The sequence below is a fragment of the Kitasatospora paranensis genome, from assembly GCF_039544005.1.
In the GTDB taxonomy this organism is placed as follows: Bacteria; Actinomycetota; Actinomycetes; order Streptomycetales; family Streptomycetaceae; genus Kitasatospora; species Kitasatospora paranensis.
The window spans coordinates 7,396,593-8,303,003 of record NZ_BAABKV010000001.1 but is presented as its reverse complement, the minus strand read 5'-3'; the positions used below and the strand labels follow the sequence as shown (position 1 = coordinate 8,303,003).

General features: G+C 73.6%; 773 protein-coding genes, 1 tRNA gene, 113 pseudogenes and 2 riboswitches (1 of these 889 cut by a window edge). Of the genes and pseudogenes, 457 read left to right on the top strand and 430 right to left on the bottom strand.

Translation table 11 applies throughout. From position 1 onward, the window contains the following. Window positions 1-327, top strand: partial view of a phosphatidylinositol-specific phospholipase C gene (locus tag ABEB13_RS39555; RefSeq protein WP_345709429.1) — the 3' portion only. It extends 549 nt beyond the left edge of the window; only the last 327 of its 876 coding nucleotides appear in the window; its start codon lies beyond the left edge, outside the window; the stop codon is at window positions 325-327. Window positions 328-801: 474 nt separating this feature from the next. Here the strand turns inward: ABEB13_RS39555 and ABEB13_RS39550 are convergent, their stop codons facing one another. Further along, window positions 802-2,529 carry an ABC transporter ATP-binding protein gene (locus tag ABEB13_RS39550; RefSeq protein ID WP_345709428.1) on the bottom strand — a complete coding sequence of 576 codons (1,728 nt, stop codon included), beginning with the start codon at window positions 2,527-2,529 and terminating at the stop codon, window positions 802-804. A gap of 7 nt (window positions 2,530-2,536) precedes the next feature. Further along, window positions 2,537-4,264: pseudogene (locus tag ABEB13_RS39545) on the bottom strand (ABC transporter transmembrane domain-containing protein); the annotation flags it as partial. 122 nt (window positions 4,265-4,386) lie between these two features. Between ABEB13_RS39545 and ABEB13_RS39540 the strand changes: the two are divergent. From ABEB13_RS39540 to ABEB13_RS39530, 3 genes are all read left to right on the top strand, one after another. Next, window positions 4,387-4,875 carry a MarR family winged helix-turn-helix transcriptional regulator gene (locus tag ABEB13_RS39540; RefSeq protein ID WP_345709427.1) on the top strand — a complete coding sequence of 163 codons (489 nt, stop codon included), beginning with the start codon at window positions 4,387-4,389 and terminating at the stop codon, window positions 4,873-4,875. Window positions 4,876-4,969: 94 nt separating this feature from the next. Then, window positions 4,970-5,791: an MFS transporter gene (locus tag ABEB13_RS39535; RefSeq protein ID WP_345709426.1), complete on the top strand. Its 822-nt coding sequence runs from the start codon at window positions 4,970-4,972 to the stop codon at window positions 5,789-5,791. Continuing rightward, window positions 5,731-6,237, top strand: coding sequence for an MFS transporter (locus tag ABEB13_RS39530; protein ID WP_345709984.1), 507 nt, complete (start codon window positions 5,731-5,733; stop codon window positions 6,235-6,237). The genes ABEB13_RS39535 and ABEB13_RS39530 overlap by 61 nt, the downstream gene beginning before the upstream one ends. 417 nt (window positions 6,238-6,654) lie before the next feature. On the opposite strand, the gene ABEB13_RS39525 is transcribed toward ABEB13_RS39530, so the two are convergent. The 5 genes from ABEB13_RS39525 to ABEB13_RS39505 all read right to left on the bottom strand — a co-directional run bounded on the left by ABEB13_RS39525 (window position 6,655) and on the right by ABEB13_RS39505 (window position 10,586). Then, window positions 6,655-7,575, bottom strand: coding sequence for a hypothetical protein (locus ABEB13_RS39525; RefSeq protein ID WP_345709425.1), 921 nt, complete (start codon window positions 7,573-7,575; stop codon window positions 6,655-6,657). Window positions 7,576-7,706: 131 nt separating this feature from the next. Beyond that, window positions 7,707-8,324, bottom strand: a complete 618-nt coding sequence (locus ABEB13_RS39520; RefSeq protein WP_345709983.1) for an ATP-binding cassette domain-containing protein — start codon at window positions 8,322-8,324, stop codon at window positions 7,707-7,709. A gap of 102 nt (window positions 8,325-8,426) precedes the next feature. Continuing rightward, the gene (locus ABEB13_RS39515; RefSeq protein WP_345709424.1) at window positions 8,427-8,831 is read right to left on the bottom strand and encodes a hypothetical protein; all 405 of its coding nucleotides are present in this window, start codon (window positions 8,829-8,831) and stop codon (window positions 8,427-8,429) included. Between the two features lie 153 nt (window positions 8,832-8,984). After that, window positions 8,985-9,320, bottom strand: a complete 336-nt coding sequence (locus ABEB13_RS39510) for a hypothetical protein (protein WP_345709423.1) — start codon at window positions 9,318-9,320, stop codon at window positions 8,985-8,987. Window positions 9,321-9,701: 381 nt separating this feature from the next. Next, a complete protein-coding gene (locus ABEB13_RS39505) occupies window positions 9,702-10,586 on the bottom strand; it encodes an SCO4651 family lipoprotein (protein ID WP_345709422.1) in 885 nt (294 codons plus the stop codon). A gap of 460 nt (window positions 10,587-11,046) precedes the next feature. Here ABEB13_RS39505 and ABEB13_RS39500 point away from each other — a divergent pair, with 460 nt between their 5' ends. The 7 genes and pseudogenes from ABEB13_RS39500 to ABEB13_RS39465 all read left to right on the top strand — a co-directional run bounded on the left by ABEB13_RS39500 (window position 11,047) and on the right by ABEB13_RS39465 (window position 17,801). After that, complete coding sequence (locus tag ABEB13_RS39500) at window positions 11,047-11,274, top strand: hypothetical protein (RefSeq protein WP_345709421.1); 228 nt, start codon at window positions 11,047-11,049, stop codon at window positions 11,272-11,274. A 370-nt stretch (window positions 11,275-11,644) separates the two neighbouring features. Next, a complete protein-coding gene (locus ABEB13_RS39495) occupies window positions 11,645-11,821 on the top strand; it encodes a hypothetical protein (RefSeq protein ID WP_345709420.1) in 177 nt (58 codons plus the stop codon). Between the two features lie 97 nt (window positions 11,822-11,918). Next, window positions 11,919-14,342 (top strand): annotated as a pseudogene (locus ABEB13_RS39490) (MGH1-like glycoside hydrolase domain-containing protein); the annotation flags it as partial. Further along, window positions 14,279-15,055, top strand: coding sequence for a LamG domain-containing protein (locus ABEB13_RS39485; RefSeq protein ID WP_345709419.1), 777 nt, complete (start codon window positions 14,279-14,281; stop codon window positions 15,053-15,055). The pseudogene ABEB13_RS39490 and the gene ABEB13_RS39485, both read left to right, overlap by 64 nt. 1,051 nt (window positions 15,056-16,106) lie before the next feature. Continuing rightward, on the top strand, window positions 16,107-16,745 hold the full coding sequence (locus ABEB13_RS39475) for a carbonic anhydrase (protein WP_345709418.1): 639 nt from the start codon (window positions 16,107-16,109) through the stop codon (window positions 16,743-16,745). A gap of 189 nt (window positions 16,746-16,934) precedes the next feature. Next, window positions 16,935-17,057 (top strand): hypothetical protein, encoded by a 123-nt coding sequence (locus ABEB13_RS39470; RefSeq protein WP_345709417.1) that lies wholly within the window; start codon window positions 16,935-16,937, stop codon window positions 17,055-17,057. A gap of 318 nt (window positions 17,058-17,375) precedes the next feature. Continuing rightward, complete coding sequence (locus ABEB13_RS39465; RefSeq protein WP_345709416.1) at window positions 17,376-17,801, top strand: BrxA/BrxB family bacilliredoxin; 426 nt, start codon at window positions 17,376-17,378, stop codon at window positions 17,799-17,801. Between the two features lie 124 nt (window positions 17,802-17,925). Here ABEB13_RS39465 and ABEB13_RS39460 read toward each other — a convergent pair whose 3' ends face one another. Continuing rightward, window positions 17,926-18,831, bottom strand: a complete 906-nt coding sequence (locus ABEB13_RS39460) for a hypothetical protein (protein WP_345709415.1) — start codon at window positions 18,829-18,831, stop codon at window positions 17,926-17,928. Between the two features lie 310 nt (window positions 18,832-19,141). Here ABEB13_RS39460 and ABEB13_RS39455 point away from each other — a divergent pair. Continuing rightward, a pseudogene (locus ABEB13_RS39455) lies at window positions 19,142-20,250 on the top strand (mechanosensitive ion channel family protein). A 106-nt stretch (window positions 20,251-20,356) separates the two neighbouring features. Here ABEB13_RS39455 and ABEB13_RS39450 read toward each other — a convergent pair. Then, window positions 20,357-21,247, bottom strand: coding sequence for a helix-turn-helix transcriptional regulator (locus tag ABEB13_RS39450; RefSeq protein ID WP_345709414.1), 891 nt, complete (start codon window positions 21,245-21,247; stop codon window positions 20,357-20,359). 160 nt (window positions 21,248-21,407) lie between these two features. Between ABEB13_RS39450 and ABEB13_RS39445 the strand changes: the two genes are divergently transcribed. The 5 genes from ABEB13_RS39445 to ABEB13_RS39425 all read left to right on the top strand — a co-directional run bounded on the left by ABEB13_RS39445 (window position 21,408) and on the right by ABEB13_RS39425 (window position 26,887). Further along, the gene (locus ABEB13_RS39445) at window positions 21,408-22,424 is read left to right on the top strand and encodes a zinc-dependent alcohol dehydrogenase family protein (RefSeq protein WP_345709413.1); all 1,017 of its coding nucleotides are present in this window, start codon (window positions 21,408-21,410) and stop codon (window positions 22,422-22,424) included. 22 nt (window positions 22,425-22,446) lie between these two features. Then, complete coding sequence (locus tag ABEB13_RS39440) at window positions 22,447-22,857, top strand: (R)-mandelonitrile lyase (protein ID WP_345709412.1); 411 nt, start codon at window positions 22,447-22,449, stop codon at window positions 22,855-22,857. A gap of 437 nt (window positions 22,858-23,294) precedes the next feature. Then, a complete protein-coding gene (locus ABEB13_RS39435; RefSeq protein WP_345709411.1) occupies window positions 23,295-23,930 on the top strand; it encodes a dihydrofolate reductase family protein in 636 nt (211 codons plus the stop codon). A gap of 513 nt (window positions 23,931-24,443) precedes the next feature. Further along, complete coding sequence (locus ABEB13_RS39430) at window positions 24,444-26,057, top strand: hypothetical protein (RefSeq protein ID WP_345709410.1); 1,614 nt, start codon at window positions 24,444-24,446, stop codon at window positions 26,055-26,057. Further along, entirely contained in the window at window positions 26,006-26,887 is an 882-nt protein-coding gene (locus ABEB13_RS39425) for an SCO7613 C-terminal domain-containing membrane protein (protein WP_345709409.1), read from the top strand. Before ABEB13_RS39430 ends, ABEB13_RS39425 begins: the two co-directional genes overlap by 52 nt. Window positions 26,888-26,988: 101 nt before the next feature. On the opposite strand, the gene ABEB13_RS39420 is transcribed toward ABEB13_RS39425, so the two are convergent. From ABEB13_RS39420 to ABEB13_RS39410, 3 genes are all read right to left on the bottom strand, one after another. Further along, window positions 26,989-27,429, bottom strand: coding sequence for a VOC family protein (locus ABEB13_RS39420; RefSeq protein ID WP_345709408.1), 441 nt, complete (start codon window positions 27,427-27,429; stop codon window positions 26,989-26,991). A 166-nt stretch (window positions 27,430-27,595) separates the two neighbouring features. Continuing rightward, window positions 27,596-27,931 carry a hypothetical protein gene (locus ABEB13_RS39415; protein ID WP_345709407.1) on the bottom strand — a complete coding sequence of 112 codons (336 nt, stop codon included), beginning with the start codon at window positions 27,929-27,931 and terminating at the stop codon, window positions 27,596-27,598. A 2-nt stretch (window positions 27,932-27,933) separates the two neighbouring features. Further along, window positions 27,934-29,841: a helix-turn-helix domain-containing protein gene (locus tag ABEB13_RS39410; RefSeq protein WP_345709406.1), complete on the bottom strand. Its 1,908-nt coding sequence runs from the start codon at window positions 29,839-29,841 to the stop codon at window positions 27,934-27,936. Between the two features lie 116 nt (window positions 29,842-29,957). On the opposite strand from ABEB13_RS39410, the gene ABEB13_RS39405 reads away from it, so the two are divergent. Together ABEB13_RS39405 and ABEB13_RS39400 are read left to right on the top strand one after the other, a co-directional pair. Beyond that, complete coding sequence (locus tag ABEB13_RS39405) at window positions 29,958-30,158, top strand: hypothetical protein (protein WP_345709405.1); 201 nt, start codon at window positions 29,958-29,960, stop codon at window positions 30,156-30,158. 185 nt (window positions 30,159-30,343) lie between these two features. Beyond that, window positions 30,344-31,156, top strand: coding sequence for a DUF817 domain-containing protein (locus ABEB13_RS39400; protein WP_345709404.1), 813 nt, complete (start codon window positions 30,344-30,346; stop codon window positions 31,154-31,156). Between the two features lie 86 nt (window positions 31,157-31,242). Here the strand turns inward: ABEB13_RS39400 and ABEB13_RS39395 are convergent, their stop codons facing one another. Continuing rightward, on the bottom strand, window positions 31,243-31,566 hold the full coding sequence (locus tag ABEB13_RS39395) for a hypothetical protein (protein ID WP_345709403.1): 324 nt from the start codon (window positions 31,564-31,566) through the stop codon (window positions 31,243-31,245). Between the two features lie 171 nt (window positions 31,567-31,737). Between ABEB13_RS39395 and ABEB13_RS39390 the strand changes: the two genes are divergently transcribed. Both ABEB13_RS39390 and ABEB13_RS39385 read left to right on the top strand, forming a co-directional pair. After that, window positions 31,738-32,268 carry a hypothetical protein gene (locus ABEB13_RS39390; protein ID WP_345709402.1) on the top strand — a complete coding sequence of 177 codons (531 nt, stop codon included), beginning with the start codon at window positions 31,738-31,740 and terminating at the stop codon, window positions 32,266-32,268. 662 nt (window positions 32,269-32,930) lie between these two features. Further along, the gene (locus ABEB13_RS39385) at window positions 32,931-33,326 is read left to right on the top strand and encodes an aggregation-promoting factor C-terminal-like domain-containing protein (RefSeq protein ID WP_380232472.1); all 396 of its coding nucleotides are present in this window, start codon (window positions 32,931-32,933) and stop codon (window positions 33,324-33,326) included. Window positions 33,327-33,586: 260 nt separating this feature from the next. Here ABEB13_RS39385 and ABEB13_RS39380 read toward each other — a convergent pair whose 3' ends face one another. After that, a complete protein-coding gene (locus ABEB13_RS39380) occupies window positions 33,587-34,708 on the bottom strand; it encodes a nuclear transport factor 2 family protein (protein ID WP_345709401.1) in 1,122 nt (373 codons plus the stop codon). Between the two features lie 155 nt (window positions 34,709-34,863). On the opposite strand from ABEB13_RS39380, the gene sigJ reads away from it, so the two are divergent. Together sigJ and ABEB13_RS39370 are read left to right on the top strand one after the other, a co-directional pair. Beyond that, window positions 34,864-35,847 (top strand): RNA polymerase sigma factor SigJ, encoded by a 984-nt coding sequence (gene sigJ / locus ABEB13_RS39375; RefSeq protein WP_345709400.1) that lies wholly within the window; start codon window positions 34,864-34,866, stop codon window positions 35,845-35,847. An 82-nt stretch (window positions 35,848-35,929) separates the two neighbouring features. Then, the gene (locus ABEB13_RS39370; RefSeq protein ID WP_345709399.1) at window positions 35,930-36,349 is read left to right on the top strand and encodes a nitroreductase family deazaflavin-dependent oxidoreductase; all 420 of its coding nucleotides are present in this window, start codon (window positions 35,930-35,932) and stop codon (window positions 36,347-36,349) included. Between the two features lie 95 nt (window positions 36,350-36,444). On the opposite strand, the gene ABEB13_RS39365 is transcribed toward ABEB13_RS39370, so the two are convergent. The 5 genes and pseudogenes from ABEB13_RS39365 to ABEB13_RS39345 all read right to left on the bottom strand — a co-directional run. Next, entirely contained in the window at window positions 36,445-37,968 is a 1,524-nt protein-coding gene (locus ABEB13_RS39365; protein WP_345709398.1) for a long-chain-fatty-acid--CoA ligase, read from the bottom strand. 52 nt (window positions 37,969-38,020) lie between these two features. Beyond that, window positions 38,021-38,482, bottom strand: a complete 462-nt coding sequence (locus ABEB13_RS39360) for a cupin domain-containing protein (protein ID WP_345709981.1) — start codon at window positions 38,480-38,482, stop codon at window positions 38,021-38,023. A 113-nt stretch (window positions 38,483-38,595) separates the two neighbouring features. After that, window positions 38,596-39,042, bottom strand: coding sequence for a DUF6069 family protein (locus ABEB13_RS39355; RefSeq protein WP_345709397.1), 447 nt, complete (start codon window positions 39,040-39,042; stop codon window positions 38,596-38,598). A 28-nt stretch (window positions 39,043-39,070) separates the two neighbouring features. Next, the gene (locus ABEB13_RS39350; RefSeq protein ID WP_345709396.1) at window positions 39,071-40,081 is read right to left on the bottom strand and encodes a CocE/NonD family hydrolase; all 1,011 of its coding nucleotides are present in this window, start codon (window positions 40,079-40,081) and stop codon (window positions 39,071-39,073) included. Window positions 40,082-40,148: 67 nt separating this feature from the next. Beyond that, window positions 40,149-40,663: pseudogene (locus ABEB13_RS39345) on the bottom strand (CocE/NonD family hydrolase); the annotation flags it as partial. Between the two features lie 104 nt (window positions 40,664-40,767). Here ABEB13_RS39345 and ABEB13_RS39340 point away from each other — a divergent pair. Together ABEB13_RS39340 and ABEB13_RS39335 are read left to right on the top strand one after the other, a co-directional pair. Then, window positions 40,768-41,502: a TetR/AcrR family transcriptional regulator gene (locus tag ABEB13_RS39340; RefSeq protein ID WP_345709394.1), complete on the top strand. Its 735-nt coding sequence runs from the start codon at window positions 40,768-40,770 to the stop codon at window positions 41,500-41,502. Between the two features lie 42 nt (window positions 41,503-41,544). After that, window positions 41,545-42,453: a phosphotransferase gene (locus tag ABEB13_RS39335; protein WP_345709393.1), complete on the top strand. Its 909-nt coding sequence runs from the start codon at window positions 41,545-41,547 to the stop codon at window positions 42,451-42,453. An 87-nt stretch (window positions 42,454-42,540) separates the two neighbouring features. Here ABEB13_RS39335 and ABEB13_RS39330 read toward each other — a convergent pair whose 3' ends face one another. Continuing rightward, window positions 42,541-43,260 (bottom strand): G1 family glutamic endopeptidase, encoded by a 720-nt coding sequence (locus tag ABEB13_RS39330; protein WP_345709392.1) that lies wholly within the window; start codon window positions 43,258-43,260, stop codon window positions 42,541-42,543. 430 nt (window positions 43,261-43,690) lie between these two features. Here ABEB13_RS39330 and ABEB13_RS39325 point away from each other — a divergent pair, with 430 nt between their 5' ends. From ABEB13_RS39325 to ABEB13_RS39310, 5 genes and pseudogenes are all read left to right on the top strand, one after another. Beyond that, window positions 43,691-44,401 (top strand): serine/threonine-protein kinase, encoded by a 711-nt coding sequence (locus ABEB13_RS39325; protein WP_345709391.1) that lies wholly within the window; start codon window positions 43,691-43,693, stop codon window positions 44,399-44,401. Between the two features lie 730 nt (window positions 44,402-45,131). Further along, window positions 45,132-45,635: a cupin domain-containing protein gene (locus ABEB13_RS39320; RefSeq protein WP_345709390.1), complete on the top strand. Its 504-nt coding sequence runs from the start codon at window positions 45,132-45,134 to the stop codon at window positions 45,633-45,635. Between the two features lie 145 nt (window positions 45,636-45,780). Then, window positions 45,781-46,220: pseudogene (locus ABEB13_RS39315) on the top strand (hypothetical protein). Between the two features lie 211 nt (window positions 46,221-46,431). Then, window positions 46,432-47,393, top strand: a pseudogene (locus tag ABEB13_RS41020) (LodA/GoxA family CTQ-dependent oxidase). After that, entirely contained in the window at window positions 47,390-47,785 is a 396-nt protein-coding gene (locus tag ABEB13_RS39310; protein WP_345709389.1) for a nuclear transport factor 2 family protein, read from the top strand. The pseudogene ABEB13_RS41020 and the gene ABEB13_RS39310 overlap by 4 nt, the downstream one beginning before the upstream one ends. 105 nt (window positions 47,786-47,890) lie before the next feature. On the opposite strand, the gene ABEB13_RS39305 is transcribed toward ABEB13_RS39310, so the two are convergent. Continuing rightward, complete coding sequence (locus ABEB13_RS39305; RefSeq protein WP_345709388.1) at window positions 47,891-48,268, bottom strand: carboxymuconolactone decarboxylase family protein; 378 nt, start codon at window positions 48,266-48,268, stop codon at window positions 47,891-47,893. Between the two features lie 133 nt (window positions 48,269-48,401). Between ABEB13_RS39305 and ABEB13_RS39300 the strand changes: the two genes are divergently transcribed. Beyond that, the gene (locus ABEB13_RS39300; protein ID WP_345709387.1) at window positions 48,402-49,283 is read left to right on the top strand and encodes a LysR family transcriptional regulator; all 882 of its coding nucleotides are present in this window, start codon (window positions 48,402-48,404) and stop codon (window positions 49,281-49,283) included. 67 nt (window positions 49,284-49,350) lie between these two features. Here ABEB13_RS39300 and ABEB13_RS39295 read toward each other — a convergent pair whose 3' ends face one another. From ABEB13_RS39295 to ABEB13_RS39275, 6 genes are all read right to left on the bottom strand, one after another. After that, window positions 49,351-49,734 (bottom strand): hypothetical protein, encoded by a 384-nt coding sequence (locus ABEB13_RS39295; RefSeq protein WP_345709386.1) that lies wholly within the window; start codon window positions 49,732-49,734, stop codon window positions 49,351-49,353. A gap of 137 nt (window positions 49,735-49,871) precedes the next feature. Then, window positions 49,872-54,593, bottom strand: a complete 4,722-nt coding sequence (locus ABEB13_RS39290) for a tetratricopeptide repeat protein (protein ID WP_345709385.1) — start codon at window positions 54,591-54,593, stop codon at window positions 49,872-49,874. A 51-nt stretch (window positions 54,594-54,644) separates the two neighbouring features. Next, window positions 54,645-55,010, bottom strand: coding sequence for a trypco2 family protein (locus ABEB13_RS39285; RefSeq protein WP_345709384.1), 366 nt, complete (start codon window positions 55,008-55,010; stop codon window positions 54,645-54,647). 195 nt (window positions 55,011-55,205) lie between these two features. Continuing rightward, window positions 55,206-55,691: a hypothetical protein gene (locus tag ABEB13_RS39280; RefSeq protein WP_345709383.1), complete on the bottom strand. Its 486-nt coding sequence runs from the start codon at window positions 55,689-55,691 to the stop codon at window positions 55,206-55,208. Between the two features lie 212 nt (window positions 55,692-55,903). Continuing rightward, the gene (locus tag ABEB13_RS41015; protein ID WP_425559984.1) at window positions 55,904-56,077 is read right to left on the bottom strand and encodes an Imm21 family immunity protein; all 174 of its coding nucleotides are present in this window, start codon (window positions 56,075-56,077) and stop codon (window positions 55,904-55,906) included. Between the two features lie 123 nt (window positions 56,078-56,200). After that, window positions 56,201-56,848 (bottom strand): glyoxalase, encoded by a 648-nt coding sequence (locus tag ABEB13_RS39275; RefSeq protein ID WP_345704952.1) that lies wholly within the window; start codon window positions 56,846-56,848, stop codon window positions 56,201-56,203. A gap of 178 nt (window positions 56,849-57,026) precedes the next feature. Between ABEB13_RS39275 and ABEB13_RS39270 the strand changes: the two genes are divergently transcribed. Beyond that, a complete protein-coding gene (locus tag ABEB13_RS39270; protein ID WP_345709382.1) occupies window positions 57,027-57,290 on the top strand; it encodes a hypothetical protein in 264 nt (87 codons plus the stop codon). Beyond that, on the top strand, window positions 57,287-57,652 hold the full coding sequence (locus ABEB13_RS39265; RefSeq protein WP_345709381.1) for a hypothetical protein: 366 nt from the start codon (window positions 57,287-57,289) through the stop codon (window positions 57,650-57,652). Before ABEB13_RS39270 ends, ABEB13_RS39265 begins: the two co-directional genes overlap by 4 nt. A 141-nt stretch (window positions 57,653-57,793) precedes the next feature. Here the strand turns inward: ABEB13_RS39265 and ABEB13_RS39260 are convergent. Then, window positions 57,794-59,022 (bottom strand): annotated as a pseudogene (locus tag ABEB13_RS39260) (serine hydrolase domain-containing protein). A gap of 294 nt (window positions 59,023-59,316) precedes the next feature. Between ABEB13_RS39260 and ABEB13_RS39255 the strand changes: the two are divergent. Then, the gene (locus ABEB13_RS39255; protein ID WP_345709380.1) at window positions 59,317-60,633 is read left to right on the top strand and encodes a LysR substrate-binding domain-containing protein; all 1,317 of its coding nucleotides are present in this window, start codon (window positions 59,317-59,319) and stop codon (window positions 60,631-60,633) included. 62 nt (window positions 60,634-60,695) lie between these two features. Here the strand turns inward: ABEB13_RS39255 and ABEB13_RS39250 are convergent, their stop codons facing one another. Continuing rightward, complete coding sequence (locus tag ABEB13_RS39250) at window positions 60,696-61,619, bottom strand: NADP-dependent oxidoreductase (protein WP_345709379.1); 924 nt, start codon at window positions 61,617-61,619, stop codon at window positions 60,696-60,698. Window positions 61,620-61,744: 125 nt separating this feature from the next. Between ABEB13_RS39250 and ABEB13_RS39245 the strand changes: the two genes are divergently transcribed. Next, complete coding sequence (locus ABEB13_RS39245; protein WP_345709378.1) at window positions 61,745-62,791, top strand: GlxA family transcriptional regulator; 1,047 nt, start codon at window positions 61,745-61,747, stop codon at window positions 62,789-62,791. Window positions 62,792-63,041: 250 nt separating this feature from the next. Here ABEB13_RS39245 and ABEB13_RS39240 read toward each other — a convergent pair whose 3' ends face one another. The 7 genes from ABEB13_RS39240 to ABEB13_RS39210 all read right to left on the bottom strand — a co-directional run bounded on the left by ABEB13_RS39240 (window position 63,042) and on the right by ABEB13_RS39210 (window position 69,686). After that, complete coding sequence (locus ABEB13_RS39240) at window positions 63,042-63,275, bottom strand: hypothetical protein (protein ID WP_345709377.1); 234 nt, start codon at window positions 63,273-63,275, stop codon at window positions 63,042-63,044. Then, window positions 63,272-63,694, bottom strand: a complete 423-nt coding sequence (locus ABEB13_RS39235) for a hypothetical protein (protein ID WP_345709376.1) — start codon at window positions 63,692-63,694, stop codon at window positions 63,272-63,274. The genes ABEB13_RS39240 and ABEB13_RS39235 overlap by 4 nt, the downstream gene beginning before the upstream one ends. A 36-nt stretch (window positions 63,695-63,730) precedes the next feature. After that, window positions 63,731-64,438 (bottom strand): sugar phosphate nucleotidyltransferase, encoded by a 708-nt coding sequence (locus ABEB13_RS39230; protein WP_345709980.1) that lies wholly within the window; start codon window positions 64,436-64,438, stop codon window positions 63,731-63,733. Further along, window positions 64,335-65,732, bottom strand: coding sequence for a DUF6365 family protein (locus ABEB13_RS39225; protein ID WP_345709375.1), 1,398 nt, complete (start codon window positions 65,730-65,732; stop codon window positions 64,335-64,337). Before ABEB13_RS39225 ends, ABEB13_RS39230 begins: the two co-directional genes overlap by 104 nt. A 14-nt stretch (window positions 65,733-65,746) precedes the next feature. Beyond that, complete coding sequence (locus tag ABEB13_RS39220; RefSeq protein WP_345709374.1) at window positions 65,747-65,995, bottom strand: hypothetical protein; 249 nt, start codon at window positions 65,993-65,995, stop codon at window positions 65,747-65,749. Further along, window positions 65,992-67,728: a S8 family serine peptidase gene (locus tag ABEB13_RS39215; protein WP_345709373.1), complete on the bottom strand. Its 1,737-nt coding sequence runs from the start codon at window positions 67,726-67,728 to the stop codon at window positions 65,992-65,994. Before ABEB13_RS39215 ends, ABEB13_RS39220 begins: the two co-directional genes overlap by 4 nt. Before the next feature lie 299 nt (window positions 67,729-68,027). Then, entirely contained in the window at window positions 68,028-69,686 is a 1,659-nt protein-coding gene (locus ABEB13_RS39210) for a ricin-type beta-trefoil lectin domain protein (protein ID WP_345709372.1), read from the bottom strand. 379 nt (window positions 69,687-70,065) lie between these two features. Here ABEB13_RS39210 and ABEB13_RS39205 point away from each other — a divergent pair, with 379 nt between their 5' ends. After that, complete coding sequence (locus tag ABEB13_RS39205) at window positions 70,066-70,431, top strand: hypothetical protein (protein WP_345709371.1); 366 nt, start codon at window positions 70,066-70,068, stop codon at window positions 70,429-70,431. Window positions 70,432-70,627: 196 nt separating this feature from the next. Continuing rightward, complete coding sequence (locus ABEB13_RS39200) at window positions 70,628-71,263, top strand: hypothetical protein (protein WP_345709370.1); 636 nt, start codon at window positions 70,628-70,630, stop codon at window positions 71,261-71,263. Between the two features lie 252 nt (window positions 71,264-71,515). Here ABEB13_RS39200 and ABEB13_RS39195 read toward each other — a convergent pair whose 3' ends face one another. Beyond that, a complete protein-coding gene (locus ABEB13_RS39195) occupies window positions 71,516-71,896 on the bottom strand; it encodes a hypothetical protein (RefSeq protein WP_345709369.1) in 381 nt (126 codons plus the stop codon). Window positions 71,897-71,979: 83 nt separating this feature from the next. Here ABEB13_RS39195 and ABEB13_RS39190 point away from each other — a divergent pair, with 83 nt between their 5' ends. Further along, window positions 71,980-72,231, top strand: coding sequence for a hypothetical protein (locus ABEB13_RS39190; protein WP_345709368.1), 252 nt, complete (start codon window positions 71,980-71,982; stop codon window positions 72,229-72,231). Between the two features lie 110 nt (window positions 72,232-72,341). Here the strand turns inward: ABEB13_RS39190 and ABEB13_RS39185 are convergent. Further along, a pseudogene (locus ABEB13_RS39185) lies at window positions 72,342-73,222 on the bottom strand (AraC family transcriptional regulator). Window positions 73,223-73,346: 124 nt separating this feature from the next. Between ABEB13_RS39185 and ABEB13_RS39180 the strand changes: the two are divergent. Continuing rightward, window positions 73,347-74,461 (top strand): annotated as a pseudogene (locus tag ABEB13_RS39180) (serine hydrolase domain-containing protein). 144 nt (window positions 74,462-74,605) lie between these two features. Here the strand turns inward: ABEB13_RS39180 and ABEB13_RS39175 are convergent. Continuing rightward, window positions 74,606-75,607: a winged helix-turn-helix domain-containing protein gene (locus ABEB13_RS39175; protein WP_345709367.1), complete on the bottom strand. Its 1,002-nt coding sequence runs from the start codon at window positions 75,605-75,607 to the stop codon at window positions 74,606-74,608. A 327-nt stretch (window positions 75,608-75,934) separates the two neighbouring features. Here ABEB13_RS39175 and ABEB13_RS39170 point away from each other — a divergent pair, with 327 nt between their 5' ends. After that, the gene (locus ABEB13_RS39170) at window positions 75,935-76,492 is read left to right on the top strand and encodes a hypothetical protein (RefSeq protein ID WP_345709366.1); all 558 of its coding nucleotides are present in this window, start codon (window positions 75,935-75,937) and stop codon (window positions 76,490-76,492) included. A 60-nt stretch (window positions 76,493-76,552) separates the two neighbouring features. Here the strand turns inward: ABEB13_RS39170 and thpR are convergent, their stop codons facing one another. Beyond that, window positions 76,553-77,134: an RNA 2',3'-cyclic phosphodiesterase gene (thpR, locus tag ABEB13_RS39165; RefSeq protein ID WP_345709365.1), complete on the bottom strand. Its 582-nt coding sequence runs from the start codon at window positions 77,132-77,134 to the stop codon at window positions 76,553-76,555. 248 nt (window positions 77,135-77,382) lie between these two features. On the opposite strand from thpR, the gene ABEB13_RS39160 reads away from it, so the two are divergent. Then, a complete protein-coding gene (locus ABEB13_RS39160) occupies window positions 77,383-77,967 on the top strand; it encodes an AMIN-like domain-containing (lipo)protein (protein WP_345709364.1) in 585 nt (194 codons plus the stop codon). A gap of 207 nt (window positions 77,968-78,174) precedes the next feature. On the opposite strand, the gene ABEB13_RS39155 is transcribed toward ABEB13_RS39160, so the two are convergent. From ABEB13_RS39155 to ABEB13_RS39135, 5 genes and pseudogenes are all read right to left on the bottom strand, one after another. Beyond that, window positions 78,175-79,023, bottom strand: coding sequence for a hypothetical protein (locus tag ABEB13_RS39155; RefSeq protein ID WP_345709363.1), 849 nt, complete (start codon window positions 79,021-79,023; stop codon window positions 78,175-78,177). Window positions 79,024-79,388: 365 nt separating this feature from the next. After that, on the bottom strand, window positions 79,389-81,698 hold the full coding sequence (locus ABEB13_RS39150) for a lamin tail domain-containing protein (RefSeq protein ID WP_345709362.1): 2,310 nt from the start codon (window positions 81,696-81,698) through the stop codon (window positions 79,389-79,391). Window positions 81,699-81,831: 133 nt separating this feature from the next. Beyond that, window positions 81,832-82,395: a GNAT family N-acetyltransferase gene (locus ABEB13_RS39145; protein ID WP_345709361.1), complete on the bottom strand. Its 564-nt coding sequence runs from the start codon at window positions 82,393-82,395 to the stop codon at window positions 81,832-81,834. A 156-nt stretch (window positions 82,396-82,551) separates the two neighbouring features. Continuing rightward, a complete protein-coding gene (locus tag ABEB13_RS39140; protein WP_345709979.1) occupies window positions 82,552-82,881 on the bottom strand; it encodes a carbohydrate-binding module family 20 domain-containing protein in 330 nt (109 codons plus the stop codon). A gap of 60 nt (window positions 82,882-82,941) precedes the next feature. After that, a pseudogene (locus tag ABEB13_RS39135) lies at window positions 82,942-83,111 on the bottom strand (carbohydrate-binding module family 20 domain-containing protein); the annotation flags it as partial. Window positions 83,112-83,118: 7 nt separating this feature from the next. Between ABEB13_RS39135 and ABEB13_RS39130 the strand changes: the two are divergent. From ABEB13_RS39130 to ABEB13_RS39085, 9 genes and pseudogenes are all read left to right on the top strand, one after another. Further along, on the top strand, window positions 83,119-83,259 hold the full coding sequence (locus ABEB13_RS39130) for a hypothetical protein (RefSeq protein ID WP_345710029.1): 141 nt from the start codon (window positions 83,119-83,121) through the stop codon (window positions 83,257-83,259). Between the two features lie 299 nt (window positions 83,260-83,558). Then, complete coding sequence (locus ABEB13_RS39125) at window positions 83,559-84,461, top strand: CAP domain-containing protein (protein WP_345709360.1); 903 nt, start codon at window positions 83,559-83,561, stop codon at window positions 84,459-84,461. A 169-nt stretch (window positions 84,462-84,630) separates the two neighbouring features. Further along, window positions 84,631-85,427 (top strand): annotated as a pseudogene (locus ABEB13_RS39120) (bestrophin-like domain). A gap of 122 nt (window positions 85,428-85,549) precedes the next feature. Beyond that, complete coding sequence (locus tag ABEB13_RS39110) at window positions 85,550-86,188, top strand: dihydrofolate reductase family protein (protein WP_345709357.1); 639 nt, start codon at window positions 85,550-85,552, stop codon at window positions 86,186-86,188. 211 nt (window positions 86,189-86,399) lie between these two features. Next, a complete protein-coding gene (locus tag ABEB13_RS39105) occupies window positions 86,400-86,786 on the top strand; it encodes a hypothetical protein (RefSeq protein ID WP_345709356.1) in 387 nt (128 codons plus the stop codon). 31 nt (window positions 86,787-86,817) lie between these two features. Beyond that, entirely contained in the window at window positions 86,818-87,465 is a 648-nt protein-coding gene (locus ABEB13_RS39100) for a class F sortase (RefSeq protein WP_345709355.1), read from the top strand. A gap of 157 nt (window positions 87,466-87,622) precedes the next feature. Beyond that, a complete protein-coding gene (locus tag ABEB13_RS39095; RefSeq protein WP_345709354.1) occupies window positions 87,623-88,387 on the top strand; it encodes a hypothetical protein in 765 nt (254 codons plus the stop codon). A gap of 49 nt (window positions 88,388-88,436) precedes the next feature. Beyond that, window positions 88,437-89,219, top strand: coding sequence for a response regulator (locus ABEB13_RS39090; RefSeq protein WP_345709353.1), 783 nt, complete (start codon window positions 88,437-88,439; stop codon window positions 89,217-89,219). Next, complete coding sequence (locus ABEB13_RS39085) at window positions 89,216-90,589, top strand: sensor histidine kinase (RefSeq protein WP_345709352.1); 1,374 nt, start codon at window positions 89,216-89,218, stop codon at window positions 90,587-90,589. The genes ABEB13_RS39090 and ABEB13_RS39085 overlap by 4 nt, the downstream gene beginning before the upstream one ends. On the opposite strand, the gene ABEB13_RS39080 is transcribed toward ABEB13_RS39085, so the two are convergent. Next, window positions 90,517-91,641, bottom strand: a complete 1,125-nt coding sequence (locus ABEB13_RS39080) for a hypothetical protein (protein WP_345709351.1) — start codon at window positions 91,639-91,641, stop codon at window positions 90,517-90,519. The two genes, ABEB13_RS39085 and ABEB13_RS39080, sit on opposite strands and share 73 nt — an antisense overlap. A 274-nt stretch (window positions 91,642-91,915) precedes the next feature. On the opposite strand from ABEB13_RS39080, the gene ABEB13_RS39075 reads away from it, so the two are divergent. Further along, complete coding sequence (locus ABEB13_RS39075; RefSeq protein ID WP_345709350.1) at window positions 91,916-92,632, top strand: TNT domain-containing protein; 717 nt, start codon at window positions 91,916-91,918, stop codon at window positions 92,630-92,632. Window positions 92,633-92,715: 83 nt separating this feature from the next. Here ABEB13_RS39075 and ABEB13_RS39070 read toward each other — a convergent pair whose 3' ends face one another. Further along, a complete protein-coding gene (locus ABEB13_RS39070; RefSeq protein WP_345709349.1) occupies window positions 92,716-93,804 on the bottom strand; it encodes a sensor histidine kinase in 1,089 nt (362 codons plus the stop codon). A 58-nt stretch (window positions 93,805-93,862) separates the two neighbouring features. Next, window positions 93,863-94,558 (bottom strand): response regulator transcription factor, encoded by a 696-nt coding sequence (locus ABEB13_RS39065; RefSeq protein ID WP_345709348.1) that lies wholly within the window; start codon window positions 94,556-94,558, stop codon window positions 93,863-93,865. A gap of 629 nt (window positions 94,559-95,187) precedes the next feature. Here ABEB13_RS39065 and ABEB13_RS41140 point away from each other — a divergent pair. Together ABEB13_RS41140 and ABEB13_RS39055 are read left to right on the top strand one after the other, a co-directional pair. Then, a complete protein-coding gene (locus tag ABEB13_RS41140; protein ID WP_486335368.1) occupies window positions 95,188-95,691 on the top strand; it encodes an endonuclease/exonuclease/phosphatase family protein in 504 nt (167 codons plus the stop codon). A 192-nt stretch (window positions 95,692-95,883) separates the two neighbouring features. Next, the gene (locus ABEB13_RS39055) at window positions 95,884-96,186 is read left to right on the top strand and encodes a hypothetical protein (RefSeq protein WP_345709347.1); all 303 of its coding nucleotides are present in this window, start codon (window positions 95,884-95,886) and stop codon (window positions 96,184-96,186) included. 99 nt (window positions 96,187-96,285) lie between these two features. On the opposite strand, the gene ABEB13_RS39050 is transcribed toward ABEB13_RS39055, so the two are convergent. Together ABEB13_RS39050 and ABEB13_RS39045 are read right to left on the bottom strand one after the other, a co-directional pair. After that, a complete protein-coding gene (locus ABEB13_RS39050; RefSeq protein WP_345709346.1) occupies window positions 96,286-96,765 on the bottom strand; it encodes a hypothetical protein in 480 nt (159 codons plus the stop codon). 59 nt (window positions 96,766-96,824) lie between these two features. Beyond that, window positions 96,825-97,442: a TetR/AcrR family transcriptional regulator gene (locus tag ABEB13_RS39045; RefSeq protein WP_345709345.1), complete on the bottom strand. Its 618-nt coding sequence runs from the start codon at window positions 97,440-97,442 to the stop codon at window positions 96,825-96,827. Between the two features lie 76 nt (window positions 97,443-97,518). On the opposite strand from ABEB13_RS39045, the gene ABEB13_RS39040 reads away from it, so the two are divergent. Further along, window positions 97,519-98,214, top strand: coding sequence for an alpha/beta hydrolase (locus ABEB13_RS39040; RefSeq protein ID WP_345709344.1), 696 nt, complete (start codon window positions 97,519-97,521; stop codon window positions 98,212-98,214). A gap of 66 nt (window positions 98,215-98,280) precedes the next feature. Here ABEB13_RS39040 and ABEB13_RS39035 read toward each other — a convergent pair whose 3' ends face one another. Beyond that, on the bottom strand, window positions 98,281-99,216 hold the full coding sequence (locus ABEB13_RS39035; RefSeq protein WP_345709343.1) for a LysR family transcriptional regulator: 936 nt from the start codon (window positions 99,214-99,216) through the stop codon (window positions 98,281-98,283). A 140-nt stretch (window positions 99,217-99,356) separates the two neighbouring features. Between ABEB13_RS39035 and ABEB13_RS39030 the strand changes: the two are divergent. The 8 genes and pseudogenes from ABEB13_RS39030 (at window position 99,357) to ABEB13_RS38995 (ending at window position 105,667) form a co-directional block, all read left to right on the top strand. Further along, window positions 99,357-100,642, top strand: a pseudogene (locus ABEB13_RS39030) (MFS transporter). Between the two features lie 183 nt (window positions 100,643-100,825). Further along, complete coding sequence (locus ABEB13_RS39025; RefSeq protein WP_345709342.1) at window positions 100,826-101,266, top strand: ester cyclase; 441 nt, start codon at window positions 100,826-100,828, stop codon at window positions 101,264-101,266. Further along, window positions 101,166-101,723: pseudogene (locus tag ABEB13_RS39020) on the top strand (hypothetical protein); the annotation flags it as partial. The gene ABEB13_RS39025 and the pseudogene ABEB13_RS39020, both read left to right, overlap by 101 nt. 30 nt (window positions 101,724-101,753) lie before the next feature. Continuing rightward, entirely contained in the window at window positions 101,754-102,320 is a 567-nt protein-coding gene (locus ABEB13_RS39015; RefSeq protein ID WP_345709978.1) for a helix-turn-helix transcriptional regulator, read from the top strand. Window positions 102,321-102,439: 119 nt separating this feature from the next. After that, window positions 102,440-103,084, top strand: a complete 645-nt coding sequence (locus tag ABEB13_RS39010; RefSeq protein ID WP_345709340.1) for an oxygenase MpaB family protein — start codon at window positions 102,440-102,442, stop codon at window positions 103,082-103,084. Window positions 103,085-103,095: 11 nt separating this feature from the next. After that, the gene (locus ABEB13_RS39005) at window positions 103,096-103,854 is read left to right on the top strand and encodes an EF-hand domain-containing protein (protein ID WP_345709339.1); all 759 of its coding nucleotides are present in this window, start codon (window positions 103,096-103,098) and stop codon (window positions 103,852-103,854) included. Window positions 103,855-104,103: 249 nt separating this feature from the next. Then, window positions 104,104-105,144 (top strand): cytochrome c oxidase assembly protein, encoded by a 1,041-nt coding sequence (locus ABEB13_RS39000; RefSeq protein WP_345709338.1) that lies wholly within the window; start codon window positions 104,104-104,106, stop codon window positions 105,142-105,144. Between the two features lie 148 nt (window positions 105,145-105,292). Next, window positions 105,293-105,667, top strand: coding sequence for a hypothetical protein (locus ABEB13_RS38995; protein ID WP_345709337.1), 375 nt, complete (start codon window positions 105,293-105,295; stop codon window positions 105,665-105,667). A 119-nt stretch (window positions 105,668-105,786) separates the two neighbouring features. On the opposite strand, the pseudogene ABEB13_RS38990 reads toward ABEB13_RS38995, so the two are convergent. Further along, a pseudogene (locus ABEB13_RS38990) lies at window positions 105,787-107,390 on the bottom strand (FAD-binding oxidoreductase). 68 nt (window positions 107,391-107,458) lie between these two features. Here ABEB13_RS38990 and ABEB13_RS38985 point away from each other — a divergent pair. The 3 genes and pseudogenes from ABEB13_RS38985 to ABEB13_RS38970 all read left to right on the top strand — a co-directional run bounded on the left by ABEB13_RS38985 (window position 107,459) and on the right by ABEB13_RS38970 (window position 110,652). Next, the gene (locus ABEB13_RS38985) at window positions 107,459-108,169 is read left to right on the top strand and encodes a TetR/AcrR family transcriptional regulator (protein WP_345709336.1); all 711 of its coding nucleotides are present in this window, start codon (window positions 107,459-107,461) and stop codon (window positions 108,167-108,169) included. 606 nt (window positions 108,170-108,775) lie between these two features. Beyond that, a complete protein-coding gene (locus tag ABEB13_RS38980) occupies window positions 108,776-109,648 on the top strand; it encodes a transglycosylase SLT domain-containing protein (RefSeq protein WP_345709335.1) in 873 nt (290 codons plus the stop codon). 138 nt (window positions 109,649-109,786) lie between these two features. Beyond that, a pseudogene (locus tag ABEB13_RS38970) lies at window positions 109,787-110,652 on the top strand (aminoglycoside phosphotransferase family protein). A 24-nt stretch (window positions 110,653-110,676) separates the two neighbouring features. Here ABEB13_RS38970 and ABEB13_RS38965 read toward each other — a convergent pair. From ABEB13_RS38965 to ABEB13_RS38950, 4 genes are all read right to left on the bottom strand, one after another. After that, the gene (locus ABEB13_RS38965; protein WP_425559983.1) at window positions 110,677-111,681 is read right to left on the bottom strand and encodes an endo alpha-1,4 polygalactosaminidase; all 1,005 of its coding nucleotides are present in this window, start codon (window positions 111,679-111,681) and stop codon (window positions 110,677-110,679) included. A gap of 175 nt (window positions 111,682-111,856) precedes the next feature. Next, complete coding sequence (locus ABEB13_RS38960; protein ID WP_345709333.1) at window positions 111,857-113,218, bottom strand: sensor histidine kinase; 1,362 nt, start codon at window positions 113,216-113,218, stop codon at window positions 111,857-111,859. Then, on the bottom strand, window positions 113,215-113,988 hold the full coding sequence (locus ABEB13_RS38955; protein WP_345709332.1) for a response regulator transcription factor: 774 nt from the start codon (window positions 113,986-113,988) through the stop codon (window positions 113,215-113,217). Before ABEB13_RS38955 ends, ABEB13_RS38960 begins: the two co-directional genes overlap by 4 nt. 167 nt (window positions 113,989-114,155) lie before the next feature. Further along, entirely contained in the window at window positions 114,156-114,788 is a 633-nt protein-coding gene (locus ABEB13_RS38950; protein ID WP_345709331.1) for a TetR/AcrR family transcriptional regulator, read from the bottom strand. A 112-nt stretch (window positions 114,789-114,900) separates the two neighbouring features. Between ABEB13_RS38950 and ABEB13_RS38945 the strand changes: the two genes are divergently transcribed. After that, window positions 114,901-115,635 (top strand): SDR family oxidoreductase, encoded by a 735-nt coding sequence (locus ABEB13_RS38945; RefSeq protein ID WP_345709330.1) that lies wholly within the window; start codon window positions 114,901-114,903, stop codon window positions 115,633-115,635. 60 nt (window positions 115,636-115,695) lie between these two features. Here the strand turns inward: ABEB13_RS38945 and ABEB13_RS38940 are convergent, their stop codons facing one another. The 3 genes from ABEB13_RS38940 to ABEB13_RS38930 form a co-directional block, all read right to left on the bottom strand. After that, entirely contained in the window at window positions 115,696-118,425 is a 2,730-nt protein-coding gene (locus ABEB13_RS38940) for a beta-L-arabinofuranosidase domain-containing protein (RefSeq protein WP_345709329.1), read from the bottom strand. A 312-nt stretch (window positions 118,426-118,737) separates the two neighbouring features. Further along, a complete protein-coding gene (locus ABEB13_RS38935) occupies window positions 118,738-120,009 on the bottom strand; it encodes an RNA polymerase sigma factor (RefSeq protein WP_345709328.1) in 1,272 nt (423 codons plus the stop codon). Between the two features lie 13 nt (window positions 120,010-120,022). Continuing rightward, window positions 120,023-120,373, bottom strand: a complete 351-nt coding sequence (locus tag ABEB13_RS38930; protein WP_345709327.1) for a YciI family protein — start codon at window positions 120,371-120,373, stop codon at window positions 120,023-120,025. A gap of 179 nt (window positions 120,374-120,552) precedes the next feature. On the opposite strand from ABEB13_RS38930, the pseudogene ABEB13_RS41010 reads away from it, so the two are divergent. Further along, window positions 120,553-122,141 (top strand): annotated as a pseudogene (locus ABEB13_RS41010) (MFS transporter). Window positions 122,142-122,272: 131 nt separating this feature from the next. Here the strand turns inward: ABEB13_RS41010 and ABEB13_RS38915 are convergent. Then, window positions 122,273-123,819 (bottom strand): annotated as a pseudogene (locus ABEB13_RS38915) (alpha-L-arabinofuranosidase B). A gap of 437 nt (window positions 123,820-124,256) precedes the next feature. Between ABEB13_RS38915 and ABEB13_RS38910 the strand changes: the two are divergent. The 3 genes from ABEB13_RS38910 to bla all read left to right on the top strand — a co-directional run bounded on the left by ABEB13_RS38910 (window position 124,257) and on the right by bla (window position 126,480). Then, on the top strand, window positions 124,257-124,682 hold the full coding sequence (locus tag ABEB13_RS38910; RefSeq protein WP_345709324.1) for an SRPBCC family protein: 426 nt from the start codon (window positions 124,257-124,259) through the stop codon (window positions 124,680-124,682). A gap of 190 nt (window positions 124,683-124,872) precedes the next feature. Further along, window positions 124,873-125,421, top strand: a complete 549-nt coding sequence (locus ABEB13_RS38905; protein WP_380230410.1) for a hypothetical protein — start codon at window positions 124,873-124,875, stop codon at window positions 125,419-125,421. 159 nt (window positions 125,422-125,580) lie between these two features. Beyond that, entirely contained in the window at window positions 125,581-126,480 is a 900-nt protein-coding gene (gene bla / locus ABEB13_RS38900; protein WP_345709976.1) for a class A beta-lactamase, read from the top strand. A 22-nt stretch (window positions 126,481-126,502) separates the two neighbouring features. On the opposite strand, the gene ABEB13_RS38895 is transcribed toward bla, so the two are convergent. The 4 genes from ABEB13_RS38895 to ABEB13_RS38880 form a co-directional block, all read right to left on the bottom strand. Continuing rightward, on the bottom strand, window positions 126,503-128,902 hold the full coding sequence (locus ABEB13_RS38895) for a glycoside hydrolase family 2 protein (protein ID WP_345709323.1): 2,400 nt from the start codon (window positions 128,900-128,902) through the stop codon (window positions 126,503-126,505). Between the two features lie 208 nt (window positions 128,903-129,110). After that, a complete protein-coding gene (locus tag ABEB13_RS38890; protein ID WP_345709322.1) occupies window positions 129,111-130,424 on the bottom strand; it encodes an ABC transporter substrate-binding protein in 1,314 nt (437 codons plus the stop codon). A gap of 129 nt (window positions 130,425-130,553) precedes the next feature. Continuing rightward, entirely contained in the window at window positions 130,554-131,285 is a 732-nt protein-coding gene (locus tag ABEB13_RS38885) for a carbohydrate-binding domain-containing protein (protein WP_345709321.1), read from the bottom strand. 94 nt (window positions 131,286-131,379) lie between these two features. Continuing rightward, complete coding sequence (locus tag ABEB13_RS38880) at window positions 131,380-133,053, bottom strand: cellulose binding domain-containing protein (protein WP_345709320.1); 1,674 nt, start codon at window positions 133,051-133,053, stop codon at window positions 131,380-131,382. Window positions 133,054-133,650: 597 nt separating this feature from the next. On the opposite strand from ABEB13_RS38880, the gene ABEB13_RS38875 reads away from it, so the two are divergent. Next, window positions 133,651-134,691 carry a LacI family DNA-binding transcriptional regulator gene (locus tag ABEB13_RS38875; protein ID WP_345709319.1) on the top strand — a complete coding sequence of 347 codons (1,041 nt, stop codon included), beginning with the start codon at window positions 133,651-133,653 and terminating at the stop codon, window positions 134,689-134,691. 17 nt (window positions 134,692-134,708) lie between these two features. Here ABEB13_RS38875 and ABEB13_RS38870 read toward each other — a convergent pair. From ABEB13_RS38870 to ABEB13_RS38830, 8 genes and pseudogenes are all read right to left on the bottom strand, one after another. Continuing rightward, window positions 134,709-135,739: pseudogene (locus ABEB13_RS38870) on the bottom strand (LacI family DNA-binding transcriptional regulator). Window positions 135,740-135,846: 107 nt separating this feature from the next. Beyond that, window positions 135,847-136,865, bottom strand: a pseudogene (locus ABEB13_RS38860) (LacI family DNA-binding transcriptional regulator). A 158-nt stretch (window positions 136,866-137,023) separates the two neighbouring features. Next, window positions 137,024-138,316 carry a glycoside hydrolase 5 family protein gene (locus ABEB13_RS38855; RefSeq protein WP_345709316.1) on the bottom strand — a complete coding sequence of 431 codons (1,293 nt, stop codon included), beginning with the start codon at window positions 138,314-138,316 and terminating at the stop codon, window positions 137,024-137,026. Window positions 138,317-138,421: 105 nt separating this feature from the next. After that, window positions 138,422-139,636, bottom strand: coding sequence for a mannose-6-phosphate isomerase, class I (gene manA, locus ABEB13_RS38850; protein ID WP_345709315.1), 1,215 nt, complete (start codon window positions 139,634-139,636; stop codon window positions 138,422-138,424). Between the two features lie 90 nt (window positions 139,637-139,726). Beyond that, entirely contained in the window at window positions 139,727-140,758 is a 1,032-nt protein-coding gene (locus tag ABEB13_RS38845; protein ID WP_345709314.1) for a LacI family DNA-binding transcriptional regulator, read from the bottom strand. Between the two features lie 67 nt (window positions 140,759-140,825). Next, window positions 140,826-141,701 (bottom strand): carbohydrate ABC transporter permease, encoded by an 876-nt coding sequence (locus tag ABEB13_RS38840; RefSeq protein ID WP_345709313.1) that lies wholly within the window; start codon window positions 141,699-141,701, stop codon window positions 140,826-140,828. Then, complete coding sequence (locus ABEB13_RS38835; RefSeq protein WP_345709312.1) at window positions 141,698-142,660, bottom strand: carbohydrate ABC transporter permease; 963 nt, start codon at window positions 142,658-142,660, stop codon at window positions 141,698-141,700. The genes ABEB13_RS38840 and ABEB13_RS38835 overlap by 4 nt, the downstream gene beginning before the upstream one ends. A gap of 101 nt (window positions 142,661-142,761) precedes the next feature. Continuing rightward, the gene (locus ABEB13_RS38830; RefSeq protein WP_345709311.1) at window positions 142,762-144,078 is read right to left on the bottom strand and encodes an ABC transporter substrate-binding protein; all 1,317 of its coding nucleotides are present in this window, start codon (window positions 144,076-144,078) and stop codon (window positions 142,762-142,764) included. 337 nt (window positions 144,079-144,415) lie between these two features. On the opposite strand from ABEB13_RS38830, the gene ABEB13_RS38825 reads away from it, so the two are divergent. Continuing rightward, complete coding sequence (locus ABEB13_RS38825; protein ID WP_345709310.1) at window positions 144,416-145,414, top strand: ROK family protein; 999 nt, start codon at window positions 144,416-144,418, stop codon at window positions 145,412-145,414. Between the two features lie 121 nt (window positions 145,415-145,535). On the opposite strand, the gene ABEB13_RS38820 is transcribed toward ABEB13_RS38825, so the two are convergent. The 6 genes and pseudogenes from ABEB13_RS38820 to ABEB13_RS38795 all read right to left on the bottom strand — a co-directional run bounded on the left by ABEB13_RS38820 (window position 145,536) and on the right by ABEB13_RS38795 (window position 149,696). After that, complete coding sequence (locus ABEB13_RS38820) at window positions 145,536-145,880, bottom strand: hypothetical protein (protein WP_345709309.1); 345 nt, start codon at window positions 145,878-145,880, stop codon at window positions 145,536-145,538. Window positions 145,881-145,885: 5 nt separating this feature from the next. Next, window positions 145,886-146,179, bottom strand: coding sequence for a TMEM175 family protein (locus tag ABEB13_RS38815; protein ID WP_345709308.1), 294 nt, complete (start codon window positions 146,177-146,179; stop codon window positions 145,886-145,888). A 128-nt stretch (window positions 146,180-146,307) separates the two neighbouring features. After that, window positions 146,308-148,013 (bottom strand): annotated as a pseudogene (locus ABEB13_RS38810) (dolichyl-phosphate-mannose--protein mannosyltransferase). Window positions 148,014-148,060: 47 nt separating this feature from the next. Beyond that, a complete protein-coding gene (locus ABEB13_RS38805) occupies window positions 148,061-148,450 on the bottom strand; it encodes a hypothetical protein (protein WP_345709307.1) in 390 nt (129 codons plus the stop codon). Next, window positions 148,417-149,007: a SigE family RNA polymerase sigma factor gene (locus tag ABEB13_RS38800; RefSeq protein ID WP_345709306.1), complete on the bottom strand. Its 591-nt coding sequence runs from the start codon at window positions 149,005-149,007 to the stop codon at window positions 148,417-148,419. Before ABEB13_RS38800 ends, ABEB13_RS38805 begins: the two co-directional genes overlap by 34 nt. Window positions 149,008-149,237: 230 nt before the next feature. Further along, a complete protein-coding gene (locus ABEB13_RS38795) occupies window positions 149,238-149,696 on the bottom strand; it encodes a DUF4345 domain-containing protein (RefSeq protein ID WP_345709305.1) in 459 nt (152 codons plus the stop codon). 140 nt (window positions 149,697-149,836) lie between these two features. Here ABEB13_RS38795 and ABEB13_RS38790 point away from each other — a divergent pair, with 140 nt between their 5' ends. Next, entirely contained in the window at window positions 149,837-150,454 is a 618-nt protein-coding gene (locus ABEB13_RS38790; protein ID WP_345709304.1) for a TetR/AcrR family transcriptional regulator, read from the top strand. A gap of 337 nt (window positions 150,455-150,791) precedes the next feature. On the opposite strand, the gene ABEB13_RS38780 is transcribed toward ABEB13_RS38790, so the two are convergent. Then, entirely contained in the window at window positions 150,792-151,205 is a 414-nt protein-coding gene (locus tag ABEB13_RS38780) for a hypothetical protein (protein ID WP_345709303.1), read from the bottom strand. A gap of 274 nt (window positions 151,206-151,479) precedes the next feature. On the opposite strand from ABEB13_RS38780, the pseudogene ABEB13_RS38775 reads away from it, so the two are divergent. From ABEB13_RS38775 to ABEB13_RS38765, 3 genes and pseudogenes are all read left to right on the top strand, one after another. Continuing rightward, window positions 151,480-152,180 (top strand): annotated as a pseudogene (locus tag ABEB13_RS38775) (2-phosphosulfolactate phosphatase). Between the two features lie 89 nt (window positions 152,181-152,269). Then, a complete protein-coding gene (locus tag ABEB13_RS38770) occupies window positions 152,270-153,076 on the top strand; it encodes a hypothetical protein (RefSeq protein ID WP_345709302.1) in 807 nt (268 codons plus the stop codon). Further along, a complete protein-coding gene (locus tag ABEB13_RS38765) occupies window positions 153,066-153,785 on the top strand; it encodes a Fic family protein (protein ID WP_345709301.1) in 720 nt (239 codons plus the stop codon). The genes ABEB13_RS38770 and ABEB13_RS38765 overlap by 11 nt, the downstream gene beginning before the upstream one ends. Here the strand turns inward: ABEB13_RS38765 and ABEB13_RS38760 are convergent. Together ABEB13_RS38760 and ABEB13_RS38755 are read right to left on the bottom strand one after the other, a co-directional pair. Further along, window positions 153,756-154,235 (bottom strand): hypothetical protein, encoded by a 480-nt coding sequence (locus ABEB13_RS38760; RefSeq protein ID WP_345709300.1) that lies wholly within the window; start codon window positions 154,233-154,235, stop codon window positions 153,756-153,758. The genes ABEB13_RS38765 and ABEB13_RS38760 overlap by 30 nt on opposite strands. 179 nt (window positions 154,236-154,414) lie before the next feature. After that, window positions 154,415-155,404 carry a helix-turn-helix transcriptional regulator gene (locus ABEB13_RS38755; RefSeq protein WP_345709299.1) on the bottom strand — a complete coding sequence of 330 codons (990 nt, stop codon included), beginning with the start codon at window positions 155,402-155,404 and terminating at the stop codon, window positions 154,415-154,417. 136 nt (window positions 155,405-155,540) lie between these two features. Between ABEB13_RS38755 and ABEB13_RS38750 the strand changes: the two genes are divergently transcribed. Both ABEB13_RS38750 and ABEB13_RS38745 read left to right on the top strand, forming a co-directional pair. Continuing rightward, window positions 155,541-156,128 carry a DinB family protein gene (locus ABEB13_RS38750; protein WP_345709298.1) on the top strand — a complete coding sequence of 196 codons (588 nt, stop codon included), beginning with the start codon at window positions 155,541-155,543 and terminating at the stop codon, window positions 156,126-156,128. 212 nt (window positions 156,129-156,340) lie between these two features. After that, on the top strand, window positions 156,341-156,652 hold the full coding sequence (locus ABEB13_RS38745) for a hypothetical protein (RefSeq protein WP_345709297.1): 312 nt from the start codon (window positions 156,341-156,343) through the stop codon (window positions 156,650-156,652). 87 nt (window positions 156,653-156,739) lie between these two features. Here the strand turns inward: ABEB13_RS38745 and ABEB13_RS38740 are convergent, their stop codons facing one another. From ABEB13_RS38740 to ABEB13_RS38670, 15 genes are all read right to left on the bottom strand, one after another. Next, the gene (locus ABEB13_RS38740; protein WP_345709296.1) at window positions 156,740-157,561 is read right to left on the bottom strand and encodes a DUF7617 domain-containing protein; all 822 of its coding nucleotides are present in this window, start codon (window positions 157,559-157,561) and stop codon (window positions 156,740-156,742) included. Then, window positions 157,489-159,264, bottom strand: coding sequence for a hypothetical protein (locus ABEB13_RS38735; RefSeq protein WP_345709295.1), 1,776 nt, complete (start codon window positions 159,262-159,264; stop codon window positions 157,489-157,491). Before ABEB13_RS38735 ends, ABEB13_RS38740 begins: the two co-directional genes overlap by 73 nt. 283 nt (window positions 159,265-159,547) lie before the next feature. After that, window positions 159,548-160,207, bottom strand: a complete 660-nt coding sequence (locus tag ABEB13_RS38730; RefSeq protein WP_345709294.1) for a cytochrome P450 — start codon at window positions 160,205-160,207, stop codon at window positions 159,548-159,550. Window positions 160,208-160,699: 492 nt separating this feature from the next. Further along, complete coding sequence (locus tag ABEB13_RS38725; RefSeq protein ID WP_345709293.1) at window positions 160,700-162,742, bottom strand: hypothetical protein; 2,043 nt, start codon at window positions 162,740-162,742, stop codon at window positions 160,700-160,702. Between the two features lie 90 nt (window positions 162,743-162,832). After that, window positions 162,833-162,988 (bottom strand): hypothetical protein, encoded by a 156-nt coding sequence (locus tag ABEB13_RS38720; protein ID WP_345709292.1) that lies wholly within the window; start codon window positions 162,986-162,988, stop codon window positions 162,833-162,835. Between the two features lie 327 nt (window positions 162,989-163,315). Then, window positions 163,316-163,654 carry an RNA polymerase-binding protein RbpA gene (locus ABEB13_RS38715; protein ID WP_345709291.1) on the bottom strand — a complete coding sequence of 113 codons (339 nt, stop codon included), beginning with the start codon at window positions 163,652-163,654 and terminating at the stop codon, window positions 163,316-163,318. A gap of 290 nt (window positions 163,655-163,944) precedes the next feature. After that, entirely contained in the window at window positions 163,945-164,685 is a 741-nt protein-coding gene (locus tag ABEB13_RS38710) for an SDR family oxidoreductase (protein ID WP_345709290.1), read from the bottom strand. Between the two features lie 73 nt (window positions 164,686-164,758). After that, window positions 164,759-165,196, bottom strand: coding sequence for a VOC family protein (locus ABEB13_RS38705; RefSeq protein ID WP_345709975.1), 438 nt, complete (start codon window positions 165,194-165,196; stop codon window positions 164,759-164,761). A 388-nt stretch (window positions 165,197-165,584) separates the two neighbouring features. Beyond that, window positions 165,585-165,890: a DUF3040 domain-containing protein gene (locus tag ABEB13_RS38700; protein WP_345709289.1), complete on the bottom strand. Its 306-nt coding sequence runs from the start codon at window positions 165,888-165,890 to the stop codon at window positions 165,585-165,587. A gap of 120 nt (window positions 165,891-166,010) precedes the next feature. After that, entirely contained in the window at window positions 166,011-168,887 is a 2,877-nt protein-coding gene (locus tag ABEB13_RS38695; RefSeq protein WP_345709288.1) for a bpX6 domain-containing protein, read from the bottom strand. Further along, on the bottom strand, window positions 168,884-170,581 hold the full coding sequence (locus tag ABEB13_RS38690; protein ID WP_345709287.1) for a hypothetical protein: 1,698 nt from the start codon (window positions 170,579-170,581) through the stop codon (window positions 168,884-168,886). The genes ABEB13_RS38695 and ABEB13_RS38690 overlap by 4 nt, the downstream gene beginning before the upstream one ends. Window positions 170,582-170,592: 11 nt before the next feature. After that, window positions 170,593-171,063, bottom strand: a complete 471-nt coding sequence (locus ABEB13_RS38685) for a bpX5 domain-containing protein (protein WP_345709286.1) — start codon at window positions 171,061-171,063, stop codon at window positions 170,593-170,595. A 53-nt stretch (window positions 171,064-171,116) separates the two neighbouring features. After that, window positions 171,117-172,295, bottom strand: coding sequence for an AAA family ATPase (locus ABEB13_RS38680; protein ID WP_345709285.1), 1,179 nt, complete (start codon window positions 172,293-172,295; stop codon window positions 171,117-171,119). Between the two features lie 443 nt (window positions 172,296-172,738). Then, entirely contained in the window at window positions 172,739-174,265 is a 1,527-nt protein-coding gene (locus tag ABEB13_RS38675) for a hypothetical protein (protein ID WP_345709284.1), read from the bottom strand. A 143-nt stretch (window positions 174,266-174,408) separates the two neighbouring features. Further along, window positions 174,409-174,804, bottom strand: a complete 396-nt coding sequence (locus ABEB13_RS38670; protein ID WP_345709283.1) for a hypothetical protein — start codon at window positions 174,802-174,804, stop codon at window positions 174,409-174,411. Window positions 174,805-174,863: 59 nt separating this feature from the next. On the opposite strand from ABEB13_RS38670, the pseudogene ABEB13_RS38665 reads away from it, so the two are divergent. Beyond that, a pseudogene (locus tag ABEB13_RS38665) lies at window positions 174,864-175,234 on the top strand (IS5/IS1182 family transposase); the annotation flags it as partial. A 250-nt stretch (window positions 175,235-175,484) separates the two neighbouring features. Here ABEB13_RS38665 and ABEB13_RS38660 read toward each other — a convergent pair. After that, window positions 175,485-175,721 carry a hypothetical protein gene (locus tag ABEB13_RS38660; protein WP_345709282.1) on the bottom strand — a complete coding sequence of 79 codons (237 nt, stop codon included), beginning with the start codon at window positions 175,719-175,721 and terminating at the stop codon, window positions 175,485-175,487. A 722-nt stretch (window positions 175,722-176,443) separates the two neighbouring features. On the opposite strand from ABEB13_RS38660, the gene ABEB13_RS38655 reads away from it, so the two are divergent. From ABEB13_RS38655 to ABEB13_RS38640, 4 genes and pseudogenes are all read left to right on the top strand, one after another. Continuing rightward, the gene (locus ABEB13_RS38655) at window positions 176,444-176,650 is read left to right on the top strand and encodes a cold-shock protein (protein WP_345709281.1); all 207 of its coding nucleotides are present in this window, start codon (window positions 176,444-176,446) and stop codon (window positions 176,648-176,650) included. 166 nt (window positions 176,651-176,816) lie between these two features. Then, window positions 176,817-177,485 (top strand): annotated as a pseudogene (locus tag ABEB13_RS38650) (TetR/AcrR family transcriptional regulator); the annotation flags it as partial. 78 nt (window positions 177,486-177,563) lie between these two features. Then, window positions 177,564-178,142, top strand: a complete 579-nt coding sequence (locus ABEB13_RS38645; protein ID WP_345709974.1) for a Rossmann-fold NAD(P)-binding domain-containing protein — start codon at window positions 177,564-177,566, stop codon at window positions 178,140-178,142. A gap of 352 nt (window positions 178,143-178,494) precedes the next feature. After that, on the top strand, window positions 178,495-179,400 hold the full coding sequence (locus ABEB13_RS38640) for a lytic polysaccharide monooxygenase auxiliary activity family 9 protein (RefSeq protein WP_345709280.1): 906 nt from the start codon (window positions 178,495-178,497) through the stop codon (window positions 179,398-179,400). A gap of 78 nt (window positions 179,401-179,478) precedes the next feature. Here the strand turns inward: ABEB13_RS38640 and ABEB13_RS38635 are convergent, their stop codons facing one another. Together ABEB13_RS38635 and ABEB13_RS38630 are read right to left on the bottom strand one after the other, a co-directional pair. Beyond that, complete coding sequence (locus ABEB13_RS38635) at window positions 179,479-180,009, bottom strand: ferritin-like domain-containing protein (RefSeq protein ID WP_345709279.1); 531 nt, start codon at window positions 180,007-180,009, stop codon at window positions 179,479-179,481. A 221-nt stretch (window positions 180,010-180,230) separates the two neighbouring features. Further along, window positions 180,231-182,591, bottom strand: coding sequence for a chitobiase/beta-hexosaminidase C-terminal domain-containing protein (locus ABEB13_RS38630; protein WP_380230426.1), 2,361 nt, complete (start codon window positions 182,589-182,591; stop codon window positions 180,231-180,233). A gap of 974 nt (window positions 182,592-183,565) precedes the next feature. Here ABEB13_RS38630 and ABEB13_RS38620 point away from each other — a divergent pair. The 6 genes and pseudogenes from ABEB13_RS38620 (at window position 183,566) to ABEB13_RS38595 (ending at window position 190,610) form a co-directional block, all read left to right on the top strand. After that, window positions 183,566-184,237 carry a hypothetical protein gene (locus tag ABEB13_RS38620; protein WP_345709278.1) on the top strand — a complete coding sequence of 224 codons (672 nt, stop codon included), beginning with the start codon at window positions 183,566-183,568 and terminating at the stop codon, window positions 184,235-184,237. 240 nt (window positions 184,238-184,477) lie between these two features. Then, a complete protein-coding gene (locus ABEB13_RS38615) occupies window positions 184,478-185,347 on the top strand; it encodes a hypothetical protein (protein WP_345709277.1) in 870 nt (289 codons plus the stop codon). A gap of 199 nt (window positions 185,348-185,546) precedes the next feature. Beyond that, window positions 185,547-186,311, top strand: a complete 765-nt coding sequence (locus ABEB13_RS38610) for a YcnI family copper-binding membrane protein (protein WP_345709276.1) — start codon at window positions 185,547-185,549, stop codon at window positions 186,309-186,311. Window positions 186,312-186,621: 310 nt separating this feature from the next. After that, entirely contained in the window at window positions 186,622-188,034 is a 1,413-nt protein-coding gene (locus tag ABEB13_RS38605; protein ID WP_345709275.1) for a family 2B encapsulin nanocompartment shell protein, read from the top strand. A 367-nt stretch (window positions 188,035-188,401) separates the two neighbouring features. Beyond that, window positions 188,402-189,714: pseudogene (locus ABEB13_RS38600) on the top strand (family 2 encapsulin nanocompartment cargo protein terpene cyclase). Between the two features lie 14 nt (window positions 189,715-189,728). Continuing rightward, the gene (locus ABEB13_RS38595; protein ID WP_345709274.1) at window positions 189,729-190,610 is read left to right on the top strand and encodes a geranyl diphosphate 2-C-methyltransferase; all 882 of its coding nucleotides are present in this window, start codon (window positions 189,729-189,731) and stop codon (window positions 190,608-190,610) included. A 94-nt stretch (window positions 190,611-190,704) separates the two neighbouring features. On the opposite strand, the gene ABEB13_RS38590 is transcribed toward ABEB13_RS38595, so the two are convergent. Continuing rightward, window positions 190,705-193,188, bottom strand: a complete 2,484-nt coding sequence (locus ABEB13_RS38590) for a polysaccharide lyase family 4 protein (RefSeq protein WP_345709273.1) — start codon at window positions 193,186-193,188, stop codon at window positions 190,705-190,707. Window positions 193,189-194,783: 1,595 nt separating this feature from the next. Between ABEB13_RS38590 and ABEB13_RS38585 the strand changes: the two genes are divergently transcribed. The 6 genes and pseudogenes from ABEB13_RS38585 to ABEB13_RS38560 all read left to right on the top strand — a co-directional run bounded on the left by ABEB13_RS38585 (window position 194,784) and on the right by ABEB13_RS38560 (window position 200,841). After that, window positions 194,784-196,103, top strand: a complete 1,320-nt coding sequence (locus ABEB13_RS38585) for an ABC transporter substrate-binding protein (protein ID WP_345709272.1) — start codon at window positions 194,784-194,786, stop codon at window positions 196,101-196,103. 40 nt (window positions 196,104-196,143) lie between these two features. Further along, window positions 196,144-197,115: a carbohydrate ABC transporter permease gene (locus ABEB13_RS38580; RefSeq protein ID WP_345709271.1), complete on the top strand. Its 972-nt coding sequence runs from the start codon at window positions 196,144-196,146 to the stop codon at window positions 197,113-197,115. Further along, a complete protein-coding gene (locus ABEB13_RS38575; protein WP_345709270.1) occupies window positions 197,112-198,008 on the top strand; it encodes a carbohydrate ABC transporter permease in 897 nt (298 codons plus the stop codon). Before ABEB13_RS38580 ends, ABEB13_RS38575 begins: the two co-directional genes overlap by 4 nt. Window positions 198,009-198,013: 5 nt before the next feature. Beyond that, on the top strand, window positions 198,014-198,661 hold the full coding sequence (locus ABEB13_RS38570) for a DUF624 domain-containing protein (RefSeq protein ID WP_345709269.1): 648 nt from the start codon (window positions 198,014-198,016) through the stop codon (window positions 198,659-198,661). A 118-nt stretch (window positions 198,662-198,779) separates the two neighbouring features. Beyond that, window positions 198,780-199,909, top strand: a pseudogene (locus ABEB13_RS38565) (Gfo/Idh/MocA family protein). A 2-nt stretch (window positions 199,910-199,911) separates the two neighbouring features. Beyond that, window positions 199,912-200,841 carry a DUF6807 domain-containing protein gene (locus ABEB13_RS38560; RefSeq protein ID WP_380230451.1) on the top strand — a complete coding sequence of 310 codons (930 nt, stop codon included), beginning with the start codon at window positions 199,912-199,914 and terminating at the stop codon, window positions 200,839-200,841. A 125-nt stretch (window positions 200,842-200,966) separates the two neighbouring features. Here ABEB13_RS38560 and ABEB13_RS38555 read toward each other — a convergent pair whose 3' ends face one another. The 3 genes and pseudogenes from ABEB13_RS38555 to ABEB13_RS38545 all read right to left on the bottom strand — a co-directional run bounded on the left by ABEB13_RS38555 (window position 200,967) and on the right by ABEB13_RS38545 (window position 202,876). After that, entirely contained in the window at window positions 200,967-201,383 is a 417-nt protein-coding gene (locus tag ABEB13_RS38555; RefSeq protein WP_345709267.1) for a hypothetical protein, read from the bottom strand. A 104-nt stretch (window positions 201,384-201,487) separates the two neighbouring features. Further along, a pseudogene (locus ABEB13_RS38550) lies at window positions 201,488-202,521 on the bottom strand (LacI family DNA-binding transcriptional regulator). A gap of 34 nt (window positions 202,522-202,555) precedes the next feature. Next, the gene (locus ABEB13_RS38545; protein WP_345709266.1) at window positions 202,556-202,876 is read right to left on the bottom strand and encodes an L-rhamnose mutarotase; all 321 of its coding nucleotides are present in this window, start codon (window positions 202,874-202,876) and stop codon (window positions 202,556-202,558) included. A gap of 399 nt (window positions 202,877-203,275) precedes the next feature. On the opposite strand from ABEB13_RS38545, the gene rhaI reads away from it, so the two are divergent. From rhaI to ABEB13_RS38515, 7 genes and pseudogenes are all read left to right on the top strand, one after another. Next, complete coding sequence (gene rhaI / locus ABEB13_RS38540) at window positions 203,276-204,442, top strand: L-rhamnose isomerase (protein WP_345709265.1); 1,167 nt, start codon at window positions 203,276-203,278, stop codon at window positions 204,440-204,442. A gap of 123 nt (window positions 204,443-204,565) precedes the next feature. Beyond that, complete coding sequence (locus tag ABEB13_RS38535) at window positions 204,566-206,605, top strand: bifunctional aldolase/short-chain dehydrogenase (protein ID WP_345709264.1); 2,040 nt, start codon at window positions 204,566-204,568, stop codon at window positions 206,603-206,605. A 158-nt stretch (window positions 206,606-206,763) separates the two neighbouring features. Beyond that, the gene (locus ABEB13_RS41005; RefSeq protein ID WP_425559941.1) at window positions 206,764-207,264 is read left to right on the top strand and encodes a hypothetical protein; all 501 of its coding nucleotides are present in this window, start codon (window positions 206,764-206,766) and stop codon (window positions 207,262-207,264) included. Further along, window positions 207,240-208,249 (top strand): annotated as a pseudogene (locus ABEB13_RS38530) (rhamnulokinase). The gene ABEB13_RS41005 and the pseudogene ABEB13_RS38530 overlap by 25 nt, the downstream one beginning before the upstream one ends. Before the next feature lie 44 nt (window positions 208,250-208,293). Further along, window positions 208,294-209,087, top strand: a pseudogene (locus tag ABEB13_RS38525) ((Fe-S)-binding protein). Beyond that, a pseudogene (locus tag ABEB13_RS38520) lies at window positions 209,084-210,517 on the top strand (lactate utilization protein B). Before ABEB13_RS38525 ends, ABEB13_RS38520 begins: the two co-directional pseudogenes overlap by 4 nt. Further along, window positions 210,514-211,155: a LutC/YkgG family protein gene (locus ABEB13_RS38515; protein ID WP_345709263.1), complete on the top strand. Its 642-nt coding sequence runs from the start codon at window positions 210,514-210,516 to the stop codon at window positions 211,153-211,155. Before ABEB13_RS38520 ends, ABEB13_RS38515 begins: the two are co-directional and overlap by 4 nt. Before the next feature lie 39 nt (window positions 211,156-211,194). Here ABEB13_RS38515 and ABEB13_RS38510 read toward each other — a convergent pair whose 3' ends face one another. Both ABEB13_RS38510 and ABEB13_RS38505 read right to left on the bottom strand, forming a co-directional pair. Further along, window positions 211,195-211,584, bottom strand: a complete 390-nt coding sequence (locus tag ABEB13_RS38510; protein ID WP_345709262.1) for a hypothetical protein — start codon at window positions 211,582-211,584, stop codon at window positions 211,195-211,197. Between the two features lie 281 nt (window positions 211,585-211,865). Further along, the gene (locus ABEB13_RS38505; protein WP_345709261.1) at window positions 211,866-212,363 is read right to left on the bottom strand and encodes a hypothetical protein; all 498 of its coding nucleotides are present in this window, start codon (window positions 212,361-212,363) and stop codon (window positions 211,866-211,868) included. A gap of 420 nt (window positions 212,364-212,783) precedes the next feature. Here ABEB13_RS38505 and ABEB13_RS38500 point away from each other — a divergent pair, with 420 nt between their 5' ends. Further along, window positions 212,784-214,613: a glycoside hydrolase family 15 protein gene (locus tag ABEB13_RS38500; RefSeq protein ID WP_345709260.1), complete on the top strand. Its 1,830-nt coding sequence runs from the start codon at window positions 212,784-212,786 to the stop codon at window positions 214,611-214,613. A 49-nt stretch (window positions 214,614-214,662) separates the two neighbouring features. Here ABEB13_RS38500 and ABEB13_RS38495 read toward each other — a convergent pair whose 3' ends face one another. The 4 genes from ABEB13_RS38495 to ABEB13_RS38480 are packed head-to-tail and all read right to left on the bottom strand — an operon-like array spanning window position 214,663 to window position 216,986. Continuing rightward, the gene (locus ABEB13_RS38495) at window positions 214,663-214,863 is read right to left on the bottom strand and encodes a hypothetical protein (protein WP_345709259.1); all 201 of its coding nucleotides are present in this window, start codon (window positions 214,861-214,863) and stop codon (window positions 214,663-214,665) included. Continuing rightward, entirely contained in the window at window positions 214,856-215,164 is a 309-nt protein-coding gene (locus ABEB13_RS38490) for a hypothetical protein (RefSeq protein WP_345709258.1), read from the bottom strand. Before ABEB13_RS38490 ends, ABEB13_RS38495 begins: the two co-directional genes overlap by 8 nt. Next, window positions 215,161-216,447 (bottom strand): RodZ family helix-turn-helix domain-containing protein, encoded by a 1,287-nt coding sequence (locus tag ABEB13_RS38485; protein ID WP_345709257.1) that lies wholly within the window; start codon window positions 216,445-216,447, stop codon window positions 215,161-215,163. Before ABEB13_RS38485 ends, ABEB13_RS38490 begins: the two co-directional genes overlap by 4 nt. Next, on the bottom strand, window positions 216,444-216,986 hold the full coding sequence (locus tag ABEB13_RS38480) for a hypothetical protein (protein WP_345709256.1): 543 nt from the start codon (window positions 216,984-216,986) through the stop codon (window positions 216,444-216,446). The genes ABEB13_RS38485 and ABEB13_RS38480 overlap by 4 nt, the downstream gene beginning before the upstream one ends. Window positions 216,987-217,158: 172 nt before the next feature. On the opposite strand from ABEB13_RS38480, the gene ABEB13_RS38475 reads away from it, so the two are divergent. Together ABEB13_RS38475 and ABEB13_RS38470 are read left to right on the top strand one after the other, a co-directional pair. Further along, on the top strand, window positions 217,159-217,506 hold the full coding sequence (locus ABEB13_RS38475; protein ID WP_345709255.1) for a PadR family transcriptional regulator: 348 nt from the start codon (window positions 217,159-217,161) through the stop codon (window positions 217,504-217,506). 127 nt (window positions 217,507-217,633) lie between these two features. Further along, the gene (locus ABEB13_RS38470) at window positions 217,634-218,455 is read left to right on the top strand and encodes a hypothetical protein (RefSeq protein WP_345709254.1); all 822 of its coding nucleotides are present in this window, start codon (window positions 217,634-217,636) and stop codon (window positions 218,453-218,455) included. A 71-nt stretch (window positions 218,456-218,526) separates the two neighbouring features. On the opposite strand, the gene ABEB13_RS38465 is transcribed toward ABEB13_RS38470, so the two are convergent. Then, complete coding sequence (locus tag ABEB13_RS38465) at window positions 218,527-219,006, bottom strand: GreA/GreB family elongation factor (RefSeq protein ID WP_345709253.1); 480 nt, start codon at window positions 219,004-219,006, stop codon at window positions 218,527-218,529. 271 nt (window positions 219,007-219,277) lie between these two features. Between ABEB13_RS38465 and ABEB13_RS38460 the strand changes: the two genes are divergently transcribed. Together ABEB13_RS38460 and ABEB13_RS38455 are read left to right on the top strand one after the other, a co-directional pair. Beyond that, window positions 219,278-219,472 carry a hypothetical protein gene (locus ABEB13_RS38460; RefSeq protein WP_345709252.1) on the top strand — a complete coding sequence of 65 codons (195 nt, stop codon included), beginning with the start codon at window positions 219,278-219,280 and terminating at the stop codon, window positions 219,470-219,472. 208 nt (window positions 219,473-219,680) lie between these two features. Then, window positions 219,681-220,076, top strand: coding sequence for a ribonuclease domain-containing protein (locus ABEB13_RS38455; RefSeq protein WP_345709251.1), 396 nt, complete (start codon window positions 219,681-219,683; stop codon window positions 220,074-220,076). 76 nt (window positions 220,077-220,152) lie between these two features. Here ABEB13_RS38455 and ABEB13_RS38450 read toward each other — a convergent pair whose 3' ends face one another. The 3 genes from ABEB13_RS38450 to ABEB13_RS38440 form a co-directional block, all read right to left on the bottom strand. Next, on the bottom strand, window positions 220,153-220,899 hold the full coding sequence (locus tag ABEB13_RS38450; RefSeq protein ID WP_345709250.1) for an SDR family NAD(P)-dependent oxidoreductase: 747 nt from the start codon (window positions 220,897-220,899) through the stop codon (window positions 220,153-220,155). A gap of 107 nt (window positions 220,900-221,006) precedes the next feature. Beyond that, window positions 221,007-221,684: a TMEM175 family protein gene (locus ABEB13_RS38445; protein ID WP_345709249.1), complete on the bottom strand. Its 678-nt coding sequence runs from the start codon at window positions 221,682-221,684 to the stop codon at window positions 221,007-221,009. Then, on the bottom strand, window positions 221,681-222,505 hold the full coding sequence (locus tag ABEB13_RS38440) for a MarR family transcriptional regulator (RefSeq protein WP_345709248.1): 825 nt from the start codon (window positions 222,503-222,505) through the stop codon (window positions 221,681-221,683). The genes ABEB13_RS38445 and ABEB13_RS38440 overlap by 4 nt, the downstream gene beginning before the upstream one ends. A gap of 93 nt (window positions 222,506-222,598) precedes the next feature. Here ABEB13_RS38440 and ABEB13_RS38435 point away from each other — a divergent pair, with 93 nt between their 5' ends. The 6 genes and pseudogenes from ABEB13_RS38435 to ABEB13_RS38410 all read left to right on the top strand — a co-directional run bounded on the left by ABEB13_RS38435 (window position 222,599) and on the right by ABEB13_RS38410 (window position 228,106). After that, window positions 222,599-223,381 (top strand): type 1 glutamine amidotransferase domain-containing protein, encoded by a 783-nt coding sequence (locus ABEB13_RS38435; RefSeq protein ID WP_345709247.1) that lies wholly within the window; start codon window positions 222,599-222,601, stop codon window positions 223,379-223,381. 29 nt (window positions 223,382-223,410) lie between these two features. Then, entirely contained in the window at window positions 223,411-224,001 is a 591-nt protein-coding gene (locus ABEB13_RS38430) for an NADPH-dependent F420 reductase (RefSeq protein ID WP_345709246.1), read from the top strand. Between the two features lie 140 nt (window positions 224,002-224,141). After that, a pseudogene (locus ABEB13_RS38425) lies at window positions 224,142-224,635 on the top strand (MarR family winged helix-turn-helix transcriptional regulator). Further along, on the top strand, window positions 224,632-225,117 hold the full coding sequence (locus tag ABEB13_RS38420; protein ID WP_345709245.1) for a MarR family transcriptional regulator: 486 nt from the start codon (window positions 224,632-224,634) through the stop codon (window positions 225,115-225,117). The pseudogene ABEB13_RS38425 and the gene ABEB13_RS38420 overlap by 4 nt, the downstream one beginning before the upstream one ends. 121 nt (window positions 225,118-225,238) lie before the next feature. Further along, window positions 225,239-227,370 (top strand): annotated as a pseudogene (locus tag ABEB13_RS38415) (HelD family protein). Window positions 227,371-227,680: 310 nt separating this feature from the next. Then, window positions 227,681-228,106, top strand: coding sequence for a hypothetical protein (locus ABEB13_RS38410; RefSeq protein ID WP_345709244.1), 426 nt, complete (start codon window positions 227,681-227,683; stop codon window positions 228,104-228,106). Window positions 228,107-228,148: 42 nt separating this feature from the next. Here ABEB13_RS38410 and ABEB13_RS38405 read toward each other — a convergent pair whose 3' ends face one another. Beyond that, a complete protein-coding gene (locus ABEB13_RS38405; RefSeq protein WP_345709243.1) occupies window positions 228,149-228,745 on the bottom strand; it encodes a GNAT family N-acetyltransferase in 597 nt (198 codons plus the stop codon). 306 nt (window positions 228,746-229,051) lie between these two features. On the opposite strand from ABEB13_RS38405, the gene ABEB13_RS38400 reads away from it, so the two are divergent. After that, window positions 229,052-229,822 (top strand): alpha/beta hydrolase family protein, encoded by a 771-nt coding sequence (locus ABEB13_RS38400; protein ID WP_345709242.1) that lies wholly within the window; start codon window positions 229,052-229,054, stop codon window positions 229,820-229,822. Window positions 229,823-229,859: 37 nt separating this feature from the next. On the opposite strand, the gene ABEB13_RS38395 is transcribed toward ABEB13_RS38400, so the two are convergent. Then, the gene (locus ABEB13_RS38395; protein WP_345709241.1) at window positions 229,860-230,915 is read right to left on the bottom strand and encodes a helix-turn-helix transcriptional regulator; all 1,056 of its coding nucleotides are present in this window, start codon (window positions 230,913-230,915) and stop codon (window positions 229,860-229,862) included. A 93-nt stretch (window positions 230,916-231,008) separates the two neighbouring features. Between ABEB13_RS38395 and ABEB13_RS38390 the strand changes: the two genes are divergently transcribed. Continuing rightward, on the top strand, window positions 231,009-231,407 hold the full coding sequence (locus ABEB13_RS38390) for a VOC family protein (protein ID WP_345709240.1): 399 nt from the start codon (window positions 231,009-231,011) through the stop codon (window positions 231,405-231,407). A 132-nt stretch (window positions 231,408-231,539) separates the two neighbouring features. Here the strand turns inward: ABEB13_RS38390 and ABEB13_RS38385 are convergent, their stop codons facing one another. The 6 genes and pseudogenes from ABEB13_RS38385 to ABEB13_RS38360 all read right to left on the bottom strand — a co-directional run bounded on the left by ABEB13_RS38385 (window position 231,540) and on the right by ABEB13_RS38360 (window position 235,940). Further along, a complete protein-coding gene (locus ABEB13_RS38385) occupies window positions 231,540-232,112 on the bottom strand; it encodes a dihydrofolate reductase family protein (RefSeq protein ID WP_345709239.1) in 573 nt (190 codons plus the stop codon). Between the two features lie 99 nt (window positions 232,113-232,211). Beyond that, a complete protein-coding gene (locus tag ABEB13_RS38380) occupies window positions 232,212-232,949 on the bottom strand; it encodes an SRPBCC family protein (RefSeq protein WP_345709238.1) in 738 nt (245 codons plus the stop codon). Beyond that, window positions 232,946-233,619 (bottom strand): annotated as a pseudogene (locus ABEB13_RS38375) (ArsR/SmtB family transcription factor). Before ABEB13_RS38375 ends, ABEB13_RS38380 begins: the two are co-directional and overlap by 4 nt. A 144-nt stretch (window positions 233,620-233,763) precedes the next feature. Next, entirely contained in the window at window positions 233,764-234,486 is a 723-nt protein-coding gene (locus ABEB13_RS38370; RefSeq protein WP_345709237.1) for an anti-sigma factor family protein, read from the bottom strand. Beyond that, complete coding sequence (locus ABEB13_RS38365) at window positions 234,483-235,043, bottom strand: sigma-70 family RNA polymerase sigma factor (protein WP_345709236.1); 561 nt, start codon at window positions 235,041-235,043, stop codon at window positions 234,483-234,485. The genes ABEB13_RS38370 and ABEB13_RS38365 overlap by 4 nt, the downstream gene beginning before the upstream one ends. Window positions 235,044-235,346: 303 nt before the next feature. Further along, window positions 235,347-235,940: a hypothetical protein gene (locus ABEB13_RS38360; protein WP_345709235.1), complete on the bottom strand. Its 594-nt coding sequence runs from the start codon at window positions 235,938-235,940 to the stop codon at window positions 235,347-235,349. Between the two features lie 255 nt (window positions 235,941-236,195). On the opposite strand from ABEB13_RS38360, the gene ABEB13_RS38355 reads away from it, so the two are divergent. Then, a complete protein-coding gene (locus ABEB13_RS38355; protein WP_345709234.1) occupies window positions 236,196-236,873 on the top strand; it encodes an SMI1/KNR4 family protein in 678 nt (225 codons plus the stop codon). 180 nt (window positions 236,874-237,053) lie between these two features. On the opposite strand, the gene ABEB13_RS38350 is transcribed toward ABEB13_RS38355, so the two are convergent. The 6 genes and pseudogenes from ABEB13_RS38350 to ABEB13_RS38330 all read right to left on the bottom strand — a co-directional run bounded on the left by ABEB13_RS38350 (window position 237,054) and on the right by ABEB13_RS38330 (window position 240,197). Continuing rightward, window positions 237,054-237,212, bottom strand: coding sequence for a DUF6193 family natural product biosynthesis protein (locus tag ABEB13_RS38350; protein WP_345709233.1), 159 nt, complete (start codon window positions 237,210-237,212; stop codon window positions 237,054-237,056). Window positions 237,213-237,226: 14 nt separating this feature from the next. Continuing rightward, window positions 237,227-237,334 (bottom strand): annotated as a pseudogene (locus tag ABEB13_RS41000) (DUF6193 family natural product biosynthesis protein); the annotation flags it as partial. 670 nt (window positions 237,335-238,004) lie between these two features. Next, complete coding sequence (locus ABEB13_RS38345; RefSeq protein ID WP_345709232.1) at window positions 238,005-238,727, bottom strand: VOC family protein; 723 nt, start codon at window positions 238,725-238,727, stop codon at window positions 238,005-238,007. 152 nt (window positions 238,728-238,879) lie between these two features. Continuing rightward, window positions 238,880-239,305 (bottom strand): hypothetical protein, encoded by a 426-nt coding sequence (locus ABEB13_RS38340; RefSeq protein WP_345709231.1) that lies wholly within the window; start codon window positions 239,303-239,305, stop codon window positions 238,880-238,882. A gap of 56 nt (window positions 239,306-239,361) precedes the next feature. Next, entirely contained in the window at window positions 239,362-239,601 is a 240-nt protein-coding gene (locus ABEB13_RS38335) for a hypothetical protein (RefSeq protein WP_345709230.1), read from the bottom strand. A 149-nt stretch (window positions 239,602-239,750) separates the two neighbouring features. Next, window positions 239,751-240,197 (bottom strand): Lrp/AsnC family transcriptional regulator, encoded by a 447-nt coding sequence (locus ABEB13_RS38330; protein ID WP_345709229.1) that lies wholly within the window; start codon window positions 240,195-240,197, stop codon window positions 239,751-239,753. A gap of 93 nt (window positions 240,198-240,290) precedes the next feature. Here ABEB13_RS38330 and ABEB13_RS38325 point away from each other — a divergent pair, with 93 nt between their 5' ends. Continuing rightward, window positions 240,291-241,109 carry an LLM class flavin-dependent oxidoreductase gene (locus ABEB13_RS38325; protein ID WP_345709228.1) on the top strand — a complete coding sequence of 273 codons (819 nt, stop codon included), beginning with the start codon at window positions 240,291-240,293 and terminating at the stop codon, window positions 241,107-241,109. Next, window positions 241,106-241,549, top strand: coding sequence for a nucleoside deaminase (locus ABEB13_RS38320; protein WP_345709227.1), 444 nt, complete (start codon window positions 241,106-241,108; stop codon window positions 241,547-241,549). The genes ABEB13_RS38325 and ABEB13_RS38320 overlap by 4 nt, the downstream gene beginning before the upstream one ends. A gap of 7 nt (window positions 241,550-241,556) precedes the next feature. On the opposite strand, the gene ABEB13_RS38315 is transcribed toward ABEB13_RS38320, so the two are convergent. Next, window positions 241,557-242,348 carry a maleylpyruvate isomerase family mycothiol-dependent enzyme gene (locus ABEB13_RS38315; RefSeq protein ID WP_345709226.1) on the bottom strand — a complete coding sequence of 264 codons (792 nt, stop codon included), beginning with the start codon at window positions 242,346-242,348 and terminating at the stop codon, window positions 241,557-241,559. Window positions 242,349-242,643: 295 nt separating this feature from the next. Here ABEB13_RS38315 and ABEB13_RS38310 point away from each other — a divergent pair, with 295 nt between their 5' ends. From ABEB13_RS38310 to ABEB13_RS38300, 3 genes are all read left to right on the top strand, one after another. Continuing rightward, a complete protein-coding gene (locus tag ABEB13_RS38310) occupies window positions 242,644-243,582 on the top strand; it encodes a cyclase family protein (RefSeq protein ID WP_345709225.1) in 939 nt (312 codons plus the stop codon). Window positions 243,583-243,697: 115 nt separating this feature from the next. Continuing rightward, window positions 243,698-244,300: a DUF4328 domain-containing protein gene (locus ABEB13_RS38305; RefSeq protein WP_345709224.1), complete on the top strand. Its 603-nt coding sequence runs from the start codon at window positions 243,698-243,700 to the stop codon at window positions 244,298-244,300. A 60-nt stretch (window positions 244,301-244,360) separates the two neighbouring features. Next, on the top strand, window positions 244,361-245,905 hold the full coding sequence (locus ABEB13_RS38300) for a hypothetical protein (protein WP_345709223.1): 1,545 nt from the start codon (window positions 244,361-244,363) through the stop codon (window positions 245,903-245,905). A gap of 357 nt (window positions 245,906-246,262) precedes the next feature. Here the strand turns inward: ABEB13_RS38300 and ABEB13_RS38295 are convergent, their stop codons facing one another. Beyond that, the gene (locus ABEB13_RS38295) at window positions 246,263-247,828 is read right to left on the bottom strand and encodes a hypothetical protein (RefSeq protein WP_345709222.1); all 1,566 of its coding nucleotides are present in this window, start codon (window positions 247,826-247,828) and stop codon (window positions 246,263-246,265) included. A gap of 103 nt (window positions 247,829-247,931) precedes the next feature. Further along, window positions 247,932-248,672, bottom strand: a complete 741-nt coding sequence (locus tag ABEB13_RS38290) for a hypothetical protein (protein ID WP_345709221.1) — start codon at window positions 248,670-248,672, stop codon at window positions 247,932-247,934. 309 nt (window positions 248,673-248,981) lie between these two features. Here ABEB13_RS38290 and ABEB13_RS38285 point away from each other — a divergent pair, with 309 nt between their 5' ends. Next, window positions 248,982-249,602, top strand: a complete 621-nt coding sequence (locus ABEB13_RS38285; RefSeq protein ID WP_345709220.1) for an L-threonylcarbamoyladenylate synthase — start codon at window positions 248,982-248,984, stop codon at window positions 249,600-249,602. A gap of 47 nt (window positions 249,603-249,649) precedes the next feature. Here the strand turns inward: ABEB13_RS38285 and ABEB13_RS38280 are convergent, their stop codons facing one another. Continuing rightward, window positions 249,650-250,960 carry a Rieske 2Fe-2S domain-containing protein gene (locus ABEB13_RS38280; RefSeq protein WP_345709219.1) on the bottom strand — a complete coding sequence of 437 codons (1,311 nt, stop codon included), beginning with the start codon at window positions 250,958-250,960 and terminating at the stop codon, window positions 249,650-249,652. A gap of 284 nt (window positions 250,961-251,244) precedes the next feature. Between ABEB13_RS38280 and ABEB13_RS38275 the strand changes: the two genes are divergently transcribed. The 3 genes from ABEB13_RS38275 (at window position 251,245) to ABEB13_RS38265 (ending at window position 252,719) form a co-directional block, all read left to right on the top strand. Beyond that, window positions 251,245-252,054, top strand: a complete 810-nt coding sequence (locus ABEB13_RS38275; RefSeq protein WP_345709218.1) for an alpha/beta fold hydrolase — start codon at window positions 251,245-251,247, stop codon at window positions 252,052-252,054. A 141-nt stretch (window positions 252,055-252,195) separates the two neighbouring features. Further along, window positions 252,196-252,486, top strand: a complete 291-nt coding sequence (locus ABEB13_RS38270) for a hypothetical protein (RefSeq protein ID WP_345709217.1) — start codon at window positions 252,196-252,198, stop codon at window positions 252,484-252,486. Further along, window positions 252,483-252,719, top strand: coding sequence for a hypothetical protein (locus ABEB13_RS38265; protein ID WP_345709216.1), 237 nt, complete (start codon window positions 252,483-252,485; stop codon window positions 252,717-252,719). Before ABEB13_RS38270 ends, ABEB13_RS38265 begins: the two co-directional genes overlap by 4 nt. Here the strand turns inward: ABEB13_RS38265 and ABEB13_RS38260 are convergent. Further along, complete coding sequence (locus ABEB13_RS38260) at window positions 252,705-253,280, bottom strand: hypothetical protein (RefSeq protein ID WP_345709215.1); 576 nt, start codon at window positions 253,278-253,280, stop codon at window positions 252,705-252,707. The genes ABEB13_RS38265 and ABEB13_RS38260 overlap by 15 nt on opposite strands. Between ABEB13_RS38260 and ABEB13_RS38255 the strand changes: the two genes are divergently transcribed. Next, window positions 253,279-253,740: an Lrp/AsnC family transcriptional regulator gene (locus ABEB13_RS38255; protein WP_345709214.1), complete on the top strand. Its 462-nt coding sequence runs from the start codon at window positions 253,279-253,281 to the stop codon at window positions 253,738-253,740. The genes ABEB13_RS38260 and ABEB13_RS38255 overlap by 2 nt on opposite strands. On the opposite strand, the gene ABEB13_RS38250 is transcribed toward ABEB13_RS38255, so the two are convergent. Beyond that, complete coding sequence (locus ABEB13_RS38250) at window positions 253,704-255,149, bottom strand: gamma-aminobutyraldehyde dehydrogenase (protein ID WP_345709213.1); 1,446 nt, start codon at window positions 255,147-255,149, stop codon at window positions 253,704-253,706. The genes ABEB13_RS38255 and ABEB13_RS38250 overlap by 37 nt on opposite strands. 70 nt (window positions 255,150-255,219) lie before the next feature. Beyond that, window positions 255,220-256,898: pseudogene (locus ABEB13_RS38245) on the bottom strand (thiamine pyrophosphate-binding protein). A gap of 306 nt (window positions 256,899-257,204) precedes the next feature. Here ABEB13_RS38245 and ABEB13_RS38240 point away from each other — a divergent pair. Together ABEB13_RS38240 and ABEB13_RS38235 are read left to right on the top strand one after the other, a co-directional pair. Next, on the top strand, window positions 257,205-258,572 hold the full coding sequence (locus tag ABEB13_RS38240) for a PucR family transcriptional regulator ligand-binding domain-containing protein (protein WP_345709212.1): 1,368 nt from the start codon (window positions 257,205-257,207) through the stop codon (window positions 258,570-258,572). Beyond that, window positions 258,545-258,883 carry a helix-turn-helix domain-containing protein gene (locus ABEB13_RS38235; RefSeq protein ID WP_345709211.1) on the top strand — a complete coding sequence of 113 codons (339 nt, stop codon included), beginning with the start codon at window positions 258,545-258,547 and terminating at the stop codon, window positions 258,881-258,883. Before ABEB13_RS38240 ends, ABEB13_RS38235 begins: the two co-directional genes overlap by 28 nt. Window positions 258,884-258,948: 65 nt before the next feature. On the opposite strand, the gene ABEB13_RS38230 is transcribed toward ABEB13_RS38235, so the two are convergent. From ABEB13_RS38230 to ABEB13_RS38220, 3 genes are all read right to left on the bottom strand, one after another. Then, window positions 258,949-260,781 carry a glycoside hydrolase family 15 protein gene (locus tag ABEB13_RS38230; protein ID WP_345709210.1) on the bottom strand — a complete coding sequence of 611 codons (1,833 nt, stop codon included), beginning with the start codon at window positions 260,779-260,781 and terminating at the stop codon, window positions 258,949-258,951. Between the two features lie 307 nt (window positions 260,782-261,088). Further along, window positions 261,089-261,616, bottom strand: a complete 528-nt coding sequence (locus tag ABEB13_RS38225) for a hypothetical protein (RefSeq protein WP_345709209.1) — start codon at window positions 261,614-261,616, stop codon at window positions 261,089-261,091. A 67-nt stretch (window positions 261,617-261,683) separates the two neighbouring features. Continuing rightward, window positions 261,684-262,046 carry a DoxX family protein gene (locus tag ABEB13_RS38220; protein ID WP_345709208.1) on the bottom strand — a complete coding sequence of 121 codons (363 nt, stop codon included), beginning with the start codon at window positions 262,044-262,046 and terminating at the stop codon, window positions 261,684-261,686. A 106-nt stretch (window positions 262,047-262,152) separates the two neighbouring features. Here ABEB13_RS38220 and ABEB13_RS38215 point away from each other — a divergent pair, with 106 nt between their 5' ends. The 3 genes and pseudogenes from ABEB13_RS38215 (at window position 262,153) to ABEB13_RS38205 (ending at window position 264,021) form a co-directional block, all read left to right on the top strand. Next, the gene (locus ABEB13_RS38215) at window positions 262,153-262,533 is read left to right on the top strand and encodes a winged helix-turn-helix transcriptional regulator (RefSeq protein WP_345709207.1); all 381 of its coding nucleotides are present in this window, start codon (window positions 262,153-262,155) and stop codon (window positions 262,531-262,533) included. A gap of 268 nt (window positions 262,534-262,801) precedes the next feature. Next, complete coding sequence (locus tag ABEB13_RS38210; RefSeq protein ID WP_345709206.1) at window positions 262,802-263,065, top strand: hypothetical protein; 264 nt, start codon at window positions 262,802-262,804, stop codon at window positions 263,063-263,065. Window positions 263,066-263,290: 225 nt separating this feature from the next. Further along, window positions 263,291-264,021 (top strand): annotated as a pseudogene (locus ABEB13_RS38205) (dienelactone hydrolase family protein). 137 nt (window positions 264,022-264,158) lie between these two features. Here ABEB13_RS38205 and ABEB13_RS38200 read toward each other — a convergent pair. From ABEB13_RS38200 to ABEB13_RS38175, 6 genes and pseudogenes are all read right to left on the bottom strand, one after another. Next, window positions 264,159-264,770, bottom strand: a complete 612-nt coding sequence (locus ABEB13_RS38200; protein WP_345709205.1) for a Type 1 glutamine amidotransferase-like domain-containing protein — start codon at window positions 264,768-264,770, stop codon at window positions 264,159-264,161. Window positions 264,771-264,864: 94 nt separating this feature from the next. Next, on the bottom strand, window positions 264,865-265,233 hold the full coding sequence (locus tag ABEB13_RS38195; RefSeq protein WP_345709204.1) for a hypothetical protein: 369 nt from the start codon (window positions 265,231-265,233) through the stop codon (window positions 264,865-264,867). Window positions 265,234-265,272: 39 nt separating this feature from the next. Then, a complete protein-coding gene (locus ABEB13_RS38190; protein WP_345710028.1) occupies window positions 265,273-265,572 on the bottom strand; it encodes a hypothetical protein in 300 nt (99 codons plus the stop codon). A gap of 6 nt (window positions 265,573-265,578) precedes the next feature. Then, window positions 265,579-266,112 (bottom strand): annotated as a pseudogene (locus ABEB13_RS38185) (DinB/UmuC family translesion DNA polymerase); the annotation flags it as partial. A gap of 62 nt (window positions 266,113-266,174) precedes the next feature. Further along, a pseudogene (locus ABEB13_RS38180) lies at window positions 266,175-266,387 on the bottom strand (hypothetical protein); the annotation flags it as partial. A gap of 57 nt (window positions 266,388-266,444) precedes the next feature. After that, window positions 266,445-269,915: pseudogene (locus ABEB13_RS38175) on the bottom strand (DNA polymerase III subunit alpha). A 158-nt stretch (window positions 269,916-270,073) separates the two neighbouring features. On the opposite strand from ABEB13_RS38175, the gene ABEB13_RS38170 reads away from it, so the two are divergent. Continuing rightward, window positions 270,074-270,808: a hypothetical protein gene (locus ABEB13_RS38170; protein ID WP_345709203.1), complete on the top strand. Its 735-nt coding sequence runs from the start codon at window positions 270,074-270,076 to the stop codon at window positions 270,806-270,808. Between the two features lie 16 nt (window positions 270,809-270,824). Here ABEB13_RS38170 and ABEB13_RS38165 read toward each other — a convergent pair whose 3' ends face one another. Then, window positions 270,825-271,880: a hypothetical protein gene (locus tag ABEB13_RS38165; protein WP_345709972.1), complete on the bottom strand. Its 1,056-nt coding sequence runs from the start codon at window positions 271,878-271,880 to the stop codon at window positions 270,825-270,827. Between the two features lie 134 nt (window positions 271,881-272,014). Here ABEB13_RS38165 and ABEB13_RS38160 point away from each other — a divergent pair, with 134 nt between their 5' ends. After that, the gene (locus tag ABEB13_RS38160) at window positions 272,015-272,902 is read left to right on the top strand and encodes a hypothetical protein (protein ID WP_345709202.1); all 888 of its coding nucleotides are present in this window, start codon (window positions 272,015-272,017) and stop codon (window positions 272,900-272,902) included. Between the two features lie 214 nt (window positions 272,903-273,116). Beyond that, entirely contained in the window at window positions 273,117-273,821 is a 705-nt protein-coding gene (lexA, locus tag ABEB13_RS38155) for a transcriptional repressor LexA (RefSeq protein ID WP_345709201.1), read from the top strand. A gap of 53 nt (window positions 273,822-273,874) precedes the next feature. On the opposite strand, the pseudogene ABEB13_RS38150 reads toward lexA, so the two are convergent. Beyond that, window positions 273,875-274,365, bottom strand: a pseudogene (locus ABEB13_RS38150) (FBP domain-containing protein). Window positions 274,366-274,435: 70 nt separating this feature from the next. On the opposite strand from ABEB13_RS38150, the gene ABEB13_RS38145 reads away from it, so the two are divergent. Then, entirely contained in the window at window positions 274,436-275,005 is a 570-nt protein-coding gene (locus tag ABEB13_RS38145; RefSeq protein ID WP_345709200.1) for a TetR/AcrR family transcriptional regulator, read from the top strand. A gap of 104 nt (window positions 275,006-275,109) precedes the next feature. Further along, complete coding sequence (locus tag ABEB13_RS38140) at window positions 275,110-275,628, top strand: DUF6584 family protein (RefSeq protein ID WP_345709199.1); 519 nt, start codon at window positions 275,110-275,112, stop codon at window positions 275,626-275,628. Window positions 275,629-275,632: 4 nt separating this feature from the next. On the opposite strand, the gene ABEB13_RS38135 is transcribed toward ABEB13_RS38140, so the two are convergent. From ABEB13_RS38135 to ABEB13_RS38120, 4 genes are all read right to left on the bottom strand, one after another. Beyond that, entirely contained in the window at window positions 275,633-276,169 is a 537-nt protein-coding gene (locus ABEB13_RS38135) for a P-loop nucleotide/nucleoside kinase family protein (protein ID WP_345709198.1), read from the bottom strand. Window positions 276,170-276,251: 82 nt separating this feature from the next. Beyond that, a complete protein-coding gene (locus ABEB13_RS38130; protein WP_345709197.1) occupies window positions 276,252-276,515 on the bottom strand; it encodes a hypothetical protein in 264 nt (87 codons plus the stop codon). Window positions 276,516-276,915: 400 nt separating this feature from the next. Next, on the bottom strand, window positions 276,916-277,791 hold the full coding sequence (locus ABEB13_RS38125) for a hypothetical protein (protein ID WP_345709196.1): 876 nt from the start codon (window positions 277,789-277,791) through the stop codon (window positions 276,916-276,918). Then, the gene (locus tag ABEB13_RS38120; RefSeq protein WP_345709195.1) at window positions 277,788-279,077 is read right to left on the bottom strand and encodes a 2-isopropylmalate synthase; all 1,290 of its coding nucleotides are present in this window, start codon (window positions 279,075-279,077) and stop codon (window positions 277,788-277,790) included. Before ABEB13_RS38120 ends, ABEB13_RS38125 begins: the two co-directional genes overlap by 4 nt. A gap of 410 nt (window positions 279,078-279,487) precedes the next feature. On the opposite strand from ABEB13_RS38120, the gene ABEB13_RS38115 reads away from it, so the two are divergent. Both ABEB13_RS38115 and ABEB13_RS38110 read left to right on the top strand, forming a co-directional pair. Further along, window positions 279,488-280,597, top strand: coding sequence for an ATP-binding cassette domain-containing protein (locus ABEB13_RS38115; protein WP_345709194.1), 1,110 nt, complete (start codon window positions 279,488-279,490; stop codon window positions 280,595-280,597). Beyond that, window positions 280,594-281,415, top strand: coding sequence for an ABC transporter permease (locus ABEB13_RS38110; RefSeq protein WP_345709193.1), 822 nt, complete (start codon window positions 280,594-280,596; stop codon window positions 281,413-281,415). The genes ABEB13_RS38115 and ABEB13_RS38110 overlap by 4 nt, the downstream gene beginning before the upstream one ends. A gap of 74 nt (window positions 281,416-281,489) precedes the next feature. Here the strand turns inward: ABEB13_RS38110 and ABEB13_RS38105 are convergent, their stop codons facing one another. After that, window positions 281,490-281,987 (bottom strand): ArsR/SmtB family transcription factor, encoded by a 498-nt coding sequence (locus ABEB13_RS38105; RefSeq protein ID WP_345709192.1) that lies wholly within the window; start codon window positions 281,985-281,987, stop codon window positions 281,490-281,492. A gap of 75 nt (window positions 281,988-282,062) precedes the next feature. Between ABEB13_RS38105 and ABEB13_RS38100 the strand changes: the two genes are divergently transcribed. Next, on the top strand, window positions 282,063-283,523 hold the full coding sequence (locus ABEB13_RS38100; protein ID WP_345709191.1) for an MFS transporter: 1,461 nt from the start codon (window positions 282,063-282,065) through the stop codon (window positions 283,521-283,523). A 46-nt stretch (window positions 283,524-283,569) separates the two neighbouring features. On the opposite strand, the gene ABEB13_RS38095 is transcribed toward ABEB13_RS38100, so the two are convergent. The 3 genes from ABEB13_RS38095 to ABEB13_RS38085 all read right to left on the bottom strand — a co-directional run bounded on the left by ABEB13_RS38095 (window position 283,570) and on the right by ABEB13_RS38085 (window position 284,502). Further along, complete coding sequence (locus tag ABEB13_RS38095; protein WP_345709190.1) at window positions 283,570-283,815, bottom strand: hypothetical protein; 246 nt, start codon at window positions 283,813-283,815, stop codon at window positions 283,570-283,572. A gap of 5 nt (window positions 283,816-283,820) precedes the next feature. After that, complete coding sequence (locus tag ABEB13_RS38090) at window positions 283,821-284,114, bottom strand: hypothetical protein (protein ID WP_345709189.1); 294 nt, start codon at window positions 284,112-284,114, stop codon at window positions 283,821-283,823. Between the two features lie 103 nt (window positions 284,115-284,217). Further along, window positions 284,218-284,502 (bottom strand): helix-turn-helix domain-containing protein, encoded by a 285-nt coding sequence (locus ABEB13_RS38085; RefSeq protein ID WP_345709188.1) that lies wholly within the window; start codon window positions 284,500-284,502, stop codon window positions 284,218-284,220. Between the two features lie 63 nt (window positions 284,503-284,565). Between ABEB13_RS38085 and map the strand changes: the two are divergent. Further along, window positions 284,566-285,332 (top strand): annotated as a pseudogene (map, locus tag ABEB13_RS38080) (type I methionyl aminopeptidase). Between the two features lie 87 nt (window positions 285,333-285,419). Then, on the top strand, window positions 285,420-286,358 hold the full coding sequence (locus ABEB13_RS38075) for an NAD-dependent protein deacetylase (RefSeq protein WP_380232021.1): 939 nt from the start codon (window positions 285,420-285,422) through the stop codon (window positions 286,356-286,358). Between the two features lie 19 nt (window positions 286,359-286,377). Here the strand turns inward: ABEB13_RS38075 and ABEB13_RS38070 are convergent, their stop codons facing one another. Both ABEB13_RS38070 and ABEB13_RS38065 read right to left on the bottom strand, forming a co-directional pair. Beyond that, the gene (locus ABEB13_RS38070) at window positions 286,378-287,055 is read right to left on the bottom strand and encodes a hypothetical protein (RefSeq protein ID WP_345709186.1); all 678 of its coding nucleotides are present in this window, start codon (window positions 287,053-287,055) and stop codon (window positions 286,378-286,380) included. Beyond that, the gene (locus tag ABEB13_RS38065) at window positions 287,045-287,431 is read right to left on the bottom strand and encodes a PadR family transcriptional regulator (protein ID WP_345709185.1); all 387 of its coding nucleotides are present in this window, start codon (window positions 287,429-287,431) and stop codon (window positions 287,045-287,047) included. Before ABEB13_RS38065 ends, ABEB13_RS38070 begins: the two co-directional genes overlap by 11 nt. Window positions 287,432-287,802: 371 nt before the next feature. On the opposite strand from ABEB13_RS38065, the gene ABEB13_RS38060 reads away from it, so the two are divergent. The 6 genes and pseudogenes from ABEB13_RS38060 (at window position 287,803) to ABEB13_RS38035 (ending at window position 292,112) form a co-directional block, all read left to right on the top strand. Continuing rightward, window positions 287,803-289,050, top strand: coding sequence for a S53 family peptidase (locus ABEB13_RS38060; RefSeq protein WP_345709184.1), 1,248 nt, complete (start codon window positions 287,803-287,805; stop codon window positions 289,048-289,050). Window positions 289,051-289,202: 152 nt separating this feature from the next. Then, on the top strand, window positions 289,203-289,583 hold the full coding sequence (locus ABEB13_RS38055; protein ID WP_345709183.1) for a VOC family protein: 381 nt from the start codon (window positions 289,203-289,205) through the stop codon (window positions 289,581-289,583). A gap of 286 nt (window positions 289,584-289,869) precedes the next feature. Then, entirely contained in the window at window positions 289,870-290,220 is a 351-nt protein-coding gene (locus ABEB13_RS38050) for a PadR family transcriptional regulator (RefSeq protein ID WP_345709182.1), read from the top strand. Continuing rightward, window positions 290,217-291,224 (top strand): hypothetical protein, encoded by a 1,008-nt coding sequence (locus tag ABEB13_RS38045; RefSeq protein ID WP_345709181.1) that lies wholly within the window; start codon window positions 290,217-290,219, stop codon window positions 291,222-291,224. Before ABEB13_RS38050 ends, ABEB13_RS38045 begins: the two co-directional genes overlap by 4 nt. Before the next feature lie 51 nt (window positions 291,225-291,275). Next, window positions 291,276-291,878 (top strand): annotated as a pseudogene (locus ABEB13_RS38040) (copper homeostasis protein CutC); the annotation flags it as partial. A gap of 57 nt (window positions 291,879-291,935) precedes the next feature. After that, window positions 291,936-292,112: a type IV toxin-antitoxin system AbiEi family antitoxin domain-containing protein gene (locus ABEB13_RS38035; protein ID WP_345709180.1), complete on the top strand. Its 177-nt coding sequence runs from the start codon at window positions 291,936-291,938 to the stop codon at window positions 292,110-292,112. Between the two features lie 57 nt (window positions 292,113-292,169). Here the strand turns inward: ABEB13_RS38035 and ABEB13_RS38030 are convergent, their stop codons facing one another. Continuing rightward, window positions 292,170-292,406, bottom strand: a complete 237-nt coding sequence (locus ABEB13_RS38030; protein ID WP_345709179.1) for a hypothetical protein — start codon at window positions 292,404-292,406, stop codon at window positions 292,170-292,172. 293 nt (window positions 292,407-292,699) lie between these two features. Here ABEB13_RS38030 and ABEB13_RS38025 point away from each other — a divergent pair, with 293 nt between their 5' ends. After that, on the top strand, window positions 292,700-293,248 hold the full coding sequence (locus ABEB13_RS38025) for a DUF6939 family protein (RefSeq protein WP_345709178.1): 549 nt from the start codon (window positions 292,700-292,702) through the stop codon (window positions 293,246-293,248). A gap of 33 nt (window positions 293,249-293,281) precedes the next feature. On the opposite strand, the gene ABEB13_RS38020 is transcribed toward ABEB13_RS38025, so the two are convergent. The 6 genes and pseudogenes from ABEB13_RS38020 to ABEB13_RS37995 form a co-directional block, all read right to left on the bottom strand. After that, window positions 293,282-294,217: an SCO4651 family lipoprotein gene (locus ABEB13_RS38020; protein ID WP_345709177.1), complete on the bottom strand. Its 936-nt coding sequence runs from the start codon at window positions 294,215-294,217 to the stop codon at window positions 293,282-293,284. Window positions 294,218-294,349: 132 nt separating this feature from the next. After that, a complete protein-coding gene (locus tag ABEB13_RS38015; protein WP_345709176.1) occupies window positions 294,350-295,042 on the bottom strand; it encodes a hypothetical protein in 693 nt (230 codons plus the stop codon). Window positions 295,043-295,203: 161 nt separating this feature from the next. Next, a complete protein-coding gene (locus ABEB13_RS38010) occupies window positions 295,204-296,064 on the bottom strand; it encodes a bifunctional 5,10-methylenetetrahydrofolate dehydrogenase/5,10-methenyltetrahydrofolate cyclohydrolase (RefSeq protein WP_345709971.1) in 861 nt (286 codons plus the stop codon). Between the two features lie 20 nt (window positions 296,065-296,084). Continuing rightward, window positions 296,085-296,170: riboswitch (ZMP/ZTP riboswitch) on the bottom strand. Between the two features lie 65 nt (window positions 296,171-296,235). Continuing rightward, on the bottom strand, window positions 296,236-297,021 hold the full coding sequence (locus ABEB13_RS38005) for an alpha/beta fold hydrolase (RefSeq protein WP_345709175.1): 786 nt from the start codon (window positions 297,019-297,021) through the stop codon (window positions 296,236-296,238). Between the two features lie 165 nt (window positions 297,022-297,186). Next, on the bottom strand, window positions 297,187-298,608 hold the full coding sequence (locus ABEB13_RS38000; protein ID WP_345709174.1) for an APC family permease: 1,422 nt from the start codon (window positions 298,606-298,608) through the stop codon (window positions 297,187-297,189). A gap of 309 nt (window positions 298,609-298,917) precedes the next feature. Then, window positions 298,918-299,819: pseudogene (locus tag ABEB13_RS37995) on the bottom strand (MBL fold metallo-hydrolase). Between the two features lie 99 nt (window positions 299,820-299,918). Between ABEB13_RS37995 and ABEB13_RS37990 the strand changes: the two are divergent. The 4 genes from ABEB13_RS37990 to ABEB13_RS37975 all read left to right on the top strand — a co-directional run bounded on the left by ABEB13_RS37990 (window position 299,919) and on the right by ABEB13_RS37975 (window position 304,899). Continuing rightward, window positions 299,919-300,926, top strand: coding sequence for an AraC family transcriptional regulator (locus tag ABEB13_RS37990; RefSeq protein ID WP_345709173.1), 1,008 nt, complete (start codon window positions 299,919-299,921; stop codon window positions 300,924-300,926). A gap of 277 nt (window positions 300,927-301,203) precedes the next feature. Then, entirely contained in the window at window positions 301,204-302,805 is a 1,602-nt protein-coding gene (locus ABEB13_RS37985) for a DUF4331 domain-containing protein (protein ID WP_380232017.1), read from the top strand. 65 nt (window positions 302,806-302,870) lie between these two features. Continuing rightward, window positions 302,871-303,500, top strand: coding sequence for a class F sortase (locus ABEB13_RS37980; RefSeq protein WP_345709172.1), 630 nt, complete (start codon window positions 302,871-302,873; stop codon window positions 303,498-303,500). A 52-nt stretch (window positions 303,501-303,552) separates the two neighbouring features. Next, window positions 303,553-304,899 carry a tetratricopeptide repeat protein gene (locus ABEB13_RS37975; RefSeq protein WP_345709171.1) on the top strand — a complete coding sequence of 449 codons (1,347 nt, stop codon included), beginning with the start codon at window positions 303,553-303,555 and terminating at the stop codon, window positions 304,897-304,899. Window positions 304,900-304,911: 12 nt separating this feature from the next. Here ABEB13_RS37975 and ABEB13_RS37970 read toward each other — a convergent pair whose 3' ends face one another. Together ABEB13_RS37970 and ABEB13_RS37965 are read right to left on the bottom strand one after the other, a co-directional pair. Beyond that, complete coding sequence (locus tag ABEB13_RS37970; protein ID WP_345709170.1) at window positions 304,912-305,280, bottom strand: hypothetical protein; 369 nt, start codon at window positions 305,278-305,280, stop codon at window positions 304,912-304,914. Beyond that, window positions 305,277-306,962 (bottom strand): high frequency lysogenization protein HflD, encoded by a 1,686-nt coding sequence (locus ABEB13_RS37965; RefSeq protein ID WP_345709169.1) that lies wholly within the window; start codon window positions 306,960-306,962, stop codon window positions 305,277-305,279. Before ABEB13_RS37965 ends, ABEB13_RS37970 begins: the two co-directional genes overlap by 4 nt. A 523-nt stretch (window positions 306,963-307,485) precedes the next feature. Here ABEB13_RS37965 and ABEB13_RS37960 point away from each other — a divergent pair. The 3 genes from ABEB13_RS37960 (at window position 307,486) to ABEB13_RS37950 (ending at window position 311,485) form a co-directional block, all read left to right on the top strand. Further along, a complete protein-coding gene (locus ABEB13_RS37960) occupies window positions 307,486-308,934 on the top strand; it encodes a DUF4331 domain-containing protein (RefSeq protein ID WP_345709168.1) in 1,449 nt (482 codons plus the stop codon). An 89-nt stretch (window positions 308,935-309,023) separates the two neighbouring features. Further along, on the top strand, window positions 309,024-310,340 hold the full coding sequence (locus tag ABEB13_RS37955) for a tetratricopeptide repeat protein (RefSeq protein ID WP_345709167.1): 1,317 nt from the start codon (window positions 309,024-309,026) through the stop codon (window positions 310,338-310,340). Window positions 310,341-310,459: 119 nt separating this feature from the next. Further along, window positions 310,460-311,485 carry a glutathione S-transferase family protein gene (locus ABEB13_RS37950; RefSeq protein WP_345709166.1) on the top strand — a complete coding sequence of 342 codons (1,026 nt, stop codon included), beginning with the start codon at window positions 310,460-310,462 and terminating at the stop codon, window positions 311,483-311,485. Between the two features lie 70 nt (window positions 311,486-311,555). Here ABEB13_RS37950 and ABEB13_RS37945 read toward each other — a convergent pair whose 3' ends face one another. From ABEB13_RS37945 to ABEB13_RS37930, 4 genes are all read right to left on the bottom strand, one after another. Next, window positions 311,556-312,776: a YncE family protein gene (locus ABEB13_RS37945; protein ID WP_345709165.1), complete on the bottom strand. Its 1,221-nt coding sequence runs from the start codon at window positions 312,774-312,776 to the stop codon at window positions 311,556-311,558. After that, window positions 312,776-313,582, bottom strand: coding sequence for a polysaccharide deacetylase family protein (locus tag ABEB13_RS37940; protein ID WP_345709164.1), 807 nt, complete (start codon window positions 313,580-313,582; stop codon window positions 312,776-312,778). Before ABEB13_RS37940 ends, ABEB13_RS37945 begins: the two co-directional genes overlap by 1 nt. Before the next feature lie 91 nt (window positions 313,583-313,673). Beyond that, window positions 313,674-315,047, bottom strand: a complete 1,374-nt coding sequence (locus tag ABEB13_RS37935) for a sensor histidine kinase (protein WP_345709969.1) — start codon at window positions 315,045-315,047, stop codon at window positions 313,674-313,676. Between the two features lie 118 nt (window positions 315,048-315,165). Then, a complete protein-coding gene (locus ABEB13_RS37930; RefSeq protein WP_100886725.1) occupies window positions 315,166-315,843 on the bottom strand; it encodes a response regulator transcription factor in 678 nt (225 codons plus the stop codon). Window positions 315,844-315,976: 133 nt separating this feature from the next. Here ABEB13_RS37930 and ABEB13_RS37925 point away from each other — a divergent pair, with 133 nt between their 5' ends. From ABEB13_RS37925 to ABEB13_RS37900, 6 genes and pseudogenes are all read left to right on the top strand, one after another. Further along, window positions 315,977-316,555 carry a hypothetical protein gene (locus ABEB13_RS37925; protein ID WP_345709163.1) on the top strand — a complete coding sequence of 193 codons (579 nt, stop codon included), beginning with the start codon at window positions 315,977-315,979 and terminating at the stop codon, window positions 316,553-316,555. A 170-nt stretch (window positions 316,556-316,725) separates the two neighbouring features. Continuing rightward, the gene (locus tag ABEB13_RS37920; protein WP_345709162.1) at window positions 316,726-317,907 is read left to right on the top strand and encodes a glycosyltransferase; all 1,182 of its coding nucleotides are present in this window, start codon (window positions 316,726-316,728) and stop codon (window positions 317,905-317,907) included. Continuing rightward, a pseudogene (locus ABEB13_RS37915) lies at window positions 317,904-318,733 on the top strand (polysaccharide deacetylase family protein). The gene ABEB13_RS37920 and the pseudogene ABEB13_RS37915 overlap by 4 nt, the downstream one beginning before the upstream one ends. Window positions 318,734-318,763: 30 nt before the next feature. Beyond that, window positions 318,764-319,546, top strand: a complete 783-nt coding sequence (locus ABEB13_RS37910) for a COG4705 family protein (protein WP_345709161.1) — start codon at window positions 318,764-318,766, stop codon at window positions 319,544-319,546. Window positions 319,547-319,723: 177 nt separating this feature from the next. Beyond that, the gene (locus ABEB13_RS37905) at window positions 319,724-320,917 is read left to right on the top strand and encodes a copper resistance D family protein (protein WP_345709160.1); all 1,194 of its coding nucleotides are present in this window, start codon (window positions 319,724-319,726) and stop codon (window positions 320,915-320,917) included. 136 nt (window positions 320,918-321,053) lie between these two features. Further along, window positions 321,054-322,304 (top strand): D-alanyl-D-alanine carboxypeptidase family protein, encoded by a 1,251-nt coding sequence (locus ABEB13_RS37900; RefSeq protein ID WP_345709159.1) that lies wholly within the window; start codon window positions 321,054-321,056, stop codon window positions 322,302-322,304. 167 nt (window positions 322,305-322,471) lie between these two features. Here the strand turns inward: ABEB13_RS37900 and ABEB13_RS37895 are convergent, their stop codons facing one another. Continuing rightward, window positions 322,472-323,047: a HutD/Ves family protein gene (locus tag ABEB13_RS37895; protein WP_345709158.1), complete on the bottom strand. Its 576-nt coding sequence runs from the start codon at window positions 323,045-323,047 to the stop codon at window positions 322,472-322,474. Window positions 323,048-323,215: 168 nt separating this feature from the next. After that, a complete protein-coding gene (locus ABEB13_RS37890) occupies window positions 323,216-323,650 on the bottom strand; it encodes a VOC family protein (protein ID WP_345709157.1) in 435 nt (144 codons plus the stop codon). 131 nt (window positions 323,651-323,781) lie between these two features. On the opposite strand from ABEB13_RS37890, the gene ABEB13_RS37885 reads away from it, so the two are divergent. Both ABEB13_RS37885 and ABEB13_RS37880 read left to right on the top strand, forming a co-directional pair. Next, complete coding sequence (locus ABEB13_RS37885) at window positions 323,782-324,366, top strand: TetR/AcrR family transcriptional regulator (RefSeq protein ID WP_345709156.1); 585 nt, start codon at window positions 323,782-323,784, stop codon at window positions 324,364-324,366. Window positions 324,367-324,512: 146 nt separating this feature from the next. Next, window positions 324,513-325,520 carry a zinc-dependent alcohol dehydrogenase family protein gene (locus ABEB13_RS37880; RefSeq protein ID WP_345709155.1) on the top strand — a complete coding sequence of 336 codons (1,008 nt, stop codon included), beginning with the start codon at window positions 324,513-324,515 and terminating at the stop codon, window positions 325,518-325,520. An 81-nt stretch (window positions 325,521-325,601) separates the two neighbouring features. On the opposite strand, the gene ABEB13_RS37875 is transcribed toward ABEB13_RS37880, so the two are convergent. The 3 genes and pseudogenes from ABEB13_RS37875 to ABEB13_RS37865 all read right to left on the bottom strand — a co-directional run. Continuing rightward, entirely contained in the window at window positions 325,602-326,822 is a 1,221-nt protein-coding gene (locus ABEB13_RS37875; RefSeq protein WP_345709154.1) for an esterase/lipase family protein, read from the bottom strand. Between the two features lie 291 nt (window positions 326,823-327,113). Then, window positions 327,114-327,839: pseudogene (locus tag ABEB13_RS37870) on the bottom strand (putative Ig domain-containing protein); the annotation flags it as partial. Window positions 327,840-328,040: 201 nt separating this feature from the next. Continuing rightward, a pseudogene (locus tag ABEB13_RS37865) lies at window positions 328,041-328,481 on the bottom strand (S1 family peptidase); the annotation flags it as partial. 722 nt (window positions 328,482-329,203) lie between these two features. Here ABEB13_RS37865 and ABEB13_RS37860 point away from each other — a divergent pair. Together ABEB13_RS37860 and ABEB13_RS37855 are read left to right on the top strand one after the other, a co-directional pair. Beyond that, the gene (locus ABEB13_RS37860) at window positions 329,204-329,791 is read left to right on the top strand and encodes an MFS transporter (protein WP_345709153.1); all 588 of its coding nucleotides are present in this window, start codon (window positions 329,204-329,206) and stop codon (window positions 329,789-329,791) included. A 95-nt stretch (window positions 329,792-329,886) separates the two neighbouring features. Next, a complete protein-coding gene (locus ABEB13_RS37855) occupies window positions 329,887-330,642 on the top strand; it encodes a class I SAM-dependent DNA methyltransferase (RefSeq protein ID WP_345709152.1) in 756 nt (251 codons plus the stop codon). 80 nt (window positions 330,643-330,722) lie between these two features. Here the strand turns inward: ABEB13_RS37855 and ABEB13_RS37850 are convergent. The 4 genes and pseudogenes from ABEB13_RS37850 to ABEB13_RS37835 all read right to left on the bottom strand — a co-directional run bounded on the left by ABEB13_RS37850 (window position 330,723) and on the right by ABEB13_RS37835 (window position 333,130). Beyond that, window positions 330,723-330,799: transfer RNA gene (locus ABEB13_RS37850), tRNA-Met, on the bottom strand. Between the two features lie 311 nt (window positions 330,800-331,110). Then, window positions 331,111-331,239 (bottom strand): annotated as a pseudogene (locus tag ABEB13_RS40995) (hotdog domain-containing protein); the annotation flags it as partial. A 443-nt stretch (window positions 331,240-331,682) separates the two neighbouring features. Further along, a riboswitch (cobalamin riboswitch) is annotated at window positions 331,683-331,833 on the bottom strand. 237 nt (window positions 331,834-332,070) lie between these two features. Then, window positions 332,071-332,619, bottom strand: coding sequence for an LURP-one-related/scramblase family protein (locus tag ABEB13_RS37840; RefSeq protein WP_345709968.1), 549 nt, complete (start codon window positions 332,617-332,619; stop codon window positions 332,071-332,073). A 259-nt stretch (window positions 332,620-332,878) separates the two neighbouring features. Next, window positions 332,879-333,130: a DUF6087 family protein gene (locus ABEB13_RS37835; RefSeq protein WP_345709150.1), complete on the bottom strand. Its 252-nt coding sequence runs from the start codon at window positions 333,128-333,130 to the stop codon at window positions 332,879-332,881. A 292-nt stretch (window positions 333,131-333,422) separates the two neighbouring features. Between ABEB13_RS37835 and ABEB13_RS37830 the strand changes: the two genes are divergently transcribed. Further along, window positions 333,423-335,234: a galactose-binding domain-containing protein gene (locus ABEB13_RS37830; RefSeq protein WP_345709149.1), complete on the top strand. Its 1,812-nt coding sequence runs from the start codon at window positions 333,423-333,425 to the stop codon at window positions 335,232-335,234. 131 nt (window positions 335,235-335,365) lie between these two features. Here ABEB13_RS37830 and ABEB13_RS37825 read toward each other — a convergent pair whose 3' ends face one another. From ABEB13_RS37825 to ABEB13_RS40990, 4 genes and pseudogenes are all read right to left on the bottom strand, one after another. Next, window positions 335,366-335,626 (bottom strand): hypothetical protein, encoded by a 261-nt coding sequence (locus tag ABEB13_RS37825; protein WP_345709148.1) that lies wholly within the window; start codon window positions 335,624-335,626, stop codon window positions 335,366-335,368. Continuing rightward, window positions 335,613-335,912: a DUF6400 family protein gene (locus tag ABEB13_RS37820; RefSeq protein WP_345709147.1), complete on the bottom strand. Its 300-nt coding sequence runs from the start codon at window positions 335,910-335,912 to the stop codon at window positions 335,613-335,615. Before ABEB13_RS37820 ends, ABEB13_RS37825 begins: the two co-directional genes overlap by 14 nt. Before the next feature lie 93 nt (window positions 335,913-336,005). Next, window positions 336,006-336,560, bottom strand: a complete 555-nt coding sequence (locus ABEB13_RS37815) for a nitroreductase family protein (RefSeq protein ID WP_345709146.1) — start codon at window positions 336,558-336,560, stop codon at window positions 336,006-336,008. Window positions 336,561-336,735: 175 nt separating this feature from the next. Then, window positions 336,736-337,008: pseudogene (locus ABEB13_RS40990) on the bottom strand (DUF6092 family protein); the annotation flags it as partial. Window positions 337,009-337,352: 344 nt separating this feature from the next. On the opposite strand from ABEB13_RS40990, the gene ABEB13_RS37810 reads away from it, so the two are divergent. Continuing rightward, complete coding sequence (locus ABEB13_RS37810) at window positions 337,353-338,003, top strand: MOSC domain-containing protein (RefSeq protein ID WP_345709145.1); 651 nt, start codon at window positions 337,353-337,355, stop codon at window positions 338,001-338,003. 274 nt (window positions 338,004-338,277) lie between these two features. After that, complete coding sequence (locus ABEB13_RS37805) at window positions 338,278-338,844, top strand: HPP family protein (protein WP_345709144.1); 567 nt, start codon at window positions 338,278-338,280, stop codon at window positions 338,842-338,844. Between the two features lie 100 nt (window positions 338,845-338,944). Here ABEB13_RS37805 and ABEB13_RS37800 read toward each other — a convergent pair whose 3' ends face one another. After that, complete coding sequence (locus tag ABEB13_RS37800; RefSeq protein WP_345709143.1) at window positions 338,945-339,715, bottom strand: MBL fold metallo-hydrolase; 771 nt, start codon at window positions 339,713-339,715, stop codon at window positions 338,945-338,947. A 53-nt stretch (window positions 339,716-339,768) separates the two neighbouring features. Between ABEB13_RS37800 and ABEB13_RS37795 the strand changes: the two genes are divergently transcribed. Both ABEB13_RS37795 and ABEB13_RS37790 read left to right on the top strand, forming a co-directional pair. Then, complete coding sequence (locus ABEB13_RS37795) at window positions 339,769-340,434, top strand: ABATE domain-containing protein (protein WP_425559982.1); 666 nt, start codon at window positions 339,769-339,771, stop codon at window positions 340,432-340,434. Between the two features lie 214 nt (window positions 340,435-340,648). After that, a complete protein-coding gene (locus tag ABEB13_RS37790) occupies window positions 340,649-340,969 on the top strand; it encodes a hypothetical protein (protein WP_345709142.1) in 321 nt (106 codons plus the stop codon). A 74-nt stretch (window positions 340,970-341,043) separates the two neighbouring features. On the opposite strand, the gene ABEB13_RS37785 is transcribed toward ABEB13_RS37790, so the two are convergent. Further along, on the bottom strand, window positions 341,044-341,349 hold the full coding sequence (locus ABEB13_RS37785) for a hypothetical protein (RefSeq protein ID WP_345710027.1): 306 nt from the start codon (window positions 341,347-341,349) through the stop codon (window positions 341,044-341,046). Here ABEB13_RS37785 and ABEB13_RS37780 point away from each other — a divergent pair. Together ABEB13_RS37780 and ABEB13_RS37775 are read left to right on the top strand one after the other, a co-directional pair. Beyond that, window positions 341,233-342,633, top strand: coding sequence for an alpha/beta hydrolase (locus tag ABEB13_RS37780; RefSeq protein ID WP_345709967.1), 1,401 nt, complete (start codon window positions 341,233-341,235; stop codon window positions 342,631-342,633). The two genes, ABEB13_RS37785 and ABEB13_RS37780, sit on opposite strands and share 117 nt — an antisense overlap. Before the next feature lie 9 nt (window positions 342,634-342,642). Beyond that, the gene (locus ABEB13_RS37775) at window positions 342,643-343,209 is read left to right on the top strand and encodes a hypothetical protein (RefSeq protein ID WP_345709141.1); all 567 of its coding nucleotides are present in this window, start codon (window positions 342,643-342,645) and stop codon (window positions 343,207-343,209) included. Window positions 343,210-343,285: 76 nt separating this feature from the next. On the opposite strand, the gene ABEB13_RS37770 is transcribed toward ABEB13_RS37775, so the two are convergent. Together ABEB13_RS37770 and ABEB13_RS37765 are read right to left on the bottom strand one after the other, a co-directional pair. Continuing rightward, on the bottom strand, window positions 343,286-344,359 hold the full coding sequence (locus tag ABEB13_RS37770) for a dipeptidase (RefSeq protein WP_345709140.1): 1,074 nt from the start codon (window positions 344,357-344,359) through the stop codon (window positions 343,286-343,288). Continuing rightward, the gene (locus ABEB13_RS37765) at window positions 344,356-345,651 is read right to left on the bottom strand and encodes an amidohydrolase family protein (protein ID WP_345709139.1); all 1,296 of its coding nucleotides are present in this window, start codon (window positions 345,649-345,651) and stop codon (window positions 344,356-344,358) included. Before ABEB13_RS37765 ends, ABEB13_RS37770 begins: the two co-directional genes overlap by 4 nt. A gap of 241 nt (window positions 345,652-345,892) precedes the next feature. On the opposite strand from ABEB13_RS37765, the gene ABEB13_RS37760 reads away from it, so the two are divergent. The 3 genes from ABEB13_RS37760 (at window position 345,893) to ABEB13_RS37750 (ending at window position 348,548) form a co-directional block, all read left to right on the top strand. Next, complete coding sequence (locus ABEB13_RS37760; RefSeq protein WP_345709138.1) at window positions 345,893-346,672, top strand: IclR family transcriptional regulator; 780 nt, start codon at window positions 345,893-345,895, stop codon at window positions 346,670-346,672. After that, window positions 346,665-347,660, top strand: a complete 996-nt coding sequence (locus tag ABEB13_RS37755) for an ornithine cyclodeaminase family protein (RefSeq protein ID WP_345709137.1) — start codon at window positions 346,665-346,667, stop codon at window positions 347,658-347,660. Before ABEB13_RS37760 ends, ABEB13_RS37755 begins: the two co-directional genes overlap by 8 nt. Before the next feature lie 129 nt (window positions 347,661-347,789). Further along, window positions 347,790-348,548, top strand: coding sequence for a hypothetical protein (locus ABEB13_RS37750; protein ID WP_345709136.1), 759 nt, complete (start codon window positions 347,790-347,792; stop codon window positions 348,546-348,548). A gap of 39 nt (window positions 348,549-348,587) precedes the next feature. On the opposite strand, the pseudogene ABEB13_RS37745 reads toward ABEB13_RS37750, so the two are convergent. Continuing rightward, window positions 348,588-349,552, bottom strand: a pseudogene (locus tag ABEB13_RS37745) (aldo/keto reductase). A 960-nt stretch (window positions 349,553-350,512) separates the two neighbouring features. On the opposite strand from ABEB13_RS37745, the gene ABEB13_RS37740 reads away from it, so the two are divergent. From ABEB13_RS37740 to ABEB13_RS37725, 4 genes are all read left to right on the top strand, one after another. Continuing rightward, window positions 350,513-351,217, top strand: coding sequence for a DUF4386 domain-containing protein (locus tag ABEB13_RS37740; protein WP_345709135.1), 705 nt, complete (start codon window positions 350,513-350,515; stop codon window positions 351,215-351,217). Window positions 351,218-351,289: 72 nt separating this feature from the next. After that, window positions 351,290-351,916: an alpha/beta hydrolase fold domain-containing protein gene (locus tag ABEB13_RS37735; RefSeq protein WP_345709134.1), complete on the top strand. Its 627-nt coding sequence runs from the start codon at window positions 351,290-351,292 to the stop codon at window positions 351,914-351,916. Then, window positions 351,913-352,149 carry an alpha/beta hydrolase family protein gene (locus ABEB13_RS37730; protein WP_345709133.1) on the top strand — a complete coding sequence of 79 codons (237 nt, stop codon included), beginning with the start codon at window positions 351,913-351,915 and terminating at the stop codon, window positions 352,147-352,149. The genes ABEB13_RS37735 and ABEB13_RS37730 overlap by 4 nt, the downstream gene beginning before the upstream one ends. 101 nt (window positions 352,150-352,250) lie before the next feature. Continuing rightward, window positions 352,251-353,660, top strand: a complete 1,410-nt coding sequence (locus tag ABEB13_RS37725; RefSeq protein ID WP_345709132.1) for an MFS transporter — start codon at window positions 352,251-352,253, stop codon at window positions 353,658-353,660. On the opposite strand, the gene ABEB13_RS37720 is transcribed toward ABEB13_RS37725, so the two are convergent. Next, window positions 353,609-354,217, bottom strand: a complete 609-nt coding sequence (locus tag ABEB13_RS37720; protein ID WP_345709131.1) for a hypothetical protein — start codon at window positions 354,215-354,217, stop codon at window positions 353,609-353,611. The two genes, ABEB13_RS37725 and ABEB13_RS37720, sit on opposite strands and share 52 nt — an antisense overlap. 91 nt (window positions 354,218-354,308) lie before the next feature. Here ABEB13_RS37720 and ABEB13_RS37715 point away from each other — a divergent pair, with 91 nt between their 5' ends. From ABEB13_RS37715 to ABEB13_RS37695, 6 genes and pseudogenes are all read left to right on the top strand, one after another. Beyond that, window positions 354,309-354,848 (top strand): aminoglycoside phosphotransferase family protein, encoded by a 540-nt coding sequence (locus ABEB13_RS37715; protein WP_425559940.1) that lies wholly within the window; start codon window positions 354,309-354,311, stop codon window positions 354,846-354,848. Further along, a pseudogene (locus ABEB13_RS40985) lies at window positions 354,787-354,966 on the top strand (hypothetical protein); the annotation flags it as partial. The gene ABEB13_RS37715 and the pseudogene ABEB13_RS40985, both read left to right, overlap by 62 nt. Window positions 354,967-355,168: 202 nt before the next feature. Further along, window positions 355,169-355,915 (top strand): hypothetical protein, encoded by a 747-nt coding sequence (locus ABEB13_RS37710; protein WP_345709130.1) that lies wholly within the window; start codon window positions 355,169-355,171, stop codon window positions 355,913-355,915. A gap of 269 nt (window positions 355,916-356,184) precedes the next feature. Then, window positions 356,185-356,829, top strand: coding sequence for a GAP family protein (locus ABEB13_RS37705; protein WP_345709966.1), 645 nt, complete (start codon window positions 356,185-356,187; stop codon window positions 356,827-356,829). A 12-nt stretch (window positions 356,830-356,841) separates the two neighbouring features. Then, on the top strand, window positions 356,842-358,611 hold the full coding sequence (locus tag ABEB13_RS37700; RefSeq protein ID WP_345709129.1) for a cation:proton antiporter: 1,770 nt from the start codon (window positions 356,842-356,844) through the stop codon (window positions 358,609-358,611). A gap of 92 nt (window positions 358,612-358,703) precedes the next feature. After that, the gene (locus ABEB13_RS37695) at window positions 358,704-359,129 is read left to right on the top strand and encodes a hypothetical protein (protein WP_345709128.1); all 426 of its coding nucleotides are present in this window, start codon (window positions 358,704-358,706) and stop codon (window positions 359,127-359,129) included. Window positions 359,130-359,190: 61 nt separating this feature from the next. Here ABEB13_RS37695 and ABEB13_RS37690 read toward each other — a convergent pair whose 3' ends face one another. Beyond that, window positions 359,191-359,361 carry an alpha/beta fold hydrolase gene (locus ABEB13_RS37690; protein ID WP_345709127.1) on the bottom strand — a complete coding sequence of 57 codons (171 nt, stop codon included), beginning with the start codon at window positions 359,359-359,361 and terminating at the stop codon, window positions 359,191-359,193. A 768-nt stretch (window positions 359,362-360,129) separates the two neighbouring features. Here ABEB13_RS37690 and ABEB13_RS37685 point away from each other — a divergent pair. Further along, entirely contained in the window at window positions 360,130-360,588 is a 459-nt protein-coding gene (locus ABEB13_RS37685; protein ID WP_345709126.1) for a MarR family winged helix-turn-helix transcriptional regulator, read from the top strand. A gap of 69 nt (window positions 360,589-360,657) precedes the next feature. Here ABEB13_RS37685 and ABEB13_RS37680 read toward each other — a convergent pair whose 3' ends face one another. The 6 genes from ABEB13_RS37680 to ABEB13_RS37655 all read right to left on the bottom strand — a co-directional run bounded on the left by ABEB13_RS37680 (window position 360,658) and on the right by ABEB13_RS37655 (window position 365,513). Continuing rightward, window positions 360,658-361,614 carry a hypothetical protein gene (locus tag ABEB13_RS37680; protein WP_345709125.1) on the bottom strand — a complete coding sequence of 319 codons (957 nt, stop codon included), beginning with the start codon at window positions 361,612-361,614 and terminating at the stop codon, window positions 360,658-360,660. A 172-nt stretch (window positions 361,615-361,786) separates the two neighbouring features. After that, a complete protein-coding gene (locus tag ABEB13_RS37675; RefSeq protein ID WP_345709124.1) occupies window positions 361,787-363,274 on the bottom strand; it encodes an APC family permease in 1,488 nt (495 codons plus the stop codon). Between the two features lie 642 nt (window positions 363,275-363,916). Continuing rightward, window positions 363,917-364,096 carry a hypothetical protein gene (locus ABEB13_RS37670; protein ID WP_345709123.1) on the bottom strand — a complete coding sequence of 60 codons (180 nt, stop codon included), beginning with the start codon at window positions 364,094-364,096 and terminating at the stop codon, window positions 363,917-363,919. Window positions 364,097-364,110: 14 nt separating this feature from the next. After that, the gene (locus tag ABEB13_RS37665; protein WP_345709122.1) at window positions 364,111-364,767 is read right to left on the bottom strand and encodes an EamA family transporter; all 657 of its coding nucleotides are present in this window, start codon (window positions 364,765-364,767) and stop codon (window positions 364,111-364,113) included. A 138-nt stretch (window positions 364,768-364,905) separates the two neighbouring features. Next, a complete protein-coding gene (locus tag ABEB13_RS37660; protein ID WP_345709121.1) occupies window positions 364,906-365,226 on the bottom strand; it encodes a GNAT family N-acetyltransferase in 321 nt (106 codons plus the stop codon). A 29-nt stretch (window positions 365,227-365,255) separates the two neighbouring features. Beyond that, window positions 365,256-365,513: a hypothetical protein gene (locus ABEB13_RS37655; RefSeq protein ID WP_345709120.1), complete on the bottom strand. Its 258-nt coding sequence runs from the start codon at window positions 365,511-365,513 to the stop codon at window positions 365,256-365,258. 170 nt (window positions 365,514-365,683) lie between these two features. Between ABEB13_RS37655 and ABEB13_RS37650 the strand changes: the two genes are divergently transcribed. Beyond that, the gene (locus tag ABEB13_RS37650; RefSeq protein WP_345709119.1) at window positions 365,684-366,097 is read left to right on the top strand and encodes a hypothetical protein; all 414 of its coding nucleotides are present in this window, start codon (window positions 365,684-365,686) and stop codon (window positions 366,095-366,097) included. Window positions 366,098-366,153: 56 nt separating this feature from the next. After that, entirely contained in the window at window positions 366,154-366,951 is a 798-nt protein-coding gene (locus ABEB13_RS37645) for a class I SAM-dependent methyltransferase (RefSeq protein ID WP_345709118.1), read from the top strand. Between the two features lie 21 nt (window positions 366,952-366,972). Here ABEB13_RS37645 and ABEB13_RS37640 read toward each other — a convergent pair whose 3' ends face one another. The 3 genes from ABEB13_RS37640 to fusA all read right to left on the bottom strand — a co-directional run bounded on the left by ABEB13_RS37640 (window position 366,973) and on the right by fusA (window position 371,096). Beyond that, entirely contained in the window at window positions 366,973-367,911 is a 939-nt protein-coding gene (locus ABEB13_RS37640) for an aminoglycoside phosphotransferase family protein (protein WP_345709117.1), read from the bottom strand. A gap of 72 nt (window positions 367,912-367,983) precedes the next feature. Beyond that, window positions 367,984-368,829 (bottom strand): LLM class F420-dependent oxidoreductase, encoded by an 846-nt coding sequence (locus ABEB13_RS37635; protein WP_345709116.1) that lies wholly within the window; start codon window positions 368,827-368,829, stop codon window positions 367,984-367,986. Between the two features lie 143 nt (window positions 368,830-368,972). Continuing rightward, window positions 368,973-371,096 (bottom strand): elongation factor G, encoded by a 2,124-nt coding sequence (gene fusA / locus ABEB13_RS37630; RefSeq protein WP_345709115.1) that lies wholly within the window; start codon window positions 371,094-371,096, stop codon window positions 368,973-368,975. Between the two features lie 605 nt (window positions 371,097-371,701). On the opposite strand from fusA, the gene ABEB13_RS37625 reads away from it, so the two are divergent. Together ABEB13_RS37625 and ABEB13_RS37620 are read left to right on the top strand one after the other, a co-directional pair. Next, window positions 371,702-371,983 carry a hypothetical protein gene (locus tag ABEB13_RS37625; protein WP_345709114.1) on the top strand — a complete coding sequence of 94 codons (282 nt, stop codon included), beginning with the start codon at window positions 371,702-371,704 and terminating at the stop codon, window positions 371,981-371,983. A gap of 436 nt (window positions 371,984-372,419) precedes the next feature. Then, a complete protein-coding gene (locus ABEB13_RS37620; protein WP_345709113.1) occupies window positions 372,420-376,034 on the top strand; it encodes a discoidin domain-containing protein in 3,615 nt (1,204 codons plus the stop codon). Window positions 376,035-376,158: 124 nt separating this feature from the next. On the opposite strand, the gene ABEB13_RS37615 is transcribed toward ABEB13_RS37620, so the two are convergent. Both ABEB13_RS37615 and ABEB13_RS37610 read right to left on the bottom strand, forming a co-directional pair. Continuing rightward, on the bottom strand, window positions 376,159-376,308 hold the full coding sequence (locus ABEB13_RS37615; RefSeq protein WP_345709112.1) for a hypothetical protein: 150 nt from the start codon (window positions 376,306-376,308) through the stop codon (window positions 376,159-376,161). Window positions 376,309-376,686: 378 nt separating this feature from the next. Further along, on the bottom strand, window positions 376,687-377,817 hold the full coding sequence (locus tag ABEB13_RS37610) for an ROK family transcriptional regulator (protein WP_345709111.1): 1,131 nt from the start codon (window positions 377,815-377,817) through the stop codon (window positions 376,687-376,689). A 56-nt stretch (window positions 377,818-377,873) separates the two neighbouring features. Here ABEB13_RS37610 and ABEB13_RS37605 point away from each other — a divergent pair, with 56 nt between their 5' ends. From ABEB13_RS37605 to ABEB13_RS37595, 3 genes are all read left to right on the top strand, one after another. Next, complete coding sequence (locus ABEB13_RS37605) at window positions 377,874-379,010, top strand: Gfo/Idh/MocA family oxidoreductase (protein WP_345709110.1); 1,137 nt, start codon at window positions 377,874-377,876, stop codon at window positions 379,008-379,010. Next, on the top strand, window positions 379,007-379,537 hold the full coding sequence (locus ABEB13_RS37600) for a heme-degrading domain-containing protein (RefSeq protein WP_345709109.1): 531 nt from the start codon (window positions 379,007-379,009) through the stop codon (window positions 379,535-379,537). The genes ABEB13_RS37605 and ABEB13_RS37600 overlap by 4 nt, the downstream gene beginning before the upstream one ends. Window positions 379,538-380,037: 500 nt before the next feature. Then, window positions 380,038-380,715, top strand: a complete 678-nt coding sequence (locus ABEB13_RS37595) for a prephenate dehydrogenase (RefSeq protein WP_345709108.1) — start codon at window positions 380,038-380,040, stop codon at window positions 380,713-380,715. Between the two features lie 68 nt (window positions 380,716-380,783). Here the strand turns inward: ABEB13_RS37595 and ABEB13_RS37590 are convergent, their stop codons facing one another. Further along, window positions 380,784-383,675 carry an ABC transporter substrate-binding protein gene (locus tag ABEB13_RS37590; protein ID WP_345709107.1) on the bottom strand — a complete coding sequence of 964 codons (2,892 nt, stop codon included), beginning with the start codon at window positions 383,673-383,675 and terminating at the stop codon, window positions 380,784-380,786. A gap of 198 nt (window positions 383,676-383,873) precedes the next feature. After that, complete coding sequence (locus tag ABEB13_RS37585; RefSeq protein WP_345709106.1) at window positions 383,874-385,154, bottom strand: aspartate aminotransferase type Ic; 1,281 nt, start codon at window positions 385,152-385,154, stop codon at window positions 383,874-383,876. A gap of 226 nt (window positions 385,155-385,380) precedes the next feature. Here ABEB13_RS37585 and ABEB13_RS37580 point away from each other — a divergent pair, with 226 nt between their 5' ends. The 3 genes from ABEB13_RS37580 (at window position 385,381) to ABEB13_RS37570 (ending at window position 387,893) form a co-directional block, all read left to right on the top strand. Next, window positions 385,381-386,613 (top strand): serpin family protein, encoded by a 1,233-nt coding sequence (locus tag ABEB13_RS37580; RefSeq protein WP_345709105.1) that lies wholly within the window; start codon window positions 385,381-385,383, stop codon window positions 386,611-386,613. Window positions 386,614-386,751: 138 nt separating this feature from the next. Continuing rightward, a complete protein-coding gene (locus ABEB13_RS37575) occupies window positions 386,752-387,492 on the top strand; it encodes a DedA family protein (protein WP_345709104.1) in 741 nt (246 codons plus the stop codon). Window positions 387,493-387,659: 167 nt separating this feature from the next. Next, a complete protein-coding gene (locus ABEB13_RS37570; RefSeq protein WP_345709103.1) occupies window positions 387,660-387,893 on the top strand; it encodes a hypothetical protein in 234 nt (77 codons plus the stop codon). 70 nt (window positions 387,894-387,963) lie between these two features. Here ABEB13_RS37570 and ABEB13_RS37565 read toward each other — a convergent pair whose 3' ends face one another. Next, window positions 387,964-388,428: a hypothetical protein gene (locus ABEB13_RS37565; RefSeq protein WP_345709102.1), complete on the bottom strand. Its 465-nt coding sequence runs from the start codon at window positions 388,426-388,428 to the stop codon at window positions 387,964-387,966. Window positions 388,429-389,478: 1,050 nt separating this feature from the next. Between ABEB13_RS37565 and ABEB13_RS37560 the strand changes: the two genes are divergently transcribed. Continuing rightward, window positions 389,479-391,173 (top strand): glycoside hydrolase family 43 protein, encoded by a 1,695-nt coding sequence (locus ABEB13_RS37560; protein ID WP_345709101.1) that lies wholly within the window; start codon window positions 389,479-389,481, stop codon window positions 391,171-391,173. A 32-nt stretch (window positions 391,174-391,205) separates the two neighbouring features. Here ABEB13_RS37560 and ABEB13_RS37555 read toward each other — a convergent pair whose 3' ends face one another. Together ABEB13_RS37555 and ABEB13_RS37550 are read right to left on the bottom strand one after the other, a co-directional pair. Beyond that, window positions 391,206-391,472 carry a hypothetical protein gene (locus ABEB13_RS37555; RefSeq protein ID WP_345709100.1) on the bottom strand — a complete coding sequence of 89 codons (267 nt, stop codon included), beginning with the start codon at window positions 391,470-391,472 and terminating at the stop codon, window positions 391,206-391,208. After that, window positions 391,472-391,717, bottom strand: coding sequence for a hypothetical protein (locus ABEB13_RS37550; protein ID WP_345709099.1), 246 nt, complete (start codon window positions 391,715-391,717; stop codon window positions 391,472-391,474). The genes ABEB13_RS37555 and ABEB13_RS37550 overlap by 1 nt, the downstream gene beginning before the upstream one ends. A 206-nt stretch (window positions 391,718-391,923) precedes the next feature. Here ABEB13_RS37550 and ABEB13_RS37545 point away from each other — a divergent pair, with 206 nt between their 5' ends. From ABEB13_RS37545 to ABEB13_RS37535, 3 genes are all read left to right on the top strand, one after another. Next, window positions 391,924-392,109 carry a hypothetical protein gene (locus ABEB13_RS37545; RefSeq protein WP_345709098.1) on the top strand — a complete coding sequence of 62 codons (186 nt, stop codon included), beginning with the start codon at window positions 391,924-391,926 and terminating at the stop codon, window positions 392,107-392,109. A 147-nt stretch (window positions 392,110-392,256) separates the two neighbouring features. Beyond that, window positions 392,257-392,652, top strand: coding sequence for a YciI family protein (locus ABEB13_RS37540; RefSeq protein ID WP_345709965.1), 396 nt, complete (start codon window positions 392,257-392,259; stop codon window positions 392,650-392,652). Window positions 392,653-392,655: 3 nt separating this feature from the next. After that, the gene (locus tag ABEB13_RS37535) at window positions 392,656-393,936 is read left to right on the top strand and encodes an RNA polymerase sigma factor (protein ID WP_345709964.1); all 1,281 of its coding nucleotides are present in this window, start codon (window positions 392,656-392,658) and stop codon (window positions 393,934-393,936) included. Window positions 393,937-393,991: 55 nt separating this feature from the next. On the opposite strand, the gene ABEB13_RS37530 is transcribed toward ABEB13_RS37535, so the two are convergent. The 3 genes from ABEB13_RS37530 to ABEB13_RS37520 all read right to left on the bottom strand — a co-directional run bounded on the left by ABEB13_RS37530 (window position 393,992) and on the right by ABEB13_RS37520 (window position 397,617). Next, window positions 393,992-394,660 (bottom strand): class I SAM-dependent methyltransferase, encoded by a 669-nt coding sequence (locus tag ABEB13_RS37530; RefSeq protein ID WP_345709097.1) that lies wholly within the window; start codon window positions 394,658-394,660, stop codon window positions 393,992-393,994. A 290-nt stretch (window positions 394,661-394,950) separates the two neighbouring features. After that, a complete protein-coding gene (locus ABEB13_RS37525; protein ID WP_345709096.1) occupies window positions 394,951-395,868 on the bottom strand; it encodes a DUF6891 domain-containing protein in 918 nt (305 codons plus the stop codon). Window positions 395,869-395,973: 105 nt separating this feature from the next. Continuing rightward, window positions 395,974-397,617, bottom strand: coding sequence for an alpha-amylase family glycosyl hydrolase (locus tag ABEB13_RS37520; RefSeq protein WP_345709095.1), 1,644 nt, complete (start codon window positions 397,615-397,617; stop codon window positions 395,974-395,976). A gap of 431 nt (window positions 397,618-398,048) precedes the next feature. On the opposite strand from ABEB13_RS37520, the gene ABEB13_RS37515 reads away from it, so the two are divergent. From ABEB13_RS37515 to ABEB13_RS37470, 11 genes and pseudogenes are all read left to right on the top strand, one after another. Beyond that, window positions 398,049-399,284, top strand: coding sequence for a radical SAM protein (locus ABEB13_RS37515; RefSeq protein WP_345709094.1), 1,236 nt, complete (start codon window positions 398,049-398,051; stop codon window positions 399,282-399,284). A gap of 56 nt (window positions 399,285-399,340) precedes the next feature. Next, complete coding sequence (locus ABEB13_RS37510; protein WP_345709093.1) at window positions 399,341-400,981, top strand: NAD(P)-binding domain-containing protein; 1,641 nt, start codon at window positions 399,341-399,343, stop codon at window positions 400,979-400,981. After that, window positions 400,978-402,273: a sugar efflux transporter gene (locus ABEB13_RS37505; protein ID WP_345709092.1), complete on the top strand. Its 1,296-nt coding sequence runs from the start codon at window positions 400,978-400,980 to the stop codon at window positions 402,271-402,273. Before ABEB13_RS37510 ends, ABEB13_RS37505 begins: the two co-directional genes overlap by 4 nt. Then, a complete protein-coding gene (locus ABEB13_RS37500) occupies window positions 402,167-403,783 on the top strand; it encodes a glycosyltransferase (protein ID WP_345709091.1) in 1,617 nt (538 codons plus the stop codon). Before ABEB13_RS37505 ends, ABEB13_RS37500 begins: the two co-directional genes overlap by 107 nt. An 86-nt stretch (window positions 403,784-403,869) precedes the next feature. Continuing rightward, window positions 403,870-404,280, top strand: a pseudogene (locus tag ABEB13_RS37495) (glycoside hydrolase family 3 N-terminal domain-containing protein); the annotation flags it as partial. Window positions 404,281-404,345: 65 nt separating this feature from the next. Further along, window positions 404,346-405,644, top strand: a pseudogene (locus ABEB13_RS40980) (glycoside hydrolase family 3 protein); the annotation flags it as partial. A 35-nt stretch (window positions 405,645-405,679) separates the two neighbouring features. Continuing rightward, window positions 405,680-405,988: a hypothetical protein gene (locus ABEB13_RS37490; RefSeq protein ID WP_345709089.1), complete on the top strand. Its 309-nt coding sequence runs from the start codon at window positions 405,680-405,682 to the stop codon at window positions 405,986-405,988. After that, the gene (locus tag ABEB13_RS37485) at window positions 405,928-406,410 is read left to right on the top strand and encodes a putative glycoside hydrolase (RefSeq protein WP_345709088.1); all 483 of its coding nucleotides are present in this window, start codon (window positions 405,928-405,930) and stop codon (window positions 406,408-406,410) included. Before ABEB13_RS37490 ends, ABEB13_RS37485 begins: the two co-directional genes overlap by 61 nt. Window positions 406,411-406,769: 359 nt before the next feature. Next, window positions 406,770-407,168, top strand: a complete 399-nt coding sequence (locus ABEB13_RS37480) for an STAS domain-containing protein (protein WP_345709087.1) — start codon at window positions 406,770-406,772, stop codon at window positions 407,166-407,168. A gap of 204 nt (window positions 407,169-407,372) precedes the next feature. Then, a complete protein-coding gene (locus tag ABEB13_RS37475) occupies window positions 407,373-409,871 on the top strand; it encodes a glycoside hydrolase family 9 protein (protein ID WP_345709086.1) in 2,499 nt (832 codons plus the stop codon). Between the two features lie 372 nt (window positions 409,872-410,243). Beyond that, window positions 410,244-411,293: an LCP family protein gene (locus tag ABEB13_RS37470; protein ID WP_345709085.1), complete on the top strand. Its 1,050-nt coding sequence runs from the start codon at window positions 410,244-410,246 to the stop codon at window positions 411,291-411,293. 79 nt (window positions 411,294-411,372) lie between these two features. Here the strand turns inward: ABEB13_RS37470 and ABEB13_RS37465 are convergent, their stop codons facing one another. Further along, window positions 411,373-411,681 carry a ribosomal maturation YjgA family protein gene (locus tag ABEB13_RS37465; protein WP_345709084.1) on the bottom strand — a complete coding sequence of 103 codons (309 nt, stop codon included), beginning with the start codon at window positions 411,679-411,681 and terminating at the stop codon, window positions 411,373-411,375. A gap of 401 nt (window positions 411,682-412,082) precedes the next feature. Here ABEB13_RS37465 and ABEB13_RS37460 point away from each other — a divergent pair, with 401 nt between their 5' ends. The 5 genes and pseudogenes from ABEB13_RS37460 (at window position 412,083) to ABEB13_RS37440 (ending at window position 416,169) form a co-directional block, all read left to right on the top strand. After that, a complete protein-coding gene (locus ABEB13_RS37460; RefSeq protein ID WP_345709963.1) occupies window positions 412,083-413,921 on the top strand; it encodes a M1 family aminopeptidase in 1,839 nt (612 codons plus the stop codon). Window positions 413,922-414,124: 203 nt separating this feature from the next. Further along, complete coding sequence (locus ABEB13_RS37455) at window positions 414,125-414,382, top strand: hypothetical protein (protein ID WP_345709083.1); 258 nt, start codon at window positions 414,125-414,127, stop codon at window positions 414,380-414,382. A 57-nt stretch (window positions 414,383-414,439) separates the two neighbouring features. Beyond that, window positions 414,440-414,628 (top strand): hypothetical protein, encoded by a 189-nt coding sequence (locus ABEB13_RS37450; protein WP_345709082.1) that lies wholly within the window; start codon window positions 414,440-414,442, stop codon window positions 414,626-414,628. Beyond that, a complete protein-coding gene (locus tag ABEB13_RS37445; protein ID WP_345709081.1) occupies window positions 414,625-415,494 on the top strand; it encodes an endonuclease/exonuclease/phosphatase family protein in 870 nt (289 codons plus the stop codon). Before ABEB13_RS37450 ends, ABEB13_RS37445 begins: the two co-directional genes overlap by 4 nt. A gap of 133 nt (window positions 415,495-415,627) precedes the next feature. Beyond that, window positions 415,628-416,169: pseudogene (locus ABEB13_RS37440) on the top strand (GNAT family N-acetyltransferase). Between the two features lie 24 nt (window positions 416,170-416,193). Here the strand turns inward: ABEB13_RS37440 and ABEB13_RS37435 are convergent. After that, window positions 416,194-416,367, bottom strand: a complete 174-nt coding sequence (locus ABEB13_RS37435; RefSeq protein WP_345709080.1) for a hypothetical protein — start codon at window positions 416,365-416,367, stop codon at window positions 416,194-416,196. After that, window positions 416,331-417,131: a phosphotransferase family protein gene (locus ABEB13_RS37430; protein ID WP_345709079.1), complete on the bottom strand. Its 801-nt coding sequence runs from the start codon at window positions 417,129-417,131 to the stop codon at window positions 416,331-416,333. The genes ABEB13_RS37435 and ABEB13_RS37430 overlap by 37 nt, the downstream gene beginning before the upstream one ends. 368 nt (window positions 417,132-417,499) lie before the next feature. Here ABEB13_RS37430 and ABEB13_RS37425 point away from each other — a divergent pair, with 368 nt between their 5' ends. After that, window positions 417,500-418,912, top strand: coding sequence for an FAD-dependent oxidoreductase (locus tag ABEB13_RS37425; protein WP_345709078.1), 1,413 nt, complete (start codon window positions 417,500-417,502; stop codon window positions 418,910-418,912). Window positions 418,913-419,086: 174 nt separating this feature from the next. Here the strand turns inward: ABEB13_RS37425 and ABEB13_RS37420 are convergent, their stop codons facing one another. Beyond that, window positions 419,087-419,611 carry a GNAT family N-acetyltransferase gene (locus tag ABEB13_RS37420; RefSeq protein WP_345709077.1) on the bottom strand — a complete coding sequence of 175 codons (525 nt, stop codon included), beginning with the start codon at window positions 419,609-419,611 and terminating at the stop codon, window positions 419,087-419,089. 340 nt (window positions 419,612-419,951) lie between these two features. Between ABEB13_RS37420 and ABEB13_RS37415 the strand changes: the two genes are divergently transcribed. Both ABEB13_RS37415 and ABEB13_RS37410 read left to right on the top strand, forming a co-directional pair. Continuing rightward, entirely contained in the window at window positions 419,952-420,152 is a 201-nt protein-coding gene (locus ABEB13_RS37415) for a hypothetical protein (protein ID WP_100886815.1), read from the top strand. 136 nt (window positions 420,153-420,288) lie between these two features. Further along, entirely contained in the window at window positions 420,289-420,918 is a 630-nt protein-coding gene (locus ABEB13_RS37410; RefSeq protein ID WP_345709076.1) for a hypothetical protein, read from the top strand. Window positions 420,919-421,011: 93 nt separating this feature from the next. On the opposite strand, the gene ABEB13_RS37405 is transcribed toward ABEB13_RS37410, so the two are convergent. From ABEB13_RS37405 to ABEB13_RS37395, 3 genes are read right to left on the bottom strand one after another with little or no spacing between them, the layout of a single operon-like run. Beyond that, entirely contained in the window at window positions 421,012-421,461 is a 450-nt protein-coding gene (locus ABEB13_RS37405) for a hypothetical protein (RefSeq protein ID WP_345709075.1), read from the bottom strand. A 29-nt stretch (window positions 421,462-421,490) separates the two neighbouring features. Continuing rightward, the gene (locus ABEB13_RS37400; RefSeq protein WP_345709074.1) at window positions 421,491-422,906 is read right to left on the bottom strand and encodes an NAD(P)/FAD-dependent oxidoreductase; all 1,416 of its coding nucleotides are present in this window, start codon (window positions 422,904-422,906) and stop codon (window positions 421,491-421,493) included. A 58-nt stretch (window positions 422,907-422,964) separates the two neighbouring features. Continuing rightward, window positions 422,965-423,618, bottom strand: coding sequence for a helix-turn-helix domain-containing protein (locus ABEB13_RS37395; RefSeq protein ID WP_345709073.1), 654 nt, complete (start codon window positions 423,616-423,618; stop codon window positions 422,965-422,967). A gap of 245 nt (window positions 423,619-423,863) precedes the next feature. On the opposite strand from ABEB13_RS37395, the gene ABEB13_RS37390 reads away from it, so the two are divergent. The 14 genes and pseudogenes from ABEB13_RS37390 (at window position 423,864) to hypE (ending at window position 436,884) form a co-directional block, all read left to right on the top strand. Next, a complete protein-coding gene (locus ABEB13_RS37390) occupies window positions 423,864-424,949 on the top strand; it encodes an NADH-quinone oxidoreductase subunit B family protein (RefSeq protein WP_345709072.1) in 1,086 nt (361 codons plus the stop codon). Between the two features lie 89 nt (window positions 424,950-425,038). Next, the gene (locus ABEB13_RS37385) at window positions 425,039-426,820 is read left to right on the top strand and encodes a nickel-dependent hydrogenase large subunit (RefSeq protein ID WP_345709071.1); all 1,782 of its coding nucleotides are present in this window, start codon (window positions 425,039-425,041) and stop codon (window positions 426,818-426,820) included. Beyond that, a complete protein-coding gene (locus ABEB13_RS37380) occupies window positions 426,820-427,329 on the top strand; it encodes a hypothetical protein (RefSeq protein ID WP_345709070.1) in 510 nt (169 codons plus the stop codon). The genes ABEB13_RS37385 and ABEB13_RS37380 overlap by 1 nt, the downstream gene beginning before the upstream one ends. Then, the gene (locus ABEB13_RS37375) at window positions 427,326-427,991 is read left to right on the top strand and encodes a DUF5947 family protein (RefSeq protein WP_345709069.1); all 666 of its coding nucleotides are present in this window, start codon (window positions 427,326-427,328) and stop codon (window positions 427,989-427,991) included. The genes ABEB13_RS37380 and ABEB13_RS37375 overlap by 4 nt, the downstream gene beginning before the upstream one ends. After that, entirely contained in the window at window positions 427,981-428,643 is a 663-nt protein-coding gene (locus ABEB13_RS37370; protein WP_345709068.1) for a DUF6084 family protein, read from the top strand. The genes ABEB13_RS37375 and ABEB13_RS37370 overlap by 11 nt, the downstream gene beginning before the upstream one ends. Continuing rightward, a pseudogene (locus ABEB13_RS37365) lies at window positions 428,640-430,039 on the top strand (hypothetical protein). Before ABEB13_RS37370 ends, ABEB13_RS37365 begins: the two are co-directional and overlap by 4 nt. After that, window positions 430,036-430,608: a hydrogenase maturation protease gene (locus ABEB13_RS37360; RefSeq protein ID WP_345709067.1), complete on the top strand. Its 573-nt coding sequence runs from the start codon at window positions 430,036-430,038 to the stop codon at window positions 430,606-430,608. The pseudogene ABEB13_RS37365 and the gene ABEB13_RS37360 overlap by 4 nt, the downstream one beginning before the upstream one ends. Next, window positions 430,593-430,694 (top strand): DUF6893 family small protein, encoded by a 102-nt coding sequence (locus ABEB13_RS40975; protein ID WP_380230858.1) that lies wholly within the window; start codon window positions 430,593-430,595, stop codon window positions 430,692-430,694. Before ABEB13_RS37360 ends, ABEB13_RS40975 begins: the two co-directional genes overlap by 16 nt. A 131-nt stretch (window positions 430,695-430,825) precedes the next feature. Continuing rightward, the gene (hypA, locus tag ABEB13_RS37355; protein ID WP_345709066.1) at window positions 430,826-431,197 is read left to right on the top strand and encodes a hydrogenase maturation nickel metallochaperone HypA; all 372 of its coding nucleotides are present in this window, start codon (window positions 430,826-430,828) and stop codon (window positions 431,195-431,197) included. Between the two features lie 4 nt (window positions 431,198-431,201). Then, the gene (gene hypB / locus ABEB13_RS37350; RefSeq protein WP_345709065.1) at window positions 431,202-432,032 is read left to right on the top strand and encodes a hydrogenase nickel incorporation protein HypB; all 831 of its coding nucleotides are present in this window, start codon (window positions 431,202-431,204) and stop codon (window positions 432,030-432,032) included. Next, a pseudogene (gene hypF / locus ABEB13_RS37345) lies at window positions 432,029-434,349 on the top strand (carbamoyltransferase HypF). The gene hypB and the pseudogene hypF overlap by 4 nt, the downstream one beginning before the upstream one ends. Before the next feature lie 52 nt (window positions 434,350-434,401). Next, window positions 434,402-434,689 carry a HypC/HybG/HupF family hydrogenase formation chaperone gene (locus ABEB13_RS37340; RefSeq protein ID WP_100886830.1) on the top strand — a complete coding sequence of 96 codons (288 nt, stop codon included), beginning with the start codon at window positions 434,402-434,404 and terminating at the stop codon, window positions 434,687-434,689. Continuing rightward, window positions 434,686-435,818 (top strand): annotated as a pseudogene (gene hypD, locus ABEB13_RS37335) (hydrogenase formation protein HypD). The gene ABEB13_RS37340 and the pseudogene hypD overlap by 4 nt, the downstream one beginning before the upstream one ends. 46 nt (window positions 435,819-435,864) lie before the next feature. After that, window positions 435,865-436,884, top strand: coding sequence for a hydrogenase expression/formation protein HypE (gene hypE, locus ABEB13_RS37330; protein ID WP_345709962.1), 1,020 nt, complete (start codon window positions 435,865-435,867; stop codon window positions 436,882-436,884). A gap of 25 nt (window positions 436,885-436,909) precedes the next feature. On the opposite strand, the gene ABEB13_RS37325 is transcribed toward hypE, so the two are convergent. After that, on the bottom strand, window positions 436,910-437,836 hold the full coding sequence (locus tag ABEB13_RS37325; RefSeq protein ID WP_345709063.1) for a LysR family transcriptional regulator: 927 nt from the start codon (window positions 437,834-437,836) through the stop codon (window positions 436,910-436,912). A gap of 97 nt (window positions 437,837-437,933) precedes the next feature. Between ABEB13_RS37325 and ABEB13_RS37320 the strand changes: the two genes are divergently transcribed. The 4 genes and pseudogenes from ABEB13_RS37320 to ABEB13_RS37305 all read left to right on the top strand — a co-directional run bounded on the left by ABEB13_RS37320 (window position 437,934) and on the right by ABEB13_RS37305 (window position 441,790). After that, window positions 437,934-438,638, top strand: coding sequence for a succinate dehydrogenase cytochrome b subunit (locus tag ABEB13_RS37320; protein ID WP_100886833.1), 705 nt, complete (start codon window positions 437,934-437,936; stop codon window positions 438,636-438,638). Next, window positions 438,635-440,580: pseudogene (locus ABEB13_RS37315) on the top strand (fumarate reductase/succinate dehydrogenase flavoprotein subunit). The gene ABEB13_RS37320 and the pseudogene ABEB13_RS37315 overlap by 4 nt, the downstream one beginning before the upstream one ends. After that, entirely contained in the window at window positions 440,577-441,314 is a 738-nt protein-coding gene (locus tag ABEB13_RS37310; RefSeq protein ID WP_345709062.1) for a succinate dehydrogenase/fumarate reductase iron-sulfur subunit, read from the top strand. Before ABEB13_RS37315 ends, ABEB13_RS37310 begins: the two are co-directional and overlap by 4 nt. Before the next feature lie 71 nt (window positions 441,315-441,385). Further along, a complete protein-coding gene (locus tag ABEB13_RS37305) occupies window positions 441,386-441,790 on the top strand; it encodes a hypothetical protein (protein WP_345709061.1) in 405 nt (134 codons plus the stop codon). A 67-nt stretch (window positions 441,791-441,857) separates the two neighbouring features. On the opposite strand, the gene ABEB13_RS37300 is transcribed toward ABEB13_RS37305, so the two are convergent. Beyond that, window positions 441,858-444,224, bottom strand: a complete 2,367-nt coding sequence (locus ABEB13_RS37300) for a SpoIIE family protein phosphatase (RefSeq protein WP_345709060.1) — start codon at window positions 444,222-444,224, stop codon at window positions 441,858-441,860. A 442-nt stretch (window positions 444,225-444,666) separates the two neighbouring features. Between ABEB13_RS37300 and ABEB13_RS37295 the strand changes: the two genes are divergently transcribed. Both ABEB13_RS37295 and ABEB13_RS37290 read left to right on the top strand, forming a co-directional pair. Continuing rightward, entirely contained in the window at window positions 444,667-446,091 is a 1,425-nt protein-coding gene (locus tag ABEB13_RS37295) for a ricin-type beta-trefoil lectin domain protein (RefSeq protein ID WP_345709059.1), read from the top strand. 179 nt (window positions 446,092-446,270) lie between these two features. Next, complete coding sequence (locus ABEB13_RS37290; protein ID WP_345709058.1) at window positions 446,271-448,481, top strand: RICIN domain-containing protein; 2,211 nt, start codon at window positions 446,271-446,273, stop codon at window positions 448,479-448,481. Between the two features lie 92 nt (window positions 448,482-448,573). On the opposite strand, the gene ABEB13_RS37285 is transcribed toward ABEB13_RS37290, so the two are convergent. Continuing rightward, window positions 448,574-449,155, bottom strand: a complete 582-nt coding sequence (locus ABEB13_RS37285) for an AMIN-like domain-containing (lipo)protein (protein WP_345709057.1) — start codon at window positions 449,153-449,155, stop codon at window positions 448,574-448,576. Window positions 449,156-449,307: 152 nt separating this feature from the next. On the opposite strand from ABEB13_RS37285, the pseudogene ABEB13_RS37280 reads away from it, so the two are divergent. Continuing rightward, window positions 449,308-449,719, top strand: a pseudogene (locus ABEB13_RS37280) (YchJ family protein). 16 nt (window positions 449,720-449,735) lie between these two features. Here ABEB13_RS37280 and ABEB13_RS37275 read toward each other — a convergent pair. Continuing rightward, a complete protein-coding gene (locus tag ABEB13_RS37275) occupies window positions 449,736-450,173 on the bottom strand; it encodes a hypothetical protein (protein ID WP_100886840.1) in 438 nt (145 codons plus the stop codon). Window positions 450,174-450,324: 151 nt separating this feature from the next. On the opposite strand from ABEB13_RS37275, the gene ABEB13_RS37270 reads away from it, so the two are divergent. After that, on the top strand, window positions 450,325-450,699 hold the full coding sequence (locus ABEB13_RS37270) for an RNA-binding S4 domain-containing protein (RefSeq protein WP_345709056.1): 375 nt from the start codon (window positions 450,325-450,327) through the stop codon (window positions 450,697-450,699). A gap of 184 nt (window positions 450,700-450,883) precedes the next feature. Here ABEB13_RS37270 and ABEB13_RS37265 read toward each other — a convergent pair whose 3' ends face one another. The 4 genes and pseudogenes from ABEB13_RS37265 to ABEB13_RS40965 form a co-directional block, all read right to left on the bottom strand. Continuing rightward, complete coding sequence (locus ABEB13_RS37265; protein ID WP_345709055.1) at window positions 450,884-451,942, bottom strand: LacI family DNA-binding transcriptional regulator; 1,059 nt, start codon at window positions 451,940-451,942, stop codon at window positions 450,884-450,886. A gap of 184 nt (window positions 451,943-452,126) precedes the next feature. After that, entirely contained in the window at window positions 452,127-453,521 is a 1,395-nt protein-coding gene (locus ABEB13_RS40970) for a DUF1996 domain-containing protein (protein ID WP_380230865.1), read from the bottom strand. A 78-nt stretch (window positions 453,522-453,599) separates the two neighbouring features. Then, entirely contained in the window at window positions 453,600-456,440 is a 2,841-nt protein-coding gene (locus ABEB13_RS37250; protein ID WP_425559939.1) for a galactose-binding domain-containing protein, read from the bottom strand. A 94-nt stretch (window positions 456,441-456,534) separates the two neighbouring features. Beyond that, window positions 456,535-457,068: pseudogene (locus ABEB13_RS40965) on the bottom strand (discoidin domain-containing protein); the annotation flags it as partial. Window positions 457,069-457,348: 280 nt separating this feature from the next. Between ABEB13_RS40965 and ABEB13_RS37245 the strand changes: the two are divergent. The 6 genes from ABEB13_RS37245 (at window position 457,349) to ABEB13_RS37220 (ending at window position 464,627) form a co-directional block, all read left to right on the top strand. Beyond that, entirely contained in the window at window positions 457,349-458,650 is a 1,302-nt protein-coding gene (locus tag ABEB13_RS37245) for an ABC transporter substrate-binding protein (protein WP_345709054.1), read from the top strand. Between the two features lie 110 nt (window positions 458,651-458,760). After that, window positions 458,761-459,726: a carbohydrate ABC transporter permease gene (locus ABEB13_RS37240; RefSeq protein ID WP_345709053.1), complete on the top strand. Its 966-nt coding sequence runs from the start codon at window positions 458,761-458,763 to the stop codon at window positions 459,724-459,726. Further along, entirely contained in the window at window positions 459,723-460,556 is an 834-nt protein-coding gene (locus ABEB13_RS37235) for a carbohydrate ABC transporter permease (RefSeq protein ID WP_345709052.1), read from the top strand. Before ABEB13_RS37240 ends, ABEB13_RS37235 begins: the two co-directional genes overlap by 4 nt. Next, window positions 460,553-463,027: a glycoside hydrolase family 3 C-terminal domain-containing protein gene (locus tag ABEB13_RS37230; RefSeq protein WP_345709051.1), complete on the top strand. Its 2,475-nt coding sequence runs from the start codon at window positions 460,553-460,555 to the stop codon at window positions 463,025-463,027. Before ABEB13_RS37235 ends, ABEB13_RS37230 begins: the two co-directional genes overlap by 4 nt. Window positions 463,028-463,107: 80 nt before the next feature. After that, the gene (locus ABEB13_RS37225; protein ID WP_345709050.1) at window positions 463,108-464,106 is read left to right on the top strand and encodes a Gfo/Idh/MocA family protein; all 999 of its coding nucleotides are present in this window, start codon (window positions 463,108-463,110) and stop codon (window positions 464,104-464,106) included. 14 nt (window positions 464,107-464,120) lie between these two features. After that, window positions 464,121-464,627 carry an NUDIX domain-containing protein gene (locus tag ABEB13_RS37220; RefSeq protein ID WP_345709049.1) on the top strand — a complete coding sequence of 169 codons (507 nt, stop codon included), beginning with the start codon at window positions 464,121-464,123 and terminating at the stop codon, window positions 464,625-464,627. A gap of 30 nt (window positions 464,628-464,657) precedes the next feature. Here the strand turns inward: ABEB13_RS37220 and ABEB13_RS37215 are convergent, their stop codons facing one another. Further along, complete coding sequence (locus ABEB13_RS37215; protein ID WP_345709048.1) at window positions 464,658-465,401, bottom strand: SDR family NAD(P)-dependent oxidoreductase; 744 nt, start codon at window positions 465,399-465,401, stop codon at window positions 464,658-464,660. A gap of 95 nt (window positions 465,402-465,496) precedes the next feature. On the opposite strand from ABEB13_RS37215, the gene ABEB13_RS37210 reads away from it, so the two are divergent. Together ABEB13_RS37210 and ABEB13_RS37200 are read left to right on the top strand one after the other, a co-directional pair. Further along, window positions 465,497-466,366 carry a helix-turn-helix domain-containing protein gene (locus ABEB13_RS37210; RefSeq protein WP_345709047.1) on the top strand — a complete coding sequence of 290 codons (870 nt, stop codon included), beginning with the start codon at window positions 465,497-465,499 and terminating at the stop codon, window positions 466,364-466,366. A gap of 184 nt (window positions 466,367-466,550) precedes the next feature. Further along, window positions 466,551-468,181, top strand: a pseudogene (locus ABEB13_RS37200) (M4 family metallopeptidase). A 69-nt stretch (window positions 468,182-468,250) separates the two neighbouring features. Here the strand turns inward: ABEB13_RS37200 and ABEB13_RS37195 are convergent. Next, complete coding sequence (locus ABEB13_RS37195; RefSeq protein ID WP_345709044.1) at window positions 468,251-468,652, bottom strand: pyridoxamine 5'-phosphate oxidase family protein; 402 nt, start codon at window positions 468,650-468,652, stop codon at window positions 468,251-468,253. 135 nt (window positions 468,653-468,787) lie between these two features. On the opposite strand from ABEB13_RS37195, the gene ABEB13_RS37190 reads away from it, so the two are divergent. The 4 genes from ABEB13_RS37190 to ABEB13_RS37175 all read left to right on the top strand — a co-directional run bounded on the left by ABEB13_RS37190 (window position 468,788) and on the right by ABEB13_RS37175 (window position 473,175). After that, window positions 468,788-470,224, top strand: a complete 1,437-nt coding sequence (locus ABEB13_RS37190; RefSeq protein WP_345709961.1) for a DUF2252 domain-containing protein — start codon at window positions 468,788-468,790, stop codon at window positions 470,222-470,224. A 153-nt stretch (window positions 470,225-470,377) separates the two neighbouring features. Continuing rightward, the gene (locus tag ABEB13_RS37185; RefSeq protein ID WP_345709043.1) at window positions 470,378-471,589 is read left to right on the top strand and encodes a cytochrome P450; all 1,212 of its coding nucleotides are present in this window, start codon (window positions 470,378-470,380) and stop codon (window positions 471,587-471,589) included. Then, a complete protein-coding gene (locus tag ABEB13_RS37180; RefSeq protein ID WP_345709042.1) occupies window positions 471,586-471,849 on the top strand; it encodes a ferredoxin in 264 nt (87 codons plus the stop codon). Before ABEB13_RS37185 ends, ABEB13_RS37180 begins: the two co-directional genes overlap by 4 nt. Window positions 471,850-471,954: 105 nt before the next feature. Beyond that, window positions 471,955-473,175, top strand: a complete 1,221-nt coding sequence (locus tag ABEB13_RS37175; RefSeq protein WP_345709041.1) for a serine hydrolase domain-containing protein — start codon at window positions 471,955-471,957, stop codon at window positions 473,173-473,175. Window positions 473,176-473,259: 84 nt separating this feature from the next. Here ABEB13_RS37175 and ABEB13_RS37170 read toward each other — a convergent pair whose 3' ends face one another. Continuing rightward, window positions 473,260-474,465 carry an MFS transporter gene (locus ABEB13_RS37170; RefSeq protein ID WP_345709040.1) on the bottom strand — a complete coding sequence of 402 codons (1,206 nt, stop codon included), beginning with the start codon at window positions 474,463-474,465 and terminating at the stop codon, window positions 473,260-473,262. Between the two features lie 189 nt (window positions 474,466-474,654). Beyond that, window positions 474,655-476,541: an FUSC family protein gene (locus ABEB13_RS37165; RefSeq protein WP_345709039.1), complete on the bottom strand. Its 1,887-nt coding sequence runs from the start codon at window positions 476,539-476,541 to the stop codon at window positions 474,655-474,657. 319 nt (window positions 476,542-476,860) lie between these two features. Here ABEB13_RS37165 and ABEB13_RS37160 point away from each other — a divergent pair, with 319 nt between their 5' ends. After that, window positions 476,861-477,139, top strand: coding sequence for an acylphosphatase (locus ABEB13_RS37160; RefSeq protein WP_345709038.1), 279 nt, complete (start codon window positions 476,861-476,863; stop codon window positions 477,137-477,139). Window positions 477,140-477,194: 55 nt separating this feature from the next. Here the strand turns inward: ABEB13_RS37160 and ABEB13_RS37155 are convergent, their stop codons facing one another. Together ABEB13_RS37155 and ABEB13_RS37150 are read right to left on the bottom strand one after the other, a co-directional pair. Then, window positions 477,195-478,043, bottom strand: coding sequence for an ATP-grasp domain-containing protein (locus ABEB13_RS37155; protein ID WP_345709037.1), 849 nt, complete (start codon window positions 478,041-478,043; stop codon window positions 477,195-477,197). Continuing rightward, the gene (locus tag ABEB13_RS37150; protein WP_345709036.1) at window positions 478,040-478,954 is read right to left on the bottom strand and encodes an ATP-grasp domain-containing protein; all 915 of its coding nucleotides are present in this window, start codon (window positions 478,952-478,954) and stop codon (window positions 478,040-478,042) included. Before ABEB13_RS37150 ends, ABEB13_RS37155 begins: the two co-directional genes overlap by 4 nt. Window positions 478,955-479,314: 360 nt before the next feature. Here ABEB13_RS37150 and ABEB13_RS37145 point away from each other — a divergent pair, with 360 nt between their 5' ends. The 3 genes from ABEB13_RS37145 (at window position 479,315) to ABEB13_RS37135 (ending at window position 481,296) form a co-directional block, all read left to right on the top strand. After that, window positions 479,315-480,079: an AAA family ATPase gene (locus ABEB13_RS37145; RefSeq protein ID WP_345709035.1), complete on the top strand. Its 765-nt coding sequence runs from the start codon at window positions 479,315-479,317 to the stop codon at window positions 480,077-480,079. A gap of 104 nt (window positions 480,080-480,183) precedes the next feature. Beyond that, window positions 480,184-481,029 (top strand): hypothetical protein, encoded by an 846-nt coding sequence (locus ABEB13_RS37140; protein ID WP_345709034.1) that lies wholly within the window; start codon window positions 480,184-480,186, stop codon window positions 481,027-481,029. A 135-nt stretch (window positions 481,030-481,164) separates the two neighbouring features. Continuing rightward, window positions 481,165-481,296: a hypothetical protein gene (locus ABEB13_RS37135; protein ID WP_345709033.1), complete on the top strand. Its 132-nt coding sequence runs from the start codon at window positions 481,165-481,167 to the stop codon at window positions 481,294-481,296. An 84-nt stretch (window positions 481,297-481,380) separates the two neighbouring features. Here ABEB13_RS37135 and ABEB13_RS37130 read toward each other — a convergent pair. From ABEB13_RS37130 to ABEB13_RS37090, 10 genes and pseudogenes are all read right to left on the bottom strand, one after another. After that, window positions 481,381-482,027, bottom strand: a pseudogene (locus tag ABEB13_RS37130) (response regulator). Between the two features lie 44 nt (window positions 482,028-482,071). Further along, complete coding sequence (locus tag ABEB13_RS37125; RefSeq protein ID WP_345709032.1) at window positions 482,072-483,727, bottom strand: sensor histidine kinase; 1,656 nt, start codon at window positions 483,725-483,727, stop codon at window positions 482,072-482,074. Between the two features lie 139 nt (window positions 483,728-483,866). Further along, window positions 483,867-484,958, bottom strand: a complete 1,092-nt coding sequence (locus tag ABEB13_RS37120; RefSeq protein ID WP_345709960.1) for a PP2C family protein-serine/threonine phosphatase — start codon at window positions 484,956-484,958, stop codon at window positions 483,867-483,869. Window positions 484,959-485,185: 227 nt separating this feature from the next. Further along, window positions 485,186-485,968 (bottom strand): annotated as a pseudogene (locus tag ABEB13_RS37115) (PAS domain-containing protein); the annotation flags it as partial. Window positions 485,969-486,403: 435 nt separating this feature from the next. Continuing rightward, window positions 486,404-487,822, bottom strand: coding sequence for a cellulose binding domain-containing protein (locus tag ABEB13_RS37110; RefSeq protein ID WP_345709031.1), 1,419 nt, complete (start codon window positions 487,820-487,822; stop codon window positions 486,404-486,406). A 113-nt stretch (window positions 487,823-487,935) separates the two neighbouring features. Next, window positions 487,936-489,045 carry a beta-N-acetylhexosaminidase gene (locus tag ABEB13_RS37105; protein WP_425559938.1) on the bottom strand — a complete coding sequence of 370 codons (1,110 nt, stop codon included), beginning with the start codon at window positions 489,043-489,045 and terminating at the stop codon, window positions 487,936-487,938. A gap of 38 nt (window positions 489,046-489,083) precedes the next feature. Further along, a complete protein-coding gene (locus tag ABEB13_RS40960) occupies window positions 489,084-489,425 on the bottom strand; it encodes a glycoside hydrolase family 20 zincin-like fold domain-containing protein (protein WP_425559937.1) in 342 nt (113 codons plus the stop codon). 52 nt (window positions 489,426-489,477) lie between these two features. Continuing rightward, on the bottom strand, window positions 489,478-490,350 hold the full coding sequence (locus ABEB13_RS37100; protein WP_345709030.1) for a carbohydrate ABC transporter permease: 873 nt from the start codon (window positions 490,348-490,350) through the stop codon (window positions 489,478-489,480). Continuing rightward, window positions 490,347-491,312, bottom strand: a complete 966-nt coding sequence (locus tag ABEB13_RS37095) for a carbohydrate ABC transporter permease (protein ID WP_380232315.1) — start codon at window positions 491,310-491,312, stop codon at window positions 490,347-490,349. Before ABEB13_RS37095 ends, ABEB13_RS37100 begins: the two co-directional genes overlap by 4 nt. 36 nt (window positions 491,313-491,348) lie before the next feature. Continuing rightward, window positions 491,349-492,619: pseudogene (locus tag ABEB13_RS37090) on the bottom strand (extracellular solute-binding protein). A 269-nt stretch (window positions 492,620-492,888) separates the two neighbouring features. Here ABEB13_RS37090 and ABEB13_RS37085 point away from each other — a divergent pair. The 4 genes from ABEB13_RS37085 to ABEB13_RS37070 all read left to right on the top strand — a co-directional run bounded on the left by ABEB13_RS37085 (window position 492,889) and on the right by ABEB13_RS37070 (window position 495,623). Continuing rightward, entirely contained in the window at window positions 492,889-493,743 is an 855-nt protein-coding gene (locus ABEB13_RS37085) for a GntR family transcriptional regulator (protein WP_345709029.1), read from the top strand. A gap of 135 nt (window positions 493,744-493,878) precedes the next feature. Further along, window positions 493,879-494,229 (top strand): avidin-fold protein, encoded by a 351-nt coding sequence (locus ABEB13_RS37080; protein ID WP_345709028.1) that lies wholly within the window; start codon window positions 493,879-493,881, stop codon window positions 494,227-494,229. A 28-nt stretch (window positions 494,230-494,257) separates the two neighbouring features. Then, window positions 494,258-494,803, top strand: a complete 546-nt coding sequence (locus ABEB13_RS37075) for an RBBP9/YdeN family alpha/beta hydrolase (RefSeq protein ID WP_345709027.1) — start codon at window positions 494,258-494,260, stop codon at window positions 494,801-494,803. Between the two features lie 148 nt (window positions 494,804-494,951). After that, complete coding sequence (locus tag ABEB13_RS37070; RefSeq protein ID WP_345709026.1) at window positions 494,952-495,623, top strand: class I SAM-dependent methyltransferase; 672 nt, start codon at window positions 494,952-494,954, stop codon at window positions 495,621-495,623. On the opposite strand, the gene ABEB13_RS37065 is transcribed toward ABEB13_RS37070, so the two are convergent. Further along, complete coding sequence (locus ABEB13_RS37065) at window positions 495,614-496,279, bottom strand: class I SAM-dependent methyltransferase (RefSeq protein WP_345709025.1); 666 nt, start codon at window positions 496,277-496,279, stop codon at window positions 495,614-495,616. The two genes, ABEB13_RS37070 and ABEB13_RS37065, sit on opposite strands and share 10 nt — an antisense overlap. A gap of 118 nt (window positions 496,280-496,397) precedes the next feature. Between ABEB13_RS37065 and ABEB13_RS37060 the strand changes: the two genes are divergently transcribed. Continuing rightward, window positions 496,398-497,267 carry an ATP-grasp domain-containing protein gene (locus ABEB13_RS37060; protein ID WP_345709024.1) on the top strand — a complete coding sequence of 290 codons (870 nt, stop codon included), beginning with the start codon at window positions 496,398-496,400 and terminating at the stop codon, window positions 497,265-497,267. 29 nt (window positions 497,268-497,296) lie between these two features. Here ABEB13_RS37060 and ABEB13_RS37055 read toward each other — a convergent pair whose 3' ends face one another. The 7 genes from ABEB13_RS37055 to ABEB13_RS37025 all read right to left on the bottom strand — a co-directional run bounded on the left by ABEB13_RS37055 (window position 497,297) and on the right by ABEB13_RS37025 (window position 502,795). Then, entirely contained in the window at window positions 497,297-497,644 is a 348-nt protein-coding gene (locus tag ABEB13_RS37055) for a hypothetical protein (protein ID WP_345709023.1), read from the bottom strand. An 11-nt stretch (window positions 497,645-497,655) separates the two neighbouring features. Continuing rightward, window positions 497,656-498,285 (bottom strand): hypothetical protein, encoded by a 630-nt coding sequence (locus ABEB13_RS37050; RefSeq protein WP_345709022.1) that lies wholly within the window; start codon window positions 498,283-498,285, stop codon window positions 497,656-497,658. Between the two features lie 405 nt (window positions 498,286-498,690). Then, entirely contained in the window at window positions 498,691-498,909 is a 219-nt protein-coding gene (locus ABEB13_RS37045; RefSeq protein WP_345709021.1) for a hypothetical protein, read from the bottom strand. Window positions 498,910-498,989: 80 nt separating this feature from the next. Then, window positions 498,990-500,168 (bottom strand): permease, encoded by a 1,179-nt coding sequence (locus ABEB13_RS37040; protein WP_345709020.1) that lies wholly within the window; start codon window positions 500,166-500,168, stop codon window positions 498,990-498,992. 133 nt (window positions 500,169-500,301) lie between these two features. Continuing rightward, window positions 500,302-501,918 carry an LCP family protein gene (locus tag ABEB13_RS37035; RefSeq protein ID WP_345709019.1) on the bottom strand — a complete coding sequence of 539 codons (1,617 nt, stop codon included), beginning with the start codon at window positions 501,916-501,918 and terminating at the stop codon, window positions 500,302-500,304. A gap of 334 nt (window positions 501,919-502,252) precedes the next feature. After that, entirely contained in the window at window positions 502,253-502,591 is a 339-nt protein-coding gene (locus ABEB13_RS37030) for an acyl-CoA thioester hydrolase/BAAT C-terminal domain-containing protein (protein WP_345709018.1), read from the bottom strand. A 3-nt stretch (window positions 502,592-502,594) separates the two neighbouring features. Next, on the bottom strand, window positions 502,595-502,795 hold the full coding sequence (locus ABEB13_RS37025) for a hypothetical protein (RefSeq protein ID WP_345709017.1): 201 nt from the start codon (window positions 502,793-502,795) through the stop codon (window positions 502,595-502,597). On the opposite strand from ABEB13_RS37025, the gene ABEB13_RS37020 reads away from it, so the two are divergent. Beyond that, window positions 502,716-503,399: a nucleotidyltransferase domain-containing protein gene (locus tag ABEB13_RS37020; protein WP_345709958.1), complete on the top strand. Its 684-nt coding sequence runs from the start codon at window positions 502,716-502,718 to the stop codon at window positions 503,397-503,399. The genes ABEB13_RS37025 and ABEB13_RS37020 overlap by 80 nt on opposite strands. 102 nt (window positions 503,400-503,501) lie before the next feature. On the opposite strand, the gene ABEB13_RS37015 is transcribed toward ABEB13_RS37020, so the two are convergent. After that, window positions 503,502-503,996: a hypothetical protein gene (locus ABEB13_RS37015; RefSeq protein ID WP_345709016.1), complete on the bottom strand. Its 495-nt coding sequence runs from the start codon at window positions 503,994-503,996 to the stop codon at window positions 503,502-503,504. A gap of 775 nt (window positions 503,997-504,771) precedes the next feature. Beyond that, the gene (locus ABEB13_RS37010; protein ID WP_345709015.1) at window positions 504,772-505,053 is read right to left on the bottom strand and encodes a hypothetical protein; all 282 of its coding nucleotides are present in this window, start codon (window positions 505,051-505,053) and stop codon (window positions 504,772-504,774) included. A gap of 163 nt (window positions 505,054-505,216) precedes the next feature. On the opposite strand from ABEB13_RS37010, the gene ABEB13_RS37005 reads away from it, so the two are divergent. Next, complete coding sequence (locus tag ABEB13_RS37005) at window positions 505,217-505,528, top strand: hypothetical protein (RefSeq protein ID WP_345709014.1); 312 nt, start codon at window positions 505,217-505,219, stop codon at window positions 505,526-505,528. A 62-nt stretch (window positions 505,529-505,590) separates the two neighbouring features. Here ABEB13_RS37005 and ABEB13_RS37000 read toward each other — a convergent pair whose 3' ends face one another. Then, window positions 505,591-506,442 (bottom strand): SDR family NAD(P)-dependent oxidoreductase, encoded by an 852-nt coding sequence (locus tag ABEB13_RS37000; protein ID WP_345709013.1) that lies wholly within the window; start codon window positions 506,440-506,442, stop codon window positions 505,591-505,593. Window positions 506,443-507,004: 562 nt separating this feature from the next. On the opposite strand from ABEB13_RS37000, the pseudogene ABEB13_RS36995 reads away from it, so the two are divergent. The 5 genes and pseudogenes from ABEB13_RS36995 to ABEB13_RS36980 form a co-directional block, all read left to right on the top strand. After that, window positions 507,005-507,289, top strand: a pseudogene (locus ABEB13_RS36995) (hypothetical protein); the annotation flags it as partial. 8 nt (window positions 507,290-507,297) lie between these two features. Beyond that, window positions 507,298-508,038 (top strand): annotated as a pseudogene (locus ABEB13_RS36990) (DUF5127 domain-containing protein); the annotation flags it as partial. Beyond that, window positions 507,990-509,597, top strand: coding sequence for a glutaminase domain-containing protein (locus ABEB13_RS36985; RefSeq protein ID WP_345709012.1), 1,608 nt, complete (start codon window positions 507,990-507,992; stop codon window positions 509,595-509,597). The pseudogene ABEB13_RS36990 and the gene ABEB13_RS36985, both read left to right, overlap by 49 nt. A gap of 196 nt (window positions 509,598-509,793) precedes the next feature. Continuing rightward, window positions 509,794-510,366 (top strand): annotated as a pseudogene (locus ABEB13_RS40955) (ferritin-like domain-containing protein); the annotation flags it as partial. Between the two features lie 125 nt (window positions 510,367-510,491). Then, window positions 510,492-510,947, top strand: a complete 456-nt coding sequence (locus ABEB13_RS36980; RefSeq protein ID WP_345709011.1) for a ferritin-like domain-containing protein — start codon at window positions 510,492-510,494, stop codon at window positions 510,945-510,947. 138 nt (window positions 510,948-511,085) lie between these two features. Here the strand turns inward: ABEB13_RS36980 and ABEB13_RS36975 are convergent, their stop codons facing one another. The 6 genes from ABEB13_RS36975 to ABEB13_RS36950 form a co-directional block, all read right to left on the bottom strand. After that, on the bottom strand, window positions 511,086-511,832 hold the full coding sequence (locus ABEB13_RS36975) for a class F sortase (protein ID WP_345709010.1): 747 nt from the start codon (window positions 511,830-511,832) through the stop codon (window positions 511,086-511,088). A 112-nt stretch (window positions 511,833-511,944) separates the two neighbouring features. Beyond that, window positions 511,945-512,598, bottom strand: coding sequence for a hypothetical protein (locus ABEB13_RS36970; RefSeq protein WP_345709009.1), 654 nt, complete (start codon window positions 512,596-512,598; stop codon window positions 511,945-511,947). Between the two features lie 407 nt (window positions 512,599-513,005). Continuing rightward, window positions 513,006-514,274 carry an RNA polymerase sigma factor gene (locus ABEB13_RS36965; RefSeq protein ID WP_345709008.1) on the bottom strand — a complete coding sequence of 423 codons (1,269 nt, stop codon included), beginning with the start codon at window positions 514,272-514,274 and terminating at the stop codon, window positions 513,006-513,008. Beyond that, window positions 514,271-514,630 carry a YciI family protein gene (locus tag ABEB13_RS36960; RefSeq protein WP_345709007.1) on the bottom strand — a complete coding sequence of 120 codons (360 nt, stop codon included), beginning with the start codon at window positions 514,628-514,630 and terminating at the stop codon, window positions 514,271-514,273. Before ABEB13_RS36960 ends, ABEB13_RS36965 begins: the two co-directional genes overlap by 4 nt. A gap of 113 nt (window positions 514,631-514,743) precedes the next feature. Beyond that, window positions 514,744-515,013 carry a hypothetical protein gene (locus ABEB13_RS36955; protein ID WP_345709006.1) on the bottom strand — a complete coding sequence of 90 codons (270 nt, stop codon included), beginning with the start codon at window positions 515,011-515,013 and terminating at the stop codon, window positions 514,744-514,746. A gap of 51 nt (window positions 515,014-515,064) precedes the next feature. Next, window positions 515,065-516,525, bottom strand: a complete 1,461-nt coding sequence (locus ABEB13_RS36950) for an MFS transporter (protein ID WP_345709005.1) — start codon at window positions 516,523-516,525, stop codon at window positions 515,065-515,067. Between the two features lie 97 nt (window positions 516,526-516,622). Between ABEB13_RS36950 and ABEB13_RS36945 the strand changes: the two genes are divergently transcribed. From ABEB13_RS36945 to ABEB13_RS36920, 6 genes are all read left to right on the top strand, one after another. Continuing rightward, entirely contained in the window at window positions 516,623-517,528 is a 906-nt protein-coding gene (locus ABEB13_RS36945) for a LysR family transcriptional regulator (RefSeq protein WP_345709004.1), read from the top strand. A gap of 93 nt (window positions 517,529-517,621) precedes the next feature. Beyond that, a complete protein-coding gene (locus tag ABEB13_RS36940) occupies window positions 517,622-518,161 on the top strand; it encodes an SRPBCC family protein (RefSeq protein ID WP_345709003.1) in 540 nt (179 codons plus the stop codon). After that, window positions 518,158-518,484, top strand: a complete 327-nt coding sequence (locus ABEB13_RS36935) for a YciI family protein (protein WP_345709002.1) — start codon at window positions 518,158-518,160, stop codon at window positions 518,482-518,484. Before ABEB13_RS36940 ends, ABEB13_RS36935 begins: the two co-directional genes overlap by 4 nt. Window positions 518,485-518,525: 41 nt before the next feature. Then, window positions 518,526-519,743, top strand: a complete 1,218-nt coding sequence (locus ABEB13_RS36930; protein ID WP_345709957.1) for an RNA polymerase sigma factor — start codon at window positions 518,526-518,528, stop codon at window positions 519,741-519,743. A gap of 113 nt (window positions 519,744-519,856) precedes the next feature. Further along, the gene (locus ABEB13_RS36925) at window positions 519,857-520,477 is read left to right on the top strand and encodes a LysE family translocator (RefSeq protein ID WP_345709001.1); all 621 of its coding nucleotides are present in this window, start codon (window positions 519,857-519,859) and stop codon (window positions 520,475-520,477) included. A gap of 495 nt (window positions 520,478-520,972) precedes the next feature. Continuing rightward, window positions 520,973-521,527 (top strand): hypothetical protein, encoded by a 555-nt coding sequence (locus tag ABEB13_RS36920; protein ID WP_345709000.1) that lies wholly within the window; start codon window positions 520,973-520,975, stop codon window positions 521,525-521,527. Between the two features lie 158 nt (window positions 521,528-521,685). Here the strand turns inward: ABEB13_RS36920 and ABEB13_RS36915 are convergent, their stop codons facing one another. After that, window positions 521,686-521,961, bottom strand: coding sequence for a hypothetical protein (locus ABEB13_RS36915; protein WP_345708999.1), 276 nt, complete (start codon window positions 521,959-521,961; stop codon window positions 521,686-521,688). A 545-nt stretch (window positions 521,962-522,506) separates the two neighbouring features. Beyond that, window positions 522,507-523,817 (bottom strand): hypothetical protein, encoded by a 1,311-nt coding sequence (locus tag ABEB13_RS36910; protein ID WP_345708998.1) that lies wholly within the window; start codon window positions 523,815-523,817, stop codon window positions 522,507-522,509. A gap of 624 nt (window positions 523,818-524,441) precedes the next feature. On the opposite strand from ABEB13_RS36910, the gene ABEB13_RS36905 reads away from it, so the two are divergent. The 6 genes from ABEB13_RS36905 (at window position 524,442) to ABEB13_RS36880 (ending at window position 530,631) form a co-directional block, all read left to right on the top strand. Next, entirely contained in the window at window positions 524,442-525,872 is a 1,431-nt protein-coding gene (locus ABEB13_RS36905; RefSeq protein WP_345708997.1) for a DUF2252 domain-containing protein, read from the top strand. An 80-nt stretch (window positions 525,873-525,952) separates the two neighbouring features. After that, window positions 525,953-527,296: a chloride channel protein gene (locus ABEB13_RS36900; RefSeq protein WP_345708996.1), complete on the top strand. Its 1,344-nt coding sequence runs from the start codon at window positions 525,953-525,955 to the stop codon at window positions 527,294-527,296. 333 nt (window positions 527,297-527,629) lie between these two features. After that, the gene (locus tag ABEB13_RS36895; protein WP_345708995.1) at window positions 527,630-528,172 is read left to right on the top strand and encodes a hypothetical protein; all 543 of its coding nucleotides are present in this window, start codon (window positions 527,630-527,632) and stop codon (window positions 528,170-528,172) included. Between the two features lie 62 nt (window positions 528,173-528,234). Beyond that, window positions 528,235-529,050, top strand: a complete 816-nt coding sequence (locus ABEB13_RS36890) for a maleylpyruvate isomerase family mycothiol-dependent enzyme (protein WP_345708994.1) — start codon at window positions 528,235-528,237, stop codon at window positions 529,048-529,050. A gap of 112 nt (window positions 529,051-529,162) precedes the next feature. Then, window positions 529,163-529,375: a PLD nuclease N-terminal domain-containing protein gene (locus tag ABEB13_RS36885; RefSeq protein ID WP_345708993.1), complete on the top strand. Its 213-nt coding sequence runs from the start codon at window positions 529,163-529,165 to the stop codon at window positions 529,373-529,375. Between the two features lie 83 nt (window positions 529,376-529,458). Beyond that, a complete protein-coding gene (locus ABEB13_RS36880) occupies window positions 529,459-530,631 on the top strand; it encodes a cytochrome P450 family protein (protein WP_345708992.1) in 1,173 nt (390 codons plus the stop codon). 34 nt (window positions 530,632-530,665) lie between these two features. Here the strand turns inward: ABEB13_RS36880 and ABEB13_RS36875 are convergent, their stop codons facing one another. Together ABEB13_RS36875 and ABEB13_RS40950 are read right to left on the bottom strand one after the other, a co-directional pair. Continuing rightward, the gene (locus ABEB13_RS36875) at window positions 530,666-531,118 is read right to left on the bottom strand and encodes a hypothetical protein (protein ID WP_345708991.1); all 453 of its coding nucleotides are present in this window, start codon (window positions 531,116-531,118) and stop codon (window positions 530,666-530,668) included. An 89-nt stretch (window positions 531,119-531,207) separates the two neighbouring features. After that, window positions 531,208-533,280 carry a SpoIIE family protein phosphatase gene (locus tag ABEB13_RS40950; RefSeq protein ID WP_425559936.1) on the bottom strand — a complete coding sequence of 691 codons (2,073 nt, stop codon included), beginning with the start codon at window positions 533,278-533,280 and terminating at the stop codon, window positions 531,208-531,210. A 474-nt stretch (window positions 533,281-533,754) separates the two neighbouring features. Between ABEB13_RS40950 and lanKC the strand changes: the two are divergent. The 5 genes and pseudogenes from lanKC to ABEB13_RS36840 all read left to right on the top strand — a co-directional run bounded on the left by lanKC (window position 533,755) and on the right by ABEB13_RS36840 (window position 540,311). After that, window positions 533,755-536,393 (top strand): annotated as a pseudogene (gene lanKC, locus ABEB13_RS36860) (class III lanthionine synthetase LanKC). Window positions 536,394-536,434: 41 nt separating this feature from the next. Next, complete coding sequence (locus ABEB13_RS36855; RefSeq protein ID WP_100886905.1) at window positions 536,435-536,560, top strand: SapB/AmfS family lanthipeptide; 126 nt, start codon at window positions 536,435-536,437, stop codon at window positions 536,558-536,560. Between the two features lie 134 nt (window positions 536,561-536,694). Beyond that, window positions 536,695-537,822: an ABC transporter transmembrane domain-containing protein gene (locus ABEB13_RS36850; protein ID WP_345708989.1), complete on the top strand. Its 1,128-nt coding sequence runs from the start codon at window positions 536,695-536,697 to the stop codon at window positions 537,820-537,822. Next, window positions 537,819-538,508, top strand: coding sequence for an ATP-binding cassette domain-containing protein (locus ABEB13_RS36845; RefSeq protein WP_345708988.1), 690 nt, complete (start codon window positions 537,819-537,821; stop codon window positions 538,506-538,508). Before ABEB13_RS36850 ends, ABEB13_RS36845 begins: the two co-directional genes overlap by 4 nt. A gap of 12 nt (window positions 538,509-538,520) precedes the next feature. Continuing rightward, window positions 538,521-540,311, top strand: coding sequence for an ATP-binding cassette domain-containing protein (locus tag ABEB13_RS36840; RefSeq protein ID WP_345708987.1), 1,791 nt, complete (start codon window positions 538,521-538,523; stop codon window positions 540,309-540,311). Window positions 540,312-540,333: 22 nt separating this feature from the next. On the opposite strand, the gene ABEB13_RS36835 is transcribed toward ABEB13_RS36840, so the two are convergent. Then, complete coding sequence (locus ABEB13_RS36835) at window positions 540,334-541,023, bottom strand: SDR family oxidoreductase (protein WP_345708986.1); 690 nt, start codon at window positions 541,021-541,023, stop codon at window positions 540,334-540,336. A 132-nt stretch (window positions 541,024-541,155) separates the two neighbouring features. Next, window positions 541,156-541,827, bottom strand: a complete 672-nt coding sequence (locus ABEB13_RS36830; RefSeq protein WP_345708985.1) for an enoyl-CoA hydratase-related protein — start codon at window positions 541,825-541,827, stop codon at window positions 541,156-541,158. A gap of 366 nt (window positions 541,828-542,193) precedes the next feature. Here ABEB13_RS36830 and ABEB13_RS36825 point away from each other — a divergent pair, with 366 nt between their 5' ends. The 4 genes and pseudogenes from ABEB13_RS36825 (at window position 542,194) to ABEB13_RS36810 (ending at window position 545,465) form a co-directional block, all read left to right on the top strand. Beyond that, window positions 542,194-542,619 (top strand): hypothetical protein, encoded by a 426-nt coding sequence (locus ABEB13_RS36825; protein ID WP_345708984.1) that lies wholly within the window; start codon window positions 542,194-542,196, stop codon window positions 542,617-542,619. A gap of 98 nt (window positions 542,620-542,717) precedes the next feature. After that, window positions 542,718-543,437, top strand: coding sequence for a TetR/AcrR family transcriptional regulator (locus ABEB13_RS36820; protein WP_345708983.1), 720 nt, complete (start codon window positions 542,718-542,720; stop codon window positions 543,435-543,437). Between the two features lie 98 nt (window positions 543,438-543,535). Beyond that, window positions 543,536-544,667 (top strand): annotated as a pseudogene (locus tag ABEB13_RS36815) (FAD-dependent oxidoreductase). Window positions 544,668-544,790: 123 nt separating this feature from the next. After that, window positions 544,791-545,465 carry a lysophospholipid acyltransferase family protein gene (locus ABEB13_RS36810; RefSeq protein WP_345708982.1) on the top strand — a complete coding sequence of 225 codons (675 nt, stop codon included), beginning with the start codon at window positions 544,791-544,793 and terminating at the stop codon, window positions 545,463-545,465. Window positions 545,466-545,508: 43 nt separating this feature from the next. Here ABEB13_RS36810 and ABEB13_RS36805 read toward each other — a convergent pair whose 3' ends face one another. After that, window positions 545,509-546,129, bottom strand: coding sequence for a TetR/AcrR family transcriptional regulator (locus ABEB13_RS36805; RefSeq protein ID WP_345708981.1), 621 nt, complete (start codon window positions 546,127-546,129; stop codon window positions 545,509-545,511). A 589-nt stretch (window positions 546,130-546,718) separates the two neighbouring features. On the opposite strand from ABEB13_RS36805, the gene ABEB13_RS36800 reads away from it, so the two are divergent. Both ABEB13_RS36800 and ABEB13_RS36795 read left to right on the top strand, forming a co-directional pair. Beyond that, a complete protein-coding gene (locus ABEB13_RS36800; RefSeq protein WP_345708980.1) occupies window positions 546,719-547,930 on the top strand; it encodes an FAD-dependent monooxygenase in 1,212 nt (403 codons plus the stop codon). A gap of 199 nt (window positions 547,931-548,129) precedes the next feature. After that, the gene (locus ABEB13_RS36795; RefSeq protein ID WP_345708979.1) at window positions 548,130-549,134 is read left to right on the top strand and encodes a YdcF family protein; all 1,005 of its coding nucleotides are present in this window, start codon (window positions 548,130-548,132) and stop codon (window positions 549,132-549,134) included. Between the two features lie 39 nt (window positions 549,135-549,173). On the opposite strand, the gene ABEB13_RS36790 is transcribed toward ABEB13_RS36795, so the two are convergent. Further along, window positions 549,174-549,620: a nitroreductase family deazaflavin-dependent oxidoreductase gene (locus ABEB13_RS36790; protein ID WP_345708978.1), complete on the bottom strand. Its 447-nt coding sequence runs from the start codon at window positions 549,618-549,620 to the stop codon at window positions 549,174-549,176. Window positions 549,621-549,790: 170 nt separating this feature from the next. On the opposite strand from ABEB13_RS36790, the gene ABEB13_RS36785 reads away from it, so the two are divergent. Beyond that, on the top strand, window positions 549,791-550,435 hold the full coding sequence (locus ABEB13_RS36785; protein WP_345708977.1) for a class I SAM-dependent methyltransferase: 645 nt from the start codon (window positions 549,791-549,793) through the stop codon (window positions 550,433-550,435). Between the two features lie 16 nt (window positions 550,436-550,451). Here ABEB13_RS36785 and ABEB13_RS36780 read toward each other — a convergent pair. Then, a pseudogene (locus tag ABEB13_RS36780) lies at window positions 550,452-551,310 on the bottom strand (IS5 family transposase). Between the two features lie 135 nt (window positions 551,311-551,445). After that, the gene (locus ABEB13_RS36775; protein ID WP_345708976.1) at window positions 551,446-551,757 is read right to left on the bottom strand and encodes a hypothetical protein; all 312 of its coding nucleotides are present in this window, start codon (window positions 551,755-551,757) and stop codon (window positions 551,446-551,448) included. 288 nt (window positions 551,758-552,045) lie between these two features. Between ABEB13_RS36775 and ABEB13_RS36770 the strand changes: the two genes are divergently transcribed. Together ABEB13_RS36770 and ABEB13_RS36765 are read left to right on the top strand one after the other, a co-directional pair. Beyond that, window positions 552,046-553,701: a hypothetical protein gene (locus tag ABEB13_RS36770; protein WP_345708975.1), complete on the top strand. Its 1,656-nt coding sequence runs from the start codon at window positions 552,046-552,048 to the stop codon at window positions 553,699-553,701. 113 nt (window positions 553,702-553,814) lie between these two features. Beyond that, window positions 553,815-554,407: pseudogene (locus tag ABEB13_RS36765) on the top strand (IS5 family transposase); the annotation flags it as partial. A gap of 276 nt (window positions 554,408-554,683) precedes the next feature. Here the strand turns inward: ABEB13_RS36765 and ABEB13_RS36760 are convergent. Further along, window positions 554,684-555,136 (bottom strand): MarR family winged helix-turn-helix transcriptional regulator, encoded by a 453-nt coding sequence (locus ABEB13_RS36760; protein ID WP_345708974.1) that lies wholly within the window; start codon window positions 555,134-555,136, stop codon window positions 554,684-554,686. A 59-nt stretch (window positions 555,137-555,195) separates the two neighbouring features. Between ABEB13_RS36760 and ABEB13_RS36755 the strand changes: the two genes are divergently transcribed. Next, the gene (locus tag ABEB13_RS36755) at window positions 555,196-556,668 is read left to right on the top strand and encodes an MFS transporter (RefSeq protein WP_345708973.1); all 1,473 of its coding nucleotides are present in this window, start codon (window positions 555,196-555,198) and stop codon (window positions 556,666-556,668) included. Window positions 556,669-556,708: 40 nt separating this feature from the next. Here ABEB13_RS36755 and ABEB13_RS36750 read toward each other — a convergent pair whose 3' ends face one another. Then, complete coding sequence (locus tag ABEB13_RS36750) at window positions 556,709-557,494, bottom strand: hypothetical protein (protein WP_345708972.1); 786 nt, start codon at window positions 557,492-557,494, stop codon at window positions 556,709-556,711. A 233-nt stretch (window positions 557,495-557,727) separates the two neighbouring features. On the opposite strand from ABEB13_RS36750, the gene ABEB13_RS36745 reads away from it, so the two are divergent. Together ABEB13_RS36745 and ABEB13_RS36740 are read left to right on the top strand one after the other, a co-directional pair. Continuing rightward, the gene (locus ABEB13_RS36745; RefSeq protein ID WP_345708971.1) at window positions 557,728-558,126 is read left to right on the top strand and encodes a hypothetical protein; all 399 of its coding nucleotides are present in this window, start codon (window positions 557,728-557,730) and stop codon (window positions 558,124-558,126) included. A gap of 156 nt (window positions 558,127-558,282) precedes the next feature. Further along, complete coding sequence (locus ABEB13_RS36740; RefSeq protein ID WP_345708970.1) at window positions 558,283-559,830, top strand: zinc-binding dehydrogenase; 1,548 nt, start codon at window positions 558,283-558,285, stop codon at window positions 559,828-559,830. A 7-nt stretch (window positions 559,831-559,837) separates the two neighbouring features. Here ABEB13_RS36740 and ABEB13_RS36735 read toward each other — a convergent pair whose 3' ends face one another. The 3 genes from ABEB13_RS36735 to ABEB13_RS36725 form a co-directional block, all read right to left on the bottom strand. Beyond that, window positions 559,838-560,335 carry a GNAT family N-acetyltransferase gene (locus ABEB13_RS36735; RefSeq protein WP_345709956.1) on the bottom strand — a complete coding sequence of 166 codons (498 nt, stop codon included), beginning with the start codon at window positions 560,333-560,335 and terminating at the stop codon, window positions 559,838-559,840. Between the two features lie 668 nt (window positions 560,336-561,003). After that, window positions 561,004-562,425: an RNA polymerase sigma factor gene (locus ABEB13_RS36730; RefSeq protein ID WP_425559981.1), complete on the bottom strand. Its 1,422-nt coding sequence runs from the start codon at window positions 562,423-562,425 to the stop codon at window positions 561,004-561,006. A gap of 73 nt (window positions 562,426-562,498) precedes the next feature. Further along, a complete protein-coding gene (locus tag ABEB13_RS36725) occupies window positions 562,499-562,822 on the bottom strand; it encodes a YciI family protein (RefSeq protein WP_345708967.1) in 324 nt (107 codons plus the stop codon). Window positions 562,823-563,023: 201 nt separating this feature from the next. Between ABEB13_RS36725 and ABEB13_RS40945 the strand changes: the two are divergent. Further along, window positions 563,024-563,659, top strand: a pseudogene (locus ABEB13_RS40945) (alpha/beta hydrolase); the annotation flags it as partial. 217 nt (window positions 563,660-563,876) lie between these two features. Here the strand turns inward: ABEB13_RS40945 and ABEB13_RS36710 are convergent. Further along, window positions 563,877-564,386, bottom strand: coding sequence for a polyprenyl synthetase family protein (locus ABEB13_RS36710; protein WP_345708965.1), 510 nt, complete (start codon window positions 564,384-564,386; stop codon window positions 563,877-563,879). 70 nt (window positions 564,387-564,456) lie between these two features. Further along, a pseudogene (locus tag ABEB13_RS40940) lies at window positions 564,457-564,795 on the bottom strand (polyprenyl synthetase family protein); the annotation flags it as partial. 341 nt (window positions 564,796-565,136) lie between these two features. Between ABEB13_RS40940 and ABEB13_RS36700 the strand changes: the two are divergent. Continuing rightward, window positions 565,137-565,418 carry a hypothetical protein gene (locus ABEB13_RS36700; protein ID WP_345708964.1) on the top strand — a complete coding sequence of 94 codons (282 nt, stop codon included), beginning with the start codon at window positions 565,137-565,139 and terminating at the stop codon, window positions 565,416-565,418. Between the two features lie 108 nt (window positions 565,419-565,526). Beyond that, window positions 565,527-565,892, top strand: a complete 366-nt coding sequence (locus ABEB13_RS36695; RefSeq protein WP_345708963.1) for a DUF2511 domain-containing protein — start codon at window positions 565,527-565,529, stop codon at window positions 565,890-565,892. A 63-nt stretch (window positions 565,893-565,955) separates the two neighbouring features. On the opposite strand, the gene ABEB13_RS36690 is transcribed toward ABEB13_RS36695, so the two are convergent. After that, complete coding sequence (locus tag ABEB13_RS36690) at window positions 565,956-566,390, bottom strand: hypothetical protein (protein ID WP_345708962.1); 435 nt, start codon at window positions 566,388-566,390, stop codon at window positions 565,956-565,958. A 115-nt stretch (window positions 566,391-566,505) separates the two neighbouring features. Continuing rightward, window positions 566,506-566,790, bottom strand: a complete 285-nt coding sequence (locus ABEB13_RS36685) for a hypothetical protein (protein ID WP_345708961.1) — start codon at window positions 566,788-566,790, stop codon at window positions 566,506-566,508. 455 nt (window positions 566,791-567,245) lie between these two features. On the opposite strand from ABEB13_RS36685, the gene ABEB13_RS36680 reads away from it, so the two are divergent. Together ABEB13_RS36680 and ABEB13_RS36675 are read left to right on the top strand one after the other, a co-directional pair. Further along, window positions 567,246-568,775, top strand: a complete 1,530-nt coding sequence (locus ABEB13_RS36680) for an amino acid permease (protein WP_345708960.1) — start codon at window positions 567,246-567,248, stop codon at window positions 568,773-568,775. Between the two features lie 102 nt (window positions 568,776-568,877). After that, window positions 568,878-569,660, top strand: coding sequence for a DUF4097 family beta strand repeat-containing protein (locus tag ABEB13_RS36675; RefSeq protein ID WP_345708959.1), 783 nt, complete (start codon window positions 568,878-568,880; stop codon window positions 569,658-569,660). Between the two features lie 306 nt (window positions 569,661-569,966). On the opposite strand, the gene ABEB13_RS36670 is transcribed toward ABEB13_RS36675, so the two are convergent. Beyond that, on the bottom strand, window positions 569,967-570,476 hold the full coding sequence (locus ABEB13_RS36670; RefSeq protein WP_345708958.1) for a MarR family winged helix-turn-helix transcriptional regulator: 510 nt from the start codon (window positions 570,474-570,476) through the stop codon (window positions 569,967-569,969). A 151-nt stretch (window positions 570,477-570,627) separates the two neighbouring features. Here ABEB13_RS36670 and ABEB13_RS36665 point away from each other — a divergent pair, with 151 nt between their 5' ends. From ABEB13_RS36665 to ABEB13_RS36640, 6 genes and pseudogenes are all read left to right on the top strand, one after another. Then, window positions 570,628-572,754 (top strand): MMPL family transporter, encoded by a 2,127-nt coding sequence (locus ABEB13_RS36665; RefSeq protein WP_345709955.1) that lies wholly within the window; start codon window positions 570,628-570,630, stop codon window positions 572,752-572,754. A 291-nt stretch (window positions 572,755-573,045) separates the two neighbouring features. Continuing rightward, window positions 573,046-573,474 carry a hypothetical protein gene (locus ABEB13_RS36660; RefSeq protein WP_345708957.1) on the top strand — a complete coding sequence of 143 codons (429 nt, stop codon included), beginning with the start codon at window positions 573,046-573,048 and terminating at the stop codon, window positions 573,472-573,474. Beyond that, a complete protein-coding gene (locus ABEB13_RS36655) occupies window positions 573,414-573,704 on the top strand; it encodes a double zinc ribbon domain-containing protein (RefSeq protein WP_345708956.1) in 291 nt (96 codons plus the stop codon). The genes ABEB13_RS36660 and ABEB13_RS36655 overlap by 61 nt, the downstream gene beginning before the upstream one ends. 105 nt (window positions 573,705-573,809) lie before the next feature. Further along, window positions 573,810-574,124, top strand: coding sequence for a hypothetical protein (locus ABEB13_RS36650; RefSeq protein WP_345708955.1), 315 nt, complete (start codon window positions 573,810-573,812; stop codon window positions 574,122-574,124). A 159-nt stretch (window positions 574,125-574,283) separates the two neighbouring features. Beyond that, window positions 574,284-574,760 carry a hypothetical protein gene (locus ABEB13_RS36645; protein WP_345708954.1) on the top strand — a complete coding sequence of 159 codons (477 nt, stop codon included), beginning with the start codon at window positions 574,284-574,286 and terminating at the stop codon, window positions 574,758-574,760. Between the two features lie 202 nt (window positions 574,761-574,962). Next, window positions 574,963-575,484, top strand: a pseudogene (locus ABEB13_RS36640) (uridine kinase family protein); the annotation flags it as partial. Window positions 575,485-575,705: 221 nt separating this feature from the next. Here the strand turns inward: ABEB13_RS36640 and ABEB13_RS36635 are convergent. Continuing rightward, the gene (locus tag ABEB13_RS36635; RefSeq protein WP_345708953.1) at window positions 575,706-576,464 is read right to left on the bottom strand and encodes a DeoR/GlpR family DNA-binding transcription regulator; all 759 of its coding nucleotides are present in this window, start codon (window positions 576,462-576,464) and stop codon (window positions 575,706-575,708) included. A 139-nt stretch (window positions 576,465-576,603) separates the two neighbouring features. Here ABEB13_RS36635 and ABEB13_RS36630 point away from each other — a divergent pair, with 139 nt between their 5' ends. Both ABEB13_RS36630 and ABEB13_RS36625 read left to right on the top strand, forming a co-directional pair. Continuing rightward, a complete protein-coding gene (locus tag ABEB13_RS36630; RefSeq protein WP_425559935.1) occupies window positions 576,604-577,740 on the top strand; it encodes an MFS transporter in 1,137 nt (378 codons plus the stop codon). Between the two features lie 164 nt (window positions 577,741-577,904). Then, complete coding sequence (locus ABEB13_RS36625; RefSeq protein WP_345708952.1) at window positions 577,905-578,432, top strand: VanZ family protein; 528 nt, start codon at window positions 577,905-577,907, stop codon at window positions 578,430-578,432. Window positions 578,433-578,534: 102 nt separating this feature from the next. Here the strand turns inward: ABEB13_RS36625 and ABEB13_RS36620 are convergent, their stop codons facing one another. The 3 genes from ABEB13_RS36620 to ABEB13_RS36610 form a co-directional block, all read right to left on the bottom strand. Further along, window positions 578,535-579,746 (bottom strand): beta-1,3-glucanase family protein, encoded by a 1,212-nt coding sequence (locus tag ABEB13_RS36620; protein ID WP_345708951.1) that lies wholly within the window; start codon window positions 579,744-579,746, stop codon window positions 578,535-578,537. A 415-nt stretch (window positions 579,747-580,161) separates the two neighbouring features. After that, window positions 580,162-581,412 carry a hypothetical protein gene (locus ABEB13_RS36615; RefSeq protein WP_345708950.1) on the bottom strand — a complete coding sequence of 417 codons (1,251 nt, stop codon included), beginning with the start codon at window positions 581,410-581,412 and terminating at the stop codon, window positions 580,162-580,164. A 61-nt stretch (window positions 581,413-581,473) separates the two neighbouring features. Further along, window positions 581,474-583,087: a glycoside hydrolase family 26 protein gene (locus ABEB13_RS36610; protein WP_345708949.1), complete on the bottom strand. Its 1,614-nt coding sequence runs from the start codon at window positions 583,085-583,087 to the stop codon at window positions 581,474-581,476. 303 nt (window positions 583,088-583,390) lie between these two features. Between ABEB13_RS36610 and ABEB13_RS36605 the strand changes: the two genes are divergently transcribed. The 6 genes and pseudogenes from ABEB13_RS36605 to ABEB13_RS36580 all read left to right on the top strand — a co-directional run bounded on the left by ABEB13_RS36605 (window position 583,391) and on the right by ABEB13_RS36580 (window position 589,657). Then, window positions 583,391-584,650 (top strand): extracellular solute-binding protein, encoded by a 1,260-nt coding sequence (locus ABEB13_RS36605; RefSeq protein WP_345709954.1) that lies wholly within the window; start codon window positions 583,391-583,393, stop codon window positions 584,648-584,650. Between the two features lie 143 nt (window positions 584,651-584,793). Continuing rightward, window positions 584,794-585,747, top strand: a complete 954-nt coding sequence (locus tag ABEB13_RS36600) for a carbohydrate ABC transporter permease (protein WP_345708948.1) — start codon at window positions 584,794-584,796, stop codon at window positions 585,745-585,747. A 20-nt stretch (window positions 585,748-585,767) separates the two neighbouring features. Beyond that, window positions 585,768-586,663 (top strand): annotated as a pseudogene (locus ABEB13_RS40935) (carbohydrate ABC transporter permease). Window positions 586,664-586,722: 59 nt separating this feature from the next. Further along, window positions 586,723-587,901 carry a glycoside hydrolase family 43 protein gene (locus ABEB13_RS40930; RefSeq protein ID WP_425559934.1) on the top strand — a complete coding sequence of 393 codons (1,179 nt, stop codon included), beginning with the start codon at window positions 586,723-586,725 and terminating at the stop codon, window positions 587,899-587,901. Then, window positions 587,898-588,524 (top strand): beta-xylosidase family glycoside hydrolase, encoded by a 627-nt coding sequence (locus tag ABEB13_RS40925; protein ID WP_425559933.1) that lies wholly within the window; start codon window positions 587,898-587,900, stop codon window positions 588,522-588,524. Before ABEB13_RS40930 ends, ABEB13_RS40925 begins: the two co-directional genes overlap by 4 nt. Before the next feature lie 101 nt (window positions 588,525-588,625). Beyond that, on the top strand, window positions 588,626-589,657 hold the full coding sequence (locus tag ABEB13_RS36580) for a LacI family DNA-binding transcriptional regulator (RefSeq protein ID WP_345708945.1): 1,032 nt from the start codon (window positions 588,626-588,628) through the stop codon (window positions 589,655-589,657). Window positions 589,658-589,729: 72 nt separating this feature from the next. On the opposite strand, the gene ABEB13_RS36575 is transcribed toward ABEB13_RS36580, so the two are convergent. Continuing rightward, entirely contained in the window at window positions 589,730-592,678 is a 2,949-nt protein-coding gene (locus ABEB13_RS36575; RefSeq protein ID WP_345708944.1) for a glycoside hydrolase family 3 C-terminal domain-containing protein, read from the bottom strand. Window positions 592,679-593,069: 391 nt separating this feature from the next. On the opposite strand from ABEB13_RS36575, the gene ABEB13_RS36570 reads away from it, so the two are divergent. After that, entirely contained in the window at window positions 593,070-594,356 is a 1,287-nt protein-coding gene (locus ABEB13_RS36570; RefSeq protein WP_345708943.1) for a DUF3533 domain-containing protein, read from the top strand. 85 nt (window positions 594,357-594,441) lie between these two features. On the opposite strand, the gene ABEB13_RS36565 is transcribed toward ABEB13_RS36570, so the two are convergent. The 3 genes from ABEB13_RS36565 to ABEB13_RS36555 form a co-directional block, all read right to left on the bottom strand. Next, window positions 594,442-595,200, bottom strand: a complete 759-nt coding sequence (locus tag ABEB13_RS36565) for a GNAT family N-acetyltransferase (protein ID WP_345708942.1) — start codon at window positions 595,198-595,200, stop codon at window positions 594,442-594,444. Between the two features lie 409 nt (window positions 595,201-595,609). Continuing rightward, complete coding sequence (locus ABEB13_RS36560; RefSeq protein WP_345708941.1) at window positions 595,610-596,323, bottom strand: alpha/beta fold hydrolase; 714 nt, start codon at window positions 596,321-596,323, stop codon at window positions 595,610-595,612. A gap of 179 nt (window positions 596,324-596,502) precedes the next feature. After that, a complete protein-coding gene (locus ABEB13_RS36555) occupies window positions 596,503-599,010 on the bottom strand; it encodes a beta-L-arabinofuranosidase domain-containing protein (RefSeq protein WP_425559980.1) in 2,508 nt (835 codons plus the stop codon). Window positions 599,011-599,792: 782 nt separating this feature from the next. Between ABEB13_RS36555 and ABEB13_RS36550 the strand changes: the two genes are divergently transcribed. Then, on the top strand, window positions 599,793-601,460 hold the full coding sequence (locus ABEB13_RS36550) for a sodium:solute symporter family protein (RefSeq protein ID WP_345708940.1): 1,668 nt from the start codon (window positions 599,793-599,795) through the stop codon (window positions 601,458-601,460). A 104-nt stretch (window positions 601,461-601,564) separates the two neighbouring features. Then, on the top strand, window positions 601,565-601,957 hold the full coding sequence (locus ABEB13_RS36545; protein ID WP_380230262.1) for a hypothetical protein: 393 nt from the start codon (window positions 601,565-601,567) through the stop codon (window positions 601,955-601,957). 65 nt (window positions 601,958-602,022) lie between these two features. Here the strand turns inward: ABEB13_RS36545 and ABEB13_RS36540 are convergent, their stop codons facing one another. Continuing rightward, window positions 602,023-603,033 carry a LacI family DNA-binding transcriptional regulator gene (locus ABEB13_RS36540; RefSeq protein ID WP_345708939.1) on the bottom strand — a complete coding sequence of 337 codons (1,011 nt, stop codon included), beginning with the start codon at window positions 603,031-603,033 and terminating at the stop codon, window positions 602,023-602,025. A 237-nt stretch (window positions 603,034-603,270) separates the two neighbouring features. Here ABEB13_RS36540 and ABEB13_RS36535 point away from each other — a divergent pair, with 237 nt between their 5' ends. Continuing rightward, window positions 603,271-603,903 (top strand): TetR/AcrR family transcriptional regulator, encoded by a 633-nt coding sequence (locus ABEB13_RS36535; protein WP_345708938.1) that lies wholly within the window; start codon window positions 603,271-603,273, stop codon window positions 603,901-603,903. Between the two features lie 60 nt (window positions 603,904-603,963). Here the strand turns inward: ABEB13_RS36535 and ABEB13_RS36530 are convergent, their stop codons facing one another. After that, a complete protein-coding gene (locus ABEB13_RS36530) occupies window positions 603,964-604,263 on the bottom strand; it encodes a TetR/AcrR family transcriptional regulator C-terminal domain-containing protein (RefSeq protein ID WP_345708937.1) in 300 nt (99 codons plus the stop codon). Between the two features lie 634 nt (window positions 604,264-604,897). Between ABEB13_RS36530 and ABEB13_RS36525 the strand changes: the two genes are divergently transcribed. Then, window positions 604,898-605,752, top strand: coding sequence for an alpha/beta fold hydrolase (locus ABEB13_RS36525; RefSeq protein ID WP_345709952.1), 855 nt, complete (start codon window positions 604,898-604,900; stop codon window positions 605,750-605,752). 4 nt (window positions 605,753-605,756) lie between these two features. Here ABEB13_RS36525 and ABEB13_RS36520 read toward each other — a convergent pair whose 3' ends face one another. Further along, the gene (locus tag ABEB13_RS36520; protein WP_345708936.1) at window positions 605,757-607,985 is read right to left on the bottom strand and encodes a CBM35 domain-containing protein; all 2,229 of its coding nucleotides are present in this window, start codon (window positions 607,983-607,985) and stop codon (window positions 605,757-605,759) included. Window positions 607,986-608,337: 352 nt separating this feature from the next. On the opposite strand from ABEB13_RS36520, the gene ABEB13_RS36515 reads away from it, so the two are divergent. From ABEB13_RS36515 to ABEB13_RS36495, 5 genes and pseudogenes are all read left to right on the top strand, one after another. Next, entirely contained in the window at window positions 608,338-609,549 is a 1,212-nt protein-coding gene (locus ABEB13_RS36515) for a GH12 family glycosyl hydrolase domain-containing protein (protein WP_345708935.1), read from the top strand. A gap of 109 nt (window positions 609,550-609,658) precedes the next feature. Then, a pseudogene (locus ABEB13_RS36510) lies at window positions 609,659-610,176 on the top strand (ATP-binding protein). Further along, complete coding sequence (locus tag ABEB13_RS36505) at window positions 610,173-610,439, top strand: hypothetical protein (protein ID WP_100886949.1); 267 nt, start codon at window positions 610,173-610,175, stop codon at window positions 610,437-610,439. The pseudogene ABEB13_RS36510 and the gene ABEB13_RS36505 overlap by 4 nt, the downstream one beginning before the upstream one ends. A gap of 92 nt (window positions 610,440-610,531) precedes the next feature. Continuing rightward, a complete protein-coding gene (locus ABEB13_RS36500; protein ID WP_345708934.1) occupies window positions 610,532-610,780 on the top strand; it encodes a hypothetical protein in 249 nt (82 codons plus the stop codon). 762 nt (window positions 610,781-611,542) lie between these two features. Beyond that, on the top strand, window positions 611,543-611,749 hold the full coding sequence (locus ABEB13_RS36495; RefSeq protein WP_345708933.1) for a peptidoglycan-binding domain-containing protein: 207 nt from the start codon (window positions 611,543-611,545) through the stop codon (window positions 611,747-611,749). A gap of 102 nt (window positions 611,750-611,851) precedes the next feature. Here ABEB13_RS36495 and ABEB13_RS36490 read toward each other — a convergent pair whose 3' ends face one another. From ABEB13_RS36490 to ABEB13_RS36470, 5 genes are all read right to left on the bottom strand, one after another. Continuing rightward, the gene (locus ABEB13_RS36490; protein WP_345708932.1) at window positions 611,852-612,481 is read right to left on the bottom strand and encodes an HAD-IA family hydrolase; all 630 of its coding nucleotides are present in this window, start codon (window positions 612,479-612,481) and stop codon (window positions 611,852-611,854) included. A 281-nt stretch (window positions 612,482-612,762) separates the two neighbouring features. Next, window positions 612,763-613,323 carry a GNAT family N-acetyltransferase gene (locus ABEB13_RS36485; RefSeq protein WP_345708931.1) on the bottom strand — a complete coding sequence of 187 codons (561 nt, stop codon included), beginning with the start codon at window positions 613,321-613,323 and terminating at the stop codon, window positions 612,763-612,765. A 90-nt stretch (window positions 613,324-613,413) separates the two neighbouring features. After that, the gene (locus tag ABEB13_RS36480; RefSeq protein WP_345709951.1) at window positions 613,414-616,260 is read right to left on the bottom strand and encodes a type 2 lanthipeptide synthetase LanM family protein; all 2,847 of its coding nucleotides are present in this window, start codon (window positions 616,258-616,260) and stop codon (window positions 613,414-613,416) included. Then, window positions 616,260-616,628, bottom strand: a complete 369-nt coding sequence (locus ABEB13_RS36475; protein ID WP_345710025.1) for a hypothetical protein — start codon at window positions 616,626-616,628, stop codon at window positions 616,260-616,262. Before ABEB13_RS36475 ends, ABEB13_RS36480 begins: the two co-directional genes overlap by 1 nt. A gap of 73 nt (window positions 616,629-616,701) precedes the next feature. Further along, on the bottom strand, window positions 616,702-616,881 hold the full coding sequence (locus ABEB13_RS36470; protein ID WP_157818634.1) for a hypothetical protein: 180 nt from the start codon (window positions 616,879-616,881) through the stop codon (window positions 616,702-616,704). Between the two features lie 233 nt (window positions 616,882-617,114). Here ABEB13_RS36470 and ABEB13_RS36465 point away from each other — a divergent pair. Next, window positions 617,115-619,042 (top strand): annotated as a pseudogene (locus ABEB13_RS36465) (glycoside hydrolase family 5 protein). Window positions 619,043-619,078: 36 nt separating this feature from the next. Here the strand turns inward: ABEB13_RS36465 and ABEB13_RS36460 are convergent. Then, window positions 619,079-620,299: a saccharopine dehydrogenase family protein gene (locus ABEB13_RS36460; protein WP_345708930.1), complete on the bottom strand. Its 1,221-nt coding sequence runs from the start codon at window positions 620,297-620,299 to the stop codon at window positions 619,079-619,081. Window positions 620,300-620,412: 113 nt separating this feature from the next. On the opposite strand from ABEB13_RS36460, the pseudogene ABEB13_RS36455 reads away from it, so the two are divergent. Then, window positions 620,413-621,113 (top strand): annotated as a pseudogene (locus ABEB13_RS36455) (TetR/AcrR family transcriptional regulator); the annotation flags it as partial. Between the two features lie 21 nt (window positions 621,114-621,134). Here ABEB13_RS36455 and ABEB13_RS36450 read toward each other — a convergent pair. Together ABEB13_RS36450 and ABEB13_RS36445 are read right to left on the bottom strand one after the other, a co-directional pair. Continuing rightward, a complete protein-coding gene (locus tag ABEB13_RS36450; protein ID WP_345708929.1) occupies window positions 621,135-621,935 on the bottom strand; it encodes a helical backbone metal receptor in 801 nt (266 codons plus the stop codon). Window positions 621,936-621,960: 25 nt separating this feature from the next. Beyond that, a complete protein-coding gene (locus ABEB13_RS36445) occupies window positions 621,961-623,139 on the bottom strand; it encodes an FUSC family protein (protein WP_345709950.1) in 1,179 nt (392 codons plus the stop codon). 298 nt (window positions 623,140-623,437) lie between these two features. Here ABEB13_RS36445 and ABEB13_RS36440 point away from each other — a divergent pair. Together ABEB13_RS36440 and ABEB13_RS36435 are read left to right on the top strand one after the other, a co-directional pair. Continuing rightward, window positions 623,438-624,792 (top strand): annotated as a pseudogene (locus tag ABEB13_RS36440) (diacylglycerol/lipid kinase family protein). Beyond that, window positions 624,785-625,393, top strand: a complete 609-nt coding sequence (locus ABEB13_RS36435; RefSeq protein ID WP_345708928.1) for a phosphatase PAP2 family protein — start codon at window positions 624,785-624,787, stop codon at window positions 625,391-625,393. The pseudogene ABEB13_RS36440 and the gene ABEB13_RS36435 overlap by 8 nt, the downstream one beginning before the upstream one ends. Here the strand turns inward: ABEB13_RS36435 and ABEB13_RS36430 are convergent. Together ABEB13_RS36430 and ABEB13_RS36425 are read right to left on the bottom strand one after the other, a co-directional pair. Then, window positions 625,390-626,199, bottom strand: coding sequence for a peptidoglycan recognition protein family protein (locus ABEB13_RS36430; RefSeq protein WP_345708927.1), 810 nt, complete (start codon window positions 626,197-626,199; stop codon window positions 625,390-625,392). The two genes, ABEB13_RS36435 and ABEB13_RS36430, sit on opposite strands and share 4 nt — an antisense overlap. A 251-nt stretch (window positions 626,200-626,450) precedes the next feature. Next, complete coding sequence (locus ABEB13_RS36425; RefSeq protein WP_345708926.1) at window positions 626,451-627,167, bottom strand: TetR/AcrR family transcriptional regulator; 717 nt, start codon at window positions 627,165-627,167, stop codon at window positions 626,451-626,453. Window positions 627,168-627,375: 208 nt separating this feature from the next. Between ABEB13_RS36425 and ABEB13_RS36420 the strand changes: the two genes are divergently transcribed. From ABEB13_RS36420 to ABEB13_RS40920, 3 genes and pseudogenes are all read left to right on the top strand, one after another. After that, window positions 627,376-628,926 (top strand): MFS transporter, encoded by a 1,551-nt coding sequence (locus ABEB13_RS36420; protein WP_345708925.1) that lies wholly within the window; start codon window positions 627,376-627,378, stop codon window positions 628,924-628,926. A gap of 51 nt (window positions 628,927-628,977) precedes the next feature. Beyond that, window positions 628,978-629,595 (top strand): NAD(P)-dependent oxidoreductase, encoded by a 618-nt coding sequence (locus tag ABEB13_RS36415; protein ID WP_345708924.1) that lies wholly within the window; start codon window positions 628,978-628,980, stop codon window positions 629,593-629,595. Further along, window positions 629,505-629,762 (top strand): annotated as a pseudogene (locus ABEB13_RS40920) (NAD-binding protein); the annotation flags it as partial. The gene ABEB13_RS36415 and the pseudogene ABEB13_RS40920, both read left to right, overlap by 91 nt. A 188-nt stretch (window positions 629,763-629,950) precedes the next feature. On the opposite strand, the gene ABEB13_RS36410 reads toward ABEB13_RS40920, so the two are convergent. From ABEB13_RS36410 to ABEB13_RS36400, 3 genes are all read right to left on the bottom strand, one after another. Further along, window positions 629,951-630,529, bottom strand: coding sequence for a 3'-5' exonuclease (locus ABEB13_RS36410; RefSeq protein WP_345708923.1), 579 nt, complete (start codon window positions 630,527-630,529; stop codon window positions 629,951-629,953). 105 nt (window positions 630,530-630,634) lie between these two features. After that, window positions 630,635-631,459, bottom strand: a complete 825-nt coding sequence (locus tag ABEB13_RS36405) for an SDR family oxidoreductase (protein WP_345708922.1) — start codon at window positions 631,457-631,459, stop codon at window positions 630,635-630,637. Between the two features lie 231 nt (window positions 631,460-631,690). Next, window positions 631,691-632,431 carry a GntR family transcriptional regulator gene (locus ABEB13_RS36400; protein ID WP_345708921.1) on the bottom strand — a complete coding sequence of 247 codons (741 nt, stop codon included), beginning with the start codon at window positions 632,429-632,431 and terminating at the stop codon, window positions 631,691-631,693. A 313-nt stretch (window positions 632,432-632,744) separates the two neighbouring features. On the opposite strand from ABEB13_RS36400, the pseudogene ABEB13_RS36395 reads away from it, so the two are divergent. The 4 genes and pseudogenes from ABEB13_RS36395 to ABEB13_RS36380 form a co-directional block, all read left to right on the top strand. Further along, a pseudogene (locus ABEB13_RS36395) lies at window positions 632,745-633,119 on the top strand (alkaline phosphatase family protein); the annotation flags it as partial. After that, window positions 633,038-634,273, top strand: coding sequence for an alkaline phosphatase family protein (locus ABEB13_RS36390; protein WP_345709949.1), 1,236 nt, complete (start codon window positions 633,038-633,040; stop codon window positions 634,271-634,273). The pseudogene ABEB13_RS36395 and the gene ABEB13_RS36390, both read left to right, overlap by 82 nt. A gap of 177 nt (window positions 634,274-634,450) precedes the next feature. Then, window positions 634,451-634,852 (top strand): SHOCT domain-containing protein, encoded by a 402-nt coding sequence (locus ABEB13_RS36385; RefSeq protein WP_100886969.1) that lies wholly within the window; start codon window positions 634,451-634,453, stop codon window positions 634,850-634,852. 181 nt (window positions 634,853-635,033) lie between these two features. Beyond that, entirely contained in the window at window positions 635,034-636,197 is a 1,164-nt protein-coding gene (locus ABEB13_RS36380) for a L,D-transpeptidase (protein ID WP_345708920.1), read from the top strand. A gap of 70 nt (window positions 636,198-636,267) precedes the next feature. Here ABEB13_RS36380 and ABEB13_RS36375 read toward each other — a convergent pair whose 3' ends face one another. The 10 genes from ABEB13_RS36375 to pnuC all read right to left on the bottom strand — a co-directional run bounded on the left by ABEB13_RS36375 (window position 636,268) and on the right by pnuC (window position 646,988). After that, window positions 636,268-636,657 (bottom strand): hypothetical protein, encoded by a 390-nt coding sequence (locus ABEB13_RS36375; RefSeq protein ID WP_345708919.1) that lies wholly within the window; start codon window positions 636,655-636,657, stop codon window positions 636,268-636,270. A gap of 47 nt (window positions 636,658-636,704) precedes the next feature. Continuing rightward, the gene (locus tag ABEB13_RS36370) at window positions 636,705-638,159 is read right to left on the bottom strand and encodes a serine/threonine-protein kinase (protein WP_345708918.1); all 1,455 of its coding nucleotides are present in this window, start codon (window positions 638,157-638,159) and stop codon (window positions 636,705-636,707) included. 159 nt (window positions 638,160-638,318) lie between these two features. Further along, the gene (locus ABEB13_RS36365; RefSeq protein WP_345708917.1) at window positions 638,319-638,927 is read right to left on the bottom strand and encodes a DUF305 domain-containing protein; all 609 of its coding nucleotides are present in this window, start codon (window positions 638,925-638,927) and stop codon (window positions 638,319-638,321) included. A 251-nt stretch (window positions 638,928-639,178) separates the two neighbouring features. Continuing rightward, complete coding sequence (locus ABEB13_RS36360; protein WP_345708916.1) at window positions 639,179-640,165, bottom strand: hypothetical protein; 987 nt, start codon at window positions 640,163-640,165, stop codon at window positions 639,179-639,181. 115 nt (window positions 640,166-640,280) lie between these two features. Beyond that, entirely contained in the window at window positions 640,281-640,703 is a 423-nt protein-coding gene (locus tag ABEB13_RS36355; protein ID WP_100886973.1) for a hypothetical protein, read from the bottom strand. A gap of 653 nt (window positions 640,704-641,356) precedes the next feature. Further along, on the bottom strand, window positions 641,357-643,012 hold the full coding sequence (locus ABEB13_RS36350) for an NlpC/P60 family protein (RefSeq protein ID WP_345708915.1): 1,656 nt from the start codon (window positions 643,010-643,012) through the stop codon (window positions 641,357-641,359). Window positions 643,013-643,204: 192 nt separating this feature from the next. After that, the gene (locus tag ABEB13_RS36345; protein ID WP_345709948.1) at window positions 643,205-644,149 is read right to left on the bottom strand and encodes an FAD-dependent monooxygenase; all 945 of its coding nucleotides are present in this window, start codon (window positions 644,147-644,149) and stop codon (window positions 643,205-643,207) included. Between the two features lie 180 nt (window positions 644,150-644,329). Then, a complete protein-coding gene (locus ABEB13_RS36340; RefSeq protein WP_345708914.1) occupies window positions 644,330-644,815 on the bottom strand; it encodes an ATP-binding protein in 486 nt (161 codons plus the stop codon). Between the two features lie 350 nt (window positions 644,816-645,165). Then, on the bottom strand, window positions 645,166-646,329 hold the full coding sequence (locus tag ABEB13_RS36335) for an AAA family ATPase (protein ID WP_345708913.1): 1,164 nt from the start codon (window positions 646,327-646,329) through the stop codon (window positions 645,166-645,168). Further along, entirely contained in the window at window positions 646,326-646,988 is a 663-nt protein-coding gene (pnuC, locus tag ABEB13_RS36330; protein WP_345708912.1) for a nicotinamide riboside transporter PnuC, read from the bottom strand. Before pnuC ends, ABEB13_RS36335 begins: the two co-directional genes overlap by 4 nt. A 158-nt stretch (window positions 646,989-647,146) precedes the next feature. Between pnuC and ABEB13_RS36325 the strand changes: the two genes are divergently transcribed. Further along, the gene (locus tag ABEB13_RS36325) at window positions 647,147-647,824 is read left to right on the top strand and encodes a DUF6445 family protein (protein ID WP_100886980.1); all 678 of its coding nucleotides are present in this window, start codon (window positions 647,147-647,149) and stop codon (window positions 647,822-647,824) included. 61 nt (window positions 647,825-647,885) lie between these two features. Here ABEB13_RS36325 and ABEB13_RS36320 read toward each other — a convergent pair whose 3' ends face one another. From ABEB13_RS36320 to ABEB13_RS36310, 3 genes are all read right to left on the bottom strand, one after another. Then, complete coding sequence (locus ABEB13_RS36320) at window positions 647,886-649,655, bottom strand: discoidin domain-containing protein (RefSeq protein ID WP_345708911.1); 1,770 nt, start codon at window positions 649,653-649,655, stop codon at window positions 647,886-647,888. A 155-nt stretch (window positions 649,656-649,810) separates the two neighbouring features. Next, complete coding sequence (locus ABEB13_RS36315) at window positions 649,811-650,833, bottom strand: LacI family DNA-binding transcriptional regulator (RefSeq protein ID WP_345708910.1); 1,023 nt, start codon at window positions 650,831-650,833, stop codon at window positions 649,811-649,813. 138 nt (window positions 650,834-650,971) lie between these two features. Continuing rightward, window positions 650,972-651,871, bottom strand: a complete 900-nt coding sequence (locus ABEB13_RS36310; protein ID WP_345708909.1) for an aminoglycoside phosphotransferase family protein — start codon at window positions 651,869-651,871, stop codon at window positions 650,972-650,974. Window positions 651,872-652,016: 145 nt separating this feature from the next. Between ABEB13_RS36310 and ABEB13_RS36305 the strand changes: the two genes are divergently transcribed. After that, on the top strand, window positions 652,017-652,490 hold the full coding sequence (locus tag ABEB13_RS36305) for a methylenetetrahydrofolate reductase (RefSeq protein ID WP_345710024.1): 474 nt from the start codon (window positions 652,017-652,019) through the stop codon (window positions 652,488-652,490). A 210-nt stretch (window positions 652,491-652,700) separates the two neighbouring features. Here the strand turns inward: ABEB13_RS36305 and ABEB13_RS36300 are convergent. After that, window positions 652,701-652,809 (bottom strand): annotated as a pseudogene (locus ABEB13_RS36300) (transposase); the annotation flags it as partial. 28 nt (window positions 652,810-652,837) lie between these two features. Further along, entirely contained in the window at window positions 652,838-653,398 is a 561-nt protein-coding gene (locus ABEB13_RS36295; protein ID WP_345708908.1) for a TetR family transcriptional regulator, read from the bottom strand. 82 nt (window positions 653,399-653,480) lie between these two features. Here ABEB13_RS36295 and ABEB13_RS36290 point away from each other — a divergent pair, with 82 nt between their 5' ends. Next, window positions 653,481-654,335 (top strand): patatin-like phospholipase family protein, encoded by an 855-nt coding sequence (locus ABEB13_RS36290; protein WP_345708907.1) that lies wholly within the window; start codon window positions 653,481-653,483, stop codon window positions 654,333-654,335. Between the two features lie 101 nt (window positions 654,336-654,436). Here the strand turns inward: ABEB13_RS36290 and ABEB13_RS36285 are convergent, their stop codons facing one another. From ABEB13_RS36285 to ABEB13_RS36240, 10 genes and pseudogenes are all read right to left on the bottom strand, one after another. Further along, a complete protein-coding gene (locus ABEB13_RS36285) occupies window positions 654,437-655,492 on the bottom strand; it encodes a LacI family DNA-binding transcriptional regulator (protein WP_345708906.1) in 1,056 nt (351 codons plus the stop codon). A gap of 208 nt (window positions 655,493-655,700) precedes the next feature. Continuing rightward, window positions 655,701-656,684, bottom strand: coding sequence for a hypothetical protein (locus ABEB13_RS36280; RefSeq protein ID WP_345708905.1), 984 nt, complete (start codon window positions 656,682-656,684; stop codon window positions 655,701-655,703). A gap of 1,082 nt (window positions 656,685-657,766) precedes the next feature. Next, window positions 657,767-657,988, bottom strand: a complete 222-nt coding sequence (locus tag ABEB13_RS36275; protein ID WP_345708904.1) for a hypothetical protein — start codon at window positions 657,986-657,988, stop codon at window positions 657,767-657,769. A gap of 100 nt (window positions 657,989-658,088) precedes the next feature. Beyond that, window positions 658,089-659,207, bottom strand: a complete 1,119-nt coding sequence (locus ABEB13_RS36270) for a M24 family metallopeptidase (RefSeq protein ID WP_345708903.1) — start codon at window positions 659,205-659,207, stop codon at window positions 658,089-658,091. A 26-nt stretch (window positions 659,208-659,233) separates the two neighbouring features. Beyond that, window positions 659,234-660,582, bottom strand: a pseudogene (locus tag ABEB13_RS36265) (M20/M25/M40 family metallo-hydrolase). Window positions 660,583-660,652: 70 nt separating this feature from the next. Then, on the bottom strand, window positions 660,653-661,093 hold the full coding sequence (locus tag ABEB13_RS36260) for a hypothetical protein (RefSeq protein WP_345708902.1): 441 nt from the start codon (window positions 661,091-661,093) through the stop codon (window positions 660,653-660,655). Then, complete coding sequence (gadC, locus tag ABEB13_RS36255; RefSeq protein ID WP_345708901.1) at window positions 661,090-662,571, bottom strand: glutamate/gamma-aminobutyrate antiporter GadC; 1,482 nt, start codon at window positions 662,569-662,571, stop codon at window positions 661,090-661,092. Before gadC ends, ABEB13_RS36260 begins: the two co-directional genes overlap by 4 nt. Before the next feature lie 180 nt (window positions 662,572-662,751). After that, window positions 662,752-663,606, bottom strand: coding sequence for a SpoIIE family protein phosphatase (locus tag ABEB13_RS36250; RefSeq protein ID WP_345708900.1), 855 nt, complete (start codon window positions 663,604-663,606; stop codon window positions 662,752-662,754). Window positions 663,607-664,015: 409 nt separating this feature from the next. Next, window positions 664,016-664,426 (bottom strand): hypothetical protein, encoded by a 411-nt coding sequence (locus ABEB13_RS36245; protein ID WP_345708899.1) that lies wholly within the window; start codon window positions 664,424-664,426, stop codon window positions 664,016-664,018. Further along, window positions 664,426-664,722, bottom strand: a complete 297-nt coding sequence (locus ABEB13_RS36240) for a PAS domain-containing protein (protein WP_345708898.1) — start codon at window positions 664,720-664,722, stop codon at window positions 664,426-664,428. Before ABEB13_RS36240 ends, ABEB13_RS36245 begins: the two co-directional genes overlap by 1 nt. A gap of 97 nt (window positions 664,723-664,819) precedes the next feature. On the opposite strand from ABEB13_RS36240, the pseudogene ABEB13_RS36235 reads away from it, so the two are divergent. After that, window positions 664,820-666,448 (top strand): annotated as a pseudogene (locus tag ABEB13_RS36235) (SpoIIE family protein phosphatase); the annotation flags it as partial. A gap of 148 nt (window positions 666,449-666,596) precedes the next feature. On the opposite strand, the pseudogene ABEB13_RS36230 reads toward ABEB13_RS36235, so the two are convergent. Further along, a pseudogene (locus ABEB13_RS36230) lies at window positions 666,597-668,678 on the bottom strand (MDR family MFS transporter). Window positions 668,679-668,841: 163 nt separating this feature from the next. On the opposite strand from ABEB13_RS36230, the gene ABEB13_RS36225 reads away from it, so the two are divergent. Beyond that, entirely contained in the window at window positions 668,842-670,380 is a 1,539-nt protein-coding gene (locus tag ABEB13_RS36225; RefSeq protein ID WP_345709947.1) for an ATP-dependent DNA ligase, read from the top strand. 4 nt (window positions 670,381-670,384) lie between these two features. On the opposite strand, the gene ABEB13_RS36220 is transcribed toward ABEB13_RS36225, so the two are convergent. Beyond that, on the bottom strand, window positions 670,385-671,338 hold the full coding sequence (locus ABEB13_RS36220) for a pseudouridine synthase (protein WP_345708897.1): 954 nt from the start codon (window positions 671,336-671,338) through the stop codon (window positions 670,385-670,387). A 183-nt stretch (window positions 671,339-671,521) separates the two neighbouring features. Here ABEB13_RS36220 and ABEB13_RS36215 point away from each other — a divergent pair, with 183 nt between their 5' ends. The 3 genes from ABEB13_RS36215 (at window position 671,522) to ABEB13_RS36205 (ending at window position 677,094) form a co-directional block, all read left to right on the top strand. Beyond that, complete coding sequence (locus ABEB13_RS36215) at window positions 671,522-675,142, top strand: SpoIIE family protein phosphatase (RefSeq protein WP_345708896.1); 3,621 nt, start codon at window positions 671,522-671,524, stop codon at window positions 675,140-675,142. 130 nt (window positions 675,143-675,272) lie between these two features. Continuing rightward, on the top strand, window positions 675,273-675,572 hold the full coding sequence (locus ABEB13_RS36210) for a hypothetical protein (RefSeq protein WP_345708895.1): 300 nt from the start codon (window positions 675,273-675,275) through the stop codon (window positions 675,570-675,572). A 121-nt stretch (window positions 675,573-675,693) separates the two neighbouring features. Beyond that, complete coding sequence (locus ABEB13_RS36205; protein WP_345708894.1) at window positions 675,694-677,094, top strand: MFS transporter; 1,401 nt, start codon at window positions 675,694-675,696, stop codon at window positions 677,092-677,094. Between the two features lie 17 nt (window positions 677,095-677,111). Here ABEB13_RS36205 and ABEB13_RS36200 read toward each other — a convergent pair whose 3' ends face one another. The 5 genes and pseudogenes from ABEB13_RS36200 to ABEB13_RS36180 form a co-directional block, all read right to left on the bottom strand. Next, window positions 677,112-677,879 carry a 3-oxoacyl-ACP reductase gene (locus ABEB13_RS36200; RefSeq protein WP_345708893.1) on the bottom strand — a complete coding sequence of 256 codons (768 nt, stop codon included), beginning with the start codon at window positions 677,877-677,879 and terminating at the stop codon, window positions 677,112-677,114. A gap of 5 nt (window positions 677,880-677,884) precedes the next feature. Beyond that, window positions 677,885-679,249 carry an aldehyde dehydrogenase family protein gene (locus ABEB13_RS36195; RefSeq protein ID WP_345708892.1) on the bottom strand — a complete coding sequence of 455 codons (1,365 nt, stop codon included), beginning with the start codon at window positions 679,247-679,249 and terminating at the stop codon, window positions 677,885-677,887. 61 nt (window positions 679,250-679,310) lie between these two features. Next, on the bottom strand, window positions 679,311-680,000 hold the full coding sequence (locus tag ABEB13_RS36190) for a gamma-glutamyl-gamma-aminobutyrate hydrolase family protein (RefSeq protein WP_345708891.1): 690 nt from the start codon (window positions 679,998-680,000) through the stop codon (window positions 679,311-679,313). Beyond that, window positions 679,997-681,357, bottom strand: a pseudogene (locus ABEB13_RS36185) (glutamine synthetase family protein). The gene ABEB13_RS36190 and the pseudogene ABEB13_RS36185 overlap by 4 nt, the downstream one beginning before the upstream one ends. Beyond that, window positions 681,354-682,795: pseudogene (locus tag ABEB13_RS36180) on the bottom strand (amino acid permease). The pseudogenes ABEB13_RS36185 and ABEB13_RS36180 overlap by 4 nt, the downstream one beginning before the upstream one ends. Before the next feature lie 360 nt (window positions 682,796-683,155). Here ABEB13_RS36180 and ABEB13_RS36175 point away from each other — a divergent pair. After that, window positions 683,156-683,887 (top strand): FadR/GntR family transcriptional regulator, encoded by a 732-nt coding sequence (locus tag ABEB13_RS36175; protein ID WP_345708890.1) that lies wholly within the window; start codon window positions 683,156-683,158, stop codon window positions 683,885-683,887. Window positions 683,888-683,903: 16 nt separating this feature from the next. Here ABEB13_RS36175 and ABEB13_RS36170 read toward each other — a convergent pair whose 3' ends face one another. The 4 genes and pseudogenes from ABEB13_RS36170 to ABEB13_RS36155 all read right to left on the bottom strand — a co-directional run bounded on the left by ABEB13_RS36170 (window position 683,904) and on the right by ABEB13_RS36155 (window position 688,486). Further along, window positions 683,904-685,064 carry an acyl-CoA dehydrogenase family protein gene (locus tag ABEB13_RS36170; protein WP_345709946.1) on the bottom strand — a complete coding sequence of 387 codons (1,161 nt, stop codon included), beginning with the start codon at window positions 685,062-685,064 and terminating at the stop codon, window positions 683,904-683,906. 8 nt (window positions 685,065-685,072) lie between these two features. Then, window positions 685,073-686,166: pseudogene (locus ABEB13_RS36165) on the bottom strand (CaiB/BaiF CoA transferase family protein). A 197-nt stretch (window positions 686,167-686,363) separates the two neighbouring features. Further along, the gene (locus tag ABEB13_RS36160; RefSeq protein WP_345708889.1) at window positions 686,364-687,914 is read right to left on the bottom strand and encodes a PucR family transcriptional regulator ligand-binding domain-containing protein; all 1,551 of its coding nucleotides are present in this window, start codon (window positions 687,912-687,914) and stop codon (window positions 686,364-686,366) included. A 29-nt stretch (window positions 687,915-687,943) separates the two neighbouring features. Continuing rightward, a complete protein-coding gene (locus tag ABEB13_RS36155) occupies window positions 687,944-688,486 on the bottom strand; it encodes a YbaK/EbsC family protein (RefSeq protein ID WP_345708888.1) in 543 nt (180 codons plus the stop codon). Window positions 688,487-688,643: 157 nt separating this feature from the next. On the opposite strand from ABEB13_RS36155, the gene ABEB13_RS36150 reads away from it, so the two are divergent. The 4 genes from ABEB13_RS36150 (at window position 688,644) to ABEB13_RS36135 (ending at window position 692,834) form a co-directional block, all read left to right on the top strand. Beyond that, window positions 688,644-689,612, top strand: coding sequence for an Lrp/AsnC family transcriptional regulator (locus ABEB13_RS36150; RefSeq protein ID WP_345708887.1), 969 nt, complete (start codon window positions 688,644-688,646; stop codon window positions 689,610-689,612). Between the two features lie 239 nt (window positions 689,613-689,851). After that, complete coding sequence (locus tag ABEB13_RS36145; RefSeq protein WP_345708886.1) at window positions 689,852-690,979, top strand: APC family permease; 1,128 nt, start codon at window positions 689,852-689,854, stop codon at window positions 690,977-690,979. Continuing rightward, the gene (locus ABEB13_RS36140) at window positions 690,976-691,191 is read left to right on the top strand and encodes a hypothetical protein (RefSeq protein ID WP_345708885.1); all 216 of its coding nucleotides are present in this window, start codon (window positions 690,976-690,978) and stop codon (window positions 691,189-691,191) included. Before ABEB13_RS36145 ends, ABEB13_RS36140 begins: the two co-directional genes overlap by 4 nt. Next, window positions 691,188-692,834 (top strand): amidohydrolase, encoded by a 1,647-nt coding sequence (locus ABEB13_RS36135; RefSeq protein WP_345708884.1) that lies wholly within the window; start codon window positions 691,188-691,190, stop codon window positions 692,832-692,834. Before ABEB13_RS36140 ends, ABEB13_RS36135 begins: the two co-directional genes overlap by 4 nt. 128 nt (window positions 692,835-692,962) lie before the next feature. Here ABEB13_RS36135 and ABEB13_RS36130 read toward each other — a convergent pair whose 3' ends face one another. The 3 genes from ABEB13_RS36130 to ABEB13_RS36120 form a co-directional block, all read right to left on the bottom strand. After that, window positions 692,963-693,358: a transglycosylase family protein gene (locus ABEB13_RS36130; protein WP_345708883.1), complete on the bottom strand. Its 396-nt coding sequence runs from the start codon at window positions 693,356-693,358 to the stop codon at window positions 692,963-692,965. Window positions 693,359-693,758: 400 nt separating this feature from the next. Next, window positions 693,759-693,929 (bottom strand): hypothetical protein, encoded by a 171-nt coding sequence (locus ABEB13_RS36125; protein ID WP_345708882.1) that lies wholly within the window; start codon window positions 693,927-693,929, stop codon window positions 693,759-693,761. A 283-nt stretch (window positions 693,930-694,212) separates the two neighbouring features. Continuing rightward, complete coding sequence (locus ABEB13_RS36120) at window positions 694,213-695,250, bottom strand: DUF6777 domain-containing protein (RefSeq protein ID WP_345708881.1); 1,038 nt, start codon at window positions 695,248-695,250, stop codon at window positions 694,213-694,215. Between the two features lie 520 nt (window positions 695,251-695,770). Between ABEB13_RS36120 and ABEB13_RS36115 the strand changes: the two genes are divergently transcribed. After that, entirely contained in the window at window positions 695,771-697,096 is a 1,326-nt protein-coding gene (locus ABEB13_RS36115) for a streptophobe family protein (protein ID WP_345708880.1), read from the top strand. Window positions 697,097-697,450: 354 nt separating this feature from the next. Here ABEB13_RS36115 and ABEB13_RS36110 read toward each other — a convergent pair. The 3 genes and pseudogenes from ABEB13_RS36110 to ABEB13_RS36100 form a co-directional block, all read right to left on the bottom strand. Then, window positions 697,451-698,119: pseudogene (locus tag ABEB13_RS36110) on the bottom strand (serine/threonine-protein kinase); the annotation flags it as partial. A gap of 77 nt (window positions 698,120-698,196) precedes the next feature. Next, the gene (locus ABEB13_RS36105) at window positions 698,197-698,721 is read right to left on the bottom strand and encodes a hypothetical protein (protein WP_345708879.1); all 525 of its coding nucleotides are present in this window, start codon (window positions 698,719-698,721) and stop codon (window positions 698,197-698,199) included. 4 nt (window positions 698,722-698,725) lie between these two features. Next, window positions 698,726-701,076 (bottom strand): annotated as a pseudogene (locus ABEB13_RS36100) (ABC transporter ATP-binding protein/permease). Between the two features lie 180 nt (window positions 701,077-701,256). On the opposite strand from ABEB13_RS36100, the gene ABEB13_RS36095 reads away from it, so the two are divergent. Together ABEB13_RS36095 and ABEB13_RS36090 are read left to right on the top strand one after the other, a co-directional pair. Beyond that, entirely contained in the window at window positions 701,257-701,532 is a 276-nt protein-coding gene (locus tag ABEB13_RS36095) for a hypothetical protein (RefSeq protein ID WP_345708878.1), read from the top strand. Beyond that, the gene (locus ABEB13_RS36090) at window positions 701,513-702,136 is read left to right on the top strand and encodes an outer membrane protein assembly factor BamB family protein (protein WP_345708877.1); all 624 of its coding nucleotides are present in this window, start codon (window positions 701,513-701,515) and stop codon (window positions 702,134-702,136) included. The genes ABEB13_RS36095 and ABEB13_RS36090 overlap by 20 nt, the downstream gene beginning before the upstream one ends. Window positions 702,137-702,170: 34 nt before the next feature. Here ABEB13_RS36090 and ABEB13_RS36085 read toward each other — a convergent pair whose 3' ends face one another. Beyond that, the gene (locus ABEB13_RS36085; protein ID WP_345708876.1) at window positions 702,171-702,314 is read right to left on the bottom strand and encodes a hypothetical protein; all 144 of its coding nucleotides are present in this window, start codon (window positions 702,312-702,314) and stop codon (window positions 702,171-702,173) included. Window positions 702,315-702,461: 147 nt separating this feature from the next. Here ABEB13_RS36085 and ABEB13_RS36080 point away from each other — a divergent pair, with 147 nt between their 5' ends. The 3 genes from ABEB13_RS36080 to ABEB13_RS36070 all read left to right on the top strand — a co-directional run bounded on the left by ABEB13_RS36080 (window position 702,462) and on the right by ABEB13_RS36070 (window position 706,023). Further along, complete coding sequence (locus tag ABEB13_RS36080; protein WP_345708875.1) at window positions 702,462-702,896, top strand: PQQ-binding-like beta-propeller repeat protein; 435 nt, start codon at window positions 702,462-702,464, stop codon at window positions 702,894-702,896. Between the two features lie 167 nt (window positions 702,897-703,063). Then, window positions 703,064-704,671 carry a D-alanyl-D-alanine carboxypeptidase/D-alanyl-D-alanine endopeptidase gene (dacB, locus tag ABEB13_RS36075; protein ID WP_345708874.1) on the top strand — a complete coding sequence of 536 codons (1,608 nt, stop codon included), beginning with the start codon at window positions 703,064-703,066 and terminating at the stop codon, window positions 704,669-704,671. Between the two features lie 167 nt (window positions 704,672-704,838). Beyond that, entirely contained in the window at window positions 704,839-706,023 is a 1,185-nt protein-coding gene (locus tag ABEB13_RS36070) for an SgcJ/EcaC family oxidoreductase (RefSeq protein ID WP_345708873.1), read from the top strand. A gap of 48 nt (window positions 706,024-706,071) precedes the next feature. Here ABEB13_RS36070 and ABEB13_RS36065 read toward each other — a convergent pair whose 3' ends face one another. The 6 genes from ABEB13_RS36065 to ABEB13_RS36040 form a co-directional block, all read right to left on the bottom strand. Then, entirely contained in the window at window positions 706,072-706,647 is a 576-nt protein-coding gene (locus ABEB13_RS36065; RefSeq protein WP_345708872.1) for a hypothetical protein, read from the bottom strand. Window positions 706,648-707,150: 503 nt separating this feature from the next. Then, a complete protein-coding gene (locus ABEB13_RS36060) occupies window positions 707,151-708,266 on the bottom strand; it encodes a hypothetical protein (RefSeq protein WP_345708871.1) in 1,116 nt (371 codons plus the stop codon). After that, window positions 708,197-708,820: a serine/threonine-protein kinase gene (locus ABEB13_RS36055; protein WP_345708870.1), complete on the bottom strand. Its 624-nt coding sequence runs from the start codon at window positions 708,818-708,820 to the stop codon at window positions 708,197-708,199. The genes ABEB13_RS36060 and ABEB13_RS36055 overlap by 70 nt, the downstream gene beginning before the upstream one ends. 179 nt (window positions 708,821-708,999) lie before the next feature. Continuing rightward, on the bottom strand, window positions 709,000-709,308 hold the full coding sequence (locus ABEB13_RS36050) for a dsRBD fold-containing protein (RefSeq protein WP_345708869.1): 309 nt from the start codon (window positions 709,306-709,308) through the stop codon (window positions 709,000-709,002). Beyond that, window positions 709,305-709,475 carry a hypothetical protein gene (locus ABEB13_RS36045; RefSeq protein ID WP_345708868.1) on the bottom strand — a complete coding sequence of 57 codons (171 nt, stop codon included), beginning with the start codon at window positions 709,473-709,475 and terminating at the stop codon, window positions 709,305-709,307. Before ABEB13_RS36045 ends, ABEB13_RS36050 begins: the two co-directional genes overlap by 4 nt. Then, window positions 709,451-710,161: a phosphohydrolase gene (locus ABEB13_RS36040; protein WP_345708867.1), complete on the bottom strand. Its 711-nt coding sequence runs from the start codon at window positions 710,159-710,161 to the stop codon at window positions 709,451-709,453. The genes ABEB13_RS36045 and ABEB13_RS36040 overlap by 25 nt, the downstream gene beginning before the upstream one ends. An 80-nt stretch (window positions 710,162-710,241) precedes the next feature. Between ABEB13_RS36040 and ABEB13_RS36035 the strand changes: the two are divergent. Beyond that, window positions 710,242-710,871 (top strand): annotated as a pseudogene (locus ABEB13_RS36035) (nucleoside/nucleotide kinase family protein); the annotation flags it as partial. On the opposite strand, the gene ABEB13_RS36030 reads toward ABEB13_RS36035, so the two are convergent. Further along, on the bottom strand, window positions 710,863-711,672 hold the full coding sequence (locus ABEB13_RS36030) for a DNA-formamidopyrimidine glycosylase family protein (protein ID WP_345708866.1): 810 nt from the start codon (window positions 711,670-711,672) through the stop codon (window positions 710,863-710,865). The pseudogene ABEB13_RS36035 and the gene ABEB13_RS36030 overlap by 9 nt on opposite strands. A gap of 56 nt (window positions 711,673-711,728) precedes the next feature. Then, on the bottom strand, window positions 711,729-711,923 hold the full coding sequence (locus ABEB13_RS36025) for a hypothetical protein (protein WP_345708865.1): 195 nt from the start codon (window positions 711,921-711,923) through the stop codon (window positions 711,729-711,731). 151 nt (window positions 711,924-712,074) lie between these two features. Here ABEB13_RS36025 and ABEB13_RS36020 point away from each other — a divergent pair. Next, window positions 712,075-713,129: pseudogene (locus tag ABEB13_RS36020) on the top strand (NAD-dependent epimerase/dehydratase family protein). 624 nt (window positions 713,130-713,753) lie between these two features. Here the strand turns inward: ABEB13_RS36020 and ABEB13_RS36015 are convergent. Beyond that, window positions 713,754-714,905, bottom strand: a pseudogene (locus ABEB13_RS36015) (sensor histidine kinase); the annotation flags it as partial. Then, the gene (locus ABEB13_RS36010) at window positions 714,902-715,594 is read right to left on the bottom strand and encodes a response regulator transcription factor (RefSeq protein WP_380232617.1); all 693 of its coding nucleotides are present in this window, start codon (window positions 715,592-715,594) and stop codon (window positions 714,902-714,904) included. The gene ABEB13_RS36010 and the pseudogene ABEB13_RS36015, both read right to left, overlap by 4 nt. A gap of 284 nt (window positions 715,595-715,878) precedes the next feature. Between ABEB13_RS36010 and ABEB13_RS36005 the strand changes: the two are divergent. The 3 genes and pseudogenes from ABEB13_RS36005 to ABEB13_RS35995 form a co-directional block, all read left to right on the top strand. Next, window positions 715,879-716,466 (top strand): annotated as a pseudogene (locus ABEB13_RS36005) (glycosyltransferase family 2 protein); the annotation flags it as partial. Then, entirely contained in the window at window positions 716,440-717,120 is a 681-nt protein-coding gene (locus ABEB13_RS36000) for a TIGR04282 family arsenosugar biosynthesis glycosyltransferase (RefSeq protein ID WP_345709945.1), read from the top strand. The pseudogene ABEB13_RS36005 and the gene ABEB13_RS36000, both read left to right, overlap by 27 nt. Next, window positions 717,117-717,770 carry a class I SAM-dependent methyltransferase gene (locus ABEB13_RS35995; RefSeq protein WP_345708863.1) on the top strand — a complete coding sequence of 218 codons (654 nt, stop codon included), beginning with the start codon at window positions 717,117-717,119 and terminating at the stop codon, window positions 717,768-717,770. The genes ABEB13_RS36000 and ABEB13_RS35995 overlap by 4 nt, the downstream gene beginning before the upstream one ends. Window positions 717,771-717,801: 31 nt before the next feature. Here the strand turns inward: ABEB13_RS35995 and ABEB13_RS35990 are convergent, their stop codons facing one another. Continuing rightward, window positions 717,802-718,545, bottom strand: a complete 744-nt coding sequence (locus tag ABEB13_RS35990) for an SMI1/KNR4 family protein (RefSeq protein WP_345708862.1) — start codon at window positions 718,543-718,545, stop codon at window positions 717,802-717,804. Here ABEB13_RS35990 and ABEB13_RS35985 point away from each other — a divergent pair. Continuing rightward, complete coding sequence (locus ABEB13_RS35985; protein WP_345708861.1) at window positions 718,544-718,762, top strand: hypothetical protein; 219 nt, start codon at window positions 718,544-718,546, stop codon at window positions 718,760-718,762. The genes ABEB13_RS35990 and ABEB13_RS35985 overlap by 2 nt on opposite strands. Window positions 718,763-718,911: 149 nt before the next feature. On the opposite strand, the gene ligD is transcribed toward ABEB13_RS35985, so the two are convergent. Further along, window positions 718,912-719,985, bottom strand: a complete 1,074-nt coding sequence (ligD, locus tag ABEB13_RS35980) for a non-homologous end-joining DNA ligase (RefSeq protein WP_345708860.1) — start codon at window positions 719,983-719,985, stop codon at window positions 718,912-718,914. Between the two features lie 32 nt (window positions 719,986-720,017). On the opposite strand from ligD, the gene ku reads away from it, so the two are divergent. Then, entirely contained in the window at window positions 720,018-721,013 is a 996-nt protein-coding gene (ku, locus tag ABEB13_RS35975; RefSeq protein ID WP_345708859.1) for a non-homologous end joining protein Ku, read from the top strand. A 104-nt stretch (window positions 721,014-721,117) separates the two neighbouring features. Here ku and ABEB13_RS35970 read toward each other — a convergent pair whose 3' ends face one another. From ABEB13_RS35970 to ABEB13_RS35960, 3 genes are all read right to left on the bottom strand, one after another. Continuing rightward, a complete protein-coding gene (locus ABEB13_RS35970; protein WP_345708858.1) occupies window positions 721,118-721,774 on the bottom strand; it encodes a hypothetical protein in 657 nt (218 codons plus the stop codon). Continuing rightward, on the bottom strand, window positions 721,771-722,469 hold the full coding sequence (locus ABEB13_RS35965; protein ID WP_345708857.1) for a hypothetical protein: 699 nt from the start codon (window positions 722,467-722,469) through the stop codon (window positions 721,771-721,773). The genes ABEB13_RS35970 and ABEB13_RS35965 overlap by 4 nt, the downstream gene beginning before the upstream one ends. Before the next feature lie 172 nt (window positions 722,470-722,641). Then, window positions 722,642-724,420, bottom strand: a complete 1,779-nt coding sequence (locus ABEB13_RS35960) for a serine/threonine protein kinase (RefSeq protein ID WP_345708856.1) — start codon at window positions 724,418-724,420, stop codon at window positions 722,642-722,644. Window positions 724,421-724,688: 268 nt separating this feature from the next. Between ABEB13_RS35960 and ABEB13_RS35955 the strand changes: the two genes are divergently transcribed. The 3 genes from ABEB13_RS35955 to ABEB13_RS35945 all read left to right on the top strand — a co-directional run bounded on the left by ABEB13_RS35955 (window position 724,689) and on the right by ABEB13_RS35945 (window position 729,236). After that, window positions 724,689-725,819 carry a molybdopterin-dependent oxidoreductase gene (locus ABEB13_RS35955; protein WP_380232930.1) on the top strand — a complete coding sequence of 377 codons (1,131 nt, stop codon included), beginning with the start codon at window positions 724,689-724,691 and terminating at the stop codon, window positions 725,817-725,819. Beyond that, window positions 725,819-726,235, top strand: a complete 417-nt coding sequence (locus ABEB13_RS35950) for a hypothetical protein (protein WP_345708855.1) — start codon at window positions 725,819-725,821, stop codon at window positions 726,233-726,235. Before ABEB13_RS35955 ends, ABEB13_RS35950 begins: the two co-directional genes overlap by 1 nt. Before the next feature lie 526 nt (window positions 726,236-726,761). Continuing rightward, a complete protein-coding gene (locus tag ABEB13_RS35945) occupies window positions 726,762-729,236 on the top strand; it encodes an RICIN domain-containing protein (protein ID WP_345708854.1) in 2,475 nt (824 codons plus the stop codon). Between the two features lie 103 nt (window positions 729,237-729,339). Here the strand turns inward: ABEB13_RS35945 and ABEB13_RS35940 are convergent, their stop codons facing one another. Beyond that, on the bottom strand, window positions 729,340-730,218 hold the full coding sequence (locus ABEB13_RS35940) for an S-methyl-5'-thioadenosine phosphorylase (RefSeq protein ID WP_345708853.1): 879 nt from the start codon (window positions 730,216-730,218) through the stop codon (window positions 729,340-729,342). A 166-nt stretch (window positions 730,219-730,384) separates the two neighbouring features. Here ABEB13_RS35940 and ABEB13_RS35935 point away from each other — a divergent pair, with 166 nt between their 5' ends. The 3 genes and pseudogenes from ABEB13_RS35935 (at window position 730,385) to ABEB13_RS35925 (ending at window position 731,757) form a co-directional block, all read left to right on the top strand. Further along, on the top strand, window positions 730,385-731,113 hold the full coding sequence (locus tag ABEB13_RS35935; RefSeq protein WP_345708852.1) for an alpha/beta hydrolase: 729 nt from the start codon (window positions 730,385-730,387) through the stop codon (window positions 731,111-731,113). An 18-nt stretch (window positions 731,114-731,131) separates the two neighbouring features. Further along, window positions 731,132-731,290, top strand: a pseudogene (locus tag ABEB13_RS35930) (hypothetical protein); the annotation flags it as partial. A 2-nt stretch (window positions 731,291-731,292) separates the two neighbouring features. Next, window positions 731,293-731,757 carry a hypothetical protein gene (locus tag ABEB13_RS35925; RefSeq protein ID WP_345708851.1) on the top strand — a complete coding sequence of 155 codons (465 nt, stop codon included), beginning with the start codon at window positions 731,293-731,295 and terminating at the stop codon, window positions 731,755-731,757. 76 nt (window positions 731,758-731,833) lie between these two features. Here ABEB13_RS35925 and ABEB13_RS35920 read toward each other — a convergent pair. From ABEB13_RS35920 to katG, 5 genes and pseudogenes are all read right to left on the bottom strand, one after another. Next, window positions 731,834-732,342: pseudogene (locus ABEB13_RS35920) on the bottom strand (mycothiol transferase). 104 nt (window positions 732,343-732,446) lie between these two features. Further along, window positions 732,447-733,229 (bottom strand): hypothetical protein, encoded by a 783-nt coding sequence (locus tag ABEB13_RS35915; protein WP_345708850.1) that lies wholly within the window; start codon window positions 733,227-733,229, stop codon window positions 732,447-732,449. Between the two features lie 162 nt (window positions 733,230-733,391). After that, a complete protein-coding gene (locus tag ABEB13_RS35910) occupies window positions 733,392-733,910 on the bottom strand; it encodes a SigE family RNA polymerase sigma factor (protein ID WP_345708849.1) in 519 nt (172 codons plus the stop codon). A 94-nt stretch (window positions 733,911-734,004) separates the two neighbouring features. Beyond that, window positions 734,005-734,664: pseudogene (locus tag ABEB13_RS35905) on the bottom strand (hypothetical protein); the annotation flags it as partial. A 190-nt stretch (window positions 734,665-734,854) separates the two neighbouring features. Continuing rightward, a pseudogene (katG, locus tag ABEB13_RS35900) lies at window positions 734,855-737,085 on the bottom strand (catalase/peroxidase HPI). Window positions 737,086-737,466: 381 nt separating this feature from the next. On the opposite strand from katG, the gene ABEB13_RS35895 reads away from it, so the two are divergent. Next, window positions 737,467-737,877, top strand: a complete 411-nt coding sequence (locus ABEB13_RS35895; protein ID WP_345708848.1) for a Fur family transcriptional regulator — start codon at window positions 737,467-737,469, stop codon at window positions 737,875-737,877. 132 nt (window positions 737,878-738,009) lie between these two features. On the opposite strand, the gene ABEB13_RS35890 is transcribed toward ABEB13_RS35895, so the two are convergent. Further along, a complete protein-coding gene (locus ABEB13_RS35890) occupies window positions 738,010-738,558 on the bottom strand; it encodes a hypothetical protein (RefSeq protein ID WP_345708847.1) in 549 nt (182 codons plus the stop codon). Window positions 738,559-738,913: 355 nt separating this feature from the next. Here ABEB13_RS35890 and ABEB13_RS35885 point away from each other — a divergent pair, with 355 nt between their 5' ends. From ABEB13_RS35885 to ABEB13_RS35875, 3 genes and pseudogenes are all read left to right on the top strand, one after another. Beyond that, the gene (locus ABEB13_RS35885; protein WP_345708846.1) at window positions 738,914-740,938 is read left to right on the top strand and encodes an N-6 DNA methylase; all 2,025 of its coding nucleotides are present in this window, start codon (window positions 738,914-738,916) and stop codon (window positions 740,936-740,938) included. An 81-nt stretch (window positions 740,939-741,019) separates the two neighbouring features. Then, on the top strand, window positions 741,020-741,472 hold the full coding sequence (locus tag ABEB13_RS35880; protein WP_345708845.1) for a hypothetical protein: 453 nt from the start codon (window positions 741,020-741,022) through the stop codon (window positions 741,470-741,472). Further along, window positions 741,469-743,075: pseudogene (locus ABEB13_RS35875) on the top strand (serine/threonine-protein kinase). Before ABEB13_RS35880 ends, ABEB13_RS35875 begins: the two are co-directional and overlap by 4 nt. A gap of 84 nt (window positions 743,076-743,159) precedes the next feature. On the opposite strand, the pseudogene ABEB13_RS35870 reads toward ABEB13_RS35875, so the two are convergent. Both ABEB13_RS35870 and ABEB13_RS35865 read right to left on the bottom strand, forming a co-directional pair. Beyond that, a pseudogene (locus tag ABEB13_RS35870) lies at window positions 743,160-744,796 on the bottom strand (amidohydrolase). A 120-nt stretch (window positions 744,797-744,916) separates the two neighbouring features. After that, window positions 744,917-746,407, bottom strand: a complete 1,491-nt coding sequence (locus tag ABEB13_RS35865) for an APC family permease (RefSeq protein WP_345709943.1) — start codon at window positions 746,405-746,407, stop codon at window positions 744,917-744,919. 185 nt (window positions 746,408-746,592) lie between these two features. Between ABEB13_RS35865 and ABEB13_RS35860 the strand changes: the two genes are divergently transcribed. Beyond that, window positions 746,593-747,303: a TetR/AcrR family transcriptional regulator gene (locus ABEB13_RS35860; protein WP_345708844.1), complete on the top strand. Its 711-nt coding sequence runs from the start codon at window positions 746,593-746,595 to the stop codon at window positions 747,301-747,303. Window positions 747,304-747,635: 332 nt separating this feature from the next. On the opposite strand, the pseudogene ABEB13_RS35855 reads toward ABEB13_RS35860, so the two are convergent. Further along, window positions 747,636-748,576 (bottom strand): annotated as a pseudogene (locus ABEB13_RS35855) (alpha/beta hydrolase). Window positions 748,577-749,016: 440 nt separating this feature from the next. Between ABEB13_RS35855 and ABEB13_RS35850 the strand changes: the two are divergent. Both ABEB13_RS35850 and ABEB13_RS35845 read left to right on the top strand, forming a co-directional pair. After that, the gene (locus ABEB13_RS35850; protein ID WP_345708843.1) at window positions 749,017-750,750 is read left to right on the top strand and encodes a SulP family inorganic anion transporter; all 1,734 of its coding nucleotides are present in this window, start codon (window positions 749,017-749,019) and stop codon (window positions 750,748-750,750) included. Between the two features lie 38 nt (window positions 750,751-750,788). After that, window positions 750,789-751,325, top strand: coding sequence for a hypothetical protein (locus ABEB13_RS35845; protein ID WP_345708842.1), 537 nt, complete (start codon window positions 750,789-750,791; stop codon window positions 751,323-751,325). On the opposite strand, the pseudogene pip reads toward ABEB13_RS35845, so the two are convergent. Then, window positions 751,312-752,270, bottom strand: a pseudogene (pip, locus tag ABEB13_RS35840) (prolyl aminopeptidase). The gene ABEB13_RS35845 and the pseudogene pip sit on opposite strands and share 14 nt — an antisense overlap. On the opposite strand from pip, the gene ABEB13_RS35835 reads away from it, so the two are divergent. Further along, entirely contained in the window at window positions 752,228-752,989 is a 762-nt protein-coding gene (locus ABEB13_RS35835) for a TetR/AcrR family transcriptional regulator (RefSeq protein ID WP_345709942.1), read from the top strand. The pseudogene pip and the gene ABEB13_RS35835 sit on opposite strands and share 43 nt — an antisense overlap. 90 nt (window positions 752,990-753,079) lie before the next feature. Here the strand turns inward: ABEB13_RS35835 and ABEB13_RS35830 are convergent, their stop codons facing one another. The 6 genes from ABEB13_RS35830 to ABEB13_RS35805 all read right to left on the bottom strand — a co-directional run bounded on the left by ABEB13_RS35830 (window position 753,080) and on the right by ABEB13_RS35805 (window position 759,543). Beyond that, complete coding sequence (locus ABEB13_RS35830) at window positions 753,080-753,877, bottom strand: ABC transporter ATP-binding protein (RefSeq protein ID WP_345708841.1); 798 nt, start codon at window positions 753,875-753,877, stop codon at window positions 753,080-753,082. Window positions 753,878-753,926: 49 nt separating this feature from the next. Beyond that, entirely contained in the window at window positions 753,927-754,904 is a 978-nt protein-coding gene (locus ABEB13_RS35825) for an ABC transporter ATP-binding protein (RefSeq protein ID WP_345708840.1), read from the bottom strand. Next, a complete protein-coding gene (locus ABEB13_RS35820) occupies window positions 754,901-755,755 on the bottom strand; it encodes an ABC transporter permease (RefSeq protein WP_345708839.1) in 855 nt (284 codons plus the stop codon). The genes ABEB13_RS35825 and ABEB13_RS35820 overlap by 4 nt, the downstream gene beginning before the upstream one ends. Beyond that, complete coding sequence (locus tag ABEB13_RS35815; protein WP_345708838.1) at window positions 755,752-756,711, bottom strand: ABC transporter permease; 960 nt, start codon at window positions 756,709-756,711, stop codon at window positions 755,752-755,754. The genes ABEB13_RS35820 and ABEB13_RS35815 overlap by 4 nt, the downstream gene beginning before the upstream one ends. Next, a complete protein-coding gene (locus ABEB13_RS35810) occupies window positions 756,708-758,363 on the bottom strand; it encodes an ABC transporter substrate-binding protein (protein ID WP_345708837.1) in 1,656 nt (551 codons plus the stop codon). The genes ABEB13_RS35815 and ABEB13_RS35810 overlap by 4 nt, the downstream gene beginning before the upstream one ends. Window positions 758,364-758,532: 169 nt before the next feature. Beyond that, window positions 758,533-759,543, bottom strand: coding sequence for an agmatine deiminase family protein (locus ABEB13_RS35805; protein WP_345708836.1), 1,011 nt, complete (start codon window positions 759,541-759,543; stop codon window positions 758,533-758,535). A 508-nt stretch (window positions 759,544-760,051) separates the two neighbouring features. Between ABEB13_RS35805 and ABEB13_RS35800 the strand changes: the two genes are divergently transcribed. Next, entirely contained in the window at window positions 760,052-760,624 is a 573-nt protein-coding gene (locus ABEB13_RS35800) for a TetR/AcrR family transcriptional regulator (RefSeq protein WP_345708835.1), read from the top strand. Window positions 760,625-760,802: 178 nt separating this feature from the next. Continuing rightward, window positions 760,803-761,192, top strand: a complete 390-nt coding sequence (locus tag ABEB13_RS35795) for an ATP-binding protein (protein ID WP_345708834.1) — start codon at window positions 760,803-760,805, stop codon at window positions 761,190-761,192. A gap of 77 nt (window positions 761,193-761,269) precedes the next feature. Here ABEB13_RS35795 and ABEB13_RS35790 read toward each other — a convergent pair. The 5 genes and pseudogenes from ABEB13_RS35790 to ABEB13_RS35770 all read right to left on the bottom strand — a co-directional run bounded on the left by ABEB13_RS35790 (window position 761,270) and on the right by ABEB13_RS35770 (window position 767,116). Next, window positions 761,270-762,960, bottom strand: a pseudogene (locus tag ABEB13_RS35790) (urease subunit alpha). Between the two features lie 80 nt (window positions 762,961-763,040). After that, window positions 763,041-763,742, bottom strand: a complete 702-nt coding sequence (locus tag ABEB13_RS35785) for an urease subunit gamma (RefSeq protein ID WP_345708833.1) — start codon at window positions 763,740-763,742, stop codon at window positions 763,041-763,043. A 160-nt stretch (window positions 763,743-763,902) separates the two neighbouring features. Continuing rightward, window positions 763,903-765,069, bottom strand: a complete 1,167-nt coding sequence (locus ABEB13_RS35780) for an agmatine deiminase family protein (RefSeq protein ID WP_345708832.1) — start codon at window positions 765,067-765,069, stop codon at window positions 763,903-763,905. Between the two features lie 84 nt (window positions 765,070-765,153). Beyond that, window positions 765,154-766,314 (bottom strand): agmatine deiminase family protein, encoded by a 1,161-nt coding sequence (locus ABEB13_RS35775; protein WP_345708831.1) that lies wholly within the window; start codon window positions 766,312-766,314, stop codon window positions 765,154-765,156. Window positions 766,315-766,562: 248 nt separating this feature from the next. Next, a pseudogene (locus tag ABEB13_RS35770) lies at window positions 766,563-767,116 on the bottom strand (TetR/AcrR family transcriptional regulator). 289 nt (window positions 767,117-767,405) lie between these two features. Here ABEB13_RS35770 and ABEB13_RS35765 point away from each other — a divergent pair. After that, complete coding sequence (locus ABEB13_RS35765; protein ID WP_345708830.1) at window positions 767,406-769,055, top strand: serine/threonine-protein kinase; 1,650 nt, start codon at window positions 767,406-767,408, stop codon at window positions 769,053-769,055. A gap of 131 nt (window positions 769,056-769,186) precedes the next feature. Here ABEB13_RS35765 and ABEB13_RS35760 read toward each other — a convergent pair whose 3' ends face one another. Then, window positions 769,187-770,428 carry an agmatine deiminase family protein gene (locus ABEB13_RS35760; RefSeq protein WP_345708829.1) on the bottom strand — a complete coding sequence of 414 codons (1,242 nt, stop codon included), beginning with the start codon at window positions 770,426-770,428 and terminating at the stop codon, window positions 769,187-769,189. 419 nt (window positions 770,429-770,847) lie between these two features. On the opposite strand from ABEB13_RS35760, the gene ABEB13_RS35755 reads away from it, so the two are divergent. Beyond that, a complete protein-coding gene (locus ABEB13_RS35755) occupies window positions 770,848-773,400 on the top strand; it encodes a pullulanase X25 domain-containing protein (RefSeq protein ID WP_345708828.1) in 2,553 nt (850 codons plus the stop codon). A gap of 60 nt (window positions 773,401-773,460) precedes the next feature. On the opposite strand, the gene ABEB13_RS35750 is transcribed toward ABEB13_RS35755, so the two are convergent. Continuing rightward, complete coding sequence (locus ABEB13_RS35750) at window positions 773,461-773,823, bottom strand: hypothetical protein (RefSeq protein ID WP_345708827.1); 363 nt, start codon at window positions 773,821-773,823, stop codon at window positions 773,461-773,463. Between the two features lie 187 nt (window positions 773,824-774,010). On the opposite strand from ABEB13_RS35750, the gene ABEB13_RS35745 reads away from it, so the two are divergent. The 3 genes from ABEB13_RS35745 (at window position 774,011) to pntB (ending at window position 778,137) form a co-directional block, all read left to right on the top strand. Continuing rightward, window positions 774,011-774,841: a class I SAM-dependent methyltransferase gene (locus ABEB13_RS35745; protein WP_345708826.1), complete on the top strand. Its 831-nt coding sequence runs from the start codon at window positions 774,011-774,013 to the stop codon at window positions 774,839-774,841. A 251-nt stretch (window positions 774,842-775,092) separates the two neighbouring features. Continuing rightward, on the top strand, window positions 775,093-776,667 hold the full coding sequence (locus tag ABEB13_RS35740; RefSeq protein WP_345708825.1) for a Re/Si-specific NAD(P)(+) transhydrogenase subunit alpha: 1,575 nt from the start codon (window positions 775,093-775,095) through the stop codon (window positions 776,665-776,667). A 6-nt stretch (window positions 776,668-776,673) separates the two neighbouring features. Further along, window positions 776,674-778,137: a Re/Si-specific NAD(P)(+) transhydrogenase subunit beta gene (gene pntB / locus ABEB13_RS35735; protein ID WP_345708824.1), complete on the top strand. Its 1,464-nt coding sequence runs from the start codon at window positions 776,674-776,676 to the stop codon at window positions 778,135-778,137. A 91-nt stretch (window positions 778,138-778,228) separates the two neighbouring features. On the opposite strand, the gene ABEB13_RS35730 is transcribed toward pntB, so the two are convergent. Continuing rightward, entirely contained in the window at window positions 778,229-779,587 is a 1,359-nt protein-coding gene (locus tag ABEB13_RS35730; RefSeq protein WP_345708823.1) for an aminotransferase-like domain-containing protein, read from the bottom strand. A gap of 77 nt (window positions 779,588-779,664) precedes the next feature. Between ABEB13_RS35730 and ABEB13_RS35725 the strand changes: the two genes are divergently transcribed. Then, the gene (locus ABEB13_RS35725; RefSeq protein ID WP_345708822.1) at window positions 779,665-780,327 is read left to right on the top strand and encodes a LysE family translocator; all 663 of its coding nucleotides are present in this window, start codon (window positions 779,665-779,667) and stop codon (window positions 780,325-780,327) included. Between the two features lie 57 nt (window positions 780,328-780,384). Here ABEB13_RS35725 and ABEB13_RS35720 read toward each other — a convergent pair whose 3' ends face one another. Then, a complete protein-coding gene (locus ABEB13_RS35720; protein ID WP_345708821.1) occupies window positions 780,385-781,101 on the bottom strand; it encodes a TetR/AcrR family transcriptional regulator in 717 nt (238 codons plus the stop codon). Between the two features lie 184 nt (window positions 781,102-781,285). Between ABEB13_RS35720 and ABEB13_RS35715 the strand changes: the two genes are divergently transcribed. Together ABEB13_RS35715 and ABEB13_RS35710 are read left to right on the top strand one after the other, a co-directional pair. Then, window positions 781,286-782,788 (top strand): APC family permease, encoded by a 1,503-nt coding sequence (locus ABEB13_RS35715; protein WP_345708820.1) that lies wholly within the window; start codon window positions 781,286-781,288, stop codon window positions 782,786-782,788. Window positions 782,789-782,858: 70 nt separating this feature from the next. After that, complete coding sequence (locus ABEB13_RS35710; protein ID WP_345708819.1) at window positions 782,859-783,422, top strand: MBL fold metallo-hydrolase; 564 nt, start codon at window positions 782,859-782,861, stop codon at window positions 783,420-783,422. A gap of 384 nt (window positions 783,423-783,806) precedes the next feature. Here the strand turns inward: ABEB13_RS35710 and ABEB13_RS35705 are convergent. Continuing rightward, window positions 783,807-783,920 (bottom strand): annotated as a pseudogene (locus ABEB13_RS35705) (hypothetical protein); the annotation flags it as partial. 469 nt (window positions 783,921-784,389) lie between these two features. Between ABEB13_RS35705 and ABEB13_RS35700 the strand changes: the two are divergent. The 3 genes from ABEB13_RS35700 to ABEB13_RS35690 all read left to right on the top strand — a co-directional run bounded on the left by ABEB13_RS35700 (window position 784,390) and on the right by ABEB13_RS35690 (window position 786,429). Continuing rightward, window positions 784,390-785,298, top strand: a complete 909-nt coding sequence (locus ABEB13_RS35700) for a hypothetical protein (RefSeq protein WP_345708818.1) — start codon at window positions 784,390-784,392, stop codon at window positions 785,296-785,298. After that, window positions 785,295-785,558, top strand: coding sequence for a hypothetical protein (locus ABEB13_RS35695; protein WP_345708817.1), 264 nt, complete (start codon window positions 785,295-785,297; stop codon window positions 785,556-785,558). Before ABEB13_RS35700 ends, ABEB13_RS35695 begins: the two co-directional genes overlap by 4 nt. A gap of 376 nt (window positions 785,559-785,934) precedes the next feature. Next, window positions 785,935-786,429, top strand: a complete 495-nt coding sequence (locus ABEB13_RS35690) for a universal stress protein (RefSeq protein WP_345708816.1) — start codon at window positions 785,935-785,937, stop codon at window positions 786,427-786,429. A gap of 40 nt (window positions 786,430-786,469) precedes the next feature. Here ABEB13_RS35690 and ABEB13_RS35685 read toward each other — a convergent pair. Further along, window positions 786,470-786,598 (bottom strand): annotated as a pseudogene (locus ABEB13_RS35685) (hypothetical protein); the annotation flags it as partial. Window positions 786,599-786,813: 215 nt separating this feature from the next. Here ABEB13_RS35685 and ABEB13_RS35680 point away from each other — a divergent pair. From ABEB13_RS35680 to ABEB13_RS35655, 6 genes are all read left to right on the top strand, one after another. Beyond that, window positions 786,814-788,031 (top strand): acetyl-CoA C-acetyltransferase, encoded by a 1,218-nt coding sequence (locus tag ABEB13_RS35680; protein ID WP_345708815.1) that lies wholly within the window; start codon window positions 786,814-786,816, stop codon window positions 788,029-788,031. Further along, entirely contained in the window at window positions 788,028-788,690 is a 663-nt protein-coding gene (locus ABEB13_RS35675; protein WP_345708814.1) for an HAD family hydrolase, read from the top strand. Before ABEB13_RS35680 ends, ABEB13_RS35675 begins: the two co-directional genes overlap by 4 nt. Before the next feature lie 38 nt (window positions 788,691-788,728). Beyond that, a complete protein-coding gene (gene fabG / locus ABEB13_RS35670) occupies window positions 788,729-789,484 on the top strand; it encodes a 3-oxoacyl-ACP reductase FabG (RefSeq protein WP_345708813.1) in 756 nt (251 codons plus the stop codon). Between the two features lie 29 nt (window positions 789,485-789,513). Continuing rightward, on the top strand, window positions 789,514-789,966 hold the full coding sequence (locus ABEB13_RS35665; RefSeq protein ID WP_345708812.1) for a MaoC family dehydratase: 453 nt from the start codon (window positions 789,514-789,516) through the stop codon (window positions 789,964-789,966). Between the two features lie 228 nt (window positions 789,967-790,194). Next, the gene (locus tag ABEB13_RS35660) at window positions 790,195-792,855 is read left to right on the top strand and encodes a SpoIIE family protein phosphatase (RefSeq protein ID WP_345708811.1); all 2,661 of its coding nucleotides are present in this window, start codon (window positions 790,195-790,197) and stop codon (window positions 792,853-792,855) included. Between the two features lie 96 nt (window positions 792,856-792,951). After that, window positions 792,952-794,889, top strand: coding sequence for a Xaa-Pro dipeptidyl-peptidase (locus tag ABEB13_RS35655; RefSeq protein ID WP_345708810.1), 1,938 nt, complete (start codon window positions 792,952-792,954; stop codon window positions 794,887-794,889). Window positions 794,890-795,046: 157 nt separating this feature from the next. Here ABEB13_RS35655 and ABEB13_RS35650 read toward each other — a convergent pair whose 3' ends face one another. Further along, entirely contained in the window at window positions 795,047-796,042 is a 996-nt protein-coding gene (locus ABEB13_RS35650; RefSeq protein ID WP_345708809.1) for an aldo/keto reductase, read from the bottom strand. Window positions 796,043-796,551: 509 nt separating this feature from the next. Between ABEB13_RS35650 and ABEB13_RS35645 the strand changes: the two genes are divergently transcribed. The 5 genes from ABEB13_RS35645 (at window position 796,552) to ABEB13_RS35625 (ending at window position 800,431) form a co-directional block, all read left to right on the top strand. Further along, window positions 796,552-796,974: a winged helix-turn-helix transcriptional regulator gene (locus tag ABEB13_RS35645; RefSeq protein ID WP_345708808.1), complete on the top strand. Its 423-nt coding sequence runs from the start codon at window positions 796,552-796,554 to the stop codon at window positions 796,972-796,974. 98 nt (window positions 796,975-797,072) lie between these two features. Next, entirely contained in the window at window positions 797,073-797,978 is a 906-nt protein-coding gene (locus tag ABEB13_RS35640) for an ABC transporter ATP-binding protein (protein WP_345708807.1), read from the top strand. A 5-nt stretch (window positions 797,979-797,983) separates the two neighbouring features. Next, window positions 797,984-798,721, top strand: a complete 738-nt coding sequence (locus tag ABEB13_RS35635) for an ABC transporter permease (RefSeq protein WP_345709941.1) — start codon at window positions 797,984-797,986, stop codon at window positions 798,719-798,721. Next, on the top strand, window positions 798,718-799,800 hold the full coding sequence (locus ABEB13_RS35630) for a sensor histidine kinase (RefSeq protein ID WP_345708806.1): 1,083 nt from the start codon (window positions 798,718-798,720) through the stop codon (window positions 799,798-799,800). The genes ABEB13_RS35635 and ABEB13_RS35630 overlap by 4 nt, the downstream gene beginning before the upstream one ends. Before the next feature lie 28 nt (window positions 799,801-799,828). Further along, on the top strand, window positions 799,829-800,431 hold the full coding sequence (locus ABEB13_RS35625; protein ID WP_345708805.1) for a response regulator transcription factor: 603 nt from the start codon (window positions 799,829-799,831) through the stop codon (window positions 800,429-800,431). Window positions 800,432-800,466: 35 nt separating this feature from the next. Here the strand turns inward: ABEB13_RS35625 and ABEB13_RS35620 are convergent, their stop codons facing one another. After that, the gene (locus ABEB13_RS35620) at window positions 800,467-802,509 is read right to left on the bottom strand and encodes a radical SAM protein (RefSeq protein WP_345708804.1); all 2,043 of its coding nucleotides are present in this window, start codon (window positions 802,507-802,509) and stop codon (window positions 800,467-800,469) included. Window positions 802,510-803,003: 494 nt separating this feature from the next. Here ABEB13_RS35620 and ABEB13_RS35615 point away from each other — a divergent pair, with 494 nt between their 5' ends. From ABEB13_RS35615 to ABEB13_RS35525, 19 genes are all read left to right on the top strand, one after another. Continuing rightward, window positions 803,004-803,477 carry an LLM class flavin-dependent oxidoreductase gene (locus ABEB13_RS35615; RefSeq protein ID WP_345708803.1) on the top strand — a complete coding sequence of 158 codons (474 nt, stop codon included), beginning with the start codon at window positions 803,004-803,006 and terminating at the stop codon, window positions 803,475-803,477. Continuing rightward, complete coding sequence (locus ABEB13_RS35610; RefSeq protein WP_345708802.1) at window positions 803,423-804,067, top strand: LLM class flavin-dependent oxidoreductase; 645 nt, start codon at window positions 803,423-803,425, stop codon at window positions 804,065-804,067. Before ABEB13_RS35615 ends, ABEB13_RS35610 begins: the two co-directional genes overlap by 55 nt. Window positions 804,068-804,123: 56 nt before the next feature. Continuing rightward, on the top strand, window positions 804,124-804,291 hold the full coding sequence (locus ABEB13_RS35605) for a thiomuracin/GE37468 family thiazolyl RiPP peptide (protein ID WP_345708801.1): 168 nt from the start codon (window positions 804,124-804,126) through the stop codon (window positions 804,289-804,291). A 120-nt stretch (window positions 804,292-804,411) separates the two neighbouring features. Further along, window positions 804,412-806,244, top strand: a complete 1,833-nt coding sequence (locus tag ABEB13_RS35600) for a hypothetical protein (RefSeq protein ID WP_345708800.1) — start codon at window positions 804,412-804,414, stop codon at window positions 806,242-806,244. Beyond that, window positions 806,241-806,372: a hypothetical protein gene (locus ABEB13_RS35595; RefSeq protein WP_345708799.1), complete on the top strand. Its 132-nt coding sequence runs from the start codon at window positions 806,241-806,243 to the stop codon at window positions 806,370-806,372. The genes ABEB13_RS35600 and ABEB13_RS35595 overlap by 4 nt, the downstream gene beginning before the upstream one ends. Then, window positions 806,365-808,014: a TOMM precursor leader peptide-binding protein gene (locus ABEB13_RS35590; protein WP_345708798.1), complete on the top strand. Its 1,650-nt coding sequence runs from the start codon at window positions 806,365-806,367 to the stop codon at window positions 808,012-808,014. The genes ABEB13_RS35595 and ABEB13_RS35590 overlap by 8 nt, the downstream gene beginning before the upstream one ends. Continuing rightward, a complete protein-coding gene (locus ABEB13_RS35585; protein WP_345708797.1) occupies window positions 808,011-809,111 on the top strand; it encodes a SagB/ThcOx family dehydrogenase in 1,101 nt (366 codons plus the stop codon). The genes ABEB13_RS35590 and ABEB13_RS35585 overlap by 4 nt, the downstream gene beginning before the upstream one ends. Further along, on the top strand, window positions 809,024-809,542 hold the full coding sequence (locus ABEB13_RS35580) for a nitroreductase family protein (protein ID WP_345709940.1): 519 nt from the start codon (window positions 809,024-809,026) through the stop codon (window positions 809,540-809,542). Before ABEB13_RS35585 ends, ABEB13_RS35580 begins: the two co-directional genes overlap by 88 nt. After that, the gene (locus ABEB13_RS35575) at window positions 809,542-812,199 is read left to right on the top strand and encodes a lantibiotic dehydratase (protein WP_345708796.1); all 2,658 of its coding nucleotides are present in this window, start codon (window positions 809,542-809,544) and stop codon (window positions 812,197-812,199) included. Before ABEB13_RS35580 ends, ABEB13_RS35575 begins: the two co-directional genes overlap by 1 nt. Further along, window positions 812,192-812,920, top strand: a complete 729-nt coding sequence (locus ABEB13_RS35570) for a thiopeptide-type bacteriocin biosynthesis protein (RefSeq protein WP_345708795.1) — start codon at window positions 812,192-812,194, stop codon at window positions 812,918-812,920. The genes ABEB13_RS35575 and ABEB13_RS35570 overlap by 8 nt, the downstream gene beginning before the upstream one ends. Continuing rightward, on the top strand, window positions 812,917-813,171 hold the full coding sequence (locus ABEB13_RS35565) for a hypothetical protein (protein ID WP_345708794.1): 255 nt from the start codon (window positions 812,917-812,919) through the stop codon (window positions 813,169-813,171). Before ABEB13_RS35570 ends, ABEB13_RS35565 begins: the two co-directional genes overlap by 4 nt. A 3-nt stretch (window positions 813,172-813,174) precedes the next feature. Continuing rightward, window positions 813,175-813,885 carry a SagB/ThcOx family dehydrogenase gene (locus tag ABEB13_RS35560; protein WP_345708793.1) on the top strand — a complete coding sequence of 237 codons (711 nt, stop codon included), beginning with the start codon at window positions 813,175-813,177 and terminating at the stop codon, window positions 813,883-813,885. Next, window positions 813,825-814,589 carry a nitroreductase family protein gene (locus tag ABEB13_RS35555; RefSeq protein WP_345708792.1) on the top strand — a complete coding sequence of 255 codons (765 nt, stop codon included), beginning with the start codon at window positions 813,825-813,827 and terminating at the stop codon, window positions 814,587-814,589. The genes ABEB13_RS35560 and ABEB13_RS35555 overlap by 61 nt, the downstream gene beginning before the upstream one ends. Before the next feature lie 66 nt (window positions 814,590-814,655). Continuing rightward, a complete protein-coding gene (locus ABEB13_RS35550; protein WP_345708791.1) occupies window positions 814,656-816,506 on the top strand; it encodes a TOMM precursor leader peptide-binding protein in 1,851 nt (616 codons plus the stop codon). Further along, the gene (locus tag ABEB13_RS35545; protein WP_345708790.1) at window positions 816,503-817,006 is read left to right on the top strand and encodes a hypothetical protein; all 504 of its coding nucleotides are present in this window, start codon (window positions 816,503-816,505) and stop codon (window positions 817,004-817,006) included. Before ABEB13_RS35550 ends, ABEB13_RS35545 begins: the two co-directional genes overlap by 4 nt. After that, window positions 816,892-818,904, top strand: coding sequence for a lantibiotic dehydratase (locus tag ABEB13_RS35540; protein WP_345709939.1), 2,013 nt, complete (start codon window positions 816,892-816,894; stop codon window positions 818,902-818,904). The genes ABEB13_RS35545 and ABEB13_RS35540 overlap by 115 nt, the downstream gene beginning before the upstream one ends. After that, the gene (locus tag ABEB13_RS35535) at window positions 818,901-820,022 is read left to right on the top strand and encodes a thiopeptide maturation pyridine synthase (RefSeq protein ID WP_345708789.1); all 1,122 of its coding nucleotides are present in this window, start codon (window positions 818,901-818,903) and stop codon (window positions 820,020-820,022) included. The genes ABEB13_RS35540 and ABEB13_RS35535 overlap by 4 nt, the downstream gene beginning before the upstream one ends. A 62-nt stretch (window positions 820,023-820,084) precedes the next feature. Next, window positions 820,085-821,074, top strand: coding sequence for an ABC transporter ATP-binding protein (locus ABEB13_RS35530; RefSeq protein ID WP_345708788.1), 990 nt, complete (start codon window positions 820,085-820,087; stop codon window positions 821,072-821,074). After that, complete coding sequence (locus ABEB13_RS35525) at window positions 821,071-821,769, top strand: ABC transporter permease (protein WP_345708787.1); 699 nt, start codon at window positions 821,071-821,073, stop codon at window positions 821,767-821,769. The genes ABEB13_RS35530 and ABEB13_RS35525 overlap by 4 nt, the downstream gene beginning before the upstream one ends. A 438-nt stretch (window positions 821,770-822,207) precedes the next feature. Here ABEB13_RS35525 and ABEB13_RS35520 read toward each other — a convergent pair whose 3' ends face one another. The 3 genes from ABEB13_RS35520 to ABEB13_RS35510 all read right to left on the bottom strand — a co-directional run bounded on the left by ABEB13_RS35520 (window position 822,208) and on the right by ABEB13_RS35510 (window position 825,917). Further along, a complete protein-coding gene (locus tag ABEB13_RS35520; protein WP_345708786.1) occupies window positions 822,208-822,978 on the bottom strand; it encodes an SDR family NAD(P)-dependent oxidoreductase in 771 nt (256 codons plus the stop codon). Continuing rightward, window positions 822,975-824,579 carry a flavin-containing monooxygenase gene (locus ABEB13_RS35515; protein ID WP_345708785.1) on the bottom strand — a complete coding sequence of 535 codons (1,605 nt, stop codon included), beginning with the start codon at window positions 824,577-824,579 and terminating at the stop codon, window positions 822,975-822,977. The genes ABEB13_RS35520 and ABEB13_RS35515 overlap by 4 nt, the downstream gene beginning before the upstream one ends. 393 nt (window positions 824,580-824,972) lie before the next feature. Beyond that, on the bottom strand, window positions 824,973-825,917 hold the full coding sequence (locus ABEB13_RS35510) for an alpha/beta hydrolase (RefSeq protein WP_345708784.1): 945 nt from the start codon (window positions 825,915-825,917) through the stop codon (window positions 824,973-824,975). A gap of 266 nt (window positions 825,918-826,183) precedes the next feature. On the opposite strand from ABEB13_RS35510, the gene ABEB13_RS35505 reads away from it, so the two are divergent. Both ABEB13_RS35505 and ABEB13_RS35500 read left to right on the top strand, forming a co-directional pair. Next, a complete protein-coding gene (locus ABEB13_RS35505; RefSeq protein WP_345708783.1) occupies window positions 826,184-827,269 on the top strand; it encodes an AraC family transcriptional regulator in 1,086 nt (361 codons plus the stop codon). Between the two features lie 273 nt (window positions 827,270-827,542). Then, the gene (locus ABEB13_RS35500; RefSeq protein WP_345708782.1) at window positions 827,543-828,496 is read left to right on the top strand and encodes an esterase/lipase family protein; all 954 of its coding nucleotides are present in this window, start codon (window positions 827,543-827,545) and stop codon (window positions 828,494-828,496) included. Between the two features lie 561 nt (window positions 828,497-829,057). Here the strand turns inward: ABEB13_RS35500 and ABEB13_RS35495 are convergent. Then, window positions 829,058-829,915 carry a LuxR C-terminal-related transcriptional regulator gene (locus ABEB13_RS35495; protein ID WP_345708781.1) on the bottom strand — a complete coding sequence of 286 codons (858 nt, stop codon included), beginning with the start codon at window positions 829,913-829,915 and terminating at the stop codon, window positions 829,058-829,060. Window positions 829,916-830,296: 381 nt separating this feature from the next. On the opposite strand from ABEB13_RS35495, the gene ABEB13_RS35490 reads away from it, so the two are divergent. From ABEB13_RS35490 to ABEB13_RS35430, 12 genes and pseudogenes are all read left to right on the top strand, one after another. Further along, window positions 830,297-830,728, top strand: a complete 432-nt coding sequence (locus ABEB13_RS35490) for a hypothetical protein (RefSeq protein WP_345708780.1) — start codon at window positions 830,297-830,299, stop codon at window positions 830,726-830,728. Between the two features lie 403 nt (window positions 830,729-831,131). Further along, entirely contained in the window at window positions 831,132-831,572 is a 441-nt protein-coding gene (locus ABEB13_RS35485) for a hypothetical protein (protein ID WP_345708779.1), read from the top strand. Between the two features lie 289 nt (window positions 831,573-831,861). Further along, window positions 831,862-832,752 carry a peptidoglycan-binding domain-containing protein gene (locus tag ABEB13_RS35480; protein WP_345708778.1) on the top strand — a complete coding sequence of 297 codons (891 nt, stop codon included), beginning with the start codon at window positions 831,862-831,864 and terminating at the stop codon, window positions 832,750-832,752. A gap of 138 nt (window positions 832,753-832,890) precedes the next feature. Then, window positions 832,891-833,712, top strand: coding sequence for a CHAP domain-containing protein (locus tag ABEB13_RS35475; protein ID WP_345708777.1), 822 nt, complete (start codon window positions 832,891-832,893; stop codon window positions 833,710-833,712). A 1,038-nt stretch (window positions 833,713-834,750) separates the two neighbouring features. Continuing rightward, window positions 834,751-835,573, top strand: a pseudogene (locus ABEB13_RS35470) (ABC transporter ATP-binding protein). Beyond that, the gene (locus ABEB13_RS35465; protein WP_345708776.1) at window positions 835,570-836,487 is read left to right on the top strand and encodes an ABC transporter ATP-binding protein; all 918 of its coding nucleotides are present in this window, start codon (window positions 835,570-835,572) and stop codon (window positions 836,485-836,487) included. Before ABEB13_RS35470 ends, ABEB13_RS35465 begins: the two are co-directional and overlap by 4 nt. Continuing rightward, window positions 836,484-837,369, top strand: a pseudogene (locus ABEB13_RS35460) (branched-chain amino acid ABC transporter permease). Before ABEB13_RS35465 ends, ABEB13_RS35460 begins: the two are co-directional and overlap by 4 nt. A gap of 106 nt (window positions 837,370-837,475) precedes the next feature. Next, window positions 837,476-838,616, top strand: a pseudogene (locus tag ABEB13_RS35455) (branched-chain amino acid ABC transporter permease). Continuing rightward, window positions 838,523-839,805 (top strand): annotated as a pseudogene (locus ABEB13_RS40915) (ABC transporter substrate-binding protein). The pseudogenes ABEB13_RS35455 and ABEB13_RS40915 overlap by 94 nt, the downstream one beginning before the upstream one ends. 189 nt (window positions 839,806-839,994) lie before the next feature. Next, on the top strand, window positions 839,995-840,366 hold the full coding sequence (locus tag ABEB13_RS35440; RefSeq protein WP_345708773.1) for a DUF485 domain-containing protein: 372 nt from the start codon (window positions 839,995-839,997) through the stop codon (window positions 840,364-840,366). A 46-nt stretch (window positions 840,367-840,412) separates the two neighbouring features. Continuing rightward, window positions 840,413-841,948 carry a sodium:solute symporter family transporter gene (locus ABEB13_RS35435; protein WP_345708772.1) on the top strand — a complete coding sequence of 512 codons (1,536 nt, stop codon included), beginning with the start codon at window positions 840,413-840,415 and terminating at the stop codon, window positions 841,946-841,948. A gap of 154 nt (window positions 841,949-842,102) precedes the next feature. After that, complete coding sequence (locus ABEB13_RS35430; RefSeq protein ID WP_345708771.1) at window positions 842,103-842,339, top strand: hypothetical protein; 237 nt, start codon at window positions 842,103-842,105, stop codon at window positions 842,337-842,339. A gap of 333 nt (window positions 842,340-842,672) precedes the next feature. Here ABEB13_RS35430 and ABEB13_RS35425 read toward each other — a convergent pair whose 3' ends face one another. The 3 genes from ABEB13_RS35425 to ABEB13_RS35415 all read right to left on the bottom strand — a co-directional run bounded on the left by ABEB13_RS35425 (window position 842,673) and on the right by ABEB13_RS35415 (window position 845,267). Further along, on the bottom strand, window positions 842,673-843,056 hold the full coding sequence (locus tag ABEB13_RS35425) for a PhlB family protein (RefSeq protein WP_345708770.1): 384 nt from the start codon (window positions 843,054-843,056) through the stop codon (window positions 842,673-842,675). A gap of 18 nt (window positions 843,057-843,074) precedes the next feature. Next, the gene (locus ABEB13_RS35420) at window positions 843,075-843,959 is read right to left on the bottom strand and encodes a 3-hydroxybutyryl-CoA dehydrogenase (RefSeq protein WP_345708769.1); all 885 of its coding nucleotides are present in this window, start codon (window positions 843,957-843,959) and stop codon (window positions 843,075-843,077) included. 144 nt (window positions 843,960-844,103) lie between these two features. Continuing rightward, the gene (locus ABEB13_RS35415; RefSeq protein WP_345708768.1) at window positions 844,104-845,267 is read right to left on the bottom strand and encodes a thiolase family protein; all 1,164 of its coding nucleotides are present in this window, start codon (window positions 845,265-845,267) and stop codon (window positions 844,104-844,106) included. A gap of 418 nt (window positions 845,268-845,685) precedes the next feature. Between ABEB13_RS35415 and ABEB13_RS35410 the strand changes: the two genes are divergently transcribed. Next, window positions 845,686-846,840 (top strand): acyl-CoA dehydrogenase family protein, encoded by a 1,155-nt coding sequence (locus tag ABEB13_RS35410; protein ID WP_345708767.1) that lies wholly within the window; start codon window positions 845,686-845,688, stop codon window positions 846,838-846,840. A gap of 57 nt (window positions 846,841-846,897) precedes the next feature. Beyond that, window positions 846,898-848,055, top strand: a complete 1,158-nt coding sequence (locus ABEB13_RS35405; RefSeq protein WP_345708766.1) for an acyl-CoA dehydrogenase family protein — start codon at window positions 846,898-846,900, stop codon at window positions 848,053-848,055. A 71-nt stretch (window positions 848,056-848,126) separates the two neighbouring features. Here the strand turns inward: ABEB13_RS35405 and ABEB13_RS35400 are convergent, their stop codons facing one another. From ABEB13_RS35400 to ABEB13_RS35375, 6 genes are all read right to left on the bottom strand, one after another. Further along, window positions 848,127-849,317 (bottom strand): PucR family transcriptional regulator, encoded by a 1,191-nt coding sequence (locus tag ABEB13_RS35400; RefSeq protein WP_345708765.1) that lies wholly within the window; start codon window positions 849,315-849,317, stop codon window positions 848,127-848,129. Between the two features lie 120 nt (window positions 849,318-849,437). Continuing rightward, entirely contained in the window at window positions 849,438-850,514 is a 1,077-nt protein-coding gene (locus ABEB13_RS35395; protein ID WP_345708764.1) for a zinc-binding dehydrogenase, read from the bottom strand. Window positions 850,515-850,547: 33 nt separating this feature from the next. After that, complete coding sequence (locus ABEB13_RS35390; protein ID WP_345708763.1) at window positions 850,548-852,002, bottom strand: aldehyde dehydrogenase; 1,455 nt, start codon at window positions 852,000-852,002, stop codon at window positions 850,548-850,550. A gap of 36 nt (window positions 852,003-852,038) precedes the next feature. Then, a complete protein-coding gene (locus tag ABEB13_RS35385) occupies window positions 852,039-853,901 on the bottom strand; it encodes an alkyl/aryl-sulfatase (protein WP_345708762.1) in 1,863 nt (620 codons plus the stop codon). A 32-nt stretch (window positions 853,902-853,933) separates the two neighbouring features. Continuing rightward, window positions 853,934-855,652, bottom strand: coding sequence for a class I adenylate-forming enzyme family protein (locus ABEB13_RS35380; RefSeq protein ID WP_345708761.1), 1,719 nt, complete (start codon window positions 855,650-855,652; stop codon window positions 853,934-853,936). A 79-nt stretch (window positions 855,653-855,731) separates the two neighbouring features. After that, window positions 855,732-856,532, bottom strand: a complete 801-nt coding sequence (locus ABEB13_RS35375; protein WP_345708760.1) for an acyl-CoA thioesterase — start codon at window positions 856,530-856,532, stop codon at window positions 855,732-855,734. Window positions 856,533-857,093: 561 nt separating this feature from the next. Here ABEB13_RS35375 and ABEB13_RS35370 point away from each other — a divergent pair. The 3 genes from ABEB13_RS35370 to ABEB13_RS35360 all read left to right on the top strand — a co-directional run bounded on the left by ABEB13_RS35370 (window position 857,094) and on the right by ABEB13_RS35360 (window position 859,702). After that, entirely contained in the window at window positions 857,094-857,549 is a 456-nt protein-coding gene (locus tag ABEB13_RS35370; RefSeq protein ID WP_345708759.1) for a MaoC family dehydratase N-terminal domain-containing protein, read from the top strand. Beyond that, window positions 857,546-857,935 (top strand): MaoC/PaaZ C-terminal domain-containing protein, encoded by a 390-nt coding sequence (locus ABEB13_RS35365; RefSeq protein WP_345708758.1) that lies wholly within the window; start codon window positions 857,546-857,548, stop codon window positions 857,933-857,935. The genes ABEB13_RS35370 and ABEB13_RS35365 overlap by 4 nt, the downstream gene beginning before the upstream one ends. 126 nt (window positions 857,936-858,061) lie before the next feature. Further along, the gene (locus tag ABEB13_RS35360) at window positions 858,062-859,702 is read left to right on the top strand and encodes an AMP-binding protein (RefSeq protein WP_345708757.1); all 1,641 of its coding nucleotides are present in this window, start codon (window positions 858,062-858,064) and stop codon (window positions 859,700-859,702) included. Window positions 859,703-859,720: 18 nt separating this feature from the next. On the opposite strand, the gene ABEB13_RS35355 is transcribed toward ABEB13_RS35360, so the two are convergent. Beyond that, a complete protein-coding gene (locus tag ABEB13_RS35355) occupies window positions 859,721-859,888 on the bottom strand; it encodes a hypothetical protein (RefSeq protein ID WP_345708756.1) in 168 nt (55 codons plus the stop codon). Between the two features lie 354 nt (window positions 859,889-860,242). Here ABEB13_RS35355 and ABEB13_RS35350 point away from each other — a divergent pair, with 354 nt between their 5' ends. Continuing rightward, window positions 860,243-860,539, top strand: a complete 297-nt coding sequence (locus ABEB13_RS35350) for a hypothetical protein (RefSeq protein ID WP_345708755.1) — start codon at window positions 860,243-860,245, stop codon at window positions 860,537-860,539. A gap of 341 nt (window positions 860,540-860,880) precedes the next feature. Here ABEB13_RS35350 and ABEB13_RS35345 read toward each other — a convergent pair whose 3' ends face one another. The 12 genes and pseudogenes from ABEB13_RS35345 to ABEB13_RS40905 all read right to left on the bottom strand — a co-directional run bounded on the left by ABEB13_RS35345 (window position 860,881) and on the right by ABEB13_RS40905 (window position 870,223). After that, window positions 860,881-861,765 (bottom strand): SDR family oxidoreductase, encoded by an 885-nt coding sequence (locus ABEB13_RS35345; RefSeq protein WP_380232733.1) that lies wholly within the window; start codon window positions 861,763-861,765, stop codon window positions 860,881-860,883. Between the two features lie 64 nt (window positions 861,766-861,829). Beyond that, on the bottom strand, window positions 861,830-862,333 hold the full coding sequence (locus ABEB13_RS35340; RefSeq protein WP_345708753.1) for a MaoC family dehydratase: 504 nt from the start codon (window positions 862,331-862,333) through the stop codon (window positions 861,830-861,832). A gap of 26 nt (window positions 862,334-862,359) precedes the next feature. Continuing rightward, entirely contained in the window at window positions 862,360-863,319 is a 960-nt protein-coding gene (locus tag ABEB13_RS35335; protein ID WP_345708752.1) for an HpcH/HpaI aldolase/citrate lyase family protein, read from the bottom strand. Between the two features lie 6 nt (window positions 863,320-863,325). Continuing rightward, on the bottom strand, window positions 863,326-864,099 hold the full coding sequence (locus ABEB13_RS35330) for a citryl-CoA lyase (RefSeq protein ID WP_345708751.1): 774 nt from the start codon (window positions 864,097-864,099) through the stop codon (window positions 863,326-863,328). A gap of 180 nt (window positions 864,100-864,279) precedes the next feature. Next, entirely contained in the window at window positions 864,280-865,440 is a 1,161-nt protein-coding gene (locus ABEB13_RS35325) for an acyl-CoA dehydrogenase family protein (protein WP_345708750.1), read from the bottom strand. After that, a complete protein-coding gene (locus tag ABEB13_RS35320) occupies window positions 865,440-865,883 on the bottom strand; it encodes a MaoC/PaaZ C-terminal domain-containing protein (protein WP_345709938.1) in 444 nt (147 codons plus the stop codon). The genes ABEB13_RS35325 and ABEB13_RS35320 overlap by 1 nt, the downstream gene beginning before the upstream one ends. 120 nt (window positions 865,884-866,003) lie before the next feature. Further along, window positions 866,004-866,906, bottom strand: a complete 903-nt coding sequence (locus tag ABEB13_RS35315; RefSeq protein ID WP_345708749.1) for an SDR family oxidoreductase — start codon at window positions 866,904-866,906, stop codon at window positions 866,004-866,006. A 56-nt stretch (window positions 866,907-866,962) separates the two neighbouring features. Further along, a pseudogene (locus ABEB13_RS35310) lies at window positions 866,963-867,754 on the bottom strand (CaiB/BaiF CoA transferase family protein); the annotation flags it as partial. Between the two features lie 35 nt (window positions 867,755-867,789). Then, window positions 867,790-868,209, bottom strand: a pseudogene (locus ABEB13_RS40910) (CoA transferase); the annotation flags it as partial. 2 nt (window positions 868,210-868,211) lie between these two features. Next, a complete protein-coding gene (locus ABEB13_RS35305; protein WP_345708748.1) occupies window positions 868,212-869,396 on the bottom strand; it encodes an acyl-CoA dehydrogenase family protein in 1,185 nt (394 codons plus the stop codon). Between the two features lie 102 nt (window positions 869,397-869,498). Continuing rightward, window positions 869,499-870,011 carry an IclR family transcriptional regulator gene (locus tag ABEB13_RS35300; protein WP_425559979.1) on the bottom strand — a complete coding sequence of 171 codons (513 nt, stop codon included), beginning with the start codon at window positions 870,009-870,011 and terminating at the stop codon, window positions 869,499-869,501. Then, a complete protein-coding gene (locus ABEB13_RS40905) occupies window positions 869,918-870,223 on the bottom strand; it encodes a helix-turn-helix domain-containing protein (protein WP_425559978.1) in 306 nt (101 codons plus the stop codon). Before ABEB13_RS40905 ends, ABEB13_RS35300 begins: the two co-directional genes overlap by 94 nt. 259 nt (window positions 870,224-870,482) lie before the next feature. Between ABEB13_RS40905 and ABEB13_RS35295 the strand changes: the two genes are divergently transcribed. The 8 genes from ABEB13_RS35295 to ABEB13_RS35260 all read left to right on the top strand — a co-directional run bounded on the left by ABEB13_RS35295 (window position 870,483) and on the right by ABEB13_RS35260 (window position 876,917). After that, complete coding sequence (locus ABEB13_RS35295; protein WP_345708746.1) at window positions 870,483-871,058, top strand: LysR family transcriptional regulator; 576 nt, start codon at window positions 870,483-870,485, stop codon at window positions 871,056-871,058. Between the two features lie 5 nt (window positions 871,059-871,063). Continuing rightward, a complete protein-coding gene (locus tag ABEB13_RS35290) occupies window positions 871,064-871,408 on the top strand; it encodes a LysR family transcriptional regulator substrate-binding protein (protein ID WP_345708745.1) in 345 nt (114 codons plus the stop codon). Window positions 871,409-871,424: 16 nt separating this feature from the next. After that, window positions 871,425-871,700 (top strand): hypothetical protein, encoded by a 276-nt coding sequence (locus tag ABEB13_RS35285; protein ID WP_345708744.1) that lies wholly within the window; start codon window positions 871,425-871,427, stop codon window positions 871,698-871,700. Beyond that, the gene (locus ABEB13_RS35280; RefSeq protein ID WP_345709936.1) at window positions 871,616-872,557 is read left to right on the top strand and encodes a TIGR03617 family F420-dependent LLM class oxidoreductase; all 942 of its coding nucleotides are present in this window, start codon (window positions 871,616-871,618) and stop codon (window positions 872,555-872,557) included. Before ABEB13_RS35285 ends, ABEB13_RS35280 begins: the two co-directional genes overlap by 85 nt. 742 nt (window positions 872,558-873,299) lie before the next feature. Next, entirely contained in the window at window positions 873,300-873,893 is a 594-nt protein-coding gene (locus ABEB13_RS35275; RefSeq protein WP_345708743.1) for an esterase/lipase family protein, read from the top strand. A 448-nt stretch (window positions 873,894-874,341) separates the two neighbouring features. Next, window positions 874,342-874,809 (top strand): VOC family protein, encoded by a 468-nt coding sequence (locus ABEB13_RS35270; protein WP_345708742.1) that lies wholly within the window; start codon window positions 874,342-874,344, stop codon window positions 874,807-874,809. Window positions 874,810-875,228: 419 nt separating this feature from the next. After that, window positions 875,229-876,416 (top strand): M23 family metallopeptidase, encoded by a 1,188-nt coding sequence (locus ABEB13_RS35265; RefSeq protein ID WP_345708741.1) that lies wholly within the window; start codon window positions 875,229-875,231, stop codon window positions 876,414-876,416. A 195-nt stretch (window positions 876,417-876,611) separates the two neighbouring features. Beyond that, window positions 876,612-876,917: a cupin domain-containing protein gene (locus tag ABEB13_RS35260; RefSeq protein WP_345708740.1), complete on the top strand. Its 306-nt coding sequence runs from the start codon at window positions 876,612-876,614 to the stop codon at window positions 876,915-876,917. A 78-nt stretch (window positions 876,918-876,995) separates the two neighbouring features. Here ABEB13_RS35260 and ABEB13_RS35255 read toward each other — a convergent pair whose 3' ends face one another. From ABEB13_RS35255 to ABEB13_RS35240, 4 genes are all read right to left on the bottom strand, one after another. Then, entirely contained in the window at window positions 876,996-877,868 is an 873-nt protein-coding gene (locus tag ABEB13_RS35255) for a cysteine/serine endopeptidase inhibitor (RefSeq protein WP_345708739.1), read from the bottom strand. A gap of 350 nt (window positions 877,869-878,218) precedes the next feature. Next, window positions 878,219-878,866 (bottom strand): DUF6461 domain-containing protein, encoded by a 648-nt coding sequence (locus ABEB13_RS35250; RefSeq protein ID WP_345708738.1) that lies wholly within the window; start codon window positions 878,864-878,866, stop codon window positions 878,219-878,221. 229 nt (window positions 878,867-879,095) lie between these two features. Next, entirely contained in the window at window positions 879,096-881,882 is a 2,787-nt protein-coding gene (locus ABEB13_RS35245) for an FAD-binding and (Fe-S)-binding domain-containing protein (protein WP_345708737.1), read from the bottom strand. Continuing rightward, window positions 881,879-883,069, bottom strand: coding sequence for an anhydro-N-acetylmuramic acid kinase (locus ABEB13_RS35240; RefSeq protein WP_345708736.1), 1,191 nt, complete (start codon window positions 883,067-883,069; stop codon window positions 881,879-881,881). The genes ABEB13_RS35245 and ABEB13_RS35240 overlap by 4 nt, the downstream gene beginning before the upstream one ends. Before the next feature lie 300 nt (window positions 883,070-883,369). Between ABEB13_RS35240 and ABEB13_RS35235 the strand changes: the two genes are divergently transcribed. From ABEB13_RS35235 to ABEB13_RS35225, 4 genes and pseudogenes are all read left to right on the top strand, one after another. Next, window positions 883,370-884,029 carry a hypothetical protein gene (locus ABEB13_RS35235; RefSeq protein ID WP_345708735.1) on the top strand — a complete coding sequence of 220 codons (660 nt, stop codon included), beginning with the start codon at window positions 883,370-883,372 and terminating at the stop codon, window positions 884,027-884,029. Continuing rightward, window positions 884,026-884,130, top strand: a pseudogene (locus tag ABEB13_RS40900) (glycoside hydrolase domain-containing protein); the annotation flags it as partial. The gene ABEB13_RS35235 and the pseudogene ABEB13_RS40900, both read left to right, overlap by 4 nt. A 52-nt stretch (window positions 884,131-884,182) precedes the next feature. Then, a complete protein-coding gene (locus ABEB13_RS35230; RefSeq protein WP_345709935.1) occupies window positions 884,183-885,124 on the top strand; it encodes a glycoside hydrolase domain-containing protein in 942 nt (313 codons plus the stop codon). Between the two features lie 56 nt (window positions 885,125-885,180). Next, window positions 885,181-886,266: a C40 family peptidase gene (locus ABEB13_RS35225; RefSeq protein WP_345708734.1), complete on the top strand. Its 1,086-nt coding sequence runs from the start codon at window positions 885,181-885,183 to the stop codon at window positions 886,264-886,266. A 69-nt stretch (window positions 886,267-886,335) separates the two neighbouring features. On the opposite strand, the gene ABEB13_RS35220 is transcribed toward ABEB13_RS35225, so the two are convergent. The 7 genes and pseudogenes from ABEB13_RS35220 to ABEB13_RS35190 all read right to left on the bottom strand — a co-directional run bounded on the left by ABEB13_RS35220 (window position 886,336) and on the right by ABEB13_RS35190 (window position 894,086). Then, on the bottom strand, window positions 886,336-886,926 hold the full coding sequence (locus ABEB13_RS35220; protein WP_345708733.1) for a helix-turn-helix domain-containing protein: 591 nt from the start codon (window positions 886,924-886,926) through the stop codon (window positions 886,336-886,338). 398 nt (window positions 886,927-887,324) lie between these two features. Further along, window positions 887,325-888,212: an N-acetylglucosamine kinase gene (locus ABEB13_RS35215; RefSeq protein ID WP_345708732.1), complete on the bottom strand. Its 888-nt coding sequence runs from the start codon at window positions 888,210-888,212 to the stop codon at window positions 887,325-887,327. A gap of 34 nt (window positions 888,213-888,246) precedes the next feature. Next, the gene (locus tag ABEB13_RS35210; RefSeq protein WP_345708731.1) at window positions 888,247-889,302 is read right to left on the bottom strand and encodes an ABC transporter ATP-binding protein; all 1,056 of its coding nucleotides are present in this window, start codon (window positions 889,300-889,302) and stop codon (window positions 888,247-888,249) included. After that, window positions 889,299-890,321 carry an ABC transporter ATP-binding protein gene (locus tag ABEB13_RS35205; RefSeq protein WP_345708730.1) on the bottom strand — a complete coding sequence of 341 codons (1,023 nt, stop codon included), beginning with the start codon at window positions 890,319-890,321 and terminating at the stop codon, window positions 889,299-889,301. The genes ABEB13_RS35210 and ABEB13_RS35205 overlap by 4 nt, the downstream gene beginning before the upstream one ends. Beyond that, window positions 890,318-891,219 (bottom strand): annotated as a pseudogene (locus ABEB13_RS35200) (ABC transporter permease). The gene ABEB13_RS35205 and the pseudogene ABEB13_RS35200 overlap by 4 nt, the downstream one beginning before the upstream one ends. A 3-nt stretch (window positions 891,220-891,222) precedes the next feature. Next, window positions 891,223-892,215: an ABC transporter permease gene (locus tag ABEB13_RS35195; protein ID WP_345708729.1), complete on the bottom strand. Its 993-nt coding sequence runs from the start codon at window positions 892,213-892,215 to the stop codon at window positions 891,223-891,225. A gap of 95 nt (window positions 892,216-892,310) precedes the next feature. Continuing rightward, the gene (locus ABEB13_RS35190) at window positions 892,311-894,086 is read right to left on the bottom strand and encodes an ABC transporter substrate-binding protein (protein WP_345708728.1); all 1,776 of its coding nucleotides are present in this window, start codon (window positions 894,084-894,086) and stop codon (window positions 892,311-892,313) included. A 302-nt stretch (window positions 894,087-894,388) separates the two neighbouring features. Here ABEB13_RS35190 and ABEB13_RS40895 point away from each other — a divergent pair. Continuing rightward, window positions 894,389-895,319: pseudogene (locus tag ABEB13_RS40895) on the top strand (N-acetylmuramic acid 6-phosphate etherase). A 63-nt stretch (window positions 895,320-895,382) separates the two neighbouring features. Here ABEB13_RS40895 and ABEB13_RS35175 read toward each other — a convergent pair. Beyond that, a complete protein-coding gene (locus ABEB13_RS35175) occupies window positions 895,383-896,228 on the bottom strand; it encodes a MurR/RpiR family transcriptional regulator (protein ID WP_345708727.1) in 846 nt (281 codons plus the stop codon). 70 nt (window positions 896,229-896,298) lie between these two features. Continuing rightward, window positions 896,299-897,456 carry a serine hydrolase domain-containing protein gene (locus ABEB13_RS35170; protein ID WP_345708726.1) on the bottom strand — a complete coding sequence of 386 codons (1,158 nt, stop codon included), beginning with the start codon at window positions 897,454-897,456 and terminating at the stop codon, window positions 896,299-896,301. Between the two features lie 214 nt (window positions 897,457-897,670). Between ABEB13_RS35170 and ABEB13_RS35165 the strand changes: the two genes are divergently transcribed. The 3 genes from ABEB13_RS35165 to ABEB13_RS35155 are packed head-to-tail and all read left to right on the top strand — an operon-like array spanning window position 897,671 to window position 901,228. After that, window positions 897,671-898,477: a GNAT family N-acetyltransferase gene (locus tag ABEB13_RS35165; protein WP_345709933.1), complete on the top strand. Its 807-nt coding sequence runs from the start codon at window positions 897,671-897,673 to the stop codon at window positions 898,475-898,477. Beyond that, on the top strand, window positions 898,474-899,622 hold the full coding sequence (locus ABEB13_RS35160) for an exo-beta-N-acetylmuramidase NamZ family protein (RefSeq protein ID WP_345708725.1): 1,149 nt from the start codon (window positions 898,474-898,476) through the stop codon (window positions 899,620-899,622). The genes ABEB13_RS35165 and ABEB13_RS35160 overlap by 4 nt, the downstream gene beginning before the upstream one ends. Window positions 899,623-899,647: 25 nt before the next feature. Beyond that, entirely contained in the window at window positions 899,648-901,228 is a 1,581-nt protein-coding gene (locus tag ABEB13_RS35155) for a glycoside hydrolase family 3 protein (RefSeq protein ID WP_345708724.1), read from the top strand. Here the strand turns inward: ABEB13_RS35155 and ABEB13_RS35150 are convergent. Genes ABEB13_RS35150 through ABEB13_RS35135 form a run of 4 tightly spaced genes read right to left on the bottom strand, consistent with a single transcriptional unit; the run spans window position 901,176 to window position 906,378 of the window. After that, window positions 901,176-902,009, bottom strand: coding sequence for a M55 family metallopeptidase (locus tag ABEB13_RS35150; protein ID WP_345708723.1), 834 nt, complete (start codon window positions 902,007-902,009; stop codon window positions 901,176-901,178). The two genes, ABEB13_RS35155 and ABEB13_RS35150, sit on opposite strands and share 53 nt — an antisense overlap. After that, window positions 902,006-902,962, bottom strand: a complete 957-nt coding sequence (locus ABEB13_RS35145; RefSeq protein ID WP_345708722.1) for a S66 peptidase family protein — start codon at window positions 902,960-902,962, stop codon at window positions 902,006-902,008. The genes ABEB13_RS35150 and ABEB13_RS35145 overlap by 4 nt, the downstream gene beginning before the upstream one ends. A 30-nt stretch (window positions 902,963-902,992) precedes the next feature. Next, a complete protein-coding gene (locus ABEB13_RS35140) occupies window positions 902,993-904,339 on the bottom strand; it encodes a M20/M25/M40 family metallo-hydrolase (RefSeq protein ID WP_345708721.1) in 1,347 nt (448 codons plus the stop codon). Window positions 904,340-904,386: 47 nt separating this feature from the next. Further along, complete coding sequence (locus tag ABEB13_RS35135) at window positions 904,387-906,378, bottom strand: alpha/beta hydrolase family protein (protein ID WP_345708720.1); 1,992 nt, start codon at window positions 906,376-906,378, stop codon at window positions 904,387-904,389. Window positions 906,379-906,411: the final 33 nt, after the last annotated feature.

Here is a 906,411-nt window from a genome sequence, read left to right as displayed (position 1 = left end):
CGCGGCAGGATCGTGCTGCTCGCCGACAACGGCGCGCTGCCGGGCATCCGCTGGGGCGGGTCCCGCACCGACATCGAGGACGACTACGACATCGGCACGATCTTCGACTTCTACAACCGCAAGTGGCCGGAGGCCTCCTCGCACCTGGACGCCGCCCGGCCTCCGGCGACCCGAACCGCCTGTTTCTCACTTTCACCTCCAGCTCCGGCTGGGGCCTGTGGCCGCGTCAGGCCGCCGACGCGGCAGCCTCGAAGATCCGCGGCTACCTCGGCGGACTCGACCACGCCTCCCGCCCGGTGCTCGGCACCGTCCCGATGGACTTCGTGACGGCCGACTCCGCGCGCAGCCTCTACGCGCTGAACTTCGGCGGCTGACGGCGAGGGCGTCCGCCCCGGCCGTCACGACACCGACGACGACGGCCACCGGGGCGGACGCCACCGCCTCCTCGCGGGTCCGGCGACGTGTCCTGCGGATCACGACTGCGGTGTACGTCCTGGACGGCACACGGATCCGTACATGGACGAGTTCTGGCAGGTCGTCATGGACGCCTCCGACAGTCCCGGGCGCCAGTACTTCGGCAGGAACGTCGATGCCTTGCCGACTGCCTCAGCGGCGGCCCCGGCCACCCCGGCGTCGACGAGTACGCCGTCGAGTCCCCGCAGGGAGCGTGAGTGGCGGGGAGCACTGCTCCCCGCAGGTTCCCTGTCGCGATCATGCACCGAACCCCTTCGTAGGGCTCGGGCCGGCACGGGTCGTCAGGGCTGACCGCAGCCGTCGGGCAGGTGGCAACCATGTTGCCCGTCAGCTCTGCCAGGTGCGCCAGAGGGTGGCGTAGGGGCCGTTGTTGGCGACCAGTTCGTGGTGGGGGCCGACCTCGGTGAGGCGGCCGTTCTCCATGACGGCGACCCGGTCCGCGTCGTGGGCGGTGTGCAGGCGGTGGGCGATCGCGATGACGGTGCGGCCGGCGAGGACGGCGGCCAGCGCCCGTTCGGTGTTGCGGGCGGCCGTGGGGTCGAGCAGTGCGGTGGCCTCGTCCAGGATCACCGTGTGCGGGTCAGCGAGGACGACCCGGGCGAGCGCGAGCTGCTGGGCCCGGGCACCGTCGAGCCGGTGGCCGCCGGCGCCGAGCTCGGTGTCCAGGCCGTCGGGCAACTCGTGGGTCCAGCCGACGGCGGTGAGGGCGGCTCGGAGGTCGGCATCGCCGGCGTCGGGGGCGACGATCGCCAGGTTGTCGCGCAGGGTGCCGATGAACACGTGGTGCTCCTGGGTGACCAGGACGACCTGGCGGCGCAGCCGCTCGGGGTCGAGCCCGGCGATCGGGACGCCGCCGACCGTGACAGTGCCGGTGCGCGGGTGCTCCATGCCGGCCAGTAGCCGGCTGAGGGTGGTCTTGCCCGAGCCGGACGGGCCGACCACGGCGAGTCGCTCGCCGGGCCGTACGGTGAGGTCGACGCCGTGCAGCACGTCCTCACCGCTGTCGTAGGCGTAGCGGACTCCGGTGATCTCGATCCGGTCGTCCGTCGGCTCGGCGGCGGCGAAATCGCCGTTCTGCGGGGCGTCGCCCAGGCCTTCGACCCGGGCGAACGACGCGGCGGCGCTCTGCAGTTGGTCGGTCCAGACGACGATGGTGTCGAGCGGGGCCTCCAGCTGGCGCACGTACAGGGCGGCGGAGACGGCGGCGCCGACGCTGACCACGCCGTGGGCGTGCAGCAGGGCGCCGGTCAGCAGGACCACCACGACGGGCACGGTGTAGGAGATGCTGACGGCCGGGAAGAAGACGTTGCGCAGGAAGAGGGTGCGTTCGCGGGTGCGGCGGCACTCCTCGACGGCCCTCTCGCCGACGGCGGTCCGGTGCCGTTGGAGCCCGAGCGCCTCGACGGTCCGGGCACCGGAGGCGGTGGCGGCGAGGACCTCGGCCAGCGCGGAGTTGGCGGCGCCCTCGTCGAGGTAGCCGGCGCGGGCCCGGCGCAGGTACCAGCGGGCGCCCGACCAGATGCCGGCCATGCCGAGCGCGCCGCAGGCGCCGAGCAGGGGCTGGACGGTGAGGATCGCTCCGACGATCAGGAGGATCTGCAGGACGGCGATGAAGACGTCCGGTGCGGCATCGCGCAGGGCGTTGCCGACGGCGGCGACGTCGGTGGTTCCACGGGCGGTCAGGTCGCCGGTGCCCGCGCGCTCCACCGTGTCGGCGGGCAGGGCCAGGGCGCGGGCGGTGTACTGCTCGCGGATCCGGGCCGAGGCCCGTTCGCCGAAGCGGTGGGCGAGGTAGCGGGCCTGGCGGGAGAGCAGCAGTTGGGCAACGGCGCCGGCCAGGATGGCGAGGGCGAGCCGGTCGACGGTGCGGGATCCGGTGCCCGTGGTGACCGCGTCGATGATCCGGCCGAGCAGCCAGGGCCCGGTCAGTCCGGCGATCGCGGCCAGGGCGTTGAGGGCGAGCATGGCGGTGAAGGCGCCGCGTTCCAGGCGGACCAGTGCGAGCGCGGCGCGGCGCACGGCGGCGGGGCCGGCGACGGGGAGCTGGGCGGTCATCGGACGGCCTCCTCGGCGCAGCGGGGGCGGGCGCCGTGGCCCCGGCCTCGTCACGGGTGACCAGGGCGCGGTAGCCGGGGTGGTCGTGGAGCAGGTCGCGGTGGCGGCCGGTGGCGGCGACCTTGCCGTCGACCAGGTGGATCACCGTGTCGGCCTGGTCGAGCAGGAGCGGGGAGACGCCGGTGACGAGGGTGGTCCGTCCGGCTCGGGCGCGGCGGAGCCCGGAGGCCATCGCGGCTTCGGTGTGGGCGTCGACGGCGGAGGTCGGTTCGACGGCGAGCAGCACCTCGGGGTCGGCGGCGAGCGCGCGGGCTAGCCGCAGGCGCTGGCGCTGACCTCCGGAGAGGTTGCGGCCCTCGGCCTCGATCGCGGAGTCCAGGCCGTCCGGGAGGCCGCGCAGGACGTCGAGGGCGGCAGCGGCCTCCAGGGCGCCGATCAGGCTCGCGTCCGTGCGGTGGTGACGGCCGGAGAGCAGGTCGCGCAGCGGGCCGGCGAAGAGGGCGGCCTCGTTGTCGGCGACCAGGATGTCGGCACGGACGGCGGCCAGGGCGACCGCCGAGATCCGCCGGTCGCCCCATTCGGCGGCGGAGTCGACGAAGCGGCCGAGGCGGTCGACCACCGCGGCACTGTCCTCCGGCCGGGAGGAGGCGAGGACGGTGAGCCGGCCGGGCTCCACCTCGACGCCCGAGTCGGGGTCGCGCAGGACGGCGGGGCCTGTCGGGGCGGCCGTGCCGTTGGTATCGGTGTCCGGGTCGAGGGCGAGGAAGCGCACCACCCGGGCGGAGGCGACAAGCCCGCGGCTGATGTCCTGTCCGCTCTCGATCAGGAACTGGACGGGAAAGACCAGCACCGCCACGTACCCGTAGACGGCGACGAGCTGGCCCACCGTGATGTCGCCGTCGGCGGCCATCCGGGCGGCCAGCCAGGTGACGGCGGCGAGGAAGAGCGTGGGCAGTCCGACGCCGAAGGACTGCAGCCAGCTGGTGACGGCGCCGACCCGGTAGCCGTCGGCCTGCAGCTCCTGCGAGTCCCGCCCGTAGCGCTCGGCATAGGTCTCCTTGCCGCCGAGGCCGTTGAGCACCCGCAGCCCGCCGACCATGTCCTCGAACCGGGCGGCCAGTCGCCCTTGCTTCTCGCGGTAGCGGGCCTCCACGTCGCGGAGTCTGCCGACCAGTGGGGCGACCACTCCGCTCACCAGCGGGACGCCGATCAGCACGACGGCGGCGAGCAGCGGGGAGACGGAAAGCAGCAGGACCGCCACGGTGCCGATCGCGACCAGCGAGCCGATGCCGGGGCCGACGAAGGTGAGGGTTCGGGCGATCTGGCCCACGTCGCCGATGCCGATGGTGACGACCTCGCCGGAGGTGACCAGCCGGGGCAGCGCCGAGCCGAGCCGGACGGACTGCCGGATCACGACCCGGACGGTGCGGAAGCTGGCATCCATCCGCAGCCTGGTCATGGTCCGGTGGCGCAGCATGCTGATTCCGGCGTTCAGCAGACCGGCCACCAGGATGAGCGCGGTCCAGCCGACCACGGTGCGCGGCCGTCCGGCCTTGAGACCGTCGTCGACGGCGCGTGAGAGCAGGTACGGCTGCAGGGTCAGCATGAGCATCCAGGTGCTGCTCAGCAGCGCCCCGATGGCGACCCGCCGCTTCTGGGTGGCGGTCAGCCACCAGAGGTAGCGGGAGGCACTGCGGATGTCCGGGGTCCCCGGGTCGGCGTTCAGGTCGTCCACCCGCCGACCCTAGCGGCGTTCCACCCGGACCGGCCTGTGATTTTCCCGTCACCGACCACGGAGGGTGATCGGAGGGGGCTTGTCGAGGGGCTCGATTGTCGCAGCGCTGTTATATTAGCGCTGTGACATCTTCAGATCCCACGGCGCTGCCCGATCCCTGGCACTCCCTGCACGAGCTGCTGGCAGCCATGGACGCCGAGATCGAGCAGGTCTACGTCGAGCGCGGCATCGAGGGGGTTCGGCCCCGGTTCGCCTATCCGCTGATCCGGCTCGCCCACACCGGGCCGCTGACCATTCGCGAGCTGGCGAAGTCCCTGGACCGCTCGCACTCCGCGATCAGCCAGACCATCGCCGCCATGCGCAAGGAGGATCTCGTCACCTCCGAACCGGGGCCCGACGCCCGCACCCGGCGCATCGACCTGACCGAGCGCGGCCGATCGCTGGTGCCGTTCCTGGAGGCGGAGTGGCGCGCCACCCACGCGACGGTCGCCGAGCTGGACAGTGAGGTCCCGTACGCGATGACCACCGTGGTCGAGGAGGTGCGGCGGGCTCTGGCACGCCGGTCGATGCGGGAGCGGGTCCTCCACCACCTCGTCGAACCACCGCGATGACGGGGCGTGCCCGGCCCCTGCCCGGGCCGGTGTCCGTGCCCGTGTCCGTGTCCGTGCCCGTGTCCGTGTCCGTGCCCGTGCCCGGCTCCTCGACATGCGCCCGCTGCGCAGCAGTCGGTCGTTCCGCACCCTGTGGATCGGCACCTCCGCCTCTCAACTCGGCGGGCAGATGGCCAACGTGGCGGTGCTGGCCCAGGTCTGGGACCTGACCAGGAGCCCGGTGGGCACCGGCGTCCTCGGGCTCGCCACCGGCCTGCCGATGGTGCTGTTCGGTCTGCTCGGCGGCACGTTGGCCGACACCTTCGACCGCCGGGCGGTGGTGCGGGCCAGCACCGCGGGCCAACTGCTGGCCGCGGCAGGACTGTGCGCCCAGGCCCTGGCGGACAACCGCAACGTGCTGCTGCTGCTCGCCCTCGTCGCCGCCGGGACAAGTTGCAGCGCTCTCGGAGCTCCCGCCCGGCGCACCTTCCCGGTCCGCCTGCTGGCGGGCGACCAGGTCGCGGCCGGTCTTGCGCTGACCAACGTCTCCTTCCAGGCGGCGATGCTGGCCGGGCCCGCACTGGCCGGCCTCATCATCGCCCGCTGGGACTTCCCTGCCGCCTACGCCGCCCAGGCCGTGGCCATGGCAGTCTCGGTGCTCACGGTGATCCGCCTGCCGGCCATGCGGCCCGAAGGCGCCGACACGGCAGGCGGCAAACGGCGGCCGGAGCGCGGCGGCTGGCGGATCGTCCTTCGCCGCCCGACGCTGTGGGGCTCGATGGCCACCGACCTGTCGGCAACACTGCTCGCCATGCCCATCGCGCTCTTCCCGCTGGTCAACGAGATCCGCTTCGAGGAGACCCGCAGACCCTCGGCCTGTTCCTCTCGGCCGTCGCGGTCGGGGGGATCACGGCCGGCCTGCTCTCCGGCACGGTGACGCGCCGGCGCCGTTCGGGCCTGGTGCAGCTGTCCGCAGCCTGCGTCTGGGGCCTGGCACTGGCCGGTTTCGGCCTGGCGGGGCCGTTGTGGCTCGCACTCGGCTGCCTGGCCGTGGCGGGCGCGGCCGACACCGTGTCCGTCGTCACCCGCAGCGCCCTGGTCCAACTGGAGACCCCGGACGCGTTCCGGGGGCGGGTCTCCTCGATGGAGCACGTCATCGGTGTCGCAGGCCCCGAACTCGGCAACTTCCGTGGCGGACTGCTGGCGTCGGCCACCTCCGCCTCCTTCTCCCTGTTCTTCGGCGGACTGTCCGCCGTCCTGGCGATCGCCGCCGTGGCAGCGATCAACGGGCCCCTCCGCGCCTACCGCACCCCGCCTGCCGCCGCGGAGCCGACCACCCCTGGAGTCGCCGACGCCACAGTGGTCGCCGGCCAAGGTCCATAGCGCCGCCTCCGCTCGGGGGCACCTGCCCGGGGCTGAGGGGCGTGTTCCGGCTGCTTCCCGGCCCGGTGTGTCGAGGCTCACCCCGGCATGGCGGCAGCGACGCGGCCCACACCCTCGCGTGCCTGTCCGACTTTGCGGACCGACAGGAGGAGGGTGGCTCGCGCTGGTACGAACCGGGGGTGACCGAGAACCCGGACACGCGGCCGCGAGGCGACCTGGTTGGAGCGTTCGTTGCCCCTCCTCCCCGAGGGCAGCACCGTGCGGCAGGCCGACGGCACACGGTGACCGGACCAGGGAACGTCGTACTCGCGCGTCCGAGCCGCCGGAAAGGGGCCGGTCGGCCGGCAGGCGGGCCCGGCCCGTCCCTGCCGTGGCCCCATGGACGGAGTCGGGCCCGAGTCCCTGCAGGGGGCCGGTTCACGTCGTGGTGCGAGCCCTGCACACGCACCACCAGGTGATCGCCAGGGACAGGACGAGGAGCGTGAGGTTGAGGCCGTTCTCGATCAGGTGGAAGGTCCCGAGTCGGCCTGCCGGCTGGAACCGCTGCTGGATGCCGACCAGGTCGTGCTGCTGGAGGCAGGACAGGAAGGCGCCGGGCTTGTCGTCCGGGATGGTCCCGCACCACTGGCCCATCACCTCGTGGAACGGGTGGATGTGCCCGGCCGAGTCGACGGACGCGCCCTGACCGTTGTCCAGACTCAGCGTGTTCGGCACTGCCGCCCCTGACGCCGGCTCGGCCCCGGTCTGGTCGCGCAGCGACGTGGTGGCCGTCAGCGGCGCCTGGAAGTACGGACGCCACTGCGCCATGAGCACGATCCCGCCGACGAAGGCGCCCAGCACGACCGCGAAGGCCGACACCATCCGGCGCAGCACAGCGCCCGCAGCGACGCCGAACATCAGCCAGGCCGGGGCGAGGGTCAGGGGAAGCCGGCCGCCCGCCTGGAAGACCGTGCCCTCGAAGAGGCTGCGCCGGTCCGCGAGGCGAACGAGGGCGGCGACGTGCTGGCTTTCGGCCGCCAGGGCGGCGGCGAGCAGGGTGACGGCTCCCCCGAGGACGAGGAGCTTGCCGGTGAGCCAGCGCAGCGGGCTGATGTCCTGCGACCAGGCGAGGACGAGGGTGCGCTGTTCGTACTCTCGGGCCAGGACGGGCACGCCGAGGAAGAGTCCGAGGAGGACGGGCAGGAACACGACGGTGTTCAGCTGGTAGTTGGCGATGGTCGAGCCGTGGCCGAGCCGACTGGTGCGGTCGAAGGCAGCCGCCCGGGTGCAGTTCGGGCCGGAGCACAGGTCGAGGGCCTGCTGGAGGGAGGCGGCGTTCACCGCCATCCAGATCGGCATCCCGGCAGTGACGGCGGTAGCGATCAGGAGCGGCCACCGGTGCTGGCGCCAGGTGAGCCAGAGCATGCCGCGCCACTCGAAGCCGCGGCGTTAGGCGGCCGGGCGGGCGGGGGCGGCGGTCGCGGTGGCGCTCACTGCCCGGTCTCCGCGATCGAGGTCCTGAGATGGGCGAGCACGATGTCCTCCGTGGCGAGTGGATGGCCGCTCCAGCCGGGCGCGTCCATGGCGGTCGCCGGGCCGAGCAGGGCACGGACGATGAAGGTGGACTGCCGGGCGGTGTGGGTGGCGTGGACGACCTGGCCTTCGACGGGCGGCCGGTCCGCGCGCGGGCCGGTGACGCGCACATGGTGGGCCAGGAGGTCATCGACGTTGCTGTCCAGCAGGGTGCGGCCGTGGGAGAGCAGCAACAAGTGGTCGCTCACGCAATCGAGTTCGGCCACGACGTGAGTGGAGAGCATCACCGTCATTCCGGTCTCGGCGACCTCGGCGAGCAGTTCGCCGGTCACCGCCCTGCGTGCGACCGGGTCCAGGTTGGCCAGCGGCTCGTCGAGCAGCAGCAGGGACGGGCACGCGCCGAGGGCGACGGCGAGCGCGACCTGCGCCTGCCGGCCACCGGAGAGCCGGTCGCACCGCCGGTCCAGCGGGACGGTGAACCGCTCCAGCCATCCCAGCGCCCGCCGCTGGTCCCACACGCGGTTGGTGTGGCGGCCGAAGGCGAGCATGTCGGCAACGGTGAAGCTGCGATACAGCGCCTTGTCCTGGAGTTCAGGCCGGGGCGCCGATGGAATCGGGCCGCAGTGCGGCGCCGGGCGGTCTCACGGTGAACGGACCATGGGCCGCCCGTTGCCCGGTCACACGCCGCGCAGGGCCTTGTGGGCGCCGTACGCCTCCAGGAATCCCTGGATCACCTGCACGTCGTCACCGAAGGACGCGGAGCGCCACTTCCCCTTTTCTCCGTTGCGGAGCCGCAGGTCCAGCCAGGCGGAGATGTTCACCCTGGTGCTGTCGGAGAAGCTCTGACCCCGGACCTGCAGCTCCACCCCGGCGAGGTCGTCGAACCTGACGATGTCCAGCGGCGTACGGTCGTCCCGGTATTCGACGGTGCCGTCGGGGGTGATGACCAGCAAGGGGTCGGGGTCGTGCGAGGAACCGCGCAGGAAGCCGGACACCTTCCCACGCCTCTTGGTGTAGACCCGCCAGCTCGCCGGCGCGACGCCTTGGCGGGCCTGTTCGAGGACGGTCTGCGGGTCGGTCATACCGCGGATTATTCCGTCCCCGAAGGAACGGCCGCCACCCCCAGGGCGCGGTAATGCGCCGGACGGATGGAACGACGCAGCCCGCGCAGGCGCGGCTCGGTGCGCCCGAGCGGCAGTGGCCTGTCCCGTCCCGCCCGGACGTGCACGGCGAGGTCACACCCATGCGCGCCGGGCGACCAGGAGATACAAGCCCTGAACGATCAGCTGGACGTACAACGGCGTGGGCGAGATCGCCAGCAGGAAGGGCATCGCCGTAACCGCGAGTCCGAGCGCCAGCCAGAGGCGCAACGGATCCCACGCGGCTCTCGGCGCCGACAGGTTGGCGAAGGCGATGACCAGCAGGGCGGGGCCGCCGAAGCAGAGCGACATCGAGAACAGCAGGTCGTAGACCGAGCCCTCGGTGAACGGCACGATGTCCATCCGGGACACCACCAGCCACACCGCCGCGTTGATCACCAGGTACTTCGCCGCTTCTCCGGAGAACCTCACCCCGCACACCTTCCCGTTGTGAACGCACCATCGTCCGCGGCAACCGGCACCGGAACGGCGCGCCTGCCGCAGGCGGGTCGGACGAACGCCATGCCGCAGCGCCGGCGGCCCGGTCGGGGTGACGGCGGGCCGTGGCGGTGCCGGTCGTCACCGGGCAGCCGGCTCTGCGGCCACCGTCCGGTTCGGCGCGGTTCACTGATGCCGCATTCGTCCCGCCACCGTCGACGAAACGTCACCCCCGCGATCGACACGCTCCTCGGTCGGCGCGACGAGCCTCGGTGGGTGCGACGAGGACCGCTGGGCGAGGAGCAGTGAAGGGCCTGGTTCCTGCCGGTGCGACCCGCCGAAGACGCAGCGGAGAACGGCTCCTTCGGGCTGGTGTCAGCTGGTGCCGCCGACGGAGCCGGAGGCGCCGTTCAGCATGCCGGCGAGGTCGTTGGTGTCACTGGCAGGGGGCGCGGTGACGGTGACGGGAGTGGTGCCGTAGTCGGAGTAGTCGACCGTCACGTCGAACTGCGTGGCGGCCGTCGACGGCGTGGACTCGTGCACGCGGACCGGGAGGCCCTGGCCGTTGACCCACAGGTCGACGTTCATCGTGGTGAGGCCGAGCTTGGTGGACTGCGCGAGCAGGGACTTGAGCGACGGGTCCTGCCCGGCCGCGAGCCTGGCAAAGTCCACGGTGCCGGAGTAGTGCGTCGTCTGGACACCGTCCACGGTCTCCTGGCCCGCGCGCTTGATGTCGGCCGAGGAGGTGAACAGCTTCAACTGCGTCGCCGGGTCGTTGCTGGAGTTGCTGTTCATCTGGTTGGCCATCGCCTGGCCGGAGGCGCCGAGCGAGGAGAGGTCCATCTTCAGCCAGTGCTTGCCACCGAAGTTGGTGGCCGCTGCATCGCCCATGTTCGTGTAGGTGGTGGTGCCGCTCATCAGCACGCGCATCGAGCCGTCGCCGCCGAGCTGCGCGGCCAGCTGCGGCATGGTCATCGTCATGTCCATCGCGATCGGCTTCCAGGACATGGCGCCGGAGCCGGTGGTGCTGACGTCCTGCCCCTTGACGTGGACGTGCTCGGACATCTTGATCTTGGCCGAGGTGTACTGCGAGGTGGCCTTGGTGCTCTGCGTCATGGCGTCGGCAACGGTGACCATCGGCACGGAGACGGCCTTCGTGGCGCCGGAGGCGTCAGGGGCGTTCTTGGGACCGTTGCATGCGGACAGTCCGGCCACGGCAAGGACGGTGGCGGCGGCGGTCAGAGTACGGGTGTGACGCATGGGATCCCCCTGTTTATGAGCTGTACGGACCGTGACGCTACACCTGTCCTACGACGGCGAACGAGCCGTTATCCGCTCAACCGTCGGAGCCGGCACCGGCCGCGGACCTGGGCGGACGGTCGGGGTCAGTGGTCGGGGCCGACGCGCCGGATCGGGTCGTATGCGGTCAGGAAGCCGCACATGCCCAGGGTGATGTCCGGCCGGCTGGCAATCCCGTGGACCGAGGCGCGGTCCAGCACCGGCACGGGCACGGGCACGGTCTTCGGTGACACATTCGACGCCCTGCCCCTCGGGGCTCTCGCCACCGGGACCGACGGTTGGACGGTGGCCTCGACCGGACACCAGGTCAACGTGGTCGCCAACCCCAGCACCGCCACCCAGACCTACGACCCGCTACATCGGCACCACCCACGCGCTGACCGCCGCACCCCTGCGGGTGAGCGCCCCGAGCATCGCCGGCATGGCGTTCTACGCCAACAGCACCGGCTACGGCAGCGCCTACGTCGACAACGTCCTGGTGCACCGACCGATCCTGATCGAGGTGTGGGGCCTGTGCGCGAGCACGGGCCCCACACCTGTGTCCCTTGGTCCAGGCGTTCGCAGCAGCGGGTCCGACGACCGGGGCCTCGGCGCCTTGCGGGTGAGGGCGGGACAGCAACGGCGCAGGATTGAATTTCTAACGATGTAGAAGACAGTGGACCATCGGCAGCGAGCGTGTCAAGACTCGCGTCGAGGCCTGACAGCAGACTTGAGTCGAGAACATTGCGCACGGGACGCCAGAAATGCTTGCTCCCGACCTGGTTCACGCGTGCGCAACGCTTCGGAAGCCGCACGGAGCGCATCGAAGCAGCAGATCAGGGCTCCCATACGGTCCCGCACGGAGCGGAGTTGGGGGCAAGGGGTGGACACGCCACCGACACCGTGCTGTCATTCTCCTGCCCGGATTTCCAACGTTGTGATCCATGAGGCCGAGTTCCGTCCCGCCCCTCCCGCAGGCGTCCACCCAGTCTCCCCTTCCCCTGCCACCACCACTCCCGCGAGCAGTCGTGGAGATATACATGATTGACCGTCAGCACGGCCGTCCCTGGCTGCAGTCCGACAATCTCGCCGGGACCTGGTCCTCGTTCCGGAGCGGACGGACCACCGCCATGACCTGCGTCGCGCAGGTCGGCGGTGTGCCCTTCCTGCTCCCGGTGGTCGGCGGCGTCTTCGCCCTGCTGAGCCCCGGCACGTAGTACACCCGCCGTCGTCGAGTGACCGGGGCGCACGGGAGGCGCCCGGGTCGCCACGACGACGGACTTCCTGTCCGCACCGACCGATGGAGGATGCCCGATGCCCGAACCCGTGGGCCGCGACCGAGCCACGTGGCACACCCTGCGCAGAGCCGCCCGCAGGATTCTCGTCGCCGCGGCCGCGATCACGACGGTCGCAACGACCGTTCCCGGCGCGGCCGTACCCGCCCGGGCAGCAGAGAGCACCGTGTCGGCGTCCGCGGCCGACACCTATCCCTCCGTGGGCGCCGGTACGCACTTCCTCGACGACTCCTCGTACCTGTCCGGCTTCAACGACCCCGCGTGGTACCAGGCGAACATCCCGTTCGTGGACCTGCCGGACCCGACGGTGCAGAGCGTCTACTACTACCGCTGGCGGACCTGGAAGGAGCACCTGCGCTACACCAACCCCCGTGACGGCTGGATCTCGACCGAGTTCCTCGACTGCTGCGGCTACGCCGCCCCCTACCAGGCGATCAACGCCGCCGCGGCCCACCAGGTCACCGAAGGGCGCTGGGTCCGCGACCAGAGCTACGTCGACGACTACGTCCGCTTCTGGCTCACCGGCCCGGGTGCCGGCGCCAAGCCGGCCACGGACGGCGTGAACGCCGACACCACCGACTGGGCGCACGAGTACAGCGTCTGGCTCGCCTCGGCCGCCTACGGCCAGGCCCAGGCGACCGGGGACTTCTCGCAGGTGCGCACCCTCCTCCCGGCACTGGTCCGCCAGTACCGCGGCTGGGACAAGCAGTTGAACCCGCAGCTGGGCCTGTACTGGTCCGTTCCGGTATGGGACGCCATGGAGCTGTCGGCATCGTCCTACGCCTCCGACGACCCGTATCACGGCGGAGCGGGATACCGGCCGACCCTCAACTCCTACCAGTACGGGGACGCCACCGCGATCAGCGCGATCGCGGACCTGGTCGGCGACCACGCGCTCGCCAGCGAGTACGCGGCTCGCGCCGCCGGCCTCAAGTCGGCCATGCAGAAGTGGCTGTGGGACTCCGGCCGGAAGTTCTACTACACCATGGCTCGCGACAACAACCCGGACCACAAGCTGTCCGACACCCGCGAGGAAATCGGCTACCTGCCGTGGATGTTCGGGGCGGCCGAATCGGACGACGCCTCGGCCTGGTCCCAACTGCTCGACCCCCAGGGCTTCGCCGCTGCCTACGGACCGACGACGGCGGAGCGCCGCAGCCCGTGGTTCATGCACGAGGCCGGCGGGTGCTGCCGCTGGGACGGTCCGAGCTGGCCGTTCTCGACGAGTCAGACGCTCACCGGGCTCGCCACCCTCCTCGACGACTACCCGTCGCAGACCGCGATCACCAAGGCCGACTACGCCCAGGCGCTGCAGACCTACGCCGCCACCCAGATGCGCAACGGGAAGCCGTACGTCGCCGAGGGCCACGACCCGGACCTCAACCAGTGGATCTACGACGGCAACAACCACAGCGAGGACTACAACCACTCCACCTTCAACGACCTCGTCCTGTCCGGTCTGCTGGGACTGCGCCCGCAGACGGGCGGCAACCTGCGCATCCAGCCGCTCGTCCCGGCCGGCTGGGACCACTTCGCCGCCGAGAACGTGCCCTACCACGGCCACAACGTCACCCTGCTCTGGGACCGCGACGGCACCCACTACGGACAGGGCGCCGGCATGCGCGTCTACGTCGACGGCCGCCTCAGCCGCACCTCGCCCACCCTCCGGGACCTGACGGTCGGCGTCGGAGCCGCCCGCGCCGGCGCGCAGAGCGACCTGGTCGACGACGCCACGAACCCGCTGCGCCAGGGCTACCCCAAGCCGATCACGTCCTACACCTGGCGCTCCGACGACGCGTGGAACGCCCTGGACGGCAAGGTGTGGTTCAACGAGGTTCCCGAGAACACCCGGTGGACCAACTACAGCTCGCCGCACGGGAACGACTACTACGGCGTCGACTTCGGCGCGCCGACCGCCGTCAGCGACATCCGCTGGTACGGATACGACGACGGGGGCGGCGTGCGTCCGGCGGCCGACTACCGCCTGCAGTACTGGGACGGGACCGCCTGGCAGGACGTTCCGGACCAGACCCGCAGCTCCGCGGCGCCGGTGGGCAACGGCCTCAACCGGATCACCTTCCCGGCGATCACGACCACGCAGGTACGACTGCTCTTCACCAACCCGGCGGGCGCCTATGTCGGCGTGTCCGAGTTCGAGTCGCTGGCACCCTCCAGCCGCGACGCAAGCGTCACCGTCGGTCCGGTCAACGCCAACGGCGTGGTCACGGTCGGCAGTTCCACCACGGTCGACGTCTCCGTGCACAACGACACCGGCCACCGGCTCGACGCCGCCTCCGTCGCCCTCGGGCTACCGGACGGCTGGACGGCCCGGCCGGCGGCGGCCGGCCCCAGGTCGATCGAGCCGCGCGGCTCGGCGGTGTGGCGGTTCACGATCAGCCCCGCGGCCGGGGAGGCGCCGGGCAGCTCGGCAGCCCTGACGGCGACCGCGTCGTACCGCTCGTCGAGCGGCGCCACGGGCACCACCCGCACCACGCACACGCTCCAGAACCTCGTCGTCTCCTTCCCCCGGGGCAGCGGGATCCGCTCGGCACCTGGTCGCTGGACGAGGGCGCCGGCACCGTGGCCCATGACAGCTCCGGCACCGACGACATCCAGCTCAGCGGCACCCCGTCCTGGGTGCCCGGCGCCTCGGGAACCGCCCTGCAGTTCAACGGCGGCGCCACCCAGTACGGGCAGTCCGCCGGACCGGTCCTCGACACGGTCGGGAACTTCACCGTCGCCGCGCGGGTCCGCATCGACCGCACCGGGTCGTGGGCCACGGCCGTGAGCCAGGACGGCACCACCACCAGTGGCTTCTTCCTGCAGTACTCGGCCGCGGACAACCGCCTTGCCTTCTCGACCGGCGAGGGCCGTGCACTGTCCGACCAGGCCCCGGCGGCCGGTCAGTGGTACCAGGTGGTCGGCGTGCACGACGCCGACGCCGGCACTTACACGCTGTACGTCGACGGCAAGGCGCAGGCGACGGTCTGGCACCAGCCGACGGGCGATCCCGCCCCCGGCCCGTTCGCCCTCGGCCGCGCCTACTCCGGCGGTCGCAACAGCGACTTCTGGCCGGGCAGCGTCGATCAGGTGCACGTCTGGAACCGCGCTCTGCCCGCCACCGACGTCGCCACGCTGTACAGCTCGGGCGGCTGACGACGCCACCGGAGCCCGAAGGTGCGCCCGGTGTGCCGCCGGACTGTGAAGGTCGGCGGGACACCGGGCGTTCGGGCTTCTCCGACCACGGGGCTTCGACGCCGAGGACGGTCCCGAAGGGGCCGCGGGACGCCGACCCGGCCCGACGGTCGGCGGGCCGCGGAAGCCCTGTCGCGCGGAGGACGCTCCCGGAGTCCCCCGGGCCAGTCCGGCATCGTCATGAGTCCTGGGCTGCAGCGCTCGGGGCACCCTGACCCGCTGGTGCCGCCACCGGCACGGCTGGGCGCCCCTCCAGCACCGCCGCCGCCCGCGCTGCCCCGGTCGAAGACGTCCGGGAACCTCGCTCGGGGACGACTTCGATCGACAGGCGTCGGGCCGCACGGTCCCGTGGCGGCCGGCGAGGGCACCCCGCGCCGCTCCGCCGAGCGCCCGGCATCTTCACAGCGTCGGCTTGACGGAGCCTGCCTCCCCGGGGCGAACGAGGTGCAGTTGCCGCCGAGACCCACGGCCACGGCCATGCCTGGTCGGGATGGCACTGCTCGGTGGCCCTCAGCCCTCCACACCGAGCAGCCGGACGAACCCGTCGATCTCACGGGCCGCAGGGTCGGTGTCCCTCCTCCCCGAGATCGCGATCTTCCAGATCGTGCCGTCCGAGGCCGGGCGACGCCCCCGTAGCCCCACAAGGACTTCGCGGCGGGCTTCAGCACCGTGGCACCGGCCTGTACGGCCGCGCCGACGGAGCCCTCGACGGTGGCCGGACCGGACACCGTGAGCGCCAGGGTGAACCCGCGGTATCCGACCGAGGGCGCCTCGGCCGCCCGCACCCGTACGTGCGCGTCCATGCCGACTTCTTCCCCGTCTTCGCCTTCGGTACCCGGAACGATGGCGAAGGCAGACCACTCGGAGCAGCCGGTGACCGCAGCCGGTCGATTCCGCTCTCCTCGGATTCCGTCCGCACTGCAGCCCGCGTTGTGGGCACCGACCGCTGCGATTCCGCCGACGAACCGATGCCGGTGACCCGTCCAGTCGGGACGCCCCGTAGGCTGCCGTCATGACCGGTGATCGAATGACTGTCCACGCCGCGCTGGAGACACTGCTGGCAGGCAACCGGCGTTTCATCGCCGGCAGCCCCGAGCACCCGAACCAGGACGCCGCACGCCGCGCCGCCATCGTGCCGTCCCAGAGCCCGTTCGCGGTCCTGTTCGGCTGCTCCGACTCCCGTCTGGCCGCGGAGATCATCTTCGACCGCGGCCTGGGCGACCTGTTCGTGGTCCGCACCGCCGGCCACGTCCTCGGCCCGGAGGTGCTCGGCAGCATCGAGTACGGCGTCAGCGTGCTCGGCAGCCCGCTGGTCGTCGTCCTCGGCCACGACTCCTGCGGTGCCGTCGCCGCCACCCGCGCCGCCGTCCAGGACGGCACGACCGCCACCGGCTACGTGCGCGACGTGATCGAACGCGTCACCCCGAGCGTCCTCGCAGCCCGCGCCGCCGGCCACACCGACGACAGCGACTTCATCGACACCCACATACAGCACACGGTGGACCTGCTGCTGGACCGCTCCCGCGTCCTCGCCGACGCCGTCGACGCCGGCACCGCCGCTGTGGTCGGCCTCTCCTACCGGCTCGTCGACGGAACCGCCCGGCTCGTCACCGTCCGCGGCACCGAGGCGCCCGTCGGTACCCCCTCCTGACCCGCCCGTCCGCCCCGGCCCCCGTCGGCCGGGGCGGACGCCACCGACCCCCCCCCCCCCCCCCCGCAGACCCTGCCGAGCGCGCAGCGGAGCGTCGCGCGCAGCACGGCGACGGGCCCTGGAGCCGCGGCGGCATGACCCGGACCGCGCAGCTTTGCGTTCTCCCGGGCGCCGACCTCGACCATGTCGGTGACGATCGAGTGGGGCTGCGCGGTCGACGGCCGGCACTCGACAGCCTGCGGGGTGAACCGGCCCGCCACCGGCACCACGGCCATCCGCGACGTCCACTCCTGGTCGCCCTGCCGCCTCTGACCCGCGAGGCCCGGCCCACCGACCGTTCGGAGCCCACCACACGGCAGAACCCGCCGCCTGCGGCAGCACGGCCGGCCCGGAGCTGCCGAGCGCCGAGGGGCGGCGGCACATCGCCACGGAGCGGTGGTTCGTGGCCGATCAGCGGAGCGGCACGGAGCGGGCGGGCCGGAGGGCGACCAACAGCACCGCAGCGGCAGCCCGACGCAGCGACCGGATCCGCGGCATCCACCGCCGCCGCGCCGGTCATGGCTGCGGCGTCTTCCGCACCACGGCGAATACGCTTTGCGTCCGAACCATTCCGTTCAGTGAGGAGCTCCGATGCCGTACTCGCCGCTGCTGGTCAAGCCCATGAAGGAAGAACTGACGTCGATCGGGTTCAAGGAACTGCTGACCGCGGCCGAGGTCGACGCCGCGATGGACGGTGCGACCACCGGCGTCACCCTGGTGGCCATCAACAGCGTCAGCGGCTGCGCGGCGGGCATGGCCCGCCCGGGCGTCCGCCTCGCCCTGGAAAGCGACGGCAAGCACCCCGACCGCCTCTACACGGTCTTCGCCGAGCAGGACTTGGAGGCCACCGCGAGGATGCGCAACCACTTCCCCGACATCCCGCCGTCCGACCCGTCCTTCGCCCTCTTCAAGGACGGCGAGCTCGTCCACTTCATCCCGCGCCACCGCATCGAGGGCCGCGACGCCCGGCAGGTGGCCGCCGACCTCACCAACGCGTTCGAGGAGTTCTGCCAGTAGTCGCGGGCGCTCCCCCGGTGCAGCAACCCGGGCGCTCCCGGCAGGTGCCGGGAGCGCCCGTCGGCACCGATCTCCACAGCGGGCGGCGCCGGAGCAGCAGGGAGCGGTGCACCGTGGGTCGGCCTCACCCGCCGCCGGTTGCCCGGCGCCGACGCAGTGCCACCGCCCCGCCGATCGACAGCGCGGCCGACGCCGCCAGCGCTCCCAGCCCCCACGGCAGCGCGGAGCCGCCGTTCGCGACGGGCGTGGCCGACAGCGGCACGGCGGCCGGCGAGTCCGACTCCGACTCCGACGGCGCCGGGCTCCCCGCCGGCGTCCCACTCACACCCGGCGACGGCACCCCCGACAGCGCCGACGGGCCGGACGACGCGTTCACCGACGTGACCGGCTGCGGCGTGCCGGTCGCAGCCGTCCGCGGGCTCGGCGTATCGCTCGCACCGGCGCGCGTAGGGGCGGCGGGTGTGGGCGTGTGCGCGGGGGCGCCGCCGGTGAACTCGTAGGTCACGGAACCCATCCTGGTGCCCGTGACCATCCCGCACGGCCCGTCCATGTAGGCGTACGCGCCCAGCTCGTACAGGTCGTCCGGGCTGCCCGGGGGCATCGACAGGGTCTCGTGCAGCACGTGGTCGCCGCGCGAGATGCTGCCGAACTGAACGCGGTTGGAGATCCAGGTGCCGAGGTTCCCGCCCTGGCCGCCCGGCCGCCAAGTGAACGAGAAGTGGTGCGAGGGGCCGCCGTCCACACTCAGCGACACCGACGGCGCCCGGCCCGGTGTGTAGCCGCCCGTCTGACGCACCGGGACGACCATCGTCTCGAACGCAGCGGCACTCTGATCCGGGGCATCGAGATGCATCCTGTTGTCGATCGTCAGCGAGCCGCCCATGCGCACCTTGGGCACCGTGCCGGTCACACCGTCGATCCGGTACGTCCCCGGCCCCGCCGCAGGACAGCCGTCCGCGTGCGCCGCACCGGCACCCACCACCGAACACAGGGATATCGCAAGAGCCAAGGTCAGGCTACGTCTCGTCATGGCCCGCATCCTAGAGAGGCCCGGTCACCGCCCCCACACCACCCGGCACCGACACGTCGGCCCGGGGCACCCGACCGGGCGAGAGTCCGACTGTCCCGGGAAATCGGCACAGGCGGTGGCCGGAGCGCCGGGGTCCGGTTGTGGTGGCGGCCGGGCCATGGGGCAGGATGGCAGTCCGTTCGGAGTGTGTACCCCCGCTCCAACACAAGTGCGGACAAGACGACCTGACAGGCGACACGGTGACGACACAGGACATACGGCGGCCCGCGGCGGGCCGTCCCCTCGCCCTCCACGCGGCGGGAGCGGGACGGTGACCCGGGATCTGGTCCTGCACGACTGGGTGGTGGCCGGCATCGCGCTGGCCTGCGGCTGTGTGGCCGGTCTGGTGCTGCGGGCCGTGATGAAGTGGCTGGGCAAGCACGCGCTCAGGACCCGGTGGAGCGGGGACGACATCATCGTCGACGCGCTGCGCACCGTCGTCCCCTGGGCGGCCGTGATCGCCGGGGTGGCGGTGGCCGCTTCGGCCCTGCCGCTCACCGCGCGGGTCGGGGGCTGGTCGACCGGTCGCTGACGGCCGTGCTCATCGTCATCGCGACGCTCAGCGCCGTCCGGGTGGTGGCCGGGCTGGTGCAGTCGATGGCCGCGTCACGCACGGGTGTCGCGGCGTCCGCGACCATCTTCGTCAACATCACCCGCATCGTGGTGCTGTCGATGGGGGTCCTGGTGGCCCTGGAGACCCTCGGGGTGTCGATCGCTCCGCTGGTCACCGCCTTCGGGGTGGGCGGTCTCGCGGTGGCGCTGGCATTGCAGGACACCCTCGCCAACCTCTTCGCGGGTGTGCACATCCTCGCCTCGAAGACCGTCCAGCCGGGCGACTACATCCGGCTCACCAGCGGGGAGGAGGGGTACGTCGTCGACATCAACTGGCGCAACAGCGTGGTGCGCAACCTGTCGAACAACCTGGTGATCATCCCCAACGGCCGCCTGGCGCGGACGAACATGACGAACTACTCCCAGCCCGAGCAGAAGCTGTCGATCCTGGTCCAGGTCGGGGTCGGCTACGACAGCGACCTGGAGCACGTGGAGCGGGTCACCCTCGACGTCGTCGACAGCGTGATGGCCGACATCAGCGGTGGCGTGCCCGACCACGAGGCGGCCGTCCGCTTCCACACCTTCGCCGACTCCCGGATCAACTTCACGGTGATCCTGGGCGTCGGCGAGTTCAGCGACCAGTACCGGATCAAGCACGAGTTCATCAAGCGCCTGCATCAGCGGTACCGGACGGAGGGCATCTCGATCCCCGCGCCCACCCGCACCGTCTCGCTCCAGCAGGACGGGGCGAGCACGCTGTCGTCCCTCCCGCCGGTGCCGCACCAGTGGGCCCCGGCGTCCGAGGTGCTGGCGGACCCGCGGCGCTGAGGCTGGCCGACCGAGCCGCGCCCGCGATCACCCGTCACCCGGCCGCGCCGCCGCATTCGCCGCACTCAGCGCCGCACTCGTATCGCCGGCCGGGTGATCGCGGGCTTCAGCCGGCCGGGTGCCGGACCGCCGGAGCGGCGTTCTCGGTGGCGGCCAGGGAGGCGAGCAGGCGCAGCCCCTCCTCGGAGGCGGAGCCGGGTTCGGCGGTGTAGACGGTCATGTGGAGTCCGGGCTCGGCGGCCAGGTCGAGGGACTCGTAGGCGAGGGTGAGGTCGCCGACGGCGGGGTGGTGGAACCGCTTGGTGCCGGTGCCGTGGCGGCGGACGTCGTGGGTGCCCCAGCGGGTGCGGAACGCGTAGCTGCGGGTGGACAGCTCGCCGATGAGGTCGTGCAGGTCCTTGTCGTGGGGGTCGCGGCCGGCCTCGCGGCGCAGCATGGCGACCGCCATGTCGGCGAACAGCTCCCAGTCGGGGTAGAACCGGCGGGAGGCCGGGTCGAGGAAGTTGAAGCGTGCCAGGTTGCGCCGGTTGTCCGGGTTGGCGGACAGGTCGGTGTAGAAGGCGCGGGCGAGCGGGTTGGCGGCCAGGACGTCGGTGCGGCCGTTGGTCACGACCGCGGGCCCGGCGGTGATCGCGTCGAGGGTCCATTGCAGGCTGCGGTGCGGGGTCCACGGCCGGGTGGTGGTGCGGCGGCGGGGCCGGGTGAGGGCGTCGGAGCCGTCGGCGGCCCGGGCCAGGTGCAGGAGGTGGGCGCGTTCGGCGTCGTCGAGCTGCAGGGCGCGGGCGACGGCTTCGAGGACGGCCGGGGAGGCGCCGGCGAGGCTGCCCCGTTCGAGTTTCGCGTAGTACTCGACGCTCATGTCGGCGAGTGCGGCGACTTCGCTCCGGCGCAGCCCGGGCACGCGCCGCCGGGGCCCGGCGGGCAGGCCGGCCCGCTCCGGGCTGATCTTCGCTCGCCGCGAGGTGAGGAACTCGCGGACCTCCTCGCGGTTGTCCATGTCCTCGACCGTACGGCCTGGCGGCCGCGGGAGGGATGTCCTGCCGGTACACCCCTCGCCGGTGCCTCGCTCGCCGCCGGGAGGTGCGGTTACCTGGAATGGAGGCGCCTCGGGCGACACCGCCCCGGCCCGGCCCCTCCCCCTGACGTGAGGACTTCCCATGCGCGGAGCAGTGATCCACGCCCCCGGCGACGTACGTTTCGAAACCCTGGACGACCCCAGGATCCTCAAGCCCACCGATGCGGTCATCCGGACGGCCGTCACCTGTGTGTGCGGCTCCGACCTGTGGCCCTGGCGGGGCCTGGACGCGACCGACGAGGCCCACCCGATGGGGCACGAGTACGTCGGCTTCGTCGAGGAGGTGGGAGCCGAGGTCACCGGCCTGCGGCCCGGCCAGTTCGTCGTCGGCTCGTTCGCGACCTCGGACAACACCTGTGCCAACTGCCGGAACGGGTGGCAGTCGAACTGCCTGGACCGCGAGTTCATGAGCACCTGCCAGGCCGAGTACGTGCGCATTCCCAACGCCCAGGGAACCCTGGTCGCCACCGACGGCACGCCCGGCGAGGAGTTCTGGCCCGGCTTGCTGGCCGTGTCCGACGTGCTGGGGACCGGCTGGTACGCCGCCGACGCCGCCGACGTCCGGCCCGGGTCCACCGCCGTGGTCGTCGGTGACGGCGCGGTCGGACTGTGTGCGGTGATCGCCGCGAAGGAGATGGGCGCGGAGCGGATCATCGCGATGAGCCGCCACCGGAGCCGCCAGCGGCTCGCCCTCGAATTCGGCGCCACCGACATCGTCACCGAGCGCGGCGAGGACGGCGTCGCCCGGATCAAGGAGCTGACCGGCGGGATCGGCGCCGACAGCGTCCTGGAGTGCGTCGGCACCGCCGAGTCCATGCAGCAGGCCCTGCGCTCGGCCCGGCCCGGTGGCAGCGTCGGATTCGTCGGCGTTCCCCACGAGGTCGCCGTCGACGGCCAGGAGCTCTTCTACTCCCACGTCGGCCTGCGCGGCGGCCCCGCACCCGTCCGCCGCTACCTGCCCGACCTGATCGATCGCGTCCTGTCCGGCCGGATCGACCCCGGCAAGGTCTTCGACCTCACCCTGCCGCTGGAGCAGGTCGCCGACGGCTACCGGGCGATGGACGAGCGCCGCGCGATCAAGACCCTGCTCAAGCCCTGACCCCCTCCCGGAAGGCACTCCCGTGCAGATCACCCGCAGCTCGATCGACACCGTCAAGGGCCCGGCCGACTGGTTCACCGGCGACGTCTACATCGACGCCGTCGCCGCAGCCCCGTCCCCGTCCCGGGTCACCGCCAACCTGGTGCACTTCATGCCCGGCGCCCGCACCCACTGGCACCGCCACCCGCTCGGCCAGACCGTCTTCGTCACCGAGGGCATCGGCCTGTGCCAGCGCCGCGGCGGACCTGTCGAGGTCATCCGCCCCGGCGACCGGGTCCTGTTCGAGGCCGGCGAGGAGCACTGGCACGGCGCCGCGCCGAACCGCCTGATGGTCCACCTGGCCATCAACGAGGGCGACGCCGACCACGACGTCGTCCACTGGCTCACCCCCGTCACCGACGAGGAGTACGCCGCCGCCCCGGCCCTCGGCTGACAGGGGTGACGGTCGCTGTGGCCGTGGCTATGGCCGTGGCCGTGGCTGTGCCTGTGGTGGCGGTGCTCCTCCTGCGACCGGTGTCGGCAGGAGGGCCAGGCGCGCGGCGGACGGACTGCCGTGGATCGCCTGGTAGATCACCAGTTGCTGGTCGGGGCGCTGTTGAGGCTGAGGGTCTCCCAGATGCGCGCGCTGCTTTCGACACCCGCAACGTCGACACCGTCCTGGTCGCCGGGCAGGTCCGCACATGGGCCGGCCGACCGACCGACGTGGACCTGCCCGCGCTGCGCGCCGCGGCGGCGGCCTCGCGCGACCGCATCCTGCGCGAAGCGGCCGCCGGCTGAGCGTTCCGTCCGGTCGAAGAGCGGACTGACGGGTCTGCACGTCCCGGTCGCTCTAGATTTCTGACAGGACATTCGACGCGTCGGGAGCACGCCATGGGCCTCATCCATATCGAGTTGTTCACCACTCTCGACCTCGTCGGGCAGGCGCCCGGCGGTCCCGACGAGGACCCGGTGGGGTTTCCCTTCGGCGGCTGGCAGGTCCCCCTGATGGACGAGGTCGCCGGGGCACAGGTCGACGCAGCGTACGAGGGGGCCGATGCCCTCCTGCTCGGGCGGCGGACGTACGACATCTTCGCCGCCTACTGGCCGCAGGCCGGGGACAGCCCCTTCGCCGCGCTGTTCAACAGCATCCCGAAGTACGTGGCCTCGCGCGGCAGGCCCGACCTCTCCTGGGCGGGCTCCAGCCACCTCGGGCCCGACCTGCCCGGCGCGGTGCGGGAGATCCGCGACCGGCACGAGCACGTGAAGGTCGTCGGCAGTCTGAACCTGGTGCAGACCCTCCTGCGCGAGAGGCTGTTCGACCGCCTCGACCTGTGGGTCCACCCGATCATCCTCGGCACCGGGAAGAAGGTGTTCGAGTCCGGCGCGGTCCCTGCCAATGTCACCCTGCTCGAACCGCCCGTCGCGGGCCCCCGGGGCGCCGTCTTCCTGCGCTACGGATCGGCCGACGGCATCCCCGCCACCGGCAGCATGAGTGCACCGGGCCGCGAAGCCCGGAACGAGGGCTGACACCGCCGTCGGTGGCCGCCGCATTCGGCGGGACCGCCCGGGTCGCGGCGGACGGGCAGGTACGGCAGGTGCGCCTGCGCCCCCGATACCTCCCGAAGTGAGTCGTCGTACTCATGCACACGGGACGAGCGGCCCGGCACACTCTGCGCATGACCAGCCCCCACACCGCGCCCTGCCCCGACTGCGGCGCCGACCTCGGCGCCGACCTCGGCACCGGCCGGCACGTCCGGTGCCCGCACTGTCGGCTGCCGCTCACCGGTGCCGACGCCGCCGCACTGTGGCAGGTCGTCATGGCGCTGCGGGGGCTGGACGAGCAGCGCGGGGCGATGGTGCGCCACCGGGACCACCTGCTCGCCGGACTCCGCGCCCGCCGCGACGCGCCCGACACCGCCCCGGCGTGGGCCGCACCGACCGGCGCTCCCCGGTCGTGCCCCGCCTCCCGGCCTGCGGCCGACGGCCGGCGCCGGCGGCCCGGCCGAGGTCTCCGGCCGCTCCGCGCAGACCGTGCTGCTGGTGCTCGGCGGTCTGCTGGTGAGCGTCGCCGCCCTGGTGTTCACCGTGGTCAGCTGGGGACGGTTGGGCCTCGCCGGGCGCAGCGCCGTCCTGTTCGCCGTCACGGCCGTCGCGCTGGCCCTCCCGTCCCCGCTGCGCCGCCGCCGACTCACCTCGACCGCGGAGGCGGCGGCCGCCGTCGGATTGGGCCTCCTGGTCCTGGACTGCTACGCGGCCCGGGCCGCCGGTCTCGCCGGGCTCGACGGCATCGGTGGGCTGGGCTACTGGGCCGGTGCCACCGCACTCCTGGCCGCCGGGTCCCTCGCCCACGGCCATGGGCAGCGGCTGCGGTTCCCGCTCGCGGCGGGCTTCCTGCTGATGCGGGTGCCTGCGCTGCTGGCCCTGGCGGCGGCCGGGGTGGAGCGGGTGGAGGCGTACGCGGCGGCGATGGTCGGGGCGACGGTCCTGGACGTGGTGCTGCTGGCGCGTGCGGAGCGGCGTGCGCGGGGTCGGCTCGCCCGCGCGGTGTCGCCGGGACGGCCCGGCGAGGTGACGTTCCGACGGGTCGGGGCGGGCTTCGCGACGGGGTGGGCGCTGCTCGGCGGCGTCGTCGCGGTATTCGGGTCGGTGCTGTCGGTCGGGTTCGGGGAAGCCCTTGCGGCCTGGGGGCCATTGGGTGTGCTGGCGGCCCTGGGGATGGGGTCGGCGCTCCGGCTGTCCGGTCTGCCGCACGGCGCCCGGCGGGCGCTTGCGGCCGGTGCGGCCGTGGCGGTCCTCGCCGCGGCCGGTGGCACGCTGCGCCGGCTGTTGCCGTGGGACTGGACGGCGGTGGCGTACGGACTGCCCGCGATGCTGCTCGTGGTGGGCGCGGGCGTGCTGCTGCGGCACCGGCCGGACGCGGGACAGGGCAGGGCGGCGGGACAGGGGACGGAGGCCGGGCAGGGGACGGCCGCGGGGGCCGGTGCGGCCCGGGTACCGGCTTCGGAACCCGTCGCTCGGACGGCCTGGGCCGGTGTCCTGTACGCGGCGTCCGGGGTGCTCGGGACGGCCTCGCTGGGGACGGTGCCGCAGGTGCTGGCCGCCGCCCTTGTACCGCTCGGTCACGCGCCCGCCGCCTGGGGATGGGGCGACGGGACGGCGTGGGACGGGCGGGCGCACTGGGAGGTGCCGGGCTCCGCGCTGATCGGGCTCGCACTGGCCGCAGTGGCGCTGGGCGCGGTGGCCGCGCTGAAGTCCGTCCGGCTGCCGGCCGGGGTCCTGGTGTCCGGGGCCGTGGCGGTGGGTCTTCCCGTGGTGGCCCTGGCGGTGCCGGCCGTCGGCCTGCCGTACGGGGTGTCGGTGGGCTGGGCCCTGCTGCTCGCGGCGGTGACGGACGCGGCGGTCCGGGTGCGGCCGCAGCGGAGGGCGGCGTGGGCCGCACTCGTGGTCGCGGGCGGGCTCGCGCTCGTCTGGGCGTCGGCGGACCGAACGGCCACCGTGATCGCTCTGGGCACCTGCGCGGCGCTCGCGGCCGAGACTGCCCGGCGGGCCGTGGCCCGGGGCGGCCCCTGGGGTCGGCCGCTGCCGTGGCGGCGGCCGGTGCCGTGCTCCTCCTCGGCCTGGAGACCGCGGCGATCGCCGACACGGTCGGCCTGACGCAACCGTCCCTTGCGCTGGCGGTCCTCGGCGCCGCCGCCGCCACCGCGCCGGTGGCCGCCCTGCTCGCCCGCAGGGCCGGGCGGGGCGAACCCGCCTCCGGCGCGGCGTCCGCCGCGGGCGCGCGGGAGGAGCCGTCCGGTGCCGCGAGGGGCGTCCCCGCGAGCCTCCGGCAGGTGGCCGGGGCGGTGGAGGGTACCGGATACGCGCTGGCAGCGGTGGCGCTCGGGCTGATGGCCGCGCACCCGGGGGTGCTGGGGTTCGGACTGGCGGCGGCCGGCGTGGGGGCCGCCACGGTCGCGCTGCGCGCCGACCGGCGGGTGCCGGCCGGGATCGCGGCGACCGTTCTGCTGCTGGCCTCGTCCTGGGTGCGTCTGGCGCTCCTCGGGGTGGTCACGCCCGAGGCGTACACCCTGAGCACGGCCGGTGCGGCGCTGGCGGTCGGCCACCTGCGGCACCGCCGTGACGCGGCGCTGTCCTCCTGGGCGGCGTACGGACCGGGGCTGGGCCTCGGGCTTGCGCCGAGTGTCCTCGCGCTGGGGTCGGACGGGAGCTGGCTCCGTCCGCTGCTGCTGGGCGCCGCCGCGCTCGGGGTGACCGTGCTCGGCGTGCGGTTCCGTCTGCAGGCGCCGGTGGTGCTGGGCGGGGGTGCCCTGCTGGTGACGGCGGGTCACGAGCTGGCGCCGACGGTGGTCCAGGTGGTGGGACTGCTGCCGCGCTGGGTTCCGCTGGCCGCGGCCGGGCTGCTCCTGCTGGTCCTCGGTGCGGGTTACGAGAAGCGTCTGCGGGACGCCCGGCGCCTGCGCGACGGTCTCCGGGGCCTGCGGTGACGGCTGCTCCGGCCCGTCCCCCGGGCCGGAAGGCCGGAGCCTTCTGCAGCTGGTGGCGGCGGCGAAGGCGGGTGCCCGCCCCGGGGTGACCGTTCCCCTGTTCAGTTCAGTTGCTCGGCCAGTCCGACGATGATGCCCTCCGGGCCGCGGAGGTAGCAGAGGAGATGGCTGTCCTCGAACCGGGCGATCTCCCCGACGAGTTCGGCGCCGTGCGGGCGCAGGCGGGCGACGGTGTCCTCGATGTCGTCGACGGCGAACATGACGCGGTGCGTGCCCAGGATGTTGTGCGGACGGTTGCGCGGCCCGGCGCCGATCACCGCGGGGCTGCGGTACTTCGCCAGCTCCAGCCGGCTGTGACCGTCCGGGGTCCGGACCATCGCGATGTCGCACCGGACGCCGTCGAGTCCGGTGCACCGGTCGGCGAAGGCGCCCTCGACCTCCGCCCTGCCCTCCAGCTCCATGCCGAGTTCCACGAAGAACGCGATGGCGGCCTCCATGTCCTCCACGACGATGCCCACGTTGTCCATCCGCTGAATCGCCATGCCGTTCTCCTGCTTCCTCGCCCGTCCGGTGGTGGCCGCCGATGTCCTGGGACGGATCCGGCGGCACGTCCTCCCCATCCTCCGACCACCGAGGCCCCGAGAACACCCGGACCGCGCCGCAGCACCGCTGCGCCGGCCCCGCGAGCCGGGTGCCACCGCCTCCTGTTCAGCTCCAGGCCGGGGTGGGCGAGCCGTCGGGGTCCAGGCCGTAGGGCAGTGTCCTCGCCAGGTAGCGGGAGCGCTGCCCGGCGTCGGCCGCTTCCCGGTAGAGGTCGCCGGCACTCGTCACGTCCCCGGCCTCCTCGCGCATCTCGGCCAGGCCGGCCAGCGCGAAGGCGTACCCGCCGTCGGCGGCCCGGCGAACCAGCGCCTCGGCGCCCGCCCCGTCCCCATCCCTTTCCCGCACCATCGCCAGGCCTGCCATGACGTGCGGGTCCCCCGCGTCGGCCAGCCGCTCGAGGTCGTCGATGGTCTCGTACCCGCCGGGCTTCTCCCGCATCATCGTCAGGGCGGTCTGGGCGTACAGGCGACCGCTCGCGGACTGTCGGCGGTCTGCAGGCTGCCGATAGGCCGCGAGTCTGCGATCAAATGCTTCGAGCTGCCTGCGGGTGTCCTCGCTGTGCAGGTGTGCCATGAGCGCAAGAATCTGCGGATCGGCGCCGCACTCGGCGGCCTGCCGGTACAGGGCTTCGGCACGTTGCGTGTCCCCGGCCGTCTGCCGCAGGGCTGCGAGATCCGCCAGCAGGTGGGCGTCACCGGTGTCGGCCGCCTGGCGGCACAGGCTGTCGACACCCGCACGGTCTCCGGCGTCCTCCCGCCTCCGCAGCAGGACGGCCAGCGCGCGGACGTCACCGAGATCGGCGGCCCGCAGGTAGAGGGCCTCGGCGCCGTCGTGGTCCCCATCCTGCTCCCGCCCGCGCGCCAGTCGGACCAGGGCACCCGGATGACCGGCATCGGCGGCACGGAGGCGGAGGTGGTGGGCCCACTGCAGACGGTGCCGGTCCTCGGCCGCGGTGGCGAGAGCGGCGAGGTCGTACGGGTGCACGAGGTGCGTGTGGGCGGAGTGCCAGAACGACGCGGGCGGGCACAGCCTGCGACGCGTCGTACTGCCGTGCTGTTCGAGGAAGTCGGCGAGGCGGAGAAGCGGCTCCGGGCCCGGGCGGAACATCGCCGCCGGCTCGGGCACGCCCGGGGGCCGGAGCGAGGGGCGCGGCCTGACGGAGACCAGGGGGCCTGCCTGCCGTGCACCGGACGGGCGAGGTCGGCGAGGGCGGCTTCGGCCCAGTCGTCGTCGAGCCGGCCGTGATCGTGATCGGTGAGGTAGTCGGAGGCGGCGTCGGCGAGGAACGCCGGCGAAAGCAGGGGACCGACGCCGAGGCGTCGGGCGTCCATCGCCGCCGCGACCAGGGCCCGCACGGCAGGGGTGCCGTGCTCATAGCGGCGCAGGAGTTCGGGGGCGCCGGCGAGGTCCTGGGTGACCCGTCCGTCGGTGCGGGAACGGGTGAGGGCGGCCGCGAGCGCCCTGTCCCCGGCGGCGGCGAGGGCGGCGGCGGTGCGCAGGGCCTCGCGGTCGAACGTGTCGGGGACCCCCAGGGTGCGGCCGGCCATGAGCTCCCGGACCCGGCTGTGCGCGGGCAGGCGACGGCTCCCCGGCAGGTCGGCGAACCGGTCGGCGAACTCGGGCCACAGGGTGCCCAGGACCAGGACCGGGCCGCGGGCGGAGTCGGTGAGGAGGGAGTGGAGGGCGGCCGCGACGCGTTCTCCGTGCTGCGGGTCACCGAGGTAGTGCTGGGTCTCGTTCAGCCACACCACCGTGCGCGGCCCGACGCACGGGAGCCCGGCGAGCGCGGCCTCGGCCCGCGTCGGGTCGTACGGGTGCCACAGGAGCCAGCCGCCGGCGGCGAGTGGTTGGACGGCTTCCCAGCACGCCCGGGTCTTCCCCGTCGACGAGGAGCCGACCAGCACCAGCATCCGGCTCCTGCCGTCCGCGGCTTCGCGTACGGCGTCGGCGAGGACCTGGTCGTGGCGGCGCGACACGTAGCCGGGCAGCACCCGCCGCGTCCCGGCGGTGTCGGCGGGGTGGACCTCCAGGTCGAGCGGGTCCCATGCAGCGATCGGCCTCCCCGGATCCGACCCCCGCACCGGCGCCGGGCCACCCGGGTGCGCCACCGCAGCCCGCCGCAGGTGCAGCAGCTCCGCATCCGGCAGGCCCAAGGCGCGGGCCAGCGCGCTGACCGTCGCGGCGCTGGGAGCGGCCCCGCCGGGCCTGAAGGCCGCCTGGACGGTGGCCCGGCTCAGCTCCGCCCGTCGGGCGATCATGGTCTTGGTGAGCCCCGTTCCGGCCAGGCCGTCGTCCAGCCGTTTGCGCAGCTCGACCAGTGCCGCCTCAGGCTCATGGCTCTCCGTGCTCACATGCTCCCCAGCCCTGCGTGTCCACCGGTGTCCAGCTTTGTCCAGATCGCCCCTGGCCGACACCGGTTCCGCGAAAGTCGAACGCGTCAACCTCCGTCCTCCCTGGGGAGATCGCCGTGAATCGCCTCGCCGTCGTCCTTCTGACCGCAGCCCTCGTCGTCGTGTTCGCACTTCTGGCGGCCGCCGCCGCCTGTGTACTGGCCCGTCTCGACGGAGCCACCCACCCGACCGCCCTGATGCGCGCCGCGACCGCCTTCGCCGGTGTCCTCACCCTGGCCACCGCCATCACGGCCGTCCTTGCCCAGGTCCTCGCCTGAACCCGACGCCAGCGGCTGTCGCGGAGCGCAGGGATTGCCGGAGGGTCGCAGTGCCACCGTGCCCGCGCGGTCCCACGGTGCAACCCGATCGCTGGAATCGACACGGCGTCGCGACGGCTCGTGCGCCGGGATCCGGGCCCGTCCGGAAGGGAACCCGACGCGTCCGACGATGCGTCCATCAGCACATGCGTCCGACACTCGTGCGCGGCAGCCTCCTCTTCGGCGGACAACTGCTGCGCCTCGGTTGGCTCCAGGCCCGGAGCTGCGCCTTCGCCGTCGCGCTGTTCGCCGGGATGGCGTCGGTGCGACTGCTGCCGGCCGGCCCGATCCCGCCCTATGACCTCCTGCTGGTCTACGGGGTGTCGCTCACGGCGCTGTCCTGGCTCGTCGGCTGGGAGTCCCGACGTGACGTCGCGGCCATCGCGGTGTGCCATCTGCTCGGCCTGGTGCTGGAGTTGGTGAAGGTCGGCGTCGGCTCCTGGAGCTACCCCGAGGCGGCGCTGACCAAGGTCGCCGGCGTGCCCCTCTACAGCGGCTTCATGTACGCCGCCGTCGGCAGCTACGTCTGCTCCGCCTGGCGGATCCTGGAGGTGCAGGTCAGCCGATACCGGCCCGGCGTGGTCACCGCCGTCTCCGCCGGCGCCTACCTGGACTTCCTCACCGACCACTGGCTGCCGGATCTGCGGTGGGTGCTCGCCCTGACCCTGTTCTGGGTGTCGGCGGGCAGCATGGTCCATTTCACCGTCGGCAGGATCCGGCACCGGATGCCGCTGGCGCTCGCCTTCGCCCTGATCGGCTTCCTCCTCTGGCTCGCCGAGAACATCGCCACCTGCCTGGGGGCATGGCGGTACCCCTACCAACTGCCGGTCTGGCATCCGGTCATGCTGGGCGTGTGGTCGTCGTGGGCACTGCTGGTCCCGGTGATGTTCGTCCTCATCCACCGCCTCGCGACCGACCGGGCCGCCCGACTCCGCCCGACCGTCGTCCTCGCTCCCTGAGCTCCCCACTGACCCCGTGGCCTTCCCCGTCGGCACTGGCGAGGCCATTGCGCGCGGGGCGCCTGCGCAGCCCGGCCACAGCCCGCCTACTGCGACGCACGGACAGCGGCCCCGGCGGAGGCCACGTTCAGGTCCACGACGACCTCTTCGCCGTCCGTGCGTCCGTGCCGCGTGATCGCAAGACCGATGAACGCGAGCTCGGCGGCGCAGTCCCGCAGGGCGTACTGCTCGTACGTCTCCTCACCCAGCCCACCCACCTCGTCACGGTCCCACGCCGCCACCGCGGCCTCGGCCAAAGCCTTCGGCAGGCGCACGGTGACCGGGCCGACCTGAGCGTCGACGCACACGCCGATGGCCGCCAGCACCTTCGAGTCCTCGCGATACCTGACGTACTGCTCCTGATCATTCACAGGGCGAGAGTACGCACAGCCTCTCCGGCCGTCGCTGCCTTCACCCGGCGAACGGACCTGTGGTGTCGCCGCACTGCGGGTTCCGGAGGGCGCGGCGATCAGACCCAGGCGTCGGGAGGCAGCGTCACGCCCGCCTTCCCGATGTCGTACCCCCGGGGCAGGATGGCGTACATGACGGAGCGACAGATCGACGGAGCAGCGCCGGCCGACGGCACCACCGCCTACCTGGAGGGGCTCGGTGAGCGGCTGAGGGCCGATGGCTGTGTGGTGACCACGACCACCTGGCGTGATCGCCGGGTGGTGATCGGCAGCCGGTCGGACCGCAAGGTGCAGTGGTTCGGCACCAAGGTCGAGCTGTTCGTCCTCGCCACCGCCGTTCCCGAGGTCGACCGGGCCTCGCTGCACGAGTTCACCGGATGGGCAATGGATTACAGCAAGCACCTGCGCAGCGGCGGCCTGCCCGGTGCCCGTAACGCGGCGATGATCCTGCCCGCCCTGGTCGGCGGCCGGGTCGAGCAGTCCGCGAGGGAGTGGGCCGCCGCGGACGCCCGGACGCTCGGCACCTCCCTGGTCGGCCGGCCGATCACGGTGGAGGCGCCGACTCCGGCCGCTGCCCGGATCACCATGTACCGGGGCCGGGTCGCCTGGGGCGGGATGTTCACGGGACACGTACTGGAGAAGGCCTCGCTGTACTTCACCTGAGGACATCGCCGGAAGGGGGACACCGGGCCGGTCGTGGCAGCGGCGCCGTTCCGTGCCGCGGCCTGGGCAGGGCTCGGCCGCAGGTCCACGCTCGATGCCGTCGAGGACCGCCAGGTCGGCCACTGTCGGGGGCGGTGCGGCGTGGTGCGGCGACAGCGCGTGACGGCCGGCGCCGGGGGCGGACCGCCGGCGGGCCGGTCGGATGTGACGCCGCTCGCACGGTGGCCGCCGCGGCCGCCACGGAGCGTGCGGCCCGTCCGGCTTCTCGGTGACGGGCGACCGGGTGCGGCCGGTGAGGGTCCTCACACGCCACAGGCCACTACGACGACACATAGGAGACCCGACCGGCCTGGGCCACGGGCAGTCCGGGCGGGCGCCGTGCCGTTGCGACACCGGCGCGGCGCCCGCCCACCGCGGGACGAACGCCGACGGTATTCCGGTCGGCGCATCCTCCCCTCGCTACGACGCCGGGTCGTAGCCGGGGGCCTTGGCAGCGCCGGGGGCACTCTGCCAACAATGGCTCTCGTCGCCAGCCGCATCCGGCACCTGTCCCGCCGGTCCGTGGCTCCTCGCCGAGTCCCGCACTCGAACCCGTGGCCCCTGTCCGGCCCGTGGTCGTCAGCGGGCGGGACCCGGCCAACCCGATTGAGGTCCTGTTCTTCATGCCCGCTTTTAAGCTTCGTATGCGCACCTCGGCCGTTCTTCTCACCGGCGCCGCCGCAGCCACCGCCCTGGGTGCCGGCCTCATGCCGGCCACGGCCTCCGCCGCCACCCTCTCCCCGCAGGCCATCGCCGCCCAGGTCGTGCCCGCGAACCAGCTGGCGTCCTTCAACCAGATCATCTCGCACGAGTCCGGTTGGAACACGCACGCCACCAACGCCTCCTCCGGCGCCTACGGCCTGGGCCAGGCCCTGCCGGGGTCCAAGATGGCCTCCGCCGGTGCGGACTGGAAGACCAACCCGAAGACCCAGATCAAGTGGGCCTACGACTACATGAACTCCCGCTACGGCAGCCCGAACGCCGCCTGGTCGTTCTGGCAGAACCACCACTGGTACTAAGAACCAGCCCCCACCGGCGGCACCGGCCGGCGCGGCAGCACCTGCCGCGCCCCGACCGCCCCCACCCGCACACGACCACCCCCGGCCCCGGGACGGTCGGACAGGGACCACCCGGGGCACCCCGCGACCCGGCACACCACACCCGGACCACCGCGGCACCCGAAGGGCCCGGCACACCGCCGGGCCCTTCGGCCTTTGCGCACGCGGGCCACGCAGGCCACGCGGCCCGCCCAACGAGACCCGGGGCTCACCCGGACCTGTCAATAGCCGATGGCCTCGCGGAGAAGCAGCACGGTGCCGCGCCCCGGACGGGGTTCCGCGTTCAGGACGAGCAGGCGGTTGACCGCGCTGGGCATACCGTACGCCGCCTGGGCGCGGACGTTCTCCAGCGGGAGGACGTGCTCCTCGACGCGGCGCAGCGCCGTGCTCAGGTCGGGCACCACCTTCTGGGCGCCGACGATCCAGACCGCGTGGCCGGCACCGCCCGCGTTGGCCGGCAGTTGGCTGCCGCTGCCCGAGGCGAGAACGAGCGAGCCGGTCTCGGTGGCGGCGGCGACGCTGTTGACGACGAAGTCGGGGCCGGCCATCAGCCTTCGGATCTCGTCGGCGCCGGTGGCACGGTCGATGGCCAGGACGCGCGGCTTGACGGCGTCGTACCGGCCGCCGGCGTTGATGTCCTCGTCGATCCCGGACAGGCGCAGGGTTTCGCTGGCCCCGGTGAGCACGCCGGCGCCCTCGGGGATCAGTTCCCCGATGCGGGCCCGCGCGGCCGCGGCGTCGTCGAGGATCTCGGCGGCGAAGCCGTTGGCGCGCAGCGCGGCGGCCGCTCGCTCCAGCCGTTCGGCCGATGCCGGATCGGTGAAGGACACGGCCGGAGCCGGGGCGGCCGTGGCGTCCACCGGGGTCGCTGTGGCGTCCGTCGCGTCGTCCTCGGCGCCCCGGGCCGCGCGGGGCGCCGTGCCCGCCAGCGGGGAGGTGTCGAGGTACCTGACCTCGTACACCCGCTCGGCGAACTTCCAGCCCTCCGCCGTGCGCCGGTAACGGTCGTGGTAGACGGCGTAGTTCAGGCCCTGGCGTCCGTCGAGGGTGCGCGCGAGTTCCTGGATGTAGGCGCGGCCGGTCGCGGTGTCGCCGTCGAGCAGGATGGTGCCCGGGTGCGTGGTCTGGACGAAGAAGTCCCACTGGCTCTGCAGCCGCTCGCCACCGGTCCGGATCTCTTCGCGGCCGACCTGCTCGGCGGGGATGTCGGGTATCCGCAGCACACCGTCCGGTGTGAACAGCGATGCCAGGCGGGGCCGGTCGCGCATCATTGCGGCATCGGTGAACTCGCCGCGCAGCGCTTCGATCTCGACACGGTCCGCGATGGCCTGGAAGTCGTTCATCACAGTCCCCTCTCCAGCGTGTTGTCGTCCTCACCGGTACGACAGCGCAGCGCCGCGGAATGTGAGGCGTGCGTCGGCCTCACATTCCGGGGGCTGCGCTGTCGTACGGGGTGACGGGTGGAGACACCGAGGCGATCCAGGGAGAGGGCCGGACCATGACGACCAGAGCGGAAGGGCCCGGTGACGATCGGGACGATCCGGGCCTCGGCGCGATCATGAGCGAGCGGCACCGGCTGATCAACCTCGCCTATCGGCTCCTCGGATCCGTCACCGATGCCGAGGACGTCGTGCAGGAGACCTACGCCCGCTGGTACGCCATGTCCTCGGAGCAGCAGCGCGCCATCGAGTCGCCCGGCGGTTGGCTGGTGACGGTCGCCGCCCGCATCTGCCTGAACCTGCTCGGCTCGGCGCGGGCCAGACGGGAGACGTACGTGGGCGACTGGATCCCGGAGCCGCTGCCCGAGCCCACGGAGTGGATCACCGGGCGCTCCGGCGTCGGCGGGACGGACCCGGCGGACCGGGTCACCCTCGACGAGTCGGTGACGATGGCCTTCCTGGTCGTCCTGGACGCGATGACACCGGCCGAGCGGGTCGCGTTCGTCCTGCACGACGTGTTCCGCTACCCGTTCGGCGAGGTCGCCGCGATCATGGGCCGCACCCCGGCGGCGTGCCGCCAACTGGCCTCGTCCGCCCGCCGCCGCATCCGCACGGCAGAGGTCCCGGCGGGCCCGAACGCCGGGCAGGCCGCCATCGTCAGGAGGTTCAGAACGGCATGGGAGGCCAAGGACATCGACGCCCTGATCGGTCTGCTCGCCCCCGATGCCACCGCGACCGCCGACGGCGGCGGGCTGGCCGTCACCCACCTGCGCCCGATCATGGGCGGTGGGCGGATCGCCCGTGCCTACGCCGAGATCGCGCGTGTCTCGGGCGACCGGACGACCTTCCTGGAGTGCACGGTCAACGGTCTGCCCGGCCTGGCGGCGCAGCAGGACGGCACCACCGTGACCGTGTTCGCGTTCGGGATCGCGGGGGACCGGATCAGGAACATCTGGGCCGTGCGCAACCCCGAGAAGCTCGGACCCTGGCGGATCGGCCCCGCCCCGGCCGCCACCGGTCGGGTCGGTCGCGGCCGGTCTTGACGAGCGGCGTTCCTCCGGCTGGACTTCGGCCACCCGGCCGTTCGGGCGAGGGACCCACGGTGCTCGGAAAGGACTGACATCCATGTCGGAACGTTTGCGGCGCAATCAGTTGGTGATCGACGAGTTCCGGTCCGCCGGCGGAGTCGTCGGCGGTGACTTCGCGGGGGTTCCCCTCCTGCTGTTGACGACCGTCGGGGCCCGCAGCGGGCAGTCACGGACGATGCCCATGACCTACCTGCGGGACGGGGAGCGGCTCGTGGTCTTCGCCGCCAACGGCGGCAGGGAGAGCCATCCCGGCTGGTACCACAACCTGTTGGCCGATCCGGCGGCCGGTGTCGAGGTGGGCACCGAGACGTACGAGGTGACGGCGACCGAGGTCGAGGGCGCGGAGCGTGCACGGCTCTGGGGCCGACAGCTGGAGCACACGCCCTACTTCGCCGGATTCCAGGAGAGCGCCGGGCGCCGGATCCCCGTGGTCGCGCTGACCCGCACGACCGGCTGACGCGAGCGTGCCGTGACCCCGGAGGCCGGCCCCGCCTCGGACGGCGTCCCGGCGTTCGGCGCGGGGTCGGGGGGCGCAGGCCCGGTCCGGTCCGGTCAGGACCCGGCTCGGGACTCGACCGGGGCCGGAGCCCGGGCGACGACGATCTCGCGCTTGAGGATCTTGCCGGTCGGCCCCTTGGGGAGGGCTTCGGCGAAGGTGACGACGCGCGGGTACTTGTAGGCGGCGACCTCCGCCTTCACATGGTCGCGGATCTCCGGCGCAGTCGCCCGGGCGTCGGCCCTGAGGACCACCACCGCGGCGACCTCCTCCCCGAGCAGCCGGTCCGGTATGCCGACGACGGCGGCCTCGGCGACCGCAGGATGCGCGTACAGGACCTCCTCGATCTCGCGCGGGTAGACGTTGCAGCCGCCGCGGATGATCAGGTCCTTGGTGCGGTCGACGATGAAGTGGTAGCCGTCCTCGTCGACGCGGGCGAGGTCACCGGTGTGGAACCACCCGTCGCGGATCGCTTCGGCGGTGGCCTGCGGACGGTTGTGGTAGCCGGCCATCACGTTCTCGCCCCGGATCGCGATCTCGCCGATCTCACCGGGACCGGCGGTCGTCCCGTCCGTCCTGACCAGCCGCAGTTCCACACCACGGACGGGAAGGCCGATGGAGCCGGGTTTGCGAGGGCGGTGCGGCGGATTGAAGGCGGCCACCGGCGACGTCTCGGACAGGCCGTAGCCTTCGAGCACGTCGACGCCGAAGCGCTTCTCGAAGCCGTGCAGCACCTCGACGGGGAGGGACGCACCACCGGAGACGGCGAGACGAAGACGAGGGGCGTCGAACCCGTCGGGGAGTTCGGCGTGCAGCAGTGCCGCGTACATGGTCGGGACGCCGAGCAGGACGGTGACGGCGTCCCGGCGGATCGTCTCCAGTGCGGCCGCCGGATCGAACCGGGTGAGCAGGGTCAGCGTGGCGCCCGCGGCCACGGCCGCGTTGAGGCCGCAGGTCTGGCCGAAGGCGTGGAACAGCGGCAGGCCGCCGAAGAGCACGTCGCCCGGGGTGACATGGAACAGGGTCTGCACGACGGTGGCGGTGTTGCCGAGAAGGTTGCGGTGCGTCAGTTCGGCGCCCTTCGGCGTACCGGTGGTGCCGGAGGTGTAGAGGATCACGGCGAGGTCGCTGCCCCGGGCGTCGGCGACGCCGGGCAGCGGTTCGGTGCGGTCGAGGAGTGCGTCGAAGCCGGCCGGTTCGACGACCAGGAAGTCGGTCCCGGTGGCGGCGGACGCTTCGGCCGCCTCGGTGGCCGCCATGGGTGAGGCCAGGAGCGTCCGGGCGCCGGAATCGCGCAGGGTGAAGGCGATCTCACCCGCCTTGAGCAGCGGGTTCATCGGCACGACCACGGCACCCAGCCGCAGGACGGCGTAGTAGACGACGGGGAAGTGCAGCACGTTCGGCATGATCACGGCGACCCGGTCACCGGGGCGGACGCCCCGGTCCCGCAGCAGCGCGGCGGCCCGTGCGCTCAGGTCGTCCAGGCGGGCGTACGTCAGCGCGGAGTTCCCGTCGCGGACGGCGGTCCGATCGCCGTGGACCCACGCGGAGTCCGTCAGCAGGGTGGCGAGGTTGGTCAAGGGGTTCCTTCTCGGTCGGGGGGCCGGGTGGGCGGTGCGGCGAGGGCGGGGATCATCGGGGCGGCCCGAGGATGACGTTGCCGCGCAGGGCGGCGGCTTCGGCCAGCAGGTCCTTGGTGATCTCGAATCCCTCGGGGCGCGGGGTGGTGACGTCGCGTCCGGCGTGCCGGAACATCTCCTCGATGCCGGCCGGGGTGGTCATGAGCAGGAGGTCGGCGCGGTCGGACGTGATGCGGTAGCCGTGGGGGATGTTGCGGGGCAGATAGACGACGCCGCCTTCGGAGAGTTCGTGACGCTCGTCCCCGACCCAGACCAGGGCCTCTCCCTTGAGGAGGAGGAACATCTCGTCCTCGCGGGTGTGGAGGTGGATGGGCGGCGCCTCGCCCTTCTGGAGGTCGAACCGTCCGACGGAGAGCTGGCCTTCGGTGGCCGCGCTGTCGAGGAGGACCGTGAAGTGTCCACCGCCGATCCATTCGAGGGTCTGCTGCTGATCGGGCTGGGCGAGGTAGGGCATGGTCACGGCGGTCTCCGGGGTGGGCGGCGTGCAGTGGTGTGAATGCGGGGTGTGCGGCGTGCAGGTGTGCGGGGCGTGTGGCGTGCGGTGGCCCGTGCGGACCGGGGGCTGCGTCAGGATCGGCGCAGGGAGGTGATGATGAAGGTGGGGATCACGGCCGCGCCGACGATCAGGTGCATCTGGGTCAGCAGGAGCTGGTCGGTGACGGTCACTCCGGCTCCGTTGTAGGGGAGGCTGCCGATGAGCGTGACGACCGCGAGCACCGTCCAGACGACGGTGGCCCGCCGTGGGACGAACCGTTCCAGCAGTGCGAGCAGGGCCCAGCCGAGCAGGGTCGGCACGACGGAGGAGGCGCTGACCAGGCCGACCAGGACGGAGTGGGTCGGTTGGCCGAACTCGGCGGGCGTCTTCAGGTCGTAACCGAAGGCCGCCTTGAGGACGAGCATGTACAGGAGGTTCGCCAGGAGGCCGATGCAGATGGCGGTCGGTCGCACCAGTCGGCTCGGGGCGGCGGTGGGGCGCAGGATGGAGGGGCTCGGTTCGGACGGCGTGGCGGCCATGGTGGGTGCTCCGATGCGATGTCGCGGGTCAGTGGACGACGGGCAGGACGAGGTGGGAGGGGTGTTCGGCGTCGTGGTGGATGAGGCCGTGGCCCACCTGGTGGCCGTAGTAGTGGTGGAACAGCCCGTCGGCGACCGCGGAGTCGCCGTTGGCGATCTCCAGGCGGATGCGGCTGCCCCGGCGGAACAGGTAGGAGGTCGGCCAGACCTCGATCTCGTAGCGGACGACGGCGCCCGGTTCGATCGGCCGGGGCGGGTGGACGCGGTGGGAGGCCTTCAGCCAGCCGCGGGTGACCATCGCCGAGGGCGGGGGTACGTGCTTGGCGAACCTGCGCATCAGGGCGTTCCTGAGCCTCGGGACGGCCTGCTGCTCGGAGAGCTTGACGTGGAAGTCCGTGTCGGCCTGGTCCGACTCGGCGTACAGCACCAGGGTGATCTTCCCGGTGACCTCGACGTCCTCGTTCAGGGGTGGGGTGGTGAAGGTGAGGATGCCGCGGGTGGGCTGGGGGATTCCCTCGGTAATGACGGTGGTGCCCACCGTCCACGCGGGGTCGGGGTAGGCGTAGCCGGTCGGCCGCCCGGCCGGCTCGGCGGGTGGGGTGGTGCGGAGGCTGCCGTCGTTGAGTGAGTGGACGGCGTGTGCGGGCTCCGGGGTCAGGTAGAGCCTGGTCGGCACGGCCCGCCGGGGCGGCCATTCCGCTTCTGCGCGTGGCCGGCGGCCGGAGTTGGCGACCTGGAGACGGACCGGCGGGCTCTCCATGACGCCGTTGTCGATGCCCTTGAGCCAGTGGTCGTACCAGGGGCGGATGTAGGTGTCGAGGAAGTCGGGGTCGTAGTAGCGCTCGTGGCTGTCGGTGCCGGCGAGGACGAGCAGCCGCTTGTCGGTGCCCTTGAGCCGCTCGTGGCCGTCGAGCTGGCCGCGCAGGTGCAGCCCGACGGCGGACCACCAGGCGACGTTGAGCACGGGGATGTCGATGTCCTCCACCCTCACCGCCCGCTGTTCCCACCAGTCGTCGGCGACGGGCCGGTCCAGGGTCATGCCGACGATGTCGGCGCCGACGCCGCCGGGGCGGGCGGGCGCCGCCGCCGATGGTGGCGGCGGCCCGGAGGTTGTCGGTCGACCAGAAGGTGAGGAACCCCATCGAGTAGATCCCGCCGTGGTAGACCGCGTCGCGGTAGAGGTCGGTGAAGCCGTTGTAGATCAGCGCGCAGGTGAGGTGCGGCGGGCGCTGCGCGGCGGCGAGCCACTGGTTCACGCCGTACGCGCTCTCGCCGAGCATCGACACCTTGCCGGTCGACCAGGGGCGGGCGGCGATCCATTCGACGGTGTCGTGGAAGTCGCGCTGCTCGGCCGGTCCGAACAGCTCGAACTCCCCTCGGACTTTCCGGTGCCGCGCTGGTCGCCGACCACGACCGCGTAGCCGTGGCCCGTCCAGTAGTCGATCGGGCCGGTCTCGATGAACCGGAACGCCGACACCGGCGGCAGGTGCAGCAGGTCCTTCTGGTACGGCGCCACGGCGTACAGCGACGGGAAGGGGCCGTCCCCGTCGGGCAGGTGGACATCGACGCAGATCCGGGCACCGTCGGATGCCGTGATCCATTCATCTTTGAGCGTGTGCATGGCGAACTCCTAATTTCCTCACTTGTGGAAACTAGTTTCAGCGTATGATGAAATTCGCGGGACGGGAAGTCCCCTCCTCGATCGGCTGTGGAAGGTGATGCGGTGTGACTGGGCGAGGCCCCCGGGGTGAACGCGGAGAGCAGGCGGACAGGATCCTCGCCACCGCCCGTCGTACCTTCGCCACCCGCGGCTACGCCGCGACCTCACTGCGATCGGTCGCCCAGGACGCCGGGGTCGATCCCGGCCTGGTGCTCTACTACTTCCGCAACAAGGCCGGGCTGCTGGAAGCGGTCATGCAGCCTCCCGAGAATTTCGGCGCGGCCGTGGCCGCCGCCGCCGAACACCCGCTGCCGGAGCGCGGACGCGCATTCGTACAGGCCACCATGGGCCTGTGGGAGGATCCGGCCTCCGCCGAGATCCTGCGCTCCATCATTCTGACGGCGTCTCAGGAACCCTCCGCCATGGAGCGGTTGCGGCAGCTGTTCACCGAGCTCGTCCTGTCGGTCGTCTCCCACAGCCTGCCCGACGCCGAACGCAGCCTGCGAGCCAGCCTCATCTCGACGCAGATGGTCGGCATGGTCATGAACCGCTACATCTGGCAGGTCGGCGACATCGCGGCCCTCTCCCCGACGCCGTCACCGACCTCCTCACCCCCACCATCCAGCACTACCTCGCCGATCCGCTCCCCAGCGGCACGTCGGCCTTCGACACCGGTCGAGGTGGGGGCGGGGCCGACCGGCTCGGACCGGGCTGAGCCACGCCGGCGCAGACGGACGAAGCGGATCACCAGGCCGGCGGCGACGAGCGGGACACCAGGCCGGCGAGACGGATCTCCCTGAGAGCCGGGCCGGCTCCGCCCGCCTCACGTACTGTGACTCCCCATGATCGAACCCGAGATCGAGATCAGCGAGGATCTGGTCCGCGACCTGCTGCGCGACCAGCATCCGGACCTGTCCGAGCTGCCCATCCGCGAGGTGGAGGGCGGCTGGGGCAATCAGATGTGGCGCCTCGGGGACGAGTTGGCCGTCCGGATGCAGCGGATGGACACCCTCCCCGATCTGCAGCTCAAGGAGCGCCGCTGGCTGCCGGTACTGGCCCCGCGCCTCCCGCTTCCGATCCCGACCCCGGTACGGAGCGGTGCACCGTCCGAGCGCTTCCCCAAGATCTGGACCGTCATGACCTGGGTCGAGGGCACGCCGCTGGACCACGGCTCGATCACCCGCGGCGACCACGCGGCCGACACGCTGGCGGCCTTCCTCACGGCGCTGCATGCGAAGGCGCCCGCCGACGCGCCGGACGCCTCGGACTTCGGCGCCCACCCGGACGAGGGCACGGACGGCTTCGAGCACTTCCTGCAGGCCGTGGACCTCGGGTGCTTCGCCGAGAACGACATTCGGACCGTGTGGCAGGACGCGGTCGCGGCTCCCGCGTGGGAGGGCCCGCGGGTGTGGGTCCACGGCGACCTGCATCCCGCGAACGTCGTGGTCGCGGACGGCACACTGGCGGGCGTCGTCGACTTCGGCGCAGTCTTCGCCGGCGACCCCGCGTGGGACCTTGCGGCCGCCTGGCTGCTGCTCCCCGCGGGCGGCGCCTCACGGTTCTTCAGCAGCTACGCAGGAGCGGACGAGGCGACGGTCCGACGGGCGCGCGGGCTGGCCGCGATGAAGTGCCTGTTCCTGATGCTGATGGGCCGTAACGGGGACCGCGGCCTGCCCGGCGGCAAGCCGCACTGGGGGCCCGCAGGCCGGTCGGCACTGGATCGGGTCCTGAGGGGCTTGCCCGAAGGGTGAGCGGCTGCGTCTCCGGGCGACACGGACCCGGCCCGGAGGGGACCGCGTGCGCCGGGGCGGTCGTAGGACGCCCCGGCGCACGTGCGGCTACGCGTGCAGGAACGTTTCTGTGAAGCTGGTACCGCCGGAGCCGAGCGCGCTGGTGCGGGCCTCGTAGGTGCCGTTCGCGCTCGGATCGAGCGCAACCGGGCCGAACGAGCTGAGGGACTTGCCGTTGATGGTGGCCGAGGTGAAGCTCAGCGTACCGAAGTTCGGGTAGGAACCGGTCGGCGACTCGATGATGACCTCGCCGCTGGTGCGGCTCGCGGAGAGGGTCTTGGTCGTCGTGAAGGTCCAGCCCCGCGTGGAGTCGGTCAGCTTCAGGGTGTACTTGTTGCTCCCGGCGTAGGTCACCGAGGCGTTGACGACGTCACCCGCCGACACGGGGTACGAGCTGAGGCTCAGGTAGACCGGGTTCGCCGGGTACATCTCGTACCAGGCCTGGTGCACGGGGCTGCCGCTGGAGCAGTCCGTCGCCACGCCGGTCTGCTCGACGGTGGACGAGCCGTACCCGTCGATGCCGACCCAGGGGGCGTAGAGGTCGTTGGTGGACTTGCAGGTCGCCTTCGCCTCGGTCCATGTCGCCGACACGGAGGTGAAACCGCTGCCCGTGGCGGCGTAGCCACCCCAGTTGTAGCCGTTGGTGTTGTACTGCAGGGGGCGGAACGAGAGTCCCGGGGCGGCCGTCGCGGCGGTCGGTGCGACGGGCACGGCGAGAGTGGTGGCTGCTGCCGCGAGGGTGGCGACGCGTATGAGGAATCGGCGCACGCTGGCTCCTTTGTGGGGGGCGATCAGGAGGCACACACATCAACCCCGGCCGCGTGTGGGGGCGGCGTACGGGGGTGGCAGTAAGAATGACGAACTGTCATGAGCCGGGCAAGAGCGATGGCCATCTCGACCGCTCAGTAGACCAACCTTTTACACAGCGGACATGACGGAGCCTCCGGGAGCCGGCCCGCACCGGGATTGTGTGCGCGGTCGCCACGGACGGGGAGGGGATCTTCACAGTCGCGGTCGCCGCCCGACCCCCGGTCGGTCCCTGCGGTGTCAGGGACCGACGACCCCCGTCGACGTCCGGAGCGTGTTCCGGGGGATCGCGGGGTAGGCGGCCGTTCGCCCGCGTTCCACCAGCGCGCAGACGGCCCGCAACCTCCGGCCTCGGGAGACCCGCATGACCGTGACCGCCGAAAACAGCCCAGTGACAGCACTGTTCGCGCAGCGGTACCGCGTGTGCGCGCTGCTGGGGCGGGGCGGCGGGGCCGACGTCCTGCACGCCGTGGACGAGCGGCTGGACCGCGAGGTGGCCCTCAAAGTCTTCCGGCCCGACGCGAGTGCGGACACCGCCCGGCGGTTCGGCACGGAGGCGCGGCTGCTGGCCCGGCTCCGCCACCCGGGTCTGATCGAGGTCTACGACTACGGCGTTGTCGCGGACCGGCCCTACCTCGCCCTGGAACTGGTGCGGGGCCTCACGCTGGCCGCAGTGCTGCGGTCCGAACCGCTGCAGGCCCACCAGGTCCGCCGGCTCGGATGCGACCTGGCGGCGGCCCTGGCGTTCGTCCACTCCCACGGGGTCGTCCACCGGGACGTCAAGCCTTCCAATGTCCTGATCGGTACCGACGGCCGCGCCAGGCTCGCCGATTTCGGCGCCGCTCGCCTCCTCGGCGAGTCCTCCGCGCCCGACGACGAAGCACTCACCGGCACCGGCCTGATCGTCGGCACCCCGGCCTACCTCGCCCCGGAACAGATCCGGGGCCAGGGTGCGCTGGCCCCGGCCGACGTGTACGCCCTGGGTCTCCTGCTGATCGAATGCCTGACGGGGCACCGCGAGTACACCGGAGCCCCCATAGAGGCAGCGGCGGCGCGCCTGCACCGCCCGCCGTTCGTCCCCCTTCCCTGCCCGGTGGCCTGACGACGACCCTGCGCCGGATGACCGACATGGACCCGGAACGCCGCCCGCCCGCGGACTCCTGTGCCCGGCTCCTGGGCTCCCCGGAACCGGCCGAAAACGGGGCGGCGGCCGCCGTCGGCCGGCCTCGGCGTCACACGCGGGCCGTTCTCCCACGACCGCGGCCCCGGAAACCGCTCCTGGCCGCGGCCTCACTCCTCGTCCTCACCGGTCTGGGCGGCAGCGCCGCCCTCGACGACGGCCCCGCAACAGGTCACCGTCCGGCCGCCCTGCCCACCACGACGCCGACCGCGGCGCCGTCGAACGCCACACCGACCCCGGGCCGTCAGCTGCCGGCCCTCGCGGTACCCGTCATCCCTCCGCCCACGCCCGCCGACGGGCCGCAGGCCCGCGGTCCTGCGGCCACTGCACCCGCCACGAAGCAGCCCGCCGGTGACGGGGAGCAGGGACAGATTCGAAAGGGCGGCCGGCACGGGAAGAAGCCGAAGTAGCGCACCGGAAGCAACCGCCGAGCGCCCACCGGGACGACGACCCGCCCCCGTCGTCGTCAGGCCATGCCGAACTCGGACGAGCCCGGCAGCCAGCCGCCGAGGTCGGCGAGGTCCGCTCCCCATCGGCCCGGTCATCGCCCCTGTCGAAGGTCTCGGCCTCCGCAGCGGGACCGGCCGCGCCGTCCCGTGTCGGCGCCGCCCGGCGCGCCACAATCGGAGCACCGACGACGAAGGAGGCGGACATGCCCACGGCGCAGCAGTGGATCGACCTGTTGGGTCTGGAACCGCACGTGGAAGGCGGCTACTTCCGGCGGACCTTCCAGGCGGACCACCGTCCCCGGGTCCGGACGCCGGTGGGGCAGCGCTACACACTGACGTCCATCCACTACCTGCTGACCCGGTGGTCGCCGATCGGGCACTGGCACCTCAACCGGTCCGACATCCTGCACTTCCACCACCACGGCGACCCGATCACCTACCACCTGATCCACCCGGACGGCCGGTACGAGGCCGCGGTCCTCGGCCAGGCGCCGGAGCGGGGTCAGGTGCTCGTGCTCGCCGTACCCGGAGGCGTCTGGAAGGCCTCACACCTGACGGCCGGTGACCACGGGCTCATCAGCGAGGCGGTCGCGCCCGGCTTCGACTACGCCGACATGACGCTCGGCCGGGTCGACGACCTGCTGGCGCGCTTCCCGGAGCACGGGGAGCTCGTCCGCCGCTACTGCCGTCCGGCCGAACCGTCCTGAGGGACCAGCCTCGCACCGTCGCCGTCCGGTCCGGCCGTTCCGCGGCAGCGTTGTCCCCCGATCCCGGAGGATCACGGACCACCGCTCACCCGGTTGCCGAGGACCTGGTGCGCACGGTGACGGCCGGGCAGGCTAGTTTGACCGGGTGAGTCTCCTCGATGATGTGGCTGAGCGCGACGGCTGGCGATGCTGGGTGTGCGACGAACCGGTCGACCCCGACAAGTCGGTGAACGACCCGCGGGGGCCGAGTGTCGACAGCCGGACGGCGGACCGGAAGGCCAAGGTCGCCGAGCGGCTCGCGCACCGTGCCTGCAACACCCGCAAGGGCGCGGTCAAGGTGGTCATCGCCTGGCCGGAGCGCCTGTACGTGGTCGAGCCCGCGCCGCTGATCACCGTGGCCGCGAGACTGGAGCGCAAGGGGGCCGCGAGATGGTGGGCCGTTGTCCGACCAGGCAGGACGCCCAGGAGACGGCGGATTGGCTGGTGGACCGGTTCTCCCGACTGGTGCCGGGGCTGCCGGTGACCGCCGACATCGAGGCGGGCGGCGGCCAGTTCCTCGTCATCCTGGCCACCGGCCGCCGCTGACCGCGGATCACCTGCGCACCTTGCCGTCGAGCCGCATCGACCGGGCCGGTGCCGGGGATCGTCGGCAGTCGGCAGCCGGAATTCAGGCGTGCCTCCGGGGGCGCTGCGGTCCACGTGACCGCGACCGCGGGCCGCACCGGCGGCCGTCCACGGCGGCGGGTTGCCGCGGGGACGGCTCCGACGTCCGGCGCGCCCGGCCGCACGCGGCCGGGTGGGCGCGCACGAAGCGTTCCGGGCCACTGCCCTGCCGGGGCCGCCACGGGCGGCCGTATGGGGTTGGAGGGTGCGGGCGGCGGTGAGGCAGCGCTGCCGGTCGGCAGCGCAGGGGCCCAGACCATCGGAGGGCGTCGAGTGGGACGCCCGGCGGGCGCGATCAAACGCGAGGCGGCGCGGTTTCGAAAGCCGTCCGCGCTGCGCAACGCGGATCACCGGGGAGGGCCGCCAGGATCTGGTCATCGATGCGGGCCCGATCGCGATCACCGGGCGCAGCACGGCCGGCCCGGACTACCAGTTCCGCAATGGCACGTTCATGAGCACGGAGGTCCATCTCGGCGAACTGCGCACCGACGAGGACGGGCGCCTGCTGGTCCTCGGCGGTTTCGGCGCGCCGCCTCCTGGGACTACCGGCCGATCAGCACCTTCGCCAACAATGACGGTTGGCACGACGACACCGGCGACGGTCCGGTCACCGCAACCGTCACCCTCGACGGTCGCGGGATTCCGGTCGACCCCGCTTGGGTGGTGGTCGCCCCGCCGTACTACGCACCGGCGATCAAGAGTCGGTCTGAACGACGGCGGCCCCACCCGGTCGTACCCGGTGGGGCCGCCCATGCATACGGAGCGTGGCGAGAGCGGCGGCGAGGTGGAGGTGGACGTCCACGACGTTGCCGTTCTTCCCCGTGCAGCGTCGGAGCCTGCCGTAGTCGTTCATCCACGAGTACATGCGCTCGGGACGGTGGAGCGCCGGGCAGGCTTGCGAAAGGACGTGCCGCAGACCCGCGGAGCCCTCTCCTTCGGATCGCCCTCCTCGGTCATCGGCCGGTCCGGGCCAGTACGCAGCCGCGCTCGGGGGCCACGACCGGCCCGGCCCCGGGCATCGCCGAGTCGTCGTGCCACCGAGGCAGTGACAGGCTGGAAGCATGGCGTCGAGGCCAGAGAGGTGATCCATCATGACCGAGCACCCACACATCGCGCTGGTACGCAAGGGATACGAAGCGTTCTCCCGCGGGGACATGACCACCCTGTCCGAGATCCTCGCCAAGGACGTGACCCATCACGTTCCCGGCGACCACCCCCTCTCCGGCGATTACAAGGGGCTGAACGAGGTCCTGGAGTACTACCGGAAGCTCGCCACCGAGAGTGCCGGCTCCTTCAGGGTCGAGCTGCAGAACCTCTTCGTCGACGGCCGGGGCCACGTCATGTCGGTGCACCGCGCCACCGCCGAACGAGGCGGCAAGCAGCTGGACGCCGACGGCGGGATCATGTTCAGGATCGTCGGCGAGAAGGTCACCGACCTGGACGAATGCGTCACGGACCTGGAGACCGGCAACGCATTCTGGAGCTGACGCACACCGGCTCCGGGTGGTAGCCCTGGCCGCGGAACTCGCCGTGGCCGCCGCCCGCACACCCCGGCATCCCTTCGCGGGGCCAGGGCCCGGGGCGGCGCCCGCTCAGCCGTGCAGGGGCGTCCCGGCGTGGTCGTGCGCGCCCGGCGCTTCGGCCCGGCCGTGCTGCTCGTAGAGGCGGTCGGCGAGCAGGGCGTGCGCGAGCGTGCCGCCCGCCCGGACCGAGGCGGCCACGAACGCGGTCTCGGCGAGTTCCTCGGCGCTCACCCCGTGTCGGCGGGCGGCCGCGGTGTGCACGTCCAGGCAGTACGAGCACTGGGTGACGAGGGCGACGGCCACCGAGATCAGTTCGCGGTAGTGCCGCGGCACCGCGCCGTCCTCCCGGTCGACCGCCTCCTGGAAGGCGAGCCAGGCGGCGAACTCCGCCGGGGCGGCGCGGCCCACCGAGCGGGCGCGGTGCAGGTCATCGGGGTGCTCGTACACGGTTGGACTCCTCGTTCGACGGTGGCCGCGGACGCTGCTGTCCGGCGCCCGACACCACCCCAGCGCACGCGGGCGGGGCCCGTCCAAGACCGGTTTCGAAGGTCCGGTTCCGTTCTCGGTATCGTGGCCGGTCATGGACCTGCGAGCGTTGCGCTGTTTCGTCGCGGTGGCCGAGGAGGGCCACTTCGGCCGTGCCGCGGCCCGGCTGCACCTCGCCCAGCCTCCGCTCAGCCGCCGGATCCGGGATCTGGAGGCGGATCTCGGCTGCCGGCTGTTCGACCGGATCCCGACCGGCGCGCGGCTCACCCCGGCCGGTGAAGTACTACTGGCGGAGGCCCACGACCTCCTGGAGCGGGCCGAACGCGCCCGGGAGCGGGTACGCGGCGTCGGGGCCGACCGGGTGCTCGTCATCGGCGTCGTCGCCGGTGCGGGCCTGGACGCCGGCCCGGCGGCCCTGGCCGCACTGCGGCGCAGCCACCCCGGTCTGCGGGTACGGCTGCGGGAGGCCCCGGTCACCGACCCGAGTGCCGGGCTGCGGGAGCGACGGGTGGACCTGGCCCTGACCCGACTCCCGTTCGACACCGCCGGTCTGACCGTCCGCCCGCTCGCGGCGGAGCCCGTCGTGGCAACCGTGCCGGCCGACGATCCGCTCGCGCGCCGCGACCGGATCCACCTGACGGAGCTGGCTGGCCGGCCGCGGTTCCGGCTGCCGGCCAGGACGGACGCCCAGTGGCGCGCCTACTGGCTCGCCGCCGAGGACGACGCACCCGGCCCGGTGGTGGCATCGGTCGAGGAATGCCTGCACAGCGTGCTGTGGGAGAACGCGGTGGGTCTGCTGCCGGCCGGAGCCGCCGTCCGGCACGTACGCGAAGGCATCGCCTTCGTCCCGGTCGACGGCCACCCGCCCAGCCGGATCGTCGCCGCCCGCCCCACGGAGTGCACCGACCCGCTGGTCGACGCCCTCGTCCAGGCCCTCACCACCGCTTTCCGGCCCACGACGGCACCACAGCACTGACAACGGCGCCCGACGGCCGATCCGGAGCCTCCACGAGGCCGTCGGCGGTGGCGGTGGGCCCTGGGCATCAGCGGTAGTGGGCGAACACCCGGTTCTTCTCCGTCTCCCAGGTCCAGCCCGGTTCGTCCCCGCGCCGGAACGGCGTCGTCCCGGCGAGTACCTCGAACTGGCCGGACGGCCGCTTGGTCCGCTTGTTCACCACGATGGCGGTCAGCATCACCGGGGCGCCTCGGTCGGCCTCGACCCGGCACACGGCCTCCAGGAGGTTGCTCATCAGCGTGCCCCGGGGCGGGACCGAGAAGCCTGCCTCCCTCAGCGCCTCGCTCAGCGTGCCGTAGTAGTCGGTCCTGCCGTCGGCCGCCCAGCCCTTGATGATCTCGACCATGCTGTCCCGGGCCGCGAGCCAGGCATCGGATCCGTGCTTCAGTCGGGGGAACTGAGTGTCCGTCATCTGAATATGGCAGCACAGGAGTGGCACGCGGGGGGAAGTGCGGCGGCCGGGCGGCGGGCGGCCCACGGGCGGGGAGCGCTGCACCGAGGGCCGGTCCTGAATTCGGCAGGCGCGCCCCGGTCACCGGTGCTCGGCGGTCAGCCGGGCAGGCGCTTGCGGATCGCGGCGATCCTGGCGGTGTACTGCTCCACCAAGCGGGGCTGTTCCTCCCGTACGAGTCCCAGGAGTTCGGTCAGATCGTCCAGTGCGGCCGCCGCAGCCGCCGGCTGCCCGCCCGCGCGCGCCCGGACATCCGCGGAGGCGCAGAGTGCCTCGGCGAGCCCGTACAGGTTGACGTGCCGGTCGGTACCGGCGGACTCCCGGGCCAGCAGCAGGGCCTCCTCGACGAGCGGGAGGCCCTGCTCGGCGCGGCCGGCCTCGGCGAGACGCATGCCGTGCTGAGCCGCCGCGCGGGACAGGCCGGACCGCCCGCGCACCGGGTCCGCCGTCCAGAGCCGCCGACAGATGGCCAGCGCTTCGGCGGTCGCCTCCAACGCCCGTTGCGGATCGGCCGGTTCGAGTGCCAGCGCTGCGCCCAGAGCGCCCAGGCAGCTGGCCATGAGGATCTCGTTCCGGGGCTCCGGAGCCTCCGCGTAGGGCCGGCACAGCGCGACCGCCCGCCGGAGGCAGGCCAGCGCCTCGTCGCGCTGCTCCTCGTCGACCAGCATGGACCCGGTCGTGAGCAGGACCCCTGTGAGGGCGGGTGTCTGGTCCGGAGCGGCCTCGGCGAGCTCTTCGGCGGCGAGCAGGGACTCCCGGGCGAACGAGAGTGCCTCGTCCCTGCGCCCGACGGCGTACAGGAGCTGGCCCCGCAGACGGTGGGCCTGAACGAGCGTCACCCGGTGGGCGGCCACCTCCTCGGCCGAGAGCTTCCGCTCCTCCTGCCGCACCAGGTCGAGGGTCGCCAGTGCCTCGGACGCCCTCGCGCGCGCCGTCAAGACCTCGGCCAGCCCGGCCAACTGCATGACGAGCCGGACCCGCTCGGCGGTTCCGTCCCGCTCGGCAAGCCTGCCCCGGACCTCGACCGCCCGGCGGGCCACTTCCTCGGCCTCTTCGAAGCGGTCCACCAAATAGAGCAGGGTCTGGGCGGTCCCGAGTTTGTCGGCGAGGGCACCGTCGTACCGCAGCGGATCGTCCACTGCGAGCCGCCCCAGGGTCTCGGCCTGCTCCACCAGCGCGTCGGCGGCATCGCCGGACCGGCCGGCCCTGAAGGCGACCGCGGCGAAGAACCCGAGCTGCTGGACCAGTTCGGCCGGCCCGGACCCGGAGGGCCGGGCGGCCTCCCGCCTCGCGACCTCCACCGCCCGCCGCACCGTCTCGACGGCCTCGTCCCAGCGCCCCGTCGCCTGGAGGCACATGGTGCGCCCGACCATCAGCTTCAGCGTGACCGGGCGCATGGCGTCCGCCCGGGGGCCGTCCGGGTCGGCATAGGTGCTGAGCGCCTCGTCGATGAGGTCCATGGCCTCGTCAATACGGTCCGCGGCCTGGAGGTGGAGGCGCAGATTGTGCAGGGCGGACGAAAAGTGCCTGGCGATCGGGGCCGGATTCGACTCGGCGAGCCGCCGGAAGATCGTCACAGCATCGAAGGAGCGCTCGATCGCCTCGTCCCTGCGTCCCAGCGCGGTGAGGCAGCCCGCCACGGTGGCCAGGCTCATGGCGCGGTCCGCCGCGAACACCCCGGGGAGCTCCTCGTCGAGGTCGGTGTAGATGCGGCAGGCCTCCTCGGCCGCGGCCAGCGCGCCGTCGTCGTCGATGTCACCCTGCTGGTTCGCCAGCGTGTTGAGCGCCATCGCCAGTTCGGCCCGGCTGCCGTCCGCACGCGACGCGGCCACCTCGCGGTACAGCATCACCGACCGCTCGGCCGTCGCGACCGCCTCGACGGCGTGACCCTCCGTTCCGAGGTCGCTCGCCAGTGAGTTGAGCGCCAGGGCCAGACTGTGCCGGTGGGCGTCGGGTCGTTCCCGGTAGAGGTCCTCGCGGAGCGCCACGCACCGACGCGCCAGCTCCAGACTCCTGTCGTGGTCCCCGAGGTCGCCGTAGCAGCTGGACAGGGTGCCCAGCACCAGGGCCAGGTCCGGCAAGTAGGCGTCCGGGTACTGTTCGGCGATCGGTTCGCACAGCGCCACCGCTTCGGCAGCCGCCTCGAACGCCGCCCGGTAGTCGCCCGCCTCGGTGTGACGGATGGAGAGGTTGTTGAGCTGCGAGACGAGTCCGATCGCCGCCTCGGGCCCGCCGTCCGGCAGCAGCTTCCGCTGGGCCTCGACCGCCTCGACCACGGTGCGGAGCGCATCCTCGTGGTGGCCGAGCTGGCTCTGCACGGCCGAGAGGCTGCTCAGCGCACGCACCAGGTGACCGTCGGCCTCCTCGGGGACGGGCTCGGTTCCGACGACAACGCGATACTGCTCCACCGCCCGCTCGGCCGGTTCGAGGGCCTCACTGCGCCTGCCCAGCGTGACCAGGCACACGGAGCGGTTGTTCAGCGCGGCGGCCAGGTGGAACCGGACGGCCGCCGGCTCGCTGTCCAGCAGGGGCCTCAGCAATTCCACCGCCTGTTCTGCGGCCGTGAGGGCGTCGGCCGGCCGGCCGACGTCCGAGAGCCGCTTGCCCAGGCGGCGGTACTCGACCCCGAGGTCGATCCGCCCCTGGACGGTGTCCGTTCCGCCGTCCCGTCGGAGTTCGACCAGCCGCTCCGTCAGCCGCAGCGCCCAGTCGGCCAGAACGCGCGACGCCCTCGGCAACCGCTCGGCCAGGTCCGACAGCTCGGCGAGCGTCGTCGCCGGGTCCTCGACACGTGTCCACAGTGCGTCGACCAACGGCTGCGGCCGCTCCACCTGGGTGGCGACCTCGATGGTGGCCGTCCCGAGCCGGCCGGCGTGACGGGTGCACAGATCGGTGATCAGGTCGTCGAGCGTGCCGAGCAGCGGCGGATGGGCGGCCGCCCGGGCAAGGACCGTGAGCGCCCGGACCGACATCCGCCCGGACTCCGCCTCGGCCAGCAGGCTGTCCACGAATTCGGGATCGGTCGTGACGTGCCGCCCGACGAAGCGCTCGGCCAGCCGGTCCGGCTGCAGCACCTCCCACGGCTCCGTGAACGCCACCGGGTAGACGGTGTTCACCCAGTCCCGGACGGGCCGCATCTCGTGGGCACGCAACTCTGCCAGGACCGGGGCCCGGCGCAGCAGCGCGTCCCGCGCCTGCCCGCCGAGCGGCGTCCCTCCGAGGAGGGCGACGGTGGCGAGCGCGTCGGCGGGCGCGCTGCTGGCACCGAGCTGGAACGGAAGGGGCCGCTCCTGTTCGACCTGGGACCAGTAGAGCCGTTCGTGGTCCAGGATGCGGTCCTCCGCGTCCTTCTCCTCCGCGTCCTTCTCCGCCGGGTCCTTCTCCGCCGGGTCGGCACCCGTCTCGGCGCGGTCCGAGGCGCCGGGGGCGGAGTCCAGGAGGTCGGCCAGTGCCGTCATGTGCAGTGTCAGCACGTTGCCGGACGTCAATGTCCGCGGTGAGGGCACGGGAAGGGCGTTCGCACGAGCCGACCAGGTCTCCTCAGCCGGCGTTCGCTCCGGGTCGACCAGGCGCCCGGCGAAGGCGGTCAGTGCCTGCCGGTAGAGGAGTTCGCGCGTCGCCCGGTCGGTTGCGAGCACCGGGAGTTCGTCGACCCGCGCCCGGCGCAGCGCGGCGCCGTCACGCGCGTCCTTCGCACTGCCCCACCAGCCGCCCGCCGTACGGGCGAGGAGCAGCACCTTGAGGGGCACGTGGCCGCGGTGGAGCCGCCCGGCCTCCAGCAGGCCCGACAGTTGGTCCCGCCTCGCTTCGGCGTAGTCGAGGACCACCAGCATGGGCTTCACCGCGTGCTGCAGCTCGGACGACAGCTCTTCCGAGCGGGCGGCCGGACTCGGCCACAGGACCCTCCAGTGCGGGTCGTCCTCCGGCAGGAGTTCCGCCAGGCGGGCCGCCAGGCGGGTCTTGCCCTGGCCGCCCGGCCCGTGGATCAGACGGACGCCGAAGCCCGGGGGTTCGCACCACCGACGGAGGTGTTCGAGGATCTCCGCACGGCCGTGGAAGCCCACGGCCTCCCGGCTGGTCCGCAGCAGGCCGGCGGGCGGCAGCGGCCCGATCGACGGTCCGGGGGTGTCGGTGCGCCGCAGCAGCCGGTCGAACTCGGCGTCGCCGAGGACGGAGGAGTCGGCCCCGTGGTCCTCCAGGGCCTGAAGGAAGGTCGTGTCCGCGTGCAGCACGTAGGCCGGGACGATCTCCAGCAGGCCGTGGCCGAACTCGGGGGCCTCCGCCTTGACGACGCCGACGAGCAGTCCGCCGCTCGTCACGGCCGCGCCGGACAGTCCGGCCCACGGCAGTTCGCCGTCGCCGCCGGGGAGCGGCGGATGATCGGAGAGGGCGAGGAAGTAGCGGTTCCCGACGTAGCCGGTACCCGGGTTGACGGTGCCCACCAGGTGCATGGTCTCGGCGGGGACGCGCCGTTGCTGCGGCCGTCCCGGGATCTGGATGGCGCGCGGGACACCCCAGGTCTCGCACCGTTGCCCGGGGCGCATCGTCGCCATCCGCCCCCACGACTCGGCCCGGCCTGCGGGCTCCTGCCACGCGGGGTCCTCGATGTGCAGCAGTGCCGCGTCGTCACGGCCCTCGGGCCTGCCGCGCCACACCACGCGCGCGTCGTGGTGCGGTTGCCGGCCGGGCCGCCAGACCCGCACGGTCTGTCCCACCGGGCCGACGCCGTGGGCGGAGGCCAGCACGAGGCGCGGACCGATCGCGTATCCGCTGCTCCTGCTGGTCCCGTTCTGCACGGCGACCAGACGCGACTCGTCCATCGGTTGCCCCTCGTGTGGTGGTCGTGCAACGGCGGACGCGCGAGGATCCGGTCAGTGCGGCAGGCGGTCGGTGACGTCCTCGACGTCGTCGCCGTCCACGTGGTCGTCGATGGTCCAGCTCGTCCGCGGTGCGACGCCGTCGGCAGCCGGGCCGGGGCCGGCGGGCCCACCGGCGCGCGGGGTCAGCGTGAACGCCACGCGGTGGGTGCGGCCGCGGGCGACGCCGGCCTCGGTCTCCGCGGAGACGACCCAGGCTTTGAACTTGCCGCCCGCCTTCGCCTCGGCGCGCAGCTCGATCTCGAATTCCATCTCGATCGGGCCGACCTCAAAGGAGAGCGACTGTCCTGCTCCCCGGGCGGCCGCCTCCAGCAGTTCCTTGCGCACGGCGTCGACGGCATCCGCCAGACCGATCTCCATACCCCACCCCCACAGGCCCGCGGGCGAACCCCACGCCCGTTCGACTGGCCGTCAGGCTAGCGGGCCCGCCGCGGATGCAGGTGGCACTTGGCGGAGTTGACGGCACCTGTGCCAGTCCGGCGCGATCCCCTCGCAGCGCCCACGTGGTGCTCCCCTGGTCCCACGGGGAGCACCACGGCGTGTCGAACCGGCCCGTCAGCAGTGGGTGCCCTGGGCGTTCCCGGCCATGCCGTACGTTCCGTCGGGGGCGAAGGCGAGGCCGTAGTAGCTGATGCAGTGCCCCTTGCCGTACACCCGCACCGGGCCGGCGTAGTACGTGTAGAGCGCCGTCGAGTTCACCGGCGGGTCCCACTGATCGTTGATGACGGTGCAGGTGCCGGGGACGTCCTGCGCGCACTCCTGGAGTTCGATCTCGGTGTCGGTCGGGACGCCGTAGCCACTCCCCGTCTTCACGTTGACGGCGCAGTTGTAGCCGGTTGACGCGTCGTAGTAGATGTGGATGTAGCCGTAGATCGGGCTGTTGACGTAGAAGTTGGTCTCCGGGAAGGGTGAGCCGCTGACCTCCGTGCCCGTGCAGCCCCAGCCGCCGGCCGAGGCCGACTGGGTGGTCGCCACGGTTGCCCCGCCGGAGAGGGCGAGGATGAAGGCGCCTGCTGCTGCGAGGCGGCGTGTTCCGCGCATGGGTGTCCCCCGTCTGTCGGCCCGGCATCGCGGTTCGGTGCCGGCCAGTCGATGCTGGCACCGGTCGTCCGATCGGGTGCCCGACGGGAAGCGGAGGGCGACAGTCGGTACGGAGCCCGGCGCGCGGCAGCCCGCTTGTCGGGCGACGCATCGGGCACTCGTCCAGATGTCCGGCTCCGCCGGCTCGGGCCGCCCCTTCCCGACCCGGCGGGTCATGACGACGATCCGGCGATCACGGAGTCGGCGGCGAGCCTGCGTGCGAAGGCTCGCCGTTCAGGGAGGTAGCAGGTGGTGGAGGGTCCCTCGCCCAGCACCAGTGCGGAAACGGTGCCGTGGCCGACCGGGTTGATCGCCTCGGCCGGGCCCTCGACCTCGCAGCCTTCGATGGCTGCGCCGCCGCTGCAGCACGCCCATACGGGCCCGGGAGGCCAATTTGCTCGTCGGACGGTCGGCGGTTCTGAAGGCAGTGGAAGCGTGCCCCGGCCTCGTCCCAGGTGGGCGGCAGGTCGTCAGGGCTGTGCCGGGGCGGGCTCCCAGGCGAAGCCGTCCGGGTCGGTGAAGGTGTCGGCGGTGCCGCCGAGGACGATGCGGTGCGCGCCGGTGCCGTCGGCGGGCACGCCGAGGTCCTTGGCCAGGGCCCGGCGCTTGTAGAGCGCCAGCTTGACGGAGCCGGCCCGCCCGGGGGCGAACTCGGTGTACTTGCTGCCGAAGCTCTTGGCCACGGCCAGGCCCCGGCCGACGTAGAACTGCTTGGTGGCCTTCATGTCCTCGACGCCGAGCAGCAGGACGACGTCGTCGATCTCGCGGGTGGCGGGGCCGGTGTCCTTCTTGGCCGAGGTCGCGATCTTCCAGATCGTGCCGTCCGGGGCCTGGACGACGCCGCCGTAGCCCCACAGCGACTTCGCGGCGGGCTTGAGCACCGTGGCGCCGGCCGCCACGGCCGCGCCGACGAAGCCGTCGACGGTGGCCGGACCGGACACCGTGAGCGCCAGGGTGAACCCGCGGAATCCGGCCGAGGGCGCCTCGGCCGCCCGCAGACGGATCCGGGTGTCCACGCCGAAAGCGCGGTAGAAACGGCCGGCGGCCTCGACATCGGCCACCTCGACGGTGACGGAACCGAGGGACAGGGCGACTGCGGTGGGAGTGGTGTTTGCCATGACCACCACGCTACGAGGCACCCGGCCGCCCACGCTTCTCCATTCCTGACCGGTCCCGAGACGCGCCCTCGAAGCGTGGCGGATCGCCCCCGTCCCGCCCGCACCCCGGGGCACCCGCCCCTGGAAGACGGTGCCGGACCCGGCGCTATCCACTGGTATCGACTGCTAGCATCGAGGTATGGCGAAGCAGACGAACATCCGGCTGGACGACGGGATCCGTGCGGCGGCCGAGGAGCGTGCCAAGCGGCGGGGGCTGAGCCTGCAGGGCTACCTCGCCGATCTGATCGAGCAGGACGTGAACGAGTCCCGGGCCGCGTTCATGGCCGGCGCCCAGGCGTTCATCGCCTCCTACGCCACCGCTTTCGAGGAGGAATTCGGGGAGGACCGCTACCCGGGCCTGCCCGCGGACACCACCCGCAGCGCGTCGCGGGACGCCGCGTGAACCTGAAGATCGACCTCGCGTGGATCCTCGCGGTCGCACAGCAGATCCCCGGGGACCCGCAGGTGGTGGACTACGGGGTGCCGATCGCGGCCGAGGCGCGGCACCGGGCCGAGCTCCTGGACCAGGAGGTGTATCCGCAGGCCCACCACAAGGCGGCGGCGCTGCTGTGCGAGCTCGCGCGCAACCCGAGCCTGGAGGCCCGCAACCTGCTGTACGCGGCTACGGTGACCGCCGCCTACCTGGCCGCCTGCGGGCTTCCCGTGAGTCCGGGCCTCGACGGCGTCCTGTCGCTGGCGCGCGCGGCCCGCGACGGGCTGCCGGTACGCGAGGTCGCCGTACAGCTCAAGGCCTGGACGGCCTGACGGCCCGATCCTGTCGACCTTCGGCATCGCCGTCCGACCGGTGGGAGGGACGGATCCGACGAACGACGGATCGGGCGCGCCGACCGGACACCGGGCCGGTGTCGGCCGGTGCCAGCCGGTGTCGGCCGGTGCCAGCCGGTGTCAGTCGTCGAGGGCCTGGTAGACGGTGGTCCAGAAGTCGTGGATGAGGCGGGCCGCGTCGGGGACGGACATGCCGACCTGGGTGAGCAGGATCCCGGTGACCCCGTGCTGCGGGTCGGCGTAGGTGGAGGTGCCGCTGCCGCCGTCCCAGCCGAACTGGCCGACGGGCGCATAGTCGCCGCGATAGGTGCGCACCGCCATCCCGAGCCCCCAACCGCCGTGCTGGCCCTGGCCGTACGAGACGTGGACGTTGTCGCGGGCCATGACGGTGCGGGCGGCGTTCTGTTCGGCGGTGAGGCGGTTGGTGGTCATCAGCTCGACGGCGGGCCGGGACAGGATCCGCCCGCCCTCGTGGCGGCCGCCGTTCAGCAGCATCCGGAAGTAGGCGTGGTAGTCGTCCACGGTGGAGACCAGCCCGCCACCGCCGCCGGGGAACGCCGGGGCTTGCTCCACCGCCCGTCCGCCGCCTCGTCCCACACGTGGAACTCTCCGGTCTGCGGGTCGGGGGCGTAGAGGGTCGGCATCCGATCGGCCTTGTCGGCGGGTATGTGGAAGCCGGTGTCCGCCATCCCCAGGGGTTCGAGGACGCGTTCCTGCAGGAAGGACTCGAAGGACCGGCCGGTGACCCTGGCGACGAGGACGCCGAGGAGGTCGCTGGCGATGTGGTACTGCCAGCGCTCACCGGGCTGGTGCATCAGCGGGAGCTCGCCGAGGCGGCGCATCCACTCGTCCGGCTCGGGCATCGGGGTCGGCAGGTCGGGTGTGAGCCCCCGTTCGAAGACCGCGCCCATGATCGGGGTCCCCAGCACGGTCATGTCCATACCCAGACCGAACGTCGACGTCAGCACGTCCCGCACGGTGACGGGCCGCCCGGCGGGCACGGTGTCGTCCAGCGGGCCGTCGATCTGCTTCAGCACCCGGCGGTCGGCGAGCTCCGGCAGCCAGGGCTCGACCAGGTCGTCCAGGCGCAGCCGGCACTCGTCCAGCAGGACCGCCGCCGCGGCCATGGTGACCGGCTTGGACGTGGAGGCCATCCGGAAGATGGTGTCCCGGCGCATGGGCGCGCCACCGCCGTGGTTCATCGTCCCGAGCGCCTCGACGTGCGTCTCGTCCCCGCGGCCGACCAGGGCGACGAGTCCGGGGATCCTCCCCGAGTCGACGTGCCGCTCCAGCACGTCGCGGATCCTGCGCAGCCCTGCCGCGGAGAAGCCGCCGTTGCGCTGTCCCATCATGGATCTCCTTGCCTTCGACGTTCGATCCGAGCGCCGCATCCTGGGACGTGCGGGTCGTGCGGGTCGTGCAGTGTGCACGCCACGCGGCCGCCTGCGCGGGACCGACGGGCTCCACGCCGCGATCGGGGCGGCGGGCCCGGTCGCCGCCCCTCGGGCGCCGATCTCCAGCCTGACGCGTCGTCATGGTGCGGACAACGGCGAAGTCGGCAAGGCCGCGTTGTCCGACAGGTCATCGATGCGCGTTGTGTCAACGCAGTACTGACCGCTAGGTTCATGATCCGGAGGGCGGGCATGGAACTGCGCGACATCGAGATCTTCCTGGCGCTGGCCGAGGAACTGCACTTCGGACGCACCGCCGAGCGGCTGCACATCACTCCGTCCCGGGTCAGCCACGCCATCAAGAAGCAGGAGCGGCGCATCGGAGCGCCGCTGTTCGAGCGCACCTCCCGCACGGTCCGCCTCACGGCGCTCGGCGCACAACTGCGCGAGGACCTGCTGCCCGCGCAGCTGCAGATCCAGCAGGCCCTCGACCGGGCGATCGCCGAGGCGCGCGGCATCACCGGTCCGCTGCGGATCGGCTACTCCACTCCTTGGTGCGCCGATCTGGTCCTCCGCGCGGCCGAGATCTTCCGCGGCCGGCACACCGGGTGCACCGTGCAGATCCACGAGATCCAGTTCGACGACCCGCTCGGCCCGCTGCGGCGCGGCGAGCTGGACGTGCAGGTGAGCGAAGTCCCCGTGGACGAGCCCGGCATCACCGGCGGACCGGTGCTGTTCCGCGAGCCACGGGCCCTGATGGTGCCGGCCGGCCACGCGCTGGCCGCCCGCCGGAGCGTGTCGCTGGAGGACCTGGCCGACGCCTCGCTGATCACCCCGCGCGGCACCGTCCCGAAAGCCCTGTTGGACTTCCACCTGCCCGTCCGCACCCCTTCCGGGCGCCCCGTCCCCCGCGGCCCCGCCTACACGTTCTGGACCGAGGTCCCCGCCCTGATCGCCGCGGGCCTCGGCGTCTCGATCGTGGCCACCCGCGCGGCCACGTACCACGGCCGGCCCGGCATCGCGTTCGTCCCCTTTGACGACGGACCGACCCTCGACTACGGCGTGCTGTGGCCGAGCACCGGGCCGTCACCCGCCGTCACGGCTCTCGTCGGCCTGCTGAGCGAGCTCGCCGACGCGAACGAGGGCACGCGGCAGCGGCCCGACGCGGACGGACCCGACATCGGCCCGGTTCCCCGGCCGGCGGCCCGGCTTTCTCCCACAATGGGCCGCATGGATGCCGTGCAGGAGTACGTCGACGCGATCGCCGCAGAACACCGCCCCCTGTTCGACCGGGTGAGCGGCCTGATCCTGGAGGCCTTCCCGGAGGCGAGCCCGTCGCTCTCCTACGGGATGCCGACCTTCCGGGTCGGCAAGCGAAGGCTCCATGTCGGCGTCTGGCAGCACGGCGTCTCGATCTACGGCTGGGGGACGGACCGTGACGGCGGATTCAGCTCCCGGCACCCCGCTCTCGTCAGCGGGCGGGCGACCATCCGGCTGCGGCCCCGGGACGCGGACGGCATCACCGACGACGAGCTGCGCGATCTCATCCGCGCGGCGCTGGAGGCCTGACCGAGCCCGCGGTGCCACGTACCGGGCCTCCGTCGGGAAGCGGCCCGCCGGGCGCCCGGCTCTCAGTCGACCGTGAGGACGATCTTGCCGGTGGTACGGCCCAGCTCACCGATCTCGTGCGCCTTCGCGGCCTCGGCCAGCGGCAGCACGGTCTCGACGACGGGCTTCAGCGCGCCGCGCTCCACCAGGGCGGCGATCTCGCGCAGGCCCAGATGGTCGGGCTCTACCAGGACCCAGGCCGCCCGCACGCCGTCCCGGGCGGCGGGGACATCGTCCGGGCCGGGCAGGGTGATCAGCCGGCCGCCGGAGCGGAGCACCTGCAGGGAGCGCTCGGCGGTCTCCCCACCGAGGCCGTCCAGCACCACGTCGATGTCGGACACCACGTCCTCGAACCGGACCGCCCGGTAGTCGACGACCTCGTCAGCGCCCAACTCCCGCACCAGGTCGTGCTTGCCGGCACTCGCGGTGCCGATGACGTAGGCGCCGCGGGCCTTGGCGATCTGCACGGCGAAGTGGCCGACGCCGCCCGCCGCCGCGTGCACCAGCACGCGCTCCCCGGGCCGGACGTCGGCCGCGTCGACCAGGGCCTGCCAGGCGGTGAGCGCGGCCAGCGGCAGCGCCGCCGCCTCCACGTGGGTCAGGCCGGCCGGCTTGGGCGCGAAGTGCCGGGCCGGGGCGACAACGTACTCGGCGTATCCGCCGGCCTGGCGCGGGAACAGCGGCATGCCGAAGACCTCGTCGCCGGGGCGGAAGACGCCGACGCCGGGGCCGACGGCCTCGACGGTGCCGGAGACGTCCCAGCCGACCGCGGGCACGGCGCCCCACTCGATGAGGGCGCCGCCGGCGCGGGTCTTCCAGTCCACCGGGTTCACTCCGGCCGCGTGCACCCGCACCAGGACTTCGTTCAGGCCGGGCTCGGGCCGCTCGATCTCGCGCTCGACCAGGTTCTCCGGCCCGCCCCACTGCTCCACGACCACTGCGCGCATGTTCTCCGCCTCGTCCTTCGCTTAGATCCCTGTGCGCCGGGATCCCCCGGCGACGCAGTCCACGATCCGACACGGCGGGGCGGCACGGTGTTGGCCGTTTGGCCACTATGTGACAGGATCTGGCCATGGACAGGACGCAGGCGGAGACGACGACGAGCGAGCAGGGCCGGACACCGGGTGCACCGGTCGGGCGGCACCGGATCGCCGTGCTCGCCCTGCCAGGGGTCCCGCCCTTCGAGCTCGGCATCCCGTCCCGGGTCTTCGGCAGCGCCGAGGACGCCGAGGGGCGCCCCCTCTACGAGGTCACGGTCTGCACCGCGGACGGCGCCCCCGTCCTCAGCGACGCCGGGTTCACCGTGCAGCCCGCGGCCGGCCCGAGCGCCCTGGCCGCCGCGGACACCGTGATCGTCCCGCCCACGCACGCCATGCCCGAGCTGGGCCGCGGCGGCCCCCTGCCGCCCGAGGTCGCCGCGGCCATCGCCGGGATCCGGCCCGGCACCCGGCTGGTGTCGATCTGCACCGGCTCCTACGTGCTCGCCGCGGCCGGACTGCTCGACGGCAGGCCGGCCACCACCCACTGGAACCTCGCCCCGGAGTTCCGCCGCGCCTACCCCCGGGTCAAGCTCGACGAGGACGTCCTGTTCGTCGACGACGGCGACGTGCTGACCTCCGCGGGCGTGGCCGCCGGGGTGGACCTGTGCCTGCACATCATCCGCCGTGACCACGGTGCGGCCGTCGCCAACCGGGCCGCCCGGATGTGCGTCGTCCCGCCCTGGCGGGACGGCGGGCAGGCGCAGTACATCGACCGCCCCGTCCCGGAGCCCACCGTGGCCAGCACCACCGCCACCCGTGCCTGGGCCCTGGAGCACCTCGGCGAACCACTGCCGCTGGACCGGCTCGCCGAGCATGCCCGCATGAGTCTGCGCTCCTTCACCCGGCGCTTCCGCGACGAGGTCGGCATGACCCCGGTGCAGTGGCTCACCGCCCAGCGCCTGGAGATGGCCAAGCACCTGCTGGAGACCACCGACCTGGCGATCGACCTGGTGGCCCACCGGGCCGGCCTCGGCTCAGGGAACTCCCTGCGCACCCACATGCGGACGGCCTTCGGCGTCTCACCCGCCGCCTACCGCCGCACCTTCAGTCCGCACGACGCCACCGCCCCCGTGGCGTAGCCACGGCGAAACCCTGCCGGCGCCTCTCGGCCGCCCTCGTCCGGCGCCGCGGACGACCGAGGGGCCGGGCCTCAGATCATGTCCGCCGTGGACCTGACGCCGCGGACCATGTCCTTGTAGAACAGGGCCGGCCCACCCGACGGATTGTCGAACGTGACGGTCACCTTCTCCCACAGCAGCCCGTGCGGCAGGTGCTTGACGATGCAGAACAGCGTCGGACGGTCGTCGCGGAACGTCGACCGCTGGATCGTCAGGCCGGCGGGGACGAAAACCCCCGCGCCGCCAGTTCCTCCGGATCGAGCAGGACGTCGACCACGAAGCCGGCGCGCCGCTCCGGGGCGACGGCCCACATCTCGCTCAGCACGGAACGGAATTCGGGCGAATTCGCGAAACGTGCGACATCCTGCATGGCAGCACGCACCGCCCGTTCGACCTCGACATCCGCGTCGGAGGTCGACGCCGCGAGCTCATCGGTCCCGGTCATTCTGCCGCCAGGGTCTGTCCGCCGACGGAGCCGCAGACGATGTAGCCGACCGACCCGCAGACCGTCAGCCCGGAGGCGAAGTCCTCGTCGTCCGCACCGGGAGGGCTCACGGTGTCGATCTTGGCACTGCTCACCAGGGCGTTCTGGGGATTCTCGAAGAATCGCGTCGTCAGGCGGAAGTCGTCGGGAATCGGCACCCCCTTGCTCCGCAGGTTGTCCACCGTGGCGAGCCGCTCCGCGGTCTTCAGCCGGTCGGCCTCCGGGGCCTGGCCGATCTCGTCCAGAATCGCGAGGAATCCGGGGTGCGAGGCCATCTTGCCCAACGTGATGGCTTGCTGGGCCAAGGTGTCCGGGTCGATCGGAGGTCCGGGCGTCGGGTCGCCGGCAGGTGACCGCCCGGCTTCGTCGTTTGTAGGCATACCACGACGGTAGCATTGCGGAGGGTTGCCGAACCGCTACGAAGCGTCAGTATCGTTTCGCGTCGAGCCCCCGACAGTGCCGGCATACGGCCCTACGAGGGTCCGTGCCGCGCGCAGGCCGTCCGGCGTGCCCGCATCGCGGTAGACGGCGTCGTCGAACAGTTCGGCCTTGACGCGCAGACCGGACCGGACCGCCGCGTTGAGGACGTCGCTCAGGGTCGGCTCCCCGCCGCGGGCGGCCTCCGCGTGCTCCGCGCACAGCCGCGTGAACGCGGCGCGCCACCACACGACGCCCCAGGTGTTGCGCACGGCACTGCTCACCGGCTTGTCACGGACGGCGAGGACGTTCGCCTCCCGATCGACCGTCACCGGGGCCAGTCGGGTGGGATCGTCGGTCGGGAACAGGCCGAGCACGACGTCGGCGCGCGCCGTCCCGGCCCGGACGAGGAGCCGGCCCACGACGTCGACCGGGGCGAACACCGTGTCCGGCAGGACCAGCACGACGTCGCGCCCGGCGAGGGCGGCGGCGGCCGCCCGCACGGCGTCGGGCAGACCGAGGGGACGCTCCTGGACGGCGTAGTGCACGGCCATGCCGAACTCGTTGCCGCAGCCCAGCCGGGCCCGCAGCAGGCGCTCCTTCTCAGGGGAGACCACCACGACCGATTCGCGCACGCCCGCGGCCGCCAGCGCGCCCAGGGCGAACCCGATCAGCGGCCGCCCGGCCCCGGGCCCGAGCTCGGCCAGTTCCTTCGGCCAGTGCGCTGCCAGGCGCGTACCGCGGCCGGCCGCCGGCAGCAGTCCGATCGCCGCGGTCACGGCTTCCCCGGTGGACGCATCCGGTGTCGACGGCGGCCGCGACAAGGGCCTCGCCGACCCGCGGCAGCCGCTGGACGCTCGCCCGGAATTGCTCCTGGGCGGCCAGCACTCCGCGCCGCGACGGCGAGTCGGTCAGCATGTCCCGGAGCCTGCCGGCAGTGGCCGCGCCACCGAACACCTCGAGCCGGGCGAAGGCGCTCGTCACCGGGTTGTCGTTCAGCACCGTGACGTTGCCGATCGCCTCGGGAGTCCAGTTCGGGAAGGCGATCCACGGCCGGGCCCGGCTCAGGTCCGGCATGAGAAGCCGCGCGACCGGTGCTGCCACCGGACTGCCGAACGTGGCCAGCACGTCGACGATTCCGAGCGTGTGCTGCCAGGCCACGGCAGGCGTGCCGAGGTCGATCGCCCGGCCGATGGTGGAGGCGAACGGGTTCTCGGTGAGCACGAGGTCGGCGTCCGCGAGCAGCCGGTCGAAGACCGCCGCCGGCTGCGGGGGAAGGTTGACCACGCGCAACCGTCCGCGGGGCGCGGCCGGGAGCAGCGCCCCGTTGTTGACGGAGAGCAGCTCCACGGGACGGCCGAGGTCGGCGAGGTAGGACTCCAGGATCGCCGGGAGGTGCTGGTGGAGCGGGTGCTTCACGGCGGCCGCGAGGGTGATCGCCCAGGGAGCGACGGTGTGCACGATCCGCAGCACGCCGGGGACGCGTGCGGGCAGCTCGTCGATCCCTGCCAGCCCGGTGACCGGACGGGTGACGGCCACCGGCAGGCCGGGCCTGCCGTCCATCAGGGGTGAGCCCAGCGGGCACGGTCGCAGGATCGCCGTGTCGGGCGGCCACGCCGCCGAGAGCGGGATCCCCAAGTGGTCGAACGTGGCCAATCGGCAGCCGGATCCGGTGATGACGTCGATCGCGTCGGCGACGTCGACGGGGAGGCTGCCGGTCGGCGTGTCGACCAGCGCGGCGTCGCAGAACACCACGATGTCGGGCGAGACCCCGTCGACGACCCGGCGCAGCGTGGCGGTGTTGCCCGCCCGGTCCGGCCCCAGCGCGTGCGTCCCGGCGAAGTCCGTGCCGGATGCGGTCGCGTGCCGGGGGGCGGCCAGCAGGTGCGCCGCGAAGCCCGTCGCCGCCAGGTCGCGCGCCGCGTGACGAGCCGTGCTCACCTCGCCGGACGCCCGGTGGTGCGGAGCGACGAAGAGCACCGTACGGGTGCGGGAAGCCATGACGCGTCCCGCCGTCACGTCCGGCCGGGGCCCGCGGAGGGCTCCGCCGGGATCGCGCCGCTGATAACGAGCGCGAAGCCTTGGCCGGGGTTGCCCACGTTGACCTGGGTCGCCACGACGGTGACGGTCCACGGTCCGACGGCGGGGGCATCGACGATCACGGTCTCCACCGGGTTCACCGCGTCGGGGCCGTCGCCACCGGGGACGGACCGGGCCGCGGACATGACGTTGCCCAGGTAGCGGGTCCCGTCGGGTCCGGTCACGACGAGATCGAGGTTGTTGACCGTCGCCGTCCCGACGCCCGGCACCGCGGGGGCGGCTCGGTCCAGACCAGGGTCGCCTTGAGCCGGTCGGCTCCGTCCAGCACCTCCACCGGGTGGGTGCTCTCCTGTCCGGTGGTCAGGCCCGCTGCGTTGCGCAGGTCCCGGACCTGCAGCCGGCGCGGGCTCGTGGGGTCGAGAGCGAGGCACTCGGCCAGGCGCACCGCGCCCCAGCCGGTGGAGTCGCTCGGGTAGGCGGCCGCCGGATCGACCGGGACGGCGGCGTGCAGGAGTACGGCCTTGAGCAGCGCGCCCGAGGGGACGAGCCGATCGCCGGGGGTCGCGCTGCCGGTGGGGTGGAATCCCTCGGTGAAGTACTGCCGCACGAGGGCCGCCGCAGCGGCGGCCAGCGGGGTGGCGTAGCTGCTCGCGCACGCCGCCCGGGGGCCCGTGCCGCAGTCGGTCCCGTTCAGCGCCGACTGGACCCCGCACCCGACGACCATGAGGTCCGGCTTGACCCGCCCGTCGGCCGTGGGGCCGGCCGCACCGTCGCCCAGGGCCGGCGCAGCCGGGTCGGACGTCGCCGCGCTCACGCAGACGGCGTTCTTCGCGGTGCCGGGAGGGCCCTGCTGCTCACCGGAGTTCCCGCTCGAACCGAGGACGAGGCAGTCCTCGTTCTGCCAGGTGAAGGAGTCGACGTCCGAGGCCGTCACGTCGTAGGTGGCGTGCCCGCCGCCCGGTGTCGTCGCGTGCCAGCTGTTGGAGTGGATGACCGCGCCCGCCGCGTGGGCTGCACTGAGCTCCGCGAACAGCGTGGACGCCATCGGCTCCGGCGCCTCGTCGAAGATCGTCAGGTCCATGCGGTTGCCCAGGACGAGCTTGGCACCGTAGGCCCCGCCCCGGCACGGCGAGCTGCCGGGTGCACCGACGTCGTCGCCCGCCGCGCATCCTGCGACGAACGTCGCGTGGGGCCCCGGGTCCTGCTTGTGCGCGTTGCGCACCTGGATGATCTTGCGGTGGCCGGGGCCGGGCGGCAGGCCCTCGCCGTCGACGAAGTAGCAGTGGTGGAGGTCCGCGGGCCCGTTGTCGAGGATCCCGATCACCTGCTCCTCGCCGTGCAGGCCGTGCTCCCAGATGCCCGCGAGCATTCCGGCGGTTCCCGGCTGCAGCGCCGCCCCACCCTCGGGGTGGTCGTCGACGATGGTCGGCACCGGTTCGACCCACAGCACGAACGGCAGCGCGCCGACCGCTTCGAGCCTGTCCACGGAGAGGTTGAGCCGAATCGACTTCGCGCCACCGCTCATGGTCGCGTCCAGCGCGGTGATCTGCTCGCCGCCCAGGTCGGCCAGGGCGCTGCGGGCGGCATCCAGGTCGGTGTCGGGGAAGGCGAGGATGGTGAAGCCGGCGATGTCGTCGTCGTCCCTGGGCGTCGTGTGCGCTTGCGGTGACACGCTCAGGCCGCCGTCGAAGGGGACGACCGCCCGGATCGCCGGGTCCTCGCGCAGCTCCGGCACCGTGTCCGGCGAGAGGCGCTCGATGTAGGCCAGGTTCGGAACGTATTCGGTGAGCCGGAGGTCGAACGTGCTGCGCAGACGGGTGACCTGGTCGGCCGTCAACGGCCGCGCGACCTGCACGATCCATGCCTTGGGCGGTCCGGCGTCGGGTTCGTCGTCGGACTGGGCCTGCAGCGGATCGAAGCTCCGATCACCGATCGAGACGACGAACTCAGGATTCATCGGGCCTCCGTGGACACGCCCAGCGGGCGTGCACGTGCGAAGCCGGGCGGTGCCATGAGCACGCCCGGGTGCGTCACCGGAAGCGTCCGCCCCCGGCGTACCAGGTTCACACCAGGACTGCTACCCCGGCCCGCGCACCTCGACCGCCATGCGCAAGTACCCACGGACGAGTGAACCGCTCCGCCCGGGTGCGTCATCCGCGCCGGGCCCTCGCACACCCACTCGCCGGACACGACGTCGAGGGGCCCCACCGCGGACGGTGGGACCCCTCGACGTTCACGGCAGAGTCCTGCTCGCGCTCAGGCCAGGGCGAACTTCTGGGCGCCGGAGCCGTTGCAGTCCCAGATCTGCAGCCGGGTGCCGTTCGCGGTGGCACCTGACGGCGAGTCGACGCACCGGCCCGTGGTCGGGTTCGACAGCGAGCCGTCGGTGTTGGCCACCCAGTTCTGGTAGCCGCCGCCGTTGCAGGTGGCCAACTGGAGCTTGGTACCGGCCGCGTTGACACCGCCGGCGATGTCCAGGCACTTGCCGAGGGTCTGCAGGGTCTGGCCGCTCCAGGTCCACTTCTGGTCGAGCGCGGTCGCCTGCTGGCAGTCCCAGAGCTGGACGGCGGTGCCATCGCCGCCGTTGTCGTCACCGGCCACGTCCACGCACTTGCCGCCCGGACCGTAGATCGGGGTGCCGATGGCGAACTTCTGGGCGCCGGAGCCGTTGCAGTCCCAGATCTGCAGCTGCGTGCCGTTCGCGGTGGCGCCCGACGGGGAGTCGATGCACCGGCCGCTGGTCGGGTTCCGCAGAGATCCGTCGGTCTGCCGCACCCAGTTCTGGTAGCCGCCGCTGTTGCACGTCGCGAGTTGCAGCTTGGTACCCGCGGCGCTGTTGCCGCCGGCGATGTCCAGGCACTTGCCGAGGGTCTGCAGGGTCTGGCCGCTCCAGGTCCAGTGCTGGTCCTTGGCACCCGACTGGCAGTCCCACAGCTGGACGGCGGTGCCGTCGCCGCCGGTGTCGTCACCTGCCACGTCCACGCACTTGCCACCGGGACCGGTGATCGTCTGGCCCGTCACCGAACCGCCGCCCCCGCCCCCGCCACCGGAGCCGGGGCCCTTGTTGTACACGGCCAACGAGTCGATGACCAGCTTGCCGCCGGAGACCGTGGCCGCGTTCGGGCCGCCGCCGAAGGCGTCCGGGAATCCGCCGCCCATCGCGAGGTCGTAGATGATGAAGAACGGGTGGTCGATCGCGTCCGACCAGGTCGTCGCGTCCACCTGGTTGGCGTTGACGGTGAAGAAGTTGTTCCCGTCGAGATAGAACCGGATCTGCTCCGGCGACACCGAGCGGTCGATCTCCGTGGCGTAGTCGTGGAAGCCGGTCTGACAGCCCGAACAGGCGCGCTCGCCCGAGCCGATGCCGGTCGACTCGTTGCACGGACCGCCCGGGTTCACGCCGCAGTGGATGGTGCTGAAGTCCGAGCTGCGGCCGTTGATGTCCTCCATGATGTCGATCTCGCCGGACTTCGGCCAGGTCACACCGGAGCGCAGCGGTGCCCCGAGCATCCAGAACGCCGGCCAGTAGCCCGCGCCGTTGGCGGTCGTGACATTGGGCTGCTGCAGGACGGACTCGATGCGGACGACGCCGCCCGCCGGGGCACCGAAGGACGCCGACTGGGTCTCCACGCGTCCGGAGGTCCAGCCGCCCCGCGGATCGGAACCGGAGTGCAGGGCCTGGAGCACCAGATGACCCTGGCCGTCGTAGTAGACGTTCGACGTGCTGCTGGTCATGGTCTCGATCTCACCGGTGCCGAAGTTGCTTCCCGGCCCGGTGTCGTACTTCCACAGACTCTGATCGATGCCCGTCCCGGACGCTCCGTTGAAGTCGTCGCTCCAGGTGAGCGAGAAGCCCGACGGCGTCGGGGGCACCGCCGCCTCGGCGTTCGATGTCGCAACGACGGTGGCCGCCACCGTGACCGCGACAACGGGAACCAGTGAGAGCGCTCTCTTCCACGCGCGGCGCACAGGCCGCGCCATGAGAAATGTCATGCATGCAGCATGTCGACCGACCCTCCGTTCGACAAGAGGGATGACACACATTGGTGGTCGAGACCACTGCGGACACGGTCGGTGCCGTTCCTCATCCCCGGCGCGTCCGGTGAACCACCGCCTCGGGACGGTCCGTTGGCCCTGGTTCCCGAGCGGCAAAGGTCGTGCACGGCGCCGTGCGAACTCCCCGGCCGCCCCGCCACGGCCGGACGGCCGTCCTGCGCCACGACGGGACAGCCGTCCTGCGCCGGGGCCGTATGGCCGTAAGCTGTGCACTCGGTCGAACAAGGGGGAATGCGACATGGGTGGCTGGTTGTGGGCGGTGATCCCGGCCGTCATGGTCGGTGGGGGCTGGGTCAGTGAGAACGCCCGGCGGGCCCTGAAGACACGTCATGAGCGGAAGCTCGAACTGCACCAGGCCGCCGAACGCCACCGGCTCGCACTGGAAGCGGCGAACCGGCCGCCGGAGCCGGTCTGCGGCTGCACCCACCACCTCGCCAAGCACGACCAGCAGGGCAAGTGCCACGAGGTCGTCGAGGCACCGACCGCCTGGGACGCCGACCGCAAGCCCGTCCAGTACGAGGCCCGGCCGTGCAACTGCCAGCAGTACATCGGCCCCGAACCGCTGAGCACCGTCTTCGCCGCGGAGATCGTCGACCCGCGCTGACGGCCGACCCCGCGGCAGTCGTGCTCCGCACGGCACGGAGAGCTTTCCCGGGCACCGAAAATGCGTTCGAGGCCACTGGCATGCGTGGTGCAATGGCCCCATGGCGAATGGCGACGGTCGGATGCGGTTGCGAGTGACGTCCCATCCCGGTGCCGCTCCCGGATCCGGGCCCAGCCGGATCCTGAGCGCCGGCCCCATGCTCCGCAACACCTCGGTCCACCCGCCCAAGTACCAAGTCGCGTACCTGAACGCATGCCGCGCAGACCTCCTTCGGATCGGCGCCCTGTTCCGCGTCGCCGCGACGAGCCCGCACAGCGCCGTCCACATCCCCGTCCCAGCGGACGCCCGTCCGATGGCCTCCGTCCACGGCAGCACCCCTCCCATGCCGATGCTCCTGGCCCGTGAGGACACGGGGCTGCGGCCCTCCGACTGGCCGGATCTGCGGCACGGGATGCGCCGCGCGTCGCTGCCCCTGACGGTGACCGCCCCTGCGGCGCGATCTCCCTGGCGGCCCGACGACGTCCGCCGCCGGGCCGATCGCCGCCCCGCGCGCTACGCGGAGCACGCCGAGACGATCGTGATCACCGCCCGCGCCGAACTCCTGTTCTGGATCGGTGACTGGCTCACGGCCGCCGGCGACACCGTCGCCCAGGACCGCCATGTCCATCAGCACGGGGAGAGCTTTCTCGGTGACATGGTCCGCTTCTTCGACCCCAGGAGCACGAACCGGCCCATGCACGCGTTCTGCGTCGTCGCCGTCGAGCCGATCTTCCACCGGGCCCGCTGGCGCAAGGAGCGAACGGCCGTCCGAGAGGGCGTCCTCAGCCGGTAGAACGTTCTTGTGGTCGCTTGATCGTGTGGGTTCGGGTGGTTCGGGCCGGTCGCGCGGCTCGGCCCTCCTGGGCTGCCCGGGTGGGCGACCGCAAGCCCCAGTGTCCCTCGATGTCCGCCCCGCACGACGTCAACGTCCTGGTCACGACGGCGTGCTCAATCTCGGGCATGCAGGACTCGCCCACGGCTGCACACCACCGGTCCGAGGTGGGTCGATACGGCGGACGCTGAACCTCGCCGGAGCGCGTGGTCGCTAATGGCCCGTCCTGCGAAGCCACCGCAGCGTTGCGGCGAGCTCTTCGCCGAAGTCCTCGCAGAGTGCGAGCAGCTCGCGACCCGTCGACGAGTCGAGCAGCCCTTCGGAGCCGGGGAAGGTCCGGAGGGCCCCAAGGCAGGCGGACTCGACAACCAAGTTGCGTGAGGCGAAGTAGCCCCAGCCACTCGTCCGGTCTCCCAGGTCGGCAAGGTACCGGTTGTGCGCTTCCTCCGAGGGGTGGGAGTAGAACGAGGCATCGACGAGAGCGTCGAGGCAATTCGCCAGGCCGGACGACACGTCGACCACTCGCTCGACGGTGTCCAGGGCCGGCTTGTCCAGCAACTCGCCGAAGGCCAACAGGCCCCCGATGGTTTCCAATTGAACGAGCTGGACGGTGTCCGGGTCGACCTCGGACTCGAAGAGGGGGCCGTGGACATCTCGGCGACTGCCTGACCGTATGCGTGATTCGACTGCTCCCCGGCGGGTTCTGCTGCCAGTCGGAACAGCAATGCCAGCACCGTCGGATCGACGCCCCATTCCGCATCCATGTCGAACGCGAGCACCGGCGCACGCCACCGCCACAGGGCCAGAGCGGCGGCCTGACGCTGGTGAACCGGATTCAGGTCGGCCAACCGCTCGATCTGCACCACGTCCATCGTCGACCCCATCTGATCGCCGTGCCCTTCCCGGCCCTTCGTCCCGGGACAGTCTAGAAACGGGACTCGCCTCCGGCCCGACCGGGAACGAGGATGCGCGGTCGTCGCGGAGTCGATGCGACCGCGGGTGCAGCCCGAGCCTGGACTCCGGGGACACGTGGCGGTGCTCACGCCCCGGCGGTCCACCTGCCTCGTTCGACCGGGATCCACAGCTGGGAGTCGGTCTCCGCGCCGATCTCCACCGGCCGCGTCCGCAGGAGTTCCGGACCCGGCCGGCTCGTGTACGGGTTCGAGGGGAACCACTGCGTGAACACGTCGCGCCACAGCTCCTGGAGGGCACTCGGGTAGGGCCCGTGGTTGTCGAAGACCGCCCACGTCCCGGCCGGCACGTCGAGGGCGTCGAGCTCCTCGGCGGTCGCCTCGGGACCGGTCACCGCACCGACCCAGTAGTCCGCCTCGGCGCCGTCCTCCCGACTGTCGGTCAGGTACACCACCGCCGACAGGATCCCCGCCGGCTCCTGACCCGCCAACGCCTTCATCCGTACGATCGCCCGCTCGTCCAGGCCCCGCACGTGTGCCGCGGCGGCCTCGTTCACCCCTTCGCGCACGAGCGGGAGCCGGGCCTTCCTGCCGACGACCCGAAAAGACTCCTTCTCCACGATCCGGTACCGCATGGTCGCACTCCCCTCGACGACCACCCGGAAGGACATGCGCGGCTGCGCCGTGAGCACCGCGCCCGTGCGCCGGGCCTCGCCCGGCCCGATGCCGTGCACCGACCGGAACGCCCGGGCGAACGCCTCGCCCGAGCCGTACCCGTACCGCACCGCGACATCGAGCAGCGTCAGCTCCCGGCCAGCACCTCGGCCCCGGCGAGCGTCATCCGCCGGCGCCGCACGTAGACCGGGAGCGGCATCCCGGCGAGCGCCGAGAACAACCGCCGGAAGTGGTACTCGGAGACCGCGGCGATCCGGGCCAACTCGGCCATGTCGACCTCCTGGTCGAGGCAGGCCTCCAAGTGGTCCAGCGCCTGATTCAGCCGCTCCAGCACGCGTATCCGTCCTTCCGTCGGGCCGCCTTGCACAAGTGGAGAAGAAATGACCGTGCTGCGCCCGACAGAACCGGCGCGGGAATTGTCGGGCAGGAATGCCCGGCAATGCCGGAGGCTTGCCGCCATGACCGATATTAAGGGAATCTGCGAGCCTCGGTTCGACGCCGTCCGTGAGGCTCTTGCCATGGTGCTCGGCAAGGACGACGTGGGTGCCTCGGCGGCCGTCTGCCTCGACGGCGAACAGGTGGTCGACCTCTGGGGCGGGTACGCCGATGCGGACCGCTCCGTCCGCTGGGAGCGCGACACCCTCGTCGGCGTGAACTCGACGACCAAGAACATGACCGCCCTGTGCGCCCTGATCCTGGCCGACCGGGGCGAGCTCGATCTGTCCGCGCCGGTCGCCGCCTACTGGCCCGAGTTCGCCGCGGCCGGCAAGGAGAACGTGCTGGTTCGGCACGTGCTGTCGCACACCGCGGGGCTCCCGGACCTGGCCGGGCTGACGGCGGTCGAGAAGCTGTACGACTGGGAGGGTGTGACGGCCGGGCTGGCGGCGCAGGCGCCCGCATGGGAGCCGGGAACGGCCGCCGGTTATCACGCGCTCACCTTCGGCTTCCTCGTGGGCGAGATCGTCCGCCGCCTCACCGGCCGCAGTCTCGGGGAATTCTTTGCCGAGGAGGTGGCCGAACCGCTCGGCGCCGACTTCCACATCGGGCTCTCCAGCGAGCACGACCACCGCGTCGCCCCGCTCATCCCGCCGCCGTCACTCACCGACGAGTACGCCGCCAGTGCTCCGCCGGGACCGGACGGCACGCGCCGGGAGAACACCGGAGCCGCGATCCGGGTCAGGGATGCGAACTCGACGGCGTGGCGCCGTGCGCAGATCCCGGCGGTGAGCGGTTTCGGCAACGCCCGCTCGGTCGCCCTGGTGCAGTCCGTCCTGGCGAACCGGGGTTCGGCCGGCGGGGTGCGGCTGCTGTCCCCCGGGGGTGCGAGCCCGCGTGGCAGGAGGTGTTCCGCGGGGACGACCGCGTGCTGGGGACGCCGATGTCCTGGACGGCGGGCTTCGGCAGGTTCGGCAGCACCTTCGGCTGGGGCGGCTGGGGCGGCTCGCTGGTCGTGAGCGATCCCGGTTCGCGCATGACGGTGGCCTACGTCATGAACCAGATGATCGACCGGGACCGGCAGGAGGACAACCGCGGCATGGAGATCGTGATGGCCGCCTACGACGGCCTGCGCTGAGGACGCGACGAGGGACCGCCGGGGCTCGCACAGGCTGTTCCCTCCCGCACCGCCACCCGCAGGTACGCGCCGACCCCGGCACGGGACACCCGGGTCCTGCGAGGAGCCGCCGGCGGACCCCGGCAGGCACCTCGTCCGGCGCGTTCAGCACGGATGCGCGGGGTCGGGCGGGGGCGTGGGCGCCTGGAGGAGGCGCCGGCCGAGATGGGTGACCCGGTGGCGGGCGGTGCCGTGCTCGCGCGTCGTGGTGATCAGGCCGCCCGCGCGCAGCGCGTTGAGGTGGTGGCTGGCCGTCGCGGCGGAGATGTCGACCCTGCTCGCCAGTTCGGTCGTGCTGCGGACGACCGTGAGAGCCGTGAGGACGGCGGCACGGGTGCGGCCCAGCAGGCGGGTCAGGCCGGGGTCGATGCGGGTCTCGTGCTGCGCGAGGACGGCCCGGTCGTGGTGCACCGGGAAGTAGACCTCGACGGGTGCCTGCTCGTCGTGGTTGTCGAGGCGGGCCGTGGGGGTGCGCAGGAAGAACACGGGCACCAGGAGGAGTCCCCGGCCGTCGAGGCGGAGGTCAACGTCGTGCGGGATGTGGCACGGAACGGTGAGGACGGGGAACTCCCAGCCGATGGAGGGGTGCAGGCGGCTCAGCACGACCCCGGGTCCGGCCGCCGAGGCGTCGGACGCGGCCCGGACGGCGCGTTCCACGTACGGCCAGGTCGGCGCGATCGCCAGGCGGTGGTACGCGTCGAGCAGCCGGACCAGCCGCTCGGTCGCCTCCGGCTGCCGGTGGTGGACGTCGACGACCCACTGCGGCAGCCCGGGGCGCATGCTGCGCGCCGAGGCGAGATCGGAGATGGCCCGGTCCTTGGGCAGGGACCGCACCGCCGCGAGCCCGTCGCGCAGGGTCGTGGCCCCCGTCGGGGCCATCAGGAGCTCCAGCACGGCGCCGTCCTCCGGTGCCGCGAGGTCGAACAGCGGCATGCCGCGCCGGCCGATACCGGCGCGGACCTGGGCGGACCAGCGGGTGAACGGTTCGCTGTACGCCTGCGGCTGCTGAAGGAACTGGAGACTCAGCACCGTCTCCATCAGCGGCTCCGGATGCGGTGCCCAGCGGATCCGCTGCAGGTCGGCAGCGGTGAAGTGAAGACGAAGCATCAACCCCCAGTCGATCGGTGCGATCAGCGCACGCTGCCGGACTCGGAGGGCCCGGGTTCCGAGAACTGGCATGTGCGCGTCAATACTGCGCGCCGGAAAGGGCCCGCGCAAGAAGGAGGGCATATGCGTCCGGACCGTGCCGGACGCCCGCCCGGACGTCGTTCCGTCCCGGTTTCGAGCGTGCTCGAAACCCGTGGCTCCCCTCTGCGGCGCCGAGCACGATGGGGCGAGCCGGTCACCGGAAGCACGACCCCTCCGGGCCCGGCCGACGTGCACGACTCCACGGGCTCGACCGCCCGCGGAGGACCACGAATGAGGGGTTCTCAGATGACTCGGTCCACCATCGCCTCCCGCCGGGCGCGCCGTGTGCGCGCCGGCCTCGCCGCGGCCGCCCTGGCCGGCGTGTGCCTCGCCGGGCTGCCCGCCGCCCCGGCCTCGGCCGCAAGCCCGAAGGTGATGATCCAGAGCGGCGCCTTCCGGGACTACAAGCTCTGCGCCGGCCCCACCGACCAGCTGGTGCGGCTCCGGCCCGTCAACGTCACCGACCCCTTCTGCGAGTGGAAGCAGTTCGGCGACAACTCCCGGTTCACGCTGTACAACGCCGCCAAGGACCAGGTCATGGCGTACACCGGCGGCAACGAAGGAGTCGTGGTGATGGAGGACTCCGACACCTCGCCGCTCGGCGCGAACGGCGAGCTCTGGTCGTGGGGCGGCGAGGAGAACTGGGGGTCCTTCGCCCTCCAGTCCTTCTGGGACAGCGGCCAGAACGTCGACGCGAAGTCCCCCGGTGACCAGGACGTCGCGCGCACCGACGCCGTCCACACCCGCGGCTGGCGCCACGGCTACCAGCGTGAACTGACCTGGAACGCCGTCCCCCTGCACTGACCGCGGACGGTGTCGGGCACCACCCGATCGCCCGACCGCGAGGCCGCGCGCTCCCGTCGGCTACGGCTCGGCGGGAGCGCCGTCGCCGCCGGGGGCCCCGACCGCCGCGCCGAACCGCCACGCCTCGATGTCGCGGTAGCGGATCGGCCCGGGCCCCCGGCTGATGTTGCTGCCGACCAGGTGGAGCCGCTCGGCGCGCCACGGCCGGCCGACGAACCCGGCGAGCCCGGCCGCGGCCTCCGGCACGCTGAGGGGATCGTCGCGACGGGACCTCGCCAGCGTCAGATGGGGACGCAGCGGGCGCTCCGTGAACTCGATCCCGCAGGACCTGACGAGTTCCCGGACGTCGGCGGCGAGCAGGTGCAGTCCCGCCAGGTCCCCGTCGATCCCGCTCCACAGCAGGCGCCCGTCGAAGGCGCCGCCCCCGCGCAGGCCGAGGTGCAGGGCGGGGTGCGAAGCCGCCCGGCCGGCCAGCACCGACCGGAGCAACGGCACTGCCGTGGAGGGAAGCTCCCCGAGGAAGGCCAGGGTGATGTGCCAGTCCTCGATCCGGTTCCACCGCAACTGCGGGTACCTGGCGTAGCTGGGCTGCAGGACGCGGGCCAGCTCGTCCTTGGCCTCGTCGGGCGGGGCCAGGGCCACGAAGACTCGCCGGGTCGAGGGCTCGGGGGAACGTCCACCAGGGATTTCTAGCACCTGACGTACGCTCCCGGACGGCGGGGGCGGGCCCGCGCGGCACCGACGGCGCCGGCCGACTCGGGACGGGCGGGTCGGCGGTCAGCGGCCGGCCGTCAGCGGTCGTCCGAAATCATCCGCGACCTTTCCACGTGCCGGAGCGTGAATCACTGTGGGGCCGGTCGAAGGGGCCGGCACAGATCAAGGGGAACGACATGCGACGGTGGACCACTGCGCTGGCTGCCGTGATACTCGCCGCGGGGGCGGCGGCGACCACCATTCCGACGGCCGCGGCCGCATCCGCCGCCACGGCCTGCCCGACCGGCTGGGGCAGCCTCGACCGGCAGGACCGGAAGGACCCGTACCAGCCGCAGGCACTCACCAACATCCGCACCGGCGCTCAGGAGTGCTTCGACCGGCTGGTGCTGGACGTCCCCGGCACGACACCCGCCAACCCGCTCGCCTACCAGGTGCACTACGTCACCGGCAATGCCGTCCAGCAGGCCGGCAGCGGCACACCGATCCCGGTGCGCGGCGGCGCCGTGCTGGAGATCGTCGTCGGCGCGACCACGTACGACCCCGCGACCTGGCAGGTGGTCTACCCGGGGCGGGCCGGCGAGCCGCTGCCCGGTGTCGACCTGAACGGCTACCGCACCTTCGCGGACACCCGCTTCGCCGGCAGTTTCGAGGGCGAGACCCAGATCGGACTCGGGGTCCGCGCCCGCCTCCCGTTCCGGGTCTTCCAGCTCGACAACCGCCTCGTCATCGACGTCGCCCACACCTGGGGTGCCACCGCCTGACCCCGCCCGCCCGCCCCCTCGCCGGGGGCGGCGGTCCGGCGCGGCGCGCGGGTGCAGGCGCTGCACCCGCGCGCCGGCGGCGCGGTGACGACGGGTCCGCACCGACCGGTGCCCGGTACCGGAGCGACCGTGTTCAGAATCGGTCGTCGAACGCTGACCTCACCGCCATCGGACGGGGGGCACCGGCGCGTCCCTCCCCCGTCGTCGTCAGGCCATGCCGAGCTCGTAGGAGCTCTGCACCCAGCCGCAGAGGTCGGTGAGGTCCGCCTCCACCTCGGCCCAGGTCTTCATCGCCCGGCCGAAGGTGCGGATCTCGAACGGGATCATCACCGCCTCCTCCTCGACGTGCGGCGCGATCTCCCGCATGCCGCCGAACACACGCTGCTGGGAGATCGAGCCCTGCCCGGTGAAGGCCGCCTTCGTATAGGCGAGCAGCTTCACGGGCTGGCCGGTCACGATCTCGCGCACGGCCTTCTCGTAGAAGGTCATGTCCTCGCCCTCGAAGCCCGTCTCGTGGTACTCGTCGGCGAGCAGCGTGACGAGGTCGTCCTGGTTGTTGCGGAGGTAGGTCTGCACCAGGGGGTCGAGCCGGCCGTACACGTCGGCGAGCCTCGACCGGCTCAGCACCACCGTCCGGTTCTTGATGCCCGTGTCCCTCCCGCCGTTCTCGACCTCGTCGGCGTGGTCGGCGAACGCGGTGACCTGCATGAACAACAGCTGGAGGTAGCCGACCACCTCCCGGCGGCGCTTCGCCTGCGCGCTGAACGCGTGGTCCCGCCGCCCTGCCGGGTCGGCGGTGTCACGGCGGACGAACCGTTCGGCGGCCTCCTCCGCGAAGGCGTGCGCCTGCTGCAGGCGGTGCCGCGCCTCGGGCAGGTAGACGCCCTCGCGCAGCGGGGCGGCCGAGCGCAGCCGGTCGAAGAAGGTCGCCATGCCGCCGAGCGGCACGCCGACCGAGTAGTGGACGAACAGGCCGTCGCCGTTGCCGGGCGTCCCGGCGTGCTCGGTGTACCCGTTGCCGGGGGCGAACCGGGCGCCGTTGCCGGCGGTCAGCACCGTCAGGAGGGCATGGGTCGAGCCGGCCAGCGTCCCGGCCCCGGCCTGGTAGAACGCGTCGCGGACCGTCCTGATCCGCCGGAGGGTGTCCAGGAGGGCCGCCGGCCCGCTCGTGTACCCGTCGCCGACGACGGACCAGGGCTTGGTGACGAACTCCAGGTTGGAGTACTTCCCCTGCCGCCCGGCAGGCTCCGGGAGTCCGAGACCACCCGGAAGAGGGGTTTCCCGGTGGGAACGGCCGGGTGTCGTGCCGTGGTCTCCGCCAGCTTGGCGTCTCCCGGGATCTTCGCCCCCGCCGCATCGGTGACGGGAAGGCTGATCTCGATCTCGTACCCGATCATGCATGGCTCCTTCGCCCGTGCCGCTCACGTCGGCGCTGCCGCCGGCCGCCGGAGACCGGATGTCCGCAGCCGTCTCCCCGCCCCGCCGGCTGTGGCAGCCGCCTCGGTCACCATGCTCGTCCGCCCGCATACACAGCGGATAAGCGAGCAGGTCAGCTCCACGGACCGCCGCCGCCGCACGCGCCGAACCCGCCGGGAAGCCGCCGAGAGGCCGTCAGGGGCGCTCACCCCGTCAAAGGCCGCTCCCGGCCGACGGGGTGGTCGTGGTCGTGACCACCCGGTCGGCCGGGAGCTTGGTCGTCGTGCTCTGCGCGGCGGCCTCACCGGCCTTGGTGCGCCGCCGCCTGCGGTCGGGCGATCAGCAGGGAAGGTGCCGCTGTAGAGGGCGTGGCCGTAGGAGGAGGTGCCGGTGCCGAAGCCGTAGATGCCGTCGTCGCTCCAGACCGCCTCGCGGAAGCCGTTGACGCAGGTCGAGGTCGGCGCGAGCGCGAAGCCCTCCAGGTTGTCGACCGGCATGACGGCCGGGTTCGCGTAGGTGGTGTCCGGAACGATCGCGCCGCTGGTGTTGACCTTCAGCAGGGTGTGCGTCTCACCGCAGGTGTTGTCGCAGGTCGCGACGATGCGCTGGGTTCCGGCATCGAACGTCACGTCCATCACGGAGACCTTGCCGGTCGCGATCGAACCGAACGTGGTGAAGGTGCCGTCGGAGTTCAGGCCGTAGACGTGCAGCGTGCCGTCCCACTCCAGGCCGGCGAAGTACAGGCCCGCACCGTGCAGCGGGTAGTTCGCCGGGTTGTAGGCCGCGCCGGTCAGCGGGTCGACCCAGCCGTTGGCGGTCAGCCAGCTGTCCGGCACGTACCCGACGCCCTCGAAGCCCAGGTTGGCGTCGTCCTTGCTGCCGGTGTTGAGCTGCGGGAACTGCGAGGTCATGTCCCACTGGTGGATCGGGGTGAGCGTCGATCCGGTCGCGGCCGGGTCGAACTCCATGATCGTGTCCTTGGGGACGGTGTTGTTGGTGTTGTCGCGCTCGGAGGTCACGTAGAGGTGGCCGTTGCCGCCGACCGTCAGGCCCTCGGAGTCCGGCTCGCCGGAGCCGCCCGCGAAGCGGATCTGCTTGCCGGTCGCGCTCCAGGACGCGTCCGGGATCCACTTGCCGCTGCTCTTGACCAGCTTGTACAGCCAGTTCTTGTTCTTGGCGGCCCACAGCACCGACGGGTTCGCCGGGTCGAACGCCAGACCGCTCACGTCACGCCCCTCGGGGCCGGTGGACGTGGTGAACGCGCAGACGTTGTCCGCGATCGTGACGTCCGCGCCGCCCGGCCACGCCAGGGTGCCTACCGGGTTGGAGCCCGTACCGCCGGGCGCCTCGGGGGTGCAGCCGCTGGTGAGCGCGCCGCCACCGCCCAGTAGCTGGCCGGTCTGCCCACCGCCGCCACCGCCGCCGCTGCCCGAGCAGGAGTTCGCGCTGCCGGGCGTCGCGGTCACGGCGGTCCGGAACCAGCCGGTGCCGTCGGCGCAGCGCTCGTCCGACGGCGAGGCGCCCGCGGCCGCCCAGGTCACCGAGTCGACGGTGCTGCCGTTGTTGTCGACGAGGAAGACCGAGTCGTTGGCACCCAGGCCGAGGGTGGAGTTGAACGTGACGTAGCCGCCGGCCGGGATGCTGGTCGCGCTCGGCGAGGAGGACGAGATCGAGACGGCGGAGTGGGTGGTGTCGTTGTCGACGTACTTCCACGACCCGATGCTGACCGCGCTCGTGCCGCCGTTGTACAGCTCCACGGTGTCCGCGCCGTCCGAGGTGACCTCGTTGATCCGCACCCGGCTCGCCGCCGGGATCGACGAGGGGCACCCGGAGGCGTTCGCGGCGCCGAACGTGGTCGCCGTGGTCGTGGTCACCCACGCGCCGGTGCCGTCGCCGCCGCAGCGCGCCATCGCCGGCTTCGCCGCGTTGGTGGCCCAGTCGACGCGGTCGACCACCGTGCCGTCGGCCGTGTAGATCACCACCTTGTCGGAGTCGCCCAACCCCTTGGGCGAGTTGAAGGTGACGAAGCCGCCGGCGGGGATCGTGCCGGCGGACGGGCTGAAAGACTGCGGGGAGAAGCTGTCGTCGGACATCTTCCAGCCGCTGATGCTCACCGCGGTCGAGCCGGTGTTGTACAGCTCCACGGTGTCGTTGTTCGACGAGGTGACCTCGTTGATCCGAACGTTCTGGTAGCCGGCCGGGTCCGCGGCGGCCGCGGGCTGCGCGGCGAGCAGTCCGGTGGCGACCAGTCCGGAGAACGTCAGAGCTGCGGCGCATACGGAGGCGACGCCGGTACGGGAGTGTGAGGTAGGCACGAGGCGGAACTCTCGTGGCCGAACCTTGAGCCAGTGTGTACGGCAGCTGAATGCCACCTGCTGGCCACCGGAACGCTCGGCGCGCTGCGCCACGAGGTGGCGGTGCGCGAGAGTTCCGCCGCCGGGCCTCCGGTCAGGCCCGGTCGGCCTGCCGTTCGCGGGCGAGCATCGCGTAGACGTACTCGCTGCCCCAGCGTTCACCGTCGAGGTCGTTCTCCACGAGATGCGCCTCCCGCCGCATGCCGAGGCGCTCGCACACGCGCACCGACCCGGTGTTCAGGACGTCGAGGCGGGCGAAGAGCCGGTGCGCACCCAGCTCGTCGAAGGCCAGCGCGGCGGCCGCGCGCGCCGCCTCGATCGCGTAACCACGGCCGCCGTGGGCGGGGTTGAACACCCAGCCGATCTCGGCCTGGCGGGCCCGCGCGCTCGCCAGCTTGAGGACGACCTCGCCGAGGACGCCTGCGTCGTCGGCCCGGCAGACCGCGAGCGCCAGGCTGTCACCGTCCTCGGCCCACGGCGTGCCGCCGACGCGCCGGGCCAGGCTCTCTGCGCACTGCTCGCGGGTGAGCGGCGGCCGGTAGAGGTACCGGGCCACGTCGGGGAGGCTCTGGTACGCGTACAGGTCATCGAGGTCGTCCTGCGTGAACAGGCGCACGACGAGTCGCTCGGTGGTGACGGGCAGCGAAACCGTGCTCATGGATCCGGTCTCTCCTCTTCGCGGGGCAGCCCGCCAGCGTAACCGACGGGCGGCCCGCGGCTCCTGCCCTTTCTGCTGTGCCGCCGTCAGCTCCGGGGGCGGCACCACGGGCCGGCCCCTGCCTCGCGGCGGCGGCCGGCCCGTGGTGCGGTGCTGCTACTTCCAGCTGTCGGTGATCGTCGAGGTGCCGGATGCACCGGTGGTGCAGGTACGGTTCGCCCCGCTCTCCCAGGTGACGTTCCCGGCGGCGTCCTTGACGATGTACTTGTACTCGAAGGCGGTCTTCGCCGGGAGCGTGAGGGAGATCGTCCAGTTCGGGTACGAGGCCGAGGACAGCTTCAGGGCGGAGCCGGTGTTCCAGCTGCCGAGTTGGGCGATGGAGCCGACGAGGTAGACGTTCTGGCCGAGGACGGTCGTCCTGTTCTCGGAGAAGTTGACGGTGACCTGGCCGGTGGTGCCGCCGGTGACGCCCCAGGTGTCGTTCAGGGTGCCCCCGGACGATCCGGTGTCGGCCGTGTGGTTGGCCCCGCTCTCCCAGGTGACGTTCCCGGCGGCGTCCTTGACGATGTACTTGTACTCGAAGGCGGTGTTCGCCGGGAGCTGCACGCCGGCGTTCCACACCGGGTAGCCGGCCGACGAGAGCGGGACAGCCGCGCCGGGGCCCAGTTGCCCAGCTGGGCGAGGGAGCCGACGACGAAGACGTTCTGGCCCAGCACGGTGGTCTTGTTCTCGTTGAACGTCTCGGTGACGGTGCCGCTGGACGGGCTGGAGGACGGGCTCGGGGAGGACGAAGGCGAGGAGGACGGGCCCGGGCTCGACGAGGCGGACCGGCTCGGGCCGGCGGTGCCGGTGGTCGCGGCGTAGAGCGCGACCGCGTCGCCGGCGTTGACGGTGGCCCTGCCGGTGCCGTCGCCGGTGACGGTCGGGCCGCTGCACGAAATGACAGCAATATCTTTCAGCAAGTTTCAGTCGCTGCACCGAGGAGCAGCAGCCAGGGGTCGGGCAACCGACCGTGGGCCTGTCACCGGTGCATCCGTACACGACCGGAATTCCCGGCGGTACGGTACCGTCGGCAGCTTCCGTGAACATTCGCGCGATTTTCGTTATCCGCCGCGCGCATGGGGGTCTCCTGTCTCGAAGGGCAGTCGACCGGAGGAGAAGAGATGACGGAGCACACGACCGACGTGCAGGCGGACCGCTACGGGCCGGACACGTCCACGCACCGGGCCGGCGGCGGATCGCACCGGCGGGCCGGCAACGGCAAGCACCGGGCCAGGTCCAGGTCCGCCGCCAAGCCGCTGCTGACCGTGGTCGCGGTGGCGGCGACGGCGGCCGGCGCGGTGGTCGGAAGCAAGGTCATGTTCACCTCCGGCCCGCAGGACGACAGAACGGCGGCCGCACCGGAACCGTCGCTGGCGAACGGCATCACGCCGGTGACGCCGAGCGGGTCAATCGCGGCGTCGACGACGCCGTCCCCGCAGAGCACCGGACCGACCCGGCTGCCCAGCGCTTCCACCAGCACCGTGCCGGTGCAGCGGCCCGCCACGTCCGCGGCGGCACCGACCAGCCCGCTCGCGGCCGTTCCGGCGCCCGCGCGGTCGACCCCGCGGGCCACCGCCACGGCCGGCTCGGGCACCGGCCTGGACGCGGCGGCGAGCCAGGTGCTCGCGGTGATCAACCAGGCGCGTGCCGCCCAGGGCGTCGCCCCGCTGCAGATGGTCGCCGGCCTGCAGACCAGCGCGAACGCGCACAACCACACCATGGCGGCCGGCTGCGGACTCTCGCACCAGTGCCCGGGCGAGGCCGCCTTCGGGGACCGCGAGCACGCCGCCGGCGTGCAGTGGGGAACGGCGGGCGAGAACATCGGCGAGGGCGGCCCGATGGCCAACACCACGGACGCGATAGCCGGTATGGCGGTGGGCCTCACCAACGACATGCTCGCCGAGCAGGCGCCCAACGACGGCCACCGCCGGAACATCCTCAACCCGGCCTTCCACCACATCGGGATCCAGCTGCTGCGCGACTCCTCGGGCACGGTGTGGATGACCCAGGACTTCTCGGACTGAGGGCCGGGCCGGGGCGGTGCTGCGGAGGGTGCCCGGCGAGGGAGTGACCACACCGGGGGTTCGACGGATCGGGCCGTCACCCGGTGGTGTGAACTTCTTCGCGGGGGCCCGTAGGGGCGCATGAAACCGGCGGTTCCGGGCTGTTGTGCCCGGCCTAGACTCCGCACACATGTCGCTCTCGCTCTGGCTGCTCAACCATTTCAGCACCTTCACCCTGGCCGTCGTCGCCGTCGGCGGGACGGTTCTCCTGGCTGTCGCCGGCAGCGTGCTGCTGCGCCGCCGGTATCCGTCGCTGGCCCGCGGGGAACACAACGACATGGTCGGCGTGACGCTGGGGATGTTCGGTGCGATCTACGGGATCATCCTCGCGTTCGTGATCGTCACCCTGTGGACGCAGCTGGAGGCCTCCCAGACCATCGTCGCCTCCGAGGCCTCCGACGCGGCGCTCATCACGCGTGACGCCACCGCGTTCCCGGCGTCCGTGCGCACCGATCTCGACGCGGCCATGAGCGGCTACGTCCACACGGTCGTCGAGGAGCAGTGGCCCCTGATGCGCGCGGGGAACCCCAGCTACGGGGCCACGGAGACCCACCTGCAGACGGCGTTCCAGGTGCTCCAGGCGTACGACCCGAAGGGCCAGGCGGAGCAGGTCTTCTACCAGCAGGCCGTCGACCACCTCGACGACGTCGCCTCCCAGCGCCGCGCCCGCATCACCATGGCACGCCAGGAACTCCCCCACTGCTGCAGGCGCTGGCCTTCGGCGGCGCACTCGTCCTGATCCCGCTCACGTTCCTCTACGGTCTGCGCAAACTGCGGGTCCAGATGCTGTTCGTCGGCTCGGTCGCCGGGCTCGTCGGCTTCAGCCTGCTGCTGGTCTTCGTCCTGGACCGCCCCTTCTCCGGTGACCTCAGCGTCAGCCCCGCCCCGTACCGGGAAGGAGCCCTCGCCCAGTACTGGACAGGGTGAAACCGGCGACACGGCCCGCCGGCCGGCCGGTCCGGACGCGGCGTCGACCTAGGGTGAGTGCCACGTGCCGGCGAAAGCCGTCCGCGTCCCGACCGGGACGACCGACTCACGGGGAGCAAGGCGTGGGCCTCATCCACATCGAACTGTTCGCCACCCTCGACCTCGTCGGGCAGGCACCCGGCGGCCCCGACGAGGACCCGGTGGGATTCCCGTTCGGCGGCTGGCAGGCGCCCCTCCTGGACGAGGTCGCCGGGGCGCAGATCGGTGCCGCGTACGAGGGCACGGACGCCCTCCTGCTCGGCCGACGGACGTACGACCTCTTCGCCGCCTACTGGCCCCACCAGGAGGGCGGCGAGGACAACGGCATCGCCACGCTCTTCAACGGCGTCCCGAAGTACGTGGCCTCCCGCGGCAGGCCCGACCTCTCGTGGGCCGGGTCCACCCGGCTCGGCCCGGATCTGGGCGCCGCGGTGCGCGAGATCCGTGACCGGCACGAGCACGTGAAGGTGGTCGGGAGCCTGAACCTCGTCCAGACGCTCCTGCGGGAGAAGCTCTTCGACCGCCTCGACCTCTGGGTGCACCCGATCGTGCTCGGCGTGGGGAAGAAGGTGTTCGACGGTGGCGCGGTGCCCACGAACCTCACCCTCCTCGAACCGCCGGCAGCCGGCCCGACGGGCACCGTGTACCTGCGCTACGGGCTCGCCGAGGGCACACCCCGGACGGGGGACATGAGCGCACCCGACCGCGGCGTCGGGCGCTGAGGACCGTTCGGCGGGACGTCCGCGGACCGGGCTCACGCCAGCCACTGCGCCCGCGGACCGGGCGCCGCCGCCTGCGTGCCCGGGTCTGTTACCGATCCGCGCGGTGGCCGTTACACGGTCGGCGGGAGTCCGTGAGGAGCGGTTCCTAGCGTGTGCGTCACCAACTCGCGTTCCTCCGAACGGGAGTGGTGAGCATGCAGAAGGAGTCCTCATGTCACGTCCCTCGACCGTTCGCCGCTCGGTGCGGTCCGCTCTGCTCTGTGCCGGGGCCGGGGCCGCCGTGCTGCTGTCCGCGGGCGCCGCGGCCGCCGACGCGGCCTCGCCGGCGCCGGCCCCGGTGCCGTCGGCCACGCCCAGCGCCCGGCCCACCGCCCCGGCCGCGCCGAGTGCGCGGCCCAGTGCCGTCCCCACCCTGCCGTCGGTCGGGCCGGACGGCCGCCGGGTCGGCACCACGCCGAGGGGCGGAGCCCAGACCGGGGAGGCGGACGCCGGCACCTCGCCGGCCGCCGTCGTCGTCGGTTCCGCGCTGGCGCTGGCCGGTGCGGCCGGGATCGGCACCGCCGTCGTCCGTCGGCGCCGTGCCGGCGCGCAGGCGTAGCCGCAACCGGCGCGGCCGGCACCCCTCGTGGGTGCCGGCCGCGTCGGCCGGCGCGCTCGTCCTCGCACTGGGGCTCGGCACGGTGGCGTACGGGCTCACGCCCGGCGGGAAGCCGGTGCGGATCGCGTACACCGGCCCCGACGCGGCGGCGCCGACGCACGGCCCGCCGGCCGCCGGCGCCGCCGTAGCGGGCTCCGCAGGATCTGCGCCGGCGGCCGGGCTGCCGGCCTCGCCACCGGTGCGGCTGCTGATCCCCCGGATCGGGGTGGACGCCCCGGTCGGCCCGGTCGGGCTGAACGGCGACGGGACGGTGGAGGTACCGCCGCTGGACCAGCCCGGCCGGGTGGGCTGGTACCGCGACGGTGCGGCACCGGGCCGGCCCGGACCGGCCGTCCTGCTCGGCCACTACCGGACCCGCAAGGGCGCCGCGGTCTTCCAGCGGCTGCCGACGCTGCGCCCGGGCGACACCGTCCAGGTGCGGCGGGAGGACGGCCGGACGGTGACGTACCGGGTGCGGGCGATCCACCAGTACCGGAAGTCCGGGTTCCCGACCGACCTGGTGTACGGCGACACCCCCGACGCGCAGCTGCGGCTGGTCACCTGCGGCGGCACCATCGGCCGCGACGGGCACTACAGCGACAACATCGTCGTCCTCGCCGACCTGGCCGACGGTCCGTGACCCCGGCACGCGGGCGGCACGGGCGGCACGGGCGGTCCGCCGGCCGGGCGGCCCGGCGGGCGGCGTGCAGGCGGCCGCGGGCCGTCGCCGGGCATGGGGCAGACTGGCTGGCCTCGTCATGATCCCTGCACGATCGTCGGGAAAGGCACCGCAGCACGTGAAGAAGTGGACAGGCGCACCTGCCCGCGCCGGGGCGGCCGTTCGTGCCGTGGCGGCGGTCGCGGTCGCCGTGGCGGCGGTCCTCGCGCTCACCGGCTGCGACAATCCGGACGCCCTGCACGACGCCGGGCCGGCCCGGCAGGTCGCGGAGCACCCCAGCCCGCAGCCGCTGTGGCCGGCCGCGGCGACCTCGGCACCGGCGCCATCGCGCGCCGAGTCGGACGCGCCGCCGCCCTCCCCGCTGCCCGGGCTGGCCGCACCGGCCGGCGGGCTGGCGCAGCTGGACGCCAGGTCCGTCCTGCTCCACGACCCGGCGCTGACCGACCTGGAGCACCGGGCGCTGTCCGGGGACTGCACCGGCTGCGCGGTGCAGCCCGCGCAGTACCGGGACCTCAGCGGGGACGGCCGGCCCGAGCTGATCACCGCCGTGCTGACGGCGCAGGCCGACGGGCGGGCGGTGCTGCACGTGTACGGCGAGCGGGACGGGAAGGTCGTGCCGGTGCTGGCGGTCGCCGCGAACGCGGCGTTCACGGCCGACACCGTCGGGCGGGACCTCGTCCTGCACGAGCCGGACGGGCCGACGGCGCGCACCAGCAGCACCTACCGCTGGAACGCGGTCCGGATGGCCTTCGTCGACCGGCAGACCGTCTACACGGGGCCCGCCGACGGCGCGGCCGGGTGCCCGACCCCGGAACCCAGCGTCCCGGCCCCCGGCCCACCCGGCCGGGCGGTGCCGTCATCGCCCCGGACGGCCGGTCGGTAGCCCGTTCGGCCACCCCCTCCCCCGCCCCGACCTCCCCGACGAGGCAGCGATGACCGTCCCCCTCCCGCCTCCGCCGCCCATGCCGCGGATCCTGCTCGTCGAGGACGACGAGGTCATCCGGGAGGCGACCCAGATGGCGCTCGAACGGTACGGCTTCCCGGTCGACACCGCCGCCGACGGCCTCCAGGGGCTGGAAGGGTTCCGGGCCCGGCGGCCGGACCTGATGCTGATCGACGTGATGCTGCCGCTGCTGGACGGGGTCGGCCTGTGCCGGCGCGTCCGCGAGGAGAGCAACCTGCCGATCCTGATGATGTCGGCCCGCGGCCAGACGGTCGACGTCGTCTCCGGGCTGGAGGCCGGGGCCGACGACTACGTGGTGAAGCCCTTCGAGATCGCCGTCCTGGTCGCCCGGATCCGCACCGTGCTGCGGCGCACCGGGCCGGTGTCCGCCCCCGCGCCCCACGGCCCGTCGGGCGCGGGCGGCCCATCGGGCGCAAGCGGTGCAGGCGGCCCGGCGGGGCCGGCGCAGGCCGGCCCGTCCGCGGTGCGGGTGATCGACGACCTGACGGTGGACACCGAGGCGATGGAGGTGACGGTGGCGGGCGAACCGGTACCGCTCACCCCGACGGAGCTGCGGCTGCTGCTGGAGTTCACGGCCGCGCCGGGTGTGGTGATGGAGCGCCAGACGCTGCTCTCCCGGGTGTGGGACTACTCCTGGGACGCCGACAGCCGGGTGGTGGACGTCCATGTGCAGCGGCTCCGCGCCAAGATCGGTGCGGGCCGGATCGAGACCGTCCGGGGTTTCGGCTACCGCCTGCGGCGCATCCGGTGACCCTCCGCGGGCAGATCGCCGCCGTCATCGCCCTGGTCTCCTGCCTGGTCGCGTGCACCGTCGCCGTGCTCGTCCACCGGGCGTCGGTGGGTCAGCACACGGACCAGGCCCGGGCCTCCGCGGAGGCCGCGCTGGACGCCGTGCTCGCCGGGTACGACCGCACCGGCGAGCTGGTCGGCGGCTGGCACGCGGCCGTGGACGACCCGGCGGTCCCGGCCGGGCTGCGCGCGCTGGCCGCACGCGGGCGGCAGGGCTCCGTCCTCGGCCACGGGCCGGACGGCACCGCGATGTGGGCGGCGGCCGGCACCGGGGGCAGGGTCGTCTCGGTGCGGCTCGACTTCGCGGGCGACGAGCAGGCGGTGGCGGACCTCGACCGGGCGGTGCAGATCGCCGCGGCGCTGTCCGTCGCCGTGACCGTCCTGGCCGGAGTGCTGGCCGCCGACCGGATCAGCCACCGGCTGCGGACGGCCGCCCGCACCGCCCGCACCATCGCGGCCGGCGACCTCGACGCGCGGATCGGGCCGCTCGGGCGCCGCCGCGACGAGGTGTCCGAACTGGCCACGGCCGTCGACTCGATGGCCGCCGCGCTGCGCAGCCGGCTGGAGAACGAGCAGCGGTTCACCGCCGATGTCGCGCACGAGTTGCGCACCCCGCTGACGGGTCTGCTGACCGCCTCCGAACTGCTGCCGGAGGGCCGGCCCACCGAACTGGTGCAGAACCGGGTGCGGGCGCTGCGCGACCTGACCGAGGACCTGCTGGAGGTCTCCCGGCTGGACGCCCGCGCCGAGCCGGCCGACCTGGCCGACCTGCCGCTGGCGCACCTGGTGGCCCGGACGGCGACCGCCGTCGGACGGCCGGTCGAGCTCGTGGTGTCGGCCGACGCGACGGTCAGCACCGATCCGCGGCGCTTCGACCGGGTGCTGGCCAACCTGGTGGCCAACGCCCACCGGCACGGCGCACCACCGGTGTCGGTCCGGGTCGACGGATCGGTGGTCACCGTCCGCGACCACGGCCCGGGTTATCCGGAGTCCGTCCTGCGCGACGGCCCGCAGCGCTTCCGCACCGGCGCGCGGGAACGCGGCCAAGGCCACGGCCTGGGCCTGACGATCGCCCAGGGCCACGCCGAGGCCATCGGCGTCACCGTGCATCTGCGGAACCATCCCGAGGGCGGCGCGGTCGCCGAACTCCGGATGCCCACCCCCGCACCGGCTGACGACGCGACCACCGGCCCCGCCGGACCGGGTCCGTCCACCCGGGCAGCGCCGGTCCCGCGGATCGACGGCGGCTTCGGGCCCGGTCAGCGGGCTGTGTCGCCGAGCAGGGGGCGGCCGGTGGGGGTGCCCGGGGCGGGAGCCGTGAACGCGGGGTAGGGCGGCAGCGGGGGCACGTCCCACCCGGCGGCAGTCTGCCTGAGCAGGCGTCGGAAGGTGTCCGCGAAGGCGGGGAACTCGGTGAGCCCAGCGGCCCTCTCCCAGCGGTGGAGCAGGACTTGACGCACGGTCGGCACGGGTCGCCGGGTACGGTGCATCGGGGTGTCCGCCTGCGTTGCCCGGGGCAGCAGCCGGACGGTGGCGTCCACCGTCCACACCGCCGCGGCCTGCCGCATCCCCGCCCGCCACACCGCGTCCTCGGCCAGCGCAGGGTAGGCGGCGACCGCCTCCTGCCGGTAGATCTCCTCCAGGGCCTCCCCCATGCCGGTGGGCAGCCGGAAGACGCACCAGCAGGTGGAGAACGGCATCGAGCAGTACGCCGCCGTCAGGAACACCGACTGGAAGCAGGCCGCCTCGAAGTCGATCAGCCGCAGTCCCTGCGGAGTGATCAGGTTGTTGTCCGGGCAGGTGTCGCCCGGGGTGAAGGCCGGGTACTGCCCGCCTCCGGCGGTGCCGATGCGGGCGAGGTCGGCCTCCAGTCCGGGTGGGACGGTGCTGCCCGCCGCCTCGATCACCCCGGGCAGGGCGGCCGCGTTCGCCGGAATCCACGGCTCGTCGTCCCAGCTGGGCATGCCCTTGTCGTACCTGGCCCACAGGGCCGCGAGGTCCGCGCGCCGGTGCACCGACCCGGCGCCCAGCCGGCCGAGCCCGCGTGCCCAGGCGGACAGCCCCCGCTCGGCGGCCGCGGCGTCCGGACCGAGCAGGACGTCAGCGAGCGTGGGCGCGCTGCCGAGATCGGCCATCACGAGGAGCGGCGGGTCGGCGGCCACGGCCAACAGCTCGGGTCCGGCCAGCGCGAGGGAGAGACCGGCGGCCTCGGCCGTGAAGGCGCGCAGCGCCGCCGGCTCGTCGGTGAACGCCTTGACGATCACGCTGCCCCCGTCCGCGGTGGCGCACCTGAGGACGGTGCTCCGTCTGCTGCCGCCGAGGTCGACGGGGTCGGACAGACGGGTCCCCAGGAGCGCACCGGCCGCACGCGTGATCGATTCCATCCGGGCATCGTCCCACCGCGGCGCGGCCGCCGGCCATCGACGGGGACCCACACGCGACTTCCGGTGCGACCGGGACCGCCACGACGTGACGGAGCGTGAGGCGGCGCAGTGTGATGGATCGTCATGCCGATTAGCCCAATGGCGTGCTGTCCCCTCCGCCATCGTCAGGGTTCGTCGCTTACGAACCGGCTTGCCTGTGCAATGGCGGTGACGCGCGACCACTGCGCCGTTCGCACGCGCGTCACCCCCGTCCCCGGTTCACTGGAGCCTGCCCATGCGTTCCCGCACCCTCGTCTCGATGTCCATGGTCGCCGCGCTTCCGCTGACGCTTCTCGCGGCAGCCGGCAGCGCGGCCGCCGCCGCGCCGGTCCGCGCGGCCTCGTCCCAGCGGAGCCTGCCCGCGGACTGTCCGGATCTCCTGCCGCCCGGCGACCCGGCCGTCTACTACTGCGGCCGTCAGGAGCTCGGCCCGGCCGTGCTGCCGACGACGGGGCCGGTCTCGACGCTGCTGCGGGGCTACCGCCGTCTCGGCGGTCTGCAGCCGACCCAGTTCCTCGACTGGTACCGCAGCGGCGACCTGTGGAAGTACCCCGACAACCGGGGCTTCGCGGAGGTGAACGGCATCCTCGACATGCACCTGCAGACGATGGAACCCGGCGGCCTCCTGGACCGCTTCGGAGCGGACACCGGCAAGTACCTGGCAACCGGCGGGACGCCGTACGCCAAGCGCGCCCTGCCGCCGGACTCGCTCAACGGCGACGGGTACGGCTACCACTGCTACGTGGTCAACCGTGACTTCCGCGTCGAGGCCGGACACATCGCCGCCGGCTTCGCCCAGCCGGGGTTCGGCACCCAGCAGTGGCTGGACCCCGCCCTCAAGCCCGCCGACTTCGCCGACGCCGAGACGTACAACGTCGCCAACCTGGTCAAGCACGAGTATCTGCAGGTCGCCGCACCCGAGCGGTGCACCGGCACCGGTCACGGATCCTGAACGACCGGACGACCGCACGGCCCGGGGCGCGGGCGACGCGCCCCGGTGGCCGCGCACACGCTGCGGCGAGGCCCGGTGGTGCGTCAGCAGTCGGCGTGCGTCTCCTGCGCCGGAAGCTCCACCGTGATCCGGAGCCCGCCCTCGGGCCGCGGGGTGAGCGTGAGCGTTCCCCCGTGGGCGCGGGTGATGGTCGTGACGATCGCCAGGCCGAGGCCGACGCCCGCGTGGTCGGTGCGGACGCGTTCGGTGCCGCGCATGAACGGTTCGGTGAACGTGGAGACCAGCTCCGGGGTGAGCCGCTCGCCGGAGTTCTCGACGGTGAGCACGGCAGTCCCGCGGTGGACGCCGGTGGTCACCCGCACGGTGCCCCTTCCCGGCAGGTTGTGGACGATCGCGTTGTGCACGAGGTTCGTGGTCAGTTGCAGCAGGAGTGCCGGCGACCCGTACACGGGGGTGATGTCGCCGCGGGTCTCGACGGTGACGCCCTGCCCTTCCGCGAGGGGCAGGAGGGTTTCGGTGGCTTCCTCCGCCAGGAGGGACAGGTCGACGGGTTCCCGGATGAAGGACCGCTGCTCGGCACGGCCGAGCAGAAGCAGTGCCTCGGTGAGGTCGATCGCCCGGGTGTTGACGGCGTGCAGGCGGTCGAGGGCCTGGCCGATGTCGTGGTCCGGATCGGTGCGGGCCACCTCGATCAGCGCCTTCGAGATCGCCAGCGGGGTGCGCAGCTCGTGCGAGGCGTTGGCTGCGAACCTCTGCTGTTCGGCGACGTGGTCCTCGAGCCGGGCCAGCATCGTGTCGAAGGCGTCGGCGAGTTCGCGGAACTCGTCCTTGCGGCCCGGCAGCCGGATCCGGTGGGAGAGCGATCCGGCGGACGCCAGGCGGGTGGCGTCGGTGATCCGGGAGAGCGGGGCGAGGATCCGCCCGGCGAGGATCCACCCTCCGACCAGGCCGAGCACCAGTAGGAATGCCAGCACGGCGGCTGCCCGCGGAGCGAAGACGTGCAGGAGGTTGGACCGGACGGGAAAGACACCGTCCGTCAGGGTGCCGCTGACGAGGAGCGCACTGTCGGGGACGTACCGCAGCAGGAAGACCCACACCGCCCCGAGCAGCAGGACGCCGGCCAGCAGCAGGAATCCGGTGTAGCTGAGGGTGAGCTTGAGGCGGACGCTCATCCCGGGCGCCCTGTCGACGCTCGTCCCGGGCGCCCTGTCGACGCTCGTCCTGGGCGCCCTATCCACGCGCACCTGCCTCCGGTCCGGCCTCCGGCTGAGCTTCGATGCGGTAGCCGACGCCCGGCACGGTGGCGATGATCCAGGGTTCGCCGAGCCGCTTGCGCAGGGCCGAGACGGTGATGCGCACGGCGTTGGTGAAGGGGTCGGCGTTCCCGTCCCACGCGCGTTCCAGGAGTTCTTCGGCGCTGACGACACCGCCCGCGGCGGCGACGAGGACCTCCAGCACGGCGAACTGCTTGCGGGTCAGCGCGACGTATCGGCCGTCGCGGTGGACCTCCCGGCGGAACGGATCCAGCCGCAGGCCTGCGATCTCCCGCATGGGCGGCCTGAGGTGAGCCCGCCTGCGGTCGAGGGCCCGGAGCCGCAGCACGAGCTCCCGCAGGTCGAACGGCTTGGTGAGGTAGTCGTCGGCGCCGAGTCCGAACCCGGAGACCTTGTCGTCGAGGCGGTCGGCGGCGGTGAGCATGAGGATCGGCGTGCCGCTGCCGGAGGCGACGATGCGCTCGGCGACCTCGTCACCGGACGGCCCGGGGATGTCGCGGTCGAGGACGGCGATGTCGTAGGCGTTGACGCCCAGCAGTTCCAGAGCGGTGTCCCCGTCACCTGCGATGTCGGCCGCGATCGCCTCCAGGCGCAGGCCGTCACGGATGGCGCCCGCCAGAAAGGGCTCGTCCTCGACGATCAGCACACGCATGCTCCAGATGCTACGAGCCGGGGCATATCGTCCGCGTATCCGAATTCCCATACACGCCGGCAACACGACGCCGCCTTGACTGGCGGCATGGACAACACCCCGCCATCGGTGCGGACGACGAGCCCCGGGAGTCGCCGACGCCGGGCGCTGGACGCCGCCTCCCGGCCGGACCTCTGGAAGCGCGGCCCGGTGCTCGCTGCCCTGGCCCTGCTGCTCGGGCTGCTCATGATGCTGCACGCACGGATTCCGAACCGGGGTCTCGGCAACCTCGGCAGCCTGGTGGAGACCTTCCTGCCGTGGTTCGGCCTGTTCGTCCCGGTGCTGCTGGCCGGGGCCCTGTGGCGCCGCTCCGCCTCTGCCGTGGTCGCGCTGCTGCTCCCGGTCGCGGTGTGGCTGAACCTCTTCGGCGGGCTGCTCGGCGACAAGTCCGACCGGGGCGGCGACCTCACCGTGGCCGGTGAGAACGTCAGCGCCGGCAACCCCGACCCGGCCCGCACCGCACGCAGCCTGGCCGCCTCCGCCCCGGACGTGCTGGCCCTGGTGGAGCTGACCCCGCAGACCACGGGCATCTTCGAGGAGGGGCTCGCGAAGGCGTACCGCTACCACACGGTGCAGGGCACGGTCGGGCTGTGGAGCACGCTCCCGCTGTCGGACACCCGGCCGATCGACGTCGTGGACTACGGCCCGCTGGCGCGGACCATGCCGCTCGACAGGAAGCTCGCCCCGAACCGGGCGCTGCGCACCACGGTGACCACGGACCACGGGCCGCTGACGGTGTACGTGGCCCACCTGGGGTCCGTCCGGGTGACGCCCGGGGAGGTTTCCGGACGGCCTCGCGGGACATCGGTTCGCAGGCGCTCGGCAAGGCCGTCGCCGCCGATCCGAGCCCGCGGGTGGTGCTGCTCGGCGACCTGAACGGCACCACGGACGACCGCGCGTTCGCCGCCGTCACCGCACGGATGCGCTCGGCCCAGGACGTGGCCGGAGACGGCTTCGGGTTCACCTGGCCGGCGGCCTTCCCGGTGGCCCGGATCGACCAGATCCTCGTCCGCGGCGTGCAGGCGGAGAGCTCCCGGGTGCTCCCGGCCAACGGCAGCGACCACCTGCCGGTGGCCGCCGCAATCGCCTGGTGACCCGGATGCCCTCCTGATCGCGGATGCGCGCGATCGCGGTGCCGGCACAGGCCACGGGTGGCGGGGCCGGGCGGTGGGGTTCGGATGGGGAGACCGGCGCGCCCCGGCGAGGCTCCTCGCCTTCCACCCGCGTCCGACCGAGGCTGGGGGGAGCAGCCGGCTGCCGTGCCGCTGAATCGAGGAGGCTGGACCGTGAGGTTCGTTCAGATCATCGAATACAGGACGAGTCGCATCGACGAGTTCAACGCCCTGCTGGACACCTGGGTCGAGAAGAACGCGGGCAGGAGCCTGGCGACACGGGCCCTGCAGACGCGCGACCGCGACAAGGAGAACGTGTACCTGAACATCGTGGAGTTCCCGGGCTACGAGCAGGCGATGGACAACTCCAACCGTCCGGAGACGGCCGAGTTTGCCGCGCAGATCGCGACGTTGTGCGACGGGCCGCCGGTGTTCCGCAACCTCGACGTGCTGGACGAACGGACGTTCCAGGACTGAACCCGGAACGCGCCCGGGGCCGGCCTCCGCACGCCCGGCCCCGGGCCCGCACCTCGCAGCCCGGGGCCGGGCCGGCCGGCCGGCGTGTCGGACGGCGTGTCAGGCGGTGACGGGCAGGCGGCTCAGCAGCTCGCGGCCGTCCGCGCGGACGGCGGTGGCGAAGGTCAGCTTCAGATCCCGCTCCTCGCCCGCGACCGAGAGGCGTGTGGTGAGCAGCAGCCCGAACGCGGCCTTCGCGGCGGGGGACGCGGTGACGGCCTCGCGCGGGAGCGCCATGAGCAGCTTGGTGGGCTTGCCGCCGAGCTGGTCGACGCCGAAGAAGAGCAGCCGCCGGTCGGTCAGGGCGAGATACACCGGGCGCGGGGTGGCGATCGCCGTCACCGTACCGGCCGTCAGCACGCCCACCACGGCGGTGGTGGCCAGCCGGCGGCCGGCGGAGACCGTGCCCACCTTGGTCAGCGTGGCGAACTCGACCTGCTCACCGGCGGTCAGCAGCGGTGCGGAGGCCTTGAGCAGTTGCTCCCGGCGGCGGTTGTTCATGATGCTCCTCGACGTGCGACCGTCCTGATGGCTGGTCATCGCCGGGAAGCCTATGAGTGCCTCGCACAAGCGGAGTCATGGGTTCCGCAAAATCTTGGTCAATCGGCCGTCACCCCGCCCGGTGCTTCGGTGGTGCCGGTGGCACCGGTGCCGGCCGGGAATCCGTCGGCCATGTGCTCGACCGCGGCGAGGAAGTCACGGAAGGCCCGGTCGGTGCGGGCGGTGTCGGCGGTGGCGTCGAGATCCATGAGGAGGCCGCGGATCACGGCGAGGACGAGCGTGGCCAGCTCGGGCCGGCCGATGCTGCGCAGGCCCTCCTCCAGCGGCCCGAGCCAGTCGGTCGTGGCGGCGCGCCGGAAGTCCGGCCACAGCCGCTGGTCCGCGCTCTCGCGCAGCCGACCGAACATCCGCAGGTAGGGCAGTCCGTCCGCGCCGGTGATCGCGGTCCAGGCGCGGTCCAGGGTGACGGTCCAGGGCTCGTCGGGTCGCACGCGCAGGAGCTCGCCGAAGGTGTCGATCTGGCGTTGGCGCGCGCGCCCGAGGACGGCCCGCAGGAGGGCGTCGCGGGTGCCGAAGTGGTAGATCAGCATGCGGGCCGAGGTGCCGGTGGCCGTGGCCAGCGGTTCGAGCCGGTCGGGGAGGCCGTGCGCGAGGGCGTGATCGGCGCAGGCGTCGAGCAACCTGTCCTTGATCTCCGGCTGCGGTCGTCTGCCCATGGCGACATCTTTTCGCGTAACAACCGCTACGTCTACCGTTGGCCACAGGGCAGGTCACAACGGCGTGGAGGCAGCGATGAGGGTCGTGTTCGTGCACGGGGCGTGCGTCCGGGACGGATCGTGGTGGTGGCACCGCACCGCCGACCTGCTGCGGGAGCGGGGTGTGCCGAGCGTGGCCCCGGCGCTGCCGAGCTGCGGCGAGGCGGGCCAAGCCGCGGCCAGCGACGGTCCGGGCCTGCCCGAGGACGTCGCGGCGGTGCGGCGGGCGCTGCTGGCCGGCGACGAGCCGACCGTGGTGGTCGCCCACAGCTACGGCGGCATCGTCACCGCGGAGGCCGCCGCGGGCGTCGACTCGGTGCGCCATCTGCTGCTGGTCTCCAGCTACCTGCCCGAGGTCGGGCAGAGCCTGTCGGACTTCGGCGACGGCAGCCCCGCCCCGTTCCTCGACGTCGACCCCGACGGCGGCACCTTCGGGGTCCGCCCCGAGCTGCTCGTGGACACCTTCCTGCAGGACTGCGACCCCGAGGTCCGGTCGCAGGCGCCGGGCCACCTCGCCCGCCAGAGCGTGCGGGTGACCGGGCAGCGCGTCCGGGCGGCCGCATGGCGGCAGGTGGCCTCGACGTATCTCGTCTGCGGCGAGGACCGGGGCACCCCGCGGCACCTGCAGCACGAGTTCGCCCGCCGGGCCGGCGCCGTCGTCGAACTCGACACCGGTCACCACCCGTTCCTGTCCCGGCCCGCCGCCGTCCGGGACCTGGTGCTGAGCCTGTGACGGCAGCGCCGGACGGGGTGGACGCGCCGCACCCGGCGGACCGCACGATCGCGGGTGCCCGGGCGGTCAGCGCGGAAGGACCCAGCCCGGCGCCCACGTCCCGGCGGCGCCGTGGCCGGCCGCCGTGGCGGCGAGGTGGGCGCGCAGGGTGACCAGCGCCGGGTGGGGGTTGTCGCGGTGCCACAGCAGCGAGTGCGGGTAGACGGGCATCGGGTCGGTCACCGGGATGCGGCGCAGGCCGTGGCCGGCGGGCCAGACCAGCCTGCTCCGCCCTCCCATGAAGGTGGCCAGGGCCGGGGTGTCGGCGATGGTGTCGAGGAGCGCGTCCGAGCCGAAGTTGGGGCCGGTCGCCTCGATGGTGAGGCCGAACTCGGCGACGAGGTCGTCGTAGTAGGCGGCCCACTCGGTACCGGGGACGATGCCGGGCATCCAGATCCGGTGCCCGACGAGCTGGGCGACGGTCACCGACCGGGCCCCCGCCAGCACGTGGGCGGGACCGGTGAGGAGTTCGAGCGGCTCGTCGAGCACCCGGACGGACTCGATGTCCTCGGGCAGCGGCCGGCCGGGGACCGCGACGGCGCGGAACGAGGCGTCGATCGCACCGGACCGGATGGCGGCCACGGCCGTCTCGATGTCGAACAGCATCACCACGTCGAGCTCGATCTCGGGGTGCGCCCGGTGGAAGCCGCGCATCAGGCCCGACTGCGCGCTGCGCGAGGCCAGCACGTCGATGCGCAGCGGTCGGCGGCCGGTGTGCACGGACGCGGCGGCGCGTTCGGCGACGCGCAGCAGTTCGCGCGCGTGGGGCAGGAACGCCTGGCCGTCGATGGTGAGCCCGGCACCACGCGCGGTACGGGTGAACAGCCGCACGCCGAGGCTGCGCTCCAGCGCGGCGATGCGCTTCGAGACCGCCTGCTGGGTGACCCCCAGCTCGGCGGCGGCTTCCTGGAACTGCCCCGCGTCGGCGGCGGCGACGAAGGTCCGGACGGCGTCGAGGTCCATGCCCGCACCCTACGTGCACAACCACTGGTTGTGGCGCGCGGGCCCGCGGTTGTTTGATCCCTGGACACGATGCCCGCTTTGATGCTCTCGATCGCGAATCGGTTGTGCGAGTGAGTGACGAGGGGCGAGGGGTGTCGGGCATGGGGAACGGGCACCGGTCGTGGCACGGGCCCGGACGGGGGCGGGCTCCTCGGCTGGGGCGCCGCTTCGGGTGGCTCTGGGGCGCGTACGGGACGAGTGCCCTCGGTACGTGGCTCGCCTTCGGCGCGTTCCCGCTGATCGCCATCCGGGTGCTGCACAGCGGACCGGCCGGGGTCGCCGCGCTCTCCTCGGTGGGGGCCGCGGTGGGCGCGGCGGTGGCGGTGCCGCTCGGACCGTGGGTGGAGTTCCGCCGCAAGCGGCCGGTGCTGGTCGCGATGGACCTGGTGCGCTGCGCGGCCCTCCTGACGATCCCCGCCGCGTTCGCGCTGGGCGTGCTCACCTTCCTCCAGCTCCTGCTGGTCCTGGTCGTCGTCGCGGCCGCCGACATCACCTTCCGGGCCGCCTCCGGGGCGTACCTGAAGACGCTGCTGCCGCCCGGGGACCTGCTCGTCGCCAACGCCCGGTTCGAGTCCACCGCCTGGACGACCACGATCGTCGGACCGCCGCTGGGCGGCGCCGCGATCGGGCTCCTCGGCCCGGTGGCCACGGTGACGGCCGACGCGGTCAGCTACCTGCTCTCGGCCCTGGGCATCCGCGCGTCGCGGGGGACGAGCCGCCACCCGCCCGCCCGGAGGCGGCGCGCATGCGGGCCGGAGACCTCCTCGACGGCTGGCGGTACATCCTCGCCGACGCGACGCTGCGTCCGCTGTTCTTCAACACCGCCGTGTTCAACGGCCTGGTGATGGCCACCGAGCCGCTGCTGGCCGTCCTGATGCTCGGCCGCCTGGGCTTCGCACCGTGGCAGTACGGCCTGGCCTTCGCCGTGCCCTCGATCGGCGGGCTGCTCGGTTCGCGGCTGGCCCGGCCGCTCGTCACCCGGTTCGGCCAGTACCGCGTCCTGGTCGTGGCCGGGGCGCTGCGCGCGCTCTGGCCCGTCGGCCTGGCCTTCCTGCGGCCGGGGACGGGAGGTCTGCTGCTGGTGATGGGAGCCGAACTCGGGCTCATCCTCTGCTGCGGGGTCTTCAACCCCGTCCAGGCCACCTACCGCCTCGAACGGACCGTGACCGGCCGGGTCACCCGCACGCTGTCCGCCTGGGCGGTGACGACCAAGGCCGGCACGGCGCTCCTGACCGCGGCCTGGGGCGTGCTGGGCGCCCTGATCGGCCCGCGCACGGCCATCGGCCTGGCCGGTGTCCTCCTGCTGGCGACCCCGCTGCTGCTCCCGCGCCGCGCGGCGGCCGCTCTCCCCGAGCCGGAACCGGAGCCCGCGCCGAGCCCTGCCTGACGCGTCACCTCGACTCCCGACCGCCCACGAGCCGTTCCGAGCCCGCCCGCGCCCGGGCGGGAGTCCGCTCCCGGCACGTTCGGCAGCCGGGCGACGAGCCGGCGCAACTCCGTGCGGGCCCCGGCGGGAAACCCCGGCTTTCTGGGGTAGCCGGGGCCCGGACGGTGTCGAAGACTTGAGGCCATGGACGCCATCGAGAAGACCCGGACCGCAGACAACCGAGAGATCGTGCGTGCCTTCATCGACGCACTGTTCACCAAGGGCGACCTCGCGGCGGTCGACACGTACCTCGCCGCGGACTTCCTCAACCACGACCCGCCCGTCGGCACCGACACCAGCCGTGAGGGCATGCGCACCGCCGCCGCCCTGTTCCGCGGTGCCTTCCCGGACTGGCACGCCACGCCCGATTTCCTCGTCGCCGAGGACGACATGGTCGTGGAACACTTCAGCGCCACCGGCACCCAGCGCGGCGAGATCTTCGGCGCGCCGGCCACCGGGCGCACCGTCACGCTGCGCGGGATCAATGTCTTCCGGCTTCGGGAGGGCCGCATCGTCGAGCGCTGGGGCCGGCTCGACGAGCTGGGGCTGCTGCGCCAGCTCGGGCTCGCCCAAGGCCCGGCGTAGTCGGGAGGAGGGTCGTGGCTGTGGCAGGTACGGCCGTGGAACGCCGGCTCGCCGACATCGAACGACGGTGCCGCAGCGGGCTGGACAGCACGGCGCTGGGCACGGAGATCCCCGGCCGACTGCGCCGGGTGGTACCGGCGGAGGCGGCCTTCTTCGCAACCGTCGATCCGGTGACCCTGCTGTTCACCTCGGCCACCGCCGAGGATCCGCTGGGGCCCGCGACGGCGCTGTTCCTCGACAACGAGTTCGGGCAAGCGGACGTCAACAAGTTCGCCGGCCTCGCCCGGGCGGCGGATCCGGTCGGCTCATTGGACCGGGCCACCGAAGGCAGTCGGACGGACAGCGCCCGCTACCGGGAGATCATGGCCCCCTCGGGCTCGGCGACGAGCTGCGCGCCGCGCTGGTCTCCGGGCACCGCTGCTGGGGCGTGCTCTGCCTGCACCGGGAGGCCTCCTCCCCGGGCTTCACCAGCGAGGAGATCGCGCTGGTGCGGCGCATCGCTCCGGTGCTGGCGACCGGTCTGCGCATGGCGGTGACCGCCGCACCGCCCGTAGACACCGCCGCCGGCCCGGACGGGGTGGGTCTCATCCTGCTCGACTCCACGCTCAGGACCGTGTCCATGAGCCCCGAGGCCGAGCAGTGGCTGACCGACTTCCCCGACGGCGACCGGCAGGGTGCGGGCCTGCTCCCGGTCAGCGTGCTCGCGGCCGCCGCCGGCCCGGTGCCCTCGACCGTCCGCGTCCGCGGGCGCTCGGGCCGGTGGCTCGCCCTGCACACCAGCCGCCTGGGCTCGCAGATCGGCGTGGTGGTGGAACCGGCCCGACCGGCGGAGCTCGGAGCCGTCCTGCTGAGCGCCCATGGACTCACCGACGCCCAGACCCGGGTCGCGGCCCTGGTCATCCGCGGGCACTCCACCCGCCAGCTGGTCGACGAGCTCCACATCTCCGCCAACACCGTGCAGGAGCACCTGACCGCCGTCTTCGACAAATTCGGTGTCCGGAGCCGCCGGGAGCTCGTCGCCGTGTTGCTGGCGGACCTGTCGGGGTTCGGGTAGGAAACCCGTGGGGTGCGTGCGGAGGTCCGGCGGTGGCTCGGAGGAGTGATCGACGGTGCCTTCCGGGCGTGCGGTCCGTTGTACGGGGTGCCGGCCCGCCCCGCCCTCCTGGAGCCCCCATGACCTCACTGCCCTCGTCGGACACCCGCAGCCCCCTGCGCGAGAGCCTCGGCGAATGGCGGATCGGGCTGGTGGCCTGGCGGTTGCTCGTCCTGCAGACGGCTCATCCCGTCGTTGCGGCAGGCATGGCCCGCTACTCCACCTACCGGGCGCACCCGTGGCGGCGTATCGAGCACACGGTGGACAGCGGCGCCCGGCTGTTCTCCGCCGGGCCGGAGGAACGCCGGCTCGAAGTGGCCCGGCTGGCCCGTACCCACCGCCGGATCCACGGCACCGACGACGCCGGGCGCCCGTACACCGCCGAGGATCCGGAGGTCCGGGCCTGGGTGATGGTGACGCTGTACGAGGCGATCACGGCGATGCACGAACTGTCCGGCGAGCGGCTCGAACCTGCCGAACTCGACGTGCTCTACTCCGAGTTCAGGGAGGTCTGCCAAGCACTCGACATCCCCGGCGAGGTCCTCCCGCCGACCGCCGCCGATGTGCCCGCCTACATGGAGCGGAACATCCGCGACGTCCTGGAGTACGGCGACCAGGTCCGCTACCTGCTGTTCGGGATTCTCCGCGAGGCACCGGCCCCCGCAGGCTCGGACGGCTCCGGCCCGCGTGGCCACTGCTGCGCGTCGTGGCGGCCCGGGCCCTGAGCGGCCTCACCATGACCGACCTGCCGCCGGCATGGCACGAGAGGTTCGGCACCCGCGGGAGCGGCTCGGCCGCCGTCTTGTCCTGGGTGCTGCACCGCGGCACCCGGCACGTCATGACCCGGCTCCCCGAGCACCTGCGCCACCGCCGCCGTTCCGCCGCCACCGCGGCAGACGGACGGCCGGGCCCCCGGCGGGCGTCGACCCGTCCGGCGGCCGTGCCCCGCAGCGTCGCCGACTCCCGCCGGGCCCGCCTGGAGAGCTTCTTCCACCAGGTGCTGGACCAGACCGGTGACGGGCGGGTCGACTCGGCCGATCTCCAGGCCATGGTCCACACCATCTGCTGGCAGCTCGAACTGCCCGTCGAGCGGGAGGACGTGCTCTACGCCGCGTTCGAGACCTGGTGGAGGCACCTCCGCTCGGCCATGGACGCCGACGGCGACGGCGCCGTGGACTGCGCCGAGTTCGTGTCCGCGATGCTCGGCGGCGTCGACCGGGACCCGACCTACCTGGACGAAGGCCTCAAGCCCGCCGTGCGTGCCCTCTTCCGGGCGGCCGACACCGACGGCGGCGGCCACCTCTGCGCGGACGAGTACCGCGTCCTGTTCGGCGGCTCGCGAGTCCACCCGGCCGAACTCAACGACGGCTTCCGGCAGCTGGACACCGACGGCGACGGCAGGATCAGCGAGGAGGAGTTCGTCACCGCGTTCGCCGACTTCTTCACCGCCCGCACGGACACCGTCGCGGGCACGGCACTCCTCGGCCGCCCCTGACAGCCGTTGCGGAGGGCACCGGGCCCCGGCCGTCGGCGCGCGGATCCTGCCGGCCCGGGCCGATCCTGCCGTACCCGGACCGCGGTGCGCGAGCCGCCTGTCACCGGGCTCCCCGGTCGCTAGATTCTACGGCGGCGTAGTAGTCGATGCCGATCCCCACCCGGGTCCGCACCGCGAGGACGCCCGGCCGCCGCCGGTGGGGTCCACCGGCCGGCGACCCCCACCGATCGCGGAAGGAAACCCACCGGCATGTCCCACCCTGCGGCCGTCCCGCCCTGGCACTGGTCGGCCCTCGCCGACACCTGGACCCTCGAACCGCTGGTCGCCGCCGTGTCGGTGGTGCTCGCGGCCGGTTACCTGGCCGCCGCCCGCCGGCGTCGGCGCACCGGGGGCGGCAGCTGGCCCTGGCACCGGACCGCGCCGTTCCTCGGCGGCCTGGCGGTCTGGGTCTGGGTGACCTGCTCGGGCCTCGGCGTGTACGAGCGGGTGCTGTTCACCGACCGCGCCGTGCAGGTGATCCTGCTGCTGATGTTCGTCCCGCTGCTGCTGGTCCTCGGCGCGCCGGTGACCCTGCTGGCGGAGGCCCTGGCCCCGGCGGCCCGCGACCGGCTGCTGGCCGCCCTGCGCAGCCGTCCGTCCCGGGTGCTGATGTTCCCGGCGGTGTCCACCGTGCTGCTGGTCGCGCCGCCCTGGCTGCTGTACTTCACGCCCTGGTACGAGCGGACGTTGACCAGCGGTGTCTGGAACGCCGGCTTCCACCTGGTGCCGGTGCTGCTGGGCCTGCTGTACTTCTGGCCGCGCCTGCAGCTCGACCCGGTGGCGCACGAGTACCCGCTGCTGCTCAGCGTGGTGATCACCTTCGTCGAGGTGGTGTTCGACGCCGCGCTCGCCCTGGTACTGCTGTACGGCGGCCACTTGATCGCCGGGCCCTACTACGCGAGCCTGGGCCGCACGTGGGGACCGAGCCCGGCGCGCGACCAGTTCTGGGGCGGCAACGTCATCTGGGTGCTGGGCGACCTCGTCGGCCTGCCCTTCCTGTGCGCGCTGATCCGCCGTCTGATCGTCACCGGCCGGGCCGAGTCCGCGGCGGTGGACGCCGCCCTGGACGCCGCCGAGGCCGCCGAGGCCGCCCGGGCCACCGCCGCTGCCGCTGCCCGATCCGCGGCCGGGGCCGGGGCCGAATCCGGCTCGGACTCCGGGTCGGATTCCGTGGGCCGCGAGCCGGAGCCCGCGGGTGCCCGCCCGTGGTGGCTGGACGACCCCAACCTCAAGCACCGCTACGGCGGCTGAACCGGGCCGGCCCGATCCCGAACCTCCGTGAGCCGGGCCCCACGCGGACCGGCCCGCGTCCCACTCCCCTGCCGCGCCCGGCGGATAATGGCCGGTGCCGCGGACGGCTTCGCCCGCGGCACCGATCGACTGGAGAGGCGGAGGGCGGATGACCCTGAAGGAAGGCCGGCGGGTCGGCCTGGCGGAGGACCTGGCGATCGGCGAGGCAGTTGCCGGGGAGCCCGGGGCCGTGGTCGGGTTCCTGTCGCTGGCCGCCGGGACCGAGGGCACCGTCGAGCGGGTGGACGGGGAGCTCCCGGAGAAGGAGGAAGTCCGCGAGTACCGGCGGCTCAAGGCGCTGTTCGAGGACTACGGGCACACCATGCCGGCCGCGAGCCGGGAGCGCCTGGAGGCGGAGATCGCCACACTGGAGCCGGAGTGGACCGCGCACCGCGAGCAGGGGGCCAGGGTGACCGTCCGGGTCCGGCTCGACAACGGCTTCGTCCTCGACGGGGCCCACCAGGACGTCCTCACCCTCCTCTGACTCCTCCGACTCCTCCGAGGACGGCCCACCCGCGACGGCGACCGAGCGGGCGGGCCCGCGGCCGAGGCGCCGTCGGGTGCCGACGACGGGCCCGGCGACCGCCCCTGTCCCCGCCCCTGTCAGTCGATCAGGACGCCCGGGTTGAGGATGCCCCGGGGGTCGAGGGCGTGCTTGGCGGCGCGCAGCGCCAGGGCGAAGGGCTCGGGGCGCTGGAGGTCGTAGCCGGGGCGGTGGTCGCGACCGACGGCGTGGTGGTGGGTGATGGTGGCGCCGTGCCGGTGCAGGATGTCCGTCACAACGGCCTTGATGTCGTCCCAGACCTCGAGTTCGTCGCCGGGGCGGCCGGCGACGGCCACCGTGAAGTAGGGCGCGGCGCCGTCCGGATACACATGGGTGAGGCGGCAGTTGATGGTGGCCGGGTGTCCGGTCGCCTTCAGCGCGGCGGCGCCGACCTCGGTGCGGACGGCGTCGATCAGCGCGGGGATCCCGCCCCAGGTGGCCGCGGTCTCGAAGGTCTCGACGACCGCGCCCATGCGGGCCAGACCGTCGCGCAGGTAGGGCATGCGGAGGAACGCCGAGCGCCAGGCGCCGACGGCGGCCTCGGACGGCCTGTCACCGCCCGCCTCGGGCACAGCGCGCCGGCCGCCGTGGGCGCAGGCCAGGTCCACCGCGGCCGCGAGGCGGCCGTCGACCGGGCCGGTGGCGGATTCGAAACCCAGGACGAGGACGGCGGAACCGTCGTGCGAGGCGCCCGACAGCAGCGCCTCCCCGGGTCGAGCAGACGGCAGTTGGCCGGGGCGAGATCGGACTGGGCGATCGCGCGCACCGCGTCCAGCGCGCGGTGGAAGTCGGCGAAGGCCACGGACGTCGCCGCCTTCCAGCGGGGCCGTTCCTGCAGCCGCATCCACGCCTCCGTGATGACGCCGAGGGTGCCCTCGGAGCCGAGGAAGAAACGGTCCGGCGAAGGTCCGGCGCCGGATGCCGGCAGGCGCCGGGAGGTACCGGCACCGGCCGGTGTGACCACGCGCAGGGACTGCACGAAGTCGTCGATGCGGGTGTGGACGGTGGCGTAGTGGCCGCCCGCACGGGTGGCCAGCCAGCCGCCCAGCGTGGAGAACTCGAAGCTCTGCGGGAAGTGACGCAGGGTGAGACCGTGGGGCCGCAACTGCTCCTCCAGCACGGGGCCGAGGGCCCCGGCCTGGATGCGGGCCGAGCGAGCGGCGGTGTCGATCTCCAGGACGCGGTCCATCGCGGTCAGGTCGAGGGACAGCACGGCGCGGTGGGCGTCGCCGCGGTACTCCACACCGCCGACCACCGAGGACCCGCCGCCGAACGGGACGACGGCCACGCCGTGCCCGCCCGCCCAGTCCAGCAGGTCGGCCACCTCCCGGTCGCAGGTCGGCCGGCCCACCAGGTCGGGGATCCGTCCGGGGCGGCCGCGCAGGGCCCGGATGACGTCCCGGTAGGCCTTGCCCATCGCATGGGCGGCACGCGCCCGCGGGTCCGCCGTGACCAGGTGCGCCAGAGCGGACGGGACGGTCACGCCGGGAGGGCCGATGGTCAGGTCGGCCACCCGCGGTATCGGCAGCGGGCGCGCCAGGGTGCCCGGCAGCAGGGCACCCAGCGCGGCGCACTCGGCGTCGTCGGGCTGGGCGTCGGCGTAGCCCCAGCCCCACCAGGAGCGGATGCGGGACGTGCCGGGATCGGTCGCAGTGGCAGGCATGGGCGCGCTCCGGCGAGGTCAAAGGAACTTACCGTTGGGTAAATTACCGTAGGGTAAGATCTGGTCGCATGGCAACGCTTCCGTCCAGAGCCGGCACCAAGGGCGTGCCGAGGATCACCCGCGAACGGCAGATCCTGGCCGCGGCCACCGAGGAGTTCGGCCGCCAGGGCTACGAGGCCACCACCATGGCCGCCGTCGCCGCCCGCGTGGGCGTGACCAAGCCACTGCTGCACCAGTACTTCGGCGGCAAGCAGGACCTCTACCTGGCCTGCCTGGGCCCGATCGGCGACCGGCTGCTGGACGCCGTCCGCACTGCGACGGCCGGACACGGCGCCGACACCCGGCCCGCGCCCCTGCGCGTGCTGCACGCCCTGTTCACCGCCCTCGACGGGCAGCGCGAGGCGTGGTTCGTCCTCTACGACGCCACGCTGCCGCCCGACAGCGACGCCGCCCGCCTCGCAGCGCGCTACCGCGACGCCATCGACGACCTCGCCGCGATCGGCACCGCCGACCTCCTGCACCCGGCCGGGTCCGCCGATCCGGCCGACGCCGACGCCCTCGACGCCGATCCGCTCGACGCCGACGCCCTCAAGCACGCGTGGCGCGGCCTGTGCACCGCCCTCGTCCGCTGGTGGATCAAGCACCCCGACCAGTCGCCCGATGCCATGACCCGGCGTTGCCAACGGCTCTTCGCCGCCGCCCCCGGCATGCTCGCCGGCACCGGCGACCGCACCGCAGCGGCCGGACGGGCACCCCTCGCCCCGCCGCAGAATCCCTGAGCAGCGATGCACCCGAAAAGTCCATATTGGTACGCATTCTCGGGGTGCTCGGCTCTTTTGTGACGTACACCGCCTTCACGGCCTTTTGCAGGAAAAGTCTGGACGTGGGCATCGCCGGAGGGATAGAAAATCCCAACCCCTTCGGTCAGTGCACCGACAAATCTCCGCAGGGACACGCCCGACACGGACCCGCAGCCGCGGCCGAACACGTCAGCACGGGTGTGCCCTGCACGCCCACCACCCCGCCCTTCCCGCCGAGGTGACACCGTGACGCCGAACAGCGACACCCCACCCGCCGGACGGCCCCGCCATCCGCCGCCGAACCCCGCGATACCTGCAACTCCCGCGACCTCCGCGACCGCCGGCCCATAGCGGGCGCCGGCCCCTAGCGACCGCCCGACCCGACGAGCGCCCGACGACCGGTGTCCACCCACCGGCGACGCCCGTCGGCCGGATCGTGCTGCCCGAACCGTGAGCCCCCGGCTCTCTCCCCGCGGTTCTCCCCCGGCCTCAGCGCCCAGCACGCCCACCTCCCGCTCGCGGCCCCGCGCCGCCGGCGCACCCCGTGCGTCCTCCTGCCCCCTCCCCCGAGTACCGGAGCCCGTCATGCCGAAGCACGCCCGTCCCCGCCGAGTACCTGCCGTTCTGCTGTCCGGACGGTGGATCACCACTGCGGCGCTGGCCACCGCCGCAGTGGCGGTCACCACGGCGAACGCAGCCCCCAGCCACAGCAGCAGCCCCGGTTCGGTCACGGCGGCCCCCAGCCAGAGCACGTCGCTCGAACCCACGGCGTGGACCACTCCCGCGTCCGCCCACCACGGGGCCTCGGAGGACCGCAGCACCGCCGCGATTCCGACGCAGCGCGCCGAATCCCGGGTGCACCACGCAGCCATCCCCAGGCAGCGCAGCACCGGTGCGACCCGCACCGCCGCGCCGTCCGCACACGCCACGCGTCCGTCCACCACGACGGCTCCGGCGACCCACCTGCGGACGGCCGAGCACGCGACCACGAGCGCTGCCCGCACCACCACCGCCGCCCGAACGGCGCCGGTGGCCGCCCAGACCAGCGCCGCCCCGACCGCCACCGGGGGCACCGCGCAGCCCGGCGCGGCGTCGACCACCGCGCCGTCGACCACCGCGGCGCCGACCACCCAGGCGACCGGCAATCTGGACACCTGGATCAAGGACTCACTGGCCGTCATGGCCGCGAACCACATCCCGGGCACCTACGACGGCATCTACCGCAACATCATGCGGGAGTCGTCCGGCAACCCGCAGGCCATCAACCTCACCGACTCCAACGCGGCGGCCGGCCACCCGTCGAAGGGGCTGCTCCAGGTGATCGACCCCACCTTCCAGGCCTACCACGTGCCGGGCACCTCCACGGACATCTACGACCCGGTGGCCAACATCACCGCCGCGTGCAACTACGCCGCCCACTTCTACGGTTCCATCGACAACGTCAACGGCCCGTACTGACCGGAGCACCGCAGACCGCCCGCACCCCTGCCGTTCCGTGGCCGGCCGACCGGCCGCGGAACGGCAAGGGTGGGCCTCTTCCGGCGTACCGGCCGGCGCCGGCGGGGTCGTAAGGTCCTGGCCGTGACCGTTCACCGGATGCCGCCCGCGGAGGTCCCGATCTCCGTCGGGCTGGTGCGCCGCCTGCTCCGCGAGCAGCACCCCGACCTCGCGGGCCTGGCCATCGCACCGCTGACCAACGGCTGGGACAACCTCGTCTGCCGACTGGGCGAGCACCTGCTCGTCCGGCTGCCCCGGCGCGCCCTCGCCGCGGAACTCGCCGCCCACGAGCACCGGTGGCTGCCGGAACTGGCCGGCCGCCTGCCGCTGCCGGTGCCCGCGCCGGTGCGTCTCGGGCGGCCGTGCGCGCAGTACCCCTGGCCGTGGAGCGTCGTGCCGTACTTCCCGGGCCGGGTCGCCGCGCGCTGCGGGCCGACGACCTCGGCCCGGCCGCGACCGCACTCGGCGGCTTCCTGGCCGCCCTGCACACCCCGGCCCCCTCGGGCGCGCCCGCCAACCCGTACCGCGGGATCCCGCTGCCCGGGCGCGCCGACGGCGTGCTGCGCGGGCTGGCGCACGTGGCCGACCCGGGCCGCCGTGCCGCCGCACTGCGCGTCTGGGAGAGGGCGTCGGCCGCGCCCGCCCGGGACGGGCCGCCGCTGTGGCTGCACGGGGACCTGCACCCGGCCAACATCCTGGTCGACCACGGCCGGATCAGCGCGGTGATCGACTTCGGCGACATCACCGCCGGCGATCCCGCCACCGACCTGTCCGTGGCCTGGATGCTGTTCCCGGCGGAAGGGCGGGCTGCCCTGCGGCAGGCGTACGGCCGCGCGGACGAGGCCACCTGGGAGCGGGCCCGCGGGTGGGCGCTCGCCCTGTCGGTCGCCTTCCTCACGCACTCGGCGGACAACCCGCTGATGGCCGCCATCGGCGAGCGTGGCTTCCACGCGGTGCTGGAGTAGGTGCGAGCACCGCCCGCAGGCGCGTCAGCAGCGCCGGTAGACGTATCCCGAGGTGCCGGCCGGGCGGACGTCGCGGTCGCGCAGGACGACCGACAGCCGGCCGCGCCACTCGTCGCACGCCTTGTCGAAGTCCGCCGCCCGGTACTCGATCACGAAGACCCGGTTCCCGTACGCGGACGCGAAGGCTCCGCACTCGCCGTAGCGGCCGCACTCCTCCGCGACCGCGAAGTCGAACCCCACGGCCGTCCGCTGGTCCAGCATGGCCGTGGTGTTCTTCTGACCGATCGCCAGCCCCGCTCCGTGCGCCCGGTCGGCGAGGAGCTCGGCGAAGGCGGCGTTGGAGGACTTGCTGAGGCGACCGCCGGACCGGTCGTAGGAGTCCAGGTTGTCGGGCTCGACCGCCTGGTAGCCCTTGGCGGCGCAGTCGTCGATCCACCCGCCGACGATCGCGGCCAGCCGGGTGCGCTTGTCCGCCGTGGAGACGTCCAGCAGTGCCTCGTGCCAGTCCTGGTCGACGACCGGGTCGCCGCCGGAGTCGCGCAGCAGCAGGTCGGGGTGGTTCTGCTGCCACCAGTCGGTGGCGTCCGGCTGGGCCTGGAAGGCGTTGACGTAGCAGATGTTGTACATCCCCGCCGCGGCCGGGGCGGTACGGTCGCGGGAGACCGCGGCGACGCCGGGCGGTGGGGTGTAGGGGCCGCCGATCTGGTAGTCGAACCCCGCGCCCGGGGCCGGCAGCGTGACCTGGTGGCCGGCCCCGGCCGCCGCGGCACCGGCCCGGGCGGACGCCGTGCCTGACGGTGCGCCGGACGGACCTGCGCTGCTCCCGAGGGCGCCCCGGGCCGTACCGGATGTCCCGGCCTCCGCGGACGGGCGTGCCGACGGGGTGGGCGCACCCGCTCTCGGCGGGGCGGACCGGTGTGCTCCCGCCTGCGGACGGTCGCCGGCCGCACGGTGCTGCGGGCCGACACCCGCCGAGGCACTGGTGAAGGCGAAACCGGCGCCCAGCGCGGCGACCACGCCGACGGCCAGGCCGGCGGCGGCCGCGCGCCGGCGGACGAGGGGGAGGCGTGCCTGCTCATGGGACTCCTGCGGGTGGTGGATCACGAGGACGGATGCCATCCTCGTCCGCGGACCATGAGGAATTCGTGAGGCGGCCGGACCGGTCCGGCGACACCCCACGAACGGGCCGCCCCGCTGCGTCGTCCTACCGGCCGTCCGAGGGGCGCACCGCCCGGGTGCCCGGCCGCCGCCACCGCCCGCGGCGGGCGTCGCGGGCCAGCCGCAGGGTGAACACGGCACCGCCACCGGGCCGGGCGGCGATCCGGATGCTCCCGCCGTGCGCCACGGCCACCCGGTCCACCAGCGACAGGCCGATCCCGGTGCCGCCGCCGGGTGAGTGGAACCGGGTGAGGACCAGCGGGATCTCCCGCGGGTCGAGGCCCGGCCCGCGGTCGGCCACCACCACCTCCGCCCCGCGCACGGTGACGGCCACCTCGGCCGTCCCGGCGTGGGGCCCCGCGGCAGAGGTGCCGTGCCGCAGGGCGTTGTCGAGCAGGTTCCGGACCGCGAGCCGCGCGAGCCCCGGGTCGACCGCTACCACGGTGGCGGCGGTGTCGAGCGTCAGCAGGCAGGCTTCCGGCGGGAGTTCCGCGCAGACGGCCTCCACCAGCTGGTCGAGTCGCACCGGTTCGCGGCGCAGCACGTCGACACCGGCCCGCAGCCGGCCGCGGGCCAGCAGGTTCTCGATGACGTCCGCCATCCGGTCGGAGGCGCGGCGCAGCCGTGGCAGGTGCTCGGCGAGGGCGCCCGGCGCGATCTCGGCGAGATCCACGGCGCCGCGCATCACCGCGACGGGGGTGCGCAGCTCGTGGGCGGCGTCGGCGAGCAGCCGCTCCTGCTGGTCGAGCGCCTGCCAGGCCGGGCGCAGGCTCCGACCGGAGAGGGCGTGGCCGGCCGCGGCGCCCAGCAGGGTGAACGCGGCGCAGGCGAGGGCCAGGGTCGCCGCCAGTCGGCGGTGTTCTGCCGAGCCGCGCAGGGGGTCGCCGACCACGACGACGGCGCCCGCGACCCGTTGGGTGCCGTCCTCGTAGAACGGGGCGGCCAGCAGGTGGACGGGGCGTCCGGTGTCGTCCGTCCCTTCCCGGGTGACCGTCCGGTCCTGTGCCATGGCGGTCGCCGCCACCGTGTGCAGGTGTGCCGCCGACATCGGGAAGCGCTGGTGCCGGCTCGCGAACGCGGGCCGGAACGGCGCCTCGGCGCCCCCGGCCGGGCCGAGCAGGACGGTGACCTGCGGACTCCCGGTGGTGGCTTCGTCGTCCTGGAGCCCGTCCAGCTGGATCCGGCCCCGCTCGTAGTAGATCAGCGAGGTGACGACGGCTGCCCGGCGGCCCATCTCGTCGTACTCGGCGGCCTGCCAGGAGCGGGCGTCGGTGCGCAGCACCAGCAGGGACAGGGCGGCGAGTCCGACGGCGACGATCCCGGTGTACGCGGCCGTCAGGCGCCGTCGCAGCAGGCTCAGGCTGCGGCGGGCCGGGGAGCGGGCGGCGCGCTTCTTCACGGTCGTCACCGGGTCGTCCCCGGGCGCCCGTTGCTGCCGGTTCTCGCCGAACCGTCGGCGCCGCGGGCGCGACCGCGCGTCGCGCGGGGCGGGTCCGCGACGGCGGGGCCGGTGGCCGCTGGATGCCCGAGGCGGAATCCGCGGCCCCAGACCGTGTGGACGAGCGGCGGCGGGCCGAGCTTGCGGCGCAGCCCGGCGACGACCGCCTCGACGACGTTCGAGGAGGGCTCGGCCATCTCGTCCCAGCACTGGTCGAACAGCTCGCCCTTGGTGACCACCTGGTCGGCGCGGGCCAGCAGGGCGTGCAGGACGGCCCGTTCCTTGGGGGTGAGCGAGAGCAGCACGCCGGCGCGCCGTACTTCGTGGCGTGCCAGGTCGAGTTCGAGGTCGGCGAAGCGGAGGAAGACGGGCAGCCGGTGGTCGGCGCGGCGGGCGAGGCTGCGGACGCGCAGCACGAGTTCCGGCAGGGCGAAGGGCTTCGGCAGGTAGTCGTCGGCGCCGCCCTCCAGCCCGGCGATCCGGTCGTCGAGCGAGTCCAGGGCGGTGAGGAAGAGCACGGGTGCGGCCCAGCCCCGGCGCCGGCGCTCCTGCAGTCGCTCCAGCGCGTCACCGTCGGGCAGGACGCGGTCCAGCACGACGCAGAGGTAGGTGTTGACGTCGCACAGTTCGTCCGCGGCGGCCCAGTCGGCCGCTTCGTCGACGGAGAATCCGGCGGCGCGCAGCCCGGCGACGACGACGGCCCGCAGGTCGGGTTCGTCCTCCACCACGAGTATCCGCACGGGGGTCTCCTCGGGTGGCGCGGGCGGGCAGGTCCGGCGTGGAGCCGACCACTGTAACCGGACCGGGCCGGCCGGCCGACCTCGGGACCGGACACGGTGCATCCCCCGGGCCGGCTCCACGCGCGCCCCGCACGTCAGCGGGTCGGCTGACGGCTCGACGGCTCCGCTCAGGGGGCGGGCCGGGTGCGCGGGGCCGCGCCGTGCAGCACGTTGGCGAGCAGGTTCGCCGTGAACTCCTCGGTGAGCGGGAGGTCGGAGAGCAGCAGCCGGTGGTAGCAGGCGCCCCAGAGCTGGTCGACCAGTGCCTCGCAGTCGGCGTCGGCGCGCAGTTGGCCGCGTTCCTGGGCGCGGCGCATCGCCTCCACGGCGAGTCGCCGGCGCGGGTCGGAGTAGCGCGTGCGCAGGGCGACGGCGAGATCGGGGTCGGTCTGCGCCTGGCCTATGAGCTCGGTGATGACCCGGCCGGCGGGGGTGCGGGTGAGGAGGTGGACGAACGCGCCGAGCTGGGCGGCCAGGTCGGCCTCGATGTCGCCGCTGTCGGGAAAGGTGAGGGCGGGTTCGACGGTGTGGAAGTAGCCGTCGAGGGCGAGGGCTCCGCGGGAGGGCCACCACTTGTAGATCGTCGTCTTGCTGATCCCGGCCTTCGCGGCGACCGCCTCGATGGTGAACGCGCCCATGCCCGAGTCGAAGAGCAGCGCGCCGGCTGCCCGCAGTGCGTCGGCGCGGACCTCGGCGGCCGGGCGCCGTCCTCGGCCGCGCCGGTTCGGCGCGGTGGTCTCCTGGTCCGTGTGCGCGGGCATGGTGCGCGTCCTTCCTGTCCGTTGCCGTGGGGGCTCCACCGTGACATATGGACGGCGCGTCCACCACATGATTATATGGACTCAGCGTTCATTAAATCTGGGAGGCAGCACCATGTCCGACACCCCGCGGGTCGCACTCGTCACCGGAGCCTCCGGCGGCATCGGCCGCGCCGTCGCCCTGCGGCTCGCCGCCGCCGGCCTGGCGGTGGGCGCTCACTACGCCGGCAACAGGGCCGCGGCCGACGACCTCGTCGCCGCCGTCGAGGCAGCAGGCGGCCGAGCCCTCGCGGTCGGCGGCGACGTGGCCGACGAGCAGGCGATGGCCGCCGCGTTCGACCAGGTCCAGGAGGCGTTCGGCGGGATCGACGTCCTCGTCCACACGGCCGGGGTGATGACCCTCGGCCCCGTCGCCGAGTTCGACCTCGACGCACTGGACCACCTGATGCGCACCAACGTCCGCGGCACCTTCGTCGTCGCCCAGCAGGCGGCCCGCCGCCTGCGAACCGGCGGAGCGGTGATCTTCTTCTCCAGTTCGGTGACCCGCCTGGCCTTCCCCGGTTACGCGCCGTACGCGGCCAGCAAGGGTGCGGTCGAGGCCATGACGCTCGTCCTGGCCCGCGAACTGCGCGGCCGCGACATCACCGTCAACACCGTGGCCCCCGGCCCCACCGCGACGCCCCTCTTCCTGCACGGCAAGGACGAGCAGACCATCGACCGCCTCGCCGCCCAGTCCCCGCAGGAGCGCCTCGGCACGCCGGACGACATCGCCGCGGCTGTCGCCTTCCTCGCCGGCGACGGCTGGTGGGTCAACGGCCAGGTCCTCTTCGCCAACGGCGCGGTCGCCTGACACCCCCACCCCCGCCGCCCACCACCGCGGCGCAGGGCCGGCGGTCGACGGCGCGCGGTGTCATCGCAGACGCCACAGCCGGTCTGCGGCACCGTTGTCGACGCTCTGCACGCAGGTGGCGCCCGCGCCGGTGGCTCCGTTCTGCACGCCGAGGACCAGGCCGCTGTTGACGTTGAGCAACCGGAACCGGTCGCCGTTGCCGGTCACGAGCATCCGCCACAGGTGGTCGCGGGTGCCGTTGTCCGTCCACTGGAGGACCGCCGCGCCGTCCGCGGTGGACATGCCGGTGACACCGAGGACCTTGCCGCTGTTCTGGTTGCGGATGCGGAAGGCCCCGTCGGTGTCGGGCACGAAGGTCCAACCGTGGTCGGCGGTACCGGAGTCGTGCCACTGGAGGGCGGCCGCGCCGTCGCCGCGGCCCGCGTTCTGCACGCCGAGGAGGAGGCCGCTGCCCACGTTCTGCAGGCGGACCCAGCCGTCCGGAAGAATCTCCCAGACGTGGTCGTCGGTGCCGGTGTCACCGCTCTGCACGAGGGCCGCGCCCTGGGTGGTCGCGCCGCCGGCGACGCCGAGCAGCTTGCCGCTGTTGCGGTTGACGAGCTTGACCCGGCCGCCGCCGGCGTCGACGAGCTGCCAGTCGTGGTCGGTGGTGCCGTTGTCGGTCCACTGGACGACGGCCGCCCCGTCCGCGGTGGACATGCCCGTGACGCCCAGGACCTTGCCGCTGTTGCGGTTGCGCAGCCGGACGTAGCCGGCCGACGGTGCGAGTTCCCACTGGTGGTCGGCCGTGCCGGTGTCGGCCCACTGCAGGGCGGCGGCGCCGTCCGCGGTCGACATGCCCGTGATCCCGAGGACGAGACCGCTGCCGCGGTTGCGCAGCCGCACGTAGGCGGAGCGGGTGGGATTCGTCCAGTAGACGGTGCCGTACTGGTTGTGGGTGTCGAAGTAGGGGCGGAGCGTCACCGCCGCGCCGTCCGCGCGGGCGGTGAAGGTCAGGGCCGTGCCGGTCGGGGCGAGGGAGGCCGGGTCGAGCTCCGGCAGGTGCTGCAGGACCTGCGGGCTGGGGGCCGGGGGCGACCCCGGGTTCGGGCCCTGGCTGAAGGCACCGTACTGCCCGGCGAGCAGGACCGGCCCGTAACTGACCGACTGGACCGCGGGATCGTCGGGGGCGGCGGTGAGCCTGAGGGCCATCGGCAGTGTCACGGTGACGGTGTCGCCGCCGGCCCAGGTGCGGTCGAGCGTCGCGTAGGTGCCCGGCGTGGCGGGCTGGGCCGCGCCGTTGACCGTCAGCGAGGCGCCGGTCGCCCACTTCGGGATGCGCACCCGGATGACGGCGGCGCCGGAGCCCCCGATGGTGAGGGTGCTGGTCGCGGCCGCAGGGTAGTTCGTGGTCTGGGTCACCGTCAGGCCCGTCGCGGACCAGGTGAGCACGGACGGGATGAAGAGGTTGACCCAGAGCGTACGGCCGTTCGAGAAGTAGATGGAGTCGTTGAGCTTGGCGTACGTCTCCAGGCTGGAGCCGGTGTCGCACCAGAAGGTGCCGTAGTCGTCGTCGTAGACCTTGGCGGCACCGGGGCGCAGGTCGAGGTAGTAGGTGACGCGGCCGTGCGCGCTCGTCGGGTCCTGCTGCGGCAGGATCTCGTTGTAGAGCGCCCACTCGTAGTAGTCCATGTAGTCGGCGCGGCCCGGGTCGAGGAAGAACAGCTCGCGGGTGATCTTGAGGAGGTTGTAGACGTTGCAGACCTCGCACGACGCCGAGGAGAGGCGGTTGGAGATCTGGTCGGGGCCGTGGTAGATCTCGCCGTCGCTGTTCCCGCCGGTGCAGTAGGTGTGGTGCTGGACGACGATGTCCCAGTAGTTGCGGGCGATGTCCCGGTACCGGGTCGTGCCGGTCGCCTCGTACTCCCTGACCGCCCCCATCACCTTGGCCATCTGGGTGTTGGCGTGGAAGCCGTCGAGCTGGTCCTGGCCCGCGGCGAGCGGGTCGAACACGCGGGCGTGGTCGAACCGCTGGGCGACGGTGAGCCAGCGGCTGTCCCCCGTGAGCTGGTACAGGTCGGCGAGGACCCCGTTCATGCCGCCGAACTCGATGTCGAGATCGGCCTGCATCCTGGTGTAGGAGCGCTGGGAGGTCCACCAGTCCGCCCAGTCGGCGAATCCGAGCAGGACGGTCAGTGCCTGGTCGATGCCGAGGAGGCGGTGGGCGTCGAGCAGACCGGCCATGATCTTGTGGGTGGTGTACCAGACGACGATGTACTCGCCGTTCTCCATCCGGGTGAAGTCGCCCTCCGGGAAGCCGCCGAGGTAGCCGGTGCGGTAGCCGGCGGCGGTGGCCGCGGCCTGGCACTTGGCGAGCTCGGCGACGAGACGGGTGACGTTGGCGCGCAGTTGGGAGTCGCCGGTGGCGGCCACCGCGAGCGAGGCCCCCGACAGGTAGTGCCCGACCATGTGACCGCGCCAGCCCCAGGTCGGGCTCTCCCAGCCGCCGCACGGCTCCGCTCCCTGGGTCGACAGGCGGGCGGTGGTACGGAAGTTGTAGAGGAGGCGGTCCATGTCCAGGAACCGCATGTAGGCCAGCCGGCGGTTCTGCGAGTCGAGGAACCGGCCGGCGGTGAGGCGGACGGCGTCGGCCGGGAAGGGCGTGAGCTGGACCCCGATGTCGGCACGCGCGTCGCCGACGGGGGCTGTCGCAGCCGTGGCGGTGCCGGGCGCAAGGCCTGCCGCGACCGCTCCGGCCACGGTGAGGCGGAGCAGGTTGCGGCGGTCGATGCCGCCGGATGTTCCGGTCATGACGGTCTCCACGGGCTGAGGGAGTGAGGCGCGCACCGGCAGCAGCCAGCCGGTGGCAGCCGGAGGCGGGCACACGGGCGGCAACGGCGGAACGGGACGGCCGGACGGCCGGGGCGGGCTGCGACGGCACGGCCTCGGAACAGGAGGTGGACATGCGGCGGCTGTCGTCGAACTGGCTTGACAGGATGGGATGTTGACGCAGCTGCGGCACCTCCGGGGAATTATTGTTAGCGCTCACAGAGATGTCGTCAAGGTCTTGCGCGGCAGCAATCGACCGCGCTGGTGCCGGTCTTGTCCACGCCGGCCGCCGACTCAGGCCGGCCCCTCCTGGTCCAGCTCGCGGAGGCGGTCGGCCAGGAAGTCGCGTTCCACGGCGTTCCCGGTGAGCAGCAGCGCCTCCTCGTACGCCAGTCTCGCCTCGGCCGTACGGTTCAGCCGCCGCAGGAAGTCGGCGCGGGCGGCGGCGAGGTAGCCGTAGCCCGCCAGCTGCGGCTCGGCGGCCAGTTCGTCGACGGCGGCGAGCCCCGCGGCCGGGCCGTCGGCGAAGCCCACCGCGACGGCCCGGTTGAGGGCCACCACCGGCGACGGCCAGATCTGGACCAGCAGGTCGTAGAGCGCGACCACCTCGCGCCAGTCGGTCTCCTGCCAGCTCGGCGCCTCGGCGTGCACGGCGGCGACGGCCGCCATGAGGGCGAAGCGTCCCGGGGGCCTCGGGCGCAGCGCCTCGCGGACGAGTGCGAGGCCCTCGTCGATCTCGGCGTGGTCCCATCGGCGGCGGTCCTGCTCGGCGAGGAGCAGCAGCCGACCGTCGTCGGCCGACCGGGTCGCCCGCCGGGCGTCGGTCAGCAGGACGAGGGCCAGCAGCCCGGCGACCCCGGCGTCGCCGGGAAGCAGGGTGCGCAGCATCCGGGCGAGGTCGAGGGCGCGTTCGACCAGGTCCCGGCGGACGAGGTCGTCGCCGACGGGTGCGGTGTGCCCAGTGGTGAAGAGCAGGTGGACGACGGTGAGGACGGCGTCGATGCGCTCGGGCAGCTCGTCGGCGGGCGGCACCCGGTAGGGGATGCGCGCGGTGGCGATCTTCTTCTTGGCCCGGGTGATGCGGGCGGCCATGGCCGACTCGCCGACGAGGAAGGCGCGCGCCACCTCCGCGGTGGTCAGGCCGCAGAGCAGCCGCAGCGTGAGGGCGACCTTCGCCTCCTCGGCGAGGGCCGGGTGGCAGCAGGTGAAGATCAGCCGGAGCCGGTCGTCGGGGAACTCCTCCCCCGCCGCGGCCGGTCCCGGCGCGGGGTCGCCGGAGAGGACGAGGAGCTGCGGCAGTGACCGGCGCAGGGTGGCGTGCCGCCGGAGTTCGTCCATGGCCCGGTTGCGGGCGGTGGTGGTGAGCCAGGCACCGGGGCGCTGCGGGATGCCGCGTTCGCCCCACACGGTCAGTGCCCTGGCGTACGCGTCCTGGACGCACTCCTCGGCCAGGTCGAGGTCGCGGGTGACGCGCGCCGTCGCGGCGAGCACGAAGGCCCACTCGCGCCGGTGCGCGTCCGCGACCGCGGCGGCGACCGCGGGGTCGGGGGCCACGCCGGGAGCCACGGGGCGACCGTCGTCAGTCGAACACCCGCACCGGGCGGACCTCGATGCCGCCGCCGAAGTCGTCCGGGAGGTCCTTGGCGAGGGCGATGGCCTCGTCCAGGTCCACGGCCTCGACGAGGTAGTAGCCGCCGAGCGCCTCCTTGGTCTCGGCGAAGGGCCCGTCGGTCACCGCGAATCCGCCGGAACCGTCCGCACGGACGGAGGTGGCCGTGTCGGTGTTGTGCAGAGCGTTGGCGCCGAGAACGGCCGCCGCGTGGCGGTCCTGGAAGGCCATGTGCTCCTTGAGGACCTGCTGGGTCTTCTCGGGCGTGGCGGCTGCCACGGCGGCGTCCTCGCGGTAGATGAGGAGCAGGTACTGCGCCATGACGCGATCCCTTCTCGATCGGGCCCGCCGGTCGGGCCCTCCCGTCATGCCGACGGTCGGCATCCCCCGGAATCGACAGCGTCCCCGGACGATTTTCCTCGGTTCGTGTCGATTCGCCCCGTTGTCATCCGTCGATCGAGTGACAGCGATGCCCGCACCCGATCCGAGGAGCGCATGCCATGCCTTCCGCAGACACCCTCCACGCCTCCGGTCCCCGCGCGCCCGCGGCGGGTCCCCCGCGCCGGACGTGGACCCTGATCCTGGCCTCCCTCGGCCTGTTCATGGTCGCGCTGGACACCCTGGTGGTGACGACCGCGCTCCCCGTGCTGCGCGTGGACCTGGGCGCGAAGCTCACCGATCTCGAATGGACGGTGAACGCCTACAACCTGTCCTTCGCCTGTCTGCTGCTGACCGGGGCCGCGCTCGGCGACCGGTTCGGCAGACGGCGGATGTTCGTCATCGGGCTGCTCGGCTTCTCCGTCGCCTCCGCGGCGGCGGCGCTCTCGTCGTCCGTCGGCGTCCTGGTGGCCGCCCGGGCCGTGCAGGGCGGCTTCGCGGCGATCGTGATGCCGCTGACGCTGACCCTGATCAGCCAGGCCTTCCCGGCCGAGAAACGCGGGATGGCCATCGGGCTCTGGGGCGGCATCGCCGGCCTCGCCGTCGCGGCCGGGCCGGTGGTCGGCGGAGCGATCACCAACGGCCTCGCCTGGCAGTGGATCTTCTGGCTGAACGTCCCGATCGGACTGGTGCTGGCCCCCTCGCGCTGCGGCGGCTGTCCGAGAGCTTCGGGCCCCGGCCGCGCCTCGACCTCGTCGGCCTCGCCCTGGCCGGGACGGGCTTCCTCGGCCTGACCTGGGGGCTGGTGCGGGGGAACATCGCGGGCTGGGCCAGCGCCGAGGTGATCCTCTCCGTCCTGGCCGGACTGGCGCTGGTGGTCTGCTTCCTCGCCTGGCAGCGACGGACCCGCTACCCCATGCTCCCCCTCGGCCTGTTCCGTCTGCGCGGCTTCTCGACGGCCAACGGCGTCAGCTTCTTCATGTACGCCTCGCTCTTCGGCGCGCTGTTCCTGATGTCGCAGTTCCTGCAGATCGGGCTGGGCAACTCGCCGCTCAGGGCGGGCCTGTGGATCCTCCCGTGGACGGCGACGCCGATGGTGGTCGCACCGATCGCCGGCGCCCTGTCGGAGCGCTGGGGCAACCGTCCGTTCATGGCCGCCGGCCTGGCGCTGCAGGCGATCGGCCTGGGCTGGGTCGCCGCGATCGCCGAACCCGGCATGGGGTACGCCCAGTTGAGCGTGGCCCTCACGGTGGCGGGCGTCGGGACGTCCATGTGCTTCCCGACGGTGGCCAACGCGGTGATGGGCTCCGTTCCGCCGCAGGAGGCCGGTGTCGCCTCGGGCGCGAACAGTGCGATACGCGAGCTCGGCGGAGTCTTCGGGGTGGCCGTCCTCGCCGCCGTGTTCACCGGCCCGGGCGTCTACGGCTCGTCCCAGGCCTTCGTCGACGCCTTCAAGCCGGCCCTCTGGGTCGGAGCGGCGCTGGCCGTGTTCGGCATCGTCTCGGCACTGCTCGCCCCCAGGCACGCGAGTGCCCCTGCCGAGCTGCCGACCGACGTCCCCTCGACCGCGCCCGCGGAGGTGTCCACGGTCGTGGGTGCGGGCGTGGGTGCGGACATGCGTGGGGACGTCCGTGCGAACGCGCCGGGCCGGGCCGCCGCGGCTCCCGCAGCGGCCGCGCACACCCCGCAGCCCGTCCGCACGGACGGGTGACCGTCACCGGCGGCCCTCCCCCGCACCGGGAGGCCGGCGCCGACCGTGTGGTCGGCGCCGGCCTCCCGCACCAGGCGTCCCTCATGAGGCCTCGGGAGGGGATCGGGACCGGGCTACGGGCCCGGCGGAGGTCAGGACCAGGGCTGGGTGACGAGCCAACTGGTGTCGTCACTCCAGGCGTTGGCGCTGTCCCACGTGTTGCCGCCGCCGTCGGCGGCGATGTAGGCGCTGTAGTTGTAGTGACGCAGGTACTTGCCCGGGAAGTTGGCCGACTGGAACGAGAGGCCCTGCCCGCTGTGTCCCGCCTGGGGGCAGAACGTGGCGTCCTGCGCGAACAGGGCACTGCCGTCACCGGCCGCGACGTGCAGTTGGAAGTTGTAGTGGCGCAGGTACTGACCCGGGAGGTTGGCGGACTCGAAGGACAGGCAGGTGCTGTCGGCCAGTCCGGCGCGGACGATCCAGGTGGCGTCGGCCTTGTCGGTGGCCGAACTGGAGCCGCTGATCGGCGAGATGACCACGTTGGTGTCGGCGTCGTCGTGCCGGACGTAGTCCGAGGTGCAGCAGGCGGTCGTGGCCTTCAGCGAGATCCGCGCACCGGGCGTGAACGAGCCCACCGAGGCGGTCCGGTAGGCGACCGCGTTGATGTTGGCCTGGACGGCGTTCTCGGTGGCGTCCGAGGGGTAGCCGGAGGTCATCACCCCCTCGTAGAACGTACCGATCGAGGCCTTGCTGTTGTCCCCGCCGATGCCGAGGATGATGGCGCCCTCCTTGTGCATCGGGTTGTAGCCCGAGGCGTTGGGACGCGCCCCGTTGTAGTACGTGGACAGGCCCCCGTCTGCGCGTCGCCGGCGCGGATGGCCCACTGGTTGGGGCCGCCCTTGACGGCGGCGGTCAGGAAGCGGTGGCTGACGCTCGGATCGTTGGCGTTGTAGCCGACGTTGGCGCCGGAGAAGAGGCCGTTCTCGAGGTCGGCCATCACCCAGGGCCCGCTGCCGGCCCCGCTCCCCCAGTCCTTGCTGTTGCCGAAGTAGATGGCCTCCATGTGGCCGTTGCCGGTGTCCAGGCTGTTCGTCTCGGCATTGCCGTAGTCGAAGCAGCATCCGCCGTCGAAGTGCGTGCCGTCGAAGATCGCGTACATGCCCTCGGGCTGGTCGCCCGTGGCGATTCCCGAGGTGTGGTTGTTGCGGTAGCCGGTACCGGCGGCCACATAGACACCGTAGGCGGCGTGGCCGCCGACCGTGACGGGCGCGGCCGTGGCGGGGGCCAGGTTGTCGGGGCCGGACGCGGCGCCGCCCGCGGGTGCCTGGGAGAGACTGTTGCCCCGGCCCGACTGGTCGTAGAGGACGGTGATCAGGCAGGTCGTGCCTGCGCAGAACGCGTCCTGGGCGGCGGCGTCGGCGTAGCCGCCGGCACTCAGGACACCGATGTCCCTGGTCGCGTTGTCCGACCCGCGCCGGACTTGGTACAGCGCCCCGCTGTACGCGCCGTACAGGGCGCGGGTGGTGCTGTGTGCCGCCACGCAGGGTGTGCCGCCGGCGGCGTAGATGTCGCACGGCCCCTGGGTGGCGGCCTGCGAGGTCGCCTCCGTGCCGACGAGGAGCGCTGCGGCGAGGACCACGGTGGTCCCGGTCGCGAGCGCGGTGCGCTGCGCGCGGCGCAGCCACGTTCGAACAGCCAAGGTGAGCTCCTTTGCTCGTGGTGGGGCGATCAAAGGGCGAGCGGTTGGATCAAGCCCGTGCCGGTTCCGGCCGAAACCGCAGGTGATGAGCGGTCGAGCTTTTCAGGACAGTATGTTAACGCTAACAATCTGCCCTGACGCATACTCATGTTCACTGCGGTGAAAGGTGGTTGCCGGCCCGGCGACGGCCGGGCATCACTATGTCCACCGCCACCGGGCCACGTCAAGGCTCCCCGCAGAACCGCTCACGGCCGACAGCGTCCCGGGCAGGTCGAGCCGGCCATGCGCTCGATGGGCGCACACAGCGCGGGTTGTTGACTGTCATGGCTCGGCGGCGGGTCCGCATGGAGCGTCGAGGGAAGGGCAGACGGGCCGGGAGTGGGCCGGTGCAGAACGGAGCGGGCCGGCAGGTGACGGGGTCGACGGAGGGAGAGACGATGTCCAGGATCGAGGAGTCGGTGGAGGTGGCGGTGCCGGTGGCCGAGGCCTACGAGCAGTGGTGCCGGGTGTCGGCGTTCCCGCGGTTCATGAGCGGGGTCGAGGAGGTGGCGCCGGGCCCGGACGGCACGGTGCACTGGGTGGCCAGGGTGGACGGTGTCCAGCGCGAGTTCGATGCCGAGATCACCGAGCGGATCCCCGGGGAGCGGATCGCCTGGCGCTCGGTGGACGGTGCGGAGCAGTCGGGCGTGGTCACCTTCCACGACCTGGGCGCCGGCCGGACGAGGATCATGCTCCAACTCGACCACACCCCGCACGGCGTGATCGACCTGATCGGTGACCGGCTCGGCTTCGTCGCCCACCAGGTGCACCGCTGCCTGCAGGACTTCCGCGTGCATGCCGAGAGCCGGTCCCGGGCGGCCTGAGCCCGGTCGTTGGCCCTTCACGGTGAAACGCTCGCCGGACGCGAGCCGACCGGCCCCACCCCGGCACCCGGCACGCCGTCAGGCTGACTGCCGGGACATGCCGGTGGCGATCGCCCCCGCTCCGGACGCGGGTGCACTACCGTGCGGTCCAGGACCGGACGGCGTCGGCCTCGCGGCAGGGAGGTGTCAGGTGGCGGTCGAGCACGGTGAGGGTCCACCACCCGAGGATTTGCCACCCGGGGAGTTGCCGCCCGAGGCGGAGGTGGGGGCGCTGGCGGAGCGCCTGAAGGAGCGCATCTACGCGACGATCACGATGATCGCGGTGCTGGTCGGCCTCTCGGCGGGTCATGCCGGGCTCGCCGGAGCACTCGCCACTGTCCTGACGACCGCTCTTGGGCTCTGGCTGGCGACGGTCGTCGCCGACCAGCAGGCACATCGTACGGTCCACCGCCGCCGCGCCACCGGCCGGGAACTGCGCCGCATGCTCTACGTCAGCAGTCCGCTGCTGTCCTGCGCGGTGGGCCCGGCAGTGATGATCGGCCTTGCCGCGTTGAACGTGTTCGCCCTGTCCACCGCGCTGCTGACGGCGGTGGGCCTGGCGATCGCGTCGCTCTTCGTGTGGGGCTGCGTGGGCGGGCTCCGCATGGGCGGCGGGGCACTCGCCGCGGTCGTGGCCGGCCTGCTGGACGCGGCGGTCGGCCTGGCGGTCGCACTGGTCAAGGCATCGGCCGGGCACTGACGGGAGGAACCCACCCTCATGACGCCCGAACCGGGCGAACTGACGGAGGCTCGGAGCCGTCCTTCCTCCGGCAGGGACGGACATCGGGATGAACATCGGGTGAGGGAGCCGAGCGTGACGACGACCGATGGGCAGGTGAGTCGGCGAGCGGTCCTGGGCATGGGTGCCGGGACGGCTCTGGTCGCCGCGCTTTCGGTGATCGGGCCCACCCGGGCGGCGAGCACGGCGCCGCAGCAGGGCGGCGACGTCACCCGGGCGCTGGCCGATCTCGAGCACGAGCACGGTGCACGGCTGGGTGTGTTCGCGCGGAACACTGTCACGGGCGCACAGGTGCTGCACCGCGCACACGAGCTCTTCCCGCTCTGTTCCGTGCACAAGATCGTGACGGCCGCGGCCGTGCTGCGCGACCTCGACCGGGACGGCACCTTCCTCGCCCGTCGCATCCACTACACCGACCAGGACGTCGCCGAGGCCGGCTACGCGCCGATCACGGGCACCCCCGACCACCTGGCTGCCGGCATGACGATCGCCGAGCTGTGCGCCGCGGCGCTCGACCACAGCGACAATGCCGCCGACAACCTCCTGCTCCGTGAGCTGGGCGGCCCTGCGGCCGTCACCCGCTTCTGCCGGTCGATCGGCGACGGGGTGACGCGCCTGGACCGCTGGGAGCCCGCGCTGAACTCCGCCGAACCGGAGCGCGTCACCGACACGACGACCCCGGCCGCCATCGCGCGGACACTCACCGACCTCGTCCTCGGCGCGGCGCTCGCCCCGTCCGACCGGCGGCAGCTGACCGCGTGGCTGCGCGCCAACACCACCGGCGCCGCCCGCCTGCGCGCCGGCCTGCCCCCGCCGTGGACCCTCGCGGACAAGACCGGCACCGGGGCGTACGGCACCACGAACGACGTGGGGATCGCCTGGACCGCGGACGGGACCCCGCTGGTCCTGTCCGTCCTGTCCACCAAACCGGACGCGGACGCCGCCGCCGACGAACCGCTCATCGCCCGCGCAGCCGCCCTCCTCGCCCCGGCCCTCGGCCGACGACCAGCCGTCGGCTGAGTACCGGGGCGCCGCTGGGCCGCTATGCGGGTGCCACGCTGAACAGGGCGGCGCGGACCTCGTCGGCGCCGACGGCGCCGCAGCCCTGGACGCGGATCGTCACCTGCTCACCCGGGAGCAGGGTCACCAGCCCGCGGTCGGCGGTGGCTCCCGGGGCCAGCCGGTCGGGCTGGAGGAGCAGGTCGCGGACGAGGGTGCCGGCCGTGACCACGACATCCACCGCATCCGGGTCGGGACCGGTCGGCCGCACCGCGACCTCGAACACGGGCTGCGGGTAGGCGAAGACGCGGTCGGTCACCGGGAAGTGCACGGCCCGGAGCCCGTCGGCGTCGACGACCAGGAACTCCTTGGCGGAGCCCTCGGCCGGGGTCAGCGACCCGGGGACGGGCAGGCGGACCACCGAGCGGGCGCCGACGACGGTCTCGACCTCGGTCTCGGCGGTCACGGCGCCGTCGGCGGTCGCACGGCGGACGCGGACCGTGGTGCGCCAGGGCTCGCCGGCCTGGTTGACCAGAGCGATCTCGGCCGTGCCGGCGCCGCCCGGCCGGACGGTGAGGAGCCGGTCAGCGTAGAGGCGCCGGAGTTCGTGGTACAGCGGCTTGAGGTGTCCGTCGCCGTCGATCGCCGCCCAGGAGGAGACCGGCCAGCAGTCGTTGAGCTGCCAGACGACGGTGCCGGCGCAGCGCGGCCAGTTGGAGCGCCAGTGCTCGATGCCGGTGGCGATGGCGCGGGCCTGGACGACCTGGGCGAGGTAGTGCCAGCGGTCGAAGTCCTCGGGGAGGGCGAAGTGGCGTGCGATGCCGCGGTTGAGCTTGCCGTTGCCGTCGTCGGCCTTCTGGTGGTGGAGCATGCCGGGCGAGTCGGGGGCGAGCTCCTCCCCGGGCAGGGCGCGGGTGAGGGTGGCGTGGGCGGGAGGTGCCTGCCAGCCGAACTCGGCGACGAAGCGGGGCACGCTGGCGCGGTACTCGGTGAAGTCCTGGCGGTTCCAGACCTCCCAGGAGTGGTGGGTGCCGTGGTCGGTGTCGTTGGGGTGGTGCTCCCACGAGCCGGACCAGGGGCTGCCGGCGGCGTACGGGCGGGTGGGGTCGAGCTCGGCGACGATGCGGGGCAGCAGGCCGAGGTAGTAGCCCTCGCCCCAGGAGTCGCCGGCCAGTTCGGGCTCCCAGCCCCAGTCGCGGAAGCCCCAGAGGTTCTCGTTGTTGCCGTTCCAGAGCACGAGGGAGGGGTGCGGCATGAGGCGGACGACATTCTCCCGCGCCTCGGCCTCGACCTCGCCGCGGAGCGGCTGCTCCTCGGGGTAGGCGGCGCAGGCGAACAGGAAGTCCTGCCAGACCATCAGGCCGAGCTCGTCGCAGGCGTCGTAGAAGGCCTCGTCCTCGTAGATGCCGCCGCCCCAGACGCGGACGAGGTCGATGTTGGCGTCGGCGGCCTGCTGCAGGCGGTGGCGGTAGCGCTCGGGGGTGACGCGGGTGACGAGGGTGTCGTCCGGGATCCAGTTGACGCCCCGTACGAACAGGCGCTCGCCGTTGACGACCAGGGTGAACCCGGTGCCGTCCGCGTCGGCGGAGCGGTCGAGTTCGAGAGTGCGGAAGCCGATCCGGCGCTGCCAGCTGTCGAGCGGGCCGGCGTCGCCGGCGAGGGCGACGTCGAGGTCGTACAGGGGCTGCTCGCCCCGGCCGCGGGGCCACCACAGGGCGGGGTCTGGGACATCCAGGGTGAGGGTGGCGGTGTCGCCGTCGACGCGGGTCTCGACGGTGCTGCCCGCCACGGTCGCGCGGGCGGTGAGGGGGTGTCCGGTGCCGGTGGCCGTCCGCTCCACGGTGAGGTGCACTTCGACGCGCCCGATGCCGTCGTGGACGGTGACGAGCGGGCGGACCCGGGCGAGCCGCGCGGTGGACCAGTGCTCCAGCCGGGCCGGCCGCCAGATGCCGGAGGTGGGGAGGGTGGGGCCCCAGTCCCAGCCGAAGCTGCTGGCCATCTTGCGGATGTACTGGAAGGGCTCGGGGTAGACGTTGGGGCGCGTGCCGGTGACGGCGCGGACGTCCGCGGCCGCCTGGTAGGGGTTGGTGAAGTGGACGGCGAGCTCGCCGGTGAGTCCGGTGACGTCGAAGCGGTGGCTGCGGTGCATGTTGTGGGTGCGGCCGAGTTCGGTGCCGCCCAGGGTGATCCGGGACTCGGTGTCCAGGCCGTCGAAGACCAGGTCGGTGCGCTCGTGCGGGCCGGACGCGGCGAGCCGGGTGGTGTAGGTCCAGTCGCGGTGGCCGATCCAGGCGACGTCGTTCTCGTTGGTCCGCAGGAACGGGTCGGGCACGAGCCCGGCGTTCAGGAGGTCGACGTGGACACAGCCCGGAACTGCGGCGGGCAGGAGTACTCCCTCGTGGTGCAGGCTCCAGCCCTGGTCGAGGAGGGTGACGTCCTTCATGGGAACTCCGTTCGAGTGGCCGGGCAGATCGGGGCGGGCGCGAGCAACGTTAACCCGCCCGGAGCAATCTGTCCATAAACCGGTTCAGTAGCCGAAATCCTCAGGGCCAGAGAGCACTACCTGGGCTCTGAACTGCTGATTCTTGAGCCTTCGGGGGTGGTCGCCGCGCTTCCATGTGAGCGCCTTTGATTTACCGGTTCAGCATCGGTCAGCCGACGACGGTCCGCTGCGCGTCGGACCACTTCCTGTTGAGGTCGGCGAAGTAGCCGCGCTGGTCGCCCGGGGCCGCGCCGCGGGCGATGTCGACGAGCTTCTGCCGGTAGTCGGGGGTGTCCAGGCCGATCTCCGCGCTCTTCTCGATCCTGCTGACCGTGGCGGCCCTGTCCTGGGTCTGCGACACCATCCGCACGCCCCGTTCCTCGAACGGCTGGAGGGCGGCGGGCAGCGGGGTGCCCCTGACCGTGGAGATGGCCTGCTCGGCCCGGGCGCTGCCGGACTTCGTCAGGTACCAGTCGATCCAGGCCCGCGCGGCGTCCTTGTGCCGGGAGTGCACGTTGACGGCGTACTTGTAGTCGGGCTGGACGACGGTGCAGTAGTGGCCGTCGCGCTGGGAGGGGAACGGCATGAAGCCGATGTCGTCGGGGCTGTGCCCGGCGGCCTTGGCCGCGCTCTGCATCTGGGCGACGGCCCAGGAGCCGAGGAACATCGCGCCGATCCTGCCCTCCCCCATGAGGGTCTTGGACTTCTCCCAGTTCGTGGTGGTCGGGTCGGCCTCGGTCAGCCTCTGGTGGACGGCGCTGTAGAGGAGGCCGTCGATCGCGTAGAGGTCCTGCCCCGGGCTCCAGGGCTCGGCGGTGGCGGCCAGGGCGTCCTTCGCCGTGTTGTCGCAGCTCGGTCCGCCGATGCCGTCGCTCCACTGCTGCAGGGGCCAGGCGTCCTTGTAATTGGTGTAGTACGGCGTGGCGCCGGTCCTGGCCTTGATGGCCTTCAGGTCGTCGATGAACTGCTGCGGATCCGTCGGCCAGTCGGTCACGCCGGCCTGCTTCCACACCGCCTTGTTGTACACGAAGCCGGTGGCGATGCCGATGTTCGCGAGGCCGTAGACCTGGCCGCCGACCGTGGCGTACTCGGTGAAGTCGAACTGCGCGGACAGGTCGGTGGCGTCCCCGAGGGGCGCGAAGTAGGCCGGGTACCGGCCGAGCGCGAGGTTGTCGGGGATCAGGAGCACGTCACCGTAGTTCTCGGTGTTCATGCGGATCCTGGTCTCGCCCTCGTAGTCGGTGATGCCCTCGAACGTCACCCTGACCCTCGGGTGGACCTTGTTGAACTGCGCGGCGTACTTCTTCAGCGTGCCGTCGGAGACCTGGTCGGTGCGGTTGGTCAGCACCGTGATGTCGCCCGAGACCTTGTCCGGGTCGCCTCCCGTCACCGCTGCCGAAGACAGGCCCGAGCCGCCCTGACCGGTGCAGGCGGTGGCCATCACCGCGGTCGCGGCCACGACGGCCGCCCATCCTCTTCGCATTGTTCCTCGTCCTTCGCGCTGATCGTCATGGGCTTCGGCGGACGCCGGGGTGACGGCCGGGCACCTGGCCGGCGGGTTCTGCCGGGGTCCGCGCCGACGTTCCGGGGCGCGGACCCCGGGGTGGACCGGTCAGATCGCGGGGACCTGGACCCAGTAGCGGGTGTCGTTGCCCAGGTTCGCGGAGTTCGCGTCGATCTGGGCCTTGATCCAGTGGACGGCGGTCTTGTAGTTGTTGATGTCGGTGGTGTTCGGGTTGCTCAGGCCGGAGGAGCCGTTGCGGTGGCCGGCGAACCAGGCGTCGATGCCGTAGTGGCTCTGGCTCTGGTGCAGGCAGGAGACGTCCTGGCCGAGGTTCCCGTTGAGGGCCGAACCGTTGTTGTACTGGCCGGCCGACTGGCCGGAGAACTGCTGGCAGCCGGCGCGGAGCATCATCCAGTTCTGCTTGAAGATGCCGAAGTTGGCCGCGTCCCCGGTCTTGTTGTCCCCGTAGGCGTAGTCGGCGGTCATCGTGTCGGTCTCCAGCATGGCCACCGCCAGGTCGAGGCTGGTGCCCCCGGCGGCGCGGACCTGGCTCTTGCGGCTGCCCAGACCGCTGACGCTGTAGGAGCCGCAGGTCATCCCGGACGGGCAGGACGACGTGCTGCTGCCGCCGCCCGAGGAGTCGGCGCCGGAGCCGCGGACGACGCAGGACTGGTTGTTCTCCCAGCCCCAGCCGTCCCCGTCCGGGTCGCTGGCGCTGCCGTTCACGCAGTACGGGTAGCCGTTCGGGGCGGTCTCGGCGCCGGCGGCCGGCGCGAAGGCGACGGCCAGGGCGGCGAAGGTGCCGATCGCGGTGGCCAGAGCTGTCGGGGTGCGCTTCATGTCCTTGGATCCTCTTCCGGTGCACGCGGGTGGTGGGCGTGGCGGCCCCGGCCTGCGGCGGAGCGGTACTGCCGCAGGCCGGGGCGGTCATGGGTCAGGAAGTGCTGCAGGCCTGGCCGTTGAGGGCGAAGGCCGACGGGGCCCCGTTGGTGCCGGGCACGGAGGTGGCGCTGAAGCCGAAGTTGACGGTGGCTCCGGGGGCGATGGTGGTGTTGTAGCCGGCGGGGTTGGTCGCGGTGACCTGCTTCCCGTTCTGGGTCCAGGTGGCGTTCCACATCTGGGTGATGCTCTGGCTGCCGGGGAACGCGAAGGCCAGCTGCCAGCCGTTGACGGGAGCGCTGCCGGTGTTCTTGACGGTCACGTCGCCGTTGAAGCTGGTGCCCCAGTCGGACAGGCCGTAGTGGACGGAGCACGCACCGGCCGTGGGCGAGGCACCGGCCGTGGGCGACGCGCTGCCGCTCGGCGAGGCGGACGCGGACCCAGAGGGAGACGCGGACGCAGAGGCGCCGGCCGAAGGGGAGGCGGTGGCGGACGGGCTGCTGCTGGGGGTGGCGGTCGTCAGCCCGCTCTTGGCGGCCATCCGGTCGGAGTGGGCCCGGAAGACCGCGAGTTCCGCGGCGCCGGCCATCACGCCGAAGGTCCCGTCGACGTTGTGGTCCTCGTACCACCAGAACGCGCTGCCGTCGCCGCCGGCGGCCTCGAAGTCGGGGTAGATCTGCCCCCACCAGGCCGACCGGTCGACGTTCTGGACGTTGAACTCGCCCATGAAGAAGGGCTTGCCGACCACGGTGTGGGAATCCCCGATCCACTTGCGGATCAGCGCCTTGGTCTGATCGATCGACAGGTTCGCCCAGGACTCGGTCGGGTACGGGTGGGCGGACGTGTAGTCGATGTACGGCGACTCCTGGACATAGGTGAACGGGTTGCCCTCGTCACCGCCGAAGCCGTAGGCACTGCCGTGGCCCTCCAGGCCGATGCCGAGCAGGTGCCTGGAGTCGATGCCCTTGACGTAGGCGCCCATCTCGTCGACCCACGCGCGCAGCGTGGTGCCGCTGACGTTCTCCGCCTGGCTCTGGTCCTGATAGCGGGGCTCGTTCATGAGGTCCCAGGCGAAGATGGTCGGATCGTCCTTGTAGGCGATGCCGCTGTAGTGGTTGACGCGGTTGAGCGCGTAACCGACGTAGTTCTTGTACGAGGTGAAGCAGCCCGGGCAGCGGGTCCTGTCGAAGAACGCCGCGCGGCCGGGCTGGCCTCCGGACAGGCCCTCCCACTGCAGCCGGGTGTCGATGCCGCCGTAGGCCTCCCAGTAGTTCTCGAAGACCGGGACGAGCCTGAGGTGGTGGGCCTTGGCGGACTGGATGATGTAGTCGAACTGGGCGAACTCCTGCTGGTCGTAGACACCCTTGCTGGTCTCGAAGCCGTGCCAGCTCTGGTGGTTGAACATCCAGAGCCGGACCACGTCCACCTTGTCGGCCTGCAGGTTCGCGAAGTGGGCGTCGATCCGCGCCTTGTCCATGAACTGCGACTCGGTGTCCCCGGAGGCCGACCCGTAGGTGAACATGTCGTAGGTGTTGGTGCCGGCGAAGTAGTACTCCTTGCCGCCGAGGCAGAAGTGGATGCCGCAGCGGGTGGCGAAGTCGCCGCTGGTGTCGGCTGCGGCGGCGGTACCGGGCCCGGTGGCGGCAAGGCCGGCCAGGGCGACGGCGGTCGCGAGCAGGACGGCCAGGGGCCTGAACCGCCGGGCGAGGAGGTGGAGTCTGCGGTGCACGCGCATCCCTTTCATTCCCCCGTGAAGGGGGTGGTGGGTGGGGTGGGGAACCCTGAGGGCCATCCGGTGCCAGGTCCGCGGACACGGGGGCCGCGGCGGGCGTGGTGGGCCGCCAGGGGCGGTGCAGGCCCTTGGCCGCGAGGGCGGCAGCCGGCGCGAGGGACGCCGGGTGGTGGGGGCAGGCGGTGCGGACGGAGGGTGTTGGGGCATCCGCCCGCACCGCGTCCGGGGGCCCGTCCCCGGCCTGGCGCGGCCGGAGCGGGCGGGTGGGGGCGCGGTGCCCGGGCGGTGTTCGCGCTCGCCCGTGGTGCACGGAGGTGCCCTCGGTCCCGGATGCCGGGGGTGCCGGATGCCGGGCGCCGGGTGGTGCGGGGTGCCGGGCGCGATGGCACCCGTCGACATCGGCTCGAATCGCGATTAACCGATTTATCTGATAGGACGGTAGGGTCGATTCGACAGCCGTGTCAACAGCAGGTTAACCGGTTATGCATTTTGGCTGATGACAGAGGATGATCCCGGAGGCAGCGGAGGCCCGCCGGCGCGTAGTAGCTTGAGGGCACCATCGGTACGTCGGTTCGGAAGGGTCCCGTGGATCAGGTGTCCCAGCAGCAGAGTCCCCCGTCCCGGCGGCCCACCATCACCGACATCGCCAAGATCGTCGGCGTGTCGAAGGTGTCGGTGTCGAACGCCCTGAACGGGCAGCCGGGGGTCTCGGAGGCGACCCGGGCCAGGATCCTCGCGGTGGCCGAGGACATCGGCTTTGTCCGCAACAGCGCCGCGCGGGCGCTCAGCGGGGCCAAGGCCTCCGCGGTGGGACTGGCCCTGTCCCGGCCCGCCCGGATGCTCGGCACGGAGCCGTTCTTCATGGAGCTCATCGGCGGCATCGAGAACGTCCTCTCCGACGCCTCGTACTCCCTGGCCCTGCAGGTGGTCTCCGACCACCGGCGCGGACTGGAGGCCTACCGGCGGTGGTGGGGCGAGCGGCACATCGACGGCGCGATCCTGGTGGACCTGCGGGAGGACGACGAGCGGGTGCCGGCCCTGGAGGAGATGGGCCTGCCGACCGTCGTCATCGGGCACCCCTCGGGCTCGGGCACCCTGACACCGGTGTGGTCCGACGACGCCACCGCCGTCCACGAGACCATGGAGTACCTGGCCGCCCTCGGCCACCGCAGGGTCGCCCGGGTGGCCGGGCTCCCCGGCCTGGTCCACACCACGATCCGCGACCGGGCCTTCGACGAGGCCTGCGCCGGGCTGGGCCTGGAGGGGCAGGCCCCCGTGCACACGGACTACTCCGGCGAGCAGGGCGCCCGCGCGACACGGCGTCTGCTGCTCGCACCGGCCCGGCCGACGGCGATCCTGTACGACAACGACATCACGGCCGTGGCCGGCCTGTCGGTCGCGCAGGAGATGGGGCTCCAGGTCCCGCGGGACCTGTCGATCGTCGCCTGGGACGACTCGCCGCTCGCGCAGGTGGTGCGGCCGTCGCTGACCGCGCTCAGCCGTGACATCCACGCCTACGGCGCCCACGCGGCCCGGACCCTGCTCGCCCTGATCGCCGGTCAGCGGACGGACGGCTACGAGGACCTGCCGCCGCAGCTGACGCCGCGGGGCAGCACCGCGGCGCCGCCCGCCTGAGGGCGGACGGCGCGCCCTCAGCCCCGCGGCGGGGGCGGCGGAGCGGTGCTGCCCCGCGGACGCAGCACCGGGGCCCCGCACAGCCGGGACGCGGCGCGGCCCCGGTCGAGCAGCTCCAGGAGGCAGTCGGCGACCTCGGCGCCGACGGCGAAGGGGTCGTGGCTGAGCGCCGACAGGGTCGGCCTGGTGATCGTGCACAGGTCGGAGTCGTCCCAGGCCACGATCGACAGGTCCCGCGGGACCTGCAGCCCCATCTCCTGCGCGACCGACAGGCCGGCCACGGCCGTGATGTCGTTGTCGTAGAGGATCGCCGTCGGCCGTTGCCCGGACGCCAGCAGGGTGCGGGTGGCGCGAGCGCCGTCGTGCGCGGACAGGTCGGTGTGCAGGCCGGGGGCGTCGTGCAGGGCGAGCTCGGCGGTGGCCGAGTCGAACGCCTGCGCGCGCAGGATGGTCCGGGCGAGGTTCTGCGGGCCGCGGACGTGGGCGATGCGGCGGTGGCCGAGTGCCGCGAGGTAGCGCACGGCCTCGGTGAGGGCCGCGGCGTCGTCGGTGGTGACGGCCGGGAAGGGGCCGCTGAGGTGGGGCGGCGAGACGGCGACGGCGGGCATGCCCAGGTGGTGGACGGCGGCGATCCGCGGGTCGTCGGCCGAGGTCCCGACGAGCACCGAGCCGTTGACGCGGCCGGACTGCCACCACTGCCGGTAGAGGGCGATCTCGGCGTCCGTGTCGGGTGCGATGTGCAGCAGCAGGGCACAGGCGCGTTCGGTCAGGACGCTCTCGATGCCGCCGATGAGCGCCATGTGGACGGAGTCCAGGCCGATGCCGACGGTGCCGCGGGAGACGACCAGGCCCACGGTGTGGATCCGGCGCCGCGGGCGAGCGAGCGGGCGGCGAGGCTGGGCGACCAGCCGAGTTCGCGGGCCGCCTCGATGATGCGCTCCCGGGTGCGGGCCGAGACGCCGGGCCGGTCGTTGAACGCGAGCGAGACCGCGCCTGCGGACACGCCTGCGCGGGCGGCGACATCGCGAATCGTCACCCGTTGTCCCATGGTGCGTCCTGCCCTCGGCCCGGTCCGAGCCGCCGGTGCGGCCCGCGGTCCATCCTTTCAGGTCGCGGGCGGTGCCCGGGCCGGCGGGGATGCGCACGGAAGGGAGGTCAGCGCGCGGGTGGTGGGAGTTCGCCGGAGCCGCGGGCGATCAGGCGGGTGGGGATCTCGATGCGCCGGGCCGGGGACGCGTCGCCGCCGAGGCGGTCGAACAGGGTCCGGGCCGCGGTGGCGCCGAGCGCGGCGGGGTCCTGGGCGACGACCGTGAGGCCGGGACGGAGCAGTTCGGCGAGTTCGAGGTCGTCGAAGCCGACGAGGGCGGGCCGGTCCCGGTGGTGTGCGAGTCGGTGGAGCGCGGCCAGGGTGATGCGGTTGTTGGCGGTGAAGAGGGCCGTGACGGGCTGCGGGGCCGAGGTGAGGCGGGTGAGGGCCGCCGTGACGTGCGCGGGGTCGGTCGGTCCGGTGGCGATCCACCGCTCGTCCACCGGCAGGCCCGCGTCCGCCATCGCCCGGCGGTAGCCGCGGAGCCGCTCGGCGCTGGTGTGGATGCGCGGCAGGTCGCCGATGAAGCCGATCCTGGTGTGGCCGTGCCGGATCAGGTGCGCCACGCCGTCGCGGGCCCCGCCGGCGTTGTCGCTGAGGATGGTGTCGGCGTCGATCCCCCGGCCGGCCGGTCCAGGAAGACGACCGGCGTGCCGGCCTCCGTCTCCGGCAGGAGGTAGCGGTGGTCGTCGCCGGCGGGCACGACGACGAGCCCGTCGACCCGGCGGGCGCAGAAGGCCAGGGCTAGGTCGCGCTCGCGGCGCGCGTCCTCCCCGCTGGAGCCGGTGAACAGCAGGCAGCCCCGCTCGGCGGCGATGTCCTCGACGGCGCGTGAGAGGGCGGACGAGAAGGGGTCGCCGATGTCCTCCAGCAGCAGGGCGATGCTGGAGGTACTGCCGGTGCGCAGCAGGCGGGCGCTGTCGTTGCGGCGGAAGCCGAGTTCGGTGATCGCGGCACGGACCCGCTCGGCGGTCCCGGCCGTGACTCCGGGCTCGTCGTTGACGACGCGCGAGACCGTCTTGAGGGCGACCCCGGCGGCAGCGGCGACGTCCTTCATGGTGGGCCGGGTGCCGTATCTGCTGGTCATGTGGCGAGCCTAGGTCCTGTCCGGTCCGGAGTGGTGGTAAGGGCGGGTCGTCCCGGTGGCGCCGGTCGTGGCTGCGGGCCGGGTCGCGGGAAGGGCGCCCCGGTGGCAGCCCGTCCGCAGTCACCGGGGCGGCTGCGGACGGGCGCGGGGCCGACAGGTCAGTGCTCGGCGGCCATGGCCCTGGCGTGGGCGGCGAAGAGCTGCGCCGTGGTGCGGCCGGGGTTGGCGGGGTCGTTGTTCCACATGATGCGGTGGCCGTCGTAGTCGGGGTAGAAGGAGCCGTCGTCGACCCGGGAGGTCAGCAGCCAGAACTGGTCCCCGGCGCCGCCGGCCGTGCGCACGGCATCCGTCCAGGCGGTGTAGGCGCGGTCCCGGGCGGCGGTGTCGGGGATGTCCCCGCCCGCGTCGATCCGGAGTCCGAACTCCTCGACGACGACGGGCTTGCCGAGGGCGCGGCCGTCGGTGATGTGGTCCCCGATCCAGCGGGTTCCCCAGTCGGTGGCGTCGGTGCCCGGCTTGGAGCCGCTGGTCTCGCCCCAGTTCTGCGGGTATACGTGCACGGTGCCGTAGTCGACGGCGGGCAGGGCGAGGAGCTCCTCCCAGCGGACGCCTTCGTAGTCGGAGTACGGGTAGTCGGCGTTGCCCGGCCGGCCGTAGAAGCCCTCGTCGCCGACGGCCACCAGCTGGCGCGGGGCGAGCGCCTTGACGTGGGCGCTCATCTCGCGGGCCCACGCGAGGAGGGTGGCACCGCTCTTGTCGCTGCGGCAGCGGGGCTCGTTGGCGAGTTCGAACGTCATGATCGTGGGGTCGTCGCAGTAGCGGCGGCCGGTGTAGCGGTTGCGGCGCTGGATGACGTGCTTGGCCCAGGCGCGGTAGCAGGCCTTGATGCCGGGGTCGGTGTAGAAGCGGTCGTGGTGGGTGCCGTCGCCGTAGGAGTCGTCGGACAGGCCGAGGAACCACGCGACGTACTGCTGCATGCCGCCGTAGTCGGGCCAGTTGTTGACGAGCGGCAGGACCAGGCGCAGGCCGAGCAGGCCGGCCTTGTGGACGGCGTAGTCGAGGGCGTCGAAGGCGCTCTCGTCGTAGGCGTTGGGCTTGGCCTGGAGGGGGCGGTAGGACTGGCCGGTGCCGTCGGCGAACGCCCAGGCCCGGACGACGGCCAGGCCCATGGCGGCGGCGTCGTCGAGGACGGCGTCGATCATGTAGTGGGACTGCTGGTGCAGGTAGTAGCAGTTGGTCCCGGCGAAGCGGAAGGGCCGGCCGTCCAGGCGCAGTTCGCCGCGGCGGGCGGTGACGAATCCCGCGGTGGCGGCGTGCTGCGGCCCGGTGTCCGCCGCCGCCGTTCCGGCGAGGGTCGGCACGGTGGCGGCGGCGAGGGTGGCGGCGGCGCCCAGCAGGGCGCGGCGGGTGGGGCGCGCGGTGGGTTCGGCGGTACCGGACAGGGCGAACACGGGTGAACCTCCTGGGGCGGGCGCACGGGGGCGCCGGCGGGCTGGGGGTGGTGCGGTGTGTCGGCGGTGCGGCGTGTCGGCCGTGCGGCAGGTGGACGCGCCCGGTCAGCGGGTGGCGGGGACGCGGGCGCGGTAGAGCGTGGCGGTGCCGGTGAGGTGGGCGGGGGTGGCCGCGGGGACGAAGGCGCTGTCGCCCTGCCGGAGGGTGAGGTCGGGCGCGGCCGGCTGGGTGAGGCGGGCGGCGCCCGCCGTGCAGAGCAGGATCTGCGGGCTGCCGCCGCCGAGGGCGGCGGCCCCGTCGAGGTCGAGCCGGGAGAGGCTGAACTCGGCGGCGGGGGCGGGGTAGTGGACCTCCCCCGCGTCGCCGCGGACGGGCCGGACGAGTGCGGGCCGGACGGGGTGGAAGTCGACGACGGCGGCCAGGGCGTCGACGTCGACGTGCTTGGGGGTCAGACCGCACCGCAGCACGTTGTCGGAGTTGGCCATGATCTCGACGCCGGTGCCGCGCAGGTAGGCGTGCGGCACGCGGGCGTCCAGGAAGATCGCCTGTCCGGGGCGCAGGCGGACGTGGTTGAGCAGCAGGGCCGCGATCAGGCCGGGGTCGCCGGGGTGGTCGCGCGCGACGGCGGCGTACGCGGCGTAGGTCGGGGCGTGCGGACCGCCGTCGCGGGCGGCCCGCGGCAGGACGTCGGCCAGGGCGGTCGCGGCGCGGGCGCCGAGGGCGCGGCGGGGGCCGAGCGCGTCGGTGAGCACGGTGCGCAGCGCGGTGGCGGGCTCCGTGGTGCGCAGCACGGCAAGCCACGGTTCGAGGGCCGCGACGTGCAGGGGCGTCAGGAGATCGCCGGTGGCGAGGGGGTCGCGGAAGCCGCAGAGCGCGTCGAAGTCGTCGAGTGCGCAGAGCAATTCGGGCTTGTGGTACGGGTCCGGGTAGAGGCGGTGGGGTGCGTCGAGGGGGATGCCGGCGCTCTGTTCGGCGCTGTGCCCGGCCCGCGCCTGTGCGGCGCTGGGGTGCACCTGGACGGAGAGGGCATGCTCGGCGGCGAGGATCTTGAGCAGGAAGGGCAGCCGGGGGCCGAAGCGCCGGGCGGTGTCCGCGCCGAGTTCGGCCTCGGGGTCGAGGGCGATGACGTCGGTCAGGGGTCGCGGACCGCCGCCGCGCTCCAGCCGGGACGGGGCCTGGGGGTGGGCGCCCATCCACAGTTCGGCCTCGGGTGCTCCGGTGGGGCGTCGCCCGGTGAGCCGGGCGATGGCGGTGGTGGATCCCCAGGCGTAGGGGCGGATCTCGTTCGTGAGCAGGCCCGCGGTCGGCGGCTGGGTCATGGTGTGCTCCGGGGTCGGTGGTCCGGCCCGCCCCCGTGTCTCCTCACCCTCAGGAGGAGTCGGGGGCGGACCGGGGTCGGTGCGCGGCGCTCAGGGCCCGGCGGGGGGCGCGCTGCTGCCGCGGGGGACGAGGACCGGGGTCGGTGCGGGCCCGGACGGGGCGGGCCTGCGGTCGATGAGGTCGAAGAGGCTGCGGGTGACCTGGGCACCGAAGCCGTGGACGTCGTGGCTCATCGCGGTGAGGGTGGGGTGGGTCAGGCGGCACAGCTGGGAGTCGTCCCAGGCGACGATGCTGAGGTCGCGCGGGACGTCCAGGCCGAACTCGGCGGCGACGGCGACGGCGGCGACCGCCATGATGTCGTTGTCGTAGATGATCGCGGTGGGTCGCCGGGCGGAGGCCAGCAGGACGCGGGTGGCACGGGCGCCGGCCTGCCCGGAGAAGTCGGTGGGCAGGCTGCGGGCGGCCTCGAGTCCGAGTTCGGCGGTGATGCGTGCCAGGGCACGGGTGCGGATGGCGGTGTGGCCGAGGGTGGGGTCGCCGCCGACGCGGGCGATGCGCCGGTGGCCGAGGAGGGCGAGGTAGCGGACGACCTCCTCGATGGCGGCGTCGTCGTCCGTCCACACGGCGTGGGTGCCGCTGCCGGCGAGGCCGGGGTGTCCGGCGACGACGGTGGGCAGGCCGAGGCGTGCGAGGGCGGGGATGCGGGGGTCGTTCTCGGTGAGGTCGACGAGGACGGATCCGGCGACGCGGCGGGCCTTCCACCAGGTGCGGTGGACGGCGGTCTCCTGGTCGCGGTCGCGGACGAGGCGCAGCAGCAGCGAGGCGGAGCGGTCCGCGAGGACGCTCTCGATGCCGGAGATGAACTCCATGTAGAAGGGTTCGAGGCCGAGTTGGCGGGCCGGGCGGGCGATGACCAGGCCGACGGCCCCGGTGTCGGGAGTGGCGCGGGCCAGGGTGCGGGCGGCGCGGCTCGGGCTCCAGCCGAGTTCGGCCGCGGCGGCGAGGATCCGTGCGCGGGTGGGCGGGGCGACGCCGGGCCGGTCGTTGAGGGCCAGCGAGACGGCGGCGGGGGAAACTCCGGCACGGGAGGCGACGTCGCGGACGGTGGTGCGGACGCTCACGCGCTGCTCCGTTCCGGGGTTCCGGGCGCGGCACCGCGGCGCAGGGTGCGGTGCCGCGCCGGGCGGGTCACTTCGTCGAGCCGGCGGCGAAGCCGCTGTAGATGAAGCGCTGCAGGGCGAGGAAGACCACCAGGGTCGGGAGGATGACCAGCACGGTGCCGGCGGAGATGGTCTCCCAGTGGGCGCCGAACGGCCCCTTGAAGCGGAACAGGGCGGTGGAGACGGTGCCGAGTTCCGAGTCGGGCATGTAGAGGAAGGGGATGTAGAAGTCGTTGTAGACGGTGATCCCCTTGATGATCACGACGGTGGCGATGGCGGGCTTGAGCATCGGCAGGATGATCCGCCAGTAGACGGTGAAGCTGTTCGCGCCGTCCAGCCGGGCCGCCTCGTCGAGGGAGATCGGGATGGAGCGGATGAACTGCAGGAAGACGTAGATGGAGACGATGTCGGTGCCGAGGTAGAGCAGGATCGCCGCCCAGCGGGTGTTGAACGCCCCGAGGTCGTTGACGATCTGGAAGGTGGCGACCTGGGTGGTGACGCCGGGCACCAGTGTGGCGACCAGGAACAGGCTCATGACGAGCTTCTTGAGCCGGAACTCGAACCGGTCGATGGCGTAGGCGGCCATCGAGCCGATGAGCACGGTGCCGGTCGTCGACACCCCGAGGATGATCGTGGTGTTGACGAAGGCCTGCACCATCTGGCCCTCCTGGAAGGCCGTCAGGTAGTTCGCGAAGTTGAACCAGTTGCCGGGCGGGGTGAGCGGCCCGGTGGTGGCGGCCTCCTGCTCGGTCTTGAGCGAGGTGAGGAGCACCACGAGGAGCGGGACGAGGACGATCGCGCTGGCGGCGACCAGCGAGACGTACTTGGCCGTCCCGCCGAAGGTGGGGCGCCGGCGGCGCGGGGCCCTGGGGCCGGCCGGGACGGCAAGGTCGGGAGTGGTCACGAGAGTTCCACCCTCTCCTCCGGCACCAGGCGGCGCTGGATCCAGGTGACGAGCAGGATGAGGGCCAGCAGCACCACGGCACTGGCGGAGGCGAGCCCGACCTTGTCGAACTTGAAGGCGAGGTTGACGGTCTGGATGACGAACGTCTGGCTGCCGTTGGCGCCGCCGGTCATGATGTACGGGATCTCGAAGACGGCGAGCGAGCCGGAGATCGCGAGGATCACGCTGAGGCTGATGATCGGCTTGATGCTGGGGGCGATGATGTGCCGGAACTGCTGCCAGCGGTTCGCGCCGTCCAGTGAGGCCGCCTCGTAGAGGTGGCCCGGGATGGACTGGATGGCGCCGAGGAAGAGCACCATGTTCAGCCCCATGTAGCGCCAGACCGAGACACCGGCGAGCGACTTGTTGACCAGGTCCGGGTCACCGAGCCACATGAGCCTGCCGTGGTAGCCGAGGAGGTTCAGCAGCGAGTCCAGCGTGCCGCCGGGCTGGAAGAAGTACAGGAACACGAAGCCGATCGCGACGCCGTTCACCAGGTAGGGAAAGAAGAGGATGCCCTTGAACAGGTTGCGGAAGCGGGTGTCGAAGCTCAGCACGGTCGCGAACCAGAGGGCCGCCGCGATCTGCACGAAGGACGCCACCAGGTAGACGCCGCTGACCAGGAAGACCTTGAACAGCTCGGGCCGGGTGAACAGTTCGGTGTAGTTGGCGGCGCCGACGTTCTCGCTGGTGGGGCTGACGCCGTCCCAGTCGGTGACGCTGTAGCCGAACATGTCGAGGATCGGCAGGTAGGTGAAGGCCACCAGCAGGGTGAGCGGGATCAGCAGGTAGAGCCAGGGGGTGAACCACCGGTGCCTGCGGGTGGTCCGCCGGCGGAGGGCCGGCTTCTTCGTCGGTGCAGCCGGGGCGGCGTGGGCCGGGGCGGGCCCCCGCTTCCTGTCCTTCTGCAGTGCAGTCATCATCGTTCCTTCGTTGGGCGTGGCGCCCGGAGAGCGGCGCGGCCGGGCCCGCCGGTCGGGGAGGTGGCGGGCGCGTCACCGCGCCGCTGGTCCGGGGTGCGTCAGCCGGCGACGGTCTTCTGTGCGGCGGACCACTTCTTGTCCAGGTCCGCGAAGTAGCTGTTCATGTCGCCCGTGGCGGCGCCGCGGGCGATGTCGACGAGCTTCTGCCGGTAGTCGGGGGTGTTCAGGCCGATCTCGGAGCCCTTGTCGATCCTGCTGATGGTGGCGGCGTTCTCCTGGGTCTGGCCGAGGAGCAGCGTGACGCCCTGGGTCTCGAACGGCTTCAGCGACTCCGGCAGGGCGGAGCCCTTGACCGAGGAGACGGCCTGCTCGGCCGCGGCGCTGCCGGACTTGTTCAGGTACCAGTCGATCCAGGCGCGTGCGGCCTCCTTGTTCTTGGAGTGCACGTTGACCGCGTACTTGTAGTCGGGCTGCAGGACCGTGCAGAGCTTGCCGCCGGTGGCCTGCGGGAACGGCATGAAGCCGATGTCGTCGGCGCTGCCTCCGGCGGCCTTGGCGGCGGCCTGCATCTGCGGGACGGCCCAGGAGCCGAGCAGCATGGTGCCGATCCTGCCGGTGCCCAGCAGGGTCTTGGACTTCTCCCAGTTGGTGGTGGTCGGGTCGTCCTCGCTGAGCTTCTCGTGGACGGTGGTGTAGAGCAGTCCGTCGATCGCGTTCAGGTCCTGGCCGGCGGCCCACGGCTCGGCGGTGGTGGCCAGCTTGTCCTTGCCGCTCTGGTTGCAGCTGGGGCCGCCGATGTTGTCGGTCCACTTCTGGAGCGGCCAGGCGTCCTTGTAGTTGGTGTAGTACGGGGTCGCCTGGGTCTTGGCCTTGATGGCCTTCAGGTCGTCGATGAACTCCTGCGGGCTCTTCGGCCACTCGGTGACGCCGGCCTGCTTCCAGACGGCCTTGTTGTAGACGAGTCCGGTGGCGGTGCCGAAGTTGGCGAGGCCGTAGACCTTGCCCTTGACGGTGCTGTAGTCCGTCCAGTTGTACGTCTTCGACAGCTCGCCGGAGTCTCCCAACGGCGCGAAGAAGGTCGGGTACTGAGTGATCGACACGTTGTCCGGGATCAGCAGGACGTCGCCGTAGTTCTCGGTGTTCATCCGGATCTTGGTCTCACCCTCGTAGTCGGTGAGGCCCTCGAACTTCACCTTGACGTTCGGGTAGACCGTGGCGAACTCGTCCGCGTACTTCTTCAGCGAGCCGTCCTTGATCTGGTCGGTGCGGTTGGTCAGCACGGTGATGCTGCCCGCGACCTTGGCCGGATCGGCGGCCGCGGTGGCCGCCGAGGACGAGCTTGCGCCGCCCTGACTGCTACAGGCTGTGAGCACAACCATGGTTGCGGCCGCGACGGCCACCCATCCTCTTCGCATCTTCGCTCGTCCTTCGCACTGATCGTCTTGGAGATCGGGAAGCGGCAACCGGGGCACCGCATTCGGCCTCCCGGGCTACTGGACGCTTAACGTAGACGTCATGTCCCGGCCTGTCCATAGACCGGTCAAGATTGATATCCAGGCATTCTGTTAACTCAAACGCCCTAATTTACTAAAGCATTACCTAACTTCATGTCGATTCAGTCTCGCCGCGATGCCACCCGCCGGAAGGCCTGGACAACGTTGTCCAAGCGCGTGAGAATCGGCGGGAACGGCCCGGCGGCGCCATGCCCGAAACGCGGCGGGGCTCCCAGCGGTCACCAGCGGAGACATCACAATGAGTTACGAAACGGCCATCGCGGTCGACGAGCTGCCCACCTCTGCCCGGCCTCTGCTCGCGGCCCTGGACATCGGCGGGACGAAGATCGCCGGCGGCCTCGTCGACGCCGACGGCACTCTGCTGCATCACGTCCAGCGGCCCACCCCCGCACGCGAGGACGCCCGCACGGTACTGGCCGCCGTCGAGGCCGTCCTCGACGAACTCGCGCTCCACCCGCTGTGGGCCACCGTCCGCGCCGTCGGCATCGGCAGCGCCGGGCCGGTCGACATCGAGGCCGGCACCGTCAGCCCCGTGAACATCCCTGTCTGGCGCGCCTTCCCGCTGCGCGCACGCGTCGGCGCGCACCCCGCCGTGCGGGAGCTTCCGGTGGTCCTCGGCGGCGACGCGATCGCCATGACCGCGGCCGAGCACTGGCGCGGAGCGGCCCGCCCCTACCGCAACGCGCTGTGCCTGGTCGTCTCCACCGGCGTCGGCGCCGGCCTGATCATCGACGGGCGCCTGCACACCGGCCGGACCGGCAACGCCGGCCACCTCGGCCACATCAGCGTCGACTTCACCGGCCGGCCGTGCCCCTGCGGCTCACGGGGCTGCCTGGAAGGCCTCGCCAGCGGCACCGCCATCGCCCGCACGGCCGCCGAAGCCGGCTGGCAGCCCGCGAACGGCGACGGCTCCGCCACGGCCGTGGCGGAATCGGCCCTGGCCGGAGACCCGCTCGCCCTGCACGCCTTCGACCGCGCCGCCCGGGCCCTCGCCGCCGGGATCGCCGCCACCGCCACCCTCGTCGAGATCGAGGCCGCGGTCATCGGCGGCGGCGTCGCCAAGGCGGGCGAGCTGCTGCTCGGCCCGCTGCGCCGACACCTCGACGCCTACGCGGCCCTCCCCTTCGCCGCCCACACCCTCGTCGTCCCCGCACAGCTCGGGACGGACGCCGGCCTCATCGGCGCCGCCGCCCTCGCCCGGCCCGCCCTCCGTGCGGCTGCCCCGGCGACCACCTGAACGAGCCGACCTCGTTGCGCGGCCGATCGGGCCTCCGGCGCGGGGCCGTCCCGTCACCGGAGCTGCGACGCGGGGCCATCCCGTCACCGGACCTCCGGCGCGGCCCCGTCCCGGTCGGCCGTCAGCCGTCAGCCGTCGTAGCCGAGCCGGCCCGGAACCGGGACAACTGCCCGGCCGCCACCGGGCACACGATCCAGAGGATCCAGCCGTACGTGGTGAGGAAGAAGACGGGGACGGACAGTCCGAAGCCGAGCATCATCCCGTACAGCACCGGGTCCCCCGCCGCGACCAGCCTGGCGGGGATGTCCGGGTCGCGCATGTGCCGCGAGGTCATCCGGCGCTCCATGGCGATCACCGACCCGTGCGCCAGGCACTGCAGCAGGGCGTAGAAGCCGAAACGCAGGCCCACGGTGTCCGTGTCGTCACCCTCGGTCGTGAGGAGCTTCGTGGCGAACGGGTTGAGCACGATGGTCAGCAGCCACCACGAGTTGAGCAGGCGCAGGACCGCGTCGGTGCGTTCGGTCCAGCGGAAGACCCGTTGTGCTGGCCCCAGGCGGCGCCGATCACGGCGAAGCTGATCAGGAAGGCCAGGTAGTGGTCGAGGTCGTCGCCGACCGCCGATCCGAACTCCGCGACCGTCCGCCCCTCGGGCACCGGCAGTTCGAGGGCGAGCAGGGTGATGGCGATCGCCACCACGGCGTCGGAGAAGAAGATCATCCGGTCGGTGGCACGTTCCTCGTATCTCCGCAGCTTCCTCGCCCGCACCGCAGCCTCCTCGCCCGTCCCACCCATCGTCACCGCAGGACCGGCCGCCACGGGCGCTGCGACACGCGCGCGGGTGGGGTCTCGTGCCGGGTGTCCGGGCGGAGGTCCGCAGGTGACGGCGGGCCGGCTCAGAACCACGTGGTCAACCACAGCCTGGCCCGCCAGGAGGCGTACGGGATCGTCTGCCCGGTGTAGATCGGCAGGAAATAGAGGAAGTTCCAGGCGATGAGCAGCACCACCAGGGCGGCGGCCGCCACTCCGCGCAGGCGGCGTCCCTCGGCCGAACCCGGCGGTCCCAGCAGCGCTGCCAGCGTCATCGTCACGGCCAGGCACAGGTAGGGCGCGAACACGACGGCGTAGAAGGAGAAGATCGTCCGGTCCTGGTACAGGAACCAGGGCAGGTACCCGGCACCCACCGCGCACAGGACGGCACCGGCGCGCCAGTCGCGGCGCAGCGCCCACCGGTGGAGCAGGTACACCAGGGCGCAGCATGCCGACCACCACAGGAGCGGCGTGCCCAGGGCGAGGACGGTCTGGGTGCACCCGGCCGCCGCACGGCAGCCGTCCGTCCCCACCTGCGGGAACGCGTAATGGAACAGCACGGGCCGGCCGAGGACGAGCCAGCTCCAGGGGTTCGACTCGTACGGGTGGGGGTGTGCAGCCCGACGTTGAACCGGTAGACCTCGGCCTCGTAGTGCCACAGGCTGCGGAGCGCGGCCGGGATCCAGGGCCAGGCGCTGTCGCGGCCGTCCGCCCAGTGGCGTCCGTAGCCACCGTCGGACAGGAACCAGCCGGTCCAGGTCGCCAGGTAGGTCAGGCCGGCGACCGGGACGAGGGCCAGCACCGATCGGCCGTCCCGGCGCAGGACGGCGAGGTACGGGCGGTGCGCTCCCGCCACCCGGCGGGCGCCGACGTCCCACAGCAGGGTGAGGACGATGAAGAAGGCGAGGAAGTAGAGGCCGTTCCACTTGGTCGAGGCCGACAGCCCGAGGAAGAGGCCGGCGGCGAGCCGCCAGGGGCGTGCCCCTGTCCCGGCGCGGTCGCCGGTCCGTCCGTCCGGTCGTGCCCGGCCCTCCTCGTCGACCGGAAGCGCTGCCGCGAGCCGGGCCCGCGCACGGTCCCGGTCGATGAGCAGGCAGCCGAACGCCGCCAGCGCGAAGACCATGACGACGAGGTCGAGCAGCGCGGTACGGCTCATCACCAGATGCAGGCCGTCCATGGCCAGCAGCGCCCCGGCCACGCAGCCCAGCAGTGTCGAACGGAACAGGCGGCGTCCCGTCCGGCACAGCATCAGCACCGAGAGCGTGCCCAGGGCCGCCGTCATGAAGCGCCAGCCGAACGGGTGGAGGCCGAACATCCACTCGCCGAGGGCGATCACCCACTTGCCCGTCGGCGGGTGCGCGACGAAGGCGCCGGTGTCGGAGAGCGGGATCCCCTGGGGGCGGGCGAGGATCTGCGGGTCGGAGACCAGGCGGTCCGGCCAGCCGGTCTCGTAGCCGTGCTGCAGCAGGGACCAGGCGTCCTTGGCGTAGTAGGTCTCGTCGAACACGACCGCCCGCGGGCTGCCCAGACGCCAGAAGCGGGGCAGTCCTGCGAGGAGCGCCACCAGCAGCGGCCCGCCCCATCCCGACCAGCGGGCCAGGCGGTACGCCGCTGCCGGCGGCAGCCCGAGTGCGCGCCACACCCGGGTGCCGGGTGCGGGGAACGGCACGACCAGGCGGTCGTGCACGGACGGGTGCGGGGGCCCGCCGTACCCGAAGTCGCGCAACTGCCGGGCCCAGGAGATCGCACGGCGGCCCGCCGCCTTCGGCGGCGCGTCGACGGGGGCGGGCATGTCGACGCGGGCGGGCGCGTCACCGACGGCGGGCGCGTCCTCACGGATCACGTGGCGGGCCTTCTGCTCGTGGCGGCGGGCTCCGGTGCGGCATGACGTCCCGGCATCGGCGCCCCCTCGGTGGTGGAGGCGGGACGGACCGTCGCCGGTGCCCGGTCGTCCATCGCCGTCGACGGTGCCGGGGCGGAGGCCGCCGAGGTGACCGGGCGCGGCCTTGGCCCGGTGGGCCCGCCCGCGGCAACGGCGCCGGCCAGGAAGGTCAGCCCGATTCCGAGCCCGGCGACGGTCAGCACCGACCCCGTCACCACCCAGGCCCGGCGGGCCCGTTGCCGGGAGCGGACCCCCGCCCGCAGCCGCTGCCGGTCCCCGGTCCCGTACGGTGTGTCCTCCTCGCCGGCACGCATCAGCCGTGCGAGCTCCCGCTCGAAGTGATCCATCGCTCCCCCTTTCCTTCCTGCGAGGCTCCCTGCTCCGCTCCCTGGGACGGCTCTGCCGGCTCGGCCAGGAGCTGCCGCAGCCGCGCGACGCCACGCGCCGTCAGCGAACGGGCCGTACCGACCGGGCATCCGAGCACCTCCGCGACCTGACGTTCGGGCAGATCCTGGTAGTAGCGCAGCACCACCGCGGCCCGCTGCCGCGCCGGCAGCAACGCCAACACGCCCTCCAGCCGCGTCCGTTCGTCCACGGCCGCGCTCTCGTCCGCCGCTCCGGGCGGGTCGGGCAGCCGCTCGACCGGGTGCTCGCCCCACCAACGGCGCCGCGCCGACCGGGCCGCCGCCCGCACCAGGACCTTGCGCACGTAGGCCTCCGGCGCCTGCCCGGCCACCCTCGGCCAGACGAACCAGAGCTTGACCAGCGCCTCCTGCAGCAGGTCCTCGGCCCGGTGCCGATCGCCACCGGTGAGCAAGCGGGCCAGGTGCAGCAACGCCGACCACCGGGCCGTCACGAACCCGTCGAACCCGTCGAACCTGTCGGCCCGCAACTGCCCTGGCACCCCGCTCCTTTGCCCTCTCGCCGAGGATCGCCCGCGACATCGGCCTCGTGATCGGCCGGCCATCGGGCGCGTCATCGGGCGCGCCATCGGCTGCGCACACCGCCGCAGGGCCGCGGATACGCCCCTGCACCCTCTACAAAGGCCTCGGGCCCCACTCCGCTATGCACCCCCGGCGTGTGGCGTGGATCACAGCATCCGGTTCGGCAGCCCCGGCCTGCCCACCGGCCGCGTCACCTCGGACCGTTGGGCACGGACCGCCCATCCGGCACCCCGGCCTCGTACGGCACGCCCGCCCCCGACTCCGCCGTGTCGAAGGCACGCCGGTCCGCGTCCGCGAGCCAGAAGTAGACCGGCGGCAGGCCCAGTTCGATCACCGCGAGCACAACCTGGAACCACTGCGGCCAGCCGTGCAACCCCAGCGAGAGCAGTCGCCCGAGGCCGCCCAGGAAGAAAACGCCGGCGAGCACGCGGACCGCTGCGGCCGGGACGGGCCGCTGCCGAGCCGCCCAGAGCCAGGCCAGGCCGTAGCCGGCGAAGCTCGCACCCATGAAGCGTCCCCAGCTGTCGATCGTCGTCCCGGCGTGCGCAGCACCGGGGATCGCCGCATTGCCCAGGGCGAAATGGAACAGCCCGATCGCCACGCAGGACCACCCCATGAGCCATAAGAGCACTCGGAGAGTTCTGGCCATGACCCACCACCACCCCGTCTTCTGTCGTCTGTCTTCCGTCTTCCGCCGTCCGGCGTCCACCGCACAAGTTGACAGACATCTACTAGCCCTGGCATCAGAGTAGGCGCCTCAAGTAGACGCGTGTCAAGTAAGCTGACCGCGTGCCACCACCTCGCAAGCGCCTCGGCCCGGCCGAACGTCGAGCCCAACTCCTCTCCGTCGGAGCGCAGTTCTTCGCCGAGTACCCCTACGAGTCCGTGCTGATGGAGGACGTCGCCCGGCGCGCCGGGGTCTCCCGAGCCCTGCTCTACCGTCACTTCCCCAGCAAGCACGCGCTCTTCGCCGCGGTGTACCAGGAGGCGGCGGACCGGCTGCTGGCGGAGACGCGCCTCGACCCGGCCGACTCCCTGCTCGACCAACTCGTCCAGGGCATGGACGTGCACCTGGACTACTTCATCGCCAACCGCAACGCCGTGATCACCGCGAACCGCGTCCTCGCCGGCGACCCGGTCATCCAGACAATCGTGACGGGCGAACTCGACGCCCTCCGCGGCCGTCTGCTCGCCGCCCTCCCACCCGTCGACGACGGCACCCGCAACGCGGTCTCCGCCGTACTGCGCAGCTGGCTGGTCTTCGTCCAGGTCCTCGTCGTCGACTGGCTCACCCAGGAGAGCTGCACCCGCACCGAACTTCGCGACGTCTGCGTCGGCGCCGTCCTCGGCGCCCTGCGCCCCCTGCTCCCGACCCCGATCGAGCCCGCACCGGAAGGCCCCGCCTGAGCAGGGGCTCCTGCCGGTGTCGGCAGGGGCACGGCGCTGGGCAGGGCGGCGGAGGTGTTCGGTGTGAACCCGAGCCGGGCCGGGACGGCGCCGCTCGCACGGTCGGCCGGGTCGGGGACAACCTCGACGCAGTCGATGCCGAGGGGACGGAAGGCCTGTTCACACAGGGCGCGGGTGGCCCGCGTGGCCACGCCGCACCCGCCAAGCGGGCTGCCCGCCGACTCTCGCGACGTCGACGGGCAGCCCCAGCACATCACCGCGTCACGGCCTGATGCACCTCAATCCCGAATTCCGCACCGGAGCCCAGGAGGCGGCGCGGCCCGGGAGTTGCGACCGCTCAGGCGCAGGCAAGCCGCCAGGAGCCGTAGGAGCCGGAGATGTAGGAGCCGCCCTTCTCCAGGCCCACCCGGAAGTAGAAGCAGGCACCCTCGGCGAAGTCCTTGTCGTAGACGTACGCGTTGCCCCAGTCGATGCCGGTGTACCCGCCGGTGTAGTCCTTCGTGGTCTTGGCGTCACTGGTGCTGGCGAGACCCTTGGTGGGGGCCGTGTACTGCAGGCGGACGCCACGGCCGTCCGAACAGGCGTCCAGGAAGCGGAAGGTGTCGCCGTTGGTCGTGAAACCCACATAGCCACAGGTGTCGGCCGACCCCACGAAGTCGTTGATCTCGAGCGCGGAGGCGGGGTTGGCTATGCCGAGAGTGAGGGCGGCGGCGGCCGCGGCGGTCACGGCGATGCGCTTGAACGTGGACATGTCTTCTCCAGTCGAACGCGAGGGAACGTCGTGAACACGACGAATGGCGGCCCCCGTGATCATGGGGCAGGATGATGCCCCATGGAAAGATCATTCAGCAACTTCGCTTCTCCGCACGGACCATGACTGGCAATGAGGTGAGACTCCTCCCCCGCCTCGGGCGAACGCCGCGCCACTTCGCACGACGTCCCACGGTGTGCCACGACTTGACTCGGCCACCTGTACCCGGAAGTCCGTGCACGCGGCCGGAGTAGACTGCGCCGGCATGATCGGAATGGACGCTCGTTTCGTCGGCATCGCCGAGCTGGTCGAGGCCCCGTCCGTGGCGGTCGTGGTCGACGTCATGCGGGCCTTCACCGTGGCTGCCTGGGCGTTCGCCCAGGGGGCGGAGAAGATCGTGCTTGCGGAGTCATCGGACGACGCTCTGGCGCTGAAGACCCGCCACCCGGATTGGGTGGCACTCAAGGACGGTCCGCCCGCGGCCGGGTTCGACCTGGTCAACTCTCCGGGCCTGCTGCGGGCTGCCGACGTTCGCGGACGGACCGTTGTCCAGAAGACCACCGCTGGGACGGTCGGCGCCCTTGCCGTCAAGGATGCACCCTCGTGCTGTGCGCCGGCTTCGTGGTGGCGGAGGCGACCGCTCGGCTCCTGCGCACGCGCAGGCCCGACAGTGTCACGTTCGTGGTCACTGGCGAAGACGGACGGGCCGATGAAGATCTGGCGTGCGCCGAATACATCGCCTGCAGGGCGACAGGCGCCGAGGCGGATGCTTCGGTGTTCCTCCGCCGGGCTGCCGATTCGCGCGCAGCTGCCGAGCTTGCGGAGGGGGTGCGTCAGGGAGTGCATCCTGACGACGTCGAACTCTGCCTGGAACTCGACCGGTTTCCCTTCGCCATGGTGGCGGCCCTGGCGGACTCTCTCATGGTCCTGCGTCCGTGCGCCGTACCTGCACAGGCCGACGACCCCGCGATGTGACGGGCGAGAGCCAACAGCATCCGCGGCGCGTCCCCGACCGGCGCGTCGACAGATGTCCGCGAACATCCGAGCCGGCACAACTCGCATCGGTGGTCGGCCAGGATCCAGGAAGTCGCCGTCCACGGCAAAATGGGGTGACAGATCACCGTCCGGTGGGCATGATCGGGCGGTTGTTCCGTCATGTCCGCCTCCGGAGGCTCGCCACGACCATTCACCGTGAACACGCTCGGGACCTGCCGTGGCCCGCCGCGGACCCCCGCCGGAATGCCTTCGACTGGGATGACGGCGAGGCTGCGCGGCTGACGGCCCTGATCGTCCCCATGGTGCCCTCCGAGGCCGATCGAGCGGCCGATCCGGGCGAGATGTCGGGGTGGCTCTTCACCGCCCGGGTCACCGCGCTGTTGGTGTCCCGGTTCGGAAGATGGGCCTGCGGCTGGGACCATTCGAACCACTTCGGCGGTCCCGTCGAAACCTGGTGCTGCCCCTCGCACTCGGTCGGAGGGGCGGAGGAGACGGCCGCGCGCGTCGTGACCTGCCTGCTCGAGTGGCGTGGCTGGCTGGAGGACATCGCCGAGCGGTTCGAGCAGCTCGCACCGCATCCCGACGCGGACGCCGAGGACCGCAGCTGGCACCTGGAACGCGCGGTGACCCGCCTGGTCACGGTGGTCGTCAACAGCACCCACGCCGACGGAGGGTGGCAGCGGCTCTGCGAGACGACGCTGACCTGGTTCCTCACCTCCACGGGCCTGGGTCCGGACGAGGCCCGGAAGGCGGTGGAGGCCGCCATCGGTGGGCGCTTCCGGAGCCACGTCGTCCCCGCGACGACCTTGGTCGACACGGTGGGCGAGGACCTGGCGATCGGTCTGACCGGCCGCGGGTTCTACCGTGAGCGATGACGCGCTGGCCACCTGGTGCCGCGTCAGGCAGCAGGTCGACTGGTCCGCGGCGGCCGGAGTGGGCCCGACCCCGATGCGCCCTGCCGTGGACGGACTCGCCGCGTGGTTCGACGGCCCGGTCCGTCTCCGCGACTCCGACCGGGCCGACCGACTGCTCGCGGCGATGGCCGAGTCGCGGAGCGCGGCCGCCCGGGGCGAACCGCTCACCCCGACCCTCCTGGCCGACTGGCAGAAGCTGGTCCTCGGGGTGGACGAGGTGCACCTGCGCCGGAGCGACGCCTACGCCAAGGGCGGCCGGGAACGGTACGGGCTCACGCCCCACACCTGGCAGGACTTCGCCGCGTACCTGCGCCAGAGCAACGATCCGTCGCTCCCCCTGCCGGCCCGCGCCGCCAGGGCGTACCTCGACACTGCCTTCTTCCACCCCTACCCGGACGGCAACGCCCGCCTGGCACTGCTGGTCCTCGCCCACGTCCTGGACCGGGAAGGGGTACGCCTGGACGAAGTGGGACCGCTGCAGACCACCCGTTACGCGGACGACCCGGACGGCGCCCTCGACCTGGCGGCTCTGGTCACCGTACTGATCCGCGCCGCGCACCGCCGGGCCACCGCCCAACGCGGGGTCGGCTCCAGGAACGACGCGGTAACCGTCTTCCGACCGGCTCCTTCTGGATACAGGTCAGGCGGCTGCCTCGGCGGACTCCGGTGACGGAGTGTGTCGCCCACGCGAAGAACGCCAGGTGCGCCAGAGGAACACCGGCCAGGCGATCGCCGCCGCCAGACCCCCGACGGCAAAGGCCGTCACCAGCAGGTAGGAGGAGCCGCCTCCCGTGGAGAAGACTCCGCCGGCGGCACCGGAGTCCCGTGCTGCGGCCGTCTCGCCGATTCGCAGGGAGTCCGGTCCGTCGTACAGGAGGACGTCCGTGCGCGCGGCAGTGCCGTCCGCCGCCTTCCAGTCACCGTAGAAGTCGCACGACCCGTGGCTGCAGACCTCCCGGGCGGCAGTGAATGTCCCGATGACTCCGCTGCCGCTCTGCGCCTTCCAGGCCGGCACGAGATCAGGCGCAGCCTTGGCAATTCCGACGAAGGCTATGAAGGGCAGGCCGACCCAGAGGAAGAGCGACATGCGCCAGTGACGCTTTGCGGGGGAATCGATCATGAGGGTGGAGCCTATGAGGTGGGCCCCGTTTCGTAAAACCCTTTCAGTTGCGAAAATCCCCACACAAGGCACATTTCACGGCCGGCATGCATGGCGATGAGACCGGCCTCACTCAGGTACTCCGCCAGAAGGCCGATGCGGCTCCGAAGAACCCTCGTGACCGTGCGCCTGAGAGGACCTCACCAACCGGCCGTACGGGGTCCCGGCTCATGACGGGCTGCCCGGGTGAAGCGGGTGCCCCAGTCGTCGAGCAGCTCGAGCAGCTCGGGCGGCTCGACGACGGAGAAGTCCGCCCCGAGCGCACCGAGGGCCATCGCCGGCCAGTCCAGCGAGTCGGCGGTCATGCGGACGCGGCAGCGCCCGGCCGTGACCTCCTCGACCACGCCCCACCGGCCGATCCGTTCCCGCACGGTCGCGGCCGGGGCGTCCACCACGACCTCGACCCGATGGGGGCGGGGCGCACCGGTCAGTCCGGCCCGGACGAATTCGGCGGCGTCGGCGGCCGGAAGGTCACGCGGCCTGAACCGAGCGCCGGTGCCCCGCGCCGCCGTGAGCCGGTCGAGGCGGAAGGTGCGCCAGTCGTGTCGGCCGAGGTCGTACGCGACCAGGTACCAGCGGCGGTCGAGACAGACGAGCCGATGCGGTTCGACGGTCCGCTCCGTCCCTCGGCCGTCGGCGGCGGTGTAGGCGAAGCCGAGCTGTTCGCTGTCGCGGCAGGCGAGGGCCACCAGGGTGAGCTCGTCCGGATCGACGCCCGCACCGGCCGGCGCGCCCCAGTCCGCGGGAACCGTCACCGCGCGCAGCGCCTCGACCCGTCGTCGCAGCCGGGCCGGCATCACCTGCGCCACCTTCGCCAGCACCCGGACCGAGGCCTCGGCGATGCCCTCCACCGGGCCCTGCGCCGCGGCCTGCAGACCCACGGCGAGGGCGACCGCCTCCTCGTCGTCGATCACCAACGGTGGCAGCGCCGCGCCCGCGGCGAGCTGGTAGCCGCCGTCGACGCCGCGCTGCGCCGCGACCGGATAGCCCAGTTCGCGCAGCCGGTCGATGTCACGCCGCAGGGTGCGGATCGAGATGCCCAGCCGCTCGGCCAGTTCGTCACCCGGCCAGTACCGGTGCGTCTGGAGCAGGGAGAGCAGTCGCAGCGTCCGGGTGCTGGTGTTCGCCATGACTCCGATCCTCCCGCAATTCAGGTCAGAAAGTGACCGCTGTGGCTCCTAGTGTGGAACGTGTCCGGCGGAGGCAGGAAGTCCGACGGAACACCCGGCGAAGCACCCACCGAAGCACCTACCGAAGGCGGAAACCATGAGCGAGTCCCTGACCGTCGACACGTCGACCTCCAACGAGTCGGCCGTCGACGAGGCGGCCACCGACGTGCCGGCCGCGACCGGCGAGCGGGCCGACCTGCTGGTGTCGCTGGCCAAGCAGCGGCACTTCCTGCGCTTCACCACCCGCGACCTCACGGACGAGCAGGCCGGACTGCGCACCACGGTCAGCGAGCTGTGCCTGGGCGGCCTGATCAAGCACGTCACCTCGGTCGAGCGGGCCTGGGCCGGCTTCATCGTCGACGGCCCGTCGGCCATGCCCGATTTCACCTCGTGGACCGAGGCCGACTTCGCCCGTCGGGCCGACGAGTTCCGGCTGCTGCCCGGCGAGACGCTGGCCGGTGTGCTGGCCGACTACGACGAGGTGGCCCGCCGCACGGACGAGTTGGTCGCCACCCTGCCCGACCTGGGTGCCACCCGGCCGCTGCCCAGGGCCCCGTGGTTCGAGGCCGGGGCGGAGTGGTCGGCCCGCCGCGTGCTGATGCACGTCATCGCGGAGACCGCCCAGCACGCCGGCCACGCCGACATCATCCGCGAGTCCATCGACGGCGCCAAGAGCATGGGGTAGCCGACGGGGCGAAAGGTGGCGATCCGCAGGGTGGGATTCGGGCGGCCGGATTGACCGTCACCTTGGGTCACGAAATCCGGGCCCGTGGCGCCGAATTGTCACTCAAACGAACCGGAATTTCGTTGCTTCGTTAACCAACTTGCTTCAGCTGCACGTCAGTTGCACGGAGCGTAGGTTGGAGGGGAACGTTTCGACGAAAGGGGAACGGCACCATGAGTACCCCCATGGACGTGCGCGGGGATTGGGATCTCACGCAGAGCAACGGATTCACCGTCCACATGCAGATCGACGGCGAGGACCCGGACGGGACCTTCAACGGACGGGGCAACATCGACGGCAAGGCCGGCTTCATCGACCTGGCCGACACGCGCGCCACGGACCACGAGATCACCTTCCAGATGGGCGCGGGCCGGTACACCGGGCAGTTCGACTTCCAGGGCCGGCTGACCGGCACCACGGTCGATACCAGCCACCCCACCAGCCAGGCCACCTGGCAGGCGAACAAGCTGTTCGGGAGCATCTAGCCCGTTGCCGGGCTGGCCGCCGCCCGACATCCGAGACCCCTCCGGCGGGGCGGTCCGACGGATCGGGCCGCCCCGCCGTGCCCGGTGTCAGGCCGGGTCGGGCGCTGCCAGGATGCACAGCAGCGAGCACGCCACCGCGGACGACGGTGCGCTGGTGCTGGACTCGGTGCCCGGGGGCGAGTTCTCCGGGACGAAGGTGGCCGAGGCGGTGTTGGTCACGGGCAGGGCGAGCAGGAAGGAGCTGCAGTAGACCTGCCGGGTGGCTCCGGCCGCCAGGTCGAAGGTGCCGGCCGCTGTCCGGCAGGCAGGGGTCACGGCATCGTTGACGGTCACACCGGCGGCGCCCACCGGTCCGGCGTCGGTCACGGTGATCCGCCAGTACGCCGTGCCGAGCAGCCGCAGCAGACCGACGGGACTGATCTTGGCCCAAGGTCCGGCGCCGCCGGGCCCGCAGTCGTGCGGATGGTCCGAGGCGCAGATCTCCTTGACGACCGTCACGTGCGGCCGGCACGCGCTGCCGGGGGCCACGGCGGCGGTGACGGTGTTGGAGGTGAGCGGGCCGGTCGCGTCCGTCCCGGTGGCGGTGTCGGTGAGCCGGGTGGTGGCGCAGTCCGGCGTGACGACCGTGCGGAAGCAGACCTGGGGCGCGTCGCCCTGGTAGGCGACCACCAGGGCGGGGTGGTGGTCGGTGGTGAAGTCGCCGGTGGAGGTCAGCACCAGTTGGACGGCGACGGTGACGGCCGGGTGGTCGACGGCGCTGACGGCGGAGAGGTCCACCGTGCCGGAGGCGGTCAGCGGCGGCTGGGCGAGGACCGTGCCGTCCGGGTCGGCGACGGTCACGTGCGAGGCCGCCAGGTCGACGTGGGCGAGGTCGATGTCGTCCAGGCGCGCCTGGGTGTACGCCTGCACATGACCGGCGGCGCCGTCGCAGTAGAAGGCGGACGGGCGGAGCGTGACGGTGGCCCCGCTGTGCACACAGGGCGAGGCGCCGGACGCGGGGTCGAGGAGAACAGCACCCCGGCGTCGCCGAGGCCGATCAGGCACCGGGTGGTGGCGTCGTAGCTGTAGCCGTAGTCACGGGTGGCACCGCCGTTGACGCCCGGATGGGCCGCGGGCAGCGGGAATCCCGCGCAGGGCGCGGCGTGCGTCCAGTCGTGGCAGACCGTCGCACCGGCGATGCCGCCGTTCCAGACCGGGAAGTAGCTGCGGGTGGTGCCCTCGGAGGTGACCGTCTCGGGGTTGAAGGTGTAGGCCCCGCCGTTGATGCCGGCAAGGCTGCCCGGCGGGGTCAGCGGCGCCCCGGCGACGGTGTAGCAGACCGTGGCGAGGTTCGCGCCGCCCACGGTGGTGGTGCAGACGCCGTCGGCCCGGCCCGCGGTGTCATAGGCGGTGTAGGCGTTGTAGGTGTTGTACGCGGCACCGGGGCCGGCGGGGTGCGGGGTGTCCCAGCCGGGGCAGACGCTCCCGCTCGCCGGGTCGAAGCAGCCAAGTGCGGGCGGTCCGGCGGCGCTGGACCCCGAGGTGAGCGGCGCGGAGGAGGCGAAGACCTTGCCGTCGGCCACGGTCAGCGCACCCTGGTAGAGGCCGCCGGGGTTGCCGGGCAGGTCGTGGTTGGGCGGCACGATCGCCGCGTACGGCTGGCCGGGGCACGGTGTGCGGGACGCCATGGCCAGGCAGAGGACCTGGCCGGTGCTCGCCACGCCGTACAGGTTGCCGCCGACGGCGACCAGGCCCGCCAGGTTGTTGGCGGAGGACGGCGAGGTGCCGGACGCCTCCAGGGCGACGAAGCCGCAGTTCGCCCGGGCGGCGAGATCCAGGCAGCCGACCCCCACGGCGCCCGCCGAGACGCCCGGGTAGTAGACGACCCCGTCCCGGTCCGGGTCCTGGACGTACTGGGGGGTGAGCGGGCTGGAGATGTCACCGGTGTCGCCGGAACCGAGCGGTCCGGGAGTGCTGTTGAGCGGCCGCGGCCACGGGCCGCCGGTGCACGGCTGACCGGTGGTCAGGCTGCTGCACACCACCTTCCGGGCGGCGGCGCCCGCGTGGTGGTAGATGTTCCAGGACTCCACCTCCCCGAGCGCCGTGCGGTGCAGGACGGGCGTGAACCCGTCCCCGCCGGTGGACTGCGCGGTGGGCCGCACCGGCGCGAGCAGCGGCGCCCCCAGGTCGGTGCCGCCCGGACGGGCCGAGGGGTTCTCCGCACGCACCGCGACGGCGGAGCTGCCGGGATCCGTCGCGGAGAAGGTCGATCCGTCGGTGGACCACGACGGCGTCCACCCGGGCGGGGTGCGCAGCGAACCGGGCACGTACGTCTGGGCGGTGCCGGCCCCGCTGATCGTGTCGGTGATCGCGGCGGGGGCGCCCGCCGGGGAGTCGGCCGCGTTGCGGTAGCCGATGGCCCAGTTCACCGTGTCGCCGTGGTCGACGGCGGCGGCACCGGGGTGCGTGATGTCCTGCACCGACTTCGTCAGGGCGGAGCCCGACGTTCCGTCGGGTGCGCCGGAGGCCCGGGCCGGTGTTCCGGCCCCGGTCAGCAGGGCGGCCGTCAGCGGGACGGCCGCGAAGGCTCGCAGGAGGATGGCGGTTCGGGGTGAGAGGAGGCGTGTCCGCATGGATTCCCCACCTTGCTCGTCGGGCGGCCGGCAGGATGCCGGCCTCTGCCCGCTCCCGACGGTAGGGATCGGGGAAATGCCCGGTCGGGAAATCCGAAGAAGTGACGTCCGGCGGGGAGCTCCTCGGTCCCGCCCGGATTCTTCCGGCCACTCCGGGGCCGAAATCGATCGCACGGACGGTCCGATGACGAACATCCTGCCGTACGGTCCGGTGGCGAACATCCTGCCGTGCTGCCGGAGTGGCCGCCGGCCGGGCCGTGCAGGGCGGGCCCGGATCTCGGCGTCAGGCCCAGTCCGGCACCAGCGACGGGCTGCGCAGCTCGACCAGCGCGAGCGTGCCGGGCCGGGGACACGGCGCGGGGCGGTGCAGCCGCAGAGCGGCCGAGACCTGCGCCCGGGCGAATCGCGCTGCCGGGCAGCGGCGTGGCCCGATCCCGAACGGGAGGAACCAGTACGGTCGGGCCGTACCGGCCCAGCGGCCCGGGTCGTAGGAGTCCGGCGACCGCCAGCCCCGGGGGTGACGGTGGATCAGCCAGGGGCTGACGAGCACCAGGTCGCCGACGGTGAAGGGCAGCACGGCGCGCTCCTCGACGACCGCCCGCGCGATCATGAAGCTCGGCGGGTACAGCCGGAGCGCCTCGTCGATCGCCACGGTCGGCGCGTCCGGGGGCACGCCGAGGGAGATCGCGCTGAGGACCGCCGCCGTGGTGCTCCCCCATCCGGCGAGGACCATCGCCCGTAGCTCCTCCGCGATCTGCGCCGAGCTCCAGCCGTCGGCCGCGAGGCGGCGCAGGAAGGCGGAGTCGCCTCCCACGACCAGCCCCGCCACGAACGCCAGCAGATCGTCACGGAGCTCCGCCCCGAGGTCGCCCGCCGCCCCGGCCGGGCGCTCCAGTGCCGCCCAGCTGCGCCGGACGAGAACGCGGAGCCGCGCGCCGTCCACAGCACCGGGGGCTGCCCGGTGACCTGGGCGAGCATCGCCGAGGCCACGGCCTCGGTCAGCCGCTCCCTGGGCGCGGGGAGCGCACCGCCGGGCAGGGTGGCCCGCAGGTGGTCGACGATCTCGTCCGGCCGGCCCGCTGCGGCGCCCATCGCCGCGACCAGCTGGCGTTTGACGCTCCGTACCCGCTCGCCGCGCATGGCTCCGACGCCGCCGAGCAGTCGTTGGGAGTGCGCGGGGCGAGACTTCTGCCCGACCGAGGTCGTGAGGAGGAGCCGGGCCCACGCCAGGTCGCGGACCAGCCATCCGGGCCGCTGCCCGAAGGTGCAGCGGGACAGCGGCTCCGCCGGGTCCGGGCCGTGGAGCCGGATCGCCTCGAACAGATCGGGGCGGTGCGCGAGGGACAGTTCCGGGTAGCCGGTCGGAGTCATGCCGGTGTCCCTTCCTCGGTCGGTCGGTCGGGCCGGTGCCCCGGTCGGTGGGCGCGGCGGCGGGTCAGCGCGGGGGTGCCTCGGGGACGCCGTCGACCTTGAACCGCAGCAGCGTGCGGGCGCTCGGCCGCGCGATGGCCGGGCCGCGATGCAGGGCCGCATGGTTGTCGAAGACCAGCACCCGGGTGGGGGCGACCACGGCCTCGTACCAGCGCGGCACGGCAGCCAGCCGCCGTTCGAGTTCACGTCCGGCCCCGGCGGCCGGGGTGTCACCGCCGAGGAACGCGTCGAGGGCCGGCCGGAACCACCGCGGCACCGTACCGCCGACCGGTGCGTGCAGGGGTTCGAGCCGGGGATAGCGCTCCCGCCAGGAGACGTGCTCCTCCCGCAGGGCCGCCGGGAGTGCGCCCGCGCCCTCCCAGTGCTCGTCGACCAGCGACCAGGGGAGCACTCCGGTGGCCGGCTCGTGCAGAGCCGGGTCCTCCCGGAGCAGGCCCAGCACGCTCCACCGGTTCGGCCGCAGCCAGGGCGTGCTGTCGGTGTGCCAGGCCTGCTCGTAGCGGTCGACGCCGCCGGTCGGCACTTCGGAGACGGGGCCGCCGAGCGTCGTGCCGGCCGGGAGGTCGTAACGGCCGAGGAGGTCCCCGACCATCGACACCACGGCAACGGTGAGCGCCGCCCGGGGAAAGCTGACGGTGGCACTGCGCGCAGGACCGGCCAGTGCCTCGCGCAGATCGGTGCGGAACACCTCGCCGTCGGCCCGCAACCGGGCGAGCAGACCGGTGTCGCGGGCGACGTGCAGGCCCTTGAGCAGCTCCGGGGACGCGGCCGCGGGCCATCCGGTCAGCAGCGGGACGAGGTCGGCCGGCACCGGCAGGTCGGGGACGGCGAGGGGTGTGAACGGCATCGCGGCCCCCGCCTCAGCCGAAGTGACGGGCGAGCAGCTGGCGCACCCGGTCGACGCTCTCCGGGCTCGCCTGGGGCGTGAGGAACACGTCGAGGTCCTCGTCGTGGGTGAGCTCCCCCACGCCCCGGCCAGGGTCTCGGACAGCCCGGTCAGCAGGCTCAGGCCGAGCGAGGGGTAGGCGGAGTCCATGGCGTGCGCGAGGAAGAAGGCGAGGCTGCGCTGGCGCGTCGTGTACGGGTCCCGCTCCCGGTAGTTCTCCAGGCTGAAGTTCGGATGGCAGGCGTCGAGCAGGAGCTTCGGCACCTTCCAGACCGGCATGATCACCCGGTGGGCGCCCAGCGGGCGAACGGGGTACTGCAGCGGCCGGTTGCCGTTCATCACCATGAAGAGCGCCTCGGCGAGCAGGTCCTCCCGGTTGTAGCCGAAGGCGAGGTCCGTCGCGCCGCGTCGGTCGGCCAGGGTCCGCGCCACCCGGAGGATCAGGAAGGTCCCGAAGAAGTGCAGCGCCTCGTGCGTGAAGGCCTCGCGGAAGTCCTCGTACAGCTCGTCGAGGGACGTGCGGATCCCCAGCAGCTCGGCGATGTCGGACGGCTTCAGGACGCGGTGCTCGATTCCCAGATCCTGGCAGAGCAGCCCGGCCCGTACGGCGGCCGCCGGCGAGAAGACCGCGCCGAAGACGAGGGTGAAGGCCATCAGTCTGTCCCGGGGAACGACATCGGCAAGACCGTGGGCGAGCGCATTGCTGTCGCCCCCGCCGGATATTCCGAAAATGCATCCGGACGATGCGATGCCGTACGTGCGGTCGAATTCGCGGACCTGGCCGACAACCAGCCCGCGCGCCTCATCCGCCCCGACCGCCGTGATCACTTCACGGGCCCTGCCGTCCGCACCGGTCCGTACCGAGCGGAATCCGACGCCTTCGGCGGTCCCGTGGGACGCAGCGGGGTCGGTCGGCAGGATCGTGGGGAAGAGCGTGTTGCGGATGGCGCGGACGACCAGTTCGTCGGCGTCCGGAGGCAGGTCGGCCAACCGGGTCGACAGCGGCACGGGCGTGACGTCGCCGCCGCGCAGCACGTACGGCTGGAACATCGTCTCCGGCAGCCGGTTGGCCGCCAGCAGCGCGCCGATCGTCAGGTCCGTCAGGTCCAGCGGACGGGTGCTGAGGACGTCCTCCAACTGGATGGGAAGCCGGTCGGGCACGGGCAGGCTCCTCGGGTCGGGTGTCTCCGCCGGTGGCGCCCCGCGCGGGGCAGTACCCGGCGGTTCGGTCGGGCCGCCGCTGCGCCGGGATCAGACCTGGGCGGTGAGCGCGGAGGCGCAGAGCACGAACTCGACACCCTCTGCCGTCATCCGGTCCATTCCCAGTTCCGGCAGCGTCGAAAAGACGATCTCCACCGCTTGCACGTCGCTCTGCATTTCCCTCGCAGGAGCGGAATCGATGGGCATGAATACCTCCCGAAAGCGCCGTCCGTGCATGACCCGGGAAACCTAGCACAGCGAATTCGACCGGGCCAGGCCCAATGTGACGGCTTTTTCCGGCGAGACGCCGGAGAAGAAATGGAAGGAACGCGGCGGACGGGATTTCGGAAACCGCTGGCGTTCATTCGGAAAGCAGATCGCGCAAGGGACGCGAGGGACGCACGGCCGACAGCGGGGCGGGAGCATCCGCGGCCGGAGCGGCGGGCAGTGCCGGCGCCCGGGCAGCCCGGGGCGGAGGCGGGTGGTCGGCGGTTCGCACCGCCTCCGACTCCGCCTCCCTGGCCGCCGGGTGGGTCAGAGAGTCCCGCGCAGCCGGGCCAGTGCCTCGTTGAGCAGGATCTCGCCGTCCTCCTGGCTCCGGCGCTGCCGGACGTAGCCCAGGTGCGTCATGTACCGGGCGCTGCCCGGGGCGACCGGCACGTCGTCCCGGTCCTGTCCGGCGGGCAGACCGCACCTGGGGCAGTCCCACGTCTCCGGGACCTCTGCCTCGATCGCGAAGCTGGGCTGGGTGTGGTGGCCGTTGCCGCACCAGAACGACACCGCCTTGCGCGGGGCGAGGTCGCCGCGCTCGGCCTCCCCCATCGGCCCCGACCCGATCCGCGAACCCCTGATGCCGCTGCGTCCCTGTGCCACGATCACTCTCCTCAGCCATGATGTCCACGCCTCGGATGTGCATGGGGACGCCCAGCCTACGGCCCCCCGGGGTGCCCGCCGCGCACGGCCTCCCGGGAGGCGCCGTCGTCGGCCTCCCCGCGGGCCTCACGCGCGGGCTCTCCGACCCCCGTGCGAGGCCGGGCCGGGCACCCGCGCCGGACCGGGAACGGCTGCGCTCACGGCTGTTGCCGCAGCCGCCCGATCGCGGTGCCGAGGCCGGGCCCGCTCCCGTCGGGCTGCTGCGGGCCGCTCGCCGGCCGGCGCATTCGTCAGGAGACGAACTGCTGCCCGCCGTCGATGTCGAACGTCGCGCCGGTCACCGCCGAATTGACCATGAGGTGGACGGCCAGGGCCGCCACGTCCGCAGGGCCGACGACACGTCCGATCGGCAGCGTCGCGCGCAACTCGGCGCGGCGTTCCTCGATCCGGTCGCCCAGCAGCGAGGCCGACAGCGGCGTGTCGACGAACCCGGCCGCGATGAGGTTGACGCGCACCGGCGCGAGTTCGAGGGCAAGGGCCGCCGTGAAGGGAGGCAGCGCGTTGGTGGCGGCAGAGGCGACCCCGAGGCCGCGGCCGACGCGCCGTGCGCCGGTGCCGCCCATGAACACCAGGCTGCCCCCGGGTCGGATCCGGCCGACGGCGTGGCGCGCGACCTCGAGCTCGAGCACCGCATGGTCACTGAGCGCGTCGCGCACCTCTTCGGCGCTCATCTCCAGCAGCGGCCCGTAGCTGGGGCCGCCGGCCGTCACCATGACGTGGTCGATCGGATCCGGCAGGTCCTGGAAGAAGGCCGAGAGGGCCGCGGGAACGGTCGCGTCGAAGGCCGCGGTGCGCAGCGCTCCGAGCTCATCGGCCGCGCGCTCCAGCCGACCGGGATCGCGCCCGACGAGGACGACCTCGGCACCCTCCGCCCGGGCACGTCTGGCCGTCTCGAAGCCGATGCCGGCGCTGCCGCCGATGACGACGACAGTCCGGCCGAGCAGTTCGGGGGTACGCACCGGAACGGTCACTGCCGAGCTCCTTCTGTTGTCGTGCCGACCGCCTGCAGGGCTCCCGCCCGCACGACGCGCAGGGCGGAGCCGGTCAGCGTCCGGGCAGGCGCGTCCTGATCTCCTGGAGCAGCCAGCCGTTGCCGTCCGGGTCGCTGAACGACACGAAGGAGCCGTAGTCCGCGTGCTCCGGAGCCGGTCCGTCCACGCGTCCGCGTGTGCCGGCATGGTGGAAGATACCTGTGACGTCGTGGAACACCCTGCTCACAGTCACTCCGCGCTCGACGAGATCGGCGCGGGCCGCGTCGATGTCGCGGACGGAGAGCTGCAGGCCCTGGGTCGAGCCGGGTGGTGCCGAGGTCACGCCCTCGCCGAAGATGATCGAGCACAGGGAGCCCGGCGGGGTGAACTGGACCACCTGATAGCCCTCTTCGACGGTCAGGTCGGCATCCAGCCGCCAGCCCAGCGATCCGTAGAACCGCTTGGCCCTGTCGACGTCGGAGACCGGCAGCACCACCACTTCGAGTCGCATCTCGCCGGCCTCCACCGGCGGCGTTCCACTCGTCCCGGCGGATCTCGCTTCCACGCTGCCCATCTCCGCCTCCAGCGGTCGGTGGCACGGGTTCAGGGCGACGGGGCGGACGGCCCGGAACCGGGAATCGCCCCATGCCATGGAATCCTCCCTCACCGGCACCCGCAAATCGGCGGGAGAGCCGGCGGTACGCCACGACGGAGCGGGCACCCGGATCGGCGTGCGCGCGACCCTCGGTTCCTGCCGATGCCGAAGCCGCGCACGCGGTGACATCCGACGTCATGTGCGGCGGCTCCGAGTGATGTTGACGCCCGGTCATCGGACGGTGCGCGGCTTCCTCAGGCGTGACCGAGCGGCGGACTGCTGCCCGCGCACGCGCCACTGATGATCAGCGGCCTCGTCCCGGCCGCATCAGTACGGCGATCCGCGCCACCAGGATCCCCGCCGCCACCCAGGCACTCCCCCACACGGACGCACCGGTGAGGACACCGGTCGCGGTGCCGGTCGCCCACCCGACGACCACCGCGGCGGCGCCGACGACCGCCAGCACCACCAGGAGCACGGCCAGTGCGCGCGGACTCCCCCACCAGCGGGGGCCGATCCGGTGCCGAACCAGCCTCCGGGCCAGGCGTCGGTCCCGGGCCAGGTCGTCCTCGGCTTCGGCAAGCAGACGCAGTTCACGCTGAGTGAGCACGGGGGCACCTCCCGAACCGGCACGACAGCACATCCGGTACTCCTGTCCGTACCCGCGGGCCAGCACCCGCATGCACGGCGGTCGTGTCCGAAGATGCTCCGAGGCCCGCGCCCAAAGGGGTCAGTCGGCCGTGACGCGCAGGTTGGCCAGGACGGTCGCGCCGTCGGGGGTGGTGGCGAGGACGCGGCCGGAGCGGTGCCAGTGGGTGACCGCGTCGCCGTGCCGGCGGATGCCCGGGGCGTGCAGGTCGGCCTGCGGGAGGAACACGGTGGTGGTGGGCGCGGAGGCCGCGCCGGCGCCGGTGTGGAGGAGGACCCCGGCGCCGTAGGGGCCGGGCACCGCGAGCGCCCAGTGGTCCCCGTCGGCGACCGGTCCGACCGGCGCGAAGCCTTCGACCGTCAGTTCCGCACCGGGCCGGCCGGACGGGTGCTCGGTGGTCCAGCGCAGGACGGTCGTGGTCGGCGGCCCGTCCGCGGGCTGCGGGTCGGCGGTGAGCAGGCCGGCGGAGGCGAGCGCGGCGAAGCGGTCGGGAAGGTGCGCGTCCAGCCGCAGCCGGGAGCGGAGTTCCCAGCCGGGCAGGTCCCATCGCCACAGTTCGACGAGCGACGAGCCGTCGGGCAGCGTCGAGACCACGGCACCCGCGCACCCGGTGGGCGTGCGGGACAGCCGGCCGGCCAACCGCTCGCCGCCCGTGAGTTCGCGCCAGACCACGGTGGGCCGGGGCGCGAGGGTGTCCAGCACCGCGATGCCGTCGTCGCCGGCCGTGATCAGGTGCCGGCCGTCGAAGGACGGGACGATCTGCCGCGCGCGCAGTGTCGTCCAGGGGCGCACCGAACGGGTGGCGAGGTCGAGGCGGGCGACCTCCCGGGCCCGGCCGTAGCCGGCCACCAGCAGCGCGACACCGCCGTGGTCGGCGAGCACCAGTCGGTCGGCGGGCACGTCCCACCGGGCCTTGGTGCGGCCGTCCGCAGCCAGCAGCCGGACGCCTGCCTGGCCGCAGGCGACCAGGACGGCGCCGGAGGCGAGCCGCGCCGCGTCGAGCACCGGCAGGGTGCCGGGCCGGTCGGCGGCGGAGTGCGCGGCGGCGGAGCGCTGCGAGGAAGTCGCGCGGCGCGGCCCGGCCAGGTCGGCGGCGACCAGCGGGTCGGCGCGCTTCAGCAGCCGCCGGTGGCGGGCCTGTGCGTCCCGGTCCGCGAGGGCGCTGCCGAAGCCGCCGTCCCGGACGACGGCGCGGGCCGCCGCGGTGGCGAGTTCGCGGTCCGCGGCGGGGTCGGCGGCCGGGAGGTCGGCCAGGGCGGCGGCCAGCGCGGACCGGCCGGTCGCGGCCGCGTCCTGGTCGCCGTCGAGGACGGCCAGGGCGAGGGCGCGGGTGGCCCCACCGGCGCCGAGGGCCAGCAGGTGGGGCAGCGCGCGGCCCCGGGTCGCCCCGCCGAGTGCGACGGCGTCCCGCAGGTCGGCGGCGGCCGACGGGCGCAGCGACTCGTCCGGCCAGAGGGCGTCGACGGCGCCCAGGTGATCGCCGGCCTCCCGGCAGTGGGCGGCCCAGGCGGCGCGCAGGTCGCGGGCGGACGCCGGGTCGGCGGCCGCGAGGCGCTCGACGGCGGTGGCGAAGGCGGCCCGGCGGTGGGCCGTCCGGACGGCGCGATCGCGCTCTCCGGCCTGCCACCAGAGCCGGACCACGAGGTCGGCGGCGAGGTCGCGCCCCTCGGCCAGCTCGGCCGCCTGCGCGGTGCGGCCGTGCCGGTGCAGCAGGGCCACCGCCTCGGCCGGGGCGTCCAGCAGATCGGCGAGGACGAACGCGGCCTCGTCGATCCGGCCCGTGCGTTCCAGCTCCTCGGCGGCCCGGCGGTACAGGGCGGCGAGGTGCTGGTGGACGGTGGGCCCGGAGATCGGGGAGGCGGCGGCGGAGCTGTCGGCGTGGGGTGTGGGGCGCAGGTCTCCCGCGTAGCGGCGGGGCAGGCCGAGGGCGAGCCAGGGCTCCTGCCCGGCCGGCCGGTCGCCGGCCAGCCGGACGGCGTCGCGCAGGGCGTCCTCCCAGCGGCGCTGCTCGAACGCCCTGGTCAGCTCGCTCAGGTAGCGGGCGTGCCGGCCCTGGAGCAGCGGGCCCGCGGTACGCATCGCCAGCCGTGCCAGGAGCGGTCCCAGCCGGGGGCGGCGGGTGCCCCGGCGTGCCCGGCCGCGCGCGGGGGCCGTACCGGCGGGGCCGGTACCGGTGCCGGCGCCGCCCTGGCCCGGTGCGGCGCCGCGGCCGCGTCCGGGCGCGAGCGCGACGGCGAGGCCGACGCCGAGCGAGAGGAGCAGCGGGCCGACGTGCAGGCCGCGCTCCGCGATCAGGTGGGCGAAGCCCGCGACGAGAACGAGCAGGGCCAGCAGCACCACGAGGACGGGGACGGCCAGGGCGAGCGCACCGGCCGCGGACGGCCGCCCGAACCGCCCCGCCCAGGGCGGGAACGGGCGACGGGTGCCGGCCGACGCGTTCTCGATGAGCCGCCGGGCCCGGTCCGACCGGGGTGCGAGCCCGGCGGCCGCGCGCAGATCGGGCGACGGTCGCGGCGGCAGCGCCTCCAGCACGGGCGCGGGTGCGGGCTCGGCGGCGCCGACCGGTCGCGGGCGGTGGAGGATGACCCCCGACAGGTCGAGCCACTCGGACGGGTCCACTCCGGGCAGTTCGAGCATCCGGTGGTGAAGCGTCAGCCCTTGGGCGTCGATGACAAGGTGTCCGCTCCCGGCGGCGGACGCGTCGGCTCCGACGGCGGCCAGTGCGCCGTCGGCCGTCCGCACCACGGGCAGCCCGGGAGCCCGGTCGGCCCGCACCTCGACGGGGTCGGCGAGAACGAAAAGCCAGCGCCCGTCGGGCAGTTGTCGCAGGTCGGCACCGTCCTGCCAGGAGGCGAGGACGCGATCGGCGGCCTCGGCGGTGCCGATCACCGGCACGTCGAGGAGGAAGCCGACTGCGGTGACGGCGGCGCTGAACGCCGCGCCCGGGGTGGCGCTCACTGGATGTCCCCGATCAGGAAGTGGATCCGGCCGGTGTTGGCGTCGCCGACCACGATCCGGCCCGGCCGGGTCTCGGCGGCGATCAGCGGCGCGGAGGGGTGCACGGCCGGCGGTCCGGACCCGCCGGAGAATCGGGTCAAGGTCCGGACACCGTCGGCACGGACCCTGCGCACCAGGTGGCCGCTGCCGCTGACCGTGATGAGCGCGGGCTGCCGCCCCTCCTGGACGAGGCCGATCACCTCGGCGTTCTCGCGGAACGAGATCCGGCTCTCGTCGCCCCACGCGGTGCGCAGCTGCCACGTCCGGCCGTCGTCCGACCAGGCGTGCGAGCCGCTGCCGTGCAGGAAGTGCCGGGCGTGTTCCGCCTCGGGCAGCGGCTTGCCGCCGAACAGCCGCGGCTCGCGGGAGCGGTTGAAGTGCTGCCGCTCGTGCGAGCCGCTGCCGAGCGGGCCGTCGTCGGTGACACCGCCGTCCGCTGCGAGCCGCCACCAGTGGTCGGCCAGCGGCAGCAGCAGGTCGTCGCCGTCGCGCAGCAACGGCACGACCGGCCGGCCGGTCAGCTCCGCCGAGAGGGTGTCGCCGTCGACCCCGAAGGCCGCGAGGTCGGCGGTGTGGCTGCCGGGCCCGCCGAAGGGGCGGCCGCTGACGTACGGCGCGAGCAGGCCGTCCCGGACGTACAGGGCGATCAGGCGCCGGCCGATCCGGCCGGCGGCGAGCACGGGCCCGGGCAGGTCGTGGCGGCGCGACCGGACGACCGTGGCGGGCCCGCCGTCGTGGTTCGGCAGGTTGACGGCGAGCAGGGTGGCGGGCCGCCCGCCGCGGGCGAGCAGGGTGCGGGCGTCGGTGGTGAAGGCGGGCAGCGCCCGTCCGGCCGCTCCGCCGGCGACCGCCGCCGGCCCTCCGACGGTGACCGGCTCGGCCCGGCGGAACCCGGCGCCGCGCAGCGCCCGGACGGCTGTTCCGCTCGCCGGCAGCGGGAGTTCGACCGTTGTCCGGTCGAGCCGGACGACGACGTGGCCGGCCCCGTCGGCGGACCAGCGGGCAGGCTCGCTCCTCAGGACTCCGGACTGCGCAGGGAGCCGGTCGGCGAGGCGGGGCGAGGTCAGTACCCAGGCGCGGTCGGCGGCGTCCAGGCCGGCCAGGGCCCGCTGCACGTCTGCGGCGGTCGGGTCGGCCGGGCGGCGTGCGGCCAGCCAGGCGGGCAGCAGTTCGGAGAGGTCGCCGGTGAGCCAGCGGCCGGACGGGTCGCCGAGGACGCCCACGATCAGTTCGGTGCCGCGCGCGGCCGCCCGCCGGTGCAGCACGAGGAGCGCGGCCAGCTGGACCAGGCGGCCCGCGCCGGCCTGGGTGGGGCCGGTGTCGACCAGCACGGCGATCCGGCCGCGAACTGCCGGGGTGCGGAACTCGGGCGCCAGGTGGAGCAGTTCGCCGTCGACGAGCCGGCGCAGGAACTCGTCCGGATACTCGTCGGCGAGCAGCCACTCGGACGGCAGGAGCTGATCCGGCCGGCCGGAGCGCGCGAGGCCGCCGAGGCCGTCCGGGTCACCGATGACGTCGGCGGCGGGATCGTGCTCACCGATCAGCACGTCGAGGCGGCGCAGCAACGGGCCGAGAGCGACGGCGAGTTCGGTGGTGAGCACGGAGAGGGTGCCGGCCCACGGGGCCAGGGCGGCAGGCAGGCGGGTGGGCGTCATCGGCGGGCGCGTCATTGGAGGCCGTCCCCGGCGCCGTCCGCGTCCGCATCCGTGCGGGCCGGTCGGGTGAAGGCGTCGAGCGCCTCCGGGGCGGTGATCGGCGCAGGGGTGTCGGCGACCAGCGCGTGACCGGGGACGAGCACGCCGAGGCGGTCCGCCGCACCGATGACCCGCCGCCAGAGCGCCGCGGCCGGGACGGGGCGGGCGGTGGTGGGGACGAGCAGGCCGGCGTCGCGGCCCAGGTAGCGGGCGCCGTCGGCCCACGGCAGGTCCGCCTCCGCGCCGAGGACGAGCAGCGCACGGTCGGCGGCCGGCAGGGCCGCCTCGTCGTCGGCGAGCACAGCGAGGCGGGCGCCGCCGCGGACGCGTTCCCGGGTCGCCGCTGCGAGGGCGGGCACCGCGTCGCCCACCGCAAGGACTGCGGCCGCCGGCAGGGGCGGTTCACGGCGCTCCCAGCGGAGCGGAACGGACGGCAAGGACACGGGCGGCACGGACTCGAACGGCTTGGACACGGGCGGGGCGGGCCGGGCGGTGGTCACGACGGTGCGACCGCCGCGACCAGTTCGGCCCGTACGCCGGCCAGTGCGGCCGGCAGGTCGGTCGGGTCGAAGCCGGCGTCGATCTCCCGCAGCGCCGCCTCCAGCCGCAGGCGCGAGTCCCGTCCCCCGGGGAGGGTCCGGTGTTCGGCGAGCAGCGCGGTGCCGGTGCGGGCCAGCCGCTCGGCGCGCGCTGCCGTGCTGCGGGACATCTCCTCGGCGGCGTGCACCAGACTGCGGTTCGCGGCCTTCTCCACCAGGTCGGCGAGGGTGTCGCGGGCCAGCGCCTGGGTGTCGGCGGTCGGGGCTGTCAGCGGCAGCACCCACAGGTCGCGCGCGGAGGCGGTGCTCCGGCCGTCCAGCACGGCGGCGGCCGCGACCAGCTTCTGCGAGCGCACCGCCCGGCGGTCGCTGATCGGTACACCGGCGCCGCGCAGGCGGCGCAGGGCGCCACCGATCAGCGGGGTGACCTCGTCGAGGTCGCAGGCCCGGGCAGCGGCGGCCAACCGGTCGACGGCGGCGACCAGGCCTCCCGGTCCGGCGTTCGGCGCGGCGGGGCGGCGGCCGGCCTCCAGCAGTTCCTCCAGCCGGGCGTCGGCCACCGGCTCCACGAACACCCTGGCGAGGAAGCGGTCGGCGAAGGCGGCCAGGGCGGGATCGTCGGGCAGGTGGTTGGCCGCGCCGACGCAGACCCGCAGTGGGCTGGCGAGGACGGTGCGGCCGCGGCGGAAGACCCGCTCGTTGAGCAGTCCGAGCAGGGTGTTGAGAACGGCGGTGGACCCGAGGAACACCTCGTCCAGGAAGGCGATCTCGGCCTCGGGCAGCATCCCGGTGGTCTCGAACTCGACCCTGCCCTCCCGCAGTCCGCGCAGGTCGACGGGGCCGAAGAGTTCGTTCGGCTCGGTGAAGCGGCCGAGCAGGTACTCGAAGTAGCGACCGCCGAGCTGGCCGGCGATCCGGCGCACGGCCTCGGACTTGGCCGTGCCCGGCGCACCGACGACCAGCAGGTGCTCACCGGCGACCGCACAGAGCGTGACCACCTCGGCCACCGTCTCGCGGTCGATCATGCCCCGGCCGGCGGCGGCCACGGCCGCACCGACGGCCTCGGCATCCGCGGGCAGGGTGGGCGCGGCCGTCATGGCGGGGATGCGGGTCGTTCCGGTGTTGATCTCGGTCACGAGCACGGGAGTCTACGGGGGCCGGATCCGCGCCCACCAGCGGGTTTCCGATCGGCCCGAGGGACGGGCCCGGCACTCCTGCCCGCCCTCGGCGACGCGTCGCACGGCGGAGGGGACCCGCTCGCGACCGCGCGGGGCGGGAGAGCCGTCCGAGCACGCGTGCGGGCTCGGGGTCGACGTAGGGCCGGCCGGCCACGACGGCGGCGGCCGCCCTCCGCCACGCGACGTCAGGTCGGGTCATCAGTGGCGACCGCAGGTGCGGTCCAGGTTCGGGCCGGGGACGCTGATCCGGTCCGACGTTGGGGCGGAGGCGGACCGAGGACAACGATGTGCAGCAAGCGGGGGCTGTCAGCCCGGCAATGGTACGAGCCGGTCGAAGCGCGGTTCCACGGGTTCTCCCGTGCCGCGTCGGGCAGCTCAGCCGGTGTCACCGACCAGCCCGGTCACCGGCTGCTCCGCCACCGTCGCGGCCAGCCTGCGGAGCGAGTCGGTCGGGCGCGGAAGCGTGCCCAGCAGCGCGATGCCGGCCGCGCAGGCTGCCCCGGACGTTGCGGACCGGCCCGCCGCCGCCGCGGCGCGGGCGACCAGGAAATGCTCCTCGGCCACCCGGTGGCCGAGCCCGAGGCCGCGCCAGGCGAGGGTGCGGGCGTCCTCCCGCACCTGCAGGTCGAGATCCAGGGCGAGTTGGTCGCTGGAGGGCGCCGGTGGAGGACCGTCCAGATCGGCGACGGCCCGCTGCAGCGATTGCCAGGCCGCATCGACGTCGCCCGCACGTCGTTGCAGCGACGCAAGGTCGAGCATGGACGAGCCGCGCTGCTGCGGGTCGTCCTGGAGGCAGGCGTGCAGCGTCCGGGCGCGTGCGGCCTGGGCGAAGTCCCCGAGCGCAGCGAAGTGCCCGGCCAGGCTCCCGAGCAGGGTGCGGCGTCACGCGGTCCCGCGTCGTCGAGCAGGCGCAGCAGGATGGTGCGGGCCAGCTCGGTCCGGCCTTGGCGGCGGGCCAACCCGGCCCAGGTGCGCTCGTCCTCGTCCGCCGGATCCGGACCGTGGTGGGACTCGTCGCATTCAGCCGCCCACGCGCCCAAGTCCGCTGCCGCCGCCGGGAAGTTCGCGAGCGCGTAGTGGACGTCCGGGTCGGCACTGCGGAGTGACTGCAGGAGTTCGTGGTCGTCCGCGTGCCCGTGCAGACCGACCAGGACGGCGGCCAGGCGCAGCTCCTCGGTGTCGCCGAGCCGGGCCTCGGCCCGGAGCAGCGTCCGCAGCAGCGGGAGGTCGGCGGCCCGGCGGTCGTACTGCGCCGCGCGCAGCACGGTTGCGCGGCGCACTGGGTCCTCCGCGACCTCGGTCCTGCGTGTGCCGCCCGAGCGCAGGGCTGCGAGGTCCGCGTGCCCGGGTGCGAGGACGGTCTGCCACCGGGGTGGGCGCGGGAGATCATCCAGCAGCGCGTAGGCGCAGCCCTCGTCCGCGTTGAGGAGCACGAAGTCGGGCTCCGTGCGGCGCAGTGACCGGTGCAGCCGCCGGATCAGGTCCGGGTGCGGGTGCCGACGCAGTCCCAGCCCGGCCAGGAGCGTGCGGCGATCGGCGTCGAGCTGCGGCGCGTAGGACCCACGGATGTCGTCCTCGGCCCGGGCCGCGGCAGCGGTCGGCCCGGCGGCGTCCGTCCGGAGGTCGAGGCCGGTGCAGTCCCGCCAGCCGGGCAGCCCGATCAACACTTCGAGGGCCTCGTCCACGCTCTCGCCGAGCAGCCCGGCCTCGCCTTCGGAACTGGCGTAGAGCACCTCACCGCTCTGGCACAGGAAGTAGGTCCCGCCGGTGTCGTCCCCGGCCACCGCCTGCAGGGACGCTCCGGACGCCAGCCGTACGGCTTCACCGTGCTCGGCACGATCGAGGTCGAAGTCGAACGGGAACGCCGCGAGATCGGCCAGCTCCCGGTGCCGGCGCAGCAGTTCCAGGGCGCGATCAAGGCGGGTCATGGCAGGACGGTAACAGTGAGGCTTGTCCCGTCGCGCCTGACCGCAGCTGCGATCTCGCCAGAACGCCTGCCGCCTCGGCCTGTTCCTCGAAGCTGAGGTACTGCAGGTAGTGGTGGGCGGACAGAGGCCGGATGCGGACCAGCTCAGGACTCGAATGAGTCCTTCGCGCTGTGCCGCCGAGGGCGCTCGACACCGCTGCACGCCAAGAGTTCGGTCCCGGTGGCGTCGAAGTACAGAGTGAAGGACCAGAGCCCGTCCGCTGAGTCGATGATCCCGGTGCGCAGTTGCTCACCGCGGTGCCGTGCAAGGATCTCCACGGCCTCGTCGAGGCCGATGATCTCTTGCCGGCCACGGGCCAAGGACCTCTTCAACCTTGCTGCGGCGATACCGGCGACCTGCCACTTGGGCACATCCCTGTCCAAGATCCTCACGTCGGCGCCGGCGGCGATGGCCTCGCGTGCCGGCTTGCAGGCGCTGGTCTGGTCGGTGAGCATCGCGGCGATGTCGAGCCGGTGCGGGGGCTCGTCTTCGGTGGCCATGCGGTGACTGTAGAGACCGAGCGGGGGCGTCGCCACAGGATTCGGAGCGGCCAGGGCTGCTCGCGCCGCTGTTCGGGGTGTCCAAGTCGACGGCTGACCGCATCATCGACCACCATCGGCCCGCTGCTCGCGCTCAAGCCGCGGCAACCTTCCGCAAGGGCACCGTTCTGATCGTCGACGGCACCCTTGTCCCTATCCGTGACCACACGATCGCCGAGCAGTCCAAGAACTATCGGCGCTCCACCAACCACCAGGTCGTCATCGACGCCCACACCCGCCTGCTGTCATCCCCCACCGCCGGCCACGCGGCGGCGAGCTCACAGAGTGGCAAGCCGCGCGCAACCGTGGGCACGAGCAGGTCCGCGCCCGCGTCGAACATGTCTTGCGACGGTGCGATCCCTGGCGTCGTCCACGCACATCCAGATGCCGGCCCAGCCGACGACCTCTCGTGCCTCCAGCATCGCGGTCAGACGAAGGCGCACTCCGCGGTACTCATCCGCTTTGATCGTCTGAACGAGCGAGGCGTACAGCGGCTCGGTACGTGGCCGAAGGGCCGGTCCTTCCCTGCGAAAGCTCGTGGAGGCCGTCGACCGTCTCTGCCTCAGGCGGAACGCAGTCGGTCGCCCGGGCCCGGGATGGCGGGGGAACGTAACCGTCGCCGTCCTTCGGGTCATCGGCGTTCAGCCCCGGGCGCAGTTGGTCGGGCAGGAGGACGACACGGGCCGTGTCGGACAGGCTGCGGGGAGGTCGGCCGGGCCGATCCAGGAGTCGCCGTCCTCGATCCGGGGATCGGCCTGTTGCGCGTGGATGACGCCGCACAGCAGCACGACGTCGGCCGCGTCCACTGCGCACACGGCAACTTGCACGTCGAGCTCGGGCAAGGCGCTCGTGGCGGTCTTGCGGTAGCTGAAGTGCACCGCGTTTCCCCGCTCCGGGACCTGCGGATGCAGCCCGATCCGCCAGTCCGTGATCCTGATCGTGAGGGGGTACACCCTGTCCCCGCGCACCACGGTGACCGCACCGGCTGCGGCACCGGGCGTACGCTTCCCGGGCTCCCTCGCCGCAGTGAAGCAGCCGGCGAGGGCGACGGCCGCGCACCCGGCCATCGCGGTCCGGACTGCCCGATCGACATGACGGCGAGTCTGCCGTTGCACTCTGATTCCCCTTCATCAGTACGCCTTCGTGACCTGATGATCAGGACACGATCCTTGACGTGTGCAGCTCCCGAGGCCAGGACGGGGTCTGCCGCGGCCGACCGGATCACGCCCTCACGTCAAGGCGATCAGTCGTGGGCGAATGGATCGACGCCGTGCGGATGGCCCTGCTCGATCAGGACTGGCAGCAACTCCGCGACTCCGCCAGGTGACCGCACACCGTTCCGGCGGGCGTGAACCGGGTGGGGCGGGTGACCCTCCTGCTCCGCTGCACGGGCGGCGCACGGGCGACTGCCGGAGACTCGATATCAGGCGAACGACCGCCGCTCCCGGGACGCCGCATCTGCCTGCATCACTCGCACGGTCCGGCTCCTGCGGGCGGCCGACGGGCGCCAGGGCCGGGCCCGGCCGCAGCAGCCGCCGAGCCGTCGGCCCGGAGCGGCATCCGATCGCGGTGCCGTGAACCCGACGAAGGATCTGTACTGATGGCAACCGGCACCGTGAAGTGGTTCAACGCCGAGAAGGGCTTCGGCTTCATCGAGCAGGAGGGCGGCGGCCCGGACGTGTTCGTCCACTTCTCCGCGATCCAGACCAGCGGCTTCAAGTCGCTGCCCGAAGGCGGACGCGTGGAGTTCGACCTCACCCAGGGCCCCAAGGGCCCGCAGGCCGAACGCGTCGTCGTGATCGACTGATCCCGGCCCGCCTCCCCACCCGCACGACCCGGCCCCCGACTCGCCGGGGGCCGTTGTCGGGCCTGCCGCAAATCCCCGGGCACGAGGGATTCCGCACGCCCCACGACCCGAAGACAAAAGACCACCGGTCCGATGACAAAAGACCGCAGGTCTGTAATATGGGGGCATGGCGAGTTTCCAGCGTGCGCGCAGCGAGGAGCAGCGGGAGCTCCGGCGGCGGTCGATCCTCGGCGTGACCGCCGCCATGCTCGACGAGATGCCCGTCGGCGCGGTCACTCTCAACGAGCTGAGCCGTCGCGTCGGCCTGGCCAAGTCGAACGTGCTCCGGTACTTCGAGTCCCGCGAGGCGATCCTGCTGGAGCTGTTGGACTGGGCCTGGAAGCAGTGGACGGCCGAGCTGCCGGTGGCACTGGCGGCCGCGGTCGATGCGGCGGCGGCGCCGGGCGAACGGGCCGAGCGCTTCGCCGCTGCCGTCACCGGCTCCCTGGTGGGGCACCGGGTGCTGTGCGACCTGTTCAGCGCACAGGCGGGCGTACTGGAGCACAACGTCTCCCCCGAGGTCGCCGCCCGCTACAAGCGGGCAGCCCTCGCCAACCTCGACGACCTGGCCGCCCTCGCCCGCGTCCACCTGCCCGAACTGGGCGCGCAGGCACCACAGCTGGCCGCATCCGTGATCATGGTGATCGGCGCCGTGTGGACCCATGCCCGGCCGTCCCCCGCGATGCTCGCCGCCTACGCGGCGGACCCCGAGCTCGCCGTATGGCGGCTGGACTTCGCCACCGCACTGCGAGAAGTGCTCGCCACGCTCACCGCGGGCACGCTCGCCCGCACCTCCCCTGAATTCCGTCCCCGGGATCACCCCCCAGCACCTCCAGGAGCAACCGTGCGCGTCATCGTCTTCGGAGCGTCCGGCATGGTCGGTCACGGCGCGCTGCGCGCCTGTCTCCTCGACGACACCGTGACCGAGGTCCTCGCCGTCGTCCGCCGCCCGCTCCCGCTGGAGGATCCCCGGCTGCGGCAGATCCTCCACAGCGACTTCACCGACTACAGCGCCGTCCAGGACCAGTTGGCGGGCCTGGACGCATGTTTCTTCTGCCTGGGCGTCTCCGCTGTCGGCCGCAGTGAAGAGGAGTACACCCGCGTCACCCACGACTACGCCCTCGCCGCCGCCCGCGCCCTGGCCGCCGTGAACCCCGCGCTGACCTTCGTCTACGTCTCCGGCGAGGGCACGGACAGCACCGGGACGAGCCGCCTGATGTGGGCGCGCATCAAGGGCCGCACCGAGAACGACCTGCTCGCCCTGCCGATGAACGCGTACATGTTCCGCCCCGGCTACATCCAGCCCGTCGGCGGCGCCGTCTCGCGCACTCCGCTGTACCGCACCCTGTACCGCGTCACCGCGGTGCTGTACCCCTCCTGCGGAGCGCCTTTCCCCGCCACATCACCACCACGGACGCCGTCGGACGCGCCATGCTCGCCGTCACCCGGCTGAAGGGGGCCGGCCCCGACGTGCTGCGCAACCCCGACATCAACCGTCTCGCCGCGGCGGGGCCCGGACAGGCACCCGCGCCGGCCTCCCCCTGACGACCGGGCCGCGGGCCGCTCCGCACAGTACGGCCGCCCCGCGGGGCCGGCCGTCGGGCAGCACCCGGCGGCGGCATCGCGGCGCCTGCGCATCCGACGGATCGTCATATGGGTTTCCTGGCAGACCTCTTGTCAATTGGTATAGGCCAATCTAGGCTCGCTTGCGGTTCGCGGCGTGTCGGGTCCACGCCGGTCCGCCCGCCGCTCCCCGGGCTTTGCGCCGCCCCCACGAACCGGCCCGAAGTCTCCCGAGGAGAACCATGTCCTGGACCCGCAGACTCCTGGCCGTCGGCGCGCTGACGGCCGGCGTCGTGGTCACGGCCGCAGGCACCGCCGGCGCCCACGGTTCGCTCTACGGCCCCACCAGCCGCATCGCCGCCTGCTACGCGGAGGGCCCCGAGCACCCCCAGTCCCAGGTGTGCAAGGACCTCGTCGCGATGAGCGGCACCCAGCCGCTCTACGACTGGAACGAGGTCAACATCGCGAACGCCAACGGGAACAGCCGGCAGCTGATCCCGGACGGCAAGCTGTGCTCGGCCGACCGCGACAAGTACAAGGCGCTCGACATGGCGCGCACCGACTGGCCGGCCACCGCGGTCAAGGCGGGCGCCAACACGTTCACCTTCCGCGTCACCGCGGCCCACCAGGGCGTCATGACGCTCTACGCCACCAACAGCGGCTACGACCCCACCCAGCCGCTCAAGTGGTCCGACCTCGACCTGGCGAACCCGGTGGCGGTGTACGCCACCGGGCGGAGCGCCACCGACGGCTACTACACCTTCAACGGCACCCTGCCCAGCCGCACCGGACGCCAGCTGATCTACCTGGTGTGGCAGCGGACGGACAGCCCCGAGGCGTTCTACGGCTGCTCGGACGTCGACTTCGGCGGGGCCGCCACGGCCGCGCTCGCAGCAAAGGCCCCCGGCACCCCCACCGAGCAGCAGCTCGCCGCCGACGCCGGCCTGTCCACGGTGACACAGCACGACCACGGCGCCGCTGCCGCGGGGGCACCGGCCCAGGCCCTGGCCCTCGCACCGGTCTCCTACGCCACCGACACGGCCTCGTCCACGGCCATGCTGGGCGTGGTGGGCACGGGCCTGATCGCTGCGGCCGCGTCCGGAGTCCTCCTGCACCGCCGGATGCGGACCACCGCCGGCCGGGTGTAGCCGCACGGTCCTTCGGCCGGTCCGGACGCCCGCCCTTCGGAGTGGCGTCCGGACCGGCCGCCCGGCAGGAGCAGGCGCTCAGCCCTCGCTCTCCAGGAAGGTGAGCATGTCCTCCGCGTGCTCCTCCTCACGGGCGAGGATCTCCTTCAGGACCTGCGTGGTGGTGGGGTCGCCCGTGCCCAGCCAGTCGATCATCTCGGTGTAGGAGGCGATGGCGACCCGCTCGGCGACCAGGTTCTCCTCGATCATCTGCTGCAGGCCGGTCGCCGGCACGTACTCGGAATGGGCGCGGCCGGCCACCCGCGCCGGGTCCATGTCCGGGGTGCCGCCGAGCTGGGCGATCCTGGCCGCCAGCCGGTCGGCATGCTGCTGCTCCTCGTCGGAGTGCTCCAGGAACTCCTGGGCGACCGGTTCGGAGTTCAGCCCCTTGGCGGCGAAATGGTGTTGCCGGTAGCGCAGCGTACAGACGATCTCGGTGGCCAGCGCGGTGTTCAGGAGCTCGATCACCCGGGCGAGGTCCGCCCCGTAGGCGGCGGTCACCGGACCGTTCATGATCTCCTGGCGGGCCTTGGCCCGCAGGGTGTGGACATCGGTCAGAAAGTCGGCCATGGCTCCTCCAGGGGCAGGCGCACTGCGGGCGCAGCGCGCTGGCGAGCAGCGCCTGCCCGGCTTTCCGCGGATCATCCCCGCCCGCCGACACTCCCGGCGACCCTGGCCCGGCCTCCGCAGGCACTGCGCCGACCCGGGCCCGGCCTCCGCGCGGCCGGCGCGGAGCCACCCCGCGCAGGAGCGCGGGGGCGGCAGCGTGACGTGCGGAGCGCCGGGTCAGGTCACGGGTACGAGACCACGTCGACCGGGCTGGTACCGGTGGGCGTCACCGCCCCCGTGTCGTTGATGACGTGCGTGATCGTGCCCTGGTAGTTCAGCGAGACCGTCAGCAGCGAGTGGAAGCGGACTCCGCTGTTGTTGGGCACCTCGAAGGCGTGGTAATTGGCCACCGCGGGATTGACGTTGAAGTAGCAGTAGCTGCCCAGACCCCACGCCTCGTGGCTGGTGACGTTGTTGCCGACCTTGTAGGCGGCATAGCCGTTGACCGAGGCGGAGCTCTTCCAGGAGGCCTGGTCGGGCACGTCGTACGGGTTCTCGTTCTGGAAGAAGATGGTGCGACCGCCCTGGCCGTTCCAGACGACCTCGTACTTCTGGTAGTGCTCGACGAACAGGCCGGTGGCGAGTACGTCGTTGCCGTTGACGATCAGTCCGGTGTCGGCGGTGTTGGTGGTCCAGCCGATCGTTCCGGCGTTGCCGTGGTCGGCGCGCCAGGCCCAGATGTGGTCGACGACGGTGTTGCTGCTGTTGACCACCAGGCTGTTCGTGGCCTTGCCGGCGAGCTGGCCGCCGATCCGGAAGAACACGTCCTGGACGGTGGTCGGGTTGGCGGCGTGGCCCGCTGCGGAGCCGGACGGGCCGACGGTCAGCAGCGCCTGCGAGTTGGTGGTGCCGGCGTCGAAGAGCAGACCCTTGAGCCGGACGCCGTCCACGTCGGCGACCTGCATGGCGTTGACGCCGTTGTCGGGCACGAACGTCGGGTAGCCGATGCCGAGCACGACGGTGTTGGCGCGGGTGACGTTGAGCGTCTGGTTGAGGTGGTAGACGCCCGGGGTGACGAACAGGTTGCAGCCCTGGGAGAGGGCGTTGTTGATGGTGGCGGCGGTGTCACCGGCCTTGACGACGTAGAACTGGCTCATCGGCAGTGAGCTGCCGGGGGTGCTGCCGCTCGCCCAGCTCGGGCCGGTCGCGTTGGTGCGCAGGCTCGGCAGGAAGACCCGGTAGCGGCTGGAGCTGTCGACGTACAGGTACGGCACGTCCCGGGAGACCGGGGTGGTGGCGAGCACGGTCTCCGGCGGGGTGGGGAAGGTGTTGGCCGGGGCGCCCTGAACGCCGGAGAAGACCATGTTCCACACGCCGCCGTCCCAGCTGCCGAGGCCGCTGTCCCGCGTGTACCACTGCTGCTGCGAGATCGACGCCATCTGGCCGCTGACCTTGGTGTCGGCGACGTAGCCGCCGCTGGCCCAGCCGTAACTGGCCGGGTACAGGGCAAGGTTGCCGTGCACGTCGATCCGACGGAACGGGGCGGCCTGCGCCACCGCCCAGCGGTCCGTGCCACCGCCGGGGTTGATGGCGAGGTTCTCGGCGCTCCGCCAGAAGTTCTGGGTGGCGTTGCCGGCGTCCGAGGCGTTGAAGGCGTCCACGGTGACGTTGCCGTTGATGGTCACGTCATCGGGGTTCTGGCCGAGGCCCGCCACGGACGTGTAGAAGCCGACGTTGTCGTTGACGTTGTACGTGCCCGGCTTGAACAGGTCGGCCACCCGGTTGGAGCTGAACTGCGCCGACTGGGTGTCCTTCATCTGGTTGAAGTGGGCGTCCAGCTGCGCCTGGATGGTGGCGGCGGACATGCTCGGGTCGTAGATGTGGACGTTGGGACCGAAGTCCGGGGTGTCCGACTGCACCGGGCAGCTGGTCTGGGTGCCGCCGATGGTGTAAGTCGCCGTGGCCACCGCGGAGTCGGTGAGGCCCGACGCCTGGGCGAAGGCCTTGATGGTGCTGCTGGCGGTGACGCTGATCGGCCCGGAGTACACCGTGGAGGAGGAGTTGGGCGTGGAGCCGTCACGGGTGTAGCGGATCGTCGCCCCGGCGGTGGCGTCGGAGATCGTCACCGTCTGCGCCGTGGCGTACTGCCCGCCCGCGGGGCTGAAGCCCGGCTGCGCCACCTGGCCGCCGGTGCCGCCGCCGCCCTGCGTGTAGCCGAAGTGCGGCGTGTCGTACTGCGGGCCGCTCTTCTCGTAGGTGAACCAGTAGTCCAGGACGTTGCCGGTGGCGAGTCCGCCCACCGTCCAGGTCCACGTCCCGGAGCCGTTGACCATGCGGATGTTCTGCTGGTTGGCCGAGTTCACCAGGTAGTGGACGTCGACGTAGAGCGCGGGAGTGGTCGGGGTGAAGGAGATCAGCGCCTGGGTGGCGCTGGTGGCGGTCACGCTCTGGGTGTAGTCGGGGGACGCGGCGGTGGCCGTACCCGCCACCGACGTCAGGCCGACCCCGCCGAACAGTAACGCCAGGACGGCGAGCAGCAGTCGGACGCGGCGAGCGCCCTGCCGCGGCCGCGCGGCGCGCGGGAGGCTTCTGCGGTGCGTCATGCGGTGGTGGTCCTTCCCTGTTCATCACGGTGTGGGGGTGTGCGACGACACGGGACGGCACCGACCGGCCCCGGCAGGGGTTCGGTCGGCGTCGGGACACGGGCGAGCGCTGCTCGATGGGTGCGGTCGCGGTTCGGCGGCAGCTGACGGCGGGAGGGCGCCCCCGGCAGGAGCCGTGCTCGGGGCGCGCCGACCAGGCCCGGTTGGGGCGGGTCAGGTACGGCGGGCCCGGTCGGTGGGAGGCCTGGGAGCAGGATGGGTGGGGTGGGTGGGAGGGGTGGAAGGCGCTCAGCAGCAGGCGATGCTGAGAGCGCTCTCAGCCCCAGGACGGTACCAGCCACCCCTGGGGCGGCCAAGAGGGAACACAAGAATGGGCGCTCCGGTGACACGTCTCCAAGTTGCCCGGCAGCCAAGGCATCTGACTCTCGAACCCGTCGACATCGATGCGGGTGCGCCCATGGGCGGTCCGGTCACCCCGCCCCGGCCGCAGACTTTGACGCCCCCACCCACGACGTCTCCCTGGCGAGGAGAGAGCGCTTTCACCTGCGGGGTCACGGCACCGGCCGCGGCTCCCGGCCGGCGTCGCGCGCCGTCCGCGTGGGCGACTTCTCGTCCCCGGTCGCCGATTTCCGTTATCCGCGCAGACCTCTCGGATCTCCTGAATATCGCGGTCCGAGCGGCCGGAGGACAGCACGGTGGGCGGGAAGCACATGCGCAGCGAGGACAGGAAGCCGACAGTGGGAGAACCGGAGACGGGCCCCCTCGGGGCGCGCCGGCTCTCCACGGGCCGCGGCGGACCGGGAGGCTGGGGCGGGCACCGCCTCCTCCGCCTCGGTTCCCTCGTCCTGGCGGCCGGCGCGACCTCTCTCCTCGTGCTGGCTTCGTGCGGCTCGCCCCCGCGCACGCCGCACTCCACGCATGCGGGCGCACCCGGCCCCGACCGCACGGTGGCGGCCATGCCCGGCATGGCAGGCATGGCAGGCATGGCAGGCATGGCAGGCGTGCCCGCGACGGCCGGGGCTTCGGCCACCTCACCCGGCGACGGCCTCGCCGCCGAACAGGACGGCTACCGCCTCGACTCGCCGACGGTCAGCCTGCCGGCCGGGCGAGCGGTGCGTTACCCGTTCACCATCACCGGGCCGGACGGCCGCCCGGTCACCGCCTTCGCCGCGGTCCAGACCGAGCGGCTGCACTTCTACGCGATCCGCTCGGACCTCACCGGGTACCAGCACCTGCACCCTGCGATGGCTGCCGACGGCTCCTGGACCGCCGACCTGGCCCCTCTCGATCCGGGCAGTTGGCGGCTGTACGCCTCGTTCACCCCGGAGACCGGCCCCCGCAAGGGCCGGGAGTTCGTCCTCAGCCGCACCGTCGCCGTGCCCGGCACGGCGACCACCGTGCCACTGCCCGCCGCGGCCGGCAGCACCACGGTCGACGGCTACACCGTCACCGTCCAGGGCGATGCCAGGGCCGGCACGGCCTTCCCCTCACCGCCACCGTCGGCAAGGACGGTCGGCCCGTCACCGATCTCCAGCCGTACCTGGCCAGTTACGCGCACCTCAGCGCCTTCCACGAGAACGACCAGGCGCTGGCCCACCTCCACCCGATCACCCCGGTCGACGGGGACCACGGCGGGCCGACGCTGACCTTCTACGCCCTGCTCGGCAGGCCCGGGAACTGGCGGGTCCACCTGCAGTTCCGGACCGACGGGCACCTGCACACCGCCGCCCTCACCCTGCATGTCACCTGACGGACCGCCAGCGGCCCGTCCCACCGCGCAGCACGGCGCCGGCGGTGGGACAGGCCGGACACCGGACGCCTCGACCTGCGTTGCGGCCGTGCGCTCTGGCGGAGCACGGGGGTGGGGATGCCATGATGGGCCCGCCATGTCCACCCCTGGATCCGAGTCCGCGCCCGTGCCGGCCCGCGCCGCCGCGCTCGACCTTCGCGTGCTCCGGGCTCTGCCGTTCGCGACGGTCTGCGTCCTGCTGGCCACGGCGGGCCACGTCCTGACCTCGGGCAGCCGGGTGCCGCTGGGCGCGATCGCGGTCGGCTGGCTGCTCACCGGCGCCGCTGCCACCGTGGGGGCCGGGCGCGAGCGCTCGCTGACGACGATCGCCGGCGGTCTCGCAGCCGCCCAACTGGGTCTGCACTCGCTCTTCCACGCCGCACAGTCCCTGAACCTGCCGCCCAGGGCGGGCACGGCCGACCGGCCCACCCTGGGCGGAACGGCCGATATGACGGGAATGCCCGGCATGGTCGACATGCCCGGCATGGCCGACATGCCCGGCATGGCCGGGGTCGGCAGCGGCCGGCCGGGGTCGGGCGCTACTCACCTCACCGCCCGCGCCGCGCTCGACCCGCACTCCGCCACGGCAGCCGCCGCGCACGCGGCGTTCTGGTGCCACGCGGCGTTCTGGTGTCACGCGGCCTTCCTGGGCCTGAGTCCCGCCATGCTCACCGGCCACCTGGTCGCCACCGTCGCGGCGGGCTGGTGGCTGCGCCGGGGCGAGGCCGCCGTGTGGCGGCTGGTCCGTGGCACCGCCGAGGCCGCCTCGGACACCGCGCGGGCCTGGGCAGCACCGCTGCGGACCTTTCTCGCCCTGTTCGCCGCCCTCATGGACGGCCTCCCGACCGCGGGAGCGGCCTCCACGGGGCGCGGTGCGCCAAGCATCCGACCGCGGTGCGGTCCCTCGTCGGCGCTGCTCCGGCACTGCGTGATCAGGCGCGGCCCGCCGGCCGTGGCCGCTGCCTGACCGGACGGCGGTGCGCACCCGCGACCGCGGTGCGCCCTGTTCCGGTCGGTGGCGGCCGTACGACGGTCCTGATCACCTTTCGGCCACCCGCCGTGCACCGGCGCCCGTGCCGACCCGTCCCCGCCGTCCGCGCCGGGGAGGCGGCGGCGTGCTCCGGTGCCCGCGCGAGCGTGCCCGCTCCCGTACGGAGACCACACCCTTGACGAACATCCGCCCGACCACCCGCGCGCGCCGCGTCGCCGCGACCACCGCCCTCGCAGCCGCGGCCCTGCTGACCCTCGCCGGGCCGGCCTCCGCGCACGTCACCGTCCAGCCGTCCAGCGTCGCCAAGGACGCCACCGACCAGACCTTCGCCTTCCGGGTGCCCGACGAGAACGAGAAGGCCGGCACGGTGAAGGTCGAGATCGACTTCCCGACCGACCACCCGATCGCCTCCGCCATGGTCGCGCCGGTTCCCGGCTGGACGGACCAGATCCGAACCACCAGGCTCGCCGCCCCGATCCACACCGACGACGGCGACATCACCGATGTGGTGTCGCAGATCGTGTGGACGGGCGGCCGGATCACCCCTGGTCACTTCCAGGACTTCACCGTCGACTTCGGCGCACTGCCGGACGGCACCGACAAGGTGGTCTTCAAGGCTCTGCAGACCTACGACGACGGGAGCGTCGTCCGCTGGATCGAGGAGCCCAAGGACGGCCAGCCCGAGCCCGAGCACCCTGCCCCGGTGCTCCGGCTGACCGCCGCGAACGCCTCCGACGACGCCGCGAGCGCCAAGCCGGCCCCCGCCGCGCCGAGCGCACCGGCCGGAGCGGGCGGCACGACGGCCGGGAGCGCGAGCAGCGACTCCACCGCGCGGGGCCTCGGCGTTGCGGGCATCGTGGTCGGCGTGGTCGGCGCAGCGGCGGCCTTCGCACTCGGCCGTCGCAGCCGGAACACCGGAGGGCCCGGCACTGCGGCCTGACGTCCGGGGCCGGTGCGGACACCTTTCGCACCGGCCCCACCGGGCCCACCGGGCCCACCGGCGAGCGGCCAGGTTCGGCGCGCCACCAGCCGATCACCGAGAAATCTGCCGTCAAACACTCGATCGGGCAAGATCACCGCATCGGGGTAAAACCAGCGGCTCAGCAGGCCATCCGGCGGTACCGACGACTAGCTTGCTTGCGGGGAAGAGCGGATGTCGCGCAGGACGCGGGCATCCCGTTGCCCAGCTCCCGGTCGCACAGGACGTGGACGTGGACCGGTTACCGCTCTTATGAAGGAGTGCCTGCCCGATGACGGTGGACACCAGTCAGCACATGCAGTCGGAGCCGACCGGGCAGAGCAGCCTGGGCACGGCGGCTGCGCGCAACCTTGCCACCACCACCAAGTCCGTACCGCAGATGCAGGAGATCACCTCCCGCTGGCTGCTGCGGATGCTCCCCTGGGTGGAGACCAAGGGCGGCACCTACCGGGTGAACCGGCGGCTGACCTACACCGTCGGGGACGGGCGCGTCGAGTTCGTCCAGGACGGCCCACACGTCCGGGTGATCCCCCGCGAACTCGGTGAACTCGCCGTCCTGCGCGGCTTCGAGGACGAGGCCGTGCTGACCGCGCTCGCCGGCCGCTGCGTCCAGCGCGACTTCCGGGCGGGCGAGGTGCTGGCCGAGCGCGGCGCTCCCGCCGAGCGGATCCACCTGATCGCCCACGGCCGGGTCAGCCAGTCCTCGGTGGGCCGCTACGGCGAAGCCGTCGCCGTCGCGGTGCTGGCCGACGGCGACCACTTCGGCGAGAGCGCTCTGCTGGACGCCGATGCGACGTGGGACTGCACCACCACGGCCGAGACCGCCGGCACCCTGCTCACCCTCGCCCGCGCCGACTTCGATGCCGTGCTGTCCTCGGCGCCGCAACTCCGCTCCCACGTCGAGCGGTTCACCGCGATTCCGCTCCAGCGGCAGAACAAGCACGGCGAGGCCGAGATCGCGATGTCGGCCGGCCACACCGGCGAAGCCCGGCTGCCCGGCGCGTTCGTCGACTACGAACTCAACCCGCGCGAGTACGAGCTGTCGATCGCCCAGACCGTCCTGCGGGTCCACACGAGGGTCGCCGACCTCTACAACGAGCCGATGAACCAGACCGAGGAGCAACTCCGGCTCACCATCGAGGCGCTGCGCGAACGCCAGGAGTACGAGCTCATCAACAACCGCGAGTTCGGCCTGCTCCACAACGCCTCCTTCAAGCAGCGGATCCAGACCCACTCCGGTGCGCCGACCCCGGACGACCTCGACGACCTGCTCTGCCGCCGGCGCGGCACCCGGTTCTTCCTCGCCCATCCCCGGGCGATCGCAGCCATCGGCCGCGAGTTCAACGCCTACGGGCTCTACCCGGACCACGTCGACCTCGGCGGACAGCAGGTCCCGGCCTGGCGCGGAGTCCCGATCCTGCCCTGCAGCAAGATCCCCATCACCAAGGAGAACACCACCTCGATCCTCGCCATGCGCACGGGCGAGGACAAGCAGGGCGTCATCGGTCTCCGCCAGACCGGCCTGGCGGAGGAGTACGAGCCGGGCCTGTCGGTGCGGTTCATGGGCATCGACGAACGCTCGATCATCTCCTACCTCGTCAGCACGTACTACTCCGCGGCGATCCTGGTCCCCGACGCGCTCGGCGTCCTGGAGAACGTCCAGATCGGCCACCGGCACAGCTAGCAGCGGAACAGCCAGCACCGGCGCAGCCAGGGCCTGTCGTACAGGTCCCGCCACCCCGCGCGACGCCCGGCCACGTGCCGGGCGCCCGGCGCCGCAGGTCGGCGCGACCCGAACGGCCCGGCGGACCCCGGCGCGGTCGGCACCCTCACCCGGTCCCTGCCGGCCGGGCCCACGGCGTGCGCTGCCCCGGACCGGCCGGGCGCGCCGGACGCAACCGTATGGCGCCCGACGCCCCCGGCCTGCCGCCATGCCGCCCGCGGTACGTCCATCGGGCCGACCTGACGGCAACCACCGCAGAACACTCCCCCGGCCCGACCCGGCATGCCCGGATCCGGGACGTCCCGACACTTTCAGCTAGGAGCCACGGATGCCCGTTCCTGCGCCTCCCCCCGTGCAGCCGAGCCTGCCGGCCGCCGCCGCCCACCCGGGGGCCCCCGCTCACGGGCGCGGCACCGGCACCGGGGGCGGCCGCCTGCCCGGACCGCCGTCCCTCCTCCCTCCCGCTCCGACCGCCCTGCAGGCCCCGGGCAGCACTCCGGCCGCGGAAGTCGCGCCGCAGGTACCGGAGATGCCGCACCGGCCGGAGATTCCGCACAGCCCGGAGATCCTGAAGCGGATCCTGCGCGGTCCCAGCGGCCTGGGCACGGCGGGGCTGTACTTCGCCCGTCAGGAGGAACCGTCAGCACCCGCCGAACCGGCGGCGGGCCGTCCCGTCCCGGGGCTCTACCACCACCCGGTTCCCGAGCCCGACCCCGTGCGGGTGGAGGAGGTCGGCCGGCGGATCAAGGCCTGGGCGGTGGACGAGGTCGAGCTGTTCCCCCGGACTGGGAGGACCAGTTCGACGGGTTCTCCCTGGGGCGTTACATGGTCGCCTGCCATCCCGATGCCCCCACGGTCGACCATCTGATGATCGCCACGCGGCTGATGGCGGCGGAGAACGCCCTCGACGACGTCTACTGCGAGGACCACGGCGGCTCGCCCGTCGGGCTCGGCGGCCGCCTGCTGCTGGCGCACACCGCTCTCGACCCGCTCCACACGACGACCGAGTACCAGCCGGACTGGGCGGCATCGCTCCAGGCCGACGCGCCACGGCGGGCCTACCGCTCGGCCATGCAGTACTTCGTCCAGGAGGCCAGCCCGTCGCAGGCCGACCGGTACCGGCACGACATGGCCCGGCTGCACCTGGGGTACCTCGCGGAGGCGGCCTGGGCCGAGACGGACCACGTCCCGGAGGTGTGGGAGTACCTGTCGATGCGTCAGTTCAACAACTTCCGCCCCTGCCCCACCATCACCGACACCGTCGGCGGCTACGAACTCCCGGCGGACATCCACGCGCAGCCCGCCATGCAGCGGGTCATCGCGCTCGCCGGGAACGCCACCACCATCGTCAACGACCTGTACTCGTACACCAAGGAACTCGCCAGTCCCGGCCGGCACCTGAACCTGCCGGTGGTGATCGCCGAACGCGAGGGCTGCTCCGTCCGCGACGCCTACCTGAAGGCCGTCGAGGTCCACAACGACCTGATGCGCGCCTTCGAGGCCGAAGCCGCCGAGCTTGCCGCCGGCTGCCCGGCCCCCGACGTGCTCCGCTTCCTGCGGGGCGTGGCCGTGTGGGTCGACGGCAACCACTACTGGCACCGGACCAACACCTATCGCTACACCCTGCCCGATTTCTGGTAAGAACGGATTCACCTGTGACCAACACCGACCTCACCGCCACCGTCGCCCCGGCGTTCATCCCTTCCCCGGCGACGCCCTACCAGGGCGACATCGCCCGCTACTGGGACCACGAGGCCCGGCCCGTGAACCTGCGCCTGGGCGACGTCGACGGCCTCTACCACCACCACTACGGCATCGGTGACATCGACCACGCCGCCCTCGGCGACACCGAGGACAGCACATACGAGAAGAAGCTGATCGCCGAGCTGCACCGCCTGGAGTCGGCGCAGGCCGAGGTCCTTCTCGACCACCTCGGGTCCATCGGGCGCGACAGCACGCTCGTGGACGCCGGCTGCGGCCGCGGCGGATCGATGGTGATGGCCCACCAGCGTTTCGGCTGCAAGGTCGAGGGTGTCACCCTGTCGGCCAAGCAGGCCGACTTCGCCAACCGGCGCGCCCACGAACTGGGCATCGACGACTCCGTTCGCGCCCGGGTCTGCAACATGCTCGCCATGCCCTTCGAGACCGGGCAGGCCGCGGCTTCGTGGAACAACGAGTCGAGCATGTACGTCGACCTGGACGACCTCTTCGCCGAACACTCGCGGGTCCTCGGCGTCGGCGGTCGCTACGTGACCATCACCGGCTGCTGGAACCCCCGTTACGGCCAGCCCTCGAAGTGGGTCTCCCAGATCAACGCGCACTTCGAGTGCAACATCCACTCCCGCCGGGAGTACATGCGGGCCATGGCCGACAACCGGCTCGTGCCGCAGGCCGTCATCGACCTGACCCCGGCGACCCTGCCGTACTGGGAGCTGCGGGCCACGTCCTCGCTGGTCACCGGTATCGAGGAGGCGTTCATCAACTCCTACAAGGACGGCTCGTTCCAGTACCTGCTGATCGCGGCCGACCGCGTCTGAACCCCGGCCGGGCACGGACCGCATCCGTGCCCGGCCGTCGGCACCGACGGCGGCTCCCGACGGGCGTGCCCGGCAACCGCCCGCAGGTTCCGCACTACCGCCCGGGCCGGCCCACCGCCGTCCCGCGGACCCGGCCGCCGTTGGCGTGGAAGCCCAGCTCGACCTGGTCGGAGCGACCGTGCGACCGGCCTCCGCCGATCCGGACCGTCGCCGTCGCGGTGCCGCCCGGCGGGATCGAGGCGGCGACGGGGACGGGGAAGGCGTTGGGGTCGGCACCGACCACGGTCGGGAGGTCGTCCCTGCCGTCCCTGCCGTCCCTGCCGTCCCTGCCGTCCCTGCCGTCCCTGCCGTCACTGCCGTCACTGCCGTCCGACCAGCGGACGGCATCCAGCCGCACGTCGTTGGCGGGGCCCGAGCCGTCGTTGCGGATCTCGACCTGCCAGGTGCTCGTGCCTCGGGACGTACCGAGGTGGGTCACCCGCCCGCTGAGGCCGGCGGGCCGGGCCGCCACCGCGCCGTCCACCTCCAGGACGATCGTGTCCCAGCCGAATCCGCCGGAGGACGGCACACCGGCGGCCGGCGGCGTACCGCCGCGGGTGAAGGCGATGGTGTTGTCCCCCGGGACGAGCAGCGAGGCCGGGAAGGTCAGCAGACCCAGCCGCGGGTATCCGCTGCGGTCCGCCTGGCGCCCGATGGTGGAGTCGTTGTTGTTGGGGAGCGAGCCGACGATCCCGGCCGACGTGCCGTTGACCGTCACGGTGGGCCGGCTGCCCGCCTGCATGGACGAGGACACCGTCAGGTACGCGGTGCCGTCCAGCGGCCGGTCGAGCGGGAAGTGGACCGTCCAGGTACCGGGGTTGACCTGCGCGTAGTACCAGGCCTCGGGCTCCCAGTCCTGGCCGACGGTGAAGGACAGGTCGGCGGGCACCAGGGTGGGCTTGAAGTAGTCGCGGGGGCTGGGCCGGGCGGGCGACCGGGTGGCCAGCGCGAACTCCCCGCCGGTGCGGTCGGCCCGGCCGATCTGCCACAGGAACGTGGAGCGCTGGACGGGCGTCCAGGTGAGGGTGCCGAGGTGGTGCCCGCGGCCCTCGACGGTGATGCCCGTCTTCTTGTACTGGTCGGTGACCGAGCCGTCCGCGGCGAAGACGTACAGCGTGTAGGTGCCCGGGTCGGTGGTGCCGGGCACCCGCGCCGGCGGGATCCCCGGGATCGAGAAGGACCCGTCCTCGCCGGTCCGCACGAAGTAGGTCGGCTCGTGGATGGTGTAGACGTCGTCGACGTCCTGGGTGCTGAGCAGGACCCAGAGGCCGCCGGCAGGGCGCCCGTCGGTGATGCGGACGCGGCCGGTGACGGTGGTGCGCTCGGCGCGCGTCGGGTACAGCGGGTCGCTGACCCAGCCGGCCCCCGCGCGGTTCTCCTCGATCTCCTGACGGGCCGTCCGGGCCGCGTCCGCGATCATCGCGTCCGGGTCCTGCGGGTCGCCGGCCGTGATGTGGTTGAACCAGGGCCCGTACAGGCGGCGGTAGCCCGCGGGCAGCGGGTAGGCCGGCAGCCCGTAGTGGTTGGGCGAGAAGTAGTTGAGGATCAGGGCGTCCTGGTGGATGGCCAGGTCCTGACGCTGCGGGCCCACACCGTAGAAGCCGGCCAGGGTCTGGTCCGAGACGCCCTCCAGCGGTGTGAACCACACGCCGAAGCCGTTGCCGTAGTGCCCGAACATCGGGTTCTCGTAGTGGTAGAGGCTCCAGTCGTACTTGGTGTAGACATCGCCGGGGCCGGTGCCGCCCGCGTTGCTCTCCGGCGACGGCAGGTTCGGGTTGTTGAGACCGTCCACCTTCCAGGTCTCGTCCCCGACGCTCTGCTGGGTGGCGAGGTAGGCGTAGGTGGGCTGCTGGCCCTTGCCGCGCTCCCAGTTGTAGCAGTGGTCGAGGATGCCGCGGTCCCAGCGGGTGTTCATCCGGACTTCGTTGATGGTGGTGGCCGCGGTGGCGCTGAGGATGTTGTAGCCGTACAGGCCGCGCTTGCCCGACCGCATGATCAGGTGGTGCTCGTGCCGCAGCGGCTCGCTGGTGACGTCGGCGAACGCCACCTCGACCAGGTCCGGCGTGACCCTCAGCACCCTGATCTCACCGCAGACGAGCCGGGACTTGCCGCCGGCCGCGTCCACGTAGAAGGAGTGGTGCCGGTCGGGGTCGCGCGGGTCGACGCCGTTGAGGTTGTGCGCCAGCTCGGTGCCGTCCACGACCACCGAGGTCGCGGTGATGGACACGTCGGCCCAGCCGGTGACGACGCCTCCGGCGGCGTCGTCACGGCCGAAGGTGAAACGCGCCAGGCCGTTGTCCAGCACCACTTCGTCCACCTCGGTGGGGAAGGCGTAGGTGCCGACCGCCGCGGGGCTGCCGTTCAGCAGCAACCGCACCCCGGGGTGGCCGGGTGCGGCGTGGCCTCCCGCCGCCCGTTCCGCGCCGGGGGCGCTCTCGGCAGCGGCGGTGGTCTCACCGCCCCACACGGCCGCTGCGGCTCCGGCGCCTATGAGGCCCAGGGCGGAACGACGGCTCAGCGGGCTTTCTTGGGAGTTCATCAGGGCTCCTCGTGCTGCGCGGCGATGGCCGGGTGAAAGCGGGGGAATCGGCCCCGGGTGGGCGCTCCGGCGAGCGCGGGGCATGCCCTTGCCACGATCGCCGAGCATGCGATTGAAACGTGGCAAGCGCTTTCCGGCGACCAAGCTAGCGAGTGGGTACGCGGTTGGGAAGGGGCGCGGCGCAAGAACGCCTCCACGGCCCGGATCGGTGCCGCAGACGGCGGCGCACGCCGCGGCGGGCCTCCGGCTCGGCTGGTGTACACCCAACATGGCAGGTCACACAGCCTGGCCGGGAGGTCGGCGGGCTCCGCGGCAGAGGCGCGAAGACACGAGGGCGGCACCTCCGGCGGACGAAGGACAGCCTCCGGCGGCCCGAGTCCGTGGCGGCGGCCATTCGGCGGACGGACTGAACGGAATTGAAACGGATCAAGTGAGCTCGGCCGCGGAGTGCCGCCGCCCGGCGTCGGCAAGCCGGTCGACACGGCCGGCCTCGCCGACGACGCGGCCCTGCGGCCTCCCCTCCGCGCCTGCCGGGCCGCACCGAGCCCGCATCGGGCGGCGGCCGGCCCGGCCGACATGAATGCGGCCGCCGGATGGCGGTCCCGGCCGTCGGTCCGTCGGAGCGACCGATCCTGCATCGATTCATGCGATGGTCTCGAGAGACGTTTCCGACGTGGCCCCGACAACGGTCCTCGACGGCCCGCGACGCCGTCCGGCAGCTCCGCTCCGCTCGGGTCCACCGGCCGGTCAGAGTGCAGGTCGGGCCGAGTCGGACGGGATACCGCGGGACGGACTGCAGTGTGTGCGTGGGCCGCCCTGAACCCTCAAAAAATCGTTTCAGCCAATCCCTTGACGCCCTCGACGGGGGCGCCGTAGCGTCCCATCCCATGGCGGCCGGGTCCACGAACGGCATTGATCTGAGAAGGAGGCCCGATGCTGGCCGATGTTGCCCAGCGGATCACCGCCGTTGCGGTGCCGGCCCGGGCCCTCCGTGCTGGTGCCACGCCGACTCGGACGCACCGCTGATGCTCGACGCGGACCGCCGGTACGGACTCGGCTGTGCCGAGGTGCCCCTGGCGGACCGCCCCGGCCGGACGCACCGTCGGATCGCGGAGCGGCCGCACCTGCCCGCCCTCGGAAGGAAGTCTGTCGCGGCCGAGCGGGCCGGGGTGCCCGCCGCGGGCAGGATCGGCCCCGCGGTCGAGGCGTTAGGCGTCCGCCGCCCGACGCAGCGCGGCGCTGCGGGGACGTAGGCCGCGCCGGGCTCCCCGGCCGACCGCCTCCGGCACGAACGTCGGACCGCTGCACCCCTCTCCCCCGACCGGACGACGCATCACCGCACCACGCCACGGGGCGCCCGAGCCCGTCGACGCGGAGCCGGTCCGCTCGCGCCGACCGCCCGCATCGTTCCCCCCGCTCCCCTTCTCCCCGGCTCTCCCCCGCCCCCTCTCCCGCTCGCAACCCCGGCGCGTCGTCGGCCGCTCGCCACGAAGGCCCGCACGGGCCCGGACCGCCCGCATCCGGGCGACGCGGGCCCGCCCGTCGGCCCGACCGCGCCCACCCCCTCGCCCTTCCCACCCAGAGGAGTTCCGTCCATGAGATCCCGTGCCCGCACCGCCGGCCCGCGCCGCAGCCGCACCTTCCGGGCCGCCGCCGTGGCCGTCACCGTCGCCGCGTCCCTCTCGCTCACCGCGTGCGGCAGCGGCTCCAGCGGGTCCGACGGGGCCGGCGGCGCCGTGAAGCTGTCGTTCTCCTGGTGGGGTGACGCCTCCCGGGCCAAGGCCACCCAGGACGCCATCGCCCTCTTCGAGAAGGCGAACCCGGGCATCACGGTGACCACCCAGTACGCCACCTTCGGCCCGTACAACCAGAAGCTGGCCACCCAGATCGCCGGTGGCGGCGCGCCCGACCTGATGCAGATCGACTGGGGCAACCAGAGCCAGTACGCCAAGAGCAGCACGCTGCTGGACCTCGCCACCGGGTCGGGCACGGTCGACATCTCCGGCCTGGACGCCAAGTTCGTCGGGAGCGGCAAGGACGGCTCCAAGCAGGTCGCGATCCCGTTCGGGCAGGCCACCCAGGGGTTCGTGGTGAACGAGGCCAAGCTGAAGTCCCTCGGCGTGGACGTGCCCAAGGCCGGCTGGACGTGGGACGACCTGGCGGCGTTCGCGAAGCAGGTGCACGACGCGTCGGCGGGCAAGGTCGCGGGCATCAGCGACCCGGGCAGCACCTGGCCGGCCTTCCAGTCCTGGCTCGTCCAGCACGGCAAGCCGCTGTATGCCCCCGACGGCAAGCTCGGCTTCACCGAGGCCGACCTCACCGACTTCTGGGCCTTCTGCACCGGACTGCGCAAGTCCGGCGCGGCGACCCCGGCGAACGTCACGGCGACCCTCACGGCCGGCCCGGCGGAGGACCCGCTGGCCAAGGGCACGGCGGCGGCCGAATGGGACTACGACAGCATCTTCGCCAGCCACGTGGCCGCCACCAAGGACACCCTGACGCTGGTGCCGCTGCCGACCGTCAACGGTCGGACCGGCATGTACGCCAAGCCGTCCATGCTGCTGTCGGTGTACGCCGGCTCCAAGCACCCCAAGGAGGCGGCGAAGCTGCTCTCCTTCCTGGTGAACGACCCGCAGGCGGCGGGCGCGCTGGGCAGCAGCCGGGGCATGTTCCCCAACGTGGAGGTGCGCAAGCAGCAGGCCGCCTCGGCCACCGGGAACAACAAGGTGGTGTCCGACTTCGAGGCGGCGAGCGCCACGCTGCTGAGCGCCACGCCCTCCGCGCCGCCGAAGGGCGACGGCCAGCTGCTGACGCTGATGCAGCGGATCTACGGAGCAGTCAGCTTCGACCAGCAGAGCCCCGCCCAGGGTGCGAAGTCGTTCATGCAGCAGGCCCAGCAGATCCTGGCCGGCTGACCGCCCGCCCCCACGACGCCCCGACAGAAGGAGGAAGCTGGTGAGTACGACCGCCGCACTCGGCCGGTCGGCATCGGCGACGCCGACCCCGGCCCAGAAGGAACAACGCACCACACCGAGGCGGGGCTTCGCCGATCGCACCGCCGGCTACGTCTTCCTGCTGCCCTGGTTCGCGGGGCTCGCGGTCTTCACCCTCGGACCGCTGGTGTATTCGCTCTACCTCTCGTTCACCGACTACAACCTGCTCCAGTCGCCGCGCTGGGTCGGCTTCGCGAACTTCCATCAGATGTTCACGGCCGACCCCCGCTTCTTCCACGCGGTGCGGGTCACCCTGACCTACGTGGTCGTGGTGACCCCGGTCAAGCTCGGGCTCGCCCTGGGCGTGGCGATGCTGCTCAACCGCCGCCGGCGGGGCATCGGCCTGTACCGCTCGCTGTTCTACCTGCCGTCGCTGCTGGGCAGCAGCGTGGCCGTGGCCCTGGTCTGGCGGTCGCTGTTCTCCCAGGGCGGCGCCGTCAGCAACGGACTCGGCTCGCTGGGCCTTCCGAATGCCGACTTCATCAACGACCCGACCTGGGCGCTGCCGGCCATCATCCTGCTGGCCTGCTGGCAGTTCGGTGCACCGATGGTGATCTTCATGGCGGGGCTCAAGCAGATCCCCTCGGAGCTGTACGACGCGGCGGACATCGACGGGGCCCGTCGGTGGGCTCGGTTCCGGCACATCACGCTGCCGCTCCTGTCGCCGGTCATCTTCTTCAACGTGCTGCTGGAGACCATCAACTCCTTCCAGGCGTTCACGCCCGCGTTCGTGATCAGCGGCGGCACCGGCGGCCCGGCGGACTCGACGCTGTTCTACACGCTGTACCTGTACCAGAAGGGCTTCACGGACTTCCAGTTCGGCTACGCCTCGGCCATGGCCTGGGTCCTGCTGGCGACGGTCGCGGTGCTCACCGCGCTGATGTTCCGGCTCTCCCGGGTGTGGGTCTTCTACGGGGATGGAGGGAACCGATGAGCGACCCGATCCTGGCGGCCGCACCGGGGCCGCTGACCGCCGCTCGCCGCCCGCGCCGGCGCGGCACCGGCCGGACACTGCTCTGGCACGCGACGGTCGTCGTCATCGTGCTGGTGGTGGTGTACCCCGTCATCTGGATGCTCGGCACCTCGTTCAAGCCGGCGACGGAGATCGTGACGTCCAATCGGCCGTGGCCGCTGCACTGGACGACGCAGAACTTCCCCGATGGCTGGCACGCCAACCCGAGTGTCACCTTCGGCCGGTTCTTCACGAACTCGCTGATCATCTCGGTCTGCGCGGTGGTCGGCACGCTGGCCTCCTGCTCGCTGGCCGCGTACGCGTTCAGCCGGCTGCAGTTCCGGGGCCGCTCCGTCCTGTTCGGCGCCATGGTGGTCACGATCCTGCTCCCGTACCACGTGCTGATCGTGCCGCAGTACGCGATCTTCAAGCAGTTCGGCTGGATCAACACCGACCTGCCGATCATCGCGCCGAAGTTCCTGGCCACCGAGGCGTTCTTCATCTTCCTGATGGTCCAGTTCATGCGCGGTGTGCCGCGGGAGATCGACGAGGCGGCCCGGATGGACGGCTGCGGGCCCTACCGGACGTTCTTCCACGTCCTGCTGCCGCTGACCCGCCCCGCGCTGATCACCAGTGCCATCTTCAGCTTCATCTGGACGTGGAACGACTTCTTCACCCAGCTCGTCTACCTCAACGACACCGCCAACTTCACGGTACCGATCGGGCTTTCGCTCTTCGTCGACCAGACGACCATGACGTCCTACGGTCCCATGATGGCGATGTCGATCCTCGCCCTCCTCCCGGTCTTCCTGTTCTTCCTCGCCTTCCAGCGGCTCCTGGTGGACGGCGCGACGTCGAGCGGACTGAAGGGATGAGGCCGGTGGCGCAGCACCGCCCGGGCACGCCCGGGGCCCGCCGGCGGGCCCAGGTGGCGCTCGGCCCCGAGCGGGCGGAGCAGGTGCGCACCGCGGCCGAGACCATGGCCGTGGGGGCGCTGTTCCTGCTCTTCGCCCTGCCCGTGGTCACGGCCGGCGCCTCCTGGTGCGCCGCATCCGAGATCGTCGCGGACTGGCACCGCAGGCGGGAGCCGCCGCTGCTGCGCACCTTCGCCCGGGTGGTCCGCCGCGACCTGGCGGCGGGGCTGGTGCTGGAGTGCGTGCTCCTGGCGGTCGTCGCCCTGGTCCGGTTCGAGACCGCGGTGGTGCTGGACGCGCGAATGCCCGGGTACCGGGCGGAGGCCGGCGCGCTGGTCCTGCTGGGTACCGCGGCCGTCGGGTTCGCCCTGCTGGCCGTCGGCTGCCGGGCGGCCTCCCGGGTCTCCTGGCGGGCCGCGGTCCGCATGGCGGCCGGGCAGGTCAGGGCGGTGCTGTCCACCCTGCCGCTGGCCGTCACGGCCCTGGCCTTCACCGGGGTGCTCATCGCGGTGGTGCCGGCGTTCGCCGCTTTCATGGCCGGTCCGCTGGCCTTCGCGGTCTCGGCGGTCGTCGCCCGCAACGGGCGGCTCCGGCCGGCCGGCGGCGACGCCTGAGCCGCCCGACCCGTCTGCCGGTGCTCCACAAACCCGCCCGCGAGGCCACCGCCCGTGGGCCCGCCCGCAACCCGCACCGGTCGTCCGACGGCGAGCGCGGCACCGTCATCGAGAGGAAGTGTTCACCCTGTCTCCGCGCACTCCACAGGGCAGGCGTATCCGGGCCGCGCTGGTCGGCACCGGGGCCATCGCCCGCCATTCGCACCTCCCGGCGTTCCGCACGCTGGCCGACGAGGTCGAGGTCGTCGCCGCCGTCGACATCGACGAGGATTCCGTGCGCACGTTCTGCGCCGACGGCGCCGTGCCGCACGCCTACACCGACCTCGACCGCATGCTCGCGGAGCAGCAGCCCGACCTGGTCGGCATCTGCTCGCCGCCGGCCTTCCACCGGGAGCAGACCGTGGCGGCGCTGCGGGCCGGCGCCTGGGTCTGGTGCGAGAAGCCGCCGTCCCGGTCGCTGGAGGAGTTCGCCGCCATGGAGGCGGCCGAGGGCACCGACGGCGGACCGTACGCGGCCATCGTCTTCCAACACCGCTTCGGCTCGGGGCGGAACACGTCCGCTCCCTGATCGAGCGGCAGGCCATGGGCCGCCCGCTGGTGGCGCACTGCCAGACCACCTGGTACCGCGGCGCCGAGTACTACGCCGCGCCCTGGCGCGGCACTTGGGCCGCGGAGGGCGGCGGCCCCGCGCTGGGCCACGGCATCCACCAGATGGACCTGCTGGTGGAACTGCTCGGGCCGTGGTCGGAGGTGCGGGCCATGGCCGGACGGCTGGTCCACGACGTGGAGACCGAGGACGTCTCCACCGCGCTGGTCCGCTTCGGCAGCGGCGCCCTGGCCACCGTCGTCAACAGCGTGGTCAGCCCAGACGAGACGAGCCGGATCCGGATCGACTGCGAGCGCGGCACCGTCGAGCTGACCCACCTGTACCAGCACGCGAACGAGAACTGGCGGATCACCCCGGCCCCCGGGGTCGCCCCGGAGGAGCTCGCCACCTGGCGCGACATGGGGGCCGACGTACCCAGCTCGCATCTGGCGCAGCTGCGTTCGCTGCTGCGCGACCTGCGGGCGGGGCGGCGGCCGCGGGCCAGCGGGGCCGACGGGCGCACCAGTCTCGAACTGGTCAGCGCCCTCTACAAGTCCGCCTTCACCGACGCCACGGTGAAGGCCGGCGAGATCGGCCCCGGCGATCCGTTCCACGCCGCCCTGCACGGTGGGACGCCCGACCGTCCGGGAGGCTGGACGTGAGCGTGGACGTCAGGACGGAGGCGGGGACGGAGGTCGGGACGACCGTGAGGACCGCCGTGCGGACCGAGGACGACGGTGCGGCCGTCACCTTCGAGGCGGCCGGGGTGCAGCTGCTGCGCTACGTGTACCCCGGCGACCCCGAGCCGGCCGAGTCGCCGAAGCCCTACATCCACCCGCTGCGCACGCTCGCCGGGGACGTGGTGACCGCCTACCGCCCGCACGACCACCGCTGGCACAAGGGGCTGCAGCTGACCGCCTCGTACCTGTCCGGGGAGAACTTCTGGGGCGGCGGCAGCTACGTCCGCGAGCTGGGCCGGTACGCGGACGTGGACAACCACGGCAGCATCCGCCACGACGCCTTCGAGGCGGTCGGCGACGGGCGGGTCGACGAGCGGCTCTCCTGGCTGAGCCGGGCCGGGGAGCCGTGGCTCACCGAGCGCCGCCGGATCACCGCCGCCGTGCTCGGGGACGACGTGTGGGAGCTGGTCTGGAGCACCGAGCTGACGGCACTGCGGGGCGAGCCGCTGCGCTTCGGCAGCCCCACCACGCAGGGCCGGCCGCTCGCCGGCTACAGCGGCCTGGTGTGGCGCGGCCCCCGCTCCTTCACCGACGGGGAGGTCATCGGCCCGGACGGCGGCGGCGAGGAACTGATGGGGAGGCCCGGCCCGTGGCTGGCGTTCTGCGGGGTCCACGACGAGGTCGACCGCTCCTCCACCGTCGTGATGGAGTCCCCCGAGGCCGGGAGCGGGCCACGGACGCACTGGTTCGTCCGGAGCAGTACCTACCCCGTCCTCAACCCCTCATGGGCCTTCCACGAGGAGTTCGCCCTCGCCCGCGGCGAACAGCTGACCCGCCGTTACCGGATCACCGTCGCCGACGGCGCCTGGGACGCGGCGCGCATCACGGACCATCTCGAACGGCACCCGTTCTGACGCCCGGAGCGACCCCGGACGCCGCGGCGGATCCCGCCCGGCTTCGCGCGGCGATCGCGCAGACCCGGCAGAAGCCGGGCGAGGCCTTCACGGTCGCACGGCCCGGTCGACTCGGCTGCCGTGCATCAATCCCCGGTGACGCCCCAGAAGCACAGGGCCTCCGGGCGGTTGCCGCCGTCGTACACGACAGTGCAGCAACCGGAGCCCCGGTCGAACGGGGGAAACCACTCGCGACGACGGCTCTTGACGGCCTGCTCGACCGTCTCGTGGGAGGGCGTCGCCGTGCCGAACAGTTCGACGACTTCCGGCCCTTCGACCACCCTGACGTCGCCGACCTCCTCCGCGTCGGGCTCGCAGCGGACCACGCGATCGACATCGAGAACCGAATGCGCTCCCTGCTCCTCCAGCCAACCGCCCGCCATCAGGGCAGCCGGCGACTCGACGCCCTCCTCCCGGTAGTAGTCGGCATCGCGCGCGAAAACCTCTTCACGGAGAGAGTCCAGCGCTGCCTGCTCGCTCCGCTGGAAAGGCACGAAGTACAACCACCCGCTCGCTCCCATGCAGGCCGACCCTACCGCCGACTCAGCGGCGCCACCGCTCCGACCCGGCGGGGAACATGAGCCCCGAACCCGGTGCCGGGGCCCCGTCAGTGTCCGGGGGGCGTCGGGCGTCGCATGGTGGAGGCCCGGACCACCAGCTCCGGCTGGAAGACGATGCGCTGGTGCTCGTGCGTGTCCGGTTCCTCGACCGTCTCGGCGATGAGCAGTTCGGCGGAGGTGCGGCCGATCTGGTAGGCGGGCTGGCGCACGGAGGTGATCGGGATGGCCGCGGCGCCGGCGAACTCGATGTCGTCGTAGCCGACGAGAGCGATGTCCTCCGGGACGCGGACGCCGACGGCGAACAGCGACTGGAGGACGCCGAGGGCGAGCAGGTCGTTGGCGCAGAAGACGGCGGTGGGCCGGTGTCCCAGGCCGAGCAGACGCTGCCCCGCGTCCCGGCCGGCGGCGATGTCCAGCCGCTCGGTCTCCACCACGGCGAGCGCCTCGGGGGCAGTCCCGCCTCCGCGACGGCCTGCCGCGCTCCGGCGAGGCGGTTCTGCACCTGTTGCAGCATCAGCGGGCCGCCGACGAAGACCATCCGCCGGTTGCCGGTCTCGATCAGGTGGCGCGTCGCGAGGGTGCCGCCGAGCACGTCGTCGACGGAGACCGAACAGCCCTCCTCCCGCTCCGCACCGCGGTCCACGAGCACGACCGGGATGCCACCGCGGCGCAGCGCGCTGAGATCGGTGCGGTTGCCGTCGATCGGGGACAGCAGCACCCCCAGGACCTGCTGCTGGGCGAACTGGGCGAGGTACTCCCGTTCCTCGGCCCGGTCCTGGCCGCTGTTGGAGAGCATCACCATCAGGCCGTTCTCGCGCGCGACCTTCTCGGCGCCGCGCGCGACCTCGACGAAGAAGGGGTTGCCCATGTCCAGGACGAGCAGTGCCATCACGCGGCTGCGCCCGGCCCGCAGCTGCCGGGCGGTCTCGCTGCGGACGTAGCCGAGCGCCGCGATGGCGGACTCCACCCGGATGCGGGTGTCCGCGGAGACCAGGTCCGGGCGGTTGATGACGTTGGAGACAGTGCCGACCGACACCCCGGCCTGTCGCGCGACGTCCTTGATGCCCACCGTGCGTGCCAAGTCGGCAGGTTTCCTCTCGATTCGGGCGGTTCGGTCAGGCGAGGTGGAAGACCTCGGCGAGCGGGTGTGCCGCGCCATGGGGCACGTCGCCCTCCTCACGCTCGAAGCAGTCTGCCATGTACTCCTGCCACCGGGTGTTCACCTCGGCGGTGTCCATCAGTTCCCTGGCCCGGTCGTAGTCCTCGGTCTCCAGGTAGCCGACGAGCAGGCCGTCCTCCCGCAGGAACAGGGAGTAGTTGTGCCAGCCGGCGGCGGTCAGCGCCTCCTGCATCTCGGCCCACACCTTCTCGTGGCGCAGCCGGTACTCCTCGAGCCGGTCCTTGCGGACCTTCAGCAGAAAGCAGACACGTTGCACAGGACTCTCCTCCTGGGTCGGTTCGCCGGCGCGGCTCCGGGGCCGCACCCGCGCCGGCCGTCGAACATGCCAGCCGGGGGCCTCGGAGCCATCTCAGAGCCACCATCGATATGAAATGATTCAATCGATCGCTCACACCCTAGTCCGTTCGCCGCATTGCCGTCAACGCCCGGCGGGGGACGTCGAGTTGTCGGCGAATTCCGCTGCGAGGAGCGGGTGCACGGCCGCGCGGATCACGCAGGGCCCTTGACCATGAACCGGCACGAGTCTACCGTCCCTTCTCAAGCCGGTTGAAACGTTTTGCTACGCCGCCTGCGCCTGATCGCGGACGCCCGGCAGGCCGCCGCCGCCCGGACTCCCGGCCCGTGTTCGCACCGCACCCACTTCGTAAGGATCGCCATGCCCGACCTGTCCGCGGTGAAGGCCGCACTGAAGGCCCAGGAGATCGAGACTCCCTCGTGGGGGTACGGGAACTCGGGGACACGGTTCAAGGTGTTCGCCCAGCCGGGCGTGCCACGCGACCCCTTCGAGAAGCTGGACGACGCGGCGCAGGTGCACGCGGCCACCGGAGTGGCGCCGCTGGTGTCCCTGCACATCCCGTGGGACCGGGTGGACGACTACGCGGCGCTGGCCGTGCACGCGAAGGAGCGCGGGCTGCGGCTGGGGGCGATCAACTCCAACACGTTCCAGGACGACGCCTACCGGCTCGGTTCGGTCGCCCACCCCGACCCGCGCGTGCGGCGGAAGGCGGTCGACCACCTGCTGGAGTGCGTCGACATCATGGACGAGACCGGGTCGCGGGATCTGAAGCTGTGGTTCGCCGACGGCACCAACTACCCGGGCCAGGACGACATGACGGCACGTCAGGAACGGCTCGCCGAGGGCCTGTCGGAGGTCTACGCCCGGCTCGGCGCGGATCAGCGGATGGTGCTGGAGTACAAGCTCTTCGAGCCGGCGTTCTACGCCACCGACGTGCCGGACTGGGGCACCAGCTACGCACACTGCCTGCGGCTGGGCCCGAAGGCGAAGGTCGTGGTCGACACCGGCCACCACGCGCCGGGCACCAACATCGAGTTCATCGTCGCGTTCCTGCTCCGTGAGGGGAAGTTGGGCGCCTTCGACTTCAACTCCCGCTTCTACGCCGACGACGACCTGATGGTGGGTGCGGCGGACCCTTTCCAGCTGTTCCGGATCCTGCACGAGGTGGCGAAGAACGGCGGCTTCGAGAAGGAGCGGCAGGTCGCGTTCATGCTCGACCAGTGCCACAACATCGAGGCGAAAATCCCCGCGGTGATCCGCTCGGTGATGAACGTCCAGGAGGCCACCGCCAAGGCCCTGCTGGTGGACCTGGACGCACTGCGGGCCGCCCAGCGGGCCGGCGACGTGCTCGGCGCGAACGCGGTGCTGATGGACGCCTACAACACCGATGTCCGCCCGCTGCTGCGCGAGGTCCGGGAGGAGCAGGGCCTGCACCCCGACCCGCTGGCCGCCTACGCCGCCACCGGGTGGCAGGACCACGTCGCCGCCACCCGGGTCGGCGGCACGCAGGCCGGCTGGGGCGCCTGAGCGCCCTGCCCTGCCCGGCCCTGCCCGGCCCGGCGCCCGAGACCGTGCCGGCCCGGCTCCGGGCAACCATCCCTGCGCGCTGCCCGGCCGACCGGTTCCCCCACTCCATCGAGGACTTCCACCATGACGTCGCACCCCACCGTCGAGGCGCTGCTGGCACGCTCCAACCGCCTGGGCTCCGATCCGCGGAACACCAACTACGCCGGCGGCAACACCTCCGCCAAGGGCACCGCCATCGACCCCGTCACCGGCCGGGACATCGAACTCGTCTGGGTCAAGGGCTCGGGCGGCGATCTCGGCACCCTCACCGGCGACGGCCTCGCCGCCCTGCGCCTGGACCGGCTGCGCGACCTCGCCGACGTGTACCCGGGCGTCGAGCGCGAGGACGAGATGGTCGCCGCGTTCGACCACTGCCTGCACGGCAGGGGCGGCGCCGCCCCGTCCATCGACACCGCCATGCACGGTCTCGTGGACGCCGCGCACGTCGACCACCTGCACCCCGACTCCGGGATCGCGCTGGCGACCGCCGCCGACGGCGAGAAGCTGACCGCCGAGTGCTTCGGCGACACCGTCGTGTGGGTGCCCTGGCGCCGCCCCGGCTTCCAGCTCGGCCTGGACATCGCGGCGATCAAGGAGGCCAACCCCCGGGCCCTCGGCTGCATCCTCGGCGGCCACGGCATCACCGCCTGGGGCGCGACCAGCGAGGAGGCCGAGGCGAACTCACTGCACATCATCCGCACCGCCGAGGCGTTCATCGCCGACCGCGGCAAGGCCGACCCGTTCGGCGCGGTCCTGCCCGGCCGCGAGGCGTTGCCGGAGGCCGAACGGCGCGTCCGCGCCGCCGCGCTCGCGCCGGTCATCCGCGGCCTGGCCTCCACCGACCTCCCGCAGGTCGGGCACTTCACCGACGCCGCACCGGTGCTGGACTTCCTCGCCCGCGCCGAGCACCCGCGGCTGGCCGCGCTCGGCACCTCCTGTCCGGATCACTTCCTGCGCACCAAGGTCGCCCCGCTGGTCCTGGACCTCCCTGCGGACGCGCCGCTGGACGAGGCCGTCGCCCGGCTGCGCGAACTGCACCGGCAGTACCGGGCCGACTACGCCGCCTACTACCGGCGCAACGCCGCCGCCGACTCGCCGGCGATGCGCGGCGCCGACCCCGCGATCGTCCTGGTGCCCGGCGTCGGCATGTTCTCCTACGGCAAGGACGGGCAGACCGCCCGGGTGGCCGGTGAGTTCTACCTCAACGCGATCCAGGTCATGCGCGGCGCGGAGGCCGTCTCCTCGTACGCGCCGATCGAGGAGCGCGAGAAGTTCCGCATCGAGTACTGGTCGCTGGAGGAGGCGAAGCTCCGGCGGATGCCCCAGCCCAGGCCGCTCGCCGCACGCGTCGCCCTGGTGACCGGGGCGGGCTCCGGCATCGGCAGGGCCATCGCCCGCCGCCTGGCCGCCGAGGGCGCCTGCGTGGTCGTCGCCGACCGCGACGGCACCGGCGCCGCCGCCGTCGCCGAGGAGCTCGGCGGCCCCGACCGGGCGGTCGCCGTCACCGTCGACGTCACGTCCGAGGAGCAGATCACCGAGGCCTTCGGGACCGCGGCCCTCGCCTTCGGCGGCGTGGACCTCGTGGTGAACAACGCCGGCATCTCGATCTCCAAGCCGCTGCTGGAGACCACCGCCGAGGACTGGGACCGCCAGCACGACATCATGGCCCGCGGCTCCTTCCTCGTCTCCCGCGAGGCCGCCCGGCTCATGATCGAGCAGGGCCTCGGCGGCGACATCGTCTACATCGCCTCCAAGAACGCCGTCTTTGCCGGCCCGAACAACATCGCCTACTCCGCCACCAAGGCCGACCAGGCCCACCAGGTGCGGCTGCTGGCCGCCGAACTCGGCGAGCACGGCATCCGGGTCAACGGCGTCAACCCCGACGGCGTCGTCCGCGGCTCGGGCATCTTCGCCGCGGGCTGGGGCGCCCAGCGCGCCGCCGTCTACGGGGTGGCGGAGGAGGAGCTCGGCGAGTTCTACGCCCGGCGCACCCTCCTCAAGCGCGAGGTGCTCCCCGAGCACGTCGCCAACGCCGTCCTCGCCCTGACCGGCGGCGACCTCTCCCACACCACCGGTCTGCACATCCCCGTCGACGCCGGTGTCGCCGCAGCCTTCCTGCGCTGACCCCGCCCGACCCCACCACCACTCCGAGCCGCGGCACCGGCCGGGCCGCTCCCCCTGCCGGGCCGGCCGGCGTCCGGACCGGAGTGCCGGTGGACCGGCGGCGCCACCGCCGGTCCACCCCCTCACCCCGCTTCCCGAGCCCCGCCGAGGTAACCACCGTGACGTCCAGTGCCCGCTCCGCCGCGTCCGCCTCCGCCTTCGCGGCCGTGGACCTCGGTGCCACCAGCGGACGGGTCGTCGTCGGCCGCGTCGGCCGCCGGACCCTCGACCTCACCGAGGTCCGCCGTTTCGCCAACACCCCGGTGCAGCTGCCCACCGGCCTGCACTGGGACATCCTCGGGCTCCACCAGGGCATGCTGGACGGGCTGCGCGAGGCCGCCCGCAGCGCGGACATCACGTCCGTGGGCATCGACAGCTGGGCCGTCGACTACGGGCTCCTCGACGCGACCGGGGCCCTGCTCGGCAACCCGTACCACTACCGGGACGGACGCACCGACGGCGTTGCCGATGACGTCCGGAGCAAGGTCGGCGCGGCCGAGCTGTACCGGATCACCGGCCTGCAGCATCTGCCGTTCAACACGATCTACCAGCTCGCCGCGGCCCGGGGCACCCCGTCCTCGACGCGGCCCGCACCCTGCTGCTCATCCCCGATCTGCTGACCCACTGGCTCACCGGCAGCATCGGCGCCGAGGCGACGAACGCCTCCACCACCGGGCTCCTCGACGCCGGCACCGGCATCTGGTCGGAGCCGCTGGTCGGCGCGCTCGGCCTCGATCCGCGGCTCCTGCCGCCCCTGCGGCGGCCCGGGGACCGGGCCGGGCTGCTGCGGGCGGCCGTCACCGCCCACACCGGCCTGCCGGGAGGCACTCCCGTCACCGCCGTCGCCTCGCACGACACCGCGTCCGCCGTCGTCGCCGTCCCGGCCACCACCACCGACTTCGCGTACATCTCGTGCGGCACCTGGTCCCTGGTCGGCCTGGAACTCGACCGGCCCGTCCTCGGCGACGCCTCCCGGGCCGCGAACTTCACCAACGAACTCGGCATCGACGACACCGTCCGGTATCTGCGCAACGTCATGGGGCTGTGGCTGCTGAGCGAGTGCCAGCGCGCCTGGGAGGCCCGCGGGGAGCTCTCGCATCTCCCCACGCTCCTCGCCCGGGCCGCCGCCGCCCGGCCGTTCGCCGCGGTCGTCGACCCGAACGCCCCCGAGTTCCTCTCCCCGGCGACATGCCCGCCCGCATCGCGGCCCACTGCCGCCGGACGGGCCAGACCCCGCCCGCCGACCAGGGCGCCGTCGTGCGGTGCATCCTGGAGAGCCTCGCCATCGGCCACCGCAACGCCGTCCGCGAGGCCGCCGCCCTCTCCGGGCGCGAGGTCGCGGTCGTCCACCTCGTCGGCGGCGGCAGCCGCAACGAGCTGCTGTGCCGGCTCACCGCCGACGCCACCGGACTCCCCGTCATCGCGGGCCCCGCCGAGGCCACCGCGCTGGGCAACGTCCTCGTCCAGGCCCGCGCCCACGGCATCGTCCCGGACCGAGAGGAGATGCGTAAGCTGGTCGCGGAAAGCCAGCACCTGCGCAGCTACCGGCCCCGCGGCGCGGAGAGCGCCTGGGCCTCCGCCGCGGCCCGGGTCGGCCTCGCATGACCGGTCGTCACCCGAGCACCACCGCACCGAAGAAGGAAGCTGCGATGCGTGTCGCACTCTTCGTCACCTGCGTCAACGACGCCGTCCACCCGCGCACCGGCCAGGCCGTCGTGGCGCTGCTGGAGCGTCTCGGCGTCGAGGTCGACTTCCCGGCCGGGCAGACCTGTTGCGGGCAGCCGCAGTACAACACCGGCTACCGGCGGGACGCCGAACCGCTCGTCCGCCGCACCGGCCGGGCGTTCGCCGGTCACGACTACGTGGTGACCCCGTCCGGCTCCTGCGCCGCGATGGTGCGCGAGGGCTATCCGCGCATCGGCGCGCGGGCGGCCGCCGAGGGCAGGGGCACGGAGCTCGCCGACGTCGCGGCCTCCCTCGCCCCCGGACGTACGAGCTGACCGAGTTCCTCGTCGACGTCCTCGGCGTCGAGGACGTCGGCGCGTACTTCCCGCACACCGTCACCTACCACCCGTCCTGCCACGGCCTGCGCACGCTCGGGCTCGGCGACCGGCCCCGCCGCCTGCTGCAGGCCGTGAAGGGCCTGGAACTGCGGGAGCTCCCGAGCGCCGAGGAATGCTGCGGGTTCGGCGGCACCTTCGCCGTCAAGAACCCGGACGTCTCCGCCGCCATGGGCAGCGACAAGGTCCGCAATGCGCTCTCCACCGGCGCGGACGTCCTCTGCGGAGCGGACAACTCCTGCCTCCTGCACATCGGGGGTACCCTGCGCCGCCAGGACGCACCACTGCGCACCCTGCACATCGCCGAGATCCTCGCCTGCACCGAGGACGACCCCACCGGCGCCGGCTGGGCCGGCCCCACCGCAAGGAGCCGGACCGCATGAGCGGCACCTACCTCGGCATGCCCGCCTTCCCCGAGGCCGCCAGGACCTCCACCAGGAACACTCAGCTGCGCGCCAACCTCACCCACGCCACCCGCACCATCCGCGACAAGCGCGCGGCGGCCGTCGCCGAACTCGACGACTGGGCCGAACTACGGTCAGCGGGAAGGGACATCAAGGACCGCACGCTCCGGCACCTGGACCGCTACCTGCTGCAGGCCGAGGAGGCGGTGACGGCCGCCGGCGGAGCGGTGCACTGGGCGGCGGACGCGGCGGAGGCGAACCGGATCGTCGCCGACCTGGTCAAGGCCAAGGGCGAGCGCGAGGTCGTCAAGGTCAAGTCGATGGCCACGCAGGAGATCGGCCTGAACGAGGCCCTTGCCGCCGAGGGCATCACCGCCTACGAGACCGACCTCGCCGAACTGATCGTGCAGCTCGGCGACGACCTGCCCTCGCACATCCTCGTCCCCGCGATCCACCGCAACCGCGGCGAGATCCGGGACATCTTCACCGAGGCGATGGGCCGCTGGGGCCGCCCCGCCCCCGACGGGCTCACCGACCGGCCCGCCGACCTCGCCGAGGCGGCGCGGCTCCACCTGCGGGAGAAGTTCCTGCGCGCGAAGGTCGCCGTCTCCGGCGCCAACTTCCTCGTCGCCGAGACCGGCACCCTGGTCGTCGTCGAGTCCGAGGGCAACGGCCGGATGTGCCTGACCCTGCCCGAGACCCTGATCTCGGTGGTCGGCATCGAGAAGGTCATCCCCACCTGGCGCGACCTGGAGGTCTTCCTCCAGCTCCTGCCCCGCTCCTCCACCGCGGAGCGGATGAACCCGTACACGTCGATGTGGACGGGCACCACCGACGGCGACGGACCGTCCGAGTTCCACCTCGTGCTGCTCGACAACGGCCGCACCGCCACCCTCGCCGACCAGGTCGGCCGGCAGGCCCTGCGCTGCATCCGCTGCTCCGCCTGCCTCAACGTCTGCCCCGTCTACGAACGGGCCGGCGGCCACGCCTACGGCTCCCCGTACCCCGGACCGATCGGCGCCATCCTCACCCCCAACTGCGCGGCCTGCAGAGCGAGGTGGACGCCTCCCTCCCGTACGCGTCCACGCTCTGCGGCGCCTGCTACGAGGTCTGCCCGGTCGCGATCGACATCCCGGAGGTCCTCGTCCACCTGCGGGAACAGGTGGCCGAGGGCGGCGAGGGCCACCGTGCGGAACGGGCCGCGATGAAGGCCGCGACCTGGCTGCTCGACCACCCCGCCGCCCTCGGCGCCGCCGAACGCGTCGCCGCCCGGACCCGCGGCCTGCACCCGAGGAGGCTCCCCTCCCGGGGCCGGCGAAGGCCTGGACGGACACCCGCGACCTGCCCGCCCTGCCCCCGAACCCTTCCGCGACTGGTGGAAGAAGAACCGCAAGGACGGCAGCCGATGACCACCGCCCGCGACACCGTCCTGGCCCGCATCCGGGCGGCGCTCACCGACGTCCCCGACCACGAGGAGCCCGGCACCCCCGAGCGCGCCTACCGGCCGGCGCACGTGAGCGACGAACCGGCCGCGTTGCTGGACCTCCTGGCCGACCACCTCACCGACTACCGCGCGCACGTCCACCGCACCACGCCCGACGGCCTGCCGGCCCTGCTGGCCCGTCTGCTCGCCGACCGCGGCAGCCGGACGGTGGCCGTCCCCGCGGGCCTGCCCGCCGGCTGGCTGGCGCAGGCAGCGGCCGCAGAGGTGCCCGACGACGCATCGCTGACCGCGCACAGGCTGGACGAGGTGGACAGCGTCGTCACCGGCTGCGCCCTCGCCGTCGCGGAGACCGGCACGATCGTCCTCGACAGCGGCCCCGGCCAGGGACGGCGGGTCCTCACCCTCGTGCCCGACCACCACGTCTGCGTCGTCCGCGCCGACCAGGTCGTCGCGTCCGTCGCGCAGGCACTGCCGCGGCTCGACCCGGCCCGGCCGCAGACCTGGATCTCCGGCCCCTCCGCCACCAGCGACATCGAGCTCGACCGCGTCGAGGGCGTCCACGGCCCCCGCACCCTGGAGGTCGTGCTGCTGCTCGTACCGTGACGGCCGCCGCGGGGCGCGGCGACGGACCTGGGCTCGTCCTCAGGCCTGGAGGGCGGTCGTGTCGAAGGTCAGGTGGACCGCCTCGTCGTGGAGGGCGGCGGCGCTGACGACCGCGACGGTCTCCTCCCCGACCACTGCGAGGGAGACCAGGTGGTCGCCGTAGGCGAGCCGCTGCGCCTCGACCCCGGTCCCGTCCACGACGAGGTGACCGGGCCCCGACGTCAGCACCCAGGGCGGGCACACCGGTCCGTCGGGCGAGGAGTGCTGGAAGAGGAACTCGCTCAGGAGGGCGTCGGGCTCCAGGGTCGAGAACACCCGGACGTGCTCGGGCAGCCGCCGCTGGGTGGTGACCTGCACCCCCACGGTGTGCTCCGCCCCGTAGGCGAGGTCGAGCCGCTGGAGGTGACCGTCGGCCGATCCCCGGCCCACCGTACGGCGCCACCCGGGCCTCGGCCGCGCCAGGACGGCCACCGGGCGACCGAACGCCCGCAGGGTCTCCCCCAGAGGCGATCGCCCGCCGGCCCCGGGTGCGCGGCACTCTGGAACATGGCCGTCCCTCCGGATTGCCGCGGACGTGCTGTCCTCCCATCGTGGCATCGCAGCGCGGTACGCGTGCCGGAATCCCGGCAGCCGTTCGGGCGGGCAGGAGCCCGGGCGGGTCCGGGCGGTCGAGGGTGGGCGGCTGCGGCGCAGTGGGCGGCGGCGGCGCGCTACGAGGTGGGGATCGCCAGGAGGAGCCCGCCGTCGAGGCGCTCCTGCATGTGCCGGCCGTGCACGGCGCAGACGACGACGGTGCCGCCCTGGGCGTCCATCGCGAGGTGGGTCGCCCGCTCCGTGCACGGGCCGTGGGAGCGGTCGTAGCCCCACCGGGTGCCGCACTCCCGGCACCACGAGCGGCCGTCCTCCGTCTGCAGCGTCGGCCCGCAGCGCGGACAGATGCCCCACCACGCCGTGCACGACCCCGACCACTCGGCGGCCCGTACCCGCGCCAGCTTGTCCGCGGCGTCGCCGATCCGCTGCGCCGCCCGGGTGAGCGCGTCGTCCACCGTTCCCGGCAGCACGCCGCGGGGCAGGCCGGGCTGCTGCCTCAGCCGTTCCCGCATCGCGACGACGTCCCTGGCCAGCGCATCCGCGCGCGCCTGGAGATCCCGCAGCTCCGCAGGCGTCGGCTCCCCGCCGCCCGCGGCCGAGTCGGCATTCTCGAACACGCCATTCACCCCCCGAACACACCACCGCACGTGCAACCGCCGGCACACCCCAGGTCCGGCGCCCGCCGCCGGCGGCCACCCACCAGAAGCATCGTGATGAAACCATGACAGCCTCGTCTCGACAAGCGACCGAGGTCACGGCGCCGGACCGGCCGAACACGGCGGGCAACACGACAGACGACGCCGCGGCCGACACGATCGCGTCGCCCGGGGTGCCCGCCGCGCCGGTCGGGGCCGTCCCGCTCCCGCTCCCGGCCCCGGGCCTCGGGGTGCGGGACAGCACCCGTCCGGCCGAGGATGGGGGCAGTACGGCGGCCAGGACGCCGGGGTCGGCACGACCGGCCCGGCAGGGCGGTGCCGCCCGTGAGCTCCCCGAGCGAGCGGTGGCCGCTCGACCGGCCCAGGTGGAAGCGAGGCGGCATGCTGGATCCCGATCCGCCGTTCCGGCCGGTGCGCCCGCAGGACGGCTACCTGCGGCTGGAGGATCTGGGCCTGATCGGCGACGGCCGGACCGCGGCCCTGGTGGGCCTGGACGGCTCCATCCCCTGGATGTGCCTGCCGGGGTTCGACGACGAGCCGCTCTTCTGCGGCCTGCTCGACCACGCCCGGGGCGGGCGCTTCACGATGGCGCCGCAGGGGCTCGTCGAGGCGCGACAGCGTTACGAGCCCGACACCGGCGTGCTGATCACGGACCTCCGGGGCCCCACCGGCCTCGTCCGGGTGACCGATGCCCTGGCGCTGCGCTCGGGCGCCGACCTCACCGACGACGCGCCGCTCGCCCGGCAGGAACTCGTCCGCTCGGCGATCGTCCTGGACGGCGCCGTCGACCTGCGGGTGGAGATCGAGCCGCGCGGCGGCGCCGAGGCCCGCCCGCTGCTCAGCGGCCTGGAGATCCAGGTGCACCGGCGGCCCGATCTGCGCCTGCACCTGCGCGCCGACCGGCCGCTCGACTCCCTGCACAGCACCCACCGGCTCCGCCGGGGCGACCGCCTGGACCTGGTGCTGTCCTGGGGACGGTTCCACCGCCACCACCGCTTCGACGCCGGGACGATGCTGCGCGACACCGCCGACGCCTGGCGCCGCTGGATGACGGGCTTCCGCTACGGCGGCCCGCAGGAGCCGCTGGTGCGGCGCGCCGCCATCACGCTGAAGCTCTGCGACGACTGGGCCAACGGCTCCCTGGTCGCGGCGCCCACCTCCTCGCTGCCCGCACCCGTAGGCGGCATCCGCAACTGGGACTACCGCTACACCTGGATCCGCGACGCCGCCTACGCGGTCTTCGCGATGCGCCGGATCGGCTTCACGGGCGAGGCGGACGCCTTCCTGGGCTGGGTCCTGGACGCCTTCGAGCGCAGCGGGCGGCCGCGCATCATGTACGGCCTCGACGGCCGCCCCGTCCCCGACGAGGTCGAGGACCCGGAACTGGAGGGCTACCGGCGCTCGGCCCCGGTGCGCTGGGGCAACGGCGCGGCCGACCAGCTCCAGCACGACGTGTACGGCGAGGTCCTGGACTGCGCCGACCAGTGGCTGCTGGCCGGCGGCCGGCTCGAACCCGCGCTCTGGTCCCGCCTCGCCGAGCTCGCCGACATCGCGGAGCAGGCCTGGCGCCGACCGGACCAGGGCATCTGGGAGGTGCGCAGCGAGGGCCGGGTGTTCACCTACTCGGCCGCGATGTGCCAGGTCGCCCTGGACCGGGCCGCGGCGATCGGCGAGCGTCTCGCACTGCCGGGGCGCACCGCGGCCTGGCGGAGGTCGGCGGCCGACCTGCGCGCACTGATCCTGGAGCGCTCCTGGGACGAGGCGACGCAGACCCTCGGCGAGCACCTCGACGGCGGCGGCGGCCTGGACGCGAGCCTGCTCGCGCTGCCGCTTCGGCGGGTGATCCCGGCGGACCATCCGCGCATGGTCGCGACGACGGCGGCCGTCGCCGACCGCCTGTCCGCCGGCGGCGGCCTGCTCTACCGGTACCTGCACGACCGGTCGCCCGACGGTCTGGCCGGCGACGAGGGCGCCTTCGTCCTGTGCAGCTTCTGGCTGGTCGACAACCTGGTCGGCCAGGGCCGGATCGAGGAGGCCGAGGAGCTGTACACGTCGCTGTGCGAGCGGGCCGGGCCGCTCGGGCTGATGTCGGAACAGATCGACCCCACGACAGGTGCGTTCACGGGCAACTTCCCGCAGGCCTTCAGCCACATCGGGATCATCGCCAGCGGCGTGAACCTGGCCCGGGCGCGGGCGGGCACGGCGGGCTGATCGACCGGCTCGCCGTCAACCCTCCCGCTGCTGTGCCCGGTCGGCGGGCTCAGTCGCCGCCGGAGAACATCAGACCGCCGTCGGCGAGCGGACGGCGCGCGGGGGCGGGGTCGACCGGCCCAGTGGCGGGCGGCGGCATGAACAGGGCCCGGTCGACCGGCGGAAGGGGACGGCGGGCGCCGGCTTCGGGCCGGTCGACGGCGGGCGCGGAGAACGCGGGCAGGCCCAGCGGGCGGCGATCATCACTCACGCCTGGCAGTATGACCGCCCGTCCGTCCTGCAAACACCGTGGTCCGCCGGTCGGACCGGGCGAGCATCTGCCGGGCGTCCTCCCGGAGTCGGGTCGGCGCCTCGTCGGCGACCCGCGTACGGCCGTCCTCCTCGAAGCCGCCCGACGGTTCGGGGCCGCCGCTTCCCCCGGCGCCGGCCAGGAACGCGAGCATGTCGGCACGGCCGTGGGTGGCGTGTACCGCGGCGTGCGCGACGAACGGCACGGCCTCCACCGCCGCCGGGTACACCGAGTCCTGGTGCAGGACGCCGCGATCGGTCACGGCCGAGGGGTCGACGACTCCTGGACCCGCCCCTGCAGCGCCCTGGACAGTTCCGCGACACAGGCGGCGAGCTGTCCCGTCGTCAGCTGCGCCGGATCACCGCCGCACCCGGCGGCCGGCGCGGGTGCCTGCCCGGTCGGCGTGGGCGCGGCCGTCGCGGAGGTGGTGGGCGTCGGCGCCGGGCTCGGCTGCCCGCCCGGCGCCGTGATGCTGCCGCTCAGCGCCACCAGGTTCGGCTTGACCGTGGCATCGCCCGACAGGTCGATGAAGTCCTGGGTCTGCCCGTTGAAGTCGACGAAGCCGCGCCACATGTCCCGGCCGAACGGGACGATCTCCTGCAGCGCGCCGCCCTGCCCGGCGCTGATGGTGATCGAGGTCTGCTGGGCCATGTAGGAGACCATCCGGCTGGCGAGGACGTCCAGGTTGACCGAGGGGCTGTCGTCGCCGCGCACGTACACGTGGAGGTCGTTGAGGCCACCGCCGGCCCGGTCCGCCTGCAGCACCGCGAACGCCACCACCAGCTGCGAGCTGCTCTCCCGCGGCACCAGCGGGGTCACGTAGTAGAGGTGGCCGTCCGTCTTCGAACGCAGCAGGAACTCCCCCGGGTTGCCGGCGTTCGTCGCTGCCGAGGTGTGCGCGTAGCCGAAGCCCCGGTCGTCCTTCGCGCCGCGCCCGCCCAGCCACTGCACCTCGTGGATCTGCGCCCGGACGACCGACGCCGGGTACACCGCGCCCGGCAGGTCGCCCGGAGCCACCTGCTCCCGGTACGTCAGGCCGGGCCGGCCGTCGGCCGAGCCGCGCAGCACCAGTACGCCGGCCGGCTCCAGCACGGTGCGCTGCATCCAGCCGATCTGCCGCGCCACCGAGACCACCACCACCGGCTGCGCGGTGCGCGGATCCGGGCCGTCGCAGTACCCCCAGATGTCCTGGTCGCTGTAGACCAGGCCGGGGAACCGCTCGGCGAGCAGGTTGCGCAGGCTGTTGGCGCCCGTCCCCGCGAAGGCCCTGCCGAAGGCGTGGTCGCCGCCGAACGCGCAGGTGGCCACGGTGTTCGCGCGACCGTCCCAGACCGCGATGCCCTCCATCGGCTGCTCGCCGGAGCCGTCCAGCACGGCCGTCCACACCCCGGCGCCCTGCGAGGCGTCGGGCAGGTAGTGCAGGCTGTGCCCCATCAGATGCACCCCCGAAGTGAGGCCGGCGCTGTTGGTGAGCGCGGTGGTCGCCGCCGCATAGGAGGCGGTGCGCGCCTCGAAGTCGAAGTCCGGCATCGGCTCGGTCTTCACACACGCCGGTACGTCCGCGGTGCCGACCAGGTCGCAGCGGCCGCCGTCCCCTTGCGGGCGTGCTCGGTCACCGGCAGCACCGACCGCGGCGTGCCGGTGCCGCCGGCCGGGACGTCCAGCACCGTCGCCGTCGCGTAGTACCGGCCGGCGTCCTTGTCGTCGTCCCACAGCCCGGTGCCCGCCCGCACCAGCGAACCGGCCACCGCCAGCAGCGCCACCGCCAGCGCCAGCCGCACCCGCAGGCCACCGGACCCGGCACCGGAGTCCTCCGCGACATACGCCACCGCCCACACCGTGCCGAGCAGCCCCACCGCGGCCCAGATCCAGAACAGCGGCGTCGCGTCCACCACACCGCCGTGCGGGAACAACTCCTGCCCGATCAGCAGGACATAGCTCTGGTCCTGCTGCCCGAACCCGCCGAACACCGCGTGCTTGACCACCCACACCAGCAGGGCACCCAACGGCATCCACAGCCACCAGACGGCCAACGCCGTCGCCCCGCGTCGTATCGCGCCCCGCCGGACATCACGCTTCGTCATCTCTCCCCCGGTTCATCCCCGTTGCCCGGCCGGGGACGATCCCCGCACAGGCACCCGGACCCGTCATTCCCGCCACAGCTGCCCCGCAAGCCAGCTGCGCCGGGAGGCCACGGACCCACGGCCACATAGGTAGTGGATCGACATATGGCGGCCATGGACCTATGCTGCTGCCATGACAGACCGTCAACTGCAGGAGCCGACCAGACTCGTGCTCACCGCACTCGCCGATGCCCCGCGGCACGGCTACGCGATCATCCAGGAGGTGCTCGCCATCTCCGAGGGCCGCACGCGGCTGCGCACCGGCACCCTCTACACCGCACTCGACCGGCTGCTCCAGCAGGAGCTGATCAGGGTGGAGAGCGAAGAGGTGGTGAGCGGGCGGCTGCGCCGCACCTACACCCTCACCGACCAGGGCCGGAATCTGCTCGCCGAGGAGACCCGGCGACTGCGGATCGCCGTGGCCGAGGCAGAACGCCGGCTGGGCAGGGCCCGACTGCTTCCGAACGGAGCGAGCGCATGAGCGAGCAGCACACCCCGGGGCCGACCCGTGGCCGATCAGGATCCACCCGGCCCGCTACCGGGCGGCCCACAGCGAGGACATCGCCGCGACCCTCGCCGAGGCCACCGAGGGGCTGAGCCGTACCGCGGTGCTCCGCGAACACCTCGACCTCGCCGCCCACGCACTGCGGCTGCGCCTGCGGATCGGCCCCACCGACCGGGCCGGGCGCGTGCTCGCCGGCGCGGCGCCGGTCGTCCTCGGCCTGCTGGCCGGGTTCTGCCTGTGGGGCCTGCAGTCCGAACTGCCCTGGGTCGTCCGCCAGATTCACGGCCCCCACCCCGTCCGCAGGATCGGGTACGTGCTCTACGTCGCGGCGGGGAGCGTGCCGTGGGTCCTCGCCCTCGCGGCCGCCGCGGTCGGACGCTGGTGGCTCACCCGTGCACTGGGCCTGGGCGGCACCGTCCTCGGGTTCGGCATCCTGCTGGCGTTCGGCCCGATGACGACAATGTTCCTCTTCGGCCAGCCGGTGTTCTGGACGATCCTCGGCGCGGTGGTGCTGCTCGCACCTCCGACCCTGCTCGACCGCTCCGCACGGGCCGGCCGGGAGGCCACGGCGGTGGCGGTCACCTTCGCCGCGGTGATGATCGCCTCGCAGTCGAGCGGCCTCTGGGTGTACTTCACCGGCAGCACCATCCTGCACATGTACGTGTCCTGGCCCCTGTTCGCCGCCGCCGCCGTGCTCCTCGGTCACCTCGCAGGCGAACACCGCGACCGGCACCGCGCCGTCGGCGCCGGACTGGCCGGGGCGCTCTGGCTGACCCCCGGCCTGCTGGACGAGCACATCACGCGCCACACGCTGACCACCTGGGTGGCGGGTTACGTGCTCCTCGTCGCACTCACGGTCGCGCTGGCCATGGGCATCCGGATGATCCGCCGCGCCCGCCCCGGCGAGTCCGCCGACCCCGCCTGACGCCGGCGCCGGGCACCGGACACCGGGCCCGCGCCGTGGCGGTAGGCCGCCGCGGCGCGGGCCCGATCCGCTCAGGTGCCGCCGGGTGCGGCGATGGACACCACCGTGGCGGTCGCCGGACCGGCGGGTGCCCGATAGCTCACCGAGTCGCCGGCCCGGTGGCCGAGCAGCGCGTGACCGAGCGGGCTGTCGGCGGTGACGAGTTCCTGGTCCCTGTCGTCGGCGAGCTCTCCGATCCGGACGGACTCCTTCGTGCCGTCGGCGAACCGCACGGTGACGCTGCTGCCCACCCCGATCACGTCGGGGCTCGGGGCGGGGGCCGTGGCGGCCCCGTCCAGCCGGTCCGTGATCTCGGCGATCCGCGCGTCCAGGCGTGCGGTGTCGTCGGCACGCTGCAGTTCGTCGGCCTGGTCGGCCCGGTCACCGACCGCATCGGCGTCGGTACCCTGCAGGGTCGCCCTGACCGCGTCGCGTTCGGCCCGCAGATCGGCGAGTTCCTGCTCGAATGCCCGGCGTGCGTCGGGGCTGATCGGCTCGGGGGTTCCAGTCATTGCTGCTCCCGTGGTGGTGGCGGGACTGCCTCGATCGCCCTGACCAGGACGGCACCTCGCACCGCAATTCTCGTCCAGCGGGACACCCGACGCCCGACGGGGCGCGGGGAAACCGGGCGGGACGGCCCCGGCCGGGACAGCGGGCGACACCGTACGGGGCCGTCCTTCCACGCGCTGCCACCGGTGTCCCGCAGCGTGCGTCCCGCCGCGGTTGCGGGCGTCCGGGCACCGAGCAAGGGTGGGACGGGGGTTCTCCTGGCACGGAGGAGCCATGTCGCACCACAAGTCGAACAAGGCCGTCGAGGGCGACGAAGGTACCGGCCACGGCCGCGGCATGCCGCGGCGCCCGGACGACGACCAGCTCCAGGAGCTCACCGAGCAGGACCGCGTGGCGGCGGGCCTGGCCCCGGATCCGGGCGTGTCCTTCGCGGAACAGAATCCCGAGGCGACCTACACGGACGAGTAGCACGGACTCGACCGCGGGCGCGCGGACGGCGAGGCCCGGGCCGGCACAGCCGAGGAGCCCGGCACCCGAAGGCGGATCCACCGCCGAACGCGGGAAAGCGATGCACCGCGGTACGGCGACCGTCGGACCGGTTCCCGGCCGGTGGAGCCTTCATGAACAGTTGTCATGGCCCTTTCGAGGCGTTCCGACACCCCGTCAGACTGCCGGTATGATGAACACTCTACGCGCGTGGAACCGCCGCGCCGCCTCCCTCGCCACCGCCGCCGTACTGGCGCTGGCCCCCACCGCCTTCGCCGCTGCGGACGCCCATGCCGCCGTCAGCGGCAGCGTCTGTCTCTCCGCGCTGCCCAGCCAGGCCGACCACACCCTCGACCTGATCGACAGCGACGGCCCCTTCCCCTACGCACAGGACGGCGTCGTCTTCCAGAACCGGGAGGGCGTCCTGCCCGCCGAGCCCTACGGCTACTACCACGAGTACACCGTCGTCACGCCCGGCTCGCCGACGAGAGGCGCCCGACGCATCATCACCGGCGAGGACTACCAGGAGGACTACTACACCTCCGACCACTACGCCACGTTCCGCCTGGTCGACTTCACCTGCTGACCGCCGGTGACCGGGGCCCGGCCTGCGGACAGCGGGCCGGGCCGTCGGACCAGCCCCGGGGCTTGTCCGACTATCCCTAGCGTCCCAGGACGGCGCCGCCGTTGAGGCCGATCACCTGGCCGGTCAGGTATCCGGCTGCCGGGGAGGCGATGTAGGCGACGGCCGCGGCGACGTCGTCCGGGGTGCCGGCGCGGCCGACCAGGGTGTCGGCGATCTTCTCGGCGTGGAACCGCTCGCTCCAGCGGTCGCCGAAGATCTCGGTGTCGGCGACGTAGCCGGGGGCGAGGACGTTGACGGTGATGCCCTCAGGGCCGAGCAGACGGGCCAGACCGAAGGCCCAGCCGTGCAGCGCGGCCTTCGCGGCGGCGTAGGAGCCGGCCGAGTGCGGACCGGCGCCGCCGCGCTGGGCGGCGGCGGAGCTGATCACGATCAGGCGCCCACCGGGGCGCCGCAGGTGCGGCTGGAGAGCCGTGGTCAGCAGGACGGCCGTCAGCAGGTTGGTGTCCAGGTCGCGCCGCCAGGACTCGGCGAGGGCCGCCAGGCCGTCGTCCGCAGGTGCGGTGATCACCGCACCTGCGTTGTTGACCAGGACGTCCACCGGCCCCAGCGCGGCGATCGCGGTCGCGACCCGTGCCACCTGCCCGGCGTCGGTCAGATCCGCACGCAGCGGCACCACCCGGCCCGCGCCGGTCTCGGCCTCGATCTCCGCCCGGGCCTGCTCCAGCACCTCGGCCCGCCGCCCCACGATCACCACCCGGTAGCCGTCGCCCGCGAGTCGACGGGCGATCGCCCTGCCGATCCCCGTCCCACCGCCGGACACCACCGCGACCCGCTCCTGCACAGTTCCCCCGCGAACGACGACCTTCGCCCGCCATCCTACGAAGCCCCGCGTCCGACCCGCGGCCTTCGCACGGCTGCCGTCCCAGCTCCTCAGGCGGGTGGCTGCGGGTCGCGCCTCGGGGGCCGGTTCCGCAGATGGGCGGGGAGAGCCACGAAGTACACGGCGACGCCCGCGTCGAGGGCCAGCGAGGCGGGCGGGCTGGCCAGGGCGAGCAGCGCGGCCGTGGTGTAGAGGACCGGGCCGGTGACGCTGCGGCGCAGCGCGGCCCGTACGCGGGGCCGGGCCTGCGGGGAGAGCAGCTCGCGGTGGCGGCCGAGGTGCAGCCAGAGGGCCACGAAGCACGAGGCTGCGGCGGCGAGGGTGAGCGCGTAGAGGATCGCGGCGGCGCTGTCGTTGTGGCCCGTCTGCAGGGCGTGGCCCAGGACGGACGTGGCGTAGGAGATGAAGGTGACGGTCAGCAGCAGGACACCGTTGAGGAACAGGGTGGTGCGGTCGGCGCGGTCCACGGCGTGGAAGAGGGCGTGGTGGTTGACCCAGAAGATCAGGATGGTGAGGAAGGAGGTCACGTAGGCGGCGAGGGTGGGGAGTTGGTGGCCGAGGAAGGGCCAGAGGGCATCGCTCCCCTCGGGGGTCTTGATGTCCAGGACGAGCAGGGTGGCGGCCACCGCGATGACGCCGTCGCTGAAGGCTTCGAGACGTCCGGTGGCCAGGGTGGTCGGGGCAGCCCCGGCCCGGTCGTCGACGGGGTGTTCCTCGTGCCCGCTCACGAGCGGGCCTCGGTCGCTGCCGACGGCGCGATGAGGGCGCGGATCCGTTCCTCGCCGCGCAGGAGCGTCAGTTCGACGGGTTCGCCGCTCTGCAGCGGCAGGTCCTGCGGGCTGCGGACGGCGCCGTGCACAGTGGCGACGACGAGGTCGCCGGCGGCGATGCCGGCGAGGGCGGCGGGGCCGGCGGGGGTGACGTCGGCAACCAGCAGCCCGGCGCGGTCGGACAGGCCCACGGCGGCACGGCGCGCGCGGGCGAGGTGGGCGGGTTCCACCCGCATGCCCCAGATGCGCACGGCCTGCGGCCCGGTCTGTTCGTAGGAGCCGAGGAGCTTGCGCAGCAGGTCGGCGAGGTGCAGCTGCTCGTCGGGGTGGAGTGCGGACAGCAGGCGGTCCTCGCCCTGCAGATGCACGGGAGCGATCCGGTCGAAGAGCTCCTCGCCGAGCGCGGTGAGACGGACGGTGAACGTGCGCTTGTCGTCGGGGTCGGCCTCCCGCAGCACGACGCCGCGTGCCTCCAGGCGGGACATCCGCACGCTGACGGTGCCCGAGGTCAGGCCGAGGGCAGCCATGAGCCGGGCCTGCCCGAGGCGGTAGGGGGCGCCGGCGCGGCGGAGGACGACGAGGACCTGGAAGTCGGCCGGGGTCAGGTCGAACCCGTCGAAGACTTCGGTGAGTGCGCCGTCCAGGTGTGCGCGGACCCGGGCCAGGCGGGTGATGACGCCGACGGGCGCGACCTGCAGGTCCGGGCGTTCCTTCCGCCACTGGTCGAGGATGGCGTCCACGCTGTCGCGGGCGGCGGGCTCCGGCGTCGGATCGTTCACGGATCCAGACTACGGGAATTCTTCCCATGGCACGATTGCTTGGACTCAAGCAAAGGGTCCAAGCAACCCTGTCACTCATGGAGGTTCCCCGTCATGTCCGAGACCAAGGCCGACGTCGCGGCCGCGGCGTCCGACCACCGCATGCGCGTCGACTCCCTCACCGACCGTGCCCGCGAGGTCCTCATCGTCGTCGCCAACCCCACGATCAGCAGCAATAACGGCTGGCCGGTCGGCTTCTGGGGCGCCGAGCTCACCCACCCCTACTACGAGCTGACGGAGGCGGGCTTCCGGGTCACCGTCGCCTCCCCGGCCGGCGGCAGCGTGGAGATGGACGCCCTGTCCGACCCGCGCGACGCGTCCCGGTGGTCCGCCGACGACCTGATCACGATGGGCTTCGTCCACACTCCGGAGCTCGCCGCTCTGCTCCGGGACACGCCCTCGCTGGACTCCCTGGACCTCTCCCGGTTCGAGGCGGTGCTGATCGCCGGCGGGCAGTCCCCGATGTTCACCTTCCGCGACAACGCCTCCCTCCACCGGACCGTCCGCACCTTCTGGGAGGCCGAGAAGGTCGTGGCCGCCTACTGTCACGGCGTCGCCGCCCTGGTGGACTGCGAGCTCGGCGACGGCACACCGCTGGTCGCCGGCCGCACCGTCACCGGCTTCTCCAACATCGAGGAGGAGTACAGCGACCGGGCCGCTGGGGTGCAGATCATGCCCTGGCGCGTGGAGGACGCCCTGCGCGGGCGCGGCGCGAACTTCGTCGGCGCCGGGCTGTTCAAGCCGTTCGCCGTACGTGACGGCCGGCTGATCACCGGCCAGCAGCAGTACTCCGGCCGCAAGGTCGCCCAGGCCGTCATCGCCGCCATCGGCGTCTGACCCACCCGTCGTCCCACCAGGAGACCAACATGATCACCGCAGTCATCGGCACCGGATTCATCGGGGGCACCCTCGGCCGGGCCTTCGCCCGGGCCGGCCACCCCACCGTCTTCGGCTCCCGCCACCCCGGCACCGACGGGGTCGCCGCGGACAGCGGCGCAACCACGGCGACCGTCGTTGACGCCGTGGCCAGCGCCGACACCGTCGTGCTCGCCGTCCCCGCCGGCGCGGTCGAAGACCTCCTCACCGTCCACGGCGCCGCACTGACCGGCAAGCTCGTCGTCGACGCGGCCAACACCGTCACAGGGCCCGTGGCCCACCACGCGGATCTCGTCCGGCGCCTCGCACCCGGGGCCCGCTACGCCCGGGCCTTCAACACCCTCGGCGGCGAGAACCTGGCCGATCCCGTCTTCGACGGCGTCCCCGCCGACCTGTTCTACTCCGCACCGGAAGGCGATCGGGCCGCCCTCGACGACCTGATCACCGCCGTGGGGCTGCGACCCGTGCATCTCGGCGACGGGCAGCAGGACACCGTCGACGGAGTGCTGCGCCTCTGGTTCGCTCTCGCCATGACACAGGGGCGCGGACGGCACCTCGCGTTCCGCACCCTCACCCGCTGAGCCCCGTGAGCCCGGAGTGCAGGCTCGCTCCGGGCTCACACCGCGTCGCCGCCCGGCACCGCCCGCGCCCTGCCCGGCCCCGCGAGCGCGGCATCGGGACATAGTAGCCATGGACATAGTAGCCATGTAATCTATCTGCCATGAGCAAGGGTTCACCGGGCCCGACCCCCGGATTCCTCGTGTGGCGGCTCGCCAACAAGTGGCGGGTCGCGGTCGATCGCGCGCTGGCCCCCTGGGCCTCACCCACGCGCAGTACTCACTGGTCGCGTCGCTGTACGGCATGCAGCGCGACGGCGAGCGGCCCAGCCAACGCCGGCTCGCCGACCACACCGGCCTGGAGGCGCTGTACGTCTCGAAGCTGGCGCGCGCCCTGGAGTCGGCCGGCCTGATCGGGCGCACCCGCGATCCCCGCGACCCCCGGGCCGTGCAACTCGCCCTCACCGAGCAGGGCGAGGCCGTCACGCAACAGGCCGTCGCGGCGGTCCAGGACTTGCTCCAGCAGTTGCTGGAGCCGCTCGGCGGTCTCGACGCCCCGCGGACCCGGGCGTTCACCGACGAGCTCATCACCCTGCTCGACGCACCTCTCGCTCCATCCGCACCGAACGACGAGAGCACCCGGAGGAGAACACCATGACCGCCACCGCATCCAGCACCGCGCCCGCCACCACCGCAGCCCCCATCACCGCACCAGCTGCCGACGCCCGCACCCTCGGGCTGGCCCACTACGCCGCCCGCGGCGTCCTGGAGCACGTCCTGGCCCGGCACGGCCTCACGTTCCAGCAGCAGATCGCCCTGCGCGCCGTCGTCACGGCCGACGCCCCGCAGACGCCGGAGGACCTCGTCGCCCAGATCCGTGGCTCCCTCAAGGCCGACCCGGCCGAGATCCGCGCCGCGCTCGACGAACTGCTGGCCGAACACCTGATCGTGGCGGACGGCGCACACCTCCGCCCCACGGAGGCGGGACGCGGCCTCCTCGCCGCGGTCGCCGCTGAGACCGCCCCCGTCAGCGCCCGCATCTGGGGCGGCATCCCCGCCGAGGACCTGGCCGCCGCCGGCCGCGTCCTCGCGCTCGTCACCGAACGCGCCAACGCGGAGCTCGCGGCGCCGACCGCCTGACCGGCCCGGGCCGGTGCAACGAGGCCACATTTCACCCGGCTTGGTCAATATGTACTTTTCCGGGATCCCTCTGCATAGTGGCGCCTCGACAGATGGTGGGTTGAGCCGAGGGGGCCCTTTCTTGTCTCAGATCGATGATGCTGCCGCGCGCGAGGTGGAGCGTGAGCGCGTGCAGGTCTCCGTCGTGGGTGAGCTGCTCGACGAGCGGCTGGCCGACGTGCGGGAGCAGCTGGCGGGTGTGCTCGCGTCGCCGTCCGACGGCGCGGGCGGGGTGTACGAGCGGGAGGTCGCGGCCGGGCGGCTGGCGGGAGAGGTCCGCCGGCTGGAGGGAGTCGGGGACGGGCTGGTCTTCGGCCGGATCGACCTGACGGACGGGACCGTCCTGCGGATCGGTCGCCTCGGGCTGCAGCGGGATTCGGACGAGCTGCCGGTGCTGGTGGACTGGCGGGCCGAGGCCGCGCGTCCGTTCTACGAGGCGACGACGGTTCACCCGATGGGGCTGCGGCGGCGGCGTCATCTGCGCCTGGCGGGCCGCACGGTGGTGGGGGTGAGCGACGAACTGCTCGACGGCTCCGCACCGAGCGGGCAGGACGTGGTCGGTGACGGTCCGTTGGCGGCGGCGCTCCGGGCGCGACGCACCGGGCGGATGGGCGCGGCGGTCGCCACGCTCCAGGTGGAGCAGGACGCGATCGTCCGGTCGCCGCACCGCGGGGTCACGGTGGTGCAGGGCGGTCCGGGCACCGGCAAGACGGTGGTGGCGCTGCACCGTGCCGCTTACGTGTTGTACGCGTTCCCGAAGGCGGCCGAGCGCGGCGTGCTCGTCCTCGGGCCGAACGCCCGGTTCCTCGACTACATCTGCCAGGTCCTGCCCTCGCTCGGGGAGAACGACGTCGTCCTGGCGACGTGCGAGGAACTGGCGGGCGTCGTACCGGGCGCCGTGGACGGCTTCGAGGTGGCACGGCTGAAGGGGAGTGCCGCATGGGCGGACGCGCTGGCCTCTGCGGTCCGCTCACGGCAGGCGCCGGGGGCGGGTTCGACATCCAGGTCGGACAGGAGTGGATCCGGCTGCCGGAGAGCGCGGTCGTCCGGGCGCGGGAGTCGGCACGGGCCGGTGGTCTCGCGCACAACCGGGCACGCCGGCTGTTCAAGGAGCTGCTCGTCGACGCCCTCGTCCGGGAGCTCGCCCGCAGCGGGGCCGAGGCGCTGGAACTGATCGACGCACAGGTCGCCCAGCTGACGGGCCTCGACCTCGACCGGGTTGCGGCGGCGGACCTGCGCCGCCTCGGTGTCGACGACGCACCGGCCACGGGTGCCGACGAGTTCGACGCCGACGCCGTACGCGCCGGCCTCCTGGACGATGCCACGCTCGAACGGGCCGTCGAGGAGCTGTGGCCGCGGCTCACGCCGGGCGAGGTGGTCCGTGGCCTGCTCACGGACGGGGACGCGGCCGCCGCTCACCTGCGGCAGCTCACCGACGACCAGCGCGCGCTGCTGCGGCGAGCGTCCGGGGCGTTCGGTGCGCCCGGCGCGCCCGGTCCGTCCTGGACGGACGCCGATGTGCCGCTGCTCGACGAGGCGGCGAGCCTGGTCGACGGCCCGCCCGAACGCGTCTACGGGCACGTCGTCGTCGACGAGGCACAGGAACTCACCTTCATGCAGTGGCGGATGATCCTGCGCCGCTGCCCGGGCCGGTCGATGACACTGGTCGGGGATTTCGCCCAGGCAGGCCCGGTGACGGCGGCCCGCGACTGGAAGGGGGCGCTCGGCCCGCACCTCGGCCGGCCCTTCGACCTGCGCACCCTGACCGTCGGCTACCGGACGACGCAGGAGATCCTCGCCACCACGGGGAACCTGCTCGCCCGGATCGCCCCGGGTCGGCCTCCGATCCGGTCGATCCGGCGCGGCGAGTCGCCTCGCACCCTCGCCTCCGCCCCCGGATCGCTCGTCACCACCCTCCTGCGGGAGCTGCGCGAGCAGGAGATCGCGCACCCGGGCGAGTTGGTCGGGGTGATCTGCGCCGACGGCCGGACGGAGCAGCTCGCGGCCGCCGGTGTCGAACAGCACGCCCGACTCGTGCCGGCCTCACAGGCGCGGGGCCTGGAGTTCGACGCCGTCCTCGTGGTCGACCCGGACGGCATCACCGCCGCCCGCCCCGGGGGTGAGCGCGACCTGTACGTCGCCCTCACCCGGGCCACCAAGCGCCTGTGCACCATCACCGTCCCGCCGGACGTGGAGATCACGACTCGGCGATGAGCCGGATCAGGCTGAGCAGCAGGACGGCCGCGTGCGCCTTCTCCCACCAGGTCCACGGAGCGGACACCGGTGATACGCTCCGCGGCCGGATGATCATCGGCACGCGGGAGGGTGACACATGAACGGGCGACGGTTCGGATCAGGACTGAGGGCAGCGGCACTGGCCGGGGCGGTGCTCGCCTTCGGTGCGGGGTGCTCGTCCGCGGGTGGAGGCTCCGCCGACCGACCGACCGCGCCGTCGGCCGCAACGGCGTCGGCCGCGGCGGCGCCCGCGGCCGACCGCCCCACCGGGAAGGGCGGATGCAGTGCCATGATCACGGCCGCGGACATTCCGGACGGCTTCGACCGCGGCGCGGCGCCCGACCAGTGCCTGGACGACAACGGGATGATCACCACCGGCTTCAAGGGCCTGAAGAGCGGCCTCGAACACGTCACCGAGCAGATCGAGCTCGGCGACAGCCCCGCGCAGGCAGGTGCCCGTCTCCCCGACGTGATCACCGAACTCAACGCCCTGGTCCCACAGGCGGTCGAGCAGCCGGCGGACGCCTTCCACGATCTCGGCGACCAGGCGCGGTACTTCACCGCGCACGCGGGCCAGACCACCTGGAACGTGCTCTATGTCCGGCGTGGCAAGGTGCTGTTGTACCTCAGTGTCGTCAAGGTCGGACCGTTCACCCCCGCGGAACTCCACCGGCTCGCCACCACCGCCGTCCAGCGGGCCGCACCCCTCGGCTGACCGCACCGCGTCGCTCCCCGGCGCGGCCCGGCCGGCGGGGTTTCAGGCACCGCCGCCGACGCGGGCCGCTCGGTGGCGCAGGTGCAGGTGACCGTCACGGGGGTAGGCGGGTGGCTCGGCAGAAAGGACCCTGTCCACGGCGTAGCCGCTCTTCTGCGCGACGCGGCAGGAGGCCACATTGTCCACCTGGTGGACGAGTTCGAGGCGCTCCAGCCCGTCGGCCCCGAACGTGTCGAAGGCCCAGCCGGTGAGTGCCTCCAGCGCTCGGGGCGCCACTCCCCTGCCGCGAGCGTGCGCCGCGGTCCAGTAGCCGACCTCCGCGGCGGGCTTGCCGGAGGTGGCACCCCTGAGGACCACATGGCCCGCCAACCGGTGTGCGGAGGTGCCGGGTTGCACCTCCATCACCGCGAAGCTGAGGCGGTCCCCCGTCACCCGGCCCAGCTGCTGGGCACGCACCCATCGCACACCGTCGGCCTCGTCGTCCACGACATGGCTCGTCCAGCGCCGCAGGGCGGGATCCCGGCACGCCTCGACCAGCGCACCGACATCCTCCACGGACCAGGGGCGAAGGACGAGAGCAGGAGCGGACGGCGTCGCGGCCGCCTGAAGGATGACGGGGGCATTGACGAGGGGATTCATCGACCGATCATATGAGCCATCCCTCCGCGCGATGCCCGCGGAGGGATGATGCGCACGGGCGGTCACCCGCACCCCTGACGTCGGATCAGAATCGTGTCCCGGAGCTCTGATCACGTGACAGGAAAAGGCGTTGGGCCGGTGACGGGCCAGCTGCTACCTTGTGGGCGACCGCGACACCGTCGAAGGAGGTGAGACCCATGACCGCTGTATCCCTGTGGGTGCTCCCCTTCCCGTCACGGTCGGGCGAATGGCGTAGCTGTCGCCGGGAGCGCCTCGACACCAAGGCACTCCCGAAAGGCCACACCTGTGCATTCCCACTCCCTGCAGTTCACCGCCGAGTCGTCCTCGAACGGCATCGTCGAGCGCGACTTCACCGTGGACGGAGTCCCCGGTGTGCTCTGGTCGCCGGCTTCCGGCACCGGGCGCGCACCTCTTGTCCTGATGGGCCACGGCGGCGGCAACCACAAGAAGCACCCGGCGATGTCCGGCCGCGCCCGCCTCCTCGTGGCCGGCTGCGGCTTCCACGTCGCCGTCATCGACGCGCCCGGTCACGGCGACCGGCCGCGCTCCGCGCACGACGAGGCGGAGATCGCAGAGCTGTTCCGGGCGCGGGCGGCCGGCGAGCCGGAAGGCCCGATCGTCGTCCGCTACAACGACCACCTGGCGGAACTCGCCGTACCGGAGTACCTGGCCCTCCTGGACGCCCTCCAAGAGCTCCCGGAAATCGGCACCGACGGGCCGGTCGGCTACTGGGGCATCAACATGGGCACCGCGATCGGCATCCCGTTCGTGGCGGTCGAACCCCGGATCACGGCCGCCGTCTTCGGCCAGCACTGGCCCGACGTCCTGGCCGACAAGGCGAAGCAGATCACCGTTCCGATCGAGTTCGATCTGCAGTGGGACGACGAGCACATCTCCCGCGAGGAGGGTCTCGCACTGTTCGACGCCTTCGCCTCGCCGGAGAAGTCGTTGCACGTGAACGCGGGCAGGCACAAGGAGCTGCCCCGGTTCGAGGCCGAGAGCGCGGTGCGGTTCTTCGCCCGGCACCTCGGCCGGGCGGGCACGTCACCGGCCTGACGGAGGCCCGCCCCCGCCCGCCGGCCGACCGACCCGGTCACCCACGGTCAGGTCCGGGCCGGGCCGGGCCGGATCGGGCCGGATCGGGCCGGATCGGGTCCGGTCGGGTCGAGCGGGCGCGGTCCGCCAGGCGGTTCGCGAACGCGACGACGAGATCGCGCAGTTCGCCGGGGCGCTCGATGACGAACGGGCGATCCAGCGAGGCCAGGAGCGGCGGCAGCCAGTCGAGTCGCTCAGCCCGCAGGTCGACGAGCAGCCAGCGCTCGGTCGCAGGATCCGCGTCCGTCGCCGGCGCGGCCTCCGCCACGCGCGCGACACCGGCGGGCAGCCGGGCACGGACCTGCTCGACCGTCCCGTGGATCCGCAAGGTCACCTCGTACCGGTACGCCGCCTCGGCGAAGCCGGACAGGACCCGCTCCGCCGGGTCCTGTCCGGCGACGGGCTCGAACGAGCCGGGCAGCGTCCTGGCGTCGGCGATGCGGTCGAGCCGGAAGGTCCGGTCCTCCGCGGCTCCCGGGTCCTCGCCGGTGACGTACCAGCGGCCCGCATGGGACACCACCCCGTACGGGTGCACCGTGCGGTCGCTGCGCCGCCCGTCGCGGTCCGTGTACCTGATCGCGACCGGTCGGCGGTGCCGCACGGCATCGGCGAGGGTGAGGAGGACCCCGGTGTCGGGGGTGGGGAACGTACCGGGCGGTTCGGTGAAGGAGAGGGACTCCAGGACCGTGTCGAGGCGGCGGACCAGATGCTGCGGCAGCACGCGCCTGATCTTGGCCGCTGCCGTCTCGCTCGCGGTGGCCGTGGTCGTCGTCAGCCCCGCCCGGCGGCCGGCGACCAGGCCGAGCAGCACGGCGATCGCCTCGTCGTCGCCGAGCATGAGGGGCGGCAGGCGGTGGCCGGGAGCGATGCGGTAGCCGCCGTACCGGCCGCGCACCGCCTCGACCGGGACGTCGAGGTCGAGCAGCTGATCGACGTACCGCCGCACGGTCCGTCCCTCGACGCCGAGCCGGTCGGCGAGTTCGGCCGTCGTCCGGGTACCGCCCGACTGCAGCAGCTCCAGGAGGGTGAGCACGCGGCCGGCGGGTCGGGACATGTTCCGAGCCTAACGCGAATACCGGACCGAATCCGTCCACTATTCGTCCTAGCGTACGAGGTGCAACGGCTCCACACCCCCAGGGAGAACACCATGGACTTCGTCTCGATCCGCATCATCACCGGCGACGTCGCACGCCTCGTCGGTTTCTACGAGAAGGCCACCGGGGTGCCGGCCGCCTGGTCCACCGAGGACTTCGCCGAACTCCGCACCGCCCACGCCACGCTCGCCATCGCGAGTACCCGCACCGTCCCGCTGTTCGCGCCGGGATCCTCCCGGCCCGCCGACAACCACAGCGTGATCCTCGAGTTCCTGGTCGACGACGTGGACGACGTCCACGCGAACCTGGCCGGCTTCGTCACCGATGTCGTCGCCGGACCCACCACGATGCCCTGGGGCAACCGGTCGCTGCTGTTCCGCGACCCCGACGGGAATCTCGTCAACTTCTTCACTCCGGTCACCCCGGCGGCGATCGAGAAGTTCGGCCGCTGACCCTCGCGCCGCGGCCGTCGGGAGCACCGGCATTCCACGGCTCCCGACGACCCGGTGCACCGGCCGGCCCGTACGACCGGAGTGGTCCGAGCGCCCGGGAGGCCCGGGAGGCCCGGGCCGCGCCCTGAGTCGTCAGTGGAGGACGTCGAGGACGTTCAGCTGCAGGCCGTTGGAGTAGACCGCGTGCTCGACGAGCTTCAGCTTCTGGGTGTCCTTGTCGGTGACGGGGAACAGGCGCTTGCCCGCGCCGAGCAACAGCGGGAAGACGAGCAGGTGGTAGCGGTCGATCAGGCCGGCGTCCGCCAGGCCGTGGTTGAGCGCGACGCTGCCGTGGACGATGATCGGGCCCCCGTCGGTCTCCTTGAGGGCGGCGACCTCGTCGAGCGAGCGCAGGATGGTGGTCTCGCCCCAGTTCTCGACGAGCCCGTCCTCGGTGAGGGTGGTGGAGACGACGTACTTCGGCAGCGTCCGGTAGTGCGTGAACTCGGCCATGTCCGGCCACACCGGGCTGAACGCCTCGTAGCTGACCCGGCCCATCAGGAACGCGGTGGACTCCTGCTGCTCGCGTCCCTTGATGTCGAACGCCTCGGGGACGAACTCGATGTCCTTGAAGGTCCATCCGGCGTTGCGGTAGCCGGGTTCGCCGCCGGGGGCCTCGACGACGCCGTCGAGCGAGATGAAGGCGGTGCTGATCAGAGTACGCATGCCCATGTCCTTGGATGTGGGGTGTGGTGTGTGGTCGATGTGGTGTGTGGGGCACGGGGTGTGAGCACGTGGGGCGGGGCGCCGGGGAGGGTCCCGGAGTCAGCCGACGAGACCGGTCAGCCAGCGCTGCCAGGCGGCCTCGGCACCGTCCGTGTCCGGCCCGAACAGGTGATGGAACATCAGCACCATGCCGGAACCGTGGTGGAAGCTGTGGATCCCGTCGGGGGTGCGGACCTCGATGCGCTCGTCGTCCGCCCAGACGACCTCGCCGTCCAGTGCCGGCAGGCCCGCCGGCTCCGCGTGGGCCCGTGCGCCCACGACGACCGGCTCCGGCAGCGACAGCCCACCCGCGAGCGCCGCCCGGACCTCGCCGGCGGACCGGGCCCCCGACGGCGCCACGGCGAAGACCGGGACCCCGGTGCGTCCCGCGAAGTGGGTCAGGTACTCGCGGAGGGTGTGCAGGTGGAAGGGCCAGCCGCGGCGCAGCGCGTCGTACTCGTCCTGCCAGTCGTCGCCGAGCAGGCCGCTGTGGACGACGCGGAGCACGGTGCTGCCGCCGTCCCGCGCCTCGATCAGGTACTCGAAGGCCATGAACCGGCCGTCCGCGGCGGTGGCCGTGCGGGTGGCGAGGCGCTTGCCGGGCTCGTAGGCAGTGATCACCGCCTCCGCCCGCCGGCCCCCGGTCTCCATGGCGCAGATCCCGCCCTCGCGTGGCTCGACCTCGTTGCGGCCCATGAACCAGGAGTCGATCCCCGGCCCTGTCGCGATCGCCTCCCAGACCTGTTCCGGTCCGGCCGGCAGGACGGCCTCCAGCTCGATCTCGAACGGGTGCGTCATCGTCGGTTCTCCTGTCCGGCTCCGGGGGCGCTCTCCTGCGTCCCTGCGATGGGCGGTTGCGGGTCGGCCGCATCCGCCCGGGGGTCGGGCTGGGCCGCGGGGATCTGGTGGAGCCCGACGACCACCCGGTGGCTCCGGCCCTGGGGGCGGCCTCGTCGTGATAGCGGGCGACGAGGGCTGCCACGGCCTGGGCGAGCTCGTCGGCGAAGGCCGCCCGGTCGGCCGCGGAGGCGAACCGCACCTGCGCGTCGATGCCGAAGGTGGCGACCCGCCGTCCGGCCCGGGAGGCTCCGGTCAGCAGCGCCCCGACCTCCTGCACCAGCCGCGACCCCAGCGCCAGCAGCCAGCGGGCGGACAGCTGGTCGGGCGAGCGGGCAGGGTCCGGACTCACGGCGGCCAGGGCGCTCGGGGAGATCACGTACGAAGCGGCGGTGGCGCGGTACACCCGCTCGGTGACGTTGCCCTTGCGGCGCTCCTCGGCGAGCTCGACCAGCTTGTGCCGCTCCAGCTCCTTCAGGTGGTAGTTGACCTTCTGCCGGGGCAGCCCCAGGCGGACGGCCAGCATGGCGGCCGAGCCGGGCTCGGCCAGGGCGGCGAGGATCCGGGACCGTATCGGGTCCAGGGACGCCTCGGCCGCAGCGGGTTCTTCGATCACGGCAACGTCCAGCACCACTCCAGGATCATTCCGATGATTTAAATTGTCAAGACAAAAAAATTTGTCGGTGAGCTCGGAAACGGCACACGGCGAGCGGCGGGGCACGGAACTCGCTCCGTGCCCCGCCGCTCGCCCCACTGGCCACGCCGACTGCCCCTGCTACACCGGCACCGTCACGAAGGTCTGCCCGGAGTCGTTCACCACCGACACCGACGCGACGTCCGCCGGAGCGACCAGTGCGGACCCGTCCAGCCTGGTGCCCGCCTTCGCACCGGCCGGGGAGACCAGCCAGCTGCCCGCCTCCACCGTCGCCCCGCTGCGGCCGTTGACCACCAGATGGCAGCGCTGACCTGCGGGAATACCGGCGACCACGGCGCTGACCCGGACCCAGCCGGCAGCCGGGGTCATGATGACCCTCATCTGAGCGCCCGTCGCGGGATCGATCTGCGAGGCCGTCCTGGTGCCCGCCGGGGGCGGCGACACACCGGCGGAAGGCCCCGGGCCGACCGCGATGACCTGGCCGGCGGGCGCCGTGGCCCTGCCCAGCGCGACTCCCCCGCCGAGCACGGCCGCCGCGACGACCGCGGCCGCCGCGCCCACTGCCGCCCAACGGCGCCGCCGGTGCGCTCCGCGCTCCGCGCGAGCCTGCCGCAGGGTGCGCTGGAGCAGCAGGTCACCTCCCTCGGGAGGCCCCTCCACGAACAGTTCGGGTGGCACCTCGCCCAGCATCCGTTCCAGATCCTGCATCTCGGCCACCTCCTTCCGGCAGGGCGGGCAGGTGAGCAGATGCTGCTCCACCGCGCCCGTCTCCTCCGGCTCCAGTGCGCCGAGGACGTAGGCGCCGAGCAGGTCGGCGCTCCGATCGTGCTGCCCGGTGGTCATGCGACCGCTCCCTTCAGCGTCCCCGGCCTGCCCGCGTACGACTGTTTCAGGGCCCGTAGCGCGTAGTGCGCACGGGACTTTACCGTTCCCGCCGGGACGCCCAGCTGCTCGGCCGCCTCGGCGACCGAACGGCCCTGGAAGTAGATGGAGTCCAGCACGGCGCGGTGATCGGGCGAGAGCTGTTCGAGCGCCTCCATCATCACCAGCGAATCCACCACGGTGTCCGCGTGGTCGTGCTGCACCGGGACGGTCGCCATCGCCTCGGACACCTCGGCGACCTCGGCCGGGCGGGCGGCCCTGGCGCGGAACCGGTCGGTGATGAGGTTCCGTTCCACCGTCAGCAGCCAGCCGCGCACGGACCCGCGGGTCTCGGTCAGCGCCTCGGGGTTCCGCCAGGCACGGATCAGGGTCTCCTGCACCAGGTCCTCGGCCGCCGCCCGGTCTCCGGTCAGCCGGATCGCGTAGGCGAGCAGCGCACCGCCGTGTTCCTCGTACAGGGTCCGGATCAGTGCCTCGTCGGCCGCGCCCTGCCGGGCGCTGGATCGTGTCCCTGCCATCCGCCCACTCCTCCGTCGGGATATGTCACCGCTTACACGCGCGATGCGGCCGATCGGTTCAACGGCGATTCCCGCTGGTGCGGGCCTGATTCGCGCCGGGCGGAGCCCGGGGCGGCCGGGTCGGGGCGGCCGCCTGGACGGCGCGTACGGACGACCGGGGCCGGGCAAGGGTCCACCGCGACAGGCACGTCGGCACTGTCGCGGTGGCGGGCCCGAACGAGCGCCCCGTGGCGGGACGGACGGTTCACGGACTGTCCGTGGACGGACAGTCCGTGAGCGGGTGCCCGTGCCCCGGGCAGGCCGTCAGTAGCCGCTCGGGTAGCCACTCTGGGCCTGGCTCGGCGCGGCCGGGGCGGCGGCCTTGCCGGTGCTCTGGGCCTTCTTGCCCTCCGGCGTGCTCGCGAACCAGGTGCCGCCGACACCCTGGCCGTTGGCCTGGCCCGCCGCCGTGTCCCCGGCGAAGCGGTACAGCGGCCAGCCGTTCAGCGTGACCTGCATCGTGCCGTCGGGGCGGGCCACACTGCCGACCAGGGCCGACCCGACGCCGTTGAGCTCCGGCGTCCCCTGGACCACGACCGGCGGCCACTTCGCGGCACAGGCATCGGTGCAGTTGGTGGCGGACGGCTTGCTGGTGTCCTTGTCGAACCGGTACAGGGTCCGGCCGGCGGAGTCGGTCACGATCTGCCCCAGCTGCGGGCTGGTGACCGCGACCAGCCCGGCCGTCGCGCCCGCTGCGCCGGCCGGCGCGGCGGCGGACGGGGCGGTGACGGGGGCGTCGGTCGCGGCGTTCGAACCGCTGCCGTAGCCGCCGGTGTCGGAGTCGCAGGCGCTGAGAACGAGGGCCGCGGCGGAGAGGCCGACGGCGACGAGCAGACGGCGACCGGTGAACTTGGACATGGCGAACTCCCCTGAAGGTGGCTGGTTTGAGGCGACTTGTGCGTCTTCGTGACGCTCGCACCCTCAGAACGGAGCCCGGCTCGGCAGGGTTCAACGTTCGGCAGAAATATTTTCGGAACGGCCCGACCCACCGCCGGATCGTGAACGTACTGGCTGCTCGGCATGTCCCCACCGCTGTTGATGACTCTCTCCGCGCCCTCGCCCTTCTCCCGATGCGTGGTCACGTCACCGGAGAGAGGCGGTAGCGTCTTCCGCATGGTGGACGGTCCCGACGTGTCGGTGGCGCTGCGCGGAGTACAGACTCCGTCCCAGGCCTTGGGGTTCGTGCGCTGGTTCGCCGACGCATGGCTCGGCCGCCCCCTGCAGCCTGCCGACGGCTGCACCGAGGACGAACTGGCCTCCGTGGAAACCGATCTCGGCTTCCGCTTGCCGACCGCCCTGCGTCAGGGCTACGCGCTGTTCGGCCGCAGGGACGACCTGACCCGACAACAGGGCCCCCTGATCCCGCCCGCCGGGCTCTGCATCGACAATGCCCTGAACGGCATCCTGGTCTTCCGCCGTGAGAATCAGGACTGTGCCTTCTGGGGCATCCCCGTGGACGAGATCGAGCGGGACGACCCGCCGGTACTGGTGGAGTCGCATCGAGGCTGGGTCCCCTTCCTCGATCGGATGTCGCTCGCCTGGGTGGAACTCGTGCTGAGCGAGTCACTCTTCGAGGCCGGCAGTCGGTACGACGCCTGCGAACTGCCACAAGCCCTCCTGCCGGGGCTCCGCACCCACTACACCCGGGTCGACCTGCCCGACCATCCCATGTGGGTGGGCGATGACGACTCCCCTGCGCTGGTACGCGGCACCCGGTCGCCTGGTGCGCCGGGACGGCATTCAGGACCTGTCCTGGATCCACGCGCACGGACGAACTGCTGCCGATCTTGAATCCGTGCGCACGGAACTCCCCGGGCCCTGGGTCTGCTGAAGCCTGTCGGCTGGTCGGGCCGCAGGCAGGTCCAACGGGCTGTCACCTCGGTAGCCTTCTGGCGGTCAAGAGCGCCGGCACCGGGCGCAACCGAACGTGACGACGCACACGATCTCTGCCAATACCGCCCGAACGACGCCTCAATGCGCCGACCCGATCCCCTCCGGCAGGTCGGCCAGCACGAGGGCGACGGCCTCCTCCGGCGTCTCGAAGCGCGCGAGCAACTCGCCTCGGTTGCGTACCCCGTAGAACCCCCATCGTGCGGCCGGATCATGTACCCGACCCGTGTCGTACTCCATCGCGCGGTGGTACTGGTGGAGAACCAGAGGTTGAAGTGGCTGGTCACCGGCATCAGTTGGCGGAGCGCCGGTTGGGCGTGCGCCGCCGCCAACAATGCATGCACACGCGGGAACCGGTTCATCGGCGGCATGTGGATGCCGTCGAGCTTGAGGCACCACGCCAACTCGACGGCACCGAGCGGCTCCCGCTCGTGCGCGAGGGCCCAAGGGCGGAACTCGATGCACGGGGCCTGCTCCTGGACCTCCTCGAGCCCCGCTCCGCCGGTCCAGGCCAGCGTGGCCCTGACCACCTCGGCCGGATCGGCGGTCCACCCGGAGGCCAGGCGCTGGCCCTTGCTCTGGAGGTACACCCGGAAGGCCCGACGCTGCTCGTCGGCCGGATGCACCGACACCCGCCGCCCGAGCCCCGCGTCGGCGTACACCGCCATGCCGCTCCACTGCCCGTCCGGCTCGGGCAGGACGACCCCGAGGCCCTCCGCCGCACGCCCCAACATCTCCCGGAGCACCCAGCCGCCCCCGTTGCCCTCGCCAGGCCACCCCACCCCGAAGCTCATCCCGCCAGTATGCCGCCGAGCCCATTGCGACCCGCTGTGACAAGCGCGCCTACGTCTACCTGGGCACCGTCACCACGGCCGCCCTCATCATCCGGCTGAGAGCATGAGGACGAGACCGGTCACCGTCCGGGATCGGCCGGACGCTGGTGCCCACATGGGACGATCGCGCCGTCCTTGTCCACGACCTCGGACGAGCGGCCGAGTTCATCCACGCCGTGATGCCCTGGGCATGGGTGCGCTACCGCGTCGTCAACAGGCTGAACTCGTTGCCGTCGGGGTCAGCCATCGTCACTCGGCCGTCGCCGCCCGGGCCGGTTCCGATGCGAGTCGCACCGAGGGCGAGCAGACGGTCGACCTCGGTCCGCCAATCGCCGTGGGCGGGCGGAAGGAGGTCGAAGCGCAGCCGGTCCCGGCCCGGCCTCGGCATCAGCGGCGGACCGCCCCAGGTGACCTTCGGACCGCCGTGCGGCGAGCGGATCGCGGTCTCCTCGTCCTGGTCCCAGACCAGGGGCCACCCCAGCGCCTCGCTCCAGAAGTACCCGACGGCCTGCGAGCCGTCGCAAGCCAGCGCGCCCAGGAACCCGCAGTCGGCGAGGAAGTTGTTGCCGGGCCCGATGACGCAGAACTCGTTGCCCTCGGGGTCGGCGAGCACGACGTGGCTCTCCTCCGGCCCCTGGCCGATGTCGATGTGACGTCCGCCCAGTTCCAGCGCCCGGGCCACCGTCTTCTGCTGGTCCTCCAGGGAGGTGCTCGTCAGATCGAAGTGCATCCGGTTCTGTCCGGCCTTCTGCTCCCGGGTCGCGACGAACCGGAGCCTGAAGCCCGTGTCGTCGCCGGGCAGGAGTGCGACGCCGTCGGCCGGATCGTGCGCCGTCTCCCAGCCGAGGATGCCGGACCAGAACCGCGCGAGTCCCTCCGGGTCGATCGCATCGAAGCAGACCGCAAACAGTTCACCCGTCATGCCCGCACATCTCCGCTCCACTGACTGACCAAGGCCGGCGGGGCGCGTCGGTCGTGGCCCCACGAACGGAAGCCTAGGGCGGGCAGGTGCGGCACGCAGCCGAGTTTCCTGCCGGCCCCCCAGCGGCCGCCGACCACCGACCGGGGCTGCGCTCACGCCTGCCGGTCTGATCCCGCCCCGCCGGTCGCAGAGCCGGGCGTGACCGACGGGTTCGAGAAGGTCGACGGTGCGGAGGGTACGACGGGAACAGGCAGGCCGAGCAGGCGGGCGAGTGCGGCGGTGACCGGGCCCGCATGGTCGGGCAGGTGCTCGGCGGCCCAATCGGCGGCCAGCGCAAGGAAGTCGGTCAGATCGCGCTCGGCGTCGCCGATCAGGCCCGCGAGCTCGGTGACGGACAGTTCGATCACCGGACTGTCGGCCTGCTGGGCGTCGACGGTCAGTCGGACGATGTGGCCGAACCGTTCGGCCACCGGCGACACGGGCTCGTGCCCGAACCAGACGGTGCTGCCGTGGTCGATGATCCGGTGCCAGGTGCGCCAGTCCTCCAGCCCGTCGCAGCAGCCGGGCAGGAACTCCACGCCTGTCGACCTGTCCGTGACCCCCAGGCCGCCGGAGGCGAAGAGGGGGTCGAGGGTCAGCAGTCCGTACAGGAAGGAGCCGAGCGGGTCGTCCGGCCGCGGGGGCGGTCGCTGTCGGCGTCGGCGTCGGCGTCGGCGTCATTCCAGCCGGCGATGGCCATCATCGCCGTGCCGACCTCGGCCGATGAGAGGTGCCTGCTCAAGGGAAGGACGCCGAAGGGCTCCGCCTCGGCGATCGGCCAGAGGCCGAAGCCGTCGCGAACCACGATCTCCACAACGGGCTGCATCACGATCACCGGGCGAGTGTCCCGCACTCCCGGCCCGAATCGCCTCCCGATTCTGCTTGGGCGATTCGCCCTCTCCCATTCGCATCGACCGGGGCCGGCCTGGACGGGTCGGCGCCCGTCAGCGCCCGTCAGGGTCGGTCCGGGTCGGTCCGGGTCGGTCAGGGTCGCTCCGGGCCTCGGTAGGGCAGGGTCTGGCTGTAGACGATGCTGGTGGTCGTGCTGCCGAAGCCGGCCAGCTCGTCCATGAGTGCCTCCAGGTGGGCCATGGAGGTCGCGGCCACCTTCAGGGTGTAGCAGTCGTCGCCCGTGGTGCGCAGGCACTCCAGGATCTCCCGCCGCTCGGCGAGCAGCCGGTGCAGCGGCTGATGGCGGTTGCCCGGGTACTTCAGCCGGACGACGGCGAGCACCTGGTAGCCGACCTTGGTCAGGTCGATGACGGCCCGGTAGCCGGTGATGATGCCCAGGGCCTCCAGTTGGCGCACCCGTTCCGTGGTGGCCGACGCGCTGAGGCTCACCCGCCTCCCCAACTCGCTGATCGAGATCCGGGCCTCCTGCTGGAGCTGATCGATGATCGCCCAGTCGACATCGTCAAGATTCACGGCCATATGGTGATCCTACCGGGAAATCACCATGAGAATGCTGCTCGCACCGGGAGAAATGTCTTCACCGGCCCGTGATCACCGGGATAGCCTGAGATCATGCAACTGGGTGTCAACGTACCGAACTTCGGGCCCGGAACGGATCCCGGCGTGCTCCGCGCATGGGCCCGGACGGTGGAAGGGCTCGGCTTCGACCTGCTGATGGTGTCGGATCACGTGGCCGTCACCCCGGACGTGGCCGAGCGCTACCCGGAGCCGTTCTACGAGCCGTTCACCGCACTGTCCTGGATGGCCGGGATCACCACCCGGCTGCGGCTCGGCACGACCGTGCTCGTCCTGCCGTACCGGCACCCGCTGCTGGTGGCGCGGATGGCCGACAACCTCCAGCAGCTCAGCGGCGGGCGGTTCGTGCTCGGGGTGGGGGCCGGCTGGGCGCGCCAGGAGTTCGACGCGCTCGGCGTCCCGTTCGCCGAGCGGGGCAGGCTGACCGACGAGTGCCTGGCCACCCTGCGGAGTTCCTGGTCCGCGAGGGCCGGGTCCACCACTCCCTCGGTCCCCGTCTGGGTCGGCGGCAACAGTGCGGCGGGGATCAGACGCGCCGTCAGGTTCGGTGACGCCTGGCACCCGCTGCGGCTCTCGGTGCCCCGGATGCGCTCCGCCCTGGCGGCCCACCCGGTGCCGGGGTTCGCGCCCCGCATCGCCCTGCGGCTGACCGGCACACCGGTCGACGACCCCGAACGGCCCGCCGGGGTCGGCACCCTCGACCAGATCCTCGACGACCTCGACCGGCTCCGCCTGCTCGGCGCCGGCACCGTCGTCCTCGACCCCTACCACGGGGACCCGGAGGAGACCCGCAGGCCCGAGGCGGCCCGGCAGGCACTCACCGCCATTGCCACTCAGAGGAGCGCATCATCGTGATCAGCACGGCCGACGAGATCCTTCTGCGGCGCGCGATCGGCCTCGCGGCCCGCGCCGTCACCCTGGGCGACGCCCCGTACGGCTCCCTGCTCGCCGGACCGGACGGGACGGTTCTCGCCGAAGCCCACAACACGGTGCGGCGCGACAACGACATCACCGCCCACCCCGAACTGAAGCTCGCCCGCTGGGCGGCCCGCGAACTGGACCCCCGCACGGCCGCGGGCACCACCCTGTACACCAGCTGCCAGCCGTGCGGCATGTGCGGCGGTGCCATCGTCCGCTCCGGGCTCGGCCGTGTCGTCTATGCGCTGTCCACCGAGCAACTCGTCGAAATCAACCCGGAGTCGGGTGCCTGGCCGACACCGCCGCAGGCCGGGCCCGCCCTGTTCGACGAGGCACGCGTCCCCATCGAGGACCACGGCCGACGCCGGGCGACCTGACGGTCCGTCAGAACTCGGAGTTGGCGAACCAGTGTGCCAGCAGCTGCTGGTCGCCCTCCCGCTCGAAGCTCGCATCGGCGTGGCGCCGACGGCCGTAGAGCAGGAGCAGCAGATCGGCCGCGGTGCCGCGAACTCCCGCATCGGCGGCGACCGTGGCAGCGTCGGCGGCGTCGATCCCGAAGCCGTCGGGGCGCAGCCGGACCAGCCAGTCGCGGTCGGCGTCGACGGCCACGAAGCGGATGGTCTCGCCGGTGCCGCGCAGATGGGCGACCTTGGGGGCGAAGATTCCGGCGTAGGGCAGGTTGACCAGGAATTCGTCGATCCCGTCGACTGCCGACGCGCGGTCGATCGCGGGGTCCAGACCGAGCGCGGCCTCGGCGTCCGTCCGGTGCACCAGCGTTTCGAAGAGCATCCGGCGCGCCCAGAACCCGGCGTGCTGGTCGGCACCCCACGCGTACATGGGGACGTCCGGAGCGGTGGCGGCGAAGGCGTCGGCGGCCTCGTCCGCACTCTCGGCCAGCCAGGCGGGGTAGTGGCCCTCGTCCGCGGGCAGCCGCAGATCCACCTCGCGGCTCCGGGGTGGCTCCTGCACCCGGGTGCGCAGCAGCACGGAGAACCAGCGCTGGACGCTGCCGGTGTGCTTCACGAGGTCGGCCAGCGTCCACCCCGGGCAGGCCGGCACCGGCAGCGCCAGGTCGGCACCCTCGATCACGGCGACGAAGCGGGCGGTCTCCTCGGCGACGGCGGCGCGGTGGTCGACGGCGGCCGACCCGGGTGCAGGGCGGTGCGAAGCATTCACCGTGGTCGTCTCCTTCGACGGGCAGCGGCGCCGACTCGGCGCACAACGGGGCCGAGAAGGCGGATGATCCAGTTCATTGACCGGTGGCATGAAGGTAATCGTCGATAGTTCACCATGTCAAACATTCACCCTTCGCCGTGCTCGTTGCCACCGATGGTGCCGGCCGGTGCGCCGTGGGCCGCCCGCGCGCCCGGCCGGCCGTGGACCTCCGCGCGCGACGGCGGGCGGACTGCGCGGCGACCGCTCCGCGGACTCCTGCTTGTCAACAGACGCCTCGTCACCCAGCATCGGGTCCATGACGGACGAGAACCAGCAGTGGCGGGCCGAGTTCGACGCCGAGGTGACCTTCGCCAACGGCGGAGCCCTCCAGGCGCAGGGGTTCCGGCTGGACGTGCCCGGCCCGGACACCGGCGAGGCCGAGCTGGCCGAGCTGTTCGTACGCCGGCTCGGCCTGCTGATGGTCGGCAGCGTGCGGATCAGCCGGACACGGCTCGTGCAGGAGCCGCACAAGGACCCGCACACCGGCTCGGCCCGGCCCCGCCGGGCCCAGCGGCAGGCCATCGACCTCAGCCACCCGGTCCGCCACGGGATGGTCACCTACCCCGGCCTGCCCGGCCCCGAGATCGGCCACCACCTCACCCGCCGGGCCTCCCGCGACCACTACACGCCCGGCACCGAGTTCGCCATCGGCCACATCTCCATGGTCTCCAACACCGGCACCTACCTCGACTCGCCCTTCCACCGCTACGAGGACGGGACCGACGTGGCCGGACTGCCGCTCGACCGGTTCACCGACCTCGACGGCGTCGTCGTGCGCACCCTGGGCACCCACGGCCGGGCGATCGACCGGGAGCTGCTGCTGCCGTACGACGTCACGGGCCGGGCCGTCCTGCTCCACACCGGCTGGGACCGGCACTGGGGCACCGAGCAGTACGGGAGCGGCCACCCGTACCTCACGGCTGCCGCCGCGGAGTGGCTGGTCGGGCAGCGAGCGGCTCTCGTCGGCATCGACTCCCTCAACGTCGACGACACCGAGGACGGCACCCGCCCTGCCCACACCGCGCTGCTGGCCGCGGGCATCCCCGTCGTCGAGCACCTGTGCGGACTGGAGCAGCTGCCCCTGCAGGGTTTCCGCTTCCACGCCGCGCCACCCGCGGTCGAGGGCATGGGCACCTTCCCGGTCCGCGCGCTCGCCGTCCTCGACCCCGCCGGGGACAGCGGGGGTGAGGGGTAGGCGGCGAGCACGGGAGGAGGGGTCGGGGGCCGCCCGTGGACAGCGCGAGGTGCGCCCCCTAGCCTTGGGCGATCTTCGCGGTGCCACGGCCGCGGACCGACCACCTGGGGAGCTCGTGCAGACGACGACCGCGCCGGCCGACCCGCAGCTGCGTCTGCGCGCCGCCGTTCATCGGGGGCGCTTCCGGGATCCGTCGGTGTTCGGCTGGACGGCACAGGTCCTGATCGCCGTCCAAGCGCTCGTGCAGGTGGTCCTGGGCTTCACGCCGCAGACCGGCGCCCAGGTCTTCTCCGTGACCGCGAACGTCACCGAGCCGGTGTTCCTGGCCTCGGCCGCCGCCTTCCTGGTGTGGTTCCACCGGTGCCGCGTCAACGCCGAGGCCCTCGCGCCGCTCGGGCACCGGTACACCACCGGCGCGGCCGTGGGCTCCTGGTTCGTTCCGGTCCTCATGTGGTGGGCACCCCGACGGGCCGTGCTCGACATCTGGCGGTCCGGCGGCGGCACGGCAGACACCCGACTGATCGACGCCTGGTGGACGGCCTGGCTCGCCAAGACGGTCGGGTTCCTGGTGTACCTCGCGGTCGACCCCGGCGGGGACCCGAACGCCCTCTGGACGGTCGTGGTGAACACCGTCGCCGCCGGGCTGGCCATCGCCGTCATCGGCCGCGTCGGCCGGAGCCAGCGGGCGCTGCTCGACGCGGGTCCGGCGCCGGCCTGATCAACGGGCGGCGCCCCGACGACCGACCGACACGGCCCGTACTCCCCACGGAGGATCCCGTTGGAGCCCGTCCCCGCCGACCCGCTCGGCCCGCTCGGCCCGGCGACGTTCGACCTCCATGCACTCCCGACCCACCTGTACCCCGCCCGCCCCTACGGCGGGCCGGCCCTTCCCGCCCGCAAGATCACCCCCGTCCGCACCAAGGACCGGCGCGGGCGCCTCACCGGGCCGGGTCGCCTCGGCCTGCCCCTGCGCCGCACCCCCGTCCAGGCCGTCCTGGGGCCCGCGGGGGCGGGCAAGACGCTCACGGCGCTCGGCAGCAGCTACACCGGCGGCCACAACTGGGATCCTTACCTGTGGAGTTACACGGACATCCACTGGGTGTCGGCACGGGACGAAGGCACGCTGGAGGCCGGCCTGCTGAACGTGCTGCGCACCCGGGGCGTCGGCCCGCAGGACCTGCGGGCCGCCCGGCGCGGCGGCACGCCGATCGAGGACCTCGTGCTGGCACGGCTGGTGCCCCGGGAACACCCCTGGATGCTGATCCTGGACGGGCTCGACGATCCCCGCCTCCTCGCCGATGCGCAGGCGCCCGGAGGCATCCTGCGTGCCGGCATCCCCCGCAGTCCCGGGATCGAGGGCGGCCGGATCGTCGTCACCTCCCGGATCACCGATCCGGCCGCCTGGGGGCGCTGGATCTCGCTGCGGCAGATCGAGCCCTGGCGATCCGAGCGCGCCGTCGAACTGCTTCAGCTGCACACCGGCGCCCAGGGTGCGCACGCCTCTGAACTCGGCGCCCTGGCAGGCCGCTTGCGCAACCTGCCGCTGGCCCTGCGCCTGGCCGGCCGCTACCTGCACGCCGTCGGCCCGGACAGCGGGACGGGGCACGCGCTCGGCATCCGGGACCTGCGCTCGGCGTTCGAGGAACGACACGTACAGCTCTTCGGCACGGACCACACAGCCGGCGCCGGGCTGCCTGCCGACGTCGCGGTGCTGTGCGACCTCTCCCTGGACCTCCTCGCCGACCGCGGCCTCCACCACGCCAGGGTGGTCCTGCACGTGCTCGGGCAGCTCGGGCCGCAGCCCGTCCCGATCGCATTCCTCGACCTTGCCTCCACCGTCGGCCTGCCCTCCGGTGACGGCCCGGCACCGGTCCGAAGTACCGCCCGTGATGCGGCCCGTGGGCGGCAGCCCGTCACCGGGGAGCAGCTCCACGCGGCCCTCGACGGGCTCGGCGACCTCGGTCTCGTCCACGTGCGCCGTACCCACGTGGAGACGGACCCGCTGGTCGTCGAGGCCGTCCGGGCGACGACGGCACGCGACCCCGGCGAGGACCGGGCCGTCCTCGGGGTGGTCGCCGACCTGCTCGACCTGGCGGTGCGTTCGATCGACGCCGACGCCGCGGACCAGGCGGCTTGGTGGCCCGCGCTCGCCCCGCACCTGAACGCCGTGGCCGACGCGGCCCGCCGCACCGATCCGGGGCAGACCCTCCGCCTGCACGCCCTCGCGGACGTCGTGTCCACCGCTCTGCACCGCGCCGGCCACCAGCGGTCCGCTCACCTGATCGCCAGCACCGCCGCACCCGAGGCGGGACCAGGCCGCTGACGGTCCTGGGACGAGCCCCCGCAGACCTCGGACGGCACACTCCGGGGGTGCCCCGGGAGTGCTCCGACGGCGGGCAGCCGCCGGCGGTCGCTCCGGAAGGCGCGGTGCATCCACACGTCGACGGCGAGCGGTACCGCGGCGACCCCGGGTGGTACGGACCAGGGCGATCGTCGAGGACGGGCAGGCGCGGTCCGGCCAGGACCGCTCGCCCGGCCGGCCCGTCCGGTGGGAGCACCGCGACGAGGAATCGGCGGAAGAGCTCTGCGGCGGGCCCGTCGGGGAACGTGACGGGCAACCCGCCCGAGGCCGGAACCACCGGGTTTGTGGCCGCACGGGCCGCTCGCTCGTGGGGCTCCGTCAGGTCCGTCCGATCGCTCGGCGGTGGCTGCCGGCGATGTCGAGCAGGTGGCGGCGGGTCCGGGCCGGGTCGGCCGCGGCCTCGACGGCCCGGCCGATGGGGAGGTAACGGACGCCGTCGATCTGGCAGACCAGCGGCCCCACGCCGGTGTCGTGCACGAGGGCCTCGCCCACCGGGGCGGGCCCGCCGACGGTGCGGCGCTTGCGTCCACCGGACCGGGCGATCTGCTGGACGTACAGCGGGGCCGCAACCTCGCCGTTCTCCGACCGGAACAGCACCAGCACCATCTCACCGGGGCTCCGGAACAGCCGGACGTAGCGCATGGGCCGCCACTCGCCACCGCTCGCGTCCCCGTTCTCCGGACTTCCCGCGCCGGCACGGGCGGCCCGCAGCACCGGGCCGCAGAGTCCGGAGCGGTCGGTGACGAACCAGCCGATCCGGGCGAGGGCCGCGACCCCGATCGTGCCGAGGACCGGGTAGCGCCAGTGGCCCAGGTGGAACCGGTCGTCAAGGATGCCAGCCGTGCAGGCGACGAGGGGCAACCAGGCCCCGGTGCCGAGGAGCGTGAACAGCGCCCAGCCGCTCGGTGGGACGGAGGTGCCGCTGCGGCGCGGCCGTGGCGGGGTCACCCCGAAGCCGGCCCGGTGGCGGTCCCCGTGCAGGGCCGCGGCAGCAAGGTTCGCGTAGCTCAGGTCGTGTTCCAGCGGGGGCCACTCGTCCTCGTGCACCGCGCCGCCGCGGAGCTCCGGGGGCAGGATCACCGGATCGGCCGCCCCGGGCCGGCGGGCCAGCCGGACGCGTCGGGCGCAGGCCAGCGGGTTGACCACCAGCGCCCCGCCGAGGCCGAGCAGGCCGAGCCCGCCGCCGAGCACGGCGGCCACCGTCGGGGTGGTCCGGGTGTCGACGGCCTCGCCCAGGAAGGGCCAGGGCACGGCGATGAGCGGTATCCGGCTTCCCGGGCGGGCGGTCGCCGTGTCGCAGTCCACGGTCGCCTGCTGCGCGCCGCCGTCCCAGCGCACGGCGCAGCTGTCGTCGTCCCGGTTCACCTGGACGATCTCGGCGTTGGTGTGCTGCCCGAGCAGCGCGACGTCCACGGCGGCCAGGCCCACGAACAGGGCACCGGTGAGGGCCAGGACGGCCCAGAGCGGGGCGCTCGGCACCGGCAGGCGCCGGGCGGCCCCGGTGGCCGGGCGGGGGTGTTCGGCCAGCCAGCTGCCGAGGGTGCGCGCGTCGTGGGTGCCCAGGCCCAGGCTCACCAGCCGGCCTTCGGGTGTCCGGTACCGCAGGCCGACCTTCTCGAAGGTCGCATGGGCGCGGGTGGCGACCGTCGCGTCCAGCGCCGTGCCGCCACGCGGCACGGCGGTGGCCCTCCCCGATCGGTCGAGGAAGACGGGCCCGTCCAGGCGCGGGTCGGCCAGCAGGCGGCCCCTGCGACCGTCGAGCCGGCAGCGGAAGTGCACCGCCCGGCCCGCGGTCAGGCCGCGGCGCCGTCGCGCCGCCGCCCACCTGATCATCACGGCCGTGACCAGGGGAAAGACCACCATGGCCAGAAAGCTGCTGATCATCGGTCCCGTCGTCTCCTCCGCGGTGGTCGGAGCAGCGTACGGGTGCGCAGGTGGACGACCTTCGGCGGGGGTGGTGCGGGTGCGGACGTGCGGCAGGGCGTGCTCAGGCCAGGCGGTAGAGCAGTGGCATCGCGCCGGTGCGGTTGACCAGGAGATTGCTCTGCACGTAGCTGCGGAAGCTGGGCCTGGCCATCTGCTGGAGGAGGAAGCGGGGGACGCCGACATCCCAGCGGGCGTGGTTGACGAAGGCGTAGTCGGCGTCGCCGATCGGCTGCAGGAGGGTCGAGTTGTCGAGGCCGGTCTCCCGCGCGTACCAGCCGGCGAGATGGTCCCAGAGTTCCAGTGCGACGGCGTGGTCCTCGGCCACGAAGTGGTTGAACAGGAACAGGCCGGGGCGGGTCTTGTCGACGTCCCCGGTGGACTTGACGCAGGAGGCCCGCATGACATGGGTGTCGGCGGCGGACGTGGTGATCGCAGCGGCGAGCGACCGGTAGGAGTCGGTCTGCTCCAGCCGGTCGAGCCCGTCGACCGAGGTGGTCTCGACGAGGACGGCGACGTCGTAGCGGGCCTGGTGGAAACGGGCCTGCCGGGCGTAGCCGGTGGCCGGCGGGACGACGATCGCGCGGTAGACGGTGGCCTTCTCCACCGTCTCGTGGCCCTCGACCTCGCCGGCCAGCGCCTTGAGGCGGTCGAGCAGCGCCGTCCGCTTCTCGTTCGCGCGCGGGAAGGGCGGCCCGGTGGGCGGCGCGACGGCGGCGGCCAGGTACAGGTAGCCGCGCCGGGGCGGATCGACCAGCCGGGCGGGCCCGTACCGGGGGCTCTGGTTGAGGAGTTCGAGCTGCATGACCACTCCCGTCCGCCGTGCGTGCCTGCCTGCCGTGCCGTGCCGTGCCGTGCGCGGGTCGCCTGCGGTGCCGCGGGCGGATCGCCCCGGCACTCCATTCCAGTGTCGACCCGGTGTGCGTCGCCCGCAGGGGCGGTCGATCCGACCCGGTCACCGGCGTCCGGCCGACGACCCCGTTCGACCCCGTTCTGCCCGCAAGCGGCCCACCCGCCGGTCGCGGAGCGACATTCATGCCGGATTCCTGCCGGATTCCTGCCGGAACGGCCCTGACGGCCCACCAGTCCGCGGAGGATCCCGTAGGGTCGGCCAATGGCGAAGTACTTCGACGTGCACCCGCAGACCCCCCAGTCCCGCACCATCGGCACCGTGACCGACAGCCTGCGGTCCGGCGCCCTCATCGCGTACCCGACCGACTCCTGCTTCGCGCTCGGCTGCCAGCTGGGCAATCAGGACGGCCTCGATCGGATCCGGTCGATCCGGCGCCTCGACGACCGCCACCACTTCACCCTGATGTGCGAGAACTTCGCGCAGCTGGGGCAGTTCGTCCACATCGACAACGACGTGTTCCGGGCGGTCAAGGCGGCGACGCCGGGCAGCTACACCTTCATCCTGCCCGCCACCAAGGAGGTGCCGCGGCGCCTCATGCATCCGAAGAAGAAGACGGTGGGCGTCAGGATCCCCGACCACGTCGTCACTCAGGCCCTGCTCGCCTCGCTCGGCGAACCCCTGGTCTCCAGCACGCTGCTCCTCCCCGGCGAGGACGAGCCGCTGACCCAGGGTTGGGAGATCAAGGAGCGGCTCGACCACGTCCTGGACGCGGTGGTGGACTCCGGCGACTGCGGAACGGAACCCACGACGGTCGTCGACTTCTCCAGCGGTCAGGCGGAGATCGTCCGGCGCGGGGCCGGCGACACGACACGCTTCGAGTAGACCGCGGCGGGGCAGCCGGTCCTGGTGACAGGCCGGACACCCCGTAGTCAGGGCTGTCGCGGCCCCGCACTGCCGTCGGCCGCCGGAGCGGTCGGGGGCTCCGGGGGCCCGACGCGGTCGGCGACGGCGACGTGCCCCGGCCGCGCGGCGTGCCCGGGCTGCGCGGCGTGCTCGGGCGGGGCGGCCAGCGTGCAGGGGCTGCAGCCGGCAGGCCGGTCCGCGGAGAGCGGCACACCGTTGCTGCGCAGCACGTCGCGGACGTCGAGGATGAGCGGGAACACCTCGTGGTTGTGGTCCTCGCCCTGCTCGTCCCACGCGCGCTGTTCCGCCTCGACGGCCATCCGGTCCTGGGCGAAGACGCGCTCGGTGAAGCGGCGGATGAGCGGCCAGGCAAGGTGGATGGCTCCGGGGACGGCCGGCTTCGCGATCGTCAGCAGGCCGTACGCGTGGTTGACGCGCTGCTCGGCGTCCTCCGGCACGTAGGCCGCCCAGAGCGAGAACGCCGGGAGGTCGGCGCCCTCGGGCACGTCCCGCAGGGTCTGGTACGGGTACTCGGTGCGGATGGTGACGACGTCGGGCCTGTCCCGGCCGCCGATCCCCTCCGCGGACATCAGTCCCGCGCCGCGGTCCTTCCGGCCGCCGGCCGGCACGAACAGGTACCGCGCCTCGACGTGCCGCGGGCCGCTGTCGTAGCCGAGCAGTTCGGGCCGGATCATGCCGAGCACGCTCCGGTGCAGGAACTGGTGGTTCATGTCGAGCAGGTTCTCGTGCATGAAGGAGTAGTGGCAGCGCACGGTGCGGGAGAAGGTCATCGTCCGGTGCCCGGCCGAGTGGTACTCGGGCAGGACGGGGAACGGTGCCGCGTCGGCCAGCTCCGGATCCCCGGGGAACACGAACACCAGCCCGTACGCCTCGCGGACCGGGTAGGAGCGCACGCCGCGCGGCGGCTGTTCGCATCCCTTGGGCAGATAGGGGATCTGCGAGATGCGGCCGTTCCCGCGGTAGGCCCAGGCGTGGTAGCAGCAGCGCAGCGTCTCGCCCTCCACCACGCCCATGCTCAGCGGTACCTGACGGTGCGCGCAGCGGTCCTCCAGGGCGTGCACGGTGCCGCTGCGCCCGCGGTACAGCGCGATCCGCTCGCCGGCGAAGACGGCTGCGAACGTGCGGTTGCGCCGTACCCTGCGGGAGGTCGCAACCGGGTACCAGTGGTCCGGCGAGATGCCGACCCGCCTGAGGTCCGGGGCCGGATCCGGGAGGGCCGTGCGGTGGCCGTCCAGCAGGTGCGGCTGCAGCTGCTGCGCGGCCGGGGCGGCGGAGCGGCGATCCGCTCCGGACGGGCCGGGTCGGGCCTCGGTCATGGGCTGTGCTCCCTTGCGCTCGGGGAGGTCGTACGGCTGCACCGCACACCGGTTCGCACGGCCTGCCGCACACCCGCGATGCCACGCCGGAACCACTGCACGGCCGCGCCGGGCTCCACCTCCCCACGGTCGCCGCAGCCACGCCGAACGGCAACCGCGGCGGCGCGTCGGCGTACCACCGCGGCCTTCCGACATGCCGCATTCGGCCCAGGGTCGCTCATCCGCGGGCAGTGACGCCGGAGACTGGAACACGGCACAGCGTCGGTCGAGAGGAAGTCCGAACCGTGAGCGGTACCGCGCAGTTCCACGCCTGGAACGTCCGGGAGTCGGGGCCCGTCGACGCCCCCCATCGGGTGCTGCTGCTGCCCGGCGGATTGTGCAGTACCGCCTTCTACGAGGACATGATGGCGGCCCCGGCCCTCGCCGGGGCGCCGATCCGGCTGGTCGCCGCGACCGTCCCGGGGCACGCCGGGACGGTCGCGCCCAAGGACGTGTCGATGGAGAACTACGCGGCGATCACCGGCGCCTTCGCGGCCGAGCACGGCTGCACGGCCGTGGTCGGTCACAGCATCGGCGCCAACATCGCCCTGGAGATGGTGGCCGGCGGGCACTTCTCCGGGCCGGTGGTGCTGCTCTCCCCCACCTTCTCGCGGCCGGACGAGTCCAAGGCCCTCGCGGTCGCCACGGCACTGGGCCGGGTGCCCGGCCTCGGCGCACTGGCCTGGCCCGCCATGCTGTGGCTGGCGCCGAAGGCACTGGCGGACAGTATCCCGGAGCGGCGGCGGGATGCCCTGCTCGCGGACCTGCGCAGGAACACGGCTCCCTTCTGCCGCCGGGCCATGGCCGAGTACTTCGCGTACCTGGACCGGCACGGCTCGCTGGTGCCGCGGCTGTGCGGCTCGGGTGCCCGGGCGCGGGTGGTGCGCGGCGACCGGGACGAGGTGGGTCTGACCGACGGTGAGCGCGCCGCACTGCAGGCCTGCCCCTCCGTCACCCTGGACACCGTCCCGGACAGCGGCCACCTCGTGATGGTGGAACAGCCCGAAACCGTGGCCCGCCTGATCGCCGACGCCGTCCTCGGCGTGCGCCGCTGACGGCACGCCGCTGACCGCACGCGGCTCCGACCGCGAGGGCCCACCTCGGCGCCGGCCCCCGGCACCGGCCCCCTTCCGGCACAACGACGACGACCGGTCGCTAGGATCGGGCCCCTGACACACACGTGGGGGGCGGGGTCCTTGGGACGTCCGGCATTCGTCAGCAGTCGCCGCTGGATCCTGCTGGGCGGGCTCGCCGCCCTGGCCGGCGGCGCCGGTGTGTACGCGGCCACGGCCGACGAGTTCGTCCCGGACCGCGAGAGGGTGCGGTCCGACGTCGAACCGCTCCAGCGCCGCTTCCTCGCGATCGGCCGGCTGTCCGGCCCGCACTGGCTGGGCTACAACCCGAACGACTCGGGCCGCGAACTCCTCCCCGACCAGGACCCGCAGACCCGGGTGGTCGGGTTCGCCCACCTGCCCCCGGCGCCGTGAAGGCGATCGTCCGCACACCCGGCTACGGCTTCGCCGGGGTCGCCGCACCCCTGCCACCGGCGCCGCTGGCGAAGTTCCTGCCGATGGACGCCGCATGGGTGGCCGGCACCGACTACAACGCGCACATCACCGGGTCGCACTACTCCGGCGAGTTCCGGTTCGCCGCGGAGGCGGACTGCGTGTACTTCGACACGATCAATCCCACGATCGTGGACGGTTCACAGCCGCTGTAGCCCGGCCGGGCGGGCGACGACCGTCAGCGGCGGGCCGGCTTGGCGGTCATCGCCGCGACCGCCGCCGCCGTTGCGACGAGGACCAGCGCCGCCGCCCCCAGCGCATGCTGCGCCGCGGTACCCGCACCCCCGGCCCCCGGTGGACGCCACCCACGGCCGCGACGCCGAGGGTGCCGCCGAGTTGCTGGACGGCGTTGAGCAGGCCCGCGGCCGAGCCGGTCTCCTGCGGGCCCACGCCGCGCAGCGCGGCATCGAAGAACGGCGGGGTGAACAGGCCCGTCCCCAGTCGGCCACGGCCGGCGCGGCAGGCAGCGCGGACGGGTAGCCGCCCGGCCCGGCGGCGCGGTAGGCGAGGACGGCGGCGCCCAGGCCGATGGCGAGGACGGCGATGCCGGTGTGCAGGACGCGGGTCCCGTACCGGGGGACCAGGTGGCTGCCGGCCGCCCATGAGCCGGCCGCCGGCCCGGCCGACCACGGCAGCAGGGTGAGTCCCGCGGTCAGCGGGCCGTCGTGGAGCCCGAGTTCGAGGTGCAGCACCACGGTGATCACGACGCCGTCCATGACGGCGAAGAACAGCGTCGAGGTGGCCAGTGCAGCGGGGAACGCCCGCCTCAGCTACGCGGACCTGGCCGCCGCGACCGGCACCACCCCGGCCACGGCGGCCCGCCGACTGGCCGAACTGCGGGCGCGCGACGCGCTGTTCTCCGATGTGGACGTCGATCCGGCGCTGCTCGGCATCACCGTCTCCGCGTTGCTGTGGATCCAGGTGGCTCCCGCGCACCCGGACGCGGTGGCGACGGCACCGGCCGGGCACGAGGAACTCGCGGTGGTCGCGGCGACGACCGGCCCGACCGACCTGGTCGCCCACGCGCTGTGCCGGGACGCGGCGGACCTCCACCACTACCTGACGCGCCGTCCGGTTCCTCGGCGCGTCCGTCCGTCCGGACGGGCTGCGCCGGTGCCGGGTCGGGGCCAGGGTCAGGGTCAGATCGCGGTCATCACGTGCTTGACCCGGGTGTAGTCCTCGAAGCCGTACGAGGACAGGTCCTTGCCGTAGCCGGACTTCTTGAAACCGCCGTGCGGCATCTCGGCGACCAGCGGGATGTGGGTGTTGATCCAGACGCAGCCGAAGTCCAGCCGGCGGGACATCCGCATCGCCCGGGCGTGGTCCTTCGTCCAGACCGAGGACGCCAGCGCGTACTCCACCCCGTTGGCGTAGGACACGGCCTGGTCCTCGTCGGTGAACCTCTGCACCGTGATCACCGGCCCGAAGACCTCGTTCTGGACGATCTCGTCGTCCTGGTTCAGCCCGGACACCACGGTCGGGGCGTAGAAGTAGCCCACCTCGCCGACCCGGTGGCCACCCGCCTCGACCTTGGCGTGCGCGGGCAGCCGCTCGATGAAACCGGCCACCTGCTTCAGCTGGTTCGCGTTGTTCAGCGGCCCGTACAGCACGTCCTCGTCGTCGACGCCACCCGTCCTGGTGTCCGCCGCCGCCTTGGCCAGCGCCGCCACGAACGCGTCGTGCACCGACTCGTGCACCAGCACCCGGGTCGCGGCCGTGCAGTCCTGGCCCGCGTTGAAGAAACCGGCCACCGAGATCCCCTCGACCGCCTCGTCGATGTCGGCGTCCTCGAACACCACCACCGGCGCCTTGCCACCCAGCTCCAGGTGCACCCGCTTGACGTCCTTCGCCGCCGACTCGGCGACCTGGATACCCGCCCGCACCGAACCGGTGATCGACGCCATCGCCGGCGTCCGGTGCTCGACCATCAGCCGACCCGTCTCCCGGTCACCGCAGATCACGTTGAAGACACCGGCCGGGAGGTCCATCGCGCGCAGCACGTCACCGACGATCTCGGCGAGCAGCACGGTGGAGGCCGGGGTGGTGTCGGAGGGCTTGAGGACGACGGTGTTGCCCGCGGCGATCGCCGGGGCGAACTTCCAGACCGCGGTCATCATCGGGTAGTTCCACGGCGCGACCTGGGCGCAGACGCCGACCGGCTCACGGCGGACGATCGAGGTCATGCCGTCCATGTACTCGCCCGCGGCCTTGCCCTCCAGCAGGCGGGCGGCACCGGCGAAGAACCGGATGTGATCGACCATCGGGCCGATCTCCTCGGTGGCGGTGATCCTCCGCGGCTTGCCGGTGTCGCGGCACTCGGCGTCGACCAGTTCCCGGGCCCGCGCCTCGACGGCGTCCGCGATCTTCAGCAGGGCCAGCTGGCGGCGGGCCGGGGTGGTGTCCCGCCAGGGGCCGAAGGCGGCCTCCGCGGCGGCCATCGCCCGGTCGACATCGGCGGCGGCGGACAGCGGCGCGGTGGCGTAGGCCTCGCCGGTGGACGGGTCGACGACCAGGGTGGTGCGCCCGTCGGCCGCGTCGGTGAACGCACCGTCGATGTAGTTGCGCAGCGGGCTGAGCGCGCTCATGCACTCTCCTCGGTTTGGGGTGGGGTGGGGTGATGGATCGGCAGGACCGCGGTGCGGGCGGTGCGGCGGGTCAGTCGAGGTGGGTGGGGGCGAACATCCGGAGCAGGGCGGGGAGCACGACGACGCCGGGGCCCGGGGTGGCGAGGGCGGCGGCGAGGTCGGCCCGGAGGGTGTCCGGGGTGGTTTCGACGGCCGGGACGCCGAAGGCCTCGGCGAGGCGGACGAAGTCGGGCCGGGCCAGTTCGGTGCCGGTGGCCGCACCGAAGGTGTCGGTCATGTACTCGCGCAGGATGCCGTAGCCGCCGTCGTCGACGATCAGCCAGGTGACGTCCAGGCCGTGCTGGCGGGCGGTGGCGAGTTCGGCGATCGAGTACATGGCTCCGCCGTCGCCGGAGACCGCGAGGACCGGCCGGCCGGGCCGGGCGGCGGCGGCGCCGAGGGCGGCCGGGTAGCCGTAGCCGAGGCCGCCGGCGCCCTGCGCGGAGTGCATCGCGCCGGGGCGGCGGGCGTCCCACGCGGACCAGGCCCAGTAGCCGAGGATGGTCATGTCGAAGAAGGCCGGGCTGTCGTCGGGCAGCGCGTCCCGGACGGCGGCCAGCACCTGCCGCTCCAGGTCCAGGCCCTGGCCGTCGATCCGCTCGCGGACGCGCTCGAGGAGCTCGGCGGCCACGGCCGCGCCGCGCCCGTCGCGCCTGGGGCGGCCGGAGAGGAGTCGGCCACGGCGTCGGCGAGGGCGTCGAGCGCGAGGCGGGCGTCGGCGTGGATGCCGAGCGCCGGGTGGTTGGACTCCAGCTTGCCGAGGTCGGCCTCGATCTGGATCACCCGGCCGCCCGGGCGCAGGGTGTGGTAGTTGCTGGAGAGTTCGCCGAGCCCGGAGCCGACGACGAGCAGCACGTCGGCGTCGGCCAGCAGGTCGGTGGTGTGCCGGTCCTCCAGCCAGGACTGCAGCGACAGCGGGTGCTCCCACGGAAAGGCGCCCTTCGCACCGAAGGTGCATGCCACCGGAGCGTCCAACAGCTCTGCCAGGCGCAGCAGTTCGCCGTCCGCACCGGCGCGGACGACACCGCCGCCGGCCAGGATCACCGGGCGCTCGGCCCCGGCCAGCAGGGCGGCGGCCCCGGCGACGAGTTCGGGGCGCGCCGGCAGCGGGCGGGGTTCGGCGCGCAGGCCCGTGACGGGCGGCACGGTGGTGGGGGCGAGCAGCACGTCCTGCGGGATCTCCACCCAGACCGGGCCGTACGGTGCGGTGAGGGCGGACTCCCAGGCGGCGGCCAGCGCGGAGGGGATCTGCGAGGCGGTGCGGGCGATGTGCACGGACTTCACCACGTCGCGGAAACTGGCCTGCTGGTCGACGAGTTCGTGCAGGTAGCCCCGGCGGCGGCCGCCGAGCCCGGCGGAGGGGATCTGCGAGGAGACCGCGAGGACCGGGGCGGAGGCGGCGGCGGCCTCCTGGAGCGCGGCGAGCGAGGTCAGCGCACCCGGGCCGGTGGAGAGGAACAGCGGCGCGACCGTACCGGTGGTGCGGGCGTAGCCGTCCGCGGCGAAGCCCGCGTTGTTCTCCACCCGCAGGCCCACGTAGCGCAGCCCGGAACGGCTCAGCGCGTCGAACAGGCCCAGCGCGTGCTGGCCGGGGATGCCGAACACCGCCTGGGCACCGAGGCCGACGAGGGACTCGACGACCAGATCGCCGCCGTTGCGGGGGGCGCGGGAGGTGTCGGCCGGCTCGGGTCGTTCGAAGGTGCTGTTCATCAGGGTCCTCAGGTGGCTCTCGGTCGGTGTGGTCGGGCGGCGGACGGTCCGTGCCGGTCGGGGGACGGCCCGGTGTACCGGTGCCCGGGCCCTGCAGGCGGTGCCGGCGTCCCGCCCGGGCGGCCCGGGCCGTGGGCGGCTGTTCCGGCCCGCACCACGAACCTAGGCCCGGCCGACGGCGGTCGGAAGTGTGCGTTCCGCCCTGTCGTCGGCATGGGAGTGGATGTCCTGCACACTGGGGAGCGAGGGCGGGCGGACTCGGACCGGTCGATGCCAGCGGGCCCTTCTCGACGACCAGGGAGTGCGATGCCGGATTCCGACCGGGCCGAGGGCGGCCGGACCACCAGAGCCCTGCCGCCTGCCGGCTCCGGACCGGCGCCGCAGGTCACCGTGCCGTTGAGCGCCGTGCTCGCGCACGCCGGACTGGGGCTGGAACGGGTGGCCGGGCCGGCCGCCGACCGGCCGGTCGCCATGGTCCACACCACCGAGTGGGAGGACCCGACGGAGTACCTGCTCGGCGGCGAGCTGCTGCTCACCGCGGGCCGGCACCTGAGCACCGCCCCGCAGGACGTCGACGCCTACGTGCGGCGGCTGGTGGCGGCCGATGTCGCCGCGCTCGGCTTCGGGGTCGCACCGGTGCACGCGGAGGTGCCCGCGGAGCTTGTGGCCGCGTGCGAGCGGCACGGACTGCGGCTGCTGCGCGTGCCGCCGCGGACACCGTTCGTCGCCGTCGGTCGGGCGGTGCACCTGGCCATGGCCGAGGCGCGCAGCCGGGACTCCCGGCGCATGTCGCAGGCGCAGGCCGCGCTGGCATCGGCGGCGGCCCGGCCCGACGCGGTGGAGGCGGTGCTGCGGCAGCTGGCGTCCCACCTCGGCGGCTGGGCGGTGCTCCTGGACGGCGCGGGCGAGGAGCTCTTCGGCGCCGGCCTGCGCCCCGACGAGCCGGTGCCGCAACGGCTGCGCGAGCTCGCGGGCCGGCTGAGCGCGCGGCGACGGCCGACCGCGGAGCACCCGGCGGCGGGCCGGACGCCGGGCTCGGCCACCGAGCACCACGAGGGACAGCAACTGCTCGCCCACTCGCTGCCGAGCGGGGACGCGAGCGGCCCGCTGGTGCTCGGCCTGGCCGCGGGTGCGGCCCTGTCCGCCGTCGACCGGTCGGTGACGGGTGTGGGCGTGGTGCTGCTGTCGCTGCTGACCGGCCCCCGGCACGCACTGGGCGGGGACACCCGCAGCGCGGCCGCCCTGGTCCGTCTCCTGTTCGGCGCCGACGGAGCGGAGGTCGCCGCGCTGCTGCACCCCGACACCTCGCCCGGCGGGCCGCCGCAGCGCTGGGTCGCGATCCACGGCCGCCGGGCCGCGACGGCCGGTCGCAGCCCCCGGGCGGCGCCGGACGCCGTCCGCACCGCGGCGCTGGGCACAGCCCTCGGCACCCCGTACCTGGAGATCGACGGCGACGCCCTGCGGGCCGCCGTGCCGCTGGCCGACGGCGGGCCCGGAGCGGCGGATCCGGGCGCCGGAACGGGGACGCGCCCGCCCGGCTGGGCTGGACACTGGGCATCAGCTCGCCGGCGACCGCCGCGGACCTGCCGCTCGCCGCGGCCCGCGCCGAGCGCGCCCTGCGCCGGGCCCTGGGCACCGGGAGCGCGGTGGAACGCGACCGCGCCGACGACCTGAGCCTGCACGCCCTGGTGGCACCGGACGGCGCACGGGCGCTGGCCCGGGCCCGGTTCGCGCCGCTCGCCGGCGCCGGGTCGCCGGGCGAGGCGGCGCTGGTGGAGACGCTGCGGACCTGGCTCTCGCTGAACTGCAGCTGGGACCGGACGGCCGTCGCGCTCGACCTGCACCGCAACACGGTGCGTCAGCGCATCACCCGGCTCGGCGTCCTGCTCGACGCCGACCTGCAGGACGCCGACGTGCGCATGGAGCTCTGGTTCGCGCTGCGCTGGCTGCCGGACGGGGAGGACGACATCGGGCGCCCGCGCTGACCTGGGCGGTGGCGTCTGCGGTGACGCGAGCCCGGCCGGTCCTCCGGGAGGGGCGGCCGGCCGGCTCAGTCGCGCCTCCGCAGCCTGTCGAGGGCCTCGTCCAGGGTGGATGCCGCCATGATCAGCGACAGGTGGGTGAACGCCTGCGGGAAGTTGCCGAGTTGCTCGCCACTGGGGCCGATCTCCTCGGCGAACAGACCGACGTGGTTGGCGTAGGTGTGCATCTTCTCGAAGGTGTACCGCGCGGGCCTGACGCGCCCGGCCCGGGCCAGGGCGTCGACGTACAGGTAGGTGCAGAGACTGAACGTGCCCTCGGAGCCGCGCAGCCCGTCCGGGGACGCGGCGGGGTCGTACCGGTACACCAGGCTGTCCGACACCAGCTTGCGCTCCATCGCGTCCAGCGTCGACAGCCAGCCCGGGCTCTTCGCGGCGAGGAACCCGACGCGCGGGATCAGCAGCAGCGAGGCGTCCAGGACGTCGCCGCCGTAGTGCTGGACCAGGGCCTCCTCGCTCCGGCTCCAGCCCTGCTCCATCACCTGTTCGAGGATGCTGTCGCGCGCCACGCGCCAGCGCGGGATGTCCGCGGGGCGGCTGAGGGCGATGGCCAGCCGCATGCCCCGGTCGAAGGCCACCCAGCACATCACCCGGCTGAAGGTGAAGTCCTTCCGGCCGCCGCGCGTCTCCCACACGCCCTCGTCGGGGCGGTCCCAGTTGTCGGCCAGCCAGTCGAGCGTCCGGGCGAGCCCCTTCCAGCCGTGGTAGCCCAGCTCCATGCCGACATCCATGCCCTCGGCCATCGCGTAGAGCGCCTCGCCGTAGATGTCGAGCTGCAGCTGGTCGGCGGCGGCGTTGCCGGCCCGCACCGGCCTCGACCCCCGGTAGCCCTCCCAGTGGTCGAGGATCTCCTCGGTCAGGTGCGGGTCGCCGTCGACCCGGTACATGATCTGCAGTCGCTCGCCCGGCAGGTCCGCCCGGTCGCGCATCCGGTCGCCCAGCCACTTGGTGAACGCCGACGCCTCCTCGGCGAAGCCGAGGTCGAGGAGCGCCCGGACGGACAGCGCGCCGTCCCGCACCCACGAGTACCGGTAGTCCCAGTTGCGCTCCCCGCCGACCTGCTCGGGCAGACCCATGGTGGCGGCGGCGACCGGCGCGCCCGTGGGGTGGTAGGTGAGGAGCTTGATGGTGATGGCGGAACGGTTGACCATCTCGGCCCATCGGCCGCGGTAGTGCGAGGTGGACAGCCACTTCTGCCAGAAGTCGACCTCCTGCCAGAGCTTCGACGTCACCTCGTCCACCGTCCACGGAGGCGGCGCCTCGCCGCCGGCGGCGCACGTGCTGAACACCGCGACGGCGGACTCCCCCACGCCGAGGGTCACCGTGCCCCGCACGTCGCGCCCGTCCCGTTCCAACGGGAAGCTGGCCTGCAGGTGGCCGGTGATCCCGGGACCGCGGAAGGCCGCCTGCCGCGGCTGCAGGTCGAGTTCGTGCTCGGCCCGGCCGTAGTCGAAGCGCGGCCGGCACTCCAGGACGAACCGCACCGTGCCGCGCACGGCCCGGATCACCCGCATCAGGCTGTGCCGGTCGGTCGGGGTGCGACTCGTGTTCGCCGGCATCCAGTCGACGACCTCGCCGACGCCGTCCGGCGACATGAACCTGGTGACCAGCACCCCGGTGTCCGGGTAGTACAGCTGCTTGCACGTGGCGTCCGCATGCACCGGAGCCAGCCGGAAGTAGCCGCCGTGATCGTGGTCGAGGAGCGCGCCGAAGACGCTCGGCGAGTCGAACCGCGGCGAACAGAACCAGTTCACGACACCCTGCGACGACACCAGTGCGGCAGTCTGCAGGTCGCCCACCAAGCCGTGATCGGCAATCGGGGGTAGCGGTCCATCGGCGTCCAATCCCAGAACGGCTCCAGCATGTCCACTATCCGACACGCTGCGTGAGCGACACCCTCAACGCGCCGAGGCCGCCACCGCGCCGTCCGCAGCCCACATCACGGACCGGACGAAGCCGTGGCACTGCCGGTGCCGGGCAGGCACTGCGGAACCTGAACTACCGCGGATCCGGATTCTGGGTCGGCGACCCTGCGGCCGAAGTGTGGCTCCACCTCCTGTCCCAGGAGGCCGCATCGGTTGCCGACGCACCGGCCTGGCTCTCCGACGCTCGCCTCGACCAGGCTCGCTGACGAGGCATCGGGATGGGCGCCTACTCGTAGACGCGGGCGGTCAGGAGCTGTTCCGCGACGCCGGCCCAGGTGACCGGTTCGACGGGGGTCAGGCCGGAGCGACGTGGGCGGCCGAGCACGGCCGCCAGCCAGGCGGCCCAGGAGTCGAGGACGCTGGGCAGGGTGCGGTGGGCCCACTCCCCGCTGTCCAACCATCCCCGGCCGTGCTCGGCGACCGCGGCCGCCACGCCTTCACTGTCCCGGACGAAGTCGGCGGCGAGTGCTTCCAGCAGGGCGCGGAGCGCGTCCGGGGTGTCCACCGCTGACTGGCCGAGCCCGCCGGCGGCGGCCGTGGCACCGCCGGTCGGCGGGGCGTCGAGTGCCGCACACACCTGTCCGGCGAGGCCGGACCAGCCCGGTGCGCCGAGGCCGTGGCCGGGCAGGAGCCCGGCCCGGCGCAGCAGGAAGTCGTCGACGGTCGGTGCCTGCGCGCCGAGCTCGCGGGAGAGTTCCTCCAACAGCGCGACGAACTCGGCGCCCGATGCCACGGTTTCCTGGGTCGGTCTCACGGCCAGAAGCCTAGGGAACGGCCGGCGCTGCGTCGACGGGCTTTCGGCCACAGCGCCCGCCGATGTGTCACCAGGTCGTGGCGAGCCAGGCCGCGACCCCGGCGAGCACTATCAGAACGGCGTTGAGACCGGTCTCCTTGACCTCTCCCCGGGACAGGTGCAGGGCCGCCGCCAGCACCTGGAGCACCGCGAAGCCGAGCGCTGCGGCCGGCGCGAGAGCGGGGGCGATGCCCGTGAGCGGCGGCAGCACGAGGCCCACGGCGCCGAGGATCTCGACCGCGCCGACGGCCCGGACCTGCCACATCGGAACCGTGTCCACCCAGCCCATCATGGGCGCCAGCTGCTCCTTGGACTGCGACACCTTCTTGCCACCGGCATAGAGGTAGAAGGCTGCCAGGAGCCCGGCGACGATCCAGTAGGCGATCTTCATTGTCGTCCTTCACCATGGTGACGATTTGTCGGTCGGCACATGATCGGTGACCATGGGGGCGCCTGCAAAAGGCACACCGGTGTGCGTGGCGAACAGGGGGCGGCCGATGTCGAAGTACCGGACGACGTGCCTCATCCGCGGCGACGACGGCCGCGCGATCCGCGGCATCCTGGATCGCATCGCCGACAAGTGGACCCTGCTGGTGGTGGCCGCCCTCGACGGCGAACGGATGCGCTTCACCGAACTCCAGCAGCGCATTCCGGGGATCTCCCAGCGGATGCTCACCCGCACCGTCCGGCACTTGGAGCGCGACGGCCTCGTGACCCGCACCGCGTTCCCCGAAGTCCCGCCCCGCGTCGAGTACGAGCTCACCGCGATGGGCCGCACCCTGATCGAACCCGCCGCAGCCCTCGCCGAGTGGGCCATCGACAACAACCCGGCGATCGAGCTGAGCCAGGCCGCCTACGACGCGCGGCATCCCCGGTAGCGCGCTGTCGGGCGGCCCTGCCGCGCCGGGTGTTCGGCATGTCGCGCGTGGTCGGGATGCCAGGCCATGCCGAGGAGCAGTGGCGGCAGGTCGAGGAGAATGTCGAGGAGGTGCAACCCGAGTAGGGTGGCCCGATGTTCGACCGGCTTGAGATCAGGGTGCTGCCGCCCGGGCACCGGTTCGCCGCCCAGGTGCGGTTCCGGGTCAACGGCGAGGACGTCGTGGAGTCCGCCGTCGATGTGGGGGCCGAGGCCCGTACGCGGCCGACGTGCTGCCTGCCGACGGCCTCGGCCCCCTGCGGGCGACCGGCGAGCCGGAACGCGTCGAGCTGGGAGAGCCCGAGTGCACCGGCGGCTGCTGCGGCTTCCTGTCCGTGCTGGTGCAGCGGTGCGGGGGTGTCGTGCAGTGGTCGGACTGGGAAATGCCGTACATCGGGACGACACGGCCGCCCGAGTTCCACTTCGACGCCGACGCGTACGACGCCGAACTGGCGCGCGCCGGGGCGGACGGATGGTGGCGGACGGACGCGTAGCCCGGCACCGGCACCGCATCCGGGCGGCATCCGGCCACGGGGCCCGCGCGGGAAACCGTTTGGCGGACCACGGCGACCACTGCTACGTTTCCGGGAGCCGTGCGAGAGAACAAGGAGGTGGTACCCGTGAACGCAGTATCGACATGGGTGCTCCCCTCCGGGGTCACGGTCGGGCGATAGGTCGTCCGGGAGCGCCGTTCAGCAGCACTCCCGAAAGGCACGACCGTGCACTTCACTTCCGAGCAGCGCCTCGACGACGGCGTCCTCGAACGCGAATTCACCCTCGGCGAGATCCCCGGCATCCTGTGGACGCCCGGATCCGCGTCCGAACCGGCGCCACTGATCCTTCTGGGCCACCCCGGCGGACTCCGGATGATGTACCCGCGACTGGCGGCCCGGGCCCGGCAGTCTGCGGCGGATGGCTTCGCCGCGGCCACCATCGAGCTCCCCGGAAGCGGTGACCGGCCCCGTTCCGCCGCCGCCGAGCAGGCCCGTGCCGACCTGCGACGAGCAATGCAGGCCGGCGAACCGGTCGGGGACGACATCATCGACCGGCTCGTTCTCCCGCTCGTCGACAAGGCCGTCCCGGAATGGCAGGCCGCCCTGACCGCCCTCCTTTCGCTGCCCGAGATCGGCGGCCCGGTGGGCTTTTCGGGGGAGTGATCGCCATCGGGACCCGGCTGGCGGTGGTCGAGCCCCGAATCGCGGCCGCCGTCCTGTTCGCCGGTAGCTTCGTGCCCGCCGCCACGTTCGAGGAGGCCCGCCGGGTCACCATCCCGCTGCATGTCCTGCTGCAGTGGGACGACAAGGGCAACGACCGGCAGGCGGCCCTGGACCTGTTCGACGCCTTCGGCTCCGAGGAGAAGACGCTGCACGCCAATCTCGGCGGGCACACCGGTGTCCCGCAGTTCGCGGGGGACGCCGCGGCCCAGTTCCTCGCACGGCACCTGACGTAGGGGCCGGGAGCTCTCCGCAGTGCGGGCCCCTGCCACTCGACAGGGGCCCGCACTGCCCGCGACCGTGCGAGAACTGACGTATCAGGCGGAGAACAGCTTCCAGTGCCCCTCGGAGACGACCTCGACGGTGCCGTCGGTCACCGTGATGGCGGTGTCGTCGTCGATCGCGTACGCCGGGTTCGGGAGGTCGGCCGCCCACCTCGTCGCGTCGGCCATGGTGTTCTCCGGCAGGTCCGGGTGGTCCAGGTGCGGGAAGATCGAGAAGTCGACGACCCCCAGGGTGCTGTCGCCCCCGGTGGGCGGCTGCCACTCGACGAAGTCCGCCCCGATCCGGGGGTCATCACCATGCTCCCGGCGCTCAGCCCCACCCACACCTTGTCGCGCAGCGAGGGCAGCAGATCCGCCAGTCCGGACTCCCGCATCCAGTGGCACAGGTACAGGGCGTCGCCGCCGTTCACCAACAGCACGTCGGCCTCCCGGACCCAGGGGACCCAGCGCTCCGCGCCGATGCTGGGCAGCGCGGTCAGCTCCAACACCCCCAGGGACTTCCAACCCAGCTCGCACATGGGTGTGGAGGACTGTCCGGTGATGAAGCGCCATGCCCCGCCCGGACTGCCCATGGGATGCCCGTACCCGGCGGTGGGGATGCAGAGCGCGTTGGAGTCGGCGATCGGCTTGCCCAGGAGGTCGACCAGCGCGTTGTGAATGGTCGGGTTCTTGATGCCCGCGGACGTGAGAAGAAGCTTCATGCTGCCTCCTGGTGTCGTCGGCCGGGCCGGACCACCCGCGACGGCGGGCGGCGCCGGTGTGCCGCAACCGGTACTGATGGAAGGTGACGTGCACTCATGGTCCGCAGGGCGGACGATTCGGGGCGGGCCTTGTCGGGTGCTCCGCGGTCGCGGCGAACGGCTCGTCGCTCCAGCGGAACCAGGCCCGGCCGTCCTGGATGTGCAGCAGGAACTCGGCGACGGGGCCGGACGGCGAGGCCAGGACGACGGCCTTCCCGACCTCCTCGTAGGCCGTGTCGAAGGCCTCCCACTCCTCGGAGTCGGCCAGGGCCCGGCACCGGGCGAACAGCGGCTCGACGGCCGCGAAGGCCGGGCCCGCGACGAAACGGCCGCGGAGCCACGGGAAGTCGGCCTCCTCGACGAGGATCTCGCCCGCCGGTGCGTCCCCGCACGTGAGCCGCCAGACCTGACCCTGCAGTCCCATCGCACCCGACCCCTGTCCATCGCCGACCTCGCCTGCTGCTCACAGCCTTGCAGGTACCTCTGACAACGGCGGGCGTCCCGGCCGCGCGTCCGCCGGGTCGACCCGGTCAGCCCGACCGGCCGGGCGATGGTTCGTGCCGCGGCCGGGCCCACCGGCGGAACCGGTGCGCACTGCGGCGGGCGCGGTGAGGACGGCCGGCCGGAGCGTGCCGGTGCCCCAGCGGAGATTGGCCCGGTCGATGACGGGCTCCAGGGTGCGGCGGTCCTCGGTGGTGCGGTCGAAGGTGAGCTGGGTGGACCCCGCCTGGGCGTCGGTGAGGTGGGCGACACGGGCGGTCACCGAGCGGATCCGGGCCCGCTGCAGGCCGAGTGCGGAGTGCAGGGCGTAGAGGGTGTCCGCAAGTGCGGGGGTGTGGGCGGTGGCCTCGCGCAGCGTCCGGGAGCGGGTGGTGGAGCTGCGGTCGGCATAGGTGATCTGCAGTTCGACGGCCCGGGCCGTCCGGTGGCCGCTGCGCAGCCGGGCACCGAGGTCGACCGCGAGGTCGAGAATCGTCCGGCGGACGTGGTCGGGGTCGAGGACGTCGGTGTCGAAGCGTCGGCCGGCGCTGATCCCGGCGGGCGGGCCGGAGGGGCGACGGTGCGCGGGTCCCGGCCGTTGGCGCGATCGTGCAGGAGGCGGCCGGTGCTCGCCCCGGCGATCCGCCGCACGGTCGCGGGCGGCAGGTCGGCGAGTTCGCCGACGGTGGTGACGCCGTAACGGATCAGCGAGCGGCTGAGCGCCGGGCCGACGCCGGGCAGGGCCTCGACGGGCCGGGAGCGCAGGAAGCGCTCGGTGTCCGGGCCGTCGGGTGCGAGGACGCGGATCCGGCCGGGTGCGCAACTGTCCGCGGCCAGGCCGGCCAGCAGGCGGTTCGGGCCCGCTCCGATGGCCGCGTCCAGCCCGAACCGGGCGAGGAGGCGGGTCGCGATCAGGTCGGCGAGGCCTTCGGGGGTGCGCCGGAAGTACGGGAGGGCGCCGGTGACGTCGAGCACGGCGGAGTCGGGCGGCAGGGCCTGCACGACCGGGGTGATGTCGCCGAGCACGCCGAACACCTCGCCGTAGACGGCGAACCCGGGCCGGTTCAGCCGGACGTGGAGGATCGAACGATCCGTCATGCCGCCCGGCCCTGTCGCGCGCATGCCGTCCTTCTCCTTTCGTGGGTCGGGCACCGCTCAGCCCGCGGAACCGGGGCTGGCGTGCCAGAGCCGGCCGGCGCCGGGGGTGCGGTGCTCGCGGTCGGGGCGGTCGCCGTCGGCGGTAGGTCCTGCCGGGTCCGCCGGGGTGGCGGTGGTGCGGGCGAGGTAGGCGCGGACGGCGGCGGTGCCGCCGGTGCGGTGGGCGTCGGCGACCTCCTGCAGGTTCCAGGCGCAGGTGCCGATGACCGTGATCGATGCGCCGCGGCGCGAGACCGTCCCGCGGGCGAGCAGCAGGAAGTGGTGGAAGAGCGGGTACGCGGCCTGCTCGTGGGTGTCGTCGAAGTAGGTGAGGTCGACCTGCCCGCCCTGGCTGCCGTCGTCGAGCGAGACGAAGACCGTCCGGCGGCCGGAGCGCATGGGCGGGGTCTGGATGGCGACCTTGGCCCCCGCGACCAGGACGGTCTCACCCGTCCGGTGGTCCGCCAGCCGGTGGGACGGGGTGACGCCGAGTTCGGCGAGCAGGGGGTGGAAGGGCTCCATCAGGTGCCGGCTCGCGTCCATGCCGAGCACGTCGAGTTCGGCCTGCATCTCCTCGGCGGGGCTCATCCCGGGCAGGCCCGTCGATCCGGGGCCGGCGCGGCGGCTGGGGCGAGGACGAGCTGGGCGGGGATCGCCGTGGTGCGCTGCCTGCGGTGGAGTTCGTCGACCTGGAGCAGGAGTTCACGACGGTGCGCGCCGGGGGCCAGCGCGTCGAGGGCGCCGATCCGGACGAGGCGTTCGGCGATGGGCAGGGAGGGGCGGGCGCGGGCCCAGAAGTCGGCGAGGTCGGTGTACGGGCGGCCGGCGGCGATGCGGTCGGCGATGTCCTCGGTGATGCCGCGGACGTCGGCGAGCGGGATCCGCAGGCCGAGGCGGCCGTCGGCGAGCTGCTCGGTGCGGTAGTCGGTGCCGGAGTGCTGGACGTCGACGGGCAGCACCGGGACGCCGCGGCGCCGCGCGTCCGCCAGCACGAGCCGCTTCGGGTACATGCCGGGGTCGTGCTCCAGCAGGCCCGCGTAGAACGGGGCCGGGTAGTGCGCCTTCAGCCAGGCGGACTGCAGCGTCGGCAGGGCGAACGCGACGCCGTGGCTGCGGGCGAACCCGTAGGCGCCCATGTTCTCGAGCATCGTCCACACCTGGTCGACGACCTCGGGCCGGTGTCCGGCCGCGGCCGCGCTGCGGCGGTACCAGGCCTCCAGCGCCGGGACGCGGTCGGGCCTGGCGAGGGCGCGGCGGGCCTCCTCGCCCATCGCGAGGTCGGTGCGGGTCATGACGGAGAACAGGCCGGCGACCTGCTCGTTGAAGATGACCACGCCGTAGGTCGAGCGGAGCCAGGGTTCGAGATCGGGGTGCGGGTAGGTGACGGGGCGTCGGCCGTGCCGGCCGAGCAGGAACGGCCTGATCATGTCGGCCTGGACGGGGCCGGGCCGGAACAGGCTGATCTCGGCGACCAGGTCGGCGAAGGTCTCCGGCTGGAGGCGGCCGAGCAGGTCCTTCTGGCCGGGCGACTCCAGCTGGAACACGCCCAGCGACTCCCCTCGCGCAGGAGTTCGTACGCCTTCGGGTCGGTCAGCGGCACCTGCGCGGTGTCGTCCAGGTCGATCCGCCGGCCGGTGGTGCGTTCGATCTCCTGGACGGCGTAGGCCATCGAGGACTGCATGCGCACCCCGAGGACGTCGAGCTTGAGCAGGCCGAGGTCCTCGACGTCCTCCTTGTCGAACTGGGTCGCGGGGAAGCCCTCGCCCGGGGTGGGGACGACCGGGGTTCGCCGCAGCAGGGTGTCGTCGGAGAGGATCACGCCGCAGGGGTGCATGGCCGTCCCGCGCGGCAGCGCGTCGAGGCCCTCGACCAGGTCCCACAGGCGTGCGTAGCGGTCGGCGTGCGCGGCCAGGCCCCGCAGTTCGGGGAGTTCGGCGAGGGCCGTCCGCGCGGAGCGGGCGGTGATGTGCGGGAAGGCCTTCGCGAGGCGGCCGACCTCGTCCGGCGGCAGGCCCAGCGCGAGGCCGGCGTCGCGGACGGCGTGCCGCACCCGGTAGGTCTCCGGCATGGACAGGGTGCAGACGCGGTCGGTGCCGAACCGCTCCATGATGCGGCGGTACACGTCCAGGCGGCGGGCGGACTCCACGTCGATGTCGATGTCCGGCAGGCTCCGGCGCCGCAGGTTGATGAAACGCTCCATGATCAGCTCGTGGTCGAGCGGGTTCGCGACGCCGATGCCCAGCAGGTGCACCACCAGCGAGCCCGCGCCGGAGCCGCGGGCCTGGACCCGGATGCCCATCTCCCTTACGTCGTCGACGACCTGCGCCACGGTCAGGAAGTACGTCGGCCAGCCGAGCGTCTGGATGACGCGCAGCTCCTCCTCCAGCCGGGTGCGCATCGCCTTCGACCGGTCGTAGCCGCGCCGGACCAGGGCGGCCTCGCAGCGCTCCCGCAGGATTCGGGCCGAGGTGCCCGGCGCCGCGCCGATGACGTGCTCCTCCGGGAAGGACACCCGGCCGATCCCGAGGTCCGCTGCGGGATCGAGGCGGCAGTCGCCCGCGGTGCGGGCGGTGGTCGCCAGCAGGTGGGCCGCTCCCCGTTCTCCTGGCCGGCCGCGCGGGCGACCTCCTCCGCCAGGGCGGCCATCTCGCGGTGGTCCTTCAGGGTGCGCTCCCCGTTGCACACCCGCCCGGCCCGGACGGGCACGCGCAGGCGCGCGGCGTCCAGGACGTCGGCGATCCGGGACTGGGCGGGCTCGGTGTAGCGGACCGCGTTGGTGATCACGGCCAGCAGGTCGAGGTCGGCGGCGAGGCCCACGGTGCGGGCCGCGAGCCGGAGGGAGCCGGGGGCGGTGCCGGAACGGCAGTGGTGCACGGCCTCCAGCCGCAGGTGCGGGCCGAACACCTCCCGCCAGGGTTCCAGCAGCTCGGCGGCCGTGTCGGGCCGGCCGGCCGCCAGGGCACGGACGGGCTCGGAGGCGGGCCCCAGCAGTACGGTCAGGCCCTCGGCGTGCCGGCCGATCGCCTCCCAGGGGACGACCGGCTGCCCGCCGCCGCGCTCGGCCCGGCCCGCCCAGCCCGCGGTGATCAGCGCGCACAGGTTCGCCCAACCGGTGCGGTCGCGGGCGAGCAGCACGATGCGGGGCGCGGACTCGTCCACGAAGGCACCGCCGCGCACCGGTGTCCGCGGCTGCCGCGCGCCCGCCGGCCCGCCGCCCGTCGCGGCGGGGACGGGGCGCAGCAGCGGCACGGCGAGGTCGGCGCCGAACAGCGGCCTGATGCCGGACACGGCGCAGGCCTTCGCGAAGCGGACGGCACCCGCGACGGTGTCCCGGTCGGTCAGCGCGAGCGCGCCCAGGTGCTGCTCGGCGGCCCGGGCCGCCAGCGCGTCGGGCAGCGAGGCGCCGTACCGGGCCGAGTACCCGGAGGCGACGTGCAGGTGGGTGAACAGGGTGGCCGCCTCCTTTGCTCCACGACCCCCGACGTGCACTTCCGGCTCCCCCGCCGCACCCTCCACACTAGAGCCTGTTCGAATATTTGTGCGAATGCATTCCGGAGTGGCACCATTCCCGTGTCGTCCGGCTCCTGCCCGTGACGGCCCGGCCCCGCCACACGGGCGCCGGACGGCGACGGACGGGGTGGGCGCACATGACGGACCGGTCGAATCTCGGCCCCGCACCCGGCCCGGCCGACGACGTCCCCGCCCTGCTGGACGGGATCGAGGCGGACCCGGACGACGCGAGCTGGAACCGGCTCTGGGAGGCCCTCTACCCCCAGGGCGGCACCCGCCCGGCGAGCTTCGCCGCGCTGCCCCGGCTGGCGGCCCTCGCGGCGACGGGCGACCCCGACTCGCGGGTGAACGCCCTCTTCCTGGCAGGCGCCGTGCTGGGCGGACAGGACCGCGACTCCGAGGTGCGGACGACCCACGCCGCCGCCGTCGCCACCCTGCTGCACACGGCACAGGAGCTGCGCCCGGCGCTCGCCGCCGCCAAGGACCCGGCCGAGTACGTCTACCTGCTGGAGTCGGTGCTGGCGTTCGAGGGTGTCCCGGTCTGGAGCACCGAGCTGGGCCGGGGCCTCGCCAACGGCGGCTACGAGCTCTACTGCCCGCACTGCAGCGCGGGCCAGTTCATCGCGATCGGCCCGTACGGCCACTTCTCCACCAGCGGCGACTGGACCCCGGCCGCGGACGCCACCACGCTCCCCCTGCGGCCCGCCGACCCGGCCGACCTCCACGGCATCGGCCGACGCCTCCACCGCACGGCGCTCGCCGACGGCCGGGAGGACGTCGCCACCGCCCTCACCCACCTGTTCGGAACCGCACGGTGCACCGGGTGCCGGGCGGAGTTCTCCGTGGCCGATCAGGCGGCCGTCCACGCCTGACGCCGCCTCACGCGGCCTACTGAATGCTCCAGCGGTGCGGATGGCCGGGACTCCCGGGGCAGGCGAAGACGTTGAGTTCGCCCCACCGGCCCACGCTGACCCCGGTCGGATCGGCGGACGGGCGCGGGAGCAGTCCCCGCTCCTCCAGCGGCATCCAGCTGCCGCTGCCGCCGTCCCACTCCGAGCTGTCGACGGTCAGCAGCAGCTCCATCGGCGTCGCACAGCTGGGACAGTCCATCGGAGCCGGGTCGGTGAGGTGCCAGGAGGCGAAGCCGCCGACGCGCCAGCCCGGCGGGATCGACAGGTCGTCCTGGTAGCGGACCGACGCCACGGCGTCGTCCCCGCCCGCCGACTCCTCGGCCTCGTCCCAGGCCTCGTCCATCGCCTCGTCCATCGCCTCGTCCCAGGCGTCGATCCGGGCGCACAGCTCCTCCGGGAGCAGGCCGGCGAACGGATAGGTGGTCACCTGCTCCGGATGCAGCACGCACGGCTCCGGCACATACCCCTCGAAGCCGACGACCTGAGGCTGCGGCGGGGCGGTCAGCACCTCGGTGACCTCCCGGGACCTGCGCCAGCGCAGGTCGAGCAGCATGCCGTGGCCGGTCGGGCCGTGCGCGTCGAAGGGGCACCAGAACACCTGGAGCAGATCGCAGTCGTCCGGCCCGGCCGGCAGGTCGGGCACGTCCCTCCGGTACAGCTGTGCGAGACCGATCAGCGGCAGCGGATCCGTCGCGTCGACCCCGTCGACGCGGTGCCGCCGGTCGAGCTCCCGGAGCTCCTCCCGTTCCCCGTCCGTGGGGCCGCGCTGCGGATCACGGAGCCACGCGGCCGCCAGGAGCTGCCGCCGGCGGTGGATGTCGGCCGGCCGCCGGCCACGTGCGTGACCGTGCGGCTCGGTGCAGACCGGCCACGGTTCGTCCACAGGCCAGAGCAGCGGGCCGCCCACCGAACTGACCGACGCGTCCGGCCGCCCGGGGCGCGGATGGAGCCGGGTGGTGGTGCCCCGGTGGGCCGCCAGCCCCGGAAAGAGCTCCTCGACATCGAGCGGGCGCGAAGGCGTTGTTCTCGGCATGCCCGCGACCGTACACAGCCGGCCCCGGCCGGCCGACGCGGTGGGGGTGGTCACGACCGGTGGCACCCCGCGCGGGTGTGTCGGAGGATCGGCTCCGGGGCACCCGTCGGCGCAGGCAGGAAGGTCCGGTGGAGATGGCGGACACCGGTGACGAGCTCGCAGCGGCGCTCTACGCGCTGCCGGTCGGCGAGTTCACAGCGGCACGCGACCGCGCCGCCGCCGGGGCGCGGCAGGACGGAGACCGGGCGCTGGCCGCGCGGATCCGCAAGCTGCGCAGGCCCACCGCGGCCGCGCACGCCGTGAACCTCCTTGCCAGGGCGCACGCCGCCGACCTGACCGGGCTGCTCGACCTGGGCCGGGCGCTGCGCACCGCGCAGCGGGACGGCGACGGGCCGGCCCTGCGCGAGCTGTCGGCGCGCCGCCACCGCACGATCACCGTGCTCACCGCCTTGGCCGTCCGGGACGCGGCCGCCCGCGGAGAGCAGCTGAGCGAGGCCCAGCAGCGCGAGGTGGAGCGGACGCTGCGGGCGGCCACCGCCGACGAGGGGGCCGCCCGGCTGGCAGCGGCGGGATGCCTCCCCGCCGCGCTCGACGAGATGCCGGCCGGCCTCCCTGCCGCGCCTGGGCCGACCCCGGGCGGGAACGGCGGCGGCAGGGCCACCCCGGTCGACGGGTCGGCGGCCGAGGCGGATCAGGAGCGGCGACGGACCGCGGACCGCGCGGCCCGGGTGGCCGCCCGCGCCGCACTCGGCCGGGCCGCGGCCGAGCTCGACGCCGCGCATGCCGCGCTCTCCGACCTCACCCGGAAGCAGGCCGAGCTCACCGGGCGGCGCGAGCGGGCGGAGCAGGCCGTGGCGGAGGCCGCGCAGGCCCTGCGGGCGGCCGAGGACGGGCTGCTCACCGCCCGGCAGTCCGAGGACCGGCTGCGCGCGGAGCACGGAGAGGCGGCCCGGCAGACCGAGGCGGCGAAGGCCCGCGCGGAGGCCGCGCAGCGGGCGCTGGAGGATCTCGACGGCGGTTAGTCGGCGTGCTGCGCTCGTTGCTGCGCCGACGGCCGATCGTGGCAGCCGGTCACGGCAGCCGGTCGCAGCGGTCCGTGCGAGCGGTCGACGGCGGCAGGCCTCCCGCACCCTGCGCCCGACGGGGGCCGAGTTCCGTTTCCGGTGAAAAGATGTTCCAATCCCGGGCGGGGCCGGTTACGGCCGAAGCCGACCGAAACCGAAGCGAGGGGGCGCCATGCCGGACACCACCACCCCGGAGCCGGGCCGCCCCGGCCGGCGCCCGGGCCTCGGCCGGGCCGGCAGCGACGGGCTGACCGAGCGCCAGCGCGCGATCATCACCGCGATCCGGGACACCGTCGCGAGCCGCGGATACCCGCCGTCCATGCGCGAGATCGGCGCCGCCGTCGGACTGAGCAGCACCTCCTCGGTGGCGCACCAGATCCGTCAACTGGAGGCCAAGGGCGTGCTGTACGCGGATCCGCGCCGCCCGCGCGCCTACCGGGTGTGGGACGACGACAGGTCGGCCGAGGACCGCCTGCTGGCCGGTGCCATGCAGCCGGGGCCGGGGAGCGTGCGGGTTCCGCTGGTCGGGCGGATCGCCGCCGGCGGGCCGATCCTCGCCGAGCAGGACATCGAGGACGTGTTCGCCCTGCCCCGCCAGATCGTCGGCGAGGGCGAGCTGTTCGCGTTGACCGTGCGCGGGGAGTCGATGCTCGGGGCGGCGATCTGCGACGGCGACTGGGTGACCGTCCGTCGCCAGTCGGTCGCCGAGAACGGTGACATCGTCGCCGCGATGATCGACGGCGAGGCCACCGTGAAGCGCCTGAGGCTCGACGGCGCCCGCAGCTGGCTCGTCCCCCACAACCCCGCCTACCAGCCCATCCCGGCGGAGGACGCGGTCATTCTCGGCAAGGTCGTCGCCGTCCTGCGCCGCCTCTGAGCCCCGACCGACGAGCCGAACGGACGGCCTAGCCGACGAGCCCGGCCGACGACTCAGGCGGTCACCTTGGCGACGAACGCGGCGATGTTCGCCACCGTCCGCTGGATCTTCTCCTCCGGCGTGATCGTCTCGTGGAGGCGCGCGCCGGCGCCCGCGTCCTTGATGCCCCGTACGTACAGCGAGCAGGAGAGGTCGCTGCAGAGGTAGAGGCCCACCGAGTTGCCCTGCTGTCCGGCCCGTCCGGCCTTCGGCGCCACCATCAGCGAGACGCCGCCGGTGTGGGTGGTCACGCAGATCGAGCACATGCTGCGCCGCATGTGCCCGCCGGCAGTGGTGGGGAGCGCAGCGCAACGGCGCGCGCGAGGCCGTCCAACTCCGCCACCAGGTAGGCGCGGCCGGGGGCCTGGGGATCGCGCCAGCCGAGGTAGTCGAGGTCCGCCCACGGCACGTCGGCCAGGTCGCGGGGGACGGCGAGGCGCTTGGCCTCGCCCTTGGTGCAGTTCACGAACGCGGTGCGGATCTCTTGCTCGGTCAGCGGCTTCATAAGGGTGAGGCTAATTTGCCTAAAGCTCTTAGGCAAATGCATAATCGACTCAGGCAATGAGAGGAGGGTCATGGGACGCGTAGGGCTGACCGGCGAGCGCCTGACCCAGGCCGGCGCGGAACTGGCCGACGAGGTCGGCTTCGAGCAGGTGACCGTCTCGGCGCTCGCCAGGCGGTTCGACGTCAAGGTCGCGAGCCTCTACTCGCACGTGAAGAGCTCCCACGACCTCAAGACCCGGATCGCCCTGCTCGCCCTGGAGGAGATGGCCGACCGCGGCGCCGACGCCCTGGCCGGACGTGCGGGCAAGGACGCCCTGACCGCGCTCGCCGACGTCTACCGCGACTACGCCCGCGCGCATCCCGGCCGCTACGCCGCGGCCCAGCTGAGACTGAGCCCGGAGGCGGCGGCCGCCAGCGCCGGCAGCCGGCACGCACAGATGACCCGGGCGGTCCTCCGCGGCTACGACCTCGCGGAACCGGAGCAGACCCACGCCGTCCGCCTGCTGGGCAGCTTCTTCCACGGCTACGTCACGCTGGAGATGAGCGGGGGCTTCAGCCACAGCGCCCCGGACTCCCAGGAGTCCTGGTCACGGATCCTGGACGGCCTCGACGCCCTGCTCCGGACCTGGCCCACGGCCTGACCGCGATCCCGTCCAGCGCCAGGGCCGGGCCGGCGATCCTCGACGAGGGCCCCGGGCCGGGCCCCGGTGGAGGCGGCACCGGCCCAATCGGCGATCATGTGGCGGTGACCGTGGAACAGACACTCGCCACCGCCGACGCGGACCTCCGTGCGGGCCGGGTGCCGATGGCGCGGCAGCGGCTGCGCGGCCTGGTCTGCTCCTACCCCACCGACCTCCGGGTGCGTCGCCGCCTCGGTGAGATCTACCGGCTGTACGGCGAGCCGACCGAGGCCGGGCGCTGGCTGTACCTGGACGACGACCGCGACCCGGAGGAGACCGCGGCCTTCGAAGCGCGTCACCACACGCCTGCGGCCTGCATGGTCGCCCTGGCATGGCGGGGGCCCGAGTCCGCCGCGGCCACCCCGTTCGCCCGGGCGCGTCTCGCCGAACTGCGCGAGGCGGCCACCGCCGATGCGGGCCACCCCGTCGACTGGGACGACCTCCGGCCCGACAGCCGGGAGCACGACGGCGGCGCCTCCTCCCCCGTCCTGCGCTTCCTCGGCTGCGGCACGGCGGTCGTGACCGTCCTCTTCCTGCTGCTGCTCGTCATCCTCGGTGCCATCAGCCTCGTCCGCATGCTCTGACGCGTCACCGCTGGGGAACGACGCGCTCGCCCTCGCCGACCGGCTCCTCGAAGCCCGCGAGGTAGCGGTTCAGGAGTTCCTCGGAGACGGTGACGCAGTTGGCGCCGTGCCGGCCGTTGCGGGCGGCCAGTCTGCGCAGCAGGGTGTCCGGGTCGGCCAGGAGGCGGACGAGTTCCCACCGGCAGCCGTGGCTCTCGACCAGGGCCTTGTACCGGTCCCGAGTGGCCCGGCTCCAGAAGCTGTAGTCGACGACGACGGGCTGCCGGGCGTCCATCAGCCGGATGAGTTCGTGCCCGAGCTCCTGCTCGGCGGCGGACTTGAGGCGCTCGTACACGTCGGGGTCGAGCTCCGCCGCGTCCCGCCCGATCCGGCGCCACACGACCTCGTCGATGGACAGCCGCGTGTAGCCCCGCCGTTCGAGCTCCTGCGCGAAGGTGGTCTTCCCCGAACCCGGCAGGCCGCACATCAGCACCACGGTGCCGGGCTCCGGCGCGAACACAGCGGCCGCGGCGGACAGGGCCGAACCGTCGACATCGTCCATGCGCGTGAGGCTACCGAGCCGGCCGCCCGCACCGCATCGCGGTTTTCCGCGACGGCGGTCACCGCAGCCGGTCGATCGCGGGTCACCAGAGCCGGTCGATCACGCCCGGGTGGAGTTCGATGCGCGCGGAGCGGAAGGTCGCCGGGGTCAGGCGGCCGTGCAGGGTGAAGTGGGCGGCCATCACGACCTTGTCGAATCCCGGCCGGTCGCTGGCGAAGGGGGCGTCGGCGGTGCCGCCGACCAGGACGGCGCCGGGGACGTGCTGCCGGCCGGCACTCTCGTAGAACGCCCGCAGGGCGCGGTCGCAGGTGAAGACACCGAGGTCGAGGCGGCTGGCCGCGCGCATGGCTTCGCGCGCTGCCGCCACCAGGTGCCGGCCGTGTCCGCGTCCGCGCGCCGGCCGGCGTGCACGATCGACGTCGACAGGATGTCGAGGGCGGCCAGCACCGTGTCCCCGTCCACGAGGAGCATCGAACGCGGGCGCAGCAGGGGGTCGTGGACCGGCGCATCGACAGCGGGCACCGGATCGCCGTCGCCCGGCGGCCATGCCTCGTTCTGCAGGTCGCGTACCTGGCGGCGCAGGTCGCGCGGTACGGACTTCTCGGGGAAGGACAGGATGCGAACGCGCCGATTGTCCCGGTCCGTCCCCGGGTCGCGCCGGTCGGGGTATCCGGCGGCGGGCACCCCGGGGCCGGGCGCAGCGGGGGCGGGCGCAGCGGGGGCGGGCGCAGCGGGGGCGGGCGGCCTCAGTCCGCGGTGCCGGCACGGCGCGCGTCCTGCACCGGAGCCTGCACCGAAGCCTCCGGGAGGACGGCACGGAGTCGGGCGAGGTAGGCGGCGGCGTCCGGGTACGGGTGGTCCTGGGCACCGTGGCGGTGCAGGGCGAGGCGGCCGTCGGGATGGAGTCTGAGGGTGGTCGTCGCCCGGCGCACCGGCGCGCTCCCGGTCGGGGCCGCGCGGTGCCCGGTGAGCCGGTCGGGCAGGTCGGCGGTGTCGGGCAGATCGGCGGTGTCGGGCAGGTCGGCGGTGTCGAGCACCGGTGTGGCCGGGGCGAACATCGCGACGGCCTCGGCCGGGGTGGCGGCGGGCGGCCGGCCGGTGCGGTTGGCGCTGCTGACGTACAGGACCGGGGTGCGGTCGAGGAGCTGCCGCAGCGGTGCCCAGCGGGCCCCGAACAGCAGGGCCCAGCCGTCCTTGCTCGCCGGGGCCAGCCACCCGGGGAGGCGGACGGCAGGCCGCAACGGGACGAGGAGGGTGAGGAGTTCGTCGGCCAGCAGCCGTCCGACCAGGGCGAGCCCGGCCGGGTCGAGGTCGAGGACCGGGCCGAGGGCGGTCAGGGTGTCGGGGTGGTGGGCCCAGAGGGCGACCGGCTGATCGGCGGGGCGGCCCTTCGCCATGTTCACCGCCTGCGGATCGGTGCCGGCCACGACGTGGGTCAGCGGGGCGGGGTTCGGCAGCACCACCGCGGCCCCGTGGTCCAGGGCCCGGCCGATCGAGGCCAGGTCGGTGGCCCCGGGAGTCCTGGCCGTACGTGTGGCCCGCAGGGCACCGGTGGCGGCACCATCGTGGGCGGACGGGCCGTCGTGGGCCGGGCCGTCGGCAGCGGGTTCGTCCGGCTTCACGGTGCGCCCCGTTCCGGGGCGCCGGCCGCTGCCGCGAGACCGTCCAGATAGGCGGCGAACGACTGCTCGTCGACCACCGCCCGGCCGGTGCGGTAGGCCTGGGACTTCACCCAGGCCATCGCCGTCCTCGCCTGCGCGCGGTCGAGGTCGCGGCCTAGGCGTGCGGCGACGGCGGTGACGACGCGGGCGCTGGCGAGGTGGGTCAGGACGACGGTCGGCGTGATGCCCAACCGGGCCTGGGGGTCGAAGGGCTGGAACAGCTCGGGGTGGACGAACGGGGTGCCGGTGGAGATCGTGCCCACCCCCGTACCGACGATCGGCGTGGTGACGGTGAGCGGGAGGCCGACCCCGGCGGAGACGGACCGCGCGATGCCGGGCAGCCGGGTCAGGTCGGGCTGCGTCCACCAGAGCCGGCCGCCGTCCTCGGCGCCGACCAGCGGGCCGGCCCGGTCGGGGTCGTGGGCGAGGAGGAAGAGCAGTTGCTCGGTGGCGGGCAGCCCGGAGCGCTCCGCGAGGCCCAGCCAGGCGGTCGAGGCCACCCGGACACCGCTCCTGAGCGCCTCCAGGGTATTGGCCAGACCAAGGCCGAGGTCATTGTGCAGGTGACAGCCGAGCACCACCTCCGGCCCCGTCCGGGCCCGGACCCGGGCGAACATCGCGGCGGTCTCGGCGGGCAGTTGGGCACCGACTGTGTCGGCGAGGATCACCGTGCCCGCCCCCGCCCCGGTCATGGCGTGCGCCCCGGCGGCCACCAGTCCGTGGTCCGCGCGGGCGGCGTCCGCCAGGCACAGGTCGACCGCGATCCGGTCGTCGAGGTCACGGGCCTGCTTGACCAGGGCGACAGCGTCCTCGAACGCCTCCCGGGCACCCCGGTGGACCATGACCTGCGCCATCGCCTCGGACGCCGGCACCACGACCATGATCCGGGCGTGCGCGGTGCCCCGCACCGAGGCCAGCGCCTGCCGGACGTCGCGCTCGGTGCCCCGGCAGACCGCGGCCACGCTCACCGCCCCCTCCGCCTCGACGGCGACCCGGCGCACGGCCTCGAACTCCTCACCGCAGACGGCCGGGAACCCGGCGGCGAAGACCACGTGGCGGGGCCCGTCGCCGCCGAACATCCGCCCCTGTTCGCACGCCACCCGCACCCGGAGCTCGGCAGGCATCAGGGTCTTGGCCTGGGCGCCGTCGCGCGCGGACTCCTCCCACACCACCAATCGCCCCGCCTGCGCCGACTCTCGCACCACGTCGCCGACCACGTCACCGACGACCGCCTCGCCACCGACCACGTCGGCCTCCCTTCCCCGGACCGGCCCCGGCCGCAGCGGATCGTCCGGAGGTGCTCGGACGGGCGGCGCGGCAGGGCCGGTCGTGAACGCCCACCGGCGAGGTGATCGTGGCAGGGCAGCGGGTGCGCCTGCCGGGGGCGGGGACGGTGGATCACCCTTTCGAGCGGATCACGTTGTCCCACGCACGACAGGGTGAGTCATCAGGGACAATCGCGCCCCGGAGTCCGTCCCTCCCCGCGGACCGGGCTTCGCTCGAACCCGGCGCTCGGACCCGGCGCTCGGACCCGGCACTCGGTGACCCCGCCCCCGCCGGACTGGCGGCGCGGCGCCCCGGACGGCGGCAGGCACCGGCCGGGGCGAGAATGGCTCGCAGGACGGCTCGACCCGCCACGTCGTGTGGAGGACGGTCCATGGAGCAGCCAGCGATCAGCGTCGTCGGTCTGAGCAAGCGGTTCGGGCCGGTGGTCGCGCTCGACCGGGTGGACTTCGAGGTGCCGCCGGGCTCGGTCTTCGGCCTCCTCGGGCCCAACGGTGCCGGCAAGAGCACCACCATCAGGATCCTCACCACCATTCTCCGCCCCAGCGGCGGGCACGCCGAGGTGCTCGGACGCGACGTGGTGCGCGAGCCGCAGGCCGTCCGGCGGCTGATCGGGCTGGCCGGGCAGTACGCCGCGGTGGACCAGAACCTCACCGGCCGGGAGAACCTGCGCCTCATCGGCAAGCTCACCCACCTCCACCGCCCCCGGATCCGGCCGCGCGCCGGCGAGCTCCTCGACCGTTTCGACCTGGCCGGGGCCGCCGACCGCCCGGTGCGCACCTACTCCGGCGGCATGCGCCGCCGCCTGGACGTCGCCGCAGCCCTCGTCCCCGACCCGCCGGTGCTGTTCCTGGACGAGCCGACCACCGGTCTCGACCCGCAGAGCCGCAACGCCCTGTGGGAACTGATCCGCGAACTCGTCCGGGACGGGACGACCGTCCTGCTCACCACCCAGTACCTGGAGGAGGCCGACCGGCTCGCCGAGCGGGTCGCCGTGGTCGACGAGGGCCGGATCATCGTGGACGACACCCCCGCCGCCCTCAAGGCGCGGCTCGGCAACACGGTCGTCGAGCTGGACATGGCCGCGGAGGCGCGGGCCGTGCAGGCGGCGTCCGTGCTCACCGGGCGCTTCCCCGAGGTGCCGGAGCGGGAGGGCACCCGGCTGAGGATGGCCTCCCGGGACGGTTCCGCGCTGCTGCTCGACGTGCTGCACGTCCTGGACGCCAACGGCCTCGTGCCGCGTTCGGTGGCGGTCCGGGAATCCAGCCTGGACGACGTCTTCCTGGCCCTCACCGGCCACCGCACTGCGGCCGCCCCTGCCACCGGAGCCGCCCCGACCTCCGGAGCCGGCCCGACCTCCGCGGCCGGTCCCCAGGACACGTCCGGAGGCACCGGGCCGGGCGCCTCGCCCGGCAGCGCGCCCGGCACCTCCGCGGACTCCGCCCGCCAGACCGCCCGCTCGGCCCCCGAGGACACGCCATGACCGCTCCCGCCGTCTCCGTCAGCCCGCTGAGCCCGGCCCGGCGGGGCCTGTCGATCGCCGCGATGGCGCGCGACGGCCTCGCCGTGGCGTGGCGCAACCTGATCGCCCTGCGGCGGGTGCCCCGGCTGCTGGTCTTCTCGACCATCCAGCCGCTGGTCTTCGTGCTGATGTTCCGCTACGTCTTCGGCGGCGTCGTCGCCCCGGCCCTGAACGGGGTGTCGTACGCCGACTTCCTGATCCCCGGCATCTTCGTCCAGACCGCGGTCTTCGGGGCCATGAACACGGCGATCGGCCTGGCGACGGACATGCAGACCGGGCTGATGGAGCGGTTCAGATCCCTGCCGATGGCCCGCTCGGCCGTGCTCGTCGGCAGGACGACGGCCGATCTGGCCCGGAACGTGTTCGTGGTGGCACTGATGACCGCGGTCGGCTTCGCCATCGGCTTCCGGATCCACGCAGGTGTCCCGGCCTTCCTGGGCGGGATCCTGCTCGTCCTCGCGTTCGGCCTCGCCATGTCGTGGATCTTCGCCGTGGTGGGGATGGCCGTCGGCGACCCGGAGACCGCCCAGGCGGCGGCCTTCCCGATCCTCGCCCCGCTCGTCTTCGCCTCGGCGGCGTTCGTCCCGGTCAGCACCATGCCCGGCTGGCTGCAGGCCTTCGCGGCCCACCAACCGGTCTCCAAGACGGCAGAGGCCGTCCGGGTGCTGGTGCTCGGCGGCCCGGCCACCAGCGCCGTCTGGCAGGCGCTCGCCTGGGACGCCGGGATCATCGCCGTGTTCGCCCCGCTCGGCGTGTGGCTCTACCGCAGGGCGGTCTGAGCCGGCAGCCGGCGCCGCGCCCCGCGGTCCGCGCGTCAGGGTCGCGGTCCGGGGGCGGGCTAGCGGTCCGGGGGTCAGGGCCGGTTCGGGTCGGGGTGCACCACCAGGAAGAGCGACCAGGCGGGCGCGGCCGGGTCGTCCGGGCGGGCGGCGAACTCCTCCAGCAGGGCGCCGAGCCGCCTCCGGAAGTCCTCCATCTCCGCCGGAGGCAGGCGCAGCCCGAGCCGGGTGCTGTCGACCTCGGCCGCGGGGGTCAGCGCCAGCTCCTGCAGGAACGCGTCGAGCACCGACCGGTCGTGTGCGGCCGAATCGAGCTGCCACGACTTCCGCGTCGCCAGGTAGGGGATCTCCCGTGCGCCGCGCGCGCCGCGTCGCTCCTCCTGGGCCGCCAGGAAGCCGGTGCGCACCAGTGTCCTGGTGTGGTGCAGCACGGTGGCCGGGGCGCAGCCGAGGATCGCCGCGATCTCCTGGTTGGTGTGCGCCTCGCCGAGGCAGATGCGCAGGATCCGGAGGCGGAGCGCGGAGGCCAGCGCCTTCGCCTCGGCGTCGGTCGCCGGCCGGCGTTCGGTCATGGCCTGCAGCCTACTGAAGACCGCCGGGAGACCAAGTGATTGACAAAACCCAATCACTTTCCCACGGTAGTCCCCATGACGATTCCCGAGCCCTCGCCCGAGCCCTCGCCCGAGCCCTCGCCCGCATGCCCACCCGAGTCCTCTGCCGCATGCCCGGACGACCGGCGGACCGGCCGAAGCGCACTCCGGCGGCACGCCGACTTCCGCCGGCTGTGGGCCGGCGAGACGATCAGCCAGTTCGGAACGACGGTCGGCCAGTTGGCGCTTCCGCTCGTCGCCGTCCTGGTGCTGCACGCCGACACCTGGCAGGTCGGGGTCCTGGCGGCGTGCGAGACCGCGGCGTTCGTCGCGGTGGGCCTGCCGGCCGGCGCGTGGGTGGAGCGGATGCGCTTCCGCCGGGTGCTGATCGTCAACGACCTGGTGCGGGCCGCCCTGCTGGCCTGGATCCCGGTGGCCCAGCTGCTCGGCGTGCTGACGATCGAGCAGTTGTACGTCGTCGCGCTGGCCACCGGGGCGAGCACGGTCTTCTTCGACGTGGCCTACCAGTCCTACCTGCCCCAGCTGATCGCCCGGGAGTTGCTGGTCGAGGGCAACGCCAAGCTCCAGGCCAGCGCTTCGGTCAGCCAGATCGCGGGCCCGAGCCTCGGCGGCGCACTGATCCAGGCACTCACCGCTCCGTACGCGCTGCTCGTCGACGCGGTGAGCTTCCTGTGGTCGGCCGCGTGGGTGATGCGGATCGAGTCCCGGCCGCCGCGTCCCGAGCGCGGCCCCGACCGCGGCCTGCGCCGGGAGATCCGCGACGGACTGCGGTTCGTCCTCGGCAACCCGATGCTCCGCGCCATCGCCGTGTGCACCAGCTCGGCCAACCTCTTCGGCTCGATCGTCTCGGCCGTCTTCTACGTCCTGCTCGCCCGCGAACTCCGGCTCTCACCGGGCGCCATCGGCCTCCTCACCTCCACCGCGGCGGCGGGCGGCCTGGTCGGTGCGCTGGTGGCCCGGCGGTTCGCGGCGAAGGTCGGCCAGGGGCCGGCCATCTGGATCGCGAGCACGGTCGCCGGCCCCTGCGCGCTGGTCTCCGCGTTCGTGCAGCGTGACTGGACGCTGGGGCTGCTCGCGGTCGCGCAGGTCGCGATGTGGATGGGCATCATGGTCTACAACATCAACCAGGTCAGTTTCCGGCAGGCGCTGTGCCCGCCCGGACTGCTCGGCCGGATGAACGCGACGATGCGGTTCCTGGTCTGGGGCACGCTGCCCTTCGGGTCGCTGCTCGGCGGCCTGCTCGGCTCGGCGATCGGCGTCCGCGCCACGCTGCTGGCCGGGGCGGTCGGCCAGTCGCTCACCTTCCTCCCCGTCTTCCTGTCGCCGCTGCGCCGGATGCGCGAACTGCCGTCCTACACCGAGCCCGCTGCGGTGCAGACAGCGGCGGAGGCAGAGGTGGAGGTGGAGGTGGAGGTGGAGGCAGAGGTGGAGGTGGAGGTGGAGGTGGAGGCGACGGGAGACCCGGCGGCCGGCCCCCTCGTACCGAACCGGCCCTGACGTCCCCATCCGCGGCTCCTCCGGTGTGCTCCCCGGGCAGCCCTTGTCAGGCGCGGTGCGGAAGGTCGCCGAGGCGGCGGTGTCGGTGGAGCAGTTCGTTCCGAACAGTCCGCCAGGCGTCCGCAACGGTGAAGCCGGTCGGTGGGCGTTCGTGGGTCACCTCCGCGCGGCCTCGGGGATCGGAGGACTCCAGGCGGGCCAGACCGCTCTCGTCGTAGGCGGCATCGATGACCGCAAAGGGCCTGAGCGGGCCCAGGAGTGCGGACTGGCGCTCCCCGTGGTGGGTCACCACGCGCGTCACCCGGTCGTCGGCGTAGTCGCACCCAGGAATCCGCTGTACTCGAGCTTGACCACCAGGCGGTCGTCCGCGGTGAACCCGAGCCGGACATGGTCTCGCGCCAGGTCCGGCCGCTCCGCGAGACGACGACCCGGACGGCTCAGGTTCCGCTCGTAGTGCAGCGGACGGAGATCGAACGCGTCGTCCTCGTAGCACTCCCGGCGAACGACCGTCCCGTGTGCGGCCGTCCGCCGGAGGCCGTACTCCGCCGCCAGGCGCCCGAAGCGGTCGTCGACGTCGGCCGGATCGATCATGGATGGATCATAGTCGCCCGGCCGACGCACGCCACGAACGTCCGCGGAGCAGCACTGGGCGGGCCGATCAGCCGTCCGTCCTGCAAGCCCACAGGTCCGGTATTCACGCCGAGACTGCCTGAACGCCGCGATCGGTGTCCTCGACGCCCTCGGCGCAGGCGGCGACCAGGTCGTCCAGCGACAGGCCCAGTGCGTAGGCCAGGGCCGCCACGGTGAAGAAGGCCGGGGTCGGGGCCCGGCCGGTCTCGATCTTGCGGAGGGTCTCCGCGGACACCCCGGCCGCCGCTGCCACGTCCACCATGCTGCGGTCACCGCGGGCCTGCCGGAGCAGCGCCCCGAAGCGCTCTCCGCGCTGCCGCTCTTCCGGGGTCAAGGGAACTCTCACCATGTCCGTGATACTAATACCGGTATAAGTATTGGACAACGCCGCACCGCAGGAGAGTCACGACCCATGGTGGAGATCAAGACCGACACGGCACTGGAGGCGATGCGAGAGGCCGGGCGCGTCGTGGCCCACGCGCTCGCAGCCGTCCGCGAGGCGGCAGGCGTGGGAGTCCGTCTGCGGGAGCTCGACGAAGCCGCCCGCACCGTCCTGGCCGAGGCCGGGGCGCACTCCCCGTTCCTGGGCTATCAGCCGTCCTTCGCCCCCGACCCCTTCCCCGCGGTGATCTGCGCCTCCGTGAACGACGCCGTCGTGCACGGCATCCCCGGCGACCAGCGCCTGCACGACGGAGACCTGGTCAGCATCGACTGCGGAGCCCGACTCGACGGCTGGACGGGCGACGCCGCGATCAGCTTCACCGTCGGCACCGCTCGCCCCGCCGACCTGGAACTCATCGCCGCCACCCAGCAGGCCCTGGACGCCGGCATCGCCGCCGCCACCGTCGGCCATCGCATCGGCGACATCGCCCACGCCGTCGGCACGGTCGCCCGCAGGGCCGGCTGCGGCATGCCGACCGACTTCGGTGGCCACGGCATCGGGCGCCGGATGCACGAGGACCCGCACGTCCCCAACCACGGACGGCCCGGCCGCGGCTTCCCCTGCGCCACGGCCTGACCCTCGCCATCGAACCCATGCTCATGGCGGGCGGACACAACGACTACCGCACCGACCCGGACGGATGGACCCTGCGCACCACCGACGGCAGCCGGGCCGCCCACATCGAGCACACCGTCGCCGTCACCGCGGACGGCCCCCGCATCCTCACCCTGCCCTGACCCCGGATGCGCTCACCGGCGGCAGCCGGCCTCGGCCGCTCTCCCCGAAGGCTTTCCGGTGCCGCCCCTTAGGCTTTCAGCATGGCCATGCACCGGATGCCCGACGACCCGGCGGCCGCCGGCGCCGTACCGCACAGCGCGACACCGACCCTGCCACCGGCCACGAACCCGCCACCGGCCACGCCCTCGATCGCGGCGCTGGACGAGATCGGACGGCTGCTCGCCGGACGGAACGTGGCGGTCCTGAGCGGCGCCGGGCTGTCCACCGAGTCCGGCATTCCCGACTACCGGGGCGCCACGGGGAGCCTGCGCCGCCACACGCCGATGACGTACCAGGAGTTCACGTCGAGCGAGGAGGGGCGCCGACGGTACTGGGCGCGCAGCCACGCGGGCTGGCGGGCGATCGCCCGGGCGGAGCCCAATGCGGGGCACCGGGCGGTCGAACGGCTGCGCCGGTCCGGCCACGTCTCCGCCGTGATCACCCAGAACGTGGACGGCCTGCACCGCGCCGCCGGCACGCTCGACGCGGTCGAACTGCACGGCGGACTCGACCGGGTGATCTGCCTGGACTGCCGGCGCACCAGTGCGCGCGAGGACCTCGCCGGGCGTCTGCACGCACTGAACAGCGCCTTCCGGGACGACGGCTCCCACGTCAATCCGGACGGCGACGTCGAGCTGCCGGCCGCGCTGGTGGACGACTTCCGCATCGCACCGTGCGAGGCCTGCGGCGGAGTCCTCAAGCCGGACGTGGTGTTCTTCGGCGAGAGCGTCCCCAAGCAGCGGGTCGAGCGGTGCTACGAGTTGGTCGACGGCGCCCGCGCCCTGCTCGTCCTCGGGTCGTCGCTCACGGTGATGTCGGGCCTGCGCTTCGTCCGGCACGCGGCGCGGACCGGCAAGCCGGTCGCGATCGTGAACCAGGGCGCGACCCGTGGCGACCCCTACGCAACGACCAGGGCGGCCCTGCCCCTCGGCGCGGCACTGTCGGCGCTCGCCGACCAGCTGAGGGACGAGCCGCCACTGCCCTGACCGTCCGCGGAGCGGCGGGTCACGGGAGCGGGACCGCCGTGCGCCCCGCCCCGGCGCGCAGCACCACTGCCGCGCGGACGGCCGCCGCACCGGCGGCCGTGACCAGCACCACCACCAGGCACACCGGCCGGAAGGCGGACAGCTGGAAGTCCAGGGCTCCGGCGAGACCGATGCCACCGGCGGCCGCCAGCGCACCCACGCCCGGCAGGGCCGCGGCCAGCGCCCGCACAGTCGGCCGCCGGCACGGGTCCGCACGGTGGCGCAGCACGGCGGAGACGGCGGCGAGCGAGCCCGCGTAGCCTGCCGCTGCCGAGGCCAGGTACAGGGCGACGGCCGCCCAGGCGGGCTGGGGCAGAGCCCCGGCCGCAGTGGGGTGCCCGAGCAGGAACGAAGGGAAGGCCGAGCCGGGGGCGAAGGCCCAGAAGAGCCCGGTGAACCCACCGGGCAGCGCGCCGAGCACGGCCGCGGCGGCGACCGGGAGAAGGGTCATCCTCGGACGGACGAGACCGCGCGCCGCGGCCCACGTCCGGGCCAGGGCGACGGCGTCGCCACCGACGTACTCGGCGGCGGAGCGACCGTCGGCCGCCGCGGCCGCGAGGTCCGCGGCCAGCTCCTCCGCCATCTCACCGGCGGCCTGCCTCGGCACTCCCAGCCGTCGCCACGTCCTGCGCGCCTGGGCCAGCACGTCACTGCTCACGGTCCGCTCCGCTCTGCCGGGTGTCCGGCTCTCCCGCCACCAATGTGCCGACCCCCTGCGCGAACCGGCGCCACTCCTGCCCCCAAGCGCCCAGTGCCTCCGTGCCGCGGGGGCTGAGTCGGTAGTAGGTGCGGTCGGGGCCGCCGTCGCCGGGGCGGCGGAACACCTCCACCAACTCCCTGCTCCGCAGCCGCCCGAGGGCCGGGTAGATGGATCCGCTCGCCACGGCGAGTCCGGCGTCGGCAAGGCGGACGGTCATCTCGTATCCGTAGACAGGCTGTTCGGCGATGACGGCGAGCAGGCACATGTCCAGCACGCCGCGCAGCCACTGTGCCCGGGGCGCACCGATGTCGTCGGGGGCCTCGGCGTCTTCCACCCGACTATCTTGCATGGCAAGAGTCTTGTACAGCAAGGGTCTTGTGCAGATCACAGCGGCAACCCAATGATCCGGCACCCCGATGTGACCGAACGTCACTGCGCAGGCGAAGGAGCCTTTGGACAGCGCTGCTTTACCGTCACCAACCGCAGGTAAAGGGGAAGTTCTGATTCCCCACGCCCTCTTGTTGGACATGAGCATGGCTCACTAGCCTCGAACGCCAGTACCCCGGATCCCCATCCACCCCTGGAGCGGCGGCCCCAACGCCCCGCAGCTCCGCCCTGCCCGGCCGCCGCTCTCGGCACCCACCCGTCCACGCGCGGCTCCGGCATGCACTGCCCCCGGTTTACCCAGCCACAGGAGGCATTTCCTTGCGTACCCCCACCGCATCCGCCCGCCGCGCCGCCCTCGCCGTCGCGGGCACCGCCGCCCTTGCGCTCTCCGGCCTCGTGTCCGCCGTCCCCGCCGGCGCCACGGCCGCGCCGCACGTCTACACCAAGGACGGCACGTCCTGGGTCAAGGCGTGCGACACCCTCGCCAAGGGCGACACCATGGCCTGCCACGCCCTGCGGGTGACCAGCACCGCCGAGCGTGTGCAGCCGCGCGGCGTCACCCCGAACGCCACCCCCTCCGGCTTCGGCCCGAGCGACCTGCTCAGCGCATACGCGCTGCCCGCCAACGGCGGTGCGGGCATGACCATCGCGATCGTGGACGCCTACAACGACCCGAACGCCGAGTCGGACATGGCCGTCTACCGCTCCCAGTACGGGCTGCCCGCCTGCACCAAGGCCAGCGGCTGCTTCAAGCAGGTCGGCCAGACGGGCTCCAGCACCCTGCCGGCCAACAACTCGGGCTGGGCCGGCGAGATATCGCTCGACCTCGACATGGTCTCGGCGATCGCCCCCAACGCGAAGATCATCCTGGTCGAGGCCAAGAGCGCCACCATGGCCAATCTCGGCACCTCGGTGAACACCGCGGTGAACCTCGGCGCCAAATTCGTCTCCAACAGCTACGGCGGCGGCGAATCGTCCGCCGACACCTCGTACGACTCCTCCTACTTCAACCACCCGGGCGTCGCCATCACGGTCTCGGCCGGCGACTCCGCGTACGGCGCGCAGTACCCGGCGGCCTCCCGCTACGTCACCTCGGTCGGCGGCACCGCGCTCAAGAAGACTTCCAGCGGCCGCGGTTGGAGCGAAAGCGTCTGGCTCACCAACTCCACCGAGGGCACCGGATCCGGCTGCTCGGCGTACGACGCCAAGCCCAGCTGGCAGAAGGACACCGGCTGCTCGAAGCGGACCATCTCGGACGTGTCCGCGGTCGCCGATCCGGCCACCGGCGTCGCGGTCTACCAGACGTACGGCGGCAGCGGCTGGGCGGTCTACGGCGGCACCAGCGCCTCGTCGCCGATCATCGCCGGTGTGTACGCCCTGGGCGGCACCCCGTCCAGCGGCTCCAGCCCGGCGTCCTTCCCCTACGCCCACACCGGCTCGCTCAACGACGTGACCACCGGCTCGAACGGCAGCTGCTCGCCGTCCTACCTGTGCACCGCCACCACCGGGTACGACGGCCCGACCGGCCTCGGCACCCCGAACGGCACCACCGCGTTCAAGGGCTGACCCCCGACCGTCCCGACTCCGAAGGGCTCGTTGCGACCGGGGCAACGGGCCCTTCGGCCGGTCCGGCCGGCGCCGGACCGGATCCGGGCCGCGCGGCCGCACGGCTGCCCGATCGCCGGGCCCGCGGGGCGTCGTCCTGGCAGGATGGCGGCATGGAACGAGTGCTTGGAATCGGTGGATACTTCCTGCGGGCCGCCGACCCGGAGTCCCTGGGCGCGTGGTACCGCGACTGCCTCGGCCTGGACGCCGACGCGAACGGCCTGTGGCGCCAGGAGGCCGGGCCGACGGTGTTCGCGACGTTCGAGTCCGGGACGGACTACTTCGGCTCCCGCGACCAGCAGACCATGCTCAACTTCCGAGTCCGCGACCTGGACGCGATGCTCGCGCAACTGCGTGCCAGGGGAGCGGCCGTGGCCGAGGAGACCCAGGACATGGAGGGGGTCGGCCGATTCGGCTGGGTCACCGATCCCGAGGGCAACCGGATCGAGCTGTGGCAGCCCGCCCGAGAGGACATCAAGTCCGTTTCTGGATGATCTGGTGTCGCCCGTTCGTGAGTACGGAGGCACTCGGACCGACATGCTTGTCGTGTGCATGATGTAGTCGGCGCATGGAACGCATGCCGTACTCAACAGACTTGTCCGACGGGCAGTGGGCCGTGATCGAGGCTCTCCGAGCGGTCCGGCTTGTGGACGGCGTCGTGGAACCAGGCGGCCAGCAGGTCATCTCAACGGTCCGGCAGGGCGGTGGCCATGACGCTCATTCTGCTCTCCTTCGCGATTCGCGGGACAGCATATGCCGGTAGCCGATATATATAGCCGCATGACAGATCGTTCAATGCAGGAGCCGACGCTGCTCCTGCTCACGGCGCTCGCCGATGCCCCAAGGCACGGCTATGCGCTCATCCAGGAGATCGCCGTGATCTCCGGCGGCCGGGTGAAGATGCGCACCGGCACCCTCTACGGAGCCCTGGACCGTCTGCTCGGGCAGGGGTTGATCCGGGTCGAGAGCGAGGAGATCGTGGATGGCCGGGCCCGCCGCACCTACGCGCTCAGCGACTCCGGGCGCGAGGTACTGAGCGCCGAGGCCGAGCGGCTGCGCGCCGTCGCGGCCGAGGCCGAACGGCGGCTGTCCGCCGTCCGCCCGCGCATGAAGGGAGCCTTCGCGTCATGAGCGAGCGTGTACTGAGGCTGGCGCTCCGCCTGCACCCGGTCGAGTACCGGCGGGAGCGGGGCGAGGAGATCGCGGCGGTGTTCGCGGATACCACGGCGGACGCGGGCCGTTGGGCCACCGCGCGCGAACTGTTCGACCTGGCGGGGCACGGCGTACGGGCCCGACTGGGGCTGCGCTCCAGCGGGACCCTCGCGCGGCTGGCGGCGATGGTCGCGCCCTTCGCGGCGGCCGCGGCGGCCGGCGTCTCGCTGATGGACCTCTACATGCTGGCCCGCGACTGGCTGCGCCACGGGGACATGGCCCTGTGGGTTCCGTCCGCCGCGCCGTACTACTACGCGTACTGGATCAATCGAGGCAGCGAGGCGCTGTTCCTGGCCGCGGCCGGCGCCGCCGTGCTCGGGCGGTGGACGGTTGCGCGACTGCTCGGGCCGTTCGCCGTGCCGCTCGCGCTCGTGGCCTGGTCCCTCCAGAACTACGGCTACCTGGCGCACCACCCCACCGTGTGGATCCGGGAGCTGGTCGGCTTGTTCGTCCAGGTCGGCCCCCAGGCGCTGTGGGTGCTGATCCTGCTCATCGCCCCGCCGGACCTGCTTGGTCCGGCCGTGCGGCGGCGAGGCCTGGCCGCGGTCGCGGGGGTGCTGTTCGGCGGCGTGTTCTGGGGTCAGGCGGTCATGTTCGAGCTCTTCCGATCCCTGCGGATGTTCGACCGCGTTCTTCTTCAGGGCTTCCCGGTCTGTGAGCTGCTGCTCCTCCTGGTGGCCGTTCCGATGCTGAGGCGTGGCCGGTACGCCCCTGCGGCGGCGGCGCTCGCCGGCGCCCCGATCGGCCTGGTGGTGCTGGTGGCGACGCTCCACGCGCTGTGGAGTCCGTACAACAGGGCCGAGGCCCTGGCCGTGCTCGGGGTGCTCGGGGTGGTTGCCGTGGTCGGGGTGATCGCTGTGGTCGCGATGGAGGCCCGCTGGCGTTCGAGTGCGCCCGATCGGAGGCCGCCGGCGGTCGGTTGATCGTTCTACGGCGTTGAGGGGTCGCCGAGCAGGGGTTCTCCGCGGCAAGGCAGGCTCGAACCGGTCGCGGACATGGCCGCTGACGGTCTGACGCCCTTCATCGCCGACTTCGCCGCCGTCCGAGCCGCCGTGGACATCCCGCTGCGGGTCATGCTCCGGTTCGCGGACGGCTTCGCGCCGGGGAGCCTGGACGATCTGGTGCGGCGGGCCGGTTAACTGCTCGCCGAGGGAGCCGAGGAGTTCGTCCTCGGCTTCCTCGATGCGGGCGGCTGGGTGGACCTCGCCGCCACCCGGACGGTCTCCGACGCCGTGTCCGGCTGCCAGTGGACGTTCCCGAGCGATCGACCACAGCGCGGACCGAGCCGCCGTAGGGGCCGCCGTCGGCGAACTGCCCGGGCTGGACACCTTCCTCACCTCTGGGGCGCCGGGGGGCGTCGACACGGGCGGGAGGTACTGGCAGGCGAGCCCGCCAAGGCCGGCGACCCCGGCTGCCGGCAGCAGATCCTGGTCGGCGGCGGGCTGCGCGCCGAACACGTACCGGCCCTGCGGGCGGCCGGCTTCGACGCCTTCCACGTCGCCGGGGTGGTCCGGACCGGCGGGTGGGCCGGTCAGGTCGACACCGCCGAGGTCGCCGAATGGCGGGCTCTCGGCTGAACGGCCGGTCGGCACGGGGGTTGCTGGTGCCGGTCCACCACCGTCTACCAGCGCATTGTGACGGCCTTCAACCAGCATCCCGGGCGGGTCTTCCGGGTTCGCGACCTACACGAACTCCTCGGCCTGCCCGCCGAAGAGCCCTCGATCAACGTCACCCGCTCCCGCCTGGGACGACTCGTTCGTCAGGGACTCCTCGGCCAGCCCGGACGCGGCCGCTACCAGAAGCGGACCTGACGTCCTCTGAGCGAGCCCTCGCCCCCGCGGTGACGTGCCGGTGGCCCACGGGCCGTCTCAGCCGTACCAGGAGACCTCGGTCAGCCGCGCCCGGCGGGGCACCTCGTGCTCCGGCATCGGCAGCCGCGCGCCGGCGTCGACCAGGACACTGCCCGGCTCGCCGCGCACATGGCCGGGCAGGCTCACCTCGACCTCGATGGGACGCGGCGGCTCGGTCGGCAGGACGGTGGTCAGCGCCCGCACCTGCGCCCCGTGGCCGTGGACGCGCTCGACCGCCACCGCCTTGCCGTCCACCAGGAGCTCCAGCTCCCGGGTACCCCCAGATGCACCCCGACCGTCACCGAACAGCCGGCATGCTCGCGGTGGAAGTGGTAATCGCGGCCCATGACCGCCTCCGATCGGGGAGAGTTCCCTCCCTCCATCGTGACACCCGGTGACAGCGAACGGCAGGTCGAGCGCGATCGCGGCACTGCGCACTGCGCACTGCGCACATCGCGGCAGGATCCGCGGGACGGACCTCCCGATCCGGCGGCCCCGAGCGGTACGGAAGACTGGGCGGCGGAAGCACCGGGAGAGGGAGCCCTCGCATGCAGATCCGAACCGCCGGACGGCGTCGCTCGGCGGCCGCGCTCGCTGCCGCCTTCCCAGGGGCCGAGATCATCGACGTGACCTCGAAGGCCTCCGAGCCCTGGGTCCGGCTGAGCCCGTTCTATCCGCACGGCGGCATCCCCGTCCCGTACGCGGAAGGCGTCACCAGCCAGTCGGTGGAAGGGATCTGGCAGGCGCTCAAGGTCTTCGAGTCCGTCGATGTCGACGCCGCAAAGCTCCGCATCACCACCATGAAGGGCCTGAAGCGCACCGTCCGGCGGTTCGGCCCCGTCCAGGGCCACCGCACCGGGCCGACCGGGGACGGCCTGCTCCCCTACGAGACGGCACGGCGGCGGATCTACCTGCCCGCGTACCGGTGGGTCCTGGAGAACCGCGTCGCCGATCTGGTCGAAGAGCTCCGCGGCAAACCGGACGTCGTCCTGCTGGACTACACCACCAACGGCGACATCACCGATCCCCGGACCCCGCTCTCCCACGCGGAGCTGATCCGGCTCCACCTGGAGGACCGCTGGCCGTCCGAGGACTGACCCCACCCCGTCGGTCCCCGCCCCGGGACACCGTCAGGGGCGGGCGCCGATGTTGGGAAGGGCCGCGAGCGCCTGAGCCGCCTCCGTGGTGTCGCGGGCGTCCGGGGCCTGCGGCGCCGGCACGGTGGTGCCGTACTGCGCGTACTCGACGGTCGTGTTGAAGGAACCGGTGGCCGCCGCGATCCCGTAGAGCGCCTTCACCGGCACCCCCTCCGGACCGATCCAGACGGTGATCGTCTCCGAGGTGAGGCGGCCCGCCCGGTACCGGTCACGGAGCTGCGCCGACGAACCGGCGTCGGCGCCGCGGGCGGCCAGGGCGGCGAGCTGCTCGGCACCGAGCATGCCCGAGTAGACGGTGACGCCGGGCCCGGCCCCGGCGTCCGGCCCCATGGCGTCGACCTCGACGGCGGCACGGAGCTCGGTCAGCACACTGACGGGATCGATCCGGCTGAGCTGGTAGGGCAGCAGGGCGAGCCCGGAATCGCGCGCGGTGGCGGCGAGACCCAGGGTGTCGAAGGCGATCCAGTGCCGACCCTGCAGCTTCGAGGTGACATCACTGCCGTAGCGTCCGTACACGCGCTGCCCGGCGTAGCGTGCGGTGAACGGGTCGGGCTCGGGCAGGAAGCCCTTTGCCGCGTCCGACGTCCTCGTGTCCGCGGCCATTTCGCCAGTCAGGCCGTTGCCGCCCCAGGCCAGTGCACCGTGCAGGTCGGCCTCGGTGTACATCGCCGCGAGGCGGCCGCGGATCGTCACGGAACCCGCCGAGGTCACCTTCTTGAGGGCCGCGTCCACCGCGGCCGCGGCCGCCCCCGGGCCGGTCGACGCGGAGGCCGACGCAGGCACCCCGGACGCCGTGACGGAGACCGACGGGCTCGGCCCGCTCCCGGCGGTGACGTGCTGCGCGCACCCGGTGGTCGCGGCGATGACGGCCATGACGGCGGCCCGCCACAGCGGCCGGTGTCCCTGCACAGGAGCCCCCAGTGGAATCGTTTCGCACACGGTAGCGATCATGGCTGCGGTGCGGCAAGACACCTCGGACCGGCTTCGCGAAGCCGGTTCCGTGCCGGGGTCGTACCACGCCGAGCGCCCCCGGCACGGCGGTCAGGACCGGCCGACCGGCGCCTCCGGACAGGCCGCCGGTGCAGGGGCGGTGAGCCCCAGGCGACGGGCGGCGGGCAGGACGGCGGCGCCGAGGACGAAGCCGTAGACCGTGACCAGCCCATGGGCGTTGCCCTGCCCGACCCACAGCACCAGCCCGACGACGGGGACGCTCACCGCCAGGAGCCGCTGGGTGCGGTCGGCCGTACCGAACAGGAGGGCCGCCGCCAGGGTCGCCGCGAGGAAGTACGTCGCGCCCGAGCTGCCCGCGAAGTTGCGCGGATCGGTGCTGCGGGCCGTCTCGCCGAACAGTGCGTCGATCTGCTGCGGGAGCAGGATGCCCGCCGTGAAGAGGAGCAGCATCAGCGGCCCCCGCCAGAACCACTGGGCCAGGGCGGCGATCACGGCGATGGTCGCGATGTTCCACACGGCGCCCAGGACACCGCCGTTCTGCATGAAGACCGAGGTGAACACCCGCCACCAGCCGGCCCTGCTCGGGTCCGCGTCGAACCTGGCCATCGCCCCGGACCAGGTCACCTGCAGCACGACGGCGCCCACGGCGAGGGCGGTGAGCCCCACCGCCGCCCACGGGACGGGCCGCCTGCGCAGCGTGTCCTCGCCCACCAGGGCGATCCCGCTCTTGAACATCAGCACCATCAGTGCCGCGGTGGTCAGATTGAACAGTACGGTGCTCACGTGTGTCGTCCCCCGTTGACGGTCCGCAGCTTCGCGGTCGGCCCACGATAGCGAGCCCGGCCGCGTGCACGACAACCGGTCCGATCATGCCGCGGCCCGCACGACGCGGAGAGGTGACGCCCCGTCGGAATCGCCCCCTCCACGCCGCGGGACCCGGCCGGTCAGGCGGGTCCGAGCCGGCGGCGGGCGGCCTCGACCGTCTGGGCCAGCAGGACGGCGATGGTCATCGGCCCGACGCCGCCGGGCACCGGGGTGATCAGGCTCGCCCGCTCGGCAGCCGCCCCGAATTCGACATCGCCCACGTTGCCGGGGCCGTAGCCCGCGTCGACCACCACGGCACCCGGCTTGATGTCCGCGCCGCGGATCAGCCCGGGCCGCCCGGTGGCGGCGACCAGGACGTCGGCCTCCCGGACGAGCGCCGGGAGGTCCGCGGTCCGCGAGTGGGCGTAGGTAACTGTGGCGTCCCGCCCCAGCAGGAGCATTCCGGCGGGCCTGCCCAGGATGGCACTGCGGCCCACCACGACGGCGTGCCTGCCGGCGAGGTCGACGCCGTACTCGTCCAGCAGCCGCAGGATCCCGCCGGGGGTGCAGGAGACGAAGCCGGGCAGGCCGAATCCCATCGCCGCGAACGAGTGCGTGGTGACGCCGTCGACGTCCTTGTCGGGAGCGATCGCCTCGAAGGCCGCGCGTTCGTCGATGTGCGGCCCGACCGGGTGCTGCAGCAGGATCCCGTGCACCTCGGGGTCGTGCGACAGCGCGGCGACGGCCTCGACCAGTTCGCCTGTGCCGACCGAAGCTGGAAGGGCGATGTGCCGCGAGCGGATGCCCGCCTTGGCGCACCGGGTCTGCTTCATCCGCACATAGGTCACGGACGCCGGGTCCTCGCCGACCAGCACGGTCGCCAGGCAGGGCGCCGTTCCGGTGCGCCGGCGGATCTCCTCCACCGCCGAGGCGGTCGCCGCGTTCACCCGGCGGGCGAGGCCGGCACCGTCCATCAATCGGGCCGTCGGTGTCCTGGTCACGTGCCACTCCTGGGCGTCGTGGGAGTCGCCCAGGCGCACGGCATCGACGGAGTGTCAGGCCGCTCCCCGGTGGTCGTCCACCTCAGCGCCAGTCACGGCCCGTCCGCACTCTAGCGCGACCTGCGCCTCCCAGCGGGCACCGGCACCCGGTGCCCGGTGGCGGTCGGTGCGTCAGTAGGCGAGGAACCGGACGAGTTCGGCGGTGAGTTCGGTGGGTGCGTCCAGCGCGATGAGGTGGGCCGCGGTGGCGAACTCGACCAGGTCGGCGCCGGGGATGGCGGACGTGTACCGGCGGGCGATGTCCTGGAAGTCGGCGATGTCGAGGCGGCCGATTCCGACCAGGGTGGGAACACCGATCGTGGCCAGGTCGCCCGCCGGGCCGCCCTGGGAGTGCTCACCGACGGCGTCCTGGTTCACCAGCGACGTCCGTACCGGGTCACGGAGTCGGTCGGCCAGGCCCGGGGCGACGTCCTGCCAGCTGCGGGCAGGTCCGCGCAGCCACATGTCCAGGTTCACGCCGACCGCCGTGTCCAGGTCGCCCGCGGCCAGGGCCGCCGTCTCGGCCTCGTCGTACGCGATCATGTCCGAGGACCAGTCATAGCCGGGCCACGGCGGGGCGAGCAGGGCCAGTGACCGCACCCGGCCCGGGTGGGCGAGCGTGAAGTTCACCGCCACGCGGCCGCCCCAGGACGCGCCGACCAGCCGGACACGATCGAGACCCAGGTGGTCCAGGAGGCGGCACAGGTCGTCGGTCTCGCGGAACGGGCCGGCCGGCGGTGCGGACTCGCCGAAGCCGCGCAGGTCGTAGCGGATGACCGTGTACTGCTCCGCGAGCACGGGCACGACCGCGTCCCACATCCGGTGGTCGGCGACACCGGCATGCACGAGCACGAGGGGCGGACCTTCACCGATCACGCTGTAGGAGAGGTGGCCGAGGTCGTCGGCAAGGATGAGCATGCCCGGATCCTTGCAGGCCGGCACCGCACCGGCCACCGCATTTGCCGCTCCGGAGGACAGCGGACGGTGCCTCCCGGCGGCACCCGGCATGCCGAACGCCCCGGAGCGGCTGCGGGCCGCTCCGGGGCGCGTGCGGAGGCGGTGCCTGGCGTGCGGAGGCGGTGCCTACGAGGGGTACGAGGAGGACTCGGACAGGTCGGCGGCCGTCCCGCCCGGGGCCTGCGCAGGCACCGCACCGTACCCGGGCTGCCGGCCGCGGGCGCGGCGGGCGAGCGGGACGTAGAGCAGGAAGGACACGGCGACCACCACGATCCCGTAGGTGACCGCCTGGGTGCCGCTCTCCACGTACTGCTGCCAGGCGGCCCAGGCGCAGACGGCCAGCAGGCTGACCACGATGCCGCCGATGCTCCACCAGCCGCCGGGGATCCGGTAGGGCCGGTCCAGCTCCGGCTCCTTGAAGCGGAGCGCGATGAGAGCGGCCACCTCCAGCAGGATGCCGATGTTGGTGAGGAAGACGTCGAAGATCACCAGGTTGGTGAAGCTGCTGAGGCAGAACACCGCGTAGATCACCGACGAGCCGACCACCGACGCGATCGGGACGCGGTAGCGCGGGCTCTCCTTCGCCACCCAGGCCGGGAAGTAGCCGTCCTGGGCGAGCACCAGCGGCAGGCGGGAGTTGGAGGCCAGCAGCGCCGAGAACATGGCCACCGCGGCGAACATGCCGCCGACCGTGACGGTGATCTGGAGCCACGGGCCGGCCAGTTGCTCGGCCACGGCGGAGAAGGACCCGGCCTCCCAGTTCCGCCAGCCGGCGTCGCCGTCCGCCCCGGTGGCGAGCGAGGCGATGGTGGGAAGCAGATAGGCCACCATGATCAGGACGACCGAGATCGCGAGCGCCTTGGGCAGGTGTCGGCGCGGGTTCTCCATCTCTCCGGCCACGTTGGACACGCTGTCCCAGCCGCAGTAGTTCCACATCACGATGAAGAGCCCCGCGCCGAACGCGTTCCAGGTCGACTGCCCCGCCTCGGCGGTCATCGAGGCGACCGGGTTGATGCCGTCGCCGACCAGGTGGGCGATGCCGATCCCGGAGAGGATCAGCATCGGCAGCAGGCAGACCACCGCGAAGACGACCGACGACTCGCCGACCCAGCCCGCGCCGAGCAGGTTGAGCAGGGTGAAGACCACGATCACGGCCAGACAGATGAACCAGTTCAGGTCGAACTGCAAGTGGCCCATCCGGAACAGCACGTGCTTGCCGGGCGCGACCGCACCCACCAGGCTCTGCAGGTAGCTGGTGAAGAGGACCGGGTAGACCGCCATGTCGACGAAGCTGCAAATCCACTGCAGCAGGCCCTGCTGGAAGCCCCAGAACTTGCCGAGCCCGCGCTTCACCCAGTGGTAGTAGCCGCCCTCGACCGGGATCGCGGTGCCGAGTTCCGCCACCACGAGCGCGTGCGGCACGCTGTAGATCAGCGGGGTGACCACGATCAGCAGGATCGCCATGCCCGGACCGGAGGTCGAGAACAGCTCCTCGATGCCGTACGCGCCACCGGACACACTGAAGAAGATCAGCGCGACCAGCGGCATCAGCCGCACCCGTCGGGGGCGGGCAGACGGGTCGGGACGGGGTCCACCGGAACGGCGGTCATGGTCACCTCTGAGTGGTCGGCGCGCGAGTCGTGTGCCCGGATCACCCGGGTGCGCGAAGCAACGCGGCGCCACCACGGCAGGTGGGCGCCCGTGACCGTACAGCCCCCGGGGACGCCGCAGGTCAAAGGACCCGACGACGTCCTTGGGAGTCTGTGGCCTGCGATCCGTCACCGCAATCGATCACCGTGACAAGGGTTGTGTGACGCCTTTGACACTGTGCAGACGCCGGCACGGGTCGGGTGGCCGCTACGGACGCCAGGGGTGGACCGCGAATCCGCCGCCGTCCCGCCGGACCTCGACCGCGCCGCTGCCGCCGAAGTGCGCCGGGACGACCAGCTCACGCTCCGCCGCGGCCCGGTCGAGGATCCGCCGGCGGCTGTCGGCCGCCTGCGCCGGGTCCAGACAGAAGCAGCTGCTGCACTCGGGGCGGAGGATCTGCACCGGGCTGTGCAGCACGTCCCCGACGAAGACCGCCCGGTCGCGGCCGGAGGCGAGGCGCAGCACCGACGAGCCGGGGTGTGGCCGGGTGCCGACTCGAGGACGAGGTTGTCGTCGATGCGGTGGGTGCCGTCCCACAGCTCGACCTGCCCGGCGCGGTGGACGGGTGCGATGCTGTCCTCGTAGATCAGCCGGTCGTCCTCGCGCAGGCCGCCGCCGTAGCCGTTGGCCGGCCCGAAGTGGAAGTCGTCGGCGGCCGGGACGAGGTACCGGGCGTTGGGGAAGGCCGGCACCCACTCGCCGTCGGCGTCGGCCGTGTTCCAGCCGACGTGGTCACCGTGCACGTGGGTGTTGACGACCACGTCCACGTCCTCCGGCCGCAGCCCGGCCCGTGCCAGGCGCTCCATGAAGTCGCCCTGCCAGTGGTGGAAGTTCGGCGAACCGGGCCGTTCGCGACCGTTGCCGACCGCCGTGTCGACCAGCACCGTCCGGCCGCCGCTGCGCAGCACCCAGGTCTGCAGGGCGACCGTCGCGCGGTCGCTGTCGGGCTCCCAGTGGTCGGGGGCGAGCCACTCCTCGTTGTCCTTCCACAGCGCTTCGGCCGAATCCGGGACCAGTGTTCGGGCGGGGGCGAACGCGCCCTGCCACTCGACGATCCGGAGGACCTCGACGTCGCCCAGGGTGAATCGGTCTGTGCTGTCGCTCGTCATACCGACGATCGTAGGCAGGCCGGTTGAGCGTTCCAATGCCTCCTCGCCTCAGCCGGATACGCGTGCGTCTCATGTCCGAGGCGGGGTTAGGCTGTGCCGGTGGACGTGGTCAGTGACGCCATCTCAGCCGTGCGCATCGGACAGCCGTCCTCGAACCGGCTCCGGGTCGGCGGGAGTTGGTGCACCCGTATCCCGGGGTACGACGGCGCGGGGTTCCATGTCGTACTGGCCGGCACCTGCTGGCTGCTGCCGGACGGCGGTGCCCCGGTCGCGCTCGGCACGGGCGACACCGTCCTGCTGCCGCACGGCACCGGCCATGTCATCGCCGACTCCCCCGTCGACGCGGCGACGGCCGCCCGGGCACTGCCGTTCGACCTCGACGGCGGCTTCGACCCCGGCCCCGACGGACGGCTCCCCCGCCGGCCGGCGGCCGACGGCCGCACGGCCCCGGCCACCGGGCCTCCGGCCACCGGGGCCCCGGTGGAGGTGGAGGTGCTGTGCGGCAAGTACCGGCTCGACCGCAGCCGCGTCCACCCGCTCATGGCGGAGCTGCCGCAGGTCGTCCACCTGCCCCACCGGGTCGGCGGCCATCCCGAACTCCGCGCCGCCATCGACCTCCTGGGCAGCGAGCTGGCCGGCCGGCGGCCCGGCGGCTGCGTCGCGGTGCCGAGCCTGCTGGACCTCCTGTTCGTCTACATGATCCGCTCCTGGATGGCCGAGGCCGCCACGGGCGCCTGGCCGGCCGCGCTGGGCGACCCGGTGGTCTCCGCCGCTCTGCGGGCGCTGCACTCGGACCCGGCCGCGCCCTGGACCAACGAGCGGCTCGCCGCCGATACGGGGGTGTCCCGCGCCACGCTGGCCCGCCGTTTCACCGCGCTGGTCGGCCGCGCCCCGATGGCGTACCTGACGTGGTGGCGCCTCACCCTCGCCGCCACCCAGCTCCGCGAAACCCCGCACGCCCTGGCCGCCGTCGCCCGCACCGTCGGCTACAGCAGCCCGTACGCCCTCTCGCACGCGTTCGCCCGGGAGTTCGGCACGACACCGGGCCGCTACCGGGCGAACGCCCGGCCGCTCCGCCCCTCCGCACCGCAGACCGGGGCGCCGTAGGCCGGACGGCCGACGGGGTCACCGCACCGCGCCCGGGGGCCGGGCCCGGACGGTGCGGGCGGCTTCTCCTAACGGGTGCCACCGGTCGCTCGCGAGCCGCGGCACGTGTTTACGTGAAGCTGATGGACCGGCACCGGGCGGCTCGCGTCCGGCGTCGTGCACGTGTGCCACCGCTCTGCGGGAGCGTCCCGCTTCGATTCCTCCGACGCCATCGGTGTGGGCACCGTTCGCTGGGGTGCACGGGCCGGAGGTGTCATCGCCACGGAAAGTTGCACCCATGACATCTCCGCGTTCCCCGCGCCTCCCGGCGTTCGCCCGCCGCGCCGAGCGTCCCATGGCGGGCCTCGGTGTGCTGGCCCTGGCCGCCGCCGGCGCGATGGCCGGGCTGGCCCCGGGCGTCGGTTCGGCCTCCAGTCACCGTGAGGCGCCGCTGATCGCGGGTGACCCGCGGGCGGACAACACCGACGTCTACGCCTTCGTCAGCCCCGACAAGCCGGACACCGTGACGCTGGTGGCGAACTGGATCCCCTTCGAGGAGCCGAACGGCGGGCCGAACTTCTACGCGTTCGCGGACGACGCCCGCTACAACATCAAGATCGACGCCGACGGGGACGGCAAGGCGGACACCACCTACACCTGGACGTTCACCGGTCACTACCGCGACGACGCCGACCAGTTCCTCTACAACACCGGTGTCGTGAAGAGCCTCGACGACCCGACGCTGAACTACCGCCAGACCTACACCCTCACCGAGACCGGCCCGGACGGGTCGACGAAGACCCTGCTGAAGGACGCCCCGGCCGCGCCGTCCAACGTCGGCAAGGCGTCGATGCCCGACTACGCCTCCCTGCGCAGCCAGGCCACGCTGAACCTGCCGGGCGGCGGCCAGACGTACGCCGGCCAGGCCGACGACCCGTTCTTCCTGGACCTGCGGGTCTTCGACCTGCTGTACGGCGGGAACCTCAAGGAGTCCGGCCACGACACGCTCACCGGGTACAACGTCAACACCATCGCGATCCAGGTGCCCAAGAAGGACCTGGCGCTGAAGGGCGACCCGACCCGCAACCCGGTGATCGGCGTATGGTCGACCACCGACCGCAAGGGTGCGGCGGTCGTCGACAAGGGCGGCGAGGGCAAGGGCGGCACCGACTGGCGGCAGGTCTCCCGTCTCGGCAACCCGCTGGTGAACGAGGTCGTCGTGCCGCTGAAGTACAAGGACGCGTTCAACGCCCTGACGCCGGACAAGGACCACACCGTCACCCCGGTCGTCGACAAGGTGAAGGACCCGATCGTGCCCAAGCTCGTCCAGGGCATCTACGGCATCCCGGCGCCCGCCGCACCGCGCAACGACCTGGTGGAGATCTTCCTCACCGGCCTCTGCAAGGCCTGCGGCCCCGTCCAGGCCGACCTCAACTCGCAGCTGCTCAACGCCGATGTGAAGAAGGACGCGTTCGTGCCCTCGGAGGAACTGCGCCTGAACCTCGGCGTCGCCCCCGCCACGACGGCGAACCGGCTCGGCGTCCTCGGCGGGGACCTCGCGGGCTTCCCGAACGGGCGGCGCCTGGCGGACGACGTCGTCGACATCACCCTGCAGGCCGCGGAGGGCGCAGCGCAGACGGGGAAGATCGTCCCCGCGCTGGCGGCCGGTGACGGCGTCAACACCAACGACCACGCCTTCGGCAAGCAGTTCCCCTACGTCGCGCTGCCGAACACGGCGGCCGTCAACCAGGCCGTGTCGGGCAATCCGGACGGCGGGGTCGCGGCGGGCCTCGGCGGGCTGTCGCTGAGCCGCTCCCCGATCGCCGGCTACGCCGCGATCGGCGGCGGCGCACTGCTGACGGCGGCCGCCGTGGTCGCCCTGCGTCGGCGCCGGGCCTGAGGCGTGGCGCACGGTCTGCGGCCCCGCCGCGCGTCCCTCCCCGGAGGGGCGCGCGGTCGGGCCGCGTGCGTCGGGCCGGTGCCGCGACCGCGCTGGTGCTCGGTGTCGGCCTGACGGGGGCGGGCGCCGCCTCTCTGGTGGACGCCGGCCGGGCGCCGGGGCCGGCGGCCGTCACCGACATCGGCGAGCTGCCCGGTGCACCGGTCGCGGGCGCCGCGCAGCCGTCCGCGGCACGGCCCGCCGCACCGCCCGTCCGCCTGCGGATAGCCCGGATCGGGGTGGACAGCCCGCTCAGCGACCTCCAGGTCCAGGAGGACGGCCACCTCGCCGCGCCGGAGGATCCGGGCATCGCCGGCTGGTGGAGCCAGGGGCCCGCCCCCGGTGGTCCCGGCGCCGCCGTCATCGTCGGCCACGTCGACTCGCTCACCGGGCCCGCCGTCTTCGCGGGTCTCTCGGCGCTGCGTCCCGGCGACGCCGTCGAGGTGGAGGGCGACGACGGCACCAGGACGGAGTTCACCGTTCAGGCGCTGCGCAGCTACCCCAAGGACGACTTCCCCGACGACCTCGTCTTCGGGGACACGCCGGGCCCGAGCCTTCGGCTGATCACCTGCGGCGGCAGCTACGACCGGGACGCCCGCGAGTACCTGTCGAACCTGGTGGTCTTCGCCGTCCCGGCCGACGCGCCCGCCACCTGACGACGCTCTCCTGCTCCACCCCGCCCACCCCGCCTGCCACCGGGAGTCCGCCGTGACCGCCGCCGAACCCGCACCGCCGCGCCGCCGGCGCACGGTCTCCGCCGCCGTGACCGCCGTGCTGGGGGTCGGGCTGTTCCTGGCGGGCGGGCTCGGCCTCGCCCCGCCCTCCGGGCCGTCCGGCCCCACCGACGGCGCCGCCGACCTCTCCGCCGGCCCCGCCGTCCCCGCGGACATCCGCGGCCTCCAGGAGCGGCTGCGGGCGACCCCGGACGACGCCGAGGCCTTGGGCTCACTCGGCCTGGCCTACGTCCAACAGGCCCGGACGACGGCGGATCCGTCCTTCTACCCGAAGGCGGAGGCCGCCCTCACCCGGTCACTGACCGCACAACCCGCCGACAACGCCACCGCGACGGCGGGCATGGCCGCGCTGGCCGCGGCCCGGCACGACTTCGCCGCCGCGCTGGACTGGGCGCAGAAGGCCGTCGCGCTGGCCCCCGACAACTCGACGGTCTACGGGATCCTCGCCGACGCCTGTACCCAACTCGGCCGGTATCCGGAGTCGTTCGAGGCGGTGCAGCACATGGTCGACCTCCGGCCGGGGACTCCGTCGCTGTCCCGTGCCTCGTACGCGTGGGAGCTGCGCGGGGACACGGCGGCGGCCACCGAGGACATGCAGCGTGCCCTCGACGACGCCAACACCCCGGCCGATCGGTCCTTCGCGCTCTACCACCTCAGCCAGTTGGCCCTCGACAACGGCGACCCGAGGACGGCGCTCACCCACGCCGAGGCGGGCCTGCGCACCGCCCCCGGCACCGCCTCGCTGCTGGAGGCCCGGGCCAGGGCGAAGGCCGCCCTCGGCGACCCGGCGTCCGCCGTCGCCGACCTCCGGCAGGCCGTCGCCCAGCTCCCGCAACCCGAGTACGTGCTCGAACTCGGTGAGCTGCTCGAGTCCTTGGGACGCACGGACGAGGCGGCGCAGCAGTACACCGTGTTCCGCGCCGAGCAGCAGCTGTTCGCCGACAACGGCGTGGCGCCGGACACCGACGCGGCGCTGTTCGAGGCCGATCACGGCGATGCCGGGAAGGCGCTGACCATCGCCGAACAGGGGCTGCGGACCAGGCCGTTCCTGGAGATGAACGATGCGTACGCCTGGGCCCTGCACGTCAACGGCCGCGACCAGGAGGCCCTCCGCCAATCCGACCAGGCGCTGGCGACCGGGATGCGCAACGCGCTCTTCCACTACCACCGCGGCATGATCCTCCAAGCGCTCGGGCGGAGCGCCGACGCGCGCTCCGAGCTGGTGACGGCGCTGGCGATCAACCCGTCGTTCCACCCCCTGTACGCTCCGGCGGCCCGCACCGCGCTCAGCGGACTCGCCGCACTCGCCGCCTCGTCCTGACCCGCTCGGGCGTCACTTCGCGGTGGCCACGTGCCGCGCGTCGCCGCCGAGCTGCGTGTACAGCTCCGTCCAGCGGCGGTCGGCGTCGGTGGGCGGCCTGCCGTCGCAGAACGCCTTGGTGCCGTTGGCGGTGTAGAAGCGCATCATCTGCAGCACCGCGGTGGGATCGGACTTCTCGCCGCCGGTGTAGCTCGTCCCCGGCAGGGCGCTCTGGTGCTGCAGGCAGGTCGGGGACGGCGTGCCGGGCTGGGCGTCGAAGCTGCCGTCCCGCCCGGTGGCGCAGGCCGCCAGCAGCGGAGCGGCGAGCAGGGCGAGGCACAGCAGGTGCGTCGGGCGGGTGGTCACGGTGATCGGCCTCCGGTCGGGGTAAGGGTTCGTCACAGGGTCGACGGCAGACTGCGGAACACCAGTCCCAGCCCCACCGTCACGATCAGCAGCGCGGTCAGCAGACCGCTGTACGGGGTGATCCGGCGCAGCCGGCCGAGGAGCCGGCCGTCGTTCGCGCCGGCCATCCGGTCGCCGACCCGGACGAGGAGCAGCCCGACGGCGGTGAGGGTGGCGGCCATGCCGAGGCCGTACGCGACCACCAGGGCCGCGCCGAAGAGTGTCCGGCCGAGCGCGACGGCGCCCAGCAGGACGACCAGGGCGGACGGGCTCGGCACCAGGCCGCCCGCGATGCCCAGCCCGACGAGGTTGCGCCGGCCCGAATCGGGCTCGTGATGGTGGTGGTGTCCTCCGCCGAACAGACCGTGCCGGTGGCCATGGTGCCCGTGCCCGTGCCCGTGGTCGTGGCCGTGGTCGTGGTCGTGGTCGGGCCCGTGGCCGTGGTCGTGCTGCTCGTCGCCGTGGTGGTGCCCGTGGCCGTGGTGGTGCCCGTGGTCATGGCCCTCCTCGTGGCGACCGGACGAGGCGGGTGCCGCTGCCGCGTGGGCGAGCTCCTTCGCCGGATGCGTGCCCAAGGCCGGGGCAGCGTTGTGGCGTGCGCGACGGCCCGTCCGGGTACGCCGGAGCGCATCCCGCAGCAGGCCGGCGCCGACCAGCGCGACCAGGGCGCCGCTCAGCACGCCCAGCCACCCGAGGAGGACGTCGCCGGCCAGTGAGGAGAAGGCGGTCAGGCCCAGTCCGAGGACAAGGACGCCGGCCGTGTGGGTCACGGTCACGGTGGCGCCGACGGTGACCGCGTCGCGGGTGCGGCCGCGCCGCCCGGCCAGGTAGGCAGCCATCACCGTTTTGCCGTGGCCGGGCAGCAGGGCGTGGCCGGCGCCGAGCACGACGGCGAGCAGCACGGCGAGCAGGCCCAGTGGCAGGGTGAGGCGTTGCGCGGCGCCGAGCCGGGTGAGCCGGGAGTCGAGGCCGGCCAGCCAGGCCGTGGGACCGGAGCCGTCCGCCCGGACGGTGACCCCGGCCGCCGTGGCGGCGCCGCCGCCGGGTCGGGCGTGGACCTCGGCCCGGGTCACTCCCTCCGGGCTGGCCAGCAGGTCGCGCGGGTAGTCGCGCAGCTCGTTCGAGACGGAGCGGGCCGGGACGTCCGTTCGGTCGAGGGTGGTGCCGTCGCCGCGGGCGGTGATCTCGTTCCAGCCGACCCTGCCGGGGTCGGTGCCGCCGGCGATGTGGAGGGTGGTGCCCGCGGCGGGGAGGTGCAGGGCGGCCCGCAGCGTGCATTCGAGTCTGCTGGTCCGCAGGCCTGCGGCGCCGTCCTGGTAGGCGAACCGCGCCGACTCGGTGCTCCAGGCCAGCGTCGTGGCGGGCTGGTCGGTCGTCACCTTCAGGCGCTGGGCGGTCCGGGTGCACTGGGCGCCGGCCCAGGCGGCCAGCTCGGCGTCGTCGACGGTGCCGTCGCCGTTGCGGTCGACGCTCGGCTGCTCCTGGAGGGTGGGGATCTCGGCGGTGTCGGTGACGGCGAGGACCTCGACGCTGTCGCGGTGCACCGTGAAGCCGAGGTAGTGGTTGAGCGAGAAGTTCCCCAGTGGGTGGGCCTGGGCGGCGGGTGCGGCGAGGGCGAGCAGGAAGAGCGCGCCCGACGCCGCCACGGCCGTCCGGACGGGAAAACGCGGAACCGCCACGCGGTGCCTCCGGGAGGGACGGACCGGCTGCCGCAGCGGCGAAGCGCGGGGGGTGGCCGGCCGGGGAGGGAAGGGGAAGGGTGGGGGCGGGCCTCAGCCGGCCCGACGCCCCACCTTGGGGGCTGTGGAGGCGCGCGCCGACGCAACCACTCCGGCCCTGCGTCCGCGTCACCCGGACGGGGCATCAGGATCCGGACAGGCATTCCCATTCGCTCGAACGGCCGTACGCAGGTCGGGTTCGCCGAGGCGCTCCGGAGCGACGCCCGTCCGCACCGCGAACGGTGCGGTGCGGTCCCGTGCTCCCTCCGGCCGCCTTCCTGCCCGCCGTTCGGCGTACGGCTGCCGCCGTGCGGGTGACACCGCTGGACCGTGCGGGTGAGCGGACCCGACCACCGGTCGCGCGTCGGCGAACCCATGTCGGGATCCGAGGCCACAGTGCCGACTGCGGCCGACCTGGGCCGGATCCGCCGCCCGGCGCAGCCGTGTGCGGTCACCTCGTCACGGAAGCGAGCACCCCACCCGAATGAACGTCACGCGCCGACCCGCACGGACCAGTTCCGCCGCCCGTTCCGCGGCCGTCCTCACCACCATGAGCCTGGCGCTCGCGAGCAGCGCGCTGCTCGGCGCCGGCGCCGGCGTCAGCACCGCCTCCAGCCACCGCGAGGCGCCGCTGATCGCCGCCGACCCGCAGGTCGACAACACCGACGTCTACGCCTTCACCAGCCCGGACAAGCAGGACACCGTGACCCTGGTCGCGAACTGGCTGCCGTTCCAGGAGCCCAACGGCGGACCGAACTTCTACCCGTGGGCCGACGGCGCGCACTACGACATCAACATCGACTCCCAGGGCACCGGCCGGCCCGACCTCACCTACCGCTGGACCTTCCACACCGAGGACCAGCGTGGCACCAACACCTTCCTCTACAACAACGGCGTGGTGAACAACCTCACCGACAAGACCCTGCTGTTCCGCCAGTACTACACGCTGCAGGAGATCCGCGAGGGCTGCGACCCGGTCACCCTGGTCGAGCACGGCACCGCCGCGCCGTCCGACACCGGCCGGGCGTCGATGCCGAACTACGCGGGCCTCCGTCAGCAGGCGACCGTGCAACTACCGGGCGGCGGGCAGACGGTGGCCACCCAGGCCGCCGACCCGTTCTTCCTGGACCTGCGGGTCTTCGACCTGCTGTACGGCGGCAACCTCTCCGAGGTCGGCCAGAACACCCTGGCCGGCTACAACGTCAACACCCTCTCCATCCAGGTGCCCAAGAGCCGGCTCGCGCTCAAGGGCGACCCGAAGCGCAACCCGGTGATCGGCGTCTGGTCCAGCACCGAGAAGCGGACCCTGAAGCTCAGCCCCGGCAAGGCGGACCCGGTCGGCAAGTACGTGCAGGTCTCCCGGCTCGGGAACCCGCTCGTCAACGAGGTCGTCGTGCCGGCCGGCCTCAAGGACGCCTTCAACGCGCTGCCCCCGTCCGAGGACCACAACCAGCCCGCCCTGGTGGCCAAGGTGCTCGACCCCGAGGTGCCCAAGCTCGTCCAGGCGATCTACGGCCTCCCGGCGCCCGCCACGCCGCGCACCGACCTCCAGGAGATCTTCCTGACCGGCATCGCCAAGGCGACCGGCGGCCCCTTCCAGGTGGACCTCAACTCGCAGCTGCTCAACAAGGACGTCAACCCCAAGCGGTTCGTCCCCGCCGAGGAGCTGCGGCTGAACATGTCGACCCCGGTCACCGCCGACCCCGACCGGCTCGGCGTCCTCGACGGGGACTTCCAGGGCTTCCCGAACGGCCGCCGGCTCGGCGACGACGTCGTCGACATCGCCCTGCAGGTGATGGAGGGCGCCACCCCCGGCCACTTCATCGCCGCGCTCGCCGCCGGCGACAAGGTGAACACGGCGGACAAGCCGTTCGGGGCCTCGTTCCCGTACGTGGCGACCCCGTACGCCAAGGCCGTCAACCAGCCCAACTGACCCACACCGACCGGTGGGTGGCCCCCAAGGCGCAACGGGGCCACCCACCTCCCTCCCCCAGCGACCCGACCACCGGGAGACCTCGGACGATGCGAAGCCTGCCCCTGCTACTCACCACCGTCCTGCTGTGCGGCCGCCTGGCGGCGTTCGGGGCCCTGGACCGCGGGCAGCCGCCCGGCGTCCCGACCTCGGCGGACGGCGCCCGCCACGCCGGCGGCGCCCCGCCCGCGGACGGCTCGCTGGCCCGCGCCGTCGCCGTGGACCAGCAGCGGCTGCGCGAGGTGCCCGGCGACGCCGCCGGGTGGGCCCGCCTCGGCGGCGAGTACGTGGAGCAGGCCCGGCTGACCGCGGACCCGTCGTACTACCCGAAGGCCGACGAGGCGCTGCACCGCTCCCTCACGCTGACGCCGGAGGACAACGTGGATGCGCTCACCGGCCTGGGAGCGCTCGCCAACGCCCGCCATCTGTTCGCCGAGGCCGGCGAGTTCGCCCGCCAGGCGCTCGCTGCCTCGCCCCTGCACTGGCCGGCCTACGCCGTTCTCGCCGACGCCCGGACCCAGCTCGGCGACGACGCCGGCGCCACCGACGCCGTCCAGCACCTGCTGGACCTGCGGCCCGGCACCGCCTCCTTCACCCGCGCGGCCTACGACCTGGAGCAGCACGGGCGGACCGACGACGCCCGGGCCGCGCTACGGCAGGCCCTCGACGGCGCCTACGACCCCGCCGACCAGGCCTTCTGCCGCTACCAGATCGCCGAACTCGACCGGAACGCGGGCCGCACCGCCGACGCGCTCACCGGCTACCGGAAGGCCCTGGCGACCGACCCCGGGTACACCGCGGCGCTCGCCGGGCAGGCCCGCGCGGAGGCGGCCCTGGGACGCACCGACGACGCCCTGCGGGACTACGCCGACGCCGTCGGCCGGGTGCCGCTGCCGCAGTACCTGCTCGAACTCGGCGAGCTCCAGGAGTCGCTGGGCCACCCCGACCGGGCGCGCGAGCAGTACCGGCTGCTGCGTGCCGAGCAGGACCTGGCCGCCGCGAACGGCGTTGTCGACGACCTGACTGCCGGTCAGTTCCAGGCGGACCACGGCGATCCGGCCGAGGCCGTCCGGCTGCTGCGGGCCGAGTGGGGGCGCCGCCGGAACGTGCTGGTGGCCGACGCGCTGGCCTGGGCACTGCACCGCAGCGGCGCGGACGGCGAGGCGATCGGCTTCGCCGAGCAGGCGGCCGCGCACGGCTGGGACGACAACGCCCTGTTCCTCTACCACCGCGGCGAGATCGAACGCGCGCTAGGCCGCAGCGGCGAGGCCCGGACCCACCTGGCGAAGGCCCTCGCCACCGACCCCGCGTTCAACCCCCTGCAGGCTCGGGCGGCCCGGGCGTCGCTCACCGCCCTCGGCGGCTGAGCGGGGCCCCGGCCGGCAGCGGGCCGGACGGGGGCACCGGGCCCGCGCACCGTGTGGACCGGCCGCAACACGGGTAGGCGCCCGGAGACCGATCCGGCCACGACGAAGGAACCGGCTCCATGACCACGATCACCACCGACGCGGACGGCGCGTTCGTCCGCTCCTCCTCGTTCGTCGACGACCGCATCACCGCCGACGGCTCCGACGGCTGGCCGGTGGAGCCGGGCCGCTACCGGCTGGTGGTGTCGCTCGCCTGCCCGTGGGCGCACCGCGCGCTGATCGTCCGCCGGCTGCTAGGCCTGGAGGAGGCGGTCTCCGTCGCCGTCGCCGACCCGATCCAGGACCACCGCAGCTGGCGGTTCACCCTGGACGAGGACGGCCGCGACCCGGTGCTCGGCATCCGCTACCTCGGCGAGGCGTACGAGCGGGCCCGCCCCGGGTACGACGCCGGGATCAGCGTGCCCGCCGTGGTCGACGTGCCCAGCGGGCGGCTGGTGACCAACGACTACCCGCAGATCACCCTGGACCTCTCCACCGAGTGGCGGGCCCACCAGCGGGCGGGCGCACCCGACCTGTACCCGGAGAAGCTGCGCCCCGCGATCGACGCCGTCGCCGAGGAGATCTTCCGGGACGTCAACAACGCGGTGTACCAGACCGGTTTCGCCCAGTCGCAGCAGGCGTACGAGAGCGCCTACCACCGGCTCTTCGACCGGCTGGACACGCTGTCGGAGCATCTCGCCACCCGCCGCTACCTGGTGGGCGACACGATCACCGAGGCGGACGTCCGGCTGTTCACCACCCTGGTGCGCTTCGACGCCGTGTACCACGGGCACTTCAAGTGCAACCGGGCCAAGCTCACCGAGATGCCGGTGCTGTGGGCGTACGCCCGCGACCTGTACGCGACGCCGGGCTTCGGCGACACCGTCGACTTCGACCACATCAAGCGCCACTACTACCTGGTGCACACCGGGATCAATCCGGCCGGTCTCGTACCCGTCGGCCCCGACCTGGCCGGGTGGTCGGCGCCGCACGGCCGGGATGCCCTCGGCGGCCGCCCGTTCGGCGACGGGACGGCTCCCGCGCCGCGGCCCGATCTGGTGGGCCGCGGCTACCGCGGGTTCGCGAGCCCCCGTCCGCTCGGGTGAGGGCGCACCACCCCCGCCGGGCACCCGGGGCGGATCACCGCCTCCCGGGTGCCCGACCCGGGTCACCGGGTCAGCGGAAGACGCCGGTGTGGCCCAGCGAGTACCGTCCGGGCTGCGGGTAGACGCACAGGCCGTGCGGGCCCTGGCCGACCGGGATCCTGGCCAGGAGGTGGCCGTCGTCGGTCGACAGCGCGTACACCTCGGCGTTGTAGCGGCCGCTGAGCCACAGCACCTTGCCGTCCGCCGACACGCCGCCCATGTCGGGGCTGCCGCCACCCGGGATCCACCACTTGGTCTTCAGGGCGCCGGTGGCGAAGTCGAGGACGGAGATGCTGCCCTCGCCGCGGTTGGAGATGTACAGGCTCTTGGAGTCCCGGCTGACGTACAGTCCGTGGGTGCCCTTGCCGGTGGGCAGCAGGGTCGGGGCGGCGAAGGTGTCGGCGTTCAGCACCCACACGCCGTTGGCCATCATGTCCGCGATGTACCAGGTGCGGCCGTCCGGCGAGACCTTCACGTCCTGCGGCATCGCATCCGCCATCGGCAGCTTCTGCTGGGCGACGACCGTCATCGAGGCGGTGTCGACCTTGAGCAGGTCGCCGGAGAACTCGCAGGAGACCACGAAGTACCGGCCGTCGGAGGAGAAGTCGGCGTGGTTGACGCCGGCACAGTTGACGGGGACGGCCTTGACCTGCTGCATGGTGTGCGCGTCGCGGAACACCAGCTGCCGGTCGTTGGAGGCCATCACGATCGCGTACTTGCCGTCCGGCGTGAAGTACAGGTTGTACGGGTCGTGGACGTCGACGGGCGTGCCCGCCGCGCCGGTCGCCGGGTCGATCGGGGTGAGGGTGTTGCCGAGGTCGTTGTTGACCCAGAGCGTCTTGAGGTCCCACGAGGGCACCACGTGCTGCGGCTGGCGGCCGACGTGCAGGGTCTCGATCACCTTGTACGTCGCCGGGTCGATCACGCTGACCGTGTCGGACTCGGTGTTGGGCACGTAGACGCGCGCCGGGAAGGACTGTACGGCCGGTGCCAGCATGCCCGGCCGGTCGGCCGCGTAGAGGTCGTGGGGATCGAGGACCGGCGGCATGCCGGGCAGGGCGACGCTCGTCGCGGACGGCTGCGGGGAGGCGCTCGCAGAACCGGTGGCTGCGTTGCCGGACACCCCGGCGGACGGCGCCGCGGACAGCCGGGGCGTGGCGGAGCCGCAGCCGGTCGCGACGAGGAGGAGGCCGGCGGCGAGCAGCAGAGCCTTCCGGCCGGGCCGGCGGCGGGGCGGGGTCGTGGTGGCCATCAGCTGAACAACTCCGTTGCGGTGACGGCCTGCAGGCTGCGGGCCTGGAGGCCTTCGAGGATGCCGGGAAGTGCCGCCACCGTGCCCTGGTGACCGAGGTGGAGGCTCACGATCGAGCCGGGGCCGACCCGGCCGAGGACGGTCTGCTGCACCGCGGCCGGGCCGGGGTCGGTGTAGTCGAGCGAGTCCAGGTTGTAGCCCAGGCAGTGCTGGTAGCCCGCGCGACGGGCCTGGTCCGCCACCCGCGCGGTGCAGTCCTGCGCCTGGGAGGGGCGGAACCAGCGGCCCGGCGAGCCGGTGAGCCGCTGCAGGCGCTCGGCGCAGCCCGCGATCTCCGCGTAGGCGGCGTCGGCGGACATCCCCGATATCGCACGGTGGTTGAGCGTGTGGTTGCCCAGTTCGTGGCCGCCGTCGAGGATCAGCCGGGCGACCTGCGGCTGCTCGTCCAGCCAGGTGCCGACGGCGAGCACGGTGATCCGGGCGCCCCCGGCGGCGGCCTCGTCGAGGACGGCGCGGGCGATCGCCGGGTCGCCCTGGCCGTGGAAGGTGAGGGCGACCCGGCCCCGGTCCGCGGGCCCGGCGGCGACCTCGAAGGGCAGGCCGGCGGGCAGTGCCGCCGTCGGGCCCGCCGCGCCGGCGGACCCGGAGCCGGCCGGGTGTCCGGGCACGGGGGTAGGGCGGGTGGGGGTGGCCGTGGGCGGCGTCGCGCGGTCCGCCGGGCCCTTCGCGCCGCAGGCAGCGGCCGCCGCCGCCGCGGCGCCGAGTGCGGCAGCGCGCAGCACGCTGCGTCGATCGACGGCTGTCACGCTTGCGACCCTACGGCGCCGCCGGGCGGCCGCAACGCGAGCGGCGGTTCACTCGTCCGGATGCGGTACTGCACCCGGCGGCACGGCGGGCTCAGTCGGTGGGGGCGGCGGGCTGCACCGGGAGCCGGGCGACCAGCCTGGCCCCCTGCGGGCTGTCCTCGGCCGTGAGGGTGCCGCCGTGGTGGGCGGTCAGGTCGCGGGCGATGGGCAGGCCCAGGCCGGCGCCGCCGTGGTCGCGGCTGCGGGCGTCGTCGAGCCGGGTGAACCGTTCGAAGACCCGTTCGCGGTCGGCGGCCACGATGCCCGGTCCGTCGTCGACGACCTCCAGCACGGCCGTCCGACCGTGCCGGCCGCCGTCCGCGCGCAGCACCACGTCCACTCGCCGGTCGGCGAAGCGCTGGGCGTTGTCGACCAGGTTGGTGACCACCCGGGCGAGCCAGAGGTGGCTGCCCGTCATCGCGATGCCCGGCTCCAGCCGTGTGTGCACCGGCACGCGGTCGCCGCGGCGCGACCGTACGGCGTCGCCGACCAGCTCGGAGAGGTCGAGCGGGACGGCCGCCACCGGCTGGGCCGCGTCGATGCGGGCGAGCAGCAGCAGGTCGGCGGCGAGCTGCTGCAGGCGCTCGACGTCCTCCAGGGCGCCGCCGATCAGCCCGGGCCACAGCTCGCGGTCCTGGACGGCCAGCGCCACCTCCAGCTGGGTGCGGAGCACCGTGATCGGGCTGCGCAGTTCGTGCGAGGCGTCGGCGATGAACCGGCGCTGGCGGACGCCGGAGGACTCCAGCCGGTCCAGGGTGGCGTTCATGGTGGCGGCGAGGCGGGCGATCTCGTCCCGGGTGTCGGGCACCGGGACCCGGCGGTGCAGGTCCCGGTCGGTGATCTCGGCGACCTCGGCGCGGATCGCCTCGACCGGGCGCAGGGCGCGGCCGGTGACCCGCCAGGTGACGAGCGCGACCATGGCGAGCAGCAGCGGGACGCCGAACGCGAGGGCGGTCGCGGTGGTGGTGTCGGCGGCGTCCACGTCGCGCAGCGAGGTGCCCGCGTAGACGGCGACCAGGCCGTCCGGGGTGTCGGTGGTGACCTGCACGACCCGCTGGCGGTGCTCGCCGCTGACGGGTTCGACGAACCAGGTGTGGTAGCTGGTGCCCGGTTCCGGCGGGGCGGGGGCCAACGGGGGCGCGCCGACGAGGTTGGCGCTGGACGACAGGACCCTGCCGTGGGCGTCCACGACCTGGATGAAGTCGGCGCCGTGGGTGGGCGGCCGGACGTGGTCGAGTTCGCCCGCGGCGGCGAGCTGGGCGACGGTGGCGGCCTGCCGCTCGGCGTCGCTCTCGGCGTTCTGCAACAGGTTGGCGTCGAGCAGCCCGAGCAGCGCGAAGGAGGCCAGCGCGAGCGCCACGGCCACCACCAGGGAGGCGCCGGCGGTGGCCCTGGCCCGGACGGTGGTGGGCCACAGCCGCCGCAGCACCGGCCACCTGTCCAGGAGCGGCGTCAGCAGTCTGCGGTGCAGGGCCGCCGGCAGCGGCAGGGCGCGCAGCCGCCGGACGAGGTCGGCCGCCCCCGCGGGCCGGGCCCCCGCGCGCTCAGCCACCGTCGGCCGCCAGTCGGTAGCCCGCGCCGCGGACGGTCTCCAGCGCGCTGCGGCCGAACGGCGCGTCGATCTTGCGCCGGACGGCGCTCACGTGCACCTCGACCACGTTGGGGTCGCCGTCGAAGGCGCTGTCCCAGACCTGTTCGAGGATCTCGCGTTTGGCGACCACCTCGCCGGGGCGCCGGGCCAGGTACTCCAGGACGGCGAACTCGCGGGCGGTCAGCCGGATCTCGGTGCCGCCGCGGGAGCAGGAGTGCGCGGCCGGGTCGACCCGCAGGTCGCCGAGCTCGACCACCTGCGGCCGGCGCCGGCCGGTGCGGCGTGCCAGGGCGCGCAGCCGGGCGACCAGGACGACGTACGAGAACGGCTTGGAGAGGAAGTCGTCGGCGCCGGTGTCGAGGGCCTCGGCCTCGTCGTACTCGCCGTCCTTGGCGGTGAGCATGAGGATGCCCGCCTCGTTGCCGGCGGCGCGCAGCCGGGCGCAGACCCGGTAGCCGTTCAGGCCGGGCAGCATGATGTCGAGCACGATGACGTCGTAGTCCTGCTCGGTGGCCTGCCACAGGCCCTGCGGCCCGTCGTGGGCAACGTCGACCGCGAATCCCTCCGCCTGAAGTCCCCGCTGCAGGGCCGCGGCCAGCCGCCGCTCGTCCTCCACCACCAGTACACGCATGCCGTCAAGGGTCGCAGGCCCGGGCCGGAGGTGGCTGAAGGGGTCTTCAGGTGGCTTCAGCAGGGCTTCAGCCTCACCTCAGCAGGCTCTGTTCCAGCCGGGTGCGGTGCCCGGTCGTCGCGAGGAGCCCAGCATGTCCGAGCAGTCCCCCCAGCAGGAGCAGTCCGCCGGCGTGCCGCAGGGCGCGGCCCGCAAGCGCACCGGCCCGGCCCGTCTGGTGCCGCGGCGCAAGGGTGCCCGCTGGGCCGCGCTCGGCGCGGCCGTGGTGATCGTGGGCGGCGGGGCCGCCGCGGTGGCCGTGGCCGAGCACCACCACGAGCAGGAGACCGCGTTCGGTCCCGAGCGGGCCGGCGCCGATCACGAGGGCGTCCGGATGGACGGCCGCGGCCGCGAGGACGACCCGGCGGCCGCCGCGAAGCGCGCGGCACTGGGCCCGGCGGGCGTCCCGGGCACCGCCGTCGCCCCGGCGCCGCTGCCGTCGCTCGGCGCCGACCAGGCCGTCGTCAAGGCGGCCGCGGCGGTGGCCGGCGGCCGGGTGGAGAGCCTGCGGGTGGTCGGCCAGCAGGGCGGCGGCAGTGCGTGGCTCGCGGTGGTGATCGGACCGGACGGGGTGCGCCACGACGTGACCCTGTCGGGTGCGGACGGCACCGTCACCGGCAACACCGTGGCCGCCGGCACGGGCGCCGCGACCGGCGGCGGCCTCCCCGGCTGACGACCGCGCCGGACCTCGAACCGGGCCGGCCCCGACAGGGATCTCGGGGCCGGCCCTCTCCTCTGCCCTCCCCCGGGACGGCGGACGCGGGCCCTGCACCACGGCGGCCCGCGACCCGCCGCGCCCGTGCCGAAAGGAATCCGATGTCCTCCCGCAGGACGCGCATAGCGGTGCTGTCGGCCAGTGTCGGCGCCGGCCACGACGGCGCCGCCCGCGAGCTGGCGCGCCGCCTCGAAGAGGCCGGGTACGGCGTGGACCGCCACGACTTCCTGGACCTGCTCCCGCCCGGCTGGGGCCGCCTGCTGCGCGGCGGCTACGCCCTGGAGCTGCGGGTGGCGCCGTGGGCGTGGGGCACCATGCTGCACGGGCTGGAGCGGCACCGGCTGCTCGGTTCGCTGGCCGGCCGGCTCTCCGGCCGGGCCGCCGCCCGCCGCACCCGGGCGGTGATCGGACCGGACACCGCCGCGGTGGTGTCGACCTACCCGCTGGCCAGCCACGTCCTGGGCCGGCTGCGCCGTGAGGGCGGGCTGGCCGTCCCGGCGGTCACCTTCCTCACGGACATGTCCGTGCACCCGCTCTGGGTCGCCGACGGCATCGACCTGCACCTCGCGCTGCACCCGGTGGCCGCCGCCCAGGCCGTCCGGCACGGCGCGGCGGACGTCCGGGCGTGCGGGCCGCTGGTCGGGCCGGGGTTCCGCCCGTCGTCCTCGGCGGCCGAGCGGCGCCAGGAGCGGATCCGGCTCGGGCTGCCCACCGATCGGCCGCTGGCCCTGATCACGGCCGGTTCCTGGGGCGTCGGCGAGGTGGAGCAGACCGCCCGGGAGATCGCCGCGTCGGGCCTCGCGGTGCCCGTCACCGTCTGCGGGCACAACACGGGCCTGCGGCAGCGGCTGCTCGACTCGGCCACCGGCATCCCGCTCGGCTGGGTCGACGACATGCCCGCGCTGCTGCGCACGGCGGACGTCGTCGTGCAGAACGCCGGGGGTCTGACCTCGCTGGAGGCGATGGCCAGCGGCGTCCCCGTGGTGAGCTACCGCTGTCTGCCGGGGCACGGTGTGACCAACGCCGCCGCGCTCGACGAGGCCGGGCTCGCGGTCTGGATCCGCGACCACGCCGCCCTGGCCCCGGCGCTCCGCGCCGCCCTGGCGTCCGGGTCGACGGCGGGTGCGCCCGCGCCGGTGTTCGACCGGGCTCCCGCACCCTGCCCGCCCGACCGGGTGGTCGCGGAGCTGGCCGGCCCGCTCCCCGCCGCAACCACCGAGGCCGTCCCCGCCGTCCCCCGTATCGGGCCTCCCCGGCAGCCGGGGCTGCCGAGCCGGCCGGAGCCCGCCGTCCTGGAAGTGGTGTCATGAGTCTCCCGACGACCGCACGTACGATGGCCGCCACCGCGGCGGCCGTTGCCGGCGGCCTCGCCGTCGCCAACAGCCTGCCCGCGCTGACCTCGCTCGGCCCGCTGCGGCCGCTGCTCGCGCCCGGCCTGTCCGGCCCGGGAGCGCCCGGCCACGTGGCGCTGACCTTCGACGACGGGCCGGATCCGCGCTCGACTCCGCTGTTCCTGGCGGCTCTGGAGCGGGCGGGCGTCCGGGCGACGTTCTTCGTGCTGGGCCGGATGCTGGTCCGGGCGCCGGAGCTCGGCCGTGAGATGGCCGCCGCCGGGCACGAGATCGCGGTGCACGGCTACCAGCACCGGCCCACGGTGCTCCGGTCGCCCTGGCCCTGCGGGACGACATCGCCCGCACCCGGGACCTGGTCGCGGACGTCACCGGCGTGCCCCCGCGCTGGTACCGGCCGCCGTACGGGGTGCTCAGCCTCGCCGCGCTGGCGGCTGCCCGGCGGCTCGACCTGACCCCGGTGCTGTGGACGCACTGGGGCCGGGACTGGACGGCGGCGGCGACGCCGGACTCCGTCCTGCGCACGCTCACCCGCGCGCCGCTCGGCGGCGGCACGGTGCTGCTGCACGACTCGGACGTCACCTCGGCGCCGGGCGCCTGGCGCTCCGCGCTGGGCGCGCTGCCGGGGCTGCTGGAGCAGTGCCGGAAGCAGGGGCTGACGGTCGGCCCGCTCGGCGAGCACCTGGCGGTGACCGGGCCGTCCGGAGGCGCTGTGGGACGGTCCCGGCGGCGGTCGCCGCGGCTCGCCGGGGTGGCCGGCACCAGCTCCCCGTCTACAAACTTGTAGACGCTCGCGGCCTGTGCCAAGCTGCCACCCATGACGACAGCTCAACTCCGGCACGGGGGCCCGGTCGCCCCCGTCGGACCGGCGATGACCAAGGTTCCGCAGGTCACAGCAGTGTTCTGGATCATCAAGGTGCTGACCACCGGGATGGGAGAGACCGCCTCGGACTTCCTCGCCCACGTGATGGACCCGATGATCGCGGTGGCCCTCGGCGCGGTGGGCCTGGCGGTCGCCCTGGCGGCGCAGTTCGCCGTCCGGCGCTACGTGGCCTGGATCTACTGGACGGCCGTCGTCATGGTGAGCGTGTTCGGCACGATGGCCGCGGACGTCCTGCACGTCGGCCTCGGCGTCCCGTACACCGTGGCCACCCCGTTCTTCCTGCTGGCCCTCGCCGCCGTCTTCGGTGCCTGGTACGCGACCGAGCGCACGCTGTCCGTGCACTCCATCAACACCCGGCGCCGCGAGCTGTTCTACTGGGCGACCGTGCTGGCGACCTTCGCCCTCGGCACCGCCGCCGGCGACCTGACCGCCACCACCTTCAAGCTGGGCTACCTCGCCTCGGGCATCGCGTTCGCGGTCGCCATCGCCGTCCCGGCACTCGCCCACGCGAAGCTCGGCCTGGGGGCGGTCACCGCGTTCTGGTCGGCGTACGTGCTCACCCGCCCGCTCGGCGCCTCCTTCGCCGACTGGATGGCCGTGTCGCACGCCCGCGGCGGCCTGAACCTCGGCCTCGGCCCGGTCACCCTCGGCTGGACGGTGGTCATCCTCGCCCTGGTCGGCTGGCTCGCCACCACCGGCCGGGACGTCGAAGCCTGACGCCCCGACCGTAGGACGGCGCCCCGCCACCTCGCCATCGCCCTCCCCCAACCCCTGCGCGGCCGCCGGTACCCCCGTATCCGGCGGCCGCGTCGTCATACCCGGAGCCGTACACAGCCGCCGGGAGCTGCCGGGGGCCTGGACAGACCCTGGGTGACTTAGGTTAGCCTTACCTTCATGAGCTTGGCGCACCTTGCTGCGGCCTCGGCCTACACCACCCCTCCCCTCTGGCGGATCCTCACCAAGACCGGCTACTTCGTCGGCCTGTCCGGCGCGATCGGCGCCACCGTCACGTACGCGGCCGCCGTCCGCCCCTCGCTCCGCGCAACGGAGAGCGCGGCCGCCGACGCCGACGTCCTGCGCGGGCGCTCGGCCCGCCACCTCGCATGGGCCGGCGTGGTGCTGCTGATCTCCGGGTACTTCCAGCTGGCCGGGCGGGTGGCTCGGGCCGGCAAGGGCATGCCGTTCGGCGACGCCCTCGCGCCGAGCCGGATCGCCGACTTCCTCAACGCCCCCGCCGCGAAGGGCGCCTGGGTCGCCCAGGGCACCCTCTACCTGCTGCAGAACCTCGTCCTGCTCGCGACCGCCGCGGTCCTGATCCCGCTCTTCGCCCCGGCCGCCCGCCGCCGCCTGGACGCCCTCGCCCTGACCGGCCTGCCCCTGTCGCTCGCGGTGACCCTCATCGCGGCGATACCGGCAACCGCCCCCGACGGGGCCGACCGCATCCTGGACCTCGTCCTCGACCAGGTGCACATCGTCAGCGGCACCGTCTGGATCGGCGGCCTCGCCCTGCTCGCCGTCCTCGCCGGTGCCCGTGGGCGGCTGGGCGCGGACGCCGGCACGCTCTGGGCCGACCTCTGGCGCCGCTTCAGCCTCGTCGCCCTGATCTGCGTCGGCGCCGTCCTCACCTCCGGACTCTGGATGAGCTGGCGGCACGTGGGCGCGATCAGCCAGCTCTGGAGCACGAGTTACGGCTTCTTCCTGCTGATCAAGATCCTCCTCGTGCTCGGCATGGTGGCCGCCGGAGGCGTCAACCAGTTCTGGCTGATGCCCCGCATCGCCCAGGCCCGCCGCACCGACCCCACCTCCTCCCTCGTCCACCTGACCCTGCATCACTTCCCCAGGGTGGTCTGGGCCGAAGTCGCCCTCGGTGCAGCCGTCCTGGCGGTCGTCCCGTTCCTCGCCGGCTCGGCCCGCTCCGAGGCCGGCAGCCCGCCCGCCGTCAGCAGCGGCAGCATCTTCGCGGCCGGCGCCGCCCTCGTGCTCGCCCTCGCCGCCTCGCTGTACGGCACCGCCCGCGCCGCCGAGGCCCTCGCCCGACGGCAGGACCCGACCGCAGCCACGACGGCCGCGGCCACCGCCGCAGCCTGACCCGGCACCATCCGCCCCCGGCACCGTTCGCCCTCGCACCGCCCTTGCACCGCCCTTGCACCGCCCCCGCACCGGGCCCGATCCCGGACGGACCAGTGCGACGGCGGTGCGGCCGCGCCGCCGGTACGGTCACAGTGTGCGTTTGTCATGCCACGTCATATGCCTCCTTTCGGCGGTCACGCTCGGCCTCGGGCCGACCGGACCGGCCCTCGCCACGAGCCGCAACCAGGCCCCGGCTCCGCCGGGCGGCGAGCGGCTCTCCCGCGCCGGGGCCCAGGCGGCCCTGCCGCCCGGCGCCCCGCAGCTTCCGGCCGAACTCACCGCCCGCTCCTGGCTGGTGGCCGACGCCGACACCGGCGAGGTGCTGGCCGCCCAGAATGCCCACCTGCCGCTGCCGCCCGCCAGCACCCTGAAGATGCTCTTCGCTGACACCGTGCTGCCGAGGTTCGACCGGTCACTGGTGCACCAGGTCACCCCGGCCGACCTCGACGGACTCGGCGAGGGCAGCAGCCTGGTCGGGGTCAAGGAAGGCCTCGGCTACCAGGTGCAGGACCTGTGGCGGGGCGTCTTCCTCAGCTCCGGCAACGACGCGGTGCACGTCCTCGCCCGGATGAACGGCGGCATCGCCGCCACCGTCGCCCAGATGCAGGCCCGCGCCGACGCCCTGCAGGCCCGCGACACCCACGTGGTCACCCCGGACGGCTACGACGAGGACGGCCAGGTCTCGTCCGCGTACGACCTGACCCTCTTCGCGCGCGCCGGGCTGCGCAACGCCGACTTCCGCTCATACTGCGCCACCAAGACCGCGGACTTCCCCGGTGACGTCGACCTGACGACCGGCCGGCGGGTCAGCTACGCCATCGCCAACACCGACCGCCTGCTGGGCAGTTACCCCGGTCTGATCGGGGTGAAGAACGGCTACACCACCAACGCCGGAGCGACCTTCACCGGCGCGGCGGTGCGCAACGGCCGGACACTGCTGGTCACGGTGATGCACCCGGAGTCGTCCGCGGAGGTCTACGACGAGGCCGCGGAACTGCTCGACTGGGGATTCGCGGCAGCCGGAAAGGCCCAACCGGTCGGCACGCTGGCACCGGACACGGCGTCGGCACCGACGGCCGTAGCCGTCGCCGCGGCAGCGGGGCAGGCCGCACCGCAACGCAGCTCGGTGGCCGGAGGCCGGCCGTCCGCCTGGACGATGGCCGAGGCCTGGGCGGCGGCGGTGCTCGCCGCAGTCGCAGCGGTCACGGCGCGCGTCCTGCTGCCCGGCCGGCGGCGCGGCGCCCGAGGTCCCGCCCTCGGCGGGCCGCCGCTGCCGGCCGCGGCAGGCACGGCAGGGGTGTGCCGGAACGCGCGACGGCCGGGGCGAGCCCGCTGCGCTCTCTGAGGACCGTCGGCCCGGCGCACCGGCAGCTGGGCCGGGCCGTCCGCCGGACGCTCCGGACGACGCTCGGCAGAACGCGGCCGCGCCGCTGACCCGAACGACCCGGGTCGGAGGCGGCGACGGGGGCCGCGGGACGGAACCGACTGGACCCCCGCCGGTCCGTCCGTCCGTCAGTCCGTTCGACCGACTGTCCGGCGGATCGTCACCAGCGCGGCGACGCCGTCGATCTCCAGGCGGTCGGTGCCCGCGGTGAGCAGCACCGCGTCGTAGCGGTCGAGGCGGACGCCGGCGGAGCCGAGCGCGGCCGAGCCGGCCAGGCAGACGGCCAGCAGCACGGCGTCATCCGGCACCTCGACCGCGCGCCCGTCGTCGGCGATCTCCACCTCGGCGGCGGTGCGGCCGCGCCGGGTCATCACGTTGAAGTCGACCACCGGACCGGCGGCGAGCCGGCAGTCGGTGGTCGAGTCCCCCGGGAAGGCGAACGGCCGGAAGGGCACCGTCACGGCCTGCTCGGCGCCGTCCACGGTCAGCACCATGCCCTCCCCTTCGACCAGGGTGATCACCCGGTCGACACCGGGGAAGAGGGAGAAGGGCCCGCCCCGGTCGACGTCCGCCAGGCTGACCCGCCAGTCGAAGTCGGCCATCCCGGAGCCCGCCGGGCCGCCCGCGACCTCGCGCGTCACGCCGCCGCCGTTCAGCCACGGCACGGCCGGCCGCTCGCTCGCCCGCAGTACCTTGGCCGTCATTGCCTGCTCCTCGTTCCGGTGGTCCGGGAGTCCCGGCGGGTCCCGCCGGCCTCCTGCGGCCGATCCTGCCACACGGCGTCCGGACCGCACCGACCCGCCGGACTGCAGGGACCCGCCGGACCGCTGCCCCGGACCGGCGGACGACGGGCGAAGGGAGCCGGGTGGCCCTCAGCCGGCCGCTGCGGCCACGCAGAACTCGTTGCCCTCCGGGTCGGCCATCACCACGTGGTGGCCGGTGAACTCGGCCAGGCACGTGCCGCCCGCCTCGACCAGCCGTGCCGCCTCGGCCGCGATCCGGGCCCACCGCTCCTCGGGGCTGCCGCGCCCCGGGACCCGGATGTCGAGGTGCAGCCGGTTCTTCGCCGTCTTGGGCTCGGGGACCTTGAGGATGGAGAGCCGCGGGCCGACACCGGCGGGGTCGCAGAGCCACGCCCCGTCCTCCGCGGAGTCGTCCGCGCCCGGGTCGACGTGGGCAAGCCACTCCTCCCTGCTGCGGAACGGCGCGGGCGGCGGCTCGTCCACGTACCCAAGCGCCGTCCTCCAGAAGGCGGCGAGGAGCGGGACGTTCGCGCCGTCGAGGGTGAGATCGATTCTGGCTGCCATGTCCGGACGGTAGCGGGCGGAGGCGGTGACCACCAGCAGCCGGGCTCCGCTTTGAATCGGACAGACCTGTCTGTATGATCTGGCAGTGCGACCCGGCACCGGGCCCCGCGCACCGGAGACGGAGGGTGATCATGGCAGTCGGCACCGGACGCGTCCCGGCGCGCGAGCGGATCCTGACCACGGCCGGCGAACTGTTCGCCGTCCACGGGTTGCGCGGCGTCGGCGTCGACCGGATCATCGCGGAGTCGGGCGTGGCGAAGTCGACGCTGTACGTTCACTTCCCCGCCAAGGACGAGCTGGCGGCCGCCTACCTCCGCCGCACCGACGACTCCTGGCGGGGCAGGCTGCGGACGGCCGCGCTGGCCGCCGGTAGTGATCCCCGGGATCAGCTGGTGGGCCTGTTCGACGCCGTCGAGGACGCCTTCGGGAGGCACGGCTTCCACGGCTGCCCGTTCATCAACGCGGCGGCCGAGTGCGAGCCGGGCAGCCTGCCGCACGCGGTCACGGTCGACCACAAACGGGCGGTGCGCGCCTGGGTTCGGGAGCTGGCCGAGGCGGCCGGCGCGGACGATCCGGACGGCCTGGCCCGCCAGCTCACCCTGCTCGTCGACGGCACGCTCGCGGCGGGCCGGCTCGAACAGGACCCGACGCTGCCCGCGGCGGCCAGGAACGCCGCGCGGGCGCTGGTCGACCGCGCCTGCCCGCCCACCGGCTGACCGACGGGCCCCTCCGCCAACCCCACGGGGATCGGAAAGGAGGGGTTTTCGCAGGGCTTCAAAAAACAGACCGGTCTGTTCGATTCGATGAGCCCGGACAGACGAAGACAGCGGCCCCGACTCTCACCCTGACCCTTAGCCTGACCTTGAACCCGACCCGGGAGAAGCAGATGCGCGCGTTGGTACTGGAGGACTTCGGCGGAGCCCTGCGGCTCGGCGAGATCGACACACCTGTGGCCGGGCCGGGACAGGTCCTGGTGAAGGTCGCGGCGAGCGGCGTCAATCCGCTGGACACCAAGATCCGAGCAGGGAAGGCCGCGCATGCCCGGAGCCGGCTGCCCGCCGTCCTCGGCCTCGACCTCGCCGGCTCGGTCGAACAGGTCGGCCCCGGCGTCGACGGCTTCGCGCCCGGCGACGAGGTGTACGGCCTGACCGGTGGCGTCGGCGACCTGCAGGGCTCGCTCGCCGAGTACGCCGCCGTGGACGCCCGGCTGCTCGCCCGCAAGCCCGCCTCGCTGAGCATGCGCGAGGCGGCGGCCCTTCCGCTCGTCACCATCACGGCCTGGGAGGGCCTGGTCGACCGCGCCGGCGTCCGGGCCGGACACCGGGTCCTGGTGCACGGCGGCGCCGGCGGCATCGGACATGTGGCCGTCCAGATCGCCCGGGCCCGCGGCGCGGAGGTGTGGGCGACGGGCTCGCCCGGGCGCCTGCGGACCATCGCCGACCTCGGCGCGGTCCCGATCGACTACACGGCCTCCACGGTCGAGGAGTACGTCGCCGCGCACACCGGCGGCGAGGGCTTCGACATCGTCTTCGACACCGTCGGAGGCCGGACACTCGACGACTCCTTCGCCGCGGCCCGCACCTACACCGGGCACGTGCTGAGCGCCCTCGGCTGGGGCTCCCACAGCCTCGCTCCCCTGTCCTTCCGGGGTGCCACCTACTCCGGCGTCTTCACCCTGCTGCCGATGCTCACCGGTCACGGCCGCGCCCACCACGGCGAGATCATGGCCGAGGCCGCCGCGCTCGCCGACGCCGGACAGCTCCGGCCGATCCTCGATCCGCGGCACTTCGGGCTCACCACCGTGGCCGAGGCGCACCGCCTGGTGGAAACCGGCGGCGCCGTCGGCAAGGTCGTGGTGGAGATCGACTGACCTCCCGTCGGCATCCGCTGCCCGCCCCGGACGTCGGCCGACGTCCGGGGCGGCCGAGGCTTCGGCACGCGCCGAGCGGTCCTACGGCAGGCGGTCCAGGATCCAGGAGCAGAGCTCCTCCGTCACGGCGGTGTGCGCGGTGGTGGTCGGCGAGCAGAAGAAGTCGTCGAGCTCACTCTCCTCGGCCGGCAGCGTGTCCACCTTCGCGTACAGGTCGGACGGCCGGTCGATGTCGCGGATGGCGACCGCGCTGACGGTGGGGACGAAGCAGATCGTCGGGTGGACGAGGTCCACCTGGCCGCCCTTGGCCACCAGGGCGTCCGCGACGATGCGGTAGGAGTCCAGCGTGCCACCGGGCGCCCCGTCGAGCTCCGGCAGATCGGGCGTGGTGACGGTCTTCTGCTTGAACGGGATCAGGCGCTTGAGTTCGGCGACCGTGGCGTCGGCGCCCTCGGCCTGGGTGTACCAGACGGACCCGGGGAAGCCGATCAGGCCGGTGCTCCGAAGGGCGACCTCGCCGGCCGGCACATCGACGCCGGTGCCGTCGCCGGTGCCGTTGGCCACACCGATCTTCCGCGGGATCGCCGGCCAATCGCCCATGCGCTCCAGCTCCTTCAGGAAGTCGGTGCGCATCGCGTCCTGACGGACCTCGCCGGTCTCGCTGTTGTAGTGCCGCCAGAGCATCTGCCGGGCGGCCGGGCTGTTCATCTGGGTGGCGAAGTCGTTCTCGGTCGGGATGAAGTGGGCGAAGGCCTGGAGTCCGATCGGGATCACCCCGCCGCGGTGCGGGGTGTCGTAGGAGAAGTACAGCGCGGTCTGGTGGTCCATCCGCTGGAGTTCCATCTTCGCCAGCGCGTACCGGGTGATCAGCCCGCCCATGCTGAATCCGCCGACCACCAGCCGGTCGTCCCCGCGGCGTTCGGCGATGGCCTGGTGGATGGCCGCCATCGCGGCCTGCGCGTTGTCCTGGATCCGCGCGGTGCGCTCGTCGAAGCCGAGCAGCACGACGGTGCGGCCGCGGCGGCGCAGTTCGGTGAGGAACTTGTACTCCCCGCCGTCCAGGCCCTGGGCGAGCCACTGGAGGTCGCTGCGGCCCAGGTTGAAGCCGTCGGCAATGATCACGGGCCGCTCGACCCCGGTGCTGCCCTCGCCGTAGTAGACCCAGGCGAAGCCGTTCGGCAGCTCCCACTCGGTGTCCCGCTGGTGGACCGGGACGGGAACGGTCGGCTCGGAGCTCAGCGGATCCGCAGCGATCCCCTTGCCGTCGATCCACTCCGCCTGCGCGTCCTGCTGTCCGGACATGACCCTCCTCAGGGTTGCGCGCACGGCACAACAGCCCGGCGTGGGGCCGGGCTTGACGCCGTGCGGGATGTCGTTGCGCTTGCGGGCTCATCATGGTCGGGTCAAAGCACGGCAGGCGACGACGCGCGGACGGGATCCACTCCTTCGAAGGAGATCGTAGACGAAGTGTTTGAGGCCGGGCACCGCAGCCACAGCGGAGCCGAGACCTCGCACCGGTCGGCCCGGACACGCCGGAGGGGCCCGGCGGATGCCGGGCCCCTCCTCCATGCCGGTGGCGCCGGGTGTGTGGTGTCAGCTGGTCTGGATGGCGGTGTCGTCGATCACGAAGCTCGTCTGGAGCGAGGAGTCCTCGACGCCGTTGAACTTCAGGGTGACCGACTGGCCCGCGTAGGCGGACAGGTCGACCGTCTTCTGCGCGTAGCCGGTCGCGGCGTTGACGTTCGAGTACGAGGCCACCGAGGTGCCGTTGACGGTCACGGTGAGCTTGTCGTACGCGGTCGAGCCGGTCTCCGCGGTGTCGATGTGCAGCCAGTAGCTCAGGGTCGCCTTGCAGCCGGCCGGGATGGTCACCGTCTGCGAGGCGCTGTCGGTGTGCGTGGAGCCGTAGCCGTTCAGCCAGGCCTTCCAGGAGCCCGCGTGCGCGGCCTCGGAGGAGCTGTTGTCCACCACGCCGCTGGTGGTCGTCCACGGCGCGGCGGTGCCGGTCTCGAAGCCCGCGTTGCCGAGCAGCTGCGCCGGGGTGCAGGTGCCGCCGCCGCCGGAGCTGACCGTCCAGGTGAAGCCGGTCGCCCCGGTCTTGCCGGCGGCGTCCTTGGCGGTGACGGTCACGTTGTACGTGCCGGCCGTGGTCGCGGTGCCGGTGATCTTGCCGCTGGAGCTGATCGACAGGCCGGTCGGCAGGCCGGTGGCCGTGAACGTCAGCGGCGCGGTGCCGCCGGTCGCCGCGATCTGCAGGTTCGCCGCCCCGTTCAGCGCGGTCGTCTGGTTGCCCGGGCTGGTCACGGACACGGCACTGCCGGCGGGCTTGGTGAGCAGGCAACCGGCGACGGTCAGGTCGATCGCGCGCCCGGCCCCGAGGCAGGTGGTGAACCAGTAGGTCTCCTCACCGTAGCTCTGACCCTTGGTGACGGTGGTGGTGCCGTCGGCCGCCACCTCGCAAGGGTTGTTGAGGGTGCACATCGCGCCGTCGTCGTTGCCGGTGTTGTTGATGCCGATGACCTTGTTGCTGGCGGAGTCGATGATCGGCGAACCGGACGTACCGTGCGTGGTGTTGCAGCCGGAGCTGTAGCGGAGCGAGTCGTGCCACGTCCACTGGTCCTCGCGCAGGGTGTCGACGAACCCGTTGACCGAGCAGTTCCACACCTGCTTCCAGTACGACGAGGGGATGAACATCGAGGCGCCGTTGGCCGGGTGGGTGTCACTGATCGTCAGCGCCGTGCTGCCGTACTTGCTGCTGATGGAGGCGTAGGTGTCGGTCAGTTCGTAGAGTGCGACGTCGGTGCCCGTCATCGTCGCATAGAGCACCTTGTCCGCCTGGACGGTGCCGAGGCTGGTACCGGCCCCGTTGAGCAGCGTGCCACTGCGGCTCGCCGTGGTGTTCTGGATCACCTGGCCCGCACTCGGCATGGTCGGCAGGCAGTGTCCGTTGGTGAGCATCATGGCCCGGTCGGTGTCGACCGACGCGGGGTAACGCACGAGCGAGGCCGAGCAGTTGCTCAGCGCGATGGTGGCCGTCAGATCGCCTGCCTGGACGGCGGATGCCGGGGCGGCGACGGAGATCAGCGCGCCCGCGACGAGCGCGGCCGTGCCGATTCCGGCGGCAAGTCCCTTGAACATGGGTCTCCTTGTGGGGGATCGCCGGGTGCGCGACCGGTTGCGCACACCCGGGCCGCCCGAACCTGCCATGCGCGCATCAATACGGTCAACTGCTGTGACGTAAATACTCGTTGGGATTCGGCCATGCTGCGGCATCGCCATCCCGGCCGGCGGCCCGCCCGGCTCCGGGCCCGCTCGCCCTCCCATCAGCCACGGGTCACCCGAGTCCGCTCCGGGGGCTCCGGGCCGGCCGCTCGGCCCGTCCGCGGCGACGGCAGCACGGCAGGTCCGGGGCCGGGGCGCCGCCCCGGCCGGCCCACCGCGGCGATGGCCGGATCGGTGCGGCGCCCGGCCGGCGGTGCCCACCGAGGGGCCGGGAACCCCGGCGGCGAGGAACCGGCCGGACCGCCCCGGGCCGGCGGAGTCCGTGCCCGGCCGGAACCAACGGCAGCCCGCACAGCGTCCGTTGGTTCGATCACTGTCACCGACCCCTGGAGGTCTCAGCCGTGTGGGCCGCTGTTCTCGGAGTTGCCTTCCTCGCCGTGCCGGCGTTGTGCTGGTCCCGCATGGCCCGGACGAGAGCGGTCGGCATCCCGGTCGCGGTCCTCCTGATCGGCGGCGCGGCGCTGGTGATCGCCATCGCGGCCGGGTGGCTCACGGTGCACGCCGGCGCCGAGCTCTGCGTGCTGCTCCTTCCGGCGCCCGCCCTCGTGGTCGGCGTCGGCGTGCTGTTCGAACACGTCCACCTCGGGCCGAGGCCGAAGCCGGGGCCGAACGAGTCGCACCACGCCGGCGTGGCCGCGGGCGTGCTGGCGGTCCAGACACTCCTGGCCGTGGCCGTCGGAGCCTTCTACTGCCTCGCCGCCTTCACCCAGGCGGAGGTCCCGGCGGTGGACGCCACACCCCGGATGCCGGCCGGCCTGGTGGCGGGGAAGACATCCGAAAGCTGCGGCTCCAGCAGCTGTGCACTGTTCGTCCCCGTCAGCAGCACCGACGGCGCGTCGGCGGAGGAGATCGTCCGCCGCCTCGGCCGCCCGCACGAGACCTGCCGCCCCAACGGCGTGCTCCTGGACCGGCGCCCGCGCTGCATCGGGGTGCGGCGCACCGGCGACACCGTCCAGCTGTACATCACCATCAGCGACCTGGTGGACTGACGCTCCGTCAGATCCGTTCACACGCGCGGCCACAGGGACGACCCCCGCCGTCGAAATCGGCTGCGTACGGCCGGGCGACGGGGTACGGTCCGTCGGTGATCTATGAAGACGGATTCTTCGGAGAACGCCTGGCCGCGACGTACGACCAATCGCCAAGTCCCGAGTTCGAGGCGGACGCAATCGAGCAGGCCGTGGCGGTGCTGGCCGAACTTGCCGCCGGCGGAAGGGCTCTGGAGTTCGGGATCGGCACCGGGCGGATCGCGCTGCCGCTCGCCGGGCGGGGTGTTCCCGTCCACGGCATCGACCTCTCGCGGGCCATGGTGGCCCGGATGCGCGCCAAGCGCGGCGGCAACGACATCGGCGTCTCGATCGGCGACTTCGCCACGACGGCCGTGGACACGACGGCGGACGGCCCGTTCTCGCTCGCCTACCTCGTCTTCAACACCATCATGAACCTCACCGAACAGGACGCACAGGTAGCGTGCTTCCGCAACGCCGCCAGGCACCTCGCACCCGGGGGCTGCTTCGTCATCGAGGTCATGGTGCCGGAGCTGCGCAGGCTCCCGCCCGGCCAGAACACCATCCAGTTCCGTTCCGGTCCGACCGACTGGGCCTGCACGGTCTACGACACCGTCACCCAGGACGCGACCTGTCACTACATCACCGTCTCGGCGGACGGCCGCGGCGAGGCCCGCTCGATCCCCTTCCGCTACATCTGGCCCGCCGAGCTGGACCTGATGGCCCGGCTCGCCGGCCTGCGCCTGCGCGACCGCTGGGACAACTGGACGCGCGAACCCTTCACCGAGCACAGCACCCGACACGTCTCGGTCTGGGAGAAGCCGATCGGCTGACAGCGCCCGCGGGGGACGCGACGGCCGAGGACGACGCAGGCCGGGCCCGGTGCACAGTGTGCACCGGGCCCGGCCTGTTGTGGTAGCGGGGACAGGATTTGAACCTGCGACCTCTGGGTTATGAGCCCAGCGAGCTACCGAGCTGCTCCACCCCGCGTCGGTGATCCCGACCCTACGGCACTCGCCTCCGGATGGGAAATCGATTCCGGTCGCCGCCCCCGCGGCAGACCGTTGTCCGGGTGGCCCGCGCTCGGACCGCCGGGCACGTGCCCGGCGCTCCCGCAGGCGGTCGGCGGGATCGGCGGGACGGAGCTCCGGCACCCGGTGGGGCTGACCCGCCGCGTCGACGGCGACGAAGACCAGGTGGGCCGTCGCGGCCCGGGTGACCGGGCCCGTGCGGTTCCAGCGCTCCGCGGTCACCACGACACCCACGTCCATGGAAGTCCGGCCCGCACGGTCGACCCGGGCCCTGACGGTGAGCAGGTCACCGGCCCGGACCGGCGCCAGGAACGTCATCTCCTCGACGGAGACGGTGACGGCGGTCATCCCCGCGTGGCGACCGGCTGCCGCGGCGGCTGCGTCGTCGATCAGCTTCATCACCACGCCGCCATGGACGGTGCCGTAGAGGTTGGTGTCGTGGTCGCTCATGATGTGGGCGAGCGTGACGGCCCAGTCGGCCGGGGTGCGCGAGGCGCCGACGGGCGCAGGAGCGGTCACCGGTGACCGCCCGCGGCGGCGGTCGCCCCACGGAGGCGCGTCCCGTCCACTCGTCGGAGGGCGGCGGAGCGGACGGCGGGAGGGCGGCACGGAACGGACCGACGGCGGGTCGGCGGCCCGTGGCAACGGCCCGGGCGGGGACGACCGGCAGGCAGATGGTGTGCGTCACGGAACTCTCCTTCGCGAGTTCGCGCGGACCACGCCGGCGGGATGCGCGAAGGGACGGGCCGTTGCGGAGAGTGCCGCGCCCTGCCCGTTCCGCCGCCGACCCGCCCACGAGGTCCCGGTGAGGCCGTACGCCGCTGCGGCGCACGGGCAGCGGCAGGTCTTCGGGTTCGCGGGCGCACCGGGCCTGTCGGCCGTCCGGCTCCTACCGGCCGTCGCTTCCCGGACACCGAGGTGTCCAGTGCTGGATGACGGCTTTCGTTCCCACTCACCACTGCGGGGCAGTTCCGGACTCGCACCGGATTCCCTCTGACGACGCATCCCGCCTGGCGGACGGGGCGAACCAGCTGCGCCGCCCACTCCAGTGCTCCGACCGGACGGGACCGGGCTCGGAGGCGGTGCGGCTGACGGTGGGTCACGGCTTCGAGCGGCTCGGACTGCACGGGATCCCGCTCACGTCTTCGGCCGCGATCTGCGCGGCCGCCGTGCTCACGAGAAGGTCGGCTTCGTGCCGGAGGCTACCCGGCGCGAGGGCTGCGGAAGAGATCAGTCGCCGGGATGGGCCATCGCGTCGATCGCGACCGTGGCGGCCAGCACGGTGGCGTGATCGGCGTCGGGGCCGATGTTCAGGCCGTAGGTGTCCCGCACCCTGAACCACCGCTTGGACACTTCGGCGATCTTGTAGCCGTCGCGCTCGATGGTGTACTCGTGGTCGACGACGTTCCCGTGGACGGTGAGGTCCTCACCATGTTCCTGCTTGATCCGCCAGCGGTCGCGGAGCGGACCGACGACGGCCTTCTTGACCAGCGCGATCCGGTGGCCGTCCGCGTCCTCGATCTCCATCGAGTCCTTGATCCGCAGCGGACGGCTCTGCACCTTGGCGACCCGGTGGCCGTCCCGGTCCTCGATCGACCAGGTCCGACGGGCGCGCAGAGCTTTGCCGTTCACCTTGAACAGGTGCTCACCGGCGTCGTCGTCGATCCAGTAGTCGTCACCGATGGAGACCATCTTCTGCTGCATCCGGTAGTGGGTGACGCCCTCACCGTGGTCGAAGGCGTCATTGGCGTGCCGGCGGTCCCTGCGCTCCTGGAACATCACCCGGCCCCCTTCCGGTGGCCCGGTGTCGGACGGCCCCGCCGAGGGCCCGCCCGACACGGTGGATCGTTCGCACTTCCGTGTCATCGTAGTCCGGCCCCGGCCGGCCCGCCGGTCACCGCCCGGCCCCTCGGCCTGCCTCCCGGCGGCGGACACCTGTCGGACCGCTGTCGGACCGGTGTCGGACCGGTGTCGGACCTGCGCCGGGCGTCCGGGTCGCTGGTCCGGTCTGCCCGGGCCGTCCGGGCATGACCGGGGCTCAGGCCTGCGGGAAGATCCGCAGCCCGCCCTGCGTGACCATCTGGTAGGCCGCCGCGTAGGTGTCGGCGACGGCGACCGGCTGCCAGACCCGGCCGTCCCACTCCACGACCAGCCGCGGCCCGTCCGCGAAGCGCGCATACCCGTCGTCCGACCCTTCGCCGAGCAGGACGGCGTCGCGGGTGCCGGCCGGTCGGCGCACCTCCGCGCGGTCGGTGTACCGGTCGAACGCCGGCTCGTCGGATCCGAACACGTCACACCTTCCTCTGCCCATGTGCTGCACGCACCTGAACCGAGGTTAACCGTCCGTGGCCGTGACGGCGCGCCGTGCAGCCGCGGAACCGCACCCACCGGTACGGCAGGAGCCGGGGCGGTCGACCGGCGCCGGGGAGCGTCGCAGCCCGCAGTCCGCGCCGCACCCGTCAATCCTTCGGCCCGTCCGAAGTCTTGACGCGCACACGGCCCGGCCCCACCGTAGAGAGCGCTCTCTCGCAGTCGCTGTCCCGCCACCCGCTGTCCCGCCACCCCGGTACAGGAGACACTCCATGCCAGGCACCGCTGTCCTGCCCACACCTCCGCGACCGCACCCGCGTCCGACCCCGGCCGGCCGTCGGCCCGCGCTGATCGTCGCGCTGGTCACCGCACTGCTCGCGGGTCTCGTCCTCACCGTCCTGCCGTCGCCCGCCCGCGCCGCCGGTGCACTGCTCTCCCAGGGCAGACCCGCGACGGCGTCGTCCACGGAGAACGCGACCGTGCCCGCCTCCGCCGCCTTCGACGGCGACGCGGGCACCCGCTGGTCCAGCGCCTTCACCGACCCGCAGTGGATCCAGGTCGACCTCGGCTCCTCCCAGTCGATCGGCCAGGTCGTCCTGCAGTGGGAGGCGGCCTACGCGACCGCCTTCCAGATCCAGGTCTCCGACTCCGCCACCGGCCCCTGGACCACCGCCTGGTCCACCACCACCGGCACCGGCGGCACCCAGACCATCGCCGTCAACGCCACCGGCCGCTACGTCCGCATGAACGGCACCGCCCGCGCCACCGCCTACGGCTACTCCCTCTGGGAGTTCAAGGTGTACGCACCCGACACGGCCCCGGGAACGTGCAACGGCACCAACGCGGCGCAGGGCCGCGCGTCCTCCGCGTCGTCCACGGAGAACGCGGCCACACCGGCCTCCGCCGCCTTCGACGGCGACGCGGGCACCCGCTGGTCCAGCGCCTTCACCGACCCTCAGTGGATCCAGGTCGACCTCGGCTCCTCGCAGCAGGTCTGCCAGGTCGTCCTGCAGTGGGAGGCGGCCTACGCCACCGCCTTCCAGATCCAGGTCTCCGACTCCGCCACCGGCCCCTGGACCACCGCCTGGTCCACCACCACCGGCACCGGCGGCACCCAGACCATCGCCGTCAACGCCACCGGCCGCTACGTCCGCATGAACGGCACCGCCCGCGCCACCGCCTACGGCTACTCCCTCTGGGAGTTCGCGGTGCACACCACCGGGAGCTCCTCCACCCCGCCCACCTCGCCGCCGCCCACCGACCCCGGCTCGTTCTGGGGTGACACGAGCAGCATCCCGGCCGCGCAGAACGTCGTGATGCTGAAGATCCTCAACCGCACCAACGGCAAGTACCCGGACAGCCAGGTCTACTGGAGCTACAACGGGCAGGCCCACTCGATCGCCGACCAGCCGTACTTCGACATGCCGGTCAACAGTGCCGGGCGGATGTACTTCTACCTGGGCTCACCCACCAGCCAGTACTACGACTTCATCGAGTTCACCGTCGGCGCCGACGTCTTCAACGGCAACACCACCCGGGTCGACGCCTTCGGTCTGAAGCTCGCCATGCGGCTGCACTCCCGCGACGGCTACGACGTCTCGGTCGGCGAGGACCAGCAGACCTTCGCCGAGGACCGCGCCGTCACCTTCCAGAAGTTCACGGACGCCGTCCCCTCCCCGTTCAAGGTGCTCGCCCAGACCCAGGCGCCCTACCGGATCATCGCGCCCGGGAGCGACCCGAGCTTCCGCACCGGCGGGGCGAACGCGGGCTACTTCACGCCGTACGCGACCTCGGTCGGCGTGAACGCCCCCACGTCGGACATCTTCGGGTGCGCCGGCACCCTGGCGCAGAACCCCGGGATGTGCGCCGCCCTGAACCGGCACGTGGCCACCCTGCCGCAGACCCAGTGGTCGGACCCGACGCAGTACTACCAGGCGGCCCCGGCCAACTACTACGCGAAGTTCTGGCACGACCACGCCATCAACCACCTGGCGTACGGCTTCCCGTACGACGACTACGCCGGCCAGTCCTCGTTCATCTCGCACGGCAGCCCGCAGTACCTGCTGATCGCCGTCGGCTGGTAGACCCGCGGACCCGTCACGCTCCTCCGGTCGGCCGGCCACCCGGCCACCCGGCCGCCGGACGGGAGCGTCGGGGGCAGTCGGGGCGGTGGGCCGGTCGGGACGGTGGGCCGGTCGGGTCGGTGGGTCCGGGGTCAGCGACGGCCGGGCAGGCCGCTGGTCACGCGGCTCCACAGCGAGCGGGTGGCGCCGAAGCCCGTCTCGTGGGCCCAGACGTGGGCGCACCCCGGGCACTGCAGGTGGAGCAGGCTGCCGCTGTTGGACAGCAGGTACCGCCAGTGCTCCGCACAGGCCCGCTGCTCCCGGCAGGGCGCACAGGCGACCGCGTCGTCGCACTTCGGGCAGGCCGCCCAGGCGCGGCGGCCGAGGTCGGCCTGCGGGTCAAGGGGCAGCATGGCCGCTCCCGGGCGCGGGCAGCACTCCGGCGGCGACCAGGTCGTCGAGCATCCGCTGCTGCTGCTCGTCGAGGCCGGAGTACAGCAGGGCGTGGGCCTCCTGCTCGTCGCGCAGGACGGCCACCGGATCCCAGTCGGGACCGAGCGCGGCCATCACCTGCGCCCGGCGGTGGACCTCGTGGGCGGTGAGGTCGATGTCGAAGTCGACCAGCCCGGAGGCGTCCGGATGGGAACCGGGCCGCCCGGCCGAGGGGTCGACGGGGCCGGAGTGGTGGTGCGTGGACATGCCCCAGAACTTAGGTAACCCTTCCTACCGGGTCAAGAGGGAGTGTCCGGGCTCACAGCCAGGGCCCGCGGTGCTCCGCGCCGACTGCCCGCCTCACATCCGGCCGGGCGGGGGTGCGGCGTCGCCGCGGTTCCACCGGACGAGCGTCTCCCACCGCGGGCCGCCGCGCCGGCGGACGGGCGGGGGCTGGTCGGGGGCCGGACGGCCGAGGCAGACGATCAGTTCCGGGCGGACGTCCGGAGGCAGGTCGAGCAGGGTCGCCACGGCCGCCCGGCTGAAGGAGGTGACGGGCCCCGCCCCCAGCCCGAGGCTGTGCGCGGCGAGCAGCATGGTGGCGGCCGCCGTGCCGACATCGATGTACGGACCGGGGTTGGACGGCGGGAAGCCGTAACTGCGGACTTCGGCCCAGTCGACGCAGACGACGACGGCGGCGGCCGGATGCTGGAGCATCCCCGGGGACACCATGCGGAGCGCCCGCAGGAGCGCGGGGTCCACGACGGCCACATAGCGGTGCAGGCGCCGGTTGCCGGCGTGCGGTGCGAAGCGGGCACTGTCCAGGACGGCGTCGAGCCGCTCGCGGTCGATCGGCTCCGCAGTCAGCGCACGCACCACCCGCCGGGTCCGGATGGCCTGCAGGACGGCGTTCACGGAGCCGCCGCCTCGTCCGGCCCCGGCGCGGCCACCAGGTGCTCGGCGATCGACCGGCACAGCGCGTCGACCCCTCCACGTACGCCTCCGGGCCGCCGGCCCGGACCGCCGTCTCCGCCACGCCCAGCCGCACCGCCCTGACCAGCGGGAGCAGCTCGGCGCTCGCGTGCGGTTCGACCATGCCGGCCAGCCGGCCCGCTGCCGTGAGCAGGCGCAGCGGCGCGTACTCGGCCGCCTCGTCGAGCTGGGTGCGAGCCGCGGTCACCAGATAGGCGAGGAGTTCGAGCGCGTCGCTCTCCGCAAGAACGAGTGGTGGCACCTGGTTCTCCTCCTCCGGGCAGCCCGCGCACTGCGTACCCCGCGGCCGCAGGGCCGCTCCGGACGGATCGTCAACCGTCCGGAGCGACGGGGCGGTGTTCCGCCGTCGTCCCCGGACACCAGCGATCATAGGACCGCCGCCGCCGACGGCGGCCGAGACTCTCCCGGCGTTCGGGTGCGACTGCGGGGTACTCGGCCGCCATCGTGACGCCGTACTCGAACCGGCAGGCCTGCGGGTACGCGGCGTTCGGGCCGACGGAGCCGACCGCCACCCCGGTGTCGAGGGCTTCGACCCCGCCGGAACGGCAGGTGACGTGGCGTCGGGCCGGCGGGGCGGTGTCGTGGCGCGGGCCCGTCCCGGGTGGAGCACCCCGGGACGGAGTGCCGACCGCCCTGGCCGTCGGCAGCGGGTGCGGCACCCCTCCTTTCGGAATAGCCCTGGCCCCGGCGCAGCCGGAGACGTAGCGTCGACCCATGAGGTTGCTCTCCGTCAACGTCGGCAGACCGCGCGCCAACCCGTGGAAGGGGCTGCCGTCGACGGGCATCGACAAACGGCCCGTGCTCGGCCCGGTCGGCGTCGTCGCCCCCGGCCCCAAGGGCACCGGCGAGGTCGGGCTCGCGGGCGACCGCGCGTACGACGTGAAGCACCACGGCGGCCGGGACCAGGCCGTCTACGCCTACGCCCGCGAGGACCTGGACGGCTGGGAGGCCGAGCTCGGCAGGCCGCTCGCCAACGGTGCGTTCGGGGAGAACCTGACCACCGTCGGCCTCGACGTCAACGGCGCCCTGATCGGCGAACGGTGGCGCATCGGGCCGGACGTGGTGCTGGAGGTGTCCTGCCCACGGGTGCCCTGCGCGACGTTCCAGGGATGGCTGGAGCAGGAGGGCTGGATCAAGCGGTTCACCCGGGCCGCGGTGCCGGGCCCCTACCTGCGCGTGATCGAGCCCGGGGAGATCCGCGCGTCCGACCCCGTCGCAATCGTGCACCGCCCCGACCACGACGTGACCGTCGCACTGGCCTTCCGCGCCCTGACCCTCGAACCGGACCTGCTGCCCCGGCTGCTGGTAGCCGACGCCCTCCCCGAGGAGGACCGGGAGCTCGTCCTCCGCCGCACCTCCCGCTAATGCCGCGTCCGGCACCGGCCCACCGCGCGCTGTGCGAAGCACCGGCCGGCGGCCGGCCGCACGAGGAGCATCATGGACGGACGCCCAGGACCGCCGGCCTGCGGCACGGGTTAAGGTGATCGTCGGACTGTGCGGCCCTGACCTGGGCGAACGCACAGGGTCGACCCTCATCGATCATGAGGGCGTGCTGATGGAGGCCTCCGCAGCCGGACCGCCCCGCTCCGGTTGCACGCCCCCGTCGGCCCCGCCGGCCCGTCCCACGAACGAGCAGCACGTGAACCCCGAGCTCACCATGAGCACCCCGTCGGCGCCGCCCGAACGACCCGGTGCCACCGCCCGCGCACTCCGCCGCCCCGTGACGAGCCGCGCCCCGGCCCGGCCCTCGCCGTCGGCAGCCGCCCACACCCTGGGCTCCACGGCCGCCGTCCTGCTGATGCTGGTGGCCGTCGGCACGGTCATCCACCAGCCGCTGCTCATCCCGCCGCTGGCGGCGAGCGCGGCCCTCGTCCACAGCGTGCCGCACCTGCCGCTCGCCCAGCCGCGGAGCGTCGTCGGCGGCCACCTGCTGTGCGGGCTCGTCGGTCTGGGCGTGCACGCGACGCTCGGCAGCTCGCCGTGGACCGCCGCGCTGGCGGGCGTGCTCGCCCTGGCCACCACCATGCTCGCCCGCACACCGCACTCCCCCGCGTGCGCCACCGCCGTCATCGCGACGCTCCAGGGACCGCCGCCCGTACGGTTCGTCGCCTCGGTGGCCGGTGCGGCGGTGCTGCTGGTGGCCGGCGGCTGGCTGACCGCCAAGGCGCGGCGGGCGGCGCCCGCCTACCCCGCCTACTGGTGGTAGGACCGGCTCTCGGTGTGCCACGGGCATCGGGGGCCGCCGAGCGCCGTGGGCAGCGGGGGGCCGCCGGGCCGTGGGCACCCGCCCCACCACCGACGGTCCGTCAGCCGAACTGCAGGCGATCGATCAGTCCGGTCGCGGTGAAGGCGTCCACCAGGTCGCTGCGGCCCTCGCTGAAGTGTGCCCAGCTGTCGAAGTGTGCCGGGACGACCCGGCGCGCGCCGAGGATCGCCGCCGCCTCGGCCGCCTGTGCGCTGTCGAGAGTGAGCAGCGCGCCGTCGAACAGCGCGGTGCGGGCGGCCCCTGCGAACAGGACGGCGGTGTCCACCGGGCCGAACCGCTCCGCGACCTCCTCGACCAGGGCGAGCGAGGCGTTGTCGCCGCTGACGTAGACCGTGGGCAGGTCGGACGCGGTGAGGACGAAGCCGACGACGTCCCCGGTGACCGGTTCGCAGCCCTCGGGACCGTGCTGCGCCGGTGCGGCGGTCACGGTCAGGGTGCCGCCGCCCGGGCGGGGCAGCTCGACGGCCTCCCAGGTGGCGAGGCCCCGGGCGGTGCCGCCGAGGCGGCCCGCGCCGCTGACGGTGGTGAGCACGAGCGGGACGTCGGCGAGCAGCGCCCGGCCGGAGTGGTCGAGGTTGTCCGGGTGCTGGTCGTGGGAGAGCAGGACCACGTCGACAGGGCCGAGTGCGGCGGGGGCGACGGCGGCGGGAGCCGTCTTGGTGAGGACATGGCCGTTGCCGCGGGGGTAGTCGCCGGGGGCGTCGAAGGCCGGGTCGGTGAGGAATCGGAGACCGCCGAACTCGATGAGCGCAGTGGGCCCGCCGAAGACGCGGACTGTGGGCTGCTGCTCGGTCGTACTGGTGTCGGCCATGGTGCACCTCACGTTTTTTGGCGGTATTTCCCGTGATGTGAAGCTAACTGATCATCACGGATAAACGCAACCCGTACCATGAGAGGCATGCACGAGACCGCGACCGGCACCGCTGCCCAGACCGCCTTCCCCCTGCCCCCGGGGCGGAGCAGCACCCGGCGCTCGACCTCGCCAACAGCGCCCTCGTCCTGCCCGGCGGCCACACGCTCGACCTGCTCGCCTCCCCGGCGGACGCGACGCAGTGGCTGGCCGCACGCGATCTCGCCCCCGCCGACGCCGGACTGCAGGAGGTGTGCGCGGGACGCCTGCGCACCCTCCGCGACCAGGTCACGGCCCTGCTCACGAGCCGGATCGACTCGGCGCCACCGCCCTTCGCCGCCCTGGACGCCGTCAACGACGCACTGACCGGCGCGCCCGCGGCGGCCGTCCTGCTCTGGGACGAGACCCACGGGCTGCACCGCGCGCCGTCCCACCCGGCCGACCGGATCGTCGACCACGCGCTGGCCGTCCTCGCCGCCGACGCCGCCGACCTGCTCACCGGCCCCGACGCGGAGCGCCTCGCCGCCTGCGGCTCGGCCCCCTGCCACCGACTGCTGCTGCGCACCCACGGCAGGCGCCAGTGGTGCTCGGTCCGCTGCGGCGACCGCGCCCGCGCCGCGCGCGCCTACGCCCGCCGCGCCCGCCCGGCACCCGCACGGACCCCGGACGAGGCAGCCTGACTCCCGGCGCGTCGCACCCCGGAGCCGGCCCGGGCGCACGCGGCGGAACCCGACCGAGGATCCCCTGACGGCACGTCCGGCCCGCAGACTCCCGGCAGGCCACAGGCCATCCGTCGGCAGAATATCACTCCTGGCAATGCACCGGACACGCAGTGTCACTGTCTCCGTATACGCTCTGCCCCGGACCTGACACAGCCGGACGGCAGGGGGAGCAGTGAGCGGACGGATCAGCGTCGACCCGCGTGGCCTCAGGGCATCGGCGGCCGCGGCGCGGGCCATCGGTGACGAGTTCACCGGGCCCTGCACCTCGGCCGTGACCGCCGGCCGGGCGGCCGCCGACCACCTGGCGGGCTGGGCGGTGGGCGCCGCCCTGGCACGGCACGCCGAGGCATGGGCACCGACCCTGGCCAGAGTCGCCGAACGGCTCGCGGACACCGCCGCCGACCTCGACGCCACCGCCGCGGGCCACGAGTGGAACGACGACGCCGTCGCCGAGACCTGGCAGCCGCGGGTGCCGCAGCAGGGCACCCGATGAGCAGCACATTCACTCTTTTGCGGCAATTCGATCCGGTGGGGGTCCACGCCGCCGCGCAGGCCTGGCGCGCGCTCTCACGCGAGGCCGAGGCGGCGGACACCCGGCATCGGCACCAGGTGAACGGCCCGCTGCGCCACGCGCAGTGGCAGGGCCGGGACGCGGACAGCGCCTTCCACACCATGGAGCGGACCGAACAGATCCTGGAGGTTGTACGGGTCGAGGCCGAGGCGGCGGCGCTCATCCTGGAAACCGTGGCCGACCGGATGGACCAGGCCAGGACGAACCTGCTCAACGCGCTCCGGCGGGCCGACGAATGGGGCCTGCCGGTCTCCCCCGACGGTGCCGTCGGGCTGCCGCCGCAGTCGGCGCCCCAGCACCACGACCCGGACCCGGGAGCCGACGCGCTCATGCTGCTCAGGAGCCAGCTGCAGGCCGCATCGACGCGGCCGTCGCCGGCGCCCGCGAGGCCGCTGAACAGGGTGCCCAGGCGCTCGGCCGCCTCGACGCCGACATCCTCACCGCCCCCGGACGTTCGGCGCCGCCGCCGAATCCGCCCGGGACGCCGCCGACGTGGCGAAGGACCTCGGCCTGGTGGCCCCCGCCGTGCCGGAGAACACGGACCCGCGGCAGGCAGCCGCGTGGTGGGCGGCGCTCACCCCCGACCAGCAGCAGAGCCTGTCGGCCCTCCACCCGGAGGAGATCGGCCGGCTCGACGGGCTGCCGTCCGCCGTGCGCGACCGGGCCAACCGCCTGCTCCTGGAGCAGCAGTCCGACGCACTCCACGTCGGCGCCCCCGACGGCGCCGGGCCGACCTACGGGGAGTACAGCAGGCGGGAGAACGCGCTGCGCGCGCTCAAGGACCGCCTGGACGGCGCGGACGGCGACCCGGAGGACCGGCAGCTCTACCTCCTGGCGCTGGACCCGCGGGGGACGGTCGGGCCGTGGTCGCCACCGGGGACCCGGACACGGCGGACCACACCGCCGTCCTGGTGCCCGGCACCGGCACGACGCTGGCGGGCATGCCCGGACAGATCGACCGTGCCGCCGCGCTCCGCACCGAGGCCGCCCGGGCCGCGGGGCCCGGCAGCCGGGTCTCGGTGATCTCCTGGCTGGGCTATGACGCACCGGAGCTCGACGCCAGCATGGCGACCACCGACCGGGCCGAGCAGGGCGCCGCCGACATGCGGCGCTTCACCGAGGGCGTGCGCACCGCCCAGGGCGACCGGCACGGTCACCTGACCGTCATCGGTCACAGTTACGGCACCACCGCCGTCGGCATCGCGGCCCGGGGCGGCGACGGCCTCCGTGCCGACGACATCATCGGGGTCGCCAGCCCCGGCATGGGAACGGACCGCGCGGAGAAGCTGCACATCGACCCGGCGCACGTCTGGCTCGGCACCGCCCCGGACGACATGATCAGCAACGCCGCGGGCCTCACCCTCGGGCCCGACCCGGCACGGGCCGAGTTCGGCGGCCGGACGTTCGGCGTCGACACCCACGGCCACAGCGGCTACTGGGACCCGGACAGCCAGAGCCTCGCCAACCAGGGGCGCATCATCGCCGGCCTGCAACCGGCACCGACGCCTGCACCGCCCACCGCACCCCTGGCGCCGCACGACGAATCGGCCGCACCCGACCACCGTCGGCCCCGAACGGCGGGGTGACGACCGACCATGCCGCCCACCGGCCGCACCTTCCCGACCCCGCTCACGTCCCTGGCGTCCGTCACCTTCCGCATTCCGCTCGCCCTCCTCGTCCCGCTCGCCCTCCTCGGCCTCGGAGGCTGTATGCCGACCACCACCGGACCGCACGACCAGCTCCCCGTCATGGCCCGCGCCGACGCACAGGCCTGGGCCCGGCACATGACGGCGTACATGGCCGAAGCCGCCGGCATCACCCTGACCGACTCCACCGCCGACCCGGCCTTCCGTCCCTGCACCGGACGGAACGGCGAAACCGCCCCCGACGACCGCTTCTCCCTCAGCTACGCCGTCGACAGCACCGTCCCGTTGCCGCAGCACCCGGAGGCCGTCCGCCGGATCCGGCAGATGCTCGAAGGACGCGGCTTCGAAGTGCGCAGCTACCGCGAGGAGTGGCAGGGAGAGCCGAGCGCCCTGCTCGACGCCTACGAGCCCACCGGCCACTACCTGGTCAGCGCCGAGACCGGCGGCGGCACCGACCGCCTGCTCCTCCGCATCAGCACCCCGTGCCTCCGCCCGCCACCCGCCCCGACCCGGTGAGCCGCGGGCCGCGGGCTGGAGCCCGCCGACCGGCGGGTGGGATCTCGCGGTGGCCCGCGCACGGCGACCGGGTGTCTCAGGCTCCCCAGATCCGCTCGGCGTAGGCGGCGAAGTTGCCGCCCATGATCTTCGCGATCCGCTCCGGGCCGAAGCCGCGCCGCTCCAGCAGCCGGATCAGTTCGCGGAACTGGTCCACCCCGCGCAGGTCGACGACGAAGGGGTAGGTGTCGCTGCGTTCGCCCGCCGCGCCGACACCGGCCGCCCGGCGGTGCTCGACGTGCTCGGCGAGCGTCGCCCGGTAGGCGTCCAGATCGTCGATGGCGGTGACGGGCCCGTCGGTGCCGATGCCGACGTGGTCCTCGCCGCAGACGTTCACGGCGTGCACGATGTGCTCGACGACGTCGGCGGCCCGCGCGTGGCCCGAGGTGTTGAGGAACGGCATGAAGTAGATGCCGACGAAGCCGCCGCGGGAGGCCACCAGGCGCAGCTCCTCGTCGGTCTTGTTGCGCGGCAGGTCGGCAAGCGCGCGGCAGCCGGTGTGGTTGATCGAGACGGGCCGGCGGGAGATCCTGGCCGCCTCCAGGCAGGTGCGCTCGCCGCTGTGCGAGAGGTCGACCATGATCCGGGCGTCGTTCAGGGCTTCGACGGCCTGCCGGCCGAACGGGGTGAGGCCGCGGTTCTCCGGGGCCATCGAGCCGTCGCCGAGATGGTTGGCCTGGTTGTACGTCAGCTGGACAACCCGGACGCCGAGGCGCTCGAAGGTGTCGATCCGGCCGAGGTCGTCGCCGATCGCCACCGCGTTCTGGAAGCCGTAGATGACACCGATCCGCCGCTCGGCGCGCGCCCGGTGGAGGTCGCCGGCCGTCCGGACGTGCAGCAGGTCGGCGGGGTGGCGGCGCAGGATCGCGTCCCACACCTCGATCTCGCGGAGCGTGTGCTCGAACGGGGCCATGTCGCCCAGGGTGTAGCCCAGGGTGATGTTCACCGCCGTCAGGCCCGAGGCGTGGGCGTCGGCCAGTGTCCGGGCGTCGATCACCAGGTCGTCGCTGTTCTGGACGAGTTTGCCCGCGGTGGCCGCGGAGTGCGCGGCGTTGGGGTTGTCGAGTGCCCCCAGGGCGTTGATGATCAGGTAGTCGGCTGCGGTGCTCATCGGTCGACCTGCCCCTTCGTGTCCTGCCCCTTTGTGTCCTGCCCCGTCCGGTAGTCGCTCCGCTCGTGGCGCCGCCCGCGCTTGACGACGCAGCCGACGCTGCGGAGGTTGTCGATGTCCGCCAGCGGATCCCGGTCCAGGACGACGAAGTTGGCGAGCTTGCCCGCCTCGACGGTGCCCATCTGCGCCTCCGCCCCCATGCTCCGTGCGCCGACGACGGTGGCGCAGCGGATGACCTGCTCCACCGGGATCCCGCAGCGCCGGACGAGGAAGGCCATCTCGTCGTACAGGGCCGGGTAGGGGTGCTCCGCGGCCGTCTCGTAGTCGGTGCCGGCGGAGATCTCGACGCCGGCCAGGTGGGCCTGGGCGGTCAGCGTGGCCGCGAGTTCGCTGTCGGCACGGGCCTTGGCGCGGGCCTCCGGGGTGTCCGCCTCGCCCTCCAGCCAGTGCCAGAGCCCCGCCGTGGCGTCCAGGACGGTGCCGCGTTCGCGCATCGCCGCGAACAGGGCCGTCAGCCGCGGGTGCTCCTCGCCGGCGAGGCGCTCGTAGTCGATCGGGGCCTTGTTCTTGTAGCTGGCGGACGGCGCGGTGGCGTCGACGGCCTCGTGGGCGAGCAGGGTGACGTGGGAGACGGCGTTCACCCCGGCGGCGACGACCTCGCCGGGGCAGGCCGGGAAGACCGCGGCGTGCGCCCAGACCTGGATGCCCTGCCGGTGGGCCTCGGCGGTGATCGCGGCGACCGTCGCGCCGTCGAGGTCCGCGTAGACCTTGATCGCCGTGGCATGGGTGCCGCGGGCGAGGGCGACCGCCAGCGGCAGGTCGGTCTCGTCCGTGATCGCCTGCATCCACGGCACGGTGCCCGGGGTCTCGCCCTGCGACACCTGCCAGGTGCGCGGGTCGTCGAAGAAGCCGGGGCCGGCCATCAGCGCGGCGTAGTGGATGTCGGGCCCGGGGATCTCGCCGACGCGGGTGCCGCGGGCGAGGTCGCCGACGTGGCGCAGGTCGTCGGCCATGTCGCGGATCGCGGTCACGCCGCCGTAGACCTGGCGGCGCAGCCAGGATTCGGCGAGCGGCCGGTCGGGCGGGGTCGCGAGGTGCTGGTGGGAGTCGATCAGGCCGGGGATGACGTGACGGCCGTCGAGGTCGACGGTGACCGCGTCCACCGGGAGGCCGTCGGGCAGTTCCCCGTCGGGGACGACCGCGGCGATGCGCTCGCCGTCGACGACGATCGTCGTCGCGGTGCGGGCGGGGGCGCCGGTGCCGTCGAGCAGGGTCGCTCCGCGGTAGAGCACGACCGTGCCCTCGGGCGGCGCGGCGTAGGGGTCGGCGCGCCGGGGGCCGGGTGATCCATGGGTTCCGCCTCTCCGTCGCGCGCGACGGCCTGTTCCGGTCGGGGGTCCGCCGGTCCGCCGGGGGCGTCGCCCCTGGTGTCCCACCCTCGACATCTGTTACGTTGTGCATAACAGCTGTTTCAAGGTTAGCAACGCGGGTCGTCGCAGATCAACCCCGCCCGCCGCCGAAGGAGTGCCGAAGGTGCCCAAGTCCCCCAGTTCGGCCGTGGACAAGGCGCTCGACCTGGTCGAGGCGGTCGCCCGCTGCGACCGGCCGCTGCGGCTGAGCGAACTGGCCGACGAGGCGGGGATGCACCGCGCCACCGCCTACCGCGTCCTGCTGGACCTTGTCCGGCGCGGGTGGATCCTGCGCGCGGGCGACCACTACCTGCCCGGGACGGTCGTGCTCCAGCTCTCCCAGGTCGCCGCCACCAACTCGCTGGCCGCAGTGGCCCGTCCGGTTCTCGAGGAGCTGTCGGAGCGGACCGGCATGATGGTGAACCTCCAGATCCCGGAGACCGACCACGCGCGGGTGATCGACGTCGTCCGGCCGGCCCGGCTGGAGATGATCAGCGACCTGCGCGACGAGCGGCTCCCGGTGCACCGGTTCGCCGGCCCGCTCGCCCTGGTCGCGATGCTCGATCCGGCCGCCCGCCGGCCCTACCTGCGCCAGGCCGAGGAGGCCGGAGTCGAACTGACCGGCGGTCAGGGGCTGCTGGCGGACATCGGGACGGTCGAACGCACCGGCCACGCCCTGGAGCGCGGCCGCAACCAGAAGCTCATCGCGTCGGTGAGCCGGGCCGTCGGCTCGGCGAAGGGCGCACCGATCTGCGCACTCACCGTGGTCGGCCCCGACGCCGAGTTCGAGGAACCCCGGCTGGCCGGCATCATCACCGCCCTGCACGACGCCACCGGGCGGCTCCGGGAAGCCCTCACCACCCTGTCCACCGCCCGCCCCAGCGCAGGAACCGACGATGCGTGACCTCCCCTCCTCCCCCACCCCTTCGTCCCCCGACCCGCAGGACCGCCCCGGCGTCCTCGTCCTCGACCGGGCCCAGACCCTGGCCGCGCTGGAGCCGATGGCCGTGATGGCCGCCACCCGCGCCGCGCTGGTGGCGATCGCCCGCGACGGGGTCTCCGCCCCCGCCCGCATCGCCGCCCGTACCCCCGCCGGCCTGCTCGGCGCCATGCCCGCCCATGTGCCCGGGCTGGGGCTGGCGGCCAAGCTGGTCTCGGTCTTCCCCGCTGCCGGCCCGGCCGGGCGCAGCGCCCACCGCGGTGTGGTGGCGCTCTTCGACGAGCACGACGGCCGCCTGCTCGCCCTCATGGACGCCGAGCCGGTCACCGCGATCCGCACCGCCGCCTCGGCGACGCACAGCATGCAGGCGCTGGCCGCGCCCCGTCCGCGGCGGATCGCGGTCGTCGGCACCGGCACCCAGGCCCGTGCCCAGCTCACGCTCCTCGCCGCGCTGCACCCCGGCGTCCCGGTGGTCGTCGGCGGCCGCGACCGCGCCCGCGCACAGGAGCTGGCGGAACGTCACCCCGGTGCCACGGCCGACGGCATCGAGAGCGCCGTGCGCGGCGCCGACGTGGTGTTCTGCTGCACGGACGCCCGCACGCCCGTCCTCGACCGCGGCTGGCTGTCGCCCGGTGCCCACGTCAGCTCGGTCGGCGGATCGCACGGGCCGGAGCTCGACGCGCCGACCGTCCACGACGCCGCCCTCTTCGTGGAGTGGGCGGGCGCCGCCGCCTCCGCCCCTCCGGCGGGCGCCCACGAACTCCAGGGCCTGGCACCCGATCGGGCCACCCTGCTCGGCGCCGTCCTCGACGCCGCCCACCCGGGCCGCACCCGGTCCGACGAGCTGACGGTGTTCAAGTCGACCGGCCACGCCGCGCTCGACGTCGCCGCGGCCTCGGTGGTGCACGCCCGGGCCCTCGCCCTCGCCGTGGGGACCTGGCTGGACCTCTGAGCCCCGGGGGGCCGCGCACCTGCCGCCCGCAGCCGTGTGGCGGCCCCGCCGGAGACGGGGCGGGCGGGCCGCAGTAGGCTGGCGAACTTCGGCTGCCCCGGCACCCGGAGTCCTCGAAGGTGCAGGCCCGTGACCGACCTCGACCCCACCTCCGCACGCCGACGCCTCGACGCCGCACTGGCGGGCCTGGCGACCGCGCTGCGCGGAGCGACCGCCCACCCCGACGAGGCCCAGTGCGAGTGCCACTGGGGCAGCGCCGAGGAACTCGCGCTCCTCAAGGTGCCCGACGTGCCGCTCGATCCCGACCTGCTGCGCCGCACCTGGCAGGCACCCGACTGGGACGACAAGGGCTCGGTGCTGCGCCGCATCCTGCCCCAGCTGGCGGTCTCGCTCACCGCCGGCCGGGAGCATCCGGAGTACTTCCTGGACGAGGTCGGTGTCGCCCTCGGCCGTGGCCGGTGGCCGGAGTGGCCCGCGCCGCAGGCCGCGGCGGTCGAGGAGTTCCTGCACGCCTGGTGGGCGTACAGCCTGCTAGCGGCCGCCCCTGAGGAGCCGCCCCACCTGCTCCTCGTCCTCTGCGTCGAGGCTTCCGGCGAGCTCACCCCCTGGCTGGCCGCCTGGGCGGCGCTGGAGCACCCGGCGGCCGACCGGCGCCTGGCCGCGGCCCTCGAGTACTGGGCGGACGAGCTGATCCGGGACGAACTCCCCTGGTTCACCTGGCACGACGCGCCCGCTCTGCGCGCGGAGTTGGCCGCCTGGCTGGTCGACCACGCACCCGCACGCCTGCGCGCCCAGGAGTCGCCCGCGGAGCTGCTCCACCTGGTGCGGCTGATCGGCCTGGACTCGGCGGCCCGGTGGGACGATCCGCACATCGACGTCTGGCTGTAGCGGCGCCGTCCGCGCGATCGGCGCCGCACAACGCGACGGTCAGGAGTAGAAGTTGCGCTCCCAGCGGTGCTTGGCGAGTGCGGCGAGCACCTCATCGGTGAGCGGGTGGCCGTCGCTGATCGCGGTGTTGCGCTCCACGTTCCGGACGCTGCGCATGCCGGGGATGACCGTCGAGACGGCCGGTGCGCTCAGCACGAAGCGCAGCGCGGTCTCCGCGATCTCGTCGGTGGAGATGCCCAGGTCGGCGGTGATCGCGTCGACGCGCTGCCCGACCTGGGCTGGCCGGTCGCCGCGGAAGTAGCGGCTGCGGAAGTCGCCCTCGGGGAAGGTCGTACCGGCCCGTACGGTGCCCGTCAGTCCCCCTCGTCCAGGGCCACCCGGACGATCACGCCGACGCCGTGTTCCCGGCAGGCCGGGAACAGGGCGTCGGCGGGGCTCTGGTCGAAGATGTTGTAGATCACCTGCACCGTGTCCACCACCCCGCTGCGGACGAGGTCGAGGGCGCTCTCGGGCCGGTGGTCGTTGACGGAGACGCCGAACAGCCGGATCTTTCCCTGCTGCTTCAGCTCGGCGACGGTCTCCAGCCAGTCGCCGCGGCCGACCCAGTCGTCGCTCCAGACGTGGAACTGCAGCACGTCGAAGTGGTCCAGGCCGCTCTCCCGCAGGCTGGTCTCCAGGCTCTCCCGGATGTGCGCGCCCGGGAAGGTCTCCGCGGGGTCGAGCCCGCCGGGAGCGGGCCAGATCCGGTTCTTCGGCGGCACCTTGGTCGCCACGAACACCTCGTCGCCGGCCCGTTCGCGGACCACCCGGCCCACGATCCGCTCGCTGTCGCCGTAGCCCCGTGCGGTGTCGACGAGGTTCACCCCGAGGTCGACGGCGCGGTGCAGCGCGCGCACCGACTCGTCCTCGGTGGCCCCCACCCAGCTGGAGGCGCCGATGCCCCAGGCCCCGTAGCCGATCTCGGACACCGACATCCCGCTGCGGCCCAGTTCGCGGTAGCGCACAGTCGTCCTCCACCTCGTGGTCGTCGTCCCGGCGGAGCGGAGCGCACCACCGCTCCGACCCTAGGCGATCACGCGGAGCGGGACACCCCCGCACGGACCTGACGGTCCGGGATCCGGCCGATCGGGCATCAGATCGCGGACACCGCAGGGGATCAGGGATCCGCGCACGCCGACGCGCGCGGGATCCCGCCCCGATCATGGATGCAGCGCGCTAGCGTCTGACCACAGGAGGTGGTCCATGGCGGAGCCGCACGTGTGTCCGGGGTGCAGCGGACTGAGGGGCACGGAGAAGGTCGAACACTCCGTGGAGCTGGACGGCGACGGCCGGCAGGTCGCGCGGGAACGGCGCTACTGGTCGCCGTGCGGCCGATGCGGCGGAGCCGGGGTGGTGCAGGGATGAGGTCGGTCTTCGTCTGCCGGGAGTGCGCACTCCACTACCTTCCGCCGGAGTCGCTGGAGTACAGCGACGGCCCGGCCAGCCCGGTCTGGTGCTCGGTCTGCCGGCAACGGGCCGCCACGCTGGGGGTGTCCGAGCCCGCGGCCGCCGGGCCCTGGCCCTGCTCGGAGCCGCGCGCACCGCCCGGCCGCCGGCCGAGGAGGAGCGGCGCAGGCCCGACGTCCGGCCGTCCCGGCCGGCCCGCACCCGCCGGTCGAGCCCCGGGCCCGGCACCCGCTCCCGGCTGGGCTGACTGCGCCCTTCCCGTCCCCGGTCGGGTCGCCCCCGGCCTCGGCGCCCCCGTCCCCGCGTCCCGGTCGGGCCGTCCCGCGGCCCGGCCCGGTCCGACTCCCCCGGACGGCGGAGGCCGCTCCGACCGAAAGGAGGAGGTGTCCCGCGCGCCCGAGCGGCAGTGTTGTCCCCGCCGGGGACGGCCGCACGACGGGTGCGGCGCACCGGTGCGGCCGGGCCGCGCGGGCCCTGTCGGCCGCGTTCGCCGGCATCACGGGACGGGAGTCGGAGAGTTGAGCACGCACAGGGGGACGGCGGTGGCCACCGGGGTGTTGTTCATCCTGGCGGCGGTCGCCTCGATCGCGGGACTGCTGCTGTACGGGCCGGTGCTCGGCGACCGGGAGTACGTCGTCGGGGGCCACGCCCACACCGCCGAGATGGCGTCGGGCGCGCTGCTGGAGGTGGTCCTCGCCTTCTCGGTGATCGGCATATCGGTGCTGATGTTCCCGGTCGTGCGGAGGTTCGCGGAGAGCGTCGCGCTGGGGTACGTCTGCTTCCGGCTGCTGGAGGCGGCCGTCATCGTGTTCGGCATCATCAGCCTGCTGTCGGTGGTGACGCTGGGCCGGGACCACGCGTCGGCCACCGCGCCCGAGGCGGCCGCCTATCTGACCGCGGGCCGGGCGCTGGTGGCGGAGCACGACTGGACGTTCCTGTTCGGACCCAACATCGCCCTGGGCCCGAGCACGACGCTGATGGCGTACTTCCTCCACCGGTCGAGGGTGGTCCCGAGGTTCATCGCCGTGCTGGGCCTGGTCGGCGGGCCGCTGATCCTCGGATCGGCCGTGCTCGTCCTCTTCGGCGCCTACCAGCAGATCTCCACCTGGGGCAGCCTCGCCGCCCTCCCGGTGTTCGCGTACGAGATGTCACTGGCCGTCTGGCTGATCGTCAAGGGCTTCGACCGGACGGCGATGGCACGGCTCGTGCCCGCGGTGCCCTGACGGAGGTCCGGGCGGCTCCGCGGGCCGAAAAGGCCTTGATGGCCCGGTGGGCCGGGCCTACCGTCCAGGATCATGGATCTTCATCTGGCACCGGTTCCGCCCCGACCGGCCCCCGACGGGGGCCGGGTCTTCGAGGGCCTCAGCTACGCACTCCGTGAGGGATTCCGGCCGCTCCTGCTGGACCTGCACGTCCCACCGGCGGGCGGTGGGCCTGCGCCGGTCGTGGTCTGGATCCACGGCGGCGCATTCCTGAGTGGGGACCGCCGCCACCTGCCGGAGACACTGACGCCCGGCTCCCTCTTCGAGGCATTCACGGCCGCCGGGATCGCGGTCGCGACGATCGACTACCGGCTGTCCGGCGAGGCGGTGTTCCCGGCCCAGCTCGACGACGTCCGTTCGGCGATCGCCTATCTGCGGTACTACGCCGACGTGTTGGGGATCGACACCGGGCGGCTGGGTGCGTCCGGCGAATCCGCGGGCGGCGCACTTGCGGCGCTCGCGGCACTCACGCCGCAGGTGGGCGGCGGCCCCGGGGAGGCGTCGCCCCCGGGGATCGCCGCGGCGGTCCTCTGGTACCCGGTGACGGATCTGGCCCTGCGCGATGCGACGGCAGTGGACTCGCCCGAGGCGAAGCTCCTCGGCGGTGCCCCCGCCGAGCTGCCCGAGCAGGCCGCGGCGGCGGGGCGGTCCACCAGGTGACGGCCGCGGCACCGCCGTTCCTGCTGCTGCACGGCACGGCGGACGACCGTCTGCCACCGGAGCACAGCGAACGGCTGCACGGGCGGCTGCTGGCCGCGGGTGTCCGCTCGACCTACATCCCCGTCCCGGGCGCCGGGCACGTGTTCGCCGGCCACGACGACATGCCGGGCGTGGTCGCCGCCACCGTCGACTTCTTCGTGCGGGAGCTGCTCGGCGATCGCGCCGGGGCCTGACCGGCGAAATTTAGCTCGACATCAAGTATCTTGATGTCGAGCTAATATACGAGGGCGGTGGGCGGAGCTGCGCGCGCCGGCACGTGGACGAAGGCGGGGACATGACCGGCAGGGACGGGACGGGGCTGATCGCGCAGCTGCGCAACCCACCGGGAGGCCGGGACGCGCGGGTGATGCTCGCGGCGCTGTTCGTCGACCGGTCGGGATCGGGGGTGTGGGGCGCAGCCGCCGTCCTGTACTTCGCGTTCGTCGCCCACCTGGACGCCCGGCAGATCGGGCTGCTGCTCGGCACGGCCGCCACGGCCGGAATCGCCGGATCGCCCCTGGCGGGACGGCTCGCCGCCCGGTACCCGCTGCGCCCGCTGCTGATCGGCTGCCACCTGCTGCGCGCCGCCGCGCTCTGCCTGATCCTGAGCTGCGACCGGTTCGCGGCCCTGCTGCCGATGGTGGCGGTGACCGCCCTCGGCGACCGGGGCGCGAGAACCCTGGAGATGATCTTCGCCACCCGGGTCGCGGGCAGCCGTCGCTCGACCTATCAGGCGCTGTCCCGCACCGCGTCGAACGCGGGCTACGCCGTGGGAGCCGCCGTCGCAGCCGCCAGCATCGCCCTCGGCACGCGGGACGCCTACCGCGCCCTCGTCCTGGTGGACGTCCTCTCGTTCCTGGTGGCCACCGTCCTCGTCCGGCGCGCCCGCGAACCGCAGGTCGAGCCCCGTGGCGCAACACCTGACGGCCCGGCAGCCGCGGCCGGCCGCGAGCAGGCCGCACCGGGCCCTTGGCGCAACGGCCGCTACCTGCGCTTCGTCCTGCTGGACATCGTGATGAGCCTGGACGACTCCGTCCTCAACGTCGGTCTGCCGCTCTGGCTGGCGACCCGCACGAGCGCGCCGCACGCCCTCGTGCCGGCCTTCCTGGTGATCAACACGGTGCTGGTCGTGGTCCTGCAGCTCCGGGTCTCGGCCCGGGCCGAGGGCCCGAGGCGCGCCGTCCGGGCGGTCTTCGGCTACGGCGTCCTGCTTGCCGCCTGCTGTGTCGCCATCGCCGTATCGACCCGCGGCGGCCCGGTGACCGCCTCGATCGCGCTCACCGCGGCCGCGGTGCTCGTCACCATGGCGGAGCTGATGCGGTCGGTGAGCTCCTGGGAGCTGGCGGTCTCGCTCGCACCGCCGCATTCCCAGGCGTCCTACCTCGGGGTCGCCGGGATGTCGCAGTCGGTGCAGAAGTCGGTCGGCCCGCTCGTCCTGACGGGCGCCGTGATGGTGGCCGGACCGCCCGGCTGGCTGCTGCTCGGGGGCGCGGTCGCCGTGCTGTCCGTCGTCCAGGGGCGGGGCTGCGAGCGGTTCCTGGACGACCTCCGCACGCCGACAGCCCAGGCATCCCCGACAGCCCCGACAGTCCTGGAGCCGGATGCCGGACGCGGGGCGCGAGGGTCGGGCCGGATCGGACGGCGCGCGTCCGGTCAGCCGCTGCCGGGCCGGGGGCCGGCGAACTCGCGCAATGTCTCCTCGTAGCGTCCGCCGAAGTCGACCCTGGTGATGTGCTTGCTCGGAAAGCGCGTGGGCTCCGCCTCCCACCGGGCCTCGGTGTCGACCTCCAGCAGCCGCACCGACTTCCGCCGCAGGCCGACCACCGCCCCGATCCAGCACACATCCGGCCTCTTGCCCTCGGCGTGCAGGGTGACCAGGCCGAAGTCGCGGCCGGCCGACTCCAGCAGCAGCGGCAGGGAGTCGAGCGCGAGCGCCTGCGCCGGCGCGGCGACCGGCCAGCGCCCCCGACGGCACAGCGCCCTGACGGCCAGGGAGGTCGGATCACCGTGCAGACGGACCTTGGTGATGTCGCCGGTGCGCACCGCCGTCCACCCGTCGAGATCGACCTCCGGGCAGTGCGCGAGCAGGGTCCAGGCGCCGGTGGCCGCCACGACGAAGCCATCGATGCGTTCCGCACCGGTGATCGAGCGGTGCAGGCGTACCGGTGCACCCGTCCGGATCGCCCGATCGAGCCGGTCCGCGACACGGGCGGGCGCTGCCGGGTCCGGACGGGCTGCCGTCGCGGGCTGATCAGGTGTCATCCGGCGATTCTGTCGGCCGGCAGGCGGCCGGGCATCCGAATATCGGCAGCCGGGAGGGCGGGAGTCCGACGACACGACGTAGGGTGCCGGTGTGATCGGGATACCCGAGGTCTTCGCGCGGGACACCGTCGCCCGGGAGGGGCAAGCCGGGCGCGAGTGGATCGCGGCCCTGCCCGGTCTGGTCGACGGGCTCTTGGAGCGCTGGGACTGCACACCGGAGGCGCCGGTGCGGCACGGGCAGGTCGGGATCGTCGTGCCCGTCCGGTCGGCGGGGCTGCCCCCGGCCGTGCTGAAAGTGTCGTTCCCCCACCCGGGGAACATCCACGAGCCGACGGCCTTCGCGGCCTGGGGCGGTCGCGGTGCGGTGCGGCTGCACCGCCGCGACGACGCGCGGTTCGCTCTGCTGCTGGAGCGGGCGTCGACCGTCACGCTCGCCGACCTGCCGGACGTCGACGAGGCGGTGGCAGCCGCGGGTGTCCTGGCGGCCCGCCTCGCCGTTCCGGCGCCGCCCGGCCCGACCGGACTCCCCGCCGGACCGGACTGCCCGGGCTGCGGGACCACGCGCTGCGGTGGGCCCGGGAGATCGGCCCGGCGAGCGCGGAGCTCGGCGGCCCGCTGCCGCGCCGGGTGACGGACTGTGCGGTCGCGGCCTTCGGGAGTTCGGCGCGGACCAGCCCGACACCCTCGTCCACGGCGACCTGCACTTCGCCGACGTCCTGCGGGCCGAACGCGAGCCGTGGCCGGCCATCGACCCGAAGGGCCTCGTCGGCGACCCGGCCTACGACGGGCTCGCACTGCTGCGTTCCCATCCGGATTTCCGCGCCCGACGGCCGATCGGGGGCGCCGCCGGACCACGGTCAAGCGGAATCTATGCTTCCGAATCGGTCCCGGTCTCCTTCCGGCGATCCGCTCCTCCCTCGGAGCACGCACTACTCGAAAGCCGATGCACCCATGCGCTCTGGGAAGTCCGCCCGCCTCCTGATCGCCGCCGGCCTGCTGCCGCTGGCCCTGTCCGCCTGCTCCTCCACGGGCTCCGCCGGCGGCACCGCGGCCTCCCAGGACACGGCCCCCGCCGCCGCGCCCACCGCGTCGGCCTCGCCCGCGACGACCCCGGACCCCAACGCCGGCCTGCTGACCGGGACCCGCCTCAAGCAGGCCCTCGCCCCGGCGACCGCGCTCCCGTCGGGCTTCGCCCTCGACACCGGCGGCAGCCGGGACACCGGCGACACCTTCCAGGAGCCGACCGCCGCCGACGTCCCGAAGCCGGACTGCAGCAAGCTGGGCGGCACCGCCTGGTCGGCCATCACCGGCATCGAAGGCGTCTCGTTCGCCCAGAACGACTACATCGACAAGGCCACCTCCGCCGAGGTGGCCCAGGAGGTCGACGTCTACCGCGGCACCACCGCACAGACCGTCATGCAGGCGCTCGGCATGGTCTCCAAGGCGTGCCCCTCGTACACGGACGACCAGACCCACGCCAAGGTGAGGATCACCGAGAAGGCGGCGACCGGCCTCGGCGACGGCGCCTGGACGATCACCCTCACCAGCAGCGGCTGGCAGGGCGGGACGACGCTGATCGCCGCCCGCAAGGGCACCGCCGTCGTCACCGTCCTGGCCAGCAGCAGCAAGGACGCCGGCGCGGGCAACGCCAAGAGCATCGCCGGCCGGATCCTGCAGGCGCTCCCGACCGGTTCCTGACCCGCCGGCCCGCGCCGTCGCCGGCCCCCACCGCCGCCGCCGAGCGGTCCGGGCCGCCGCCGCCGGCGCGGGTCGCTGCGCAGCCCGCCCCGATGGGCCGTCGGAGGGATCCGCCTCACCCCGACGGAGCAGCCGCACGGGCGGCGTCCGGCACCCCGGGCGGCCGCTGCGGAAGGCTGGCGCGGAGGCTCGGCGCGGGCGGGCGCCCGACGGCCCGGGTCCGCCTGTTCCGTCGGCGCGCGCCACACCAGAGGAGGCGAGGCTCAAGCATGGTGCTCGACCTCCTGCTGATCGGTCTGGCGATCACCCTGGAACCCATCCCGGTGACCGCCTTCATCCTGCTGCTGTCGGCCGACCGCGGTCTGCGCAAGGGTCTGGCCTTCGTGCTGGCCTGGCTCGCCTGCCTCGTCCTGGTGCTCGCCCTGACGGTCACGGCGACCGGCGGGAACCCGCCCAAGGCGCAGAGCACGCCGTCGACGGCGGTCCTGGCGGTCAAGATCGCCCTCGGCGTGGGCCTGATCGCGTACGGCGAGCACCGGCGGCGCCGGCTCGGCCGCCGGCCCCCGCGCGAGCCCGCCTGGGCCGCCCGGCTCGACCACGTCTCGGTCTGGACGGCGGCCGGCATCGCGGTGCTCGTCCAGCCGTGGGGCCTGGTCGCCGCGGGCTGCGCCACGGTGGTGAACGCCGATATGTCGCACGTCACCTCGTACCTCGTGCTGATGGGCTTCTGTCTGCTCGCCAGCGCCAGCCTGCTCGCCATGCAGCTGTACGCCACCTTCCGGCCGAGGACGGCGCAGCAGAGCCTCGCCAGGCTCCGTACCTGGATGAACAGTCACCAGGACCAGGCGATCGTGGTGATCTGCCTGCTGGTCGGCCTGTGGCTGGTCGGCAAGAGCATTTCCCAGCTGGTCTAGCGAGGAGGCGCCGTGACGTCCGAGCAGGTGATCACCGGTCTGGGGCTCATCGTGGTGCTGGCCGTCGGGTCGCAGCTGGTGGCGAGCCGGCTGCGGATCCCGGCGCTGCTCGTCCTGCTCCCGGTCGGGTTCACCGCCGGCGCGCTGACGGACGAGGTCGACCCCGAGCAGCTGCTCGGCCCGGCGTTCTCCCCGCTGGTTTCGCTGGCGGTCGCGGTGATCCTCTACGACGCCGGGCTGGAGCTGGACCTGCGCAGGCTCCGCGGGCACACCCGGCGGTCGGTGGTGCGGCTGATCTGGCTGGGGACGCTCATCACCTGGGTGGTCGCGACGGCGTTCGCGGTGCCGGTGCTGGGCATGTCCCAGCGGGCCGCGGTGATGCTGGGGGCGATCCTGGTGGTCTCCGGGCCGACCGTGGTCGGGCCGCTGCTGAACCACGTCCGCCCGACCGAGCGGCTGCAGCGGATCCTGATCTGGGAGGGCTCCCTGATCGACCCGGTCGGCGGCATCCTGGGTGCGCTGGTGTTCCACGCGGTCGTCGCGGCCGACCGGACGGGGCCGGGCACCCGGATCGGCCAGTTCTGCCTGAGCGCGGCGCTGGGGCTGGCGGGCGGCGCCTTCGGGGCGCTGGTGCTGTGGCTGCTGCTGCGTCACGTGCGGCTGAGCGAGGTGCTGGGCACCACCACGCAGCTCGCCGCCGTGGTCGGGGTGGCGGCCGGCTGCGACGCGCTGCGGGACGACACCGGGCTGATCTCGGCGGTGGTGATGGGGATGGCGCTGGCGAACCTGCCGAGCGTGGACCTGCCCGCCCGCCGGCCGTTCTTCGAGACGCTGGCTTCGCTGATCATCGGGCTGCTGTTCGTCTCGATCTCGGCGACCGTGACACCGAAGTCGCTGGAGCACCTGGTGCTGCCGACGCTCGCCCTGGTGGCCGTGCTGGTGCTGCTGGTACGGCCGCTGGTGGCGCTGCTGGCGACGGCGCGCACGGACGTGCCGCGCGGCGAGCGGTGCTTCATCGGCTGGATGGCGCCGCGCGGCATCGTGGCCGCCGCGACCGCCTCCACCTTCGCGGCCTCCCTGGTGCAGGACCACGTCGGGGGCGCCGAGAAGATCCTGCCCGCGACCTTCCTGGTGATCGTCGCCACGGTGATGCTGTACGGCCTGACGGCCCGCCCGGTGGCCCGGCTGCTCGGCGTGCTGCGGCCCGCGCGTTCGCGGCCGCTCCTGGTCGGCGGTGCCGCCTGGGCCGTCGACCTGGGGCGTGCGCTGCGGTCGCAGGGCCTGGACGTGCTGATGTGGGCCGGGTCCGGGCGGCAGCGCGCCCGGATCGCCGAGGCGGGCCTGGAACTGGTGCCGGGTGAGCTGCTCGCGGCGGCCACCGGCGCGGGCGCGGAACTGGAGGGCATCACCGGGGTCCTGCTGCTGACGGAGGAGGACGACTTCAACGCGCTGGCCTCGATGACGCTGCGGGAGAGCGTGGACGGCCCGGTGTACCGGCTGGGACCGCCGCCCGACAGCAGCGGGGTGATGGCGCCCTTCATGGGCGGTGAGGCGCTCTTCGGCGCCGGTCTGACCGGGCCCGAGCTGGCCCGCCGCTACGAGGAGGGCGCACGGATCGAGACCCGCCGGGTCGACGTCGGCCTCCCGTCAGGACATCAGGTGCTCTTCCTGGTACGGCCGGACGGGCAGCTGGTGCCGGTCACCGAGGCGCACACGCCCGTCCCGCGCCCGGGCGACGCCGCGGTGCTGCTGGCGCCGGCGGCCGGCCCGGACGGGCCGTGAGGAGGTCGACGGACGACCGGAGTCCGTGCGTGACGTCCCGGCACGGGTGACCGGGCGCGTCCGGCTGTCGGTCCCCGGCGACAGGGTGCGGCATGGGACTCGACGTCTACGCGGTGCGGCCGGGGGATGCCGCTGTCACCGGGCACGCCACGCTCACGAGGCCGGTGGCCTTCGGCTGGCTCGCGCCTTCGGGCACGGACGCCTTCCGCGCGGTCGACCGCGGGTACCCGGACGGTCTGATGTGGCCGTCCGACGGCGACCCGACGGGCTTCCGGGGCGCGGTCCACCAGCAGGGGGTCGAGGACGAGTTCGGGGTGAGCCCGTACGAGCTCGCCGACCCCGCCGAGGTCGCCGCGCTCGCCGGGCGGGTCGACGACTGGCTCGCCGCCGCCCGCCGCGAGGGCCGCACGGAGGTCGAACTCGGCGCGGGGGCCGTGCCGCTCGGCGGCATCGCCGCGCTGGGCCGCTTCCTGGGTGCGGCGGCCTCCCAGGGCCTCTGGCTGCTCCCGGACTTCTGAGCCCGGCACCTGCCTGGCGGGAGAGCCCCCTCCACCACCCCCGGCCCGGGCGGCCCTCCTGTCATCGCCCGCTGTCCCGGAGGAAGGCGTCGATCGCCTCGAAGGTGGCGCCGGGACGCTCGATCTGCGGCAGGTGCCCGGCCTCGGGGAGCAGTTCGAACCGGGCGTCCGGGATCGCGTCGGCGAGCCGGCGCCCGTAGGCCGGGGTGACGATGCCGTCGGCGGCCCCCACAGGACGAGGGTCGGGACGCGGAGCCCGCCGAGCCGGGCCAGCAGGCCGGGGTCGTGCATGTAGGGATCGCCGGCGAGGTCCTTGAGTGCGGCGGCGTTCGCCCGCTGGACGGCGGCCTGTGCGGGGGTGAGGCCCGCCGGGTCGACGGCGAAGCGGCCCGGGTCGTGGTACGCGTGCTCGGCCAGGCCGCGGGGGCCGAGGGCCGAGACGTCGCGGATGGGCTCGCCCTCGATCAGCACACCGACCGAGTTGACCAGCACGAGTGCGCCGATCCGCCCGTCGGTGTCCCGCAGGGCCGCCTCCATGCCGATCCAGCCGCCGATGGACGACCCGACGACGACGGCCCCGCGCGTGTCGTCGGCGGCGAGCAGGCCGAGGTAGGCGTCGGTGAGGTCCGCCACGGTGCGGACGGCCGCCGAGCGGTCGGTGCCGTTCCAGCCGGGGTGGGTCGGGGTGACGGCGCGCATGCTGCCGGCCAGGTGGCGGGCGAGGCCGTCGACCGTCCGGGGGCCGCCGCCGCCGTGCAGGACGAGCGCCGTGCGCCCGGCGCCCGCTTCGGCGAGGTCGACGTCGAGGCCGGGGCGGAGGCGGCGGGTCCCGGTGGTCGGGTCCTGAGTGCGGGTGGTCGGATCCGGTGTGCGGGTGGTCGGGGTCATGGGGCGGCCGCCTTTCGGTCGGAGGGCGCGGCCGGTGGGCCGCGGCTTCCCGAGTACCGTAACTACACATGCGTATATACGCAAGCGTAGAAAGCGGGAGTAGGATCGGCGCATGGCTGTAGACCTCGAAATCCTGGGCCGCGCCGTCAAGCAGGCGCAGTACCGCCACCACCGGGCACTGGACACCCGGCTGGCCGCCGTCGGCACCACGCTGGCCCAGTGGGACGCCCTGCGGGCGATCGCCCGCGCCCCGGGCGCCTCCGGACACGAACTCGCCGTGGCGACCTTCCAGGGCGACCAGGCCTTCGGCACCCTCGCCAACCGGCTCGCCGCCCAGCACCTGATCGAACGGCGCCCGGGGCACGGCCGCCGGATCGAGCACCACCTCACCCCGGCCGGCGAGCGCGTCCTGGCCGCCGGGCGGGCGGTCGCCACCGAGGTCCTCGACGCGTCCTTCGCGCCCCTCACCGACGACGAACGCGCCACCCTGCTCGGCCTGCTGGACCGCGTCGGGCGGCTGGACCCGGAGACCGGCCCGGCCCTCGCGACCGGCCTCCCGGGGCATCCCTGACGGGCAGCGGGCGGACCGGGCGGGCAGTGGGGCGAGCCCACGGCAGGGCGGGCGCGCGGTAGGGCCGCGTCAGCCGCCCAGACGGTCGTACCAGCGGCGGAAGAGCTCCTGCGGCTCGTCGGTGAAGGCCCACGGAACGCGGGTGGGACGGTTGCCGAGCAGTCCGAAGACCTGGCGGGCGCGGTCCAGCGAGCCGGCCATCACCAGTCCGTGCGCCAGGTGGTTGAGGTCCGCGACGTCCTGGGCGAACTCGTGGACCCGGTGGTCCACCCAGTGCAGGCAGGTCTGCTCCAGGTCGCGGAGGGCGGCGTCGCTCTTCCAGTGCTGGGACAGGGCGAGCGCGGTCGCGCCCCCGGTCTCCACCAGATGCCGGTAGTGCTCGGCCCTGGCGGCCTGGACGAGGGCGAGCAGCGGGGAGCCGGACGGTGCGAAGGAGGCGCTGTCCCACGCGAAGTCGTACATCTGGGCGTGCGAGCCGTGCCAGCGGGCGGAGATGTGCCGCAGCACCTGGTGGTGGCCCTCACGGGTCTCCCGGTCGCGGGCCTGGAGTTCGCGCCACCACTGGGAGGTCTGCGGGTGCCCGCCGGCGTACAGCCTGGCCGTCGTCATGAGCGAGACCCACGGGACCGGGTCGTCGGGGTGGCCGTGGGCCGCCTGGAGGCAGATCCGCACAACGCGGTCGAGGCGTTCGCGGTCGATCGCGTCGCGCCTGGGGTCGGGCGCGGGCCCGGCGGCCACCGCGTTGAACAGCCGCATCACGTCCGTCTCGGCACGCAGCACCATGGCGTCGACGCTGCTGGGCTCGGCGGCCTGCCAGGTCTCCACGGTGCGGTTGCCGGCGGCGGCGTCGGCGAGCAGGCGCATCCGGTGGGTGCGTCGGTCCCAGTCCCGTCCGGTGGCGTGCAGCAGGTCGCGGGCGCCCTGCCAGCGGCCCACCATGATGTCCTGGCGCGCCTCGGCGAGGGGCCGGTCGCCGAAGGTCGGATCGAAGACGGTCGTCTGGGGACGACTGCGGGCTCTGGCCACGGGGTGGACACTCCTGCCGGTACGGGCGCTGCGGTGCGGACGGGTTCTGCAGTGCGGGCGCCGCGGTGTGCGGGGCCTGGTTGCCGGGCAGCCTGCGAATGCCCGGCGCGGGAGGTGCGGACGGCCCGGAAACGGTGGCGGGCCGCCCCGGGTGGGGCGGCCCGCCGAGGGGTCACAGGTCGGTGGCGAGACCGGTCCGGTCGCTTCCGGCCAGAGTGGGTTCGCTGTCCCCGTACCGGGCTTCGACGTCGTCGGCGTCGGCGGCGTCGAGCCGGGCCGGCCGGTAGTACGAACTGCCCTTGGCCCAGTACCAGCCCATCGGGACCAGGCCGACGGCCAGCGTGCCGAGCCCCAGGGCGAGTTGGAGGGCAGTGAAGTCGAACAGCGCCTGGACGAAGACGAACGCCATGAACAGCGCGCCGATCAGCGGCCACAGGCCGATGAACACCGCGTTGGACACCGACTTGAACAGCAGCCTGCGGTAGGCCACGACCACCGCGAGCCCGGCGAGTGCGTAGTAGAAGGCGATCTGGAGGCCGATCGCGTTGACCGCGGCGGTGAGGATGGTGTTGACCGAGCCGAGGGCGTTGGAGCCGACGAACAGCAGCAGTGAGACCACGGTGACCACGGCCAGCGCCACCCAGGGGGTCTGCCAGCGCAGGTGGGACCGGCCGAAGACGGCCGGGACCGTCCGGTCGCGGCCCATCGCGAACAGCGAGCGGGAGACCTGGATCAAGGTGGTCTCCAGGGTGGCGATGGTCGACAGCACGACCGCGACGACCAGCACCTTGCCGCCCCAGCCCGGCCAGACCGCCTCGCCGAGGTCGGAGAGCAGCGTGCCGCTGTTGGCCCGGATGTCGTCCTGACTCATGATCAGGTTGACCGAGATGGTGACCGTCTCGAAGATCGCGAATGCGGTGATGACACCGAGCAGGCCGCCGAGACCAGCGTTGCGGCGGCTGTTGGAGGTCTCCTCGCTGAGGTTCGCCGTGACGTCCCAGCCCCAGAAGTAGAACGCGGCGATCAGGGCGGAGGCGGCGAACCCGCCGACGCCGCCGAAGTGGCCGAAGCCCCAGAGCCACGACCAGGAGAACACCGCGGCCGAGCCGCCGTGCAGGAGTGCCGCCACGCCGAACACGATCAGGATCGCGATCTCGATGCCCGTCATGACCCACTGGGCGTGCGCGGTGATCCGGGCGCCCATCAGCACCAGACCGGCCATCACCAGGAACCAGCCGGCGCCCACGGCGGTGGCCAGCGCGGTGTTGTCGGCCAGCCCCGGCGAGAAGAGCGACAGCGTGTACGCGCCGGCCGGCAGCGAGCCCGCGACCATGAAGAGCGTCGCCGAGACCACCAGCGCCCAGCCGCTCATGAAGCCGAGCGACGGGTGCAGCGCGCGGCCCACCCAGGAGTAGCTGGCACCGGCGTTGACGTCGATCCGGCCGAGGTAGTTGAACGCCCACGCGATGCCCAGCATCGGTATCGCACACCACAGCAGCGCGGCCGGCGAGTAGAGGCCCGCGGCCCCGGCGAGGGTGGCGGTGGTGGCGGCGAGCGAATAGGCCGGAGCGCTGCCGGCCACCGCCATCACGATCGTGTCGAAGGTGCCGAGAACGTTCGACCGCAGGCCTGATCTGCCGGCGGGAGGGGTAGTGCTCATCGGTGGCGCCTTTCTCGGCGTGCCGCCGGACCCGCCGGTTCGGCGCGTCCGTGCTGGGGAGGGATCCCGGACGACCGGCTCGTCCTCCGGCCGGCGCCGGGCCGTGCGACGAACGACCCGCGGGCCCGCTCGCGGGCGGTGGAGCCGATCGGTGCGGCGGTACGGTGCGGCGAGGCGCGGTGGGGGTCGTTCCGCGACCACCGCCCGTCCGCGGTGACGGGAGGCCGACGGGCGCGCGAAGGAGCCCCGCCGGCCGCGGGTCGGCGACTCTGCCGCCCTGGCCCCGGCGTGTCCCGCGACAGGTCCGCGCGGGATGGGCGTGAGTATTTCCGCTGGCTAAAAGCCTGTCAAGGCAATGGTGTTGAGCGCAGGTAAATTCCGTCGGCATGATCGTCGGGCGTCCCCGGGGCCGCCACGGCGCCCGCCGCGGGCCCACCGCGGGCCCACCGCGGCAGCAGCGGATCGGTCCTGTGCGCACCGTCCCGACGCGGCCGACGGGCCGGGACGGAGCGGGGAAAGAGGAGCGGGTGCGTTCGAGGCGAACCCTGCCGACGGCCGCCCCCACTGACGGCATGTCGGATCGGTCCGACCGTGCTCCGGGCCCGCCGTCGTGGACCCGCCCCCGGGGGGCGCCGTCCGGGGTCAGCTGTGGACGAGCTCCAGGACGGCGATGCCGGTGAGCACGGTGGCGCTGGCCGCCAGCCGGACGCGGCCGAGGCGTTCGCGCAGGAACAGCACACCGATGAGGGCGGCGATCACGATGCTGGTCTCGCGCAGCGCCGCGATCGTCGCCAGGTCGCCCGCGGTCTGCGCCCAGACCACCAGCCCGTACGCCGTCAGTGAGATGAGGCCGCCGGCCAGGCCGGTCCGGGTGCCCCGGCGCAGGGCGCCGGGAGGGCCCGGCCGCGCAGCAGCGCGGCCACCACGAGCATCGCCGCGCCCTGGGCGAGGAACATCCACGCGATGTACCCGCCGGCTGCACCGGCCCGCCGGACCCCGATGCCGTCGACCACGGTGTACCCCGCGATCAGCACGCCCGTGGTGACCGCCGCCCCCAGCGCGGGCAGCTGCTCACGACCGGGCAGCCCGCCGGCGAACGCGAGCCCGGCCAGCCCGAGCGAGATCACCAGGATGCCGAGCAGCCGCGCGCCGTGCAGCGGGTCGCCCAGCACGGTCGCGGCGAGCAGCGCCACCAGCATCGGTGAGGTGCCGCGGGCGAGCGGGTACATCTGCCCGAAGTCGCCCAGCCGGTAGGCCCGCACGAGCTGGAGCTGGTACCCGACCTGGAGGGCCGCCGAGGCGGCGAGGCACGGCCAGGACGCGCGGTCGGGCATCGGGGCCAGAGCCGCCATCACCCCGCCGACCACGAGGAAGACCGTGTTCATCAGCGCGAAGCCCGCCAGCTTGTCCGCCATCCCGTGGGCGAGGGCGTTCCACACGGCGTGCAGCAGAGCTGCGGCCAGGACCACCATCGGCACTGCTTCCGGACTCACCGGCACTCCCCCAGCAGGAAAAGTTGTACAGCCAACATCCAAGAGCACGGCGCCGGCACCGTCAACCGCCGGTCCCCCGTCGACCGCCGGTCCCCACCGCCGGGCAGCGGGCAGGGTTCGGCGGGCAGCGGGCGGGGTTCAGCGGGCGGCGCGCCACATGGTGGTCACCACATGCCCGGTGGCCGTCGTCACCCGCCCGTGGGCGGTGAACCCGGCCCGCTCGTACCGCGCGTTGTTCGCCGGATTGGACGACTCCAGGTAGGCGGCGGCCCCCAGCTCGTCGACCCGGGCCAGGCCCGCCGCCACCAGGCCCATGCCCAGCCCCTTGCCACGGTGGTCGCCGTGGGTCCCGAGGAGGGTCAGGTAGAAATGCGGGTCGGCGGGTCGGGCCTCCTCCAGCTGCTCGCCGATCCGCAGGATGTCCGCGGCCACCCGGGCGCCGGCCCGCTCCGTGAGCAAATCCTCCAGGCCCGCCTCCTCATCGGCCGTCAGCTCCGTACCGCCCGGGGGATCCAGATCGCCACCGACTCGGCGTGGTCGGTCACCTGACTCCACGGATAGCGAAGCGCCGAGGTCGCGTACAGCCGCCACATCGCGGCCGCCTGCTCGGCCCGGTGCTCCTCGTCCGGGAATGCCGGCCCCCAGAGCGGGTCGTGGAAGAAGGCCGTCGTCAGGGTCCCGACGATGGCATCGAGGTCTCCGGGGCCGGCCGCGCGGGCGGGCACCGGACGGTATCCGGAGGTCATCGCTCCACTCTATTCGGGCCCGGACGAGCGGCGGTGCCGCGTACGGCCGCCGCGCGGAGGTTTGCGCAGCGCCACGGCAGGTCATACGGCCGATCGGTCCATACGGAGGAGGCCGGCCCGCGCACCCGCGTGTCCGGCCCGAGCAGGAGAGGCAGGGGACGGACATGCCGGTGATCCGGGACGCAGGCCACACCATCGACCTGGCGGGGTACCGGGTCGACGCGACGGACGGCCACCTCGGCCGGGTGGACCGCCACTCGGACTACGTCGACGAACAGCACATCGTGGTGGACACCGGGGTCTGGGTCTTCGGCCGGGAGATCAGCCTGCCGATGACGGCCGTGGCCGCGGTCGACGAGCGCCACCGCATCGTCACCCTCGCCCTCTCCAAGGCCGAGGTCGCGAAGGTGTACCAGGAGCAGACGTCCCGGCTGTTCGGGGCCGACACCCGGAAGGCGTCCACCCCGGCCGACCCTGCCGCCGGACGCCCGGCGGACGAGGGGCATGACGAGAAGCCCGGGCAGGACGAGGGACAGCACAGCGGCGGCGGGCGGGCGGAGGGGACGGGCCGCCCCGACGCGTGAGCCCGCCGCCGGGCCCCGACACGGCCCGGCCGCGCACCCTGCGCGAGGATGGCGGCATGGCATCCGACGAGGGCTACCTGCTCGACAACCGGCAGCGCGAGGCCGGCCGGCGCTTCGACGCACTCGCGGAGCTCTTCGACCCGTGGACGCTCGCCCACCTCGACCGGCTCGGGCCGGCCGAGGGGTGGCGCTGCTGGGAGGTGGGCGCCGGCGGCCCGTCCCTGCCCGGCGCCCTGGCCGCCCGGGTCGGACCCACCGGCCATGTCCTGGCCACCGACATCGACACCTCCTGGCTGGACCGGGCGGGCGCACCGGGCGTCGAGGTACGGCGGCATGACGTCACCCGCGACGACCCGCCGGCCGGCGGCTTCGACCTGGTGCACGCCCGGCTGGTGCTCGTCCACCTGCCCGACCGGGCGGAGGCCCTGCGGCGCATGGCCGCGGCGCTGCGGCCCGGTGGCTTCCTCGTCCTGGAGGACGCCGACCCCGCGCTGCAGCCGCTCGCCTGCCCCGACGAACGCGGCCCGGCCGAGCAGCTCGCCAACCACGTCCGCCGCGGCTTCCGCGCCCTGCTCGCCGATCGCGGCGTCGACCTCTCCTTCGGCCGGACGCTGCCCGCCCTGCTGCGCGGGGCGGGGCTGACCGACGTACGGGCCGAGGGCTACTTCCCGGTCACCTCACCGGCCTGCCGCGAGCTGGAGGCCGCGACCGTGCGCCAGCTCCGCACGCAGCTGACCGGCGGCGGGCTCGCCACCGAGGAGGAGATCCAGCGCCACCTGGCCAACCTGGAGAGCGTGGAGCTCGATGTCACCACCGCACCGCTGGTGACCTGCTGGGGCCGCCGTCCGCCGTGATGTCCCCCGTCACCACCGGCGTCAGGCGTGGCGGTCGTGGTCGGCCAGCACCTCCCCGATCATCCGCCGCTGCTCGGCGGCCCTGTCCGGATCGGCACTGTCCGGATCGGCACCGGCCGACTCGGTCAGCACCAGCAGGGCCTTCCACAGCGCCCAGCCGCGGGCGCGCGCCCACGTCCCCGCGTCCTGGGCGACCGTGACCCGGAAGGCCTCCCGGCTGTCGCCGGAGAACATGCCCCAGGCGATGACGAGATCGCAGGCCGGATCGCCGACACCCGACGTGCCGAAGTCGATGACGGCCGCCAGCCGTCCGTCCCGGACGAGCAGGTTCCCGGCTGCGACGTCCCCGTGGAACCAGACCGGCGCACCCCGCCGTTCACCGACCAGCGCGGCCTCCCAGACGGCGGCGGACCTGCGGAGCTCGTCCTGCCCGAGGACGCCGTCCCGCTCCAGGACGGCCAGGCAGCACCGGGTCTCTTCGTCGTACGCGGCCGGTGGCGTCCCCCGGTACCAGCTGTGCGCGCCGGCGAGGGGCCCGTCGGTCGCGTCGCACCGCTGCAGGGCGCGCAGGAACTCCCCGACCGCGACGGCGAACCGGGCCGGGTCGTCGATCCGTCCCCGGGCGGCCGTCTCCCCGGTCAGCCAGCCGCGGACGGACCACGGGAAGGGGTACCCGCGGCCCGGCACACCCTCGGCAAGGATCTCCGGCACGACGACCGGCAGCGACGGCGCCAGCCGGGGCAGCCAACGGCTCTCCTTGGCGACCGCGGGGACGTACCCGGCGGCGGTCGGGAGCCGGACGGTCATCCCGGTGCCGAGGCGGTAGGTGCGGTTGTCCCACCCGTCGACCTCCACCGGAGTGACCGGCAGGCCGCGCCACTGCGGGAACTGATCGGCGATCAGGCGGCGGACCAGTGAGGCGTCGATGCCGGCCCGGCCGTCGGGGGAGGTGTCGGCCATCCTCGGATCATCGGGCCGGACGGCGCCGCGGGCAACGGAATATCGGGAGCCCGTGGCGGGCCGGCCCCGTCCCTACCGGCCGGGCAGCGCCGCGAGCGCCGCCGCCAGCGGCTCCAGCACGGCCGCGGTGTAGGGCGTGGGGAGCTGGATGATCGCGAGTTGGGCCCCGTGCGCGCCGAACTCCGCGGCGTCCGCGGCCGTCCGTGCCGGATCGCCGGTGAACCGCACCTGGGTGGAGAGCAGGATCTGCGCCGGGTCGCGGCCGACCTCCGCGCAGTGCCGGTGCAGCACCTCCCGGGCCCGCACGAACTGCCGAGGCGTCCCGCTGTCGAAGTTCCAGTGCTGGGCGTACCGGGCGGCGGTGCGCAGCGTGCGCCGCTCACCGCTGCCGCCGATGCAGAGCGGCGGGTGCGGCTGCTGCACGGGCTTGGGGTGGCAGCGGGCGTCGGTCAGTACGTAGTGGCTGCCGCGGAAGGTCGTGGTCGGCTCCGGCGAGAGGAGCCCGACGAGCACCTGGCAGGCCTCCTCGAACCGGTCGCTGCGCTCCCGCGGACTGCCGAGCCCGATGCCGTAGGCGGCCGACTCCTCGGTGTTCCAGCCCGTCCCGACGCCGAGTTCCAGTCGGCCGTCGGAAATGACGTCGAGGGTGGCGGCCATGTTGGCGAGTACCGCAGGATGCCGGTAGTGAATGCCGGTGACCAGGGTGCCCAGCCGCAGCCGCCGGGTCGCCCGGGCGAGCGCGGCGAGGGTGATCCAGCCCTCCAGGCGCGAGGTCGTGGGGTCGGTGCCGTGCATCGCGTGGAAGTGGTCGGACGTCCAGCCGGACTCGAACACCTCGATGTCGTCGGCGGCCTGCCACACGTCGAGCATCGCGGCCCACGTGGTGTTCTGCGGTGACGTCTTGAAGGCGAATCGCATGCCCCCACGGTAGGAGCGCGGCCTGGGCACGGACAGCCGGTCCCGGGAATCACCTGACGGTCCCGCGGCCCCGCGCACCGGCGGGTGGCCGGTGCGCGGGGCCCGAGGGGCGGGGCCCGGCAGAGGGGCGGTCAGCGGGACGGTCAGCGGGCGGGTGAGCCCGCCGGGGCCGGGGCGTAGCCGGCGGGCCGGGTCGTGAAGGTGCCACGGCCCTGCGTCCGGCTGCGCAGCCGGGTCGCGTAGCCGAACAGCTCGGCCAGCGGGACGGTCGCGGTGACCACGGCCGTACCCTCCCGGGTGACCTGCCCGGTCACCCGGCCGCGCCGGGCCGCCAGGTCGCCGAGCACCCCGCCGACGGCGTCCTCCGGCACCGTGGCCGTGACTTCGGCCAGCGGTTCCAGCAGGACGGTCGTGACGGTCCGCAGCGCCTCGCGGAGCGCGAGCCTGCCGGCGGTGCGGAACGCCATCTCCGACGAGTCCTTGGGATGGGTGGCCCCGTCCGTCAGCGTGACCCGCAGCCCGGTGACCGGGTGGCCGCCGAGCGGGCCGTCGGCGAGCGCGTCCCGGCAGCCCGCCTCGACCGCCCGGACGTACTCGGCCGGGACCCGGCCGCCGGTGACCGCGGAGGTGAAGGCGAACTCCGCCCGGTCACCGCGGCCGCCGCCACCCGCCGCCGCGAGGGCGGCCGCCGGATCGCCCGGCTCCAGCGGCCCGACATCCAGCACGACGTGGGCGAACTGCCCTGCTCCGCCGTCCTGTTTGACGTGCCGGTAGAGCAGGCCCGACACGGCTCCGGCCGGCGTCTCCCGGTAGGAGACCCGCGGACGGCCGACGCCGAGCTCCAGGCCGTGGGCGCGGCGGATCTTCTCCACCGCGACCTCCAGATGCAGCTCGCCCATGCCGGAGAGCAGGGTCTGCCCGGTCTCCCGGTCGGTCGCGACCAGCAGCGACGGGTCCTCCTCGACCAGCCGTGCGAGCGCGGACGCCAGGCGGCCCGTGTCGGTGCTCCGTCGGGCCTCGACCGCCACCGAGACGACCGGGTCCGCGACCGTCGGCGGTTCGAGCAGCAGCGGCGCCGCGGGCAGGCACAGGGTCGCGCCCGCCCGGGCGGCCTTCGGTCCGACGACCGCGACGATGTCGCCCGCCACCGCCCGCTCCACCTCGGCGTGGCGGTCGGCTCGGACGCGCAGGATGCGGCCGATGCGCTCGGTGCGGCCCGTGCCCGCGTCCACCACCGTGTCCCCCTTCCCGATCGTTCCCGAGTACACCCGGAGATAGGTCAGCCGGCCGGTCGGCGCCGCGGCCACCTTGAAGACCAGGGCCGCGAACGGCGCGTCCGGGTCGGCCGCCCGCTCCTCCACCGCGTCACCCGACGTGCCGCGTACCGGCGGTACGTCCAGTGGTGACGGCAGGTACGCCACGACGGCGTCCAGCAGGGGTTCGACGCCACGGTTCCGGTACGCCGATCCGCAGAGCACCACGACGCCCTCACCGCTGCGGGTGAGGTCGCGGAGGGCGGCGGACAGCGTCGCCCCGGAGAGCGCCGACCGTCGGCAGAACTCCTCCAGCGCGCCGGGGTGGAGCTCGGCCACGGTCTCCTCCAGCAGGCTCCGGCGGCGCTGCGCCTCCTCCCGCAGGTCGTCCGGGACGTCGCTCTCCTGCGCGGCGTCGGCCCCGTCCGCCCACACCAGCGCCCGCATCCGGACGAGGTCCACCACGCCGGTGAAGCGGTCGGACGTCCCGATCGGGAGCTGGACGACGAGCGGGACGACGTGCAGGCGCTCACGGATCGAGGCGACGGCGGTGTCGAGGTCGGCTCCCGCCCGGTCCAGCTTGTTGACGAACGCGATCCGCGGCACACCGTGCCGGTCCGCCTGGCGCCACACCGACTCGCTCTGCGGCTCGACGCCCGCGACGGCGTCGAACACGGCCACCGCGCCGTCCAGCACCCGCAGCGAGCGCTCGACCTCGTCGGCGAAGTCGACGTGGCCCGGCGTGTCGATCAGGTTGATGCGGTGGCCGTCCCAGTGGCAGGTCACCGCCGCGGCGAAGATCGTGATGCCGCGGTCGCGCTCCTGGGAGTCGAAGTCGGTGACGGTCGTACCGTCGTGGACCTCGCCGCGACGGTGGACGTCACCGGTCAGGTAGAGGATCCGCTCGGTCACGGTGGTCTTGCCGGCGTCGACGTGCGCGAGGATGCCGAGGTTGCGGACGGTGCTCGTCGCGGTGGTGACAGGAGTGGCAGGGGTGGTCAGGTCGGTGCGCATGGCCCGAGGCCTTTCGAGGTGGTGCGGAAGAGGGCGGCGCGATGACGGGTGACGCGGCGTCGGTCCGGGCCCGCAGGAAGGCCCCTCCCCGGTGCGACGGCACCGGGCATTCCACCCGGGCCGATTCGGCCGGCCCTGCGGGGGCCGCCGGGAGGGACGGCCCACGAGCGGGACGGCCCTCGGTGGGACGGCCCTCGGGTGGGGCGGGAGGGGCAGCGGTCAGACGTTCGCCGCGGACATCCGGTACCGGCCGCGCAGCCGGCACCGGGGGGACGAGGACACCAGGATCACCTCGTACCGGGACGGGGGATCACGACGGCGATGCGGTCACGCACGGCCCGGCCCCCTCACTCGTCGCGGCACACACCGCTCCTGTCGCGGCGGCGCACCTTCTGCCGCCGACTGTAGCCATCCGCGATACGACCGGGACACCGGTTTTCGGCGCGTCCTGACGATCCGTCGGTTCCGGTGCGGTGGCGCGGAGTACCGGTGCCGCCGACCGGGCAGGGTCATCCTGGGCCCGGCGGATCCGGTGGGCCGTGCGGTGTGGCAGGATCCGTCCGCTGCGGCACCGCGCCGAGGCGGAGCGGGTGGAGGAGATCGTCGTGAAGACTTTCGAGTGGGCGTGTGTGGCCGCGGTGTGGGCGACCGTCCTCCTTCAGGTCGCGCCGGTCGCCGCCCGCAACCGGATGCCCCGTTGGTGGGGCGATCGCATCTCGGCGCCGCGCCTGTGGGCGGCCGGTCTGGTCGTCCTGGCCGTGGGCGCCACCCTGGCGATCGCCGTCTCCGGCCGTCGGGGCAGCAGTCTGGCCACCGGCCTCGGCCTGCTCGCCGTGGTGGGCGGGCTGGGCATGACCGGCTGGGCACACCGGGCGAACCGGGGCTGAGCCGACCCTGTCGTACCGGGCGGCCGCGGCCGGTCCCGGCCCTGCCCGACGCCCCGACGCCCCGACGCCCCGACGGGACCGTATCGACCGGCCGTTGTATGCCCCTTGTCGCGCGAGATCGACGGCCGCGCGGTTCCGTGTTTCCCGACTGCCCACGTGACGGATCGTCAGCGATGGCCCCTGCGCAGCGCCATGCCCCCCTCGCCCCATCCCCCCGATGGCACGTCACCAAGTCTCACGTTGATGTCGAGTTCTTGCAAACATCGATCGAAATATTGTGGTCATCTGCGAGAAATGGTTAAGTGAGCCCCGCCACACGCGGCTTGTCCCGGGCGGCCGTTCCGCCGTCGACGCCGCGCGGTGTTCCGGGTGCCGAGGGGCACGGGCCCCGTGCGGCCGACCCCCACTGCTCCCCCACCAGCCATTGGAGCCCTGCGTGTTCCACCATCCGCTCCGCGCCGTCCGACGCTGGGCAGCGGGTCTCACCTGCGCCGCCCTGCTCGGCGCCGCGCCCGCGATCGCCCTGCCGGCCCAGTCGGCCGGCGCGGCCACCCCGCCCGGCGCAGCCGTCCCGTTCACCCAGTACCAGGCCGCCGACGCGGCCACCAACGGCACTGTCCTCGGGCCGAGTTACACCTACGGCACACTCGCCTCCGAGGCCACCGGCCGCAAGGCCGTGCAACTGGTCGGCCAGGGCAAGTACGTGCAGTTCACGCTCACCGCACCGGCCAACGCGGTCGACTTCCACTACGCCATTCCGGACTCCCTCGACGGCAAGGGCCTGACCGCGCCGCTGAGCGTCTACGTCAACGGCACGAAGTCCCAGTCGATCCAGCTCACCTCCAAGAACAGCTGGCTGTACGGCGCGTACACCTTCACCAACAACCCCGCCGACGTGGGCAATCCGCAGAGTGCCGTGCCGCACGACTTCTACGACGACGCGCGGATGATGTTCCCGTCCGTCCTGCCCGTCGGCACGGTGGTGAAGCTCCAGGTCGACGCGGGCGACACCGCTCCCTGGTACGTCATCAACACCGCCGACTTCGAGAACGTCGCCGCGCCGCTGGCCAAGCCCGCCGGGTACCTGGACGTCACGCAGGCGCCGTACGGCATCGACAACACGGGCGTCGCCGACGCCACCGGCAAGCTGCAGCAGGCGGTCAACGACGCCTCGGCCGCGGGCACCGGCGTCTACCTGCCGCAGGGCCTCTACACCATCACCGCGCCGATCGGCCTGAACAAGGTCGCGGTGGCGGGCGCCGGCCAGTGGTACACGAAGCTGACCGGCCACAACGTGGAGTTCCAGGGCAACGTCGGCCAGACCACCGGTGTCACCGTCCGCGACCTGGCGATCTTCGGGAACGTCAACACCCGTGACGACAGCGACGGTTCGGTCAACGGCTTCAACGGCGGCTTCAACAACACGGTGATCTCCGACGTCTGGATGCAGAACGTCAAGGTCGGCGCGTGGATCGTCGGCCCGACCACCAACCTGACGATCCAGAACGTCCGGATCCTCGACACGCTCGCCGACGGCATCAACTTCGACGGCGGCATCACCAACTCCGCCGTCCGCAACAGCTTCCTGCGCAACACCCAGGACGACGGCCTGGCCATGTGGTCGTCGACCAACGACAGCGGCAACACCTTCGACCACAACACGGTCGACTCCCCCGGACTGGCCAACAACATCGCCCTGTACGGCGGTTCGGACAACAGCGTGACCAACAACCTGGTCCGCGACACGGTCACCCGCGGCGGCGGCATCCACGTCGGCAACCGCTTCGGTGCCGTCGCCCTCGCCGGCACCACCACGATCAGCGGCAACCAGCTCGTCCGCACCGGCCAGTTCGACCCGGGTTGGGACTACGGCGTCGGAGCGATGTGGTTCTTCGCCCTCGACTCGGCGATGGCGGGCACGATCAACATCTCCGACAACCAGATCCTCTCCAGCCCCTACGAGGCCTACCAGTTCCAGGGCACGCTGGAGGGCGGCAAGCCGATCAGCAACGTGCACATCAGCAACGACACCGTCAACGGTGTCGGCACCTACGTCTTCCAGATCGGCACCACCGGCTCCGCGGACGTCTCCGGGGTGACGGCCACCAACGTCGGCGTCGCCGGGGCGCAGAACTGCGGCTCCGGCTTCGCGCTCACCGTCGGCCCCGGCAACTCCGGCTGGTCCGCGACACCCACCTGCGGATTCCCCGGCGCGGCGCCGGTCACCGCCTTCCCCGGCACGGTGACGTTCCAGAACGCGCAGGTCGGCCGGGCCACCCCCGTGCAGAAGGTGACCGTCTACAACACCGGCCGCTCGGCCACCGGCCTCGGCGGCATCACCGCCACCGGCGGCTTCACCGTCACGCCCGACCCCGCCACCCCGTGCGGCACCGGGCTGGCCGGTGCCAACCCCACCGACCCCGGCATGTGGTGCCAGGTCGACGTCTCCTACACCGCACCCGCCTCCGGCATCACCACCGGCACCCTGACCATCCCGAACGGGCAGCCCGGCGGCCCCGCCACCGTGCAGCTGATCGGCACCGACGGCGGCAGCACCGTCAACACCCCCGTCTCGGCGAGCCCCGGCTCGCTCGCCTTCGGCAGCATCGCCGTCGGAAGCACCACCTCGGCGCAGACGGTGACCGTCAGCAACCCCGGACCGGCCGCGGCCACGCTGTCGTCCATCACCGTCACCGGACCGTTCGCGCAGACCAACACCTGCGGCGCCACCCTGGCCGCGGGCGCGACCTGCACCGTCGCCGTGACCTTCAAGCCGACCACCGGCGGCCCGCAGAGCGGCACCCTGGCGATCGCCAACTCCACCACCACGACGCCGGTCGGCACCACGCTCACCGGCACCGGCGTCTCCGCCACGACCAACCTGGCGGCGGGCGCGACCATGACGGCGAGCAGCGCCAACGGCGGCTTCCCGGCCACCAACACCAACGACGGCAACACCTCCAGCTACTGGGAGAGCAGCAGCAACGCCTTCCCGCAGTGGCTCCAGGCCGACCTCGGCTCGGCCCAGCAGGTCGGCTCGCTGACCCTGGACCTCCCGCCGGCGACCGCCTGGGCGACCCGCACCGAGACCCTCTCGGTGCTCGGCTCCGCGGACGGCAGCACCTGGACGACACTGAAGGCGTCCGCCGGCTACACCTTCGATCCGGCCACGGGCAACACCGTCACGGTCGGCCTGCCGACCGGCACGGTGCGCTACCTGCGGATCAACGTCACCGGCAACACCGGGTGGCCAGCCGCCCAGTTCTCGGAGCTGCTGGTCTTCCCCGGCGGCGGCGGAGGCGGCGGGGGCGGCACCACGGCCCCGGCGCTGACCGCCGCACCGGCGAGCCTCTCCTTCCCCGGCCAGGCCATGGGCAGCACGAGCACGGCGCGGTCGACCACCGTCACCAACACCGGCACCGCGGCGGCCACCCTGGGCGCCGTCACCGCCACCGGTGACTTCGCCGCCACCAGCACCTGTGGGGCGACGCTGGCCGCGGGCGCCTCCTGCACCGTGAGTGCCACCTTCACGCCGACCGGCACCGGGGCGCGGACGGGCACCCTCACGGTCGCCTCCAACGACCCGGCGGGCCCGCTCACCGTCGCCCTGTCCGGCACCGGCAACGCGGCCGGCGGCGGCAACCTGGCGCTGGGCGCGACCATGACCGCCAGCAGCTCCACCCAGAACTACGGCCCCGGCAACACCAACGACGGCAACGCCGCCAGCTACTGGGAGAGCGCCAACAACGCCTTCCCGCAGTGGATCCAGGCCGACCTGGGCGGTGCCAGGAACGTCACCACGATCACCCTGGCCCTCCCGCCGTCCGCCGACTGGGCGACCCGCACGGAGACCCTGTCGGTGCTCGGCTCCACGGACGGCAGCACCTGGACGACGCTGAAGGCGTCCGCCGGCTACACGTTCAACCCGGCCACGGGCAACACCGTCAGCCTCACCGTGCCGACCAGCTCGGTCCGGTACGTGCGGCTGAACGTCACCGGCAACACCGGCTGGCCCGCCGGGCAGCTCTCGGAGTTCCAGATCTACTCCTGATCCGGCATCCGCAGGCCGACGGGCCGGTGGCCCACCCCCGAGGGTGGGCCACCGGCCCGTCGCGCTCCACCGGGCGCCGTGCGCAGCGCGCCGCGTACCCGCCGCCCGGTCGCCGCAGTGCCGTTCAGGCACCGCGGTGCCGGGCGGCCCCCGCGGAACGGGTCGGCCGCAGGTCGCGCCGCCCCCGGTGGCGGGGTGGACGACCGGGTGCGGTCGCGGTGAGCACACCCGCGAGCACCAGCGGGGCGACCAGCAGCACCATGACGAGATTCACCGCGCACCTCCGGATCCAGGGGCCTGTTGACGGTCCGCCTGCCCGCGACCGGAGCGACGTATACGCAAGATCGCGCGAACGGACCAGCCGGGTCGCCCGATCGGCCGTCGGCCCCGGTCACCGGGACGGCTGCCCGGTGGCGGCGACACAGGTCACCTCCCCTGGGCCCACTGGGCCCACTACTCGGTGGCCGCCTGCCGCTCGCAGTCCCATCGGAGCGGTTCAAGCCGCACTGGGCGCGACGGGTGTGACGATCGGGCTGCTGTCCTGACGGCCGGCGCGAATCCCTCTCGGGCCCCGGACCGGGCCCATGACCTCGTGGTCGGTGGCCGTGCAATGCCGGGCGGTCGCCGTGCGGCACCCTGCGGTGCGGCGGCTTCAGGTGCGGCGGCCGAAGAGCGGGCCGAGGACGAGTTCGGCCGCGCCGGCCGCGACCGCGAGCCGCCCAGTGGCACTGATCGCCACCGGCACGGGCTGCCACTCCGGGTCGGGGATGCGCTCCTTGAGCTGGGCCGCGATCCCGTCCAGGTACACGTCGGGCTCCGCCAGCACCGCGCGTCCGCCGAGGACCACCCGGTCGATGTCGAGCAGGCGCACCAGGTTGGCCACGCCGACGCCGATCACCCGGGCCGCCGCGGCCGGGTCGCCGCGGTCCAGCTCGGCCAGGCAGAGCGCCTCCAGGCAGCCCCGGTTGCCGCAGGCACAGGGCGGTCCGTCCAGGTCGACGGTCTGGTGGCCGAACTCGCCGGCGTTGGTGCGCGTGCCCCGGTGCAGCCGCCCGTTCAGCAGGAGTCCGGCACCGAGGCCGCCGGCGAGGTGGACGTAGGCGAGGCCGTCGCCGGTCCGCTCGGCCCGGGCGGCCTCCGCGAGGGCGCCGGCGTTGGTGTCCTTGTCGACGGTGACGGGCAGCCCGTCGAGCATGGCGGCGAGCGCGTCCCGCAGGGGGTAGCCGTCCCAGCCCGGGTCCCAGGCGTACGTCCCGTCGGCGCGCGGCGGCGTGAACCAGTGGAGGACGCCGGCGGCGTGGTCGAGCGGTCCGCGGCAGCCGAGCCCGACGCCGAGCAGCCGCGCACCGTCCGGCAGCCCGGCGGCGGCGCGGCGGACGTGCGCGGCGATCAGGGCGACGGCGTCCGCCGGGGCGATGGCGGCGTCCAGCGGTTCGGTGCACCGGTACCGCGCCTGTCCGGCGAGGTCGACCAGCAGCACGGTCAGCTCGTCCCGGTCGTGGTGGACGCCGATCGCGCAGGCGGCCTCGGCCCGCAGCCGCAGCAGGGTGCGGGGCTTGCCGCCGGTGGAGGGGGCCTGCCCGGCCTCGACGATCATGCCCTCGGCGAGCAGCCGTGCGGTGATCTTGCCGACGGCCTGCGGGGTGAGACCCGTCCTCGCGGCCAGCTCGACCCGGCTGCTCCCCTGCGGCGCGGCCCTGAGCAGTCCGAGGACGAGGGCGGCGTTGTGATCGCGCAGGCCGGACAGGTTGGCACCGGCCGGGGCGCCGTGGGGCGTGGTCATGGACTCCATTGTGCCTGCGGTTGCACTTAGGAAACGCTGTTGCTTAACTGGAGCACATGAGCCTCACGAGCATTCCGAACACCCCGGACGCCCTGAGCGGCGACCTCCGTGTGGGACTGGTCGGCTACGGCCTGGCCGGCTCCGCGTTCCACGCCCCGCTCATCGCCACCACCCCCGGCCTGCGCCTGGAGGCCGTCGTCACGGCCAGCGCCGCCCGTCGCGCCCAGCTGCACCGGGAACACCCGGAGGCCCGCGCCGTGGACACCGCGGAGGCGCTGCTCGCCGACCCGGGCGCGCTCGACCTGCTCGTCGTCGCCTCCCCCAACGACACCCACGTCCCGCTGGCGCGCGCCGCGCTGCAGGCCGGACTGCCCGTCGTGGTGGACAAGCCGCTGGCCGCCACCGCAGCCGAGGCGGCCGCCCTCGCCGACCTGGCCGACAGTCTCGGCCTGATGCTGACGGTCTTTCAGAACAGGCGCTGGGACGCCGACTTCCGGACCGCACAGCGCCTGATCGCGGACGGCTCGCTGGGCACCGTGCACCGCTACGAGTCGCGCTTCGAGCGCTGGCGCCCGGAGGTGAAGGCCGGCTGGCGGGAGTCCGCCGACCCGGCCGAGGCCGGCGGCATCCTCTACGACCTCGGCAGCCACCTGATCGACCAGGCCCTGCACCTGTTCGGCCCGGTCGAGCAGGTCTACGCGGAGGTCGACGTCCGCCGGAGCGGCGCCGTGGCGGACGACGACGCCTTCGTGGCTCTCACCCACACCTCCGGAGTCCGGTCCCACCTCTGGATGGGCGCGCTCAGCGCCCAGCTCGGCCCGCGCCTGCGCGTGCTGGGCGACCGCTCGGCCTACGTGACGCACGGCCTGGACCCGCAGGAGGACGCGCTGCGCGCCGGCCGCCGACCCGGGCTCGGCTGGGGCGAGGAGGCCCAGGCCGACCTGGGCGTGCTCGGCGTCCTCGACGATGCCGCACCCCACCCCTCGCTGCCGGGCGACTACCCAGCGTTCTACGCCGGAGTCGTTCACGCCCTGCGCGACGGCGGCCCCGCACCGGTCGACCCGCGCGACGCCGTCGCCGCTCTCGCGGTGCTCGAAGCCGCCCGCCGCTCGGCCGCCGAGGGCCGCACCGTAACCCTCGGCACCGGGGACACCGCCGGCTCCGACGACACCGAGGACGAGGTCGCCGCATGAGCACCGCCGCCACCGCCCCCACCGCTCCCACCGCCGCGCCCGACACAGCGGGCGATGACGGGATCGCCGCACTGATCCGCCAGATCGAGGACGAGGAGCGGCGCCTGGTGCTGCCCGGCTTCGACAACCACGACGCCTGGCGGCTGGGCAGCACGCTCGTCGAGCTGGCCCGCGCACGGTCCGCCGCCGTCACCGTCGACATCCGGCGCAACGGCCAGCAGCTCTTCCACTACGCCCTGCCCGGCACCTCCGCCGACAACGACGCCTGGATCGGCCGCAAGACCCGCACCGTCGACCGCTACGGCTGCTCCTCCTACCTGGTGGGGCTGCGGTTCACCGCCAAGGGCCGCACCTTCGAGGCGGACTCCCGGTTGGATCCGGACGTCTACGCCGCGCACGGCGGCGCGTTCCCGCTCACCGTCGCCGGGGTCGGTGTGGTCGGCACCGTTGCCGTCTCCGGGTTGCCGCAGGCCGAGGACCACCGATTGGTCGTCGCCGCACTGGAACACCACCTCGCCACGGGCTGACCGCAGGCTGCGGGCCGTCTCCCCTCGGGAGGCGGCCCGCAGCCGTGTTCCGGCCCGTGGCATCCCACCGGGCCGTGCGGCACGGCCGATTCACCGTCGTCATCGGGAGCGCGATCCCACAAAACCGGGTCAATCGCCCGTAAGAGGCCGTAGGGTCCTTGGGGAAAGCCGTGATTGACGACGAAACGAGGCTCCCGTGGCACATACCTTCGGTGAGGACAGCAGCGTAGGGTCGACGATCGCCCTGCTGGAAGTCGAACTCCCCGCATCCGGGATCGGCGCCGCCGACTGGAGGACGAACTCGCGACCGTGGTCGCCCAGGAGAACGCCATGCTCGGCGCGCTCGACGGCCTCCAGGCCCTCGCCCCCGCACCGCTCGACAAGCAGCAGGACGCCGCCGCCCCCGGATCTCGGCGGACCACGGCGCGGCCGAACCGACCGCGCCGGTCACGGACGTTTCCGCATCGGAGGCTCCCGCGCCGGCACCGGCCGCCGCAACGGTGACCGCCACCGGACCGGACGCCGAACTGCCGGACACGGCAACGCCGGAGGACGAGCCGGCAGCCCCCGCCGACAGCGCCCCCGACACTTCGCCCGCCACCGCACCGGCCGCGAAGTCCGCGCGCCGGACGGCCGCGCGCACGACCGGAAGCGCGAAGAAGCCGGCCGCGGCCGCAAAGGCCGCCGCCGATATGCCGGTGGCGAAGAAGCCGGTGGCGAAGAAGCCGGCTGCAAAGAAGTCCGCCGCGAAGAAGTCGGTGGCCGCAGCGAAGCCCGCCGCCGAGGAGCCTTCCGCCAAGAAGCCGGTGGCGAAGAAGCCGACCACCGAGAAGCCTGCCGCCGAGAAGCCCGCGCGCGGGAAGGCCCCGGCCCGGCGCACCGCAGCCGCAGCCGCAGCCACAAAGAAGGCTGCCGCGGCGCCCGCCGCCGAGACCACGGGCTCGGAGGCCGCGGCGGTGGCCCCGACCGGACCGCGCCGTCGCACGGACGCCGCCAGCGTCCTCGCGGCGCTCGCGGCCGCCACCGGCCCGCTGCGGGCCCGCGACGTCACTCTCGCGCTCGGCCTGGCGGATGCCACCGGCAACGTCAACGCGGTGCGCACCATGCTGGAACGGCTGGTCAAGGCCGACCGGGCGCAGCGGCCGGGCCGCGGCCTGTACGCCGCACTCGCAGGCTGACCCGCCCTCCCGTCGGGACCGCCCGACCCGGGTGCCGCCGGCCGCACATGTGGCCGGCGGCACCCGGCTCAGGGCGCGCAGCCGGTGAGCGGTCGGACGTCGCCGGCCGGCCGCCCGCAGATCAGGTCGATGAGCGGCATGCCCTCGGCGGCGCGCCGGACCCTGATGATGTGGAGGCCGTGCCCGGGCTGCGGCCCGGTCGCCAGCGGGCGGGTGTCGCGGAAGTCGACCGTGCCGGTGGCCCGGTTCTTCATCTCCACGGCGCGCAGCCCCGCCATCACGGAGCCGACGCCGCCCTTCTGCGAGGCGCCCGCCTTGGCCGCGCCGGCCTGGAGCGCGGCGGTCGCGTCGTAGGCGATGGCGAGGGCGCCGTCGGAGAACACGTCGTCCTCGTACGGGTTGTCCCCGCCGGGGGCGATCCTCAGGTCGGCCGCGGCCACCTCGGCGAGATCGGATGCGCGCGCGGTGGCGGCCGGGTCGGTAAGGGCCGTGTAGTACAGCGTCGCCTGCGGCGCCATCCAGGTGGCACCGGTGCGGAACTGAGCCTTCGTCAGATCGTCGCCGGTGAGCACGGTCAGCGGGCCGCTGCAGCCGGCATCGGCCGCCAGTCGCCGCATCAGCTGGTTGACGTCGTCGGCCCGCCCGGCGAGGTAGAGCACCGCCGGTGCGTGGTCGGAGTGGCAGCTGGTGCTGAGCGCCGCCTCGAAGTCGGGGTCGCCGTTGCTGGTCAGCCCGTACTCCAGCGGCCTGCCGCCGATGAGTTGGAATCCCGCGTCCTTCAGCATGGCCGAGCCGTACTCGGCCTGCTCGGGGCTGTAGCGGTCGTCCTGGCTGGGCCGCCGGGTGAGGACGGCCGCGAACTTCTGTGCGGGCTGCAGGTGGAGGCCGTCGACGACCAGGCGCAAAGCGGCGGCCTCCTCCTGGTCGGTGGCGGCGAGGCCGAAGTAGTTGACGTGGCCGCGGGCCAGGTAGGTGCCCGAGTTGGTGGTGCTGACCACGGCCAGGCCGGCCTGCTGGAGCAGGTCCAGGGCCGGTCCGCTGTCGGCGGTGTCGCGGCCGAGGCCGACCACCCCGACGACCGAGCGGTCGCGCTGGGCGAGGGCGACGATCCGGCGGACCATGTCCGTCTGGAAGTACATGTCCTGGCCACCGTTGGCCACCAGGATCTTGATCTTCAGGGGGTCGCCGGCGTTGTTGCGCAGCTGCGCGAGGTGGACTCCGGTGAGCTCCTTGAGGCTGTTGAGCGCGCGGGACTGCTGCCCCGCGGTGGTGGTGAGCGAGCCGGCGTACACGATGGTCACGTACCGGACGTCGGGGAGGGCCGCGACGCGGGCGTTCTCGTCGCGGATCGACTGCTCCAGGCTCTCCAGGCCGATGGCCGCGCCCGTCCGCTTGGCGTCGCCGCCGGGCAGTTCGCCGCTGAGCCGGATCCCGCCGCCGTCGCCCGCGAAGGAGATGCCGTCGGTCGCCACGCCGATGCACTCGCGGGTGCCGCCCGGGTCCTGCCGCCACACGGCGTCCGGGTCGGACCCGACGAGCCGGGGCCGGCAGTACAGGTCGGAGAGCTGCTGCGCGCGCAGCACGCCGCCGCAGGCGCCCAGCACGAGCACGGCGAGGACCGTCCAGCGCGACCACAGGACCCACCAGGAGCGCCGCACCGGTACCGCGACCAGCCGGGTGGTCTCGCCGGCGCCGAGCTGGAGCCGGGTGAGCCGCACCGGCAGCGTCCACGCCAGGGCCCGGCCGCGGCTCGGCGCCTGCCGCACCCGCAGGTCGCTCACCCAGTTCTCGTAGGGCCCGCGCCGGCGCGAGCCGACCGCGTGCACGGTGACCGGGGCGGTGCCGGCGTCCTCCAGCCAGCCGGCGACGTCGGCGTGGGCGACGCCGGCGAGCACCAGCAGCGGATCCTGCTCGCTGCGCCGGCTGCGGACGTCGCTGATCGCGCCGAGCACCCGCAGGGCGCCGTTGTCGGCGCCGGCGCGGGGCACGAAGACGACGGGCGGCACCCGGCGCTTGCGCCCCCGCAGGTCCGGCGCCCAGGAGCGGTGCGCCCAGCGGAGGTCCTCCAGCAGGGCGAGGGTGCGCAGTTGGAGGTGGAACTGCTGTGCTCGGTCGCGGTCCTCGGCCGGGGTGCCGGGCAGCTGGGCCTTGAGGATCTCGCCGGCGACCTCACGGGCCCGGGCCTGGGTGACGTCCCAGGACATCCGGGGCCGCCACAGCGACCAGGCGGCGGCCTGCCGGCCGGACGCGGCGAGGAAGGTGGTGGTGGCGAACCAGCGGCTGGCCTGGCCGAGCCAGGAGAGCGGGGCGGTGTTGCGCCGGATCCAGCCGGTCGTTCCGAGCACCAGCAGGGCGGCGAGCATGACCAGCACGACGACCTGCCAGTGCGCCTGGGTGAGCAGGCTGGTGACCCCGGCCAGGACGAACGCACCGATCAGCGTGGTGGAGTTGAGCACCGGCGACAGCAGCCGCTGGAACTCGCCTCCGGCGGTACGCGGTTCGGGCCGCCAGTGCAGGTCGCGCAGCCGCACCAGGACGTCGTCGACCAGGGCGTCGAGCGGCCGGGCGGCCTGGTCCGCCGCGCCGACCTCGCCGGGGCCGAGGACGTGCCGGGCGGCGGCCTCGATCGCCGCGACGAGACGCGACCGCGGGCACGCGTAGGCCCGGTACCAGGCGGGGCCGCGGCGGGCCCACGGACCCTTGGCGAGACCGTCGAGGATGCCGACGGCGTTGCGGTGCGGATCGCCCCCGTCGGGGCACTCGACCAGCTGGTGCGGCAACCCGCCGCTCTCCTGGGCCTCCTGGACGGCGCGCACCACGGACTCGACCTCGCGGTCCAGGCCCGGATCGTCGTCCTCGGCGTAGAGCACCACGACCGGCATCGGCAGCCGGGCGCCGCTGAACTGTTCGATGAGGTCCTTGACCAGCGCGTCGACCTCGTACTTCGCGGTCGTCCGCACCCCGCCCACCCGTGCACCGTCCCGTGCCGAACCCTGAACCACCAGCACCCCCGTCGACCGCCCCCGCAGGGCGCCGGAGCGCCCCGGTCTGACTCGGCGTCAGACCGCGAGTCTAGACCGTGGCACCGACACTGCACACGGTTCGGACACGGCGGGGACGGGGGCGAAGTCGGATGGGGCGGGCGCCCGGTGGCGGCGTCAGACCGCCGGGGACGCGGCGGCCTGCTCGGCGGCGGCGAGCTTCACGCAGACGGCCACCCCGCGCATCGCCGCACGGACCTCGCCGACCGACGGGAAGGACGGCGCGAGACGGATCTGGCTGTCCCGCGGGTCGCGGCCGCCGGGGAAGGCGGCCCCGGCGGGAGTGAGGGCGATCCCGGCGTCCTTGGCCAGCCGCACCACCTCGGACGCGCAGCCCTCCGGGACCTCCAGGCTGACGAAGTACCCGCCGCGTGGGCTGGTCCAGTTCGCGATGCCGAGCCCGCCGAGCTCCTCCTCCAGGGCCTCGTACACGGCGGCGAAGCGGGGCTCCAGCAGGGCGCGGTGGCGCTCCATGTGGGCGCCGACGGCGGCGGCGTCCGGGAAGAAGCGGGCGTGCCGCAGCTGGTTCACCTTGTCCGGCCCGATGGTCTGGGCGGCCGTCAGGCGGCTGTACCAGGCCATGTTGGTGGGCGAGGAGCCGAGGAAGGCGACGCCCGACCCGGCCGTGCTGATCTTGGAGGTCGAGCCGAACACGAAGGCCCGGTCGGGCTCCCCGGCCTCGGCGCACGCGGCGAGCACCGGCAGGACGGCGTCCGGCTCGTCGGTGAGGTGGTGCACCGCGTACGCGTTGTCCCAGAACAGCCTGAAGTCCGGGGCCGCCGTCGGCATCGCGGCCAGCCGGCGCACGGTCTCGTCGCTGTAGGTCTCGCCGGTCGGGTTGCTGTACTTGGGCACGCACCACATGCCCTTGATCCGCGGGTCGGCCGCGACGAGCTCCTCGACGACGTCCATGTCGGGGCCGTGGCCGGTCAGCGGGACGGGCACCATGGTGATGCCGAAGCGGTCGCAGAGCGAGAAGTGCCGGTCGTAGCCGGGCACCGGGCACAGGAATCGGATCTCGTCCTCGTCGGCCCAGCGGCGCTTCGCGCCGGGCAGGACGGACAGCATGGCGTGCGCGAGGACGTCGTGCATGACCGACAGGCTCGCGTTGCCGCACGCGAACAGCTGGTCCACCGGCACCTGGAAGAGCTCCGCGAAGACCGTGCGCAGCTCCGTCAGCCCCTGCAGGCCGCCGTAGTTGCGGCAGTCGGTGCCGTCCGCCGCACGGACGTCGCCGGGCTGCAGGATGGTGAGCAGCGCGTCGGAGAGGTCGAGCTGCTCGGGCGACGGCTTGCCCCGGGTGAGGTCGAGGCGCAGGTCCTGGGCGCGGAGTTCCTCGTAGGCGGTACGCGCGGCGGCGAGACCCGCCCCGGGCTCCTGGCCGGCTGCCTGTGACACGGTCTCCTGCGACACGACGTTCCCCTCGGGTGGATGTGCAGTGTGCGCGCCGGGGCGCTGCACCGGCCAATCTACCAACGGGCCGGCCCCGGACCGCGGGCGGTACCGCGGGACGGCCGGGCTCCGGTGACGCCCGGCGGGATGGTGACACCCGGCGGGAATATCGCTCGCCCGGACGGAGGCGCGATCCGTACGCTCTGCCGATCACCTGATCGGACGGGAGACCATGGTTGCCGACACTGCGATACGCGCAGTCCACCGACTGACGGCACGCTGGTGCGCGGATCTCGCACCGGACGGCGGCACGGTGTTCACCGCCGCCGGGCTCTGGCCGCTGCTCGCCGCGCTGGCCGACGGCGCCGACGGGACGGCGCGGCGGGAGTTGGCGGACGCGGTCGGTGTGCCGGCCGAGGGCGCCGCCGGACACGCACGCGAGCTGATCGCCGCCCTCCGGCGGCTGCCCGGCGTCGGCGCGGCCATCGGCCTGTGGACCAAGCCCGGCCTGCCGGTCTCCGCGTCCTGGACGGCCCGGCTGCCGGCCGACGTCCACGAGGTGCTGGCCACCGACGGCGCCCAGGCCCGTCTGGACGCCTGGGCCGCCCGGCACAGCAACGGCCTGGTCGAGTCCTTCCCGCTGGAGGTCACCGAGGACACCCAGCTGGTGCTGGCCTCGGCACTCGCGGTGCGGACCGAGTGGCTGCGGCCGTTCGTGCCGTCGGTGCTCTGCCCGGAGGCCGGCCCCTGGGCCGAACGCGCGATCGCCGCCCTGTACCGCAGGACGGCCCTGCTCGACCGGCTGGCGGTCGCCGACACCCCGGCCGGGCCGGTCTCCGAGCTGCGCGTCCTCGGCACCGGCGGAATCGACGTGCACCTGCTGCTCGGTGAGGAGACTGCCGCGCCGGGGCAGGTCCTGTCCGCCGGTCTCGGCCTCCTCGCCCGCCGCCATCCGCGGGTCACCGGTGACCTCCTGCCGTACGGCACGCCCGGCCCCGGCGTCACCGTGAGCCGCAGCCTCGCCTACCGGCCCGAGCAGTGGCTCGACGTCGTCACCCCGCGCTTCACCGTGGCGGCCGGTCACGACCTGCTGAGGTCTCCCCGCACGTTCGGCCTGGTGGCGGCGTCGTGCCCGGACCGCGGGCACTTCCCCGGGATCGCCGGTGACTTCCCGCTCGCCGTCGAGGCGGCGGCGCAGAACGCGACCGCCTCCTTCAGCGCCCGGGGCTTCCGGGCCGCGGCGATCTCGGCGATCGCCGTCGCCGCAGGCGGCATCCCGCCCAAGCCGCCCTACCGGGTCCGCGAGGTCGAGTTCCGGGTCGACCGCCCGTTCGGCTTCCTCGCCGTGCACCGCACGTCCCGCCTCGTCCTGGCGGCCGGCTGGGTCGAGCGGCCCGACGAGGAGCCGTCGGGGCTGTACGACTCCTTGGAGGACGGGGACGGGGACGACACGGACGCGTGGTAGCTCCGCCGCCCACGGCGCTCCGGGGTGGACGGCCGACCCACGGCCGCGGCCCGGGCAAGGGCGGGCCGCCGTGGGCGGCCCCGGTCTAGAGTGGGGAGGGATCATGCAGCATGCCGATCCGACCGGGCGGGGTGAGCGATGACCTCGGCGCTCGACTTCACCAGTGGATCCGCGCTGCTCGCCGCCTACGGCGCGCTCGCCGTCCTGCTGGTGACCTTCGTGGAGTCCGGCCTGCTGGTGGTGGGGTTCTTCGTGCCCGGGGACACCCTGCTCTTCCCGGCCGGCGTGCTCTGCGCGTCCGGGCGGACGGCCGCCGCCCACCAGGGCCCGTACCTCTCGCTCTGGCAGGTGCTGCTCGGCGCGGCGATCGGCTCGGTGGCCGGGACCCAGCTCGGCTATCTGATCGGACGGCACGGCGGGCAGGGCCTGCTGGCGCGCAGCCACAGCGTCCGGCTGAAGAACGCGGCGGCGCGTTCGGAAGAGCTCCTGGACCGCTACGGGCAGCGCCGCGCGATCGTGCTCGGCCGGTTCGTGCCCATGGTGCGGTCGGTGCTCGGGCCACTGGCGGGGGCACTGCGGGTGCCGACCCGCACGTTCCTGCTCTGGCAGGTGGTCGGCGGGCTGGCCTGGACGCAGGGGACGGTGCTGGCCGGCTACGCCCTGGGCTCGTCCTTCCCCGGCATCGACTCCTACCTGCTGCCGCTCGTCCTGGCGGTGGTGGCGCTGTCGGCGCTGCCGCTGCTGTTCGCCCGCCGCAAGAACGGCGCCGGCCCGGGCCCGGGGCAGGCGGCCGGGAAGGATTCCGTGAAGGACGCGGAGAGCAGCGCGCAGGAGGACCGCGAGCAGGACAGCAAGGAGGACAGCGAGGAGGCGCGTTGAGGGCAGCTGCCCAGGTCGGGGCAGGCGGCCACGGCGACCACTCTCGGGGGGCGTAACCGGTCGCCGTCCTGATCCGTTCATCCGGTATGACCATCCCATCCGGACCCACCCCGTCCGACCGGACCGGCGGAAGAGCACACCCCGGGGCCGCCCGCCTGACCCTGTCCGTGCGCCGCACCCTGGAGCGGGCCCGCCAGGAAGTGCGCCGGCTGATCGCCGCCAACGCGCCCGGCGCCCTGCACCGCGCCCTCGGCGACCGGGACGACGACTCCGAGCAGCACCACCGCCCGCCGTCCCCGCCGCCGAGCCTGCCCACGCTCCGGGCACCGGCACGGGCACCCGTACCGGCCCGGGACCGACGGGCGCAGCGGCCCGTGGGCGCGGACCGGCTGGCCGCCTGAGCGACCGGGCCGGTGCCCCGGGCAGCGGCCGGGCCGCGGGGCCGTCAGCGCTCCATCGCCCCGGCGAAGGTCAGGCCCAGGGCGGCGGCGAGGAGATCAGCAGGTCCTCGGCGAACGGATCGCCCTCGGCCGTCGACGCGGCGGCGACCGCCGACGGGTCGGGGCGGAGGCCGGCCTCCTCGGCCCAGCGGACGGCGTGTGCCGCCGACACCTCGGGATCCACCAGCAGGTGGTCCGGGCAGCCGTACTCGCCGGCCGTCTCCGGTGACAACACCGCCGACCAGCGGCCCGCGGACGGGCTCCGCCCCTCCACCACCGCGAAGTCGCCGTCCACCACCGAGGCGACGAGCGTCGGGGCTCCGGTCTCCGCGCCCAGGCGGCGGCCGTCGACGTCGTCGCCCCCGAGGATCTGCAGGATCCGCCACCCGCCGTCGCGGGCGGACCAGCACGGCTCGCCCCCGGCGGCCGCGACCGCCCCCGCCTCCACCAGCGGTCGGTCCGACCGCGGCACCACGAACGACCCCGCGGATCCCACGGCGGTCACCGTAGCGGCGGCCTCCGGCAACGGGCGCCCACCGCGGGCGGCGGACCGGCCGGCCCACGGCGCAACCCGCACGGTGGCGCGGCCGCCGGCGGGAGTTCGGACCCCGGCCTGCCGCCCGGCCCTCGGTGCGCGCACAATGAGCGTTCCTGCACATCCCGGGAGGTTCGGTGTTCCGCCGCTGGTGGTTCGTCAGGCTGCTGCGCGACAACGGGCCCGGGGCCGGTGCCGCACGGCGCCGGGCCACGAAGCACGACCGCGCGCTGCTGCTCCGCGAGTGGGAGGTGATCCGGGACCGGCTCGCGGTGTTCGCGGCCCAGCGGGTCACGGCGGCCGGCGAGGTGTTCCGGGCGGCCGAGCTGACCCTCCCCGCGGAGGAGTCCGCGGCCCGGGCCGACTACCTGTGGGCGCTGGAGGCCTTCGAGGCGGCCGGCCGGCTGTTGGAGGACCCGGCCGACCTGCCGGAACTGGCGGCCGCCGCGGTGCTGGCGGAACGCGCGGTGGAGCGGCTGGCGGCGGTGCACGCCGAGCACGCCGGGCGGCGTCCGGATCCGCCGGTGGTGCGGTGCTTCTACAACCCGCTGCACGCGGCGGCCGCCCAGCCGCCCGCCAGGAGCAAGGTCAAGGCCAGCCGGCGGCCGCGGACGGGCGCGCGGGAGGCGGCGGCCGACCGCAGGCCGTCGTGCCGGGACTGCCGGCGGGCGATCCTGGCCGGTGAGGTGCCGGACGTCCTGCCGGCCCTGCTGCCCGCCGGCGCCACCGGGCGCCGCTCCCCGCCGCGCTGGTGCCGTACTACGTGGTACCGCAGCAGTGGTCGGTGTGGGCCGTCACCGGCTGCGGTGCGTACGACGACGGCGTGCCGGCCCTCGTGCTGCGCGGCGAGCACCGGCGGCGCCGCCCTTGACGTGGGCGGAGCCACCGCCTTAGCGTCCTCGGGCACGATCGGAGAATATGTCGAAACATTTCGACAGCCCGACAGCCCGACGCCCGGACACGCCGACACGTCGACGCCCCGTAGCCCTGCCGAACGGACCGGTACGCCCCATGCCCGAGCCCGCCACCGAGCCCGACACCGAGCCCACCGTCGAGGCGGCGTCCTCCCGCGCGTCCGGCACGCAGTGGGCCCGCAACCCCGTCCTGCCCGGCTTCCACCCCGACCCCTCCGTCTGCCGGGTCGGCGAGGACTACTACCTGGTGAACTCCTCCTTCGAGTACCACCCGGGCCTGCCGCTGCACCACAGCCGCGACCTCGTCCACTGGCGGCCGATCGGCCACGCCGTGGACCGGCCCGGCCAGCTCTCGCTGGCCGGCGTCCGCCCGTCCGGCGGCCTGTACGCGCCCCACCTCAGCCACCACGACGGCGTCTTCCGGATCGTCTGCACCCTGGTGGACGGCCACGGCCCGGACGGCACCTTCCTGCTCACCGCCGACGACCCGGCCGGTCCCTGGTCCGACCCGCTCTGGCTGCCGGACGCCCCCGGCTTCGACCCGTCGCTGTTCTTCGACGAGGACGGCTCGGCACACCTGCTCGGCACCCGGCAGATCCACGCCGACGGGCGGACGGCGATCTGGCTGCGCGCCTACGACCTCACCACCGGGAAGCCGACCGGCCCGGAGCACGTCCTGTTCCACGGCGCCCTGGTCGCCGCCCGGTGGGCGGAGGGCCCCCACCTCTACCGCCACGACGGCTACTACCACCTCGTCCTCGCCGAGGGCGGCACCGAGCACGACCATGCCGTCACCACCGCCCGCAGCCGCCGGCTCGCCGGCCCCTACGAGAACAACCCGCGCAACCCGGTGCTGACCCACCGCCACCTCGGGCGCGACCATCCCGTCACCGGCGCGGGCCACGCCGACCTGATCCGGACCCCCGGCGGCGACTGGTACGCCCTGCTGCTCGCCTCCCGCCCCTACGGCGGCGGGCCGCACGCCAACCTCGGGCGCGAGACCTTCCTGGCCCGCGTCGTCTGGGAGGACGGCTGGCCCGTCGTGAACCCCGGCGCCGGACGGCTGACGGAGGAGACCGAGGTCGCCCTGCCGCCGCACCCCTGGCCCGCCGCCGACCCGGTCGACCACTTCGACGGGCCCGGCCTGGCGCCGCACTGGAACGTCCTGCGGACCCCGCCAACGCCCGTCCACTCCCTCACCGCCCGGCCCGGGCACCTGCGGCTGCCGCTGCTCCCGCAGACCCTCGCCGACCATGCCGCACCCGCCTTCGTCGGCCGTCGCCAGCAGCACATCGACGTCACCGCCGACACCGCGCTCGACTTCGCGCCCGCCGGCCCGCACGAGGCCGCCGGGCTGGCCGTCCTGTACGACGCGGAGCACCACGTGACGCTGCTGGTCACCGGGGACGGCCGGCCCGGCGGCCGGGTCGCCCGGGTCACCGTCCGGGACGCGGGGGTGCAGACCGTCCGCGGCGAGGCCCCGCTGCCGCCGGGCCCGGTACGGCTGTCCGTGCGCGCCCGCGGCCAGGAGTACACCTTCGGCTGGGCGCCGGTCGGCGCCGGACCGGGCGAGGCAGCGGCCGTGGTGGCGGTGGCGACCGTGGACGGGCGGCTGCTCAACAGCGCGCACGCGGGCGGCTTCACCGGTTGCTACCTCGGCCTGTACGCCACCGCGCGACGGGACGGCGGCAGCGGCGACGGCAGCCACAACGGCAGCGGCAGCGGCAACCACGCGGACTTCGACTGGTTCGGCTACCACCCCGAGCCCGGGCCGGGCGGGGCCGCCGGCTGACCGGCAGGCCCGCGGGCCGCCGGCGCGGACGCTCAGCCGACCTCGAGGTAGGCGACGACCACCACGGTGCGCAGCGCGGTGACGTAGTAGATCAGCCGGACGGCGTCCACGTCGTCGGTGTACTGGCGCAGCTCGGGAGCGGTGCCGGGGATCGGGTCGCCCATGGCCGGGTCGACGGAGAGCGCGGCGAGGGCGCGGTCCAGGGCGTGGATCTCGCCGGGGTCGGTGATCGCGTCGATCTGCTGTTCGGCGAGCGGGGTGAAGGCGATCTGGGCGCGGCGGCGGCGCTGGCGCGGCATCAGGCGGCGGTACCCCGGCGGCGGTCGGGCTGCGCGTCCGCGAGTTCGGCGAGCCGGCGGTCGCGGATCGCCTCCCACGGGACGCAGTCCTCGGGTCGGGGCAGCCCGTTGCGCACGATGTCGTCGAGGGCGGCCGCGAGCCGGTCGGCCCGGGCCCGCTGCTCGTCCGCGTAGGCCTGCAGGGCCGCGGCGGACCCCGGGTCGAGCGTCTGCCGGTCGGTCGTGGCGGCGGGTCGGTCGGTCATCTCGCGCTCCCGGGCGTGGCGTTGATCCCACGGTATCGCCCGCGCGGGCCCGCTGTCCCGGGCCCGGGTGACATTCCGGTGCCACCGCGCCGCCCGTCCGGCGTGCCCGTCGACGCGGCGCGGCTGTGTGGCAACCCGGTGAACCGTGGCAGCGGCGGTACCGTTCGGTGACAGCTCTGCGACACTCCGTGGGAAGGCAGACCGTCATGACACCGTGCCGCGACTCGCTCTCCTGCACCTGTTCCCAGCAGCGTCTGGCCGCGCAGGCCCGGGCCTGGTCGCTGCCCCGGCACCGCCGGCCGGTGACGGGCGGGACGGGACGGGCCTTCGACGCGTTCCTCTCGCGGTGGGGCCGCGCCCGCCGGGCGGATCTGCGGGCGGCGGGCCTGTGACCTGCGCCGTTGCGACGGACCGGGGTGGCGGGAAAATTTCTTCGACGCATCGGGTCGGAGGATGTCGAAATCGCGGCGCCGGCTTCTACCTACCCGTGAAAGCGCCCGGAGCGGGCGCGGACGAGTGAGGAGAGAGCCGTGAAGTACATGCTGCTGATGCAGTTCAGCGCGAGGACCGTCGACTTCCCCGGCATCGAGCAGTGGACGCCGGACGAGGTCCGGGCGCACATCGCGTTCATGCGGGAGACCAACACCAAGCTCGCCGCCGGCGGCGAGTTCGTCGACGCCCAGGGCCTGGCCGGCGTCGACACGGTGAAGATCGTCCGCTCGGCGGGCGAGGGCGCGGCGCCGCTGGTGACCGAGGGCCCCTTCCCGGAGACCAAGGAGTTCCTGGCCGGCTGGTGGATCGTCGACTGTGCGAGCCCGGAGCGCGCGGTGGAGATCGCCGCGGCCGTCTCCGCCGCCCCCGGGCCGGGCGGGGCGCCGCTGAACATGCCGATCGAGGTCCGCCAGGTGATGGCCGCACCCGACCCGGAGCTCTGAGCCCTGACCGCGAACAGCCCCGCCGTCGACGACCTGCTGCGTGAGCTCGCGCCGCGGGTCGTCGGCGTGCTCACCCGGCGGTACGGGGATTTCGACACCGCCGAGGACGCCGTCCAGGAGGCGCTGCTCGCGGCCTCCCTTCAGTGGCCCGGGGAGGGCCTGCCGGACAGTCCGCGGGCCTGGCTGATCCGCGTCGCGAGCCGGCGGATGACCGAGCAGGTGCGCGGCGAGCAGGCCCGGCGACGGCGGGAGGAGACGGTCGCGGCCCGGCAGCCCGCCGACCGCCGTTCCGCCCCGGCGGCCGACGAGGACGGCGCGGCGGACGAGGACGACTCGCTGACACTGCTCTTCCTGTGCTGCCATCCGGTGCTGCCCCCGGCGGCCGCGGTGGCACTGACGCTCCGTTCGGTGGGCGGCCTGACGACCGGTGAGATCGCGCGCGCGTTCATGGTCCCGGAGGCGACGATGGGCCAGCGGATCAGCCGGGCGAAGCAGCGGATCAGGGCCTCCGAGGTGCCCTTCCGGATGCCCGAACCGCAGGAGCTGCCGGGCCGGCTCACCCTGGTGCTGCACGTGCTGTACCTGATCTTCAACGAGGGGTACGCGAGCAGCGCGGGCCCGGCCCTGCAGCGGGTCGACCTCTCCCGGGAGGCCGTCCGGCTGGCCCGCGCGCTGCACGCGTCCGCGCCCGACAGCAGCGAGGCCGCGGGCCTGCTGGCGCTGATGTTGCTGACGCATGCCCGCAGCGCGGCCCGGACGGGCCCGGCGGGCGAGCTGATCCCGCTCGCCGAGCAGGACCGTGGGCGGTGGGACGCCGCGGCGATCGGCGAGGGCGTCGCCCTGATCACGGCGACGCTGCCGCGCGGCCCGGTGGGGCCCTTCCAGGTGCAGGCGGCGATCGCCGCGGTGCACGACGAGGCCGCCACGGCGGCGGAGACCGACTGGCCGCAGATCCTGGCCCTGTACGGGGTGCTGGAGGGCCTTTCCGACAACCCGGTGGTGACCCTCAACCGGGCGGTGGCCGCCGCGATGGTCGACGGGCCGGAGGCGGGCCTGGCCCTGGTGGCCGAGATCGAGGCGGACGGCCGGCTGGCCGGGAACCACCGGCTGCACGCGGCCCGGGCGCACCTGCGGGAGCTGGCCGGCGACCGGGACGGGGCGCTCGCGGACTACCGGACGGCCGCCGAGCGGACGGCGAGCCTGCCCGAGCAGCACTACCTCCGACTGCGCGCGGCCCGGCTCGCCGCCGGCAGCCGCCCGCCGGCCGACGGGACGCGAGGCTGACCCAACGGCCGGGGACGGGGCCGGCGGGCGACGCGGTCAGTGCCGGCGGCCCCGGTCAGTGCGGCGGCGCCTCCGGCGTCCTGCGGGCCAGCAGGAAGGCCCGCGGGGACGGCTCCCCGGCATCGGGCGCGCGGTGGAAGCGCGCGTGCACGGGCAGGCCGGCCCCGGCCAGCAGGTCGGCGACGGCCTCCGGGCGCCGCCGCCGGATGTCCAACGACACCGGTCCGCCGAACGCCGAGGTGCGGTGCACGGTCTCGTCGCCGACCTGGAAGATCAGCAGGAGCTCGCCGCCCGGCGCGAGCACGCGGTGGAACTCGGCGAAGAGCGCCGGCAGTGCCTCGTCGGGGATGTGGATGATCGAGTAGACCGCCGCGATGCCGCCCAGCGAGGCGTCCGGCAGGTCGAGAGCGGTCATCGACCCCTCGTCGAACCGCAGGCCCGGGTACGCCCGCCGGGCCAGCTCCACCATCCGGGGCGACAGGTCGACGCCGAACGCGGCCACCCCCAGGGTGTTCAGGTACGCCGTCACCCGGCCCGGCCCGCAGCCCAGATCGGCGACCGGGCCGCCACCCGCGGCGAGGACGAACTCGGCGAACGCCCGCAGCGCCGCCCGCTCCAGCGGCTTGGACTCCAGCTCCGCGCGGAACAGCTCGGCGTAGCCGGCGGCGACGGCGTCGTAGGACGCCCGAGTGGACGTCAGGAATGCCGGCTCGGTCTCGCTCATGGACGGGCACCCTACCGGGCCGCCGGCGCAGGGCCGTCGGTCTCGGCGAAGGACGCGGCGATACTCCGGGCCCGTGCGGCCGAACACGAGGTGGGTCCTCCGAGGTCCTGCCCGACCCGCCGGGCCGGCTCGCCGTGGTCACCGCGACAGCCGGGTCGGCCCAGGTGCCGGTGACCGACCGGCACACGGCTCCGAGTCGTCCGCACGAGGCCGGATTCCGCCGCCGCCCGCCCGGCGCGGGGCCGACCGCGCCCTGAGACCCGGCCTGCGGAGCGGCGGTCACGGCGCTCCTACCCGATCAGGCGGCGGCGCCAGTCCAGGGGCGTGACGGTGATCGCACGGGAGGGGTCGCCGTCCCACGCCGTCCGCAGGCCGGCCGCATCGAGGGCGGCCACGACCTCGCGGCCGACGGCGGCGGTCGTCCCGGCCGAGCCGTCGAAGCCGCCGTAGAGGAGCATCAGTCCGTGGCCGGCGGCGGCGGAGTCCGTGCACTGGGTGTGGAAGTACACGAATCCGCGGGCGTCGGACCCGCCTTCGCCGCCGATCTCGGACTCGCCGCAACTGCGGCAGCAGGTGAAGTTCTCGCGGGCGGTGATCCCGGACTCCTGCAGCGCGGTGAACGCACGGGTGAGCCGCTCGGGGTCGGTCTCGCCCCGCCATGCGCGCTGCTCCACGACGCGCTCCAGCCAGAGCCGGTCCGCCAGCGCCGCCGCCTGCTCGCGCGACACCGGCCGACGGTCGGCCGTGACCAGGTACTCCTCGGCGAGCTCGGCCAGTTCGGCGCGGGAGGCGTAGCCGCCGATCAGCACCTCGCGGACGCGCTGCTCCAACTCCTCCCGCTCGTCGTCGCCGAGGTCGAGCGGCGGCACCTGCGGGACGGGGCCCATGTCCAGCAGCGTCCACGGCAGCCCCGCGTCCCGGTCGTCCTCCTCGCGGGCCCAGCGGGTCATCGCCGCGATCACGGTTTCGGGGCCGTCCACCATGGCCTGAAAATGCCGGTCGGCGGCGCCGTCGCGGTGCTCCAGGGTGTAGTCGCCGCCGGCCTCGTGCCAGACCTGGGTGAAGACGTCCGGCAGGTCGGGCACCCGCCGGACCACCAGGAACCGGTCGCCGTCGTCGCCGATCCGCCGGACCAGCCCGGCCAGCTCCCGGGCGGACACGCGGACGTGCCGCTCCCGGTTCTCCGTCATCACCACGATCTCGAGCATGCGCAGACTCTGGCACACACCGGTGACGGCGTCCCCGGCCGGGCGTGCGCCCGGCCGGGACCGACCCGCCCGCGCCGGGTCGGCTCGTCGGCTGATCTCGCCGGCTCAGCTCACCGGGCCCGGGCCGCCGAGGTCGTGGACGGCCCAGCCGAACCCGGCCGCGGTGACGGAGGCCGGGCCGAGCGCGACGCCGTCGCCCTCCAGCAGCCGGGCCCGGCCCGCCCGCAGGGCGGCAGCCGTGCCGCCGTCGGCGGCGGCGAGGGCGACCGAGGCCTCCTCGCGCCCCGGATTGACGGTCACCAGGTAGCGTCCGCCGCGGAGATGGACCAGCGGGTAGCCGTCGTGCAGGATCTCCACGCTGCCCCGCGGACCGAGCTCCGGGAAGGCCCGGCGCAGGGCGATCAGGCGGCGGACGGTGTGCAGCAGGGACTGCTCGTCCGCGCGCTGCCCGGCGACGTCCGGACGGTCGGCGGCCGGGTCCAGCGGGAGGTAGTACCGCTCGGCGGACGCGGTCGAGAAGCCTGCGCCCGGGCCCGGCTCCCACTGCATGGGCGTGCGGCACCCCGCCCGGTTGTAGTGGGGGCCGAGCACACTGCCCTCGTGGTCGGGCAGCCCGGGCACGTACCGCATGCCGATCTCGTCGCCGTAGTAGATCGCCGGCAGGGTGGGCCAGGTGAGCTGGAAGGCGAAGGCGCACGGCAGTTGCTCCGCGGTGCGCGGACCGCAGGCGAGCCGCGAGAAGTCGTGGTTGGCGGTGGGGAGGGCGATCAGGCCGTTGCCGCCGAGATCGCGGGCGCCCTCCTGCCAGGCGTCGAGGAACGGCCGAGGGGATCCCTTGGCCTCGGCGTCGAAGTAACAGTCGGCCGGCGGCCAGGAACTCTGGTCGGTGCCGTGCCCGTTGTGCCACAGCGAACGCAGCGGCCGGCCGTCGGTCGGGCCGCCGAACTGCAGGAAGAAGTCCGCGTGGAAGCCCGCGGCCACCGAGGCGGCCGGGTCCCCCCACTCGGCGAGCAGGGCGGCGTCCGGGTGGGCCCGGTCCAGCCAGTGCCGCAGTTCGGTCCAGAGCCGGGCGGTCTCGCGGCGGCCCGGGTCGTCCTTGACCAGGGAATAGGCCATGTCGACGCGGAAGCCGGACAGTCCGAGGCCGAGCCAGTGGTCCATGATCCGGCGCAGTTCCGCACGGTTGGCCCGCGGGCCGTCGGCGTGCGGGCCCTGGCGCCAGGGTTCGGCCGGATCGGTGCGCCCGTAGCCGAAGTTGAGGGCCGGCTGGGCGTCGAAGAAGTTCGGCAGGTAGGCACCGGGACGACTGCCGGGCGACCGGACGAAGCGGGCGGGCGGTGCCACCTCGGTGCCGTCCGTCCAGATGTAGCGGTGGTCGTCGGGGTCGGCGGCGGCGGCGGTGAACCAGGGGTGGCGGTCGGAGGTGTGCCCGGCGACCAGGTCGAGCATGACGCGGATACCGCGGCGCCGGGCCTGGTCGACGAGGTTCGCCAGGTCCTCGGACGTACCGTAGCGCGGGGCGACGGTCAGGTAGTCGCTGACGTCGTAACCGGCGTCGAGGAACGGCGAGGCGAAGCACGGATTCAGCCACACGGCGTCCACGCCGAGCCAGGCCAGGTGGTCGAGGTGCGCGGTGATGCCGGCGAAGTCCCCGATGCCGTCGCCGTCGGAGTCGGCGTACGACTGCGGGTAGATCTGGTACAGCACGGCGTCGGTGAGCCAGGCGGGGGCTGGTCGGTGCAGGGTCATCGCTCGGGCTGCCTTCCTGGTCGCGCAGCGGTCCGCGCCCGGTCGCGGGCGGGCCGGCCGGGGCGTGCCCGGACGGGCACCCCAGGGTGGCCATGCCCCACCCGGTGCCGTGCCATGCCTCCGGCCGGGGGCGCCGGCGGGCGCGTCGCGCACGGGCGGCGGACGGGTCGCGCACGGGCGGCGCCTCGGCGTCCGCCGGAAGTCGTCCGGAATCCGCCCGCAGTCCCGAAAAGATTGATGACAGTGTGTCAAAAAACTCCTGGTGGGACGCACTTGACAGCCCGGCGTGCCCAGCCCCTACATTGTGGGAGCGCTCCCACCCTCCGCGGCGGCCCCAGGGACTGTCACACAGACCCTCCCGGTCGCGCCGCCGAACTCCCCGCCCCAGCAGCCTTCGACCCGTCGCGTGCGGACGGCACGAGGAGTGATTCATGCCTGCCCATCCGCAGGAACGGCCCGAGGCCGGTCCGGTGAGCAGCGGCCTGTCCGCTCGCGCCGCCTGGCTCGCCGGCCGGACCGCATCGGCTCCCGCACCCGCACCGGCCCCGCCGGGGCTGGGCACCGCGCATGTCGCCGACAACCTCGACCTGGTCGGCAAGATCTACCAGGAGTCGGTCTTCCCCGACGTCGCCGCGGTCGCCCGCGGCGAGCGGCTGGCCAGCCCGCTGGTGATCGACCTCGACCCCACCACGGTCTGCGACCTGGCCTGCCCGGAGTGCATCAGCTCCGACGTCCTGAACCACGGGCAGATCGCCAAGGACCGGATCGTCGAACTCGCCGAGGAGCTGGCCGGCAGCGGCGTCCGCGCGGTGATCCTGATCGGCGGCGGCGAACCGCTGATGCACCGCGCCGTCGGGACGGTGATCGAGACCCTGCACCGGGCCGGCATCCGGCTCGGCCTGGTCACGAACGGGACGCAGATCCACCGCTACCTGGACCAACTCGCCGGGATGCTCTCCTGGGTGCGGGTGTCGATGGACGCCGCGACCGAACCCACCTACGCGGAGTTCCGGCCCAGCCGGGGCACCCGCAGCGTCTTCCCGCAGGTGGTGGCCAACATGCGCAGCCTGGCCGCCCGCAAGGCGGGCCGGCTCGGCTACTCGTTCCTGCTGATGCAGCGCCGGGCGGCCGACGGCACGGTGACGGCCTCCAACTACGACGAGGTGTACGAGGCGGGGCGGCTCGCCAAGGACATCGGCTGCGACTACTTCGAGCTGAAGGCGATGCTCGACCAGGACCACTTCACGGTGAACCAGGACAGCGCCGACACCGACCGCGTCGAGGCGCAGTGGCAGCGCCTGGGCGAGCTGGCGGACGACGGCTTCCACCTACTGCGGTCCTCCAACTGGGAGGCCGTCCGGACAGCGTCCGACCCGCACCAGGAGAAGTCCTACGACCGCTGCGCGGTCGCCGAGTTGCGGACGACCGTGACGCCCACGGGCGTGTACGTCTGCCCCTACCACCGCGGCAACGAGCGGGCGAAGCTCGGCGACATCCGGGACGGGTCGTTCGCCGACCTGTGGCACAAGGCGGATGTCTCGGTGATCGATCCGCGGCGGGACTGCCGGTTCCACTGCGCCCGCCACGCCACCAACGTGGAGATCGGCGGGCTCCGTACGCGCACCGCATCTCCGCTGCTGGTCGCGGACTTCGACCCCTTCATCTGACCCCGTCGGCCGGCCCCGCCCGGCCGATGCCACGACGCCCGACGAGAGGGGTGGACATGCGGATCGCGGTGATCGGCGCCGGTCCGGCCGGACTGACCTGCGCCAAGCAGGCCCTGGAACGGGGCCACCAGGCGGTGGTGTACGAGCGGACCGCCGACGTGGGCGGCATCTGGAACCCGGCCTCGGCCGGGGCCTACGCCAGTGTCCGGATGCAGAGTTCGCGGATGAGCTTCCCCTACTCCGACCACCCGCCGGCGTTCGCCGCCGACTTCCCGACGCTGGCCGAGGTGCACGGGTACCTGCGGTCCTACGCGGGCGAGTTCGGTGTGCTGCCGGTCACCCGCTTCGGCGCCGAGGTGCGCTCGGTGGTGAAGCGGGACGGCCGCTGGCAGGTCACTGCCAGGTCCGGCGCCGGGCAAGCGACCGAGGCGTTCGACGCGGTGATGGTCGCCAGCGGCGAACTGTGGGAGCCCCGCATGCCCGAACACCTGCCGCCGACGGCCGCCGGGGTGCAGGTGATCACGGCGAAGGACTACCGCAGCCCGGAGCCCTTCGCCGGCCGCCGGGTACTGGTGGTGGGCGGCGGGGTCAGCGGTGCCGACATCGCGGCCGAACTCGCCGCGGGCGGGGCGACGGTGGAGTGGTCGGTGCGCCACCGCGCGCTGTTCCTGCCACGGACGGTCGGCGGCGCCTACAACGACGCGCTGTTCTCCTACATCGGGCGGGTCGCGATGGAGGAGCTCCCCTACCGCGACTTCCTGGCGCGGCTGGAGGAGTTGGAGCCGCGCTACTTCGCGATGTACCGGGAGAGCGGGCTGCTGCCGACCACCGGATTCCACGGCGCCGTGCACGTCAACGACCGGATCGTGCCCGCGGTGCACCGTGGCGACGTCCGGGTGCGGCCCGCGTTCGAACGGTTCGAGCCACAGGGCTCGGTGGTGTTCGCGGACGGCCTGCGGGCCCGCTACGACACCGTGGTGCTCTGCCTCGGCTACGGCCTGCCGGATTACTCGTTCCTGCCCGGGCTCGTCCGGGAGGAGTTGTACGAGCACTTCTTCCCGCTGGCCGACCCGACCCTCGCGATCGTCAACACCCCGGTCGACACCGAGGCCTTCGGCACCGCCTGCCCGTACTTCGAGGCGATCGCCGGATGGGCGCTGCGGGTCTTCGAGGGCACCGTCGCCCTGCCCGAACCGGCGGAGCGGGCCCGCTGGTGCGCCGAGCACATGGGGCGGCTCGGCGACCGCCGGTACTACGACTGCTGGTTGGAGACCGTCCGGATCGGCCTGCTGTCCGGCACGGTGGCCGACCCCGCGGTGGACTTCGCCGGGTTCTGGCGGACGGTCTCCGCCCAGGTGGGGCCGGCCGGCCTGCGCCCCGGCGGCCCGGCGCAGGACGCGGCGGTGCAGGACGGCCTGTTCGACCTGGCGGAGCTGCGGTTGCGCCTGCTGGCGGGGCTGGGTGAACCCGTCCTGGCGGGGCTGGTCGCGGCCGGGTCGGTGTCGACCGGCGACGCCCGGCGGGCGCGGCAGGTGCCGGCCGGACGGGCGATCGCGCCGTGGCTGCCCTACCGGCAGCGAGGCCACGCCCCGGTGGCGGCCCGCCCCGCCGGCACCGCGGCCGCGGCCGACCCGGTCGGCGTGGGCACGGTCGGCCTCGGCACGGTCGGCCTCGGCACGGCCGAGGTGGCGCGGTGAGCGGCGGGCGGGCGGGGCGGGCCGCCGTCGGCCTGCGCGGGCTGCTGGGCGACGGTGCGCTCGGCGGGCTGGTGGGCGCGACCGGGATGATCGGCGTCGCCGGGGCGATGGTGACGACGTCGGTCAGCCTGTTCCTTTCCGACAAGGTCGGCGCCACCCCGCTGATGATCGGCCTGTTCTTCGCCGGCCGGGCGGTGATGGAGATCGCGTCCGACCTGGTGGTCGGCGCGATGTCGGACCGGATCGGCAACCGCCGTTCGCTGCTCGCGCTCTGCTCGCTGCTGTCGGCGGTGGGCGCGCTCTGCTACTCGGCATTCCGGGACTACTACCTGCTCTTCGCCGCCGCCGCGGTGTTCTTCGGCATCGGCAGCGCCTGCTTCTCGCAGCTCTTCGCCTACACGCGGGAGTTCGCGGACAACCGGGCGATGGACGCGACGTTCTTCAACTCGGCGCTGCGGTCGGTGACCTCGCTCGCGTGGATCGTCGGGCCGCCGCTCGGCTTCCTGCTGATCGACGTCCGTGGCTTCGGCACGCTGTTCCTGACGGCGTCGGCGCTGTACCTGGCGGCGGGCGCGCTCTGCCTGTGGCGGCTGCCGAACCTCCGGGTGGAGCAGGGCGGCGCGGCCGCCGGCAGCCCGTACCGGGGCATCGGCCGCCGATCCGCGCTGCTGATGACGGCCGTGGTGCTGCTGCTCGCGGTGAACAGCATCTACCAGATCGACATCGCCCTGTTCGTCACCAAGGACCTGCACTTCGCGGCCGGGTTCACCGGCGTGCTGCTCGGCGTCGCCTCCGCACTGGAGATCCCGGTGATGATGTACCTCGGCTCGCGGGCCGAGCGGTTCGGCAAGTGGCGGCTCGTGCTGGTCGGGGCCTGCTGCGCGGTGCTGTTCTTCGCCGCACTGCCGAACGTGCACAGCGCCTGGCTCCTCGTGCTGCTCCAACTGCCCAACGCCGTGTGGACGTCGATCGTCCTGAGCATCCCGGTGACGATCCTCCAGGACGCGATGGCCGACCGGGTCGGCGCCGCGTCCGCGCTGTACTCCAGCTCGTTCAAGGCGGGGATCCTGCTCGGCGGTGCCACCGCGGGGACGGTCACGCAGTGGGCGGGGTTCACCGACGTCTTCTGGGCCTGCGCGCTGCTGTCGGCGGCGGCGGCCCTGCTACTCGCCCTCGGGAGGGGTCTTGGTCACCAGCGTTCCGCAGGTCAGCGTGGTCGTGCCGACGTACAACCGGCAACGGCTGCTGCGGCTCACCCTGGAGTCGCTGACGCGGCAGAGCCTGCCGGCTGACGCCTTCGAGGTGCTGGTCGTCGACGACGGTTCGACGGACGGCTCGGCCGACGTGGCCGCCGCGTTCGCCGACCGGCTGCGGCTGCGCTACCTCTACCAGGAGGACCGCGGCTACCGGGTGGCGGCCGCCCGCAACCTCGGGCTGGCGCACGCCGCGGGCGAGGTCACCGTCTTCGTGGACTCGGGGGTGTTGCTGCACTCCGGCGCGGTCGCCGCGCACCTGGCGAGCCACCGCGCCGCCGAGGCACCTGTCGCCGTCTGCGGCTACGTGTACTGCTTCAACGAGGACAACGAGGACGGCGCGCAGATCGAGCGGGCCATCGACTACGCGGACCCGGACGCCACCATGGCCGGGCTGCGCGCCGAGGGCCGCTGGCTCGACATCCGGGAGGAGTTCTACGCCAAGTACGGCGACGACTTCGCCGACCAGCCCGCGCCGTGGCTGGTGTACTGGACCTGCAACGTGTCGGCGCGGACGGAACGGCTGCGCGCCGTGGGCGGGTTCGACGAGGCGTACCGGGCCTGGGGCGCCGAGGACGTCGACCTGGCCTACCGGCTGCACCGGGCGGGCGACCGGTTCGTGCTCGACCGGGACGCGGCGGCGATCCATGTGCCGCACCCGAAGAGCTACGCCGACAACATGCGGTCGGCGGCCGCCAACTACCGCTACTTCGCCGAGAAGTTCGACACGCCGATCACCAGGCTGGTGCCGGACAACCACTTCTTCCTGATCAACGACCTGATCCGGGAGCGGGAGCTGCCGTCGTGCGCGGCCCACCTGACCGCGCCCCGGCCGGACGCCGGGAGGGTGCTGGTGTTCGCGCCGCACCCGGACGACGAGACGATCGCGTGCGGCGGCACCATCGCCCGGCTGACCGCGACCGGGCACCGGGTCGGCGTGGTGTTCGCCACCGACGGCTCGCGCTCGCACGCGGCCGTCCTCGGCATCCACGCGGACCCGACCCCCGAGGAGCTCACGGTCGTCCGGGCCGGCGAGGCCCGTGCCGCGGTCGGGGTGCTGGGCGTGGCCGCCGAGGACGTCCGGCTGCTGGGCTTCACCGACACCGCGCTGGCCGCCTCGGTGGCGGACTTCCGGGACGCCGTCCGCAAGCTGCTGGCCGAGCACCGGGACGTCACCGAGGTCTACCTGCCGCACGAGGTCCGGGAGTTGAACGCCGACCACCGGCTCACCGGGGAGATCGCCGTCGAGTGCCTGACCGAACTCGGCCTGACCCCAAAGGTGTTCCGGTACGTGGTGTGGGACGAGCGGACGGAGCGGGAGTTCGCCTTCGTCAACCGCAGTGAGCCGGCGGCGGGCGAGCGGCGGCCGGAGCGGCGGGTCGCCCGGGACATCGCCCCGCAGCTCGCCGTCAAACGCGCCGCCCTCGCCGAGCACCGCACCCAGGTGACGCTGTACGCGCCCGGACAGCAGCGCGCGGTCGTCCCGCCCGAGTTCCTGGCCCGGGTCAACGGGCGCACGGTCGAGGAGTTCTGGGTCGCGGACTCCTGACCGGCCCCACGCTCCCCCCGCCCGGCCGGCCGGGCGCCCGCCGGCCGCCGGGCCGTCCCCTACCCCGTCACGCCCCTGGAGCAGAGATGTCGGCACAGCCCCCGCTCGTCCACCACCCCGACTGGCCCGCTGTCCGCTCGGCGGTGGCACCGGACGAGCAGATCGAGCAACGCGTGGAGGAGATCCTCCGGCGGATGACGCCGGAGGAGAAGGTCGGCCAGATGATCCAGCCGGAGCTGGCCGAACTCACCCCGGAGGACGTCCGGGAGTACCGGATCGGCTCGGCGCTCAACGGAGCCGGGATCTGGCCGGGCGGGGACCGCCGGGCCACCCCCGGCGACTGGGTGAAGACCGTCGACCGGTTCTGGGAGGCGGCCGAGAGCGCCTACCGGGGGCGAGGCTTCCGGATCCCGTTCATGTGGGCGACCGACGCGGTGCACGGCCACAACAACGTGTTCGGCGCGACCGTCTTCCCGCACAACATCGGGCTGGGTGCCGCGCGCGACCCCGGCTGCTGGAGCGGATCGGCGCGGCGACCGCCCGGGAGATCGCCGCCACCGGCATGGACTGGACGTTCGCCCCGACCGTCACCACGCCGCGCGACCGCCGCTGGGGCCGCTACTACGAGGGGTACGCGGAGGACCCGGAGGTGGTGCACGGCTACGCCGCGGCGATGGTGCGCGGCGTGCAGGGCGCCGCCCTGGACACCGGCGTGACCGCCTGCATCAAGCACTGGGTCGCGGACGGCGGCACCGCGCAGGGCGGCGACCGGGGGACCGCGCGTTGCCCCGAGGACCTGGTGCGCAACATCCACGCGGCGGGCTTCCTGTCCGGTATCGCCGCCGGCGCGCAGTCGGTGATGGTCTCCTTCAGCAGTTGGGAGGACCCGGCCAACTACGACCACTCCCCCGACTGGGGCGAGGCCTACAACCACAAACTGCACGGCAGCCGCCACCTGGTCACGGACGTCCTCAAGGGCCGGATCGGCTTCGACGGCATCGTGATCAGCGACTGGGACGCGCACGCCGAGGTGGCGGGCTGCACGGTGGGCGACGCCGGGTACGCGATCGCGGCCGGCATCGACGTGCTGATGGTCGCCGGCCGCGAGGCCTGGCAGTCCGTGCACCGCACCACGCTGGAGCACCTCCGCACCGGGCGGATCGCCCCGGACCGGATCGACGACGCGGTGCGCCGGGTGCTGCGGGTGAAGATGCGCTTCGGCCTGTGGGAGGCCCCGCGCCCCGCCGATCGGGCCGCGGACCCGGCGGTGCTCGGCTGCCCCGAGCACCGCGCACTCGCCCGGGAGGCGGTGCGCAAGTCGCTGGTGCTGCTGAAGCACCGTCCGGGGACACTGCCGCTGCCGCGCACCTCCCGGGTGCTGGTGACGGGCAGCGGCGCCGACGACATCCGGAAGCAGACCGGCGGCTGGACGCTCACCTGGCAGGGCAACGACGTCACCCGGGACGACCTGCCGGGTGCGCAGACCGTCGCCGATGCCGTGCGGGAGACGGTCGGTGACGCGCACTGCACGGTGGATCCGTTCCTGGAGAGCGCCGACCCGGCCGCCCACGACGTGGCGGTCGTGGTGATCGGCGAGGACGCGTACGCGGAGATGCGGGGCACCATCAAGCCGTGGGGCACCCTGGCCTACGCCGGCCTCAAGCGCTCGTACGCCCGGGACCTGGAGACCCTGCGGCGGCTGCGGGCGGCCGGCAGCAGGGTGGTGACGGTCTTCCTGACGGGGCGGCCGCTGTACACCACGGAGGAGATCAACCTCTCGGACGCGTTCGTGGCGGCCTGGCTGCCGGGCACCGAGGGCGGCGGGGTGACCGACCTGCTGTTCGCAGCACCCGAGGGCGGGCCCGCGCACGACTTCCGGGGCCGGCTGGGCTTCTCGTGGCCGCGCACGGCCCGCTCGCACGCCGCGAACCGGATCCCCCGCACATCCCCGGCTACCGGGTGCCACCGGAGGAGCAGGCACCCGAGGGCGAGCACGAGCCGCTGTTCCCGTACGGCCACGGGCTGCGGCTGGCCGACCCGCCCACCGCGGACGACCCGCTGCCGGAGGACACCTGGCAGGACGACACGCCCGTCCCCCGGCCGCCGGACCGGTCGAAGTCCTCGGCACCCCGGACAGTCCGTTCGTGTGGCGGATCGGCGGGCACAACACCTGGTCGCGGCCGCACATCGCGTTCGACGGGGTGACCGACGTACTGGTGGTGCGGGCCGTGCCGATGGCGCGCGCCGGACGGCCCGGCGGGCCGGCCCTGGACCTGCGGTTCAAGGGCTACCCGGCGTTCGTCTACGCGCAGCAGCCCGAGGGCCGGCCGGCCGACCTGCGCGGGTACGCCGAAAGCGGCGTGGTGGAGTTCGACGTCCGGGTGCTGGAGGCGCCGACGGCGGCCTTCCAGCTCGCCTGCCACGACGACTACCCGGCGCAGCCCGGGCTGGACCTCACCGAGCGGCTGCGGGCGCTGCCGGCCGGCCGATGGGCCACCGTCGCGGTGCCGGTGGCGGAGCTCGGCCGGATCGGGTCGGACCTCCAGCACGTGGACGTGCCGTTCATGCTCTACACCGAGGGCACGGCGCGGATCGAACTCGCGGACGTGCGTTGGCGGACGGCCTGACGGTCGGCCCGACAGTCGGCCGTGGGCGGGCGTATCCCTGGGTCTCCCCGCGGTCTGCCTTGGGAGCGCTCCCGAAGTTCCCCGGTCAACCCCACCACCCCGTTCGACCGTGCGGCTTGGGCGGCCGATCCGGCGGCGCCTTCGCGAGGCCGCCGGATCGCTCCGAATCGGCCGCCGAACTGCGCTTTCGCGCGCCGTGCGATCCTTGCGGCCCACGCGCGCCGGTAACAATCCCCGGCACACCGCTTGACATCATCGGAGGCCCACCCGCCACCATGGATCTGCGGGAGCGCTCCCACGCTCTCGTGCAGCCCCCGCCACCCCACGGCCCGGCGGGCACCCGGAACCTGGAGCAGCCCATGTACGCCAATGGCTACGGCCGCGTCCTCCTGGACACCCCGTGCGACCCGTCCGATCGCGCCATCACGGTGTCCCGCAACGAGGGCCGGGTGGTCCTCGGCTACCACGGCACGCTGGACAGGTCCACCGCTCCCGCACTGCGCGAGGCACTGCTGACCGAGCTCGGCCGGCACCCCTCCACCGTCGTGGTCGACCTCTCCGGACTGGAGCACTGGAACTCCTGCGGGATGAACGCCCTGGTCACCGCCCACCGTTCGGCCCGCCGCCAGGGCGCATCGGTGGTCGTGGCCGGACTCCGGGGCCGGGCCGCCGCCTCGTACCGCGCCACCTGCCTGGCGACGCTGATCCCGACCTGCCCCGATGTCGCCGCCGCGATGGCGCACCGCTCCGCCGCCTGATCCGACATCGGCCGGCCCCGACCGCGGCGGCCGGACGGCCGGCGCACGCCGCACCTCCGGACGTCCCGGCGACCGGAGCGCGGGCCCCTGCACGCATCTTGACGTGTCCCGGTCGATCCGGATTCACTTGCTGGGAGCGCTCCCAAGCACCTGGGGTCGGCACACTGCCGACCCTGCCCCCACGACCCGAAGGACCTCCACCCGATGCCTCGCGTCATCCCGTCCCCCCGTCCGGCCCGCCGCCCGGCCCGCAGAACTGCCGCGGTGCTCGCCGGCCTCGCGCTGGCCGCCGCCGGGCTCGCCGCCTTCCCGACCGGCGCCCTCGCCGCCGGCACCACCACCGCGGCCGCCACCGGCTCCGGCACACCCGTCCGCGTCAACCAGCTCGGCTACCTGCCGGACGGCCCCAAGCGCGCCACCGTCGTCAGCTCCGCCACCGCTCCGCTCGCCTGGCAGCTGCGCAACGCCGCCGGCGCCACCGTGGCCTCGGGCACGACCACCGTGCACGGTGCGGACGCCGCCTCCGGGGACGCCACCCACCTGGTCGACTTCTCCGCGTACACCGGCACCGGGACGGGCTTCACCCTGGTCGTCGACGGGCAGGCCAGCTACCCGTTCGACATCTCCGCCGCGCTCTACGACGGCCTGCGCGCCGACAGCATGTCCTTCTTCTACCAGCAGCGCAGCGGCATCGCGATCGACGCGGCGCTCGCCGGCAGCGCGTACGCCCGCCCGGCCGGGCACCTCGGCGTGGCCCCCAACAAGGGCGACACCAGCGTGCCCTGCCAGGCGGGCGTCTGCGACTACAGCCTGGACGTACGCGGCGGCTGGTACGACGCGGGCGACCAGGGCAAGTACGTGGTCAACGGCGGCATCGCCACCTGGGAACTGGTCAACTCCTTCGAGCGCGCCCACCGGGCCGGCACCGACGCGGGCCAGGGCGACTCCACCCTGCGGGTGCCCGAGCGCGGCAACGGTACGCCCGACGTGCTGGACGAGGCCCGTTGGGAGCTGGACTTCCTGATGCGGATGCAGGTCCCGGACGGCAAGCCGATGGCCGGCATGGCCTTCCACAAGGTGCACGACGCCCAGTGGACGGGGCTGCCCACCCGCCCCGACCAGGACAGCCAGCAGCGCGAGCTGCACAAGCCCTCCACCGCGGCCACCCTCAACCTGGCCGCCACCGCCGCCCAGTGCGCCCGGGTCTACGCCCCGTACGACTCCGCCTTCGCGGCCCGCTGCCTGGACTCGGCACGCCGCGCCTGGACGGCCGCGAAGGCCAACCCGAACGTGCTCGCCCCGGCCACCGACAGCACCGGCGGCGGCGCCTACGACGACACCCAGGTGGGCGACGAGTTCTACTGGGCGGCCGCCGAGCTGTACGCGACCACCGGGGAGTCCCAGTACCGGGACGCGGTGACCTCCTCCCCGTACCATGCCGGGGCCGCCGGGGGCTTCTACTGGGGCGACACCGCGACGCTGGGCCGGATCACCCTGGCCACCGTCCCCGGCGTCGGCCTGGCCGCCGACGACCTGGCCCGGATCCGCGCCTCGCTGACCACCGCCGCCGACGGGTACCTGGCCACCATGTCCGGCCAGGGCTACGCCGTCCCGATCCCGGCCGACGGCTACGTCTGGGGCTCCAACAGCTCGGTGGCCGACAATGCGATGGTGATCGCCGTCGCCTACGAGCTCACCGGCCAGCAGCGCTACCGGGCCGGCGCGCTGGAGTCCCTCGACTACCTGCTCGGCCGCAACGCGCTCAACCAGTCGTACGTCACCGGATACGGCGAGCACGCCTCGGAGAACGAGCACCACCGCTTCTGGGCGCACGAGAACGACGCCTCCCTGCCGCACCCGCCGGCCGGATCGATCGCCGGCGGTCCCAACTCCGGTCTCCAGGACCCGGTGGCCGCAGCCCAGTTGACCGGATGCGCGCCGGCCAAGTGCTATGTCGACGACATCGGCTCGTACTCCACCAACGAGGTGGCGATCAACTGGAACGCGCCGCTCGCCTGGCTGGCCGCCTTCGCCGCCGACCGCCCGGCCGGCACGCAGCCGGTCACCCCGAAGGCCGTCGTCGCCCCGGCCGCCGTGACGGTGCCCGAGGGCTCCTCCGCCACGGTCGCGGTCCACCTGTCGGCGCAGCCCGCCCAGAACGTCACGGTCACCGTCGCCCGGGCCTCGGGCGACACGGACCTCACGGTGGCCGGCGGGTCGACGCTGGTCTTCACGCCCGCGAACTGGTCCACCGCGCAGCAGGTGACGGTCGCCGCCGCACAGGACGCGGACACCACGGCCGGGACGGCCTCCTTCGCCGTGACGGGGACGGGCGTGGACGGCACCTCGTTCACGGCCACCGAGGCCGACGACGACACCCCGCCGGCCGCCTCCTGCTCGGTCGGCTACCGGGTGGACAGCTCCTGGGCCAACGGCTTCACCGCGACGGTCACCGTGAAGAACACCGGGCCGGGCCCGGTCACGGGCTGGACGCTCGCCTGGGCCTTCGCCGGCGACCAGCGGATCGGCAACGCGTGGAACGCCACGGTCACCCAGACCGGGGCCGCGGTCACCGCCAGGGACGCCGGCTGGAACGGGACGCTGGCGCCCGGCGCCTCGGCGAGCTTCGGCTTCCAGGCCGCCTACTCCGGTGGCAACACCGCGCCCACCCAGTTCACGGTCAACGGCGCCGCCTGCGCCTGACCGGCCCACCACCGGCTCGCCACCGGACCCCTGACCGCACGGGCCCGACCGCCGATCTGTCCCGCCGCACGACACGGCCGTGGGCCGCCGTCCTCCCCCGGGCGGCGGCCCACGGCCCGTGTCGCGCGGACGGTCCCGGCAGCCCGCGCACACCCTTATCCAGGCCCGGTTGATTGCGCCGGAAATCCCATGTGACCGGTAGTTGAACAATGCATGAGAACATAGCCACGCCCGACCGGCAGATCGGGTCGAATTTCCCGCCGAGACGTGGGCAAATCAGACATTCGCGCCGGTCCGGCAGGCAATGGTGGCAGGCATGTTGTTCACAGGTGCCCAGACCGCTCCACGGGTGGGCACGAGAGGATCCGACTGATGGTTCGTCAAGAGAAGAAGCCCCGCAGTCGACGCCGGAAGATATTCCTGGCCGGTTGTGCGGGCCTTCTCGTCACAGCCCTTGCCGGTGGGGGGATCGCCCTGTTCGCCTACCATCACCTCCAGGCGAACATCGACACGGTCGACATCAACCAGGCACTCGGCGAGGACCGCCCCGCACCGCTCCCCACCGGCGCCCAGGACATCCTGGTCCTCGGCTCCGACTCCCGGTCCGGCGTCAACGGCGACCTGGCCGGCGGGAACGTCGGGGGCACGGCCCGTTCCGACACCGCGATGGTGGTCCACATCCCGCAGGGCCGGGCCCGGGCCACTGTGGTCAGCATCCCCCGCGACACCCTGGTCACCCGCCCGGCCTGCACCACCGCGAAGGGCAAGCAGCTGCACCAGGCCGAGCGCGTCATGTTCAACTCGATCTACACCGCGGGCGGCCCGACCTGCGTGGTGAAGACCGTGGAGACCATGACCGGCCTGCGGATGAACCACTACGTCGAGGTCGACTTCGCCGGGTTCAAGGACCTGGTGGACGCGATGGGCGGGGTCGACATCACCGTCGACCGCCCGATCGACGACTCGTACAGCGGGCTGAAGCTCGCCGCCGGCACCCACACCCTGGACGGGACGACGGCGCTGGCCTTCGTCCGCACCCGGCACGGCGTCGGCGACGGCAGCGACCTCGGGCGGATCGGCCTGCAGCAGCAGTTCGTGCTGGCCCTGGTCTCGCAGCTCCAGCGGCAGAACACCCTCAACGACCCGGTGCGGCTCTACCGGATCGCCGACGCCTCGACCAAGTCGCTCACCACCGACTCCGGTCTCGGCTCGCTCACCTCGCTGGCCTCCTTCGCCCAGAGCATGCGGGGTCTGGGCAGCAGCGCCACGGACACCCTGATGCTCCCGGTCGCCTACGACCGCATCGACCCCAACCGGGTCGTCCCGGCGGAGCCGCAGGACCAGCAGCTGTGGCAGGCGCTGCGCGAGGACAAGCCGATCCCGGCCGCGGCCCGGAAGTCGCCCGCGCACGGGACGGCCTGAGCCGCCCCGCCCCGCCCCCGGACGGACGGCGCGCCCTCCGTCCGTCCGGGGGCCCGCAGCCCCGATCACGGGGTCCTCGTCAGGCCGCCCGGCCCGCAGCGTCCGGGCTCCCGTGCCGCCGGGCCGCCGTCCGCAGCGCAACGGTGCGGAGCGCCACCGTGTGGACCGTCAGGGCGAGCGCGGCACCGACCACGTACAGGGCCAGGTCCGGCAGGTTGAACGTGGTGCCGAGGACGAGCCGGGCGAGGGTGCTCCGTGCGGAGAGCGCAGCCGGGACGCCCGTCAGTTGGAGGAGTTCGACGGCCCAGCTGACCGCGAGGGCCCGGCCGGCGGCGACGCGCGGACGCAGGGTCGGAGCAACGAGGACCACCAGTGCGTACACCAGCACGGTGTAGAGCGCATCCCCGGCGCCCTTGGCGAACCACCCCCGGGACCGGAGCGCACCGCAAGCCCCGCCGCCACCGTGAGCCCGGCCGCGGCAACCGCCGCGACCCGGATCCGTCCACTGCTGCCGCCCCACCGGAGATCCCCCACGGGCCCACCCTACGGTGCTCCCGGCAGGGTCGGGACGGCGGCGGCGCCACCGCACAGTGGCATGCCCCTTTCAATTATCGGAGTTTGCTGTCACGCTTCCATTCGGCCTCAGGGGTGGGGAGCGCCTCCCTGCGGTCGCCCGCACGGACGGTGACGGTCCATCGGTTCGCAGCGTCGCCAGGAACCGTCCGGCGGCTCCCCCACGGGCGCTCCGCCATCCGAAGAGGATCCGATGCGTAGCAGACTCCTCCCCTGCTGGCCGGGACCGCGCTCGTCGCGGCGGCCGGCACGGCGACCCTCACCGCCTCCGCACACGCCGCCGACTGCACACCGGCCCAGGTGGTCGGCAACGGCGGTTTCGAGTCCGGCAGTTCACCGTGGACGGCATCGAGCGGGGTGATCACCAGCGGCGGCGGCCAGAGCGCCCACGGTGGCAGCTCGTTCGCCTGGCTCAACGGCTACGGCTCGTCCCACACCGACACCCTCTCGCAGACCGTCACCCTCCCCTCGGGCTGCACCAAGGGGACGCTGAGCTTCTGGCTGCACATCGACACCGCCGAGACCGGCAGCACCGCCTACGACAAGCTCACCGCCAAGATCGGCAGCACCACGCTCGCGACCTACTCCAACGCCGACGCGGCCACCGGCTACGTCCAGAAGTCCTTCGACGTCTCGGCGTTCGCGGGCCAGACCGTGGCGATCTCGTTCAGCGGCGCGGAGGACGCGAGCCTGCAGACCAGCTTCGTCCTCGACGACGTCGCCCTGGACGTGTCGGGCGGCGGCAGCACGCCCCCGCCGACCAGCCCGCCGCCCACCACCACGCCGCCGCCCGCCGACACGACCCGCACCCCCGCCGCCCCCGCGTACACGGTCAGCCTCAGCAGCGACTCGACGGGCGCGGTCTGGACGGGCCACGAGAGCGCCACCTTCACCAACGCCTCCGCCTCGCCGCTGAACGAGGTGTACCTGCGGCTGTGGGACAACGCCCACGGCAGCTGCCCGACCACGCCGATCACCGTCACCAACGTGACCGGCGGCACCGCGTCCGCGCTGTCGGTGAGCTGCACCGCGCTCAAGGTCACCCTGCCCACGCCGCTCGCCCAGGGCAAGAGCGGCACGGTCGGCTTCGACCTCGGCATCACGGTGCCGAGCGGCGCCGACCGGTTCGGCCACGACGGGGCCTTCAGCTTCATCGGCAACGCGCTGCCGGTGCTGGCGATCCGCGACGGGTCCGGCTGGCATCTCGACCCGTACACCAACAACGGCGAGTCGTTCTACTCGCTGGCCTCCGACTTCGACGTGACCCTGGACCACCCGACCGGCCTGCTCGTCCCCGCGACCGGCACCTCGGTGGACAGCCCCGGCACCTCCGGTCGCACCGTCACCCGGGCGACCGCCGCCAAGGTCCGTGACTTCGCCTGGGCGGCCGGCCCGTTCAGCAAGGTCTCGGGCACCTCCCCGGCCGGGGTGAAGGTCAACGTGTACGCCGTCAGCGGCATCTCCACCGCCGACGCGCAGTCGATGCTCTCCACCTCCACCTCCGCGGTCGACGCCCACGCGGCACGCTTCGGCGCCTACCCGTACGGGGAGTTGGACGCCGTACTGGACAACAGCTTCTGGTTCGGCGGGATGGAGTACCCGGGCTTCGTGCTCGACCTGGTGAGCACCACCGCGCTCACCCACGAGATCGGCCACCAGTGGTTCTACGGGATCGTCGGCGACGACGAGTACAACAGCCCCTGGCTGGACGAGGCGTTCACCGACTACGCCACCGACCTCGCGCAGGGCAAGACCGGCTCGGGCTGCTGGAGCAGCGTCTCCTGGGCCTCCTCGGCCGAGAAGATCACCAACTCGATGGCGTACTGGGACGCCCACTCCTCCCGGTACTCGACCGTCATCTACACCTACGGCAAGTGCGCACTGCACGACCTGCGACGCCTGATCGGTGACACCGCGATGACCAAGCTGCTCCACGACTACGCGCAGGCGCACTGGTACGGCGTCTCCACCACGGCCGAGTTCAAGGCCGCGGCGCAGGCCGCCACCACCACCGACCTGACCTCGTTCTGGACCCAGCACCGCATCGACGGCTGACGCACCGTCCGCCCCTTCCCGGCCCGGTACCGCCGTTGCCCCGGCAGCGCCGGTCCGGGAAGGGGCACCGGCCCCGGGGAGGGGCACCGTGCGAATTCCGTTCCCGGCGGACGGCGGCACGCCCGGCCCACTACACTCCGACCAATCCCGCCGACGGTCCGCGGGGCCATGAACCCTCCCGGCACGGAAGGCGGTTCGATCGGGTGAACCCGGAACCTCTGCTCAGGGCAGTCGTCAGCGCCATGATGCTCCTTGAGGACTGCGGCCCGGGCGCGATCGATCCCGACACCGTCACCCGCGGCCTGGACCACCTGGGCCACGACCTGCTCGACCTCACCGGCACCGACCGCAACGACTTCCTCGCCCTGGTCGACCGGATGGCCGCGACCGAGAACGACCGGCGGACGGCCCAGGTCATCCGCGAACTGCCCCTCGCCATCGGGATGGTCGGGGCATCCTGACGGAGCGTCATGATCGGCGCATCGCCGTCGGTTTCCCAGGGTCGATACGATCGCCGCATGACCACGGACGCAACGGCTGACGCCACCAGGGACGCACGCCCACGGCAGGCCGAACTCCGCTCCGAGCGAGCCGTCTTCGAGGGCGACTGCAGCGCGTCGGCCATCGCCGACCGGGGGCCGGACGCGGTCGGGGCCGAGCGCAGGGACGACACTCCGGGCAGGCGCAGCGCGGTGAGCACCGGGTGACGATCGGGCCCGGAGGCATCACGCTGGCGTCGCTGAACGTGTGCTGCGGCATGTCGCACCCGCTGCGGCCGGTGCGGGAACGGGCCGCGGAGTTCTGCCGCCGCCTGGAGGCCGCCGACGTGGACATCGTGAACTTCCAGGAGGTCTGGGCACCGGGTCTGACCCGCTTCCTCCGGGCGCACCTGCCGTCCTTTCCGTTCGCGGCCGCCCGGAGGGGGCTCCTCGGCGGGCCGGCCGGGGGCCTGCTCTCCGTCTCCAGGTCCCCGCTCCGATCGGCCGTGTACTCCTCGTTCCGCGGCATCCGGCCCCCGGCCGGCGGTGTGGTCTCCCGGGTGGCGCCGTTGGCGGGCACCCTGCCGCAGGGGGTGCTGACCTTCGAGGTCGCCGGCGCCCGCACCGTGGTCGGCAACGTCCATCTCACCGCCAACCGGGACGGGGACTGGACGCCGGGGAACCGGCACGAGGCCTTCCAGCTGCAGCAGTTGGCCAGGGTGCACGCGGCGATGCGGCGGGCCCGCCGACCGGACACGGAACTGTCCCTCCTCGCCGGGGACTTCAACCTGCCCAGTGGTTCGCCGCGGTACCCGGCCGTCGTGGACGGCGGTGCCTGGCACGACCCGTTCGCCGAGGCGGACCTGCCGACGTTCCACGCCGAGCTGCTGCCGCCCGGCGCCTCGGCGCACCGGATCGACTACCTGCTCGTCCGGGCCGACCCCGACCGCCACCCGGTCGTGCGCGCCCACCGCCTCCTCACCGGGCCCGTGCACATGCCGTCCGGCGAAACCGCGTTCCTCTCCGACCACGTGGCACAGGTCGTCCGGGTGGGGCCGCCGAGGCCCGGCACTCGTCGCGGCACTGCTGAATAACACCCGGAGCTCAAGGACACCCGGAGCGACGCGGGCCGACCGCCCGGGTGGTCCGACGGCACGCCGCCCCACGGGGGCGACCTCGGGCGGCCCCGCTCGCCGGGCGGCCCCCGCGCACTGGGATGATCAGGCCATGAATTCCGACTTGACGGCACCCGCGAGGCGATCCGACCTCGTGGTGGACGGCCGGACCGCGTCCGGATCGGTGCAGCGCGACGGCTGGGCGCTGCGTCCTGCCGTGGCCGCGGACGTCGAGGTGATCGCCGAGTTGCGGGCCACCGTCATGCGGGCGGATCTGGAACGCCTGGGCCGCTACGACGAGCACCGGGTGCGGCAGCGGCTGCGCGACTCCTTCTCCCCGCAGTACACCTCGGCCGTCACCGTCGACGGCGCCCTCGTGGGCTGCCTCACCGTCCGGCCCGCCGACGGCAGGCTGTGGCTGGAGCACTTCTACCTGGCTCCGGACCGGCAGGGCCGGGGCTCGGTTCGGCCGTGCTGCGTGCGGTGCTGGAGCGGGCCGACGCGCAGGGACTGACCGTGGGCCTGAACGTCCTCCAGGGCAGTGCCGCCCGCCGCCTCTACGAGCGCCACGGATTCGTCATGGCGGCCCAGGACCCGGTCGACGTCTTCATGCTGCGCCCGCCGGGGGCTGCGGGCACGGCTGCGCACGCCTGACGCGCGCCTGCACCGGGGCAATCCTCAGTCGGCCGTCGCGGCCGCGGCCGCAGCGGTGTCGAGCAGGCGCAGCTGTGCGGTGACGCGCTCGCCGGACCAGGCGGTGAGCCAGTCCCGGTGCGGGCCTTCGTAGCCGCGCGGGGCCGCCTCCACCCGCATGATCAGCGCCAGGTGGATCCGGTAGAGCGCCAGGCGCACCCGGGCTGTGTCGTCGACGGCGAAGGCGGGGTCGACCGTGCGGTACCCGGCGAGGAGGTCCGGGTCGTCCTCGGCGGCGCCGAGCGGGTCGAGGCCGACGAGTTCGGCGAGCGGGTCGCCGAAGAACGCCCGTTCGCCGTCGATCTGCCCGACGATCCGCGGGCCCGTGCCCTCCGCGCCGCCTGCGCCGTCCACCGGCCCGTCGGCGGCCTCGCCGGCCTCGCCGTCGAGGGGGTGCCGTCGAGGAGGATGTTGCCCTCCCAGGCGTCGAAGTGGACGAGGGCGGGCCGGCGCACCTCGGCGAGTTCGGCGGCGAAGCGGGCCGGCAGGTCCGCCAGAACGGCCTCCGGTACGGGCAGCGCCACGCCGAAGCGCTCGGCGTCGGCGAGCACGGCGTGCAGCATCCCCGCGAAGGCCGTCGGCCAGTCCGCCGCGGCGAGGCCCCGGACGGGCTGCGGGTAGCCGAAGACCGGGCCGGTGACACCTGCCACGGTGGCGGCGAGCTCGCCCGGCCGGTGGCGCAGCGCGGCCCGGTCGGACGCCCCGATCCGGGCCTGCGCGGCCTCCCAGGTGGTGCCGTCGAGGTGGTCGAGGAGCAGCCATTCGGCCGGGGCCGTCGCACCCGCCGGCTCGTGGTGCCGCACCGTGGGTACGGGGAGTCCGGCGTCGGCGGCGAGCCGGTGGAAGAGCTGCTCGGTGCCGAGCAGGCCCTGCTCGTGGGTGAGCGCGGGGGTGTCGGCATCGGGGGCGGTCTTGAGTACCATGCGTCTGCCGTCGCCGAGTTCGAGGAGCTGGGGGTGTTGTACCAGCCGCCCTTGAGCTGCTCGCAGGCGGTGACGGTGGTCGGGCCGAGGAGGTCGCGGAGACGGCGTCGGACCTCGGCGAGGGCGGCCGCGCCGTCGGGGGCGTCGGCCGGGCCGGGAACAGTCCCGTCGTCGGTCGCTGGAGCGGACACGGTTCACCTCGGGGGCGGCGGGGCGGGCTTCGGCGCGACCCATAACCCAAACTTATGACCTCATAAAGCGGAGCTACGTACCGAGAGGCGGGTGTGACAGCGATCGTTGCAGTCACCACGGTCCCGTCGGCCCCGAGCTCCCGGGCCGGGGCCCACCTGCCGAAGGAAGGTCTCGCCATGTCTCGCCCCGTCCGGGTGGCGATCGTCGGATCCGGCCCCGCCGGCATCTACGCCGCCGACGCCCTGCTCAAGTCCGACGCCGCCACGGACCCGGGGGTGTCGATCGACGTCTTCGAGCGGCTGCCCGCACCGTTCGGCCTGATCCGGTACGGCGTCGCGCCGGACCACCCGCGGATCAAGGGCATCGTGACGGCGCTGCACCAGGTGCTCGACAAGCCCCAGGTGCGGTTCTTCGGCAACGTGGACTACCCGCGGGACCTCGCCCTGGAGGACCTGCACCGGTTCTACGACGCGGTGGTGTTCGCCACCGGCGCGGAGGCCGACCGCGACCTGGCGATCCCCGGCGCGGAGCTCGACGGGGCCTACGGCGCAGCCGAGTTCGTGTCCTGGTACGACGGCCACCCGGAGGTGCCGCGCAGCTGGCCGCTGGAGGCCCGGCAGGTCGCCGTCCTGGGCGTTGGCAATGTCGCGCTCGACGTGGCCCGGATCCTGGCGAAGTCCGCCGACGAGCTGCTGCCGACCGAGATCCCGGCGAACGTGTACGACGGACTGGCGGCGAACCGGGCGGTGGAGGTCCACGTCTTCGGCCGCCGCGGCCCCGCGCAGGCAAAGTTCAGCCCGATGGAGCTCCGCGAGCTCGACCACTCGCCGACCATCGAGGTGATCGTCGACCCCGAGGACATCGACTACGACGAGGGTTCGATCGCCACCCGGCGGGCCAACAAGCAGGCCGACATGGTCGCCGCGACCCTGGAGAACTGGGCGATACGCGACGCCGGTGACCGGCCGCACCGCATCCACCTGCACTTCTTCGAATCCCCGGTGGAGATCCTCGGTGCGGACGGCCGGGTGGTCGGCCTGCGCACGGAGCGGACGGAGCTCGACGGCACCGGCAACACCCGCGGCACCGGCGCCTTCCGCGAGTGGGACGTCCAGGCGGTCTACCGGGCCGTGGGCTACCGCTCGGACGAGCTGCCGAAGCTGCCCTTCGACTCGCTCTCGGCGACCGTGCCGCACGAGGCCGGCCGGGTGGTCGAGAACGGGGTCCACCTGCCGTCCACCTACGTCACCGGGTGGGTGAAGCGCGGTCCGATCGGCCTGATCGGGCACACCAAGGGCGATGCCAACGAGACGGTCGCCTGCCTGGTCGAGGACCACCGCGCGGGTCGGCTGCGGCTCGCCGAGGCCCCGGCCGAGGACGCCGTGGTGGCCTTCCTCGACGGGGCGGGCGTCGACTACACCACCTGGGAGGGCTGGCACCGGCTGGACGACCACGAGCGGGCACTCGGCCAGGAGCAGGGCCGCGACCGGGTCAAGGTCGTCGAGCGCGAGGCCATGCTCCGGGCCTCCGGCAGCGCACTGACCCCGCACGAGGACCGACCCCGCACGAGGGCCCCGCGCGAGGACTGACCCGCACGCGAACCGGCCCTCGTGCGGCCAGGCTCCGGGTGGTGGTGGCGGCGTCCGTCGATGCCCCTCGCGGCACCGTGCCACCGCCGCCCGGCTCACCCACCCACCAGGCGCTCCCGCGCATGGGCCGACCGGTCCGCGGCGGGGTCAGGTGGGGTCAGGTCAGGGCTCTGATCACCTGGGCGGTGACGTCGTCGCGCAGCACACTGAAGCGGACGACGTCCCGCCACCGCCCGTCCCGGAACACCGCGCTGCGCAGCACTCCTCCCGGGTGAACCCGGACTTCTCCAGGGCCCGCTGCTCGGCGGTGTTCGCCGTCTCGGTGTCCGCCTCGATCCGCACCACCGGGGTGTGCGCGAAGAGGTAGCGGACGAGCTCGCGCTGCGCCCGTGTGCCGATGCCACGACCGCGGGCCTTCGGCAGCAGTTGGATGCCCGTGTTCCACCAGTACGAGCTCCGGGTCGCGGCGACCTTCCGCCAGGCCACGAAGCCGTGCACGTCGGCGCCGGCCGTCACCATCAGCTGCCCGCCGTCGTCGCCCAGCAGGCCGTTCTCGGCCCAGCGACGACGCCAGCGGCCCGGGTCCGTCCAGCCGTGCCACTGGAACGGGCCGGTCGCCTCCGGATCCGTCAGGAAGCTCTCCAGCAGTGGCAGGTCGTCCTCGAACACCGGACGCAGTATCACGGGATCGTCGCTCACCGGAGTCACCCTAGACGAGCCGGTCCCGCCGTGCGGGCGGCCCCGGAAAGGTTGCCGCGTCCATGGCGGATCAGGGCTCGCGCCGGGCCCGGACGGGGCCGGCGGACACCGTCGGCTGCCGCGGCGGCGGGCGGACGGGCACCGGCACGGCGCAGCGGTCGTGCCCGGGCGGCGGAGCGGGGTGCCGCAGCGGGGCGCATCCGGGCCATTCCCAGCGCGCTCCTGCCACGCGGATCGTGGGACAAGCCCTAGACTGATCGCAGCGCGGTCCGACCGGCCGTTCGACCGGTCCGGGCTCCGCTCCTACGGTACGGGTGCACGGCACCCGGAGGAGGACACCGTGACCGGACAGGACAGCATGGACGCCACGAGCGAGGCGGTCGCCACCCTCCGCCACTCCGGCGACCCCGAGCAGGACCACCTCGTGGACGAGATCCAGCACCCCGAGACCACCAACGCCCTGTACGAGCTGGCGGCGCGCCTCGTGTCGCCGGTGGGCGAACCTCCCGCCGACACCGCGAAGCCGCAGCCCGCGCACTGACCGCAGCGCGCACCCGACCCGCACCCGCCCCGCCCTGGCCCGGGGTCCCCGTCGGGGTCGGCGGCACCCGCTGGCAGGATGGCCCGCACGGACCGGTGGAAGACGCCGGCCGGACGCGGGACGGGAGCGGGTCGCAGTGGACGACTGGAACTTCGGCGCATGGCGCGACGCCCTGCGGGACGCCGGCCCGTCGCGCGCCGTGCTGGTCGGGCTCGCGGCCGCCGAACGCGCCGCGGGCTGCCTGCAGGACGACCGGGCCGCCCGCTTCGGCGCGGAGGGTCCGGCACAGGCCCGCGAACTCCTCGAAGCCTGCTGGCGCGGAGCCGACCCGCAGCGCACCTCGGCCCGGGCCGAGGCGCTGGCCGACTGGGCGACCGCGTACCTGGAGCGGTCGCTCACCGAGGAGTTCCACGCCTGGGGGCCGGAGGACGACGACGAGGACGACGGCGGGCCACTGGAGCTGGCGGACTTCCTCGCCGACGCCGAGCCCGCCGGGGCGGTCGCTCTGCACCTGACGGCCGCGATAGCAGTGTCGGAGGCCGCGGCCGCCTGCGCCGGCGGGGCGTGGGACGGCGCACTGCGCTGCCTGCAGTCGCTGGCCGACCTGCCCGGGGAGCCGCAGCGGCAGCAGGCCGACCTGGCCCTGGTGCTGGCCGCGCCGGACGCCGGGCTGACGACCGCGGCCGAGGCCCTGCGCCGACGCGCGACCGGGGACGCCCGCGGCCACCGGGCACACTGCGAGGCACTGGCCCTCGACGCGGACTGACCCCGCGGCGGGGCTCGCAAGGTCCGCCGAGGTCCGCTGTCGAGATCCGCCGTCGAGGCCGCTCCCCCGCATCCGGACAGCCCCGCCGAGCCGTCAGCTTCCTTCCGAGGCTTCCGAGGCTTCCGAGGCCGCCCGCGCGGTCGCCTCGATGCCGGCCGCCCGCAGCTGCTCCGCCAGCAGTTCCACCTCGGCCAGGATTCCCGTCCACTCGCCGCGCCGGACGCGCTCCGCCGCCGCACGGGCGGACGGGAGGTCGCAGCCGGTGGCCGATCGCAGCACCTTCATCAACGCGACCGACGGCACGTCGGGCCCGGGCAGCAGCAACCGGGCCGGGCCGCACTCGGCGAGCAGCCTGGCCCGCAGTTCTGCCGGCAGCCACTCGGATCCGCTGCCGCACTCCGTCAGCCGGGGGCCGCAGGCCGGGCAGTCCATCTCGATGCTCCACTCGATCCGCCCTGCGTACACCCCGGCGCCGCCACTGTTCTCGGCCGTCCCGCCGCAGGCGTCGCAGGGCACCGCCCACCGCACCCCCTCGCCGATCACGATCTGCCCCGCTCCCGCGCCCGCACGCCTCAGCGCCCGCTCAGCAGGTCCGCCGCGCGGGCGATCAGGGAGGTGCGGCCGAGTCCGGCGTCCTCGCGCCGGTCGGCGGCCCGGTAGGCGACGTAGAGACCCCGGATGCCCAGCCAGCGCAACGGCTCCGGCTCCCAGCCGCGGACCTTGCGGCCGACCCAGGGCAGCCGCACGAGGTCGGTGTCGCGGCCGAGGACGAGATCGCACAGCGTGCGGCCGGCCAGGTTCGTGGTGGCCACGCCGTGGCCGACGTAGCCGCCGGCCCAGCCGAGGCCGGTGGACCGGTCCAACTCCACGGTGGCGCACCAGTCGCGGGGCACACCGAGCACCCCGGACCAGGCGTGGTCGATGCCCGCCGAGGACGCCGCCGGGAACAGCCGGTGCAGCAGGCCGGCGAGCTGACGCTGGGTCGCCTCGGCGGTCTCCCCGTGTGCGTCGACCCGGGAGCCGAAGCGGTACGGCACCCCGCGCCCGCCGATGGCGATCCGGTCGTCGGCGGTGCGCTGGATGTAGCAGTAGGCGTGCGCCTCGTCGCCGATCAACTCGGCCCCGCGCCAGCCGATCTCGTCCCAGACCCCGGGCCCGAGCGGTTCGGTGACGATCATGCTGCTGTTCATCGGCACCCACGTCCGGCGGTGGCCGGGCAGGGTGGCGGTGAACCCCTCCATGGCGCGGATCACGTACGGGGCGCGGACGGTGCCCTGCCGGCAGACCGCCGCCCCCGGCCGTATCGCGGTGACCTCGGTGCCCTCCAGGACGCGCACGCCCATCCGCTCGACCACCTCGGCGAGCCCGCGGACCAGCCTGGCCGGCTGGATGCGGGCGCAGTGCGGCGTCCACAGCGCGCCGCGGGCTCCCGACACCCGGACCCGGTCCCCGAGTTCGGCGGCGCCGAGGGTGACGAGATCGTCCTCGCCCCAGCCCGCGGCGCGCTGCTCCGGCAGGTGCGCGAGCATCCGTCGGTGCTGCACCTCGCCGACCGCGACGGTGAGTTCGCCGTCCTTGCGGATGTCGGCGTCGATGCCCTCGGCGGCCGCGACGGCGATCACCTCGTCGACGGTGTCGAACATCGCCTGCTGCATCGCGGTGGCGGCCTGCACCCCGTGCGCGGCGGCGTACCGCCGGAACTGGCCGGGCAGCGCCGCGGTGAGCCAGCCGCCGTTGCGGCCGGAGGCGCCGAACCCGGCGAACTCCTTCTCCAGCACGACGATCCGCAGCGAGGGGTCGGCCCGCTTCAGGTAGTACGCCGTCCACAGACCGGTGTAGCCGCCCCCGACGAGGACGACGTCGGCGTCGGTGTCACCGTCGAGGGCGGGGCGCCGCGCGGGCAGGCCGTCGGCGGCGTACCAGAAGGAGACGTCGCCGTTGGTGCGGGCGGGTGCGGAGGTCGGCCGGGTGGTCGGCGCGGTGCTCATGGATCTCTTCGTTTCGCCGGAGGGAGGGGGTGGGACGGGAGCCGGGCGGGGGCGACGCTCAGCCCGGCGTGGGCGGGCTGACGATCCAGAGCACCTCGGCGGGCGACTCGGAGGTGTTGGCGACGCGGTGGGGTGTGGCCGAGCGGTGCTCGATGCTGTCCCCGGGGCCCAGGGTGTAGGGGTGGCCGTCCAGTTCGACCCGTACGGTGCCCTTCAGGACGACCAGGATCTCCTGCGAGTCGCCGTGCGTGTAGGCCTCGTCGCCGGTGGACGCTCCGGGGTCGAACTCCCCTGCGTAGACCTCCAGATGGGAGAGCGGGCGTTGCGACACCAGGTACTTGCGGGTGCCCGGCGCGGTGTGCAGGACGGGCCGTTCGTCCCGGCGCAGCACCCGCGGTCCGGCCGGGGTGTCCTGGTCGAACAGGTCGGCCATGGTGAGGCCGAGGGCGTCGGCGACGCGGCGCAGCATGCCGATGCTGGCCCCGGCGAGGCCGCGTTCGACCTGGCTGAGGAAGCCGGGGCTGGCCTGGGCGGCCTCGCCGAGGGCGCGCAGCGAGAGGCCCCGCATCTCGCGGTAGCCGCGGATCCTGGCGCCGAGCGCGGCGGCGTCCTCGGAGGCGGCGGGGGCCGCGGGGGCCTGGGCCCGGGCCGGGGCGCTGCCGGGCGCGCGGGCGTCCGCGGCGGCAAGGGGTGCGGCACGGCCATGGAACACCTGATTCGGACTGAGCAAACGATGTGTTTGCTGGAGTGCAACACACCGTAAGCCGTTCGGGGGTCCGGCACAAGGGTCCGACCGGGGCGGGCACGGGGCCGGACGGCGGGGCCGGGTGCGGCCCGGGGCGGGTCCGTTCGGGGGACTGGTGCGGTCGTTCGGCCGGGCGCGCCGGACACCGGCCTGCTATGAAGGCGGATGAGCCTGTTTTGTCCGGCTCATCCCGATTTCTAGGAGGCATCCGCATGGGTGCTACGGCTTCCACCGCCACCAGCGCCGAGCGCGGCGGGCCGGCGGAGACCCCGTCGGGGCCCGTTCACATCCTCTGGATCAACGCCGGCCTGAGCTGCGACGGCGACTCCGTGTCGCTCACCGCGGCCATGCAGCCCAGCATCGAGGAGATCGTCACCGGTGCACTGCCCGGGCTGCCCGAGATCGCGGTGCACTGGCCGCTGATCGACTTCGAGTGCGGGCCCGTGCAGGGCGCCGACAACTTCGTCGAGTGGTTCTTCAAGGCCGACCGCGGCGAACTGGAGCCGTTCGTCCTGGTGGTGGAGGGATCCATCCCCAACGAGCGGATCAAGCCCGAGGGCTACTGGTGCGGCTTCGGCGACGACCCGGCCACCGGCCAGCCGATCACCACCAGCGAGTGGCTGGACCGCCTCGCGCCCAAGGCCACCGCGGTCGTCGCGATCGGCACCTGCGCCACCTACGGCGGCATCCACGCGATGGCCGGCAACCCGACCGGCGCCATGGGCGTGCCGGACTACCTCGGCTGGGAGTGGAAGTCGAAGGCGGGCCTGCCGATCGTCTGCGTGCCGGGCTGCCCGATCCAGCCGGACAACTTCTCGGAGACCCTGCTCTACCTGCTGTACCAGCTGGCCGGGTCGGCTCCGATGATCCCGCTCGACGACAAGCTGCGGCCGTCCTGGCTGTTCGGCGCCACCGTGCACGAGGGCTGCGACCGCGGCGGGTACTACGAGCAGGGCCAGTTCGCCGAGAACTACGGCGAGCCGGAGTGCCTGGTGCGGCTGGGCTGCTGGGGCCCGGTGGTCAAGTGCAACGTGCCCAAGCGCGGATGGATCAACGGCGTGGGCGGCTGTCCGAACGTCGGCGGCATCTGCATCGCCTGCACCATGCCCGGCTTCCCGGACAAGTTCATGCCGTTCATGGACGAGCCGCCGGGCGCCAAGGTCTCCGTCACCGCCAGCTCCGCGTACGGCGCGGCCATCCGCCGGCTGCGCTCCTTCACCGGGAAGACGGTGGACAAGGAGCCCAAGTGGCGGCAGACCGGCAAGAAGCTGACCACGGGCTACCAGCCGCCCTGGTGACCGCCGCGGGACGCCGCACGGCCACTCCGTGCGGCGTTCCCGCATGTTCCCCCTCCTCCCCCACCCCTCGACGGAAGGCACGCACCCCGATGGCTACGACGACGAGGTCCGCCGGCGACGGCAGCGGCCTGGTGGAGATGTCCTGGGACCCGATCACCCGGATCGTGGGCAGCCTGGGCATCCACACGAAGATCGACTTCAAGCAGAAGAAGGTCGCGGAGTGCTACAGCACCTCGTCGGTCTTCCGCGGCTACAGCGTCTTCATGCGCGGCAAGGACCCGCGCGACGCGCACTTCATCACCAGCCGGATCTGCGGCATCTGCGGCGACAACCACGCCACGTGTTCGGTGTACGCGCAGAACATGGCGTACGGCGTGAAGCCGCCGCACCTGGGTGAGTGGATCATCAACCTCGGCGAGGCCGCCGAGTACATGTTCGACCACAACATCTTCCAGGAGAACCTGGTCGGGGTCGACTACTGCGAGAAGATGGTCCGGGAGACCAACCCCGGGGTCCTGGAGAAGGCGGAGCGCACCGAGGCCCCGCACGCCGCCGAGCACGGGTACAGGACGATCGCGGACATCATGCGCTCGCTGAACCCGATCGAGGGCGAGTTCTACCGCGAGGCGCTGCAGGTCAGCCGGTACACCCGCGAGATGTTCTGCCTGATGGAGGGCCGCCACGTGCACCCCTCCACGCTCTACCCCGGCGGCGTCGGCACCGTGGCGACGATCCAGCTGTTCACCGACTACCTGACCCGGCTGACCCGCTACATCGAGTTCATGAAGCGCGTGGTCCCGCTGCACGACGACCTCTTCGACTTCTTCTACGAGGCCCTGCCGGGCTACGAGGAGGTCGGCCGGCGGCGGGTGCTGCTCGGCTGCTGGGGCAGCCTCAACGACCCGGACCACTGCGACTTCACCTACCGCAACATGACGGACTGGGGCCGGCGGATGTTCGTCACCCCGGGCGTGGTCGTCGACGGCAAGCTCGTCACCAACGACCTCACCGAGATCAACCTCGGCATCCGGATCCTGCTCGGCAGCTCCTACTACCAGGACTGGGAGGGCCAGGAGCAGTTCGTCACCCACGACCCGCTCGGCAACCCGGTCGACCCGCGGCACCCGTGGAACCAGCACACCATCCCGCAGCCGCAGAAGCGGAACTTCGACGACAAGTACAGCTGGGTGATGTCGCCGCGCTGGTTCGACGGCAAGGACCACCTCGCCCTGGACACCGGCGGCGGCCCGATCGCCCGGCTGTGGTCCACGGCGCTGTCCGGCCTGGTCGACATCGGCTACATCAAGGCCACCGGCCACAGCGTGGTCATCAACCTCCCGCGGACGATGACCAAGCCGGAGACCACCTTCGAGTGGAAGATCCCGCAGTGGTCGAACGCGCTGGAGCGCAACCGCGCGCGCACCTACTTCCAGGCCTACGCGGCCGCCGCCGCCCTGCACTTCGCCGAGAAGGCGCTGGAGGAGGTCCGCGCCGGACGCACCCAGACCTGGGAGAAGTTCGAGGTCCCGGACGAGTCGATCGGCTGCGGCTTCACCGAGGCCGTCCGCGGCGTGCTCTCCCACCACATGGTGATCCGCGACGGCAAGATCGCGAACTACCACCCGTACCCGCCGACGCCGTGGAACGCCAGCGTGCGCGACAGCTACGGCACGCCCGGCCCGTACGAGGACGCGGTGCAGAACACCCCGATCTTCGAGGAGAACTCCCCGGAGAACTTCAAGGGCATCGACATCATGCGCGCCGTCCGCAGCTTCGACCCCTGTCTGCCGTGCGGCGTGCACATGTACGTCGGGGACGGCCGCACCGTGCAGAAGATGCACGTGCCCACCGGCCTCAGCGGGTTGGCCTGATGGCCACCGCCGACGAGACCGGCCGCCGGGTCCAGGAGGCCCTGGACCGGCTGGCGGCCGACGGACGGGACACCGAGGTCGCGGAGGAGCTCGTCCGCGAGCTGATGGCCTTCTACGGCGAGGGACTGGCCCGCATGGTGACGCTGCTGTCCGGCGGCAGCGGCGCGCTGCCGCCCGTGCTGCTGGCCGACGAGGTCGTCGCCGGGCTGCTCGTCCTGCACGACCTGCACCCGGAGGACGTCGAACGGCGGATCGTGCGCGCGCTCGACGGCCTCCCGGGCCGGCCCGCCGCACTGGTGCACTACGCGGACGGCACCGCGACCGTCCGGCTGGAGCCCTCCTCCGGCGGCTGCGGCTGCGGGGGCGCCGACGCGGCCCGCGACCAGGTGGCGGCCGCGCTCGCCTGCCAGGCCCCGGAGGTCACCGACGTCCGCGTCGAGCAGGAGGCGGCCGCCCCCGTCCTGCTGCAGATCGGCCGCCGGCCGGCCGTGGGGGCCGAGGCCCGATGACCACCACGCCCCTCGCGCCACCCGTGGCAGGCACCGGCACGGCCCTGCTGCGCAGGCTCCGCGAACCGGCGCCGCCGCGCCCGGAGCGCTGCGCCTTCTGCGGGCTCGACCTGCCCTCCGAGCACCGCCACCTCGCCGACACCGAGGAGCGGGCGCTGGTCTGCGCCTGCGTCGCCTGCGCCCTGCTGCTGCAGCAGCCGGGGGCCGGCGCCGGCCGCTACCGCGGCGTGCCCCGCCGCTACCTGTCGGATCCTCGGCACGCCCTGGCGGACGCCGACTGGGAGGCCCTGCAGATCCCGGTCTCCCTGGTGTTCCTGCTGCACAATGCCGTCCTGGACCGCTGGGTGGCGCTCTACCCGAGCCCGGCCGGGCCCGCCGAGAGCGAACTCGACCCGGCCGCCTGGCAGTCCGTGCTCGACCGAACCGGGCTCGCCCGGATGCTGGAGCCGGATGTCGAGGCGCTGCTGCTGCGCCGTACCGAGGACGGCACCACCAGCTGCCACCTGGTGCCGATCGACGCCTGCTACGAGCTGGTCGGCCGGATGCGCCGGCACTGGCAGGGATTCGACGGCGGGGCCGAGGCCCGTGCCGAACTCGACGCCTTCTTCGAGCGGTTGGCCGCTCTCGCCACACCGCTCCGGGAGGGCTCCGATGAGCTGTGACCTGACCTTCAGCTGCACAGGAGTGCGCGGCGATCCGTACGCGGCCGGGCCGACGCTGGTCTTCCGGCTGCGGATCGACGCCGCCGACGCGGCCCGGGTGCACGCGATGGTGCTCCGCTGCCAGCTCCGGATCGAACCGGCCCGCCGGTCGTACGACGACGCGGAGGCCGAGGGGCTGAACGACCTGTTCGGTGACCGGGCCCGCTGGGGCACCAGTCTCAACCCGGTGCAGTTCGCCCAGGTCGCCCTGATGGTCCCGGGCTTCACCGGCAGCACCGAGGTGGACCTCCCGGTGCCGTGCACCTACGACCTGGACATCGCGGCGACCCGCTACCTGGCGGCGCTGGCCGACGGCGACGTGCCGCTGCGGATGCTGTTCTCCGGCACGGTGTTCACCGGCGACGGCGGCTTCCGGGTGGAGCCAGTGCCGTGGCACAAGGAGGCTGCCGTCGGGCTCCCCGTCCGGGTGTGGCGGGAGATGATGGCGCAGCACTTCCCCGGCTGCGGATGGCTGCGGCTGCCGCAGGAGACCATGGCGCAGCTGCTGAGCTACCGCTCGGACCGCGGCCTCACCTCGTGGGAGGCGACCGTGCACGCGCTGCTGGACGCGGCCCGGGCGCTGCCGGTCGCGGCGGACGGGGGTGTGCGGTGAGCGGTACCGACCTCGCGGCCGGGCGGTTCGCGGCGGCCCGGCAGATCGCCGACGCGGTGCTCTTCGAGGGGTACGTGCTGTACCCGTACCGGGCTTCGGCAGCCAAGAACCGGCTGCGCTGGCAGTTCGGCGTGCGGGTGCCCCCGGGTTCGGCACGGACAGCGGCGAGCATCCCGACCAGCGCACCGAGTGCCTGATCGAGCCCCGGCACGGCGCCACGCTGGCGGTGGAGCTGCGCTTCCTGCGCGTCCAGCGCCGGACGGTGCAGCGGTTGCGGGAGGACGGCGGGCACGAGGACGTCGAGGCGCTGGACCTCCCCGACCGGGTGCTCACCGCCTGGGACGAGGGCGTCGAGGAGTGCGTCGAACTCGACGTTCCGGTGGACGAGTTGGTGGCCGCCGCAGTGACGGTGCCGTTCCACCGCCCCGGTCGCACCGAGATCGAGGCCGTCCGGGACTCCGGGCGCACGCTCGGGCGGACGGTGCGGCGGTGCGCCCCGGTCGACGGCGCCGTCCACCTTGTGCTGCAGGAACTCCCCGTCCCCTACCGGGCGTTCCGGCTCTCGGCGATGGTGGAGAACACCACGCCGTGGCAGCCCGTACCGGGCGACGACCGGGAGGCGGCACTCGCGCACTCGCTGGTCTCCACACACCTGCTGCTCGGCCTGGACGCCGGCTCGTTCGTCTCGATGACCGACCCGCCGCAGTGGGCCGCCGAAGAGGTCGCCCGCTGCACCAACCTGCGCAGCTGGCCCGTGCTGGCCGGCGCCGACGGACGGGCGGACGTGGTGCTCGCCTCCCCGATCATCCTGGAGGACCATCCGCAGATCGCACCGGAGAGCCCCGGCACCCTCTACGACGGGACGGAGATCGACGAGATCCTCGCGCTGCGCACCTCGACGCTGACCGAGCAGGAGAAGCGCGAGGCCAGGGGCACCGACGAACGGGCCGGCGCGGCGGTCGACCTGGCCGACTCGCTGCCGCCGGAGGTGCTGGAACGCCTGCACGGTGCCGTGCGCGGCCTGCGCGAGGTCACCGCGCGCAGCGCCGCCGCCGCGGACCCGGACGCCGTCCCCGGGGCCGTCCCCGGCGTCCCGTGGTGGGATCCGGGCGGCGACACCGCGGTCGATCCGGCGACCGACCGGGTCCTGGTGGACGGCCGGTCGGTGGGCGCCGGCGACCGCGTGGTGCTGCGCCCCGGTCGGCGCCGCACCGACGCGCAGGACCTCTTCCTGCAGGGCCGCACCGCGCTGGTCGAGGCCGTCCTGCACGACGTGGACGGCGCGGTGCACCTGGCGGTCACCGTCGACGGCGACCCGGGGGCCGACCTCTGGCGCGCCCAGGGCCGCTTCCTGTACTTCCAGCCGGACGAGATCGCCCTGGCGGAGGAGTCGTGACCGGCCGGGTCCTGGTGGCCGGGGTCGGCAACATCTTCCTCGGCGACGACGGCTTCGGCGTCGAGGTCGTACGCCGGCTCACCGGGCGGCAGCTGCCGGACGGTGTCGAGGTGGTGGACATCGGCGTCCGCGGCGTCCACCTCGCGTACCAACTGCTCGACGGTTACGAGACGCTGGTACTGGTCGACGCCACCGCGCGCGGCGGGTCGCCGGGCACGGTGTACCTCCTGGAGGCGCCGGCGCCCGGCGCGATCGAACCGCAGGCGCCCGCGCTGGACGGCCACCGGATGGGCCCGGACGCGGTGCTGGCACTGCTCGCCACGCTCAGTGCGGGCACCGGTGGCGTCCCGCCCCGGCGGGTCCTCGTAGTGGGCTGCGAACCGGCTTCGCTGGCCGAGGAGATCGGGCTGAGCGAGCCGGTCGCCGCCGCCGTGGACGAGGCCGTGGAGCTGGTCCTGACGGTTCTGGCGGAGGACGGCGGCGGCGCGCTCCGCCCGGCCGGGGCGGACCGCGGCGAAGAGGGCAACGACAGAGACGACAGAAAGGCACCGACATGCGCAGGTTCCTGATCATCCTGGCCTCCGGGGCGGCCGCGGCCCTCCTAGTGGCGTCGATCCCCGACATCCGGCGCTACCTCAGGATCAGCCGGATGTGACCGCGGCGGCGTTGCTGCGAATGGCGTAGGTCCGGGCGGGCGCTCGGCGCGGCGCCCGCCCGGGCGGACCGGGACGGGTCTGTAATGGGCCGGTCCGGACGTTCGTCCAGCTGCGGCGGAACGAGGCGTTGATGCACGAGATGTCGATCGCCATGGCCGTGGTGGACCAGGTCGAACAGGCCACCGCGCCCGGCGCGGGCCGCGTCGAGTCGGTGCACCTGGAGGTCGGTCAACTGGCCGGCGTGGTGGCCGACTCGCTCCGTTTCTGCTTCGACCTCGTCTGCGCCGGCACCGTCCTGGAAGGGGCGGAACTGGTCACCGACACCGTGCCCGCCCGCGCCCGGTGCACCGACTGCGGCACCGGCTGGCAGGTCGGCTCACCGCCGGACCTCTGCTGCCCGGCGTGCGACGGCTCGCGGACCGAGCTGCTGAGCGGGCGTGAGCTGCGGATCCGCAGCGTCCGGTGGGCGGACGAGCCCGTCCTCGCCGATCAGGAAGGCTGACGCGATGTGCCGAGAAGTCGACCTCCAGCAGGCCGTGCTCGCCAGGAACGACGACGGCGCCCGGGAGCTGCGGGCCGCCCTGGCCGCCCGCGGCGTCGCCACGGTGAACCTGCTGTCCAGCCCCGGCAGTGGCAAGACCGCGCTGCTGGAGGCCGAGTTGCGGCTCGCGGTCGAGCGCGGCCTCGGCGTCGCCGCGCTCACCGCGGATCTCGCCACCGAGAACGACGCGCTGCGGCTGGGCCGCTCCGGCGCCCCCGTCAAGCAGATCCTCACCGACGGGCTCTGCCACCTGGACTCCGTCACGCTCCGCCGCTACCTGGCCGGTTGGCTGCCGAAGGACACCCGGCTGCTGTTCGTCGAGAACGTCGGCAACCTGGTCTGTCCGGCCTCCTACGACCTCGGTGAGAGCCTTCGGGTGGTCCTCGCCTCGGTGACCGAGGGCGAGGACAAGCCCCTCAAGTACCCGACGGCGTTCGGGCTCGCCCACCTGGTGGTGGTCACCAAGACCGACCTGGCAGCGGCGGTGGAGTTCGACGAGGCGGCGTTCCTCGGGAACGTGGCACGGGTCAACCCGGGCGTCGAGGTGATCCGCACCTCGGCCCGCACCGGGGAGGGTGTGGGTCTGCTGCTGGAGCGGGCCCGGGCGGTGCTCGACGGCGCGGCCGTCCACCGGCCGGTGATGGCGAGCGGCGGGTCCGGCCCGGCCGGGCACCACCACGGACACGGCGACCACGAACACGACCACCCGCACGACCACGATCACGATCACCCGCACGACCACGGGCAGGTCGGCGGCGGCCACCCGCACGCGGCGGCCGGCGCGGAACGGCCGTGACGGTCACCGGGCCCGGGGAGACCCTCCAGCGCCGCCGGGTGGCCGTCCGCGGGACGGTGCAGGGCGTGGGCTTCCGCCCGTTCGTGCACGGGCTCGCCACCGAGCTCGGGCTCGCCGGGTACGTCACCAACACCGGTGACGGTGTGCTCGCGGAGGTCGAGGGCGATCCCGCGGCGCTGGGCGCGTTCTGCCTGCGGATCGGCCGCGACGCTCCCCCGCTCGCCGCCGTGGACTCGGTCGAGGAGCACGGCGTCCCGGTGAGCGGGGCGAGCGGCTTCGCGATCCTGCCGTCCGCCGCCGGCGGTCGCGGCCGCACGCTGATCCCGCCGGACGTGGCGACCTGCGCCGACTGCCTCGTCGAGCTCGCCGACCGGGCCAACCGCCGGTATCGGCACCCGTTCATCACCTGCACCAACTGCGGCCCCCGCTTCACCATCGTCACCGGCCTGCCGTACGACCGGGCGGCCACCACCATGGCCGGGTTCCCGATGTGCCGGGACTGCGCACGCGAGTACGCCGACCCGGCCGACCGGCGCTTCCACGCCCAGCCGGTCTCCTGCCACGCCTGCGGACCACGGCTCGCCCTGGAGTCGCCCGGCACCGAGCCGCTGACCGGCACCGCCGCGCTGGAGCGGGCCCGGGCGATGCTGGCAGCGGGCGCCATCCTCGCCGTCAAGGGCATCGGGGGCTACCACCTCGCCTGCGACGCCGCCCGCGCGGACACGGTGGCCGAACTGCGCCGCCGCAAGCAGCGCGGCGACAAGCCGTTCGCCGTCATGGCCGCCGCCCCCGCCGAGCTGGACGCGCTGGTGCTCCTGGGCGCGGAGGAGCGGGCACTGCTCGCCGATCCGGCCCGGCCGATCGTGCTGCTGCGCCGCCGGCCGGGGGCCGCCGCCCTGGCCGACGCGGTCGCCCCACGCAGCCCCGACCTCGGCGTGATGCTGCCCTACACCCCGTTGCACCGGCTGCTGTTCGGGCTGCCCGGCGATCCACCGGGCCCGCAGGTGCTGGTGATGACCAGCGGAAACCTCGCCGGCGAACCCATCGTCACCGACGACGCGCAGGCCGTGGAGCGGCTCGGCCCGCTGGTCGACGGCATCCTCGCCCACGACCGCCCGATCCATGTGCCCTGCGACGACTCGGTGGTGCGGCTGGTGGACGGGGAGCCGCTGCCGCTGCGCCGCTCGCGCGGCTACGCGCCGCGGCCGCTCGCCCTGCCGGTCTCCGTCCGCCCGGTGCTCGCGGTCGGCGGCGACCTCAAGAACACCTTCGCCCTCGCCGAGGGCCGGACGGCCTGGCCGTCGGCGCACGTCGGCGACATGGACGACCTCGCGACGCAGAACGGGTTCGGCCGGGCCGTCGAGCACCTGTCGGCCGTCACGGGCGTGCGGCCCGAAGTCCTGGTCGTCGACCGGCACCCCCGGTACCGCTCGGCGGCCTGGGCCCGGCGGGAGGCCGGCGACCGCCGGGTGCGCACCGTCCAGCACCACCACGCCCACGTCGCGGCCGCGATGGCCGAGCACGGACTCGACGGCACGGCACCGGTGGTCGGGGTGGCGTTCGACGGCACCGGGTACGGGGACGACGGCGCGGTCTGGGGCGGCGAGGTGCTGATCGCCGACTACGCCGGGTTCCGGCGCTTCGCGCACCTCGCCTACGCGCCGCTGCCCGGGGGCGACGCCTCGGTACGGCGGCCGTACCGGATGGCCGTGGCCCACCTCGTCGCGGCCGGCCTGCCCCGCGATCTCGACCTGCCGTCCCTACGGGCCTGCCCGGACGACGAACTGCGTCTGCTGGAACAGCAACTGGCGCGCGACTTCAACTGCGTCCCGACGTCCAGCATGGGCCGGCTCTTCGACGCGGTCTCCTCGCTCGCCGGGGTCTGCCACCAGGTCGGCTACGAGGCCCAGGCCGCTGTGGAGTTGGAGGCCGCGGCGCTCGACTGCCCGGCGGACGACCGGCCCTACGCGTTCGCTCTGCGACCGGGCGCCGACGCCCTGCTCGCCGACCCGGGCCCCGTCCTGGCCGGCGTGGTGGCGGATGTCCGGGCCGGTGTCGCCCCGGGCGTCGTCGCGCGCCGCTTCCACGGCGCGGTGGCCGACCTGGTGGTCCGGGTGTGCGTCCGCGCCGCCGAACAGCACGGCCTGGACACGGCGGCGCTGACCGGCGGGGTGTTCGCCAACTCCCTGCTTGCCGAGGACTGCGCCGGCCGGCTGCGCGCCGCCGGACTGCGCGTCCTGCGACACCGCCGGGTGCCCCCAACGACGGCGGTCTGGCGCTCGGCCAGCTCGTGGTCGCCGGACGCACCGACGGCTGAACGCCCGGGGCCGCGGCCCCGCGGATCCGCTCACGAGGACGAGGAGATGCCCATGTGCCTGGCCGTGCCCGGCAGGGTGATGGAGATCGAGGACCGGGACGGCACCCGGATGGCGGTGGTCGACTTCGGCGGGGTGGTCAAGGAGGTGTGCCTGGAGTACCTGCCGGACCTGGCCGTCGGGGAGTACGCGATCGTCCACGTCGGGTTCGCGCTGCAGCGCCTGGACGAGGAGTCGGCCCTGCGCACCCTGGAGCTGTTCGCCGAGATCGGTCTGCTGCAGGAGGAGTTCGGCGACCCGTGGGAGGCCGCGGCCGGTATGCACGAGGAGGCGGAGAAGTGAAGTACCTGGAGGAGTTCCAGAACCCGGAGCTGGCCCGGCGGCTGCTGGAGGACATCCGCGCGACGGTCACCCGGCCGTGGGCGCTGATGGAGGTCTGCGGCGGTCAGACGCACACCATCATCCGACACGGGATCGACCAACTGCTGCCCGAGGGGCTGGAGTTGATCCACGGGCCGGGCTGCCCGGTGTGCGTGACCCCGCTGGAGGTCATCGACAAGGCGTTGGAGATCGCCTCCCGCCCGGACGTGATCTTCTGCTCCTTCGGCGACATGCTGCGGGTGCCCGGCAGCGACCGCGACCTGTTCCGGGTGCGCAGCGAGGGCGGCGACGTCCGGGTGGTCTACTCGCCCCTGGACGCGCTGAAGATCGCCCGCCAGAACCCCGAGCGCCAGGTGGTGTTCTTCGGGATCGGCTTCGAGACCACCGCGCCGCCCAACGCCATGACGGTGTACCAGGCCAGGAAGCACGGCATCCGCAACTTCAGCCTGCTGGTCTCGCACGTCCGGGTGCCGCCCGCGATCGAGGCGATCATGCAGTCGCCGGACTGCCGGGTGCAGGGCTTCCTGGCCGCCGGGCACGTCTGCAGCGTGATGGGCACCGGCGAGTACCCGGAGCTGGCCGAGCGCTTCCGGGTGCCGATCGTGGTGACCGGCTTCGAGCCGCTCGACATCCTGGAGGGCATCCGCCGCACCGTGCGCCAACTGGAGCGCGGCGAGCACATGGTGGACAACGCCTACCGGCGGGCCGTCCGCGACGAGGGGAACGCGGCGGCGCGGGCGATGCTCGACGACGTCTTCGAGACCACCGACCGCGCGTGGCGCGGCATCGGGGTGATCCCGCAGAGCGGCTGGCGGCTCTCCGAGCGCTACCGCGAGTTCGACGCGGAACACCGCTTCCAGGTCGGCTCGATCACCACGTGCGAGCCTGCGGCCTGCCGCAGCGGCGAGGTGCTGCAGGGGCTGCTGAAGCCGGACCAGTGCGAGGCGTTCGGCACGGTGTGCACGCCGCGCACCCGCTCGGCGCGACCATGGTGTCCAGTGAGGGCGCCTGCGCCGCGTACTACCTGTACCGCAGGCTGGGCGCGCCCGCCGCGCCCGCCGCAGCCATGGAGGCGAGCCCCGTTGCCTGAGACCCGGACCGTGACCCCGCCCGACTTCTCGGGCTGGACCTGCCCGATGCCGCTGCGCGACCACCCCCGGGTGGTGATGGGCCACGGCGGCGGCGGCGCGATGTCGGCCGAACTGGTCGAGCACATCTTCGCACCGGCCTTCGGCGGCCCCGTCCTGGCGGCGCTCGGCGACTCCGCGGCGGTCACCCTCGGCGGAGTGCGGCTGGCCTTCTCGACCGACTCCTACGTGGTGCGGCCGCTGTTCTTCCCCGGCGGCAGCATCGGCGACCTCGCGGTCAACGGCACGGTCAACGACCTCGCGATGAGCGGCGCGACGGCCGCCTACCTCTCGGTCGGCTTCATCCTGGAGGAGGGCGTGGAGACCTCGGTGGTCGGCCGCGTCGCCGAGGCGCTCGGGGCGGCCGCCCGTGCGGCCGGCGTCGAGGTCGCCACCGGCGACACCAAGGTGGTGGAGGCCGGGCACGGCGACGGGATCTACCTCAACACTGCGGGGATCGGCCTGATCCCGGCGGGGGTGGACCTGCGGCCGCAGCGCGCCCGGCCCGGCGACGTGGTGATCGTCAGCGGCCCGATCGGCCTGCACGGCGTCGCGGTGCTCAGCGTCCGCGAGGGCCTGGAGTTCGGGGTCGGCATCGAGAGCGACTGCGCGCCGCTGGGCGGGCTGGTGCAGGCGATACTGGCGGTGACACCCGACCTGCACGTGCTGCGCGACCCCACCCGGGGCGGCGTGGGCGCGGCGCTGAACGAGATCGCGGCCGCCGCGGGCGTCGGCGTGGTGGTCGAGGAACGCCGGGTGCCCGTCCCGCCGCAGGTCGCCGGCGCCTGCGCGATGCTCGGGCTGGATCCGCTGTACGTCGCCAACGAGGGCAAGCTGGTGGCCTTCGTGCCGCGGGTGCACGCCGAGGCGGTGCTGGACGCCATGCGGGCCCACCCGCTCGGCGCGGACGCGGCGATCATCGGCGCGTGCGTGGCGGAGCACCCGGGCATGGTGGTGGCCCGCACCGCCCTGGGCGGCACCCGGGTGGTGGACCTGCCGGTCGGCGAGCAGTTGCCGCGGATCTGCTGACCCGCCCGGGCCAGCGGCCCGGACGTCAGGTCGCGGCGAGCAGCCGGGTGCCCTCGGGCAGGGCGCCGCCCTCGGCCAGCGCCGCGACCTGTTCCAGGACGGTGCCGCGCATCCGCTCGGCCGCGCGGCCGAGCGGGATGTCGCGGCCGTGGCCGAGCAGGACGGTGCGGCCGAGCCCGGGGGCGGTGAAGCGGGCGGTCGGCAGGCCGGACCGGGCCGCGACCATGGCGGGGACGACGGCCGCGCCGAGGCCGGCCCGGACGAATCCGAGCACCGCGTCCATCTCACCGCCCTCGACGGCCAGCCGGGGTTCGAACCCGGCGGCCCGGCAGGCCGCGAGGGTGCTGTCGCGCAGCGCGTACCCCTCGCGGAACATCACCAGCGGCCGGTCGCGCAGGCCCTCCACCGGGATCCGCCGGACGGGCAGTGGGGCGGCGCTGACCAGCACCAGATCCTCGTGGAGCAGCGGGGTGACGGCCAGGCCCGGCGGGTGCCCGCCGCGCTCGGGGGCGATCAGCAGGGCGAGGTCGAGCTCGCCGGCGTCGAGGGCGGCGGTGAGGTCGCCCGAACCGCCCTCGCTGACCCGGAGGTCCACCGCCGGGTGGCGGGCCCGGAAGGCCGCGAGGACGTCGGGGACGAGGCTGGTGCAGAGGCTGGGCGGGGCGCCGAGCCGGACGCGGCCGCGGCGCAGCTGGACGGTCTCCTGGACGGCGAGGCGGGCGCTGTCCGCGTCGGCGAGGATGCGCCGGGCCAGCGGCAGCAGGGCCTCCCCGGCGTCGGTCAAGGCGATGCTGCCGCGGCCGCGGTGGAACAGCTCTCCGCCCAACTCCCTTTCCAGCGTGCGGATCTGCTGGGAGAGCGAGGGCTGGGCGACATGCAGCCGCTCGGCGGCGCGGGTGAAGTTGCGGAGGTCCGCGACGGCCGCGAAGTAGCGGAGCTGCTGGAGTTGCATGGCTGCCAGCGTAACGCCGCACGATAGGCACGGCCTATCGTGGTGAGCTTCAGCATGTCTTGGACGCCACCGGGACGGCGTTCCTACGCTCGTCCGTATGGCTGTGGCGAGTGGAACGGGTCGACGGCAGTCCGCAGTGGCGGCACTGTGGGGTTCGACGATCGGCAAGAAGGCGGTGATGGCCGCCAGCGGTGCGGTGATGCTGCTGTACCTGGTGGCCCACATGCTGGGCAATCTGAAGATCTTCTTCGGGCCGGACGACCTGAACGGCTACGCGGCCTGGCTGCGTACCGTCGGACAGCCCTTCCTCGGGCACGCGTGGTTCCTGTGGATCGCCCGCGTGGTGCTGCTGGCCTCGGTGGTGGCGCACGGCGTCGCCGCGTACCAGCTCAGCCGGCGGGACCGGGCCGCCCGGCCGCAGAAGTACGCACACAGGCGGCGCCGGGCCTCGTACGCGACCCGGACGATGCGCTGGGGCGGGGTGATCCTCGGGCTGTTCATCGTCTGGCACATCCTGGACCTGACCACGCTCACGGTGAACCCGCGGGCCGAGGAGGGCCACCCCTACCAGAACGTGGTGGCGTCCTTCTCCACCTGGTACGGCGGCGGGATCTACGTCGTGGCGATGCTCGCGCTCGGGCTGCACGTCCGGCACGGCTTCTGGAGCGCCGCCCAGACGCTCGGCCTCAACAACCCGCGGCGCGACCGGGTGTTGAAGATCTCGGCCAACGTGCTCGCGCTGGTGCTGACCGCCGGGTTCCTCGCCGTGCCGGTCGCTGTGATGATCGGAGCGGTGCAGTGACCCCGTACCTCGACTACACCGTCGGCGCGCCCGTCGCCGACACCCGGGCCCCGACGGCCCCATCGAACAGCGCTGGGACCAGCGGCGGTTCGAGGCGAAGCTGGTCAATCCGGCGAACCGGCGCAAGCACACCGTGATCGTGGTCGGCACCGGCCTGGCCGGGGCCTCCGCCGGCGCCACGCTCGCCGAACAGGGCTACCGGGTGGTGCAGTTCTGCTTCCAGGACTCACCCCGCCGGGCGCACTCCATCGCCGCGCAGGGCGGCATCAACGCGGCCAAGAACTACCGCAACGACGGCGACAGCGTCCGGCGGCTGTTCTACGACACCGTCAAGGGCGGCGACTTCCGGGCGCGCGAGTCGAACGTGCACCGGCTGGCCCAGATCTCGGTCGAGATCATCGACCAGTGCGTGGCGCAGGGCGTGCCGTTCGCCCGCGAGTACGGCGGGCTGCTGGACACCCGGTCGTTCGGCGGCGTCCAGGTGCAGCGGACGTTCTACGCCCGGGGGCAGACCGGGCAGCAGCTGCTGCTCGGCGCCTACCAGGCGCTGGAGCGGCAGATCGCCGCCGGCGCCGTGGAGATGCACCCGCGCACCGAGATGCTCGACCTGCTGGTGGTCGACGGCGCGGCCCGCGGGATCGTGGCCCGCGACCTGGTCACCGGCGAGGTCTCGACCTACCCGGCGGACGCCGTGGTGCTGGCCACCGGTGGCTACGGCAACGTCTTCCACCTGTCCACCAACGCCAAGAACTCCAATGCCACCGCGGTGTGGCGCGCCCACCGGCGCGGCGCGTACTTCGCCAATCCGTGCTTCACGCAGATCCATCCGACCTGCATCCCGCGCTCCGGCGACCACCAGTCGAAGCTGACGCTGATGAGCGAGTCACTGCGCAACGACGGCCGGATCTGGGTGCCGAAGGCCGCGGGCGACACCCGTCCGCCCGGTGACATCCCCGAGGACGAGCGGGACTACTACCTGGAGCGGATCTACCCGGCCTTCGGCAACCTCGTGCCGCGCGACATCGCCTCCCGGGCGGCCAAGGCGGTCTGCGACGAGGGCCGCGGCGTCGGCCCCGGCGGCCAGGGCGTCTACCTCGACTTCGCGGACGCGATCGCCCGGCTCGGCCGGGACACCGTCTCCGCCCGCTACGGCAACCTCTTCGAGATGTACGAGCGGATCACCGCGGAGGACCCGTACCGGGTGCCGATGCGGATCTACCCCGCCGTGCACTACACGATGGGCGGGCTCTGGGTCGACTACGACCTGCAGACCACGATCCCGGGCCTGTTCGCGGTCGGCGAGGCCAACTTCTCGGACCACGGCGCCAACCGGCTCGGCGCGAGCGCGCTCATGCAGGGCCTCGCGGACGGCTACTTCGTGCTGCCGCCGAGCATCAACGACTACCTGGCCCGGCAGCACCTGGCGCCCGTCCCGGCCGACCACCCGGCGATCGCCGAGGCCCGGACGGAGGTGACCGACCGGCTGGCCCGGCTGCTCGCCGTCCGCGGTGACCGGACACCCGAGTCCTTCCACCGCGAGCTCGGCGAACTGCTCTGGAACGACTGCGGGATGGCCCGCACCGATGCCGGACTGCGCCGCGCCCTGGCCCGCATCCCCGAACTGCGCGAGGAGTTCTGGCGGCGGGTGACGGTGCCCGGCAGCGGTGACGCGCTCAACCAGTCGCTGGAGAAGGCCAACCGGGTCGCCGACTACCTCGAACTCGCCGAACTGATGTGCCTGGACGCGTTGCACCGCACCGAGTCCTGCGGCGGCCACTTCCGCGAGGAGAGCCGCACCGACCAGGGCGAGGCGCTGCGCGACGACGAGGCCTTCTCGTACGCGGCCGCCTGGGAGTTCACCGGCGGCGGCACCGCCCCCGTCCTGCACCGCGAGGCCCTCGACTTCGCGTACGTCCACCCCACCCAGCGGAGCTACGCATGAACCTCACCCTGCGGGTCTGGCGCCAGGCCGGCCCGGACGAGCCCGGCGGCTTCATCACCTACGTCGTGCGCGACATCAGCCCCGACATGTCGTTCCTGGAGATGCTGGACACCCTCAACGAGGAGCTGATCCTGCGCGGCGAGGAGCCGGTCGCCTTCGACCACGACTGCCGCGAGGGCATCTGCGGCGCCTGCGGCATGGTGATCAACGGCCAGGCGCACGGTCCGCAGCCCACCACCACCTGCCAGCTCCACATGCGGCACTTCGCCGACGGGGACACCGTCGACGTCGAACCGTGGCGGGCCGCCGCGTTCCCGGTCGTCCGGGACCTGGTGGTCGACCGCTCCGCCCTCGACCGGGTGATCGGCGCGGGCGGCTACATCACGGCACCGACCGGCAGCGCCCCGGAGGCGCACGCCACCGCCGTCCCCAAGGAGGCCGCCGACGCGGCGTTCGAGCACGCGGCGTGCATCGGGTGCGGCGCCTGCGTGGCGGCCTGCCCGAACGGCTCGGCGATGCTGTTCACGGCGGCCAAGGTCGTCCACCTGAACCTGCTCCCGCAGGGCGCACCCGAGCGGGGCAGCCGGGTGCGCGGCATGGTCGGCGCCATGGACGCCGAGGACTTCGGCGGCTGCACCAACACCGGCGAATGCGCCACCGCCTGCCCCAAGGGCATCCCGCTGTCGGCCATCGCCTCGCTCAACCGGGAGTTCCTGCGCAGTACGCTGCGCTGACCGGGGACGGGCGCCGGGAACCGACGGCCGATCGCGTTCGTCCTGCCCGGTGGACGAACGGACGGCAGGAGGTGGCAGGGGTGGCGGGGCGGCGCAGGGCCGGGCGCACCGGGAGCGCCGGGAGCAGCAGGGGCGGCTTCCGGGTGCCCGTGCTGGTCAATCTCGCGCTCGGGATCCTCGCGATCATCCCGCTCGGGCTGGGCCGCTGGCTGGTGACCGAGTGGCTGCCGATGGGCTGCCACAGTGTCACGGACCTCGCCTCGGCGCCGGTCGACTGCGACTACACGACGCTCGACCACGCGCCGGTCGTGATGGGGCTGCTGGCCGTCACCGGGGTTCCGCTGGCGATCGCCGTGCTCCTGGCGGACGTCGTCCTGCCGCTGCGGCGCGGCCGGCGCCTGGGGCCGTGGCTCGGCACGGCCGCCGTGCTGCTCCCGGCCCCGTTCGTGGTGCTGCTGGCGCTGGCCGGGTGGTGAGCCGGCACCCCGCGGCGGGCCGGTGGGCGGTTCGGCCGGCGGTTCGGCGGGCGGGCCGGTTGTCGGTTCAGCTGCTGTTCGGCAGCTCCTGCTCCGTCCAGATGGTCTTGCCCCGCGCGGTGTAGCGGCTCCCCCAGCGGTTGGTCAGCTGGGCGACCAGGTAGAGGCCGCGGCCGCCCTCGTCGGTGAGCCTGGCCCGGCGCATCCTCGGCTGGGTGCTGCTGCCGTCGGAGACCTCGCAGGTCAGGCTGTCCGCACGGATCAGCCGGACGCCGACCGGGCCGCCGGCGTAGCGGATGGCGTTGGTGACCAGCTCGCTGAGGACCAGCTCGGTGGTGAAGACCAGGTCCTCCAGCCCCCACGCGGTGAGCTGGGCGGTGGCGTCCGCCCGGACCTGCCCCACCGCCGCGGGGTCGGGCTGGACGGACCAGGCCGCGGTGTCCCGGGCCGGCACGGCGCGGGTGCGGGCGAGCAGCAGGGTGACGTCGTCGCGCAGGCGGGTGGGCGGCAGCCCGGCGACGAGCTGCAGGGCCACGTCGCGCAGCGGCCGCTCCTCGTCGCCGACGGCGGCCAGCCGGCGCTGCAGCTCGGCCATGCCCTCGTCGATGTCGCCCTCTCCGCGTTCGATCAGCCCGTCGGTGTAGAGGGCGAGGACGCTGCCCGGCGCCAGGACGGCCTCACTGGCCTCGAACGGCAGCCCGCCCACCCCGAGCGGCGGGCCGGGTGTGACGGGGATGAAGTCGGCGGTGCCGTCGGGGCGGGCCACGGCCGGCGGCGGGTGCCCTGCGCTGGCGAGCGTGCAGCACCGGGTGACCGGGTCGTAGACGGCGTACAGGCAGGTCGCGCCGAGGGAGCCGGGCTCGTGCCGGCTGGGCACGTGCTCCGGGTCGGGCAGGTCGTCGCCGAGCTCGGCGTCGGCGACGTCGGCCTCGATGAGCAGCTGCGAGACCAGGTCGTCGAGGTGGACGAGCAGCTCGTCGGGTTCGAGGTCGAGATCGGCGAGGGTCCGCACGGCAGTGCGCAGCCGCCCCATGGTGGCGGTCGCCTGGAGGCCGTGGCCGGCGACGTCGCCGACGACCAGGGCGACCCTGGCCGAGGAGAGCGGGATGACGTCGAACCAGTCGCCGCCGACGCCGCCGGCACTGTCGGTGGGCAGGTAGACGCTGGCGGTGGAGACGGCGGCGACCGTCCGCACGGCGGGCGGCAGCAGGCTGCGCTGGAGGCTGACGGCGGCGCGGTGCTCGCGGGTGTAGCGGCGGGCGTTGTCGAGGGCGAGGCCGGTGCGGGAGGCGATCTCGGCCAGCAGCAGCCGGTCGCCCTCCTCGTACGGGTCGCGCCAGCGGTCGCGGCGGGTGGTGACCTGGCCGAGGAGGATCCCGCGGGCGGCGAGCGGTGCGGTGATCGTCCAGTCGTCGACGATGTCGCGGGGGTTGGTGCCGCCCTCGCCGGGGGTGCCCTCGGCGCCGACCATCACGGTGTCACCGGTGGCGGGGGCCGAGCCGGGCGGCCCGGCCACCGCGGTGCGGCGCAGCAGCAGGTTGCCGGCCCGGTCGGGGACGGGTTCGTCGCCGGTGAAGACGGCGGCGGCGACGTCGACCACGGCCACGTCGGCGAGCTCGGGGACGAGGACGCCGGCGAGATCCTCGGCCGTCCCGGTCACGGAGAGCGATCCGGCCGCGGCAGCGGTGGCGCGGTGGAGCAGGGCGAGGCGCTGCCGGGCGCGGTGCTGCTCGGTGATGTCGGTGAAGAGCACGGTCAGGCCGATGACGGCGGAGTCGGTGTCCTGCAGCCGGAAGGCGGAGATGGCCATCATGCGGCCACTGCGGGGGTCGACGACGGTGCGGGCGAGCTCCTCGGCGAGGACGAGCGGCTGCCCGCTCTCCAGGACCTGGCGCAGGTGCGCCTCGACGGCGACGGCGTCCTCCGGCTGGAGGAAGTCGGCGAGGCGCAGGCCGGAGAGGGTGGGCGGGACGCCGCTGTAGGGGAGCAGGTGGGTGTTGGTGCGGACGACGCGCAGTTCGGTGTCGAAGACGGCGAGGCCGAAGCGGTCCTGCAGAAAGAGTTCGCGGCTGAAGGCCTGGTCCTGCCGCCAGCGGTCGGCGGTGGCGGAGGGGGCGCCGAGGACGACCTGCCGGACGTCGCCCGGGCTGCCGGCGGAGCCGCCGTGCAGGGAGAGGACCCGGAGGTCGAGGCTGACCGGACGGCCGTCGCCGGTGCGCAGCACGGCCCGGCCGTCCCAGGTGCCGCGGTCGCTGTCGGGGTCGGGCCAGTGCTCGGGGTCGGCGAGGAGGTCGCGGATGCGGCGGCCGCAGAGGACCCGGGCGGGCAGGGCGAGGAGGTCCTCGGCCGCCGTGGTACAGCCGACGATCCTGCCGCTGCCGTCGATCAGCGCCCCGGCGACGCCGTCGAGGAACGGGAAGCGGTGGTCGTCCATCACGGATCACCTCGTCCGGTCGCCCTCTCCCCTCATCCTCCACCGGGGGCGCGGCCTCGGCGCCCCGGACGCACCGGCCGGCCGCGGGCTCGTGTTCGGGTTCTGTAGGCAAGAGGGTTGACGGGGCTGGGTCACGGGCCCTAACTTCACGTTCTGGAAAAAGGTTCAGACCAATCCACGGGCTCCCGCACGTCCCGCCCGAAGCCTGCTGCCATCTGGTGACACATCGCCAGAAAACCATATCTACATGCCTGATGATGATTACCCGCGGCACCGCCCGCTGCCAGCGGAGCGCTCCGTCCCGACGCGGCCGCACAGCCGCGACCGGAGCGCTCCGGCGGGCTGCCGCGTTCATCTTCTGAAGGCAAATCCCGCAGGCCACGGCATGCGCCTCACTCCCCCACCCCACGACGCCTGGCCCGCCAGGCAGGAGGAGACACCCGTGAACCGCACCATCGCCCGCCTCGCCACCGGCGCGGCGGCCCTGCCCGCCCTCCTCGCCGGCCTGATGATCGCCGGCGCCGCCCCCGCCTCGGCGGCCGCCAACGCCGGCCCCGGCTTCCCGGCCCACTTCGCCGCGCCCTACCTGGAGACCTGGAACTCGCCGTCGGTGATGACCGACGTGCGCAACGCGACCGGGCTGAAGTACTTCACCCTGGCCTTCGTGATCAGCAACGGCAGCTGCAACGCCACTTACAACGGCACCACCGACATCGCCGACGCCTCGTGGCAGAGCGCGATCAACAGCCTGCGGTCGGCCGGCGGTGACGTCATCGCCTCCTTCGGCGGCGCGTCCGGCACCGAGCTCGGCCAGGCGTGCACCAGCGTCTCGTCGCTCCAGGCCCAGTACAAGCGGGTGGTCGACACCCTCAACCTGACCCGGATCGACCTCGACATCGAAGGGTCCGCGCTCAACGACACCGCGGCCAACGACCGCCGCAACCAGGCGCTGGCCGCCCTCCAGCAGAGCTACGCGGCGGCCGGGCGCCACCTGGCCGTCAACTACACCCTGCCGGTCGACCCGACCGGTCTCGAGTCGAACTCGCTGAGCCTGCTCAACAACGCGAAGAGCCGCGGCCTGGACGTCAACGCGGTCAACATCATGACCATGGACTACGGGCCGGCGATGGACATGGGCCAGGCCGCGATCAACGCCGCCACCGGCCTGCACACCCAGCTGGGCCAGATCTGGACGTCGAAGACCTCCGACCAGCTGTGGGCCATGGAGGGCAACACCCCGATGATCGGGGTCAACGACAGCACCGCCGAGGTCTTCACCACCGCCAACGCCTCCGCCCTGGAGTCGTTCGCCGCCTCGAAGGGCATCCAGGAGCTGGCGTTCTGGGCGATCGGCCGGGACAAGGCGTGTGCGAGCAACGGCACGCTCTCCGACTCGTGCAGCGGCACCTCGCAGTCCGCCTACCAGTTCGCGCGGACCTTCAACGCGCTGACCGGCACCACCACGCCGCCGCCGTCCGGCGGGGCCACCGGCCGGATCACCGGCTACGGCGGCAAGTGCGTGGACATCGCCGCCGCCAACAGCGCCAACGGCACCGCCGTCCAGCTGTACGACTGCAACGGCACCGCCGCGCAGACCTGGACGGTCGGCACCGACGGCAGCCTGCAGGCGCTGGGCAAGTGCATGGACGTGACCGCCGCCGGCACCGCCAACGGCACCCAGGTCCAGCTGTACGACTGCAACGGCACCGGCGCCCAGAAGTGGCAGGTCGGCTCGGGCGGGATCCTGGTCAACCCGGCGTCCGGCCGCTGCCTGGACGCGACCGGACCAAGCTCCGCCAACGGCACCCGGCTGCAGATATGGGACTGCTTCGGCGGCGCCAACCAGCAGTGGGCGCTGCCCTCCTGACACCTCCCGGTGAAGCCCCGGGCCCCGGCGTCCCGCCGGTGGCCCGGCCCGGCGCCGGCCGCGCCGTTTCCCGCACCCGGCCGGCCGGCGCCACTCTTCACCACCCCCTCGGCCCCCACCGACCGGCCGCACCCACGGCCCCGCCCTCGTGCCCCACCCCCGAGGCGAAGGAGTTCCGCATGCCCCCGACCGTGCCCCGGCACCACCGTGCCCGCACCAGGACCACCACCCTGACCACCGTCGCCGGACTGCTCGCCGCCGGCGCGGCCGCGGTGGTCACCACCGGCCCGAGCGCGCAGGCCGCAGGCCTGCCCACCGCCTGGACCACCGTCGTCGCCCAGAACAGCGGCAAGTGCATCGACGCCGCGGCCGCCGCCACCGCCGACGGCACCGCCGTCCAGCAGTACACCTGCAACGGCACCGGCGCCCAGCAGTGGCAGTTCCAGGACGTCGGCAGCGGCTACGTCCGGATCAACGCCCAGGGCGACCCCACCAAGGTCCTCGACGTCAAGGACGTCTCCACCGCCGACGGCGCCAAGATCCAGCTGTGGACGTACGGCGGCGGCGCGAACCAGCAGTGGCAGCCGGTCGCCGAGGCGTCCGGCAGCTACCACTTCGTCAACCGCAACAGCGGCAAGTGCCTCGACGTACCCAGCGCCTCCACCGCGGACGCCGTGCAGTTCCAGCAGTACACCTGCAACGGGACGGCGGCACAGTCCTTCGCGTTCGGCTCCGGCACCACCAACCCGCCCGGTACCCCGGACTTCGGGCCGAACGTCTCGGTCTTCGACCCGTCCATGTCCGCCGCGACCATCCAGTCCAAGCTCAACTCGGTCTTCTCCCAGCAGGAGTCGAACCAGTTCGGCACGCAGCGCTACGCCCTGCTGTTCAAGCCGGGCAGCTACAGCGCCGACGCCAACGTCGGGTTCTACACCCAGGTCGCCGGCCTCGGGCTGTCGCCGGACGACGTGACGATCAACGGCGCGGTGCACGCCGAGGCGGACTGGTTCCAGGGCAACGCCACCCAGAACTTCTGGCGCTCCGCCGAGAACCTCTCGGTCAACCCGTCCTCCGGGACCGACCGCTGGGCGGTCTCCCAGGCCGCGCCCTACCGGCGCATGCACGTACGCGGCAACCTCCAGCTGGACGACGGAGGCTGGTCCAGCGGCGGCTTCATCGCCGACTCCAAGATCGACGGCCAGGTCAACTCCGGCTCGCAGCAGCAGTGGCTGTCGCGGAACGCGCAGTGGGGCAGCTGGACGGGCTCCAACTGGAACATGGTCTTCGTCGGCGACACCAACGCGCCCGCCAACTCCTTCCCCAGCCCGCCGTACACCACGGTCGCGCAGACCCCGGTCGTCCGCGAGAAGCCCTTCCTGTACGTGAACGCGGCCGGCGCGTACCAGGTGTTCGTGCCCGCGCTGCACAGCAACACCAGCGGCACCACCTGGGCCGGCGGCAACCAGGCCGGCAGCTCGCTGCCGATCGACCAGTTCTTCATCGTCAAGCCCGGTGCCACCGCGGCGGACATGAACGGCGCCCTCGCCCAGGGCAAGAACCTGCTGTTCACCCCCGGGGTCTACCACCTGAACCAGACCCTGAACATCACCCGCCCGGACACCGTGGTGCTCGGTCTCGGGCTCGCCACCCTCGTCCCGGACAACGGCATCACCGCGGTCAGCACCGGCGACGTGGACGGTGTGAAGATCGCCGGCCTGCTGATCGACGCCGGCAGCGTCAACTCGGCCGTGCTGATGCAGATAGGGCCGAACGGCTCGACCGTCGACCACACCGCCGACCCGACCTCGCTGCACGACGTCTTCTTCCGGATCGGCGGCGCGGGCGTCGGCAAGGCCACCCAGTCCCTGGTGGTGAACAGCAACAACGTGATCGGCGACCACATGTGGATCTGGCGCGCCGACCACGGCACCGGCGTCGGCTGGACGACCAACACCGCGGCCAACGGCCTGGTCGTCAACGGCAACAACGTCACCATGTACGGGCTCTTCGTCGAGCACTTCCAGCAGTCCCAGGTGATCTGGAACGGCAACGGCGGCCGGACGTACTTCTTCCAGAACGAGCTGCCCTACGACCCGCCCAACCAGGCCGCGTGGATGAACGGTTCGACCCGCGGCTACCCCGCCTACAAGGTCGGCGACAACGTCACCGCGCACGAGGCCTGGGGGCTCGGCAGCTACTGCTACTTCAACGTCAACCCGGCCGTGGTGGAGGAGCACTCCCTCGAGGTCCCCAACCGCAGCGGGGTGCGCTTCCATGACATGGTCACCGTGTCACTGGGCGGCACGGGCACCATCAACCACGTGATCGACTCGACCGGCGGTCCCTCGAACTCCGGCAGCAACGTGGCGAACCTGGTCGCCTTCCCGTAGGCCGCTTCGAACACGGCCCACTCCCCGGCGGGGTCCGCACCCCGCCGGGGAGTCTTCCTTCCCGTGCCCGGCCGTGCCGCCGGAGCCCTGCCTCAGAAGCTGGCGTTCCAGCTGTGCGCCACGTCGATCACCAGATGGTCGTCCACCTGGAAGGCGCGGAACGGCAGCCTGGCCCGGACACCGAGGCCGACCTGCGTCTGGCCCTCGAAGCTGCCGCCGAACTTGGTGTCCTTGAACGTGCGGTAGCCGCTGAGGTTCACGCCCGGCAGCGACTGGCCGGCCCTGGCCGGATAGGTGGGCGCGCCGGTCGTCGGGTCGAACGAGGGCGCGATCGCCACGATCTCCAGGATGGCGCCGCCCGCCACCGGGATCGTCCGCCCCGAGCCGTCCTGCACGAACGAGGGGACGTACCGGACGTGGTACCCGACCGGGCTCGCGGGGGAGGTGCCGGGGACGTCCAGCACCATCCGGTCGTAGCAGGGGTGCTGGCCGGTGCGGATGTTCACGAGCGAGTGCTGGACACCGGAGCCTGCGGTGTCCTTGGGCAGGCTGCCCCACCCGACCGGGCAGCCGGTCACCGTCGCCGTCGGCGTCGCCGCCGTGGCCGCCACCGGCACCACGAGGCCGGCGGCCGCCAGGGCCAGTGTCATCGGGAGAACCATCCAACGTCGCATGGTGCGCCTCCTCGGGGCCGCGTCTGGATCTCACCCGGGAAGACGAGCGCAGCGCCCGCTCAGTTGCAGCGACACGCCCACGGCCCTCGGGCGGTCTCCGCCCGGCACGGCGGCGACCCGGCCCGGAGCACCGCCTTGGCACAATGGTGCCCATGTCTCGCCGTCGCCACCAGCCTCGCCTGTCCCCCGCCGACCCGTGCCCGTGCGGGCTGCCCGCCCCCTACGGTGCCTGCTGCGGGCGGCTGCACCGGGGAGAGCGCCGCCACCAGCGCGGAACAGCTGATGCGCTCGCGCTACAGCGCGTTCGCGGTGCACGATGCCGCGTACCTGCTGCGCACCTGGCACCCCGACGGCAGGCCGCCCCGGATCGGCTTCGACCCGGGGCTGCGATGGGTGGGACTGGAGGTGCTGTCGGCATCCGACGGCGGCCCGTTCCACACCGAGGGGACGGTCCGCTTCCGTGCCCACTACACCGAGGACGGCGAGCCGGGCGTGCTGGAGGAGCACAGCCGGTTCGTCCGGCAGGACGGCGCCTGGGTGTACGTGGCAGCGCTGCCGGAGTGAGCCGCGGCGCGGCCGGTCAGTCCTGGTAGACCGAGACCAGGCCGTCCAGCGGATCCTCCTCCTCGACGGCCAGGAGCCGGTCGAGACCGCTGGTGAACGCGGACGCCGAGGCCACGTGGGCCCGGGCGAGCTCCAGCGTCTCGGCGGCCCGGGCCAACTCCTCGGTCACCCTGGCCTGTCGGGCGGCCGCGGTGTCGCGCTCGCCGTCCGGCAGGGCGACCCGGATGCGGTCCGGCGGTATCGCGGCCAGCCCGGCCGCGGCCTGCCCGAGCGCCTGCGGCAGGTGGAACAGGATCGCGTGCAGCGCCGTGATGACGTCGTGCACGCTCGTCGGATCGGGATAGGCGCAGCTGCCGTCGGCAGTGCGGTGGTTGAGGATGCGGATCTCCTCGCCGACGGCGTTGGCGATCTCGTACGGGGAACGGGCCTGGCCCGGTGCGCGGTCGGGGGTCATGCCGCCATGGTCACCGATCGCAGCCCGGCGCGCGCTCCGAGTGGCCCCCGGAGCCCCGGCCGACCACCCGTTCGACGCAAGGGCGGGCGTCGGCGCCGGGCGGTAGCGCCCGGTGGCGAACGGGCGAGCAGGACGGCGTTAGGCTCGGTCCATGGCGGAGGACGAGGGCCCGGTGCGGGTGGACAGCTGGATCTGGTCGGTCCGGCTGCTGAAGACGCGGTCGATGGCGGCGACGGCCTGCCGGGCGGGCCATGTGCGGGTCAACGACGAGCGGGCCAAGCCTGCCCAGACCGTCAAGCCGGGTGACGAGGTGCGGCTCCGGCACGACGGGCGCGAGCGGGTGGTGGTGGTCTCCCGGCTGATCCGCAAGCGGGTCGGCGCCGAGGTCGCGGTGCAGTGCTACGTCGACCACAGCCCGCCGCCGCCTCCGCGCGAGGAGATCCCCGTGGCAGCCGTCCGCGACCGGGGCGCCGGCCGGCCGACCAAGCGTGAGCGCCGCGACATCGAGCGGCTGCGCGGCCAGTGACCCGCCGGCCCGAAGGGCAGCGTGCTCAGCCGCTGCCCTTCGGGACCGGACCGAGGCCCGGGCAGCCACGGAGCCCGTCCCGGCAGGCCGGGGCGGCGCCGACGGCCGCGCGGTGGTGACATCGGCCGTCGGAGCCCGGGTGGTTCGAGGTCGCGTGCACACCGGCCGCCCCGCTCGCCTCCGGTCACGCCGACTGGCGTACCACCAGGGTGGGTTCGAAGATCGCCGAACTGACACCGCGGCCCGGGCGGGCGAGGTGGTCGAGCAGGATCCGGGCCATCTCGGCGGCCATCTCCTCCACCGGCTGGCGGACAGTGGTGAGCAGCGGGCGCCCGGCGGTGGCCGCGCTGCTGTCGTCGAAGCCGACCACCGCGATGTCCTCCGGCACCCGGAGCCCGTGGTCCTGCAGCACCGCCACCGCACCCTGCGCCATCAGGTCGTTGGCGGCGAAGACACCGTCCAGCTCCGGATGCTCCGCCAGCAGCCGGGCCATCGCCCGCTCGCCGCCGGCCTGGGTGAAGTCGGCCTCGGCGTGCGGCAGGTACGGCAGGCCGTGCCGGGCCATGGCCTCCTGGAAGCCGTCGAGCCGGTCACGGGCGGCCCGGACGGCGGACGGCCCGGAGATGGTGACCACCCGGCGGCAGCCGCGGCCGTGCAGGCGGTCCGCGGCGAGCCGGGCGCCGTCGCGGTTCGCCAGGTCGACGCAGCTGACCGGCAGCGGACTGTCCGGGCGGCCGAACAGCACGGTGGGCACGCCCGCGGCCAGCAGCAGCGCGGGCATCGGGTCGGACGCGTGGGTGGAGACGACCATGGCGCCGTCGGCGTTGCCCTGGCGCAGGTAGGCGACGGCCTGCTCGCGCGCCTCGGGGGTGTCGGCCAGCATCAGCACGGGGTGCAGGCCCTGCGGGCTCAGGGCGGTGAAGACGCCGCTGACCACCCTCCCGAAGAACGGGTCGGTGAACACGTGGGCGCGGGTGGACCGGTCGTCGGCCTCGTCCGCGTCGGTGCCGGAGACCACCAGGGCCAGGGCCCCGGCGCGGCGGGTGACCAGTGAGCGGGCGGCACCGTTCGGCACGTAGCCGGTGGTGGCGATGGCCTGCTTGACGGTCTCCTGGATGGCGGGATCGACGTTGCGGATGCCGTTGATGACCCGGGAGACGGTCGCGCGGGAGACGCCGGCGATCCGGGCCACGTCTTCCAGGGTCGCGGATCGGGCGGCGGCCGGCCGGAGGGCTTCGCTCATGAGCCTTTTATAGCACGCGGGAGAGCGCTCTATCAGGCTCTTCCGGCAGGTCAACGTGGCTCGCCCGCACCCCGACCCGCCCGCACCCCGGCCGGGCCCGCCCGGCCCCCGGCCCGGCGCGCGCAGGGCCGCGCCCGTGCCCGCCTCCTGGGCAGAGGCGGCGGGCACGGGCGCGGGTGGTGCGTCAGGGCAGCAGGTACTGCTCGTTCAGAGCGGCACCGCGCTGCGGGTTGGCTTCGTCGTAGCCGCGGGCGTTGCACTGGAGTCCGCCGACGATGCAGTGGTTCACCATCGCGGCGAGCGTGGGCGCGTCCCAGGCGTTGAAGAAGTCGTAGTGGAACGAGTAGCCGCGACCGCTCGCCAGCCGGAGCTGGGAGAGGTCCCCGGCGGGCGCCGGGAAGGCCATCTTGAACTCGATCATCGGCAGCGCGACCGGGTGGTCGGCCGGGCACACGCCGTTGACCGGGTAGGCCATGTGGCTCTTGTGGTCCGGGGTGTCCAGGTACAGGCCGTTCCAGCAGCTCGGCGCCTGCATCCGGATGTTGATCCCGCTACCGGCCGGGCAGCCGGTCGGCAGGTCGGTGTTGTGGTAGCTGTCACCGCACTCCCAACCCGCCACGTAGCCCGGCGCGTTGTTGAACTCGGTGGCGCTCGCCGCGGGGCTTCCGACGACGAACCGCAGACCCGGCGGGAACGGCCGCACCGAGGTGTAGTCGTTCACCCCCGTCTTGTAGTAGATGGTCTGCAGGCCGACCGGGTTGATGGCCGTGGTGCCGTTGTACATGGTCGGCATCCAGTAGCCGGACTTGTCCCCGGGCGCCAGGCAGGACGAGCCGCCCGCCTGGAGCGACGCCAGCGTGGAGTTGGCGTCGGTGACGGTGCTGCCCATGAACGTGTGCATGTGCGACGCGCCGGGCAGGCCCGGGAAGACGATCGGGTCGTCCGGCAGGTTGCGGGTGGGCGAGCAGTTCGCCTGGAACTCGTGGAAGTAGGTGTGCGGCGGGTTGGCCGTCGACGGGACGACGCCGGTCACCTGGGGGTTGGCCAGGATGTAGCCGGCCGGGCCGCTGGCCGGCGCGGTGCCGTACACCTTGAACTCGTACAGCGAGTAGCCGTACTGGGTGCCGCGGGCGGTCATCCAGAGCCGGATGTAGCGGCCGCTGCCGCTGACCGCCAGGCTCTGGTTGCCGCCCGTGGCGTTGGCGGTGGAGTAGATCGACGTCCAGGTGCTCGCGTCGTTCGACGTCTGCAGCTGGTAGGCCGACGCGTACGCGGCCTCCCAGCTCAGGTCGACCTTGCTGACGGTCGCGCCGGCGCCGAGGTCGATCTGGAGCCACTGCGGGTCGCTCCAGGTGCTCGCCCAGCGGGTGGTGGCGTCGCCGTCGACGACGGCACCCGCCGGGAAGCTGGCGCTCTCCAGGGAGGACGCGACGACGGGACGGGACTGCGAGATCAGCCCGTCGGCCGCCACGGCCTGCTGGGTGGTGCTGCCGATGCCCACGAGAGCGAGCACGGCGGCGAAGGCGACGGCCAACGCCGTCCGCTTCGGCCTGCCCCGGGACAGGAAACGGGGTCGCATCGGACCTCCATTCGAACGGATGGGTGGGGGTTGCCCCGGGGTGCGCCGCGTGGGGCCGGCACACCCCGGGAGTCTGGATCAGGCGTAGACGCCGAGTTCGTACAGCGAGTCCCCGTAGGTGGTGCCGCGCTGCGTGATGGTGACCCGGACGTAGCGCCCGCTCGCGGTCAGGTCGACGTCGTCGACCCCGCCGCTGCCGCTGCTCGTGGAGTAGGCGGTCGTCCAGTTGGTGCCGTCACCGGAGACCTGGATCTGGTAGGCCTTGCCGTAGGCGGACTCCCAGCCGAGCTGCACGTGCTTGATCGACGTGGTCTGGCCGAGGTCGACCTGGATCCACTGCGGATCGGCCCACTCGCTGGCCCACCGGGTGTTCCAGTTCCCGTCGGTGGCGTTGCTCGCCGGGTAGGGCGCGCCGTTGCCGGTGGCCTGGAAGGTGGAGGCGGTGGTGGGCTTGCCGCGTGCGACGTTGGTGCCGGACGGCGTCGGGGCGACCACCCGGAAGGACTTGGTCTCGATGCCCACGTTGCCGTGGCCGTCGTACGCGTAGACGTAGACCTTGTAGACGCCCAGGTTCTTCGGGGCGGTCGCGGTGAAGTGCCCGTCCGAGGTCTGGGTGAAGTTCACCTGGCTGAACCCGGTGCCGCCGCCCGCGTACTTGTCGCAGTAGAACAGCTGGTAGCGGATCAGGTCGCCGTCCGGGTCGGTGGTCGACGTGGTGATGTCGAAGGTGCCGCCGGCCGGCACGGTGGCCGTGTTGCTGAGCGTCATCGAGGAGATCACCGGCGGGGTGTTGGTGCCGGGGTTGCCGCCGTAGTCCTTGGCCACCGAGTAGAAGCTGAGCCGCCGCCAGCCGGAGGGCACGGTGTTGAACCACACGCCGCCGAAGTCGCTCTCGGTGCCGTAGTGGAAGACCGTCGCACCGAGGGAGACACCGGTGTGCCCGCTGATGCAGCCCCAGTTGGACAGGTAGGCGTCGCGCTTGGCGATGTCGGAGGGCTCGGTCGGCACGCCGTTGGCGTCGTTCGGGACCTCCCACTCACCGTCCTCGCCGGACTCGGTGATGATGTACGGCTTGGTGTAACCGCCGCTGATCCAGTCGTTCTTGACGTTGCAGACCGCGCCGTAGGAGTTGACCGCGAGCAGGTCCAGGCTCGGGGTGTTGTCCTTGTAGTACTTCCAGGCGCCGGTGTAGGCGTCGGTGGAGGTGACCGGGTGGTTCGGGTCGATCGCGTGGATCGCCTGGGTGACCCGCTCCACGTACTTGGCGTACGCGACCCGCTCCTGCTCGACGGTGGAGCCGGTGTAGGTGTGGTCCTGAGTGGTGAGGATGACCTCGTTGCCGACGTCCCACATCAGCACGCCGGGGTGGTCCTTGTAGGTGGTCACCCACTGCTTGATCTGGTCGAGCGTGGTGTTCATGTAGGCGGTGTCGTTGACGTAGTCCGCGCCCTGGTTCAGCCAGAAGCCGTTGACCACCTTGAGGCCGTGCGCGGCCGCGGTGTCCAGCAGCGGCTTGGAGCCGGCGTCGGTGCCCCAGGTGCGCAGGGTGTTGACGCCCATCGCCTTGAGCTCGCGGATGTGCGCCTCCGCGGTGGAGTTGGCCGGGCCCCAGGTGATGCCCTTGACCTGGTACGGCGCGCCGTTCACGGTCAGCGCCCAGTTGCCCTGGGAGCCGGTCACCTTGACGGTGGACGGGGTGGTCGGCACGGCCGGGTCGGTCAGCGGCGCGGGGGCGGTGCCGCTGGTGGTGGAGACCGTCACCTTGTCGATGCTCAGCGCGCCGCCGGAGCTGGTCGCGTCGGTCGGCGAGGTGCAGTTGCAGACCGCGTTCGGGAAGCCGCCGCCGATGCCGAGGTTGAAGATCAGGTAGAAGCCGTGGTGCACGGCGGTGTCCCAGGTGGAGACGCCCACCTGCGACTCGTTGACCTGCCACACCTGGCGGCCGTCGAGGTACCAGCGGATCTGCTCGTCCGAGGTCGTGCGGTCGAGGATCTGCGCGTACGTGTGGTAGCCGGTCTGGCAGCCGGTGCAGCTCGCCAGCCCGCTGGTCATGCCGTTGTACTCGTTGCAGTTGCCGCCGGGGGCGGTCCCGCAGTGCAGCGTGGTCGAGAGCTGGCTGCGTCCGTTGACGTTCTCCAGGATGTCGCTCTCACCGGCGGCCGGCCAGGCGGTGAAGTTGCCGCGGTTGGCGGCGCCCATCGCCCGGAAGGAGGGCCAGTAGCCTGCCCCGTTGGCCGGGTTGGGCTGCTTGACGGTCGCGGAGATCTGCAGCTGGCCGCCGGCCGGGACGGTGAAGTCCGAGCGCTTGGACTCGATCCGGCCGGAGGTCCAGGCCGTGCCGTTCTTCACCGCGGTCAGGTTGAGCGCGCCGTTGCCGTCCAGGCCCACGTTGGCCGCGGAGTTGGTGTCGGTCTGCACCTCGCCGGTGCCCCAGTTGGCCGGGCCGCCGGTGTAGCCGGTGCCGGTGTCCACGATCCAGTCGTTGGCGTTCGGCGCGGCGCCGGCGCCGCCGGTGAAGTCCTCGTTGAAGACCGTCGTCCAGTTGCCGGGCGGCGGGGTGGTGGGCGGCGGCGAGGTCGGCGGGGTGGTCGGGGTCGACGAGCCGCCCGTGCCGGTGCGCACCTGGAACTCCCAGAGGGAGTAGCCGTATCCGGTGCCGCGCTGGGTGCCGTTCATCCGCACGTAGCGGCCGGTGCCGGAGACGTTCAGGGTCTCGGTGCCGCCCGCGCCGGTGGTGGTGGAGTAGGCCGTCGTCCAGTTCGTGCCGTCCGAGGACAGCTGGATCTGGTAGGCCTTGCCGTAGGCGGACTCCCACTGGAGCACGACCTGGCAGACCGGCTGGTCCGAGCCGAGGTCGACCTGGATCCACTGCGGGTCGGTCGCGGCGGAGGACCAGCGGGTGGCGGTGTTGCCGTCCACCGCGTTGGTGGCCGGGGTGCCGTAGTTCTCCTCGCTGGACGCCGTGACCGACTTGCCCAGGGCAGCGTTCGCGGTGCCGCAGCTGCCCGAGGGTGCCGCCGCCGAGCGTGCCGAAGACCTGGAACTCCCAGAGCGAGTAGCCGTATCCGGTGCCGCGCTGGATGCCGTTCATCCGCACGTAGCGGGCGCTGCCCGCGACGTTGAGGGTCTCGGTGCCGCCCGCGCCGGTGGTGGTGGAGTACGCCGTCGTCCAGTTCGTGCCGTCCGAGGACAGCTGGATCTGGTAGGCCTTCCCGTACGCCGCCTCCCACTGGAGCACCACCTGGCTGACGGTGGCCACCGCGCCGAGGTCGACCTGGATCCACTGCGGGTCGGTGTTGGCTGAGGACCAGCGGGTGCCGGTGTTGCCGTCCACCGCGTTGGTGGCCGGCGTGCCGTAGTTCTCCTCGCTGGACGCCGTGACCGGCTTGCCCTGGGACAGCAGGGACGCCGCGGCCTGCGCCCGGCCGGCGGGCACGAGCAGCATCAGACCGGCGACGAGGGCGGCGGCCAGCGCCGCCGACAGCGCACGCCACAGGGGTGACGAGCGTTCGGATCGGACCGCCGCGGGGGCGGGTGGAGCGAGCATGGGGACTCTCCTGACGAGACGGTGGGGGAGGACCGGCGGCAGGGGTGGGCCGCCCATTCCTGGGAGAGCGCTCTCGCAGTCATGGAGATGGTTGCCGCCAGGTTTCCGCCGTGTCAAGACCCGTGCAGCATCGGGCGGACTGTCGATGGTCGGCCAAATAGGCTGGTGCACAGAGGTTTTGCACCAAAGTCTTGACTTGTGCGGGCACACGGGCCAAGCTCCAGGCCGATGGGAGAGCGCTCTCCAGATTGCGATCCCAGCCACCCTGCGAGGAGCCACCATGCCCACCACCCGCCCCGGCCGGAGAACCGCGTTCCCGGCCGCCGCCACCGCTGTCGCCCTGGCCGCGGCCCTGACCGTCGCCGGTTGTTCCAGCAGCGGCACGCCCGCTCAGGACGACGCGAACGCGAAGATCACGCTGACCGTGAACCTCTTCTCGGACTTCGGCTACGCGGATCTCTACAAGCAGTACGAGCAGCTGCACCCCAATGTCACGATCAAGGAGAACCGCGCCGACATGGGCGCGCACCACCAGAACCTCCAGGCGCACCTGCTCGCCGGCTCCGGCACCGCGGACGTCGAGGCCATCGAGATCGGCCAGGTCGCCGGCTTCCAGCCGCAGGCGTCCAAGTTCGTCAACTTCCTGGACAACGGCGTCGGCAAGGACCAGTGGGTGCCGTCGAAGACGGCCCCCGCCTCCAGCACCGACGGCAGCGTCCTGTTCGGCCTCGGCACCGACATGGGCGGCATGGCGCTCTGCTACCGCAGCGACCTGTTCAAGGCCGCCGGGCTGCCCACCGACCGCGACCAGGTCTCGGCACTGCTGACCGACTGGCAGGCGTACACGGCCGTCGGCAAGCAATTCCTGGCCAAGAGCCCGAACAAGGGCGCCAAGTGGTTCGACAGCGCGGGCAACCTGTTCAGCGCCATCGTCGCGCAGGCCCCCACCGGCTTCTACGACAGCTCCGGCAAGCCCGTGGTCACCGAGAACCCGGCCGTGAAGCAGTCGTTCGACCTGGTCGCCGGCGCCGTCAAGGACGGCGAGTCGGCCGGGATCCAGGCCTTCACCCCGGCCTGGGACACCGGCTTCCAGAAGAGCCAGTTCGCCACCGTCGCCTGCCCCGCCTGGATGAGCTACGAGTTCAAGGCCAACCCGCCGACCGACAAGGGCACCTGGGACATGGCCCGGATCCCGGGCGGCGGCGGCAACTGGGGCGGCTCGTACCTGACGGTGCCCAAGTCCGGCAAGCACACCAAGGCCGCCGTGGACCTCGCCAAGTGGCTCACCGCCCCCGAGCAGGAGGCGTGGCTGTTCAAGAACAAGGGCTACTTCCCGTCCGACCAGGCGCTGTGGAGCCAGCCGGACATCGCGACCCACACCGACCCGCTGTTCAACAACGCGCCCACCGGCAAGATCTTCTCGCAGTCCGCCAAGGACCTGAAGCCGCAGCCGCTCGGGGCCCACGGCGCCGAGATCGGCACCGCGCTCGGCAACGCGCTCACCTCGATCGAGCAGGGCAAGGCCGATGCCGCGACCGCCTGGACGAAGGCGCTCGCCGACGTCGCCAACATCACCGGCTGAGAACCGGGCGCCGTCGCAGTACCGCCCCACCTCCCCTCCCCGACACCGCCGGCCCGGCGCGGTCCTGACACCGCGCCGGGCCGGCGGGCCACCCCGCAAGGAGCCAAGCCATGGCCGCGACCGTGTCCGCCGACACGCCGCTGCGTCCGGCCCGCGCGCCGGCCGCCCGCTGGAGCCGCGCCGATCGCCGCGTGTCCCCGTACCTGTACACAGCGCCGTTCTTCGTCGTCTTCGCCCTCTTCGGGCTGTTCCCGATGCTCTACACGGGCTATGTCTCGATGACCGGTTGGCGGGCCGACCGCCCGGGCAGCGAGAGCACCTGGGTCGGCCTGGACAACTACCGGACGCTGCTGGCCGACCCGTTCTTCTGGAACGCGCTGAAGAACACCGTCGGCATCGGCGTGCTCGCCACGGTGCCGCAGCTGCTGCTCGCGCTCGGCCTCGCCCACCTGCTCAACTACCGCGTCCGCGGCCGGACGTTCTTCCGGCTCGGGGTGCTGCTGCCGAACGTCACCTCGGTCGCCGCAGTCACCCTGATCTTCGTCCAGCTGTTCGGCCGCGACTTCGGCCTGATCAACTGGCTGTTCGGACTCTTCGGCGTCGACCACATCGACTGGCAGGCCGGCACCCTCTCGTCCTGGACGGCGATCGCCACCATCGTCACCTGGCGCTGGACGGGCTACAACGCCCTGATCTACCTGGCCGCGATGCAGTCCGTGCCGTTCGAGCTGTACGAGGCCGCCGCCATCGACGGTGCCGGCCGCTGGCGGCAGTTCCGTTCGATCACCGTCCCGATGCTGCGTCCGACCATCCTGTTCACCGTGATCGTGTCGACCATCGGCGCGCTCCAGCTGTTCGGCGAGCCGATGCTCTTCAGCCAGCAGCAGGACCCGACCACCGGCGGCTCCCAGCACCAGTTCCAGACCCTGGCGCTGTACTCCTACAACCAGTTCTGGGGCCGCTTCAAGTACGGCTACGGAGCGGCGGTGTCCTGGGCGATGTTCCTGCTCATCGTCGTCATCGTGGCCGTCAACCTGCTGGCCGCCCGCCGAATGAAGGGCGTCGACGCCGCATGAGCCGCAACCGCCAACTCTCCGCCGGGAAGAGCGTCTACGCCACCCTGACGGTAGGCGTCCTGCTGTCCGTCTTCCCGCTGTACTGGACGGTCGTCGCCGCCTCCCGGAACAACACCGACATCCACCGGGTGCCGCCCGTCCTGCTGCCCGGCGGCAACCTGCTGCACAACATCGGCCAGGCCTTCGCCCAGTCCGACATGCAGCTCGCGCTGGTGAACTCCTTCATCGTGTCGGCCACCGTCACCGCCAGCGTGGTCGTCACCTCGTCGCTGGCCGGATTCGCCTTCGCCAAGCTGCCGTTCCGCGGCCGGAACCCGCTGCTGGCCACCGTGGTCGCCACCATGATGGTGCCGACCCAGCTCGGCATCATCCCGCTCTACATCATGATGGCGAACTGGTTCCACTGGGCCGACCACCTCCAGGCCCTCATCGTGCCGGCCGTCGCCAACGCCTTCGGCGTGTTCTTCATGCGCCAGTACCTGGTCACCGCCGTACCCGACGAACTCCTCGACGCGGCACGGATGGACGGCTGCACCACCCGCGGCCTCTACTGGCACGTGGCGCTGCCCGCCGCCCGCCCGGCGATGGCCGTGCTCGGCATGCTGACCTTCATGGCCACCTGGAACGACTTCTACTGGCCCAAAGTCGTGATGACCCAGCAGAACCCGACCATCCAGCTCACCCTCTCCGAACTGGCCAGCGGCTACATCAAGGACTACTCGCTCGTGCTCACCGGCGCCCTCGTCGCCAGCCTGCCGGTCATCGCTGTCTTCCTGGTGATGGGCCGTCAGATCATCGACGGGATCATGCAGGGAGCGATGAAGGGATGACCACCATCGACAGCGCCGACCCCGGCCCCGGACTCGACCTCGACGCCAGGGCGCGGCTCGTCTCCGGCGGCGGAGTGTTCCGCACCGGCGCCGAGCCCGCGCTCGGGATGCGGGCGATCGTCACCTCCGACGGCCCGATCGGGGTGCGCGGCGAACGCTGGGACGAGTCCGACACGGCCCTCGCCCTGCCCTCCCCCACCGCCATGGCGGCCAGCTGGGACGAGGACCTGGTCGCCGAACTCGGTGCGCTGCTGGCCGCCGAGGCCCGCCGCAAGGGCGTCGACATGCTGCTCGCGCCCACCCTCAACCTGCACCGCTCGCCGTTCGCCGGCCGGAACTTCGAGTGCTTCTCCGAGGACCCGCTGCTGACCGCGCGGATCGGGGCCGCCTACATCGCCGGCGTGCAGGGCGGTGGCGTCGCCGCCACCGCCAAGCACTTCGTCGGCAACGAGTCGGAGACCGAACGGCTCACGATGACCGCGCGGATCGACGAGCGCACCCTGCGCGAGGTGTACCTCGCGCCCTTCGAGGCGGCTGTCCGGGCCGGCGTCTGGGCCGTGATGTCCGCATACAACGGCGTCAACGGCGAGCCGATGAGCGAGAGCCGGCTGCTCGCCGAACCGCTCAAGGGCGAGTGGGGCTTCGACGGGCTGGTCGTCTCCGACTGGGGTGCCGTCCGCTCCACCGAGGCCACCGGCGGCGCCGCCGTCGACCTGGCCATGCCGGGCCCCAACGAGCACTGGGGCGAGCGGCTCGCCGCCGCCGTCCGGGACGGGCGCGTGCCCGCGGCCGCCCTCGACGACAAGGTGCGCCGGCTGCTGCGGCTGGCCGGCCGCGTCGGCGCCTTCGACCCGCCGCCGGCCCCCGACCCGGTCGACCCCGCCGAGGCGCGCGGCCTGCTGCGGCGGGCCGCGGCGGCCGGCGCCGTCCTGCTCCGCAACCGCGACGGGCTGCTGCCGCTGGCCGCCGAGGCGCTGCGCCGCGTCGCCGTGATCGGCCCCAACGCGGCGGTGGCGCGGGTGCAGGGCGGCGGCAGCGCCGGCGTCTACCCCGCGTCCGTCGTCTCGCCGCTGGACGGCATCCGGGCGGCGCTCCCGGCCGACGCCGTGGTCGAGTACCTGCCGGGGGTGCGCACCTCGGTGCGGCCCACCCCGCTCGAACCCGGGCTGTGCCGGCTCCCGGGCAGCGGCGAACCGGGCCTGCTGGTGCGGTTCCTGGCCGCCGACGGCAGCGAGATCCACCGTGAACACCGCCCCAGCGGGCGGTCGTTCGAAACTCCCGAGGACGTCGACCTGACCGACCTGCGGGAGATCGAGATCCACACCGTGCTGCGGGCGCCCTTCGCCGGGCGCTGGCGGCTCGGGGTGGTCGGGCTCGGCACCGTGCGGCTGTCGGCGGACGGCCGCACGGTGCTGGACGAGTACGTCCCCGCGGAGTCCGACGACCCCACCTACCTGCACGTCACGCCCTCCTACCGGCAGGTCGGCCTCGACCTGGCGGAGCACCAGGAGGTCGAGCTGCTGGCCCGTCGGCAGGTGGAGTACGGCCACGGGCGGGTCTTCGCCCTGGCCGCCGACCCGCCGCTGGACGAGGCCGTCCGCGAGGCCGCCGCGGCCGTCGAACTGGCCCGGTCCGCCGACGCGGTGGTGATCGTGGTCGGCACCTCCGAGGAGCACGAGAGCGAGGGGTTCGACCGGGCCACCCTGCGCCTGCCCGGGGAGCAGGACGCCCTGGTGGCCGCCGTCGCCGCCGCCAACCCGGCCACCGTGGTGGTCGTCAACAGCGGCGGCCCGGTCCTGATGCCCTGGCGCGACCGGGTGGCGGCCGTCCTGCTCGGCTGGTTCCCCGGCCAGGAGGGCGGCGACGCGCTCGCCGACGTGCTGTTCGGCGACACCGAACCGGGCGGACGGCTGCCGGCCAGCTGGCCCGCCGACGAGCACCTGCCCGCGGTCGCCCGCACCCGGCCGACCGGCGGCGAACTCGCCTACACCGAGGGCCTGCACCTGGGCCACCGGGGCTGGCTGCGCAGCGGCGCCTCGCCCGCCTACTGGTTCGGCCACGGCCTCGGCTACGGCCGGTGGGAGTACCTGGCGGTGGAGGTGCCGCAGCGGACGGCGCCCGGGGCCGGCCTGACGGTGCGCGCGGTGCTGCGCAACACCGGCACCCGGCGCTCCCGCGAGGTGGTGCAGGTGTACCTGGCCCGGCCGACGAGTGCGGTGGAGCGGCCGGTGCGCTGGCTGGCGGGTTTCGCCGCGGTGCACGCCGGGCCCGGTGAGCGGGTCGAGGTCGAGGTGCCGGTCGCCGCGCGGGCGCTGGAGCACTGGTCGGTGGCGGAGGGGCGGTGGGTGACCGAGTCCGGCGTCTTCGCGGTGCTGGTCGGGCCGTCCTGCGGCGACCTGCCGCTGGCGGCGGCGGTCGAGGTCGGCACCGTCGGTGCCGTCGGTGCCGTCGCTCAGGGCGGTACCGGCTGACCGGAGAGCGGACACGGGGGCCGGGTGGCGCGGCCGGGCGGTTACGCTGGCGCCGCCCGGCCCCGACCCCGAGGAGCAGCATGGAGCCCGTGACCGACCGCCCGATCCGCTGGGGAATCCTGGCGACCGGCGGCATCGCCGCCTCGTTCACCGAGGACCTGCTGGCGGTGGAGGGCGCCGAGGTGCTCGCCGTCGCCTCCCGGACGGACGCCTCCGCGCAGGCGTTCGCGGGGCGCTTCGGAGTGCCGCGCGCGTACGGCGACTGGCGGGCGCTGGCGGCGGACGCCGACGTGGACGTGGTGTACGTGGCCACGCCGCACGCCCAGCACCACGCCGCGACGGAGCTCCTGCTGGACGCGGGCAAGGCGGTGCTGTGCGAGAAGCCGTTCACGCTGAACACCGGGCAGACCGCGGAGCTGGTCGCGCTGGCCCGCAAGCGGGGGCTGTTCCTGATGGAGGCGATGTGGACGTACCTGGACCCCACGGTGCGCCGGATCACCGAGCTGGTGGCGGACGGGGCGATCGGCGAGGTCCGGGTCGTACAGGCGGACTTCGGCTTCCCCGCGGCCTTCGATCCGGCGCACCGGCTGTGGGATCCGGCGGCGGGCGGCGGCGCGCTGCTGGACCTGGGCGTGTACCCGGTGTCCTTCGCGCACCTGCTGCTCGGTGAGCCGGAGTCGGTGCAGGCGGTGGCCTCGCTGACCCCGCAGGGGGTGGACGCCAACACGGCGGTGGTGCTGGGGTACGCGAGCGGGGCGACGGCGCTGCTGGGCTGCTCGCTGGTGGCGCAGAGCGGCCAGCGGGCGAGCATCCAGGGCGCGGCCGGGCGGATCGAGCTGGACCGGGACTTCTTCCACCCGGACGGTTTCGTGCTGCACCGGGACGGCCGTGAGCCGGAGGTCTTCCGGGCGGCGCCGCGCGTCGGCCACGGGTACGGGCCGGAGGCGGCGGAGGTGGTGCGCTGCCTGCGCGCGGGGCTGACGGAGTCCCCGCTGGTGCCGCTGGACGGCTCGCTCGCGGTGATGCGTACGCTGGACGCGGTCCGGGAGAGGATCGGGGTGCGGTACCCCGGCGACTGACAGTCCCGGCCGGGATGGGGGCTGCCGTGGAGATGCTGCCGACCGCGGAGTTCGTCCGGACGCTCCCGCACGGCACGGTCTTCGCCGCGGCCCATCTCACCGACGGGGCCGGGCGGCCGCTGATGCTGCGCTCGGTGTACGACCCGGAGCTGTGGCAGCTGCCCGGCGGAAACCTCGACTTCGGTGAGGACCCGTGGGGGTGTGCGCGGCGCGAGACCTGGGAGGAGACCGGGCTGAGCCTCCCGGAGGAGCCGGGCCGGCTGCTCACGGTGATGTTCGCACCGCCGGTGGGCGAGCTGCCCTTCAAGATCGGCTTCGTGTTCGACGGCGGTTCGCTGGACGCCGAGGCGCTGGCCTCCGTCCGGGTCGACCCGGCGGAGCACACCGGTTTCAAGGTGCAGGGCCTGGCGGAGTGGGCCGCCGAGCTGACGCCGCGCCGGCTGCGGTTCGTCGAGTCGGTGGACGGCGCCCGCCGCTCGGGCCGCGCCGAGTACCTGTACCTGGGGCCGGTCGGCGGCTGAGCGGGGCGGGCGCGGCACGGTGGCGTCCGGTCAGGCGTCGCGCATGACGCGGCGGGCCGCGGCCGGGCTGAGGCGGTGGAGCGCGAGCAGGGTGCGGGCGGCGCCGACCGGGGTGACCGCGCGGCCCGTCCGCAGGGCCCGGACGATCGCGGCGGCGGCGTCCTCGGCCGGGATCTTGCGGGCCGGCCCCTCGCGTCCGGCCGTCATCGCGGTGTCCACCAGCGGCAGCACGATCTTCTGGACGCGCACCTGCGGCGTCGCGGCCTCGGCCTGGTAGCGGAGTGTGTCGAGGAGGGTGTGCAGGCCGGCCTTGGCCGCGCAGTAGACGGGGGCACTGCGCTTGGGGGCGTAGGCGAGGCCCGAGGTGACGGCGACGAACGCGGACCGCGGGCCGGCGGCCAGGTGCGGCCAGGCCGCGGCGGCGAGCTCGGCGACCGAGGTGAGGTTGACCGCGAACTCGTCCCGGATCACGTCGAGGAGGCCGGGCCCGGTGCCGTCGGTGAGCGGGATCGCGCGCTGCACACCGGCGTTGGCGACGACGGCGTCGAGCCCGCCGAGCCGCTCGGCGGCGCGTCCGACCAGCCGGGCGGCCTCGCCGGGGCGGGCGAGGTCCGCGGTGAACAGGACGGGCCCGCCGTGCCCGTCCGGGCCGGGCACGGCGGTGCGTCCGCAGGTGGCGACGGCGGCGCCGCGCTCGGTGAGGGCCGTGACGAGGGCCCGGCCGACACCGCTGGTGCCGCCGGTGACCAGGATGCGTGTGGTGCTGAGGTCCATGGGCCCATGCTGGCCCGGGCCCCGGGCCGGGCACTTGTACGATCGCGCCATGTTCCACCGCGACACCGGGCCGGGCCGGACGGTGCACCCCCGCAATGACCGCGGCGGTGCTCGCCTCGCTGTCCGCGGCGGTGAGCGGGCCGGCCGGTGCCCCGGCCGACCGGGCGGCCGCGCTGGTCACGGCCGGGGCCGGGGTGCCCGAGGAGCTGCACGCCCGACTGCTGGCCGCGCTCCGGGCGCGGGCCGGCTGGCCGGGGCTCCGGGACGCCGCCGGACGCCTGGTCGCACCGCTGCTGCCGAACGCCGGCCCGGACGATCCGGCGGCGCTGCTGGCCGCCGCCGGGCGGACGGAGCCGTGGCTGCACGTCGGGCACCGCACGGTTGCGGTGCCCGCGGGCGGCGGACTGGCCGTCCGTCACCTGCCGGAGCTGGCCGGCCGGCCGAGCCGCGCGGAGTCGCTCTTCGTGTGCGCGCTGCACGTCGAGGCGGCGGCAGCGACCGGCGCCCGGCTGCGGCTGCGCCTGGCGGGCCCGACCGCCCGGCCGGAGTTGCTCGGCCCGGGCGGCGGGCCGCTGCCGGGCTGGTGCCTGGAACCGGTCGGCGGTGCGCTGCGGCCGCGACCGGCCGGGGTGCGGGAGCGGCTGGACGCGGTCATCCGGACGGAGCCCGCCGCGGGCTGGCGGCTGGCCGGCGCGGCCGCCCGGCTGCACGCCTCACCGCGCAGCCTGCAGCGCGAACTGGCCGCCGCGGGGACGTCCTTCCAGGCCGAGCTGGGGCGGGCGCGGCTGGCCCGGGCCGCCCAGCTCGCGCGGCGGACGGCCCTGCCGTTCGGGGAGATCGCGGCCGCGGCGGGCTTCGCCGACCAGGCGCATCTGAGCAACCGGTTCCGGGCGCGGCTGGGGTGCACGCCGTCCGCGTACCGGGAGCGGCCGGAGTCCGCCGTGCCGGTGGCCGGGGAGTTCTGAGCGGTCATCGGGCGCGGTGGCTGCGCCGCCGGTGGTTCGCACTCTGGACGAATGCTGTCCTGCACATGTAAAACAACGTACTCCGGCGGGTCCTCGTCACCGCCGTGATCCCCCTTCAGGTTCAGCGCCATGCTCCAGGGCCCCGCGTCGCGCGGCGGTCCGTCCCCCTCACCCGAGGAGCACGATGCGCATTCCCCCTACCCTCGCCGCTGCCACCGCCGCCACCGTCGTCGCGGGTGCGCTGGTGTCCGCCGCCACCCCCGCCGGTGCGGCCGGGCGGACGGCTCCCCGGTCGCCGTCGCGATCGCGCAGGCCGAGGCCGCCCTCGGCGCGCACGCCGACCGGCTCGGCGTGACCGACCGGCAGACGCACGCCGTCCGCGACGTGGTGGTGGACGCCGACGGCGTCCGCCACGTCCGCTTCGACCGCAGTTACGCCGGGCTGCCGGTCCTCGGCGGCGACCTCGTCGTCCACCTCTCCGCGGACGGCTCCTACCGGGGCGCCGACCGCGCCTCGACGGCTCGACTCGCGGTGGACGGCACCACGCCGTCCGTCCCCGCCTCGGCGGCGGCCGCGCAGGCCGAGGCCGCACTGGCCGGCGCACTGCCCGGCCGCACCAGCGTCCGTCCCGGCGCACAGCCGCAGCTGGTGGTGGACGCGCTGCACGGCGCACCGCGCCTCGCCTGGCAGACCACCGTCGCCGGCACCGACTACCTCGGTAACCCGGTCGCCCGGACGGTGCTCGCCGACGCCCGCACCGGGGCCCGGATCGACACCTGGGATGCGCTGGAGACGGCCGCGGGCGACGGCGCCTCGCTGTACGGCGGAACCGTCCCGCTGGAGACGACCGCCTCCGGCGGTACCTACCAGCTGAAGGATCCGGGGCGGGGCAACACCTACACCGGGGACGCGGCCAACAAGACCGACCTGTGCCTCGGCTCGATCTGCTTCAGCCGGGCACCCGCCACGCTGTTCACCGACGCCGACAACCACTGGGGCACCGGGACCACCGCGGACCGGGCCAGCGCGGCCGTCGACGCCCAGTACGGCACCGACGTGACCTGGGACTACTACAAGAACGTGCACGGGCGTTCGGGCATCGCCGGGGACGGAAAGGGCTCGTACAACCGGGTCCACTACGGCAGCGCCTACAACAACGCCTTCTGGCAGGACAGCTGCTTCTGCATGACGTACGGGGACGGCGACGGCTCGACGTTCGGCCCGCTGGTGTCGCTGGACGTCGCCGGCCACGAGATGTCGCACGGCGTCACCTCACGCACCGCCAAGCTCACCTACTCGGGCGAGTCCGGCGGCCTGAACGAGGCCACCTCGGACATCATGGGCACCCTCGTGGAGTGGTACGCCGCGAACCCCGCCGACCCGGGCGACTACCTGATCGGCGAGCAGATCGTGAAGCCGGGCTTCGGCAAGGCGGCGCTGCGCTTCATGGACCAGCCGTCGAAGGACACCAAGTCGGCGGACTGCTGGAGCTCCGGGGTCGGCAGCCTCGACGTGCACTACTCGTCCGGCGTCGCCAACCACTTCGCGTACCTGCTCGCCGAGGGCAGCGGCGCCAAGGTGGTCAACGGGGTGTCGTACAACAGCCCGACCTGCAACGGGTCGACGGTCACCGGGATCGGCCGGGACGCGCTGGGCCGGATCTGGTACCGGGCCCTGACGGTCTACATGACCTCGTCGACGAACTACGCCGGAGCCCGGACGGCGACCCTCAAGGCCGCCGCCGACCTTTACGGCACCGGCTCGGCCGAGTACGCGGCGGTGGCGGCGGCCTGGTCGGCGGTGGCGGTGAGCTGACCGGCGGGGCACCCGGCACCCGGCACCCGGCCTCGACCGGTCGGCGGCCGGCTGCCGGGCGCTGCGCGGTCAGGCCCGGCCGAGCGCCCGGTCGACGGCGATCTCGATCACCACGCGGTCCGGGTTCTCGCGCGGCTGCCGATAGCGCTCGGCATAGCGCCGCACCGCGTCCGCCACCGCCGCCGGCTCGTCGCTGACCCGGGCCAGGCCCTCCAGCGTTGCCCAGCGGGCCCGGTCGACCTGGCAGAGCGCGACCCGGGCGCCGGCCTCCCCCGCCGCCAGCACGTTGCGCACCTTGCGGCTCGTCCGGCTGCTGATCACCCGCGCGGTCAGCGTGGCCGGGTCGAAGGTGGCGCCGACCGGGACGACGTGCGGGGTGCCGTCGGCACGCAGCGTGGTGAGCGTGCAGAGCTGGTACTCGCGCCAGAAGGCGAGGTAGGGGTCGTCCAGCGCGTGGAGGTCGTGAGCCATACCGCGAATGCTACGGGCCGCCCCCGACCGCGCTGTCCACCGGGATCGGGCTGCCGGTAGCGTTCGACGCTGCAACAGCCTCCGGAGCAGCGTCGGTGTCCGGAGCGGAGAGGAACGGGAGGGTCCGTGGTGGGGATGGCCGGGCAGGCGACGGGCGGGGCGGACGGGCAGGCGACGGGCGGGGCGGACGGACGGCACACGGTGGCGGGGTTCGCGCCCTGGCCGCCGCAGGGGGACGGCAAGCGGCGCGGCAAGGCGCTGCGGGAGAAGGCGCCGCGCGCCGCGCACGGCCGGTTCGAGCTGCCGGTGGATCGGCCCGAGGTGGCCGACGCGGTGGCGGAGGCGAACCTGGGGCGGCTCACGCACCTGGTGCCGATACGGGTGGGCAGAATGGCGGCGTCGCCGTTCGCCTTCCTGCGCGGGTCGGCCGGGCTGATGGCCTGCGACCTGGCGGTCACCCCGGCCTCCGGGGTGGCGGCGCAGCTGTGCGGTGACGCGCATGCGGCCAACTTCGGCCTCTACGGCGACGCCCGGGGCCGGCTGGTGATCGACATCAACGACTTCGACGAGACCGTGCCCGGGCCCTGGGAGTGGGATCTGAAGCGCCTGGTGGCGAGCCTGGTGCTGGCGGGCCGGCAGGCCGGTGCGGGCGAGGACGTGTGCCGGCAGGCCGCGTTCGACGCCGCGGCGTCCTACCGGCGGACGATGCGCCGGCTGGCGAAGCTGTCGGCGCTGGACGCCTGGAACGCGATCGCCGACGACCACCTGGTGGCCTTCGCGGATGCGCACGAACTGGCCGACGTGCTGGCGTCGGTGGGCGAGAAGGCGCTGCGCAACACCAGTGCGCGGTTCGCGGCGAAGTCCACCGTCCGTGACGAGGAGGGCGGGTGGCGGTTCACCGCGGCGCCCCCGGTGCTCAGCGAGGTGACGGAGCCGGAGGCGACCGCGGTGGCCGGCTCGCTCGCGGGATATCTGGACAGCGTGGCACCGGAGTTGCGGCCGCTGCTGGCCCGGTACAGCGTGCAGGACGTGGCGTTCCGGATCGTCGGGACGGGCAGCGTCGGCACCCGGGCGTACGTGGTGCTGCTGACGGACCGCCGGGAGCAGCCGCTGGTGCTGCAGGTGAAGGAGGCCCGGCCGTCCGTCCTGCTGCCGCACCTCGTCCGGGCGGGCTTCCCGGTGGGCGGCGCGCCGATGCACGAGGGGCAGCGCGTGGTGCTCGGGCAGCGCCGCATCCAGGTGGTCAGCGATGTCCTGATGGGCTGGACGACGGTGGACGGACTGCCCTACCAGGTACGGCAGTTCCGCAACCGCAAGGGCAGCGTGGACCCGGCGGCGCTGCGGCCCGAGCAGCTCGACGACTACGGCCGGCTCACCGGCGCGCTGCTGGCCCGGGCGCACTCGCACACCGCGGACGCCGCGGAGATCGCCGGGTACTGCGGGCGGAGCGAGGAGCTGGACGAGGCGATGGCGGCGTTCGCGGTCGCCTACGCGGACCGCAGCGAGGCCGACCACGCGGCGCTGCTGGCCGCCGTGCGGGCCGGCCGGCTGCCCGCCGAGACGGGGGTCTGACCGGTCGAACACGCCTGCCGGCCGCGCCGGTTGGCTGATTTCGCGTCCTTTCTGCGAGCCCGGAGCGCACGTACGGTCGGGTGCGGGCACCGTCGCGTACACGGCGGCGCCCGCCCCGGCCCGCACGCCGGACCACCGACGCCAGGAGGACGGATGACCACCGCACACCAGGCACCCGACGCAGCCGACGCACCCGGGCTCGTCCCGCTGCACTGCCTGCGCCACGCCGAACCGGGCCCGCCGCGCCTGGCCGCACTCCCCACCGGCACGCCCGTCTGGCTGGTGACCCGCCACCCGGACGTCCGGCAGGTGCTGACCGACCCGCGGATCAACCGGTCGGCGCTGTACGCGCCCGGGGCGCCCCCGGTGACGCTGGTGCCCAACCTGCTGGACGATCCCGACACCCTGCTCAACCTCGACGGCGAGGAGCACCAGCGGCTGCGCCGCACGGTGCAGCGGGCCTTCACCCCGCGCGCGATCGCCCGCTGGCGGCCGTGGGTCGCCTCGGTGGTGGACGGGCTGCTGGACGGGCTCGCGGCCGAGGGCTCGCCCACGGACGTGGTCGCCGCGTTCAGCCGCCCGCTGCCGGTGGCGGTGATCAGCAGGCTGATGGGCCTCGAAGGCCTCGACCTGGAGCGGCTCGGCCACTGGAGCGACCACGCGCTGTCGGCCACCGCGTACACCGCGGAGGAGATCGGCCTGGCCATGCAGGAGTTCGGGGAGTTCGGCCACCGCCTGGTGGTGGAACGGCGCAAGAACCCGGGCGAGGACCTGGTGAGCAGCCTGGTCGAGGCGGCCGACCGGACGGGCGGCGTCGACGAGCGGCAGCTCACCTCGCTGGTCTGCGGACTGGTCGTCGCCGGCCACGAGACCACGATGACCACCCTCGGCAACGCCTTGGTCTACCTGCTGGGGGCGGACGACGGCGCCGCCTGGGCGCGCATCGCCGAGGGCGAGGAGCAGGCGGCGGCCGCCGCCGAGCAGCTGCTGCGGGCGGTGCCGCTGGGCGACAACACGACGCTGCCGGGCCAGCTGCGCCGGGCCGTCGAGGACGTCGAGATCGGCGGGGTGCTGATCCCGGCCGGCAGCGTGGTCGCCGCCGACACCCGCTCCGCCAACCACGACCCGGCGGTGTACCCGGAACACCTGGAGCTGTTCGAGCCGCTGCCGACGCCGAGCCTGACCTTCGGCGCGGGGCCGCACCACTGCCTGGGCGCCTGGCTGGCCCGGATGGAGCTGGAGCTGGGCCTGCACCGGCTGGCGGCGCGGTTCCCGGGGCTGCGGCTGGTGGAGCCGGTCGAGGCGATCGCCTGGCGGCAGGGCCTGCTCACCCGCAGTCCGCTGCGGCTGGCGGTGGCCTGGTGACGGCCGGCGCCGCGGCGGGCGCGCAGGGTCTGGACGTCCGGGTGGACCGGCTGCGGTGCGTGGGTTCGGGGCAGTGCGCGGCCGCCGCGCCCGGCGCGCTGGAGCTCGGCGCGGACGGGCGGGCGCGTCCGCGCCACCCGGCGGGCGCCACTCCGGGCGAGGCGGCGCCGGCGCTGACACAGGCCGCCGAGCTGTGCCCGACCGAGGCGCTGTCGGTGTACGCGGCCGCCACCGGGCGGCTGATCGCACCGGCCGACTGACGGGTCCCCGACGGCCGGAGCAGGACGCGGTGCGGTGCTCCGAACGGAGGAGTCGGCGGAGTGTTGCGTGCCGTTTCCGACGGTTCGTCCGCTCATAGTGCGGGCATGACACGCACTCGGAGGGCGCTGCTGTGCGCCGCCACACTGATCACCGCCACCCTGCAGACCACGGCGACGGCCGCGGCCGCGGACACCCGCCCGGCCGCGGCCGTCCGCGGGCACGGTGAGCACGCCTGCACCAGCACGCCGCAGCCGCTGAGGGGCCAGGCCCGCCGCGTCCTGGAGACCGTCCGGCAGGCCCAGCGGGACCTCGACCTCAAGTCGGTCGAGTTCAAGGTCACGGTCGACGGCAAGGAGCTGATCACCGACGCGCTGGGCGAGTCCATGACCGACGTGCCCGCCGAACCCGACATGCAGTTCCGGGCCGGCTCGGTGGGGATCGCCTACATGGGCACCGTCCTGCTGCAGCTCGTCCAGGAGGGCCGGGTCGGCCTCGACGACAAGATCTCCCGGTGGCTGCCCGACGCCCCGCACGCCGACGAGATCACCCTGCGGATGCTCGGCAGCTCCACCTCGGGCCTGCACGACTACGTCACCGACCCGGTCTTCCTCGCCGAACTGGAGGCCCACCCCTTCAAGCAGTGGACGCCCGAGGAGGTCGTCGGGATCTCGGCGAGCCACCCGCTCTGGTACCGGCCGGGCACCAACTGGAGCTACTCGCACGCCAACTTCCAGCTCCTCGGTGCGGCGCTGGAGAAGATCACCGGCACCCGGCTGGACCGGCTGCTGCAGGAGCGCGTGATGGACCCGCTCGGGCTGCGCCACACCTCGAACTCGTTCACCCCCGAGATCCCCGATCCGGTGCTGCACGCCTTCACCTCCGAGCGGGCCTCTACGAGGAGTCGACCTTCTGGAACCCCTCCTGGACGACCGCCCCCGGCGCCGTCATCACCATGGACGTCTGCGACCTGGCCCGGTCCGCGCAGGCGATCGGCGACGGTGAACTGCTGTCGCGGCGCAGCTTCAAGGTGCAGCTCGACCCCGGCACGGTCGGGCTCGGCACCCCCACCGCCACCTGCCCGGCCGACGTCTGCCTGCACAACACCGAGGCCAAGCACTTCGGGTTGGGCATCATCGTCTCGAACAGCTGGGTGGTGCAGAACCCGTCGTTCTCCGGCTACGCGGCCATCCAGGCGTACCTGCCGCAGCAGAAGCTGGCGATCGCCGTCTCCAGCACCAAGAACCCGGGCACCCCGGAGGAGCGCAACACCGCCGAGACCGTCGCCCAGCGGATCTCCACGGTGCTCGCGCCGGACAACCCGCTGACCGACTGAGCCCGCTGACAGAACTCAACCCGCCGGCCGACCCGGCCGATCCACCGGCCGGCCGGCGCAACGGGGGCGCGGCGCGTCAGTGGACCTGCTGGCGCGGCGCCTCCCCGGCCGCGACCGCGGCTACCCGGGACGGCTCGCCGCCGCGCCGGTCCAGCGCCCAGGACGCCACCGCGATCGCACAGCCCGCCGTCGCCAGCACGGCGCCGACCAGGGTGGGCGAGGTCCAGCCGAATCCGGCGCTGAGGGCCAGCCCGCCGAGGAAGGCGCCCTGGGCGTTGGCCAGGTTGAAGGCGCCCTGCACGGTGGCCGACGCCAGCGTCGGCGCGTTCCGGGCCTTCTGCAGCACCAGGGTCTGCACGGTCGGCACCACCGCGAAGCCGAACACGCCGATCAGGACCACCGTCAGCGCCGCCGACCAGCGGGCGTGCGCGGTCACCGCGAACAGGCCGAGGGCGAGCGCCATCAGCAGGAACGCCGCGCAGATGCTCGGCCGCAGTGCCCGGTCCGCGGCGTACCCGCCGACCAGGTTGCCGATCGTCATCCCGACGCCGAACAGCGCCAGCACGACCGTCACCGAGCTCTCCGCGAAGCCCGCCACCTCGGTCAGGGTCGGGGTGATGTAGCTGTAGCAGGCGAACAGTCCCGCGCAGCCGACCACCACGGTCGCCAGCGCCAGCCACAGCTGACCGCTGCGGAAGGCGGAGAGCTCGTGCCGCAGGCCCGCCTGCGGATGGCTCGGCAGGTGCGGGACGAAGCGGGCGATCGCGAGGACGCCGAGGCCCCCGATCGCGACCACCACCAGCATCGCGGCGCGCCAGCCCAGCTGCTGGCCCAGCAGCGTCGCGGCGGGCACCCCCAGGATGTTGGCCACCGTCAGGCCGGAGAACATCACCGACACCGCACGGGCCCTCAGGTGCGGGGCGGCGAGCTCCGCCGCGGCCACCGCGCCGGCGCCGAAGAACGCCCCGTGCGGCAGACCGGTGATCAGCCGGGCCACCGCGAGGAAGGTGAAGTTCGGCGCGATCGCGCAGAGCAGGTTGCCGATGGTGAACAGCCCGGTGAGGCCGACCAGGACGGCCTTGCGCGGCAGCCGGGCGCAGGCCGCGGTGAGCAGCGGCGCGCCGATCACCACGCCCAGCGCGTACATCGAGATCAGCCAGCCCGCCCGGGGGATGGAGACGTGCAGACCGCCGGCGATCTCCGGCAGCAGCCCCATGGCGGCGAACTCGGTGGTGCCGATGGCGAAGGCGGTGACGGCGAGGGCGACAAGCGCCAGTGGCATGGGAAGGCTCCGTGGGACGGCCCGTCGGGTCGGACAGGGGGTCGGATCGACGGGCGGTCGCCGCTGACCGCCGGGGGCTGTACCGATGCATCCTATCCGCTGCCCGTGGGCACCTCCGCCGCAGGTCGCAGCGGTGGCGGCCGGTCGGCGGACCGCGGGCGGGAAGCGGGCTGGGGCGGGCAGGGCCGGTCAGGCCGCCGTGGTGAGATCCCGGATCCGGTGGAGTTCGGCGACGATGTCGTGCAGGGTGCGGCAGTCCTCCGGCGGCGCCCCGATCGCCGGGAGGCGGCGCGGGCCGGCCTCCGGAAGCTCCAGGGCGTCGGCGACGGCGTCCAGCGCGTCCGCCACCTGACGGGCCGCCGGCGCGGCCGGACGGGCCGCACCGTGCTCCAGACGGACGGCGCACGCGGTCGCCGCGTCCACGATCCGCTCGGCGCCGGCGGTGACCCGCAGCCAGTCCCGGCCGCCGCCGGTCCGGAACTCGGCCGCGGCGGTCTCGGCGGCGGCCCGCGCCTCGGCCAGCGACCCGTACGCGGCCCGGCGCAGCGCGGCCCGCTGCCCGGCCGCCGCGGGAGCATCCGCCGGGCCGTCCGCGCGATCGTCCGCGCGGCTGTCCGCGAGCACGTGGTCCAGGTAGCGGCGGGTGTGCCGCAGGGCGTGCGCGGACCGGTGCCCGACCCGGACCTGGCTGTCGGCCAGCCGGGGCAGGTGTCCGACGAGCAGCACCAGGGCGCAGGCGATCGCGGTGTCCACCAGGCGGGATCCGGCGGCCTCCCGGTCGCCGCCGGCCGAGACGAAGGCGAGCACGGTGACCGTGACGACGGCGGTCTGTGCGGCGAAGTGCCGCAGGGCGAGCGGAATCAGCGCACCGGCCGCGGTGACGGTCAGCGCGGGCAGCCAGGGCCCGGTGAGCAGCGGGGCGAGCGGCGCGAAGGCGAGCACGGCGAGGGCCGTCCCGGCGAAGCGGCTGACCGTGCGGGAGAACAGCGGGCCCAGCTCCGGCTTGACCAGGAACGCGGCGGTCGCCGGCAGCCAGTACCAGTGGTCGGCGTGCAGCAGCAGGGCCACGGCGGTGCTGACGGTCACGCAGGCGGACACCCGGAGCCCGTAGGCCCGGCCCGCGGGCCCGGCCGGTCGGACCGGCGGCCGCCGGACCGGCCGGGGCGCCGCCGGGGAGTCGGCGACGAAGGCGAGACCGGCGTCCAGCACCGCCCGGTCGAAGGCGCTGCGGGCCGCGGTGTCCGACACCGGTGCCGGCAGCCGGCCGGGCAGGGTGTCCCGGCGGGTGGCCTCGGCGAGCCGGCGCGGGCCGGCGCCGATCCGGGGCGGCAGGGGTGCGCCCTCCCAGAGCAGCGCGACCGCGGCCTCGCACAGTGCGGCGGCCGCATCCAGCCGGGCCGCCGGCCGCACGTCCGGCGGCCCGGCGGGGCGTCGGCTCCCACCGATCGGGCCCGGCCGGCGCAGCAGCGTGCGGAGGCGGAGGACGGCGGCGGGGCGGAGAACGACGGACAGGCGGAGGACGGCGGAGAGGCGGAGGGCCTCGTCGGCCCGGTCGAGGGTCGCGGTGAGCCGTCGGCGGGCCGGTTCCGCGCCGGCCGTGCCGACCGCGTCGAGGGCGTCGGCCAGCGCGTCGAACACGTCCGCGACGGCGGCCCGCTCGTCGCGGCCGCGGCCGCCCGACGGTCTCCGCAGGAGGACGCGCAGCAGCAGCGGCCAGGCCGCGCCCGCCAGGAACGCGCCCGCGCCCGGCCAGCCGGGTGCGGGCGGGGCCGTGCCGCTGCCGACCGCGGTGAGCACCAGCAGTTGCAGCCCGGCCAGCGACCAGACCGGTCCGGCCACACTGATCGCGCCCGACACCAGGCCGACCGCCGCGAGCACCGGGACGGCCCGCCATCCGGACTCCTGGCCGAGCAGCAGGCCGAGCGCACCGGCCAGGGCGGGCAGAACGATCGTCACGGCGCCGCTGCGCCAGGTGCCGGGGCGGTCGTTGATGGTGGCGAACATCGCGCCGAGTCCGCCGAGCACGGCCGTCCGGCCGTGGCCGCCGGCGAGACCCAGGGCGAAGACCGGTCCCATGCCGAGCGCTCCGCGGAGCACCGCCGGCCACGGCACCGGCCCGCGCTGCCATCGCAGTGGATGCGCCAGCCAGCCGGGTGCGTCCGTCGGTCGTCGCGGCACGGTCCTCCTCGGGTCAGGGGTCCTTCCGGCAGCCTAGGCGGAGCGTTTGTCGCGGCTGATGCGTGACGGTTACGCAGGGATGTCGTCCCGCGGGCGGGGGCTCCTGCGCTGCTGCCGCGGGGCGCACGCCGGCCCGTCGCCCGTCGGCTGCCGGGGTGGGAGGTGCCGGCGCGTCGGTCCGCCGGCGCGCGGGCGCGTCCGGGTAAAGCTGGCGGACGTGATCCGAAAGCGTGTGGTGGTGTCGGGGGTCGTGCAGGGCGTGTTCTTCCGCGACAGCTGTCGGCGCGAGGCGGCGGCCGCCGGTCTGGCCGGCTGGGTGCGGAATCTGCCGGACGGGCGGGTCGAAGCCGTCTTCGAGGGCGGGCCGGACGCGGTGGAGCGGCTGGTCGCCTGGTGCGGGCGCGGACCGAGCCGGGCGGTCGTGGAGCAGCGCCACGTCGTCGAGGAGCCGCCGGAGGGGCTGGACGGCTTCGAGGTGCGCGGCACCGACTGGTAGCACCGGCCCCGTACAGCGGCAGCGCGCCGCCGGACTCCCCCGCCCGGCCCGCGGGTCAGGCGCGGGCGGGTTCGCGCAGCCGTCCGCCGGTGGCGGTACTGACAGCGAGGTCGGCGAGGGCCCGCGGGGCGCCGTCCTGCCCGCGGATGCCGGGGAAGGCGTTGACGTCGACGATCAGCGGCGCACCCTCGACCTCGAGGATGTCGACGCCGTAGACGTCCAGGGCGAACAGCTCGCCGGTGGCCAGCACGAGTTCGCGCCAGTCGGCGGGCAGGTCGGCGGGCGGCAGCGGGCGGCGGGCCGATGCCCCGGTGCCCGGGGCTCCGCCGGGCAGGGTGTCCTGATCGGCGAGTTCGGAGCGGCGGCGTTCGGCGAAGACCGTGCCGTCCACCACCCAGAGCTTGCGGTCCCAGCCGTCGTTGGGCGCCAGCGGCTGGACGACGACCGGCTCGTCCGGCCACCGGGCGGCCAGTTCGCGGATCTGCGCGGTGGAGGTCGCGGCGGCCACCAGGTCGCCGCGCCGGCTGTGCCGGCTCTTCACCACGACCGGGTCGGTGACCGTCAGCGTGGCGAGGTCGGCCGGCCGGGTGGGGGCGAAGGGCAGGCCGACGGCCAGCGCGAAGTCGGCCATCTGCTGCCGGTCCTGGCAGAAGGCGGTGGCCGCGACGGAGTTGACCACCGGGACGCCCTGTTCGGCGAGCCGGCCGGCCAGGGCCAGCGCCTGTCGGGTGCGGGCCTTGAGCAGGCAGACGTCCGGCCGTGCGGCCGGCGGCGCGGGCGCGGCGGGGTGGAGCGGCTCCACCCGGTGGCCGGACGCGCGCAGCAGTCCGGTGGCGGCGGCGAGCAGCGGGTGCTCCGGGTCGGCGGTGAGCAGGGTGACCGTCAGCGGGCGGGTGCCGCTCACGCGCCACCGCCCACGGCGGCCGGCAGGCCCGGGGCCGACGCCTGGGCAGGGGCAGCGGCGGATGCCTGGGCTGGCACAGTGGCGACGGAGGGCCAGGACGACCCGGTGCGGGCCAGCCGCAGCACCGCGCGGGCCACCTTGGCGACGGCCTGCGGGACCTGGCGGAAGCTCGGGAAGTCGTTGACGTCGACGACCACCGGCCCGTCGGGGCCGACCAGGATGTCCACACCGTAGAGGTCCAGGCCGAAGACCTCGCCGACCTGGGCGGCGACCGCGGCGACCTCCGGCGCGAGGGTCACCGGGCGTTCGCGGTGCGGGTGGTGCGGGTGCAGCGGGGAGGTGCGCTCGGTGGCGAAGAGTTCGCCGCCCGCACTGTAGACCTTGAGGTCCAGCCCGCCGTTGGGCACGTACGGCTGGGCGATCAGGAGGCCCTCGCCGCCGAGTTCGGCGCCGAGCAGGGCGAGGCTCTCGGGGTGTTCGACCAGGTGGACGGCGCGGCCCGAGCTGCCGTCGGCGGGCTTGACGACCAACGGGTAGTGCACGTCGGGTATCCGGCCGAAGTCCTCCCAGCGGGCGGCCGCCCAGGTGGTCGGGACGGGGAGTCCGCGGTGGGCGGCGATGACGGCCGCCTGGGCCTTGTCACGGACGGGCCGGATCGCGCGGGCGTCGTTCACCGTGGTCAGGCCGACCGTGGCGGCGGCCTCCAGGAGGCCGAGCCCGGGCCCGCCGGAGACGGTCTTCAGCACCCAGGCGTCGTGGTCGCCCGCCTGGACCAGCCGGTTCAGGTCGAGCAGCGAGCCGCCCGGCCGTACGACATCGACGTGGTGGCCCCACTCCGACAGCTGACGCACCACATCGAGCGGCATGCCGTCGTTCCGATAGTGCTCCTCGACCAGGAAGCAGAACCTCATCCGCACGACTCCCGTCCCCCCGCCGTCTCCCTACGGCTCGTCCGTAGCGCTCCAGGATGCCACGAACCAACGGGGCAAGATCACCCAAGTCGTCCCCGAACGGCTACAACAGGGTCACGGAACGGACGGGTTCGCGTGCGGAGGGCCACCCCGTCCGCCCGGCGGGCGACACGGCCGACGGGATGTCAGCCGCCCTGCTCGCGGCCGATGTCACGGCACCGTCGCGAAGCCGTCCCGGCAGGCCACAGGCCGGTCACGGCCCCGCACACCCGGCCGCCGGTGCGGACCATCCGATTACCCTCTCTTGAAGAACCCTTGTCCGATCCGGGCGGGGGCAGCGGGTACCGGAAGGAGGGGACGGTGCACGAGACCGTCGGTACCGGGTCCGCCGTCGAGGACGGCAGGACCGAACCGGGCGCCGCGCGGGCCGCGCGGCCCCTACTCCGGGGCTGCCCGCCGCAGGCACGGGCCGCGGGTGCCGAGCCGTCGCACACCGCGGCCGCTCCGCACGGGGCGGCACCCGGCGCGGCCGTGCCGTTCCAGGGCGGGCTGCTGCGCCCCGACGGCCTGCACGACCTGCGGCGCCGCTCCGTCCCGACCGTGCTGCGGTACCCGGCGGACGACCTGGTCGCCGTCACCGGACTGCCCGGCAGCGGCAAGTCCACCCTGATGCGCCGGTGCGCCCGGGCCCCGCTGGTCGACTCGCAGCTCGTCCGGGAACGCTACGAGCAGCGGCTGCCGCTCCTGCCGTACGCGCTCTACCGACCCCTGGTGCGCCTGGAGCACTACCGCGGGTTGCGCCGGGCGGTGGAGGCCGGCGGGCCGCTGGTCGTGCACGACTGCGGCAGCCTGCCGTGGGTGCGCGACTGGCTCGCCAGGACGGCGGCCCGGCAGGGCCGGCGGCTGCACCTGATCCTGCTGGACGCCACCGCGGACCAGGCCGCCGACGGGCAGCGGGCCCGCGGCCGGGAGGTGTCCCGTTACGCCTTCCTGCGCCACCGCCGGGCGACCGCCCGGCTGCACGCGGAACTCGCGGCGGCGGGCGGCCCGGCCGGTGACTGTGCGTCGACCGTCCTTCTCGACCGATCCGGGGCCCGTCGGATCCGGGCCGTCGAATTCGGCTGAGCACGGCCAACGCAGTTGGCCTCCGCGGCAGTTCCCCGAGGTGACCGCGGGCTCCGGCATCCGGCCGCAGCGGCCGCGGCCGTCCGGCCGATCGGTTCACCCCCATGGCCGCCGCCGGGCGCGTCCACCGGGTGAGGCGGGCCGCGCGTCGCCTGCCGGGCGGCCCGGCGCTGGTTACTGTGCTGGCATGCCGACCCCTCCCCCACCGCGGGCCGCGGCTGCGCCGGCTGGCCGACCGGCTCGCCGCCCAGTACCGCACACCGTTCGAGCCGCAGTACGACCCGGCGCGGCGCAGCTGGACGCTCCGCTGGTACGACGGCCCCGCCCCGGACAGCGTCCGGTCCGTGCTGCGCCGGGCCGGATCGGACGCCACCGGCGTGCTCGTCCGGCGCGACCTGACCACCCGTGCGCTGGCCCTGGCGGCGCTGCGCGAGACCCGGGCGGGCGCCATGCGCCGCTGGGTGGGCAGCTGGGGCCAGCGCTACCACCTGGCCCAGCTGCTGGCCGACCGTCCGGATCCGGACCGGCCGGCCGATCCGCGCGAGGCGGCGATGCTGGACGCCCTGCTGCTGGCCGCCACTCCGGGCGACCGGCGGTCGGCCGTGCCCGACGAGTCCAAGGCGTTCGAACTGGTCGCGCGGCACGGCGTCGCCTGGCTGCTGCCGAGCGACCGGCTGGCCGGGCCTGGCGAGGACGGCGCCCTGGCGCTGTCCCCACTGGAGTACCTGACGGCGCACTACGCCACCGGCGTGCACCGCACGGCGTGGGAGACCGCGCTGGTGACCATGCCGTTGCGGGCCGCGGTGACCGCCGCCCAGGCCGATCCCGCTCCGACCGTGGACGCGGCACGCGCCGCGCTGGCCCTGCTCCCTGCCCTGCGGGCCGAGCTCACCGGGGAACTCGACCGGACCCAGGCCAGGCTCCATCTGGCTCTGCTGCCGCAGGGCTGACGGCGCGTGGCCGACCCGGCCGCCATCTTTTCGCCGTGTACACGTCGACTTTTCTGCGCAACTCCTTGACGGCACGTCCGCACTCCCCTGTGATGGGGGCGGAAGTCGGGCGGGTGCGGCGGGGAGGTGCGGCGGATGGGCCGACGCCGGGAAGAGCGGTGGGCCGGCTGGGGCTGCCTGGTGCTGGCGGTGATGCTGCTGCTCACCGCCTGGACGATCGCCCTGGCGCTGAGCAGCGGCGGCCCTGCGCATCCCCACGCGTACTGAGCGGCCGCCGGAGCCCGCCCCGCTCGCACACGGCTCGCGCACGGCCCGGCCCCGGCGGCCCGGCTCACAGCCCGGCGTCGCGGCTCACAGCCCGGCGTCGCGGGCCAGCAGGGCGGCCTGGACCCGGTTGTCGCAGCCGAGCTTGGACAGGATGCGGCTGACATAGGTCTTCACCGTGGCCTCGCTCATGTGCAGCCGGGCGCCCGCGTCGGCGTTGGACAGGCCCTCGCCGAGGAGGTCCACCACCTCGCGCTCACGCTCCGTCAGCACGGCCAGCCGGGTGCGGGCCGCCTCCCCGCGGGCCGTGGCCCGGCCGGCCGCCAGACTGTCGACGATGTGCCGGGTGGCGGCGGGCGACAGGAAGGCGTTGCCGCCGGCCGCCGCCCGTACCGCCTGGATGAGCTCGCCGGGCGCGGTGTCCTTCAGCAGGAAGCCGGCGCCGCCGGCGGCGACCGCGCGCAGGACGTTCTCCCGCTCGCCGAAGGTGGTGAGGATCAGGGCCCGCGCCCCGGGGCGGCCCGCGGCAGCTCGGCCAGGGCGGTGAGACCGTCCATCACCGGCATCTGGATGTCGAGCAGGACGACGTCCACGGCATGCACACGGGCGAGTTCGAGCGCCTCCCGGCCGTCCGCGGCCTCGGCGACCACGGCGATGTCGTCGGCCGAGGTGAGGATCATCCGGATGCCGGCCCGGATGAGGGGCTCGTCGTCGGCGACGAGGACCTTGATCACTGTGCGGTCTCCAGTCGGGCGGGGTGGCGGGCGGCGGGCGGGGATCACCCCCCGGCAGCGTAGTGCTGCTTGTCGACGAGCCGACCGCCTCGGAAGCACAGCCGCAGCACCGTCTCGGTCTGCAGCGGGGCGTTCTCGTCGCCGGAGATGAACCACTCGCAGGACGCGTCTGCAGGGGCGGGCGGCCCCGAGGCGCGGTAGTCGGCGGTCATCAGGTTGCTGCCGGGCGGCAGCTGCGGCCGTATCTCGGCCTCCGGGGCACCGAGCGGCATGGCGTCGAAGGCCGCACGCGACAGGGTGGCGTTGTGCACCGATCGGACGAAGGCGAACCCGCCCCAGGTCAGCGCGCCGATCGTGATCAGCAGCACCAGGCCCGCGCCCAGTGCGCACCCGATCGCCGGGCTGCGGCGCGCCCCCGGATCCGGCGGCATCGGCGGCAGGAGCAGATCCGTCTCGGCGGCCTGCTCCAGCACCCCGGGCGGACCGGCTCCGTCGTAGGGCAGGACACCGGCCAGCCGGAAGCCACCGTCGGAGGTCGGGGCGGCGTGCACGATGCCGCCGAGCAGCCGGGCCCGCTCGCGCAGGCCGGTGAGGCCCTGGCCGCTGCCGATCGCCGCCCCCTCCGGCAGGGGCGCCGGGCCGTTGACCACCTCGACCAGCAGGGCATCGGGCTCCCAGCGCAGCGCGACGGCGATCGGGGTGCCGGGCGCGTGCTTGTGGGCGTTGGTCAGGCCCTCCTGGACGATCCGGTACGCGGCGTGGCCGGCCGGGGCGGTGACCGGCCGCGGCTCGCCGCCGTGGTGGACAATGACGTCGACCCCGGCCGCGCGGGACTCCGCGGCCAGCCGGTCGACGCCCTCGACGCCGCCGGTCTCCGTCACCGCGTCGTCCCGGAGCAGCAGCACCACCTCGCGGAGCTCCCGCATCGCGCCGGCCGCGGCCTCGCGGAGCACGGCGACGGCCTCCCGCTGCCGGTCCGTCAGGGTGCGGTCGACCTCCAGGGCACCGGTGTGCACGGAGATCAGGGCGAGCCGGTGGCCGAGGCTGTCGTGCATGTCCTGGGCGATCCGCTGGCGCTCGCGCAGCCGGGCCTGGCGGGCGATCATCTCCCGCTCGCGCAGCAACTGGTCGTTGCGCTCGCGCAGGGCGGTGAGCAGCGCCCTGCGCTGGGCGCGGTACCGGCCGATGACGGCGGGCAGGACCGCCAGCAGCAGGAAGCCGACCGCCGACACGACGAGGTTGGTCGTCAGCGAGACGCCGCCCGGGTCGAGCCAGGCCGAGGCCGGCACGGTCACCGCCAGCGCGACCGTGAAGGCGGTGGTCAGCGTGGCCGGGCTGGCGATCCGCCGCCCGGCCGACCAGCCCGCGGCCACCAGCAGCGGCAGGAAGGCGCCGTCGGCGCCCGCCCCGGCGCCCGCGAACACCAGCACCACCGCGGGCAGCCCGCGGCGCAGCACGTACAGCAGCGCCGCGGCGAGGCCGGCGCCCGCGGCCGCCCACGGGCCGTGGTCGTCGACCCCCAGGACGCCGACGAGGCCACCGAGGAGCACCGCCGGGACGGTCTCGGACAGCACGGCGCGCACCCGCCACGGCCCGGGCAGGACGCGACGGAGCAGCGCGCGCGGCGTGGCGGCCTGCGCGGCCGGCCACCAGGCGGGGACGGGCCCGGCGCGGAGCGCGTCCTTCGGCTTCGATCTCACACAGCGAGGCTAGCGACCCCGCGCGGCGCGGCTCTGTCCTCTTCCGTCGCGATCCGCTGCGACGAAAGTCGCCCTCGGGGCGGACGCGCACCGCGCCCGCCGGCGGGCCGGGCCGTGGCGCTCAGCCCGGCCGTGGCGCTCAGCCGCGCCGCACCAGGAGCAGCGCGATGTCGTCGAGGCGTTGGGTGGAGCGGCGGGCCCGGGCGACCAGGCGCTCGGCCAGCCGGTCCAGGGTGGCCGGCACGACGTGGGCGAGCGCGGCCCGCAGGTGCTCGATCCCCTCGTCGATCGAGATGGCCGGCGACTCGACCAGACCGTCGGTGTAGAGCGCGAGGACGGCACCGGCCGGCAGCAGGAAGCGGGTGGTCGGGTACTGGGCGGAGCGGTCCACCCCGAGCAGCGGACCGCCCTCCAGGTCGACGACCTCGGCGGACCCGTCGGGCAGCCGCAGCAGCGGCGGCAGGTGGCCGGCCCTGACGCCATAGGCCCGGCCCTCGGCCGGGTCGAGGTGGATCAGGCAGCAGCTGGCGAGCAGCCCCGGGTCGAGGTCGACCAGCAGGTGGTTGGTCCGGACGAGGACCTCGGCCGGCGGGCTGCCGCCCGAGGCGAAGGCGCGGACGGCGCTGCGCAGCTGCCCCATGGTGGCGGCCGCCCCGACGTTGTGGCCCTCGACGTCGCCGATGACCAGGCAGAGCCCGTACGGGGTGGCGATGGCGTCGTACCAGTCGCCGCCGATCTCCATGCCGCGGGTGCCGGGCAGGTAGCGGGCGGCGATGCCGACACCGGTGACCTCCGGCAGCCGGTGCGGCAGCAGCGCCTGCTGGAGGCCGCGGGCGAGGGCGAACTCGGCGTCGTAGAGGCGGGCGCGTTCCAGCGCCTGGGCGATCAGGCCGCCCAGCGCCGTGAGCTGGACGCGGTCCTCGGCGGTGAAGGTGCGCGGCCGGTCGAAGCCGAGGATGCAGCTGCCGACGGCCTGGCCGGAGGCGATCAGCGGCAGGAACGCCCAGGCGCACATCTCGTCCTGCGGGATGCCGGGGTAGGCGGCCTGGAGCTGGCCGGGGTCTCGAAGAACAGCGGCGCGCCGGTGGAGAGCGTCTCGGTGCCCGGCAGCCGGGCGCGCAGCGGGGTGGCCTCGAACCGGTCGAGGAAGCCGTCCTGGTAGCCGGTCTGCCCGACCAGGTGCATCCGGCCGGCCTGGGCGAGGTAGATGGCGATCTCCTGGCCGCCGTATCCGGGCAGGATCTGCTCGGTCACGGTGTCGCAGACCTCGCGCACCGTGACCGCCTCGGTGAGGGCGCTGGCGAGCTGGAGGAGGTGGTAGGTCGCGCCGAGGCTCGCCCGGGTCGGCGGCGGTGCCTCGGGCAGCCCGGCGGGGGCCTCGCCCGGCTCGAAGGAGGCGACGACGCGGCCGGTGACGCCGTGCGCGTCGGGGTAGAGCGAGAAGGCCAGCCAGTGGTCGGGCGGGCGGCAGGCGAGGAAGGCGGTCGGCTGCCGGGAGAGCATGGCCGCCCGGTAGCGGTCCTCGTACGCGGGGTCGGCGAGCCAGGGCAGCACGCTCCAGGGGTGGCGGCCGATGAGTTCGTCGCGGCGGGCCTGGAGGAGCATCTCGGCGGTGCGGTTGGCGTAGACGATCCGGCCGTCGGTGTCGAGGGCGAAGACGCCGTCGCGCAGACGCTCGACCGCGGCGACGGCGGCGGATCCGGCCGAGTCGTCGAGGACGACGACCAGCAGGTGGGTGCCGTCGCCGACGGTGCGGCCGCGCAGCTCGACGGTGCGGTGGCCGCCCCGGACGTCGCGGACGCGGGCCCGGCGGGCGAACGGGACGCCGTCGCGGGCCGTCCGCCGGACGGCCTGGCGCAGCAGCGGGACGTCCTCGGGGGCGAGCCGGTCCAGCAGGGTGGACGGGCGGCCGTCGAAGGCCCCGGGCGGAATGTCGAGGATGTCGCACAGGTCCTCGTCGACGGTGAGGGTCCGGCCGGGGATGTCCCAGTCGAAGACGCCCACCCGGGTGGCCGGTCCGGACGGCGGCGGCAGCTGGACGGCGGTGGGCTGGTCGACCGCGGCGAGGGTCTCGCCGTACGGCGCGAGGCGGTCCGCGAGCCGGTGGGCCTCCGCCCGCAGCCGCCGGCGGGCGCCCGGCGGCGGCCCGGCGTCGTCGCTGGGCCAGAGCACGCACAGCACGCCGAGCACGAGGTCGGCGCTGGTGAGCGGCGCGCTGGCGAAGGCGAAGGCGTAGGGCATGCCGACCGAGAGCCGCGGGAAGCGCCGCATGGTCTCCTCGGCGCCGGAGAGCAGCACGGTGTGGTTGGAGCGGTAGCTCTCGGCGACGGGCAGCGGTGCGGCGACGGGCACCCGGCGGAAAGCGCTGAGCAGCGGCAGCGGCACGCCGACGACGGTGCTCAGGACGAGCGTGCGGTGGTCCTGCGACGGCAGGTACACCATGCCGCCGTACGCGGAGGTGGCGGAGACCGCGCGGCCGAGGGCGTCGGCGAGGATCTGCCCGACGGCGTCGTCCCGCTCGGCGGCTTCCGGCCCGCGGCCAGCCGCCGCGGGTCCACCGTCGGCCGGCACGCCCAGGCGCATTCTTTCTCTCTAGCCCGGAACGTCCACGGGTGTCAACCGGAGGTAAAGGTTCCGCCCGGGCGGCAGCGCCCGGGCGGAACCCTCCGGCCGGTCTCAGCCGGCCGGGACGGTGTCGGTGAACGCGGTGCCGGCCGTCCGGTAGCCGGCCACCTTGGCGGCGACCTGGGCGGGGGTGAGCACCTGGTCCTTCACGTAGTAGACGTAGTCGACCTGCTCGTCGTAGGAGCGCGGGGTGGAGCTCGTCTGGCCGTTGAGGTCGATCAGCCAGTGGTTGAAGTCGATCCACTGCTGGGTCTCGGGCAGGTAGGGCTCACCGTGCACGCCGAACACCTGGCCGTCGATGTAGTAGGTGATGGCGCTGTTGTCGATGGTGATCTGGAGGTCGTGCCAGCCGTCGTACGAGGCGCGGTTCTCGGTGTGGGTGTTGACGGCGTTCCACGGGTCCGGGTTGTAGGTCTCCCAGGACGTCGTGTACATGATGTTGCTCTGCTCGCCCCAGCCGCCGTTCGGCAGGTACTCGAAGTCCTGCTCGCTGTAGTCCGGGTCCATCGGCGCGTTGAGCGGGGTGAAGGTGAAGAAGGTCTGGTTGACGTGGTCGCCGTCGGGGCCGCCGGTCGGGGTGTCGTCGAACTTCACCCGGGCCGCGTAGGTGCCGTTCTTGAACTTGCGGGCGGTGGTCTGGAGCTCGGTCTCCTTGGTGCCGGCGGCGGTGCCGTCGGTGGTGAGCCGCATGTTCATCACCGAGTTGCTGAAGGTGATGTCGGCGGGCGACCAGGTGGCGCCGGCCACGCCGGGGCCGCCCTGGCCGGACTTCACCGTCCAGCCGTGCTGCTGGACGGCGGGGTCGCTGCTGGCGGTGTAGCTGAAGTCGTCGAACAACGCCGGCGCGTTCGGGTCGGTCGGCGGGGTGGAGGTGCTCGACGACGGCGACGGGGAGGGCGACGGCGAGGGGTCGTTGCCGGCCGGCGCGGTGCCCCAGACGACGGCGCCCGCCCGCTGGAGGGTGACCTTGCCCCAGTTCGCATACGTGGTCTGCGCACCGTTGAACGAGTAGTCGTCGGACTGGGTGAGGGTCTGCCAGTCGGCGCGGTAGAAGCGCAGCTGCATGTCGCCGGTGTTCTGGCCCGGGGCGAGGGAGCCCGCGCCGGAGGTGAACCCGATCTCCAGGTAGCGGTCGGCGGTGGCGGTCGGACTGGCCAGGGTGCCGAAGGTGCCGGTGATGTTGCCGCAGCCCTTCACCGCCCAGGAGCAGGCGAAACGGTAGGAGACGGCGGGGCCGTCGGACTTGAAGTAGTAGCGCAGCTTGAGGTCGCTGAGCGGCACGGTCGTGGAGCCGGTGTTGACCACCTCGAACCAGGGCTCGGACTGGTCGGCGGTGGCACCGGTGGCGCTGGTGCGGTACTGGACGCTGAGCGCGTCGGTGGCGGCCGAGGCCGGCGCGGTCGCCAGTGCGGCGCCGGCCAGGCCGGCGGCGGCGCAGACGGCGAGCGCGGCACGCAGCCGACGGGGCATGCGGGTCTTTCCTGACACGGTGATCCCTTTCCTGTGGGGGCGGTGCGGGACGTGGTGCGAGGTGGTGCGGGTTGGAGCGGGGTGGTGCGGGTTGGAGCGGGTGCGGGAGCGGTCTAGGGGTGGCGGCCGTCGAGGCCGAGGGCGGCCAGCCGGGGGCGGTGGCGGCGCAGCGCGGGCTCGAAGTCGGCGGCCAGGTCGGCGTCGGGGTTCCAGACCCGCTGGGCGAGCGCGCACAGCCGCGGGTAGAGCCGGCGGTCGGCGTCGTCCGGGCCGGTCACGAACTCGGTCCACAGCTGGGCCTGGGCCCCGAGCACCCGGGCCCGTTCGGCCGGCGTCCAGTGCGCGGGGCCGGGGTCGAGGTCGTACACGGCGGGGACGTCGACGACGGCGCCCGCCTGGCCGAGCGGCTCGTCGGGGGCGTCCGACTGCGGGTAGTCGAGGTAGGTGGAGCGGTAGGGGGTCAGGACGACGTCGTGTCCGCTGCGGGCCGCGGCCAGCGCGTGGTCGCCGTCCCGCCAGGGCATCACGGTGAACTCCGGCGGCAGCCCCGCCGAGCTGTCCTCGGCCCAGACCACCGGACGGCGGCCGGCGGCCAGGACGTGCGCGCCGACCTGCCCGAGGAACCAGCCGTGCAGCTCCTTGGGCGAGGCCAGTCCGAGGTCGGCGGCGCGCCGCTGCGCCGCGGGGCTCTCCTCCCACTCGCGGGTCGGGCACTCGTCGCCGCCGAGGTGCAGGTACGGGGAGTCGAACACGTCCATCACCTCGTCGAGGACGGTGCGGCAGAAGTCCATCACCTCGTCGTGGACGCCGAGCACGTTCTCGCACACGCCCCACTCCGTCCACACCCCGAGCTGCCGCCCGGGCACGTTGCCGAGCGCGGGGTGGGCGGCGAGGGCGGCCCGGGCGTGGCCGGGCATCTCGATCTCCGGCACGACGGTGACGCCGCGGTCCGCCGCGTACCGGACGAGGGCCCGCAGCTCCGCCGCCGTGTAGCTGCCGCCGTGCGGCTGCTCGTCGAAGCGGCCGCTGCCGGCCCGGCCGGCCATCGACCGCGGGCGGACCGCGCCGACCTCGGTGAGCCGCGGGTACGCCGCGACGGGCATCCGCCAGCCCTGGTCGTCGGTGAGGTGCAGGTGCAGCACGTTCATCCGGTGGAGGGCCAGCAGGTCGACGGTGCGCCGGAGGTAGCCGACCGGCAGGAAGTGCCGGGCGACGTCCAGCATCAGGCCGCGCCAGGGGAAGGCGGGGCGGTCGGTGACGGTCAGGCAGGGCAGGTCCCAGGCGGTGCCGGGTGCCGGACGCTCCCCCAGGGCCTCGGCAGGCAGCAGCTGGCGGATCGCCTGGACACCGGCCAGCAGGCCCTGCGCGGCGGCGGCGACCAGCCGGACCCCTCGGGGGTGACGCTCAGCCGGTAGCCCTCGGCGCCGAGCTCCCGGTCGGCCGGGTCGACGGCGAGCACCACGGTGCCGTCCGCGGCGGGCGGCAGCGGCAGGCCGGTGGCGGGCCGCAGCAGGGTGCGGAGCAGGTCGGCCGCGGGCGCGGCGGCGCCAGGGGCGTGCACGGCGGTGGTCGGTCGGAGGGTGAACCGTCCGGTGCTGCGCACGCTGTGACGGGGGTCGGGAGGATCACGGTCGCTTTCTCCAGGGTGGGGGCGGTCAGCCCTTGACGGCACCGGCGGTCAGGCCGGAGGTGACGCGGTTCTGCAGGACGAGGAAGACCAGCAGCACGGGGAGCATGAACAGCGAGGAGGCGGCCATGGTGGCGCCCCAGTCGGTGCCGAAGACGTTGGAGAACGAGGAGAGCCAGACGGGCAGGGTGCGGGCGTCCTGGTTCTTGATGATCAGCGTGTTGGCGAAGGCGAACTCGTTCCACGCGGTGATGAACCCGAACAGCGAGGTGGAGAGCAGGCCGGGCGCCAGCAGCGGGAAGGTGATCCGGCGGAAGGCGCCGGCCCGGGTGCAGCCGTCGACCCGGGCCGCCTCCTCCAGTTCGACCGGCACGGCGGCGAGGAAGCCGCGCAGGGTGACGACGGTGAACGGCAGGGTGGTCATGAAGTAGACCAGGGTGAGCATGGTCAGGCTGTCGAGCAGGTCGGCGTCCCGGGCGATGACGTACACCGGGATCAGCAGGGCCTCCCAGGGCGCCATCTGGGCGATGAACACCATCAGCAGGAAGGCCCGTCGGCCGCGCCAGCGCAGTCGGCCGACGGCGAACGCGGCGAGCAGGCCGACCAGCAGGGAGAGCAGGACGGCGCCCAGGGTCACCAGCAGGCTGTTGCGCCAGAACGTGCCGAATCCGGCGGCGTGCACGGCGGTGCGGAAGTGGTCGAGGGTGGGGTGCAGCGGCAGCAGAGTGGGGGTGCCGGCCTGGATGTCGCCGGTCGGCTTGAAGGCGGTCGAGGCCATCCAGTAGACCGGGAACGCGGCGGTGGCGAGGACGGCGAGGGCGGCGGCGTTGAGCGGCACGCGCCGCAGGGCGCGGGCGGCCCGGGCAGGGCGGAGGCCCGGAGCGGCAGGGGCGGTGGTCACAGGTCGGTCGCCTCCTCACGGTGCAGCCGGCGCAGGTTGAACAGCAGGACGCCGAGCAGGATCAGCACGGTCACCGTGGAGGCGGCCGAGCCGAGGTCGTACTTGTGCAGGGACTGGGCGATCTGGAAGGCGTACACGGGCAGGGTGGTGGTGGCGGAGTTCGGGCCGCCCTGGCTGATCACCCAGATCTGTGCGAAGCACTTGAAGCACCAGATCACCTCCAGCGAGGTGACCAGCGCGAACAGCGGGCGCAGCACCGGGAAGGTGACCAGCCGGAAGGTCTGCCAGGCGGTCGCGCCGTCCATCCGGGCGGACTCGTAGAGCTCGCCGGGCACGGTGGTGAGGCCGCCGTAGAGGGTGAGCGCCACGAACGGCACGGACTGCCAGACCACCAGGACGACCAGCACGGCGAAGGTGGCGTCGCCGTGCGCGAACCAGGCGTAGTCGTGGAACCGGTGCAGGCCGACGCGGTCCAGGGCCCAGTTGACGACGCCGAACCGGGACTGGAAGAGCCACTGGAAGACCGTGGTCGCGGCGATCACCGGGGTGGCCCAGGTGAGGACCAGGGCGACGGTGACGGCGAGCCGCATCCGGCGGCCGAGCCGGACGAGCAGCAGGGCGACGAGGGTGCCGAGGAGCATGATCAGCACGACATTGAGCGCCGTCCAGCGGGCGGTGCGGGCGGCGACCGTCCAGAACTCGGCGTCGCCCAGCAGGGTGGTGTAGTTGTCCAGGCCGACGAACGCCGGGCGGCCGCGGATGAGTTCGGCCATCCGGTAGTGCTGCACGGAGATCAGCAGGTTGCGCAGCAGCGGGTACAGCAGGAGGAACGCCGTGCCCACCAGCGTGGGGGCGATCAGCAGGTACGGCCAGAGGGCTGCGGGTGCGGGCCGTCGGGCGGCGGATCTGCTCGCGGTCGCGCCGGGGGCGCGGCGGGCGAGCGGGCGGGCGGCGGTGGGCACGGCGGGGGCGACCTTCCGTCAGTCGGTACCGGTGGCTCAGTCGGTGCTGTTGAGGGCCTTGGTGATCGCCTCGTCGGCGGTCTTCGCGGCGGTCGCCGGGTCGGCGCCGGTGAGCACCTGGGTCATGTACTGCTTGATCGGGTTGTTGGCCTCGACGGCGGCCCAGTTGGGCGAGTTGGGGGTGGCGTGGCCGTTGGCCGCTCCGACCGCCATGGCTGTCGCGCCCTCGTTGCCGGCGAGCGCCCCGGCGAGCGAGACCCGGTTGGGGACGTAGCTCATCTCCTTGGCCATGTCGCTCTGCCAGGCCGCGCCGGCCAGCGCCTTGACCACCTCGTACGCGGCCGCCCGGTGGCGGGAGGCCTCGGGCACGACCAGGTCGGAGCCGCCGGTGAAGACCGCGCCGGGCTTGTCCGCCGTCTTGCCGGGGATCGGGAAGAAGCCGAGCTTGTCCTTGAGGGCGGGGTTGGCCTTAGTGATCGCGGCGGCCCCGCCGGGGGTGGAGATGACCTGGGCGCTGTGGCCCTTGGCGAACACCTCGGCCTGCAGCGGCTTGGCCTCGTCGGAGTCCTTGGGCCCCTTGCCGAGTGCCTGGAGCTGCTGGTAGAAGGCCAGGCCGGCGAGCGCCTGGGGGTCTCCAGGGTGCCCTGCCACTTCCCGTCGGAGCCCTTGACGGCGAGGTCCCCGCCCTCGTCCCAGATGAAGCCGGCCAGCGCGTACCAGGTCTGGCCGCTGAGGTAGATGCCCTCGTTGCCACCGGTGTTGAGCTTGGCGGTGTCGGCCAGCCATTCGGCGCGGGTCTTCGGCGGGGCGGTGATGCCGGCCCGGGCGAAGAGGTCCTTGTTGTAGATGACGACGCGGTTGGCGGCGTACCACGGGATGCCGTACTGCTTGCCGTCGATCCGGCCGGGTTCGGCGAGGCCGGGCAGCCAGTCCGCGCCCTGGAGGTCGGCGACCTTGTCGGTGAGGTCGTGCACGCCGCCGCTGGCCGCGTACTGGGCGACCTGGGTGTTGCCGACCTCGATGACGTCGGGGGCGTCCTTGCTGGCGAGGGCACTGGTGACCTTCTGGCCGATGCCGTCCCACTCCTGGATCTGGATGTCCAGGGTGGTGCCCGGGTGGCCCTTCTCGAAGTCGGCCCTGAAGCGCTGGAGGTATCCGTCGGTGACGCTGTCGCGCATGATCCAGACGGTCAGCCGGGTGGGCGTGCCGGCGGTGTCGGACGAACTGCCGGACGAGCCGCAAGCGGTGAGCCCGGCGGCGGTGAGCAGGGCGAGCAGGGCGGCGCCGGAACGGCGGGAGGGGGTCATCGCAGGGGGTCTCACGGGGAGGTTCACCTCGGGGAGAGCGACTGGGAACTTACCACTTGCGAACTGGTGCAGCACTGGTAAGAGAAGGTGGCATAGACCACTCGCGGCGTCAACCCTTTGGAAAATCAAGACCTGACCCGATGTGCCAGGGCAGTCACGCTCCAACTGGTAAGTCACTGGTAATCTGTTCGGACAGGAAGGTGCTGGCGGGACGATCACCGGCTGGCTACCCTCGGTCCCGTCCACGGCCGCGGCACGAAGGGATCCCCATGGACGACGCGAGCGCCGGAACGGCCCGCAAGCGCACCCGGGTGCGCGACTACCTGCGGGACCTCGTCGAGTCGCTCGCCCCCGGCGACCCGATCCCCTCCGAACGGACCCTGTGCGAACGGCTCGGCGTCTCCCGCCCCACGCTGCGCGCGGCCGTGGACGAACTGGTGGCCACCGGGTCGATCGTCCGCGAGCACGGACGCGGCATGTTCGTCGCCCCGGCGAAGATCACCCAGGAGATGGCGATGTCCCCGGAGGACCACGCCTTCAGCGTCCCGCGCGCGGCCGGCAGCTGGGCCAGCCGCGTCCTGGAGTTCTCGACGGTGCCCGCCGGTGCCCGGATCGGGCGGCGGCTGCGGGTCGCCCCCAGCGCCGACCTCACCTACATCGCCCGGCTGCGGCTGGTCGACGGCGAGCCGATGGCCATCGAGTACCTGCACATCCCGGCCGTCCTCGTCCCCGGGCTGGCCCCGGCGGACATGGAGTCCGGTGACTTCTACGACCTGCTCCGGGAGCGCCACGGCATCCAGGTCCGCGAGGCCGTCCAGTCCATGGAGCCCACCGTCACCAGCGAGAACGAGGCCCGGCTGCTGGGCGTCCCGGCCCTCTCCCCCGCCCTGCTCTTCGAACGCCTCACCACCGACGCCACCGGCCGGGCGGTCGAGTACGTGCACTCCGTCTACCGCGGCGACCGCTACCGCATCGTCTCCCGCATCGCCTTCGGCGACGGCGACGCGCACGGCCCGGACGACGCCGACCGGGCCGCCCACCACCCCGGTATCCCGCCCGGCGACCTGCCGGGCCGGGGCAGCGGCCGGACGACCACCACCGGTGACGTCCAGCCCGTGCTCTGACGGCCGGACGGCAGGCCGGCCCCCGGCCGGCCACGTCCGGCCACGTCCGGCCACGTCTCGCCATCCGGAAGCGGATGGCAGCCGCCCGCACCGCCGTGATCGACTGGGCGCCCCGCACGGAAGGAGCGCACGCCCATGCTGCCATCCCTCGACGGTCTGGTCTTCGCTCCCACCGCCCGTGCGGAGCACGGCGAGGTCGGCACGGCGACGAGCTTCGCCTACCGCGAGGAGGACGGCCGGGTGTGGGCCTCCTACCGCGGCGGCGCCATCGTCCACGGCCACCTCGTCGGCACCCGGACGGGCGACACCCTCGACTTCCGCTACGTCCACCTCAACCACGACGGCGACACCAGCAGCGGACACTGCGTCAGCACGCTCTCCCGGCTCACCGACGGGCGCCTGCGGCTCGACGAGAGCTGGCGGTGGGAGTCCCGGCCCGGCGCCGGCACCAGCACCGTCGAGGAAGTCCTGCCGTCCGCCCACTGACCCGACCCGCCGACCTCCGGAGACTGCCGTGACCACCGAAGGCCCGCTCCACCTCGTCCTGCCCGGCTACCGGAACTCCGGCCCCGCGCACTGGCAGAGCCGCTGGGAGGACGCCGACCCGTCCTTCCGGCGGGTCGCGCAGGCCGACTGGGACGAGCCGCAGCGCGCCGACTGGGTGGAGGCCCTCGACCGGGCGGTCGCCGCCGCCGACCGGCCCGTCGTACTGGTGGCACACAGCCTCGGCTGCATCACCGTCGCGCACTGGGCGGCCGCCGGCGGCCGCCCAGGCGTCCTCGGCGCCCTGCTGGTCGCCCCCGCCGACATCGACACCGCGGATGTCCCCGAACTGGTGAACTTCCGGCCCGTACCACTGCGCCCGCTGCCCTTCCCCAGCACCGTGGTCTCCGGCAGCGACGACCCCTGGTGCAGCCCCGCGCGCGCCCGCCGGTTCGCGGCCGCCTGGGGGTCGCGCTTCGTCGACCTCGGCCCGTACGGGCACGTCAACGCGGACTCCGGCCTCGGCGACTGGGCGGCGGGCCGCCGGCTGCTCGCCGACCTCACCGCGGACCGGTAGCACGCCCCCGCGAGCGGCCCTGTTGCCGAACCGGCAACAATCCTTGCCGGTCCGCGGCCCGCCGACGCACGATCTCGACCAGGGCCGGCGCACCTCCGAGGTGCGCCGGGCACACCCCGACGAGACCACCGCAGGAGCGAGGAACCGCATGACGACCGACCAGCAGACCGACGTCACGGCCGAGGAGTTCTGGGACACCCGCTACGGCAGCGGCGACCGGATCTGGAGCGGCGACCCGAACGCCGTCCTGGTGCGCGAGGTCTCCGGCCTCGCCACCGGGCACGCGCTGGACCTCGGCTGCGGCGAGGGGGCCGACGCCGTCTGGCTCGCCGGGCGCGGCTGGCAGGTCACCGCCGTCGATGTCTCCCGGATCGCCCTCGCCCGCGGGGCCGAGCAGGCGGAGTCGGCCGGCGTCGCCGACCGGATCGACTGGCAGCAGCACGATCTCGCGGTGTCCTTCCCCGACGGGGTGTTCGACCTGGTCTCCGCGCACTTCCTGCACTCCGAGGTCGCGCTGCCGCGGGACGAGATCCTGCGCAGCGCCGCCGCCGCCGTCGCACCCGGCGGCGTCCTGCTCGTCGTCGGCCACGCCTCGCACGGCGGACACCGCCCCGGCGTCCACCTGGACCTGCCCACGCCCGACGAGGTGCTCGCCGGTCTGCGGCTGCCGCCGGGCGCGTGGGAGGTCCTGCGCAGCGAGGAGCACGAGCGCACGACGACCGGGCCCGACGGGCTGCCCGTCACCCGCACCGACAACACCCTGAAGCTGCGCCGGACGGCCGGCCGGCCCGGGACGGAAGACCGGCCGGCTCAGCCGTAGTACGAGGCGACGGCCGGCTGGCCGGTCCAGTTCGGGCCGGCCGCCGGATCGGCCCCCAGATAGTCGAACCCCTCGAAGGCGGGCGGCAGTTCACGCCCGCCCCGCAGGGTGAGCAGCCGCCGCGCCGAGGAGTACCGGAACCCGGCCGCCCGCAGCGCGGCCAGCACCGGACGCGCCGCCGAACGGCCGTCCGCGTGCCGGACGGACCCGGGGTCGAAGGTCACCGCCAGCAGCCCGTCGGGGGCGGGCCAGCAGGCCCAGCGCGCCAGCAGGCCCAACTTGTCGCCCAGGTACGGCAGACCGTGCACGCAGGTGACGAGCCCGAAACCGCTCCGGGCCGGCCGCCACCCGGCCACCGAGGCCGTCACCAGCTGCAGGCCCGGCACGGGCGACGGCGGCACGAGCGGCCCGACCAGGTCGACACCGGTCAGTGCGGTGCCCGGTGGCAGCACCGCCGCGGCGGCTCGCAGCGCCAGCCCCTCGCCGCTGCACAGGTCGAGCCAGCCGCCCGGGTGCCCCCGAAGCCGCTCCGCCGGGTCGAAGCCGAGCTCCCGGGCATAGCTGTTCACGCCGGCGAGCGTCCGCCCCCGGTTCATCGTCCGGTTCGCCACCACCTCGGAGAGCGCCAGCTCGCCGTCCCCCACCAGTTCCGCCATACCCGGAGCCTACGGCGCCGGACGCGGCCGGCCGGGGCGGAAAGCCGGTTGACAGCCGGCCGCCCCGCGGCAGAGGCTTCGGGGCGCCGTCCGTACGAGTACCAGCCCGGGAGCCCACGTGTCCGACCTGTCCAGCCCTCGCGCCACGGTGGCCTACGTGACCAGCCGGGACGCGCCGGACATGGAGATCGGGATCGCGCTGGAGGCCTTCGGACGGGTCGGCCTGGCCGCCGAGGCGGTGGTCTGGGACGACCCCGCCGCCGACTGGGCCGGGTACACCGCCGCCGTCGTCCGCAGCACCTGGGACTACACGACGCGGCGCTCGGAGTTCCTGGCCTGGGCGCACCGCACCGCCGCCCTCACCACGCTCTGCAACCCGGCGGCCGTCCTGGAGTGGAACACCGACAAGACGTACCTGCGGACGCTCGCCGGGGCGGGCGTGCCGGTGGTGCCGACCGCCTGGGTCGGGCCCGGCGATCCGCTCGGCGAGGAGACGGCGCACTGGCCGGAGCTGGTGGTGAAGCCGACGGTGTCCGTCGGCGCGCGGGACACCGTGCGGACCACCGACCGTGCCGTGGCCGCCGCGCACGCGGCCGCCCTCGGCGCGGCCGGGCGGACGGCCATGGTGCAGCCCTACCTGCCGATGGTGGAGAGCGAGGGCGAGACGTCGCTGCTCTTCATCGGCGGGGAGTTCAGCCACGCGATACGCCGCGGGCCGATGCTCGCCGGAGCGGGCGGCGGCTTCACCGACACGGCCCGGCAGCCGGACGCCGACCAGCTGGCGGCGGCCGAGCAGGTGCTGGCCGCCGTCCCGGAGCGCGCCGACCTGCTCTACGCCCGGGTCGACCTGGTCCGTGCCCCGGACGGCGCGCCCCTGCTGATCGAGCTCGAACTCGCCGAGCCCCGGCTGTTCCTGTCCCACCACCCGGACGCCGCCGGACGCCTCGCGGACGCGCTCCGCAGCCGCCTCGCGGCCGGCACCGCCTGACCCGGCCCCAAAGCGGGGAGGCGGCGCCCTCAGGCCTTGAGGGTGGTCTCGATGAGGTAGCCGACGGGGCAGAGGCCGGTGTCCGTCGCCGAGGCCTTCACCCGGCCGACGGACGCCTTGGAGTCGCCGTCCTGGATGCCGACGCCGACCCGGCCGCCGGCGGCCGGGACCTGGACGGTGGCGATCCGCCAGCCCCTGGAGGTGTCGTTCCACAGCGCCACCCGCAGCTGCGCGTCGCCGAAGTCGCTGCCGAAGGAGAGGTAGACCGGGCCCCACCCGACCGCGCCGCCGTTCTGCGGCGGGAGCGGGATGAGCGTGGCGTTCTCCGGGTGGCCGTCCAGGAAGCCCGGCCCGATGGTGCCGATCACGATGGCCATGCGGTGCTACCTCACTTCTTCGTCGAGCCGGCGGCGGTCGGCCGGCCGGCCCTTCGGCGGAACGCGGAACAGGTCGGGCATGGGCCCGGGATCGGTGTGGTCGTTCTCGGGCACCTGCGAGTGGCCGTAGTGGCCGCTGCGGGTGTCCCAGGTCGCGGCCGAACGGTTGGCCGACCAGGTGGGCGCGCCCATCGGCCAGACGTCCGGGACCCCCACGACCGCAGCCAGTCGACGATCCCGGCGAGGCCGGTGCACGGCGCGTCCGCGAGCGTCGGGTAGACCCGGCCGTCGACCCGGCAGTACGGGAAGAACAGGCTCTCGATCTGGATGCAGACGTTGCCCTTGCGGTTGGTCTCCACCCCGCCGGGGGCGTTGACCACGGACTTGCTGCGGGAGGTCGCGGCGAAGTACTGCACGGCGCGGCCGGTGAACGGGTCCCACAGCAGGTGGGGGGCGACGCCGGCGCCGTCACCGGCGAAGTAGCCGGCGAGGGTGTCGAAGGGCAGCAGGTCCGCCGGCGCATCGGCGGTGGCATTGCGGTCCCAGGTGATGTGCCAGATGGTGCGGCAACCGCCGTCTCCGGCCGTGGGGGCGTCGTCGAGTTGGCGCCGCTCGGCGCCGGGCAGGTAGAGGTCGGCCATCGGTACCCCTTCGTGGTGCGCCGGATCCGGGCACGGCGGCGAGGGCCTGTCGGACAGGCCTCGGCCGCGCGCCCGCGGCAAGGGTGTGGTGGTCGGGAGGGCAGGACGGAGGTCGCCGGCGGCGGGAGGTGCCGCGGATCTCGGTGGCCCTGAGTCGGTGGATCGGTCTTTCGGCGTTCGGTATCTCGGCGTTCGGTGGTTCGGTGTTCGGTTGCGGGTCGTTCCCGGCGCCGTCGTCCGCGGCCGGGCCCCGGCGGCCTGCGGCGATCCTGACGCCCTGTCAAGTGGTATGTGCCCGTCCGGATACGGATTGAACATGCTCATGGCCCGAGATTTCCGCCGCCCCCGGACCGGGGGCGGCGTTCCCGCTGCCGCGGTGCCGGTCGGGTCCGGTCGGACGCGGCACTAGTGACCGAGCAGCCCGGCGAAGTCGTAGCCGAGGAGGCTGACCTTGGTGAGGTCGCCGACGTCCGCGATGCCGCCGACCGGGATGGTGTACAGGTGCTCCTGCTTGGAGGGCGCCGGGTAGGCGGCGCCCCCGGCGGCCGAGGCCGTCGGGGTGGCCGCCAGGGCGGCTGCGCCCAGCAGTGCGCCGACGAGGACGGTTCGGACGGTGGTGCGCATCGCGGTCTCCTTGGTCACGGACGGGTCTGCACCGACTAACCGCCCGGCCGGCCCCCGGTCACCACCGCCACCCGGTCGGCTCAGCCCTGCTCGGCCTGTGCGTGCCGGTGCCCTTCGCCGCCCCCGGTGTCGGGCGAGCCGCCCATCATCCGGAGCATCCCGCGGCCCCCGGTACGGAAGAACCGGACGACCAGGGCGGCCGCGAGCAGCAGGAAGACGATGTTGAGGTAGGTGGTGTAGTTCCAGGACACGCCCTCCATGGGGATGGTGGCGTCCGCCGGATCGGGAATCAGTCCGAGTCCCCCGAAGAGGAGTTCGACCACGTAGCCGGCCACGACCATCGACGCGTAGAAGGTGCCGAGCAGGAACAGGGTCGTCCGGGCGCCGTAGTACTTCCGGTAGATGTTGAGGATCGGCAGGATCAGCAGGTCGGCGAAGATGAAGGCGACGACGCCGCCGAAGCTGATGCCGCCCTTCCAGAGCACGACCGCCAGCGGCACGTTGCCGATGGAGCAGACGAAGGACGCGATGGCCACCAGCGGTCCGATCAGCGGGCCCCAGATCTTCGCGGCCAGCGGGTGTCCTTCGAAGAAGAAGGTCTGCCAGAACGTGTCCGGGACCCAGGCCGCGACGGCCCCGGCGATGAGCAGGCCGAGCACCAGGTCGCGCAGGATCGCGGCCCACTCCATGACGAAGACGTGCGAGGTGGCCGTCCAGCCCTCGCCGGAGAGGAGCCGGCGGGCGAACGAGCCCTCCGTCCGGACGGACATGTCCATCGCGGCGTGCCCCTCCATGGAGCCCGCACGCCCTTCGTCCGCCTGCGCGCGGGCCTCCCGCAGCAGCGCGTCCCGCAGGAACAGCCGGAAGAGCACGGCCAGCAGCACGATCATGACCGGACCGCCGACGAACTCCGCCGCGGTGAACTGCCAGCCCATCAGCAGCGCCAGGATGACGCCGAGCTCGACCACCAGGTTCGTGGAGGCGATCTCGAACGCCATCGCCGCGGTGAAGTCCGCGCCCCGGCGGAACAGCGACCGGGCGAGCGCGACGGCGGCGTACGAGCAGGACGAGGAGGCCGCGCCCAGGCCGGCGGCGACGGCGAGGGTGCGCGGGCGGGCGTCCCCGAGCAGGCCGACGACGGTGGCCTTGCGGACGACCGCCTGGACGACGGCGGACAGGGCGAATCCGAGGATGAGCGCCCAGGTGATCTCCCAGGTCATGGAACCGGTGATCTTCAGGGCGTGCAGGACGGCGTTCATGACCGAAGCCTTCCCCGGCCGACCCCGCTCACGGCGCACGACACGCGACGACCGGCGCGGCCACGCCGTCCGGCACGACGCCGCCGCCCCGGGGCGTGGGCTCCGGGGCGGCGGCGTCGTGCCGGACGGACCGTCAGCCGTAGCTGAGGTTGGCGCAGGGGTCGTCGTCGGCCGAGCGGGCCGCCGAGCTGACGCTGGTCGGCAGCGGGCCGGAGGGCACCGAGTCCGAGGAGGACCCGCCGTCCCCGGCGGCGAAGTCCGCCCCGAGGACGAGCGAGACACCGGCCCGCGAGGAGGCCTCCAGGGTCGCGCCGGGGAAGAGCGCCGCGACCTTCTGGGCCGCGGCACGCTCACCGGGGCCGTACTGGACGAGGGTCGTCCGGTGGTCCCGCGTCGAGGCGTTGGCCTTGCCGGTGACGGTGAAGTCGGACGCCTCCAGCAGCGCCGAGGCCTTGAGGGTGAGGCCCGCGGTCGAGGTGCCGTTGTAGACGGCGACCCGGACGCCGGCGCCGTTGACGGCGGCGGGCGTCGCGGGGGCGGAGCTGCTCGCGGCCGGGGCGGGGCTCTGCGCGTCCGCACTGGCGCTCGCATCCTGGCCGTCCAGGGTGCGGTCGGCCTTCAGCGCCGCCCACAGCTGGTCGGCGTCGGGGTGCACGACCGCGACCCGCGCGCCCTCGTACCGCCACGGCATGGTCAGGAACTTCATGTCGTGGAGGTCGATGGCCTTGAGCGAGAGCGCGAATGACATCAGCTTCTGCGCCGAGCCCAGGCCCGGGTCCACGATGAGGGACTTGGTGGCGGCGTCCGCCAGCGGCAGCAGGGTGGTCGGGTCCATGCCCTTGCTCTTGACGTCCTTGATCAGCGAGGACATGAAGGCCTGCTGGCGCTTGGTCCGGCCGATGTCGGAACCGTCGCCGATGCCGTGGCGCAGCCGGACGTAGTCCAGTGCCTGCGCGCCCGAGACCTTCTGCTGGCCCTGGGCGAAGATCTGCTTGCCCTTGTGGCCGAGGTTGGGGTCGAGGTCGCCCTCGTAGATCGCCTTCGGGACGCAGACCTCGACGCCGCCCACGGCGCTGGTCATCGCCGCGAACCCCTGGAAGTTGACGACGACGGTGTGGTCGACCCGCAGTCCGGTCATCTTCTCGACGGTGTTCTGCGTGCAGGCCGGATTGCCCTGCACGGTGTTGCCGACCTCGAACGCGCTGTTGAACATCACGTGGGTCTGCGCCTTGGTCCACGTCTTGTTGGGCAGCATGCAGGACGGTATGTCGACCAGCGAGTCGCGGGGGATGGAGACGCCCACGGCGTGCTTGTGGTCGGCATAGACGTGCAGCAGGATCGTGGTGTCGGAGCGGGCACCGCCCTCGACGCCGCCGCCCAGGTCCTTGTTGGCCCCGTCGCGGGAGTCGGAGCCGATCAGCAGCACGTTCACCGGGGTACGGCCCTGCGCGTCGGGCGCGGCCGCGTCGGGGCGGTCCTTGCTCACGCCGTCGCCGTCGAAGGTGCTGATGTTGCCGTTCAGCCGGTAGTAGACGACGCCGCCGGCCAGCACGGTCAGCGCGAGGCTGCCGGCCAGCACCCAGAGGGCGATCTCCTTCTTGGAGCGCCGCCTGCGCCGGGCCCGCCCGCCGCCGGCGTCGGACGCCCGGTCGCCGTCGTCGTACCCACCACCGTCGTACCCGGCGCCGCCGTGCCCGGCACCGGGGCGTGCGGCCCGGTGCCCGGGAACCACGTCGGATTCCCGGGTCATAGCCCTGCGCCCAGCCATACGGACTTCCCTTCCCCAGACCCCCCAGCCACCACCCACACGCGGGAACCGGGCCGGTTGGTTCCCGGCTCCGAGCCCACGTGACGTATGACGCACCGGCTCACTTTCTACATCTCTGTAGAGATTCCCCGCAGCATACAAACTCTTCACCCGGCCGGGACGTACGGGCCCGGCCCCGGGCGGCGGTCGTCGCCCTCCCCGTCCGCCCGGGGCGGCCGGCGGCCGGGTCGCGGCGCCGCGCACGATCTTCGCACTGCACCCGGGCACCCCCGACCGCGGGGTCGATGCCCCGTGCGGTGGTGGGCCCGGGCGGGCGTCAGGACGGCAGGGCGTCGAGGAAGGCCAGCACCCGGGGCCAACCGGCGGCCTGGGCCGCGGCGTTGCCCGCCCGGGTACGGCCGAGCAGATCGATCCGGCCGCTGGTCGGGTTGACGAACTGCGTCGGGGCGGCGAGGTGGGGGAAGGTGCCGACACCGTGGCCGGCGCCCGGGTAGACCAGCGCCTGCCGGGGCGCGGCGCCGGGCCGGGCCGCGTCGATGGCCCGCGCCCAGCCCGCCGACGGCCAGAACAGGTCGTCCGCTCCGGCGACGGCGAGGATCGGGCCGCCGACGCGGTCCAGCGGGATCGGCTGCTGCGGGACGGCCCGGCCGCCCACCGTTCAGGCGTTGCCGCCACCGGGCAGACCGGGATTGACCTGCGCCGAGGGCGAGTAGACCACCGCACCCCGGACGAGGGCGGGGTAGGTCCGGGCGAGCTTCCCCGACGCGGCGGCGGCCGTCCTGGGCGGCTCCGCGGCGGCCGGCCGTGCGACGGCCGCCTCCGACCTCGACATCGCGGTGCTGACCGCGGACGGCAGCACCCACCGCGAGACGCTCCGCTCCGGGGGCCGCGTGGTCGAGCTCTTCGTGCACACCCCGGAAGGCCTGGCCGAGCTGTTCGCCGTCGACGCCGCGTCACGCCGGGCCCTGCTCCAGCACATCTGGGCGGAGGGCCTCGTCCTGACGGACCGGGACGGCAGGGCCGCGCAGGTGCAGGAACGGGCCGCCGCCGAACTGCTCGCGGGACCGCCGGCGCTCGGTCCCGAGGCGGTCGAGAGCAGGCGGTACACCCTCACCGACCTGCTGACGGACCTGTCGGACACCCGGGACCGCTTCGAGCGCCTCGCCGTCGCGGGCACCGTCCTCGGCTCGGCGGCCGACCTGCTCTGCGACGGCCGCCGCGCCTGGACCGGCACCGGGAAGTGGCTGCCGCGGCGGCTGCTCGCCGCCGACCCCGTCCTCGGCGGGGCCCTCCTCGAAGGGCACCGGCGGCTCTGCGAGGCCGACGATCCGGCCCTGCTGGCCGGGGCCGGCGGTGAGGTGCTGCACCTGGCCGGCGGACCCCTCTCGGAGGGCTACCGCCGGATCTGGCAGGGCACCGGACCTCCGCACCCGGGACCTCCGCACCCGCCGGCCGGCCGGTAGCGGCCTTCGAACGAGCCGCCGAGCCTGACCACTCGTAGGCTTGGTTCCCCGAGGGGCCCTCCCGGCGGGCTCCGGCTGAATCTCCGGGCCGCTGACCATGGGTCAGGCCCAGTAGCCGATCCACCCGTCGGGCTGGATGCCCGTCCTCTTCCCGTCGGCCAGCTCCACAGGCGCCATCAGGGCAGACGCCGCGGCGACGAACTGCCTCATGAAGAAGTCGGTGTTACTCGCACCGAAGCGGCCTGTCAGCTGACTGTAGCCGTCGACGTCCGACTCCGCACACACCGCCCGCTGCTCACGGATGTCCCCCCGCCGCCTCTGGTAGTCCCCAGCCAGGTTCACCTGCCTGAAGAACGAGCCGTCGGTGGCAACCGCCCAGCCGCTGAAAGCGCTGAACTCGCGGCTCGCCTCATTCCAATCGAGTGCGACCACACACTGCAGCCCTGTCCGTGTGTAGCTGTGCCACAACGTCTCTCCCCCATGCGTGATCTCCCAATAGAGCCGGAACAGGGGAACGCGGCGGCGGGCGGCGAGGTCGACGAGGTCGCGGACCCCTGCTCGCACCCTCTGCAGGTTGCGGGCCTCCTCCTCCCGCACCTTGTCCCGCGCAGACGCTCCGGCACGAGCACGCTCCGCCTGCAACCGCGCGTGTTCTGCTGCAGCCCGCTCAAGGTCCGACACACCAACCCCCGCTACTGATCCGTTCGGAACGGCAATCCTCGGCGTACCCGGGCCGTCGGGGTAAGAACCTTCTGCGCCAACAGAACGAATCGCACGCGTACGTCGACTTTGCATCGCGATCACGGATACTCGGCCGGTGATGGCCGCGCTTCAGCCGACTGCAGACGTGCTGGCTGACGGGTCGGAGACGAGGCCGGCGACCCGGCGGCGGCGAGGCAGCAGACCGGACGAGGGTCGCGGCAGTGGATCCGGCGCGCCGGGCCCTCCCAACGCTGGTGGTCGGCGCGGGCATGCGCCACGGGGGTGCGCCCGGACGCGTGTTCGTGGCGGGCCTGCTCTCGGGCTTCGTGGACTCCTGGTGCGGCGATCTTGTTCGGTCAGGTGTCCGCTGTCCGCCGGCCATCGGTCATCAGCCGGAAAACGCAGACCGTTCAGGGCCGCCGCGCTGTTGTCCTCCCAGGGCATGGGCCCGGCACGCCGAGGATCGCGCCGAGCCTCTCCACCGTCACACCCGCCCGTCCCTCCTGCTCTTCAAGCTGTCGCCACCCGGCGACCTCGCCCAACTGTGTCCCTCGGCCAGTCCGGGCAGAGGCGCCGCCCCAGCGGACGGGAACGGGCCCGAGGGGACCCCTGTCGCACCCGGACAGCCGAACACGATGGGGCCGTGACGGGACGGCCCTGAGGCGCGGTGTCAGTTCGACCTGCCGCGGGTCATGGCGTCGGCCACCTCGTCCATGCAGGACGGGCAGTACCGCTCGGGGCCGGGCGCCCGCCCGGGCGGTGGCTCGGGCACACAGCGCCCGCACAGCGCCACGGCCACGGTGCCACCGCCCGGAAGCACCGCGTGCCACAGGTACGCCTGGTCCGAGCCGTCGATCATCGTCTCGTGCTCCGCACGCATCTCGTACACGTCGACCTCCCCGGTGTTCGGGCCGCCACCGATCCGGCGGGGCCCGTGCCATCTGGTGTCCATGCCACTCCGCGGTACCCGTCCGGCGCCAGCGGTCCGCGGCCACCCGGATGACGGCGCGGCATCCGGGTGAACGGTTCGTGGCGCCCGATCCACGGGGTGTGACCGCCCGGACCCGGGGTAGCGGTGGGCGTGGACGGATGTGTGAGCGGAAGGAGACGATTCGATGGAGACCGAGACCGATCTGCCGCGCCCGGTCGCGGAGGAGCTGCGCGACCGGGCGGGCGCCTTCGTGAACAGCCACGTCGACCTGTGGGTCGCCGTGGAGGGCGAGGAAACCCTGGTGCTCGCGGGCGACGACGCGCGGGCGCTGTTCCAGGCCGCCGCCGACTGGCTGGGCGAGGGCTCCCGGCACGAGGTGGCGGACCTCCGGTGGACCCGTCAGCCCGCGACACCGACGCAGGCCCTGCGGCTGCGCCTCGTGCCGCCCGGCACCGCCGCGGCGGTGATCCCCGCACCCGGCGGGGCCGTCGGCTGACCGGCGGGGGACGGCGCGGCGCGGGCGACGGCGGCCGGGCCGCGCCGCGGCGCCCCCGCCGGTCAGGACACCCAACCCGCCGTCAGGCCGGTGACCTTGTCGCCGTCAAGGTCGGCGAGCTTCACGCCCACAAAGGCCCGGGCGCGCTCGGAGGTCTGGATCCGGAACGCCGGCCGGTCGGCGGTCAGCGCGGCGGCCACCGCCTCGGCCGCCTCCGCCGAGGACTGCGCGGCGGCGAACGCGTCGGCCGTACGCGCGAGGTAGTTCTGCAGGGCGACGGCGTACGGCCCGGCCGCGGCCACCCGGTCCGCCATCTCCCCCGCACCGGCGTTGCGGACGAACTCGCTGGCGACGGCGCCCGGTTCGACGACGGTGACCCGCACGCCGACGCCGGCCGCGACGGGGTGCAGGGACTCCATGAAGCCCTCCACGGCGAACTTGGCCGCGCAGTAGGCCTCGTTGAAGGGCTGGCCGACGACACCGCCGACGCTGGTCACCGTCAGCAGTCGTCCACCGGCGACGCGCAGGTGCGGCAGCGCGGCCTCGGTGACGGTCAGGACGCCGAAGAAGTTCACCTCCATCACCTCCCGGGCCTTGGCCACACCGTCGAGCTCCAGCGTGCCGACGTGCCCGGCGCCCGCGTTGTTGACCAGCGCGTCCAGCCGCCCGTGGTCGGCCACCACCGCAGCGACGCAGGCCAGGACGGAGGCGGGGTCGGTGACGTCGAGCCGGCGGACCTCGATCAGGTCGGCCACACCGGCCTCGCGGGCCGCCGTTCGGAGCGCCTCGTCCCGGCCGGGGTCGCGCATGGTCGCCACCACGTGCCGGTCGGTGCGCGCGACGGCCAGCGCGGTCTCCAGGCCGATGCCGCTAGAGGTGCCGGTGATCAGGACGACGGGGCGGGAGGTGCTCATGGCGGACGCTTCTTTCGTGACCGGGAGGCGGGCCTGCGGGAGCCCGTAACGGGGACGTTCCCATCGTCGGACTTCGAGTGCGCTCCAGGTCAAATCGACGGGCCGAACGGGACGGCGGGCCTCCGGCGGCACGGCCACCGGGCCCCGGCCCCGGCCGGGACCGGACGACCGCGGCCTGCCGGGCCCGTCCGTCACCGAACGGCTGACACGCGGTCAGCACCGCTTCGCACGGCGCCCGGAGAGTTCTGCCGCCGCTCTGGACAGGCGGCGCGGCCCGTGCTGTCATTCCGATTGCGAGGACTTTCCAACGTTGGAAGAAAGGTGCACGCGCCACCGGGGACCCTGGTCGGACGCCCCGCGCCACCCTCGCGACGCCCGCTGCCCGCCGCCCATCCGCGGCGTCCGCAGGGCGGCCTCGCCATGCCTGTCATGCCCCTGCCCGATCTGGTGCCTGCTGCCCGCTGCCCACCGCCGTGACGACTGCCCCGGACGTTCCCCGGACCGCCGCCCCGGACCGGGCCGAACGCCGCCGTCTCCACCCACCCCACAGGACGGAACCGACGTGAACCCCCACACCCCCGCGACCTCCGGAACCCCGGGCCGCCTGCCCGGCCGCCGCGACCTGCTGCGCTGGAGCGGTGCGCTGGTCGCGGCCGCCGCCGTGTCCGCGGCCCGACCGGCCGGTGCCGCGGCCGCCACCCCCGGGGCGGCCGCCGCGGCCGCCTCCACCTTCGGCCCGCTGCGCCCGCCCGCCGTCCCGCTCGCCGTCCGCTCCCCGTACCTGAGCACCTGGCTGCCCGGGGACAGCCTGGTCGGCACCTGGCCGGCGTTCTGGAACGGCCACATCACCGCGCTGTGCGGGATCGCCCGGATCGACGGCGCGGCCTACGTCTTCGCCGGTGCCCCGTCGGTACCCGGCGGCCCGGCGCTGACCCCGATGCAGCAGACCGACCTGACGCTGACCGCCACCCGCTCGATCTACACCCTCACCGGTGGTGGCGTCACCCTGACCGTCACCTTCTTCTCCCCGTCGACCTCGGCAACCTCCAGCGCCAGAGCGTGCCGCTCAGCTACATCACGGTGCAGGCCGCCGCCACCGACGGCCGCAGCCACACCGTGGACCTGCACGTCGACGTCTCCGGCGAGTGGGTGCACGGCGACGTCACCACCCAGGTCACCTGGGACCAGCAGCAGACCGGCCGGATGACCGCCCTCACCTGCCGCCCGGCCTCGCCGCAGGTGCTCGGGGAGCACGGCGACCAGGCGAGCTGGGGATCGCTGGTACTGGCCACCGCGACCGGCAGCGGCGTGACCTGGCAGATCGGGCAGGACACCGTCGTCCGCGCCGCCTCCGCGGGCCAGGGGCGGCTGGCCGGCACCGTGGACGGCGCCAAGCCCCGGGCGATCAACGACCGCTGGCCCGTCCTGGGCCTGAACCGGGACCTCGGCACGGTGGCGGCCGGTGCGGCATCGGCCCCGTTCACCGTCACCGTCGGCCATGTCCGCACCCCCGCGATCAGCTACCTCGGCACGAACCTCAACCCCTGGTGGACGCACTACTGGGGCTCCTGGACGGACATGCTCGACTGGTTCGACGCGGACTACCCGGCCGCGCTCTCCGCAGGCACCGCGCTCGACCAGCGGATCCACGCCGACGCGGCCGCGGCCGCCGGCGGCGGCACCACCGGCGAGCACTACGCGGCGGTCTGCGCCCTGGCGCTGCGTCAGGCCGTCGGCGGGAGCGAGCTCGTCGACCGTGGCGGCTCCCCTGGGCGTTCCTCAAGGAGATCTCCTCCGACGGCAACGTCTCCACCGTCGACGTCACCTACCCGGCCTTCCCGGGGTACCTGTACCTGTCGCCCGACTACCTCCGGCTGCTCCTGCTGCCGCTGCTCGACTACGCCGAGCACGGCGGCTGGCCCAAGCAGTTCGCCGAGCACGACCTCGGCTCCGGCTACCCGAACGCGACCGGGCACAACGACGGCAACGAGGAGGACATGCCGGTCGAGGAGTCCGCCGACATGCTGGTCATGGTCGCCGCCCTCGTCCAGCGGCTGGCCTCCGGCACCGCCTTCGCCCAGGCGCACTACCCGATCCTGCACCAGTGGGCCGAGTACCTGGTCGCCAACGCCCTCGACCCCGGCTTCCAGAACCAGACCGACGACTTCACCGGCTTCATCGGCCACAGCGCCAACCTGGCGCTCAAGGGCATCGTCGCGATCGGCGCGATGAGCGTCATCGCCACGGCCGCGGGCAACACCGCGGACGCCGCCCGCTACCTCACCACCGCGCGCAGCTACGCCAGCCGCTGGGTCAGCCTCGCCCAGGACTCCTCCGGCAGCCACCTCAAGCTGGCCTACGACCAGGACGGCACCTGGAGCCTGAAGTACAACGGCTTCCCCGACCGCCTGCTCGGCCTGGACCTCGTACCGACCGGCGTCGCCGCCCAGGAGGCCGCCTGGTACCAGGCGCGGGCCGGGGCGTACGGCGTCGTCCTCGACCCGCGCAACGCCTACACCAAGGGCGACTGGGAGGTGTGGACGGCCGCCTGGCTCGCCGACCGCCCGGCGGTGCGCAACCTGCTGGTCGAGGGCGTCTACGGCTTCGCGAACACCAGCCCGCAGCGGGTGCCGTTCTCCGACTGGTACGTCGTCGCCAGCGGCGCCCAGCAGGGCTTCGCCAACCGGCCGGTGGTCGGCGGGATGTTCGCCCTGATGCTGCCGCCCGCGGCGAGCGGCACCGCCTGGCACCGGATCCAGAACCGCAACAGCGGCAAGGTGCTCGCCGTCTCCGGGATGTCGCTGGCCGACAGCGCCGAGGTCACCCAGTGGGACGACAACGGGACACCGGACCACCTGTGGACGCTGCTCGACAACGGCGACGGGACGGTCCGCATCGTCAACCGCAACAGTGGCAAGGCGCTCGCCGTGAACGTCCAGAGCACCGCCGACGGCGCCCACGTCCAGCAGTACCAGGACAACGGGACGCCGGACCACCTGTGGCGGATCGTCGACAACGGCGACGGCTGGTCGAAGATCGTCAACGTGCGCAGCGGCAAACTGCTCGCCGTCGACGGGGCCTCGCAGAACAACGGCGCCCAGGTCACCCAGTGGAACGACAACGGCACCACGGACCACCTGTGGCGGCTCCTCTGAGCCCTCCCGACGCCCCTTCCCGCCGGCCGGGCCCGGCCGGCGGGAAGGGGCCGCTCGCCGTAGTCCGGGTCGCCCGGCCGGGTGGTCGCGGGCGCCGGGCGCACGGCACGGCACCGCTGCGACCTGACGTCCTGTTAGGTTCGGCCGCTCCGGTGCGCACGGCCCGCGGCCGGTACGCGCTCGAAAGGGAGACGGCATGACCGAGGCGACCGAGCCGATCCGTACGGAACGGCTGCTCGGCCGGCGGGGGTTTCTCGGCGCGGCCGCGGGGGCGGTGCCCGCCGTCCTCGGGCCGGCCGGTGCCGCCGGCGCGACCGGCGCGACCGGTGGGACCGCGGAGCCGACCGGAGCGGCACCTGCGCACGGGGCGGTCGCCCGGATGCTGGCCGTCCCCGGCGAGCAGCGGGACCTGCCGTGGATCCAGGACGCGCTCCAGATGGCACTGGCGCTCGAACTCGCCACCATCCCTCCCTACCTCTGTGGCTGGTGGTCCGTCAGGGACCGTTCCAGCGCGCCGGCCAGGCTGATCCAGGAGATCGTCCACGACGAGATGTTCCACATGGCACTCGTCTGCAACATGCTGGTCGCCGTGGGCGGCCGGCCCCGCGTCGTCGAGGCCGCGATGGCCTACCCCAGCAGGCTGCCCGGCGGCGTCCGCCAGGATCTGACCGTCTATCTCGGCGGCCTGAGCCGCGACTCCGTGCGCGACGTGATGATGGGCATCGAGCGTCCCGAGAAGCCGCTGACCCGCGCCGCCGGGGCGCCGAGCATCGGGGCCTTCTACACCGCGCTGACCGCGGCCTTCGAGGACGTGAACCCCCGCTCAGCACCGACGGGCAGCTCCGCCAGCGGATCGGCGCCGACCTGCTCGAACCGGTCGGCCGGCTCAGCGACGTGGCCAGGGCCGTCGAGACCATCAGGGAACAGGGCGAGGGCACCGCCGCGTCGCCGGACAGTGCGGTGGGCCGGTCGATGCTCGGGCACTACTACGCCTTCGGCGAGATCTACAACGAGCGCCTGCTCCGCCAGGTCGACGGGGCCTGGGAGTTCTCCGGCGACGCCCTGCCGTTCCCGGACGTCCGGCCGATGGCCGTCGTCCCGGCGGGCGGCTGGCCCTCGCCGGCCCGTGCCGTCCGCCGCCTGCTCGACCAGTGCGACGCCCACTACACCACGGTGCTCACCGAGTTGGAGGCCGCCTGGGACGGCGGCGGGCACCGCGCCCTCGGCCGGGCGATCGGCGCCATGCGGAGCCTGGAGCGGCCCGCGACCCGGCTGATGGACATCCCGGTGCCCGGTACCGAGCAGACCTACGGCCCGCAGTTCCGGCCCGTGCCGCCCGGCGGGTCCTGAGCGCGCCGCGGCCCGCAGGGCTCGGCGGCACGGCAGCGCCGCACACCGACCCGCCGGGCGGGAGGGTGTGCGGCGCGGGCGCTGCCACCGCCGGAAGGCGGCGGATCGGCGCGCGACGGGCAGTCCGTGCGACAGGGGTCAGTGCGCGACGGGCGTCGAGGACTGGAGGTGCGCGAAGACCACCACGTTGTCGGTGTAGTCCTTGCGGGTCTTGTCGTACGCGCCGCCGCAGGTGATCAGGCGCAGTTCGGGGTCGGCGGCCTGCCCGTACACCTGCTGGTCGGGGAAGGCGTCCTTGGCGAAGGCCTGGACGGAGTCGACGGCGAAGGTCGCGGTGCTGCCGTCGGCGCGGGCGACGTCGACGGTGCTGCCCGGCTTGAGGCTGCTGAGCAGCAGGAACACGGCCGGGCCGGTCGTGGTGTCGACGTGGCCGACGACCACGGCGGTGCCGTTCTCGCCGGGCGAGACGCCGTCCTGGTACCAGCCGACGAGGTTCTTGTTGTCGACCGGCGGCGGGTTGAGCGCGCCGGAGGCCGGGTCGAGGGTCAGGCCGGTGAACGGGGCGTCCACGCCGATGGCCTTGATCCGCAGGCGGGTGGGGGCGGAGGCGGCCATCGCCTGGGCCGTGGGCGCGGCCTTGGCGGGGGCCGGCGCCGGGCGGGCCGCGGACGCCGAGGGAGCGGCGGGGGACGCGACAGCGACGGAAGGGGCGGCGGCGGCCGCCACCGGGAGCGGGGCCCGGGCCGGGGCGCCGTCCGGGGCACCGACGAACAGCGCGACACCGGCGACCATCGCCCCGACGCCCAGGCAGAGCAGGCTCAGGACGCCCCTCTTCGGGGGCCGCTCGGCGTGCGCGGGGCCGGGGGCGGCGGGATCAGGGGACATCGGACGGGCCTTCCATGAGATTCCACACGCAGCGAACGGGTGGCCGGACCCCGGTGCGGCCGCCGTCGTGGACGGTGGCCGCACCGGGCATCGGCACGGGGATGCCGCGGGGTCAGACCGTGGCGGAGCGACCCGACGAGCGGCGGCGCAGCGCGAAGGTGGTCACGCCGGCGCCACCGAGGAGCAGGGCCACGGCGCCGAGGGCGTCGGTGCTGGACGAGGTGAGGCCGCCACCACCGGCGTGGACACCGCCGCGCGGGTCACTGCCGTGGTCGCCCTTGCCGTGCTCGTCCTTCTTGTCCTCGCCCTTCTTGTCCTCGTGGGCCTTGGGGTCGGCGTTCTTGTCGCCGCCCATCGAGGGCTTGTCCTCGGAGACGGCCGACAGGGCGAGGAAGCCGCCGCCGGCGTGCACGCCGCCGCGCGGGTCGGCGCCGTGCTCGCCCTTGCCGTGCTCGTCCTTCTTGTCCTCGCCCTTCTTGTCATCGGCCTTCTTGTCGTCGGCCTTCTTGTCGGCCGGGTCGTCGGCCGAGAGTGCGAGCGCGCCACCACCGGCGTGGACACCGCCGCGCGGGTCACTGCCGTGGTCGCCCTTGCCGTGCTCGTCCTTCTTGTCCTCGCCCTTCTTGTCATCGGTGTTCTTGTCCGCGGTGACGCCGGGCTTCGCGTCCGCCTTGTGGCCGTCCTCGGCGAAGGCGTTGGCGGGAGCGGCGAGCACGAGCGAGGCGGAGAGCGCGGCGCCGATGACGAGCACACGAGTAGAACGCATGAGTACGAATTCCTCTCAGTACCGACGTGATGGCCGACTGTTCGTCAGCGCGTTTCGTCACATCTGCACTTCACCAACCGTCAGACGGCATGCTCAGACCCGCCACTCGGGAGCGGCCTTCGGGCCACTCGATTGGTCCGTTCGTGGCGGGACGACTCCGTTCGAGGGCCCGGACGGGCCGTCCGGGAGGCCCGCCAGGCACCGGCCACGACGCCTCCGACCTGCATGATTGACAGTCAGATGTGCTTTGCGGAAGGCGGAGGTGGACCTGACACCCCGTTGGAGCAAGCCGTGGGCGTCCGGGCGCCGGAGGTGGGCGGCGGCCGGTTCGGCAAGCCGGCCGGCGGCCCCGCCCGCCCCCGTGCGCGGGCGGAGGCGTCCGGGCGGTGCGCGGGCGGGTGCGGCGGCTACGCCTGGTGCGGGCGGGCGAGGCGTCCGGTCAGGAATGCGCGCTCGGCCTCGTTGTCGGTCAGTTCCAGCGCCTGCCGGTAGGCGATCGAGGCCTCCTCCGGGCGGCCCAGGCGCTGCAGCAGGTCCGCCTTGATCGCCGGCAGGTACTGGTACCTGGCGAGCCGGCCGTCCTTCTCCAACTCCGCGACCTCCTCCAGTGCCCGCTCCGGCCCGGAGACCATCGACACCGCCACCGTGCGGTTCAGCGCCACCACCGGTGAGGGCCACACCACCAGCAGGGCGTCGTACAGGGCCACGATCTGCGGCCAGTCCGTCCGGTCGTGGGACGGCGCCCCGGCGTGGAGGGAGGCGATGGCCGCCTGCAGGAGGTAGCGGCCCGGTCGCCCGCCGCGCAGCCCGTCCACGATCAGGCCGTGCGCCTCGGCCAGGGCCGGACGGTCCCAGCGCGACCGATCCTGGTCCTCCAGTCGGAGCAGACGACCGTCGGCGTCGACCCGGGTGGCGCGCCGGGCGTCGGTGACCAGCAGTAGTGCGAGCAACCCCCGCACCTCCCGCTCGTCGGGCATCAACTCCCGCAGCATCCGGGCCAGTCGCAGCGCCTGATCGGCCAGGTCCGTACGCACCAGCGACGCGCCGGACGGCGCGGTGTGCCCGGCGGTGCACAGCAGATGGATCACGCCGAGCACCGCGCGCAGCCGATCGGGCAACTCGGCGGCCGGCGGCAGCCTGAAGGGGACCCGCGCGGCCGAGATCTTCTTCTTCGCCCGCGTCATCCGGGCCGCCATCGTCGGCTCCGCCACCAGGAACGCCCGGGCGATGTCGGCGGTCGTCACCCCGCACACCAGCCGCAGCGTGAGGGCGATCTGCGCCTCCTGCGTCAACGCCGGATGGCAGCACAGGAAGATCAGCCGCAGCCGCTCGTCGGGCACCACGCCCTCCGGCTCGACGGCGGCCGGTCGGTCGGCCGCCCTGTCGTCCTCCGTCGCCCCGGGCACGACGAGCAGCGGGAGCTTGGAGCGCAGCGTCCGCTCGCGGCGCACCGCGTCCATCGCGCGGCGCCTGGCCGCCGTGGTGAGCCAGGCCGCCGGGTTGTCCGGTATCCCGTCGCGGGCCCAGCCCGCCAGGGCCGCGGCGTACGCCTCCTGCACGCACTCCTCGGCCACGTCCAGGTCGCGGGCGACGCGCGCCGTCGCGGCGAGCACCAGGGCCCACTCGCGACGGTGCGCGTCGGCCACCGCCGTTGCGACATCGGGCGCGGGCGTCATGCCGTGCCGGGTCGGTCCGTGACGAAGCCGCCCTCGACGGGCCGCACCTCGACACCTCCGCCCTGCCAGGTGGCGGGATTGGCCCGGGCGATCTCCAGCGCGGCGTCCAGGTCGGGCGCCTCGATGACGGCGAGGCCGGCGATGACCTCCTTCGCGTCGAGGAACGGGCCGTCGGTCACCACGTCGCCGCGGATCGAGGTGGCCGTCCCGGCCGGCTGCAGCGCGAACGCCGCCACCAGGACACCGGACTGCACCAGGTCCTCGAAGTGCCGGTCGTGGGCCTCCCTCGCCCCGGGGACGGCCTCGGCCCCCTCGGCGTGGGTCCGCGCGTGGATGAGGATCGCGTACTGGGCCATGGCGGCCGTCCTTTCCAGGTGGTTGGTGCTGCCCGACACCCTTACGTCGAACGGCGGGCCCCGATTCGACAGCCCCCGTCGACAGGTCTCCGATCCCTGCGAGGTGCGGGAGGTCAGGGTGTGTCGCCCTGCCAGTCCCATCGGCGCGGGTCGCCCGGGCGCGGGCCGTAGCGGGCCCGGCCGCCCGGGCCGTGGGCGCCGATCTCGGTCGGCAGCCCGGCGCCCCGGGCCAGCTCGTCCTCCGTCCACCCCGTCACGTCCAGCAGGAGGCCGTCCAGCGGCCCGGCCACCAGCTCGCGGTAGACGCGGCCGGGCCGTGGCCCCGGATCCGGATCGTCGTGGTCCGCCCCGTAGACCCGGCCGCGCATCAGCTGCTCATCCATGCCGGCAGGATCCCAGCCACCACCGACAGCCGACTCCGGCCGGGCGACGGGTCAGGCTGCCGGTCCGACCCGGTGCCGGGGTTCCGGGGCCGGGGCGCCCGAGGTACGGCGCCCGCCCGGCCCGCCCGGGCGCAGGCCGACCGCGACGGCCGCGGCGGCCAGCAGGACGGGCACCGCGACGACGCGCAGCCCGAGCGCCATCGCCTCGGCGAACTCGGCTCCTGCGGGGGCGTGTCCGGCGCCGCCCGTGCGGCCGGCCAGCACGGTGCCCACCACGGCGACGCCGAGGGCGGCGCCGAGTTCCCGCGCGGCGGTGTTGAGGCCGGCGCCGAGTCCGGCCTGCCCGGGGGGCAGTTCGGAGACCACGGTGTGGGTCAGGCCCGGCGCCGACAGTCCCAGGCCCGCCGACAGGGCGAGCAGCCACAGGGCGTACAGCGGGTAGGGGGTGGCCGGTCCGCAGGTGGAGACGGCGAGCAGGCCCGCGCCGATCAGCGCCAGGCCGCCGGCCGCGGCCGGGCGGACGCCGTACCGGGCCTGGATCCGGCCCGCGAGCCGGGGCAGCAGCGCCATGCCGACCGTGAGCGGCACGATGGCGAAGCCCGTCCGGGCCGGCGAGTAGCCCTTGGCGTACTGCAGGAATTGCGCGTTGACGAAGAAGAGCGCGAACAGGCCGAAGAAGGATGCGGCCGTGCCGAGCACCGCGGCCCGCAGCCGCCGAGACCGGAGGACCCGGGGGTCGATCAGCGGCCTGCCCGCGGTCAGGCCGTGTGCGGTGAAGCCGGCGAGCAGCAGGGCCGCCGCCGCGAAGCCGGCCGTGACATGCGCCGAGGCCCAGCCGTGCGAGGGGCCTTCGATGATGCCGTACAGCAGGGCGGTCGTGCCGCCGACCAGCAGCACGGTGCCGAGCGGGTCGGACGCGGCGGGGTGGCGGGGCAGTTCGGGGACGGTGGCCCGCACGGCGACGGCGAGCAGCGCCGCCAGCGGGACCATCGCCCAGAACAGCGCCTCCCACGGCAGGTACTGGGCGGTCAGGCCGCCGCCGACATTGCCCGCGAGGCCGCCGAGGCCGATCGCCAGCGTCCACGCGGCGAGTGCCTGGACACGCCGCTGCGGCCCGGCCAGGTGGACCAGGACGGCCATGGTGGCGGGCATGACGAGCGCCGCTCCGGCGCCGGAGACAGCCCGGCCGGCGACCAGTGCCGGGACGGAGCCCAGCGTGCCGCCGGCAGCGCTCAGACCGGCGCCGGTGGCGAACAGGGCGAGCCCGGCGAGCAGCGCGCGCCGCCGCCCGTAGCGGTCGCCGAAGGCGCCGGCGGGGATCAGCAGGCCGGCGAAGACGATGACGTAGGCGTCGACCGTCCAGAGCAGCTCGCTGGGGGTGGGGTGCAGGGCGGAGGCGGCGAGTTGGGGGATCATCAGGTTGATCGCGGCCACCATGCTCTGGGCGACCAGCACGCAGGCGCACATCGCGAGCAGGGTGGACCGGCGCAGGACCGGACCGGTTTCGGGCATGGACAAGGGAGCTCCTCCGGGAGCGGACGGCAAGGGGTCGACGTCCACCGTAGGGCCGGTGTTGGATTGCATCCAGTGCAAGGTGTGCAAGGGAGGAATGCGCGAAATGCAATCCGGAATGGACCTGAACCTGCTGGTCGCCCTGGACGTCCTGGTGGAGGAGGCGAGCGTCTCGGGCGCCGCCGCGCGGCTGCACCTGTCCGAGCCCGCCATGAGCCGGACCCTCGGCCGGATCCGCCGGGCACTCGGCGACCCGGTGCTCGTCCGCGCGGGCCGGACGATGGTCCCGACCCCGCACGCCCTCGCCATCCATCCGGAGGTCCGCGCCGTCGTCGACCGCGCCCGCGGCCTGTTCTCCGCCGCCGGCCGGGTGGACCTCCGTACGCTCAGCCGCCGGTTCACCGTGCTCGCGCACGAGGCGTTCGCGGCGGCGCACGGCGCCGACCTGTTCGCCCGTGCCGCCGCCGAGGCACCCGGTGTGCGACTGCACTTCCTGGGCGAGAGCCACGTCGACGCGCCGTCCCTGCGCTCGGGCGCCGCCGACCTGGAGGTCGGCGTCATCGACACCACCGCCCCCGAGGTGCACGTCGAACACCTCTACGACGACCGGATGATGGCCGTCGTCCGGACCGGGCACCCGCTGCTGGACGGCCCGCTCACCCCGGCCCGCTTCGCCGCGGGCGAGCACCTCGGAGTGTCCCGGCGCGGCCGGCTGCACGGCCCGATCGACACCGCGCTCGCCGAACTCGGCCTCTCCCGTACGGTGGTGGGCAGTCTCGCGAGCTACCCGGCGGCGCTGTTCGTGCTGCGCAGCACCGATCTCGTCGGGCTGGCCACCCGGCGCAGCCAGGGCCTGGTGGACGCCCTCGGGCTGGTCGCCGTGGAGATCCCGCTGGACCTGCCGGCGCTGCCGTTCTGCCTCGCCTGGCATCCGCGGCACGACGCCGATCCGGCCCACGCCTGGCTGCGTGGCTGCGTCCGCGACCTGCTGACCGCGGTGTGACGCCGCCCCTGGGCACCTTGCGGAGGGCGGTAGAGATCGGGCGGTCCCGTTCGTCGTAGGGGCGGGACAGGGACGAACGGGTAGGGAGAACCCATGGACGACACGGTGACCGGCGCCCGGGTGGAGGTGACGGTGACGGTGGACCTCGCGCCGGAGCGGCTCTGGGACCTCGTCAGCGACGTGACGCGGATCGGCGAGTGGAGCCCCGAGTGCGTCGGGGCGGGCTGGTCGGCGGACGGACCGCCGGGGCCGCGGGCCGGGGCGCGCTTCGAGGGGCACAACCGCTACCCGGACGGCGGGACCGCCACGGTGGCCTGCGTGGTGACCGAGGCCGTCCGGCCGGCGGTCTTCGCCTGGATCTGCCTGGACGACAGCGGGGACGCGGCGCGACCCGCCTCGATCTGGCGGTACGACCTGGCACCGGCCGGCGAACCGGGCCGGACGGTGGTTCGGCACGCCTTCGTCCACGGCCCCGGCCGCTCCGGCGCCCGTACCGGGGCGCAGGCCGACCCCGCGTCACTGACCCGACGGCTGTCGGCCCTGCACGGCAGCATGGCTGCCACGGTGGCCGCGATGGTGGCCGCGGCCGAGCGCGGCATGGACGTCCGACCCACGACCGAGGAGAACCGGTGAAGTACCTGCTGCTGATCTGCACCGACGGGCCCGTCGACGCCGATGAGGCCGAACTCGACCCCACCGCATGGGTGGAGGAGAACGACAGCCGCGGGGTCCGGCTGCTCGGCGAACGGCTCCGCCCGGCCGCGGACGCCACCGCCGTCCGGGTCCGGGGCGGCGACGTGCTGGTCACCGACGGACCGTTCGCGGAGGCGAGGGAGCAGCTGGGCGGATTCGACATCATCGAGTGCGCCGACCTGGACGAGGCCGTCGGCGTCGCCGCCGGGCACCCGATGGCCCGGTTCGGGGTGGTCGAGGTGTGGCCGTTCTGGACGCCGTGACGGCAGCGGTCGCCACCGTGTACCGGCAGGAGTGGGACCACATGGTGGCCGCGCTGCTCCCGGTCACCGGCGGCCGGGAGCTGGCCGAGGAGTGCGTCCAGGACGCCTTCGCCCGGGCCCTGGAGCACTGGCCGCGGGACGGTGTGCCGCGCCGTCCCGCGGCCTGGGTCACCACCACGGCGCGGCACCGCGCCCTCGACGTGCTGCGCCGCAGGACGACCGAGGCCGCCAAGCTGCGGGAGCTGGCCCGCAGCACGCCCGCCGAGCAGGCCTGCGGACCGTCCGGGGAGGCCGCCTGCGGACCGTCCGGGGAGGCGGACGAGCGGCTGCGGCTGCTCTTCGGCTGCTGCCACCCGGCGCTCGCCATGCCCGCCCGGGTGGCGCTGGCGCTGCGCGCCCTGACCGGTCTCGGCACCGCGGAGATCGCCCGGGTGTTCCTCGTGTCGGAGCGCACCATGGGCCAGCGCCTGTTCCGGGCGCGGAGCGGCCTCCGCCGGGCGGCGATCCCGCTGGAGGTGCCGTCGGACGACCTGCCGCCCGAGCGCGTCCCGGCCGTCCTCGCCGTACTCCACCTGCTGTTCACCGAGGGGTACGCGGCGACCGCCGGCCCCGGTCTGCTGCGCCCCGACCTGACGGACGCGGCGCTGGGGACGGCCAGGCAGCTCGCCGTGCACCGGCCGGACGACCCCGAGGCGCAGGGGCTGCTCGCCCTGATGCTGCTCCACGACGCCCGGCGTGCCACCCGCACCGACGCGGCGGGCGACCCCGTCCTGCTGGCCGACCAGGACCGCTCCCGCTGGGACGGCGCCCGGATCGCCGAGGGTCTGGCACTGCTCGACCGGACGCTTCGGCTGCGGCGCCCCGGCCCGTACCAGATCCAGGCCGCCATCGCCGCCTGCCATGCCGAGGCCGGCATCGCGGCCGACACCGACTGGGCGCAGATCGCCCTGCTGTACCGCGAGTTGGCGCGGGTGGCGGGCGGCCCGGCGGTGGAGCTGAACCGGGCCGTCGCGGTGGCGATGGTCGACGGCCCGGCGGCGGGGCTGCGGCTGCTCGACGCACTCGCGGCCACCGGCTCCCTCGCCGGCCACCATCTGCTGCCCGCCGCCCGGGCCGACCTGCTGGGGCGCCTCGGCCGGCGCGGGGAGGCGGCGGCCGCCTACCGCGAGGCCCTGGCCCTGGCGGGCACGGACGCCGAACGGCGGTTCCTGGCCCGCCGCCTGGCCGGGACGGCGGACGGCGGGGAGGCGGCGGGCTGACGGCGAGCGGGCGGAGCGTGGACGGAGTACGGGCGGGGAGGCGGCGGCGGGCGGCGGGCCGTGCGCCGGAAAAGCCGCTGGACACCTTCGGCGGCCGCCCTCACCATGGGCGCATGCTCAGCACCCTGCTCCCCTTCCTCGGCGCCTGCACACTGATCGCGGCGTCGCCCGGCCCCAGCACGATGCTCATCATCCGGCAGTCCCTGCACAGCAGGCGGGCGGGTTTCCTGACCGTCCTCGGCAACGAGAGCGGCGTGTTCGTCTGGGGCGTCGTCGCCGCACTGGGGCTGACCGCCCTGCTGGCCGCCTCGCAGCTCGCCTACGACGGGCTGCGGATCGTCGGCGCCGTCACCCTGATCGTCTTCGGGGTCCGGACACTGCTGGCGGCCCGGCGCGGCGGGGCGGGCGAGGAGCAGGCGGAGCAGGTGCAGGCCCGCTCCGGCTGGGCGTCCTACCGGGCCGGACTGCTGCTGAACCTGGCCAACCCGAAGGCCGCGGTCTTCGCGATGTCCTTCCTCCCGCAGTTCGTCCCGGCCGGGTCGCCGCACCTGCCGACCATGGTCGCGCTGGCCGCCGTCTGGGCCGTGTTCGAGGTGGGCTACTACGCGCTGTACGTGTGGTTCGTCGGCAGGATGACGAGGATCATCTCCCGGGCCGGCGTGCGCAAGCGGCTCGAACAGGTCTCCGGCGGGGTGCTGCTGCTCCTGGGCGCCCGGATGGCCGTCGAGGGCTGATCCGGGCCGCCGCGGGGTGACGGGTCCGGGCCCCGACCGCTACGCGTAGTGCGTGCGGGGGACCCGCAGGGTGCACTCCCGTGCGGGACGCCGACCACCCGTTGTGCTCCCTGCCTTCGGTGCCGGAATCAGTTCAGAACTCCGGCCCGGAAGGACCACCGCCGTGGCGTCGCCGCCACGTTCGACCCCGCGTTCCACCGCCCTTTCCACCGCCCTTTCCACCGCCCTTTCCACCGCTCGTCCCGCGCCGCGGTCGATCCGTCCGCAGCGCGCGCTGCTCGCCGCCCTTGTCACGGCCGCCCCGGCCGTACCGATGTGCGGTGCCGCCGGCCCCGCGGCGGTCCCGGCCCCGGTGCGCGCGGCCTGGGGCGCCGTCACACCCACCGCGCTGCAGGCGCGTTCGCCCGGGTGGGCGGGGTAGGGTGCCCCGACGCCGGGGCCCGCCCCGCCGGACATCCCGCACCAGTCCGCACGAGTCCCGCAGGAGAGAGCACGGTGCGCACGCACGCCATACCCGCCCGGCGCCGGACAGCCCTCGGGGTCGTCGCCGTCCTCGGAGCCGCGAGCGGGGCCGGACTCGCCGGCTGCTCGGGGCCCTCGGACCGGGAGCTCGAGTACGCCGCCGACTACGCGGGCCACCCGCACCTGAAGGTGGTCGGCTACCCGGCCGCCGACACCCTCGCCGTCGCCCAGCAGGTGGTCTGGCGGCTGGGCGACGGCGAGGCCGGACGGCTGGCGTCGATGGCGACCTCCGACGGCACCGCCGACGAGCACCGGGCGACCGCAGCCAACTGGGTGAACGCCTTCGGCCTGGGCGCCCGCGGCGAGGTCACCGCGGACTTCTACGACGCGGGCGAGGACCGCCAGACGGTCGTGCTGTACTTCCACGCCACCGGCCAGGTCAAGGACATCACCATGCGCCTGGACGGGACGGCCGGGGAGGACGGCATGCGGCTGGCCATGCGCGAGCCCGATCCCGGCCGGGCCGCCGCCGCGCCGACCTGGGCACCGGCCGTCCCCGGCAGCGGCGGCTCCGGCCGGATCGGCTGACCGGCCGGGCCGCCGGGAGCTCACCGTCCGGCCCTGCCGAAACGGTTCGGCCACTTCGTCCGGCAGCCGGCCGCGGGCCCGCCACGCTCGGCTGCGACGCGCAAGCACGGACGCCGAGGGTCCCTGGCCGGCTGGAGGATCATGGCAGGGCGAAGAACTCATCCGGTGTGGGCGGCGGCGGTCCTGGTGTCCGTGGCCGCGAGCGGCTGCGGCAGCACGCCGCCACCGGACGGGACGGCGGCGGCCGCCGTGTCCGCGTCCCCGTCGGACTCCCCCACCGGGCCGTCCGACTCCCCCGCCCCGACGCCGACGGACCCGCCCTCCCCGACCGCGCCGCCCTCCCCCGACACCACCGGGGACGCGAGCCCCGAGGACACCGGGACCCCTGCCGACGACGACACCGCCGACGCGGCCGCGACGGGCGGCTCGGACACGGCCGGCTCCGAGCCGCCCGTCGCGGCACGTACGACGTCGCGATCAGCGGAACCGCCGGCGGGCAGTCCTTCCGGCGTACCGGGACGGTGCGGATCGTCGCGACCATCAGCCGGATCGGCACCACCATCGGCGTCAACCCGCTCGACGTGTGCCTGATCTCCGGCATGCCCGCCGCCGATCCGCAGCCCGGCGCGATCTGGTTCGGCAGCAACTCCGGCTGCAACCCGGGCGCCAATGCCGCGGACCTCGACCTGGGCTACGTCGAGGTCGTCGGCGCACGGGTGACGCTGCGGCCGGACGAACGCATCGCCGCCACCCTCGGCAACCACTACACCGTCAGCTCCGGCCTGGCGGCCTGCCCGTACTCCCCCATCTCCGGCAGCCTGCAGGTGGATGCGGGTCCGGACGGTTCGCTCAGCGGCAGCGTCGACATCGTCGGCTACGGCGGTGCCTTCTGCGGCCGCACGGCCCACCGGGCCGGCCTCACCGGCCGGGCCCGCCGACGGACCGCCGCACGTGGTGCGGTCCGTCAGCGGGGCGGCGGTCAGGCCGTCGCCGCCGGGGTGCCGCCGGATCCGGGCGGCCGACCCGGCCGGTCGGCGGCCGGTCCGTCCGCACCCGTGTCGAGGAACTCCCGGATGGCGAAGGCCACCGCCACGATCACGGTGATCCACACCACCACGGCCGAGGTCGGGTAGCTCCAGAAGGCCAGGACCAGCGCCGCGACCACGAGGATCGCGATACCGATCCACCGCTTGAAGCGGTGCACGAACGGGCCGACCGGCCCCAGCTTCATCCCCAGCGAGAACAGCGAGTCGCGGATGGCCGCGATCACCCGGCGGCAGGCCGTGCGGACGGCGACGGCGAATCTCGACGGGCCGATCAGGAAGGCCCCGAGGGCTGTCACCACGGCCACCGCGAAGATCGCGCGCACGCTCGCCCGCATGAAGCGGATCAGGGTGTCGTACACGGCCCCGGCCGCCGCCTGGTTCGCACCCGGCGGCAGGTGGTCCAGGTAGAACGCCCGGAACACGGTGAGGACGATGCCCAGCAGCAGCATCGCGAGGGCGATGCCGATGCCCGCGCCGATCAGCGCGCGGCGCCGGTGCACGGCGAGGAAGACGCCGACGGCGGCGATCAGCACGGTGATGATCGGCAGCCAGGCGCCCATCACCTCCAGCAGCCGGAAGTAGGTCTTGACCTTCCCGATGTCCTTGGAGGCGAACACGACGAAGTTGGTGTGCACCTCCGGGATCCGCGCGGCCACGCCGAGCCCGGCGTCCACCAGCTGGGTCTTGACCCGGTCCACGATCGGCGCGATGTCGATCGACACCTGGTTGTTGTTCAGCGACACCGCGCCGCCGCCCTTGCCGGTCAGCGCCTTGTCCAGTGACGTGTGGATCAGGCGGTTCGCCTCCACCCACACCGTCTCGAACTGACTGCTGGTGACCACCCGCTGGACGGTCGAGTGGACGAGGTCGGTGAGCCCGCTGGTGATCGGGCCGGTCAACCCGCCGATCAGCTTGGCGGCGTTCGGCGGCACGCCCTGCTGGGCCGCGGCGTCCGACAGCTGCTGGACCAGTGCCTTCACGTCGATCTGGTCCAGCACCACCTGGGTGACCCGGTTGGTGACGGCGTCCTGGACGTCGGGCTGGGTGGCCAGCGGTGCCATGGTGCTGACGTAGCGGTCGGTGTTGCCGACGATGTCACTCGTCCAGACCGCGATCACGGCGAGCATGGAGAGCAGCGACGCGATGACGATCAGCACCACCGAGCCGGAGGTCCGCAGCCGGTGGTGCTCCTTCCGCGGTGGCGGGGCGGCCGCTTCCAGCGCCGCGATCCGGGCATGCAGCATGTCGACCTCGCTGCGCCCGGCGGTCGTCGGGGCCTCGGACGCTGCCGGCCGCCCCGGTGGCGGCGGGGTCGGCGCGGCCGCTGCGGGCGGGACGGCCGGGGTCACCGGTGTCGGGGTCGGCGGGGTCGGGCTCGGCGGGGTCGGGCTCGGCGGGGTCGGGCTCGGCGGGGTCGGGCTCGGCTGGGTCGGCCGGTTCGGCGGAACCGGATGTCCGGCCACCGTGGGCTCGCCCTCTTCGGGCGGCCGCACGTGTTCGGGCCCGCCCTCGGCAGGCGTGCCGGACTCGGGGTCTGACTCGCTCGGCGGCATGGTGCACTCCCAGCTTCGGTCCTTCCGGCCCGGCCGCCCTGGGACGGCCGGGCCGGTCGTCCCTCCCAGGAGAAACGCACCGGTGACGCCCCACCACCGGGGATGCGCGTACGGGTGGTGCGGCCGCCGCCCGCGGGCCGCACCACGGCGGGCGCCGCACCCGACACGCGGGTCACAACAGGCCGGAACCCGCCGTGCCCGCGATGATCTGAGATGGGCGCGCACCCGTCCGGCGACCGCGTCCGCCCGCTCACGCCACCGCACGGTGACCCCGGGCGCCTCGACGGCCGCACGGCCAGGCAAGGAGGGCCTCCGATGCCCCAGGACTCGACCACGGCGATGCGCTCGGTGTCGCACGCCACGCCCGAGGAGCGGACGGCCCGCGGCAAAGAGGCCCGGCGCCGCTCGCCCCGGTCCGCCCACGCGGAGTTCGTGCCGCCGAAGCGCCGTCCGGACCCGCTGGCCATCCTGGAGGCCCAGTCGGCGACCCGCGTGCCCGAGCTGGTGCCGATCCGCTACGGCCGGATGACCGAGTCGCCGTTCCGGTTCTACCGGGGAGCCGCCGCCATCATGGCGTCCGACCTGGCCGGCTCGCCGGATTCGGGGATCAAGGCACAGCTCTGCGGCGACGCCCACATGCTGAACTTCCGGCTGCTGGCCTCGCCGGAGCGCCAACTGCTCTTCGACATCAACGACTTCGACGAGACACTGCCCGGGCCCTGGGAGTGGGACGTCAAGCGGCTGGCCGCCAGCCTGGTCATCGCGGGGCGCGCCAACGACTACGACGACAAGGAGCGCGCCGGCATCGTCCAGGCGACGGTGCGTTCGTACCGCGAGGCGATGATCCGCTTCGCGGGGATGCGCAACCTGGACGTCTGGTACGCGCGGATGGACGAGGACCGCCTCCGGGAGCTGGCCACCGAGCACCTGCACAAGCGCGCCCAGAAGAACCTCGACCGCGCGATGGCCAAGGCCCGCACCAAGGACAGCCTGCAGGTCTTCGAGAAGCTCTCCGAGGTGGTCGACGGCGAGGTACGGATCGCGCCGGACGCCCCGCTGCTCGTCCCCATCGCGGACCTGCTCCCGGACGTGGAGCGCACCGCCCTGGAGGAGGTGTTCCGCGGCCTGATCGAACGCTACGGCCGCACGCTGGCCTCGGACCGGCGCCACTTGCTGGAGGACTTCCGACTGGCGGACGTCGCCCGCAAGGTGGTCGGCGTGGGCAGCGTCGGCACCCGCTGCTGGATCTTCCTGCTGCTCGGCCGGGACGGGCAGGACCCGCTGTTCCTCCAGGCCAAGGAGGCCGGCGCCTCCGTTCTGGCGGCCCACGTCGGGGCGAGCCGGTACCGCAACCAGGGCGAGCGGGTGGTCTCCGGCCAGCGGCTGATGCAGGCCGCCAGCGACATCTTCCTGGGCTGGGAGCGGGTGGACGGCATCGACGGCAAGCGCCGCGACTTCTACATCCGCCAACTGCGCGACTGGAAGGGCATCGTGACGCCGGAGCTGATGGTGCCCACCGGCATGCGGGCGTTCGGCGAACTGTGCGGGGTCACCCTGGCCCGCGCCCACGCACGGTCCGGCGACCGGATCGCCATCGCCGCCTACCTGGGCGGCGGCGACGCGTTCGACCGCGCGCTCGTCGACTTCGCCGAGGCGTACGCCGACCAGAACGAGCGCGACCACCGGGCGCTCGTGGAGGCGGTGCGTACCGGGCAACTGCCCGCGGAGGACGTCCCCGCCGGCTGACCGGCTGCCAGGTGGTGCCCCCGGGCCCGGCCCGGGGCGGAGCGGTGCCGAGAGTCCCGACGGCCGAGGAGACGATGCACATGCCGGCCAAGCCGGTCGGAGAGCCCACCGCGGCGCCGCCGAACCCGTTCGCCATCGTGCGCAGCCGCGGCTACGTCGTGGTCCTGGTGATCACCGCCGTCATCGGCGTGCCGATCTCGGCCGCGGCGTTCGGCTTCCTGGCGCTCGTCTCCGAGCTCCAGTCGCTGACCTGGACGGACCTGCCGCGCTCGCTGGGGTTCCACGGCACGCCCGACTGGTGGGCCGTGCCGCTGCTCACGGTGGCCGGCCTGCTGGTCGGCGCGACCGTCCGCTACCTGCCCGGGGGCGGCGGCCACAAGCCGGCCGAGGGGCTCAATACCTCGGGCGCGCCGTCGGTGGCGGCGATTCCCGGTATCGCCCTCGCGGCGCTCGCCACGCTCGGCCTCGGCGCCGTGCTCGGACCGGAGGCACCGCTGATCGCCCTCGGCGGCGGGCTGGCGGTGGCCGCCGTCCGGCTGGTGCGGCGCAACCCTCCGCCGACCGTGGTCTCGGTGATCGGGGCGGCGGGGAGCTTCGCCGCGATCAGCGAGCTGCTGGGCTCGCCGCTGCTGGGTGCGTTCCTCCTCATGGAGGCGTCGGGCCTGAGCGGCCCGATGCTCGGCATCGTCCTGGTGCCGGGCCTGCTCGCAGCCGGTGTCGGGTCGCTCATCTTCACCGGCCTGGGCTCGTGGACGGGTCTCGGCACGTACTCGCTGGCGCTGCACCAGGTGCCGCACGCCCCGCGGCCGGACATCGCCGAGTTCGGGTGGGCGATCGTGGTGGGACTGGCGGCCGCCGTCGTCGGCGAAGGGATCCGGCGGCTCGCGCTGCGGCTCCAGGTGCACGCGGACCGGCGGCGGATTCCGGTCACCGTGCTGGTCGGCGCAGCCGTCGGCGCGGTCGCGCTCGGCTATGCCGAGGCCACCGGGAAGCCCGCGTCCGGCATCCTCTACTCGGGCCAGGACGCGCTCGGTCCCCTGCTGTCCGACAGCGCCACCTACTCGGCCGGCGCGCTGGTGATGCTGGTGCTCTGCAAGTCGGCGGCCTACTGCCTGTCCCTGGGCGCGTTCCGCGGCGGCCCGATCTTCCCGTCCATGTTCGTGGGGGCCGCCGGCGGACTGGCGCTCTCGCACCTGCCCGGGCTGAACATCACCGCGGGGTTCGCGATGGGCATCGGGGCCATGGCCGTGGCGATGCTCAAGCTGCCGATGACCGCGGTCCTGCTGGCCACCCTGCTGCTCGGCTCGGACGGGCTCACCGTGATGCCGCTGGTCATCGTCGCCGTGGTGGTGTCCTACGTGGTCTCGCTGCGGATCACCACCTGGACGCCGCCCCCGCCACCGGCCGAGCCCGCCGCCGGGTGATCGCCCGCGCCCGTCACGGCCGGTGATCACTTCGGCGGCGGGGCGGTCACGGTCCGGTGCGCGAACGGTCGCCGAACCGAGTTCTTCCCGTGGCGATGATGCGTGCAATCCGGGTGGGCGGGCACGGGCAGGCCGCGGACCGGCATGGCGGGCGCCCGGGGCAAGGGGCGGGTCTTGACCCCGTCTTGACCCGGGTGGGCGCCGCCCCCGCCCGGCCCGGCGGCCCCGGCCGTGTAGAACGGCCTCCTGCCCTGCGGCAGAGCGTTCATTCCCCACCCGATCCAGGTACGCGCCGGCCGTCCGGCGGACGGATCCGCCCGACGGAGGTACCGCATGCCGGCACGACGGCTGCCCCGACTCGCCCTGCTCGCCGTCCTGGTCGCCGTCCTGTCCGGCTGGGGCGCCGCCACCGCCCTGGACTGGAACGGGCCCTGCCAACCGCGCTTCCCCGGGGTGGACCGGCTGGTCTCGGCCCTGCCGACGTTCGCCTGCTTCTCGGTCGGGGGCGCGGCGGACGGCTACGTCGTCGACGTCTCCTACTCCGGGATGGAGCACGACCCGCAGGAGGCGCTCGCGCTCGCGTACGCCGAGGCCGGGGTCTTCTGGAGGCAGTTCCCGTACCGGCTGGACAGCGTGAACATCGACACCACCGCCGCGTTCGGGGAGTCGGCGATCAAGAACGTCACCCTGACCGGCGACCAGTTGGCGACGAAGTTCGGGAACCGGCCGGACACGGTCGCACCGTCGGGCCCGTTCCCGGAGCAGCCCGTCCAGCGGACACAGATCGCCCTGTGGGCCGTCAGCGTCCTCGCGCTCGTGGGTGCGGTCCTCCTGACCCGCCGCCACCGGGCCGCAGGACGGCGCCCCGCGCAGTGACCTGCGGGTGATCCGTCCGGGGCTCTGGACAGCGGCACCGGATTGGTTCAGCATTCACCACCATGATCCCTCCCTCCGCCGCTCGGGCCGCCGAGCACGCCGCGCTGTCGGCCGCCGTCACCGCCGTGGCCGAGGACATCGCGGCGCTGCTGCGCTCCTGCGGCGACACCTCCGTCCCGATCCCGGGCGCCGAGTGGACGGTCGGCGAGGCCGCGGCCCATCTCGCGCTGGCCAACGAGCTGATGGCCGACCTGGCCGCCGGCCGGGAGCGGGCCTACGGCGACGGCACGCCGCAGAGCCTCGCGGCGGCCAACGCCGAATCCCTGACGGCGTTCCCCGAACGCGGCGGGGCGGTGCTGGCCGAGGAGATCACCCGGCACGCCGAGGCGTTCAACGCGGCCTTCGCCCGCCGGTCGCCGGCCGACCCGGTGGTGACCCCGCTGGGCCCGATGGACCTGGCGACCCTTGCCTCGTACCTGATCACCCACATGCTCGGGCACGGCTACGACATCGCCGTCGCGCTCCGCAGACCGCACATGATCGACCGCCAGCGGGTCGAGTTGTGCCTCCCGTTCCTGATGACCGCCATGCCGCGGGTCGTCGACGACCGCTCGGCCGCCGGCCACACCGCCCGCTACGACCTGCGGATCGGCCGCGGACCGCGCATCGCGGTCACCTTCACCGACGGCGCGGCCGAAGTGGCGGCGGGGCCCGCCACCCGCCCCGACTGCACGATCCGTACCAGCCCGGACGCCTTTCTGCTGCTCGCCCTGGGGCGGTACACCCCCACCGCGGCGCTGGCCCGCGGCAAGGTGCTCGCCTGGGGCCGCCGCCCGTGGCTCGCCCCACGCTTCCCGCTGCTCTTCTCCGCGCCGTAGCGGGCGACGCGGCACCAAGGACGGTCCCGGTGCGCCGGGGCTTGACGCCGGGCCGGGTTGCGCCCACCCTTCGACCTGCACGCCCCGCCGAGCGGCGACAGGAGGCCCCACCGTGTTCGCGCATTCCCCCGCCGCGTCGCCCGGTCTGCCGGTCGCGCTGCTCCCGCTGCTCGCCCTCGTCCCGGCCATCGCCTGCATGGTCGACATCGTGCGGCACCCCGACACCCGGCTGTACCCGCCGCGCACCTGGATGGTGGTGTGCCTGCTCGGCAACGTGTTCGGCGCGGCCGCGTACCTGCTGTACGGGCGGAGCCTGCGCCGGTAGCGGCGGCGCGGCCCCGCTACGCTGCGCACTGCTCGGCGCGGCAACGGCGTTCGGGCCTGTGCCGGGAACGGGGAGGGGTCGGGATGCCGCACCGGGCCGAGGCCGTCCGACTCGACGGGGCGTTCCTCGCCGACCCGCACGCGGCCTGCGCGGCGCTGCGCCGACGCGGGCCGGTGCACCGGGCGGTGGCGCCCGACGGCGCGCCCGTCCGGCTGGTCACCGGGTATGCGGAGGTGCGCGCCGCCGCGGCGGATCCGCGGCTCTCGCTCGACAAGCGCCACGCCGCGAGCCGGGGTGGGAGCGGTGACTCGCTGCCGCCGGAGCTCGACGCCCATCTGCTGAACTCCGACCCGCCGCGGCACACCCGGCTGCGCGCGCTGGTCAACGGCGCCTTCGGCCCGCGGCAGGTCCGCGCGCTGCGGGCCCGGGTGCAGCGGTCCACGGACCGCCTGCTGGACGGGCTGGACGGCCACCGGAGCGCCGATGTCGTCGCCGACCTGGCGACACCGCTGTCGATGACGGTCATCTGCGAACTGCTCGGAGTCCCCGCGGCCGACCGGCCCGACTTCGCGGCCTGGACGGACACCCTGCTCTGCCCGGCCGCCGACGCCCCGGCCCGGTCGCGGGAGGCCATGCGCGGCATGCACGCCTACCTGACGGCGCTGGTGGCCCGGCGGCGGGCGGCGCCCGACGACGACCTGCTCTCCGGGCTGATCGGGGCCCTGCCCGAGGACGAGCTGATCGCGATGGCCTTCCTGCTGCTGTTCGCCGGGTACCACAACACCATCGGCCTGATCGCGACGACCGTCCTCGCGCTGCTCTCCCACCCGGACGAGCTCGCCGCGCTGCGGGCCGGCCGGCTGACGCTCCCCCAGGTCACGGAGGAGGTGCTGCGCTGGAACCCGCCCGCCCTGCTGGCCGTCCGCCGCTTCCCCCGCGAGGAGGTCGAGATCGGCGGGACGACGATCGGCCCCGGCGAGCGGGTGTGGCTCTCCTGGGCGTCCGCCAACCGCGACGAGGCCGTCTTCCCCGATCCGGACGCCTTCCGGCCGGGCCGGCCGCGGCCGCACCTGGCGTTCGGTCACGGCCCGCACCACTGCCCGGGGGCGGCCCTCGCCCGCTTGGAGAACGAGGTCGCCGTCGGCACCCTGCTGCGCCGCTTCCCCGGGATCGACCTGCTGCCCGACCCGGGCGGCCCGCACTGGCGGACCTCGCTGCGCAGCCGCGCGCTCGTCCGGCTGCCGGTGACCCTCTGACGGAGCACCGGCCGGCGGAGCGGCCCGCCGTCGGTCAGGACGCGCCGCTCTTGCGGTAGCGCTTGGCGAGCTGCGGGTCCGACTCCCACCACAGGCCGCCGGCACCGGCGCCCTGCTCCGCGTCCCGGGCGTCCTCCGGGCCCGGACCGCGCGGGACGACGTCGTCGCCCTCGGCGCGCAACCGCAGGACCACGCCGGGCGCCAGGCCCAGCAGGCCGAGCACCGGCACCACCGCGATCAGGATCTCGTACCCGGTGCCGAACGCGGTGACCACGAACTCGGCCCCCTCGCGCACGTCGACGGCGACGGAGTTGGAGCGCAGCCGGCCCCGGCCGGTGCGGACCTCGTGCCGGCCCGGTTCGACGGTGATCCGGGCCACCCCGCCCCGCACGACCTCGGCCACCCGGACGCCGTCGACGAAGACCCCGAGCGGGCGGGCCCGCCCCATCAGCGCCTGCTCCGCCCGCACCACGAGCGTTCCCGTCATCTGCACCCCTGTCCTTCACCGAGCGAAACGGGCACAGCATACGGGTCCGCCCGGCCGGCCGGGCGGGGCCCGGCGGATCCGGCGGAAGGTCAGGCGGCGGGGTGCGGGCGGGGAAGGTCCTGCTCGGACCAGATGACCTTGCCCGTGGACGTGTAGCGGGTGCCCCAGCGCGCGCTGAGCTGGGCGACCAGGAACAGCCCGCGGCCGCCCTCGTCGGTGACCGCGGCGTACCGCAGGTGCGGGGCGGTGCTGCTGGCGTCGGAGACCTCGCAGATCAGCCTGCGGTCGTAGAGCAGCCGTACGCCGATCGGCCCGGCGGCGTGCCGCACCGCGTTGGTGACCAACTCGCTCAGGATCAGCTCGGTCGCGAACACCAGCCCGTCCAGGCCCCAGCGTTCCAGCTGGCGGGTGGCGGTGGCGCGGGCCTCGGCCACGGCGGCAGGGTCGGAGCGCACCTCCCACGCGACGATCCTGTCCGGCGGCAGCGCCCGGGCGGTGGCGACGAGCAGGGCGACGTCGTCCTCGTGACGGGCCGGCAGCATCGCCTCCAGGACGGCCTGGCAGGTCTCCTCCGGGGTCCGGCCGGGCGGGGCGAGTGCCTCGCGCAGCATTCCCAGCCCGATGTCGATGTCGCGGGTGCGCGCCTCCACCAGGCCGTCGGTGTAGAGGACGAGCCGGCTGCCCGCGGGCAGTTCGACCTCGCTGGTGGTGAACGGCAGGCCGCGGAAGCCCAGCGGGGGGCCGACGGGCGTGTCGGGGATCTCGACCGTGCCGTCCTGGTGGACGAGGACGGCGGGCAGGTGCCCGGCCCGGGCGAGCTGGCACCGCTGGGAGGTGGGGTCGTAGATCGCGTACAGGCAGGTGGCGCCCACCACGACGTCGGTACCGCTGGCCGCCTCCTCCTCGTCGATGCGGCTGACGACGTCGTCGAGGTGGGTGAGGAGCTCGTCGGGCGGCAGGTCCAGCGCCGAGAAGTTGTGCACGGCGGTGCGCAGCCGGCCCATGGTGGCGGCGGCGTGCACGCCGTGGCCGACCACGTCGCCGACCACCAGGGCGACCCGGGCGCCGGACAGCGGGATGACGTCGAACCAGTCGCCGCCGACGCCCGCGTGGGCCGGCAGGTAGCGGTAGGCGGCGTCCACCGCGTTCTGCTCGGGCAGGCCCCGCGGCAGCAGGCTGCGCTGGAGGGTCATCGCCATGGCGTGGCTGCCGGTGATTGCCGCGGTCAGCTGTTCCTGGGTGGTGTAACGGGCCTCGAAGACACCGTTGTTGCGTCCGAGGCGGAGGACCGCGACGCGGTCGGAGACCGCCTGCACGTCGTCGAGGTTGTGGCTGACGAGGATGACGGCGTGGCCGTGGTCGCGCAGCCGGCGGATCAGTTCCAGCGTCTGGGCGGTCTGTTCGAGGCCGAGCGCGGCCGTCGGCTCGTCGAGGATCACCAGGTCGGGCCGGCCGATCAGGGAGCGGGCGATCGCCACGGCCTGCCGCTGGCCGCCGGAGAGGGAGGCGACCGGGATCCGCAGGCTGGGCAGGCGAACGGAGAGGCTGGCGAACACCTCCCGGGCCCGGCGCTCCATCTCGACCTCGCGCAGCAGCCCGAACCTGCGCAGTTCGCGGCCGAGGAAGAGGTTGGCGACGGCGTCCAGACCGTCGCAGAGGGCGAGATCCTGGTAGACCGTCGCGATGCCCAACTCCTGGGCGTCGAGGGGCCGGCGGATCTCGACCGGCCGGCCGCGCCACTCGATCAGCCCGCTGTCCGGCTGATGGACGCCGGAGACCGTCTTGATGAGGGTCGACTTGCCGGCACCGTTGTCGCCGACCAGGGCGACGATCTCACCCGGGCCGATGTCGAGGGAGACGGAGCTGAGTGCCTGCAGGGTGGCGAACCTCTTGGAGATCCCGCGCAGCGACAGCAGGGGACCCGGGCCACCTGACCACCACCTCTCCGCCGCGCTCCGCCGGTCTCCTGCCGTGAGTCTGCCCGCCGGGAGGGTCGAAGCGCAGCACAACGCGCCGCGCCGGGGCCGGTCGGCCCCTGTGCCGGACGCTGCGGCGCGCCGTCGTCGGCCGTGCGGAGTACTGCCCGGACCGGCCGGGGGCGCGGCTGCCTGCCCGGGCCCGGCCGCCGGTGCCGGGGCAGCGGGCCGCTCCGGGCGGCGCACCGGTGGGCGGGCCGTGCGCCGGACGCCGTCCGGAGGGGCCCGGGCGGCCCAGCCGGGCGGTCCGGGCAGGCCGACACGCCCGTGGGGCTGGACGACGCATGCGCCGTCCGGCCTGCCCCGGCGCACGGAGCGCGCCCTCCGACGATCGTCGTAGCCGGGCCCGGACGGCACCGGATTCCCGGGGCGTTCCGCCGGCCGGGAGCTCGCAGGCCTGCGCCCCGCGCGGGCCCCACCTGCGCCGACGCGCCCCGCGCCGGCTGTCCGGATGCGCCTTGTGCGCGCCCTGCCGGACCGGCCGCACGGAAATCTAGCTTTTTCAATGTCGGTCGCCGGCGGAGAAGTTGGCGAGCGACGGCGATCCGCCGGACGCCGGGGCGACCCGGGCGGCCGACGGAGCCGGGCCCTCGGTGGCGCCGGCACGGTCCGGCGGCGAACCCGTGCGCCGCCACGCTCCACGACCCCTGGAGAGCCAGCATGGACATGCGCTACGAGGCGTACTCCTACGCCGACAAGCTGTTCTACGACTCACCCGTCCGCTGGGCCGCCCTGGACGAGTTCGCCGCAGCCACCGCTCCGCTGCCGCCCGGCTGGGCACGCAGCACGAGGGAGGTGTGGACCGGCGCGCACCCGGTGGACGTCCGGCTGCCCGACCAGGGCTGGAAGATCCACGTGTCGGCGTGCCTGGACAACGCCGAGCAGATCCTGGAACTGGTCGCCGCCTACTGCTTCGAGAACCGGATCGCCTTCAAGTTCCTGCGCAGTCCGGCCCTGGTCCAGACGCAGAACGCCAAGTACGCGGCCCGCGGGTCGAGCGGGAAGTTCCTGACCCTCTATCCGGTGGACGACCGCGAGCTGGAGCGATGTCTGGAGGACCTCGGCGCCGCGCTGGAGGGCCGGCCCGGCCCGTACATCCTGAGCGACCTGCGGTGGCGGCAGGGGCCGCTGTACCTGCGCTACGGGGCTTCACCGAGCAGTTCTGCCGCTCGGAGACCGGCGAACTGGTGCTGGCGCTGCGCGAGCCGTCGGGCCGGCTGCGGCCGGACGTCCGGCGGGCGGTGTTCGAGGTGCCGGAGTGGGCGCCGGTGCCGGCCGTGCTGGCGGAGGCGCTGGCCCAGGCCCCGGCGGCCACCACGGACGCCTTCCCGTTCACCGTGGAGCGGGCGCTGCACTTCTCCAACGGCGGCGGCATCTACCTCGCCCGGCCTGTCGGCGGGGCGGACGGCCCGCCCGTGGTGCTGAAGGAGGCGCGGCCGCACGCCGGCCTCGACCAGCGCGGCGACGACGCCGTGCTGCGGCTGGCCCGCGAACGCGACATCCTGCAACGGCTGGCCGGCCTCCCGCAGGTGCCCGCCGTGCTCGGCCACCTGACAGCGTGGGAACACGACTTCCTGGTGCAGGAGTACGTCGAGGGCGAGCCGCTCAACCGGTGGTTCGGCCGGCACTACCCGCTGATCCACCCGGACCCGGACGAGGCCACGGCCGCCGCCTACCGCGAGGAGGCGCTGCGGATCCTGGACAGCGTGGCGGAGGGCCTGCGCGCCATCCACGGGCGGGGCATCGTCTTCGGCGACCTGCATCCGCGCAACCTGATCGTCCGCCCGGACGGCACGGTCGCCTTCATCGACTTCGAACTCGCCTCCCCAGTAGACGCGTTCGTCCGCCCGGCGCTGGGAGCCGCGGGGTTCGCCGCACCGCCCGAGCTGACCGGCTTCGCCGTCGACCTGCACGCCCTGGACGCCCTGCGGCTGTGGATCTTCCTGCCGCTGCTGCCGCTGACCGCGCTCGACCCGGGCAAGGCCGAGGCACTGACCGCGGCCGCCGGACGCCGGTTCGCGCTGCCGCCGTCGGCACTGCCCGCCGCCCCGGCGACGGGCGGCCCGGCCGCCGCCGCGGCCGGGCAGCTGGAACGGCTGCTCAGCGGCGACCCGGCCGACTGGCCGCAGCTGCGGGACTCGCTCGCGGCCGGCATCGCCGCGACCGCCACGCCGGACCGCACCGACCGGCTGTTCCCCGGCGATCCGGGCCAGTTCACCCACGACGGTCTCGGCCTCGCCTACGGCGCCGCCGGCGTGCTGTGGGCGCTGCAGACCGCCGGCACCCCGGTCGACCCGGAGCACGTCCGGTGGCTGCTGGACGCCGTCGCCCGCGAACCCTGCCGCCCCGGCCTGTACCTCGGGTCGCACGGTGTGGCGTACGCGCTGGAGCGACTCGGACGACCCGGCGAGGCGCTGAACCTGCTGGACCGCCTGCTCAAGACCGACCTGGACGGCCTCGCACCGGACCTCGCCGGCGGACTGGCGGGCGTCGGGCTGACGCTGCTGCACTTCGCCCACATCTGCGGGGACCGCGACCTGCACGCCGCCGCGGCGGACGTCGCCGACCGCCTCGCTGCGGGTCTCGGACCGACCGCCGGAGCACCTGCCGCCCCCGGGCGGGCCGGCCTGCTGCACGGCGGATCGGGTGCCGCCCTCTTCCTGCTGCGCCTGTACGAGAGCACCGCCGACCGGGACCTGCTGGACCTGGCCGGCCGGGCGCTGTCGGACGACCTCGCCCGCTGCCTCGTCGCCGAGGACGGCACGCTCCAGGTCGACGAGGGCACCCGGGTCCTGCCCTACCTGGAATCGGGCAGCGCCGGCATCGCGGCCGTGCTCCACGAGCACCTGCGACTGCAGCCCGACCCGGCCGGGGAGGTCCGCCTGGAGCAGATCCGCCGGGCCGCCGAACCCGAGTTCATCGTCCAGTCCGGGCTGTTCAACGGGCGCGCCGGGCTGATCGCCCTGCTGCACCGCCTCCAGGACGGCACCGACCAGCACCGGGACGTGATCCGCCGCCACATCCGGCGGCTGGCCTGGCACCTCGTCCCCTACCAGGGGCACGCAGCCTTCCCCGGGGAGCAGTTGCTGCGGCTGTCCACGGACCTGGCCACCGGGTCGGCGGGCGTCCTGCTCGGGCTGGGCGCCGCGCTCGCGGACACCCCGCCGCTCCCGTTCTGGACGCCGGGAGGGTTCGCGGCCACCGCGCCCGCCCCCGGCGCCGACCCGGGCCGACGGCTCCCGCCGCCCTCGGCCCCCACCCCCGCGACGGCACCGGCCGCCGCCCACGAGTTCCGGTGAACCGCCGGAAGACCGCACCACCGACCCGATGGGAGACCACCATGTCGATCCTGAGCCTCCAGGCCCTGGAGACCCCCGAGGAGACCACCGAGTACCAGTCGGTCCTCAGCTCGCTGAGCGCCGTCAACTGCACCAACAGCACGGTCAGCACCCTGCTCTGCCTCTGAGCGGACAGGCCCGGTCGGCCGGCGGCGATCCGCCGGCCGACCGGGTGGCACCGAGCCGGCCCGGGCGGTCCCGACCGCCCGGGCCGGCGCCGCGTCCGGGCGGCCTCGCCGCCCACGATCCGAAGGGACCGCCGATGCGCACCACTCCCCCGAACCCGGCGGCGCCCGCCCCCGGCGGGACGGCACGGCGGACGGCCGCCGCGGCCGGACGGACCGGGGCCGAGGCGGCGCAAGCGGTACACCCGGACGCCGCCGGGGAGCGGCACACCGCACCGGGCGCGTCCCGGCTGCTGCGCCGCGTCCTGGTGCGCACCCGGGGCTGGGCGGCGGTGCTGGCCGGCACGGTGGCGGTGAGCACGGCCGCGGCGCTGGCCCTGCCCGCCGTCCTGGCCGACGCCGTCGACCGGGTGCTGCGCGGCCAGGGCACCGGCTGGGTACCGCTGCTCGGCGTCCTCTGCGTGCTGACGGCCGCCGAGACGGTCGGCCAGTACGCGGGACCGCGGGCCGCCGCCGACGCCACCGTGCACCTGCGGCAGGAGACGATCCGCCGGGTGGTGGCCGCCGGGCCGTACCCGGCGGTCCGGTTCGCGCCCGGGGATCTCGTCGCACGGCTCACCGGCAGCGCCCCGGAGGCCGCGCTGGCCGCCCAGGCGGTGGTCTACTCGGCGGCCCAGCTCGCACTGGCGCTGGGCGCCGTCACCGCGCTGGCGGTGCTCGCCCTGCCGCTGGCCGCCGCCTTCCTGGCCACTGCCCCGGCCGGCTTCGTCCTGGTCCGCCGCTACCTGCGCCGCGCCGGCCGGCTCGGGGCGGGCTACCAGCGGGTGCAGGCCGACCTCGCGACCCGCCTGCTCGACGCGCTCGGCGGCAGCCGCAGCATCGCCGCCTCCGCCACCCTGGAACAGGAGATCGAACGGGTGCTCGCGCCGGTGCCGGAGCTCGCCCGGCACGGCCGCCGACTGTGGGACAGCCAGCGCCGGATCGCCTGGGCCACCGGCCTGCTGGCCCCCGCGACCCAGCTGACCGTGCTGGCCGTGGCCGGGTACGAGCTCTCCGCCGGTGCCCTGACCGTCGGTGGGCTGCTCGCGGCGCTCGGGTACACCGGCATCGGCCTGAGCGGCTTCGGAACGGCGCAGAGCCTGCTCGACCTCGCCCGGGCCAGGGCCGGCGCAGGCCGGGTGGCCGAGGTCCTCGACCTCCCGGTGCGTGCGCCCGGCACCGTCCCGCTGCCGCCGGGGGCCGGGCTGCTGGAGCTGCGGGGGTGACGCTCCGCCGCTCCGGCGCGGCCGTCCTGGACGGGCTGGACCTGCGGGTGCCCGCCGGGACCTGCGTCGCCGTGGTGGGCCGCTCGGGCTCCGGCGCGTCCCTGCTCGCCGCGGTGGCCGGCGGCCTGCTCGACCCCGACGAGGGCGAGGTGCTGCTCGACGGCGTCCGCATGGACGGGATCCGCCCCGGGGACCTCCGGGCGGCAGTCGCCCACGCCTTCGCCGACCCCGCACTGCCGGGGGCGACCCTGCTGGACGCCCTCGCCCTGGCAGCCGAGCCGGTGGCGCCCGACGCGGTGCACGCGGCGGCGCGCGCCGCCCGGGCGGACGGCTTCGTCCGGCGGCTGCCGGAGGGCTACCGCACTCCGACGGCGCTGACCCCGCTGTCCGGCGGCGAGCGCCAACGCCTGGGCCTCGCGCGGGCGTTCGCCCACGGCGGGCGGCTGCTCGTGCTGGACGAGGCGACGTCGAGCCTGGACGGCGCGACCGAGGCCGCGGTGCTGGCGGCGATGGACCGCGATCTTCCCGGCCGGACCCGCCTGGTGGTGACCCGCCGCGCGGCGACGGCCGCCCGCGCCGACGCCGTCGCCTGGCTGGACGCCGGGCGGATCCGCGGCCTCGCACCGCACGCCGCGCTGTGGCGGCTGCCCGAGTACCGCAGCGTCTTCCACGACCCGGCCGACTGAGAGGGACACCCGATGCCCGCACCCGATCCGTCCGCCGCACCCGCACCCGGGCCGTCCGCCGCACCCGACGACCGGGGAGCGGGGCTGCGGCTGCTGCGGACGGGGCTGCGCGGCAGCCGCGGGCCGCTGCTGCGGCTCACCCTCTGGACGCTGCTGTCCGCCGCGCCCGCGCTGGCCGCCGGCAAGACACTGGCGCTCGCGGTGGACCGCGGCTTCCTGGCGCACCGCCCCGGCCTGGCGGCGGGCTGGCTCGCCGCGTTCGCCGCCGTCACCCTCGCCGGCGCGTGGGCCGCCCGGCAGACGTACCCCTGGCTGGCCGAGATCGTGGAGCCGCTGCGCGACAGCCTGCTGCGCGAGGTGGTGACCGGCACCCTGCACCGGGCGGTCGGGCCCGGCGGGGCCCGGCGGGGCGGCGAGGCGGCGGTCGTGGTGGCCCGAATGACCCGACAGGTGGAGGCCGTCCGGGACGCCGTGGCCGGGCAGTTGCTGGTCGTCTGGCACTTCGCGCTGACTGCGGCGGCGGTCGTCGCGGGCACCGCCGCGCTCGCCCCGGCCGCCGTGCCCCCGGTCGCCCTGCCCCTGCTGCTGGCGCTGGGCGCGTTCGCCGCGCTGGCGCCGGCCACCGTGCGCCGGCAGCGCCGGGCGTTCCTCACCGAGGAGACGCTGGCCGGCGTCTGCGTCGACACCCTGCACGCCCTGCGCGACCTGGTCGCCTGCGGTGCCCAGGGGCATGCCGAACGGGAGGCCCTGGCGGCGGCGGCGGCCCAGGGCGCCGCCGCCCGCTCGCTGGCCCGGGTGGCGGCCCTGCGTCGGCTGCTGGTCGCGCTGGGCGCCCATCTGCCGCTGCTGCTCGTCGTGCTGGACGCGCCGTCGCTGGTGCGGGGCGGGATGACCGCGGGCGGTGTCGTCGGCGTCCTCGCCTACGTGGTGGGCACGATGGAGCCGGCCCTGAAGCTGCTCGTGCAGGGCGTCGGCGCGTCCTGGCTGCGACTGGCGGTGGCGGCGGAACGCCTCGCCGAGGCCGCGCACCGGCCGCCGCCTGCGGCGCGGCCCGGGCCGCCCGTCCGGCCGGCCGACGGCTCGGCGCGGTTCGCCGGCGTCACCTTCGCGTACGGCGCGTCGGCGGAGCGGGTGCTCGACCGGCTCGACCTGCGGATCGCCGACGGCGAGCACCTCGCGGTCGTCGGCCCGTCCGGCATCGGCAAGTCCACCCTGGCGGACGTGCTGTGCGGGATCACGGCGCCCGACGGCGGACAGGTGCTGCTCGGCGGCGTGCCCGTCGGACGCGTCGACGCCCGCGAACTGGCCCGCCTCCGGGTGCTGCTCCCCCAGGACGCGTACGTGTTCGGCGGGCCCCTGCGCGACAACCTGCGCTGGCTGGCGCCGGGGGCGACGGACGGCACGGTCGTCGACGCGGCGCACGCACTGGGCGCGGACGGGCTGCTGGCACGGCTCGGCGGCCTCGACGCGACCGTCGACCCGGCCGCGCTGTCGGCGGGCGAGCGGCAGCAGATCGCGCTCGTCCGCGCCTACCTGTCGCCGGCCGGACTGGTCGTGCTGGACGAGGCCACCCGGCACCTGGACGCGGCGGCGGAGCGCTGCGCCGAGGCCGCGTTCCGGCGGCGGCACGGCACGGTCGTCAGCATCACCCACCGGGCCGGGCCGGCCCGCCGGGCCGACCGGATCCTGCTGCTCGACGGGACCGGGCCCAGGCTCGGCACCCACGCCGAACTCCTCGCCACCGCACCGGAGTACGCCGACCTGGTCGGCGCCCGGGACACCGCCCCGGGCGCCGACGGCTGACCGGCGCCAGCCTGACGGTCCGTCAGCAGCCGGGGCGGACCATCAGGTCGCTCATCATCGCGTCGCGCGGCAGGTCGAGCGCGGTGAGCACGGCCGACGCCACGGAGCCGGGCGTGATGCAGGTGTCCGGGTCGTAGGCCAGCCCCAGCCGGGCGTGCAGCCTGACCTGCATGGGGGTGGCGGTCTCACCCGGGTAGACGGTGGTCACCCGGACGCCGTGCGGGTACTCCTCCGCGCGCAGCGACTCGGCCAGCGCCTTCAGCGCGAACTTCGAGCAGGCGTAGGCCCCGAGCCCCGGCGGGGCGTGCAGGCCGGCCCCGGAGTTGAGGAAGACGACGTGGCCGCGCGCGGACCGCAGCGCGGGCAGCACGAGCCGGGTGAGCTCGGCGGGTGCCACCAGGTTGACCGCGAGCGTCTCCTCCCAGCTGCCGACCGTGAACTCGCCGACCGCACCGGGTTCCAGCACCCCGGCCACGTGCAGCAGGGAGTCGAGGGCGTCCGGCAGTTCCTGCCGGGCCAGGGCACCGGCCAGCGCGCCGGGCACCGCGAGGTCGGCCACCAGCGTCCGGCTGCCGGGGAAGTCCGCCTGCAACTGTTCGGCCCGCGCGGCGTCCCGCGCCAGGAGCCACAACTGCTGGCCCCTGGCGGCGAGACGCCCGGCCACGGCTGCTCCGATACCCGATCCGGCTCCGGTGACGAGATGTGTGCCCATGACCGCTCCTTACCCGATCGGTGCAGGTCGGAAAGCCGGGATCCGGCCGACCCGGGGCGGCCTGCGGCCGGAAAGCGCCGGGGAGGTGACGAGGCGCCGGTGACGCCGGCCCCTCCGCCGTCGGGGGCCGCGTCAGCCCACCGGGATGTCCTTGTCCCGCAGCGCCGCCAGGGCGGGGGCGTACATCCGGGTCTTGATGGTGCCGAGAGTGGCCCCCGCCTTGGCCGCGTGGGAGCGGGCGATCTCGACGGCGCTCTGCCGCACCACCTCCTCGTCCACCGCCCGGTCGACGATCGCCGCGGCGAGCGCGTCCCGGCCGCCGTAGCGACGGGCGGTGACCATCGCCTCGTGCGCGGTCTGCGGGGCCAGCCGGGCCTGGATGAGGGCGGACATGCCGACCGTGAACGGAATGTCGATCTCGGCCTCGGGCAGGCACCAGAATCCGCGGTCCGCGCGCATCACCCGGAAGTCGTGCGCCAGCGAGAACATCGCCCCGGCCGCGAAGGTGTGCCCCTGGAGGGCCGCCACGGTGACCACCGGCAGGGTCAGCACCCGGGCCAGCAGGTCCTGGACACCGCCGACGTACTCGACCGCCCGGTCCGCGTGGGCGAAGAGCCAGTCCAGGTCGAGGCCGTTGGAGTAGAACTTGCCGGAGGCGGCGGTCACCAGCGCCCGCGGGCCATCGGCCTTCTCCACCTCGTCGAGCAGGGCGTTGACGGCGGCGAGCCAGTCCGGGTGGAAGCGGTTCTCACCGTCCCCGATGTCGAGCACGAAAACGTCGTCCTGACGGTCCAGACTGGGCATGGCTACTCCTCCGCGGGCGGGCCGTTCCTCGGGCATCGCGGCCGTACCGGACGCGGACCGGGCGCCGATGCTACCAGCCGGTAACTACGCGGGGCCACAGGATTCGCAGCCGATCCCACACCCCCTCGCGACTGCCGGGCCGGCCGGCCGCCGCCGCCGAAAACGGCCAGGTCCGGCCGCGGAGGGGTGCGGCCGGACCTGGCGTCACGGGGTGGAGCGCGCGCGGCGCCCCACCTGTCCGACGGTACGTCGGCCGGGCGGATTTCCGCGCAGGGCAGGCCGTGACTCGGCCGTCCGTGTCATCCGAACCGGCCGACCCCGGCCGTACACCCGGCGCGCGCCGCCCGCCCGCCCTACGCTCGGGGCATGGCCGCCTTCAGACTCGCCCACGGATTCACCGACCTGCCGGGAGCCGATCGCCCCAGGGCCGACCGGGCCTGCTCCCGGGGCTCCCTGCTGTCGCTCTGGTCCGAGGACTCGTTCCTCTCGATCGGCTCGTCCCGTTCGGTGCTGTCCGTCGGATCGATCGGCTCGGTCCTGTCCATCGGCTCGATCGGCAGTGCGGCGTCGGCGGGCTCGGTCGGCTCGGCGTTCTCGCTGCTGTCGGCCGGCTCCTGGCTGAGCACCGGCTCCCTGCTGTCCGCCCGGTCCTGCTGGTCCGTCCTGTCGTACCGGTCCTCGCGCGGCATCCTGGCCGCCGGCGCGGTCGTCGCCCTGACCGGCGCCGCAGCCCTCCACTCCCGGCGCGGCGCGCACGCTCCGCGCACCCGGCCCGCCCGCCGGACGCCGTAGCGGCGCAGCGGGCGCTTCGGAGGTACCTGCGCGCGGAGTTCTACGAACATGTTCGTTACGACCTTGTTCGGAGCGAACATGTTCGTTATCGTGAAGGCATGAGCGCACACCCCGATGCCCCGCGCAGCCGGCGCGAACGGCCCGCCAAGCCCGCCCTCACCCGGGCCGGGATCGTCACGACCGCCGTCGCACTGGTGCGTTCCGAGGGCCTGCAGCGCGTCACCATGCGACGCCTCGCCCAGGAGCTCGACACCGGGCCGGCCTCGCTGTACGTCTACGTCCGCAACACCGCCGAGCTGCACGCCGCCGTCCTCGACGAGCTGCTGGGCTCGGTGGACCTCGCCCCCGTACGAGCCACGGGCGACTGGACGGACCGGCTCGTCCAGATCCTCACCTCGTACACCGCGGTCCTGTTCGAACACCCCGGACTCGCCCAGTCCGCGCTGGTGGCCCGTCCGTCCGGCGAGCGCTACCTCGACCTGCTGGAGGCGCTGCTCGCCCTGCTCGCAGCGGGCGGGGTGCCGGCCGACCGGGCCGCCTGGGCGGTCGACCTGCTGCTCCAGTTCGCGACGGCGACCGCGGCCGAGCACGCCGGGCGGGGCGCCGACCGGCCCGCCGGGGAGGAGTGGGACGCGCTCGCCACCGCCCTGCGCGACGTCGCCGCCGACACCCGTCCGCACCTGGCCGCGCAGGGCACCGGTCTGCTCTCCGGTGCCGGCGGGGCCCGCCTCGTCTGGGGCTTCCGGGTGCTGATCAACGGCTTCCTGCACACGCCCCGGCCGGACGCCGTGGCGCCCGCCGCGGACGGCCCGGCCTGAGCGTCCGCGCTACCCGGGAACCGCGCCGCCCGGGATCCGTGCCGCGCGCACCCGGGCCCGAAACCCGCACCCGCACCCGCACCAAGGAGTGATCCGCCATGACCACGCACCACCCCGTCCTCGTCGTCGGCGCCGGACTCGGCGGCCTCACCCTCGCCCGCGTCCTGCACGTCCACGGCATCGCGGCCACCGTCCTCGACCTGGACGCCTCGGCCACCGCCCGGCACCAGGGCGGCATGCTCGACCTCCACGAGGACTCGGCGCAGGTCGCCCTCCGCGCGGCCGGTCTGTTCGAGGAGTTCCGGGCGATCGTCCACCCCGGCGGCGAGGCGACCCGCATCCTCGACCGGGACGCCGCCGTCCACCTCGCGGAGGACGGCCAGGAGAGCGGCCGGCCCGAGGTCAACCGCCACGACCTGCGCCGCATCCTGCTGGAGTCGCTGCCCGAAGGCACCGTCCGGTGGGGCACCAAGGTCACCGCCGCCCGCGCCCTCGGCGGCGGCCGCCACGAGGTCACGCTCGCCGGCGGCGGGCACCTCACCACCGACCTGCTGGTCGGCGCCGACGGCGCCTGGTCGCGGATCCGCCCGCTGGTCTCCGACGCGACGCCCGGCTACACCGGGATGTCCTTCGTCGAGGCCGACCTCCGCAACGCCGCCACGGACCACCCGGAGACGGCCGAACTCGTCGGCGGCGGAATGGCGTTCGCCCTCGCCGACGGCCGGGGTTCCTCACCCACCTGGAGAACGACGGCACCGTGCACACCTACGCCGCGCTCCAGGTGCCCGCCGACTGGACGTCGGGCATCGACTTCACCGACGGCGACCAGGCCAGGGCGACCGTCCTCGACCGCTTCGAGGGCTGGGACAAGCGCCTGCGTGCCCTGGTCGCGGACAGCGACGGCCCGCTGGTCGGCCGGCCGATCCACGCCCTGCCGATCGGCCACCGCTGGGAGCGGACCCCGGCGTGACCCTGCTCGGCGACGCCGCACACCTGATGTCGCCGTTCGCCGGCGAGGGCGCGAACCTCGCGATGCTGGACGGCGCCGAGCTCGCCGGGGCCGTCGCCGCCCACCCCGGGGACGTGGAAGGCGCACTGGCGGCCTACGAGGCGGCGCTCTTCCCGCGCAGCGAGGCCTCGGCCGAGGCGTCGGCCGGCGGTATGGAGCTGTGCTTCGGACCGGACGCCGCACGCGCCCTCGCCGCCATGATGACCGGACACACCGGCTGACCGGGCGGGCGGGGCCCGGCTCCCGCCGCTCGTCGACGGAGTTGAGTACGCCTACTCAGGTGGTGCCCGCCGGCGTTCCGCCACGATGGCGGTACCACCCGCCACCAGGCCGAAGGAACGCCCATGCTCAGCCGGACCGCCACCGCCCTGGTGCCCCTCCTCGGCCGGCTCGCCGTCAGCAGCGACACCGCCGGACCCGTCGCGCCGGGCAGTATCGTCGCCGCCAACCACACCTCGCTCGCGGACCCCGGGGTCGTCCTGGCGGCCCTGCACCGGCTCGGCACCGAACCGGTGGTGATGGCCACCGCCGGGCTCTGGCGAATCCCGGTGCTCGGCCGGGTGCTCCAAGGCGGCGGGCACATCCCCGTCCACCGCGGCACGGACCGCGCCGCCGACTCCCTCGCCGCCGCAGCCGCCGCGCTCGCCGACGGCCGGGTCGTACTGATCTACGGCGAGGGCGGCCTGCCCCGGCGCACCGACCCGCGGGACGCGGCTCCGGGCACGTTCCGCTCGGGGCTCGCCCGGCTCGCCGCGCGGAGCGGCGCACCGGTCGTCCCGCTCGGGCAGTGCGGCGCCCGGCGGTTGAGCTCCGGCAGCACCGCCAAGCAGGTCGCCGGGCTGGTCACGGCGCCGCTCCGGCGTCCCGCCCTGCACGTCCACGTCGGCGCGCCCGTCCGGCTGGACGGCGATGTCCCGGCGGCGACGGAGCAGGCGCACCGGGCGGTCACGGCCGCCTGGCAGGAGGCCGTCCGCCGCCTCGAAGGCCGCTCCACGGAGCCCGCCGCCCCGCGGGAGTGACGGCAGGGCCCGCCGCCCCGCATGGGTGACGGCGGCGCGCCGGTCACCGAGCGGCGTCCAGGAGGAGCCCGATCCCGTCGAGCAGGCGCTGCAGCCCGAACTCGAAGAGCCCGTCCAGGTCGAAGTCGTACCCGGTGGCGATGAGGCGTTCCAGGGCCGGGAAGCGGCCGGCGGCCAGGGCCAGCAGCGCGGGCTCCTGCGCGTCCATCCACTCCTCGTTGTCGACTCCGCTGAGCGCCTCCGCCTCGGCCTCCATCTCGACGTTGACGGCCGTCCCGCGGACGTAGTTGAAGAGGGTGAGGTAGGTGGTGAAGACGGTCTGCAGGTCGAGGCCGCGGCCCTCCAGGGCGGTGATCACCCACTCGGTGAACGGGAGCGCCCCGGCGACGGCCTGAGGCCGGGTCACGGAGAGCGCGGGCGCGAGCCACGGGTGGTGGCGGAACACCTCCCAGAGCATCCGGCCGGCCAGCGTGAGCCGCTCCCGCCAGCCGTCGGGCGGGTCGGCCGGGAACGTCCAGCGGGCGAAGACCGCGTCCATCATCCGCACCAGCAGGTCGTCCTTGTCGGCGACATGGCGGTAGAGCGACATGGTGGCGACGCCGAGTTCGGCGGCGACGCGGCGCATGGAGACCGCGGCGAGCCCTTCGGCGTCGGCGACGGCCACGGCGGTGGCGACGATCCGTTCGGCGGTGAGGGCCTGGTCGGCGGTGGAGCGCGGAAGGACGGCGGCCGCAGGGGCGCTCGGGGTTGCGGCCGACGCCGCGGCGGGCGGCTCCGCGACGGACGGCTCCGCACCTGGCGGCCCCGCGGCCGGCGACCGCCCCCGGCGTGCGGCGGTCGCGGGGCGCCCGCGACGACCGTGCCGACGCCCGGGACGGCACGGACCAGGCCCTGGTGGCGGAGTTCGGTGAGCACCTTGGTCGCGGTCGCCATGGCGACCCCCACTGCCGGGTGATCTCCCGGGTGGACGGCACCCGCTCCCCCGGGGCGAGCTCCCCCGTCTCGATGCGCTGCCTGAGCTCACCGACGATCCGGGTGTAGCGCGGCGCCTCCGACCAGTTCACCGACATCCCCTCCGCACTAGTGCACCTCTGTCCGCACCACCCTAGCCCTCACCGGCGCACCGGTGGCGCCGACCGCGCCCGGCGCGCGCAGATCGCCCGCGCACTAGTGCACATCGACCCGATCAGGCCTTCCCTGCAAGGCAGTTCACGGCTTGCAGAGCACCTAGCGTACGCCGTACATTCGGAGACATGAAGAACACGGACGTCCTGATCTCCGGCGGCGGCATCGCCGGACCGGCACTCGCGTACTGGCTCCACCGGGCGGGTTTCACCGTCACCGTCGTCGAACGCGCACCCGCTCCCCGCCCCGGCGGCCAGACCGTCGACCTGCGCGGGGCCGGACGCACGGTGGTCACCCGGATGGGGCTGATGGAACGGGCCCGCGAGCTGAGCGTCGACCAGCGCGGGATGGCCTTCGTCAACGGCTCGGGCCGGGTGACCGCCCGGATGCCGGCCGACGGCTTCGGCGGCGAGGGCATCGTCTCCGAGATCGAGATCCTCCGCGGCGACCTCGGCGCGCTGCTGTACGAGGCCTCGCTCCCGCACACGGAGTACCTCTTCGACAACACGATCACCGCCCTCGACGAGGACGAGGACGGCATCACCGTCGCCTTCAAGCGCGGCGCGCCGCGCCGGTTCGACCTGGTGGTCGGAGCCGACGGGCTGCACTCGGCGGTGCGCTCGGTCGCCTTCGGCCCGGAGGCGGCGCACGTGCGGCCGCTGGGCGTCCACACCGCCTGGTTCACCACCCACGGCGAACTGGACCTCGACGGCTGGTTCCTGATGCACAACGCGCCGGGCGGGCTCGTCGCCTCGGCCCGGCCCGGCCGGCTGCCCGGCGAGATCAAGGCCGGTTTCAGCTTCCGCTCCGGGCCGCTCGACCTCGATCGCCGCGACCTCATCGCCCAGCGCGCCGAGCTGGACCGGCGCTTCGCGGGCGTCGGCTGGGAGGCGCCCCGGCTGCTGCGGGCGATGCACGAGGCGCCCGACTTCTTCCTCGACTCCATGGGCCAGGTGCGGCTGGACAGTTGGTCGCGCGGCCGGGTGGTGCTGCTCGGCGACGCCGGGTACTGCCCGACACCGCTCACCGGCCTGGGCACCAGCCTGGCCCTGGTCGGCGCCTACGTCCTGGCCGGTGAACTCGCCGCCGCCGGGGGTGAGTTCGACCCGGCCTTCCGGGCCTACGACCGGGTGATGCGCCCGTACGTCGATCGCGCCCAGCAACTGCCTCCCGGCGGGGCGTCCGGCTACGCGCCGTCCAGCGCATTCGCCATCCGGATGCGGGACCTGTCGATGCGGTCGATGAACCGCTGGCCGATGCGGCAACTCCTCGCCGCCCAGTTCGCCAAGGCCGGCGACATCGCCCTCCCCGACTACGACTTCGCGACCGCCCACCACTGACCGATTCGGCACGGCCGCAGCCCCTGAGCCGGGCAGTCGGGACCCCGGAGTACTCCGCGCTCCTGACCAGTCAGCATGCAGATGTGGCCACTCCGCGATGCCGGTCGGGTCGATCGCGCCGACCGGACGGCTACGGCGCGAGCGGCGGAAGCGGTTCAACCCGCCCGCGGCGTGGCCCGGCCGTCCCTAGGATCGGCCCATGGTCGCCTACCTGCTCGCCGCCCTGTTCCTGGCCCTGTTCGCCGTCGGGGTCCGCCGCGATGTGCGTCGCTTCGGCAATGCCGTCCTGCTCGGGCTGGCGGTGGCCTTCGCGGTGGCCGGACTGCTCGGCGAGCTGGACCGACTGCCGGACGGCGTCCTGCGGGCGGCCTCCGACGTGCTGCCCGCCGCGGCCGCACTGGGTGCCGTGGTCGTGGCCGTGCTCCTGATCGGCAACGGCATGGTGATGGTGCGCCAGGAGGGCGGGCGCCCGGCCAACCTGCTGTCACTGGCCGCCGGGATCGGCGGGTTCGGACTGATCGCCCTGCTGTGGGCGGCTGCGCACGTGGAGTCGCGGACCCTGCACGCGGTGGCCGCGACGGCGCTGCTGGTCGCGGGCTACCTGTCGTTCCTGCTGCTGTGCTTCCTCGGCTACGCCGCGCTCTACGGCCGGATGCCGCCCCGGGACGACGCCGACTTCGTCGTGGTGCTGGGGGCCGGCCTGGTGGACGGCGACCAGGTGCCGCCGCTGCTCGCCGGGCGGCTCGACCTCGGGATCGCGCTGGCCCTGGCCGGGGGCGCGGAGGGCCGGTCGCCCGTCCTGGTGGTCTCCGGCGGGAAGGGCTCCGACGAGCAGGTGGCGGAGGCCGTCGCGATGGCCGGCTACGCCGTCGACCACGGGGTGCCCGCCGACCGGGTGCGGCGCGAGGACCGCTCCCGGAACACTGCCGAGAACCTGCGGTTCAGCGCCGAGATCATGCGGGCCGAGCGGCCGGAGTACCACTGCACAGTCGTCACCAGCAGCTTCCACGTCCTGCGCGCGGCCCTCGCGGCGCGCCGCGCCGGGGTGCCGGGCCAGGTCGTCGGCGCCCGGACCGCAGGCTACTACTGGCCGAGCGCGGTCCTCCGGGAGTTCGCCGCGGTGCTCCTGTCGTACCCCCGGATCAACGTGGCCGCCGTCCTGCTGCTCGTCATGGTCGGGGCCACCGCCGGCTGGCGGCCCTGACGGCGGGGCCCCGGCCGGCCGCCGCGGCCCCGCAGCGGGTCAGTGCCCGCCGGCCGCCAGCTCCAGCACGAACACCGGGATGACCCGGTCCGTCCCGGCCTGGTAGTCCGCATAGTCGGGGTAGGCCTCCACGGCCCGCTTCCACCACAGCTCCCGCTCGGCGCCGTCGAGCTCGCGGGCCGTCATGTCCTGCCTCACCGGGCCGTCCTGCAGCTCGGCCCGCGGGTCGGCGACCAGATTGTGATACCAGACGGGGTGACTGGGCGCGCCGCCCTTGGACGCCACCACGGCGTAGCGGCCGTCGTGCTCGACCCGCATCAGCGGCGTCTTGCGGATCTTCCCGCTGCGCGCGCCGAGCGTGGTGAGGATGATGACGGGCATGCCCCGCATGGTTGTGCCCTCGGTGCCGCCCGAGCCCTCGAACAGCTCGACCTGGTCACGCACCCACTTCTCCGGACTCGGCTCGTACTCGCCCTCAAGAGGCATCTGCGCCATCCCATCCGTGCTCGGAATCGTCGCGCGGCGTCCGCCGCCGGCAGGGGGCCGTGCCCCTGCCCTCCTGGACTACCATCCGTCACCGCCCGAGTCACGTCCCGGACTGTCGCAGGTGACGGTGTGTCGCCGCGGCTCGGAGCCCGTGGGCTAGGGTCGGCGCCATGACCGGATCCGCCGAGCTGGACGCCACCCGGGACGCGTACGACGGCGTCGCCGTCCGCTACGCCGAGCTCTTCGCCACGGAACTGGAGCGCAATCCGCTCGACCGGGCGCTGCTGGGTGCCTTCGCCGAGCTGGTGGCGGACGCGGGCGGCCGGCCGGTCGCCGACGCCGGCTGCGGGCCCGGGTCGGTGACGGCGCATCTGCACGGCCTCGGGGTGGACGTGTTCGGTGTCGACCTGTCCGCCGCGATGGTCGGGCTGGCCCGGCAGGCGTACCCGGGGCTGCGGTTCGCCGAGGGTTCGATGACGGCCCTGGAGGCGGCCGACGGCTCGCTGGGCGGGGTGGTGGCCCGCTACTCGGTCATCCACACCCCGCCCGAGCACGTCCCCGCGGTGCTCGCCGAGTTCCGCCGCGTGCTGGCCCCGGGCGGGCACCTGCTGCTCGCCTTCCAGGCCGACACGGCGCCCGGGGCGCACGCCTTCGACCACAGGGTCACCCTCGCCTACCGGTGGTGCCCGGACACCCTCGCCGGGCTGGTCGCCGCGGCCGGGCTGACGGAGACCGTCCGGCTGGTACGGGAGCCCGGCCCGGCCGAGCGGTTCCTCCAGGCCTGGCTGCTGGCCCGGCGCCCCGACGACGCCTAGGGTCCGTCTTCAAAGATCAAATCCAGAGCAGGAGCGATGCGATGGTGATGGTGGCCTGGTAGGACTCGCGGGTCTTGTCGTAGCGGGTGGCCAGGCCGCGGCATTGCTTGAGGCAGTTGAAGCAGCGTTCGACGACGTTGCCGGCGGTAGGCCTGTCGGTCGAAGCCGGTGGGCGGCCCCTCGTGAGCCGCGGTTCAGGCGGTTGAGGACCTGGTCGGTGCGTTCGGGGATGGTGTGGCGGATGCCGCGCCAGCGCAGGTGGGCGCGGATCTTTCGGGAGCTGTAGCCCTGTCCGCGATCACGTGGTCAGGCCGGGTACGGGGCCGGCCGGGCCCGACGCGCGGGACGCGGGATGGCCTGAATGACGTGTTCGAAGCGGGTGCAGTCGTTGGTGTTGCCGCCGGTGAGGACGAAGCCGAGCAGGCGGCCCCGGCCGTCGCAGGCCAGGTGGACCTTCGTACTCAGCCCACCACGGGATCGGCGGAGGGAGTGATTACCCGCTTCGTCCCGGTCGGCTGCCCCCTTTGCCGCCCGCGGCGTGCTAATGGGCTCGCACGACCGTGGAGTCGACCGACACCAGCCAGTCGATGTCCCCGGCCCCGTCCTTCTCCGCCTGAACCTGCTCCAGCATGCGGGAGAACGTGCCGTCCAGCGCCCACCTGCGAAAACGCGCGTAGAGGGTCTGCCAGGAGCCGTGACGCTCCGGGACGTCCCGCCAGGCGGACCCGGTCCGCAGCTTCCGCACGATCCCGTTCAGCACGCCCCGGTCGTTCGTCCGACCTCGGCCGCCCGGTCCCCGACCTCCGCAGGAACCGGGACAGCTCCTCCCACTCCACATCCGAGAGCTCATGACGACCTATCACGCCGAACGTGATCTCTCATCCCTTGATCTTCTTTGAAGACGATCCCTAGCCCCGGCTCCTCGGGCCGCCTCCGACGCCGGACCCATGCTCCTGCGCTACGCGGACGCCCGCGCCCAACCGCATGACCGCCCCGCGCCGGTTTCGGGGTCACCGCACGTTCCGCACTGCCTCGCCTGCACCTCGTAGCTGCTCGCCGAGCTTCGCGGCGGCGGCAGCCGCCTCTTCGATCAGCCGCCCGGCCGCCGGGGCGCCCCGATCGCTCGTCATCTCCGGCAGCGCTCCGGCCTGATACCCCAGCAGCTCGGACAGCCCGCCCACCAGCAGCCAGACCTGTTCCAGCGTGTTGGCCACGTCCGCCTGACGGTTGCACTCGGCTCGGCCGCTCGCGAGGTGCTCCGCGACCTCGCCGAGCGCCTTCGCGGTGCCCCTGAGCCGGTATGTGAGGTCGTACGGTCCCATCGCCCTCCCCTTCGTCAGCGGGTGCCCCACTACACGCCCCAGGGCGCGCGGACGCCTCGGCGGCCCAGTGCGGGGTTCCCACCCGAGCGCATCGCACCGAGCCGTAGACTTCGGCAGCCAACGCCGACCACGTCCGGCCGTTGCGCGCCCTGCGGAAGGAGATCGCATGCGGGACCGTTCGGACTCGATGGAGACCACCGAGTCTGAGGAGGGGGCGGCCGGACCCTGACCGCCATCTCACCGGTTACGGACGGTGCGGAGCCCGACTCGGAGGCCGACACCGAGCCGGTGTCGACGGTCCTGGCGGAGATCATTCCCGGGGTCGCGGTCGTCTTCGGCAAGGTCCCGGTGGAGCTCAGGCCCGGCCTGGTCGACTTCGGCCTGGTGTCGGCCGCCGACCGCACGCAGATCTCCACAGTCCTCGCCTCAATCGGCAGCACCGCCACCGCGGCCGGCCACCTCAAAGCCGCGTTCACCGGCGCGCAGGGGCTCTACCGCCTCAGCAGCGCGACCCAGTCCCTGCTCAATGCCGGGGCCACGCTCGCCGTCAAGGACGGCGCGAACCTCGGAACGCTGTTCCTCAACGGCAGGATCATCGCCGCGGCCCGCCTCGTCCCCGTGGGCGAGGTGGGCGCGGCGACGCAGGCGGCCAACCTCGGGCCGGCGCTGGCCATGGTCGCCCTGCAGATGCAGCTGACCGAGATCACGGGTCTGGTCAGGACCAACATCGCGCTGACCAGCCAGGTGCTCACCGCTATCCGCAACGAGCAGTGGGCCGAGTTGACCGGCCTCGTCGCCGTCGTCGATCGCGCGGTCGACCAGGCGCGGGAGCTCGAGTCGGTCCCGACCTCCCTGTGGGAGGACGTCGCGGGCAGTGGCGCGGCGCTGGAGAAGCAGCTCGACCTGTATCGGCGGAACGTGCGGGGCCATGTCGCGGAGATCGACCTGCCGGACGTCCGGCACCGCCGTGAGTATCTCCAGACCAACGCCGAGGCGATCGTCTTCGACACCAACGCGCTGCTGTCTTCCGTCAAGGCGTGGACCGGGTACCAGGCACTGCGCGCCGGACGGGCGAGCGCCGCCGGCCGCGAAGACGCCGCCGAGGCGCGGTACGCGGAGGTCATCGCGCGCGACACCCGCGCGGAGCTCGACTCGGCCCTCATCGAGACGACGCGGCTGCTCCACTCGCTTACCCGCGAGCTGCGGACCATCGCCGAGCTCCCCGGACGCGGCACCCTGTCACCTTCGCTGACCGGGAAGCGGCGGGACGCGAAGGCGGGACGCGACATCTCTACGCGGCTCCTGGAGGCGATCGTGCCGCTGGCCGACGCCCTCCACCCGCCGGCCGGACCGCTCAAGGTTCCGGACATCCACTGCGCACCCGAGTCGCTGGATCCCGCGCCGTACCTCCGCGTCCTGCGGTGGTTCCTCGAGAACGGTGAGACCCTTCGCGTCCTCGCCTTCCCCGAGCAGCTCGGTGCCCTCGGCCCGATCTCCGCGATCATCGGCGGCGCGAAGGAGAAGCTGGCGGCAGCGATCGACAAGTCCGGGGCGAGGACCCTGGTCGCCGTCACGGATCGCCGCATCATTACGGCCAGGACGAACGAGTTCCTCGGGCAAGGCGAGATCCGGCAGGACATCCCGGTCGACCGGGTGCGGTACGTCCGAGCGGCGAGCGCACAGGTCGGTGGGGACCGCTCGGCGATCGACCTGATCACCCGCGACGAGAGCATCCGGTGGCTGTTCCGCGCCGAGATCGACAGCGCTTACGTGGACGCACTCGCCGCCGTGCTCGCCGAGTCGATGGCGATCCCGGAGATCGAACGTGAGGCGCTTCAACGGTGCCGCCACACCCCGATCGACGCTGGCCAGCGGGACGAGATCACCGGACCGAGCTCCGCGGAACTCACGGAGGCCGAGGCCACGACCGGCGACACCGCGTAAGCCACCCGCGGATCACCCGGTCTACCGGCTCCACGTCAGGCGTCCGCCCGGCCCCGGCCCCGCTCACGCGGCGCTAAGGGTTGTCTTCAAAGCTGATCAAGTGATGAGAGATCATGTCGGTCATGGTGCGTCGTCATGAGCTCTCGGATGCCGAGTGGGCTGTGCTGTCACGGTTCCTGCCGACTTCGGGGACCGCGGGCCGGCCCCGCTCGGACGGTCGGCTGGTGCTGAACGGGATCGTCTGGAAGCTGCGGACCGGCACGGCTTGGAAGGACGTGCCCGAGCGGTACGGCTCCTGGCAGACGCTGTACACCCGGTTCCGCCGGTGGGCCCTGGACGGCACGTTTTCCCGGATGCTCCGGCAGGTCCAGGCGGAGAAGGACGCGGCCGGGGACATCGACTGGCTGGTCTCGGTCGACTCCACGGTCGTGCGGGCCCACCAGCACGCCACCGGCGGTAAAAAGGGGCACGAGACAGGGACGAAACGGGTGATCACGCCCTCGGCCGGTCCCCTGGCGGACTGAGCACCAAACTCCATCTGGCCTGCGACGGGCCGGGCCGCCCGCTCGGCTTCGTCCTCTCGGGCGGCAGTGCGAACCACTGCACCCGGTTCGAAGGCGTGCTGGAATCGATCGGCCTTCCCCGCAACGGGCCGGGCCGCCCGCGCACCCGACCCGACCACGTCATCGTCGACAAGGGCTACAGCCTGGACCACTTCGAAGGCCGCTCGTTCACCGGCTGGCACCGCCACGTCACCCTCGTCACCGGCGCCCACCTGTTCCTCACCGAACAGCGCACCCACCCAAAGTCCGGTCCAGGGCCTGACTCCCTACCAGGCCCTGGACCTCCTCCAACACCTCATCGCCACCTGGACCCGCACCTGCCCCACCTGCCGACAACCCACCCCATGGCAGACCTACGACGCCACCTGACAAGCACTACTAGTCCACCAACGACGCCTGCGTCCGCGGAGGCGCGGTCGTCAGGCGGGGGTCGCCGAGCCGGCGGTCACTGCCGCGCGGATCCGGCCGAGCAGGGTGCGCAGCTGCTCGCGGTCGGCCTCGGCGAGGCCGCCGGTGGCCTCGGCCAGCGCGGCCCGGTCGAGCTCCTCGGCCTCACGGTGGCACCGCACCCCGGCGGGGGTCAGCGCGAGCAGGAACGCGCGGCGGTCCTCGGGGTGCCGGACGCGTTCCACCAGGCCGTCCCGTTCCAGCGCGTCGACCAGCGTGGTCGTGGTGCGGGGCGCGTTGCCGAGCAGGTCGCTGAGGTCGCGCATGCGCAGCGGCTCGCCGGACCGGGCGAGGATCCGCAGGGCCCGGAGCCGGGCGACCGAGGCACCGTGGTCACGCAGCCGTCCGTCGACGAACTGACGCAGCTGGTGCGTGGTCGCGAAGAGTTCGTCGATCAGGGGGTCGCTACTGCCGAAGGCCGCCATGTCGCCGTATCCCGTCCCTCATCTTCATGAGCAGTCACATAGTGAGTATGCTCAGCATTATGCGCATCCGCCTCAGCCAGCGCCGTGTGGTGCCCATCATGACCGTCTCGACCACCTTCATCAGCATCGTCGACGGCGCGATCACCACCGTCGCGCTGCCGAGCATCGCCCGTCAGTTCCACATGGACCCGGCGGCCCTGACCGCCGTGGTCGTCGCCTATCCGGCCTGCCTCGGCCTGATGATCCCGGCCTCCGCCTGGCTGCTGGACCGCTTCGGCGTCCGCGCCGTGCTGCTGGCCGCGCTCGGCGCCTTCACCGCCGCCTCCGCCCTGTGCGGCGCGGCTCCCGGCCCCGACGCCCTGATCGCCGCCCGGGCCGTCCAGGGACTGGCCGCCGGTCTGCTCATGCCCGCCTCGCAGACCCTGCTGTTCCGCACCTTCAGCCACACCGAACAGGTGCGGCTGTCCCGGCTGCTGGTGATCCCGCAGCAGATCGCGCCCGCCCTCGCCCCGATCCTGGGCGGCGTGCTCGCCACCAGCCTGTCCTGGCGCTGGGTGTTCTACGTCAACGTCCCGTTCGGCCTGGCGGCGGCCCTGTTCGGCCTGCTCTTCCTCACCGGGACGGGCGACCGCACCGCGGGCCGGCTGGACCTGCCGGGCCTGCTGGCGTCCGCCGGCGCCATCGGTGCCCTGATGTACGGGGCGTGTGCCGGGCCGGATCTCGGCTGGACGCGGCCGCAGGTGCTGACCGCCCTCGTCGGCGGCGCCGTGCTGCTGGCCACGGCCGTCCGGTGGGAGCTGCGGACGGCCGAACCGGCACTGCGGCTGGGGCTGTTCCGCGACCGGCTGATGCGCGACACCAACGTGATCGCCCTGCTGGGGTACGTGCCGATCATGGGGGCGATGTTCCTGACCCCGCTGTTCATCCAGGACGTCCGCGGCGGCAGCGCGCTGGACAGCGGGACGAGCACCTTCACCGAGGCCTTCGGCGTGCTGCTGACCATGCAGGTGGTCAGCGCGGTCTACGGCCGGATCGGTCCGCGTCTGATCATCGCCGGCGGCCTGGCCGGTGTGACGGGCGTCCTGCTCCTGCTGGCCACCTCGGACGCCCACACCGGGCTGTGGACGTTCCGGCTGCAGATGTTCCTGCTGGGCCTGGCCATGGGCGCGTTCTTCATGCCGACCACCATCGCCTCGTTCACCACGATCGACCGGGCGGACATCTCCCAGGCCGCCATGCTCAACACGATCGTGCGGCAGAGCGCCAATGCGCTCGCCCCGGCCACCGTGGCCACCGCGCTCGTGCTCGGCAGCCCGTCCGGCGACCCGCACCACCCGCCGCTCGCCGCCTACCAGCACACCTATCTGGTGCTGGCGGCGGTCGCGGCGGCCGCCGTCCTGTTCACCCTCACCATGCCGCGCGGCCGTGTCATGGCGGACACCGCCACCGAGCCCCGCCCGGCCACCCGCCCGACGTCCCGCGCGGGCGGGCGCAGCACGGGCGGTGGGCAGGACGCGGCGACCGCCCAGTGACCCGGGGCGGGCACCGGCGCCGCATCCCCGGCTCGGGGCGCTAGCGGAATGCGTTGGCTCGCGACTGGGTCAGGATGCAGGTGAACCCGACACCCCAGTCGTCGCGGTCGTCGCAGCGCAACTCCCGGTCGCCGAAGGCGTCCACCAGGTCCTCCGGCGGGATGATGGTGGCCTCGGCTCCTGGCTCCGCGACGTGCAGCACCTCGATCGCGCCCTCCCGGACGAACCGGACCAGCGGGGCGAGGTCCGCCGTCACGTACGCCCGCAGCTCCTCGCCCTCCAGTTCGGACGGCAGGTCGGCGAGGATCCCGAACGGACCGGTCAGCCAGCCGCTCGCCTCCAAGGCACACACCCGGACCCGTTCCTCGTCCTCCGTCAGGTCCATCCGGTCCATGGCGACCTGGGCGTCCGGCGCGTACGCCCGGGCCTCCCAGCGGCGGCTCCCCTCGGCGGTGGCCCGCAGCGAGAGGGCGGGCATGCCGGACGTGCTGCCCGACGGCATCAGCCACGTCGCCGGGTCGGCGACCAGCCGCTCCAGCTCCGGGCCGGTGACCACCGGGCCGTCGTCCTGGACAAAGGGCGTGCTCAGGGCCCGGCACACCGTCAGCCACCCGTCCGCGACCAGCCGGAGCGTCGCCGCCGCCAGCTCCGGCACGCGCTCCCGCTGCTCCGCGGGCGACGCGTTGCGCCGCCTGGGCACCTCGGGCGAGCCCGCCCACCGCAGGACGGCCGTGATGTGCTGCGCGCTGCCGCGCGGGGTCGTACCGGCGACAGCGCGGCGGACCAGCACCTGCTCGGTGACGGTCAGTTCGTCCCAACTCTCCATGACGGACGATCCTGGCACATCCACCCGCTCCGACCTGCGGGGTTTTTCGGCCGCGGACCCGGGTCCGGCAGGACGGCCCGCCCGCGGGACCGGCCGCGGTGGCAGACGGGCGGGTCAGGGCTGGAGGGGCATCGTCCAGCAGTTGGAGAGGACCGGCTTGCCGGCCAGGCGGTCGGTGAGCCAGGAGATCGCGTCGCCCTGGTCGGTGATGAGGGGCCGCCCCGGGCATGCGGATGTCCATCACCACCACGTCCGGCCGCAGCTCCTCGGTCAGCCGGACGCCCCCGGGGGCCGCGTGGAACTCCCCGCACAGCAGCGCGACCCGCTCGCGCAGCCCAGCGGGGCCGAAGCCCGTCCCCGGGGTGGCGCCGTGGCCGCGGGCGCGATCGGTGACCGCGATCGCCACCTCGTCGCCCCGCCGGAAGTCGATCGACACCCGGCAGGAAGGGACCGCGGCATGGCGCACCACGTTGCTGAGGGACTCCTGGACGATCCGAATGGCCGGCGGCCCGGTCTCCGGCAGCAGCTCGCCGCACCACCGGACGGTCGGCGGAGCGCGGATCACCTTCGCGGCCTGGTCCGTCGCCTCGGTGGTGATCGCCGCGATCGTCGTCCACCGGCGGGACGTGTGACGCCCCGGTCGCGAGGTCAAGAATCTTTGACACGATGTCCGGTCTGCTTTACATTCACGGGCATGGCATTCGAAGAGAGACGCGCCTGGATCATGGTGGTCACCACCACCTGCGCGTACGGGGTCTACCTCGCCGTGGTGCTCGGCCACGCGGGCGGTGCACCGCTCGCCCGCGTCCCGTACGCGGCGGCACTGCTCTTGTCGGTCGGGGCCGCGATCGCCGCCTCCGTCGCGCTGCACATCGCGGCGGCGGCGATCTGGCCGGAGGGGCCGGCCGCAAGGACCAGCGGGACCGCGAGATCGACCGGTTCGGAGAGTACGTCGGACGGGCGTTCCTCGTGCTGGGCGGGGTGGCGGCGCTGGTGCTGTCGATGGCGGAGGTGGCCCCGTTCTGGGTGGCCAACGCCGTCTACCTCGCCTTCGTGCTCTCCGCGCTGCTCGGCTCCGCCGCCAGGATCGCCGCCCATCGGCGGGGCTCCGCCCCGTGGTGAAGCCGACCAGGGTCACCAACACGATCCGGGCGCTGAGGTTCACGCACGGGGAGATGACGCAGGCCGCGCTCGCGGACCGCATCGGCGTGACCCGACAGACCGTCATCGCCATCGAACAGGGCCGGTACTCGCCCTCCCTGGAGATGGCATTCCAGATCGCCCGGGTCTTCGGCGTCCCGCTCGACGACGTCTTCCAGTACCCGGACACCGAAGGGGAACATCGTGAAGGCCATCGTCCAGCACCGCTACGGCGCACCGGAGACCCTCGCCCCGGGGAGGCCGACCGGCCCGTCCCCGGCGACCACGAGGTACTGATCCGGGTGCACGCGGCCGGGGTCGACCCGGGTGTCTGGCACCTCACCGCGGGCATGCCCTACGCCGTCCGGCTGGGGTTCGGGCTGCGCGCACCCCGGCAGCGGATCCCCGGCGCGGACGTGGCCGGGCGGGTGGAGGCCGTCGGCCGGGAGGTCACCGGCCTCCGCCCCGGCGACGAGGTGTTCGGCACGGGCACGGGCGCGTTCGCCGAGTACGCCTGTGCCCGGCAGGACCGGCTCGCCGTCAAGCCGGCCGCGCTCACCTGGGAGAAGGCGGCGGCGCTGCCGACCTCCGGGGTGACCGCCCTCCAGGGCCTGCGGGACGCGGGCCGGCTGACGGCGGGCCAGCACGTCCTGGTGATCGGCGCCGCGGGCGGCGTCGGCAGCCTCGCGGTGCAGCTGGCCAAGGCGATGGGCGGCGAGGTGACCGGCGTCTGCAGCGGCGCCAAGACCGGAGTCGTCCGGTCCCTGGGCGCCGACCACACGATCGACTACACCCGCGAGGACGCGCTGGACGGCCGGCGGCGCTACGACCTCGTGCTCGACACCGCGGGCAACCGGCCCCTGCACCGGCTGCGCGGGGCGCTCACCCCGCGCGGGACTCTGGTCATCGTCGGCGGCGAACGCGGTGGCCGGCTGCTCCAGGGCTCAGACCGGCAGATGCGGGCCCTGCTGCTGTCGGCAGCCGTGCCGCAGCGGCTGCGCGGGCTGATGGCCGTTCCGCGGCAGCCGGATCTGCAGTACCTCGCGCAGGCCGCCGCGGACGGCCGACTCGACCCGCTCCTCGACCGGACGTACCCCCTGCGCGAGGCCGCCCTGGCGGTGCGCCACGTCCACGACGGTCACGCCACCGGCAAGACCGTGCTCACCGTGGCAGGCCAGGACGGGCCGACATCCTGACGCAGCGTCACGCAGGTGGCACGGCCTTGGCCATGACCCGTTCGCGCCGCACCCCGTCGGGCAGCAGATCGCCCGGCTCCCCGGTGTCCGCGAAGCCGTGGCGTGCGTAGAGCGCGACAGCGGCACCGTTGTCCGGCATCACCGCCAGCCGCAGCGTGCCGGCCTTCCGCTCCACGGCCCACCGCTCGACCTCCCCGATCAGGCGGTCCCCCACGCCCCGGCCCCGGGCGGCGGGGCTGACCCACAGGGAGATCAGCTCGACACTGCCCGGCTCGTCGGCCGGGACGCCGCTGACCATGCCCACCGGCCGGCCGTCGAGGACCGCGACGACGTCGTGCGCGCCGGGAATCTCCAGGCGGGCGCGCCAGCGTTCCTCCCGGTCCCCGGCGCCCTCCCACTGGGCCAGCGTCGATCCGAACGCAGCCGGGGCCTCGGCCAGTGCTGCCAGGCGCAGTTCACGCCAGACCGGCCAGTCGTCCGACTTCAGGGTCCGCAGTTCCAGCATGATCGAGACCTTGCCGCACTCGGAGGCCGACGGCAAGGGAGCGTCACCGCCGGACCCACGGGCGCCCCGGGCGGGCTGGGCGAGCGGCCGGAGCCGTCGGAGGGTGAAGCCGTGGCCGGCCGGGTCCAGGGGACTGCTCGCCTGCTTGAAGAGGTACTCGGCGCGCTCGTAGGAAAGCCGGCTCCGGCCGGTCTCCGGGCAGAGGTCGGCCGGTGGCGGGGTCCGCGCGGGCCCGGGCCGCCGGTCGGTGAGGAAGACCGGGCCCGCGGCCCGGCCGGCGAGCAGCTCCGCGAGGAGTCGGGCCGTGGCCTCGCCCCAGTGCAGGGCGGCGCCCCCGCTGCGGGGGCGGGCCGAGCGGTCGTCGAGGTCGAGGTCGGGCACGTCCAGGGCGAGCACGGTGGTGACCGGCGCCCCGGAATCGTGCAGCAGCCGCCAGAAGGTGCGTTCGCGCAGCGGCAGACCGGGCCGGGCCCAGAGCTCGGCCACCTCGGTTCCGGTGAGCGGCATCGCGCGGGTGCGCGCGACAGGGCGCCGGCGGAGGCCGTCGGCGAGGTGCGGCACGGACGCCCAGGCCCCGAAGGACCGGACGGCGGCGCGGTGCCGGTTCCAGGTGGTGGCGGCCGCCGATCCCCAGGCCGTCCCGAAGGCCGCAGCCACCTGATCGGCCGTCAGCGCCTCCAGCAAGGCCCCTCCCCCAGCGTCCGGCCGAGCCGTCGCAGGGTCTGGCCGTACGCGCGCACGGTCGGCGCGTCCAACTCGGGGCGGGTCAGGAACCGCCGCGCGGCGTCGCCGAGGGTGGTACCCGACGGTTCGGGGGCGGCGGCCTCGGCCGCCCGGCGGCGCAGGAAGGCCCGCTCGGCGACGTTGCGGGCGAGGTCCGCCGCGCGTTCGAACTCCCGCCGGGCCTCCGCGGAGCGGCCCAGCCGCAGCAGCAGATCGGCGCGGACCCCGGGGAGCAGGTGGTAGTCCTGCAGATGCGGGTCGGCGTGGAGCTCGTCGGCGAGGTCGAGGCCCGCCTGCGGGCCGCGTGCCATCCCGACGGCCACCGCCCGGTTGAGCCGGACGACCGGGGTGGGCAGCAGCCGCACCAGGGCGTCGTAGAGGGCGGCGATCCCGGCCCAGTCGGTCTCCTCGGCCGTCCTGGCCTGCGCGTGGCAGACCGCGATCGCCGCCTGGAGCACGTACGGGCCGGGTGGGCCGCCGGCCTCGCGGGCGCGCAGCATGGCGGCGAAGCCGCGGCGGATCAGCAACTGGTCCCAGCGGCCGCGGTTCTGTTCGTGCAGCAGGACGGGCTCGCCGGCCGGGCCGGTCCGTGCGGCGGAGCGTGAGGCCTGGATCTCCATCAGGGCCACCAGGCCGTGCACCTCGGCCTCGCCGGGCGCGAGGGTGGCCAGCAGCCGGCCCAGCCGCAGGGCCTCGTGACAGAGGGCGGGCCGCATCAGGTCGTCGCCGGAGGTCGCCGCGTACCCCTCGTTGAAGATCAGGTAGACGACTTCCAGCACCGAGGAGAGCCGGGCCGCCAGCTCCTCGGGCGCCGGCAGGTCGAACGCGACGTTTTCCTCGGCGAGGGTGCGCTTGGCTGCCGCGATACGGCGCACCACCGCCTGCTCCCCGGTGAGGAACGCGCGCGCGGTCTCCGCCGCGGTCAGGCCGCCGAGCAGACGGAGTGTCAGTGCCACCCTGGCCTCGGTCGGCAGCACCGGGTGGCAGGAGACGAACATGAGCCGCAGCAGGTCGTCCTGCCCGGCCCCCGGTGCCGGGTCGAGCTCCTCGTCGAGGCCGCGGTCCCGGTCCACGTCCAGGTCACGGCCCAGGTCATGGGCGATCTGCTGGTGCCGGGCCGCCAGCCGCCGCTCGCGTCGGATGCGGTCGACGGCGCGGCGTTTGGCGACCGCGGTGAGCCAGGCACCGGGGTTGTCGGGGACGCCGGCGGCCGGCCACTGCTCCAGTGCCGCGACGAGCGCGTCCTGGGCGAGCTCTTCGGCAAGGCCGACGTCGTGCACCATCCGGGTGAGGGCGGCGACGATCCGCGCGGACTCCAGCTTCCAGACCGCGTCGACGGTGCGATGGGCGTCCCTCACACGCGTGATCACAGCATCCGCCCCGGCCGAACCGCAAGCCGGGTCCGGCACGGGGCGGACGGGTCGCCGGTCAGGGCGCCGGTCAGGGGCCGAAGACCTGCTGGAGGACGCTCACGCCGTCGCCGACGATCGCCCGGAAGCGGCGGCCGAGCTCGACCGCCTCCTCCTTCGAGCGGACCTCGACCAGGGCGAAGCCGCCCACGGCCTCCCGGGCCTCGGCGAACGGCCCGTCGGTGACGGTGATCTCGCCGCCGGACGAGGTGAGGCGCACCCCGCCGGGCTCCAGGCCCCCGGTGGCGAGCAGCACCCCGGAGGCAGTGAGCTCTTCGATGAACCGGCCCATCTCGGCGAAGAGCTTGTCGTCGGGGGCCGTGTCCGAGGCCAGCGACGTCATCAGGTAGCGCATGGTGGATCTCCTTCGATCGGGTGGATGCCGGGTGCTTGTGCCCATCCGTCGATCGGGGCGATGTGACAGGGAACGCCGCCTTCGCCGATCCCCGGACGGCACGGGAACCGGCCGGGTGCAACCGGGGCACGGCAGGCCCGGCCGGGTGACCATGGGGAGTGGTCAACGCCTCCGGACCGTCCCGGCGGAAGGATCCCGATCATGGCAGGCAACGCGCGAGCGGTCGTCTTCATCCACGGACTCTGGCTGCACCCGTCCTCGTGGGCACCCTGGCTGGAGCTGTTCGAGCAGGCCGGCTACCGGCCGGTCGCCCCCGGGTGGCCCGGGGTCGCGGACACCGTCGAGGCGGCCAGGGCCGATCCCGGGGCCATCGCCGACCACGGGATCGACGACGTGGTCGCCCACTACGCGGGGATCATCGCGGAGTTGCCGGGGTCGCCGGTCGTGGTGGGTCACTCGTTCGGCGGCATGATTGCCGAGAAGCTGCTCGGTCAGGAGCGGGCCGCCGCCGCGGTGGCGATCGACGCCGCCCAGATCAAGGGTGCTGCCGCTGCCGCTGTCCGCGCTGCGCGCGACGTTCCCGGTGTTCTCCAACCCGGCCAACCGGCACCGGGCGGTGTCGCTGACCGAGAAGCAGTTCCGCTTCGCGTTCGGCAACGCGGTCTCCGAGGAGGAGTCCGACGCCCTCTACGAGAAGTGGACGATCCCGGCGCCCGGCAAGCCGCTGTTCGAGGCGGCCGCCGCGAACCTGTCCGCGAACTCGCCGGCGAAGGTGGACACCGGCAACGAGCAGCGGGGCCCGCTGCTCCTGATGACGGGCGGCCGGGACCACACCGTCCCGGAGTCGATCACCAGGGCGACCGCCAAGCAGTACCGGCACTCCTCCGCGGTGACCGACCTCCACGAGTTCCCCGACCGCGGGCACTCGCTGACGATCGACAGCGGCTGGCGGGAGGTCGCGGACACCGCACTCGACTGGCTGGCCAAGCAGGGCCTGTAGACGCCGTGGGCGTCGGCCGGGCGGCCCGCACCCGCCCGGCCGGTGCCCGCCCGGTCAGCCGCCGAGCTCGTTCTCGATGGCCGCCAGGAACGCCGCGAGCTCGGCGCGGGCGGCCGCGTCCGGCACCGCGTCCGGCAGCGCCTGCTCGGCCAGGCGGACGTGCTCCACGATCCGCAGCTCCAGCCAGGTGCGGCCGCCGCACTCCTCGATCAGTCCGGCGACCCGCCGCAGGACGTCCTCGGCGGGCTCGGCGGTGCCGTCGTAGAACGCGGCGAGTTCGTCGCGGGCCGCGCCCTTCGCCTGGAGGGCCACCGCGACGAAGGCCCGGGCCTTGCGCCGCCTCAGGTCGGCGAAGGAGTCCTCCAGCGCGTCGCGCGAGGTGCCCCAGACGCCCTCCCAGTCGTCGAAGAAGGCCATCGCCATCCCCGCGTGGTGGCCGAACCGCTCGGCGGCGGCGATCTCCTGCGGGCCGGCTCCGCGCACGATGGCCCCGACCACGGCCACCCCGGCGGTGGGGGCGGCGATCGTGCTGTCCAGCAGGTCGAGGGAGAACTGCGGGCTCATCGCCGAACTCCTCCGACCGCAGGTCCCGGATCTGCCCGGAGCAGCACTCCCGGATGGCGAACGCGGCGCGGCGGGCGAGCTCGGCGGCGACCGGGGCGGGTTCGCGGGTGAGCAGTTCGAAGGCGAGGCAGTGCATCGCGGTGCCGACCTGGATCGCGGCCGGCACGCCGAAGACGCTCCACAGCGTGGGCCGGCCCTTGCGCACCATCTCGCGGTCGATGATGTCGTCGTGGACGGTGCCGGCGGCGGACATCAGCGTCCCGGCGACGGCCGCGTTGCGGACGCCGTCCCAGACCCGCCGGTCGCTGCCCGCGCAGAGCAGGGCCACCAGGGCGGGCCTGCGCCGGAAGCCGACCGGGGTGGACGGGCTGCCGTCCGCGTCGACCCAGCCGAACTGGTACTCCGCCATCCGCCGGACCGGCTCGCTGAGCGCGGCCGTCGCCTCGCGCAGGGCCGGCTCCAGGTAGGCGCTCACGTCCTCGGTGATCTGCTGCGACGTCCGCTGTGTCGGCACCGTTCACTCCGTCGGTCTCGGGCGGGGCCGGTCGCGGTGCGCCGGCCCGCGGCATCAGGCGGGGGCTTTCCCTGCCATCTGGGCCCCTGCCCGGGAGGCCCGCAACCCGGCCGCCGCGCCCGGCAGGCCTCGCACGCCTGGTCGAGATTTGTTTTTTGCGTTTTTTCATAGACTTTTTGCGCATGACTCGTAGTCTTGATAGCAGCGGGAACGACCCGCCCGGACAGGAGGCAGCGATGACCCTCGGACTGGTGGTGGCGGCACCCGACCGCCTCGCGCCCGACCGCGTCGCGGCCGGCGGGCGGCGCTCCCCGGCCGACCTCCCGCTGTGGCTGGTCTCGGCCCCGACCGTCACCGCCGACGGACGCCCCGGCACGCAGTCCTTCGTGGTGCCCGGCGCGACCGCGCAGGAGGCCTTCACCGCCGCCGAACGCAGCGCCGCCCGGCCGACGGCCGTCCGGCGCCGGCGCGGCGCCCGGGTCGACCTCGACGGGGCCGTCGCCGTCCGGCACCGGTGAGGCCGGGTCTCCACCCTTTCACCACCCGCACCAACCGGGTTCTGCGCAAACACTGTTCACATGATCTCCCCACCCCTACGCTGTGCGGCCTACCGAGAGGAGACCGCGATGGCCAGAGTGGACAGGGCGGTCCGCAGACCGGCCCCGGCCTACCGCACGGCGGTGATCGGAGCGGCAGTTGTGGTGGTCCTGGGGGCCGGAGGCTGGTTCTTCCTGAGCGAGGACGGGCACAGCCGGTCGGTGTCCGCGTCGTCCGTGTCACCGTGGCCGTTCACCGTCGGATCCGGGACGCTGCGCTGCCGCAGCGGCTCGCTGCTCACGTTCGCGTCGGGCGGCACCGAGTACGGCCTGGACGCGACCGCGCAGGACGCCGGATATGCGGCACCACTGCCCGTCTGGGCCGCGGCCCCGGGCGGGGGCGGGCTGCACATGGACCTGCGGCCCGCCATCGACGCCGCACGGGCGCTGTGCTGACGGGCCGTCGGCCCCAGACCTGCCGTCCGGCCCGCCGTGGGGGCGGGCCGGACGGCCGGCACCTCAGCCCTTCGGCAGGCCGAGCCGTTTGCGGCTCGCCGAGCCCATGGTCGTCGGTACGGCGACCACCCAGGTCAGGCAGGCGGCAAGGATGAGCAGCCAGGCCACGAAGCCGAGTTGCGCATCACCGATGGCCAGGAGGACCAGCACGACGGGGCCCAGCGCGATCAGGGGGCCGACGATCCAGTAGACCAGCAGAGTGGTGAGCACCTCGCGGACGACCATCGTCCCCTCGTCCAGCACCTCGTAGCCGGTGACCGACTGCGAGGCGGTGCCGCGCATGGTGTGCAGGGTCGCGCCGACCCTCAGCCGGTGGCGGCTCAGCGGGATCACGGGCAGGTCGAAGAGCACGACCCATCGGGTCGCGTGGTGACTGCCGTCGGGCCGGCGGTGGCCGAACCCCAGGTACTTGGTGCCGATTCCGTTCCAGGTCGACATGGGCCCTCCCCCTCCGGAGGGCGCCCGGCGACGGCCCCCTCCTCCGACTGTAGCGGCGGACGGGGGCCCCGGACAGCGCGCGAACGGGGCCGGGGACGGACCGGGCACGGCCGGGTCAGCGCGCCACCGGGGCACCGCCGTGGTCGACTTGACGATCCATCAACTCCTGGCGCGCCTGCCGCAGGAGGCCGAGTGCCGTCCGCAGGTGGCGGACCACCTGCGGGAGGAAGCCGCCGAGGAAGCGGTCGGCCCGGGCACACTCCCGCGCCGCCCGGTCGAGCAGCCGTGCCGCTTCGCCGAGCACCGGGTCCCGCCGGTCGGCGGCGGCGCGTTCCGCGATGTCCGCGAGCAGGGTGGCGATCTCACCGGCCCCCGGATCGTCGAGGACGTCCTCCCCCACAGCAGGAGTTCGCGCGCCAGAGCCCCGAGGAGCGCGTCGCGGCGCCCCGTCCACCACCCACATGTCACGGACAAATCATCTCCGAACCGGCGGCCGCCCGTCCCGGGAACCGCCGGACCGGCTCCGGCCGGTGCGGCGGGAGGCGATCCGGCGGCCACACCCTCGGTGGTGTGAACGGCGGCCAAGGACGGTTCGGAGCCGAACACCGCCCGGACGGGTCCGCGACCGCCCGAATTCCGGCCGGCCCCGCCGGTGCCGGCCGGGCCCCCTCCGGCGGCCGGGGATGCCGTGCCCCGCTGACGCCGGCCGGACCTTCCACCGGGTGCGTCCCCGGCCGCCCGGGACGACCGCCCGTCAGGGCCGTCCGTGGGGTTTTCCACCCGGGCGGGGCCGCTGCGCAGCGTGCGGGCGGCCCGAGGGGGTACGCGTCACGCGGACTACCCCAGGAGGCCCGAATGACCAGCGCGCCCCAACCCGGACAGCGGCTGCTGCGCAGCCTCGTCCGGACCAAGCCCGTCGAGCAGTCGATCGCCGACACGGAGGAGCCGGAGCACGCGCTCCGCCGCTCGCTCTCCGCCCTCGACCTGACCGTGTTCGGCGTCGGCGTCATCATCGGCACCGGCATCTTCGTCCTGACCGGCACCGCCGCGAAGAACCACGCGGGCCCGGCGGTGGCGCTGTCCTTCGCCGCGGCGGGCGTGGTCTGCGCCCTCGCCGCACTCTGCTACGCCGAGCTGGCCTCGACGGTGCCGGTGGCCGGGTCGGCCTACACCTTCGCCTTCTCCACCATCGGCGAGCTGCCCGCCTGGATCATCGGCTGGGACCTGGTGCTGGAGCTCGCGCTCGGCGCCGCGGTGGTGGCGGTCGGCTGGTCGGGCTACGTGCAGTCACTGCTGGAGAGCGCCGGGGTGACGTTGCCGCACGCCATCTCCGGCGCGTCGACCGGGGGATGGAGTTTCAACCTGCCGGCGACCCTGCTGGTCGCGGTGCTGACCGCGGTGATCCTCGCCGGTATGCACCTGTCGGCCGAGGTCACCCGGGTCATCGTCGGCATCAAGGTGCTGGTGGTGCTGATCGTCATCGTGGCCGGGCTGTTCTTCGTCAAGGCCGACAACTACTCGCCGTTCATCCCCCGGCGAAGACCGTGGAGGAAGTCGGGCGGGGCCACGCCGCTGATCGAGGCCCTGTTCGGCTACACCCCGACGGACTTCGGGGTGATGGGCATCTTCACGGCGGCGGCCGTGGTCTTCTTCGCCTTCATCGGCTTCGACGTGGTGGCGACGGCCGCCGAGGAGACCCGCAACCCGCAGCGCGACGTGCCGCGCGGCATCCTGGGCTCGCTGGTCATCTGCACCGCGCTGTACATGGCCGTGGCGTTGGTCGTGACCGGCATGGAGAAGTACACCGAGCTGTCCGACGACGCGCCGCTGTCGGACGCGTTCAAGGCGGTCGGCCAGCATGCGTTCGCCGACATGATCAACGTCGGGGCGGTCGCGGGCCTCACCTCGGTCACCATGATCCTGCTGCTCGGCCAGAGCCGGGTGTTCTTCGCGATGAGCCGCGACGGCCTGCTGCCCCGGACCTTCTCCACCGTCCACCCGCGGTTCGGCACGCCCACGAAGGCGATCGTGATGCTGGGTGCGGTGGTCGCCGTGCTGGCCGGCCTGATCCCGCTGGAGGAGCTGTCCGAGCTGGTCAACATCGGCACGCTGTTCGCCTTCATCGTGGTGTCGATCGGCGTGGTGGTGCTCCGGCGGACCCGCCCCGACCTGCCGCGCGCGTTCCGCTGCCCCTGGGTGCCGGTGCTGCCCGTGCTGTCCGTGCTGGCGAGCCTCTGGCTGATGGTCAACCTGCCGGTCGCCACCTGGTGGCGCTTCCTGGTCTGGATGGTGATCGGCGTGGTCGTGTACGCCTTCTACGGGCGGTCGCACAGCCGGATGGGCGATCCCGGCCGCGCCCGCACCGGGACGTCCGGGCCGGGCTGACCGCGGACCGCGGCGGGCCGGCCGACTGCGGGCCGCCCGGGCTGCGCGTCCGGCTGCGGGACGGGGCCGTGTACCGGTCCCGGGGGCGGGGAGACGGGCGGCATGACGCCCACCGACCCGACTCCCGACCGCACCCCCACCCGTCCGACGGCGCCCGGTCCGGACCGGCGCTCGTGGCGCACCGCGGGCGCCGTCGTCGGCGCCGCCGTCCTGGCGGCCGCGGCCGCTTTCGTGCTGACGCCCGGCGATCCGCCCGGTACGCCCGGCCAGGCCCGCACCGCACCCGGGGTGCGGCCGCACGCCCTGCTGCTCGACGGGGTGGCCGGCCGGATCGAGGTCACCGGGACGGGCGGCACGACGGCGACCGCGGACTTCGTCCCCGAGGGCTCCACCCGCCCGGGCCCGGTCGCCTTCCACCCCACCGGCGCCGACGGCGGGCTGACGCTGGTGTGCGGCACCGCCGGCGGGGCGGTCGCCCCCTGCCGCGGCACCCTGCGGGTGGCTGTACCGGCGGGGACGGCCCTGACGCTGCACCAGTCGGCGGGCGAGACGGTGCTCTCGGGGCTGGACGGCGACCTGGACGTGGCCGTGACCTCCGCCCGGCTGACGGCCGTCGGTCTGCGCGCGCCCCGCGCCGGCATCACGGTCGACTCCGCGTCGGCCGACCTGGCGTTCGCGACGGCGCCCGGGGAGCTGGCGCTACGGGCCGCCTCGGCATCGGTCGCCCTGCGCCTGCCCGACACGGCCGAGGGCGAGGCGTACGCGGTCACCTCCGACGCCGTCTCGGCCGACGTGCGGGTCGCCGTGCCGCAGACCGCGGACCCGGCGCACGTGCTCAGGCTCTCCACGGTCTCGGCCTCCGTCGCCGTCCTCCCGACGGGCTGACGGCTGACGGCTGACGGCTGACGGCTGACGGCGGGCAGCGATCGGCGCGCACCGGACGGCGGCCGGGGCGGCGTCGGAGGCGACCGCGGCGGAAAACGGCCGGCCCCCGTGCCGGGCTTCCGGCAGGCTCCACCCCGATCGCCTCGGCTCCGGAGCATCCGGTCGTGCGGGCCCGGCCGGCGTACCTCCGGGACGACCCGATGGAGGAGCCCGAGGTCAGGGCGGCCGCGGCGGAGCGGCTCGCGGGCGGCAGCGTCTGAGCACGGCCCGCGGGATCCACGGCGGCGCGGCCGCCCCGGCGGTTGCTCAGGAGCGGCGGCGGTCGCGCTCGACGGCGAGTTCCTCGGTCATCCGGGCGAGGAAGCGCGCGACGGTGCGGAGTTCCTCCGGGTCGAAGTCCGCCCGAACGGTGTCGGTGGCCTCGGCGACGGGCGCGAACCAACGGGCGGCGAGGCTGCCGGCCTGCGGGTCGTAGTGGATCTGGACCTGGCGGCGATCGGCGCCGTCCCGGCTGCGGTGCACGTGGCCGGCGCGTTCGAGCCGGTCGAGGACGGCGGTGACCGCGCCCGAGGTGAGGGCGAGTTCGTCGCGCAGCCGCCCCGGGGTCATCGGCTCGCCCGTGGCGCCGGGCTCGGAGGCCCGCATGACCGCCAGCAGGGCGTTCACGTCCGTGGTGTGCAGGCCCTGGGAGGCGGCGAAGTCGTGGGCGAGCAGGTTCATCTCGGAGGCCAGCCCCTGGAGCAGTCGCCCGAAGTCCCGCCGGCCGGTCGCCGGCGTCGTCCCCTGGGGCTCGTCCGACTCGCTGCGCGTCGCCATGCCTCTCCACCTCGGCCCGGCCGGGGCCCGACCGCTCGGACACGACGCCCGCGTCGAACCGCTCCCGACCGGAGCCAATCTACCGAACAGAGAATATCTTCAGCATCAAGTCTCTCAATGCTTGAGATATCATCCGCATGTCCGGCTGCCGATCCCGTACGCCCGAAGGGCCTGCCATGCTCTCCACCCGCCGTCTCAGAATGCTCCTCCCCTGGCCCTCCTCGTGGTCTGGCTCGGCCTCGGCGGCGCCTTCGGCTCGTACGCCGGGAAGCTCGCCGAGGTGTCCACCAACGACAGCGCGGCCTTCCTGCCGCAGAGCGCCGAATCCACCGAGGTCGCCCGCCTCGACAAGGCCTTCCGCTCGGACTCCACGCTGCCCGTGATCGTCGTCTGGGTGAGCCGGACGGGCTCCGTCGGCCCGGCGCAGCGGGACGCCGCCGACCGGGCCCTGCGAGCTGCCACCGCCGCACCGGGCGCCACCGGCCAGGCCTCCCCTGCCATCCCCTCCGCCGACGGCAAGGCCCTGCAGGGCGTCGTCCAGCTCCGCTCCGACCTCGGCAAGGACACCGCGGACAGCATCACGGCGATCCGCCGCATCGCGGAGCAGGTCCCGCAGACCACGGTCGGGCTCGCCGGCCCGGCCGCGATCCTCGCCGACCTCTCCGGCGCCTTCGCCGGCATCGACGGCCTCCTGCTCGGCGTCGCCCTGGGCGTCGTCCTGGTGATCCTGCTCGCCGTCTACCGCAGCGTGCTGCTGCCGCTGCTGGTGATCCTGGGCGCGGTCTTCGCCCTCGGCGTGGCCTGCGCGATCGTGTACGTGCTGGCCGCCCACCACGTGGTGCGCGTCGACGGCCAGGTGCAGGGCCTGCTCTCGATCCTGGTCATCGGTGCCGCGACCGACTACGCGCTGCTGCTCTCCGCCCGGTTCCGGGAGGAGTTGCAGATCCACGGCGACCGCTTCACCGCGATGCGGATCGCCTGGCGGCAGTCGGTCGAGCCGATCGCCGCTTCCGGTCTGACGGTCGCCCTCGGTCTGCTGGTGCTGCTGCTCTCCGACCTGACCAACAACCGGGCGCTGGGCCCCGTCGGCGCGATCGGCATCGTCTGCGCGGTGCTCTCGGCGCTGACCTTCCTGCCCGCCGCGCTCGTCCTGCTCGGCCGGGCCGCCTACTGGCCGGCCCGGCCCGCCACCGACGGCTCGGCTCCGGTGCACGGCCTCTGGCGCCGGGTCGCCGCCCTGGTGGGCCGCCGACCCCGGGCCACCTGGGCGGCGAGCCTGGTGGTGCTGGCCGCGTGCGCTGCCTTCGCCCCCACCCTGGACTCCGGCGGTGTCCCGCAGACCGAGCTCTTCGTCAAGGCGCAGCCCTCGGTGGCCGCACAGCGGCTGCTCTCGGCGCACTTCCCGGGCGGCTCGGGCAACCCCGCGGTCGTGATCGCCTCCGCCGCGCAGGCCGACGCGGTCACCGCGGCCGCCCGCACCGTCCCCGGGGTGGCGGCGGTGCGGCCGTTCACCGGCGGCGCCCCGACCGGACCGGCGGCGGTCGTCGACGGCAGGATCCGGCTCGACGCCACCCTCGCCGACCCGGCGGACAGCGATGCCGCGGTGGACACCGTCCGGCGGCTGCGGACCGCCGTCCACGCCGTCCCCGGCGCGGACGCCCTGGTCGGCGGCTACACCGCCCAGCAGTACGACACCCGGACGACGGCCGAGCACGACCGCACGGTGATCATCCCGGTGGTGCTGCTGTGCATCCTCGTGGTCCTCGTCCTGCTGCTGCGCTCGCTCCTGGCGCCCGTCCTGCTGGCCGCCACCGTCGCGCTGTCGTACCTCGCCACGCTCGGTGTCTCGGCCGTGGTGTTCCCGCACGTGTTCGGTTTCAGCGCCACGGACCCGTCGGTGCCGCTGTACGGCTACGTGTTCCTCGTGGCGCTCGGCGTGGACTACAACATCTTCCTGATGACCCGGGTGCGGGAAGAGGCGCTGCGACACGGGACGCGGGAGGGCGTCCTGCGGGGTCTGACCGCCACCGGCGGCGTGATCACCTCGGCGGGCGTCGTGCTGGCCGCCACCTTCGCGGCGCTGGGCGTGATCCCGCTGGCCTTCCTGGCCCAGATCGCCTTCATCGTGGCGTTCGGCGTCCTGCTCGACACCCTGCTCGTCCGCTCCCTGCTGGTGCCCGCGCTGGTCCACGACCTGGGTGACCGGGTCTGGTGGCCCGTCCGCCTGCGCGCCGGCGCCGCCGCCGGGGCCGACGACCGGCCCTCCGTCCGGGTCTGAGCCGCGTCCGGCTCGGAGCCGCGTCCGGGTCCGAGCCGCCCCGTCACCACCCGCCCCGTCCCGGCCGTTGTTCGGCCGGGACGGGGCCGCCGTCGGCCGGGCCGACGGCGCGCGGAGAACCGACGCATACGCAAGACCCGGCGGCCGGAAGCGCTCCGCGGTCTGCCCCCGGGCCGCCTCCGGCCGGTGCACCGGGCTGTGCCAAGGTGTGCTCCGGCTCCGGGAACCGGAGCCGGCCTGGACGGCGTCCGACGGACGGACGCATCGTCGGCACGTACCGGGTGGGACGGCATGAGCGAGATCTACTTCAGCAACAACTACCGCGACCTGTGCGAGCAGCACGGGACGGGAGCCGGCTTCCAGTTCGAGTTCTCCTGCTCCCGCTGCCACGACACCTGGCGGTCGCCGTTCGAGGCGTTCACCACCGGCCAGGTGGCGGGCTGGCTGAGCAAGGGCGTCAGCACCGCCTGGAACCTGATCGGCGGGACGGCCACCAACGGCATCACCAACGCCGCGGACGGCCTGGCGGGCGCGGGCTGGGGCAGCTCCCGGGACGCCGCGTTCCAGCGGGCGATCGGCAACGCCCAGAGCCACTTCAACCGGTGCGGCCGCTGCACGCACTACGTCTGCGGGCGCTGCTGGAACACCGCCCAGGGCCTGTGCCTGACCTGCTCCCCGACACCGCCGCCGAGGCGGTCGCCGCGCAGCAGCGCGGCCTGAACGACATGGTCGCCCAGCAGGCGTACGCGCACGGCCAGCAGGCCGGGCAGTCCTTCGACGTCACCGCGCCCCGGCAGCTGGTCTGCCCGCAGTGCCGCGCGGAGACCCACGGCACGCCGTTCTGCCCGGGCTGCGGGCACCGCCTGGCCCAGGAGATCGCCTGCGGCGGCTGCCACAACCCGTTGCCGGACGGCGCCGCGTTCTGCCCGACCTGCGGCACCAGGCGCTGACCGCGCCGGGGACACCCGCCGGGATGCGCCGCCCGCCGTCCTGCGAACGGCCGATGCCTTCGCGGGCAGAGGTTTCACGGCGGCAGGCGCGGTGACAGGTAGAACATGGGCAGATTCGTGATCACCGTTCCCGGCACCGTGCTCCAGCCCGTCGACGACCGGGCGCGCGGCGTCCTGCTGGCGAGGCTCCAGGGCGCCGATCCGGACGAGGTCGGCGCCGAGGTGCCCGACCTGGATGTGCTGACGCTCGACTCCGACGGCGGTCCCTTCGTGCTGCGGCTGGAGGTCGACGCGGCGGACCGGACGGAGGCCGGCGAGGCCGCGCTGCAGCTGGCCCGGGAGGCGTTCGCCGCGGCGGGCTTCGAGGGCGACACCGTGGCCACCGGCACGCCCGTCATCACCGGCATCGACGTCGGCTGACGCGGGCCGGACGGACGCCGCGCGGGAGCACCGGCGCTCGCCGGCGGGGACGCGGGCGGCGCCGGTTTGGCGCCGGGGATCCGGGCAAGGCGCGCAGGGCAGGGGCGGCCGCACCGCCGCCCGCCGTCCGTTCCGGATCCGACCGAAGGGCAGCGACCGATGGATCCCCACTCCCGTCCCGATCAGCACACCTCCGACTCCCGGCGCAGCGGCCTGGACGACGTCAACGGCTCGGCGGCCCACGTCGGGCTCGGCGTCCCCCTGCCGGACGACCCGGAACTCCTGTTGGGCGACGCGACAGCCGCCCGCGACCTCCTGTTCGGCGCGCCGTCCGGCGGACCGGACCGCTCCCGCGGAGCGGACGACCGCACCGGCGGGGCCGCACACCCGGTGGGCGCAGCCGCCCGCGACGCGCTCACCCGGTCGGCCGTCGCCGTCCGGCGGGCCGGCCGCACCGGCCTGGCGGCCGCCCGGCGCAGGATCCGGCGGGCGCGGGCCACCGGCGCGGCGCGCAGCTTCGTCCCGGGCGGCGAGCCCTTCGAGGTCGACCGGCCCGTCCGCCGGGGGCCGGCCCTGATCGCCGCAGGTGCGGTGGGCGCCGTCCTGCTCTGGGCGGTCACGCGCCGGCGCCGCTGAGCAGGACACCACCGGGGGACGGCAGGCGGCGGGAAGGAGCTGCCGCCCGGTGTCCGGAAAGAGGGTGGCCGCCGGGGCTGCGCGGACCGTAGGTTGGCTCCTCAGTCGGCTCCGCCCGGCACACTGCCCCCGAGGAGTACCCGTGCCCCACCATGTGGAGGACGGGAGCCCCGGCGGCCTCGCGGAGGCCCCGGAGGCCCAAATGGCGCAGGAGATCGTGCTGTCGGGCGCCGCGCGGGCCGCCGAACGGCCGGCCGATCGGCACCACGAGGCCGTGACCGAGCAGGCGAAGGACGTGGTCGCAGGCCTCCTGCGCCAGGCCCACGCCGCCGGGACCACTCGGCTGCTCGCGATCGACGGCACCGGCGGATCGGGCAAGTCGACGCTGGCGGCCGCGGTGGCCGGACAGCTCGACGGCTCCGTGGTCGTCCACGTCGACGACTTCTACCGTCCGATGCCCGATGAGGAGCGGGAGCAGCTCGACGCGGAGCAGGGCTACCACCGCTCCTTCGACTGGGAACGCCTCCGCGCCCAGGTCCTGCTCCCGTTGCGGGAGGGCCGGGCGGCCCGCTGCCAGCTCTACGACTGGGCCACCGGGGAACTCGGCGCCCGGCAGGAGATCGCGCCCGGCACCGTGGTGATCGTCGAAGGGGTCTACGCCGCCCGCCCGGAGCTCGTGTCCCTCTATCACTTCACGGCCTACGTCGACACGCCACGGGACATCTGCCTGCAGCGGGTGCGGGCGCGCGGTGAGAACCCCGAGGAGTGGATCAAGCGGTGGCGCGCCGCCGAGGACCACTACCTGCGCACCGAGCGACCCCGCGGCCGGGTCGAACTCCTCGTCCGCGGCCACTGGGACGAGGAGTCCCGAGAAGGGACCTCCGGGCCGGAGGACGCGGAATCCCGTGCACCCCAGCCGGCTTCTGAGCTCGGACGCCGGCGAGCTCAGACCCGGTGCACCAGGACGCCCGCCGCGCCCAGGGCCGCGGTCTCCTCCGGCGGCGCCGCCTCGTCGGTGACCACCGCGTCCAGCGCCCCAGGGGCGGCGACGAAGGCCAGCGCGGTCCGGGAGAACTTCGCGGCGTCGGCGACCACGATCACCCGCCGGGCGGAGGCGATGGCCGCCCGCTTCACCGCGGCGTCCGCCAGGTCGTAGGCGGTGAGGCCGTCGGCCGCGGTCAGGCCGCAGCAGCCGATGACGGCCGTGTCGAAACGCAGCGCCGCCAGGGAGGCCTCCGCCAGCGGCCCGGTGAGCGCCAGCTCGCCCGGGCGGGGTTCGCCACCGGGGAGCAGCAGCCGGATCTCCGGGGCGGCGGTGAGCGCATTGGCGGCGTGCAGCGACAGCGGCATCACGGTCAGCCGTCGGCCCTGCACCGCCCGGGCGACCTCCAGGCAGGTGGTGCCGCTGTCCAGGACGACCGACTCGCCGTCCGCGAGGAGGTCCGCGACGGCGGCGGCGATCCGGGTCTTGGCCTCGACACCGTCCCCGGCCCGGAGCGCGAACGGCGGTTCCTCGCCGCGCAGCAGCAGGCTGCGGGCGCCGCCGCGGTAGCGCTCCAGCAGTCCCTGGGCGGCCAGGGTGTCGAGGTCGCGCCGGATCGTCATCTCCGAGGCGCCGGTGGAGCGGGCCAGCTCGGCGACGCCGACCTGGCCGGCTTCCTGCACCTGCTCGACGATCCTGCGGAGTCTGTCGCTGCTCACCATGGGGCCAATTGAACAATCATGGCGTTCGAAAAGCAAGCTTTCGAACACCAATCATGTTTGCTAGCGTCGACGGCATGCAGAGCCCCCGAAGGCCGCCCGTGCGGCCACCTTCGCCTACTTCGCGCTCAACGGCTTCGTCATGGGCATGTGGGTCGTCCACATCCCCGCCGTCGAACAGCGCGCCGGCATCGCCCACCCCGTCCTCGGCTGGCTCCTGCTCCTGCTCGGTGGCGGTGCCTTCGCCGGCATGCAGCTGGCCGGCCGGCTCACCGACCGCTACGGCGCCCGGCGGATCGTCCCCGTCGCCGGCGTCCTGTGCAGCGCCGCCCTCGTCCTGCCGGGGCTCGCGACCGACGGCCCTGCCCTCGGCGCCGCCCTGCTGCTCCTCGGCATCGGCAACGGCGTCCTCGACGTCGGCATGAACGCGCACGCCGTCGAGGTCGAGCGGCAGTACGGACGGCCCGTCATGGCCGCCTTCCACGCGGTGTTCTCCATCGGCGGCGTGCTGGCCGCGGTGCTGGGCGCGGCCGCACTCGCCCGTGGCTGGACCCCGGCCGGCACGCTCACCGCCGCCGCCCTGACCGCTGCCGCGGCCTCCGTGCTCTGCGGCCGGGCACTGCTCGACCGGCCGCCCACCACGGGCGGGCCCGCCCGTCCTGGCGACGGCACTGCCACGCCCGCCACGCGCCGCCGGACCCGCACGCCCGGCCGAATCCGGGCACTGGCGGGCCTCGCCTTCGTCCTCATGCTGTGCGAGGGCGTCGCCAACGACTGGAGCGTACTGGCCGTCCGCGAGGGGCTCGGTGCCGCACCGGCCACCGCGGCACTCGCCTACGGGGCGTTCGCCACCGCCATGACCACCGGCCGCTTCCTCGCCGACCGCGCCGCGCAGCGCTTCGGGTCGCTCGCCGTCGTCGGCCACGGTGCGCTGCTCGCCGCCGCCGGCCTGTCGGCGGCCGCGCTGGCCCCCACCGTCGCCGTCGCACTGACCGGCTGGGCGGTCTTCGGCGTCGGACTCTCCGGCTGTGTGCCGCAGCTCTTCAGCGCCGCCGGCCACGCCGACCCGGCCGCCTCCGGTACCAACGTCTCCCGGGTCGCCGGCCTCGGCTACCTCGGCATGCTCGCCGGCCCCGCCGTCATCGGCCCCCTCACCCGCGCCGCGCCCCTGCACCTGGTGCTGCTGCTCCCGGTCGCCCTCTGCCTCGTCGCCGCTGCCGCGGCCCGCCCGGCGCTGGCCGCACCGCGAGCCGGCACAGCCATCAACGCCCCCGCCTGAGGACGGGTGGAGCCGTCACCGACCGGACATCAGGCGCCCGGTGTGACCGTGCGGCGGCCGGGTACACGTCGCTCGGTCGGCAAGGCGACACCCACGGGAGGGGACGAACGATGGCGGTGACACGGACGCGGAGACGCACGGTCCGCAGCGGTGCGACCGAGGAGGTGGCCGAGCCCGCGAAGGCCCCGGCGGTCCGCCCGCCCCTGCTCCAGCGGACGGGCCTCCTGGCGGGGGCGGTACGGCTGCTGGTGCTGCTGGTCGCCCTGTCGCTGACGGTGCTGTTCGCCGTGGCGCTGGCGCGGGTGACCCTGGTGCCGGAGCCGGGTGCGCGCGGCCTGGTGCACGCCAACCTCAGCCCGGGATCCTCACTGAAGCTCTATCTCGACCGCCCCGCGGTCCGGGACGCCGTCAAGCAGGTCGGCGGGAACATCCTGCTCGGGGCGCCCTTCGGCGTGCTGCTGCCCCTGCTGACGCGCCGTGCGGCGGGGTTGGTGCGCGTCACCGTCCTCACCGTGCTGACGATGACGCTGGTGGAGGTCGCCCAGGCCACCCTGGTACCGGGCCGGGCCTTCGACGTCGACGACGTCATCCTCAACACCACCGGCGCCGTGCTGCTCTACCTGGCGCTCGGCCGCAGGATCGCCCGCGCCCTGCACCGGCCACGGCGTACCGCCGCACGCGAGGACGGCTGAAGGGACGGCCGGGAGGACGGCCGAGGGGTGGGGTCCGGACTGCCGACCGCCGACAGTCCCGGACCACACCCCCGAAGCGCACCAGGTAAGCCTGACGTCACATCAGCTGAACGGGTCGAGGGTCAGATAGGCCTGCTGGGGGTTGCCGTCGTTCACCAGCGACTCGTGGTGGCCGACGTCGTCGAAGGCGAACGCGTAGGCGTTGCCGTCCGCCATCTGGGCGTGGATCTTGCGGGCGTACTGGTTGGTCACGGCGTCCTGGTAGAAGCCCGCCGCGCTCGTGTCCGGCTGGTTCGCATGGGTGAGCAGGGTGGAGCGGTTGTAGGCCGCGCACAGGGTGCGCGAAATCGGGCCGCGTACCTGGTCGTTGGGGGCGTCCAGGAGCTTGTAGCAGCCGAAGATGCTGTCCGAGTCCGGCTTCTGGAAGCTGGTGACGACGGCGCCCGAGGAGTTGGTGAAGTTCATGGTGTTGCCGGACACCCGGCCGAAGTACTTGGTGGCGGGCTGGTCGGCGAACGGCGTCACCGTGAGCGTCGAGGTGGCGTACTTGGACCACACGCGGTTGACGTAGTCGCTCATCACGCCGGCGGACAGCGCGCCGTTCTCGATGCCGTGCCCGGGTGCGAGGGCGCGCAGCACGGTGCCGTCTGAGCGGGTCTGGACCAGGTTCGCCCAGCCGCCGGACTGTCCGCGGAGTGCGCTGTAGAAGCCTTGGTAGCCACCGGACTTGAGGTGGCCGGTGCTGCGGGTGGCGCCGTTGCCGGCCTTGACGCCGACCGCGTACGGCGCCGAGAACATGTCGACCTGGGTGCTGTTGATCCACAGCCCGGAGTCGTTGAGCGTGTACTCCGACCAGTTGAACAGGATGTCGTGGTTCGGGTCGCTCGGGTTCTGCACGGCCGGCTGGACGAGCCCGCCGGTCGCCAGCTTGAAGACCAGCTTCTTGCCGTACGAGAAGTAGATCCGGCCGGAGAACTTCGGAATGCGGATGGTCATCGAACTGCCCGGCGCGGGCCCGGCGATCGCCGCGTCCGGCGCGGGCGCGGGCGGGTTGGCGCCGCCCGGCCAGGCGTGGAAGGTCCCGGACGCATCGGCCCAGCCCTGCCGACCGGTCGCGAGCAGCGTTCCGAGGTCGTAGAGGTAGACCGGTTCGCTGCGGCCGGAGTTGTTGGTGACGGTGAGCTGGATGGTGGTCGGCACGGCGGCACCGGCGTGCTCCGCGGGCGCGGCAACGGTCACTCCGGCGGCCGCGACCAGCGCGAGGACCGCGGCCGGGGCGGTTCGGCGGACGGATGGCGCTCGTCTCGTTCCCATGGATGCTCCCTCGTGGGGGGTGGGGGCGGGGCAGCGGGGCCCCGCAACAGGAGGCGCAGGGCATGGGGGCGCCCTGCGGCGTACGGGTGCTCCAGGTCGTGCGGCTCGGAGCAGGCTCGGAGGAGGCTCGGCAGGGTGCGGCTCGACCGATACTGAGAGCGCTCTCAGATTGCGGCGCCTTGGTGAGCATGTCAATGCCCTGGACGGAACGCCATGCGGCCGATCGGCAAACCCTCGGCGCATCGCCATGGCGCGGAAAACCCGTACTACTGCCCCGACCTGCAGGAACACGGCCACCCTGGCTCGGCGGCGCCGAGCCCGGGCGCGATCGCTCTCCAGTCGGACGTGGAACTGCCCCGCGCGGGTGACCCACGCGGGGCAGAGAGCGCTTCCAGCGAATGGCCGCCCGAGCACCTCAGCGGCAGTGCGTCCCGAACCCTCCTGCGGCCAGCCCCTGGCAGAAGGACGTCCGTGCCGAGCCGTACCGGGACAGCCGGCCGTCGACGAACCAGGTGGTGTCCGGCGGGAAGTCGAAGGTGCCGTCCTGGACGGCGTCCCACCCGTAGCGGAAGTCGAGGTCGATGTAGGTCACCGCGGTGATCACCCGGGAGAGGTCGTACGTCCCGGACTGGTTGGGGATCGGCCCCGAGTAGTTGAGCAGACCGAACAGCCGCTGCACCCACTGCGCGCCGCGGGTCTGTTCCATGCCGTCGGTCGCGCCGTTGTCGGCGGTGAAGTTCATCATGCCGCCCTCGGAGACGATCATCGTCTTGCCGTGGTCCCTGGCGAACTTCATCATGCCGAGGACGTTGCCGTCGTAGTCCCAGTTCTTCCAGATCGCCGCCGGGTTGCCCCAACTGTCCGTCCCGATGTACGGGTTGCGGCACTGGAGGGCGTTGGTGTCGTAGTTGTCCGGCGGGGTGCCGTTGTAGAGGTAGCCGTGGTCGTAGATCGGCAGGCACAGCTCGTGGGCGAACACCGAGACACCGATCCGGTCCACCAGTCCGTCCCCGGGGTAGAGCTGGGCATACTCGCCGCGGACCGGGTGGTAGACGTACTGGACGTTGCCCTGGCGCTTGGCGCCGTCGATGAGCGAGCGGATCCGGGCGAACGCGCCCTTGTACGAGGAGCAACTCGCGTCGGTGCAGTGGTAGGCACTGCTGACCTCGTAGTCGATCCGCAGCAGGAAGGTGGCCGCCGGGTAGCGGTTGACGAAGTCGATCAGCGTGGCGAAGCGGTCGGCGTACTGCCCGTCGGCGAGTTCCTGGGTGACGGCACGCGAGCGGGCGGCCCGGTCGCCGCCGGTGTACCCGGGCGGGTTGTCCTTCCAGCTGATGCCGATCTGGACGGTCCTGCCCTGTGCGGCGAGGAAGGTCGCGTAGTCGCGGTGGGCGTCTGACACCCAAGTGCCGGACGCGAGTTCGTAGTAGACCGAACCGCCGGCCGGGGCATCCGTGAAGGTCGACAGGTCGTCCCAGGCTGCGCGGGTCGACTGTCCGGCGAGCAGGATCCGTGCGGGCGGGGACGCGGTGGCGGCCTGAGCGGCGGGGGCCGCCTGCGCGCCCTGGGCCGCGTGGGCCGCCCGGGGCAGGGCGCCGCAGAGCAGCGCGACGAGCAGCAGCGGCAGGAGCAGCAGGCGGGTGGACCGGTGCGGGGTGGGGGGCACGGGGTCTCCGAAGGGTGAGGGCCGGGCCCGGTACGCCGGCGCGTACCGGGCCCGGCGCGGGTCAGGCGGTCGCGGTGAACGTGGGGGTGGAGACCTGGTACGTCTGGCCGTTGGGCTGGTAGTCGAACCAGTAGCTGATCCGGTCCCCGGTGTGCGCGGTGAGGGGCTGCTCCCAGCGGCCGGCGGAGGCGTTCCAGGTGAGGAAGTAGTTGCCCTGGGCCCCGCCGTTGACCGTGCAGTGCACGGTCACGAAGGACGCGGTGAAGCCCTGCGGGCGGAACCACAGCACGGGTGAGGCACCGGTGGCGAGACCCTGCGTGTAGGGGGCCTGGCTGCCGGTCGGGGTGGGCGTCGGCGTGGGGGTCGGCGACGCGGTCGGCGTGGGTGTGGGTGTCGGCGTGGGGGTCGGGGTGCCGGTGCTCGTGCCGGTGCCGTTCACCCACTGCGACGTGCGCAGTTCGGTCAGGAAGTTCGCCAGCACGGTCGGGTCCGCCTGGACCCGCGAGTCGCCCCAGTACCCGTTGGAGCAGCCCGTCCCGCCGGCGGACGCACCGTCGGCGCACTGCCAGATGGTCTGGCTGTCCCAGTTCGTGTTGATGTAGGCGGCGGCACGGATGACGTCGCGGTTCTGCGCGATCCAGGCGAAGTACGGCGCGTACCACTCGTTCCAGATGTCCTCGCCGGTGGCGGCGGTCTTGTTCTTCTTGAAGATGCAGCTCTTGGTGTGGGCGCCGGTCTGGTAGCCCTGCGGCGAGGACTCGGCGACCATCACGGGCTTGCCGTGCGCGCGGGCGAAGTCCAGGACCCGGTTCTGCAGGGCGCCGGGCGGGGTGTCGTAACTGCTGCAGCCCCACTGGGTGGCGAGTGAGCCGGCCGTGTAGAACGCGGAGAGTGCGACCCAGTCGACGTACTGGTCACCGGGGTACCAGGCGTCGTAGTGGCCGGGGTCGGTGACGACGTAGTTCCACTCGGGGTGGTCGGTGTTGGTGTTGAGCGGCCAGGCGGCGCTCTGCCAGACGGTGGCGACGTTGGTCGCGCCGAGGGCGTCGATCCGGCCCTTGATGTAGGCGAAGGCCTGCTTGTAGAAGTCGGCGCTGTAGCAGTTCCACGGGCCGTCGAACTCGTAGCCGATCCGCAGGTAGACCGGCCGGTTGTAGCCCTTGAGACTGGTGACCATCTGGTCGACCTTGGCGCGGTACTGGCTGATCAGGCTGGGACTGCCCGACGTCACGTCGCTGTCGTTGCGGCCGATGATGGCGCGGAGCGGCTGGTTGTTGCATCCGCTGGTGGCGTCGGAGAGGTAGAGGCCGACGGCGAGTGCAGCGTTCGGGTAGGCCGCGAGGGTGTCGTCGAAGTCGACCCGGCCTGCTCCCCAGTCCGCGGGGCCGGTGATGCCGGCCAGCGGCGCGGGCGTGCCGCCGAGGACGAGATTGGTGTAGAGCGTGACGCCGCCCGGGGCGGGGGCGTCGACTCCCGGTTTGGTGAGGACGTCGGTCTTGTACTGGGCCAGGGTGTCGCTGTCCTGACCCATGATCGCCAGCACGCGGCCGTCCGCGGGCAGGTTGCGGGCGGCAACGGCCGCCTGGGCGGGCTGTTGGAATCCTGGCACGGCGAGGACGGCGGCAACGGCGAGGGCCAGTGCGGCCGCCGGTCCGGCTCTGCGGATCAGGCGCATGGATGTGCTCCCAGCTGGTCCGGGTGGGTGGGACTCGAATGCTGATGAGCTCCGAATCCCACGTCAACAGTCTCGGAAACATTCGTAGATTCTGGCAGGTCGCGGCCGGTTGCTACGAAACGGAATGCCGCTCACCATCCCTCTCCTCAAGGCTACTTCCCGATACGATGCTTCGAAACTTGGACCGAAACACTTGACGTGGAGTTTCGCTGAACGGCAGGTTTTGCACGGCGCCACCCACCCCACCCCTCGCCCCATACGGAGGCTCGCCATGGGCTCCCCCGTGCCCGCAGACCCCTCGCGATCGCCGCCACCGCGGCCGCTGCCGCCCTGCTGCTCACCGCCTGCTCCTCCGGGACGGGCGGCGGCGACGCGACCGGCGGGAAGATCACGCTGACCGTCGCCACGTTCAGCGACTTCGGCTACAAGCCGCTCATCGCCGAGTACGAGAAGTCCCACCCGAACATCACCGTCAAGGAGCGCGTCTCCCAGATGGACCAGCACCACAACAGCCTCTCCACCCAGCTGTCCTCGGGCAGCGGAGCGGCCGACGTGGTCGCGATCGAGGAGGGCTACCTGCCCAAGTTCCGGGAGGTGAAGGACAAGTTCGTGAACCTCGCCGACTACGGCGCGAACTCCCGCAAGGACGAGTACCTGCCGTACAAGTGGGCACAGGCGACCACCTCCGACGGGTTCGTGCTCGGCTACGGAACCGACGTCGGCGGCCTGGCGATCTGCTACCGCAAGGACCTCTTCCAGCAGGCCGGCCTGCCCACCGACCGCACCGAGGTCGGCAAGCTCTGGCCCACCTGGGACGCCTACTTCAAGACCGGCGGGACCTTCCGCAGCAAGGTGCCGGACCACGCCTGGTTCGACTCGGCCGGCAATGTGTTCACCGCGATGATGAACCAGGCCGAGTTCGGGTTCTTCGACGCCAAGGACTCCTACATCGCCGACACCAACCCGCTGGTCGCGGCGGACTTCGCCGCCACCGGCGGCGCCACCGAGCACGGCCTGTCGGCGAACCTCGCGCCGTTCAGCCAGCAGTGGAACGCCGGCATCAAGCAGGGCCGGATGGCGACCATGACCTGCCCGGCATGGATGACGGGCCTGATCCAGTCCGCCGCCGGCCCGGAGTCGGCCGGCAAGTGGGACATCGCGGCGGTGCCGGGCGGCGGCGGCAACTGGGGCGGCTCCTTCCTCACCGTCCCCAAGCAGACCAAGCACGCCAAGGAGGCCGCCGAGCTGGCCGCCTTCCTGACCTCCGCGGACTCGGAGAAGGCGATCTTCCAGGGGCCGACCGGCTCGCTGCCCTCGCTGCAGAACGTCCTCAAGGACCCGGCGGTGCAGGGCACCAAGCAGGCCTACTTCAACGACGCGCCGACCGGGCAGATCTTCGCCGCCTCCGCGAGCGGCCTCAAGCCGAGCTTCCGCGGCACCAAGGACCAGCAGGTCCGGGTGCCCTTCGGCAACGCACTCGGGCTGATCGAGCAGCACAAGTCCACCACCGCGGAGGCCTGGGAGAAGGCGCTCGCCGAGGCGAGGAAGAGCCTCTCCCACTGACCGGCCCTGCCACGTGGTCGATCTGAGACATCGTCAGTTCGGCACCAGACCCCGGGGCAGCGCCCGATCCCGCTTCCGGACGCTGCCCCGGCACCACCCCGCCCCGCCCGTCCAGCCCCGTCCCGTCCCGAAGGAGTAACGCCATGGCGGCCACCACCAGCCTGGGCACCACGGCCGGCACCGCCGCGGCCGAGCCCGTCCGGCGCCGGCCGAGCCGGCTGCGGCACTTGCCCGCCTACAGTTTCGTCGCCCCGTTCTTCCTGGTCTTCGGCGTCTTCGGCCTGTACCCCCTCGGGTACACCTTCTGGGTCTCGCTGCACCACTGGGACCGGCTGTCCGGCGACAGCGGCTTCGCCGGGCTGGAGAACTTCCGGGAGCTGTTCGCCGACCCCGACTTCTACACGGCGACGTTCAACACGTTCAGCATCTTCCTGCTGTCGACCGCCCCGCAGCTCGCCCTCGCGCTGGGCGTGGCCTGGCTGTTGGACCGCCGCCTGCGGGCCCGGACGACCTGGCGGGCACTGGTGCTCGTCCCCCAGTACGTCTCGGTGGTCGCCGTGGCGCTGGTCTTCTCGCAGCTGTTCGGCCGGGACTTCGGCGTCGTCAACTGGCTGCTGGAGCAGCTCGGCGTGATCGGCTCACCGATCGACTGGACGGCCGACAGCTGGAGTTCGCACCTGGCGATCGCCTTCATGGTGATGTGGCGCTGGACGGGCTACAACGCGCTGATCTACCTCGCCGCGATGCAGGCCGTCCCGCGGGAGCTGTACGAGTCCGCGATGGTGGACGGCGCGGGCCGCCTGCTGACGTTCCGCCGCATCACCCTGCCCGCCATCCGCCCGACCCTGCTGTTCACCGTCGTGATCTCGACCATCGGCGGGCTCCAGCTGTTCGCCGAGCCGATGCTCTTCGACCAGCAGGGCAACGCCGAGGGCGGCACCGAGCACCAGTTCCAGACGCTGACCCTGATGCTGTTCAAGTACGGGTTCATCAACAACGACGCCGGGTACGCCTCGGCGATCTCCTGGGTGCTCTTCCTGATCATCGCGGTCGTCGCCGCGGTCAACGCCCTCGCCGTCCGCCGCTCCGGCCGCTGACCCCACGCCCAGGAGATCCCATGGCCACCGCCACCGCTCCCCGCACGCCCTCGCGGCCCGCCCGTGCCGTCCGCCGCGACGCCACCGGCCCGCGCCACCACGACAGCGCCGGTCCGCTCGCCCACACCCTGCTGGCCGCCGTCGTGCTGGCGTCGGTCTTCCCGCTGTACTGGACGTTCGTGGTCGCCTCGCACGGCGACAACTCGGTGCTGTCCGGGGCCACCCCTCGCTCGTCCCCGGCGGGCACCTGCTCGCGAACATCCGACGGGTCTTCGACACCGTCGACTTCTGGAAGGCGCTCGGCAACTCGGTCACCGTCGCCGCCTGCACCGCCGCCAGCAACGTGCTGCTGTCCTCCCTCGCCGGCTTCGCCTTCGCCAAGCTCCGCTTCCCCGGCCGCGGTCCGCTGCTGGTCGCCGTGGTGGGGACGGTGATGGTGCCGACCCAGCTCGGCATCATCCCGCTCTACCTGCTGGTCACCGACATGGGCCTGTACGGGAAGCTGTCCGCGCTGATCGTGCCGGCCCTGGTCTCCGCGGTCGGGGTGTTCTGGATGCGCCAGGCGATGACCGAGAACATTCCGGACGAGCTGATCGAGGCCGCCCGGATGGACGGCGCCGGGGCCCTGCGCACCTTCCGGCACGTGGCCTGGCCCGGCGTCCGTTCCACGGCCGCGGTGCTCGGCATGTTCACCTTCATGTTCGCCTGGAACGACTATTTCTGGCCGCTGATCGCCCTGCCGCCGGAGAACGGCACCGTGCAGATCGCGCTCAACCAGCTCGCCGCGGGCTACTACACCGACTACACGCTGATGCTCGCCGGCGTGGTGATCTCGGTGGTGCCGGTGCTGCTGCTGTTCGCGCTGCTGGCCCGCCGGATCGTCGCGGGCGTGATGGCCGGCGCCGTCAAGGGCTGATCCGCGCCCGCCCCGCCCACCGGAGCCCCCGGACCGCCCGACCCGACCCGAGGAGTGCCATGACCGCCGCCGCACCGACCGCAGCAGCCGGCGCCGCCGACGCGGCGCCGGCCGACCCGCCGGTGATACGCAACCCCGTCCTGCCCGGGTTCCACCCGGACCCGTCGATCCTGCGGGTCGGCGGGGACTACTACCTCGCCACCTCCACCTTCGAGTGGCTGCCCGGGGTCGCCCTGCACCACTCCACCGACCTGGTGCACTGGCGGCCGCTCGGCGGCGCCCTGCGCGAGGCCCGGCTGCTCGACCTCACCGGGGCCCCCGACTCCGGCGGCGTCTGGGCGCCCTGCCTCTCCTACACCGACGGCCTGTTCCACCTGGTCTACTCCGACGTCAAGAGCCTCGCCGGCGCCTACAAGGACGTCCACAACCAGGTGGTCACCGCACCGTCCCCGCAGGGCCCCTGGTCGGACCCGGTGCCGCTGCCCGGGCACGGCTTCGACCCGTCGCTGTTCCACGACGACGGCCCGGACGGCGACGGGCGCAGCTGGCTGCTCTGGCTGGAGTGGGACCACCGGCCGGGCGGGAACCCGTTCGCCGGGATCCTGCTCCAGGAGTACGACCGCGCACGGCGCCGGGTCACCGGCCCCGTCCGCCGGATCTTCACCGGCACCGGACTCGGCTGCACCGAGGGCCCGCACCTGTACCGCAGGGACGGCTGGTACTACCTGCTGACCGCCGAGGGCGGCACCTCCTGGGGCCACGCGGTGACCGTGGCGCGCTCGCGCGCCCTCACCGGGCCGTACGAGGCGGACCCGGCCGGACCGCTGCTCACCTCGGCGGGCCGGCCGGAACTGGAACTGCAGAAGGCCGGCCACGGCAGCCTCGTGGAGACCCCGGACGGCGAGTGGTACCTCGCGCATCTGGCGGCCCGTCCGCTCACCGCGCTCGGTCCGTGCGTGCTGGGCCGCGAGACCGCCATCCAGCGGGTGCACTGGACGGCGGGGGCTGGCCCCGGCTGGCGGGCGGGGGCAGCGCGCCCGCGGTGGAGGTGCCCGCTCCGGTGGGCGCCGCGGCACCGCCCGCCGGAGCGCCGACGGCCGCCGCGGCGCACGGCGGGGACGGCGACCCGAACGCCGCCCCGAACGCCGCCCCGAACGGTGACGGGAACGGCTTCGCGAACGGCGGGGACGGCGACGGGAGCGGCTTCGGGGCGGGCCGACCCCATCCGGCGTGGATGACGCTGCGCCGGCACCCCGATCCGTCCTGGATCTCGCTCACCGCGGGGCGGCTGCTGCTCCGCGGCGACGAGTCGCTCTCCTCCCGGCACCGCCAGAGCCTGCTCGCCCGGCGCTGCCGGGACACCGGCTTCGCGTTCTCCGCGACGGTGGCGGCGGAGCCGGTCTCCCCGCGGCAGGCGGCCGGCCTGGTGCACATCTACAACACCCGGCTCTGGCACCACCTGCACCTGACCTGGGACGAGGAGCTCGGCCGGGTGCTGCGGCTCGGTGTCTGCGACCTCGGCCGGTACAGCGAGCCGATGCCGCCGGTGCCGGTCGCCCCCGGCCCCGTCCGGCTGCGGCTGGTGGTCGACGCCGCGGCGGCGCGGTTCGGCTGGGCGCAGGGCGCGGACGCGCCGTGGCAGGCGGCCGGGCCGGTGCTCGACGCCGCGCGGCTCTCCGACGACTACGCGACGGTCGGTGACGCGGCGACCGGGCACTACAGCAGTTGGGGATTCACCGGCGCCTTCGTCGGGGTGTGCGCACAGGACCTGACCGGTGCGCGGATGCCCGCCGAGTTCGGCGACCCCTGCTACCGCTCCCGGGCCGGCACCGGGGCCGTCGGCCCGGCCGCGGCCCGATGAGCGCCGGCGCCCCGCGCCCGGGTGCGCACTATCCTGCTGTGATCCAGGGGAGGGCCGCCGGTCCGGCTCCCGGGGCACGGACCACGAGGAGCGGACGGCAGATGACGGGCCAGCCACGGCGCAAGGTGACGATCGGCGAGATCGCCGTCGAGGCCGGCGTCTCCAACGCCACCGTGTCGAAGGTGCTCAACGGGCGCAGCGACGTGTCGGCGGCGACCCGCGAGCGGGTCCAGGCGATCATGGACCGGCACCACTACCAGCGCCGTCGGCCGCGCCGCCGCGGCGGGCTGGTCGACCTGGTGATGAACGAGCTGGACAGTCTCTGGTCGATCGAGATCATCCGCGGTGCGCAGGAGGCGCTGGCGGAGGCCGGGGTCGGCATGGTGCTGTCGGCGGTGCACGGCACGAGCGCGGGCACCGGCGAGTGGCTGGAGCAGATCGCGGGCCGCCGCTCGGACGGGGCGATCCTGGTGGTGTCCGACCTGACGCCTCGTCAGCGTGCTCGGCTGGCCGCTCTGAAGGTGCCGTTCGTCCTGGTGGACCCGGTCGGGAGCGTGGACGCCGGGGTGCCGACGATCGGCGCGACCAACTGGGCCGGGGCGATCTCCGCGGTGGAGCACCTGATCGGACTGGGACATCGCCGCATCGCCCATCTGGCGGGCCCGCGCCAGCTGTTGTGCAGTCGGGCGCGGGCGGACGGCTACCGCGCCGCCATGGAGCGTGCGGAACTCGCCGTCCCGGAGGGGTGGTTGCGCTTCGGCGAGTTCACCGACCGGTCGGGCCGCCAGGAGCTGGCGGCGCTGCTGGACGAGGCGGCGGCGCAGGGGCGCGAGGCCCCGACCGCGGTGTTCGCCGCGAGCGACCTGCAGGCCTTCGGCGCGTACACGGCCTTGCGCGAGCGGGGGTTGTGCATCCCGCAGGACGTCAGCATCGTGGGCTTCGACGACGTCCCGGTGACCCGGTGGAGCAATCCGACCCTCACCACCGTGCGGCAGCCGCTGCAGGACATGGCGGCGATGGCGGCGCGGACGCTGCTGCGACTGGTGGACGGTGAGCAGGTCGACCTGCCGCGCGTGGAGCTGGCCACCCGGCTGGTCGCCCGGGAGAGCACTGCCCCGCCGGCGGCCGGCTGAGGTCGGGCGATCCCGCCGCACCGGGTGCCACCGGCCGGGGCGGGGGCGGATGCCCCGGCCCCGACCGGCCGGTCAGCCGTAGGCGTTGAACTCCGCGATCGACCACCAGGAGGAGGCGCTTCCGGTCTGCACCACCCGGAGGTAGCGGGCAGTCTGCGCGGGGAAGCCGATCGTGACCAGCGGGGCCGTACCGCTGCCGGTGGCCACCGGCGAGCCCCAGGTCGTCCCGTCGGCGGACAGCAGCAGCTGGTAGCCGCGCGGGTAGTCGCCGGCGCTGCCGGCGGCGTCCAGGGTGACCTTGTCCACCCGGTGCGCGGCGCCCATGTCCACGGTGACGGTCTGGCCGGCCGCCATCGGTGTCCCGGTGCTCCAACGGGTGGTGGTCGCACCGTCCAGCATGTTCGCCGGGACGTCCGAGCCGCCGGTGGCGGAGGCGCTCGCCGTCCACCCGGTGCGGGGCAGCAGGGCGTCGCCGCCGGTGCCGCCGACGGTGGTCTGCCCGGTCAGCCGGATGTCCCGTGAGGAGGATCCGACGGACACGGTGGCGGTGCCGGGGGCGGTCGTCCAGCCGGTGCTCCAGTACTGGAAGCTGCGGGCGTCCAGCGTGACGCTCACGTGCCGGGTCTGCCCGGGGTCGAGGGCCACCCGCTGGAACCCGCGCAGGCTCTTCGGCGGTTCGCCGCTCGCCGCGGGCTGCCCGACGTAGACCTGGGCGACCTCGGCCCCGGCCCGGCTGCCGGTGTCGGTGACGTCGAAGCCGACCGCGACGTTGCCCGCCGCGTCGGGCGCCGACACCGTCAGGCCGCTGTAGGAGAAGGTGGTGTACGAGAGCCCGTGCCCGAACGGGAAGAGCGGGGCCTTGTTCTGCGCGTCGTACCAGCGGTAGCCGACCTGGACACCCTCTGAGTACTGGACGGAGCCGTTCTGGCCGGGCCACTGGGCGGCGCCGGCCGCCGGGACGTCGGCGAGCGAGCGGGGGAAGGTCACCGGCAGTTTGCCGGAGAAGTCGGTGTCACCGAAGAGCAGCGAGGCGATCGCCGTACCGTCCTCCTGCCCGGGGTACCAGTTCTCCACGATGCCCTGCACCGAGTCGGCCCACGGCATGGCCACCGCGGAGCCGCTGTTGACCACCACCACGGTGTGCGGGTTGACCGCGGCCACGTCCTGGACGAGCTGGTTCTGCTCCGTGGAGAGGTCGATGGTGCGCAGGTCGGAGCCCTCCGACTGGAAGTCGTCGACGAACACCAGGGCCAGGTCGGAGCCGCGGGCGGCCGCCACCGCCTGGTCGTGCGCGGACTGGCCGGGGATCTGCCAGCCGAGCGTCGCGTTGCTGCCACCGCCCGCCTGGTAGTAGTCCACTTCGATGGCGACCGGCTGCCCGGCCGTCAGGTTGATGCTGCCCGTCCGGGTGGTCGGCGCCTGGTTGTACCAGTTGTTGATCACCTGCTGGCCGTTGACGATCAGCCGGCTGCCGTCGTCGCTGTTCAGCGAGAACTGGTAGCTGCCGGTGGCGGGCGGGGTCAGGGTGCCCGTCCACTTCACCGACCAGTTGGTGGCGTTGACGCCGGCCGCCGGTGACCGGCCGCCCCACACCGCGTCGACCGCCGGATCCACCCGGCTCGCCACCACGGCCCCGGAGAGGTCGGTGCTGTTGTGGTACTGCCCGAACAGGCCCTGGCCGGAGCCCGAGGAGGGCGTGAGGTAGCTGCCCGGAACGGTCGGCAGCGATCCGTCCGCCGAGGGCACGCCCTGCGCGTAGGTGACGGTGGTGCCGTCGCCCGCACGGGACTTGATGCCCTGGTAGGGGGTGACGACATACGGGGCGTTGACCGTCGCGCTGCCGCCGCCCTGGGTCATCGCGCCGTTGCCCGCGTCGTCGCCCAGCACCGCGATCGAGTGCACCGAGGCGGCCACCGGCAGCACGCCGGAGCCGTTCTTCAGCAGGACGCTGCCCTCCTGCGCCACCTGCCGCGCGACGTCGGCGTGCGCCGCGGTGGTCACCTGGGCCCCGGTCGTCCCGGTCTGCGCGGTGTCGAACAGCCCGCGGCGGAACATCGACACCAGGATCCGGCGGACGTGGTCGTCGATCGTCGCCTGCGGCACCTGGCCGTTGGCCACGGCGTTCGTCAGCGCGGTGCCGTAGTAGTCGCTGCCGGGCATCTCCATGTCGAGGCCGTTGGTGGCCGAGGCCACCGTGGAGTGGGTCGCGCCCCAGTCGGAGGTGATGAAGCCGGTGAAGCCGAAGTCACCCTTCAGCGCACCGTTCTGCAGCGGGCCGTTCTCGCACGCGAACGGCCCGTTGACCGCCGAGTAGGAGCACATCACGGAGTCCGCGCCACCCTCCTTCACCGCGGCCTCGAAGGCGGGCAGGTAGATCTCCCGTTCGGCGCGGGTGGAGACCACCGCGTTGTCGGCGGTGGTGTTGCGGTTTGTCTCCTGGTTGTAGACGGCGAAGTGCTTGACCTGCGCCATCGGCCCCTGGCTCTGGATCCCGGCGATGTCCGCCGCGCCCATCTTGCCGGCCAGGTAAGGGTCTTCGCCGAGCGACTCGAAGGCCCGCCCCCAGCGCGGATCGCGCACGATGTTGATGGTCGGGGCCAGCACGACGTTGGTGCCCTTGCCCCACTGCTCGGAGCCCAGCACCTGCCCGTACCGGGTCATCAGCCCCAGGTCCCAGCTGGCCGCCCCGGCCACCGGGGCGGCCAGCTGAGTCACGCCGGTCATCCCGTCGCCGGCCCCGACCGGGCCGTCCTGGAGGTGCAGTGCCGGGATGCCGAGACGGGTGTTGGCCGGAACGCACCCCGCGTAGCCGCAGGACGGGCCGCCGTGCAGCATGGTCAGTTTCTCGGCCTGGGTCATCGCCGCCAGGAGTTCCCCGGCCCGCTGGTCGGGGGTCTGGCCGGCGTCCGTCCAGGGCTGGCCGGCCGCCTGGGCCTGGAAGCCGAACGTGGAGAGGGCGGCGGCCACCAGCAGGGTGGCCACACCTGCGGGGAGCACTCGGTTGCGGTACCAGCGGCGCACGGGGACTCCAGACGACGGACCGACACAGGGGTGGGGGTGTGTCCTGCGGGCGCAGCTCACCGACGTCGGAGAGAGCGCTCTCTCAGCACGATTCCGCCGACCGCGGTCAAAGTCAAGCGATCGGACCGACTGCGTGCACGTCAACTCCGGTGACCGATGCCGGGTTTGAGGGCAGGGCGGGTGGATCCGGGCCGCAGGGCCGGACTCCGACGGCGGCCGACGCACAACCGGCGGGCCGCCGCCGGGCGGCCGGCGGGGATCCGCCGCTGCCCGCCGACCGGGTGACCCCGGGGCGGCGCACCCCGCGCCCCGCCCTCGTCCGCTCGCATCCGGCGTACCGTCGACTGGCCGCCTCCGCCGGGGCGGGGAGCCCGACGACCCCGGGAGAGCCATGCCACCGCCCGACCGCTCCGGCGGTGCCACCGCGCGGCAGGTGCTGCGAAACCCGAAGATCTGGATCACCCCCACCGTCCTGGTCGGGGTGGTGTCGCTGCTGCTGTCGCTGCTCTACATGGGCGGCATCCTCAACCCCCGCACCGACCTGCACCGGCTGCCCGTCGGGCTGGTCAACGCCGACCGCGGAGGCGTGATCGGCGGCAAGCAGGAGAACCTCGGCGCCCGGATCACCGCCGGGATCGCGGCCGCCCCCGACCCCGGCGACCGGGTCGGCTGGCGGATCCTCTCCCCCGCCGCCGCCCGGGACGCACTCGCCTCGAACCAGATCTACGGCGCCCTGGAGATCCCGGCCGGGTTCACCGCCGCGATCGCCGCCCTCGGCACCCCCGCCGGCAGGTCACCGGACCGGCCGACCATGACCGTCCTCACCAACCCGGGATCGGGCAGCCTGGCCGCCTCGTTCGCCACCACCACCGCCCAACAGGCCGCCCGGCAGGCCTCGCTGGAGCTCGGCCGACAGCTGACCGCCGCCGTACCGCCCACCGCGGCACCGGTGAGCAGCGCCGCCGCACTGCTGCTCGCCGACCCGGCCACGGTCGTCACCGTGGTCGGCCATCCGATCGGCCCGCACAGCGGGCTGGGGCTCAGCGCGTTCTACTACACCCTGTTGCTCGTCCTCGCCGGCTTCCTCGGGGCCAACATCATCAACAACGGCGTGGACGTCGCCCTCGGCTACACCGACAACGAACTCGGCCCGTGGCACACCCGGCGGCAGACCGTCCCGATCAGCCGGCGGCGCACGCTGGTGGTGAAGTCGGTGATGAGCGTGGCCCTCGCGGTGCTCACCTCCGCCCTGATCATGGCCGCCACCGTGGGGCTGCTCGGCATGGACGCCTCGCACCTGCCACTGCTGTTCCTCTTCTCGTTCTGCGCCAGCGCCGCCGTCGGGCTGGGCGTGCAGGCGATCAACGCCACCTTCGGCGGGATCGGCCAGCTGGTGAGCATGTTCGTCTTCATCGTGCTGGCGCTGCCGTCCTCCGGGGCGACCATCCCCCTGCAGGCGCTGCCGACGTTCTACCGGTTCCTGGCCCACTTCGAGCCGATGCGGCAGCTCAGCGACGGCATCCGGGCCATCCTGTACTTCGACGCGCAGGCCGACGCGGGCCTCGGCCGGGCCTGGACGATGATCGCGGTGGGGACGGTGGCCGCCCTCGTGCTGGGCTTCTCGATGACGACCTACTACGACCGGAAGGGGCTGGGGCGGCTGCCCGGAAAGACCTGATCGTCCGTCACATTTCCTCCGAGGGAGGCTCGGTGGGGCCCGGCACGCACGTGCCTGACCCCACCGCCGCCGTGGCCCGGTCGGCTCAGTCCTCGACGGACATGTAGAGACGGGTGCCCCGGGGCCGGAAGCCGATCCGCTCGTACACCCGGCGGGAGCCCTCGCCCGAGTACTCCAGCCACACCGACTCCGCGCCCGCGGCGAACATCGCCCCGGTCAGGGACGCCGTGACCGCCCCCGCGATGCCGCGGCCGCGGAAGGCCGGCCGGGTGCCGACGCCCGCCAGCTCCGAGGTGCCGACGGCCGGCGCCGAGCAGGTCGCCCCACCGGCGCAGCCGCCGTCGGGCGCCCGGACGAAGCGCACACCGCCGCCGCTCTCCTGCGACCGCCGCAGCCGGGCCGCGCCCTCCGGCGAGGAGGCGAACTCGCCCGCGAAGGCCTCCGACAGGGCGGCGTCGATCGCGGCGTACTCCTCGTCGGTGGCCGGCGTCTCCACCACCGGTGCGCCGGCGGCGGACTCCGGCACCGCCAGGGTGGCCGGGGTGCAGACCAGGTACTCGTGCGCCTGCTCCAGGGTGAACCCGGCTGCCCGCAGCGCCGGTTCGACCGCGGGCGCGGCGTCGGGAGCGAACTCCAGCCGCGGCTTGAGCCCGCGCTCGCGGAAGGCGCGGATCAGCGCCTCGACGTCCCGGCAGGTCGGCTCGGCGCCGGGCAGCGGGGTCGCGTAGTTGATGTAGGGGCTGGTGGTGGCGGGGTCGAAACCCGCCGCGAAGCCGCCGGTCTCGACCACCAGGGGGCGGCGACGGAGGTTGGCGACGGCAAAGCTCTGGACATGGATGCCCACGATGATGATGACCTCACGTGAAAGACGGGGTGGAACGCGCTCCGCCGCCGACCGTCGGGGACGGTCGAACGAACCGCGCGTGCATGCCTGGTCCGGCCTGGAAGGCCGGTGCCGCTCCCGCGCAGGGCAGGAGGACGGCTGCGGTGCGTCAGGCACCGCCCGTGGGGCCGCCGTGAGGAGACGTGCGAGGTACCGGGAACCGATGCTCCACCGGAGCAGAACGGTCAGTACCGGCGGCGGCCGCTGAAGGACGCCGTGACCATGGACTTCGATCCTTTGTCGTGAAGTGTGTGCCGGAAGGCGCCGCCCACCATGCCATGAAGATCACGCCCGCGCAAGGGTCGCCGCACGGCGGGCCCCGGCAGTCGCGTGGGCGCCGCCGCGGGCGGGAGCCGAAGTGGACCGGCTGTCAGTGACCGGCGACCGGCGACCGCCCACCGCCGACGGGCGGGCGGCAGATGGCCTCGGCGAGCTCGGCGGGGTGGCCGAGCGCGCTGAGGTGCCCGCCGGTTGTCTCCTCCAGGGTGATGCCCAGCCGCTCCTGGACGATCCGGCGCTGGAACTCGACCGGGAAGAACCGGTCATCGCGGCCCTGCAGGAACCGGGTGGGGACGGCGGGCCACCCCCGCAGCGGCCACGGCTGGGCGAACAGCGTCGCCGAGGGGCTGCCGAGCTCCTGGGCGAGCGCCTGCTCGGTGACCTCGGGCGGGACGTCGTGGAAGAAGTCGACCCGCAGGTCGAACTCCGGGTCCGGCCCGCGGCCGTCGCGTACGGCCTTCGCCGAGCGCGCCGCGGCCTGGCCGGTGTTCGCCCACCACTGGCCGGCGCTCTCGCCGAAGACCGGGACCATGGCGTTGACCAGCACCAGTCCGTCCACCGTCAACCGCTCGCAGACCAGCGGCGCAGTGAACCCGGCGAGGGACTGCGCGACGAGCACCAGGCCGTCGCTCCGCCCGCCCACCGCCCGGACGACGGCGTCGGCGTACTCGGCGAGCCCCACGGAGTCGTCCTGCGGCAGGTCGACGGCCACCACCTGGTGTCCCCGCGCCTGCAGCTCGGGGACCACCCTGTGCCAGTACCAGGCCCGGCCGTCGGCGCCGGGAACGAGCACATAGGTTGCCACACGGACCTCCAGCGGCCTTCCGGCCCTCGCCCTTCCGCACTCCGCCGTCCGCACGACGGAATGCCGGCCTTCACGGCCTTCGGGCACCGTACGGCGGTACCGGTGTCCGGAGGGCCGCGGCGCGCCGACCCGGTGGACGCGCCGCGGCCCTCCCCTCCGCGACGGCGGACGGTCAACGATCAGCGGTCAGCGCAGTCGCCAGAGGTGGTCGGCGGTGCCGCTGTCCGCGAACTGCACCACCCGGGCCGAGTCCGCCGTCGACATGCCGTCCACGCCGAGCACCTTGCCGGAGTGGCCATTGCGGATCCGGAACCAGCCCGCACCGTCGTGGACGAGCGTCCAGAGGTGGTCGTCCGTCCCGTTGTCGGCGAACTGCACGACCCGGGCGGAGTCGGCGGTGGACATCTGATCCACCCCCAGCACCTTGCCCGAGTGGACGTTCCGGATCCGGAACCGGCCGTCGCCGTTGTCGACGAACGTCCAGAGGTGGTCGTCGGTGCCGCTGTCGGCGAACTGCACCACCTGCGCGGAATCGGCGGTGGACATCTGATCCACCCCCAGCACCTTGCCCGAGTTGCGGTTCTCGATCCGCAGCTGCCCGTCCGGCACGAGCAACCACAGGTGGTCGTCGGTGCCACTGTCGGCGAACTGCACCACCTGCGCGGAATCGGCGGTGGACATCTGATCCACCCCCAGCACCTTGCCGGAGTGCCGGTTGCGGATCCGGTACGAGCCGTCGCCGTTGTCCACCAGCGACCACAGGTGGTCGTCGGTGCCGTTGTCCGCGAACTGCACCACCCGGGCCGAGTCCGCGGTGGACATCTGGTCCACCCCCAGCACCTTGCCGGAGTGCCGGTTGCGGATCCGGTACGAGCCGTCGCCGTTGTCCACCAGCGACCACAGGTGGTCGTCCGTCCCGCTGTCCGCGAGCTGCACCACCCGGGCCGAGTCCGCGGTGGACATCTGGTCCACCCCCAGCACCTTGCCGGAGTGCCGGTTGCGGATCCGGAACGCGGCGCCGCCCACCGTCCAGGGGTGCCGTCCGGGGAGGCGGTCGGGAATGCGCTGATCCGCAGCCGGGCCGCGGCCATCGGGATCAGGGTGACCGTCTCGACGGCGGCGGCGCTGCGGGCCGGGCTGTCCTGGAGCGGGCTCACGACGTGCTGGCCGTCCACCTGCCACTCGGCGATCCGCCGGGCGGGGGCGGTGATCCGGAGCGGATTGCCGTCCTGGGTGAAGGGGTTGGCGGGCAGGGTGCCGCCGCGGGCGGAGAAGGCGAGGGCGGCGGTCGGTGCGGCCGGGTCGACGGCCAGGCCGTAGTTCCAGGGCGTGGTGGCGTGCACGTCGTACTCGGGGAAGACGTCGGTGCCGCCGGTGCGGACGTAGCTCTCGCCGATCTGCAGCGCGTAGTCCAGCGGGCCGCGCGAGACGCTGACCGCGCGGTGGTTCGCCGTCCAGGTGCGGACGGCGAGGCGCTGCGGCAGGCGCAGCACGACCCGGTCGCCGGCGTTCCAGGTGCGCCGGACGGTGGTGTACGCGGGACCCGCCGGGGCGGTCACCGCCTGTCCGTTGACCGTGAGTTGAGGGTCGGGGCACCAGCCGGGGATGCGCAGCACGAGCGGGAAGGCGACCGGGCGCGGCGTGGTCACGGTCAGGGTGACCGTGTCGCCGAACGGGTAGTCGGTCTCCTCCGTGACCGTGACGGTGGTGCCGTCGGCCACCTTGGCCGCGACCGTGCACGGCGCGTACATCGCGGCGCACAGGCCCGCGTCGGGCGTGGCCAGCCACAGCTCCTGGGTGAACCAGGGCCATCCCATGCCGTAGTTGTGCGGGCAGCAGCGGTACTGGTCGACGCCGGGGCGGTAGGACTGCATGGCGAAGCCGTTCTGGAACTGGCCCTGGCTCTTGGGCACGTTGTCCAGGTCGACGCTGTTCGGGCTGGTGATGTAGTGGACGGCCTTGCCCTGCGGGTCCAGCGCGGGCGGCAGCGCGTTGAACGCCAGTTCCTCGCAGCGGTCCGCCCACAGCGGGTCGCCGGTGAGCCGGTTGAGCAGTTCGTGGCTGGCCATGAACTCCACGACGCCGCAGGTCTCGAAGCCCTGCCGCGGATCGCCGAAACCGGGCCGGGCGCTCTCGTCCGCCGCGAATCCGCCGCCGGGGAACTGGCCGTACTGGCCGAGCACCGTGTCGTAGGTGCGGTAGGCGGCCGAGGTGTCGGAGGCGAGGCCGGAGCGCTGGGCGTACTGGGCGGGCTCGCGGAACCCCTGGGCGATGTTGACGTTGTGCCAGCTCGGTATCGAGCTCGTCCAGTTGGCGCCGTTGCGGTGGATGGTGTCCATCAGGTCGATCAGGAAGGCGTCCCGGGTGCGGTTGTAGAGCCAGACCACCGTGTCCAGGCCGTCGCCCCAACGGACCGACACCCAGCTCTGGTTGAAGGCACCGGGCCCCTGGGCGTTCATGAATCGCAGGAATGCGGTGAGGAACGGCAGGATCCGGCTGTCGGCGGTGTACTCGTACCACGAGCGGAGGGCCTGGAGCAGCGGCAGGAACGGCCAGAAGTCCGGGCCGCCGCCGAGCGAGGTGCGCAGGGCGCGCGGGCCGAACCAGCCGTCGGACTGCTGGGTGGCGAGGATCGCCTCGATCCAGCGGCGGGCGGTGGCGAGCGCGGTGGCGTCGCGGGTGACCACGGCGAGGTCGACGTACCCGCGCAGCCAGTAGGGCACCTCCTCCCAGCCGTCGCGCTCGGGGTGGGCCCATCCGGTGGTGGTGAGGTCGAGGAAGTGCGAGATCTCGGCGTAGCGTCCGCACAGCCCGGCGAGCTGGAGGGCGAGTTGGCCGGCCAGCCAGCCGGCGGGGCGGACCGCGTCCGGGGGCAGCCGAAGCAGCGCGGTGGGGTGCAGCGGAGCGGCGTTGGGGCTGTAGAGGCCGCCGGCCGCGGGGGCAGCCCGGCGGCGTAGGAGGGGCTGAGGCGCAGGCCGAGGGTGAGTGCGCCGAGGGTCGCTCCGGTCGCGGTGAGGAGTTGGCGTCGGGTCAGGGACATGGGGACTCCGGCGGGGTGGGCGCCGATCAGGGCGTCGGGCGGCGTCGTTCCGGACGGGGGTGCGCGGAACGGGGGTGCACGGAACAGGGGTGCGCGGAACGGGGACACGCGGGGCGGGCGTGCACGCAAGGGGCGGGGCCGGTGGGTCGGCGGGGCGAAGGCGAGCGGCGGGCCGACGATCTCTTCCAACGTTGGAAACCGGGCCGCAAGCGGAATGACAGCACGCCGTCGGACCGACTGTCCAGACCTCCCGCACCGATCCGACCGATCGGATCCGGCCATCCGGGAGCCCTCGTCCGAGCGGCGCCGACGGCCCGTCGATCACCACGTTTGGACCGGCGGAACGCGAACAGAAGGTGCTCTGTTCGTTTCTGTTCGATGATCGGCGCGGGTGTCCCCACGGGCCTGCGACGAAAGGGGTCACCTGGCATGACGACGCACCTCGCGGGCGCAATGCGCCTGGACGTCGACTGGCTCGACTACGCGATACTCGCCGTCTACTTCGTCGTCGTGCTGGGCATCGGGCTGGCCGCCCGGCGGTCCGTCCGCACCAGCCTCGACTTCTTCCTGTCCGGCCGCGCCCTGCCCGCCTGGGTCACCGGCCTCGCCTTCGTCGCGGCCAACCTCGGCGCCACGGAGATCCTCGGCATGGCCGCCAACGGCGCCCAGTACGGCCTGGCCACCGTGCACTGGTACTGGATCGGCGCCATCCCGGCCATGGTCTTCCTCGGCATCGTGATGATGCCCTTCTACTACGGCTCCAAGGTGCGCAGCGTCCCGGAGTTCCTGCTGCGCCGGTTCGGGCCGTCCTCGCACCTGCTCAGCTCCCTCATCTTCAGCGTCTCCTCCGTGCTGATCGCCGGCGTCAACCTGTACGCGCTGGCGATCGTGATGAAGGCGCTGCTCGGGTGGTCGCTGTGGCTGTCGATCGTGGTGGCGGCCGCGTTCGTGCTGGCGTACATCCTGCTGGGCGGCCTGTCCTCGGCGGTCTACAACGAGGTGCTGCAGTTCTTCGTGATCCTGGCCGCGCTGATCCCGCTCACCGTGGTGGGGCTGCGCCGGGTCGGTGGCTGGGACGGGCTGAGCGGCAGCCTGCAGAGCGCCCACGGCCACGACTTCACCACGGCCTGGGGCGGGACGGGCATCGGCAGCGCCAACCCGCTGGGCGCCAACTGGCTGACCATCGTGCTGGGCCTGGGCTTCGTGATGAGCTTCGGCTACTGGACGACCAACTTCGCCGAGGTGCAGCGGGCGCTGTCCGCCAAGGACCTGTCGGCGGCCCGCCGGACACCGCTGATCGCGGCCTTCCCGAAGATCCTGATCCCCGCCGTGGTGGTGATCCCCGGTCTGATCGCCGCGGTGGTGGAGCCGAAGCTCGGCACCGGCGACCTCCAGTACAACGACGCGATCCCGCTGCTGATGGGCGAGTTGCTGCCGAACGGCGTGCTGGGCATCGCGGTGACCGGCCTGCTGGCCGCCTTCATGGCCGGCATGGCGGCCAACATCTCCTCGTTCAACACCGTGTTCACCACGGACATCTGGCAGCCCTACATCAAGCCGCACATGCCCGACGCGCACTACCTGCGGGTGGGCCGGGCGGTGACGGTGGCGGGCGTCGCGGTGGGCATCGGGACGGCGTTCATCGCCTCGTCGTTCAGCAACATCATGGCGTACCTGCAGACGCTGTTCTCGTTCTTCAACGTGCCGCTCTTCGCGGTGTTCATCCTCGGCATGTTCTGGAAGCGGATGTCCCCGGCGGCGGGCTTCTGGGGGCTGCTCGCCGGCACGGCGGCAGCGATGCTCAACTACTTCTGGCTCTACAAGGGCGGGGTGGTCGCGATCCCGAGCGACCAGGGCGCCAACTTCGTCTCCTCCATCGTCGCCTTCGTCGCCGGTGTGGTGGTCAGTGTGGCGGTGACCCTGGTGACCCGGCCGAAGCCGGCCGCGGAGCTGCGGGGGCTGGTGCACGGCAGCACCGGAGACGGTCCGCAGCCCGCCCCGACGACGGACGAGCGCATCTGGTACCGCCGGCCGGCGGTGCTCGGCTGGACGGCCGTCCTGGCGGCGGCCGGCTGCTACCTGCCGTTCTGGGCCTGAGCCCGCGGCCGGTACGCCGACGGCCGACGCCTCGCCGACGTCACCGCGCGGCCACCACGGCCGCACCCACCACCGCAACGAGACGAGCGTGAAGGAGCCGTCCGATGACCGACCAGGTGCACGACCAGGAGTCCACCGCCGAACACGGCGCGGAGCGGCCGGAACCCGCGGGGGCGGGGGCGGAGCGTCCCTCGGCGACGGCGGCCCGGCTGTTCGACATCCGCCGGGTGATCGGGGGTCTGTTCGTCCTCTACGGCGCGGTCCTGACCGTGGTCGGGGCGTTCGACTCCCCCGCCGCAGTCGCCAAGGCCCAGGGGGTGCGGATCAACCTGTGGACAGGACTGGGGATGCTGGTGCTCGGCGCCGCCTTCCTGCTGTGGCTGCGGCTCAGCCCGTCGCCCGCCCCGGCGGCCGAGCCCGACGGGCCCGCAGCACCCGGCGAACCCGCCGTCACCGCTGCGGAAGGCGCTGAGAGCGCTCCGGCGGTGACGGACTGACCGACCGTCGACCTGTCCCGGTCGCTGCCCGCGCGGGCGGCGGCCGGGACTCCGTGCAGCCGGCGTCAGGCCCGGCCGGCCGTCGATTCCCGCACAACCAGCCGGTGCCCGGGCCGGGCCCGGCGCGGCTCGGTGGACGCGCCACCGGAGAGCCGCTCGACCAGGCAGTCGACGGCGAGCCGGGCGATGGCCTCCTTGTCCGGGGAGATGGTGGTCAGCGGGACTCCCGCGAACCGGCCCTCCTCGATGTCGTCGAAGCCGACCACGGCGATGTCCTCCGGGATCCGCAGCCCCCGGTCCGCGAGCGTGCGCATCGCACCGATCGCGACGGTGTCGTTGTAGGCGAACACCGCGTCCGGGCGGTCCGCGCCGTCCAGCAACGCCGCCATCGCACGGGCTCCGTCCTCCCGCCCGTAGCCGTCGGTGGCCACCACGAGGGCGTCGTCGGCGGGCAGCCCGGCCGCCGTGAGTTCCTCGCGCCAGCCACGCAGCCGCAGGTGGGCGGGCTCGCGCGCGCTCTCCCGCCGGGCGCCCAGGAAGGCGATCCGGCGGCGGCCCAGATCGATCAGGTGACGGACGGCCGACCGGGCCGCGGCGACGTTGTCGATGGCGATGTGGTCGAACGGGGCGTCGTACTCGCGTTCGCCGAGCAGGACGAGCGGGGAGCTCTCCGTCCGGGCGAGCAGATCCGCCGACTCCAGTTCGATCGGGCTGAGGATCAGGCCGTCCATGACGTGCGAACGGAAGCCCTGACAGACAAGCAGCTCCTTGTCGCGCCGGCCGCCGGTGTGGTCGAGCAGCACCGTGTAGTCGTGCTGGGCGGCGGCGTCGATCACCGCCCCGGCGAGCTCGGCGAAGTACGGGTTGCCCAGCTCCGGGACGGCGAGCGCGATGATGCCGGTGCGGCCCTTGCGCAGGTGGCGCGCAGTCAGGTTCGGGCGGTACCCGAGCTCGTCGATGGCCCGCTGGACGCGTTCGCGCATGGCCGGTGTGACGTGCTGGTAGCCGTTGACCACGTTGGAGACGGTCTTGATCGACACACCCGCGCGCTGGGCGACGTCCTTCAGGCTGACCACGGTGTTCCTCTCGGCGGGACGGATCGGCCGCGGGCGGTGGGTGGCCGCACGCGCCGCCGGGCAGCAGGGTACCGCCGATGGCCGCCAGGGCGGCCGCCTCCGCACCGTCCTCCGGTGCCGCCGGCCCGCTGGACTTCAGCGCCCGCCCGTGCTGTCATTCCCCGACCGGGGCGGAATCCCCCGGCCGCCTGCCGCGCCGCCACCCCATGAGGACGTCCGACCGTGAAAGCTGTGGTGGTGAGCACCTCTGCCGACGACGCCTCCCCGGAACGGACCGGCTACCGGCGGTCCGCGGGCTCGCCGCGCGGCGAGGCCAGGCGCCGGGACCTGCTCGAACGGGTCACCGACGACCTGGCTGCCAACGGCCTCGTGGACTTCTCGCTGCGCCGGGCGGCGCGGGCGGCCGGCACCACGCACAAGGTCCTGCTCTACCACTTCGACGGGGCCGACGACCTGCTCCGGCAGGCCGTCGTCCGGCTGCGCGAACGGCGGATCGGCCATGTGGAGGCCGCCGTCGCCGCACTGCCGGACGGCACGCTGGCTGCCAGGGTGCGGGCCGTCTGGCCCGTGCTGATGGACGCGGAGTCGGGTCTGCGCGTGCTCGACCAGGCGATCGGCCTGACCATGTACGACCCCGGCCGCTACGGCCCGCTGGGCCGGGACGCCTCCCAGCAGTACCGGCCGACCCTGCTCGCCCTCTGCCCGCCGGACTGGACCGACGAGCGCAAGGGCCAGGTCGCCGAGATGATCCTCGCCGTGCTCCGGGGCTTCCTGGTGGAGTGGCTCACCACCGGCGACACCTCGGGAGTCGACGCGGGCCTGGTCGCGCTGGTCCGCGCCCTGGAGCGCGAGGAGGCGGCGGGGGCGTAGTGGTTGCGCTCGTCGGTTCTTCGGCGCTCATGCGGCCCGGCCGAGTACGGCAGGCTGTTCTCACCCGTTCCCGATGATCAGGGACAGGCCCGCGTCGAAGACGTCGGTGGCGGTCAGCCCGACGCGGCGGCCCTCCTCCATGGTGCGGGCCACGGTCGGGTAGGCCAGCGCGAATTCCTCGGTGGGCTCGGCCTCGGCGGAGTCCTGCTCCTCGATGACGTGGCCGAAGGTGTAGTGGACGGCGGTGTAGACGACGGTGGCCGCCTGGGGCAGGGACAGCCCGCTGTCTTCCAGCGCGCGCAGCCCGTACTCGGGGATGCGGGCGAGCGTGGGTGTGTTCGGCAGTCGGGCGCCGGCCACGACCTACCTCGACGCCGGACTGGCCATGGACGTGGACGCGCTGGACCGGCTGTACGACCCCGAGTTCCAGAACGTACGGGTCGACCGGGCAGGGCAGACGATCACCCTGACCAAGGACAAGTTCATGGCCCGCTTCCGGGCGCTGCGCGGGCAGGGGCAGAGGGTGGGCGAGTCCGTCGACGATGTGACCTTCCCGACCACCACCGACCTCGGCGACCAGGCCGCGATCGTGATGCGGCGGGTCAAGGACGGCGAGCCGGTGCTCTACACCTTCATCTGGCGGATGGCGGACGGGCGGCCGACCACGATCCTGCGCGAGCTCACGTTCGACCGCGACATCAGCCACCTGCTGAGGCCGGCCGGCTGCCCGGCCCCATCGGAAACCCCTCGCGCTCTCGGCGGGATCCCCGTAGGAGGAGTCGGCGCAGAGCTCGTCGCGCCGGTCCCGCAGCCGGGCACGGTCGCGTCCGGCTCCGTGGACAGCCTGCGAACCGCGTGGTTCACTTTTGGGGAGGGACGATTTCCCCCGTGCCCCGCAGCGGCCGCACCCGCGGCTGCGCGGTCCACCGGGCAAGGGGGACGGACGGGCCGTCCGGCTCTCCGTCGTCCCCGCGCCGCAGGGAGGCTGACGACCGTGCCGCACATCGAGCTCTCCACCGGAACGATCGACTACGTGGACACCGGCGGCGACGGTCCGGTGATCGTCCTGCTGCACGGGCTGATGATGGACTCGTCGCTGTGGGACGGCCCGATCGCCCGGCTGTCGGACGGCCACCGCTGCGTGGCACCGACCCTGCCGCTGGGCGCGCACCGCCGGGCGATGCCCGCCGGCGCGGACCTCTCGCTGCCCGCGACGGCCCGCCTGGTCGCCGAGTTCCTCGACCGCCTCGACCTCCAGGACGTCACCCTGGTCGGCAACGACACCGGCGGCGCCCTCGTCCAGTTGCTGATGGCCGAGGGCGCGGCGCGGGTCGGGCGCGCCGTGCTGGTCTCGTGCGATGCCTTCGACAACTTCCCGCCCGGGCTGACCGGGAAGACGCTCGTTCTCGCCGGCCGACTGTCGCCGGCACTGTTCGGGCTGTTCATGCAGCAGATGCGGCTCCGGGCGCTGCGGCGGCTCCCGATCGCCTTCGGGTGGCTGACCAAGCGCGGCGACGCCGCCACCGCCCGCTGGCTCGCGCCGGTCCTCGAACGGCCGGAGATCCGCCGGGACACCGTCCGACTGCTGCGTGCCGCCGCGGCCGACCCGCGGTTCCTGATCGCCGCCGCCGAACGGCTGCCGCTGTTCGACCGGCCCGCCCTCGTGGTCTGGGCCGCGCAGGACCGGGTGATGCCGCCCGAGCACGGCCGCCGCCTGGCCGAGCTCCTCCCGCAGGGCCGACTGGTCGAGGTCGAGGACGGCTACACCCTGCTCCCCCTCGACCGACCGGACGAACTCGCCCGCATCATCGACGAGTTCGTCCCGGTCGAGGGCCTCCGGCAGGTCTGAGTCGTCAGGGCGCCGGGTTCACCGTCAGGAAATCCAACTCGGCATAGCCAGTGCCCTTCAGGAGCCGGACGCGGTTCAGGCCCTGGTGGAGGTGGAGGGTGACCTGGGCGAGGCGTTCCGGCCGATCCTGGTCCGGCGTGCCCAACCACGAGGCCGTCGGCGGGTAACTCACCTGCCCCTGGGCCACCGCGTCGACGGACACCTGGTGGGTCGCGGTGGCCCCGGTGCCGTTGGCGTAGCCGACGTCCAGCCGGTAGTCGCCGTCGGCCGGCGCATCGACGGCGAACTCCACCGCGCTGTCCGCCTTGTCGATCCCCCCGACGTACCCCGGGACGTAGTCGTAGGTGAAGACGCTGCGCCGGGCGTCGGTCACGAACGCCGACTCCGCCTCGTAGCGGTGGGTGTCCGGACGGACCTCGATGTCGTCGACCTCCGCATAGCCCGTGCCGTGCCCGAGGGTGACGGTGTTGTGCCCGGCGTTCAGCAGCACCTTCGCGGACGCGGTCCGCAACTCGGTCGGCGACCAGCCGGTGGTGGCCGGGTACGAGACCGGCTCCTGGGCGCGGCCGTTGACGGTCACGGTGTGGGTGGCCGCGCCCAGGGCCGCTGCGTAGTGCACGGCCATGGCGTAGATGCCGGCCTGCGGCACGTCCACCCCGAACGCCAGCGCGCTGTCCGGGTGGTCGATCCCGCCGACGTACGCACCGCCCGAGGCGAGCACGCCGTCGGCGCCGGTGTGCAGCACGGCGTCGGTGCGCTGGGCCGCCTCGGCCTCATGCACGGTCGGGTCGGGCACGGCCGGCGCCTGCGGCGAGACGGTGATCCGGTAGCCGTCGTAGCGGTCCATCCGGTGGATCGGGACGGTGAGCCCGCCGTCCGCGTCGAGGGTCGCCGTCCGGTCGACCAGCAGGTGCGGCCCGCTCTCCGGATCACCGCCGCTCTCCACGGTGGTGTCTGCCTCGGCGGGGTCCTTGGACCAGTGCGCGTACTCGACCCGGACCCGGACGGCGGGGCCGAGCCCGCGGGCGGCCAGGCCCTGGAGCTTCACGTCGACGTCGGCGTCCTCGCCCCCGGCCAGCACGGTGACCGAGCGGTCCGCCTGGTTCCAGGTCGCCACCGCGTCGGCGGCCTGGTAGTGCCGGGTGTCCCAGCGGCTGACGGCCAGCCCGTTGCCCTGCATCGCCTTGAACCAGCTCATGAACCAGAAGCCGCCGTCGGGCTTCGGCGGCGCACCGTAGCTGCGGCGCAGCGTGTTCCCGAGCAGGCCGGGGTTGGTGTAGACGCCCATGGTCGCGCAGTCGATCCCGTACCGGGCGAACTCCGCCCAGTGCTTGACCATGGTGCCGGGCACGCCCTCGAAGTCCCCGCTGCCCGGGCCGTACTCCTCGATCGCGATCGGCTTGGGCGCCCCGGGCAGGTGCAACTCCTGCTCCAGCGGCCGGTAGTACGAGGTGAGCGAGGCCGGCACGTCGCCCGGGCTGGGGCCGAGGCTGTGCCAGCCGATGACGTCGGGCACCGTCCCGGTGTTGATCGCGTTCACCAGGAAGGCCCGCATCCGGGGCTGCCGGTCGGCGGACTCCCAGGGGTTGTAGTGCTCGTAGTCGGGCCCCATCACGGGGACGCCCGGGTCGATCGAGCGGATCGTCCGGACGGTCTGCGTCCAGAGGTAGTTGACCTTGTCGTCGTAACTCCCGGCGGGCAGACCGGGATCGGTCATGAAGGCACCCTGCAGCTTGTTGTCCGGTTCGTTGAGCGGCGCGACCGCGTAGATCTGGCTCCGGTAGGCGGCCAGCGACCGCATGCCGCTTCGCACCTGGTCGAGCCACTGGTCCATGGACGTCCACTGATAGGGCCAGCCGCCCATCATGTCGTTGAACCGGGCGATCATCCGCACGCCGGTGCCCTGGAGCGTGCCGGTGACCGCCTCGGTGGAGGTCGGGTAGTGGGCGTCGCCGGCGAGGCTCTGGTGCTGGCTGAGGAAGACCTGGGACTGCGCGACCAGGTCGCGCGGGGTGGCCGGCGTCGCGGCCACCCCGAACAGCGTGCCCAGGCCCGCCTTTGTCAGCGGCCCGGACTGGCGGCCGGTGTCGACGGTGATGACCTCGGGGGCGGGCGCCGCGTCCGCGGCCGCCGCGCGGTGCGGGGCGAGCCCGGGTGCCGGGGCGACGACCGCGGCCGTCAGGGCCGTCAGGGTCACGGCGGTGTGGGTCAGTCGGGCCGTTCGGGTGTTCACAGGCCTCACCTCGGGCGTCGCGTGGGGGCGGAAGCGTGGGGGCGGGAAGAGGGCAGGCCGGTGGGGAGCGCGGACGGGTCGCGGTGCACCGACGCCACCCCGGAGCGTGCAGGCCCGACATGGCACTGTCAACGGCTTTGACGGCATTTTGGGAGCGCTCCCATAAGTTTCGAACGAACGGGGCACTTCACCTCGATAAATGGGAGCGCTCCCGAATCTTCGGTCGAACGTCTTCCCCATCCGCGATGGACCCTCCTACCGTTTCGGAGCACGGACGGGTCGCCTGCAGCCCGCAGCCGGTGCTGCCCCACGACCGTTCGCGCCCACTCGCACACCTCGACGGAGGACCCTGATGAAGTCGTTACCGATGCGCCTGCGCTCGGCCGTCACCGCCCTCGCCCTGCTGGTCGCGGCGGTCGCCCTCCCGGCCGTCATGGCCGCCCCCGCCGGGGCCGCCACCCAGCTCTGCGACACCTTCGGTTCCGTCCCGATCGCCGGCGGCCACTACATCGTGCAGAACAACAACTGGGGCGACAGCACCCAGCAGTGCCTGTCCGTCACCGACAGCGGCTTCACCATCTCCTCGGAGAGCCACAACAAGCCGACCAACGGCGCGCCGGCCTCCTACCCGTCGGTGTACGCCGGCTGTCACTACACCAACTGCAGCTCGGGCAGCGGCCTCCCGCTCCAGGTCAGCGCCTTCGCCAACCCGCAGACCAGCGTCGCCTACCGGACGGTCGGCACCGGCGCCTACGACGCCGCCTACGACATCTGGTTCGACTCCTCGCCGAACCCGTCGGGCCAGAACAACGGCGCCGAGCTGATGATCTGGGGCAGCCACCTCGGCGCCCCGCAGCCGGCCGGGCAGAAGATCGGCACCGCGAACCTGGCCGGCGCGGGCTGGGACGTGTGGGAGGGCCGGCTGTCCAACGGCGGCATCTCGTGGAACGTCGTCTCCTATGTCCGCCAGCAGACCACCACCTCGCTCCAGGTGAACATCAAGGACTTCACCGAGGACTCCGCAAACCGCGGCTACCTCGACCGGGCCTGGTACATGACGAGCGTGCAGTTCGGCTTCGAGCCGTGGGTGGGCGGCACCGGCCTCGGCGTCGACTCCTTCAACTTCACCGCCAACGGCACCGGCGGCGGGGGCGGGGGCGGCGGTACCGGCGGCAGCACGATCGTCGGGCAGGGCAGCGGCCGCTGCCTGGACGTCCAGGCGGCCGGCACCGCCGACGGCACGCCCGTCCAGCTCTACGACTGCAACGGCACCGTCGCGCAGAAGTGGCAGCGCACCGGCAACACCTTCGTGAACCCGAACTCCGGCAAGTGCCTCGACGTCGCAGGACAGGGCACCGCCAACGGCACCCAGGTCAGGCTCTGGACGTGCCTCAACAACGGTGCCCAGCAGTGGCAGGTCAACGGGAACGGCACCTTCGTGAACCCGAACTCGGGCAAGTGCCTGGACGCGGCCGGCCAGGGCACCGCCAACGGCACCCGGGTCCAGATCTGGGACTGCTACGGCAGCGGCACCCAGCCCAACCAGGTGTGGGCGCTGCGCTGAGCGGGCGCCCGGCACCGTCCCGTACACCGGCCGACCGGCCATGCGTACGGGACGGTGCCGGGGCAGCCGCAAGGGCGACTGTCCCCGAAGCAGAGAGAGGAGCCCCGACGTGCACGACAGGGAAGCCTCGATACGCGCCCTCGGCTGGGCCCGGACGCTGCCGCTGCCCAGCACCGTCTCGGCAGGCCGCGCCTGGGCCCGCCGGCACCTCGACGACCTCGGCTGGACGACCGGTGCGCCGGGCACGGCCGACGCGGTCGTCCTCACCGTCTCCGAGCTCGTCACCAACGCCCACGTCCACGCGCGCAGCGCCGCCCACCTCGTGATGACCTGGGACGGCAGCTGCCTGTACGTCAGCGTGGGCGACACCTCCCCGAGGCGCCGCTGGCGCGTCCGGAGAGCGCCACCGCGACCTCCGGGCGCGGCATGGCGATCGTGGACGCGCTGGCCGACACCTGGACCGCCCGGGTCGGGCCGGAGGGCAAGACCGTCACCGCGTGCTTCCACCCGCCGGGCCGCACCGCCTGCGCGGCGGCCGGCCCCGCGGAGGAGAAGGCTGCCGGAGAGCGGACCGATGACGGCCCGTCGGGTTTGCGCGGGCCGGAACGTGCAACACGCACGCCATGAGAGGTCTCGTCCAACTGCTGCGGACGGCCGCCGGTGCCGCCGTCCTCGTCCTGCTCCTCTGGATCGTGCTCGACCTGGCGGGTGCCGATTCGGGCAACCCGGTCGCGCACTGGTTCCACCAGGCCGCCGACTGGCTCTCCGGCTGGTCGCGCGGGCTCTTCAGCCCGTCCACCCAGGCGGCCCGCACACTGGTCGACTACGGTCTGCCAGCCGTCGTCTACGCGGCCATCGGGGTCGCCCTGGGCCGCCGCCAGTGGGAGTAGCGGCCGCCCCGCTCCCCGCCCGGGCCCTCGGTGGAGCTGCCGGTGCCCGGCCCCGGGCGCAGAATCCCCGGCCCGGTTCGTTGGACCGTCCGATGAACATCTCACAGCCGACGGCCGGTCAGGTCTACGAGTCCTGCCACCCGCGCGACGCCGGCCTGCGCATCCAGGTCCTGAGCACGGGCGGCGGGCGCGCCCGCGTCCAGGTCGTCGGCGGCTCTCCGCTGGTCCGCGCGATCCCCATCGGCTCGCTGCACCCCTCCGGCACCACCGGGTCCGGCGCGCCGCGCCGCACGGGGTACCGGTTGCTCGCGCCGCCTGCCGGGCCGCACGACGTGCGCTGACCGCGGCCCGTACGACGGGCGCCGGCCGCGGGGCCGTGCGACGTCAGCCGACCACCCCGTGGGGCCGGCGCGTCCGGACACCGGGCGGTCCGTGCTCGAACACCGGCCGGTCGCGGCTCGGCCACCGGCGGTCGCGATCGGTCCGAACCGGGCGCCGAACGGCACCGCCCGGCGCGCCGACCTGCGGCGGAATCGCTCCTGCTACGTTTTGCCGGTTGCCGGACGTGCCCGGCAACCGGCACCGCGAGTACGGAGAGACATGGCGCAGCGGCAGGCTCAGGAGCCGTCCGAGGCGGTCGACGACGAGACCCTGGTCCGCCCGTTCGTCCGCGATCTCGGCGCCTCCGCGGTGACCGCACCGGCCTACGCCCCGGCCCCGCCGCCGGACTCGGTGCGGCCCGCCCAGCAGGCCGTGCCGCCGGTCCCGGCCGTCGACGGGCGTCGCGCGGGCCTCCATCGGCGCGGCCCCGCGGTGGCGGCCGCGATGCTCGCGACGGTACTGCTGGGCGCCGTGGCGTTCCACCTGGCCGACGGGGCCGGCTCCGGGGCGGCGCCCGGGCCAGCCCGCCCGTCCGGCGTCCGGGCCGCGGACGCGCCGGTGGGCCTGCCCGCGAGTGGCCCGGTGTCCGTCCCGGCCACGACGACCGCCTCCCCGGCCGGCGCGAGTGCCGCGCCCGTCGCCGGGCATCAGGCATCGGGCATCGCCGCGCCGTCGGGCAGCCCGTCGAACCGTCCGACCGGTGCGGCGACGGTCGCGTCGGGGTGCTCCGCGCCGGGGACTCCGGGCCGGCGGTCGTCCGGCTCCAGCAGCTGCTGTTCGCACAGGGCAAGACGTACGTGGCCGCGGACGGCCGCTACGACGCGGCGACCGAGCGCGCGGTGCGCGAGGTCCAGCAGGAGCGCTCGATCACGGCGGATCCGCCGGGGGTGTACGGCGCGGCCACCCGGGCCGCGCTGGCGGGCTCCTGACCGGCGGACGACCGGCCCACCGGACGGGCTCACCACCGGGCAGGCTCACCACCGGACGGGCCCCGGCGACCTGACGGGCCTCGCGCCGACCGGGTGGACGGGTCAGTCCAGGAGCGCCGCGAGGGCGGTCCGCAGGTCGTCGGCCGTGCGGTAGTGCAGGCCGGTCATCCCGGCCTGGCGGGCGGCGGCGACGTGCCCGGCGGTGTCGTCGACGAACAGGCAGCGGTGCGGCTGCGCGGCGACCCGGCGGGCGGCGATCGCGTAGACCTGCGGGTCGGGCTTGGCGACGCCGATCCGGGCGGTGTTGACGACGGTGTCGGCGAGGTCGGCCAGGCCGTGCCGGTCGAGGTCCTGTTCCAACCGGGTGGTCGCGTTGGAGACCAAGGCCACCGGGACGACGGCACGGACCCGGGTGAGCAGCGCGACGACCTGCTCGTCCACCGGCGGGACGACCGCCGACCAGGCGGCGACCGCGGCCCCGGCGCGCCGGGCCGAGCCGCAGGTACCGGCGAGGTCGGCGGTCACGGCCGCCCGCCACTGCTCGTCGGTGACCTCTCCGGTGACCGCGGGGTGCAGCCGGTGCGGAGCGAACGCCGCCGCCGCGAGCGAGCCCGGTGGCAGCCCGTGCGCGCGGTCCAGGTCGTCCATCGGGGGCCAGTGCCGGAGTACGCCGTCGATGTCGCAGAGGACGGCGTCGTAGGGCCGGCCGGTGGCTGGTGCCGCGCCGCTCATACCCCGAGACCTCCGGCAACCGACTCCGGGCGGCGCAGACGGCCGGCCGCGCCGGGCCCGCCGAGCCTGTCGAGCCCGTACGGCGGCAGGGCGACCACCTCGTCGCGGCGGCGCGGCGTGACCCGCACGGATCCGATACGGCTGTGGTGCACGTGTTCTCCCGGTGTGCGCGGCGGGCGGGGTGTCGATGGCGGTCCGTGCTGTGCCGACGGCCCGTCACCTGCGACCCTATGCGCCGCCGACACCCGGGGGAAGGCACGGGTTCGAGGACGCGTCCGCGGTCACCAGCTGTCGCCCTCGCGCCAGTCGCAGGTCAGCTCGCCGGCGAAGTCCAGCGGCACCTCGGCGTCGGTGTGCAGCGGCAGGACGAAGATCCAGCCGTCCTCGTCGGGCGTGCGGACGGTGCCGTGCGGGGTGAGCTCCGAGGTCGGGCCGAGCCAGCTGCGCCAGCCGCGCGCGGTGTAGAACGGGACGGCCTCCTCGGTGCTGCCGAGGGCGGCGAGATCATAGGCGCGGCGGGCCACCCGTTCGAGTTCGGCCATCATCGCGGCGCCGTAGCCGCGGCCGCGTGAGCCGGCGCGGACGGCGACGCCCTCCACGTAGCCCGTCCGCAGCGCCCGGCCGGCGTGGACGAGCCGGCGCTGCACGAGGGCCGCGTGTCCGACGAGCACGGTGCCCTCCCACACCAGCGCGTGGACGCCGCCGAGGCAGTGCTCCCAGTCCTCGTCCGTCATCTCGGGCGCGAAGACCTCGTCGAGCAGGGCTCGGGCCACGGCCCGCGTCGCGTCGTCGAGGTCGGCGGTGTGCAGAACAGCGGTGCGTACCAGGGACACCCGGGTCATGCGCGTCATCCTCGCACCGCGGCGGGCGACCGGCGAGCCGTTTTCCGGGCGGGGCGGGGCGGTGCGAGGCGGGCACGGGGCAGGGCAGTGTCAGCCGGTCTGCGGGGGTCGCAGGGCGAGGACGGAGGGGACGGCCTCGGGCGAGGCCAGTCGCAGCAGGCCGTGGCCGATGCCGGCCACACCGACCATCAGCGACGGGCTCCGGACGCCGTGCGGGAGGCCGCACGCCCAGCCGTCCCGGTCGAGGGTGTCCAGCGCGGCGGCGGCCGCCCCGACATACGGCGCGCCGGAAAGCCGGAGCACGTCGATGTTGCCGAGGTCGCCGTGGCAGAGCGAGGAGTTGAGACCGAATCCGGACTGCGCGACAGTGGTCAGCGCGGCGGCCCGCTCGGCGCGCAGCTCGGGGTCGTCGAGCAGGTCGGCGGTCTCGGCCCGGGCCAGGGCGGCACCCGCCGCGCCGTGGCACCAGAGCACCGGGTGTTCGCGGACGGCCGGGTCCTCACGGACGTCCCGCCAGTTCCCGGCGGCCGGGTCGTAGAGCGTGCGCTCGTGGGCGAAGGCGGCGCGGGCCAGGTCGGGCAGGCGGTCGTCGCCGAGCAGCCGGGCGGCCGTGACGAGCGCCCAGGCGATGCCGGAGCAGCCGTGCGCGAAGCCCGCGAGCGGGCGGTCGACGGTGGCGGCGAGCGGTTGCGGCAGCCAGCCGACGCCGCCCTCCGGGTGCGGCCGTGCCCGGTCGGCCAGGTGCCGGGCGCAGCGGGCGAGCGCGTCGGTGACGGCGGCGCCGGGACGGACGGCGGCCCAGGCGGCGAGTCCGCCGATGGTGCCGGCACTGCCGGCGATGACGTCGTACCAGGTGTCGTCGGCCGCGGTCGCAGCGGCGCGGGCGACCAGCGCCTCGGCGAGGGTGTCGAGTTCGGGGTCGGGGCGGTCCGCGGTGAGCTGGGCGAGGGTGTAGAGCAGCCCGCCGGTGCCGGTGATGCCGCCGCCGAGCCGGTCGGTGCGGCGGCGGATCTGACGGCGCAGCGTGGCGGTGGCCGCGTCGGCGGACCTGCGGTGGCCGGTGTCGCCGGTGACGCGGGCGAGCCGGTCGAGGAAGAGGACGATGCCCGCCGTGCCGCTGTACAGGTCGGGGCCGAGTTCGGCGGGCGCCCAGCGGCCGGGCGGGGCCCAGTTGGGGCCCGTCCAGGCGAGGTCGTCGGGCCCGCGGTAGGCCTCGCGCAGGAGGTCGTCGGCGGCCTCGGCCGCCTTGGCGAGGGCGCGGGAGCGCAGGGCGGAGCCGTCGGGGTCGCGGGGCGGGCCCGGGTCCGGGACGGGTGTGGCGCGGGGTTCGGCGGTGGCCGGCGTGCGGGGTTCGGCGGTGGTGGGGGTACGGCGGGGTTCCGCGGCGCCGTCGGCGGTGGTGAGGGAGAGCCGCAGCAGCCGGCGCTGGCGGGCGAGGTCGTCCTCGCCGAAGGCGGCGAGCTTCTCCCGGGCGACGTCCAGGGCGGGCCGGTCGGTGACGTCCGGGATGACGGCCCCGGTGCTGGAGCGGGCGTGCACCCCGTCGGGACGGATGGTGAACACCGGGACGTCGTTGTTCCACAGGTCGGCGTGCTCGTGGGCGACGAAGCCGCCGACGCTGTCCTCCCAGGCGGCGAGCGCCCAGAGGCGGTCGAGGTGCCGGTCCTGGTCGAGGGCGTCGCGCAGCAGGTCGGGGTGGCAGGCGGTGGCGAGCAGGCTGCGGTACTCCAGGGTGTCGCGGCGCAGCAGCCTGGTCTCGTCGCGGGCGAACGCGGTGAGCAGGAGGTCGACCTGCTCCCGGTCGGCGGCGAGCAGCCGGTAGGCCTCGGTGAAGCCGGCGTCGACGGCGTCCGCGTGGTCGGCGAGGCACAACGGCCGGTCGGGCGGCAGGGGGCGGTTGCCGGGAGCTTCGACGGGGGCCGGGCGGTACTCGATGCGGATCTCGTCGGTGCCGAGCCCGACGACCTCGGGGGCGGGCCGGGGCGGCAGCCGGGACGGGTCCCAGCCGAGTGCGGAGAGGTCGGTGCCGCCATTGCCGTCCTCGTCCCACATCCGCTGCGGGAGCAGGCCGGAGCGCAGCACGGAGTGGGCGGCGTCGTGGCGGGCGAGGCGCTCGGCGTGGGAGAGGTCCTTGGCGGGTTCGTGCAGGTCGGGGTGGAGCAGCGCCTCCAGGTCGACCAGGACGGGCTGGTCGCCGACGGCGAGCAGGTTCTGGGCGTGGCAGTCGACGGCGTCGGTGAGGTGGAGCAGGGCGGCGAGGGTGCCGGCGCGGTGGTAGAAGGCGTGCAGTTCGGTGGCGTCGCGGCAGGGCCGGGCGGTGACGTGGGCCATCCAGCCGTAGCCGTCGCGGGCCAGCAGGGGGACGTCGAGCAGGGGCAGCCGCAACTGTGGGTTGAGCCGGCGCACGAGGGCCTGGAAGTGCACGTCGACGTCGAGCGGGCGGGGTTTGTAGACGATGCGGGTGCCGTCGGCGAAGGTGAGGCCGGCGACGGTGGCGCCGCCGCGGTGGGCGTCGCCGAGGCCGGTGCGGATCGCGGTCAGCGGCCCGGGGTCGGCGCCTGCGGCGAACGTCCGGGCCACGGCGGGCAGGTCGGCGGCGAGGCGGTGCAGCAGGGTGCGGCCGGTGTCGGCCCACTGGTCGGCGGCGGTGGTCAGCCGGCGTGCCAGGACGGGGTGTTCGGCGAGGATGCGGATCGCCTCGGCGGGCTCGGCGAGGAGCCGCAGGAAGTCGCGGTAGCGGTCCTCGGGGGTGGCGCCGGTGAGGCGGCCGGTGAGGCGGGCGACGTGGAGTTCGACGATCAGGGTGCGGACGGCCATCGCATGGGCGGTGCCGGTGAGCGCGGGCAGCAGCATCGCGGTGAGGTCGGCGGGGCTGCCCAGCGGGGTGGGGCCGAGGGCGGTGAGCGCGGTGGTGAGCCGGTCGCGGGCGGCGGCGATCAGCGGGGCGGCGAGGACGGCGAAGGGGTGCTCGTCGCCGTCCGGGGTGCGGCGGCCGGGGCGGGTGCGCGGTCGAAGGCGTCGGCGAGCCGGTCGGCCCAGCCCTGCGGGCCGAGGCGGGCGGCCAGGGCGGTGGGCGACTCGCCGAGCAGCAGCGCGAGTTCGGCGGGGTCGAGCCCGTCGGCGGCGAGCCGCCGGTCGAACCAGCCCGGTGCGTCGAACGGCCGCTGGGCCTGCCAGCGGGCGGCCCGGCGCCGGGCGCGGTCGTCGGCCTCCGGGTCGGGGGCCTGCGGTGCGGCGGCCCGGCCGCGGTGGGCGAGCGGGACGGCCCTGGCCGCCGACCGCCGCAGCTCTGAGGTGTCCGGCACGTCGGCCGCCCTTCCTGCCCGGTACGGGTGTCCGGCGGCGCGGCACGGTGGCGCCGCGCCGCCGGACAGCTGGTCAGAAGCTGCAGACCCGCGCGCAACTGGCGACGGACTGACAGGTGTTGGAGAGCAGCGCGGCCGAGGTGTAGACCTCGTCCGCCGGGTTGCCGGCCGGGTGGAGCTCGTACCCCTGGCCCAGGCCCAGGCGGAAGTCCTCGTCCTTGAGCGCGCGGATCTGCTCGGCGGTGGTCAGCATGATGACTCCTTCGGTGTCGATCGGTTCGAACTCCGTACGGACTTTCTGACCCCGCATCATGACAGGGCCACCTCAGCCACACCAGCCCCGGGCGTACGATTCCGGCCGCCGCGAATCACGACACCGCCCGGGCCTCTACCTATGACGTGCACAGAACAGGGGTTGGCGGCGCATCAGGCCGGGAAGCACCTCTGCGCCACCGCTCCCCCACCCTCGTCCCCGGGCAGGCCTCGATGACAACGACCAGGCACCGGTCACCCGTCGCACCGCTGCTCGCCCTCCTGGCCACGCTGGCGCTCCTCGCGGGCGCACCGGGCACCGCGCCCGCGGCGGCCGCCGCCGCGCCCACCGCCACGGCGGTGTCGGCGGACTGGACGGCCCCGCTCTCCACCCGGGGCCGCTGGATCGTGGACGCGAACGGCAACCGGTTCCGGCTTGAGGCCGGCAACTGGGACGGCGCGCAGGGCTCCTGGACGGGCTCGGGGGACATCGCCGACCCCGCGAACCACCACGCCGGGCAGGACTCCCACGGCATTCCGCTCGGCCTCGACCGGGCGGGCCTGCCGGCCCTGCTGGACGACTTCCACCGGCTCGGCTTCAACAGCATCCGGCTGCCGTTCTCCAACCAGATGATCCACGAGACCGCGCCCGTCCCCGACGCGGCCGTCGCGGCCAACCCCCAGCTGCGCGGGCTCACCCCGCTCCAGGTGTACGACGCGGTGATCGCGGCACTGACCGGCTCCGGGTTCGCGGTGATCCTCAACAACCACACGGGCACAACCCGTTGGTGCTGCGGCGTCGACGGCAACGAACGCTGGAACAGCTCGCGCTCCACCCGCCAGTGGGAGGACGACTGGGTGTTCATGGCCCGCCGCTACCGCGAGAACAAGCGGGTGGTGGGCGCCGACCTCTACAACGAGGTCCGGCGCGACGTCCTCGACGACCCCAACTGGGGCCTGGGCGACGCGCACGACTGGGAGGCCGCCGCGCAGGAGGCGGGCGACCGCATCCTCACCGAGGGCTCGCCGGACTTGCTGATCGTCGTCGAGGGCATCAACTGGACGGGCATCCCCGCCGACGGACTACCGCACGGCCGCCCGACGCTGACCCCCGTCCGCTCCCTCTCGCACACCCTGGTCACCTCCGGCAAGCTCGTCTACTCGGCGCACTTCTACGGCTACACCGGGCCGAACCACAGCGGCGCCACCGGTCTCGGCGAGACCCACGATCCGCGCTACCAGGACCTCACGGCCGACCAGTTGCGCGACGCGCTGTACCAGGAGGCGCTGTACGTCGCCGCCGAGGGCGGGCAGCACTTCACCGCGCCGGTCTGGGTCAGCGAGTTCGGCATCGGCGCCGACGAGACCGGCGCCGCCCCGCGCGCCTGGTTCGCGCACTTCGCCGACGACCTGGCCGCCGCCGACGCCGACGTCGCCTACTGGCCGCTGGTCGGCTGGCGCGGCGACGGCGGCCAGGGCGACAGCTGGGCGCTGCTGCGCTACGACGCGGCCGGCCACCGCTCCGGCATCCTGGACGGCCCGGACTGGCGGGCCGACGCCTTCGACCGGCTGCTGACCGCGCCCGGCCGCACCGGCCGGGTACCCGCCACTGCGGCGTGGCACATGCTCGACACCGATCACAGCGACGCCGTGCAGTCGCTGCGGGTCCGCGCCCAGGGCGACTGGGATGCGGGTGCCCGCAAGGCGGTCTGCCCGGACGGCGAACGGCTGGCCGGCCTCGCGCACTCCGGTGGCCGGGGCCTGTGCACCGACAGCGGCGCCCTCGGGGTCTGCGGGCGCCGAGCGGCGACGCGGAGGTGGTCCGCGACGAGCGGAACGTCCCCGCCGGCGGCGACTGGGCACCGGGCTGGACGAAGCTCCAGTGCGCCGCCGGCCGGTACCTGATCGGCTACAGCCTGCGCGGCGCCCGGACGTCGGCCGTGCTGTGCGCAGCGGCCCGCGACCCGCTCGGAACGGCCGGCCGCACGGTCTGGTTCGACCACGGCGACGCCCGGCCGGCCGGCGGCCCGGGCGGGGAGTTCGCGTACGGCGCCTACAAGGGCCAGTGCGCGGCGGACGAGTACGCGGCCGGGGTGGCGTTCACCACCCGGGTCGGCTCCTCCGGCACCCCGGACGCCCTGCTCTGCCGGCCGCTCTCCTGACCGGGTCCCGCCGGCCCCGGCCGGGGCCGGCGGGACTCACTGCTCGCGCTGGCCCCAGGGCGAGCCGTAGGCGGTGAGCAGCTCCAGGAACGGGCGGGCCGGGAAGGCCTCGGGGCCGAGCACGCCCGAGCCGGCCCAGGTGCCGGCGGCGACGAGTTCCAGGGCGACCACCGGGTTGATCGCCGTCTGCCACACCACGGCCTGCGAGCCGTACTCGCGCATCGACCACTGGTTGTCGACCACGTGGTAGAGGTAGACCTCGCGCGGCGCGCCGTCCTTGGTGCCCTTGACCCAGGTGCCCGCGCAGGTCTTGCCGTGCATCCGGTCGCCGAGCGTCGCCGGGTCGGGCAGGACGGCGGCGACGACGTCCCGCGGCGAGATCCGGGCCGGCCCGAGGTCGCTGGCCACGGTCACCGGCGCGGTGCTGTCCAGGCCGAGCGCGTGCAGCGTCTTCAGCTTGCCGATGAAGTCGTCGCCGAGCCCGTACTTGAAGGTGACCCGTCGGGCGTCGACCCAGCGGGGCACCAGCAGCACCTCCTCGTGCTCGACGTTGACGCACTCGACCGGGCCGATGCCCTCCGGGAAGTCGAAGACCTCCGGCTCGCTGAACGGCTCCGTGGTGAACCAGCCGCGGTCCTTCTCGAAGACGACCGGCGGGTTGAGGCACTCCTCGATCGTCGTCCAGATGCTGAACGAGGGGGCGAAGTCGTAGCCCTCGACGGTGAGGTTCGCCCCGTCCCGGATGCCGATCTCCTCGATCTCGTCGAAGAGTTCGTCGGCGGCGTGGCGGGCGAACACGTCGGACAGGCCCGGCTCGACGCCCATGCCGACCAGCGCCAGCCGGCCGGACTTCTCCCACAGCTCGGCCTGCTCGAACTGGGCGTCGCCCAGCCGGACCCCGCACTCCTCGTAGGGGCGGTCGGGGTGCGGGGCGGACAGCGACATCGCCATGTCCAGGTAGTGCGCGCGGCCCGCCAGCGCCGCCTCGAACAGCGGCATCACGAACCGCGGGTCGGTGGCGTTCAGCAGGACGTCGCAGCGGTGCTCGGTGAGCAGCGCGGTGACCGCCGCACGGTCCGAGGCGTCCACCCGGTGGGCGCTGAAGCGGCTGCCCGCGTCGCCGAGCGCGGCGACCGCCGCCTCGGCCCGCGTCGGGTCGTAGTCGGCGACGGCCATGTGCTCGAAGAAGTCGCGGCGGGCCGCGATCCGGGTGATGGCCGTGCCGACACCGCCGGCGCCGACGAGAAGTATGCGCATGATGACCTCTTTCCCATCCGAGGCTCCCGCCTCCGGTGACCCGATGCAACTCCTCGGCGGGTGATAACGTCAATGGCGTTGGCATAAGGATCGGGCAGGTGAGGAGCGGGCCGATGGCGAAGCAGGTGGTGGCCGAGGGCGACCGCAGGCGTCGGCGGCCGACCCGCCAGGGCGCCGTGCTGTCCGAGCGCCTCATCGTGGAGACCGCGCTGCGCATGCTGCGCGAGCACGGCGGCGCCGGCCTCACGGCCCGCCGGCTCGGCCTCGCGCTCGGCGCGGACCCGAGCGCCCTCTACCGGTACTTCGCCGGGATGGACGAGCTGACGCTGGCCATCGGCGACGAGCTGATCGGCCGCGCCCTGGACGGCTGGGCACCGGGCGGCCGCTGGCAGTCCGACCTGCGCGACCTCGGGCTGCGCATCCACCGCGCCTACCTGGCCCACCCGCAGGCGGCGGTGCTCACCGCCAGCCGGGTCACCGGCCGGGCCCGCGAGGTGGCCGCCGACGAGGCCGTCCTCGGGCTGCTCCGCGGCGCCGGCTTCCCCGACCCGGCCGCGGTGCGGATCTACCACGCGTTCATCGACCAGAGCCTGGCCTTCGCCGCGCTGGACGCGGCCTCCTCGCCCTCCCGGCCGCCGCCCGCGAGGCCGACGAACGGATGTGGGAGTCCACCTACGCCCGACTGCCCGCGGAGAGCCACCCGAACATCTCCGCGACCGCCGGCCTGCTCGCCGCCCGGATGAAGGACAGCGCCTACCCGTCGGCCCTGGAGATGCTGCTGGAGAGCGCCGCCCTGCAACTCGCCCGGCTGCGCGGGGAAGCCGGGGATGACCGGTCACGGCGCCCACGGGCGGGCCGCGGCCAACTGCGCGGCCAGCACGGCCGGCGCCTCGGCCAACGACGGCCCGTACCAGGTGAGATGACGGCCGCTCAGCAGTGCCGCGGGCACCCCCGGGAACGCCTCCGGGCCGTCGTCGGCGGCGAACCGGTACGGCTCGTCCGGCAGCACCACCAACTGCGGTTCGCAGGAAAGGAGTTCGTCGATCGGGACGGCCGGGTAGCGGTCGGCGTGGTCGGCGTACAGCTGGTGCACGCCCAGCCGGCGCAGCAGGTCCCCGGCGAAGGTGTCGCGGCCCAGCACCATCCACGGACGCCGCCAGATCGGCACCACCGCCCGCACCGGCGCCGCGGCCGGGGCGGGCAGCTCGCGCCAGGCCCGTGCGGCCTCGTCCAGCCAGCCCGGCCGGGGCAGGCCGCAGGCGACGGTCAGCATCCGGTCGAGCGAGCCGAGGGCCTGCTCCAGGTCCCGGACCTCCGTCACCCAGACGGCGACCCCGGCCGCGCGCAGCGCGTCCAGGTCCGCGGCCCGGTTCTCCTCCTCGTTCGCGACGACCAGGTCCGGGCGGAGTGCGGCGATCCGCGCACCGTCCGGGTTCTTCGTCCCGCCGATCCGGGGCACGGCGAGCCCGGTCGGGTGGGTGCACCAGTCGGTCGCGCCCACCACCAGCCCCGGCGCGGTCGCGGCCAGGGCCTCGGTGAGCGACGGCACCAGGGACACCACCCGGCGCACCGCGCCGAGCCGGACCACCGTGCCCAGGTCGTCGGGGACTTCGCGGATCGCCGGGGCCGTGGTCATGCCCCCACCGTAGGGGATCCGCCGGTCACCGGTCCCGACGGCGCAGCCCCTCGCCGCGCAGGAAGCCGCGCAGCCGGCCGAAGGCGGTGAAGCGCTCCCGGTTGGCGACCGAGGCGCGGTCGAGCTCCTCCATCAGCCGCCGGGAGCGGTGCTCCAGGTCGAGTTCGTCGAGGATCCGGTCCACCTCGGCCAGCAGCGAGCCGTGCAGCTGCCACGCCTCGGGATGTTCCTGGACGCGGCGCAGCAGCATGTCGGCGGCGCGCTCACGGCACGTCCAGGCGGCCGACAGCTCGGCGGCCAGCCGCGCCTCCGCCTCCTCCGCGCTGCGGCTGACCTGGCTGGACACCAGGACGGCGAAGCTGACCAGCGCCCCGCCGAGGTGGGCGAGCAGCTCCTCCAGGGCGAGGGCCACGTCGTGCGGGAAGAGCGGCTCGTCGCCGCGCCGCTTGGCCAGGTCGGTGAGCGAGCGGGCGAGGACCCGGACGACCACCACGCAGATCTCCAGGGTGTCCAGTCCGGTGCGCAGCACGAGCCGGGACAGCATGCCCTCGCTGATCCTCGGGTTGAGCCGGAGGCTGTCCTCGGCCTGCCGCAGGGCCGCGTCGACGTCGGCGATGGCCTGGTCGAGCGCCCGGGCCTCGTGCAGCCGGGCCGCGGCCCGCGCGACGGGCGTCGGCGAGCCGAGCTCGTCGCCGATCTGCAGCAGCAGGTGCCGGGCGCGCCGGGCCAGGTCCTCGATGGACTCGCCGGCGGTGTCCACCCACACCGGCGGCGCGAAGAGCAGGTTGAAGAGCAGGCCGACGCCGGCGCCGATGATCGTCTCCAGGACGCGGTCCCAGGCCTGGCTGGCCAGCCGGGTCACCCCGAGCACGAGCATCGCGCTGATCGCGACCTCGTTGACGAACTCGTCGACCCGGACGAACTGGCCGATCGTCAGCGACGCCAGGATGATCAGGCCCAGGCTCCACCAGGACAGGCCCATCACGGAGCTGAACCCGATCGCGATCACCACGCCGACCACCACCGAGTTCACCCGGCGGATGCTCGTGGTCAGGGTCGAGTAGAGGGTCACCTGCACGACCAGCAGCGCGGTGAGCGGCGCCGTCAGCGGGGCCGGCTCGCTGCTGAGCTGCGTGGCGACGGCGTAGGCGAGGGTGGCCGCGAGGGTCGCACGGATCGTCAGGTGGACGACCGGATCCCTCATCCGCCGCCGCACGCGCTCGATCGCCGCTCCGCTCTCACCAGGCACGTCCCTCCTTGTTCCCCGCCCGCCCGGGAGCTCACCTGTCCGCGGCCGATCTCCCACCCGGACGGCCACCCGCACGGCCGGCCGCCCACGCCCGGACGGCCCGGACGGCATGGACGGGCCCGCTCGGGGCATCCGGCCTGCGGCGGCCGGCGCAGCGGACCGGCGCCACCCGAATGCAGCAGCGGGCCGCGCGGACGGCCCGCCGCCGGGTTTCGCTGGGCGCACGTCCCGCACGGGGCGCAGGGAGGTCGCGATGACGGGAAGCGGGTCCGGAGGCGGGGGCAACGGGAGGACGGCCAGGCTGCTCGCGCGGGTCGCGGTGCTGTGCGCCGTGGGCTCGCTCGTCGTGCTGGTGGCCACGGCCGGGCTGGCCAGTGCGCTGGTGATCGTGGCCGGGCTCGCCGGGACGGCGGTGATGGCGGCGGGCGTGTGGTGGGCGCTCACGCACCACGGTGCGATGCGGCTGCTCGGCGCGCTGCTGGCGGTCGCCGCACCGGTGGGAGTGGTGGTGATCTATGCCGGGAACGACCTGTGGCCGCCCGTCCTGGCCGCGATGTCGCTCTGGGCGGCGGCGCTCGCCTGCGGGCGGGCGGCGCTGCGCCGGGACAGGCCGCCGCGGACGATGCGCGGCCGGCCGGCAGGCCGCTGCGCCGGCCGGTGCTGATCATGAACCCGCGCTCCGGGGGCGGCAAGGTCGAGAAGTTCGGCCTGGTCGCGAAGGCCGAGGCGCTCGGCGCGAGCGTCGTCCTGCTGGACCCTTCGGAGCACCAGGACGTCACGGAGATCGCCCGCCGGGCGGTGGCGGACGGCGCCGACCTGCTCGGCGTGGCCGGCGGGGACGGCACCCAGGCGCTGGTGGCCGCCGTCGCCGCGCAGCAGGACGTTCCGTTCCTGGTCATCCCGGCGGGCACCCGCAACCACCTGGCGATGGACCTCGGGCTGGACCGGGCGGACCCGGCGCTCAGCCTGGACGCCCTCACCGACGGCGTCGAGCTGCGGATCGACCTGGGCCGGGTCGCCGGGCGGGCCTTCGTCAACTCGGTCTCGTTCGGGGTCTACGCCGCGATCGTCCAGGACCCGGCGTACCGGGACGCCAAGGCGGCGACCGCGCTCTCCGCGATGCCGGACCTGCTGCTGGGCTACGAGGGCGCCCGGCTGACCGCCCGGGCGGGCGGCGAGGAGCTGACGGACCCGCAGGCGGTGCTGGTCAGCAACAACCCGTACGCGGCGGGCGACCTGCTCGCGGCGGGGCGGCGGCCGCGGCTGGACGGCGGCACCCTGGGCGTGTTCGGGGTGAAGGTGGCGGGCGTGGCGCAGGCCGCGGAGCTGGCCCTGCGCGGCGGGCAGGCGGAGGCAGTGACGGTGCTGGCGGCCCGCGAGGTGGAGGTGACGGCCGACGCGGCGAGCATCCCGGTGGCGGTGGACGGCGAGGCGCTCGTCCTCGACGTCCCGGTGCGGTGCGCGATCAGCGCGGGAGCGCTGCGGGTCCGGGTGCCGCGCGACCGGCCCGGCACCCAGCCCGCGCTGCCCCCGCTGGGCTGGCGGCGGGTCGGGCGGCTGGCGCTGGGGCGCACCCCGGCGCAGCGGGCGGCGGTGGACGATGTCTAGCGGCGCCGGCCGCGCGGTCGCCGCGGCCGTCGGCCGCGGCCGGCGGATCGTCGCGGACCTGGGCGCCGTCGACCGGGCGGTGTACGCCGCCGTCGCGACCACCCCGACCCCCGAGCTGGACGCCGCACTGCGCCGGCTCTCCCGGGCCGCGAACCACTCGAAGATCTCCTTCGCGATCGCCGGCACGCTGGCGCTCCGGCCCGGCGCGCCGCGGGAGGCGGCCGTGCTCGGCACGGCCGCCGTGGCGGTGGCGTCGGCCGGCGCGAACCTGGTGGGCAAGGCGCTGGCGCGCAGGCCCCGGCCGGACCGGGAGGGCCTGGGCGTGCCGACGGCCCGGCACGTCCGGATGCCCGCCTCGGCGTCGTTCCCGTCGGGGCACACGGCCTCGGCGTTCGCCTTCGCGACCGCGGTCGGCTCCCGGCTGCCGTGGACGGCCGCGCCACTCGGGCTGCTCGCGGCCGGGGTGGGGTACTCGCGGGTGCACACCGGGGTGCACTACCCGGGTGACGTGGTCGCCGGTGCCCTGCTCGGCATGGCCGCCGCCAGCACGGTGGGCGGGATCGGGCGCCGCGTCCGGAGCTGCGTCGCGGCCACCGCCTAGGCGCGGGTCGGGCCGGCGGCCGGTCCGGTGGCGGCGGGGGCCGCGGCGGCGGCCGCCTGCTGGATCGCCGCCGCCCGGTCGGTGATCTGGGGCAGCACCGCGTAGAGCGACTCGCCCGGGCACAGGGTGCAGAAGGCGTCGCGGTGGCCCGAGACGGCGTTGAACACGTGCCGGGTGCTGACCGGGAAGCGGCTGTCGCTGCTCGTCGAGGTCAGCTCGTACTGCCCGTGCGGATCGTTGCCGTACGAGCCGAGCTTCCAGGCGATCAGGCCCGCCATCGCGGTGACGACGGGCTCGGGGACCTCGGCGCCGGTGGAGTAGGTGCCGATCGCGGCGATGCCGACGGTCTCCCGGTTGAAGCCCACGGTGTGGGCACCGACCACGGGCCGGTCGATGCCGCCCGCCCGGCCCTCGTAGATGGTGCCGAACCGGTCGACGAGGAAGTTGTAGCCGATGTCGTCCCAGCCGCGGTTCTCCAGGTGGTCGCGGCAGATGGCCCGGAGGATGTCGGGGACGTCCTTGGCACGGTAGGTGTTCGGGTTCTCGGTGTGGTGGACGAACGCGGCCCGCACCGCGCGGTCGTACTGGATCGAGGGCAGGTCGGGCGGGGTCTGCCAGTCCGAGCGCGGCACGATGGGGGGCTCGGGGGGCACGGGGCGCGCGGGGGCCGCCACGACGGCGGGTTGCTCGTGGGCGACGGGGTGCGTCACCGGCCGCGGGCGACCGAGGGCGGGCAGTGCGACCAGCGCACCCGCCGTGGTGGCCTGCAACACGCGACGCAGCACCAGGCGGCGGTCGATGTCCATGTCATGAAGGTAAGGACGGTCGGGTCCGCACGCGCGCCCACCGGACGGTCCGTCAGCTGACCGGGTGTCCGTCGCCGCGACCGGCCACCGGCACCGTCGGGGCAGGTCATCACGGTCGGACGGCGGCTGCGGGCGCACGGGCCGGCGGCGCGTCGCGGCGGGCGGCCGGGCGGACGGAGGAGTACGGCGACACCGCCACCTGGACCAAACGGCGCGGCCGACGGCACCGACGGCACTCGGCGCCCGACGGCTCAGCGCTCGATGTAGGACTCGAGACCGCGCAGGAACACGTCGAGCTTGAAGTCGAAGCGCTCGTCGCCGTCGCCGGTGGTCATCTTCTCCGCCATCGTGCTGATCTGCGGGAAGCGGTCCGCCGGGAGCCGGTGGAAGTAGTCCCCGACCTCGGCGAAGTACGCCTCCAGGTCGACGCCCGCCTGCACCTTGGCCGCGTACACGGAGGCCTCGTAGGCGTCGGCGTCGATCAGCTGGCCCAGGCCGTCCAGCGCCCAGGCGGCCACCTTGGCGGGGATCCCGGCCCGGACCATCAGGTCGAGCATGAACTCGGCGGCCTGCAGCTTGTTGGGGCCGACCGGCATGCTGCCGAGCGAGACCACGGTGATGTCGCGGTGCGAAGTGTAGACCCGCTGGGCCTCCCGGCAGATCTCCTTGATCTGCTCCTTCCACCGCGCGGGATCCGGGTCCTCGGGCACCCGGATCTCGCCGGAGATGTGCTCCAGCATGAGTTCGAGCAGCTCGTCCTTGTTGGAGACGTGCGCGTAGAGCGAGGCGGGGCCGGTGTCGAGCTCCTGGGCGACGCGCCGCATGGTGACCCCGGCCAGGCCCTCGCGGTCCAGCACCCGGACACCGGCCTCGACGATGGCCTCCCTGGTCAGCGGCTGCCGGGGATCGGCCTTGCGCGCCTTGTGCCAGGGCACGTCGGGCATGTCGGGGTACGTGTCGGGGGCCACGTCCAACTCCTTCGGCAGGCGGTGAGGGGCGGATGCGCCGCCTCCACCGGCCCGAGCAGCGCCACACCCGGCAACGAACATCGTACCCGGAACGAACACCGTTCGGTATCGCGGCGGTATTCGGCTTGACGGAACATGGATCGCTCCGTAGAACAGTGTTCGTCACGCAAACATCGTTCCAACCGTCGTTCCGCCTGGAGACCCACTCATGACCGACACCCCCGCCCCGTACCGATGGCGGTGGGCCGCGCTGTTCGTGGTCCTCGCAGCGGAGGTCATGGACCTCCTCGACTCCCTGGTCACCAACATCGCCGCCCCCGCCATCCGCGCCGACATCGGCGGCGGGGAGAGCACCATCCAGTGGCTCGGCGCGGCCTACACCCTCGCCATGGCGATCGGCCTGATCACCGGCGGCCGCCTCGGCGACATCTTCGGCCGTCGCCGGATGTACCTGGTCGGCGCCGTCGGCTTCACCCTCGGCTCGGTCGCCTGCGGCCTCGCCCAGGCACCGGACCAGCTCATCGCCGCCCGGGTGGTGCAGGGCCTGCTGGGCGCGATCATGCTGCCGCAGGGCCTGGGCATCCTCAAGGAGATCTTCTCCGAGAAGGAGCAGGCCGCGGCCTTCGGCATGTTCGGTCCCGTGATGGGCCTGTCCACGGTCGGCGGCCCGATCCTGGCCGGCTGGCTCGTCGACGCGGACCTGTGGGGCTCCGGCTGGCGCATGATCTTCCTCATCAACATCCCGCTCGGCCTGTTCGCCGTCGCCGGCGGCCTGGCCTTCCTGCCCGAGTGGAAGAGCGCCCGCACCGTCCGGCTCGACCTGCTGGGCGCCCTCCTGGCCGCGGCCGGATCCGCGTTGATCGTCTTCCCGCTCGTCCAGGGCCGCGAGCACGGCTGGCCGGCCTGGGCGTTCGCGCTCATCGCCCTGGCCGTCGCGGTCTTCGCGGTCTTCGCCTGGTACGAGAAGCGCACCGCGGCCGCCGGCCGCGACCCGCTCGTCGAGCCGAGCCTGTTCCGCAAGCGCGGCTTCAGCGGCGGCATGGCGCTGGGCCTGGTCTTCTTCTCGGCGATGACCGGCTTCTGGCTGACCTTCAGCCTCTACACCCAGATCGGCCTGCATTACTCGCCGTTCAAGGCGGGCCTCGCCGGCATCCCCTCCTCGATCGGCATGGTGGTGGCCTTCATCGCCTCGCAGGCCCTGGCGAAGTTCGGCCGCAAGGTCATGCACGGCGGCCTGATCACCATGGTCGCCGGCGTCGGCGGCGTCATCCTCACCCTGGGGCTGAGCGGTGACACGGTCACCCCGTGGCAGCTGACCCCGCACTGGCCGTCACCGGCCTCGGCATGGGCTTCGTCATGGCGCCGTTCTTCGACACCGTGCTCGCCTCCGTCGAGCCGCACGAGACGGGCTCGGCCTCCGGCACGCTCACCTCCGTCCAGCAGCTCGGCGCGGCCCTCGGCACGGCGATCCTGGGCACGGTGTTCTTCGAGCGGATCAAGGGCGACAGCTTCGTGCACGCCGAGCAGTTCACCCTCGGCGTCGAGATCGCCATGCTGGCCGTCGTCTTCGGTGCGATCTTCCTGCTCCCCCGGCACGCCCGGCCGCAGGAGACCGAGGCGGAGCCGGTGGCGACCGCCGCCGAGGAGATCCCGGTCTGACCGTCCCGGACTCCGGGGGCGTGGCCTCGGCGCCGCCCCCGGAGTCCGTCCACCTCGGAGTCCGTCCACCTCGGCGTCCGCCCGTCCCGGCAGGACCTAGGATCGGATCACCGATCCGGCCGACCGGCCCGGTCGCCGTGCGACGCCGGGAGTGAGCACCGTGCATGTGGGATTCGTCGGCCTGGGCACCATGGGCCGGGAGATGGCCCGGCAACTCCTTTCCGCGGGGCACCGGGTGACGGTGTGGAACCGCTCGCCCGAGGCCGTCCGGATCCTGGTCGGCGACGGCGCCGAGGCCGCAGGCTCCCTCTCCGCCGCACTGGCGGCCGAAGCGGTCGTCTCGATGCTCGCCGACGACGCGGCCGTGGAGTCCCTGCTGCTGGACGACGACCTGCTCGCCGCCGCGACGACGACGGTGCACGTCAACATGGCCACCGTCTCGCCGGAGCTGGCCCGCCGCGCCGCCGCCCAGCACGCCGAACACGGAATCGGCTACGTCGCCGCCCCCGTGATGGGCCGTTCGGACGTGGCCGCCGCCGGCAACCTCGCCATCCTGGCCGCCGGCGAGACCCCGTGCTGGACTCCGTCCAGCCGCTCTTCGACGCCATGGGACGCCGGACGTTCCGGCTCGGCGAACGGCCCGAGGCCGCCAACATCGCCAAGATCGGCGCCAACTTCATGCTGGTCTCGGCCATCGAGGCGCTCTCCGAGGCCACCGCCCTCGCCGAGGCCAACGGACTGGCCGCCGGCGACCTGCTGGAGGTGCTGACCGGTACGGTCTTCCCGGGCCCGGTCTATGCCGGCTACGGCGCCATGATCGCCGAACGCCGGTACGAGCCCGCCGGCTTCCGGCTCGCCCTCGGCCTCAAGGACATCGGCCTGGCCCTGGATGCCGGGGCCGGGGCGCGGGTCCCGATGCCCGTCGCCGGGGTGCTGCGCGAGGCGCTGCTGGAGGCGCTCGCGCACGGCGAGGGCGAGCGCGACCTCGCCGCCCTCGGCGAGACCGCCCGCCGCCGCGCCGCACTCCCCGGCCCGACCGGGCGGGCTGAGCAGCCGGGGCAGGGTGAGCGAGCAGCCGGGGAGGGCCGAGCGACCCGACGGGGCCGGCGGCCCGGCCCACGGCGTCAGCCCGTGGGCGCCCCGGGGCTGCCCGGCCAGTCGCCGCGGGCGGCCAGGCCGAGAACGAGGGCGGCGATGTTCCAGGCGTCGTCCTCGCCGCTGTGGTGGCGGCCCTCCAGCGGGAGCCCGGCGAATTCCAGGGCCCCGGCCATCCCCGGGCGCCGGCGCAGGCCGTGGGCCTCGGTGAAGACCGCCTTGGCGTTGGTGTGGTGCCGGCCGAACGGGTAGCGCGTGCCGGTCGCGCGGCACTGCCGGGTGAACTGGTTGCGGTCGTAGTCGCCCCAGCTCGCCCAGGGCCGCTCGCCGGCCCGGTGCTCGACGGCGAGTTGCCGGCAGGCCTCGGCGAAGCCGACCCCGGTCGCCACCTCGGCCCGGGTCAGCCCGGTCAGCTCCGTGCAGAAGGCGCTCACCGAGGAGCGCGCCGGCCGCACCAGGATGCGGTGCCGGCCGACCCGCTCGCCCCGGTCGAGGTCGACGACGGTCAGACCGATCTCGATGATCTCGTGGACCTGCCCGGGCGGCGGCTCGCCGTCCCAGCAGGTCGCCTCGACGTCGACCACGTTGAGCAGTGCGGAGATTCCCATGCCGGCGAGGCTAGGCGGGCGCCCACAGCCGGGTCATCCGGATTTCCCGGAGCCGTCGTCGCGGCTGCCGCCGGGTCGGACGCCGTCGGGTCGGAAGCTGTCGGGTCAGAAGCCGTCGGGACCGAACGTCCGGGCCTCGGCGAGTTCCGCCCGCGCGGCCTGCTCCGCAGCGTCGAGATAGGCGAAGGCGTCGGCCCCGACCGGGATCCGGACCGGCCCGTGCTCGGCGGCCACCACCCGCAGCACCTGCTGCGCGAAGTCCTCCGGCCGCCCGAGCGAGGCATCCCCCGCCATGCCGCGCAGAGCCGCGAACATCGGTCCGGTGACCGGCGCGTAGGCCGGGACGCGGGCCGCCGCCTCGGCGAGCGCACTGCCGTACCCGGTCGCGAACCCGCCCGGCTCCAGCACCGTCACCCGGACCCCGAGCGGTGCCGCCTCCGCGGCCAGCGCCTGGCTCATGCCCTCCAGGGCGTACTTGCCGGCGACGTACGAGGCGAGCCCCGGGAAGGCCATCCGGCCGGCGAGGGACGAGACGTTGACGATGTGTCCGGTCCGCTGCGACCGCATCACCGGCAGCACGAGCCGGGCCAGCCGCCACGGACCGACCACCAGGGTCTCCAGCTGGTCGCGCAGTTCGTCGTCGGAGATCTCCTCGACGGCACCGAAGAGTCCGCTGCCCGCGTTGTTCACCAGGACGTCGAGCCCGCCGAGGCGGTCGACGGCCGCGGCGACCGCCGCCTCGCACTGGGCGGGATCGCGGATGTCCAGCGCCGCCGTGGTGACCCGGCCCGGGTGGGCGTCGACGAGCTCCGACAGCGCCGCCGGTTTGCGGGCCGTCGCCAGGACATAGTCCCCGGCGGCGGCCGCCGCGGCGGCCAGCGAGCGGCCCAGCCCGGACGAGCACCCGGTGATCAGCCAGCGGCGTTCCATGTGTCCCTGCCTCCCCCTGTGCGGCCCGGACGGCGTCCGGCACGTCCGCCCGTCGGCCATCCCGTGGCGCACCGACCGGCGCGCCCACTGTGGCAGAGCACCGACCCGTCACGAGGCCGGTACGACCGAGCCCCGGGGGCGCACCGGGAGCATCCGCGGAGCGTTCGGCCGGCCCGTGCGCCCGGTACGGGCCCCGGTGCGCTGCCCGGTGCGCCGCCCAGGGGCTCCCGGTCACCCGGTCGGGGCGGATCCGAGGTCGAGGGTGAAGGAGAACCGGTCCCCCCGGTAGAGCGTGCGGACGAGTTCCAGCGGGGCCCCGGCGGTGTCCCGGCTGCTGCGGTGCAGGAGCAGCATCGGCAGGGCTGGCGGTGTCCCGATCAGCAGCGCCTCGCGCGGGCTGGCGAGCACCGTCTCGATACGCTCCTCGGCGCCGCCGAGCACCGTCCCCTGCTCGTGCAGGTAGTGGTAGAGCGAGCCGGCCGGGTCGAAGTCCCGGTCCAGTCGCGGCGCGCGCCGCACCGGCAGGTAGGTGCTCTCCAGGCCGACGCGCTCCTCGTCGGCCCGCAGGACGCGTTCCAGGTGCCAGAGGGCCTCGCCCGGCGCCACGGCCAGCCGGTCCGCGAGCGGTCCGTCGGCACTGGTCCGGTCGAGACCGACCAGGGTGCGGCCGGGCCGCAGGCCCTGCCGGGTGACGCCCTCGGTGTAGCTGCCCAGCGAGAGCGGCTGCTCGATCTTGGGGCCGGCCACCACCGTGCCGCGGCCCCGGCGGCGCAGCCGGCCCTCCAGCAGCAGGTCGCGGAGGGCCTGCCGCAGGGTCGCCCGGGACACCCCGTAGCGGGCGGCGAGGTCGACCTCGGTCGGCAGCAGGCCGCCCGCGCCGAGCCCGGCGAGCAGGGTCTCGAGTTCGGCCTTCACCGCGTAGTACTTGGGCACCCGGCCGTGCTCCGGGACGCCGGCGCGGACCGCGGCCACCGGGGCGCCGGGCCCGGCCGGGGCGGCGGTCGCGGGGGCGGGCGGGGCGGGGGCTGCGAGGTGCCGTGGCTCACCGCGTCACCGTACCGGCATCCGGGCCGGTCACCGTGGCCGCGGCCACCGCGGACGGATGTCCGGGCGGAGCCCGAAGGTAACGGAACGATAACCGGTCTGGACTGAACTTGGCCACCTGTTCACGCACCGGCTCTCTCGCGGCGACGGTCCGATCGCCGCGGGCGGCCAGGCTCCTGCCGGTGTCGCCGCCCGGCAGGCACCGCCCGCGTTCCGAGCCCCACGCCCCGGAGGAGCCCCCGTGCGCACCACCCGCACCACCCGGACCGTCCTGGCCGCAGCCGCCGCTGCCGCCCTGCTGCCGCTCACCGCCCTGCCGGCCTCCGCCTCCACCTCCGCCGCCACCGGCCCGTACAAGGGTCTGCCGAACGGCACCAAGTCGGCCAAGACCCTGGTCATCGGCATCGACGGCACCCGCTACGACAAGCTGCTCGCCGCCGACGCCCCCAATCTCAAGGCGCTGATGAGCGGCGGCATGACCGCCACCGGCAACCTGTACGCGAACCCGCTGGCGCCGACCCTCTCCGGCCCCGGCTGGTCGACCATCGCCACCGGCGTCTGGCCGGACAAGCACGGCGTGAAGGACAACACCTTCGCCGGCTCGCACTTCGACACCTACCCGGACGTGGCCACCCGGCTGGAGACGGCCTCACCCGGCGCCTCCACCTTGGTCGCGGCGTCCTGGAACCCCTCACGGACACCGTCTTCAACGGCCGCGCCGACCTGCGGATCGACGAGAGCGAGAACGACGCGAAGACCGCCTCCGACGCGGCCGACTACCTGGCGAACGGCAATCCCGACACCACGTTCCTGCACTTCGACGAGGTGGACGAGGCCGGGCACGGCCACGGCGGCGCCAGCAGTCAGTACCTGGCGGCGATCCACGCGGTGGACTCCCTGGTCGGCCAGGTCGTGCAGGCCGTCAGGTCGCGTCCGACCTACGGATCCGAGGACTGGCTGATCGTCGTGACCACCGACCACGGCCACACCGACGCGGGCGGCCACGGCGGCAACTCGGCGGTCGAGCGGCAGACCTTCGTGATCGCCGACGGCGCCGGCCTCACCCCCGGCTCCACCCGGCGGGACGTGAAGCCCGTCGACATCGCTCCGACCGTGCTGGAGCACGAGGGCGTGGCGATCGACCCGGCGTGGCAGCTCGACGGCCGGCCGATCGACACCATCACGCCGGACGCCTTCGACGGATTGCGGCCGGGCCTGCAGAGCCGGACGGACGAGACCGGCATCCCGGTCGGCGTGAAGGGCTGGACGCACACCCCGCCCGCCGGCTGGAGCATCGACAACTCGGCCATGCCGACCGGGGGCGTCACCGAGTGGCGCGGCTGGTCCTTCGCAACCGACGAATTCTGGACGGCCACCCAGTTGGGTCAGTCCCGGGAGACCAACGTCCGGGCCCGCAACGTCTTCGCCGTGGCGGACTCCGACGAGTGGGACGACAAGGCGCACGGCACCGGCCGGTTCGACTCGACGCTGGTCAGCCCGCGCTACCCGGTGGCCGGCGCCGGCCACGCCACCGTCTCGTTCGCCACGGACTACACGATCGACGGCCCGCAGACCGGCGACCTGTACGTGGTCTTCGACGCGGGCACCCCGCAGCTGGTCAAGTCCTACCGCGCCGACCTGAACGGCTTCGAGCAGCTGACCGTGGCCGTCCCGGCCGGGGTCTCCACGGCCCAGCTGCGCTTCCGCTACACCGGCACCAACAGTGCGTTCTGGACGGTCGACCAGGTCGCCGTCACCACCGGCTCCTGACCCGCCGCCGGATCCGCTCCGCCGCCGCCCGGGCGCCCTGCCCGACACGCCCGGGCGGCGCCCGTCCTCCGGAGGCCGCCCACCCGGACCCGTCCGGCTCGCCGGACCGGCCGTGTGCTGTTCGACTTGAAACGAGCCGTGGGGCACGCCCGCCCCCGAACGACCCCGGAGGCCGGTATGCAGCTCGCGACGGACTATCCCGTGCTGAACCTCTTCTGGACCATGTTGATGTTCTTCCTGTGGATCCTGTGGTTCTTCCTGCTCTTCAAGATCATCCTGGACATCTTCCGCGACGACGACCTCAGCGGCTGGGGCAAGGCCGGCTGGCTGATCTTCGTCATCCTGCTGCCCTTCCTCGGCGTCTTCGTCTACCTGATCGCCCGTGGCAAGTCCATGGGTCAGCGCGACATGCAGCAGATGCAGGAGCAGCAGTCCGCGATGGACTCGTACATCCGCAAGACCGCCGGATCGGCCGGCGGCAGCACCACGGAGGAGCTGGCCCGGCTCGCCGAACTCAAGCAGCAGGGCCACATCAGCGAGGAGGAGTTCCTCAAGGCGAAGGCCAAGATCCTGGCCTGACCCGCACCGGCCGAGCCCCCGAACCCGCCGCGGCCGCGCCCGGCGCCGGACACCCGGCGCCGGGCGGTTACGGATTCGTGACCGAATCGTCCGCGTCCGACGGAAACCCCTGAGCCTTCCCGAGCGTGTACAGAACGGGAAAGACGGCAAGGGGTATGGCGTGAAGCGGACGAGCAGGGTCATGGCAGCGGCGGCACTGGGCTGTGTGCTGGCGGTGACGACGGCCTGCAGCAGCAGCGGCAGCGGCGCGGGGTCGGAGGCGGCCAAGCCGAAGGCCTCGGCCGCGGTCATCGGCATCGAGCCGGGCAACGGGGCGAAGGACGTCAAGCCCACCGGCGCGCTGAAGGTCACGGTCACCAACGGCAGACTCACCGAGGTCGCGGTCACCGGCCCGGACGGCAAGGCCGTCCCCGGCGCGCTCTCCGCCGACGGGCTGAGCTGGGTGCCCTCCGCCGGACTCGCCGTCTCGACCGCCTACAAGGTGAGTGCGAAGGCCGCCGACGCCGCCGGCATCGTCGCCACCGCCGACGGCACGTTCACCACGCTCACGCCGGCCAAGGGCGCGGGCCCCCAGGACAACATCGCCGACGGCCAGACGTACGGCGTCGGCATGATCGTCTCGCTGACGTTCAAGAAGCCCGTCGAGGACCGCGCCGCCGTCGAGAAGGCGATCACCTTCGACACCTCCGACCACAGCACGGTCAAGGGCCACTGGTTCAACAGCACCCGGATCGACTTCCGTCCGGAGAGCTTCTGGAAGCCGCAGACCAAGGTCACCGCGCACTACCGGCTCAAGAGCGTCGAGACCGCGCCCGGTGTCTACGGCGAGGTCGACAGCGACCAGTCGTTCACCATCGGCCGCTCGCGGATCAGCACCGCGGACGCCTCCAGCCACCGGATGATCGTCCAGGAGGACGGCAAGCCCGACCAGAACATCCCGATCAGCGCCGGCGCCTCCTCCCCCGCCTCGCAGAACACCTTCAACGGCACGATGGTGGTCATGGCGAAGGAGGGCACGACGGTGATGGACTCCTCCACCGTCGTCAACCACGAGGGCCCCGCCTACAAGGTGAAGATGCCGCACGCCCTGCGGCTGACCCCGACCGGGACGTACGTGCACGGCAAGTACGCCCCCGACGACCCGTTCGGCAGCCGGAACACCAGTCACGGCTGCGTCGGCCTGGAGGACAGCTCCGCCGAGGACGGCAGCCCGGACACCCCGGCCGGGATGTTCTACGACGCGTCGATCATCGGCGACGTGGTGAAGGTGCAGAACTCCGTCGGCAAGCAGGTCGACCCGGCGAACGGCCTCAGCGGATGGAACATCTCCTGGGACAAGTGGTGACGCGGCACCGCCGCTGAACGGACCCGCTGCACGCACGGGGCCCGCGCCGGTCGGCGCGGGCCCCGTCGCGCTACTCGGCCGGCATCGTCCGGATCACCTTGCCGTGCGGATCCGTCTCCAGGTAGCCGCTGTTGCTGTGGGCGTTGCTCAGGTAGACGTAGATGGCCGGCTGCCCGTCCAGGATGTCCGGCTGGATGATCAGGTACCGGCTGGTCGGGTTCTTCACGTTCAGGGTCGCCTCCGCCTGCTGGAGGAGCCCCGGGATGAGGTTCCAGTCATAGGCGGAGAGATCCACCGGCGCGTCGTCGCCGGTGGCGGTGCCCCCGCCCATCTCGTCCTTGGCGGCCCTCGCGTTGCGGTACTCGAAGCGGTCGTACTCCTTCGGATTCGCCGCCGTGGGGGCCTCGGCCAGGGCGTACTCCGGATAGACCGTCAGCTCGAACACCTTGTTGGTGCCCATGGCCGGGGTCAGCGCGGCGATCGCCGCGCGGATCCCGTCGGGCGTGATCAGGTTCTTCCCCCGTTGGACTTCGCGGTGGCCGACGGCGCCGCCCCCGGCGTCGGCGCGGAGCCGCCCCCGGTCGCGCCACCGGTGACACCCGCCGTGGTGGCCGGGGAGCCGGAGGAGCCGTGCGAAGCCGTGCCGTGCTTGGCCGTACCGGGCGCGAACTTCCAGGCGGCGCCGCCGGCCAGCAGGACGGCCACCGCCACGGATGCGGCGATCACACCCGTCCGCGAGCCGCGCCCGGGCCGTTCCGGGGCCGCCCCGCCGGGCCCCCAGGGGCTGGTCACCTGGCCGCTGCCGCCGAAGGCCGGGACCTGCCCGTACGGGCCCGCGGTCGGCCCGGCCGGATGCACCGGCGAACCGTACGGGTTCACCGTCCCGCCGGAGGCGGACCCGGTCGCGTAGGGATTCGGCGTGCCGCCGGAGGCGGACCCGGTCGCGTAGGGATTCGGCGTGCCGCCGGAGGCGGGCCCGGTCCCGTACGGGTGGGGTGTCGGGTCCGACGGATGCCCCGCCGCGTACGGGTTCGGCGTCTGCCCCGACGGACGGCTCTTGCCGTACGGGTACGGCGTGTCGAGGCTGGTCTGCACGTACGCCCCCGGCACCGCGTCGGCCGGGGCCTGCTCGGCCGCGGCGAGCAGCGCGTCGAGCTGCGCCGCGTCCGGACGGGCGGCCGGGTCGCGGCCCAGCAGCGCGGCCAGCACCGGGCCGAGCCGGCCCGACCGGGTGGGCGGCGGCAGGGGCTCGTCGAGCACCGCGGCGAGCGTCGCGAGCGTCGTCGCCCGGCGCAGCGGATGGTGGCCCTCGACCGCGACGTACAGCATCATGCCCAGCGACCACAGGTCGGACGAGGGGTTGCCCTCCTCGCCGCGGATCCGCTCGGGCGCGATGTACTCGGGCGAGCCGATCAGCGAACCGGTCGCGGTGAGCGCGGTCGCCTCCTGCATCGCGGCGATGCCGAAGTCGGTGAGGACCGGGGTGCCGTCGGGCCGCAGCAGGACGTTGCCGGGCTTGACGTCGCGGTGCTGGATCCCGGCGGCGTGCGCCGCACGCAGCGCGGAGAGCACACCGCGGCCGATCCGGGCGGCCTCCGGGACGGTGAGCGGGCCCCGGGCGAGCCGGTCGGCCAGCGAGCCGCCGCTGATCAGCTCCATCACCAGCCAGGGGTGCTGATGTTCCGCGCCGTCCACGATGTGGTGGATGACCGCGACGTTCGGGTGCTGGAGGCGGGCGAGCGCCCGGGCCTCGCGGAGCACCCGCTCGCGCAGCTCGAAGGCGGCCGCCTCGTCCGCGGCGAGCATCGCCGGGTCCGGCGGCCGCACCTCCTTCAGCGCGACCTCGCGCTCGAGCGCGGTGTCCCGCGCCCGCCACACCAGGCCCATGCCTCCGCCGCCGAGACGCTCCACCAGTTCGAACCGGCCGTCGATCAGCCGCGCTCCGGGTCCCCCACTGTTCATGCGGGCCATCGTAGGGGGCGCCGATGACGGCTCCTCGCACCGGAGTCCCGGGCTGCCCGGGCCTGCTGCGGGGTCGGCCCGCAGAGGTCGCGCGGCAGGCGGGAGGTTCGCAGACGGCCGGTCCGGCGCCGTGCCGCACCGGGGAGCCGCTCCGCCCGGTCAACCCTGCCGAGCGGCGATCCCGTCGAGTCGGGAGAGCTCCGCGGACCGGCTGCGCGCCAGGTCGGCGGCGAGCTGCTGCACGCCCGGCTCGGTGCCGTTGGCGTCCTCCGAGCCGGCCAGCTTCACCGACTGCTCCAGGTACTCGCGCAGCCGGTCCTCGACGATCCGGTCGAAGGCGCTGCCGGCAGCCTGCTCGGCGGCCGTGTACTCGGCGGCGGTGGTCATCCCCGGCATGTCGTGGCCCGCGTGCACGTCCGTTGCGCCCACCCCGGCCCGCTGTTCGCAGGCCCGCAGCCGGCTCAGTTCGGCTCCGTGGGCGGTCGCGATCGATCCGGCGAGGGAGCGCAGCCCGGGATCGGCCGCCCGGGTGCCGGCGAGCGCGGCCAGCCGGACGGCCTGCTCGGTCATCGGCGTGAGCAGTTGCAGCCAGGCGACGTCGGTCGGCCCGAAGGCCCCCGGGCCGCCGGACGGAACACCCGTCGCGGGCCGGGCCGCCGCCGGGCCGGCGGGCACGGGGCGGCCGCTGCCGGCCGCCCCGGCCACTGCGACCAGCCCAGCCGTGACCGCGAGAGCGGCACCTGCCGCCACGATGAAGGCCGATCGCACGGGTACTCCCTCCGAGAGGCCTGGTGGAGCGCGGCGCACTCCGACCACCGCGCGCCACGGCGGGCGCAGGACCTCAGGGCAGGGCGGGCGCAGCCGACCCTGACAGTCCGGCAGACCTTGCCCCGGCTATGAGAGAGCGCTCTCCCGCAGGACGATAGGAGTCGGCCCGGGCACTGTCAAGGCATCGTGCAGGCACGGGCGGGCACGGAATCGGCAGGGGACTCCGGCCGCCGTGCCCGACCCGCAACGCGTCAACCGGCCATGACCTCCGTCGCCGCCTTCACCTGGGCCTCCAGTGCGACCTTGGCCTCCGCCATCGCGGGGGCATTGGCCGCGATCGCCTGCCGCTGGTAGGCGGCGTCGACCGCGTACCAGACGCCCACCACGTTGTGCTGGTGCCGGCAGGCCGCGTCCGCCGTCGCCACCTGCAGTTCGCGCTGGGTGGGCAACGGCGTCCTGCGCCACTGCGGGTCGCCGAGGGCCTCCAGCGGATCCGCGTAGGTGAAGCCGGCGTCCTTCATGCACTGCTTCCACAGGCCGAACACCGCCTGGGTCCGGCCGTCCTCGCGGGAGCCCTCCAGCGTCGCGAACTTCACGTCGCCGGCGAACTCCGCGTCCCCCACGGCCCCGTCGACCGCACCGGTCAGCCGTGCGGCCGCCGTACCGATGCAGCCGTGGTCCGGCACCTTGTGGCCGTTGACGGTCTGTCCGCCCGGGCCGGAGTGCGCGGCCGCATCCGCCGTCCCTCGCAGGGCGACCTCCATCTGCGGCGAGACCGCCGGGCCGCTGGGCTTCGCGCCGGCGCCGGCCGGGATGCCACCCTGCGGGTGATAGCCCCACCTCGCCATCAGCGCGGCGTTCTGGTGACCGTACCGGGCGTCCACCCGGGTGGTGGGGGCGTCCTCGTCCCGGGGACTCCGGCTCTCCGCCGGCGGCGCGTAGCGGAGGCCGAGCGAGGCCATGCAGCTCACGATCAGCTTCTGCTGGGCCCGTCCGACCGTCAACTGCTGTACGGGGCTGAGCAGATAGGCGTCCAGCGGCAGCGGCTCGGCGTTCGCCGAGTCGAGCACCGGCGTCGCGGACACCGGCGGCGGCGCAGTGCTGGTCACCATGGACTGCCGGGGGCTCGGCTGCGTCCCGGCACCGGACTCGGTCCCCGCAACAGCGCTCGCGCAGCCGGCCAGCAGCAGGGGCAGGGTGATCAGGAGCACGGCGGGGCGGGGCGGACGGCTGAACACAGGCGGGTCTCTTTCGGGACGGCGAGACAGGGCTGGTGCGGGCAGGTGGTGCCGTGGTCCCCGGCCGCCAGGGGCCGACCGGGGACCACGGAAATCCGGACGCGGCCGGATCGGATCACGGCCCGACGAATTCGCCCGACGCGTTGTTGTTCTTCAGCGCGGAGTTCAGGTCCCGGCGGGTGTTCATCGGAATGGGCTGGCAAGCGACGCTGCAGTCCATGTTGCTGTTGTAGTAGACGTTGAACGTGCCGTACCAGTGGTTGTCGACGGCCGCCGCGTTGTTCTTCACCGCGACACCGGAGCCGGCGCTGCCGTTGTGGCCGGACGAGAACTTGAGGTTTCCGTCCGCGTAGTTGTCGATGCTCGTGTTCTGGATGTAAACGGCGCCGTAGCCGTACGCGCTGGAGTTGTAGTAGAGACAGACCTGACCGCCGTGGCAGTCGGCCGTGAAGGCCGACGCGTTCCCGGCCGTCGCAAGGCCCGCCGTCGCCACCGCACCGGCCACCGCCACGGCGGAAATGAGCTTCCTGATACGCATTTAAATTCCCTTCCCCACCGGACACCGGTCTGTCCGGTGTCCGTCGCGGCGGCTCGTCGGCCCCCGCACATGCAACGTGTTGTCGGTGTCGGCCCCGGGGCACAGTCCGGTGATCCGATGCCGCATTCATGCTGGCGGAGGGCCGTATCGTCGCCGTATCCCGACCGTCGCGCGGGACGCCCGTGAGCCCTCGCCCCGGGCCGGGCCGGCCCCCGCAGCACCCCTCACCGGCCGGGCGTCGCAAGCGCCGGACGGCCTCAACTCCGTTGCACGGAAAGCGCTGGACGCCCGCGGAAAGAGGGCAGAGCCGGAATGCGCTACGCCGGGCCGTCGGGCCCTCGCCGCGATACCGGCGCGATATCGGAATCGCCCGGTGCCAGTGGTGCGGTGCATTGCGCCGCACCACGGCGGGCCCACCCGGCACGCCGGCCGTCCGGCAATTCCCCCGCGGGAGGCTCCTCCGTGCACGACCCCCTGCTGTCGGCCCGGTGGCGTCCGTCGGACACGGCAGCCGCCCGGCCCCAGGAGGTGGGGCCGGGCGGCTGCACATCCGTTCCCGCGGCACCGGACCCGCCACCGGGCACGAGAGGAACCGTGCCCGGCAGCGGATGACGGCCGGTCGAGCGCCCTGACGAGCGGTCGGCCGCGCGGGGTCAGCTGAAGATGCGGATCGCGTAACTGTGGCTGCCGTACACGTTGGTGACGTGGACACTGCTCGTCCCGCGCGGCGGTGCGGCCTCGATCATCTGGCCGTTGCCGATGTAGAGCGCGACGTGGTCGGTGTTGCCCGGGCTGCCCCAGAAGAGGAGGTCGCCGGCCTTGACCGAGCTGTAGGACACCTGGGTGGCCTGGCGGGACTGGGTGTTGCTGCCTTCGCCGATGTCCCGGCCGGCCGCGGCCCAGAACAGGTACTCGGTGAAGCCCGAGCAGTCGAACCCGTAGCGGTTGTAGTCGTTGTAGCCGCCCGGCGAGAGCGAGGCGATGCCGCAGCTCGGGCCGCCCTTGCCGCCGCCGCCCCAGGCGTAGCTGAGGCTCTTGGTGGTCTCCTGCTGGGCGAGCGCGATGATCCGGCTGATCTTCTCGGCGCTCGTCCCGGCGGTGCTGCCCGCCGGGCCGTTGATCCGACCGTGACCCGCGGTGTCACAGGTGCCGTTGCCGGTGGTGGGCCCGGTGCCGCCGCCCGGCGCGCCGCCGGTCGGCTGGTCGTTGTCGCAGCGCGGCATGTTGGACAGGAAGCCGTCGGTGCCCGTCTGGACGTAGTAGTCCGTGACGAACAGGCCGTCGGTGGTCTTGTCCCAGATGTAGCTGCCGTAGGCGTACTCGCCGTAGGCCTGGCAGGTGATGTGGATGCTGGAGCCGGACGGGTAGGTCTTGACCGCGGCGGCGGAGAGGACCTTGGTCGCCCGGCCGTTGAGGTCGGTCTTGGCGGTGTAGCCGGAGCCGCTGTTGGAGGTGTTGTCGGTGCAGCGCGGCAGGCCGGGGTCGAAGCCGTCGAAGCCGGTCTTGACGTAGTAGTCCGTGACCCAAAGGCCGTCGGTGGTCTTGTCCCAGATGTTGCTGCCGTAGGCGTTCTCACCGATCGCCTGGCAGGTGATCCGGATGGTGCTGCCGCCCGGGTAGACCTTGACCGCCGGGGCGGAGACCTGGGTGGTCGCGCGGCCGTTGAGGTCGGTCTTGGCGAGGTAGCCGGCCGAGCTCGGAGCGCTGGTCGAGGCGCACTTGGGGAGGTTCGGGTCGAAGCCGCTGTACCCGGTCTTGACGTAGACGTCGGTGACCCACAGGCCGTCGCTGGTCTTGTCCCAGATGGTGCTGCCGTAGGCCGAGCCACCGGTGGCCTGGCAGACGACGGGCACCAGGTCGCCGTTGTGGTAGGCGTTGACCTCCACGACGGCCGCGGACAGGCTGGGGCTCTGCCGCCCGTCCAGGTCGGCGGTGGCCGGGAGGGCGGTCGAGTCGAGCGAGGTGTCGCCGCAGCGGGGGACGCCCGGGGCATAGCCGTCCGAGCCGGTCTGGACGTAGAAGTCCGGGACCCACACGCCGTCGGTGGTCTTGTCCCAGATCGCCGAGCCGTAGGCCTCTTCGCCCTTGGCCTGGCAGGAGACCGGGACGGTCTGCCCGGCGAGGTACATGTCCACCTTGACGGTGTTGGCGTTGAGCGACGGCCCGTCACGGCCGTTGAGGGCCACCTTGGCGGTGAAGTTGGTGACGGCCGCCGCCGGGGAAGCGGCGAGGACGGGAGTCCCCAGTGCGGCGATGGCCAGCAGTGGGGTCAGAGTGCGGACGAGTCGGGTGCGTATGCGTGTGTGCATGCCCATGGTCCTCCGTGAACAGGGCGTGGCGCGACGGCCGGATTCGGCTTCGCGGACGCTCGACCCGGCGGTGGGGGCCGCCGGGTCGATCGTGATCCACCGGAATCCTGCATGCGACACGTATCGTCCCGGTCGCGGCGCGGTAGCCCGTCCACGGAGGCTTTCATGTCACGGAGTTGACATGCTGTTAGATCATGGAACGTCAGACTTGCCGGTATCGAACGCACTTGAAGAAGAGGTTCCTGGCCACCTGTCCGAGTACCGCCGATCCGCGAATTCCGGTCGCGTTCGGTCGGCCGGGCCGAGCCAGGTCCGCAGCGCCGCCCGCAGTCCGGCGGCGGCCTCGTCCGGGTCCGTCGCCCCGGGGCCGACGGCCCAGGCCGCGTAGCCGTCCGGGCGGATGAGCACGACGTCCGCCGGTGCCGATGCCCCGGGGTCGGCCGGTCGGGCGACCACGGTGTCCAGCCGGCCGGACCAGGGCCCGGCGGCCTCGGCGAGCTTCCAGCCCAGGTTCAGCGCGTCCTGCAGGCCGAGGTTGAGCCCCGGCCCGCCGATGCCGGACTGGACGTGTGCGGCGTCGCCGACCAGGGGCACCCCACCGTCCCGATACCGCTGTGCCACCCGGGAGTTGACTCCGACGACGGAACGGACGCGCAGGGCTGCCGCACCCTCCGGCGGCGGGCCGATCGGCAGGTCCGCACCGAGCACGCGGCCTACGGCAGCCCGGAGTTCGTCGAGCGGGACCCCCTCGGCGCGGTCCTCGACCGGGGGCCGGTCCCATTCGGAGACCGAGATCCGGTAGACGCCGGGCTGGAACATCCCGTAGGCGAAGACGCCGTTCTCGGAGCGGGTGAAGCTGGCCGGCGCGAGGCGCCCGAGCCCGGGCACGTCGAGTTCGCCGGTGCCGGGGACGGCGGCCGGCGGGTGGACGGCCACCTGGCCGCTCAGCGCGACGAAGCGGTCGTCGGTGATCCCGGGGAAGTCGATCCCGCACTGCTTGCGAACGGTGCTGTGTCCGCCGTCCGCGCCGACGAGGTAGCGGGCGGTGATCCGGTACGGCCCGTCGGGGCCGGTGAGGTCCGCGGTGACGCGGTCGGCGTCCTGGTCCAGGGTCGTCAGCCGGTGGCCGCGCCGGATCTGAGCCGGATCGCCGCCCAGCTCAACGCCTCGCGGGTGGCCTGCTTCTTGCGCTCACGGAGGCCCGGTACGGCGCGCTGGGAGGTGTCCGCAGAACAATGGCAGGCAGAAACATGCGCGGTGAGCAATATTGCGGAGCACGCAATTTTCCTCCGGCGGCTGCGCTCGGCCCGACCGGCGTCAGACTGCCACCTGCAGCGACCCGTCGACGAACACCGCCTGCGTGAGCGCGAGTTCGGCGATGACGCACGTCCCGGTGGTACCCGGGAAGGTGTGACAGCCGCCGGTCAGCGCGCCCACCAGCCGCAGGCCCCGTCCGAACAGCGCGTCGGCGTCCTCGGGCGCCCGCCGGCGGGCCGGCCGCGGCCGCCAGCAGCCGGAGTCCTTGACCGCCACCCGCAGGACGCCGTCACTGCGGGACACCAGCAGGGTGATGTCGGGGCTGCCGCTGTGCAGCACCACATTGGTCGCCAGCTCGGTCACGACGAGCGCCAGGGCGTCGTCGATCTCCGGTGGGAGGCCCCAGCGGCCGGCCAGGTCGGCCGCGAACCTGCGCAGTTCCGGCACGGCCGCGACGGTGGCGGGCAGCACGCACACGGCCGGCCGGCCCCCGCCGGGGACCAGGTGATCGGAGTCGGACGGCTCTGTGTTCCCCTCGGTGACCATGCGGTGCTCCTGCCCGACCGCGGCACCCGGAGGCCCGGTCGTGTGCGAGGCGTTGCGTGGAGACGTGCTCGTCTCCCACCCTGCGGTCGGCGGCGGGAGGCGACAAACCGGGATCGGCCGACCAGGGGACACCGTCCGCCGGACCGCAGCTCGGAGGGGGTGCTCGCGGACGGCGCCGAGCACCGTCCGACCACCGGCACCGGCCGCCCTCGCCCCCGCCCCGCCCTCCGACGGCCCCCGCACGGCCGCCGACCAGGGTCACGCTCCGTGGCGCGCACGGCCGTTCGCCGGGCGGCGGACAGCCGGTCGGCACCGGACCGCGGCGCCCCGGCGGGCCCGGCCGGGGACGGTCACCCCAGGGGGTCGGCCAGGCCCCAGCCGTCGGCGAGGACGGCGTCGACCGCGGCGAGCGCTCGCTCCAGCCGGGTCGCCCGGTCGCCCCGCAGTTCCGTCCAGGGCGCCGCGGCAGCGGCGAGGACCTCACGGAAGCGGCCGGTCATCCACGCACGGAGGTGCTCGCCGTCGCGCAGCCCGTCGTCGTCGAAGGGGACGTCCTCGTCCGAGGTCAGCAGGTACAGGGACCGGGGCGGCAGCACCTCGGCCAGCCGGCGGACGGGGGCGGTGGCCCGGCCCCGGTAGCGCTCCTGCCAGACGGTGGTGGCGAGGGTGTCGGTGTCGCAGACGAGGACGGGCCCGCCGGCCCGGGCCGCCCGGTGCTCGGCGTCGTTCTGGCGGCGGCCCACGAGCTCGAAGTCCGCGTCGGTCCACTCCAGGTCGAAGACGGTCGGGAGCGGGCCGGCCGGGTCGGCCAGGCCGCGGGCAACGGCGAGTTTGGCGACCGTCAGCTCGCGCCCGTACTCGGGGACCCAGCGGGTGAGGGCGTGCGGGCCGCCGCGGCCGCGCAGGGCGGCGGCCAGGTCCCGGGAGAGCGTGGTCGTCCCGGTCGACTCCGCACCGACCACCACGATCCGGCGGGCGAGGCCGCCGCGGACGGGCGGTTCGAGCTCGTCCCAGTGGCCGACCGGGTCGGCCCGGACTTTCGTCCCGGAGACCGCGAAGGTTTCCCGCCCGGTGTCGAGGACGACCGGCACGGCGTCGAAGCGGCGGGCGAGTTCGGTTCCGTACGGCTCCGAGCTGAAGACCGCGTCCACCGGCGCGGCGGGCGGTGCGGCGGCGACCGCCTCGCGCATCAGCGCGACGTGGCCGGACCAGGCGTCGGCGCTGTCGTAGTCGACCGGCAGGTCGTCGGCGATCCCCACCACCGCCACGTGCGCCTCGCCGGCCCAGCGCTCGCGGATCCATGCGACCCGGTCGGCCAGGGGTATGGACTCACAGGCGGCGGCCATCACCACCACGGTGACCCGCTCGCAGGCGTCCGCGGCCGCCCGGATGAGGAAGTGGTGGCCGGCGTGCGGCGGGTAGAACTTGCCGATCACCAGGCCGTGTGCGAACCGGCCCTGCGCGGAAGGGCCCGGCGCGATCCGGCCGGGGGCGGGCAGTGCCTCGGCACTCATGCGGGCACCCCCGCGACGGCTGCGGGGCGGGCGGCGGCGAGTTCGCGCAGCCAGGACCGCAGGCCCACCCCGCACAGGCCGAGGAACAGCACGTAGACCACGGCGGTCAGCACCAGATCCTTCGCCGCGTAGAGCGGGATGTACACGAGGTCGGCGGCGATCCAGAAGTACCAGTTCTCCACCTGCTTGGCGTTCAGCAGCCACTGGGCGGCGAGTGACAGCGCGGTGGTGAGGGCGTCCCAGAACGGCGCACTGTCGTGCGCCCGGGTGAGGATCACGGTCAGGGCCCAGGTGGCGGGCACCAGGAGGGCGAGCAGGACGAGCAGGCCGGCGGGCGAGGCGTGGCCCATGGGCCGCCGGCTGCGCCGGTCGCCGCCGCGCAGCCAGCGGAGCCAGCCGTGGGCGGCCAGCAGCAGGAACACCACCTGGAGGGCGGCGTCCGCGTAGAGCCGGGCGCCCCAGAACAGGACGAGGAAGAACAGATTGTTGGCGATGCCGACCGGGAAGTTCCAGCTGCTGGCCCTGACACAGAGCCAGACGCAGACGGCGCCGGTCGCGAAGCCGAGCAGTTCGGCGGTGGTCACGGCGTCCTGCCCGAGCAGGAAGAGCTGGTGGTTGAGCGGTGCGAGCAGGTCGTTGAGGGTGTCGGCGACGGACACGGGGTCCCCTTCAGGAATAACGTCAGGTTGACGATAAAGGGTGGACGGCCCACTTCGCAACGGCCGGCCCACGGCGGCCTGTGCTTGGCCTGCGCTTGACGCAACGTTGACCCGCGCGCGGGCGATCACCCGCGGACGCCGCCGCTACCGTCGGGTTCATGCCACGTCTCCCCCGGACCCCGGCGATCCCGGTGCTTCCGTACCGCAAGCCCACGCTCGGCCGCGACTACTGGGTCTTCGACGACGTACTCCCGGACGCCGAGGCCGCGCGGGCCCGCATCCTGGCCCGCGACGACTGGAGCGAGGGCTACCCCCACAAGCCCGAGGCCTGGCCCGGACTGCGGACGATGCCGGGCCTGGAGCCCGACGAACTAGCCCACGTCGAGGCGCTGGTGATGAAGGCGACCGGCGCCCGCCGGATCTGGCCGGAGACCTCGGCCGGCGGCGCGGTGGTCAACCACAACTGCGTCCAGGTCGTCGGCCGCGACGAGTGCGAGCCGCGCCCGCACACCGACGCCCGCTCGGTCTGCCGGTACGCCGCGGTGCTCTACCTCAACCCGGCCGCGCCGAAGGACTGCGGCACCAGCTTCTACCGGCAGCAGCTGCCCGGCGGCGTGCTCGGCGGCAACACCGTGGCCGCCCCGCACAACAACCTGGTGGACGCCCTCGGCACCCGGTTCGTGCCGGCGGACTCCTTCGTGGAGGACGTCCGGGTGGCCCACCGGTTCAACCGGCTGCTGCTCTACAGCGCCAACCTCATCCACACCGCGACCGGTTACTGGGGCAGCACCCTGGAGGACAAGCGGATGACCGCGGTCTTCTTCTGGATGGCCTGACGCACCGCAGGTGCAGCGCGCCGCCGGCGGCCCCGAGGGGCGGCCGGCGGCGCGCCGGTTCTCACTGGTACACGCGGACGTAGTCCACGAGCATCTTCTGCGGGAAGACGGTGGTGGCGTCGGGCGCACCCGGCCAGTCGCCGCCCACCGCGTTGTTGAGGATCAGGTAGAACGGGTGGTCGTACACCCAGGGCCCGCGGGTGGTCTCCAGGACGGTGCGGTCGACGGTGAAGAACGCGTTGCCGTCGACGTAGAACGTCATGTGCGCGGAGTCCCAGTCCACCCCGTAGGTGTGGAAGGCGTTCGCGAAGTCGCTGCCCGCCACGGTGTACGGGGAGCCGTAGCCGCCCGCGCCGTTGTAGGCCGGGGCGTGCAGGGTCGAGTACACCGAGTCCGCCACCTTGCCGACGTGCTCCATGATGTCGATCTCACCCGAGGCGGGCCACGGCGTACCGGTCTTGAAGTTGGCGCCGAGCATCCAGAACGCCGGCCACAGGCCCTGCGTGCCGGTCACCTTGATCCGCGCCTCGGCGTGCCCGTAGGTGAAGTTGAAGTGGTCGGAGGTGTTGATCCGGCCGGAGGTGTACTGGCAGGTGGTGCTGCCGGACAGCGGGTCGCGCGGGCAGGACGAACCGGCCGTGACCTCCTTGCGGGCGTCGATGACCAGGTTGCCGGTGCCGTCCTGGTAGAGGTTCTTGTTGCCGGTGGTGTAGTACTCCAGCTCGTTGTTGACGCCCGCCCCGGGGTCGGTCGTCCACTTCGAGGCGTCCGGCGCAGCGCCGTTGGCGCCGTTGAACTCGTCGCTCCAGACCAGGTGGCCGGGGAAGGACGGGTTCGGCGGCAGCGCGGGCGGCGGGGTGGGGGTGCCGCCCGTGCCGTAGACCTGGAACTCCCAGAGCGAGTAGCCGTACGCGGTGCCCCGGGCGGTGCCGTACATCCGGATGTAACGGCCTCTGCCGTTCAGGTCGGTGAGGGTCTCCTTGAAGCCCTTGCCCGTGGTGGTGGAGTAGATGTCCGTCCAGGTGGCCGCGTCGTTGGAGACCTGCAGCCGGTAGGCGCTGGCGTAGGCCGGGTCCCACTGGAGGACCACCTTGTGGATCTGCGCGGTGGCGCCGAGGTCCAGGTAGATCCAGCCCGGGTCCGTCCAGCCGGTGGTGGAGCTGGTGGCCCAGCGGGTGGCCGGGTCCTGGTCGTCGACCTTGGCCGGCACGCAGCCGCCGCAGTTGCCGTCGTCCTGGCTGGAGGACGCCACCGCGGGCCGCTGGTAGGAGAGTTCGACGTCACCGGTGGAGGTGCCGGAGGTGCCGTACACCTGGAACTCCCAGAGCGAGTAGCCATACTGGGTGGCCCGGGCGGTGCCGTACATCCGGACGTAGCGTCCGGTGCCGTTGACGGTCAGGTTCTGGGTGCCGCCGGTGCCGGTCGTGGTGGTGTAGACGTCCGTCCAGGTGGTGCCGTCGGCGGAGGTCTGCAGCTTGAACCCGGTGGCGTAGGCGGCCTCCCACTGCAGGACGACGCGGCTGACGGTCGCCGACGCGCCGAGGTCGACCTGGATCCACTGCGGGTCGGCGAAGGCACTGGACCAGCGGGTGCCGGCATTGCCGTCCACGGCGGCGGTCGCCGGGAAGGCCACGCTGTTCTCCGTGGAGGAGGCGGTGACCGCCTTGCCCTGCGAGAGCAGCGTCTCGGTGGCGGCCGTGCCCGCGTGCGCGAACGGGATGAGCAGGGCGCCCGCGGCGAGCACGAGTGCGGTGAGCAGGCGCAGGAGCGCCTGGTGGGTGCGGTGGTGCAGGCGGCCGGCCGTGCCGACGCCGGATGGTGCTGAGGTCATGGGAGCTCCAGCTGGGTGGGGGTGGTGCGGCGCTGGGTGCGGCGGCCCGTGGGGGACCGCGCGTGACGTGGCGGCTCTGCGGCCGCGCGGCTCTCGCGGCGGGCGGCGGGGTGGCCCGCGGGCCCGGACGGAGCGCGCGGTGGCCGGCCGGACGCTCATGCCGAGTCGCGGACGATCAGCGCGGTGGGCAGCACGAGCGCCGGAGCGGTCTCCTCGCCGGCCGCCAACCGCTGCACACTGCGGACGAGTTGGCGCCCGAGTTCGTCGATGGGCTGGCGCACGGTGGTCAGCGCCGGTGCGCACGACAGAGCGGCGTCGATGTCGTCGAAGCCCACCACCGCCACATCGTCGGGCACCCGGCGGCCGGCCTCCCGGAGTGCCTCCAGCGCGCCCGCCGCCATCTGGTCGGAGGCGGCGAACACCCCGTCGATCCGGGGCTCCCGCCGCAGCAACGCGGCCATCGCGGCCCGGCCGGACTCGACGGTGAAGTCGCCCTCGGCGACCAGCTGCGGGCCGCGCACCCGGGCCGTCTCGCGGCGGTAGGCGGCGAGCCGTTCGATGCCCGCGGTCATGTCCGACGGCCCGGCGATGGTGGCGATCCGGGTGCGGCCGATCCGGCGCAGGTGCCGGACGGCGGTGGTCGCGCCGCCGGCGTTGTCCACGCCGACGTAGGGCAACAGCGGTCCGCCCAGCGGCCGTTCGTTGCAGACGACCGGAACTCCGGTGCGGGCCAGCGCCGCGGGCAGCGGATCCGGGCCGTGCATGGAGGCCAGCATCACGCCGTCGACGTGGCCGGCCCGGGCGTACTGCTCGATCCGCCGCCGCCCGGCCGGCGACCCGGCCAGCAGGATCACCAACTGCTCGTCGGACTCCTCCAGTTCCTCGGTCGCACTGCGGATCAGCGCCGGGAAGAAGCCGTCCGAGAACACCCGGGCCATCCCCTCCGGCAGCACCAGGGCGTACGACCCGGTGCGGTGCGTGACCAGCGACCGGGCGGCCTGGTTGGGGACGTACTGGAGGTCGGCGACGGCACGCATGACCGCGCTGCGGCGCCGCTCGCTGACCGGGTGGGAGCCGCTGACCACCCGGGAGGCAGTGGCACGGGAGACCCCGGCGCGCTCGGCAACGTCCTCCAGGGTCGGCCGGTGCCGGTCGGGGGCCGTCAGCTCCACCGACATGTCCCCTCCCTTGCCGTCGCGGAATCCACATGAGAGAGCGCTCTCTCAGCCGGGTAGAGAGTGCCCCGCAACGCCGGGCCATGTCAATAACCGTGCCGGGATTCGCCGTTCGCCCCGCGCAGCGGACGGCGGGATCCCTCAGCGTTCGTCCAGCACCGCCCGGATCACGTACCGGGCGTTGCGCGCCATCGCGGGGTTGGTCCTGCGGTAGTACGGCAGCGCGATCAGCGCCTGCGAAAGCGTGCGCCCCCGGCCACGGATCCAGGTCGCCTCGTCCACCGCCAGCGCCTCGCGGAAGGCCTCCCGCGCCCCGGCCGGCAGGAGATTCCAGGCCGGGAACAGATCGCAGGCCGGATCCCCCACCCCCGCACACCCGAAGTCGATCACCGAGCTGAGCCTGCCACCGTCCACCAGCAGGTTGCCCGGCATGAGATCGGCATGCAGCCACACCGGCGGTCCGTCCCAGCCCGGGGCCTGCAGCGCCTCCTCCCACACGGCCGCGGCGGCATCGCAGTCGACGCCCTCCTGCGGGATCCCCCGCAGGGTGTCGATGGCCGACCGGGTCTCCGCGTCGAGGGAGGCGACAGGTCCGCCGCGATGGGCCTGCGGCGCCTGCGGCAGGGTGATGCTGCGCATCGCCACCACGAACCCGGCCAGATCCCCGGCCAACAGCAGCGGTGCACTCAGCTCCCCCGCCTCGGGGTTCTCGCCGCTCAGCCACCGGTGGACCGACCACGGCCACGGATACCCCTCGGCGGGCTCCCCGGCGGCGAGCACCTCGGGGATGGGCGTGGGCAGGTGCGGCGCCAGTCGGGGCAGCCACGCCTGCTCCGACGACACGTCGCCGGCACCGCCCTCCACCAGCGGCAGGCGTACGACCATGTCCTCGCCCAGCCGGTACATGGCGTTGACCGTGCCCCCGGACGGGTACCGTTCCACCGCGAGCCCCGCCCAGCGCGGGAACTGCCCCGCGACCAGCCGCCGCACCAGACGTTCGTCGATGGGGTGCATGCCGGGGTGCATCTGCCCTGTCCTCATGACTCGCCATCCGACCGCCCGAAGCCGACGGGCGTCAAACGCTTTCCGCCACGTCGGAAGCGACCGTCCAGGGAGTACCCGTCCGAACACTGGTCGGTGCGGACGGTTGACGGCGGTTGTCCGCAGCGTCCCGTACCCTGCGCCCGTGATCACCGAGGAGTACCTCTCGACCCCGGACGCGTTGGCCGTGCAGCCATTCCCGGCGGCGACCTCCGCCGACGTCACCGGGAGCAGTGGACCGGGGCATCATGTGCGCGAACTGCTGGCCGGTCGGGACTTCCGGGAGGAGGACGACGACGGGCAGACCTGGGTCGAGGCCGAAGCCGAACTGAGAGCCTGCCTCGACGACCTGGCCGCACACCTGACGACTCGGTGGGGCGACGCATTCGACGTGGACCTCGGGCCATATCTCCGTGCCGGCTGCGAGGGCGAGATCGTGCCCGAGCCGCTCGACCACCTCAGCCAACAGGCCGTGAGCATGCAGGTGTGGCCACTTCCCGACGGCGGTCGTCGGCTCGCACTGACGATCGGACAGGCCGACAAGGAGCTACCGCTCGTCCTGTCTGCTGCGGTCGGCCGGTTTTCCGCATTCGACGTGACCGTGAGCAGCCGGTCATGAGCGGAGCAGACCTCGCTGACCACCTCCGCCAGCGCACCCGGTGGCGCTCAGGGACCATCGTCCATGGCCCGCACCACCCCAGCAGGTCACGCCGGTGCACCCCCGTACGTACCCGGCGCAGAATCCCGTCGACCAGCTGCCGGTGATCCCGACACCGCCCACAACGACCGTCGCTCACCGCCAGGAACGGCGACCGATCCCACGAGACGGGCCCGCGCCGGCCTGCGTGAACCAGGTGGACGGCGACTTGGGAGCTGTCCGTTCTCCCCGCCGTGCCGGTGTACCGGCGTTGGACGCCGACCGTATGGCTGCCCTTCTTCCAAGGGCGGGCTGAGCACCAACCGCCTTCAATGCCGGAGGAGTTCGCAGAAGCGGTCCAGGGCGCGGTCGGTGCGGCGACGGTCTCCCGTGGTCGTGAGATCGAACAGGAGACCCCGAATGACAGCCATGACCAGCGTGGGAGTGACCGTGTCGTCAGGACCGGTGGCGGTGTCGTGCAACGTGGCGCCGAGGGTGTGGAACCAATCCGTGATCGCCTCGGCCTGATCGGGGTGGTTCTCGGGGTGAGCCAGGCCGTCGGCGTGCACCTCGAAGATCAGCCGGACGTACGGGGCACGCTCAGGCGCGCTGATCCAGGCCCAGATGCCGCGCAGGTGTTCCTCCGGAGACGCCGCCCGCGCCGGAAGGTTCTCGGCCAGCCGTGCCACTCCGCGGCGGCGGGCCTCGGCAAGGACGGCAGATACCAACTCCTGCTTGCTGCCGAAGTCGTAGAGCAGCATCCGCGGGCTGGTATCGAGAGCCGCGGCCAACGGCCGCAGGCTCAACCCGGCCAGGCCGTGTGCCAGTACGTAGTCGGTCGCCCGCGCCAGCGTGGCCTCCCGTCGGGCGGGATCTGCGGGTCGCCCCACGGTGGATCATCCTCTCCGTACTGCGGATCTGAACGCACGTCAGTATATGGTACGACTGTTTCAATAACGGGAGGAGACAGTCGTGCACACACTCGACCGGGCACTCGCACTGGGCGCCGGCGGCCCCGTTGGTGCGGCCTGGATGGCCGGACTGGCCTGCGGACTGCACCGCGGCGGGGTGGACCTCGGCGAGGCCGATCTGATCGTCGGCACCTCGACCGGCGCGATCATCGGCACGGTGCTGGCCACAGGTCAGGACCCCGGCCGGCTCGCCACTCCCGTTCGCCCCGCCGACTCCGACGGCACCCCGCCCCAGGTGGACGGGCGCCGACTGGCCGAGGCGTTCGCCGTGCTCGGCCGTGCCGCCTCCAACCCAGCCGAAGCGCGCCGCCGAGTCGGCCGGATCGCGCTCGCCGCCGAAACCGGCCCCGAGCAGGCACACATCGCCCGGATGCGCGCCCTGGCCGGCGCGGACCAGTGGCCGGACCGAAAGCTGCTCATTGCGGTGGTGGACGTCGAGACCGGCGAACAGGAGGTCTTCGACCGTGCCACTGGCGCACCGCTGCCCTCCGCCGTGGCGGCGAGCACGGCCTTCCCGGGCATCTACCCACCGATCACCGTCAACGGCCGCCGATACATGGACGGCTCCCTGCGGTCCGCGACCAACGCCGCACTCGCAGCGGGAGCCCGCACGCTCGTCGTGATCGACCCACAAGCGCACCTGTTCCCCCGTGAGTTGCTCCAGCAGGAGCTGGCGGTCGCCGGGGCGCACACAGTGCTGACCATCGAGCCCGATCCGGCATCCCGACGCGCATTCGGCTCAGACCTGAGCGACCGCACGGCCTGGGAACCGGCCTACCGGGCGGGTCTTCGCCAAGCCACCGATGCCGCAGAGCAGCTCCGCCCCGCGTGGAGGACCGGATCCCACACGGACTGAGCGCCGCCCGGCCCGGGGCCCGGCTGACAGCCGATGCGCGACGGTCCACCGACTGCCGGCAGGCCGTGCGATCGTCACGATCACGACCTGCCGATGGAGTCCTAGGCGGACTGACGCACCACCAGGGACGGCCTGAAGACCACCATCGGCATGGCCTTGGACGGCTCGGCGATCTGGCGCAGCACCAGGCGCGCCATTTCGGCCGCCATGTCCTCCACCGGCTGTCGCACGGTGGTCAGTTGGGGGTCGCAGGCCAGGGCCGGGCTGCTGTCGTCGAAGCCGACCACCGCGATGTCCTCGGGCACCCGTCGGCCGCTGCGCGAGAGCACCGGCAGCGCACCCAGGGCCATCAGGTCGGAGGCGATGAACACGCCGTCCAGGTCGGGGGCGATCTCCAGCAGCCGCCGGATCGCCACCGCTCCGCCGTCCTGGGTGAAGTCACCCTCCACGACGACGGGCTCGCCGAGGCCGTGGGCGGCCACCGCCTCCCGGTACCCGGCCAGCCGCTCCTGGCTGGCGGGCATGTCGAGCGGCCCGGAGATGGTCGCGATCCGCCGCCGGCCGATCCCGACCAGGTGGTCGACGGCGAGCCGGACGCCCTCGCGCTGGTCCACGTCCACGTAGGCGATCGGGCAGGAAGACGCCGGGCGGGAGGCCAGCACGGCCGGGATCCGGGTGTCGCTCAGCCACTGCGGCAGCGGGTCGGTGGCGTTCGAGGACACCAGGATCACGCCGTCCACGTGGCCCTGCCGCAGGTAGCCGAGCAGCTGGCCGCGCGAGGCGCTGTCGTCCGCGAGCATCAGGACCATCTGCATCCCCTGCGGGCGCAGCACCTGGATGACGCCGCTCACTACCCGGCCGAAGTGCGGGTCGGTGAACATCCGGCCGACGAACGGGTCGAGCGCCTGGTGGCGCCGTTCGGCCTCGGACACCACCAGGGCGATCGAGTTGGTCCGCCGGGTCACCAGCGAGCGGGCGGCCGAGTTGGGCACGTAGTTGGTCGCCGCGACGGCCTCTTCGACGACCCGGCGCAGCTCCGGATCGACGGTGGACTTCCCGTTCACGACGCGCGAGACGGTGGCCCGGGACACGCCTGCCACCTTGGCGACGTGCTCCAGGGTGACGGGCCTGGTCGAGGGTGGCAGATCGGTGGTCACGCTGCCAGTTATACCCCGTGTGGCAAGGCCCGTTCCGGGTGGATGCCGAAGATCGCCGTCGAAGGGCCGCGCGGGCACGGCAGGCGGCCCCGTACGAACTGCTCCACGGCCCGGCGGACGAGCACCTCGGGGCCGCTCATCACGGCCCGCCCGTGGGCGCGCGGCGCGGATCGGCGGGGTATCGACACCCCCGCCGTCGGACACCCGCTCACGACAGCGGGTGGATCTCGGTGCCGTCGTCGAGCACGCCGGTGACCTCGGGTCGACCACCCTCCGGGCTCTCGACGGCCACCGTTCGGTCGGCGGGCGCGGCGTCGAGGGGCGGGCCGTCGCCGCGGACACGGAGCCGGGCCACCCGGCGGCTGCCCGCCGCCAGCAGGAAGGCGTGGCCGTCGGGGGCCCGCCAGCGCGTCCAGCCCACCGTGTTCTGGTCGAACCGGCTGCAGCCCCTCCCCTGCGCCAGCGCGGTGCGCACCGTGCGGCCGCCACCGCCCGGTCCGGGCAGCAGCAGTTCGGTGGCGGCCGATCCCTCGCCGTTCCAGCGGTCGGTGCGCAGGCAGACCCAGGTCGCCGTGCCGGCGTGCTGGGGCAGCTGCTGCTCGGCGAATGCCCAGGCGTTCAACTCCTTCACCCCGGGGCCCTGTTCGGGCAGATTGCAGGCCGTCCTCGCCCAGGTGACCAGCGCGTCGGTGCCGGTCGCCTCGCGCGGCGCGCGGGCGGCGCCCGCGCTCGGCGGCGGCGTCCAGGTGAGGTGGGCCGGCAGGATGCCGCCGAGGTCGGCGAGGAGGAAGGCGTGCTTCTCCGCGACGGTGCGCGAGGAGCGCAGCTGCAGCACCGGGCCGCTCCGGCAGTCCGCGTCGGCCGTCGACAGCGCGGCGGTGACCCCGTCGGTACGGGCCACCGCGGTGGCCGGGGTGTCCGGTTGGCGCAGTCTGCGCAGTTCGGCGGTGTCGACCCAGGGCGCCAGCAGGAACCGCACCGAGCGGGTGGTGCGGCGCAGCACCACCGCGGCGCCGGTGGTGACGTCGCTGTCGTCGGCGCGGGCGACGACCATGCCCGTCTCGGCGCTCCAGTGGGCGATCCGCGCACCGTCGTGGAGCACCACCACGGCGGTGCCGTCGACGTCGCCGGCCCAGAGCAGCCGCGGGGTGCCGACGGGCGGCCCGACGGGGGTGCCGGGTTCGGTGTGCACCGCGAGGCCGCCGCGCTGCCAGAGGGCCAGGACCCGGCCGAGCAGGGCGGAGTCGCCCGTCCGGTCACCGCGGGCGGGCCAGGCGGAGAAGTCGAGCCGGGCGGTGCGGGTCCACTCGGTGGGCGCGGCGCGCAGCAGGGCGGCGGGGTCGGCGGTCGCGGCGAGGGGGCACCGTCGGCGGACGGCAGTCGCAGGGCCCCGGCCGGGGCCTGGGCGGTGCCCCCGGCGGCGGCCGCGCCGACCAGGGTGGCGGCCAGCACGAGGGCGGCCGCGCCGAGCCGGGTGGTGCGGCGGCGGCGGATGAGGTCGCCGGGCTGGACGCGGACGGTGCAGGGGTCGAAGCGGACCGGCTCGCCGACGACCGTCCGGATCGCCCCGGCCGCCCGGCGGGCCTCGTCCGGGCGGGCGACCCCGGCGCGGAGCAGCAGGTCGGTGATCTCCGCGGGCGGCAGGCCGTCGACGGCGCGCAGGGCGTAGGCGGCCCGGGCGGCCGCGGGGAGTTCGGCCAGCTCGCGGTCGAGCGCGAGTTCGTCCTCGGCTCCGTCGGCGGTGAACATCCGCAGGCCCCAGACCCCGGGCAGCGGCCCGCGCGGGCGGACCCGGCCGGCCAGCGCCCGGCGCACCACGCGCAGCCGCAGGCCGTCGTACAGGTCGTCGGGGTGCCCGGCGCGGCCGGCGCGCAGGCTCAGGCCGGGCAGCGCCCGCTGGGTGACGGCGTGGGCGGCGAGCAGCCGGTGGTGGCGGTCGGCGCCGGCGGGCAGGATCAGGTAGGCGATCCGGGCGAGCCGCCGGTAGTTGGCGACCAGGACCTCCTCGGCGTCGCCCGCCGCGTGGCCGTCGGGCGGTGCGGATGCCCGGCCGGGGTGCGGTGGTCGACGGTCCATGGCTGCTCCCGTTCTGGCGGCGGCGGCAGCCGGTCGGACTGCGGATGATCCAACGAGTGGATCATGCGATGGTTGCGCTCCCCGGGTGATCCGGCCCCGGACGCACGGCGGCCGCGGACGCACGGCTGCCCCGGACGCCGTTGCCGGGCGTCCGGGGCAGCCGGCCGGTCGTCGCGACCGGCGGAGCGACCGCCGTGCTCAGTGCGTACGGTCCTGCAGGTCGGCCATGGCGACCGCCCAGCGGATGTACTTGTTGCGGCCGAGGTCGCCGATCGTCTTGATCTTCAGCGCGGCGAGCGCCTCGCCGTGCGTGTCGGTCAGCCCGGCGAGCGCAGCCACCGGCGCGTCCAGCACCTCGGGCAGGCTCAGGTTCTCGTACGCCTTGTCGAGGACCTTGTCCAGGTCGGCGGTTACGGTCATGACGGCACCTCCGTAGACGGATCTCTCGCTCCAGCCTGGTGGGCCCGGACAGCCCCCGCCATCGGGGTTCGGCCGAGCGGTGCACCCGCCGGGCCTGCCCTCAGGTGACCAGGGCGAGGTCGTGCGGGGTGGAGTTGAAGCGTTGTCCGCCGTCCTCGGTGACGGTGACGATGTCCTCGATGCGGACGCCGAATCGGCCCGGGAGGTAGATGCCGGGCTCGATCGAGAAGCACATGCCGGGCACCAGCGGCTGCTGCTCGCCCTCGACCATGTACGGGGGCTCGTGGGTGGTGAGGCCGATGCCGTGGCCGGTGCGGTGGATGAAGTACTCCCCGTAGCCGGCCTCGGTGATGACCCGTCGGGCGACCCGGTCGATCTCCTGGCAGGCAATGCCGGGCCGGACGGCCTCGAAGGCGGCCTGCTGGGCGTGGCGGACGATGTCGTGCACCTCGCGGACCTCCGCGGGCACCTCCACGCCGACGTGGACGGTGCGGGTGGTGTCGGAGCCGTAGCCGTCCTTCAGGCCGCCGAAGTCGAGGACCACGGTGTCGCCCTCGGAGATGACCCGGTCGCCGGCCTCGTGGTGCGGGTTCGCGCCGTTCGGGCCGGAGCCGACGACGGTGAAGTCGACCTGGCTGTGGCCGTGCCGGCGCAGGGCTTCGGCCAGGTCGGCCGCGACGTCGTTCTCCGAGCGGCCGGCGAACGGCACGCCGAGGATGTCGTGGTACGCGGCGTCGGCCGCCGCCCCGGCCGCGGCCAGGCGTTCCAGTTCGTCGGCGTCCTTGACGGCGCGCAGCATCGGCAGCCCGGCGGTGAGCGAGGTGTAGGCGGTGCCGGGCAGCGCCTCCTGGAGGCCGAGCAGGTGCATCGCCCAGGCGCCGTCGGAGATGCCGTAGCGCCCGGCGGGGTCGAGGAGTTCGCGGGCGGCGCGGTACGGGTCGGTGCCGTCCGACCAGTCGGTGAGCCGGACGGCGGCGGCGCCGGGGGCGGCCTCGGCGTCCGGGCGCTCCAACTTGGGCACGATCAGGACGGGCTGCTTCCCGGCGCTGATCAGCAGGGCGGTCAGCCGTTCGGTGAGGGCGGTCGGCCGGTAGCCGGTCAGATGGACGAGGTCGGGGCCGGGGGTGACGACGAGCCCGGCGAGTCCGGCCGCGGCGGCGGCCGCGGCGGCGCGGGTCATCCGGTCGGCGAAGTCCTGGGTGGTGAAGGGCTGGGGCATGGCGGCTTCTCGATCCTCGGCGCGGGTCACGGACGGGCGGCGGCGTAGTGGCGCAGGAAGAGCGCCTCCACGTGTGCCATGTGCTCGATCTCGGCCGGGTCGACACTCTCGTTGGGGGCGTGGATGAGGCAGCGGGGCTCCTCGACGCCCATCAGGACGATCTCCGATCCGGGGTAGGCGTCGGCCAGCACGTTGCACAGCGGGATGGAGCCGCCCTGGCCCAGGAAGGCGAGCGGCTTGCCGTAGACCTGCTGGGCGGCCTTGTCGAGGGCGGCGTACGCGGGGCCGTCGGTGGCGGCGCGGAACGGCGAGCCGATCTGCTCGGGCTCGACCTCGACCCGCGCGCCCCAGGGCGCGGCGGCCTTCAGGTGGGCGGTGAGCGCCTCGCGGGCGGCGCCGGAGTCGGTGCCGGGCGGGACCCGGAGGCTGATCCGGGCGCGCGCGGTGGCGGGGACGGCCGCCGCCGAGCCGACCACGGGCGCGCAGTCGATGCCGAGGACGGTGACCGCCGGACGGGCCCAGAGCCGGTCGGCGACGGTGCCGGAGCCGGTCAGTCCGACACCGTCGAGGACTCCGGCGTCGGCCCGGAACTGCTGCTCGTCGTAGCCGACGCCCTCCCAGACGGCGTCGGCGTCCAGGCCGTCGATCCGGGTGGCGCCGTCCGGGCCGCGCAGCGAGTCGAGGATCCGGATCAGCGCGGCGAGCGCGTCGGGCGCGGGGCCGCCGAACATGCCGGAGTGCAGGTCGCCGGCGAGGGTGGAGACGGTGAGCACCACGTTGGCGACGCCGCGCAGGGTGGTGGTGGCGGTGGGCACGCCGACCGCGGCGTTGCCGGTGTCGCAGATCAGCAGGACGTCGGCGTGCAGTTCGTCGGGGTGCGCCCGGACGTAGTCCTCCAGGCCTCCGGTGCCCTGCTCCTCCGAGCCCTCCGCGACGAACTTGAGGCCCACCGGCACGTCGTCGCCGAGCGCGCGCAGCGCGGTGAGGTGCATGACGACGTTGCCCTTGCAGTCGGCGGCGCCGCGCCCGTACCAGCGGCCGTCGCGCTCGGTGAGCTCGAACGGCGGCGAGGTCCAGGCGTCGTCGTCGAGCGGCGGCTGGACGTCGTAGTGGCAGTAGAGCAGCACGGTGGGGGCGCCCGGCGGCGGCGGACGGTGGCCGATGACGGCGTGGCTGCCGTCGGGGGTCTCGGCGAGGTGGACGTCGCGCAGTCCGGCCTCGGTGAAGGCGGCGGCGACCCACTCGGCGGCCTCCCGGCACCGCTCCGGGGGTACTGACGCGGGTCGGCGACGGACGGGATGGCCACCAGGGCCGCGAGGTCCGCCTTGGCCCGGGGCATCAGGGCGGCGATCCGGGCGGCGAGGTCGTCGGTCATGGCTGGTCAGCTCCTCGGTACGGGACCGGTCGCGCCCGGCCCCGGTGGGGCGAACGCGACCGGCGTGGCGTCAGTTCCGCACGGTGTCGTCGGTCTTGAGGTCCTGCACCTTGCTGCGGAACTCGTCCAGCTTCTCGGGGCAGTAGACGTTGAGCACGATGGCGCCGGCCTCGACGACCCGCGCGTCGGCGATGATCGGGCGCTGGCCGGGGCCGCCCGCGCCGTTGGCGAGGTTCACCCGGTAGAGCGCGTTCTTCAGCGAGCCGGACGGGTTGCTGCAGGCGGCGCCGCCGTCGGTGCCCAGGGTGCGGGCGATCTGGCCCTGGTCGGGCAGGTGGGTGTACCCGGCGGCGACCAGTTGGTCGGAGAGCTGCTGCGCCTTGCGGTAGGACTCGTTGGTGGCCTTCTGCTGGGTGTAGGTGAGCAGACCGATCACCAGCATGGCGACGAGCAGGACGATCGCGCCGATGTAGATCGCACGGTGCTGCGAGGCCATCCGGGTGGGGCTCATGCGGCACCGCCCTCGGCGGCGGCGGCCTGGGGCTGGCGCCAGCTGGGCTTGCGCAGCTTCAGGAACGCGAACGGGATGACCAGGCCGAGCACCAGCAGACCGGCGGCGACGAACAGCACGTACGACCAGACGCTGCCCCCGCTGAACTGCGAGGACGGCACGAAGCCGATCACCATCGCCGCGGCCGAGGCCAGCAGGCCGGTCACGCAGAGGGCGACCAGGGCGGGGGCGCGGTAGCCGCGGGGGTGGTCGGGCTGGGTGCGGCGCAGCCGGATCGCGGCGACGAACATCAGCAGGTAGACGATGAGGTACACCTGGGTGGTGATCACCGAGAAGATCCAGTAGGCGCTGGAGACGTTCGGGATGAAGGCGTACATCAGCGCGATGACGGTGGTGACGACGCCCTGGGTGACCAGGATGTTCTGCTGGACGCCGTGGGCGTTGAGCCGCTGCAGGAAGGGCGGCAGGTAGCCCTCCTGGCGGGAGATCAGCAGCAGGCCCTTGGAGGGGCCGGCCAGCCAGGTGAGCATGCCGCCGAGGGAGGCGGCGACCAGGCCCACCGCGATCACCGGGGTGAGCCAGCCGACGTGGAAGTACTGGAAGAAGGCGTCGAACGCCTGCATGACGCCCGCGGTGAGGCTGAGCTGGTCGGCGGGCACCACCCAGCTGATCGCCAGCGCGGGCAGGATGAAGATCAGCAGGACCAGGCCCATGGCCAGGAACATCGACTTCGGGAATTCCTTGGCCGGGTTCTTCAGCGAGGAGACGTGGACGGCGTTCATCTCCATGCCCGAGTAGCTGAGGAAGTTGTTGACGATCAGCACGAGGCTGGCGATGCCCGTCCACTGGGGGAAGAGGTGGGCGGCGTTCATCGGGGCGGCCGAGGGGTTGCCCTGGCCGAGGAAGACCATGCCGAGGACGACGAGCAGCGCACCGGGGATGAGGGTGCCGATGACCAGGCCCCAGGAGGCCAGCCCGGCGACGGCGCCGGTGCCGCGGGCCGAGACCCAGACGCCGGTCCAGTACAGCACCATGATCACGATGGCGGTGTAGAGGCCGTTGTCGGCCAGCGCCGGATTGATCACGTACGCGATGGTGCTCGCCACATACGCCAGCAGGCTCGGGTAGTAGAAGATCGTCATGGCGAACTGGCACCACACGGCGAGGAAGCCCAACGGCTTCGACAGGCCCTGGGAGACCCAGTTGTAGACGCCGCCGTTCCAGCCCGAGGCCAGCTCCGCGGAGACGAGCGCGGTCGGCAGCAGAAAGACGATCGCCGGCACCAGGTACAGGAAGACGCAGGCCAGTCCGTAGACCGCCATGGTCGGGGCGGCCCGCAGGCTGGCCACCGAGCTCGTGGTCATCAGCGCCAGCGTCAGCCAGGTCAGCCGTGGCGCGGACACCGCCGCGGGTGCGGCCGTGCTGGTCGCGGTCGCTCTGCCCGACCCGCCGTCAGCCGGTACATCCATGGCGCTCATGCCGACTCCTCACCGCGTCCCGGACGGGCCGCCAGGTCCAGCCTCCGGGAGGGGCGCCGCGCCGCACCCGCAAGATCACCGGATTGGCGCAGTACCGCCGTCAGCCGTCGACGGTCTGCTCGGACCAGACGGTCTTGCCGCGCGCGCTGTACCGGGTGCCCCAGCGGCGGCTGAGGTGCATCACCAGGAACAGCCCGCGGCCCCCTCGTCGCCCTCGTTGGCCAGGCGCATGTGCGGGGCGGTGGAGCTGCCGTCGCTGACCTCGCAGAGCAGGCCCCGGTCGCGGATCAGCCGCACCCGGATCGGGCCCTCGCCGTACCGGATGGCGTTGGTGACCAGCTCGCTGACGATCAGTCCGGTGGAGTCGGCGAGGTCGGCCAGGCCCCAGGCGAGGAGCTGCTGGGAGACCATGGTGCGGGCGGTGGAGACGACGGCGGGTTCGGCGGGCAGCGTCCACAGCGCGACCCGGTCGGAGTCGAGCCGCTTGGTGCGGGCGAGCAGCAGCATGGCGTCCTCGTCCAGCCGGTCCGGGACGACGGCGTACGCGACGTCGTCGCAGAGGCCGGTCAGGTCCCGGTCGGGGTGGACGAGGACGTGGCGCAGCCGTTGGCGGCCGCCGGTCGGGTCCTCGTCACGGCCGGCGACCAGGCCCCGGGTGTAGAGGGCGAGCAGGGTCTGTTCGGGCAGTTCGACGGTGACGGCGCGGTAGCCGCCGTCGCGTTCGCCGTCCAGCGGGCCGCCGAGCGGGAGGTCGAGGGGGACTTGGGTGCCGTCGACGCCGATCGCCAGCGGCGGCGGGTGCCCGGCGCTGGCCGCGGTGCAGCGGCCGTTGACCGGGTCGTACACCAGGTAGAGGCAGGTGGCGAACACCTGGGGTTCGCCGGGGCCCGGGGTGGCGTCGGCGTTGAGCCGGTCCACCGTCTCGTCGAGACAGCCGAGCAGGTCCTCGGGCGGGAGGTCCTGCCGGGCGAGGGTCTGCACCACGGTGCGCAGCTGGCCCATCGCAGCGGCCGCCTCCAGCCCGCGGCCCTCCACGGTGCCGCAGGCGAGGGCCGTTCTGGCGCCGGACAGCGGGATGACGTCGAACCAGTCGGCGCCGGCCTCCCCGGACAGGTGCAGGAAGGCCGTGTCGACGGCGGGCAGCTGGGGCGGGCTGACGGGCAGCAGCCGGCGCTGCAGCGCGGTGGCGACCGTCCGCTCGCGGATGTAGTGGCGGGCCCGGTCGATGCTGAGCGCGGCCCGGTCGGCGAGTTCGTCGGCCAGCCGCAGGTCCTCCTCCTCGAAGGGTGCGGCTGCTCGACGCGCAGGAAGGCGACCAGGCCGAGCACGGTGGAGTGCACGGTCAGCGGGGCGACGATCACGGAGTGCACGCCGGGGCCGAGGAGCCGGTCGACGCGGTCCCTCCCGGGCGCCAGCCAGGCCTCGTCCGCGGAGAGCCGGGCGATCAGCCGCGGCTTGAGATCGTGCACGCTCTGCGAGAAGGGGTCGGGAACGGCAGCGCGGCGAGCGAGCCGGTGGCGGTCGTCCCCGGCCCGTCGAGGACGGTGCGGGTCGCGACCCGGCGCATCGGGGCGCCGGCCCGGACCGGCCCGGGGAGCAGCCGGCGGCCGGTGAGCACGTCGTCCAGCAGCTCGACCAGGACGGTGTCGGCGAACCGCCCGACGCCCACCCCGGCGAGCTCCTCCGCGGTGGTCTGGGGGTCGAGGGTGGAGCCGATCACGCGGTGCGCGTCGTTGAGGATCTCCAGGCGGGCGAGCGCCTCCTCCTGGGCGGTGATGTCCTCCACCATGACGGCGAGGCCGAGCACCCGGCCGCCCCGGTCGCGCAGCCGGAACATCGACAGGGCGACGGTCATCAGTGCGGTGTGGTCGTTCGGCCGGGGGCGCGGACCTTGTGGCGGCGGACGGAGGTGCCGGCCTCCAGGCAGGTCCGGGCGAGGTCGTTCAGCTCGGCGGCGGGGAAGGCGGGCGCGAACTCCTCGATGGTCCGGCCGAGCACGCGGTCGTCGGTGAGACCGCGCATGCCCCGCGCGGCCGCGTTGAAGCGGATCACCCGCAAGTCCGGATCGAGCACGAACAACCCGGCCGGGGCCCGGGTGAACAACGCTTCCAGCAGGGCTTCGTCGGCGTCGGAGCGGTCGGTGTCCTGCACGGTCGGCGCCTCTCTTCCGCTGCCGGGTCGTGTCTCCACCTTGGCAGCGCCTCCCCGTGCGGCAAGTCGGCACCGGGCTCGGGCCCCGCGCGTGCGGATGCAGCGCCCCGCCCGCGCCACGACGATGAGGGCAGAGCACCGGTCGAACGGAAGGGGTGCCGGCATGGCGCAGGACGGCCCGTGGCAGCAGCTGCCCTCGCCGCTGCGCGAGCTGCTGGAGGGCACGCCGGGCGCCGTCGGGGTGCTCGACACCGACCTGCGCTACCTCTACGTCAACCCGGCGCTGGCCCGGATGAACGGCGCCCCGCCCGAGGAGCACGTGGGCCGCACCATCGCGGAGATCGTGCCGGACATCGACGCCCGCGACGACGTGCTGCGGGCCGTGCTGGCCGACGGCGTTCCGCGCGAGGCCGTCTCCAGCGGACACACCCGGGTGGCGTCGCCGGCCGGCCGCCGCTACTGGCACGGCGCGTACCACCGGCTGGAGGTGGCCGGGACGGTGGTCGGACTGGTCGGGATCGTGCTGGAGGTGACGGCCTCCCGGCACCAGCAGCACGAGCTGGAGCAGGCCCGGGAGCGCCTCGCGCTGATGGACAGCGCCTCCACCATGATCGGGACCACCCTGGACATGGACACCACCTGCGGGGAGCTGGCGGACTTCCTCGTCCCGGTGATGGCCGACGCCGCCTCGGTGGAGGTGCTGCCGCCCGACGGCGCGGCCTCCCGCGGCGCCGCCCCCGGCCACCTGCGGCTGCGCCGGGCCGCCCTGGCGGCCGTCCCCGCGCTGCTGCCGCACGTGCAGCGGTTCGGCGCGCCCGGCGAGACCGTCGACTACCAGCCCGGTTCGGCGATCCCACGGTGCCTGGCGAGCGGCCGCCCGGTGGTCGACAACGCGCTGCCGGACGACCGGCTCGGCCGGTCCGCGCCCAACACCGACCGGGTGGCCGCCTACCGGGCCGCGCGGATCCACTCCGCCCTGGTGGTGCCGCTGCTGGCCCGCGGCCGACGGCTCGGCACGGTGACCCTGGTGCGCGCCGGGGAGTCCCCCGGGTTCGGCGACGACGACCTGCTCGTCGCGCAGGACCTGGCCCGCCGGGCCGCCGTCAGCCTGGACAACGCCCGGCGCTACACCCGCGAGCACGGCATCGCGCTGGCCCTCCAGCGGGCCCTGCTCGCCGAACCGGGCGCCCCGCACCCCGGGCTCCGGGTCGCCTTCCGCTACCGCCCGGCCGGCACCAGCGCCCTGGTCGGCGGCGACTGGTACGAGACGGCCGCACTGCCGGACGGGACGACGCTGGTGGCCATCGGCGACGTGATGGGACACAGCCTGGAGGCGGCCGTCGAGATGAGCCACTACCAGGCGATGCTGCGGATCGTGGCCGCCGAGGGCACGTCGCCGGGGCTCTTGCTGGACCGGATGGACCGGCTGCTCGCCCAGGTGGAGACCGCCCGTCCGGCCACCTGCCTGGCCGTGATCATGGATCCGGCCCGGGGCGTCTGCACCTACGCCAGCGCCGGCCACCTGCCACCCGCGCTGGTCGCCCCGGACGGCTCGGTGGAGCTGCTGCCCGTCGACCCTGGCCCTCCGCTGGCCACCGGCCACGGCGGCTGCCCCGAGGCCACCGCGAAGCTCCCGCCCGGCCACCACCTGCTGCTCTACACCGACGGGCTGGTCGAGCGCCGGGAGGAGTCCATCGACGAGTCGCTGGACCGGCTGTGCCGGCTGCGGCTGCCCCGCGAGGCCACCGGCGACCAGCTGCTGGACGCGGTGCTCGCCGGCCTCTCCCCGCCCCCGACGACGACGTCGCCCTGCTGGCCGCCGCCTTCATTGACTGAGGGCCCGCCGCGCGGGGCCCGGTCAGCGGCGGACCCGGTCAGCGGCGCGCGCCTGCCGGTACCGGGGCGTCCGGGTGACCGGGCGGCATCCCCTCCGCCAGGTCCTCGACGATCAGCCGCTTGGCGATCGCATCGACGGCGGCGCGCAGCTCGACGCTGCGCGGCCGGCCGCGGTCCTTCTCCAACTGCTCGTTCAGCCACCCCGCCCAGGCGCGGGTGAGCAGGTCGGTCTCCCGGCGGCCGGCGTCGGTGTGGCTGTAGTAGCCGTCGGAGCGGGACAGGTAGCCCTGGGCGACGGTGCGCTCGAAAACCGGCTCCAGCACCTCCGGGGCAGCCGCCGGGTGGCCGCGATCAGGCCGAGGCCGGCATGGCCGACCGTCCGGGTGAACAGCTCGACCTGCATCACCGCCCAGGCGCCGCCGATGTCCAGCCGGGTGCCGGAGCCCCGGACGATCCGCCGGGCGGTGTCGATGTCCGTGTTGCGGAGGATCTTGCCGACCGAGAGCTCCAGCAACCGGGCGGAGTCGCCGGAGTTCGGCGAGGCGAAACCCTCGCCCATGTCGGTGGAGGTGGCCCTGGCCGAGTCCCGCAGCTTGACCTGCTTGAGGAAGAGCGCCACCACGAAGCCGACGCCGGCCACCGGCACCGCCCACAGGAACACGGTGTGCAGGGCCTCGGCGTAGGCGTCGATGATCGGGGCGGCCTGGGCGGCGGGCAGCGCGTGGAGGCCCTTGGGGCTCTGCGACGCCTGCGCCAGCACCGCCGGATCGGCGCCGGTCAGCCGGGCCGAGGTGGCGATCGCGTCGGGCAGCCGGTCGCCGAGGGCGTTGGTGTAGATGGTGCCGAAGACCGCGGTGCCGAAGGACGATCCGAGGGTGCGGAAGAAGGTGACTCCTGAGGTGGCCGTCCCCAGGTCGGCGTAGTCGACGGTGTTCTGCACCGCGATGGTGAGCACCTGCATGGACAGGCCGATCCCGACACCGAGCACCAGCATGTACAGCGACTGCAGCCAGGTCCCGGTACCGGCCCGCATCAGCGACAGCAGGTACAGGCCGACGCCCATCACGAAGGTGCCGACGATCGGGAAGATCCGGTACTTGCCGGTGCGGCTGACCACCGTCCCGCTGAAGATCGAGGCGGCCAGCAGGCCCAGCACCATCGGCAGGGTCCGCACGCCCGAGACGGTGGCCGAGTCGCCGTCCACGTACTGGAGGAAGGTCGGCAGGAAGGTCAACGCGCCGAGCATGGCGAAGCCGACGATGAAGCTCAGCACCGAGCAGACGGTGAAGACCGGGTTGGCGAACAGCCGCATCGGCAGCATCGGCTCCGCCGCCCGGGTCTCGGCCAGGCAGAACAGGCCCAGAGCGACGACGCCCAGCACGAACAGCCCGATGATCACCGGGGAGGACCAGGCGTACTCGACGCCGCCCCAGCTGGTCGCCAGGATCACCGAGCTCGCACCGACCGCCACCAGGCCGATACCGAGGTAGTCGATCACCGGCCGGCCGACCGAGCGGATGCTGGGGATGTTCCGGGCCGCGGCCACCACCACGAGGATCGCGATCGGCACATTGACGTAGAACGCCCAACGCCAGGTCAGGTGATCGGTGAACAGGCCGCCGAGCAGCGGGCCGATCACGGTGGCGACGCCGAACACCGCGCCGATCGCACCCTGGTACTTGCCGCGCTCGCGCAGCGGATGACGTCGGCGATCAGGGCCATCGAGGTGACCATCAGACCGCCCGCGCCGACGCCCTGCAGGGCCCGCCAGCCGATCAGCAGCGACATGTTGGTCGCCAGGCCGCAGAAGAACGACCCGGTGATGAAGACGATCGCGGAGACCTGGAAGACCACCTTGCGGCCGAACATGTCACCGAACTTGCCGACCAGCGCGGTCGCCACCGTCTCGGCGAGCAGGTAGGCGGTCACCACCCAGGACATGTGCGCGGCGCCGCCGAGGTCGAGACGATCGTCGGCAGCGCGGTGCCGACGATCGTCTGGTCCAGGGCGGCGAGCAGCATGCCGAGCAGGATCGTGCCGAACACGATGTTGCGTTGCCGCCGGTCCAGGACGGGCGGTGCGACGGGCGGGGCCGCCGGGCCGATCTCACTGGTGGTCACCCTCGCATCGTCACCCGACCGGGCCCGCGCCGCCTGCGCAGCGGCCCGCACCGGTGAACCCCGGTGGCGCCCCGGCGCGCCCGGCCGGCCGCGCGCCGGGAGCACCCCGCCGGCCTCACCGGCGCAGGATGGTTCGGGGAACACCGTCTCGGGTCGGGAGTCGATCGTGCTGGAGAACGTCGCGCGGATGTCGCAGGCGGTGGCCGCCGAGTCCGGCCGGACGGCCAAGATCGGCCTGCTCGCCGCGGGTCTGCGGGAGCTCGGCCCGGACGAGGCGCCGGCCGCCGTGGCACTGCTGTCCGGCGAGTCCCGCCGGATGCGGATCGGCGTGGGGTACGCCGCGCTCCGCGAGCTGCCGCCGCCCGCGAGGGCCGCCGGACTCGGCGTCCGCGAGACCGAGGACCTGCTCGGCCGGATCGCCGCCGTGCACGGCCACGGCGCGCAGGCCGAGCGGCGCCGACTGCTCGACGACCTGTTCGGGCGCGCCACCGAACCCGAACAGCGGCTACTGCGCGGGGTGCTGGCCGGTGAGCTGCGGCAGGGCGCGCTCGACGGGGTGATGGCGGAGGCAGTGGCGAAGGCCGCCGGGGTGCCGGCGGCCGCCGTCCGGCGCGCCCTGATGTTCCGCGGCTCGGCGCGGGCGGTGGCGCAGGCCGCACTCACCGGCGGCGCCGCCGACCTCGCCGGGTTCGGGCTGGAGATCGGCCGACCGGTGCGGCCGATGCTCGCCGGCGCCGCCCCCGGGGTCGCCGAGGCGCTCGAGAAGGTCGCCCCGGCCGCCCTCGAATGGAAACTCGACGGCATCCGGATCCAGGTGCACCGGGACGGCGACGAGGTCGCCGTGTTCACCCGCAGCCTCGACGACATCACCGGCCGGGTGCCGGAGATCGTGGCGGCGGCGCGGGCGCTGCCCGTCCGCTCGGCGGTCCTGGACGGCGAGGCGATCGCCCTCGGCCCGGACGGCCGGCCCCGGCCCTTCCAGGTGACGGCCGCCCGCACCGCCTCCCGGCAGGACCCGGAGCGGCTGCGCGCCGAGGTGCCGCTGCACCCGTACTTCTTCGACCTGCTGCACCGCGACGGCACCGACCTGGTCGACGAGCCCGGCGAGCGGCGCTGGGCGGAGCTGGCCGGGGCGGTGGAGGGCGCGCTGCGGGTGCCGCGGACGGTGACCGCCGACCGGGCGACCGCCGAGGCGTTCCTCGCCGACGCGCTGGCGGCCGGCCACGAGGGGGTGCTGGTGAAGGACCCGGCGGCGCCGTACGCGGCCGGGCGGCGCGGCGCCGGCTGGACGAAGGTCAAACCGCACCACACCCTGGACCTGGTGGTGCTGGCCGCCGAGTGGGGCAGCGGGCGGCGGCGCGGATTCCTGTCCAACCTGCACCTGGGGGCGCGGTCGGGCGGCGAGGAGGGGCTGCCGGCGTGGGTGATGCTCGGCAAGACGTTCAAGGGCCTCACCGACGAGATGCTGGCCTGGCAGACCGCCGAGCTGCTCGCGCGGGAGACCGGGCGCGGCGCGTACGACGTGCAGGTGCGGCCCGAACTGGTGGTGGAGGTCGCCTTCGACGGGCTGCAGCGCAGCCCCCGCTACCCGGCCGGGCTGGCACTGCGGTTCGCCCGCGTCGTGCGCTACCGCACCGACAAGACGGCCGCCGAGGCGGACACGGTGGCCGCCGTCCGGGCCCTGGCCGGCGACGGCCTGTGACGCGCTACGGGCGGCCGGCCTCCCAGCCGGGCCGGTCCGCCCAGGCAGCGAGCCGGCGGCGGGTCTCGAAGCGCAGCGGCGACCCGGTCACCGGGTCCTCGAACTCCAGCACTGCGGCAAGGAGTTGCAGCGGCCGCCGGAAGTCGTCCGGGGCCGCTTCGGGCAGCACCGCGGGGTACAGCGGATCACCGAGGATCGGCAGGCCGAGCGCCGCCATGTGCACCCGCAGTTGATGGGTGCGGCCGGTGTGCGGGTGCAGCCGGTAGGACGCCAGATCGCCGCGCAGGCCGTCCAGCTCGATCCGGGTCTCGCTGTTGGGCTCGCCGGGTTCCTCCCGCGCGGCCAGCACACCGCGCTCCTTCACGATGCGGCTGCGCACGGTGCACGGCAGCTCCGGCGCCGGATCGCGGCCCGCCACCGCCAGGTACTCCTTGCGGACCGCGCGGCGTTCGAACATGCCCTGGTACGCGGCCCGGTGCTCGGATGCGACGACGAACAGCACCAGCCCCGCGGTCAGCCGGTCCAGGCGGTGCGCGGGGCTCAGCCGGGGCAGCTCCAGGTCGCGGCGCAGCCGCGCCAGCGCCGTCTCGCGCACGTGGACACCGCGCGGTGTGGTGGCCAGGAAGTGCGGCTTGTCGGCGACCACGATCCGCTCGTCCCGGTACAGCACGTCGATCCCGAACGGCACCGGCGTCTCCGGCTCCAACTCGCGGTGGAACCAGACGAACGCGCCCGGCCGGTACGGCGTTTCCGGGGCGAGCGGCCCGTCCACGGCCAGGAAGGCGCCGCCGCGCAGCATGGCGTCGACCCGCTCCGCGCCGATCGCCCGGCCGTACCGCTCCACCAGGTGGTCCCGGACGGTCGGCCAGGGGCCCTCGGCGGGCAGCCGCAGCCGCACCGCGTCGATGCCGTCCCGCTGCGGCAGCGGGCTGTCCGGAACACCCGACCTGCGTCTCACCGTCCGTAGCCTAGCCGCCCACCGCCGCTCCTCTGGGCGGCTCCGGGCCGCCATGGGAGGATGGCAGGGCGGAACGCCGACCTTCGGACGGTGCCTGTGGAGAGCTACGAGCGGGATGAAGAGCCGCCGGGCCGCGCGGATCCGGCGGCGGATCAGGGGAGCCGGGTACTCGACGGCCTCCTCATGGTGCCGATCGCCACGGCGCTGATCGCCGCGGACGGCCGCATCCTGCACTGGAGCCCGGACGCGGAGTCACTGCTCGGTTACAGCACCCGCGAGGCGGTCGGTGCGCGCGCCGCCAACCTGCTGATCACCGAGGACCAGCGGGACGACGTGATGGCGCTGTTCACGGACATCCTCAGCGGCCGGGCGTGGTCCGGCGTCTTCCCGGTCAAGCACCGCTCCGGCCACCACGTGAACCTGGAGTTCCGGACGCATCCGATCGCCGGGCCCGACGGCAGTCCGCTGGTGCTGGCGGTCGCCTCCGACGTGACGGTGCTGCGCCGGCTGCAGTCCGACCTCGCCGTCCTGGACGGCTTCTTCACCCAGTCGCCGGTGGGCATGGCGGTGTACGACGAGGACCTGCGCTTCGTCCGGCTGAACGACGCGCTGGCCCGGATCAACGGCATGCCGGTGGCCGAGCACCTCGGGCGGCGGATCACCGACGTCCTGCCCGGCATCAACGGCCGCGAGATCGAGGCCGTGATGCGCGCGGTGCTGGCCGGCGGCCCCGCGGTGGTCGACGCCCGCTCGCACGGCCGCACCCCGGGCGACCCCGGCCACGACCACGCCTGGTCCGCGTCCTACTTCCGGCTGCAGCACGAGGACGGCGAGGTGCTCGGCGTCAGCTCGACCATCGTGGACGTCACCGAGCGCTTCCGGGCGGAGCGGGCCGCCGCCACCGCCCAGGAGCGGCTGTCCGTGCTCGCCGACGCCACCGCCTCCATCGGCACCACGCTCGACCTGCGGCAGACCGCCAGCGAACTGGCCGAGGTGATCGTGCCGCGGCTGGCGGACGCGGTCGGCGTGTTCGCCCTCGAACACCTGGTGTCGGGCACCGAGCCGCCCGCCGAGAACGCCCCGCTGGAGGTCCGCCGGCTCGCGGTCGCCACCACCGATCCCGACCACCCGATCGGCCGGCTGCCCACCGAACGGGTCTACCGGATCCCGCGCGGCTCGGTCTACGAGCAGGCCCTGAGCACCGGCACGACCGTGGTCGCGCCCAACTGGGACCTGCCGCTGCTGGCCGACAAGGAGCTGACCGCGCAGGTCCGCGAATACCTCGACGACCGCCCGCGCCCCGTCCGGGTCACCCCGCTGGTGGCGCGCGGAACGGTGCTCGGCATGGTGGTCTACTCGCGCAAGGCCGACCGGGAGGGCTTCAGCGACGCCGACGGCACGCTCGGCGACGAACTCGCCTCCCGGGCCGCGGTCTCCATCGACAACGCCCGGCTCTACCTGCACCAGCGGCAGACCGCGCAGGCCCGCGAACAGGCCCTCACCGAGGCCCGTGCCGCGCAGGAGCGGCTCGCCCTGGTGAACGCCGCCTCGGCCCGGATCGGCACCACCCTCGACCTCGCCCAGACGGCCCGCGAACTCGCCGAGACCGCCAGCCCCCGGCTCGCCGACACGGTGATCGTCGAAGTCCTCGACCCGCTGGTGCGCGGCGCCGACAGCGCCCCGCAGGGCCGCGCCGACCGCTCGGCCGTGCTGCGCCGGATGGCCTTCCACACCGTGCCCGGCAGCGGCATGAGCCCGGTCGCCCCGGTCGACAGCGTGCACCGCTTCCACCCGTCCACGCCCTACGCCTGGGTGCTGGCCCACCGCCGGCCGGTGCTGCTGCCGCGGCTCGACGCCCGCGCGCTGAACTGGTTCAGCGACGACCCGCAGCGGGCCGCCGCCGTCCGGGAGCAGCACGTGCGCTCGGTGATGGTCGTGCCGCTGATCGCCCGCGGCGCAGCCGTCGGCGTCGCCGCCTTCTACCGCAGCATCACCGAGCGCCCGTACGACGAGGAGGACCTGCGGCTCGCCGGGGAGCTCGCGGCCCGGGCCGCCGTCTCCATCGACAACGCGCTGCTCTACACCCGCGAGCGGGACGCCGCCGAGCAGCGGCAGCGCGCCCTGGAGGCGGCCGGCGCCGCCCAGGCCCGGCTGGCGCTGCTCAACGAGGCATCCACCCGGATCGGCACCACGCTCGACCTGCAGCGCACCGCCGAGGAGCTGATCGAGGTCGTGATCCCGCGGTTCGCGGACTTCATCACCGTGGACCTGCTGGAGTCACTGCTGGAGGGCGACGAGCCGGAGCCGGTGCCGCGCGACGGCTCGGTGATGCTGCGGGCCGTCGCCGTGGGCGAGGTCGGCGACGACGGCACGATGGTGGGCGCCGCCGATCCGGTCGGCGGCAGCTCCCGCTCGGCGCAGCTGTACGCGCAGAGCCTGCGCACCGGCCGGTCGATCCTGGTGCCGCACGTCGACGAGGAGGCGCTGCGCCGGATCGTCGCCCACCCGGACCGGATCGCGCCCAGCCTGGAGGCCGGCGTCCACTCGTACCTGATGGTGCCGCTGCTGGCGCGGGGCACGGTGCTCGGCGGCATCGAGTTCGTCCGCACCCGCAATCCGGAGGCGTTCACGCACGCCGACGTGGCGCTGGCAGAGGAGCTGGCGGCGCGCGCCGCGGTCTGCATCGACAACGCGCGGATCTACCGGCGGGAGCGCGACACCGCGCTCACCCTGCAGCGCAGCCTGCTGCCGCAGGACGTGCACCGGACGCCCGGCCTGGAGATCGCCCACCGGTACCTGCCGAGCAGTGTGATCAGCGAGGTCGGCGGCGACTGGTTCGACGTCGTGCCGCTCAGCGGCGGCCGGGTGGCCCTGATCGTCGGCGACGTGATGGGGCACGGCATCCGCGCCGCGGCCACCATGGGCCAGTTGCGGACGGTGGCCCGGACGCTGATCACCCTGGACATGGACCCGGCCCGGGTGATGCGGCGGCTCGACGACGCGGCGGCCGAGATCGGCGAGAGCCAGTTCGCCACGTGCGTCTGCGTGCTGTTCGACCCGGCGGACCGCTCCTGCACCGCCGCCACCGCCGGCCACCTGCCACCGGTGATCGCCCTGCCCGACGGCAGCACCGAGCTGCTGGAGCTGCCGCCCGGGGCGCCGCTGGGCATCGGCGGGGTGCCGTTCGAGTCGGTGCGCTTCACGCTCGCCGAGGACGCCATCCTGGTGATGTACACCGACGGCCTGGTGGAGCGGCGCGACCGGGATCTCGACGAGGGCATCGACCTGCTGCGCCACACGGTCGCCACCCGGCGCGACTCGCTGGAGAAGACCTGCGACGCGGTGCTCTCCGCGCTCGGGGCCTCCGCCGGGCAGGACGACATCGCGGTGATCCTGGCGCACGCCCGGCCGGTCGGCGGCGACCGCCTCGCCACCCTGACACTGGAGGGGGACAAGGCGATGGTCCGGCACGCCCGCCGGTTCACCCGTCGCACCCTCACCGCGTGGGGGCTGGCCGGCGCCGCCGACCTGGTCGAGCTGCTGACCAGCGAACTGATCACCAACGCCCTGGTGCACGCCGGTGCGCCGGTGCGGCTGCGGCTATTCCGCAACCAGCTGCTCACGGTCGAGGTCTCCGACCGGGACAGCCGTGAGCCGCGGCTGCGCCGGGCCCACACCGAGGACGAGGGCGGCCGGGGCATGCACCTGGTCAACGAGCTGGCGCACCGCTGGGGCGTGCGCACCACCGGCGACGGCAAGGTGGTCTGGTTCGAGCTGGAGCTGCCGCCCGGCTCCGCGCACTGACGGCCCCACCGGGCTGCGCCACGCGGGTGACTGCGGCGGCACGGTCGGGTGAGCCGCCGTGTCGGTTCGTATGCGGCCGCGCCCCGGGCCGCAGGATCGGTGCCGTCCGGCTCACCGACCAGGAGGACCCATGCGTTCCAGCCTTGCCAGGACCACCACCGCCGTGCTCGTCGCCGGCCTCGCGCTGTTCGGCGCCGCGGGCACCGCGTCCGCGCACATGATGCACCCGCACTCGCTGGCGGTCGGCGGCGACGTCGCCTCGGACGACAGCTCGGCGCTGGCGGTCGGCGGCGACGCGGAGTCGATCGTCGAGCACGCCCTGGCGGTGGGCGGCGACGCGTCCTCCACGGACGGCCCGGCGTTCGCGGTCGGCGGCGACGCCGACGGCGAGGGCTTCTCCGGTGCGGTCGGTGGCGACGCCACCTCCTGACGGGGGATCACCGCGACGGCCGGGCGGCGCTCCACGGGGAGTGCCGCCCGGCCGTCCGGCGTCCGCCGGGCACGGACGGCCCGGCGCGTGGCGGGCAGGGCGGGGCGGCCGGAGGGAGCGGGTGACGGTGGGCCACCGGGAGCGGACGGTACGGGCGGGCGCGTTCGCGGCGGTGTCGGTGGCGCTGTTCTGCATCCAGGTGGACTTCTTCGCGCTGAACCTCGCCATCCCGGGCATCGCCGCCGAACTGCGGGTGACCGCCGCGGCGGCGCAGTGGACGCTGTCGGCCTACATGCTGGCGATCGGCTGCCTCTTCATCGTGGGCGGCCGGCTCGGCGACCTCTTCGGGCGCCGGCCGGTGCTGCTGTGCGGCCTCGGCCTGTTCGCCGCCGCCTCGGCGGGCTGCGCGGCGGCGCCCGGTCTGGGCGCGCTGGTCGCCTGCCGGATCGTCCAGGGGGTCGGGGCCGCCCTGGTGTTCCCGACCTCGGTGTCGGTGATCAGCAACACCTTCCCGGACGCGACCCGGTCCCGAGCGCTGGGCGCCGCGTTCGGCGTGGCCAACCTCGGGACGGCGCTGGGCCCGTTCGTCGGCGGCGGGCTGACCGACGGTCCGGGCTGGCGGTGGATCTTCTGGCTGCTGGCGCCGCTCAGCGGAGCCGCCCTGCTGACCGCCGCCGTCTTCGTCCCCGACTCGCGGGACGAGTCCGCGCCCCGGCAGATCGACCTGCCCGGGTGCGCCGCCGTGGTGGGCTGCCTGGCCGCGCTCACCCTGGCCGTCGAGCGGGGCAGTGCCTGGGGCTGGGGCAGCGCCCGCACCCTGGTGCTGCTCGGGGCCTCGGTCGGCTGCGGGGTGCTGTTCGTCCGGCATGAACGCCGCGTCCCGCACCCGCTGGTGGACTTCCGGCTCTTCCGCAACCTCTCGTTCGACCTGGTCACCGCCATGGGCTCGGTGTGCAACATGGGCTACGGCGTGACGGTGTTCCTCGCGACGCTGTCCCTGCAGGAGGTCCGCGGCCTGTCCGCGCTGGCCGCGGGGGCGGTGTTCCTCGCGCCGGCCCTGGTGGTGGCCCTGACCGGCCCGCTCGGCGGACGGCTGGCGACCCGGATGCGGCCGACCGCGGTGATGGCGGCGGCCGGCGTGGTCGCCGGCACCGGGATGGTCGCCCTGGCCGCGGTGGAGTCCTGGTGGCTGTACGTCCCGGTGTTCGCCTGGTGCGGCCTGGGGCTCGGACTCGGCTGGACGTTCTCCAGCGTCGCCACCCAGCAGGTCGTGTCGCCCGCACGGGCGGGCGAGGCCTCCGGGGTGGTGCTCACCTGCCTGGTGACGCTGGGCGCCGTCGCGCTGGCCGCGGCCGCCTCCGCGATCACCGCCCTGACGCCCCGGCACAGCCCGCAGGACGCGTACGACACGGTGCTGCGCACCGGCGGCGCCGTCATCCTCGCCGCCGCGCTGGTGGTGGCCGTCGTCCACCGGCGGCTGGTCTCGCTCGGGGTGCTGCCCCCGGCCCGCGGACGGGGCTGAGCCGGGGGCGGCACGCGTCAGTTCGGCGTGACGTACGCCCCGGAGATGCCGCCGTCCACCAGGAAGGTGTTGGCGGTCATGAACGAGGAGTCGTCGCTGGCGAGGAAGGCGACCGCGGCCGCGATCTCCTCCGGCTCGGCGAACCGGCCGAGCGGGATGTGCACCAGCCGGCGGGCCGCCCGCTCCGGGTCCTTGGCGAACAGCTCCTGCAGGAGCGGGGTGTTCACCGGCCCGGGGCAGAGCGCGTTGATCCGGATGCCCTCGCGGGCGAACTGCACGCCGAGCTCCCGCGACATCGCGAGCACGCCGCCCTTGGAGGCGCTGTAGGAGATCTGCGAGGTCGCCGCGCCCATCACCGCCACGAAGGACGCGGTGTTGATGATCGAGCCCTTGCCCTGGCGCTGCATGTGCGGGATGGCGTACTTGCAGCACAGGTAGACGCTGGTGAGGTTGACCTCCTGGACGCGCCGCCAGGCGTCCAGGCCGGTGGTGAGGATGGAGTCGTCGTCCGGCGGGGAGATGCCCGCGTTGTTGAACGCGATGTCGAGCCGGCCATAGGTGTCGACGGCCTGCTGGAAGAGCTCCCGCACCGCGTCCTCGTCGGTGACGTCGACGCGCACGAACAGGCCGCCCACCTCGTTGGCGGCCTTGCTGCCGGCCTCCTCGTCGATGTCGGCACAGACCACCTTGGCGCCCTCCTCGGCGAACCGCCGTGCGGTCGCCAGGCCGATGCCGCTGCCCGCGCCGGTGATGACCGCCACCCGGCCGTCCAGTCGCTTGGTCATGCTGGTCACTCCTCCGTGGAGATGAAGACGTTCTTGGTTTCGGTGAAGGCGTTGAGGGCGTCCGGGCCGAGTTCGCGGCCCAGGCCGGACTGCTTGAACCCGCCGAACGGGGTCGAATAGCGCACCGAGGAGTGCGAGTTGACGGAGAGGTTGCCGGCCTCCACGCCGCGGGCCACCCGCAGGGCACGGCCGATGTCCCGCGTCCAGATCGAACCGGACAGGCCGTAGTCGGTGGCGTTGGCGATCCGCAGCGCGTCCTGCTCGCCGCGGAACGGGACGACCGCGACCACCGGGCCGAAGATCTCGTCGGTGAACGCCCGGTCGTCGTGCCGGACGGGGGCGAGCACGGTCGGCGGGTACCAGAAGCCGGGCCCCTCGGGGGCGCTGCCGCGGAACGCCGCCCCGGTGACGTAGGAGGCGACCCGCTCGCGGTGGGCGGCCGAGATCAGCGGCCCCATCTCGGTCTTCTCGTCCGCCGGGTCGCCGACCCGGACGGCGCGGACGGCCGGTTCCAGCAGCGCCATGAAGTCGTCGAAGGCGGACTCCTCGACCAGGATCCGGGAGCGCGCGCAGCAGTCCTGGCCGGCGTTGTCGAAGACCGCGTAGGGCGCCGTGGCGGCGGCCCTGCCGAGGTCGGCGTCGGCGAAGACGATGTTGGCGCTCTTGCCGCCGAGTTCGAGGGTGACCGGCTTCACCTGGGCCGCGCAGCCCGCCATGATCTCCTTGCCGACCCGGGTGGAGCCGGTGAAGACCACCTTGCGCACCGCGGGGTGGGTGACGAACCGCCCGCCCACCACCGGGCCGCGGCCCGGCAGGATCTGCAGGACGCCCTCGGGCAGCCCGGCCCGCAGGGCGAGTTCACCGAGCCGCAGCGCGGTGAGCGGGGTGAGTTCGGCGGGCTTGAGGACGACGGTGTTGCCGGCCGCGAGCGCCGGGGCGAAGCCCCAGGCGGCGATCGGCATCGGGAAGTTCCACGGGACGATGATCCCGACGACGCCGAGCGGCTCCTGGAAGGTGACGTCGATGCCGCCGGCCACCGGGATCTGCCGGCCGAACAGCCGCTCCGGGGCGGCCGCGTAGTACTCGACGACGTCGCGGGCGTTGCCCGCCTCCCAGCGGGCGTTGCCGATCGTGTGGCCGGCGTTGGCGACCTCCAGCGCGGCCAGGTGCTCGCGGTCGGCGTCGATCGCGGCGGCGAACGCGCGCAGCAGCCGGGCCCGGTCGGCGGGGGCGACCTTCCGCCAGTCCTCGAAGGCGGCCTGCGCCCGGGCGATCGCGGCATCGGTCTCGGCCTGGCCGGCCATCTCGACGGTGTCGATCACCTCCTCGGTGGCGGGGTTGACCACCTCGTAGCGGTCGGGGTCGGTCACGGGTGTCCTCGTTTCGGGTGGGAAGCCGTGGGCGGGGGCGGGCGGTGGCGAACGGCGGCCGTCAGCGGGCGGCGGCCGCCGTCAGGGCCTCGAACAGGCGGAGGTCGTCGGGATCGGTCTCGGGGTGCCACTGGACGCCCAGCACGAAGCGGCGGTCCGGCAGTTCGAGCGCCTCGACGGTCTCATCGGCGGCCCAGGCGACGGCCTGCAGACCCGTGCCCAGCCGGTCGGCGGCCTGGTGGTGGTAGCAGGACACCTTGGCCGCCCGGCCGAGGACGGCCCCGAGCAGGCTGTCCGGCCGGACGTGGACGGCCTGCCGGACGAACCGGGCGGGCGGGTTCTGGTGGCTCCCGTCCGGCAGGTGCTGGATCAGGGTGCCACCGAGCGCGACGTTGAGCAGCTGCATCCCGCGGCAGACACCGAGCACCGGCAGGTCGCGCCGCAGCGCGCCCGCCAGCAGCTCGAACTCCCGTTCGTCCCTGGCTCGGTGGGGCGGGCCGGTGCGCGGGTCCGGGGTCGCGCCGTAGCGCGCCGGGTCGAGGTCGGAGCCGCCGGCCAGCACCAGGCCGTCGAGGGCGTCCAGCAGTCGGTCCACGCCGCCGGGCCGGGGCGGCAGCAGGACGGGAGTGCCGCCGGCCCGGGAGACCGCGTCGACGTAGGTCTGCGGGACGAGCGCGGCGCTCTGCCGCCAGACGCCCCAGGCGGCCTCGTCGAGGTAGCTGGTGATGCCGACCAGCGGGCCGCCGGTCACAGCCGCTCGAATCCGCGGCGCCGCTCCCAGTCGGTCACCGCCCGGTCGTAGGCGGCGAGTTCGACCCGACCGGCGTGGCCGTAGTGCCGGACGACATCCTTGCCGAACGCCTCCGTGGCGGCGGCGCTGCGCTCGAAGGCGTCCACCGCGTCACGGAGCGTCGCGGGCACCCGCGGCGCGTCGGAGGCGTACGCGTTGCCGGTGAACTCCGGTTCGAGTTCGAGCCGGTGCTCGACCCCGTGCAGGCCCGCCGCGATCAGGGCGGCGGTCGCGAGGTAGGGGTTGACGTCACCGCCGGGCACCCGGTTCTCGAACCGCAGCGAGGGGCCGTGGCCGACCACCCGCAGGGCGCACGTCCGGTTGTCGCGGCCCCAGGCGATCGCGGTGGGTGCGAAGCTGCCCGGTACGTAGCGCTTGTAGGAGTTGACGGTGGGGGCGAGCAGCAGGGAGAACTCGGCGAGGCAGGCGAGCTGGCCGGCCAGGAAGTGCTCCATGGTGCGGGAGAAGCCGTGCGGCCGGTCGCCGGCCATCACCGGGGCGCCGTCGGCGTCGCGCAGGCTGAGGTGGATGTGGCAGGAGTTGCCCTCGCGCTCGTCGTACTTGGCCATGAATGTGAGGCTGCAGCCCTGCTGGGCGGCGATCTCCTTGGCGCCGGTCTTGTAGACGGCGTGGTTGTCGCAGGTGGTGAGGGCCTCGGCGTACTTGAAGGCGATCTCGTGCTGGCCGAGGTTGCACTCGCCCTTGGCGGACTCGACGGTGAGGCCCGCGCCGGTCATCTCGTTGCGCAGCCGGCGCAGCAGCGGTTCGACCCGCGAGGTGCCGAGGATGGAGTAGTCGACGTTGTACTGGTTGGCCGGGGTGAGGCCGTGGTAGGCGCGTTCCCAGGCCTGTTCGTAGGTGTCCTGGAAGACGATGAACTCGAGTTCGGTGCCGACCTGGGCCTGCCAGCCGTAGCCGGCCAGGCGCTCCAGCTGGCGGCGGAGGATCTGCCGGGGCGAGACGGTGACGGGGCGGCCGTCGTGGTGCAGGACGTCGCACTGGACCATCGCGGTGGCCGGGTGCCAGGGGACGCGGCGCAGGGTGGTGAGGTCGGGGGCCAGGACGAGGTCGCCGTAGCCGTTCTCCCAGGAGGAGATCTCGTAGCCGTCCACGGTGTTCATGTCGGTGTCGACGGCGAGCAGGTAGCCGCAGCCCTCGGCGGAGCCGGGACGACGTCGTCGAGGAAGTAGCGGGCGGCGAGGCGCTTGCCCTGGAGCCTGCCCTGCATGTCGGTGAGGGCGAGCACGACGGTGTCGATCTCGCCGCCGTCCACCAGGGCGTGCAGTCCGTCGAGGGTGAGCCGGGGTGCGGCGGTCATCGGATCTCCAGTTCGGCTTCCGGTGCGGCGAGCTCGTCCGGTGTGGCGCGGACGTTGGGTCCGGTGAACCAGTGCCGGGCGGAGGCCAGCCACCACAGGCCGGCGAAGCCGAGGACGACGCCGACCGCGACGGGTGTGTAGTTGAAGCTGACGGCGGTGACGGGGCTGACGGTGGGCAGCATGAACAGCACGGTGATCACGGCTGTCCAGCCGACCGCGACGATCCCGATGATCCTGCTCCACCGGCCCAGATGCCAGGGGCCGCGCTGGAAGGCGTCACCCTGGCGCAGTCGGAGGAATGTCGGGATGACGTACGAGATGTACAGGCCGATCACCGAGATCGAGGTGACCGCGGTGTAGGCGGTCGAGTTCCACAGCGCGGGCAGGCCGAGCAGCAGGGCGCCGCCGGCGGCCAGCCAGACCGCGTTGGTGGGGGTGTGGGTGCGCGGCGAGATGCGGTGCCACAGCTGCGAGCCGGGCAGTGCGCCGTCCCGCGAGAAGGCGTAGATCATCCGGGAGTTGGCGGTGACGGAGGCCATGCCGCAGAAGAACTGGGCGCCGATCACGATGAGCAGCAGCAGCTTGGCGCCGGTCGGCCCGATCGCGTCGATGAAGATCTGCGCGGGCGGGACGGCGGTGGAGCTGGCCAGCGCGCCGTCGTAGTCCCGGATGGCGAAGGTGATGCCGAGCAGCAGGATCCAGCCGGCCACCAGCGAGACGGTGATCGCGTTGACGATGCCGCGCGGGCCGGAGCGGTCGGCGCCGTGGGTCTCCTCGGTCATGTGGGCGGAGGCGTCGTAGCCGGTCAGGGTGTACTGGGCGAGCAGCAGGCCCAGCATGGCGACGTAGAACTGGTTGTGGAAGCCGGTCTTGTTGACGAACTCGGTGAAGACGAAGGACGCCGAGGCGTGCCGGTCGGGCAGCAGGGCGAGCGCGCCGACGATGACGGCGACGCCGACCAGGTGCCACCAGACGGAGACGTTGTTGAGGACGGCGACCAGCCGGACGCCGCGGGTGTTGAGCAGGCCGTGCAGGAGCAGGATGACGGCGAAGATGGCGACCGTGTGCAGGGGGTGGCGGTGAAGCCGAACTGGAGGTCGAGGAAGGCGTTGGCGAAGAACGCGGCGCCGTAGTCGACGCCCGCGGTCACCGCGACCTGCCCGAGGAAGTTGAACCAGCCGGTGAACCAGCTCCACGCCGCCGGGCGGGACTTGGCGAGCATGGCCGACCAGTAGTAGAGGCCGCCGGCGGTGGGGTAGCTGGAGCAGATCTCGGCCATCGCGAGGCCGACGCAGAGGGTGAGGGCGCCGACCAGTGGCCAGCCCCAGATGATCATCGCGGGGCCGCCGGCGGTCATGCCGGTGCCGTAGAGGGTCAGACAGCCGGAGAGGATCGAGACGATCGAGAAGGAGACGGCGAAGTTGGAGAAGCCCGACATCGACCGGGCGAGTTCCTGGGTGTAGCCGAGTTCGCGCAGCCGCTGTTCGTCGGCGGAAACCGGCGGGGTGTCCGCCGGAAACACCGGGGCGGCAGGCTGGCCGCCGACCGTCACCGGGTCTGTGGGCTGATCGGAGGAGGGTTCAGCAGGCATGGGTACCCCCGGGGGTCGAGGCGGTACTACCGACAAGCGCACGCACGGCGTCGTGGGTGCACTCCCGCCCAATGGACCGAAACCAGACCATTGAGGTGGTGCGCAGCATCGTTCACCGCGGATCGGGGTCGCGTCAAGAGGGCGCCGCGCCGGTGCGGGGGCCGGGCGCACTGCGGCGGGCCGGTCGTGCACGGGTACGATGCCGCCGTGGACGAGGCACCGATCGACTGGCAGGCCGGGGCGATCTTCCGACCCGTCCGGACGGGCAACGCCTTCGAGGAGACCGTGGAACGGCTGCTCCAGGCGATCAAGCTCGGCGTCTTCGGGTTCGGCGACCGGCTGCCCGCCGAACGCGATCTGGCGGCCCGGCTCGGTGTCAGCCGGGAGACCCTGCGCGAGGCGATCCGCTCGCTCCAGCAGGCCGGCTGCGTGGAGTCGCGGCGCGGCCGCTACGGCGGCACGTTCATCACCTACCGGATGCCGCCGCCGGACGTCGGCGAGCTCCGGCGGGCCGCCCTTGACCTCGGCGAGGAGCTCCAGGACGCGCTGACCTACCGGCTGGTGCTGGAGACCGGCGCCGCCGAGACCGCCGCGCGGCGGCCGCTGACCGACGACCAGCGGGCGTACCTCCAGCAGCGGCTGACCGACCTGGAGGGCGCCGGGGCGGAGCGGTACCGCCAGCTCGACTCCCGCTTCCACCTGGCGATCGCCGAACTCACCGGGTCGCGGTCGCTGGCCACCAGCATCGCCGAGGCCCGGATGCGCCTCAACGACCTGCTCAACGCGATCCCCATGCTGGAGCGGAACATCGAGCACGCCGCCGACCAGCACCGCGCCATGGTCCGGGCGATCCTCGCCGGGGACGGCGAAGGCGCGCGGCGCGCGACCGAGGAGCACCTGGGTGCCACGGCCGCGTTGCTGCGCGCCTTCCTGGGGTGACCCGCGGGGCCCGCCGTCAGCGGTAGGCCGGGATGCCGGTGAGCGCCTGGCCGACGACCAGGGTGTGGATCTCGGCGGTGCCCTCGTAGGTGAGCACCGACTCGAGGTTGTTGGCGTGCCGCAGCGGCGAGTACTCCAGCGAGATGCCGTTGGCGCCGAGCACGGTGCGGCACTCGCGGGCGATCGCCAGTGCCTCCCGGACGTTGTTGAGCTTGCCCGCACTGATCTGCTCGGGGCGGATCCGGCCCTGCTCCTTGAGCCGGCCCAGGTGGATCGCCAGCAGCGCGGCGTTGTTCAGCGCGAGCGCCATGTCGGCGAACTTCCGCTGGGTGAGCTGGAATCCGCTGATCGGCCGGTCGAATTGGATCCGCGCGTCACCGTAGGCGAGCGCGGTCTGCAGGCAGTCGCGGGCGGCGCCGACCGCGCCGAACAGGATGCCGAAGCGGGCCTCGTTCAGACAGGACAGCGGCGCGCCGAGGCCGCGGGCGTGCGGCAGCCGGGCGGACGCCGGCAGCCGGACACCGTCCAGGATCAACTCGGCGGTGGTGGAGGCCCGCAGGGACAGCTTGCGGGTGATCTCCTGGGTGCGGAAGCCCGGCGTGCCGCGCGGCACCAGGAACCCGCGGATGCCGTCCTCGGTGGCCGCCCAGACGGTGGCGACGTCCGCGATCGCACCGTTGGTGATCCACATCTTGGTGCCGTCGAGGATCCAGTCCTCCCCGTCGCGGACGGCGCGGGTCCGCATGCCGGCCGGGTCCGAGCCGAAGTCCGGCTCGGTCAGACCGAAGCAGCCGATCGCCTCGCCGGCGGCCAGCCGCGGCAGCCACTCCTGCTTCTGCTCCTCGGAGCCGTAGCGGTGGATGGAGTACATCGACAGCGATCCCTGCACCGAGACGAAGCTGCGGAAGCCCGAGTCGGCCGCCTCCAGCTCCAGACAGGCGAGCCCGTAGGAGACCGCGTCCGTCCCGGCGCAGCCGTACCCCTCCAGGTGCATGCCGAGCACCCCGAGCTTGCCCAGTTCGGGGGCGATCTCGCGCGGGAAGTGCGCGTTCTCGTACCACTCGGGCAGGGCGGGGCGGACGCGGTCCGCGAGGAACCGCGCCACGGTGGACTGGATGGCGCGCTCCTCCTCGCCCAGCAGGGAGGGGATGTCCAGCAGGTCCAGCGGGTCCTTCATCGGGCCGGTCACAGGGGGTCTCCGTTCACGTCGTCGTGGAGGGGATGGCGAGGGGTGTCGAGCCAGGCGGTGAGTTCGTCGGTGTGCTCGCCGAGCCGGGGCGGGGCGAGCCGGTAGCCGGGCGGGGTGCGGGAGAGCCCGATCGGGTTGGCCACCAGGCCGTCGGCGGTGCGCGGGGCGAGGCCGAGCCGGTCGGCGAGGGCGAACGCGCCGGCCAGGTCGTTGACCGGCCCGCACGGCACGCCGAGCGGTGTGAGCTCCTCGAACCAGGCCGCGGCCGTCCGCCGCCCGATCGGCGGGCCGAGCAGCGCGGCCAGTTCGTCGACGTGGGCGACCCGGTCGGCGTTGGCGGCGAACCGGGGGTCGTACGCGAGGTCGGGCACGCCGACGCCGCGGCAGAGCGCGCCGAACTGGCGGTCGTTGCCGACCGCGATCACCAGCGGCCGGTCGGCGGCCCGGAACACCTCGTAGGGCGCGATGGAGGGATGCCGGTTGCCGAGGATCCCGGGCACGGCGCCCGCCAGGGTGTAGCCGGACGACTGGTTGACCAGGCTGGAGAGCAGGGTCGAGAGCAGGTTGACCTCGACCTGCTGGCCCTCGCCGGTGGCGTCGCGTTCGCGCAGGGCCGCGAGGATGCCGACCGCGGCGTGCAGCCCGGTCAGCACGTCGACCAGGGCCGCCCCGGCCTTCACCGGCTCGCCCGGACCGGGCCCGGTGACGCTCATCAGGCCGCCGACGGCCTGGACGAGCAGGTCGTAGCCGGGCAGGGCGGCGCCCTCCCCGTGCCGAACCCGCTGACCGAGCAGTAGACCAGCGCCGGGTTCCCGGAGCGGAGGTCCGCGTACCCGAGCCCGTGGCGGGCCATTGTGCCGGGCCGGAAGTTCTCGACGAGGACGTCGGCGCGCAGGGCGAGCTCGCGGGCCCGCCGACGGTCCGCGGCGTCCCGGAGGTCCAGCGTCAGCGAGCGCTTGTTGCGGTTGACGGAGAGGTAGTACGTGGCCTGCCCGTCCGCGGCGTACGGCGGCCCCCAGGCCCGGGTGTCGTCACCGCCGTCCGGGTGCTCGACCTTCACCACGTCCGCGCCGAGGTCGGCCAGCAGCATGGTCGCGTACGGCGCGGCCAGTACCCGGCCGAAGTCCGCGACCAGGACGCCGGCCAGCGGCCCCCGTCGATCGTCCGTTCCCGTGCCCACCCGCAACTCCTTCGTTCGGTGTGCGGCTCATTGTGGTCGGGCCGACCGCCCCGGTCAGGGGACGAAGTGGCGTGTCGGGGCGGGCCGTGACTGGACGATCCGTCCGGTCACGGTCCGGTGGCGCCCGGCGGCCAGACCGTGAGGGCCATCAGCAGTTCGGCCCGGACGTGGGCGGAGTCCAGGTCGGTGCCGAGCACGGCGCGGGCGCGGTCGATCCTGGTCCGCAGGGTGTGCCTGTGGACACCCAGCGAGGCGGCCGCCGCCTCCCACTGGCCGTGGTGCTCCAGGAAGGCCCGCAGCGAGGGCAGGAGTTCCGTCCCGTGCGCGGCGTCGTGGGCGGCGAGCGGGCCGATCCGGGCGCGGGCGAGGGCGAGCAGGACGGCCCGGGTCTCGGGGGCGGCGGTCAGCGCGCTGCCGGCCAGCGACTCGTGGCGGACGAGCCCGCCGTCGCCCGCGGCGGCCACCGCGCTGCGGGCCTCCTGCCAGGCCGTCCGCACGCCCTCCGGGCCGTGGGGGCCGCTGAGGCCGGCCCGCGCGCCGCCGGCCAGGGCCCGCACCCGCTCCGCCCCGGCCTCTCCCGCCGCTTCGCCGCCGGGCAGCAGCAGGACGGCGAGCCCGTCGCGGACGGCCCCGAACCGCGGCAGCCCGGCCGCCTCCGCGCGGGCCCCCGCGGCGGCGAGGACGGTGTGCGGATCGCCGCCGGGACCCGGCGCGAGCGCGAGCAGCCGCAGACCGGGCCCGGCCGGCAGACCGGCCTCGGCGAGCAGGTCCGCGGCCGCGGGCAGGTCGGTGTCCAGCAGCAGGCCGAGCAGCAGCCCGTTCAGCCGGTGCCGCTCGGCGCGCAGCCGCGGGGTCTTCTCGGCGTCGAGGGCGAGCAGGGAGGCGGCGTGCCCGAGCAGCAGGTGGTCGGTGGCCGACAACGGGCGTTCGACCAGCAGGACGAGCCTGCCGTGGCTGCGGCGGCCGACCTGCACGGGCTGCGCGGCCGCCGTGCCGTGCGGCCCGGAGTGCACCGCGCTCTGCGCCGCGTGGCCCGCCGGGAGGTCGGCACCGGCCGCCCGGCCGGCGGCCGCCGTGGGGTAGGCGGTGCGCAGGGCGCCGTCCGGCCCGAACAGCAGCACGCTGCCGCCGGCCGCGACGGCGAGCTCGCGGACGACGGCGGACGGCCCGCCCCGCAGCACCGCCCTGGTCATCCGCGGCTGGCTGCGCGCGGCGCGGACGGCGTCCTCGTACCGGAGTTCGGCGAGGCGCTCCATGAGCGCGCGGGTGACCGCGACGAACGGCGTCGGCAGCGGCACCTCGACCAGCGGCAGGCCGGCCGCCTCGGCGGCCTGCACGAGCGCGGGAGGCACCGGGTCGTACGTCAGGCCGGTGCCGAACCCGAGCGCGGCGACGCCGGCCCCGACCAGCCCGGCGACGTACCGCCGCTGCGCCGCCGGATCGGCCGGCAGCCGCAGGCCGGTGGTCAGAAGCAGCTCGCCGCCGGCCAGCCAGGGCCCGGGGTCGGCGAGTTCGATGCTGTGTGCCCAGGTCGCGGGCGTGTCCAGGCCGGCGGCGCCGGCCAGCACGGTCAGCCCGAGGTCGCGGCGGCCGACCAGCCAGCGGACCGGCACACCGTCCATCGTCGTCTCCCGCAGCTCGACCCACCGGACGGCCACGCTATCCGACCACGGCACATCGGCGCAGGTCAGACGGATGGGCGCGACCGCAAGGCGGCGGGGTCAGGCGCCGGGCGCCGGGGTCGAGAGGTCCTCCACCACCACGGCGCCGGACAGGTGGGCGAGCAGCGCCGCGGGGTGATCAGCACCTTGCCGCCGCGGTCGCCGCCGCCCAGCACGATCTCCTCCCGCTCCGTCACCGGCGCGTCCAGGTAGACCGGCAGACCGGGCGGCAGCCCGACCGGGGTGACGCCGCCGACCTGCATGCCGGTCAGCCCGACCGTCTCCTCGGGCCCGGCGAAGGAGACCCGGCGGGCGCCGAGGAGCCTGCGCACGGCCCGGTTCACGTCCAGCCGCCGGGTCGCCTGGACGAGGCACGCCGCGTACCGGCGCGGTTCGGTCTTGGCCACCACCAGGATGCAGTTGACCGAGTCCTCCAGCGCGTAGCCGTAGTGCGCGCAGAATTCGGCGGTGTCCGCGTAGGCCGGGTCGATGTCCAGCCAGCGGTACGGCACGCCCTCGGCGTCGAGCCGGCCGCGGACGGACCCTGCGATGCTCCGTGTGCTCTCCACGGGGCCGGAAACTACCAGAGCGCGGCAGGCCCGGCCCTCCGACCCGGCCGCCGCCCGGGCCGGGCCGGGCCGGTCTCCGCGTACGCTCGGCCGGGGCGACCGCCCGCGACGGACAACCGCGGGACGCCGAAGGGCACCGCGGGACATCGGAGGAAGGGTGGGAGCCGTGCTGGACGGCCTGGACGCCGCGCTGGTCCGCGAGCTTCAGCGGGACGGCCGGGTCAGCTATCAGCGGCTCGCCGAGCTGCTCGGGGTCTCCCGGGAAGCGGCCAGGGCCCGGGTGCACCGGCTGACCTCCTCCGGCGCCGTCCGGGTGGTGGGTATCGTCCGGCCCTCGGTGGTGGGCATCGCGGCGATCGCCCACGTCTCTCTGGCCGTCGAGGGGCCGGCCCGGCCGGCGGCGGTGGCCGCGGCGGCCCGGCCGGCCACCTCGTTCGTGTCCTGCACCGCGGGCGGCGGCGCGGTGATCGCCGAAGTCCGGGTGGCCGACGACGCCGCACTGGAGGGCGAGTTCACCGAGTTGCGGGAGATCCCCGGGGTGCGCGGGATCGAGGTGTTCCGCTGCACCGAGCTGCTGCAGGACGCCTACTCGCCGCCGCCCGGGGAGCCCGGGGAGCCCGGGGAGGCCGGGGAGCCGGACGCGCCGGCCGCGGCGCCGCCCGGCGCGGGTGACACCCCGGCGGCCGTGGACGGGACGGACCGGATCCTGCTCGGGCTGCTCCAGGTCGACGGGCGGGCCTCGTTCGCGGCCCTCGCCCAGCGGGTCGGGCTCTCGCAGCCGGCCACCCGGGCCCGGGTGCTGCGGCTGCTGCAGTCCGGGGCGGTGCACGTGACCGGCCTGGTGGATTCGCGGGCGCTCGGCGTGCGGGAGGCCATCGGAGTGGGGCTCGGGGTACGCGGCAGCGCCCGGGCGGCCGCCGGCCGGGCGGTCGGCCTGCCCGGGGTCAACTACGTCGCCGCCGGGCACGGCCGCTTCGACGTGGTGTGCGGCGTGGACGCCGCCGACCGGTCGGCCCTGCTGGCCACCCTCGACGCCCTCCGGGCCCTGCCGGACGTGGTGCGGGCGGAGGCCTGGTACCACCTCGACATCGTCAAGGAGACCTACAGCTACGATCTCCCGGCCTGACCGGCGGATCACTTGCCCTCCGGCCTGCCCGCCTAAGAATCGCAGGAATTCCGGAAAATCACCTGCGTAAATACGTCCGGAATCCATTGACGCCATGATTTCGCCTGGCTTTGAATGACCGGCGACCCCCTCTCCCTCACCACGCCGGGAATCCCGATGACCAGATCCCCCAGCCGGACGTCGCGGCGCTCCCGCGCTCGCTCGGCGTCTTCGGCGGCGTCCTGCTGACGCTGTCGTGCGTGACCCCGGCCTCGTCGCTGTTCATCGTTGTGCCGCCGCTGCTCCAGAGCCAGGGCAGCGGCACGGTGGCCACCCTGCTCATCGCCGCCCTGCTCTCGCTGGGCGTCGGGTTCTGCTACGCCGAGCTCGGCACCCTCGTCCCCAGTGCCGGCGGCGAGTACTCCATCGTCGGACAGCTGCTCGGCCGGCTCGCCGGCTGGCTGGTGTTCGTGATCTCGGTGGTGTCGCTGCTGGTGATCCCGCCGATCATCGCCCTCGGCACCGCCGGCTACCTGTCCTCGGTCGTCTCGGTCGACCCGGCGGTGGCCGGGGCCGCGGTGATGGCCCTCGCCGTCGCCGTCGGCGTGCTCGACATCAAGTCCAACGCGCTGATCACCGGCCTGTTCCTCGGCATCGAGGTGCTGGCGGCGGCCGTCGTCAGCGTGCTCGGCCTCACCCACGTGCGGCAGCCGCTCGGCAGCCTGGTGCACGCCGTCGTCCCCGACGGCCACGGCGGCACGTCACCGTTCACCGCGGGCCTGCTGGTCTCCGGGCTGGCCGTCGCCCTGTTCACCTACAACGGCTTCGGGACGGCGGTCTACCTCTCGGAGGACCTGCGCGACCCGCGCCGCACGGTGGCCCGCACCGTGCTGTGGTCGCTGCTCGCCGGCGTGGTGCTGATCACCGTGCCGGTCGCGGCGATCTGCCTGGGCGTGGACTCCCCCGACATGCTCGCCACCGGCGACCTGGTCGCGGTCGTCGACTCGTGGGCCGGCAGCACCGTGGGCACGTTCGTCAGCCTCTGCATCGCCGCCGCCATCCTCAACGCGGTGATCGTCATGGTCCTGCAGAACGGGCGCGTGCTCTACGCCTCCGCCCGGGACCGCACCTGGCCCGACCCGGTCAACCGGCTGCTCGGCTCGCTGCACCCCGCTGGGGCTCGCCCTGGGCCGCCACCCTGGCCATCGGCCTGCCCGGCATCGTCCTCGCGCTCGCCGTACCGATCGACGCCCTGCTCGGCTTCACCGGCGTCGTGGTCGCCGTCATCTACCTGCTGCTCGGCTGCGCCGCGCTCACCGCCCGCCGCGGCCGGCGCCGCCGGACACCCGCCTGGCGGATGCCGCTCTGGCCGGCCGTCCCGATCGTGACCATCGCGGCGCTCGGCTACTCGCTCACCCAGCAGACCGCCCGGGACCTGCTCATCACCGCCGCCGTCCTGCTCGCCGGGATCGGCTACTGGTTCGCCTACCTGCGCCCGCGCAGCGCCACCCACTGGGTGCTCAGCCTGCCGGCGGACGTCCAGGAGGCCGACAACGACGACGCCGCCACCGCGGCGCCCCTGAACGGAGCCCGGCTGTGAACCGTCCCGCCGACCTCGTCCTGCACAACGCCCACGTCCACACCGTCGACGACGACCGGCCGCGCGCCGAGGCCGTCGCCGTCCGCGACGGCCGGATCGCCTGGGTCGGCGACGGCGACGCGTGGCGCGGCCTCGCGGGGCCGGACACCGAGGTGGTGGACGCCCGCGGACGCCTCGTGCTGCCCGGCTTCGTCGACAGCCACAACCACGTCCGGCTGGGCTCCGACGCCGACTGCGTGCAGCTCGCCGGCGCCGGCGACCTCGCCGAGATCGGCGCACGGATCGCCGCACGGCGCCGCAGCCACCCCGAGGCCGACTGGATCGAGGGCGAGGCCTTCGACTACTCGGCGATCCCCGGCGGCCGGATGCCGACCGCCGCCGACCTCGACCCGTACACCGGCGACCACCCCGCCCTGGTGCTCAGCTACGACGTGCACACGGCCTGGCTGAACACCGCCGCACTGCGCCGCCTCGGCATCGACCGGGACACCGTGCAGACGCCGTACGGCACCGTGCGGAAGGACCCGGCCACCGGTGAGCCGACCGGCTTCCTCACCGACTTCGCGGTGCGCGGGCTGTCCCGGGACGGCCACCGGGCGCTGCGGGCGGCCGGCGTGCCGTGGGCCCATCCCGACCGGCAGTACCGGCGGCTCGTGGGCAGCCTGGACATGGCCGCGCGGTACGGGATCACCACCGTCGTCGAACCGCAGAACTCGCTGGACGACCTCGCCCTGTTCGAGCGCGCGCTCGCCGAGGGCCGGCTCCGCTCACGGCTGGTGGCCGGGCTGTTCCACCCGCGCGGCACCACCGCGGCGGACCTGGCCGAGTTCGCCGAGGCTGCCCGCCGCCACCGGTCCGACCGGTTCCGGGTCGGACCGCTGAAGCTGTACATCGACGACGTGGTGGAGCCGCACACGGCCGCGCTCCTGGAGCCGTACGCGGGTCACCACAGCCACCGCGGCGAGACCTTCTACCCGCCGGAGGAGTTCGCGCAGGTACTGGCGGGGCTGGACGCGGCGGGTTTCCAGGCCTTCGTGCACGCGACCGGCGACCGGGGCATCCGCACCGTCCTGGATGCGGTGGCGCACGCCCGGGCGGTCAACGGCCCGCGCGACGCCCGCCACCAGGTGGTGCACGTGGAGTGCCTGGACCCGGCCGACGTACCGCGGTTCGCCGAGCTCGGTGTGGTCGCCTGCATGCAGCCGCGGCACTGCTCGCCGGACATCGCCGGGCCCGGGCGGGACTGGGCCGAGGCCGTCGGCGAGCACCGCTGGTCCAAGGCCTGGCCGATGCGAAGCCTCCACCGCTCCGGCGCGACGCTGGCGCTCTCCAGCGACTGGAACGTGGCGGAGATGGACCCGTTGGTAGGGCTGTACACCGCGGTCACCCGGCAGGGCCTGGCCGGCGGCGAGCCCTGGATGCCCGAGGAGACCCTCGACCTGGCGACGGCGCTCCGCGGCTACACGCTGGGCAGTGCGTACGCCAACCACCTGGAGGGTGAGCTGGGCAGCCTCACGCCCGGCAAGCTGGCCGACCTGGTGATGCTCTCCGACGACCTGTTCGCGCTGGAGCCGAAGGCGTTCCTGGACGCCCGGGTGGAGCTCGGCGTGGTGGGTGGCGAGATCGTCCACCGGGCGGGCTGAGCGGCACCGCCCGCGCGCGACGCCGCCGGCCCGCACCCCCTGGTGGGGGCGCGGGCCGGCGGCGTGACACCTGCCGTGGGCCGGGTGGGCCGGGCCGGTGGTGCTGTGGTGTTGTGGGGTGGTGCGGGTCAGCGGGTGAGGCCGGCCTTGACGGAGCAGACGGGCCAGGCGCCGGGGCCCTGGGCGGCGAGGACCTTCTCGGCGACGGCGATCTGCTGGGCCTTGGTGGCCTGGTGGGCGTTGGCGGCGTAGGCGTGGCCGCCGAAGGCGCCCCAGGTCTTGGCGGTGAACTGCAGGCCGCCGTAGAAGCCGTTGCCGGAGTTGACGGCCCAGTTGCCGGTGGACTCGCACTGGGCGACCTTGTCCCAAGTGGAGACCGGGGCGGCGGAGGCCGTGGTGGCCGTGACGAGGCCGGCCACCGGGAGGACGGCCAGCGCGCCGCCCATCAGTGCCATCCGGACGCGCTTGCTGCGCTTGGTCGGGGTGGCGGTGGTGGCAGCGGTGGTCTCGTTACGGAAGGTCATGCGGTTCCTCTCGGAGGGGGCAAAGGGGGCGGCCGGAACCAAGCCCTGCCGGGCTCGGGATTTCCGGACCTCACCGCGGGGACGGGCACGATCTGCGTACCGGGGGCTCCCGGGAGCCGTGCTCGCCGCGGTGATTTCGAAGCTACGGGCGCCTCCGGCCGGATTCAAGGAATCCGGGAGAAGTCCCAGGCCAGGGCCTTGATACCGGCGGTAAGCGGCGCGCCCGACCCCCGGAATCAAGGGCCCGGCCGCCACCCGGCCGGCCTGTCGGCGGGGCGGATGTGGCGCCGGTCACCGCACAGCGGCGGTGATCCGGGCCACATTCTCCACGCACGGTCACGGCCGCCCGGCGCAGCGTCGGCCACGACCGGGCCCGCGGACGCGCTCCGGATGGCCCAGGTCACATGCTCCCGGCGGCGGGCTCCGCGCCGCGCTCCGCGGAGTCGGCGGGCCATCGCGGCGGCACCAGGGCCCGGGCCGCGCCGACCACGAAGGCGGCGGTCACCGCCACCGAGGGTGTGCCGCCGGGCGCGAGCCCCTGCCGGGCCCGCACCGCGAGCGCCGGGACCACCCTCGCCGGCCGGAGCGCGGTCGAGCGGGCACAGCGCGGCCATGAGTAGGGCGAGGAGGGCGAGGAGGGCCGGGCGCAGCGCCCACCGGGCGGCGGAGCCGACGGCGGGCTCGGGTGCGAGGCGGGGAAGGTGGAGCAGCGCGGCGGCCGGGCAGGACGGGGGCCATGTGCCCGAGGCAGAGAGTCCGCTGCCGGCGGGGCGGTCCGGGCCTGGCGGGTCACGGCCAGGTCGCCCGTCCGGTCGCCTGCGGCGCGCAGCGGGGCGCGCCGCAGGCGGTCCGGATCAGGACGGCGGCGAGGCCGGCCCCGCGGAACTGCCGGGGGCGGGCGACAGCTCGGCGGCCGAGGAGCCGCCGGCCGGGCCCAGACTCTTCGGGGAGGCCGGTCCGGAGCTCGGGCCGGACGACGGGCCCGAGGAGGGACCCGAGGACGGGCCGGACGACGGACCCGAGGACGGACCCGAGGAGGGACCCGAGGACGGACCGGACGAAGGGCCGGACGACGGGCCGGACGACGGGCCGGAGGACGGGCCGGAGGACGGGCCCGAGGAGGGGCCGGACGACGGACCGGAGGCGGATGCCGACGCCGAGGTGTCGTTGTTCCCCGTGCCGCCGTTGGGACGTCCGAAGGCCTTGCCGCTGTGCGGGTCCACCAGGACCACGGTCTTCATCGCGGTGGGCGCCGGAGTCACCGTGACCACGTTCTGCTGGTTGAAGGAGCTCCAGGACTGCCCGGTGAAGTGCGAGGGCGCACCGGTGTTCACCGGCGGCAGCAGCGGGTTGCCGCAGGCGCACCGGACGCGCGGGACACCCTGCGGGTCGATCAGCACCGCCGTGCCGGTCTGCAGGACCGACTGGAAGGCGGTGGCCTGCCCGTTCTCGAAGCCATGGTTGGTGACCCGGGTGTCGGCGCGGAGCAGGACGGGCGTGAGGGTGTGCAGGTAGCCGTCGATGGCGTTGGGGGCGATGCCCTCCACACCCGCCCAGGCGCGGCCCTTGTCCGGGTTGGCCGCCAGGAAGCTGCTCAGCTTGGGAACGTCGCAGCTGGCGATGTTCTTGGTGCCGCCGTAGAGGCCGGGGTCGCCGCCGCTGTGGGTGCCCCCGGCGGGCGCCGCGGCCGCGGTCGCGCCGGAGGACGGGGTGGCGGTCCCGGAGGCGGGCTGCTCGGCGACCGAGCCGGTGAACGGGGCGGGCCCGGTCGAGCCGGCCGGCTGGAGGGCCACGTCCTGCGCGGCCGCAGCCGTGCCGCCGGAGCCGCTGCTGCTCAGCACCAGCCCCAGCACGATCCCGACCACCGCGACGCCGCCGACCAGCGCGATCATCCTCGGCCTGCGCCACCACGGCAGGTGCGGACGTCCGCCGCCACCGCCTCCGCCGCCACCGGTCACCACGGTGCGCGGGCCGGACGGCGGGGGCCGGGCGGCACCGCGCCGCCGCCGCCCGCCGGGTGCGAGGTGGGCCCGGACGGCGGACCGGACGGCTGACCGCCGGGAACGACGGTCTCCGCTCCGGACTGCGAGCCCGAGGGACGGCCTCCCGAGGGCGGCGGACCGGACCCTGGACCGGAGAGCGGACCGGACGGCGGACCGACCGGTTCCTCGGGCGGCGGACCGGATGGCTGACCGGATGTCGGCGGTTGCGGACTCACGGAGTTTCCTCCCGTACCTGGGGACCCCCGCTGCTCATTCTCCGTCGCCCGCCCACGGCCCGCTCCCGCACGCCCGGACGGGCCGGGCCGAACGGGGGTGAGCGCTCGCCGTTCCCGCCGGGCTGCCCGAAGCTGGGAGGGTGCCGCGGGGGCCGAGTGGTCATGGCCGGTCGATCGTGTCGGATCGGCCGGCCGTGACCTGGAGCAAGGGAGCCGGTGTGCCGTCGAGCGATCCTTCCCGCGCCCGGCCGGACGCCCGGCCGGCTGTCGGCAGCCGTCCGGGCGGCGCAGGCGCCGTCGAGGCGCGGCGCTGGGCCGAGGCGCTGGCCGCCGTGGCGGCCGCGGTGGCCGGAATGCTCGTGGTGGCGGCGCTGGGCCTGTGGGCGGCGGGGGCCGACGGGCTCCCCGCGGGCGGCTTCGGTCCGGTCCTGGCGGCAACGGTGCTGATGGCCTTCGGGGCACCGGCCCGCCTGGAGGGCAGCGCCGCCTTCGTCGCGGGCGCCCACGGCGGCATCACCGCCCTGCCCCTGTCGGTCGGCCTCACCGGCGCGCTGCTGCTGGGCTGGCTGTTCCTGCGTCCGCTGCGGCTGCACGCGGTGGTGACGGGACGGGAACTCGCGGGCCGGGCGGCCCGGGTCGCGGTGCTGTGGACGGTGGCGCTGCTGCTGCTGGCCTGGCCGGCCCGGCACAGTTTCACCGTCTCGACCGGGGAGCCGCTGGTCGACGAACTGGGCGGGCTGCTCGGGGCGTCGCCGACGGTCGGCTTCGCCGTCGACCCCGGCCCTGCGGTCGGCTACGGCCTGCTGTGGCTGGCGGTCGTGCTGGCCGTGGCGGTCGCGGTCTCCCGCCGGACACCGCTGCCCGTCAGGCTGCTGCGGGCCGGCCCGGCCGTCCGCCCGGCCGCGCACGCGGTGCTCTCCCTGCTACTGGTGTACGCGGCGGTGGCCGTCCCGGTGGGGCTGGTGGAGGCGGCGGTGGGCGGCCATCCGCGGCAGACCCTGGCGGTGGTCCTGCTCGGGCTGCCGAACGTGGCCTGGCTGGCCCTGGGCATCGGGATGGGCGCGTCCTGGCAGGGGCACGTCTCGGGCGACCTCGGCCTGCCCGTCCCCCAGCCGCTGTCCGGCGCGCTGCGCAGCAATCAGGACGTCCGGCTCGACCTCGGCCTGGTGGCCCAGCAGGACGGCCGGGCCTGGCTGCTGCTCGCGCTGGCGGTGGTCGCCCTGCTGCTGACCGGGCTGGGCATGGCGATGCACGCGCCGCCGTCCGTCCGGCCCTGGCAGCACGCGGTGCGCCTCGCGGTGGCGATGGCCGTCGCCATGCTGCTGATCGGCCTCCTGACCACCATCTCCGCGGCGTACGGGCTGTCGCTGCTGGGCCTCGGCGGCGAGGGCCAGGCGCACCTGCGCCCGAACCTGCTCACCGCCGTGCCGATCGCGGCCGGCTGGGGTGCCGTGGCCGGGCTGCTCGGCGGTCTCACGGCGCGCCGGGTCCGCCGCGACCGGCCGGGCGTCCGGTCCTGAAACCGGTGCCGAAGGTCCTGGCCGGCGGCTGCCCGGCGGCAGGCTACCCGTCGTGGCCGGCGGCTGCCCGGCGGGGGCTACCCGTCGGCGCCGTAGACCGGCCGGGCCCAGCCGGGGGCTCCCGGAGCGGGAGGTCGCGGGCCGGTGCGGGGGCGCCGCCGCGGGGGCGGCAGCGGCGGACTCGACGGCGGCGGACTCGACGACCTGGGGCACCATCTCGGTCGGCGACGGGACGGCGAGGGCCGCCACGTGCTCGGCGCCGCGCAGCGCGCCCACGAAGGCCAGGCAGCTCTCGTACCGCTCGTCCGGGGTCTTGGCGAGAGCCTTGACCAGGACGGCGTCGAGGGCGGCGGGCAGCTGCGGGCGCTGCTCGGAGATCCGCGGAGGTTCGTCGTTGAGGTGGGCCCACAGCTGCGCGAGGTCGTCGTCGCGCCGGTAGGGCGGGTCGCCGGAGAGCATCTCGTAGACCACGCAGGCGAGGCTGTAGACGTCGCACCGGCCGTCGACCGGTTTGCCGTTGATCTGCTCGGGGGCGACGTAGTCGAGGGTGCCGACGAACTGGCCGACGGTGGTGAGACCGGAGAGCGACAGCGACTTCTTGGTGAGCCCGAAGTCGGTGAGGTAGACGTGCTCGGGGTGGTCGCTGTCGGTACCCTCGGCGACCAGGACGTTGCCCGGTTTGACGTCGCGGTGGACGAGTTCGTGGGCGTGCGCCGCGTCCAGCGCCGAGGCGACCTGGGTGGTGATCCGGACGGTCTGGCGCAGCGACAGCGGCCCCTCGCGGTCCAGCAGGGCCCGCAGGTCGCGGCCGCGGACGTAGCGCATCGCGATGAAGAGCAGGCCGTCGGCCTCCCCGGCCTCGTAGACCGGGACGATGTGCGGGTGGTCGATGGCGGCCGCGATCTTGGACTCGCGGGCGAACCGCTCGCGGAACACGTCGTTGCGGGCCAGGTCGGGGGCGAGCAGCTTGACGGCGACGGTGCGGCCCAGGCGCAGGTCCTCGGCGCGGTAGACGACGGCCATACCGCCCCGGCCGACCATTTCGTCGAGGCGGTAGCCGGCGAGCCGGTGGCCGGTCAGGTCGGTGGGGGCCGCGGTCGTCATGCGGCGTCACCCCTCGGGTGGGAGCCCTCGGAGACGGGCGGCTCCACGGTGGCGTAGGTCTGCAGCCGGGTGCCGTCGCTGTAGTACCAGCGGCCCTGGTCGAGGTCGAGCAGCCAGGCGGACGGGCCGTCGAGGACGGCGCCGAGCCGCAGGTTGCGGGTCCGGTCCCGGAAGGTCTCCAGGTCGATCAGCCCGTCGGCGTACTCGCCGACCAGGCGGCGGTAGGAGGCCAGGGCCTGTTCCAGGGCGGCGAGCAGCGGGCGCGGGTCCTCGGCCGGGGTGAGCGGCCGGCCGGTGCCGGGCGGCGGGTGCGGCAGCGCGACGAGCATCCGGCCGTCGACCCACGCGGACCAGCCGTTGGAGCAGACGACCCGCGACCAGTTGCCGCTGCTGTCGGCGACCCGTACGGGCAGCAGCGGGTCGAGCCGCACCGACGGCCGGGACGGGTCGGGGCTCGCCCAGGTCTGCAGGCCGTCGGCGGGCGCGACGTGCGTGGGGTCGAAGTCGAAGGGTGCGGTCATCGTCTCACCGCCGCATCACAGCCGGTTCGTGGCGGCGGAGCAGCCGGGACACGATGAAGCCGAACACGATGCAGAGCACCACCATCATGCCCATGTCGAGCAGCCAGACGGACGGCTTGTGCGCGAAGAGCGCGTCGGCGGTGGAGGACTCCGGGACGAGGGCGTGCAGGTCGAGGGTGGAGGCCATGGCGGCGAACGCCCACCGGGAGGGGACGAGCCAGGAGAGCTGGTTGAGCACGAGGGTCTGGTCGAGCCGGAGCAGGGCGCCGCAGAACACCACCTGGACGATCGCGACGAGCACCAGCAGCGGCATGGTCACCTCCTCCTTCTTCACCAGCGCGGAGATGACCAGGCCGAGCATCATCGCGGTGAGCGCCAGCATGGCGACGGCGAGGGTGATCTCGGCCAGGGGCGGCAGGAAGACCCCGCCGCCGCCCTGGGGTCTGAGGTCGACACCGACCAGGGCCACCATGGTCAGCACGACGGCCTGCACGGCGGTGACCGTGCCGAGCACGATGATCTTCGACCAGAGGTACGCCGATCTGGACAGGCCGACGGCGCGTTCCCGCTGATAGATCACGCGTTCCTTGACGAGCTCGCGGACGGCGTTGGCGGCGCCGATCAGCACGGCGCCCACACAGAGGATGAGCAGGGCGTTGAAGACGGAGTTCTGGTCCAGCTTGCTGCCGGCCAGGGCCGGGCCATCGCGCCCATCACGAACGGCAGTCCGATCATGACGGCGAGGAAGGTCCGGTCGGCGGTCAGCGCCCGGGTGTAGCGGCGGCACAGGGTGCCGACCTGCTTGCGCCAGCGCTGCGGCGGGGAGGGCGGCGGGGCGGCCACCTCCTCGGGGTGCACGGGCGGGGCGGCCGGCGCTGGGTGGTTCATCGCGCCCGCGATGTAGCGGCGGTAGGGGCTGGACGCGCGGTACTGGCCGGCCCAGTCGCGGTCGGTGTCGTTCTCGAACGCCTCGAAGGCGTCCGGCCAGTCGTGGAACCCGAAGTAGTCGAGGCTCTCGCCGGGCGGGCCGTAGTAGGCGATCCGGCCGCCCGGGGCGAGCAGCAGCAGACGGTCGCACATGTCGAGGCTGAGCACGCTGTGGGTGACCACGATGACGGTGCGGCCGTCGTCGGCGAGGCTGCGGAGCATCTGCATGACGGAGCGGTCCATGCCGGGGTCGAGGCCGGAGGTCGGCTCGTCGAGGAAGAGCAGGGACGGCTTGGTGAGCAGTTCGAGGGCGACGCTGACCCGCTTGCGCTGGCCGCCGGAGAGACTGGAGATGACCTGGTCGGCGCGCTTGCCCAGGCCGAGTTCTGCGATCACCTCCTCGACCCTTGCCTCTCGTTCGTCGGCGGCGGTGTCGTCGGGGAAGCGCAGTTCGGCGGCGTAGTTCAGGGCGCGCCTCACCTGCAGCTGGGTGTGCAGGATGTCGTCCTGCGGGACGAGTCCGATCCGGCGGCGCAGCTCGGCGTAGTCGCGGTAGAGGTCGCGGCCGTCGTAGCTGACGGTGCCCTCGTCGGCGGGGCGCAGCCCGGTGAGGGCGTTCAGCAGGGTGGACTTGCCGGCGCCGGACGGCCCGGCGACGGCGAGCAGGCACTTCTGCCCGACCGGGAAGGTGACGCCGTCGAGCAGGGTCTTGCCGCCGCCGACCTTGACGGTGAGCCGGTCGACGTCGAGGTCGATGTCGCCGGTGTCCTCGAACTGCTGGAGTTCGTCGCCGACCAGGCAGAAGACGGAGTGCCCGATGCCGATGAGGTCGCCGGCGCCGACGATGGCCTGCAGGACGGGCTGGCCGTTGAGGAAGGTGCCGTTGTGGCTGCCGACGTCGGCGATCTCGTAGCGGCCGTCGCTCCGGGCGCGCAGTTCGGCGTGCCGGCGGGAGACCGACAGGTCCTCGACGACCAGGTCGTTGTCGAGGGCGCGGCCGATCCGGACGACCCGGGCGGGCAGCCGCCGGACGTCGGTCGGCGGCCGGAACGAGCCGGTGATGGAGGTCAGCGCGGACGGCTGCCTGATCCGCGTCGCCGCGGGCGGTGGCAGCGCGTGGAGGGTGCAGCAGGGGCCGTCGGAGGCGCTCCCGAAACGCAGCACGCTGCCGGGCCCGACGTCGAGGTGCTGGACCCGGCGGCCGTCGGTGAACGTGCCGTTGGTGGATCCGGTGTCGTCGATCGTCCAGTGCGCACCGTCGGTGTGCAGGACGGCGTGGTGCCAGGACACCCGGGGATCGCTGAGGACGATCTCGCTCGCGGGGTCGCGGCCGAGGTGATAGGAGCGGCTCGGGGTGATGACCTGCGAGTCGCCCTCGGTCTCGAGTACCAGCTGCGGCGCGGTGAGCGCGGCGGGTCGCTCTCCCATACGGTCGATGCTAGCCCGGGGCCGGACGGCCCGCCCGGTGCGCCCGGCGCTGCGGGCGTGACCTGCACACGTCCGCCGACATGCCCACCGGCAGGCGATTCGGGCGGAAACAGGAGTGTCACCCGGTATGTCTTGGGGCATGACGAATTCGAACTTTCGACCGCGAATCGGGGAGGCTCCGTGAACACCTGGGCGACCTGGACGACACAGGGAATTCTCGCCGGGACAGGCGGGATCCGGACGGTCGAGCTCGGCGTCATCAAGGGCGATCTGACGATCCACACGACGTGGATCGACGGCGAGGCCCGGCTGACCGTGCAGTACAGCGGGGCGCTGGACTGGTACACCGTGGACGGCAGTCCGGTGCCCGCCGCGGACGAGGGGACCGCCCGCGAGCTCCACCAGCGGATGGTGGAGGCCGTCAAGGCGGGTGGCGGTGCCGGCGCACCGGGCTGAGCGGCGGCTGCGCCGTCCGGTCTGCCTGGCGGCGGCTCTCCTGCTCGCCGCCTGCAGCGCGCCCGGCACCGGGAGTTCCCTGCCGACCAGGGTGGTCACCGCGAGCCGCACCGCGTCGCCGCTCGGCGCGGACGACTGGCCGACCTACCACCGGAACGCGCTGCGCACCGGGGTGGCACCGGGGGCCGCACCGGTGGGGCCGCCGAGGACGGCCTGGACGGTCCGGCTGGACGGCGCCGTCTACGGGCAGCCGCTGGTGGTCGGCGGCCGGGTGCTGGCGGCCACCGAGAACGCCACGCTGTACGGGCTGGACGCGGCGAGCGGCCGGGTGCTGTGGAGCCGTCATGTGGGCGATCCGGCCAGGGCCGGCGAACTGCCGTGCGGCAACATCGACCCGCTCGGGATCACCGGCACCCCGGTCTACGACCCGGACACCGGCCTGGTCTTCGCGGTGGCGGAGCTGACCGGCGGGCGGCACGTGCTGGTCGGGCTGGACGCCGCCACCGGCGCGCTCGTGGTGCAGCGGGAGGCGGAGCCGCCGAAGGGGACCGGGTCGCCCACCAGCAGCGGGCCGCGCTCGCGCTGTGGCACGGCCGGGTGCTGATCGCCTACGGCGGGCTGTTCGGCGACTGCGGGGACTACGTGGGCAGCGTGCTGTCCGTCCCGACGAGCGGCGCCGGCCAGGTGCTCTCGTACGCGGTGCCGACCGGCCGGGAGGGCGGGATCTGGGCGACCGGCGGCCCGGTGGTGGACGGCGACCGGGTGCTGGTCTCGGTCGGCAACGGCGAGTCGGTGTCGGGCGGTTACGACGGCTCGGACTCGGTGCTGGCGCTCTCCCCGAGCTGCAGCGGGTCGACTGGTTCGCGCCCTCGACCTGGGCGGACGACAATGCGAAGGACCTCGACCTGGGGTCGCTGGCCCCCGTCCGGGTGGGGGCCTTCGTGCTGGCGGTGGGCAAGCGCGGCACCGCGTACCTGCTGGACGCGCAGCGGCTGGGCGGTCTCGGCGGCCAGATCGCGCAGCGCGACGTGTGCCCGGCCTACGGGGGTGCGGCGGTCGACGGGCAGGCTGTCTATCTGCCGTGCCAGGACGGGCTGGTGCGGCTGACGGTCGGTCAGGACGGTTCGCTGCGGCAGGACTGGCGGGTGGACATGGAGCGGGGCGGTTCTCCGGTGGTCGGCGGCGGCGCGGTCTGGGTCGTCGACGACGGGCGCGGCGAGCTCATGGCGCTGGACCCGGTCGACGGGCGGGTACTGCAGCACGTGGCGACCGGGCCGGTGCCGCACTTCGTCTCGCCCGTCCTCGCCGGCGGACGGGTGCTGGTCGGGACGGCCTCCGGAGTGACGGCCTTCGCGGTGGGCTGAGATCCGGGTGCGACCTTTCGGTCTCCCGCGGCGTCAATGAGGAGTGGGGGCTGCGGTTCGGTCGACGCCCCCCAAGATCATCTGATCATCCGTCAGCTGATAACGTACCGGCCGAACCGGGGGCGTGGACGACGCGCGCGCCCCGCCCATCCATCTCTGGAGCATCTGTGCCCGCACGCCTGCACCGCCGCGCCCTCCCGCTGGCCGCCGCCGCGCTCGCGGCCTCCCTGCTGGCCGGCTCGGCCCAGGCCGACAGCCCCTCTCCGGCCGACCCGACCCTGACGGCCGACCTGGACGCCCTGCTCTCCGACGCCCGGCTCGCCAACGCCCAGGCCGGTGTCCAGGTCCTCGACGCCGCCACCGGACAGGTCGTCTACCAGCACCAGCCGGACGCACTGCTCACCCCGGCGTCCACCCTGAAGACCGTGACCACGGCGGCCGCCCTCGACCTGCTCGGCGCCGACCACCGGTTCACCACCGAGGTCCGCACCACCGGCACCCGCTCCGGCGGCGTGCTCCGCGGCGACCTCGTGCTGCGCGGCGGCGGCGACCCCAGCCTGCTCACCCAGGACCTCGACGACCTGGCCGCCAAGGTGGCCGCCGAGGGCATCACCACCGTCACCGGCCGGGTGCTCGCCGACGGCAGCCGCTTCGAGCGGACGGGGCTCGGGCCGGGCTGGGCCTGGGACGACGAGCAGTACTCGTACAGCCCGCAGATATCCGGCCTGACCGTCTCCACCGACGGCGAGTACACGATGGACACCGCCCAGGTGACCATCACCCCGGGTGCCGCCGGCGAGCCGGCCAAGGTCACCCTCAACCCGGCCGAGACGCCGATGAAGTTGACCGGCACCATCACCACCGGCGCGGCCGGCAGCGCGTCCGGCGCCACCCTGGAGCGCCGCCTCGGCGTCAACGAACTGCTGCTCGGCGGCAGCGTCCCTGCCGGCGGCGCGGCCACCACCTCCTGGGTCACCGTCGAGGACCCGACCACCCTGGCCGGCCGGGTCTTCGCCGGCGCGCTCGCCCGGCACGGCGTGAAGGTCGTCCGCGGCGAGCAGACCGCCACCGGCAGCGAGACCTCCGACCTGCTGGTCGGCCACGACTCCAAGACCCTGGCCGAGCTCATCGTGCCGATGCTCAAGCTCAGCAACAACGGCATCGCCGAGACGCTCGCCAAGGAGATCGGCAAGGTCAAGGGCGGGACGGGCAGCTGGAGCACCGGCATCGCCCAGATCAACGGCTTCCTCAAGGCCAACGGCCTGACCGTCCCGGCCGGCCGCCAGGTCGACGGGTCGGGACTGTCGCGCTACGACCTGATCACCCCCGCCAAGATGGCGGGCCTGATGCGGCTCGCCCAGGACAAGCCCTGGTTCCAGGCCTGGTACGACGCCCTGCCCGTGGCGGGCAACCCGGCCCGGCTGGTCGGCGGCACCCTCACCGCCCGGATGCGCGGCACCGCCGCCGAGAACAACGTGCACGCCAAGAGCGGCTCGATGAGCGGCGTCGACAACCTCACCGGCTACGTCACCGCGCCGGACGGCCGCAAGCTGGTGTTCACCGCCATGTTCTCCAACTTCGCCGGGACGAGCCCGCGGCCGGTGCTGGACGCGATCGCCGTCCGGCTGGCCACCGGGCACACCGCCGCCGCCACGCCGTCCACCGCCCCGGCCGCACCGCGGCTGCGCACCCAGGCGCCCGCCCTCGTCGGCAGCGCCCCGGCCCCGACCGGGGGCACGCGCTGGGAGGACTGCGAGTCGCTCGGCCACTGCTGAGCGCTCCGCCGGACGGGTGGACCGCGTGACGCACGGGGCGCAGCGGCACCCCTGAGGCGAACACCCGGACGACGCCGCGCCGAGCCCGTCCCGCCCGTGACCGGGACCTGTCACCATGCCTGCGACAGGTCCCGGTCACGGGCGTCGGGCACGGCACAGGAGGCGGCATGGCGGGTGCACGGTCCATGATCCAGAACGCCAGGAGCCACCTCGACCACCCGGACGACCTGTCGCGCGCCGACCGCTTCGCGCGGGAGCCCGGCCGCCCCGGGCGGTCCTGGTGCGCCGACTTCGTCGCCGCCGTCGCACGGGAGAGCGGCAACGCGGCGTCCTTCCCGGACACCGACTCCTGCGCGGTCGGCCGCGGCTGGTTCGCCGACCGCGGACGGCTCTCCCGGCACCCCGCCGTCGGCGCCCAGGTCTTCTTCGGCGGGCCCGGCCACCCGTACGGGCCGGGCGGCGCGCACACCGGGCTGTGCATCGCGTACACCCGGAGCACCGTCACCGTCATCGCCGGGAACACCGACCGCGGCGGCTCCCCCGGCGGCGACGGCGTCCACCGCCGGGTCCACCGGCGGCCGTCCGCGTTCGTGGACTCCTTCGGCTACCCGGCCTACCCGGAGGGCCTGGTCTGCGCCGACGCCGCCTGGCGGGGCCGGCCGGGGTCCTCCACCTCCCGCTGCAGGCCACCGAGGCGGACCTGCCCGACCCGGCGGCCCTGGTGGCCCCGGAGGTCGCGGCAGGCGTTGCCGGCCTGCTGCTGCCGCGTGCCACCACCGGGTGGCCCACGCCGGGCCGGGACCTCCCGGGCCCACGCCACGGCGGCCCACCCGGCGGCGGACACCAGCGCGCCCACGAGCGATGACCGCCTCCGGACGGCCCGCGACGGACACAATGAGGGCATGAGCGAGGACGTGGCGGGCCTGTACCGGGCCCTGCTGGACGGCTGGAACCGCGGCGACGCGGGGGCTTTCGCCGCCTGCTTCGCCGACCACGGCAGCATGGTCGGGTTCGACGGCAGCACGGTCGGCGGCCGCCCGTCCATCGAACGGCACCTCGCCGCGGTCTTCGCCGACCACCGGACGGCGGCCTACGTCGCCCGGGTGGACGAGACCCGGCCGCTGGGCCCGGACACCGCGCTGCTGCGCGCCGTGGCGGGGATGGTCCCGCCCGGCGCGTCCGACCTCAACCCGGCGCTCAACGCCGTGCAGAGCCTGCTCGCCCGGCGCTCCACCGGCGGCGACTGGCGGATCGAGCACTTCCAGACCACCCCCGCGGCGTTCCACGGCCGCCCCGAGGAGAGCGCACAGCTCACCCGGGAGCTGCGCGAAGTCCTGCGCGGCCGCGGCTGACGCCCACCGCACCACCCCGTGCCCACCGGCCACCGGCAGGCGTACGGGCTAGCGGCAGGTGTACGGGAAGCTCACCGAGGCCTGGCCGCTGCCCGGTGTCACCACCTCCAGGGTCGCCGTGGCCTGCATGGCGCCCTTGCCCTGGAACGTCCAGCGGAGCACCACCTCGGTGGTCGCGCGACCGCTCGGGACGGCCTGGGTGAGCACCCCGGAGTCCGTGCCGTCGCTGCGCCGCCAGCGGTAGCGGACCGTCCCGGCCCCGCCGTCGGTGGCCAGCGTGCCGGTGACCACCGCCGTACCGTCGCAGCCCGGGCCCCGGGCGTTGTCCGTCCGGACACTCACACCCGTCACGGCTGCCGGGCGGCCGTAGCGCTCCCAGCCGAACCACGCCAGCACGGCGATCAGCAGCACCAGCGGCAGCAGCAGCCACCGGCGCCGGCGCCGCGGCGCCTCGGGCACCGGCACCGGCGCGGCGGCCGCCGTCCCGTGCCACACCGCGGCCGCCTGCGGCGGCACACCGGGGCCGAACCGCCGCAGCCCCTCGTCCGCCGCCGGCGCGGCCGGGAGCACCGGCGGCTCCGGCGCCGCGGGGGCACGGGCGACGCCGGGGGCACGGTCGGCCACACCTCGGGGTCGAGGAAGGTGGCGCTCTCGAACCCGGCCGGCTGCGGCGCCGACGGCGGGGGCGGGACGGAGGCGGCCGGCTTCGCCGTGTTCAGCCGGACGGTCGCCCCCTCCACCGGCGGCGGCACCTGACCGAGCCGGACGGTCGCCTCCGGCCCGCCCGGCAGGGGCCGGGCCGCCAGCTGGACGGTCGCGTCGGGCGAGGGCTGCGCAGGCGGCGGGGCGCCGAGCCTGAACGTCGCCTCGGGGTCCGCCTGCGGCGGCACGGGAGGCCGCCCCAGGCGGACGGTCTCCTCGGGCGAGGGCTGCGAGTGCTGCGAGGCCTGCACGGTCGCCGGGGCGGGGCCGAGCCGCACGGTCTCCTCGGGCGACACCGGCGTGACCGGGCCGAGCCGGACGGTCGCCTCCGGCTCGGTCGTGGGCTGCGGCGGGGTGGGGCCGAGGTGGACGGTGGCGTCCGGGTTCGGCTGCTGTGAATCGGTCATGTCCTCTAATCCTTGTGATCAGCCGATGACGGGGCAGTAGCCGGTGGTCGGGCCGGCCGAACTGCCCTGGCCCCTGAGCGCGGCCGGGTCGGTGCTCACCACGGCGGTCCAGTACGGCGCCCGGAGGTTGACCGCCGGCGCGGTGAACGTGTGGCCGAACTTCGACGAGCCCTTGGGGATCGCCACCGACTCGCTGCTCACCCGGGCAAGAGCTGCCTTGACGCCGGTCGACCGGTACCAGGTGATGGTCAGGGTGCCCGCGGCCGCACCGTCGGAGGTCAGCGAGACCGTGGCCGTGGTGTTGCTGTTCCAGCAGCTGAGCGGGGAGATCCCGAGCGAGACCACCCGCAGGACGGGCGGCGGGCTGGGCGAGGGCGACGTGGACGGGGGCGGGCTCGTCGGCGGCGCGCTCGTCGGCTTCCTGCTCGCGCTCGGGCTCGCCCACGGCGAGGTGCTCGGCGAGGCCGACGGGGACGCCGAGGGAGAGGCCGAGGCCGACGGTGAGGCGGACGGGGACGCCGGGGCGGCGGCCGACGGGGAGGGGCTGCCGTCGTCGCCGAAGCTGGTGGTGGCCTTCGGGGCAGCGGCGACATCGGTGTGCCCGTCCGCGTCGGAGGCACCGGCAGCGGCCACACCCGCGAGCGAACCGCCCAGGATGACCAGGCCCGCGGCGGCGCTGAGCACCTTGGCCCTGGTGCCGAAGCGCCGGACGGCCGGGCCGCCACCCGCGCCCCCGGGCGGCGGCAGCGTGGTGGTGGCGACCGAGGTGGTGCCGGCCGCGGAGCCGTGGGCGCTCGGCAGCAGCCAGGGCAGCAGCAGGACCAGGGCCGCGAGGTCGCGCCGGCCGCGCTCCTCCCAGTCGGCCCCGTAGGCGCCGGCGGCCAGCGCCTCCAGCTCGACGACCAGGTCGGCGGCGCCGGTCGGCCGCTCACGGGCGGTCTTGGCCAGGCCGGAGCGGATCAGCGGCCGCAGCGGCTCGGGCGCCTGCTCCGCCGGGATGTCCGCCTCGGTGTGCTGGACGGCGAGCTCCATCAGGGTGGTGCCCGCGTACGGCTTGGCGCCGGTCAGGCACTCGAAGAAGGTCGCGGTGGCGGCGTACACGTCGGTGGCCGGGAAGCCGGCTCGCCGGCCCACTGCTCGGGGGCCATGTACGCGGGCGTGCCGGCGATGTCGCCCTTGGTGCCGGTGCGCAGGGCGATGCCGAAGTCGACCAGCTTGGAGGCGCCCTCGGTGGTCACCAGGACGTTGCCGGGCTTGTAGTCGCGGTGCACGACGCCGGTGCGGTGCGCGTCGGCGAGGCCGAGCAGCGAGCCCTTCAGGACGGTGAGGGCGGCCTCGGGGGTGGTGGCGCCCTCGGCCTGGAGCAGGTCGCGCAGCGAGATGCCCTCGACCGGCTCCATGACGATCGCGGCGCCCTCAGGGCCCTCGACGTACTCGTACAGGCGGGTGACGTTCGGCGAGTCCAGGGCGCCGAGGAGCTCGGCCTCGGTGCGCAGGTTCTCGTGGTCGGCCCCGGCACCGAGCAGGTACTTGATCGCGACGGGGGTGCCGGTGGCGTCGTGCCGGGCCAGCACCACCCGGCCCACGGCGCCCGCGCCCAGCTCACGGCCGTGGGTGTAGCCGGGCAGCTCCCACCGCGCGTCCTCGGGCGCCGTCCCGCCCGTGCCCGTGCTTCTGTTCTCGTCCACCGTTTCCGCCACCCTGCCGTCCTGGACCGCACGGTCGTGCGGCCACCGGGAGTGACGCACCCGCGGGCCGGTGAGTTCCGGTCCGCGGGTGGGTGGCAGGTCACGATTCGGGTGATTCGCACACTACTTCTCGCGGTCCCGGGGCTGTGCCCCGGCAGGCCGCGGTGGGTCGTACACGGTCACTCGGTGTCACGGCGGCGGGCCGATTCGGCGGACTCCGCCGCGACCGAGCCGGCGTGCACGAGCCGGTGGCCGAGGTCCATCAGGGCCCGGCCGACGGCCAGCTCGTCACCGATCACGGGGACGGCCGGGTCGTGCGCGGAACGGCGGGCCTCCGCGTCGGCCGACATCACCGGCCCGTCGGTCAGGACATCGGCGGCGGGCAGCAGCACGGCGTGCGCGCGGGTGGTGTCGCCGTCCTCGGTGACCTCCAGCCGCACCTGCCACTGGCTGGTGTGCGGTTCGCCGCCGGCCATCGCCCCGCTCACCTGGACGTGTCCTCGGGCATCTCGTCGAAGCGGTCGCCCTCGGCCGCCGACTCGTCCTGCGCGTGGGCCGTCTGGTACGAGGTGATGCCCTCCTCGGGATCCCGCGAGCGCACGTCCTCGTCGTCGCGCTCGGCCTTGTCGCTCATCCGCTGCTGCATGTCGGACATCGCCGGCTCCCTCTCCTCGGGCGGCCGGCGGACCCTCGGCGCGTCGCCACGACGGGCGCGACCGGCCAGCCGCGTTCCATGCCTCCAGCGTGCTCCTGCGCGCGGCGCGCGGCCACACCTGGGCCCGGCCGGTCCGTACCCGTCCGGCCGCCCGGTTCAGCGGGCCGCGGCGGCCGGGCCCGTCCCCCGACCTCCGCCAGCAGCGCCGGGTTGACGATGCCGACCACCGCGCGGACGTCGGCCGGGCACACGGCCGGCCAGAGCACCGCGCGGGCTCCGCGGTAGCGGTCGGCGAGCCGCAGCCGGTCCGCCTCGGGGAGCAGCGCGGCACGGTCCGCCAGCGCGTTGTGCGCATTGTCCGCAATCTTGACCAGGGTGGCGGAGTGGTCGGTGACGATCTGCCGGAGCATCGCCGGGTAGGCCACGCCCGGCGCCCGGGTCACCCGGCGTACGGTGGCCACCACGCCGAACGGCACCCCGGCCCGCAGCAGGTCGTCGGCGGTCACCGGGGTGTCCTCCAGCACGTCGTGCAGCAGCGCGGCCATCCGCATGCCGGTGCCGAACGGCGCCACCCCGGCCGCGACGGCGCGCACGTGCTCGACGTACGGTACGCCGATCCGGTCGAACTGTCCGGCGTGCGCCTCCGCGGCGAGCGCATCGACATCGGCCAGGGTCAGCTCGGGCACGAGCGGCTCCTTCACCCTTGGTAGGGATTCGTCAGTTCCCGCGCAATATAGTCGACTTGGCAGAACAGGAGGACAACGGGGTGCGGGCCGAACCGATCTCCCCGGAGCGGCTGGCCGCGCTGGTCGCCGACCGGGCCGCGGACATCGCCGAGGGCGGCGCCCCCTGGGTGCGGGTCGCCGTGGACGGGGCGGCCGCCGCCCGTCCGGGCGCCCTCGCGGACGCCCTGGTCGACCCGCTCCGGCTGCGCGGGCACCCCGTGCTGCGGGTCTCCGCCGCCGACTTCCTGCGCCCCGCCTCGCTGCGCCTGGAGTACGGGCGGCACGACGCCGACGCCTTCCACGACCTCTGGCTGGACGACGGCGCCCTGCTGCGCGAGGTCCTCGCCCCGCTCGACCCGGGCGGCAGCGGACGGGTGCTGCCCTCGCTCTGGGACGCCGCCGCCGACCGGGCCACCCGCGCGCCGTACACGGTGCTCGGGCCGGGCGGCGTGCTGCTGCTGGACGGGCCGCTGCTGCTCGGCCGCTGGCTGCCGTTCGAGCTGACCGTCCATCTGACGCTCGGCCCGGCGGCACTGGCCCGCCGCACCCCCGCCGACGAGCAGTGGACCCTCCCCGCGTTCGCCCGCTACGCCGCCGACACCCGGCCGGCCGAACTCGCCGACCTCGCGGTGAAGGTGGACGACCCCGGCACCCCGCGCTGCTCACCGGCTGAGCCCGCCCGGGCGGTGCGGCGCCGGGCCGCGCTGGCAGTACGGACACCAGAAGGCCGGCCGGTTCTCCGCGTACGGTGCGGTGCGCACGGGCGTGCCGCAGCGCGAGCACGGTCGCCCGGCCCGGCCGTAGACCCACGTCCGCCGGCCCGGCCGGGGGTCGTTGGTGGTGATCCGCTCCGCGCGGAGCCGGTTGGCCTCCAGCAGGTGGCGGGCCTTGGCCGTGATCCGGTCGAGCACGGCGACCTCGCCGACCGGCGTCCAGGGGGTGACGCCGGCCATGAAGCAGAGCTCGTTGGCGTACACGTTGCCGATGCCGGCCAGGTTGCGCTGGTCGAGCAGGGCCTCGCCGAGCGGGCGCTCGGGGGCCGTGGCGAGCCGGCGCAGCGCCTCGTCGGCGTCCCAGTCCGGGCCGAGCAGGTCGGGCCCGAGGTGGCCGACGGCCAGCTGCTCGTCGGCGGTGCGCAGCAGTTCGACGACGGGCAGCCGGTAGCCGACGGCGGTGTGGTCGGTGGTGGCCAGCACGGCCCGGATCTCGTGGGCGGGGCCGCCGCGCCAGCGCTCACCGGTGCGGAACACCGCCCAGCGGCCGTCCATCCGCAGGTGGGTGTGGAGGGTGAGCCCGCCGTCGAACCGGGTCAGCAGGTGCTTGCCGCGGGGCACCACCCCGGTGACGAGCCGGTCCGTCAGGTCGGCGGTGGCGTGCGCCGGGACGCGGAGGTCGGCGCCGGTGAGCCGACGGCCGGCGAGGGTCTCGTGGAGCTTCGCGGCCGTGCGGAACACGGTGTCGCCTTCGGGCACTCCCCCATCATGCGGGACCGGGGGGCGGGGGCGGTAGCCGCCGCGGCAGTGGCCGCCTACGCGTCGTCGCCGCCACTCCGGTCCAGGCCCCGGCGGCGGTTGCGGTGGGCGTGGCGCACCAGGCTGCCCGCCGCGAGGGTCGCCGTCGCCACGACGCGCGCCCAGCGGGGACCGCCGCGCTCCGCCCACACCACGCAGACGCACCCGCCGACGACGACCGTCAGGACTCCGAGCAGTACCGCACCGATCATTTCCCCACCCCGTTCCCGTCCGTACAGGAGCGATCATCCTCTCAGGTCGGGCCGGGGACGGCCGGACGGCCCGTCCCGCGGTTCTTACGGACCACTGACGGTCGGCCGCGCGCGGGCCGCGCCGGCCTCCGGGCGCACTAGCGTCGGCGGCATGGAGATTCTGCTCACCGGGGGTGCCGGGTTCATCGGGTCGGCCGTGGCACGGCAGTTGGCCCGCGAGGGGCACGGCGTCAGGGTGCTGGACGCCCTGCTGCCTGCCGTGCACCCCGGCGGGATCGCGCCGCGGTACCCGGACGGGGTGGTCTTCGAGCGGGGGACGTCCGGGACGCGGCGGTGGTGGAGCGCGCCCTGCGCGGGGTCGACGCGGTCTGCCACCAGGCGGCGATGGTGGGCCTCGGCCTGGACTTCGACGACGCACCCGACTACGTGGGCTGCAACGACCTGGGCACCGCCGTGCTGCTGGCCGCGATGGCCCGGGCCGGGGTGCGCGATCTGGTGCTCGCCGGGTCGATGGTGGTCTACGGCGAGGGGCGGTACCGGTGCCCTCTGCACGGCACCGTGGCGCCCGGGCCGCGGCTGGTCGCCGACCTGGACGCGGGCCGCTTCGAGCCGCCGTGCCCGCGCTGCGGCGCGGCGCTGGCGCCGGAAATGGTCGGCGAGGACGCGCCGGCCGACCCGCGGAACGTGTACGCGGCGAGCAAGCTCGCCCAGGAGCACCTGGCGTCGGCCTGGGCGCGGGCCTGCGGCGGCCGGGTGATGACGCTCCGTTACCACAACGTGTACGGCCCCGGGATGCCGCGCGACACCCCGTACGCGGGGGTCGCGTCGCTGTTCCGCTCGGCACTGGCCCGCGGGGAGGCCCCGCGGGTGTTCGAGGACGGCGGGCAGCGCCGCGACTTCGTGCACGTCGCGGACGTGGCCCGGGCCAACGCCGCGGCCCTCGCCTCGGTCGGCGGCCGGCCGGCGGGCACCGCCCGGGCCTACAACGTGGGCAGCGGCGAGGTCCGCACGGTCGGCGCGATGGCCCGGGCGCTGGCCCGGGCGTACGGCGGTCCGGCCCCGCGGGTGACCGGGGAGTACCGGCTGGGCGACGTGCGGCACGTGACCGCGGACTCCGCCCGGCTGCGCGCCGAGCTGGCGTGGCGGCCCGCGGTGCCGTTCGAGGCGGGGATGGCGGAGTTCGCGGCCGCGCCGCTGCGGGGATGAGGGCCGCGCGGGCGCACCGCCGACCGGGGAACGGTGTTCGCCCAGGTGGCGGTGGTCCGCACGGTACGCCGCGCGGACCGGGGCGCGGTCGTCCGATAGTCGGACCTACCCACCCCTTTGAGGAGGACGTATGCAAGCCCCCTGCGCCGCGCGCTGCTGGCGGTCACCGCCGCGTCGATGGCCGCGGCCGCCCCGCTCGTACTGGCCTCGCCCGCGGCGGCGGCCACCCTGATCGGCATCGACAACGCCCTCATCGACGCCAAGGTCCCGAGCCGGGCCCGCGTCGACGTGACCTATCTGTGCGACGTCCCGGCCGGTGAGACCTCGCTCAACGTGTCGGTCGAGCAGACCGATCCGGAGGACGCGGCGGCGGTCTCGTTCGGCAGCACCCGGGTGGCACCGTCCACCATCGTCTGCGACGGCCTGCTGCACACCCAGACGGTGGTCGTGCAGTCGAAGACGTACAACTGGCTCCCCGACGTCCCGGCCGTGGTGGTCACCGCGCTCTCCGACATCGGTTCGGTGCCGGCGGCCAGCGCGGACGCGAAGAAGCTGGTGCTCACGGTCGCGGCCGCGAGCTGACCCGCGCACCGGCCGGGTCGGCGGTGGGCGGTCAGCCCCCACCGCCACCCCGGCCGGCAGCGCGATCTCGAAGCAGCAGCCGCCCGCCACGTTGCGGACCGTCGCCCGCCCGGCGTGCGCCTCCACGATGCCGCGGACGATGGCGAGGCCGAGCCCGGCGCCGGTGTCGCCGTGGTGCGGGCCCGCCGCCGCCCGGGCGCCGGCGACCCGCGGGGTACGGGCCGCACCGCCGCGCCAGCCGGTCTCGAACACCCGCGGCAGGTCGGGCTCCGGGATGCCGCCGCAGCCGTCCGTGACCGAGACCAGCACCTCGTCCGCCTCGCGCCGGGCCGCGACCGCCACGACGCCGTCCTCGGGCGTGCAGCGGATCGCGTTGACCAGCAGGTTCGCCAGCACCCGGGTGATCTCCCGGCCGTCGACGTCGACCGGTTCGGACGCCACCCGGCCGCCTTCCAGGCGCACCCCGCGCTCGCGGGCCAGCGGCGAGGCGCCCGCGATCGCGTCCCCCACCAGGTCGTACACCGACACCCGGGACGGCGAGAGGGTGAGCGCACCGGCCTGGATCCGGGACAGCTCGAACAGGTCGTCGACCATGCCGGTGAGCCGGTCCACCTCGGCGCGCATCTGCGTCAGATAGCGGCCGGGGTCCTCGGCGACGCCGTCCTCCAGCGCCTCCGCCATCGCCCGCAGGCCCGCCAGTGGCGTCCGCAGGTCGTGCGAGATCCAGGCGATCAGCTCCCGGCGGGAGTGCTCCAGCGCCTGCTCGCGCTGCCGGGACTCGGCGAGCCGGGCGCTGGTGGCGGCCAGTTCGGCGCTGAGCGCGGCGAGTTCGGTGCCCAGCGGCTGCGCCGGGGCGGCGAAGCCGGCGTCGCTGCCGACCGTCCGGGCCGCCACCGCCAGCGCCCGGCTGCCGGCCACCACCTGCCGGCCGAGCAGGGCGGCGGTGATCAGCGAGACCACGGCGGCCATGCAGGTCACCGTGATCACCACACCGAGGTCGTGGTCGGACAGGAACATCGCCTGGGCCACCGCCACCGTGCCGGCGGTCATCGCCAGCACCGTCACCGCGGCGACGCACAGCAGGGACAGCGCGACCGAGCGGCGGCGCAGCATCCGCACCAGCGGCCAGCCGAGCAGGCCCGCAGCGCCCGCCCCGAGGGCGGCGAAGAGGGCGATCAGCAGCAGGTCCTTCACGAGGCGGGGCTCCCCACGGGGTCGAAGCGGTAACCGACGCCCCAGACGGTGCTGATCAGGCGCGGCGCGGCCGGGTCGTCCTCGATCTTCTCGCGGAGCCGGCGGACGTGGACGGTGACGGTCGAGAGGTCCCCGAAGTCCCAGCCCCAGACCCGCTGCATCAGCTCCTCCCGGCCGAACGCCGTCCCGGGGTGCCGCAGCAGGAACGCGAGAAGATCGAACTCCCGCAGGGTCAGGGCAAGTTCACGCCCGCTACGGCTGGCACGGCGGGCCTGGGGGTCGAGCGTGAGGTCGCCCGCCGCGAGCAGGCCCGGCGCTCCCGCGACCGCCTTGGCCCGGCGCAGCACCGACTGGATGCGCAGCACGAGCTCGCGCGGGCTGAACGGCTTGGTGACGTAGTCGTCCGCGCCGAGCTCCAGGCCGAGGATGCGGTCCGCCTCGTCGCCCTTCGCGGTGAGCATCACCACCGGCAGGTCGGCGCCGTGCTCGGTGGCGCGCAGCCGGCGGCACACCTCCAGGCCGTCGAGCCCGGGCAGCATGAGGTCGAGGACGACCAGGTCGGGCCGGACGGCAGCGGCGCCGGCCAGCGCCTGGTGGCCGTCGGCGGCCCGGTCGACCTGGTAGCCGGCCCGCTGGAGGTAGCCGGTCACGACCTCGGCGACGGTCGGATCGTCGTCGACCACGAGGATCCGGCCGGAGGGTGGAGTCTGGGTCACACCCCCGAGGATAGGAAACCCGGCGGCCGTCGCGTGTCCGTGCCGGGCCGCCGTACGACTTCCGTAAGGTGCCGGCCCGCGGCCGGGTGCGGCACTGCGCCGTACGACTTCCGTAAGGCCGCGGTGCGGCCGGGCGGCCCGGCGGTGTGGGTAGCGTCGTCGGCGTGACCAATCCCTCTCCTGCCCTTCCCGCGGCGGTCGACGTGGTGCTGCCGTGTCTCGACGAGGCCGAGGCCCTGCCCTGGGTGCTGGACCGGATGCCGGCCGGCTGGCGGGCGATCGTGGTGGACAACGGCTCCACCGACGGCTCGGCCGCGCTCGCCCGTTCGCTGGGCGCCACTGTGGTCGCCGAGCCCCGCCGGGGCTTCGGCGCCGCCTGCCACGCCGGGCTGCTCGCGGCCGACGCCGAGATCGTCTGCTTCCTGGACTGCGACGCCTCGCTCGACCCCCGCCAGCTGCCCCGGGTGGTCGACCCGGTGCGGGCCGGGGACGCCGACCTGGTGCTCGGGCGCCGGCGCCCCACCGCCCGCGGCGCCTGGCCGCTGCACGCACGGCTCGCCAACGCGGAGCTGGCCCGTCGGCTGCGGGCCCGGACGGGAGCCCCGCTGCACGACCTCGGGCCGATGCGGGCCGCCCGCCGCGACCGGCTGCTGGCGCTGGGGCTCGGCGACCGGCGCTCCGGGTACCCGCTGGAGATGGTGCTGGCCGCGGACGCGGCCGGGCTGCGGATCGCCGAGGTCCCGGTGGACTACCGGCCGCGGGCGGGCCGGTCCAAGGTGACCGGCACCGTGCGCGGGGTGCGGCAGGCCGTCCGGGACATGCGCGCGGTGCTGGCCGCCCCGCCGCCGACCCTGCTGGTGATCGCGAAGGAGCCGCTGCCCGGCCGGGTGAAGACCCGGCTGACCCCGCCGTACACACCGGAGCAGGCCGCCGACCTGGCGGCCGCCGCGCTCGGCGACACCCTGGCGACGCTGGACTCGGTGCCCGCGGGGCGGCGGCTGCTGGTGCTCGACGGGGCGCCCGGGCGGTGGCTGCCGGCCGGCTGGGAGGTGGTGCCGCAGGTCGCGGGTGGGCTGGACGCCCGACTGGCGGCGGCGTTCGCCGCGGCCCCGCCCGGTGCCCCCGCCCTGCTCGTCGGCATGGACACCCCGCAGCTCGCCGCCCGGACGCTGGCCGAGCCGCTCTCGGCGGCCCGGCGGCCGGGCGTCGACGCCTGGTTCGGGCCGGCGGCCGATGGCGGGTTCTGGGCGCTCGGGCTGGCCCGGCCGACCGCGGAGACGGCCCGGCGGCTGCTGCTCGGGCTGCCGATGTCGACCGCGCGGACGGGCGGGGCGCTGGCCGAGCGGATGGCGGCGGCCGGGATGACGGTGGAGCGGCTGCCGGTGCTGCGGGACGTGGACACCGCGCAGGACGCGGCCGAGGTGGCCGCGCTGGCCCCCGACGGGCGGTTCGCCGACTGCTGGCGATCGCTCGGCACCCGGGTCGGAGCGGTCCGTTGACGCTGACCGTGCCCTGGGTGGACGACCCGTTCGCGGAGGCGATGCGCACGGGCACCGGCCCGCTCTGGCTGCGCCGCTCGGACGGCGGTCGGGTCGAGCTGGAGGTGGACCGGTGGTGCGCACCGCCCGGCGGCGCCGACCTCGGGCTGCTGCGGCGCTGCCTGCTGGCCGGGCGGCCGGTGCTCGACATCGGCTGCGGGCCCGGCCGGCTGGTGACCGAACTGCTGGCACTCGGCGTACCCGCCCTGGGTGTCGACGTGACCCGGGACGCGGTCGCCCGCACCGCCCGGCTCGGCGGGGCGGCACTCTGCCGCTCGGTCTTCGACCGCGTGCCCGGGGAGGGCCGCTGGGGCACCGCGCTGCTCGCCGACGGGAACCTCGGGATCGGCGGCGACCCCGACGTGCTGCTCCGCCGCAGCGCCCAACTGCTGGCCCCCGGCGGGACGCTGTTCGTGGAGGTGGAGCCGCGGGACGTCGACGAGCGGCTCACCGTGCGGGTCGAGGGGCCGGACGGCCGCTGCGGGCCGGAGTTCGCCTGGGCCCGGCTGGGTGCCCCGGCGGCGGCCCGCCGCGCCGCCGCGGCGGGTCTCGCCGAGACGGACCGCTGGTCCTCGCACGGGCGGCGCTTCCTGGCACTGACCAGGTGCTGACCAGGCGGCCCGACCGGACGGCCCGACCGGGTCAGGACCAGGGCGTGCCGTCGTCGAGCCAGTCGCCGGGGATCCGCTCGCGCAGCCGCTCCAGCCCCTGCGGGGTGCGGGCCCGCGCCAGGAGGGTCGAGCCGCCGTCCACCCGCAGCACCACCTCGTCCCCGGCGTACCAGCGGCTGGTGTCGTCCGGCGGCCCGGCGAGCGGGTAGTCGGGGAAGGGCAGGCCGTCGTAGTGGCGCTCCAGGGCGGCCAGGCCGTCCTCGTCCAGCGCGTCGAGGAATGCGCAGCGGCCCTCGGGGGCGTGCAGCGACTCCGACAGGACGAGCTCCACGAGCGCCACCGAGAGCCGGTCGAGCCAGGGCTCCCACCGCTCGGCCTGCTTGTCGGCGAGGTCCGGGCGGATCGCCACCGCCGGGTCGGGGCGGTGGAGTTCGGCGAGCGGGATCCCCCAGACGCAGGCGCCCTGGTTCTCGTGACGGATCACCAGCGCCTCGCCGGCCCCGTCCAGGTGCAGGTCTGCGGGCGCGTGCAGGACGTCGTGGTTGCAGGTCAAATCGGGGCGCCGGCCGAACAGCGTGTACGCCTCGCGGAGCGCCGCCGGGAGCCGCAGCCCGAGCCGTTCCTCGGCGGCCGCCAGGTCCGTCTCGTCCCAGCCGTCGCCGTCGGCGAGCGGCTGGACCCAGTGGCGGGCGAAGTCCTGGACGAACCACCAGGCGGCGGCGCGGTCCTCCAGGCCGGCGGCGAGTCCCTCGACGAGGTCGAACCCTTGTGTCATGCTGCCGAGCCTACCGGTCCGTCGGCAACGCCCGTTCGCGCAGGGCGCGGTGACGCTGCGGCGGACCGCCCATCGCGCGGGCGGCCCGGCCGAACCCGGTGGCGGGCGCGGGCACCCGTCCGGCAGGATCGGCCGCATGGACGACGACTGGACTTCTCTCTACCACCTCACCGAGTCACCCGAACTGCCCCGCGCTTGGCTGGTGTTCGCCGTTTGACTGCGGGACCGCGGGATGGACTGGAGTCCGTTCCGGGCGGAGGAGGTGCGGATCGACCTGCACTGCACCCGGCGCCCCGACCCCGACGGGCAGTGGCGCTCCCACCGGACGGTACGGGTGCGGTCCGACGCTCTGCGGCGGCTGGGGCTTCATCCGGACCAGCCGGCCGCCTCCCCGGCCCCGGGGGCACCCGACTGGTGGGGCCCGTGGCTCGGCAACCGCCGTCTCCAGGTCCGTCGTGACGAGGTCGCGGCGGCCCGGGAGGCGGCGCGTCCGGCCCGGGCGGCGCATCCGACCTGTTCGGACGGCACGCCGGGTGCGGCGGCCGACGGGTCAGCCGGGCAGCTCCCCGCCCCGGCGAGGAGGGGCGCGAGAAGGTCACCGTGCTCGGCGATCCGGGCGAGGACCTGTTCGGGGGTGAAGGCCAGCTCGGCGGGTGAGCCGCAGCTCTCGACCTCCGCCCAGCTCAGCGGCGTGGAGACGCCCGGGACGGCGGTCGCCCTGAGGGTGTAGGGCGCCGCCGTGGTCTTGGCGGTGCTGTTCTGCGACCAGTCGACGAACACCTTGCCGCGTCGCAGGTTCTTCGCCATCCGGTGCACCACCTGCCCCGGGTGGGCGGCCGCAAGGCGCTCGGCGAGGGCACGGGCGTAGCCGACCACCGCGGAGGCGTCGGCGGGACGCAGCGCGGCGTAGAGGTGGAGCCCTTTGCTGCCCGAGGTCTTGGGGTGGGCGGTCAGACCGTCGGCGGCGAGCTCCTCGCGGATCAGCAGCGCGACCCGGCAGCAGAGGGTGATGTCGGCGCCCGGGCCGGGGTCGAGGTCGATGACGAGCCGGTCGTGCGCACCGGCGCCGGTGTCCGCGCTCCACTGGGGGACGTGCAGTTCCAGGGCGTAGCCGTTGGCGAGGGCCATCAGAGTGGCGAGGTCGTCGACGGTGACCCGTTCCTTCGGGCCCTCGTGGCTGTCGACCACCATGGTGCGCACCCAGTCGGGCAGACCCGGCGGCGGGTTCTTGGCGAAGAAGCCCTCCTCCCCCACGCCGGAGGGGAAGCGCAGCAGCGTCGCGGGCCGGCGCCGGAGGTGCGGCAGCATGGCCGGGGCCGCCTGGGCGTAGTAGTACAGCGCCTCGCCCTTCGTCCACCCGGTGGCCGGCCACAGGACCTTGTCGAGGTGGGAGAGGACCAGGCGGCGGCCCTCGACTTCCGTGACCTGTCGCTCCGGCATACCGTGGTAAATCCCCATGAAAGGGACAGGTCATGCCACAGGTCACCTGGAAAGGCGTCATCACGTTCGGGCTGGTCAGCGTGCCCGTGCAGCTGTACGCCGCCACCGAGGAGCACAGCGGCCCGGCGCTGCACCAGGTGCACGTGAAGGACGGCTCGCGCATCCGCCAGAAGCGCTTCTGCGAGACGGAGGGCGTCGAGGTGCCCTACAGCGAGGTGGCCAAGGGGTACGAGAGCCCGGACGGCCGGCGCGTCGTCCTGGACGACGACGACCTGGCCCAGCTCCCGCTGCCCAGCAAGAAGATCATCGATGTGCTGGCGTTCCTCCCGGCGGACGCGATCGACCCGCTGATGTACTCCAAGGCGTACTACGTGGCCACCGCCGACAAGGCGCCCGCGAAGCCGTACGTGCTGCTGCGGGACGCGCTGGTGGACAGCGGGCAGATCGCGGTGACCAAGGTGGCGATGCGGACGAGGGAGTCGCTGGCGGTGCTGCGGGTGCACGGGGACGCGCTGGTGCTCCAGACCTGCCTGTGGCCGGACGAGGTCCGTTCGGCGGAGGGGATCGCCCCCGACGAGTCGGTCACGGTGCGCCCCCAGGAGCTCAAGATGGCCCGCTCGCTGATGGACACGCTGTCCGAGGACTTCGAGCTGTCAGCGCTGCACGACGAGTACCAGGCCGCCCTGCAGGGGGTGATCGACGCCAAGCTCGCGGGCGTCGAAGTCCCGCACGGCGAGGAGGCCCCGGCCGCCGCGGACGACGACAACGTGATCGACCTGATGTCGGTGCTGCGCAGCAGCGTGAAGGCCGCGCGGACCGGCCACGCGGGGAAGGCGGCCGCCCCGGCCGCGGACGAGGGGCAGGACGCGGAGCCGGAGGAGGGCCGGGAGCCGGCTCCGGCTCCGGCGGCGAAGAAGACCGCCCGGAAGGCCCCGGCCAAGAAGGCGGCGGCCAAGAAGACCGCCACCGCCGGGACCCCGGCGAAGAAGACAGCGGCCAGGAAGTCGGCCTCCCGCAAGGCCTCCTGAGCCCGGCGGGCCGGTCCCCGGGCGCGGCCGGGGCGCACCGGCGCCCCGTCAACCCTCCTCCGGGGCGGCCCTGTCGGCCAGCAGTCGCCGGAACAGCAGACCGGTCAGCACCACCGCCGCGGCGGTCGCGTAGCACGCCCGCTGGTGGGCGCCGCCGAGCAGGTAGAGCGCCTGGCCGGCCGCCGGGACGGCCAGCCACTCCCAGCGGCCGTCGAGCCCCACCAGCGCCACCACCAGCAGCGCGTACCAGGGGTAGCCGGGCGCGGCCAGCAGCAGCGCCGTCCCGGTGACCAGCAGCGCGCCCCGCCACGGCCGGTCCGGATCCCCCGGCGCAGCACATGGAGCACGACGGCGAGCAGCAGCAGCGCGGCGCCGAACGGGGCGGCGGCGCCCGGCAGCACCAGGCGCAGCAGCCCGAAGCGGGCGACCTCGCCGCGCTCGTAGCCCTCCTCGTGCAGATAGCCCGGCAGGTAGCCCAGCACGGCGGTGCCGGAGCCGAGGACGTACGGCAGGTACACCAGCAGGAAGACGGCCACGGCGGCACCGGGCAGGGTCAGGTCGCGGGCCCGGGGGCGCCGGGCCAGCACGCCGGAGAGGGCGCCGGGCAGCGCCAGCGCGGGCAGCAGTTTGACGGCGGTGGCGGCGCCCAGCAGCGCGCCGGAGGCGGCGCGGCGCCGTCCGGTCGCGGGCCGGGCGGCGGCGACCAGCAGCCCGGCCGTCATCAGCAGCGCGCCGAGGGTGTCGACGTGCGCGTCGTTCACCGCCCAGACGGTGATCCCGGGGAACCAGCCCCAGAGCGCCGCGCGGGCCGGCCGCCGGCGGGTGAGCAGCAGGAGGGTGGTCGCGACGGCGAGCAGGGCGCCGCCCGCCTGGGCTGCCCGGACGCCGCCGCCGACGGCCGCCAGGCCGCGGAACCAGCCCTGCGCGACCGGGGGTAGATGGTGGGCACGGCCGGCCGGTTGAGCCTGCTGCACGCGCCGGCGGCGGTACGGCGCTCGTCCCAGCCGGCGCAGCGCCCGGCCGGCGGGAAAAGGTCGGGCGAGCCGGCCCGCAGCCCGGCCAGCGCGGGGTCGTCGGGCGCGTAGCGGTAGGGCGAGATCCCGGCGGCCTGCACCCGGCCGTCCCAGACGTAGCGGTAGGCGTCGTCGCTGGTCCGCGGGGGCGCCAGCAGGCCGATGCCGGCGACGGCCACCGATCCGGCCAGCACGAGGGCGGCCCGGTGCCGCGCCGGAACGTGCCGCAGCAGCGCCACCGCGAGCGCGAACAGCACCAGGTCGGTGAGGTACCAGCCGTACAGCGGGCGCGGGTCGCCGAGGGTGCCGCCGCCGGTGACGGTGCCGGCGAGGGCGGCCACCAGGGCGACAAGGGCGGCGAAGGCACCGGCGGCGGGAAGCCCGCGGACGGGACCGGCGGCAGGCCGGGCGGCGGGAGCGGGCGGGGCGACGGATCTGGGCACGCCCGCCACCCTGCCACCGCGGGCCGCCCCACGGCCGCCACGCCGTGGCGGCGTACGAATTCCGTAAGGCGCACGCGTACGACCTCCGTGCGGCGTACGGCGTCCGTACGGCGTACGGCCTCCGTGAGCAGCCCGGCCCGCCGTCCGCGGGCCGGGCTGATCGGACGGCCGGTCAGGCGCAGTGGACGGCCCGGTTGCCGAGGGCCTTCGCGGTGGTGGCGGTCATCCCGCCCCAGGTGATGCTGCCGTAGCCGGTGATGCAGACCGCCACCGCGCCGACCTTGACGGGCCCGGCGTACATCTTGTAGCTGCCCGAGTCGGTGGCGGTCGTCCCGGCCACCTTGGTGCAGGACGCGGCGGGCGCCGTCTGGGTGCACCGGCTGATCGAGGCCGAGACGGCGGAGGCCGTGCCGTAGCCGCTGTTCGAGGTCTTGATGGTGGCCGCGCAGTTGGTGCCGTTGGTGCGGTCGAAGAAGAGGTAGTAGTAGCCGAGGACGATGCCGGTGCCGGTGGCGACCGGGTAGCTGTCGATCAGGCCGCCGGTGCACCCGTACGCCGCGGCCCCTGTCGCGGGCGAGGCCGGCGGCTTGGCGGGCGCGGTGCCGGGCGCGCCGGCCGGGGTGGTGGCGCCCGGCGCGGTGGTGACGCCGGGCGCGGGCTGCGGACCGGTGGTGGCCGCCGGTGCGGTGCTCGCCCCCGGAGCCGTCGCGGAGCCGGACGCCGCCGCCGAGGCGCTGCCGCCGGGTGTGCCGCTCCCGGCCTGGGCGGCGGAGGCCGAACCCGACGTCAGGCCGGCGTCCGCCGGGTCCGTGCCCGGGTCGGCGGCGCCCGCCGGGGCGGCACCGGTGGCGGCCGCCGGGCCGGCGGCCCCGACCGTCCCGGCGGGCCGGCCGGCGGCGGCCCAGACCACACCGGCCACCAGCGCCACCGCGAGCGCGGTGGCCCCGGCGACCAGCGCGGCCCGTCGCCGGCCGGGGCGACGCTCCTCCGGGTGGCTGCCGACGAGGTCCGCGGCGGACCAGATCGCGACCGGCTCGATCGCCACCGGGGCTGCCGGGGCCACCGCGACCACGGCGGCCCCGGTCGGGAATCCGCCGGCGCCCGGCCCTGCGACGGCGGCGGCCTCCGCGGCCAGCCCGCCGAGCTGCGCGGCGACCTCTGCCGCGCTCTGCGGCCGCTCCGCCGGGTCCTTCGCCAGCAGGCCCAGCACCAGCGTGTCCAGGCCCGCGGGCAGCCCGGGCCGGTGCCGGCTCGGCGGCACCGGGGTCTCCCGCAAGTGCGCCCCGAACTGGAGGGTCACCTCGCGATGGCCGAACGGGGTGGTGCCGGTGAGGAGTTGGTAGAGCAGGCAGCCGACCGCGTAGAGGTCGCTGCGGTGGTCGGCCGGCTCGCCGCCGCGGACCAGCTCGGGCGCCATCCACGGCACACTGCCGAGCGCGGTGTCCCCGCCGCCCGCGCCGTCCTGCCCGGGGGCAGGACGCAGGCCGGCGACACCGAGACCCAGGAGCTTCACCGTGCCGTCGGCGGTGACCAGCAGGTTCGCGGGCTTCAGGTCGCCGTGCACCAGGCCGGCGGCCTGCGCGGCGGCCAGCCCGGCGCAGACCTGCCGCGCCCGGTCCACGGCGAGGGCCGGCGCCGGGGTGCCCTCGGCGGCCAGGACTTCGTCCAGACCGCGCCCGGCGACGTGGTCGGTCACCAGGAACAGACCGCCGTCGACCGGGCCGAGGTCGCGGACGACCACCAGATGGGTGTCGTCGACGCCTTCGGCGGCGGCCCGGACCCGCTCCGCCGCCCGGTCGAGCTCCTCGGGCGCGGGCACCGCCCCGACCAGGACCTGGACGGCCACCGTCCGCCCGTCCTGCCGGTCGTACGCCGTCCACACCGCGCGGCGACCGGGTGCGCCAAGCCGCTCCCCCATCTCGTAGCGCCCGCCGAGCACCTGACCCTCCACGGTCTGCCCCTCTCCGTCAGCGTGCCGAGCACGGCCCTCCGGCCGGTCGCTCGATCGGATGATCGGTCAGAAACCTATCCGCACCGGCGGAGGCGGCACGCACCGGTCCCCGGAGTGCAGGCGCCGGGGCGCCCCGGCGCGGCGGGCGGCGGGCGCCGTAGGACTTCCGTAAGCACGTCGCACCGCCTCCGGACGGTCCGCAGGCGGTCTGATGGGAGCCGTGGACGAAGACACCCCGCCCCCGCGGCGCCGCACCTACGACATTCCGCTGCCCACCCCGCCGGAGGCGCTCCGGCGCGGGCCGCTGCGCGCGGGCACGTTCGGCTCCGTGCTGCACGAGCCCCGCACCGCCGTCGTCCTCGGCCGGTGGCTCGGCGCGGCGCTGCTGACCTGCTTCCTCACCGGCCTGCTGAGCCATCTGCTCCAGCAGCCGCCCTCCTGGCTCGCCGGCGCGCTGCCGAGCCGGCCGGTGAACGGCTACCGGTTCACCCAGGGGCTGCACGTGATCAGCGGGATCGCGGCGATCCCGCTGCTCGGCGCGAAGCTCTGGACGGTCTACCCGAAGCTCTTCGAGTGGCCGCCGGCCCGCAGTGTGCTGCACGCACTGGAGCGACTCGCCATCGCCGTCCTGGTGGCCGCGATGCTGCTGGAGGTGTTCACCGGGCTGCTCAACACGCTCCAGTGGTACCCCTGGCCGTTCCCGTTCCGGCAGACCCACTTCTGGCTGGGCTGGCTCGCCACCGGCGGCCTGCTGCTGCACGTCGCCGCCAAGGCCCCGCTGATCGCGGCCCACTGGCGGCGGGTCGCGCCCGGCCTCGCCCAGCGGCGGGCCTTCCTGACCGCGGTCACCGCCTCGGTCGCGGCCGTGACCGTCACCACGGCCGGGCAGACCGTGCCCTGGCTGCGCGCCCTCGACCTGTTCGCACCGCGGCGCCCGGACATCGGGCCGCAGGGGCTGCCGGTCAACCGCACCGCCGCCCAGGCCGGCACGACGGTGGCACCGGCCGACTGGCTGCTGCAGGTGGACGGGCCGCGCCCGCTGCGGCTGTCCCTCGCGGACCTGGCCCGACTGCCGCAGGTCACCGCCGAGTTGCCGATCGCCTGCGTCGAGGGGTGGAGCGCCTCCGCGCACTGGTCGGGCGTCCGGGTCCGCGACCTGCTCGACCTGGCCGGGGCCCCGTCGGGCGCGGGCCTGCGGATCACCTCTCTGGAAGCCGACGGCCCGTACCGGGTGACGGAGATGCCCGCCTCCTACGCCCGGGACCCGCTGACCCTGCTCGCCCTCCGGGTCAACGGCGAGGTGCTGGACCCTGACCACGGCTACCCGGCCCGGATCATCGCGCCGAACCGGCCCGGTGTGCTCCAGACCAAGTGGGTGTCCAGGATGGAGGTGCGGTGATGCGGACGCTGCGACCGCTGCTCGTGCTCGCCGGTCTGGCGCTCACCGGCTACGGCTTCTACGGGCTGCTGACGGACCGGTACATCGACGACCCGTTCGGTGTGCTGGAGTGGGCGGTGGGCGGCCTGCTGCTGCACGACGGGCTGTTCGTCCCGCTGATCTGCCTGGCCGGGGCGGCGCTCGCCCGCAGCACGCCCGTCCGCACCGGCCTGATCGTCGCCGCGTCGGTCACCGCCGTCGCGCTCCCCGCCGTCCTGCGGGCCGGCGACGACCACGGCAACCCGACCGTGCTGGCCCTCCCCTATCTGCGGAACTGGCTGCTGGTGCTGGCGGTGATCGCCGCCGCCGCGGCGGCCCCGGCCCTGCTCCGGCGCCGTCGCCGGCACCCCCGGAAGGGACGGGCGGAGCGTCGGTAGCGGAACGCCGGGCCGTCCGGCCCGGCGGGGGTGCGGAGGGGACATCGAGGGCCTCCGATGCTGGATCCGCCCGGCCGGGGGCGGATGTGACGACCTGCGACCGCGGTGCTGCTGCGTCTGTCCGAGGCTCGTGCAGACCGACCGGCAACGTCCATGGACAGCTGTCGCCCGGGCTTGGACTTTTGTGCCGAACGGGCCTGACGGCGTGGCGCGTTCCCATCCGGGCTGCGGCGGTGTCACCCCTTGACTTCCTCCGGCGACTGCTGTCACGGTTTGCTCGAAGTTGCTCGAAGCAGCCACCGAACGAGCATCTGGAGACACAGTCGCGCCCGGCGGGCGCTCACCGGAGAGGCACCCCACCGCCGACGGGCCGGGCCGCGCACCAGGCCCGTCCCGTCGGCGCGCCCCCGGCGCCACCCGCCCGCGGCGGCTGCGGCCGTCCGGACCGCCCGGCACAACCCCACGGCTCCACCCTCACGGCTTCACCCCCACCCCCACACCGTGCGTCGCCACAGAAGGAGCACTCGTGTTCTCCCCTCCCCGCAGAGCACTGGCGGCGGTGATCACCGCCGGCGTCCTGACACTGTCCGGTGCCGTCGCATCCCCGGCCTCCGCGGCCCCGCCGACCACGGGCTACACGGTCGGCGTCGGGTCCCCGGTCACGTACACGCACCCCACCGACACCCCCGCCGCCGTCTACACCGACAAGGACGGCACCTTCTACTTCCAGCAGTCCGCCGCCCTCTACGGCAGCACCGACCCCCGGTACTGGGACTTCTTCACCGGGACGGACTTCGACACGGCGACCCGCTCCAGCACGATCAGCAACGCGGTCGACCCGGCCAACGCGAACGACCGGAACAACGACACCACCTGGCGCTGCAACAACAGCCCCACCGGCCTCACCGCCACCGCCGCGACCGGCTCCACCGGCTACGCGCAGAAGAACTACTGCGACCTGTCCGGGGTCTGGGTCGACCCGGACACCGGTGACTGGTACGGGCTGGTGCACAACGAGTTCACCCCGCAGCCCTTCGGCGACGGCCTGCACTTCGACGCCATCGACTACGCCGTCTCCACCGACCAGGGCCGCACCTGGAAGATCCGCGACCACGTCATCACCTCGCCGTACAGCACCACCCGCGGCGACACCGCGCAGTTCCCCCAGCAGACGTACTACTACGGCGACGGCGACCAGCGGCTGTTCGTCGACACCGCCTCCGGCTTCTTCTACGTCTTCTACGGCTCGCGCGTGGTGGACAAGTCCGGTGGCTGGACGGCCTTCTACGAGCACGCGGCGCGCGCGCCGATCGCCTCGAAGATGGCCCCCGGCTCCTGGCAGAAGTGGTACGACGGCTCGTGGTCGCAACCCGGCACCGGCGGCCGGGAGAGCAACATGGTGCCCGTCGACGCCACCCACACCACGGGCTACACCCCGGCCTCCGGGGAGTACAACCCCGCCAACACCGGGAGCTCCGCCCAGCAGATCGCGGCCGGCACGATGCCCGCGACCTCGCCGATGTTCGTCATGGACGTCACGTACAACGCCTACCTCGGCCTCTACATCGGGGAGCCGCAGGCGGTCGACCAGAGCGGCAACGCGCCGCAGCAGTTCTACGCCACCGACAACCTGGCCACCCAGAAGTGGTTCCTGCTGGGCGACACCGGCAGCTACCACACGGCCTCCTGGTACCGCTGGTTCCTCGACGGCGCCAATCGCACCAACTCCACCGTCGTCGGCAGGACCTTCCGCTCCTACTGCGCCTTCGGCTGCTCGGGCGGCGCCTCCGGCCAGTACGTGGACGTCACCGTCGGCTCCACCGCGCCGGCCGGGCCGCCGGTCGACCTGTCCAGGGCGTACCGGATCGCCGGCGGCAACGGGCGGGTGCTCGCCCAGGTCTCCGGCGGCTCCGCCACCACCTCGGTCGCCGCCGCCACCGGCTCCGCCCTGGAGTCGTGGACCTTCGCGGCGAACGGCGACGGCTCCTACCGGATCGCCAACACCTCGACCGGCCAACTGCTCGGGGTGACCTCCACCGCCGTCGCCGGCCGGGCCTGGGGAGCGCAGCCCACCGCCACCACCGCGCCCGCGAACGGCCCGACGGTCGGGCAGCAGTGGTGGGTGATCCCCGGCACCACCACCGCCGGGGCGGCGACCGGCACCTTCAAGCTGGTCAACCGCTACAGCGGGCTGGTGCTCGGCCTGAGCTCCACCGCCGGCCGCCTCGCCGAGACCACGCCCACCCGCAGCTGGACGGACACCAGCGGCAACGCCGTCGGCGGCGCCCGCAGCGCGAGCGAGCAGACCCTGACCCTCACCGCGACCGGATCGGCGCCCGAGACGGTCACCGTCACCGGCCCGGGCAACCAGTCCGGCAAGGTCAACACCGCCGTCTCGCTCCAGCTCGCCGCGAACGACTCGGCGGGCAAGTCCCTCACCTTCTCGGCCACCGGCCTGCCGGCCGGCCTCGCCATCAGCGCCGCCGGCCTGATCAGCGGCACGCCGACCACCGCCGGATCCTCGACGGTCACCGTCACCGCCTCCTCCGGCACCGCCACCGGCTCGACGACCTTCACCTGGGCGGTCAACCCCGCGCTCAGCGGCACCCACACGCTGACCGCGTCGGGCAAGGCCCTCGACGACCCGGACCACTCCACCGACCAGGGCAAGCAGCTCATCACCTGGACGCCCAACGGCGGCTCCAACCAGAACTGGGTCTTCACCCAGCAGGCGGACGGCAGCTACCAGATCGTCAACGGCCTCTCCAATCTGTGCATGGACGTCAACGGCGGCTTCACCACGGCGGGCACCGCGATCATCCAGTGGGCCTGCACGGGCGGCACCAACCAGCACTGGGTGGTCACCGCCGTCACCGGCGGCTACACCATCACCTCGAAGAGCAGCGGGCTGCTGCTCACCACCGCCTCGGCCTCCGACGGAGCCCTGGTCACCCAGCAGCCCGACACCGGCTCCGCGCTCCAGCACTGGACGATCGGCTGACGGCGCACCGGCCGCAGGGCCGGAGCTGAGCGACCCGGGCGGCCGGGCCCCGCGGGCACTCCCCGCGGGGCCCGGCCGCCCGTCCGGTGGGGGCCGCCACCCGTCAGACGCCCCGCAGTCCGGTCTCCAGGCCGTCCAGGGCGTGCGAGCAGACGCAGTCCCGGGCGGCCGGCAGGCCCTCCAGGGCCTTGAACAGCACGGTGCGCAGCCGGTCCACGTTGCGGCCGAAGACCTCCAGCACCTCCGCGTGGGTGACGCCCTCACCGGTCTCCACCCCCGCGTCGAGATCCGTCACCAGGGCCAGCGAGGTGTAACAGAGGCCGAGTTCGCGGGCGAGCACCGCCTCGGGGTGACCGGTCATCCCGACCACCGACCAGCCGTTCGCGGTGAACCAGCGGGACTCGGCGCGGGTGGAGAAACGCGGCCCCTCGATCACCACCAGGGTGCCGCCGTCGACCGGCTCCCAGGCACTCTCCCGGGCGGCGGCCAGCGCCACCTGCCGCCCCGGCGGGCAGTACGGGTCCGCCATCGACACGTGCACCACCTCGGGCACCGAGCCGTCCGGCAGCGGGAGGCCGTCGTAGAAGGTCTGCACCCGGGCGGCGGTGCGGTCGACGAACTGGTCCGGTACCAGCAGGGTGCCAGGGCCGTACTCGGCGCGCAGACCGCCCACCGCGCAGGGGCCGAGGACCTGCCGCACCCCGAGTGAGTGCAGCGCCCACAGGTTGGCCCGGTAGTTGATCCGGTGCGGGGGCAGGGTGTGGCCGCGGCCGTGCCTCGGCAGGAAGGCGACGCTGCGCCCGGCCACCTCGCCGACGAAGACCGAGTCGCTGGGCGCCCCGTACGGGGTCTGGACGGCGACCTCGGTCACGTCGTCGAGCAGCGCGTACAGACCGGATCCGCCGATCACGCCGATCTCCGCCACAGGTCCGCCGGCCGCACCGTGCGGCGCCGGACGGACGGGCGAGGGGGCGTCAGCCATGGCCACTCCTTGGGATGCTGATCTGTCGTCTGGGCGACGGCCCGTGGGGTGCACGCCGCCGCCGTCACACCCTACGAGGCGCGGGCCCCCGGGGCCCGTCCGCGCGCCTTACGGTTCGCGTACGGCGCCGCGTACAGTGACAGCCTCGACGGACAGGAGTGACGGGATGGACGGACAGGCGGTGGCCCCGCGGACAGCCGGCCACCACCGGGCGCTCGCCTGGTGCAGCCGGCCCGACGCGCCGAGCGCGGCCGTGCTGGTACTGCACGGCGGCCAGGAGCACGGCCTGCACCGGCCCGGCCGGATCAATCCGCCCGGCCTGCGGATGTGGCCGTTCGTCCGTGCCGTGGAACGGGCGACGGCGGGCGCCGAGGTCGCCGTCGGTGTCGTGCGCTACCGCTGCCGCGGGTGGAACGGCGACCGGGCCGACGCCGCCCGGGACACCACTGCCGCCCTGCAGGACCTCGCCGAGGAGCTCGGCCCGGTGCCGACCGTGCTGATCGGGCACTCGATGGGCGGCCGGGCCGCCCTGCGCGCCGCCTGCCACCCCTGTGTGGCGGGCGTCGTCGCCCTCGCGCCGTGGTGCCCGGACGGCGAACCCGCCGAGCACCTGGAGGGCCGTCGGCTGCTGATGGTGCACGGCGAACGGGACAAGGTCACCGATCCGGCCGGCACCGTGGACTTCGCCGTGCGCGCCCGCGCCGCCGGCGCCCACACGGCCGGGTACCGGGTCGCCCGCAGCGGCCACACCCTGCTGCACCGGGCGGGCCTCTGGCACCGCACGGCCGCCGTGCTCACCACCGGGCTGCTCGGCCTGCACGACCTCCCCGCCGAGGTCACCGCCGCCCTGGCACTGCCCGCGGGCGACCGGGGCGGGCTCGACCTGCCGCTCTGAACGGCCGGTCGGTGGAACCGGATCGAGAACTGGCACATCACCCTGGCCGTCCTCGGCGAACCGCCCGCCCCTGCGGTGCCGTTGTCGCGTGCGGACCGCGTTCGACAGCACCCGCTGCGCCCGCACTGCAACCGTCGAACGGCCGGCGGCGTCAGGACCCGTGACGGAGAGGGGTGATCATGGCGGAACGGACGGGACTGCTGCTGGGCACGGGCTGCCTGGCGGCGCTGGCCGGTCCGGTGCTCGGCATCGGCGTGGCCCAGCTGACGGGCACGGTGATCGGCGATTCCTGGGGCTACTGCATGGGGGTTTCCGCGGGGTACGCCGCGGAACTCGCCGGCGGCGGGCCGATGGGCCACTTCTTCGAGGCGATCGCCTTCTTGCTGATGTACCTGTTCGCCTTCCCGGCCGGCTTCCTCGCCGTCACCCTGTCCACCCAGCGCGCGCCCCGGCTGGGTCTGGCGGTACTGGCCGGGCTGGGCCTGCTGCTCGGCGGTGCGTCCTTCGACCTGGCGCTGCACCTTGTCCCGCCGGACGGCTACTACCTGGCCGCCCGCTGCCCGCACGGGCACCCGCCGTGGTGGCCGCCCATGATTCCGCTGCCCGACCACGGCCCGCCCAACGGCTTCGAGAACCGCGGCTGACACCGCTGCCGGTCCGCCCGCACCTGGTCCCCTCCTGCGCGGCTGAGCAGGCCGCAGGGTCCAGCGGAACGCGGCGCTAGCGGCGCAGCAGTGCGCCGCGGACGAAGGCGGCCTGGCCGGCGTGCTGGAGGTCGTCGGAGACGACGCTGACCAGGCGGACGCCGAGGGTCACCGGCGGGTCCCAGCGCTCGTCGACGACGCGGCCGAGGTCGGTGTCGCGCAGGGTCCGGACGTAGGCGGCCGTCCGCGCGTGGACGGCATCGTGGTAGCCGGTGAGCAGGTCGGCCGAGCCGACCCGGACGGCGGCCACCTCGTCGGGGCCGTGGCCGTAGCCGGTGTCGCCGGGCGGCAGGGGCAGGGCGAAGCGGTCGGCCCAGCCGTCGGCCGTCCAGAGCTGCTCGGCGCCCGCGACGTCCGCGACGTGGTCGTCCTGGATCCGGGTGAGGTGCCACACCAGCCAGGCGACGGTGTTGGCACCGCCGTCGAGGCGGGCGGCCAGGTCGTCGGGGCCGAGCCCCGGACGGCCCCGTGCACGGTCTCCCTGATCCGGTCGAAGGCATCGGCCAACAGATCGGCACTGGTCACGGGGCGTCCTTCCGACGGCGGGCGGGCGGGCGGATCCGATTCTGCCCGGCAGGCCGGTGCGGCGCCCGTCCGGCGAGCCGTCGGCGGGTCCGCTGCGGCCGCCGTCAGTCGACGGCGCAGTCGGACGCCGTCAGGTCCTTCGGGCAGGGGAAGCGCGACACCTGCCGGGCGAGGGCGAGCCCGGCGTCCAACGTCGACTGCGGGACGCGCCACTGCCACCGGGGGTCGCTCAGGACGGTCAGCCACCCGTCCGGCCCGAGCGGTGGCCGGTCCCGGGTCACCGTGACCGCGGGGCCCGGCTTCCCCGAGGCCTGGTTCAGGGTGGCGTTCGCCGTGACGACCTTGACGGTGTCGCCGTCCGGCCGGGTCACCGCGACGGAGAGGTCGTACAGGCCCGCCGGGTCGGTGCCGCTGATGGAGGTCAGCACCCGGCTGCCGTCGGGCAGCAGGCTCTCGCGGCAGGTCGGCTGCGCGTAGCCGGGCCGGCGCGGGCCGCGGTCGGAGTCACCGGGCCAGCCCTTGCAGCCCGATCCGGTGCCGGCCGAACCGCTCGGGGAGGAGGCCGACGAGGGGGCGCGGTGGACGTACGAGAGCATGAGGGTCGAGGCGCCGTCGCCGTCGTCGTACTCCAGCTCGACGTACCGATCCGAGGGCCCGCTGTTGTACTTCACCGGCGTCGGAGCGAGATTGGCCAGGTGCCCGCCCGGCGGCAGGGTGTCGGCGAGGATCCTCAGCATGGCCTGCCAGGTGAGTTCGCCCGTCGCCGGCTCCGCGGACGCGGCCGGCCCGGGCCCGGCGGACTGCAGGACGGGCGGCCCGCCGTACCCGACCCCCACCTGGGCGCCCGCGAAGGCCACCACCCCCACCACGACCGCCGCACCCGCCATCCGGGCGATCCGCCGGACCCGGCGGCGGCGCCGCCCCGCTCCTTCCCCTCCGCCACCATCTCCGCCACCGGTGGGATCAGTTCGCCCATGCTCTGCGCGAGCATTCCGGTCAGATCGTCCTCAAGCCCCATCGCGACCCCCTCGTCCTCTCACTCGGCCCGCTCAGTTCCGGAACAGCAGCGCTCGGTCCTCGCCCAGCAGCTCGCGCAGCCTCGCCAGGGAACGCGTGTTGAGACTCTTGACGGCGCTCACGCTGCACCCCAGCGCCTCGGCCACGGCCTCGACGCTGTAGTCCTCCAGGTAGCGCAGCACCACGGCCGCCCGGTTCCGCGGCGGCAGCAGGCGCAGCGCCGCCAGCAGGGTCAGCCGCAGCTCGCTGACACCGACCCCGTGGCCGTCGCCGGCCGGCAGGTCGGGGATGTCCCCGACGGCGAACTCCCCGGACCGGCGCAGCCGCCGGTGCGAGAGGTACGTCCGCAGCAGCACCTTCCGCGCGTACGCGTCCATCCCGGTGTCCGGCACGCCGCGCTGCAGGCGGCCCCAGACCGCGTACAGCTTGCCGAAGGTGGTCTGCACGAGGTCCTGGGCCTGGTGGAAGTCGCCGCACATCAGGTACGCCACATGGAAGAGCCTGCGTGCGCGCGTCGCTGCGAACTCGTCGAAGTCGAGCACCTCGTCCATCTGCGTCCCCCGGATCGCCGTCCTGCGTGTTGATCGGCCCTCATACAGAACGCCGCCACATCGGCCGTGGTCGCACGGAATCCGGAACTTTCTGCAGGATCGCCGCCTCCGCCACCCAGCGGTCCGCGGCGCAACGGTGCCGATGTGGCACCGTCGGCGGCAGGTCGGGCGTGCCCGGCGGGCTGCCGTCGGCGGGTGCCCGATCGGCGCCGGACCTCGGTCGCAGCTCGCCGGCCCGGCGGGCGTCCCACAGGTGGCGGTGCAGGTCGAGCCGGAACCGCCGGTCGGGACCGGGGCGGGGGTGGCGGTGGCTGCGGGCCCCGCCGGGTGCCGCCTCCCAGAGCGCGAGGCTGATCCGCTGACCGGCGTCCGCCCAGGCCGGTGCCGTCCGGGCCACCAGGTGCAGCGGGTGTGCGCCGTCGCGTCCGTCGGCGCCGTACCGGGCGAGGGTGAGGGTGAGCCCGGGGCGCAGCAGCCCGTCGGGGGCGATCCGGGGCAGGTGCCAGCGGAGCAGGTCGGGCGCGAGGTGGCGGAGGTCGCCGCGGACGTGTGCGGCGACGTCCCGGCCGTGGGTGCGGGCCAGGGAGCGCAGGTCGAGGTCGACGTCGACGGCCGCGGCGGCACAGGCCCCCGCCCAGTCGCCGGTGCTCCGGCGGGCGGTCGCGGTCTCGATCATGGAGGGCGGCACGGCGAATTCGCGCACGCGCTGCCAGCGGGAAAGGCGGGTGTCACCGTTCGCGGTGGGAGTCTGCATCAGCACTCACCTTGCGCGGACGGGACCCCCGATCCGTGTGCGGGTCGGGTCTTCATCGGCGGGAGCCTAGCGCCACCCGTCCCGGCCCGCCAGGGAATTCCGGCCGGGGCGGCCCGGACGGCCGGCCCCGCCCGCGGCCCGGAGCACGTCCGGGCCGGCCCGCGTGGGCCGGCCCGGACGTGACTCACGGTCAGGCGAGGTCGAACCGGTCCAGGTTCATGACCTTGTCCCACGCGGCGACGAAGTCCTCGACGAACTTCGCCTTCGCGTCGTCGCTCGCGTAGACCTCGGCGAGCGCGCGCAGCTCGGAGTTGGAGCCGAAGACGAGGTCGGCGCGGCTGCCCGTCCAGCGGACCTTGCCGGTGGCGGCGTCGCGGCCCTCGAACGCGTTCGCGTCCTCGGAGGTCGCGTGCCAGGTCGTCCCCATGTCCAGGAGGTTGACGAAGAAGTCGTTCGTCAGCACACCGGGGGTGTCGGTGAGGACGCCGACCGGCGACTGCTGGTGGTTCGCGCCCAGGACGCGGAGCCCGCCGACCAGGACGGTCAGCTCGGGGGCGCTCAGGGTCAGCAGGTTGGCCCGGTCGATCAGCAGGTACTCGGCGGGCAGGCGGCTGCTCTTGCCGAGGTAGTTGCGGAAGCCGTCGGCGGCCGGCTCCAGCGCGGCGAACGACTCCACGTCGGTCTGCTCCTGCGACGCGTCCACCCGGCCCGGCGCGAAGGGCACCGTGACGGCGACACCGGCGTCCGCGGCCGCCTTCTCGACGGCCGCGCCGCCGGCCAGCACGACCAGGTCGGCCAGCGAGATCTGCTTGCCGTCGCTGCGCCCGGAGTTGAACGTCTCCTGGATGCCCTCCAGGGTGCGCAGCACCGTCGCGAGCCGGTCGGGGTCGTTGGCCTCCCAGCCGCTCTGCGGCTCCAGGCGGATGCGCGCGCCGTTGGCGCCGCCGCGCTTGTCGCTGCCGCGGAAGGACGAGGCCGACGCCCACGCGGTGGAGACGAGCTCGGGGACGGTCAGGCCGGAGGCGAGGACGAGGCTCTTGAGGGAGGCGATGTCCCCGGCGTCGACCTGCCCGTACGCCGCCGCGGGGAGCGGGTCCTGCCACAGCAGGGTCTCGGCCGGGACCTCCGGGCCGAGGTAGCGCACGACAGGGCCCATGTCGCGGTGGGTGAGCTTGAACCAGGCGCGGGCGAACGCGTCGGCGAACTCGGCCGGGTTCTCGTGGAAGCGCCGCGAGATCTGCTCGTAGGCCGGGTCGATGCGCAGCGACAGGTCGGTGGTGAGCATCGTCGGGGCGATGCGCTTCGACGGGTCGTGGGCGTCGGGCACGGTGCCGGCACCGGCACCGTCCTTCGGGCGCCACTGGTGCGCGCCGGCGGGGCTCTTGAACAGCTCCCACTCGTAGCCGAAGAGGATGTCGAAGAAGGTGTTGTCCCAGGCGGTCGGGGTGGTCGTCCAGACGCCCTCCAGACCGCTGGTGATCGCGTCGGCGCCCTTGCCGGTGCCGAAGGAGTTCTGCCAGCCGAAGCCCTGCTGCTCCAGCGGGGCGGCCTCGGGGTCGGCGCCGACGCTCTCCGCCGGGCCCGCGCCGTGGGTCTTGCCGAAGGTGTGGCCGCCGGCGATGAGGGCGACCGTCTCCTCGTCGTTCATCGCCATCCGGCGGAAGGTCTCGCGGATGTCGCGGGCCGCGGCGAGCGGGTCCGGGTTGCCGTTCGGGCCCTCGGGGTTGACGTAGATGAGGCCCATCTGGACGGCACCGAGCGGGTTCTCCAGCTCACGGTCGCCGGTGTAGCGCTCGTCGCCGAGCCAGGTGGTCTCGGGGCCCCAGTAGACGTCCTCGTCGGGCTCCCAGACGTCCGCGCGGCCGCCGCCGAAGCCGAAGGTCTCGAAGCCCATCGACTCCAGGGCGACGTTGCCGGCGAGGATCATGAGGTCGGCCCAGGAGAGGGACCGGCCGTACTTCTTCTTGACCGGCCACAGCAGGCGGCGGGCCTTGTCGAGGTTGCCGTTGTCCGGCCAGCTGTTGAGGGGGCGAAGCGCTGCTGGCCGGCGCCGGCGCCGCCGCGGCCGTCGCTGATCCGGTAGGTGCCGGCGCTGTGCCACGCCATCCGGATCATGAACGGGCCGTAGTGGCCGAAGTCGGCGGGCCACCAGTCCTGCGAGGTGGTCAGCACCTCCGCGATGTCCTGCTTCACGGCGGGGAGGTCGAGGCCCTCGAACGCCGCGGCGTAGTCGAAGTCCTCACCCAGCGGGTTGGCCACGGCGGGGTTCTTGGCAAGGATCTTCAGGTTGAGCCGGTCCGGCCACCACTGGCGGTTTCCTCCGCCCTGGGTCGGGTGCGCGGCGCGCCCGTGCGCGACCGGGCAGCCACCTGTGCCCTCCGCCTTCGCGTCGGCGACGATTGCGTCATGGTTCTCAGACATGGGAATCCTTCCGGACCTGGCAGATCACGATGCTAAGGAGCTTCGGGCGGTGGAGCGGTCGGGGCACGGGCCCGCGACACGGCACGACGTCCGGAGTGACCGCCGCTGAGCCGGGCCGACCGCCGCCCCGGAGGGTTCCGGGCAGCACGACGCGGGGGCCCGCCACCCGCGGGCCGGCACCGCTCAGCTCTTCGGCGGTGGCCGTCACGTCGCCGTCTCCCGTACTCCTGGACTCTTCCCGTCCCTTGGCTATCACCGGAACCGATCCTACAATGGACAGAGTCCAAGTCAAGAAGCGCATCAGAGCCGTACCTGATCGGACCCGAGAAACCCGCTGATAAACTCCCCGCATCCCCCATGAACCCGAATAGGTGAACCCATATGAGTGACCTGCTGCAGCGACTGCGCGTGCGTGGCTGGCGGATGACCTCCCAGCGGCGTGTCGTTGCGGAGGTCCTCGACGGCGACCACGTGCACCTCACCGCGGACGAGGTGCACGCCCGCGCGACCCGGCGGCTGCCGGAGATCTCCCGGGCGACGGTCTACAACACCCTGGGCGAGCTGGTCTCCCTCGGCGAGGTCATAGAGGTCTGCACCGACGGCCGCGCCAAGCGGTACGACCCCAACGCGCACCACCCGCACCAGCACCTGGTGTGCTCCACCTGCGGGACGATCCGCGACGTGCACCCCGTCCGCAGTCCGCTGGCCGACCTGCCGGCCGAGGAACGGTTCGGTTTCACGGTGTCCGACGTCGTGGTCACCTACCGGGGGCTCTGCCCCTCCTGCGTCTGACCGGTCGCGCTCGCGCGCGCACGAAGAACGGCGGCAGGCCCGGCGCTCCCCTCAAGGCGCCGGGCCTGCCGCCGTTCGCGTCGGCGGGTCGTACGGATGACCGGTCGGACCTGCCGGCCCGATCCCGCCGCGTCAGTGCGCGGCGGTCACGTTCTTGACCAGGGCCTTGGTCAGGGCCACCCCGGCCGTCCCGGTGGACTTCTGGTCGTTGTCGAAGGTGGTCACCACGACGCTGCCGACCCGGGCGGCCACCATCGTGCTGCCCCCGGCCCAGTCCGGCGAGGTGAGCACCGCCTGCAGCGCCTCGTCCCCGACGCCGGGCAGGCTCTTCAGCACGACGGTCACCGGGAACTTCTGGCCGTTCTGGACGGTGGTGAAGCTGTGGCAGGAGGTGAGGGCCTGCTTGAGGGCGGCCATCACCGCCTTCGCGTCGCTCCCCCGGTAGGCGTCGAGCTCCTGGGCGAACATGTCCTGCGCCTCGTCCGTGTAGTCGTTCTGGGCGAAGGACGCGCTGCCGATCCCCGCCACGTTGACCCAGGCCGAGCCGTTCAGCATGTCGCAGGCCTTCGCGGCCGGGACGGCCGACGGCGAGGACGGCGGGTTGAAGCCGTCGGCGGTGCTGCGCGTGCCACTGGGATCCAGCTTGAGCTGGTGCGGGATCGCGGCAGCCGGCAGGAGCATCGCGTTCAGCTTCGTCCCGTTCGGCAGACCGTCGGTGTCGGCCGCGGGAGCGGGGGCGGCCGCGGCCGAGGAGGCGGCAACAGAACCGGAGGGGCGGCCGGTGCGGCCGACGGCTGTGCGGCCCCGGAGGAGCAGGCGGTGAGGCCGAGGAGCAGACCGGCGCCGCAGGCGACGGAGGCGGCCCGGCGGAACTGCTGTGACATGAGGGCTGTGCACCTTTCGAGCGAGAGAGTTGGGTGAGCGGCGCGCCAATCAGAACATGTCCTGTGAACCGCGTCAACACTCGATCGCCCGGTGAGGCAGGTTGTAGGATCAGGCCCGTCGAGCGTCGCGTCGCCACGGAGGGGCCCAGTCAGTGCCGGAGAACAGGACAGACGTCACCGCCGCCCAGATCGCGCGGTTCGCCGGGGTCGGCCGGGCCGCCGTCAGCAACTGGCGGCGCAGGCACGCCGACTTCCCGAAGCCCGTCGGCGGCACCGACAGCAGTCCGGTCTTCGACCTGGCCGAGGTCGAGCAGTGGCTCCGCGGCCAGGGCAAGCTCGGCCAGGTCCCGCTGCGGGAACGGGTCTGGCAGCAGGTCGAACAGGATCCGGACGGGGCCTCGGCCGCGCTGCGCCTGCTCGGCACCGTCCTGCTGCTGCACGCCCGGCCCGAGGGCCGGCCGCAGCTGCGCGCCGCGGACGACCGGCCCTCGGACGGCGACCTGCCCGCCCTCCTGGCCGGGGCCCTGCGCACCCGGCTGGGCGAGGACCATCCCGTCCCCCTGCCCACCGGGCCCGAACTGGACGCGCACCGGGACCTGGTGCGGGGCGGCGCGGAGCTCGCCGAAGAGCTGGGCGCCCGCGAGGCATACGAGTTCCTGATGGGCCGTCACCTGGAGGCCGGGCCACGCCAGTACACACTGACCCCGGCCCCGCTCTCCGAGCTCATGGCCGACCTCGCCGGGCCGGCCGAGCTGGTGCTGGACCCGGCCTGCGGCTTCGGCGGCCTGCTCGCCGCGGCAGGCCCCACCGCCGCCCTGGCCGGGCAGGACGCCGATCCGGACCTCGCCGCCCTGACCGCGCTGCGCCTGGCCCTGCACACCGACCGCCCCGTCCGCATCAGGCCGGGCGACAGCCTGCGCGCCGACGCCCACCCGGGCCTGCGCGCCGACGCCGTGCTGTGCCACCCGCCGTTCAACGAACGCGCCTGGGGACACGAGGACCTCGCCTACGACCCCCGGTGGGAGTACGGGCTGCCGCCGCGCACCGAATCCGAACTGGCCTGGGTGCAGCACTCCCTGGCGCACGTCCGGGAGTACGGCGCCGCCGTGCTGCTGATGCCGCCCGCCGCGGCGTCCCGGCGCTCGGGCCGCCGCATCCGCGCCGACCTGCTGCGCCGCGGCGCCCTGCGGGCGGTCGTCGCCCTGCCCGCCGGAGCCGCCCCGCCGTACGGGATCCCGCTGCACCTGTGGGTGCTGCGCCGCCCCGCGCCGGACGCGCCGCAACCGCACCGGCTGCTGGTGGTGGACGTCGCCGACCGCCCGGACGGCCGGGACGCGATGCCCTGGCAGGAGCTCCGCGGCGCGGTGCTGGACGCCTGGCACGCCTTCGACCGGGACGGCTCCGCACCGGAGCGGCCCGGCGTCAGCCGCACCGTCCCGCTGGTCGACCTGCTGGACGACGACGTGGACGTGACCCCGGCCCGGCACCTGCCGGTACGGGCGGCGGGCCCCGGCGAGGCGGAGCTGGACGACCTCCGCGAGCGGCTGACCGGCGCCCTGCGGCACGCGGCGGACCAGGTGCCGACCGCCGGTCCGCAGGGCGCGCCCGCGCACTGGGCCATGACGAACCTGGGCGAACTGGGCCGGACGGGAGCCCTGCTGATGCGCACCGGCGGCGCCGGGGCCGGCCCGGCCGGCGGACCGCCGGTGCTGACCGAGCACGACATCGCCACCGGCGGCGCACCGTCCGGCGTGCTCCCCGAGGGCGCGGCGGAGGAGCCGGTGCTGCTCCGCGCCGGGGACGTGGTGATCCCCGTCCTCGGCCGGGGCACCACGACCCGGGTGATCGACACCGCCACCGCCGGTGCCGCACTGGGCCGCAACGTGCACCTGCTGCGGCCGGACGCATCCGTACTGGATCCGTGGTTCCTCGCCGGGTTCCTCCGCAGCAGCGCGAACAGCCGGCAGGCCAGCAGCTTCACCTCGTCCGCGACCCGCCTCGACGTCCGCCGCCTCCAGGTGCCCCGACTGCCCCTCGCCGACCAGCAGCGCTACGGCGAGCGGTTCCGTGCCCTGAGCGCCTTCGAGGAGGCGTCGCGGCTCGCGGCCGGACTCGGCGAGCGGCTCGTCCAGGGCCTGTACGACGGCCTGACGGACGGGAGCGTCGGCCCGTCGTGAGGGCAGCGGACGGCCGGCGGCGGGGTCGGTAGGCTGACCCCGGCAACCGCCGCCCGCCCTGCGCCGACCAGGAGACCAGCCATGTACGCCCCCGTCCCGGCACCGCCACGGCGTCGACGTGCTGCGCAGGCGGGGACGGTCCTGCTGCGGATCGTCCTGACGGTCGTTCCGCTGGTGAGCCTGGGCATGCTGGGCTGGATCACCATGCTGAAGCCGGCGATCGTGCACCGCCGCACCCGGGACTGGCTGCTGTTCGGCGCGTCGGCCGCGGCGTCCGTCGGCGGCATCGTGCTGATCGGGACGTCGACCGGCGACACCGACTGGCGGGCCACCACCGGCGTGGTGCTGCTGCTCGGCACGGCGGTCGTCGTCCCGGCGTACTTCCTCGCCGTCGACCTGCGACCGCCGCGGGCGCCCGAGCCCGCCCCGCCCGCCCGTCCGCCGGTGGGCATGCCGCGGCCGGACCGCATCGGACAGGTCCGGGCCGGGCTCGACGAGCTGAGCGCCTACCTCGAACAGCAGGAGCGCCCGTGAGGGGCCGGCTCATGGCCGGGCGCTACGAACTGACGACCCTCATCGGGCAGGGCGGCATGGGCCAGGTGTGGGCGGCCCACGACCGCACCCTCGACCGCCAGGTGGCCGTCAAGCTGCTCCGGCCGGACCTGATGCCCGGCTCCGAGCAGTCCGACCAGCTGCGGCGGCGCTTCGCCCGCGAGTGCCGGCTCACCGCCCGCGTCGACCACCCGGGCCTGGTCACCGTGCACGACGCCGCGAGCGACGCCGACGACCTCTACCTGGTGATGCAGTACGTCCACGGCGCGGACCTGGCCGACCACCTGGCCGAGCACGACCCCTACCCCGTGGCGTGGGCTGTCGCCGTGGCGGCCCAGCTCTGCCCGGTACTGGCCGCCGTGCACGCCGTGCCGGCCGTGCACCGCGACCTCAAACCGCGCAACGTGATGATCCGCCCCGACGGCACGCTGGTCGTGCTCGACCTCGGCGTCGCCGCCGTCCTGGACACCGACACCACCCGGCTCACCCTCACCGGCTCGCACATCGGCAGCCCGGCGTACATGGCACCCGAGCAGGCCCTGGGCGAGGAGGTCGGCCCGCGGACGGACCTCTACTCGCTGGGCGTGATCCTGCACGAACTGCTCAGCGGCACCGTCCCGTTCGCCCGCTCGTCGCCGCTCGGGGTGCTGCACCAGCACCTCCACGAGCCGCCCGCGCCGCTGCGCCGGCTCCGGCCCGACACACCGGAGCCGCTGGAGGCGCTGGTCCTGCAGTTGCTGGCCAAGGACCCGCGGGACCGGCCGGCCGACGCGGCCGAGGTGCACGCCGCGCTGGAACCGCTGCTGCCCGGGGCGGCCCCGGCCCGCCCCGGCGGGCCCGGGGCGCCGATGGACCCGACCCGGCCGTTCCGGCAGCCGTACGCGCCCTGGGGCGGCCGGGTGCCCGCGCCACGGCCGCCCACCGGGCCGCCCACCGGGCCTGCCACCGGGCCGGCCGTGCCGCCGCCGCCCGCCGCACCACCGGCAGCCGCCGCGCCGCCCGCGCCCACCGCGCCGCCCCGCGGGAGGGCGGACATCGCCGGCGCCGTCGAGGAGGTCAAGCGGCTGCTGGACACCGGCCGGATCACCCAGGCCGTCGGGGTGCTCGGCGACGCGCTGCCCGCCGCGGTGGAGACCCACGGCGCGCACTCGCCCGTCGTCCGCATGCTGCGCAAGCAGTACGCGGCGACCCTGCTGGAGGCCGGCCGGTTCCGCGCCGCCCTGCCGGAGCTGCGGCTGCTGGCCGAGCAGAGCGCCGCCGAGGCCGGCCCGGCCGACCCGCAGACCCTGCGCTACCTGGTCGAGGCCGCACAGTGCCTGGAGCACCTCGGCGACCACGCCGCCGCCCTCGCCGAGTACCGGTCGCTGCTCCCCGGCTGGACCGGCACGCCGCCACCGACCCGGAACTCGCGCTGGAGGTGCGCCACCGCACGGCACAGCTGCTCCTGACGGCCGGTGACCACTCCGAGGCGCTCACGGTGCTGCTCCAGCTGCTGCTGGACACCGAGCGCCGCTACGGCCCGCACCACCCGCTCGCCGCCGAGACCCGGCGCACCCTGGAGTGGCTGGGCCGGCCGCACGGCTGACCGGGCCCTGCTCACGGCGCGGGGGTGGGCGCCACGGCCGGACGTGCCCGACCGCCGCGCCCGCCCGCACCCCCACCACGGAGCTCACCCGGCCGTGTGCACCAGCACACCGCCGACGTAGGTCTGCAGGACGCGGGACGCCGCGATCTCCTCCGCCGGGGCGGCGAAGACGTCGCGGTCGAGCACCACCAGGTCGGCGAGGTTGCCGACCCGCAGGCTGCCGGCGTCGTCCAGGCCGTTGACGTGCGCCGAGCCCGCCGTGTACGCGGCGATGGCGGCAACCAGGTCGAGGCGCTGCTCGGGCAGGAAGACCCGGCCGTGGGTGGCCCCGGGCTCCGTCCGGTTGACCGCGACATGGATGCCGGCGATCGGGTCGGGGCTGCTGACCGGCCAGTCGCTGCCCGCCGCGAGCGTGGCGCCGGCTCGCAGCAGCGAGCCGAACGGGTACTGCCAGGCGGCGCGTTCCGGCCCGAGGAACGGGATCGTCAGCTCGTCCATCTGCGGCTCGTGGGCGGCCCACAGCGGCTGGATGTTGGCGATCGCGCCGAGCCGGGCGAAGCGCGGCACGTCGTCGGGGTGCACCACCTGGAGGTGAGCCAGGTGGTGGCGGGTCGCACGTCGGCCGTTGGCCGTCCGGGCGGCCTCGACGGCGTCCAGCGCCTCCCGCACCGCGCGGTCGCCCAGCGCGTGGAAGTGCACCTGGAAGCCGAGCCCGTCCAGTTCGGTGACATGTGACCGCAGGGCCACCGGATCGACGAAGCTCAGACCGGAGTTGGCGGTGGCGCAGCCGCAGCTGTCCAGGTACGGGCTGGTCAGGGCCGCGGTGAAGTTCTCCGCGATGCCGTCCTGCATGATCTTGACCGACTCCGGCCGGAAGCGGCCGTGCCGCAGGGCCGCGCGCCGGGCTGCCAGCTCCGGGATCTGCTCCGCGCCCCGGTCGCGGTCCCACCACAGGGCGCCGGCGACCCGCGCGGTGAGGAGCCGTCGCGGGCGGCGGCGAGGTAGGCGTCGGACGGGTCGGGCTGGCCGTTGAAGACACCGAGCAGGGCGTCCTGCCAGCCGGTGATGCCGAGCGAGTGCAGCAGCGCCTGGGCGCGCAGCAGTCCGGCGAGCCGGTCGGCCGCGCTGATCGGCGGGACGAGCCGGGCGACCAGGCCGGTGGCACCCTCCTGGAGGACGCCGTTGGGCGTCCCGTCCGGCTCCCGCTCGATCCGGCCGTCGGCCGGGTCCGGGCTCTGCCGGGTGAGTCCCGCGAGTTCCAGCGCGCGGGTGTTGGCCCAGGCGCCGTGGTGGTCGCGGTTCAGCAGGTAGACCGGGCGGTCCGGGACGACGGAGTCGAGCAGCTGCCGGCTCGGCAGCCCGCCGTCGAAGCTCTCCATCGACCATCCGCCGCCGGTGATCCAGGCGCGCTCGGGGTGGGCGTCGGCGTACTCGCGGATGCGCCGGAGGTACTCGTCGACGCCGGTGGTGCCGGTGAGGTCGCACTGGGCGAGCTCCACGCCGCCGAAGACGGCGTGGACGTGGGCGTCCTGGAAGCCGGGCAGCAGCAGCCTGCCCTGCAGGTCGACCACCTCCGTCCCCGGACCGATCAGCTCCCGGACCTCGTCGTGGCCGACGGCCGTGATCCGCTCCCCCGTCACGGCGAGGCTGCTGGCGCGGGTACCGGCGGAGTCCACGGTGTGGACGGGGCCGTTGGTGAAGACCAGGTCTGCCTGGTGCATGGACGTGCTCCCGATGGGGTTCGGCGGTCCTCGGGGACCGCGGTGCGAGGATGTGGGGCGGCCTGCGGCGTGCGGCCGGGCCGGGCGGCACGGCCGGTCGCCGCAGATGGCCGCTGGGGGTCAGGAAGCGCCGGTCGGGCTTCCGGTGCCGGTCGGGGCGGGGCTGCTCCAGGCCGGGAGGTCGTCGTCGGGCGCCCCGAAGCCTGCGGTGAAGTACGGGGCGCGGCGGTGCCAGCGGGCCCAGGCGGCGGCCAGCAGGCCGGAGCCGATCATCAGGACCGGTACGAGCAGCTCGAACCAGCCGTTGTCCGCCGCGAGTTCGAAGTGGTCGGCCGAGTCGTAGAAGCTCCAGGCGAGGTATCCGCCGACGGCGAGCAGGGTGAGCGCACCGAGTACCGGGGCGACGACCACCCGCAGGGCCTCGACGGGCGAGGTCCGCAGCAGGTGCCGGAAGCGGACCGCGGCCGCGACGGCGGTCAGCGCGTAGTAGAGGGCGACGACGATGCCGATCGCGTTGACCGTGGCGGAGATCAGCGAGCTGACGGTGGGGATGACCAGCGACAGCAGGGCGAGCACGACGGCGAGCGCGGTGATCAGCAGCGTGCCGGTGGCAGGGGTCCGGTGGCGGGGGTGCAGGCGGGTCCAGACGGGCCCGAGGGTGCCGTCGCGGCCCATCGCGTACATCCCGCGCGCGGTGGGCACCACGGCGGCCTGCAGCGAGGCCGCGGCCGAGAAGGTCAGGGCGATCAACGGCAGTGCGGCGAGCGGCTGGTGGGCGAGCCGGTCGCCGAAGTAGGTCAGGCCCTGCGCGCCGTTGCCGACCAGGTCGCCGAGCGGGAGCACGCGCTGGAAGGCCGTCCCGGCGAGGACGAAGAGCAGCATCATGACGGTGAGCGCGATGAAGCCGCCGCGCGAGGCGTCGCGCGGGTCGCGGACCTCCTCACCCACGCTGAACACCGACTCGAAGCCCCAGTAGCAGAACACCGCGAGCACCATGCCCTGGGCGAGCGCCTGGAACGAGGGGATGGCGAACGGATCGAACCACTCGAAGGAGAACGGCTGGTCACCGGCGAACAGGCCGTAGCCGCAGAAGCCGAGCAGGACGAGGTACTCGAAGACCAGCAGGTACTTCTGCAACCGGGCTGCGAGGTCGAGCCCGCGGACCGCGACCAGGGCCGAGGCGATCAGCACGACCATGCCGATGGCGGTGCACTGCAGGGTGGAGTCCGGGCTCAGGGTCAGGCCCGCGACGCGGTGCACGCCGGCCGCGCCGAACAGCTGGATCACCGCCGATCCGGTCACCGTGGTGGTGTAGGCCATGAACACGATCGTGCCGAGGATGTTGACCCAGCCGGTGAGGAAGCCCAGCCACGGGTTGAGGGCCGTGCCCACCCACCGGTAGCTGCTCCCGGCGTCGGGGTCGACCCGGTTGAGCCGCCCGTAGCCGCCGGCGATGGCGAGGACGGGCAGGAAGGCCAGGCCCAGGATCGCCGGCAGGTGCAGGCCGACGATGCCGGCCATCAGGCCGAGCCCGATGCCGATGCTGCTGGTGGCCGCCGTGCTCGACGCGGCGAGCGCCACGGCGCCGCCGACGCCGAGCGACCGGCGCATCGCGGGGCCGGTGCCCCCGCCGGTCCCGGCGGGGCGGGGTCTCGGGTCCTGGCTCGCGTCGTTGTGCGTGGATGCCAACGGGTCACCGCCGTCTTCGTGGGGGAGGTCGGCCGAACGGGCCGGTGGCAGGCCATGCAACCGGCCGGCCCTTCCCACGTCAATGCTGTTGTCATAAGCTCGCGGCCATGACCGAGCGCGTGACCCCCGAGCCTCAGCGGCGGCGGAGACGACCGACCAAACAGGGCACCGTCCTCTCCGAGGAGGTGATCGTCGACACCGCGCTGCGCCTGATCGGCCTGCACGGCGCCCAGGCGCTCACCGTCCGCAGGCTGGGCGCCGCACTCGGCGCCGACCCGAGCGCGGTCTACCGGTACTTCCGCAACACCGACGACCTGCTGCTCGCCGTCGCCGACGAGCTGGTCGGCCGCGCCCAGCACGGCTGGCGGTCGACCGGCGACTGGCGGGCCGACCTGCGCGCCATGGGCATGCGCATCCACGCCGCCTACCTGGCACACCCCCAGGCGGCCGTCCTGGCGGCCCACCGCACGACCGGACGCGACCACGAGACCCGGGCGGTCGAGACGATCCTCGGCGTGCTGCGGACAGCCGGCTTCCCGGACAAGGAGGCCGTCCGGATCTACCACGCCCTGGTGGACCAGGGCCTCGCCTTCGCCGCCCTCGACGCGGCCGCGGTGGCCATGCCCCCGGCCGCCCGGGCAGCCGACCTCGGCGTCTGGCAGGCCCGCTACGCCTGCCTGGACCCGGCCACCCACCCCCACATCGCCGCCACCTCCGCCCTCCTGGCCGAGGACATGCAGCGCAGCGGCTACCCGTTCGCCCTGGAGCTGCTGCTCGACGCGGTCGCCGCCCGGCTGCCCGACCGCGGCACGCCCTGAGGACCCGGCCCCGGGGCGTGCGTCGGCAGGCCCCGACGGCGGGCGCGCCGCGCTGCGCTCAGCCCTCGGCCGGCAGCCGGTGGACGTGATCCGGGGTGACGATCGAGGTGATCGCATTGGCGAACAGCGTGCTCGGTTCGGGTCACCACCGACCGGGGCCCCGCCCGGGCGGCCCCCACGCACCATCCGCCGAGTCCATCCGTACGGGCCACCTCGCCCGGTCCATCCGGCTCTCCCGGGCCGTGGGCCTGCATCCGGTCGGCCCGAACCGATGCTCCCTCGGCTGTCCGGGCCGACTGCGGCGGGGCCGCCCTCCCACCGTCCGGGGAGGTTCACCGGTCGAGGATCCGCCGGAGCCAGCGGGTGCGGGCATCACGGGCGTCCCGGCTGAGGACCGCCTGCGGCGCGAGGGTGTCGAAGCCGTGGAAGGCGCCCGCCCAGACGTGGAGTTCGGCCGCGCCACCGGCATGCCAGATCCCCTGGGCGTACGCCACTGCCTCGTCCCGCAACGTCTCGGCGGAGCCGACGTCGAGGTAGGCCGGGGGCAGCCCGGACAGGTCCGTGGCCCGCGCCGGGGCCGCGTAGGGCGGCAGGTCGCAGGCGCCGTACCGATCGCCCAGATGTGCCTGCCACGCCGTGGCGTTGGAGATCCGGTCCCAGGTGTCGCGGCCGGCCATCTGATGGCTGGAAAAGCTGTCGTTGCGGTCGTCGAGCATCGGACTCATCAGGAGTTGGCCGATCGGGACGGGCCCGCCGCGGTCGCGGGTCACCAGGGCGGTCGCCGCGGCGAGTCCACCGCCGGCGCTCTTCCCCCGACGACGACGCGGTCGGCGTCGAGGCCCAGGTCGGCCGCCCGGTCGGCCACGTGGACGAGCCCCGCCCAGCAGTCCTCCACCGGTCCCGGGTACTGCACCTGCGGCGCCAGCCGGTACTCGACGGAGACGACGGCGAGCCGCAGCGGCAGCGCCCATTCGCGCAGCAGCCGCGGAAGCACCGACCGGGCATTGCCCATGATCATTCCGCCGCCGTGCAGGTAGTACAGCAGCGGCAGCGGCCCGGTGGCCGCGGCGGGACGGGCATGCACGAGCGTGACCTCCCGCCCGTCCGGCGCGCCCGGCACCCCCGGCACCCGCAGCTCCTCGACCTCGAAGCGGCCGTCGGCCCGGAGGTCACGGATCGTCGGCCTGGGCCGGGCCGCCGCATCCCGCTCCTGCCGGGCGGCGAGGTTCTCCGGAGTGACCGGCTCCCCGGCCTCCCCGCCCAGCGCCCGCAGAGCGGCCGACAACTCCGGGTCGAGGGGCGGCGGGTGCCGATCCGCCGCGGCGGGGCTCCGCTCCGACGGTGTTCCGTCCCGGTCCACGACGGGACCTCCTCACGGCCCGCGGACACCCCGGCGGCATCCGACCGGGACAGCGTGTCAGTCCGACCGCCGACAGGGAACGGTGCCCGGTCTCCGCGGCCCCGGCCGACCGTGGCATCGCCGGCGCTGCTGCGGTCATGTCGGCCCCAGTTGTCCGTCCGCTCTCCCGAGAGGCCCGAACTCGCCCTGATCACAGGGTGGAGAGCCGCGGGCCGGGTGGCCGCCCGGGAGCACCGGCCGGTGGCCCGCCGCCACCCGCGACCGTGGCCCAAATGCCGGGGCGGCGGCCCTCCGGCGGCCACCATGGGACCCTGTGAGTCTCCGACAGCCCGGGAGGTGCCCGCGTGACCGGCATGACGAAGCTGGTACCGGTGCCGCTGCGCGGGTACCGGCGGGCGTGGCTGAGCCGGGACGTGCTCGCCGGGGTGGCGCTGTCCGCGGTCGCCATCCCCGAGGTCATGGGCTATACGTCGATCGCCGGGATGCCGATCGTCACCGGCCTGTACACGCTGATCCTCCCCGCCGTCGCCTTCGCCCTGCTGGGTTCGTCGAGACTGCTGGTCGTCGGCGCGGACTCCGCCACGGCGGCGATCCTCTCCGCCGGACTGCTCGGGCTGGGTGTCGCCGGAGTCGTGCCGGGCTCACCGCACTGGGTCGCACTGGCGGGTCTGATCGCCCTGCTGTCCGGTGTCCTGCTGGCCGCGGCGCGCCTGCTCCGGCTCGGCTTCCTCGCCGACTTCCTGTCGGCCACTGTCCTCGTCGGGTTCCTGACGGGCGTCGGCGTCCAGGTGGCGACGGCTCAGATCCCCCACCTGCTCGGCCTCCACAGCGGCCGCGGCAACTGGTTCCAGCAGCAGTGGTCCTGGCTGACCCACCTCGACGAGGTCGCCTGGCGCACGGTCGCGTACGGCGCCGCCACGATCGTGATCATCGTGCTCTTCAAGCGGTTCCTGCCGAGGTTCCCCGGTTCCATCGTGGCGGTGGTCGTGCTGATCGCCGTCTCCGCGGCGACCGACGCCGCCGGCCACGGGGTCGCCGTCGTCGGCCCCGTCGAGGGCGGCCTCCCGCCGCTCGGCCTGCCGTCCGGGCTGACCCCCGGCGACATCTCCCAGGTCTTCGCCGTGGCGGCCTCCTGCTTCGTCCTGATCCTGGCGCAGAGCGCGGCGACGGCGCACAGCTTCGCGACCAGGCACGGCGACCGCGTCGACATCAACCGCGACCTGGTCGGCCTCTCGGTCGCCAACATCGCCGCCGGGTTCGGCGGGACGTTCGTCGTCAACGGTTCTCCGACCAAGACGGAGATCCTCGACCAGCAGCGCGGCCGGACCCAGGTCGCCAACCTGACCATGGCGTTCCTCTCGCTCCTGGTCGTGCTGGTCTTCACCTCGGCCCTGGCCGACATGCCGCTCGCGGTGCTGGCCGGAATCGTGTTCCTGGTCGGCCTCGACCTCATCGACGTGCGCGGCCTGCGACGGATCCGCGCCCGGCGCCGCAACGAGTTCGTCGTCGCCGTCGTCACCGCCTTCGCGGTGTTCGGCCTCGGCGTCGAACAGGGCGTCCTGCTGGCCGTCGCGCTGTCGCTGTTCGAGGTCATCCGACGGGAGTACCGCCCCAAGGACTTCGTGGTCGGGGTCACCGAGGAGGGCGCCCCCACCTACACGGTCGCCGCGCCGGGGATCGAGAGCGCGCCCGGCCTGATCGTCTTCCGCTTCAACGCGGAGCTGTTCTACGCGAACGCGAGCCGCTTCGCCGACGAGGTCAAGGCGCTCGTCGACCGGGCACCCGATCCGGTGCGCTGGCTGGTGCTCGACGCCGCGGGGATCGCCGATGTCGACTACACCGCCGGAATCCGCCTGCACAGCCTCCTCGACTTCCTCGCCGCACGCCGTGTCACCTTCGTGCTCGCCCGCCCCGACGCGTCCCTGGTGGACACCCTGAAGCTGTACGAGCTGTGGCAGCGGATCCCGCCCGAGCTCGTCTTCGGCAATCTGATCGACGCCATCAGGGCGTTCCCGGCCGGCGGACCGCCCGGCGCGCCGGACTTCGGGCCCGGTGCACCGCCGACCGGTCCGCCGGGACCGCCGTGACCGCCACGGGCCCGGCCGCTCGCCGATACGATCGGCGTGTGCATGCTCCAGGACAGGCGCCGACGGCCCGTGAGACGACGATCCGTCGGTGGCTGCCGATCGGACTGCGGACGGCCGCGTTCCTGCTGCTGCCGTGGATCGTGGTGCTGAGCCTGTCGGTCCGCCGATTCGGTGCGCGCAACCTCGCCAACTCCTGGGTCTGGCTGGACGTCATGGAGGTGGCGGCGCTGCTGCTGCTCGCCGCGCTGGTGCGCCGCCGCCACCGGGCGACCAGCCCACTGGCCGCCGCCACCGCCGTCCTGCTGGCGATGGATGCCTACTTCGACATCTGGTCCGCCCACCGAGGCCCCGACTACCTGCTCGCCCAGGTCCTCGCCTACTGCGCCGAACTGCCCGGCGCGGCGGTGCTCGCCGCCCTCTCCTGGTACGCGCTGCCCTGGGCGGCCGCGGAGCCGGTCGCGCCCCCGGGGAGGCCGCCCCGGAACGTCGGAGCGGCCCCCTCCGGGCGCTCGGGGAGCAGTTCTCGCGGTCCCGCCGATGAGGCCGGCCAGGCCCTGAGGATCAGCGGTCCTTGAACTCCTCGATGGCCGCCCGGACGGTCTCCCCCATCGCGTCGCCGCCGACGTGCCCCGAGTCCTCGAAGATGTGGAGCCGTGCGTCGGGCCACACCTTCGCCAGTTCCCACGCGGTCTGCACCGGGCTGCCCATGTCGTGCCGGCCGTGCACGAGCACCCCGGGATCCCGGCCAGTCTGTGGGCGTTGCGCAGCAGTTGGTCGTCCTCCAGCCACGCGCCGTGACTGAAGTAGTGGGCGCAGATCCGGACGAACGCGATCCGGTCGTCCGTCTCCCGAGCGCTGTACATGCCGGGGACTCCGTTGGGCTCGTCCGAGACGACCGCGTCCTCCCAGGCGAGCCAGTCGGCGGCCGCCTTCTCCCGCACGGCCCGGTCGGGGTTCTCCATCAGGCGCGCGTAGGCCGCGAGCAGATCGCCGTCGCGCTCCTCCTCGGGGACACCGTCGCGGAACCGGTCCCACGCCTCGGGGCGGAACCGCCCGGCGCCCCGGTAGAGCCAGTCGGTCTCCGCGCGCCGGGTCGTCGTCACCGCCTGGATGACGATCTCGCTGACCCGCTCGGGGTGTTGCTGCGCATAGGCCAGGATGAGCGTCGAGCCCCACGAGGCGCCGTCCAGCAGCCACCGCCCGATGCCGAGGTGGGCCCGCAGCCGCTCCATGTCGTCGACGAGGTGCTGCGTGGTGTTCAGGCTCATGTCCGCCGCCGGATCACTGGCGTGCGGGGTGCTGCGACCGCAGTTGCGCTGGTCGAAGCGGATGACGCGGTAGCGCTCCGGGTCCCAGGCCCGCGTCGGCCGCCGCGGTGCGCCCGCCCCCGGGCCGCCGTGCACGTACAGGGCGGGCTTGCCCGCGGGGTTGCCGAGCTGCTCGTAGTAGATGCGGTTGCCGTCTCCGGTGTCGAGGAATCCACTGTCGTAGGGGCCGGTCGGAGGGTAGAGATCAACCATGGCCGTCGATCCTAGCGGCGCGGCACTGGCGCAGGGGCGGCCGAACGGGGTCGTTAGAGTGGCGCCATGGCGACGCGTGCGAAGGAACCTCACAGCCCCGCTCACCCGACGGTGACGGCGCCGGCGCCGACGCCGACGGGCCGGTCGCGTGCGTCGGCGAAGGGGAGCAGACGCGGGCCCGGCTGATCGCCGCCGCTCGGACGCTGCTGGCCGGGGACACCGTCGAGCGCTTCACCACGCGCAATGTCGCCGCGCTCTGTGGCATCTCGCACGGGATGTGCCACTACCACTTCAAGGACCGGACCGATCTCGTCGTGGCGGTGGTCGAGGACATCCGGCCGGAGTGGATCACCCCTCTGGAGGAGGCGGTCGACGCCCCCGGCACGTTCGCGGAGCGTTCCGCGCGGGTGATCGGGTTCCTGACCCAGCCCGAGGGCGCGGACCTCGCGCACCTGCACTCGGCCCTGCACTGGCACGCGCTCAACGACGAGCGCGTCCGGGTGAGCCTGGAGGCGGAGTACCGCCGCTGGCGTGCCTGTTTCGTCCGGCTGTTCCAGGTGCTGGCCGACGAGCGCGGCGGCGGCCTCGACCCGCGGCCGCTCGGGGAGGCGGTGGCGGCGGCGGTCGACGGACTGGCCGCCGTCCAGTCCCTCGACGCCGAGGTCGATGCGGAGACCGTCCTGCGGACGCTCGTCCGCGCGCTGGCCGCCGGCGCCTGACCACGGCACCGCGCAACGGGAGCACGGGTCCGGGCCCGGTGCGCCGCCATGGGGGTGGGGGCGCACCGGGCCCGGTGGACCGGGTGACCGTCACAGCTCGCGGCGTGCCGCCGCGATCCGCTTCGGGTCCCAGCCCGGTCGGGGGACGGACTCCAGCAGCAGCCTGGTGTACGGGTGCTCCGGGGTCTCCAGGACGCGGCCGGTCGGCCCGGACTCGACGACCTTGCCGTGTCGCATGACGATCACGTCGTCGGTGACGCACCGCACCACACCGAGGTCGTGGGTGATGAACAGGTAGGCGATGCCGGTCCGTTCGCGGATCTCCGAGAGCAGGTTGAGGATCTGGGCCTGCACCGAGACGTCGAGCGCGGCCACCGCCTCGTCCAGCACGAGGACGGCGGGCTCGACCGCCAGCGCGCGGGCGATCGCGACGCGCTGGCGCTGGCCGCCGGAGAGCTGCCCGGGCAGCGCGCCCGCCTCGCGCCTGCCGAGGCCGACCCGGTCGAGCAGTTCGGTGATCCGCCCGGCGTGGTCGGCCTTCGGGAAGTGCAGCGCGAGGGTCTCGCGCAGGACGGCCTCCACCGTCGTGCGGGGATCGAGGGACAGGTACGGGTCCTGGAAGACCATCTGCACCTCGCGGGCCCGTGCCAGGCGCTGGGCCCGTCCGCGCCCGCGGTCGGTCCGGTCCCGGCGGTGGACGAACACCCGCCCCGAGTCGGCCCGTTCCAGGCCGACGACGATGCGGGCGGTGGTCGTCTTGCCCGATCCGGACTCGCCGACGATGCCCAGGGAGCCGCCCTCCGCGAGCCTGAACGACACGTTGTCGACGGCCTGCACGCTCGCGTACGCCCGCCGCAGGCCGACGGCCTCCAGCACGGTCTTCTTCAACGTGCTCCCCACCTCCGGGCTCGACACGGGTGTTGTCTCCCGTACGGTTCTATGCATCGGCGAACACCTCGGCCGTCCGGTCGCTGTGGTGGCAGGAGGCGCGGTGGGTCGGCTCACCGGCGACGGGGAGCAGCACCGGTGCCTGCCGGCCGCACAGGTCGCTCGCCAGGGGGCATCGCGCGGCGAACGGGCAGCCGGCGAGCTCGTCCTGAAGGCCGGGCGGGCGGCCGTCGATGGCGGCGAGGCGGGCCCTCGGCGCGTCGAGGCGCGGCGTGGAGTGCAGCAGGGCTGCCGTGTAGGGGTGCCGCGGTCGGCTGAACAGGGCTTCGGCGGTGCCGGTTTCGGCGATCCGTCCGGCGTACATGACGTAGACCCGGTCGCTGATGGCGGCGGCGAGGCCGAGGTCGTGGGTGACGAACAGCAGGCCCGTGCCGAACCGTTCCTGGAGGTCGCCGAGGAGGGAGACGACCTCGGCCTGGGTGGTGACGTCCAGCGCCGTGGTGGGTTCGTCGGCGAGGATCAGGGCGGGGTCGCCCATCAGGGTGGCCGCGATCATGACGCGCTGCAGCATGCCGCCCGAGAGCCGGCCCGGGTAGGTGCGCAGTGCGGCGGAGGTGAGGCCGACGGCCTCCAGCATCTCGGTGGCCCGCGCGGTCGCCGCGGATTCGCTCATGCCGGTGTTGAGGCGCACGCTCTCGGTGAGGAAGTCCCCGACGCGGCGCAGCGGGTTGATGGCGGCCCGGGGGTCCTGGAAGATCATCGCCGCGGTGCCGGTGCGCAGGCGGCGCAGCTGGTCGGGGTTCATGGTCAGCACGTCGTCGCCGTCGACGCGGATCGTGCCCTCCGTGGTGGCACCGGCCGGGAGCAGGCCCAGCACGCTGCGGGAGGTGAGGCTCTTGCCGGAGCCGGACTCGCCGACGAGGGCGACGGTCTCCTGCGCGTCCACGGTGAGGTCGACTCCGTCGAGGACGGGTCTGGCGGTGCGGGGCAGGCGCAGCCGGTAGTTCTGGATGTCGAGGGTTTTCATCGGTCCCTCCTGGCGACCTGGTCGGCCCAGCGCTCCCCGACGACGTTGAAGGCGACGACGGTCAGCACGACGGCGGCGCACGGCACGATCGCCGACAGGGGGTAGCCGTGCTGGATGGCGGACTGGCCGTCGAAGACCATGCGGCCCCAGTCGGGGGTCAGCGCGGGGACGCCGAGGCCGAGGAAGGAGAGGCCGGCGAGGTCCATGAGGGCGTAGCCGAAGTTGATGGTGGACTGGGCGAGGACGACCGGGGCGATGCCCGGGATGACGTGGCGCAGGCAGATCTGCAGGCCGGAGTGGCCCTGGACCTGGTATGCCTCGACGTAGGGGCGCGTCCGTTCGGCGAGGACGAGCGAGCGGGTGAGGCGGCTGACGTAGGGGAGGTAGGCGACGGCGAGGGCGACGACGGGGGCGAGCAGTCCCTCCCCGTACACGGCGACGATCAGGATCGCGAGCAGCATGCCGGGGAAGGCGAAGACCAGTTCGGTGCTGCGCGAGAGCACGGAGTCGAGCCAGCCGCCGCGCCAGCCGGCGGTGACGCCGATGGCGATGCCGGCGACGGTGGAGAAGACGACGACGCCGAGCGGGCCGAGCAGCGAGGTGCGGGCTCCGACGACCAGGCGGGCGAGGGTGTCCCGCCCGGAGGCGTCGACGCCCAGCAGGTGGTCGGCGGACGGACCGGCGAGCGCGTTGCCGAGGTCGACGGTGTTCGGGTCGTACGGGGCGAGCCAGGGGGCGAGCACGGCGGTCAGGACGACCAGGGCCACGAAGGCGAGGCACAGCCGGTGCAGCGGTGCGCGGGTGGTGCGGATCCGGGCGAGGCCGGGGCGGCGCAGCACGGTGGCGCTCATACGGCGGACCTCCTCGATCCGAGGGTGACCCGCGGGTCGACCAGCGGGTGGAGCAGGTCGACGACGAGGTTCACCGTCATGAACAGCCCTACCATGATCAGCGAGATGGCCTGCACGGTGGGGAAGTCCTTGGTGGTGGTGGACAGTTCGAGGAGCTGCCCGATGCCGCCGACGCTGAACGCGGACTCCACCAGGACGGTGCAGATCAGCAGGGTGGAGACGATCAGGCCGCCGGTGGTGAGCACGGTGCCGAGGGCGTTGCGGAACACATGACGGCTGATCACCTGCCGTTCCGTCATGCCGCGGCTTCGGGCGACGGTGACGTGCTCCTGGGTGAGGATCTCCAGCATCGCGGCGCGGGTGACCCGGGCGAGCATGCCGATCAGGTAGAGGGCGAGCGCGACGGCGGGCAGGGTCAGGTGCCAGAGCATGTCCCCCAACCCGTCGCCGGTGCCGCTGGTCGGGAACCATCCGAGCTTGACGGCGAACAGGCCCTGCAGCAGGACGGCGGCGACGAACGAGGGGGTGCCGACGGCGAAGGTGGTGGTGACCAGGATCGTGGCGTCGGCCGCGCCGCCGCGGACGGCGCCGAGCCGGCCGAGCAGCAGGCCGACGACCACGACCAGGACGAGTGCCATGGCCACCAGCAGCAGCGTGCTGGGCAGCCGGTCGGCGAGGAGCCTGGAGACGTCGGTGCGGTAGGTGATCGATCGGCCGAAGTCGCCCTGCAGAACCCGGCCGAGCCAGCGCAGGTACTGCACCGCGAACGGGTCGTCCAGGTGGTACTGGTCGTTGATCGCCTTCAGGGCGTCGGGTGAGGCCGACCGCCCCGACAGCAGGAAACTCGCCGGATTGCCCGGCGCCAGGTACATCGCACCGAAGATCACGAAGGAGGCACCGAGCAGCGTGGCGGCCATCTCGGCCAGCCGCCGTGCGGCGAATCTCAGGAAGTTCACCGGGCCGCCCCCACGTCGGCCGCCCACGGGTAGTACATGTACGCGATGGTGGTCGGGGCCCCGGTGAGCCGCTTGTTCAGGAAGACGCTGGTGGGCCACTCGGCGACCGGGATCCACAGCAGCCGGTCGGAGGCGGTCTTCTGGAGCTGTGCCTCGACGGCCGTGCGCCGGGCCGGGTCGTAGACGGCGGCGGCCTGGTCGACCAGGTCGTCGTAGGCCTTGTCGCTGTAGCCTGCGTAGTTCTGGTAGGCGCCCGTCCTGAAGTTGGAGAGCAGGTCCAGCGGGTCGGTGATGGAGTCGTAGTACGTCTCGGGGAACATGTCGATGCCCTCGCGGGCCTTCGGGTCGGTGAACAGCGCACTGAAGGCGTTGGGGGCGATCGTCCTCAACCGGACGTCCAGGCCGATCCTGGCACCGGCGGCCTGGACGGCGGTGGCGAGCAGCGAGACGTCCTGGCCGATGGAACTGGTCGCGACGGTGACGGTCTTCCCGGTCGCACCGGCCTCCTTGACCAGGGCCGTCGCCTGCCGGAGGTCCTGGGCGGTCGGGGTGAGGCCGTCGAACGCGCTCGCCCTGACGGCCTCGGGGGCGGCCGCCCACGCGGCACGGGTGGTGAGCGAGCCCGTGACGCTGCCGACGCCGCCGAGGCCCGTCCTGACGAAGCCCGAGCGGTCGAGGGCCAGGGACAGCGCGCGGCGCACCCGGACGTCACCGAGGGCGCCCTTCATGCTGGTGACGTTGACGTTGACGGTGCTCAGGCCCTCGCCGAAGTAGAGGGTGCCCGCGCCGCTGTTCCTGAGCCGGTCGTAGCTCTCGGTGGGGATGAGGTAGCCGCCGTCGACCTCCCCCGTGAGCATCGCGTTGACGCGTGCGGAGGGGTCGGTGAGAAATGTGAAGGTGACCTTCCTGGTCCTGGCCTTCGTCCCCCAGTAGCCGTCGAAGCGCTCCAGGTCGATCGACTGGCCCTTGCTCCAGGTGCCGAGCGTGTACGGCCCGGTGCAGTCGAGGCCGCCGGAGGTGCCGTAGTCCTTGCCGGCGGCGCGGACGCCCTTCGCGCTCGCGACGACGCCTGCGGCGGTGGCCATGTACTGGGGGAACTGCGAGTCGGGCTTCGCCAACCTGACGGTGACCTGGAGCAGGCCCGTGCTGCTGACGCTGCGGACGTTCTGGAAGACCTGGGCCCAGGCCGCACCGTTGTCGGGGTTCATCTGCCGACCGAAGCTGTAGACGACGTCGTCGGCGGTCATCACGCTGCCGTCGTGGAAGTGCACGCCCGGCCGGAGGTCGTAGACCCAGGTGGTCGGCTCGGGGTTCGAGGCCTTCTCCGCCAGCCCCGGGGCCAGGGTCAGCTGCGGTGTCCACCGCATCAGGCTCTCGCAGACGTTGGAGAGGATGGTGTTCTGCGGGTAGTCGAAGGCGGAGATGTAGTCCAGGGTCGACGGCTCGGCGTAGGTCGCCCAGCGGAACGAGTCGAGTTCGCCCTTGGCGGCGGGGGTGCCGGCGGAGAGCGTGAACGCGCCTTCGGCACCGGCGCGCGGCGGCCCGGAGCAGGCGGCGACGAGCACGAGGGCGCTCAGGCCCGCGGCCGCGGCCAGGGTGAGTCTGCCGCGGGGCTTCCCGCGTCCGGTGGTGGGGAGCGGCGTGGGGGTCATCGGCGCGTCCTTTGCGGAAAGTGCTCGGCCGGGGTGCGGGGAACGGGCGGGGTGCGGGGAACGGGCGGGGTGCGGGGAACGGGCGGGGAGTGGGGAACGGGCGGGGAGTGGGGAACGGGCGGGGAGTGGGGAACGGGCGGGGAGCAGCGGGCAGGAGCGGGGGTACGGCTCACTCGGCGGGCCGCGCGGCGGGCACCTGCTGGGTGATGCAGTGGACGCCGCCACCGCCGTAGGCGATCACGCGGGCGCGGACGCCGACGACCTTGCGGCCGGGGTTGGCCGCGGCGATCACGGCCAGGGCACCCTCGTCCTCGGGGTGGTCCGCGACCGGGACGACGACACCGCCGTTGGCGAGGTAGAAGTTCAGGTAGCCGACCTCCACCTCCTTGCCGTCGACCTGGACGAAGGCGGCCTGCGGGAGGTCGACGATCTCCAGGGTGCGGCCCTTGGCATCGGTGGTGGCCTCCAGCACGGCACGGTTGGCGCGCATCCGGGCGTAGTCGGGGTGGCCGGGGTCCGCGGGGAGCTGGACGACGACCTTGCCGGGGGCGACGAAGGCGCAGACACCGTCGACGTGGCCGTCGGTCTCGGTGTCGAGCAGACCGCCGTACGGCAGCCAGATGACCTTGCTGACGCCGAGGCGGGCCTTGAGCTCGTCCTCGATCTCCGTGCGGCTCAGCCCGGGGTTGCGGTTGGGGTGGAGCAGGCACTGCTCGGTGGTGATCAGCGTGCCTTCGCCGTCGACCGTGACGGCCCCGCCTTCGAGGATCATCTCGGAGCGGACGGCCGGCTGTCCCAGGTGCTCCAGCAGCAGGCCGCTGATGCGGTCGTCGGCGTCCCACGGGTGGTGCTTGCCGCCCCAGGCGTTGAAGCGGAAGTCCACGCCGGCGCGGCGGCCGCCCTCGTCGAGGACGAAGATGGGCGCGGAGTCGCGGAACCACGAGTCGTCGATGGGCATCTCGACCACGGTGACGCCGTCCCCGCACAGCGCGCGCGCCTCGTCGGCGCGGCCCGGCAGGCACACCATGGTGACCGGTTCGAACTCGGCGATGGCCCGGGCTACCTGCGCGTACTCCTGCTTGGCCGCGCCGAAGGTGTCACCCCACAGCTCCGGTCGGGTGGGCCAGGCCATCAGGCAGCCCTCGTGCTCGCTCCACTCGGCGGGCATGCGGAAACTCACGATCGAACCTCTTTCTGTGGATTTCTTCTGCGGGGGCTCTTCTGTGGTGGTTCTTGTGCAGGGGTTCTTCTGCGGGGGTTCTTCTGGGGGAGTCCCGGTCGGTGGTGCTGCCGACCGCGGACGGCATGGCCGGGTGCAGGCCGGTCGGGGACGACCTCGCCGGACGCGGGGTACCGGGCCGGGCAGCTCCCCGGAGGAGGCCGGGAGAGGTGGCGTGCCCCGCATCCTGCCCCGAACTGAAAATTCAGTCAATACGTTCGCCCTGGAATCCCCACACCTTCCCCCGACCGCCGGGACGGCCGGGCCCCGCACGTCGACACAGTGCGGCACAGTCGGCGCGGCAGAAGTCCGGTGCCGCAGGCCGGACGGCCCCGCCACCGCACGGCGCGCCGCTCGCCCCACCCAACCGGGACCCTGCACGCCACTCGGCACGGCACCCGGGACAGCGCCTGACAGAATGGTCAGGAAAACTCCCCCTCGGGACGCGGGCCGGGTAGAGTGATCGCTCGTGTCAGACCGTCGAACCGAAATCCTCAGGGCCGCCACCCGTGTCATCACCCGGCGCGGCGTGCGCGGGCTCCGCGTGGGCGAGCTGGCAGCCGAGGCGGGCGTCTCCACGTCGCTGATCTACTACCACTTCACCGACCGGGCCGGGATCCTCCGCCAGACGCTGGGGTTCATCAGCGACCGCGCCGACCGCTACACCGCCGAACGCGCACCGGGGAGCCACCCGGTGGATCCGCGGACCGACCTGGAGCAGGTCCTGCTCCTCGAACTCCAGGACAGTGCCGAGGTGCGGGAGAACAGCACTGCCTGGGGCGAACTACGGGCCTCCGCCGTCTTCGATCCCGACCTGCGCGAGGAACTGGCCAGGGCCACGCACACCTGGGTGCACGAGATCGCGGAGCTCATCGCCCGCGCCCACCCCGTCGGGACCGCCCCCGACCACGCGGCCGCGGCCGAGCGCCTGACCGCCCTGCTGGAGGGCCTCAGCGTCCGCTGGCTCAGCGGCTCGCTCCCCCTGGACCACGCCCGTCGGCTGCTCCGGGACGCCATCGCAGTGGAGTTGGAGCGCCCCTGACCGCCGGCCCGGCACCCGCACCTGCACGGCCCTCCGGCGGGCGTCCGCACCAGAGGCATTGACTGATTTTTCAGTCAATGCGACAGTGAACCGGAGGCCGATCCCGCTCCCGAGTACGTCAGCAGCTTCAGGAGCGTGCCGAAGGCCGGAGAACGGAGACTCCGATGCTTCCTCCCCGATGACCAGCCCGGACACCCGGCTGCCCGGCTTCAGCTTCGACATCCGCCCTGCGGCGAACCCGGGCAGTGTGGGGACCGTACGGCGGCTGCTGCGGGACGCGCTCGTCGCCGTCGGGTCGGACCCTGCCACACCCTGCCTGTTGCTGTCCGAGCTGCTGACCAACGCGCTGCTGCACGGCCGGGCGGCCTCGGTGGCGCTGGAACTGCGGCAGGGCCGACTGCTGATGGCGGTCACCGACCGCTCGCCCGCCCCGGTGGAGGTGCCGCCCGAGAGCGCCACCCGCACCACCGGCCGAGGCATGACCCTGGTGGAGGCCCTGGCCGACGCCTGGGGAGTCGTCCCCCTCGGCGCGAGCGGCAAGACCGTGTGGGCGGTCGTCGCGGCCTGACCACTGACCGCACGTGACGGCGCCCGGAGCGATGCTCCGGGCGCCGTCACGTCCGCCGGGTCATGCCCGGGACCCCGTCACAGGAAGTAGAGGCGGCTCAGCGAGACCGAGTCGGCAGGGTCGGAGCAGAGCGGTTCGCCGTCGAGGGAGACCAGGCCGGTCCGGGCATGGACGTCGACGCGTCCCGTCCGGGCGTTGCGGAGCATGTTCCGCGGGCCGATCCCCCGGGTGCCCTTGACCGCGACGCGCCGTCGCCGGGTGGGGAGTCGGTCGGCGGCGACGTCGAGGTAGGAGCCGTCGGCGGCGGCCTGGGCGACGAAGGCCACCGAGATGTCGGCGGCGGTGGCGCCGTGGGCGCCGAACTGCGGCCCGAGCACCAGGGGTTCGCACCGGTCGGTGGACGCGTTCGGGTCGCCGGTGACGCCGTAGGCGGGGAAGCCGGCCTTCAGGACGAGCTGCGGCTTCGCGCCGAAGTACTGGGGCCACCAGAGCACGATGTCGGCGAGCTTGCCGACCTCCAGCGAGCCGACCTCGTGGGCGAGGCCGTGGGCGATGGCGGGGTTGGTGGTGAGCTTGGCGATGTAGCGGAGCACCCGCTCGTTGTCGTCGCCGCTCTCGGTGGTGCCGTAGCCGCCGTCGAGGGGGCCGAGTTCGGACTTCATCTTGCCGGCCATGGCGAAGGTGCGGCGGACGGTCTCGCCGGCGCGGCCCATGCCCTGGGCGTCGGAGGAGGTGATGCCGATGACGCCGAGGTCGTGCAGGACGTCCTCGGCGCCCATGGTGCCGGCCCGGATCCGGTCGCGGGCCATCGCGGCGTCGCCGGGCAGGTCGACCTTGAGGTCGTGCGCGGAGACGATCATGCCGAAGTGCTCGCCGAGGGCGTCCCGGCCGAACGGCAGGGTGGGGTTGGTGGAGGAGCCGATGACGTTCTCCACGCCGGCCATCTTCAGCACGTTCGGCACGTGTCCGCCGCCGCAGCCCTCGATGTGGAAGGCGTGGATGGTGCGGCCCTCCAGCACGGCGAGGGTGTCCTCCACGGAGAGGCACTCGTTCAGGCCGTCGGTGTGCAGGGCGACCTGGACGTCGTACTCCTCGGCGACCCGCAGGGCGGTGTCCAGGGCGCGGGTGTGCGCGCCCATGTCCTCGTGCACCTTGAAGCCGGAGGCGCCGCCCTCGGCCAGGGCCTCGATCAGCGGGGCCGGGTCGGAGGACGAACCGCGGCCCAGGAAGCCGATGTTGACCGGCCATGCGTCGAAGGCGTTGAACGCGTGCCGCAGCGCCCAGGGGAGTTCACCCCGACGCCCCAGACCGGGCCGAACTCCTGGCCGATGATCGTGGTGACGCCGGAGGCGAGCGAGGCCTCCATGATCCGCGGCGAGAGCAGGTGGACGTGGGTGTCGATGGCGCCGGCGGTGGCGATCATTCCCTCGCCGGAGACGATCGTCGTGCCGGTGCCGACCACGACCTCGACACCGTCCATGGTGTCGGGGTTGCCGGCCCGGCCGATCGAGGCGATCCGGCCGTCGATCAGACCGATCGACGTCTTGCGGATGCCGAGCACCGCGTCGATCACCACGACGTTGCTGATCACCACGTCGCAGGTCTCGCGGACGGCCGCGGCCTTCAGGTGCAGGCCGTCACGGGCGGTCTTGCCGAACCCCGCCAGGAACTCGCTGCCCGGCTCCTGCGAGTCCGACTCCACCCGGATGATCAGACCGCTGTCGCCCAACCGGAGCCGGTCACCCGCCCGGGGCCCGTGCACCGCCATGTAGTCGCGGGGGTCGATGCTGCCGGCCGGGGCAGTGCCGGGGCGGCCGTGACAGCCCGCCGCATCGAAGACGCTGCCGCTCATGCCTGCTCCTGGTAATCGATGAGGTATCCGGTCGCGCGGGCCTTGTCGAGGGCGGCCTCGCGGGCGCCCGGTGCGTCGAGCGGGCCGTCGACCAGGCCCGCGAAGCCGATCGCGACCCGCTCGCCGCCGATCGGCACCAGGCCGACCTCGACGGTGGCGCCGGGGTCGAAGCGGACGGTCGAGCCCGCCGGGATCGCGAGCCGGTGACCGTAGGCGGCCGCCCGGTCGAAGGCCAGGCGCGGGTTGGCCTCGAAGACGTGGAAGTGCGACGTCACGCTGATCGGCACGGTCGCGGTGTTGCGGACGGGCAACCGCAACGACGGTTCGGCGGGCCGGTACCCCTCGCCCGCGCCGGGAAGAGGCGCACCGGGCGCCTCGTCGCCGAGCGAACCGGCCGCGCGGAACGGATCGTCGATGACGCAGAGCCTGGTCCCGTCGTCGAAGACGGCCTCGACCTGCACGACGGTGACCACGTCCGGCACGCCGGGCAGGACGTCGTCGGCGCTCAGCACCGAGCGGCCGGCCTCGATGGCCTCGGCCAGCCGCCGGCCGTCGCGGGCCGCCTCGCAGACCGTGTCGGCGATCAGCGCGGTGGCCTCGGGCACGTTGAGTCGTACGCCGCGGGCGCGGCGGGCGCGGGCCAGCTCGGCTGCCGTGAATATCAGCAGCCGGTCCCGCTCGGTCGGTGTCAATCGCATGGCGCCTCGCTCGAGAAGACGGACAGGATGGGCCCCGGGCCGGCCATGGCCGCGGCACAGCGCAGCATGCGGCGGCACAGCACGGGGCGGACGGGCGGGACGGGGTGGGCACGCCGAAGCAGGGCCGGGCGCACCGGTGTGCGACCGGGTCGTCGGAGCGTCAGGACGCCGGCGTGCCGGGCTGGTCGTGGGTCGAGCAGTGGATGCCGCCTCCGCCGGAGGCGATGTTGTCGATCTTCAGCGGGACGATGTCCCGTCCCGGGAAGTGGTCGCGCACGATCTGCTGCGCCCTGGCGTCGGCGTCCGGGTCCCCGAAGCGGGGCAGGAACAGCGCCTTGTTGGCGACATAGAAGTTGATGTAGGAGGAGACGAACGCATCACCGCGGCCGGTGATGCGGTCGGGGTCCGGCTGGGGCAGCTCGATGATCTCAAGAGGCTTGCCGCGGGCGTCGGTTGCGTCCTTGAGCACCTCCTTGGCCTGCGCGGCGGAGCGCGACCAGACGTCCTCGGGCGCCCCCGGGAAGGGCTGGTCCAGGAGCACGACGCCGGGAGCCGCGAACCGGACGAGGCAGTCGACGTGGGCGTCGGTGATGTCCTGGTCGCGCACGCCGGCGAACCAGATCACCTTCGTGACGCCGAGCGCCTGCTTGAGCCCGTCCTCGATCTCGTCCCGGCTCTTGCCGGGGTTCCGGCGCTCGTTGACCACCGAGCTCTCGGTGACCAGGAGGGTCCCCTGACCGTCGGTCTCGAAGGAACCGCCCTCGGCGACGACCGGTGTGGTGATCCGCGGGATCCGGTACCTGTCCAGCAGCGCGGCGGCGAGCCTGGTGTCGTTGCCGTGCTCCTTCTGCTTGTTGCCCCAGCCGCTGAAGTTGAGGTCGACGCCCTTGAGCGTGCCGGAGTCCTCCACGAACACCGGCACGGTGTCACGGGCCCACAGGTCGTCGACGGGCAGCGGGACGACCTCGACATCGGATCCGCACGCCCGCTGTGCGGCGTCCGCCTGTTCGGGGCGGGCGAACATGACGACCGGCTCGTAGCCGCCGACGGCGCGCGCCACACCGGCGATGTCCTGGCGGACGTCAGGGAGTTGGCTGTCCCAGATCCCGGTCGAGGCCGGCCAGGCCATGAACGTGCGGGCGTGGCTCTCCCATTCGGCGCCGAACCGGCGCCCGGGCGTCGGGCCGTGCGGGGACGACCCGGACGCCTCCGAGGGATCCGGGGCTTCCTCGCCGGCAGGCGAGCACGCCGCACCGCCGACGGTCAGCAGACCGACACCGGCCGCGGAGCGCAGCACCGTTCGGCGGGACAGGGAGAGATCTGACACGAGGGACTCCGGCAGAGTGAGGGTGGGTTTCACGGGCGCGGCAGCGGGACGGTCCGGGCAGGGCCAGGGCTTGTCCGACGAGCCCTAGGGCAGCGGTTCGTGCATCGTGGAGCAGTGGATCCCGCCTCCACCGGCCATCAGCCGGTCGACGTCGAGTTGGACGACCTGGCGCCCGGGGAATGCCGCCGCGAGGGCCCGGGCCGCGGCGTCGTCCTTCGCCAGGTCGCCGAACTGAGCGGTGATCACGGCGCCGTTGACGACGTGGAAGTTGAGGTAGGAGTCGACGAAGTCGGCCTTCCGTGACCGCACCGTGTCGGGCCCCTCCACCCGGATCACCCGGAGACGGCGGCCCCGGGCATCGGTGGCCCCGGAGAGGATGGCGAACTGCTCGCGGGCGTCGCGGGCCCAGACGTCGTTGCGGCCCTCCGGGGGCAGCTGGACCATCACCACGCCGGGCCGCACGAAGCGGGACGTGACGTCGATGTGGTCGTCGGTGATGTCCTTGCCCTTGATCCCCGGCACCCAGATCATCCGGTCCGCGCCGTACACGGCGAGAACGGCATCCTCGATCTCGTCCCGGCTCATGCCGCGGTTGCGGTTCTTGTTGACCAGGCTGCTCTCCGTCGCCATGACGGTGCCGTCGCCGTCGGTCTCGACGGCGCCTCCCTCACCGACGAAGTCCGCCGTACGGAACGGCAGTCGCTCGTGGTCGGCGATGCCGCGGGCGACCTCGGCGTCGTCGCGGTGGGTCTGCTTGTTGCCCCATCCGTTGAAGTTGAGGCCGACCGCGTCGAGGCCGCCGTGCCCGTCACGGCGGAAGACGGGCGCGATGTCGCGCATCCAGAGGTCGTCCGTGGGGATCGAGGTGAGCACGGTGACCTCCGGCCCGCACCAGGAACGGGCTGTGGCGGCCGACTCCCCGTCCGGGGCGCACACGACCACCGGTTCGAACCGGGCGATCGTCCGGGCGATCAGGGCGATGTCCTGCTGCACGCCGCTCAGCTGCCGGCCCCAGACGGACGGGCGGGAGGGCCACGACATCCATGTCAGCGCGTGCGGTACGTCGTCCCGGTCGACCCACCGGCTCGGCAGGGCCGCAGCCGCCGGCTGCACACCGCCGGTCATCGAGCCCACGACCGCACCCGCCACGCCCAGCCCCGCCGCGCCGAGCACTCCCCTGCGCGAGGGGGTGTCGCCGAACAGCCGACTGCCGAGGGAACCGAGGGCACGGTGCGAGTCGCTCATGGAGGTCTCCAGGTCGAGTATGGCATGGCGGACCGATGTGCAACCCGTCCGCCGTCTTCGATTCACTCTGCCATTGACTGAAAATTCAGTCAAGAATCGGAAGACAGGTGTCCCACGGCTCGGCGCAGCGAGGTGGCGGCACCGGGCATCGGGGCCGCAGGCATGAAAGGAGGCCGCGCACGCCGCCGAGGGCGGCCGCGGCCGTGGCGCGCCCGCCGGAGTCGGCCGCCGACGCGCCGACCGCCGGGTTATCCGGAGAGCCGCTCCAGCTCGGTGTCGATCGCGCCCGCCATCAGGTCGCGGGCGTGCGCGAGCGGCAGGCTCCCACTGAGCCAGCGCACGCTGAGGCCCTCCACCAGCGCCGTCAGGCGTTCGGCGGAGGCGGCGAGCATGGCGGCCCCGCTCATCGGCCGGACCCGGCCGAGCAGCTCCGCCACCTCCTGGGCCCACACGAGCGTGGCCCGCGCCAGGTCCTCGCGGAGGTCGGGATCGAACACCGCACTTGCCCGCAGCTCCCCCAGGCCGTGCTGTTCTCGCGCACGTCGGGGGTGTCCTGGAACTCCAGCAGCAGCGTCTGCTCCAGCTCGCCGCGGGCGTCCAGCGGCGGCGCGTCGTCGCCGCGCTCCGTCGTGTAGCGGGCGGCACGGTCATTGATGAACTCGAGGGTCGCGCGGAGAATGCCGGCGCGATCCTTGAAGTGGTAGTAGATCAGGGCCGTGGACACGCCGGCCTCGGCGGCCAGCTCCTCCACCCGGAGGCCCCGGACCCCGCGCCGGGCGATGACCCGGGCGGCCGCTTCCATGATTGCTGTTCGACGGTCAGCCACGGGCCAACACCCTACCTGTTGGTTCAGTCTCGAAACGAACCCCTCAGCTGACTGAAACTCCAGTCAGATAGGATCCTGGCTGTTCAGGATCGCATCGCCTCGGGCGCGAGGCAAGGTGCCGTCGCACCGCCCTCGGACATCGGCGCGGTGCCGCCGTCCGCGGGCCCCCACCCGGGGCGCGGCGGACGCTCCTGACCCCGTTCGGCGCACCCGAGCCGGACTTCCCGAGGGGTCGCCCCCGCCACCGCACGCCGGGAGAACCACCGTGACCACTGCCCACCCCGGCACCCCGCCGGCCACGACGTTCGAGCCGCTCACCGCGGACGACCCCCGCGAGGTCGGCGGCTACCGCCTGTCCGCGAGGCTCGGCGTCGGCGGCATGGGGCGGGTCTACCTGTCGTACACGCCGGGCGGCCGGCCGGTGGCGCTCAAGGTCGTCCGGCCCGACCTGGCGGAGGACCCGGAGTTCCGCCGGCGGTTCGCCCAGGAGGTCGCGAGCGCTCGGCGCATCCACGAGCTCTACACCGCCCAGGTCGTCGACGCGGGAGTCGACGCGCCGCTCCCCTGGCTGGCCACGACCTACGTGGCCGGCCCCTCGCTGCACCAGGTGGTCCACCGGTACGGCCCCCTCCCGCAACGGACCACGCTCCTCCTGATGGCAGGCATCGCCGAGGCCCTGCAGGCCATCCACGCGGCCGGCGTGGTGCACCGCGACCTGAAGCCGGCCAACGTCCTGATCGCTGCGGACGGCCCCCGCGTCATCGACTTCGGCATCGCGCGCGCGGCCGACGCCGCCGCGCTCACCGGCACGGGTCTGCGCATCGGATCGCCCGGCTTCATGGCACCGGAACAGGCCCTGGGGCGGGGGACCTCGCCGGCCACCGACGTCTTCGCCCTCGGCGCGCTGGCCGTGTACGTGGCCAGCGGCACCGGGCCGTTCGGCGACGGCCCGGAATCCTCCGCGCTGTACCGGGCCGTACACGAAGAGCCGAGACTCGGCCACGTCCCGGCGGAGCTGCAGGAACTGCTGTGGCACTGCCTGGCCAAGAACCCGGAGGCCCGGCCGACCACCGCCCGGGTGATCGAAGCCGCACATCACGGGCTCGGCGGGCAGCTCCGGTTCGGCAACGACTGGCTGCCGCACCGGGTCAGCACCGAGATCCGCAGTCGCGCCGAGTTGCCGAGGGTGCCGGCGCCCGCGCCGACCCGGTACGAGCCGATCCCCGACCGGCCGACCCACCCCGCCGCCGACCCGCCCACGGCCCGGGCCCCCCGCCCGGAGCCCGCCGACGCCTCCCCGCCCGCCCCGAGCGGACCGAGCGGACCGAGCGGACCGGCGAGCCCCCGGCGGCGAGGTGTGCGGACCGCACTGGTGGCCACGGCCGCGCTGCTCGTCGGCGCCGGCGGAGCGCTCGTCCTGCTCGACGCCGCGGCCGGCGACGGGCAGGACCTCCCCGACGGCACCGGGACGTCCGTCACGGCCGGGCCGCCGAGCGGGGCCGCCCCCGCCCCGAGCCCGTCGGCCACCGGGGTCCCCGGGTACACCGGTGTCTACGCAGGGAGCCGGCTCACCTCGCCGGACCAGACCTACGAGTTCGATCTCAGGGCCGGCACCGTCGTACCGCAGGACACGGCCGGCTGGTATCTGGGGCGCAGCGCCGACGAGTTCACCGTCGCCGAGGACACCGACGCGTTCGTCGCACCGCAGGGCAGCACCCTCACGCTCGCGGACTGCGTCAAGGGGATCGAGAGCCGGCCGGTGACCGCACTGCCCTTCGGCGCCCTGCGCCCCGGCCGGACCTTCTGCGTCCGGTCCCGGCCGGGGCGGGACGTCGGCATCGTCCACGTGCTCGGGACAGCAGCGGACGGCGGTCCGGTCACGGTCTCCGTGGACTACTACCGCCACGACGGCTGAGGCCCGGCCGGGGCCGCCGACCGGTCGGCGGCCGACCACGGCGACGGGGCCGGGCCGCAGGTGGTCCGCGGTCCGGCCCCGTCGCCACGCCCGCCGGGACCGCTGCCCGCGGCGGGAGTTGTCGGACGCCCCTACGCCACGGGCTGCGGCTGGGTGACGCAGTGGATGCCGCCGCCGCCCCCGCCGACGGCGTCGATGTTGAGCTGCTCGATGACCCGCCCCGGGAAGAGGCCGGCCAGCACCTGCTTGGCGGCGGCGTCGGCCCGGCTGTCCCCGAACTGCGCGGAGATGACGGCGCCGTTGCAGACGTAGTAGTTGGCGTAGGAGCCGACGAAGTTCTGGTTGGTCGACCGGATCACGTTGTAGTCCGGGCCGCCGATCTTCGAGACCTGCATCGCCGTTCCCTTGGCGTCCACCGCCGTGGACAGCACCTTGTACTGGCTGATCTCGTCGTTGTACCAGCCGTCGTGGGTGTCGTTCGCGTTCGGCTGCTGCACGAGGCCCTTGCCCTCCGCGAGGAAGCGGGACGTCGCATCGACGTGGTCCCGGGTGATGTCGCCGGAGTCGACGTAGCCGTCGAACCAGATCACCTTGGACGCCCCGTACGCCGCGCACAGTGCGGCGGTCGCCTGCGCCTCCGTCATGCCAGGGTTGCGGTTGGTCTCCAGGATGCTGCTCCTGGTGGCCATCAGCGTGCCGGCGCCGTCGGCCTCGATCGCGCCGCCCTCGCTCACGATCCCCGCGGCGGTGAACGGCACCCCGACGTAGGCGGCCACCTTGGCGGCGACCTGGCTGTCCTTGGTGGAGGTCTGACGCTTGCCCCAACCGTTGAAGTTAAGGCCGATGGCGTCGAGGCCGCCGGCGCCGTCGGTGCGGAAGACCGGTCCGGAGTCGCGCATCCAGCAGTCGTCGACGGGGATGGATCCGATCACGGTCACGTTCGGATTGGTGCACATGGACTTCGCCTTCGAGACGCTGGCGGAGTTGGCGCACATGATGACCGGCTCGTACTTGGCGATGGTGTTGGCGATCAGCGCGATGTTGGCCTGGATGGCCGCCAGCGAGACCCCGCCGCGTCCGCCGCCGCTCCAGATGGCCGTGCTGTCGGGCCACGCCATCCAGGTGCGGGTGTGCTGGACGGTGTCGATGGGGACGGCGTAGGTGCCTGCGCCACCGGTGGCGGTCGGGCTCGGACTCGGGCTCGGACTCGTGCAGCCGGGCACGTCCGCCCGCGCGACCTGGGACGTACCGCTGTTGGCTGCCCACACCACGCCGACCGTGGTGGCGCCCGCTATCGCCAGCAGGCTTCGACGGTCCATCGGCCGCCGGTGGGCTCCACCTGTCGTGACCTGCTGCTCGACCTCGTCGTTCATGTCCTGACCTCCCGGTGGGCACCCGGCGGACTGCCCACCGAGTGCCCCGGACGCTATAACTGACCAAGCGCTCGGTCAATATTTCTCGCAAACCCGATCCCGATCGACCCCCGCCGACAGGCCCGGCACCCCCACGGAGGCCTCCCCCGCGGGGGAGTCCGCATGGCAGCCGCACACCCGTCCACCTGCAATGAATCTTCTTGCTGCAAATTTCAGAAACTGATGCGGCGTACCTTGACGTGCGCTCACGAAGGCGGGATCGTCTGTCGCGCGACGCGCCCGCCGGCCCCGGCCGTCCGGTGCGCGACCGCGTTCCCCCACCACCAAGCCCCCACCCACCCCTTCACCGAGGCACGCGCAACGAGCTTCCGCACCAGCCGTCGCGCCGGCGCCTCGGCCTGCCCCGGAGGCAGTCCCCCATGAGTCGCACCGCACCCCCACGTGCCGGATCGGCCCGGACGGCGTCGTTCACGGCCGCAGTCCTGCTCGCCGCCGCCCTCGTCCCGCTCGCGGCCTCCCCCGCCGGAGCCGCGCCGACCGCCGTCAGCCTGCCCGGAACGTTCGACAGCGCGATCGGCTGCTCCGGCGACTGGCTGCCCGCCTGCCCCCAGGCCCAGCTGACGCCCCGTGCCGACGGCCGGTGGACGGGCACGTTCGCGCTGCCCGGCGGCACCTACGCCTACAAGGTCGCGATCGACAACAGCTGGACGGAGAACTACGGGGCGGGCGGCGCGGCCGGCGGCGCGAATCTCGCCGTGACCGTCCCCGCAGCCGGGAAGTCGGTCACGTTCGTCTACGACCCCGCCACCCACCTGGTCACCGACAACGCGGCCCAGCAGATCGTCACCGCCGTCGGTGACTACCAGTCCGAGCTCGGCTGCACCGCGGACTGGGCCCCCACCTGCGCGACCACCACGATGCAGGACCCGGACGGCGACGGCATCTTCACCTACAGCACCACCGCGATCCCGGCAGGGGCGTGGAACACCAAGGTCGCCATCGGGCAGTCCTGGACGGAGAACTACGGGGCGGGCGGCGCGGCCGGCGGCGCGAACATCGGTTTCAGCGTCCCCGCGAGCGGGGCGACCACCACGTTCTCCTACAACTCCGCCACGCACCTGACGACGGTGCAGAGCACCGGCGGCACCACTGGCGGCACCGCCGGCACGCTCGGCGCGATCTACACCCCCACCGGCACCACCTTCCGCCTCTGGTCGCCCGACAGCTCGGACGTCAGTGTCAGCGTCGGCGGCACCGGCCACCCGATGACCCCGGTGACCCTGAGCGGCTACTCCGGCGTCTACCAGGCGGTGGTCGGCGGCGACCTCAAGGACCAGACCTACCAGTTCTCCGTCGGGGGCGTCGCCGTCCGCGACCCCTACGCCCAGATGGTCACCCCCGGCACCACCCTGGGCATCGTCGTCGACACCGCCTCGGTCGCACCGACCGACGGCAGTTGGGCGCCGCGCCCGGCCCTGGCCAACCGTGAGGACTCCCTCGTCTACGAGCTCGGCGTGCGCGACTTCACGATCGACGCGAGTTCGGGGGTGGACCCCGCCAAGCGGGGCAAGTTCCTCGGCCTGGTACAGACCGGCACCACCGACAACGGCGCCAGGACGGGCATCGACCACCTCAAGGAACTGGGCGTCACCACCGTCCAGCTCATGCCCTCGTTCGACTTCGGCAGCACCGCGCCCAACTGGGGCTACGACCCGGTGAACTACAACGTCCCCGAGGAGCAGTACTCCCAGTACACCCTCCCGGAGGACCGGATCCGGGAGTTCAAGGACATGGTCAACGGGTTCCACAAGAACGGCATCCGCGTGGTCATGGACGTGGTCTACAACCACACGTACGACAAGAGCGTGTTCGGGGGCATCACCGGGAAGTACTACACGTCCACCGACCTGTCCGGCACGGGCAACTCGATCGACGACGGCAACCCGATGGTCAGCCGCATGATCCAGGACTCGCTGGAGCACTGGGTCCGGGACTACAACGTCGACGGCTTCCGCTTCGACCTGCTGGGCGTGCACTACTACACCAACGTGGCCACCTGGGGGAACTACCTCAACACCACGTACGCGGACCGCAACCTCCTGCTCTACGGCGAGCCGTGGAGTGCCGCCGCCGACCCCCAGGAGGCGCAGAAGGTGCGCTACGGCAACGTCCCCGCGCTGGCAGCCGCGCACGTCGGCGTCTTCAACGGCGTGTACCGGGACGCGATCCGAGGCGGGACGGACGACAACGTCATGGCCTACATGGGCGGTTCGGGCAACCCCGGCGCCATCGCCTTCGGCATGCGCGGCTCACCGACGGATGCGAAGAGCACCGCCGTGCTGTCGAACCCGTGGAGCCCGGCGTTCGCCTACGACCCCGAGCAGACCATGAACTACGCCTCGATCCACGACAACCTGAACCTGTACGACAAGATCACCTACTCCGGCGCGAGCGGCGGGGCCGGCGGCACCGCCGGCCGGATCGACCGGTTCGCCGCGGGCATGGTCCTGACCTCCCAGGGTGTCCCGGTCATCGCCGAGGGCGACGAGTTCCTCCGCTCCAAGGTCGTCGGCGGCGACTACACCACCGCGAAGAACTCCTACAACGCCTCGGACGCGGTGAACGCGATCCACTGGGGCGACAAGACGGCCAACGCCGGCATCCTCCGCTACTACAAGGACGCCATCGCGCTCCGGAAGGCCGCCCCGGCCCTGCGCCTCACCACCTGGGACGCCGTCCACAACCAGATGACTGCCCAGCCGGACGGATCCGTCGTGGTCGGCCGCCTCAGCTCGAACGCGGCTGCGCCCACCGCCTACGACACCGTTGTCGTCTACAACCCCACCGGCAGCACCTACAACGTCAGCCTGCCCGCGGGGGCCTGGACGAAGGTCCTCGACACCAACGGCGGCACCGCCGCCACCGACACCGCCTGCGAGAGCCTCGCGGTGACCGTCTTCCGGAAGAACTGACCGGGCGGGGAGCGCACGAGGTGTCCGCCGCGTGGCCCGGCGCGTGCCGCCGGGCCACGGTCAGGTGTCGGAGTAGCTGAGGTCGCCGATCGTCCAGCTGCTGATGTCCTCGATGGCGATGCGGTACATGCCGCCGGTGTGCGGGAGTCCGAAGTCGCCCTGCAGGATCTTCGCGCGGTGCAGGTGGAGGTGGGTGGGCCGCGAGGGCGGGCCACCGGCGGGCGGGGTGAAGAGCGCAGCGAACGGCTTCAGGTGCTCCGAGCTCTGCAGGACCTCCGCCACGCGTTCCCACCACAGTGCCACCGGGGCGAGCCGTCCGGTGATCACCGCCCCGGGTACCACCACGGTCAACGACATCTGGTTGTTGTGCTCGGATTCGACCATCGCGGCGATATCGACGAGCAGCCCGTCAGGGTTGGACATGGAGCCCAGCCTAGGCCACGACCCGTTGACCTCACAGTCGCACCCGGCGTGCGTGGCGGCGTCGGCAGCCTGCAGCTGGTAGGGCCCCGGCGCCGGGCCGGCCGGCGCCGCCTCGACCGGCCCGGTGCCCCCGTCCGTCAGCCGTCGCCGTACGGCGAAGTCGGGCCGGGGTAACTAGGCTGGAGACATGGCCCGCTTCGAGTCGTCGAGCGGCGTGGACCGGCTGTGGCGCTTCGGCCGCGCGCTGGCCACGGACCCGGTGGAGACCCTCCTCTACCTCCCGGAGGAGTGGAGTCAGCACCGCGATCATCCGGTGGCGTACGACGTCGACACCGCATGGGAGGAGCACCTGCACGGCCTGCTCGGGGCACCCTGGCCGTGCCCGGAGGCGCCGCGCGCCGCCGAGCTGTGGGGCACCGTCGTCCAGGAACTGCACGAGTGCGGACTCGCGTTCGGGCGGCACACGTACGGCGGGTACAGCGACGCGGACGAGTCCCTGGCCCGGGCGGTGCGCTGCGTGGTGTTGCACCGGCAGGCCGTGGTCGTGGTCGAGACGGGCGTCGCACGCGGCGTGACCAGCAGATTCGTCCTGGAGGCGCTGGAGCAGAACGGGCGCGGCCACCTGTGGAGCATCGACCTCCCGCACCCCTTCCGCCCCGGCCTGCACCCGGAGACCGGCGCCGCCGTACCCGCCCGCCAGCGACGGGCCTGGACATACATCGAGGGGTCGAGTCGGCGACGACTGCCGCACCTGGCGAGGCAGTTGGGGAGGGTCGACGTGTTCGTCCACGACAGCCTGCACACCGCGCGGAACACCCGCTTCGAGATGGACCGCATCGGCCGGATCCTGGCACCGAACGGGGTCATGCTGATCGACGACATCAGCACCCACCAGGGCTTCGCCCGCTGGACCCGCTCGACCCCGGGCATCACCACCCTGGTCTGCCCCTCCGCCGACAAGGAGGGCCTCTTCGGGGTGGTCTGCGCGGACGGGCGCGCCCGCCCGTCGACCGGCTGACCCGCCGGGCCCCCGGCGTCGTGGCGACCGCTCCGCGCGTTCACCCGATCGCACGCACCCGTGGCCCGACCCGCCCCGGCGGCGCCCTCGCCCGGCAGCCGCCCTCGTTCACGCAGTGAGGCTAATCACTGGCTCACGGTATCGGTCCGGGACGCCGGGTGGGTGTACGTTCCTGCGACCAGTGGGTGTTGCACTCCCCCGCTATCGCAGATGCCCGGTCAGCAGCGCCTCCGACGAGAGAGACACCAGCCATGTCTGCACAGGTCCCGACCCACCACCCACCGCAGCGCATCGGCGTGGTCGCCGAGTCGACCACCGGGGAGACCCGCGTCGCGGCGACGCCCGCGACGGTGCGGCAGCTGCTCGGCCTCGGCTACGAGGTCGTCGTCGAGTCGCAGGCCGGCGCGGCCTCCGGATTCACCGACACGGCCTACACCGAGGCCGGCGCGAGCATCGGCGACGCCTGGGTCTCCGACGTGGTCCTCACGGTCAACGCACCGTCGAGCGGCGAGATCTCCCGGCTGCGCGCGGACGCCACCGTCGTCGGTCTGCTCGCACCGGCCCAGCGCCCCGAGCTGCTGCAGGCGCTGTCCTCACGCGGCGTCACGGCCCTCGCGCTGGACGGCGTCCCGCGGATCTCGCGGGCGCAGTCGATGGACGTGCTCAGTTCGATGGCGAACATCGCCGGATACCGTGCGGTGATCGAGGCCGCCCACGTGTTCGGGCGCTTCTTCACCGGCCAGGTCACCGCCGCGGGCAAGGTCCCGCCGGCGAAGGTCCTCGTGGCGGGTGTCGGCGTGGCCGGGCTGGCCGCCATCGGCGCGGCGTCCAGCCTGGGCGCGATCGTCCGGGCCACCGATCCGCGGCCCGAGGTCGCGGACCAGGTCCGCTCGCTGGGCGGCGAGTACCTCGCCGTGAACGTCGCCCAGGAGGCGAGCACCGACGGGTACGCCAAGGCGACCTCCACCGACTACGACCGCGCCGCCGCCGCGCTCTACCACGAGCAGGCCGCGGACGTGGACATCATCGTCACGACCGCACTGATCCCGGGCCGGCCCGCTCCGCGGCTGGTCACGGCCGAGGACGTGGCGGCGATGAAGCCGGGCAGTGTCATCGTCGACATGGCCGCCGCCCAGGGCGGCAACGTCGAGGGCACCGTGCCCGGCCGGGCGGTGGTCACCGAGAACGGCGTCACCATCATCGGCTACACCGACCTCGCCGGCCGACTGCCCACCCAGGCCTCGCAGTTGTTCGGCACCAACCTGGTGAACCTGCTGAAGCTGCTCACTCCCGGCAAGGACGGCCGGCTGGTCATCGACTTCGACGACGTGGTCCAGCGGGCCGTGACGGTGGTCCGGGCCGGCGAGGTCACCTGGCCGCCGCCGCCGGTGGCGGTGTCGGCGTCGCCCGCCCCCGAGGCGGCGCCGGCGGCCGCGTCCGCGCCGATCGGGGCGAAGCAGTCCCGGCTCACCCCGGCGGTACGGTTCGGTCTGATCGGCCTGGGGATGCTTGCGCTCTTCCTGCTGATCGCCTTCGCGCCGACCCAACTCGCCGAGAACTTCACGGTGTTCGCGCTCGCGGTGGTCATCGGTTACTACGTCATCGGCAAGGTCCACCACGCTCTGCACACCCCGCTGATGTCCGTTACCAACGCGATCTCCGGGATCGTGGTGATCGGTGCTCTGGTGCAGATCGGGCACGAGAGCTGGGTCGTGACCGCCCTGTCGTTCGTGGCCGTGCTGCTGACGAGTGTGAACATCTTCGGAGGCTTCGCCGTCACCCGCCGCATGCTGAGCATGTTCTCGACTGCCCCCGAAAGGCGCTGAGCCCCGATGACTTCCACCACGGCCTCCCACGCCGCGGACCTGGTCGCCGCCCTGCTGTTCATCCTCAGCCTTGCCGGGTTGTCCCAGCACCGCACCTCGCGTGCCGGCGTCGTCTACGGCATCGCCGGCATGGCCCTCGCCCTGGTCGCCACCGTCGTGCTGGTGGCGCAGGACATCACCGCCGGCGCGGTCGCCCTGATCGTCCTCGCGATGGTGCTCGGCGGCGGCGCGGGCCTGTGGCGGGCGCGGCGGGTCGAGATGACGCAGATGCCCGAACTCATCGCCGTCCTGCACAGCTTCGTCGGTCTCGCGGCCGTCCTGGTCGGCTGGAACAGCTACCTGGAGGTCGAGGCCCACGGCTCGGCCCAGACGGTGGTGGCGGGCGGCCTGCTGGGCATCCACCACGCCGAGGTCTTCATCGGCATCTTCATCGGCGGGGTCACCTTCACCGGCTCCATCGTGGCCTTCCTCAAGCTGTCCGCCCGGATCGCCTCCCGCCCGCTCACGCTGCCCGGCAAGAACGCCCTCAACCTGGGCGCGCTGGCCGTGTTCGCGGGGCTGACGGCCTGGTTCACCGTGAGCCCGGGTCTCGGTCTGATGCTGGCGGTGACCGTCCTGGCCCTGGCCCTCGGCTGGCACCTGGTCGCCTCGATCGGCGGCGGCGACATGCCCGTCGTCGTCTCCATGCTGAACAGCTACTCGGGCTGGGCCGCGGCCGCCGCCGGGTTCCTCCTCGACAACAACCTGCTCATCGTCACCGGGGCGCTGGTCGGCTCCTCCGGCGCCTACCTGTCGTACATCATGTGCCGGGCGATGAACCGCTCGTTCGTCTCGGTGATCGCCGGCGGCTTCGGCATCGAGGCGCCGTCCGGCGGGGACGAGGAGCAGGGCGAGCACCGCGAGATCCGCGCCGAGGAGACGGCCGGGCTGCTCGCGCAGGCCCGGTCCGTGATCATCACGCCCGGCTACGGGATGGCGGTGGCCCAGGCCCAGCATCCGGTGGCGGAGCTGACGCGCCGGCTGCGCGAGCGCGGCGTCGACGTCCGCTTCGGCGTGCACCCGGTGGCCGGGCGCCTGCCGGGGCACATGAACGTGCTGCTGGCCGAGGCGAAGGTGCCGTACGACGTCGTCCTGGAGATGGACGAGATCAACGACGACTTCGCCGCCACCTCCGTCGTCCTGGTCATCGGCGCCAACGACACCGTCAACCCGGGCGCGCTCGACGACCCGTCGAGTCCCATCGCCGGCATGCCGGTCCTGCGGGTGTGGGAGGCGGAGCACGTGATCGTCTTCAAGCGCTCGATGGCGTCCGGCTACGCGGGCGTGCAGAACCCGCTGTTCTTCCGCGAGAACAGCAGCATGCTCTTCGGGGACGCCAAGCAGAGCGTGGACGCGATCCTGCAGGCCCTCACCGGCCGGGCCCAGGACGCCCCCGTCCACACCACCCGCCAGCCGACGACGGCCGGCTAGGACGGGCGCCCGTGTCCCGCTCGGACCGTCCGGACCCCCTCGCCCGGGCGGTCCGGGCGGTCCGGCGATCGGCGGGCTCCCGCGGCAGCCGCTACCCGGACGGCCGCCGGTCCAGCAGGTCGTCCGGCGCGCTGCGCGCCACCCGAAGGAGGGTGTCGAGGGCCCGGACCAGGACGGGGAGCGGCGGTGAGGCGAGGGCGACCCGGACGGCGGACGGGGTGGTGCGGGCGCCGACGGCGAACGCGGAGCCGGGGGTGACGGCGATGCCCTCGCGCGCGGCGGCCGCGACGAACGTCTCCGCGCGCCAGGCCGCCGGCAGCTCCCACCAGACGTAGTACGAGCACGGATCGGACCGCAGCGTCTGCCCGGCCAGCGACCGGCGGGCCAGCAGTTGACGTTCCGTCGCGTCGGCGCGCTTGGCGGCCTGCACGGTGCCGACCGTGCCGTCGGCGATCCAGCGCACCGCGGCCTCCAGGGCGAATCCGCTCGGCGTCCAGCCGCCGGAGCGCAGCGCGGCGGTGACGGAGTCGCGCAGCGCCGCGGGCACCACCGCGAATCCGGTGGTCAGGCCGGGTGCAAGGCGCTTGGAGAGGCTGTCGACGAGGATGCACCGTTCCGGCGCGAGTGCCGCCAGCGGCGGAGTTCCGGGCTGCAGGAAGGACCAGATCGCGTCCTCCACCACGGGCAGGTCGAGGCGGCGCAGTTCGCTGGCCAGCGCCTCGCGGCGCTCCGGTGCGAGGGTGGCGCCGAGCGGGTTCTGCAGGCGCGGCTGGAGGTAGAGGGCATGCAGGGGCGTGGCCCGGTGGACGGCCGCGAGGGCGTCGGGGAGGAGGCCCGCTTCGTCCACCGGCAGTGGGACGAGCGTGATGCCGAGGCGCTGCGCGACCGCCTTGACCACGGGGTACGTCAGCGCCTCCACACCGAGCCGCCGGCCTGGTGGCACGAGCGCGGCCAGGGAGGCGGCGACGGCCTGGCGGCCGTTGGCGGCGAAGAGCACGTCGGCGGCGGCGGCGCGCCAGGCGCCGGGGCCGGACGCCAGGGCCGCGAAGAGCTCGCGGGCGGCGGACGTGCCCGGCGCACCGACCGGGCGGAGGGCGGCGTCCAGCGCGTCGGCCCGCAGCATGGGCGCGAGTGCGGTGGCGAGCAGGGCGGACTGCTCCGGTACGACCGGATAGTTGAGTTCCAGGTCGACCGGGGCATCGGCGGGCTCGGCGAGCGGGACGCCGGCGCCGGGGGTGCCGCGGCCGGCCCGGACGAAGGTGCCGCGGCCGACCTCCCCGACGACCAGCCCGCGCCGGACGAGATCGCGGTAGACGCGGCCCGCCGTCGATCCGGCGATGCCGCGCCGACGGGCGAAGGCGCGTTGCGTCGGCAACTGCTCGCCGGGACGCAGCCGCCCCTCGGCGATGGAGGTCGCGATCTCGTCCGCGATCGTGCGGTAGTCGTCCATCGGCCCGTTCCTCCCTCATTGCACCGAGTGCAAAGTCATCATTGCACCGACCGTGCACCCGCCCCTAGCCTCCCGTCATGGACGCACTCACATCCGCCGTCGACGTGCACGGCGTGCTCGGAATGGCCGCCGTGGCAACGGGCATGGTGCTCACGCCCGGGCCGAACATGATCTACCTGGTCTCCCGCTCGATCGTGCAGGGCCGCCGCGCGGGCCTGCTGTCCCTCAGCGGTGTGGCCATGGGATTCCTGGTCTACCTCGGCGCCGTGACCGCGGGGATCGCCGCGGTGTTCGCCGTCGTACCGCTCCTCTACACCGCGATCAAGCTCGCCGGCGCGGCCTACCTGCTCCGACTCGCCTGGCAGGCCGTCAAGCCGGGTGGCACCGCCGTCTTCGCGCCGCAGGACCTGCCGCCGGATCCGCCCCGCAGGCTCGTCACCATGGGCCTCCTGACCTGCCTGCTCAATCCGAAGATCGCCGTCATGTACGTCTCCCTGCTGCCGCAGTTCGTCGTCCCGGCTCGCGGCCACGTCGCGGCGCAGAGCCTCGTCCTGGGCCTGACCCAGATCGCGGTCGCCGTCACCGTCAACGGCCTGATCGCGATGAGCGCGGGCACCATCGCGTCGTTCCTGGCCCGCCGCCCCGGGTGGCTCCGGATCCAGCGCTACGCCATGGGCACCGTCCTCGCGGGTCTCGCCCTGCGCATCGCCTCGGACCGGGCCGAGGCGGTCGCCGCCTGACGCCGTCCCGGGCCGCCCCGACGGCCCGGGACGGCCGTCCCTGCCCGGCGGCGGCCGTCACGGCCCGGTGTCGGCGCCGCTCTTGCGCCGACTGGCCTCGAACTGGGCCAGGAGCAGTTCGAGGACATCGGGGAAGGCGGAGCCGGCCATCTCGGGCAGATGCTCCCGGACGGTGTGCAGGTTCGGGTACGACTCGGCGGGCAGGGCGTCCTGGGCACTGTGCCAGACGCGGCTCTGCTGGTGCCGCTGCTGATCGCTGAGGTCGCGGACGGCTGCGTCCAGGGCGGCGTGGGCAAGAACGGTGTCGATGAAGGTGCGGTAGAGGCGCACCGATTCGGCCGGGGCGAAGCCGCCCCGCAGCAGGATTCCGATGCCGGTGTCCACCGCGCGGCACTCGCCGGGCCCGCCGGTCACCCGGGATGCGCGGACGGCGGCCAGACGCGGGTGGCGCAGGACCGATCGGTGCACGCGTACCGCGAAGTCCCGCAGTGAGGCGATCCAGTCCTCGTCCGCGGTGAAGCCGTCGAGGGAGTCACCGATCAGCCGGTCCGCCACGGCGAGCAGCAGGGCGTCGACGTCGGCGAAGTAGCGGTAGACCGTCGAGGGGTCGCAGCCCAGCTCGGCGCCCAGGCGACGCACCGTGAGGGCATTGCCGCCCGGTGCTTCGACGAGTTCGAGGGCCGCCGACACGATCAGGTCCTCGCTCAGCACGCTCCCGGTCCGTGTGGTGCGGCGCCGCTTGCGCTCGACGGGGATGCGCTGTGTTCCGGACACGCCGGCCTCCTTGTCCCGCGGTGGCCCTCCTGCCGTGGCAGCCGACCCCGCCTTTATGACAACGTATTGACGTAAGTATGGCGTGGTTGTTTCATCGGCGCACACCCCCTCGTTCACCGCTCGCCCCCGGAGCGGACCCGCCGGGGGTGCAACGAGTCGTCCCCCACGAGAAGGAGAGCACGCCATGGCTGCTGTCATCCCCGAGACCGGACCACCCAGCGCGGCCATGCGCCGCACGCTGGGCGTGCGGGACGGCATGGCGATCGCGGCGTCCAGCACGGCCGCGACCACCAGCATCGGCATCGGCATGGGCGCACTGGCCGTGTACGCGGGGCGCCAGACCCCGGCGCTGCTGATCGTCGCGTTCCTGCCGATCCTCGGGATCGCGCTGTCCTACGCGCGGTTGAACCGGACCGAGCCGAACTGCGGCAACGGCTACACCTGGGTCGGCCGATCGGTCGGCGCATGGCCCGGCTTCCTGACCGGCTGGGTGGTGCTGGTCGCGAACGTGGTGTTCATGGCCTACACCAGCGCCATCACCGGTTCGGTGATCCTCCAGTTCGCCGGCAAGGCCCACCTGCACAACCTGTTCGGCATCGCCCTCGATCCCGGCTCCACCGGGGTGAGCACGGTGGTCGGGTTGGCGGCCCTGGTGACGGTGACCGTCACCGCGGTGACCGGGGTCCGCTCCGCGACACGGCTGCAGTGGGTGCTGCTCGGGTTCGAGTACACCGTGCTGCTGGTGTTCTGCACGTGGGCGCTCACCACCGGCGACCAGCCGTTCTCGTGGAACTGGCTCAACCCGTTCGCGATCGGCTCCTTCCACTCCCTGGCCCAGGGACTCGTCCTGGCGGTGTTCGTCTTCTGGGGCTGGGACGCGGCCTTCACCGTGAACGAGGAGACGAAGAACGCCTCCGACGCCTCCCGCGGAGGGCTCATCGCCCTGCTGGCCATGCTCGGCCTGCTCGTGTTCGCCGCCATCGCCTTCCAGCGGGTGATGAGCGCCGACGAACTCATCGCCCAGGGCCCGCAGGCGCTGACGTTCCTCGGCGCCAAGCTCTCCCCGGAGCCGTGGGCGTCGCTCCCGCTCGCCGCGCTCATGTGCTCCGCGTTCGCCTCGCTCCAGTCCAGCGTCATCCCCACCGCGCGCGGCACGCTGGCCATGGGTCGCGACCAGACCCTCGGACGCCTGTGGACGAGGATCCACCCCCGCTACGGCTCACCCGCGGCCGGCACGATCGTGATCATGGCCCTGTCCGCGGCCGTGGCCGTCCTCGCGGTCGGCATCCCGAAGATCAACCTGATGATCCTGACCGCCGTCAACTCGATCGGCCTGATCGTCGCCCTCTACTACGGCCTCACCGCACTCGCCTGCGCCGTACGGTTCCGCGGCGCGCTGCGCGAAGGTCCGCTGGAGGCGCTCCGCGCCGTCGTCCTCCCGGCGCTTAGCGCCCTGGTGCTGTTCGGACTCGGGATCTACCTGGCCTACCAGTACGCCACCATGAGCGACCACTTCGAGGCGACGCCGGACAATGGCTGGTTCATGCTGACGATCCCCTCGCTGATCGTCCTCAGCGGTCTGGTCGCCGCAGCCGTGGCCAAGTGGCGCCGCCGCTCCGCCTATTTCACCACCGGTCGTGGCACCGATGCCGACACCATCGCCCTGCCGATGGACGCCACGGCCTGAGGCCTGGTCCGACCGTCCCCACCAGCACCGTCGGGGAGCCGACGCGCTCCCCCGTACCGAGGAGACCACCGTGGCCGCCACCGTCCACGTCCTGACCGCCGGCTACGCCGACGACCGTGTCGCGAGCACCGTCACCCTGCTGCGCGACGGCGACACGTCCGTCGTGGTGGACCCCGGCATGGTCGCCGACCGCCGGCTGATCCTCCGGCCCCTCCACGCGGAGGGCCTCGACCCGGACCGGGTCACCGACGTCGTCTTCAGCCACCACCACCCCGACCACACCCTGAACGCCGCCCTGTTCCCCCGCGCCCGCTTCCACGACCACATGGCCGTCTACCAGGACGACGTCTGGCAGGACCGCGACGCCGACGGCTTCCGGATCAGCGAGCACATCCAGCTCCGCCGCACCCCCGGCCACTCCGCCGAGGACATCAGCACCCTCGTCCGCACCGACGACGGACTGGTCGTCCTCACCCACCTCTGGTGGCACGCCGAAGGCCCGGCGGAGGACCCGTTCGCCGCCGATCCCGACCTCCTCACGCACTCCCGCCGCGCCGTCCTGGACCTGCGCCCCTCCCTGATCATCCCCGGCCACGGCCGGCCCTTCGCCCCCGACGACCGCACCCCGGTCTGAGCGGGGCCCGCCGCCCGCGGAGCCCACCGAGCGGCTCCGCGGGCGGACGGACCATCCGAACGCCGCGGCCACCGGTCGCCACCGGACCGGTTCGGGGCACCGGCCGACCAGCGTGCCGACGCGCAGTCCAGGTCGTCCAGGAGAACGTCGGCGACCACATCCTCGACCACGGCGATCCGCAGGCCCGCCATGAGCACCAGCAAGGTCCGGATCCCACAGTGCGGGGATGAGCCGCCCCGGATCGGGGGCACCAAGGATCCGGGAGCCTGCAGCCCGGTGATCCTCGGCCGTCATGCGCCACGGTGCGGCGCCGGTCTTGGCCATGACGGGGACGAGCGCGCCCGTCGAGGCGAGCACCGACAGGGCCTGCTCGACCCCGGCGAACGCAGCCTCTCCGCGCCGGGTCGGCGAGTACTGAAGGCTCCGGCGATCGTACTCATCGGCAGTACGGTAGTTCTCCGCGTGGTTCTGGACGACGTCGAGCAGCTGCCACTGCATCAGCTTCTCCAACGCGTGCTGCAGGTCGTCGTTGATCGCTCCAGAGGCGCGTTGGCTGCGCGGAAAGCCTGCAGGATCGCGCCGTGGAAATCGGCCCTGTTCCCCGTCGTGAAGTGGAACATCGCCAAAGGCACCCTGCGCAACGACTCCTCATCCCGCCGGTCAGGCAGCCCGAGATCACGGTGCAATACATCGCACGGGGCGCACGGGGCGCAACGACCCTGCCTGTTGCGCTCCGGATGTGCCCCCAGCCACCGGCCGTCCACCGACGGCCTGCACCGCTACGGCACTCGACCGGGTATAGCATCGGTGCGTCCGGCTCGCGGAGAGTCGGTGGACGGCACATTCCCACGGGCCCGGCACCCGAGGATGCTGTACATGGGCGTGGTTCGCCCAACTCCGCGCGTCCACAACAGTGGTTCACGAGGTGTGTGACCTGAGGTGCCAGCCGGGGGCACGAGGTACTGACATGCCCAGAAGCACTGACAAGGCGCCGGCCCGCACCCGCATGCAGTTCTTGAGCGAACCCAGGCAGGCCGCTCTCGCTGCGGTGCCCCGTGACGGGACCCTCGGAGTCGACACCTGCTCGCGGGAGCAGCGCAGCCTCCGAGCCCTGCTGGCACTCGGGCTCTTCAACCGGGCGGGGCGCTGGCAACCCCATGGTGGGAGTGCCGCTTGGGGGCTGCACACTCTTGTTGCATACGACATCATCGTCTCTGCGCAGTTCGACCAGCTCGTGCTCATCACCGACGTACCTCACAATGTGGCCCCGTACCTCTTGCCGAGGCTGGACGGAGTCACAGGGCTGCCTGGGCTACGACTCGCGGAGTGTCGCGGCGCGCGCACATATCTGGCACGCCATCAGCCCTCGGGTGCCAGGCTCGTCATCACCGGAAACCGTTCGGGACGTTGGAGCGGATCGCCGCGCCGTTCACCCCGATGGGACTTCCTCTCCGACGACACGCCTCTCTCCGAGGCCGAGCACTCGCAGTTGGAGCAAGGGCCCGAAATCAGCGACGAGGCAGCACAGCTGCTGGGTGGCCTCGTCTGCCGTCTCTCGGCCAGGGATCCACACGGTCGTTGGGCGATCGGCAACTGGTTCTCCGACCCCCTCGATCGCCCAGGCTGGACCAACAACGGAGATGTGGACAGGTACGAGAAGCAACTCAGCGGGTCCGGCCACCGATGGACGCTCCGATGGAACGGCTTCCCCTACAGCGACGATGTGGCAGCCTCACTGACCAGTGCGCCGGTCGGCATTCCCGGGGCCGTCGCGCATACGGTCGATGACCACATCGACGTCAGGCTCGGTCTCGCGGTCCTCCGCTTGTCCGGCCTGCGCGCTCCGTTTCGACACACCGCGGAGGGCGCGCTGTGAACTGGGACAGAGCAACCCTGGTCATCCTCGCCGCGTTCGGCTGCTTGACGCTCCTCCTGACACAGATCAACGAGGTGCTGGCGAAGGTGCCACAGATCATCCGCACCTGGAGGCAGGTTCGGGACGAACTGAGAAGCGGCACTCATCCTGGGTCGGAAGATCGCTCGGTGGGGGTGATCGATCCAAGCTCGCCGGCGACCGACCGCATGGGCACGAGCCGTGCACCCGACGAGTCTCTGGCAGGAAACGCCGAGAGCTGATCCGGCCGTCGGTGCCGCTGTGAAGCGCCAGAGATCCACCGCCGATCGACGGGGTCGCAGGCCGCAACACCCGCCCCGGCGGAAATCGGCGGCACCGGCATTCCACACCACCTCCGCCCCCTCCGGGGTCATCCGGCCCAGCACGAGCGCCCGCAGGTGCCCACTTCCGCGTGCGCCCGTAACGGCCCGGAGTCGCCCGGACAGCCTCCGGTCACCCTTCGGGTCCGAGCGGGCACGGTGCACGGCTGCGATGGTGGCCGCGGACGGACGGGGGCAGGCTGAGAGGTGCACCCGGCGACAGCCGGCCGGCCGGACCGCGGTACGGGCCGCGACGCCCCGCGGGACTCCACGTCCGTCGAATCCTTGGAGGTCACCCATGGCCGATCCTGCCGCCCCCCACTCCTCCGGCCCGGTCGTGGTCGGGACGGACGGTTCGCCCCAGGCCCGGCAGGCCGTGACCTTCGCGCTCCGCGAGGCCCGACTGCGGGCCACCGGCCTGCGGGCCGTCTGCGCGTACGAGTACACCCCCGCCCGGCAGTCCGGGTTCGCATGGACGGTCTCCTCCGGCCCGGACGGCGGCCCCGTCCCGCAGCAGCGCGATCTCATGGCCCAGGCCGTGGCGGACTCCGTCGAGGAACTGCAGGAAGAGCTCGGCGGACCGCCCGTGGAGGTGGAGATCGTCTGCGAACCCGGCCGTCCGGCGCAGGTCCTCCTCGAAGCCGGCAAGGACGCCGCCCTGCTCGTGGTCGGCTCCCGGGGATCGGGCGCCTGGGGGCGCCTCGCCCTCGGGTCGACCAGTACCGAGGTCGTCCACCACGCCCGCCTGCCGGTCGTCGTCGTCCCGGCGGAGCACGACACCGCACCCTCCTGAGCCGCAGCCCCGGGGCCCCCGGCCCTTCCGGGAAGTGGACGTGGAGCGCCGCCGAGCTCATCCCGGCGGCTGCGGAGAGGTCGCGCGTGGTGGTCGCGTGGCAGCCCTGCCGGCCAGAGCAGTCCGCACCGAGGACACTCCGCTCCTGACCGTGAACCGACCGGCGCACCAGCACAGTCGACCGAATCCGCGGCGGATCGGCCGCCCGGCTGCGCACGCACGAAGAGCCCTCCCGACGACCGGCCGCAGGACCGCGGCGCGCGGGCCGGCGTGTGACGTGGTCCACACCGCCCTGCCGAGTCGGACCTGTTGACGCCCGTGTCGTCCTGCTGCAGCCTGAGGAGCGCGCTAAGCAAGCGCTTAGTAAGTGCCGGAGGGAAAGCCATGCCCGAAGCCGTCATCGTTGCCACTGCCCGCTCGCCGATCGGCCGGGCCTTCAAGGGCTCGCTGAAGGACCTGCGCCCGGACGACCTCGCCGTCCAGATGCTCCGGGCGGCCCTCGCCGAGGTGCCCCAGCTCGACCCGAGGACGATCGACGACCTGGTGCTCGGCTGCGGCCAGCCGGCCGGTGAGTCCGGGTTCAACATGGCCAGGGTCGTCGCCGTCCTCGCAGGGCTGGACGAGGTGCCGGGCACCACGGTCAACCGGTACTGCTCGTCCAGCCTGCAGAGCACCCGGATGGCGCTGCACGCCATCCGGGCGGGCGAGGGCGACGTGTTCGTCTCCGCCGGCGTGGAGACCGTGAGCCGCTACACCCAGGGCAACGCGGACGGCCTGCCCGGCACCAGGAACCCGGCGTTCGCCGAGGCGGAGGCCCGCACCGAGCGGTTCGCCGCCGGCGGCCTGACGTGGGAGGACCCGCGCACCCGGGGATGGCTGCCGGACGCGTACATCACGATGGGTCAGACGGCGGAGAACGTCGCGCAGCTCAAGGGCGTCAGCCGGGCGGACCAGGACGCCTTCGGCGTGCGCAGCCAGAACCTCGCCGAGAAGGCGATCATCGACGGCTTCTGGGAGCGCGACATCACCCCGGTGACCCTGCCCGACGGCAGCCGGGTGACCATGGACGACGGTCCGCGTGCCGGGGTGACGCTCGAAGCCGTCTCCCAACTGCGGCCCGTGTTCCGGCCGGACGGCACCGTCACCGCAGGCAACTGCTGCCCACTGAACGACGGCGCCGCCGCGCTCGTCATCATGTCGGACACCCGGGCCGCGGAACTCGGCATCACCCCGCTGGCCCGCATCGTCAGCACGGGCGTCTCGGGACTCTCCCCCGAGATCATGGGCCTGGGGCCGGTCGAGGCCTCGAAGCAGGCGCTCGCGCGCGCCGGCCTGACCATCGGCGACATCGACCTGGTCGAGATCAACGAGGCGTTCGCCGCCCAGGTCATCCCGTCCGCGCGCGACCTCGGCGTGCCGGAGGAGAGGCTCAACGTCAACGGCGGCGCGATCGCCGTCGGCCACCCGTTCGGCATGACCGGCGCCCGGATCACCAGCACCCTCATCAACGCACTGCAGTGGCACGACAAGCAGTTCGGACTGGAGACCATGTGCGTCGGCGGCGGCCAGGGCATGGCGATGGTGCTGGAGCGCCTCTCGTGACCACCGTGGAGGCCGTGGCCTTCGACTACGGCGGCGTCCTCACCGGCCAGGTCCGGCACTCGATCGCGGCATGGCAGGAGGCCGACGGCATCGAGCCGGAGTCGTTCTCCCGGACGCTCAAGGCCTGGCTGTCCCGGGACGCCGAGGAGGGAACGCCGATCCACCGGCTGGAGACCGGTGGGCTGACGGTCGAGGAGTTCGACGCACTGCTCGCCGCCGAACTGCGCACGGTCGACGGCACAACGGTGGACCCGGTCGGCGTCCTCGCGCGCCTGTTCGCCGGGATGCGGCCCGACCCGGCGATGTTCGAGCTGGCGGCCGAGCTGCGTGGGCTCGGGATCCGGGTGGCGCTGCTGTCCAACAGCTGGGGCAACACCTACCCGCGCGAGCGGATCGACCCGCTCTTCGATCCCGTCGTGATCTCCGGCGAAGTCGGTCTGCGCAAGCCGCTGGCCCCGATCTACCTGCTCACCCTGGAACGGCTCGGCCTGCCGGCCGACCGGGTGCTGTTCATCGACGACGCGGAGCCGAACGTCCTCGGAGCCCGGGCGGTCGGCATGCGGGCCCTGCGGCACATCGACGCCGACACCACCCGCGCCGCGCTCGTCGACCTGATCCCCGGACTGTCCCGGCGGCGCCCGGCCCCGCCCCGGATCTGATCGCCCACACCAAGACCTCAACGAGGAGTTGCCTGCCCATGAACACCACTCCCACCGCCGTCGTCACAGGTGCGGCCCGCGGCATCGGCGCCGCCGTCGCCAGGCGGCTCGCCGCGGACGGCTTCGCCGTCGCCGTCGTCGACCTGGACGAGGCGGCCTGCAAGCCCGTCGTCGAGGAGATCGGGACCGCCGGCGGCCGGGCCCTGGCCGTCGGCGCCAACGTGGCGGACGAGCAGGACGTGCGGAACGCCGTGGACCGGATCGCCCAGGAGCTGGGCGATCCCACCGTGCTGGTCAACAACGCCGGCATCACCCGCGACAACCTGCTGTTCAGGATGACCGTCGACGACTGGGACTCCGTCATGGACGTGCACCTGCGCGGCTCGTTCCTCATGACCCGTGCCGTCCAGGGGTACATGGCCAAGGCCGGCCGGGGCCGGATCGTGAACCTTTCGAGCACCTCTGCCCTGGGCAACCGCGGTCAGGCCAACTACGCGGCGGCCAAGGCCGGGATCCAGGGGTTCACCAAGACGCTCGCCATCGAGCTCGGGAAGTTCGGCATCACCGCCAACGCGATCGCCCCGGGCTTCATCGAGACCGAGATGACGGCCGAGACCGCGCGGCGGATGGGCATCGGATTCGACGAGTTCAAGGCGGCCGCGGCGAGCCGGATCCCGGTGGCCCGTACCGGCAGGCCCGAGGACATCGCGCACGCGGTCTCGTTCTTCGCCGGCGAGGGCGCCGGGTTCGTCTCGGGCCAGGTCCTCTACGTCGCCGGCGGACCGCAGGACTGAGCAGAGAGAAAGAGAAGAGGAGAGCGCACATGAGGATCTTCCAGGGCGTCGAGGAGCTGGCGCAGGCCGTCGGCACCCACCTCGGGTACTCGGACTGGCACACCGTGACCCAGCGGCAGATCGACACCTTCGCCGAGGCGACCGGTGACCGTCAGTGGATCCACGTCGACCCGGCGAAGGCGGCGCACGGCCCGTTCGGCTGCACGATCGCGCACGGCTATCTGACCCTGTCGCTGGTGCCGATGCTGGTCTGGCAGGTGTACCGGGTCGAAGGGCTGACCATGGGCGTCAACTACGGCGCCGACAAGCTCCGCTTCCCCTCGCCCGTCCCGGTGGACTCCAAGGTGCGCGCCGGGGTGGAACTGCTGTCGGTCGTGCCGGGTGGCGGTGGCCACCACGCGACGGCGAGGGTGACCATCGCCCGGGAGGGCGGCGAGAAGCCGGCCTGCGTGGTCGAGGCCGTCAGCGTCCTGGTGCCCTGATCCACCGCCTCCACGGCCGACCGGTGCCCGCCCGGCCGTCGCCTGCGGTGCGGCCGACCACCGTCACGGGGTGCGTCCGGCCCGTGACGCTGGGGTCCTTGCCGAGGGCGAGGGCCCGGGACGTGCCGGTCCTCCGGGCCCGCCGGACGTCTCCGCGCCGCCCCCGAGCACGTGGGCCCTCCCCGCGCCGCCTTGACAACGCCCTCGCCCGGACGTAGATCGGGAGGCATGGATCGGCGCGACCCGGTGGAGCCGGTGCGGCCGCACGTCGGGAACGACACGGCCGGCCACCCGGGCACGGGCGCCGCGACCGGTGCGGGCCCTCCGGTCGAAGCCGCCGGGTCCCGGGCGCCCGCGTCCGGGCCGGCCGGCCCCAGGGCGACCGAGGGGGTGCCGGCGGAGCGCGAGGACGCCCTGGTGGCGGCCGTCGTCAAGGCCGTCGGGGAGACCGGCGGCCATGTCGGGAGCGTCTTCCTCCGATCGCGGGACAACCGTTCGATCGTGCTGGCGGCGACCTGCGGTGCATCGCCCGCCCTGCTCGGCGGCTGGCGGCTCATCCCGGTCAACAGCCCCATTCCGGTCGCGGCGGCCTACCGGTCGGGGCGGACGGTCCATCTGGCCGACGCCGAAGAGACGATGCGACGCTATCCGCAGCTCGCGGTGGCCCTGCCGTACGCGTTCGGCTCGGCATCGGTCCCGGTGAGGGCCGGCCCGGAGAGCCTGGGGGCACTGACGGTGGTGTGGTCGGCACCGCCCGGGCACGCCGGGCTGTCCAGGGCCCAGCTCCGCCACCTGCGGGCCATCGCCAACCGGCTCGGCACCGCCCTCGCCGACCTCCGGGCCCGCGGGGACTCCTTCGCCTACGACGCCACGACGGTGCCCGTCGAGGTCCCCGTTCCCACCGCGCCGGCGGTACGGGTCGGCCTGTTCGACTGGCAGCTCGACACCGGGACCGTGGTCGCCGACGACGAGCTGTGCGCGATCTTCGGCCTCAGGCCCGACGCCTTCGACGGACGGGCGGACACGCTGGCCTCCCGGCTCCACCCCGGCGACCGGATCTCGCTCCGGGCCACGGCCCGCGCGGCCGTCACGGACGGCCGGGTGCTCGCCCGCCGACTGCGCGTCCGCGCCGCCGACGGGTACCGCACCGTCGAGCTGTGGGGCCGCGTACCGGAGGCCCCCGGGGCAGCGGTCCGCCGTCACCTCGTCGGCTGCGTGCTCGACGGCGCAGCGGGCGCGGCGGCCGTGACCGCGGTGGAACGGCTCCGGGACGGGCTCTTCTCCCTCGCCCCGGACGGGCGGGTCACCTACGCCAATCACAGCCTGGAGCAGCTGCTCGGGGTGCGCGTCCGGGAGCTGCTCGGCCGCCGCCTGTGGGAGGTCGTGCCCTGGCTGTCCGACCCCGTCCACGAGGACCGGCACCGCGCCGCGATGGTTGCGCAGCAGCCGACCGCCTTTCTGGTCCGCCGGCCGCCGGACCGGTGGCTCGCCTTCTCCCTCCACCCGGACACGAACGGCGTGACCGGCGCGGTGACGCCGTCCGGGCCGCCGCACTCACCGTCGGCAGGCTCCGGGGCAGCGGCGGAATCCAGGGAGTCGACCGGCGATCCGCCCGGTTCCGGACCCGGACACCCCACGCCCGGAGACCCCACGCCCGGCCTGCCGACGGCCCGGGCGGCGCCCGCGCGGCTGGGCGCCATCCACCGCGTGCTGCAGCTGGGCAGTGCGCTGACCGAGGCGGTCACCGTGGACGAGGTGTGCGAGGTCGTCGGCGACCAGCTCATGCCGGCCTTCGGCGGCCAGCACCTGGCCATCTACGTGATCGACGAAGGCCGCCTGCAGCTGCTCTTCCACACCGGCCACCACGACCGGTTCCTGCACTGGCTGGAAGGCAGGCCGCTCGACACCCCTCTGCCGGGGACGGAGGTGCCGACCTCGAGCACTCCCCGGTTCGTCGAGTCCCGGCAGGATCCGACCGGGCCCCACCCGGCCCTGTCCATGGACGGCGTCGGGGCCTGGGCCTACCTGCCGTTGATCGCCTCCAACCGTCCCGTCGGCACCTGCATCCTCGGCTTCGACGAGCTCCACCACTTCACCACCAGGGACCGCGGCATCCTGACCGCGCTGAGCGGGCTGATCGCCCAGGCACTCGAACGCGCCCGCCTCTACGACGAGAAGTCCGCCCTCGCCCACGGCCTGCAGAACGCACTCCTGCCGCACCGTCTGCCCGTCCTGCCCGGCATCGGCACCACCGGTCGGTACCTGCCGGGCACCAGCGGGATGAACATCGGCGGCGACTGGTACGACGTGATCCCCACCGAGGGCGGTGTGGCCCTGGTGGTCGGTGACGTCGAGGGCCACAGCGTCGCCGCCGCCGGGATCATGGGTCAACTGCGCAGCGCCGTACGGGCCTTCGTCACGGCTGGCCACTCGGCCGGCGCCGTCCTGAGCGGGACCAACCGGCTTCTCGTCGACCTCGACCCCGGGATGCTCGCCAGCTGCTGCTACCTCCGCATCGAACCGCGCACCGGTCGCGTCCACGCCGTCCGCGCCGGGCACTGCCCGCCGCTGGTGCGCCGTCCCGACGGCAGCACCGAGGTCCTGGAGCTGGCGGGCGGCCCCCTCCTCGGCGTCGACGGCGCCAGCAGCTACCCGGAGACCCGGCTGGACCTCGCTCCCGGCTCGATCATCGCCCTCTACACCGACGGCCTCGTCGAGGAGCGCGGCAGCGACATCGACCTGGGCATCGACGACCTGCGGGCCTCCCTGGCCCACGCCCGCGCCGGGAGCCTCGACGAACTCGCCGATCAACTCCTGCGGAAGGCCCTGCGCTCCCGGCACCGTTCGGACGACATCGCGCTGCTCCTCACCGAGTACCGGCCCGAGTGACACGTCGCCGCCCCCGCGCGTCGGGCACGAGGAATATTGTCGATGGCGCGTCAAAGTTCTTCCGGCAACCGGAGCCCGGATCTACCGTCATTCAGTATGTCCATCAGACTGCTTCGCCCCTTGGTCCTCGTCTGCGCGCTCCTGGCCGCGCTCACCGCCGCCCAGCTCGGCCCCGCCGCGGCGCACGCCGCCGCCCTCGGCACGATCAGAGGCGGCGTCAGCCAGCCCGTCTACTCGTACGCCAACGCCATCCGGGAGACGGTCTGGGTCGACACCGGGCTCGACAGCGACGGCGACGGCCGTACCGACCGGGTGGCCGCGGACATCATCCGGCCCGGCGAACCGGCCGCCGCCGGGCGGAAGATCCCCGTCATCATGGACGCCAGCCCCTACTACTCCTGCTGCGGGCGGGGCAACGAGTCACAGCTCAAGACCTACGACGCGCAGGGCAAACCCGTCCGGTTCCCCCTCTACTACGACAACTACTTCGTGCCCCGCGGCTACGCGGTCGTCCTGGTCGATCTGGCCGGGACCAACCGCTCCGACGGCTGCGTGGACGTCGGCGGCCCCTCCGACGTCACCTCCGCCAAGGCGGTCGTCGACTGGCTGAACGGCCGGGCCGCCGGCCACAGCGCCCGCACCGGCGGCAGCACCGTCGCACCGGCCTGGGCGAACGGCTCGGTGGGCATGATCGGGAAGTCCTGGGACGGCACCATCGCCAACGGCGTCGCCGCCACCGGTGTCGACGGTCTCAAGACCATCGTGCCGATCTCGGCGATCAGTTCCTGGTACGACTACTACCGCTCCGACGGCGCTCCGCTCTACAGCGGCACCCCTGCCGACCTGGCCGGGTACGTGGAGAGCCCGGCCGCCGCGCCGCACTGCGCCGCGGTGCAGCACCGGCTCGCGGCGGGCGCGCCGACGAACGGCGACTGGAGCGGACTGTGGCAGCAGCGCGACTACGTCGCCGACGCGGCCAAGGTGCGCGCCAGCGTCTTCGTGGTGCACGGGATGCAGGATCTGAACGTCCGCGACATCAATTTCTCCCAGTGGTGGGCGGCGCTGGCCCGCAGCGGCGTCGACCGCAAGATCTGGCTGTCCCAGACCGGCCACGTGGACCCCTTCGACTTCCGGCGCACCGCGTGGGTGGAAACCCTGCACAGCTGGTTCGACCACTACCTGCTCGGCGTGGACAACGGCGTCCAGCGCGGCCCGGCCGCCGACATCGAGCGCGCCCCGGACCAGTGGACGCAGGACCGCACCTGGCCCGCGCCCGGTACGGTCACCGGCGCACTGGGCCTCAGGCCCGGCACGCTGACCACCGCGGCCGGCAGCGGCACCGCCGCGTTCACCGACAACCCGGCCCTCGGCGAGGACGACTGGGCGGCGAACGCCGATACGGGCTCCCCGGAGAACACGGTCTTCACCACCGGCGCGCTCGCCGGGGACCTGCGGATGTCGGGCCAGGGCTCGATCACCCTGTCCGTGAAATCCTCCACCGCCAGCGCCCACCTCAGCGCCGTTCTGGTCGATCTGGGGCCGACGACCATCCGGAACTACGAGGGCACGGGCGAGGGCATCACCACCCTGGCCACCCGCTCCTGCTGGGGCGACAGCACGCCGGGCGACAGCGCCTGTTTCCTGGACACCTCGGCCGACACCGCACCGGTGGGCTACACGGTCTTCAGCCGGGGCTGGGCCGACCTCGGGCACTACGCCGGGCTGAACCGGACGGTGGCGCTCACCCCGGGCAGGTCCTACCCGATCACCTTCGACCTGGCCGGCACCGACCACGTCGTGCCCGCCGGACACCGGCTCGCCCTGATCGTGGCCGGTACCGACAGCGGCCTGCTCGAACCGGCGTCGACCACGCCGAGCCTGAGCATCGATCTGGCCCGCTCCTCGCTCCGGCTGCCGCTGGTCGGCGGCACGGCCGCGCTGCGGCAGACGGCCACGCCGAGCCGGCCGGAGACCCTGCCGGGGCTGCCGACGGGCCGGGCAGCCACCGCCACCGGTCCGGAGAACTTCCGGTAGGCCGGCCGCACACGGCTGCGGCGCGTCGGCGGGAGTCCGATCCCACCGGCGCGCCGCAGACCGACTCCGGGTCCGTCGTACGGGATCTGCGAGCATCCGACGGCGGCCCTCCGACACCTGTCAGGGGAAGGGCCCGGATCGCCACGGGCGCACCACCTCAGGCCCACGGCAGCGCGGCACGGGTCTTCCAGTACAGGTCGGCGGGCTCGGCGAGCGCTGCCAGCCGGTCGAGCTCGCCGGGCGCGAGGTCGAGTCGTGCGGCGGCGAGGTTCGATGCCAGCTGTGCCGGGGTCGCCGCGCCGGAGAGCACGATGTCGGCCCACGGCTGGGCCGCTGCCGCAGCCAGCGCGATGGCGTCGCAGGACTGGCCGGTGCCGGCGGCGAGGGTGCGCAGCAGGGTCGTGTCGGGGCCCGTGGCGTTGCGGCCGGCGAGGCGGCCGTTCGCCATGCCCTCCTTCACCACCACCAGCATCCCGGCCGCGTGGGCCTCGGCCAGCGCCGGTCCGGCGGAGGGCTCCAGCAGGTTCCAGGTGGATTGGACCGCCTTGAACAGCGGACGGCCCGACACCTCCACCGCCAGCGCCGCCCGGATGGTCTCGCTCTGCGCGGAGCCGCTGGTGGACAGGCCCACCCGGACGCCCTCCTCGGCGAGCGCGGCCATCCGCGCGTGAAGCGCGCGGTCGGTCAGGGCCGGGCTGTCGGGTGTCACGGAGTGCACCAGGTAGACATCGAGCCGCGGCCCCAGCAGGGCCCTTGTCTCCCGGACCTGCCGGTCGAACACCGCCGTCGAGTGCTCCTTGACCTCGTGCACGGGCACACCCGAGGCCTGCCAGTCGGCGGTGTAGGTGTAACCCCACTTGCTCCCCACCACCAGGTCGGCCGCCGCCTCCGGCCGGGCGTCCAGCCATGCGCCGACGAACTCCTCCGCCCGCCCGTACGACCGCGCCGTGTCGAAGTACCGCACCCCGGCGGCGTACGCGGCGTCGAGCAGCGCGTGCGTGCGTGCCCGCAGCGCCTCGACACTCCGCTCGGACGGCAGGTCGAGGTCACGGCCGAGCGTGATGTAGCCGGGGCGGCCGACGGCGGCGGTGCCGACGCCGAAGCGTGCGAGCGACGGTCCGGCGGCCGGGCCGGAGGCGGGTGCAGTCGCCATGGCGGTGCTCCGTTCGATGGTTCCGGCGGACGGGGCGGCGCGCCCCGTCCGCGTCCGACCCTATCCACCGCGCTCGATCGACCGCGGCACGGCGAGCCCCTGGAGCTCCCCGGTATCCGCCACGCGGCGCGGCCTGAGCGCGTACTGTCGAGTACGTCAGCAACTCGTCATGCAACCGTCAGATCACCGTCGCACGAACCATTCTTGACGGTCCGTCATACCATGCACAGCTTCACGACACCCGACCCCGCGGCGTCGCAGCGGACCGAGCCGCCTCACCGACCCGACGTCGCGCCCTCCGCGCAGATTGGTTTGCACCGTGCGGATCCGAAAGCCGGCCATCAGTGCCACTGCCGTGAACTCCCCGCTCCGGGCCGCCGGCACCACCAGGGCCTGACCACCGCCCCCGCATCTCTGCGAACCGCTTCGCCCTGCCGCGCACGCCGCGGCCGGACGGGCGGCGTCCATGACGCACTCCCAGCAGCGCAAGCATCACGAAGGAGACCGACATGGCCACTTCTGAGACCAGGACCGCCCTCGACACCGTCTACCGATCCGAGGGCCCCACCCGCCCGATCCTCGACCAGATCGCCGACAAGTGGTCGATGACCGTACTGACGGTCCTCGACGAGCCCAAGCGGTTCAACGAGATCAAGCGCCACCTCGACGGCGTGACCCAGCGGGTCCTGACCCAGACCCTGCGCCGCCTGGAACGCAACGGGATGATCGTGCGACGCGTGCTGCCGACCTCGCCGGTCGGCGTCGAGTACTCCCTCACCCCGCTCGGAGACTCCCTGCGCGGGCCCCTCGGCCGACTGTACGCCTGGTCGGTCGCCAACACGGACCAGATCCGGGCCCATCAGATCGAGTACGACCGACGCATGCACGACTGTCACAGCTCCGAGCCCAGAGTCGATCTGACTGTCCATTAGGCATCGACGGCCGCGCAGCGGCGGTTGACATTTGTCATCCGTAGCCGGTGACGTGCCGTCACTACGGATGGTCGGTCACCGGAGGGGAACGTGGAGCCATGGGAACGACACAGGCGGTGATGACCGCCGAAGGGCTGCGGTACCGGTATGGGGAGACGACCGCGCTGGACGGCGTGGACCTGCGGGTCGATCCCGGGGAGTGCGTCGCGCTGCTCGGGCCGAACGGGGCCGGGAAGTCGACCCTGGTCGCGATCGCGGTCGGGCTGCTCGCTCCCCAGCAGGGGACCGTGCGGATCCAGGGCGGTGATCCGCGCCGCGCGGCGACCCGTCGGCGCCTCGGCGTGGCGCAGCAGACACCGGGCTTTCCGAACACGCTGACCGTGAAGGAGCTGGTGACCGGTGCGGCGGTCCGCGGTGGGCTACGAGCATCCGCGGCCGCTCCGGTGCTGGCGGAACTCGGGCTGACCGAACTCGAGCGCCGGCGGGTGTCGAAACTCTCCGGCGGCCAGAAGCAGCGCGTGCAGCTGGCGATGGCACTGGTCACCGAACCCACCCTGCTGGTCCTGGACGAGCCCACGGTCGGCCTCGACACATCGGCCCGGCGGCACTTCTGGCAGATCCTGGCACGTCGCCGGGCGCACGGCACCGCGGTGCTGGTGACCACGCACCTGATCGAGGAGTCGGCTGCCGTCGCTGACCGGGTGGTGGTCCTCGACCGCGGCCGGATCCTGGCGGACGCGCCGCCGGAGATGCTGGTGTCGCAACTGCCGGACCGCACCGTGACCGTACGGACCGGGCTCGGCCACGGCGAACTGCGGGCGTTGCCGGGCGTTCTGTCGGTCACTCCCGAGCACGACCTGGTGAGGATCCAGACGCGCTCGCCCGAGGACCTGCTGCGCGTGCTGCTCGACCGGGATCCGGAGCTGGCGGAGTTGCGGGTGCAGGACGCGGGCCTGGAGGAAGCCGTGCTCGCGCTCACCGACGCTGCGGAGGTGGAGGCGTGAACGCGATGACGGCACGGATCTTCGGGGTGGAGTTGCGGGACGAACTGCGGGCGATCGTCCGGGAACCGACCTCGTTGTTCTTCAGCATCCTCATGCCGGTCGGGTTCTTCGTCCTGTTCAACCTGCTGTACGGGCACGGCAGCTCCCAAGGGCTCTCGGCCGGTACGGCGATGGTGGCCACCTTCGGCACCTACGGGGTGATCACGGTGGCCGCGCTGCAGCCCGGCATCGGGGTCGCGCAGGACCGGGACCTGGGCTGGCTGCGCATGAAGCGGGTGTCCGCGGTGCCGATCGGGGTCGGTCTCGCCGCGAAGGCCATGGCTGCGCTGCTCTACGGGGTGGGCGTGCTGGCGCTGATGGGGGTGGCGGCCGCGGCGTTCGGCACACTGCACGCCTCGGCCTGGGCGCTGCTGCGGGTGGCCGCGGTGCTGCTGCTGGGCACCGTCCCGTTCACGCTGTTCAGCGTGGCGGTCGGGCTGCGGTTCCGCACCGGGGCGACGATCGCGCTGCTCAACGCGGTCCTGTTTCCACTGGCGGTGCTGTCCGGGCTGTGGATCCCCATCCGGCTGCTGCCCTCGGCGGTGCGGCGCATCGCGGAGTTCCTGCCCACCTACCACCTCGCCCAGCTCGGGCTCGCCCAACTGGACGGCGGAACCGTGGCGATCCATGTGCTCGCCCTGGTGGTCACCACCGCGGTGGCGGCGGCGGTGGCCACCGCGGCCTACCGTCGGGCCCGGCTGTGAGCGCCGTCGACGACTCCGCTCCCGGGTCCGTGGCCGCGCGGCTGCGGACCTGGGACTGGATCTACCTCGGCTACCTGCTGTTCGTGCCGGCCCAGCCGTACTTCTCACCGGAGCGCCGGTGGTGGGAGTGGCCGCTGGCGATCGCGGTGTGCGCGGCCACGGCCGTGCTGTACGCGGCGGCGGTGCTGCGCGGCCCGTCCGCCCGGCACGTCTGGTCGTCGATCGTGCCGATGGCGGTGATCGGCGCGCTGGCCGCCCCGTTCAACACCAATGCGAGCGTGCTGTTCATCTACGCGGCCGCAGTCGCGGGCAACACGCTGCCGTGGCGCGACGCCCGGCTGTGGTTCGCGGGCCTGACCGTGCTGGACAGTGTCACGGCACTGGTGTCGCAGGTCCCGATGCCCTACCGGCTGTGGGGTTTCGCGTCGGCGCTGGTACTGGTCTGGGTGATCGGGCTGCTCGAACTCGGACAGCGCGACCGGCGTCAGGAACAGGAGAACGAGCGGCTGCGCACCTCCCGGGTCGAACTGCTCGCGACCATCACCGAACGCGAGCGGATCGCGCGCGACCTGCACGACCTGCTCGGGCACTCGCTCACCGCGGTGGTGATGCGAGCCCAGCTGACCAAGGAACTGGTATCGGTCGACCCGCAGCGGGCGCGCGCCGAGGCCGAGGAGATCGAACGCAATGCGCGGGAGGCGCTGGCCGCGGTACGCAGCACGGTCACCGGCTGGCGGCAGACCAGCATCCGCGCGGAGCTGGAGGCGGCACGGCGAGCGCTGGCCGGCACCGGGGTGGACCTGCGGGTGGACCACGAGGACGGGCCGCTCCTGGTCGCGGCCGCAGAACACGCGTTGGGGCTGGCCCTGCGGGAGGCGGTGACCAACGTGGCCCGGCATGCGCGGGCGTCCACCTGCCGCATCGGACTGGACACGGACGGGGAACGGGTGCGCCTGGTGATCGCGGACGACGGGATCGGCGGCAACGCTCCGGAGGGCTCCGGGCTGACCGGGCTGCGGGAGCGGATCGGGAAGCTCGGGGTGCGGTGCAGCGCACCGGCACGGCCGGGACCACGCTGACCGTGACGGTGCCGGTCGGGGTGGCCCGGTGATCCGGGTGGTGCTGGCCGAGGACCAGGGCATGGTGCTGGGCGCGTTCGCGTCCCTGCTGGACCTGCAACCGGACATCTCGGTGCTGGCGACCGCGACCGACGGCGACGAGGCGCTGGCCGCGGTGCGCGAGCACCGGCCGGACGTCCTGGTGACCGACATCGAGATGCCCGGCCGCACCGGTCTGGACGTGGCCGCGGAGCTGCGCACCCTGGGTGACCCCACGCGGGTGCTGATCGTGACCACGTTCGCGCGCAGTGGCTACCTGCGCCGCGCGGTCGACGCCGGGGTGGCCGGGTACGTGCTCAAGGACGCGCCGATCGGCGAACTGGCGGCGGCCCTGCGCCGGGTGCACGCGGGTGAGCGGGTGGTGGCGCCGGAACTGGCGGTGGCGGCGTGGGACGCGGCCGATCCGCTGACCGACCGGGAACGGGAACTGCTGCGCGCGGTCGCGCAGGGGGCGGGCAACGCCGAGATCGCGGCGCGGCTGTTCCTGGCCGAGGGCACCGTGCGCAACTACCTGTCCAGCGCCATGGCCAAGCTGGGCGCGCGCAACCGGACGGACGCGGCCAGGACGGCGACGGCGCGGGGCTGGCTCTGACCGGCCGGCCGTGGCGCCACCACCGGTGGCGGCGCTCAGGCGACGGCCGGCAGCCGGTCGGGCAGGGCGAACAGCAGGTCGTGCAGCGGCCGACCGGTGCCGTGCCAGATCGACAGCGCGTACACGCTGATCGGGAAGCGGACCCAGCGCGGCGGCGCCCACACCGTGCCGCGCACGATCGGTCCCTGCCCGGTCGCGTCGAGGTTCGACGGCACGTCGCCGGCCTCGGCGAGCATGTCCCAGCCCTGCCGCGGCACGGCGAACTCCGCCTCGGTGAGCTCTCCGCGCATGCTCGCGCGCAGGATCGTCGTCGCTGCGAGGTCGAGCGTCAGCGCGCCGTCGACCAGCCCGCGGTCGACCTGGTGCCCGGCGTCGGCCAGCCAGGCGCACAACCGGTCGACGGCGGCGTCGAGCAGGTCCTCGGTGGCGCGTTCGGTGGTGATCGCGCGGCACAGCAGCGCCTGGAAGTGCACCTCCTCGGGCACGACGACCTGGTCGCCGATGACCGTCCTGAGCAGCGCCAGGTCCAGCGCGGACGGGTCCTCGTGGGCGGCGGCGACGTTGCCGGCGACGGCCCGCAGGAACGGGTCGTCGCAGTCGTCGAGCAGGAACGTCCACAGCCTCTCGCAGAGGTCGACCATGCGAACGCCGGTCGTCGAGTGGATGACACGCAGCGCGCAGCGGAGCAGGATCTTCTGGAACAGCGTCATGGACACCCGGAAGCCCATGCCGCGCACCCAGTCCTGGACGCTCATCGCGTCGTGGGCGACGACGACGTCGGCGACCAGTTCGGGGTTGGTGACGTCGCAGGGCATCCAGCGGGTCGTCACCTTGTGCTTGTCCTGGAAGGACTCCCGCGCGTACTCGGTGTTGTTCAGCAGGAGCAGCGGGTAGATCACCGGCGAGCCGCCGGCGGTCAGCACCTCCTCGACCCCGTTGAGGTAGGAGTCGTAGGTCTCGCCGGGCAGGCCCCAGATCAGGTCGGTGTAGGTGGGCACGCCCAGTTCGCGGAACCGGGCGAGCAGGCGGCGGTAGTGCTGGGTGCGGATGTTGGCGCGGCTGGCGATCTTCAGCACCTCCGCGTCGAAGGACTGCGCGGACAGCGTGATCGCCGTGGTGAGGTCGGCGGCGTGCAGCATGCTCGCGATCTCCACGATGCGGTCGTTGCTGTTCTTCGCCCAGTTCGTGCTGACCATCAGCCGCTTGTCGTAGCGCCGGGTGAGTTCCACGATGTGCTCTGCGATCTCCCGGTCGCGGGCGAGGATGCCGAAGTTGGCGTCCGCGATGAACAGCGTCGCGTCCATGGGCATCAGCCGGATCAGCCGGTCCAGTTCGGCGAAGATCCGGTCGCGCGAGAACTGCCGCACCTTGGAGTTGGTCGCGCCGCCCCAGTAGCAGAACGCGCACTTGTACGGGCAGCCCCGGTTGGTCTCGTAGACGATCATGGAGGTGCCGGTGATCTCCTCGTCGGAGTACACCGGGGAGAGGATCGGCGAGGCGACCTGGTCCAGATCGGTGATGCGGTCCGCGTCCGGGTTGGTGACCACGAGGCCGTCGGACCAGTAGCTGATGCCGGGAATCGTGACGAGGTCCCCGCCGGCGAGGAAGCAGTGCATCAGGTCGCGGAACCGCAGTTCGCCTTCGCCGTGCACCAGCACGTCCACCCACGGGGCCTCGGTGAACAGCGGATCCTGCTGGTGGCTGACGTCGTTGCCGCCGACGACGACCAGGCAGTCCGGCCACCGCTGCTTGACCCGACGGGCCAGCTCCAGCGACTGGGCGCGGTTCCAGAAGAACACGGTCAGCGCGACGACGAACGGTTCGTCCCAGGAGTCGAGCAACTCCGTCATCGCCTGCTCGCCGCCGGTCTGCTCGCGCACGCAGATCCGGAAGTCGCAGCTCTCGTCGAGGACGGGGTCCGCCAACGAGGTCGCCTTGAGGTAGCCGAGCGTGATGCTGTACCGGACGCCGTGCATCGCGGTGAGCTCGACGAGCTGGACGGACTTCTTCCTGGCGGGCACCTGAGCTGACGGCCGGCCGGCAGTGGCATCGTGGATCGTGCCCATCGTGGAGGTCATAGCTGCACATCCGTACGCAGTCGGGTGAAGGGGACGTTCCGCACGTGGTGGTGACCGGTGGCCATCGACGGAGCCGGGCGCGCCGTTCCGCGCGGATTCCCGCTGCGGCGCCCATCCGGAAGAGCGCGTGCCATTTCTGATTCCGGGGCTGCTCCGGCGCGGACTTCCAGGACGTTTACGATGTTTACCTCGACGCAGGGAGCGGGCCGCACACCGGTCGGCAACGGATATCCACGGTCGCAGCGCCGGCCGGATGCGTCAATAACGCACTCCCCGCATCCTAGGTATCTCCGGGGATACCTGAGCGGGCCTGATATTTGAGCTTCTCTTGAGCTTCCGGGTCTCCGCCGGGCTTTGTTGTGAACATTGACGACCCATCAGGCCCGTTGTAGCGTCTGCCACGAAACGCCACGGCGGCGCCGCAAGGCCCGGCCGTACGGGTGTAAACCCATCCGTCGCTCTGGTGAATTTCCGGTTGTTAGGGAGTGGTTTCGGTGCGCTTCGGGCTTTCCTTTCTTCCTGACTGCACGCCGGAGACGAAATCTCCGCAGACCTACTTCAGCGACGCGCTGGAGTTGTCCGTCCAGGCCGAGGTGGGCGGACTGGACTCGGTGAAGATGACCGAGCACTATCTCCACCACTACGGCGGATACTGCCCGAGCCCGTTGGGATTCCTGTCCGCGGTGGCCGCCCGGACGAGTTCGGTCCGGCTGATGACCGGCTGCGTGCTGCCGGTCTTCCACCATCCGATCCAATTGGCCGCCGAAACCGCGCAGGTCGACGCGATCAGCGGCGGCCGGCTCGACGTGGGATTCGCGCGGGCCTATCTTCCCGACGAGTTCGACGCGCTCGGCGTGGACATGGACGAGAGCAACGACCGATTCCGCGAGACCATTCGCGCCGTACTGCGGATATGGACCGAGGAGAAGGTCAGCGAGCAGACCCGTTCTTCTCCTATCGCGACGTGACCGGACTTCCGCGGCCCACCCAGCAGCCGCATCCGCCGGTGTGGGGTGCCGCGGTGCGCACGCCGGAGAACTTCGCCTGGCTGGGCACCGAAGGCCTGGGCCTGCTGATCACCCCACTGATCTCGCCGCACGAATTCCGCGATCACCTGACCGTCTACCGCGACGCGTTCGAAGCGGCGCACGGCGCCTCCGGGCTTCCTCCCCGGGTCACGGCCAGCCTGCCACTGGTGGTCGCGGAGACCGACGAGGCCGCGGAGGAGATCGCCGAGACCTACCTGCGCCGCTATCTGGACGTCTGGGCCGAGGCCGTGAACGCATGGGACCGCCGGGAATCCTCGGCCTACCGCGGCTACTCCGGGTTCGGCTGGATGCTGCGCGGCCTGCAGGCCGAGAAGCTCTACACCGAAGGCGGTGCGATCGTCGGATCCCCGGCCACGGTCATCGACCGGATCCGCGCGTTCAACCGCCACATCGGCGGCGTCGACCAGATCCTCTGGCAGATCGATTTCGGTGCGATGCCGCTCCCCAAGGCTCGGCAGACCCTGGAGCTCTTCTGCGACCAGGTGCTGCCCGAGGTGACAACACTGTGACGTCGATGCCCCGGACCGGGGCATCGGCACGGAGCAGGAGAGGAGGTGTACGCACAATGGAGGGATTCAACGACCTGGTGCTGGACGACAGCGCCTTCGAGCTCGTGGACCTGGGTGAGGTGGTGCCCGCGTCCGTGACGGCCGGCTACGGCCTGACCGAGCTGTCCGCGTCCGGTGGCCAGAGCAGCTGCTGCTGCTGCTGCCCGTGCTGCTGCTGCACCTGATCCGGGTGCTGATGTCTCCGGCACCCGTGCTCTAGCCGGTGCGTGGTGGTGAAAAGGGACCGGGTGGCTCTCGGTCCTTCCCTGACCGGTCGTCAACGAAGGTGTGAAGAAGCGGTGGTCATGGAAGTCGATGTCGAGCGGATCCGGCCGCGACTGCGCGGCGACGTCTACGTCATGCGCGTGCCGGAAGGTGCCTACATCCGCAGCAATCTCGGCGGGTCGATGCTCAAGGGCGCGTCGACGTACGAGTGGATCCAGCGGATCGCGCCGATGCTCGACGGCACCAGGACCCTCGGCGAGCTGTGCGCGGCCGTTCCGGAGCCCAGCCGCGCCGGCCTGGCCAAACTGACGATGCTGCTGCTCGGCAAGGGGTACGTCAAGAACGTCCTGGACGACCGCCCGCACACCCTGACAGCCGACGTGGCCGCGGCCTACGCGGCCAACATCGCCTTCATCGAGTACTTCACCGAGTCGCCGGAACTGCGCTTCGAGCACTACCGGGACAGCACCGTCGTGCTGGCCGGATCCGGCCCGCTGCTCCAGGCCCTGGCCAACGCGCACCTGCGTTCCGGTGTGCGCACCGTGTCGCTCGCCCCCTTCGCCGAGGTCGACCGCGACCGCGTCGCCGAGCACCTCGCCGCGGCCCGGGCGCTGGATCCGGAGCAGGAGACCGCCTACCGGGAGGTCGACGCCGAGCGGCTCGACCGGGTCGCCGCCGACGCCGCCATGGTGCTGCACGTCGCGGACCGCCCCATGATCGAACGCGCCCGGTCGCTGCCGCACGTCGCCCGCGCCGCCGGCGCCGCGTTCGCCCAGGCGATCGTGGTGGGCGACGACGCCTGGATCGGCCCGGTGATCGGCAGGGACGGCGACGCCACGGCCTGGGAGTCGGCCTGGCGTCGGCTGCGCGCGCTCGCACCGGACCTCGTCGGCGCGGATCTGCGCGACCACCCGGAGGCGGCGCCGAGCGACTTCCTGCGCGGCCCCACCGTCGCCCTCGTCGCCAACCAGCTGTGCTTCGCGGCCTTCCGGCACCTCACCGGCATCGATCCGGGCACGGGCGCCGACCACCTCGTCCGGTTCGAGCTGGAGACGCTGGAAACCTCCAAGCACACCTTCCTGCCGCACCCGCTCGCGCTGCCCGTCGTCCCCGTCGCCCCCTCCCGGGTGGCGGCGTTGGCCACCGCGGCGCCCGTCGACGACGAGGCGCTGGCCCGACTCGCGGTGGACTGCGTCGACCCGCGGACCGGTGTGTTCGCGGAGATCACCGAACGCGACTACGAGCAGCTGCCGCTGTTCGTCAGCGAGGTCGTGGTCTCCGACCCGGTCGGCCTGGCCGGCGGTCCGTTCCCGGTCCACGGCGTCGGCGAGAGCGTGGTCGAGTCACGGCAGCGGGCCGTCCGGCACGCGTTCGAACGCTACGCGGCCGTCATGGTCGACTCCCGCAGGGGCGACACGCTCCACGGCCTGGACGTGCTGACCGGCGAACCGGTCGCGGTCGACGCCTCGGAGGTCTTCCCGGCCCGGACGGCGGCCTCCGGCGACGACTGGACGGCGGCCGTGCGCGCCGCGGTGGTCGCGGCGGCCCACGCGAACGTCGCCGCGGCACTCGCCGCCGCGACCGGCCCGTTCCCCCGGCTGGACCTGGACTCCGCCGGCCTGACGGCGCGCGGCGAGCGCTACCTGAAGCTGCTGCGGATCGTCGACCAGCCGTTCGAGGTCCACGACCTGTCCGGTCCGCTCGGGCTGCCCACCTTCGCGTTCAGCACCCCGGACGCCACCGTCGCCTACGCGAGCGACCTGGAGGTCGCGGTCGCGCTGGAGAGGGGCTGGAGCAGACCCTGCTCTCCTACCAGTCCCGGGCCGCGGAGCAGCCCGGCTACGCACCGGCGCCCGTGCCCGACCTGCCCGCGGACCTGCGCGGGGAGACCGGGGCGCGGCCGGTCTCCGTGACCCTCGACGAGGTCGTGGCGACGCTGACGCGCGACGGCGGCCGCGTGGTCGCGGTACCGCTCGACCACGATCCCCTCCTCGCCGGGCGGTGTCCGTTCGTGGCGCGAGCCGTGGTCGTCCATGGCTGACCGGCCCCACGTGCTCGTCGAATCGCATCAGGTGATCGTCGGACCGTGGCCGCCGGGCTGCCCGGAGTGTCTGCGGACCCGGCGCGCCGCCGCGGCGTCCGCCTTGCGCGCCGCAGAGATGGCCTCCGCCGTGCCGGACGGGGAGCTGCCGACCTTCCTGGCGGACACCGTCGCCGAGCTGGCCTCGGCCGGGTCCGGGGCGCAGCGGTTCTGGATCGTCGACGCGGCCACGCTCACCCTGTCGCAGCACGCCTTCCTCCCCGATCCGCACTGCCCCCGGTGTGCGGTGGTGCCCGCCGACAGCGCACGGGCCGCGAGGATCGTCCGAGCCGCGCGGCCCAAGCCCTCGCCCGCGTCGAGCCGGGTCCGCCCGCTGGACGGGAGCGACCTCGAAGCACGGTACGTGGACGGGCAGAGCGGCCTGATCCCCTCGATCACCTCCTATCCGCAGCACGCGTTCCCGTTCACCGAGGCCGTGCTGGCCGTGCCCAAGGCCTCCGCTGCGGCAGCCGGCTACGGCCGCACCCGGGATTTCGCGTCGGCGCGGGCCGTCGCGGTGGCGGAGTCGTTGGAGCGGCTGGCCGCGTACGCGCCGAGCCGGCGGACGAGCGTCAGGGCCGGCTGGGCCGACGTTGCCGAGGACGCGGTCGATCCCCGCTCGCTGGGCCTGTACCCCGCCGACCGGTTCCGCGTCCCCGGCTTCCCCTACCGGGAGTTCACCGAGGACGCGGTGACCGACTGGGTCTGGGGTCACTCATTCGGCCGGGACCGGCCGGTGCTGGTGCCGGAGAGCTTCGTCTACTACCGGCTGCCGGCCTCCGGCGGCGCGGCCGGGTTCGCGTGCGAGATCTCCAGCGGCTGTGCGCTCGGCGGCTGCTGGGAGGAGGCGGTGCTGCACGGCATCCTCGAAGTCGCGGAGCGCGACGCCTTCCTGATGGCCTGGTACGGACGGACCCCGCTGCCCGGGATCGACCCGGCCGGCATTCCCGACCACCGGATCGCGCTCGTCTGCGAGCGCATCGCGCGGCAGGGCTACCGCGTGCGCATCCTCGACACCACGCAGGACCACGGGATCCCCTCGTTCTGGACGTTCGCCGAGGACGTCACCGGAACCGGACGGCCCCGGGCCGTGTCGACCGGCGGCAGCGGGCTGCGCCCGGCCGAGGCGATCCTGGCCGCGCTGCACGAACTCAGCCAGACCGTCGAGTACATGACCGTCCTCGCGCTCGCCCCGGGCTGGCGCGAACGCGCCCAGCACCTGGCCGACCACCCGGACGAGGTCAGGTCGATGGCCGACCACCTGCTCTGCGCGGCCAATCCGGCCACCTTCGACCGGTACTCCTTCCTGACCGACGACCCGGTGACGTCGACCTGGCAGCAAGGACTCGAGCGCTGGCACTGGCCGCGCAACGCCGACATCGGCGCGGACCTCGACGAGGCCGTCCGGCGTTTCGCCGCGGCCGGCATGGACGTCATAGCCGTCGACACCACCTCCACGGAACAGGCATCGGGAGGCTTCACATGCGTCAAGGTGATGGCACCGGGGTCGGTGCCGATGACCTTCGGACACGCGGCCCGGCGGGTGACCGGACTGCCCCGGCTGGCCGAGGTGCGCAACCCGCACCCGCACCCGTTCCCGTGACCGGGCCCGAGGACGGCCCCGGCCGGGCGTTCTGGCGAACCACCCTGGAGGACCTCGCCGCGGCGATGGAGACCCGGCAGTCGGAGTACGGCAACCCGGACGAGCCGCTGAAGTTCAAGATCTACCGGGGCCGGCCCCGCCGCCCGCTGACCGGCCGGGTGCCCCGGACGCTCACCGCGGTCGAGGCGTTCGACGAGGTGGCGCTGTCGACGCTGCTGCACTACGGCTACGGCATCTCCCGGCAGGAGTTCGACACCAACGGCACCTGGCCGTACCACCGCATGGTCGCCTCCGCCCGCTGCCTGTTCGGCGTCCAGCTGTACGTCTGCCTGGCCGACGGCGTCCACCACTACGACGCTGCGCACCACGGGCTGGTGCACCTGCGCGACGGGGACCACCGGGCGCTGCTCGCCAGGGCGACCGGATCCGCGGGTGCCCTGCCGGAGGCCGTCCTCGTGCTCTCCGCGATGTTCTCCAAGACCGCGTACATCTACCGTGACTACGCCTACCGGCTGTGCACGCAGGAGGCCGGTCTGCTGGCCGGGAACCTCGACCTGGTCGCGCGGTCCATGGGTCTGCGGGCGCTGCTGCACCACCAGTTCGTGGACGAGCCGGTCAACCGGCTGCTCGGGCTCGACAGCGACGAGGAACCGGCCCTGCTGGTCCTGCCGCTGCACCCGGCCGGCGCCGACCTCCGGCGCGAGCCGGTCGCGACGACGGCTGCCGCGCTGGCCTCGACCATCGACCCGATCGACCCGCCGGTGGTCCGCAGCGGACTCCAGGTCGCACCGGCCTGTCCCCGGCTGACCGAGGTCAACCGCGCCTCCCTGCGCACCGACACCACGGCCTTCGCCACCGCCGAACCGGCCGCGCCGGGCGGGTCCGGCACCGAACCGCTGCCGCTGCCCGCGGCCGAACCCCGGCGGTGGACCTGGCGCAGGTGCTGCGCGCCCGCGATTCCGGTCCCGGCGTCTTCCGGCCGGTCGCGTCACGGGTCGACGGAACCGAGCTGTGGGCGCGGCTGGCCCGGGCCCGCACCGGGGTCACCAGCGACGCCGTTCCGGCAGGTGCGCCCGTCCCGCTGGAGATCTTCCTGACCGTCGGCGACCTCGCCGGCGTACCGCCGGGTGCCTACCGGCTCGACCGGTACACGGGTGCGCTGCATCCGGTCGCCGGCGCCGACGCCATCAGCGCGATCGAGCGCGCCTGCCTCCCCGGAACGGTCTTCCGGGGCATGAACGCCGTCGTCCACCTCGTCGGCGACCGCGACTGGGCGTTCGACACCTTCGGCGACCGCGGCTACCGGGTGATCCACCAGGAGGCGGGGCTGCTCGCGCACCGGGTCTGCGTCGCGGCCGCGGCGCAGGGCCTGTCCGGCCGGATCGTCAACGCCTACCACGCCGGCGCGGTCCGCACGGCCCTCGGACTGACCGACCGACGCCATACCCCGCTCTTCCAGATCCTGCTGGCCCGGACGGGACCGGGCGGACACGTGATCGTTCCCGTCGAACTCGAGGAGGTGGGCTGATGGACACGCTGCGCGAAGCCGTTCCCGGCTCGGCCGGCTACCTGACCGGCCCGGCCGCCGTGGTCCGCCTCGCCGGGAGCCCGGTCGCCGTGCTGGACGGGCTGCGCTGTGCGCGCAGCTGGCGCACCGCCGGAGAGCTGGTGGGGCTCCGCGCCGAGATCGCCGACGCGGCCGCGGAACTGTCGGATCTGCTGTACGCCGCGATCGGCGCCGCGGACGACGGGGAACCGAAGGCCCGGCTGGTCGCGGTGCGCCGGGCCGTCCACCGGGGCCGCCGCGTCGATCCCGCGCGGCTGACCGACGTGCCCGCCGACCTGGCCGCCCCGGTCCGGGCGTGGACCGCGCGGCTCGCCGAACGCGACCGCCTGCTGGCGGAGTTGCCGGACCGGCTCGAAGAGGACTGGGCCGCGAGCTACCGGGCGCTGGGCACCGCGGCCCGGCTGCCGGCCTTCCAACTGGGGCTCGTGCACGCCAACCCGGACATGTACCTGGCCCTGCACAAGTGGTTCGACACCGGTCGCGCACCGCAGCGCCAGACCGTGCTGCGCCTGGCGCAGTACCTGGCCCGTTCCGCGGCGAAGACCAGCCCGTACTCCACGTTCACCAGCAGCGGCCTGGCCGCCTGGAGCCGGTGCGACGACATCGTGGAGCTGTCCGGGCGGCTGGCCGAGGGGCGGGTCGCCGCGGCGACCACGACCGAGATCAGCGTCGGTTCGCTGCACCGGATCGCCCGCGCCGTCAGCGAACGCCCGGAGGTCGTCGGCGGCCGCCCGATCCGGATCAACCCCAGCGTCACGGTCGCCGACGACACGCTGGTGTTCCTGGGCCGGCGTCCGGTCGAGCACGTGCACAGCCTCGCCGTCACCCCGACCCTGCGCCGGGTGATGGACCTGGTCATCCCCGGGACCACGCTCGACGACCTGCGCGACGCCCTGCTGGCCCGGGCGGCCGACGGGAGTCAGGTCGACGCCTTCCTCCGCCGCCTGGTGGCGCTGGGCGTGCTGGAGCTCGTCCCGCCGCTCGCCGACCAGGCCCCGGACCCGGTCGCCGACCTGCGCGTCTGGTTGCAGCAGCTCGGGCAGCCCGGCCTGGAACGGCTGGACCGAACCCTGCACGGCGTGCACGAGGCGCTGTCGAGCTACTCGACGATCGAGGCCCCCGGCGAACGGGTCGCCGTCCGCGAGGCCGTGATCCGCGGTCTGGACACGGCGCTTCGCGAGGTGGGCGACCACGCCCACCTGAACAGCCCGAAGCTGGCCCAGGAGTTCGGCCGGTACAGCTTCTACGAGAACGCGGTGCATCCCGGCACGACCGCCGTGCTCGACCGCAGCAGGTGGCAGCCGCTGCTGACGGACCTCGACGCGGTGCGCACCCTGCTCGGCCTGATCGGGCCCGACCTGCCGTTCAAGCTCACCCTCGACGCGCTGTTCCGCAGCCGGTACCCGGCCGACGCGCAGGTGCCGCTGCTGGTGTTCTACCGGGACGTCCTGGCCGAGCAGTCCGCCGGGGCCGCGGCGCAGCCGGCCGCGGGCGGGTCGTGGCTGGCGCACAGCCGGTTCGCCGGCGAGGACAGCCCGGTCGGGGCCGTGCGCGAGCTGCACCGCCTGCGCACCGCCGGCAAGCGCCTGCTGGGAGAGCGGAAGCCGGACGAGGACGGCGTGGTCCGGGTCGATCCCGAGGAGGTGCGCACCCTTGCCGAGGAATGGCCGGGCTGGGTCCGCACGCCGACGTCGATCGCGGCCTACTGCCAGCTCGCCGAGGCCGCGCACGGTCCGGAGCTGGTGGTCAACACCATCAGCTGCGGCTTCGGCCGGGGCCGCAACCGGGTGCGGCAGATCCTGGACGCGCTCGACCTGCGCGAGGACGCACCGGCCGGGCCGGGGCTGGCCGCGGACCGGGACGACGTGCTGTTCGCCGAGTTCGAGGCGGTGGCCCGTTCCGCGGTGAACGTGCGCAGGCCCGGTGTCCCGCTGGTCGTCGACTACCCCGGGGTGCGCAGCCTGCGCTCGCCCGAGGACCTGCTGCCGGTCAACGACCTGTACGTGCGGCGCGGCGAGGACGGGCTGCTCGCGTTGGTGTCGCGGCGGCTCGGCAAGCAGATCTGCCCGGTGCACCCGGGGCTCGGCGACCGGCTGCTGCCGCCCGCCGCGCGGTTCATGGTCGAGGCGTTCGGCGAGTCCAACACCTGGTTCGGCGCGCACACCGAGCTCAGGATGACCTCGGACCCGCGGGCGGCGGGCGGCGTGCACCACCTGCCCCGCCTGATGGTGGGCAACGTCGTGCTGCGGCGCGCCATGTGGATGACCCGCGCGGACCGGCTGCCGCGGCGGGCGGACGCCGCCACCGACGCGGACTGGATGCTGAGGACGGCCGGTTGGCTGGCCGAACACGGCATCCCCGAGCGGTGCTTCGCGACCGTGCTCGACCCGACCGTCCTGGGCCAGGCCGGGAACGGCCAGGGGCCGGGCAACGACACCAAGCCGAACTACCTCGATTTCGCGAGCATGCTGCTGCTGCTCGGGTTGGAACGCCGGCTCACCGAGCCGAACGCGATCGTGCAGATCAGCGAGATGGTGCCGGATCCCGGCCAGGTCCGCGGCGAGCGCGTCGCCGAGTACATCGTGGAACTCAACGAGCCTGGAGTCACGTATGTCTGAGCCCAGCTGGGTCAGCGCCCACCTCTTCTACCACGGCGATCAGGATGCCGTGATCGCCGGTGTCGTCAAGCCCGCAGTGGAACGGCTGCGCGGGGCCGGACAGGCCGAGGGCTTCTTCTTCCTCCGCTACTGGGAGGGCGGCCCGCACGTGCGGCTGCGGGTGCTCACCCGGCCGGAGGACGCCGGGCAGGTCCGTTCGGTCATCGAGGAGACCGCCGCGGAGTTCTACCGGGCGTCACCCTCGCAGTCCTCGATGACCGCACAGGAGTATGCCGAGTCCGCGCCCGGTCTCGCCGCGCTGGAACGCATGGCCGACCACGACCCGGTGCTGCACCCGGACAACTCGGTCGCGTTCATCGACTACGTGCCGGAGACGGAGGTGTTCGGCACGGGCCGCGCGCTGGCCGCGGTCGAGAACCAGCTCATGGCGGCCAGCGCGCTGGCGGTCGAACTGATCGCCCGCGGGCGCACGCCGGGGCAGCGCGCCATGGACGCCTTCGCCATGCTGGCCGCCGACCGCACGCTCTTCACCGGCATCCTGCCCGAACTCGCCTACCAGGCGAGGTTCATGGTGGAGACCGGCGGCGTGGCGGTGGAGGAGGTGATGGGCTCGAAGGAGTTCCGGCAGCACTTCGACGCGAACAAGGCCCACCTGCGCACCACCCTGGAGGCGGTGTGGGCGGCGACCCGGGCGTGCCGCTGCCCGAGGCGTCCGTGGTGAGCACCTGGCTGACGACCGTGCGGGATCTCAACGACACCCTGGTCGAACTGGAGCTGCTGGGCCGGCTGGACGCCTACCCAAGCTTCGAGGCCCCCGCCGACGTGCTGGAACACATCAACCACCTGGTGCCCCAGCTGATCGTGGAACGGTGCGCGCACCTGATGTGCAACCGGCTCGGCATCACCCTGGCCCAGGAGTCCCACCTGCGGCTGCTGGTGACCAGGACCGCCTTCGACCTGTGCACGGTGTGACCCGTGAGCAACGAGGCGACGCGCTACCACGAGGACGTGCACACGCCGACCGAGGTGGCGAACCCGAAGGCGTACCCACCGCAGGTGGTCAAGAGCTACCCGGGGGCGCCGCGGCACCCGCTGCCCTGGCCGCCGGAGAAGTCCGGCAACCGGCTGGGCCGGCTGCTCGCGGATCTCGGCGGCATCACCCGGTCGCAGTGGCTGACCCCGCTGGACATGCTGCCCTTCACCGACAGTTTCGAGGCCATCCCGGACGACGACCCGCTGCAGTGGCTGGTGACCCGGCGTCCGACACCGTCCGGGGGCGCCCGTTACAGCTCCGAGTGGTACGTGATCGCCGGTCCCGACTCGGAGGTGCCCACCGGCGTCCACTACTACGATCCGGCCCGGCACGACCTGGTGCGCCTGCGCTCGGGTGACTACCGGAGCTGGGTGGCGTCCCGGCCCGCCGCGACGGTCCTCGTGCAGACCAACGTGTTCTGGCGGCTGGCCGCCAAGTACGGCGAGATGTACTACCGCCTCGCCTGCCTGGAGTCGGGCATCCAGGTGGCGCACGCGCTGGCGGTCGCGGACGGCACGGGCGCCACGGCCCGGCTGTGCTTCCCCGACGCCGACATCACCGAACTGCTGGGGCTCGACCCCGGGAGGAGGGCGTGCACGCGGTCGTCGAGCTCGTCCCGCCGGTGCCCTCCGCGTTCGGCGGTCCGTCGCTGACGACCTTCCCGCTCGCGGCCGGCGCGCACGCGTCCGTGCTCGCGCAGAGCCGCCCCGACCCCGCACCGCTGCCCATCGCACCGGCGGGAGAGGGCCGGCGGATCAGCCTGCCGCATGCGGAGCCGGATCTGCCGGCCGGGACGCGCACCCGGCACGCGGCCGTGCGCGGCTTCAACGGGGAGCCCATGTCGCCGGGCGCGCTGGCCACGATCCTCACCGCCTACGGCCGGCAGGCGCGCTGGGACCTGCCGGCCAACCTGGTCGAGTTCTACTGCGTGATCGCCGACGTGACCGGCGTGCCGGCCGGCGCCTACCGCTACCTTCCCGACCGGCACCAGCTGGAGCTGGTGAGCGAGGGCGATCCCCGGCAGCGGATCCGCGAGGCCGCGCTGGCCGCGCTGACCCAGCAGGGCGCCCGGACGGCGAACCTGTGGCTGCTGCCGGTGGGCGACGCCGAGGCCGCCGAGGAGCGGTACGGCGCCCGCTGGTACCGCCTGCAGCAGGCGGCCGCAGGCGCCGCACTGCACCGCGCCTGCCTCGCCGCCGCCGCCGTCGACGTGGCGAGCCGGATCCAGAACGACGTGCTCACGCACCTGCTGGACAGCTGGTTCGGCCTGGAGGGGCGGAAACGGAGTCTGCTGATGGCGCACTTCGGCACGGAGCACCCGGCCGGGCTGCGCCCCGAGTTCCGGCTGACCTGGTGAGGGAGGACGACGCGTGAGCGAGCGATGGGGGCACCCCCGGCCGAAGGCCCGGGGAGAGGCGGGGGCATGAGCGACTCGGTCATCGGTGACGGCCTGCTGGCCGACGCCATCGCCCGGCGTCCGCCGTCGATGCTGGTGGTGGCACACGACGGCTGGGACACCGCCGACTGGTCCGCGGCCCACGACCGGGGCGAGCCCTGGCTGCCGGTGTGGACCGAACTCGACCGGGTCGTGGTCGGCCCGATCGTCCGGCCCGGCGAACCCGGCTGCGTGTGGTGCCTGCAGACCTGGCGATCCGGCGCGCCCCGGCGCGACCGGTGGACGGGCGAGCTGCGCAAGGACGGCCGGGTCGCGACCCGGCCGTCCGCCTGGCTGTCGGCCTTCGCCGCCGACGCGGTGCGCGAGCTGGTGCACGCGGGGGCCGCGCGGAACTGCTGCTGGTACCTCGACCTGCGCGACCTGGCCCAGACCCGGCACACGTTCCTCCCGGACCCGCTGTGCCCGGCCTGCGGCGGACGGCCCGAGGACACCGCCGCGCGGGCCGCGATCACGCCCCTGCCGCGGCCCAAGCCCAGCCCCGGCGCCGGCCGGATCGGCGAGCTCTCGGAGTCCCGGCTGACCGAGCTCTACGTCGACGCCGAGACCGGCGTGGTCGCCCCGCCCACCGGCCTGCGCGACTCGCTGCTCCCGCTGGCCGAGTCGGTCCTGACCGAGTGCGGCTACCGCGGCGAGGCCGGGTTCGGGCGCGCCCGCGACTTCGCCTCCTGCCGGGCCACCGCGGTCGCCGAGGCCCTGGAACGGCTCGGCGGCCAGTGGCCCCGGGGCAAGCGGACCACCGTCCGCGGCAGCTACGCGGACCTCGCCCGGGACGCGCTCGATCCCCGGTCGCTCGGCCTGTTCCCGGCGGAGCGCTACCAGGAACCGGACTGCCCCTACCAGCCGTTCACCGAGGACGCCGTGGTGTCCTGGGTGTGGGCGTACTCGTTCCGCCAGGGCCGGCCGGTGCTCGTCCCGGAGACCTACGCGTACTACCGGACGGCCCTGCAGCCGGGGGCCCGGGCGGACAAGCCCTTCACCTTCGAGATCTCCAACGGCTGCGCCCTCGGCGGCTGCGTCGAGGAGGCGATCCTGCACGGGATCCTGGAGGTCGTCGAGCGGGACGCGTTCCTGATGACCTGGTACGCCAGGATGCCCCTGCCGGAGGTGGACCTGGCCCGGGCGCCCGACCCGCGCGTCGGGCTCGTCGTCGAACGCATCGAGCGCACCGGCTACCGGCTGCGGGTCTTCGACATGACGCTGACCGAGGCGATCCCCGCGTTCTGGGTGCTGGCGCAGGACACCACCGGCGACGCCGCCCGGCCGAAGGTCGTCTGCACCAGCGGATCGGCGCTGGATCCGGTCGCCGCCGTGCTCACCGCACTCGGCGAACTGGCCCCCATCGTCGAGCAGGAGATGCGCAGGTACCCCGCCGAGGCCGAGCGGGCCCGGCAGATGGCCGCCGATCCCGATCTGGTGCGCATCATGACCGACCACGCGCTGTGCAGCGCGACTCCGGAGGCGTTCGAACGCTTCTCGTTCCTGCTCTCCGGTGACCGCAGGACCGGCTGGGACCGGCTCGGCCGCGGCCCCTGGCCGCACCACGCCGACCTGCGGGACGACCTGACCGAGGCCGTGGACCGCATGCTGGCGGGCGGCATGGACGTGGTGGTCGTCGACCAGACCTCGCCGCTGCACGAGGCCGCCGGACTGCACTGCGTGAAGGTGATCGTACCCGGCGCGCTGTCCATGACCTTCGGCCACCGCAACCGGCGCACCACCGGGCTGCGTCGGCTGCGGGAGGTGCCCCACCTGCTCGGGTACGCGCCGCAGCCGCTGACCGACGCCGACCTCAACCCCCACCCCCACCCGTTCCCATGACCGATCACGCCGACACCTTCGCCGTCCGCGTCGCCGGCCTGCCCGCGACCGTGCTCGACCGGCTCGTCGACCAGCGGCTGCGGCAGGCGCTGATGACGGCGGCGCGCACGGAGGCCGGGCTGACGGCCGACGCCGCCGCGCTGTCCGACCGGTGCCACACGGTGATCGGGGCGCTGCCGGACCCTTCCGCCAAACCGAAACTGGTCGCGCTGCGGCGGACGGTGCACCAGCTGCGCGATCCGGCGCGGCTGCTCGCCGACCCCCGGTCGCCGCCGCACTCGGCGTCGAACTCGCCTCGACCATCGCGGAGTTCGGCCGCACACTGGACAGGTTTCGGGCCGACCTGGCCCAGTTGCCGACCGTGCTGGCCGAAGCGGACCTCGCCATCGGCGGGCAGCTGCGGGAGATCGGCCTGGATCCCCGCTTCGACCAGGGCCTCGCCCACGCCAGCCCCACCCTGCGCGAGGTCCTCCGGCGCGCACCCGGGCGGCAGGAGCTGATCCGGCTGGCCGTCTACGCGGCGCGCGCCGCCGTCAAGACCAGTCCGTTCAGCACCTTCACCGCCAGCGGCCTCGGCAGGTTCGTCCCGGACGGTCCGGCGCTGCGCTGGACCGCGACCGCGCCGGCCCGGTCCGTCGTCGACCTCGACCTGTCGGTCCTCACGCCGTTGACCGCCGCCGCGGACGGGACGACGGTCCGGGTCAACCCGAGCGCGCGCCTGGTGGGCGACAGCGTCCGGTTCCTCGGCCCGGCACCGGCCGAGGAACTCCTCACCCTGCCCCTCACCCCGCCGCTGCGGCACTGCCTGCGTGCCGCCGCCGGGCAGCCGACGCTCGCCGAGCTGACGGCGGGCCTGCCCGCGGCGCCGGAGCGGGCCGCCGGCTACGTGCGTTCGCTCCTGGCCTCCGGTCTGCTGCTGGCCCAACCCGTCGTCGACGAACACGGTGCCGACCACCTGGAACAGTGGGCGGATCGCGTACCCGGGCTGAAGCCCGTCCGGGACGCCCTGCGCACCTACCGGAGCGCGAACGGGACCGACCGGATCTCACTCGGACCGGTGCTGCGCGAGCGGCTGCAGGCAATCGGCATCACCGGCCCGCTGCGGGACGTCGTCACCGAACAGTCGGTCATCCCGGGCACCGTGGTCGAAGCAGGCCTGCCGGCCTGGCAGGACACGCTGGACGACCTGGCCGTCGCCTGCCGGCTGCTCGCGGTCTTCGACCACACGCTGCCCTTCAAACTGGCGGTCGCCGCGTTCGTCCGGGACCGCTTCGGCACGGGGTCACCGGTGCCGTTCGACCGGTTCTACACCGAGCTGCTGCACGACGGCCACGAGGCGCGGCGACTGCATCCCGGCGCGGTCGCCTTCGACCCGGCCGGTCTGACCGCGACACTCGCGGCGAGCCCGGTCGCGGAGGTCCGCCGGCTGGCCGACCTGATCGCCGACGTCCGGCGCGCCATGTCGGACCGGCACCGGATCGAGCAGGCGCTCGACGCGCTGCCGGCCTGGGTGCGCCCGGCCGGGTCGGTCGCCGTGTACGCCCAGTACGACGGCGAGGCGTTGATCGTCAACGCGGTGAACTCCGGCTTCGGACGCGGCCGGTCCCAGGTACGCCGGCTGCTGCACCGGGTCTCGGAGGATCCCCTCCCGGTCGACGCGGTGCACCCGGGCACGCCGACGTACGCCGAGTTCACCCAGACCCTGGCCACCTCGCTCAACCAGCGCGAACTCACCCTGCCCGACCGGCTCGACTACCCGCCGGCCGCCCGGCTGACGGTCGGCGTGGACGACGACGGGCTGCCCGTCCTGCTCGACCACGGATCGGCCGTCCGGCCCGTCCACGGCGGACTGTCCTACGAGCGGCTGCTCCCGCCGGTCATGGCGCTGCTGATCGAGGCGTTCGGCGAGAATCCCATCCTGTTGCGGCCGGATCAACCCCTGCGCCATGACGCGGGCGCCGGCCTCGGGGAGGGCCGCGTGCTGCACGGGCCGCGGCTGACCGTCGGGCGCGTGGTGCTGCGGCGCGCCACCTGGGTGGCCCAGCCGGGCACCCTGCCGCGTCGCGGAGCCGGCCGGTCCGACGCGGACTTCCTGCTCACGACCGCGCGCTGGCTGGCCGAGCACGGCATCCCGCCCCGGTTCTTCGTCTCCGTGCTGCGGACGGGCGACGTCCCGTCGGGTGCGTTCGCGAGCGATCGGGCCCGCAAACCGCTGTTCGTCGACATCGGCTCGCCGCCACTCGTGCTGGCCTTCGAACGGCTGGCGCGGGACGGGGCCTGCGCGGCGGTGTTCCACGAGGTCGCACCGGAGCCGGAGTCGGCCGTCGTCGACGACCTGGGCGTGCCCCGGGTGACCGAGTACGTGATCGAGCTGGACTGCCAAGGAGATGGGAAATGACGGAGTCCTCATGGCGCAGCGTGAGCATCTTCCACCACGACGGCGACCGGACCGATCTGCTGCTCGACGCGGTGCGCCCGTTCATCACGGCCGTGGCCCCTTCGGTGTCCAGGGTGTACTACCAGCCGCACTGGCGCCGCGGGCCGCACGTCCGCATTCCGATCCGGGCGAGCTCCGAGGCCTTCGACGAGGTCGTCGCACCGGCCGTCGCCGACATCCTCCAGGAGTACCTGCGGGCGCATCCGTCGGCCGTCGTGCTGGACGAGCGGGCCGCGCACGCGGAGCACGTCAGGCTTGCCCGACACGAGCGTGAGCGCGGTCCGTTGACGCCCTGGGCGGCCAACAACACGATCGAGACCGGGCCTTACGACCAGCGGCTGCACGTGCTCGGCGGACAGGCTGCGGCCGACCTGCTCGCCGACTACCACGTCGACACCAACGACATCGTGTTCGACGTTCTCGACTGGGCCCGCGGCGGCGGGTCGAGGATGGCGCTCGCGGTGGACCTGTTCATCGCGGTGGCGCACCGCTTCCTCCCGCCGGTGACCTACGGCTACATGTCCTACCGGGGGCACGCCGACGCCTTCGTCGCGAAGATGCCCGACGGCCTGCGCGCACGCTTCGACCGGGTCTACGAGGCCAACGCAGAGCACTTCCGGCAGCGGGTCGTCGAGATCACCGCGGCCGCCGACCACCACGACGTCATCCGGTTCGGCACCCTCCCGGACATCCTGCTCCGGTACCGCAACCAGGCCAACGAGCTTTTGAAGACCGGGGAGTTGGTGCTCAACGCCGACGAGAACGGCGACCCGGAGGAGTGGGGCTCGACCTGGAGCGCCTGGTCCGAGCGCAGCCCGTTCCACCGGAGGCTCGGTGGTCATCGGGCTGCCGCCGACCAACTCGGCGGATGGAACGTCTTCCAGCAGTACCGGGTCGTCCTCAACTGGATGTACCTCACCATGTACCGGCTCGGCGTCGGCGAACTGGAACGCAACCTGATCTGCCACGTGGTCTCCCGGGCCGTCGAGGACGTGCACGGCGTGACCGCGCTGAACCGGATCCAGGACCTGATCGGCTTCGTCGACGGCGGCGGCCGTCTGCAGCCGGATCACACCTGAACGGGATCGCCGGAGAGCCGGATCGCACCGGACGGGATCGCACGAGAAAGGGAGAGAGACGCATGAGTCACGCCGTCACCGTCAGCGGACTTGTCAAGCGCTACCACCCGCACGCACCGGCCGCCGTGGACGGCCTGAGCTTCACGGTCGACCGGGGCGAGGTCTTCGGCCTGCTCGGTCCCAACGGGGCGGGGAAGTCCACCACCGTCGGGGTGCTGACCACCCGGATCCTGCCCACCGCGGGCCGGGGCCTGGTCTTCGGCACCGACGTGGTGGCCCGGCCGGCCGAGGCCAAGCGGCTGCTCGCCGTCGTGCCGCAACGCCAGAACCTGGACCGCTCCCTGGACGTGCGGCAGAACCTGCTCTTCCACGCGCGCTACCACGGCGTCGGGAAGGCGGAGCGGCTCGGCCGCGCCGACGAGTTGCTGGAGCTGATGGGGCTCACGGACCAGGCCGGTCAGCGGGTCGAGCGGCTCTCCGGCGGTCAGGCACAGCGGGTCGTCATCGCGCGGGCGCTGATGCACGCGCCCGCGGTGCTGTTCCTGGACGAGCCCTCGACCGGTCTGGATCCCCAGTCTCGGCTGTTCCTGCACCAGCGCATCCGCGAACTGCGCGACCGCGGTGTCACCGTGGTGCTCACCACCCACGACATGGACGAGGCCGAGAGCCTGTCCGACCGCGTCGGCATCGTCGACCACGGCAGGCTCCTCGCACTGGACACGCCGCGGGCGCTGACCGAGACGCTCCCGGGCCACGCCACCATCGCCGCACGGGTGCGCGGCGCGCAGGTGCCGGCGGACTCGATCGTCGCCGCGCTGGCGTCGCTGCCCGGAGCCGACACCGCCGAGCACGACGCGCCGCCGCACGACGCGGAGCCCGGCGCCGGCCACCTCTTCCGGGTGCGCACCGACAAGGACCCGTCGGCCCTGCTGCCCGACGTCCTGCGCACCGTCGTGGAGCTGGCAGCGGGGGCCGAGGTGCTCGACCTGTCGATCGTCCGGCCCAGCCTTCAGGACGTCTTCCTCAGCCTGACCGGAAGGGAGCTGCGATGACCACCCTGCCCGCGACCGCCGACCCGGAGTCGAACTCCGCCCCCGCCGACCGGTATCCGTGGCGCACCGTCCGCCCGGTGACCCGGACCTTCCTCGCCGTGCTGTGGCGCGACCTGTTCACCACGACCCGGCGGCCGACCGCGTTCCTGGTGCAGGTGATCGTCCAGCCGCTGCTGCTGTTCTTCGTCTTCGGCAAGGTACTCGGCGAAGCCGGTTACACCACTGGCGACTTCGGCGCGACGCTGCTGCCCGGTGTGATGGCACTCAACGCGCTGCTCGTCTCGTTGCAGAACACCGCGATGCCGCTGATCATGGACTTCTCGTGGTCCGGCGAGATCGAGGACAGGCTTCTCGCGCCACTGCCGGGGCCTCTGGTCGCCGTGGCCAAGGTCGTGTTCGGAACGCTGTGCGGCCTGTTCGCCGGGCTGGTCATGGCACCGTTCGGGTTCCTGGTGCTCGGCACGGCGGGCTGGCCGCCGACGGCCTGGCCGGGTGTGCTGTTCGTGCTCGCGCTCGGCTCGGCGACCGGCGCCGGCATCGGCCTGATGCTGGGCACGGTCGTGTCGCCGGACCGGATCAGCGTCACCTTCTCGCTCGTCCTGGCTCCGCTGACGTTCACCGGGTCGGTCCAGTACCCGTGGTCGTCCCTGGGCCACGTCCGCTGGTTCCAGGTGATCTCCGCGGTGAACCCCTGACGTACGTCAGCGAGGGCCTGCGCGCCGTGACGCTGCCCGGGCTCTCGTCGATCCCCCTGTGGATCGACACCCTGGTGCTGCTGTTCGCCACGGCGATCGCCGTGGCGGTCGGCATCAGGGGCTTCATGTCGCGCGCGCTGGGCTGACATCCGGGGCGGGCGACCGCAGCCACGGTGGCCGGGTGCACCGTGGCTGCGACCGGTCCGCGTACGCCGAGACGGTCGGCGCGGGCATGCTCCAGGACAGGCGCCGACGGCCCGTGCGGCGGCGATCCTGCGATGGCTGCCGGTCGGGCTGCGGGCGGCCGCGTTCCTGCCCGGCGCGGCGGTGCTCGCCGCCCTCTGCTGGTACTCCCCCTGGGCGGCCGAGGGACCGGTCACGCCGTAGCGCGGGCCCCGGGCCGGCCCACCCGACACGCCCGGGCGGGAGCACACGGCTTCAGCGGGCCGAGTAGCCGCCGTCGACCAGGTGGTAGCTGCCGGTGACGAAGGACGCGCGGTCGGAGAGCAGGAACGCCGTGACCTCGGCGACCTCCGCGGCCGTCGCCAACCGCCCGGCGGGGTGCAGCGCGGCCAGCCGGTCGCGGGTGGCCGGGTCGGCGAGGCCGAGCAGCGGGGTGTCGACGAACCCCGGGCCGACCGCGTTGACGCGGACTCCGTGGGCGGCGTACTCCAGGGCGGCCGTCTTGGTCAGCCCGATGACGCCGTGCTTGGCGGCGGCGTAGGCAGGGCCTCCGGCGTACCCGTGGGAGCCGACGATCGAGGACATGTTGACCACGGCGCCACCGCCGGAGGCGAGGATCCGCGGCAGCTGGTACTTCAGGCTGTGGAAGACGCCGGTGAGGTCGATGTCGATGACCCGGCGCCAGTTCTCCAGCGTGCACTCGGCGGTGGGCGCGACCTCCCCGGTGATGCCGGCGTTGTTCACCGCCAGGTGCAGGGCGCCGAAGGTGTCCACCGCGAGGCGGACGGCCTGCTCGACGGAGGCCGGGTCGGTGACGTCGGTGCGGACGGCGACGGCTGTCCGGCCGAGGCCGCGCAGGGCTGCCGCCGCCTCGTCGACCCGGTCCTCGTCGCAGTCGGCCAGGACCACGGCGGCACCGGTGTCGGCCAGCCGCCGGGCGACGGCCAGACCGATGCCGGAGGCGGCGCCGGTGACCAGCGCGACCCTGCCCGCGAACTCGGCTGCCGGTGCGGTGGTGTGGTTCATATCGTTCTCTTCTCGGTCGGGTTCGGCTGTCGGTCCAGGACGAGGGCGGAGTCCTGCGGCGTCCGAGTGAGGCGCCAGTACTCCAGGAGGGAGAAGGGCCAGTTCTGCGAGATGCGCCCGGTCGAGTTGCGGTACCAGCTGTCCACGTCGGCGGCGCCCCAGGCCATCTGCGCGTTGCCCTCGTCGATCCGGCGGTTGAACGCGTCGTGCGCGTCCCGGTCGCAGTCCACGGCGTGGTGCCCGTCCTGCAGCAACGGACGCAGGCAGCCGAGGACGTAGTGCACGGCGCACTCGGAGAAGAAGACGATGCTGCCGTTGACGACGATGTTGGTGTTCGGGCCGTAGAGGCAGAAGAAGTTCGGGAAGCCGGGGATCTGGATGCCCAGGTACGCCCGGGCGTCGCCCTCCCAGTGCTCGTGCAGGTCGCGCCCGTCGCGCCCGGTGACCGTCATCGGCGTGAGGAAGCGCGAGGCCTCGAAGCCGGTGGCGTACACGATGACGTCGAACTCCCGCTCGCCGGAGGCGGTGGCGATGCCGCGCTCGGTGAAGCGCTCGATCCGGTCGGTGACGAGGTCGACGTGGTCCTGCCGGAGCGTGCGGATCCACGAGCCGTCGTCACGGAGCATCCGCTTGGCGCCCGGCGGGTGGTCGGGGACGACCTTGGCCGCCAACTCGGCGTCGTCGCCGGCCTGCTGGAGGAGGGAACGCGTGCGCAGTTCGCGCAGCCGGTCGTTGAGAGCGGAGACCGATCGCTGCGTGTCCGTCCACGCGGGGTCGGCCTGGATGTACGGGAGGCTGCCCTCGACGTACTGGCAGAACAGCCAGAACCGGTACCAGGTGCCGTAGCCCGGCAGGTGGCGCAGCAACCAGGCCATGCCCTCGGGCAGTTCCCGCGTGTAGTGCGGGGTGTCGACCAGCCACGGCGCCGAGCGCTGGTAGACGGCCAGTTCGGCCACCTCGTCGGCGATCGCGGGGACGATCTGCAGGGCGCTGGCGCCCGTCCCGACCACGGCGACGCGCTTGCCGGCCAGGTCCACCGAGTGGTCCCAGCGCGCCGAGTGGAACAGGTGCCCGCGGAAGGAGTCGGCGCCCGTGATCCGGGGCCGGCTGGGACGGTTGAGCTGGCCCACGGCACTGATCACCGCACGGACGGTCAGTTCCCACCGGGCGCCGTCGGCGCCGCGCAGCAGCAGCGTCCAGCTTCCCGCTGCCTCGGACCAGGTCGCGGACTCCACCTCGGTGCCGAAGCGGATGTGCTCGCGCACGCCCGACCTGTCGGCGAAGCCGCGGAAGTACTCCAGGATCTCCGGCTGGGCGGAGAAGTGCTGCGGCCAGTCGTGGTCCGCAGCGAAGGAGTAGCTGTAGAGGTGGCTGGGCACGTCGACCCGGCAACCCGGGTAGGCGTTCTCCAGCCAGGTGCCGCCGATGTCGGTGTTCTTCTCCAGCACCACGTACGGCACGCCGGCCTGGCCCAGGCGGTGGGCGGCCAGCAGACCCGACATGCCCGCGCCGATCACCGCGACGACCGGTGCGCCGGTGGCGTCCTCCCGGGTGCCTGCCCACTGCCAGTCGGGAGCGCCTGGATCCCCGGAGAGCGCCAACTCGTCGGCAAGCAGCGGCAGATAGTCTCCTTGTCGTCACCGAACAGGAACGACAGCATCCGTGCGAGCTGCCCCGGTCCGGGGGCTCGGCGGCGGGCGCGCCCGCGTCGCGGTACCGCAGGAGGGCCCGGAGGGCGAGCTCCCGCACCGTGTGCTGGTCCTCGGCGGACAGCCCACCTTGCGTGAGCCGCAGGTCGCCGGAGGGGCGCAGTTCGTCGTCGAGCAGCGACAGGTCGCCGGTGAGCCGGGCCAGCGCGGGGAGCAGCGCGGGCAGGTCGGCGTCGGCGAGGGCGCGGCGCAGGGCCGTTTCGTCGGCGGCGAGGAGGCCGGTGGGCCAGGAGTGCGACATGGGGTCCCCGGGGTGGTGGTGGATGGGTGGGGGTGTCGGCGGGCTCAGACGCCCGGCAGGGCGTGCAGCGCCCGCCTGATGTCGTCGGCCGCGTCGTCGAAGACGTCCAGGACGCCGGGCAGCCAGAAGAAGCCGTGGATCGCTCCGGCGTAGCGGACCGCGCGCACCGGCACCCCGGCCTCGCGCAGCCGCCTCGCGTACGCCTCGCCCTCGTCGCGCAGCACGTCGTACTCGGCGGTGATCACCAGGGCGGGCGGCAGCCCGGTGAGGTCGGGTGCGTGGAGCGGGGCGGCGTAGGGGTGCGCGGCGTCGGCCGGATCGGCCAGGTAGTGGTTCCAGAACAGCCGCATCGTGTCCCGGGTGAGCAGGTAGCCGTCGGCGTACTCCTCGTACGAGCCGAACGGTGAGCCCTCGGCCGGTGCGGTGACCGGGTAGAGCAGCAGTTGCGCAGCGAGGTGCGGGCCGCCGCGGTCGCGGGCCATGAGGCACACGGCGGCGGCCAGGTTGCCGCCCGCGCTGTCCCCGGCGACCACCACGCGTTCCGGGTCGGCCCCGAGCTCGGCCGCACGGGCGTGCAGGGCTGCGACGGCGGCGTACGCGTCCTCGGCGGGGCCGGGGAATCGGGTCTCGGGTGCCAGCCGGTAGCCGACACCGGCGACGACCGCTCCGGTGACGTTGGCGAGGCGGCGCAGCGGGCGGTCCACCAGCTCCAGTCCGCCCGTGGCCCACCCGCCGCCGTGGAAGTGAACCAGCAGGGCGCGAGGGGCCGGGTCGTCGGTCTTCGGCCGGTAGACGCGGACGGGCAGCAGCCCGGCGGCTCCGGGCACGAAGGTGTCCAGGATCTCGGCGACCGGCTCGGCGGCTGCCTGGAGGGCGCGCAGGCCGGCCGTGGCCTCCCGGGCCGAGGTGAGCGGCAGCTCGGCCGGCGGAGGGCCCTGCCTCGCGGCGAGCAGGGTGAGCAGCGACGCTGCCTGAGGGTGAAGCGGCACAGGGTTCTCCACGGCAGATGCGGCCGTCGTACGGCCGGGGGTGGGTTCCTGGGACGTTAGCCACCGACGCAGGTCCCCTACCAGGACGGATGCGGACAGGTGATTGACATTTCCGGACACCGGGTACGCCCGGCCAGGTCCCGCGGCGGATACGCTGGCCGCCGGCAGGCGCGGCCCGCCTGCGCATCGCCCGGTCGCCGGAGTCCGGCGCCGAGCCGCGGCAGACCGCCTCGGCAGACCGCCGCGCATCAGGAGGGAGGGCGTCGATGCCGGATCCGGCGGCTCCACCGCCCGCGCGGCCCGAGACGATCGCCCGGGGCCTGGCCGACTGGGACTTCCCCCGTTCACCGGCGGGGGTGCTGCTGCTCGCGGAGTTCGCGGCCGAACGGGGAATCGACAGGGAGCGCCTGCTGGCGGGCACCGGCATCGCCGAGGCCGACCTGGGCGATCCGCACGGCATCGTCCAGGCGCGCCAGGAGATCGCCGTGGTGCGCAACCTCCTTCGCGCGCTGGGCGACCGTCCGGGCCTGGGCCTGGAGGTGGGTGCCCGTTTCCACCTCACCACGTACGGGACCTGGGGCTATGCGCTGTTGAGCAGTGCCACGCTCGGCGACGCGTTCCGGGTCGGCGCCGAGTTCGCCGAGCTCACGTTCGCGTTCTGCCGGATCCGGCTGGAGCGCTCCGGGGACGTCTACACCGCCCGGCTCGGCGCCGACACGCTCCCGCCGGACGTACGCCGCTTCCTGGTGGAACGGGACAGTGCGGCAAGCACCGTGATCCGACGTGAGCTCTTCGGCGACCCGGAGGCCACGTCGCTGCGCCGCGTGGTGCTCGGGTTCGAGGCCGGGACGCCGGAGCCCTACGAGCGGTTCTTCCGCGGGCCGGTGGTGCTCGGCGGTCCGACGACGGAGCTGGTCTCCGACGCTGCCCTGCTCGACCGGGTGCTGCCGCAGGCCAATCCGCTCACCGCGCGGGCCTGCGTGGACGCGTGCCGTCGCCTGCTCGCCGAGCGCGCCCGCGCGGTCGGCACCGCACACCGGGTCCGCGCGCGCCTGACCGGGCTGCAGGGTGTGGACGACGGCATCGAGCAGACCGCGCAGGCGCTGGGGATGACGTCCCGGACCTTGCGCCGTCGGTTGGACGCGGAGGGCACCGGCTACCGCGAGCTGGTCGACGAGGTGCGCTACGGCGTCGCCCGGGAGGCGCTCGGCCGTGGCGGCGTCTCCACCGAGGAGCTCGCTCGGCGCCTGGGGTACGCCGAGCCGTCGAGCTTCGTCCGGGCCTTCCGCAGGTGGGCGGGGACCACCCCGCAGAACTGGGCGTTGCAGCAGTCGCTGCCGCCCGGGCGGTGAGGGGCCGGACCCGAGGCCGAGGCATCCGCGGGAACCACCCGGTACGGGCGCCCCCCGCGCTGTCCGCGGACACAACAGGAACGGGCCTGTCCTGTGCCGCGCGACAAGTCTGCGCCACACGGAGCCGGACGGCGGTCAGCGCCCTGGACACCCCGCGGGAGCCGCCCCATGCTCCTGGAACGCCGGCCCGCACCGGTGTCGCACTCCAGGTGCACACCGGGCCGTGCTGCCACTCCCCCCAGGGCAATCCCCCACCTCTGCACAGGAGCTGCCATGCGCCGTCCCCCGCGCCGCCTGCTGAACCGGATGAGATCGCTCCCGGCCGTGACCACGGTACTCGCGCTCGCCTGCCTGACCGGCCTGGCCGGTGCCTCCCCGGCTGCGGCCGACGGCCAGCTGCCCGTGCCGTACTCCGTGGCCACCGCCGTGACCGCCGGAAACCTCGCGCCGAACACCCCGCCCCCGGGGTCCAACGACTGGTCCTGCCGGCCGAGCGCCGCGCACCCCCGGCCCGTCGTCCTCGTGCACGGCACCCTGTCCAACGAGGAGATGAACGGGGACTCGCTCTCGCCCCTGCTCCACAACAACGGCTACTGCGTCTTCGCCTTCAACTACGGCGGCTCCGACCTGCTCCCCAACAAGGGCCTGTGGCCGATCCCCGGCAGCGCCGACACCCTGCGCCAGTTCGTCGACCAGGTGCTCGCCGCCACCGGCACCGCCCAGGTCGATCTGGTCGGCCACTCCCAGGGCGGCATGATGCCCCGCTACTACCTCAAGTACCTCGGAGGCGCCGCCAAGGTCCACACCCTCGTGGGCCTCGGCCCCACCAACCACGGCGGCACCGTCAGCGGGTTCACGAGCCTGATGGACTACTTCCACCTGCTCGGCGCGGTCTCGGACGTCGACTCCATCGTCTGCGACGCGTGCGCACAGCAGCTGGTCGGCTCCGACTTCCTGGCCGACCTCAACGCGGGCGGCGACACCGTCCCCGGCGTCAACTACACCGTGATCGCCACCAGGTACGACGAACTCTCCTCCCCGTACACCAACGACTTCCTCAGCGGACCGAACGTCACCAACATCACCCTGCAGGACGGCTGCGCGATCGACCTCTCCGGCCACGTCGAACTGATGTACCGGCCGCGGTCGCTGACCATGGTCCTGAACGCCCTCGATCCCGCCCACCCCGAGCCCGTCCCCTGCCTGTACGTGCCCTTCGCGGGCTGAGACCGCACACACGCTGCCCGGCCGCCCTCCTCACCCGGAGAGGGCGGCCGGGCAGCGGCGTTGTGGTGCCCGACGGAGGGCAGCGCCCGCAGCTTGCCGATCCGTCAACTTTGTTGCGAGAGAAGAGGATTCGAATGTGAGTGGTGCGACCGGCCACACAACTGTGATGCAGTGGCCGACTTCGACAGGACCGCTTCCCCTTCCGAACCCCACTCGAGCCCGGACGCGCGATCGTAGCCCCACGACCCGGGCCCCGTACTGCCCCTGCGTGCGGCACAGGGCCCGACGGCCAGGCACCGGCCTCCGGGCCGCTGATCCCCCATGCGGAGGACCGACAGCGATGACCGCTTCACCGCCGACACGTGGTCCCACCGGCTCGCGATGGGACAGGACTTCTCCGCGCGGAGAGCGCGACTCGGTCGGTGGGACCATGTCGCACCGTCTCCGCCCGAAGCCTGCCGGGGTGAATTAGACCTCCGCCGGGACGACTGGCCCGTCAGGGGCTGCTCGGGCAAACCGGAGGCGGCCACCTGTCGGAACGGACTCCACGCCGTCCCGGGGTCACAGCCAGTCCTTCCGCACGGCCTGGGCCCCTGCCTGGAAGCGGCTGTCGGCGCCCAGACGATTCATCAGGTCCTGCATCATCCGACGCACCGTCCGCAAGGACAGACCCAGCTTGCGGCCGGCGGACTCGTCCGTGTGACCCTCGCCCAGCAGCTGTAACAGCGCACGCTCCGACCCGGTCAGGTCCCGATCGTCACGGACCGCTGGCAGCCCGAAGTCCGCACCGCTGCGCCACAGTTCGTCGAACAGCGCACACAACGGCTGGATCAGGGCCGCACCGTGCAGCTCCAACGCGCCACGACGACCGTCGCTCGGGTCGGTCGGCACCAGGGCGATGCTGCGATCGACGATCACCAGCCGCATCGGCAGCAGCGGCACGGTGCGGGTCAGACCACCCAGATCCGCCAACCACCGGGCATAGCGCAGGGTGTCGGGGTCGTTGCGGAAGCTGTCCTGGAAGATGCTGCGGATGACCACTCCGCGTTCCAGCGCGAGCTGGTTGGGGTGTTTGCCGGCCTGGATGGAATCGGGGCGGACCGCTCCCCCGCGCATCAGGGACAGGCACTCCTGGGTCGCGGTCGCCGCGAGTTCCTCCAGGCGGTCACGGACGGCCTCGAGGGAGTCCAGCCGTACGACCATCTCGTCGTCGGGCCGCCGGTCGATGAACTCCGCGGACAGGGCCGCGATCGCGGACCGGGCGCTCTCCAACTGCTGCTGACGGAACAGGAGTTGGTTCTGGTTGCGGGCGAGGAGCCTGGTCAGTCCGACCTCCGGGCTGACGGCCCGCAACCCGCGGGAGTCGCCCGCGGGCCGCAGCAGCGTCAGTTCCAGCAGCTCGTCGAGCGCCTCCCGCACCTGTGCCTCCGGCAGGTGCAGGTCGGCGGCGATCCGCTCGACCCCCAGTCCGGCTCCGCCAACAGGATCCTGTAGACGCTCTCCGTCAGTTCGTTCAGTCCGAGTGCGTGCAACACCGCGCCGACCCCATGTCGATGATCGTCATCATCGGTGCGCGGCGGCCGCGGACGCAATGCCTTCCGGAGACGAAATGATCTGGCACCAAGATGCCGAGCGAGTTGATGCCACCTCTGTAGCCGTGACATCGCCCTGCGTGGACGGCAAGCTCTTCCTCGTCAGCGGAAAACGCCACACCAACCGGGGCGAATTCCGCGAACCACCCAACGGCACAGCATGGTTACCAAACAGGGGAGAACAGTCGTGGCCCGCAGGATACGCATCATGTGCACCGGCCTGATCGTCGCATTCACCGTCGGCCTGGGCGCCGCCGCCGCAAGCGGCATCGTCACCGACCACCCGGCCGTCCAGCACGCCACCACCGTGGCGGGCTTCGACTGGGACGCCGCTCCCGCCGCACCCCCGCACAGAGTTGACCCGGACCCCGTGCAGCTGGTCGCCGTCACCCTCATCCGTCCCGACCCGGCGCCATTGCAGCTGACGGCCGAAGCGGTCACCGATCTGATCTGGGTCCACAGCCGACCCGAAGACCGAGTGGAACACATCCGCTCCCGCATCGACCTCAATCGCTGTTGCATCGCCGCCGCGATCATCGCCGACACACCCGACGCGGCAACCGCGAACCTGCGCCACGCCTGCGAACGCGCCCTGCAGAACGCGCCCGCCCTCCAAGGCTGGAGCCTCGCCCTCACGTAGGACCCCCACGCAAGCGGGGCCACGGCTCTCTTGGCCGCACGGGTGCGGGTCGCGCCGGGAGCTTCAGAACCACCCACCGGTGTCCACCCGAACACCACCGACCGGCTGACCACATGACGGCCACTCGGGCAAAGTCACGCCCCGACGGGCGACACCGCCGTCGTCACGGGCTCCACGGCCTCGTCCGCCGGTGACCGCGCACCCAGAGTCCCCGGCCGGGCCGTACCGGCGGGGCCGACCGGCATCACCCGGCCCTCCCCGAACCGCAGCACCCCGCCAATCCGCCACCGGGCAAAGACAGTACAGCCTGCCCGCGGAAGAAGCCTGCTCCACCCCTGGCGACGACCGGGGGCATCCCCTCCCCTCCCGTCCCCTTCCTTGTCCTGAAAGAAGGCCGTTCGCCATGCCCAGCTTCACCAAGATCGCTGCCGCCGCCGCCCTCGCCGTCCCGATGCTCCTCGCCATTCCCGGAACCGCCAGCGCCACCACCCCGTCCGGCTGCTCCAGCGTCACGCAGATCGGCAGCACCGCCTACCTCAACGTCGGCGGACAGACCATGGCATCCGTCAAGCAGTACAAGGGCTGCGGAAAGAACTACTCCTACCTGTACGTCTGGGAGGGCTACCGCACCTCCCACAGCAGCTGGGACGTCTGCGCGGCCATCGTCACCAACAACGGACACGACGTCCAGGACCCCCGCTGCGACCACAACCCCGTCGAAATCTGGTCCGCCGGCGCCGCCACCCTCACCCAGTGCACCCAGGCCCTCGGCTGGACCGGCTACGGCCCCATCCCCTACGTCAACGAGGGCGACATCGCCGTCAAGACCGACGTCCGCTGCTGACCACACAACCCACCACACCACACCAACCACCCCGGCACCAGATACCGGAAGAGCTGGTCCTGCCCGTCGGGCGGATCCCCCGAAACCCGTCAAGCCCACCCAGCAGCACTGATCGCAAGCCGTCACCACCCCTCCCCACAGCACCTACGCCGGCGACGGCCGCACCGGCCCAGCGGCGCCGCTCACCGCTGCCCCCTCGCGGGCCCCCGTCACCATCCCCACCCGCCCGGTGCCCGCAACCGGCACGCGGTCGGGGCCGATCATCCACCGCACCGGAAGGAACCACCCCATGACAACCGCCACCAAGACCCGCAACACCGCCACCCGACTCCTCACCGCCATCGCCCTCCTGAGCGGCCTCGTACTCAGCGCCGCACAGGCCCACGCCACGACCCCACCACCACCCACCCAGGCCCCCGCGGCCACCACCACCACGCTCCCCGTCGTGGACATGGAAGCCACCGTCCTCGCCGCCCAGATCGACCCCCGACGCGCCGACAACACACTCACCCCAGGCGCCAAGGACTCCGTCCTCGCCGTCGAACGGGCCCTGCAGGCCCGCGGCCTCCTCGACGCCAAATGGGTCGACGGCTACTTCGGCACCACCACCATCACCGCCTACGCCGCCTACCAGCGCTCCCTCGGCTACACCGGCCTCGCCGCCAACGGACTGCCCGGCGCCACCTCCCTCACCACACTCGGCCAGGGCCGATACACCATCACCCACCAGATCGGCCCCGGCGCCAAGCTCCAACGCGACGGCTACACCATCGACACCCGCACCCAGAACATGCTCACCGAAGCCGAACGCCTCGCCGGCCTCCACCTCACCCTCTCCCAGGGCTCCTACAACCCCGGCGGCGACCCCACCTCCGCCGGCACCCACGACGGCGGCGGCGTCGTCGACATCAACATCGACACCATGTCCACCGCCACCCGCACCACCGTCGCCAAGGCACTGCGACAGGTCGGATTCGCCGCCTGGATCCGCAACCCCACCCAGGGCGACTGGCCCTGGCACATCCACGCCGCCGCGATCAACGACACCGACCTCTCCACCCAGGCCCAGAACCAGACCGGCGACTACTACCTCGGCCTCAACGGCCTCGCCAACCACGCCCCCGACGACGGCCCCCGCATCCCCATCCAGACCTGGGAGGAATACCAGCGCACCCACTGACCGCACACACGGCAACTCCCGAGCACGACCAGAGCACGACCCGAGCACGACCGAAGCACGACCGAAGCACGACCCCAGTACGTCCCAAATACGCCGTCCAGAGCATCCGTTGATGACACGTCACGAAATGAGACAACCATGAAGAACATACGCACCATGCTCACCGTCGCCGGCACCGCACTCGCCATGGCCGTCCCCCTCATCGGCGCCACCACCGCCCCCGCCTTCGCCGCCTCCCGCGACGGAGTCTGCGACTCCGGCGAGTTCTGCTACTACTACAACAGCGACGAAGCCGGCTCCGTCTCCGACTTCACCGGCTCCATCAGCGACCTCGGCGACACCCAGCCCACCTGCTACGAATTCAAGAGCGCCGGCTCCGGCCAGGGCATCTGCACCAAGAACAACGCCGCATCCGTATGGAACCGCACCAGCCACACCGTCCGCGTCTACTTCAACAGCAACTACGGCGGCGCCAGCCAGGACTTCGCCCCCGGCGCCAAGGGCAACCTCAACACCACCCTCAAGAACAACGAAGCCTCCCACCAGTTCCTCACCAGCGGCGGCAGCGGCAACCAGACCCCCACCAACGACTTCGACCACGGCACCCGCGGCTTCGCCGCCGACAACTGCACCGCCTTCGCCGCCTACCGCATCGCCAGCCGCCTCGGCGTCCCCAACTTCAGCAACTCCTACGGCGGCACCACCTGGGGCAACGCCGGCACCTGGGACGACGCCGCCCGCCGCGTCGGCGTCACCGTCAACACCACCCCCACCGTCGGCGCCATCGCCGTCAACGACGTCCACAAGGTCGGCCACGTCGCCTACGTCAACGCCGTCTACTCCGACGGCTCCTTCGACGTCGAGGAATACAACTGGAACAACCCCCTCGCCTACGGCACCCGCAGCCACGTCCACGTCAGCAGCGCCCAGTCCGACTTCCAGTGGATGCTCCACTTCTAACAACCACCACCGGCAGGACACCGGCCCGGCACAACTCCACAGCCGGGATGACCTTGCGGGAACGCAGGCCACGGCGGCCCGACACCGACCGCCGAAGCGACAACGGCACACACCGAAAGCCCCGCCAGGCAGGTGACCTCTCCAGGTCTCCTCGCCCGGCGGGGCTTCGATGTGCCGTCAGTCGCAGGGCTTGCGGCCTGCGTCAAGCCCTTGCCCCGGGCGTCGGGTTTACGCCGGACCACCTCGACGACGATGTCCGTCACCGACCCGTGGATCGGCCGCGGGTCGGTGCCCCCGCACATCGCGGTGGCGCAGCACCCGGAGCAGGTGCTCCAGCGCACAGAGCGAGTGGGCCGTCTTCTCCGCGCACCCCGGCTCGACGTCCGGCTCGGCGAACACCGGGCTCCGCCACGCGCCGGTCACCAGTGCCCGGTCCACCTCGGCAGCGGCGACCTTCCTGCGGCCGACTAGGTGCGGCAGCGGCTTGGGCCCCTTAACGCCGGCCGCCCGGCCTCGACCGCGCCGAGGTCCGCGGTGTTCGCCAGTAGCCGGACGAAGCCGCGCACGCTGCCGCACGGGAAGGCCGGTGCGGCCCGCCACTCGACGTCCCCGTCCCCGAGTTCATCGTTCAGGTGTGCCGGACCGGAACGCCAGAGCATCCGGGTAACCGGTCGACAACGTTACGGGCCCGCCACCGAGACCGCTTCGATACCCCTCCGAGACTCCGCCGTCCCCGCCCTTGTGCCGCGTCCCAACCGCAGGGGCGGCCCCTGTGTGACCGGACACACGATGGGTCGGCGACCCGCCGGTACGCGCCGTCGGCACTGGACCCGGCTCACGTCGCCGTCCCATCCTGAGCCCCCGGCACCGCGGGCCCGGAGCCATCCGCTCCCCCTCGGGCCCGGCCGGCGAAGCCCGGCGGGCGCCGGAACGACTCGTCGGGTCCCGGTGGCGCGCCCCCACGTCGCGGGCAACCGCCGCGCACCCGCCGACGCCTCGCAACCCTCGCATCGCATCTGCTGGAAGAGAGCCCGCTCCATGAGATCAACAGCACCACCGGCGCCGCCGGACACGCTCGACGTCCGGGACCTCACCGTGGTGTACGGCCGGTCGGTCCACGCCCTGCAGGATGTCTCCCTCCAGGTGCCCGCCGGTGGCATCGTGGCGCTCCTGGGGGCGAACGGCGCGGGCAAGTCGACACTGCTGCGCGCCGTTTCGGGCACACTGCCGATGCACGGCGGCGCCGTGGCGGGCGGCACGATCGCCTTCGGCGACACCCCTCACCGGCCGGGCCCCCGCCGACGTCGTGGCCGCCGGGGTGGTGCAGGTGCCGGAGGGCCGCCGGGTCTTCTCCGGTCTGTCGGTCGAGGACAACCTCAAGGCCGGCCGGCTGGGCGTCCGCAACCGGGGCCGGGCCGACGCCCGCGCGGCGGCGGAGCAGATCTACGCGCTCTTCCCGGTGCTCGCCGAGCGCCGCCGTCAGGCGGCCGGGCTGCTCTCGGGCGGCGAGCAGCAGATGCTCGCGATGGGCCGGGCCCTGATGGCCCGGCCCCGCCTCCTGCTGCTGGACGAGCCCTCGCTCGGTCTCGCGCCGCAGATCACCGCACGCATCGCCCGGATCGTCCGGCAGATCCACGAGCAGGGCACCGGTGTCCTGGTGGTCGAGCAGAATGCCGCGCTCGCTCTGGAGTTGGCGGACCACGCCTGTGTCCTGGATGTGGGCCGGGTCCGGCTGGAGGGCCCGGCGGCCGAGCTGTCCCGCTCGGACGAGGTGCGTCGCCTCTACCTGGGCGAGCAGCCCGAGGACGAGTCCGCGGCTGTCGTCGCCACCCCGCGCGAACTGGCGAGGTGGGCCGGATGAGCGACCGCATCGAGACGCCGACCCGCGAGGTGCCCGCCTTGGTGGTCGAAGGGGCCACCGTGCGGTTCGCCGGCCTCACCGCCATGGACGCCGTGAGCTTCACCGTGGCACCGGGGACGATCCACGCACTGATCGGCCCGAACGGGGCCGGCAAGTCGACCTGCTTCAACGTCCTGTCCGGCGTCTACCGGACAGCCTCGGGGTGTGTCCGCTTCGGCGACGTGGACGTGACCGCGCTGCCTCCGCACCGGATCGCCGCGCTCGGCGTGGCCAGGACCTTCCAGAACATCGTGCTGACCCGCGGCACCGTCGCCCACAATTTGATGCTGGGCCGGCACACGCTCACCCGCGCCGGGTTCACGGCCACCGCACTGCGTCTGCCCTCCGCCGTCCGCGAGCAGCGCCGTCACCGCGAACGCGTCCGGGAGATCGCCGAGTTCACCGGGCTCGGGGACAGGTTCGACACCCAGGTCGACCTGCTGCCGTACGGCGACCGCAAGCGGGTCGAGCTGGCGCGCGCCCTGTGCATGGAACCGAAGCTCCTGCTCCTCGACGAGCCGGTGGCCGGGATGAACACGGCGGAGCGGGTCGCGATGGCGCAGACCATCACCGCGATCCGGGACACCCTCGGCATCTCGATCCTGATCGTCGAGCACGACATGGGCCTGATCATGCGGATCGCCGACGAGGTGACCGTCCTGGACTTCGGCCGCCGGATCGGCGGCGGCACCCCCGAGCACGTCCAGAGCGACCCCGCCGTGATCCGCGCCTACCTCGGCACCGGCACCGAGCCGGCTCCGGACCCCGAATCGGAGCCCGAACCGGAGTCGGACGAGCCGACGCGTGCCGACGCGACCACCGGATCCGGCCGGGGCGGCGGCGCGGACGACGCGAACACGGAGGAGAACCGGTGAACACTCTGCTGCAGACCCTGTTCAACGGGCTGGCCCTCGGTTCGGTCTACGCCCTGATCTCGCTCGGCTTCAGCCTGGTGCACAAGGCGTCCGGCGCGGTGAACTTCGCACACGGGTCGCTGCTGCTGCTGGGCGGCTACCTGGTCGCGGAGTTCCACTCCTCGCTCGGCTTCGCCGGAGCCGTGGCACTCGCCGCGGTGGGGACCGCGGCGGCGGCGATGGCGGAGGCCACGGTGCTGCGCCGGGTGCGCGGCACCGGCGCGGCCGTGCCGACCATCCTCACCATCGGCGTCGACATCCTGCTGTTCACCGAACTCGCCCGCCGGATCGGCGGCGAGGTGCTGGGGACCGGCGATCCGTGGGGGCGCGCGTGGCCTCGTTCGCCGGCATCACCGTCGCCCAGGCCCGGATCGCCTCACTGCTGGTGACCTTGCTGTTGGTCGGTGCCTTCCTGGCCGCCTTCCGCTGGACGCGGTGGGGCCTGGCGATGCGCGCCAGTGCCCTGGACCAGGAGGCGGCCGAGCTGATGGGCGTGCGCGGCGAGCGGCTGCGGATGAGCGCCTGGGCGCTCGCCGGCAGCCTGGCCGCGGTGGCCGCGGTATTCCTCGCCGCGTTCCCCTCCCCGGCCTCGACCGCACCACGGGTCAGATCGCGCTCGCCGCGTTCCCGGCCGCGGTGATCGGCGGCCTCGGCTCGGTCGGCGGCGCCCTGCTCGGCAGCATCGTGGTCGGCCTGACCCAGGCCGCGGCGGCCGGCTACCAGCAGCAACTGAGCGCGCTGGGCCACGGCGTGGCCGACATCGCCCCGTACGCCGTGATGGTGCTGGTCCTCGTGATCAGGCCGCAGGGCCTGCTCGGATCCAAGGAGCTCACCCGTGTCTGACACCTCGTCCCAGACCCTCGCCCAGGCCCCTGCCGTGGCCGCCGACACCTCGGCGGCCACGGCACACGGGGACAACGACAGGCCGGTCGCGGCACTCCTCGGGCGGATCGGCCCGCGCAGGGCGCTCGTCGTCGCCGGATGGCTGCTCCTGCTCGTCCCCCGTTCTACGTGTCGGGTTTCTGGCTCCAGACCGGTCTCTTCGCGATGGCCGCGGTGGTTGCCGCGATCGGGCTGAACCTCCTGGTCGGCACGGCCGGGCAGCTGTCGCTCGGCCACGCCTTCTTCCTCGCCGTCGGCGCGTACGCGTACACCTGGTTCGCCGGCACCCCGCACGGCTCGGGCCTGCACCCGCTGTCCGGCCTGTCGCTGCCGCCGCTGGTGGCCTTCCCGGCCGCCGTGCTGCTGGCCGGGGCCGCCGGAGCACTGTTCAGCCCCATCTCCGGACGGCTGCGCGTCATGTACCTCGGTGTGGCGACGCTGGCGCTGGTCTTCCTCGGCCAGCACATCATGCTCAACGCCACGCCCGTCACCGGTGGTTTCAACGGCCGCGCGGTCCCGGCGATGGAGGTGCTGGGCCTGCCCTTCGACGACAGCAGCCCACTGACCGTGCTCGGCGTCCCGTTCGGGGGCTCGAGCGCCTCTGGTACTTCGGCCTCGTGCTCGTCCTGGCGGCCGTTCTGGTCGCCCGCAACCTGCTGAGGGGTCGGCCCGGCCGGGCGCTGGGCGCCCTGCGCGACAGCGAGGTCGCCGCCGCGGTGATGGGCGTGCCCGCCGGCCGCCTGCGCGCCGCCGCGTTCACCGTCTCCTCCATGTACGCGGGCGCGGCAGGAGCCCTGCTCGCGCTGGCGTACCAGCGCATCGTGCCGGACACCTTCGGCCTCGGCCTGTCGATGGACTACCTCGCCATGATCGTCATCGGCGGCCTCGGCTCGGTCGGCGGAGCCGCCGCCGGCGCGGTCTTCGTCACCGTTCTGCCGCAACTGCTCGGCCAGTACGCCGACAAGCTGCCCCTGGTCGTCGCCCCCGGCTCCACCGAACCGGGCCTCGGCGCCCCCGAAGCCGCGCGCTACCTCTACGGCGCCACCCTCGTCCTGATCCTGCTCTTCGCCCCGGGCGGCCTCGCCGGACTGCGTCCCAACCGCCTCGCCCGACCGTGGCGCCGCGGGCCCCTCCCCGCCGCCGCCCTTCAGACTTCCGCCGGTACGAACCTTGCCGGCGGGGAAACCCTCAAGGAGCAGACACCGTGAACCGTCAGCACACCCGCGCCGCCGTGGCGCTCGCCGCCGCCCTGCTGGTCTCCCTGACCGCCTGCAGCACCAAGGGCACCACCACCTCCACCGACGCGAACGGCGGTGTCAGGACCGGCCCCGGCGTGACCGACAGCACCATCACCCTCGGCGAACTGACCGACCTCAGCGGCCCGGGCGCCGCACTCGGCAAGAGCTCCCTGCAGGCCCAGCAGCTCTACCTGGACAAGGTCAACGCGGCCGGCGGCATCTGCGGTCGCCGGCTGAAGCTGCTCACCCGCGACCACGGCTACGACGTGCAGAAGGCCGTCGGCGCCTACGCCGAGATCCAGCCGCAGATCGCCGCCATGGCCCAGCTCCTCGGCTCCGGCCAGACCACCGCCCTGCTCGACACCATCGAGAAGGACAAACTGCTCACCTTCGTCGGCGGCAACTCCGCCTCCTGCTCGGCCACCCGCACGTGCAGCTGGTCGGCACCACCTACGGCATCGAGATGGTCAACGGCATCGACTTCCTCGTGAGGACGGCCAAGCTCGCCCCCGGCGACAAGGTCGGCATCGTCCACCAGGACGGAGACTTCGGCGCCAACTCCCTCGCCGGTGCCCGCTTCGCGACGCAGAAGGCGGGACTCCAGCTGGTCGAGCAGACCGTCAAGCCGACCGACAAGGACATGACCCCCCAGGTCACCGCACTGGCCGCCGCAGGCGTCAAGGCCGTCCTCTTCGCCGGCACCCCCGGCCAGACCGCCTCCCTGGTCGGCGTCGCCGCCGCCACCGGCCTGAAGGTCCCGGTCCTCGCCAACAGCCCCGCCTTCGTCCCCGAACTCCTCGCCACCCCGGTGAAGCCCGCCCTGGAGAAGATGCTCTACATCAGCGCCGCCCAGCCCGCCCTGAACAGCCCGATCCCGGGCGTCGCCCAACTGGTCGCGGACTACCAGCAGAAGTACCCGAACCAGCCGCTGAACGGAGCCGCCGAGCTCGGCGCGGTCAACGCGAAGCTGCTGACCGACACCCTCAAGGCCGCCTGCCAGGCCAAGGACCTCAGCCGCGAGGGCATCACCACCGCCCTGCGCACCCTCAAGCAGTTCGACAACGGCCTCGGCAGCACCCAGGACTACTCCGACCCCGCCAAGCCCCCACCCGCAAGACCTACATCCTGCAGCCCGCCGACGGAATCCCCGGCGGCCTGAAGACCATCCAGGACGCCGCCGAGGCACCGGCACTCGCCGAATACCTGGCAAAGGCCAACGGCTGACCCGCCCTCGACCGACCGTCATCCAGCCCCGCGCGCCGGCCCCTCTCCCGGAGCCGGCGCGCGGGTCGGAACCGCCCGTCCCAGCGGGCCACACGCAGGCCATCTCCCCACCCAGGAGGTCCCCTTGACGTTCCCCACACAGTCCCGGCACGGCCGGCGGACCGGACCGCCGCCCGCAGTGGACGACGAGCCGTTCCCGCACGCGGCCGTGGACGCGCTGATCGCCGCGGTGTGCCGGCTACGGCGCCGCCACGCGGGGCGGCTCGTCGTGGGCTATCTGCTCCTCGTCGCGGTCGTCGCCGCCGCGCCGGCGTTCCTGCACCACCGGGTGGCCGGGCACGTGTCCGTCGCCCTGCTGCTGGTGCTCGCGCAGCTCGTCATCGTCGTCTGGAGCATGGCGGGCCACCGCCGTGGAGCCGGACGACTCGACGAGGACATCGAGCAGTTCCGGCACTACCTGGCAGAGCGCGAGCACCGCCGACAGGGGGCGTGGTGATCGCCGCGGCCCACAGCGGGCCGCCCCCTCTCTCGTCATCGTCTTCATGGTGTTCCTCGGCATGTGCGGGTTCCTCTGGCTTTTCACCGCCTCGGGCCACGACGACACCGCGATGTTCCCCACCCGGGGCACCCCCGGGAAGGCCTGGCACAGTGGCCTGGCCATCAGCGGCGACAGCCTGTCGGCGGTGACCCTGATGGCGCTGGTCGGCCTCATCGCGTTCACCGGCTACGACGGCATCATGCTCTCCGTCGGCTGTGTCATGAGTCTCGTGCTGCTCGCACTGCTCATCGCCGAACCCCTGCGCAAGGCCGGCGGCCACACCGTCGGCGACGCCCTCGCCCGCCGGTTCCCCGGACGCTCCGTCCGCACCGCGGTCGCCGTGGTGACCCTGGCCGTCTGTCTTCCCTACCTGGTGCTCCAGCTCACCGCCATCAGCGCGCTGACCTGTGCCGTCCTCGGTCTGACCGGCGGCACGGCCAAGACAGCCTGCGTCATCGTCCTCGGCAGCGGCATGATCTCGCTCGCCCTCACCGGGGGCATGCGCGGCACTGCCCGCATCCAGATCGTCAAGGTGATCGCCCTGCTGCTGGCGCTGGCCGTGGTCGCCGTCCTCGTCCTGCACCGCTTCCACTGGAACCCCGACCGCCTGCTCGGCGCGGCCGCCTCGCACAGCCTGCTCGGCGACGGGTTCCTCGGCCCCGGCGCCCTGTACGGCCATGGGTGGAGCGGTATGGCGAACCGCATCGGGCAGTTGATCTCCCTCGCGCTGGGGATCGGGTTCCTCCCGCAGGTCACCATGCGGGTCCTGGCCGCCCCGCCCGGCCGGGCCACCCGGACGGCCATGCACTGGGCGGTCGCCCAGTTCCTCGCGGTCTCCGCCTTCCTCGTCGTGATCGGCCTGGGCACCGCCGCCATCCTCGGCAGTCCCGCCCTCCACCAAGCCGATCCGAGCGGGAGCAGCGCCCTGCTGCTCATCACGAACACCCTGAAGCCGAACGGCGTGCTGGTGTCGGTGGTGATCTGCGTGGTGTTTCTCACCGCGCTGACCACCGTCACCGACGTCACCCTGGCCGCCGCCACGTCGATGGCGCGCGACCTCACCCCGGGCGAAGCGGATCGGCACGACACACCGACCCGCCGACAGGAGCACCGCGCCCGCTGGGCCGCAGCGCTGGCCGGCGTGGTCACCATCGCCGTCGCCGTGAAGGCCGTCGACTGGAACCTGCTGGTCCTGACCACGCTTGCGCTGACCCTGTCCTCGTCCGGACTGGCACCCGTCCTGTTCTACGGCCTGCTCTGGCCGAGGTTCACCGCCAGGGGTGCGTTGTGGTGCCTCTACGGCTCGTCGGTGCTGGGCCTGCTGCTCATCGCCGTCTCCCCGCTGATCTCCGGCAGCCCCGCCGCCGCCTTCCCCGGCTGGGACTTCCACCGGACGACGCTGGCCAATCCCGCACTGGTGACCGTGCCCGTCGGATTCGCCCTCGGCTGGCTCGGCAGCATCACGGACCGCCGCGACTCCGCGGCGGAGCACTACGGGAAGCTGGCGACGGCCTCGCTCGTCGGGCGGTCCACGGGCTGACCGGTGCCGGTACCAGGGGACGGGCCCGGTCGACGACACCTCGCAGACCGGGCCCGTCCGCCGTCATCGTGCCTGTCCTCGATGAGCGCGGTCCCTCAGGCAGCCGGCCGGACGTGCGGCGGTGTCCCGGGACCGGCTCGCCATGGGCTAGGACGTGCACATCACGCGGCGTGAGAACTGGTGGGACGAAGCGGGCCAGGGCATCGGCGCGGCGGAATGGGGAGCACTGGTCGCAGCCGATCCGTGCCTCGCGACGGCCCCGATGTGGTTTACCGCCGGGCGGATCGTCTCCAAGAACCCTGGCGATGCGGTGATCGCGAAGATGCGCGAGGTGGCGAAGGTGCTGAAAGCGCGGATCCAGGGCGACGACGGCGAGTACGACCACGCCTGACGCGTACGGCCCTCCGCGAGATGATCAGGGGTTGTGTGGATTCCTGACGATCGTGCGGTGGCCGCGGGGCACAGCGCGGACGCCGCCCGCGGAAGCAGTGGCCAACACGGAGACCGAGGTCGCCGGGGCCGCCCTCCCAGCTCTCGGCTGCAGCCTCGTCGATCCGACGGGCGGCTGCCCCGCCGCTGTCGCCACCAACGCGGGCTGCACACGATCGAGGGGCGGTCATGCGTGGTGGCGGTGTCCGCCGTTTCACGCCGTGGGGCGGCCTGCCGGGGTCTCCGCCGCGGGGAGGCCCGCCGGCAGCCACGCCAAAGCCAAAGGGGGTCGGTGCTAGACCAGGCGGAACTCGGCCGTGCCGCTTCCCGGTGCCAGGGCCGTCAGCCTGACCCTCGCCCCGATCGGGATCCGGTCGTACCGCTCGGCGGTCACCACGGCCGGGATCCTCAGCCCCTCGTCCAGGGTGATCGTGCAGCTCTGGCGGACGCGGTGGACGAGGTCCGCGGTGCGGGCCAGTGCTCCGACGCACCGGACGATGCCGAGTCCGCGGCTGGCGACCTCGTCCATCCCCTCGGCGCCGCAGGCGGGGCACAGCAGGCGGTAGGACTGGGTCACGGCCCGGCACCAGCGGCAGCGGCCGAGGAGCAGGACGGCCTCCGGCTCCGGGGCGGCGGCCGTGGGTACGGGGCTGGTGCGCGTGTCGAATCCATGGTTCATGAACATCCTCGCGGTGGCTCAGGCCGCCGTGTACTCGTAGAAGCCCCGGCCGGTCTTCCGGCCGAGCCGGCCGCCCTCGACCATCCGCAGCAGCAGCGCGGGCGGAGCGAAATGAAGGTCCCGGTACTCCGCGTACATGGCCTCGGCAGCGGCCTGGACGGTGTCGAGACCGATCAGGTCGGCCAGGCGCAGCGGCCCCATCGGGTGCGCGCAGCCGAGGACCATCCCCGCGTCGATGTCCTCCGGCGGGGCGAAGCCGGACTCGGCCATCCTGACGGCCGACAGCAGGTACGGGATCAGCAGGGTGTTCACAACGAAGCCGGCTCGGTCGGGGGCGGGCACGGCGTGCTTGCCCAGGGTCTCGGTCACGAATGCGGTGGCGCGGACGCGGGTGGCCTGCGAGGTGAGCAGGGAGGGGACGATCTCCACCAGGCGCAGCACGGGGACGGGATTGAAGAAGTGCAGCCCGATCACCTGCGACGGCCGCGACGTCGCCGTGGCGAGCCGCATGATCGGGATCGACGAGGTGTTGGTGGCGAGGACCGCGTCCGGATCGGTGACGATCCGGTCCAGGGCCGCCATGACGCCGGTCTTGACGTCCTCTCGCTCGGCGACCGCCTCGATCACCAGGGTGCGGTCGGCGAGGGCGTCCAGTGCCGCGGTGAGGGCGAGGCGGCCGAACACGGCCTGCGCACCGTCCTCGTCGAGCCTGCCGGATCGGACGGCCCGCGCGAGGGAGGCCTCGATTCGCGTGCGCCCGCGGCGGGCGCCGTCCGCATCGGACTCGACCACCACGACGTCCAGTCCGGCCCGTGCGCACATCTCGGCGATGCCCGCGCCCATCTGGCCGCAGCCGACGACACCGATCCGCCGGTCGACGACCTGCTGCGGGTTCGCATCCATCGTTCCGTCACCTCTTCTGGTCTCGTGACCGCGGCCGGCGGTGTACCGCGGCATTCGGTCCGGTCGAACGACGTGCCCGTTGCTCCGGCCGTCGCTCCCACGCCGTGGTGCCCGGGCGCCCGGTGCGCCCGGGCAGTGCGTCCGTCAGAGGAGTTCCAGGACGGTGGCGTTGGCCATGCCGCCGCCCTCGCACATGGACTGCAGGCCGTAGCGGATGCCGTTGTCGCGCATGTGGTGGACGAGGGTGGTCATCAGGCGGGCGCCGGAGCCGCCGACGGGGTGGCCGAGGGCCATCGCGCCGCCGTTGGGGTTCATCAGTTCGTAGTCGGCGCCGGTCTCGCGCAGCCAGGCGAGGGAGACCGAGGCGAAGGCCTCGTTGATCTCGAAGGCTCCGATGTCGCCAATGGTCAGGCCGGCCTTCTTGAGGACCTTGGCGGTAGCCGGGATGGGCCCCTTGAGCATGGTGATCGGGTCGGTGCCCGCGACGACGGCGGTGTGGATCCGGGCCATCGGGGTCCAGCCGTGCGCCCTGGCGATCTCGCTGGTGGTGACGAGCAGGGCGGCGGAGCCGTCCGAGACCTGGGAGGCGTTGCCGGCGGTGATGCCGCCGCCCTCACGGACGGGCTTCAGCCCGGCCAGGGTCTCCAGGGTGGAGCCGCGGCGGACGCCCTCGTCGGTGTCGAACAGACGCGCGTTCCCGTCCGCGTCGGTGACGGTGATCGGAGCGATCTGGCCCTTGAACCGGCCCTCGTCGACGGCGCGCGCGGCACGCTCGTGGGAGTCCAGGCCGTGCTGGTCCATGTCGGTCCGGGTGAGCCCGTACTCGTCGGCGATCAGCTGCGCGCCGGCGAACTGCGTGAAGACGGTGCCGTTGTAGCGCTTGAGCACGTCGGGGCCGAAGGGCTGGCCGAACCGGTCGTCGGCGCGGGCCGTGCCGAGCGGGATGCGGCTCATGATCTCGACCCCGCCGGCGACGGCGATGTCGTACTGGCCGGAGACCACGCCGGCCGCGGCCTGGTGCACGGCCTGCTGGGAGGAGCCGCACTGGCGGTCGACCGTGACACCGGGCACCGTCTCGGGCCAGCCCGCCGCCAGGACGGCGGCACGGCCGACACAGCCGCTCTGCATGCCCAGGGTGTTGACGCAGCCCCAGACCACGTCGTCGACCTCGGCCGGATCGAGGCCGGTCCGCTGCACGAGGGCGTCCAGCACGTGGGCGGAGACGGAGGCCGCGTGAAGTTGTGACAGCGCTCCGTTGCGCTTGCCGACCGCCGTACGCACCGCATCGACGATGACCGCGTCCCGCATGGGCTTCTCTCCTTCTCGGGTGGGTGGCTCGGCCCCGCGCGGCCGGTTCACCAGCACGCTATGCCGGGCGATTCCATTAGTAAATCCTTGAGATACCGATGGAACACATAGGCATTCCCTAGGGTGTGCGGCGGCCGAGGTGTGCCTATGGTGGGCGTCCGGGCGGCCTTCCGACGCGCCGCCCGCATCACCCTCGCGGCACCGCGCGCCGCGCCCGCTCCGGTCCCCCGTCGTGGCCGTGCCCCGCCCTGATGCCGTGCGCCGTCGCGAACGGCCGACACCTCCCGCAAGGGCTCCGCACAGCGGGACACGCATGCCCCGCGACGGGCACCCGGCGACCGACAGGACCGCCGAGACCGGTCACCTCGCGGCACCTCCGGCCTCGGCCCGGCCCCGCAGACATGAGAGAGCACCTGCCATGAGACGCACCCTCTACACCGACGAGCACGAGGCCTTCCGGTCGATGATCCGGGACTTCGTCGCCCGCGAGGTCAAGCCCCACTTCGAGCAGTGGGAGCGGGACAACCTCGTCCCCCGGGAGCTCTACCGCAAGCTCGGGGAGATCGGGGTCATGGGCTTCGACGTGCCCGAGGAGTACGGCGGCCCGGGCCCCACCAGCTTCAGGTACCAGGCGGTCATCGCCGAGGAGACCACCCGCGCCGGCGTGACGTTCTCCGCCCAGTCGACGTCCACCGGCATCGTGCTGCCCTACCTGCTGCGGCTGGCCGACGAGGAGCAGAAGCGGCGCTGGCTGCCCGGCGTGGTCGCCGGCGACGTGCTCTGCGTCGCCATGACCGAGCCGGGCACGGGATCCGACCTGGCCGGCATCCGCACCACCGCGAAGCTCTCCGCGGACGGCACGCACTACGTCCTCAACGGCGCCAAGACCTTCATCACCGCCGCCCGCAACGCCACGCTGTGCATCGTGGCCGCCCGGACCGCTCCGGCCACCCCGGAGGACCGCCGGCACGGCCTGAGCCTGTTCGTCGTCCCGACCGACAGCGAGGGCTTCGCCTACGGCCGGAAGCTGGACAAGATCGGCCTGCGCTGGTCCGACACCTCCGAACTGTCCTTCACCGACGTCGAGGTGCCGGTGGAGAACCTCCTCGGCGAGCAGGACAGGGGCTTCTCGTACCTGGGTCAGAACCTGCCCCGCGAGCGGCTGTCGGTCGCCGTCACCGCCGTCGCCTCCGCCGCCGCCGCCATCGGCTTCACCCGCGACTACGTGAGGGAACGGAAGGTCTTCGGCAAGCCGGTGGCGGCCTTCCAGAACACCAGGTTCGTGCTCGCCGAGTGCGCCGCCGAGGTCGAGGCCGCCCAGGCGATGACCGACAAGGGCATCGAGCTGGAGGACCGCGGCGAGCTGACCGCCGCCGACGCGGCCAAGCTCAAGCTGTTCGCCACCGAGACGGCCGGCCGGGTCATCGACAAGTGCCTCCAACTGCACGGCGGGTACGGCTACATGCTCGAGTACCCCATCGCCCGCCTCTACGCGGACACCCGGATCAACCGGATCTACGCCGGCTCCAGCGAGGTCATGAAGACCATCATCGCCAAGGACCTCGGCCTCTAGCCCCGCCGCGTCCCGCCTTCCCGCACCGCTACCGCCCGAGAGGGGATCCCGCACGTCATGCGCCGTACCGTCTACACCGAGGACCACGAGGCGTTCCGCCGGACCATCCGCGACTTCCTGGCCAAGGAGGTCGTGCCCCACTTCGACGACTGGACCCGGGCCGGGCTCGTCCCCAGGGAGCTGTACCGCAAGCTCGGCGACCTCGGCTACTTCGGCATCGAGGTGCCGGAGGAGTTCGGCGGCGCCGGCATCACCTCCTTCAAGTACCAGGCGATCGTCATGGAGGAGAGCGCCCGCGCCGGCGTCGTCCTCGGCGCCGCCGGTGCCCACACCGCACTCGCCCTGCCCTATTTGCTGAAGTTCGGCAACGACGAGCAGAAGCAACGCTGGCTGCCCGGCTTCGTCTCCGGCGACACCATGACCGCGCTGGCGATGACCGAGCCCGGCACCGGCTCCGACCTCGCCGGGATCAGGGCCACCGCGCGTCTGTCCGAGGACGGCACGCACTACGTCCTCAACGGCGCCAAGACGTTCATCACCGGCGGCTACCAGGCCGACCTGGTCGTGGTCGTGGCCCGCACCTCCCCCGCTCCCGAGGAGAACCGCCGCCTCGGCCTGTCGCTGCTGTGCGTCGACGCGAAGAGCGAGGGCTACACGGTCGGACGCAAGCTGGAGAAGATCGGCCTGCGCGCCCAGGACACCGCGGAGTTGTCCTTCACGGACGTCAGGGTCCCGGTGGAGAATCTGCTCGGCGAGGAGGGCATGGCCTTCCGCTATCTCACCCACAACCTCGTGCAGGAGCGCCTGGGCGCAGGTGCGATGAGCCACGGCACGGCCAAGGCCGCGATCCGGTTCACGACGGAGTACGTCAAGGAGCGCCTCGTCTTCGGCAAGCCGGTGGCGGCCTTCCAGAACACCAAGTTCGTCCTCGCCGAGTGCGCGGCCGAGGTCGAGGCGCTGGAGTGCCTGCTCGACAAGGCGCTAGAGGCCTTCGAAGCCGGCGAGCTCACGTCGGCCGACGCCGCGAAGCTCAAGCTGTTCGCCACCGAGACGGCCGGCCGGGTCACCGACAAGTGCCTCCAGCTGCACGGCGGGTACGGCTACATGATGGAGTACCCGATCGCCCGCCTGTACGCCGACACCCGCGTCAGCCGGATCTACGGCGGCTCCAGCGAGATCATGAAGACCATCATCGCCAAGGACCTGGGCCTGTAAGGCCGTTCTCACCGCAGAGGCCGGACCCGCATCCGCGGGTCCGGCCTCTTGGCGTTCCGGGCAACCGGCAACTACTCGGCCGCGCCGAGGCGGAGCGCGTCCAGGGCCATCGACAGGTCCACCAGGTCGCGGGGCCGCGCCAGCAGCCGCCCGGTGAGCCTCTCCAGCCTGCGCAGCCGGTTGTGCACGGTGTTGCGGTGGCAGTACAGCCGCGACGCCACCTGGGGCAGGCTGCCGCTGCAGTCCAGCCAGACGCCGAAGGTCTCCAACAGCACCTGGCCCTCGTCCGGTTCCAACGCCAGGACCGGACCGAGCACCTGATCCACGAGCTCGCGGGCGAGGTCCCGCTGGGTGAGCAGGAAGCCGGGGGCCATCCGGTCCTTCAGGTGCACGAGTTCCCCGTCGGCGGTGCACAGCGCCAGCGCGGTGTCGGCGAGTTGCCGTGCCCGTCCGAGCCCGGCCAGCCCCTGCACCACGGGGCTGACGCCGATCCGGGCGCGGCCGCCGTCCCCGACGGCGCGGGCCACTGCCCGGGACAGGTGGTCGCCGCACGCGGCCACCACTGCCCAACCCTCCGGCTGCGGGCACCAGAACACCGTCACCCCGTCGAGTTCCTCGCGCACCGGGGCTCCGTCGGCCCGGATCGCGTCCGGACCGGTCACCCGGGCGACGGCATAGCGGCCGTCCATCGGCAGGCCGAGCGTCACGGAGACGCGTGAGAGGTCGAGGGGGTCCAGCTGGGCACGCAGCAGCACCTTCAGCGCCCCCACCATCCGGCGGTCGCTGCGTTCGGCCGGATCGCCGCTGCGCTGCCGATGCGCCTCGGTCATCAGCGCGGTCTCGCGCTCCACGAGACGCCAGACGTACGTCGCCGCGCGGACCATGTGGTGGGCGCGCTCCGGTGCCTCCCGCACCACCGCGGCGACCAGCGCGTTCCACAGCTCCTCCCCGGCGATCCGGTACATGTGCAGCATGGCACCGAGCGGGACGCCGTCCTCGGCCCGGGTGGCACCCACCTGCCAGGCGTACTCCGCGGACCGGGTGAACCCCTTGGGATCGGCGAACGCCGATACGACGAGCTCCGTGGCGACGTAGGTCGAGCCGACCAGGTCCTCGGGGACCCGGCGCGGGTCGTGGAAGTACCCGATCTCGCCGAGGACCCGGGCCAGCACGGTGTCGGCGAGCCCCGACGTCCGGCCGAGCAGCAGGCCCGCGGCGTACTCGAGGATCTCGGGGAACGGCTGATCCCCTTCGTCCCTCACCGCACCGTCCGCGGGTCGCGGAGGGAAAGACATGGGGAACCTTCTTCCGTGTCGACGCAACAGGCGCCGAAGGGCCGGCCGGGCCCCGCGTCGTGCGGGGCCCGGCCGGCGTGTCCACTGTCAGACGAGGTCGATGACCGTCCGCAGCGCCTCGCCGGTGTGCATCTGGCGGATGGCCTCGTTGACGTCGGTCAGCGGCACCCGGTGGGTGATCATCGACTCGAGGTCGAGACGTCCTGCCCGCCACAGGTCGATGATCGTGGCGAAGGTGCGGCGCACGTCGTCGCCCCCGTAGAACGAGGGGAGGATCTTCTTCTCGTTCAGGAACAGCTCGCCCATGCTGAGGTCGGTCAGGTCGGTACGGGAGCCCGCGCCGACCAGGACGACGGAGCCGCCGAGTCGGGCGGCGTCGTAGGCGGCCCGGAAGGTGCTCGGCCTGCCGACCGCCTCGAAGGCGTAGTCGAAGCCGAAGCCGCCGGTGATGCGCTTCCTCGCGTCGTCCAGCTCGTCGGGGGCTACCGCTGCGGTGGCGCCGAACGTCAGCGCCAGCTCGCGGCGGTTGGCGGTGGGGTCGACGGCGAGGATCTGCGCCGCACCGGCGACCCTCGCCCCCTGCACGATGCTGATGCCGACGCCGCCGAGGCCGATCACGACCACCGAGGAACCGGGCCGCACCTTGGCGGTGTTGAGCGCGGCGCCGACGCCGGTGGCGATGCCGCAGCCGATCAGCGCGGCGACGTCGTACGGCAGGTCGTCCGGGATCGGGATGGCCGCGGTGGCGGCAATCACCGCCTCCTCCGCGAAGGTGCCGGTGCCCATCATGCCGGGCAGCGGCGTCCCGCCGTCGACGAAGGCGGGCGTGGCCAGCGTGGCGTAGCCGCTGCGGCACAGGTGTCCGTCGCCGGCCCTGCACGACGGGCACCGGTCGCAGGGCGGCATCCAGCAGACGATCACGCGGTCGCCGGGCTTGACGTTGGTGACGCCCTCGCCGACCTCCACGACCTCGCCCGCGCCCTCGTGGCCGGGGACGAACGGGGCGGGGTGGGTGAGCACGCCGCTCATCGCGGAGAGGTCGGAGTGACAGAGGCCGGCCTTGTGCAGCCTGACCCGGACCCTGCCTGCGCCGACGGACGCCGTCGTCACGTCACGCACGTCGAGGGCGGCATCGCCGACGGTGTTGAGCACTGCTGCGCGCACGGTTCTTCTCCTTCGGATGACGGTACGTCGGATCTAGTCGGTGATCGGCAGGTTGACGGACTGGTACTCGTAGTAGCCGGACAGGCCCTCCGGGCCGAACTCCCGGCCGATCCCGGAGTTCTTGAAGCCGCCGAACGGGGCGGCCGGGTCCAGCCGGAAGCCGTTGACGGTGAAGGTGCCGGTGCGGATCCGGCGGGCGAGCCGGACGCCCCGCTCGGTGTCGGTGGTGAACACGGCACCGGACAGGCCGTAGTCGGAGTCGTTGGCAATGCGGACCGCGTCCTCCTCCGTCTCGTACCGGATCAGGCAGACCACCGGGCCGAAGATCTCCTCACGGGCGATCCGCATGTCGTTGCCGACCTCGCCGAACAGCGTCGGTGCGACGTACCAGCCGGTGTCCAGGCCCTCGGGGACGCCGCCACCGGTCAGGACCTTGGCGCCCTCCTCCTGACCGATCCGGATGTAGTCGAGGTTCCGCTGCTGCTGGGTGCGGGTGACCATCGGGCCGACCACGGTGGCCGGGTCGGACGGGTCGCCGACCCGGAGCGCGCCGAGGGCGGCGGCGAGCTTGGCCGCGACCTCGTCGTAGCGGGAGGCGGGCACCAGCACCCGGGTGAGCGCGACGCAGGCCTGGCCGCTGTTGGCGGCGCAGGTGCTGCCGACGAGGACGGGGAGCGCGGCGTCGACGTCGGCGTCCTCCAGCAGGATCGCGGCGGACTTGCCGCCCAGCTCCAGGGAGACCCGGGTGAGGTTCTCCGCCGCCGCGGCCATGATCTTCTTGCCCGCGGCCACCGAGCCGGTGAAGGCGATCTTGTCGATGCCGGGGTGGGCCACCAGGTACGAGGCGGTTTCCCGATCCGCCGGCAGCACGCTGAGCACGCCCTCGGGCAGCCCCGCCCGCTCGCACACCTCGGCCAGGAGGTACGAGTCCAGCGGGGTCTCCGGGGACGGCTTGAGCACCACGGTGCAGCCTGCGAGCAGGGCCGGGGCGACCTTGCCGGCGATGGCGAACTGCGGGGCGTTCCACGGGACGACGGCGGCCACCACACCGATCGGTTCGCGGCGGACCAGGACCCGGCCGGTGAGCCCCTGCCGCTCCTCCTCCACGATCAGCTGCGCCGCGGCGGCCAGTGCGGCGCCGAAGATGCCGACCGCCGAGAGTGCCTGACCGCGCACCGAGAAGCTGATCGGGGAGCCGTTCTGCAGGGTGATCAGCTCGGCCAGTTCCTGGTGGCGGGCGAGCAGGGCATCCTTGATCCGGGTGACCACCTCGACGCGCTCGGCGACGGTCATCCGCGGCCACGGGCCGTGGTCGAATGCCTCACGGGCGGCGGCCACCGCCGCGTCGACGTCCGCCGGCGTGGCGTGCGGCACCCGGGCGACGACCTGCTCGGTGTGCGGGGAGACCACCTCGATGGTCCCGGTGCCTGCGGGTTCGACCCACCGGCCGCCGATGAAGAGCCTGTCGTGCACCACGATCTCGGTCATGTTCACATTCCTCGCGTCGTTGCGATGGGAGAGGGACTACGGCAGAACGATCGGAAAGTCGCGCTCGGGCCGCTCCAGCAGCCCGTGGAAGGTGGCGAGCACGGTCGCGTCGCCCTTCAGGACGACCACGCCGGAGGCGACGGCGTCCGGGAAACCCAGGTGTCCGGCGAGGATCCGGTCGAGCACCGTCCGCGCCAGACGGATCGTCAGCTTCGGTGCCTCGCCGCGCGGTGCGTCGCCCTGCATCGGAGTGAGGACGCCGTTGCCGACGAGCAGCGTCCACGCCTCCCCGGTGTCGGTGAACTCCCAGCGCATCAGGAGGCGGTGGGCCGCGGCGCGCGGTCCGTCGAGGCGGACGGCCATCGTGTCGAAGACCTGCCCGGTGGAGAGGGCGGTCAGTAGGTCGAGGTTGGCGTGGTGCGCGGTGCCGGCCCGGCGCTGCTGCCCGGCATCGCGCAGCTCCTGCGCGCCGGTGAGGTAGATGTTGCGCCAGGTGCCGTTCTCCTGGGCGAGACCGAGCCGGGTGTAGGTGTCGGCCTGCAGGTCGCGGGCCGCAGCGTGCTCGGGTTCGGCAAACAGCACGTGGTTGAGCAGTTCGGCGGCCCAGCGCAGGTCTCCCGCCTCGACGGCCTCGCGGGCCCGGTCCACGGTGGCGTCGGCGCCCCCGATCGCCGCGACGTACCGCCTCGCCTGCTCGACCGGCGGGTGCTGCCACAGGTGCGCCGGGTTGCCGTCGTACCAGCCCATGTAGCGCTGGTAGACGGCCTTGACGTTGTGGCTGATCGAGCCGTAGTAGCCGCGGGTGCTCCAGGCCCGGCCCAGGTCGCCGGGGAACGACCGGATCTCCTCCGCGATCTCCGTCCCGGTGAGCCCGCGGTTCATCAGCCGCACGGTCTGGTCGTGCAGGTAGGCGTAGGCGTCGCGCTGCTCGGTGAGCAGCCGCAGCACCTCCTCCCGGCCCCAGGTCGGCCAGTGGTGCGAGCCGGTGAGCACCTCCGCCTCGTCGAAGAGCCCGATGGCCTCGGTGATGTACGCCGCCCAGGCATGGGCGTCACGGACCTGGGCGCCGCGCAGGGTGAGCAGGTTGTGCAGCGTGTGACTGACGTTCTCCGCGATCAGGAGGACCTTGAACTCCGGCAGGTAGAAGTTCAGTTCGGCGGGGGCCTCGGTGTCCGGGGTCAGCTGGAAGACGAACCGCACCCCGTCGAGGAGCAGCTCCTGGCCGGTCGCGGTCACGTCCACGGTGGGCGCCAGCAGGCCGAGGGTGCCGGCCGACACGGCCTGGCCCAGTCCGAAGCCGACCTGGCCCTCGGGACCCAGGGGCAAGGAGCGGCCGTACATGTAGACGGCGCGGCGGGTCATCGCGGGGCCGGCGAAGACGTTCTCGCTCACCGCGTGGTGCAGGAAGCCATCGGGGGCGACGACGGTGCACTCCCCGGCCGCCACCGCCTCGGCCGTGGTGACGCCGAGCACGCCGCCGAAGTGGTCGCCGTGGCTGTGGGTGTAGACGACCGCCCGCACCGGTCGGTCGCCGCGGTTGCGTCGGTAGAGCGCGAGGCCGGCCTCCGCGGTCTCCCGGGAGACCAGCGGGTCGACGACCACCAGTCCGGTGCGGCCCTCGACGATGGTCATGTTCGACACGTCCAGGCCACGGACCTGGTAAACGCCGGGGACGACCTCGAACAGGCCGTGGACACTGTTGAGCCGCCCCTGCCGCCACAGACCCGGGTGCACCGAGTCGGGGCACTCCCCCGCCAGGAACGCCCAGCGCTCGTTGTCCCACACGACGCGCCCCTCACCGTCGCGGACGACGCAGGGATCGAGCCGGTCGACCAGGCCGCGGGTCGCGTCGGCGCGGTCGGTCGGGTCGTCGACGCCGAGGTGCGGCTCGGTGGCCATGGGCTCTCCTCCGTCGGTGGAGGTCGGTCCGGTCAGCACGGCGCCAGGCCCAGCCGGTCACGGAGCTCGGTCTTGAGGATCTTGCCGGTGGGGGTGAGCGGCAGCGCGTCGACGACGCACAGGTCGCGCACCTTCTGGTACGGGGCCACCTGCCTCGCGACATGTGCCAGCACCTCGTCCTGGAGCGCCCCACCGCGCGCGGCCTCGGCGACGTACGAGGGCCGCAGCACGACGAAGGCGACGGGGACCTGCCCGGCGATCGGGTCCGGCCTGCCGACCACCGCGGCCTGGGCGACCGCGGGGTGGGAGCAGAGCAGTTCCTCCAGGGGCTGGGGATAGACGTTGTAGCCCTTGTAGATGAGCATGTCCTTGGCCCTGCCGACCAGGAACAGGAAGCCCTGATCGTCGACGTGGCCGAGGTCGCCGGTGCGCAGCCGGCCGTCGACGAACTGTTCGGCCGTCAGCTCGGGGTGGCCCTGGTAGCCGTCGGTGACCTGGGGTCCGCGGACCCAGACCTCACCGGTGGCACCCTGCGGCAGGACGGTGGCACCGTCCTCGGAGCGGATCTCCACCTCCGTGTCGAAGAGCGGCAGCCCGACCGCGCCCGCCGGCACCGGCAGTTCGGCATCGAGGGGTGTGTAGGTCACCGCGGCGGTGCACTCGCTCAGCCCGTAGGCGTCGACGACGGCGGCGTTCGGGAACGCCGCCCGCAGCCGGGCCAGGGCGGCCGTGTCGATGGGGGCCGCACCGGTGGCGAGCATCCGTACCGAGGTCAGGTCCGCCGTGTCGATGACGGGGCTGGACAGCAGCGCGTGGTACATCGACGGGGAACCCGCGAGCTGGGTGACGCCCTGGTCGGCGATGCTCTCCAGGAAGGCGTCCGGCGCGAACCGGCCCGCGATGGTCACGGTGGTGCCCAGCAGGGTGTTCACGTTCTGTCCGACGAGGCCGAGGCTGTGGAACAGCGGAGCCACGGACAGCGCCACGCCCTCGCCCGGCGGGATGGCGTGCCGGTGGGCGGCCTCCGGCCGGAAGCGGAGCCGCAGTCCGTCCTCCTCGTCCAGGCAGGGCAGTGCCGGCGACCGCCAGCAGGCCGTCTGGACGGCGTTGGCCACCACGTTGCGGTGCAGGACCCGGACGGCCTTGGGGCGGCCGGTGGTACCGCCGGTGAACTGGAAGTGCGCGACGGACTCGGGGTCGACCCGGTAGCCCTCCAGCCGGCCGGCGGTGAGGAGGTCGGCGAACGGGACGACGTCGTCGGGGAAGATCCCCTCTGGCAGGCCCACGCCCTCGGGCGCGGGGGCGGCGGCACTGCCCGGCACCAGGACGGCGAAGCGCACGCCCTCGGGGACGGCTCCGTCGGCCAGCACGGCGCCGTTGCGCGGGTGGGTGAAGACCGCCTTGACGTCGCAGTCGGCGAGCTGTTGCCGCAGTGCCGCGGGCGGCTGGGCAGGGTTGAGTGCGGCCGCGGTGGCGCCGGAGCACAGGATGCCGTAGTAGGCGACCAGGAACCAGGCCGAGTTGGGCAGGTGCAGGGCGACCGTGTCGCCCGGCCGGACACCTCGTACCCGCAGGCCCGCGGCGACCCGCAGCGCACGGTCGTAGAGCTCGGCGAAGGTGAGGGTCTCGTCCCCCTCCCGCAACGCCACCCGCTCCGGGTAGGCACGGGAGGCGCCGGCGAGCAGGGCGTCGACACCGACCCGGGGGTAGTCCAGCGAGCGCGGCATGTGCTTCGGCCAGACGTCGGCCATGGAGGGAACTCCCTTGTTCCGGCGGGACGGTGGCGTCCCGGCTGTGCCTGCGGTGATGGATGTGGATGTCGGCGGTCCGTCAGACGGGCTGCCGGATCGGCCGGACGACGACTTCCTGGGCGAGGGAGGCCACCAGCGTCCCGTCCCGGGTCCACACCTGCCCGGAGGCCAGACCGCGCCCGTCCCCGCCGGAGGGGCTGCGCAGGGCGAACAGCAGCCAGTCGTCGGCCCGGAACGGCCGGTGGAACCAGACGGAGTGGTCGAGCGAGGCGGTGAGCACCCGTGCCGGACCCTCGCGCTCCACCCGGGCCTTCTCGTGGTCGAGCGCGGCGACCGGAGCGAGTGTGAGGTCGGAGGCGTAGACGAAGGCGCAGGCGTGGAGCATCGCGTCGTCGGGCAGGTGCTCCGTCGCCTTCATCCACACGAGGCGCTCGTTGACCCCGGGCGGCGTCCGGTCCCCCGTCCTCGGGCCGGGACGGGCGATCCTCATCGACACCACGCGCCGGAACTCGGCTGCGTCGTACTCCGCCGGGCTGTTGACCGCCCACCGTGCGTACGGGTCGGGAAGGTCCTCGGGTGCGGGCACCTCCGGCATCGGCTGCTGCCGCTCCGGGGTGGGCTCGGGTGACTTGAAGGACGCCGAGAGGGTGAAGATCGGCCGGCCGTCCTGGTAGGCGGTGACCCGCCTGGCGCAGTAGGAGCGGCCGTCGCGCAGCCGTTCGACCTCGTAGCCGACCGCCTGGGAGAGATCGCCGGCACGGAGGAAGTAGCCGTGCAGCGAGTGCGGAAGGCGACCGGCCTCGATGGTGCAGCCGGCAGCGGCGAGCGCCTGTGCGACGACCTGCCCCCGAACGCCTTGCCGGGCGCACCGAGGTGGCACCGTCCGCTGAACAGATCGCGGTCGGTCCGGTCGAGGTCGAGGAAGCCGAGGAGGTCACCGCCGGAGGGACGGGCGGCGCCGGTGGCCGTTTCGATGCTCAGGTGCACGAGGAAGCTCCAGTTTTCACAGCCGCAGGAGGCCCGTCCCGTTGCTCGCTGCGGGCGGGGATGTCAGCGCTCCGAAGGGGGCGGCCGCCCGTGTGCCACGGTGCGGCGCCGGCGGGGCGCGGCCGTCAGTACGGCAGTCCGTTGTCGGCACGCTATGCCGAAAGAAAGCGCAGGTAAATCCTTGGGGATCCTGGGGTATCCATTGTCATTGCCTATGCCCATCGGGGTATCGGCCCGGCACGCCATGGGCGCAGGCCCCGGACACCGTCCGTACCCCGACAGAGGGGCTGCCTATGGGCCGCGAAGGGAATTCGGGAGTTCCGGTGCTCCCCCGTACGCATAGCGTGCCGCACACCACGGGTCGCGTGCCCCGCCCTGTCGCAGGAGCGCGAGACCGCGCCGCGCACCGGCCGCGACCCGTCTCTGCATCCTGCACGAGAAGGCGTCCTCATCCATGACCATCGACCGCAGCATCATCGGCAGCCGTACCCCCGAGCACTCGGTGGACGTCGAGCGCGGACGGCTGCGCTTCTTCGCCCGGGCCACCGGCCAGCCGGACCCCGTCTACGCCGATCCGACGGCCGCACGGGCCGCCGGCCACCCGGACATCCCGGTGCCGCCGACGTTCCTGTTCTGCCTCGACCTCGACAACCCCGACCGGGGCCGGTTCCTGGCGGACCTGGGCGTCGACATCCGCACCGTCCTGCACGGCGGCCAGGCCTTCGAGTACCGCGCCCAGGCGTACGCCGGCGATCGGTTGACCTTCTCCACCGAGGTCACCGACGTCTACTCCAAGAAGGGCGGTGCGCTGGAGTTCATCGTGCGCACCACCCGCGTGACCCGCGGCGGCGAGCCGATCGCCACGCTCACCGGCACCACCGTGGTGCGCGACCCGAAGGCGGCCAAGTGACCGTTCTCAAGCCCGGGGACACCTTCACCCTCGAAGCCCCGAAGACCACCCGGACCGCACTCGCGCTCTACGCGGGTGCCTCCGGCGACCACAATCCCATCCACATCGACATCGATGCCTGCCGGGCGGTCGGCATCGACGACGTCTTCACCCACGGCATGCTCTCGATGGCCTATCTGGGCCGCCTGCTGACGGACTGGATCCCTCAGGAGGGCATCCGCTCGTACGAGGTCCGCTTCACCGCCATCACCCCGGTGAACACCGTCCCCACCTGCACCGGCACGGTGACCGAGGTGGAGGACGAACTCGCCCGCCTGTCCCTGACGGTGACCCTGCCGGACGGCACCGTGACCCTCGAAGGCTCCGCCGTGGTCGCGGCCGGCTGACCTTCCGTCACCCCACTTGTACCGCCCGCCGCGCTGCCCGGCCCGCCCGGGCAGCGCGGCGTCGCCGTGCCGGGGAACTCCCCCGCGCCCGGCCGAGCTCAACCCTCACCCCCGAAGGGACCCTTCATGCAACCGACCCTGTCCGACGTCTTCGGCGCAGTCGCCCGGGCGGTACCGGACCGCGAGTGCCTGGTGCACGGCGCAGTGCGCCGGAGCTACGCCGAGGTCCTCGACCGGACCGAGCGACTGGGCCGGCTGCTGGCCTCCCGGGGGCTCGGCGCCCACCGCGAGCGAGCCGAGCTGGACCCCTGCGCCTCCGGTCAGGACCACCTCGCGCTGTACCTGCACAACTGCCCCGAGTACCTGGAGGGGCTGCTCGGCGCGCTCGCCGCCCGGGTCGCCCCGTTCAACGTCAACTACCGCTACACCGCGACGGAACTGCGCCAACTTTTCGGTGACGCGCGGCCCGCCGTCGTCGTGTACCACGCCGCGTTCGCCCCCGTGCTCGCCGAGGTCGTGGCGGACCTGCCCGAACCGGTCCTGCTCCTCCAGGTCGCGGACGGTTCGGGTGGACCGCTGCTGCCGGGCGCCCTGGACTTCGAGGCCGCACTGGCCTCGGCACCGGCCGACCAGCCGCTGCCCGCCGCCTCGCCGGACGACCTCTACCTGCTGTACACCGGCGGCACCACCGGCATGCCCAAGGGCACCATGTGGCGCAACGGCGACTTCCTGCACAACCTTTCGGGCATCCTCTACCCACCGGGCGCCTCGCCCGAGGGCGCCGCGGCCGCCGTGGCCGCCGCCCGGGGACCCCGCTTCCTGGGGACCGCGCCGTTCATGCACGGAACGGGCTGCGTCGGCGCACTGCGCTCGCTGTTCCACGGCGGCATGGTCGCGATACCCGACGTGCCGCACCGGCTCGATGTGGCGGACGTGTGCCGGCTGATCGAGCGGGAACGCATCGACACCGCGTCCTTCGTGGGCGAGGCATTCTGCCGGCCCATCGCGGACGAGCTGGAACGGGGCGGCCACGACGTCTCCTCGCTGCGCTCGGCGCTGCTCAGCGGCGGCGCGACCCAGCCCACGACGCTGGCCCGGCTGGGTGCCCTGATGCCCGGCGCACGGTTCGCCGACGGCCTCGGCGCCTCCGAGACCATGCAACTCATCCGCACCGACGTCGAGCCGGGTGCGCCGCGCGAAGCCGGGGTGTTCTCCCCGCTGGCCCGGGCCTGCGTGGTCGACGAGTCCCGCACCCGGCTGCTGAAGCCGGGCGAGGAGAGCGACGGCTGGCTGGCCGCCGCCGAGCCGCTGCCGCTCGGCTACCTGGGCGACCCGGTCAAGTCGGCGGAGACCTTCCCCACCGTGGAGGGGCAGCGGCTGTGCGTCCCGGGCGACCGGGTACGGCTGCTCGCCGACGGCCGGATCGCGTTGCGCGGCCGCGACTCCATGACCATCAACTCCGGTGGCGAGAAGATCTTCGCCGAGGAGGTCGAGCGGGCGGTGTTCAGCCACCCCGCCGTGGTCGACGTCCTGGTGGTGGGGCGTCCCAGCGAGCGCTGGGGCCAGGAGGTGACCGCTATGGTGCGACTCGCTGCCGACCTCCCCGCACCGTCCGACGAGGAACTGCGGGAGCACGCCGCCGGCCACATCGCCCGCTACAAGCTGCCCAAGGCCTTCCTCCGGGTGCCGGAGGTCCGCCGCAACGCGATGGGCAAGCCCGACTACGCCTGGGCCCGCGCGCTTGCCGCGGAGTCCGTTCCGTTGTAGGGAAGCCTCCTCCTGCTCTCACGCCGCCTCTGCCAGGGCATGCATGACGTCCTCACCGACGACCGTCCCGGCGCGCGCACCATGTCCCGCCTGACCGAACGAGGAGAACAGGTCAGCCGCACAGCGCAAAGCCCGCGTTGCAAGCAACACCGGCAGCTCGGCCGCGAACAGGGCTGCGTTGCGCACTCCGGTTCGTCCGGAACGACGGCCTTGATGCGGCGTCTGCGCACATGGGTGCGGTTGCCGAGGGGCGAGTGGGCCCTGTCCCCGGCGACCGCGTCGGGTCGGATGCGGATTGATCACCACTCACTCCGCACCCAGCGGACGCACCGCACGGAATGGCGGAACCATGCACCAAACCGCCCACCTGTTCGACGGGAGTTCGCGCACGCAATGGCCGACGCACTCCTGGTCCGCGGCACCCACCGCGCGCCGCACGTCCGACTCGCGGCCTGACAACCGGAATTTTCGGCGACGCACACTAGGATCTGCCTCGGGCGTCACTCGATCGACCGCTGCTCACCCACACCAGGAGGCCCGATGATCGGCGTGCTCGTGACTTTCGCGCAGACCGACGAGTTCGATCGTTCAGCTGTCGCAAAGATTGCCGGCGAACTCCGCGGACCGTTCGAAGGCATGGCCGGCCTTCGCTTCAAAAGCTTCATGCTCGACGAAAGCGGCCGTCAGGCACGGAACTTCTACGTATGGGACGACGAGGAAAAAGCCCGCGCCTTCTTCACGGAGGAGATCGTCGACAAGGTGACGGGGATTTATGGCGTCCCGCCGAAAATCGAGTACCTCGATGTCGTGGGATTCGTCGACAACTCCGGCAGCTGATTCTCCGGGGAGGCTGTCGCGCAAATCCCTGCCGCCCGTACCGGCCTGCACCATCGGGGCAAGCCAGAGAACTTCCCCGCATGCGATCGGGACCAGCCGCTGTTGCGGCCCTGCAGTCCCCTGTCCCGAATCACCGGCTGCCCGAAAACCCGAAGACCACCTTGCCCGGTCCGAGCGCCTGGCGATCCGGCGGGGCACTGCCCGTCTCGGCCTCCGACCACGTCGGATGTGGCTGCGAACAGATCGCCGAGGAGATCCTCCGTGCGGCCCCTGGCGCACGCAGTCGGCCTGGCACCGCGGGTTGCGCGGTGCCAGGCCGACTGCGTGGAAGCGACGGAGAATCACTGGTGGGCGTCGGCGCCTGTCTTCACCTTCGCCCGCTCCGCCGGGAAGTGCGCCGTCGCCTCGGCCAGTTCGGCAACGGTCCAGCGCGAGTCGCGGTTCACCCGGTCGACGGAGGACCAGCCCGTGTACAGCTCGACCTTGCTACCGAAGGCACGGAACACCTGGCCGGTGAAGCGGCAGTCCGCGGCGGCCAGCAGGCCGACCAGCGGCGAGACGTTGCCCGGGTGCCAGGTGTCGAAGCCCTCGCCCTTGTCCGCGACCAGCGCCGCAAGAGCGGGCGTGGACTGGGTCATCGCCGTACGCGCGCCGGGCGCGATGGCATTGGCCCGCACGTGGTAGCGGCCCAGCTCGTCGGCCGCGACGATCGTGAGGGCTGCGACACCGGCCTTGGCGGCACCGTAGTTGGCCTGGCCGACGTTGCCGTGCAGACCCGAGGTGGAGGAGGTGTTGATCAGCGACCGGTCCACCTGCACACCCGACTTCGCCTGCTCGCGCCAGTACGCGGCGGCGTGCCGGGACACCGCCCAGGCGCCCTTGAGGTGCACGGCGACCACGGCGTCGAAGTCGTCCTCCGACATGTTCACCAGCAGCCCGTCGCGCAGAATGCCGGCGTTGTTGACCACGACGTGCAGGTCGCCGAAGGTCTCGATCGCGGTGGTGACCAGCCGCCCGGCACCCTCGTAGTCGGCGACGCTGTCGTGGTTGGCAACGGCCTCGCCACCCGCCGCCCTGATCTCGTCGACGACGGTCTGCGCACCCGGACCGAGGTCGTTGACGACGACCTTGGCGCCCTCTGCCGCGAGCAGCAGGGCGTGCTCACGGCCGAGGCCTGCTCCGGCACCGGTGACGACGGCGACACGTCCGTCCAGTGATCCCATGATGGAACTCCTCTGTGATTCTTGCTTCTTCGGTACGGGGACTGCGCGGCGTGGTACTTCCGGCCGGTCAGGCACTCGCCTCGGGGCGGCCGGGCTGTTCGCCGCCGCGCTCCTTGATGTACGTCTCGGTCGGCACCATCACCTTGCGGCGGAAGATGCAGACGACCGTGCCGTCCTGCTTGTAGCCCTTGGTCTCGACGTACACGATGCCGCGGTCGTCCTTGGACTTGGACGGCCACTTGTCGAGGACGGTCGTCTCGCCGTAGATCGTGTCGCCGTGGAAGGTCGGGGCGACGTGGCGCAGCGACTCGATCTCCAGGTTGGCGATGGCCTTGCCGGAGACGTCCGGCACGGACATGCCGAGGAGCAGGGAGTAGATGTAGTTGCCCACGACGACGTTCTTGCCGAAGTCGGTCGTGTTCTCCGCATAGTTGGTGTCCATGTGGAGGGGGTGGTGGTTCATGGTGAGCAGGCAGAAGAGGTGGTCGTCGTACTCGGTGACCGTCTTGCCGGGCCAGTGCTTGTAGACCGCGCCGACCTCGAACTCTTCGTAGGTGCGTCCGAACTGCATGGGGATGTCCTTAGGAAGAGGGGAGGTCAGGCCTGCGGGGGCTCGAACTTGGAGGTGCGCTCCATGCCTGCGGCGCGGCCCTTGCCGGAGATGACGAGGGCCATCTTGCGGCTGGCCTCGTCGATCATCTCGTCGCCGAGCATTGCGGAGCCCTTGGCGCCGCCGGCCTCGGAGGTGCACCAGTCGTAGGCGTCGAGGATCAGCTCGGCGTGGTCGTAGTCCTCCTGGGAGGGCGAGAAGATCTCGTTCGCGGCGGCGACCTGGTCCGGGTGGAGGACCCACTTGCCGTCGAAGCCGAGGGCGGCGGCGCGGCGGGCGACCGCCTTGTAGCCGTCGGCGTTGCGGATCTGCAGGTAGGGGCCGTCGATGGCCTGCAGGTCGTTGGCGCGGGCGGCCATCAGGATGCGCATCAGGATGTAGTGGTACGCGTCCGCGTCGTAGCCGGGCGGCTGCTCGCCGACGACCAGTGACTTCATGTTGATGGAGGCCATGAAGTCGGCCGGGCCGAAGATGATCGTCTCCAGCCGCGGCGAGGCGGTGGCGATCGCGTCGACGTTGATCAGGCCCTTGGCGTTCTCGATCTGCGCCTCGATGCCGATCTTGCCGACCTCGAAGCCCATGGTCTTCTCGATCTGGGTGAGCAGCAGGTCGAGGGCCTTGACCTGCTCGGCGTCCTGGACCTTGGGCAGCATGATGCAGTCGAGGTTGGGGCCGGCGCCCTCGACGACGGTGATGACGTCCCGGTACGTCCAGTGCGTCGTCCAGTCGTTGACCCGGACGACCTTGGTCTTCTTGCCCCAGTCGCCGTTGTTGAGGGCGTCGACGATGTTGTGCCGGGCGCTCTCCTTGACCAGCGGGGCGCAGGCGTCCTCCAGGTCGAGGAAGACCTGGTCGGCGGGCAGGCCCTGGGCCTTCTCCAGGAAGCGCGGGTTGCTGCCCGGTACGGCGAGACAGGAACGGCGGGGGCGAAGTCGGTTACTGGGCATCGTGGTTCAGCGCTCCGGCGCGTAGTCGGTGGTGTTCTGGACGTGCAGGAAGACCTGCTGGGCGGTGCTGGCAGCCGTGCCGCGCGACGCCTCCTCGGCGATGTGGCCGACCAGGCCGACGGCGCGGGCGGCGGTGACGACCGTGCGCACCTGCTGCCAGGTGAAGCCCAGGTCGGCCAGGACGGCACCGAAGGTGCCGGCGCCGTTGAGGGTGATCTGCTTGCCGCGGCGCCGCTCCAGCTCGGCGTGGACGGCCTGGAGCAGCATGGAGTGCGGGCCCAGGAAGCCCCACCGGTCGGCGAGTTCGAAGAAGCGGGTGGTCCGCGGGTCGACCGGGCGGTGGATCGGGTGGCCGAAGCCCGGGAGCTTCTGGCCGGACGCCGCGAAGGAGTCGACCACGGCCGCGGCGGTCTTCTCCGGCTCCTGTCCCCGGGGGCCGGCGGCGAGCGCCTCCTGGAGGAAGCGCGTGGTCAGCTCCATGGCCCCGAGATAGACGCTGCCGGCGCCCAGCAGGCCTGCGGCCACGGCCGCCTGGGTGGCCTCGGGGGCGCCGAGCCAGGTCAGACGGGCTGCCAGCGAGCTCGGGGTGAAGCCGTGCTCGGCGATGCCGATCATCAGGGCGTTGAGCATCTTCGACTCGTTCTCGCCCGGCAGCCGGCCCTGCGCACCGAGGAATACCAGGTCGGCCAGGTTCGCATGGCCGATGACCTCGGAGCAGAGGTCGTAGCCGTAGATGTTGATCGAGTCGGACGTGGAGGTGCCGATGCGGGTGGTGTACACGGGGATCCTTCGACTGGAGGGACTGTGGCTGGTCGGCGGGTCGGGCGGCGAGGTCGCGGACCTCGCTCGTCAGGCGCGGCCGGTGAGGCTGCGGGGCGGCTCGCCGACGACGTCCGGGGTTCGGGCAACGCGGCCGTGCCCGCGCCGAGGCAAGTCTCCGGTGCCGCCGCGTGACCGGGATCAGCGCATGGCGTTGATCCCGGTCAGCTCGCGGCCGATGATCAGCTGCTGGATCTGGGAGGTGCCCTCGGGGATGGTGAAGCCGCGCGCGTCGCGGAAGTACCGCTCGATGGGCAGCTCCTCCATGTAGCCGCTGCCACCGTGGACCTGGAGGGCGAGGTCGGCGACCCGGAAGGCGTTCTCGGTGGAGATCATCTTGGCCATCGAGCAGGCCATCTCGCCGGACTGGCCCGCGTCGAGGACGGCGGCGGCCTGGTAACTGTGCAGCCGGGCGGTCTCGGTGAGGCACGCCATGGTCACCAGCATCTCCTGCACCAGCTGGAAGGAGCCGATCGGCCGGCCGAACTGGTGGCGGTCCTTGGCGTACTGCAGCGAGCGTTCGAAGGCGGCACCGGCGAGGCCCGCCGAGCCGCAGGCCACGTCCAGGCGGCCGATGTTGAGGCCGTGGGTGGCGATCCGCATCGCCTGCCCCTCCTCGCCGACCCGGGCCGAGTCGGGGACGAAGGCACCGTCGAAGGAGAGCTCCGAGGTGGTGGTGGAGCGGATGAACATCTTCTCCATGTCGTGCGCCGTGTAGGGGGTGACGCCGCGCTCGACGATGAAGGCGGAGATGCCCTCGCGGCCCTTGGAGGTGTCGGTCTTGGCGAAGACGATGCCGAAGTCGGCGATGCTGCCGGAGGTAATGAAGGTCTTGGTGCCGTACAGCTTGTAGCCGCCGGGCACCTTCTCCGCGCGGGCGGTCATGCTCGCCAGGTCGGAGCCGTGGTCCGGGGAGGTGAGGGCGAGGAAGACCTTGGCCTGGCCGGCCATGATGCGGGCCAGGTAGTTCTCCTTCTGCTCCTTGGTGCCGTACTGGGTGAGCCAGAGCGACACGATGGTCATGGTGTTCATGATCACGCGGAGCGAGGCCCAGCAGCGCCCGGCCTCCTCCATGAGGACGGCCTGGTCGGTGAAGGAGGCCCCGCCGCCGCCGTGCTCCTCGGGCACGATGCCGGAGACGTAGCCGAGCTGCACCAGCTCGGGCAGCTGATCGAAGGGGAATCGGTGCTCCCGCTCGCACTCGGCGATCTGCGGGGCGATCTCGCGCTCGAGGTAGGAGCGGACGCTGCTGCGCAGCAGTTCCTGGTCCTCGGTGAACCTGAGCAGTCCGTGGGAGGCCATCAGCCCTCGGTCCTCCGCAGCAGCATCAGCGGGGTCTTGCCGATCTGGACGACCTCACCGCGCTGGTTGACCACGCGGCGGGTGACCTCGATGATGCCCCGCTTGCCGTCCTTGGTCGGGCGGCAGTCGGTGATCTCCGCCTCCAGGCGGATGGTGTCGCCGATGAGGACCGGGCCGGTGAACTTCCACTCGAGTCCGAGCAGGGCGACCAGGTTGCTCTGGATGCGCAGCACCAGTTCGGTGCGGGTGAACAGGCCGGAGGCGATCGAGAGGCCGAGGATGCCGTGGGCGATGCGCTCGCCGAAGGCGGTGCTCTCGGCGTAGGCGGCGTTGACGTGGACCTCGTTGTAGTCGCCGGAGAGGCCGGCGAAGTTGACGATGTCCGTCTCGGTGACGGTGCGGCCGGGGAGGTGAAGACCTGGCCGGTCTTCAGGTCCTCCCAGTACCAGGTGTCGGTGCTCATGGGTTCTCGTTCCTCGGGTGTGGCTCGGGTGGCTGCCGGGCCCGGGCCGGGTTCCGTCCGCACAGCCGTGCGGCCGGAACCCGGCCCGGGAGACCGGGCGTTACTTGACGGAGGGGTTGAGGGCGGGCGGGCCGGAGGGCAGGTGGCCGAGGGCGGTCTCCAGTTCCTTGACCGTCCAGCGGCTGTCGCGCTCGTGGGTCTCGCGCTCGGTCCAGCCGTCGTAGACGTCGATCCGGCCGCCGCGGACCATCAGCATCTGGCCGTTGACCTGGCAGCCCTCGGTGGCGAGCCAGGCCACGACGGGCGAGATGTTCGCCGGGTCCCAGGTGTCGAAACCCTCGCCGGTCGCGGCGATCTTCTCGCCGAGGCCGGGGGTCGCCAGGGTGAGCCGGGTGCGGGCGACGGGGGCGAGGGAGTTGACGCGGACGCCGTACCGCTCGAGTTCGCGGGCGGCAACCAGGGAGAGCGTCGCGATGGCGGCCTTGGCCGCGGCGTAGTTGGCCTGGCCCGGGTTGCCGCGCAGGCCGGAGCCGGACGCGGTGTTGATCACCGAGGCCTTCACCGGCCGGCCGGCCTTGGTCTGCTCGCGCCAGTGGTTGGCGGCGTGGTGCAGGGGCGCGAAGTGGCCCTTCATGTGCACGGAGATGACGGAGTCCCAGTCGCTCTCGCTCATCCGGCAGATGGTGTTGTCGCGGAGGATGCCGGCGTTGTTGACCAGGATGTGCAGGTCGCCGAAGGTCTCCACGGCCAGGTCGACCATCGACTTGGCGTCGGCCCAGTCGTTCGCGTAGCCGGTGTGGGCCACGGCCTCGCCGCCCGCGGCGCGGATCTCGTCGACGACCTGCTGGGCGACGCTCGCGTCGGCGGCATCGGCGCCGCCCGCGATGCCCGGGTCGTTGACGACGACCTTGGCGCCCTCGGCGGCGAGCAGCAGCGCGTGCTCGCGGCCGAGGCCGTTGCCGGCGCCGGTGACGACGGCCACCCGGCCTTCGAGGCTTCCCATGGTGAACTCCCTTGCGTGATGGGGTGGTCTGCTGTGCGCTGGGCTTCTGCGGGCGGTCAGTGCACCGCGCCGGACCGGCGCAACTCCGTGATGTCCTCGGGGCCGTAGCCGGCCCGGCGCAGGACGTGGTCGGTGTGTTCGCCGAGCAGGGGCGCGCGGCGGGCGGGCGAATGCTCCGCTCCGGCGAACTTGATGGGGCTGGCGGCGATGGTCACCGGCCTTGCCATGCCGGGGTGTTCCACCTGGTGGAGCATGTTCCGGGCGTGGACGTGGGGGTCGGCGAGGATGGTGTCCGCGGTGTTGACCGGGCCGACGGGGACGAGTCCGCCGAGGAGCGCGGTGATCTCCTCGCGGGTGCGTTCGGCGGTCCACCGGCCGAGGACGTCCCGGACCTCGCCGCTGTGCGCGGAGCGGTCGACATTGGTCCGGAAGCGCGGGTCGTCGCCGAGTTCGGGGCGTCCGACGGCCTTGCACAGGGCGACCCAGTGGTTGTCGCTCGGCGCGGCGAGGGCGATCCAGCCGTCGCGGGCGGGGAACACGTCGAAGGGGCTGAGGATCGGGTGTCCGTTGCCCTCCGGGCCGGGGACGGTGCCGCGGTAGGAGTGCTGGTAGACGATGCGCTCGCAGGAGGCCAGCACCGCGTCGTACATCGACACGTCGACGAACCGGCCGTGCCCGCTGGTCTCGCGTTCGCGCACGGCGGCGAGGGTGCCGAGCGCGGCGTAGATCGCCGGCAGGATGTCGCCGAGGCCGGGGCCGGTCTTGGTCGGCGGGCCGCCGACCGGGCCGGTGATGCCGAGCAGGCCGCCCATGGCCTGGGCGACGATGTCGTAGCTGGGCCAGTCCTGGTAGGGGCTGGCGCCCGTACGGGGTCGCCGAAGCCGCGCACGGCGGTGTAGACGAGCCCGGGGTTGATCTCGGCGAGCTGCTCGTAGCCGAGGCCGAGGCGTTCCATGACGCCGGGGCGGTAGTTCTCGACCAGGATGTCGGCCCCGGCGACCAGGCGGCGGACGACCTCGGCGCCCTCGGCAGTGGTCAGATCGACCACGGCGCCGTACTTGTTGCGGTTGACGCTCTGGAAGTAGCCGCCGTAGGCCTTCAGTTCGTCGTCGTCGGCGAAGGGGCCCATGGGGCGGGTGAGGTCGCCGGCCGGCGGTTCGATCTTGATGACGGTAGCGCCGAGGTCGGCCAGCAGCATGGTGCAGAACGGGCCGGCGAGCATCCGGCTGAGATCCACGACCACCAGGCCCGAGAGCGGGCCCGAAGCGGTGGCCGGGATGGGGACGGGGGTGGAGGTCGTCATGGCTACCGTCCGAGCAGGGTGTCAGAGATGATCTTCATCTGGATCTCGGACGTGCCTTCGAAGATCTTGGTGAGCCGGGCGTCGCGCCAGTACCGCTCCGCGGCGAAGTCGGTGGTGTAGCCGGCGCCGCCGTGGATCTGGATGCCCTCGGAGGTGACGTGCTCGGCCATCTCGGTCGCGTGCAGCTTGACCATGGAGGCCTGGAGGTTGAGCTGGTCGCGCGGGGCGCCGGCGTCGTGGTCGGCGCATACGCGGTGCAGCAGGGCGCGGGAGGCCTCGATCCGGGTGGCCATGTCGGCGATCTTGAACCGGATGGCCTGCTTGTCGGCGATCGGCCGGCCGAACTGCACCCGCGTCGCGGCGTAGGAGATCGAATCCTCCAGCGCACCGCGGGCCAGACCGATCGCCCGGGCCGCGGTATGGATCCGGGCGATCACCAGGTCGCCCATGGCGACCCGGAAACCCCGCCCCTCCTCACCGACGACCATGCCGGGCTCGACCCTGGCCTCGTCGAAGGCCAGCTCCCAGGTTTTCCACCCGTGGTAGCCGATCTTGCGGACCGGGTTGCCGGTGACGCCCGCCGGCAGCGTGCCTCGCTCCTTGGGCATCAGGAAGCAGGTGATCCCGTGCGAGCGGTGGGCGGGATCGACCGGCTCGGTGCGGGCGAAGACCTGGAGGTAGTCGGAGCCGTCGGCGAAGGTGCACCACATCTTCTGGCCGGTGATCCGCCAGCCGCCGTCGGCCTCCCGCTCGGCGCGGCAGCTGATGTTGGCCACGTCCGAACCGGCCTCCGCCTCGGAGAGGGCGAAGGCGGAGAGGAACTCGCCGCGGGCCATCCTCGGCAGGTACTGCTCGCGCTGCCCGGCGCTGAACCCGTGGGCGAACTGCTGTCCGCGGGCGATCAGCGAGGCCACGCTCATCCAGCCGCGCGCCAGCTCCTCGACGACGATCGCGTACTCGGAGACACCCAGGCCGAGGCCGCCGAACTCCTCCGGGATCAGGATGCCGAAGAAGCCCAACTCGGCCATCTTGTCGCGGAGTTCCATCGGGATCTCGCCCTGCACCGGGTCCAGCTCGTTGGCGACCGGCAGCACGTCCTTGGCGACGAACTCCCGCACCATCGTCTGGATCGCCAGTCGGTCCTCGGTGAGGAACGTCACCGGACGTGTCTCGGAATGCGTGCTCAAGGTCCTGCTCCCTGTCCGCCCGGGAGGGCGAGTCGTCGTGCCGGCGGGCAGCACGGTCTTCCGCTGTGGTTCGTCGATGCGGTCGGGCGCGCCGCCGCAGGGTCAGTCGGTGAGCGCGGCCGTCACGGCCGCGGCTGCGGCACGCACCTGCGCGCCCCACCGGGGCACCTGCTCGGGGTCGAAGCGGCTCTCCGGCATCGACACTCCGAGGCCGGCGACCGGTGTGCCGGCGGCGTCCAGGACGGCCGCGCCGACGGCGCAGACGCCGGGCCGGTTCTGACCGGTGTTGACGGCGAAACCCGTGGCGCGGATCCCGCCGATCGCCGACCGGATCAGCTGCGGGTCCACCACCGTGCGCGCGGTCAGCCGCGGCAGGGGCTCCCGGAGCACCCGCTCCGCCTCCGCCTCGGGGAGGAGGGCGAGCAGAGCGAGTCCCGCCGAGGTCACCGGCATCGGCGAGGTGGCGCCCAAGCGCTCGAAGGTGCGGACGGGCTGCGGGGAGTCGATCCGCTCGATGAGGATCATCCGGTGCTGCCCGTCGGGTATCTGGAGGGTGACGGTCTCGTGCGTGAGATCGCGCAGCTCCCGCATGGGGCCGAGCGCCGCTTCGCGCAGGCCCCCTCACGGGCGGCCCGCCGGCCGATGGTGACCATCCGCGGGGTCAGTGCCCACCGGGTGAACTCACGGCCCACGGGCCGGATCCACCCGGCGTCCGCGAGCGCCCGGAGTGTGCGCTGAACGGTGGACTTGGGAAGTCCGGAGATCCGGGAGAGTTCTCCCACTCCGGCCGGCTGATGCTCCGCGACCAGCTCCAGCACGGACAACACCCGATGTACGCCTTGCACGTCCGTCCTTCCGCTTCCGTTCGCCGCTCCCGTCCGGGGCGCGGGCGGTCGTCAGGGTCCGCGGGCGGCGCCTGCGGCGCGCGCCGGGCTCCGTTCCATGGATCTCCCTCCGTGCCCGAGGTGTCCTCGGGTGTGCGGTAGCGGTCGAACAGGCCCCGCGCGGCCCGCTCACCGGCACGCTATGCCGCACGGCGGCATCAGTAAATCCTTGAGATCCCTTTGGCTGCGATAGGCTTGGGCTGTGGAACGTCGCCATCTCGCCTACTTCATCGCCATCGTCGAGGCCGGGAGCATCTCCGAGGCAGCCCGACGCATGCACCTCAGCCAGCCCTCGGTCTCCCAGGCACTCAAGGAACTCGAACGGGAACTGCGCACCCCGCTCCTCGAACGCGGACGGACCCCGACCCTCACCCCCGCCGGCCGCGCCCTGGTCGGCCCCGCCCGCCGGGCCCTGCGCGCGTTCGAGGGCGTCCGTACCGCAGTCGAACAGGTGGGCCACCTCGCCACCGGGGTCCTGGACCTCGCGGTGGCACCGCTGCTCGGCATCGACCCCCTGGTGCCACTGGTCACCGAGTTCCGCGAGCGGCACCCCGGCGTACGGATCCGGATCCACGAGGCCGCCCCCGACTCGGAGGGCCTGGACAGCCTGCGCCGGGGCGAGGCCGAACTGCTGCTCCACGGCCAGGCCGCAGCCGTGACCAAGTACCGGACGGTGCGCCTGCCCACCGCCGAACAGTTCGCGGTCTTCCCCCGGGCACCGACGACCTCCCGGACGGACCGGTCAGCCCGGCGGACCTGGTCGGCCGCGACGTGGTGATGGGGATGGCGCGCCAGTCGGAACTGCGCGTATGGTTTGCCGCCGAGCTGGCGTCCCGCGAACTGCCGCCGCTCAACACCGTCGTGGAGACCGCGCACCGCGACGCCATCATCCCCCTCGTCCTGTCCGGGGTCGGCCTGGCCGTACTCCCCCGGCCCGAGGCCCGGGCCGCCGAACGGCTGGGCGCTGTCGTCCGGACGATGGACTTCGCCGTCCCCCACACCTGCTACCTCCTCCACCGCCGCGAACCCCTGTCGCCCGCCGCGCAGGCCTTCGTCGACATCGCCCTGGAGGAGGTGACGGGCCGGCCGGCGGCATCACCAGAGCCCCCTGAGACGGGCCACCCGTGAGGAGCGCAAGCACGACATGGCCAACCGCACCCCCGAGGCCCCACGCCCCCGGCTCGGGAGCACCGCAGCGACCGACACCGCCCGGCCGCGACTCGCGCTCAACGTCTCCGCCCCGGGCCGCCCCGATGCGATCCTGGACGTCGCGCGCGAGGCGGAGCGCCGCGGCATGGACCGACTGGTCGTCGCCGAGACCGCGTACAACCCCTCATCCAGCTCGCCCGGGCCGCCGACGCGACCCGATCGATCGAGCTCGCCACCGGAGTGGCGATCGCCTTCGCCCGCACCCCGATGACGCTCGCCTACGAGGCCTGGGGCCTCCACGACACCTCCGGCGGACGCGCCGTCATCGGCCTGGGCTCCCAGGTCGAGCCGCACGTCGTGCGCCGCTACGGGATGCCGTGGACCCGGCCGGCGGCCCGGATGCACGAGTACATCCACGCCGTCCGGGCGATCTGGCACAGCTGGCAGACCGGCGAGAGGCTCGACTTCCGCGGCGATTTCTACTCGCACACCCTGATGACACCCGTCTTCGCCCCCGGCCGCGTCGGGAGCGGCGTCCCCCGGATCCTGCTGGCCGGGGTCGGCCCGTTGATGACCTCCACCGCCGGCGCCGTGGCGGACGGCTTCATCAGCCACGCCTTCACCACCGTCGAGTACCTCACCCGCACGGTGCTGCCGCGTCTCCACGCGGCCCGGGCCGGGGCCGAGGCCGGCGGCGGCGCCTGGACCGGCCGGCCCTTCGAGATCGTCGGCAACGTCCTGACCGCGACCGGCCGCACCGAGGAGGAGTTCCGCACGAACCTGGCAGCCGTCCGCGAACGGATCGCGTTCTACGGCTCCACCCCCGCCTACCGCGCCGTGCTGGAGACCCACGGCTGGGGCGCCCTCCACGAGGAGCTGCACCGGCTGTCCCGGCAGGGCCGCTGGCAGGAGATGGGCGAGGCCGTCGACGACGACGTCCTCGACGCCTTCGCCGTCACCGGCAGCCCCGAGGAGGTCGCCCGGGAGATCCACCGCCGCTACTCGGGCCTGGTCACCCGCATCGCGGTGAGCCCCGCCCCGAACGCCGACCCGGCACTCACCCTGGCCGTCCTCGCCGCCGTCCGCGGGCTGGACTCCGTGGACGACGCCCGACTGGACCACCGGTGACGGCTCCGCGGCGTCCAATGCCTCGAACCACCCGTGTTCGACGCCGAATCGGGCGCATCCCTGGCAGTGATCGTTCTTGACCGCCGGGCGCATGACGACATGTCACCACGCGTGGTGCCCGGTGAAGGGGGATGGAGCGGCCCGGCCCGTGCGGTACCCGAACGGACGCTTGCTCACCGATGACGTCACCTCGGCCCGGCTCGCCATGGTCTCCAACGGGAACACGGAACCGCACCCGGTGTCCTGACCTGCCGCCGGCCGGTCGGGGCGTGGAGGGACCGCGGCGGCGCTTGCGCTGTACCGGCGCAAGCGCGGGGACCGGCCCGTCCGCGCCGTGACCGTCCCGACGAGGTCCCCTGGCAGTGTCAGAGCGCCGGGCGAGGCGGCAGGTCAGCTCCCCGTCCTCGTTGCCCGGACCGGCGTATGACGTGGAGACAACAGCGGTGTCGCGGCCGCCGATCCGCCACATGCGGTCGTCTCGGACGGGCCGCCCGCGTGCCAGGCCTCCCGGCGGCCACCACGGCGTGCCACAGCTCTCCGTCGTTCTCCCGGCCGTCGATGGCACCGGCCTGTCTCGCTGACAAGTCTCCGCTTTCGAGACGGCTCGGCGATGCCGTTGCGCGGCCTGTGGGCGCTCGTCCAGGCAGGGTGTGACCGGGTTGTTTAGCTGCAGACAATTGCACTCGGGCACGCCCGGTGCCTGGACTCGGCCGCGGCCAGCCTCCTGCCCGTCCCGTACACGGTGGCGACCGGGTTCGCCGCAGGCTACCTGGCCCCCGACTCCGACCCGCCCGGCGCCAACGACTCGTCGTGCAGGCCGAGCGCCGAACACCCCCGGCTGGTGGTGCTGATCCACGGCACCGCCGAGAACGCCCGGCAGAACTGGGGCTCCCTCTTCCCCCTCCTCCACAACAACGGCTACTGCGTCTTCGCCCTCGACTACGGTGCGCCCGGCGGGGTGATCACCAAGGGTCTGGGGCCGATCGAAGACGGCGTCTACATTCTGAGCGACCACATCGATCAGGTTCTGGCCGCCACCGGCGCCGGGCAGGTCGACATCGTGGGCCACTCCCAGGGCGGCATGCTGCCCCGTGCCTACCTGAAGTACCTCGGCGGCGCACCGAAGGTGCACACCCTGGTCGGCCTGGGCCCCACCAACCACGGCGGGACCGTGAGCGGATTCGTCACCCTCAACAGCTACCTGGGCACCCTCGGCGCGGTCGTCGCATTCGGCAACATCACCTGCCCGGCGCGCACGCATCAGTTCACCGGCTCGGACTCCTGGCGGACCTCGACGACGGGGGCGACACCATCCCCGGCGTGCACTACACGGTGATCGCGTCGGCAAGGCGGCCGGGCACCGGAGGTCTCCCGCGACACGCATCACGCAGCCGCCGGCACGCTCCCGGCCGCCGAGGAGTCGGCCCTGGCCCGGCTGCGATCCGGCAATCCCTTCGCGGCGGAGAAACTCATCTGGCACCAGCTCTACCGCGCCTGCCGGGCGAGCGTGGCCGGCGGCCACGCCATCGTCTTCCACTGACACCCGACCGCAGGCCCCGCACCCGCCGTCCTGCGCGTCGCATCGTCCCGGCGGCCCGGCCAGTCACAGCAATGGCGCTGGGTGTACGAACGATCCGCGTGCACGAGGTGCCTCCCCTGGCCCCTGGCTTCCGGCGGTGCCCACCGGCCGGCAGACCGGCCAGGCCGGCCGCGTGCCTGGGCAGGAAAGGCCGGCACCCGCGCTTAAATGAATGCCGTCATCCCACAGGAGAGGGGCGGCTGCGATGCCCATGCCCGCACATCCGCCGAAGAATCCGACGAGTCCGTTCGCTTCGTTCAGCGGGCACCACGTCGGCATTCGTGTCCCCGACTACGAGGCCGCCAAGACGTGGTACACGCAGAAGCTCGACTTCCGGATCCTGCACGAGTGGCCGTACGGGGACATGAAACTCGCCTACCTCTGCCCGCCCGATGACGACGATTTCCACCTGGAGCTGCTCGCCGGACCTGTGCCTTTCCCGAACGACATCGTCGACGACCTGGGCGTCAGCCTCCAGCACGGCGGCTACCAACACGTGTGCTTCCGTGTCGACGACGTCGAGGCGGCCCACGCCGAACTCACCGCGCGTGGCGTTGACCTCATCGGTCAGCCCTTCGACATCGAGGACATCAGCCGCCGCCTGGCCTTCTTCCGCGACCCGTGGGACAACATGATCGAACTGTCCCAGAAGCTCCCCGGAGCCGGATCCTGACACTGCCCCACCCGCTGCTCCCGGCACACGAGCGTGGAGGCGAGGCGGTCGACGATGGACCGCGGCTCGGCCCGTCCGGGGACGGTCGATCTCCGGCGCAGGCGGCTCACCTCGTTGCAGCGGTCCTCGGACGCCACTCCCCCAGTCCGCCCCAGTGGCGAACGATTCCGTCCTCGGCGCAGGGTCCGGAGTCGCCAATGCGGCTGGACGGGTGTAGTTCCGCTCCTGACCGCAGTGGCCTCCGCCCGCGGCGGCGCACCACTGGGTTACATGGGCCTGCGCCTCGGGGCGGGGCGCGCCGGGGATCTCCACGGCCCCGGGCCCGACGAAGGAAAGAGCACCATGGCAGTGCGCGAACTCCGCCACCGCACCCCCTGCTCCGCGGTCTCGCCGCCGCCGTGCTCGCGGCAGGCGTGCTGGTGGCCTCAGCGGGACCGGGACACGGCGTCGGCACGACCCGCCTGGCGCCCGGTACGCAGTTCACGCCGTTGACGGCGGCGGTGCTGACCGAGCCGTCGCCCGTCGAGGCCACGGACGGCAGGACCCACCTCTCGTACGAGCTGATCACGACGAGCGCGCTGTCCAGCGCCACGCAGCTGCGGCTCGACCGGGTCGACGTCCAGGACGCCCGTACCCACCGTGTCATCGGCTCGATGAGCGGGCAGGAGCTGGCCGATGCCGCCAATCCCGTCGGCGACCCCCTGCCCGGTGCGAACGGGTACACCCCGGCTCCCCCGGGGCCGACGCCGACCGTCATCCAGGGCTCCCAGCAGTGGATCATCTGGATCGACCTGGCCCTCGACGGCGACCGGCCGGTCCCCAAGGCGCTCGAACACCACCTCTCGGGCGCCGTCCTGACACCCTCCGGCCCCTCCGCGTTCGAGGAGACGGTGCAGACCACCCCGACCGCCCGCACCGCGCCCCTGGACCTGGCCCCGCCGGTCCGGCCCGGCACCTGGTACGCCAGCGAGTCGTGCTGCGGCAACACCCACCACCGGCGCGGCCTCGCCCCGATCAACGGCCGTCTCGACGTCCCGCAGCGCTTCGCCATCGACTGGTACCGGGTCGGCGAGCAGGGGCAGGCCTGGGAGGGCGACCCCACGCAGCTCACCAGCTACCTGAGCTACCGTCAGCCCGTCGTGGCCGCGGCCGGCGGCAGGGTCGTGGAGGTCCAGGACGGGCTCCCGGACAACCCGCCCCCCGTCAGCCCGACCGTCCCGCCGATCCAGGACACCGTCGGCAACCACATCACCCTGGAGGTCGCGCCGGGCCGCTACCTGCTCTACGGCCACCTGCACGCGGGCTCGCTCAACGTCCGTGAGGGCGACCGGGTCGAGACCGGCCAGCTCCTCGCGCTGATCGGCAACAGCGGCAACTCCACCACGCCGCACCTGCACTTCCAGGTGATGACCACCGCCGAGTTCTTCCCGACCGACAGCCCGCCGTTCACCTTCCACGCCTTCCGCGTCCTCGGCCACGTCGAGCCCCGGATCTGGGACGACAACCTCGGCCTGCAGCCGACCGGCGTCCTGCCGATCACGCCCTCGCCGTACGACGGCCGTCACCGCAAGCAGTATCCGCTCGACCGCGAGGTGCTGAAGTTCTGACCGGACTCCGGCCCGCCCACCACTGTCTGAGCCCTCCGACCGAATCGGCCGAACGCTACCGAACACGGCCGACGCCAGTCTTTGCCAAACGGTCGACCACGTCATGTTCCTGGTCGGGTAGTTTCCAAGGCATCCATTGAGCTGCGTGCACGGGCCCGTCGGCATGACCGACGGGCCCGTTGGGAGGGGTACGCCATGAGCGGGATCAACCTGACGACGACCGCGGCCGGTCTGCCGCAGGCGTGGAGCTCTCGCCTGCTGGGCCGGGTGGGGCCGGCCTGCGTGAAGGTGCTGCGCATGGACGGGCTGACGGTGGAGGAGGAGAGCCACGGCGCCGATGAGGCACTGATCGTGATCGACGGCCGGCTGGAGCTGGAGGTGGCCGGCAAGCACGTGCCGGTGCGAGCCGGCGAAATGTACACCGTGGCCGCGGGGACCGTGCACGCGGTCCGCCCCGGAAGCCACGGCACGCTGGTGATCGTGGAACTGGCCCACGACTGACGGCCCCCACTGATCCCACCCACTCGGCGCGGTCTCGGACATCGACTCCGGGGTGGGTCCTCGCGGGCGGCGCCCCCGTCAGCAGGTGCCGTCGTCGCGCCAGACCGCCCAGGAGCCCGGGTCGTTCGGCACTGCGTCGGTGGAGTAGTAGGTGGCGGTGTACCTGTGCCCCGCGTGGGCGACCGTGTCGCCGGGCACGTAGGACCTGCCGGAGCTCCAGGCGGTCGGGCAGGCCGTGCCGCCTCCGCCTCCGCCGACCGTGGTCACGGTGACCGCTGCGGACCGGGTCCCCGCATTCCCCGCGGAGTCGATGGCGGCGACCGTGTAGCGGTACCCCGTGCCGGCCGAGACGCCGGTGTCGGTGTACGAGGCAGCAGGGGTCGTACCGACCTTCGTGCCGGCGCGGTAGACGGCGTACGAGGACGCGCCGGGGACTGCCGCCCAGGAGAGCGAAGCGCTACTGGCGGTGGTGGCGGTGACGCGGAGCCCGGTGGGGGCCGGCAGGGCGGTCGTACCGCCGCCGGTGCCGACGAACTTCCAGGTGATCCCCGAGACCACGCCGATGTTCAGGTCGGCGAGCTTCTGGAAGGCGGTCCGGCTGAGATCGATGTGCTCGGCACTGCAGGACGGGCACTTGTCCTTGACCGGGACGGTGATCGTCCGGCCGTTGTAGCCGACCTCGACGGAGACGCCCTTGCAGAGGTCGTCGTTGTTCGGGTTGGCCGAGGTCCACCACGAGCTGGAGACGGCGACCAGGTCCTCGGCGGCCGCGTTGATCGCCGTCCCGCAGGCACCGTAGCCCGCGTTGTCGTACCAGGTCATCTTCCCGACCCTGGAGTCGCCGACCGGTATCGAGGCCAGCGCCGACCCGATGCCGAACACGGTGACCATCAGCGCACCGACCAGGCCGGCGATCCACCGCCGGCGTATCCGTTTGGGAGCGGAATGCACGCGTCCTCCTGAAGGGATGGGGGTGGTGTCACGTCGTGCCGGCAGGACCGCGCACAGCTCCGACTGACCGGCCACCATCAATAGCCATCCCCACCCCGCCCGGTCAACGCCCCAGCGAGGCACCCGGCTTGTGCACAGCGCACCATCCCGTCCTCCTTCCTGCAGGTCACCACGGCCATCGCACGCACCCGACCGTGACGGCACGCCCCGACGGATGGAACACGCTTATGCGGCCGTTAAGTTCGCCACAAGGTGGTGCCGCCGGCCGGCCGCGCGCCCCCGAACGGCGGCAGCCGTGGCATCACTGATCATCAATCGGACGGGCACATCCGATCAGCACCCATCGCGAGTCACTCCCCGTCGGCGAGCAGGAAGGCCGGCAGCGGGGCCTCCAGCACCAGGGCCGAGGGAAGTGTCAGACCGAAGTGCCGCTCCAGCACCTCCAGAGCTGCCCGGTGCACCTCGTCGTCCGGTCGTTCCTCGTCCGGCAGACCTGCGGTGCTCAGCAACTCCTTGACCCTATCCGCGATTTCGGGGTCCCCGACGACCTGGCCGTTGCCCCAGGAGTCGTCCAGGTGCAGATTGAACGAGCACACTGTCCGGCCGTCCCGGTGAGCGTGGAAGGTCGGCGGCACCGGCTTGCCGTTCTCCTCCTCGTACTCGAGCACAAAGACCTCGGCACCGTCCGAGGAGATCGCCGGATCGGTCCGGAATTCCCCGAACCAGCCCCCGTACGCCACCGCGAAGGTCCACCCGTCGCTCACCCCCAGGCGCAGCCCGATCCCGTCCCAGGCGTCCCCGAACTCCGCGTCCAGCCTCTCGACCAGGCCGTCCCCGGTGAGCTCCCCGACCGGCTCCACGGTCCGCTTCGACCACTGGGCCGAGGACGCGATCCGCGTCGCCAGCGCCTCGATCCCGAGCCCTCGGGCCAGGGTCACGCGGTAGCCGCCGAAGGCAATGCTCTGTGGCTCCGCGAGCCACGCGATTCCGTCCGTCATGCAGGTGATCCTGCCGCACCGCACCGACACACTCCGCCGCGGGCCGCCGGTGCAGGCCGCCCGGGGATCTGAGGGGCGGAGCCGAGTCGACGCATCAGGCGCCTCGGGCGGGTTCGCGCTCAGCCTGCCGTGGCGCCGGGTCCCTCCTCGCGGGCTTCCGACGGGCGGGGTGCGGTTGCCTCGTCCAGGAGCTCAAGGATGTGCCGGTAGGGGCGGCCGGTGGCGCGGGTCATGCCCAGCTCGCAGGTGTGGTTGGACGAGACGTAGCCGTCGAAGTCGCGCGCGGCGAGCTCGGCGGCCTGGGCGACGGTCGCGGCAGCGGTGAGCTCGGGGTGGAGCAGGCCGCGGTCCCCGCGTACGCGCAGCAGCCCCAGCTGTCGGGGACGGTGACCTCGGCGGCGAGCGCCCCGGCGAGGGTGCGCAGGTCGGTGTCGAGGCCGAGGTGGACGGCGGAGCAGGTCGGGTGCAGGGCCAGCGAGGCGAGGCGGCGGGGCGGGGGCAGCGCGGGCAGCAGGTGCTGGACGGCGAAGGTCACGGCGTCGACGAAGCGCAGGTCCTGGTAGCGGGCGCGTTCGGCCTCCGGCAGGACTTCGGTCAGCTGGTGGAGGCCGTGGGTGCAGGAGGTGGCGTCGCTGACCACGGGCAGCCGGCCGGCGTCGGTGGTCTGCCACAGGGCGGCCAGGGTGCGGGCGGCCATCGCCCGGTGTCCGTCCGTGAAGCCCTTCGACTGCCAGGGAGTTCCGCAGCACAGCCGGTCCAGGCCCGCTGGGACGGCCACCTGGACGTCGGCCCGCTCGCACAGTGCGAGGAGGGCCCGGGTGGCGCCGGCCGCGTGGTCCGGTCCGGCGGGCTCGAACACGGCGCCGACGCAGGTGGCGAAGAGCACCGCCGTGGCGCCTTCGGGGGCCCGACCGGTCGGCCGGCGCCGTCCCGCGCGGGGGATCGAGTCGCGCCACGGCGGGACGACTTCGCCCGCGCCGAGCCCGCGCGCCGCGCCGGTCGCGGCCCGGACAACGGGGGCGGGGAGCCGGTGGGCGACGGTGAGCGCGGTGCGGACCCCGTGCAGGGCGGTGCCCCAGTGGTCGGCGACCACCCGCCCGGCGGTCTGTGCCAGCGGGCCGTGCCGGTCGGCGCGCAGCCGTTTCATGACCGCGCCGGTGTCGATGGCGACGGGGCAGGCGGTGACGCACAGGCTGTCGGCGGCGCAGCTGTCGACGGCGTCGAAGGCGTAGTCGGCCTGCAGTTCGCGGGCTCGGGCCCGGTCGCCCGCGGCGTCGGCGTCGGCGATCTCGCGGAGCAGGGCGATGCGCTGGCGCGGGGTGGTGGTGGCGTCGGCGCTGGGGCAGACGGGCTCGCAGTAGCCGCATTCGACGCAGCGGTCGACCGCGGGGTCGACCTGCGGAACCCGCTTGAGGTGGCGCAGGTGGGCGGCGGGGTCGTCGTCGAGGACGACCCCGGGGTTGAGCGTGGCGGCCGGGTCGCAGAGTTGCTTGATCTCGCGCATGACCTGGTAGAGCTCGTCGCCGTACTGGCGGCGGACGTACGGCGCCATGACCCGGCCGGTGCCGTGCTCGGCCTTGAGGGTGCCGCCGGCGTCGAGGACCAGGTCGACCATGTCGTCGGTGAACCGGGCGTAGCGGTCGATCTCGTCGGGCCGGTCGAAGTCCTGGCTGAGCATGAAGTGGACGTTCCCGTCCCGGGCGTGGCCGAAGATCACCGCGTCCTGGTAACCGTGCCGCTCGAACAGGCCGATGAGGCCCTCGCAGGTGTCGGTGAGCCTGGGCAGCGGGACGGCGATGTCCTCCAGCAGGGCGGTGGTACCGGGCCTTCGGGCGGCAGCCACGGCGGTGTACAGGCCCTTGCGCAGGTGCCACAGCCGGGCTCGGAGCCGGGCGTCGCGGGTGAGCGTCACCGGGAGGGCCGCGGCCGTGCGCTCCAGCACCGGCCGGGCGGCCCGCAGCACCGTCTCCAGTTCCTCGGCGTCCTCCTCGGCGAACTCGACCAGCAATGCCGCGTGCTGACGGATCGGCAGCTTACGCAGTCCGGCAGGGGCGTCCTCGCCGAGCTGTGCGACCCGCAGGGCGGCGGCGTCGAGGAGTTCGGCGGTGCGGGCGCCGGCGGCGAGAAGTGCGGGCAGCGCGTCGGTGGCCTCGGCGAGGCCGCGCAGGACGAGCAGGCCGGTGGCGGTGTGCGGCAGCAGCGGGACGGTGCGGAAGGTGGCCTCGGCTACGAAGCCGAGGGTGCCCTCGCTGCCGATCAGGAGGTGGGACAGGATGTCGACCGGCCGGCTGTGGTCGAGGAAAGCGTTGAGCCCGTACCCCATGGTGTTCTTGAGGGAGAAGAGGCGCTCGACGGTCGCACGGGAGGCGCGGTCGGCGTGGATGCGGGCGTGCAGGCGGAGCAGTCCGGCGTGCAGTTCCGGTTCCCTGGCGAGCAGTTCGCGGTCGGCGTCGTGGCGGCCGGAGTCGATCAGTGTTCCGGAGGGCAGCACGAACCGGAGCGATTCCATGGTGCGGTAGGCGTTGTCGCGGGTGCCGCAGTTCATCCCGCTGGAGTTGTTGGCGACCACACCGCCCACCGTGCAGGCGGATTCGCTGGCCGGGTCGGGGCCGAGCCGGCGGTTGTGGCGGGCCAGTCGGGCGTTGACCTGGCGCACCGTCAGACCGGGCTGGACGCTGACCCTTCGTCCGTCGTCGAGGATCCGGAGGTCGCGCCAGTGGGTTCGGACGTCGACCAGGACGCCGTCACCGCCGGCCTGACCTGACAGGCTGGTGCCGCCCGAGCGCAGGGTCAGCGGGATGCCCGCGCGACGGGTGGCCCGCATGAGGGCCGCCACTTCGTCCGCGGACGCGGCGCGCACCACGGCTTGCGGGGCGAGCAGGTAGTGGGAGGCGTCGTGGGCCGCCGCGGCGCGCTGGGAGGCTCGGGTGCGCACGCGCGCGGGGTCGCCGACGGCGGAGCGCAGCAGCGCCGCCAGGTCGGCGGGATCGGCGTGGGGCTCGGGGTGGCTGTTCATCGTTCTTCCCGTGTCGGTGCGGGCTCGATCCGCAGGGTCAGGGGTGGCGTGGCCGCGGGGGCGGGCAGGTGCAGCGGCCCGCGACCGGGGGTGATGCTGCCGAGCAGTACTCGGTGCCGGGCACCGGTGCAGGACGGCAGCGCGGCGGGCAGCCCGTGCACGGTCAGGAAGCCGAGGACGGCGAAGGCGAGGGCTTCCTTGGCCATGGCGGGCAGGCCGAGCTCGTCGCTGGTCAGGAGCCGGACGCCGGGCAGTTCCCGGGTGATCGCCGCGACCAGGGTGGGATTGCGGGTGCCGCCGCCGGAGACGACCAGTTCAGTGACGCCGTGGGCGCGGCAGGCGTCGGCGACGGTGCGGGCGGTGAGCCGGGTGAGCGTGGCCAGCACGTCGTACTGGTCCGGGACGGGCACCGCGGCCAGCGCGTCCAGCAGGTACGGCAGGTGGAACAGCTCCTTGCCGGTGCTCTTGGGCGCGGGGCGGCGGTAGTAGGGGTCGGCGAGCAGCCGGGCGAGCAGGCCGGGGTGCACCCGGCCCGCGGCGGCGCCGCGGCCGTCGGCGTCGTAGGAGCTGCTCCCACCGCTGAAGTGCCGGACCGCGGCGTCGAGCAGGGCGTTGGCAGGTCCGGTGTCGAAGGCGATCGGGTCCCGGCCGGGGGCGGTCACGGTGATGTTGGCGATGCCGCCCAGGTTGAGGGCGGCGGCGACGCCGTCCCGGGCGCCGAGCAGCAGCGCGTCGAGGAGGCTGACCAGTGGCGCGCCCTGGCCGCCCGCCGCGACGTCGCGGCTGCGCAGGTCGGACACCACCGGCAGTCCGGTGGCCTCGGCGATCCAGGCGGGCTGCCCGAGCTGCCAGGTGCCGCGGACGGCGCCGCTCTCCACCCAGTGGTGCATGGTCTGGCCGTGAGAGACGACCAGGTCGGCGGTGTGCCCGCACAGCTCGTGCAGCGCGGCCTCGGCCGCGGCTGCGAAGGCCTGGCCGATGCCGGTGTCCAGTCGGCAGAAGTCCTCGGCGCCGACGGGCGCGGGCGGCAGCGCGGCGGCGATCCGCTCGCGCAGCTCGGGGTCGTAGGGCCGGCTGAGCAGGCCCAGCGGCCGCAGCACCAGCGTCTCCTGATCTAGCGCCAGGTCCGCTGCCGCGGCCTCGATCCCGTCGTGGGAGGTGCCGGACATCAGACCGATGACGCGCACGACGACTCCCTCGGGGTGGTGGTCACCCGGCGAGTATCGAAGAGCAGGCGGCGCATGTCAACGATTTACCTCAGTTGCTCGCGATATGAATGTTTTTGACCTCACGACCCCGGGAAGGTGCGCCGAACACGTTTGAGCCGTGTTCATGCAAATGTTCGTTGGTGGAAAACTTTCTCAGCGAGGCACTTCTTCGGAAACTTTCCACCTACTAGCTTTCGGGGCTGTGCGCATCCGGCTCCATCCCCCGCCACAGCGGAGGCGCACAACTCCCCTCCTCCCCCACGTGACGCCAGGAGTGTCATGCGCCTGTCCAAACCCCTCCGCCGCCGGTCCGCCCTCGCCGGACTCGCGGTGCTGACCGCCGCCACCACGTTCCTGACGACAGCGGGCAGTGCCGTTCCGGCCTCGGCCGCTCCCGCCGCCAAGGACGTCTCCTACCGCGGCTACCACGTCAAGGTCCCCACCGCCTGGCCGGTGATCGACCTGGCCACCCACCCCGCCACCTGCGTCCGCCTGGACCACGACGCGGTCTACCTCGGCCACCCGACCGACGCGGGCCAGGCGACCTGCCCCGCGCACCTGATCGGCCGCGGCAACACCCTGCTGCTGGAACCGCTCGACGCCACAGCCCGGAAGCTGGTGGACCGTCACACTGCGGTCGCCCCGGCCGGGAAGGCCGCAGCGCCGGTCCTGCGCGGTGCGGGCGCACCCCCGGCCAGGTCCGGGAGGCCGTGCCCGCTGCCGGGATCATGGCCACCGCTTCCTACGGCACCGACTCCGGGGCAGTCGAGGGCGTCCTCGCGCACGCCGACCTCGACGGCTCCGCCCAGGCCGTCGCCGCCCCGGCCGCCGAGTCGCTCGCGGCGACCGCCCAGACCACCGCGGCAGTCCCGGCGCAGCCCGGCGTGTTCACCGGCAAGGGCTTCGACCCCTGCTCCGCCCCCTCCGCCGCCCAGATGAGCGCCTGGAGCGCCTCGCCCTACCGGGCGATCGGCGTCTACATCAGCGGCGTCAGCGCGGCCTGCGCCCAGCCGAACCTGACCGCCTCCTGGGTCGGCGACCGGGTCGCCGACGGATGGCACATCATCCCGATCACCGTCGACCTCCAAGCCCCTGCACCACGTTCGGCCACCGGCTGTCCTCCACCCTCTCCACCGCGGCCTCGCAGGGCACCGCGACCGCGGCGGACGCTGTCGCGAAGGCGTCCGCGCTGGGGCTTCCCCCGGCAGCACCATCTACGAGGACATGGAGGGCTACGACCAGACCAACTCCTCCTGCAGCCAGGCCGTGCTGACCTTCCTGTCCGCGTGGACGGCCGAACTGCACGCCCACGGCTACCTGTCGGGCGTCTACTCCAGCCTCGGCTCCGGCATCTCGGACCTCGGGTCGCAGTACGGCACCGGGACCTACAACCTTCCCGACAGCATCTGGTTCGCCTGGTGGAACGGCGCCGCCGACACCAACACCGGCAGCTACGTGCCGGCCTCGTACTGGGCGAACCACCAGCGCGTGCACCAGTACACCGGTGACACCGACGAGACCTGGGGCGGCGTCACCATGAACGTCGACGACGACTACCTCGACCTCGACAGCGGCTCGGTCGCGACCTGCACCGCGAGCCTGGACTTCACCGCCTACACCGCCCTCTCCTCCGGTGCGACCGGCGATCCGGTGAGCGCGGCCCAGTGCCTGCTGCTGCGACAGGGCTACTTCGCCGGCGCGGTGAACGGCACGTTCGGCGCCGACACGGCCTCGGCCGCCTCCGCCTTCCAGACCGCGAAGGCGCTGACCGCGTCCGGCGCGGTCGACTCCCACACCTGGACGGCACTGCTCTCGGCCGGCACCAAGCCGTCACTGCAGAGCGGCTCCACCGGCGCGGACGTGCAGCGCCTCCAGCGCGCCCTGACGGCGGCCCTGGGCCAGACCGTGGGAATCGACGGTGACTTCGGCTCGCAGACCACCACCGCGGTCAAGAGCTACCAGTCCTCGCGCGGTCTCACCGCGGACGGCGCCGTCGGCCCGCTCACCTGGGGTGCGCTCCAGTCCGGCAAGTGACGACCGCCCCGGCCCCCGCTCGGCCCTCCCCTCCCGCTCCCCAGGAAAGGACTTCCATGCGCCTCAAGGGACCTCGCCTCCGTACCGCCGTCCGCGCGCTCGCCGTGGCCCTCGGCACCGGTCTGCTCGCCGTCGCCACCACCAACAGCGCCTACGCGGCCGGCACCGTGCCGCAGCGCCTCAACCTCAATCTCCCCTCCTGCCCCAGCGTCGTCAAGCAGGGCGAGAACGACGGCTGCGTCACCGAGCTGCAGACGCTGCTCAACCAGCGCGGCGCCGCACTCACCGTCGACGGCGACTTCGGCGCCGCCACGCTCGCCGCCGTCAAGGCCTTCCAGACCGCCAAGGGCCTGGGCGCCGACGGCCAGGTGGGCTCGCTGACCCGGGCCGCCCTCTACTACGTCGACCCGGCCGTGCCCATCGACCTCGGCGCACTGACCTGCCCCGTCGACCTCCACGCCGGGGAGAACGACGGCTGCGTCACCGAACTGCAGAACCTCCTGAACCAGCACGGCGCCGCACTCACCGTCAACCACACCTTCGACACCGCCACCACGACGGCCGTCACCGCCTACCAGACCTCGGCCTCGCTGCCCGCCACAGGCGTGGTCGACCCGGCGACCAAGGCGAAGCTCTACGGCCGGCCGGCCCCGCAGACCCCGCCCGACCTGGGCACCGGCCGCTACAGCGCGGTGGTCACCATGGCCCAGGCCAGCCTCGACAGCAACATCCCGTACGTCTGGGCCGGCGGCCACGAGGACCAGGACTTCGGCCCGTCGATCGGCTCCTGCGAGAACTACGGGGGCGACATCCAGCCCTGCCCGGCCGACCACACGGTGGGCCTGGACTGCTCCGGCTTCACCCGCTGGCTGTACTGGCGGGCCGGCGCCGGCGACATCGGGTCGACGACCAAGGACCAGATCGTCAACCCGCGGCTCCAGACCGTCTCCCTGGCCAACGCCGTCCCGGGCGACCTGGTCTTCTTCGGGACCCTCCCGATCACGCCCCACCACGTCGGCGTCTACACCGGGACGGTCAACGGCGTGCCGATGATGATCGACGAGCCCTACACCGGCACCTACGTCCGTTACGAGCCGGTCAGCAGTGCGTCGGGCCTGATGGGGTACTACCACGTCGGTTGAGCGACTCCCGCCGGGCGGCCCCTCCGATCTCCACGAAGGGGCCGCCCGGCCTGCTGCGTTCCCCGGCCGTCAGCGGGTGAGCAGGAACCGGGTGGCGGCGGCCTCGGCGACCAGCCGGTGCGGGGTGGCCGCGTCGAAGTGCAAGGACTCGCCCGACCGCAACAGGAGGGACCGGTGGCCGAGCTCGACCCGGAGCGCCCCGCTGAGGACGAAGCAGAACTCCTCGCCGGGATGCGCCACGGCCCGCCGGTGGTGGGCGGGCGTGCCGTCGCACAGAAGGACCTGGTACCGGCCCGGGCCGTCGCCCGTGAGCGGGTGGCTGCACCCCTCGCCGGGGGCCGGCCGCTGCGGTGGCAGCGCGGGCCGGCGGACCGGCAACCCGGGCGGCGGCTCCTCCCGACCGGCCCGACCGGCCCGGGCGAAGCCGAGCATCGCCGTCGGCGTGGAACCCAGTGCCGAGGCGACCCGGATCAGCGTCAGCAGGGTCGGATTGGCCAGACCGCGCTCCAACTGGCTCAGGAAGCTCTTGGAGAGCCCGGTCCTGCGGCCGATCGACTCAAGGGTCAGCCCGAGCCCGCGCCGGCGGTCCCGAATCGCCCGTCCCAACTCCTCGGCTTCCGTGCCCACCCGCTGCTCCCCGGAGAGGATGATCTCCAGCAACACGTCGTTGCTGGGGTTGGTGGTGCAGAGCCGCCGACCCGTGTCCGGTCGCCGGCTGTCGTACCTGTGCGTGTTCGGCGTTCTGATGTGCCCGCAGGGGCCGACCGCCCGCTCGGGCCGCTGCCGTTCACCGGTGCGGCGGCCCCCTCACCACCGGGACCGGGGCCCCGGGCACGCCGACGGCCGCCGACGCGAAGAGCGCCGACGGCCGTGGCCGATCGTGACGGGACACCGGGCGGCTCATGCCGTGAGCAGTCGCCGGTGGGCGGGTGCGGCGGCCCCGGGCGGCAGCACGGCCCGGAGGGCGAGTGCTGCCGCGCCGGCGGCCGGGTCACGGGCGGGGAGCAGCGCGCGCCCCGGCAGGGCACCGGCGACGCGGGCGGCGGTGAGCGTGTCGTTCAGCAGCAGGGAGCCCGCCAGGGCCAGCGGTCCGGACGGCCCGTCGGGTTCGACGGCCTGCAGGCTGCACAGGAGCAGCCGGGCGGCCTCGTCGACCAGGGCCGCGGCGGTGGCGTCCCCGCACGGGCCGCCGCCTCCACCAACGGGGCGAGGGCCGCGAGCCGAGCGGGCTGCGGCGGGTAGGCGACCGCCACCAGGCGCTGGCAGAGTCCGGCCGGCTCCGCCTCGGCGGTTCCACCCGGCCGAGCCGCGCCCCCGGGCTCACCCGGTCGATCCGCATCGCCAGGCGCACACAGCAGGTCCGCGGCGCCGGGTCCGCCCAGCAGGTCGGCGGCGACGGGCACGGTGAGCGCGGTGGGGCCGGTACGGCCGTCGAGGGCGGCCAGGACGGCGCGCAGCGCGTTCAGGCCGAGCCAGACGCCGGAGCCCTCGTCGCCCAGCAGCCAGCCGTGGCCGTCGCTGCGCCGGACCAGCTCGCGTTGCTCGAAGCGGGCAGCGATCGCACCTGTTCCCGCCAGCAGCAGAGTTCCCGACGGTTCGTCGGTCGCAGCCGCGAAGGCGACGGTGAGGTCGGGGACCACGGTCGGGAGCCCCGGGAGCCCTGCGTCGCTCCAGGCGTCGGCGGCCAGTTCCCCGGCGGTCCGGTGGCCCGCCGCGCCGGCGCCCGCGAGGCCGAGGACGCCGGCGCGGACCAGGCCGCGGTCCGTGTCGCCCAAGGCCGCGCGGAGCGCCGCCGCGAGCTGCCCACGGGCGGCCTCCCGGCCGCCGCTGGAGCGGAAGTTGGCGCCGCCGGCACTGCCCCGGCCGACGATTCGGCCGTCGGCCGTGGCCAGGACGCAGCGGGTGCCGGTGCCGCCGGCGTCGACGCCGAGGACCAGGTCGGTCATCGGCCGCCTCCCGGGTGCGCGGCCCCGGGGCGGGTCAGGACGCGCACGGCACCTGGTCCTCGGAGCCGCGTGCGGACTGCGGGGCCGCCGTGATCTCGACGCCGACCACGCGCCGGGCCTTCGGGTGGTGGCAGGCGTGGTGCTGGTCCTGGTCCGCGAGCGCTTCGAGGACGGGCCGTTCGGTGTGGCAGCCGTCGGTCGCGAACGGGCAGCGCGGGGCGAACAGGCAGCCGTCGGTCCGGACCTTCTCGTCCAGGGCGGCGAGCGGCACGAGCCGGTCCGGCCCGGGCTCCTCCAGTCCGCGCATCACCGGCACCGCGGAGAGCAGGCACTGGGTGTAGGGGTGGACGGGGGCCTGGATGACCTCGTCGACCGGGCCGCGCTCGACGACCTGGCCGCGGTAGATGACGTGGAGTTCGCCGCCGTCGCCGAGGTAGCGCGCGGTGGCGACGTCGTGGGTGATGAACAGCAGCGAGATCCCGAGCCGGGCCCGCAGGTCGTTGAGGAGTCCGAGGATGCCCAGCCGCATGGAGACGTCGATCATCGAAACGGCCTCGTCCGCGATCAGCACCTCGGGGTCCACCGTCAGCGCGCGGGCGATGACGACGCGCTGACGCTGCCCGCCGGAGAGCTGGTGCGGGTACTTGGGGAGCGCCCCTTCGGGTTCCAGGCCCACCAGCTCCAACAGCTCCGCGGCCCGTTCCCGCGCGGCACCCGGGTCTGCCCCGGTCTCCTTGGCGCGCATCCGCAGCGGGTCGCCGAGGATCTGCTCCACGGTCCGGGTCGGGTTGAGCGCCGAGTAGGGGTCCTGGTGGATCATCTGGATCCGCCGGAAGTGTGCGGCCCGCCGCCGGACCGGGACCTTGGACAGTTCGACCCCGTCGATGACGAGTTCGCCGCCGTCGAAGGGCTCGAGGCCGGTCAGGATCTTGCCGAGCGTGGTCTTGCCGCAGCCGGACTCGCCGATGAAGGAGACCGCGCCGCCCTCCGGAAGAGTGAAGTCGATGCCCCGCAGGGCCTGCACCGTGCGGTCGCCGGTGAACGCGCCGCGGGTGCGGTAGGTGCGGGTGATGCCTCGGGCCTCGATCACGACGACTCCCCGGTGACGGCGGCGGGTTCAGCATGGCAGGCGCGGCGCCGGTCCTCGGCCCACGCGGTGAGTCGCGGTTCGGTCTCCGCGCAGATGTCCATGGCGAGGGCGCAGCGCTCGCGGAAGACGCAGCCGGTGGTCGGGACGGTGGTGAGGTCCGGCGGGCGGCCGGGGAGCGCCTTGGCTTCCGCGGTGTCGCCGGTGATCCGGGCGGTGGCCCGGATCAGGGCGCGGGTGTAGGGGTGGGCGGGGCGCCGGAGCAGGTCGAGGACGGGTCCGTCCTCGACGATCCGGCCGCCGTACATCACGGCGAGGCGGTCGGCGACCTCGGAGACCACACCCATGTCATGGGTGACGATCAGGGTGGCGAGGTCGTTCTCCTCGTGCACCTGGCGGACGATGTCGAGGACGGCGGCCTGCGAGATCATGTCGAGGGCGGTGGTGGGCTCGTCGAGGATCAGGACCTTGGCGTTGAGCACCAGGGCGAAGACGATGCCGATCCGCTGCCGCATGCCGCCGGACAGCTCGTGCTGGTAGGAGTCGAGCACCCGCTGCCCGTCCAGGCCCATCCGGTCGGCGAGTTCCCTGGCCTTGGCGACCAGCGTGCGCGGATCCTGCACCTTGTGGGAGCGGCCGAGGTCGAGAAGTTGCCGGCCGATGGCCTTGAGCGGGTTCAGGGAGTTCTGCGAGGCCTGGAAGACGTAGCCGAGCGCGGCGCCGCGGACCTTGCGCAGGTGCTCGCCGCGCAGGGCGGTGACGTCGCCGACGCCCTCGACCCGGACGGAGCCGGCGCTGATCCGCCCCGGTTCGGGGATGGCGTTCATCAACGACAGCGCCAGGGTGGACTTGCCGGAACCGGACTCGCCCACCAGGCCCGTGATCTGACCTCGCCTCAGGTCGATGGAGGCATTCGATACGGCCGGCCGCTCGCCCTGCGCCGTGCGGTAGAGGACGGTCAGGTCGCGCACGCGGACCTCTGCGACAGCGTCCTCGGTGGCGCGTTCGATGGTGTCCGTCATGAGCGCTCCCTCAGGCGGGGGTTGAAGAGTTCGTCGATCGCGTCGAGGAAGAGCACGACGCCCAGGGTGAGCAGCAGGATGCAGGCCAGCGGGGCCAGCAGGTAGGCCAGCGCGTCCGGGCTGTTCATGGCGCCGCCGGCGAAGACGGCCTGGTTGAGCATGACGCCCCAGTTGCTGCTGGAGAACGGGACGATGCCGAGGAAGAACAGGCCGACCTCCGCCCCGATGAAGCCGATGACCGACAGCAGCAGGTGCATGGCGACGTAGGGCGCGATGTTCGGGAGCAGTTCCTTGACGATGATGTGCCGGCTGGGCAGCCCCAACCCCTTGCGGCTTCGAGGAATCCGCGCTCGCGCAGGGAGAGGGTCTGGGAGCGGACGGCGCGGGCGACGCCTCCCCAGCCCGTGAGGCCGAGGACCAGGCCCATCTCCGTCGGACTGCTGTAGCTCCAGATCGTGGAGAGCACGATCAGCAGCGGGAAGCCGGGGATGGTGAGCACGAAGTCGGTGAGCCGCATCAGGGCCGAGTCGGTGAGGCCGCGGTGGTAGCCGGCGACCAGGCCGACGCCGGTGCCGAGGACGGCGGTGATCAGCGCCGCGAAGGCCGCGGTGTGCAGCACGTACCGGGCCCCGATGACGACTTCCTGGAAGACGTCGGAGCCGGCGAAGTCGGTGCCGAGCCAGTGGTCCGCGCTGGGCGGGGCGTAGACGGCGTCGGGGTCGACGGCCAGTCGGCCGGGGTAGATGACGGGGCCGAGGACGGCCATCGCGGTGAAGAAGACCAGGATGGCGAGGCCGATGATCCGGCCGGGGCGGCGCAGCAGCACCTGCCGGACGCCGGTCCACCGGGCGCGCCGGGCGGCGGACAGCCGGGGCGCACGAAGGGTCGCGGTGGTCATCGCTCAGCGCCTCACACGGGGGTCGATCACCGAGTAGCACAGCTCGGCGAGGATGTTGGCCAGCACGATGGCGACGGTGATCAGCAGGAAGGCTCCGCTCATCAGCGGGTAGTCGCGTTGGCCGATGCTCTGCAGCAGCAGGTTGCCCAGGCCGGGGTAGTCGAAGATGTCCTCGATCAGGATGGCTCCACCGAACATGAAGCCCAGCGACAGCGCCAGCACGGTGAACAGCGGCAGGATCGCGTTGCGGCCGATGTACCGCATCCTGGTGCGCGGGGTGATGCCGCGCAGTTCGGAGGCGAGGATGAAGTCGTCGCCGAGTACCGAGACCACGCTGGACTTCATGGCCAGCAGCCAACCGCCGTAACTGAGCAGGGCGTAGGTGGCCACCGGCAGCACCGCGTGCTCCACCAGCGAACCCAGGTAGGGCAGGTTGAAGCCGGGTTCCAGGGAGACGTCGCTGGTGTCGCCGAACGGGAGCAGGTTCAGCTCGGTGTGGAAGACCAGGGCGAGCAGCAGGGCGAGGACGAAGGAGGGCACACCCGCGACGATCGAGCCGGAGAGGCTGAGCAGTCCGCCCCAGCGGCTGGATCTGCGCACCGCGGCGACGATGCCGGCCGCCACGCCGACCAGGAAGCTGACGAGCAGTCCGCTCAGGACGGGGAGCACGGTCCAGGGCAGGGCGGCGCCGATGACGTGGCTCACCGGCACGCCACTGTAGGAGATGGAGATGCCCAGGTTGCCGTGGAGCAGCTGCCACAGGTAGCCGCCGTACTGGTCGAGCAGGGGTTCGTGGGAGGTGAAGCCGTAGATCGCGGCCACCTTGGCCCGGGCGACCTCCGGTTCCAGGCCCTCCATGACGAACTGCTCGTACTGGGCGTCGCCGGGCTTCCCCGGCAGCACGTGCACGAGGAAGAACGTGAACGTGGCCACGATCCAGACCATGACCAGCCCGCCGGCGAGCCTCACCAGCAGTCCGCGGGTGAATGCCTTCACGACGTCTCACTTCGCGTCGGGAAGCCTCGTCGAGAGACTTCGGTGGGGGTTTCGGGGTGGGGCGCGCCCCGCGGGGCGGGGCGCGCCGGCCGTGCCTACTTCTTCTTGACGAAGCCCTGCATCATCCAGACGCCGGGCGGGTTGTTCAGGATCGCGTCCTCGCCCTGCTTCGGGAAGTTCGTGAACCGCTTGTCGCTGGTGAACTGCACGTTGGTGTAGTCCCAGATCTGGATCAGCGGCACTTCCTGGTTGCTGACCTGGGCGAGCTGCTGAACGATCGGCTTCTGCGCGACGAGGTCCAGGGTGGCGAGCCGGGCGGTCAGCTGACCCGGGTCGAGGGTGGCGCCGCTCAGGGTGTACTGGGTCGGCCCGTGCTGCCAGTTGCCGCCGCCGTCGCTGTGGGTCGCGGTGGCGCCGGTCGCGGTGTAGCCGTCGTCCGCGCCGTAGTAGCGCTGGTAGCCCTTCGAGGTCTGCGGCCCGAGTGCGGTCAGCCACCAGCCGACGGCGTACTTGCCGGCCGCCATCTCCTTCTTGTAGGTGGCGAAGTCGGCGGTGATGGCCGGCTTGGTCGGGATGCCGAAGTCGCTCAGCTCGTTCGCGACGATGGTGGAGGCGGCGATCCAGTCGCTGAAGCCGTTGACGGTCTGCAGGGTGATGGTCCACGGCTTGCCGTCGGGCATCAGCCACTTGCCGTCGGCCTTCTTGAACCCGGCGCCCTCCAGCAGGGAGGCGGCCTTGGCAGCGTCGGGCGCGTACGGGTTGAGCGCGCTCAGCTGGTCCGGGGACAGCCAGGTCTTGGCGGCGGTGTCGATCAGGCCGGTGTTGTACTTGTTGGCCACACCGCCGACGGGCTCGCCGACCTTGGTGACCGCCTGGCGGTCGATCACGTACGCGAGGGCCTGGCGCACCGCGGTGAGGTTGTACGGCGCGACGCTCTGGTTGAACGCGATGGCCGCGTCCACGGAGTTGACCGAGTCCTTGCGGGTGTAGCCTGCGCCGAGGATCTGGGTGAGCACGTTGTTGGGGATGGCGGTGTAGGGCGCCGAGTCGAGCTCGCCGTTGGTCATGTAGGACCAGATCTGCTCGTTCCCGGTGTAGTGGCGGATCACCACCTGCTTGGGGGCGATCTTGGCGGCGTCGTAGAAGTGCGGGTTGCGGTCGAGCACCACCGAGCCCGGGTTGATCCGGGTGATCACGAAGGGGCCGGCCGAGACATCGGCCTTCGGCGCGAAGGCGGAGACGGCCTTGCCCGTGGTGGTCAGCTTGGTGACGGCGGCCTGGGCGACCGCGGTGTCGGCGCTCTCGCTGGCGGCGATGGTCTCCCAGATGTCGGTGGGCAGCAGGCCACCGTAGACCTTGTCGGAGACGATGTTCTGACCCAGCACCAGGCGCCCGAAGTTCAGGTTGTCGGCGCCGGCCACCTGGTCGATCCGGACGCCGTGCTCGCCCACCGGCGTGACCTTCGCGACGGCCAGGCCCTGGCTGAGGAAGCCGGCGCCGACCGTGGCGTTGCCCTGGGTCAGAGCGATCGCCAGCGAGGTCTTGACGTCGGCCACGGTGACCGGGGTGCCGTCGGACCACTTGGCGTCCGGCTGGAGTTCGACGGTGATCCCCGTGGGGGTGATGGTCCAGCTCTTCGCCAGGCCGGGGAAGGCGTCGTTGGGGTCCGACGGGTTCTTCTTGCTGAACGCCAGCTGCATCGTGTCGTAGCCGAGGAACGTGTTCGTGGAGGCGTTGAACGGGTTCATCGGCGCGCCGACGGTGATCGGGTTGTTCCCGTCGATCGTCGTGTAGACAGCGCCGCCCGCGCCGGAACCGGTGGCGGACGAACAGGCGGAGAGTGCACCCAGCGTCGCCAGAGAGGCGATCACCGCTGTGAGGGGCTTGAACCTGGACATGGTCCTGGGGTCTCCGATCGCAGGAACGAGGGTTGTTGGGGGACCGCGGTGACCAGACGGTAGAAGGCGGGCACGGGTATGTCAATGAGTTGCGTAGGCAGGACTCGATTCGTAACTTGACGACAACGCGCCCGCCTCACCGACCCTGCCGGACCCGGGCCCAGAGCCAGGTCCGATGAGCGATGCAGGAAAGCAACGCAACGGCGGCAGGATAAGTTGCAAAATTACCTACCCGGGCCGCACCATGGCCTTGACCGAGAGGACAGCCAGCCGTGATGAGTCCGCACCACCCCGTCCGTGTGCAGTCACCCACCGAACTCCGCAACCCGCGCACCCACGACATCGATCGCCTGTCGGCCCTCGAGGTGCTCCGCCTGCTCAACGCGGAGGACCGGATCCCCGCGGACGCCGTCGCCGCCGTCCTGCCCGAGCTGGCGCAGGTGGTGGAGGAGACCACGCGCCGACTGCGCGCCGGCGGCAGGTTGCACTACTTCGGCGCCGGCACCTCGGGCCGGATCGCGGTCATGGACGCGGCCGAGCTGATCCCCACCTTCAGCCTGCCCCCGGACATCGTGGTGGCCCACCACGCGGGCGGCGCGGGCGCGTTGACCCTGCCCACCGAGGGAGCCGAGGACAGCGAGGCCGCCGGCGCGCTGGAGGCGGCGGTGGTCGGCGCCGGCGACGTGGCGCTCGGCATCGCCGCCAGCGGCCGCACCCCGTACGTCGGGGGCGCTGCGCGCGGCGCGCGCGAACGGCGCCTTCACCGCGCTGCTCAGCTCGAACCCTGCCGCCGGGCTGGCCGGGGCGGCGCACGTGCACCTGTGCGTGGACACCGGCCCCGAGGCAATCGCGGGCTCCACCCGCCTCAAGGCCGCCACCGCACAGAAGTTGGTGCTCAACAGCCTCTCCACGGCCGTCATGGTCGGCCTGGGGCACACCTACTCGAACCTGATGGTCGACGTCGCCGCCAGCAACGAGAAGCTGCGCGGGCGGCTGCTGACCATCCTGGTCGAAGCGACCGGCCTGAACCAGAAGCGCTGCGCGGACGCCCTGGCCGCCGCCGACGGCGAGTTGAAGACGGCCCTGGTCACCCTGCTCACCGACTGGCGGCCCGAGCAGGCACGCGACGCCCTGGCTGCGAGCCACGGCCACGTCCGCGCCGCGCTCGCGGGCGTCGGCCACCGGCCCGCGAACCTGGCGGTCTGACCCCCGGCGCCGCAGGTTGTGCCCCCGGCGGGGGCACAACCTGCGGCTTCTCCATGCCCGCGGTCAGTGACCGCCCTGGCCGCGAACAGCCGTGTAGGTGCGCTCCAGGGCGCGCATGGTGCGGCTGTAGTTGCGCTGCGCCACGCCGACGAACAGGCAGTCCACCACAGTCAGCGCGGCGATCCGGCTGGACATCGCGCCGGAGCGGAAGGTGGTCTCCCGCACGGCGGTCGTCAGCACGTGGTCGGCCGCCTCGGCGATGGCCGAGCGGGGGAAGTTGGTGATCGCCAGGGTGGTGGCGCCGTTGTCCCGCGCCTCGGCCAGCGCGGCGACGGTGTGGACGGTCGCGCCGGTGTGCGAGATCCCGATCGCCAGGTCGCCGCGGCCGAGCAGCGCCGCGGAGGTGAGCGCGCCGTCCGGGTCCGCCCAGGTGTTGACCCGCCGGCCGATCCGGTGCAGCTTCTGCTGCAGGTCGAGGGCGACCAGGGCGCTGGCGCCGACCCCGTACAGGTCCACCGCGTCCGCGCCGACGACCGCGTCGACGGCCCGCTTCAGGACCTCCAGGTCCAGCTGCGCGACGGTGTCCTCGACGGCGCGGGCATCCGCGAACCCCAGCTTGTTCACCACCTCGGCGAGGCTGTCCTTGGGGCCGATGTCGCTGCCGGCCGCCGCCCAGGCCGAGGACCCGTCCTCCATCCCGGCGGCGGCGGCCAGTCCGATCCGCAGGTCCGGGTAGCCCTTGAGGCCCACGGCGCGGCAGAACCGGATCACCGTGGTCTCCGAGGTGCGGCACTCCGCCGCGAGCTCGCTGATGGTCTTGGCCGCCACACCGCCCGGGTCGGCGATGGCCGCCTCGGCGACCCGCCGTTCCGAGGGCGGGAGCGACGGCACCAGTGCACGGATCTGCACGAGCACCGTCTGCGCCGGAGCGCCTCCGTCTCCCGCCGCCCTGGACCGGTCGGAGGGACGATCGCGCGGGTCACCTGCTGCTGTCATGTGAGAATCCTACGGAGTCGGAGTCGGTGGAGTAGCTGCCGGACGCATGGACGGGAGGACTCGGCGGAGGGCAGTGCGCCACGGCGGCGTGAACGGCCTTGCGCAGTTCCCGGACCCGCGGCCCGCGGCCCAGGTGGACGGCGTTGGTGAGCAGCACCGCCCAGACGCCGGTGACCGGGTCGAAGGCGAGGCTGGTCCCGGTGAACCCGGTGTGCCCGGCCGCCGAGCGCGGCCACGGGTCGCGGGTGTGGTCCCAGGTGTCGCCGCGCAGCGTCCAGCCCAGTCCCCGTACGCCGTCCAAGCCGCTGGTCCGGCAGCGCAGCGCCTCGGCCCGGACGCCGACGGAGAGGATCGGGCTGTCCTCCGCCAGCCAGCCGAGCCGCAGGTACCGGGCCAGGTCGGGCGCGGTGCCGAAGAGGCCGGCGTGGCCGGCCACGCCGCCGAGGCTCTCGGCGTTCTCGTCGTGGACCGTGCCGACCTTCGGCTCGCCGCCGGGCGGGGCCTCGGTCGCGGCGCAGCGGGCCCGTAGGTCCGGCGCGGGCAGGTATCCGGTGTCCGCGAGCCGGAGCGGGTCGAGCACCAGGGCGCGGACGGCCCGGTCCAGCGGCTGCGCCGTGACCGCCGCGACGATCTCGCCGAGCAGGATGAAACCGAGATCGGAGTAGCGGACCACTGTCCCCGGCGGGTGCTCGAGGCCTTCGCCGAGGACGGCCGCGACGCGGTCGGCCGGGGTGCCGGGCAGCCGCCAGAAGTCGCGGTGCGGCGGCAGTCCCGAGCTGTGCGAAAGGAGTTGACTGATCGTCACCTCGCCCTTGCCGCTGCCGGTGAAGGTCGGCAGGTGCCGCCGCACCGGGTCGTCGAGCCGCAGCGCGCCCTCGTCGGCCAGCCGGAGCACCGCCGGGGTGGTGGCCACCACCTTGGTGAGCGAGGCGAGGTCATAGACGGTGTCCGGCGTGACCGGCACACCCGGGGGCCCGGCGGCCGTCCGGCCGAATGCGCAGGCGCGACCGGGGTCGGTCGCGCCGCGGCCGGTGAGCAGGACGGCGCCGGGCACGACACCGGCCTCCACGGCGGACCGGACCAGCTCGGCGGGGTCGGCATGGTCCGCGCCGTTCGGCGGGGCGGATTCGGGAGCACTCATCGCGATCCTCTGGTAAGTTTCCACCTGAAGTTAGGCTACTAATGTTAGCAACTTACGAAGGTGGTGGAACGGGCTTGTCGGCCATCTCCTCAACTACCCCCGGCCCGGGGTTCCCGTTGCGCACGGCGTCCGACGCCGACCTGCCCGCCCTGCGGGCCATCGCCCGCGCGAGCCTCGTCCACGACGAGGACGCCGAAACGGTCGTCGACCTGCTCTGGGCCGAGGCGGACCGCCACCCGTCGCTGCGCGTCGTCGCGGAACTGGACGGCGTGCCGGTCGGCTTCGCCCTGGGCTCCGTCCGCGCGGCCCGCGACACCGCCCCCGCTCCGGACACCTCAACCTGCTCGCCGTGCACCCCGAGCACCGGGGCCTCGGCCGGGGCCGGGCGCTGCTGGCCGCCCTGGAGCGCAGGCTCGCCGCCGAGGAGGTCGCCCGGCTGGTCGTCCGCGGCAACCCGCCGAACTACGCCTGGCCCGGCATCGACATCCGGTACACCCCCGCTGTCTGCCTGGCCGAGTCCAGCGGCTACGTGCGCGGCCAGGAGGGCCTCAACATGCGCGTGGACCTGCGGGCCGCCCCGCTGGACACCGCCCAGGACGAACAGCGCCTCGCGCGGGCGGGGGTGGCGGTGCGCCGACTGCGCGCCGAGGACGAACCGGCGTTCCGGCAGTGGATGCTGCACTGGGGCGGCGCCTGGGAGGGCGAGGGCGCGAAGGCGCTGAGCTACGATCCGCCGCGCGGCCACGTGGCCGTCCGCGACGAGCCCGACGGGGCACGCTTCGTCGGGTTCGCCTGCTGGGGCGTCAACCGGCTCTCCTGGTTCGGGCCGATGGGCACCGAGAGCTCCGAACGCGGCCTCGGCGTAGGCACGGTGCTGCTGCGCCGCTGCCTGGCCGACCAGCGCGCCGAGGGCCTGGAGGTCGCCGAGATCGGCTGGACCGCGCCCATCCACTTCTACGCCCTCGCCGTCGGGGCGACCCTGGGCCGGGTGTTCTGGACCTACACCAAGGACCTCGGATGACCGCCGTCCGGACCGGCCTGGACACCCTGCTGCGCTCCGGTCGGCCGCTGTTCGCGGGCGAGCGGGTCGGGCTGGCCACCCATGCCGCAGCCGTCACCGCCGACCTCCGGCACGGCGCCGATGCCCTGCTCGCGGCCGGGGCCGACCTGCGCGCCCTGTTCGGCCCGGAGCACGGCATGCGTGGCACCGCCCCGGCCGGCGCGTCCGAGGGCGAGCGCCGGGACGCGGGGACCGGCCTGCCCGTCCACGACACCTACCTCAAGGAGGGCCCGGCACTGGCCGAACTGGTCGAGCGGGCGGGCATCGACGTGCTGCTGGTGGACCTCCAGCACGTCGGGGTGCGCTTCTTCACCTACGAGTCCACGCTCTACGACCTGATCGCCGCAACCGCGGCGACGGGCACCCGGCTGGTGGTGCTGGACCGCCCCGACCCGCTCGGCGGCCACGCCGTCCAGGGCCCGCCGCTGGACGAGGCGTTCAGCTCCTTCGTCGGCCGCACCCCGCTGCCGCTGCGGCACGGCATGACCATGGGCGAACTGGCACCGCTGTTCGCGGAGCGCCTCGGCGCCCCCGTCCCCGAGGTCGTCCCGCTGGAGGGCTGGACCGGCGGGGTGTGGCAGTCCACCGGCCTGCCCTGGGTGCCGCCCTCCCCCAACCTGCCGACGCCCGCCGCGGCGCACTGCTACCCGGGCAGCTGCCTGTTCGAGGGCACCAACCTGTCGGTCGGCCGGGGCACCGCCACACCGTTCGAGTTCGTGGGCGCGCCCTGGCTGGACGGCTCGCTCGCGGCCGGGCTCCGGGCCCTGGACCTGCCCGGCGTGCGGTTCCGCGAGGCATGGACCAGCGCGACCGCCGACGTGCACGCCGGCGAGCCGGTCTGCGGCGTCCAGTGGCACGTGACCGACCCGGACGTCTTCGAACCCCTGACTGCAGCAGTCGAGTTGCTCGCCCTGCTGCTCGCCCGGTGGCCGGAACGGTTCGCCTTCCGCGACCGGCACTTCGACCTGCTGGCGGGCGGGGACCGACTGCGCACCGACCTGCTCGCCGGGGTCTCGCCGCAGCGGATCACCGCCGCCTGGACGGCCTCCGCCGAGCAGTTCGCCGGCCACGACCGGCTCCCCCACCTGCGCTACCCCCGCGCCTGAGCCCCCACGCCCCGAGGAGACACCCGTGCGGCGACCCGACCCCGAACTCCTTGCCCTGGCCGACGCCGTCCTGCAACCCGGCTTCGTCGGCACCGAGGCACCCGACTGGATCCGCCGCCGGCTCGCGGACGGTCTCGGCTCGGTGCTGCTCTTCGCCCGCAACGTCCGCGACCCCGAGCAGGCCGCCGCCCTCACCGGCGCGCTGCGCGCGGAGAACCCGCACATCCTGATCGCCGTCGACGAGGAGGGCGGCGACATCACCCGCCTGGAGGCCGCCACCGGCTCCTCCTACCCCGGCAACCTGGCGCTGGGCGCCGTCGACGACACCGATCTCACCGAGGCGGTGGCCCGATCGATCGGGGCCGAGCTGCGCGCGGCCGGGATCGACCTCGACTACGCGCCCGACGCCGACGTCAACAGCAACCCGCGCAACCCGGTGATCGGCACCCGTTCCTTCGGCAGCGACGCCGAGCTGACGGCACGTCATGTCGCTGCCTATGTCAGGGGCCTGCAGAGCTCCGGGGTGGCCGCGTGCGCCAAGCACTTCCCCGGCCACGGCGACACCGACGTGGACTCGCACCTCGGACTGCCCCGGGTGGACCTGGACGTGGCGGCCCTCGCCGCGCACGCCCTGCCGCCGTTCCGCGCGGCCCTGACCGCCGGTGCGCGGGCGGTCATGACGGGACACCTGCTCGTCCCCGCCTACGACCCGGACCGGCCCGCGACGGTCAGCGAGCGCCTCCTTCAGGGCCTGCTGCGGGAGGAGCTGGGTTTCGACGGCCTGGTGGTCAGCGACGCCGTGGAGATGGCGGGCGTCCGTGCCCACTACGGCCTGGCCGGCGCGACGGTGCGGGCCCTGGCAGCGGGCGTCGACCTGGTCTGCATCGGCGACGGGTCGACCGAGGAGCAGGTGCTGGCCCTCCGTGAGGCGATCGCGGACGCGGTCGCCGACGGGCTGCTGCCCGCCGAGCGGCTGGCCCGAGCGGCGAGCCGGGTACGGGAGTTCGGCGCCTGGTCGCGCGGGCTGCGCGCGGCGGCCACCCGGACGGCGCCCGACCGGGAGCTCGGACTCGCCGCCGCCCGGCGCGCCGTCCGGGTCTCCGTGCACACCCGGGGAGCGCTGCCGCTGCAAGGCCCGGCCCACCTGGTCGAGTTCGGCGTCCCGGGCACCGTGGTGCAGGGCGACGGCGTCCCCTGGGGCCTCGGTCCCGCGCTGACCGGCCTGCTTCCGGGCAGCACCCGGACCACGCTGGCGGCGGACACCCCGCACGACCCTGCGGTGGAGTCGGAGGTCCTGCGCGCGGCCCGCGGTCGCGCGCTGGTGCTGGTCGTCCGCGACGCCCACCGCCGCCCCCACCTGCCGGAGTGGACGTCGGCCCTGCTCACCCGGCGCCCCGACGCCGTCGTCGTCGAACTCGGCCTCCCCGGGCGGTACCGGGCGGCGCCGCCCAGGTCGACACCCACGGCGCCTCCCGTGCCTGCGCGCTGGCCGCCGCCGAGATCCTCGCGGGCCGCACGGCGACGTGGCCGGGCCCCGCGCGGCCCGGCAGGGTTCAGCCGTAGTTGTTCTCCACGGCCGCCGCTGCCACGGTGGTCACCGTCTTGAAGGTCCGGATCAGCCCGTAGGCGCTGTCGGCCGTGTACGCCACGCGCCGCACGTCGGTACGGCGGACGGTCGGAACGACAGCGGTGGCGGCGGCCAGGTGAGCCGCGTCGAACTCGACCTCCACCTCGAAGGTGCGGCCGGTCGCCGACTCGGCGCGCAGGCAGAGCGAGGCCGCCCGGCGCGCCGCCGCGCGGATCTGCTCGAAGGTGACCGCGGGCGGCCGGCACACCGCCGCGTAGCGGCTGACGCAGTCCTTCACGGCGGCGGTGACCGCGCCTGGGGCGTAGCCGGCCGCATCCCGGCAGGCCAGGTCGTCGCCGGTGACGAGCACCACCGGGACGCCGAACTCCGCGGCGACCAGGGAGTTGAGGTATCCCTCGCTCGCGGGGACGTCGTCCACCCACACCCCGGTGACGGAGTTGGCGAGATAGGTGTGGGCGAGGACGCCGTCGGCCCCCGCGCCGGTGTGGTAGCCGACGAAGGCGACACCGCACGTGTCCGGACGCTGGACGCCCTCGACCATGGTGAGGTCCTTGTGACGGCCGGCGAGCAGCTCGGCGCGCGGGTCCAGGTCCTCCAACAGCAGGTTGCGCATGGTCGCGTGGGCTTCGTTGACCAGGACCGAGGTGGCGCCGCCGTCGAAGAACCCGGCGATCGCCGCGTTGACGTCGGAGGTCAACATGGACCGGCAGCGCTGCCAGGCCGGGGTGCCGGGTTCGCAGTCGTCCGGCCAGGTCACGCCGGTGGCCCCCTCCATGTCGGCCGAGATCAGGATCCTCATGCCTGCTCGCTTTCCTGATGGTCCGTCAGCACCTGGTCCAGGAAGGTCAGGGTACCGCTGTCCGCGTCGAGCCGGGCGCGGACGCCGACGGGGTAGGTCTGCATCGCGGTGCGGTGGCCGATGTTCGCCCCGGCGAGCACCGGCACGCCCAGGTCGCCGAAGCGTTCGGCGAGCAGGCGGTCGACCTGTTCGGGGGCGCCGCAGTCGGTGAAGGTGCCGAGGAGGATCCCGGCGACCCCGTCGAGGTAACCCGTGGCGCGGCGCAGCTGGGTGAAGGCCCGGTCCAGCCGGTACGGCTTCTCGTCGATGTCCTCCAGGAACAGGATCGCGTCCCGTGCCGGGTAACAGGTGTCGGTCCCCAGGCTCGCGGCGAGCAGGGTCGCCGTCCCGCCGATGGTGACGCCCTCGGCGACGCCCGGGTGCAGGGTGCGCGCCGCGGGGAAGCGGAGCCCGGTGACCTCCCCCGGTGTGCGGAGCAGCTTCATCAGCTGCCGGAAGTCGTACTCGTCGGGGCCCTCCCGGAAGCCGCCGCAGGCGACCATCGGCCCGAAGAGGGAGACCCAGCCGAGCTTCGCCGCGAGTGCCTCCAGCAGCGCGGTGACGTCGGAGTAGCCGACCACGGCCTTCGGGGCGGAGGCGTCGATCCGGCTCCAGTCCATCCGCTCCAGGGTGCGCTGCATGCCGTAGCCGCCGCAGGCCGTCAGCACCGCGGCGTAGCGGGGGTCGGTGAGCGCCCGGGTGAGGTCGGCGGCGCGCAACTCGTCGTCGCCGGCGAGGTAGTCGTACCGTCCTCCGGTGGCGCGGGCCGAGGCGAGGACTTCCGGTCTCAGCCCGACGGAGGCCAGCGCGCGCAGGCCCGACTCCAGGTGGTCCCGGTCGCCGACGGGTGAGCTTCCGCAGAGGACCGCGACGGTGTCGCCGGGGCGCAGGGCGGGTGGGCGCGACAGGGTCATGCGGGTCTCCACGAGGTGGGGAGTACGGCTTCAGGCGAAGCTGCGGGGGTCGGTCAGCAGGTAGCTGGTCAGGACACGGGCACCGAAGGCGAGGCTGTCGGTGAGGACGTGCTCGTCGACGCCGTGCACGTACCGCCAGGCGTCGAAGCCGGCGGGGGTGCGGCCGGGGACGAAGCCGTAGCCGGGGATGCCGAGAGTGGCGAAGGCCTTGGCGTCGGTGCCGCCGCTCATGCAGTAGGGCAGGACCAGGGCATCGGGGTCGTGGGCGCGCAACGCGGCGGCGATCGCGGCGAAGTCGGGTGCGGTGTGGTCGGCGTGGACCGGGGCCTGGTGGTCTCCGGTGCGGGTCACGCCGGGGCCGAGCAGGGCGTCGACGGTGGCGAAGAACTCGGCCTCGGTGCCGGGCAGGATGCGCCCGTCGAGTGCGGCGACGGCCTCGCTCGGGATCACGTTGTGCTTGTAACCGGCGCGCAGCACGGTCGGGTTGACGGAGTTCGCGAGCGTCGCGGAGACCAGCTGTGCGGCGTCGCCGAGCGGGCTGAGGTCGGCGGGGTCGATCGGGTGGCCGAGGTGCCGGGAGAGGCCGTCCAGCAGCGCTTCGACGGTCGGGACCAGGCGCACCGGCCACTGGTGCTCGGCGAACCGGCGGATCACGGCGGCGAGTTTCACCAGCGCGTTGTCCTCGTTGCGGCGGGAGCCGTGACCCGCGGTGCCGTGCGCGGTCACGGTCATCCACGCGCTCCCGCGCTCGGCCGCGGCGACGGGGTAGAGCCGCCCGCCGCCGGGCAGGTGCACGCTGTGGCCGCCGGACTCACTGATCGCGGCGTCGACTCCCTCGAACAGGTGGGGGTGCTGCTCGACCAGGAAGCGGGCGCCGTACCGGCCGGTGTCCTCCTCGTCGGCGACGAAGGCCATCACCAGGTCGCGCGGGGGCCGGCGGCCGGTGCGCGCGAGGTGCCGGGCGAACGCGAGCATCATCGCGTCCATGTCCTTCATGTCCAGCGCGCCCCGGCCCCGGACCGCGCCGTCGCGGACCTCGCCGGAGAACGGGTGGCCGGACCAGTCCGACGGTTCGGCCGGGACCACGTCGAGGTGGCCGTGGACCAGCAGCGCGGGCGCCGTGGGGTCGGTCCCGGGGATGCGCACCACGGTGCTGGCCCGGCCGGGGGCGGACTCCAGGACGACCGGCTGCAGACCGGCGTCGGTCAGCTGCTCGGCGACCCACTCGGCGCAGGCGCGCTCGCCGCGGCTCTCGCCGCCGCCGAAGTTGCTGGTGTCGAAGCGGATCAACCGGGAGCACAGGGCCACCGTGTCGACGGCCAGGGTCGCCGCCTCGCCCGCGGTGGGGACGGGAGTGTGCGGGACGGGGTCGGACATGACCGGCACCTCCGGTTCGCAGGGGGTCGGATGGTCGGCGGCGTTCGTCACGGCGCGCCCATCACTTCGGCGTACAGATCGAGTTCGGCCTGCAGCGCGGCGGCGACGGTGGCCGCGCGGCGGAAGCCGTGGCCCTCGCCGGGGAACTCCAGGTACCGGAAGCACCGGCCGGGCCCGGGCGCCCGCTCGACGGCGTCGACCAGCCGCCGGGCCTGGTCCGGCCGGCAGATGGTGTCGTCCAGTCCCTGCAGCATGACGAAGGGGACGGTGATCGCGTCGGCGTGCGCCAGCGGCGACACCGCCCGGTAGCGGTCCCCGTCCTCGGGCAGGACCCCGAGCAGGGTCTCGATGTACCTGCTCTCGAAGTCGTGGGTCCGGCCGCCCGACCAGGTCTCGGGGTCGCTGATCGGGTAGTACACGGAGCCGCAGCAGAAGACGTCGGTGTGCGCGAGCGCGGCGAGCGCCGTCCAGCCGCCGGCGGAGCCGCCGCGGATCGCGGTGCGGCGGGGGTCGGCGAGCCCGGCCTCGGCCAGCGCCCGGGCGACGGCGACGCTGTCCTCGACGTCGACCGTGCCCCAGGAGCGGCGCAGGCGGTCCCGGTAGGCCCGTCCGTAACCGGTCGAGCCGCCGTAGTCGACGGACGCCACCGCGTATCCGCGGCTGGTGAACAGCGAGATCACCGGACTGCGGGTACCGGTGGTGCGGCTGGTGGGGCCGCCGTGCACGTCGATCAGCAGCGGTGGGAGCCGGTCGGCGGGTCCGTTGTGGCCCGGGCCGGTCGGCGGGTAGTACAGGTAGGGGACCTCCCAGCCGCCCTCGACGCGGACGGTGCGGCGCCGGGGCACCGAGTGCCGGGGCCCGAAGCGGTCCTGGTCCGCGGGCAGGCAGCGGGCGACGGACGCGCCTGCCGCGCGGCCGTCCTGAGGCGGCGCCAGGGTGATGCGCAGCGGGGTCGCGGTCTCGGTGGGGCTCGCGGCGACCACCGCGACCGCTGCGGCGTCGCCGCAGTGTCCGAAGGCGAAGTCGGTCCACTCCTCGGCCAGTTCGGTCAGGGCGCCGGTGTCCGGGTCCCACAGCTCCAGGTGCTGGGCACCGTCGCTCCTGCGCAGCAGCACGCCCGCGGCGGTGACGGCGAAGGAGGTCGCGCCGACGCGCCAGAGCGCATGGGAGTACTCGGCCTCGGCGGGCAGCACGCACACGCTCCTCGCCCCGTCGCCGGCCGGAGCGACCAGGTGCAGGTTCCACCAGCCCGCAGGGTCGGCCATCGCGTAGAGAGTGTTGCCGTCCGCCCACTCCGCCTGCGGGACCGAGACGCCGTCACCGCCGAGCACCCGCGCGGGTTCGACGACGACGCCGCCGTGGATCCGACCGACCATGAGGTCGCTGCTGTCCCACGGCATGTCGGGGTGGTCCCAGCCGATCCAGGCCAGCCGGGAGCCGTCGGGGCTCAGCCGGATGCCGGACAGGAAGTGGTGCGAGCGCGCGACGACGCGGACGGCGTCCGGGGCGTCGGCGGCAACTCCGGACAGCGGTACCGCCACGATGTCACGGGTGGTGCGGGGCGCGGGGTCGCTCTCGCCGCCGGGGTCGGTGCGGGTGGTCTCGCGGACGCACCAGACCTCGCCCCCGCCCGGCCCCCGGATCGGATCGGCGTAGGCGGTGCGCACGCCCTCCGGGTCCGCGGGCGTGAGCGGGACGGGGGCCTCGTCCGCGGCCGGCCCGGCGTCCACGTGGGCCGAGTAGAGCCGCCGGTCGGCGGAGTGGGTGAACACCAGCCGGTGCCGCGGGCCGTCCGGCACCACCAGGTAGGGCCGGCCGCCGTAGCCGATGGCGGCGTTGCCGACCGACCAGTCCTCGCCGAGCACCTGCTGGGCCGGGGCGCCCGGCGTGGTGCAGCGCCACAGGCGGACCCGCGCCGCGACCGGGTCGGCGGCGCACCACCACGTCGCGGCACCGGCCGTGGTGGGCCAGAGCAGGGCGCCGTGCTGGGCTGCGACCGCCTGCGGGGTGATCGACGGGGCCCCGGTGCCGTGTCCCATCGCCCGGTCGCGGGGGCGGCCTCGGCCATGGCG

Excerpts from the sequence above, each read along its gene's own strand:
- ABEB13_RS38465 (WP_345709253.1), bottom strand. The coding sequence starts at position 219,006 with ATGACTGGAACCCCCGAGCCGATCAGCCCCGACGCACGCCGGGCATTC.
- ABEB13_RS36460 (WP_345708930.1), bottom strand. The coding sequence starts at position 620,299 with ATGCGCATACTTCTCGTCGGCGCCGGCGGTGTCGGCACGGCCATCACC.
- ABEB13_RS39450 (WP_345709414.1), bottom strand. The coding sequence starts at position 21,247 with ATGGACAACCGCGAGGAGGTCCGCGAGTTCCTCACCTCGCGGCGAGCG.
- ABEB13_RS38640 (WP_345709280.1), top strand. The coding sequence starts at position 178,495 with ATGTCCTGGACCCGCAGACTCCTGGCCGTCGGCGCGCTGACGGCCGGC.
- ABEB13_RS35435 (WP_345708772.1), top strand. The coding sequence starts at position 840,413 with ATGGTGTTCCTCGGCATGTGCGGGTTCCTCTGGCTTTTCACCGCCTCG.
- ABEB13_RS37655 (WP_345709120.1), bottom strand. The coding sequence starts at position 365,513 with ATGACCTCCGGATACCGTCCGGTGCCCGCCCGCGCGGCCGGCCCCGGA.
- ABEB13_RS37475 (WP_345709086.1), top strand. The coding sequence starts at position 407,373 with ATGCCTCGCGTCATCCCGTCCCCCCGTCCGGCCCGCCGCCCGGCCCGC.
- ABEB13_RS38025 (WP_345709178.1), top strand. The coding sequence starts at position 292,700 with ATGCAGATCCGAACCGCCGGACGGCGTCGCTCGGCGGCCGCGCTCGCT.
- ABEB13_RS36580 (WP_345708945.1), top strand. The coding sequence starts at position 588,626 with ATGACGGGCCAGCCACGGCGCAAGGTGACGATCGGCGAGATCGCCGTC.
- ABEB13_RS37190 (WP_345709961.1), top strand. The coding sequence starts at position 468,788 with ATGGCCGGGCAGGCGACGGGCGGGGCGGACGGGCAGGCGACGGGCGGG.
- ABEB13_RS37470 (WP_345709085.1), top strand. The coding sequence starts at position 410,244 with ATGGTTCGTCAAGAGAAGAAGCCCCGCAGTCGACGCCGGAAGATATTC.
- ABEB13_RS37480 (WP_345709087.1), top strand. The coding sequence starts at position 406,770 with ATGTACGCCAATGGCTACGGCCGCGTCCTCCTGGACACCCCGTGCGAC.
- ABEB13_RS35760 (WP_345708829.1), bottom strand. The coding sequence starts at position 770,428 with ATGAACGACGAGGTCGAGCAGCAGGTCACGACAGGTGGAGCCCACCGG.
- ABEB13_RS37930 (WP_100886725.1), bottom strand. The coding sequence starts at position 315,843 with ATGCGTGTACTGGTGGTGGAGGACGAGCGGCGGCTGGCCGCGGCCCTG.
- ABEB13_RS35370 (WP_345708759.1), top strand. The coding sequence starts at position 857,094 with ATGACCATCGACCGCAGCATCATCGGCAGCCGTACCCCCGAGCACTCG.
- ABEB13_RS39385 (WP_380232472.1), top strand. The coding sequence starts at position 32,931 with ATGCCCGCTTTTAAGCTTCGTATGCGCACCTCGGCCGTTCTTCTCACC.
- ABEB13_RS38535 (WP_345709264.1), top strand. The coding sequence starts at position 204,566 with ATGACGTCGCACCCCACCGTCGAGGCGCTGCTGGCACGCTCCAACCGC.
- ABEB13_RS38460 (WP_345709252.1), top strand. The coding sequence starts at position 219,278 with ATGTCGCACCACAAGTCGAACAAGGCCGTCGAGGGCGACGAAGGTACC.
- ABEB13_RS35890 (WP_345708847.1), bottom strand. The coding sequence starts at position 738,558 with ATGCTCCTGCCGGCTGCCGCGATCCCGCACCAGCTCAAGCTGGATCCC.
- ABEB13_RS37165 (WP_345709039.1), bottom strand. The coding sequence starts at position 476,541 with ATGGGACCGGTCTTCGCCCTGGGTCTCGCCGGCGGCCACGGCCGGACG.
- ABEB13_RS38195 (WP_345709204.1), bottom strand. The coding sequence starts at position 265,233 with ATGGGACTGCAGGGTCAGGTCTGGCGGCTCACGTGCGGGGACGCACCG.
- ABEB13_RS38350 (WP_345709233.1), bottom strand. The coding sequence starts at position 237,212 with ATGGAGTACGACACGGGTCGGGTACATGATCCGGCCGCACGATGGGGG.
- ABEB13_RS38980 (WP_345709335.1), top strand. The coding sequence starts at position 108,776 with ATGCCGAAGCACGCCCGTCCCCGCCGAGTACCTGCCGTTCTGCTGTCC.
- ABEB13_RS35940 (WP_345708853.1), bottom strand. The coding sequence starts at position 730,218 with ATGGCTGACGCCCCCTCGCCCGTCCGTCCGGCGCCGCACGGTGCGGCC.
- ABEB13_RS35410 (WP_345708767.1), top strand. The coding sequence starts at position 845,686 with ATGAGACGCACCCTCTACACCGACGAGCACGAGGCCTTCCGGTCGATG.
- ABEB13_RS38635 (WP_345709279.1), bottom strand. The coding sequence starts at position 180,009 with ATGGCCGACTTTCTGACCGATGTCCACACCCTGCGGGCCAAGGCCCGC.
- ABEB13_RS35550 (WP_345708791.1), top strand. The coding sequence starts at position 814,656 with ATGAGCGACTCGGTCATCGGTGACGGCCTGCTGGCCGACGCCATCGCC.
- ABEB13_RS38170 (WP_345709203.1), top strand. The coding sequence starts at position 270,074 with ATGACGGACCGGTCGAATCTCGGCCCCGCACCCGGCCCGGCCGACGAC.
- ABEB13_RS35290 (WP_345708745.1), top strand. The coding sequence starts at position 871,064 with ATGGCGCGCCAGTCGGAACTGCGCGTATGGTTTGCCGCCGAGCTGGCG.
- ABEB13_RS35535 (WP_345708789.1), top strand. The coding sequence starts at position 818,901 with ATGACGGAGTCCTCATGGCGCAGCGTGAGCATCTTCCACCACGACGGC.
- ABEB13_RS36045 (WP_345708868.1), bottom strand. The coding sequence starts at position 709,475 with ATGTCCGACATGCAGCAGCGGATGAGCGACAAGGCCGAGCGCGACGAC.
- ABEB13_RS38760 (WP_345709300.1), bottom strand. The coding sequence starts at position 154,235 with ATGATCGATTCCCCCGCAAAGCGTCACTGGCGCATGTCGCTCTTCCTC.
- ABEB13_RS36500 (WP_345708934.1), top strand. The coding sequence starts at position 610,532 with ATGAACATCTCACAGCCGACGGCCGGTCAGGTCTACGAGTCCTGCCAC.
- ABEB13_RS36570 (WP_345708943.1), top strand. The coding sequence starts at position 593,070 with ATGCCACCGCCCGACCGCTCCGGCGGTGCCACCGCGCGGCAGGTGCTG.
- ABEB13_RS37545 (WP_345709098.1), top strand. The coding sequence starts at position 391,924 with ATGACACCGTGCCGCGACTCGCTCTCCTGCACCTGTTCCCAGCAGCGT.
- ABEB13_RS38310 (WP_345709225.1), top strand. The coding sequence starts at position 242,644 with ATGACGGACGAGAACCAGCAGTGGCGGGCCGAGTTCGACGCCGAGGTG.
- ABEB13_RS36620 (WP_345708951.1), bottom strand. The coding sequence starts at position 579,746 with ATGGGAACGAGACGAGCGCCATCCGTCCGCCGAACCGCCCCGGCCGCG.
- ABEB13_RS35860 (WP_345708844.1), top strand. The coding sequence starts at position 746,593 with ATGACCGAGCGCGTGACCCCCGAGCCTCAGCGGCGGCGGAGACGACCG.
- ABEB13_RS39475 (WP_345709418.1), top strand. The coding sequence starts at position 16,107 with ATGACCGGTGATCGAATGACTGTCCACGCCGCGCTGGAGACACTGCTG.
- ABEB13_RS36775 (WP_345708976.1), bottom strand. The coding sequence starts at position 551,757 with ATGGGACCGTACGACCTCACATACCGGCTCAGGGGCACCGCGAAGGCG.
- ABEB13_RS36840 (WP_345708987.1), top strand. The coding sequence starts at position 538,521 with ATGCCCGCACCCGATCCGTCCGCCGCACCCGCACCCGGGCCGTCCGCC.
- ABEB13_RS37380 (WP_345709070.1), top strand. The coding sequence starts at position 426,820 with ATGGCCACCGCCGACGAGACCGGCCGCCGGGTCCAGGAGGCCCTGGAC.
- ABEB13_RS36275 (WP_345708904.1), bottom strand. The coding sequence starts at position 657,988 with ATGACCGTAACCGCCGACCTGGACAAGGTCCTCGACAAGGCGTACGAG.
- ABEB13_RS36925 (WP_345709001.1), top strand. The coding sequence starts at position 519,857 with ATGCTCAGCACCCTGCTCCCCTTCCTCGGCGCCTGCACACTGATCGCG.
- ABEB13_RS38430 (WP_345709246.1), top strand. The coding sequence starts at position 223,411 with ATGATCACCGCAGTCATCGGCACCGGATTCATCGGGGGCACCCTCGGC.
- ABEB13_RS39295 (WP_345709386.1), bottom strand. The coding sequence starts at position 49,734 with ATGACGGACACTCAGTTCCCCCGACTGAAGCACGGATCCGATGCCTGG.
- ABEB13_RS38050 (WP_345709182.1), top strand. The coding sequence starts at position 289,870 with ATGACAGATCGTTCAATGCAGGAGCCGACGCTGCTCCTGCTCACGGCG.
- ABEB13_RS38405 (WP_345709243.1), bottom strand. The coding sequence starts at position 228,745 with ATGAATCCCCTCGTCAATGCCCCCGTCATCCTTCAGGCGGCCGCGACG.
- ABEB13_RS39075 (WP_345709350.1), top strand. The coding sequence starts at position 91,916 with ATGCGTTCCCGCACCCTCGTCTCGATGTCCATGGTCGCCGCGCTTCCG.
- ABEB13_RS38365 (WP_345709236.1), bottom strand. The coding sequence starts at position 235,043 with ATGGCAGGGACACGATCCAGCGCCCGGCAGGGCGCGGCCGACGAGGCA.
- ABEB13_RS36910 (WP_345708998.1), bottom strand. The coding sequence starts at position 523,817 with ATGCTGCATGCCCGGATCGCGGCGCTGGAAGCGGCCGCCCCGCCACCG.
- ABEB13_RS39500 (WP_345709421.1), top strand. The coding sequence starts at position 11,047 with ATGGCGTTCTACGCCAACAGCACCGGCTACGGCAGCGCCTACGTCGAC.
- ABEB13_RS38590 (WP_345709273.1), bottom strand. The coding sequence starts at position 193,188 with ATGAACTCCCAAGAAAGCCCGCTGAGCCGTCGTTCCGCCCTGGGCCTC.
- ABEB13_RS39310 (WP_345709389.1), top strand. The coding sequence starts at position 47,390 with ATGACCGAGCACCCACACATCGCGCTGGTACGCAAGGGATACGAAGCG.
- ABEB13_RS37800 (WP_345709143.1), bottom strand. The coding sequence starts at position 339,715 with ATGGCCGACACCAGTACGACCGAGCAGCAGCCCACAGTCCGCGTCTTC.
- ABEB13_RS38835 (WP_345709312.1), bottom strand. The coding sequence starts at position 142,660 with ATGACTGCACTGCAGAAGGACAGGAAGCGGGGGCCCGCCCCGGCCCAC.
- ABEB13_RS35895 (WP_345708848.1), top strand. The coding sequence starts at position 737,467 with ATGAGTGACCTGCTGCAGCGACTGCGCGTGCGTGGCTGGCGGATGACC.
- ABEB13_RS37985 (WP_380232017.1), top strand. The coding sequence starts at position 301,204 with ATGACATCTCCGCGTTCCCCGCGCCTCCCGGCGTTCGCCCGCCGCGCC.
- ABEB13_RS37780 (WP_345709967.1), top strand. The coding sequence starts at position 341,233 with ATGGACCAGGCCAGGACGAACCTGCTCAACGCGCTCCGGCGGGCCGAC.
- ABEB13_RS37005 (WP_345709014.1), top strand. The coding sequence starts at position 505,217 with ATGGAGACCGAGACCGATCTGCCGCGCCCGGTCGCGGAGGAGCTGCGC.
- ABEB13_RS39380 (WP_345709401.1), bottom strand. The coding sequence starts at position 34,708 with ATGAACGACTTCCAGGCCATCGCGGACCGTGTCGAGATCGAAGCGCTG.
- ABEB13_RS37430 (WP_345709079.1), bottom strand. The coding sequence starts at position 417,131 with ATGGTACTCAAGACCGCCCCCGATGCCGACACCCCCGCGCTCACCCAC.
- fabG (WP_345708813.1), top strand. The coding sequence starts at position 788,729 with ATGAACACCACTCCCACCGCCGTCGTCACAGGTGCGGCCCGCGGCATC.
- ABEB13_RS36785 (WP_345708977.1), top strand. The coding sequence starts at position 549,791 with ATGACCGGATCCGCCGAGCTGGACGCCACCCGGGACGCGTACGACGGC.
- ABEB13_RS38755 (WP_345709299.1), bottom strand. The coding sequence starts at position 155,404 with ATGGCGAACACCAGCACCCGGACGCTGCGACTGCTCTCCCTGCTCCAG.
- ABEB13_RS37675 (WP_345709124.1), bottom strand. The coding sequence starts at position 363,274 with ATGAGCACTACCCCTCCCGCCGGCAGATCAGGCCTGCGGTCGAACGTT.
- ABEB13_RS39200 (WP_345709370.1), top strand. The coding sequence starts at position 70,628 with ATGCTCCGCAACACCTCGGTCCACCCGCCCAAGTACCAAGTCGCGTAC.
- ABEB13_RS36070 (WP_345708873.1), top strand. The coding sequence starts at position 704,839 with ATGGCGGGTGCACGGTCCATGATCCAGAACGCCAGGAGCCACCTCGAC.
- ABEB13_RS36370 (WP_345708918.1), bottom strand. The coding sequence starts at position 638,159 with ATGAACAGTGGGGGACCCGGAGCGCGGCTGATCGACGGCCGGTTCGAA.
- ABEB13_RS35205 (WP_345708730.1), bottom strand. The coding sequence starts at position 890,321 with ATGACGGACACCATCGAACGCGCCACCGAGGACGCTGTCGCAGAGGTC.
- ABEB13_RS37245 (WP_345709054.1), top strand. The coding sequence starts at position 457,349 with ATGCCCACCACCCGCCCCGGCCGGAGAACCGCGTTCCCGGCCGCCGCC.
- ABEB13_RS35910 (WP_345708849.1), bottom strand. The coding sequence starts at position 733,910 with ATGGACGAGGTGCTCGACTTCGACGAGTTCGCAGCGACGCGCGCACGC.
- ABEB13_RS36930 (WP_345709957.1), top strand. The coding sequence starts at position 518,526 with ATGGTGGCCGCGCTGCTCCCGGTCACCGGCGGCCGGGAGCTGGCCGAG.
- ABEB13_RS36485 (WP_345708931.1), bottom strand. The coding sequence starts at position 613,323 with ATGACCCGGGTGTCCCTGGTACGCACCGCTGTTCTGCACACCGCCGAC.
- ABEB13_RS35250 (WP_345708738.1), bottom strand. The coding sequence starts at position 878,866 with ATGACGGACGGAATCGCGTGGCTCGCGGAGCCACAGAGCATTGCCTTC.
- ABEB13_RS35325 (WP_345708750.1), bottom strand. The coding sequence starts at position 865,440 with ATGGCCTCCCACGGACTGCTCAGGTTCACCGAGGACCAGGAACTGCTG.
- ABEB13_RS35990 (WP_345708862.1), bottom strand. The coding sequence starts at position 718,545 with ATGACACAAGGGTTCGACCTCGTCGAGGGACTCGCCGCCGGCCTGGAG.
- ABEB13_RS36130 (WP_345708883.1), bottom strand. The coding sequence starts at position 693,358 with ATGACCTTCCGTAACGAGACCACCGCTGCCACCACCGCCACCCCGACC.
- hypE (WP_345709962.1), top strand. The coding sequence starts at position 435,865 with ATGCCGCTGCGCGACCACCCCCGGGTGGTGATGGGCCACGGCGGCGGC.
- ABEB13_RS37400 (WP_345709074.1), bottom strand. The coding sequence starts at position 422,906 with ATGAGCACCGCGCCGACCACCCGGCCGACCTCCGCACCCGCCCGCACC.
- ABEB13_RS38240 (WP_345709212.1), top strand. The coding sequence starts at position 257,205 with ATGCCGGATTCCGACCGGGCCGAGGGCGGCCGGACCACCAGAGCCCTG.
- ABEB13_RS35740 (WP_345708825.1), top strand. The coding sequence starts at position 775,093 with ATGTCTGCACAGGTCCCGACCCACCACCCACCGCAGCGCATCGGCGTG.
- ABEB13_RS37645 (WP_345709118.1), top strand. The coding sequence starts at position 366,154 with ATGGCATCCGACGAGGGCTACCTGCTCGACAACCGGCAGCGCGAGGCC.
- ABEB13_RS37080 (WP_345709028.1), top strand. The coding sequence starts at position 493,879 with ATGCTGCCATCCCTCGACGGTCTGGTCTTCGCTCCCACCGCCCGTGCG.
- ABEB13_RS37575 (WP_345709104.1), top strand. The coding sequence starts at position 386,752 with ATGACCTCGGCGCTCGACTTCACCAGTGGATCCGCGCTGCTCGCCGCC.
- ABEB13_RS37375 (WP_345709069.1), top strand. The coding sequence starts at position 427,326 with ATGACCACCACGCCCCTCGCGCCACCCGTGGCAGGCACCGGCACGGCC.
- ABEB13_RS37540 (WP_345709965.1), top strand. The coding sequence starts at position 392,257 with ATGCTGCTGATGCAGTTCAGCGCGAGGACCGTCGACTTCCCCGGCATC.
- ABEB13_RS36890 (WP_345708994.1), top strand. The coding sequence starts at position 528,235 with ATGATCCCTCCCTCCGCCGCTCGGGCCGCCGAGCACGCCGCGCTGTCG.
- ABEB13_RS38995 (WP_345709337.1), top strand. The coding sequence starts at position 105,293 with ATGACCCTGAAGGAAGGCCGGCGGGTCGGCCTGGCGGAGGACCTGGCG.
- ABEB13_RS37810 (WP_345709145.1), top strand. The coding sequence starts at position 337,353 with ATGAGGTTGCTCTCCGTCAACGTCGGCAGACCGCGCGCCAACCCGTGG.
- ABEB13_RS37150 (WP_345709036.1), bottom strand. The coding sequence starts at position 478,954 with ATGAGGTTCTGCTTCCTGGTCGAGGAGCACTATCGGAACGACGGCATG.
- ABEB13_RS37560 (WP_345709101.1), top strand. The coding sequence starts at position 389,479 with ATGCCCGAGCCCGCCACCGAGCCCGACACCGAGCCCACCGTCGAGGCG.
- ABEB13_RS39050 (WP_345709346.1), bottom strand. The coding sequence starts at position 96,765 with ATGACCAGCCATCAGGACGGTCGCACGTCGAGGAGCATCATGAACAAC.
- ABEB13_RS38285 (WP_345709220.1), top strand. The coding sequence starts at position 248,982 with ATGGCGAAGTACTTCGACGTGCACCCGCAGACCCCCCAGTCCCGCACC.
- ABEB13_RS39145 (WP_345709361.1), bottom strand. The coding sequence starts at position 82,395 with ATGAGCACGGTTTCGCTGCCCGTCACCACCGAGCGACTCGTCGTGCGC.
- ABEB13_RS39400 (WP_345709404.1), top strand. The coding sequence starts at position 30,344 with ATGCGTCCGACACTCGTGCGCGGCAGCCTCCTCTTCGGCGGACAACTG.
- ABEB13_RS38100 (WP_345709191.1), top strand. The coding sequence starts at position 282,063 with ATGACGATTCCCGAGCCCTCGCCCGAGCCCTCGCCCGAGCCCTCGCCC.
- ABEB13_RS38355 (WP_345709234.1), top strand. The coding sequence starts at position 236,196 with ATGGTGGACGGTCCCGACGTGTCGGTGGCGCTGCGCGGAGTACAGACT.
- ABEB13_RS38620 (WP_345709278.1), top strand. The coding sequence starts at position 183,566 with ATGGCAGGCATGGCAGGCATGGCAGGCGTGCCCGCGACGGCCGGGGCT.
- ABEB13_RS38805 (WP_345709307.1), bottom strand. The coding sequence starts at position 148,450 with ATGGATCACTTCGAGCGGGAGCTCGCACGGCTGATGCGTGCCGGCGAG.
- ABEB13_RS35475 (WP_345708777.1), top strand. The coding sequence starts at position 832,891 with ATGAAGAACATACGCACCATGCTCACCGTCGCCGGCACCGCACTCGCC.
- ABEB13_RS37600 (WP_345709109.1), top strand. The coding sequence starts at position 379,007 with ATGAGCACCGCCGCCACCGCCCCCACCGCTCCCACCGCCGCGCCCGAC.
- ABEB13_RS36710 (WP_345708965.1), bottom strand. The coding sequence starts at position 564,386 with ATGAGCCCGCAGTTCTCCCTCGACCTGCTGGACAGCACGATCGCCGCC.
- ABEB13_RS36940 (WP_345709003.1), top strand. The coding sequence starts at position 517,622 with ATGGACGACACGGTGACCGGCGCCCGGGTGGAGGTGACGGTGACGGTG.
- ABEB13_RS37830 (WP_345709149.1), top strand. The coding sequence starts at position 333,423 with ATGCCAGGCACCGCTGTCCTGCCCACACCTCCGCGACCGCACCCGCGT.
- ABEB13_RS36550 (WP_345708940.1), top strand. The coding sequence starts at position 599,793 with ATGACGACGCACCTCGCGGGCGCAATGCGCCTGGACGTCGACTGGCTC.
- ABEB13_RS36445 (WP_345709950.1), bottom strand. The coding sequence starts at position 623,139 with ATGAGGGATCCGGTCGTCCACCTGACGATCCGTGCGACCCTCGCGGCC.
- ABEB13_RS38670 (WP_345709283.1), bottom strand. The coding sequence starts at position 174,804 with ATGGCCACCGAAGACGAGCCCCCGCACCGGCTCGACATCGCCGCGATG.
- ABEB13_RS37105 (WP_425559938.1), bottom strand. The coding sequence starts at position 489,045 with ATGCTGGACGTCGCCCGGCACTTCCTGCCGGTCGGCTACCTCCGGCGC.
- ABEB13_RS37230 (WP_345709051.1), top strand. The coding sequence starts at position 460,553 with ATGACCACCATCGACAGCGCCGACCCCGGCCCCGGACTCGACCTCGAC.
- ABEB13_RS38985 (WP_345709336.1), top strand. The coding sequence starts at position 107,459 with ATGGCAACGCTTCCGTCCAGAGCCGGCACCAAGGGCGTGCCGAGGATC.
- ABEB13_RS39235 (WP_345709376.1), bottom strand. The coding sequence starts at position 63,694 with ATGCCTACAAACGACGAAGCCGGGCGGTCACCTGCCGGCGACCCGACG.
- ABEB13_RS35530 (WP_345708788.1), top strand. The coding sequence starts at position 820,085 with ATGAGTCACGCCGTCACCGTCAGCGGACTTGTCAAGCGCTACCACCCG.
- ABEB13_RS36375 (WP_345708919.1), bottom strand. The coding sequence starts at position 636,657 with ATGGGCACCAACAAGGTGTTCGAGCTGACGGTCTATCCGGAGTACGCC.
- pntB (WP_345708824.1), top strand. The coding sequence starts at position 776,674 with ATGACTTCCACCACGGCCTCCCACGCCGCGGACCTGGTCGCCGCCCTG.
- ABEB13_RS35285 (WP_345708744.1), top strand. The coding sequence starts at position 871,425 with ATGGCCAACCGCACCCCCGAGGCCCCACGCCCCCGGCTCGGGAGCACC.
- ABEB13_RS37320 (WP_100886833.1), top strand. The coding sequence starts at position 437,934 with ATGGCTGTGGCGAGTGGAACGGGTCGACGGCAGTCCGCAGTGGCGGCA.
- ABEB13_RS36900 (WP_345708996.1), top strand. The coding sequence starts at position 525,953 with ATGCCGGCCAAGCCGGTCGGAGAGCCCACCGCGGCGCCGCCGAACCCG.
- ABEB13_RS35715 (WP_345708820.1), top strand. The coding sequence starts at position 781,286 with ATGGCTGCTGTCATCCCCGAGACCGGACCACCCAGCGCGGCCATGCGC.
- ABEB13_RS37550 (WP_345709099.1), bottom strand. The coding sequence starts at position 391,717 with ATGACCGACCGACCCGCCGCCACGACCGACCGGCAGACGCTCGACCCG.
- ABEB13_RS36975 (WP_345709010.1), bottom strand. The coding sequence starts at position 511,832 with ATGTCCCCTGATCCCGCCGCCCCCGGCCCCGCGCACGCCGAGCGGCCC.
- ABEB13_RS38380 (WP_345709238.1), bottom strand. The coding sequence starts at position 232,949 with ATGACGCACCCGTTCGAGATCGAGCTGGAGGCCGTCCTGCCGGCCGGA.
- ABEB13_RS37840 (WP_345709968.1), bottom strand. The coding sequence starts at position 332,619 with ATGTTCCAGGAGCGCAGGGACCGCCGGCACGCCAATGACGCCTTCGAC.
- ABEB13_RS35465 (WP_345708776.1), top strand. The coding sequence starts at position 835,570 with ATGAGCGACCGCATCGAGACGCCGACCCGCGAGGTGCCCGCCTTGGTG.
- ABEB13_RS39275 (WP_345704952.1), bottom strand. The coding sequence starts at position 56,848 with ATGGCAAACACCACTCCCACCGCAGTCGCCCTGTCCCTCGGTTCCGTC.
- ABEB13_RS39240 (WP_345709377.1), bottom strand. The coding sequence starts at position 63,275 with ATGACCGGGACCGATGAGCTCGCGGCGTCGACCTCCGACGCGGATGTC.
- ABEB13_RS37235 (WP_345709052.1), top strand. The coding sequence starts at position 459,723 with ATGAGCCGCAACCGCCAACTCTCCGCCGGGAAGAGCGTCTACGCCACC.
- ABEB13_RS39550 (WP_345709428.1), bottom strand. The coding sequence starts at position 2,529 with ATGACCGCCCAGCTCCCCGTCGCCGGCCCCGCCGCCGTGCGCCGCGCC.
- ABEB13_RS35880 (WP_345708845.1), top strand. The coding sequence starts at position 741,020 with ATGTACGCCCCCGTCCCGGCACCGCCACGGCGTCGACGTGCTGCGCAG.
- ABEB13_RS37270 (WP_345709056.1), top strand. The coding sequence starts at position 450,325 with ATGGCGGAGGACGAGGGCCCGGTGCGGGTGGACAGCTGGATCTGGTCG.
- ABEB13_RS38295 (WP_345709222.1), bottom strand. The coding sequence starts at position 247,828 with ATGATCAGCAGCTTTCTGGCCATGGTGGTCTTTCCCCTGGTCACGGCC.
- ABEB13_RS38420 (WP_345709245.1), top strand. The coding sequence starts at position 224,632 with ATGACCGCCACCGCATCCAGCACCGCGCCCGCCACCACCGCAGCCCCC.
- ABEB13_RS35750 (WP_345708827.1), bottom strand. The coding sequence starts at position 773,823 with ATGTCCAACCCTGACGGGCTGCTCGTCGATATCGCCGCGATGGTCGAA.
- ABEB13_RS38255 (WP_345709214.1), top strand. The coding sequence starts at position 253,279 with ATGACGGCGAAGAACAGCGTCGAGGTGGCCAGTGCAGCGGGGAACGCC.
- ABEB13_RS36905 (WP_345708997.1), top strand. The coding sequence starts at position 524,442 with ATGCCCCAGGACTCGACCACGGCGATGCGCTCGGTGTCGCACGCCACG.
- ABEB13_RS38395 (WP_345709241.1), bottom strand. The coding sequence starts at position 230,915 with ATGTCCCGACCCGCCGGCCGCGTGCTCACCCTCCTGGAGCTGCTGCAG.
- ABEB13_RS36790 (WP_345708978.1), bottom strand. The coding sequence starts at position 549,620 with ATGCCTCTTGAGGGCGAGTACGAGCCGAGTCCGGAGAAGTGGGTGCGT.
- ABEB13_RS39290 (WP_345709385.1), bottom strand. The coding sequence starts at position 54,593 with ATGGACGAGTCGCGTCTGGTCGCCGTGCAGAACGGGACCAGCAGGAGC.
- ABEB13_RS38515 (WP_345709263.1), top strand. The coding sequence starts at position 210,514 with ATGACCACCGCCCGCGACACCGTCCTGGCCCGCATCCGGGCGGCGCTC.
- ABEB13_RS35490 (WP_345708780.1), top strand. The coding sequence starts at position 830,297 with ATGTGCACCGGCCTGATCGTCGCATTCACCGTCGGCCTGGGCGCCGCC.
- ABEB13_RS35935 (WP_345708852.1), top strand. The coding sequence starts at position 730,385 with ATGGACGGACAGGCGGTGGCCCCGCGGACAGCCGGCCACCACCGGGCG.
- ABEB13_RS36670 (WP_345708958.1), bottom strand. The coding sequence starts at position 570,476 with ATGGCGACGCGCAGCGAGTCGGACGAGCCCCAGGGGACGACGCCGGCG.
- ABEB13_RS35390 (WP_345708763.1), bottom strand. The coding sequence starts at position 852,002 with ATGACCGAGATCGTGGTGCACGACAGGCTCTTCATCGGCGGCCGGTGG.
- ABEB13_RS35570 (WP_345708795.1), top strand. The coding sequence starts at position 812,192 with ATGTCTGAGCCCAGCTGGGTCAGCGCCCACCTCTTCTACCACGGCGAT.
- ABEB13_RS36735 (WP_345709956.1), bottom strand. The coding sequence starts at position 560,335 with ATGCTGGAACTGCGGACCCTGAAGTCGGACGACTGGCCGGTCTGGCGT.
- ABEB13_RS38645 (WP_345709974.1), top strand. The coding sequence starts at position 177,564 with ATGGTCGGTCACGGCGCGCTGCGCGCCTGTCTCCTCGACGACACCGTG.
- ABEB13_RS35640 (WP_345708807.1), top strand. The coding sequence starts at position 797,073 with ATGGGAACGACACAGGCGGTGATGACCGCCGAAGGGCTGCGGTACCGG.
- ABEB13_RS38500 (WP_345709260.1), top strand. The coding sequence starts at position 212,784 with ATGCTGGATCCCGATCCGCCGTTCCGGCCGGTGCGCCCGCAGGACGGC.
- ABEB13_RS36120 (WP_345708881.1), bottom strand. The coding sequence starts at position 695,250 with ATGATCGCGCTGGTCGGCGGCGTCGCGGTGGTCGGGATCGTGCTGGGG.
- ABEB13_RS37070 (WP_345709026.1), top strand. The coding sequence starts at position 494,952 with ATGACGACCGACCAGCAGACCGACGTCACGGCCGAGGAGTTCTGGGAC.
- ABEB13_RS38105 (WP_345709192.1), bottom strand. The coding sequence starts at position 281,987 with ATGACCGAACGCCGGCCGGCGACCGACGCCGAGGCGAAGGCGCTGGCC.
- ABEB13_RS36420 (WP_345708925.1), top strand. The coding sequence starts at position 627,376 with ATGACCGACACCCCCGCCCCGTACCGATGGCGGTGGGCCGCGCTGTTC.
- ABEB13_RS37210 (WP_345709047.1), top strand. The coding sequence starts at position 465,497 with ATGACCGCGGCGGTGCTCGCCTCGCTGTCCGCGGCGGTGAGCGGGCCG.
- ABEB13_RS35680 (WP_345708815.1), top strand. The coding sequence starts at position 786,814 with ATGCCCGAAGCCGTCATCGTTGCCACTGCCCGCTCGCCGATCGGCCGG.
- ABEB13_RS37220 (WP_345709049.1), top strand. The coding sequence starts at position 464,121 with ATGGGGGCTGCCGTGGAGATGCTGCCGACCGCGGAGTTCGTCCGGACG.
- ABEB13_RS38890 (WP_345709322.1), bottom strand. The coding sequence starts at position 130,424 with ATGCGAAGAGGATGGGCGGCCGTCGTGGCCGCGACCGCGGTGATGGCC.
- ABEB13_RS38885 (WP_345709321.1), bottom strand. The coding sequence starts at position 131,285 with ATGAAGCGCACCCCGACAGCTCTGGCCACCGCGATCGGCACCTTCGCC.
- ABEB13_RS37510 (WP_345709093.1), top strand. The coding sequence starts at position 399,341 with ATGCGGATCGCGGTGATCGGCGCCGGTCCGGCCGGACTGACCTGCGCC.
- ABEB13_RS38585 (WP_345709272.1), top strand. The coding sequence starts at position 194,784 with ATGAGATCCCGTGCCCGCACCGCCGGCCCGCGCCGCAGCCGCACCTTC.
- ABEB13_RS37770 (WP_345709140.1), bottom strand. The coding sequence starts at position 344,359 with ATGAGCACCGCAGCCGACTACCTGATCATCAACGCCCTGGGGGCACTC.
- ABEB13_RS37135 (WP_345709033.1), top strand. The coding sequence starts at position 481,165 with ATGGGCCGACGCCGGGAAGAGCGGTGGGCCGGCTGGGGCTGCCTGGTG.
- ABEB13_RS39285 (WP_345709384.1), bottom strand. The coding sequence starts at position 55,010 with ATGGAGATCGGTCTGGCGGATGCCGTCGACGCCGTGCGCAAGGAACTG.
- ABEB13_RS39525 (WP_345709425.1), bottom strand. The coding sequence starts at position 7,575 with ATGCCGATCTGGATGGCGGTGAACGCCGCCTCCCTCCAGCAGGCCCTC.
- ABEB13_RS35225 (WP_345708734.1), top strand. The coding sequence starts at position 885,181 with ATGCGCCTCAAGGGACCTCGCCTCCGTACCGCCGTCCGCGCGCTCGCC.
- ABEB13_RS36200 (WP_345708893.1), bottom strand. The coding sequence starts at position 677,879 with ATGACCAAGCGACTGGACGGCCGGGTGGCGGTCATCACCGGCGCGGGC.
- bla (WP_345709976.1), top strand. The coding sequence starts at position 125,581 with ATGGGTGCCGGGACGGCTCTGGTCGCCGCGCTTTCGGTGATCGGGCCC.
- ABEB13_RS38085 (WP_345709188.1), bottom strand. The coding sequence starts at position 284,502 with ATGGTGAGAGTTCCCTTGACCCCGGAAGAGCGGCAGCGCGGAGAGCGC.
- ABEB13_RS36960 (WP_345709007.1), bottom strand. The coding sequence starts at position 514,630 with ATGGCCCAGTACGCGATCCTCATCCACGCGCGGACCCACGCCGAGGGG.
- ABEB13_RS36340 (WP_345708914.1), bottom strand. The coding sequence starts at position 644,815 with ATGGTCACCGAGGGGAACACAGAGCCGTCCGACTCCGATCACCTGGTC.
- ABEB13_RS36660 (WP_345708957.1), top strand. The coding sequence starts at position 573,046 with ATGAGCGAGATCTACTTCAGCAACAACTACCGCGACCTGTGCGAGCAG.
- ABEB13_RS39000 (WP_345709338.1), top strand. The coding sequence starts at position 104,104 with ATGTCCCACCCTGCGGCCGTCCCGCCCTGGCACTGGTCGGCCCTCGCC.
- ABEB13_RS35505 (WP_345708783.1), top strand. The coding sequence starts at position 826,184 with ATGCCGGATCCGGCGGCTCCACCGCCCGCGCGGCCCGAGACGATCGCC.
- ABEB13_RS36675 (WP_345708959.1), top strand. The coding sequence starts at position 568,878 with ATGACGCCCACCGACCCGACTCCCGACCGCACCCCCACCCGTCCGACG.
- ABEB13_RS36430 (WP_345708927.1), bottom strand. The coding sequence starts at position 626,199 with ATGGACATCGACCGCCGCCTGGTGCTGCGTCGCGTGTTGCAGGCCACC.
- ABEB13_RS36745 (WP_345708971.1), top strand. The coding sequence starts at position 557,728 with ATGTCCATCACCACCACGTCCGGCCGCAGCTCCTCGGTCAGCCGGACG.
- ABEB13_RS37390 (WP_345709072.1), top strand. The coding sequence starts at position 423,864 with ATGGGTGCTACGGCTTCCACCGCCACCAGCGCCGAGCGCGGCGGGCCG.
- ABEB13_RS38290 (WP_345709221.1), bottom strand. The coding sequence starts at position 248,672 with ATGCAGCTCGAACTCCTCAACCAGAGCCCCCGGTACGGGCCCGCCCGG.
- ABEB13_RS36380 (WP_345708920.1), top strand. The coding sequence starts at position 635,034 with ATGGCAGCGGCGGCACTGGGCTGTGTGCTGGCGGTGACGACGGCCTGC.
- gadC (WP_345708901.1), bottom strand. The coding sequence starts at position 662,571 with ATGAGCGCCATGGATGTACCGGCTGACGGCGGGTCGGGCAGAGCGACC.
- ABEB13_RS39320 (WP_345709390.1), top strand. The coding sequence starts at position 45,132 with ATGCCCACGGCGCAGCAGTGGATCGACCTGTTGGGTCTGGAACCGCAC.
- ABEB13_RS36825 (WP_345708984.1), top strand. The coding sequence starts at position 542,194 with ATGGCCGCCTTCAGACTCGCCCACGGATTCACCGACCTGCCGGGAGCC.
- ABEB13_RS39535 (WP_345709426.1), top strand. The coding sequence starts at position 4,970 with ATGCGCCCGCTGCGCAGCAGTCGGTCGTTCCGCACCCTGTGGATCGGC.
- ABEB13_RS38385 (WP_345709239.1), bottom strand. The coding sequence starts at position 232,112 with ATGCGTACTCTGATCAGCACCGCCTTCATCTCGCTCGACGGCGTCGTC.
- ABEB13_RS39065 (WP_345709348.1), bottom strand. The coding sequence starts at position 94,558 with ATGCGTGTGCTGATCGTCGAGGACGAGCCCTTTCTGGCGGGCGCCATC.
- ABEB13_RS35775 (WP_345708831.1), bottom strand. The coding sequence starts at position 766,314 with ATGAGCGACTCGCACCGTGCCCTCGGTTCCCTCGGCAGTCGGCTGTTC.
- ABEB13_RS37370 (WP_345709068.1), top strand. The coding sequence starts at position 427,981 with ATGAGCTGTGACCTGACCTTCAGCTGCACAGGAGTGCGCGGCGATCCG.
- ABEB13_RS36435 (WP_345708928.1), top strand. The coding sequence starts at position 624,785 with ATGTCTAGCGGCGCCGGCCGCGCGGTCGCCGCGGCCGTCGGCCGCGGC.
- ABEB13_RS38750 (WP_345709298.1), top strand. The coding sequence starts at position 155,541 with ATGAGCGAGTCCCTGACCGTCGACACGTCGACCTCCAACGAGTCGGCC.
- ABEB13_RS37610 (WP_345709111.1), bottom strand. The coding sequence starts at position 377,817 with ATGACCACGCCCCACGGCGCCCCGGCCGGTGCCAACCTGTCCGGCCTG.
- ABEB13_RS36270 (WP_345708903.1), bottom strand. The coding sequence starts at position 659,207 with ATGCCCCAGCCCTTCACCACCCAGGACTTCGCCGACCGGATGACCCGC.
- ABEB13_RS37385 (WP_345709071.1), top strand. The coding sequence starts at position 425,039 with ATGGCTACGACGACGAGGTCCGCCGGCGACGGCAGCGGCCTGGTGGAG.
- ABEB13_RS37525 (WP_345709096.1), bottom strand. The coding sequence starts at position 395,868 with ATGCTCGAGATCGTGGTGATGACGGAGAACCGGGAGCGGCACGTCCGC.
- ABEB13_RS38735 (WP_345709295.1), bottom strand. The coding sequence starts at position 159,264 with ATGCGGACACGCCTCCTCTCACCCCGAACCGCCATCCTCCTGCGAGCC.
- ABEB13_RS38830 (WP_345709311.1), bottom strand. The coding sequence starts at position 144,078 with ATGCGAAGAGGATGGGTGGCCGTCGCGGCCGCAACCATGGTTGTGCTC.
- ABEB13_RS35650 (WP_345708809.1), bottom strand. The coding sequence starts at position 796,042 with ATGGCGACTGCACCCGCCTCCGGCCCGGCCGCCGGACCGTCGCTCGCA.
- ABEB13_RS38045 (WP_345709181.1), top strand. The coding sequence starts at position 290,217 with ATGAGCGAGCGTGTACTGAGGCTGGCGCTCCGCCTGCACCCGGTCGAG.
- ABEB13_RS37195 (WP_345709044.1), bottom strand. The coding sequence starts at position 468,652 with ATGGCTCACGACCTCCACGCGCTGGACGACCCCTACCTCGCCTTCTGG.
- ABEB13_RS36320 (WP_345708911.1), bottom strand. The coding sequence starts at position 649,655 with ATGACCTCAGCACCATCCGGCGTCGGCACGGCCGGCCGCCTGCACCAC.
- ABEB13_RS35380 (WP_345708761.1), bottom strand. The coding sequence starts at position 855,652 with ATGGCCGACGTCTGGCCGAAGCACATGCCGCGCTCGCTGGACTACCCC.
- ABEB13_RS35665 (WP_345708812.1), top strand. The coding sequence starts at position 789,514 with ATGAGGATCTTCCAGGGCGTCGAGGAGCTGGCGCAGGCCGTCGGCACC.
- ABEB13_RS35755 (WP_345708828.1), top strand. The coding sequence starts at position 770,848 with ATGAGTCGCACCGCACCCCCACGTGCCGGATCGGCCCGGACGGCGTCG.
- ABEB13_RS35170 (WP_345708726.1), bottom strand. The coding sequence starts at position 897,456 with ATGAGTGCTCCCGAATCCGCCCCGCCGAACGGCGCGGACCATGCCGAC.
- ABEB13_RS37720 (WP_345709131.1), bottom strand. The coding sequence starts at position 354,217 with ATGACACCTGATCAGCCCGCGACGGCAGCCCGTCCGGACCCGGCAGCG.
- ABEB13_RS36755 (WP_345708973.1), top strand. The coding sequence starts at position 555,196 with ATGCGCATCCGCCTCAGCCAGCGCCGTGTGGTGCCCATCATGACCGTC.
- ABEB13_RS35245 (WP_345708737.1), bottom strand. The coding sequence starts at position 881,882 with ATGAACAGCCACCCCGAGCCCCACGCCGATCCCGCCGACCTGGCGGCG.
- ABEB13_RS37635 (WP_345709116.1), bottom strand. The coding sequence starts at position 368,829 with ATGCGATTCGCCTTCAAGACGTCACCGCAGAACACCACGTGGGCCGCG.
- ABEB13_RS39045 (WP_345709345.1), bottom strand. The coding sequence starts at position 97,442 with ATGGGCAGACGACCGCAGCCGGAGATCAAGGACAGGTTGCTCGACGCC.
- ABEB13_RS36610 (WP_345708949.1), bottom strand. The coding sequence starts at position 583,087 with ATGCGCCTGATCCGCAGAGCCGGACCGGCGGCCGCACTGGCCCTCGCC.
- ABEB13_RS37035 (WP_345709019.1), bottom strand. The coding sequence starts at position 501,918 with ATGACCCGGGAATCCGACGTGGTTCCCGGGCACCGGGCCGCACGCCCC.
- ABEB13_RS38410 (WP_345709244.1), top strand. The coding sequence starts at position 227,681 with ATGATCACGGCCGCGGACATTCCGGACGGCTTCGACCGCGGCGCGGCG.
- ABEB13_RS36970 (WP_345709009.1), bottom strand. The coding sequence starts at position 512,598 with ATGCGTTCTACTCGTGTGCTCGTCATCGGCGCCGCGCTCTCCGCCTCG.
- ABEB13_RS37875 (WP_345709154.1), bottom strand. The coding sequence starts at position 326,822 with ATGTCCGGACAGCAGGACGCGCAGGCGGAGTGGATCGACGGCAAGGGG.
- ABEB13_RS39250 (WP_345709379.1), bottom strand. The coding sequence starts at position 61,619 with ATGCGCGCAGTGGTCGTGGAGCAGTGGGGCGGGCCGGAGAACCTGGTC.
- ABEB13_RS38260 (WP_345709215.1), bottom strand. The coding sequence starts at position 253,280 with ATGGACGGCGTCGTGATCACCGTGGTGCTGCACCTCGAACTCGGGCTC.
- ABEB13_RS37045 (WP_345709021.1), bottom strand. The coding sequence starts at position 498,909 with ATGCGCACCACCGTCCGAACCGTCCTCGTCGGCGCACTGCTGGGCGCA.
- ABEB13_RS35150 (WP_345708723.1), bottom strand. The coding sequence starts at position 902,009 with ATGAGGATCCTGATCTCGGCCGACATGGAGGGGGCCACCGGCGTGACC.
- ABEB13_RS37910 (WP_345709161.1), top strand. The coding sequence starts at position 318,764 with ATGACGACAGCTCAACTCCGGCACGGGGGCCCGGTCGCCCCCGTCGGA.
- lexA (WP_345709201.1), top strand. The coding sequence starts at position 273,117 with ATGCCGGACACCACCACCCCGGAGCCGGGCCGCCCCGGCCGGCGCCCG.
- ABEB13_RS36170 (WP_345709946.1), bottom strand. The coding sequence starts at position 685,064 with ATGAAGGACCCGCTGGACCTGCTGGACATCCCCTCCCTGCTGGGCGAG.
- ABEB13_RS35160 (WP_345708725.1), top strand. The coding sequence starts at position 898,474 with ATGACCGCCGTCCGGACCGGCCTGGACACCCTGCTGCGCTCCGGTCGG.
- ABEB13_RS37580 (WP_345709105.1), top strand. The coding sequence starts at position 385,381 with ATGGTTGCCGACACTGCGATACGCGCAGTCCACCGACTGACGGCACGC.
- ABEB13_RS35270 (WP_345708742.1), top strand. The coding sequence starts at position 874,342 with ATGCCCATGCCCGCACATCCGCCGAAGAATCCGACGAGTCCGTTCGCT.
- ku (WP_345708859.1), top strand. The coding sequence starts at position 720,018 with ATGCCACAGGTCACCTGGAAAGGCGTCATCACGTTCGGGCTGGTCAGC.
- ABEB13_RS38115 (WP_345709194.1), top strand. The coding sequence starts at position 279,488 with ATGGAGCAGCCAGCGATCAGCGTCGTCGGTCTGAGCAAGCGGTTCGGG.
- ABEB13_RS39370 (WP_345709399.1), top strand. The coding sequence starts at position 35,930 with ATGTCGGAACGTTTGCGGCGCAATCAGTTGGTGATCGACGAGTTCCGG.
- ABEB13_RS38630 (WP_380230426.1), bottom strand. The coding sequence starts at position 182,591 with ATGACGCACCGCAGAAGCCTCCCGCGCGCCGCGCGGCCGCGGCAGGGC.
- ABEB13_RS38675 (WP_345709284.1), bottom strand. The coding sequence starts at position 174,265 with ATGACCCGCCTTGATCGCGCCCTGGAACTGCTGCGCCGGCACCGGGAG.
- ABEB13_RS39105 (WP_345709356.1), top strand. The coding sequence starts at position 86,400 with ATGTCACGTCCCTCGACCGTTCGCCGCTCGGTGCGGTCCGCTCTGCTC.
- ABEB13_RS37010 (WP_345709015.1), bottom strand. The coding sequence starts at position 505,053 with ATGGACACCAGATGGCACGGGCCCCGCCGGATCGGTGGCGGCCCGAAC.
- ABEB13_RS36800 (WP_345708980.1), top strand. The coding sequence starts at position 546,719 with ATGAAGAACACGGACGTCCTGATCTCCGGCGGCGGCATCGCCGGACCG.
- ABEB13_RS39125 (WP_345709360.1), top strand. The coding sequence starts at position 83,559 with ATGACGGAGCACACGACCGACGTGCAGGCGGACCGCTACGGGCCGGAC.
- ABEB13_RS35590 (WP_345708798.1), top strand. The coding sequence starts at position 806,365 with ATGGCTGACCGGCCCCACGTGCTCGTCGAATCGCATCAGGTGATCGTC.
- ABEB13_RS37825 (WP_345709148.1), bottom strand. The coding sequence starts at position 335,626 with ATGCTGCCCCTTGACCCGCAGGCCGACCTCGGCCGCCGCGCCTGGGCG.
- ABEB13_RS35140 (WP_345708721.1), bottom strand. The coding sequence starts at position 904,339 with ATGTCCGACCCCGTCCCGCACACTCCCGTCCCCACCGCGGGCGAGGCG.
- ABEB13_RS39035 (WP_345709343.1), bottom strand. The coding sequence starts at position 99,216 with ATGGACCTCGACGCCGTCCGGACCTTCGTCGCCGCCGCCGACGCGGGG.
- ABEB13_RS37285 (WP_345709057.1), bottom strand. The coding sequence starts at position 449,155 with ATGCGACGTTGGATGGTTCTCCCGATGACACTGGCCCTGGCGGCCGCC.
- ABEB13_RS36850 (WP_345708989.1), top strand. The coding sequence starts at position 536,695 with ATGCGCACCACTCCCCCGAACCCGGCGGCGCCCGCCCCCGGCGGGACG.
- ABEB13_RS36490 (WP_345708932.1), bottom strand. The coding sequence starts at position 612,481 with ATGAGCGGCGCGGCACCAGCCACCGGCCGGCCCTACGACGCCGTCCTC.
- ABEB13_RS35405 (WP_345708766.1), top strand. The coding sequence starts at position 846,898 with ATGCGCCGTACCGTCTACACCGAGGACCACGAGGCGTTCCGCCGGACC.
- ABEB13_RS39495 (WP_345709420.1), top strand. The coding sequence starts at position 11,645 with ATGATTGACCGTCAGCACGGCCGTCCCTGGCTGCAGTCCGACAATCTC.
- ABEB13_RS38655 (WP_345709281.1), top strand. The coding sequence starts at position 176,444 with ATGGCAACCGGCACCGTGAAGTGGTTCAACGCCGAGAAGGGCTTCGGC.
- ABEB13_RS35825 (WP_345708840.1), bottom strand. The coding sequence starts at position 754,904 with ATGAAAACCCTCGACATCCAGAACTACCGGCTGCGCCTGCCCCGCACC.
- ABEB13_RS37755 (WP_345709137.1), top strand. The coding sequence starts at position 346,665 with ATGCGTGACCTCCCCTCCTCCCCCACCCCTTCGTCCCCCGACCCGCAG.
- ABEB13_RS37085 (WP_345709029.1), top strand. The coding sequence starts at position 492,889 with ATGGACGACGCGAGCGCCGGAACGGCCCGCAAGCGCACCCGGGTGCGC.
- ABEB13_RS38370 (WP_345709237.1), bottom strand. The coding sequence starts at position 234,486 with ATGACCACCGGGCAGCACGATCGGAGCGCCGACCTGCTCGGCGCCTAC.
- ABEB13_RS39080 (WP_345709351.1), bottom strand. The coding sequence starts at position 91,641 with ATGGAATCGATCACGCGTGCGGCCGGTGCGCTCCTGGGGACCCGTCTG.
- ABEB13_RS36470 (WP_157818634.1), bottom strand. The coding sequence starts at position 616,881 with ATGCTGACCACCGCCGAGCAGATCCGCGCGCTCAAGGACGAGGACTTC.
- ABEB13_RS39505 (WP_345709422.1), bottom strand. The coding sequence starts at position 10,586 with ATGCGTCACACCCGTACTCTGACCGCCGCCGCCACCGTCCTTGCCGTG.
- ABEB13_RS35350 (WP_345708755.1), top strand. The coding sequence starts at position 860,243 with ATGATCGGCGTGCTCGTGACTTTCGCGCAGACCGACGAGTTCGATCGT.
- ABEB13_RS39025 (WP_345709342.1), top strand. The coding sequence starts at position 100,826 with ATGGACGCCATCGAGAAGACCCGGACCGCAGACAACCGAGAGATCGTG.
- ABEB13_RS36000 (WP_345709945.1), top strand. The coding sequence starts at position 716,440 with ATGCGCGCGGTGCTGGCCGCCCCGCCGCCGACCCTGCTGGTGATCGCG.
- ABEB13_RS36830 (WP_345708985.1), bottom strand. The coding sequence starts at position 541,827 with ATGCCCAGTCTGGACCGTCAGGACGACGTTTTCGTGCTCGACATCGGG.
- ABEB13_RS36410 (WP_345708923.1), bottom strand. The coding sequence starts at position 630,529 with ATGGGAATCTCCGCACTGCTCAACGTGGTCGACGTCGAGGCGACCTGC.
- ABEB13_RS37890 (WP_345709157.1), bottom strand. The coding sequence starts at position 323,650 with ATGGCAGCCAGAATCGATCTCACCCTCGACGGCGCGAACGTCCCGCTC.
- rhaI (WP_345709265.1), top strand. The coding sequence starts at position 203,276 with ATGCCCGACCTGTCCGCGGTGAAGGCCGCACTGAAGGCCCAGGAGATC.
- ABEB13_RS39160 (WP_345709364.1), top strand. The coding sequence starts at position 77,383 with ATGCGACGGTGGACCACTGCGCTGGCTGCCGTGATACTCGCCGCGGGG.
- ABEB13_RS39515 (WP_345709424.1), bottom strand. The coding sequence starts at position 8,831 with ATGACCGACCCGCAGACCGTCCTCGAACAGGCCCGCCAAGGCGTCGCG.
- ABEB13_RS38345 (WP_345709232.1), bottom strand. The coding sequence starts at position 238,727 with ATGACGGGTGAACTGTTTGCGGTCTGCTTCGATGCGATCGACCCGGAG.
- ABEB13_RS40975 (WP_380230858.1), top strand. The coding sequence starts at position 430,593 with ATGCGCAGGTTCCTGATCATCCTGGCCTCCGGGGCGGCCGCGGCCCTC.
- ABEB13_RS36260 (WP_345708902.1), bottom strand. The coding sequence starts at position 661,093 with ATGAGCCCCACCCGGATGGCCTCGCAGCACCGTGCGATCTACATCGGC.
- ABEB13_RS37340 (WP_100886830.1), top strand. The coding sequence starts at position 434,402 with ATGTGCCTGGCCGTGCCCGGCAGGGTGATGGAGATCGAGGACCGGGAC.
- ABEB13_RS39355 (WP_345709397.1), bottom strand. The coding sequence starts at position 39,042 with ATGGCCGCCACGCCGTCCGAACCGAGCCCCTCCATCCTGCGCCCCACC.
- ABEB13_RS35655 (WP_345708810.1), top strand. The coding sequence starts at position 792,952 with ATGTCCATCAGACTGCTTCGCCCCTTGGTCCTCGTCTGCGCGCTCCTG.
- ABEB13_RS39225 (WP_345709375.1), bottom strand. The coding sequence starts at position 65,732 with ATGGCTTCCCGCACCCGTACGGTGCTCTTCGTCGCTCCGCACCACCGG.
- ABEB13_RS36880 (WP_345708992.1), top strand. The coding sequence starts at position 529,459 with ATGCCGCACCGGGCCGAGGCCGTCCGACTCGACGGGGCGTTCCTCGCC.
- ABEB13_RS35575 (WP_345708796.1), top strand. The coding sequence starts at position 809,542 with ATGGACACGCTGCGCGAAGCCGTTCCCGGCTCGGCCGGCTACCTGACC.
- ABEB13_RS35810 (WP_345708837.1), bottom strand. The coding sequence starts at position 758,363 with ATGACCCCCACGCCGCTCCCCACCACCGGACGCGGGAAGCCCCGCGGC.
- ABEB13_RS37695 (WP_345709128.1), top strand. The coding sequence starts at position 358,704 with ATGGGACTCGACGTCTACGCGGTGCGGCCGGGGGATGCCGCTGTCACC.
- ABEB13_RS38930 (WP_345709327.1), bottom strand. The coding sequence starts at position 120,373 with ATGGCGCAGTACCTGCTCCTCATCTACCGCGAGGACGCCGCCGTGGCA.
- ABEB13_RS36955 (WP_345709006.1), bottom strand. The coding sequence starts at position 515,013 with ATGGATGAGCAGCTGATGCGCGGCCGGGTCTACGGGGCGGACCACGAC.
- ABEB13_RS39205 (WP_345709371.1), top strand. The coding sequence starts at position 70,066 with ATGGGTGGCTGGTTGTGGGCGGTGATCCCGGCCGTCATGGTCGGTGGG.
- ABEB13_RS38220 (WP_345709208.1), bottom strand. The coding sequence starts at position 262,046 with ATGAAGATCGCCTACTGGATCGTCGCCGGGCTCCTGGCAGCCTTCTAC.
- ABEB13_RS36335 (WP_345708913.1), bottom strand. The coding sequence starts at position 646,329 with ATGAGTGCCGAGGCACTGCCCGCCCCCGGCCGGATCGCGCCGGGCCCT.
- ABEB13_RS37265 (WP_345709055.1), bottom strand. The coding sequence starts at position 451,942 with ATGAGCGAAGCCCTCCGGCCGGCCGCCGCCCGATCCGCGACCCTGGAA.
- ABEB13_RS38165 (WP_345709972.1), bottom strand. The coding sequence starts at position 271,880 with ATGCCGAGAACAACGCCTTCGCGCCCGCTCGATGTCGAGGAGCTCTTT.
- ABEB13_RS36350 (WP_345708915.1), bottom strand. The coding sequence starts at position 643,012 with ATGCACACACGCATACGCACCCGACTCGTCCGCACTCTGACCCCACTG.
- ligD (WP_345708860.1), bottom strand. The coding sequence starts at position 719,985 with ATGCCGGAGCGACAGGTCACGGAAGTCGAGGGCCGCCGCCTGGTCCTC.
- ABEB13_RS38325 (WP_345709228.1), top strand. The coding sequence starts at position 240,291 with ATGCAACTGGGTGTCAACGTACCGAACTTCGGGCCCGGAACGGATCCC.
- ABEB13_RS37945 (WP_345709165.1), bottom strand. The coding sequence starts at position 312,776 with ATGGCCACCACGACCCCGCCCCGCCGCCGGCCCGGCCGGAAGGCTCTG.
- ABEB13_RS38745 (WP_345709297.1), top strand. The coding sequence starts at position 156,341 with ATGAGTACCCCCATGGACGTGCGCGGGGATTGGGATCTCACGCAGAGC.
- ABEB13_RS40925 (WP_425559933.1), top strand. The coding sequence starts at position 587,898 with ATGACGCTGCGCCGGCACCCCGATCCGTCCTGGATCTCGCTCACCGCG.
- ABEB13_RS35610 (WP_345708802.1), top strand. The coding sequence starts at position 803,423 with ATGGACCGAGGAGAAGGTCAGCGAGCAGACCCGTTCTTCTCCTATCGC.
- hypB (WP_345709065.1), top strand. The coding sequence starts at position 431,202 with ATGTGCCGAGAAGTCGACCTCCAGCAGGCCGTGCTCGCCAGGAACGAC.
- ABEB13_RS38605 (WP_345709275.1), top strand. The coding sequence starts at position 186,622 with ATGACGGTGGACACCAGTCAGCACATGCAGTCGGAGCCGACCGGGCAG.
- ABEB13_RS37225 (WP_345709050.1), top strand. The coding sequence starts at position 463,108 with ATGGAGCCCGTGACCGACCGCCCGATCCGCTGGGGAATCCTGGCGACC.
- ABEB13_RS38720 (WP_345709292.1), bottom strand. The coding sequence starts at position 162,988 with ATGCCCATCGATTCCGCTCCTGCGAGGGAAATGCAGAGCGACGTGCAA.
- ABEB13_RS35725 (WP_345708822.1), top strand. The coding sequence starts at position 779,665 with ATGGACGCACTCACATCCGCCGTCGACGTGCACGGCGTGCTCGGAATG.
- ABEB13_RS36450 (WP_345708929.1), bottom strand. The coding sequence starts at position 621,935 with ATGACCACGGCCCCGGCGATCCGCGAAGTCCCCGACGACCTGGGCACG.
- ABEB13_RS39390 (WP_345709402.1), top strand. The coding sequence starts at position 31,738 with ATGACGGAGCGACAGATCGACGGAGCAGCGCCGGCCGACGGCACCACC.
- ABEB13_RS36700 (WP_345708964.1), top strand. The coding sequence starts at position 565,137 with ATGACCCTCGGACTGGTGGTGGCGGCACCCGACCGCCTCGCGCCCGAC.
- ABEB13_RS35545 (WP_345708790.1), top strand. The coding sequence starts at position 816,503 with ATGACCGATCACGCCGACACCTTCGCCGTCCGCGTCGCCGGCCTGCCC.
- ABEB13_RS36025 (WP_345708865.1), bottom strand. The coding sequence starts at position 711,923 with ATGATCGGTGCGGTACTGCTCGGAGTCCTGACGGTCGTCGTCGGCGGG.
- ABEB13_RS36650 (WP_345708955.1), top strand. The coding sequence starts at position 573,810 with ATGGGCAGATTCGTGATCACCGTTCCCGGCACCGTGCTCCAGCCCGTC.
- ABEB13_RS36725 (WP_345708967.1), bottom strand. The coding sequence starts at position 562,822 with ATGCGCTACCTGATGACGTCGCTGGCCTCGGACACGGCCCCCGACGAC.
- ABEB13_RS38795 (WP_345709305.1), bottom strand. The coding sequence starts at position 149,696 with ATGGCCAGAACTCTCCGAGTGCTCTTATGGCTCATGGGGTGGTCCTGC.
- ABEB13_RS38130 (WP_345709197.1), bottom strand. The coding sequence starts at position 276,515 with ATGCGCGCGGCCAGCCGCCTCGACCTCGGTGTCTTCACCTGCGACCGC.
- ABEB13_RS38780 (WP_345709303.1), bottom strand. The coding sequence starts at position 151,205 with ATGTCCACGTTCAAGCGCATCGCCGTGACCGCCGCGGCCGCCGCCGCC.
- ABEB13_RS39435 (WP_345709411.1), top strand. The coding sequence starts at position 23,295 with ATGGGCCTCATCCATATCGAGTTGTTCACCACTCTCGACCTCGTCGGG.
- ABEB13_RS35235 (WP_345708735.1), top strand. The coding sequence starts at position 883,370 with ATGCGCCTGTCCAAACCCCTCCGCCGCCGGTCCGCCCTCGCCGGACTC.
- ABEB13_RS37300 (WP_345709060.1), bottom strand. The coding sequence starts at position 444,224 with ATGGACGACCACCGCTTCCCGTTCCTCGACGGCGTCGCCGGGGCGCTG.
- ABEB13_RS35520 (WP_345708786.1), bottom strand. The coding sequence starts at position 822,978 with ATGAACCACACCACCGCACCGGCAGCCGAGTTCGCGGGCAGGGTCGCG.
- ABEB13_RS38160 (WP_345709202.1), top strand. The coding sequence starts at position 272,015 with ATGGCGGACACCGGTGACGAGCTCGCAGCGGCGCTCTACGCGCTGCCG.
- ABEB13_RS35785 (WP_345708833.1), bottom strand. The coding sequence starts at position 763,742 with ATGCGATTGACACCGACCGAGCGGGACCGGCTGCTGATATTCACGGCA.
- ABEB13_RS37000 (WP_345709013.1), bottom strand. The coding sequence starts at position 506,442 with ATGAGCACCTCCCGCCCCGTCGTCCTGATCACCGGCACCTCTAGCGGC.
- ABEB13_RS36635 (WP_345708953.1), bottom strand. The coding sequence starts at position 576,464 with ATGGTGAGCAGCGACAGACTCCGCAGGATCGTCGAGCAGGTGCAGGAA.
- ABEB13_RS38435 (WP_345709247.1), top strand. The coding sequence starts at position 222,599 with ATGTCCGAGACCAAGGCCGACGTCGCGGCCGCGGCGTCCGACCACCGC.
- ABEB13_RS38135 (WP_345709198.1), bottom strand. The coding sequence starts at position 276,169 with ATGGACGATGTCGACGGTTCGGCCCTGTCCGCCGCGGCCGCTGTGTTC.
- ABEB13_RS36750 (WP_345708972.1), bottom strand. The coding sequence starts at position 557,494 with ATGGAGAGTTGGGACGAACTGACCGTCACCGAGCAGGTGCTGGTCCGC.
- ABEB13_RS38950 (WP_345709331.1), bottom strand. The coding sequence starts at position 114,788 with ATGCCCGCGCACACGGACCAGGAGACCACCGCGCCGAACCGGCGCGGC.
- ABEB13_RS35340 (WP_345708753.1), bottom strand. The coding sequence starts at position 862,333 with ATGCAGTTCGGACGCACCTACGAAGAGTTCGAGGTCGGCGCGGTCTAC.
- ABEB13_RS37530 (WP_345709097.1), bottom strand. The coding sequence starts at position 394,660 with ATGAGCGAGACCGAGCCGGCATTCCTGACGTCCACTCGGGCGTCCTAC.
- ABEB13_RS37310 (WP_345709062.1), top strand. The coding sequence starts at position 440,577 with ATGAACCTCACCCTGCGGGTCTGGCGCCAGGCCGGCCCGGACGAGCCC.
- ABEB13_RS38575 (WP_345709270.1), top strand. The coding sequence starts at position 197,112 with ATGAGCGACCCGATCCTGGCGGCCGCACCGGGGCCGCTGACCGCCGCT.
- ABEB13_RS36245 (WP_345708899.1), bottom strand. The coding sequence starts at position 664,426 with ATGACCGTCGCCCTGTCGATGTTCCGGCTGCGCGACCGGGGCGGCCGG.
- ABEB13_RS37950 (WP_345709166.1), top strand. The coding sequence starts at position 310,460 with ATGACCACGATCACCACCGACGCGGACGGCGCGTTCGTCCGCTCCTCC.
- ABEB13_RS37140 (WP_345709034.1), top strand. The coding sequence starts at position 480,184 with ATGGCCGCCGCCGGGCGCGTCCACCGGGTGAGGCGGGCCGCGCGTCGC.
- ABEB13_RS35500 (WP_345708782.1), top strand. The coding sequence starts at position 827,543 with ATGCGCCGTCCCCCGCGCCGCCTGCTGAACCGGATGAGATCGCTCCCG.
- ABEB13_RS37905 (WP_345709160.1), top strand. The coding sequence starts at position 319,724 with ATGAGCTTGGCGCACCTTGCTGCGGCCTCGGCCTACACCACCCCTCCC.
- ABEB13_RS39350 (WP_345709396.1), bottom strand. The coding sequence starts at position 40,081 with ATGACCCTGGACCGGCCCGTCGCCGACGACTGGTGGGAACAGCGGGCG.
- ABEB13_RS35360 (WP_345708757.1), top strand. The coding sequence starts at position 858,062 with ATGCAACCGACCCTGTCCGACGTCTTCGGCGCAGTCGCCCGGGCGGTA.
- ABEB13_RS36820 (WP_345708983.1), top strand. The coding sequence starts at position 542,718 with ATGAGCGCACACCCCGATGCCCCGCGCAGCCGGCGCGAACGGCCCGCC.
- ABEB13_RS36355 (WP_100886973.1), bottom strand. The coding sequence starts at position 640,703 with ATGCGTATCAGGAAGCTCATTTCCGCCGTGGCGGTGGCCGGTGCGGTG.
- ABEB13_RS36325 (WP_100886980.1), top strand. The coding sequence starts at position 647,147 with ATGCCACGTCTCCCCCGGACCCCGGCGATCCCGGTGCTTCCGTACCGC.
- sigJ (WP_345709400.1), top strand. The coding sequence starts at position 34,864 with ATGACGACCAGAGCGGAAGGGCCCGGTGACGATCGGGACGATCCGGGC.
- ABEB13_RS36630 (WP_425559935.1), top strand. The coding sequence starts at position 576,604 with ATGGGCATGTGGGTCGTCCACATCCCCGCCGTCGAACAGCGCGCCGGC.
- ABEB13_RS36515 (WP_345708935.1), top strand. The coding sequence starts at position 608,338 with ATGAAGTCGTTACCGATGCGCCTGCGCTCGGCCGTCACCGCCCTCGCC.
- ABEB13_RS39090 (WP_345709353.1), top strand. The coding sequence starts at position 88,437 with ATGACCGTCCCCCTCCCGCCTCCGCCGCCCATGCCGCGGATCCTGCTC.
- ABEB13_RS40930 (WP_425559934.1), top strand. The coding sequence starts at position 586,723 with ATGACCGCCGCCGCACCGACCGCAGCAGCCGGCGCCGCCGACGCGGCG.
- ABEB13_RS36760 (WP_345708974.1), bottom strand. The coding sequence starts at position 555,136 with ATGGCGGCCTTCGGCAGTAGCGACCCCCTGATCGACGAACTCTTCGCG.
- ABEB13_RS35385 (WP_345708762.1), bottom strand. The coding sequence starts at position 853,901 with ATGGCCACCGAGCCGCACCTCGGCGTCGACGACCCGACCGACCGCGCC.
- ABEB13_RS37425 (WP_345709078.1), top strand. The coding sequence starts at position 417,500 with ATGTCTCGCCCCGTCCGGGTGGCGATCGTCGGATCCGGCCCCGCCGGC.
- ABEB13_RS38000 (WP_345709174.1), bottom strand. The coding sequence starts at position 298,608 with ATGCCGCTGGTCGCGCTGATCTTCTTCAGTGTGTCCGGTGGCGCGTAC.
- ABEB13_RS39010 (WP_345709340.1), top strand. The coding sequence starts at position 102,440 with ATGACCTCACTGCCCTCGTCGGACACCCGCAGCCCCCTGCGCGAGAGC.
- ABEB13_RS36645 (WP_345708954.1), top strand. The coding sequence starts at position 574,284 with ATGGATCCCCACTCCCGTCCCGATCAGCACACCTCCGACTCCCGGCGC.
- ABEB13_RS35145 (WP_345708722.1), bottom strand. The coding sequence starts at position 902,962 with ATGACCCTGTCGCGCCCACCCGCCCTGCGCCCCGGCGACACCGTCGCG.
- ABEB13_RS38330 (WP_345709229.1), bottom strand. The coding sequence starts at position 240,197 with ATGGCCGTGAATCTTGACGATGTCGACTGGGCGATCATCGATCAGCTC.
- ABEB13_RS39360 (WP_345709981.1), bottom strand. The coding sequence starts at position 38,482 with ATGCCCTACCTCGCCCAGCCCGATCAGCAGCAGACCCTCGAATGGATC.
- ABEB13_RS37685 (WP_345709126.1), top strand. The coding sequence starts at position 360,130 with ATGGCTGTAGACCTCGAAATCCTGGGCCGCGCCGTCAAGCAGGCGCAG.
- ABEB13_RS38940 (WP_345709329.1), bottom strand. The coding sequence starts at position 118,425 with ATGACCGGAACATCCGGCGGCATCGACCGCCGCAACCTGCTCCGCCTC.
- ABEB13_RS37605 (WP_345709110.1), top strand. The coding sequence starts at position 377,874 with ATGAGCCTCACGAGCATTCCGAACACCCCGGACGCCCTGAGCGGCGAC.
- ABEB13_RS35425 (WP_345708770.1), bottom strand. The coding sequence starts at position 843,056 with ATGAACCATGGATTCGACACGCGCACCAGCCCCGTACCCACGGCCGCC.
- ABEB13_RS35480 (WP_345708778.1), top strand. The coding sequence starts at position 831,862 with ATGACAACCGCCACCAAGACCCGCAACACCGCCACCCGACTCCTCACC.
- ABEB13_RS38945 (WP_345709330.1), top strand. The coding sequence starts at position 114,901 with ATGTCCGACACCCCGCGGGTCGCACTCGTCACCGGAGCCTCCGGCGGC.
- ABEB13_RS37040 (WP_345709020.1), bottom strand. The coding sequence starts at position 500,168 with ATGAACGCCGTCCTGCACGCCCTGAAGATCACCGGTTCCATGACCTGG.
- ABEB13_RS38215 (WP_345709207.1), top strand. The coding sequence starts at position 262,153 with ATGTCGAAGTACCGGACGACGTGCCTCATCCGCGGCGACGACGGCCGC.
- ABEB13_RS39420 (WP_345709408.1), bottom strand. The coding sequence starts at position 27,429 with ATGGCGATTCAGCGGATGGACAACGTGGGCATCGTCGTGGAGGACATG.
- ABEB13_RS37110 (WP_345709031.1), bottom strand. The coding sequence starts at position 487,822 with ATGCCCCGTCGGCTGCGTGCCGCGCTCGCCGTCTGCGCCGCCGCCGGC.
- ABEB13_RS37860 (WP_345709153.1), top strand. The coding sequence starts at position 329,204 with ATGGCCCGGACGAGAGCGGTCGGCATCCCGGTCGCGGTCCTCCTGATC.
- ABEB13_RS36855 (WP_100886905.1), top strand. The coding sequence starts at position 536,435 with ATGTCGATCCTGAGCCTCCAGGCCCTGGAGACCCCCGAGGAGACCACC.
- ABEB13_RS36690 (WP_345708962.1), bottom strand. The coding sequence starts at position 566,390 with ATGTCGACCTGGAACGGAATCGGCACCAAGTACCTGGGGTTCGGCCAC.
- ABEB13_RS38075 (WP_380232021.1), top strand. The coding sequence starts at position 285,420 with ATGCACCGGATGCCCGACGACCCGGCGGCCGCCGGCGCCGTACCGCAC.
- ABEB13_RS36385 (WP_100886969.1), top strand. The coding sequence starts at position 634,451 with ATGCAGCTCGCGACGGACTATCCCGTGCTGAACCTCTTCTGGACCATG.
- ABEB13_RS35745 (WP_345708826.1), top strand. The coding sequence starts at position 774,011 with ATGGCCCGCTTCGAGTCGTCGAGCGGCGTGGACCGGCTGTGGCGCTTC.
- ABEB13_RS36895 (WP_345708995.1), top strand. The coding sequence starts at position 527,630 with ATGCCGGCACGACGGCTGCCCCGACTCGCCCTGCTCGCCGTCCTGGTC.
- ABEB13_RS37170 (WP_345709040.1), bottom strand. The coding sequence starts at position 474,465 with ATGCCACTGGCGCTTGTCGCCCTCGCCGTCACCGCCTTCGCCATCGGC.
- ABEB13_RS37290 (WP_345709058.1), top strand. The coding sequence starts at position 446,271 with ATGCCCCCGACCGTGCCCCGGCACCACCGTGCCCGCACCAGGACCACC.
- ABEB13_RS37215 (WP_345709048.1), bottom strand. The coding sequence starts at position 465,401 with ATGGACCTCAGCACCACACGCATCCTGGTCACCGGCGGCACCAGCGGT.
- ABEB13_RS35525 (WP_345708787.1), top strand. The coding sequence starts at position 821,071 with ATGACCACCCTGCCCGCGACCGCCGACCCGGAGTCGAACTCCGCCCCC.
- ABEB13_RS35700 (WP_345708818.1), top strand. The coding sequence starts at position 784,390 with ATGCCCAGAAGCACTGACAAGGCGCCGGCCCGCACCCGCATGCAGTTC.
- ABEB13_RS36105 (WP_345708879.1), bottom strand. The coding sequence starts at position 698,721 with ATGACCGCACCCTTCGACTTCGACCCCACGCACGTCGCGCCCGCCGAC.
- ABEB13_RS37275 (WP_100886840.1), bottom strand. The coding sequence starts at position 450,173 with ATGACCCCCGACCGCGCACCGGGCCAGGCCCGTTCCCCGTACGAGATC.
- ABEB13_RS36965 (WP_345709008.1), bottom strand. The coding sequence starts at position 514,274 with ATGACGCCCGCGCCCGATGTCGCAACGGCGGTGGCCGACGCGCACCGT.
- ABEB13_RS36215 (WP_345708896.1), top strand. The coding sequence starts at position 671,522 with ATGGTGCCGATCGCCACGGCGCTGATCGCCGCGGACGGCCGCATCCTG.
- ABEB13_RS36835 (WP_345708986.1), bottom strand. The coding sequence starts at position 541,023 with ATGGGCACACATCTCGTCACCGGAGCCGGATCGGGTATCGGAGCAGCC.
- fusA (WP_345709115.1), bottom strand. The coding sequence starts at position 371,096 with ATGCGCACCGACCTGACCACCCCTGCCACTCCTGTCACCACCGCGACG.
- ABEB13_RS38910 (WP_345709324.1), top strand. The coding sequence starts at position 124,257 with ATGTCCAGGATCGAGGAGTCGGTGGAGGTGGCGGTGCCGGTGGCCGAG.
- ABEB13_RS36945 (WP_345709004.1), top strand. The coding sequence starts at position 516,623 with ATGCGCGAAATGCAATCCGGAATGGACCTGAACCTGCTGGTCGCCCTG.
- ABEB13_RS35335 (WP_345708752.1), bottom strand. The coding sequence starts at position 863,319 with ATGCCCAGTAACCGACTTCGCCCCCGCCGTTCCTGTCTCGCCGTACCG.
- ABEB13_RS39460 (WP_345709415.1), bottom strand. The coding sequence starts at position 18,831 with ATGACGAGACGTAGCCTGACCTTGGCTCTTGCGATATCCCTGTGTTCG.
- ABEB13_RS39335 (WP_345709393.1), top strand. The coding sequence starts at position 41,545 with ATGATCGAACCCGAGATCGAGATCAGCGAGGATCTGGTCCGCGACCTG.
- ABEB13_RS38825 (WP_345709310.1), top strand. The coding sequence starts at position 144,416 with ATGAGTTACGAAACGGCCATCGCGGTCGACGAGCTGCCCACCTCTGCC.
- ABEB13_RS35415 (WP_345708768.1), bottom strand. The coding sequence starts at position 845,267 with ATGCGGGACGCGGTCATCGTCGATGCGGTGCGTACGGCGGTCGGCAAG.
- ABEB13_RS37050 (WP_345709022.1), bottom strand. The coding sequence starts at position 498,285 with ATGGCCGACCTCTACCTGCCCGGCGCCGAGCGGCGCCAACTCGACGAC.
- ABEB13_RS37175 (WP_345709041.1), top strand. The coding sequence starts at position 471,955 with ATGACACGCACTCGGAGGGCGCTGCTGTGCGCCGCCACACTGATCACC.
- ABEB13_RS39255 (WP_345709380.1), top strand. The coding sequence starts at position 59,317 with ATGGAACTGCGCGACATCGAGATCTTCCTGGCGCTGGCCGAGGAACTG.
- ABEB13_RS37705 (WP_345709966.1), top strand. The coding sequence starts at position 356,185 with ATGGTGCTCGACCTCCTGCTGATCGGTCTGGCGATCACCCTGGAACCC.
- ABEB13_RS38200 (WP_345709205.1), bottom strand. The coding sequence starts at position 264,770 with ATGAAGCTTCTTCTCACGTCCGCGGGCATCAAGAACCCGACCATTCAC.
- ABEB13_RS38455 (WP_345709251.1), top strand. The coding sequence starts at position 219,681 with ATGATGAACACTCTACGCGCGTGGAACCGCCGCGCCGCCTCCCTCGCC.
- ABEB13_RS39005 (WP_345709339.1), top strand. The coding sequence starts at position 103,096 with ATGACCGACCTGCCGCCGGCATGGCACGAGAGGTTCGGCACCCGCGGG.
- ABEB13_RS38475 (WP_345709255.1), top strand. The coding sequence starts at position 217,159 with ATGACAGACCGTCAACTGCAGGAGCCGACCAGACTCGTGCTCACCGCA.
- ABEB13_RS37640 (WP_345709117.1), bottom strand. The coding sequence starts at position 367,911 with ATGGCCGACACCTCCCCCGACGGCCGGGCCGGCATCGACGCCTCACTG.
- ABEB13_RS36795 (WP_345708979.1), top strand. The coding sequence starts at position 548,130 with ATGGTCGCCTACCTGCTCGCCGCCCTGTTCCTGGCCCTGTTCGCCGTC.
- ABEB13_RS39040 (WP_345709344.1), top strand. The coding sequence starts at position 97,519 with ATGAGGGTCGTGTTCGTGCACGGGGCGTGCGTCCGGGACGGATCGTGG.
- ABEB13_RS39215 (WP_345709373.1), bottom strand. The coding sequence starts at position 67,728 with ATGAATCCTGAGTTCGTCGTCTCGATCGGTGATCGGAGCTTCGATCCG.
- ABEB13_RS37895 (WP_345709158.1), bottom strand. The coding sequence starts at position 323,047 with ATGACGGCCAAGGTACTGCGGGCGAGCGAGCGGCCGGCCGTGCCGTGG.
- ABEB13_RS38250 (WP_345709213.1), bottom strand. The coding sequence starts at position 255,149 with ATGAGCGCGCTCAGCCCGCTGCGCAACTACATCGACGGTGCGTTCACC.
- ABEB13_RS38145 (WP_345709200.1), top strand. The coding sequence starts at position 274,436 with ATGGGACGCGTAGGGCTGACCGGCGAGCGCCTGACCCAGGCCGGCGCG.
- ABEB13_RS39465 (WP_345709416.1), top strand. The coding sequence starts at position 17,376 with ATGCCGTACTCGCCGCTGCTGGTCAAGCCCATGAAGGAAGAACTGACG.
- ABEB13_RS36875 (WP_345708991.1), bottom strand. The coding sequence starts at position 531,118 with ATGACGGGAACGCTCGTGGTGCGGGCGGAGCAGGCGCTGATGGGGCGG.
- ABEB13_RS36210 (WP_345708895.1), top strand. The coding sequence starts at position 675,273 with ATGCGTTCCAGCCTTGCCAGGACCACCACCGCCGTGCTCGTCGCCGGC.
- ABEB13_RS35820 (WP_345708839.1), bottom strand. The coding sequence starts at position 755,755 with ATGAGCGCCACCGTGCTGCGCCGCCCCGGCCTCGCCCGGATCCGCACC.
- ABEB13_RS39070 (WP_345709349.1), bottom strand. The coding sequence starts at position 93,804 with ATGAGCGTCCGCCTCAAGCTCACCCTCAGCTACACCGGATTCCTGCTG.
- ABEB13_RS35645 (WP_345708808.1), top strand. The coding sequence starts at position 796,552 with ATGGCCACTTCTGAGACCAGGACCGCCCTCGACACCGTCTACCGATCC.
- ABEB13_RS37055 (WP_345709023.1), bottom strand. The coding sequence starts at position 497,644 with ATGGCCATCGTGATCGGCACCATCGGGCCGGGCTTCCTGGACGGCCAC.
- ABEB13_RS35850 (WP_345708843.1), top strand. The coding sequence starts at position 749,017 with ATGACGAAGCTGGTACCGGTGCCGCTGCGCGGGTACCGGCGGGCGTGG.
- ABEB13_RS37450 (WP_345709082.1), top strand. The coding sequence starts at position 414,440 with ATGACCACGGACGCAACGGCTGACGCCACCAGGGACGCACGCCCACGG.
- ABEB13_RS35135 (WP_345708720.1), bottom strand. The coding sequence starts at position 906,378 with ATGGGACACGGCACCGGGGCCCCGTCGATCACCCCGCAGGCGGTCGCA.
- ABEB13_RS36600 (WP_345708948.1), top strand. The coding sequence starts at position 584,794 with ATGGCGGCCACCACCAGCCTGGGCACCACGGCCGGCACCGCCGCGGCC.
- ABEB13_RS39170 (WP_345709366.1), top strand. The coding sequence starts at position 75,935 with ATGACTCGGTCCACCATCGCCTCCCGCCGGGCGCGCCGTGTGCGCGCC.
- ABEB13_RS37925 (WP_345709163.1), top strand. The coding sequence starts at position 315,977 with ATGTCCGAGCAGTCCCCCCAGCAGGAGCAGTCCGCCGGCGTGCCGCAG.
- ABEB13_RS39300 (WP_345709387.1), top strand. The coding sequence starts at position 48,402 with ATGGACCTGCGAGCGTTGCGCTGTTTCGTCGCGGTGGCCGAGGAGGGC.
- ABEB13_RS35660 (WP_345708811.1), top strand. The coding sequence starts at position 790,195 with ATGGATCGGCGCGACCCGGTGGAGCCGGTGCGGCCGCACGTCGGGAAC.
- ABEB13_RS38895 (WP_345709323.1), bottom strand. The coding sequence starts at position 128,902 with ATGAAGGACGTCACCCTCCTCGACCAGGGCTGGAGCCTGCACCACGAG.
- ABEB13_RS38690 (WP_345709287.1), bottom strand. The coding sequence starts at position 170,581 with ATGACGCCCACCCGCCTGCCTGCCGCCCTGGCCCCGTGGGCCGGCACC.
- ABEB13_RS38110 (WP_345709193.1), top strand. The coding sequence starts at position 280,594 with ATGACCGCTCCCGCCGTCTCCGTCAGCCCGCTGAGCCCGGCCCGGCGG.
- ABEB13_RS40970 (WP_380230865.1), bottom strand. The coding sequence starts at position 453,521 with ATGCGACCCCGTTTCCTGTCCCGGGGCAGGCCGAAGCGGACGGCGTTG.
- manA (WP_345709315.1), bottom strand. The coding sequence starts at position 139,636 with ATGACCCAGCCGCCGACCGCGGGCCTGCTCACGAACGAGATCCGCCCC.
- ABEB13_RS36505 (WP_100886949.1), top strand. The coding sequence starts at position 610,173 with ATGAGAGGTCTCGTCCAACTGCTGCGGACGGCCGCCGGTGCCGCCGTC.
- ABEB13_RS35635 (WP_345709941.1), top strand. The coding sequence starts at position 797,984 with ATGACGGCACGGATCTTCGGGGTGGAGTTGCGGGACGAACTGCGGGCG.
- ABEB13_RS38615 (WP_345709277.1), top strand. The coding sequence starts at position 184,478 with ATGTCCACCCCTGGATCCGAGTCCGCGCCCGTGCCGGCCCGCGCCGCC.
- ABEB13_RS35605 (WP_345708801.1), top strand. The coding sequence starts at position 804,124 with ATGGAGGGATTCAACGACCTGGTGCTGGACGACAGCGCCTTCGAGCTC.
- ABEB13_RS38090 (WP_345709189.1), bottom strand. The coding sequence starts at position 284,114 with ATGATCGATCCGGCCGACGTCGACGACCGCTTCGGGCGCCTGGCGGCG.
- ABEB13_RS39245 (WP_345709378.1), top strand. The coding sequence starts at position 61,745 with ATGGACAGGACGCAGGCGGAGACGACGACGAGCGAGCAGGGCCGGACA.
- ABEB13_RS39445 (WP_345709413.1), top strand. The coding sequence starts at position 21,408 with ATGCGCGGAGCAGTGATCCACGCCCCCGGCGACGTACGTTTCGAAACC.
- ABEB13_RS35915 (WP_345708850.1), bottom strand. The coding sequence starts at position 733,229 with ATGGCGGGTGCGGCGGTCGTGGTGGGGGTGGTGGCCTTCGCGGGCGCC.
- ABEB13_RS35730 (WP_345708823.1), bottom strand. The coding sequence starts at position 779,587 with ATGGACGACTACCGCACGATCGCGGACGAGATCGCGACCTCCATCGCC.
- ABEB13_RS36680 (WP_345708960.1), top strand. The coding sequence starts at position 567,246 with ATGACCAGCGCGCCCCAACCCGGACAGCGGCTGCTGCGCAGCCTCGTC.
- ABEB13_RS35795 (WP_345708834.1), top strand. The coding sequence starts at position 760,803 with ATGACCAGCCCGGACACCCGGCTGCCCGGCTTCAGCTTCGACATCCGC.
- ABEB13_RS36810 (WP_345708982.1), top strand. The coding sequence starts at position 544,791 with ATGCTCAGCCGGACCGCCACCGCCCTGGTGCCCCTCCTCGGCCGGCTC.
- ABEB13_RS35950 (WP_345708855.1), top strand. The coding sequence starts at position 725,819 with ATGCGGACGCTGCGACCGCTGCTCGTGCTCGCCGGTCTGGCGCTCACC.
- ABEB13_RS36315 (WP_345708910.1), bottom strand. The coding sequence starts at position 650,833 with ATGTCGGTGGAGCTGACGGCCCCCGACCGGCACCGGCCGACCCTGGAG.
- ABEB13_RS37515 (WP_345709094.1), top strand. The coding sequence starts at position 398,049 with ATGCCTGCCCATCCGCAGGAACGGCCCGAGGCCGGTCCGGTGAGCAGC.
- ABEB13_RS36310 (WP_345708909.1), bottom strand. The coding sequence starts at position 651,871 with ATGAGGACAGGGCAGATGCACCCCGGCATGCACCCCATCGACGAACGT.
- ABEB13_RS35925 (WP_345708851.1), top strand. The coding sequence starts at position 731,293 with ATGGCGGAACGGACGGGACTGCTGCTGGGCACGGGCTGCCTGGCGGCG.
- ABEB13_RS37555 (WP_345709100.1), bottom strand. The coding sequence starts at position 391,472 with ATGCCGCGCCAGCGCCGCCGCCGCGCCCAGATCGCCTTCACCCCGCTC.
- ABEB13_RS37065 (WP_345709025.1), bottom strand. The coding sequence starts at position 496,279 with ATGGCGGAACTGGTGGGGGACGGCGAGCTGGCGCTCTCCGAGGTGGTG.
- ABEB13_RS39175 (WP_345709367.1), bottom strand. The coding sequence starts at position 75,607 with ATGCTTCGTCTTCACTTCACCGCTGCCGACCTGCAGCGGATCCGCTGG.
- ABEB13_RS35865 (WP_345709943.1), bottom strand. The coding sequence starts at position 746,407 with ATGCGCCGGTCGCTCGGCGTCGGCGGCGCCGTGGCGCTCGCCGCGTCG.
- ABEB13_RS37520 (WP_345709095.1), bottom strand. The coding sequence starts at position 397,617 with ATGACCCTGCACCGACCAGCCCCCGCCTGGCTCACCGACGCCGTGCTG.
- ABEB13_RS35315 (WP_345708749.1), bottom strand. The coding sequence starts at position 866,906 with ATGGGAAGCCTCGAAGGCCGGGTGGCCGTCGTCACCGGCGCCGGCAAC.
- hypA (WP_345709066.1), top strand. The coding sequence starts at position 430,826 with ATGCACGAGATGTCGATCGCCATGGCCGTGGTGGACCAGGTCGAACAG.
- ABEB13_RS37775 (WP_345709141.1), top strand. The coding sequence starts at position 342,643 with ATGCCGCCCACCGGCCGCACCTTCCCGACCCCGCTCACGTCCCTGGCG.
- ABEB13_RS35600 (WP_345708800.1), top strand. The coding sequence starts at position 804,412 with ATGGAAGTCGATGTCGAGCGGATCCGGCCGCGACTGCGCGGCGACGTC.
- ABEB13_RS37960 (WP_345709168.1), top strand. The coding sequence starts at position 307,486 with ATGAACGTCACGCGCCGACCCGCACGGACCAGTTCCGCCGCCCGTTCC.
- ABEB13_RS36405 (WP_345708922.1), bottom strand. The coding sequence starts at position 631,459 with ATGGAACGCCGCTGGCTGATCACCGGGTGCTCGTCCGGGCTGGGCCGC.
- ABEB13_RS38705 (WP_345709975.1), bottom strand. The coding sequence starts at position 165,196 with ATGCGACTCGAAGTGGTGGTGCTGCCGGTCTCCGACGTCGACAGGGCC.
- ABEB13_RS38480 (WP_345709256.1), bottom strand. The coding sequence starts at position 216,986 with ATGACGAAGCGTGATGTCCGGCGGGGCGCGATACGACGCGGGGCGACG.
- ABEB13_RS38055 (WP_345709183.1), top strand. The coding sequence starts at position 289,203 with ATGGAACGAGTGCTTGGAATCGGTGGATACTTCCTGCGGGCCGCCGAC.
- ABEB13_RS37725 (WP_345709132.1), top strand. The coding sequence starts at position 352,251 with ATGACCGGCAGGGACGGGACGGGGCTGATCGCGCAGCTGCGCAACCCA.
- ABEB13_RS35420 (WP_345708769.1), bottom strand. The coding sequence starts at position 843,959 with ATGGATGCGAACCCGCAGCAGGTCGTCGACCGGCGGATCGGTGTCGTC.
- ABEB13_RS39415 (WP_345709407.1), bottom strand. The coding sequence starts at position 27,931 with ATGATGCGGGAGAAGCCCGGCGGGTACGAGACCATCGACGACCTCGAG.
- ABEB13_RS37955 (WP_345709167.1), top strand. The coding sequence starts at position 309,024 with ATGCGAAGCCTGCCCCTGCTACTCACCACCGTCCTGCTGTGCGGCCGC.
- ABEB13_RS37185 (WP_345709043.1), top strand. The coding sequence starts at position 470,378 with ATGACCACCGCACACCAGGCACCCGACGCAGCCGACGCACCCGGGCTC.
- ABEB13_RS36545 (WP_380230262.1), top strand. The coding sequence starts at position 601,565 with ATGACCGACCAGGTGCACGACCAGGAGTCCACCGCCGAACACGGCGCG.
- ABEB13_RS35985 (WP_345708861.1), top strand. The coding sequence starts at position 718,544 with ATGCTGCCGAGCCTACCGGTCCGTCGGCAACGCCCGTTCGCGCAGGGC.
- ABEB13_RS39270 (WP_345709382.1), top strand. The coding sequence starts at position 57,027 with ATGGCGAAGCAGACGAACATCCGGCTGGACGACGGGATCCGTGCGGCG.
- ABEB13_RS35260 (WP_345708740.1), top strand. The coding sequence starts at position 876,612 with ATGAGCGGGATCAACCTGACGACGACCGCGGCCGGTCTGCCGCAGGCG.
- ABEB13_RS36950 (WP_345709005.1), bottom strand. The coding sequence starts at position 516,525 with ATGCCCGAAACCGGTCCGGTCCTGCGCCGGTCCACCCTGCTCGCGATG.
- ABEB13_RS38390 (WP_345709240.1), top strand. The coding sequence starts at position 231,009 with ATGGACTTCGTCTCGATCCGCATCATCACCGGCGACGTCGCACGCCTC.
- ABEB13_RS35215 (WP_345708732.1), bottom strand. The coding sequence starts at position 888,212 with ATGACCGACCTGGTCCTCGGCGTCGACGCCGGCGGCACCGGCACCCGC.
- ABEB13_RS38280 (WP_345709219.1), bottom strand. The coding sequence starts at position 250,960 with ATGACCGAGGCCCGACCCGGCCCGTCCGGAGCGGATCGCCGCTCCGCC.
- ABEB13_RS37710 (WP_345709130.1), top strand. The coding sequence starts at position 355,169 with ATGCGCTCTGGGAAGTCCGCCCGCCTCCTGATCGCCGCCGGCCTGCTG.
- ABEB13_RS35485 (WP_345708779.1), top strand. The coding sequence starts at position 831,132 with ATGCCCAGCTTCACCAAGATCGCTGCCGCCGCCGCCCTCGCCGTCCCG.
- ABEB13_RS35690 (WP_345708816.1), top strand. The coding sequence starts at position 785,935 with ATGGCCGATCCTGCCGCCCCCCACTCCTCCGGCCCGGTCGTGGTCGGG.
- ABEB13_RS37735 (WP_345709134.1), top strand. The coding sequence starts at position 351,290 with ATGGATCTTCATCTGGCACCGGTTCCGCCCCGACCGGCCCCCGACGGG.
- ABEB13_RS35620 (WP_345708804.1), bottom strand. The coding sequence starts at position 802,509 with ATGACCTCCACGATGGGCACGATCCACGATGCCACTGCCGGCCGGCCG.
- ABEB13_RS38360 (WP_345709235.1), bottom strand. The coding sequence starts at position 235,940 with ATGTCCAAGTTCACCGGTCGCCGTCTGCTCGTCGCCGTCGGCCTCTCC.
- ABEB13_RS39280 (WP_345709383.1), bottom strand. The coding sequence starts at position 55,691 with ATGCGCGGAACACGCCGCCTCGCAGCAGCAGGCGCCTTCATCCTCGCC.
- ABEB13_RS36695 (WP_345708963.1), top strand. The coding sequence starts at position 565,527 with ATGGCCAGAGTGGACAGGGCGGTCCGCAGACCGGCCCCGGCCTACCGC.
- ABEB13_RS37240 (WP_345709053.1), top strand. The coding sequence starts at position 458,761 with ATGGCCGCGACCGTGTCCGCCGACACGCCGCTGCGTCCGGCCCGCGCG.
- ABEB13_RS38005 (WP_345709175.1), bottom strand. The coding sequence starts at position 297,021 with ATGCTCATCCTTGCCGACGACCTCGGCCACCTCTCCTACAGCGTGATC.
- ABEB13_RS37325 (WP_345709063.1), bottom strand. The coding sequence starts at position 437,836 with ATGCAACTCCAGCAGCTCCGCTACTTCGCGGCCGTCGCGGACCTCCGC.
- ABEB13_RS37885 (WP_345709156.1), top strand. The coding sequence starts at position 323,782 with ATGGCAGTCGGCACCGGACGCGTCCCGGCGCGCGAGCGGATCCTGACC.
- ABEB13_RS37820 (WP_345709147.1), bottom strand. The coding sequence starts at position 335,912 with ATGTCCACGCACCACCACTCCGGCCCCGTCGACCCCTCGGCCGGGCGG.